The following is a 907890-nucleotide window of genomic DNA, read 5'->3' on the forward strand; positions in this document are numbered from 1 at the left end:
AAAGTCATCACGCTCTTCAGTCAGTTTTTCAGCCAGCTCTTTTGCGCGCACACAGTAAGGGCATCCTGGACGACCAAAAATTACTGCAAACATTTCTCTCTCCTCAAAAAACAAGCCTGACGGCGAATAGGACATATAGTGCCCGATAACCTGCCGTCATTAAAGAAGGTTTCGCCTGTCACTTTGATACAGTAAGGCTATGTTTCGCCAATTACACCGCGCAAATGATTGCCTATACTGGCTGCAATACGGTTTAAGCACGACAAAGAGAGACAAGATGACACCAACGATTGACCTGCTCCTTTCCCATCGTTCCATTCGACACTTCACCGGTGAACCGATTACCGAAGCGCAGCGCGAAGCGATTATAAACAGCGCAAGAGCGACCTCCAGCTCCAGCTTCCTGCAGTGCAGCTCCATTATCCGCATCACCGACCCGGCCCTGCGCGAGCAGCTGGTTTCACTCACCGGCGGGCAGAAACACGTGGCGCAGGCCGCGGAATTCTGGGTGTTCTGTGCCGACTTTAACCGCCACCTGCAGATCTGCCCTGAGGCCGAATTAGGCCTGGCAGAACAGCTGCTGCTGGGCGTAGTGGATACCGCGCTGATGGCGCAAAACGCCTTTACGGCGGCGGAGTCGCTGGGGTTAGGCGGTGTGTATATCGGCGGGCTGCGTAACAACATTGAAAGCGTGACCGAACTGCTGAAGCTGCCAAAACATGTCCTGCCGCTGTTTGGCCTGTGCCTTGGCTGGCCGGCGGATAACCCGGATCTGAAGCCGCGTATTCCTGCAGCCATGCTGGTGCACGAAAACCACTACCAGCCGCTCGATCGCGACGTGCTGGAGCAATACGACGAGGAGCTGGCGCACTACTATATGACCCGCGGGAGCAATAACCGTCGCGATACCTGGAGCGACCATATTCGCCGCACTATCATTAAAGAAAATCGTCCGTTTATTCTTGATTACCTGCACAAACAGGGCTGGGCGACGCGATAGTCCATTTATCCTGTGCCTGCCTGCGTATATGATACGCAGGCTTTTTCCATGTCTTTAGCGAGGTGCAGGGTGAAAATTGCCATATTATCCCGGGATGGAACGCTCTATTCATGTAAACGCCTGCGAGAAGCGGCGGCAAAGCGCGGGCATCAGGTTGAAATCCTCGATCCGATGTCCTGCTATATGAACATCGATCCCGCGGCCTCATCGATTCACTACAAAGGCCGCAAGCTGCCGCATTTTGATGCGGTGATCCCCCGCATCGGCTCCCAGATCACCTATTACGGCACCGCCGCGCTGCGCCAGTTCGAGATGCTGGGCAGCTACCCGCTAAACGAATCTGTCGCCATTTCCCGCGCCCGGGATAAGCTGCGCTCGCTGCAACTGCTCGCCCGTCAGGGGATCGATCTTCCGGTGACTGGTATCGCTCACTCCCCGGACGACACCAGCGATCTCATCGACATGGTGGGCGGCGCGCCGCTGGTCATCAAGCTGGTGGAGGGCACCCAGGGCATTGGCGTGGTGCTGGCGGAGACGCGTCAGGCGGCGGAGAGCGTGATTGACGCTTTCCGTGGCCTCAATGCGCACATCCTGGTGCAGGAGTATATTGAAGAAGCTAAAGGACGTGACATCCGCTGCTTCGTGGTGGGGAATGAGGTGGTGGCGGCCATCGAACGCCAGGCCAAAGAGGGCGATTTTCGCTCCAATCTCCATCGCGGAGGCATTGCGCGGGTGGCAACGATCAGCGATCGTGAGCGGGAGATTGCGGTGAAAGCCGCGCAAACGCTGGGGCTGGATGTCGCGGGTGTTGATCTTCTGCGGGCGACGCGCGGGCCGCTGGTGATGGAGGTGAACGCCTCGCCGGGGCTGGAAGGCGTGGAAAAAACCACAGGGGTCGATATTGCGGGTAAAATGATCGCATGGATCGAGCGTCATGCGACCCCAGGTTACTGTCTGAAAACGGGTGGGTGAATGGTATTGATCGCACTTTTTGCGTACCCTATGCGAAGTTTTTATTAAAGAGGCTGCACAGCGATGGATTTACAGGTCGTTCCAACACTGGATACGTTACGTCAATGGCTCGATGATGCGGGTATTACGTTCTTTGAATGTGATTCCTGCCAGGCGCTGCATCTGCCTCATATGCAGAATTTCGACGGCATTTTTGACGCCAAAATCGATCTCATTAACGACGTGATCCTCTTCTCCGCGCTGGCCGAAGTGAAGCCGTCTGCGCTGCTGGCGCTGGCCTCGGACCTGTCAGCGATCAACGCCAGTTCTTTGACGGTGAAAGCATTTCTCGACATACAGGATGATAATCTGCCAAAACTGGTCGTTTGCCAGTCTTTATTCTCCGGTGCCGGGCTGTCGTTCAAGCAGTTCGCCTGGTTTATGCGCTTGAGCGAAGAGCAAATTTCCATGGTCATGATGGAAGCCAGTGCACACCATCTTCTGTACAGCGCGGAAGATGATGCAGAGAATAATGATGCATCTCCCAATTTTCTTCACTAAACCTGTCTGACTTTTGCGCAGTCGCTGCCATAGCGGCTGCAGAAGGCCATTTTTTCTGCTGCTTTTAACCTTTCCTTAAAGAATTTTTCACCTCCCCAATGGCCATTTCGGCTTATCACGTAGACATAACCTGCATAAAAAATTGATAAAAGGCGTTTTTTCGTCTGGGCTATAGCCGGGGACACGGGCTACAGTTATTCTTGCGATGCTTAAAAAAGCGAGCGGAGGCTGCCGGATAAAGAGGTTTCTTTTTATTTCGGGCAGAGCGACAAACTATGCATGATTTTTGCATATATCCAGATTGCACAGTTTTAGTTCGTTTGTTAACGAGCTTTCAGAAGGAATAACACTATGATCGCCTTGAATAAAAAATGGTTATCGGGTCTGGTTGCGGGTGCTCTGATGGCCGTCTCTGCCGGCACGCTCGCTGCGGAACAAAAAACGCTGCACGTTTACAACTGGTCTGACTATATTGCGCCGGACACGGTTGCGAATTTTGAAAAAGAGACCGGCATTAAAGTGGTCTATGACGTGTTCGATTCCAACGAAGTGCTGGAAGGCAAACTGATGGCAGGCAGCACCGGGTTCGACCTCGTGGTACCGTCCGCTAGCTTCCTGGAGCGTCAGCTTACTGCCGGCGTCTTCCAGCCGCTGGATAAGAGCAAATTACCGAACTGGAAAAACCTCGACCCGGAAGTGCTGAAGCTGGTGGCCAAACACGACCCGGAGAACAAATACGCGATGCCGTATCTGTGGGCGACCACCGGTATTGGCTACAACGTCGATAAAGTCAAAGCGGCGCTGGGCCCGGACGTCAAGCTGGACAGCTGGGACGTGGTGCTGAAGCCGGAAAACCTTGCGAAGCTGAAAAGCTGCGGCGTCTCCTTCCTCGATGCGCCGGAGGAGATCTTCGCCACCGTGCTGAACTACCTGGGCAAAGATCCGAACAGCAACAAGGCGGATGATTACACCGGTCCGGCGACGGATCTGCTGCTGAAGCTGCGTCCAAACATTCGTTACTTCCACTCGTCTCAGTACATCAATGACCTGGCGAACGGCGATATCTGCGTCGCGATTGGCTGGGCAGGGGACGTATGGCAGGCGGCTAACCGCGCGAAAGAGGCGAAAAACGGCGTGAATGTCTCCTACTTCATTCCGAAAGAGGGGGCGCTGGCCTTCTTTGACGTCTTCGCGATGCCGACGGATGCGAAAAACAAAGATGAAGCTTATCAGTTCCTCAACTACCTGATGCGTCCTGACGTGATCGCCCACATCAGTGACCATGTTTACTACGCAAACGGTAACAAGGCCTCCGTGCCGCTGGTGAGCGAAGAAATCCGTAATAACCCGGCTATCTATCCGCCAGCGGATGTGTTCGCCAAGCTCTTCACCCTGAAAGTTCAGGATCCAAAAATTGACCGTGTGCGTACCCGCGCGTGGACCAAGGTGAAAAGCGGTAAATAACGGCGTTTGGTATTGTTGCCCGGTGGCGCTATTGCCTACCGGGCCTACACAACCCGTAGGCCGGGCAAGCGTTAGCGCCGCCCGGCGATGCGCACCCTGACGGTGCGTTTGCACCAGTTTTGATCTATGCCGGAGAGCACCCCGTGAATGACGCGATCCCCCGCCCGCAGGCGAAAGTCCGTAAAGCGCTGACCCCGCTTCTTGAAATTCGTAACCTCACCAAATCTTTCGATGGCCAGCATGCCGTGGACGACGTCAGCCTGACTATCTATAAAGGCGAAATTTTTGCCCTTCTGGGGGCGTCTGGCTGCGGCAAATCGACCCTGCTGCGTATGCTGGCCGGTTTTGAACAGCCCACGGCCGGGCAGATCATGCTTGATGGCGTGGATCTCTCCAGCGTGCCGCCGTATCAGCGCCCCATTAACATGATGTTCCAGTCTTACGCGCTGTTTCCGCACATGACGGTGGAGCAGAACATCGCCTTTGGCCTGAAGCAGGATAAGCTGCCGAAGGCTGAAATTACCGCGCGCGTGGCCGAGATGCTGAGCCTGGTGCATATGCAGGAGTTCGCGAAACGTAAACCGCACCAGCTTTCTGGCGGTCAGCGTCAGCGTGTGGCGCTGGCCAGAAGCCTGGCAAAACGCCCGAAACTGCTGCTGCTTGATGAGCCGATGGGGGCGCTGGATAAAAAACTGCGCGACCGTATGCAGCTCGAAGTGGTGGATATTCTCGAACGCGTGGGCGTGACCTGCGTGATGGTCACCCACGACCAGGAAGAAGCCATGACCATGGCCGGACGTATCGCGATCATGAACCGCGGCAAGTTCGTGCAGATTGGCGAGCCGGAAGAGATTTATGAGCATCCGACCACCCGCTACAGCGCTGAGTTCATCGGTTCGGTGAACGTCTTTGAAGGGCTGCTGAAAGCGCGTCAGGAAGATGGCCTGATCATCGAATCGCCGGGGCTGCAGCATCCGCTTAAGGTCGATCCGGATAACTCCGTGGTGGATAACGTGCCGGTCTACGTCGCGCTGCGCCCGGAGAAGATCATGCTCTGCGACGATCCGCCTGCCGATGGCTATAACTTTGCCGTGGGTGAAGTGGTGCACATTGCCTATCTGGGTGACCTCTCCATCTACCACGTACGCCTGAAAAGCGGGCAGATGCTGAGTGCCCAGTTGCAGAACGAACACCGCTATCGCAAAGGCCAGCCAACCTGGGGTGACGAGGTGCGCCTGTGCTGGGATGCGGACAGCTGTGTTGTGCTGACGGTATAAGGAGCGGCCAATGAGTACACTTGAACCTCCTGCCCGCGCAGGTAAACCGGGCGGCGTTGCCAGCTGGCTGACGCGCATGCAGATGAACCACGGCCGCAAGCTGGTGATCGCCATGCCTTACGTGTGGCTGATCCTGCTGTTTCTGCTGCCGTTCCTGATTGTTTTCAAGATAAGCCTGGCGGAAATGGCGCGGGCGATCCCGCCCTACACCAACCTGCTGGACTGGGCCGACGGGCAACTGACGCTGACGCTGAATCTCGGCAACTTCCTGCAGCTGACAGATGACCCGCTCTATTTCGAGGCGTACCTGCAGTCGCTGCAGGTGGCGGCGATCTCGACGCTCTGCTGTCTGGTCATGGGCTATCCGCTGGCGTGGGCCGTGGCGCACAGTAAACCGTCGACGCGGAATATTTTGCTGCTGCTGGTGATCCTGCCGTCGTGGACCTCGTTCCTGATCCGCGTTTACGCGTGGATGGGGATCCTGAAAAACAACGGCGTGCTGAACAACTTCCTGATGTGGTTAGGCGTTATCGATCAGCCGCTGACGATCCTGCACACCAACCTCGCGGTTTATATTGGCATTGTGTATGCTTATCTGCCGTTTATGGTGCTGCCGATCTATACGGCGCTGACGCGTATTGATTATTCGCTGGTGGAAGCCTCGCTGGATCTCGGTGCCCGTCCGTTAAAAACCTTCTTCAGCGTCATTGTCCCGCTGACCAAAGGCGGCATTATCGCCGGGTCGATGCTGGTCTTTATCCCGGCGGTAGGGGAGTTTGTGATCCCGGAACTGCTCGGCGGGCCAGACAGCATCATGATTGGCCGCGTGCTGTGGCAGGAGTTCTTCAATAACCGCGACTGGCCGGTGGCGTCGGCGGTGGCGATCGTGATGTTACTGCTGCTGATCGTGCCGATCATGTGGTTCCACAAGCATCAGCAGAAACAGATGGGAGACCACGGATGAACAACTTACCGGTAGTGCGCTCCCCGTGGCGAATTGCGATCCTGGTTATCGGCTTTACCTTCCTGTATGCACCGATGCTGATGCTGGTGATCTACTCGTTCAACAGCTCCAAACTGGTGACGGTGTGGGCCGGCTGGTCGACGCGCTGGTACAGCGAGCTGTTCCACGATGATGCGATGATGAGCGCGGTGGGGCTGAGCCTGACCATCGCGGCGCTGGCGGCGACAATGGCGTCCGTTCTGGGCACGATCGCCGCGCTGGTGATGGTGCGCTTCGGCCGTTTTCGCGGTTCGAACGGGTTTGCCTTTATGATCACCGCACCGCTGGTCATGCCCGACGTCATCACCGGTCTTGCGCTGCTGCTGCTGTTCGTGGCGCTGGCGCATGCCATCGGCTGGCCGGCGGATCGCGGCATGCTCACCATCTGGCTGGCGCACGTCACCTTCTGTACCGCGTATGTCGCAGTGGTGATCTCCTCGCGCCTGCGCGAGCTGGATCGCTCTATTGAAGAGGCGGCGATGGATCTCGGCGCGACGCCGCTGAAGGTCTTTTTCATCATCACCCTGCCGATGATTATGCCGGCGGTGATCTCCGGCTGGCTGCTGGCGTTTACCCTGTCGCTCGACGATCTGGTGATCGCCAGCTTTGTCTCCGGCCCGGGCGCGACGACGCTGCCGATGCTGGTCTTCTCCAGCGTACGCATGGGGGTCAACCCGGAGATCAACGCTCTGGCCTCGATCATCCTCGGCGTGGTCGGAATTGTCGGATTTATCGCCTGGTATTTGATGGCGCGCGCGGAAAAGCAGCGCGTGCGTGATATCCAGCGTGCAAGACGCGGCTGAAGGATTTAAAATTTCCAGTGATGTGCCGCGCATGACGCGGCACTGTTTTTCAGGGAAGTAAAACATTGGGATTATTAAAGAAATCACGTATTACGCACGCGCGTCCTAACGTTCCTGCGCTGGTTCAGGTGGCGGCGCTCGCCATTATTATGATCCGCTGCCTGGATGTGCTGATGATTCTCAACACCCTGGGCGTGCGCGGCATCGGTGAGTTCATTCACCGCAGCGTGCAGACGTGGAACCTGACGCTGGTCTTTTTGAGCAGCCTGATGCTGGTGTTTATCGAGATCTACTGCGCATTCTCGCTGGTCAAAGGGCGCAACTGGGCGCGCTGGGTCTATCTGCTGACGCAGGTAACCGCGGCGAGCTATCTGTGGGCGGCTTCGCTGGGATACGGCTACCCGGAACTGTTTAGCATTGCCGGCGGATCCAAACGCGAAATCTTCCACGCGCTGGTCATGCAGAAATTGCCGGATATGCTGGTGCTCCTGTTGCTCTTTGCGCCAGCTTCAAGCCGACGGTTCTTCCGCCTGCAATAATGTGTATAATCGCAGCCCTCGCTTTCCTTAAGGTTTTCATATGCAGTGCGCACTCTATGACGCCGGACGCTGCCGCTCCTGTCAGTGGATAGAACAGCCGGTCTCTCAACAACTCACCGCCAAAATGGCCGACCTGCAACAGCTGCTGGCAGCACACGCGGTGGCGGAGTGGTGCGCACCCGTCAGCGGCCCGGAGCAGGGCTTTCGTAATAAAGCGAAAATGGTGGTCAGCGGCAGCGTTGAAAAACCGCTGCTCGGGATGCTGCATCGCGACGGCACGCCGGAAGATTTGACCGACTGCCCGCTCTATCCAGCCTCCTTTGCGCCTGTTTTTGCCGCGCTTAAACCGTTTATCGCGCGGGCCGGGTTAACGCCTTATAACGTCGCCCGCAAGCGCGGTGAACTGAAATACCTGCTGCTGACGGAGAGTCAGGCAGATGGCGGCATGATGCTGCGTTTTGTGCTGCGCTCGGAAACCAAACTGGAGCAGCTGCGCGAGGCGCTGCCGTGGCTGCAGGAACAGCTTCCGCAGTTAAAGGTCATAACCGCTAACATCCAGCCAGTGCATATGGCGATCATGGAAGGGGAGAAAGAGATCTACTTGACCGAGCGCCATGCGCTGGCCGAGAACTTCAACGGCGTGCCGCTGTGGATCCGCCCGCAAAGCTTCTTCCAGACGAACCCGACGGTGGCGAGTGCGTTATACGCCACCGCCCGCGACTGGGTGCGGTCGCTGAATATCCATCATATGTGGGATCTGTTCTGCGGCGTCGGTGGTTTTGGCCTGCACTGCGCCACGCCCGAGATGCAGCTCACCGGGATTGAGATCTCCGCCGAAGCCATTGCCTGTGCGAAACAGTCCGCCGCCGGGCTGGGTTTGACGAATATCCACTTCCAGGCGCTGGACTCCACGCAGTTCGCGACCGGCCAGGGCAACGTGCCGGCGCTGGTGCTGGTCAACCCGCCGCGCCGTGGCATCGGCAAGGCGCTGTGCGACTACCTGAGCCAGATGGCGCCGGAGTACATCATCTACTCCAGCTGTAACGCGCAGACCATGGCGAAAGACATCGCTGAACTGCCGGGCTATCGCGTTGAACGCGTTCAGCTTTTCGATATGTTCCCGCACACCGCCCATTATGAAGTGCTGACGTTGCTCGTAAAATCTTAAACAAAATGTGAACTCTTCATCCCTGCGAAATCAGGTAAGCTTACGTCATAAGACATGAATGAAGGCTTACCCATGAAGCAGATCCTGCTGGTGGAAGACGACCACGATATCGCGGCGCTTCTGCGACTCAATTTAGAAGACGAAGGCTATGCCATTACCCATGAGCCCGACGGGGGCAACGCCCTGCAGCGTCTTGAAAAACAGCCATGGGATGCGGTGATCCTCGACCTGATGTTGCCCAACGTTGACGGGCTGGAGATTTGCCGCCGTATTCGTCAGATGACGCGTTACCTGCCGGTCATCATTATCAGCGCCCGCAGCAGCGAAACCGACCGCATTACCGGGCTGGAAACCGGTGCCGATGACTATCTGGCAAAACCGTTTTCGGTGCAGGAGTTGATTGCGCGCATCAAAGCGCTGTTCCGCCGCCAGCAGGCGATGGGGCAGGCGCAAACCGACGGTCACATTCAGGCTCATGGTCTGACCATCGATCCGCTGGCGCGCAGCGTGCTGCTTCATGGCCAGGTAGTGGATCTCACCCCGCGTGAATTCGAACTGCTCTACTTCTTTGCCCGTCATCCTGGCGAGGTGTTTTCGCGTCTGGCCCTGCTGGAGCAGGTCTGGGGCTACCAGCACGAAGGCTACGAGCACACTGTGAACACCCACATCAACCGCCTGCGCATCAAGATTGAGAAGGATGCCGCCGAGCCGGAGATTATTCGCACCGTCTGGGGCAAGGGCTACAAATTTGCGGAGGCGCACCATGATGCGCCGCTTTAGTCTCAGCCAGCGTCTGACGCTGCTGTTTATCCTGCTGATGATGCTCTGCGCCGCCGTTGCCTGCGCGGTACAGCTCTACAGCAGTATGCAGTACGGTAATGCGATGGTGCAGCGGTTGTCGGGCGGGCTGGCGCAGCAGATTGTCCAGCGTGAACCGATTCTGGACGCGCAGGGCAGGGTTGACCGCAGCGCGCTGAAACCGCTGTTTGGCCGGCTGATGACCTTTAACCCCAGCGTTGAGCTGTACGTCGTCTCCCCGGACGGCACGCTGCTGGCCGATGCCGCACCGCCCGGCCATATTCAGCGACAAACCATCGACCTTGCTCCGGTGCAGAGCTTCCTCAGCGGCGAGGTCATGCCGATCTATGGCGACGATCCGCGCAGCCAGAGTAAAAAAGTCTTCAGCGCGACGCCGCTGCGTCAGGACGGCGAGCTTAAAGGCTATCTGTACATTATTTTGCAGGGCGAGGAGTCGAACGCGCTGGCGGAAATGGCCTGGCATAAGGCGCTGTGGAGTACCGTCCTCTGGTCATTGCTGTGGGTAGCGCTGTTTGGACTGCTGGCGGGCTTACTGATCTGGTACTGGGTCACGCGTCCGGTCAAACGCCTGACCCATGAAGTGGCCGGGCTGGAGCAGGACAGCATCAGCGCCATCAGGCAACTGGCGGCACAGCAGCCGGACGCGGCGGCGAAAGATGAAGTGGCGCTCCTGCGCAATAGTTTTATCGAACTGGCGCGGAAAATCACCCAACAATGGGATCAGCTGGCGGACAGCGATCGCCAGCGCCGGGAATTTATCGCCAATATCTCACACGATCTCCGCACACCGCTGACGTCGCTGCTGGGCTATCTCGAAACCCTGTCGCTCAAATCCGCGACCCTGACGCCGCAGGAGCACCAGCAGTATCTCGCCACCGCCCTGCGTCAGGGGCAGAAGGTGCGACATCTCTCCCAGCAGCTGTTTGAGCTGGCGCGTCTTGAACATGGCGGCATTAAACCGCAGCGCGAGCGTTTCGCGATGGCGGAGCTGATTTCCGACGTGGCGCAGAAGTTTGAATTAACCGCCCGTACCCGGGAGGTGAACCTGCATATTGATGTGCCGGGACCGCTGCCGCTGATTAACGCCGATGTGTCGATGATTGAGAGGGTGGTGACCAACCTGCTCGATAACGCGATGCGGCATACGCCAGCCGGCGGGGAGATCCGTCTGGCGGTCTGGCAGGAGAATCAACAGCTTCAGGTTGAAGTGACCGACAACGGAACGGGTGTTGATGCCGCGCTGCGCGACGATCTGTTCCAGCGGCCATCGGCGTTGACGACCCAGGCGTCACGGGAGGATCGCGGCGGGTTAGGACTGCTGATTGTGAAACGGATGCTGGAGCTGCACGGGGGCGGGATCAGGCTGATGGAGTCGGTGAGTGGGGCGCGTTTTCGCTTCTTTGTTCCGCTGTAGAATTGCCGGATGACGCTACGCTTATCCGGCCTGGAATTCCCCCCGCAGGCCGGGTAAGGCGTAGCCGCCACCCGGCAAAAAAACTTACTGCGGGAACCACTGCTCACTGATTTTCTGATACGTACCGTCGGCTTTAATCGCTTTCAGCGCGCCGTTCAGTTTTTCCAGCAGGGCTTTGTTATCCGGACGAACCGCGATACCCAGACCCGTGCCGAAGTACTGTGGATCGGTCACTTTTTCCGTGGCGGTGCCCAGCTGCGGGTTGGTTTTCAGCCATTCGTTCACCACGGCGGTATCACCGAATACGCCATCGATACGGCCGTTTTTCAGGTCGATAATCGCATTCTGGTAGCTGTCATAGGCCACGGTTTTCACTTCAGGATGCTTGTCCTGCAGGTACTTCTGGTGGGTGGTGCCGTTTTCCATCCCGATGCGTTTGCCTTTCAGCTCGTCGAACGACTTGTACGCCCCTTTCTTCGCAATCACCACCGCCGAGTTGGCGTAGTACGGGTCGGTGAAGGCCACCTGCTTGCTGCGCTCAGGCGTGATGTCCATACCGGAGATCACCGCATCGTATTTTTTAAATTTCAGCGACGGGATCAGGCTGTCGAAGGCATGGTTGGTAAAGGTGCAGTCGGCCTGCATCTGTTTGCACAGCGCTTTCGCCAGGTCGATATCGAAACCGACGATCTGGTTGCTGGCATCCAGCGATTCAAACGGCGGATAGGTGGCGGAAACGCCAAAATTGATTTTATCCGCAGCGGATGCGCCAGCGGCGAACGTTGCCAGTAAAGCGGCCAGAACTAACTTTTTCATTATCATACTCCCGTCTGTAGGTCCTATGAATAAACAATGCCAGTAAATGAATTTATATTCAATAAAAATGATTAAATATTATTTGTGATATAAAAAAAAGCGGATAACCAGAAGGTTACCCGCATTGATGTTTATATTTTATGCATTCTGTAGGTCGGGTAAGGCGAAGCCGCCACCGGACTAATTCCGGCGCTCAAACGCCAGCGCTTTACGCTCGATCAGGCGCATCATCAGCGTCAGCAGACCGTTTACCACCAGATACACCACGCCCGCCGCACCGAACACCATCACATCATAGGTGCGTCCGTACAGCAGCTGTCCGTGCCCCATCACTTCCATCAGCGTAATGGTGTAGGCCAGAGAGGTACTCTTGAACACCAGCACCACTTCGTTGGAGTAAGAGGAGAGGGCGCGCTTAAAAGCGTACGGCAGCAGGATCGCCAGCGTATCTTTCTTGCTCATGCCCAGCGCCCCGCAGGACTGCCACTGTCCTTCCGGAATGGCACGGATCGCCCCATAGAACAGTTGGGTGGTATAGGCCGCACTGTTCAGCGAAAGGGCTATCAGGGCACACAGCCACGGCTCAGAAAGCAGGTGCCAGATAACCGGATACTCCTGCAGCGACGGGAACTGGCCCGGGCCGTAATAAATCAGGAATATCTGCACCAGCAGCGGCGTACCGGTAAACAGGGTGATATAAGCGCGCACAATCCACACCAGCACCGGCGTTTTCAGCGTCAGGATGATGGTGAAAATGAGCGCCAGGATCAGGGCCACGATGATGGACGCCACGGTCAGCGTCAGGCTGGTGTGCAGCCCTTTCATCAGCTCGGGAAAGTATTCAAGCATCAGCCTGGTCTCCGTTCAAAGCGCGTGGCACGCAGGTCAATCCGCTTGAGGATGTACTGACTGAGCAACGTGATCACCAGGTAGATCGCCGCCGCCACAATGTACCAGGTAAAGGGTTCCTGGGTACGGGTGGCGATGCTTTTGGTTTGCAGCATCAAATCGTTAACGCTTATCAGGCTTACCAGCGCGGTATCTTTCAGCAGCACCAGCCACTGGTTGCCGAGGCCCGGCAGGGCATGACGCCACATCTGCGGCATCACCAGACGGAAGAAGATCGCGGATTTCGACAACCCTAACGCCTGACCCGACTCCCATTGCCCCTGCGGCACGGCCTTCAGCGCACCGCGCAGGGTTTGCGAGGCGTAGGCGGAGTAGAGCAGGGAGAGGGCAATCACGCCACACAGGAACGGGCTGACGTCGAAGTTTTCAATCTGCATCTGCACCGGGATCTGCGCAAAACCGAGATTGAGGGTAAAGCCGTCCGACAGCGTAAGCAGCAGCTGTGAGGAGCCGAAATAGATAAACAGGACCACCAGAATTTCCGGTAGTCCACGCAGCACGGTGACCAGCGCGGAGCCTGTCCAGGCGACGGGGAACCATTTCGCGGATTCCCACACCGCAAAGAACATCGCCAGCACAAGGCCGATAATCAGTGCGCAAACGGCAAGGCCGACGGTCATCCCGGCGGCGCTTGCTAAAGGAAAAATTTCATTCATCAGGAATTACTTCTGGAACCATTTTTTGTAGATGGTTTCGTAGGTGCCGTCTTTCTTCACTTTTTCCAGCGCAGCGTTGAATTTCTGCTGCAGCTCAGTGTTGCCCTGACGAACGGCAATCCCCAAACCGGTACCGAAGTAGTCCTTATCGGTCACTTTGTCGCCCACTGGCGCCAGCTTGTCATTGGCTTTCAGCCATTCAGTCACGACCGCGGTATCACCAAATACGCCATCGATACGGCCATTTTGCAGATCCAGCTTCGCGTTCTGGTAGCTGTCATACGGAACGGTGGTGATTTCCGGATGCTTATCCATGATGAATTTCTGGTGGGTGGTGCCGTTCTGCACGCCCACTTTTTTGCCTTTCAGCTGATCGACAGAGGTGAATTTGCCTTTCTGACCAATGAACAGGGCGGAGTTGTCGTAGTACGGGGTGGTGAACAGCACCTGCTTTTCACGCTCTGGGGTGATGTCCATACCGGCCATCACGGCGTCGATACGGCGGAACTTCAGGCTTGGGATCAGGCTGTCGAACGCCTGGTTGCTGAAGGTGCAGGTCGCATCGATCTCTTTACACAGGGCATTCGCCAGGTCTACGTCGAAGCCAACAATTTTGTTGTTCGCATCCATAGACTCAAACGGAGGATAAGACGCTTCCGTGGCGAAACGAATGGTCTGGGCTGCGGTAGCGGAAAGGGTAACGCCAGCAAGCAGCACGGCAAGTAATACTTTTTTCATTATATTTCCCCTGACACAATCAATGAGATAAATAGTTTTTGAAGGCATCGGTTTGCGGGTTCGCGAAGCAGCTCGCATCACCTTGCTCAACGATATACCCGTTTTCCATATAGACCACACGGCTGGCGGTTTTACGCGCCACTTCCACTTCGTGGGTGACGATAACCTGCGTAATGTTGGTTTCCGCCAGCTCGCGAATGATGCTGACGATCTGAGCGGTGATTTCCGGATCCAGCGCCGCCGTCGGTTCATCAAACAGCAGTACCGCAGGCTCCATCATCAGCGCACGGGCAATCGCCACGCGCTGCTGCTGGCCACCGGAAAGGTGCAGCGGGTAGCGGTCGCTGTAGGGCTTAAGGCGCAGACGCTCCAGCAGCTTTTCCGCACGCGCGATCGCCTGATCCTTGCTTAAGCCCAGCACGCGGCATGGCGCTTCAATCAGGTTTTGCAGTACGGTGAGATGCGGCCAGAGATTGTATTGCTGGAAGACCATGCCGACGTTTTGACGCAGTTCGCGAATCGCCTTATCAGAGGGCGTTTTGGCGAAGTCAAAATGGTTACCGGCGATAGCCAGCGTACCTGAACGGGGCATTTCAAGCAGATTAAGGACACGCAGAAGGGAGCTTTTGCCTGCGCCGCTTGGACCCAGCAAAACCAGCGTTTCGCCTTCCGGGCAGTTCAGCGTGATGTCAAACAGCGCCTGGTGTGCGCCGTAGAAGCAGTTAATGCCGTTTAGTTTAATACTCATCGGGGCAGTCTTTACTCATCCAGGCAATCTATAGCAATTGAGGCCGCAGATAGTACCGTTGACAGAATAGTTATGCAATATTTCTGCGTTAAAAGTTAAATATAACCCGTGTTTCCCCTTAAACATAGCACAAAATAGCGAGCGGCAAGGTCGGCGAGTATAAATGTCGGCATTCCGCATGAAATGCCGCACATTTTACGGGGGTTACCGCGCGGTATCGCAGAAGTTAGCGATTCTCAATCGACTGGCGAAGCGTGCCGGCCGGGGCATGAACGCTGCCGCCAACGTAGCGCACGTCGTCCACCGCCCAGCACTGGCCTTCACGGATCATCAGCACTTCATCCTGCCAGGTTTGGCTGCCCTGGGTCAGCTTCACGCGCAGCGGAATATTTCGCGCATCGGTGTTCGGAATGGTGGACGCGCTGGCCACCTCGGCGCTGTCTGGCAGCGTGGTGCGGCTGGAGAACGGGTCGGACTTCAGCAGCGCGTTGTGCTGCGGATCGCGGGTGGCGTCGTTGAGCAGTTTTGCCAGCCCATCGCTCAGGTAAGGACGCAGACCGGTGAGATCGTTGCTGCGGTGCTGAATGCGATAATCATAGAACTGTTGCGCCACGGTATCCGGCCCGCCCTCGATACAGGGGCCGCTGCGGGTACCGATATCCTTAAAGGCTGGCGTGACCGTGGTGGTACAGGCGCTGAGCACCAGCGCGCAGGGCACTAAAAGTGTTAAAGCTGAATAGCGCATGTTGATTTCCTTATTTATTAACTATCCTTTCAATCATAGCGTAACGAACCGATAATGCTGTCCCTAAGGCATTGAACGCTAAAGAAGGAGAGAAACCATGCAGTTTTCAACAACTCCAACCCTGGAAGGGCAGACCATTACCGAGTATTGCGGCGTGGTCACCGGTGAAGCGATTCTCGGTGCCAATATCTTCCGTGACTTTTTTGCCGGTATTCGCGATATCGTGGGCGGCCGCTCTGGCGCGTACGAAAAAGAGCTGCGCAAAGCGCGCGAAATTGCTTTTAAAGAGCTCGGCGAGCAGGCGCAAGCCCTCGGCGCGGATGCGGTTGTGGGGATCGACATCGACTACGAAACGGTCGGCAAAGACGGCAGCATGCTGATGGTGAGCGTAAGCGGTACGGCGGTGAAAACCCTGCGATGAGGCGTGCGTTTGCTCCACTCCTGCTGGCGCTGTTGCTGGCAGGATGTGTCTCGGAAAAAGGGATTGTCGATAAAGGTGCCTACGAGCTGGATACGCGCCATCAGGCTCAGGCGGCGTATCCGCGCATAAAGGTGCTGGTTCTTCACTACACCGCGGATGATTTTGACAGCTCGCTGGCCACGCTGACGGATAAAAACGTCAGCTCTCACTATTTGATCCCTGCTACACCGCCAGCCCCCGACGGTAAGCCGCGCATCTGGCAGCTGGTGCCTGAAAGCGAACTGGCCTGGCATGCGGGTATCAGCTTCTGGCGCGGCACCAACCGTATCAATGATACCTCGGTGGGCATTGAGCTGGAGAACCGTGGCTGGCAGAAAACAGCCGGGGTGAAGCATTTTACGCCGTTCGCACCAGCGCAAATAGCGGCGCTGGTCCCGCTTGCTAAAGACATTATCGCCCGCTACGACATCAAGCCTGAGAACGTGGTGGCTCATGCGGATATTGCGCCGCAGCGCAAGGACGATCCCGGCCCGCTTTTCCCCTGGCGTGAGCTGGCGCAGCAGGGAATTGGCGCGTGGCCTGATGCTGACCGGGTGGCATTTTATATGAATGGGCGACCGCCTTATCAGACGGTGGACACCGCCGCGCTGCTGGATCTGCTCGCGCGCTATGGTTACGAAGTGCCTGATAACAGCACTCCCGCCCAGCAGAAACGCATCATCATGGTGTTCCAGATGCACTTCAGGCCGCAGTTGTGGAACGGTGTCGCGGATGTCGAAACGCTGGCCATCGCCGAAGCGCTTCTGGAGAAATACGGGCAGGGGTAATTCTTCGGAAAGCCCCCGAAAGAAAGATTAGCTATAAATGCGCTTGAGATTAATCTTAAGTACATTCTCAATTCATTTTAAGTTAATTGATTTAAAATCGTCCTCAATTAAGATGGATTCATCGATTCACAGCATGAATCAAATTAAAAAAACAGAACTTGTTTGGTTTTTTTAATTTTAAAAGAATACAGAATTAACTTTACGGCAACATTTATCGCTGCCGAGCACTTTCCCTTTTAAACATCTTAATCAGGTATAACAATGTTAAGCATCTTTGGTAAAAAAACACGTCCTCATAAAGAAATGGAAGCTATTATTTCCGCAACGTCTGGACACGAGGAAAAGACGTTAAAAAAATGGCAAAAAATCTCCACCGAAAACTCAGATAATATTCACATTATCGTCAGCGGTGAAGTTGAGTTCCGCCGAAGCTCTGATGATTTATGTATGTTTACGCTGCAGGGACAATGTATATTTGGTCTCTCCGCTATTTTTTATAACTCGGCACATATGCAGGGCGTGGTACGGAGTAACACCGTGGTACGCACCATTCATAAAGATGAATTTCAGCGGTTAATAACCCAGCATGGACTGTGGCCTGATTTAACCAAAGTGCTGGCATGGTATATCTGTTTGCTCAGCAAACGTGATGACGTTTTAGTTGCCCGCAGCGCGTATTCCGTGGTGCGTGAATTCCTGATTGAAATTAACGATCTGATTGTTCAGCAACAGCGTGATATTAATATTTATGATTATATTCAGGAATACACCAACCTGGCACGCAGTACCATTATCAAAATTCTCTCCGACCTGAAAAAAGGTCAATATATTGTGGTGGAAAAAGGGCGACTGCTCAGCCTGACGACCTTACCTGAAAAATATTAATCCCCTCCTGCGTCTCCTTTTATCACCGAAGGAGACGCATTTTGCGTTTCATCGACCGGTGGTGCCGGCATTTTTCCCTTCGCCATATCATCCTGCTGCTGTTTTAACGCCTGCATAAATAACGCTTTTAACGCACCGTCATCCTCAGATGTCGTCGCCTGTTCGTGTGCCTCGGTGCCGGGTAAGGTATCGCGCGAGGTGTCATGCGTGACGGGGCTATCCGGTAAGGTGCCATCAGGCGCCTGCTGCCAGTCATTTTCGTCGCTGTTAATCGGCATATTCTCCATCGGCGGTAAATCGTCCTTTATTTTCACCGGCTGCGGTTTGGGCTGCGGGTGGGGGAACGGCTTCGTGACATAGATATAGTGCATATCCGAGAGGCTGGTTTCCGGCTTCGCGACGCTGACCTTTTTCACCACTGGCGCCGGATGGCGTAAGTTCCAGAACACATGGGCATAAAGCCCGGCGACGATCAGCGCGCACATCCCCAGACACCAGAGCGTGACTACGCTTAACATTTTACTGAACGACGGTAACCGCCAGGAAAACCAGACCGGTTCCCCGGTGGTATAGCTGCGCTGGGCAGCGAGACAAATAGTAGACATTATGCGTGCTTCTCTTGCGTGTTCGGGGTGGCCTGCGATGCCTGGATCTGAACGCTCGGTGTGGTATGGGTTTCGCGCATCAACTGCATCAGGGTCTCTTCCCCTGGGATACCGTCGACGCGAAGGTGCATCTTCTCCTGAAATTCGCGGGTGCGTTTCATCAGCTCCGCCGTCCAGTTTTTATCATGCGTTTCGTTTTCACCCAGCGCGACGCTGAGCTGCTGATCCAGCCACTCAAGATCTTTGCTGTCGCTGGCCGCGGTAATTTCATCTTTGCCGGAAGGCGTCAGGCGGTGAAGCAGGGTGTAATTCCCCGTGGCGTGTTGGGTATACCAGGCGCGGCTCACCTGCCAGGTCCGGTTGTTCATCAGCAGATCCAGAGAGGTTTTTCCGGCGCGCGCCACCACGGCGTAGTTAATATGATCGCCCGTTTTCATTTCGCTGACCCACGGGTACCCTTCGCTGGCCAGGGTATCCAGGCTGGCCGTTCCCTGTTTACACATCAGGTTCACTTTGGTCGCGTTCTGACACAGGGCGTCGTCTGCTGAAGCGTCATACCCCCACATGGCGTACAGCTGGTGCATGGCATCAGGCTGATTCACCACCTCGTTTTCGATAACCGGGACTACCGGCGCGTCTGGCGTTTTGACTGGCTGTTTCCAGCTGGCCGGCACCGGCAGCGCCACCGGCAGTTTTGCCGTAATGGAAGAGGTCATCATCCAGCCGCAGGCAGCGAACAGGACGGAGGCGAACAGCCCGACGGTAGCCAGCGCTTTACCGCGTTTCGGCGCCGGGAGCACTTCGCCGATGGCCAGACGCAGATGGCGCGGCCCGACGTTCGGCGCGCGTTCGGTCCAGGCGGCCAGCATCGAAAGATGCGCCAGCGCATTCAGCTTGCTGATATTACCTTTGGTCAGGGCGTGGATTTTTTTCACGCGAGCAGGCGTCAGCGGGGAAATCGCTGCGCCGTGCTCTTCGCACTGGGCGTCGACATAGCTCAGGAACTCGCGGCAGGTCAGGTTACGCAGCGTGTGGCTGGTCAGAACAAACGCCTGCAGCGCGGAGTCTGTCAGCATCGTCTCCTGATCTTCACTGCCCATCAGGATGACCGACAAACACACGTCCAGCTCCTGGGCACGCGTGAGCAGCATGGTCAGCAGATCATAGCAGTTGTGCTTCATCGCCTCAGCATGGGTGATGACCAGCACCTTCTGCGTGGCACGGGCATCGCGCCACTGGCGAAGCACGGCATCCACGGCCTGCAGTTTGTTTTTGCTCTCTTTCGCCGTCGGGTTGAGCTTATAAAGGAGGTTATTAGCGCTCAGCTTCGGAAAGGCATTAACCGGGATGATGGCGTTGCTGCGCTTCAACGCCTCGCTGAACTGCCCCAGCAGTTCGCTGTCGTGGTAAAAGAGTCCGGTGATCCCTGCCTGCTGGCTTTTTTCTTTCAGAAGATTGAACACATCCTGATGATAAGGCACCAGAAAATCGCCCGATTTGCGGGTGATCTTTCTGAACGGAGGGGTACTGAATTTAAAATGACTCTGATACATAGCGACTAACCGTCTCATCTCTTTAATAGCAATGGGCGAAAAGTACGGGATGCACCAGCCCTGGTCAATTTAACACCAGAGTAAAAATAACCTGCCGTCAGGCTCTAACATTCCCCTTTTTTCCGGTCAATCATTTTCTTCATTAAAGTTAATAGCGAAGCCGATAGTTCATATTCAGAGGGCTGACTATTATTAGCTCACTCAGTGATGCAGCACGTCGCTGCGAATGACTGCTTTGCTAAAAGGCCAGATAAATAATGAGGAACGCATTCCTTTCCCGTTTAATGACACCCTGCGTCATGCTTGTCATGCTGATATTCTGCAGCCAGCAGGGATATGTCGTTTATAAAGATTATAAGAAGGTTACGAATAAGTTAGCGAATGCTGATAAGCCAGCGCTAAAAAAAACTGACGCTGAAAAATCCTTTGGGCTTTTCACCGCCGCAGTGCGTCAAAGCAACGCGCCAGCCGCGGCAAAAGCGCCACTGTCGGCAGAGATTGAGGGCATTATTCGTAGCGATGAATCCTGGTTATCGTTCGCCGTGATCAAGACGTCCGCCGGTCAGCAGAGCTACCGGGAAGGGGAGCCGCTGGTGGGCTTTGACGATGCCTATGTAAGTGAAATTAATCAAGATAATGTGGTGGTGCAGTACGAGGGGGCGAAACAGACGCTGGCCCTCAATAAACCGGCGTATTTCAAGGGCGGCGTTGACAGCGCCCCGGTTACCAAATCGAAAAAAGATGCCGGCGCCGACAGTCTGCATCTCGATGATTATCTGGTGTTAAAACCGTTAATCGATAAAGGCCAACTGGAAGGCTTTACTATTAATCCACGGAACGCAACGCCTTTTTACCATAATGCAGGACTGGAAAAAGGCGACGTGGTGTTAAAAGTCAATGACGTCGATATGACGCAAGAAGCGCAGGCGAAAAATATCATCGCCAACTGGTCGAAAATGAAAGAAGCGGATGTTGTCGTCAGACGGCACGCTCACCTTGAAAATATTCGGGTTAATGTATTCAACAATTAACAAGTGTACATCATGAAGAAATTTCCGTGGGCGTGCGTGGCGCTGACCGCATTGTCGTTATATTCCGGTTCGCTGCTTGCAGCCAACTTTAGCGCCAGTTTTAAAAATACCGATATCCGCGAATTTATCGATACGGTAAGTCGTAATCTGAATAAAACCATTCTCGTCGACCCGTCCGTTCAGGGCACCGTGTCGGTGAGAACCTATAACGTGCTGTCGGAGGAGGAATATTATCAGTTCTTCCTGAGCGTGCTGGACCTGTATGGTCTGTCGGTTATTCCTATGGATAACGGCATGATCAAAGTGGTGCGTTCAAGCGTGGCGCGTACTGCCGGTGTACCGGTGGCCGACAGTAAAAACCCTGGCAAAGGGGATGAGATCATCACCCGCGTGGTGCGTATGGAAAACGTCCCGGTGCGCGAGCTGGCGCCGTTGCTGCGCCAGCTGAACGATGCTTCGGGCATCGGCAACGTGGTCCATTTTGAACCTTCAAACGTGCTGCTGTTAACCGGTAAAGCCTCGGTGGTGAACCGCCTGGTGGATCTGGTGGAGCGCGTGGATCGTTCCGGCATGCAGCGTCGTGAAATCGTGCCGCTGCGCTATGCCTCCGCCAAAGAGCTCTCTGACATGTTGAATAACCTCAACAATGAAGAGCAGAAAGGGCAGAACGCGCCGCAGCTGGCAACCAAAGTGGTGGCCGATGACGAAACCAACAGCCTGGTGATCAGTGGGACGGAAGATGCACGTGCGCGCACCCGTTCGCTGATCGGTCAGCTCGACCGCGAGCAGAATAACGAGGGCAATACCCGCGTCTTTTACCTGAAATACGCCAACGCCTCAAAAGTGGTGCCGGTGCTGACCGGTATTGGTGAGCAGCTGAAAGACAAAGCGGGTACGCCGAAAAGCAAAACCGCAAGCCCTTCAGGGGATCTGAATATTACGGCCGATGATGCGACCAACTCCCTGGTGATCACCGCCCAGCCAAACGTCATGAACTCGCTGGAGAAGGTGATCGACAAGCTGGATATTCGCCGTCCGCAGGTGCTGGTGGAAGCGATCATTGCTGAGGTACAGGACGGCAACGGCCTGGATCTCGGCGTGCAGTGGACCAGCTCACACGGCGGCGTGCAGTTTGGCTCGACCGGTCTGCCGATCAGCCAGATTAAAAACAAGACGCTGAAAACGGCCAGCTTTACCGGCCTGGCGACTGGCTTCTTTAACGGCGACTTTGGTGCGCTGATGACTGCGCTGTCGACCACCGGTAAGAACGACATTCTCTCCACGCCGAGCGTGGTCACGCTGGATAACAAAGAAGCGTCGTTCAACGTCGGTCAGGATGTACCGGTACTGTCCGGCTCCCAGACCACCAGCGGCGACAACGTCTTTAATTCGGTTGAACGTAAAACCGTCGGTACCAAACTCAAGATTGTGCCGCAGATCAACGACGGGGATATGATCCACCTGAAGATCGAACAGGAAGTCTCCAGCGTCGATGCCAGCGCCACCACGGACGCCAGCCTGGGGCCAACCTTCAACACCCGCACCATCAATAACGAAGTGATGGTTCACAGTGGCCAGACGGTGGTGCTCGGCGGGTTGATGGAGAATGTCAACAAACAGAACGTGTCAAAAGTGCCGCTACTGGGTGACCTGCCGCTGGTGGGACAGCTGTTCCGCTATACCTCGCAGGACACGTCGAAACGTAACCTGATGGTGTTTATCCACACCACCGTGCTGCGTGATGACGACAACTACAGCGCGGCGACGAAAGAGAAATACGATCAGATCCGCGCCCGTCAGCAGCAGCGTATGGAAGAGCAGAAGCTGGGGATTATTGAAAACAGTGATAACCCGGTACTGCCGGCACTGCCATCGCAAAGCCGTTCGACGCCGGTGGGGACGACTGCGCCGTCATCGGCCCGCAATCCCTTCAAAGAGTAAGCGGAGGTGATGCGTGGATGAACTGACGAAACAGCTTTGCACCAGCAGCTTTGCGAAAGACAACGGCATCCTGTTCTGGAACGACACGGTCTATATCCGTGAAGATGTGCCCGCGTTTGCGCTGCTGGAGATGCGCCGGGTGCTGGGGCGCGCCTTTGTGCCCCAGACGCTGAGCGCCGAAGCGTTTGATGAAATGCTGGCCAAAATCTGGCAGCAGAACAGCGGCGTTTCGCAGCAGCTGGTGGACGACATGGATGCGGACATCGATCTGATGGCCTTAACCGAGGAGATCCCGGACAACGAAGATCTGCTGGATAACGACGAAAACTCGCCGGTGATCCGCCTGATCAACGCCATTCTTGGCGAAGCGGTGAAAGACGGCGCTTCGGATATCCATATCGAAACCTTCGAGCGCACGCTGAGCATCCGTTTTCGCGTTGACGGCGTGCTGCGCCCGGTGCTGCAGCCGGCACGTAAGCTGGCGCCGCTGCTGGTGTCGCGTATTAAGGTGATGTCGAAGCTCGATATCGCCGAAAAACGACTGCCGCAGGATGGCCGTATCTCCCTGCGCATCGGCCGTAAGGCGATCGACGTGCGTGTCTCGACTATTCCGTCGCAGTACGGCGAGCGCGTGGTCATGCGTCTGCTTGATAAGAGCAACCTGAAGCCGGACATCAACAAGCTCGGGCTGATTGACGAAGAGCTGGAAAAACTGAAAGGGCTGATTGCTCGCCCGCACGGCATTATCCTGGTCACCGGGCCGACAGGCTCCGGTAAAAGTACCACCCTGTACGCCATTCTGTCGGCACTGAACGGCCATGAACGTAACATCCTGACCGTCGAAGATCCGATTGAGTATGAGCTGGAAGGGGTGGGGCAGACGCAGGTGAACCCGCGCGTGGACATGACCTTTGCCCGCGGTCTGCGCGCCATTTTGCGTCAGGATCCGGACGTGGTGATGATCGGGGAGATTCGTGACGGCGAAACCGCGCAAATTGCGGTGCAGGCGTCGCTCACCGGTCACCTGGTCATGTCTACGCTGCACACCAACAGTGCGGCGGGGGCGATCACCCGTCTGCGGGATATGGGCCTTGAGTCCTTCTTGATTGGTTCATCGCTACTTGGCGTCATTGCTCAGCGTCTGGTGCGTCGGCTGTGTCCGCACTGCCGGACCACCAGTCCGCTGGACGACAATGAAAAAGCGCTGTTTAGCTTTATGGATAAACCGCCGAAGGCCATCTATCGCGCCGTGGGCTGCGAACACTGCCGTCAGAGCGGGTATCAGGGGCGGGCGGGTATTCACGAATTTCTGGTGGTCGACAGCGCCATGCGCCGCGCCATTCACGAAGATAAAGATGAAATGTCCATTGAGACCGAGCTTTTCAAACAGGCCTACAGCCTGCGCGAAAACGGCCTGATGAAGGTCATCAGCGGCATCACCTCGCTGGAAGAGGTGATGCGCGTGACCGCCGAGCGTGGAGGCGATGAATAATGGCTTTCTACGCGTGGACCGCCACCGATGCCGCCGGGAAAACCCAGCGCGGCACGCTGCAGGCGGAAGGGGCAAAGCAGGTGCGTCAGTCGCTGCGTGAACAGAAGCTGATGCCGCTGACCATCACCGAAACCCGTGAAAATGCGGTCAGCGCCAAAGCCAAAACCGGCGCCAGACTCTCTGTGCCGGTGCTGTCGATGTTTACCCGTCAGCTGTCGACGCTGGTCAATGCGTCGCTGCCGCTGGAAAGCGCCCTGAAGGCGATTTCAAAGCAGACGGAAGACAAAAAGCTGGCGGCGATGGTGACCGAAATCCGCGAGAAAGTGGTGGAAGGCCATACCCTTTTTGACGCCTTCAGCCAGTTCCCGCGCACGTTCGACAAGCTCTACTGCACGCTGGTGATGGCCGGGGAAAAAACCGGCCACCTTGGAGACGTGCTGGAGAAGCTGGCGGAGTATAACGAGCAGCGTCAGAAGATGAAAAGCAAGCTGACGCAGGCGATGGTCTACCCGATCACCCTGACGGTGGTCGCCGTGGCGGTGATCAGCATTCTGCTGGTGGCGGTGGTCCCGCAGGTGATCGAGCAGTTTGTGCATATGAAGCAGCAACTGCCGGTTACCACCCGCACCCTGATTGCCGTCAGTGATTTCCTGCAGGCATACGGGATCTTCATTGCGGGTGCCTTCTTTGGCGCGATGGTCGGCTTTAAGGTCTGGGTCAAGAAAACGGCGAACCGTTTTCGCTGGCACAGCTGGCTGGTGAATGGCTCGCCGATCAAAAAGCTGGTCTGCGCCATTAACAGCGCGCGCTATATCCGCACGCTCAGTATCCTGCAGGCCAGTAGCGTCCCGTTGCTGGAGGGGATGTATATCGCGATGGACGGGATCGAAAACCGCTATGCCCGGCAGGTGCTGGAGCAGGCGGCGGATACCGTGCGTCAGGGGGCTTCCCTGTATAACGCCCTGGACCAGGCGAAACTGTTTCCGCCGACCATGCTGTACATGATTGCCTCCGGCGAAGAGAGCGGGGAATTAGGTTCATTAATGGATCGCGCCGCGGAAAATCAGGAATCAGCTTTACAACATCGAATTACGTTAACGCTGTCGGTCTTTGAACCGGCACTGGTGGTGACAATGGCGACAGTGGTTTTATTTATCGTGCTGTCAATATTACAACCGCTTCTTCAGCTCAATAATATGGTGGGTTAAATATGTCCTTAAAACGAAATAGCCTGAAACGTCAGGCCGGGTTTACCTTGCTCGAATTAATGGTGGTCATCGTTATTCTTGGCGTGCTCGCCAGTATGGTGGTGCCAAATTTAATGGGAAATAAAGAAAAAGCCGATGCCCAGAAAGCGACCAGCGATATCGTGGCGCTGGAAGGTTCGCTGGATATGTACAAGCTGGATAACCACCGTTATCCCACGACAGAGCAGGGGCTGCAGGCGCTGGTGACCAAACCGGAAATCGCCCCGATCCCGAAAAACTACCGTGACGATGGCTATATTCGTCGTCTGCCGGAAGACCCATGGGGTAATGATTATATCCTGGTAAGCCCGGGTGAACATGGCGCGGTGGATGTGTTCTCTGCCGGTCCGGATGCCGAAGCGAATACCGCGGATGATATTACCAACTGGTCTTTAGATAAAAAAGAGAAGTAATGAATAAGCAGCGCGGGTTTACCTTGCTGGAAATTATTCTGGCGCTGGTGATATTTGCCAGTTGCGCCATGATGGTGGTGTCGACTATTCCGTCGCGCAGCGGCGCGGATATTTTCGGTCAGCAGTTAAAAGCCCTCGTTGAATATGGCTCGGACCGTGCGGTGATGGACGGCAATATTGTCGGGCTGGTGATCACCCCCTCGGAATATCAGCTGGTCACCTGGGCCGAAAAAGAGGGCGAGCGTCACTGGGAACCCTTAACCGCCGGGCGCATTGTCACCCACGGTCAGTTCCCGGAAGAGATGCACGTCTCACTGTCACCGCAGCGCCTTGCGGCCACGACTGACGCGACGCCGCAGATTGTCTTTTTGCCGGACGGGGAGATCGGCCGCTTCACGCTTTCCCTGCAAAGTTTTGACAAAAAGCAGCGTTTTCGCGTGGTGTCGCAGGGGGCATCACCGGTTTTGGTAGAGAACGATGACTAAACGCAAAGAACAGGGGATGACCCTGCTGGAAGTGATGGTCGCTCTGGTCATCTTCTCCACCGCCGCGCTGGCCCTGATGAACTCCGTCTCGCTGAACGTGCGCTTCACCCACGGTCTGGGCGACTCGCTGCAGGCGAGCTGGGTGGCGGAAAACCAGCTGGCGGAAGCGAAACTGAGCAACACGCCGCTCCTGGATGCCCTGCAGACGGGCACGGAGATGATGGGCGGGCGCAACTGGACCTGGCGCAAGCAGCGGGTCAACGTCACCGAAAAACGCTTTGCCGATGAGGTGCAGGTGTTCGCCGAGGGCGACGAAGACAAGCCGGTGATTACCCTGCAGGTGCCGGATCCCGGAGAAGTGAAATGAGCAAGCAGATTCAGCGTCAGCAGGGCTTTACGCTGCTGGAGATCATGATTGCGCTGACCATTTTCGCGGTTATCAGCTTGCTTGCCTGGCAAATCCTTGACGGGGCGATGCGCACCTCGAACGCCACCGACGCGGCGGCCACCCGCTTAAACCAGCTTCAGCGCGCTTACAACCTGCTGGAGCGGGATTTCTTCCAGCTTCAGGCCCGCGCCCCGCGCAACGAGCCTGAGGTTTTTGTCCAGCATGACGATGCGCTGGAGCTGACCACGCTGAACGGCGTGAGCGGTCAGGTTCAGCTGGAGCGCGTGCGCTGGCGGCTCAAAGATAAAAAGCTGTGGCGGGATATCTGGCCGGTCATTGACGGCCCGGCGGATGCGAAGCCGGAAGAGGTGGCGATCCTCAGCGAGGTGAAAGAGATCTCCTGGCGCTTCTGGAAAGCGAGCTGGCTCGACAAGTGGACCGACACGGCGCATCAGCCGGATGGCGTGGAGCTGCTGCTGACCATGGAAAATGGCGATACCTGGCGCTGGGTCTTTACCACCCCGGGCGATCTGCCAAACGCGCCTGCGGCGCCAAAAGAAGCTACGCCAGAAGCCCCTGGGGATGCGCAACCGCAGCCGGCACCTGCCCCGTCCGGAGAGAAGAAATGAGCGGAAAATCGGTTCGAAAACAGCGCGGTGTCGCGCTGCTGGTGGTGCTAATTTTGCTGGTCATGATGTCAGCGCTGGCGGCCAAAATCAGCCAGCAGTTCTGCCGCAATCTGCAGAAGACCCGCTATCAGGTGAGCCAGCAGCAGCTGCGCTGGTCCATTCAGAGCCAGCAAAAAGCGATTGAAGATCGGCTGCAGACGTACGCCAGCGGTGAGAGCAAAGGGCTGTCGCCAAAAGGGGAATGGACGGATCCGGTGGAAACCGAAGGCGAACATTACACCGTGGTAAGCCAGATTGAGGACGCCCAGACCTGTTTTAACGTGAACAATTTACTGGCCGCCGACCCGACACCGGCGACCCAGACGGTGGGCGCGCTGCCGGAAAAACCGGTCAAAGAGCGCATCGTTGAACAACTGCTCGCCGACAGCGGGATCTCCACGGGGGATGCCGAAGAGATCTACCAGCAACTGATGGACTATCTCGATGGCGATACCACGACGGTTAAAGAGGGGCTGGAGACGGATGCCTGGGCCGGCGTGGAGCCAGCACGGCAGCCCGCGAATCAGATGATGCGCACTCCGGGGGAGTTAAAGCTGCTGCCCGCCTTTCCGGCGGCGGCCTACGGCAAAGTCAGTAAGGTGCTGTGCGCCTTACCTGACACGGCCAGCAAGGTGGATGTGAATACATTGACCGAAGAACAGGCGCCGCTGCTGGCCGCGCTGTTCATCGGCTCGCTGAGCGAGGATGAAGCCATCCGGCTTATCGCCTCCCGCCCGGAAGAGGGCTGGGAGTCGATGGAGGCATTCCTGAAAGCGCTTGAGACAAATTATCCGCAGACCAAAGACGCCCTCAAGCAGGTTCAGGCGTTGCTTGCGGTGAACAGTAACTATTTCCGGGTCAACAGCACCGGCAATACCGATGATTTAACGCTGCGCGTCGTCAGCCAGCTTCATGTTGATAATGAAGCCGGGAAGGTGATTACCTGGCAACGTCGCTACCGAATGGTTGAATAACACAAGACGATCTCTATGAAACAGGTGCTTTTTATTCGTCCCGATACGCATGAAGACGGGAACATAATGTGGTGCGAGTCCGGTAGCGACCAGGTGGGAGAACGCCAGGGGGCGGCATCACTGGCGGAACTCGCCGGTCACGCGCTTGCCGCGCGGGTATGTCTGTTACTCCCGGCCTGCGAAATGATCTTCCGCCATTTCACCTTGCCGAAAAAAGGGAGCGTTGAATTCTCCTGGCTGGCCGAAGAGACGCTGATTGGTGACGTGGACACGCTCCACTGGACGGTGCTCAACAAGAAAGGGCGGGATGTTGACGCAGTGGCCATTGATGCGGCGCGTCTGCGCTACTGGCTGGACCGCTGTGCCGGGGCCGGACTGACGGTGGTGCAGGTGCTGCCCGATGCCATCCTTCTGCCGGTGGCTGAAGGCGGGACCACGCTGGTGTCCACCGACGACGGCTACTGGATGCGCTACTCGCCGTTTGGCGCCTGTGAAACCGACGCCGCGCTGCTGCCGCTGCTGCTGAGCCAGCAGCGCGCCGGGGAAATCGTCTGCTACGGCGAGGCGCCCGCGGGCGTGCAGGTGGATGAGCAACTGGCCTGGCAGCACCCGCTGGTGCTGATCCAGCCGCAGTGGAAAACCTGCAAAGCCAATCTGCTGCACGGCGAATTTTCTGCCAAAGGCACAGACGGCGGTTTTCGTTACGCCAGACCGGCTATCGCCGCCGTGGCGCTGCTGAGCCTGGGACTGCTGATCGGCCCTCGCATCGGCATGGCCTGGATGCTGACTCACCAGGAAAATCTGGCCCAGCAGCAGATGGTTGAGCTGGCTCAGCACTACTTTCCCACGCTGCGCCAGACCACCAACCTGAAGTACCACTTCGGGCAGAACATTAAGAAAGAGAAAAAAGGCGTCTTTCTGCAACTGGAGGCGCTGGAGCAGATCAAAGCCGCGCTCCCGTCGGTTGAACTGAGTGAAGTCGGGTATGACGACACGCAGAATCAGCTCACGCTCAACATCAGCGCCACGGATCCCGCTGCGTTGCAGGCGTTCGTCAATAAGGCCAGTGACACCTTCGACTTTACGCTGCAGCCGGTTTCCAGTGAAGCGCCGTATACCGCCATTATCACAGGGAAATATAAATGAAAGAGAAAGTTGGACAATTAAAGGCGCGCTATCAGAGCTACAGTCCGCGCGAGCGAAATCTGTTTAAACTGTGCGGCGCGGCGCTCTGCTGCGCCATTATCTGGTACGGCGTGATGACCCCGCTGGACAGTATGATTAAAAATAGTGAAAGCACGCTGGTCAAACAGAAACAAACCCTCAACTGGATGCGTGCCGAAATAAATAAAAACCATCTTCAGGCCAAAATATTAAAAACCAGTAATCCACGTAGCGTGGTGGAAGAGAGCGCGAAAGAGATCCACGTTGCGCTGAGTAATATTCAGCAGGACGGTCAGACCCTGTCATTTAATATTGATCGGGTTAACATCTATGAGCTGAAAAACTGGCTCCGGGAGGTGAATTTAACCACCGGGGTGCGTCTGGAGAAAATGGATCTCACCCCGGTCGATCATCTCAGCGATGTAAAAGCGCAGATAAAACTCACCTGGGCGAAAGTGGTATGAACCCGCTGATGCTGCTTCAGAGCAGCCAGATGCCAGCCCTTTGCCTGTTGAGCGGTACGCTTGGCGGCATTATCGGCAGCTTTCTGGGCGTAGTTGTTGAGCGCATTCCCCCGCTTATAAACGAAGAGGAGGGCGCCGGGAACCTGCTGTTTCCGGCCTCCCACTGCCCCGCGTGTTCCCACAGGCTCTCCTGGTGGGAAAATATCCCTGTTGTGAGCTGGTGCTGTCTGCGCGGGCGCTGTCGCTGCTGTAAAACCGCGATCCCGCTGCGTCTGCTGCTGCTTGAGCTTTCCAGCGCCCTGTTTTTTGCCCTGACGGCGGCGTTTGCCCCGTCTGCGGCCGCATTGACCTCACTGTGGGTGCTCTGGTGCGGGCTGCTGCCGCTGGCGGTGATTGACGCGAAACACCTGCTGCTGCCGGATTGTCTGACGCAACCCCTGCTGTGGGCGGGGCTGTTAAGCCATGCACTGTTTCATCAGTTGCCGCTGACGGATGCCCTGTATGGCGCGGCGGCAGGCTACCTGTCGCTGTGGCTGATGTACTGGGCGTTTCGCCTGAGCACAGGCCGCGAAGGTTTGGGCTACGGTGATTTTAAGCTGCTGGCCGCGCTGGGCGCGTGGTGCGGCTGGCAGGCATTGCCTTCTTTATTGCTGGTGGCTGCATTGAGCGGCATCGCGTTGTATTTCCTTTTTTATAAATCTGTTAAAAAAAATAGCGTTATTCCGTTTGGACCGATGTTGTCACTGGCGGGTTTGGTTATTTTTATTCTGCAGACCTTGCACATTACATTCTGAACGGCGTGGTCAAGTTTTTTTTGAAATTTTTTCGATAAGGGAATGGCAGGATTTTATTAAATTCCCGGCGTATTGTAACAGACATAAACTGTAAGGATTGTCGCTCATGTTTTTTATGGAGGGTGATTTGGCGTAATAGCTATTTGGTTTAATTAAGCAAGGCTCACGGTTTTAGTTAAATAATATATTCACTACCCGCCCATGTTATATGGAATACATGGTTGTTTTAATTTATCACAAATAAGATTATCAGGAATTAATAATGAAATTTATGAAGCCTAAATATCTGGCACTCTTTGTTGCTGCTGTCTCAGGCACCGCATTCGCCGCAGCGCCAGGTACGCCTTCAATCAGCAGTGGTAATGATAAGTTTGCCCTCGTTGAAGTAGACCAGGCCGCACAGGATTACGGTACTCTCGTTAAAGTTCATAACGACGGTGTGGACGTAAAAGTGGAGTGGAACGTCTGGAGCGGCGATGCGCCGACCACAGGTAAAGTGCTGCTCGACGGTCAGACCGTATGGTCTGGCGCGGCCGGTGCCTCCGGCTCCGCAACCTTCAAAGTGAAAAAAGGTGGCCGCTATCAGGAGCAGGTCGAACTCTGTAACACCAGCGGATGTTCCAAAAGTGCCAGTAAGCTGATTATCGTTGCGGATACTGACGGTAGCCACCTGCTGCCGCTGAATGCCCCTCTGCAGGAAAACAACAAAACCCTCACAAAACATACCGACAAAGTCGTTGGGGCTTACTTCCCGGAGTGGGGCGTCTATGGTCGTAACTTCCCGGTTGATAAAATCCCGGCAGCTAACCTGAACCACATTCTCTACGGCTTCATTCCAATCTGTGGCGGCGATGGCATTAACGACGGTCTGAAAACCGTAGAAGGGGGCAATAGTTTCGCGGCGCTTCAGCGCGCGTGTGCAGGCCGTCAGGACTTCACCGTGGCGATCCACGACCCGTGGGCGGCACTGCAGAAACCTCAGTCTGGCGTGTCTAACTGGGACGACCCGTACAAAGGTAACTTCGGCCAGCTGATGGCGCTGAAAAAAGCCCATCCAGACCTGAAAGTGTTGCCATCCATCGGTGGCTGGACCATGTCCGATCCGTTCTACAAAATGAACGATACCGCAATCCGCGCACGCTTTGTGGCGTCCGTTAAAGACTTCCTGAAAACCTGGAAATTCTTCGACGGCGTGGATATCGACTGGGAATTCCCTGGCGGCGGCGGCGTGAACGAAACGCTGGGTAACCCGCAACAGGATAAAGCGACTTACACCGCGCTGATGCACGATCTGCGCACCATGCTGAACGAGCTGTCTGCGGAAACCGGTCGCACCTATGAGCTGACCACGGCAATTGGTTCCGGTAAAGATAAGATCGAAGACGTGGACTACAACACTGTCCAGCAATACCTCGACCATATCTTCCTGATGAGCTACGACTTCTACGGCGCATGGAGCATGACCGATCTCGGCCACCAGGCGGCACTGCATGCACCAGCGTGGCGTCCGGATACCAACTACACCACCTCTAACGGCGTTGACGCGCTGCTGGAGCAGGGCGTACAGCCAGGTAAGATCGTTGTGGGTGCGGGTATGTACGGCCGCGGCTGGACTGGCGTACACGGCTACACCGGCGACAACCCGTTCACCGGTACTGCAACGGGCGCAGTGAAAGGCACCTGGGAACCGGGGGTCGTTGACTATCGTCAGATTGTGAACGAGTACAAAGGCAAGCCAGGCTGGGAATACGGTTATGACGCGGATGCGGAAGCGCCTTACGTCTTTAACAAATCCACCGGCGATTTGATCTCCTATGAAGATGCCCGTTCCACTACTGCGAAAGGGAAGTATGTCCTGGCGAAAAACCTGGGGGGGCTGTTCTCCTGGTCTATCGATTCCGATAACGGCGACATCCTGAACGCGATGAACGAAAGCCTGCTGGGTGGTTCAACGCCGGATCCGGTGGTAACAAACCACGCCCCTGTCGCTGTGGCGGCGGATCAGGCCGTGACTGGTCCTGTGAGCGTTACCCTGGACGGCTCTGCGTCTACCGATCCTGATGGCGATGCGCTGACGTACAAATGGACCCAGATCTCTGGCCCATCCGTCACGCTGACCAACAGCACCAAAGCGAAAGCGACCTTCTCCGTTGGTGCGGTGACCAGCAACCAGACCCTGGCATTCCGTCTGACCGTGACCGATGCAAAAGGGCTGAGCAGCACTGCTGACGTGCAGGTACTGAACAAAGCACCGAAAGCGAACCAGGCACCGGTGGTTAACCAGATGCAGGCCGTCACTCTGGAAGCGGGCCAGTCTTATACCCTGAACGTGCAGGCAGCGGATCCGGATGGTGATGCACTGACCTATACCTGGAGCGTTCCAGCGGATATGCACGCAACCGGTACTGACACCGCCAACGTGAACATCACTGCACCAGACGTGAACGCTGACTCTACCTACACCCTGAGCGTGATGGTAAGCGACGGTAAAACCAGCGTACAGTCCAACGTACAGGTCACCGTAACGCCGAAAGCAACACCTGTGGTACCTGATGAAGACACCAATCCGTCTGACGAAGGGACTAAGCCATCTGACGAAGGCGACAAACCTTCTGACGAAGGGCAAGCAACCGGCAGCTGTGACAACCCGGTTGACGCCAACGCCAGTAAATATGCGGCATGGGAATCCAGCAAAGTCTACAACAATGGCGATATTGTCAGTTCCGATAATCTGGTATGGAAAGCGAAATACTGGACTCAGGGCAACAAACCTGGCTTTGATGCAGACGCATGGGAAATGGTAAGTCAGGTGAAAATGAACTGGCGTGCCGATAAAGTCTACAACGGTGGTGACAAGACGACCTATCAGGGCTTTGAATACCGTGCGAAATGGTGGACTCAGGGCGACAAACCCGGTAACAGCGATGTATGGGTGAAAGAAGGCGCGTCTGCGGACTGCAAATAATCTTCTGAACCTGAAATTGTGGGTGTGATATCTGCCCACAATCACTGGTCACACCCTGCTTCGGGTGTGGCCAGTCACTTCACATAATTTAACAGGACGTGTTTGAGGAGAATCGAGTCATACCACAGCAGGTGAATAATGAAGCGTTTACTGTTTCTGTTATTGATATTAAGCCAAAGCGCGTTAGCGAATTGCTGGAATAAAGCAGCGCACTATTATCATGTTGATCCGTATTTGTTGTATGCGATTGCTAATGTTGAATCAGGAATGAATCCCTACGCTGTCGGGAAAAATCACGATGGCACGATTGATGTGGGATTAATGCAAATTAACAGCACGCACTTTACGGCGCTTGAACAACACGGTATCAGCGAACGAAGACTCATGACTGAACCTTGTACCTCCATTATGGTGGGCGCATCGATCCTCTCAGGCATGATTAAAGTTTACGGTTATAACTGGGAAGCCGTCGGCGCTTATAACGCCGGGCTCAAAAAAGAGAATTACCCCAAACGCATGGTGTATGCCCATAAAGTCTGGGAAAAATATCAGCAACTCAAATCCGTTGCCCATGAAAGAAATGACTGGTGAGTTTTTTCTTTTTTGAAGAGTACCAATACGTATTCTTCAGAAAATGAAAAGCAGCTGTCTGGAGTTTATTTGTTAATGGATTAATAAATAAACTGGATTTTTATTTAACACTATCGAAATTAACAGGAATAACCGAGATGAATAAAAGGACATTACTGAGCGTGCTTATTGCAGGTGCATGCGTAGCACCTGTTATTGCTCAGGCCACCATGCTGAAGGCGGATAACAGCGAGCCTTACACCATGAAAGCCAGCGATCTGGCGAAAAAGGAGAAAGCGCTCACCGATTTCCCGCTGATGAAATCCGTGAAGGATACTATCCGTACGCTGGACAACGCGTCAGTTGAGCAAATTGAGCCAGGCCGTGCGGCAAACCCGGATAACGTAAAACGCGTTGAAGGGATCCTGAAAGAGAGCGACTGGGAATACCTGTTCCCACTGCGCGCGAAGGATTACAGCTACAGCAACTTCCTGAAAGCGGTGGGCAAATTCCCTGCACTGTGCGACACCTATAAAGACGGCCGCAACAGCGATGCCATCTGCCGTAAAGAGCTGGCAACCATGTTTGCTCACTTTGCGCAGGAAACGGGGGGGCACGAAAGTTGGCGTCCGGAAGCCGAATGGCGTCAGGCGCTGGTGTACGTGCGTGAAATGGGCTGGAGTGAAGGCCAGAAGGGCGGTTATAACGGCGAATGTAATACCAGCGTCTGGCAGGGTCAGACCTGGCCGTGTGGTAAAGACAAAGATGGCGATTTCCTGAGCTACTTCGGTCGCGGTGCGAAACAGCTTTCTTACAACTATAACTACGGTCCGTTCTCTGAAGCGATGTACGGCGATGTCCGCACGCTGCTCGACAAACCAGAGCTGGTGGCAGACACCTGGCTGAACCTGGCGAGTGCGATCTTCTTCTTCGCCTATCCACAACCGCCAAAACCAAGCATGCTGCAGGTTATCGACGGGACCTGGCAGCCGAACGACCACGACAAGGCTAACGGCCTGGTCCCAGGCTTCGGCGTCACCACCCAGATCATCAACGGCGGCGTTGAGTGCGGCGGTCCGACCGAGATTGCCCAGTCTCAGAACCGTATCAAGTACTACAAAGAGTTCGCAAACTACCTGAAAGTGCCTGTTCCTGCTGATGAAGTGCTGGGCTGTGCCAACATGAAGCAGTTCGATGAAGGCGGCGCGGGTGCCCTGAAGATCTACTGGGAGCAGGACTGGGGATGGAGCGCGGATACGCCTGACGGCAAAACCTACGCCTGCCAGCTGGTGGGCTACCAGACGCCATTCAGCGCGTTCAAAGACGGCGACTACACCAAGTGTGTACAGAAGTTCTTTAACGTGAAGATCGTGAATGACGATGGCTCAAATGTGAACCCGGCGGATAACACCCCTGCTGACAACACCCCGGCAGATAATACGCCAGCGGATAACACGCCAGCGGATAATACGCCTGCTGACAACACGCCGGCTCCGGTAAACCACGCACCGGTTGCGCAGATTGCCGGTCCGATTGGTGCAGTTGAAGCGGGTGCGCAGGTTTCCCTGAGCGCGGAAGGTTCTACTGACGAAGACGGTAACCAGTTGACTTACACCTGGCGTTCCCAGGACGGCCAGACGGTGACCGGTCAGGACAAAGCGGTGATCACCTTTACGGCACCAGAAGCCGCCACGGCGAAACAGTACGAAGTCAGCCTGACCGTCAGCGATGGTGAACTGAGCAGCACCACCACTTACCTGCTGAACGTCAAAGCCAAAGCGGCGACCCCGTCTCAGGATGAAGGTACCTACCCGGCGTGGAGCGCGAACAGCAAGTACAGCGCAGGCGATATCGTGAACAACCACGGTAAACTGTTCCAGTGCAAACCGTTCCCGTACAGCGGCTGGTGTAACAACGCCCCGGCATACTATGAACCAGGCGCAGGCCTGGCATGGTCTGAAGCCTGGACGGCTCTGTAAAAACAAAACGGCAACCGAAAGGTTGCCGTTTTTGTTTTACTCCCTCTCCCTGTGGGAGAGGGCATCAGGCCGCACCAGATTAACTACCGATGCAACTTTCCGTGATCCCGCAGCCACGCCGCGGTACGCACAATCCCTTCATCCAGCGTCACAATCGGCTTATACCCCAGCTCATTCTCCGCGCGGGAAATATCCAGCGTGAAATCAAAATTAAGCTTTGAGACGCCATAGTGGGTCAGCGCAGGCTCTTTGGCCGATTTACTGCCAAAACGCTCCATGCTGCGGGCGATCATATCCAGCATCGGGTAAGGCACGGAACGGATACGGCAGTTGATCTGCAGCTCATCAATCAGGCGCTGCACAATGCTGCGAAGCGTGCAGGGCTCGCCGTTGGTGATGTTATAGGCGCGACCGGAAATCAGCGTATCGCAGTCCGGCTGGCTGGCCAGCCACATGGCGTGGACCGCATTTTCGTAATAGGTCATATCCACCAGCGCGTCGCCGCCGCGCGGCAGCAGTACGCTGCCGTAGTGGTGCATCATCTGCGCCAGACGGGGAATAAACACTTTGTCGTGCGGTCCGAACAGGCTCTGCGGACGCAGAACCGTAAAACGGGTATGCGGGTTCGACTGTGCCAGCAGATCAATCACCTCTTCGCTGGCTGCCTTGCTGCGGGCAAACTCACAGGCAAAACGGGCTGGCCGGAAATCTTCCTGCACATCGCGGTGGTGGTGATAGTCGAAATAGAGCGACGGAGAGGAGATATGAATAAAGTTACGCACGCCCCAGGCGACGGCCCATTCGCCCAGACGGCGGGTGGCCCGCACGTTGGCGAGATCAAAGGCTTCCTGGGTACCCCACGGAGAGGTAAAGCTGGAGCAGTGCCACAGGGTATCGATACCGGCGAGCATCACTTTGGCCTGAGAGGAGACCAGCTCCGTCAGATCGGCATGGACGAACTCTGCGCCCATTTTTTGCAGCAGTTTTCCCATCGCTTCGTTGCGACCGGTAGCCCTGACGCTGATGCCCTTGTTGCGCAGAAATTCGACCGCATTTCGGCCTAAGCCGCTGGTCGCCCCGGTAACCAGTACCTTCATATCAATCCACTGTGTTGAAAAGAATTTCGTGCGCATTCTTTCGTGAATTACGGCGCTATGCAATGGGAAAGGTGAAAGAAAGAGAGTTTTATTTAGATCTTTTCCGTCTTTTGTTCTGCCCGTTGCGCAATCCGCTTTGCCATCCCGCGAAAGATAAACAGGTGCGCCGGGATCATGAACAACCAGTAGAACAGACCGGGCATGCCGTGCGGATGCCACCAGGCGCGGACGTCCAGTTCACGATGATCGCCTTTGTCTTTCAGGGTAAAGCAAAGCCGGCCGAGTCCCGGCGCTTTCATACCGAACAGCAGTGCCAGCTGTTTTTCCGGTTCGACGACGATCACCTTCCAGCTGTCCACCGCGTCGCCCACCTCAAGATACGGGCGCGCCGGGCGGCCTTTTGCCAGCCGGTGGCCCACCAGCAGGTCCATCGCTCCGCGAGTTTGCCAGAGCAGGTTACCGAAGAAGTAACGCTCTTTACCGCCAATCTGGTTTACCACCTCCCACAGCGCGGCCAGACTGGCCGGGGTTTCTACCGTGCAGCCCGCCTGTTTCGGGTAATAACCGTACTCTGGCCGCCAGCGGGCAAACGCCTGGGCGTCGTAGCCCCAGTCGCTGGAGTTCACCAGCTGCGCCTCTTCTTGCAGCGTGTTGCGCACGGCCTCGTCAAAGCGGATCAACGTCTGGGGAATTAAGGCGCGAAGCGCGCTATCGTCTGCCAACAGATCGTGTTTCAGCCCCTGGATCAGGGCTTTGGCTGTCGTCGGCGGGACGGAGGTGATCACATTCAAAAACCACACCGAGATCCAGCGGGTCGGGAAGGGGATCGGGATCAGCCAGCGTCGACGGCCGCTGACGCGCATAAAGTGTTCAAACTGTTCCTGATAGCTCAGCACTTCCGGGCCAGCGGCTTCGAACACGCGGTGCTGTTCCGCCGGATGATCCAGTAATGCCACCAGATAATGCAGCAGATTCTCCAGCGCGATGGGCGTGGTACGCGAGCGGACCCAGCGCGGCGGCGTGAGCACCGGCAGGTTGTAGACCATATCGCGCATCACTTCGAAGGCGGCGGAACCGGCACCGACGATAATGCCGGCGCGCAGTTCCGTGACGGGAATGTTCGCACTGCGCAAGGTGTCAGCGGTAAGCTGGCGCGCACGCAGATGGTCGGACTGCGCATTTTCAGGAGCCTGAAGCGAACTTAAAAAAATCACCTGCTTCACCGGCGTTTGCCGCAGCGCATCGCGCACGTTGAGGGCCACCTGACGTTCGTGGGCGATAAAATCGCCCCCTTCGCCCATGCTGTGCACCAGGTAATAAAGCGTATCGACCCCCTCCAGCAGTGCTGGCAGCGCGACAGGCCAGTTGAGGTCGACGTTGTGGCAGGTCACGCCGGGCAGGTTCTGCTTTTGCAGGCGTTCCGTGTTGCGTGCCGCCGCCAGCACCTGATGCCCCTGCTGGCTTAACGCCGCGGTGAGATGCTGACCGATATACCCGCTGGCGCCAAGCACCAGAATACGCTGCGGCACGTTCTGCTCCTTAACGCTGTAAAAACGCCTGCCAGTGTTTCACCACGTCCGCCAGCTGTGCGCGACTCACGTCGAGATGCATCACCAGACGCACAACGGGTGACGCATTGATCAGCACGCCACGCGCTTTCAGAAACTCACCCAGCGCCGCGGCATGGTCATCGCCCACGCGAACGAACAGCATGTTGGTGTCGTGGCGCATCACGTCGGCGCCAATTTCACGCAGCTGCGTCGCCATCCACGCGGCATTGTCGTGATCGTCCTTCAGGCGCGCCACGTTGTTTTTCAGGGCATACAGACCCGCCGCCGCCAGAATACCGGCCTGGCGCATGCCGCCGCCGGTCATCTTGCGCCAGCGGTTCGCGCGCTTAATGTAGTCCGCGTTGCCCACCAGCAGGGAGCCGACAGGCGTACCCAGCCCTTTAGAGAGGCAGATGGTGAACGAATCGCAGTATTGCGTAATCTCTTTCAGCTCGCAGCCGTAGGCCACCACGGCGTTAAAAATACGCGCGCCGTCCACGTGCAGCCCGAGTTTGCGTTCGCGGGTGAATTCCCACGCCGCTTTCAGGTACTCGCGCGGCAGGACTTTGCCGTTATGGGTGTTTTCGAGGCTGAGCAGCCGGGTGCGGGCGAAATGGATATCGTCGGCTTTGATTTTCGCGGCGACTTTGTCGAGCGGCAGGGTGCCGTCCGGTGCGGCGTCAATCGGCTGCGGCTGAATGCTGCCGAGCACTGCGGCACCGCCTGCTTCGTAGAGATAGTTATGTGCCCCCTGGCCGACAATGTACTCTTCGCCGCGCTCGCAGTGGCTGAGCAGCGCCACCAGGTTAGCCTGGGTTCCGGTGGGCAGGAACAGGGCGGCCTCTTTGCCGCTGAGCTCCGCAGCATAGCGCTGCAGCTCGTTTACGGTCGGATCGTCACCGTAAACGTCGTCCCCGACCGGGGCGGCCATCATCTCTTCGAGCATGGCGCGACTCGGGCGGGTAACGGTATCACTGCGTAAATCAATCATGGCATGTCCTTATATTTAAAAGGCGATGCCAGATGTTTTACCTGAGCCAGTTGGTTTTTGCCAGTTCGATCACCTCATCGCCGCGGCCGCTGATGATCGCACGCAGCATGTAGAGGCTAAAGCCTTTGGCCTGCTCCAGCTTGATCTGCGGCGGGATGGCCAGCTCCTCTTTGGCGACCACGACATCCACCAGCACCGGGCCGTCGATGGAAAAGGCGCGCTGCAGGGCTTCATCCACCTCTGACGCTTTCTCCACGCGGATGCCGGTAATGCCACAGGCCTCGGCGATGCGCGCGAAGTTGGTGTCGTGCAGCTCGGTGCCGTCTGTCAGATAGCCGCCGGCTTTCATCTCCATCGCCACAAAGCCCAGCACGCTGTTATTAAAGACCACGATTTTCAGGGGCAACTTCATTTGTACCACCGACAGGAAATCCCCCATCAGCATGCTGAACCCGCCATCGCCGCACATCGCCACCACCTGACGCTCCGGCGCTGTCGCTTTTGCTCCCAGCGCCTGCGGCATGGCGTTCGCCATCGAGCCGTGGTTGAACGAGCCGAGCAGACGGCGTTTGCCGTTCATTTTCAGATAGCGCGCCGCCCAGACGGTGGGGGTGCCCACGTCACAGGTGAAGATGGCATCGTCGTCCGCGAAATGGCTGATCTGCTGGGCCAGATACTGCGGGTGGATCGCTTTGTCGCTCGGTTTAGCGAGGTCGTCCAGCCCCTTGCGGGCATCGCGATAATCGCTGAGGGCCTTGTCGAGGAACCTGCGATCTGTTTTCTCTTCCAGCAGCGGCAGCAGGGCGGCAAGGGTGGATTTGATGTCTCCCACCAGCGCCATATCGACCTTACTGTGTGCGCCGATGCTGGCCGGGTTGATATCAATCTGAATGATTTTGGCATCCGTCGGGTAGAACGCGCGATACGGGAACTGGGTGCCGAGCAAAATCAGGGTGTCGGCGTTCATCATGGTGTGGAAGCCGCTGGAAAAACCGATCAGCCCGGTCATTCCCACGTCATAGGGGTTATCGTACTCGACATGCTCTTTGCCGCGCAGGGCATGAACAATTGGGGCTTTCAGCTTGCCCGCAAATTCAAGCAGCTCCTTGTGCGCGCCGGCACATCCGCTGCCGCACATCAGGGCGATATTGCTGGAGTAGCGCAGCAGCTGCGCCAGCTTTTTCAGCTCCTCTTCCGCTGGGGTGATGATCGGCTGCGGCGCGTGGTACCAGTGGGTACTGGCCCCTTCAGGCGCCGCCCTGAGGGCCACGTCGCCCGGGATGACGACCACAGAAACGCCCCGGTTCAGCACCGCCTTGCGCATGGCAATCGCCAGCACCTGCGGGATCTGCTCCGGGGATGAAACCAGCTCGCAATAGTGGCTGCATTCACGGAACAGCTCCTGCGGATGCGTCTCCTGAAAATAGCCGCTGCCGATTTCGGAAGAGGGGATGTGGGCGGCTATCGCCAGCACCGGTACGTGATTGCGGTGGCAGTCGAACAGCCCGTTGATCAGATGCAGGTTACCCGGCCCGCACGACCCGGCGCAGACGGCCAGTTCACCCGTGAGCTGTGCTTCGGCACCGGCAGCAAAGGCGGCGACCTCTTCATGACGGGTCGACATCCATTCAATGGTCTTCATCCTGTTAAGGCTATCGCTGAGGCCGTTAAGGGAATCCCCGGTTACGCCCCAGATACGTTTTACGCCTGCCTGTTCCAGGGTCTTCGCTATATATGCAGCCACGGTTTGTTTCATGGTGGTCCGTCTCCTTTTTGTGATATCGCCTACAAGCTTAGAAGAAGTCACTGTATTGCCTGCGCAATACCCCTCATTTAAAGGTGGTTTTCATGAGTCATTGTTCGGCATAATCTGTTCGGGTACAGGGTGAAAAATAAAGGATTTCAAATGGTTAAATCATTGTTAATGGCTGTGAATGAAAAGCTCGCGTGTGACGATCTCGGTAAACTCTTGTTACGACTTGCCGTCGGCGGGCTGATGCTGTTTCACGGTTTACACAAGTTGTTTGGCGGCGTCGGGTTTATCAGCGGCATGCTGGTGGAAAAAGGATTGCCGGGATTTATCGCTTACGGCGTGCTGATTGGCGAAGTGGTGGCACCGATCCTGATTATCGTCGGGCTCTTCACGCGCCCGGCGGCGCTGGTGCTGGCGTTCACCATGATCGTGGCCTGGCTGATGGTGGGCACGGGCAAAACCTTTGCGCTGGATGCCGTGGGGGCCTGGGCGATTGAGAGCCTGATGTACTTCTTTATCGGCTCGCTGGCGGTGGCGTTTTTAGGCGCCGGGCGTTACGCGCTGGGGAAAGCGCCCGCGTGGCGGTAGGGTGGTTGTAGGCCGGGTAAACGCAGTGCCACCCGGCAAAAAAGCCCGGTGGCGCTTACGCTTACCGGGCCTACGATCGAACATTTAACGTTTATCGTTTATGCCAGGACCAGGTCCCCCTGCGGATGACATGAGCACGCCAGCACATAACCCTCGGCAATTTCCGCATCCGTCAGCGTCATGGTGCTGGTGACGGTGTAGTCACCGGAGACCACTTTCGTTTTACAGCACCCACACACGCCAGCACGACAGGCTGCAGCCACCGGTACTTTATTGCTCTCCAGCGCCTCCAGCAGCGTGGTGCCCACGCGGCCAAAGAAGGTCTGCGCCGGTTGCAGTTTGGTGAACTGGATCCCGCTGGTTGCCGCCTCTGCCACCGGCGTGAAGAACTGCTCTTTGAAGAAGCGGGTGACGCCGAGCGCTTTTACGTCCTCTTCCACACTAGCCATGTACGGTGCCGGGCCGCAGGTCATCACGGTACGGTTTGCGATATCCGGTACGCTTCGCAGCAGTTCGCGGTTCAGACGCCCCGCGACAAAACCGTGCGTCGCGTTGCGTTCTGCCACCAGCGTGACCGGATAGTTGCGCCACTCGTCGGCAAAGATCACATCGTCCGGTGAACGCACACTGAAGATCACCTGCACGTCAGCCTGCGGGCGGTTTTTGGCCAGCCAGCGGCGCATTGACATAATCGGCGTCACGCCACAACCGGCGGCCAGCAGCAGGAATTTATCCTCTGCTTTGTCGTCACAGGTGAAATCGCCCTGGGCGTCAGACAGCCAGAGGTAATCCCCACGCTTCACGTCCCGGGTCAGCCACCGGGAGCCAGCCCCGTCATCAATACGGCGGATGGTCAGCGTAATGTACTCGCTCACGCCCGGCGTGGAGGAAAGCGTGTAGGCGCGCAGTGTATCCGCACTGTTGTGGACACTGACCAGTGCATACTGACCCGCGCGGTACGGATAGTAGTCATGGCACAGCAGTGACAGCGTCCACACATCCGGCGTCTCCTGATGGATGTGATGGACCTGCATCCGCCACGGACATTGTGAGGTTGGCATGGTCATGAATAACTCCTTACGCGCTCAGCAGCTGCTGCATGTCTTCTTCAACGGTGGTCACGGAACGCAGACCGAATTTTTCATTCAGTACGGCCAGCAGGTCCGGTGTCAGGAAACCTGGCGCAGTCGGGCCGGTGACGATGTTGGTTACGCCCAGCGAAAGCAGGGTCAGCAGGATCACAATGGCCTTCTGCTCAAACCAGGAGAGCACCAGAGACAGCGGCAGATCGTTTACGCCACAGCCCAGTTTTTCCGCCAGGGTGACCGCCAGAATGATGGCTGAATAGGCATCGTTACACTGACCGGCATCCACCAGACGCGGCAGACCTTCGATATTGCCGAAGTCCAGTTTGTTGAAACGGTATTTACCGCAGGCCAAAGTCAGGATCAGGCAATCTTCCGGCACGCGGGTGGCGAAGTCGGTGAAGTAGTTACGCTCGCCGCGCGCGCCGTCGCAGCCGCCGATCAGGAAGATATGACGCAGTTTTTCACGGCTGACGAGGTCAATCAGGGAATCTGCAGCGCCGAGCAGGGTTTCGCGACCGAAGCCGACGGTGATGAGATGCGGGATCTCGCTGTACGGGAAGCCGGCCATCTGCTGCGCCTGCGCAATCACCGGACCGAAATCGTCACCTTCGAGGTGGCTCACGCCCGGCCAGCCAACGATGCTGCGGGTCCAGATGCGGTCGTCATATGCCCCGACGGTCGGGTCGATGATGCAGTTTGAGGTCATCACAACAGGACCCGGGAAGTGGGCGAACTCGACCTGCTGGTTCTGCCAGCCGCTGCCGTAGTTACCGATCAGATGCTTAAATTTACGCAGCTCCGGATAGCCGTGCGCCGGTAGCATTTCCCCGTGGGTATAGACGTTAACGCCGGTGCCTTCGGTTTGTTTCAGCAGGTTATAGAGATCTTTCAGGTCATGACCGGAGATCAGAATGCATTTGCCTTTGGTCGCTTTGACGTTGACCTGGGTTGGCGTTGGGTGCCCATAGGTGCTGGTTTCACCGGCATCCAGAATGCTCATCACACGGAAGTTCATCTGGCCGATTTCCATGGCGCATTCCAGCAGCGCATTCATATCGGCAGGCCAGGTCCCCAGCCACGCCATAATGTTGTGGTACTGGGCGTAAATCTCATTGTCGTACTGACCCAGAACGTGCGCGTGCTCCATATACGCCGCAGCGCCTTTCAGACCGTACAGGCACAGCAGGCGCAGGCCGAGAATGTTCTCACCAATCACGGCTTTGTCTTTATTTGGGGTGAATTCCGCCGCCTGACGCTGCAACTCGCCCAGATCGTCACTCACCAGCTGAAGTTCAGACATCGGGTGTTCCACGCGTGCGCTCGCATCCGCCTTCAGGCACTGCGCTTTCAGCGCTTCACGCAGGGCAATTGCTTCGCGGGCATACCCGACGATGCGCGGGGAGTCGAAGTTGACGTTGGTCAGCGTGGAAAAGAAGGCGCGCGGGGCGAAGCTGTCGACGTGGTGGTCGATGATGCCGTATTCGCGGGCTTTGGATGCCCATGCGGAAAGGCCTTGCAGGGCCGCAATCAGCAGGTCCTGCAGGTCAGATGTTTCTGCGGTTTTGCCGCACATACCCTGTGCGTAAGAGCAGCCATTGCCTGCCGGGGTACGGATGGTTTGTTCACATTGCACACAAAACATAATCACACCTGTTAAAGTTATATTTGATATACATGTTTAAGGTTATGCCTGTGTCAGAACGGTGAAAAGGGCTTTCTACGACAAAATAGAGGGAGCTTGATTTAGCGCAATTTTGGCGGCAGGTTCGCTACCGCCAAAGAGGTATCAGGCAGAGAAGAGTGCCATCAGAACGGGAACCAGCAGGCTTAAAATAAAGCCGTGAACAATGGCGGCGGGTACCATCTCCAGTCCGCCAGAACGCTGCAGTACCGGGAGGGTAAAGTCCATCGACGTCGCGCCGCAAAGCCCCAGTGCGGTAGAGCGGCTGCGGCGCACCAGGCCCGGGATTAGCATGATAGCAAGCAACTCACGCGCCAGATCGTTAAAGAAGGCGGCGCTGCCAATCACCGGACCGAAGGACTCGGTTAGCAGAATGCCGGAGAGGGAGTACCAGCCAAAACCTGACGCCATGGCCAGACCGGTTTTCAGCGGCAGGTCGAGAATAAAAGCGTTAATCACGCCCGCCACCATAGAACTGGCGATAACAATAACCGCGACCATCATTCCCCGACGATTGAGGACAATTTGCTTCAGGGTCATGCCATTATTTCGCAGCTGGATACCAATCAGGAACAGCAGGAAGATCAGCGTATATTCGCTGGCCTCTGTCGCGTGCTGTAAAAACGCCCAGCCGGTCAGCCCCAGAAGAAAACCGAGCACCACGACGCCGCACAGTTTTAATGATTCCAGCGCCATCGCTATGCGGGACGGAAGTTTTTCCTGATGGTGGTGGTTTTTCCACGGAATAGTGCGTTCAAGCCAGAACAATGCAGCAATATTGCACAGCAAAATAACCACAACAGTGACCGCAGAATAATGCAGAATCGCCAGCAGATTGGTCGCCAGGTTATCCAGAAAGGCCAGGCGTATTCCCATAAAAAAAAGAATGACGTAAACAATCCAGCTGAGAAAACGGTTAATCAGCCGTAAGGCGGATTCCTGATGCAGTGGGATAAGATAGCCCACAATCAGGGGCAGCAGAATAATGAGGAGTCCTGAAAACATGAACAGCCGGTCCTTGTGAGTATCTGTTGAGCGCCAGAGACACTACCCAATAAAGGCTGTTCAGTAAAGCGGCAAAAAGAAAGCCGGGTGGCGCTACGCCTTACCCGGCCTGTGTGTGCGGCCTGTTGCCCTCACCCTGGCCCTCTCCCACAGTAGAGGGAGGGAAGATTAATCGCGTTTTTCCAGCAGGGTGCGATACAGCACGCCGCCCAGAATACCGCCGACGATAGGCATGACCCAGAACAGCCACAGCTGCTCCAGCGCCCAGCCACCCTGGAAGATAGCCACTGCGGTACTGCGCGCCGGGTTAACGGAGGTGTTGGTGACCGGAATGGAGATCAGGTGGATAAGCGTCAATGCCAGACCAATGGCAATCGGTGCGAAACCAGCAGGTGCGTGTTTGTCGGTTGCGCCGTGGATCACCAGCAGGAAACCAGCGGTCAGCACAATTTCAATCACGATAGCCGACAGCATGGAATAACCGCCCGGAGAGTGTTCGCCGAAGCCGTTAGAGGCGAAACCGCTGGCTGCCGCGTCGAAGCCCGCTTTACCGCTGGCGATGACGTACAGAACGGCTGCGGCAATGATACCGCCCACCACCTGGGCGACGATATAACCGATCACCTCTTTCGCCGGGAAACGACCGCCGGCCCATAAACCCAGCGTCACGGCCGGGTTAAAATGACCGCCGGAAATATGACCCACGGCAAAGGCCATGGTTAATACGGTTAAACCAAAGGCCAGCGCCACGCCGACAAAACCAATACCTAATTCCGGGAATGCTGCTGCCAGAACGGCGCTACCGCAGCCACCAAATACCAGCCAGAATGTACCAAAGCATTCTGCTGCCAATTTTCTAAACATAACCACCTCAACATAATTTCCGCACGCTTTCCCGCAAACGGGATATATCGCCATAAAGGGATGACGACTCAAAGAGCCTGTATTTTAAAAACCAATAACATCCCTTCGCCACTTAAATAAATTTGTTTAATTTGATTTAAGGCAATGTGATGTCAATCCTTGTTCAAACTGGAGGTGAATAGAGCATAGTCCAATTTGCGGACAATAGTTTGTTGTGCTGTTGACACTATTTCAAATGAAACCTGCCACGGAAATTCTTAATTTTTCGTGCTTGCGCAGAATAATCAGGACCTCTGGCAGTGTTCTGCGCGGCATCCTCCCGCTATACTGCTGATAACTTAAAGGAAAAAGTGATCATTTCGCGGGGGACTTATGCTTCTCGAACGAGTGGAAATTGTCGGGTTTCGCGGTATTAACCGCCTGTCGCTGCAGCTGGAGCAGAACAACGTCCTGATCGGCGAGAACGCGTGGGGTAAGTCCAGCCTGCTGGATGCGCTGACGTTGCTGCTTTCGCCCGAAGACGATCTGTATCACTTCGTCCGGGACGATTTCTGGTTTCCGCCCGGTGATGTCAATGGCCGCGAGAAACACCTGCATATCATTCTGACGTTCCGGGAATCCGAACCGGGCCGTCACCGCGTGCGGCGCTTCCGTCCGCTGTCACCCTGCTGGGTGCCGTGCGATGACGGCTTCCACCGGATTTTCTATCGGCTGGAAGGGGAGATGGCGGAGAACGAAGGCGTACTCACGCTGCGTGAGTTTCTCGACGAGAAAGCCAATCCTATCCCGCTGGACAATATTGACGATCTGGCCCGCCACCTGATCCGCCTGACGCCGGTATTACGCTTGCGCGATGCGCGTTTTATGCGGCGTATTCGTAACGGTACCGTACCGAATATGCCGGAAGTGGAAGTCACCGCCCGCGAGCTGGATTTTCTGGCGCGGGAGCTGGTGTCTCGTCCACAAAATCTGACCGATGGTCAAATCCGCCAGGGGTTGTCCGCGATGGTACAACTGCTGGAGCACTATTTTTCCGAGCAGGGGACCTCGGAGTCCCGCCATCGTCTGATGCGCCGCCGCTCTCATGATGAGCAACGAAGCTGGCGCTATCTCGATATCATTAACCGAATGATTGACCGGCCCGGCGGGCGTACGCATCGGGTGATTTTGCTGGGGCTGTTCTCCACGCTTCTGCAGGCCAAAGGCACCGTCCGTCTTGACCGGGATGCCCGACCGCTGTTGCTGGTGGAAGATCCTGAAACCCGCCTGCATCCCATTATGCTCTCCGTGGCATGGCATCTTCTGAATCTGCTGCCGCTCCAGCGCATTACGACCACCAATTCCGGTGAGCTATTATCCCTGACGCCGGTAGAACACGTCTGTCGTCTGGTGCGTGAATCCTCCCGTGTCACCGCTTACCGACTGGGGCCGGGCGGCATGAACGCGGAAGACGGACGGCGCATCGCGTTTCATATCCGCTTTAACCGGGCGTCGTCGCTCTTTGCCCGCTGCTGGCTGCTGGTGGAGGGAGAGACGGAAACCTGGGTCATTAACGAGCTGGCGCGCCAGTGTGGGCACCATTTTGATGCGGAAGGCATTAAGGTGATCGAATTCGCCCAGTCGGGATTAAAGCCGTTGATTAAATTCGCACGCCGGATGGGGATCGAGTGGCACGTCCTGGTCGACGGTGATGAGGCGGGCAAAAAATATGCCTCGACCGTGCGTAGCCTGCTCAATAACGAGCGGGAAGAAGAGCGCGACCATTTAACTATGCTGCCCGCGATGGACATGGAGCACTTTATGTATCGTCAGGGGTTCGACGACGTATTCCACCGAATTGCCATGGTGCCTGTCGATGTCCCGATGAACATGCGGCGCGTGATCGCCAAAGCCATTCATCGTTCGTCAAAACCGGATTTAGCCATTGAAGTGGCGACAGAAGCGGGAAGGCGGGGCGTGGAGGCGGTACCGACTCTGCTACGTAAGATGTTTTCCCGCGTGCTGTGGCTGGCGCGCGGGAAAGCGGATTAGCGTTGGGTTGCCTGATTGACCTGCTGAATCAGGCTATCCAGCAGTTCATAACGACGGCGATACTCGGCGCGCTTTTTGCTCGCGATCTCTTCCATCGGTTTACGCGGCATGACAAGCGGCAACAGGAAGTGACCATTATCCTGTTTTTCACCGCCGATCGAGACCCAGAAACTATCGTAATCAGCCAGCAGTTTCCCCTCTTTTTTCTTGCGGTAACGCCAGCTGCGATAGATGTGTGTGGCGTTACTGACGGCAACGATCTGCTCGACCGGGAAAGCGGTGCCAAGCGTCATCGCGGCTTCCAGCAGCAGACGTTTCGGGAACAGACCGTGACAGGCTTTCGTCGCCCCCTGGATCAGTTCATGGGGAACGTGCGCTTTTGCGCCCTGTAGACCACCGATGAACAGCGTCGTTTTTCCTGCAAACTGGCAGAGCGTAAAGGTCATTTCCGCCAGCACCGTGTTGTGCCTGTCGCAGAAGGCGAGTGTGGCTTCCCCTTCTTTATCCAGGAACGCATCAGCGCACAGACGAACGGTGAACTGCTGTTCCTCTTTGCCGGTTAAGGTCAGCAGGGTGTAACCTGGCTTAGAAAGATAACCCGCAAGCAGCGTCGCAGGAAGCTGGCGGCTCAGGGTCTGATAGTGCCAGTTAAGCGATTCCAGCGCATGCTGACGATCCATCTTCACCGTCAGCCAGGGGCGATGCAGCCGGCACGGCAGTCCTGGCTGGACCTGCAGCATCTGCATCAGACGCGGTTGCTTAGCAAGGCTCGTTAACAGGCGCGCGGTGCTAATGGGCGTCGCCAGCGAACGTAACATGAATTTACGTCGATAGGCGGGGTTCTGCCACGCCAGCCCTGGCGTGAGCGTACCGAAAGCCAGATTTTTGAAGAGCTGCCAGCCCGATTTAGGCTGTGGCAGGCTGGAAAAAGGTGTATCGACGATGGAAGACATGATAGATCCTGCTTCTTGATGAATAGCTTCATTTCAGCAGGCGAACGTTCAACGTCTCGTAAACAAATTGTGACGATTTCAGAGAACAGGGGTTTCGTTGAGGAGTCGTTTAGTTAGAATCAACATTTATTATTGCCAGAACATTTAATTGGAATATTTATGAACCTTAAGGGAAAACGCAGAACGCTGTTTCTGCTGCTGGCGGTCGTGGTATTAGCCGGTGGGTACTGGCTATGGCAAGTGCTTAATGCGCCTGTGCCACAGTATCAGACATTGATTGTTCGTCCTGGCGAACTGCAGCAAAACGTCCTCGCGACGGGCAAGCTGGATGCCCTGCGCAAGGTTGACGTGGGTGCCCAGGTGAGCGGCCAGTTGAAAACGCTGTCGGTAGAGATTGGCGATAAGGTGAAAAAAGGCCAGCTGCTTGGGGTTATCGATCCTGAACAGGCTGAGAACCAGATCCGCGAGGTGGAAGCCACGCTGATGGAGCTGCGCGCTCAGCGCGCCCAGGCGCTGGCAGAGCGCAACCTGGCTCAGGTCACACTCACCCGCCAGCAGGCGCTGGCGAAAACCCAGGCCATTTCGAAACAAGATTTAGATACGGCCACCACAGAGCTGGCGGTAAAACAGGCGCAGATTGGCACCATCGACGCGCAAATCAAACGCAACCAGGCCTCGCTGGACACGGCGAAAACCAACCTCGACTACACGCAAATCGTCGCGCCGATGGCTGGCGAAGTCACTCAGATCACCACCCTGCAGGGACAGACGGTGATTGCCGCGCAGCAGGCGCCAAACATCCTGACGCTGGCGGACATGAGCACCATGCTGGTCAAAGCTCAGGTCTCCGAGGCGGACGTTATCCATCTCAAACCGGGGCAAAACGCCTGGTTTACGGTGCTGGGGGATCCGCAGACCCGCTACGAAGGCGTGCTGAAAGATATTCTGCCGACGCCGGAAAAGGTTAACGACGCCATCTTCTACTATGCCCGTTTTGAAGTGCCGAACCCGCAGGGCGTGCTGCGTCTGGACATGACCGCGCAGGTGCATATCCAGCTGACCGGCGTGAAGAACGTGCTGACCATTCCCCTCTCTGCGCTGGGCGAGTCCGCAGGGGATAATCGCTATAAAGTCAAAGTGCTGCGCAACGGGGAAACGCGCGAGCGTGAAGTAGTGATTGGCGCGCGCAACGACACCGATGTGGTGGTGGTGAAAGGGCTGGAAGAGGGTGAGGAGGTTGTCATCAGCGAAAACCTGCCCGGAGCCGCGAAATGACGGCGCTGCTTGAGCTGAACGACATTCGTCGCAGCTACCCCTCGGGCGATGGCCCGGTGGAGGTGCTGAAAGGCATCTCCCTGCGCGTGGAGGCGGGTGAGATGGTGGCGATTGTCGGTGCATCGGGATCCGGTAAATCGACGCTGATGAACATTCTCGGCTGTCTGGATAAACCGACCAGCGGCACCTATCGCGTGGCCGGAACGGACATCTCCACGCTGGACGGCGACGCGCTGGCAAAGCTGCGTCGGGAGCACTTCGGCTTTATCTTCCAGCGTTACCATCTGCTCTCTCACCTCAATGCGGCGCAGAACGTCGAAGTGCCGGCGGTCTATGCCGGCGTGGAGCGGAAAAAGCGTCTTGAGCGCGCGCAGATGCTGCTGACGCGTCTGGGTCTGGCGGAGCGGGTGGAGTATCAGCCCTCGCAGCTTTCAGGCGGCCAGCAGCAGCGCGTAAGTATTGCCCGTGCCCTGATGAACGGCGGGCAGGTGATCCTCGCGGATGAACCCACCGGGGCGCTCGATAGCCATTCCGGCGAAGAGGTGATGGCGATCCTCCACCAGTTGCGCGATCAGGGACACACGGTGATTATCGTGACGCATGACCCGCAGGTGGCGGCGCAGGCGGAACGCATTATTGAGATCCACGACGGCGAACTGGTCAGTAATCCGCCTCCGGGAGCGTCCAGAGCGGCGGCGACGAAAGAAGCGCTACCGCCGTCCACCGGCTGGGGACAATTCTCCAGCGGCTTTCGTGAAGCGCTTGCCATGGCCTGGCTGGCGATGGCGGCGAATAAAATGCGCACCCTGCTCACCATGCTCGGCATCATTATCGGTATCGCCTCGGTGGTATCGATTGTGGTGGTGGGCGACGCGGCCAAGCAGCTGGTGCTGGCCGATATCCGCGCGATTGGCACCAATACCATTGACGTCTATCCCGGCAAAGACTTTGGCGACGACGAGCCGCAGTATCAGCAGTCCCTGAAATATGACGATCTGGCGGCGATTCAGAAGCAGCCGTGGGTTAACTCGGCTACGCCGGCCGTGTCGCAAAATTTGCGCCTGCGCGTGGGTAACGTGGATGTTGCCGCCAGCGCGAACGGCGTCAGCGGGGACTATTTCAACGTTTACGGTATGACCTTCAGTGAAGGTGCGACCTTCAATGCCGAACAGCTGGCAGGCAGGGCGCAGGTGGTGGTACTGGACGCGAACTCACGCAGACAGCTTTTCCCCAATAAAGCGAATGTGGTGGGGGAAGTGATCCTGGTCGGCAACATGCCGGCTACGGTCATCGGCGTGGCGGAAGAGAAGCAGTCGATGTTTGGCAGCAGCAAGATCCTGCGCGTCTGGCTACCCTATACCACCATCTCCGGGCGGATTATGGGGCAGTCCTGGCTTAACTCCATCACCGTGCGCGTGAAGGAGGGCTACGACAGCGCGCTGGCCGAACAGCAGCTTGAGCGGCTGTTAACCCTGCGCCACGGGAAGAAGGATTTCTTCACCTGGAACATGGACGGCCTCTTGAAAACGGCGGAAAAGACCACACGTACTCTTCAGTTGTTCCTCACGCTGGTGGCGGTCATTTCGCTGGTCGTTGGTGGTATCGGGGTGATGAATATCATGCTGGTGTCGGTGACCGAACGCACCCGTGAGATTGGTATTCGCATGGCGGTCGGGGCCAGAGCCAGCGACGTCCTGCAACAGTTTTTGATTGAAGCTGTGCTGGTGTGTCTGGTGGGGGGCGCGATGGGCATTGCGCTCTCGATGATGATCGCATTTGCACTCCAGCTCTTTTTACCCGGCTGGGAAATTGGCTTCTCACCGGTGGCCATTCTTACCGCGTTTTTGTGTTCAACCTTTACCGGCATTTTGTTTGGCTGGTTACCCGCCCGCAATGCGGCGCGGCTGGATCCGGTGGATGCACTGGCCCGCGAATAGGCTGAAAATAAAAATGCCAGCCGATCGGGCTGGCATTTTGACTGCGGGATGTACACAATAAAACAGAGAGCTATGCAACCGTCTCTGCTTCAATGGGTACGATAAGGCTTGCGTGATTGCCTTTGGGTCCCTGGTGTACATCGAACCGGACGGACTGCCCGGCTTTGAGCGTTCTGTAACCATCCATCTGAATGGTGGAATAGTGAGCGAAGATATCCTCGCCGCCGCCTTCGGGGCAGATGAAGCCAAACCCTTTGGCGTTGTTGAACCACTTAACAGTACCCATTTCCATGCTTCGACATCCTTCGTAAATCTTATAAGTTAAGATGGAATGAACCGGTGGTGGAGTGGGGGCTGTTCAAAACCTCGCCATCTCACGCTTGTACAATTTAGAGAAACGAAAGAAGTCGTCAAGCGTTTGGCGCTGGAGATGGGACAATAATCAACCAAAGTTTGAAGCAGTTAACGCTATTGCAACAGTTTGTGACAGACATCGCGGATGACAGTAATAGATGATTGTTATCTAACATCTGAGGTAGATTCAAAGTGGTTATGCAAAATGGGTAAGACCAACGACTGGCTGGATTTTGACCAGCTGGCGGAAGACAAAGTGCGTGATGCGCTAAAACCGCCATCTATGTATAAAGTTATGTTAATGAACGATGATTACACGCCGATGGAATTTGTTATTGACGTGCTACAAAAGTTCTTTTCTTATGATGTAGAACGTGCAACGCAACTGATGCTTACCGTTCATTATCGTGGCAAAGCTATCTGCGGCATCTTCACCGCCGAAGTGGCGGAAACCAAAGTGGCGATGGTGAACGACTATGCGAGGGAGAACGAGCATCCGTTGCTGTGTACGCTGGAAAAGGCCTGATAAGGCATAAAATTGGGGGAGGTGCCTATGCTCAATCAAGAACTGGAACTCAGTTTAAACATGGCTTTCGCCAGAGCGCGTGAGCACCGACATGAGTTTATGACCGTCGAGCACCTGTTGCTCGCACTGCTTAGCAACCCATCTGCCCGCGAAGCGCTGGAAGCCTGCTCCGTGGATCTGGTGGCGCTACGTCAGGAACTCGAAGCCTTCATCGAACAAACCACACCGGTGCTGCCAGCCAGTGAAGAGGAGCGCGACACGCAGCCGACGCTCAGCTTCCAGCGTGTGCTGCAGCGCGCGGTATTTCACGTCCAGTCTTCCGGACGTAGCGAAGTGACTGGCGCAAACGTCTTAGTCGCCATTTTCAGCGAGCAGGAGTCACAGGCTGCCTACCTGCTGCGCAAACACGAAGTCAGCCGACTCGATGTGGTTAACTTTATTTCTCACGGAACGCGCAAAGACGAGCCTAACCAGGCATCGGATTCCAGCAATCAGGTCAATAACAATGAAGAGCAAGCAGGCGGGGAGGATCGTATGGAAAACTTCACCACCAACCTTAATCAGCTTGCTCGCGTTGGCGGTATCGACCCGCTGATTGGTCGCGATAAAGAGCTGGAGCGTGCGATCCAGGTATTGTGCCGTCGCCGCAAGAACAACCCGCTGCTGGTGGGGGAATCTGGCGTAGGTAAAACCGCGATTGCCGAAGGTCTTGCCTGGCGCATTGTGCAGGGCGATGTGCCGGAAGTGATTGCCGATTGCACCATCTACTCGCTGGATATTGGCTCGCTGCTGGCGGGCACGAAATACCGTGGTGATTTTGAAAAACGCTTCAAGGCGCTGTTAAAACAGCTGGAGCAGGACACCAACAGCATCCTGTTTATCGATGAGATCCACACCATCATCGGTGCCGGTGCGGCCTCCGGTGGCCAGGTGGATGCCGCAAACCTGATCAAACCGCTGCTCTCCAGCGGCAAGATCCGCGTGATTGGCTCCACCACCTACCAGGAGTTCAGCAACATCTTTGAGAAAGATCGTGCGCTGGCGCGCCGCTTCCAGAAAATCGACGTGACCGAACCGTCTGTCGAGGAAACGGTGCAGATCATCAACGGCCTGAAACCGAAGTATGAAGCGCACCACGACGTGCGTTATACCGCGAAAGCGGTGCGTGCGGCGGTGGAGCTGGCGGTGAAATACATCAACGACCGTCATCTGCCGGATAAGGCGATCGACGTCATTGATGAGGCAGGGGCGCGTGCGCGTCTGATGCCGGCCAGCAAGCGTAAGAAAACCGTTAACGTGGCGGATATTGAGTCCGTGGTGGCCCGTATTGCGCGCATTCCTGAGAAGAGCGTCTCTCAGAGCGACCGCGACACGCTGCGTACCCTTGGCAACCGCCTGAAAATGCTGGTCTTTGGTCAGGATAAAGCCATTGAGGCCTTAACCGAAGCGATCAAGATGGCCCGCGCCGGGCTGGGGCATGAGCATAAACCTGTTGGTTCCTTCCTGTTCGCCGGCCCAACCGGCGTGGGGAAAACCGAGGTGACGGTTCAGCTCTCCAAAGCGCTGGGCATTGAGCTGCTGCGCTTTGATATGTCCGAGTATATGGAGCGTCACACCGTCAGCCGTTTGATCGGTGCGCCTCCGGGCTACGTGGGCTTTGACCAGGGCGGGCTGCTCACCGACGCGGTGATCAAGCATCCGCACGCGGTACTGCTGCTTGATGAAATCGAGAAAGCGCACCCGGACGTGTTCAACATCCTGCTGCAGGTGATGGACAACGGGACGCTGACCGACAACAACGGGCGCAAGGCGGACTTCCGCAACGTGGTGCTGGTGATGACCACCAACGCCGGGGTACGTGAAACCGAGCGTAAATCCATCGGTCTTATCCACCAGGATAACAGCACCGATGCGATGGAAGAGATCAAGAAGATCTTTACGCCAGAGTTCCGTAACCGTCTGGACAACATTATCTGGTTCGATCACCTGTCTACCGAGGTGATCCACCAGGTGGTGGATAAGTTCATCGTCGAGCTGCAGGTTCAGTTGGATCAGAAAGGCGTGTCGCTGGAAGTGAGCCAGGAGGCCCGCAACTGGCTGGCCGAGAAAGGCTACGACCGTGCGATGGGGGCCCGTCCGATGGCGCGTGTGATTCAGGATAACCTGAAGAAACCGCTGGCGAACGAGCTGCTGTTTGGCTCACTGGTGGACGGTGGTCAGGTGACCGTGGCGCTGGATCAGGCGAAGAACGAGCTGACGTACGATTTCCAGAGTGCGGCGAAGCACAAGCCGGAAGCGGCTCACTGAGTGAGTTGAACGTTAATGTTAAAAACCGGGCGAATGCCCGGTTTTTTTATGCCTGCTTTTCTCCCTCTCCCTGTGGGAGAGGGTTGGGGTGAGGGCAACAGACCGCAGAGGAATTTTGCGAGGCGCTTTCCAGTTTCGTACGACGTTGGTTGCTGGATAAATCCACAGTAATAAAATGGCGGCGCACCTGCAAAATCAGGTGCCGGGATTGGCGTCCTGAAAGTGTGCACAGACAATCTTACGTGCATAAAGGATCACATATGACTGATATTAATAATTTCGCCCAATTTTACAGCGAACTCTCACTCAACCCCGATCTCCCCACCCTGGCCGAGCGCTGCAACCTGCTCACCGAAATCCTGCTGGATTGCAAATCACTCCCACAAACGCAGCCCGTATGTCGTTGCCTTGGGGCTTATCTGGAAGAGGTAAAATCCGGCCTCACAGAATCCATGCGTGATTTTCAGATAGTGGAATTTGCGGACGAAGCGGAACAACCGCGACAAAAAGAGTGGCTGCTGGAAGACACCGAAACGAAATGTGATTACTGCCGGGCGTTGAATCATGTGCTGCTGGTGTCGCATTTTGATCCCGATATGCTGCCGCACCTTACAGGGCTACTCCATGATATTGTGCATTCGATGGCTGCAGATGTCGTTGCGCCTCAACGTGCAGAAACGGTAGTTCACATTATTTCCTGAATGTAATTTGTGGCGTCGGTGACAGACCACCGTCGCCACTGGCTTGACCCTTTTTTTTGATGATTATGTAACTTATTGATTTTTAGGATTCTAATTTACGAGTTAGAAAAAAGGGTTTTATGAGCGAAATTTGATTATTTTCTTTTCTAACAATAAGATGGCGTGGTTTCTTTTCAGTTCACTGCCGTACAGGCAGCTTAGAAATTTGCCAGTCAACGAAATCAGTCAGCGATTCGGTGCACTGCCGTACAGGCAGCTTAGAAAGCGCGGCACGATTGCGATCGCCATTTCGTTGCGTGCACAGCCGCACACGCAGCTCAGCAAAATAGAAAATAAGACCTGACAGTCGTCGCACCGTGCACTGTCGAACAGACAGCCCTGAAGCTGGAACGAACGGCTAAATAATTGTTCAAATAATCGACTGCGACACACAAAAATAAGGCCGGGAATATCCCGGCCTTATTTAATATTCATCTGCCATTACAGGCGAAAACAATTAGCGACTACGGAAGACAATGCGGCCTTTGCTCAGGTCGTACGGGGTCAGTTCAACAGTCACTTTGTCGCCCGTCAAAATGCGGATGTAGTTTTTGCGCATTTTACCGGAGATGTGCGCAGTTACCACGTGACCGTTTTCCAGCTCTACGCGAAACATGGTATTAGGCAACGTATCAAGTACGGTACCCTGCATTTCAATATTGTCTTCTTTGGCCATCTAATCCTCTGGGGTATCACTACCAAGTTTTGAACCGGCAAGATAATGCCGAAATTCATCTATTAAGTAAAGAATTGCGCGATTAAAACGCAGCAAAACAGTTTCGGCGCATTGCCCAAGCGTCACGGTACAACCGAACAGGAAGCGCATTCGTAAAGGGGAGACAACAGGATAAACGTCAGGACGTTATCTGAAGCGAGGGTCCCAAACGGCGGCGGGGCAACAGGCAGAAGCTACTCTGCGGCATAATTATAACACCCTCACAAAAAATATGCGGAAAACATTTAGGCATAGGGCATAAAGAGCGTTCTCGGGACCCAAAAGTCGCGCGGGAGCTTCTCCTGACGGCTGGCATCGAGATGCCCGATATACTGGCGTCGCGGGATTTCAACGGCACCCAGCGAGGCCGTGTGTTCGTTGAGCACCTGACAATCGATCAGGCGTCCGCCGCATTGGGCAAAGGCCTGGCAGAAAACCAGCAGCGCGGTTTTCGAGGCGTTGACCGAACGAGAAAACATCGACTCGCCACAAAACAGCGTCCCCTGCGCCACGCCGTACATGCCGCCGACGAGCGTCCCATCTTGCCAGACCTCGATAGAGTGGGCGTAACCCAGCTCATGCAACTGGTGATAGGCGGTAATGATATCGCGGGTTATCCATGTCCCTTCATAGCGGTCTTCGGCACAGCCTTCTATAACCTGACCAAAGGCGTGATTCAGGGTGACACGGTACGGTGATTTTGCATGGAAACGCTTCATGCTGCGGCTCAGGTGAAACTGCTCTGGCCACAGCACGGCGCGGGGATCGGGAGACCACCATAAAATCGGGTCGCCGGGGGAAAACCACGGGAAAATGCCGCGCTGGTACGCCATTAATAACCGCGCAGGACTAAGGTCACCGCCAAGGGCCAGCAGCCCATTGGGCTCGCGCAGCGCCCCCTCCGGCGAAGGGAACGCGATATTATGACGAGAAAGCTGGACCAGGCGCATGACAGCAAAACTCCAGTACGCGAGTGAGGACGCTACAAATATAGTCTACAGACGCTGTTTAAACTGGTAGTAGCGACCCTGTTTCGTCAACAGCTCTGCGTGACTACCTTGCTCAATAATCTGTCCGTTGTCCATCACAATTATCCGATCAAAACTCGCCAGACCGCGCAGGCGGTGCGTGACCATCAGCACGGTTTTCCCGCGCATCACATTCGCAAGCAGATCAAGGATTTGGCTCTCAGTTGTCGCGTCCAGCCCTTCGGTGGGTTCGTCGAGCAACATCAGCGGGGCATCGTGCAGCAGCGCGCGCGCAATCGCCAGTCTGCGCAGCTCACCGCCGGAGAGTTGACGGCCGCCTTCACCCAGCCAGCTGTTTAATCCCTCGTCCTCAAGCAGCTTGTGCAGACCGACCTGCTCCAGCATGGCGCGAAGAGCGTCATCAGACGCGTGCGGTGCGGCCAGCAGCAGGTTATCACGCAGGGTGGCGCTAAACAGGTGTACGCGCTGTGGAACGACGCTGACGGTTTGACGCAGGGCCTGCTCGCTGAAATCTGTCAGCAACGTATTGTTAAAACGGATCTGGCCGCGCTGCGGATCCCAGGCACGGGTCAGCAGCTGCAGCAGTGTCGATTTACCGCAACCGGTACGGCCGAGGATCGCAATTCGCTCTCCGGCGTTAACAGAAAGGCTGATACTCTCCAGCGCGTTTTGCGCCTGTTTGTCGTAGGCGAAGGTGACATCTTCCAGCGCCAGTGCAACCTGCGCGGGTACCGCTGTCTGCCCGGCACTGAATGTTACTTCAGGTTCCTGTTCGGCGATCTGGGTGATGCGCAGGGCTGAGGCGATGACCTGCCCCAGATGCTGGAAGGCGCCCGTCACGGGTGCCAGCGCTTCAAACGCGGCCAGCGCACAAAAAACGAAGAGGGCGATCAGGGGACCTGGCTGTGTATTTCCCCCGACACTCCCGGACGCCAGCCACAGCATGGCAATCACCGCGATACCGCCAATGAGTGTCATCAGTGCCTGGGAAAACGCAGTCAGTTCCGACTGTCGGCGCTGAGCTTCATGCCAGTTCAGCTCCGTACTTTCCATACGCGCGCGATAGCGCCTGCTTGCACCGAAAATGGTCAGTTCTGCCTGGCCCTGAAGCCAGGAGGTCAACTGCTGGCGGTAATCTCCGCGCAGACGCGTCAGGTTTTCCCCGGTGGATTTCCCGGCGCGGTAAAAGAGCGGCGGCAGGATAATAAGCGTCAATAGCATGATCCCGCCCAGCGTGAGCGCAACGGGAACATCCAGAAAAGACAATCCCAGCGTCACCACCACAATCACCACAAACGCGCCTACAATCGGGGAGATCACGCGCAGATAAAGGTGATCCAGCGTGTCGACATCGGCAACGACACGGTTAAGTAACTCACCCTGACGAAAACGCGCCAGCCCGGCAGGGGAGAGGGGCAGCAGTTTGCTGAAGGTGTAGATGCGCAGGTGCTGCAGCACGCGGAAAGTGGCGTCGTGGCTGACCAGCCGCTCAAAATAGCGTCCGGCAGTACGGGTGATGGCGGTACCGCGAACGCCGGCCGCCGGGAGCATATAGTTAAAGCTGTACAACCCGGCAACGCCCGCGACGGCAGAGGCTGACAGGAACCAGCCGGAAAGCGTGAGCAGACCAATGCTGGCGAGCAGAGTCACAATCGCCAGCACGATCCCCAGCGTCAGCATCCATTTGTGGCGTTTATAGAGCGCAAGATAAGGCAGCAGAGCACGCATCAGATGTCCTCCTGACGGTTCGCCAGCAGGGCGGCAAACGGCCCCTGCGCGGCAACAAGAGAGGCGTAATCGCCTTGCTCAACAAGACGGCCATTTTCCATGACCCAGATCTGGTCCCAGTCGGCAAGACCTTCCAGCTGGTGGGTGACCATCAGGGTCGTTTGCTGGCGTGAGGCGGCGTTAAGCGCTTCCATCACGCGCTGCTCACTGTGGGCATCCAGGCTGGCTGCAGGCTCATCCAGCAGCATCAGCTGACATGGGTTAAGCAGCGCGCGGGCAACGGCTACACGCTGCGCCTGGCCAACAGACAGCCCGGCGGACTGGTCACCGACGACGGTGTCCACCCCTTGCGGGAGCAGCGGCAGAAACTCGCTGACCCAGGCGCGGTCGAGCACCGATTGCAGTTCATCTTCACGCGCATCCGGACGCGCCAGAAGCACATTTTCACGTAGCGTGGAGGCCGGAAGCTGCGGGTTTTGTCCTACCCAACTGAGCTGTTTACGCCAGGCGTCAGGGTCGAGTTTACGCAACTCGGTTTTGTTTATTTGCAGCGAACCGGTGTAGGCCATAAAACCGGATAGCGCATTCAGTAACGAACTTTTCCCGGAACCGCTGGTGCCGACGAGCACCACGCGCTGTCCGGCCGGCAGGGTAAAGTTCAGCGGGCCTGCCAACACCTTACCTTCCGGTGAGAGGATGCAAAAATCCTGGGCCTCGACGGTCACGGGTTCTTTGGCATTTAGCATCACGTCACCCCGCTCCGGGTGTGCCAGCGGTGTTTCCAGGAACGTTTTCAGGCTGTCAGCCGCGCCAACCGCCTGGGCTTTAGCGTGATAGAAGGTCCCCAAATCGCGAAGGGGCTGGAAAAATTCCGGGGCCAGGATCAGCGCCAGGAAACCGGCAGAAAGGGTCACTGCCGTGCCGTAATGGCCGAAATCCAGCGCACCGAGATAGGAGAAGCCGAAGTAGACGGCCACAAGGGCGATCGACAGCGAAGTAAAGAATTCCAGCACGCCTGAGGATAAGAAGGCGAGGCGTAACACTTCCATGGTGCGCTGGCGGAAATCCTGCGATGCCAGACGAATATTGTCGGTTTCCGCTTCACCGCGGCCAAAAATGCGTAACGTCTCCATGCCGCGCAGACGGTCAAGGAAATGGCCGCTTAAGCGACCCAATGCCAGGAAGTTACGGCGGTTGGCATCCGCCGCTCCCATCCCAACCAGCGCCATAAACAGGGGGATCAGCGGGGCGGTGCCCAGCAGAATCAGTGCTGCCATCCAGTTAACCGGGAAGATGGCGATCACAATCAACAGCGGAACGAAGACGGCAAGCGCCATTTGCGGCAAATAGCGCGCGTAATAGTCGTGCATATCGTCAATCTGCTCAAGGATCAGCGTCGCCCAGCTTCCGGCTGGTTTTCCCTGAATCCACGCCGGGCCGGCTTCCTGAAGCCTGTCGAGCACCTGACGACGGATCTCGTAGCGGATATGCTGTCCGGCATGAAAACCGACGCGTTCACGCAGCCAGACCACCCAGGCGCGCAGGATAAAAACCAGGATCAGGACAATAAAGGGCAGCAGGAGCGCCTCGCGGGGAATGTTCTCCATGATCATGTGATTGAGAATGCGGGCCAGCAGCCATGCCTGGGCAACAATCAACAGACCGCTAACAAATCCCAGCAGACGGGAAATGGTAAGCCAGCGGCGGGAAATAACGCTTTGCTGTTTCAGCCAGCGTGTTAACTCTTGTTGACGGGTTTTTTCCATTGCGTACTTTGCAGGTGACGTTATTAGAAATTGGGCAGCGCAATGTTACAACGGGGAGACAATAAAGGCGACTTATCGCCGCCTTTATTTACGTTTGTTACTGACTTGTAAAGATTATTTACCTTGTTCCGCCAGTCCATCGAGGTAGCGTTCAGCATCCAGCGCGGCCATACACCCGGTACCCGCAGAGGTAATTGCCTGACGGTAAATGTGGTCCATGACATCGCCCGCCGCAAACACGCCCGGGATGCTGGTCTGGGTCGCGTTACCGTGAATGCCTGACTGCACTTTAATGTAGCCGTTTTCCAGCTCCAGTTGCCCTTCGAAGATTGCTGTGTTCGGGCTGTGGCCGATAGCAACAAACAGGCCCGCCACGTCCAGCGTTTCGACGTTATCGCTGTTCTGGGTATCACGAATACGCAGACCGGCAACGCCCATCTGATCGCCCGTGACCTCTTCCAGCGTGCGGTTGGTGTGCAGCACGATGTTGCCGCTTGCTACTTTATCCATCAGACGTTTGATCAGGATCTTCTCCGCGCGGAATGTATCGCGGCGGTGGATCAGGTGTACTTCTGAGGCAATGTTCGCCAGATACAGCGCTTCTTCCACGGCAGTGTTGCCGCCGCCGATGACCGCAACTTTCTGATTGCGGTAGAAGAAACCGTCACAGGTTGCGCAGGCAGAGACGCCGCGGCCTTTAAACGCTTCTTCTGATGGCAGGCCCAGGTAACGGGCAGAAGCACCGGTGGCGATGATCAGCGCGTCACAGGTGTATTCGCCGCTGTCACCCGTCAGGCGGAACGGACGGTTCTGCAGATCGACCTTGTTAATATGGTCGAACAGAATTTCGGTTTCGAATTTGGCAGCATGCTCGTGCATACGTTCCATCAGTAGCGGCCCGGTCAGGTCGTTCGGGTCGCCTGGCCAGTTTTCCACTTCGGTGGTGGTGGTCAGCTGACCGCCTTTTTCCATGCCGGTGATTAATACCGGTTGCAGGTTAGCGCGTGCAGCATAGACCGCCGCGGTATATCCCGCAGGTCCAGAACCAAGGATTAGCAGCTTACTGTGTTTGGCCGTGCCCATGAGATCCCCATTGTTGTTGGCAGACATTTGGCTGGATTGTAGGGAATTTGTTGTCGTAAAAAAAGAGCGCAGCAATTTTGATATCAATCTGTGTAATAGCCACGGTCGATGAATGGCGCGCTATAGCATCAAGCTTTCTCCTGAAAACCGGTTGTTTATAAGGCAATAAAATGAGGATTAATACCCTGCCGTAATGAATATCCGGCATGTTGTACTAAAAAACGATGTTTTGCTTTGACAATCCCCTGCGCTTTTGCGAAAACATTCAAGGAAGAAAAAAAACCGCGTTAACCGTATGCCGCATAGGCATGCACGTAAATGCCATTTTTACCGGGTCAGTGAAATCTACGCATGGCGTGGACAGACGCCATACGTGATGTCGGTGACAGCCTTCGGGCAACGGTCTTCTTACCAACAGAACCCGAATCCGCATCGCGTCTAATACAAAATCAGGCGATGTGATGACTAACGGGTACAGGCTCTGAACAGTGATGTGCACAGGGTCCAGGCAGGAGTAGGGAAGGAATACAGAGAGACAATAATAATGGTAGATAGCAAGAAGCGCCCTGGCAAAGATCTCGACCGTATCGATCGTAACATTCTTAATGAATTGCAAAAGGATGGGCGTATTTCCAACGTCGAGCTTTCAAAACGTGTGGGACTTTCCCCGACGCCGTGCCTTGAGCGTGTGCGCCGACTGGAAAGACAGGGTTTTATTCAGGGCTATACAGCTCTGCTGAACCCGCATTATCTGGATGCCTCACTTCTGGTATTTGTTGAGATTACTCTGAATCGTGGTGCGCCGGATGTGTTTGAGCAATTTAACGCCGCTGTACAAAAACTTGAAGAAATTCAAGAGTGTCATCTGGTGTCCGGTGATTTCGACTACCTGTTGAAAACCCGTGTGCCTGATATGTCCGCCTACCGTAAGCTGCTGGGGGAAACCCTGCTGCGTCTGCCAGGCGTGAACGACACCCGTACCTATGTGGTGATGGAAGAGGTCAAACAGAGCAATCGTCTGGTTATTAAGACACGCTAACACGGAACAGGTGCAAAATCAGCGTAGTTTGATTACACTCCTGTTAATCCATACAGCAACAGTGCCGGGGAGTCCCGGCGCTGTTGTCCGTTTTAGCAAACAGGCAGGATATGCCTGATACCTGGAGAGCCTTTCTTGAGCCAGGAATACACTGAAGACAAAGAAGTCACACTATCGAAGCTAAGCAGCGGACGTCGTCTCCTCGAGGCTTTGCTGATTGTTATTGCCCTTTTTGCCGTCTGGCTGATGGCAGCCTTACTCAGTTTCAACCCCTCAGATCCCAGCTGGTCACAAACTGCATGGCATGAGCCTATTCATAATTTAGGCGGCGTACCCGGTGCCTGGCTTGCGGACACGCTCTTTTTCATTTTCGGTGTGATGGCCTACACCCTTCCCGTCATTATTATCGGCGGGTGCTGGTTTGCGTGGCGACATCGTCAAAACGATGATTACATCGACTATTTCGCCGTTTCGCTGCGCCTGATTGGCGCACTGGCACTGATCCTCACTTCATGCGGACTGGCGGCCATTAACGCGGATGATATCTGGTACTTCGCTTCGGGCGGCGTGATTGGCAGCCTGTTGAGTTCTGCGCTGCAGCCGATGCTTCACAGCAGCGGCGGCACCCTTGCGTTGCTGTGCATCTGGGCGGCGGGGCTGACGTTATTCACCGGCTGGTCCTGGGTGAGCATTGCCGAGAAAATTGGCAGTTTTATCCTCACTATTCTGACCTTCGCCAGCAACCGTACCCGTCGTGACGATACGTGGGTTGATGAAGATGAGTACGAAGATGAAGAGGAAGATGACGCGCCTGTGCAGCGTCGCGAGTCTCGTCGTGCTCGAATTCTGCGTGGCGCGCTGGCGCGTCGCCAACGTGTTGCAGAGAAATTTGCCAATCCGCTGGGCCGTAAAACTGATGCGGCGCTCTTCTCTGGTAAACGCATGGATGAAGACGAGCAGGTGGTCTATCGCGCTGCGGGAAATCAGGTCGATCCTGACGATGTGCTCTTCTCCGGCAACCGTGCCACCCCAGGCGATTTTGACGAATACGATCCGCTGTTAAACGGTCATTCGGTCACCGAGCCGGTTGCCGCCGCGACGACCGCTGCTCAGGCCTATGCCGCCCCCGTTGACGCCGTGATGCCTTCTGCGCCGGTTTCACCGCCGGAATCCGTTATTCAGCAGCCTCAGGTAGACTGGCAGACTGCGCCGGGTGTTCATACCCCGGAACCGGTTATTGCGCCTGAACCAGAAAGCTATATTCCCGTTCAGCAGGAGCAGTGGCAGCAGCCTTATCAGCCGCCGCAGCCTGCGTATGAACCACAACACAACCCACACTATGAACAGCCTGTAACTCAACCGTATCAGGAGTATGTGCCTGAACCGGTTGAACCCGTGCAGCCTTATGTCGCACCGCAACCTGAGCCGGAACCTGAGCCCGAAATCGTGGAAGAGGTGAAGCCAGCACGTCCGCCGCTGTACTATTTTGAAGAAGTCGAAGAGCGCCGTGCGCGTGAACGCGAACAGCTGGCGGCCTGGTATCAGCCAGTGCCTGAACCGGTGCAGGAACCTGTTACGAAAGCAGCTGCTGTTTCGGCTCCTCAGGTTGATCCAACACCTTCGGTTGCCCCTGTAGCGGAAAGCGTGAAGCAGGCCACCGCAGCGGCGGCTGTGGCTGCACCTGTCTTTAGCCTGGCAACAGGGGGGGCGCCACGTCCTCAGGTAAAAGAGGGGATTGGTCCTCAATTGCCTCGTCCTAACCGTGTCCGCGTGCCAACCCGTCGTGAGCTTGCCTCTTACGGTATCAAGCTGCCTTCCCAGCGGATGGCCGAAGAAAAAGCCCGCGAGTCTGAGTACGAGGATGATGCCGATGACATGCAGCAGGCTGAGCTGGCTCGCCAGTTCGCCGCGCAGCAGAATCAACGCTACGGTGAGGAATATCAGCACGATGAGCCTGCGCTGGACGACGATGACGCGGCGGAAGCCGAACTGGCGCGCCAGTTTGCCGCTACCCAGCAGCAGCGCTATTCCGGCGAACAACCGGCTGGCGCAAATCCGTTCTCCCTGTCGGATTTTGAATTCTCGCCGATGAAAGATCTGGTGGATGATGGCCCGAGCGAGCCTTTATTTACCCCGAGCGTGATGCCGGAAGCGGAGCCTGTGCGCCAGCAACCCGCACAGCCGTCATACGCACCGCAACCGCAGCAGCCGGCGCCGCAGGCTTACGCGCAACCGCAGCAGCCACAACAGCCGCCGCAGTTCCAGCAGCCTGCGCCACAGCCGCAGGAGAGCCTGATTCACCCGCTGCTGATGCGTAACGGTGACAGCCGTCCGCTGCAGCGTCCAAGCACGCCACTGCCGTCGCTGGATCTGTTAACGCCGCCGCCAGCGGAAGTTGAACCGGTTGATACCTTCGCGCTGGAGCAGATGGCGCGTCTGGTCGAAGCGCGTCTGGCTGATTTCCGCATTAAAGCGGACGTGGTGAACTACTCCCCGGGGCCGGTCATCACCCGTTTCGAACTGAATCTGGCGCCAGGCGTAAAAGCCGCGCGTATTTCTAACCTCTCCCGTGACCTGGCGCGTTCTCTGTCGACCGTGGCGGTGCGTGTGGTGGAGGTCATACCGGGCAAACCGTACGTTGGCCTTGAACTGCCGAACAAGAAACGCCAGACCGTCTACCTGCGTGAAGTGCTGGATAACACCAAGTTCCGCGATAACCCTTCCCCGTTAACGGTGGTGCTGGGTAAAGATATTGCGGGCGATCCGGTGGTGGCAGACCTCGCGAAGATGCCTCACCTGCTGGTGGCCGGTACGACCGGTTCCGGTAAGTCCGTTGGTGTGAACGCCATGATCCTCAGCATGCTCTATAAAGCGCAGCCGGAAGATGTGCGTTTCATCATGATCGACCCGAAAATGCTCGAACTGTCCGTCTATGAAGGCATCCCGCACCTACTGACGGAAGTGGTCACCGACATGAAAGACGCGGCCAACGCCCTGCGCTGGAGCGTGAACGAGATGGAGCGTCGCTACAAGCTGATGTCGGCACTGGGCGTGCGTAACCTGGCCGGTTATAACGAGAAAATCGCAGAAGCGGCGCGTATGGGCCGTCCGATCCCGGATCCGTACTGGAAACCGGGAGACAGCATGGATGCCCAGCATCCGGTGCTGGAAAAACTGCCTTATATCGTGGTGCTGGTGGATGAATTCGCCGACCTGATGATGACCGTCGGTAAGAAAGTGGAAGAGCTGATTGCCCGCCTGGCGCAGAAAGCGCGCGCCGCCGGTATTCACCTTGTGCTGGCGACCCAGCGTCCATCCGTGGACGTTATCACCGGTCTGATTAAAGCGAACATCCCGACGCGTATCGCCTTTACCGTATCCAGTAAAATTGACTCACGTACCATCCTTGATCAGGGCGGTGCAGAGTCGCTGCTGGGGATGGGGGACATGCTCTATTCCGGTCCGAATTCCACCTCTCCGGTGCGTGTTCACGGGGCATTCGTTCGCGACCAGGAAGTGCACGCGGTAGTGCAGGACTGGAAAGCGCGTGGTCGTCCGCAATACGTTGATGGCATTACCAGCGACACGGAAAGCGAAGGCGGCGGCGGCGGCTTCGACGGCGGCGAAGAGCTGGATCCGTTATTCGATCAGGCGGTGAACTTCGTGACCGAAAAACGCAAGGCCTCCATCTCTGGCGTACAGCGTCAGTTCCGCATCGGCTATAACCGCGCGGCGCGTATCATCGAACAGATGGAAGCGCAGGGTATTGTCAGCGAGCAGGGGCACAACGGTAACCGCGAGGTGCTGGCACCGCCGCCGTTTGATTAACCTTCGGCAATTGCAAAGAAGGGTAAATCAACCAAAATTAAGCATTTTCTTCTGTCGCCTGCCTGCGGGCAGGTCCAGAATAGAAGACGGAAACCCCATATCGGGAAGACGTATTTTAAGGAATAACAATGAAAAAAATCGCCATCGCCTGTGCATTACTCACCAGTTTTGTTGCCAGCAGCGTCTGGGCTGATGCAGCCAGCGACCTTAAAAGCCGACTGGATAAAGTAAGCAGCTTCCACGCCAGCTTCACGCAAAAAGTGACTGACGGCAGCGGCAACGCGGTGCAGGAAGGTCAGGGAGATTTGTGGGTAAAACGCCCGAATCTGTTTAACTGGCACATGACCCAACCGGATGAAAGCATCCTGGTGTCTGACGGTAAAACGCTATGGTTCTTCAACCCGTTCGTTGAGCAGGCAACGGCGACCTGGCTGAAAGATGCCACCAGCAATACGCCGTTTATGCTGATTGCCCGCAACCAGGCCAGCGACTGGCAGCAGTACAATATTAAGCAGACGGGGGACGAGTTTGTCCTGACGCCAAAAGGCAGTAACGGCAACCTGAAGCAGTTCACCATTAACGTAAGCCCCAACGGTACCATTAATCAGTTTGGCGCCGTTGAGCAGGACGATCAGCGCAGCAGCTATCAGCTTAAGTCTCAGCAGAATGGCGCTGTAGATGCATCGAAATTCACCTTTACCCCGCCGCAGGGCGTAACGGTGGATGACCAACGTAAGTAAGAGGCGTGAGTGAGCAATCTGTCGCTCGATTTTTCAGACAACGCGTTTCAACCTCTGGCCGCTCGTATGCGGCCAGAAAATTTAGCGCAGTATATCGGCCAGCAACACCTGCTCGCTGCCGGTAAGCCATTGCCGCGCGCCATTGAGGCCGGGCATCTTCACTCGATGATCCTCTGGGGGCCACCCGGCACGGGCAAAACCACGCTTGCCGAAGTGATTGCCCGCTATGCGAACGCGGACGTTGAACGCATCTCTGCAGTTACGTCCGGCGTGAAAGAGATCCGCGAAGCGATCGAGCGCGCGCGGCAGAACCGCAATGCCGGGCGCAGGACTATCCTCTTCGTGGACGAAGTTCACCGCTTCAACAAAAGTCAGCAGGATGCCTTTCTGCCGCACATTGAAGACGGCACGATCTTCTTCATCGGGGCGACTACCGAAAATCCCTCGTTTGAACTGAACTCGGCGCTGTTGTCTCGTGCGCGCGTTTACTTGCTCAAATCGTTGACCGTCGAGGATATCGAAAAGGTTCTCACCCAGGCGATGGACGATAAAGCGCGCGGCTACGGCGGGCAGGATATCGTTCTGCCTGACGACACGCGTCGTGCGATTGCGGAGCTGGTGAACGGTGATGCGCGTCGGGCGCTGAACACGCTGGAGATGATGGCCGACATGGCCGAAGTCGACGATGCTGGCAAACGAGTGCTGAAGCCGGAACTGCTCACCGAAATAGCCGGGGAGCGCAGCGCGCGTTTCGATAATAAAGGCGATCGATTTTACGATCTCATTTCTGCCCTGCATAAATCCGTGCGCGGCAGCGCGCCAGATGCGGCACTGTACTGGTACGCGCGCATCATTACTGCCGGTGGCGATCCGCTGTACGTTGCGCGCCGCTGCCTGGCGATCGCCTCAGAAGATGTCGGCAATGCCGATCCTCGTGCCATGCAGGTCGCGCTGTCGGCGTGGGACTGTTTCACCCGCGTGGGTCCGGCGGAAGGTGAACGTGCAATTGCCCAGGCGATTGTCTATCTGGCCTGTGCGCCGAAAAGCAATGCCGTTTATACCGCGTTTAAAGCGGCGATGTCTGATGCGCGTGAACGCCCGGACTACGATGTGCCGGTTCACCTGCGTAATGCGCCAACGAAACTGATGAAAGAGATGGGGTATGGGCAGGAGTATCGTTACGCCCATGACGAACCCAATGCCTACGCGGCCGGTGAGGAATATTTCCCGCAGGAGATGGCACAAACCCGCTATTATCACCCCACAAACAGAGGTCTTGAAGGCAAGATTGGCGAAAAGCTCGCCTGGCTCGCCGGACAGGATCAAAATAGCCCTATAAAACGCTACCGTTAGTGCAGTCGTTGCGGTAATGTTGGCGTTGTATCCCTGTGATCGCAGGCTGTGGTCACTTTTTCCTATTTTAATTCGATAAGCACAGGATAAGCATGCTCGATCCCAATCTGCTGCGTAATGAGCCAGACGCAGTCGCTGAAAAACTGGCACGCCGGGGCTTTAAGCTGGATGTAGATAAGCTGCGCGCTCTTGAAGAGCGTCGTAAAGTTCTGCAGGTACAAACTGAAAATCTGCAGGCAGAGCGTAATTCTCGATCGAAATCCATTGGCCAGGCGAAAGCGCGCGGGGAAGATATTGAGCCATTACGCCTGGAAGTGAACAAACTGGGTGAAGAACTGGATCAGGCGAAAGCCGAACTGGATGTTCTTCAGGCCGAAATTCGTGATATTGCCCTGGCTATCCCGAATATTCCTGACGACAGCGTCCCTGTCGGTAAAGATGAAAACGACAACGTTGAAGTGAAACGCTGGGGTACGCCTCGTGAGTTTGACTTCGAGGTGCGCGATCACGTGACGCTGGGCGAAATGCACACAGGCCTGGACTTTGCAGCAGCAGTTAAGCTGACCGGTTCTCGCTTTGTGGTGATGAAAGGCCAGATTGCTCATCTGCACCGCGCTCTGGCGCAGTTCATGCTGGATCTGCACACCGAGCAGCACGGCTACAGTGAAACTTATGTTCCGTATCTGGTTAACCACGATACCCTGTACGGCACCGGTCAGTTGCCGAAATTTGCCGGCGATCTGTTCCACACCCGTCCGCTGGACGAGGAAGCGGACAGCAGCAACTACGCGCTGATCCCAACGGCGGAAGTGCCGCTGACCAACCTCGTGCGTGATGAGATCATTGACGAAGACGATCTGCCGATCAAACTGACGGCGCACTCTCCGTGCTTCCGTTCTGAAGCAGGCTCCTACGGTCGCGACACACGCGGTCTGATCCGTATGCACCAGTTCGATAAAGTTGAGATGGTGCAGATCGTCCGTCCTGAAGATTCCATGGATGCGCTGGAAGAGATGACCGGTCACGCCGAGAAAGTGCTGGAGCTGCTGGGTCTGCCGTACCGTCGTATGGCCCTGTGCACCGGTGATATGGGCTTTGGCGCCCGCAAAACCTTCGACCTTGAAGTGTGGGTGCCTGCGCAGAACACCTACCGTGAAATCTCCTCCTGCTCTAACGTCTGGGATTTCCAGGCGCGCCGTATGCAGGCACGCTGCCGCAGCAAATCTGACAAGAAAACCCGTCTGGTGCACACCCTGAATGGTTCTGGTCTGGCGGTTGGCCGTACGCTGGTTGCCGTGATGGAAAACTACCAGCAGGCAGATGGTCGCATCGAGATCCCTGAAGTGCTGCGTCCATACATGAAAGGCCTGCAGTACATCGGCTAATGATTTGCCTCAAAACAAAAAAGCGCCTGCGGGCGCTTTTTTTATGTCTGTGAATTGATACGACGCAATACCCCCTCCCTCCAAAGTAGTAATACTGTTGCGAATGAAAGTCAGCATAAAAAGCTGAATACCCGGAAATTCGATATCTATAAAGCTATGTTGCGGTTCGCGCCGCCTCTCTTTTTTTTGTGAGCAACCAAAGTGAGTTTCTATGAAAATCAACGCGCCTGAAGCACTCATGGCTGCCGAGGTCACTCGCCGTGGGTTGATGAAAACCACGGCAATAGGCGGTCTGGCTATAGCCAGCAGCGCCTTCACGCTCCCTTTTACCCGACTGGCATCGGCGGCAGAGGCACTCTCCCCAGCCACCACGCCGGAAAAAGTGGTGTGGAGTGCCTGTACCGTCAACTGTGGTAGCCGTTGTCCCCTGCGTATGCACGTGGTGGACGGCGAAATTAAGTATGTCGAAACCGATAATACCGGCGACGATAGCTATGAAGGATTACATCAGGTTCGGGCTTGTCTGCGTGGCCGCTCCATGCGTCGTCGCGTGTATAACCCGGACCGTCTGAAATACCCGATGAAACGCGTCGGTAAGCGTGGAGAAGGGAAGTTCGAGCGGATTAGCTGGGATGAAGCCTACGATATCATCGCCAGCAATATGCAGCGTTTGATCAAAGAGTACGGCAACGAATCCATCTACCTGAACTATGGCACCGGAACGCTCGGCGGTACGCTGACCCGCTCCTGGCCACCGGGTAAAACGCTGGTAGCGCGCCTGATGAATTGCTGCGGCGGTTACCTCAATCACTACGGTGATTACTCCTCGGCGCAGATCGCCGCTGGCCTGAACTACACCTATGGTGGCTGGGCGGACGGCAACAGCCCGTCGGATATCGAAAACAGTAAGCTGGTCGTGCTGTTCGGTAACAACCCGGGTGAAACGCGTATGAGCGGCGGCGGGGTGACCTACTATCTGGAACAGGCCCGCGCCAAATCCAATGCCCGCATGATCATCATCGATCCGCGCTATACCGACACCGGTGCAGGGCGCGAAGATGAATGGATCCCCATTCGTCCGGGGACCGATGCGGCGCTGGTCTCCGCACTGGCCTGGGTGATGATCACCGAAAACCTCGTCGATCAGCCTTTCCTGGATAAATACTGCGTCGGCTATGACGAGAAAACCCTGCCGGCCAGTGCGCCAGCAAACGGGCATTACAAAGCGTATATTCTCGGCCAGGGCAGTGACGGCGTGGCGAAAACGCCGGCGTGGGCCTCTACCATCACAGGTATTCCGGCGGAACGTATTGTGCAGCTGGCACGTGAAATTGGCTCAGCAAAACCTGCCTACATCAGCCAGGGCTGGGGCCCGCAGCGCCATGCGAACGGCGAAATTGCCACCCGCGCTATCTCCATGCTCTCTATTCTGACCGGCAACGTCGGTATTCACGGCGGTAATACCGGCGCGCGTGAAGGTTCGTACTCGCTGCCGTTTGAACGGATGCCGACCCTGGACAACCCCGTGAAGACCAGCATCTCCATGTTTATGTGGACCGATGCGATTGAACGTGGCCCGGAAATGACCGCCCTGCGCGACGGTGTTCGCGGCAAGGACAAGCTGGACGTGCCGATTAAGATGATCTGGAACTATGCCGGCAACTGTCTTATCAACCAGCACTCCGAAATCAACCGTACCCATGAAATCCTGCAGGACGACAAGAAGTGCGAGATGATTGTGGTGATCGACTGTCACATGACCTCCTCGGCAAAATATGCCGATATTCTGCTGCCGGACTGCACCGCCTCTGAGCAGATGGATTTCGCACTGGATGCCTCCTGCGGCAACATGTCCTATGTGATCTTCACCGACCAGGCCATCAAGCCGCGCTTTGAGTGCAAAACCATCTATGAAATGACCTCCGAACTGGCGAAACGGCTTGGTGTAGAGCAGCAGTTTACCGAGGGGCGTACTCAGGAAGGGTGGATGCGCCATCTTCACGCGCTCTCCCGTAAAGCGATCCCCGATCTGCCGGACTTCGATACCTTCCGCAAGCAGGGTATGTACAAACAGCGTGACCCTGAAGGGCATCACGTCGCGTACAAAGCGTTCCGTGAAGATCCGCAGGCGAACCCGCTAACCACGCCGTCGGGGAAAATCGAAATCTACTCCGAAGAGCTGGCAAAAATCGCCTCTACCTGGGAGCTGCCGGAAGGGGACGTTATCGATCCGCTGCCGATCTACACGCCGGGTTTTGAAAACTATAACGATCCGCTGACGGCGAAATTCCCGCTGCAACTGACCGGTTTTCACTACAAAGCGCGTGTTCACTCCACCTACGGCAACGTCGACGTCCTGAAAGCGGCCTGTCGACAGGAAATGTGGATGAACCCGATGGATGCCAAAGCGCGCGGTATCAGCAATGGCGATCGCGTGCGGATCTTTAACGGCCGCGGCGAGGTCCACATTGAAGCCAAAGTGACCCCACGCATGATGCCCGGCGTGGTGGCGCTGGGGGAAGGTGCCTGGTACAGCCCTGATGCTAAGGGCATCGATCAGGCTGGCAGTATTAACGTACTGACCACGCAGCGCCCGTCGCCGCTGGCGAAAGGCAACCCATCCCACACAAACCTTGTCCAGGTTGAAAAGGTTTAAGGAGTAACCGATGACAACCCAGTATGGATTTTTTATTGATTCCAGCCGTTGCACCGGGTGCAAAACCTGCGAGCTGGCCTGTAAAGATTACAAAGACCTGACCCCCGACGTGAGCTTCCGTCGTATCTACGAATACGCCGGAGGCGACTGGCAGGAAGATAACGGCGTCTGGCATCAGAACGTGTTCGCTTATTACCTGTCGATTGCCTGTAACCACTGTGAAGATCCCGCCTGTACCAAGGTCTGCCCGAGCGGCGCGATGCATAAGCGAGAAGATGGTTTTGTGGTGGTGGATGAGGATGTTTGCATCGGCTGTCGCTACTGCCATATGGCCTGCCCGTACGGCGCACCGCAGTACAATGCCGAGAAAGGGCATATGACCAAATGCGATGGTTGCCATACCCGCGTCGCAGAGGGCAAAAAGCCGATTTGCGTCGAGTCCTGCCCGCTGCGCGCGCTGGACTTCGGCCCTGTTGAAGAGCTGCGTCAAAAACACGGTCAGCTTGCCGCAGTGGCACCTCTGCCGTCTGCGCACTTCACGAAGCCGAGTATTGTGATTAAACCTAACGCCAACAGCCGTCCTACAGGTGATACCACCGGCTACCTGGCAAATCCGAAGGAGGTGTGAGATGGGAAGTGGATGGCATGAATGGCCGCTGATGATCTTCACGGTCTTTGGTCAGTGCGTGGCCGGTGGCTTCATTGTGCTCGCGCTGGCGCTGCTGAAGGGCAATCTCAGCGGCGAACAGCAGCAGCGTTTAGTGTTGAGCATGTTTGGCCTGTGGGTGCTCATGGGGATTGGCTTCATTGCTTCTACGCTGCACCTGGGCTCGCCGATGCGCGCATTTAACTCTCTGAACCGTGTGGGCGCCTCGTCCCTCAGTAATGAGATTGCCAGCGGGGCGATTTTCTTTGCCGTTGGCGGGCTGGGCTGGCTGCTGGCCGCAATGAAGAAGCTGTCTGCGGGTCTGCGCAGCCTGTGGCTGATCGTGACCATGGTGCTGGGCGTGGTGTTCGTGTGGATGATGGTGCGCGTCTATAACACCATCGACACGGTTCCCACCTGGTACACCGTCTGGACGCCAATGAGCTTCTTCCTGACCATGTTTATCGGCGGACCGCTGCTGGGCTATCTGTTGCTGCGCGTGGCGGGGGTAGACGGTTGGGCTATGCGCTTGCTGCCGGCCGTTTCACTGCTGGCGCTGGTCGTGAGTGCTATGGTTGCCCTGATGCAGGGCGCTGAACTGGCAACCATTCACAGTTCGATTCAGCAGGCGTCTGCCCTGGTGCCGGATTACGGTTCGCTGATGGCCTGGCGTGTCGTTCTTCTCGTCGCGGCATTGGTATTCTGGATTGCCCCGCAGCTCAAAGGTTATCAGCCCGCGCTGCCGCTGCTGTCACTGGCTTTTGTACTCGTCCTGGCGGGCGAACTGATTGGCCGTGGGGTATTCTACGGATTGCATATGACCGTGGGTATGGCTGTTGCCAGTTAATACGCTCATTCCTTCTGTAAAGCCGGGTCAGAGTGCCCGGCTTTTTCTTTTTTTCGATCATGAAATTTTTCGACTGTCGTTTTGTTTTAATTTTGGCCATTAATAAACAAAAACAGAGACATAATTAATATCTATAGCAGGCGTGGCATTAGCAGGATAAGTTTTTTAAATCGACAGGGAACATATTGTGCCTGGCGGCTAAGTCAGTGGATTGACTTTGTTTTTGCCAGTGGCATGATGCGCACGAAATCTGAACTTCCTCACGGCTTTTAATCCATGACCACCTATACCCGGCCAGTGCTGCTATTGCTCTGTGGCCTGCTGCTGTTGACCCTGGCGATCGCAGTGTTAAATACGCTCGTTCCGCTGTGGCTCGCCCATGAAAACTTACCGACCTGGCAGGTGGGTATGGTCAGCTCGTCCTTTTTTACCGGAAACCTGCTGGGTACGCTGGTGACCGGGAGCCTTATTAAGCGCTTTGGTTTTAACCGCAGCTATTATCTGGCTTCGCTGATTTTCGCTGCCGGGTGTGCGGGGCTGGGCCTGATGGTCGGCTTCTGGAGCTGGATGGCGTGGCGTTTTATCGCCGGCGTAGGCTGCGCGATGATTTGGGTGGTCGTTGAAAGTGCGCTAATGTGCAGCGGCACGTCGCGCAACCGCGGGCGCCTGCTGGCAGCCTATATGATGGTGTATTACGTGGGGACCGTGCTGGGACAACTGATGGTCAGCAAGCTGCCAACCGACCTGATGAGCGTTCTGCCGTGGGTGACGGGTATGGTGCTGGCCGCGATCCTGCCGCTGCTCTTCACGCGTATTGTGAACCAGAACAGCGAACATCAGGAAGCCACCCACGTCTGGCCAATGCTGAGACTCCGGCAGGCACGTCTGGGGGTAAACGGCTGCATTATTTCCGGGATTGTACTGGGCTCGCTCTATGGCCTGATGCCGCTCTATCTGAACCATCAGGGCGTCAGCGATTCCGGGATCGGCTTCTGGATGGCGGTGATGGTGAGTGCGGGCATTCTCGGCCAGTGGCCTATTGGCCGTCTGGCGGACCGTTTTGGCCGCCTGCTGGTGCTGCGCGTTCAGGTCTTCGTGGTGATTATGGGATGCCTCGCCATGCTCAGCAACGCCGCGATGGCACCGGCGCTGTTTATTCTTGGGGCTGCCGGTTTCACGCTCTATCCGGTCGCGATGGCCTGGGCCTGTGAGAAAGTGGAACATCATCAACTGGTGGCCATGAACCAGGCGCTTTTACTGAGCTATACCATCGGCAGTTTGTTAGGGCCGACGTTTACCGCGATGCTAATGCAGAATTATTCCGACAATTTGCTGTTCATCATGATTGCCAGCGTGTCGTTTATTTATCTCCTGATGCTGCTGCGCAAAGCGGGCGAACATCCAACGCCAGTGGCGCATGCCTGATTAAATTAAAGCCAGTCATCGACTGGCTTTTTTGTCCCCATCACATCTAAGACTTTTACGCATTGTTTGTTTACCGCGTCAGGCGATAATTCAGGTGAGTTCTATCACTAAAAGGCAGCAATCATGGCTACACGTCGTTTAACCACTACCGCACTGGCAGTAGTGTTGTCTTTAACGTTTACTACAGCACCGGTCATGGCTAATCCTGGAAACGGGAATGGCGGTGGTGGTCACGGTAACAGTGGCGGACAAGGTAATGGTGGTAATCACGGCAATTCCGGGAATCATGGTAACGGAAATTCCGGTACCCATGGTAGTAAACACAATACAGATAATCCGGGTAAATCTAATAAAAGCGTCAGTGATGATGTCGACGCCCGTGTAAGCTTCGATCATGCCCGTCATCTGGCAGTGAACTATGGTTTAACCGGCTATGAGTCACTGCCTCCGGGCATTGCGAAAAACCTCGCACGCGGTAAACCACTGCCTCCGGGGATTGCGAAGAAAACCGTGCCGGCTTCTATGCTGGACCAGTTGCCTTCCTATCCTGGCTATGAATGGCGCGTGGTCGGTGACGATCTGGTCTTAATTGCACTCAGCACGGCTGTGGTGACGACCATTATTAACGGTGTGTTCAAATAGAATAAATAAGGCCCGGTTTTTACCGGGCCTTTTCTTTAATACATTACTTTGTGACCGTACTGTTCAAGAATACCTTTCACGCGCTCCATCGTCTCTTTTTTCGGCGGCTTCACGCCATCAAGCTTATATTCTTCGCCCATTGCCACCCATTTGTGTTTGCCCAGTTCATGGTAGGGCAGAAGCTCAATTTTCTCGACGTTGCCCATGTCGCGGGTAAATTCGCCCAGGCGGTGCGCGGAATCGTCGTCATCTGACCAGCCTGGAACCACCACGTAGCGGATCCAGGTTTTAATGCCTTTCGCTGAGATATATTTAGCAAACTCCAGCGTACGGTGGTTGGACACGCCAACCAGATTCTGGTGGATCTCGTCGTTCATCTGTTTGAGATCGAGCATCACCAGATCGGTCACTTCGAGCAATTCATCAATAACGGGATCGTAGCGGCGCACAAAACCGTTCGTGTCGAGGCAGGTATGAATACCTTCTTTGTGGCAGGCGCGGAACCAGTCGCGGACAAACTCGGCCTGAAGAATGGCCTCGCCACCGGACGCCGTCACACCACCGCCGGATGCGTTCATAAAGTGGCGGTAGGTCACCACTTCTTTCATCAGATCGTCGACGGTCACTTCTTTCCCGCCGTGCGTGTCCCAGGTGTCGCGGTTATGGCAGTACAGGCAGCGCATCAGGCAGCCCTGGAAAAAGGTAATAAAGCGGATACCCGGGCCATCGACGGTGCCACAGGATTCAAAGGAGTGAATGCGACCAATAGTTGACATTGCGGTGATATCTCCAGCATCGGCCCGTCCGGGGCCTGTGTATGCACAGCTCAAAACCGGCTGTGTTGAAGTCTGTTTTGGCTGATATCCATAGAGTATAGATAGCGGACAAAAGAGACTAAGGTGGAGAGGGTGCTAAAAAGGCCCCACTGACGTGGAGCCTTTATTGTACGCTTTTTAACGCGTGATTTCAGTCATTTCCACTTACATGGACTGAGTGAAAGTACGGGTGATAACGTCCTGCTGCTGTTCTTTGGTCAGGGAGTTAAAACGTACTGCGTAGCCAGATACGCGGATGGTCAGCTGAGGATATTTCTCAGGGTGTTCCATCGCGTCGAGCAGCATTTCACGGTTCATTACGTTCACGTTCAGGTGCTGACCACCTTCGATGGACGCTTCGTGGTGGAAGTAACCATCCATCAGACCCGCGAGGTTCGTTTTACGCACTTCGTCGTCTTTACCCAGCGCGTTTGGCACGATAGAGAAGGTATAGGAGATACCATCTTTCGCGTAAGCAAACGGCAGTTTCGCAACGGATGTCAGAGAGGCAACAGCACCTTTCTGGTCACGACCGTGCATTGGGTTAGCACCTGGGCCGAATGGCGCGCCAGCACGACGACCGTCTGGGGTGTTACCGGTTTTCTTACCATACACAACGTTAGAGGTGATGGTCAGAACAGACTGAGTCGGGATAGCGTTACGGTAGGTAGTGAGTTTCTGAATTTTCTTCATGAAACGTTCTACCAGGTCAACCGCCATGTCATCAACGCGAGCGTCGTTGTTACCAAACTGCGGGTATTCGCCTTCGATTTCGAAGTCGATAGCCAGACCATCTTCGTCACGAATTGGTTTAACTTTCGCATATTTGATTGCAGACAGGGAGTCAGCAGCAACGGACAGGCCTGCGATACCACACGCCATGGTGCGGATAACGTCACGGTCGTGCAGCGCCATCAGAGAGGCTTCGTAGCTGTACTTGTCGTGCATGTAGTGGATAACGTTCAGTGCAGTGACATACTGTTTAGCCAGCCAGTCCATGAAGTGATCCATGCGGTCCATGACTTCGTCGAAGTTCAGAACATCGCCTTTGATCGGCTCAGACTTAGGACCCACCTGCATTTTCAGTTTTTCATCAACGCCGCCGTTGATAGCGTACAGCATGGTTTTCGCCAGGTTTGCACGCGCACCGAAGAACTGCATTTGTTTACCAACAACCATTGGGCTTACGCAGCAAGCGATAGCGTAATCGTCGTTGTTGAAGTCCGGACGCATCAGGTCATCGTTCTCGTACTGCAGAGAAGAGGTGTCGATGGACACTTTAGCGGCGAATTTCTTGAAGTTCAGAGGCAGTTTTTCAGACCACAGAACGGTGATGTTCGGCTCCGGAGAAGGACCCATGGTGTACAGGGTGTTCAGGAAGCGGAAGCTGTTTTTAGTTACCAGAGTACGGCCATCAACGCCCATACCACCGATAGATTCAGTTGCCCAGATTGGGTCACCGGAGAACAGCTCATCGTATTCAGGGGTACGCAGGAAGCGAACCATACGCAGTTTCATGACCAGGTGGTCAATCATTTCCTGTGCGTCTTGCTCGGTAATTTTGCCAGCTTTCAGGTCACGTTCGATGTAGGCATCCAGGAAGGTGGATACGCGACCGAAGGACATTGCGGCACCGTTCTGAGACTTAACTGCGGCCAGGTAGCCGAAGTAGGTCCACTGGATAGCTTCCTGAGCGTTGGTTGCAGGACCAGAGATATCGCAGCCGTATTTCGCTGCCATTTCTTTGATCTGACCCAGCGCGCGGTGCTGTTCAGCAATCTCTTCACGCAGACGGATAGTCGCTTCCAGGTTTACGCCGTTTTCCAGATCGGACTGCAGGGAAACAAACTGCGCGTACTTGTCTTTCATCAGGAAGTCGATACCGTACAGCGCAACGCGACGGTAGTCACCGATGATACGACCACGGCCATAGGCATCTGGCAGACCAGTCAGAACGCCAGATTTACGGCAGTTCAGAATGTCTTTGGTGTAAACATCGAATACGCCCTGGTTATGAGTTTTGCGGTATTCGGTGAAGATTTTTTTCAGCATTGGGTCCAGCTCGCGGTTATACGCTTTGCAGGAACCTTCAACCATTTTAATACCACCGAACGGGATGATTGCGCGTTTCAGTGGTGCTTCAGTCTGCAGACCAACGATTTTCTCAAGGGCTTTGTTGATATAGCCAGCGTCGTGAGAAGTGATGGTGGAAGCCACGGAGGTGTCAAAATCAACTGGCGCGTGAGTGCGGTTTTCCAGTTTAACGCCTTCCATTACGCTGTCCCACAGCTTGGTGGTCGCTTCAGTTGCGCCAGCCAGGAAGGATTCGTCACCTTCATACGGGGTATAGTTTTTCTGAATGAAGTCACGTACGTTGACTTCATTCTGCCAGTCACCTTTCGCAAAACCTTCCCAGGCTGTGGCTAACTTTTCATTAAGCTCGGACATGTAACACCTACCTTCTTAAGTGGATTTTTTATTTACTGCCTGAGAAAACCATCAATGATGATCGTCGCCACGCAGGTAAATGACCCAGTATGTCAACCCAACTAACAGACCCCCACCGATAATGTTCCCGATAGTGACAGGGATCAGGTTATCAGTAATGAAATTCATAATAGTCAGGTGAGAGAAACTTTCCGGGGATGAACCAACTGCGGTCCAGAACTCCGGGCTTGCAAAGTCGCGGATGACAATGCCCATTGGGATCATGAACATATTCGCAATACTGTGCTCAAAGCCGCTGGCAACAAACATCGCAACCGGCAGAACCATGATTAAGGCTTTGTCCATCAGGCTACGACCGGAGTAGCTCATCCATACAGCCAGGCAGACCATCAGGTTCGCGAGGATGCCGAGAGCAACGGCTTCAATAAATGTGTGGTGCATTTTGTGGTCGGCGGTTTGCAGGACGTTCAGTCCCCAGCCGCCGTTGGCGGTCATGTACTCGCCAGAAAGCCACATCAACAAAACAAAGAGCAGACAGCCAACCAGGTTACCCACGTAGACGTTAAGCCAGTTACGTGCCAGCTGACCCCAGGTAATTCTTCCGCTGGCCTTTGCCACGACAATCAGCACCGTTGAGGTGAAGAGATCGGCACCGCAAATGACGCAAAGAATCAGACCCAGTGAGAAGCAAATGCCGCCAATCAGTTTGGCCATGCCAAAAGGCATTCCGGCAGTACCGGTGGTGGCGGTGATGTAGAAGACGAAAGCGATAGAGATGAACACACCAGCCGTGATCGCCAGATAGAACGTCTTCATCGGGTGTTTCGTTGCTTTATAGACACCCGCTTCTTCGGCGACTTTTGCCATCGCAGCGGGGAGTAAAAGATCAAAAGGGTTGTCAGCTTTCACACTAACTCTCTCTTTATTAAGTCGGCGACGAGATACTAACAAAGCATTATAGAAGAGAAATTGATATAGATCATATCTCGCCTGGCTTATAGGCCCGCAGTGTGTATGGTTTTACACCAAATGCGGAGTAAGTGTTTGATTATCCGTATAAAAATAAATTTTAAAAGTTGTGAAAAGAGTTGAATTTTTTCGTTCGGCCACCTCTGAAACAGTTAATTAATATGGAGTATTAGCCATAAAAAGTAACAGTTAAGTCCGGGTAGATATTATTATATTTACCCATGATTAACTTTATTATTACAATCAACAGTCATTGCCGAAGAAAATAAAAAAAGGGGCAATGAAATTGCCCCGTAATATAGCCCAGACGATTGAATACGCCTACTGCTGGTAATGTTATGTGCGCTTATTTTGACCAGTAAGCGGCTTTCGCTTTCTGCAGCTTCTCATAGGCCTTCAGCAGCGACTGATGCGCCGGGAAGGCTTTTAGATCGCTGTCAACAGCCTGCAGACCGTAGAACGGCTCTTCACCGCTCAGCGCCGCGCTGGCCGCTTCTACCGCCTCGGCACCGTACATGCGCACAAAAGCATTCAGATACTGCAGCGGCTCACGATCCTCTTCCTGCGCGAGAAGCAGGAGGGTTTGCAGGCAGCGGTAATAGTTGGTGCGCTCGGCAGAGAAGACCGACTGGTTAAACTCCATGGTCCACTCGGTCCAGGCCAGGGCCTGATCCAGATCGCCGCCCGCCAGCGCCAGCATCGCTTTCAGCTCGCCGATGCGCAGGGTATACCAGCCGTTATCTTTGCCGGTGGCCAGACCGAGCAGCTCGCGTACGCGTGTGAAGTCATCGTGGCCTTCCTCGTCCAGCTGGGCGATCAGGTTCAGATAATCCTCTTTTTCCCATTCGCTGCCCGGCAGTGCCAGCAGCGTTTCACGCAGATGCGCGCCCATGCTGTTATTCGCCAGCCACAGATCTTCAGCAGGGTAGATGTCGGACATGCCAGGAACAATAATACGGCACGCATAGACGCCCAGGTGCTCGTAGTCAGCAATGTAGACTTCTTTATCTTCAGATTTGAAGATGGCCATCAGCGTGGCGAACTCTTCTTCCGTGGTACCGGCAAAGCTCCAGTCCACGAAAGGATAGTCGGCGTCCTGTTTGAATAGATCCCATGAGATCAAACCGCTGGAGTCGATGAAGTGGGTTTCCAGATTGGTATGCTCAGCCACTTCTTCATCGTCGAACGTTGGCGGCGTAAACACGTCGAGGTCTTTCAGGCTACGGCCCTGCAGCAGTTCGGTCACGGTACGTTCCAGCGCTACGCCGAAGTCCGGATGTGCGCCGAAGGAGGCGAAGCAGGTGCCATTTGTCGGGTTAAACAGCACAACGCAGATAACCGGGTATTTACCGCCCAGCGAGCCGTCATACGCAAAGATTGGGAAACCTTCGGCTTCCAGTTTGGCGATGGATTCCACCACGCCCGGATAACGCGCCAGCACGTCTGCCGGAATTTCAGGCAGGCTGATGGATTCGGCAATAATGCGGTTTTTAATGTGGCGTTCGAAGACTTCAGACAGACCCTGCACGCGCGCTTCATTGCGGGTATTACCGGCGGACATGCCGTTAGACACGTACAGGTTGCCGACGATGTTCATCGGGATATAGACGGTCTGTTCATCCGACTGACGAGTGAATGGCAGGGCGCAAATACCGCGATCTTCGTTACCGGACTGCAGATCGATCAGCATGCTGGCGGTCAGTTCGTTTTCGGGATCGTAAAACGCACGCAGACGCGTATCCAGGATACCTTCCGGCAGTTCGTCATCTTCGGTCAGCGGGAACCATTTTTCATTCGGGTAGTGAACGAACGGGCCGTTAGCGATGGTTTCACCCAGCCAGAAATCGGCGAAGAAGTAGTTGGTGGACAGACGCTCAAAATACTCACCCAGCGCAGAGGCCAGTGCCGCTTTTTTTGTCGCGCCTTTACCGTTGGTAAAGCACAGGGCACAGTCTTTATCGCGAATATGTACGGACCAGACATGCGGCACCGGATTGAGCCAGGAGGCTTCTTCGATGTTAAAACCCAGGTCGGTCAGTTTCTGCTGGAAGCGAGCGATGGAATCTTCCAGGGCGGCGTCTTTGCCGGGGATAAACGTTTGAGTCATGGCGTTCACTTTTATCGTACGTAAAGCGCGCAATGATACGGGTTTTGCGTGACAGGTGCTATCTCCGGCGAAAATAAAAGACTGGGCTATGCTTACTGTCAGTAACTCACTGTTAAGGCATAGAAAAATGAAAGCATTCGATCTCCAGCGGATGGCGTTTGATAAAGTCCCTCCTGAATTTTTAGGCGAAGTGGCGCTGCGTAGTCTGTATACCTTCGTTCTGGTCTTCCTGTTTCTTAAAATCACCGGTCGTCGCGGCGTGCGGCAGATGTCGCTTTTTGAAGTATTGATCATCCTGACGCTGGGTTCAGCGGCGGGGGATGTCGCTTTTTATGATGATGTGCCGATGGTGCCGGTGTTTATCGTTTTTGTCTCACTGGCGCTCCTCTATCGCCTGGTGATGTGGCTGATGTCGAAAAGCGAAAAGCTGGAGGATCTGCTTGAAGGAAAGCCGGTCGTGATCGTCGAGGACGGTCAGCTGGCCTGGGAAAATGTCCAGAGCGCCAATATGACCGAGTTTGAGTTCTTTATGGAGCTGCGCCTGAACAGCGTGGAACAGCTCGGGCAGGTGCGTCTGGCGATAATGGAAACTAACGGGCAGATCAGCGTCTATTACTACGCTGATGAGGACGTAAAGCCCGGTCTCTGTATTTTGCCGGATATGCTGATCGAGCGTTTCAGGACGGTCCCCGAAGCAGGCGATTACGCTTGCGTAAGATGTAGCCATGTTGTGGCCATGAAGCCTGGCGATCGTCAATTATGCCCTCGCTGTGCAAATCCGGAATGGACGAAGGTTAGCCGGGCTAAACGGATCACCTGACAGCCATTTTGTCGGTTTTGCGATAGCGAGGCGGCAGATTGTTTTGTGTGACGCGGGGCACATTTCACCGGTCATAAGTTTTAGACATTGCGGCGCGTGTCACTGAATGATAAAACCGATATCCACAGTTATAACTTATGGCTTTTAGCGTGGTGAGGGGAAATGGCTCAAGTCTTTAATTTCAGTTCAGGTCCGGCAATGTTACCGGCAGACGTGCTTAAACAGGCTCAACAGGAACTTTGTGACTGGAACGGTCTGGGGACGTCGGTGATGGAAATCAGCCACCGGGGTAAAGAGTTTATTCAGGTGGCGGAAGAGGCAGAAAAGGATTTTCGCGATCTGCTGAATATTCCCTCGAACTACAAAGTATTGTTCTGCCATGGCGGCGGACGCGGCCAGTTTGCTGGCGTGCCGCTGAACATCCTTGGTGATAAAACGACGGCAGACTACGTTGATGCGGGCTACTGGGCGGCCAGTGCGGTGAAAGAAGCGCACAAGTACTGCACGCCGAATGTTATCGACGCCAAAGTGACCGTTGACGGTCTGCGCGCCGTGAAGCCCATGAGCGAGTGGCAACTCTCTGACAACGCTGCGTATCTTCACTACTGCCCGAACGAAACCATCGACGGTATCGCCATCGACGAGACCCCGAACTTCGGCAAAGACGTAGTGGTTGCCGCAGATTTCTCCTCCACCATTCTTTCTGCGCCAATTGACGTCAGTCGCTACGGTGTAATTTATGCGGGCGCGCAGAAAAATATCGGCCCTGCTGGTCTGACTATCGTCATCGTGCGCGAAGACCTGCTGGGTAAAGCGCATAAATCCTGCCCGTCGATTCTCGATTACACCGTGCTGAACGATAACGACTCCATGTTCAACACCCCGCCGACGTTTGCCTGGTACCTGTCCGGGCTGGTCTTCAAATGGCTGAAGCAAAACGGCGGTGTGGCGCAGATGGACAAGGTTAATCAGCAGAAAGCCGAGCTGCTGTACGGCGTGATTGATAAGAGCGATTTCTATCGTAACGATGTGGCGAAAGCCAACCGTTCGCGCATGAACGTGCCGTTCCAGCTGGCGGACAGCAACCTGGATAAAGTCTTCCTGGAAGAGTCCTTCGCGGCAGGTCTGCACGCGCTGAAAGGCCACCGAGTGGTGGGCGGCATGCGTGCCTCCATCTATAACGCCATGCCGCTGGAAGGCGTTAAAGCGCTGACCGATTTCATGATTGACTTCGAACGTCGCCACGGTTAATTGCGCTGTTTTCACCCCCGTAGCCCTGCTGCGGGGTTTTTATTATGTTGAGTTGAGATAAGTTTCATGGAATCCCTGACGTTACAACCTATCGCGCGGGTAGATGGCACCATCAATCTGCCTGGTTCAAAAAGTGTCTCGAACCGCGCTCTGCTGCTGGCAGCTCTGGCAAACGGCACCACCGTCCTCACGAACCTGCTGGACAGCGATGACGTGCGCCATATGCTCAATGCGTTGAAAGCGTTGGGAGTTCATTACACGCTGTCTGACGACCGTACCCGCTGCGAAGTGACGGGGAACGGCGGCGCGCTACGCTCGGCTGATGAGCTTGAACTGTTTCTGGGTAACGCGGGGACCGCAATGCGTCCGCTGGCGGCAGCGCTGTGTCTGGGCAGCAACAACATTGTCCTGACAGGCGAGCCGCGCATGAAAGAGCGCCCGATCGGCCATCTGGTGGATGCCCTTCGTCAGGGCGGCGCGCAGATTGAGTATCTGGAGCAAGAGAATTATCCACCCCTGCGTCTGCGCGGGGGCTTTACCGGCGGTAACGTCGAGGTTGACGGTAGCGTATCCAGCCAGTTCCTGACGGCGCTGCTGATGACCGCACCGCTGGCACCGCAGGATACCGTAATCACTATTAAGGGCGATCTGGTTTCCAAACCGTACATTGATATTACGCTGCATCTGATGAAGACCTTCGGTGTAGAGGTTGAAAACCAGGCTTATCAGCGTTTTGTCGTTCGCGGCGCCCAGCAATATCAGTCTCCGGGCCATTACCTGGTGGAAGGGGATGCCTCTTCCGCTTCGTATTTCCTGGCTGCCGGGGCGATTAAAGGCGGCACGGTGAAAGTGACCGGCATTGGCCGTAACAGCGTGCAGGGCGATATTCGTTTTGCTGACGTACTGGAGAAAATGGGCGCCATTGTCACCTGGGGCGATGATTTCATCTCCTGTACACACGGTGAATTGAAGGCCATTGATATGGACATGAACCATATCCCGGATGCGGCGATGACCATCGCCACGGCGGCGCTGTTTGCAAAAGGCACCACCACGCTGCGTAACATCTACAACTGGCGCGTGAAAGAGACCGATCGTCTGTTCGCAATGGCCACCGAGTTGCGTAAGGTGGGAGCTGAAGTGGAAGAGGGCGAAGACTACATTCGCGTTACACCTCCGGCAAAACTGCAGTTCGCGGAAATTGGGACCTACAACGATCACCGTATGGCGATGTGCTTCTCGCTGGTGGCGCTGTCCGATACCGCGGTGACCATCCTCGATCCAAAATGTACGGCGAAAACCTTCCCGGACTACTTCGAGCAGCTGGCCCGCATCAGTACGCTGGCCTGATAACAGCGTGCCGCATCGCCCGATGCGGCATTTGCTTACGCTTCCTGACGTTCATTCACGCGCATTTCTTCTACACTCTGCTTCATTAATTCCCTAATTTGCACGCAAAGGTAACAGTTGCGCACGTTGGCGCGTATAATGCGCGGCGTTTATGTAAACGGTATGCCTTATTTAAGGAGAAAAAGATGACGGCAGTTGCCCCGGTAATCACCATTGATGGGCCTAGTGGCGCAGGGAAAGGTACGCTGTGCAAAGCGATGGCGGAAGCATTGCAATGGCATCTTTTAGATTCGGGAGCAATCTATCGCGTGCTGGCGCTGGCTGCACTGCATCATCATGTGGATGTAGCCTCTGAAGAGGCGCTGGTTCCGTTGGCGGCGCATCTGGATGTGCGTTTCGTGTCGACCGATGGCAACCTGGAAGTCATCCTTGAAGGGGAAGACGTGAGCGGCGAAATTCGTACGCAGGAAGTGGCAAATGCCGCCTCCCAGGTGGCGGCATTCCCGCGCGTTCGTGAGGCGCTGTTACGCCGTCAGCGCGCGTTCCGTGAAGCCCCGGGTCTGATTGCGGACGGGCGTGATATGGGAACCGTGGTATTCCCTGATGCGCCTGTGAAAATTTTCCTTGACGCCTCTTCGGAAGAACGTGCGCAACGCCGCATGCTTCAGTTGCAGGAGAAGGGGTTTAGTGTTAACTTTGATCGCCTTTTATCCGAGATAAAAGAGCGCGATGACCGCGATCGTAACCGCGCCGTCGCCCCACTTGTTCCTGCAGAAGATGCATTAGTTCTGGATTCCACCAGTTTAACTATTGAGCAAGTGATTGAAAAAGCGCTACAATATGCGCGCCAAAAACTGGCACTCGCGTAATCGCGACCGATTTAGCAGTACCCCCGCTGCAATGGATTGACGGCGGGTATGTGAAACAACCCCATCCGGCACGGAGCCAGGTGGACGTTAATATTAACCTGAAGATTAAACATGACTGAATCTTTTGCTCAACTGTTTGAAGAATCCTTAAAAGAAATCGAAACCCGTCCGGGTTCCATCGTTCGCGGTGTTGTTGTTGCTATCGACAAAGACGTAGTACTGGTTGACGCCGGTCTGAAATCTGAGTCCGCCATTCCGGCAGAGCAGTTCAAAAACGCCCAGGGCGAGCTGGAAATCCAGGTGGGTGACGAAGTTGACGTTGCTCTGGACGCAGTAGAAGACGGCTTCGGCGAAACCCTGCTGTCTCGTGAGAAAGCTAAACGTCACGAAGCATGGATCACGCTGGAGAAAGCTTACGAAGAAGCTGAAACTGTGGTCGGTGTTATCAACGGCAAAGTTAAAGGTGGCTTCACTGTTGAGCTGAATGGTATTCGTGCGTTCCTGCCAGGTTCTCTGGTAGACGTTCGTCCAGTCCGTGACACCCTGCACCTCGAAGGTAAAGAGCTTGAGTTCAAAGTAATCAAGCTGGACCAGAAGCGTAACAACGTTGTTGTTTCCCGTCGTGCCGTTATCGAATCCGAAAACAGCGCAGAACGCGATCAGCTGCTGGAAAACCTGCAGGAAGGCATGGAAGTCAAAGGTATCGTTAAGAACCTCACTGACTACGGCGCATTCGTTGACCTGGGCGGCGTTGATGGCCTGCTGCACATCACCGACATGGCGTGGAAACGCGTTAAGCACCCAAGCGAAATCGTGAACGTGGGCGACGAAATCACTGTTAAAGTGCTGAAGTTCGACCGCGAGCGTACTCGTGTATCCCTCGGCCTGAAACAGCTGGGCGAAGATCCATGGGTAGCTATCGCTAAGCGTTACCCAGAAGGTACCAAACTGACTGGTCGCGTGACCAACCTGACTGACTACGGCTGCTTCGTTGAAATCGAAGAAGGCGTTGAAGGTCTGGTACACGTTTCCGAAATGGACTGGACCAACAAAAACATCCACCCATCCAAAGTTGTTAACGTTGGTGATGTAGTGGAAGTGATGGTTCTGGATATCGACGAAGAACGTCGTCGTATCTCCCTGGGCCTGAAGCAGTGCAAAAACAACCCATGGCAGCAGTTCGCGGAAACCCACAACAAGGGCGACCGTGTTGAAGGTAAAATCAAGTCTATCACTGACTTCGGTATCTTCATCGGCCTGGACGGCGGCATCGATGGCCTGGTTCACCTGTCTGACATCTCCTGGAACGTTGCAGGCGAAGAAGCAGTTCGTGAATACAAAAAAGGCGACGAAATCGCTGCAGTTGTTCTGCAGGTTGACGCAGAGCGTGAGCGTATCTCCCTGGGCGTTAAACAGCTCGCGGAAGATCCGTTCAACAACTGGGTTGCACTGAACAAGAAAGGCGCAATCGTAAACGGTAAAGTAACTGCAGTTGACGCTAAAGGCGCAACCGTAGAACTGGCTGACGGCGTTGAAGGTTACCTGCGCGCTTCTGAAGCTTCCCGTGACCGCGTTGAAGATGCCACTCTGGTTCTGAACGTAGGCGACGACGTTGAAGCTAAGTTCACCGGTGTTGACCGTAAGAACCGTGCAATCAGCCTGTCTGTTCGTGCTAAAGACGAAGCTGATGAGAAAGATGCAATCGCAACTGTTAACAAACAGGAAGATGCAAACTTCTCTAACAACGCAATGGCTGAAGCTTTCAAAGCAGCTAAAGGCGAGTAATATCAGGTTCTCAGCATCATTTGAGCTGTAACGCATTTACAGCGCGAAGGATGAGGAGCAAACTTGACAGATTGCAGGATCCGTCCTGTAATCAATAACAAAGGGCGGCTACGGCCGCCCTTGTTTAATGAGCTGTTCAGCTAATTGGTTTGAAAGGAACCGGAGGAATCATGACCAAGTCAGAATTGATTGAAAGACTTGCCAGTCAGCAACCGCATATCCCTGCCAAGGCAGTGGAAGATGCCGTAAAAGAGATGCTGGAGCATATGGCCTCCACTCTTGCCCAGGGCGAGCGCATTGAAATCCGCGGTTTCGGTAGTTTTTCTCTGCACTATCGTGCTCCACGTACCGGGCGTAACCCGAAAACGGGCGATAAAGTCGAACTGGAAGGTAAGTACGTTCCGCACTTTAAGCCAGGTAAAGAACTGCGCGATCGCGCCAATATTTATGGCAACTGAGTTTATCCCTTGGGGTAAACTGGGTTCGAAAGAAAGCACCTGCGGGTGCTTTTTTTGTGCTTAACATTTTCGTTCTGAAGAGCCCCCGCATTTTTCATTTCCGTTTCTGCAAACGGATAAAAACAGTACGGCATGTGCTGTAAAACCTGGTCTTCCCACCTGACAACACGCTCTGCCTGCTTACATACTGCCATCCTGAAACAGGGAGGTAGCAATGGGCATACCCGCGCTGAGTATCTGCGCCATTCTGGCAATAACCCCTTTGCTCTGGTTACCTGAGCTGCCATCACGTCATCTCGTCTGGATAATGATTGTGGGTGGTGTCGTGCTGGCTGCACGGCGAAACGCACAACTGAAGTATGTGGGGATGGGGGTGTTATTTTGTGTATGGGGGATCCTGGCCGCACAGGAGAGCGTCTGGCCTATGGCGCATTTAACCGCGGGCGCGGTGCGGGCTGAGGTCGAGATCACCGCGACCGATGGCAAAAGCCTGCTCCAGGGAAACATTCTCAGCGTGGATGGTCAACGCTGGTGGGTGTCCACGGGCGTAACGCTGTATGGCAACGATCTGCCACAGAACGTATGTGCCGGTCAGCGCTGGGCCATGACGCTCAGACTCAGGCCAGTGCACGGCGAACTGAACGACGGAGGCTATGATGCCCAGCGAAGCGCTCTTGCTCAACATCAAACGCTGAGCGGACGGTTCACCCATGCGGAACGCGTCGATGGGCGCTGCAGCCTGCGCGCACAATACCTGATGTCACTGCAAAAGCGACTTTCTGCTTATCATTGGGGAGCGGTTATCCTCGGGTTGGGGATGGGGGAGCGTCTGGATGTCCCACGGGAAATAAAAGATCTGATGCGAGAAACCGGCACGCTGCATCTCATGGCGATTTCAGGTCTGCATATCGCACTGGCAGCATCCATCGTCTGGTTACTGGCTCGCGGTTTCCAGTTTTTATTACCCGCCCATCAGATCCGCTGGCAAATGCCTCTCCTGGCCGGGTTGGCCTTTGCCGCTTTTTACGCCTGGCTTACCGGTTTACAGCCACCGGCAATGCGAACGGTTATCGCCCTTGCTGTACTCGCGACGTTGCGTATTACGGCCCGTCAATGGTCTCCCTGGCAGGTATGGTTTTGCTGTATCGCGGCGATCCTGCTAAGCGATCCGTTAGCCGTACTGTCGCAAAGTCTGGCCCTGTCAGCATTTGCCGTCGCTGCGTTGATTTTCTGGTTTCAGTGGTTGCCGCTTCCTCACTGGCACCGGGCTCGTCGGATACGACCACTCCTGAACCTCGTATATCTACAGGTCGGAATGTTGCTGCTGCTTATGCCGTTGCAGGTGCTGATTTTCCATGGTTTCAGCCTCTCATCCCTCATTGCCAATCTCTTTGCCGTTCCCCTGGTGACGTTTGTCTCCGTGCCGCTGATCCTGCTCGGTATGCTGCTCCATCTGCTGCCGCTGGCTGCGGTAGAAAGTGCCGTCTGGTTTGCGGCCGATAAGTCGCTTGCGGGACTCTTCTGGCTACTGATGCGCCTGCCTGATGGCTGGCAAAATGTGGATCAACGCTGGCAGTACCTGTCATTGCTGCCCTGGCTTGCCATCGCGGGCTGGCGTTTTCGTGCCTGGAAAATCGTTCCTGCCGTTTGTCTGGCAGGCAGCGTCCTGTTGACATATCCCCTGTGGCGAACAACAAAAAGCGATAGCTGGACGCTACATATGCTGGATGTAGGGCAGGGGCTGGCTATGGTCATTGAACGGCAGGGAAAAGCCCTTCTGTATGATACCGGGCTCGCCTGGCCGGGCGGAGACAGCGCGCAGCGGTTAATTATTCCGTGGCTTCGCTGGCATCACCTGCGGCCGGAAGGCGTCATTCTCAGTCATGATCACCTCGACCATGCAGGGGGCCTGGTATCGCTGAAAAAAGCCTGGCCTGAAATGTGGATAAGAAGCCCCTTACGTCAGGCAGGTCATCGCCCTTGTTTCCGGGGACAACGCTGGCAATGGCAGGGACTTACCATCACCGTTCACTGGCCACCAGAGAATTATCCCTCCCAGGGGAATAACGCCTCCTGTGTGGTAAAAGTTGATGACGGTGAGCAGAGTGTTCTGCTGACGGGAGACATTGAAGCGCCTGCGGAACAGGCTATGCTTAGCCATTACTGGCGTCATCTGAGGACCACGCTCATACAAGTTCCCCATCATGGCAGCAATACGTCTTCATCGTTGCCACTGGTACAGCGGGCGGAAGGGCAGATTGCACTGGATTCGGCGGCCCGCTACAACGCGTGGCATTTCCCGTCGGCTAAAGTCGTGCGGCGTTATCGAAAAGAGGGGTATCTCTGGCATGATACGCCTCATTCTGGACAAATATCGGTGACATTCTCACAACATCACTGGCAAATCCGACGCTTGCGAGAACAAATTTTACGCCGCTGGTATCATCAGTGGTTTGGCGCGCCCGTAGATAACGGGTAGAATATGCGGCTATTTCAACAATGCTGGTTTTTTGAATGCATAACGACAAAGATCTCTCCACGTGGCAAACGTTCCGCCGACTCTGGCCGATGATTGCTCCTTTTAAAGCAGGCTTGATCGTGGCGGGTGTAGCGTTAATCCTCAACGCAGCCAGCGATACTTTTATGCTATCGCTTCTTAAACCGTTACTGGACGACGGTTTTGGTAAAACGGATCGCTCAGTGCTGCTATGGATGCCTCTGGTGGTGATCGGACTGATGATCTTACGCGGTATCACCAGCTATATCTCCAGCTACTGTATTTCCTGGGTATCAGGAAAAGTGGTGATGACCATGCGCCGTCGACTGTTCAGTCATATGATGGGCATGCCGGTTGCGTTCTTCGATAAACAGTCGACCGGAACGTTGCTGTCACGTATTACCTACGACTCCGAGCAGGTTGCCTCTTCCTCTTCCAGCGCGCTGATTACCGTTGTGCGCGAAGGCGCGTCGATTATCGGCCTGTTCGTGATGATGTTCTACTACAGCTGGCAGCTGTCGCTGATCCTTATCGTACTGGCTCCGGTCGTGTCCGTGGCTATTCGCGTCGTGTCGAAGCGCTTCCGTAATATCAGCAAGAATATGCAGAATACGATGGGACAGGTGACCACCAGCGCAGAGCAGATGCTGAAAGGGCATAAAGAAGTTCTGATTTTTGGTGGTCAGGACGTCGAAACAAAACGCTTTGATAAAGTCAGCAACAAAATGCGTCTGCAGGGAATGAAAATGGTGTCGGCCTCTTCCATCTCTGACCCGATTATTCAGCTGATTGCCTCACTGGCGCTGGCGTTCGTTCTGTACGCGGCAAGCTTCCCAAGCGTGATGGAGACGCTGACGGCAGGTACCATCACCGTGGTCTTCTCCTCCATGATCGCCCTGATGCGTCCGCTGAAGTCCCTGACAAACGTCAACGCCCAGTTCCAGCGCGGGATGGCGGCCTGTCAGACCCTGTTCAGCATTCTGGATTCCGAACAGGAAAAAGATGAAGGCAAGCGCGTCATTGAGCGCGCGAACGGTGACGTTGAGTTCCGTAATGTGACCTTCACCTATCCTGGCCGCGAAACACCGGCTCTGCGCAATATCAACCTGACCATTCCGGCAGGAAAAACCGTTGCGCTGGTAGGCCGTTCCGGCTCCGGTAAATCGACCATTGCCAGCCTGATCACCCGTTTCTACGACATTGACGAAGGTGAAATTCTGTTAGACGGCCACGATCTGCGCGAGTATACCCTGCAGTCGCTGCGTAACCAGGTGGCGCTGGTCTCCCAGAACGTGCACCTGTTCAACGATACGGTGGCAAACAACATCGCTTATGCGCGCACTGAAGAGTACAGCCGTGAGCAGATTGAGAATGCCGCGCGTATGGCCTATGCAATGGACTTTATCAACAAGATGGATAACGGTCTCGATACCATCATCGGCGAGAACGGCGTACTGCTCTCCGGTGGTCAGCGTCAGCGTATCGCCATTGCCCGCGCGCTGCTGCGTGACAGCCCGATCCTGATCCTGGACGAAGCGACCTCTGCGCTGGATACGGAATCAGAACGTGCGATTCAGTCGGCGCTGGATGAGTTGCAAAAGAACCGTACCTCGTTGGTGATTGCGCACCGTCTGTCGACTATCGAGCAGGCTGATGAAATCGTCGTGGTTGAGGATGGGGTCATTGTTGAACGCGGAAGCCATGCCGATCTGCTGGAACACCGCGGCGTTTATGCCCAGCTTCATAAGATGCAGTTCGGCGAATGATTGCACGCATCTGGTCCGGTGAATCCCCGCTGTGGCTGCTGCTTCTGCCGCTCTCCTGGCTGTACGGCCTGGTGAGCGGTGCTATTCGCCTGCTTTACCGTCTGGGGCTGAAGCAGGCATGGCGCGCGCCGGTACCGGTTGTGGTGGTGGGTAATCTTACGGCGGGTGGCAACGGTAAAACCCCGGTGGTCATCTGGCTGGTTGAGCAACTGCAACAGCGCGGTATCCGTCCCGGCGTGGTGTCGCGAGGGTATGGCGGTAAAGCGGCGAAATACCCTCTGTTGCTGACGGCGGAAACCACGACCGCCGAGGCGGGTGATGAGCCAGTATTGATTTACCAGCGTACTGGCGCCCCTGTCGCGGTCTCGCCGGTGCGCAGCGATGCCGTCCGGGCCCTGCTTGCCGAACATGCAGTACAGATAATCATCACGGATGATGGCCTGCAACACTACGCGCTGGCGCGTGATAAAGAGATTGTGGTCATTGATGGGGTTCGTCGTTTTGGTAACGGCTGGTGGCTGCCCGCCGGCCCCATGCGAGAACGGGCTTCACGCCTGAAGTCCGTGGATGCGGTGATTGTGAATGGCGGTGAGGCAAAAACGGGCGAAATCCCTATGCACCTCCAGCCTGGCATGGCCGTCAATCTTGTGACGGGCGAACGTCGTCCGGTTTCTCATTTACCTGCGCTGGTCGCCATGGCGGGTATTGGTCATCCTCCCCGCTTCTTCTCGACGCTGGAACAGGGCGGTGCCCGGCTTGAAAAACGCGTTCCGCTGGCCGATCATCAGGCGCTGTCGGTGGAACAGGTTGACGCACTGACGACGCCCGGTCAGACATTGATCATGACTGAAAAAGATGCGGTGAAATGCCGTCTCTTTGCGAAAGATAACTGGTGGTATCTGCCGGTTGACGCTGAACTCAGCGGCGAGCAGCCGGAACACTTGCTCCAGGAACTGATGGCGTTGGTGAAATAAACGCTTACGCGGTTCTGGTGGCGCTTTGACTGACAGGAAAACGCATGTCTTTACCGCAACTCTCGCTTTCAGCCGCACGTCATTTACACCTTGCCGCACAGGGGCTGCTTAAAAAGCCCCGTCGCCGTGCGCAGCCTGCCGATATTCTCTCTACCGTCCAGCGCATGTCGCTACTTCAAATCGACACCATTAACATCGTGGCCCGCAGCCCTTATCTGGTGCTGTTTAGCCGGCTGGGGGGTTATCCTTCACAGTGGCTGGATGAGTCGCTCAGCAAGGGGGAGTTGATGGAGTATTGGGCGCACGAAGCCTGCTTCCTGCCCCGTAGCGACTTTGCCCTGGTTCGTCACCGTATGCTTGCGCCGGAGAAGATGGGCTGGAAATACCGCCAGGCGTGGATGCTGGAACATGCGGCTGAAATCGAGCAGCTTATCGCGCATATTCAGGAGAACGGTCCGGTACGTTCCGCCGATTTTGAACATCCCCGGAAAGGCACGAGCGGCTGGTGGGAGTGGAAGCCACACAAACGTCATCTGGAAGGCCTGTTTACCTCAGGCAAAGTCATGGTGATTGAACGGCGTAATTTTCAGCGTGTTTACGACCTCACGCATCGCGTGATGCCGCACTGGGACGACGAGCGCGACCTGCTTTCCCGTGAGGCCGCTGAGGCCATCATGCTGGAAAACAGCGCCCGCAGCCTGGGTATTTTCCGTTCACAATGGCTGGCAGATTATTACCGTCTGCGCCAGCCCGCTCTAAAACCGCTGCTGGAAATGTGGCTCCAAGAACAGCGCATAATCCCCGTCATGGTAGAAACACTGGGCGAAATGTGGCTGCATGAGGAGCTCTTCCCGCTATTGCCTCAGGCGCTGGAAGGGAAACTTCAGGCAACCCACAGCACGGTGCTGTCGCCTTTCGATCCGGTGGTCTGGGACAGAAAACGCGCCGAGCAGCTGTTCGGTTTCAGCTACCGGCTGGAGTGTTACACCCCGGCACCCAAGCGCCAGTATGGCTACTTCGTCTTACCTCTGCTGCATAAAGGGCAACTGGTCGGGCGTATGGATGCCAAAATGCACCGCAAGACCGGTACGCTTGAAATCATTGCGCTTTATCTGGAAGAGGGCGTCAGGGTGACGGCGGCTCTGGAAAAAGGGTTAACGCTCGCCATAAGCGAATTCGCGCGCTGGCAGGGGGCTCACGATGTGACGCTGGGGCGGGTACCTGATGGATTGTTTACATCCTGTCGAAGTGGCTGGGAAACAGGCACTCCCTGAAAAAGGAATGTGTTAAGCTTTAGCGATTACCCATACGGAGGAACTATGGATCACCGTTTACTTGAAATTATTGCCTGCCCGGTATGCAACGGCAAACTCTACTACAGCCAGGACAAACAAGAGCTGATTTGCAAGCTGGACAGTCTGGCTTTCCCGCTGCGTGACGGTATTCCGGTATTGCTGGAAAACGAAGCCCGTTCCCTGGTGGCAGAAGAGAGCAAACCATGAGTTTTGTTGTCATTATTCCTGCGCGTTACGCCTCAACCCGTCTGCCGGGTAAACCGCTGGTGGATATCAATGGCAAACCGATGATCGTGCACGTTCTTGAACGTGCACGTGAGTCGGGTGCTGAGCGCGTTATCGTGGCGACCGACCATCCCGATGTGGCGCGTGCGGTTGAGGCCGCTGGTGGGGAAGTGTGTATGACCCGCGCCGATCACCAGTCTGGCACCGAGCGTCTGGCGGAAGTGGTTGAGAAATGCGGTTTCAGCGATGATACGGTCATCGTGAACGTGCAGGGTGACGAGCCGATGATCCCGGCGGTCATTATTCGTCAGGTGGCTGAAAACCTGGCGCAGCGTCAGGTCGGAATGGCCACGCTGGCGGTGCCCATTCATCATGCAGAAGAAGCGTTCAATCCGAATGCGGTGAAGGTGGTGACGGATGCTGAGGGTTATGCGCTCTATTTCTCCCGCGCCACCATTCCGTGGGATCGCGATCGCTTTGCGGTTTCAAAAGAGACTATTGGTGATACCTTCCTGCGTCACATTGGCATCTACGGCTATCGCGCTGGCTTTATTCGTCGGTATGTGAGTTGGGCGCCGAGCCCGCTGGAACATATCGAAATGCTGGAGCAGCTTCGCGTGCTCTGGTATGGCGAGAAAATCCACGTTGCTGTTGCCGAGGAGGTCCCTGGCACGGGCGTTGACACTCCTGAAGATCTTGAGCGCGTTCGCGCCGAACTGCGTTAATCCTGCCTGCATCCCTCATGGAGGGATGCACTCTCCGGTTTATTTTCTCCTGTCTTTTCCATAATTGATCTCTGCAGGGTGACATCTGCTTTCAACGCGCTCATTATAAAAGCAGTAGTCTTAATGGGGGTAATCTCATATGGAACAGCTGCGTGCCGAACTGAGTCACCTGCTTGGCGAGAAATTAAGCCGGGTTGAATGTGTGAGTGAAAAGGCTGATACCGCGCTCTGGTCGTTGTACGACAGTCAGGGAAACCCAATGCCGCTGATGGCCAGGAGCTTTACCTCGCCGGGGGTTGCCCGACAGCTCGCCTGGAAAATTTCAATGCTCGCACGGCAGGGAACCGTCCGTATGCCGACGGTTTATGGCGTGATGACGCATGAGGAGCACCCCGGCCCGGATGTGCTGCTGATTGAGCGGCTACGCGGGGTGTCTGTTGAAGCCCCGGCACGTACGCCGGAGCGCTGGGAACAGCTCAAGGACCAGATTGTCGAGGCGCTGCTGGCCTGGCATCGTCAGGATAGCCGTGGACTCGTTGGCCCGGTTGACAGTACCCAGGAAAACCTGTGGCCGCTATGGTATCGCCAGCGGGTCGAAGTGCTGTGGGGGACGCTTAACCAGTTCAATAACACCGGTTTAACCATGCAGGACAAACGTATTCTGTTCCGCACCCGCGAGTGCTTACCGGCGCTGTTTGAAGGTTTTAATGACAACTGCGTGCTGATCCACGGTAATTTCACCCTGCGCAGCATGCTCAAGGACTCCCGCAGCGATCAGCTTCTGGCCATGCTGGGGCCGGGAGTCATGCTCTGGGCACCGCGCGAATATGAGTTATTCAGGCTCAGCGACAGCGGGGCGGCGGAAGGTCTGCTTTGGCACTACCTTCAACGTGCGCCCGTTGCCGAAGCGTTTCTCTGGCGGCGCTGGCTCTATCTGCTGTGGGATGAGGTGGCGCAACTGGTGAATACCGGTCGTTTCAATCGCGCCAACTTCGATCTGGCGACAAAATCACTCCTGCCCTGGCTTGCCTGAGGACCCCTTCAGCCACTGCCAGAGGCGTCCAAGCGTCTCATAACCCACGCGATCGCTGTGCATCAGCCAGGCCGGGGACGGGATCGCCCGTTCCCAGGGGTTGAGCGGCGCGTCGATGGCCATCTGGTTTGCCGGTGCCGGAAGCGGGTGCAGGCCCTGCTTTTCAAAGAAAATCATCGCTCTTGGCAGGTGCGAGGCGGAGGTCACCAGTAAGAACGGGACATCACCAATCGCCTGCTTCACCGCAGCAGCCTCTTCTTCGGTATCTTTTGGTCGGTCCAGGGTAATGATCGATGACCGCGGCACGCCGAGCGATTCCGCCACCCTGGCCCCCGCTTCAGCCGTACTTACCGGGTTGGTTTTGGCCGCCGCACCGGTGAAGATCATTTTTGATCCCGGATTCGCCAGCCACAGGCGAATGCCTTCGTTGAGCCGTGGCAGGCTGTTGTTGATCAGGTTTGAGCTGGGGGCCCAGTCCGGGTCCCAGGTATAGCCGCCGCCCAGCACCACGATATAGGCTACTTTCTGATTACCCTGCCATGTTGGGTACCTGTTTTCGATGGGACGTAACAGGCCATCCGCGACCGGTTGCAGGCTCAGCAGCAGCAAGACCAGCCAGCCGAACGTAATAAGCGTTTTGCCACTTTTCTGAAAGCGACTGAACCACACCAGCGCCAACCCCAGCGCGATGATGAGCAGCAGGAGCGGAAGGGGAAGCATCATCCCTCCCACATATTTCTTCAGGGTAAAAAGCATCCTTTTTGGTTCCTTTTTTAACCATATAGCAGGTGAATACCCGTGATATTACACCAGAGAGGTTCATTCTCCGCGCGGGTGTGACAAAATAGCGGTTTTGCAGTTAGCGAGTGGAACTCTCCCAATGCGGGATCGCAATTTTGATGACATCGCGGAAAAGTTTTCGCGCAACATTTATGGCACCACTAAAGGGCAGCTTCGGCAGACGATCCTCTGGCAGGATCTGGACACGATTCTGGCCACCTTCGGGGGGCAAACGTTGCGCGTGCTGGACGCCGGAGGCGGTGAAGGACAGACGGCCATAAAAATGGCGGAACGCGGTCATCACGTCACGCTTTGCGATCTTTCTGCTGAAATGGTCGCCCGTGCGACGCGTGCAGCGGAAGAGAAAGGTGTGAGCGACAACATGCATTTTATACAATGCGCCGCTCAGGACATTGCACAGCATTTGGAAACCCAGGTTGATCTGATATTGTTTCATGCGGTGCTGGAGTGGGTAGCCGATCCGCAAAGCGTGTTACAAACCCTGTGGTCGATGTTGCGCCCGGGCGGCACGCTGTCGCTGATGTTCTACAATGCTAACGGCTTCCTGATGCACAACATGGTTGCAGGTAACTTTGACTATGTTCAGGTCGGGATGCCTAAAAAGAAAAAGCGCACGCTTTCCCCGGACTATCCGCGCGATCCGCAGCAGGTTTATGGCTGGCTGGAAGCGATCGGCTGGAAGATAACCGGGAAGACGGGCGTCAGGGTGTTTCATGATTATCTGCGTGAAAAACACAAACAGCGTGACTGTTTTGACACCTTAACAGAATTAGAAACGCGGTATTGCCGTCAGGAGCCTTTTGTCAGCCTTGGCCGCTATATTCACGTCACCGCGCACAAGCCGCAGATGCAAGGATAACCTATGAGTGAATTTTCCCAGACAGTCCCCGAACTGGTTGCCTGGGCCAGGAAAAACGATTTCTCCATCTCGCTGCCGGTAGACAGACTCTCTTTCCTGCTGGCGGTGGCCACGCTGAACGGCGAACGGCTGGACGGGGAAATGAGCGAGGGTGAACTGGTGGACGCGTTCCGCCATGTCAGTGATGCGTTTGAGCAAACCAGCGAAACCATTAGCGTGCGTGCCAACAACGCAATCAACGATATGGTGCGTCAACGTCTGCTGAACCGCTTTACCAGCGAGCAGGCGGAAGGAAACGCCATCTATCGCCTGACGCCACTGGGCATTGGCATTACCGATTACTACATCCGCCAGCGCGAATTTTCCACGCTGCGTCTCTCGATGCAGCTCTCGATTGTGGCGGGTGAGCTTAAGCGTGCCGCTGATGCCGCGGATGAAAACGGTGATGAGTTCCACTGGCACCGTAACGTCTACGCCCCGCTGAAATACTCGGTGGCGGAAATTTTCGACAGTATCGATCTGACCCAGCGTCTGATGGACGAACAGCAGCAGCAGGTGAAAGACGATATCGCGCAACTGCTGAATAAAGACTGGCGTGCGGCCATCTCCAGCTGCGAACTGCTGCTCTCAGAAACCTCCGGCACGCTGCGCGAATTGCAGGATACGCTGGAGGCGGCGGGGGATAAGCTGCAGGCAAACCTGCTGCGCATTCAGGATGCGACTCTGGCGCATGACGATCTGCATTTTATCGACCGTCTGGTCTTTGATTTGCAGAGCAAGCTCGATCGCATTATCAGCTGGGGCCAGCAGTCGATCGACCTGTGGATCGGCTACGATCGCCACGTGCATAAATTTATCCGTACCGCGATCGATATGGATAAAAACCGCGTCTTTGCTCAGCGTCTGCGCCAGTCGGTACAGACCTATTTCGATGCGCCATGGGCGCTGACCTACGCCAACGCCGATCGTCTGCTGGATATGCGCGACGAAGAGATGGCGTTGCGCGATGAAGAGGTGACCGGTGAACTGCCACCGGATCTGGAATATGAAGAATTTAACGAAATTCGCGAGCAACTTGCGGCCATGATCGAAGAACAGCTCGCTGTCTACAAAACCAGACAAGTGCCGCTGGATCTTGGCCTCGTGGTGCGCGACTATCTGGCGCAATATCCTCGCGCGCGCCACTTCGACATTGCCCGCATTGTAGTAGACCAGGCGGTACGCCTGGGCATCGCGCAAGCAGATTTCACCGGACTGCCGCCGAAGTGGCAGCCAATTAACGATTACGGAGCCAAGGTACAGGCGCATGTCATTGACAAATATTGAACAAGTGATGCCGGTTAAGCTGGCACAGGCGCTGGCGAATCCGTTATTTCCGGCGCTGGACAGCCAGCTGCGTGCCGGTCGTCACATTGGCCTCGACGAGCTGGATAATCACGCCTTTTTGATGGACTTCCAGGAGTACCTGGAAGAGTTTTACGCACGCTACAACGTGGAGCTCATTCGCGCGCCGGAAGGGTTTTTCTACCTGCGCCCACGCTCCACGACGCTGATTCCGCGTTCCGTACTCTCCGAGCTGGATATGATGGTCGGCAAAATTCTGTGCTACCTCTATCTCAGCCCTGAACGTCTGGCCAATGAAGGTATCTTCACCCAGCAGGAGCTTTACGATGAGCTATTAACGCTGGCAGATGAGAGCAAGCTGCTTAAGCTGGTCAATAACCGTTCAACGGGGTCGGATCTCGATCGTCAGAAATTACAGGAAAAAGTCCGCTCTTCCCTGAACCGTCTGCGCCGTCTGGGGATGGTCTGGTTTATGGGCCACGACAGCAGCAAATTCCGCATTACGGAATCTGTCTTCCGCTTCGGCGCCGATGTGCGTGCGGGTGACGACGCGCGTGAAGCGCAGCTTCGCATGATCCGCGACGGTGAAGCGATGCCGGTGGAAAACCATTTGCAGCTCAATGATGAGCATGAAGAGAATCTGCCGGATAGCGGGGAGGAAGAGTAATGATTGAACGCGGTAAATTTCGCTCACTGACGCTGATTAACTGGAACGGTTTCTTTGCCCGAACGTTCGATCTGGACGAGCTGGTGACAACCCTCTCCGGCGGTAACGGTGCGGGGAAATCCACCACCATGGCGGCGTTTGTCACGGCGTTGATCCCTGACCTGACGCTGCTCCACTTCCGTAACACCACCGAAGCGGGGGCGACAAGCGGCTCCCGCGATAAAGGCCTCCACGGTAAGCTGAAGGCCGGTGTCTGCTATTCGGTGCTGGATGTCATTAACTCCCGTCATCAGCGTGTGGTGGTGGGCGTGCGACTGCAACAGGTGGCCGGGCGCGACCGTAAAGTCGATATTAAACCGTTCGCCATTCAGGGACTGCCAACCTCAATGCAGCCGACGGCGCTGCTGACGGAAACCCTGAACGAACGCCAGGCGCGCGTACTGACGCTGCAGGAGCTGAAAGATAAGCTTGAGACTATCGAAGGCGTGCAGTTCAAGCAGTTCAACTCGATTACCGACTACCACTCTCTGATGTTCGATCTGGGCGTGGTGGCGCGTCGTCTGCGCACGGCATCTGACCGTAGCAAATATTACCGTCTGATCGAAGCGTCCCTGTACGGCGGGATCTCCAGTGCCATTACCCGCTCCCTGCGCGACTACCTGCTACCGGAAAACAGCGGGGTACGGAAGGCGTTCCAGGATATGGAAGCGGCGCTGCGTGAAAACCGCATGACGCTGGAAGCCATTCGCGTTACCCAGTCTGACCGCGATCTGTTTAAACACCTGATCAGCGAGGCCACCAACTACGTGGCGGCGGACTACATGCGTCACGCCAACGAGCGCCGCGTGCATCTCGATCAGGCATTAGAGTATCGTCGCGAGCTCTTTACCTCCCGTAAACAGCTGGTGGCCGAGCAGTATAAGCACGTTGAAATGGCGCGTGAACTGGGCGAACACAACGGTGCTGAGGGCGATCTGGAAGCCGATTATCAGGCTGCCAGCGATCACCTGAACCTGGTGCAAACCGCACTGCGTCAGCAGGAAAAAATCGAGCGCTATGAAGCGGATCTCGATGAACTGCAAATTCGTCTCGAAGAGCAAAATGAAGTGGTGGCCGAAGCCGCCGAGATGCAGGAAGAGAACGAAGCCCGCGCCGAAGCCGCCGAGCTGGAAGTGGATGAGCTGAAAAGCCAGCTTGCCGATTACCAGCAGGCGCTGGACGTGCAGCAGACGCGTGCGATTCAGTACACCCAGGCCCTGCAGGCGTTACAGCGCGCAAAAGAGCTGTGCCATCTGCCCGACTTAACGCCGGACAGCGCCGACGAATGGCTGGAAACCTTCCAGGCAAAAGAGCAGGAAGCAACGGAAAAACTGCTTTCCCTCGAACAGAAAATGAGCGTCGCGCAAACGGCGCACAGCCAGTTTGAGCAGGCCTATCAGCTGGTGGTGGCGATTAATGGCCCGCTGGCCCGTAACGAAGCGTGGGATGTTGCCCGCGAGCTGCTGCGCGATGGGGTGAACCAGCGCCATCTGGCCGAGCAGGTTCAGCCGCTGCGTATGCGTCTTAACGAGCTGGAACAGCGCCTGCGCGAGCAGCAGGAAGCCGAGCGTCTGCTGGCGGAGTTCTGCAAGCGCCAGGGGAAAAATTACGATTTCGACGAGCTTGAAGCCCTGCATCAGGAGCTGGAAGCCCGTATTGCCGCGCTCTCCGATTCCGTATCCAGCGCCAGCGAACAGCGCATGACCCTGCGCCAGGAGCTGGAGCAGCTTCAGTCCCGCTCTCAGGCGCTGCTGCAGCGTGCGCCGGTCTGGCTGGCGGCCCAGAGCAGCCTTAACCAGTTGAGTGAGCAGTGTGGCGAGCAATTCGAATCCAGCCAGGAAGTCACTGAATACCTGCAGCAGTTGCTGGAGCGCGAGCGCGAGGCGATTGTTGAGCGTGATGAAGTGGGTGCGCGCAAGCGTGACGTCGACGAAGAAATTGAGCGCTTAAGCCAGCCGGGCGGTGCGGAAGACCCGCGTCTCAATGCCCTGGCGGAGCGTTTTGGCGGCGTGCTGCTGTCCGAAATTTATGACGATGTCGGTCTGGATGATGCGCCGTACTTCTCGGCGCTGTATGGCCCGTCTCGTAACGCGATTGTGGTCCCGGATCTGTCGCTGATTTCTGAACAGCTTGCCGGTCTGGAAGATTGCCCGGAAGATCTCTACCTGATTGAAGGGGATCCGCAGTCATTTGATGACAGCGTATTCAGCGTCGATGAGCTGGAAAAAGCGGTGGTGGTGAAAATCGCCGATCGCCAGTGGCGTTATTCCCGCTTCCCGGAACTGCCGCTGTTTGGCCGCGCCGCGCGTGAAAGCCGCATTGAAAGCCTGCACGCCGAACGTGAAACGCTGTCTGAACGTTTTGCGACTCTGTCGTTTGACGTCCAGAAAACCCAGCGCCTGCACCAGGCGTTCAGCCGCTTTATCGGTAGCCATCTGGCCGTGGCCTTTGAAGCTGACCCGGAAGCGGAAATTCGCAAGCTCAACACCCGCCGTGGTGAGCTGGAGCGTGCGATTGCCGCGCACGAAAATGATAACCAGCAGAGCCGCGTCCAGTTCGAGCAGGCGAAAGAGGGCGTTGCGGCCCTTAACCGTATCCTGCCGCGCCTGAATCTGCTGGCCGATGACACGCTGGCTGACCGTGTGGATGAGATCCAGGAACGTCTGGATGAAGCGCAGGAAGCCGCCCGCTTTGTGCAGCAGCACGGTAACCAGCTGGCGAAGCTGGAGCCCGTCGTGTCTGTGCTGCAGAGCGACCCGGAACAGTTCGAGCAGTTAAAAGAAGATTATGCCTGGTCGCAGCAGGTGCAGCGAGAAGCGCGCCAGCAGGCGTTTGCCCTGACGGAAGTGGTGCAGCGCCGTGCCCACTTCGGCTACTCCGACTCGGCCGAAATGCTGAGCGGTAACAGCGATCTGAACGAAAAATTGCGTCAGCGCCTTGAGCAGGCTGAAGCGGAACGTACCCGCGCCCGTGAAGCGATGCGCAGCCACTCCGCTCAGCTGAACCAGTACAACCAGGTGCTGGCTTCACTGAAAAGCTCCTTCGATACCAAGAAAGAGCTGCTCAACGATCTGCACAAAGAGCTTCAGGACATCGGCGTGCGTGCTGACAGCGGGGCAGAAGAGCGGGCGCGCATTCGTCGTGACGAATTGCATGCCCAGCTCAGTAATAACCGCGCACGTCGCAATCAGCTGGAAAAAGCGCTGACCTTCTGTGAAGCGGAAATGGATAACCTGACCCGTCGCCTGCGCAAGCTTGAGCGCGACTACCATGAAATGCGTGAGCAGGTCGTGAGTGCGAAGGCGGGCTGGTGTGCGGTCATGCGGATGGTGAAAGACAATAACGTTGAACGTCGTCTGCACCGCCGTGAACTGGCCTACCTCTCTGCCGATGAGCTGCGTTCCATGTCGGATAAGGCGCTGGGTGCGCTGCGTCTGGCGGTGGCAGATAACGAGCATCTGCGCGATGTTCTGCGGATGTCAGAGGATCCGAAGCGTCCGGAACGTAAAATTCAGTTCTTCGTGGCGGTTTACCAGCACCTGCGCGAGCGTATTCGTCAGGACATTATCCGTACCGACGATCCGGTTGAAGCCATCGAGCAGATGGAAATCGAACTGGGGCGTCTGACGGAAGAGCTGACCTCCCGTGAGCAGAAGCTGGCGATCAGCTCCCGCAGCGTGGCGAACATCATCCGCAAAACCATTCAGCGCGAGCAGAACCGTATTCGCCAGCTGAACCAGGGGCTGCAGAGCGTGTCGTTTGGTCAGGTGAACAGCGTGCGCCTCAACGTCAACGTGCGTGAAGCCCACGCGACGCTGCTGGAAGTGCTGTCTGAGCAGCATGAGCAGCATCAGGACCTGTTCAACAGCAACCGTCTGACCTTCTCTGAAGCGCTGGCGAAGCTGTATCAGCGCCTGAACCCGCAGATTGATATGGGGCAGCGTACGCCACAAACCATCGGTGAAGAGCTGCTGGATTACCGTAACTACCTGGAGATGGAAGTTGAGGTAAACCGTGGCTCCGACGGCTGGCTGCGTGCGGAATCCGGCGCGCTCTCCACCGGTGAAGCGATCGGTACCGGGATGTCGATTCTGGTGATGGTTGTACAGAGCTGGGAAGATGAAGCGCGTCGTCTGCGCGGGAAAGACATCTCCCCATGCCGACTGCTGTTCCTGGATGAAGCGGCGCGTCTCGACGCCCGATCCATCGCCACGCTGTTTGAGCTTTGCGAACGTCTCGATATGCAGCTCATCATTGCGGCACCGGAAAACATCAGTCCGGAAAAAGGGACCACCTATAAACTGGTGCGTAAGGTGTTCCAGAACAGTGAGCACGTACACGTTGTCGGGCTGCGCGGTTTTGCCCCGCAGCCGCCGGAGTCATTGCCGGATGCGGCTGGCGCTTCGTAGCGTATTTTTATCAATAATGTAGCCATCTGTCCTGCCGGGCGGTGCTACGCACAACATGTCTTTTTTAAACGCAACCCCTCCGGGTTGCGTTTTTATTTTAATGTAAGATGTTTTAAAGTTTTTATTAAGTAAATATAAAGACCTTCTGATAATAACTTTGTCGCTGCAATTTATTCACGCCATAAATGAATCTGGCCGTATTTACGTATTATAAATAAAATTATTTGTTTTTATATTGATGAGATTTATTGGTTGCAGTCGGAATGCCCTCTCTATACGCAAAGCTCGCTTCCCGAGTGGTATTGAAAACGTTCTGAGTGAACAATAGAATAATAATGTGTAATCTTCTTTTAATGGAAATGGTAATATTATGAAATCAGGAACAAGGAAGTTGTTCGCTGTCATACAAATTGCGTTACAGCTGCTTCCTCCCTCATCAGTACTCTATTTGTCTCCGGTATTTAACGCCAGCGCGCAGGAAAAAATATCTTCTCCTGAAAAAGTATCGGCAAAAAATTCAGATCAAGGTGCAGACAGCATCGCGCAAACGGCCGTTCAGGCAGGCTCCCTGCTCAGCAGCGACAACGCCTCTGACGCCCTCGTCAGCACGGTGGTCAACGCCGCCACCGGCAAGGCGGCCTCCAGCGTGCAGGAGTGGCTGAGCCAGTTTGGCACCGCCCGGGTGAATATCAACACCGATGAACATTTCACGCTTAATGATTCCGATCTGGATTTACTGCTTCCGTTATATAACGGAAAAGAAAACCTGCTTTTCACCCAGTTAGGTGGCCGCCGTCACGATGACCGTAATATTGTCAATGGTGGGTTTGGCTATCGTCATTTTAATGATAACTGGATGTGGGGAACCAATATTTTCTACGATCGGCAGGTTTCCGGTAATGAGCATCAGCGTCTCGGTTTTGGCACCGAGTTGGGATGGGATTACTTGAAGTTGTCCGCGAACGGTTATTTACGTCTGAGCGACTGGATGTCCTCTTCCCGCTATGAAGATTACGACGAGCGTGTGGCGAACGGATTTGATATTCGCGCCACCGGTTATTTACCGGCGTACCCGCAGTTAGGGGCGAATATTATTTACGAACAGTATTTTGGCGACAGCGTCGGACTGTTTGGCGATGACGAAGACGACAGACAAAAAGATCCCTATGCCGTCACGGTCGGCGTGAACTACACGCCGGTACCGCTGGTGACGATGGGTCTGAACCAGAAGATGGGCAAGAGCGGTGAGAATGACACCCAGGTGAACCTGGCGCTGACCTGGACGCCGGGTGTGCCGCTGAGTGCTCAGCTCGATCCGTCGCAGGTGTCGCAGCGCCGCACTCTGCAGGGTGGCCGAATGGATCTGGTCGATCGCAACAACAACATCGTGCTGGAGTACCGCAAGCAGGAGCTGATTTCCCTCTCGCTGCCACCGGAACTGGAAGGGGCGGAGCAGTCAAAACAGGCCGTGACGGCGAAGGTGAAAGCGAAGCACGGTCTCGATCGCATTGAATGGCGGGGCGACAGCTTCTTCAGCCACGGCGGGAAAATCACGGCGGGCAGCAGCCCGGAACAGGTTGTCATGACGCTGCCGGTCTGGCAGGGCAGCGGCAGCAACAGCTACACCCTGAGTGCCACCGCGTGGGATAAAAAGGGCAATGCCTCGTCGCCGGAGCGGATAAACGTTACGGTGAACGGGATCGACGTCAACACCCTGCAGTCCACGACCACGGTTTCGTCGGCTAAGGTACCAGCAGACGGAAAAAGCACTGCTGTGGTGAGCGTGACGCTCAAAACCAGCGCGGGTGAAGCCGCAACGGGCCTGGCTTCACGTCTGACGGCCAAGCTGACTTCATCGGTCACCGCTGCTGCGAAAGCCGCGGGGGCGATAACCGACAAGGCGCCGACGATGGGGGCCTTTACGGAGTCCGGCAGCGGCATCTACACGGCCACGCTGATCAGCGGTACTACGCCGGACACCCTGACCATTCAGCCGTTGATTGATGGCACCATAACACTGGCCACCGCGACGCTGATTGAAGAGGCGACGGTCGTTTTACCGCAGTTAACCACGCTTGATACCTCCGCAAACAGCGCGCTGGCGAGCGGCAGCGCGCCTATCACCCTGACGGCACACGTGACGGATCAGTACGGCAAGGTGCTGAAAGATGCCGTGGTGAACTGGTCTGCCGACAGTGCTCAGGCGGTACTTTCGGCTTCTCAGACCAGTACCGATGAGACCGGCGCCGCGCAAATCCAGGTGTCCAGTAAGGATGTCATTACCACGGTGGTGACGGCGCAATTGCAGGGCGGCAATGCTCTGAGCTCGCCATCACTGACGTTCACCGCTGATATGTCCACGGCAAAAGTGGTGGCGATTGACAGTGAGAAAGACAGGGTGGTGGCGAACAATACCGACACTAGCGTGGTAACGGCGCAGGTCACGGACGGCTACAGCCATCCGGTCTCCGGCGTGACGGTGAACTGGACGGTGAAAATGGACGATACGGCGGTTGCCACGAAAACATCGACCACCGACAGCAGCGGTAATGCGGTGTTGTCCCTGAAGTCGTCAAAAACCGGCACCATTACGGTGAATGCAGAAGTCAACGGCACCACCCAGGAAACGAACCCGATCACCTTTGTGGCGGATACCAGCACGGTAGTGATCAGCCAGATTACACCCGACAAGCAACAAGGGGTGGCAAACGGCACGGACAGCATCACCTATCAAGCCACGGTGACAGATGCGAAGGGGAACGCGATCGCGGGCGCGACGGTGAACTGGTCGGCGGATAACCGCGATGTGAAGCTGAGTGCCGCGCAGACCACCAGCGCCGCAGACGGCACGTCGCAGATGACGATCACCTCCGTTAAGGCGGGCGATGTGGTGGTAACGGTGCAGACCAGCGAGGCGACGCCAAAGGCGGCGAATAAGGTGACTTTCGTGGCGGACGCTGCGACAGCGAAGGTCACCGGCATCCAGGCAGATAAAACGCAGGCGGTGGCTGACGGTGCCGATGTGATCACCTGGACGGCCACAGTGACGGATGCGAACGATAACGTGGTGACGGGGACCACCCTGAACTGGAGCACCACCCAGGACGGTGTGACGCTTACGCCAGCCAGTAGCGATACTGACGTTAATGGCACGGCGACCACTGCGGGAACCTCAGTGAAAGCGGGCACGGCGGTCAAGGTGACGGCAACGCCAGCGACGAACACCAGCGGTGAGAAAACCGACGGTGCGGTGACATTTATCGGAGATGTCAAAACAGCAACGGTGGCCTCCCTGACGCCGTCTTCCACCCATGTGTCGATAAACGGGAGTGGGGTTACCTATACCGCAGTGGTAACTGATGCTAACGGTAACCCGTTACAGGGGGAGACGGTCACCTGGACAACCACTATGAATACATTGTCTGCAACGGAAACCACGACTAACAGTTCCGGTAAAACAAGCGTAACGCTGAGAGGTGGGACCCGTGGGGGGGCGACGGTAACGGCTACGGCAGGCGGCACCACGCTGGAAGACAGCAGTGTGGATTTCTTTGATACTGTCTCTTATGACTGGAGTGTCACGGGTGCATCAGGACAATATAAAGGTGACGTTATTACGGATTATTCAACGGTCGGATTTATCGCCACAGGTGATACGGAAGGACCAACATCTTTATATAAAAGCGGACGTTCGGGTCAGCCAGCAACGACCTTGACCGTGCCGATGAAGGATGATAACGGTGTTGTTCACAGCGTTGTATTTAAAGGCGTCAGACAAACAGAGGGATGTACTACTGTTCCGTTTAACGACGCCACTGTCTGCCAATCTTTACGTAATAAACCGCAACTGAATTATTACGCAAGCGATAATCCGTCGTTACCTAAGGGGAGCTATGAGGGCGTGATTACGTTTGATGGTCAGGACTACGATACCCAGACTCGGCTATTAAGTTATCACATCAATACTCTCTTAACCGTAGAGTAATTCCTTCCCCCCGCAGCACCCTGCTGCGGGGGTTTTCTCTTATCACTTAACTTCTTTCTTCCGCTGCGTTATCTTTAAGCTTCTTTACATAAGGTAAGGCAACACTGATTACGCCTTTCTATAATGAAGAAAAGCCCCATTGTGATGGGCATGTCGTGAGAAAACAGGGGGCAAGGGATGTTGCTAAAGAATCAATGTGGTCGTCAGCTGTCAGCACTCGGTTTGTGCCTGACAGTGATGTTTGCTCCACTGTTAACCGCTCAGGCCGATGAGCCTGAAATCGTGCCGACTGACAGCTCCGCCACGACCGGCGCGCAGCCGACGTCGCTGTCGCAACCGCTGGATCAATCTCCGGCGACGGCGATTATGGCCGGCATCAGGCCGTTACCGGAGGGTATCGACGCAGAGTCTCTTAGTCAGCAGCTGCGCTCCGGGCTTCCTGCCGGATACACACCCGCCTATATTAACCAGCTCACGCTGCTGTATGCGGCACGCGATATGAAACCCATGTGGGAAAACCGGGATGCCGTGCGCGCCTTCCAGCAACAGCTGGCGGAAGTGGCGATAGCAGGTTTCCAGCCTCAGTTTACGCAGTGGGTGGAGCTGTTGACCGACCCGGCGGTTACCGGTCAGGCACGGGATGTGGTACTGTCTGACGCCATGATGGGCTACCTGCAGTTTGTGGCAGGTATTCCGGTCAACGGCAACCGCTGGTTGTACAGTGATAAGCCTTACAAGCTGGCGACGCCAGCCCTGTCAGTGATTAATCAGTGGCAACTGGCCCTGGACAACGGTCAGTTGCCGCAGTTTATTGCCAGCCTCGCGCCGGCGCATCCGCAATATGCCACGATGCATCAGTCGCTGCTTACGCTGGTGGCGGATTCCCGTCCGTGGCCGCAGATGCGCGGTACCGCGACGCTGCGTCCGGGACAATGGAGCAGCGATGTTCCCGCCCTGCGTGAAATTCTGAAACGTTCCGGTCTTCTGGACAGCGGACCGAAGATAGCCCTTCCAGGCGATGAGGCGCAAGACGCGGTGGTTAGCCCGTCAGCCTCGGTAAAAGAGAAGAGGTTGAGTGATAAGCCTGCAGCTTACGATCGGGAACTGGTTGCGGCGGTTAAACAGTTCCAGGCGGCTCAGGGGCTGGGCGCGGACGGCGTAATCGGTAAATCAACACGTGACTGGCTGAACGTTTCACCTGCGCAACGCGCCGGGGTGCTGGCGCTGAACATCCAGCGGTTGCGCTTGCTGCCGGGCACGCTCTCCACCGGGATAATGGTTAACATTCCGGCGTATTCGCTGGTCTATTACCAGAACGGCAGCGAAGTATTGGCGTCGCGCGTCATTGTCGGGCGGCCGGATCGCAAAACACCGCTGATGAGCAGCGCGCTGAATAACGTGGTCGTCAACCCGCCGTGGAATGTGCCGCCGACGCTGGCGCGTAAAGACATTCTGCCGAAGGTGTGGAACGATCCGGGTTATCTGGAACGTCATGGCTATACGGTGATGCGCGGCTGGAACAGCAAAGAAGCGATTGATCCTTATATGGTCGACTGGTCGACGATCACGCCGTCGAATCTGCCGTTCCGTTTCCAGCAGGCCCCCGGGGCGCATAACTCGCTGGGGCGCTACAAATTCAATATGCCGAGTTCAGAAGCGATCTATCTGCACGATACCCCGAATCACAATCTGTTCCAGAAAGAGACCCGTGCGCTAAGTTCTGGCTGTGTACGCGTGAACAAAGCCTCGGAGCTGGCCAACATGCTGCTGCAGGATGCGGGCTGGAACGACACCCGTATTTCGGATGCCCTGAAACAGGGGGATACGCGTTACGTGAATATCCGACACAATATTCCGGTCAATCTCTACTACCTGACGGCGTTTGTAGGTGAAGACGGGCGTACCCAGTACCGTACAGATATTTACAATTATGATCTCACCGCGCGATCCGGTGCACAAATTTTGCCAAAAGCGGAACAATTAATCAGGTAAATGAAGCAGTTCGGGAAAAATGATTGTCGTAAGTTATGGTGAACACGGGGCGATATCGCTGTAAGCCGCGTGTTCACTGGGGTTGGGCGCCTTGACGTACCCGGTTTTGCCAGTTATGGTGCCCTTCGTGCGCTAAGCATATTACGATTTCTTTGACCTGTAGACCTGATTATCATGGACAAATTTGACGCTAATCGCCGCAAACTGCTGGCGTTAGGTGGTGTTGCGCTTGGCGCAGCGGCCATCTTGCCGACGCCAGCATTTGCCACCCTCTCGACACCTCGTCCGCGAGTTTTAACGCTCAACAATCTTCACACCGGTGAGTCGCTAAAAGCGGAGTTCTTCGATGGCAGAGGCTATATTCAGGATGAATTAGCAAGACTTAACCATTTTTTCCGTGATTTCCGCGCGAATAAAGTAAAAGCCATCGATCCAGGACTGTTTGACCAGCTTTTCCGCCTTCAGGGCCTGCTGGGTACCAGCAAGCCGGTGCAGCTTATTTCGGGTTATCGTTCCATTGATACCAATAATGAGCTGCGCGCCCACAGTCGCGGGGTAGCGAAAAAAAGCTACCACACGAAGGGACAGGCAATGGATTTCCATATTGAGGGCGTTTCGTTAGCCAATATTCGCAAAGCTGCGTTATCTATGCGCGCAGGTGGTGTAGGATATTACCCCAGCAGCAACTTTGTGCATATTGATACCGGTCCGGTCCGGCACTGGTAATAACGAAACACAGGAGCAGTATGAACTATCGTATTATTCCGGTTACCGCGTTCTCCCAGAATTGTTCACTTATCTGGTGCGAACAAACTAATCTGGCCGCGCTTGTCGATCCCGGCGGCGACGCTGAGAAAATCAAGCAGGAAGTCGCCGACAGCGGTGTGACGCTGATGCAAATTTTGCTGACGCATGGTCACCTTGACCATGTTGGCGCAGCGGCGGAACTGGCACAACATTATGGCGTGCCCGTGATTGGTCCGGAAAAAGAAGATGAGTTCTGGCTGCAGGGGTTACCTGCCCAAAGCCGCATGTTTGGCCTTGATGAGTGTCAGCCTCTGACGCCCGATCGCTGGCTAAACGAAGGAGAGCGCGTTAACGTAGGGAATGTGACTTTACAGGTGTTGCATTGTCCTGGGCATACGCCAGGCCATATTGTCTTCTTTGATGACCAGTCCCGTCTGCTGATTTCCGGCGATGTGATTTTCAAAGGTGGCGTAGGACGCAGCGATTTTCCGCGCGGCGATCACGGGCAGTTGATTCAGTCGATTAAACAGAAGTTGTTGCCGCTGGGTGATGACGTGACGTTTATCCCTGGACACGGCCCGATGTCGACGCTGGGCTATGAACGGCTCCACAACCCGTTCCTTCAGGATGAAATGCCTGTCTGGTAACCCGAAATAAAAAAAAAGCCTGCATAACGCAGGCTTTTTTATGGACGCATATTACAGTACGGCGACAATCGCTTCGCACAATGGCGCCATGTTGTCAGGCGTCATACCCGCAACGTTCACGCGGCCAGACGCCACGGCGTACACGCCAAACTCTTCACGCAGACGCAGAACCTGCTCTTTGGTCAGGCCGCTGAAAGAGAACATACCGTTCTGTTTGGTGATAAAGCTGAAGTCGCGGTCAGCACCTTTCTCCGCCAGAGTGTTCACAAACAGCAGACGCATGCGCTGGATACGCTGACGCATATCGTTCAGCTCTTGTTCCCAGATGGCGCGCAGCGCATCGTTGCTCAGAATAGTGGCAACAACAGAGGCACCGTGTGCTGGTGGGTTAGAGTAGTTCGCACGGATAACCGACTTCATCTGGCTGAAGGCACGTTCAGCGGTCTCTTCGTTTGCCGCAACCAGCGTACAGGCACCTACACGCTCATTATACAGACCGAAGTTCTTGGAGTAGGAGCTTGCAACAATCAGCTCTTGATGGACGGCTGCGAACGCGCGCAGACCTTCGGCGTCTTCTTCCAGACCACGGGCGAAGCCCTGGTAGGCAAAGTCAAACAGCGGCAGCCAGCCTTTCTCAACAGAAAGTTTAGCCAGCTGTTCCCACTGCTCAAGCGTTGGATCGATACCGGTTGGGTTGTGGCAGCAGCCGTGGAACAGCACCACGTCGCCTGCCTGCGCGTCGCTCAGGCTTGCTAGCAGGCCGTCAAAGTCAAGAGAGTGGTTTGCCGCATCATAGTAAGCATATTCGCGCACTTCGAGACCCGCAGAGTTGAAGACGCTCTTGTGGTTTGGCCAGCTTGGGTTGCTCACCCAGACGCGCTTAACAGAAGTGTTTTTCGCAAGGAAATCCGCCGCCACGCGCAGAGCACCGGTACCGCCAGGGGTCTGTGCTGTGCGGGCTCGTTTGTCACTTACAATTGCGCTGCCTTTACCGAACAGCAGCTCCTGGGTGCAGCGACCAAATTCAGGGATACCATCAATACCGAGGTAGTTTTTGGTGGTTTCATTTTCCAGCAGATACTGCTCAGCTTTCTTGACGCTGGTCAGTACCGGAGTTTTGCCGGTTTCATCTTTATATACACCAATACCCAGGTTGATTTTGCCAGGGCGGTCGTCGGCACGAAACAGATCGGCCAGGCCCAGAATCGGGTCGGCAGGAGCGGCGGTAATGTTCTCAAACATGACGAAGTTCCATTGTGATTACAGAAGTGAAATCCGCTATCAGGTTAACGGTAGATTTACAAAATGCCAACCGTTTGCGACGAAAAGCGTGCGGCTTTTCAAAAGTCGCTATTATTTTCTGTCGGGCATAAAAAAACAGGGCCGAAGCCCTGTTCATTAAGCATATAACATAGTGGTGTTCTGATTAGAACTGGTAGGTCACAGCCATTGCAACCTGGTCGTCTTTACCGTTCACGATGCCGACGTTACGAGAGTAGTCGGTGTCGTCGATCAGGTTCAGCTGGTAGTCAACATAGATGTTGAAGTTTTTGTTGAAGTAGTAAGTCGCACCCAGTTCAACGAATTTCTGCAGGTCAGCATCGCCGCCAGAGAAGGTGCCACGCTGTGCCAGGTTTTTACCTTTAGACTGAACGTAGGACACGGACGGACGCAGACCGAAGTCGAACTGGTACTGAGCGATCACTTCGAAGTTCTGAGTTTTGTTCGCGAATGAACCGTCAGCTTCACGGGTCATGTTGCGGGTTTCAGCGTAGGTGGTCGCCAGGTAGATGTTGTTCGCGTCGTATTTCGCGCCAACTGCCCATGCTTCAGCTTTTTCGCCTTTACCGTCAGCGCTCTGCGCATTAGTACGGTCAGAGTTGCTGTAAGCACCGATCAGGCCGAAACCTTCGCCGAATTCATAGCCCAGAGAGGTACCGAAGCCGTCACCGTTAGCCGTTCTCACGTCGGTACGCTCGTTTTTACCCTGATACTGCAGGCCCAGGCTCAGACCGTCAACCAGACCGAAGAAGTCAGAGTTGCGGTAGGTCAGCAGACCAGAGTTACGGCCAGTCATGAAGTTATCGGAGTAGTTAGCCCAGGTCATACCAGAGAAGGATGGGGCCATATCGGTATAAGATTCTACATCGTATACGATACCGTAGTTACGGCCGTAATCGATGGAGCCCGCATCACCGGCTTTCAGACCAGCGAACGCCAGACGGGTACGCTGAGTCTGGTTGCTTTCTGCCTGGCTTGCCAGCGCACGGTATTCCCACTGACCGTAACCGGTCAGCTGGTCATTAATTTGAGTTTCGCCTTTGAAACCGATCTGAGCATAGGTTGCATCGCTGCTGTCAGTGTTGTCACCTGAAGTCACGAAGTCGTGCTCACCCACAACTTTCCCGTACAGATCCAGTTTGTTGCCGTTTTTGTTATAGATTTCTGCAGCGTTAGCTGCACCGGCTACCAGCAGGGCAGGGATTACCACTGCCAGAATATTGCGCTTCATCATTATTTATTACCCTCATTGGTTTTTTTATGACACTCGCCACTGCCGTCAATAAATTCTGTCAATAAATATTTCCGGAACTATTGATGAGAGTTTGGTGTCTTTATGTATCTGACAGGCATCTTTCCATTCACCGAAGCGTTTCGCTAGCCTCAAAGTGCTACAAATCTCAAGATTAAGTAACAACAAGAAAATATGTGTAACTAAATATGTATTTTTCGGAACTTTGTGAACCATCTCAAACTTCAGAACTCGCTGGCGAATTAAACAACAGAGCGTTTCCTATATATATGAATTCCTTATGATTAATTTGGATAAAGGCATTTCATATAAACAGACCTTAAACGACTTGCTTTTTCTTATGGCGCAATAAAGACGTCTGGATGGCTTAAAAAGCGGTTGAAATTTGTGCTATTGCTTGAGGATGTATTAATCGCAATAAGAATGGGGTTTATTTTTTGTGGCTGGATATTTCACGGAAACAAAACGTAACAGGTAGTGGTTGTGACGGGGAGAAGGTTTAAAGATGCTGACTTTACGCTGACGAAAACTGACAATGCAGGATAAAATAATGGCCAGCATGAGCTGGCCATTTTCTGTTTTACCGATTAGAAGCTGGCATTACGCGGAGTACGTGGGAACGGAATCACGTCACGAACGTTCTGAACACCGGTCACGTAAGCGATGAGACGCTCGAAGCCCAGACCAAAACCGGCATGCGGTACGGTGCCGTAGCGGCGCAGATCGCGGTACCAGCTGTAGTCTGCAGGGTTGAGACCCATCTCTTCCATGCGCGCGTCCAGCACGTCCAGACGCTCTTCACGCTGCGAACCACCGATAATTTCACCGATGCCCGGCGCCAGCACGTCCATCGCTGCCACGGTTTTACCGTCTTCGTTAAGGCGCATATAGAAAGCCTTAATGTCTTTCGGGTAGTTTTTAACAACAACCGGAGCCTTGAAGTGTTTCTCAGCCAGATAGCGTTCGTGCTCAGACGCCAGGTCAACGCCCCAGTAAACCGGGTTTTCGAACTTCTCACCGCACTTCTCGAGGATTGCCACCGCGTCGGTATAGTCTACCTGTGCAAAATCAGCGGAGACGAAACGCTCCAGACGGGCCACCGCATCGCTGTCTACTCGCTCGGCGAAGAATTTCATGTCGTCCGGACGCTCTTCCAGCACCGCTTTGAAGACATACTTCAGCATCGCTTCTGCCAGACCTGCGACATCGTCCAGGTTAGCGAACGCCACTTCCGGCTCCAGCATCCAGAATTCCGCCAGGTGACGGCTGGTGTTGGAGTTTTCGGCGCGGAAGGTTGGGCCGAAGGTATAGATTTTGGACAGCGCACAGGCGTAAGTTTCGCCGTTGAGCTGGCCAGAGACCGTCAGGAAGGCTTCTTTACCAAAGAAGTCTTTGTCGTAGTCCACTTTGCCTTCTGGCGTGCGCGGCAGGTTTTCGAGATCCAGCGTAGAGACGCGGAACATTTCACCTGCACCTTCTGTATCAGACGCAGTGATCAGCGGAGTCGAAACCCAGAAGTAACCCTGCTCATCGAAGAAACGATGCAGCGCCTGCGCCAGCGTGTGACGCACGCGGGCCACCGCACCAATCAGGTTGGTGCGCGGACGCAGGTGCGCGACTTCACGCAGGTACTCAATGCTGTGACGTTTTGCCGCCATCGGATAGGTGTCCGGATCTTCAACCCAGCCGGTAACCTCAATGGACGTGGCCTGAATTTCAAAACTCTGGCCCTGACCCGGTGATGCCACCACAACGCCAGTCACAATTACGGAACAACCCGTTGTCAGGCGCAGAACGTCATCATTGTAATTGGGCAGAGAATTATTAATGACGGCCTGTACAGGATCAAAGCAGGAACCGTCATAGACGGCAAGGAAGGAGATGCCAGCTTTAGAATCTCGGCGGGTACGCACCCATCCGCGCACGGTGACTTCGGCGTCAACGGCGACACGGCCCTGGAGTACGTCGGCTACAGGCACAACGCTCATAATATTCTCTCTGTTAATAGTCGGAAAAAATAAACACTTGTCCACCCTTATGGGGGATATCTATGTTACCTGCCATCCGCTATCAGACAAGTAAATTTCGCAGTCAAAAGAGAAGATTTAAGAAATAAATAAGAAGAGGGGAGCCAGTTAAGGCTCCCGTGAGCGCTTAACTGGCTTTTTTAACCTGGGGGAGATCGAACGCTTCGCGTAACGCGCGGACAAACGCTTTGTCATGACAGATGGTTTTGCCCGGGCTGTCGGAGAGCTTCGCCACCGGCTTGCCGTTACATTCCACCAGTTTTATGACGATATTCAGCGGTTTCACCTGGGGAATGTCGCAGGTCAAACGGGTACCAATCCCAAAGCTCAGGTTCACTCTGGTGTTGAAATGACGGTAGAGCTCAACGGCTTTCGCAAGATCGAGGTTATCGGAGAAGACCAGCACTTTGCTCATCGGGTCAATACCCAGCTTTTCGTAATGGGCAATCGCCTTCTCGCCCCATTCAACCGGGTCTCCGGAATCGTGGCGTAACCCCTGGTAACGCTCGGCGAACTCGGGACCGAAGTCGCGCAGGAAGGCATCCATCGTAATACAGTCGGTGAGGGCGATCCCGAGTTGATTCGGGTACTCCTCAAGCCAAGCGGCCAGTGCCGCACGCTGGCTGTTAGCCAGGTCGGGGCTTATCTGCTGATGCGCCTGGAACCACTCGTGCGCCTGGGTTCCCATTGGCGTCAGGTCGAGACGACGGGCCAGGTCGTAGTTGCTGGTCCCCACGAACCACGGCTCCTGCTGCAGACGTTTCACGATCGCCTCCTGAACGTCGCGGGAGAAACGGCGACGGGTGCCAAAGTCCATCAGACGGAAGCGGGACATATCCAGCCCTTCAGTCATCGTGGAGAAGGCGGCCAGTTTGTTTTCCAGCGAGGCAACCGCCTGCGCGACGCCCGTTTCCGGCGAACGGTAGCGGTGGGCCAGCTCGCTGATTACCGCCAGAAGCGGCACTTCCCACATGATCACTTCCCGCCACGGGCCTTCAAGGCGAATATCCAGCTTGCCATTATCGTTAACCACGGTGACCTGCTCCGGCTTATAGCGGAAATCGCGCAGCCAGTTCAGATAGTCGGTTTTGAAGAAAGGCAGGCCAGAAAGCCACTGATATTCGTCGTCCTGCAGCGTCAGATGCTGCATAGCATCGACCTGTTCACGAATGGAGTCTGCGTAGATACCGAGCAAGTCGTCGCCACGGCAGCGGAATTCCGCCGCGACATGAACGTCATAGTAATGGTGGAAAACGGCTTGCTGCATATGCAGTTTATACGCGTCGGTATCCAGCAACGTATGCAGAACAGGAGAAGCGAATTGAGTCATAGGTGCGCAGTAGCATCCTCTCACAGGAGCGTTTAGTACAATAAACAACTCCGGAGTATACCTTGTTTAGTGATTTATTGAACCCCGATCACAACATAAGCGCGTTTAAGGGTCGAGGGCATTTTGTGCCCCGTGTTATATAAATGTAGCAAAAAAGGGTTTTGTTCCTGAAAAGATGAACATTCTGCGTAGCGCGTTTTACACAACAGGAATATATTGAAACGTTACTCGACAAACGATGCATAAGGTTTTCTATGACACAACAGCCACAAGCCAAATACCGCCACGACTACCGTGCGCCGGATTACCTGATTAGCGATATCGATCTGACTTTTGACCTGGATGCCACTAAAACCGTTGTGACGGCGGTGAGCCAGGTGACGCGCCACAGCGCAACGGCCGTGCCGCTGCGTCTGGATGGTGAAGACCTGACGCTGGTCTCCCTGCAGATTAATGATGAAGCGTGGTCTGACTATAAAGAAGAAAACAATCAGCTGGTCATCGACAACCTGCCGGAAAAGTTTACGCTGCGCATCGTGAATGAAATCAGCCCGGCCGCCAACACGGCGCTGGAAGGGCTTTATCAGTCTGGCGTGGCGTTGTGCACCCAGTGCGAAGCGGAAGGGTTCCGTCACATTACCTGGTATCTGGACCGCCCGGACGTTCTGGCGCGCTTCACCACCAAAATCATCGCCGATAAAAAGCTTTATCCCTTCCTGCTCTCCAACGGTAACCGCGTCGGTGAAGGCGAGCTGGAATATGGCCGTCACTGGGTTCAGTGGCAGGATCCGTTCCCGAAACCGTGCTACCTGTTTGCGCTGGTAGCGGGAGATTTCGACGTGCTGCGCGACACCTTCAAAACGCGTTCGGGTCGCGAGGTTGCGCTGGAGCTGTTTGTTGACCGCGGCAACCTGGACCGCGCCCCATGGGCGATGACCTCGCTCATCAACTCTATGAAGTGGGACGAAGAGCGCTTCGGCCTCGAATACGACCTCGACATCTATATGATCGTCGCTGTCGACTTCTTCAACATGGGTGCAATGGAGAACAAAGGCCTTAACGTCTTTAACTCCAAATATGTGCTGGCGCGTACCGATACCGCCACCGATAAAGATTATCTCGATATCGAGCGCGTCATCGGCCACGAGTATTTCCATAACTGGACCGGTAACCGCGTCACCTGCCGCGACTGGTTCCAGCTGAGCCTGAAAGAGGGCCTGACCGTCTTCCGTGACCAGGAGTTCAGCTCCGATCTGGGGTCTCGTGCGGTAAACCGCATCAACAACGTGCGCACCATGCGTGGCCTGCAGTTTGCGGAAGATGCCAGCCCAATGGCGCACCCGATCCGCCCGGATAAAGTCATTGAGATGAACAACTTCTACACCCTGACGGTGTATGAAAAAGGGGCGGAAATTATCCGTATGATCCACACCCTGCTGGGTGAGGAGAATTTCCAGAAAGGGATGCAGCTGTACTTTGAGCGTCATGACGGCAGTGCGGCCACCTGCGACGACTTTGTGCAGGCGATGGAAGATGCCTCCAATGTCGATCTCTCTCATTTCCGCCGCTGGTACAGCCAGGCCGGTACGCCAATTGTGACCGTCAAAGACGATTACAATCCGGAAACCGAGCAGTACACGCTGACCATCAGTCAGCGTACGCCGCCGACGGCAGAGCAGGAAGAGAAATATCCACTTCATATTCCGTTCAGTATTGAGCTGTACGACAACGAAGGCAAAGTCATCCCATTGCAGAAGGGGGGCCACCCGGTGCACCACGTGTTGAACGTGACCCAGGCCGAGCAGACCTTTATCTTCGATAACGTCTACTTCCAGCCGGTACCTGCGCTGCTGTGTGAATTCTCTGCGCCAGTGAAGCTGGAGTACAAGTGGAGCGATCAGCAACTGACGTTCCTGATGCGTCACGCGCGCAATGACTTCTCCCGCTGGGATGCGGCACAAAGCCTGCTGGCAACCTACATCAAGCTGAACGTGAACCGTTACCAGCAGGGCCAGCCGCTGACGCTGCCGGTTCATGTGGCTGACGCGTTCCGCGCCATCCTGCTGGACGAGAAGATTGATCCGGCACTGGCGGCTGAAATCCTGACTCTGCCGTCCGCGACGGAAATTGCGGAGCTGTTTGACATTATTGACCCGATCGCCATCGTGGCGGTGCGTGAAGCGCTGACCCGCACGCTGGCGACCGAGCTGGCCGATGAGTTCCTGGCGGTCTACAACGCCAATAAGCTTGACGCGTATCGCGTGGAGCATGCGGATATCGGTAAACGTTCTCTGCGTAACACCTGCCTGCGCTATCTGGCGTTTGGTGAAACCGGGCTGGCGAACACCCTGGTGAGCAAGCAGTATCACGACGCGGATAACATGACCGACGCGCTGGCCGCGCTGGGGGCAAGCGTTGCAGCTGAACTGCCTTGCCGTGATGCGCTGAAGCAGGAGTACGACGACAAATGGCATCAGGATGGTCTGGTGATGGACAAGTGGTTCATTCTGCAGGCGACCAGTCCGGCGGCCGATGCCCTCAGCACCGTTCGCAGCCTGCTGAAGCATCGCTCCTTTACCATGAGCAACCCCAACCGCGTGCGTTCCCTGATTGGCGCGTTTGCCAGCAGCAACCCGGCGGCGTTCCACGCCGAAGATGGTAGCGGTTATCAGTTTATGGTTGAAATGCTGACTGAGCTGAACAGCCGTAACCCGCAGGTGGCATCGCGTCTGATTGAGCCGCTGATCCGTCTGAAACGTTACGACGAGAAGCGTCAGGCGAAGATGCGTGCCGCGCTTGAGCAACTGAAAGGGCTGGAAAACCTGTCAGGCGATCTGTACGAGAAGATTGCTAAAGCGTTGGCCTGATGTAAAAGCCCGGTGGCGCTACGCTTACCGGGCCTACATAGGGTTTTCTCCCTCTCCCCGTGGGAGAGGGCCGGGGTGAGGGCATCAGGCATTAGCTTTGATCAATGCGCGCTCATTCCCCCCCCGTTTCATCACCCGATCCAGCACTTCAGCTTCGAGCTCCGCCAGCCTTGCGGAACCGACGCGACGAGGGCGTGGAAGGTCTACCGTCAGATCCAGCCCAATTTTCCCGTCTTCTATTAACAGCACCCGGTCGGCCATTGCGACGGCTTCGCTCACGTCATGCGTCACCAGCAGCACCGTAAAGCCGTGCGCCTGCCAGAGGGATGCAATCAAATCCTGCATGTCGATTCGCGTCAGGGCATCGAGCGCGCCCAGCGGTTCATCGAGCAACAGCAGGCCCGGACGGTGAATCAACGCCCGCGCCAGCGCCACACGCTGCTTCTGTCCACCCGACAACGCCGCAGGCCATTCATCGGCTCGATTTTCCAGCCCAACCGCGGCCAGCGCCTGGCGGGCTTCATCCCGCCAGTTGCCCTTAAGACCGAGCCCGACATTGTCGATGACTGTTTTCCACGGCAGCAGCCGCGCGTCCTGGAACATCATACGGGTATCGTCCTGAATATTGGCCAGCGGCGTCGTGCCTGCCAGAATGTCGCCGCCGTTGGGGGACTCCAGCCCCGCTAAAAGACGCAACAGTGTGCTCTTGCCGCCGCCGCTGCGGCCGACAACGGCCACAAATTGCCCGGCGGGAATGTGCAGATCCAGTCCGTTAAGAATGGTGTTTTCACCATAGCGTTTGGTGACACCGCTGAGTAACAGCGGGGTACCCTGAGTCAGTCGGGCTGTGTTCATGCTTTCGCCTCCGAAGTGGTATAGGCCGGATTCCAGCGTAGCCAGCTGCGTTCCAGCCACTGGGCGCTGACATCGGCGAGTTTGCCGAGCAGGGCGTAAAGGATGATGGCGACCACGACCACATCCGTTTGCAGGAATTCGCGGGCGTTCATCGCCAGATAGCCAATGCCGGAGTTGGCAGAGATGGTTTCCGCGACGATCAGCGTCAGCCACATCAGGCCGAGCGCAAAACGCACCCCGACCATAATCGAGGGCAGGGCGCCGGGCAGAATGACGTGAGTAAATAGCGCGAAGCCTGATAAACCGTAGCTGCGCGCCATCTCCACCAGACCGCGATCGATGTTGCGGATGCCGTGCCAGGTGTTGATGTAAATCGGGAACAACGTGCCCAGCGCCACGAGGAAAATCTTGGCGCTCTCATCAATACCAAACCATAAAATCACCAGCGGGATCAGCGCCAGATGCGGCACGTTGCGCAGCATCTGAATGGACGTATCCAGCAGCCGCTCACCCCAGCGGGACAGGCCGCTGATCAACCCCAGCACCAGGCCGATGCTGCCGCCGATGGAAAAACCAATCACCGCACGCCAGGAGCTGATCGCCAGATGCTGCCACAGCTCGCCGCTGACGCTTAACGACCAGAACGCTTCGATAACGCCCTCCGGGGAGGGCAGAATGCGGCTCGACAGCCAACCGGTGGACGACGCGAGCTGCCAGATAGCCACAATGCCGACGGGTAAAAACCACGGCGCGGCGCGCAGCAACCATTTTTGTGAGGTGGCAGACATGGTTACTCCTTAGCTTTGCGCAACTTTTCGCGGGATAAATTCGTTGGCCACGGCTTCGCCCTGCAGCTGCAACTGGCGGGGCTGGGGAATTTCCGGGATGGCCACATCCAGATGCGGGAACAGCAGTTCGCCCACCTTATACGCCTCTTCCAGGTGCGGATAGCCTGAGAGAATAAAGCTGTCGATCCCAAGCTCTGCGTATTCATTAATCCGCGCGGCCACGGTTGGACCGTCGCCGACCAGCGCCGTACCCGCACCGCCGCGCACCAGACCCACGCCTGCCCACAGGTTCGGGCTGATCTCCAGATTCTCGCGTTTGCCGTTGTGCAGGGATGCCATCCGGTGCTGTCCGACGGAGTCAGTTTTGGCAAACGCGGCCTGCGCTTTGGCGATGGTCTCATCATCCAGATGAGAAATCAGACGGTCGGCCGCCTGCCAGGCTTCTTCATTGGTCTCACGCACAATCACATGCAGACGAATACCGAAGCGCACCTTGCGGCCATGGGCGGCCGCTTTGGCGCGGACCTGGTCAATTTTTTCTTTTACCAGCTCAGGCGGTTCGCCCCAGGTGAGATACAGATCGACCTGCTCTGCCGCCAGGTCCTGCGCCACATCTGACGATCCGCCAAAATAGAGGGGAGGGCGCGGCTGCTGCACCGGCGGGAAGTAAAGCTTCGCGTCGCGAACGTGAATATGCTTGCCTTCGAAGGTCACGGTTTCACCCTCCAGCAGACGTCGCCAGACGCGGGTGAACTCGGCAGAGGCCTCATAGCGCTTGGTGTGGTCGAGGAACACGCCGTCGCCCGCCAGCTCCTGGGGATCGCTACCCGTCACCAGGTTAAACAGGGCGCGACCGTTGGACAGTCTGTCGAGGGTTGCCGCCTGACGCGCTGCCACGGTGGGGGAGACGACGCTCGGGCGCAGCGCAACCAGGAACTTTAGCCGCTGAGTCACCGGGATCATCGAGGCGGCGACCAGCCAGGCATCTTCACAGGATCGTCCGGTTGGGATCAGTACCCCGGTGAAACCGATGCGGTCCGCCGCCTGCGCTATTTGCTGCAGATAGCCGTGGTCAACCGGGCGTGAACCCTCTTCTGTACCAAGATAGTGTCCATCACCGTGGGTGGGTAAAAACCAGAAAAGATTCAGACTCATGATTTTGTTCCTTCTTTGCCTGCGGGTTGCCAGATACGTTCACGAATATCCACCTGCTTAGGAACCAGGTGATTTTGATAGAAGAGGTCAGCGGTTTGCTGCTGAAGTGCGGCAACGTGTGCATCTACGGGGGAAATGGTGGTCGGTGGACGGTGGCTGAGATAGCTCGCGATCACCGGTTCAGGTAAGCCCATGGTTTTTGCCAGCAGGGCAATACTTTCCTGACGCTGGCTCTGGGTCAGGGCATCGGCCTGGGTAAAGGTATCCAGTACGTTCTGAATAAATGCACCGTTCTTTTCCGCATACGGTTTTGCGGCAAGGTAGAACGAGCCGGTCTGTTTCAGGGTGGTACCGTCTTTCAGTACCCGCACGCCGCCCTGCAGCAGTGCGGCCGAGTAGTACGGATCCCAGATGGCCCAGGCGTCCACATTCCCTTGCTGGAAGGCGGCGCGCGCATCAGCCGGGGTCAGATAGACGGGCTGAATATCGGTGAACTTCAGCCCGGCTTCCTGCAGGGCACGCAACAGCAGGTTATGCGAGCTGGAACCTTTCTGAAACGCAACTTTATGTCCTTTAAGATCGGCGACGCTTTTGATGTCGCTCTTTTCCGGTACCAGAATCACTTCGGCCTTCGGTTTAGGCGGCTCAACGCCCACGTAGACGAGGTCCGCTCCGGCGGCCTGGGCGAATATTGGCGGAATATCGCCTGTACTGCCCAGATCAATACTGCCGACGTTCAGGGCTTCCAGCATCTGGGGGCCAGCGGGAAACTCAACCCAGGAGAATTGGGTGTCCGGAAAGCGTTTTTCCAGAAGCTGGTGGCTTTTGGCCAGCACCATACTCACGCTGCCTTTCTGGTAACCGATGCGTAAGCTCTCAGGGGCGTTATCTGCGGCATGGGCCAGCGACGTCAGTGCCATCAGACCTGCCAGTCCGACGCGTGATAAGATTTTAAACATGAGCGACTCCTTGAGGCTGACCAAACGCCGGAGCCTGAATATCCCTGCGATGCAGGGCATGCCAGAAGGTTTCCAGAGCGTTATCGAGGCGGGTTTGCAGATTAGGCGTAAAGTGTGGTTTGTGCTGATAGTCAATGACCTGGGAGTCATCCGCGAAGACGCCGTGGAGGATCTCCTGCGCTTTCAGCGCGTTCAGGACCGGCTTCAGGGCGTAATCCACCGCCAGTAAATGGGCGACTGTGCCGCCTGTGGCCAGCGGCAACACCACCTTGCCATCCAGTGCGCGTTCAGGAAGCAAATCAAGCAAGGTTTTCAGTGCGCCGGAAAAAGAGGCTTTATAAATCGGCGTGGCGACGATTAAGCCGTCCGCGTCTTTAAGCTGTTCTGTCAGGGTTTTGAGCGCGGGGCTGTCAAAACGGGCGTAGAGCAGATCCTCAGGTTCGAAGTTATGCAGGTTCCAGTGGCACACTTCCACATCCAGGGCATTGAGCTTTTCACGGGCATATTCCAGCAGGGCGCTGGAGCGCGAAGGGAATCGTGGACTTCCGGCCAGAGTAATGACGCGCATACTTCCTCCTTATAACCAATTGTTTGCTTTTATCTAACATTCATAACAATTTTCAGGAGTGTGACATCGCGCGGTTATTCCACTAAATGATTTATCTGCAATTAAAATGCGAAAAAGAGCATAAGAAATCCCCGGGCAGGTAAACGATTGCGTTTTACGCGGCTTTTTTTGCCACAGGTCAATTCCCTTTCGCGCCGGGATCGCCCATAATCCCCTCCCGGTTTGCACACCGGGAATCCAGGAGAGTTCATGTACTACCCCTTCGTTCGTAAAGCCCTTTTCCAGCTCGATCCTGAGCGCGCTCATGAATTTACATTCCAGCAATTACGTCGTATTACCGGAACGCCGCTGGCGGCACTGGTGCGCCAGAACGTGCCGGAAAAACCTGTGCAGTGCATGGGACTGACTTTTAAAAACCCGCTGGGTCTGGCGGCAGGTCTGGATAAAAATGGCGAGTGCATTGATGCCCTGGGCGCGATGGGCTTTGGCTCCATCGAAATTGGTACCGTCACCCCGCGTCCGCAGCCGGGAAATGACAAGCCGCGCCTGTTCCGCCTGGTCGAAGCCGAAGGGTTGATCAACCGCATGGGCTTTAACAACCACGGTGTGGATCACCTGGTGGAGAACGTAAAAAAAGCCCATTTTGATGGGGTATTAGGCATCAATATCGGCAAAAATAAAGATACGCCAGTCGAGCAGGGTAAAGATGACTACCTGATTTGTATGGAAAAAGTCTACGCCTATGCCGGTTATATCGCGGTGAATATTTCTTCACCCAATACTCCGGGCCTGCGATCCTTACAATATGGTGAAGCGCTGGACGATCTTCTGAGCGCCATTAAAAATAAACAAAATGCCCTGCAGGCGATCCACCATAAATATGTTCCGGTGGCGGTTAAGATCGCCCCGGATCTTTCTGCGGAAGAATTGATCCAGGTTGCTGACAGTTTAGTTCGCCATAATATTGATGGCGTGATTGCGACCAATACCACCCTCGATCGCTCCCTCGTACAGGGAATGAAAAACTGTGATGAAGCGGGTGGGTTAAGCGGTCGTCCAGTACAATTAAAAAGCACCGAAATTATTCGTGCCCTGTCTGCGGAATTAAAAGGACGCCTGCCGATTATTGGCGTCGGTGGCATTGACTCCGTGATAGCTGCGCGCGAGAAGATGGCGGCAGGTGCGTCACTGGTGCAAATCTATTCCGGCTTTATTTTTAAAGGGCCGCCGCTGATTAAAGAAATCGTTACTCATATCTAATCTTTTCTCCTAATCAGACAACCAGGGCTTTATTTCCAGCCCTGGTTGTTTTATATTCCGTCACTGTTGCTTATTTAGACATTATGGTCTTTTATTAATGGTGTTATAAACGAAGCGGCAATCAGGACATTTTTAGTACAGGACGTTTGGGTACGGGAGAGAAACATGCGAATTAAACCTGACGATAACTGGCGCTGGTATTTTTGCGACGAGCACGATCGAATGATGCTCGATTTAGCCAATGGCATGTTGTTTCGTTCTCGTTTCGCCCGCCGAATGTTAACCCCGGATGCGTTTTCCCCGTCTGGCTTTTGCGTGGATGACGCTGCGCTTTATTTCTCCTTTGAGGAGAAATGTCGCGATCTGGTTCTCTCTAAAGAGCAGCGTGCCGAACTGGTATTAAATGCGCTGGTCGCGATCCGTTTCCTGAAACCACAGATGCCGAAAAGCTGGCACTTTCTTGCGCACAACATGAACTGGACCCCGGCAACGGGTGACGCAGCCTGCGTCAATCTGAGCGATACGGCAGAAGAGGTCAGTTTGCTGGTGGTTGAGCCTGGCGAAAATGCCGCGCTCTGTCTGCTGGCCCAGCCCGGCGTGACCATTGCCGGGCGGACGATGCAGCTTGGGGACGCCATAAAAGTGATGAACGACAGGCTGAAACCGCAGTTGCGTATGGACTCGTTCAGCCTTGAGCAGGCGGTTTAAGCTTCCAGCTGTACCGACGTTTTTGGGATACAGCTGCAGCACAGAATGGTCCCGTCTTCGGCAATCGCTGACTTTTTCAGCGCACTGACCTCGCCCTCCACCAGTTTAATTCGACAGCAGCCACAGATCCCCGCGCGGCACGAATAGGGTATGCGGATCCCCGCTTGTTCCAGTTGCTCAAGTAAAACCTGCTGATTGTTTCCCCGAATGACGCTGCCCTGCCAGTGAATATCCACCGCCGAGCTGACTGGCGTCTCAATATCGACAGACTCCTCTTCCTGGCCTGCGCCGTAAACGCGTGCGGGTCCACGGGCAAGAATTTCTACCTCGTCACCGACACGGATCGCGCCGCTGGAGCGTGGGATAAGGTTCTGGCCAAAATCGACATCGCCGTTATCCTGCGCGGTACGGAAGGACTGCAGGGTTTTCAGCGGCTCGCCGGAAGGGTGCTTCTGGCCTTTCTCCGGACTTACCGTCGTGAAAATGCAGCGGCTGCAGGGCTTCACCACGTCGAAAATAACGCTGCCAATGCGGATTACTTTCCAGGTATCTTCTTCCCAGGCGTCTGCTCCCGTCACCACCAGGTTCGGACGGAACTGCTCCATCTGAACGCTGGCTTTGCAGCGGCGTTGTAAATCACGCAGCGAGGCTTCATTGGTCAGCAGGAACGGGAAACCATCGGCGAAGGAGAGCGGAACCGCGTCGTGACGCTTCACGCGACGTGTCAGTTCCGGCCCAACCCAGCGAAGCTGCACGTCGCGGGAGAAAAAGCCGCTCAGCCAGCGGTTAATTTCTTCCGGGGCAATGCGCGCGGTAAAATGATTGCCCCACACTTCCGTTGGCGCATCGACAGGCGCAAAATCAGCAAAGCGGATCACCCGACTTTCACCATCCGGTGCGGTCAGGTGCAAACCGTCATGAAGCGGGGAAGGGGTAAAGCGAACCATCTGCGGGAACTGGCGTGCGGTAATGAACGTCCCGTCCGGCTCGGTGACCATGAAGATACGATCGAAGGCAAATCCGCTCATGTCGGCCAGGGCGTGAGAAACGCCGATGCCGCGCATGGATTTCACCGGATGAATAAAAAGCCTGGATAAGGTCGCCACTGCACAGTCCCTCGAATGAAAATAAGCCTTCAACTTTATGACATACACGCCATATTAGCTATAATGCGCGACAATTTTCTTAGAGTAAAAGTGACGATATGAATTCTCTGTTTGCCAGTACGGCCCGTGGGCTGGAAGAGCTGTTAAAAACTGAACTGGAAGCCCTGGGCGCGCAAGAGTGCCAGGTGGTTCAGGGTGGTGTCCATTTTGAGGGCGACACACGGCTTATTTACCAGAGCCTGATGTGGAGCCGTCTGGCATCGCGCATCATGCTGCCGATGAAGGAGTGTAAGGTTTACAGTGACCTTGACCTCTATACCGGCGTTCAGATGATCGACTGGACAGAGATCTTCACGCCAGATGCCACCTTCGCGGTGCATTTCAACGGCGTGAACGACGAGATCCGCAACAGCCAGTACGGTGCCTTGCGCGTCAAAGACGCCATTGTGGACTGTTTTACGCGTAAAAATAAGGAACGACCAAATGTCGATCGTGAAAACCCGGATCTGCGCATTAACGTCTGGCTCAATGGCGACACAGCAAGTATCTCTCTCGATCTGAGCGGGGCGGGCTTACATCTGCGTGGCTACCGCGATCGCACCGGTATGGCACCGATCAAAGAAACCCTGGCCGCCGCCATCGTGATGCGCTCCGGCTGGCAGCCAGGCACGCCATTGCTCGACCCGATGTGTGGCTCAGGTACGCTGCTGATTGAAGCGGCTATGCTGGCCACCGACCGCGCGCCGGGACTGCACCGCGGCCAGTGGGGCTTCAAAGGCTGGGCGCAGCACGATGAAGCCATCTGGAAAGAGGTGAAAGCGGACGCTCAGGCCCGCGCACGTAAAGGCCTGGCGGAGTATACCTCCCACTTCTACGGTTCGGACAGCGATCCGCGCGTGATTGAACGTGCGCGCAGCAACGCCCGTCGTGCCGGTATCGGCGAGCTGATCACCTTCGAGGTGAAAGATGTCGCCAACCTGACCAACCCGCTGCCGAAAGGGCCTTACGGTACGGTTATCAGCAACCCGCCATACGGTGAGCGTCTCGACAGCGAACCGGCGCTGATTGCCCTGCACAGCCTGCTCGGCCGCAACATGAAAGATTACTTTGGCGGCTGGAATCTCTCCCTCTTTAGCGCCTCACCGGAATTGCTGAGCTGCCTGCAACTGCGCGCCGATCGCCAGTTTAAGGCGAAGAATGGCCCGCTGGACTGCGTGCAGAAAAACTACCATCTGGCGGAGAAGGCGGCGGACAGCAAACCGTCGGGCGTGGCGGAAGATTACGCTAACCGTCTGCGTAAGAACCTGAAGAAATTTGAAAAATGGGCGAAGCAGGAAGGCATTGAATGCTATCGCCTGTATGACGCCGATCTGCCGGAGTACAACGTGGCGGTTGACCGCTACGCGGACTGGGTGGTGATTCAGGAATACGCGCCACCAAAAACCATTGATGCGCAAAAAGCGCGTCAGCGCATGCTGGACGTCATTGCAGCCACCATCGCCGTGCTGGGGATTGCGCCAAACAAACTGGTGCTCAAAACCCGTGAACGCCAGAAAGGGAAAAACCAGTATCAGAAGATGGGCGAGAAGGGCGACTTTATCGAAGTGGGCGAATACAACGCCCGCCTGTGGGTTAACCTGACCGACTACCTCGATACCGGCTTGTTCCTTGACCACCGTATCGCCCGCCGTATGCTGGGCCAAATGAGCAAGGGTAAAGATTTCCTCAACCTGTTCTCCTACACCGGCAGCGCCAGCGTGCATGCGGGTCTGGGCGGTGCGCGCAGCACTACCACGGTCGATATGTCCCGCACCTATCTGGAGTGGGCGGAGCGCAACCTGCGCCTGAACGGCTTAACCGGGCGTCAGCATCGTCTGATGCAGGCCGACGTGCTGGGCTGGCTGCGTGATACCGATGAGCAGTTCGACCTGATCTTTATCGATCCGCCGACCTTCTCCAACTCCAAGCGTATGGAAGATAGCTTTGATGTACAACGCGATCACCTGCGCCTGATGACCGACCTGAAACGCCTGCTGCGTAAAGGCGGCACGATTATGTTCTCGAACAACAAACGCGGCTTCCGTATGGATCATGACGGCTTATCAGCCCTGGGACTGAAAGCACAAGAAATCAGCCAAAAAACGCTGTCTCAGGACTTTGCCCGTAACCGTCAAATCCATAACTGCTGGTTGATTACCGCGGTCTGAAAGGAAAAATAAATGTCTTTAATTAGTATGCACGGCGCGTGGCTCTCATTCAGCGACGCACCACTTCTCGATAATGCCGAACTGCACATCGAAGATAACGAGCGCGTCTGTCTGGTGGGCCGCAATGGCGCGGGTAAATCCACGCTGATGAAAATCCTCAACCGTGAACAGGGCCTGGATGACGGGCGGATTGTTTACGAACAGGATCTGATTGTCTCCCGCCTGCAGCAGGATCCACCGCGCCACGTGACCGGCAGCGTGTACGATTTCGTGGCGGAAGGTATCTCTGAGCAGGCTGAATACCTGAAGCGCTATCATGAGATCTCGCATCTGGTGATGACCGACCCGAGCGACAAGAATCTCAACGAGCTGGCGAAAGTGCAGGAGATGCTCGATCACCACGGCCTGTGGCAGCTTGAAAACCGCATTAATGAGGTGCTGGCGCAGCTTGGTCTCGAAGCGGATATGGAGCTGTCGGCGCTCTCCGGCGGCTGGCTGCGTAAAGCGGCCCTCGGTCGCGCGCTGGTCAGCGGGCCGAAGGTGCTGCTGCTGGACGAACCGACGAACCACCTGGATATCGAAGCGATTGACTGGCTGGAAGGGTTCCTGAAAACCTTCAGCGGCACCATCATCTTCATCTCTCACGACCGTTCGTTTATTCGCAATATGGCGACGCGTATTGTCGATCTCGACCGCGGTAAGCTGGTGACCTATCCAGGCGATTACGATACCTATCTGCTGGAGAAAGAAGAAAACCTGCGCGTGGAAGAGCTGCAGAATGCCGAGTTTGACCGCAAGCTGGCGCAGGAAGAGGTGTGGATCCGCCAGGGGATTAAAGCCCGCCGTACCCGTAACGAAGGCCGCGTGCGTGCCCTGAAGGCCATGCGCCGTGAACGTAGCGAACGCCGTGAAGTGATGGGCAGCGCCAAAATGCAGGTGGAAGAGGCCTCCCGTTCCGGCAAGATTGTCTTCGAAATGGAAAACGTGAACTATCAGGTTGACGGTAAAGTCCTGGTGAAAGAGTTCTCGGCTCAGGTCCAGCGCGGCGACAAAATCGCCCTGATTGGCCCGAACGGCTGCGGTAAAACCACGCTGTTGAAACTGATGCTCGGACAGCTTCAGGCCGACAGCGGGCGCATTCACTGCGGTACGAAACTCGAAGTGGCCTACTTCGATCAGCACCGCGCGGAGCTGGATCCGGACAGAACGGTGATGGATAACCTCGCCGAAGGTAAGCAGGAGGTGATGGTGAACGGCAAGCCGCGCCATGTGCTGGGCTACCTGCAGGACTTCCTGTTCCATCCGAAACGTGCGATGACGCCGGTACGTGCCCTGTCAGGCGGTGAGCGAAATCGTCTTCTGCTGGCACGTCTGTTTCTGAAGCCAAGCAACCTGCTGATCCTCGATGAACCGACCAACGATCTGGATGTCGAAACGCTGGAACTGCTGGAAGAACTGATTGATGGCTATCAGGGAACCGTGATGCTCGTCAGCCACGATCGTCAGTTTGTTGATAACACCGTGACCGAGTGCTGGATTTTCGAAGGTGAAGGTCGAATTGGACAATATGTCGGCGGCTATCACGATGCAAAAGGGCAGCAGTCGCAGTCTCTGGCGCAGAAACAGGCAAAGTCCAAAATAAGTTCTGAACCTGTTGTAACAAAAGCAGAAACTGTCAAGAAAACCTCGGCTAAACTAAGCTATAACCTGCAGCGCGAACTGGAGGGGCTACCGCAGCGTCTTGAAGAGCTGGAGGCCGCGCTTGAGGATCTGCAAAAACAGGTTGCTGATGCGTCATTCTTTACCCAATCGCATGACTATACTCAGAAAGTATTGGCTGAACTTTCCGCGGCTGAAAAAGCCCTGGAAGACGCCTTTGAGCGCTGGGAGTACCTAGAGTCTCTGAAAAACGGCGCATAAACAGGGATAACATATGTGTGACCAGCACCATGCCGACAGGCATATATTATGCTCGCAATGCGATATGCTCGTGGCGTTGCCAGAGCTTGGTCACGGACATAAAGCCCTGTGTCCACGTTGCGGCACGACGTTGACAACCGAGTGGGACGCGCCGCGGCAGCGTCCCACCGCTTACGCACTGGCGGCATTGTTCATGCTGCTGCTCTCCAATCTCTTCCCGTTCATCTATATGAAGGTGGGGGGGATGACCAGTCAGGTGGATTTGCTTGAAATTCCGGGCGTGATGTTCTCAGAAGATTACGCCAGCCTCGGCACCTTTTTTCTGCTCTTCGTTCAGATAGTCCCGGCTTTTTGTCTGGTCGTTATCCTGATGCTGGTAAACCGCGTCAGGATGCCGCCATCACTGAAAATCAAACTCGCGCGTATCCTTTTTCAGCTCAAAAGCTGGGGGATGGCCGAGATCTTCCTGGCGGGCATTCTGGTCAGTTTCGTGAAGCTGATGGCGTACGGTGACGTGGGGATCGGCAGCAGCTTTATTCCCTGGTGTCTGTACTGCGTCCTGCAGCTGCGCGCCTTCCAGTGCGTCGACAGGCGCTGGATGTGGGACGATATCGCGCCGGCACCGACGCTTGCGCAGACGGTGAAAGTTGGCGTACCGGGTATTCGGCAGGGGCTGCGTTCGTGCCCGTGCTGTACCGCTGTGCTGCCCGCCGATCTTGACGTTTGTCCGCGCTGTGAAACGAAAGGTCATGTACGCCGTAAAAATAGTCTGCAGTGGACAATGGCGCTGCTGGTGACCTCCATCATGCTCTATCTGCCGGCCAATATTCTGCCGATCATGATCACTGATTTGCTCGGGGATAAAATGCCCTCGACGATCCTCGCCGGGGTCATACTGCTGTGGGGGGAGGGTTCCTACCCGGTCGCCGGCGTTATCTTTATCGCCAGTATTATGGTGCCAACGTTAAAAATGATCGCCATCGCCTGGCTCTGCTGGGATGCGAAAGGCCACGGAAAACGCGACAGTGAACGCATGCATCTGATTTATGAAGTGGTCGAGTTTGTCGGACGCTGGTCAATGATTGACGTGTTTGTGATTGCCGTACTCTCTGCGCTGGTGCGGATGGGCGGTCTGATGAGTATTTATCCCGCGATGGGGGCTTTAATGTTTGCGCTGGTTGTGATTATGACCATGTTTGCGGCCATGACCTTCGACCCTCGTTTATCGTGGGATCGTGAGCCTGAATCAAGCCATGAGGAAGAGTAAGAGCATGGAAAATAAGAGTGGAGAGGCGAAAGTGCAGAAGGTCAAAAACTGGTCACCGGTGTGGATTTTTCCCATCGTGACGGCGCTGATCGGTGCCTGGATCCTGTTTTATCATTACAGTCATCAGGGACCGGAAGTGACGCTGATAACCACCAATGCCGAGGGGATTGAGGGCGGTAAAACGACCATCAAAAGCCGTAGCGTGGATGTGGGAGTGGTTGAAAGCGCAACCCTGACCGACGATTTGACCCATGTGGAGATTAAGGCGCGCCTTAATGCCGGCATGGAAAAACTGCTGCATGGCGATTCCGTGTTCTGGGTCGTTAAACCGCAGGTGGGACGTGAAGGGATCAGCGGCTTAGGGACGCTGCTCTCGGGAGCCTATATTGAGCTGCAACCCGGCGCCAAGGGTAACCAGCCAGCCAAATACCAGCTTCTGGATTCGCCACCGCTTGCGCCGCCTGATGCCAAGGGTATCCGCGTGATCCTCGACAGCAAGAAAGCAGGCCAGCTCACGGCGGGCGACCCGGTACTGTTCCGTGGTTATCGCGTCGGGTCGGTTGAGAAAAGCACCTTTGATCCGCAGAAAAGAGCGATCAGCTATCAGCTCTTCATTAATGCGCCAAACGATCGACTGGTCACCAGCAATGTCCGTTTCTGGAAAGACAGCGGGATCGCAGTGGATCTGACGTCGGCAGGCATGCGCGTTGAAATGGGCTCGCTGACCACGCTGTTTGGCGGAGGCGTAAGCTTTGACGTCCCGGAAGGCCTCGATCTGGGGCAGCCGGTTACAGAGAACACCGCCTTCCGACTCTTTGACGATCAAAAAAGTATTCAGGATGCGCTCTATACCGATCACGTTGACTTCCTGATGTTCTTTAAAGATTCCGTTCGCGGCCTGCAGCCGGGGGCGCCTGTTGAGTTCCGCGGCATTCGTCTCGGTACGGTGGGTCAAGTTCCGTTCTTCGTCCCGGGCCTTCAGCAGGTACTGGATGATGATTACCGCATTCCGGTGCTGATCCGCATTGAACCGGAGCGTCTGCTTAACCAGATTGGCGAAAATCGGGATATTGTTGCCCATATCACCCAGCTGATGGAACGCGGTCTGCGTGGATCGCTGAAAACCGGCAATCTGGTGACCGGTGCACTGTATGTGGATATGGACTTCTATCCGAAAGCGCCGCCGATTACCGGTATCCGTGAATTCGGTGGCTACAAAATTATCCCAACGGTGAGCAGCGGGCTGGCTCAGATCCAGCAGCGTCTGATGGAAACCCTGGATAAGATTAATAATCTGCCACTGAATCCGATGATTGAAGCGGCGACCGGTTCGTTACACCAGAGCCAGGAGACAATGCAACGTCTGCAGACCACGCTGGATAATATCAACAAGATCACCGCCAGCCAGAGTATGCAGCAGCTGCCGCAGGACATGCAGAAAACGCTGCGTGAGCTGAACCGCAGTATGCAGGGCTTCCAGCCTGGCTCAGCGGCCTATAACAAGATGGTGGCAGATATGCAGCGTCTTGATCAGGTCTTGCGTGAACTGCAGCCCGTTCTGAAAACGCTCAACGAGAAGAGCAATGCGCTGGTGTTTGAAGCGAAAGATAAAAAGGATCCTGAGCCGAAGAGGGCAAAAGAATGAATAAGTGGCTAGTGATGGTGGGTGCTCTGCTGTTAACGGCATGCAGTTCAGGCGTAGATAACAAAAGCTACTATCAGCTTCCTGTGGCGACCCAGAGTGGCGGGCAAAGCACGGCCAGTCTGGGAAGCCGCCAGCTGTGGGTTGAGCAGGTTAACGTGCCGGATTACCTCGCCGGAAACGGCGTGGTTTATCAGACCAGCGACGTTAAATACGTGATTGCGACGAACAATCTCTGGGCCAGCCCGTTGGATCAGCAGCTGCGCAACACGCTGGTGGCCAATCTGGGCAGCCAGCTTCCGGGTTGGGTTGTCGCATCGCAGCCGCTGGGTAACGATCAGGATACGCTGAATGTTACAGTAACGGGCTTCCATGGCCGTTATGACGGTGCGGTGGTGATCAGCGGGGAGTGGTTGCTGAATCATCAGGGGCAACTGATCAAGCGTCCTTTCCATCTGGAGTTGAAACAGCAGAAAGATGGTTATGACGAAATGGTGAAAGTCCTGGCTCAGGGTTGGGCACAGGAGTCGGCCAGTATCGCCAGGGAAATTTCTCGACTGCCATAAGTAAAATTCATCATCAAAAACCGCAACCGGCCCGTCGCTGATTGCGGTTTTTTTTCGTTTTCACTTCAGTTTGTTACTTGTGCCGCATCACATTTTTTGTACAAATGATCTTCTGGCTAGCTCACAAATATGACACCCGTATGAATTTTGAACATTGACGCTGCGACTAATTCGGGGTATTCGTTATCTGTGCCTGTACATAGAGTGCAGACACTGTTTTCTTTCCACCAGACAAAAGAATGAGGGAAACGAGGCATGAAGAGACAGAAACGAGATCGCCTGGAACGGGCTCATCAACGTGGTTATCAGGCCGGCATCGCTGGACGTTCTAAAGAAATGTGTCCTTATCAGACGATAAATCAAAGGTCACAATGGCTTGGAGGCTGGCGAGAAGCCATCGGCGACAGGGCACTCATAGCCTGATAACGTCTCTTTAAAAAAAGAAACCTCCGCAATGCGGAGGTTTCGCCTTTCTGGTCTGGCGTTGCGAAACGCACTATCAGAACGCGGAAGTGTCCTGGAACAGACCCACTTTCAGGTCGCTCGCGCTGTAGATCAGACGACCGTCTACCAGCACTTCGCCATCTGCCAGGCCCATAATCAGGCGGCGGTTCACGATGCGCTTGAAGTGAATACGATAGGTCACTTTCTTCGCGGTAGGCAGCACCTGACCTGTGAATTTCACTTCGCCCACGCCCAGCGCGCGACCTTTACCTTCGCCGCCCAGCCAGCCCAGATAGAAGCCAACCAGCTGCCACATAGCATCCAGGCCCAGACAGCCAGGCATTACCGGATCGCCAATAAAGTGGCAACCGAAGAACCACAGGTCCGGATTGATATCGAGTTCTGCTTCTACGTAACCCTTATCGAAGTTGCCGCCGGTTTCGGTCATTTTCACGACACGGTCCATCATCAGCATGTTCGGGGCCGGTAACTGCGGGCCTTTTGCGCCAAACAGTTCACCGCGACCAGAGGCAAGAAGGTCTTCTTTTGTATAGGATTCGCGTTTATCTACCATGTTCTCAGTAAGCCTTATTTTAGTGAAGGACGCAGGATAGCTAACACGTGTACGCTGAACAAGTCCGATCAGTTCGAACTAAACCAGCTTAACCAGCGTAACGGCCATGGATAACGATGACGAGCATCCTGTTGTGTCGCCTGAGCAATTCGCTCCTGGATGGTCTGCATCAGGGTTGTTTGCCCTTCGCCATCCCAAACCAGGTTTGTCAGTAAGGGTAGTGCATCCTCAATCCCTTCGATGGCCCAGAGCGTGAATTGCCCTTGTTCAACCGCATCCAGAATATCCTGACTGAGGCTTAAATGGCGTGCGTTAGGCGCAGGAATAATCACACCCTGTTTGCCGTTTAAACCACGCTGCTGGCAGATGGAAAAGAAGCCTTCGATTTTTTCATTGAGGCCTCCTACAGGCTGAGCACGACCAAATTGATCCACCGAACCAGTGATTGCGATGTTCTGATTGATTGGCACGTCCGCCAGGGCGCTGATTAAGGCACACAGCTCTGCCATAGAGGCACTATCGCCATCCACTTCGCTGTAGGACTGCTCAAACGTCAGCGAGGCGGAGAAGGGGATCTGCTGCTCAAGCTGCAGCTCCGACATTAAAAACGCCTGCATGATCATCATGCCTTTCGCATGAATGTTCCCGCCCAGTTCGGCTTTGCGTTCGATATCAGTGAATTCACCATCACCAATATGCACCACGCAGCTGATACGGGAAGGCTCCCCAAACGCGCGTGGGTGGCCAGGGAACTCAATCACCGACAGGGCGTTAATCTGCCCGACGCGTTCGCCTTCGGTCTCCACCAGAATTTGTTCCAGCAGGATTTCATCCTGCATACGGTCAGCAAGGTAGCCTTCTCGCCACTCGCGCTGCGCCAGCATCTGAGCGAGCTGTTCTCCGGTGAAGGTACCGCTACCGCTGATAACACCCACTTCACGCAGCTGTTTGCTGATCCACAGCGGGCAGAGAGGCAGGGTTTCCTGATCGCCGGTATAGCGCACCGCTTCGCGCATTAAGCCCGGCCACGCGTCGGCCGCAGGCGTTGGCAACACAAAACGTTCCGCCACCGTCATCACCCACTGACACCACTGGGTCATATCATCGGCATCGGCAATCTGGATGTTATCTTCGTATTCGCTATACACCGCCTGCTCAGCCAGCTCCGGCTCCATTTCCTGGAAATCCGCCAGCGATTCACGGTCGCCCGTCAACACGACGGTCAGCGTCAACGGCATAGATGGCACAGCGACCGGCAGGGGACGAGACTCATCGTAGCCAACCCAGTCGAAGCGCTGCTGGTTTACGATGGTTTTCAGACGCATCCACAACAGCGGCTGCGAGAGCAGGGTACGCAGTGAGATGATGAGGACACCGCCATTTGCGCGATGCACCAGCCCAGGCTGCAGGGACAGCTCACCGTTAAACTGGCGCAGACAACCAAAGAGTTGTTCAGCCTCGACCCAGTTAGCGGTAATCACCTCGCCCTTAGCGGCAAAACGGTCATCAGCCTGAGCTGAAGGTTCGAAAGTGACATCATGTCCCGCGATACGATATTGGCCGCCAAAGACTGCGTTCGATTCCGGCTGCAACTGGCGCACAGCATCCCCAATCAGCGTCAGGTATTCCGCTTCTTCCGGGGCTTTGAGCAACATGAAGGGCGCTGTTGCCCATGGGCTCAACACCTGCTCCAGCGCATAATGCAAACGTGGCTGCGTATCGCTAAGGATGAATTCGTGTTCTTTTGCGAGATCTGGCTGTGCAAACACGTCCTGATAGCTTTCGCTATCCGGAACAAGGTCACGCCATGCAAGTTTCGTAATGGTCAAAGTTGATGTTTTTTAGTCAGATGTAAAAGGGGGGAGTATACCGTAAGCGGGGGGCTCTACCCAAGCAGGATTGGGGATTTCGAATGCGGGACGGGCTGCATTCCATCACAGGATATGATTTCTTTTCAGCAGATTGCTAAAAAACTGATATTCTGAACAGAGTTACGTGGTAACACTGAGATCGCAATGAAATATCAACAACTGGAAAATCTCGAAAGCGGCTGGAAATGGAAGTACCTGGTCAAAAAGCACCGTGAAGGGGAGCTGATCACCTGCTATATCGAAGCCAGCGCGGCGCAAGAAGCCGTGGATATTTTGCTGACCCTCGAAAATGAACCGGTACAGGTTAACGGCTGGATTGAAAAACACATTAATCCTGCGCTGTTAAACCGGATGAAGCAAACTATCCGCGCGCGACGAAAACGGCATTTTAATGCTGAGCATCAACACACGCGCAAAAAATCAATCGATCTGGAGTTTGTTGTCTGGCAACGCCTGGCAGGGCTGGCACAGCGCCGGGGCAAAACGCTGTCGGAAACCATCGTGCAGCTGATTGAGGATGCCGAACATAAAGAGAAGTACGCCAACCAGATGTCGTCACTGAAGAATGATCTTCAGGCTCTGTTGGGCAAAAAGTAGATTTTACTTTCTTCGGACAATAAAAAACCCCGCATTGCGGGGTTTTTTTATAAGACGATAACTTATGCCGCTGGCTGAGTTACAACGTCTTTGATGCCTTTAACTTCGATCTCAACGCGACGATCTGGAGCCAGGCAGTCGATCAGTGCAGCGCGAGCTTTCACGTTGTCACAGGTGTTGCCAGTAACTGGGTTAGCTTCGCCCATACCACGTGGGGAGATCTTGTTAGCTGGGATACCTTTAGAGATCAGGTAATCAACAACAGACTGAGCACGTTTCTCAGACAGCTTCTGGTTGTAAGCGTCAGAACCGATACGGTCGGTGAAGCCCAGAACCACTACAGAACCGTCTTTAGGATCCAGGTTGCTCAGCTGGGTGTACAGCTGATCCAGTGCCTGCTGACCTTCTGGTTTCAGGGTAGCTTTGTTGAAGTTGAACAGAACGTCAGACTTCAGAGTGAAGTGCTTGGTCTGTACTTCTGGAGCTGGAGCCGGCGCTGGAGCAACAACTGGTGCTGCTTCTTCCTGCTGGCCGAAACGGTAGGAAACACCTACGCTCAGCATGCCGTTGTCTGGACGAACACCAACGGTGTTGCCGTCGCCGATGTTGTTAACCCACTGGTATTCCAGACGGGTAGCGATGTCACGGGTCATAGCCCACTCAACGCCACCAGCGAATACTGGGGAAACACCGGTGTCATGGTCGTCGCCAGCGATGCTGTTGCTGGAGTCAGCGCGCCATACCATGCCGCCCAGACGGGTGTACACGTCCAGATCGTCGGTTACTGGGTAACCCAGTTTAGCGGTCAGCTGAACGCCCTGTGCTTTGAAAGCGCCGTTTACGGTGTCGCCTTTGTATGGCATACGACCTAACCAGTCGTAACCCATTTCAAAACCAACATACGGGTTAACCTGATAGCCACCGAACGCACCTGCACCAAGCTGGCTCTCGTGAGTTGGGCCATCATTGTTCAGGCTGCTGTTGTACCAGCCGGTGTCGTGGAACTGAGACCAGCCCAGTTTACCACCTGCATACCAGGTATTATCTTTCGGAGCGGCCTGCGCTACGGTAGCGAAGCCAGCCAGTGCCACTGCAATCGCGATAGCTGTCTTTTTCATTTTTTGCGCCTCGTTATCATCCAAAATTCGCCATGAAAGTCTCAAGAGAGAATCACGGTTAAATCCTTCACCGGGGGGCGTGGTCAAATATAAATCTACCGATATCTTCGGCTTAGGCCGAGCACCCCTGGCGATGTAAAGTCTACAACGTAGCTGAAAACTTACAAGTGTGAAGTCCGTCAGGCATATGAAAAAAAAAGTTCCGTATACCTAATATTTAACATTTTCTGAACGAATTTTGTGCAATAAAATTAAGGAGAACCGCACCAGACAAGCCTTGCCGCAGTTTTGAGGTGGGGAACTAAAATCCCATCTCGCTGTCAAAAAAAATTCCAGGAATAATCTTAATTTCACTCAATGATACAAATTTGAGTGAATTTTTAGCCCAGAAAGTTGTCCTCTGCGGTAAGAATCCGAACGAACCGGACGCATAATAAACCCGATCGCGTTCCCCTCTTCAGCCGCTTCCGTCAGACGGAAATGTTCCTCTTCCGTCAGTTCTTCTGGCAACCAGCCAATTACCACGCTGTAATTTCCAGTGCGTAACGCACGGATCATCGACTCAACGGTATCGCAAGGCGAGAGTTGATTAATCTGCATAACCTTTGTCAGCGGGAGGCCCGCGGACTGAACCCACTCACGGCTCAGCTTTTGCTGAGGCGTGAGCCAGAGCTGCCAGCGCGATTGCTGGCCAAGCTGTTGCAATAACGGCAACAACAGAAGTTGCGTCAACAGGGGCTGGTCTTCACGATAAACCACTTCACTGATAAGCCCCGTGGACACACGCTCGACGGAATTCTGCGCGACATTGCCTGCGGTAGAAGAGAGAGAGGTTGAGCGATTTGCATAGCCTGAAGTGTACATATTCATTCCAGCCCTGTAGTTACTGTATGAATATACAGTAACCCCTGTGTGCATAAAGATCAACCTCATTTTCGGAAAGCGACTCGCAAAATTCATTCAATCTTGATGCCCCTCGAAAAATCATCTTGCTCAACGGCGACAAGTTGCCTATTTTCCTGCTAACGGATCCGTTAGTAAGAAAAGTCGTGGTTAGCATATGATTTTCAAGGGAAATATCATGAAAAAGATATCTTATGAACGGATTTATAAATCCCAGGAATACCTCTCTCCGCTGGGCGAAATCCATCATCGTGCGCTGTTTGGCGGTTACACCCTGGCGGTGGATGATGCGGTCTTTGCCATGGTGTCAGACGGCGAACTATATCTTCGTGCGTGTGAGGAAAGTGCAAAATACTGTGTAAAAAATGCCGCCTCGTTTTTAACGCTGATGAAGCGAGGTCGTCCGGTACTGCTCAACTATTATCGTGTTGACGACGGCTTATGGCAGGACAGAGAGCGGCTGCTTCAGCTCTCCTCGTATGCCCTCAGTGCCGCAAGAAAAGAGCGCAACCTGCGGCATCAACGAAACCGACTTAAGGATCTGCCGAACCTGACTTTTCAGCTTGAAGTCCTGCTGTTTGAAGCCGGTATCACCAATGAAGAGACACTCCGGGCGCTGGGCGCCAGAGCCAGCTGGCTGAAGATGCGGGCGAAAAATAAAGCGCTGAGTATAAAAGTGCTCTTCGCGCTGGAAGGGGCGATTGAGGGGCTGCATGAGGCGGCGCTCCCGGCAGGTATTCGCCGGGAGCTGACGGAGTGGTTTAATGCGCTACCTGAGGCACAGGATAATCACTCCTCCAGGTAGCGATTTGCTGCTGCAGCCGGCAAATTTCAGGCAGCAAAGCGATGAGCAGGCCGATTTGCTGAAGAACCAGCGGCGCTTTGCTGTCGTTGCCCGGATCAAGATGCGCAATGCGCTGAGCCAGTTCATCCAGTGCCTGTTGCACCCGTGGTTCATCCGCCGGTCGATGATGAAGTGCGTCATCGACGTAGCATACGGCGTCGTCCAGCAGGTTGAGAATACCCGGGTTGGTGAGCTTCTCGCGGTGGGCACCCAGCGTCGAAATGTAGCTGGTAAAGGTATGGTTCAGGCACAACAGACGGAAGGCTGTCTCACGAATTTCTGCGGTGGCGCGAGGCTCCGTTGACATGTTCGAAACAACAGAAGCCAGCTCAGCATCGCTGTTGTGTGCATCGCGGCGTGCTATCCGGTAGGCCAGGCGGTTATCGCGCCCCTGGTGGTACTGCTCCAGAATGGCGTCAAGGTATCGACAGTTGGCGTTCAACGCCCGCTCAACCACGCGCGGCAAATTACGAAAACGCCAGTCCGGCCAGATAAAGCTGACTGCCGCCCAGGCGATGGCGCAGCCTATCAGGGTATCGATCACCCTGGGCAGGGCGACTTCAAACCCTTCACCCAGCAGGTTAAAGCAGAGCAACACCAGCAGCGTAATAAACATGGTGGCATGCGCGTACTGCACATTGCGAAACGCGAAGAACAACACGCCGGTGATCACGATCAGAATCAGCTGACCTTCAATGGACGGCACGAAATAGAGTACTGGCAGGCCAATCGCGACGCCCACCAGCGTACCGATAATTCGCAGCGCCAGCCGGTGCCGGGTGGCGTTATAGTTGGGCTGACAGACGAACAGACTGGTGAGCAGGATCCAGTAACCGTGATGTAACCCGGTAATCTGGATAAGCGCATAACCTACGCACAGCACCAGGGACATTCTCACCGCGTGGCGAAAGAGCGCCGACTCGGGCGTAAAGTTGCGGCTCAGCCGTAGCCACATATCGCTCACGCTGTGCACGCTGTCATCCGCGAGCTGGTTATCGATCTCACTGCCCGGCTGTGCCATCGCCTGTTCGGACTCAATGGTCGCCAGCTGAGCATCAATCGCCCGCAGGTTGTTCAGCAGGAAACCCAGGGCTTTGATGTGTTCCGGTGAGGTTCCGCTGGCCTGAACGCGGTCGAGCGCCGCATCCAGGTGGCTGAATACGCGTTCAAAGCGTGGGTCATGCTGATAGGGCGTGCGCAGCAGAATAGAGCGCGAGAGTTGCTGACACGCCTGGGACTGCATGGAGAGCAGGCGCTGGAAGCGGAACATTACGTCGCTGTAGCGGAACTTCTCGCGCAGGGCGGCATACTGAACGTGCGAGGAGCTGGCGCGCTCATGAATATCCTGGGCGGCAAAATAGTAGTGTAAGGTTCGTCGCGTTCCGCGCTGGCCACGATCCCCGCGCAGACGGGTCAGCAGCGAGGCTTTGGTCTGGTTAAGAGTGGCGACCAGTTGACCGTTCGCCAGCGCCAGATCGTAGAGCGGCGCCTGGCTTTCTTCTTCGATATCGGGGTCAAACAGCCGGGATTTCAGCTCCAGATAGTGGGCTAACTGCTCGAAGCTGCGGGCAAGGTTATCCTGCAGGGGGCGAACCGGGAAGATCAGATGACCGGTTAACGTCAGCAGGTTATACCAGATGGCGCCCAGCAACAGCAGGACAGGCTGTTGATACCACTGATCGTAAAGCGACACGCCCAGCATGGTATAGATGGCGATCAGCAATGCGCCAAACGCGATGGTGGCATAGCGCTGCCCAAGGCCGCCCAGCAAAATAAACCCGCTGGTGGAGAGCGTAAGACCCAGGGCAAACAGCCAGGGCCACGGGAAAAGCAGCTCAACGGATGCGGAAGCAATAAAAAAGCAGATCAGCGTAATGACCAGGTTACGTAAACGCCCGGCCAGACGATCGTCCAGGTCCGCCAGCGCCCCGGCCACCACGCCCAGCGTGAGCGGGATGGTGAGTTTGACATCATTCAGCCACCAGGGCAGGGCAACCGTGCCGCAAAGGGCGATAAAAATCCTGACGTTATAAAGCCAGGTACTGTTCCAGGTATAACGGCGAAGCAGTGGGCTTAGCATAAACGCGGCCAGTCCTTATTTACTGAAAACGACGACGAGCATTTGCTTCACGCGCGGCCTGGGCCACTTCTACCGAAACCACCCTGCGCCCGACGGGCCAGAGAGCGATCGCGGCGATCTTGAAATTCGCAAGTCCCACCGGAATACCGATAATCGTGACGCACTGCGCAATCCCCGCAAAAATATGCATGATGCACAGCCACCAGCCGAAGAAGATCAGCCACAGAATATTCAGCAGGGTTCCGCCCGTATTCATCAGGGCGTTTTTGCTCTCCGGATTCAGCTCGTCGACGTGGATGGCCTCATTCCCGTAGGGGACAAACGAGAGTTTAGTGATCTCCCAGCAGGAACGGGTCAGGGGAAGCGTGAAAATCAGAACGATGCTCACCAGCGTGGCAAAAAGCCAGGAAAGGGTGGTGGCAAAACCGCCCAGCACAAAATTCAACACATTCAGAACGGTACGCATAAACCCTCACTTCCTTTCGATAAATTAACGCCCAATGATTGTAACGTTTTTTTAGGCTGGAGCACCTTAAAACTGGCAGTTAAACTATCAGACAAATTATCTCTTCGTGGATTTGGCGGGACATGGAACTGAAAGCAACTTCAATGGGCAAACGCCTGGCGCAACACCCTTACGACAGGGTGGTTCTCCTTAATGCCGGGGTGAAAGTCTCCGGAGAACGCCACGAATACCTTATTCCGTTTAATCAGCTTCTGGCTATCCACTGCAAACGCGGGCTGGTGTGGGGCGAACTGGAGTTCGTTCTGCCAGACGATAAAGTCGTGCGACTTCACGGCACCGAGTGGGCGGAAACCCAGCGCTTTCATCATCACCTGAACGCGCTCTGGCAGCAGTGGAGCCAGGAGATGAGCGTGGTTGCGTCCCAGGTGCTGCAGCAGGTGCTGGACGACATCGCGCAAAGCAACGCACAGCAAACCTGGCTGACCCGTCAGCAGACGGCCGGGCTACAGCGAAAGATCAGGCAGGCACTCTCGGCGCTGCCGATATCCGTGACGCGTCTCGATGAGTTTGACAATTGTCGTGACGCCTGGCGCCAGTGTCAGGCCTGGCTGAATGACGTGGATAAAAGCCGGCTTGCCCATAACCAGGCCTGGACGGACGCCATGCTTACCCAATACGCTGATTTCTTCAGTACGGTGGAATCTTCCCCCCTCAATCCGGCGCAGGCGCGTGCGGTGGTGAATGGTGAGCAATCGCTGCTGGTGCTTGCGGGCGCCGGAAGCGGTAAAACGTCGGTGCTGGTGGCGCGTGCAGGCTGGCTGCTGACGACCGGAGAAGCCGTACCCGATCAAATTCTGCTTCTGGCCTTTGGCCGCAAGGCGGCTGAGGAGATGGACGAGCGTATTCAGGCGCGCCTGCATACCCGGGATATCACCGCCAGAACCTTCCATGCACTTGCGCTGCATATTATTCAGCAGGGCAGTAAAAAAGTGCCTTCCATCAGCAAACTGGAAAACGATACGCAGGCGCGTCAGGTGCTGTTTATCAAAACCTGGCGTCAGCAGTGCAGCGAGAAAAAGGCGCAGGCGAAAGGATGGCGTCAGTGGCTGGAGGAAGAGCTCAACTGGACGGTGCCAGAGGGCAGTTTCTGGCAGGATGACAAACTGGCGCGCCGGCTGGGGGCGCGGCTTGACCGATGGGTAAGTCTGTTGCGAATGCACGGTGGGTCGCAGGCGGAGATGATTGAGAGCGCGCCGGAGGGGATCCGCGATCTGTTTTCAAAGCGCGTCAAACTGATGGCGCCGCTGCTGAAAGCCTGGAAAACGGCGCTGAAGGAGGAAAACGCCGTCGACTTCTCCGGGTTAATCCACCAGGCCATTATCATTCTTGAGAAAGGGCGTTTTGTCAGCCCGTGGAAACATATTCTGGTGGATGAGTTTCAGGATATCTCCCCGCAGCGTGCCGCGCTGCTCTCGGCGCTGCGGGCGCAGAATAAGCATACCTCACTGTTTGCGGTGGGGGACGACTGGCAGGCCATCTATCGCTTCAGCGGCGCGCAGCTCTCCCTGACGACCGCGTTTCACCACTATTTTGGTGAGGGGGATCGCAGCGATCTGGACACGACCTACCGCTTCAATTCCCGAATCGGTGAGATTGCTAACCGCTTTATCCAGCAGAACCCGCATCAGTTGGCCAAGCCGCTCAATAGCCTGCGGTCTGGTGATAAAAAAGCCGTCACCCTGCTGGCGGATGATCAGCTGGAGCCGCTGCTGGACAAGCTCAGCGGCTATGCGAAGCCCGATGAACGTATCCTGGTGCTGGCGCGTTACCATCACCTCAAACCTGCGGCGCTGGAAAAAGCCGCCACCCGCTGGCCGAAGCTGCAGATTGAATTTATGACCATTCACGCCAGCAAAGGGCAGCAGGCCGATTATGTCATCGTGGTGGGGTTGAAAGAGGGGAGCGATGGTTTCCCGGCCCCGGCTCGCGAGTCGGTGATGGAGGAGGCCTTACTGCCGGAACCGGAAGACTTCCCGGACGCCGAAGAGCGGCGTTTGCTGTATGTGGCCATGACCCGCGCGCGTCACCGCGTGTGGCTGCTGTTCAACAAAGAAGAGCCATCCGTATTTGTGGATATCCTGAAGAGTATTGATGTGCCGGTGGCGAGAAAGCCTTAACGATGACGGGCAAAGAGGAGCAGGCCGGGTAAGGCGTAGCCGCCACCCGGCAAAAAAAGCTACTTCAGTCTTTCAGAAAGATAACGCTGATAATCCGGAATAAGGATCTCAACCGGGGAGTTAAACTGCGGGGATTCAATAATGAAATCCGCCGTCGACAGGTTGGTCGCCACCGGGATATTCCACACCGTCGCCAGACGCAGCAGCGCTTTGACATCCGGATCGTGCGGAACCGCGTTCAGCGGATCCCAGAAGAAGATCAGCACATCAATCTTTCCTTCGGAAATCTGCGCCCCGACCTGCTGATCGCCGCCCATCGGGCCGCTCAGCATGGCATTTACCTCCAGACCCGTTTCGCGCTGAATCAGGTTACCGGTTGTGCCGGTCGCCGACAGGGCGTGCTTTTCCAGCAAAGACTGATGGCGGCGAACCCAGTTAAGCAGCATTTGTTTACAGTGATCGTGCGCAACCAGAGCAATGTGTTTACGTTCCGGTAGCGTGCGTGTTGTCAGTTCCATAATCATATCCATCAGGTTAACTGACTACACGATGACGGGAACCGCCTGACGCTGCAAGAGCAAGGCGTAAAAAATGTGGCTTATGAGGAAGGTTGTTGTTTTGCCCATTGTAAAAACCGGGCGCGCGTATCAGGATCGGCCTGCTGAAACCAGAATTTGAGGCGTTGTTCCGTCAGGGTCTGTGACTGAGGAGGAATAACGTCCAGTTCAGAGACACCCGATAGCAGCGTACTGTCGTCAGCCATCATGGTGGCAAACTGCGGAAGCGAGGCGCGTTTACCTGCTTTGTTATAGGCCTGGGCCGCGGCCTCGTAATCCGGTCCTTTCGGTGAGGTAGTCAGCGCCAGAATATCCAGTTTTACCGGAATCGGCATTGCATCCCCGTCCAGCAGTTCAATACGCGGTGACGCGTCAAAGGTCGCACTCTCTTTCTCTGTTTCAATACGCGGCAGGGTAATATTGACCTGACTGATTTGCCGGGTATTAAAGCTGACAATCAGCGGCGGGGAGATGTACATCCTTTGCTCATGATTGGCGAGGCCGATCGATTTTTCTACCCGGAATACCAGCTGATGCGGGCCGTTATCCAGCTCGATGCTGTCGGCACCACGCAATAAGGAGCTGGAGACCTTTTTTCCATCCAGCACCAGGAGATCAATATCGCCAGAGAGCCGAAGCGTGGTAGCAAAGACGCAGACCGGCATCACTAATGCAATCAGAGCAGTGGCAATACCGGTTTTCATAGAAGGCTCCTGTCAGAAATTCTGTCGGCGCATGAATGTATCTAAATTTTTCGATAATCACGTTTACTAACATATAGACATATTTGGCCGTTTTGCCCTCATACATCTGTATGGGATGGATGGTTGAGATGTGCCCTTTGGCGTACACTTTGAAAAAAGCCAGGAGAAAAACCATGAAAGAGAACGATATTGCCGAGATTTTGACATCCACGCGCACCATTGCGCTGGTGGGCGCGAGCGATAAACCCGATCGTCCAAGCTATCGGGTCATGAAATACCTTCTCGATCAGGGTTATCACGTTATCCCTGTCTCGCCGAAAGTGGCCGGTAAAAGTTTACTGGGCCAGCAGGGCTACGCCACGCTCAACGACGTACCGGAAAAAATCGATATGGTGGATGTTTTCCGTAATTCGGAAGCGGCGTGGGGCGTGGCTCAGGAAGCCATTGCGATTGGGGCAAAAACGCTGTGGATGCAGCTGGGTGTGATTAACGAGCAGGCCGCGGTGCTGGCGCGTGAGGCGGGTCTGAAGGTGGTCATGGACCGCTGCCCGGCCATTGAAATCCCCCGTCTGGGGCTGGCGAAGTAATAAAAAAAAGCCCGTTCATCGGGCTTTTTTTACACGCTTAGTTCCGCAGGCGCGGAGCCTGTAACTGTTTGCGGATTGTCTGAGCCAGTTCATCCATCGTAGGTTGCTCCGGATGTTCTTCCCGCAGTTCACTGCTGAGCTGCGCTTCAGCAAGATAGGTGTGAACGGGTTGTCCGTCATCACCTTCCATTACCACATGGTACCAGGGCGCGGCGCGAAGCTCGGCGTTCACCGCCAGCTCGTCTGCTGACGGCTCTACAAGGGAATACTCCGGGTCGATATCCACGACCACACCCAAATACCCTAGCAAAGTGTGGCGGACCTGCTGGCCGATACCGAATTTGCTGGCAATCATAGTCACCTCCCGGGAAATACGACTTACACGTTATGTGCGGGCAATATTTCTCTTTTCAAGTTACATGACGCGACAGGCAAACCCTTTCAGATAGAGCCCTTCCGGGTAGGTAGCAATCACCGGGTGATCGGCTGCCTGACGGAACTGCTCTATAAATTGTACATCACGACCAGCATCTATTGCGGCATCGGCGATGATTTTTTGGAATAAATCGGTGGTCATCAGGCCAGAGCAGGAGAACGTGAGCAGGACGCCACCCGGATTCAGCAACTGGATGGCCAGCATGTTGATATCTTTATAGCCGCGGCAGGCGCCCATCAGCTGACTTTTGTTTTCGACAAACTTCGGCGGATCCATCACGATAACGTCGAACTTCTCGCCCTGATCGCGATATTTACGCAGCAGCTTAAAGACGTCGTCACGAATAAATTCGGCTTTGCTCAGATCAAGCTTATTCAGCTCGACGTTCTGTTTCGCCACGTCCAGCGCTTCCTGTGAGGTGTCCACGCTCACCACCTGGGCACAACCGCCCATCAGCGCTGAAACGGCAAACCCGCCGGTGTAGGAGAAGCAGTTCAGCACGCGTTTGTCAGCAACGTACTGACGCGTCGCCAGGCGGCTGTCGCGCTGGTCGAGGTAATAACCTGTTTTGTGTCCGCCCTGAATATCCACCAGCAGCTTCATGCCGTGCTCTTCAATCGGCAGCAGGGCAGGCGGCAGTTCACCGGTCACCGGACCTTGCGTCAGCTCCATACCCTCTTTTTTGCGCACCGCCACATCGCTGCGGTCGTAAATGGCGCACTGTGGGAACAGCGTCTGCAGGGCGCTAATCAGCGCGGCACGCTGATATTCCGCCCCGGCGCTCAGAAGCTGCAGCACCAGGAAGTTGCCGAAGCGGTCAATGGTGACGCCCGGGAGACCATCGGACTCACCGGCAATCAGGCGGTAGCTGTCCAGCCCGTCGCGTTTGGCCAGCCAGTCGCGCCACTGCTGCGCCTGCTGCAGACGACGAACGAAGAAGTCGATATCAATGGTTTCATCTTTATCGAAGGTCCAGACGCGAGCACGGATTTGGGACGCTGGCGAGTAGGCGCCTCGCGCTAACCATTTCCCCTGATGGTCAACGATATCAATGGTTTCACCGAGGCTGGCTTTGCCTTCCATGCGGGCAACCGCGCCGGAAAAGACCCAGGGATGACGGCGCAGTAAAGACTTCTCGCGCCCTTTGGCTAACACTAAACGTACACTCATAATTTGCTGTTCTGTCAATTTCAGGGAAATGGCGCGTAGAGTAGCACATCAAAACGGATCAGAGCTTCTCAAAATCTCTGATGATTTTTCGATAACGCCAGGATTTATACGACAGTACAGGAGGTTGTGCGAGAGTCATAATGCTAACCCCTACGATGATCGCCAGCCCCCACGCCAATGCCTTGACAGGTGAACTGAAAACGACAAGAACAATCAGGAACATGAAGCATACGCTGATTACCCAGAGTAGGGTATTGAATCGACGGGCGAGATCGTAAACTGCTTCTTCAGGCGTTCCCCCGTACCTCTCAACGTTATTTTTTATCTTCTGCAAATCAGACAGTGTAAAACCAGAACGCAACAGGTCTTCATCAGTAACATTCATATCGTTTTCCTTTCGCGCATAGCATTCCATTTACTGTTTGTTCACGAACAGACTCACTGCGCGTAGAGTAGAACTTTCAGCAGGGCGCAATCATCTGCGGATACCCTTGAGCGTTTCGGCACAAAATCAAATCGCTTAGGCACATTACAAGATTGCCGAGGGATATACAGTGGGGCTTCCGGTACAGCAAAGGGAGCCCCCATGAAAAAGCACAGTGTAATAGCAATAGCCGCTCTGACGGCAATGAGTTTTCAGGTTTTAGCCGCAACGCCTTTCAGCATGACCAGCCCGGACATTTCCGGCGAACGGCGGTTAGCGCCACAGCAGGTGTTTGAGGGATTTGGTTGCCACGGTGGGAATACCTCGCCACAGCTGGCGTGGAAAAATCCGCCCGCGAGGAGGTAAGGATGGCCGTGGCGTTATCACAGTTACAGTCAACCCGCTTACCGATCGGCGAAATCGCATTACAATGTGGGTATCTTTCCAGCTCTCGTTTCACCGCCCGTTTCCGGCAACACTATGGCTGTTTACCGAAAACGCTACGTTAAGGAGAAGAAAAAATGGCAAAAGTCTGCACTATTGCCTGGGTTCACGGCATCGTTCAGGGCGTGGGTTTCCGCTACAGCACTCAGCGCGAGGCCGTTCAGCTTGGGTTAACGGGATATGCGCGTAACATGGATGACGGCAGCGTTGAGGTGGTCGCCTGTGGCGAAGCGGAGCAGGTCGACAAGCTGGTGGCGTGGCTGAAGGCGGGTGGGCCGCGCAGTGCGCGGGTTGATAAGGTCTTAACGGAACCGCATCAACCCGGCCGGGAGTACGTTAACTTCGGTATTCGCTATTAAATACACTTCACCGGTTTAGGCAGGCCGGCAATTTTGGTGGCCTGTTTTGCCGGGCCTTTCGGGAACAGACGATAGAGATAGCGGCTGTTGCCTTTCTCTTCACCGAACTTATTGGCCATCGCTTTGACCAGCATGCGGATGGCCGGAGAGGTGTTGAATTCGAGATAGAACTCGCGCACAAAACGCACCACTTCCCAGTGTTCGGGGGAGAGGGCGATGCCTTCTTTCTCAGCAATGACTTCTGCCAGTGCTTCGCTCCACTGGCCACTTTCTTTCAGATAACCGTCGTTATCAGTCTCGATCTCTTTGCCTTCAAAACTCAACATAGTCATTCACGCGTCAGTCAAAAACGCTGCAGTGTAGCAAAAAACAAAGCCCCGCATAAGCGGGGCCAGGTTCACATCGTTGCGGCTTAATCCCGGCTTGCAAAACCCAGGATGCTCAGCAGGCTGACGAAGATGTTGTACAGCGAGACATACAGGCTCACGGTGGCGCGAATATAGTTGGTCTCACCGCCGTGAATAATGTTGCTGGTTTCATACAGAATTGCGCCGGATGACAGCAGGATAAACACCGCGCTAATCGCCAGGTGCAGGGCAGGGAGCTGCAGGAAGATGTTAGCCACCATACCAATCAGCACCACCACGATACCCGCCATCAGCATACCGCCGAGGAAGGACATGTCCTTGCGGGTGGTGAGCACGTAGGCCGAGCAGCAGAAGAACACCAGCGCGGTGCCGCCCAGCGCCATGCCAATCACGTCACCCATGCCGGCAGACAGGTACGCGTTCAGGATCGGCCCCAGGATGTAGCCCAGGAAGCCGGTGAAGGCGAACGCGGAAAGAATACCGACCGGTTTATCAGCGGTTTTGTAGGTCAGGAACATCAGACCGTACATCCCCACCAGGGTCAGAATCAGCCCCGGAGACGGCAGCATCAGCACGGTGCTGGCGGTTGCGGTGATCGCCGAAAACGCCAGCGTCAGGCTGAGCATGAAATAGGTATTGCGCAGCACCTTGTGGGTGCTGAGTAGCGATGTGCGGTCGCGCGAAGAAGTAATTATACGATCCATGAGTCACTCTCTTATGACAGATGTAATTAACGGAAAGAATAGGAAACGGCGCGTCACTCTCAAAGTGGTTTTACCCATCTTTACTCAGCAGGTTAGGGCGGGAGCTGGTTGTTTCTTCTGCATAAATACGTTTCACCAGTATGAACAGCGGTTTGACGCGATTAATCAGATCAACCTCTTATAGGTTACTGAAAATTATTGCGTTATTACCATAAGGCCGCTAAGAGTTATTTCCGGATCGTCACAAAAACAGACAATAAGGCGAAGGAAATGAAACCACAAACACGCACGCGCTTTACGCTCTCTTTACTTACCGCAGGGATCCTGTGCGCCAGCACGGCAACCTGGGCGGCGAACGTGCCGGCAGGAACGCAGCTGGCCGATAAGCAGGAACTGGTCAGGAACAATGGTAATGAGCCGGCCTCGCTCGACCCGCATAAAGTCGAAAGCGACGTCGAATTCAATATTATCAGTGATTTATTCGATGGGCTGGTCAGTGTCTCCCCGGCGGGGGACATTCAGCCACGGCTGGCGGAAAAATGGGAGAACAAGGACAACACTGTCTGGACGTTCCATCTGCGCCCGGGCATCACCTGGAGCGACGGCACTGCCATCACCGCGGAAGATGTTGTCTGGAGCTGGCAGCGTCTGGTTGATCCTAAAACCGCTTCACCGTATGCCAGCTATCCCGGCAACATGCACATTGTGAATGGTGCGGATATTGCGCAGGGGAAAAAAGCCCCCGATACGCTGGGCGTTAAAGCGATTAACGACACCACGCTGGAAGTCACATTGACACAGCCTAATGCGGCATTCCTGGCCATGCTGGCGCATCCGTCACTGGTACCGGTGGACAAAGTGCTGATTGGCCGCTTTGGCGACAAGTGGACCAAGCCTGAACATATCGTCACCAGCGGGGCCTATAAGCTGTCCCAGTGGGTGGTCAACGAACGCATTGTGGCGGAGCGCAACCCGCGCTACTGGGATAATGACCATACCGTGATTAATAAGGTGACGTATCTGCCTATCACCTCCGAGGCCGCAGATGTGAACCGCTATAAAGCGGGCGAAATTGATATTGTCTACACGGTGCCGATCAACCAGTTCGCTCAGCTCAAAAAAACGCTCGGCAGCGAGCTGGATGTCTCTCCGCAGCTGGCAACCTATTACTACGAATTTAATACCACCCGGCCGCCGTTCAACGACGTCCGCGTGCGCAAGGCGCTGAACATGGCGCTCGATAAAGACATCATTGCCGGGAAAGTTTTAGGGCAGGGGCAGCGTCCGGCGTGGCTCATCAGCCAGCCGGATATCGGTGGCGTTAAGTTACAGAACCCGGATTACGCCAGTTGGCCGCAGGACAAGCGCATCGCTGAGGCGAAAAAATTGCTCGAAGCGGCCGGGTATAACGCCAGCCATCCTCTGCGCTTCAACCTGCTCTATAACACCTCTGAATCGCACCAGCGTATTGCGATTGCGGCCAGCTCCATGTGGAAAAAGAACCTCGGCGTGGAGGCGAAGCTGCAAAATCAGGAGTGGAAAACCATGCTGGATACCATGCATACCCACAACTTTGACGCGGTGCGTTACGCCTGGATTGCCGACTACGACGACGCGGCGACCTTCCTGAACAACTTCCGCACCGGCGACAGCGAAAACACCAGTCAGTACAGCAATCCGGAATACGACCAGGCGCTGGTGAATGCCGCAAAAGCCAAAACAACGGAAGAGCGGGGTAAGTTCTACCAGCAGGCGGAAGATCTGCTGGGACGTGATGTGCCCGCCATTCCGGTGTATCACTACGTCCGTACGCATCTGGTCAAACCGTGGGTGGGCGGATTTACGCCGGATAAGCTGGGGTACTATTACACGAAGGACATGTACATCAAAAAACACTAAGTCTGTGCTGATAAAATCGTCGATGTGTTGTCAGTTCAACCGATTAAACACGTTTTGACTATTTTTACAGCGAACGAATGCCGCGACTCTTTACAGCGCGCGGTGAGGTGTTTATAGTTCGCCTCACTCAGGAAGTGTGGCCGAGCGGTTGAAGGCACCGGTCTTGAAAACCGGCGACCCGAAAGGGTTCCAGAGTTCGAATCTCTGCGCTTCCGCCAGATATAAACCCCAGGTTACTTGTTAACCTGGGGTTTTTCTTTTTGCTTTAGCGCAGGTTTGCCCATCACCAGATTCTGGCCATTCCTTCGCTTGCCGGGCGAACGAGCGTAAAACCAAATTTTGTATAAAGCTCAGGCACGTCGGCCATTAAGCAAACGTAGGCTCCTTTGCAGGCGTGGGTATCCAGCCAGGCAACAAGCGTTTCCATAATGACCCTGCCGAGTCCTCTCCCCTGATGAAGCGGATCAACGGCGACGTCGACAATATCGAAATTCAACGCACCGTCCCCCACGATGCGCCCCATACCTACCGGTTTACCCTCACACAGAATATGCATGCCATAACAGCTGCCGGGCAGCGCTTTTCGGGCCGCCTCCAGCGGGCGAGGGCTAAGGCCCGAGATTTCGCGCAGCCGGCAAAACGCTTCTGCAGTGGGAACGGTTTCAACCACGGTATAGTTATCAGGCATAAGAAGAACTCCAGTCGGTGTTCAGTAAAGGGCTTCAGTCTGGCAGTAAAATTGACTAAAGACGATTTCACGGACCGATCATGTTCACACTTTTAACCTCTCGCTATTCTCCTGTGAAAATCAGGCGTTATCATTCACCCCGTAAATACCTTTTCATCTCTTACCGAGGCTTTGATGCTGGAGAATGTTTTCATCAGATAATCAGCTTCCCGCCCTTCTCAGGACGGACTGGTTATCGCTGCGCTTAAACCTTACGCACGCACCTGCTGGTGTGGGCTCGTTTTTACGCATGATGATTACACAGGTTTTCCAGTATGAATTTATCCCGTCAGGAACAACGTACCTTACACGTTCTCGCCAAAGGTGGACGTATTGTGCACGTCCGCGACAGTTCTGGCCGCGTCACGTCCGTTGAGTGCTATACCCGTGAAGGGCTGGTGCTAAGCGACTGCACGCTCAGCGTCTTCAAAAAACTCCGCACTAAAAAGCTGATCCGTTCCGTGAACGGGCAGCCTTACCGCATCAATACCACCGGGCTGAATAACGTTCGCGCCCAGCTGGACAATCGCTAAGCGGAAGAAATCACGCCACCCTCGGGTGGCGTTCATACATTGAACGGAATGTAGGCCGGGTAAGCGCAGCGCCACCCGGCAAGAAACGCGGCGTTAAGAGCGGATAAAAGCCAGAATATCCGCGTTGATGGTATCCGCGTGGGTGGTATGCATCCCGTGTGGGAAGCCCGGATAAATTTTCAGTACGCTGTTCGCCAGCAACTGGTCCTGCAGAAGGGCGGCATTTTTATACGGCACGACCTGATCGTCGTCGCCTTGCATCACCAGAACGGGAACCGTAATGGCTTTCAGATCTTCCGTCTGGTCGGTCTCTGAAAACGCCTTGATCCCTTCGTAGTGCGCTTTGGCGCTGCCGATCATGCCCTGGCGCCACCAGTTCTGAATCGTTCCCTGCGAAACCTCGGCTCCATCGCGATTAAAACCGTAGAAAGGACCGCTGGCGACGTCGAGGTAAAACTGGGCGCGGTTAGCCGCGAGCGCCTGGCGAAAACCATCGAAAACCTCAATCGGCGTGCCGCCGGGGTTAGCGTCCGTTTTGACCATCAGAGGAGGGACGGCGCTGACAAGCACCGCTTTGGCGACGCGACCCTGCGGCTGACCATACTTCGCCACATAGCGGGCGACCTGGCCGCCGCCGGTAGAGTGACCGACGTGCACGGCATTGCGTAAGTCCAGGCTTTCAACAACGGCTGACGCATCGGCCGCATAGTGATCCATATCATGCCCTTCACTCACCTGATCCGAACGTCCATGACCGCGGCGATCGAGCGCGATAACGCGATAACCTTCCGCAAGGAAGAAGAGCATCTGGTTATCCCAGTCATCTGCACTTAACGGCCAGCCGTGGTGGAAGACGATGGGCTGCGCCTCTTTTGGACCCCAGTCTTTGTAGTAAATGTTGACGCCATCTTTCGTGGTAACGAATGCCATACCGCTGACTCCTCTGTTAAAGGCAAAACGCGTGCCGACTGAACGCAGTGCAGATCAGTAATGCCTTAATTAAGTTGGCTTTTTTCTGTTTCCCGTACCGACAGTACTCCTAAAGTGTAGGATAAAGTGTAAAAGCAGGCGGTTTCATTTTTGTTAACGGTGTTCTTCAATATAGCGGGCCAGGTCCGCCGGGGTTTTCAGCACCGTCGCCACGTCTGTTGGCGGGATCATACAGCCGTAAACGTCCTGCACTTCCAGTACCATGTCGACCGCCAGAATGGAGTCGAGAATATCTGAGTCAATCAGTTCATCGTGGAAACCGACCTTACGGGATAATACGTTTTCGAACAGGGCGAGAATTTCTTGTTCCATCATTTTTTCCTGGTGTCATTAATGTGTGCGGGCGTATGCGTCCAGCAGTTTGCGGTCAATTTTGCCGTTAGGATTCAACGGTAAAGCGTCTTTGATGATAATTTGTGACGGTACCATATAGGGTGGAACCACCTTCGACAGGGCGGTTTTGATCGTATCCGGTGCCAGCTCCGTCACGCAGAAGGCGGCAATGCGCAGCACGCTGCCGCAGGGTTTCATCAGTGGCATCACCACCGCTTCGTTAATGCCGGACATGGCCAGCAGGCGGTTTTCGATCTCGTTGATTTCAATACGGTAACCATTCAGTTTGATCTGGCTATCATTGCGGCCCTGACAATAGATGAGCCCTGCTTCATACCCCAGATCGCCGGTCCGGTAGCCACGAAAGGCTTCATTTTCACGGTAGAGCAATTTTGCCGCGTTCTCCTGCGGCAGGCCGAGGTAGCCGCGCATAACGTTCTTACCCCAGATAATCAGCTCGCCCTCGGCGGTAATTTCCATTTTGCTCTCTGGCATCATGACCCCCACCGGCAGCACGGCGCTGTCGCTGTTGAGGATCTCATCCGTTATTTCCACCACGGTTGTCGCAATGGTCGCTTCCGTCGGGCCATAGGCGTTAATGATGTTGGCCTGCGGGAAACGGCGGCGTAGCTGCTTAACCAGCGCTTTATTTAACACCTCACCAATGAAGATAAAGACCTTGAGTGCTGGCAAATACTCGCTGTTAAACTGCGGGGACAGCAGCTGCTGGTAAGCAAAAGAGGGGGTGGAAACCCAGGCGGACACCGCGTTGCTTTTCAGCCGCGCCAGCCAGTTCGCTTTCTGAATATCCTCTTTGGCGTTCAGTACGATGTGTCCCCCCATCGCCAGATTCGCCAGTAACGGGATCAGGGAGAGGTCAAAACTGAATACCGCGTGGTTCATCAGCACCGGTTGTTCCGGCAGTGAAAAATCTTTGCTGACCCATTTCATGAAGTGCCATACGCTCTCACGCCCAATCTGCACGCCTTTAGGCTTGCCGGTGCTGCCCGAGGTAAACATGATATAGGCCAGATCTTGCTCCTCCAGCACCTTGCCTGTCTCACCGGTGGCGGTGAACTGCCGGGTCGCCACGTCGTAATAGTAAGGGGCACTGGCCAGATGGCAGATCTCCTTCAGCCTTTCCTGCGGATAGATGCAGTCGACCGGGATATACGGAATGTTATGCAGCAGGCAGCTATAAATCGCCACGGCAAATTCCGCCTGCTGGTGTCCGTACAAGACGACCGGCGTACCTGCAACAGGCCGGCAGCGCTGATAGCGCTGCGCCCAGTCCGTCACGGCTGCGGAAAGCTGTTCCCAGCTTAGAGATTCGTCGCTGCCGCTGATGGCCAGCTGTTGCGGACGCGCGGGATCGCATAATGCCGCACGTAAGAAATCCTGCAGTGCCTGAAGGTCGGCGTGATTTTTCATAGAGGTGACATTCCACTAAAGATGTAAAGGGACCCTGCCGCGCTTCCCAGCGTCAGAATTCGCCCCAAAAAAGCAACAGCCGGATACTGCAATCCGCGCTGTAATGCCGGGCTGCGTTTGGCTGACCACAACAGCATGTTATGGGCCACCGAAATCGCGCCAAACAGCGCGCCGCTGATGACATAATGGCGTTCCAGACCATTCCACGCGCCCATGCAGAACAGGGTGCAAAAAATGCCGATATCTTGCGCCAGCGTTTTGTTCTGACGGAAAAAAGTAAACTTCATCAGGTTCATATAGACGGGCATAAAGACCACATCACGCAGCCATTCAGACAGGCTAATGTGGAAGCGACGCCAGAAATCCTGCGGATTCTTTGCCAGAAGCGGCATATTGAAGTTTGCCGGAATGTTCAACCCAAACAGGCGGCCTGCGCCGATGGCCATATTGCTGTAACCCGCAAAATCAAAATAGAGATAGGCGCTATAGGCCAGTGACATCACCACGCCCACGGTCAGCGTAAACGGCTTATGGCTCCAGGGTTGCACGACAAGTGAATCAACCAGCATGGCAAACAGGAACTTCTGGACAATGCCGGTAATGATTTGCTCCAGCGCCACTAAAAACTGCTCACGGGTAAGCGCAAATACGGGCTTACTGACATCGCTCATCCATGTCCGCCAGCGATACATTGGGCCCGCCAGAATAATAAAGGGCATAAACAGATAGCAGAAATAATGCAGGAAATTCTGTCCTTCTTTTTTACTGCGATAGAGCAGCACGTCCACCGCGCGGAACGTCATAAAAGAGAGGCCGATCATGCCGAGATGATGATTAAGATGCAGTTTCACCAAAAATAAAGGCAGCAGCGTTAACACAATCGCCTGCCAGGTTTTTAACCAGCCTTTTTCTTTTAACGTGGCGACAAGGTAAAAACTGAAAAAAACGACCGCGGGAACACGGTAATCACCCTGAAAAATATAGCCCCAGCCTAATGCAGCGAGGACGGATAACGCCGATAAATACGTCAGGCGATGACGTAATACGCGATTAACCAGCGCAAATACCAGCGCGGAGGAAAACAAATAGACAAAAAACATGCCTGAGCTGTACATCATTCGGCCTCAGAACTTTTGATATTCAAAATGCAGCTGCATACTCATGCTGTCATCGACAGAGGTCCACGCGACGATGGTGATCGCCAGCAGGAGATAAAGGAAAAAAAGACGGATCGCAATTTTCATTATTTAAAACTCTGTGCAATAAAGCGAATCATAGGAACCCAGGCCAGCTCGGAAGGGTGCAAACGATCCCAGTTCCAGCCATTCTGATAAGGCATGGCGTACATATCGAAATAAGGGATCTGGTTCGCTTCCAGAATGGTTTGAATTTGCTTATCAACCGGACGGAAGGTATCGGTATTGTAAAGCGCCCAGGGATTCACCGGGTCGACGATAGCAATCACCTGCACGTGACGGTCTTTCAGCAACTGGACAGTTTTTCTGAACGCGGCGATTTGCGCAGGTACGACCGGCGTGTCATCCCACTGCTGTCGCGTACCGTCCTCCTCGTAAATCGTTTTGTCCATCCACAGAGTGGCCGCGCTCTGCTGGCGTTTTTTATTGAGCTCGCGTGCATGAGCCAGCTCTTTATCCCAGTCCGGGGTGATGTGGGTTGTGGGCTGCTGCGGCCAGGGCTGCACCGTCCCGGGCGTGACGTGGAGCAGCGTCAGCCAGTCGTTTTTAATCAGGGTGCAGATATTGGCAAACTGGTAACTCAGCTCGTCCCACATCAGACCGGGGTGCCAGCCAAAGACGCGCATTTGACCAAAGGTTAAATGACTTATTTCTTGAGCATCAATATGCTTTAAGTAATTTACCAGCAACGGGCGCGCCTGCGGATCCTGCATCAGCGGATTAAAAACAGAGGCCGGGAAATTATCGGCATAGATAGCAGGAGGCAAACCTTTTGAATAAAAGCTGTCCGGTGCCAGAAGCAAAACAACTTTACTGTTTGCGTTAAGGCTATTTTTAAAACGTGAGAGCAGCAAAAATTGCGTTTCGTCATCGACAAAGGCATCGCCATACGCCACAACGGGTTGGTGCAATTGCTTATTATAGTAATTATATACCGCGTAATGTTCATCTTCCGAGGTCGCAACCTCAGACGCACCAATGAAAAAAATCGCATTCCCTTCTAAGGCATGGGAAATAGTCGCTATTTTTTCCGCTTGTTCTTTCGGCGTGCCCGCCATTGATTTAATCAGCGGCTGGAAGGTGAGGGGCGGATTAACGCCCGACACGAACGGATGAACACAAAGGAACAACATGGCCAGGGTCGCCATCAGGATATGTAAGCAAAGCGTATTTTTGATTTTCATCATCAACCAGTAAGACTACATGGCAGTAATTTCTACAATCTGTGGGTAATCAAATTCATAACAATTACACAACAAATGGCGGTCTATTTTTTTTGGGCATTCTATACCAGAGTGTTTTAAAAGGATGAGCGTTGCTGTGTAACGGTATGTACAAGGGGGCGAAGAAAGAACGGGGACCCCGGCTCGGTGGCTTTTTGAGCAATCAACCCTCCGTAGTCAAAAATAGAAAAATTCCTGCTTTACAAGGCGCTAATAGATGTTTATAGTGCGCCTCACTTTGGAAGCGTGGCCGAGCGGTTGAAGGCACCGGTCTTGAAAACCGGCGACCCGAAAGGGTTCTAGAGTTCGAATCTCTACGCTTCCGCCAAATTCGAAACCCAGGTCGTTATGCGACCTGGGTTTTTTGTTTTCTGTCGGTTTCAGCATGCATGCTGACGAGGCGCAGGAACGGCGTTCTGGTACCCGTCACGCTGGCGCTGTCAGGGAGCGAAAAGCGTTATCAGCAGGACACACAACACCCTGCTCTATTTATAGCTCAACGGGTTGTTTTATATTTTTTAACATCCACTCCCTGGTTATTCCTGATTTTAATGGCCATACGTTTTTTCGTATAATAAAACGCTGCCTCCATTATCCGAGACACAAAAGTGAACAGGTTCTTAATAATCTTTCATGTTTCATTTCATTTTCTGCAAGTAGTTTGGCCTGAGCCGCAAAACTGATTAAATCATGGTATGGATCACTGCCGACAAAGCCTAACTAAAATATAATGGCGGTATCCTTCTGAAGCAGGGTTTATTCGCTTCAAAAAAATACTGTTACCCACCATGAATGGAAGACATGATGAGAGGAAAAATCCCCAAGAGCGAGTTGCTGGTGACGTTCGAAGTTGTGGCACGTCACGAAAGCTATACCCGCGCCGCAGAAGAGCTGGCGTTAACGCAGAGTGCAGTGTTCAGACAGGTGACGGCCCTGGAGGAATTTTTACACACCTCATTATTTAACCATGCCAAAAAACGGATTTTTCTGAATGCGGCAGGAAAGCATTATCTGAATATCGTCAAAGAGACGCTGAATAAGCTGGAGCGCGATACCAATATGATAATGAATTGGCAGCCTGCTGTTCAGGTAGTGGAACTGGCGGTCAATCCCACCTTCAGTACGCATTGGCTGATCCCCAATTTATGGGAGTTTAATAAATTAAATCCTGATATTATTGTTAATATTCACTCGCTGGCCAATATCGGCGATTTTTTGAATCGTGAATATGATGCGGCTATTATGCGCGCAGATTTTTGTTCTCCGTGGTCGGAAGTCGATTATTTATTTGAAGAGGAGATCCTGCCGGTCTGCAGCCGCAGCTTGCTTCCTCATGCGGAGCAGAAACTGGGGGTTGAGGAGTTGCTAAGGGAGTTCCCGCTGTTACATCAAAGCACTCGCATCAATGGCTGGCAGGAGTGGTTTGCGCTCTCCGGTATTACCAGTCCGGACGTGAATCTGGGCCCGCGTTTTGACCTTCTCTCGATGCTGATTGCCGCAGTACGATCGAATCTTGGGGTTGCGCTGCTTCCCCGCTTCGCCATCCAGCATGACCTGGACTGCGGCGAGATGGTAATCCCCTGTGATGTGCCTATCCGCACCGGCAACCGCTTTATCATGACATGGCGGGAAGAAAAGTCTCAGGCACAGCCGTTACAAGTCTTCCGCGAGTGGCTGTTGCAAAAATCAGTGGTATCCCCGGTTGAGTCATAATGCCGGATGGCGGCAGTGCAGCGCGCCATCCGGTGCAGACACGCTTACCAGTCGATGCCCTCCTGCGCCTGGATACCGCTGTCAAATGCGTGTTTAACCGGGCGCATTTCGCTGACCGTGTCGGCAAGCGCCAGTAATTGCGAGTGACAGCCGCGTCCGGTGACAATCACGGTCTGCTGTACCGGACGGTTCTCCACCGCCGCGATCACCTCCTGACTGTCCAGATAGTGATAAGCCAGCATATAGGTGAGCTCATCCAGAACCACCAGGTCATAACGTGGGTCAGCCAGCATGCGTTTGCTCTCCTGCCACACCGCCGTTGCGGCCTGAATATCCGTTTCCCGGTTTTGTGTTTCCCACGTAAAACCGGTGCCCATAATGTGAAATTCGACGCCGAGCGGATGCAGGGTGTTGTATTCGCCATTATCCCACTGACCTTTAATAAACTGCGCGACGCCAACGGTTTTACCGTGCCCGACGGCACGCGTCGCCGTGCCGAAGGCGGCGGTGGACTTTCCTTTTCCGTTGCCGGTGAAGACGATCAGAATGCCTCTCTTCTCCGTTGCCGCCGCTACGCGGCTCTCAACCTGCTCTTTACGCTTTTGCTGCCGTTGGCGGTGTCTGTCTGCGTTAGCTCGCGCTTCCATAATGGCTCCTTAATGTCCGGCAGGGCAGGATGCGCAGCGATGCTGCTGCTCAAACTGGCTGAAGAAATTATTTCCTTTGTCGTCAACCAGCATAAAGGCCGGCAGATTTTCGACCTCCATCATCCACACTGCCTCCATGCCCAGTTCGGGATACTCAAGGCAGCGCAGGCTTTTCACATACTGCTGCGCCAGCAGAGCCGCCGCACCGCCGATACTGCCGAGGTTGAAGCCGCCGTGCTTATGGCAGGCATCGGTGACCTGCTGGCTGCGGTTGCCTTTGGAAAGCATGATCAGGCTTCCGCCCGCGGCCTGGAAAGCATCGACGTAGCCATCCATGCGCCCGCCGGTGGTCGGACCGAGGGAACCGCAGGCCTGATTCTCCGGTGTTTTCGCCGGGCCAGCGTAATAGACGATATGGTTTTTCATATACTCCGGCATCGGTTCGCCGTTATCCAGCCGCGCTTTGATTTTGGCGTGAGCGATATCGCGGGCGACCACGATCGGGCCGCTTAATGACAACCGGGTGCCGATCGGCAGGATGGACATATCGCGCAGAATCTCGCGCAGCGGGCGGTTCAGGTTGATCTGTACGGTCCGGGCGTCGTTTTCCTCACGGCAGGCGTCCGGGATGTATTTCCCTGGGTTATGTTCCAGCTTCTCCAGCCAGATACCCTGCTTGTTGATTTTCGCTTTGATATTTCGGTCAGCGGAGCAGGAAAGTGCCATGGCGACAGGGCAGGAACCGCCGTGTCGCGGCAGGCGGATGACGCGAATATCGTGGGCGAAGTACTTGCCGCCAAACTGGGCGCCGATGCCGAATTCGCGGCTGGCGTTGAGCAGCGTGGTTTCCAGCGCCGTGTCGCGGAACGCCTGACCCAGCTCGTTCCCGCTGGTGGGCAGATTGTCATAATATTTTGTTGAAGCCAGCTTCGCGACCTTCAGCGCCTGGTCGGCAGAGAGGCCGCCGACCACAAAGGCAATGTGATACGGTGGACAGGCTGCAGTACCGAGCGACTTCATCTTCTCGATCAGGAACGCGGTGAGTTTCTCCGGCTGCAAAATGGATTTCGTTTCCTGGAAAAGCGCGGCTTTGTTAGCAGAACCGCCGCCTTTATTGACAAACAGGAAGCGGTATTCGCTCCCCGGTGTGGCGCTGATGTCTATCTGCGCCGGCAGGTTGGTCTGGGTATTTACCTCGGTATACATGTCCAGCGGTGCGTTTTGCGAATAGCGCAGGTTACACTCGCTAAAGGTGGCGTAAATCCCTCTGCTCAGCGCTTCGGCATCGTCACCACCGGTCCAGACGTGCTGGCCTTTGCTCGCCACAATGGTGGCCGTGCCGGTATCCTGACAGTTTGGCAGTACGCCTTTTGCCGATACTTCGGCGTTGCGCAGCAGTTGCAGGGCGACATACTTATCGTTACTGCTGGCCTGCGGGTCGTGCAGAATGCTGGCTATCTGCTTTAAATGTCCGGCGCGCAGGAAAAATGAGGCTTCATAAAACGCCTGCTGGGCCAGCAGGGTCAATGCCTCAGGCGCCACTTTAATGACCTCCTCGCCCTCCAGCTCCGTCACCGTAACGTGTTGCGCGCTGAGGAGTTCATATTCCGTCGTATCTTCACTCTGAACAAACAGGTCCTGCCAGACAAATGGTTTAGACATAGCACTTCTCACTTTGTGGTTGTTTTTACCGGGCACTGGCGCAACTGCCGCGCCCGGCTTACAGAATCACAGTCGGTTGGGTTCAATGGGCTAAAAAGAGACTGGCCTGCGTCGCCTCAGCGACATACGCAATCGTCTGCTGGGCGCGGACGCTATTCCCGGCGGCATCCAGCGGTGGCGAATAGACCGCGATGGCGTATTGGCCGGGCACGATGGCAACCATGCCGCCGCCGACGCCGCTCTTCGCCGGGATCCCAACGGTGTACAGCCATTTGCCGCTGCCGTCGTACAACCCGGCAATCGCCATTTCCGCCAGAACCTGCGGCACGTAGCGTTCATTCAGCAACTGCTTACCGTTGAAAGGCGATTTGCCCCTGTTCGCCAGCACTGCGCCCATTTTGGCGAGCTGCTCAACGGTGATGTCTACAGAACACTGGCGGGTATAGATTTCGACGGCATCCCGGGTATCGCCATAAAAGCTGTTATAGGACGCCATCAGCATCGCCAGCGCCTGGTTATGCTGATTGGTCTCCATTTCTGATTTGAACACCGGCTCGTTGACGGTCAGCGAGGCATCCGCCCACGCGTTGAGGTTATCGAGAATTTTGTTCCAGCGGTCGGACTTATCTTTCGCCTCAATCAGGCTTACCGTGCTCATCGCCCCTGCATTGACCAGCGGGTTTTCCGGCGCCCCTTTGGTCAGCTCAACCGCCAGGCCGGAGTTGAAGGGCAGACCGGTCGCACTGGCGCCGAGTTTATCCAGGACCTCCTGTGGGCCACGCTGCTCCATCGCCAGCGCCAGGGTGAAAACTTTGCTCAGCGACTCCATGGGAAATGCTTTTTTCACATCGCCAACCTGGTAAATGTTGCCGTCAACGGTGGCGAGGGTGATGGCGAAATTATTGGGGCTATAGGTCGCCAGGGCGGGAATGTAGTCGGCGACTTTTCCCTCAAAATTATCTTTAAATTTTTGATGAGCCTGCTCCAGCAGCTGCGCGTAATCCGGCGCGGGTTGCGCCAGCGTGGCGGCGCTAAAAAACAGGCTGACGGATAAGAGGCTGACGCCGAAAATGTTTATCTTCATGGGCTATCCTGTAAATCGAAAAACGACAGGCCAACGACCGTTGGCCTTTGTAATCAATACATGGCGATTTCAGTGTCTGAAGCGGTACTTTCTTTGGCCGGAACCTTGCCGCGGCAGCCGACGCCGAAGTGCTCGCCTTCCCAGCGACCGACGATAGCGGCACCCATCGCGTTACTCATCACGTTGGTGGCGGAACGGCCCATGTCGAGGAATGGATCGACGCCCATCAGCAGAATCAGGCCCGCTTCCGGAATGTTGAACTGGTTGAGCGTGGCGGCAATAACCACCATTGATGCACGCGGCACGCCCGCCATCCCTTTCGAGGTCAGCATCAGGATCAGCAGCATGGTGATCTGCTCCCCAATGCTCAGTTCGATATTGCAAGCCTGGGCGATAAACACGGTAGCAAACGAGCAGTAGGCCATTGAGCCGACGAGGTTAAAGGAGTAGCCGATCGGCAGGACAAAGCTGGCAATCCTGGAGGAGACGCCGAATTTTTCCAGTTTGTTCAGCGTGCCAGGGAAAGCCGCTTCTGAACTTGACGTCGTAAAGGCCAGCAGCGCAGGTTCGAGGATCGCTTTTGTCAGACGACTGATGCACGGACCGACAATCATGGTGGACAGGCCAATCAGAATCGCCCACAGCAGGCCGAGCGTCATGTAGAACTCGCCCATGAAAATACCGGCGCTGACCATTACACCCAGACCGCGTTCGGCAATCAGCCCGGAGATCGCGGCAAACACGGTCAGCGGTGCAAACAGCATGACGTAGCCCGTCAGCTTGAGCATCACATGGACCAGAGAGTCGAGCACCTTAATGATGGGCTCGGCTTTCTCGCCAATGGCCGCCAGGCTGCAACCCAGGAAAATGGAGAACACCACGATTTGCAGAATCTCGTTACGGGCCATGGCATCAACGATGCTGGTCGGTACCGCGTGAGAGATAAATACTTTCAGCGTAAACGGTTCGGACTGAACGGCCGCAACGGCCCCGGCGTCATGAGCGACAAAGTTAATCCCTGCACCAGGCTGGAAGATATTGACGATAACCAGCCCCAGCGCGATCGATAGCAGTGAAGCACAAATAAAGAGGAAAAAGGTTTTGGAGAATATACGGCCGAGTGTTTTCGCATCACCCATTTTGGCTATGCCGACCACCAGGGTTGAAATAACCAGCGGGGCGATAATCATTTTCACCATGCGTAAGAATATCGTGGTGAAAATAGAAATATCCTGTGCGTACGATTTTGCTGTATCTGCTGATGCCATATTATTAATGACCACCCCGGCTATCATGCCGAGTATCAAACCTAATATGATCATTTTTGTTAAGCTTATTTTTTTCATGTTTACTCCATCGGATAAAGGTTGGTTAATGTGTAGGGTCGCGTGCGCCTGAGCCCTGACGAGCCGCTCAGACGCACGTTTGTTGTGACCAACCGCATGAATTATCTGGAATACAGTGATACAGCTAATATCTATATCCCAATGGACGTTGTTGTATTTGTAGTGTTACAGATCAAACTCAATGCTTAATAACGGTGCATGCTGCTGGGCACCATAAACATCATTGTCACCAATGTTGCCGGAGATAATATCGCGAGGCATGACGATTTTGACCGCATTGGCCGGGTCGAACCAGACAATGCGATGTATAAAGTCAGGCTTCACGTTATATAAACGGGCGATAAGCTGTGGCGTTAATTGCTTCGAGGCTTTTACCCGCTGATAGTCTTCATGCGTTTTAAATAAAATATCCAGAACCAGCTCATACGGTCCGGCGTTTTTTGAGCGAATGACCTGTGCCAGTGAGCGAATACTCTGTTTCATAACTGAACCCCTTCTGGCGTGACCTGCTCGAGGTGGAAATCAAATCGCAGCGCGTCGCTCGCTTCGATCAGGTGATAGATTGAGAACTCATACACCGGGCCGCTCTGAATGTCGGAAGGGGAGAACGGGAACGCGAGGTTGCCCGCTGTGGCGATCCGGTTTTCATAGCCGTAATGCAGCAGGGTAGAGCGCACCAGCGAACAGACGCTGTTGGCGATATCCTGGGTGGGAGCCACCACATCCAGCAAAATACCCAGCTCGTGCCCGGCAGACTGCACCGGCTCATGGTTGCCCATCACGCCATTCTTTCCGTACAGGTGAAACGTCATGCGGATACTGTCGTCATTCAGCGAGAGGTTGCGCTTCACGCTGACCTGCACTTCTTCGAGGATGTTATCGATCCCGGCAATCATGATTGGGTCGCGCGTACCGGCAATGGTCAGACAGCGGAAGCCGACCCGACGAGCGCCTTCCAGCTTCAGTGCATACGGCGTTTCTTCGTGGCGGGAACCGCTGACGTACACTTCGCCCTCATTGACCGCTTTGAAGCTACACCCTTTCAGGTTCAGCACGCCGCCCGGCCCCGGCAGGAAGTACGGGTCGGATTTCTCATACAGGGTGTGCGCCGCGGCCGACGTTTCGGTGAATTTACGCTTCGGATTAAAGGTTTTCAGCGTAAAGCCGTGCTCGTCAATGATGCCCATCGCGCAGTCGGAGCCGGACCCTGGCGTAGCGGCAATCGCCGCGCACTCAAGGATCTTACCGCAGTGCAGCGCCAGACCTTCATCGAAGCCCTGCATAATGGGCAGTGCGGCAAAGCAGGCCGGATCGTACGCCCGCCCGCCCAGTACCACCTGTGCCCCGGCCGCCAGTGCCCGCTGGAAAGGCTCAATGCCCATCTGCGCCACGATATAGGTGCTCTCTTCGATGGCCTCGTGGGTCAGTTCCGGGACGAAATCCAGGGCTGTGATTTTCCCGTTATCCAGTGCCTGATGCACCGTGGCTTTATCGACATCCGATGGGATCAGCGCCATCGAGAATGAGAGCTTCTCTTCCTGAGCAATCTCAAGGATTATCTGCCGGCACCACTCCAGATGCGGTGCGGCACCGGACCCTCCGGCGGTACCGATCACCACCGGGATGTTGTGCTTAACGCCAGCCACAATCATATAGCGCAGATCGCGTTTTACCCCCGCCCGGTCGGTGAAAGGCTTACCTGCCCCCAGGTAGTGGGGACCCGGGTCGGATGAGCCCGCGTCGACAGCAATAAGATCCGGCGAGGCTTCCATGGCCTTACGAAAACTCTCTTCCGGGAAGCCATAACCCAGGATTGCCGTTGGCGATAAGATCTTAAATGTACGTGCCATCATTTAATCCTTAGTTTGCAACAATGCGATGGTGCGGTGCATTTCGTTAAACACGATGTTAAGGCCTTCATCGAAGCCCATGCCCGGTTTAATCAACATGCGCATCGGGCGAGCGGCCAGAGCCACGTGCACGCAGGTGCGGGCGCTGATTTCCGTTTCGTTACAGGTACCGCCCTGATAGGCTTCCATGCCATGTTTGTTGCAGTACAGCACCGCATCAACGATGTTGTGAATACCGCCCAGATCCGGGGTTTTGATCTGCACCATGTGGCAGCTGCCCGCATCGGTGAAGTCCACAATGTCCTGATAGGTGTTACACCACTCATCGGCAACGATTTTCACGCCAGAGCCCAGACGCATCAGCTCGTGGGTGATGGCGGTCAGCAGGCGGATTTGATCCGGTTTATTACCCGCATCCACCGGTCCCTCAATATAGAGCGGCAGGCCCTGGGCCTCTTTTTCGAGGCTGGCGATATAGGCGGCGCAACGTACCGGGTCCATATCGAAAATCAAACCGATAGTGCCGTACACGTCGATGTGCAGCGTCGGGCGATAGTGCGGGCTGGTGCGCAGGCTTAAGATGCGGTCGGATAACCAGCGCACATACTCACGCAGTTTTTCCCCTTTCAGGCCCAGTTTCTCTTCCACGTTGTTGATAAGCGCATGCGGCAGTACGTCAACGCCTTTGAGGATCATCTTGTCGACGGCGATATAGCGGTCGTCGCCGCTCTGTCCGAATAACGGAATGGCTTCAGGGACACACGGCAGTTGCCATTCATCACAAACGACTTCCGTTTTCAGACGACCGGTCGCCAGTGCCGTCGCGTCGAGCAGCGCCTGCGACAGACCATAACGTACGGCGGTATGCAGCAGATGGCCGTCGATACGCAGTTCGTCAAAGAATCGGGCGTTCGTCAGGAAGCGGTCAACGTCGCGGCCTTCCAGCAGCGGCTTGATGTGATCGTTAAGGAACGGAATGAAGTGTTCAGCCAGGAACAGCGGATCGCGACCGCCTGCACCTGAATATTGCACCGCTGCACAATCGCCCACCGCCACCGCGCCGTTTTCCAGAATCAACTGTACGGAGACGCATTCACCCGCCTGTCGAACTGACGTAAACCCAGGCGTGACCGGGTTGCCGGTATAGATAAATCCGTCATGCCCGGCGCCGTTTTTAATTGCCTGCTGATCGTCAAAATAGAATGAGGAGTAGCCTGCGGTGAAAAGGGCCTGTTTAATTTTCATTATGGTCTTCCTATTAATTTACTGTGGGATACCGCGTTGATGTCATCAACAACCATCTGGAATGAGGGTTTACGTCCTTCAAAACGCGCGCGCTCGGCGACGTAATCGTGATGCAGGTCGAGGATATCTTTCGGCAGCGGAACCGCGCCGGCTTCCAGCACGCGAATGGCACCGGCGTTATCACGAACCGGCAGAATTTTGCCCGCATTGCAGGAGGCGGGGGCAAACGGCACGTCCAGCACGCCAGCTTCAAACGCCAGCACCGTACCGCGCGCGACATCGCCGTTGCCCAGCTCGAAGACTTTCTTCAGCACGGCGCGGACTTCACTCTTAATCAGCTCGACTTCCTGCTCGACGGCGGCACACGGCGGGAATTTCTGATCGCTCACCATGTTGAGCATCTGACGCGAGGCTTTCAGTCCCTGGGCGTTGGCGGCGGCGGTGGGTATACCGAATGCTTCGTGCGGGCTCTTGGTGATCACTTTGGTCGCTCCGGACATACCGGCCACCGCTGCGCCCCAGGAGATAATGGCAAACGCTTTCGACTCATCTTCCGGGAACCCCCCCATCCACTGGTGGAAGACGGTGCTCAGCTCGTAATCGTCAAAACCGTGGTTATGGAAATATTCGTGGGACAGTTCACGCAGAGCCTGAATAGCAGCAATATCCTGCGTCAGGCTACCCACCTGGCCGTAGCCAACGGTGATTGACTTCACGCCCTGTTCCAGCGCCAGCAGACCTTCGATAATCGCCACCGAGTGGGAGACAAACGGCGGGATCAGGGTGCCGGTCAGCGGGCCAAACGGTTCACGGTTGATACGAATACCGTTCTCTTCATAAAGACCCATCAGGCGGTCGCAGTATTGCCAGTCGCGAATGGATTTTTCCAGGGTGACGCGCTTAGCGTACGGAATGTTGTAAGAGATACCGCCGCCTTCATAGCTGGTAAAACCGCTGGCCATAGCGATCTCCGCCAGCAGGCGCGCATCCGGCGTGCCGTGACGTACCTGAATCGGTTTCTCCAGCGCTTCGGTCATGCGTCGGCAGGCGGCGACGCCGTGGTTGACGACCGGTAAGCCGTTGAGTTTGGAGGTACCCGCTTCGATGGATTTTTGGATCCCTACCGCGGCCTCTTCATAGCGATTCAGACGGGTATAGGCATCGATGGTGCTGGGCAGCAAATCACACTCTTCCTGCAGCGTTTTCAGCAGGGCGATATGTTCATCCATGAGCGCTACGCCTGCGCGCGGCTGGCTCAGGGTTTTACCTTCCTGGTCGGCCTTCAGTAGTGCGTGAGAAAAGCGTTTTTGCTCAGGAATGGTTTGCTGGTACTTCACGCCATCTTCGAAGTTCTCAACGTCCTTGCCGGTATGCCAGGTTTGTAAGACCTGTTGCCGCTCAGTCATGAATTCGTCATGGGTTAGCTTTTTATTTCGAAGTTCCATTCGTTGCTGCCTTAGGTTTTATAGGGTTAAACAATGAATACTGGTGCGAGCCGCCGCCTGCGGGTCCAGCCTGGCGACATTCGCCAGCAGAGGAAGCAGACCTTTTGCATCGCGGTAATAATCAAACTGCCCGGGTAAAAGAACGCGTCTGCTGCTGTCGTCCAGCTCGCGGTACTTCAGCCAGCGGTGTACATCGAACTGGCTGGCGCGGGAGAGCCATCCCCCGGAACCCACCACTTTGCGCACGGTGGTGAGATCGCGCCCCACCTGCAAATCGACGTTGCCGACGCAGGTACAGACCTGTTTTTTGGTGCCGGCATGGCGTTCGCTGGCGTACCCCACGCACAGCCCGGCCAGTAGCGTGTCGAAATGTTTTTCTTCTTCGGTGACAGGCAGATAATCCGGATGTGCGACCAGATGACGCAGATAGCCATAAAACGCGTCCTTGCGTTGAGGCTGATGGGCGAACACCGCGTTCACCAGTTCCTGCGTACTTTCACCGACCACGACCGCCGAGACGCGCATGCCGAGGTCTCCCTCTACGGTGCGTTTCACAAATGGCTCAGGTACGCCGTGCAGAACGGTATCCGGCGAGAGCGTATTGGCGCTGGCGGAATAGACGTCGGTGGTGGCACCGCCCATGTCGATCAGCATGAATTCTTTCCACGCGCTGTCGACCTCACTGATCGCTTTCACCAGCTCGTAGACGGTCCACGGCGTGGGCATCGGCTCTTCGCCGGTTTCCCCGACGATAACGTCCAGTCCTTTCCCCTTCACGATGCGGGAAAGAAACACATCGCAGATGGCCTTGCGGGCGGCATAAGGATTCGGGTGATCGAGGTCAGGCAACACATTGTCGACGGTGATCAAATCTTTATGGCCAAGAATGGCCTGCACGTCGTCCTGAATATCGCGATTTCCGGCGTAAATAATGGCGCAATCCAGCGAGGACGCTGCCAGCGCGCGAGCATTGGCAAGACCGTAGCTCTCTTCTCCGCCGTCCGTACCGCCTGTGAACAGCAGGATGTCCGGCGGGGAGTCCTCCAGCGCCTGGATATCGTGGCGGTTCAGTTTGTAGGAGTAGTACTGAGCGATTTTGGCGCCCGCTGAATGGGCGGTGACTTTGGCCGACTCCAGGGTTATCGACGGCACCAGCCCCATTGCGGCAACGGCGAGGCCGCCTTTTGCCGACGAAGAGTATTTCAGCGTAACGTCCCCGCTGTTCAGCAACGGTCGCGCATCGGCAACGTTAAGCACCTGGTTCAGGCTGGTAAAGAAGCCCTCAGCCAGATGGTGGGTCGTCGTTGGGGTCAGCACGTGGTTGACCAACGTAAGCGCATCACCCTCCGGCGTGAAGAGTGCGGCTTTGGTCCACGTCGAGCCAATGTCGACTGAGACGATTTGCATCAGAAGCCCTCTTCAAGACAGAGCTCTTCAACGCGCTGACGCTGCTGGATATCATTCGCCATCAGCTGACAGACGTCTTCCAGGTCGTGGCTCGGGGCGAACACGCGGTTGAAACCCATCTCTTTGAATTTGGCTTCGACATCGGCAAAATCGTGCTTGCCCACGACCAGATTACCGCCAACAAAAAGCAGAATGTCGCCGATACCGCGTTCGATGCAGCGCTCACGCAGCCCCAGGCAGTCGATGTCGCCATGGCCGTAGATGGATGAAACGACAATAGCATCAGCACCTGTTTCGATGGCCGCATCAATATATTCATCCTGGCTTACCATGACACCAAGATTGATAACGTGAAAATCATGAGAAGTAAAAACGCGGTCCAGAACTTTATTGCCTACCGCATGGCAGTCAGCACCAATGACGCCAATGACAAGTGTTGATTTCTTCATGGGTAATCCTCTGTAGGGCTGCTTGTGAAAATACAATGGGTATTAAAAATGAATAATGTACACAGGGTCTGCTAATGGTGTTGAAGTGTGTTTGGAAGAGGAAAGGGAAGCAATTGATCTATTTTCAAAAAATCCTTCCCAAAACGATGATGGTGATACCTTGTCATTATAAGGTCTTTTAAATCAAAGCTTTGCGTGTGGATTATTATTGCTTTGATATTTATCTGTAAACGTTGCTGACAAAACCAATGTAATATTTGTGATCGCGCGCCTGTTTTATTGTTGAAGGCGTTTAATATTGTTTTTAAGCGTGACAGGCATCGCGATATTGTCGTGCGGGCAGGGCGGGGAGGTTATTTGCGGTTTTATTGATATTGGTCATAAATACCATTCGTACAATTAAGGGAGAGTGATAAACACATCAACTTTTTGACCTGTGGAGGGGATATATAATTCAGCGCTAATTTTAATTATCCGTTTTCTTGCTTCTTTGAATATTTAATCTGAGGATATAATGATGAGTAAAGGGAAAGTTTGGCTTGTAGGGGCAGGGCCTGGCGATGCGTCTTTGATAACGGTAAAAGGTCTGCACTGTATCCGCCACGCGGAAGTGATTGTCCACGATCGCCTGGTTAACCCCGAACTCCTGGCGCAGGCTCCGGCAGGCTGTTTGATTATTGATGTCGGTAAAACCCCGAGCCATCATCCGGTTCCTCAGGAACAAATCAATGCCCTGCTGGTCAGGCATGCCGGGGAGGGACGGCAGGTGGTGCGCCTGAAAGGCGGGGACCCTTACGTTTTTGGTCGCGGGGGCGAAGAGGCCGAGCAGCTGGCGAAAGACGGCCTCGCGTTCGAAGTTGTGCCGGGGATCAGTTCTGCGATTGGCGGACTGGCCTATGCCGGGATCCCGGTCACGCACCGTCATTACGCCTCCAGTTTTCATATAGTGACCGGTCATATGTGCCAGGGGAACGACCCGCAAAACTGGCATGCGCTGGCGAAAATCAACGGAACGCTGATCGTTTTGATGGGAATGACCCGGCTGACGGAAATCTGCCAGCAGCTGATTGAGGGAGGCATGTCCGCTACGACGCCGGTAGCGGTGGTGATGTATGCCAGCCAGTCTCGTCAGCAGATCGCCAAAGGTACGCTGACCGATATCCATCTTGAGGTTGAACGTCAAAAACTGCATGCTCCTGCGCTTATTGTTGTCGGTGAGGTCGTCAACCTGCAGGAGATACTGGCGTTTTCCGCATCACATCTTGCGCTGAATGAGGTTGCTGTCTGATGTTATCCTCACATGTAGCGAAATAGCCGAGTGAAACGAATGAGTGAGCATGGTGGTAACGTTCTGGAAACGGGACTGCAGTTGGGGATTGATCCCGGGTTGCTGTTGGACTTTAGCGCGAACATCAATCCGTTAGGGCTACCCGAGCGCGTCAGGTCGCTCATTGTGTCCCATCTGGATATCATCATGCAGTATCCGGACGTTGAATACCGCCATCTTCATCAGGCGCTGGCCAGCGCCAGTCGGTGTGACTATGACCAGACGATTGCCGGGAATGGCGAAACGGAGTTGATCTATGGCCTGGTGCGAACGCTTGCCCCCCGCCGGGCGATGCTGCTGGTGCCGGGGTTTGCCGAGTATCGCCGGGCATTGCAGCAGCAGGGGTGCCAGATAATCGATTATGTACTGAGTGAGTCGAACGGATTTCAGGTGGATTTTTCCCTACTGGACGCCGTTCGCGCGCACCGGCCCGATTGCCTGTTCATCGCGACCCCAAACAACCCTACCGGGTTAATGCCTGATGCCGATCTACTCGACCGCCTGGTCTCGCTGTGCGAAGCGTTGCAGGTTGCGCTGATTGTTGATGAAGCATTCATCGATTTTATGCCGCAGGGCTCGACGCTGGCACCACGGCTGGCTGAGTCACGCTATCTTTACCTGCTGCGTTCCCTGACCAAGTTTTTTGCCATTCCCGGACTGCGCCTGGGATATCTGCTGAGCGGGAATACGCACATTATTCGCCAGATGAAACGCACCCGTGAACCCTGGTCCGTGAATGCGTTATCGGCGCTGGTGGGGCAGCATTTGTTACTGGATGAGGACTATATTTCTCGCAGCCATGCCTGTATCGCCCGGGAGCGGGATTTCTTGTGGCAGGCGATGACGCGCTTTTCATCGCTGGTGGTCTGGGAGCCGCAAGCCAATTTTATTTTCTTCCGCTGCCTGCGTCAGGGGTTCAACCTGAAGGCAGCGCTGCTCGGCCATCACATCGTTATCCGCCACTGTGAAAACTACCCGGGGCTCGATCGTGACTACTATAGAATTGCCGTGCGTACCGAAGCGGAGAACCGCCGGTTTATTGCCGCGCTGAGTCAGGTTTTAGAAGGCTAAGGCGATGGACTATTTTCCGATTTTTTGCAACCTGAAGGGTAAACGCTGCCTGATCGTCGGTGGCGGGCAGGTGGCGACGCATAAGGCGAATAGTTTGCTGGCAGCCGGGGCAGTGCTGCGTCTGGTTGCCCCCACCCTGACGCCAGAACTTGCCGGCCTGCACGCGTGCGGTGACATCGAATGGTTCCCGGCAACGTTTGCGCCGCAGTATCTGCACTCCTGCTGGCTGGTCATCGCCGCGACCAGCGATCCGCAGGTGAACCGTCAGGTCGCCGGGGCTGCCAGCGCGAGGCATCTGTTTTGCAATGTCACAGACGACCTTTCTGCTGCCACCTTTATTTCACCGGCCATTATTGACCATTCACCGGTTATTATTGCGCTCAGCTGCGGGGGCAACGCGCCGGTGTACAGTAAGATCCTCAAAGCGCATGTCGCCGCGCATCTTCCTCCGGGTATGCAGGAAAGCGTGCGGCTGGCGGGAGCGCTTCGTGGAAGGGTAAACGGTGTGTGCAGTGACCGGGAGCGCAAGCGTGCATTTTGGGCCGCGTTCTTCCGGCATGTTCCACTGCAACAGGCCCTGGCGCAGGAACACGAACACGAGGTCAGGCAGCAGGTGGAGTGGCTCATTCAGCACAGGTTGCTCTCAGAGTAGCGTCACGCCGCCTTTTACCATCCGCAGCAGGTGTTGTTCAGGCCAGTGGCGGGTGAGCTGTTTTTTCGCTAACAGCCATTTCACATAATCGACATCGTCTTTATTTCTGTCCAGCATCAGCCCCACGACGCTGCCGCTGTGCGCCACGTTGACCCCGTAGATACCGCACTCCTCCACCAGTGAGAGCAGAGCGTCAAAATCTGGTTTCGGCAGCAGCGTCTGGCTGGCGATGGCGCTGAGGGTGGCCGCTTCACCCAGCCGGTAAGGGTTTTGCGTCATACAGGCTTCCTGTACTTTTTCCCATGCGCGTTTCAGCACTGGCGCACCGGCATGTAATCCCGCCTGACGCGGGATGCGGTGGTAATCGGCCGTGCGCAGCGTTTGCGGACTTTCCAGAACAAGCAGGTCGAGATTGGGCTGCGCGTCGCAGGGAATTTGCGTAGAGGCGTCGTTATGATCGAAAAGGGTTAACTGGCGAAACACGGTGCTGTCGGTGGGTTCGAGCGAAACGCAAAGCGTTGCCAGCGTGCTTTCGTCGAGCTGATGCCCCAGATGGTGAGCGGTGGCGACGGCGGTGGCAGCAATATCTGCGGTGCTGCTGGCCATCCCTTTGGCAATCGGGATGGTCGAGTGTACATCAATGCGAATCTCCTGGCTCAACTGCGCCGGGTAGTGCCAGTACTGCAATAACCGTTCAACCATCGCGCGCGACAGCGGGCGTTCATCCGCCAGGGCTGAGCCGTGGCTCACCTCAACAGTGCTGTACCATTCGACAGGGCAGGAGACCAGCTTTTCACTGCCCAAAATCCAGCCCTGGATAAGCTCACCGCACGACGCGGGGCATTGCGCAACAGCCACGTTCTCACCTTTCTGGTCAGTCATTTATGAAACATAGTGTCATGAGGATATTCCTCTTACCTTGATATACCGCAAATTCCCTCCCTGGATAATCTACATATTATTCTGCGATCCCGCTGAACGCGTAATGCATCAATAAAATCGCATGGGCTTACGTTTAACAGCCATATTATGTTATTGCCAGCTTTTAATATCTTAATGAATTTTGATCACGATAAAATGAAAAAATATCAAGTGATGCAATAACTTGTCATAGCGCAATAAATATCGAGATTTTAAGCGTAATTATCTTTGCTTTTTATTTTTTGTGATAAAACGTTGAGTTATTGAGAAAGGCGTCAATTACTCTGATGCCACGTTTTACTCAGCATGTATTTTTTTTACGGTTAAGTAATTACCTAAGGTGAATTGAAACGCCGTAAATAGCATTGCTGTTTTCTTTCTCATAATGTAAGCCGACAGGTTTGCCACATTTGTGGCAGGGAAGGGGGTGACAATCCCCCGCAGCCCCCGCTGCTGTGATGCTGACGACCCCGTAATGACCACTGATCGTGAGATTGGGAAGGACGGGCGAGGAGGACGCTAAGCCAGAAGACCTGCCTGTCGGGAACGTTCAACAACTTCGGTGGGAAGTGGGTTGTACTGATGCATACAGTCGAAAGACTGGGGCGACGTGTATCTATACCACCCATCCACCCTGAACAGGATCAGGGTCATGGAGCCAAAGCAGTACGCGTTTGTTCTGGCAGGTACAGGAAGCGGTTGTGGTAAAACCACGGTGACGCTTGGCCTGTTGAGTCTGTTAAAACAGCGTGGGTTACGCGTCCAGCCGTACAAAGTGGGCCCTGACTATCTTGATACCGGCTGGCATACCAAAGTCAGCGGTACCGCCTCCCGCAACCTCGACAGCTTCATGCTGCCTGAACCGATCCTCAACGCGCTGTTTTGCGAGCATATGCAGCAGGCGGATATCGCGGTCATTGAAGGCGTGATGGGGCTGTATGACGGCTACGGCACCGATCCGAATTATTGCAGCACCGCCGCGATGGCAAAACAGCTGGGCTGTCCGGTGATTCTGCTGGTAGACGGCAAGGCGGTTTCTACGTCGATTGCCGCGACCGTAATGGGTTTTCAGCGATTCGATCCCACCCTCAATATTGCCGGGGTGATTGTTAATCGGGTTAACAGCGAATCACATTATCAGTTGCTCAAAGCGGCAATTGAACACTACTGCACGGTACCCGTCCTGGGTTATGTGCCTCGCGTTGAGGGTGTCGGTTTACCCGAGCGCCATCTGGGATTGGTCACCGCCCGGGAGTCGGTTGCGGACTCGCAGACCTGGCAGAATTTTGCCGCCCTTCTCGAACGTACACTGGATATCGAACAACTTCTCGCGCTCAGCCAGATGGCGTCGCTGCCGCAGGGCGCCTGGCCTGCGCTGCCTGATGGGGACGCCGGGCGCGGGTTAACGCTCGCGATGGCTGACGACGACGCCTTCAACTTCTATTACCCGGATAACATCACGCTGCTCGAACGTACCGGGGTCGAGATAATCCGCTTTAGCCCGCTCCGGGAGAGCCGTTTACCTGACTGCCAGATGGTCTGGCTCGGGGGCGGTTACCCGGAGCTTTATGCGGCACGGCTTGCGGAAAACACCACAATGCTCGCCAGCCTGCAGGAGGCGCACCGGCGCGGCGTGGCGATCTACGCCGAATGTGGCGGGCTGATGTATCTCGGCAGCGCGCTGGAAGATAGCGAAGGGGTGACCCACCGGATGGCCGACATTCTCCCCGGCTACAGCCGGATGGGTAAACGGCTGACCCGTTTTGGCTATTGTGAGGCGCAGGCGCGCCAGCCCACGCTGCTGGCCGATGGCGGGGAGGTGCTGCGTGGGCATGAATTCCACTATTCCGACTTCTTCCCCGATACCCCAGCGGTGCTGGCGTGCCGAAAAGTGCGCGATGGCGTGACGATGCAGGAATGGGCGGGCGGCTGGCAGGTTGGCAACACGTTCGCAAGCTACCTGCACCTCCACTTTGCCCAACGTCCCATGATGCTCAGCCGCTGGCTGGCGGCGGCGAGGGGGGCGCGATGACTCTGCTGGCATGGTGTGTCGCGTGGCTGCTTGATGTCATCATCGGCGACCCACAAAACTGGCCGCACCCGGTGCGCTGGATAGGCAACCTGATTAATGCGGTGCAGCGCGGCATACGCCACTGCTGCCATAGTGACGCGGCGTTACGCATTGGCGGCGGCGTAATGTGGCTGGCGGTGGTGGGGCTGACCTGGGGCGTGGCCTGGGGCGTGCTGGCGCTCGGACGGATAGTGCATCCCTGGCTGGGCTGGGCAATTGAGGTGTGGATGACTTTTACCGTGCTGGCCGGACGCAGTCTGGCAAACGCCGCACGGGACGTTCAACGCCCTCTGCAAGCGGGCGACCTTGATGAAAGCCGCGAAAAACTCTCCTGGATAGTGGGGCGCGATACCTCTCAGCTTCAGCCGGAACAGATCAACCGGGCGGTGGTGGAGACCGTCGCGGAGAACACGGTCGACGGCATTATCGCCCCGCTGTTTTTCCTTCTGCTGGGCGGTGCGCCGCTGGCGATGGCCTATAAAGCGGTGAATACCCTCGATTCAATGGTGGGCTACAGGCACGAAAAATACCGCGCGATCGGCATGGTCAGCGCCCGTATGGATGACGTGGCGAACGCAATTCCCGCGCGCCTGAGCTGGCTCTTGCTGAGCATTGCGGCATGGCTATGCCGCGAGGGACCCTCCCGCGCGCTGCGCGTCGGCTGGCGCGACCGCTACAACCACAGCAGCCCCAACTGCGCGTGGGCTGAAGCGACGGTTGCCGGCGCGCTGGGCGTCCGGCTTGGCGGACCCAACACCTATTTTGGCCAGCGCGTGGAAAAGCCCTGGATTGGCGACGCGCTGCGCCCGATTGCGGTAGACGACATTTCCCGAACGATTCGACTGATGTGGGTTTCCTCCACCCTGGCGCTGGTGCTGTTTATCGCAGCACGCTGGCTGATGGTTGGCGTGGCCTGAGGACAAGAGACAATGCAATACATCCAGCAACCCCAGGCGATTGAAGCCAAAAGTTTCGACATCATTGGCGAGATCATTCGCGAAACGCGGCCGGAGTACCGGTTCGCCAGCCCGCTGCATGAGGCGATCGTCAAGCGGGTAATCCATACCACTGCAGATTTTGACTGGCTGGATATTCTCTGGTTTTCAGATGACGCCATAGAGCAGCTTTGCGCGGCGCTCCGTCGCCCCTCCGTCATCTATACCGATACCACGATGGCGCTCTCCGGGATCAACAAAACGCTGCTGGCCACATTCGGGGGCGAATGTCGTTGCTATATCAGCGACCCGCGGGTGGTAGCACAGGCAAAAGCACAGGGAATCACCCGCTCGATGGCGGCCGTGGATATCGCGGTGACGGAAGGGAGTGAGAAGATCTTCGTCTTTGGCAATGCGCCAACGGCACTGTTTCGCCTGCTTGAGCATGATGTAGCCGTCAGCGGCGTGGTGGGCGTCCCGGTGGGGTTCGTGGGGGCGGCGGAATCGAAAGAGGCGCTGACGCACAGCCATTTGCCCGCTATTGCGGCACTCGGGCGCAAAGGCGGCAGCAATGTGGCAGCAGCGATTGTGAACGCCATGCTCTATTACCTGCAGGGGGCGCGATGAGCGATTCAACCTTCGATGCCCCGGTATGGCATAACGGGAAGGCGTTACGCAAAGGCTACACCACCGGTTCCTGCGCGACCGCGGCAGCGAAAGTCGCCGCGCTGATGGTGCTGCGCCAGCACCTCATTCATCAGGTCTCCATTGTCACGCCCTCCGGCGTTACGCTGTGTCTGAACGTGGAATCGCCGCACATTGAAGGACAGCAGGCGATTGCCGCCATCCGCAAAGACGGCGGTGATGACGTCGATGCCACGCACGGCATGCTGATTTTTGCTCGCGTGACGCTCAACGACAGCGGCGAGATTACGCTGTCGGGCGGCGAGGGCGTAGGGACCGTGACGCGCAAAGGCATTGGCCTGCCCCTCGGCAGCGCGGCGATCAACCGCACACCGCGTCACACCATTGAAACCGCGGTGCGTGAGGCGATTGGCCCAACCCGCGGGGCCGACATCACAATTTTTGCGCCTGAAGGGGAAGAACGGGCCCGGAAAACCTACAACTCACGCCTCGGGATCCTGGGCGGCATTTCGATCATCGGCACAACTGGCATTGTGACTCCGATGTCAGAGGAGAGCTGGAAACGATCGCTTTCTCTTGATCTGGAGATTAAACGCGCGGCCGGGCTGGAACGGGTCGTGCTGGTACCGGGCAATCATGGCGAGCGTTTTGTGCGTGAGCAGATGGGCATCGATGAAGATGTCGTGGTCACCATGAGCAATTTTGTCGGCTACATGATCGAAGAGGCGGTGCGGCTGGGATTTCGCCAGATAGTGCTGGTCGGCCATCCTGGCAAACTGATCAAAGTTGCCGCCGGGATTTTCCACACCCACAGCCATATCGCTGATGCGCGCATGGAAACGCTGGTGGCGCATCTGGCGCTACTCGGCGCGCCGCTGGAATTACTGACCGCCGTCAGCGATTGCGATACCACCGAAGCGGCGATGGAACATATCGAAACCTGGGGTTTTCAGGTTCTTTACAGCCACCTTGCCGAACGTATCTGCCTGCGCGTGATGCAGATGCTGCGTTTTACCAAAAATCCGCCGGCCTGTGACGCCATTCTGTTTTCCTTTGATAACCAGGTGCTGGGCAGCAACCGCCCGGTCGAGGCGATAGCCCGGGAGCTGCAATGTTAACGGTCGTGGGAATGGGGCCAGCGGGACTCTCCCTGATGACGCCCGCTGCGCGAGACGCCGTTGAGCACGCCGATGCGCTGGTTGGCGGAAAACGCCACCTGCAGACATTTCCGGCGTTTGGCGGCGAGACGTTTGTCCTCGGCGCCAACATTCCGGAGCTGCTGGCCTGGGTTGAGGCGCGTCAGGAGAAAAAGGTAGTGATTGTCGCCTCCGGCGATCCGCTGTTTTACGGCATCGGATCGCGGATGGTGGCGCATTTTGGTATTGCGCGCGTGCGCGTGATTCCCGGCATCAGCGCGGTGCAGTACCTGTGCGCGCAGGCGGGCATTGATATGAATGATATATGGCTCACCAGCAGCCATGGCCGCAGCGTGAATATTGATGAACTGGTACGGCATCGCAAAGTGGCGATGGTCACCGATAGCCAGTGTGGGCCGAAAGAGATTGCCGCGCAGCTGATCGCACGCGGTAAGGGGCATCGCTGGATGGTGATTGGTGAAAACCTGGCGATGGAAAACGAACGGATCCACTGGCTTACCGTCAGTGAGGTCAGCGCTGACTATGAAATGAATGCTTTGGTGATCCTCGATGAAAGATGAACTGTTTCTGCGCGGCGAAACGGTGCCGATGACCAAAGAGGCGGTACGCGCGCTTGCCCTCGCGAAACTGGAGCTGCACCGCGTCAGCCATCTGATTGATGTAGGCGCGGGGACCGGGAGCGTGTCGATAGAGGCTGCGCTGCTGTTTCCCTCTCTGCGCGTAACGGCCATTGAGCGTAACCCTGCGGCTCTGCAACTGCTTGCGGAAAATTGCCAGCATTTTGCCTGTCGCAATATCACGATTTTGCCGGGCGTTGCACCGTTACCGGTGGCGGATAAGGCCGATGCGGTATTTATGGGCGGCAGCGGTGGCCATCTGACATCGCTTATTGACTGGTCCATGTGCCAGTTACATCCAGGCGGACGTCTGGTCATGACCTTTATCCTGATGGAAAACCTCACCACCGCGCTGACCCATTTGCAGCAGATCGGCGTGCAGGACATTGATTGCCTGCAAATGCAGAGCTCCGCGCTGACCTCGCTCGGCAGCGGCCACTATTTCAAACCGAATAATCCTGTTTATGTTATCGCCTGTCAGAAGGAAGAACACCATGTCTGAGACGTTTGATTCCCGTTGTGTGTGGTTTGTCGGTGCAGGTCCCGGCGATCGTGAACTCATCACGCTCAAGGGATATCGGCTGCTGCAGCAGGCGCAGGTGGTTATCTATGCCGGTTCGCTTATCAATACCGAACTGTTGGCCTATTGCCCGCAGGAAGCCGAATGCCACGACAGCGCGGAACTCCATTTAGAACAGATCCTTGACCTGATGGCGGCAGGCGTGAAGGCCGGAAAAACGGTGGTACGTTTACAAACCGGTGATGTCTCGCTCTACGGGTCCGTCCGTGAGCAGGGCGAAGAGCTGACCAAACGCGGCATTGCCTGGCAGGTGGTGCCCGGCGTCAGCGCCTTCCTCGGCGCCGCGGCGGAGCTTGGGGTCGAATACACCGTTCCTGAAGTCTCACAAAGCCTGATTATTACCCGCCTCGAAGGCCGTACGCCGGTACCGGCGCGTGAACAGCTGGAGTCATTTGCCAGCCATCAGACCTCCATGGCGATTTATCTCTCGGTCCAGCGTATTCACCGGGTGGCGGAACGTCTGATAGAAGGTGGCTACCCTGACACCACGCCCGTTGCCGTCATTTATAAAGCGACCTGGCCGGAAAGCCACACCGTACGCGGCACGCTGGCGGATATCGCCGACAAGGTACGCGAGGCGGGGATCCGCAAAACGGCGCTCATTCTGGTCGGGAAGTTCCTGGGCGAGGAGTATCACTACTCAAAACTCTATGCTGCGGATTTTAGCCATGAATACCGCCAGGCCTGAGTCCATCGCGCTGTTTTGCCTGACGCCGGGTGGCGTACAGCTGGCGAAACGCCTGGCATTGATGCTGCCGGTAACCTGCTTTGCCAGCGAGCATTTGCAGGAAGAGGGCTTTGTCTCCTTCAACGGCGGCTTTGCCCCGGCGCTTCGCGAGGCGTTCACGCACTACCCGGCGCTGATTTTTATCGGCGCAACCGGCATTGCGGTTCGCGTCCTGGCGCCTTTGATCGACGACAAACTGAGCGACCCGGCGGTGGTGGTGATCGATGAGCGTGGGCAGCACGTGATTAGCCTGCTTTCCGGCCATGCCGGCGGCGCGAATGCGCTGACTCGCTACCTGGCGGGAATACTGGGGGCTGACCCGGTGATAACCACCGCCACGGACGTCAACGAGATGGCCGCGCTGGATACCCTTGCCATTCAGCTCAATGCCCGAATGCGCGATTTCCGAACGACGGTAAAAATCGTCAACCAGATGCTGGTGAGCCACCAGCGGGTAGGGCTGTGGTGGGATGTCGAACTCGATAACGACGTCAGTCAGTGCGATCGGCGCGGATTTATTACCGTGAGCGACCTGCAGCACCTCCCTGAACTGGATGCGCTGGTGTGTATTACGTTGCGAAATACGTTGCCGGAACTGCCGCTGCCGCACTGGAAGCTGGTCCCGCAGCGGGTTGTGGCAGGCATCGGCTGTCGACGCAATACGCCGTATTCGCTACTGGCGACGCTGCTGTCGCGTCAGCTTGAGGCGCAGCAGTTCGATCCGCTGGCGCTGAAAGCGATTGGCAGCGTCTCCCTTAAAAAAGACGAAGCGGGCCTGCTTCAGCTTGCCGCCTGCTGGCGTGTTCCTTTTGAAACCTTTACCGCTGACGCGCTGCGTGAGCACGAACATCGCTTTGCGGCCTCATCCTTTGTACGCCAGACGGTTGGGGTGGGGAGCGTCTCGGGTCCGGCAGCGTGGCTGCTGAGCCATGGGCAACTACGAGGAGAAACCCTGCGCGAACAGGGCGTCACTATCACTTTGGGAGTTTCACACTGATGTTAACCGTAATTGGAATCGGCCCGGGCTCGCAGACCATGATGACCATGGAAGCCGTAGATGCGTTACAGGCGGCAGAAATCATCGTTGGCTACAAAACCTACACCCATCTGGTGAAGGCGTTCACGGGTGATAAACAGGTTATCAAAACCGGTATGTGTAAGGAGATTGAACGCTGCCAGGCGGCGATTGAGCTGGCGCAGGACGGGCATAATGTCGCGCTTATCAGCAGCGGCGACGCCGGTATTTATGGCATGGCGGGGCTGGTGCTGGAGCTGGTCAGCAAACAGAAACTGGACGTTGAGGTTCGCCTGATCCCCGGGATGACGGCCAGTATCGCCGCCGCCTCTTTGCTTGGCGCACCGCTGATGCACGATTTTTGCCACATCAGCTTAAGCGATCTGCTGACGCCGTGGCCCGTCATCGAAAAACGCATTGTCGCCGCGGCAGAAGCGGACTTTGTCATCTGTTTCTATAACCCGCGCAGCCGGGGTCGCGAGGGCCATCTGGCACGCGCATTTGAGCTGCTGCGCGCCAGTAAAAGTCCGCAAACGCCGGTAGGGGTAGTGAAATCTGCCGGGCGTAAAAAGCAGGAGAAGTGGCTAACCACGCTGGGTGACATGGACTTTGAGCCGGTCGATATGACGAGTCTGGTGATTGTCGGAAATAAAGCCACGTATGTGCAGGAGGGGCTAATGATCACACCGCGGGGTTATGTGCTGTGAAATATGGCGACGTGCTGGTCATGGGGGGCACCAGCGATGCCCGCGCGATCTGCCATCAGCTGGATGCGGCTGGCGTGGCCTACACCCTGTCGGTGGCGACGCCCACCGGGCAGCGGCTGGCGGGCGACATTAAGGGGCGCGTGCGCTGTGGTCGTCTGGAGCCGCAACAGATGGTTGACTGGCTTACGGAAAACAGGACCCGCTGGGTGATTGACGCTTCGCATCCCTACGCTGAGGTGGTCAGCCGCAACATCCTGACGGCCTGTGAGACGGCAGGCGTGTTGCATAGCCGCTATCAACGCCCTGAACAGCTCAGCGAGCTGACGCATCCGCTGCTCTACAGCGTGCCGGGAATTGAAGAGGCCTGCGACATCGCGCGGCGTCTTGGCGAACGCGTGCTGTTGACAACCGGGAGTAAAGATCTGGCGCGCTGGCGTACCGCGTTGCCGGAGAAAACGCTGCTGGCCCGGGTACTGCCGGTGCCCGAGGTCCTTGAGCAATGCGCCGGGCTTGGCTTTGGTGTTACCGAGATTTTCGCCCTGTGCGGACCATTCAGCGCTGAGTTTAACGCGGCGTTTTATCGTCAGTGCCGGGCTGACGTGATGATAACCAAAGCGTCCGGGGCGGAAGGCGGTTATCGGGAAAAGGTTCAACCCTGTCTGGATGCGGGCATTCCCTGCATCGTGATTACACGCCCGGCACCGCTGGTGACGGGAGACGAGTTACTGGAAAGTCAGGCCGCATTCGCCAGGCGTTTAGCGCGTTGGATGGCCGTTGCTTAAGGAGATAGTGATGAAAAAGGCGCTTCTGGTGGTCAGCTTTGGTACCAGCTACCACGATACCTGCGAGAAGAACATTGTGGCCTGCGAGCGTACGCTGGCGGAAAGCTGTCCTGACCGTGAGCTGTTTCGGGCATTCACCTCCGGGATGATTATTCGCAAGCTGAAACAGCGTGACGGCATTGAGATCGATACGCCGCTGCAGGCGCTGAAAAAGCTTGCGGCTCAGGGATATCAGGATGTGGCGATTCAGTCCCTGCATATCATCAACGGCGATGAGTACGAGAAAATCGTCCGTGAAGTGCAGAGCCTGCGCCCGCTGTTTACCCGCCTGACGCTGGGGGTACCGCTCCTGAGCAGCCACGACGATTACGCGCAGCTGATATGCGCATTGCAACAGCAGATGCCAGCGCTTGGTGCCACGGAAAAAGTGGTGTTTATGGGCCACGGCGCCAGCCATCACGCCTTTGCGGCCTATGCCTGCCTTGACCACATGATGATGGTCCAGGGTTTCCCTGCCCGCGTCGGTGCGGTGGAGAGTTACCCGGAAGTCGACATCCTGATTGAGAGCCTCGCTAAAGAGGGCGTCACCGCCGTGCATCTGATGCCGCTGATGCTGGTGGCAGGCGATCACGCCATTAATGATATGGCCTCTGATGCCGAGGATTCCTGGAAGACGTTGTTTAACGCAGCCGGGATCGCGGCGACGCCGTGGCTGAGCGGGCTGGGAGAAAACCTGGCGGTGCGCGCGATGTTCGTCGCCCATCTGCAGCAGGCGCTGAGCGTCGCGATGGAGGAGGCAGCATGAGCGGCAAACTGTACGCCCTGAGTACCGGGCCGGGCGCGTCTGACCTTATCACCGTGCGCGCCTCACGTATCCTCGGTTCGCTGGATATTCTCTATGCCCCGGCCGGCCGCAAAGGCGGCGATAGCCTGGCGCTCTCTATCGTCCGGCCGTTTATCGGCCAACAGACCGACATCCGCTGCTGCCATTTTCCCATGAGCGCCGACGATGCTGAAAAAGAGGCGGTATGGGATGAGGTGGCCGACGCGTTAGTCAGGGCGGTGAACGACGGAAAACAGGTTGGCTTTATCACCCTGGGCGACGCCATGCTGTTCAGCACCTGGGTGTTCTTACTGCGACGCATCGGCAATCCGGACTGGCTGGAAATTGTGCCCGGGGTGACGTCGTTTGCCGCGATTGCCGCGCGGTCCAAAACGCCGCTGGCGATGGAACAGCAGTCGCTGGCGGTGATCGCCTGTACCGCGCCGGAAGCGGAGATTGCACAGGCGCTGCAGCAGCACGACAGTCTGGTGCTGATGAAGGTGTATGGCCGGTTTGCGCGCATCAAAGCGCTGCTGGCACAGGCCGGGTTGCTGAACTGTGCGCTGATGATGTCAGAGGCCACGCTCCCTGGCGAGCAGTGCTGGCGGCATCTGGATGAGGTTGCTGATGACCAGCCGTTACCCTATTTCTCGACCATTCTGGTCAACAAACAGTGGGAGTATGCGTAATGAAACTCGAACAACAGCTTAAACAGCTGTCATTTGGTGGCCTGGCGGCGGCGCTATTGCTGATGGTGGTGCCGGAGCAGGCGTTCGCAATGCACATCATGGAAGGGTTTTTACCGCCGATGTGGGCGCTGGCGTGGTGGCTGCTCTTCTTACCGTGTTTGTGGTACGGACTGGTGCGCTTGCGCCGTATCGTGCAGGAGGATAGCCACCAGAAAGTCCTGCTGGCGCTGTGCGGGGCATTTATTTTCGTGCTGTCGGCACTGAAGATCCCATCGGTAACCGGCAGTTGCTCGCATCCCACCGGCGTGGGACTCGCCGTGATTCTGTTCGGGCCTGGGGTCGTCGCCATCCTCGGCGCCATCGTGCTGTTGTTTCAGGCGCTGCTGCTGGCACACGGCGGTTTGACCACGCTTGGCGCGAACGGCATGTCGATGGCGGTGATTGGGCCGGTTGTTGGGTATATGGTGTGGAAGATGGCCTGCCGTGCCGGGCTCCGTCGTGATGTCGGGGTATTTTTGTGCGCGATGCTGGCGGATCTGGTGACTTATTTTGTGACTTCGGTTCAGCTTGGCGCGGCGTTCCCGGACCCGGTGACGGGTACCACGGGCTCGATGGTGAAATTCATGGGCATTTTCTGCCTGACGCAGATCCCCATCGCCATTGCAGAGGGATTGTTAACCGTCATGATTTATGACCAGTTGACCAAACGTCAGCTGATTACCGCACAAGGATACTGAGATGAAAAAAACGCTGATGCTGTTGGCGATGGTGCTTGTCCTGATCGTACTGCCATTTTTTATCGATCACGGGGGGGAGTTTGGCGGCTCGGATGGTGAAGCCGAAAATCAAATCCAGGTTGTGGCGCCGCATTACACGCCATGGTTCACGCCGCTCTATGAACCCGCCAGCGGCGAAATTGAAAGCCTGCTGTTTACGCTCCAGGGCTCCATTGGCGCAGCGGTGATTTTCTATATTTTGGGCTACACCAAAGGCAGACAGCGCCGTGATGACCGGGCTTGACAGGCTTAGCTACCAGAGCCGCTGGGCTCACGTTGCGCCGGAACGCAAGTTTCTGCTCTGGATGGCGCTGATGATGCTGGCGTTTGTACTGCCGCCGCTGGGACAGGGGATCGTACTGGCGTTGACGGCGGGACTGACCTGCTGGCTGCTGCGTATGAGCTTCTGGCGCTGGTGCCGCTGGATGGCGTTGCCGTTTGGCTTTCTGCTGGTCGGGGTACTGACGATCCTCTTTAGCGTCACCCGAGACCCGCACACGCTGGCGGTCAGCGTCCCCGTGGGGCACTACTGGCTGGGGATCACCGTTTCCGGGATGACCGCCGCCAGTGAAACCTTCTTGCGCAGCCTTGCCGCGCTGGCGGCGACGTTCTGGCTGGTACTGAACTTGCCGTTTCCGCAGCTGATTGTACTGCTTAAGCGGGCGCGCGTGCCGCGTCTGCTTACCGAACAGATTCTGCTGACCTGGCGCTTTATTTTTATTTTGCTGGACGAAGCGCTGGCGATTCATCGCGCGCAGACCCTGCGTTTTGGCTATCGCAGCCTGCCAAAATGCTATCGCTCTCTGGCGATGCTGGTCGGTTTGCTGTTTACCCGGGTGTTGATTCGCTATCAACAGATGGCGACCACGCTGGATATTAAACTCTACCAGGGTGATTTTCCCCTGTAAGGAATCGCACAATGCTGACCACCGCCAATCTCTGGTTTCGCTATCAGAAGGCGCAGGTACTTAAAGGGCTGACGCTGGATTTTTCGACCCATGCCGTCACCGGGCTGGTCGGGGCTAACGGTTGCGGAAAGTCGACGTTATTTATGAACCTGAGCGGCCTGCTGAGGCCGCAGCAGGGGGCGGTTCTGTGGCAGGGGAAGCCGCTGGACTACAGCAAACGCGGACTGCTGGCGCTCCGTCAACAGGTCGCAACGGTGTTTCAGGACCCCGATCAGCAGATCTTTTATACCGATATTGATAGCGACATCGCCTTCAGCCTGCGCAACCTGGGGGTGGCGGAGCCGGAGATCGCGCGGCGCGTCGACGATGCGCTGACGCTGGTCGACGCGCAGCGTTTTCGTCAGCAGCCGATCCAGTGCCTGAGCCATGGGCAAAAGAAGCGAGTCGCCATCGCTGGGGCACTGGTACTGGGGGCGCGCTATCTTCTGCTGGACGAGCCCACGGCCGGGCTTGATCCTTCAGGACGCACGCAGATGATCGAGATTATCAGACGTATTGTGGCGCAGGGGAACCACGTGGTGATCTCCAGTCATGATATTGACCTGATTTACGAGGTCAGCGATGCCGTCTACGTGCTGCGTCAGGGAGAAGTGCTGGCGCACGGTGCGCCGGGCGAGGTGTTTGCCCGCAGCGAACTGATTGAACGGGCCGGATTAACGCAGCCCTGGCTCGTCAAACTGCATGCGCAACTTGGCCTGCCGTTATGCAAAACCGAAGATGAATTTTTCAGCCGTATGCGACAAAAAAACGTAATGAAGGAGGCCTCATGACGCAGGCAATTATGTTGCAGGGAACCGCTTCTGACGTCGGTAAAAGCGTCCTGGTGGCTGGGCTGTGCCGGATTTTTTATCAGGATGGCCTGCGTACCGCGCCGTTTAAATCGCAGAATATGGCGCTCAATTCCGGTATCACCCCTGAGGGAAAAGAGATGGGCCGCGCGCAGATTTTTCAGGCCCAGGCGGCGGGGATCACGCCAGACGTACGGATGAATCCGGTGTTGTTAAAACCGACCAGTGACCGTAAAGCGCAGGTGGTGCTGATGGGGCAGGTGGCGACCGATATGGACGCGGTCAGCTACCACGCGTACAAACCGCGTCTGCGGGAGCAGATCCGTAATGTCTATAACAGCCTGGCCAGAGAGTATGACGTGCTGGTGCTGGAAGGCGCGGGTAGCCCGGCGGAAATTAACCTGCGCGATCGCGATATCGTCAATATGGGGATGGCCGAAATGGCGCAGTGCCCGGTGATCCTCGTGGCGGACATTGACAGAGGCGGCGTGTTTGCCGCCATCTACGGGACGCTGGCGCTGCTGCACGACCACGAGCGGGCGCGCGTGAAAGGGGTCATCATCAATAAATTTCGTGGCGATGTTGCGCTGCTCTGTTCGGGCATTGAACAGATAGAAAACCTGACCGGCGTGCCGGTGTTGGGCGTTATGCCGTGGCTGGATGTGGATCTGGAAGATGAGGACGGCGTGGCGCTGCAAAAGGGAAAATACCTGCGAACCGCGCCGCGTGATATCGACATTGCCGTGGTGCAGGTTCCGCATATCTCCAACTTCACCGACTTTAACGCCCTGGCGGCGCAGCCCGATGTTCGCGTGCGCTATGTTCGCTCTCCCCAGGAGCTGGCGGGGGCTGACCTCGTGATTCTCCCCGGCAGTAAAAATACGCTGGGCGATCTGGCCTGGCTGCGGGAAAGCGGCATGGCGCACGCGGTGCTGCAGTCCCACCAACAGAACGTGCCCGTCATGGGCATTTGCGGCGGCTACCAGATGCTTGGCGACACCATCATTGATGAGGTGGAATCGGGAATAGGAACCCAGCCAGGACTGGGTCTACTTCATACCGTGACTCGCTTTGCGCAGCGAAAAACCACGACGCAGGTTTCCGGGCGGATGGCGTCGGCGCTGCCGACGTGGCTTGCCCCGTTATCAGGCATGAAGGTGCAGGGTTATGAGATTCATATGGGAGAGACCCGGCTGATCTCCGACGGTGACCCGGCGCTGTTTCTGGAAAAAGGGGGCACGCACATAGCCGATGGTGCCATCAGCGCTGACGGGAAGGTGATAGGAACGTATCTCCATGGGTTATTCGATAACGATGCGTTCACGCGCGCCATGGTGGATGGCTTACGCCAGCGCAAAGGACTGGCGCCATTAGACGTTGCGGTAGATTACGCGGCTTATAAAGCACAACAGTTTGATATCCTGGCGAGCGCGATGCGAGAACATATTGATATTGAGAAGATCTATCAAATAATGCGGGAGCATCAGGAGGTGGGCGCATGATATTAGTCACCGGAGGCGCGCGCAGCGGGAAAAGTGCGCACGTCGAACAACTGGCGGCGCAACAGTGCGAACGCGTGCTGTATATCGCGACGTCAGTGATTACCGATGAAGAGATGGCGCTGCGCGTTGACAAGCACCGCGCCCAGCGTCCTGCGCACTGGCGAACCTGGGAAGGGTATCGCGATCTGGGTGATGTGATTCGCCACCAGGTGCAGCCGGGCGAAGGCGTTGTTCTGGAATGCGTCACCACCCTGTTGTCGAACCTGCTCTATGACGCCAGCGGCGGCGCGTCGCCAGAAACCCTCGATTTTTCCGCGCTTGAGGCGGTGTTGCAAGAGCAGGTGGACGACCTGATTGCAGCCTGTCAGCAGTCGGCGGCGCCGGTTTATATTGTGACCAATGAGCTGGGCATGAGCATTACGCCAGAGAATCGGCTGGCGCGTCATTTTGTTGATATTGCCGGGCGCGCGAACCAGAAGCTGGCGCGGGCGGCGCAGGACGTGTGGCTGGTTGTCTCGGGAATTGGAGTAAAGATTAAATGTCGTTAAAAATGTTGTGGGCGACGCTGGGATTTATTACCCGTATACCGGTGCCGCAAAAATGGAGCGACGGCGTTGAATTTTCGCAGTATGGCCGTGGCGTTCCCTGGTTCCCCGTGGTGGGCTTGATCGTTGGCGGCCTGGCCGCCGTAAGCTATCTGGCGGTGAGCCAGACCGGCGGGGGCATCATCATCGGTGCGGTTGCCTGGGTGCTGGCGCTGGTGCTGCTGACCGGCGGGTTTCATCTGGACGGTCTGGCGGACACCTGCGATGGCGTTTTTTCTGCCCGCACCCGTGAACGGATGCTGGAGATTATGCGCGATAGCCGGTTGGGGACTTACGGCGGTCTGGCCATCGTATTCTGCATCCTTATCAAAGTCGCTACGGCGATCTCCCTGGCTCATCTTCCCGTTAATACCCTCTTTGCACTGCTGGTGTGTGCGCCGATCGTCGGGCGCACGGGAATGGTGTTGGCCATGTACCGGCAGCACTATGCGCGTGAGGGTGCTGGCATGGCAAACGCCTATCTCGGCCATATCAGCGGCAAAGAGACCATCATCACCCTCTGCATCGGCGTAGCGCTCGTGGGGCTGATGGCGGGGATGCAGGGGCTTGTCGCCAGCATCATCGCCTGGATTGTCGTCAACGCGGTAAAGACTTTTTTAAGCCGCCGACTGAACGGGCTAACGGGGGATACCCTGGGCGCGATGGAGGAGATAGGCGAAATGGTCTTCCTTCTGGCGCTTCTGTGGGTCTGACGTATGCGTATTTTTCTGGTCCGGCACGGTCAAACCACCGCTAACCTCAGCGGTGTATTTTACGGGAGTACCGATTTGTCGCTCTCGCCGCAGGGCATTGCGCAAAGCCAGCGTGTTGCCGGGTTTTTGGCCGGGGTCGCGTTCGGGCAAACGCGCGTCAGCGCGCTGCAGCGTGCTCAGCAAACGGCGCGGCTTATCGTGCCAACTGCCCATGATGTTCAAGTGGATGCGCGTCTTAACGAGCTGGATTTTGGCAAATGGGAGATGCGGCACTACAGCGACATTGAAAAAGAAAATCCCGCGTCGTGGCAGCGCTGGATGGATGACTGGCAAAACGCCACGCCCGACGGCGGCGAAGCCTTCCCGCATTTCGCCGCACGTGTCAGGGCGGCGGCGGCGGATGAGATGAGTCAACTGCAGCAGCACGAAGAGATGCTCATTGTGGCCCATCAGGGCGTGCTGAGCCTGCTGCTGGCAACCTGGTTAGGGATGCCCCCGGCAGCGATGTGGCATTTCCCGTTCAGTCATGATGCCTACACGGTCGTTGAAAATCGGGCCGGGCATTGGGTATTACGCGTATTTAATGGCAGAAGCGTTTGGCAAACTGAAGAGTGAGGGTGATGAGGATGGGGACAGTGAAGGCGCTGGCGGCGGCCATCAGACCGCTTGATAAACAGAAGATTCAGGCGGCCTCGCGGCATGTTGATGGCTTAATCAAGCCGACAAACAGCCTCGGTCGGCTGGAGAGTCTGGCAATACAGCTTGCGGGAATGGGGGGAATCGACAGGCTCGATAATCTGCAAAAAGAGATTATCGTGATGTGCGCCGACCATGGCGTGTTTGATGAAGGCGTGGCTGTGACGCCGAAAGTGGTGACCAGGCTTCAGGCCGTCAATATGCAAAAGGGGTTGACCGGGGTATGTGTGCTGGCCCGCACTAGCCAGACGTCGGTACTCCCCGTTGACATCGGCATTGACGGTGAGCCTGTTGACAATATGCTCAGCCTTAAACTCTCTCGTGGCTGCGGGAATATCGCCCAGGGGCCTGCGATGAGCCGTCAGGATGCCGAACACCTGCTGCTGGCGAGCGCCAGCCTCGTTAAAAAACGTGCTCAGGAGGGGATTTCCGTCTTTGGCGTTGGCGAGCTGGGTATTGCGAACACGACGCCGGCCTCGGCAATCATCAGCGTACTGACCGACAGCGATCCGCATGAGGTGGTGGGGATTGGGGCAAATTTGCCGCAGGACCGGGTACAGCATAAGGAAGCCATTGTTCGGCAGGCGATACGCATTAACCAGCCGGATGCGCGCGATGCGGTTGACGTTCTGGCCAAAGTTGGCGGCTATGACCTGGTGGGTATGACCGGGGTGATATTAGGCGCTGGCGCATGCGGACTGCCCGTTGTGTTGGACGGTTTTCTCTCGTATGCCGCAGCCATCGCCGCCTGTCAGATTGCGCCAGAAGTTAAGAACTACTGTATTCCCTCTCATTTTTCCGCCGAAAAAGGGGCCAGACGTGCGCTGGAGCACCTTGGGCTGGCGCCCTTTATCCATCTTGACATGCGTCTTGGCGAAGGGAGCGGTGCCGCGCTGGCAATGTCTATTGTCAGTGCGGCATGCGCGATGTATTGCGAGATGGGGCTACTGGCGCAAAGCGGCATTGAGTTGCCCGTTCCGGCGTGACGGAATGCGATACGTTTGATTTGTTGCGGATTGTAGGCCGGGTAAGCGCAGCGCCACCCGGCAAGAAAGCGTTTTCAGGGGGGTTACAGCCCGATCACCAGCTCCCCGGAATGGCTTCGCGAGCAGCACAGCGCCACCTGCTGCTCCGTCGCGCTTTTTTCTGCCTCTGACTGCACGCTATCCCGGTGATCCACCACGCCGTCAATCACTGGCGTCAGGCAGGCGCCGCAGATCCCCATCTCGCAGGAAAGCGGTACGTCCACGCCATGTTCCTGCAGTACCTGGGCGATGGTCTTATCCGCAGGGACCGGCCAGCGCTCGCCGGTGGAGGCCAGTTTGACCGTAAAGATCTCACCCGCTGCACCGCCACTTGCGGGCGCAGCAGGCTGAAACGCCTCGCTGTGAAGATGGGCGTCGTCCCAGCCTTTCGCCGTGGCGACCTCACGTACTTTTTCCATAAACCCTGCGGGTCCGCAGATCCAGGCGTGAAGCCCCGGCTCAGGCATCGGGAGATGCCCGTCCAGCGTGGTGCGCGGGCTGTCAGTATGGATGACGCACGCATCGCACGCTGAAAGCGCGCGGGCAAACGCCGCGCGTTGCTGGTCCCGGACGTAGTAGTGCAGCGAAAACGGCGTGCCGGCGGCCTTCAGCTGCAGGGCCATCGCGTACAGCGGCGTAATGCCAATCCCCGCCGCCAGCAATAAAACCCGTTCTGCCTGCACCAGCGGAAACAGATTGCGCGGGGCCGAAATCAGCAGCTTCTGCCCCGGACGTAGCGTTTCGTGAACGTAGCGCGACCCACCCCTCGAGGCGGCTTCCCGCCCCACGCAGATTAGATACCCCTCATCGCCACACGCCCCGGTCAGGGAGTACTGGCGAATAACTCCGCAGGGCAGATGCACGTCGATGTGCGCCCCGGGCTGCCATGCCGGCAGCGCTTCGCCGTTTTCGGCCACCAGCCTGACGGCGAGGCTCTTGTCCCCCTCGCGCCACAGTCCGTCAACAATCACGTTCAGCATACGGGCCTCCGTCATACCAGGAAAAATGCGCCAAAGCCCATCTTCTTCAGTCCCCGGCGGTAGGCAATCGAGCTTTTATCCGCGGGGATATGCGCTTCCAGGGTGAGATCCAGCGGCAGGCTTTCCGGGCGCTGGGTTTCCACCATCAGGCGATCTTCTTCAAAGATGCGCAGGTTAAAGGCATGCACATCTTCCACCGGAATATGCAGATCAAAATTGCGCGCGATAGGGGCGAACATGCGGGTCACGCGTGAGGAAACGGGCGACGCGGCATTCATGATTACCAGCCGGGATTCCCCCGGGAAATGGATCGTCAGGGTGGCGGTAAACGGCAGGTGCATTTCAAAATGGCGCAACCAGCGGAAGCCCTCCGGGGCCTGCACATCCGAAGCGGGAGGATAGTTACTCACCGTACTCCAGTAATCGGCAACAAAGCCAAACGGCGTCTCCTGGGGTTGATAGTCAGGGACCAGCGTGTTGTTGGGGTCCGCAAAGGTATCGGTGTGGATCCAGGCAAAGTGCGCCACGTCCAGAAACCCTTCCACCTGACGCCCGGCGAAGCCATTCACTTCGAACGCCGGGCAGTTAATCTGCTGAAATCCGTCGTCATCCCAGTGCGGCAGGGTGGGCAGCGGCGCGGGATTATCCGGATCAAACGCCAGGCAGGTCCAGATCAGGCCAAAGCGCTCCTCCACGGCGTAATTAATCAGGTTCAGCTTCGCCGGAACGGGCTGGTCGGGGCTGGACGGAATTCGGTTGCAGCGCCCGTCCTCCCCAAAACGCAGGCCATGATAGGGACAGATAATCCCGTGCTCATCGTGAAAGCCGAGCGTCAGCGGCACGCCGCGGTGCGGGCACACGTCCCGGGCGACCACGACCTGGTCGTTGATCCGGTAAATCACCAGCTGTTCGTCCAGCAGGGTCGCTTTAACCGGCGCCGGGCCGATGTCGCAGGCCCTGGCGACCGGATGCCAGCATTTCGCCAGACGCAGCCAGTCCTCTGGCTCAAACGTGCAGTGGGCGGGTGGGGTCGGTTCTCTTTTCATGTTCATCCCTCTTGCGTTCAGCCTAACGGGCCGCCCTGAATGGTGTCGCACAGACCGTTGATGATGCGCTCTCCGGTCTCCTCTTTGAGTTCCTGATACCAGGCCTCCGTCAGCGCCATGTCTTTGCCGTGGGTCACGTCGCAGCGTTTACGCGCCTTCAGCACCAGGTCGCGCACCCGGTCGCAGCGCAGCGCTTCGTACTGTCGCAGCGCCAGCGTCACGTTATGGTTTTCACGCAGGCATTGACCCAGCACCACCGCATCTTCCATGGCCGCACAGCCGCCCTGACCGATATCCGGCGTGGTGCTGTGTGCGGCATCGCCCAGCAGCGCGACGTTGCCGCGCACCAGCGTGTCGAACGGCTCAATGTCGTGGATCTCAATGCGGTTGGTGGTCTGCGGGTCGAGCGCGGCGATAAGCTTTTGCACCGGCGGCGCCCAGCCGCGGAAGTAGCCCGTGAGATCGGCGCGCAGGGTGGTGCGATCCTCCGCCAGGCCCAACGGGAGCGGCACGTCAAAAAAGAAATAAAACCGTCCGCCGGAGACGGGCATCAGCGACACGCGTTTTCCTTCGCCAACGAAGGTGGTCCACTGATGAGCCGGTGCAATCTCTTCGTCAATCTTCACCAGCCCGTTCCAGTTCACGTAACCGGCATAGCGGCGCGCCGGTGTATAGCCCAGCACGTACGGGCGAACCGCCGAGTGGGCGCCGTCGGCGGCAATCAGAAAATCCCCGTGCGCCATGGTGCCATCGGTGAAGGTCACGCTCACGCCAGCGTCGTCTTCATGGACGTGTTCGACGCGCTTGCCGAACTGCACGTTATCGCGTCCCCAGAACTCCAGCATTTCGCGCTGGAGTTCAGTGCGCGAGACGGGGCAGGGACGCCCTCCGGTACGCTCAACCAGCGGGGCAAGGCTGAAGCGGGTCAGGGTCTCGCCGCGCCGGTAATCTTTATAGGCCATGAAACGCATCGGCCCGCCGTACGTCTCAACGATCTCCCCCAACCCGAGGTGCTGCATGCATTTCACGCCGTTAGGCCAGATGGAGATGGCCGCCCCGACGGGCCTGATCTCTTTTACGGCTTCAAATACGGTACAGTCGATTCCCGCTTTCTTCAGTGCGACAGCGGCGCTCAGGCCGCCAATACCCGCGCCAATGACGATTGCTCTCATGCTTCTCTCCTTTTGCTGGGGGTAAAGGTATTCAGCAATTTGCGTACCAGGCTGCAGCGTGGCGAAAACGGCGTTGTAAGAGCGGTACTTGCACTGCTAAGGTGCGTAAACGCGGTGAGCGTGCCTTTTTTTGAATCAAAAATTTCCGCTTCACGCATCCGGAATCGACTGTTTCATACCGGGACAACTGTGGCGTGGTTTGTGCAACAGCCTGGAAAAGGACACCACAGGAGACGCTATGATCGCACTGCACGACTTTAATCATCTTCCGGCCCACGACGCGGTGGCGCTGCTTCATCCCTGCGTGGCGATCCCCGGCTGGGCCGACGCGCTGGTTCGCGGGCGGCCTTACCCGAGCCGGGAGGCGTTGTTCATCACGGCGCAGGCCCTGACGCAAACCTGGGATGACGCGGCATTAACCCTCGCCCTGAGCGCGCACCCGCGCATTGGCGAAAAGCCCGCGGGCACCGGGGCGGAGGCAGCGCTGTCGCGCCAGGAGCAGGGTGCGGTGAATGACCGCGATGCCGGGCTTGCGCAGGCGTTACGCGAGGCCAACGCCCGCTACGAAGCCCGTTTTGGACGGGTCTTTCTGATCCGCGCCAAAGGCCGCAGCGGTGAGGAGATGTTACAGGCGCTGCACGCGCGGCTGGAAAACAGTGACGCGCAGGAGGTCCGTGCCGCGCTGGAACAGTTACGGGAAATTACGCTGCTACGGCTGGAAGGAGTCATTAGCGAATGAGTACGTTAAGCACGCATATTCTGGATATCTCAACGGGCAAACCTGCAGAGGGCGTGACCGTCCATCTTCAACAGGAGGGGAAGACGCTCGCCACGGGAGTAACCAACGCGCAGGGGCGCATCGCCGCGTTCGTTCCCTCTCTGCCCGCAGGCCGTTACCGGCTGGTGGCGGAGATCGGCGCATGGTTTCGCGACACCGGCCGCGACACGATCTGGCCCTGCGCGCAAATTGATTTTGTGACGGGAGAAACGGCAGAGGAGCACTTCCATCTGCCGTTTGTGATTGCCCCCGGCGGGTGGTCAACCTACCGGGGTAGTTGACCACACCTGCTCGCCGTTGACCCAGGTCTCGCTGATGTTGCGCTCGTCACCCAGGGTCATCAGGACAAAAAGCTGCTCGTAAATATCCCTGCAGCGGCGATTGCGCAGGCGCTGCAGCGGCGTCACGTCAGGGTCGATAACCACGAAATCCGCCTCTTTGCCGGGGGTGAAGTTGCCAATCTTATCGTCGAGCCTCAGCGCGTGCGCCCCGCCCAGCGTGGCGTGATAAAACGCCTCGCTGGCGCGCAGGCGGTAGTTCTGAAGCTGGCCGACCTTATAGGCTTCCCCCAGCGTGCGCAGCATGCTGAAGGTGGTGCCCGCCCCCACGTCGGTGCCGATGCCCATACGTACCCTGTGCTGCCAGCAGGCGGGCAGGCGAAACAGCCCGCTGCCGAGAAACAGGTTAGAGGTGGGGCAAAACGCCACCGCCGAACCGGTGTCATGCAGGCACTGCCACTCGCTGTGGTGCAGATGAATACCGTGGGCAAACACGCTGCGCTCGCCGGTCAGACCGTAGTGATGATACACGTCCAGATAACGCTCGTGTTCCGGCCAGAGATCGCTCACCCAGGCCACTTCGTTGGGGTTTTCGCTCAGATGGGTCTGCAGCCAGGTATCCGGGAACTCCTCTCTGAGCAGGCTGACCGCGGCAAGCAGCTCGGGGGATGAGGTCGGGGCAAAGCGCGGCGTAATGGCATACCCCAGCCGCCCCCGATGGTGCCAGCGCTGGATCAACGCCCGCGTTTGCCGGTAGCTCTGTTTGGGATCTTCACTCAGGTAGTCCGGCGCGTGCCTGTCCATCATCACCTTGCCGGCGATAAGGCGCATGTTGAGGCGCAGGGCTTCGGTAAACAGCGCCTCGACCGATTCGGGATGCAGGGTACAAAACACCAGCGCGGTGGTGGTGCCATTGCTGACCAGCTGGTTAATGAAAAATTCGGCAATCTCTTTCGCGTAGGCTTCATCGGCAAACTGGCTCTCCACCGGGAAAGTATAGGTCGTCAGCCACTCCAGCAATTGCTCGCCAAACGCGCCGATCATCTCCGTTTGCGGGTAATGGATGTGGGTGTCGATAAATCCGGGCAGCAGCAGCTTGCCGCGCAGGTCGGTGTAACCTTTGTGCGGGTCAAGATACTGCTCGCCCTCCTGCCAGGACATGTGCGCCAGAATTTTTCCGTTCTGGATAAACAGCACCCCGTCCTCAAGATAGCGCGCGTGTTGGGCAATCGCGTCTGCGCTGTCGCAGACCTGGGCAATGTCAAAAAATGCACCGCGGATCGCTGTCTGGTAATCCATCATGGTTCCTGCCTTAGTGTGTGCGTAGCGGGGTGATAAGGCTCAGCAAGAAGGGTGCCAGATTGAACAGGCCGCAGATAAACTGCGGCCGGAAGGGAAGGGTTACTCTTTTTGCGTCGCAACGCGGGAGCTGAACGACGTCGCCTTTGCCGTCTCGCGCTCTTCCCGCGCCAGCCAGCGGTAGGTTACACCGCCGAGGAAGACGCCGATAAACCAGCTGAAGTTTGCCACCTCATGCAGGGCCGGAATAAAGCTAATCACCAGACCCACGGCAACGGAGGGGATCAGCGCGCCAATGGCCTTCGGGTTAAAGCCGTTGCGGTACCAGTATTTGCCCTCTGGCGTGTCGTTGAACAGATCGTCGACCGACACCTTGCCGCGTTTAATCAGGTAGAAGTCGGCAATCAGAATGCCGAACAGCGGGCCGATAAACGCCCCAAGCACGTCGAGGGTGTAGTGGATAAGCTCCGGCGAGTTAAACAGGTTCCACGGGGTGAGCAGGATCGAGCCGACGGCGGCAATCATGCCTCCGGTGCGGAAGCTGATTTTCTGCGGCGAGCAGTTAGAGAAATCAAACGCCGGAGAGACGAAGTTCGCCACGATATTGATCCCGATGGTGGCGGTGATCATCGTCAACAGGCCAATCGCCACCGCCAGATCGTTACCCACGCGGCTGACGGTCTCAATCGGATCGGTGATCATGCGGCCAAACAGCGACTGGGTACCGGAAACAATCACCACGGTGACGATGGAGAACAGCAGGAAGTTAAACGGCAGGCCCCAGCGGTTACCACGGCGGATCTCACCCATGCTCTTCCCGTAGCGGGAGAAATCACCAAAGTTGAGCAGCGGGCCGGAGAAGTAGGAGACCACCAGCGCCGTCGCGGTGATCATCTGCCAGGTCTGCTCGCCCGCGCTCAGGGACTTGCTGGCGAGGGTAAAGGAGATCCCGTCAAAACTGGTCTTGTATACAATCCAGCCGGCAAGGGCCAGCATGACTACATAGACCGCCGGACCGGCGATATCAATAAAGCGTTTGATGGCGCTCATGCCGTGCCAGAAGACCATCGCCTGCAGGACCCACATAATGGCAAAGCAGATCCAGCCCAGATGCGACAGGCCCAGGAACGCGCCGGTGGTGAGCGAAGAGAGCGACGGCCAGAACTTCAGCGCCACCAGCATCAGCGCGTTAGCGGCCAGATAGGTCTGAATGCCGTACCAGGCAAAGGCGATAAGCCCGCGGATCACCGCCGGAATATTGGCCCCGAAGACGCCAAAGGCCTGACGGCTGATCACCGCGTAGGGCACGCCCGCCATCTGGCTCGGTTTCGCCACCAGATTGGCGCACAGCTGCACAATACAAATTCCCACCAGCAGGCAGAGCAACACCTGCCAGCTTGCCAGCCCGAGCGTAAAGAAGCTCGCGGCGACAACATACCCCCCCATGCTGTGCACGTCCGACATCCAGAACGAAAAGATGTTGTACCAGCTCCAGTTCTGGTCACGCGTCGGTGCCAGATCCTCATTGCAAAGACGTGGGCTGTAAACCGCACCGGAATCAGCGGCCGTACCCTGTGGTGTATTTTGACTGTTTGGCATGAAACCTGCTCCTGTGAATGAAAACCCGTTGAGTGGGAGTGCAAACGGTGTTGCAGGATCCAGGCCAAAATAATAAATCTTGTATGCAATATTTTATTTTTATGTATACGATTCGATAACGGAAAGTAAAATTCGGAGTGGTGAATGAACAACATAAATGCCCTGCAGACCGCGCCAGACCTGCATGACAAAGACGAATCCATCTTCCAGGCGCTGATGACCGCGATTGTCGAACATCAGCTGCTGCCGGGAAGCAAATTGCCGGAAGAGGCGCTGGCGGAGGTATTTGGCGTGAGTCGTACGGGCATCCGCAAGGTGCTGCAGCGACTCGCCGCTGTGCAAATGGTCACCTTAACGCCCAGGCGTGGTGCATACGTTGCCAGCCCGACGGTCGAAGAGGCGCGGCACATCTTCCGCACCCGCGCGCTGCTGGAGGTTGCCAACCTGCCGGACGTGCTGGCGCACTGTCAGCCGCCGCATCTTGCCGCGCTGGAGGCCATTATTCGCCAGGAGCAGCAGGCCCACGAGGCCTACGACGGTCCGGCGGCGATCCGCCACTCCGCCCGTTTTCACATTCAGCTGCAGGCCATCTCCGGCAACCAGGTGCTGACGGAGATGGTGACCGGCCTGAGCCAGCGCTCCTCGCTGGTGATTGCCACCTGGGGGGCGCCGTGGCGTCAGGGCTGCCGCTGCAACGATCACGAACAGCTGGTGGATCTGCTGCGCCAGAAGGCGCTCCAGCCGCTAAGTGATGCCTTAATGCACCATTTTGAACATATCGTCGCCAGCCTCTGCTTCGAGCGGGCGGGTGAGTGCCTGCCTGATTTTGCCCGGCTGTTCGCCAGCCACAAGGAGTCGTAATGTCAGTCTGTATACAAGTGATCAACCCCAACACCAGCCTGGCGATGACGGAAACCATCGGCGCGGCGGCCCGTGCGGTGGCCGCACCGGGCACGGAAATCCTCGCGGTCTGCCCCAGTGCAGGCGTGCCCTCTATAGAAGGCCACTTTGATGAGGCTATCGCCGCGGTGGGGGTTCTCGAACAGGTCAAACTCGGCAGGCAGCAGGGCGTGCACGGTCACGTCATCGCCTGCTTTGGCGATCCGGGTCTGCTGGCGGCGCGCGAGCTGGCACAGGGGCCGGTAGTCGGCATTGCTGAAGCCGCCATGCATATGGCCACGCTGGTGGCGACGCGCTTCTCGGTGGTCACCACGCTGCCGCGCACGCTGATCATTGCCCGTCATCTGCTGCACCAGTATGGCTTTCAGGATCATTGTGCGGCGCTGCACGCTATCGATCTCCCGGTGCTGGCGCTGGAAGACGGTAGCGGTCTGGCGCAGGAGAAGGTGCGCGCCCGCTGTATACAGGCGCTGAAAGAGGATGGCTGCGGCGCCATTGTGCTGGGCTGTGGCGGGATGGCGACGCTGGCGCAGGAGCTGACGCGCGAGCTGCGCGTACCGGTGATCGACGGCGTCAGCGCGGCGGTGAAGATGGTGGAGTCGCTGGTGGCGCTGGGGCTGTCGACCAGCAAGCACGGGGACCTGGCGTTCCCGGAAAACAAAGCTTTAAGCGGACAATTTCAGGCATTGAATCCATTTTAAAGGTGAGGAGAGACGCGATGGCGCTATTTGAACAGGATTACCCACGGGATCTGCGCGGTTACGCGGGCAACCCGCCGCACGCGCAGTGGCCGAATCAGGCGCGCATCGCGGTGCAGTTTGTGCTCAATTATGAAGAGGGGGCGGAAAACCACGTTCTGCATGGCGATGCCGGGTCGGAGCAGTTCCTGTCGGACATCATCGGTGCGGCCAGCTACCCGGACAGACATATGTCGATGGACTCCCTCTACGAATACGGCAGCCGCGCCGGGTTCTGGCGGATCCACAATGAATTTCAAAAGCGTGGCCTGCCGCTGACGGTTTTTGGCGTGGCGATGGCGCTGGCGCGTCATCCGGAAATCGTTGAGGCGATTAAGTCAGCGGATTACGACGTGGTCAGCCACGGCTGGCGCTGGATCCACTATCAGAACATGGATATTAGCCAGGAGCGTGAACACCTGCAGAAAGCGGTGCATGTTCTGACCGATCTGTTCGGCAAGCCACCCACCGGCTGGTACACCGGGCGCGACAGCCCTAATACGCGTCAGCTGGTGGTGGAGCACGGCGGCTTTGATTACGACAGCGACTACTATGGTGACGACTTACCCTTCTGGACGGAAGTGGCCTGCAGCGACGGCACCCGCAAACCGCACCTGATTGTGCCCTACACGCTGGATGCGAACGACATGCGCTTCGCCACCGCGCAGGGGTTTAATACCGCCGAGCAATTTTATATGTACCTGAAGGACAGCTTTGACGTGCTGTACGAAGAGGGGGAACGCGCGCCGAAGATGATGTCCATCGGCATGCACTGCCGCCTGCTGGGGCGCCCTGGGCGTTTTCGCGCGCTGCAGCGTTTCCTTGATTACGTGCAGCAGCATGAGCGGGTGTGGGTCTGTACCCGCCAGCAGATTGCCGATCACTGGCGGGACGTGCATCCGTTTCAGAAGTAAGTGTGACGTGTTTAGCCGGGTGGCGGCTGCGCCTTACCCGGCCTACGGGAAGACCTTGCAGACCCGGTAAGCGCAGCGCCACCGGGCAGGTTTTTCAAACAGACCTTTACTCCGGTGGAGCTGAGCAAGTTATAGTAGCTACGCTTTGGAAGATACCAGGGAGTGGCGGTTTGAAATGAAAAATGAAATAAAGAAAACAGTAATCGACATCATCATCATACTGTCCTCAAATGATGAGGATTCATGGGCAAAAATATTTGAAAAACTTGGTTTCGAACTGGATGTTGATTATGAGTCATCCATTTACTCATTAAAAAAACTCTACGGTGGAATGGGATCATTTAACGATCTTGTTCTTCATAAAAATGGGACACCGCTACTTCGGGATAATGACGAGTTAGAAGATTTGAGACACAAACTCTACAAGCAACTCGACCATGCCATCGGCTTGTCAAAAGCGGGTGATTTACCATAACGGCTTAAAGTGCATTGCTAAATAGCGCTCAGGGGGATTTCCCGCCCTGAGCCGCAAAAATTGTGCATTTCATTACGCCATCAAACTCACCTGCGCCGCCACAATCCTCCACCCGTAGGCAAACCGCACCCACGTCTGTTGCTGGCGGCCAATGCGCTGCGTGCCCTCGCGGGTAAATTCGGTGCTGCACACGGCATAATCCTCCCCGAAGGTGGTGATCACGGTGTGACGCAGCGTGCGCTGCAGCCCGGCGGCGGGGCGCGCCGCGCGAAAGGCGCGGATTTCATCAATCCCGTACAGGTTCTCACCCGCCCCCAGACGCACCGTGTTTTTGTCGTGCCAGAACAGCTCGTCCAGTACCGCAATGTTGTTGCTCACCAGCGCGTCTTCATAGCGGTAAAAGGCGGCCGTCACTTCCGCCACCACCCACGGGAGGTTAATGTCATCGTGATTCATCATGCTGCAACCTCCGCCGGGCGGGCATCGGTGATTCCATTCTCCTCCAGCACGCGCGCGACGCGCAGGCAGGCCTGCTCGTTAAACGGCGCGGCAATGAGCTGCAGGCCAATGGGCATTCCCTGCGCGGTGCGCAGCGGTACGGTGGTCACGGGCAGGCCTAAAAACGAAATCGGCTGGGTCAGCATCCCCATGCTGGCGCGAATCGGCAGCGGCTGGCCGTTAATCTCCATGGTTTGCTCGCCCGCCAGCGTGGCGCTGCGCGGGGTGGCCGGGGCGATCAGCACGTCGGCCTGCGCGAAGAGGGTCTTAAACGCCTGCCGGGCATGCGCGCGAAACCGCTGGGCCTGAATGTACCAGGCGGAGGGGATCATCGCCCCTGCCAGCAGCCGCTCGCGGGAGTGCGGCTCAAAACGCTCCGGCTCGCGGCGAAGCGCGGGCAGGTACTGATTTCCCCCTTCGGAGGCGCTGATGATAAACGCCGCGGCGCGCGCCAGTTCGGCCTCCGGAAAGTGCAGTTCATCCTGCACGTCGAGCGCCTTCGCTACCCGCGCCACGGCATCTCTGGCCTGGGCGTCACACCAGGTGGTGAAGTAGCCGCCGAGCACCGCGCAGCGCAGGCCCTCCAGGCCGCGGTCGAGCAGGGGACGCGTCTGTTCATGCGGATGTTCTGCCTGAAAACCATCGCTGCTGTCCCGCCCCTGCAGCGCGTCGTACACGGAGGCCAGATCGCCCACCCGACGGGCAAAGGGGCCGATATGATCCAGACTGGCGACAAAGGGATGGCTGCCGGATCGCGACAGACGACCAAAGGTGGGCTTCAGGCCATAGATCCCACACAGGGAGGCCGGGACGCGTATCGAACCGTTGGTGTCGGTGCCGAGCGAAAAGTGCACCAGCCCGGCGGCCACGGCGGCGGCCGAACCGCCGGATGAACCGCCCGCAATGCGCGTCAGGTCGTGCGGGTTACGCGTCGTGCCGTAGTGGCTGTTTTCGGTGGTAAAGCCGTAGGCGTAGGCGTCCATATTCACCATGCCGGTCAGCAGCCCGCCCGCGCTGCGCAGCTGGCGCACCGCGAAGCCGTCAGCGGTTGCGGCAGGGCGCTGGCTGAACAGTTCAGCCCCGGCGAGAGTGGTGTGGCCGACAACGTCAAACAGGTTTTTCACCGCGTAGGGCACGCCCGCCAGCGGCGGCAGCGGACGCTTTTCGCGGCGCAGGGTGTCGATATTGTCCGCCTCGGCGAGCATGCGCGCTTGCGTCACCGTGGTCCAGGCGTTGATCTGCGGGTTAACCTTCGCAATCGTCTCCAGCGTCTGGCGGGCGATCTCGCGGGCGCTCAGCTCGCCTGCGCTGAGCGCCTGCTGAATGTCGCTGATACTCATCTCGTGTAGCGTCATGCTTTATACACTCCTGCAATCTCCAGACGGTCGTCGAGCGGTAGCGCCATCAGCGGCGCGGCCATGCCGGCAATGCGGCTGAACTGCAGATGCAGCTCGGCGCGGCGGGCCTCATCCAGCGCAATGCCAAGCACGGACTCCATTTGCGCCAGATAGGCGTGCCACTCAGGTTGTACGTCGTTCATTATTCTCTCCTCAGAATCCGGTGGCGGCGCCGTTGCTGCGTGGGTCGAACGCGCCTTCAAACAGCCCGTTCGGGTGGCGGACTATCGCACCCGCGTGGCCCATGGCTTCGCTAAAGTCCGGGAAAAGCTCTACGTCGTGACCGAGCCCCTGCAGGCGTGCGACAGTCTCGGGAGAAAAACGGCCCTCCAGTTTTAAGGTGTCCGAGGTTTGTCCCCAGGTGCGACCCAGCAGCCAGCGCGGGCGTGAGATGCTCTCCTGCAGCGGCACGCCCTGGACCACGTAGCGGGTAAAGAGGGCGGCCTGGGTTTGCGGCTGTCCGTCACCGCCCATCGAGCCGTAGACCATCATCCGCCCATCCTTAAGACGTGCCGCCGCCGGGTTGAGGGTATGGAACGGCTGTTTACCCGGCGCGAGCGCCAGCAGATGATTGGGATCGAGACTGAATGAGGCGCCGCGGTTCTGCCAGACGATGCCGGTATCGGGCAGCACCACGCCGCTGCCGAATTCGTGATAAATGCTCTGAATAAACGACACGGCCAGGCCGCTGCTGTCCATCACCCCCATCCACACCGTATCGCCGGGGCCTTTGCCGGCTCCCCATGGGGCAGCGCGGCTGTCGTCAACCCTGTCGGCAAGCGCCTGAAGGGCAGCGGGGTCCAGCAGGCGCTGAATATCGGTTTTCAGCTCGCGCGGGTCGGTGATGTGAGCATCGCGCAGGCCAAAGGCCAGCTTGGTGGCTTCAACAATGCGGTGAAGGGTGTCGGCGTCGTCGGCGTCCGCCATGTTCAGCCGGTCGGTGATGCCGAGGATTGCCAGCGAGACCAGCCCCTGGGTCGGTGGGGCGAGGTTAAACACCTCCCCCTGCTGATGCTGCAGCGTCAGCGGCGTGGTGCGCCGGGCAGCGTGGGCGTGTAAATCGGCCAGCGTCACGGGCAGGCCCAGCGCCTCCATACCGTGCGCCAGCACCTCCGCCAGCGGACCGCGATAGAAGCTGTCCAGCCCGTCTTCCTCCAGCCGCTTGAGGGTGGACGCCATCGCCGGTTGATAAAAGCGGCTCCCGACCTCTGGCGGCTGACCGTTCACCAGCCAGGTTTCCGCAAAACCGGGGATATCTTTCAGCTCGTCGAATTTACTCGCCGTGGCGTGAGCCTGAGAGGGCGTGACCGGCGTGCCGTGTTGCGCATACTCAATGGCGTCGGCCAGCAGGCGGGCCAGCGGCAGCGATTTACCGGTCATCTCGCGTGAGACCTTAAGCGCCTCGTCCCAGCCGCTGACCGTTCCGGCGACGGTGAGCGCTGCGCGGGGACCCCGATGGGGTATCTGCGCCACATCATCATAAGCGGCAAGGGTTGCCAGAGAGCCAGCCGCGCCGCTGGCGTCGATGGCGATCGGGTCGCCCTGCGGCGGAACGATAAGCCAGAAGCCGTCACCGCCGAGGCCGTTCATATGCGGGTAAACCACGGCGATGGTCGCCGCCGCCGCCACCATCGCTTCGATGGCGCTGCCGCCTTCGCGCAGCACGGCCAGCGCGCTCTGGCTGGCAAGATGGTGGGGCGCAACGGCCATTCCGCGTGTGGAAACATTACTGTGCATGAAGAGTCCTCATAACCCTGAAGGTCACAAGGCGCTGCAAAAGTTGTTCCAGTTCTGAAAGAAAAGTTTCAGCAAACTGGCACGTATCATGATACGTATAATAAAAAGCAAAATGTGATGAAACAAAAGTTACAGAGGCGCTATGGAACAGTTAGATGAACGTCTGAAAGCACAATACCCGTCGCTGTCGCCGCAGGAGCAGCGGGTGGCGGATTTTATTTTCGATCATTTTGACGACCTGATCGGCTACAACAGCGCCGAGCTGGCGCAGCTGAGCGGGGTGTCAAAAGCGACCGTCAGCCGTCTGTTTAAGCGTCTGGGCTATGAGAAATATAAGGACATGCGCGACGAGTTGCGCACCCTGCGCCAGAGCGGGATGCCGCTTACCGATAACCGCGACGCGGTGCAGGGCAACACCCTGCTGGCGCGCCACTACAAGCAGGAGATGGCGAACCTGACCCAGTGGGTTAATGCCCTCGACGCGCAGCAGTTTGCCGAGGCGATGGCCTGCATGGTGAAGGCGCGGCGCATTGTCATCATCGGCATGCGTAACGCCTATCCGGCGGCGCTGCACCTGCGCCAGCAGCTGCTGCAGGCGCGCGGGCAGGTGCTGGTGCTGCCGCAGCCGGGGCAGAGCCTGAGCGAGGAACTGGTGGATTTAACGCCCGACGATCTGGTGGTCATGATGGCCTTTCGCCGCCGCCCGCGCATTATCCGCCCGCTGATGCAGCAGCTTCAGAGCAGCGGCATTCCGGTGCTGCTGATGTGCGAGCCGCAGGCCCACAGCCTGTTTCCGCTGGCGAGCTGGCAGCTCTGCGCCCCGCTGGACAGCGTCTCGGCCTATGACAGCTATTCGTCCGTCAACAGCCTGATCAACCTGCTTTCAAATGCCTTGCTGCATGAGATCCTCGATAAAGGCCGTCCGCGCATTCATGAGATTGCCTCGCTCTACCAGCAGCTGGACGAACTGGAACAACGATAATGGGGCATCAGGCTGGTGCTTTGCATTGAAATGGTGCAGAACGGCGGGGCGAAAATGGGGCACATTTTCGCCCCGTCCGCGTTTTATCAGGCATTAACAGAAAATTCTCCGCGCTGCGTTACTTGGTACATTAGTTGCAAAAACACATTCAAAGAATCTTTTGTTTCATGTTAACGTTACGGGGAAGCACCATGAAAAAACTGTTAATTGCACTGGCCGGGGCCGTCTGTCTGTTCACCAACCTGCCGGTAAAGGCTGACCAGCTTCAGGATATCGAGAAGCGCGGCACTATTCGTATCGCCGTACCGCAGGACTTCCCACCGTTTGGATCGGTGGGGACCGATCTCCAGCCGCAGGGCTATGACATCGACATGGCGCGCTACCTGGCCAAACAGATGAAGCTCAAGCTGCAGCTGGTCCCGGTGACCAGCGCCAACCGCGTGCCGTACCTGCAAACCGATAAGGTGGACCTGGTCATTTCCAGCCTCGGGAAAAACCCGGAGCGCGAGAAGGTGATCGACTTTAGCCGCGCCTACGCGCCGTTCTTCCTCGGCGTGTTTGGCCCGAAAGGTGCCGAACTGAAAGATGCCGCCGCCCTGAGCGGAAAAACCATCGGCGTGACGCGTGGAGCAGTGGAGGACATGGTGCTGACCAGCCTGGCACCGAAAGATGCCAACGTAAAACGCTACGAAGACAATAACACCACGCTGTCGGCGTATCTCTCCGGGCAGGTGCAGTACGTGGCGACCGGCAACCTCGTGGTGGCGGCCATTTCGCGTCAGAACGCGGCTAAAGCCCCGGTGCCGAGCTTTATGCTGAAAGACTCGCCGTGCTTTATTGGTCTGAAGAAGAACGAACCGGCCCTGAAGGCAAAAGTGGACGCGCTGATTGAGCAGGGTATTAAGGACGGCACGCTGAACGGCCTGTCCGAGCAGTGGCTGAAGGCTCCGCTGCCGGCAAACCTTGGCGCCTGAGCCGATGACGGAGCAACTTGATTTCTCCGCGCTCTGGCCGCACTGGCCGGAGCTGCTGGCGGGGCTGTGGGTCACTATTCAGCTAACGGTGTTGGCGACCGTGGGCGGGCTGGCGACAGGCATTTTCGGGGCGGCGATCCGCAGCGGACGACCAACATGGTACAGCCGGATCTGGGGTGGTTACGTCGAGATCATCCGCAACACGCCGTTTGTGGTGCAGCTGTTTTTCATTGTCTTCGGCCTGCCGAATCTGGGGCTGAAGATGACCGCGGGGGAAGCGGCGCTGCTGGCGATGGTCGTGAACCTCGGTGCGTACAGCACCGAGATTATCCGTGCCGGCATCCAGGTGACGCCGAAAGGCCAATGGGAGGCCGGACGCGTGCTGGGGTTGACCCGCCTGCAGACATTTATTCGCGTGGTGCTGCCGCCCGCGCTGCAGCGCATTTACCCGGCGCTGGTGAGTCAGTGCATTATTGTAATGCTCGGCTCGTCGGTGGTGTCGCAGGTCTCGTATGAAGAGCTGACCTTTGCCGCCAACCTGATTCAGTCCAGAACGTTTTTGAGCTTTGAGGTCTATCTGGTGACAACCGGGATTTACTTAGCGCTGTCGATTACCCTGCGCCAGCTGATGATGGCCGCAGGACGTAAATGGCTGGGGGTACAGGCATGATGACCACCTTTACCGACTGGGACATTATTCGCAACCTGCTGCTGGCCGGACGCTGGACGGTGCTGTTGTCGCTGGTGGCGTTTGTCGGCGGCGCGGTGGTGACGCTGCCGCTGTTGCTGCTGCGCCTGACGGGCGGACGCACGGTGAAGCGCATCATTCGTGGCTATATCGAGCTGTTTCAGGGCACGCCGCTGCTGATGCAGCTGTTCCTGGCCTTCTTCGGCGTGGCGCTGTTTGGTATTGACGTTTCGCCGTGGACCGCCGCCTCGCTGGCGCTCACGTTCTACACCAGCGCGTTTTTACTCGATATCTGGAACGGATGCATTCGCGCGCTGCCGAAGGGGCAGTGGGAGGCGTCTCGCTGCCTGGGGCTGACCTTTGGCCAGACGCTTTATCGGGTGGTTGCTCCGCAGGCGCTGCGGATTGCGATTGCCCCGACGGTCGGCTTTGCCGTGCAGGTGATCAAGGGTACCGCGCTGGCGTCGATTATCGGCTTTATCGAGCTCACCAAGGCCGGGACCATGCTGACCAACGTGACCTATCAGCCGTTTAAGGTCTTTGCGCTGGTGGCGCTGGGCTACTTTATTCTGTGTTATCCGCTGTCCCGCTACAGCCGCTATCTGGAGACGAAATTCAATGCCTCTCATCACCATTAATCAGGTGCAGAAGTACTACGGCGATAACCACGTGCTCAAGGGCGTCGATCTGGATATCGACATGGGCCAGGTGATTTCCATTATCGGGCGCAGCGGATCGGGCAAAAGCACGCTGTTGCGCTGTATTAACGGCCTGGAAGGCTATCAGGACGGCAGCATCAAGCTGGGCGGCATGACCATCACCGACCGGGACTCTCAGGCGCGTGAAATCAGCCGCTCGGTCGGAATGGTGTTCCAGAGCTTCAACCTGTTTCCGCACATGACGGCGCTGGAGAACGTCATGCTCGCCCCGCGCCGGGTACTGAAGAAAAGCGCCGCCGAATGCCGGGCGCTGGCGCAGCAGATGCTGGAGAAAGTCGGCCTCGGCGACCGTCTGGATTACTACCCGTCGAGCCTCTCCGGCGGCCAGCAGCAGCGCGTGGCGATTGCCCGGGCGCTGGCGATGTCGCCGAAAGTATTGCTCTGTGACGAGATCACCTCCGCGCTCGACCCGGAACTGGTGGGCGAAGTGCTCAAAGTGCTCGAGCAGCTGGCGGCCGAAGGGATGACGCTCATACTGGTTACCCATGAAATGAATTTCGCCCGCGAAGTGGGCGACCGCGTGGTGTTTATGCACCAGGGGAAAGTCTGGGAGCAGGGCGACAGCAAAACGCTGTTCGCCAACCCGCAGACCACCGAACTGAAGCAGTTCATCTCCTCCGTGCGCGGCCTCAACTGATAAGGACTGAACAATGGATATCGCACACTTTCCGCAAATCAATCCGCCGCAGCGCCTGCTGATGGGCCCGGGCCCGATCAACGCCGACCCGCGCGTGCTGCGCGCCATGTCGAGCCAGCTGATTGGCCAGTACGACCCGGCTATGACCCACTACATGAACGAGGTGATGGCGCTTTATCGCGGGGTGTTCCGTACCGAGAACCGCTGGACGATGCTGGTGGACGGCACCTCCCGCGCGGGGATTGAAGCGATTCTGGTCTCCGCCATTCGCCCCGGTGATAAAGTGCTGGTGCCGGTGTTTGGCCGCTTTGGTCACCTGCTGTGCGAAATCGCCCGCCGCTGTCGGGCAGAGGTGCATACCATCGAGGTGCCGTGGGGCGAGGTGTTTACCCCGGACCAGATAGAAGATGCGATTAAACGTATTCGTCCGCGCCTGCTGCTGACCGTGCAGGGCGATACCTCCACCACCATGCTGCAGCCGCTCGCGGCGCTTGGCGAGATCTGCCGCCGTCACGATGTGCTGTTTTATACCGATGCCACCGCGTCGCTCGGCGGCAACGCGCTGGAGACTGACGCCTGGGGGCTGGACGCGGTGTCAGCCGGCATGCAGAAGTGTCTCGGCGGCCCGTCAGGGACGTCGCCGATCACCCTGAGCGCGCGGATGGAAGAGGCGATCCGCCGTCGCAAATGCGTTGAGGAGGGCATCCGTACCGACGCCCACCGCGACGGCGACGAGGAGATGATCTACTCCAACTACTTCGATCTCGGCATGGTGATGGACTACTGGGGCCGGAGCGTCTGAACCATCACACCGAAGCGACCACCGCGCTGTTTGGCGCCCGCGAATGCGCGCGGCTGATCCTGCAGGAAGGGCTGGATAACGGTATCGCGCGTCATAAGCTGCATGGTGACGCTTTGCTGAAGGGCATTCAGGCGATGGGGCTGGAGACCTTCGGCGACCTGAAGCACAAGATGAACAACGTGCTGGGGGTGGTGATCCCGCAGGGGATCAACGGCGACCAGGTGCGTAAGCTGATGCTGGAAGATTTCGGCATCGAAATCGGCACCTCGTTTGGTCCGCTGCACGGCAAGGTGTGGCGCATTGGCACCATGGGCTATAACGCACGCAAAGACTGCGTGATGACCACCCTGAGCGCGCTGGAGTCGGTGCTGAACTACCTGAAGTTCGCGACAACGCAGGGGGCGGCGATGCAGGCCGCGTGGGATCACTATCGCCGCGAGACGCCACTGTGAGCCCGGCAGAACGGGTGATGGCACGTGCCGACGCGCTGGCCGCCATCAGCGAAACCCCGGAAGGGCTGACGCGGGTGTATCTCTCCACGCAGCATCTGCAGGCCAACCAGCTTGTAGGAGAGTGGATGCGCCAGGCGGGCATGACCGTCTGGCAGGACAGCGTGGGCAATATCTGTGGACGCTATGAAGGCCAGCAGGAGGGGGCGCAGGCGGTGCTGCTTGGATCGCATCTGGATACCGTGCGCAACGCCGGGCGCTACGACGGCATGCTCGGGGTGCTCACGGCCATCGAAGTGGTGGACGGCCTGCATCAGCAGGGCGAGCACCTGGCCCAGGCGATTGAGATTGTCGGCTTTGGTGACGAAGAGGGGACCCGTTTTGGTATCACCCTGCTGGGCAGCCGTGGTCTGACGGGAACCTGGCCGCAGGGCTGGCTGGAGACCTGCGATGCCCAGGGCATCAGCGTGGCGCAGGCGATGGTGCAGGCAGGACTCGACCCCACCCGCGTGGCGCTGGCGGCACGCCATCCGCACGATTTCAGCGCCTGTCTGGAGCTGCACATCGAACAGGGGCCGTGTCTGGAGCAGGTGGGGCTGGCGCTGGGCGTGGTGGAAGCCATCAACGGCGCGCGCCGCCTAAACTGCCGCTTCACCGGCGAGGCCGGGCACGCCGGTACCGTGCCGATGGCTCACCGTAAAGATGCCCTGGCCGCTACCGCCGAATGGATGGTGCTGATTGAAAACACCACCCGGCAAGCCGGCGGCAATCTCGTGGCGACAGTGGGGGAGTTACGCTGTCTGCCCGGTGCGGTTAACGTCATACCCGGCGAGGTTACGCTCTCGCTGGATATTCGCGGCCCGCAGGATGCCCCGCTGGACGCGCTACTCGCTGAACTGCTGGCGCAGGCGCATGCCATCGCCGCCCGTCGCGGGTTACGTTTTGGCGCCGAGGAGTTTTACCGGATCGCCGCCACGCCGTGCGATGCGCGTCTGCAGCATCTGCTGGGCGACGCCGTTGAATCGGTGCAGGGGCGTACCGTGTCCCTGCCCAGCGGCGCCGGGCACGACACCATCGCCCTGGCAGAGCGCTGGCCGGTGGGGATGCTGTTTGTGCGCTGCAGGGGCGGCGTCAGCCATCATCCGGCGGAATCGGTGATGGCTGAGGATGTCGCGCTGGCGATTGAGGCGTTTGGGCGGGCGGTGAGAAAGCTGGCTGACGGTGGCGCGGGTTAAGCCACCGAACGCACCGCATCGTCGATATCTGCGCTCACCCGCACATCCTGCTCGTCAAACACCATGCAGTGACGGTCGTCAAACGCCACGTCTATCTTCTGCCAGGGCGCGAACTTCACGTCGCCCGGCAGCAAGATCTTCACGTTGTCATGGCCGTAGCATTGTCCAAACAGGTAAGTGTTATTCCCCAGCCGTTCCACCACTTCACAGTTAAATTCCAGCGGCGTGCCGCGCTTATCGTCGGTGGTTAAATGTTCCGGACGAATGCCCAGCGTGACATGGCTGCCCGGCTGCAGCGGTGTGGTGGTTATCGCGAGCGTGAGCGACTTCTGCTGTGACAATCTGACGGTGAGCTTGCCCGGCTGCCAGGCTTCGACGGTCGCGGGCAGAAAGTTCATCTTCGGAGAACCGATAAACCCGGCGACAAATTTATTCGCTGGTTTGTAATAGAGATCCATCGGCGCACCCATCTGCTCAACTTTGCCATAGTTCATGACCACGATTTTGTCCGCCAGCGTCATCGCTTCTATCTGGTCATGTGTCACATACACCATGGTGGTTTTCAGCTCCTGGTGCAGTCGGGCGAGGTGCAGGCGCATTTCGACGCGCAGTTCAGCATCCAGGTTTGAGAGGGGTTCATCGAACATAAAGACGCGTGGGTTACGCACGATGGCGCGACCAATCGCCACGCGCTGGCGCTGCCCGCCGGACAGTTGTTTAGGTTTACGGTCCAGCAGGTGTGAGAGCTGCAGCGTTTTTGCCACCATCTCTACCTGATGGCGGATCTGATCTTTCGGGACTTTATTCACCTTCAGACCGTAGCCCATGTTTTCAGCGACGGTCATATGCGGATAGAGTGCGTAAGACTGAAAGACCATCGCCACGCCCCGGTGAGAAGGGGCGACGTCATTCATCACCTCATTACCGATTAAGACTTCACCTTCGCTAATCTCCTCCAGACCCGCAATCATGCGCAGCAGGGTCGATTTACCGCAGCCGGAAGGGCCAACAAAAACGGCAAACTCCCCGTCTTCAATCTCCAGATTCACGTTGTGTAAGGTAACGGTGTCGCCAAAGCGCTTGGTGACATTCCTCAATTGTATGTTCGACATCAGTGTTCCCCGAGTAAATCGCCAGTTATGTTTTACGTATAACAATTGTGTTTAACATGGCTGGACGGTGCAATTTGTCTGTGTTGACTATAACTTCCAGTATTCATGGGCCCTATACAGATATTCCATTAATGTTATGACGATCACACAACTCGCAGTTTTTTGTAGAGTTATCATGATGTGAAGGGTAGCGTATACCAAACCAAAGGCATTTGATGTCATACGTGCAGCATCAGATTTAATGCGTTGTTTGATGAGGTGGGTAAGGCGTTTGATGCGATAACAACCATAAAATTGTTATACCTTCACATGAGGTTGAACATGAAAAAGAACATTCTCGCTGCGCTTATCCTCTCTACGCTCGCGATGCAGGTCCACGCCACCACGCAGCTTAACGTCTGGGAAGACATCAAGAAGTCGTCCGGCATAAAGGATGCGGTCGCCGACTTTGAAAAACAGTACGACGTTAAGGTTAATGTGCAGGAAACGCCTTACGCTCAGCAGCTGGAAAAATTGCGCCTGGACGGCCCGGCAGGCATTGGCCCGGACGTGCTGGTTATTCCTAACGATCAGCTGGGCGGTGCCGTGGTGCAAGGGCTGCTGGCCCCTCTGAATCTGGAGGCTAAGCAGACGGAACAGTACACCCCGGCCTCAATCAATGCCTTCAGAATGGATAATGCCCTCTACGGCGTGCCGAAAGCGGTCGAGACGCTGGTCCTGATCTACAACAAAGACCTCATCGACAAGCCCCTGAACTCACTGCAGGACTGGTATGACTTTTCGAAACAGCAGCGCGCGAAAAACCAGTACGGCCTGCTCGCCAAGTTCGACCAGATTTACTACAGCTGGGGGGCAATCTCCCCGATGGGCGGCTACATCTTCGGTCAAAACGACAAAGGCGGCTATAACGCCAGCGATGTTGGCCTGAACAAACCGGGTGCGGTAGAGGCCGTAACGTACCTGAAAAAATTCTACGCCGACGGGATCTTCCCTGCCGGGATAGTCGGCGACAACGGTCTGAACGCCATCGACTCTTTGTTTACCGAGAAGAAAGCAGCAGCCGTGATCAACGGGCCGTGGGCATTCCAGCCGTATGAAGCGGCAGGCATCAACTACGGCGTTGCGCCGCTGCCAGCGCTGCCGGACGGCAAGCCTATGAGCTCATTCCTTGGGGTGAAAGGCTACGTGGTCTCCACCTGGAGCAAAGACAAAGCGCTGGCGCAGAAATTTATCGAATTTATTAACCAGCCGCAGTACGTCAAAACCCGCTACGTTGCCACGCGTGAGATCCCGCCGCTGACGGCGATGATCGACGATCCGATTATCAAGAACGATGAAAAAGCGAGTGCCGTCGCGGTACAGGCGGCGCGTGCAACCGCCATGCCGGGCATTCCGGAGATGGGCGAAGTGTGGGGGCCAGCCAACGCCGCGCTGGAGCTGAGCCTGACCGGCAAACAGGATCCTAAAGCCGCGCTGGATAGCGCAGAGAAACAGGTCCAGATGCAAATCGAAGCCATGCAGGCCAGCAACCAGTAATGTTCTGACGTCGCCGAACGGGAGGCTGCTCTCCCGTTTTTTTGAAAGGAGTTGTCTGTGAGTATCATCCCGGAAAATTTTGCCAGACCGCACGGGGCCGGGCGTCATGCCTGGACTGGCCTGCTGCTGGCGGTTATCCCTGGCTTCGGTCAGTTCTACCATCGCCAGTGGCTGAAAGGGGGCATCTTCCTGGTGCTGCTGGCCAGTTTTATCGGCGTATTTGCCGATTTTCTGCGCGAGGGCTGTGGGGGCTGGTGACGCTGGGCGAGGAGGTGCCGCGGGACAACTCCATCTTCCTGCTGGCTGAAGGGATCATCAGCGTATTGATTGGCGCGTTTGGCGTCGTGGTGTATGCCCTGTCGATGCGGGATGCGTGGGTCAATGGCCGTAAACGTGATGAAGGCTTACGGCTGAACAGCGTGCGCAAGCAGTATCAGATGCTGCTGAGTGACGGCTTCCCGTATCTGATGATCACCCCCGGCTTTATCCTGCTGGTGTTTGTGGTGGTCTTCCCGATACTGTTCGGCTTTGCCATTGCGTTTACCAACTACAACCTGTACCACACGCCGCCGGCAAAGCTTGTAGACTGGGTCGGGTTTAAGAACTTTATCAATATCTTCACGCTCTCCATCTGGCGTTCGACCTTCTTCGACGTGCTGCAGTGGACGGTGGTCTGGACCCTGCTCGCCACTACGCTGCAATGTTCGGTAGGCGTGCTGCTGGCCATCCTGGTCAACCAGAAGGATCTGCGCTTTAAGCCGCTGATCCGCACCATTTTCATTCTGCCGTGGGCGGTGCCGGGCTTTGTCACCATTCTGGTGTTTGCCGGGATGTTCAACGACTCCTTTGGGGTGATCAACAACGCCATACTGGCCTTTTTCGGCATTGCGCCAAAAGCGTGGATGACCGATCCGTTCTGGACCAAAACGGCGCTGATTATGATGCAGACCTGGCTCGGCTTCCCGTTTGTTTTCGCCATGACCACCGGCGTGCTGCAGGCCATTCCGGACGATCTCTACGAAGCGGCGACCATGGACGGTGCCAGCAGCGCGACGAAGCTGCGCACCATCACGCTGCCGCTGGTGCTGTACTCGATTGCGCCGATTCTGATCACCCAGTACACCTTCAACTTCAATAACTTCAACATCATCTATCTGTTCAATAACGGCGGACCGGCGGTGGTGGGGTCGAATGCGGGTGGGACGGATATCCTGGTGTCGTGGATCTACAAACTGACGATGTCCTCTTCGCAATACGCGATTGCGGCGACCATCACTATCCTGCTGTCGATCTTTGTCGTCGGGCTGGCGCTGTGGCAGTTCCGCGCCACGAAATCGTTCAAAAATGACGACATGGCGTAAGGAACGCAACAATGGCTCAATCACAAAGTATTAAACGTGAGAAGTGGGTACGCCTCTCGCTCTCCTGGCTGGTTATCGCGCTGGTCTCGACAATCATCATTTACCCGCTGGTGTGGACGGTCGGCGCGTCGTTTAACGCGGGGAACAGCCTGCTGAGCTCGTCGATTATTCCCGAGAACGTCTCGGTGCAGCATTATGCCGACCTGTTCAATGGCCAGGTGAACTACATGACCTGGTACTGGAACTCGATGAAAATCAGCTTTCTGACCATGGTGCTGACCTTAATCAGCGTCAGCTTTACCGCCTACGCGTTTTCGCGCTTTCGCTTTAAAGGACGCCAGAATGGGCTGATGCTGTTCCTGCTGCTGCAGATGATCCCGCAGTTCTCGGCGCTGATTGCCATCTTCGTGCTGTCACAGTTGCTGGGTCTTATCAACAGCCATCTGGCGCTGGTGCTGATCTACGTAGGCGGCATGATCCCGATGAACACTTACCTGATGAAAGGCTACCTCGATGCCATCCCGAAAGATCTGGATGAATCCGCGCGCATGGACGGTGCCAGCAACTTCCGGATTTTTATCGAGATCATCATGCCGCTTTCGAAGCCGATTGTGGCGGTGGTGGCGCTGTTCTCCTTCACCGGGCCGCTGGGAGATTTCATCCTCTCCAGCACCATTTTGCGCACCCCGGACAAATACACCTTACCCATTGGGCTTTATAACCTGGTGGCACAAAAAATGGGTGCCAGCTACACCACCTACGCGGCAGGCGCGGTCCTGATTGCGGTGCCGGTGGCGATCCTCTACCTGGCGTTACAAAAATACTTCGTCTCCGGCCTGACCTCCGGGAGTACCAAAGGATGATCATGAAAAGACTCAAACCCGCTTTGCTCGCCGTTTGCCTCTCATGTGGCCTTGCCGCGAGTGCGTTTGCTGCCGACGCGGTAAAAACGCGTCCCTTTAACGCCATGCCGGCGGATTTTATTAAGGGGGCGGATATTTCGACCCTGCTGGAAGCAGAACAACACGGCGCGAAATTCTATAACCAGAACGGCCAGCAGCAGGACGCGATTGCTATCCTCAAAGCCAACGGCGTAAACACCGTGCGCCTGCGCCTGTGGGTTGACCCGCAGGATGCGAGCGGCAATACCTACGGCGGCGGCAGTAATAATCTCGAAAACACAATTGCGCTGGCGAAGCGTGTGAAGGCGCAGGGGCTGAAGCTGCTGCTCGACTTCCACTACAGCGATTTCTGGACCGATCCGGGCAAACAGTTCAAGCCAAAAACCTGGGAGAAGATGGACTACCCGCAGCTTAAAACGGCGATCCATGACTACACCCGCGACACCATAGCCCGTTTTAAGAAAGAGGGCGTCCTGCCGGACATGGTGCAGATCGGTAACGAAATCAACGGCGGCATGCTGTGGCCGGAAGGCAAAAGCTGGGGGCAGGGCGGCGGCGAATTTGACCGCCTGGCCGGGCTGCTCACTGCCGCCATTGGCGGGCTAAAGGAGAACCTGACCAACGGCGAGCAGGTGAAAGTCATGCTGCATCTGGCCGAAGGCACCAAAAATGACACCTTCCGCTGGTGGTTTGATGAAATCACCAGGCGCAACGTGCCGTTCGATATCATCGGCCTGTCGATGTACACCTACTGGAACGGCCCGATAAGCGCGCTGAAAGCCAATATGGATGACATCAGCAAGCGCTATAACAAAGATGTGATTGTGGTGGAAGCGGCCTACGGCTATACGCTCGACAACTGCGATAACGCCGAAAACAGTTTCCAGGCGAAAGAAGAAAAAGACGGCGGCTATCCGGGCACCGTTCAGGGTCAGTACGATTATATTCACGATTTAATGCAGGCCGTTATTGATGTTCCGGACCAGCGCGGCAAAGGCATCTTTTATTGGGAGCCCACCTGGATTGCCGTCCCGGGCACCACGTGGGCGACCAAAGCCGGCATGAAATATATCCATGACGAATGGAAAGAGGGGAATGCCCGTGAGAATCAGGCATTATTTGATTGCCAGGGAAAAGTGCTGCCATCAATAACGGTATTTAAATAATTTTATCTCCATTCAGGACGTTGTAAATATGAATAAATTTGCGCCTTTAAGCCCAAAGGTCGCGGCGTTATTGCATGGCGCCGACTATAACCCGGAGCAGTGGGAGAATTACCCCGGTATTATTGAGCAAGATATCGCCATGATGCAGCAGGCGAAATGTAATGTCATGTCGGTGGGCATATTTAGCTGGGCGAAGCTGGAGCCGCGTGAAGGGGAATATGATTTTGCGTGGCTGGATAATATTATTGAAAAACTGTATGCGGCAGGTATTCATATTTTCCTGGCGACGCCAAGCGGCGCGCGTCCGGCGTGGATGTCGCAAAAATACCCTGAGGTGCTGCGCGTCGGGCGCAACCGCGTGCCCGCGCTGCATGGAGGCCGTCATAACCACTGCATGTCATCCCCGGTCTACCGCGCGAAAACGCTCAAAATAAACGGCCTGCTGGCGGAGCGTTATTCCCACCATCCGGCGGTGCTGGGCTGGCATATCTCCAATGAGTACGGCGGTGAATGCCACTGTGATCTGTGCCAGGCACGCTTCCGCGACTGGCTGAAAGCGCGTTACAAAACCCTCGACGCGCTGAACCATGCGTGGTGGAGCACCTTCTGGAGCCATACCTATACTGACTGGTCGCAGATTGCGTCCCCCGCGCCGCAGGGAGAAGTGTCGATTCACGGCCTGAACCTCGACTGGCGTCGCTTCAATACCGCGCAGGTGACCGATTTCTGCCGCCATGAAGTGGCCCCGCTAAAAGCCGCGAATGCCGAACTGCCGGTGACCACCAACTTTATGGAGTATTTCTACGACTACGACTACTGGCAGCTTGCGAAGGCGATCGACTTTATCTCCTGGGACAGCTACCCGATGTGGCACCGGGAGAAAGACGAAACGGCACTTGCCTGCTACACCGCCATGTATCATGACATGATGCGCAGCCTGAAGGGCGGTAAGCCCTTCGTGCTGATGGAGTCAACGCCGAGCACCACCAACTGGCAGCCGACCAGCAAGTTGAAAAAGCCGGGGATGCATATTCTCTCGTCAATGCAGGCGGTGGCGCACGGGGCGGATTCAGTGCAGTACTTCCAGTGGCGTAAAAGCCGCGGGTCGGTGGAGAAATTCCACGGCGCGGTTATCGACCACGTGGGCCATCTGGATACCCGCGTCGGGCGTGAAGTGACGCGCCTGGGCGAGATGCTGGCCCGCCTGTCGGGGGTGGTCGGCTGCCGTACCGAGGCCCGGGTGGCGATCGTCTTCGACCAGCAAAACCGCTGGGCGCTGGACGATGCCGAAGGTCCGCGCAATATGGGAATGGAGTACGAAAAAACCGTCAACGAGCACTATCGTCCGTTCTGGGAAAAAGGCATCGCGGTGGATGTCATTGACGCTGACGGCGATCTGAGCCAGTACGCGCTGGTGATAGCCCCCATGCTTTATATGGTACGCGAAGGATTTGCCGGGCGGGCAGAAGCCTTTGTGGCTAATGGCGGACATCTGGTGACGACTTACTGGACCGGCGTGGTGGATGAGACCGATCTCTGTCATCTGGGCGGTTTCCCCGGGCCGCTGCGCAAGCTGCTGGGGATCTGGGCAGAAGAGATCGACTGCCTGGGTGAGGGGGAGCGCAATTTGGTTCAGGGGCTGGCGGGCAACGCGGCAGGCCTGCAGGGGCCGTATCAGGTGCGGCATTTATGCGAGCTGATCCACGCGGAGTCCGCACAGGTGCTGGCGACCTACCGCGATGATTTCTACGCCGGTCGCCCTGCGGTCACGGTCAACCGCGTCGGTAAAGGCAAGGCGTGGCACGTCGCTTCGCGCAACGATCTGCCGTTCCAGCGCGATTTCTTCGCCGGGATTATCAACGAGCTGGCGCTGCCGCGCGCCATCGAGAGTGAACTCCCGCCGGGCGTGGTTGCCACGGCGCGCACGGATGGCGAAACCAGCTGGGTGTTTGTGCAGAACTACACGGCACAGCAGCAATACATCACGCTGCCGCAAGGGTATACCGACTGCATGACAGACGCCGCCGCCGCGGGCGATACCGTGCTGCTGCCGTGGGACTGTCGGGTGCTCAGGCGTAAAGCGTAGTGCGGTTTTATTGCCGGGTGGCGCTGTGCTAACCCGGCCTTCCCAACCCGTAGGCCCGTGCAAGCGCAGCGCCGCCGGGCAAAAAGGCAAAGAGCCTGCTCCACGAGCAGGCATTTTTTTATCTGCATAGAATGAGGCGTATTATGGACAGTCAAATTACCCAGCGTTTAATTCCCGCGTTTGGCGGTGACGATAATATCGAACACGTTGAAGCCTGCATTACCCGCCTGCGCGTGACGGTTAAAGATTTAAATAGGGTTGACTCTGAGGCGTTACAGAATGAAGGGGCGCTGGGCGTAATTATTATCGGTCAGCAGGTGCACGCCATATTTGGCAGGCAGTCTGATGCCTTACGTCAGTTATTAGATGAACATTTTAATCAGTAAATATAAAAAAGGGATAGCCAAAATAATGGCTATCCCTGAGCAGAGATATACGCTGCAATTAGCTGGAGATACAATAACGATTAACGCATTTTAAAAATGAAGGTTTACCACCAGGCTTCGACCTGCACCCCAAAGTTCCAGGTATTATTCGCGGTGCCGTCCTCGAAGGATTTCCCTTTTTCGGAATCATTCAGGTAAGACGCAAATACGCGCAGTTCCGGACGCGACATAAAGTCAGGGCCATCGGCCAGGCCGAGGGCAAGGGTATATTTCTCACCGCTCTGCTTGTAGTCAGACCCGTCGGTGTAGGTGTCTTTCTGGTAGAAACCACCCACTTCGCCAATCAGGCGGACATACTCGGTAAACTGGTACTGCGCGCGGCCGACAAGGGAAATCAGGCGCGATTTATCGGTATATTGCGTAGTGTCGTCTGCCGAACCCCAGGTCAACACGTGGTTGAAGGAGAGCTTGTCGGTAATGGGAATTAAGCCGGTATTGATCACGCGGTAGCCGCTGGCATCGTTCACATCGTTCCACATGTCGTACCAGCCGCCCCCCTGGGACACCATGTTCTGCGCCAGGCCTTTGTTGGCGTACTGCAACACCAGCTTGTTGTATCCTCCCAGCATGTCCTGGCTGATCTCGCCGGTTACCATCACGCCGTTGTCGGCCTCGTACAGCCCGCCGTACTCTTTCTGCTTGTTGGTCGGGTTTGGCATGGCGTAGTCGATGCCGACTTCGGTCCAGGCGCCTGCCCACGGTTTCCAGCCCGCATAGCGTAGATCGATATAGTTGATGTTCACGTCGTTATCACCGTCAACGCGGTAGTCCACGTCGTTGGCATCGCCGCGGATCCACGCCACGGAGACCGCTCCAGGGCCGAGCGTATAGTTCTCGATACCTGCGCCGGATCCCGAGATATTCCAGTATTTGGTGTCGATGATGTGCAGGTCGTGGCGCTGGTAATAGCGCTTCCCACCCCAGATCACCGCGTTGGGATCGCCCGGAATCAGCCCCTTGATCTGCAGGTTCAACTGACGCAGGCCAAACTGGGCATCGTCGCCAAAGGTGGTTTCGTTATCGTTAGAGCCGTCAGACACCATGCTCACCATGCTGTCGAGATAAAAGCTTACGTCGTTCTTTTTATAAACCTCAGAGCCCAGTTCCAGCTCGCCGTAGGTATCGGCTTCGTTACCCAGACGGCCAATTTTATTCTTCTGCCACTCCTCCATCCCACCATCCCGTGAGACGCCCACGCCGGAGCGAAGATAGCCATGGAAATCAATCGGTACCGAAGACGCGGCAAACAGCGATGGAGACGCTAACGCGGCAGCCAGCGCAACGGATACAGAGCGGATCGTCGTGTTCATTGTTACCCTCTTATTGTTTTGTAATACGTTCACAAATCCGCTGTCATAAAATGCCTAAACCTTTTGTCTGGCAATTGCATGATCATAAATGTGTGATTAAGTGCAAATAAAATAGACAATTTTGTATCAGGTAATGAGATTTGTCGCAGGTTGTGTCATTGTGAGCGTCATACTTTTTGATGGTGTTGTGTCAGTGAAAAGAGGGCGGTAAGCGTTTTTTTTCAGCGCCCCTGTTACAATCAGCGCATAACAACATAAGGAACCGGACCATGAAGTCGAAAAGCGCAACGTTAGAGGACGTGGCACGCCATGCAGGCGTCTCCTATCAGACCGTGTCCAGGGTACTGAATAAATCTGCCAATGTATCCGACGCCACGCGTAGCAAGGTGGAGAAATCCATAGAGTTATTACGGTATGTGCCCAACCGCCTGGCTCAGCAGCTGGTCGGCAAACAGACCCAGACTGTCGGACTGGTGACGATTTCGCTCGCATTGCATGCCCCTTCTCAGGTGGCTGCGGCGGTAAAACGCTATGCGAATGTGGAAGGTTATCAGGTCCTGATTTCCATGATTGATGAGAACGTCAATCACAGTATTCAGGATTCTATCAACGAGCTGAAGTCCCAGCGGGTGAGCAAGGTGATCATTAACGTGCCGCTGGAGGCCGAAGAGGCGCAGAAAATCGCGACAGACAACGATGATATTGTCTGTCTGTTCCTGGATGTCGACCCGTACAGTTCCGTGTTTAACGTTTCGTTTAACCCGGCGGACGGCACCCGCGCCAGCGTTAAATACCTTTACGAACTGGGCCATCGCGACATCGCCCTGCTGGCCGGGCCAGAGTCCTCTGTATCGGCACAGTTGAGGCTAAAAAGCTGGATCGAAACCCTGAAAGGCTACGGTCTGGAGCCCGCCTCGGTGATCCGCGGCAACTGGGATGCGCAGAGCGGGTATGCCGGTGCGCTGCAGATGCTGCGTGAAACGCCGCAGTTTTCCGCCGTGCTGGTGGGCAACGACCAGATGGCGCTGGGCGTACTGAGCGCCTTCCACCAGCAGCAGATTTCCATTCCGGGCGAGAAGTCGGTGATTGGCTATGATGACACTTACGAAAGCTCATTCTTCTACCCGGCGCTGACCACGGTCTCACTGGATTTAGATCTGCAGGGTAAAGAGGCGGTGCGCCGCATTCTGGACAGCGGCGAAGATAATGCGTTGCGTATGTCCTCGATTTTACCTGCCCGTCTGGTGGTGCGACAGTCTACCGGGCCGAAAGGAGAGAAGGGGAAAAACCTCCAGGCGCTGGCCCAGCAGTTGCGTGAGATTGCGCATCAACTGGGTGATGTGTAGCACAGTGAGCACCGCAATCACGGGAAAGCGGTGCTCGCAAGATCACTCCAGCCCCAGGGTATATTGCGCGATTTTGAAGTAAATAATCAGCCCGGTACCGTCGATAAGCGTCGCGATAAACGGCGCGGAGACAACCGCCGGGTCAATGCCGCAGCGCTTGAGCACCATCGGGATCACGGACGAGACGATGGCGCTCCACAGCGTAATGCACACCAGCGTCAGGCTGACGATAAGCGTAATTTCCAGCCCAATTCCCATCATCCAGGCCCGGATGCACCCGGCAAGGCCCAGCGTGGCGGCAATCATCAGCGACGTACTCATCTCTTTACGCAGCACGCGTCCGACATCGCGCAGGTGCACCTCTCCCAGTGCCATGGCGCGCACCAGCGTGGAGGTGATCTGCGTTCCGCTGTTGCCACCTGTGCCAATCAGCAGCGGGATAAAGAACGCCAGCGCGATGGCGGACTCCAGCGCCTCTTCGAAATGCTGAATGACCGAGCTGGTGTAGGCTTCGGCGACAAACAGCAGCAGCAGCCAGACGGAGCGTTTTTTCCACAGATTAAAGGCGCTGGTTTCCAGATAGGGTTTCTCCAGCGGCAGCGTCGCCCCCTGAAGCTGGGCATCTTCGGTAACGTCATCTTCCAGCAGATGGGCGATTTCCCGTTCGGTCAGGCAGCCGACAAGCTTACCGTGGGTGACCACGGGCACGACATCCGCGTCGCCGTGGGCCAGCAGTCCGGCAACGTCGGCACGTTCATCCTCCGGTTTGACCTGTAAAAATTGCGAAATCATCAGCGATTTCACCGGCTGTACCGTATCGGAAGTCTGCAGCAACTGGCGCACGGCAATCATCCCCGCCAGGCGGCCATGGTCTTCAATAAAAATATGCGACGGGATATCATCGTCTTTTAATTTTTCGAAGAATTGCTCGCGCGCCAGCGCCACGCATAATGAAATATCGAGGACGATAAAATCGGTATTCATATACTGCGCGATGGCGCTGTCATTGAATGTCGGGTTCTGGTTGTGAATAGCGTAAGACATAATGAATTCCCTTTGAATAATAAAAATCTCTCAGGGGCGAGCAAGACAGGGCATGTCGAAGAGGAGATCCCCACGTCCTGGGTTCAGCACTGTACACCGTATCCCGCAAGGGAAGTTATACTGACAAAGCCTTGATTCGACAGTGCCTGTTTTACCCTGTGCCGGTTCTCTCGAACCCACCAGAGCGATAACGTGTATTTGTACAGGAGCCTCGCCATAACGAGATCGTTGTATACCCGTCATACTTCAAGTTGCAGGTGCGTTGGCTGCACTCACTCACCCCAGTCACGTACTTGTGTACGCTCCCGGGGATTCGTTCCCTTGCCGCCTTCCTGCAACTCGAATTATTTAGGGTATAAAACGAGAGGGATAATACGCTTAATAAATTTTGCCGCTCAGGAATTTAAAAAATGTTTAAGAACGGTTTAGAAGAATCTTATTAATAAGACGTTGAGGGTTTATTTAAGTGAATTCATTTTAAATGAAGAATGATATTTACATCGGGGGAGGGTAAATGACGTGGCTTGATACTTTGCTGAATCACTTTGCGCTCTATCCGGCACATCTTTTCGCGCTGTTATTTATGATGGCGCTGAGTAAATCAACGGTGCTGATCTCCTCTGTGCTGCCACCTGCCTCGGTGATGCTGTTGACCGGCATTACCGTAAGTCAGGCGAGCATGCATCCGGCGCTGGCGTGGCTGGCCGTGGTGATGGGGGCAACGGTGGGTTCAGCGCTGAACTTCCATATCGGCCAACTGATGGGGCACACGCGATGGATAACCCGCCTCACCGCAAAACACGCCAGTAAATTTTTGCGGGTGCAACATCAGCTGCAGAAAAACGGCGTGCTGGTACTGTTCAGCGCGCGCTTCCTGGCGGTGCTGCGCTATATCGTACCGCTGGCGGCAGGCATGCTCAGGCTTAACGTGGTCAAGGTTTATGTGGTGAGCCTGCTCTCTGCCGCCGTCTGGGCGGCGCTGTATGTCGGCATTGTCACCGGCATCAGCGCCTTCTGAGTTACAAACTTCCCATCCCGCCGTCGACCAGCAGCTCCGTGCCTACCGTATAGCTGGACTCGTCGGAGGCCAGATAGAGCGCGGCTTTTGCCAGCTCCGTCGTGGAGCCCATTCTGCCCAGCGGCACCAGCTTGATGATCTCCGCCATCATCGCGTTAAGCGCTTCTTCGCTTAAGCCCGTTTTGTTAAAGGCCGGGGTTTCCACCGGACCGGGGCTCAGGCCGTTGACGCGGATCCCGCGCGGCAGCAGTTCCGCCGACAACGTGCGCGCCAGCGACAGCAGGGCAGCCTTGCTCGCGGCATACACGCTGCTGGTGGGCAGGCCGATGCGCGCGCTTACGGAGCCGCACAGGATCACGGAGGAGGGATTATTCAGCAGCGGCAGCAGTGCCTGAATTAAAAAGAACGGTCCCTTCAGGTTGATGCCCATCAGACGATCCCAGGCTTCTTCCTGCCACGCGTCCAGCGGCGCGTGCGTCACATCACCGGCGTTGAGAAATACCGCGTCCAGGCGTGGCCAGCGGGCGGCAAGGGTCTCCGCCAGCGCTTTTTGCGAAGCAATATCTCCCGCATCGGTCGGGATCACCCAGGCGTTTTCGCCCAGAATGCGCTCTGCTTCGGCGAGCGTGTCGGGATTGCGTCCGGTGACGGCGACGTGTGCGCCTTCGGCGATAAACGCCTGCGCGGTAGCAAGACCGATGCCGCTGGTGCCGCCGGTAATCAGCGTGTACTTATCGGTTAAACGACCCATATTCTTCTCCTGAAATGTCTCTGGAGAAAACACTATAGAAACGTTAGTATCGAAAGGAAACCAGGTACCAAATGGATACTAACGAGGCAAGAGGTGTGCAATGGCAGAAAGTCTGGACGTGTGCTGCGAAAAAAAATCTGAGGTGTATACCTGCCCGATGACGCAGTTTGTCAACCTGATTTCCGGTAAATGGGCGATCCCCATTCTCTATCGCCTGATTGTGTTCAATACGCCCGTTCGCTTTGGCGATCTGCTGCGCGCGGCTGCCCCGATTACGCAAAAAGAGTTGACGAAGCAGCTTCGCCTTTTCGAGCAGCGCGGGCTGGTGACGCGTACGGTCTACCCTGAGATCCCGCCACGGGTGGAGTACCAAATTACCGCGCTCGGGCTCACTCTGCAAAATGCACTCTCGCCGCTGGCCGCCTGGATGACTGAGTACGGCGACCAGCTGGAGCGTTAGGCTACTGTTTTACGTAGCGCGGGGCCGGAATACCGGTGCGCGCGCTGTTAAACAATTCCAGACGCGCCGTTTCGTAGCGATCCCACAGGCCAGCGTCATGCATCGGCGGGATGGTGATCAGTTCACCCTGATCCAGACCCGCCAGTGACGCATCCACCATATCTTCCGTGGTCATTACTGACCCTTCCGGCAGATCGTTAACCGTGACGCCGGAATGGCTCCAGATCTCCGTCGCCGTGGCGGCAGGCAACACCGCCTGAATGCGCAGGTTGCTGTCGGCAAACTCTTCCTGCAGCCCGCGGGTAAAGCTGAGCACCCACGCCTTGGTGGCGCTGTAGAGCGCGCTGCCCGCCCGCACGTGCAGAGCCAGCACGGACGCGATGTTGACAAGCGTGCCGCGGTTATTCTCTGCCAGGCGCGGCAGAATGGCATACGTTAAGCGCATCAGCGCCGTGGTGTTCAGGGTGTTAATGGCCTGATGCCGGGCCACATCACCCGCGAGGAACGGGGCCATCTGTGCGGTGCCCGCGTTGTTAATCAGCGTATCGATGGCGGTGTTGCTGCGCAGCGTCTCTTCCACGGCGCGGATCCCGGCTTCCTCCGTGAGATCGGCCACCAGAACCTCGACCGCAACGTCATAGCGTTCGCGCAGTTCACTGGCCAGCGCCTGTAGTCGTTCTTCACGCCGGGCGACCAGCACCAGATTAAGGCCGCGAGCGGCAAGGCGATCGGCATAGACAGCACCAATTCCGGAAGAGGCACCTGTTACCAGGGCGGTAGAGCGTGGCGTAGTCATCGTGTGTTACCTCAAAGCAAAGTGGGTTATTTGGTTTCAACATGAAACTTAATCCACTTTCTGCTATTTGGTTTTATAATGCAACCAAATTGGTGGGCATTTTGTGCTTTTGCTGGCGGGAGCGATCAGGAGGGGAGTTTGGCCACTATCTGCTCAGGGGTCAGTTCGCGACCGTCGTCGGCGATAAGCGCCAGTTTTCGCAAGGGTTTGCGCTTTTCGCTATCGACAAGGACGGTGCCGCATTCGTGTTCAGCAAATAAATATTCATTGCCCCACTGTGACAGGGCAACCAGCACCGTCTGCAGGGCGCGTCCCTTGTCGGTCAGGACATACTCCTGCCAGGCGCTGCCGTCGGAGGCGGGCTGAAGCCGAAGGATACCTTCGTCAACCAACAGCTTAAGCCGCGTGGTCAGCATGTTTTTCGCAATCCCGAGGCTTTTCTGAAACTCGCCAAAGCGCGTAAGCCCGCGGAGCGCGTCGCGAACAATCAGCAGCGACCACCAGTCACCGATGATATCCAGCGAACGGGCGACGGGGCAGGTGCTCTCTTCAAGACGGGTACGTTTCACAGCACATTCTCCGGAGGGGTATGGTTTTATTATAAAACTAATCGACGCTCACCGTAAGCGTGTTAATCATCAGTTTGAGAAATACTTCCCGGAAAATTGTCACGGTTCTGTCACACTGAACGCGACATTTTAAAACGAGTGAGGAATTAGGGATGAGAAAAGCACTACTCGCGCTGGCAGTCGCCGGTTCCATTTCAGCAACGTTTGGCGTGCAGGCGCAAGAGACGCCGGAAGGGTATCAGCTGGAGCAAGTTTTAATCATGAGTCGTCATAACCTGCGTGCCCCGCTTGCCAACAACGGCAGCGTGCTGGAGCAGTCGACGCCAAAGCAGTGGCCTGAGTGGGAAGTGCCGGGTGGTCAGCTCACCACCAAAGGCGGAGTGCTGGAAGTCTATATGGGTCATTATATGCGCGAGTGGCTGGCACAGCAGGGGATGATCAAGTCCGGCGAGTGCCCGCCAGCGGATGCGGTGTATGCCTATGCCAACAGCCTGCAGCGTACCGTCGCCACCGCGCAGTTCTTTATCACCGGCGCCTTCCCGGGCTGTGATGTGCCTGTTCATCATCAGGAAAAAATGGGCACCATGGACCCGACCTTTAACCCGGTGATTACCGATAATTCCCCTGAATTCCGCGACAAAGCGCTGAAGGCGATGGAGGCCGAGCGGCAGAAAATGCAGCTTGCGGAAAGCTACAAGCTGCTGGAGCAGATGACGAACTACGCTGAGTCGCCGTCGTGCAAAGAGAAAAAGGTCTGCTCGCTGGCGGATGCGAAAGATACCTTCAGCGCTGATTACGAAAAAGAGCCTGGCGTTTCCGGGCCGCTGAAGGTGGGAAACTCGCTGGTTGACGCCTTTACGCTGCAGTATTACGAAGGTTTCCCGGCGGACCAGGTGGCCTGGGGAGAGATCAAAACCGACCAGCAGTGGCGCGTACTGTCGAAGCTGAAAAACGGTTATCAGGACTCGCTGTTTACCTCTACCGAGGTGGCGCAAAACGTCGCCAAACCGCTGGTGAAATACATCGATAAAACCCTGGTCACCGAACAGGCGAAAGCGCCGAAAATCACCCTGCTGGTGGGGCATGATTCAAACATCGCTTCCTTGCTCACGGCGCTGGATTTCAAACCGTACCAGCTGCACGACCAGCAGGAACGCACCCCGATTGGCGGCAAAATTGTCTTCCAGCGCTGGCATGACAAAAACAGCAACCAGGAATTGATGAAAATTGAGTATGTCTATCAGAGCTCAGAGCAACTGCGTAACGCCAGCGTGCTGTCGCTGCAATCTCCGGCGCAGCGCGTGACGCTTGAGCTTAAGGGCTGTCCGGTCGATGCGAACGGCTTCTGTCCTGTCGACAAATTCAATGCGGTGATGAACAACGCGGCAAAATAGAGGATAACCCCCCGCATGGCGGGGGGAATCGTTCAGACGTTTTTACGTTCGATGGTTTGCTCACCCCAGAAGAGCGAGTCTTTGTCCGTTTTTTCGAAGGCGCGCACCAGCACTTCATCGTTGCCTTCTTCCCAAATCTGCTCTGCCAGTTTTTCGTCATACTTCGCGACTTCAAAAATGGCTTCGGCGATCTCCGGCGAGGTATTGCGTAAACTTGCCCATTCACCCACGTGGTGAGCTTTTGATTCTTGCGTTGGCATGCTTGTCCTCCTGTTGGGTTAGCCGTTCAGTTTTTTGGCGAGACCCGCGACGTATTCACCCTGGTAACGGGCGATAGCGAGCTCTTCATTGCTCGGCTGTCGGGAGCCATCGCCGCCGGCAATGGTGGTTGCGCCGTACGGCGTACCGCCACGTACCTGAGAAATATCAAATAACTCCTGTGCCCCGTAGCCAATCGGCACAATCACCATCCCGTGATGAGCAAGGGTAGTCCAGGTTGAGGTAATCGTCTGTTCCTGGCCGCCGCCGGTCCCGGTGGAGCTGAAGACGCTGGCGAGCTTGCCGTATAACGCGCCTGATGCCCACAGTCCGCCCGTCTGATCGAGGAAGGTACGCATCTGGCCGGACATATTGCCAAAGCGGGTCGGGGTGCCAAAGATGATGGCATCGTAATCAGCCAGTTCCTGCGGGGTGGCCACCGGGGCATTTTGTGTTTTACCCCCGGCTTTTGCGAATGCTTCTGCCTGCATGGTTTCCGGTACGCGTTTCACCACAACCTCAACGCCGTCCACCTTGTTTGCACCCTCTGCTACCGCGTGAGCCATGGTTTCAATGTGTCCATACATGGAATAATAGAGCACCAGAACTTTTGCCATTTTGCATCACTCCTCGTTTGTTTTCTCTGACAGCGGATCGCTGCGCTCTTTTAAAGATATGTCATCACAGCCAGACTGCAAAAATGAACGCCATTTATTTGATTTATAACAATATGGGTCTAAAAATGGCTTTGTAGCAAAATGATACAACTTTCCCGCTGCCGATTTTTAAAATGATAAGAAAGGCTTATGGATTACCGCCGCGTTATCTCACCCGAAAGATTGAGATCATGTTGCAGGATATTACCTTCGACTTGCCGGATAACCTCATTCCACTAAGCTTAGTTTCACGCGGCACAGATAAAGGCGTTGTCCTTGGGCCGCGAGGTGAAAGAATCCTCTTTTACTGAATGCAATATGATGTCTAATGTTTCACACTCTGGAGGTTAGAGATGGCAAACCATCGTGGTGGTTCAGGTAATTTCGCAGAAGACCGTGAAAGAGCATCAGAAGCAGGCCGTAAAGGTGGCCAGCATAGCGGGGGGAATTTCAAAAATGACCCTCAGCGCGCATCTGAGGCTGGCAAAAAAGGGGGTAAAAACAGCCATGGCGGCAATAAGTAAGTCGCCGGGTTGATCTCCCTGCCGCCGGGGCTTCCCGGCGGTTTTTTTATTTCTGCAACATTGAACTGTAACCAAAGGCAACGCACACTAGGGAATTGTTCTTCATTGCGAGTGCCGCATGTCTGTCTCACGTTTCAAATTTTCCGTTAAACCGCAGGAAGCCATCCTTATTCTCATCACCATGTTCTGGGGCGGGACGTTTCTGGCCGTCCAGTACGCGGTGACCCTTAGCGATCCGTTCTTTTTTGTTGGCCTGCGCTTTGCGACGGCAGCGATTGCCGTGGGGCTCTGCTCGCTTAACACGCTGCGGGGTCTGACGTTGAAAGAGCTTAAGGCAGGGGTGGCGATTGGGGTGGCGATAGCGATGGGCTATAGCCTGCAGACGTGGGGATTGCAGACCATCTCCAGCAGTAAATCCGCATTTATTACCGCCATGTATGTGCCGCTGGTGCCACTACTGCAGTGGCTGTGCCTTGGGCGACTGCCGGGGCTGATGTCCTGCATCGGGATCGTGCTGGCGTTTATCGGCCTTATTTTGCTGGCCGGGCCGGAAAACAACCTGCTGGCGCTGGGGACGGGGGAGATCATTACCCTGATCGGGGCAATTGCCATTGCGGCGGAAATTATTCTGATTAGCGCCTGGGCGGGGAAGGTCGACGTCAAGCGCGTGACGGTAGTGCAGCTCGCCACCGCGTCGCTGGTGGCATTTGCGACGATGGTGCCGGCTGGGGAGTCGGTACCGCCAATGTCCACCGGCCTTGTCGTGGTGGCGCTGGGGCTGGGCATTTTCAGCGCCATTATTCAGGTGACCATGAACTGGGCGCAGCGCAGCGTGTCGCCGACCCGGGCGACGGTGATCTATACCGGGGAGCCGGTCTGGGCAGGAATTTTTGGGCGGCTTGCGGGCGAGCGTTTGCCGCTGCTGGCCCTGGTGGGCGCAGCGTTTATCGTCGCCGGGGTGCTGGTGAGCGAATTAAAGCTAAAAAAACGTCGCCGTGAGGTGAGCGATGTGCCGGCTGAAGAAGGTTTAGATTGAAAAAAAGGACGGATGTCTCTACGATATGTACGGATAAACACCGTACACGATAAAGTCAATTATGCCAGCACTTAAAAAACAGCGTATCGATCTTCGCCTGACGGACGAAGACAAAACAATGATTGAAGAGGCGGCGGCGATGACGAACCAAACGATCACCCAGTTTATGGTGAACAGTGCGTCTGAACGTGCTGCAGAGGTCATCGAACAGCATCGGCGTCTCGTCTTAAACGAAACATCATGGAATGCCGTGATGAACGCCATCGACAATCCGCCAGAGCCAAATGAACGCCTGAAGCGAGCGGCAAAACGTCTTCGAAACATGGAGTGAAGCGTCGTGGAAAATCTCACGATCGAAATGTTTTCAGAGGGAGAAGAGTATGATTTCAGGAATTTCGATTGTGGTGAACCCTCGCTAAATTCCTTCCTGGCAGACCATCTGGTGCGTCAGCACACTGGGCGTATTTTACGCGGCTATCTGCTTAAAGATCGCGACCATCCTCGTGTCCTCGGCTATTACACGCTGTCCGGAAGTTGCTTTGAAAAAGCGATGCTTCCTTCTAAGACTCAGCAGCGTCGGATCCCTTATATCAACGTACCGAGCGTGACGCTGGGGCGTCTGGCTGTCCATAAAGACCTGCAGGGACGTGAGTGGGGAACAACACTCGTCACGCATGCTATGCGCGTGGTTTACCTGGCATCGCAGGCGGTAGGCGTACATGGACTCTTTGTCGATGCGATTAACGAACAGGCTAAACGGTTTTATCTGAAGCTGGGCTTTATCCCTCTGACGGGTGAAAACAGTCATTCGCTTTTTTATCCCACCAAATCTATCGAACGCCTGCTTGAAGAAGAGTAGACCTGCGTCCTGAAAGTATGAGGGGGCGTTTTTGCCCCCCCTCACCCTAACCCTCTCCCCTTCGGGGTGACTTATCACGAATCCTGATGCACCACCTCGCCCTGCGGCGCGGCCGCTTCCCGCCGGTTCAGCAGGGCGTTAAGAAGAATGGCGCCAAAGGTCGCCGTACCAATCCCGCCAATCGTGAATCCGCTCAGCGTCAGGGCGAAATCCCCCGCGCCCAGCACCAGTGTGACGGCCACCATAATCAGGTTGCTGTTCTGACTGAGATCGACGCGATGTTGCACCCAGATGCGTGCTCCCGCCACGGCGATCAGCCCGAAGACCACAATCGATGCGCCGCCAATAACCGGTGACGGAATGGTGTGGATCAGCGCGCCGAATTTCGGTGAGAAACCAAGCAGCATCGCCATCACCGCCGCCGCCACGAACACCAGCGTCGAGTAGACTTTGGTTACCGCCATCACGCCGATATTTTCGGCATAGGTGGTGACGCCGCTGCCGCCCATGGAACCGGAGAGCATGGTTGCCAGCCCGTCGCCGACGAACGCACGGCCCATATACGGATCCATACTGCGTCCGGTCATGCCCGCCACGGCCTTCAGATGACCCAGGTTCTCCGCCACCAGGATCACCGCCACGGGGGCGATAAGCATCATTGCCTGGCTGTTGAAGGCTGGCGATGTGATTTGCGGCAGACCGAACCAGGCGGCCTGATGGAGCAATGTGAAGTCGACAGGCTTGCCGAGACCAAAGACATTTGCCAGCAGAGCGTAGAAAAGGCAGGCCACAATCAGCCCGACCAGAATCAGCAGGCGCTGGACCATGCCGCGGGTAAATACCGCCACCAGGCCAATACACAGCACGGTGATCACCGCCATCCAGCTCTCAAACGGCGAGGCGGAGACGCTCCTGACCGCAATCGGCGCGAGGTTCAGGCCGATCGCCATCACCACTGCGCCGGTCACGACGGGGGGCATCATGCGTTCGATCCAGCGCGTGCCGATCTTCATCACCACCAGACCAATCAGGGTGTACACCAGACCGCAGGCGATGATGCCCCCGAGGGCCACGCTCAGGTTAGGGTTGATCCCCTGGCCGTTAAACCCGGTGGTGGCGATGACCACCCCCACAAAGGCGGCGCTGGAGCCCAGATAGCTGGGCACGCGCCCGCCGGTGACAAAAAAGAACAGCAGCGTGCCGATACCGGACATCAGAATCGAGAGGTTGGGATCCAGCCCCATCAGCATCGGCATCAGCACCGTGGCGCCAAACATGGCAACCGCGTGCTGGACGCCCATTACCAGGGTTTGCCCGAGCGGGAGCCGTTCATCCGGCGCGACCACGCCGGCGTCTGTGGAGGTCGATTTCAACTGCCAGTGGGGAAATCCGAACATGGTCTGTCTCCTTAAAGCGCCTCAGCAGGCGGGTCGCATCAGCGCGTGGTAGCCGCGGTCAAACCACACCAGCCCTTGCGGCGCCGGGTGGCGGATAATCGAAACGATGTCGCAGAACAGAATGTCATGGGTACCAACGCTCACCACCTGGCTGATGCGGCAGTCAAAGGAGGCCAGCGCATCCTCCAGCCGTGGGCAGCCCGTGTCGCCCCTCTGCCAGCGGGCAGCGGCAAAGCGTTCTTTCATCGGCGTTTTGCCGCCAAACAGATTGGATAACGGCTCCTGCCCGGCGCTCAGGGTATTCACGCACAGGGTGCGGTTTTCGCTAAATGTGGGCCAGACGGACGCGCCGCGGTTCAGGCACACCAGCAGGGTGGGCGGTGAATCCGTGACGCTGCACACCGCGCTGGCGGTGAAGCCTGCTCTCCCCGCCGGGCCGTCAGTGGTGATGATATTGACCGCCGCGCCAACGCAGGCCATGGCGTCGCGAAAGGTCTGTTTATCCGGTGCTGTCATGTTCGCTCCTTACGCCAGCCCGCAGGCATCGTCGAAGTCCAGACGCGGCAGGCGTCCGTAAAGTTTGCCCGGGTCGCCATAGCCAATGTTGATCAGCAGGTTGCTTTTAAGCGTGGTGCCGGTGAAAAAGGCGTCGTCGACTTTTTGTCGGTCAAAGCCCGACATCGGGCCGGTATCCAGCCCCAGGGCGCGGCAGGCGAAAATCAGGTAAGCGGCCTGCATGGAGCTGTTGCGAAACGCCGTCTCTTCCGCAAGGGCGGGGCTGGTGGTAAACCAGCTTCTGGCATCACCGTGCGGGAACAGTTCGGGCAGGCGATCGTAGAATTCACTGTCCCAGGCCACGATGGCCGTAACCGGTGCCGCGAACGTTTTCTCCAGGTTGCCGCTGGAGAGCGCCGGGCGCAGCTTCTCTTTTCCCTCTGCGCTTCGCACAAAGACTATCCGCGCCGGAGAGCAGTTGGCGGACGTAGGACCCCATTTCATCAGGTCGTAGATCTCGCGCAGAACCTGGTCGCTGACCGGCATATCCAGCCAGCCGTTATGGGTGCGCGCGGAGGTAAACAGCGTCTCCAGCGCAGTGGGATTAATGGCTTCGCTCATTACAGCTCCTTATAACGCGGGTTCATGGCTGTGCAGCAGGCTGGCAAGCCCGTTCAGCAGCAGCGTGTTAAAGGTGTCTGGCTCGGTGACGTTGCAGGCATGTCCACCCTGGCGCATCACCACTTTCTGACTGCCGGGGATTGCCGACTGCAGTTCAGCGGAGCAGACAGAAGGCACCAGCATGTCGTCGCTGGAGCAGATAAGATGTACCGGGCAGCGGATACGCGCGGCATGGCGGCTGAAGTCGGCTTTCTTCAGGGCGCTTAGCCGATGCAGCAGGTTGGTTTTCCCCTGGAAATGGGCCAGCGCCAGCGCCTCTTCCGCCTCCAGACGAGGGGCGCGGGCCGCCATCCAGTCTGCCGGGTAGAGAAACAGCGGCTGCGCCTCTACCCACGCCTGCGGGCCGCCGGAATGCAGCAGGCGCTCGCGGATCTGAAAGCAGCGGCGGGTGTGCGCGTTAAGGGTTAACCAGCCGTTAACGCACACCAGCGCGGTGAGGGCGTCGGGATGATCCAGCGCCAGCTGCAGGCCGACCAGCGCCCCCAGCGCATGGCCGACGACGCTGTAGCGGGCAATCCCGGCCTCCGCCAGCGCCCGGGCCAGTTCGTCCGCCATCTGCGCAAGGCTGTACCCTTCCGGCAGGGGATCGGGATTATTGCCCGTTCCGCGCTGGTCATAACAGACCACCTGATACTCCTGCTCCAGCGCGGCGAGCTGGGGCAGCCAGTAGCTGCCGCTGCCGCCGAGACCGGCAATCAGGACCACCGCGGGCGCCCCCTCATACGGGGGCGGTGAGACGGAGAGTTTCATGGCCGCCTCACTTCGCGATGTGGGCAACGGTGGCGATCTCAACCAGCGCTTCCGGCTTCACCAGCCCGCACTGAATGCAGAACCGGGCCGGTTTATCGCCGGGGAAGAACTCCGCGTAGATTTCGTTAATCGCGGCGTAGTTTTTCCAGTCGGTGATAAAGATGCTGTTGAAGGTCACATCCTCCATCGTGCCACCCGCTGTTTCGATCACCTTTTTGATGGTTTCCAGCACGTAGCGGGTTTGCGCCTTTGGGTCGTTGATAAACACCACGTTGTTGTCTTTATCAAACGGCAGCGTGCCGGAGACGTACACCACGCCGTCGGCGAGCGTGCCGGGCACAAAGGGGGCGATGGGCGTGCTGGTACCCGGCGGAATAATCACGGATTTCGGCATCGTTTTTCTCCTCAGGCGATACGGGCGATGGGAGGATTCAGGGCGTCGCAGAACTCCGCGACGTTACTGACCCAGCCAAAAAAGGTTTCGATATTGAACAGGGCCGCTTTCTGGGCGAATTCCGGCCCGGCCTGATGGGTCGCGTCTTCCAGCACCACGCCGAAATATTCCAGGAAGAAGCCGTCGCGCAGGGTAGACTCCACGCAGACGTTGGTGGCGATGCCGGTGAAGACCAGATGGCGTATCCCCCGGCTGCGCAGCAGGCTGTCGAGCGGGGTGTTGAAAAAGCCGCTGTAGCGCGGTTTGGGCAGCACTATATCGCCTTCCTGCGGGACCAGTTCATCCACCAGCTGATAATCCCAGCCGCCTTTCGCCAGCAGTTTTCCCTGCAGCTCGGGCCGCTTGCGCATGGTTTTCAGGGCGTTCGATTTGTGGAAATTCGGTGAACCGGGGCCGCCGGCCTCAACGTACTGGTCGTCCCAGCCGTTCTGGAACCAGACAATGAGCATACCGGCGGCGCGTGCGGCGGCCACGGCGGTTTTGATATTCTCGATCACCGGTTGCGTCGCCGAGACGTCGAACCCCGCCAGATCCAGATACCCGCCGGGGCTTGCGTAGGCGTTTTGCATATCCACGACAATCAGCGCGCTCTGCTCAGGCGCAAAGGTAATGGCTTCCGGGCGTGCGTTCAGGGTCGTCATTACGCCACCTCCTTCGTGACGACAGGGATATGGGCACGGCACTGCATCAGCGGCTGGATGCGCTCGCCGAAGGTTTCCACACCGCTAAGGAAATCATCGAAGGTCAGCAGGACGCCTTCCGCCCCGGGAACGGCCGCCACTTCGTCGAGCATTCTGGCGACGCTGGCGTACGAACCCACCAGCGTACCCATATTGATATTGACGGCGGAAGTCGGGTCGGCCATCTGGCGCACGTTGGTATCCGCGCCGGAGCGGGTATCTTTCTGGCTCTGTTCGGTGAGCCAGCTCAGGGCCTCCTCGTCGGCGCCGTCTTTATAGCGCTCCCATTTCGCGCGGGCGGCGTCGTCGGTTTCGTCGGCGATCACCATAAACAGCACATACGAGCCCACGTCGCGCCCGGTTTTGTCGGCGGCCTCTTTCATCCGCGCGGCGGTCGGGGCGAAGGCGGCAGGCGTGTTGACGCCTTTACCGAAGCAGAAGTTGAAGTCGGCATATTTCGCCGAGAATGCCATTCCCGCGTCGCTCTGCCCGGCACAAATCACCTTCATGGGAACCGACGGCTGCGGGCTGACGCGGCAGTCGTTCATGGTGAAGAAATCCCCTTTGAAGTCGCTTTTGCCGGTACCCCACAGGTCGCGCAGCACCTGCACGTATTCGGTGAGGTAGTCGTAGCGACGAGAGAAGTAATCGTCACCCGGCCACAGCCCCATCTGCTCGTACTCCGGCTTTTGCCAGCCGGTGACCAGGTTGACGCCAAAGCGCCCGCCGGAGATGGAGTCGATGGTCGAGGCCATGCGCGCCACGATGGCCGGAGGCAGGGTGAGCGTGGCGGCGGTCGCGTAAATCTGAATCCGCGAGGTAACCGCGGCCAGCCCGGCCATCAGGGTGAAAGACTCCAGGTTGTGATCCCAGAATTCGGTTTTGCCACCAAAGCCGCGCAGCTTGATCATCGAGAGCGCAAAGTCGAAGTGGTAGTGCTCCGCTTTTTGCACAATGGCCTTATTCAGCTCAAAGGTGGGCATGTATTGCGGTGCCGTGGTCGAGATAAGCCAGCCGTTGTTGCCGATCGGTACAAATACGCCAATTTTCATCACGAACCTCTCTTCATCTCAGTGTGGGGTGAAAGTCAGACGTGGCGCTGCATCCTGCATATCCTGTTAAGCCTCGTGAAAAGGGATCTGCAAAGGGGATGCCAGTTTTTAAAAAGGCTTTGTTATTAATGTGTTAATTAGAGGTTGGTGAATTGGAATCAAATAAAGTGGACTAAATGGTCAAAAGTAATGCACGCAAAACAGGCAGCGGTGCGCGATGACGGTGCAGGGGAGGCGAGGGTAATGCGGCAACAATCCCGATGCGGAACAATTCATCACCAGACAACACGGATAGTGGTGCTCCATTCGCAAATTTCTTCACCCTTTTCAAATGCTGCATTTCCGTTTGGGAAACACAGGGTCAAATATGCAAAAGGACACTGGCGCGCCTCACCGATGACTATCAAGCTTCCATTATTCAGTGGGGCGCTTCCAAGATAATTATTTAGGACACATATCTCTATAGCTTGTCATTTTCATCCTGGTTGCTGCCCCAGTTGATTTATTTATTTCATATAACTCAAAATAGCACGTGTTGTCGTCATTTCGGTTCCTGAATTCATATAATTTGTCTTTTTCAGGCCGGATAACAAAGTCTTTAGTACAAAGTCTACCATCGCTAAGATGGTTTGAAGGCCATACGCCTAATAATTTCCCCGCTCGAACATAATATTCTGCGCGGTCAAGAGGGTATACGCCATCTGGCAATTTTGATTTTTTAAAGCCCTTATCGATATATACGGGGTTACTTTCGAAAGTTGTTCTTACGTGAGGGTAGTATCCTTTTGGAGGCATCTTATATGGCTGATTACAATCAAAATCCCCCCACATCATAGAATCGCTGGTAAAACCAATAATTCTCACTTCAGCCCGGTCTCCAGAGGTGACATCCTGCACATGATTAACGACAACCTCGCGTTGTATGCATCCTGTCATTGCAACAGATATGAGGAAGAAGGGGACGGCAGCCAACGTTTTTGTTTTTTTTGACATAAATTAAATCCTTTTTAACCATTATGTGTAACGGCATCACTCTACCAGTCCAATAATATTAACTCCAGCAGAACTGGACGGTGACAGTTATATGCGCAATGTGGTGCAGGGTAAAGAAAAATGAGCAAAAAAGGCTGCCGATGCGTCCTGGTGAGTCGGAAATAAAGACTTAAGTTAATTTTTTAAAATTAGGGGCCGCCTCTGGTGCCACCGGGAAAAGAATTACTGCTTTGAGCGAGAAGCGGACGTTGCAACCTGGATCTAAACACGCCATTCATTTATGCACTTATTTTTGTAAAAGGGCTCAATGGCGTTATAAATTTGCATGCCCCTGCCAGTCTCGTTTACTCGTGGTTATGATCTCTTAGAAAAACGGTCAATACGTCCTTGGGCGGGGTTACACCACTTTCTGAAATTAGCCAACCCACTGCGCCACGATGATATGTCCCGTGAAAAAGCACATGATTGAGCATATCGACCGCCTTCATCTCACCATATCCGCCATCAACAAACTGGAATTTGATTGTTTCAGCAAGATCAGCGGAAGACATGGAATTGACATGTTGAATATACCAGTCTGTACATTCAGTCATCGTTATCAGAAGCTCATCAGCAGAGGGGGTCTCTGGCGTGTTCAATGCTGTGAAGGAATGCTTCTGACCGGTAACGTTAGCTCTGAAGATCAAATCAACCACATGTACGTGATTCATCAATCTGAGCGTCAGGTGGTGCTTTTCTGCATTTGCAGACGCATCGATTCTTTTAATCGCTTGCAGTGTTTCAATATCTATCCAGCGCTTGTATCTAAACAGCGTAACTAACTTGTCATTATCCATGTGTCACCTCTTTTATACATTTTATTATCATATCAGCAACATAAAGAGCTTTCTACTTACTTCCGCTTTTGGCACACAGCAGACAAGCACGTGACACTGAAGGTCTGCTTTGAGCGAGGAGCGGAAGTTCGTAGTTGTTTTTACATCTGATGAAGGCTTTACTTGAATCACTATGTGTCAAACAGTGGGGTGCAGGTCACTAATTATTAACATAAATTGATACCATGTTAGCATGTTGAAATGTTAAATTTAACAACACAATAATATTGTAAGGGATATAAATGAGCATAGATACTATAGGTAAAGACTTAACGTGGCCAATAAACGTTGAATATCTATTGGTCGATAATCTATCCACAAAAGCGACAATACAAGTTGGTCCTGGAATTACGACACTGGTGGGGCCGAATGGTAGTGGTAAAACCCGAGCACTGCGTGCAATAAAATTAAAATTAATGAATGAAAATCGAATAACTGTTCAAAATAGAAAAGTACATTTTCTTTCGGCAGGACGTTGTAGCCCATTTGAATCCTTTAGGTCTAGCTCAGAGTCTCCTCATGGTGTCAATTCTAGTGATGCTGCAATTGGACACGTGAGTTACGTTGAACGATGGTGGGATTATGAGAGTGTTACAGGTGACTTAATGGTCTTAGATAGACGACCTGACCTAAAGCTGAAGATTGAAGCACGCTTGCAGCAATTGTTTGACCGAAGCGTAGAGCTGAAGTGGTCTCAAAATGGAATGACTATTAGGATAACATCTGTCACGGGCGGTGAGGGTTACGCAGCTAATCACGAAGCCAGCGGAATATTGCAGGTTGTCGCGTTACTATCTGCAATTCATAATGACGAGATAGGCGCATTAATTATCGATGAACCAGAAATATCACTACACCCACAGCATCAAGCATTTCTGCTCGAAGAGATGGAATTGGTAGCAGGTGATCCTAATAATCCAAAGAAAAAATTGATTATCATAGCGACACATTCACCTTCAATGTTACCGCTGCGACGAATTGAAGAATTATCAAAAATAATTTTTTTCAACTCGGCTCAGCAGATTCCAGCGCAGATCTCAAAAAATTCAGATATTCTTAGGAGTAAAAAACTAGCTGCATTAATAGCACGCCTTAGCGCTACCCATCGAACAGCTATGTTCGCTGAGCATGTATTACTGGTCGAAGGCCCTAGTGACGAAATAATTGTAACACAACTGGCAAGAAAGTTCGGTCTCCGTTTACTTGCGCGTAACGCTCAAATACTTCCAGTTACTGGAAAGGGAGAATTTATCGAAGCTGCCAAGCTGTTTCGCCTAATGAACAAACGAGTTAGTTTGCTTGCAGATCTCGATGCCTTAGCTGACGAAAATGATTTAGTAAATTATTTCAGTGAATTACCAGAGGCTGGGCCGATTGCAGACCAAATTGGGCGAACAAATCTTGCTGATCTTGACAGAGATCTGCGAGCAGCAATTACGACCTTCATTGCTGACTTTAAGAAGGAGGTCGATACAGCGGCTGAGAATTATCTTGATTGGTCAAGTAAAGATTCTGGGGCTGATACCGTGCGTCGCGTGACGTTAGCACGTATTCTTATTGATCCGGCAAGTTTTGGTACAGAAGCATCTTTACGAGCCGAAAGTCTTTGCAGAAAATACGATGTACTCTTGAGTTCTTTACATAATCTTGGGTGTTTTTTTTTACGTCGGGGAGCAATCGAAAATTATTACGGCGCAATAGAAGAGTTTGGAACAGGAAAACCAGATCGTGCAGCACTAGAAGCTGCCGGATTCGATACTAGAGAAATCCAAGAACTTGCAACATGTTATAATGATATTTATATTGCATTACGTTATGCTGCTCCAAATCAGCTTGTCGATGAAGATCATCTACTTCGTATGAAACTCGGTGCTATTTTGACACCAGTGATGCTTGGCATGACATTCAACAGTAGCGATCAACAACTTGATATATTAGCTAGATCTACAATCGGGGTTGATGCAACAGTGTTCAAACTAACGAATAAATCTACTGATCAACAGCTCAAGCTTGAAGTTGATATAGCCTCACCATTGTTTGAACGTGCAACTTTCCCGTTCGAAATATCTCCATCCGAAAATCCAATCACCGTTGTGCCAAGTGTGTTGCCGGGAGTTCAGAAATAAAAATTTGAAACTGATGTCTCCGTAAATTTAAAAGCTGTAATTTTTATCGAGCACAAATGACCTAGTTACATACATTAATATAGCTGAAGTTAGCAAGGCCAAATTTTTGAACAGGGCTGCTGCAGCCCTGTTTTATCAAGACTCCAATCATCTAAGGTATATCCACTGCACCATAGAGTTGAGTTTATATACATTGAATTGTGCTTCCCATTTTTTTAATACTGTTGGGCAGAAATAGGGGCACAAGCAAGCTCTTAGCTACTTGCACATTAAGGTAAGGTTAAACGATGTCCGCTTCTGGCACAGGGCTGCTGTTGCAACCCTGACAACCTTAGACTTCAATCGATTCAGAGATCTCTAACGCATCATCGACTTCAATGCCCAGATAACGGACTGTGCTTTCCAGTTTCTTATGACCCAACAGAAGTTGGAACACCCGGAGATTCTTGGTTTTCTTGTAGATCAGGTAAGGTTTTGTTCTTCTCATGGAATGTGTGCTGTAAAGAGAATCTTCGAGACCAAGCTTTTCTACCCACCCATGAAAGATTCGGTTGTATTGCCGGGTTGAAATGTGCTGGTTAGTTCCGACCCGAGACCGAAACAAGAAGTGTTTACTGTACAAATTGCTAAGCTTTATCAATGCAGCAACAGCTTCTCTTGTCCCTTTGGTTATCTCGAATTGCACAGGGCTACCGGTTTTCTGTTGCAACACCGTTGCTCTGCTTGAAACCGAACTACCATATGCCACATCCGATACTTTGAGTTTGACCAGATCACAGCCTCGAAGCTTACTGTCCAGGGCCATATTCAACAGAGCTAAATCGCGCGTTTTACCTTCCAGTTCAAGCCGGTTTCGGATCCCCCAGATATGAGATATCTGAAGTGGTTTTTTTTGGCCGATGATACGGTCTTTGTTCCACAGTGACGTGTTCATACTCAAATATCCTGCAATGTGGGAGATTTGAGTATGGTTGTCCTTTATGAGCGAGAAGCGGGCATTGACACTTAAGCTAAGAGGTCTGCTTTGCAGGTTCAGCGAACGAAATGAGCAATTTGAGCGCAATGTTATGCGCCACGCACTGCCAGCCTGATGGTTGACTGATACCAATCAGGACCTTCTGCAATTATTTTCTCCTCAACGCTCATGATGGGATGCATTTCAATTTCAGAGTCTTTAACTTTAGTTTCTAGCCCATATATTTTTGAAAGTTCTAAAACCTCATTTTTGAAATCTTGACCAGAAAACGGTGATATTCTTACTTCCTCTAACAATTCATTAAGGGATACTGGAATTAGCTTACCATTTACAGGGGGGGTATTAAATGTATTTTCTTGAAAAATCGCCCTAAATTCCTTTTCGTATTCGAAAGATGGTCTCTTACTAAAGAAAACATCGGGTTCAGGATTGTATTGTTTTATCCAGAAATTCGGTACGTACTTTACTGACTTTAACTGAAGTTTGTTTAGACCTTTATTCTCAAGATGAGCCTGGAGTGTTTTTTTCTTTGTTTTTATAACAACACCTTTGGCCGGATTTTTACAATATAACTTCCACATGGCTTCGGATTCATGCTCACTGCTATGCCAGCAACTTATGTATGTTTTCTCACTTATTTCTTTAAGTGTCTTTAAATTGAATGCCATGAACATATCTAAGTCCATGCCAGCTCCATGGGTAGCGCATAGTTTTTTCTGTGTCTCAATAAATTTTTCGTAGCCTACACGCCCCCAAGCAAACTCGCCTTCGAACGGATCTTCAAATTTTTTTGCTGAGCAAAAAAATAAAGCTTGCTGATTAAGAAGCATAGAGAATTTTTCTATATCAAGATATCGCCATATAAAATCAGTAGACACTTTAACTCCTTGCAATATAAATTATATTCAGCGGCACTTAAACAAAAATTAAGCAGCCAAATAAGCTCAGTCGTTGCCTTTGTTTGGATGTTAATACAAAATAATAGCAAATTTTATAATACAGCGAAAGGTTTGCAACGTCCGCTCCTGGCACAAAGCGGACTGTCTAAAGGGCCGAGGAACCCGCTATAAAGAACGGTTAGTCACATTCGCATTGGCCTCCCACAATAGCTTTTCCTTGTCGATTTTGCACAGACTCTGTACCCCAGGATGTCGAGAGAAAGCAGGGCTTTTGCTATGCTATGGCAAACCAATAAGGAGAGCGGGAATGACACAAGGCGCAGTGAAAACACCAGGTAAGCGTTCGCAGGCCGTGAGTGCCAAGAAGCAGGCGATCCTCAGCGCGGCGCTGGAGACTTTTTCACAGTTTGGTATTCACGGCACGCGCCTGGAGCAGGTGGCGGAGCAGGCCGGGGTGTCCAAAACCAATCTGCTCTACTATTACCCGTCGAAAGAGGCGCTATATGTCGCGGTGATGCAGCAGATCCTCGACATCTGGCTGGCGCCACTGAAAGCGTTTCGTGAAGAGCTGGCCCCGCTGGTGGCAATCAAAGAGTACATTCGCCTGAAGCTGGAGGTCTCGCGCGATTATCCGCAAGCATCAAGGCTGTTCTGTCTGGAGATGCTGCAGGGCGCGCCGCTGCTGCAGGCGGAGCTGACGGGGGATTTAAAACAGCTGGTTGACGACAAGTCGGCCATTATTGCCGGATGGGTGGCCAGCGGAAAGCTGGCGCCCGTCGACCCGCATCATCTGATCTTTATGATTTGGGCTTCAACCCAGCATTACGCTGACTTTGCGGCCCAGGTTGAGGCGGTGACCGGAAAAACGCTTCAGGATGAAGCGTTTTTCCACAGCACCCTGGAAAACGTGCAGCGGATGATTATCGAAGGGATTCGCGTGCGTTAGTTTCCCGGCGGGAGAGGGCAGCTTAAGTCGCCCTCTTCACACTGCATCAGCGAGGCCAGAAACGCTTCACGCTCCGCGGTTTTCTCCGTCAGGCACTGATTAACAATCATCGGCTGAATGCTGCCGCCTTCCGTACCCGAACCGATAAACGTACAGTCCGCATCACGCAGGGTAATCCACGCCTGCTGCGCTTTTTTCAGCAGCTCGCGCTGAGGGGCTGCCGCGCGCTTGATGGCCGCCTGATACGTCTGGTTGAGCTTTTTATCGGCAGCCTGATACTGCTGCGCGCTACAGGTATTCAGTTCAAGCTGGGTGGTCGCTTTGTCGCACTCGTCGGCCAGCGCGCTGGCGCTCAGCAGCAGTGCTGCACCTGCGATAAGAAATCGTTTCATACACTCCCCAATTAAATAAGGCTCCGTCTCCGGAGCCTTATTAGCACAGCGTTAGCCGATTGTCATCAGGCTGGCGTTACCGCCTGCCGCCGCGGTATTGACGCTGAGTGAACGTTCCACGTACAGACGCTCCAGCAGCAGGTTGGTTTCCCCGCGCGCGAAGCCCTGCACCGAAACAATCGCCCCGCTGCGGGCCGCCACCTGCTCGCACAGTTCGCGCAGCTGGTCCGAATCACCGTGATAGATCACCGCGTCAAACGGCTGCGTCAGCAGCGCATCGGCTTTAGCGAAGTGAATGCGCGCCGAGACCGCTTTCGGCAGCTGTTTTGCCAGGTCGCGGTGCAGCGCATCTTCCGGCCACAACACTTCACAACCGGTTGCCATAGCTGCGGCCAACTGCACCAGCGCGTCCTGCTCGTTATCCGCCACGCACAGCACGCGCTCGCGAGGCATCAGCGTCCAGGTGTTGCGCTCGCCGGTTGGCCCTGGCAGCAGACGCTGCGTACCGGCCTGCGCCAGCTCACCATACTGCTGTGCGAGGGCACGCAGTTCAGGACGTTTTTCCGCCCATGTGATGAGGGCTTCCAGCGGCTGCGTCAGCACGGTTTTCAGCTGCGCGTCTACCGGATAGTCCGCGTCCTGACGCGCCAGCGTTACGCCCAGCGCGTTCTCCGGACGGTTCGCCAGCAGACGGTACAGGTAGAGCGGGCCGCCCGCTTTCGGACCGGTGCCGGAGAGGCCTTCGCCGCCGAACGGCTGCACACCCACGACCGCGCCGACCATGTTGCGGTTAACGTACAGGTTACCCACTTTGGCGTTACCGGTGACCTGCGCGATAGTCTCGTCGATACGGGTATGCACCCCGAGCGTCAGGCCATAGCCGGAGGCGTTGATCTGCTCAATCAGCGCGTTGAGGTTATTGCGGTTGTAGCGCACCACGTGCAGTACCGGACCGAAGACCTCTTTTTTCAGCTCGTCGAAGCTTGCGAGCTCAATCAGCGTTGGCGGCACAAAGGTGCCGGTACGCCATTCGCGGGCATCTTCACTGGTTTCACGCACGGCCTGGAACACCGGACGGCCTTTCGCGCGCATCGCCTGAATATGGTTTTCGATATTGGCTTTCGCTTCCGCGTCGATCACCGGCCCGATGTCGGTGGTGAGACGGCCCGGGTTGCCCATGCGGCATTCGGCCATCGCGCCGCGCAGCATCTTCAGCGTGTGGTCGGCCACGTCATCCTGCAGGCACAGCACGCGCAGGGCGGAGCAGCGCTGACCGGCGCTGTCAAAGGCGGAGGCCAGCACGTCAACCACCACCTGCTCGGTGAGCGCGGAGGAGTCGACGATCATGGCGTTCATCCCGCCGGTTTCGGCGATGAGCGGAGTCGGACGACCCTGCGCATCCAGACGGGTGGCAATATTGCGCTGCAGCAGGGAGGCCACTTCGGTTGAGCCGGTGAACATCACGCCGCGCACGCGGTTATCGGCTGTCAGTCTGGCGCCTACCGTTTCACCACGTCCTGGCAGCAGCTGAACCACGCCCGCCGGCACGCCGGCTTCCAGCAGGATGTTGATACCCTGCGCGGCAATCAGCGGGGTTTGCTCTGCCGGTTTGGCCAGCACGCTGTTGCCTGCGGCCAGAGCGGCGGCAATCTGGCCGGTGAAGATCGCCAGCGGGAAGTTCCACGGGCTGATACAGACGACCGGGCCCAGCGGACGGTGGGTTTCGTTATCGAAATCATCGCGCACCTGGCCTGCGTAATAATGCAGGAAGTCGACCGCCTCGCGCACTTCGGCAATGGCGTTGCTGAAGGTTTTCCCCGCTTCGCGCACCAGAATGCCGATAAGCTGTTGCATCTGATCTTCCATCAGCACCGCCGCACGTTCCAGAATGGCGGCGCGCTCCTGCGGCGGGGTGGCGAACCAGATAGGGGCGTTGTTCACCGCGCTCTGCAGCGCCTGCTCCACTTCCGCGTCGGTGGCTTCACGCACGTAGCCGACGATATCTTTTGGCTCCGCCGGGTTGATCACCGGCTGCATTTCACCGTCAACAACCGGCTGCTCCAGCATCGGTTTGGCCTGCCATTTCTGCAGCGCGCTGTTGAGCAGGGCAGAGGAGAGGGAGGCCAGTCGGTGTTCGTTGGCGAGATCCAGACCCGCCGAGTTAACGCGGCCTTTGCCGTACAGCTCGCGCGGCAGGGCAATCTTCGGATGCGGCAGGCCAATCTGACCTTCCTGAGCCGCCATCTTCTCAACGGCCAGTACCGGATCGGCCACCAGCTCGTCCAGCGGCAGCGTGGTGTCGGCGATGCGGTTAACGAAGGAGGTGTTCGCACCGTTTTCCAGCAGACGACGCACCAGGTACGCCAGCAGGGTTTCGTGGGTGCCCACCGGGGCGTAAATACGGCATGGGCGGTTGAGTTTGCCGTCCGCCACTTTCCCGGTCACCTGTTCGTACAGCGGTTCACCCATGCCGTGCAGGCACTGGAACTCGTACTGGCCCGGATAGTAGTTCTGCCCGGCCAGGCTGTAAATCGCCGCCAGGGTGTGGGCGTTGTGGGTGGCGAACTGCGGATAGATCAGGTTCGGTACGCCAAGCAGCTTTTTCGCACAGGCGAGGTAAGAGACGTCGGTGTAAACCTTGCGGGTATACACCGGATAGCCTTCCAGCCCTTCCATCTGGGCGCGTTTGATTTCGCTGTCCCAGTAGGCGCCTTTCACCAGACGGATCATCAGGCGGCGACGGCTGCGGCTGGCGAGGTCAATCAGGTAATCAATGACGAACGGGCAGCGCTTCTGGTAGGCCTGGATAACGAAACCAATGCCGTTCCAGCCCGCCAGCTCCGGCTCGAAGCAGAGTTTTTCCAGCAGATCGAGGGAGATCTCCAGACGGTCGGCCTCTTCGGCGTCGATGTTGATCCCGATATCATACTGGCGCGCCAGCAGGGTCAGGGACTTCAGGCGCGGATAGAGCTCTTCCATTACCCGGTCGTACTGCGCGCGGCTGTAACGCGGGTGCAGGGCGGAGAGCTTAATTGAGATGCCCGGGCCTTCATAAATACCGCGGCCGTTAGAGGCCTTGCCGATGGCGTGGATTGCCTGCTGATACGAAACCATGTAGGCCTGCGCGTCGGCGGCGGTCAGGGCGGCTTCGCCCAGCATGTCATAGGAGTAACGGAAACCTTTATCTTCCAGTTTGCGGGCATTCGCCAGCGCTTCGGCAATGGTCTCCCCGGTCACAAACTGCTCGCCCATCAGGCGCATCGCCATGTCCACGCCTTTGCGGATCAGCGGCTCGCCGCTCTTACCGATAATGCGGTTCAGGGAGCGGGAGAGGTTGGCTTCGTTATGGGTCGAGACCAGTTTACCGGTAAACAGCAGGCCCCAGGTCGCGGCGTTAACGAACAGCGACGGGCTGCGGCCAATGTGCGAATGCCAGTTACCGTTGCTGATCTTGTCGCGGATCAGCGCGTCGCGGGTGGCTTTATCCGGAATACGCAGCAGCGCTTCCGCCAGACACATCAGCGCCACACCTTCCTGTGAAGAGAGGGAGAACTCCTGCAGCAGACCCTGTACCATCCCGGCGCGGCCGGTGGCGGTCTTCTGGTTACGCAGTTTGTCCGCCAGCTGATACGCCAGACTGTGCGCCCGGGCGGCAATCTCCTCCGGCAGACGGGCCTGCTCCAGCAGCATCGGTACCGCGTCGGTTTCGGCGCGACGGTATGCGGCGGTAATGGCGGCGCGGCTGACGGACTGCGGCAGGATCTGCTCGGCGAAATCGAGGAACGGCTGGTGAGTTTCGTCGCCAGTGACCGGTGCTTCCTCGCTTTCATTGGCGGCACCGGCGAGCAGGGCAGGCAGTTCTGGCAAGCCCTCGTCGCTCTCAAGTCTTTCGAGGTAGTTAAAAATCGCCTGCTTAATTAACCAGTGCGGCGTGCGGTCAATGCGGGTTGCTGCGGTCTTAATCCGTTCGCGGGTAGCGTCATCCAGCTTAACCCCCATGGTGGTCATACCCATGCCAAAGCTCCTGTTGTTCTTTCATCGTGTTTGGTCGTTAGCGTGAAATATCCACCATGTTGCAACTTTGTGCAACCGTGTTAAATGTGACCTGGTCTGCAACCCAGAAAATGAATGGAATGTTAACGAATGGTTAGCTGAAAAAACGCACCGGACCCGTGACGGGAAGCCTGGTTTTATGCGGGAGTTAACACTTTTCAAAGGTGCAACCCGTAAAAGCGTGAGCGAGTGCAACCTATAGGAAACTCGTATCAAACCGGGGATGAAATTGATGTAAATGCAGTGTTAAATCGTTTGTCAGCGGGAGGCGCATACGGCAGGATAGCGCGCCCAACCGAAACACAAGATACCATCACCTCGTTCCGGTGATCTTATAACAAGGCAACCTGGATGGTTGTCGCTCGACACTTTTGGAGAATTTGAATGGCAATTAGCACACCGATGCTGGTGACATTTCTCGTTTATATTTTTGGCATGATCCTGATAGGGTTTTTGGCATGGCGTTCAACGAAAAACTTTGACGACTACATTCTGGGCGGACGCAGTTTAGGCCCGATGGTGACCGCACTCTCGGCGGGCGCATCGGATATGAGCGGCTGGCTGCTGATGGGGCTGCCGGGGGCGATTTTCATCTCCGGTATCTCCGAAAGCTGGATCGCCATCGGTCTGACCGTAGGCGCATGGATCAACTGGAAGCTGGTGGCAGGCCGTCTGCGCGTGCATACCGAAGCGAACAATAACGCCCTGACGCTGCCGGATTACTTCACCGGACGCTTTGAAGATAACAGCCGCATCCTGCGCATTATCTCTGCTGTCGTTATTCTGCTGTTCTTTACCATCTATTGTGCCTCCGGCATTGTGGCCGGTGCGCGCCTGTTCGAAAGCACCTTCGGCATGAGCTACGAAACCGCCCTGTGGGCCGGTGCTGCCGCCACTATCCTGTACACCTTCGTGGGCGGCTTCCTCGCAGTTAGCTGGACCGACACCGTGCAGGCGAGCCTGATGATCTTCGCCCTGATCCTGACCCCGGTGATTGTGATTTTCACCGTCGGCGGCTTAGGCGATTCGCTGGAAGTGATCAAGCAGAAGAGCATTGAAAACGTCGATATGCTCAAAGGGCTGAACTTTGTGGCCATCGTGTCGCTGATGGGCTGGGGTCTGGGCTACTTCGGCCAGCCACACATTCTGGCGCGCTTTATGGCCGCGGACTCTCACCACACCATCGTCCATGCCCGTCGTATCAGTATGACGTGGATGATCCTCTGCCTGGCCGGGGCGTGTGCGGTAGGCTTCTTCGGTATCGCGTATTTCAGCAATAACCCGGCGCAGGCGGGCGCGGTGAACCAGAACGCCGAGCGCGTGTTTATCGAGCTGGCGCAGATTCTGTTTAACCCGTGGATTGCCGGTATTCTGCTCTCCGCCATTCTCGCGGCGGTGATGTCCACCCTGAGCTGTCAGCTGCTGGTCTGCTCCAGTGCGATCACCGAAGACCTCTACAAAGCCTTCCTGCGTAAGGGCGCGAGCCAGAAAGAGCTGGTGTGGGTTGGGCGCTTTATGGTGCTGCTGGTGGCGCTGGTGGCGATTGCGCTGGCGGCCAACCCGGAAAACCGCGTGCTGGGCCTCGTGAGCTACGCGTGGGCAGGCTTCGGTGCGGCGTTTGGTCCGGTGGTGCTGTTCTCCGTTATGTGGTCACGCATGACCCGTAACGGCGCGCTGGCGGGGATGATTATCGGTGCGGTCACCGTTATCGTCTGGAAACAGTTCGCATGGCTGGGGCTGTACGAAATCATTCCAGGCTTCATCTTCGGCAGTATCGGCATCGTGGTCTTCAGCCTGCTGGGTAAAGCACCGTCTGCCTCCATGCAGAAACGTTTTGCCGAAGCAGACGCGCACTACCACTCTGCACCGCCGTCTAAGCTGCAGCCTGAATAATCCTCCCCCTCACCTTAACCCTCTCCCCAAAGGGGAGAGGGGATAAACCTCTCTTGCTAAATTCTGCAATTTACGTTGATATCGCTGTGCTTATAACAATGAGGATAGCGACACATGACAATCAAAACAGGGTTAATGGCAGGGGCATTATTGCTGCTGGCAGGCTGCACCGTACCGTCGCAGCACGCTACGGTTGAAACCTGCAAAGCGGATAACCAGATGCAGCAAACCACGCTCTATTTCGGACTGAATCGCCCGGCCGGGGCGCAGATCACCAGCAATGAATGGCAGCAGTTTGTCGACCAGGACGTGACGCCGCGTTTTCGCGATGGCTTAACGGTGTTTGACGCGCGGGGGCAGTGGCTGGGGAACGACGGGAAAGTGGCGCGTGAACCGAGCAAGGCGCTGATGCTGATCCACGGTAACGATGCGCAGAGCGAGAAGAACATCGAAGCGTTACGTGGGATATATAAGTCCCGCTTTGCGCAGGAGTCGGTGATGCGTGTTGACCAGCCGGTGTGCGTGCAGTTTTAATGAAAACGGCGGGATTACCCGCCGTTGTTGTACCGTAGGCCGGGATCGCTGCGCGTCACCCGGCAAGAAAATTACAACACCAACCCCGCAAAGCTCGCCGACAGCAAACTCACCAGCGTCGCGCCGTAGACCAGACGCAGACCGAAACGCGACACCACGTTCCCCTGCTGCTCGTTCAGGCCCTTGATCGCGCCCGCCACGATGCCGATGGAGGCAAAGTTCGCAAACGACACCAGGAAGACGGATAAAATCCCCAGCCCGCGCGGGGACATCTGATGCGCGATTTTTTGCAGCTCAATCATCGCCACAAATTCATTCGCCACCAGTTTGGTTGCCATAATACTGCCCGCGTTTAAGGCGTCACTGAGCGGAATCCCCACCAGCCACGCCAGGGGATAAAATACATATCCCAGGATCTGCTGGAAGCTCATGCCAAATACGCTGGAGAAGAGGGCGTTAACGGCGCTAATAAGGGCGATAAAGCCGATCAGCATAGCCAGAATAATCATCGCCACTTTAAAACCGGCCAGAATATATTCGCCGAGCATCTCGAAGAAACTCTGGGATTCATGCAGTTTTTCGAGCTTAACCTCCGGCTCCGCTTCCGGGCGCGCCGGGTTGATGACCGAGAGAATAATAAAGGTGCTGAACATGTTGAGAATCAGTGCCGCGACGACATATTTGGCATCGAGCATGGTCATATAGGCGCCGACAATCGACAGGGAGACCGTCGACATGGCCGTGGCCGCCATGGTGAACAGACGACGAGAAGAGAGATCGCCCAGCACGCCTTTGTAGGCAATGAAGTTTTCAGACTGACCGAGGATCAGCGAACTCACCGCGTTAAAGGATTCCAGCTTGCCCATACCGTTCAGTTTGGACAGCAGCGTGCCAATCACCCGAATAAAAATCGGCAGAATGCGCCAGTGCTGAAGAATACCAATCAGCGCGGAAATAAAAATAATCGGGCAAAGCACGCCGAGGAAAATGAACGCCAGCCCTTTTTCCCCCATTCCGCCAAAGACGAAATTGGTGCCTTCGCCGGCAAATTTGAGCAGTGACTCAAAAAATCCGGAGACGTATTTAATCAGGAATAACCCGCTTTCGGCATGCAGGAAAAAGAACGCCAGCGCAATTTCAATAACAATCAGCTGTAAAACAAAACGAAGGCGAATTTTTCGGCGGTCAAAACTTGTAAGCCAGGCCAGCGCAAGAATAATGACCAGCGCCAGCAGGAAATGGACAATTTTAAACATGGTTTATTTTCAGTTAGGTTGCGAGGCGGATATTTAGCCACAGCCCTGAATCAGCGTAAATGGGCATTTTCGTTATAACTTATAAACCTGAACGTTACGTACGTCATTATTATCAGGCTTTGCGTTTACAACTCGTCATCAAAACAGCGTACATTTCGCTTGTGTTTCTTTTCGCGGTAATGATAATCACTATCACAAGAATTTACCTTTCTTTGCATCAGTTGACCGCGATAAACATTTAAGGTGTCGGCATGTTTGTTCCATTTCTCATTATGTTACGTGAAGGGCTCGAAGCTGCCCTCATCGTTAGCCTCATCGCCAGTTATCTGAAGCGAACCCAGCGTGGGCGCTGGATTGGCGTGATGTGGGTCGGGGTATTCCTTGCCGCGGCGCTCTGTCTGGGTCTGGGTATCCTTATCAACGAAACCACCGGGGAGTTCCCGCAGAAAGAGCAGGAGCTGTTTGAAGGTATCGTCGCTGTGATTGCGGTGGTGATCCTCACCTGGATGGTGTTCTGGATGCGTAAAGTCTCGCGTAACGTGAAGGTGCAGTTGGAACAGGCGGTGGATAACGCGCTGCAAAAGGGCAATAACCACGGCTGGGCGCTGATCATGATGGTCTTTTTCGCCGTCGCGCGTGAAGGGCTGGAGTCGGTTTTCTTCCTGCTGGCGGCATTCCAGCAGGATGTGGGGATCTGGCCACCGGTAGGCGCCTTGCTGGGCCTTGCCACCGCCGTGGTGCTCGGTTTCCTGCTCTACTGGGGCGGTATTCGCCTTAACCTGGGCGCCTTCTTCAAGTGGACCAGCCTGTTTATTCTGCTGGTGGCGGCGGGGCTGGCGGCGGGGGCAATTCGCGCCTTCCATGAAGCAGGCCTGTGGAACCATTTCCAGGACGTGGCGTTTGACCTTAGCAACATTCTCTCCACGCACTCGCTAACCGGCACCCTGCTCGAAGGTATCTTCGGTTACCAGGAAACGCCGAGCGTCAGTGAAGTGGCGATGTACTTTATTTATCTGGTTCCGGCGCTGGTGCTGTTTGCTCTGCCGCCGCGCACCGGCACGCAGGCGTCGCGCGTTACGCCATAATTTTAGTTTTAGTTACAACATACTTTTAAAGGGAAGAGTCATGGCAATTCAGTTCCGTCGTAGTGCGTTATGCGCAGGCATTGCCGCGCTGTTCGCTTCTGCATTCTCCGCCTGGGGCGCGGATGTTCCTCAGGTTAAAGTGACCGTCAATGACAAACAGTGTGAGCCGATGACGCTCACGGTGAACAGCGGCAAAACCCAGTTCATTATTCAGAACCACAGCCAGAAAGCGCTGGAGTGGGAGATCCTGAAAGGGGTTCTGGTGGTGGAAGAGCGCGAAAACATCGCCCCTGGCTTCAGCCAGAAGATGACCGCTAACCTGCAGCCGGGCGAATATGACATGACCTGCGGCCTGCTGACCAACCCGAAAGGAAAGCTCATCGTCAAAGGTGAAGCAACGGCCGATGCGGCGAAAGGCGCTGCGGTGCTGAGCCTTGGTGAGGCCATTACCGCGTATAAAGCGTATGTCACAAAAGAGACGGCGGACCTGGCGGCAGCAACCAAAGCCTTTACCGATGCGGTAAAAGCCGGTGACATCGAAAAAGCGAAATCCCTCTATGCGCCGACCCGTCAGCACTACGAGCGTATCGAACCGATTGCCGAGCTGTTCTCCGATCTGGATGGCAGCATTGATGCCCGCGAAGATGATTTCGAGCAGAAAGCCGCCGATCCAAAATTCACCGGTTTCCACCGTCTTGAGAAAGCCCTGTTCGGCGATAACACCACCAAAGGGATGGAGAAGTATGCCGACCAGCTGAACAGCGACGTGCTGGAGCTGCAAAAGCGCATCAGCGAGCTGGCCTTCCCGCCGTCAAAAGTGGTGGGCGGTGCGGCCGGTCTGATTGAAGAAGTGGCCGCGAGCAAAATCAGCGGTGAAGAGGACCGCTACAGCCATACCGATCTGTGGGACTTCCAGGCTAACGTCGACGGCGCGCAGAAAATTGTTAACCTGCTGCGTCCTCAGCTGCAGAAAGAGAACGGCGAACTGCTGGCGAAAGTGGACGCCAACTTCAAAAAGGTCGACACCATTCTGGCGAAGTACCGTACCAAAGACGGCTTTGAAACCTACGACAAGCTGACCGATGCCGACCGTAACGCGCTGAAAGGCCCGATTACCGCCCTGGCGGAAGATCTCTCCCTGCTGCGCGGCGTACTGGGTCTGGACTAAGCACCATGAATAAGCATAACGAGAACGACGTGGCTGAGCCTTCCCGTCGTCGGTTGTTAAAAGGGGTCGGGGCGCTGGGTGGCGCCTTTGCCCTGGCGGGCGGGTGTCCGGTGGCGCATGCGGCGAAACCGCAAAGCGCGCCCGGCACGCTGTCACCCAATGCCCGCATGGAGACGCAGCCATTTTATGGCGAGCATCAGGCTGGCATTCTGACTCCACAGCAGGCTTCCATGATGCTGGTGGCCTTTGATTCGCTGGCCAGCGATAAAGCTGACCTGGAGCGTCTGTTCCGCCTGCTGACCACGCGCATCGCGTTTCTCACGGCGGGGGGACCGGCTCCCGACACGCCGAACCCGCGGCTGCCGCCCATGGACTCCGGTATTCTGGGGCCGTTTATCGCCCCGGATAACCTGACCATTACCGTTTCGCTCGGGGAATCGCTGTTTGATGCGCGCTACGGGCTGGCAAAACAGAAGCCGAAAGCGCTGCAAAAAATGACGCGTTTCCCTAATGACTCGCTCGATGCCGCCCTCTGCCACGGCGATCTGCTCCTGCAGATCTGCGCCAATACGCAGGACACGGTGATCCACGCCCTGCGCGACATCATCAAGCACACGCCGGATCTGCTCAGCGTGCGCTGGAAGCGGGAAGGGTTTATCTCAGACCATGCCGCCCGCAGCAAAGGCAAGGAGACGCCTGTCAACCTGCTGGGCTTTAAGGACGGTACGGCTAACCCGGACAGCCAAAATGGTGCGCTGATGAAAGAGGTGGTGTGGGTTACTGCCGATCAGGGCGAGCCGGCATGGGCGGTCGGCGGAAGTTACCAGGCGGTGCGAATTATTCAGTTCCACGTTGAGTTCTGGGACCGCACACCGCTCAAAGAGCAGCAGACGATCTTTGGTCGTGATAAGCAAAGCGGGGCGCCGCTCGGCATGAAGAATGAGCATGACGTGCCCGATTACGCCAGCGATCCGAATGGCGATGTGATTGCGCTCGACAGCCATATTCGTCTGGCCAACCCGCGCACCAAAGAGACGCAGTCGAGCCTGATGATGCGCCGGGGATACAGCTACTCGCTCGGCGTGACCAATTCCGGTCAGCTCGATATGGGGCTGCTGTTCGTCTGCTACCAGCACGATCTCGAGAAGGGGTTCCTGACGGTACAGAAGCGCTTAAACGGCGAAGCGCTGGAAGAGTACATTAAACCTATCGGCGGCGGCTATTTCTTTGCTCTGCCAGGCGTGCGCGACAGCAACGCGTATCTCGCTCAGGGTCTTATTGAAGCCTGATAATTGTCCCCGCAACCGTTCGCGGGGACATTATTTTTTCATATGACTATCCTGCTGTTATATTTCTGTAATATTTCTGTATGAGACTGATTTCCACTGTAGGGACAGTCCTAAAAGTTGCATTCAGGTAAAATAAATGTTGCATTTATGATAACTCCTGATGTACTTAAGATAAGACAGCGGTAGTTCCCGGCAGTGATGCTGAATCACTATGGAGATCGCGAATGGTTGCGTCCTGTACTGGACAAGGTAAACATAACAACCGCAGCACCCGGCGCGGAGGCTCAGACTCCGGCAGCGATTTCCTCACCACTAAATTCTCCCCCATCCCTCAAGAATCTGATTCGACCGACGTGCAGAACGGTGCGCGTAGCTGTTCCGTATCGTCATCCGATAAAGCAAGCAATGGCTTACAAGGAAGCCAACCCTCTGATGTTCGTGCGCATAATCGTGCCGAAGCTGGCGCGTGTGATGAATACCAACAACTCAAGGTGCTATCCATGGGAAGACAAAAAGCAGTGATCAAAGCTCGTCGCGAAGCAAAACGTGTGCTGAGACGGGATTCACGTAGCCATAAACAGCGTGAAGAAGAATCGGTCACCTCGCTTGTGCAGATGAGTGGCGTAGAAGCAATTGGCATGGCCCGTGACAGCCGTGATAATTCTCCAATTGTGGCGCGCAATGAGGCTCAGGCGCACTACCTGAATGCTATCGAGAGTAAACAGCTCATCTTTGCAACCGGTGAAGCCGGATGCGGGAAAACCTGGATCAGTGCGGCCAAAGCGGCGGAAGCGCTGATCCATAAGGACGTGGAAAGAATCATTGTGACCCGTCCGGTACTGCAGGCTGATGAAGATCTCGGATTCTTACCCGGAGATATTTCGGAGAAGTTTGCCCCGTACTTCAGGCCCGTCTATGACGTGCTGGTGAAACGTCTGGGCGCATCCTTTATGCAGTACTGCCTGCGACCAGAGATTGGCAAGGTGGAAATCGCGCCGTTCGCCTATATGCGCGGACGTACATTTGAAAATGCGGTCGTCATTCTTGACGAGGCTCAGAACGTGACCGCTGCGCAAATGAAGATGTTTTTAACGCGCCTCGGGGAGAACGTGACGGTTATCGTTAACGGCGATATTACCCAGTGCGACCTGCCGTCCGGCGTGAAATCCGGACTGAGCGACGCCATGTCACGTTTTGAGGAAGATGAGATGATTGGGGTGGTACGCTTTACCAAAGAGGATTGCGTGCGCTCGGCGCTCTGTCAGCGGACGCTGCAAGCCTATTACTGAGTTTGCTGTTGTGTTCAAGGCCCGGGAAACCGGGCTTTGTTTTTTGTGCATTTAATTCCCTCTCCCTTGGGGAGAGGGCCAGGGTGAGGGGCTCAGACCGCACCGAGCTGCATCTGGCTCCGGGGGGGATTGACTCGCTGCGCTCGCCCTGCGGGCAGCCTGTTCGCTGCGCTCCCAGTCTGTCCAACTGGCTGTCGCCAGTTGTCGAACCCCGGTCGGGGATTCTCATCCCCCCAGAGGTGTGCAACATGCGAAAAAAAAGCCCGCATTTTCATGCGAGCTCTTCTTTAAATATGGCGGTGAGGGGGGGATTCGAACCCCCGATACGTTGCCGTATACACACTTTCCAGGCGTGCTCCTTCAGCCACTCGGACACCTCACCATATTATTTTGCTGCCTGACCGCTTGGGGGGCAACGGGGCGCTACTATAGGGAGTTGCGCTAACACGGTCAAGCAGATTTTCAGCTTTACTGCCTGTTCGGTTAAGCAATAATCAGCTCCACGGTTTTTACGCCGTGGAGCAGGGGATTAACGCTGTGAATCGAGCACTTCGCTGTTTTTAACCACTTCCTGCGCTTTGCCGTAGCTTTCGATCAGCAACTGATACGCCGGGAAGATGTGGGTATACACTTCCGCCCACTCCGCGGCATCTTCACGGTTCCATGTCCGCTGGATCTCAGAAGCTACCGCCGCCGTGTCCATCGGCACCACGCCAGCCTGTACCACACGCGCCAGAGTGATCTCTTGCGCCATTTTGCTGTAGGTACCGGAGGCATCAATTACCGCAAACACTTTATACCCGTCGGCAACCGCGCTGATTGACGGGAACGCCATGCAGACGCTGGTAATGGTGCCTGCGATAATCAACGTTTTGCGTCCCGTCGCTTTCACCGCCGCCACGAATTCCGGGTTATCCCAGGCGTTGATCTCACCTTTACGGGCTACATACTGCGCATGCGGCGCGTTGGCGTGGATCTCCGGGATAAGCGGTCCGTTCGGCCCTTGGGGGACAGACGCCGTGGTAATCACCGGGATCTTCGCCAGGGTAGCGATTTTTGCCAGCGCTGCCGCACGGGCACGCAGCTCCGGCATTGGCATATCCCCGACGGTCTGGAACAGACCACTCTGGTGGTCAATAAGCAACATCACCGCATCGTTAACATCAATGACCGGACGAGCGCCATTAAAATTGGCAGGTGTAGACATGTTCTTCTCCTTTATTACGAGCGGATCTGGCCGAAGCGGCCGGAATTGAAATCACGAATGGCTTCGTTGATTTCGGTTTTACTGTTCATCACAAACGGGCCATAGCCCACGATAGGTTCATTCAGTGGCTCACCCGCCATCAGCAGCACTTTGGCATCGCTGCTGGCTTCCAGGTGCAGCTTGTCGCCTTCCTGACTCAATACGACCAGCTGGGCTTCACCCGCCTGAGCGGTACCGTTCACCGAAATACTGCCTTCAAGTACGACCAGCGCTGTGCTCCAGCCTTCCGGCTGAGTGAACGTGACGTGACTGCCCTGATTCAGGGTGATGTCCCAGACGTTCAGCGGCGAAAACGTGTGCGCCGGGCCGGCCACGTCGTTGTAATGACCGGCAATAACCCGCAGCGAGCCGCTGTTTTCAGGCAGCGTCACCACCGGAATATCGGCGTTGGTGATACTCTGATAGCCTGGCGCGGCCATTTTGTCTTTCGCCGGCAGGTTGACCCAGAGCTGCATCATTTTCAGTTCCCCGCCTTTCTGCGCGAAGGCGCTGGAGTGGAACTCCTCGTGCAAAATGCCTGCGCCTGCGGTCATCCACTGCACGTCGCCGGGGCCAATGACGCCGCCTTTCCCGGTGGAGTCGCGGTGCTCTACTTCGCCGGAATAGACGATGGTGACCGTTTCAAAACCCCGGTGTGGGTGCTGGCCTACGCCGCGCTTTGCGCCATCTGCCGGGAAGGTGTACGGGCCCGCGTAATCCAGCAGCAGAAACGGGCTGAGGGGCTCGCCGTGCGTCTGATAAGAGAACATTGAACGGACCGGGAAACCGTCGCCAACCCAGTGCTGACGAGGAGCGGTATAAACGCCAGTTACGTTTTTCATGATTTACTCCTGATGTTCTGTTGATGTAATTAGCTTATATTCAGCGTTAATATCCCGGTAGATAGTGAAAATGGCATTCACTGTTCTGAAATTGGAACGATGAGGATTTATGCAGGATCTCAATGACTTCGTCTGGTTTGTGAAAGTGGTCGACTACGGTGGCTTTGCGGCGGCGGGACGGGCGCTCGACCTGCCCAAGTCCAGGCTAAGCCGCCGGATAGCGCAGCTTGAAGAGCGGCTGGGCGTGCGGCTTATCCATCGCACAACCCGGCAGTTTACGGTGACCGAGGTCGGACAGACCTTCTATCAGCACTGTAAAGCGATGATGGTGGAGGCGGAGGCTGCGGAGGAAGCCGTGGCGGCGCTGCAGGCAGAACCGCGCGGTATCGTCAGGCTCACCTGTCCCGTCACCTTATTGCATGTGCATGTCGGCCCAATGCTGGCAAGATTTATGGTGCGCTATCCGGGGATCAACCTCCAGCTGGAAGCGACAAATCGGCGGGTCGATCTGGTGGGAGAGGGAATTGATGTGGCGATCCGCGTGCGTCCACGGCCGTTTGATGACAGCGATCTGGTGTTAAGGGTGCTGGCCGACCGGGGACATTGCCTGGTGGCAAGCCCGGCGCTGATTGCACGGCTGGGGAAACCGTCCATGCCGTCTGAACTCAGCGCCTGGCCTGGTTTAAGTATGGGTGAGGGTAAACACATCCATAAATGGACACTCTCCGGACCCGACGGGGCGAAAGCGGAGGTCCATTATCATCCCCGGTTGATCACCACGGACATGCTTGCGCTCCGTGAAGCCGCGATGGCAGGCATTGGCGTGGTGCAGTTGCCGATTTTGATGGTGAAGGATCAGCTGGCGTCCGGGGAGCTGGTTCGGGTACTTGAGGCATGGGAACCGCGACGGGAAGTGATTCATGCTGTTTATCCTTCCAGACGCGGGTTGCTGCCGTCTGTCAGGGCGCTGGTGGATTTTCTTACCGAAGAGTATGCGAAGATGGCGGAAGACTAGCACTTCCCTCTCCCCTGGGGAGAGGGCAGGGTGAGGGGCTCAGGCCGCACCGTGCTGCATTTGGCTCCGGGGGGGATTGACTCGCTGCGCTCGCCCTGCGGGCAGCCTGTTCGCTGCGCTCTCAGTCTGTCCAACTGGCTGTCGCCAGTTGTCGAACCCCGGTCGGGGATTCTCATCCCCCCTTTCGGAGAATATAAAAGAAAAAAGCCCGTACTTTCGTACGAGCTCTTCTTTAAATATGGCGGTGAGGGGGGGATTGACTCGCTTCGCTCGCCCTGCGGGCAGCCTGTTCGCTGCGCTCTCAGTCTGTCCAACTGGCTGTCGCCAGTTGTCGAACCCCGGTCGGGGATTCTCATCCCCCTTTCGGAGAATATAAAAGAAAAAAGCCCGTACTTTCGTACGAGCTCTTATCTCGAATATGGCGGTGAGGGGGGGATTCGAACCCCCGATACGTTGCCGTATACACACTTTCCAGGCGTGCTCCTTCAGCCACTCGGACACCTCACCATATTGTCATCCCGTTGTTGTCGGGACGGGCGCTAATGTAAGGAAAAGCTGAACTGCCGTCAACTCACTTTTTCAGTAATTTAGCGCGTTTAGACAAACTTCAGGCAACATGATTCTTAAATGTGCTGAAAGCGTCTTTTTTATCAGCAACACCCTCTTGCAATAAATTTGTTATGCTGACACTCCAGTTAAAAAGCAAAATAAATCAGCGCAATAAAAGGCAGGAATCACTATGGATATACTCTTTTATCACCCTACTTTTGATACGGCTTACTGGATCAAGGCGCTCACGGCGGCGATCCCCGGCGCACGCGTTCGCGAGTGGAAGCGGGGTGATAACGAACATGCAGACTATGCGCTGGTCTGGCATCCGCCGGTAGAAATGCTTCAGGGACGTAACCTGAAGGCCGTTTTTGCCCTGGGTGCCGGGGTGGATTCCATCCTGAGCAAACTGAAGGCGCACCCTGAAATGCTGCCGGAAGCCACACCTCTGTTCCGCCTGGAAGATACCGGAATGGGCCAGCAAATGCAGGAATACGCCGTGAGCCAGGTGCTGCACTGGTTCCGCCGCTTTGATGATTATCAGGCGTTTAAACAGCAAGCCCACTGGGAGCCGCTGCCGGAGTATCAGCGCGAGGATTTCACCATCGGCATTCTCGGTGCCGGTGTGCTGGGATCCAGAGTGGCTGAAGCCCTCGCCCCGTGGGGGTTCCCGCTACGCTGCTGGAGCCGCAGCCGCAAGGATTATCCTGGCGTAGCGAGCTTTGCCGGAACCGATGAGCTCCCGGCTTTCCTGAAAGGCACACGGGTGCTCATCAATCTGCTGCCAAACACGGCGGAAACGGCAGGGATCATCAATGAAGCCTTGCTCAACCAGTTAGCCGATGAGAGCTACCTGATGAACCTGGCGCGCGGAGTGCATCTGGTCGAGCCGGATCTGCTGAAGGCGCTGGACAGCGGCAAGCTAAAAGGTGCCATGCTGGATGTCTACAGCCGTGAGCCGCTGCCGAAGGAGAGCCCGCTGTGGGCACATCCGCGTGTGGCGATGACCCCGCACGTGGCGGCCGTGACGCGCCCGGCTGAAGCGGTGGCCTATATATCCCATACCATCAGCGAACTGGAAAAAGGCAACGCGGTCACCGGCCAGGTCGACAGACAGCGTGGATACTGAGAGAAACCCGGCGTTTGCCGGGTTTTTGCTAATATTCGCTGCTGATAACTGCTATCCTTTGGAAAAACCGCAGAGGAGAGAGAGATGTATCCCGTTGACCTGCATATGCACACCGTCGCCAGTACCCACGCGTATAGCAACCTCCATGATTATATCGCCCAGGCGAAGCTCAAAGGCATCACGCTTTTTGCGATCACCGATCATGGCCCGGATATGGCGGATGCGCCGCACTACTGGCATTTTGTGAATATGCGGATCTGGCCACGTCTGGTGGACGGCATCGGAATACTGCGCGGCATTGAGGCAAACATCAAAAACATCGACGGTGAAATCGACTGCACCGGCCCGATGCTGACCTCGCTTGATCTTATCCTTGCTGGTTTCCATGAACCGGTCTTTGCGCCTCAGGATAAAGAGACCAACACCGCGGCGATGATCGCCACCATTGCCAGCGGCAATGTGCATATTATCAGCCACCCGGGCAACCCGAAGTACCCGATTGATATTCAGGCTGTCGCGCAGGCGGCAGCAAAACACCGCGTGGCGCTGGAAATTAACAATTCCTCCTTTGTTCACTCCCGTAAGGGCAGTGAAGCTAACTGTCGCGAAGTGGCGGCCGCCGTCCGTGATGCGGGTGGCATGGTGGCACTGGGTTCAGATTCCCATACCGCGTTCACGCTCGGTGACTTTAGCGAGTGCCTGAAAGTGCTGAATGACGTTGACTTCCCGGAAGCGCAAATCCTGAACGTCACCCCACGCCGCATGCTCGATTTCCTCGAGTCGCGCGGAATGGAGCCGATTGCCGAATTTGCCGATCTTTAATTGTGTAATGGAATAAAAAAATGAATGAGTTTTCCATCCTCTGCCGCGTGCTGGGTACGCTGTATTACCGTCAGCCACAAGACCCGCTGCTGGTTCCGCTCTTTACATTGATTCGTGAAGGGAAACTGGCGCAGAACTGGCCGCTGGAACAGGATGATTTACTGGAGCGTCTGCAAAAAAGCTGCGACATGCAGCAGATTGCGACGGATTACAATGCCCTGTTCGTGGGGGATGAGTGCCGCGTTTCGCCATACCGTTCTGCCTGGCAGGAAGGGGCAACGGAAGCAGAAGTCCGTGCTTTTCTCTCCACGCGTGGGATGCCGCTGACCGACACGCCTGCGGATCATATTGGTACGCTGCTGCTGGCCGCGTCCTGGATCGAGGACAATGCGGGGGATGATGAGAACGAAGCCATCGAAACCTTGTTCGAAACGTACCTGTTGCCGTGGGTCGGGACTTTCCTGGGGAAAGTTGAAGCGCATGCGACCTCGCCCTTCTGGAGAGCGTTGGCACCGCTGACCCGCGACGCCATCGCGGCAATGTGGGATGAGCTGGAAGAAGAGAATGAAGAGTGATGCTCGTCACATAAATTCTGCAACTCTACATTTCAATTTGCACGTAATGTGCGGATGATCTCATTTCCATGGTGCGCTTCTGCTAAGATGCGCGCCATGAACATATTACTTTGTATCGCGTTAACGACAGGCATTCTCTCCGGGCTGTGGGGGTGGGTGGCCGTGTCTCTCGGATTGCTCAGCTGGGCCGGGTTCCTCGGCTGTACGGCCTATTTCGCCTGCCCGCAGGGGGGCATAAAAGGGCTCTTTATCTCAGGTTGCACGCTGATGAGCGGTGTTATCTGGGCGCTGGTGATCATGAAAGGCAGCGCGCTGGCGCCGCATCTGGAGCTGCTGGGGTATATCATGACGGGTGTTGTCGCCTTCCTGATGTGCGTCCAGGCTAAGCATCTGCTGCTTTCGTTCGTGCCGGGCACCTTTATGGGAGCATGCGCGACGTTTGCAGGGCAGGGTGACTGGAAGCTGGTGGTCCCTTCGCTGCTGCTGGGGTTGCTGTTTGGCTATGCAATGAAAAACAGCGGACTTTGGCTGGCATCGAGGCGGGAAAAAGCGCAAAACGTCACGGCGGTGAGTGAATAAAAAAAGGCGAGATAATCATCTCGCCTTTTTTATACGCTTCCTGTCAGGATTCCGGAGGCACTGACATATCGCGGTATTTCACCAGTATCGGGTTCTGGACGTCCGCTTTATTTTGTAAATCCCACAATCCGCGATCGATACCGTCGTTGATTAAGAAGATCACGCCGGTTTCAATGGCTGACATCAGGCACATCATGACCGGTTCGTTAGAGGTGTAGCCAATTTCACCCTCCAGCAAACGCTGGTAATCGATGAAGCGGAACACCCCTGCCTGCACTTCATAGGACAGGATAGTTTTGCTGGTGTTCACCGAAGAGAGCACTTCACCCGTACTGACGTTGACCACACGCAGGTTAACGGCGATTTGGTCGAGCTGATACTGGGTATCCGCGCCGATACCGAAGTAACGCGCACCCGCACCACCCGATTTAACGTTACTTTCGTAACCAATAATCGATCCTTCAATCATCACGTTCGCCGCCGCCAGCGATTGCAGAGGCATACGGTTATTGTCCGCGACGGTGCCATTTTCCTGTGCGGCACGGATAATTTTGCGTTCATTTAACAGGTTCTGTAGCCCCTGGCGTTCCAGAGGAATAAACCAGTGTGAATCCTTGAGCGCGGTTACCAGCATCGCGGTGGCGCTTTGCGGCACAGCCGTGGAAAAGTTACTTGCCGGGTAAGGTTTAAATTGCCCGGTTTCATCCTGAATATTATATACGGAGACAAATATTTTCCCCGTCGGGGACGGTAAATGCGTTAAATCACGATAACTCTGGGCCCGAGGCATTAAAGTGGGTTTTGCAGCTTCTTTAGGGGGAGCAGTTAAACAACCGCTCAATAAGCACACTGCAACAAATATCAGGAAGCGCTGCATGATCGTTGTCCTTATTTAGCTGTTGTTTAGAAGTCAGTTGAATTAGTTTGTAGACCGGAAACCTGAATGGTTGAGGTTTTACCGGTTTTACGATCGGTCACGTTCAACTGGAGCTGTCCGTCCCTGTTCGCGATGTCGACAATAAAGTCGTTGGTCACCATTCGGCCGGGTTTGCCGGTATTAATGTTGGTCAGCAACCCGCCCAAAATCTGCGACTGGATAGCCTGCGTGAAGTTGTCCAGTGCGGACGGGGTATCCACGCCAAGATCCTTAAAGCTGGGATCTTTATAAGAGTTTTGCGCCTGAGCTTCATTCAACATGAACGCGCCGTTGTTAGGGTTACCCCCAAAGTTAGGGTTACGGAACTGGAATGTCATGTTCCCGGCCCAGCTTAAGGGTGTTATTAGCATTATCGAAACAACTGCATATGCAATACGCATGACAGCCTCCGCATATCGGTTCGCTAGAACTCGTCTTTTGCTAAATCGCGGGTGCTTAATAGGGCTTTATCTATTTGCAGGCGATTAATAGCGTCTTCTGATTGGGCCAGCGCTAAGGCGACGTTTTTATCGAAGTCTATTTTCGTGGGGAATAAAAATGTTTGATAGATAACGGTCTGGTTCGCCGTTATTGTTATCCAACTTCCCCATCGTGCACTGGGCCGCTCGTTGATTGTTATATTTCCGGTGTAGGTGCTGTCCCATTTATCACTGAAGGCGCGATAAAAATTGTGCCCGACAGAGGAAACAGTGTGGTCTGTTAACAATCCGGGAACTTCGACCTCGACGGCCTGTAGGTTCCCTGCAGCGAGGAGAAAGCCCGCTGCGGCAATCCAACTCACGGTGCGTTTCATGTGATTAACGCCTGAGGTTATCGTTTGCCCACGAAACAGCCTGAGTTCGGTTTTTAACAGCTATCTTCTTGAAAAGATTATAAAGGTGCGTCTTTACTGTATTTTCGCTGATAAATAACGAACGGGCGATTTCAATATTTGAAGCACCAATGCGTAATTTGTTCAGGATCTCTTTCTCACGGTGTGTGAGCAGTGCAGACTCTGAGCTGTTATAGCGATAATTGCCGGAATGCGTGATGAGATAGCTGGCAAGTTTTTGCGAAAAATAACATTCTCCGCGCAAAATACCCTGCAAGCCCTCTACCACCCGATCTTCTTCTTCAGTAACGTAGAACACGCCATTGATATGCGGCCAGCTTTCAATATCTCTGAAAGGATATTCATCAGGCGTATTCAACAATAGCACGCGGATATTGTTGTTTTTCCTGCTTAAAACATCCTGCCAGTAATGGATGAGCTTTTTATCAGCTTCCATCATATCAAACAGAATAATGCTGCCAGGGGCAATATCATCAAAAGAACGTTGAATATTATGCAATTTCCCGTTCAGTGATAATGATTGCTTTAAATGTTGTAATAACGCTGTCGCTTGCAAAGAAGGTTTTGTGATCAACAGTAATGTATGACCATGTAAACTATGGACTTCATTAAACATGATGAAACCCCGCTTTTTTTGGCACCTGGCAGCTGTCCTCCTGATTAAAAGAGGACTCCAGAAGTACTGACAGATGTTGCACTGCTGTGTGTAGAATCAAACCATAACCTCCACAGGGAGGTAAATATAAAACCAATTTCGTACATCTAATTTCAATCTAGCTTTTACGAAGTTTAAAGCAAGTGTTAAACGTGTAACAGAATGTAAAAATCAATATTAATTTGTTAAATCAGGATGTGTGCAATGATTCAATTTGATACAAAAGTTGTACATGTGAATATGGCTGCACAGATTTTAAAAATCATACAAATATTTTTATCTTATTGAATTTCTGTGTTATTTTTTATTTTTTGAATGCTGAGTTCAGGTATGAGTGACGGGATATTTCTAATCCTTTAAATGAATGACTTTCTGACTTAAGAAAACACGCGCTGTGTCACGCACGATGACAAAATGTTCTTTTGCCGTTGCGTTTAAACAATACGGGGGGCAGTGTGGAGAGCCTTCCTGCCGTTGTTCAATCACCTCTGTGAAGGGAGTGAATAAAAAAATAAGCTGGCCTGTTTAAAGTGTTTTTTGCTGGAAATTACAACTTTGTGGTGATCTGATAAATAAAAATAAGCCGCGCGGGTGAGATATTTAAAATGTTTCAGCGGACATACTCTTCACCGTAACGACGCGTTAACACAAAACGAGTCGCTTTAACAAATATCCATGTAACATGGTTATGAAATGATTAAATAACCAGGTCCAGGGTGACAACATGAAAAACACATCGTTATTTATGATGTTTACATTACTGGGTGCGCCTGGATTTGTAACCGCAGCAAATTCAGATTTAGCCAGGGCTGAATATAACTTTGCGGTTAATGAATTAAGCCTTTCATCATTAAATCAGGCAGCCATTATTGGTCAGCGGGGCGTATCAAATGACGCTCAGGTTCGCCAGGACGGTTCAAAATTACTGTCCATTGTTTCCCAGGAAGGGGGAGGTAACAGGGCGCGGGTTGATCAATCAGGGACTTATAATTTTGCGTATATCGCTCAGAGCGGCTTCGCGAATGATGCTGATATTACGCAAGACGGATATGGTAATAGTGCGAAAATTATCCAGAAAGGGTCGGGTAATAGAGCAAGCATCACGCAGTACGGTACACAGAAAACCGCAGTTGTAGTGCAAAAACAGTCGCAAATGGCCATTCGCGTTATTCAACGTTAGTTATTCGCGGCGACTTAAATCAATCCGATGGGGGTTTTACCATGAAATTTATCAAAGTGGCAGCTCTTGCAGCAATCGTAGTTTCTGGTAGTGCTATGGCTGGTCTTATTGATCAAGGTGGCTGGGGTCACGGACACGGTCATGGTCACGGCGGTTATGGCCCAAATTCAACCCTGAATATTTACCAGAGCGGTGGCGGTAACTCAGCGGTCGCCTTGCAGACTAATGCCAGAAATTCAACTCTGTCTATTAGCCAGAGTGGTGGCGGTAATGGCGCGGATGTTGGACAAGGCTCTGACGACAGCACCATTTCCCTGACCCAGAATGGTTTTGCCAACAGCGCAACGCTTGATCAGTGGAACAGTCACGACTCAACAATGAATGTTAGCCAGTACGGTGGATTTAACGGCGCGCTTGTTGATCAGACTGCCTCTAATTCTACCGTCAATGTTACCCAGATTGGTTTAGGTAACCACGCATCAGCTTATCAGTATTAATACTGAAATCTGTGCTACAAAAAAACAGGGCGTGCGCCCTGTTTTTTTTCGGGAGTTCATCATGAATACCTTAATTCTTCTTGCCGCGCTTTCCAGCCAGATAACCTTTAAAACGTCTTTGCAGGACAATATGACCACCATTATTCCGCAGGTGATGCTGACGGAGTCGTGTGATTGTCAGGTTCAGATTATCGCCGTGCGGGAAGGGCAGGGGGGCCAGAGTACTTCCCGGCAGCAAAATACACTTTTTATACCCGCTAATCAGACGATTGATTTAACGCGGTTGAGTTTAAATATTAACGCAGGAGACACGGTCAACATTATGGTCACCGTTTCTGATGGTAAATCGATTCATCTATCGCAGCAGTGGTCTCCCGCGGGGAGCGCGCTTTAATTATTTATAAAATCAATGCGTTGTGAATGTGGCGGGGCTGTGCCGTTGAGCTATGCTGATATCAGGAACCTGGCCGTTATGTTCCGTAACGTGAAACTTCGTTTGCCCTAACGAAGCGCGTTTGCCCCTCAAGGACGATTTTCATTGAGGAGTATTTATAATGCACAACGCTTTCGCTCAACTCGCGACAGGTCTGGGCCTGATCGTCTCTGCTTTTAGTCTTCCGGCTTATTCGACCACTATTGTTGATGGCGGTGTCATTCATTTTCGCGGGGCCATCGTGGCAGACCCCTGTGAAGTTACAGCGCAGCAGCGTCAATTTGCCATGTCATGTCCGGATAATAACCGGATGCAAACCCGGATGGTCAGCTATGAAGAGGCGCTTAATGGCAAGGTGGCCGATTCGAATCTGGCGACGCTCCATATGAAATACCTTAACCCTGAAAAAACGCTCGCCGTTGTTGAAATCCAGTATCGCTAATGCCTGCTATTTCGCCTTACCGCGAAAGAGGATTTTTTCTGATAGTTTTTTCTCCCGGACGCCTCTGCGATACACTTAAGAAAAAGGCGGGTTGCAGAGGGGCTTTATGAAACCGCAAATAGACGTTATCCATGGCGATATCACGACAATGCATGTCGATGTCATCGTCAATGCGGCCAATCCCTCCCTGATGGGGGGAGGCGGTGTGGACGGGGCTATCCACCGGGCTGCCGGACCGCAGTTACTGGAAGCCTGTAAAATCGTGCGGCAGCAGCAGGGTGAATGTCCTCCCGGCCATGCGGTCATCACCCTCGCGGGCAATCTGCCTGCCAGAGCGGTGATTCACGCGGTTGGACCTGTCTGGCACGGTGGTGACCAGCACGAAGCGAGTATTCTGGAAGAGGCTTACCGAAACTGTCTGCGGCTGGCCGCCGACAACGGCTATAAAACAATGGCGTTTCCGGCCATCAGTACCGGTGTGTATGGCTATCCGAAAGCTGCCGCTGCGACTATCGCCGTCGAAACCGTTTATCGCTATCTGTCGCTTAAGCCGATGCCTGAGAAAGTTTTCTTTGTCTGTTTCGATGAAGAAACCACGCACCTGTATCAACGGTTGCTGACCCAGCGCGGGCAGGAACTGGACACCTGAAACACACGCGGCGCACTCAGTGCGCCGCGTGTGTTTATGCCGCTTTCGTCTGCGGTTTTCCGGAAAAGAGGAAACGCAGGAGCGGGATCCGCAGGTGGATTTCGTAGAGCACAATCGCAATCCCCACCACAAAGACCAGCCCGGTAAAGAAGCCCAGCGTGTTAGATGCGATATGCGGTGTGATATAAGCCCCGAAGAACAGCGTTAAGGGGTGATGCACCAGATAGATAAACAGTGACGCGTTGACAAAGTAGGTTACGCGGCTGGACTTGAAGTTCAGCAAACGGTGTCCCAGCGCGAAAACCACGTTTACCATCCACAGGCCCAGCAGCATAGTGATGACGCTCTCCGTCTCATACATCCAGGCGTCGCCGCTACCGTAGCGCTGGTTCAACAGATAGGCCACGAACGCCAGGGCGGACCCCAGCGCACACCACGGTGATGGAGTGGTAAACAGCGATTTAAGTTTTGGATGAATAAAGGCCAGCGCGCCGATTAAAAAGAACGGTATGTAGAACAGCGATTGCATGACTACAAAATTAAATAACCCGTCACTCAGAATCGGCGGATAGACGATAAACAGGGTACGTCTTACCGCGGCATAGGCGATCCCCAACAGCAAAAAGAGCACGGACAGTTTGCCCATGGTCAGGTTTGCGAAAAAGGTGTCGGCTTTATGACTCAAATGATGGCGCAGGCGGCTGAAAATCACCAGACTGACCGTTGTGAGTACCACCAGGACCAGCAGGAACCACAGGTGAGAGACCAGCTCCCAGACCAGCGTATTGTACTTTTCATACAGTGACAGATTCGGCCAGTTCTCCGCCTTGCCTTTGACGTATTGCAACATGATGAACTGCGGCAGCGTCAGCAGCGGGATGGCGGTCAGCATGGGTATCCCCACGCGCTCCACGCGCACTTTCCACCAGCGCTTGAGCGGATATCGCAGAAACAGCATGTAAGAGAAATAGCCGGAAATGACAAAAAACACCTGCATACGGAAGGCGTGAATAAAGTCATTAAACAGCGTCAGCCACCAGGAGGGCATCGTACTATTAACATGCCAGGTGTGGCTGGAGTAAATCAGTGAAATGTGAAAAGGGATCCCCAATAGCATCAGCCATGCCCGGATCGAGTCGAGGAAATATTCACGTTCTGTAGGTGTTGTGCTCATATAACGTTGTGCATTCTCAGACTTTTCGTCTTATCCCTAAGACTCATAATGGTTACATTCGAAGCCAACCCTACACCAAGACCGACACCCTGTCTCCAGGATAAGCACGCAAAGTGAATAGAGGGTTCTTTCATTGCTTAATCCATGAGCCAGCAGCTGAACAAAGCAGTGATAATGTTGTCGGATTGCCTGAGTTTCCATTAAAATGGATCGGATCGATATAAGCACACAAAGGGGGAAGTGCTTACTTATTATGAAACATAAACCACAGATGATGAAAATGCGTTGGTTAGGTGCTGCAGTGGTGTTATCACTGTATACCTCATCGGCACTGGCCTTTAACATCGACGATGTCGCAAAACAGGCAAAATCGATGGCAGGCAAGAGCTACGAAGCGCCGAAAAGTAACTTGCCCTCCGTTTTCCGCGACATGAAGTATGCGGACTATCAGCAGATCCAGTTCAATCACGACAAAGCGTACTGGAGCAATATTAAAACCCCGTTCAAGCTTGAATTTTATCATCAGGGTATGTACTTCGACACGCCTGTTGCCATCAATGAAGTGACGGCGACAGCGGTACGTAAGATCAAATACAGCCCGGATTACTTCAATTTTGGCAATGTGCAACACGACAAAGATACGGTGAAAGACCTGGGCTTCGCAGGCTTTAAGGTGCTTTACCCGATCAACAGCAAAGATAAAAACGACGAAATCGTCAGCATGCTTGGTGCCAGCTATTTCCGCGTGATTGGCGCGGGGCAGGTGTACGGGCTTTCTGCGCGTGGCCTGGCCATTGATACCGCGCTGCCATCAGGTGAAGAATTCCCGCGTTTCCGTGAGTTCTGGATTGAACGTCCAAAACCAACGGACAAACGTCTGACCATTTATGCGCTGCTGGATTCCCCACGTGCAACCGGGGCTTATCGCTTTGTGATTATGCCGGGCCGTGACACGGTGGTTGACGTTCAGTCTAAAGTTTACCTGCGTGATAAAGTGGGCAAACTGGGCGTTGCGCCGCTGACCAGTATGTTCCTGTTTGGGCCGAACCAGCCGTCGCCGGCAACCAACTTCCGCCCGGAACTGCACGACTCCAACGGTCTGTCTATTCATGCCGGTAACGGTGAGTGGATTTGGCGTCCGCTGAACAACCCGAAACATCTGGCGGTGAGCAGCTTTGCTATGGAAAACCCGCAAGGTTTTGGCCTGCTGCAGCGTGGTCGTCAGTTCTCCCGCTTTGAAGATTTGGACGATCGCTACGATCAGCGTCCAAGCGCCTGGGTCACGCCAAACGGTGACTGGGGTAAAGGTAAGGTTGAGCTGGTTGAGATTCCAACCAACGACGAAACCAACGATAACATCGTGGCTTACTGGACGCCGGATCAACTGCCGGAAGCCGGTAAAGAGATGAACTTCAAGTACACCATCACCTTCAGCCGCGACGAAGATAAGCTTCATGCGCCGGATAACGCGTATGTAATGCAGACTCGCCGTTCAACGGGTGATGTGAAGCAGTCTAATCTTATCCGCCAGCCTGACGGTACCGTGGCCTTCGTCGTGGACTTCACAGGCCAGGATATGAAGAAACTGTCGCCGGATACCGCCGTTGCCGCTCAGGCCAGCATCGGTGATAACGGTGAAATCGTTGAGAACACCGTGCGTTACAACCCGGTAACGAAAGGATGGCGTCTGACCCTGCGCGTGAAAGTGAAAGATCCGAAACAGACCACTGAAATGCGTGCTGCGCTGGTCAGTAACGATCAGCCGCTGAGTGAAACCTGGAGCTATCAGCTACCTGCCAATGAATAATACATCTGAATATATTGATGCCATGCCGCTGACGGATATTGAGAAAGCGGCACTGCCTGAGAGCAACATTCGCGCGGTTCACGCCGCGCTGGATGGTGAACATCGTCAGTTTTCCCGTGATGATGATACGCCGCTGGGGTCAGTAAAGGCGCGTCTGGAGCAGGCATGGCCAGACTCGCTGGCAGAAGGGCAGTTGATTAAAGACGACGAAGGACGCGATCAGCTTCAGGCAATGCCGAAGGCGACCCGTTCCTCGATGTTCCCTGATCCCTGGCGCACCAACCCGGTTGGCCGCTTCTGGGATCGCCTGCGCGGGCGTGATGTCACGCCGCGCTATCTGTCACGCCTGACGAAAGAAGAGCAGGCGTCCGAACAGAAATGGCGTACGGTGGGGACTATCCGTCGCTATATCCTGCTGCTGCTGACGCTGGCACAGACGGTCGTCGCGACCTGGTATATGAAAACCATCCTGCCTTACCAGGGCTGGGCGTTTATCAACCCGACGGACATGATGGGCCAGGATCTCTGGGTCTCCTTCATGCAGCTGCTGCCGTACATCCTGCAGAGCGGCATCCTCCTGCTGTTCGCCGTCCTCTTCTGCTGGGTCTCGGCCGGTTTCTGGACCGCGCTGATGGGCTTCCTGCAACTGCTGATGGGGCGTGACAAATACAGCATTTCGGCGTCAACGGTCGGGGATGAACCCCTCAATCCTGAGCACCGTACTGCGCTGATTATGCCTATCTGTAACGAAGACGTTGACCGCGTGTTTGCGGGCTTGCGTGCAACCTGGGAGTCCGTAAAGGCGACCGGCAACGCGGAGCATTTCGACGTTTACATCCTGAGCGACAGCTACAACCCGGATATCTGCGTGGCAGAACAAAAAGCGTGGATGGAGCTGATTGCGGAAGTGCAGGGCGAAGGTCAAATCTTCTACCGTCGTCGCCGTCGTCGTGTGAAGCGTAAAAGCGGCAACATCGATGACTTCTGCCGCCGCTGGGGTAACCAGTACAGCTACATGGTGGTGCTGGATGCGGACTCTGTCATGAGCGGCGACTGCCTGAGCGGGCTGGTGCGTCTGATGGAAGCCAACCCGAACGCGGGTATCATTCAGTCTTCGCCAAAAGCCTCCGGTATGGACACGCTGTATGCGCGCTGTCAGCAGTTTGCGACGCGTGTTTACGGGCCGTTGTTCACGGCGGGTCTGCACTTCTGGCAGCTGGGTGAATCCCACTACTGGGGTCACAACGCCATTATCCGCGTGAAGCCGTTCATCGAACACTGTGCGCTGGCGCCGCTGCCGGGTGAGGGGTCGTTTGCCGGCTCTATCCTGTCGCACGACTTCGTGGAAGCGGCGCTGATGCGTCGTGCTGGCTGGGGCGTCTGGATTGCCTACGACCTGCCGGGATCATACGAAGAGCTGCCGCCGAACCTGCTGGACGAGCTCAAGCGTGACCGCCGCTGGTGTCATGGTAACCTGATGAACTTCCGTCTGTTCCTGGTTAAAGGGATGCACCCGGTTCACCGTGCGGTGTTCCTGACGGGCGTGATGTCTTATCTGTCGGCACCGCTGTGGTTCATGTTCCTTGCGCTGTCGACTGCGCTGCAGGTCGTTCATGCCCTGACGGAGCCGCAATACTTCCTGCAACCGCGCCAGCTGTTCCCGGTGTGGCCGCAGTGGCGTCCGGAGCTGGCGATTGCGCTGTTTGCCTCCACCATGGTGCTGCTGTTCCTGCCTAAGCTGCTCAGTATCATTCTGATCTGGTGCAAAGGCTCGAAAGAGTACGGCGGTTTCTTCCGCGTGACCCTTTCACTGCTGCTGGAAGTGCTGTTCTCCGTGCTGCTGGCACCGGTGCGTATGCTGTTCCACACCGTATTTGTGGTCAGCGCGTTCCTGGGCTGGGAAGTGGTCTGGAATTCACCGCAGCGTGATGACGACTCCACGCCGTGGAGTGAAGCCTTTATGCGTCACGGCTCTCAGCTGCTGCTGGGGCTGGTATGGGCGGCCGGGATGGCCTGGCTGGATCTGCGCTTCCTGTTCTGGCTGGCGCCGATCGTCTTCTCGCTGATCCTGTCGCCGTTTGTGTCCGTCATCTCCAGCCGTGCAACGGTGGGGCTGCGTACTAAACGCTGGAAACTGTTCCTGATCCCGGAAGAGTATTCCCCGCCGCAGGTGCTGGTGGATACCGATACCTATCTGGAGCAGAACCGCAACCGCTCGCTGGATGACGGCTTCATGCACGCTGTGTTTAACCCGTCATTCAACGCCCTGGCCACGGCAATGGCGACCGCGCGTCACCGCGCCAGCCAGGTCCTGGAGATTGCCCGCGATCGTCACGTTGAGCAAGCGCTGAACGAGACCCCGGAAAAACTCAACCGCGACCGTCGTCTGGTGCTGTTGAGCGACCCGGTCACGATGGCGCGTCTTCACTATCGTGTGTGGTCTGCTCCGGAGAGATACTCTTCGTGGGTAAACTACTATAAAGAGCTGAAACTGAACCCGCTGGCGTTGAAGGCGAAGTAAGTTGTTAACCAGGGCGGGTAAGCGAAGCGTCGCCCGCCAGATAAAATACCGGCTTAATCGCCGGTATTTTTTTAGAGGTTACCCATGAGAATCATTATCGTCGTCATGATGGCATGCCTGCTTAGTGGCTGCGGCAGTATCATCAGCCGCACCATCCCAGGGCAAGGTCACGGCAATCAGTATTACCCGGGCGTTAAATGGGATCTCCGTGATTCCGCATGGCGCTACCTCACCGTACTCGATCTGCCGTTTTCGCTGATTTTCGACACGCTGTTGCTGCCGATCGATGCCAGCCACGGCCCTTATGAGTAGCGTAAATTAACGCTCGTCCCATTCGTCAGCTGCGGTTTGTCCTTCTTCAGTATCCAGCGGCGGTTCGAGCTGAAATTCGCCCTCATCCCATTCATGCAGGGTGTTTTCTTCCAGCCATTCCTGCCGTAACTCGATTTCATCGTAGTCGCCATCAAAGACGGCCTGCGCACCTTCACCGCTCAGGACCGGCAAACATTCCCCTTCTTCACCTTCATCGGCAAAAAATTCGGCCTGCCACATAATATCCCCATCCTGCAGAACGTATTTTTGGATATTAAGTTGTTGCACGTCAGCATCTTCTTCCTCAACGCCGGGATTGTCGGCGAGGAACTCTTCGCGAGCGGCATCAATAGCTTCTTCCAGCGTGGCGTACATGGTCATTGGTGTCTCCCTGTTTTCCTGAAGGTTTAAGGGAAAGAATAGCTGAATATCAGATTCTGCAAGTATGAATGCAAAAATAAGCTGTCAGGCATTCGTCTTATTCCGTTGCGGGCCGTAACGCACGGGATAAACTGAACCATGAATAGATCGCATTAAACAGCACCACGCCTGCCGTGACGATAAAGACGGCGCGAAAACCGAAGCTGGCGGAGATCCCTGCCCCGAGAAGCGGTCCGGTGACATTACCGATGTCGCGGAAGGACTGGTTATAGCTGAATATCCGCCCGGCAATCTGGTTTGTGGAGTTGTAGACCAGCAGGGTCTGGACGGCAGGCAGCAACGCCCCGTCGGCGGCACCCAGCAAAAAGCGCAGCACGCCCAGCTGCCAGGGGGATTGCACCATCGACATGGGGATAAGCAGCAGCACGGAAATCACCAGCGCACAGATCAGGATTTTCTCCGGACCGACGCGGTCCCCGAGTTTCCCTAACCGCGGGGCGCTAAGCAGCGCTGCCACGCCGGGCACGGAGGCAATCAGTCCACTGATAAAGGCGATGTTACTGACGTTGCCCGCGAGATCGCGGACGTACAGCGTCAGAATCGGGGCGATTGAACCGGTTGCCACCTGAATAATCAGGGTCGTCACGAACAGGCTCAGCACCAGTCTGGGGTTTTTAAGCGAGGCCAGCACGTCTCTGGCGTGAAGCATCTCTTTTTTGGCGACGGGTGTGAAATTTTCACGGATACAGAGCAGGGTGACAACAAAGCACAGGAACAGCACGCTGGCGGTGATAAAGAACACCGGTCGCAGGCCGTAGCTATCGGCCAGTAACCCACCGGCCAGAGGCCCCAGCAGGGCACCACTCACGCCGCCGGTTGAGAGCGTTCCCAGCGCCCAGCCGCTCTTATGGCGAGGAATTTGCGTGGCGATGAGAGCATTCGCGTTAGGAATAAATCCGCCCAGCAAACCCAGCAATGCGCGCAGGATCAGGAACTGCCAGACGTTTTGCGCCACGCCCATCAGCGCCATGATCATCGCCATCCCCAGCGCTGAACGGAGCAGCATAATTTTACGGCCCTTGCGGTCGGCAAGGCCGCCCCAGAAGGGCGAGGCAATCGCGGAAAAGAGGAACGTGATGCTGAACACCAGGCCAGACCACATATTCAGCGCACTGTGACCCGTCACGCCCAGCTGTTCGACGTAGAGCGGGAGGAAAGGCATGACCAGGCTAAACGCCGCGCCAGTGAGAAAACAGCCAAGCCACGCAACCGCGAGGTTACGCTTCCAGTTTATGGGGGCATCTGAGGGTGACATAACAATCCGCATAGTGAGGTGCAGAACACCTGAGGCATAAAGTAATAAGCCTGCTAATTATGCGCCTGAGTTATGATTGCCGCAATGAAGGTGAGCTTTTAAAGCTAAAACAGCAGGCGGCCCTGAGAGCCGCATGATGAATTAATAGCGGGACGGTGTCCCTTTTGGCCGCGTTTTAAAGCGGCGGTGCAGCCACATATACTGCTCTGGCGCGAGCAGGATGCATTTCTCGACAATGCCGTTCATCCAGCGGGCGGTTGTCTCGGCGTCATCCAGCGGCGGCGCAAGTTCCGGCTCCAGCATAATCAGCTCGTAGCCTGAACCATCCGGCTTACGGCGGGGAACAAAGGGCACGATGGCGGCTTTGGACATGCGCGCCAGCATCCACGTACCGGTCGTTGTAGCGGCCTCTTCAACGGCGAAGAAGGGAACAAATACGCTGGATTGCGGACCATAGTCGTGGTCGGGGGCATACCAGACCACTTCACCGGATTTCAGCGCGCGGATCATGCCCTTCAGATCCTTACGGTCGATCATGCTTTTATTGGAGCGCATGCGCCCGTTGGTCTGGATTAAATCGATGACCGGGTTATCATTAGGACGATAAACGCCAATGCCGGGTGCCTGCATGCCAAACATCCGCGCGCCGATCTCCAGCGTCAAAAAATGTACGCCAATCAGCAGAACGCCCGTCTGGCTGGACTGAAGCGTATGCACAGGCTCCATGCCGGTTCCCGTCACTTCGCTCCAGCGAGCCATGCGTTTATCCGGCCAGAACCACGCCATACCGGTTTCCATCAGCCCCATCCCGACGGATTCGAAATTCTTCGTGACCAGCTGGTGACGCTCTGACTCACTCATCTGCGGGAAGCACAGCTCAAGGTTGCGGTACGCAATCCTGGCGCGGCGCTTCATCACCTTTTGTGCGAGACGGCCCAGAGCGTTACCCAACCGGAAAATAACAGGGTAGGGAAGCTGTACCAGTAGCCATAAAAAGCCGATGCCAAGCCAGGTCAACCAATAGCGGGGATGCAAAAGGGCGGCAGTAAATTTTGGTAACTGGGTCATGTCTTTCCTGTGTTTAAACGTCCTGTTCCGCTAGTGTCTCACTTTTTGAGACGTAGCCAAAATATCTGCTTTCGAAACGTGCACGAATACAGCAATTGTTAACCCTGATTAATCAGGGAGTGTGAAATGTAGCGTAAATTGTGTGGATGTAAATTGGTTTTGTTTGCTATATGATGCCGACCGATTTTTTCATTCTCTCTGACGAACCCAGGACTGTACACCATGCCAGTGTTACACAACCGCGTATCGAATGAGATGTTAAAAGCGCGTATGTTGGCTGAAACCGAACCGCGCACGACCATCTCCTTCTACAAATACTTCACGATCAACGATCCGCAGGCGACCCGCGATGCGCTTTATCAGGTATTCACGGCGCTGAACGTCTTCGGACGCGTCTATCTTGCCCGCGAAGGTATCAACGCGCAGATTAGCGTACCGGAAAGCAAAGTGAGCGCTTTCCGCGAGTGTCTTTATCAGTTTGATCCGGCCCTTGACGGCTTACGCCTGAATATTGCGCTGGACGATGACGGGAAATCTTTCTGGGTGCTGCGCATGAAAGTGCGCGAACGCATCGTGGCGGATGGCATTGACGATCCTGAGTTTAACCCGGCTGATGTCGGTGAATATCTGAAGGCTGCAGAAGTGAATGCGATGCTGGACGATCCGGATGCCGTATTCATTGATATGCGTAACCACTATGAGTATGAGGTGGGGCATTTCGAGAACGCCATGGAAATCCCCGCCGATACCTTCCGCGAGCAACTGCCCAAAGCGGTTGAGATGATGCAGGAACATAAAGATAAAAAAATCGTGATGTACTGCACCGGCGGTATCCGCTGCGAGAAAGCCAGCGCGTGGATGAAGCACAACGGCTTCAATAAGGTCTGGCACATTGAAGGCGGCATTATCGAGTACGCCCGCCGCGCCCGTGAGCAGGGTTTACCGGTACGTTTTATCGGCAAAAACTTTGTCTTTGACGAGCGTATGGGGGAACGTATTTCTGAGGACGTGATTGCCCATTGCCATCAGTGCGGTGCGCCGTGCGATACCCATACCAACTGCAAAAACGATGGATGTCATCTGCTGTTCATCCAGTGCCCGGCCTGCGCCGAGAAGTTTAACGGCTGCTGTAGCGAATTGTGCAGTGAAGAGAGCATGCTGCCGGAAGAAGAGCAGCGCCGTCGTCGCGCAGGTCGTGAAAACGGCAATAAGATTTTCAATAAGTCCCGTGGCCGTCTGAATACCAAACTGGGGATCCCAGACCCGGAATAATGATAACGCCCGGCAGCGTAAAAACCTGCCGGGCGTATTTATCACGACTTCTGCTGAACCCCTTCAACGGAAATAATCAGCTCCACGTCCTGAGAGGCCGGGCCCAAATCCGTTGTGATATTAAAATCTTTCAGGTGAATTTTTCCCGCCGCTTCAAAGCCCGCACGTTTACCGCCCCACGGATCGTCTCCCTGACCCAGTAATTTTGCTTCAAGGGTGACAGGTTTCGTGACGCCATTGAGCGTCAGGTTGCCGGTAATATCCAGCTTATCGCCCGCTTTCTTTACTTCCGTCGACGTAAAGGTCGCCTGCGGGAATTTAGAGACATTCAGGAAATCGGCACTGCGCAAATGTTTGTCGCGCTCTGCATGATTCGTGTCGACGCTGTTGGTATTAATCGTCACATTGACTTTATCGGCGGCAGGATTTTTATCGTCAAATGTGAACGTGCCGTCAAAATCTTTAAAGGTACCGTACAGCCAGCTATATCCCAGATGCTGAATACGGAAATTGACGAAAGCATGCTGGCCCTCTTTATCAATTTTATAATCAGCCGCCACGGCGGAACCGGCGGTCAATAACAGAGAACCCAGTGCGATACCCAGCAGGTGTTTTTTCATTTTATGCTCCAGAGTCAACAGACGAGCGGCCAAGCATGCGCTTGAGCGTATCGTCTTTATCAATAAAGTGGTGTTTGAGGGCGGCAAGCCCGTGCAGTACAGACAAGATCACAACGCTCCAGGCAAGCCAGAGATGAACGATCCCAGCCGTGTCTGCCTGAGATCCGGCATCGCTGATCGTTGCCGGAACGTCAAAAAGACCAAAGACGCTAATCGGCTTACCGTCCGCTGTCGAGATCAGGTAGCCGCTAATCAGGATGGCGAAGAGCAGCGCGTAGAGCGCAATATGTGCCGCGACGGCACTTACGCGGGTCATTTTACCGTGGCTTTTCGGCGGCGCGGGCGGCGGGGAAATATGTCGCCAGATCACGCGAAACACCAGCCCCAGCATCAGCAGAACGCCAATGCTTTTATGTAACTCCGGCGCCTGGTGATACCAGCCATCGTAATAGCTGAGCGTGACCATCCAGAGGCCAAGACCAAACATACCGTAGACGGCAAGAGCAAATATCCAGTGCAAAGCTATGGATATTATTCCGTAGCGTCGGGAGGAGTTACGCAATTGCATCAGAATGTCCATTTTCAAATTAACCGAAGAGTAAAAATGAACGGGGCGGCAAAATATTGCAACTGAAAAAATGATATATTGATTTTTATTTTTCTTATTTCAGCAATTTTGAAAAGAAACGCTAAAGTTAATTCAGTCGCTTCGTGCAAGTCGAAATAATGAATTTCAAAAAAGATAAATTAATGTCAATTACTGTCAGTGCGGGTTTTCAATAAAAGACAATGTACACGAAATCGATAATAGCCAGCAGCGCCCACAATAAGAGGTAGAGCATAAAATGCTCGCGAATATTATTGATGAGGAAATTTACGATCCTGCGCATATCGCTCCGCAATACAGTGTGAATGAAACGGGCCCCGGGAAGTCCGAAGCCCGCGAGGGATTATCCGTTAAAACGCGAGAGTGAAAAGGGCGTCAGATCAAACTGCGGCGTGATACCCTGGGCAAACTGCGCGGCAATTTCCCCCAACACGGAGGCAAACTTAAATCCGTGACCGCTCAGCCCGGTGATAAGCAGAGTGTTGTCATGGCCTGGCAACGTATCAATGATAAAGTCCTCATCCGGCGTGTTGTCATAGGTACAGGCTGCGCCATACAGCAAGCCGCCGACACCGGGAAGGATGTTACGCAGGAACGAGAAGGCTTCTGAGCCATCCTGCGGGAAGGCGCCGAAGGGTTTGCGCTCTTCAGGGGAGGCGATCGGCTGGCCTCCGTTGTGTTTACCGATTTTCAGCGCGTCTTTCTCGGAAGGGAAACCGTAGAACTGGTCGCCATTCGGCAGCTCGCCGGTAAAGGCCGGGAATTTATTCTGTGCGCTGAAACGACCATCTGACTGGAACCAGGAGAAGACCTTACGCACCGGCTGAATGGGCAGGTCTGGCATCAGACGGGTGACCCAGGTTCCCGCGCTGACCAGCAGGCGAGACGCGGAATATTCGCCGTCGAGGGTCTTCACGGTGACGCCGTCAGCGTCATGGGTGATGGCGTCCACCGGGCAGTTAAACAGCTGCGCACAGCCAGCTTTCGCGGCAAGATCGATCCAGGTTTTGATCGCGGTTTCGCAATGCAATACTCCGGAATTGGCTTCAAAGAGACCAATGTAATCGTCCGGGACGGTAATTTCAGGCCAGCGCGCCGTAACGCCCGCGGCGTCGAGTTTCTCAACGTCAAGATTAAAGGCCTTCGCGCTGCGTTCGACATTGGCGAGAAATTCCGAACGGGCCGGACCAAGGTTGATAACCCCGGTACGCTCGAAAATGCGATCTTCGGTCTGTTTCGCCAGTTCATCCCATAGCGTCTGGGCGCGGAGCACCAGAGGAACATAGCGCTCGCCTTCACCGTAGGCATGGCGCATGAGGCGGGTGTCTCCATGATGGCTACCCTCCGCATGAGGCGGAAGATGGGCATCAATCATCAGAACGTTCAGACCCGCCTGCGTCGCGTAATAACCGGCGGCCGAACCTACGGAGCCGCTACCAATAATGATTAGGTCGTATCTCATATCTTTCTCGTAAACTGATGTTTTGTTAGCAGAGTAATTAACAACGCGGGGTTAGACAAGGGAGAAATAAATAAGGCACCGCGAGGGTGCCTGTTGAGTGAAAAGTGGGCATACGGTTAGTGCCGTTTATACTCATTTTCCTGATAGTCGCCAGATTCTATTTTGGCAATACCTGCCTCCAGAATAGAAATAAACTGACGAGCGACGTCTGTTGTTAGCCACAGCGTCTGTCCAACTTCCGCTTCTTCACGGTTGAGTTGATTCGGGGTCTGGTAGTGCAAACGCAGCATCAGCGCATCGTAGCTATCTACGGTACTGATATCCCAGCCAACAAGTGGGTGGGTCTGGATGACTTCACTATTCTTTTCCATTATAACCCCCTTAATGCGTGTTAGAAGACAACGGCTCTGAGGTTCAATGCATGTTTTTCTGAAAGCATCTTCAGTATACCAAGTAATAAGGGTTCCAACGGGAAAAATAAACAGGTGGCAACACATTTTTCTGCTTTTTAGGATTGTTCGAACAATAAAACACCATCTCGTTCACGATTTTTAAAGAAGATGCCGAATTAATTTGAATTTCCAGAATGTTTAGACGAAAAAAAGCCGGGGCGACCCGGCAAAAAACACAATGAGGGAGCAGTGTTAATCTGTGATGAACCAGTCGTCGGCGCTTTCCCACGTTTCCTGCAGAATTTCGCTGATGCGATCTTTATCTTCTTTCGCGCCGCCAATGACGGAGAGGTTGTTCGCTGAGGCGTAACGCACCGTTACGGCACCCGCGTTGTCGGGAAAGGTATTATTAATACGACGGGACAATTCGCCTGCCAGTGCATCAAGCGCGCCGGCAGGCAGAACGGTCGTTTTGGCTATGGTGACTTCAATACGCATAAAGGCCCCCTGTGTAATATACTGTTTATTTATACAGGTATATTCTCGGTTTGACAACAAGGGGCATTGTTTTTTTAACGTTTTACCGTCCAGTTTACGGTTTCACCCGCCAGGAATGGGATCAGCGTGTCATCCGTCAGCGCGATGGACTCCTCAACGAGGCTTGTCTTACGCTCCAGTTCGATGAAGGTCTCGTTGACCGGCAGGCCGTAGAAGCGCGGGCCGTTGAGAGAGCAGAACGCTTCGAAATGCTCCAGCGCGTTCATCTCTTCAAACACGGTCGCGTAGCTGGCAAGCGCAGTTGGGGCGTTGAAACAGCCTGCGCAACCGCAGCTTGCCTCTTTACGATGGCGGGCGTGAGGGGCGGAATCGGTGCCCAGGAACGCACGGGAGAACCCGCTGGCCACCAGCTCGCGCAGCGCCTGCTGGTGGATGTTGCGCTTAAGAATAGGCAGGCAGTACAGGTGAGGGCGCACCCCGCCGACCAGCATGTGGTTGCGGTTAAACATCAGGTGCTGTGGCGTAATGGTCGCGGCGATAAGTTCGTTGCCGTCACGCACGTACTCTGCTGCGTCTTTGGTGGTGATATGCTCGAAGACCACTTTCAGCGCCGGCAGGCGCTGGCGCAGAGGCTCCATGACGGTCTCAATAAAACGGGCTTCACGGTCGAAGATGTCAATCTCGGCATGCGTCACTTCCCCATGAACCAGCAGCGGCATGCCCAGTTTCTGCATGCGTTCCAGAACCGGCATGATGGCATCAATACTGGTGACCCCGTGGCTGGAATTGGTGGTGGCATTCGCCGGGTAGAGTTTAGCCGCCGTAAATACGCCTTCGTTGAACCCGCGCTCCACTTCGTTCGGATCCAGGGAATCGGTCAGATAGCAGGTCATCAGCGGGGTAAAATCATGTCCCGCGGGAACGGCATCAAGGATGCGCTGGCGGTAGGCCATCGCCGCATCAACGGTGGTGACTGGTGGCACCAGGTTAGGCATGACAATCGCGCGGCCATAAATTTCGCTGGTATAAGGCACGACAGTTTTCAGCATATCGCCATCACGCAGATGGATATGCCAGTCGTCAGGGCGGCGGATTTTAAGAACCTGGGGTTGTGCAGTCATGGAAGCTCCGGCTTGTCAGGGATCAGTCATAAGGATGGCTGTTTTTGCCGGACACAAATCATAAGCGGAAACGTTTTCCTTTGCACACTTTTCCGTAAAAAAAAAGGGCGCCGCAGCGCCCCTTCAGGTTAATCGGTGAAAGGAATAATAATTTCTCCTGGCTTCACCTCTATGCCTTTAGCATATTTTTTCGCCAGGGCTTCCCCTTTGCTTTTGTCTTCACTTAAGACATACGCGGGCTGCTGGTTAAAGTAATTACGCAGTGACTGATTCAGATAAGGCATCAGGGTTTGCAGAACCGGTGCCATCTTGTCCGGGGAAACCTTCGCATCGACGACTTCCATCTCCTGCAGGAAAATCGCCCCTTTCTCCTTGTTGAAAACGGGCAGTGCCTTCAGCTTGAGCTTGATGTTGGCTTTCTGATTGCCAAAAAGGGATGACATGTCGAGGTCCGCATCTCCTGACAGGGTGACTTTGTTTGGCTCTTCACGTCCGATCTGACTGGTCAGATTCGAGAGCACGATATGCGCGTCCGCAAGCCCCGGCACGCCAATGTCTTTAGAAAAATTATTATGTTTTTCCAGCGCCTGATTAATTTCCTGTTCACTGACGGTATATTGCGTGAGCTGGTTACAGCCAACCAGCAGACCGCTGACAATGAATGCAGCAGCAAAGACAATCTTCTTCATAGTGTTCCTCAACGAAAAATCGGCGCTTCTGTCCTGTTACGCCAGTATGTCAGTGTGAAATGGCAGAAACCAGCAGAAAAAACTGAGAAATGGGGCGGGAAGGGCTCCCGCCCGAGGGAAAGGCTACGCGCCGGGTTCGAGCATGCCGCTCGCGCTGCGTTTCTGGCTGAACTGCCACCACAGGGCAAGGAGCGTCATAAAGCCCACCACGCCGAGCATCATCCAGGGAAGCTCAGGTTGCTGTAACGCTTTGCCGGCATCAAACAGCCAGCCGCCGCCGGTGTATCCCAACGCGCCGCCAAGGGCCAATCCCAGGCGGCTGAACCCCATATAGCTGCCGCGTGCGCGCGCATCCGCGAGCGAGGCGCTCAGCGTTTCACGGGCAGGTTCGGCGATGATGGAGCCGATATAGAACGTGCAAATCAGTGTAAACAACTGCTGAAGCGAGTTCACCAGGCCAATAGGCATCATGCTCAGCGTCATCAGGAACAGCCCGGCCATCAGGCGATGTTCCAGACGAAAACGCCGTTCGCTCCAGCGGGCAATGGGATAGAGCAGCGTCAGAGAAAGCGCGGCTTCAATGGCGTACATCCATTTAACGGCAGCAGGGGTGCCCGCAATGTCGTTCACCATGATCGGCAGCATCAGCATCACCTGCACGGCAAGCATGTAATACCCCGTCAGGGTCAACACATAGGTGACAAAGCGTTTGTCATGCAGGACGCGCCCCAGCCCTTCCCGGACCGGCGCTTTGACCGTCGACAGCTTCCACGCTGGCAGGAACAGGCCATTAAACAGCGCGCACAGAACAAAGAGCACCGCACCCGCCGCGCAGACCAGACGGAAGTCATACTGCAGAAGCCAGCTTCCCAGCAGTGCGCCGACAACCGCTCCGGCACTGTCCTGCATCATCAGAATTGAGAAAAAACGACCGCGGTGCAGCGGACGAATGAGCTTCACCACCAACGCGGTGCGCGGCGGATCGAACAGGGTCCCCCCGATACCGGAGAGGAAGCAGGAGAACCAAAGCAGCCAGGGCTCGTGGGCGATGGCCATCGTGGCAAAACCTGCCGCGCGGAGCAGCATGCCGGTCACGATCATTGGTTTAGCGCCAAAACGGTCAGCGATGGCACCGCCAAAGACGCCGAGACCTTGCTGCACAAACTGGCGTAACCCCAGCGCGATGCCGACCATCAGCGCTGCCCAGCCCATTTGATCGACGAAGCGAATTGAGATGAGGGGGAATACGACAAAAAAGCCGAGCACGACGAGCATGTTATCGACCAGCAGGAAATATTTACCCAGGCTCCTGGCCTGTGATACGCGGGACATTTTCCCTCCAGGGAAAATAAGATGGTGAGCACGCTAACATTCTGCGGTGTCGCTGCGTTTTTGCCCACCCCTGGGCGTGACAATATTTTTTTATCAAAAGCGCGCTTTGATAGAGAGTTCTCATCGAAAAAGAGGAAAAGGAGGCAAAATGGTATGTCACTGTTTTCACAGACGGCAGCGGCGCAGGTATAGTAAAGCTAATGGGTAAGCAGAAGTGACGGGAAGGAGTGGTATCGATGTTTGGCTATCGCAGTAATGTGCCAAAAGTGCGTCTGACAACGGACAGGCTGGTCGTTCGTCTGGTGCATGAGCGTGATGCCTGGCGTCTGGCGGATTATTACGCCGAGAATCGCCAGTTTTTAAAACCCTGGGAACCCGTTCGGGATGAGAGTCATTGTTACCCTTCCGGCTGGCAGGCGCGCCTCAGCATGATCACCGAATTTCACAAGCAGGGCAGCGCGTTTTATTTCGCCCTGCTGGATCCTGAAGAGAAAGAGATTATCGGGATCGCCAATTTTTCAAACGTGGTGCGGGGATCGTTCCACGCCTGTTACCTTGGCTACTCCATTGGCCAGAAATGGCAGGGGCAGGGGCTGATGTACGAGGCGCTGACGGTGGCTATCCGCTATATGCAACGCACGCAACATATCCATCGCATTATGGCGAACTACATGCCGCATAATCAGCGCAGCGGGAATTTGCTGGCGCGGTTAGGGTTCGAGAAAGAAGGCTATGCCAAAGACTATCTGCTGATAGACGGAGAGTGGCGCGACCACGTTCTGACGGCATTAACCACCCGGGACTGGACTGCAGGTCGTTAAGGAGAAAAGATGAAGTATCAGCTAAACGCTACAGAAGCGCGCGTGATTGGGTGCTTGCTCGAAAAACAGGTCACCACCCCGGAGCAGTATCCGCTCTCCGTCAACGCCGTGACCATGGCCTGCAACCAGAAGACGAACCGCGAGCCGGTCGTGAACCTCAGCGAGCATGAGGTTCAGGACGTGCTGGATGCGCTGGTAAAACGCCATTATCTGCGCACCGTCAGCGGTTTTGGTAACCGCGTGACCAAATACGAACAGCGCTTTTGTAACTCTGAATTTGGCGACCTGAAGCTGAGCAGTGCGGAAGTGGCGGTCATCACCACGCTGCTGCTGCGCGGGGCGCAAACGCCGGGTGAACTGCGCACGCGTGCCTCCCGTATGCATGAGTTCGCGGATATGCAGGAAGTTGAACAGGTTCTGGAAGGGCTGGCTTCACGTGAAGACGGCCCTTACGTGGTGCGTCTGGCACGCGAGCCGGGTAAACGTGAAAGCCGCTATATGCATCTCTTCAGTGGTGAAATTGATATTTCAGATAAATCGATTATCCCCGATATCACTGTGGGTGACGACGATTTGGCTGCCCGCGTGGCGGCGCTGGAAGACGAGGTCGCAGGACTGAAACAGCGTCTGGATGCCTTGCTGGCTCATCTGGGAGATTAATAGTGAAAAAATTACGTATAGGCGTGGTGGGGCTGGGCGGCATCGCGCAAAAGGCCTGGCTTCCGGTATTAGGCGCGGCGACGGACTGGACCCTGCAAGGGGCATGGTCACCCAGCCGGGAAAAGGCAGAACGTATCTGCGAAACCTGGCGCATGCCGTATGCAAACTCTCTTTTGGATCTGGCCCGCGAGTGCGATGCGGTGTTTGTTCACACCTCAACGGCAACCCATTATCAGGTCGTGAGTGAGCTCCTTAATGCAGGCGTCCACGTCTGTGTGGATAAACCGCTCGCTGAAAATGTACAGGACGCCGAACGGCTGATTGAGCTGGCGGCGCGTAAAAACCTGACGCTGATGGTCGGTTTCAACCGCCGTTTCGCCCCGCTTTACCAGCAATTAAAGGCGCAGTCCGGCAGCTTCGCTTCGCTGCGCATGGATAAACACCGCACCGACAGCATTGGGCCAAACGATTTGCGCTTTACGCTGCTGGATGACTATCTGCACGTGGTGGACACGGCGCTGTGGCTCGCCGGCAGCCAGGCGCAACTGCAAAGTGGGACGCTCCTGACGAACGAACAGGGTGAGATGGTCTATGCCGAACATCATTTCGCGATTGAGCATCTGCAGATAACGACCAGCATGCACCGTCGTGCGGGCAGCCAGCGCGAGAGCGTTCAGGCCGTCACCGACGGCGCACTGTACGACGTTACCGACATGCGCGAATGGCGGGAAGAGAAGGGCAGCGGCGTGGTGATGCAGCCGGTCCCGGGCTGGCAGAGTACCCTTGAGCAGCGCGGTTTCGCCGGTTGTGCCCGCCACTTTATCACCTGCGCGCAAAATCAGACGGTTCCTGAAACCTCCGGCGAACAGGCCATTATGGCGCAGCGCATTGTGGAACGGCTGTGGCGCGAAGCCATGAGTGAATAACTCGCGGTAACATCTGCGGATAGTAATTCGTTGAAATCCGGTTAGACTAAGCGCCGCTTGTTGGCTTTGCCGGGTGGCGCTTACGCTTACCCGGCCTACACATCCGTATGGTTCTGGAAATTCACGTTAATGAACTTATTAAAATCGCTGGCAGCCGTCAGCTCGATGACCATGTTCTCACGCGTACTCGGTTTTGCGCGTGATGCGATTGTGGCAAGGGTCTTTGGTGCAGGGATGGCAACGGACGCCTTTTTCGTCGCGTTTAAATTGCCGAACCTGCTGCGTCGTATTTTTGCTGAAGGGGCATTTTCCCAGGCGTTCGTTCCCATCCTGGCGGAATATAAAAGCAAACAGGGTGAAGACGCGACGCGCGTATTTGTGTCGTATGTCTCCGGACTGCTGACGCTGGCCCTCGCCGTGGTGACCGTGCTCGGGATGCTGGCCGCGCCCTGGGTGATAATGGTGACCGCACCCGGTTTTGCCGACACGGCCGATAAATTTGCCCTGACCACGCAGCTGCTGCGCATTACCTTCCCCTATATTTTGTTGATCTCGCTGGCCTCGCTGGTGGGGGCGATTCTGAACACCTGGAACCGCTTCTCCGTTCCGGCGTTTGCGCCGACGTTTCTTAATGTCAGCATGATCGGTTTTGCCCTGTTCGCCGCGCCGCATTTCAACCCGCCGGTGCTGGCGCTGGCGTGGGCGGTCACCGTGGGTGGCGTACTGCAGCTGGCGTATCAGCTGCCGCATCTGAAAAAAATTGGCATGCTGGTGCTGCCGCGCATCAATCTTAAAGATGCCGGGGCGATGCGCGTCATTAAGCAAATGGGGCCCGCCATTCTTGGCGTCTCCGTCAGCCAGATCTCGCTTATCATCAACACCATTTTTGCCTCTTTCCTGGTCTCCGGCTCGGTTTCCTGGATGTACTACGCGGACCGGCTGATGGAGTTTCCGTCCGGAGTGCTGGGCGTGGCGCTGGGGACAATTCTTCTGCCGTCGCTGTCGAAGAGTTTTGCCAGCGGTAATCATGATGAATACTGCCGCCTGATGGACTGGGGGTTACGCCTCTGTTTCCTGCTGGCCCTGCCAAGCGCAGTGGCGCTGGGTATTCTGGCCAAACCGCTCACGGTGTCGCTCTTCCAGTACGGGAAATTCACCGCGTTTGACGCCGCCATGACCCAGCGGGCACTGATTGCCTATTCGGTCGGATTGATGGGGCTTATCGTCGTCAAGGTACTGGCGCCGGGCTTCTATTCGCGTCAGGACATCAAAACGCCGGTGAAAATTGCCATCGTGACGCTGATCATGACGCAGCTGATGAACCTGGCGTTTATTGGTCCCCTGAAGCATGCAGGTCTGTCATTATCGATTGGTCTGGCAGCCTGTCTGAATGCCGGGTTGTTGTACTGGCAGCTGCGCAAGCAGGATATTTTCACGCCGCAGCCAGGCTGGGCGAGTTTCCTCGTGCGTCTGATCGTTGCGGTACTGGTGATGTCTGCTGCGTTACTGGGCATGATGTCTATCATGCCGGAGTGGTCCCTGGGCACCATGCCTTACCGTCTGATGCGGTTGATGGCCGTGGTTGGCGTTGGGGTGGTGGCTTACTTTGCCACACTCGCCGTGTTGGGTTTCAAAGTGAAAGAGTTTGCCCGCCGTACGGCATAAACGCCAAAAGGGGAGTTCACCTTAGGGTGCTCCCCATTGCATGATTTGTCGCTTATGCTTCAAATCGAAATCTTTTTAACACCCGCAATACGCGCCGTCGCCGTCTGACCATCCGCACCGTACAATCCGGTCTCTTTATGCGGTTTCAGCACCTCAAGCGCCTGCTGGTTACGCTCAATCTGACCTTCCAGCAGCCAGCCGTTATGCTGATTAAGATCGCGCAGATGCTGGGTTTTTTCTGTAATGGTCTGCCAGCGCTCAACAATATCGTCATTGGCGCTGCGCTTAGGATCTTGCTCAGCGCGGCGTTGTTGCTCCAGATAATCCAGCGTCGCCAGAAGCGAGCTTTTATCTTCAGTAATACGCTGCAACGCGCTGCCGTTGATGTGACCGGAAGAGAGATGCTGTTGCTCAGCGTCCATTACCGTTTTCAGGTCGTTCAGGACAACCGTCATTTGATCCAGTATTTCTGACAGTCGACTCATACGGTTAGTTACTCTGTAAGAAACTCTGTGCTTCCTGAATCAGGGCATCAGCGATTTTGCTGGTGTCCATTTTCAGTTCACCGTTACGAATAGCCGTTTTCAGCGCTTCAACACGTTCCATATTGATGTCGTTGCTGCCTGGCTGCATCAGTTTTGCCTGCGCATCGCTCAGGGTTACGCTGGTGCTGTTGGAGGTTGACGGTTTTTCCAGACGCGTCTTCTGAGGGGACGCGTCATTCGTTTCGCGAGGTTGTACAGCGCTTACCGGCTTCAGGGCTGATGTACGATCAATGCTCATAGTGTTGTCCTCATCGAGGGTTCGCGGCGTTTGCGCCTGACATCATCATTAGTTGAATATTTATCGGCACGCGCAGCGAAATCTTTAAAAAGATTATAGGTTAATCAGAATATTCCCATCAGAATCGACGGTTCCGCTAACCACCTGGCCTGAGGACATTCTGACGCGGGCGTTTTGCGCTACCGCGGCATTGTTCAACGCTTTCCCTTCACTGTTGATACGAAAGCCATCTCCGTTGGCCACGACCATGACCTGTTGACCGGCTTTGACCCGCCATGCCTGACGCAGCATCGAGATCTGTATCGGCTGACCCGGGGCGACGTCGCGCAGGCTGACGGCGTCCTGTGCCTGGTTAATATCCAGCATGGTTCGTGGTGGCAGTTGATCGAGACGGCCACGTTTCAGCGTCACGCTGTTTGTTTGCAGTACGCTGCCGCGCGCAATGGGCACGGCGGCAACAACATAATTGCCCGTCGCCTGAACTGCAACCTGTAAATAGCGTTTTTCGTTGGCGCAACGTGCCAGTACGTTCACATTTCCCCACAGCTTTGTGAACCCCACCACGCTGAATGACGGCTGGTCACACGTCGGGTACAGATTCGGTGGCGTGCGCACGCTGACGGTGACGTCATCACTAAAGCCTGCCAGTTTTTCCGCAAAAAAAGCCGTGAGCCGATCCTGCAGACCGTCAGCCTGCACCAGGGGGCTTAAGAGCAAGAGAGTCGCCACCAGACCACGTTTTAACGTTTGCATCGTCAGTTCCACCGTTTCCAGAGTTGAACAAATTCTACCTGCAGTGGTTTTGCATCAACGGAATAAATAGCGACGCATTTTGCGCTTATTCCGTCGATAGGGGAGACCGGGTGAGATTTAAGCTGTGAACTGAAATTTTGCCATCAGCGGAGGAGACATGCTCGATAAACTCGACGCCGCGTTACGTTTTCAGCAGGAAGCGCTCAATTTACGCGCCCAGCGGCAGGAGATTTTAGCCGCCAACATCGCTAACGCCGATACCCCGGGGTATCAGGCGCGCGATATTGATTTTTCCAGTGAACTCAAAAAGGTGATGGAGCGTGGACGTGCCGAAGGAACGGGTGTTGCACTCGCCATGACTTCCTCTCGCCATATTCCTGCTCAGGCGATGACCGCGCCAACGACCGATTTACTTTATCGCATCCCCGATCAGCCTTCACTCGACGGTAACACCGTGGATATGGACCGGGAGCGCACGCAGTTTGCCGATAACAGCCTGAAATACCAGACGGGCCTGACCGTACTCGGCGGACAAATCAAAGGCATGATGAACGTCCTGCAGGGGGGTAACTGATAGATGGCGTTGCTGAATATTTTTGATATCGCCGGCTCGGCGTTAACCGCTCAGTCCAAACGTCTGAACGTGGCCGCCAGTAACCTGGCGAATGCGGACAGCGTAACCGGACCTGACGGACAACCTTATCGTGCCAAACAGGTTGTCTTTCAGGTCGATGCTGCGCCAGGCGCGGCGACGGGCGGCGTGAAGGTTGCTGATGTGGTCGAGAGCCAGGCCCCGGACAGGCTGGTATATGAGCCAGGTAACCCGCTCGCGGATGCCAACGGATACGTGAAAATGCCCAACGTGGATGTGGTGGGTGAGATGGTGAACTCCATGTCGGCTTCCCGTAGCTACCAGGCCAACGTCGAAGTGCTTAATACCGTGAAGAGCATGATGCTCAAAACACTCACTCTCGGCCAGTAAAGGAGACATGCATGTCCATCGCCGTAAATGTGAATGATCCTACGAACTCGGGTGTCAGTAACACCAAAAGTTCGACAGGTTCTAACTCCCTGACGGGGAGTAACGCCGCCGATCTTCAGGGCAGCTTTCTGACGCTGCTGGTGGCTCAGCTGAAGAACCAGGATCCTACTAACCCAATGCAGAACAACGAACTGACCACGCAGCTTGCGCAGATCAGTACCGTGAGCGGCATTGAGAAACTCAACACAACCCTTGGTTCCGTCTCCGGACAGATTAACAGCGCCCAGTCTCTGCAGGCGGCAAGCCTGATTGGTCATGGGGTGATGATCCCGGGAACCACGATTCTGGCGGGCACCAGCACCACCGATGGCAACGCCACAACGACGACAACGCCGTTTGGCGTTGAGCTGCAGCAGCCGGCTGACAAGGTGACCGCGACGATCACCGACGCAACCGGTGCCGTGGTTCGCACCATCGACATTGGTGAACTGAAGGCGGGCGTTCACACCTTTACCTGGGATGGCACCCTCACCGACGGCACCAAAGCGCCAAACGGTTCCTACAAAGTGGCAATCAGCGCCAGCAAAGGGACAACCCAGCTGGTGGCGCAGCCGCTGCAGTTCGCGCTGGTCCAGGGCGTGATTAAGGGGAGCGACGGCAACAAACTGGATTTGGGTACCTCTGGTACCACCACACTCGACGAAGTTCGGCAGATTATCTAAGCCTTAACACTTATCAGGAGTAAGTCATGGCCTTTTCTCAAGCGGTCAGCGGCCTGAATGCTGCGGCCACCAACCTGGATGTCATTGGCAACAACATCGCCAACTCCGCGACCTATGGTTTTAAATCCGGTTCTGCTTCCTTTGCAGATATGTTTGCCGGTTCTAAAGTAGGCCTGGGCGTTAAAGTGGCGGGCATCACTCAGGACTTTACCGACGGTACTACCACCAACACCGGTCGTGGTCTGGACGTTGCTATCAGCCAAAACGGTTTCTTCCGTATGGTTGATTCCAACGGTTCAGTGTTCTACAGCCGTAACGGTCAGTTCAAGCTGGACGAAAACCGTACGCTGGTCAACATGCAGGGCATGCAGGTGACAGGCTACCCGGCAGCGGGTACCCCACCGACGATTCAGACAGGTGCGAACCCTCAGGCTATCACCATTCCGAATACGCTGATGTCGGCGAAAGCCACCACCACCGCCTCACAGCAGATCAACCTCAACTCCACCGATCCTGTGCAAACTGCCCCGTTCGATGCGACCAACCCGGATACCTATAACAAAAAAGGGACCGTGACCGTCTTCGACAGCCAGGGTAACGCCCATAACATGTATGTCTACTACGTGAAGACAGCCAACAACAAATGGGATCTTTACACGCAGGACGGCAGCGTAGCGGGTTCTACCGCGACGAAAGCGGCGCAGATGAACTTCGATGCCAACGGTAACCTGGCGGGCGTTTACAACTACAACGCTGCGGGTGTACTGAGCGCAACGCCAAACACCACGCCGGCCATTAACATCACCACCGGCTCTGTCGGCGGGGCGACGGCGGCGACCTTCTCCCTGAGTTTCCAGAACTCCATGCAGCAGAACACCGGCGCCAACAGCGTGGTGGCAACCAATCAGAACGGCTACAAGCCGGGTGACCTGGTGAGCTATCAGATCAACGACGATGGCACCGTGGTCGGTAACTACTCCAATGAACAGACTCAGGTTCTGGGTCAGATCGTGCTGGCTAACTTCGCCAACAACGAAGGTCTGAAATCTGAAGGCGATAACGTCTGGTCGGCTACCCAGTCCTCCGGTGTGGCGCTGCTGGGTACGGCAGGCACCGGTAACTTCGGCAAGCTGACCAACGGCGCGCTGGAAGCATCCAACGTGGATATGAGTAAAGAACTGGTGAACATGATTGTCGCGCAGCGTAACTATCAGTCGAACGCGCAGACCATCAAAACCCAGGACCAGATCCTCAACACGCTGGTTAACCTGCGTTAAGCGGCTAACAGGAAAGCGCAATGGATCACGCAATATATACCGCGATGGGCGCGGCAAGTCAGACGCTCAATCAGCAGGCTGTTACCGCCAGCAACCTGGCAAACGCCTCTACGCCGGGCTTTCGCGCGCAGCTCAATGCGCTGCGCGCGGTGCCGGTGGAAGGATTGTCTCTGCCGACCCGTACGCTGGTCACGGCCTCTACTCCTGGCGCCGATATGACGCCAGGGCAGATGGACTACACCTCGCGCCCGCTGGACGTTGCCCTGCAGCAGGACGGCTGGCTGGCGGTGCAAACGGCGGACGGCGGCGAAGGCTATACCCGTAACGGGAATATCCAGGTGAGCGCGACGGGGCAGTTGACGATTCAGGGGCATCCGGTGATGGGGGAAGCGGGTCCGCTGACCGTGCCGGAAGGTTCTGAGCTGACCATCGCCGCGGACGGCACCATTTCGGCGCTGAACCCGGGCGATCCGGCCAATACCGTTGCACCTGTCGGACGTCTGAAACTGGTTAAAGCGGAAGGCAAAGAGGTGCAGCGTGGCGACGACGGCATGTTCCGTCTGACCCAGGCGGCGCAGGCGACGCGGGGTGCCACGTTACAGGCCGACCCGAGCATCCGCGTGATGTCCGGCGTTCTGGAAGGCAGTAACGTCAAGCCGGTTGAGGCCATGACCGACATGATCGCCAGCGCCCGTCGTTTTGAAATGCAGATGAAAATCATCAGCAGCGTGGATGAAAACGCGGGCAAGGCTAACCAACTTCTGGCTATGAGTTAACAGGACTCCTTATGATCAGTTCTTTATGGATCGCGAAAACTGGCCTCGACGCCCAGCAAACCAATATGGACGTGATTGCCAACAACCTGGCAAACGTGAGCACCAATGGTTTCAAGCGTCAGCGCGCCGTTTTCGAAGATTTGCTTTATCAAACCATCCGCCAGCCGGGCGCGCAGTCTTCTGAACAGACGACGCTGCCATCGGGTCTGCAGATCGGTACCGGTGTTCGTCCAGTGGCCACCGAGCGTCTGCACAGCCAGGGCAACCTGTCTCAGACCAACAACAGTAAAGATGTGGCGATCAAAGGCCAGGGCTTCTTCCAGGTACAGCTGCCTGACGGGACCTCTGCCTATACTCGCGACGGCTCGTTCCAGGTCGATCAGAACGGTCAGTTGGTCACGGCGGGCGGTTTCCAGGTTCAGCCTGCGATTACCATCCCGGCAAACGCCCTGAGCATCACCATCGGCCGTGACGGCGTGGTCAGCGTGACCCAGCAGGGACAGGCCGCGCCTGTTCAAGTGGGACAACTCAACCTGACCACCTTCATGAACGATACCGGCCTGGAAAGCATTGGTGAGAACCTCTACACCGAAACGCAATCCTCCGGTACGCCGAATGAGAGCACGCCTGGTCTGAACGGCGCGGGCCTGCTCTACCAGGGCTATGTAGAAACGTCCAACGTGAACGTGGCGGAAGAGCTGGTGAATATGATCCAGGTCCAGCGCGCGTATGAAATTAACAGTAAAGCAGTGTCGACGACCGACCAGATGCTGCAGAAACTGACGCAACTCTAAGGTGAAGCCCGGTGCGGTAAACGCCGCACCGGCTCCCTGTTTTCGAAGATGAAGGCAATGCAAAAAAACGCGGCGTTTCGTTATCCGATTCTGACTGTTCTGGCCGTCTCCCTTAGCGGATGTGCCTGGATCCCGTCTAAACCATTGGTCCAGGGTGCGACGACTGCCCAACCCGTTCCTGGCCCCGCGCCAGTTGTCAACGGCTCTATTTTCCAGACCGCGCAGCCGATTAATTACGGTTATCAGCCGCTGTTTGAAGATCGCCGCCCGCGTAACGTCGGCGATACCCTGACCATTGTGCTGCAGGAAAACGTCAGCGCGAGCAAGAGCTCGTCGGCGAATGCCAGCCGCGATGGCAAAACCAATTTTGGCTTCGATACTGTCCCACGCTACCTGCAGGGACTGTTCGGCAACGCGCGAGCAGATGTCGATGCCTCTGGCGGCAATACCTTTAACGGTAAAGGTGGCGCGAACGCCAGCAACACCTTCAGCGGCACGCTGACGGTCACGGTTGACCAGGTGCTGGTTAACGGCAACTTACACGTTGTGGGTGAAAAACAGATCGCCATTAACCAGGGCACTGAATTCATTCGTTTCTCAGGCGTGGTTAACCCTCGCACCATCAGCGGCAGCAACACCGTTCCGTCCACTCAGGTGGCCGATGCGCGCATTGAGTACGTCGGTAACGGCTATATCAATGAAGCGCAAAATATGGGTTGGCTGCAGCGCTTCTTCCTTAACTTATCGCCAATGTAAGCGAGGTGACCCATGTTTAAATCGATCTTCGCCGTGGCGCTGGCGCTGGTGGCTACGTTTGCCCAGGCTGACCGTATTCGCGATCTCACCAGCGTCCAGGGCGTGCGCGAAAACTCGCTGATTGGCTATGGCCTGGTGGTCGGTCTGGATGGTACCGGTGACCAGACAACCCAAACGCCATTCACCACCCAAAGCCTGAACAATATGCTTTCCCAGCTCGGCATTACCGTGCCGGCGGGAACCAACATGCAGCTGAAAAACGTGGCCGCGGTGATGGTCACCGCCTCCTACCCGGCGTTTGCGCGTCAGGGGCAGACCATTGACGTGGTCGTCTCCTCCATGGGTAACGCCAAAAGCCTGCGCGGCGGTACGCTGCTGATGACCCCGTTGAAGGGTGTTGACAGCCAGGTCTATGCGCTCGCGCAGGGCAATATTCTCGTCGGCGGTGCAGGGGCATCCGCAGGCGGAAGCAGCGTGCAGGTGAACCAGCTGAACGGTGGGCGTATCACCAACGGTGCGATCATTGAGCGTGAATTGCCAACCCAGTTCGGGTCGGGCAACACCATCAACCTGCAGCTTAATAATGAAGACTTCACGATGGCACAGCAAATTGCCGATACCATCAACCGCAACCGCGGTTACGGCAATGCAACGGCTCTCGATGCGCGTACCGTGCAGATCCGTACCTCTACGGGCAACAGCAACCAGGTGCGCATGCTGGCCGATATCCAGAATATGGAAGTCAACGTTCCGGTACAGGATGCGAAGGTGATCATCAACTCTCGTACGGGCTCGGTGGTGATGAACCGGGAAGTGTCGCTGGACAGTTGCGCTGTTGCCCAGGGTAACCTCTCTGTGACGGTCAACCGCTCGGCAAACGTCAGCCAGCCTGATACGCCATTTGGCGGTGGTCAGACGGTGGTAACACCGCAAACGCAGATTGATATGCGTCAGAGCGGTGGATCGCTGCAGAGCGTTCGCTCCAGCGCCAACCTGAACAGCGTGGTACGCGCCCTGAACGCCCTGGGGGCAACGCCGATGGATCTGATGTCCATCCTGCAATCCATGCAAAGCGCGGGCTGCCTGCGCGCCAAACTGGAAATCATCTGATGCTGACCGATAGCAAACTGTTGACCAGTGCCGCCTGGGATGCCCAGTCGCTTAACGAACTGAAAACCAAAGCAGGAAAAGACCCGGCGGCGAATATCCGCCCGGTCGCCCGCCAGGTGGAAGGGATGTTTGTCCAGATGATGCTGAAAAGCATGCGTGAAACCCTGCCGAAAGACGGGATGTTCAGCAGTGATTCAACGCGTCTGTACACCAGCATGTATGACCAGCAGATTGCGCAGCAGATGACCGCCGGTAAAGGCCTCGGTCTGGCTGACATGATTGTGAAACAGACCGAAGCCGCGCAGGGCATTCAGCCTGAAGAGCAGCCGCAGCAGGTACCGATGAAGTTCGACCTGCAAACGGTGACCAGCTATCAGAACCAGGCCCTGACGCAAATGGTGCGCAAGGCCATACCCAAAGCCACGAGCAGTAATGATGAGCCGCTCTCCGGTGACAGCAAAGACTTCCTGGCGCAGCTTTCGCTGCCTGCGCGTCTTGCCAGTGAACAGAGCGGCGTGCCGCATCACCTGATTCTGGCTCAGGCTGCGCTGGAGTCGGGCTGGGGACAGCGCCAGATCCGTAAGGAAAACGGCGACCCAAGCTTCAATATCTTTGGTGTCAAAGCCACCGCCAGCTGGAAGGGGCCGACAACGGAGATCACGACTACCGAATACGAGAACGGCGCCGCGGTGAAGGTCAAAGCAAAATTCCGCGTCTACAGCTCGTATCTGGAAGCCTTGTCCGATTACGTGGGGCTGCTGAGCCGAAATCCGCGCTATACCGCTGTGACGCAGGCGGCGACGGCGGAGCAGGGGGCGCAGGCCTTACAAAACGCCGGCTACGCGACCGATCCGAACTATGCCCGTAAGCTCACCAGCATGATCCAGCAGCTGAAATCCATGGGCGAGAAGGTCAGCAAAGCCTATAGCACAGATATTGAAAATCTGTTCTGAAAGTTCTCAAGTCCCGGTGGAGGTTGCCGATAACCTTCATCAGGACTTGTGTCTGAACGTATAAAAGGAACCCCCATGTCCAGTTTGATTAACAGCGCCATGAGTGGCCTCAGTGCTGCACAGGCGGCACTCAATACCGTCAGTAATAATATTTCAAGCTATAACGTGGCCGGCTATACCCGCCAGACCACGGTGCTGGGCGCATCTAACAGCACGCTGACCGGCGGTGGCTGGGTGGGTAACGGGGTTTATGTCTCCGGTGTCCAGCGTGAGTATGACGCTTTCATTACCAACCAGCTGCGCGCCGCACAGACGCAAAGCAGCGGGCTGACGACGCGCTATCAGCAGATGTCAAAAATCGACGATGTGCTCTCCGATACGACCAACTCGCTCTCCACCACGTTGCAGGACTTCTTCAAGAGCCTGCAAACGCTGGTGAGCAACGCGGAAGACCCGGCGGCACGTCAGACGGTGCTGGGTAAAGCGGGCGGTCTGGTGAATCAGTTCAAAACCAACGATCAGTATCTCCGCGACCAGGATGCGCAGGTAAATACCGCCATCTCGAGCAGCGTTTCACAGATCAACAACTACGCGGCACAGATTGCCAATCTGAACGATCAGATTTCTCGTCTGACCGGCGTAGGCGCGGGCGCGTCCCCTAACGACCTGCTTGACCAGCGCGACCAGCTCGTGACTGAGCTCAACAAAATCGTGGGCGTGGAAGTCTCCGTACAGGATAGCGGTACGTTTAATATCTCTCTCGGCAACGGGTATACCCTGGTGCAGGGGAGCAAAGCGAGCCAGCTGGCGGCCGTGAAGTCCAGCGCCGATCCGGCGCGTACCACCATCGCCTATGTCGATGACGTGGCCGGGAATATTGAGATCCCGGAAAAGTTTATCACCAACGGCTCTTTAGGCGGTTTACTGACCTTCCGTGCGGAAGATCTGGATAAAGCCCGTAACAGTCTGAACCAGATGGCGCTGGCCTTTGCCGATGCGATGAACACCCAGCATGAAGCCGGTTTTGATGCTAACGGTGATGCTGGCGGCAAGCTGTTCGACTTCGGTTCTCCGGCGGTGCTGTCCAATAGCAAAAACGGCGGTTCCGCCGTTGTCACGGCGTCTGTGACGGACAGTAAACAAGTCCAGGCGACAGATTATACCCTGCAGTTTAATGGCACTGACTGGACGGTCACCCGTACATCAGACAAAACCAGCTTTACGATGAGCCCGGACGCCAGCGGTAATCTGGCGTTTGATGGACTTAAGGTCAATGTGAGCGGCACGGCAAACACCAAAGACAGCTTTACCGTGAAGCCTGTTGCCAACGTCATTATGAACATGGATCTGGCCATCAGCGACGAGTCCAAACTGGCCATGGCTGCGGTGCAGAATGGCGGTGAGAGCGACAACCGTAATGGCCAAAAAATGCTTGATCTGCAAAACGGCAAAGTGGTCGGTGGCAACAAAACCTTCAACGATGCGTATGCCTCTCTCGTCAGTACCGTAGGTAGCACGACGGCGTCACTGAAGGTGAGCAGCCAGACGAAAGCCAATGTGGAAACCCAGTTAATCAAGCAGCAGCAGACCATCTCTGGGGTAAACCTCGACGAAGAGTATGGCAATTTGCAGCGTTATCAGCAGTATTACCTGGCCAATGCCCAGGTGTTACAGACTGCCAGTACGCTCTTTGATGCAATTATCAACATTCGTTAAGGTTGAGGTGAAAAATGCGTATTAGCACCCAGATGATGTACGAGCAGAACATGCGTGGGATCACCGATTCCCAGAGCAGATGGCTGAGCTACGGTGAGCAGATGTCCACCGGTAAGCGTGTTAATCGTCCGTCGGACGATCCCATCGCGGCGTCGCAGGCTATCGTTCTGTCTCAGTCTCAGTCCCAGAACAGCCAGTTTGCCTTAGCGCGTACCTTTGCAACGCAAAAGGTGTCGCTGGAAGATAGCGTGTTAACGCAGGTGAACACCGCGATCTCCAGCGTGCGCGAGAAGCTGGTTTACGCCTCGAACGGGACGTTAAGCGATGACGATCGTCTTTCTCTGGCGACCGATATTCAGGGGATCCGCGATCAGCTTATGAACCTGGCCAACACGACGGATGGTAACGGTCGCTTTATCTTCGCGGGATACAAAACCGAGAGCGCACCCTTTGATGCGGCAACCGGCGATTACAACGGTGGCACTGAGGCGATTACCCAGCAGGTTGATACGGCGCGAACGATGGCCATCAGCCATACCGGACAGCAGATTTTCAACAGCATCACCAGCAATGCTGAAGAGCTGCCGGGCGGTGGATATGGCGAAACAAATATGTTCAAAATCCTTGATTCTGCTATTGCATCGCTGAAGACACCGATTGAGAACGATCCGGCAGCCGCCGCGGCGCAAAGCCAGGTGATTGCCAACACGCAGATCGGCATTAAAAACGCCCAGAACAACATCCTGACGGTCGTGGCGGATGTGGGTACCAAGATGAACGAGCTGGAAAAACTCGATACGCTGGGTGATGACCGCGCGCTGGGTCAGACAAAGCAGATGAGTGATCTGGTTGACGTTGACTGGAACGAAGCGATCTCCTCCTACACCATGCAGCAGGCAGCCCTGCAGGCATCGTATAAAGCGTTTAGCGATATGCAGGGCATGTCTCTGTTCCAGCTGAACAAATAACATCTTGACCTCTTGAAACATGTCTTGAAACTGGGCATGTTTTACTGCCCAATCCGACTGGATTGGGCATTTTTTTTATGCTGCTTCTGCCGCAGCGGAGGCGATACGTGCACTTTCCATCAGGCGAATCACCAGCGCAATGATGCCGCAGATGGTCGCCAGAGCGACTACCCCCGTCCAGCCAGCCAGCGAATAGATGTTACTGCCTAACGCCGAACCCAACGCCATTCCGATAAACACCATCGTGAAGAGCAGCGCATTAAGACGACCGCGTGCCTGCGGTTCAAGGCTGTAGACCAGGTTCTGGTGGGCGACCAGACTGGACTGCAGACCCAGATCGAAACCGACGGCAGAGAGGGCGATAAGCATCAACTGCCCATGAACACCCAGTACGGGCATCAGGAACATCAGGGCGAAGGAGACCGTCACCAGAACAGCACCAAGCTGCGTGACTTTTCCTGCGCCCAGCTTGTCCGCCAGACCCCCTGCCAGCGGGGCCGCTAACGCACCGGCGGCACCGGCAATACCAAAACCGCCCGCGACGGCACTGCCCAGGTGATAACGTTCCAGCAGCATGACTGCCAGCGTAGACCAGAAGGCGCTAAAGGCAATCGACAGAAAACCCTGAGCCAGCGCGGCGCGGCGCAGCGCCGGATAGCGACGCCACAGGTGCTCCATTGAGCGCATCAGCGCGGGGTAGCTCAGCGTGGAGTGAATGGCAAAACGGGGAAGTACAAACCACATCATTACCCCGATGAACGCAATGCTCGCAGCCGCCAGCTGGTACATGACGCGCCAGCCGAACGCTTCGCCCACCACGCCGCTCACGGTCCTTGATAATAAGATACCCAGCAGCAGCCCGGTCATTACCGTGCCCACAGTTTTCCCCTGTTTGCCTTCCGGGGCGAGGATCGCCGCGGCGGGAACAATATCCTGTGCCATGGTGGCGGCCATACCGATAAGCAGGCTTGCTACCAGCAGAGAGTGGAGCTGCCCGGTCAGGCTACAGCCGAGGAGAAACAGGGCCAGTGCCGCGCTTTTGATCAGGATTAACGTCCGGCGGTCATGACGATCGCCAAGCGGAAGCAGGAACAGGATACCTAGCGCGTAGCCTGCCTGCGTCAATGTGGGAACCAGCCCCATACCTTCAATTGTGAGATGAAGATCGGCACCCATCAGCGGCAGAAGGGGCTGGGCGTAGTAGATCGATGCCACGCTGAAGCCAGCCCCGAGGGCCAGCATGAAAATCACCCAGCGGCTTGCAGCATGGGGCATTGTAGTTGTGTTCATAGGTTGTTCCTCATTCGTCGTGTGAAGCTATTTTTCACCAGCAGGCGTTGCGTGGGTAGCCAGCCTGGTGGTAAAACGCTTATACGTTTAGCGTATAGGCCAAAAGGCAATGAAAAGAACTGAGCGTATAGACAGGGTGGAGTTGATGCGGACGTTTGTCCGCATTGTTGAGGCGGGTTCACTCTCTGCGGCGGCACGGCAGCTGGCAACAACCCAGGCCACGGTGAGCCGACGTTTACAGTCGCTTGAGACAATGCTGGGCGTGCGCCTGCTGCTGCGTACCACCCACACGACGCGGCTGACGGATGACGGCGAACGCTGCTATCAACACGCTCGTCGGGTGATTGACAGCTGGCTGGCGCTGGAAGATGAGGTGGGGCAGTCGGAAGATGAACCGGTAGGCGTGCTGCGGGTGCGGGCACCGCACGCCTTTGGGCAGGATCAGCTTCTGAAGCCGGTAACCGAATTTTTGCAACGTTATCCGCAGCTGTCTATCGAGTGGATGCTTAACGATCGGTCAGCTGATTTTCTCGGCGACAACCTTGACTGTGCGATTCGGGTGGGCGTGGAAGTCGATCCGGCGACCGTCTCCGTGCTGCTGGCTGAAGTGCCGCGCTCGGTGGTGGCTTCTCCGGCACTGCTGGCCCGTTTCCCGACGGTTAACACCCCGGAGGATTTGCAACAGCTCCCCTGGATAGCCATCAGCTCGTTCTACCAGCGTCATGTGGAGCTTTTTCACGAGGCATCACCCACTACCGCACGAGTGGCGATTACCCCCCGCCTCAGCACCGACAGCCTGTATGTTGCGCGCAATACGGCCCTCACCGGGCTTGGCGTTGCGGTCGTATCCAGCTGGACGGTACAGGATGATATTCGGGAGGGGCGGCTGGTGCATTTACTGCCAGAGTGGCAGCCGGCGGCATTACCGGTGCATCTGGTATACCCCTGGTCCCGTTATTATCCAGCGCGCTTGCGGCGCTTTCTGGAACTGATGCGGCAGGTCATGCCGGAGGTCACCGGGATGAGAAAGCCCGTACAGCAGCCATAAAAAAAGCCGACCCGGAGGTCGGCTTTTTACGTTCAGCGTCGTTATTCGACAGACTGTGGACGCGTTGCCGGGGCGGTCGCCTGGTGCGTTGCACTGTGGCCACCTGCAGCGCCTTTACCGTCGAAGTTAAATGCCGGGCGTACCCAGTCACTGTGACGCGGGGCTTCAGGCACGTATTCCGGCGCTGGCGCGCGCGTCATCGGTGCTGTCGCCACGTGGGCAGCGGCTGGTGCAGAAACAACCGGCTCTGGTTTCACCTCAGGCGCTTTCGCTTCTTCGGCTTCACGAACAGGTTCCACGGCAATCTCTACGTCCTGAACCACTTCTTCAGTGACGGTTTCGACCACAACCTCTGCGGCTTCTTCAACCGCGGCGGCAGGCTGTGCTTCTTCCACAACGCTTTCAGCCACGGCGGTGTCTTCTTCAGCAATCAGCTGTGGTGCGGCATCAACCGGCGCGGCAATCACTTCAGGATGCGTGGTTTCCACTTCTACCGCCTGCGGCGCTTCAGCTTCAACAGCCTGCGGTTCCACCACGGTAGCGGCTTCAGCCACCATTTCTTCAGCGACAGCGACAGGTGCAATCACCTCTTCGGTTACCGGCTGTTCTTCAACAACCTGCTCCGGACGAGCAACCGGGTAGCGGATCCAGACCTTACCGGAGGCCATTTCTGGCGAAGCACAGGCAATAGTCAGCGGCATTGGCGACTGGGTCGGGTAACGCTCGTCACGATAGCGACGACGGCGCTGACCGCTGACGCGCAGATGACGTGGGGAACGACGCGAACGACGTGGCATGCCGGCGTTATCACGGTTTTCACCGTTTTCATCCTGCTCTACGTTGTTGTCCACGACCGCTGGCAGGTCAACTTTTGCCAGCTGCGTACCGGCTGCGCTCTCGTTTGTTTCCGCAGCGATTGCTGGCGCTTCGGTGGCTTCGGAAGCGAAACGCACTTTCTGGGTAAGCTGGCGCTGCTTACGACGCGGCATTACCTGAGTGCGTTCTTCCTGCTCGCCGTCCTGCTGTTCAACAGGCTCTTCGCGGTTCAGGTTTTTGACTTCCTGCTGCGCCTGACGCTTCTCGTCGTTACGACGACGGTTACGTTCACGGCGTGGCTGCTGGTCGTCACGCTGTTTGCTCTTCTCAGACTCATCGCCCGCCTGCTGGCGAATTTCACGATCGTCAACGTTCTGCTGTTGTTTCTCGCGACGGTTACGACGGTTGTCTTCGCGTTGCTCACGGCCTTCGTTATTCTCAGCGCGGTTGTCACGACGTTCGCTACGGTCGTTACGGTCGCTGCGGTCATTACGATCGCGGCGGTTGTTCTGACGCTTGCGGCGGTCCTGCTGACGCTCAGGTTTAGCGGCTTTCGGCTCTTCTTTCGGCTGCTCTGGCTGAACTTCCTCGCCGGCAAACATTTTCTTCAGCGCACCGAAGAAGCGGCTCAGCAGGCCAGGCTGAGCAGGCTGGGCTTTCGCCGCTGCGGCTTCTGGTTTCTGCGTTCCGGCTTTCGCTGTCGGTTTTTCCAGCGCCGTTTCTGGCGGAGCTTCAGGCATAATAAAGGTGGCTAACGCAGGCTGCTCTGGCAGTTTGCGCTCGGCCGGCTCTTCATCGGAAGGCAGAGCCATCTCTTCTTCATGCAGCTTCGGCAGCAGGTAGCTGAGGGTCGTTGTCTCTTCGCCTTTACGGACGCGCAGCACGTGATAGTGCGGGGTTTCCATCTGATCGTTTGGCACGATGATGCAGCGAACGCCACCCTGACGCGCTTCAATGGCACTGACCGCGGCACGTTTTTCGTTCAGCAGGTAGGAGGCAATTGGCACAGGAACAATGGCGTGAACCTCTTTGGTATTCTCTTTCAGCGCTTCTTCTTCAATCAGACGCAGGATAGAGAGGGACAGAGATTCGTTATCACGCACGGTACCGGTGCCGGAGCAGCGCGGACAAACGTGATGGCTGGACTCACCCAGCGACGGGCTCAGGCGCTGACGGGACATCTCCAGCAGGCCGAAGCGAGAAATATGGCTAATCTGGATACGCGCACGATCCTGACGAACCGCTTCGCGCAGACGGTTTTCTACCGCGCGCTGGTGGCGAACAGGGGTCATGTCGATGAAGTCGATGACAATCAGACCACCCAGGTCGCGCAGGCGGAGCTGGCGGGCGATTTCATCAGCGGCTTCAAGGTTAGTGTTGAAGGCTGTCTCTTCGATGTCGCCACCACGCGTCGCACGCGCGGAGTTAATGTCGATAGCGGTCAGCGCTTCAGTGGTATCGATAACGATAGAACCGCCGGATGGCAGACGCACTTCACGCTGGAAGGCGGACTCAATCTGGGATTCGATCTGATAGTGGCTGAACAGCGGGATTTCACCGGTGTACAGTTTGATTTTGCTGGTGAAATCCGGACGGCCCAGTGCGGCGATGTGCTGGCGAGCCAGCTCAAGGACTTTCGGGTTATCGATCAGAATCTCACCGATATCCTGACGCAGGTAATCGCGGAAGGCACGCACGATGACGTTGCTTTCCTGGTGGATCAGGAACGGAGCAGGGCGGCTTTCCGCTGCTTTCTGGATAGCTTCCCAGTGCTTCAGACGGAAGCTCAGGTCCCACTGCAGCGCTTCGGCAGATTTACCTACGCCTGCGGTACGCACGATAAGCCCCATGCCATCAGGCAGTTCCAGGCTTGCCAGCGCTTCTTTCAGCTCGGTACGGTCATCACCTTCGATACGGCGAGAGATGCCACCCGCACGCGGGTTGTTAGGCATCAGAACCAGATAGCTCCCCGCCAGGCTGATAAAGGTGGTCAGTGCGGCACCTTTGTTGCCACGCTCTTCTTTATCAATCTGAACGATAACTTCCTGACCTTCACGCAGAACATCTTTGATGTTTGGGCGGCCATGGGCGTTGTAGTTTGCAGGGAAATATTCGCGGGCGATTTCTTTCAGAGGGAGGAAACCATGACGCTCAGCACCGTAATCGACAAATGCAGCTTCAAGGCTTGGTTCAATGCGGGTGATTTTACCTTTGTAAATGTTCGCTTTTTTCTGTTCGTGTCCAGGACTTTCGATATCCAGATCGTACAGGCGCTGCCCATCCACAAGGGCGACACGCAACTCTTCTTGCTGAGTTGCGTTGATTAACATTCTTTTCATCGTAACTTACTCGTTATTCTTACATTGACGACAAAGCTGCGGGCAAGGTGACGCTTTCCGGGGTATGAACCGATGGCCTCGTGTCTATTCACGTCGCCAACCTCACGGTTGTCGCTCGCTTAAGAGGCGCAGAGTGTCGGTTGCCTGTGTTTCATACGGAAACACAGCGCAATTATCAGGGGAATTGCCTGGGTAGAACTCTCCAGAGAACAATCCTTATACCGGGAAGTACTGCAACCCGCAGCCCGCTAACTGCCTGAAAGATCAATACGTCTTACGCCATTGCTGCGTGGATGATCGGTCAGACAAAATTGGTCATTCCGTCGAGATCCTTACAAAACCCGGATTTAACGCGGAAAACGGCTTCATTATTCCACTGCTAGCCGGGTTATAGCAAGATGACTTTTACCAATTATCACCCGGTTACTCACAGTTTCTTCACTTCAAGGTGGTGATTGGTTTAATAACCACCAAACCGATTGCGCGAAACAGGGGGCAGGCCGGATAAAAGTAAATATAAGCATAGAAAAATGAGTGGCGCTAATGGCTGACGATATTTAGAATCGCCCACCATGAAAACAGAGACTCCAGCCGTAAAAATGGTTGCCATCGCCGAAGACGAAGCGGGGCAACGTATCGATAACTTTTTGCGCACTCAGCTGAAAGGCGTGCCAAAGAGTATGATTTACCGCATCCTGCGCAAGGGCGAGGTGCGGGTTAACAAAAAGCGCGTCAAGCCTGAGTACAAGCTCGAAGCCGGTGACGAAGTGCGCATTCCACCGGTGCGCGTTGCTGAACGCGAAGAAGAGGTTGTGTCGCCGAAGCTGCAGAAAGTGGCGGCCCTGAGTGATGTGATCCTCTACGAAGATGACCACATTCTGGTGCTCAATAAGCCGTCCGGAACGGCGGTGCATGGCGGGAGCGGTTTGAGCTTCGGCGTGATTGAAGGGCTGCGTGCCCTGCGTCCGGAAGCGCGTTTCCTTGAACTGGTTCACCGACTTGACCGTGACACCTCCGGCGTACTGCTGGTGGCGAAGAAGCGGTCAGCGCTGCGCGCGTTGCATGAGCAGCTGCGTGAAAAGGGCATGCAGAAAGACTATCTGGCGCTGGTGCGCGGTCAGTGGCAGTCCCATGTGAAAGTGGTGCAGGCGCCGCTGCTGAAGAACATTCTGCAAAGCGGCGAACGTATTGTCCGCGTGAGCCAGGAAGGCAAACCTTCTGAGACGCGTTTTAAGGTGGAAGAGCGCTATGAGTTTGCCACGCTGGTGCGCTGCAGCCCGGTGACCGGACGTACCCACCAGATCCGCGTGCATACACAGTTTGCAGGCCATCCTATTGCGTTTGATGACCGCTATGGCGATCGCGAATTTGATAAGCAACTGGCAGGCACGGGGCTGTCGCGTCTGTTCCTGCATGCGGCAGCGCTGAAGTTTACCCATCCTCATACGGGTGAAATCATCCGTATTGAAGCGCCGCTGGATGAGCAGTTAAAACGCTGTCTGAAAGTGCTGCGTGGCTAAGTTTGCCTTCCTCCCTCTCCCTGTGGGAGAGGGCCGGGGTGAGGGCATCAGGCCGCAACGATCCGGTCACATCGTCAACGGATTACACGCTTCTCGCCTTAACATCTGACACAACGCAATCAGGGGCAATCCCACCAGCGTGTTGGGATCCCGGCCCTCCAGCTTGTCAAACAGCGCAATCCCCAATCCTTCACTTTTAAAGCTACCCGCACAGTTGAGCGGGCGCTCCCGTCGCACATAATCCTCAATTTCTTGCTCACTGAGGTGGCGGAAATGAACGTCGAAGGGCTCGCATTCTGTTTGCAGGTGGCCAGAGGCGGAGTTATAGAGCGCCAGGCCCGTATAAAAAGTGACGATATTGCCGCGCGCCTGCAGTAATTGCTGACAGGCTTTCTCCTCGGTGTGCGGCTTGCCGGTAATTGCGCCGTCCAGCACACAAACCTGATCGGAGCCTATAATCAAATGCGAAGGGTAACGTGCGGCCAGCGATTGCGCTTTCTCTTTCGCCAGACGCGTCACCAGATGACGCGGTGACTCACCCGGTTGCGGCGTCTCATCAACCTCTGGCGCGGCACATTCAAACGGGATCCCGAGCTTTTCCAGCAACATTCGGCGGTAGGGAGAGGTGGACGCAAGAACGAGATTTGGCATATTTTTATCACCAGATATAGCGTATCGATGCCAGCCATTTTAAACTACAGGCCGCAATGTGTGCGAATAATTGGCAAAAGGCAGCCCAGGTTGCCTTTTTCTTTGACTCTATGACGTTACAAAGTTAATATGCGCGCCCTATGCAAAAGGTAAAATTACCCCTGACTCTTGATCCGGTTCGTACGGCTCAAAAACGCCTCGATTACGAAGGTATTTATACTTCCGATCAGGCTGAGCGTATTGCCGAATCCGTAGTCAGTGTGGACAGTGATGTAGAATGCTCCATGTCGTTCGCTATCGACAACCAGCGTCTCGCCGTTTTAACCGGTGATGCAAAGGTGACGGTAACGCTCGAGTGCCAGCGTTGCGGGAAACCGTTTGTACAGCATGTTCACACAACGTATTGTTTCAGTCCGGTTCGTTCTGACGAACAGGCTGAAGCACTCCCGGAAGCGTATGAGCCGATTGAGGTTAACGAATTCGGTGAAATCGATCTTCTGGCTCTGGTTGAAGATGAAATCATCCTCTCCTTGCCAGTGGTTCCGGTGCATGATTCTGAACACTGTGAAGTGTCCGAGGCGGACATGGTCTTTGGGGAACTGCCTGATGAAGCGCAAAAACCAAACCCATTTGCCGTATTAGCCAGCTTAAAGCGTAAGTAATTAAGGAGTAAGGTCCATGGCCGTACAACAGAATAAACCAACCCGTTCCAAACGTGGCATGCGTCGTTCCCATGACGCGCTGACTGCAGTTACCAGCCTGTCTGTTGACAAGACTTCTGGTGAGAAACACCTGCGTCACCACATCACCGCTGACGGTTTCTACCGCGGCCGCAAGGTTATCACTAAGTAATCACGCGTCAGCGTGATTAGGCTTAGTGAGGAGCTCCCCGTGCAAACGGGGAACTTACCGAACCAGGCTGCGACGATACCTTGACACGTCTAACCCTGGCGTTAGATGTCATGGGGGGAGATTTCGGCCCTTCCGTGACAGTGCCTGCAGCATTGCAGGCACTGAATTCTAATTCGCAACTCACTCTTCTTTTAGTCGGTAATCCCGACACAATCACGCCATTACTTGCAAAAGCTGACTTTGAACAACGTTCGCGTCTGCAGATTATTCCTGCGCAGTCAGTTATTGCCAGTGATGCCCGGCCCTCTCAGGCTATTCGTAATAGCCGTGGCAGTTCTATGCGCATCGCGCTGGAGCTGGTGAAAGAAGGGCGCGCTCAGGCCTGCGTCAGTGCGGGGAACACCGGCGCGCTGATGGGGCTGTCGAAATTATTGCTCAAGCCTATTGAGGGCATTGAGCGCCCGGCGCTGGTGACGGTGTTACCGCATCAACAGAAGGGTAAGACGGTGGTGCTCGACCTGGGCGCTAACGTCGACTGTGATAGTACAATGCTGGCTCAGTTTGCCGTGATGGGATCGGTGCTGGCAGAAGAAGTGGTCGGGATTAATACTCCCCGTGTTGCGTTACTGAACATTGGTGAAGAAGAGACCAAAGGCCTGGACAGCATTCGCGATGCGGCTGAATTGCTCAAACAGGTTCCCTCCATCAACTATATTGGTTATCTCGAAGCCAATGAGTTGTTGACGGGTAAAACGGATGTTCTGGTGTGCGATGGTTTCACCGGAAACGTCACGTTGAAGACCATGGAAGGGGTGGTGCGTATGTTTCTTTCTCTGCTGAAATCGCAGGGAGAAGGCAAAAAAAGCGCCTGGTGGTTGATTTTATTAAAGCGTTGGTTACAAAAAAGCCTGACGCGGCGATTCAGTCACCTCAACCCCGACCAGTATAATGGCGCCTGTCTGTTAGGATTGCGCGGCATCGTGATTAAGAGTCATGGCGCCGCCAATCAGCGAGCATTTGCTGTCGCGATTGAACAGGCAGTGCAGGCGGTGCAGCGACAAGTCCCTCAGCGGATTGCCGCTCGCCTGGAATCTGTATTAGCTAAAAGTGACTGAGCGTACATGTATACGAAGATTTTAGGTACCGGCAGCTACCTGCCAAAACAAGTGCGTACCAACGCCGATCTGGAAAAAATGGTAGATACGTCTGACGAGTGGATTGTCACGCGCACAGGTATCCGTGAACGCCGTATTGCCGCGCCAGACGAAACCGTGTCGACCATGGGTTACGAAGCCGCACAGCGTGCTATCGAGATGGCGGGCATTGATAAAGAACAGATTGGTTTGATCGTGGTCGCCACGACGTCTGCCACACACGCTTTCCCAAGCGCGGCGTGCCAGGTGCAAAATATGCTCGGCATTAAGGGCTGTCCGGCGTTTGACGTCGCTGCCGCGTGTGCAGGTTTCACCTATGCACTGAGCGTTGCCGATCAGTATGTTAAGTCCGGTGCCGTCAAATATGCGCTGGTGATCGGTGCTGACGTGCTGGCGCGTACCTGCGATCCGACCGATCGCGGAACGATCATTATTTTTGGTGATGGTGCAGGTGCGGTGCTGCTGGGCCAGTCCGAAGAGCCGGGCATTATCTCCACGCATCTGCATGCCGACGGAAGCTACGGTGAGCTGCTGACACTGCCTAACGCCGATCGCGTTAATCCAGACAATGCCATTTACCTGACCATGGCAGGTAATGAGGTGTTCAAGGTGGCGGTGACTGAGCTTGCGCACATTGTTGATGAGACGCTGGAAGCCAATAACCTGGAACGCACTGCACTCGACTGGCTGGTGCCGCACCAGGCGAACCTGCGTATCATCAGCGCGACCGCGAAAAAGCTGGGCATGTCGATGGATAACGTCGTGGTGACGCTGGATCGCCACGGCAACACCTCTGCGGCGTCAGTACCGTGCGCATTTGATGAAGCGGTACGCGACGGGCGAATCAAACGGGGCCAGCTGGTCTTGCTTGAAGCCTTCGGTGGCGGGTTCACCTGGGGTTCCGCGCTGGTTCGTTTCTAGGATAAGGAATAAAAAATGACGCAATTTGCTTTTGTGTTCCCGGGGCAGGGCTCTCAAACTGTTGGGATGTTGTCTGAAATGGCAGCAAACTATCCGGTAATTGAAGAGACTTTCCGTGAAGCTTCCGATGCACTGGGTTATGATTTGTGGGCGCTGACCCAGCAGGGGCCGGCCGAAGAACTGAACAAAACCTGGCAGACCCAGCCAGCACTGCTGACCGCGTCCGTTGCGTTGTGGCGTGTCTGGCAGCAGCAGGGCGGTAAAGCGCCAGCGCTGCTCGCGGGCCATAGCCTGGGTGAATACTCTGCGCTGGTCTGTGCCGGTGTGATCGCGTTTGCTGACGCGGTACGTCTGGTGGAACTGCGCGGTAAATTCATGCAGGAAGCGGTGCCAGAAGGCACGGGCGGTATGTCTGCCATCATCGGCCTGGATGATGCCGCGATTGCAAAAGCGTGCGAAGAATCCGCTGAAGGCCAGGTGGTTTCTCCGGTTAACTTCAACTCGCCGGGCCAGGTCGTTATCGCCGGTCATAAAGAAGCGGTTGAACGTGCTGGTGCGGCCTGTAAAGCGGCGGGTGCCAAACGTGCGCTGCCGCTGCCTGTTAGCGTGCCGTCACACTGTGCGCTGATGAAACCTGCTGCCGAAAAACTGGCGGTCGAGCTGGAAAAAATTACGTTTAACGCACCGACGATTTCCGTTGTGAACAACGTCGACGTGAAATGCGAAACTTCGCCGGAAGCTATCCGTGACGCGCTGGTTCGCCAGCTCTACAGCCCGGTACAGTGGACCAAAACCGTTGAGTTTATGGCCGCGGAGGGCGTTGAGCATCTGTATGAAGTTGGCCCAGGGAAAGTCCTCACCGGTCTGACTAAACGTATTGTTGACACCCTGACTGCCTCGGCGATTAACGAGCCGGAAGCGATGTCAGCGGCACTCTCGCAATAAAAGAGGAATACCATGAGTTTTGAAGGAAAAATCGCCCTGGTGACTGGGGCTAGCCGCGGTATCGGGCGTGCGATTGCTGAAACACTGGTTGCGCGCGGCGCGAAGGTGATTGGTACAGCAACCAGCGAGAATGGTGCGAAGAGTATCAGCGAATATCTGGGTGCGAACGGTAAAGGTCTGGTACTGAATGTGACCGAGCCTGCATCTATCGAATCTGTTCTGGAAAATATTCGCGCAGAGTTTGGCGAAGTGGATATTCTGGTAAACAATGCCGGGATCACCCGTGATAACCTGTTAATGCGAATGAAAGACGACGAGTGGAACGATATCATCGAAACCAACCTGTCATCTGTATTCCGTCTGTCAAAAGCGGTAATGCGCGCTATGATGAAGAAGCGTCATGGTCGTATTATCACTGTCGGTTCTGTGGTTGGTACCATGGGAAATGCTGGTCAGGCTAACTACGCTGCGGCGAAAGCAGGTCTGATTGGTTTCAGTAAGTCGCTGGCGCGTGAAGTCGCGTCCCGCGGTATTACTGTAAACGTTGTTGCTCCGGGCTTTATTGAAACGGACATGACGCGTGCGCTGACTGATGAGCAGCGTGCGGGTACGCTGGCAGCTGTTCCTGCGGGCCGCTTAGGCGACCCGAAAGAAATTGCCAGTGCGGTTGCATTTTTAGCCTCTGACGAAGCGGGTTACATCACTGGTGAGACCCTCCACGTCAACGGCGGGATGTATATGGTTTAACCACGATAAAAAAATTTGCGTTATTTGGGTAAAAGGCCTCAAAATAACGTAAAATCGTGGTACGAACTGCCGGGATTTAGTTGCAAATTTTTCAACATTTTATACACTACGAAAACCATCGCGAAAGCGAGTTTTGATAGGAAATTTAAGAGTATGAGCACTATCGAAGAACGCGTTAAGAAAATTATCGGCGAACAGCTGGGCGTTAAGCAGGAAGAAGTTGTGAACTCCGCTTCCTTCGTTGAAGACCTGGGCGCAGATTCTCTTGACACCGTTGAGCTGGTAATGGCTCTGGAAGAAGAGTTTGATACTGAGATTCCGGACGAAGAAGCTGAGAAGATCACCACCGTTCAGGCTGCCATTGATTACATCAACGGTCACCAGGCGTAAGTGAACATCTCCAGGCGGTCATTCGACCGCCTGAGTTTTATCTTTTTTAGTCCCACGAATCTCTTTTTTTATCCCTCCCTGGAGGACAAACGTGTCTAAGCGTCGTGTAGTTGTGACCGGACTTGGCATGTTGTCTCCTGTCGGCAATACCGTAGAGTCCACCTGGAAAGCTCTCCTTGCCGGTCAGAGCGGCATCAGCCTAATCGACCATTTCGATACTAGCGCCTATGCAACGAAATTTGCTGGCTTAGTAAAGGATTTTAACTGTGAAGAGATCATCTCGCGCAAAGAACAGCGCAAGATGGATGCCTTCATTCAATATGGAATTGTCGCTGGCGTTCAGGCCATGCAGGATTCTGGCCTTGAGATTACGGAAGAGAACGCAACCCGTATCGGCGCCGCTATCGGCTCCGGGATTGGCGGTCTTGGCCTGATTGAGGAAAACCATACATCTCTGATGAATGGCGGACCGCGTAAAATCAGCCCGTTCTTCGTTCCGTCCACGATTGTTAATATGGTGGCGGGTCACCTGACCATCATGTTCGGCCTGCGTGGGCCAAGCATCTCTATTGCGACCGCATGTACGTCTGGCGTGCATAACATCGGCCAGGCCGCGCGCATTATTGCGTACGGCGATGCAGATGCTATGGTGGCGGGCGGCGCTGAAAAAGCCAGTACCCCGCTCGGCGTGGGTGGCTTCGGTGCCGCGCGTGCGCTGTCTACCCGCAACGATAATCCTCAGGCGGCAAGCCGTCCGTGGGATAAAGACCGTGACGGTTTCGTGCTGGGCGACGGTGCAGGTATGCTCGTGCTGGAAGAGTACGAACACGCGAAAAAACGTGGTGCGAAAATTTATGCTGAAGTCGTTGGCTTTGGTATGAGTAGCGACGCTTACCATATGACGTCTCCTCCGGAGAACGGCGCGGGTGCTGCGCTGGCGATGGAAAACGCAATCCGCGATGCGGGTATCACTCCAGCCCAGATCGGCTACGTTAACGCGCACGGGACGTCAACACCAGCAGGTGATAAAGCAGAAGCGCAGGCGGTTAAGTCTATCTTCGGCGAGTCTGCCAGCCGCGTACTGGTGAGTTCCACCAAATCCATGACCGGTCACCTGTTGGGTGCGGCGGGTGCAGTAGAATCTATCTACTCTATCCTTGCGCTGCGCGATCAGGCTGTTCCGCCAACCATCAACCTGGATAACCCGGATGAAGGTTGCGACCTGGACTTCGTTCCTCATGAAGCGCGCCAGGTTAGTGGTATGGAGTACACCCTGTGTAACTCCTTTGGCTTCGGCGGTACGAATGGTTCTCTGATCTTCAAAAAGATCTGATCCAGACTCTCGATAGCCCTAAAAAAGGTCCGCTTGCCGGACCTTTTTTATTAAGGCTAATCTTCTTGTCGGCTGCATAACATCCTGCCAGACTAAACGCCCACGCATAAGGAGCCACCATGTTTTTAATCAATGGCCTTGAGCAGGACACGCTGCCTGCCAGCGACAGGGCGACGCAATTTGGTGATGGTTGCTTTACCACGGCGCGCATTGCCGATGGTGACGTATGTCTGCTTGATGCCCACCTTCGTCGTCTGCAAACGGCCTGCGAGGCGTTACTGATCCCCTTTACACAGTGGGATACATTGCGTCAGGAAATGTGCCAGCTGGCATCCGGGAAGCAGAGCGGCGTACTTAAAGTTATTATCAGCCGTGGCAGTGGTGGCCGGGGGTACAGTGCCGCGTCCTGCCTTAACCCAACGCGTATCCTCTCCACGTCTGCTTATCCCGTGCATTACGCTCGCTGGCGAGAAGAGGGCGTCACCCTGACGTTGAGTCCCCTACGGCTGGGACGAAACGCCATTCTCGCCGGCATTAAGCATCTCAATCGCCTGGAGCAGGTGTTGATTCGTACTCATCTTGAGCAGACGGACGCCGATGAGGCGCTGGTTCTTGACAGCGAAGGCGTCATTACGGAATGCTGTGCGGCTAATTTATTCTGGCGGCAGGGGAATGATGTTTTCACGCCGTCACTGGAACAGGCGGGGGTGAACGGTATTATGCGTCAGTTTTGTTTGCAGCAGCTGGCACACTCCGGCTTTCGCGTTGTCGAAGTGAGCGCAGGCGAAGCGGCGCTACAGACCGCAGATGAAGTCATCATATGTAATGCGCTGATGCCTGTTGTACCGGTCCGTGCATATGGCCAACACCGCTGGGCCTCGCGCGAGCTGTTTCAGTTTTTAGCCCCGATATGTGAGCAAACCAGATAGTCATGAAAAAAATGTTGCGCTTTGTCCTTCTCCTGATCGTTGCGCTGGGTGTCGCTGGCGGAGCAGGCGTATGGAAAGTTCGCCAGCTGGCGAACAGTAAAATCCTGATTAAAGATGAGACAATCTTCACCCTGAAAGCGGGGACGGGCCGCCAGGCGCTTGGGGAACAGCTCTATAGCGACAAGATTATCAATCGTCCGCGCGTTTTCCAGTGGCTATTGCGCGTGGAGCCTGGCCTGTCTCATTTCAAAGCCGGTACCTATCGCTTCACGCCGGGAATGACCGTCAGGGAGATGATGCAGCTGCTGGAAAGCGGCAAAGAAGCGCAGTTCCCCCTGCGATTTGTGGAGGGGATGCGCCTGAGCGATTACCTCAAACAACTGCGCGACGCGCCGTATATCAATCACACGTTAAAAGACGATCGCTATCAGACGGTGGCCGAGGCGCTGAAATTAGACCATCCGGAATGGGTGGAAGGCTGGTTCTGGCCAGACACCTGGATGTACACCGCCGGTACAACCGACGTGGCGATTCTGAAGCGGGCGCATAAAAAAATGGTCGCAGCGGTCGATGCCGCCTGGGAAGGGCGAATGGAAGGGCTGCCTTACAACGATCGGAACCAGTTTGTAACGATGGCGTCAATCATTGAAAAGGAGACGGCCGTCGCTGCTGAGCGGGATCGGGTGGCGTCTGTCTTTATCAACCGTCTGCGTATCGGCATGCGTCTGCAAACCGACCCTACTGTTATCTACGGCATGGGTGAGAGTTATACCGGCAAAATTTCCAGAAAAGATCTCGAGACACCCACGGCGTATAATACGTATGTGATTAGTGGTTTACCGCCTGGCCCGATTGCCACGCCGAGCGAGGCGTCGCTCAGGGCAGCCGCGCACCCGGCTAAAACACCGTATCTCTATTTTGTGGCGGATGGAAAAGGGGGGCACACCTTTAACACCAACCTTGCCAGCCATAATCGTTCCGTTCAGGACTATCTGAAGGCACTTAAGGAAAAAAATGCGCAGTAAATACATTGTCATTGAGGGACTCGAAGGGGCAGGTAAAACTACCGCCCGCAACGTGGTGGTGGATACGCTCAAGGCGCTTGGCGTGACGGACATGGTATTTACCCGTGAACCGGGTGGTACGCTGCTGGCCGAGAAGCTGCGCAGCCTGGTACTGGACATTAAATCCGTTGGCGACGAAGTTATCACTGACAAAGCGGAAGTGCTGATGTTCTACGCGGCGCGTGTACAGCTGGTTGAGACGGTGATTAAGCCCGCGCTGGCCGAGGGCAAGTGGGTTATTGGCGATCGTCACGATCTGTCTACTCAGGCGTATCAGGGCGGGGGACGCGGTATTGACCAGACAATGCTGGCAACACTGCGTAATGCCGTATTGGGTGATTTTCGCCCCGACCTGACCCTCTATCTGGACGTTACGCCGGAAGTGGGGCTCAAACGCGCACGCGCGCGCGGCGAGCTGGACCGCATTGAACAAGAGTCCTTTGATTTCTTTAACCGCACTCGTGCACGCTATCTTGAGCTGGCGGCACAGGACAGCGCTATTCGTACCATCGATGCGACGCAGTCGCTGGATGACGTCACGCGCGATATTCAGCAGACCGTTACACAGTGGGTACAGGAGCAACAGGCATGAAATGGTATCCATGGTTGCGTCCGCACTTTGAACAGCTGATCGGCAGCTATCAGGCGGGGCGGGGGCATCATGCGTTACTGATTCAGGCATTGCCAGGGATGGGGGATGAGGCGCTAATTTATGCCATCACCCGTTTTCTGATGTGTCAGCAGCCGGAAGGGCACAAAAGCTGCGGCAAGTGCCGTGGATGTCAGCTGATGCAGGCGGGCACACATCCTGACTACTACACGCTTGAGCCAGAGAAGGGCAAGAGCGCACTGGGTATTGATGCCGTGCGTGAAGTCAGTGAAAAATTGTACGAACACGCGCGTCTGGGTGGCGCTAAAGTCGTCTGGCTTAAAGACGCCACCCAACTGACCGAGGCGGCGGCTAATGCCCTGCTTAAGACCCTTGAAGAGCCGCCGGAAAAAACATGGTTTTTCCTCTCGTGCCGCGATCCGGGACGATTGCTGGCGACGTTGCGCAGCCGCTGCCGTCTTCATCACCTCGCGGTGCCTCAGGAATCATGGGCGCTGAGCTGGCTGGAGCGAGAGGTGACAACGTCACCTGAAAGTGCGCTGTCCGCCTTGCGCCTGAGCAGCGGAGCCCCGGCGGCGGCACTGGCCTTATTGCAGCCGGACGTCTGGTCACAGCGAGAAGCGCTCTGCCGGACCGTCGAGTCTTCGCTTCACAGTGGTGACTGGCTAAGCGTATTGCCGTTGCTCAACAGCGACCAGGCCGCCGAGCGTCTGCACTGGCTGGCCGCCTTACTGCTGGATGCGCTAAAAATCCAGCAAGGGGCAACGCTGCTGACCAATCCGGATGCATGGACACTGGTGAATACGCTGGCGAACCGCCTCTCAGGTGCGGTTCTTCACGTGATGCTCCATGACATTTGCCAGAGTCGTGAACAGCTTTTAACCGTTACGGGTCTTAATCGCGAGCTTTTACTGACCGACCAGTTACTGCGCATTGAACATTACCTGCAACCCGGCGTCACACCGCCTGTTTCCCATCTCTGAGAGAGACATTATGTTTTTAGTCGACTCACACTGCCATCTTGATGGCCTGGATTATCAATCCCTGCATAAAAACGTGGATGACGTACTGGCGAAAGCCGCGGCCCGCGATGTGAAATTTTGCCTTGCGGTGGCGACGACGCTGCCGGGTTATCGCACGATGCGCGAGCTGGTAGGCGTTCGCGATAACGTGGTGTTTTCCTGCGGCGTTCACCCGCTGAATCAGGATGAGGCGTATGACGTCGAGGACCTGCGCCGACTGGCCGCAGAAGAGGGCGTGGTGGCGATGGGTGAGACCGGGCTGGACTATTTTTACACGCCGGAAACGAAACCGCGCCAGCAGGAGTCTTTCCGCCATCATATCCGCATCGGCCGCGAGCTTAACAAGCCGGTTATCGTGCATACCCGCGATGCGCGTGCCGATACGCTGGCGATCCTGCGGGAAGAAAACGTGACGGATTGCGGGGGCGTACTACACTGTTTCACAGAAGACAGAGAAACGGCGGGTAAACTGCTTGATTTAGGGTTTTATATTTCGTTTTCCGGGATCGTCACGTTCCGTAACGCTGAGCAACTTCGTGATGCTGCGCGTTATGTTCCGCTCGATCGCATTCTGGTGGAAACAGACTCTCCTTATCTGGCACCGGTACCGCATCGCGGTAAAGAGAACCAACCGGCGATGACGAGAGATGTTGCGGAGTACATGGCCGTGCTTAAAGGTGTCAGTATTGAAGAGCTGGCTCGCGTCACCACGGAAAACTTCTCTACGCTGTTCCATATCGACCCCGCCCGCCTGCAATCTGTCTGATACACCTGTTTTTTTTAGGCTCGTAATTAATAAATAAAACGAGTAAAGTTCACCGCCTCATTTGGGGCGGTGAGGGTGTTTTTAGACACATCCGGACATGCTTTTTGTAAATAACTGAAAGTTTTTCGACCGCCTTAAGCTGAAACGTGATAGCCGTCAAACAAACTCAGAGGGAATTATTTTACTCTGTGTAATAAATAAAGGGCGCTTAGATGTCCTGTCCACGGCACGGTACTCCCCCCGGGCCAATGCGTGAAAGCGTAAAAAAAGCACAAATACTCAGGAGCACTCTCAATTATGTTTAAGAATGCATTTGCTAACCTGCAAAAGGTCGGTAAATCGCTGATGCTGCCAGTATCCGTACTGCCTATCGCAGGTATCCTGCTGGGTGTCGGTTCTGCTAACTTCAGCTGGCTGCCAGCCGTAGTTTCCCACGTGATGGCCGAAGCAGGCGGTTCTGTCTTTGCTAACATGCCACTGATCTTCGCGATTGGTGTGGCTCTGGGCTTCACCAATAACGACGGCGTATCTGCGCTGGCTGCAGTGGTGGCTTACGGCATCATGGTGAAAACCATGGCTGTGGTTGCGCCGCTGGTTCTGCATTTACCGGCAGAAGAGATTGCCGCGAAACACCTGGCGGACACCGGTGTTCTGGGCGGTATCATCTCCGGTGCGATTGCAGCGTATATGTTTAACCGCTTCTATCGCATCAAGCTGCCTGAGTATCTGGGCTTCTTCGCGGGCAAGCGTTTCGTTCCGATCATTTCTGGTCTGGCAGCGATTTTCACTGGCGTGATCCTGTCCTTCATCTGGCCACCAATCGGTTCCGCTATCCAGACCTTCTCTCAGTGGGCTGCTTACCAGAACCCGGTTGTGGCGTTTGGTATCTACGGCTTCATCGAGCGTTGCCTGGTGCCATTCGGTCTGCACCACATCTGGAACGTTCCATTCCAGATGCAGATTGGTGAATTCACCAATGCCGCAGGCCAGGTATTCCACGGTGATATCCCACGTTACATGGCGGGCGACCCAACTGCAGGTAAACTGTCTGGTGGCTTCCTGTTCAAAATGTACGGTCTGCCAGCAGCGGCAATTGCTATCTGGCACTCTGCTAAACCAGAGAACCGTGCAAAAGTGGGCGGTATCATGATCTCCGCAGCGCTGACCTCGTTCCTGACCGGTATCACCGAGCCGATCGAGTTCTCCTTCATGTTCGTTGCGCCGATCCTGTACGTGATTCACGCGATTCTGGCAGGTCTGGCATTCCCAATCTGTATTCTGCTGGGTATGCGTGACGGTACGTCCTTCTCTCACGGTCTGATCGACTTCATCGTTCTGTCCGGTAACAGCAGCAAACTGTGGCTGTTCCCAATCGTGGGTGCGTGCTACGCCGTTGTGTACTACACCATCTTCCGCGTGCTGATCAAAGCACTGGACCTGAAAACCCCAGGCCGTGAAGATGCGACAGAAGACAGCAAAGCGGGTGCAACCAGCGAAATGGCACCAGCACTGGTTGCCGCGTTCGGCGGTAAAGAAAACATCACTAACCTGGACGCGTGCATCACTCGTCTGCGTGTGAGCGTGGCCGACGTCGCGAAAGTAGACCAGCCGGGTCTGAAAAAACTGGGCGCAGCCGGTGTGGTTGTTGCAGGTTCCGGTGTACAGGCAATCTTCGGTACCAAATCCGATAACCTGAAAACCGAAATGGATGAGTACATCCGCAACAGCTAAGTTGTGACCTGGGGAGACTAAGGCAGCCGAATGGCTGCCTTTTTTATTTCTGTCTTAAAAAAACGCACCCGCGCGCTTTAACGGTCACTCTTCGTTCAGCTGATGAACATTCAGGAAAGAAATCGGGGGAGGAGGTTGAAAGGACAGGAGAAACTCGCTCATACTCTTGAATTGTGTCACGCACTCAATCAGAGCGTGTGTTAACAGCGATTGCTCGCGCCAGATTAAACAAAAAAGGAAAAGGTCATGGCTGAAGAAACGATTTTCAGTAAAATTATCCGTCGCGAAATTCCGTCGGATATCGTCTATCAGGATGAACTGGTGACGGCTTTCCGGGACATTTCCCCTCAGGCACCGACGCACATCCTTATCATTCCTAATATTCTGATTCCGACCGTAAACGACGTAAAAACCGAGCATGAAGTGGCGTTAGGTCGTATGCTGACGGTGGCCGCGAAAATCGCTGAACAGGAAGGCATTGCTGAAGACGGTTATCGTCTGATCATGAACTGCAACCGTCATGGCGGCCAGGAAGTTTATCATATTCATATGCATCTGCTGGGTGGACGTCCTCTGGGGCCGATGCTGGCACACAAAGGTCTTTGACATGTTTAAAGGGCGTATTGCAGCGCTGATAATGACGATGACGATCGTGGGGTGCAGTTCACGCCCGGCGATCCCCGTGAATGATGAGCAGACGCTGGTGATGGAATCCTCTGTGCTTGCTGCAGGCATTACCGCGCAACAACCCGCGCTGACCATCAGTGAAATCAACTCGTCTGCCTCCTCTACGCTCTTTAATGAAAGACATGAACCAGTAACGGTTCACTACCGTTTTTTCTGGTATGACGCAAGAGGTCTTGAAATGCACCCGCTGGAGGCGGCGCGCAGCGTTACCCTTCCGGCAAGGTCGTCGGTAACGCTCTATGGCAGCGCCAACTATCTGGGTGCGCATAAAGTGAGACTTTATCTTTATCTCTGAGGGGTGAACCTTGATTAAAAATGTGAGCCGTTATGCGCTCGTGACCGCTTTTGCCCTGTTCCTGGCAGGGTGTGTGACCCGTACTGAACAGCCGGCGCCTGTGGAAGAGGCTAAACCGGGCACGGAACAGCCAACGCAGCCAACGCAGCCGCAGCCAACTGTGCCGTCTGTACCGTCTATTCCGGCGCAGCCGGGGCCAATTGAACATCCTGACCAGACGTCGCAGCCCACGCCGCGCGTGCGCCATTACGACTGGAACGGGGCAATGCAGCCGATGGTGGGCAAAATGCTGCAGGCACAGGGTGTGACCGCAGGTAGCGTGTTGTTGGTTGATAGCGTGAACAACCGTACCAACGGTTCTCTGAACGCGGGCGAAGCGACAGAAACCCTGCGCAATGCGCTGGCAAACAACGGTAAGTTTACGCTGGTCTCCGCCCAGCAGCTCGCGGTAGCCAAACAGCAGCTTGGCCTGTCGCCACAGGACAGCCTCGGCACACGTAGCAAGGCGATCGGTATTGCCCGTAACGTGGGCGCACAGTATGTGCTGTACTCTAACGCCACCGGCAACGTGAACACGCCAGCCCTGCAGATGCAGCTGATGCTGGTTCAGACAGGCGAAATCATCTGGTCAGGTAAAGGTGCGGTTACGCAACAATGACAGCACGCGTGACGAGATCCTGACACGCTATTTTCCGCAGTATCGCCTTATCGCGCCGCAGGCCCACTCCGGGCTTGGCGGCGCGAGTTGCATTATTGCGCAGGGTGATCAACGCCTGGTCCTGCGGCAAAATCACGATCCTTTCGCGCCTGCCTCCCATTTTCGTCGTCAGTTTCGTGCCCTGAGACGTCTTCCGTCAGATCTGGTACCTGCCCCCCGTTTTTTCAGACAGGGATGGATGGCCGTTGAGTATCTGGAAGGCGAGGTTAAAAGCGCGCTGCCGGACACGCCGCAGCTTGCGGCTATGCTGTATCATTTGCACCGGCAACCCCGTCTGGGATGGCGAATCACGTTATTTCCCTTGCTCGAACATTACTGGCAGCAAGCCCTGCCGGAGAGACGCAGCCCGGCGTGGCTGGCACAGCTCAAACGGCTGCGCAAAACGGGCGAGCCACAGCCGATTCGGCTCTCGCCGTTGCACATGGATGTTCATCCCGGAAATATTGTGCATACACCGGCGGGGATCCGGCTGATCGACTGGGAATATGCCGGAGATGGCGATGTGGCGCTGGAGCTGGCGGCGGTCTGGACGGAAAGCGACGCCGCGCGGCAGGCGCTCATCAGGGACTACGCAAGGTTGGCACAGATTGACGTCGACGCGCTGAAGCGTCAGGTCAGACGCTGGCGACCCTGGGTCGTCATATTAATGGCCGGCTGGTTTGAAATGCGCTACCAGCAGTCCAGAGATAAACATTTTATTGCGCTGGCAGACGATGCCTGGCGTCAGTTACAAACTAAAGGATAAGAGAGGTGGATGTGGGTCCAGTCATGTTGGATGTAGAAGGGTTTGAGCTGGATGCGGAGGAGCGTGAAATTCTGGCGCATCCGCTGGTGGGGGGCCTGATCCTGTTTACCCGCAACTATCACGATCCGGCACAGTTGCGTGAGCTGGTGCGTCAGATCCGCGCCGCATCGCGCAACCATCTGGTGGTGGCCGTGGATCAGGAAGGCGGACGCGTGCAGCGTTTTCGCGAAGGGTTTACCCGTCTGCCGGCGGCCCAGTCTTTTGCCGCACTGCTCGGTACGGAAGAGGGCGGGAAACTGGCGCAGGAGGCCGGCTGGCTGATGGCCAGCGAGATGATTGCCATGGATATCGACATCAGTTTTGCCCCGGTACTGGACGTGGGGCATATCAGCGCCGCCATTGGCGAGCGTTCATACCATGAAGATCCGCGTGTTGCGCTGGCAATGGCAACCCGCTTCATCGACGGCATGCACGCTGCAGGGATGAAAACCACCGGGAAACACTTCCCGGGCCACGGGGCGGTAACGGCGGATTCCCACAAAGAGACCCCGCGCGATCCGCGCCCGGAAGCGAAAATTCGCGCCAAAGACATGTCGGTGTTCCGCTCGCTTATCACCGATAACAAGCTGGACGCCATCATGCCGGCGCACGTGATTTACAGCGACGTAGATCCGCGTCCTGCCAGCGGCTCTCCGCACTGGCTGAAAACCGTTTTGCGCCAGGAGCTGGGCTTCAATGGCGTGATCTTCTCTGACGATTTATCGATGGAAGGGGCGGCGATCATGGGCAGCTATGCTGAGCGCGGTCAGGCCTCGCTGGATGCAGGTTGCGATATGATCCTGGTCTGCAATAATCGTAAAGGTGCGGTTAGCGTGCTGGATAACCTGTCGCCGATCAATGCAGAGCGTGTTACACAATTGTATCATAAAGGTTCATTTAGCCGTCAGGAGCTGATGGATTCGGCGCGCTGGAAGACGGTCAACGCCCGGCTTGAAGACCTGAACGAGCGCTGGCAGGCACATAAAGCCAGCCTGTAAACCCTCCCGGAAGGCGTAGCGTGGTGAGAAGACGATGATCATCTATTTACACGGTTTTGACTCAAACAGTCCTGGTAATCATGAGAAGGTGCTGCAGCTGCAGTTTATCGATCCGGATGTACGGTTGATCAGCTACAGCACGCGCCATCCGAAGCATGATATGCAGCATCTGCTTAAAGAAGTGGACAAGATGCTGCAGCTTAACGTCGACGATCGACCGTTGATCTGTGGCGTAGGGTTGGGCGGCTACTGGGCAGAGCGGATTGGCTTCCTGTGCGACATCCGCCAGGTGGTATTTAATCCTAACCTTTTCCCGAACGAGAACATGGAAGGCAAGATTGACCGCCCGGAAGAGTATGTCGATATTGCGACCAAGTGCGTCAGCAATTTTCGGGAGAAAAACCGTGACCGCTGCCTGGTGATCCTGTCGCGTAATGATGAGGCACTCAACAGCCACCGGGCTGCAGAACTGCTGCATCATTACTATGAGATCGTCTGGGACGAAGAACAGACCCACAAGTTTAAGAACATCTCTCCGCACCTGCAGCGTATCAAAGCGTTTAAAACGCTGGGTTAAGCCCTGTCAGCAGATCCAGAAGCCCGGATGCGAAAGCGTACCGGGCTTTCTTTTTGACCAGAATTGTCTACTTTTAAGCCATCAAAACTTGATGCATATCAATTTTGGTATGACCAATGCGCCTGACGTGTTATTCTCAATTCACCTGAATGGTTTCAGTGCTGTAACCTGTTGTTAATTAAGGGTTATTTTTATAACTTTTAATTAACAATTGGTTAATAATTTGAGGGGGTCACGTTGACTACGCCATTGAAAAAGATAGTGATTGTAGGCGGTGGTGCTGGCGGGCTGGAGCTGGCGACACAGTTGGGCAAGAAACTGGGTCGCGGTAAAAAAGCCAAAATTACGCTGGTGGATCGTAACCACAGTCACCTGTGGAAACCGTTGCTGCACGAAGTGGCGACCGGCTCTCTGGATGAGGGTGTGGACGCACTGAGCTATCTGGCACACGCGCGCAACCATCACTTCCAGTTCCAGCTGGGATCGGTGGTGGACATCAACCGTGAAAGCAAAACCATTACTCTGGCAGAGCTGCGTGATGAAAAAGGGGAGCTGCTGGTCCCGGAGCGCAAGCTGGCGTATGACACGCTGGTTATGGCGCTGGGTAGTACCTCTAACGATTTCAACACGCCTGGCGTGAAAGAGCACTGTATCTTCCTTGATAACCCGCACCAGGCGCGTCGTTTCCATCAGGAAATGCTGAACCTGTTCCTGAAGTACACCAGTAATCTGGGAGCGAACGGCAAGGTGAATATCGCCATTGTCGGCGGCGGTGCGACGGGCGTTGAGCTGTCTGCTGAGCTGCACAATGCGGTGAAGCAGCTGCACAGCTACGGCTATAAAGGGTTAACCAACGAAGCGCTGAACGTGACGCTGGTTGAAGCGGGTGAACGCATTCTGCCTGCGCTGCCACCGCGTATTTCCGGCGCGGCGCACAATGAACTGACCAAACTGGGCGTGCGGGTGCTGACACAGACCATGGTGACCAGCGCTGACGAAGGCGGCCTGCACACCAAAGACGGCGAGTACATCAAAGCGGATCTGATGGTCTGGGCGGCAGGTATCAAAGCCCCTGACTTCATGAAAGATATTGGTGGCCTGGAAACGAACCGCATTAACCAGCTGGTGACGGAGCCGACGCTGCAAACCACCCGCGACCCTGACATCTTTGCTATTGGTGACTGCGCTTCCTGCGCGCGTCCTGAAGGTGGCTTCGTGCCGCCGCGTGCTCAGGCCGCTCACCAGATGGCAAGCCTGGTGCTGCACAACATCCTGGCGCAGACCAAAGGTAAGCCAATGAAAGCGTATGTCTATAAAGACCACGGTTCGCTGGTATCGCTGTCCAACTTCTCAACCGTCGGCAGCCTGATGGGTAACCTGATGCGTGGCTCGATGATGGTAGAAGGTCGCATTGCCCGCTTCGTGTATATCTCCCTGTACCGTATGCACCAGATTGCGCTGCACGGCTACTTCAAAACCGGACTGATGATGCTGGTGGGCCGCATCAACCGCGTGATCCGTCCGCGTCTGAAGCTGCACTAATCTTTCACTCCCTCCGGGCTCTCTGGAGGGAGTTTTTAGCATTTCATGCTGCAGATCACAGTTTGAGTGCTTAAGAGTTCTCCTAAATCGACTCTACCCCCTGTAATGCCGCTTTTTTGATCCTTTATCTGATTGGCGAGGTCGTGCCTCCATTGCAAAATTGTTACCAATAGCAACAAAGGAGGAAGTCCCGTGAATAAATCAATGTTGGCGGGTATAGGGATTGGTGTTGCGGCTGCGTTAGGTGTGGCTGCCGTTGCCAGTCTCAACGTATTAGATCGCGGCCCGCAGTATGCTCAGGTGGTTTCTGCTACGCCGATTAAAGAAACCGTGAAAACCCCTCGTCAGGAATGCCGTAACGTCTCGGTAACTCACCGTCGTCCGGTACAGGATGAAAACCGTATTGCCGGTTCTGTTCTGGGAGCGGTAGCGGGTGGCGTGATTGGTCACCAGTTTGGCGGTGGTCGGGGCAGGGATGTGGCGACCGTGGTCGGCGCACTGGGTGGCGGCTATGCCGGTAACCAGGTACAGGGCGCGATGCAGGATAACGATACCTACACCACCACTCAGCAGCGCTGCAAAACCGTCTATGACAAGTCGGAGAAAATGCTGGGGTATGACGTGACGTATAAAATTGGCGATCAGCAGGGCAAAATCCGCATGGATAAAGATCCCGGCACGCAAATCCCACTGGATGGAAATGGTCAGCTGGTTCTGAATAACAAAGTGTAAAAAATAGATGTTCTCTGAATTTAGCTCCTCATGCGCTCAGGCTGAGGAGCTTTTTTTTTTGCATCAGAGTTTGAGGAGCTCAGGCCACAGTCGCAGCGTGGTGTCGCTGATAGTCTGCAGTTTTTCCAGCGAGGCCCCTTCACGGGCGCTGATCGACATCCCCTGCAAAATACAACTCAGGTACTGCGCCAGCACCTGAGGGTTACAGTGAGCCGGGATTTCACCGCGCTGCTGACGCTGAGCCAGAAACGCGCTGAGCGTCTCCTCCTGCATGGCGTGACGCGATTTCACCGTATTGGCGATCTCTTTTGACGACGCCGCAAGGGTGGCAGAGGTGTTAATCATAAAGCAGCCCGCAGGCGTGTCTTTACTGGTAAAACAGGTTGCGACGGCGGTGAAGTAATCCCGCAGAGCCTGTTCAACGCTTTTTTCTTCACAAAAAAGCTGGGCTTCGTGCTTCGCCGCAAAGCGCGAAATGTACCTGTCCAGCACTGCCCTGAACAGCCCCTCTTTATTAGTAAATTCAGCATACAGCGTCGGCGCTTTGGCTCCGGTGGCTTCCACCAGATCGGAAAGCGAGGTCGCTTCATACCCATGTTGCCAGAAGAGAGTCATGGCCTTATCAAGCGCTGCATCCCTGTCAAACACTTTTGGTCGGCCACGGCTTTTCTTCGCACAACTCGTGACATCGGTTGTCATGTGCCGTTGGTCCTCTGTTGGTTTGTTGAATAACCATTATAAAAATAAACGCAAGCCACCACCAGCGCTGAATGCTTAAAAATAAATTAATCATATGCGTATGAAAATTAACGACTTTAAAAATAACTTAACGCTCATTATAAAATTATGTTGACGCGTGAGCTGGATCACATTTATGATTTACCTATCGATCGTTAACTAAATGGCTAACGACCTCCAAATTCATCTGCAAAAGGTAAAGATCATGAAAAACGTAAAAACTCTCATCGCTGCCGCTGTTCTGAGCTCACTCTCTTTCGCCAGCTTTGCTGCTGTTGAAGTGCAATCCACCCCTGCCGATCAGCATAAAGTCGGGACTATCTCAGCATCTGCCGGGACTAACCTGGGTTCTCTGGAAGATCAGCTGGCGCAAAAAGCGGAAGAAATGGGTGCGAAATCTTTCCGTATCACCTCTGTGACCGGTCCTAACACCCTGCACGGCACAGCTGTTATCTACAAATAAGCTGGGCATAAACCCTCATTTATGCCACTGCAATAAAAAACGCCCTGCACATATGCAGGGCGTTTTTCTTTCTGAATTACATCGACTGCTGGGCGACATCGTGATGCCGGGTGACATCGGTCGGCATTCCTGAACGGGCCTCCATGGCGCGCTCCATGACTATGCCATCGGTGTTCGCATTAGTTTTAAAGCTCACCATAGCAGCATTCAGGTTAATGGGAAGCGTCTGCGGATCGTCGCCAATGTTTTTCGACAGCGGCTGGTGAATTTCAACCAGCCGCACGCCGCCTGGCTCCTCAGAAACTTTGATCGGCGTGTTGATAATATTCACTTTGGTTCCCGGCGTAACGACGTTAAACAGCGTTTTGATGTCGTCATCGCGCAGACGAATACAGCCGGAGCTGACGCGCATGCCGATGCCAAAGTCCGCATTGGTGCCATGCAGCAGATAGACACCACCGTAGGCCGCCAGGCGGATGGCATGGTGCCCCATCGGGTTATCCGGGCCTGCCGGCACCACGGCGGGAAGATCGATCCCCTGTGCTTTATAGCGGGCACGAATGTTGGCCGTCGGGGTCCAGGTGGGATTCGCTCGTTTATCCGAGACGGTGGTGACCATCGTCGGCGTCAGGGTGTCGCCACCCAACTGGCCAATCCCGATAGGGTAGACGGTCACTTCATTTTTGCCCGGTGGATAATAATAGAGACGTAACTCCGCCAGGTTTATCACGATCCCCTCCCGCGGGGCATCCGGCAGCAGAGTTTGTAACGGGATGGTCAGTACGCTGCCCGCGCGCGGGACGTAAGGGTCAACCCCCGGATTGGCCTGCAGCAGCGCCAGAAAACCAACGTTATATTTTTTGGCAATCGCTTCCAGGGAACCACCGTTGTTTTCAACCACATGAAAGCGGTTTTCCCCGACCACCTTGCTGCCAGGAGGGGGAAGGGGCCAGGTGTTTGCCCGGGCGGGAAGGGCCACCGCGACGGTGGCTGCCAGCGCAAACAAGGTTATCCAGCGAGTCATACGCGAAGAGATCATCACCATAGTCCATGTAAATGATAAGGTTATTGTTTTATAACGGGTTAACGATAATTATGGCGAATGGGTGTGTCGGGAAGATCGGGTGAAGTGCAAAGAGTTTGTAAATTGTCCCCCCGCAACAGGACGCTAACGGGGGGAAAGGGCGTCAGGCGATCGCGTTCTCTTCCAGCTGGCGCATAAAATTACGCACCCAGTCCATCCGGGTTTTGCGCTCCGTCAGCTCCTGGGTAAATCTCAGACGTGTCGGGCCATCCAGGCGGAAATGCTGCGGCTGTTTTTGCAGCAGGCCGATCAGCCACATCGGGTTGACGTGGTTCTTCTCGGCGAATTCAATCACGCCGCCTTTTTCGTTGCCTTCAAGCTTCCGAATGCCCAGCTTCTGTGCCTGTTGACGCAGGCGCGCGATATCCAGCAGATTTCTCGCCGCATCGGGCAGCAGGCCAAAACGGTCAATCAGTTCCACCTTAATCTCTTCCAGCTCGTTTTCCGTCTTCGCACTGGCGATGCGTTTATAGAACGACAGACGCGTATTCACATCCGGAATGAAATCGTCCGGCAGCAGAGAAGGCATACGCAACTCGACTTCGGTCTGCTGGCTGGTGAGATCCTCCAGCGACGGTTCGCGTCCGGCCTTCAGAGCATCAACCGCGTTCTCCAGCAGCTCCATATAGAGCGAGAAGCCGATGGTTTCCATGGAGCCGCTCTGGTCTTCCCCCAGCAGTTCACCGGCACCGCGGATCTCAAGATCGTGCGTGGCCAGCGCAAAGCCTGCCCCAAGGTCTTCCAGCGAGGCGATGGCTTCCAGGCGCTTTTGCGCGTCGGTGGTCATCGCTTTCGGGTGCGGCGTCAACAGCCAGGCGTAGGCCTGATGGTGCGAACGTCCGACGCGGCCGCGCAGCTGGTGGAGCTGCGCCAGACCGAAGTGATCCGCGCGCTCGATAATAATCGTGTTTGCTGTCGGAATGTCGATCCCGGTTTCAATGATGGTGGTACACACCAGCACGTTAAAGCGCTGGTGGTGGAAGTCGTTCATCACCCGCTCCAGCTCGCGCTCGCGCATCTGCCCGTGACCGATGGCAATGCGCGCTTCCGGTACCAGCTCCGCCAGCCGGTCTGCCGCTTTCTGGATATTTTCCACGTCGTTGTAGAGGTAGTAGACCTGTCCCCCGCGCAGCACTTCACGCAGAATGGCCTCACGTACCACCAGATTATCGTACTCACGGACAAAGGTTTTTACCGCCAGACGGCGCGCAGGCGGCGTGGCGATAATCGACAGATCGCGCATGCCGCTCATCGCCATATTGAGCGTACGTGGAATAGGCGTCGCGGTCAGGGTCAGGATATCGACGTCGGCGCGCATCGCCTTGATCCGCTCTTTATGACGCACCCCGAAGCGGTGCTCTTCGTCGACAATCAGCAGCCCCAGATCTTTCCACTTCACGTCGCTTTGCAGCAGCTTGTGGGTGCCAATCAGAATGTCGATCTTACCCTCGCTTGCCTGTTCCAGAATTTGCGTTTGCTCTTTGGTACTGCGAAAACGCGACAGCATCTCGATGCGTACCGGCCAGTTGGCGAAGCGGTCGCGGAAGTTGTCAAAGTGCTGTTGGGCAAGCAGGGTGGTTGGCACCAGTACCGCCACCTGCTTGTTATTTTCGACCGCAAGGAAGGCGGCACGCATTGCCACTTCGGTTTTACCGAAACCGACGTCGCCGCACACCAGCCGATCCATTGCCAGCGGCTGACACATATCGCTCAGCACGGCGTTAATGGCCTGAGCCTGATCCGGCGTGGTTTCAAACGGGAAACTGTCGCAGAACAGCTGATACTGCTCTTTATCATGCTTAAAGGCGAAGCCCTCTTTGGCCGCGCGTTGCGCGTAGATGTCCAGCAACTCGGCTGCCACATCGCGTACTTTTTCCGCCGCTTTCTGGCGCGCGCGCGCCCAGGCGTCACCGCCCAGCTTATGCAGCGGCGCATTCTCCTCGGCGCCCCCCGCATAGCGGCTGATCAGATGCAGGGAAGAGACCGGGACATACAGTTTGGCGTCGTTAGCGTAGGTCAGCATCAGGTATTCACCTTTGATACCGCCCGCTTCCAGCGTCGTCATTCCCTGGTAACGACCCACGCCGTGTTCAAGGTGAACAATCGGCTGGCCCGGATGCAGCTCGGCCAGGTTGCGGATCAGCGTGTCCGGATTGATGGTCCGACGGCTGTCCTGGCGGCGACGCGCGACGCGTTCGCCCAGCAGGTCGCTTTCGCAAATCAGTGCCAGGTTGTTGAGCGTATCAATAAATCCATGCTCGGCGGCGCCGATCATCAGGTAACGACCATTTCCGGTCGCCTCGCTCAGACGCAGGATGCGCTTTGGCGCCACTTTAATGCGCCCCAGCAGCTCACCGAGTGCTTCACGGCGGCCCTCACTCTCAACGGAGAACACCACCGGGCCGGTAAAGGATTCCAGGAACTTGCGCAGATTTTCCAGCGGAGATTTCTGCTGGGCCTGAACGGCCAGATCCGGCAGCGCCTGGAAGGCGAGGTTGGTGTTGGCGGCCTTATCAGCAAGCGAGTCGGTCTTTAGCTGCACTCGCGGCCAGCGCTTCAGCTCGGCGTTGAGCTCATCAGTACGCAGCCAGAGCGCTTCCGGCGGCAGAAGCGGGCGCATCGGGTCAACGCCGCGGTTTTCAAAGCGGGCGCGGGTTTCGCTTTCAAAGCGGCTGGCGCTGGCATCGATATCGCCGGTGTTCACAATCAGCGTATTCGCCGGGAAGTAGCTGAACAGGGACGGCAGCGGCTCGTTAAAGAACAGCGGCTGCCAGTATTCGATGCCGGCAGGCAACGTGCCTTTGCTGACCTGCTGGTAAATGTGTTCGGCGTCACGCTTCACCTCGAATTTATCGCGCCACTGGCTACGGAACAGTTCGATGGCGGTTTTGTCCGTCGGGAACTCATGCGCGGGCAATAAATTAATGGACTCGACCTCCTCCAGCGTGCGCTGGGTGTCGGCGTCGAATACCCGCAGACTGTCGATTTCATCATCGAAGAAGTCGAGACGATACGGCTGGTCGCTGCCCATCGGATACAGGTCCAGCAACGCGCCGCGGGTCGCGTATTCCCCGTGCTCCATCACCTGATCGACGTGGCGATAACCGGCGCCGTCAAGCTGCGCGCGCAGGGCGTCACGGGACAGGCGCTGGCCTTTTTTCATCACCAGCGCATGACCATGCAGATAGCTGTGCGGGCAGACGCGCTGCATCAGGGTGTTCACCGGCACAATCAGCACACCGCGCTGCATGGTAGGCAGCTGATAGAGCGTCGACAGGCGCGAGGAGATGATCTCCTGATGCGGAGAGAAGCTGTCATACGGCAGCGTTTCCCAGTCGGCCAGGCTGAACACCAGGTTATCGGTGAACTGGCGAATTTCGTCGTGCAGGCGCAGGGCGTTTTGCATATCCGGGGCAACCAGGATCACCGGGCCAGGATGGCGCTCAGCAATTTCTGCCACCAGCGTGGCGCACGCCGCGCCCGTGAGTTCACCCAGCTGGCGCTGGTCGCCCGCTTTGACAGGTAAGGAATAACGATAGTGTTCAGGCATGGCTTTGTCAGAGTCTCTTATGGATATACCAACAGTATTGGGGCATATCACTGATACGCAATGTCTTTATTATCCTCGATCGTTTTACATAAGCAAATCGTAAGCGCAGGGTGGGGCTGTACGCCCCCGAAACGGGGGCGTGAAGGGGATTAATGGGTGGTTGGTGACAGCGTGAGCGTTGAGGGTGGGGAGAAGAAAATGTCCCCAAACAGGGCGGTAGAGAGTTTACGCACCCCAAGCCCGGCCAGGGTACAGATAAGCAGGCTGGCAAACGGGTAGACCAGGATCAGGGAAAGCTCTGCCCAGACCGGCCAGTATGCGGCATTCATTTCGCCAATCAGGACCAGGCTGAAGGCCTCAATGAGGATGCGATGGGTGGTATAAATCGCAATGGTGTTAGAGCCAATCACGTTCAGCAGGTTATTCGGTTGAACGGCATAGCGCTGCTCCAGGCTGTAAAACAGCTTCATGATCAGCACAATCGACAACAAGGAGAGCAGCAGCGGAACATTAGCAAACCACAGTACCATGGAGACAGCAGCGAAAGCGCCAGTTGCCAGCCAGGTGCGGCGCAGGCTTAGATTTTTCATCCATGCCATCAGCTCAGCGCCATACCACGCCCCGAGGCTGTAGTAGACCATATTGCGTACCACGCTGTTCATCCCCCACCACGGCAGCGGCAGGAAGTTAATCGCGATGCTCGCCAGCGCCAGCAGCCCCAGCACCGGCAGCTTCCAGCGGCTGAGCAGTTTACACAGCGTGAAATAGACCACCAGGGCGTACAGATACCACAGGCTGGTACTGGCGGTGAGCATCCCCAGCACAAATCCTGAAAGCGAGTCGGCGTAGGCCGCGTTCGATGAGGTGGCAAGCTCACGCTCCGGCGCCAGCCAGGCATTCAGGTGGCTCAGCGCCTGCCACTGCAGGATGCCCCACAGGGCCAGCACCCAGACGATACTCCAGATGCGTTTGTCGAGACTGGTCCGCCAGTCCACCTCGTCAATATAACGACGAATCAGATAGCCGGAAATAAAGAAGAAGACCGGCATACGGAACGGTGCAAGATAAAGGTTAAAGTAGATCCAGCATTTGGCGAGAAGCCCGGAGAGCGGGTGTTGCAGCCCGTTCAGGTGCGGATAAAACGTGATGACCGAATGATAGATAACCACCAGGCAGATACACAGCCCTTTTATCTGGTTAATCCATAATGCTTTTTGCTTCATTGTTCGCAACTACCTTATTGCCATAAACGAACGAGCAATTGTTCAAAAACGAAACCGGGATGTAATGGGTAACAGTCTGTATCAGGAGGTTTTTCGGAAAAGGTGGAGGTTGCGAGGTGCGGTTTCAGCCATTAGTACCCTGATTTATCTGAATTTTTCGGAAAAATGATTACCAAAGCTTACGGTTTCAGTCATTTACGCTTAACGGATTCGCTTATATACTCGTGGGTCTGCTATCAGCAAACAGACGGACTTCATGTATCAACCTGTCGCACTCTTCATAGGCTTACGCTACATGCGTGGGCGCGCCGCGGACCGCTTCGGTCGCTTTGTCTCCTGGCTTTCGACTATTGGCATTACGCTTGGCGTGATGGCACTGGTGACGGTGCTTTCCGTCATGAATGGCTTTGAGCGCGAGCTGCAAAACAACATCCTGGGGCTGATGCCGCAGGCCGTTCTCTCATCCACTAACGGTTCGGTTAACCCACAACAGCTGCCGGAAAGCGCGGCGAAGTTACAGGGTGTCACGCGCGTTGCGCCACTGACGACCGGTGATGTGGTGCTGCAAAGCGCCCGCAGCGTGGCGGTCGGCGTGATGCTGGGGATTGACCCGGCGCAAAACGATCCGCTGACGCCTTACCTGGTTAACGTGAAGCAGACCGATCTGCAAGCGGGAAAATACAACGTGATTCTCGGTGAACAGCTTGCTGGCCAGCTCGGCGTCAACCGCGGCGACCAGCTGCGCGTGATGGTGCCTTCAGCCAGCCAGTTTACGCCGATGGGGCGTCTGCCAAGCCAGCGCCTGTTCACCGTGGTTGGCACCTTTGCGGCCAACAGTGAAGTCGATGGTTATCAGATGCTGGTTAACATCCAGGACGCGTCACGCCTGATGCGCTACCCGGCCGGGAATATCACTGGCTGGCGTCTGTGGCTCGACGCGCCACTGAAAGTCGATACCCTCAGCCAGCAAAAGCTGCCGGAAGGCACGAAATGGCAGGACTGGCGCGAGCGCAAGGGCGAGCTGTTCCAGGCCGTGCGCATGGAAAAAAACATGATGGGGCTGCTGCTGAGCCTGATCGTGGCCGTGGCTGCCTTTAACATCATCACCTCGCTGGGGCTGATGGTGATGGAAAAGCAGGGCGAAGTCGCCATTCTGCAAACCCAGGGACTCACGCCGCGCCAGATCATGGCGGTCTTTATGGTGCAGGGTGCCAGCGCCGGGATCATCGGCGCGCTGCTCGGTGCCGTGCTGGGTGCGCTGCTTGCCAGTCAGCTAAATAACTTAATGCCGATCATCGGTGCATTGCTCGATGGTGCGGCGCTGCCGGTGGCTATCGAGCCGCTGCAGGTGATCGGTATTGCGCTGGCCGCGATGGCCATTGCGCTGCTTTCTACGCTTTATCCTTCCTGGCGCGCTGCCGCCACTCAACCCGCTGAGGCTTTACGTTATGAATAAGATCCTGTTGCAATGCGACAACCTGTCCAAACGCTATCAGGAAGGCACTGTGCAGACTGACGTGCTGCACAATGTGAGCTTCAGCGTGGGTGAAGGCGAGATGATGGCGATTGTCGGCAGCTCCGGCTCCGGTAAAAGTACCTTATTACATCTGCTGGGCGGGCTGGACACGCCGACCAGCGGCGACGTGATTTTCTCCGGCCAGCCGATGAGCAAGATGTCTTCCGCGGCGAAAGCGGACCTGCGTAACCGCGAGCTGGGCTTTATCTACCAGTTCCACCACCTGCTTCCGGATTTCACGGCGCTGGAAAACGTGGCGATGCCGCTGCTGATTGGTAAAAAGAAACCGGCTGAAATTAATGCCCGTGCCAGCGACATGCTGAAAGCGGTAGGGCTGGGCCATCGCGGTAACCACCGCCCGTCGGAGCTGTCCGGCGGTGAACGTCAGCGTGTGGCCATTGCCCGTGCGCTGGTGAACAACCCGCGTCTGGTGCTGGCGGATGAGCCTACCGGTAACCTCGATGCGCGTAATGCAGACAGTATTTTCCAGCTTCTCGGCGAGCTGAACGCCTCGCAGGGCACGGCGTTTCTGGTGGTCACCCATGACCTGCAGCTGGCAAAACGCATGGGGCGTCAGCTTGAGATGCGCGACGGCCATCTGAACGCGGAACTGACCCTGATGGGAGCAGAGTAATGGCGTCACCGTTATCGTTACTCATCGGTTTACGTTTTAGCCGCGGTCGCCGTCGTGGCGGCATGGTGTCGCTGATCTCCGTTATCTCGACCATCGGTATTGCGCTGGGCGTGGCAGTGCTGATTGTGGGCCTGAGCGCCATGAACGGCTTTGAGCGCGAGTTGAATAACCGAATTCTGGCGGTCGTGCCGCACGGGGAGATCGAGCCGGTTAACCAGCCATGGACAAACTGGAACGATGCGCTCACCAAAGTCGAAAAAGTGCCGGGCATTGCCGCGGCTGCGCCCTACATTAACTTTACCGGGCTGGTGGAGAGCGGGGTAAACCTGCGCGCCATTCAGGTGAAAGGGGTGAATCCCGCTCAGGAAGCGCGTCTTAGCGCGCTACCGAACTATGTGCAGAACGGCGCGTGGGCCAACTTCAAGGCTGGCGAGCAGCAGATCATTATGGGTAAAGGCGTTGCCGATGCCCTGAAGGTGAAGCAGGGCGACTGGGTGTCGATCATGATCCCGAACGCCAGCGCGGATCATAAATTACAGCAGCCTAAACGCGTGCGCCTGCACGTCACCGGTATTCTTCAGCTGAGCGGTCAGCTTGACCATAGCTTTGCAATGGTACCGATGGAGGATGCGCGCCAGTATCTCGATATGGGCGACAGCGTGACGGGCATTGCCATCAAGGTTAACGACGTCTTTAACGCCAACAAACTGGTGCGCGATGCGGGCAGCGTGACTAATAACTATGTCTACATCAAGAGCTGGATCGGCACGTACGGCTATATGTACCGTGATATCCAGATGATCCGCGCCATCATGTATCTGGCAATGGTGCTGGTGATTGGGGTGGCGTGCTTTAATATCGTCTCGACGCTGGTGATGGCGGTCAAAGACAAGAGCGGTGACATTGCCGTGCTGCGCACCCTGGGGGCAAAAGACGGTCTTATTCGCGCCATTTTTGTCTGGTACGGTTTGCTGGCGGGGCTGCTCGGCAGCGTGTGCGGCGTGGTGATTGGCGTAGTGGTTTCCCTGCAACTGACGCCAATTATCAATGGCATAGAAAAGCTGATTGGTCACCAGTTCCTGTCGGGTGATATCTATTTTATTGACTTCCTGCCGTCTGAACTGCACTGGCTGGACGTTTTTTACGTGCTGGTTACAGCACTTTTACTGAGTCTGCTGGCAAGCTGGTACCCGGCGCGTCGCGCAAGCCGAATTGATCCGGCGAGGGTATTAAGTGGCCAGTAATTTCGTCATGATCTAGCGGCTTTCGGGCCGCCAGGTTGAAAGAGGAATGCGTTATGTATTACGGATTTGATATTGGCGGCACCAAGATTGCGCTCGGCGTATTTGATAAAGACCTCAAACTGCAGTGGGAAACCCGCGTTCCCACGCCGCGCGACAGCTACGACGAATTTTTAACCGCCATTGCCGCGCTGGTGACCCAGGCCGATAAACGCTTTGGCGTGAAAGGTAGCGTTGGCATTGGTATTCCGGGGATGCCCGAAACCGACGACGGCACGCTGTATGCCGCCAATGTGCCTGCTGCCAGCGGCAAACCGCTGCGCGCCGATCTCTCCACTCTTCTTGAACGCGACGTGCGTTTAGACAACGATGCCAACTGCTTTGCGCTCTCTGAAGCCTGGGATGATGAATTCCGTCGCTATCCGCTGGTGATGGGGCTGATCCTCGGTACCGGCGTGGGCGGGGGGATTGTCATCAATGGGAAGCCCATCACTGGCCGCAGTTACATCACCGGCGAGTTTGGTCATATCCGCCTGCCGGTGGACGCGCTGGAGGTGGTGGGCCGTGATTTTCCGCTAACCCGCTGCGGCTGCGGCCAGCACGGCTGTATTGAAAACTACCTGTCAGGTCGCGGGTTTGCATGGCTTTACGAACACTTCTATCATCAGAAACTTGAGGCCCCTCAAATCATTACCTTGTGGGAGCAAGGGGATGCGCAGGCGCGTGAGCACGTCGAGCGCTATCTGGATCTGCTGGCGGTATGTCTGGGAAATATTCTCACCATCGTCGACCCGGATCTGCTGGTGATTGGGGGAGGGCTTTCAAACTTTACCGCGATTACGGAACGGTTGTCCGGGCGTTTGCCCCGACATTTATTGCCGGTTGCCCGCGTGCCGCGTATCGAACGTGCGCGACATGGGGACGCAGGAGGCATGCGCGGAGCCGCATTCCTTCATCTCACCGATTAGTTTACGAGGTTTCTATGCTGTCGCGTCGCCAGGGTCGACTCAGCCGTTTTCGCAAAAACAAACGCCGCTTACGTGAGCGCTTGCGCCAGCGGATCTTTTTCAGAGACAGAATAATGCCAGAAGCGATGGATAAACCCAGAGTGGTGGTGCTGACCGGAGCGGGGATCTCCGCGGAGTCAGGAATTCGAACCTTCCGAGCGGCGGATGGGTTGTGGGAAGAGCACCGCGTGGAGGATGTGGCCACGCCGGAAGGTTTTGCCCGCGATCCGGATCTTGTGCAGGCGTTTTACAACGCCCGCCGTCGCCAGCTTCTCCAGCCAGAGATTGCCCCGAATGCGGCGCATCTGGCGCTGGCAAAGCTGGAGGAGGCGCTGGGCGATCGTTTTCTGCTGGTGACGCAGAATATCGATAACCTGCATGAGCGGGCCGGTAACAGGAACATCATCCATATGCACGGTGAGCTGCTCAAAGTTCGCTGCGCATGGAGCGGTCAGGTGCTGGACTGGAAAGAGGACGTGCTGCCAGAGGATAAATGCCACTGCTGCCAGTTCCCGTCACGCCTGCGTCCGCACGTCGTCTGGTTTGGCGAGATGCCGCTGGGCATGGATGAGATCTACAGCGCGCTGGCGATGGCCGACGTATTTATCGCCATCGGCACATCCGGTCATGTTTATCCGGCGGCAGGATTCGTTCACGAAGCGCGACTGCACGGTGCGCATACGGTGGAACTCAACCTTGAGCCAAGCCAGGTTGGCAGCGAGTTTGAAGAGAAGCACTACGGCCTGGCCAGTGCCGTCGTCCCGGCGTTTGTCGACAAGCTGTTGAAAGGGCTGTAACGGCAATCGCGTGAAAAGGCACCCGTCCTGCGGGTGCCTTATTTTTTATGAATGAAAGAACGCCAGCGTCTTCTCCAGCGATTTAGCCTGCTCATCCAGCGACAGCGCCGCCGCAGAGATCTGCTGAACCAGAGAGGCGTTCTGCTGGGTTGTGCTGTCCATCTGGTTAACGGCGGTGCTGACCTGGCTAATCCCCCGATTCTGTTCGTCCAGCGCCTGAACAATATCGTTGATGACCAGATGTACGTGCGATACCGCCTCAATCACCTGTTTCATCATCGCACCGGTTTCATTGACCAGCGCGACGCCTTTGCTGACGCGACCAGAGGACTCGGCAATCAGCTGAGAGATCTCTTTTGCCGCGTTAGCGCTTCGCTGAGCCAGATTACGGACTTCGCCTGCCACCACTGCAAAACCGCGTCCCTGTTCGCCAGCCCGTGCTGCTTCAACGGCCGCATTCAGCGCCAGGATATTAGTCTGGAAGGCGATTCCATCCACGATGCTGTTAATCTCACCAATCTTACGTGCACTCTCATCAATCTCCCCGATCACAACGACCACGTCGTTCACCAGCGTTTCGCCATGTCCGGCGAGCGTCGCGGCGCGATCGGTCAGCGTGGTCGCCTTGTGCGCATTGTCGGCATTATTCTTCACCGTGACCGAAATCTCTTCCATACTGGCAGCCGTTTCAACAATAGCGGCTGCCTGCTCTTCGGTACGCGAGGCGAGGTCAAGATTGCCCGCCGAAATTTCGCTGGTGCCACCGTGTACGGAATGACTGGCTTCGCTGATATTGTCAACGATGCGCTTGAGCTGCATCTGCATGGTATGCAGGGCGTAAAAAATACTTTCGGTATCCCCGGAACGCACCGGGATAGTGTTATTCAGATCCCCGCGGGCGACAGCCAGGGCGATCCCGGCCGCCTCCGAAGGTTCACCCCCCACCGGGCGGTCAACTTTACGGGTAAAGATTTGGGCCATCACCAGGCTAACCGCAACGATGCTTAACACCATCAGGACGATAGCTTTCAGTAAAAATGCGCGCGCTTCGGCCATCACTTCGCTGACCGGCGTGACAATGGCGAGTTTCCATGGCGTCTGGCTGTTACCGACGGCGATCGCCTGCCAGGTGATAAACACCTCCTCCTTCAGCAGCGGATCGTTTATCCGGATAACCTCATGACCGGCAATTTTGCCCGCGTAAGGCTTGCCTGCAGCACGTTTGTCCGGGCTGGACACCACGTTGTTACCTGCTGAAAGGAGCAGGGCGTAGCCGGTGCCATTCCACGGTTTAATCGCCCCAATCATGGCTTGCAGGGTGGCAAGGGAGAAGTCAGAGGTGACCGAGCCCAGGAACTGACCGTCACGCATGATGGGCGCGGCAATTGAGGTGAGCATCACGTCTACGCCGTTGTAGGGGTAAATATAGGGCTCGATGATCACGTCTTTATGCCGTTGCTTCGGCAGCAGATAGTAATCCCCACTGCCAGGCGTTTCGAAATCCGTCAGCAGGTGCAATGCCGGCTTGCCGGTGGCGTCGCGGTCGACATAGCGGGCGTAGCGCCCGGCAGGATCTTCACCGCTTTGACCGGCAAACGTCGTGTCTTTATCGTCGAATGCGTTGGGCTCAAAGGCCATCGACATAGAGAGAAACTGGGGATGAGCTGAGAGGTAATGGATAAGCAACTGGTTGAGACTCTGGCGATCGGCTATCCCCGCATCGCGCAGCGCCAGGGCGCTGTTGCCCATGTCCCGGGCGGCAGCCAGGGCGGCGTCCAGCTGTTTGCCAACCTGCAAAGACTGTACCTCGGCAATTTGACGGATATGTTTTTTGGCCAGAATTTCCTGCTGTGCCATCCACTGCCACATCATAAACCCGATCGTTGCCGTAAAGCCCACCGTCACGGTAAGGAAAATGGACAATAGCATCAACGTCTTGACGCTTATTTTTTGTTTTCGGACCATGGCGTTTTTCATTCTCATCTCCCGTAATGTTGTGCATGTCGGGCAGGCACATATGACTTATCGGATATTTTCTCCTTTTTCTGTAGAGCGCCGGGTATATTTAATTTAAATCGCAGGATATTAAACCCGGTTAATTAGTGTGGATGCTTTTATTTTGTGCATTAAATCAAAATAGCACTCGATAATGCTCGTTATAGTCGTGTAGAAAGAGGATGCTAATAAATATTAAGTTGTAGAGGAGGATGGGATATGTACGGATTTATTGCGCGACAACCCATTTTTAACCCTGAGATGAAAACGGTGGCCTATGAGCTGCTCTTCAGGGACGGGATGACAAACCGTTTTCCGGATGTGTCGGCGGAATATGCCACCTCCAGAATGATTTCCGACCAGTTCTTATGTGTGCCTTCTCAGCGCATCGCCGGGACACATACGTCGTTTATCAACTTCCCTTCACGCATGGTCATTGACCGCAGTGGTGAAGCGCTCGATAAAGAGCATGTGGTTATTGAGATCCTGGAGGATGCTGTGCCGGGGGATGAACTCTTGCAGGCCGTTAAGGAGATGAACGCGCAAGGTTATCAGTTTGCACTTGATGATTTCACCCTTGCACCTGAATGGGATGCTTTTTTACCTTATATTTCCATCCTGAAATTCGATATCAGAAATTACACCTTAGCGCAAATTAAAACGTATCTGAAAGAGCGTAAACATCTGACCGGACATATTAAATATCTCGCTGAAAAAATTGAGACTAAAGAGGAATTCAAACAATACAGGGAAGAGGGATTTTCTCTTTTTCAGGGTTATTTTTTCTGCCGTCCAGAGGTCATTAAATATAAACGGTTGTCGCAAAATCAGCTGGCGATTTTCCGTCTGCAAATGGAAGTGGGTCGCAATAAACCTGATTTTCGCATCATCGAGTCGTTGATTAAAACCGACCTGACGCTCTCCTGGAAAATCATGCGCTACATGAAACACACCGCATTTAAACATATCGGTGCCTGTAATTTCAGTAAGTTGACGCTGAGTGAGGTGCTGAGATACCTCGGAGAAAACCAGCTAAGACGGTTTGTTGCCGTCGTGGTCCTGGCGAGTGCAGGGAATGATACCGTCAGCGAGCTCTACCCCTTGAGTATGATGCGCGGGAAGTTCTGCGAACTGATCGCACAGACGATGAACGAGCCGACGCTGGCTGAAAATGCGTTTATGTGCGGTCTGTTTTCACTGCTCGATACCCTCCTTGAGCTGCCGATGGCAGAGTTGATGAAGCAAATTGCGGTGCCGCAGAATGTGAGCAATGCGTTGTGCCATCAGGAGGGACAGTTAGCCGATATGGTCACGCTTTGCCGTTACTACGAACAGCAACAATGGGAGGAGGCAGCCACGGTCCGTGAGGCGCTGGGTTTGTCGGATGAGGCGGTAGTTGAAGCGATGAGAAAAGCGACCCTCTGGGCAGGGGAGAATGCGGTCAGTTAATCCTTCCTCACGCCGTGCAGGCGGCGCGAGGAAGAACGCGATACCGTTTATCGGCCCGCTTTTAATTTCTGGTAATACTCTTCGTAGAGGCGGCTGGCGTCGCCGACATCATTCTGCCACTCCCCTTTGCTGATGGTCTGGGCATCCGGATAAAGCGATTTATCGTTCGCCACCTCAGGCTTCAGCAGCTTGCGCGCAGCCAGGTTGGGTGTTGGGTAGCCAATCGTCTCAGCAACCTGTTTCGCCACGTCCGGCCGCAGCAGGAAGTTAATCAGCTTTAGCGCACCGTCCACGTTTTTCGCATTGGCCGGGATAGCGAGGCTATCCATCCAGAAGATCCCGCCTTCCTTCGGCCAGACCACCTCAAGCGGCGTGCCGGCCTGACGGGCGACAAAGGCAGAACCATTCCAGACCATCCCCAGATTCACTTCGCCTTCCATATACGGGTTTGCCGGGTTATCAGAGTTGAATGCCGCCACGTTAGGCATCAGCTTTTTCAACTCGTTATACGCTGCTTCGATCTCTTTCGGATCCGTCGTGTTGCCTGAATAGCCCAGCTTGCGCAGCGCCACCTGGAACACTTCGCGCGCATCGTCGGTTAACAACAGGCTGCCTTTGTATTCTGGTTTCCACAGATCGGCCCAGCTTGTCACTGTTTTCGGATCGACGGCATCGCTGTTCACGCCAATCGCGGTCGCACCCCAGATATACGGAATGGAGTAGTCGTTATTGGGGTCGAACGGTTTGTTAAGCATCTCCGGATCGAGATTTGAAAAATTGGTTAGCTTTGTTTTATCGATCTTCTGAATCATGCCCTCTTTGCGCATTTTGTCGACAAAGTAGGTGGAAGGCACGACCAGATCGTACGCGCCGTCCTTGTAGGTTTTCAGCTTGGCGTACATGGTTTCATTCGACTCATAGGTCGAGTAGATAACCTTGATGCCCGTCTCCTTCGTAAACTGCTCCAGCAGTCCCGGCGGCACATACTCGGTCCAGTTATAGAAGTAGAGCGTTTTGCTGTCATCAGCGTGCGCGGCACCCATGCCAAGCACCAGTGCCGCAGCGGCGAGCATTTTTTTCATTTCATTGTCCCCTGAGATTTTGTTTTATCACGAGCAATAACCTGGCTGGCGATCACCAGAACCAGCGAAAACACCAGCAGAATGGTCGCCAGCGCGTTCACCTCAGGTGAAACGCCGACTTTCACCATCGAATAAATTTTCAACGGCAGAATTTCATAGCTCGGCCCGGTCACGAAGGAGGAGACCACCACGTCATCCATCGACAGGGTAAAGCTAAGCAGCCATCCCGCGGCAACAGCGGGCATCGCCAGCGGCAGGATGATTTTGCGCAGGATAGTCATCTCGCTGGCACCCAGATCCTTCGCCGCCTCCAGCATACGCACGTCGAACCCTTTCAGGCGTGCAAAGACCGTCACCACCACAAACGGCAGGCAGAAGGTGATATGGGAAAACAGCAGTGACCAGAAGCCAAGCTGAACGCCGAGCAGCATAAACAGCACCAGCAGCGAAATCGCCATCACGATGTCCGGGGACATCATCACCACAAACAGCATACCGCTAACGAACGGTTTTCCGCGGAATCGGTAGCGATACAACGCCACGGCGGTGAGCGAACCAATCAGCGTGGCGAAGGTGGCGGAGAAGATCGCCATCGTCAGCGAGTGCTGCGCGGCCTGCAGCAGGCTGTCGTTATTCATCAGCAGGCTGTACCAGTCGGTGGTAAAGCCCTGCCAGTTGATCCCAAAACGCGAGCTGTTAAATGAGTTCACGATCAAAATGATAATCGGGATATACAGGTATGCATAAATGGCGGTCATAAAACCGCCGCGAAGCAGTCGACCGATCATTCGAGTTCCACCTTCTTGTTCAGCAGTCGTGAAGCGCGCCAGTAGACCAGCAGCATCAGACCCATCACCACTGTTAGCGTTATGCTGGTGGCGGAGCCGAACGGCCAGTCGCGAATGTTCAGGAACTGGCTCTTGATGACATTACCAATCAGCAGGTTTTTCGCGCCGCCCATCAGGTCAGATACGTAGAAAAGACCCATCGCCGGAAGCATCACCAGCAGACAACCCGCGATAATGCCAGGCATCGTCAGCGGGATGATAATGCGGATAAAAGTCTGCAGCTTATTCGCCCCTAGATCTTTTGCCGCTTCCAGCAGCGGTTTATCCAGCTTCTCAATACTGGAGTAGAGCGGCATCACCATAAACGGCAGCAGGATATAGACCAGACCGATAATGACCGCGCCAGGCGTAAACATGATGCGGATCGGGGTATCGATTACCCCCAGCCACAGCAGAAACGCGTTGAGATAGCCTTTGGTACTGAGGAAAATTTTCAGCCCGTAGATGCGAATGAGTGAGTTGGTCCAGAACGGCACAATCAGTAAAAACAGCAGCAACGGGCGCACCTTTTGCGGCAGACCCGCGAGGAACCATGCGAAAGGATAACCCAGCACCAGGCAGGCAATCGTGGCGATCAGCGCCATATTGAGCGAGTGCAGCAGCACGTCAAAATAGAGCGGATCGAGCAGGCGCGCGTAGTTGTCCAGCGTAAAGACCAGCGAAACGAAGCTAGCGTCATCGCGGGTCAGGAAGCTGGTGGCGATGATCATCAGGTTGGGTAAAAAGACAAACAACACAAGCCAACCGACGATCGTGGCAATCACCACATTCTGGAACTTACTTGTGTTCTTCATCAGCCAGCACAACCTCCCAGCTTTCTACCCAGTTGATAACCATTTTCTGGTCGAGAGAGTGGTCGAAGTCCGGGTCGTCCTCGTTAAAGAACTCACTGACCATCACCATTTTGCCGTTCTCCAGTTCAACGACGGATTCCAGCGTCATCCCTTTGTAGTTGCGTTCGCGGATATAGCCGATGAGCCCTTCGGCCTCGGTGTTGCCGTGAATTTCGTCAACGCGCAGATCTTCCGGGCGCAGCAGAACGTTGAGCTTTTGCCCCTTTTCGACGGGGAAATTTACGGTGATGTTGCACTCGCGACCTTCAACGCTGGCCCGCACGCGCTGGTCATCCAGACGTTCAATCACCGTGGCGTTAAAGATATTGATCTCACCAATGAAGCTCGCGACAAACAGGTTCTTCGGCTCTTCGTAAATTTCACGCGGCGTGCCGTCCTGCTCGATTTTGCCGTCACGCATCACCACGATACGGTCGGACATGGTCAGCGCCTCTTCCTGGTCGTGAGTGACGAAGACAAAGGTAATGCCGAGCTTGCGCTGCAGGGCCTTAAGTTCGTTCTGCATCTGCTTGCGTAGTTTGTAATCCAGCGCGGAGAGGGACTCATCCAGCAGAAGCAGGCGAGGCTTATTGACCACGGCGCGGGCGATGGCCACACGCTGCTGCTGACCACCGGAAAGCTGATGCGGTTTACGCTGGGCAAACGTCTCAAGCTGCACCATGCGCAGGGCGTCGGTGACGCGCGGCTCTATTTCATTCGCCGGGGTTTTTTGCATCCGCAGGCCAAACGCCACGTTCTCAAACACCGTCATGTGCGGGAACAGGGCATAGCTCTGAAAGACCGTATTGACGTGACGATCTTCGGCGGGAACTCGCGTAATATCCTGGTTTTCAAGAAGGATTTGACCGTTATCGACGCTTTCCAGCCCGGCGATAAGGCGCAGTACAGTGGTTTTGCCGCAGCCAGAGGGGCCAAGCAGTGTAAGAAACTCACCGTCATTGATGGTGAGATTGAGGTCGGAAATAACGTCTTTACCATCAAAACTTTTACGAATTCGTTCCAGTTGCACCAGCGGCGCACGTGAACGGGATTGTGTATTCAATTTTTGCGCTGTCCCATATAGACGCCTCAGGCAGCAGACTGAAGCGGGGTTTGTGTGTAACCACCTTGGTGACTCGTAATGAGGGCGGACATTCTACGGCAATCCCCCGCAATCGCCAATCCTTGTCACTGATTCATAAGCTACATTTACTGACGTGTAACGATATAAACGGAAAATATTCTCGTTTGCGGGATAAAAGTGACCTGACGCAATATTTGCGTTTTGATGCTTATTGATAATGTTGTCACAAAAAGTGAGGGTGACTGCATGGATAAATTACTTGAGCGTTTTTTACAGTACGTTTCGCTGGATACCCAATCTAAACCGGGTGTCCGCCAGGTGCCGAGCACCGAAGGCCAGTGGAAGCTATTAAACCTGCTTAAAGAGCAGCTTGACGCCATGGGACTGGTCAACGTCACGTTAAGCGAAAAAGGCACTGTGATGGCAACGCTGCCGGCGAATGTCCCGGGTGACATTCCCGCGATTGGCTTTATCTCCCATGTCGACACCTCTCCGGATTTTAGCGGTAAACATGTGAACCCGCAGATTGTTGAAAACTACCGTGGCGGCGACATTGCGCTGGGGATCGGTGACGAGGTACTTTCCCCGGTGATGTTCCCGGTGCTGCACCAACTGCTGGGTCAGACGCTGATCACCACCGACGGGAAAACGCTGCTGGGGGCGGATGACAAGGCCGGTATCGCGGAAATCATGACGGCGCTGGCGGTACTGAAGGAAAAAAATATCCCCCACGGGGATATCCGGGTGGCTTTTACGCCGGACGAAGAGGTCGGTAAAGGCGCAAAACATTTCGACGTGGAAGCCTTCAACGCGCAGTGGGCGTATACCGTCGATGGCGGCGGTGTTGGTGAACTGGAGTATGAAAACTTCAATGCCGCGTCCGTGACGATCAAAATTGTCGGCAACAATGTTCACCCCGGTTCGGCGAAAGGCGTCATGGTGAACGCGCTGTCGCTGGCCTCCAGAATTCATGCTGAAGTCCCGGCGGATGAGAGCCCTGAACAGACGGAAGGGTATGAAGGGTTCTATCACCTGAGCAGCATCAAAGGCACCGTGGACAGTGCCCAGATGCATTACATCATACGCGATTTTGATCGCAAAGCCTTTGAGGCGCGCAAGCGCAAGATGATGGAGATCGCCAAAAAGGTCGGGAAGGGCTTACACCCTGACTGCTATATCGAGCTCATCATCGAAGACAGTTATTACAATATGCGTGAGAAGGTGATGGCCCATCCGCATATTCTTGATATTGCCCAGCAGGCCATGCGCGACTGCGATATTGAACCGGTATTAAAACCGATTCGCGGCGGTACCGACGGTTCTCAGTTGTCGTTTATGGGACTGCCGTGCCCGAACCTGTTTACCGGTGGCTACAACTATCACGGTAAACATGAGTTCGTCACCCTGGAAGGGATGGAAAAAGCGGTGAAGGTGATTGTGCGGATTGCGGAGTTAACCGCGAAGCGGTAGTCGCGTTTTGCTAAATGTATGCCGGGTGGCGGCTGCGCCTTACCCGGCATACAAAACCCACGATCGTAGGCCCGGTAAGCGAAGCGCCACCGGGCGTTAAGGCAACTCAGTCCTCAAAGAACCAGTACCCGCTGTTGACCAGCGCAGCCAGCATCGCGAGGAAGGACGGATCCTCCAGCGCGTCGCCAAAGGTCTCGGCGGTCAACACCAGATGGCTGGCAATGGCATCCAGCGCCGGACGGTGCGGGGAGTCCAGCTTCTCACCGTTGACGAAGACATCCTCACCAATGCGCAGCACGCGCAATCCGCCCAGACGTACCAGCTTGTCACCCTGCTGAAGGGCATCATAAATCTCGTCGGCCTGATACGGCGGCTCTGGCGGCGCAACGTCCAGCTCATGACGAGACTGGCTGATAAACTCACCAAACCACTGTCTGAAATGTTCCGGCTCGTTGATCAGATCCAGCATCATGCCGCGCAGCTTATCGAGCTCCGCAGGCAGGATGTCTGCCGGATGCTCGCGCGCAGGCACATCCGGATCGCTATAACGATAGCTGCCCAGCTCGCGTTGCAGAACATAATCGGCAAACCCGCTGATCATCTCGCGACCGCTTGGTGCGCGGAACCCGACGGAGTAGTTAAGTGAGTTTTCCAGGGAATAACCTTCATGAGGGAATCCTGGCGGAATATAGAGAATATCACCCGGCTCCAGCTCTTCGTCGATAATCCCTTCAAACGGATCAACCTGAAGCAGATCCGGATGCGGGCAGTGCTGCTTCATGGGCACTTTTTCGCCCACGCGCCAGCGGCGGCGGCCCGTCCCCTGAATGATAAACACGTCGTACTGGTCCAGATGCGGACCCACGCCGCCGCCCGGCACCGAGAAGGAGATCATCAGATCGTCCATGCGCCAGTCGGGCAGGGCACGGAACGGACGCATTAATGCGGCCGTCGGCTCGTGCCAGTGGTTGACCGCCTGCACCAGCAGCGACCAGTTGTTTTCACCGAGATGATCGTAGCTTTCGAAGGGACCGTGGCTGACCTGCCATTTCCCGTCCTGGTGGCTGACCAGGCGGCTGTCGACTTCGTTTTCCATAGCCAGACCGGCCAGCTCATCAGGGGAGATAGGGTCGACAAAATTGCTGAACCCGCGTTTAAGAACCACCGGGCGTTTTTGCCAGTAGCGTTCAATAAACTCGGGCCAGTTAAGTGTTAAGTGATAATCCATATTTTTTTATTCCGCAGGCTCTTACTGACTCGGATTATAACGGAAGCTCAGCCCCCCGGCTGCGAGATCCTCGCATTTTTCACATAACGGGTTAACTATCGTTCGATGCAGGCTGTTGACGGCCAAAAATGACCTCCATTCTGGCGCCGCCCAGCAAACTTTCGCCGGTTTCGATCTTTCCGTCGTACTGGTCAACAATCTCCCGGGCCACGGCGAGTCCCACACCCTGGCCGGGACGCAACGTATCAGCGCGTTGACCGCGATCGAACACCACATCGCGTTTATTGCGCGGGATCCCCGGGCCATCATCCTCAACGATAATATGCAGTTCGTTATCGGTCTGACGCGCAGACACTTCCACGAACTCCAGACAGTATTTGCAGGCGTTATCCAGCAGGTTGCCCATCACTTCCATAAAATCATTTTTCTCACCGACAAAACTTATCTCAGGCGAGATATCGAGGCTGATGTTCACCCCTTTACGCTGATACACCTTGTTGAGGGCGGAAGTGAGGTTATCCAGAAGCGGAGCCACGGGATGCAGCTCGCGGCTCAGCAGCGCGCTTCCGGAACGCATACTGGCACGATGCAGATAATAGCCAATTTGCTGGGAGATACGGCTGATCTGTTCCAGCATGACCGGCTCGGCATCATCCACGCTCAGCGTGGAGCTGCGCATGGAACGCAGAGTACTTTGCATGACCGCCAGCGGCGTTTTCAGGCTGTGGGTCAGGTCGGTCAGAGTGGTACGGTACTTATCATAGCGTTCGCGTTCACTTTTCAGCAGGCGGTTGAGGTTACGTACCAGGCTGGTGAGCTCACGGGTGGTTTCCGGATTAAGCTTCTCGCGATGATGCTCCTCCAGCTCGCGAACCTCTTTCGCCAGTGACTCAATGGGCCGCAGGCTCCACCACGCCGCGACCCACAGCAGCGGGATCACCAGCAGCAGATTCGCCGCAAGCACATAGACGAACCAGCTCCAGACCATATAGGAACGCTTAAGCTCGACCGGAATGGTGTCGATCACCACGATGGTCAGCTGCGGCATATTCAGCGTCGCCGGATAGAGATTAATCGCAACGGAGTGCGTCATCTCGGTTTCGGCATCATCGGCACGGATCTCGTTCAGCTTTTGCTGCAGGGAACGATCTTCCCGGATCAGCGAGCTGGTGGTATTGAGATCGGCTTCAATTTCATGAAATCCGTTGGTTTTGAGCCACTCCGGCCGAATGCTTTTGACCAGCCAGGGGATATCACGCTGCGCCCAGAGTAGCTTGCCCTTTTCGTTATAAATCAGGGCCAGCGTGGGGCTCTGCTGGTTGAGGTTTTCCGGCATCTCGACGGTGATTTTGTTGTTTTCCCACTTCGCCAGGGTATAAAACAAATTGCTTTCGCCACGCAACAGGCGAAAGGTGGTTTTATCGAAGCTGACGCTGTAACCCACCAGCGCGACCATGCCGTAGGAGAGCGACAGCACCAGCACGACGGCAGCCGTTGCCAGTAAAAAACGTACCCGCAGCGACAGGGGCAAAATATGGCGTAAGATCCGTCTCATTTAGCGTAATTCGAACAGATAGCCCTGGCCACGGACGGTAGTAATGACGTCCTGCGGATACTGTGCCTGAATTTTCTTACGTAAACGTCCCATCAGCACATCAATGGTATGGCTCTCGCGCAGTTCGGCATCAGGATAGAGCTGAAGCATTAAGGAATCTTTACTCACTACCTTGCCGCTGTTACGGATCAGCGTTTCCATAATGGTGTATTCGAAGGCGGTTAGCTTGATCACTTCATCGTTGATCGCTAATTCCCGACGGGAGAGGTCAACCTGGAAGGGCGGGATGGAGATAACCTGTGAAGCCAGTCCGCTGTTACGGCGTAGCAGGGCCTGCATGCGGGCCGCCACCTCTTCAATATGAAACGGTTTGGTAACGTAATCATCTGCTCCCGCGCTGAGCACCTCGACTTTATCCTGCCAGCCTTCACGGGCGGTCAGAACCAGAACCGGCAGGGAAACATCATGGCTGCGCCAGCGACGAATCAACGAGAGGCCGTCTTCATCGGGCAGCCCTAAATCGACAATGGCGATATCCGGCAGATGTTCATTGAGATAATAATCGGCTTCTTTTGCATCTTCAGCATCGTCCACCTGATGTCCCATCTCCTGAAGCTGAACCTTCAGGTGATGACGTAGCAATGCGTTATCCTCAACAACCAGTACGCGCATCATCTTTTCTCCCAGAATGAATAGTATGAATAGTTTAACGCTGATTATGTTGCTGTGGGGATAAACATTGAGTAAACCGGGGAAAAGCAACCCCCTTTCCGGGCGGAAAGGGGGGAAGGTACTTTACTTAAGCTCGTCGACCATGGTGATAGCGCGGCCAATGTAGTTCGCCGGAGTCATCGCTTTCAGGCGCGTTTTCTCTTCTTCCGGCAGGGCCAGACCGTCGATAAACTGCTTCATGCCTTCGGCGTCAACGCGTTTGCCGCGGGTCAGCTCTTTCAGTTTCTCGTACGGTTTTTCGATGCCGTAACGACGCATTACGGTCTGAATCGGCTCTGCCAGCACTTCCCAGTTGTGATCCAGCTCGTCCAGCAGACGATCGCGGTTCACTTCCAGTTTGCTCACGCCTTTCAGGGTGGACTGGTAAGCGATCAGCGCGTAGCCAATGCCCACGCCCAGGTTACGCAGTACGGTGGAATCGGTCAGGTCGCGCTGCCAGCGGGATACCGGCAGTTTGCTGGCCATATGCTGCAGTACGGCATTCGCCAGACCCAGGTTGCCTTCGGAGTTTTCGAAGTCGATAGGGTTTACTTTGTGCGGCATGGTTGACGAGCCGATTTCACCGGCGATGGTTTTCTGTTTGAAGTGGTTCAGCGCGATGTAGCCCCACACGTCACGATCGAAGTCGATCAGAATGGTGTTGAAGCGTGCGATGCAGTCAAACAGCTCCGCAATATAGTCATGCGGCTCAATCTGGGTGGTGTACGGGTTCCACTGAATGCCCAGCGAGGTCACGAACTCTTCGCTGAACTGGTGCCAGTCCACTTCCGGGTACGCGGCGATGTGGGCGTTATAGTTACCGACAGCACCGTTGATTTTGCCGAGGATCTCAACCTGCTCCAGCTGACGATACTGGCGCTCCATACGGTACGCCACGTTCGCCATCTCTTTACCCATTGTGGAGGGGGTCGCTGGCTGACCGTGGGTACGGGAAAGCAGCGGGATGTCGCGGTATTCCACGGACAGCGCTTTCACCGCGTCGATGATTTTACGCCAGTATGGCAGCACCACCTCTTTACGTGCGGTGGAGAGCATCAGGGCGTGGGACAGGTTGTTGATGTCTTCTGAGGTACAGGCGAAGTGAATGAACTCAGATACGGCGTGCAGCGCAGGAACACTTTCCACTTTCTCTTTCAGGAAATACTCAACCGCTTTTACGTCGTGGTTGGTGGTGCGCTCAATGGTTTTAATGCGCGCAGCATCTTCTTCGTTGAACTCAGCCACGATTTTATCAAGGTAATCGTTTGCCTGGGCGTCAAAAGCAGGAACTTCCTTGATTGCTGCCTGGGCGGCCAGCTTTTGCAGCCAGCGTACTTCAACCTGAACACGGAACTTCAGCAAACCATATTCGCTGAAGATCCCGCGCAGCGCGCTGACTTTATCGCCGTAGCGTCCATCGACAGGGGATACGGCGGTCAGTGAGGATAATTCCATAATTCGCAACTCCGGGAGGTTAACAATGAGCAAGAATTTGTTTTGCCTGAGTGGTCAGGCGATTACGAGAAAACATTAACTGCAGGCGGCCACCACCAACCTGGTGCCACAGCACGGCGGCACGGATCCCTGCCAGCAGGGAGGCGCGTACTTTTGCCTGTACCTGTGGGCTTTGCAGCACAGCAGGGGAGCCGGTGACCTGAATACGCGGGCCGAGCGGGCTGATGACGTCGACATAAATGCCGGCCATGGCGCTCAGCAGCGTGTCGGACTGCAGGTCAAAATGGTCGAGCTGACGCTGTAACCCGGCAATCCGATCGCCCAGGGTATTGAGCGCGCCTTTTGCCGCGCTCAGTTTACGCTCCAGCACCATCAGGCTTAACGTGTAGCGGGTCAGCTCTGCGTTTAACCCCTGACGGCTACTGGCGTTGAGCACGCCAAGCAGGGTTTCAAGACCGAGACGAAGATTGGTTTCACTGCCGCCGAACACACCCAGGGTAGAGCCGGGGTTGAGGTCGATAACGCTGTTGAGTGAAACGTGCAGGGCATCAGCGTCGCAATGACCCTGATGTGCCAGCTGTTGCACCAGACGGGCTGACTGGCAAATTCCCGCCAGTGCCAGGGTGATGTCATAGTAGTTCTTCGCCACACGGTCTCCTTTATGTGTGCAATCGTGTTAAACAGCGGGCAGCGGCAGGCGCTGTTCAATAATCCCGCCGCCCAGGCAGATTTCGCCGCTGTAGAAGACAGCTGACTGACCCGGGGTGACGGCGGCAACCGGCTCGTCGAAACGCACATCAATGCGATCGTCATCAAGCGCAGTCACGGTGCAGGGAATATCGGTCTGACGGTAACGTGTTTTCACCGTGCAGCGCAGTGTGCCTTTTAACGGCTCACGATCGACCCAGTGCAGCTGTTGCGCGATAAGGCCAACAGACATCAGACGCGGATGGTCGTGTCCCTGGGCCACAACCAGAATATTGTTTTCGACATCTTTGTCGACAACGTACCACGGATCTTCGCTACCCTCTTTGGTCCCGCCGATACCCAGGCCTTTACGCTGGCCGAGCGTGTGGTACATCAGCCCCTGGTGCTGGCCAATTTCGTCGCCATCGACGGTGACAATTTTGCCCGGCTGTGCCGGCAGGTAACGACCGAGGAAATCACGGAACTTGCGCTCGCCGATGAAGCAGATGCCGGTAGAATCTTTTTTCTTCGCGGTGATCAGATCCAGCTCTTCCGCGATTTTACGCACCTGCGGCTTTTCCAGCTCGCCAACCGGGAACAGGCTCTGGGCGATTTGCTCGTGGCTCAGCGTATAGAGGAAGTAGCTCTGATCTTTGTTGCCGTCCAGACCGCGCAGCAGCTGGCTTTTGCCATTCACATCTGCGCGACGCACGTAGTGACCGGTCGCAATGTAGTCTGCGCCCAGATCTTCCGCGGCGAATTCCAGGAAGGCTTTAAATTTGATCTCTTTGTTGCACAGAATATCCGGGTTTGGCGTGCGTCCGGCTTTGTACTCTTCGAGGAACAGTTCAAAAACGTTGTCCCAGTATTCTGCGGCAAAGTTAACGGTGTGCAGTTCAATGCCGAGCTTATCGCACACGGCCTGCGCATCGGCGAGATCCGCTGCGGCAGTGCAGTATTCCTCGCCATCATCTTCCTCCCAGTTCTTCATGAACAGGCCCTCCACCTTATAGCCCTGTTGCTGTAACAGGTAGGCGGAAACGGAGGAATCGACACCGCCGGACATGCCGACGATTACTTTTTTCTGGCTGTTATCTGACATGGAATACTCACGACATTGAACTTCAAGGCGGCGTATTCTATCACGCCCCCCCACCATTGACACCCTCTGTAAACGGCCAGTTAAATGCGCCGATGACATCCAGCGGTAAGCGACCGGCAGATTGCCAGCAGCGAATGCTTTCCGCAACCAGCGGCGAGCGCAGGTTTGGCGCGTTCAGGATCTCGTCGGCGGTGACCCACAGGCAGCGGTCGATATCGTCATCCTGCGGTTCCGTGGCGCACGTTTCGCTAAGCTCAACGGCAAACAAAAAACGCAGGAACGGGGTGCTGTCGGGCGCAATCCACTGGTGCATACGAATGAAGTGCTGGGGCTCAGCGTGAATACCGGTCTCTTCCCACAGCTCGCGTTTCGCCGCCTGCAGCAGGGTCTCATTGGCTTCAAGGTGTCCGGCAGGCTGATTCCACAGCGCTTTGCCGTTAATGCTCTCTTCCACCACAAGGAATTTCCCCTGGGCGTGGACCACACAGGCAACCGTGACATGAGGTTTAAACATAGTGACTCCTTAAGAGGTAACGTCCCGCCATTCACCGTTGGCGAGCGTTTCCAGCGTGTAGTTGCCCATGGCGTAGCGGATCAGGCGCAGGGTCGGAAAGCCAACGTGTGCGGTCATGCGCCGAACCTGACGGTTGCGGCCTTCATAAAGGGTGATTTTGAGCCAGCTGGTCGGAATCGATTTGCGTTCGCGGATAGGCGGGTTGCGCGGCCACAGCCACGCCGGTTCATTCACGCGCTCAATACCTGCGGGCAGGGTGGGGCCATCGTTCAGCGTGACGCCTTTGCGTAATGTTTCCAGCGTCTCGTCATCCGGCTCGCCTTCCACCTGGACGAAGTAAATTTTTCCGGTGCGTTTCCCGGGCTGGGTGAGCTTCGCCTGCAGCGCGCCGTCGTTGGTTAAGACCAGCAGGCCTTCGCTGTCACGGTCCAGACGACCGGCCGCATAGACCCCCTGAACAGGAATGTAGTCCTTCAACGTGCTGCGTCCGGCTTCGTCGGTAAACTGCGGCAAAACATCGTAGGGTTTATTGAACAAAATCACCCGCTTTGGCTGGGTTTGTTGCGGTCTTCTGGCGGCTTGTCGCGAGCTGAATCGCTCAACCCGGTGTTTTGTAAAAGAAGTTTTCTTCATGGTATTTTCAGGCGTTATCAATTGCCGCATTATAGCCTAATAACGAAGACCTTTCATGGCGTCGGACAATCAGGTACTATCGAAGGGCTCATTACAATTTATTAACATAAGATCAGTAACAACCAGAAGCGCTCGAAGGAGAGGTTAATGGAAAGCAAAGTAGTTGTTCCGGCGGAAGGTAAAAAGATCACCCTGCAAAACGGCAAGATTAACGTTCCTCACAATCCGATTATCCCGTTCATCGAAGGTGACGGTATCGGTGTAGACGTTACCCCGGCAATGCTGAAGGTGGTTGATGCCGCTGTTGAGAAAGCCTACAAAGGCGAGCGTAAAATTTCCTGGATGGAAATTTACACCGGTGAGAAATCGACTCAAGTTTATGGCCAGGACGTCTGGCTGCCAGCTGAAACGCTGGACCTGATCCGCGAATACCGCGTTGCTATCAAAGGCCCACTGACGACGCCAGTTGGCGGCGGTATCCGTTCTCTGAACGTGGCACTGCGTCAGGAGCTGGACCTGTACGTCTGTCTGCGTCCGGTTCGTTACTATCAGGGCACCCCAAGCCCGGTTAAGCACCCAGAACTGACCGATATGGTTATCTTCCGCGAAAACTCAGAAGACATCTACGCCGGTATCGAATGGAAAGCTGACTCTGCAGACGCAGAAAAAGTGATTAAATTCCTGCGCGAAGAGATGGGCGTGAAGAAAATTCGCTTCCCTGAGCATTGCGGTATCGGCATCAAGCCATGCTCCGAAGAAGGGACCAAGCGTCTGGTGCGTGCGGCCATTGAATACGCGATCACCAACGACCGTGACTCTGTGACCCTGGTTCACAAAGGCAACATCATGAAGTTCACCGAAGGCGCGTTCAAAGACTGGGGCTACCAGTTGGCGAAAGAAGAGTTCGGCGGCGAGCTGATCGACGGCGGCCCATGGCAGAAAATCAAGAACCCGAACACCGGCAAAGAGATCATCATTAAAGATGTGATCGCCGATGCGTTCCTGCAGCAGATCCTGCTGCGTCCAGCGGAATACGACGTGATCGCCTGTATGAACCTGAACGGTGACTACATCTCTGACGCCCTGGCCGCTCAGGTTGGCGGTATCGGTATCGCCCCTGGCGCGAACATCGGTGACGAGTGCGCCCTGTTCGAAGCGACCCACGGTACTGCGCCAAAATACGCAGGCCAGGACAAAGTGAACCCAGGCTCAATCATCCTGTCCGCAGAGATGATGCTGCGCCATATGGAATGGTTCGAAGCCGCAGACCTGATCGTTAAAGGGATGGAAGGCGCGATCAACGCGAAAACCGTAACTTACGATTTCGAACGTCTGATGGAAGGCGCTAAGCTGCTGAAATGTTCAGAGTTTGGCGACGCGATTATCGCGAACATGTAATCCAGATTCTGGGTTAACCTGTAACGGGAGCCTGAGGGTTCCCGTTTTTTTTGCCTCTGCCTGTGGGAGACAACACGATGTTAGCCACCGTCCTTATCACGGTTGTTGCGTTAATTCATCTCTATATTCTGGTGCTGGAGATGTTTCTGTGGAATACCAAAACCGGTCATAAGGCCTTTAACCTGCGTCCCGACTTTGCGCGCGACACCCGCGTGCTGGCCGCAAATCAGGGGCTTTATAACGGTTTTCTGGCGGCGGGGTTGCTCTGGAGCCTCTGGCTTGGCGAAAAAGGTATTCCGGTGGCGATCTTCTTCCTGGCCTGCGTGTTGATTGCCGGACTATTCGGCGCAGTCACCGCCAGCCGAAAAATTCTTTATGTGCAGGCCATGCCCGCGCTCGCAGCGCTGCTTGCGTTACTCATCTGAAGCAAGGCTTTGGTTGCGGGAAAGCGTCCGATATACTGATGCCTTTACCCTTACTGGTTAGCGACGAGACTGTTATGAACAACACTATCCCATTGAAATATTATGACATTGCCGAGGAATACGCGACGGAAGCGGCAGAGCAGGTCGCTGAGTCTGAGCACGATGCGCTGGCACATTATTTCCAGCTGCTGCTCACCCGTTTAGCGAATAATGAGGAGATAAGCGAGGACGCTCAGCAAGAGATGGCCGCAGAGGCCGGGATCCGCGCTACCCGCATTGATGATATTGCGAATTTCCTCAATCAGTGGGGAAATGAATAACCTGCCTCAAACACCCTTATGCTGATGCTTTGCCTGACCGCTCGGCATCACGCTATCGGACCACAGTCATTTATTCCGCAGAACATGCGACGCCAGTGAGTCGTTTTGCCAGCTCACTGCGGGTGAGTGATTTAGAAAAGTACCATCCCTGGATTAGCGCATCGGGATATCTGTCGGCAATGAAGCGATACTGTATTTCATTTTCCACCCCTTCAAATACCAGGGTTTTATTCAGTTTTGCCAGCGCGTCACTAAAGATCACAAAGATATTTTGCTTATAATGCTCGCTGATGCCATCAACCAGCGACTTATCGATTTTGATTTCATCATATTCGAGCAGCGACAGTCTGGCGAGGTTGGAGTTTTGCACGCCAAAATCATCGATTGATATTTTAACGCCGAGCGCTTTAAGCTCCTGACAAAATCCTTCGAGAATATCGGCACTGGAAACGGCTTTTTCAGATAGCTCAACCTTTACCAGGGAGAGGGGAAGGTGATTGGCCATACAGACTCGCTGCAAAACGTGAATAAACTGGCCGTCTTCAATTTCCTTGCGTCCAACATTCAGTGAGACAATCAGCTGATGTTTAATCGCCAGCGGAGCGATTTCAGAGAGCGATTTTTCGATAATGTTACAATAATATTTTTTATAGAGACCGATCTTCTTAATTAATGGAATGAAAAGCTCTGGGGAGACATCCCCCTGTTTTTGATCGCGCCATCTCGACAGCACTTCTACGCCCACTATTTTTTGATCGTGAATGCGAATAATCGGCTGATAGTTAACGCTGATGGTGTTCGTTAACACGGCTTTAATCAGCGTGCGTTCCAGCGAAAAACGATCTTCATAGAGACGGAAGATAAATAGCGTTATCGCGACCCAGATAAAATATAAAATGACAGCCAGAAGCGCAAAGATAAACGGGGGTAACGAGGCCAGCCCTGCGTCGTGATGCGTCACAATAACACACAGGTCCCAGAAGGCGCTGCACCGGGTAAGGGTCAGGGTAAACAACGTCGAATGCAGCCAGCTCTGCTGCGTTAACTCAGGGGCGGTGGTAAAAAACGTTCTGCCGAGGTCTTTGGTGGTGGCGCTCAGCGAATAGCTTGCCGTAACCGGGGTGAATTTATCGTAAGCATAGCGGGAGGTGAAAATAATAATATTGTTATAAATTGCCGCGTTGCCCGTGAAAAAATCTTTTCTGGAAAACTGCGCCAGCAGAAAGCCTCTCGGCGTTTTATGCAGTTCTGTGGGAAGCGCAACGGGCGTGGCAAGTTTTCCCCAAAACGCGGTACAGACTATTTTTCCATTTTCAATAAAACCGATATCACCGAAATAGAGGCTATCCAGCTTTATTTGTCTGTAGCTATCGAGACTGGATTTATCGCACCCTTGTGTCGTAATACTTTTCAGGGCCAGCGCTACGCTTTGGGAGAGATCTTCTGAATAGCGTAAGAGGGTATGGGATATTTCACGCTGTTTGCTCTTCTGCTGACCCACGATAACAGCATTGACCGCATAAAGAGAGAGGAGGACCAGAAGCGTTGAAACGATAGCAACGGCAATCATTTTTTTCATTTTCCAGCGATCCTGTCCACTCCCTGATTGCTCAAATATTAACACAGCCAGGGCAAGGCACAAGCCCGTCAGTCGCAGCCTGTGAGCGCTATCAGGTGGATGAACTCATACGAAAGCATCAGTTTTTTAAGATAAATCTCAGCTAAGCTTTTTTCATTGCTATTAAGGTACGCCGGTTTTGCCACAGACTTTTCTCCAGAACATCCATGCTTGTTTTTTCTATTAAGGAAAACATCGTGCGCAACGTAACGATCGCTATTGTCAGTGCTGTTTTTCTCTTTCTGAGCGGTATTTTGATCGTTAACGGGCAGTTGGCTAAACAGAATAATATTCATACCGCGACAGCCGTCAGTGCGGCTCAGGTCTGTACCCGTAGCGGACAACGGGTGTCAGGGACAGAGGCCGCGTTAAAACCGCATCAGCGCATCATCATGATCCTGCAGCAGGGATGGAGTCTCATATTGCTCGTTCTCGCGCTGTCCGTGACGGTGGGCATTTTAATCCACCGCTTCAAGGGAAAAAGCACCTCCATTGAAGACGATCTGCGTAAGGCCATTTTGCAGGGGGAGATTGTTCCCTATTATCAGCCCATCGTGAATGGTGATACCGGCGGGTTGTACGGCGTGGAAGTCCTGGCCCGATGGAAACATCCGAAATCAGGCTTTATCCCGCCGGATGTCTTTATCCCGATTGCTGAACGTAGCGGCTTGATTATTCCGCTGACCAAAGGGTTAATGGCGAAAGTGGTTACTCAGCTTAAGCCGCTGTTGTCGAAACTGCCGGACGGCTTTCATATTGGGGTGAACATCAGCGCCAGGCACATCAATGCTCCTTCTTTCATCGGCGATTGCCGCGTGTTCGGCAAAGGATTTCAGGGGAAAGAAGTCAAACTGGTGCTCGAGGTAACCGAGCGTGAGCCGCTGGTTGATAATCCTCACCTGGTGGAAAACCTCAATCTGCTGCATAAGGCTGGTTTTGTCATTGCCCTGGATGATTTTGGTACGGGCTATTCCGGGCTGTCGTGCCTTAATGCGCTTGCCATTGATTACATTAAAATTGATAAGAGTTTTGTGAACCGGGTATCAGAGGAGAAGGACTCCACGATCCTGCTGGACTGCGTTATTGATCTCGCGAAAAAACTCTCATTGCGTATTGTGGCGGAAGGTGTAGAAACGAAGGAGCAACTGGAGTATCTCAACCGTAATGAGATTACCCTGTTACAGGGATATTATTTTGGTAAACCCGTCTCCTATATAGACTTTATTAAAGTCATTTTATCTAAGCCCAGGGAGGCCGTAAGTCTGTAAAAACCTCGCCCTTTGCAGTACGCCAGGAATAAGGCGGTCGCCAGGCGGTGAAAAAAGAAATAAAGACGAGCTTCTGTTGTATGCTTAAGTGCAATTCATTTTCCTCTTATCCTGAGCTTTGTTACAGTGACAAGAGTTGTCAGCCAGGGACGTCAGGCGTGATAAGGTGGAATAGCTCGTGCATGTGAAAAATACTTTTTACACAACAACCATTACCGTCATCATTGTCTCCTTGATCATCTCGCTGTCGCTTGCCGTCCAAATTGCCACGTCCAGACAGCAGTCAATCCAGCAAATTAATACCAGCGTCGCCAACCTTAGCCATACCCTTGATGTCTACACCGAGGGGATCATGCGCCAGAGTGAAATGTTAATTACTACCGTTTCCGACATGATCGAAATTTATGGCATGACCGCGCAACAGGCGATCAATATTCAGCGGATGATAAACGATCAGGATAATCTTCTTACCCAGATTAATAATGTGGTTGTTTACAATGCACAGGGCGATATCTTTACCGCATTGCACGAAAGTTTTACCGGGCCGCGTAAAGGCTCGGACAGAGAATTTTTTATCTACCATAAGGAAAATAAAAATCAGCAGATTTTTATTGGTGAGCCGGTGGTAAGCAGAACCAATGGTAAATGGGTGATCACCATCAGTCGACGCCTTGAAACCCCTTCCGGGGCTTTTAACGGTGTCGTGGTGGTCACGCTGGGTATCGAGAATTTTCTCGCGCTGTACGGGCAGATTAATATCGGTCACTCGGGAGTGATTGGCTTAACGACACAATCTGGCGTGTTACTGGTCCGTTATCCTTTTAAAAATACCTATATTGGCACCATTGTTTCTGACTCACCCCTCTTCAGGAAATACCTCAAGGTACAAAATACAGGGATAGCCAGCTCCATCTCGCGGTTTGATAAAATCGAGCGCATTTATGCCTATGAGAAAAACAAACGCTATGGGTTGGTCACCACCGTGGCCGTCAGCATTGATGAAGCTCTCTCTGCCTGGCGCAAACAGGCCATTCAGCTGGCGGTACTGATTTTTGTTTTCGCGGCGATACTCATCGTTGCGTCATGGTTCCTCTATTCCGACTTGTCCCGAAAAGCGCGGGATAACAAAGCGCTAAAAATTATCGCCTCTGAGGATGCGCTGACCGGGCTGTACAACCGCCGCATCTTTGATGAAAGGATCCTCTCGGAAATCGCGCGGTGTGCTGCCCATGACGCACCGATATCAATGCTCCTTGTGGATGTGGATTACTTTAAAAAATACAACGATAACTACGGTCATCCGGAAGGGGACCGGTGCCTGGCATTGCTGGGTAACAGTCTCCGGGAGAGCCTGACCCGTGATAACCAGACTGTGGCGCGATATGGCGGAGAGGAGTTCGCTCTGATATTACCTGATACGGATATTCAGGAGGCGCTTCGTCTGGCGCAGACCATTATTCGCAATGTCTATTCCCTGCAAATCGATCATGCTTTTAGCCCCTTCAGGCGAGTTACCGTCAGCGTCGGGATTTCCACTGCGCGCGCTGTCGACATCGCAGGCAGCCAGCAGAACCTGATTATTGCCGCTGACCAGGCGCTCTACCAGGCAAAACGCGCCGGACGTAATCGTTATGCGTTTGTCGGGCTATGAGCAAAAAAAAGCCCACTCAGGAGTGGGCAAGAAATGCTGGAAGCAATGTGAGCAATGTCGTACTGAATACCTGAGTGTTTCTCTCAACTATTCAGTGTTGAGAAAGATAATCTTTCTCAACAAAAGATGCAACCCTACATTTCATGTGGCGCGATCTGTCCGCTGGCTAATCGTTACGCACTCTCTCGTTGTGATGCTTATCACGAATTTCCTTTCTCAGATCCTGTGCTATTCTTTTTTGTGTCGTTGATTTAATGACAAAAACCATACAGAGAGGAACGTTATGGGAATTTTATCCTGGATTATCTTTGGGCTTATTGCGGGTATTCTGGCGAAGTGGATCATGCCGGGCAAAGATGGCGGTGGGTTTATCGTCACCGTAATACTGGGTATTGTCGGCGCGGTAGTCGGCGGCTGGATCAGTACGTTGTTCGGGTTTGGCAAGGTCGATGGCTTTAACTTCGGTAGTTTCGCCGTCGCGGTGATTGGTGCACTGGTTGTTCTGTTTATCTACAGAAAGATCAAAAGCTAAGCCCTGTAAGCGTTAAAAAAGGCTGCCAGATGGCGGCCTTTTTACGTTGCGGGTTTACCACCAGCCAAGCTGCGTGCCGGCAAACGCCGCGAGGGCAACGATCAGCATAATGACGGTTGTTTTGCGCATTTATGCTCCTGGAGCCGCATAACCGCCGACAAAAAACCATGTTAAAAAGACCACCGCCGTTATAAAAATAACGACCGGGAAGAGGATCCCTATTCTCATACCATCACCTGTTTCGGTTTCTATAACGCCGTAGAGTGTACGGGGTTAATCCATAGTGAGAAAGCGTGTTTTGCTTTTTCCTTTCTTATCCTGATACATCGCGACGTCCGCGGCACGTAACGCGCTGTCCGGATCGGTTGCGCCTGGGTCAACTTCGATAACGCCGAGGCTGGCTCCCGGATAGATAATGTGAACGCTGCCCAGCCAGTATTCACCGGCAATACAGGCGCTGAGACGCGTTTTGAGCAGGGTGACCTGCGTGATATCGCCTTCACTGTGGGGCTGGCCCAGCGACGCCACCAGAAACTCATCACCACCCAGCCGGCCAATGATGTCGTCCTGCTGCTTTCCTTCCGTCAGACGCTTGCCCACTTCAACCAGGAACTGGTCACCGGCTTCGTGTCCATAACGGTCGTTAATCAGTTTGAAATCATCCAGATCGATAAACGCGATGATGGCGTTACGCTTCAGGTGCCGGGCCAGCGAAAACAGGGTGGTCAGATCCTCAAACAGGGCACGACGGTTGGGTAAACCGGTCAGGGCATCGGTATAAGAGTGCGCAATGAGGGCCGCGTTGGCTTCACGAAGTTGAGTGACCAGCGACTCCTTCTGGATGTACTGGCCAATCAAACCCGCGAATAATCTCAGCACCTGCTCACCGCGCTCGCTGAGGGGTTTCTTCGCCGTGCTGGTGGCGCAGAGCGTTCCGTACAATGAACCATCGGCAAGATGGACGGGAATGCTCATATAGGTAGTAATGCCAAGCGCTTTTGCCGCTTCACATTCAGGCCAGCGTTCGGGGACGTCGTTACTGAACAGGGTATCGCTATCCAGCGCGCGCTTGCACAGCGTTTCATCCCAGGGAACGCTCAACCCTTCGGGGATCGTCATCTGCTTGCTGTTGCGGGCGTAGAGGATATGCTGCAGCCGGGCCTGGATATCAACTTTAGTGAGGTAAGTTGACTCCATGTCGGTCACGATCTCCAGCATCTCCAGTAACTGACGAACGAGGCTTTCAAGGGATTGTTCAGTGGCGAGGGTTTCTGAAACACGGGCAAGGATAATATCCGACATGACGTAGAATGACTCCCAGGCAGAAGACGTCTGCATCTGCATGTTATGCTGAATTTTTAGGCTTCAGCCATAGTAAAACATGAATATAAAAAATTTAATATATGCGCGGGTTGGGGGAGAGGGCGAAAAAAGCCCCGGCGTTGAGGACCGGGGCAAAGACATCTTGATTACGGAATGATGTTCTCTGGTCATATCGAGAACATTCCGCACTATAGGCTGGAAAAGTGCAGTTAAAATGGAGAAATCATGGAGAACGCGGCACTGGCCCGTTACCCTTAGCCTGTCAAGATGTCAAAAGGATCAATAAGATGAGATTTCTGCTTCTGGCCCTTGCGCTACCGCTGGCGGCCTGCACCACAAAAACTCCCCCACCGGATGCGCCTCAGCCACCGCATGCTATCGGGATGGCTAACCCGGCTTCCGTTTACTGTCTGGAAAAAGGGGGGGAACAGATCCCGATCCAGAGCCCACAGGGCGTGCGCACGGAGTGCAAATTACCCGATGGTAAAGTGATCGATGAATGGGACCTCTACCGTCGCGATCACCCGCAACCCGCCAGGTGACAGCGGGGCCGGGATTGCGATACACTTCTCTTTAGGATTATTCTTAGCCAGTTTCTGGCCATCGTTATCGTGAGAGAAGTATGTTTCAGCTTAAACCGGGCAGCATGGCGTTGATCGTGGGTGCCCGCACGGCGTCAGGCCGTCGCAATATTGGTAAATCTGTTGAGTTATTTGGCCTTTGCCAGCCCGGCCTGCGCTTCGTTAACCCGGTTAACGGCGTAATGACACAATTACCCGCCACGGCAGATCGCGCACTTTGGCTGGTGACGGGTGATGTCTACGCCTTTGACAATCAGCATGGCTTTGCGTTTGTTCGCGCCGAACATCTGATGCCGCTCAACCCGGATGAAGCACCGCAGATTCTCGGTGAACTCACCGTCAGCTGATTACAGATGGCGCAGCCAGTCAGCTAAGACCTGCGCGTGATTTTGTTCCGTGTTTTTGGCAGCAAACAGCAGCGTGACGGTCTGCTTTTTGGCCCGCGCCGCCAGACGCATGCCGTCGTCCACATGCTGCGCCAGCTCTTCCCGATAGGCCTGACTGAAGGCCGCGAAATCAAGAGTTTCGCTGTGAAAGGCCTTGCGTAATTCATTCGACGGCGCGAGCGCTTTACACCATTCATCATAGGCGAGGTCCGTTTTTTTAACCCCGCGCGGCCACAGTCGGTCCACCAGCACCCGATAGCCGTCGTCCGGGCTAGCCTGTTCGTATACCCGTTTGCATTGAATCATGATCCCACCCTCCCAATTTAAGGTATTGTGATAACTGCAAAAGATCGGTAGTCTGAGGTTCCTTATGTTATCTGATAATTCTCTGGCATAAGGAACCTTTCATGGAACACCTCCCGGTTAAAACGACGCTGCGCATTGCGCTGGTTGGCGACTACAATCCCGCTGTTATTGCGCATCAGGCGATCCCGTTGGCCATTGACGATGCCGCTGCCGTCCTTGACCTCACCGCCGATTACGACTGGCTTGCCACCACGGAGCTCACCAGCCCGGAAGATCTGGTGGGCTACGATGCCATCTGGCTGGTTCCTGCAAGTCCCTATAAAAACACGGAAGCCGCTTTTATCGCCGCGCGCTACGCCCGTGAAAACGGCATTCCGTTCCTGGGCACCTGCGGTGGGTTCCAGCATGCGCTGATCGAGTATGCCCGTAATGTGTTGGGCTGGAGCGATGCGGCACACGCTGAGACGGATACCGAAGGCACTATGGTGATTGCGCCGCTCACCTGCTCGCTGGTGGAAAAAACCGATGCCATTGAGCTGCGTAATAATACGCTGATTGCGAAAGCGTACGGTAAGCCGGAAATTGAAGAGGGGTATCACTGTAATTATGGCGTGTCGCCGGCCTTTGCCCAGGCGCTGGAGAGCGGTGATATGCATGTCACAGGCTGGGACGATCAGGGAGAAATTCGTGCCGCGGAACTGGTTACCCACCCGTTCTTTGTGATCACCTTATTCCAGCATGAGCGTGCTGCGCTGGAAGGCCGTCCGGTGGTGCTGGTACAGGCGATGCTGCGCGCGGCCCGCGGATAAAAAAGGCAGACCCGAGGGTCTGCCTCCGTGTTTAACGGGGCGCGATCTCCCGGTCTCGCCCGGCCAGCATGCCGCAGACGGCCATGATCACAGCGGCCAGCGCGCAGCCCAGAAGCGGGAGACGCCAGTCTCCCGTGGAATCATGAATTTTCCCCATTACCGGCGGGCCGCAGGCCGCGAGCAGATAACCAATCGACTGTGCCATGCCGGACAGCGCCGCCGCCTGATGCGCAGAGCTGGCGCGCAGGCCGATGAACGTCAGACCGAGGATCATCGTTGCCCCGGTACCAAAGCCAAACACCAGCGTCCACATTACCGCCAGCTCAGGCATAAACCACAGGCCCGCCGCACTCACCGCGCACATCAGCGCCACCGCGCCGGCGATGCCCCGCTGATCCTTCAGACGGTGGAGGATCAGCGGAACGGCAAGACCCGGTACCGCCGTGGCCAGCTGTAAAAGTCCATGCACCGAGCCGGCCTGCGCTTCGCTGTAGCCGTGGCTGAGCAGTATCGCCGGCAGCCAGCCGATGATGACGTAGTAAATCAGCGAGTTGATCCCCAAAAAGAGCGTCACCTGCCAGGCGAGAGCCGAGCGCCAGATGGCGCGGTTATGCAGCGCGCCAGCGCCCGTGACCGTCGCGGCGTGTTCCTGACGCCACTGCGGCAGCCACAGCAGCAGCGCGAGCAGTGGAAATACCATCAGCATCAGCAGCGCGCCATGCCAGCCCGCCGCCCCCTGCGCCAGGGGAACAATCAGTGCCGAGCCGAACGCCGCCGACACGCCCATCGTCAGGGAATAGGCACCGGTGAGTTTCGCCACCTGGCCGGGAAAGTCACGTTTAATTAACCCGGGTAACAGTACATTGCCGAGCGCAATGCCGCAGCCTATCACCGCCGTTCCAGCGAAAAGCGCAGCGGCGGAGGGCAGGGAGCGCACGGCAATCCCGGCGCAAATCAACAGCAGGGCGATAAACAGGCTGCGCTCCATGCCGATGCGCCGGGCCACACCGGCTGCAAGCGGCGAGACCAGAGCGAAGGCCAGCAGCGGCAGGGTGGTCAGCAGACCGGTTTGCGCCGTGCTTAAGCCATAATCAAGACGAATAGTATCGAGCAGCGGGGCTGCCCCGGTAAAGGTGACGCGAAGCGTTGTGGCAATCATCAGGATGCCTGCGATCAGCAGCACGCCGTGTTTTCCTGAGGTGCGAAGTGCAGTAGTCATTTTGTTCTCATACGTTCAAGCGAGTGCACACCATACCGATTTTCGCGGCGGTTGAAATCAGGCTAAAATGACAGTTTATCGCTAAAATCGGACAACCTGATGATTGGTCTGGGACTGGACGGCTACGATCCTGATAGCCAGCACGATGCGGCCGTCGCATTTCGCATTCGCGTGGTGGCAGAGGAACAATATATTCCGCTTCATCACCACCGCAAGGGACAGCTAATTCTGGCTCTTGGCGGGGCGATCACCTGCGAAGTGGAAAATGCCATGCTGATGGTGCCGCCTCAGTATGCCGTCTGGATCCCCGGCCAGATGCCGCACAGCAACAGAGCCACGCCGGGGGCACAACTCTGCTTTCTGTTCATTGAACCGGGGGCCGCGCGGTTGCCCGACCGCTGCTGCACCCTGAAAATCTCCCCGCTGGTACGGGAATTGATTTTATCGCTGGCAGAAAAATCACGTGAACAGTTGCACCTTGCGGCCACCTCGCGGCTGGTGAATGTCCTGTTTGATGAACTGCCGCTCCAGCGCCAGGAGCATCTGCAACTGCCCGTCTCACCCCATCCCAAAATCCGGCTGATGAGCGAGAAGATGGCGGAAGAGCCGGCGGCCTGGCAGACGCTGGCGCAGTGGGCAAGCCACTTTGCCATGAGCGAACGCAACCTGGCACGGCTGGTGGTGAAAGAGACCGGCTTGAGCTTTCGCCGCTGGCGTCACCAGCTGCAGTTGATTGTGGCGTTACAGCATTTGATTAGCGGCAAATCAGTGCAGCAGGTGGCTCAGTCACTGGGCTATGACTCGACCACCGCGTTTATCACCATGTTTAAAAAGGGGCTGGGTCAGACGCCGGCGCGTTATATGGCCAGCCTGACTACGACTTCCCGATAAACAGCGAGACAAGACCCGCCGCAATCAGCGGGCCCACCGGAACGCCGCGAAAGAGCGCCACACCCAGCACGGTGCCCACCAGCAGGCCCGCTACCAGCGAGGGCTGGCTGCTCATCAGCGTGACGCCGCGTCCCCCCAGCCACGAAACAAAAATCCCCACCGCGATCGCCACCAGCGATTTCCAGTTGACGAACGAGTGCAGCAGCGTTGAGGCGGGAAGGGTACCGCTGGCGATGGGCGCCATCACCCCAATGGTTAAAATGATGATCCCGATGGTCAGCCCTTGTTTTTCTATCCACGGGAAAAAGGTATTTAGCGGCGTTACGCGCACAATGATAAGCACCAGAATCGAGATGGCGACGGTAGTGTTATGGCTGATAAAGCCGAGCGCGGCGAGCGCCAGCAGAATGAGCAAAGTCGGGTCAAACATAGGGGAATCCTTGCCAGAAAAATGATCCTGCTTACTGTACGCGGAAAAACGGTGGACAGGTTTAAAAAGATTTTTATCGCTGTCATAACCTTGTCATTTACGCGGATTAAAACGAAGGGAGATATCGCAAAAGGGGTCGCCATCATGAACGATCACATGTTTGTCGAAACGCTGATTATCTCCTCATCGTTTTTCGCCATCGCCGTTATTCTGGTCGCTTCCGTGCTGCTTCTGGAAAGAAAAGGCTGACAGGAGCGCCAGCCAGCGCGGTCAGGCTCTGTGGAACGCCACCAGCTCTGGACGGGCGATGCGCAGGTAATCCTGGGTGTCCATAATCACGGATTTCTCCAGCAGACCAGCGTTAAACGCGATTTCGTCAACGCGCTCGAACAGCAGCGGGTCGGCAACCAGCGCCAGATCAGGATGGAAGCTAAAGGGCGGGATGGCGCCAAACACGCAGGCGGTGAGAGCATCGACCTCAGCCGGGCTGGCGAGAGAGGCTTTCAGCCCACCAAAATGGCTGGCAAGCTGGCTCAGGTCGGCCTGCAGATCGGCGGCCAGGATTGCCAGAACGTGTTTTTTTACGCCGTTTCCCTTCACTTTGCACACCAGCGCTTTTGCCCCCTGGCGCAGTTCGGTCCCGCGAATTTCACTTACCGCTTCGCATTTTCCGACCGCCTCATGCTCCATGATGCGAAACCGTGCGCCCTGCTCGGTGAGTAAAGTAATCAGTTGCTGATGGGTTCCTGCCCCAATAACCTCGCCAGTCATAACGTTTTCCCGGTGAAAATCCAGTAGGTAGCCTTCTACATTAGCACGGGATGTACGGGGTCGAAAGAAAACAGCCAGCGGGTTCGCTGGCTGTTGGATTATGCGTTGCTGGTGGCGGACTGCTTGTGAAACAGCTCCCTGAACACGGGATAAATATCATCCTGGTCACGGATGTGCTGCATGGCAAAATTATCAAACATCGACTGCAGATGTTCATACTCCCGCCACAGGGTCTGGTGTGCGCGACGGGTGATTTCGATATAGCTGTAGTAACGCACCACCGGCAGAATCTTTTTCGCCAGAATTTCGTGACACAGCGGTGAGTCATCTGCCCAGTTATCGCCGTCCGACGCCTGCGCGGCATAGATGTTCCACTGCGCCGGGTCGTAACGCTCTTTCACCACTTCATCCATCAGCTTCAGCGCGCTCGAGACGATGGTGCCCCCGGTCTCCTGAGAGTAGAAGAACTCATGTTCATCCACCTCTTTGGCCTGGGTATGGTGGCGAATATAGACCACTTCCACGTTCTTATACGTTCGGCTCAGGAACAGGTAGAGCAGAATATAAAAACGCTTCGCCATATCTTTGGTGGCCTGGTCCATTGAGCCGGATACGTCCATCAGACAGAACATCACTGCCTGGCTGGAGGGTTCCGGACGCTTTTCGTAGTTCTTGTAGCGCAGATCAAAGGTGTCGATAAACGGTACCCGGTCGATCTTCGCTCTCAGCTCGGCAATCTCTTTACGCAGGCGCTCCTCTTCCAGCAGTTGCGCCGGTTCGCTGTTTTCCACCACCTTCAGGCTGCTCTCCAGTTCACGCAGCTCACGACGTTTTCCTGCCGTCATGGCCGTGCGTCGCGCCAGCGAGTTCTGCAGCGAACGCACGACGCTGATATTGGCGGGCACGCCGTTGGCGGTATAACCCGCGCGATGGGTTTTGTATTCATTGAGCTGACGGTGCTGATTCTTTTTCAGATTCGGCAGCGCCAGGTCTTCGAACAGCAGGTCGAGATATTCATCTTTTGAGATCTGGAAGACAAATTCGTCCTGACCTTCACCGTCCTGGCTGGCCTGTCCCTGACCGCTTCCTGAACCACCGCCGCCGCCCTGAGGACGCTCAATTCTGTCGTTCTGAACGAAGTGGTCATTACCTGGGTGTACGCGATGGCGCAGGCCGCCTCGCCCTTGATGAAACATCGGTTCGCTGATGTCATCGGTGGGGATGGAGACAGACTCGCCGCTGTCGACGTCGGTCACCGAGCGTTTGTTGATGGCCTCGGAGATAGACTGTTTAATTTGCGCTTTATAACGACGCAAGAAGCGCTGGCGGTTCACCGTGCTCTTGTTTTTGCCGTTAAGACGCCGGTCAATAAACCAGGTCATATACCCCCCGTACTGCATTTGCCAACTTGCATTTTGTAGGCCCGGCAGGCGTTAAACGCCACCGGGCACTTGTTTTAAGACGATTTACGCACACGCAGATACCATTCGCAGAGCAGGCGAACCTGTTTGCGGGTGTAGCCTTTCTCCATCATACGGTCGACAAAATCGTCGTGCTTTTTCTGTTCATCGGTTGAGGTTTTGGTGTTAAACGAGATCACCGGCAACAGCTCTTCGGTATTAGAGAACATTTTCTTCTCAATGACCGTGCGCAGCTTCTCGTAGCTGGTCCAGTTCGGATTGCGGCCGTTGTTGTGCGCTCTGGCGCGCAGGACGAAGTTCACAATCTCGTTACGGAAGTCTTTCGGGTTGCTGATCCCGGCCGGCTTCTCGATTTTTTCCAGCTCCGCGTTCAGGGATTCACGGTCAAACAGCTGGCCGGTATCCGGGTCGCGGTATTCCTGATCCTGGATCCAGAAGTCAGCGTAGGTGACATAACGGTCGAAAATGTTCTGCCCGTATTCTGAATAGGACTCCAGGTAGGCCGTCTGGATCTCTTTGCCAATGAACTCGGCGTATTTTGGAATAAGGTAACCTTTCAGGAACTCCAGGTAGCGTTCAGCCTGCTCCTGTGGGAACTGCTCGCGTTCGATTTGCTGCTCCAGCACGTAGAACAGATGAACCGGGTTAGCCGCCACTTCCGCATGGTCGAAGTTAAAGACGCGGGAGAGGATCTTAAACGCAAAACGCGTGGACAGACCGTTCATCCCTTCATCAACCCCGGCGTAATCGCGGTATTCCTGATAGGACTTCGCTTTCGGGTCGGTATCTTTCAGGCTTTCACCATCGTATACGCGCATTTTTGAGTAGATGCTGGAGTTTTCGGGCTCTTTCAGACGCGACAGGATAGAGAAGCGTGACAGCGTTTCCAGGGTGCCGGGCGCGCATGGGGCATGCGCCAGCTCACTGTGATTAAGCAATTTCTCGTAAATTTTGATCTCTTCGGAGATCCGCAGGCAATAAGGCACTTTGACGATGTAAACGCGGTCAAGGAAGGCCTCATTGTTTTTGTTATTACGGAAAGTCACCCATTCAGATTCGTTCGAGTGGGCGAGAATGATCCCGTTAAACGGCAGGGCGGAGATACCTTCCGTCCCGTTATAGTTCCCTTCCTGGGTCGCCGTCAGCAGTGGATGCAGCACTTTGATCGGTGCTTTAAACATCTCGACGAATTCCATTATCCCCTGGTTTGCGCGGCAGAGCGCGCCGGAGTAACCGTAGGCATCCGGGTCATTCTGCGCGAAGTTTTCCAGCTTACGGATATCGACTTTACCCACCAGAGCGGAGATGTCCTGGTTGTTCTCATCCCCGGGTTCTGTTTTCGCGATGGCAATCTGTTCCAGGATAGACGGCCAGACTTTCACCACGCGGAATTTGGTGATGTCGCCGCCAAACTCGTGCAGACGTTTCGCCGCCCACGGCGACATGATGGTGCCGAGATAGCGACGCGGGATGCCATACTCTTTATCCAGAATTTGCGCATCTTCCTGCGGGTTAAACAGGCACAGCGGATGGTCGTTGACCGGGCTGCGCTCGCCGTTCGCGCTCAGCACATAGATAGGTACGCGCTGCATCAACGACTTCAGGCGTTCTGCCAGCGAGGACTTACCGCCCCCCACCGGACCGAGTAAATAGAGGATCTGTTTCTTCTCTTCCAGGCCCTGAGCAGCATGCTTCAGGTAAGAGACGATTTGTTCAATGGCATCTTCCATACCATAGAACTCTTCAAACGCCGGGTAGCGGGCGACCACCCGATTCGAAAAGAGACGGGAAAGCCGGGGTTCCAGGGCAGTATCAACCATGTTTGGCTCACCAATAGCCATCAATAGCCGTTCTGCCGCATTGGCATAAGCACTGCGATCTTGCCGACAGATGGTAAGAAACTCCTGCAGTGTGAACTCTTCGTCCTTGGCAGCTTCATAACGCTGGCGATAGTGATCGAATATATTCATGGCATGCCGTCCTTTCGTTTTTTAGCACAGGATAAGAGCCGTTCGTATGAGTAGTGGAGGCTCCCGGAAGAGGATCTCTCGCACCTCACTGCCAGAGCAGCAACCTGTGTGCCAGGTCGGACGCTAAGCACCGCGGGGTGTTCAGGAAAACTCTTCTTAAATTAAAGCGTAGATGGCATTTGCAAAACTTGCATGCCGATAAAATCTAATTTCAATGACATATCAATAACTCATCCAAAAATTTCCACTGTGGTGATAAGGCAAATGCCCCTTTTTCATACAGTGGTCATATAAATGAAAGCGGGTTGTCATCTGAAAAGTTAAAAATAATGGGTTAATCAGACTGATTAGCAGGCAAAAAATTTTGGGATGTACGGGAATGGCGGTTACACTTCACCCGCTGATTATTTGACTACAGGAAAGAATGGATTGTGACCAAACTCAAACTTCTGGCATTGGGCATCCTTGCCGCGACCGCAGTAAGCACCGCACAGGCGGAAAGTCAGTGGACGGTTGGCGCGGGCGTTGGCGTCATTAACAGCCCGTACAAACAGTATGACCGTGATCTTTATCCCGTTCCCGTTGTCACCTATGAAGGCGATAACGTCTGGTTCCATGGGCTCGGCGGTGGCTACTATTTGTGGAACGATACGGCCGATAAGCTCTCCATTATGGCTTACTACGACCCAACGCACTTCAAGCCGGGCGACAGCGACAGCCACGCGCTTCGTCAGCTCGACAAGCGTAAAGGCACCCTGATGGCTGGGCTTTCCTATGTGCATAACACCCAGTACGGTTTCCTGCGTACTGCCCTCGCGGGTGACACGCTGGATAACAGCAACGGCTTTATCTGGGATCTGGCGTGGTTATACCGCTACACCAACGGTGCACTGACCCTGACGCCAGGTATCGGTGTGCAGTACAACAGCGAGAACTACAACGACTACTATTACGGCGTCTCTAAAAACGAATCCCGTCGCAGTGGTCTGAAAAGCTACAGCGCTGATGATGGCTGGAATCCCTACCTGGAGCTGACTGCTAGCTATAACTTCCTCGGGGACTGGAGCGTATACGGTACTGGCCGTTACGAGCGTCTGAGCGATGAGGTGAAAGACAGCCCGATGGTCGACAAGTCCTGGGCAGGCATTTTCTCAGTCGGTGTGACCTACAAGTTCTGATTGCACTACTAACGTGCAGTCCGTGCATTAAAACGGGGCGCTTGCGCCCCGTTTGCTTTGATATGGTGCAGAGAAGCACAATCCCCTAGCGCTTCACAATCTTGATTGCCTGTCCTAAGCGAGAGGGTTTTTCATCGCTCGCTTTCTGCGGCGTGCTCACGCAAGCGGTTTCCACACAGACAAATGTTTTATACCCCTCATCCGTCATGTCGGCCATGCTGACAGAAAGCGCCGGGCCCGGGTTCCAGCCCACCACGTCGCTGTGATGATGATGAACCACTTCGATGCCACGGTTCAGGGCGCCGTCGTGGATCACACTGCAGGCTTCCGGATGCAGATAGACGCGGTCGGTACGGTCAGGGAAAGTCTGTACCCCGTCGCTCAGTTTACCTTCTTTCGCGTTGTCGACTTTGTCGATATACGTATCGCCAAGGCCGCTCACCTTCACCGCGCCGATGTCACCCACGTGGAAGTAGGTATGCAGGGCAGAGGTGGTTTCGAACTCACCGTGGGCTTCCAGTTCAATTTCACAGGTCTTACCCAGCTTAAAGCGGGCGTACAGGGTGAAATCATGCGGCCAGAGGGCGCGGGTTTGATCATTCGCCTGAAGTTCAAAGGTCAGCACGGCACCGTTGTCATCTTCATTATGCGCTTTCAGGGGCCACTGCTGGTTACGGGCAAACCCGTGGGAAGGCAGACCCGGCTGTGCGGACGGGCCAAACCATGGCCAGCAGATCGGTACGCCACCGCGGATGGCTGCCCCTTTTTTAAAAGAGGTCGCATCGCTCAGCCATAAAGCTTCTGCTTCACCTTCCGGTTTCCAGGAGAGCAGGTGAGCGCCGTTCAGTGCCACGGAGGCTTTAACGCGCGGATGGTCAACGACGATGACATCGGCACCGTCAATCTGACGGCGGGAAAGCACAGGGGTAAGCTGTTCGACTACCGGAAGTGCAAAAATTTTATTAATCATTAAGCAATCCTCTGTCTTGGCAATAAAAAAGGCGACCGAAGTCGCCTTTTTGGATCAAACACTCATCTCAACTTATTTGGAGATGTGAGCGATCAGGTCCAGTACTTTGTTAGAGTAGCCGGTTTCGTTGTCGTACCAGGATACCAGTTTAACGAAGTTGTCGTTCAGTGCGATACCTGCTTTAGCATCGAACACGGAAGTGCACACTTCGCCGTTGAAATCGGTAGATACAACGTCGTCTTCGGTGTAACCCAGAACGCCTTTCATTGCGCCTTCGGAAGCAGCTTTGATTGCTTTCTTAATTTCTTCATAAGAAGCAGCTTTTTCCAGACGAACGGTCAGGTCAACAACGGATACGTTAGGAGTTGGAACGCGGAACGCCATACCAGTCAGTTTGCCGTTCAGTTCTGGCAGTACTTTACCTACTGCTTTAGCAGCACCGGTAGAGGATGGGATGATGTTCTGAGCCGCGCCACGGCCGCCGCGCCAGTCTTTGTGAGACGGGCCGTCAACGGTTTTCTGAGTAGCGGTGGTTGCGTGAACGGTAGTCATCAGACCTTCGATGATGCCGAAGTTGTCGTTGATAACTTTAGCCAGCGGTGCCAGGCAGTTGGTGGTGCAGGATGCGTTAGAAACGATGTCCTGGCCAGCGTAAGTCTCGAAGTTTGCACCACGAACGAACATTGGGGTGTTGTCTTTGGAAGGACCCGTCAGAACAACTTTTTTCGCACCCGCAGTGATGTGTTTACGTGCAGTTTCGTCGGTCAGGAAGATACCGGTTGCTTCAGCAACAACATCAACACCGATTTCGTTCCATTTCAGGTTAGCTGGGTCTTTCTCAGCAGTAACGCGGATGGTTTTGCCGTTAACAACCAGGTGGCCGTCTTTCACTTCAACGGTGCCGTCGAAACGACCGTGAGTTGAGTCGTACTTCAGCATGTACGCCATGTATTCAGCGTCCAGGAGATCGTTGATACCAACGATTTCGATGTCAGAACGTTTCTGAGCAGCACGGAAAACAATACGGCCGATACGGCCAAAACCGTTGATACCTACTTTGATAGTCATATATTCCACCAGCTATTTGTTAGTGAATAAAAGGTTGCCTGTAAAATTACAAAAACCTTACGCAGCGTCAAGCGGAATCGTGTCAATCATTGCGACAAATCAATCCTGTGACTAACGTTTGTGCGACTGACTCGCCTCACTTTCCCTTTGAGCTTGCAACCACATGGGGGCTGCGCCCGGGATTTTAAAGTCCTCTCAGGATAAAAATGTGAACATGATCACAATTGCCTGACCGCCTTTTCGCGACACATAAGTTTAGATCAAAAGTGCACGCAAGGGTGTTAATGTTTTGTTAGAATCCGGGTTAAAAGATGTCTGTTTCTACAGCGAGATGTAAGCCTATGTCGAACCAACGTAACCCTGACGATTTGAAAAAAAACCTCACAGAAATGCAGTTTTACGTGACGCAGAATCACGGCACGGAACCGCCGTTCACCGGACGTTTACTGCATAACAAACGCGATGGCGTTTACCACTGTCTGGTCTGTGATGCGCCATTGTTCAATTCCCAGACGAAATACGATTCTGGCTGCGGCTGGCCGAGCTTTTACGAGCCGGTGAGCGACGAGGCAATCCGCTACCTGACTGACTCATCCCATGGCATGGTGCGCACGGAAATACGTTGCGGCAACTGTGATGCGCACCTGGGTCACGTCTTCCCGGATGGACCACAGCCAACGGGCGAGCGTTTCTGCGTCAATTCAGCCTCCCTGAGCTTCAGCGACGATGAAAACGGCGACCAGATCAAAGGTTGAAAAAACGATTCAGCAAATTATTCCTGCTAAAGGGAGCGATTGTGAATATTAAAGAGATGATTAGCGGTATGACGCCGGAGATTTATCAGCGCCTGGTCACCGCCGTTGAGCTCGGAAAATGGCCTGATGGCGTCGCGCTGACGCCGGAGCAAAAAGAGAACAGCCTGCAACTGGTCATGCTGTGGCAGGCGCGCAATAACACCGACGCGCAGCACATGACCATCGACACCAACGGCCAGATGGTGATGAAGAGCAAGCGTGAGCTGAAAGAAGAGTTCGGCATCACGCCGAAGCCGATTGCCACTTTCAAATAATGATCTCAATGTAGGCCGGGTAAGCGTTAGCGCCACCCGGCACAATACTGCTTAGTGCGGGATCCCCAACGACGCCGCCAGCTGCTTCGCTAACTGGTTTTCGTCATCCGCGCCATACTCCCAGAACATCGCCCCGGCGAGGCCTTTCGCTTTGATATAGTCCGCTTTGATGGCAACGGAACGTGGGTTCTCATACGAAATCGCAAACAGCGCGTTGCCATCGGCACCCTTCACCGAGAGCCACGGCACTTTCGCCTGGTCGTCCCAGTGCTCTGTAAAGCGCTTCTGCGGATCGTTCAACAGCTTCTTCACGATGTCGTTGTACTTCACGTAGGTATCTTTGGTCAGGTCATAGCCGAGTGACCTGAACAACCCGATCTCCTGTGGCCCGAAGTAGGGCTGGGTAACTGGATTTTTTTGTGCGTCGGGTTTGCTCCAGTCAATGCCCGGCTCCACGGCTCGTTTCGGCACGCGGCCATAGAAACCGATTCCGAGGTTCATCTGCTGCGGCTTCAGCCCGGCGGCCAGATAGTTGTTCACCACAAAATTGACGCTGTATTTATCTGCGGCGGCCACCGTCGGCCAGGTGCTGGAGTCATACAAATTGGCGTTGAAATATTGCGTTCCGTACGCCATGTCGTAGGTCATCAGGTTGATGTAGTCGAGCAGGGGAGCGATGGCGCTGACATCCACCCAGCTTTTCGGACTTTCTGCGTTGGCGCCCACTGCAATGGTCACCAGCTTTTTGTGCCCGAAGGCGGCGCGCATCTCTTTTAGCAGGGCGGTGAAGTTATCCCGGTCGGCGGGCTGGCTTGCAACCAGACCCCATGCGCCATTCACCGGGTACTCCCAGTCGAGATCGATCCCGTCCAGACCGTACTTGTCGACAATCTCCTGCGCGGAGCGGATAAACACCGCGCGGCTCTCTTTGGTTGCCGCTGCGCCAGAGAAACCGCGTGCGCCCCAGCCGCCGACGGAGAGCAGGACCTTAAGGTTCGGGTTTTGTTTGCGCAGGGTCGGGATGAATGCGAGGTCGGAGGCGACTTTGGGTGATAACCAGATCTGGTGCAGCCTGGTCGAGTCTTTCAGCGCGGCGTTGGTTTCGTCTTTTTCGTCGTTATAGATCAGACCAAACGAGTAGTTGAGATGTGTAATCTGGCGGACGTCTAATTTGTTGATGTCGCCACCCGGTCCGGCAGTGACGTCACCTCCGCCATTAAAGTAGCCCACGGACATCAGGTTACTGGCAGAAGCAACGGAAGCGCACAGCAGGGGCAATACTGCCAGCAAAGGCATACGTTTCATACAAGTTCCTCTTTGACATAATAAAATTAACCACGCCACGGAAAAGGCGTGGCGAAAAAACAACCTGATGAGAATAGCATTGCCGCTTCGCTGAGGATGCGAGGGAGTTCACTTTATGGGGATTGGGGAAGAAATGCCGGGTGGCGCTGCGCTTACCCGGCCTACAAAACCAAAGAAAGTAGGCCGGGTAAGGCGAAGCCGCCACCCGGCATAAAAGACTACGCCTGCGTTTCCAGCCAGTCTTCGAGCGTATACAGCGTCGCGCCTTCCGCGGCCATGTCCATAAACGCCTGGGCACTGTACTGCGGCTGAATATTCACCCCACGGCAACCATCGGTGATGACGCTGACGGTATAGCCTAACTGGAGCGCGTCCAGCACGGTAAATTTCACGCAGTAATCGGTTGCCAGCCCCAGCACAATCAGCTCCGTGATTTCATGGTGACGTAACCACGCGTCCAGCGCCGTTTTCTGGCGATGCCCGTTATCAAAAAACGCGCTGTAGCTGTCGATAGCAGGGTTTTCCCCTTTATGGAACACCGCATCGATGGCTTTCTGTTTCAGGAGCGGATGCAGCTCCGCGCCTTGTGTCTGCTGTACGCAGTGATCCGGCCAGAAGGTTTGTGACAACCCGTCGAGTTCTCCCTGAGTGAATGGCTCGACGTGATGCTGGCTGGCAAAGCTGCCGTGATTCGCCGGGTGCCAGTCCTGGCTTGCGACAACGGCTTCACCGCGGGCTTTGCACCAGTCAATCAGCGTGTTGGCCACGTCAACGGTGCTGTCACCTTCGGCGACGGCCAGCGCACCGCCCGCGCAGAAATCATTTTGCAAATCGACCAGTAGCAGGGCGCGTTGCTTCATGAGACCTCCTTATTCGTCAGGCGTCAGTTCGCCGCGCAGGTTTTGCATCATCGCGCTGCGAATGGACTGAATATCCAGATCCTGGCTCAGTAAATAGTGAAGTTTAGTCAGCGTTGCCTCAACGGTCATGTCGAAGCCGCTGATCACCCCCGCATGCGCCAGCGCGTTGCCGGTGGCATAGCCGCCCATATTGACTTTACCGGACATGCACTGCGTCAGGTTCACCACCACAATTCCGCGCTCGCTGGCCTCCTGAAGCTCTTTCAGGAATTCGCCGTTCTGCGGCGCATTGCCCACGCCATAGGAGCGCAAAATCAGCGCTTTCACCGGCTGGCGCAGGAAGTTACGCACCACGTCGGCAGAGATCCCCGGGTAGATGGTGACCACGCCAATCGGTTGCGGCGTGATCGGATGCACAATCAGCTCGCCTGCGGTGTTTGGCGCAGGCGGGGTTCCCAGACGACGAATATGAATACCGGCTTCCAGCAGCGGCTGAAGGTTGGGCGAAGCGAATGCGTCAAACCCGTCGGCATGGGCTTTGGTGGTGCGGTTGCCCCGATACAGGCGGTTGTTAAAGAACAACGACACTTCGTTAATTGGGTAATTCGCCGCTACGTACAGGGAGTTCAGCAGGTTGATCTGGCCGTCGGAGCGCAGCTCCGCCAGCGGAATTTGCGAGCCTGTCACGATAACCGGCTTGCTCAGATTCTCCAGCATGAAGGAGAGCGCCGAGGCGGTAAAGGCCATGGTGTCGGTACCGTGGAGGATCACGAAACCGTCATACTGGTCGTAATGGGCTTTGATGTCATCCGCGATGTGCTGCCAGTCTTCTGGCGTCATATCGGAGGAGTCCATCAGCGGCTCATACTCGTGGATAGTGAAGTCAGGCATTTCCGGACGATGGAATTCTGGCATCAGCGCAAGCTGACGCTGAAGGTGGCCGGAGACGGGGATATAGCCGTTTTCAGAGCGTTGCATACCGATGGTACCGCCAGTGTAGGCTACATAAATCGATTTCTTCTGCATGGTAGTGAGTTCTTGTTCTTCAAAAGAAAAAAATCCCCTCTTCGCGAGAAGAGGGGACGGTTTTTAACGGACGTTCGCGCAGGTCAGGCAAAACGCGTAACGACTTTGTGGATCATTAAAGGCCGCGAGCTTATCGCTTTCCGCTTTCATCGCTTTTGCCGCCGTGGCGACGGGCGCAGGCAGATAGGCCTGCAGCGCCTCCGGCAGCATGGCGCGCACGGAGCCGGACATGCTGTCCATGACCATATCGAAGAACGACGGCTCGTCCTGATAGTATTCAACATGCCACTGTTTCAGCTTCGCCAGTTCAGCAGCCTTCTTCACCGCGTCATCGAAGTCGCCCAGGCTGTCGACCAGACCGTTGCTCTTCGCATCCTGGCCGGTCCAGACGTGGCCCTGGGCAATCTGGTCGATCTGCTCAGGCGTCTTTTTACGCGAATCCGCCACCAGAGTGATAAAGCGTTTATAGCCGTTCTCAATGCTGAGCTGCATCATCTGAGAGACTTCCGGCGGCAGAGATTTTGTCACCGACACGTCCGCCAGCGGGGAGGTCGCCACGCCGTCGGTATGCACGCCCAGAGAATCCAGGCTGTTTTCCACGGTGTTGATCACCCCGAAGATGCCAATTGATCCGGTCAATGTGCTTGGGTTAGCCACAATGTAGTTAGCGGGAGTGGAGATCCAGTACCCCCCGGAGGCGGCCATTCCGCCCATTGAGACGACGACCGGCTTGCCGGCGGCACGCGCGGCAGCCAGTTCAGCGCGGATCACCTCGGAGGCGCTGACGCTGCCACCAGGGCTGTTCACCCGCAGCACAATCGCTTTCACTTTCGGATCCAGGCGCGCATCGCGGATTTGTGATGCCGTGGTATCACCGCCCACGTTCCCCGGGGTCTCCTGACCGTCCATGATGGCACCGTTGGCAAAGACCACCGCGACGCTGTCACCGCTCTCATCCGGTTTTTTCGCCGAGTAGTCGTACATGCTGATGGCGCTGTAATTTTTGTCCTCTTTGCTCCAGCCAAACTGTTTGCTCAGGGATTTTTCAATTTCGGCGCTGGTGCCCAGGGCATCAACCAGTTTGTTATCAAGAGCATATTTCGCGGTATCGCCATCCACTTTACGCAGGCCGTCCAGCACGCTCTGTGCGCCAGGGAACACCTGTTCCGGCGTAATCTGGCGGTTAGCGGCAACGGTGCCCAGATAGTTCTGCCACAGTTCGCCAATCCAGCGGCTGTCCGCTTCACGGGCGGCAGGGGACATATCATCGCGGATAAACGGCTCAACGGCCGACTTATAAGTCCCGACGCGGAAGACGTGGGTGGTGACCTTCAGCTTGTCGAGCAGCGATTTGTAATACAGCCCGTTGGTGGCAAAACCGTGCAGATCGACCGTGCCCTGCGGGGAGAGCCAGATCTTATTGGCAAAGCTCGCCAGATAATATTGCCCCTGGCTGTAGCTGTCGCCCACGGCAATCACCGGCTTGCCGCTGTCGCGGAATTCGCGCAGCGCTTTACCGATGTACTGCATGGAAGGCTGATCGCCGCCGGCAAAATCTTTCAGATCCAGCACGATCCCGGTGATGTTACGGTCGTCTTTGGCCTGACGAATGGTATCGACAATATCAAACAGGGAATTTTCCTGCAGACGGTCTGATGTCGCGCCAAACAGCTGGCGGCTGATTACCCCCAGACGGCTGCTGGCAGACGGTTTATCAACAATAACGCCGGTGATATCGAGTAACAGCGCCCCGCGAGTCGAATGCTGCGCCTGATTCGCGTTACTGATGTGCATCCAGATGCCCGCGCAAACCAGAACCAGGAAAATGAAGAAGATGTTCATCACCAGGTTGCGGACGAAGTTGAGCAGTCGCCACGTCCATTTAAAGAAACCGGCAAAGATTCGCCAAAGGGTTCGCATGTATTCTCCCTAACCAGAAAATGACTGTTTCCGTCGCCACTGGACGGTAATGTTGGGTTATCGTAATGACCCAACCGCCACTTGTCAGCAGGAATCGCCTGCCAGGCTGTAACAAAATCTGCCGTCGTGTTAATTTTGTGAGTAAATTTCAAGAAAGGAGTTAACCAATGGATGCACTCGAACTGCTTGTTAACCGCCGTAGCGCTTCACGTCTGGCCGAACCGGCCCCGGCGGGCGAACAGCTGGAGAACATTCTGCGTGCCGGTATGCGTGCCCCCGATCATGGCACTCTGCAGCCGTGGCACTTCTTTGTGATTGAAGGCGAAGGCCGCGATCGTTTCAGCCAGCTGCTGGAGCAGGGCGCGGTGGCTGCAGGGCAGGATGAGAAAGGTATCGACAAGGCGCGTAATGCTCCGTTCCGCGCCCCGATGATCATCGCTGTCGTGGCAAAATGCCAGGCTGACCATAAGGTGCCGGTCTGGGAACAGGAAATGTCTGCCGGCTGCGCCGTGATGGCGATGCAAATGGCCGCTGTCGCGCAAGGCTTCAACGGCATCTGGCGCACCGGTCCGCTGACCGAAAGCCCGGCGGTCCGTGACGGTTTTGGCTGCGGCGAGCATGACAAAATTGTCGGCTTCCTCTATCTCGGTACCCCGCAGCTTAAAGCCTCCAGCACCATCAGCGTGCCGGACACCACGCCTTTCGTCAGCCGTTTCTGATAACGCACGCTAAACTGTCTGGATTCTGAGCATCTGCCGCAGAATTCAGACAGTCATACTTACCTCTTTATGGAATGAGCGCTACCATAGCGCGATTGAGATGACAGGAGACGTCCATGAGCGAGCAAACCATTCGTTTAACGCAGTACAGCCACGGAGCCGGTTGCGGTTGTAAAATTTCCCCGAAAGTGCTGGAGACCATCCTGCACAGCGAACAGGCGAAGTTTGTCGACCCGAACCTGCTTGTCGGCAACGAAACGCGTGACGATGCAGCGGTTTATGACCTGGGTAACGGCACCAGCATTATCAGCACCACCGACTTCTTTATGCCGATTGTCGACAACCCGTTCGACTTTGGGCGTATTGCGGCCACTAACGCCATCAGCGATATCTTCGCCATGGGCGGCAAACCGATTATGGCGATCGCTATTCTGGGCTGGCCGATCAACACCATCCCGCCAGAAGTTGCCCGCGAGGTGATAGATGGCGGGCGTTTCGCCTGTCAGCAGGCGGGGATTGCGCTGGCCGGTGGTCACTCGATTGATGCGCCGGAGCCTATCTTTGGGCTGGCCGTCACCGGTGTGGTGCCGACCGAGCGCGTGAAGCGTAACAGCACCGCGCAGGCGGGCTGCAAGCTGTTCCTCACCAAGCCGCTGGGTATTGGCGTGCTGACCACCGCCGAGAAAAAATCCCTTCTGAAACCAGAGCACCAGGGGCTGGCGACAGAAGTCATGTGCCAGATGAACCTCGCGGGTGCCGCTTTCGCCAATATCGACGGCGTGAAGGCGATGACCGACGTGACCGGTTTCGGTCTGCTGGGGCACCTCTCCGAAGTGTGTCAGGGGGCGGGCGTGCAGGCGCAGGTCTGGTATCAGGACGTGCCGAAACTGCCGGGCGTGGAAGAGTACATTGCTCAGGGCGCAGTCCCGGGCGGTACCCGGCGCAACTTCGCCAGCTACGGTCATCTGATGGGCGACATGCCTGAAGAATGGCGCAACCTGCTGTGCGATCCGCAAACTTCCGGCGGTCTGCTGCTGGCGGTTACGCCGGAGTCCGAAGCCGAAGTTCAGGCGACGGCTGCCGAGTTTGGCATTACCCTGACGGCGATCGGCGAGCTGGTGACCGCACGCGGTGGCCGACCGATGATTGAGATTCGTTAATTCGATGCGGTTGTTTATTGCCGAAAAGCCGAGTCTGGCGCGAGCCATCGCCGATGTGCTGCCTAAACCGCATCGCAAAGGCGACGGCTTTATTGAATGCGGTAACGGGCAGGTGGTCACCTGGTGTATTGGTCACCTGCTTGAGCAGGCGCAGCCGGATGTCTATGACAGCCGCTACGCCCGCTGGAATCTGAATGATTTGCCCATCGTGCCCGAAAAATGGCGCCTGCAGCCCCGACCTTCGGTCACCAAACAGCTCAACGTGATCAAGCGCTTCCTGCATGAAGCGGCTGAGATCGTGCACGCGGGTGACCCGGACAGGGAAGGGCAGCTGCTGGTGGATGAAGTGCTGGACTACCTGGAGCTGGCACCGGAAAAGCGCCAGCGGGTACAACGCTGCCTGATCAACGACCTCAACCCGCAGGCCGTTGAACGCGCGATCTCGCGTCTGCGCGCCAACAGCGAGTTTATCCCGCTGTGCGTCTCCGCGCTAGCCCGTGCGCGTGCGGACTGGCTGTACGGCATCAACATGACCCGCGCCTACACCATCCTCGGGCGTAACGCTGGCTATCAGGGCGTGCTCTCCGTGGGCCGCGTGCAGACGCCGGTGCTGGGGCTGGTGGTGCGTCGCGACGAAGAGATTGAGAATTTCGTCGCCAAAGATTTCTTTGAAGTGAAAGCGCATATCGTCACGCCGAAAGAGGAGCGCTTTACCGCTGTCTGGCAGCCGAGCGATGCCTGCGAATCGTATCAGGATGAAGAGGGGCGGTTGCTGCATCGTCCGCTGGCGGAGCATGTGGTTAACCGCATCACCGGGCAACCGGCCATCGTGACCAGCTATAACGATAAACGGGAATCAGAACCCGCGCCGCTGCCGTTTTCACTTTCTGCCCTGCAGATTGAGGCCGCGAAGCGCTTTGGGCTTAGCGCGCAGAACGTGCTGGACATCTGCCAGAAGCTGTATGAAACCCACAAGCTCATCACCTATCCGCGTTCGGACAGTCGTTACCTGCCGGAAGAGCATTTTGCCGGACGCCACGCGGTGATGAACGCCATTAGCGTCCACGCGCCGGATCTGCTGCCGAAGCCGGCGGTGAACCCGGACACTCACAACCGCTGCTGGGATGATAAGAAGGTGGATGCCCACCACGCGATTATCCCGACGGCCCGCGCCAGCAGCGTTAACCTGACGGATAACGAAGCGAAGGTCTATAACCTGATCGCCCGTCAGTACCTGATGCAGTTCTGCCCGGATGCGGTGTTCCGCAAATGCGTTATCGAACTGGACATTGCCAAAGGCAAGTTTGTCGCCAAAGCGCGCTTCCTCGCGGAAGCGGGCTGGCGCACCCTGCTTGGCAGTAAAGAGCGCGACGAAGAGAACGACGGCACGCCGCTGCCGGTGGTGGCTAAAGACGACGAGCTGCTGTGCGAGAAAGGGGAAGTGGTTGAGCGCCAGACGCAGCCGCCGCGCCATTTCACCGATGCGACGCTGCTGTCGGCGATGACCGGGATAGCCCGGTTTGTGCAGGATAAAGATCTGAAGAAGATCCTGCGCGCCACCGACGGTCTGGGCACCGAAGCGACCCGTGCCGGAATCATCGAGCTGCTGTTTAAACGCGGTTTCCTGGAGAAAAAAGGACGCTATATCCATTCGACTGAGCCGGGACGCGCCCTGATTCATTCCCTGCCGGAGCTGGCCGCAAGGCCGGACATGACCGCGCATTGGGAATCGGTGCTGACGCAGATCAGCGAAAAGCAGTGTCGTTATCAGGACTTTATGCAGCCGCTGGTGGGGACGCTTTATCAGCTGATCGATCAGGCGCGCAGCACGCCGGTGAAGCGGTTCAGAGGAATGGTGGCACCGGGTAGCGGTGCGAAGAAACCGTTTAAGAAGAAAAAAAGCGCGGCCTGATACGCCCGGTTTTCTCCCTCTCCCCGTGGGAGAGGGCCGGGGTGAGGGCACCCGGCCGCACGATAAAGCTTAAATCACACCCTGCCCAATCATCGCATCCGCCACCTTGACGAACCCGGCGATATTCGCGCCGCGCACGTAGTTGGTTTGCGACGCCTCTCCGCCGTACTCCACGCAGGCGTGGTGAATATCCAGCATGATATGGTGCAGACGCGCATCCACTTTCTCCGCTTTCCAGCCGAGACGCGCGGCGTTTTGCGCCATCTCCAGACCGGAGGTTGCCACGCCGCCTGCGTTGGCGGCTTTGCCCGGTGCAAACAGCACGCCCGCTTCCAGGAACAGATCGGTCGCCTCGATGGTGGTCGGCATATTGGCCCCTTCGGCCACCGCCTTCACGCCATTGCTAATTAATGTCCGCGCGGCGTCCACATCCAGTTCGTTCTGCGTGGCGCACGGCAGGGCAATATCCACCGGCACGCTCCACGGCTGTTTGCCTTCCAGCCAGGTCAGGCCAAACTCTGCGGCATAGTCGGCGAGACGGCCATCGCGGCTGGCTTTGATTTCGCACAAGCGCGCCAGCTTTTCCGCCGTAAAGCCCGCTTCATCCACCACCGTGCCTCGGGAGTCTGACGCCGTCACCACGCGGGCGCCAAACTGCATCGCTTTTTCGATAGCATACTGCGCCACGTTACCGGAGCCGGACACCGCCACGCGCATCCCTTCAAAGCCCAGGCCGTGGCGCTTGAGCATCGCCTCAGTGAAATAGACCAGGCCGTAGCCCGTGGCCTCCGGGCGGATCAGGCTGCCGCCGAAGGACAACCCTTTGCCGGTGAAGACACAGGCGCTGTTGTTGGAGAGCTTTTTCATCATCCCTGCCATAAAACCCACTTCGCGTGCTCCGACGCCGATATCTCCCGCTGGCACGTCGGTATCCGGACCAAGGTGGCGATAGAGTTCGGTCATCAGCGCCTGACAGAAACGCATCACTTCGCCTTCGCTTTTGCCTTTGGGATCGAAATCACTTCCGCCTTTACCGCCACCCATCGGCAGGGTGGTCAGCGCATTTTTAAAGGTTTGCTCGAAGCCGAGGAATTTGAGAATCGACAGGTTAACAGAGGGGTGGAAACGCATCCCGCCCTTAAACGGCCCGATGGCGGAGTTAAACTGCACGCGCCACGCGCGGTTAACCTGAACCTGATTACGATCGTCCACCCAGGTCACGCGAAACTGGATAACGCGCTCTGGTTCAACCAGGCGCTCAAGCAGAGACAGCTGACGATAACGTGGATTTTCTTCAAGGAAAGGCCACAGGGTGGTCATCACTTCACGAACGGCCTGGGCAAACTCGCTTTGATGCGGGTCGCGCTGCTGAACATGGGCAAGGAAACTTTCCAGAGAGCGTGTCTGATCCATAGATATAAGAACCTCTTATAGTTATTTGTGTCTATTGCTTATGCAATTTGTGTTGTTTTTTTGACTATACCACCCGCACCGCTTTGTGAAGCAAGCAGAAATTCATGCCGAAAGGGAAATTAATGACCCGGGCCGGGTCATAACAAAAAGCGATGGCGAGATAAATTAAAGGTTCCGCGTGGATTAACCGTTATAGTCTTTATCAGGACACGACAGGAAGATAAGTCTATGAACCGTTATGTATTCACCGCGTTATGTTTGATGTTCTCGGCCGGCGCGCAGGCTGACCGTATTCGCCCGGATGTGGAAGTGAATGTCCCGCCAGAGGTCTTTAGTTCCAGCGGCCAGAGAGCGCAGCCCTGTAACCAGTGCTGCATCTATCAGGATCAGAACTATTCCGAAGGGGCGGTGGTGAAGGCGGACGGTGTGCTGCTGCAGTGCCAGCGCGATGAGCGCGCCATCAGCACGAACCCGCTGGTCTGGCGTCGCGTAAAACAATAAACGCTTCCAGCAGCGGAATATCGGCCGGGGCTAAGGGGTAGCTGAACGCCTCTTCCGGCGTACACCACACCAGCGCGCTGTGGTAGTGCGCTGTGAGCTCGCCGCTAAAAGCGGGAACGTGCCAGGCATGCAAGTGGATCAACCGCTGCGAGACCTCCCGCTGGTGGCTGGCGACATACTGGCCTGGCTGGGCCGCAATACCGAGTTCTTCCTGCAGTTCGCGGATAAGCGCCTCCGGTTGTGTTTCGCCGGATTCCACCTTTCCGCCGGCGAATTCCCACATCCCCGGTTGGTCAGCGTGAGCAGGGCGCTGTGCCAGTAAAATGTTGCCGTCTTTTTCGATGATGGCCGCAACGACATCGACTGTTTTTAGCATGGGCGTCAATACTTAATAACGAAAAACACCATATTATCGTGCCCTTTGTCAGAGTCCAGCCATCAGGAGAATCCGGTGAAAGAGACGCACACCTGGGTCGATCCCATCCCAACCCTTCCGGCGAGTTTAAAACCGATTGCCGCCATGCAGAAAAAACATTTTGGTGCCGTGCTAAACCCCACGCGCTGGTGGGGACGTATGCCGCGTCTTTTCTGGCTGGTGGCGCTGTTTGTCGGTTTTCTGGAGCGTCGTCACGCGCGCCTGACGCCCGAACTGCGCTCCCTGCTCATGACGCGGGTATCGCAACTCTGCCACTGCGCTTTCTGTATCGATGCCAATAGCCTGCGGCTGGCCGAACGCTGTGGGGCGCTGGATAAAGTTCAGGCCGTGAGTAACTGGCAAGACTCCGCGCTGTTCACGAGTCAGGAGCGTGCGGCGCTGGCCTACGCCGAGGCGGTGACCGCCACGCCGCCCCGGGCGGATGAGGCCATCCGAACGGCGCTGAAACATCACTTCACGGACGACGCGATTACTGAGATGACGGCGCTCATTGCGTTTCAGAATCTCTCTGCCCGCTTCAATGCCGCCCTGGATATTCCGGCTCAGGGCCTGTGTGCCACGTTTAACGAGACGCCTCATGCTTGATCGCCACCTGCACCCGCGGTTAAAACCGACACTGAATCGACTGGTATCCGTGCTGGATACGCCGGGCATCACCCCTGACGGATTAACCCTGACCGGGTTTGCCATCGGCGTGCTGGCGCTGCCGTTTCTGGCCCTTGGCTGGTACTCCGCGGCGCTGGTCGCTATTGCGCTCAACCGCCTGCTGGATGGTCTGGACGGCGCGCTGGCGCGCCGGAGAGGGCTGACGGACGCAGGGGGATTTCTCGATATCGCGCTCGATTTTCTGTTCTACGCCCTGGTGCCGTTTGGTTTTGCGCTGGCGGCACCCGCTGAGAATGCGCTGCCTGCCGCCTGGCTGCTGTTTGCGTTTATCGGCACCGGCAGCAGTTTTCTGGCGTTTGCGGCGCTGGCCGCGAAGCACGATATCGACAACCCCGGCTATGCGCACAAGTCGTTTTATTACCTCGGCGGGTTAACGGAAGGGACGGAGACCATCGCGCTGTTCGTACTGTGCTGCCTGTTACCGGCGCACTTTGCGCTGTTTGCGTGGGTATTTGGCGCGCTGTGCTGGCTGACCACCACAACGCGCATCTGGAGCGGGTACGTGACGCTTAAATCACGTCACGCTTAGCGGGCGCTGTCGGGCCCGCGCTCGCCGGTGGAGACCGGGTTCTGCGGGTGACTGCTCCATTCATACCAGCCGCCGTCATAGACCGCGACCTTCTTCCAGCCCATCGCCCGGGCGTACATGAAGGCTTCAGACGCCCGCCAGCCTGTGCCGCAGTAAAACGCGACCTGTTGTTCCGGCAGAATGTCCCAGCGTTTCCACATGGCGGAAATATCGTCAGCTGTGCGCATGGTGCCATCCGGGTTATGAAAATCTTCCATGTGGGTGGCATCGCTGCCGGCGTGGCCCCAGCGGGCACCGGCAATGTCACCTTTGGGTTTGATGTAGCTGTAGCCGCTGGTTTCGCCGATGAACTCCGGCCACGAACGAATGCTGACCAGGGAGGCATCCTGGCGGTGCAGCATCCCGCGTGCCTGCGTCATATCAACCATCAGCTGCGGCTGACCGGGGATCGGCGCGCCAAAATCAGGGGCCGGCGTCACCTTCGCTGGCGTACCGCGCTCAACCGGAAGGTTGGCATCTAACCACGCCTTCCAGCCGCCATCGAGAAGGCGCACATCTTTCACCCCCGCATAGAGCATAATCTGCGCCACGCGCGCGGCGGCGTAGACGTCACGGCCATACAAAATGACGGTGGTGTCGTGACGGATCCCGTGCTTCGCCAGCATCGCTTTCAGCTTATCGTCGGAGACTTTATTCCATAGCGGCTCGCTCTCCACTTCGTTGGTGTCGATATAGCCCGCGCCGGGAATGTGATTCAGCAGGTAAAACTTCGGCGCGCCCCAGGCGGCTTCAATCACTTTCCAGTCACCCTCCGGTGCGGCAACCACCGGTTTACCCTGCTGAAGCTGATGGATCCACTGCGGGTAGACGAGCTGTTCGAAATGGGGCAGGCGCTGAAGGCGCTCGGGCGTCTGCAGGGCATCGCTGAGCAGCGAAACAGAATGGAATCCAGCTTTCTCCAGACGGGCTCTCACCGCCTGGTTATCGCGCGCGTCCCCGTACAGCGCGATGGCCGACGAGGGGGTAAGCTGATGCTGTTTGGCCCACAGCGCAATCTGCTCGTCGCTCATCGCGTCCAGCCAGGCGGCTGACAGATTAAGTGCGGCGGGTTCATGCCCGGAGGGACCGCTGAGCGTTTGCGGCCAGCCGTTATAGAAGGCGCTGGCGCGGGTGTCGACAGGCGTGCCGTGCTGTGCCTGAAGCTGGGACAGCGTCATCGCGTTAGGCATATCAGCGGCCAGAGAGGAAAAAGAGGCGAAGCCGCAGAGCAGGGTCAGCGCGGTCAGTTGAGAAACACGTTTCATCGAATAACCTGACGTCAGTAAAAGAGGGGGGCATTGTCGTCTCTCCCGTCATGGAAAACATTGCGTTAGCACATTATTGCCAGCGAGAAATCTCAATCAGCTCGCCGCCGGGCGGAATATCGTCCTCATCGTGGGTGACCAGCACCACCGGAATATCGCGTGCGCGAATGGCGTCAAATACCCATTGCCGAAATGAGGCCCGTAGCGTTTTATCGAGGCGGCTGAACGGTTCATCCAGCAGCAGAGCCTTCGGCTCCGCGAGCAGGGCCCGCAACAGGCTGACCCGGGTGCGCTCCCCGCCGGAGAGGGTGGCCGGATCACTGGCGTAATGGCCGCCCAGACCAGCGGAGTTCAGCGCCTGCTCGACAGCTTCCCGACGCGCGCCTCCGACGATCCGCTCAGGCAACGCCAGCAGCAGATTTTGCCCGACGCTGAATGTGTCGAACAATAGCGCGTCCTGAAAGAGAATACCCAGCCCGCGGGATTCCACGGGAAGGCCGTCGCAGCGACGCGCGTCGAGCCACAGTTCGCCCCGCGCCTGAAAATCGTCTGACAACGCGCCGACCATCCAGGCAAAGAGGGTCGATTTGCCGCTGCCGGAGGGGCCCATCAGGGTGACTATCTCCCCGCGGGGAACGCAAAAATTGACCTCACGGAACAGCGGTTCGATGGTGAGATTTTTTACCTTCAACATTAACGTAATCCCTGGCGGTAGTGGCCCACGAACCGGGAGAGCAGGGCGGCAAGGCCAAACACGGCCCCCGTAACCAGCAGTAACCCCAGCGCCCGGTTAGCCAGAAGAGGAATGCTGCCCCCGCTGCTGAGCGCGACGGTTTCGGTGGTCAGCGTGGCGAAACGCCCTGCGCCCAGCCACAGCGTTGGCATGTACTGCGCCATGCTGACGGAAAAACCGGTGGCAAAGGCCAGCAGCGCGGGGCGTAGCAGCAGCGGACATTTCAGCAGGCAGAAGATTTTTGTCCGTCGCCAGCCCAGCGTTCTGGCGGTAAGGATAAGCCGGGGATCGATCCGGCGCCAGGCAGGTTGCAGCACCAGCAGCATCCACGGTAACACCCACAGCAGATGGCTCCAGAGCACGGCGGCATACTGCCCGTCGAGTCCCAGCTGCAACGCAATCGTATATTGGCCGGTGACGAGCGGCAGCGCCGGAAGGGCAAGCGGAGACCAAACCCACACTGCGCCGCGCTGCGGTCCCCATTCCAGCCAGAGCGCGCTGACGACCAGACCGAGCAGGCTCGACAGCAGGCCGAAGGAGAGGCTGTTCCCCACAGGGCCCACGTCGTCCCGCTGCGCCAGCATCAGCAGCACCGCAGCGCACAGGACGCCGCATCCGGGCAGAAACCCGCTTACTGCGCGTTCAGGCAGAATGCGCTCAGATCGGCGGCGCATCCCGGTGAGGTCGGCAACCGTGCGGCGCCATGCCTTCCAGAAGCCGTACCCCAGGGCGGCCAGCGCAGCCAGCAGCAAAAGCAGAACCAGGCACAGCAGCATCCCTTTCACCTGCTGCCCGGCATCGCCCTGGCTCAGCCACTGCCAGGCCAGCACGGCCAGGGTAGGCGGATTTCCGGGGCCGAGAACGATCGCCACATCCACGACCGACAGCGACCACGCCAGTACCGCCAGCATCACCGCGCCGAGGAGAGGGGCGATCGCCGGGAGGATCAGCCAGTTAAGTATCTGAAACCGCCCGTAACCGAAGGTTCGCAGGACGATCTTCTGCTGCGCCAGCCGTTTTTCCGGCAGTACGGCGTAAATTGCCCACAGCACAAATGCGCTCTCTTTTACGGCGAGCGTCAGCCCCAGTCCAACGCCGTAGCGGTCAAAGGGAGCCGTACAGACGGTACAGAACTGGTAGAACAGCCCGCCCTCGGCAAACAGCAGTAATGCGCTGGTGGCAAACGCCACGTGCGGGATCGCCAGCAGCCACGGCAGGCGCGTGGTGAGACGTCGCCAGCGTTTGCCGGGCCAGAAAAGGCTGACGAAAATCAGGGCAATCAGCAACGCGCCCAGCGTGGCGATGAGCGTTGAGACCAGCGTGGCCGCGGCCGCCTGCGGAAGCTGCGGGTCGTTCAGCAGCCTCTGCCAGTTTGTTGCAGAAAACGCCGGGGCTAACAGCATGGCGCCAGCGGGCAGGATCGGCAGATAGATAACCGCCATCGCCAGCCAGACCAGCCCGCTTAGCGGGTGCCGTAACGACGCAGCCATTCCTGCTCCAGCGCGTTCACCCAGCCGGACTGCGGCTCTGCAAGCACTTTCGGTAGCCCCTGAGGCGTGAAAGCCTGCAAGCGCGTTGCTTCACTGTCAGGCAGCGCCCTGGCATCCAGCACGCTTGGGTCGCCCCAGACGGCGGGGTCAGCTTTGCGGATCTGCGCCTGCGGCGAGAGCAGGAAATTGGCGACCACCTTCGCGCCTGCGCTGGCGCGGGCGTTGGCCGGAATCGCCACAAAATGGACGTTACCGATCGTTCCGCCGTGGAAACCAAAGCTGTAGCTGTCGGCGGGCAGTTCGCCGCGGGCGACTTTTTGCTGCGCATGGGCCGGGTTAAATGTCAGCGACAGGTTCAGACTGCCGCTGGCAAGCAGGGCATCCATCCGGGCAGGTGAGGGCGGGAAATCTTTTCCTTCGCGCCACAGCAGCGGGTGGAGTGTGTCGAGGTAATCCCACAGCGGCGCGGTCACCTGGGCAAAGGTATCATCGGGCGCTTTTTGCAGCGCCTGTGGACGAGCGGTGAGCGCCAGCAGCAGTTGCTCAAGGAATGCCGTGCCGGTAAAATCGGGCGGGCGAGGGTAGCTCATCTTACCCGGATGCTGCTGCGCGTAAGCCAGCAGCGCCTGCGGATCCGCCGGTGGCGCTGGCATGCTGCCTTTGCGGGCGATAAAGGTCAGCTGCGCGCCGCCCCACGGCGATTCTGCCCCGTCTGTGGGCACCGCAAAGTCTTCGGTAACGGGTTTGCGGGTATCGACATAGCGCCAGTTCGGCAGCGTCTGTGCCCATCCGCTCAGCAGCAGGTTAGCCTCTTTTAACGTGCGGAAATTTTCACCGTTGACCCACAACAGATCGACGGAGCCGTTGCTCTTACGCCCTGCTGCGGCTTCCGTCTGAATGCGTTTTACCGCGTCGGCAGCGTCCACCAGCGGGACGATCTTAAGGGTAATGGCATAGTGCGTTTGCATCTCACCGCTGACCCACTCCAGATAGCGGTTGACCGCCGGATCGCCGCCCCAGGCGTTAAACCAGACGGTCTGGCCTTTGGCCTGTTGTTGGATTGCCTGCCAGCTGTCGGCAGCACAGAGGGGGGCTGCCAGCAGCAGGCCGGTCAGAAACGCGCAAAAACGCACACGGCGCATAATGCCTCACTTTTTAGACAAGGGGGTGTAACGGGAAAAGAGCTGGCGTGTGACCAGCGGTAATAACCCCAGTAGTGTAAAGGCGAATACCATGCCCGGCGACAAAATATCGCGAAGCGATGCCACTTTTCCCAGTTCGCGCCCGGCGTTCAGAAAGACAACCGTCGCGGGCAGCATCGCCGCCTGGCTCACCCACCAGTAGCGGAATACCCCCATGCGGGTCAGCCCCATCAGCAAATTCACCAGAAAAAACGGGAACAGCGGCATCAGGCGCAGGGCAAAAAGATAGCCCGCGCCGTCATGCCTCATGCCAACGTTAACCGTTTTCATCTGCTGAGCAAATCGCTGCTGGACCCACTCACCCAGCAGATAACGGCTGGCGAGCATCGCAAGCGTTGCCCCGAGCGTCGAGGCAAACGAGACCAGCACGATGCCTTCTCCCAGGGGAAACAGCGTCCCACCCAGCAGGGTCAGTATCGCTGCACCCGGTATCGACAGGGCGGAAACCAGCACATAGAGCGCAAAAAAGATCATGGCGCTCTGCAGCGGCGCGCGGTCGACGTGGGCGAGTAACGCCTGCTGATGCGTTTTAATCCCTTCCAGAGAGAGTGTGCCCGGCGGAAGGAGAACAATCGTCAGAATAAATGCGCCCAGAAGGGCGCACAGGAGAAGGAATTTTCGACTGTTCACGCGTCATTACAGCTTGAAGGTCGCCCACACTGGCGCATGATCGGACGGCTTTTCCATGCTGCGGATATCGTAGTCGATCCCGGTTTCGATGCAGCGCTCTGCCAGCGGTGCGCTGGCCAGCAGAAGATCGATACGCAGACCACGGTTGTCGTCAAAACCTTTTGAGCGATAGTCGAACCAGGAGAAGCGGTCCTGCGTTTCCGGGTTGGCATTGCGGAAGGTATCCACCAGGCCCCAGCCCAGCAGGCGTTCCATCCACTCACGCTCTTCCGGCAGGAAAGAGCATTTGCCGGTACGCAACCAGCGCTTGCGGTTCTCTTCGCCAATACCGATATCGAGATCCGTCGGGCTGATATTCATGTCGCCCATGATCAGCACCGGATTCTCTTTTTTGAGTTCGGTGGTCAGGAAGTCCTGCAGATCCTGATAAAACTTCGCTTTGGCCGGGAATTTGGTCTCGTGGTCACGGCTCTCACCCTGCGGGAAATAGCCGTTAATGACCGTGATATTGCCGAGCGCAGAAGGCACTTCCGCCATGATGATGCGGCGCTGGGCTTCTTCACCGTCACCAGGGAAGCCGCGACGTACGGAAACCGGCGGCGCTTTGGTCAGCAGCGCGACGCCATAGTGACCTTTCTGACCGTGGTAAAAGACGTTATAACCGAGTTTCGCCACCTCTTCGAGAGGGAACATGTCGTCGTGGACCTTGGTCTCCTGCAGGCCGATCACATCCGGCTGATGTTGCTCAACGATAGCTTCAAGCTGATGAGGGCGGGCACGCAGGCCGTTGATATTAAAAGAGACAAATTTCATAGTCGCTGCCAGTGCAAGGTGAATAGTGCAAGGATGGTAGCAGAATTTGCGTCAACTGTTACCGGCTTCGACCAATAACTGCGACAGATAATGCCGGTGGTGCAATATTTGCACCATTCTGACGCGCATCGCCCTCAAACAGGGCGTAAATGGCCGATAAATTTCGCGAGCGATCACAATTCCAGAATTATATTTGGCCTGTGCATACTCTTTCTGATTTTCATGCGGCAAAGCGCCGCTTGTCGTAAAAATATTCACTTTTTATGCACTAACAGTGAATAACTCCATGTTGTAACTCATTGATATTCTGTTCATCAGACCGGTTTATGCATTTTTATCGCTGGCTGGCACGAAGGCTGCAATCTACATTCACAGTGCAAACACTCAATTATTTAACATTCAAATAACCTTTTATTTACCGGATGAGGTCGCTATGTCTCTGTCAATTACGCGTGAAAATTTCGATGAATGGATGATGCCGGTTTACGCTCCGGCGGCTTTTATTCCGGTTCGTGGGGAAGGCTCGCGCCTGTGGGATCAGCAGGGTAAAGAGTATATCGACTTTGCGGGTGGGATTGCGGTAAACGCGCTGGGCCATGCGCACCCGGCACTGCGTCAGGCGCTGAATGACCAGGCGGCGAAGTTCTGGCATACCGGCAACGGCTTTACCAACGAGCCCGCGCTGCGCCTGGCGAAAAAATTGATCGACGCGACGTTTGCCGAAAAAGTCTTTTTCTGTAACTCAGGGGCGGAAGCCAACGAAGCGGCGCTGAAGCTGGCGCGCAAATATGCCCACGACAAGTTTGGTGCCCACAAGAGCGGTATCGTGGCGTTTAAAAATGCCTTCCACGGGCGCACGCTCTTTACCGTCAGCGCGGGCGGCCAGCCTGCTTACTCGCAGGATTTCGCACCGCTGCCGCCGGAGATCCGTCACGGTATTTATAACGATCTGCAGTCCGCCAGCGAACTGATCAACGACACCACCTGTGCGGTAATTGTCGAGCCGATGCAGGGTGAGGGTGGCGTTCTTCCGGCACAAAAAGCGTTCCTGCAGGGGCTGCGCGAGCTGTGCGATCGTCACAATGCGGTACTGATTTTCGATGAAGTGCAGACCGGCGTGGGCCGTACGGGTGAGCTGTATGCCTATATGCACTACGGCGTTACGCCTGACGTGCTTTCTACTGCCAAAGCGCTGGGCGGCGGCTTCCCGATTGGGGCGATGCTGACCACCGATAAATTCGCCAGCGTGATGACCGTGGGCACCCATGGCACCACTTACGGCGGCAACCCGCTGGCCACCGCTGTCGCCGGGCAGGTTCTCGACATTATTAATACCCCGGAGGTGTTGAAAGGCGTTAAGCAGCGTCACGACTGGTTTGTTGAGCGTCTGAATGCCATCAACAGCAAAACGGGGCTGTTTAAAGAAATTCGCGGCCTGGGGCTGTTAATTGGCTGCGAGCTCACCGCTGAGTTTGCCGGAAAAGCTAAACTTATTTCACAGGAAGCGGCAAAAATGGGCGTGATGGTCCTGATTGCCGGTGCCAACGTGGTGCGTTTTGCTCCTGCGCTGATTGTCAGCGAGGAAGAGGTGCAAACCGGTCTGGACCGTTTTGCGCAGGCGTGTGAACAGGTGAAGTCCGGGGTGTCATCATGATGGTCATCCGTCCCGTTGAGCGCGGCGATCTCGCCGGGCTCATGCAGCTTGCCGGTAAGACGGGAGGCGGGCTGACCTCGCTTCCTGCCGATGAAAAAACGCTGTCGGCGCGCATTGAGCGCGCCCTGCAAACCTGGCAGGGGACGTTGCCAAAAAGCGAACAGGGATATGTGTTCGTGCTGGAAGACACCACCACGGGGACCGTGGCCGGGATCTGCGCTATCGAAGTTGCCGTCGGGCTTAACGACCCGTGGTACAACTACCGCGTTGGCACCATGGTGCATGCTTCCAAAGAGCTGAACGTTTATAACGCGCTGCCGACGCTGTTTCTCTGTAATGACCACACGGGCGCCAGCGAGCTCTGCACGCTGTTCCTCGACCCGGCGTGGCGCAAAGAGGGCAACGGCTATCTGCTCTCCAAATCGCGCTTTCTGTTTATGGCCGCCTTCCGCGATCGCTTCAACGAAAAAGTGGTTGCGGAGATGCGCGGCGTGATCGACGACAAAGGCTACTCGCCGTTCTGGGAGAGTCTGGGCGAGCGCTTCTTCTCGATGGAGTTCAGCCGGGCGGACTACCTGTGCGGCACCGGTCAGAAAGCCTTTATCGCTGAGCTGATGCCGAAGCATCCTATTTACACCCATTTCTTAACGCCGGAAGCGCAGGCGGTGATCGGCGAAGTCCATCCGCAAACCGCGCCTGCCCGCGCGGTGCTGGAGAAAGAGGGTTTCCGCTACCGTAACTATGTGGACATCTTTGACGGTGGGCCAACGCTTGAGTGCGATATCGACCGCGTCCGTGCGATCCGTAAAAGCCGGCTGGTTGAAGTTGCCGAAGGTCAGCCCGCGCCGGGTGACTGGCCGGCGTGCCTGGTGGCGAACGAAAATTACACCAACTTCCGCGCGATGCTGGTGCGGACCAACCCGAAATGTGAACGTCTGGTACTGACGGCTGCAGAACTGGATGCCCTGAAATGTAACGCCGGCGATACGGTTCGCCTGGTGCGTCTCTGCCCTGAGGAGAAAACAGCATGACATTATGGATTAACGGTGACTGGGTCACGGGCGAAGGCGAACAGCGCGTAAAAACCAATCCGGTAGGCAAAGAGGTGCTCTGGAAGGGGAACGACGCCAGCGCCGCGCAGGTGGAACAAGCCTGCCATGCCGCGCGTCGCGCGTTTCCGGCGTGGGCAAAACAGCCTTTCGCCGTGCGCCAGGCACTTGTTGAAAAGTTCGCCGGGCTGCTGGAAGCGAACAAAGCCGAGCTGACGCGCATTATTGCCTCTGAAACCAGTAAACCGCGCTGGGAAGCGGCCACGGAAGTGACGGCGATGATCAATAAAATCGCCATTTCAGTGAAGGCCTACCACACCCGCACCGGCGAGCAGCATACCGAGATGCCGGACGGCGCGGCCACGCTGCGCCACCGTCCGCACGGCGTGCTGGCGGTGTTTGGTCCGTACAACTTCCCGGGGCATCTGCCGAATGGCCACATCGTGCCGGCGCTGCTGGCGGGCAACACCGTTATTTTCAAGCCGAGTGAGTTAACGCCGTTCACCGGCGAGGCGGTGGTTAAGCTGTGGGAACAGGCGGGCCTGCCGCCGGGCGTGCTGAATCTGGTGCAGGGCGGGCGTGAAACCGGTCAGGCGCTGAGCGCGCTGAGCGATATCGACGGCCTGCTGTTTACCGGCAGCGCCGGGACGGGCTATCAACTGCATCGCCAGCTGGCGGGGCAGCCGGAAAAAATTCTCGCCCTCGAGATGGGCGGCAACAACCCGCTGATCGTAGAAGATCCTGATGATATCGATGCCGCGGTGCACCTGACGATTCAGTCTGCTTTTATTACCGCTGGACAGCGTTGCACCTGTGCCCGCCGTCTGCTGGTGAAACGGGGCGCGCAGGGGGACGCGTTCCTTAAACGTCTGGTTGAGGTGAGTGCGCGTCTGGTCCCCGCCGCGTGGGATGCCGACCCGCAGCCGTTTATTGGTGGGCTGATTTCCGAGCAGGCCGCGCAAAACGTGCTGAAGGCCTGGCAGGACCACGTCGCTCGCGGGGCGAAAACCCTGCTCGAACCGAAGCAGGTTCAGCCGGGTACCTCGCTGCTAACGCCGGGCATCGTTGAGATGAGCGGGGCGAGCAACGTGCCGGATGAAGAGGTCTTTGGTCCGCTGCTCTGCGTCTGGCGTTATGACGATTTTGACAGCGCCATCGCAATGGCCAACAACACCCGCTACGGCCTGTCGAGCGGACTGATTTCGCCGCAGCGTGAGAAGTTTGAACAGCTGCTGCTGGAAGCGCGTGCGGGGATTGTGAACTGGAACAAACCGCTGACCGGTGCTGCGAGCACCGCGCCGTTCGGCGGCGTGGGCGCGTCGGGCAACCATCGCGCCAGCGCGTGGTACGCCGCAGATTACTGCGCATGGCCGATGGCGAGCCTGGAAAGCCCGGCGCTGACGCTGCCGGAAACGCTTAATCCGGGGCTGGACTTTACCGGAGGGGAACGTCATGAAAGCGCGTGAAGTCAACTTTGACGGGCTGGTGGGGCTGACGCACCACTACGCCGGTCTCTCTTTTGGTAATGAGGCCTCGACGAAGCACCGCTTTCAGGTCTCCAACCCGAAGCTGGCGGCGAAGCAGGGGCTGTTGAAAATGAAAGCGCTGGCGGATGCCGGTTTCCCGCAGGCGGTTATTCCGCCGCAGGAACGCCCGAACGTCGCGGTGTTGCGTCAGCTCGGTTTCACCGGCAGCGATGAGCAGGTCGTTGAAAAAGCGGGAACGCAAACGCCGCACCTGCTCTCTGCGGCAAGTTCGGCCTCTTCGATGTGGGTCGCCAACGCGGCCACCGTCGCCCCGTCAGCCGACACGCTGGATGGCAAAGTCCATCTGACGGTGGCGAACCTGAATAACAAATTCCACCGCGCCACCGAAGCAGAAACCACCGAGCGCGTGCTGCGCGCCATATTCAACCATGACGCCCATTTTGAGGTGCATCCGGCCCTGCCGCAGGTGGCAATGTTTGGCGACGAAGGTGCGGCCAACCATAACCGGCTGGGGGGCGATTACGGTGAACCCGGCGTGCAGCTGTTTATCTACGGGCGCGAGGAGGGCGGTCATTCTGCCCCTGTTCGCTATCCCGCGCGCCAGACGCTGGCCGCCAGCCAGGCGGTCGCCCGCCTCAACCAGGTCAATCCTTCGCAGGTGATTTTTGCCCAGCAAAACCCGCAGGTGATTGACCAGGGCGTCTTCCATAACGACGTGATCGCCGTTTCGAACCGTCAGGTCCTCTTCTGCCACGAGCAGGCGTTTGCCCATCAGGAGAGGCTGCTCGCCACGCTGCGCGAACGCGTACCCGGTTTTATGCCGATTCAGGTGCCTACCCGGGCGGTGAGCGTCCAGGATGCGGTCGAAACGTATCTGTTCAATAGCCAGCTGTTGAGCCGTGATGACGGCAGCATGATGCTGGTCCTGCCGCAGGAGTCGCGGGATCATAGCGGGGTGTGGCGTTACCTGACCGAGCTGGTGAAGGCCGATAACCCGATTGACGAGCTGCGGGTGTTTGACCTGCGCGAAAGTATGGCCAACGGCGGCGGACCGGCCTGTCTGCGCCTGCGCGTGGTGTTGACGCAGTCAGAAATGCAGGCCGTTAACCCGGCAGTAATGATGAATGAGACGCTGTTTACTACCCTGAACGACTGGGTGGACCGCTACTATCGCGACCGGTTAACGCAGGCTGACCTCGTTGACCCGCAACTGTTACGCGAAGGTCGCGAGGCGCTTGACGCGTTAACATCAATCCTGCAGCTGGGATCGGTTTATCCGTTCCAGCGCTAAGGAGTGGGTATGGAAAATTTACTGGCGCTGACCCTGGCCGATGAAACGCCGGAACAGAGTGAGGGGGAGGGCCCCTCATTCCACTGGCGGTGGCTGGGGCGTGGGGTGCTTGAACTGACACCGGTTGTAGAGAGCGATCTCTCGCTACTGCTTTCGACCGGTATTCACGGGAATGAAACGGCGCCCGTGGAGATTGTTGACCTGCTGCTGCGCGCGTTGTATCGCAAAGAGATTACGCTTCAGTGCCGCGTGCTGGTGGTGCTTGGGAACCCACCCGCGCTGGCGCAAAACAAACGCTATCTGGTGAGTGACATTAACCGCATGTTCGGCGGGCGCTGGTCGCAGTTCCCGCAGAGTGACGAGACGGCGCGGGCGCAGTGGCTGGAGAACGTGGTGAGCGCGTTTTTTGCGTCGGCGGGGCCAGTGCGCTGGCATCTGGATCTGCACACGGCCATTCGCGCGTCTTACCATGTCCGCTTCGGCGTGCTGCCGCAGCGCAATCAGCCGTGGGATGAAGCGTTCCTCGACTGGCTGGGTGATGCCGGGCTGGAGGCGCTGGTGTTCCACCAGTCGCCGGGCGGAACCTTTACGCACTTTACCTGTGAACACTTCGGCGCGCTGGCCTGTACGCTGGAGCTGGGGAAAGCGTTGCCGTTTGGGCAAAACGATCTCACTCGTTTTGCGCCAACGCATCTTGCCCTGCGGGCATTGCTGGGTGGGGCGGCGCCCGAGCACACGCATCAACCCGTCGAGCGGTATCGGGTCGTACAGCAGATCACGCGCCGCAGCGATGCTTTCCAGCTTCATATGGCCGCGCACACCCTGAACTTCACGCCGTTTCGTAAAGGGGCGCTGCTGGCTGAAGATGGCGAAGAGCGTTACGAGGTGCAGAAAACCACCGAGTATGTGTTATTTCCCAACCCCACCGTGGCATTTGGCCTGCGTGCCGGGCTGATGCTGGAAAAAATATCCTGACCTTTTCCCCTCTCATCACTCGGGAGGGGAAAAACATTTCTTAGCAATTAAAGCGCTCATACCTCTTTTGCGGATTATTCCTGGCGAATTGCTTTATTATTAATCCGCTCTCCGCTATACTTCTGCTTATTCTCTTTAAAATCATCGTTTTAAATATTATTTGTTGCAACTCTCTACGCTTTATCCTTATTTTCTCCACATTTGACGAAAATTTGTTTTTTACACTTTCATTGTTTTACCGTTGCTCTGACTAATTGACGATAAACCCCGTAAAGTTAATCTCGTCAACACGGCATAGCGCCGAAGAATAACTGAAAGAAAGGAAATAAATTATGCGTAAGTTTACTGCACTGTTTGTTGCTTCTACCCTGGCTCTGGGCGCTACCAGCATGGCGTTCGCCGCAGATACCGCAACCACCCCTGCCGCGCCTGCTGAAGGCAAAATGATGATGCATCATAAAGGCAAGCCGGGTATGCACGAGATGATGATGTTTAAGGACCTGAACCTGACAGATGCGCAGAAGCAGCAGATCCGCGACATCATGAAAAGTCAGCGCGATCAGATGAAACGTCCACCGCTTGAAGAGCGTCGTGCGATGCATGACATCATCGCCAGCGACAGCTTCGATAAGGCGAAAGCTGAAGCGCAGATCGACAAAATGGCCGAGCAGCATAAAGCCCGCATGCTGGCTCACATGGAAACCCAGAACAAGATCTACAACATTCTGACACCGGAACAGAAAAAACAATTTAATGCGAATTTTGAGAAGCGTCTGACAGAACGTCCGGCGATGGAAGGTAAAATGCCAGCACCAACCGAATAATCGGTTCACACTCTTAAGACCGCCGGGATCCTGTCCACAAAAGCGCAATCGCTGTGGACAGGACCGGCGGTTTTTCTTTCCTGCCCTCTTGCCTGCCGCCGCCAGCGCGGTATTCTCCTGTAGTCGCTTCAGAGAATGTTTGTAGAGTCATGACGTTAGTAAATTTATTGACGTTGCGCTAAGGCTTGCCCGCTCTGCTGCCGATACTGTGTCTGTGAATACCCAACGATAACAAACAAGACAGCAACGATAGCAATATCTTTGCCCTGGCACGGGTTGTGCCATTCAGGAGTGGTGATGGAGTTCTTTGATATCCGTAAGATGCCGGTCAGCCTCTGGCGTAATGGTGCTGGCGAAACGCGTGAGATTTGTTGTTTCCCACCCGCAACGCGCGATTTTCACTGGCGTGCCAGTATCGCGACTATCGCCAGCAACGGCGAATTCTCCTCATTCCCCGGCGTCGATCGGGTGATTACCTTGCTGGAAGGAGGGGAGGTAACGCTCGATGCCGGTCAGGCGTTCTTCCATACCCTCAAGCACCATCAGCCTTACAGTTTTGCCGGCGATCTGCCGGTCAAGGCGCTGCTGTCCGATGGGCGGATGGCGATGGACTTCAATATTATGACCCGTCGCGACTGTTGTCGGGCGAAGGTGCGCGTGGCCGACCGGACCTTTACCACCTTTGGCACACGCGGGGGCGTGGTCTTTGTCTTAAGCGGGGCGTGGCAGTTGGGGGATAAATTGCTGACGGCCGATCAGGGCGCCAGCTGGGAGGAGGGGACCCATACTCTGCGTCTGCTGGAGCCTCAGGGCACCCTGTTGTTCAGTGAAATTACGTGGCTGCCAGGCCATTGAGCTCAATGACTTCAAACTTACCGGCTAAGACGGGTTTACAGAGAATTTTATAGCCATCGTGGTCAAATCCGGCGGGTGTGCGCAACAGGGTTGCCGCGTCGTTGATATCGTCGACGGCGCCCAGCCAGAACCAGTTGTTGACGATGTGGTACTGGGTCATCGCTTCACCCACCTCTTTTAGCGCAACGGCGCCTTCCCAGGGCCAGCAGTTAACGCTGATGGTCGACAGGCCGGCGAGGAGCCGGGCGTGATGCGCGTCGACACTCTCTTTCCCGCAGCAGGCGCCTGCGCAGCGCTTAAGTGCCGACCGGAAACAGGCCCGTCCGCGGGTGGTCGCCTCGAGACCCAAAAGGCTGTAACAAAGCTGCAGTTCATCCGCCAGGGTTTGCAGCGCCTGGAGCGCGGCACGTTTATTCGCAAACAGGCCGTAAAGATTCGGGGCATGAGAAAAATCGACCTCGCGCGCGTAGACAACCTGCGGCTTGCCGGCGGTTATTTGCAGGGAGCAGAGCTGACGATTGCGGCGCAGGCGCTTGTTAAACAGCGGCTGTTGTTCTTTGATAAGTCTGGCTTCCAGTAACAGCGCGCCCATTTCTCCCGCCGTCTCGAACCAGGATATGCGACGCGACTGGCGCAGCATGGCGGCCTCGTCCGGCGTACGCAGATGGGATAACACCCGGCTGCGAATATTCACGCTTTTGCCGATATAGAGCGGCAGGGTGTCGCTTTCACCGTGAAAGATATACACGCCCGGCAGCTTAGGCAGCGCTTCAAGCCAGGGACGAAGGTGCTCGGGATATTCGTAGATAGCCGCCGCTTCAAATTCAAGACGCGGGGCGGATTGACGCCTGCTCACATACCACTCCATATACTGTTCAGGTATACAGTGTAACAGAGGCGGTTTGGTTAAAAAAGAGCCGGGTGGCGGCTGCGCCTTACCCGGCCAGGATGTGCGGCCTGATGCCCTCACCCCAACCCTCTCCCACGGGAGAGGGCGTAAACACTAAAAACGGTAACCTGGGTTACCGTTTTGTTTTTATTTCTTCCAGAAATCGTCAAACACCGTAATCGGTGGGCGACGCTTGTGTTCGGTTTTCAGATACCAACCTTCGATGATTTTGGCGGTACCTTCATCCAGCGTTTTGCCTTCAAGATAATCATCGATATTGTCATAGGTCACGCCCAGGGCTGCTTCATCCGGCAGGGAAGGACGATCGTCCTCCAGATCCGCTGTCGGCGCTTTCTTATACAGATGCTCCGGGCAGCCCAGCGCGGCAAGCAACTGCTTACCCTGACGCTTGTTCAGACGGAAGATCGGGTTAATGTCGGTGCCGCCGTCGCCGTATTTGGTGAAGAAACCGGTGATCGCTTCGGCTGCATGGTCGGTGCCGACCACGACGCCTTTGGTCATCCCGGCGATGCTGTACTGCGCTTTCATGCGCTCACGGGCTTTTTCGTTGCCGCGAACAAAATCGCTCAACTCAATGCCCGCTTCGCGCAGGGCCTGCTCGCTCGCCAGCACCGATCCTTTGATATTCACCGTCAGTACGCGGTCAGGCTGAATAAAGGCGATGGCATCCTGACAATCCTGTTCATCTGCCTGTACGCCATACGGAAGGCGCACGGCGATAAACTGCAGGCTTTCATCTCCCGTCTCCTCGCGCAGCTCTGAAATCGCCATCTGGCAGAGCTTACCGGTCAGCGTGGAATCCTGGCCGCCGCTGATGCCCAGCACCAGAGATTTCAGGAAAGAGTTGGTCTTTAAATACGCTTTTAAAAAATCCACGCTGCGGCGGATCTCTTCATTTGCATCTATCGCGGGCTTCGCGCCCAGCGCCTGGATAATCTCTTGTTGCAGAGTCATCACGCTCTCCATAAACAGAATGTGTTAACTGTTAAAACTAACCCTTTGGACGGAAAACGACAAGGATCACAGTTTCGAGTGCGCTAATTTGCGCCGTTTTAGCAGGTTATCGTTGTTTTATTAGAATTTTCCGAAATTCGTCTGGCGTAACTCACAAAGTTGAACAATAGTACTTTTTATCCCATGCTTAGATAACACGCTGATAAACAAGAGGACGGAATATGAACAAGAACGTAGCAGGAATTCTTAGCGCAGCGGCGGTACTGACTATGCTGGCAGGGTGTACGGCGTACGATCGCACCAAAGATCAGTTCACACAGCCCGTGGTGAAAGATGTCAAAAAAGGCATGACGCGTTCGCAGGTGGCTGCGATTGCTGGTAAGCCGTCTTCAGAAGTGACGATGATCCACGCGCGTGGTACCTGTCAGACCTATATCCTGGGTCAACGTGATGGTAAGGCAGAAACCTACTTTGTCGCCCTGGACGATACCGGCCATGTCATCAACTCCGGGTATCAGACCTGTGCAGAATATGACACCGATCCGCAGGCACCTAAGGCGCAGTAACCTTGCTGCTCTGAGGATGTTAACAAACCGGCCCATCGGCCGGTTTTTTTATCCATACGTAAATCTTATTTCTTTGCGCGAATTATTTGCCCGAAATGTGAAGGTAGTCAACAAGCCAGGTCAATGAGAGACAATTTAGGCCTGTCCAGAATTATCCCCCCTCTGTACCATTACGTATACTCACTCCAACGATAAACAACAGTCAGCACACTACCTGTCAGCCAGGAGAGCGAGTCGAGTGATAGCGAGACGGCAGGTAGTCATACAAGAGGGAAATAACGATGGAAAAGAAACATATCTACCTGTTCTGCTCAGCGGGCATGTCAACCTCGCTTCTGGTGTCAAAGATGCGTGCACAGGCTGAAAAGTATGAAGTGCCTGTGGTGATCGAAGCGTTCCCGGAAACGCTGGCGGGTGAAAAGGGGCAGACTGCGGATGTCGTTTTACTCGGGCCGCAAATTGCCTACATGCTGCCAGAAATACAACGTCTGTTACCCAATAAACCGGTCGAAGTGATCGACTCGGGGCTGTACGGCAAGATTGATGGTTTAGGTGTACTTAAAGCTGCTGTGGCAGCCATTAAAAAAGCGGCTAATTAATTTTTATTTTTCCCGTCAAAGAGTTATTTCACACACAATACGCCGTAACAGTCGTTGCGGCATTTAAGGGTATTTTCCTATGAGTAAAGTCATCGCTTCACTTGAAAAGGTACTCCTTCCTTTTGCTGTTAAAATAGGAAAGCAGCCTCACGTTAACGCCATCAAAAACGGCTTTATTAAATTAATGCCATTGACGCTGGCTGGGGCAATGTTCGTTTTAATTAACAACGTTTTTCTGAGCTTTGGTGAAGGTTCCTTCTTTTATTCATTAGGAATTCGCTTAGACGCATCGACAATTGAAACCCTTAATGGTTTTAAAGCCATTGGCGGTAACGTATACAACGGTACGTTGGGTATTATGTCGCTGATGGCGCCTTTCTTTATCGGGATGGCACTGGCAGAAGAGCGGAAAGTGGATCCGCTGGCCGCCGGGTTATTATCCGTTGCCGCCTTTATGACCGTAACCCCCTACAGTGTCGGTGAAGCCTATGCGGTGGGCGCCAACTGGCTGGGTGGGGCCAACATCATCTCCGGTATTGTTATCGGTCTGGTGGTGGCAGAGATGTTTACCTTTATTATCCGTCGCAACTGGGTGATTCGCCTGCCGGATAGCGTGCCGGCGTCCGTTTCCCGTTCATTTTCCGCGTTGATTCCAGGCTTCATTATTCTCTCCATCATGGGGATTATTGCCTGGGCGCTCTCTCACTGGGGCACAAACTTCCACCAGATCATCATGGACTCTATCTCTACGCCGCTGGCGTCGATGGGGGGTGTGGTCGGTTGGGCGTACGTGATTTTCACCTCCCTGCTGTGGTTCTTCGGCGTGCATGGTTCACTGGCACTGGCCGCGCTGGACAGCGGTATCATGACCCCATGGGCACTGGAAAACGTTGCACTTTATCAGCAGTACGGCTCCGTTGACGCGGCGCTGGCGGCCGGTAAAACCTTCCATGTGTGGGCGAAGCCGATGCTGGACTCCTATATCTTCCTGGGGGGTACCGGGGCGACGCTGGGTCTGATCATCGCGGTCTTTATTGTCTCTCGTCGCGCTGACCATCGTCAGGTGGCGAAGCTGGCACTGCCGTCAGGTATCTTCCAGATTAACGAACCGATCCTGTTTGGTCTGCCAATCATCATGAACCCGGTGATGTTCATTCCCTTCATCCTGGTTCAGCCGCTGCTGGCGGGGATCACCCTGACCGCGTATTACCTGGGCATTATCCCACCAATTACCAACATTGCGCCGTGGACAATGCCGGCGGGTCTGGGGGCGTTCTTCAATACCAACGGTAGCGTCGCCGCCTTCCTGCTGGCGATATTCAACCTCGGGATTGCAACGCTGCTCTACATGCCGTTCGTGGCCATCGCCAACAAAGCCGCAACCGTTATTGATGAAGAAGAGAGCGAAGAGGATATCGCCCTCGCACTGAAATTCTAAAATTGCACGGCGCGGGGCAACCCGCGCCAGCGAAAAGGAGCTTAAAGATGTTAGATTTGGACAGTATCGTTGCAGAAGAAAGCGCTGAGAATGACCTCGAAGAAGTGGTGATGGGCCTTATCATCAACTCCGGTCAGGCACGCAGCCTGGCGTATGCCGCACTCAAGCAGGCTAAGCAGGGGGATTTTGCCGCCGCGAAAACCATGATGGAACAGTCCCGTACCGCGCTCAATGAAGCGCACCTGGTGCAGACGAAGCTGATTGAAGGCGACCAGGGCGAAGGGAAGATGAAGGTCAGTCTGGTGCTGGTACACGCCCAGGATCACCTGATGACCTCGATGCTGGCGCGCGAGCTGGTGGCGGAGTTAATTGAGCTTCACGAGAAGATGCAGTAAGTCAGACTGAGTAGCAGGGGGTCAGCACGATGGAAATTAAAACCGCACTTGAGCAGCAACTGTTTAATGGCAAGAATTTTCACGTGGTTATCTACAACAAGACGGAGAGCGCGAGTGGTCTGCACCAGCATGACTACTACGAGTTCACGATTGTTCTGACCGGCCGCTACTATCAGGAGATCAACGGTAAGCGCGTTCTGCTTGAGCGCGGAGATTTTGTCTTTCTGCCGATGGGCTCACATCACCAGAGCTTTTACGAATTTGGCGCCACCCGCATTCTGAACGTGGGTGTCAGCAGACGCTTCTTTGAGAAGCACTATCTGCCGCTGGTGCCGTTCTGTTTTGTGGCATCACAGGTCTATCGCGTCAAAAACGAGTTCATGACCTGGATTGAAACGGTGATTGCCTCGCTCAACTTCCGCGACAATGAGTTCGATGAGTTTATTGAAACGGTGACCTTCTACGTGATGAACCGGCTGCGCCATCACCGTGAAGAGCAGCAGGTGACGGATGATATTCCACAGTGGCTGCGCAGCACCGTTGAGCTGATGCACGATAAAGGCCAGTTCAGCGAAAATGCGCTGGAAAATATGGTTTCACTGTCGGGGAAATCCCAGGAATATTTGACCCGTGCGACCCAGCGCTATTATCGTAAAACGCCGGTGCAAATTATTAATGAAATCCGCATTAACTTTGCCAAAAAACAGCTGGAAATTACCAACTATTCTGTCACGGATATTGCCTATGAGTCCGGGTACAGCAGTCCCAGCCTGTTTATTAAAACGTTTAAGAAATTGACCTCATTCACACCAAATAGTTACCGGAAGAACCTGACGGTAATTAATTAACGTTCGGCGGATTGCCCGCCACAAATATTGCTTTAATGGCTTGCCCAAATAGCGGGAAGAGTACGCTATACCTTGCAGGCGATTAACCTGATACGCTAAGGGAGATATTATGCAGAAGAAATTGAAAGTCGTAACCATTGGTGGCGGCAGCAGCTATACCCCGGAATTACTTGAAGGTTTCCTGAAACGGTATCACGAATTACCGGTCAGCGAATTATGGCTGGTTGACGTTGAGGAAGGGCAGGAAAAACTGGATATCATTTTTGACCTGTGTCAGCGCATGGTGGCGAAAGCCGGTGTGCCCTTAACCGTACACAAAACACTCGATCGCCGTCTGGCGCTGAAAGATGCGGATTTCGTTACCACCCAGCTGCGCGTGGGCCAGCTGAAAGCGCGCGAGCTGGACGAGCGTATTCCCCTGAGCCACGGTTATCTGGGGCAAGAGACTAATGGCGCGGGCGGCCTGTTTAAAGGCCTGCGTACCATCCCGGTCATTTTCGACATCGTCAAAGACGTGCAGGAGATCTGCCCGAACGCGTGGGTGATTAACTTCACCAATCCGGCCGGTATGGTGACCGAGGCGGTCTATCGGCATACGAATTTCAAACGCTTTATCGGCGTCTGTAACATTCCGATTGGCATGAAGATGTTTATCCGTGACGTGCTGGGGCTGACCGACAGCGACGATCTTTCCATCGATCTGTTCGGCCTGAACCACATGGTGTTCATCAAAGACGTCATCGTGAACGGCAAATCGCGCTTTGCCGAACTGCTCGACGGCGTGGCGTCGGGACGTCTGACCGCCGCATCCGTGAAAAATATCTTCGACCTGCCGTTCAGTGAAGGGCTGATCCGTTCCCTTAATCTGCTGCCGTGCTCCTACCTGCTCTACTACTTCAAGCAGAAAGAGATGCTGGCCATTGAAATGGGCGAGTACTATAAGGGCGGCGCACGGGCTCAGATCGTGCAGAAAGTTGAGAAGCAGCTGTTTGATTTGTATAAAGATCCGAACCTGAACGTCAAACCAAAAGAGCTGGAGCAGCGCGGTGGGGCTTACTACTCCGATGCGGCGTGTGAAGTGATCAACGCCATTTACAACGACAAGCAGGCCGAGCACTACGTCAATGTGCCGCACCATGGCCATATCGACAATATCCCGGCCGACTGGGCCGTGGAGATGACCTGCATCCTCGGCCGCGATGGCGCGAAACCGCATCCGCGTATTACCCACTTTGATGAGAAGGTGATGGGGCTCATTCACACCATCAAAGGGTTCGAGGTGGCGGCCAGCAACGCGGCGCTGAGCGGTGAGCTGAACGACGTGCTTCTGGCGCTGAACCTCAGCCCGCTGGTGCATTCCGACCGCGACGCAGAAGTGCTGGCGACGGAGATGATCCTGGCCCACGAAAAATGGCTGCCAAACTTTGCCGCCACGGTAGAGAAGCTCAAGTTCCAACACCGTTAAGAGGATGTGCGATGGAAAACCTGCTGATCGTCAATGCTGATGATTTTGGCCTGTCGAAAGGGCAGAACTACGGCATTGTTGAAGCCTGTCGTCGGGGGGTAGTCACCTCGACGACGGCGCTGGTGAATGGAGAAGCGATTGAGCATGCGGCGCAGCTGAGCCGCGAGGTACCTGACCTGGGCGTGGGCATGCACTTTGTGCTGACCCTGGGCATGCCGCTTTCAGCGATGCCGGGCCTGACGCGCGACGGACAGTTGGGGAAATGGATTTGGGAGATGGCGGAAGACGCGCTGCCGCTTGAAGAGATTGCCCGCGAGCTGGACTGTCAGTTCAACCGTTTTGTAGACCTCTTTGGTCGTGAACCGACGCATATCGACAGCCATCACCATGTGCATATGATCCCGGCGATTTTCCCTCTGGTTGCGGAATTTGCGCAGCGTAAAGGCGTCGCCATGCGTGTGGATCGCGACGTGCGAGGGCTGCCGGCGTACACCGTGGCCACAACCGAGGGGTTCAGCAGCGCGTTCTACGGCGATGCGATCGACGAGGCGCTGTTCCTGAAGGTGCTGGATGATTCCGCCGCACGGGGTGAACGGTCGCTGGAGGTGATGGCGCATCCCGCCTTTGTCGATAACATCGTGCGTAAGAGCGCCTACTGCTGGCCGCGCCTGGCGGAGCTGGATGTGTTGACGTCGCCATCGCTCAAGTACGCGATTGCCGAGCGCGGGTATCGGTTGGGGACGTTCGGGGATCTTTGAAATAAAGCCCGGTGGCGGCTTCGCCTTACCGGGCCTACAAAACCAATCGAATGTAGGCCGGGTAAGCGCAAGCGCCACCCGGCTTTTTTTACGCCGGAATCTGATCGATCTTGCTGCTTCGCGACCAGACGCGGTGCGCGGCGAGCAAATCAAACAGCTTCGTCATAAACGCATCGTCAACGTTATCTCCCTCCACAATGCCGTCCTCACCTTGCTCGGCCACCTTCAGCGGCGCTTTAAACTGTCGTGCATCACCGGAAAGGGCGATCGGTTTCAGGTGCTTATAGGCTTCAAGCAGATAATAGACGGCGTCACCGTTGGTCAGCAGGCTGGTTATATCCCCGCCCGGCACAATCACCGCGTCCACCGTCAGCGACGGTGCACCGGCAAAGGTTGCCGCCACCGGCAGCACGGAGCCGTCATCAGCGGTCACTTCACCCATGCGTGAATAAAGCAGTTTGGCGTGTACGCCTTTGGTTTTCAGCGCCTGCATGATCCCCAGCACGTCGCTGGCGCGGGTTTTTTCGTTCAGCAGGATTGCCACCACTCGGCCTTTGATCGACCCTCCCGGCACCGCGTACAGGCTCAGCGAGGGATCTTTCTTGATTCCGTTAACCTCTTTCGGCGGCGCAAGATTGCGCTGTTCATCGGTCAGCGTGATACCCAGGTTATCCGCCACGCTCTGGGCAAGCTGAATATCAATATGCGCCAGCTGGTCGACTACGCGCTCGCGGATATACGTGCGTACCACTTTGCTCAGTTCGAAGCTGAAGCCGCCGATAATATGCTGCTGTTCAATCGGCGTCTGGCTGTTCCAGAACAGGCGAGGGTGGGCGTAATACTCGCCGAACGACGGGCTGCGCTCGCGAATTTTGTTGCCATCGATCCGCTCCTGATACGATTCGAATCCACCACGTTTTGGGGCCGGAGGGGTTTCACGCGGCCAGTTATCGTTGATGGAGTTCGGCTCATAGTTGGCTGGGTTGGTATCAATATCCTGACGGTGCATCCCGTCGCGCTGGAAGTTGTGATACGGGCAGGTGGGGCGGTTGATCGGGATCTCGTGGAAGTTCGGCCCGCCAAGACGGCTGATCTGCGTATCGGTATACGAGAACAGGCGCCCCTGTAACAGCGGATCGTTGGTGAAGTCCAGCCCCGGCACGATATGCCCGGGATGGAAGGCGGCCTGTTCGTTTTCGGCAAAGAAGTTATCCGGGTTGCGGTTGAGCACCATTTTACCCACCAGCTGAACCGGCACCAGCTCCTCCGGGATCAGTTTGGTCGGGTCCAGGAGATCGAAATCGAACTTAAATTCGTCCTCTTCCGGGATCAGCTGCAGGCCCAGTTCATATTCCGGGAAGTCGCCGGCTTCAATGGCCTCCCACAGCTCCCGGCGATGGAAGTCCGGGTCGCGCCCGGTCAGTTTCTGCGCCTCATCCCACACCAGCGAGGCTTTACCCGCCACCGGTTTCCAGTGGAAACGGACAAACGTGGCTTTCCCCTCGGCGTTGATCATCCGGAAGGTGTGAATGCCAAACCCCTCCATGGTGCGGTAACTGCGGGGGATCCCGCGGTCTGACATCGCCCACATCACGTTGTGCAAGGTTTCAGGCTGCAGAGAGACATAGTCCCAGAAGGTGTCGTGCGCACTTTGTCCCTGCGGTATGGCCCAGTGGGGCTCCGGTTTTACCGCATGGACAAAGTCAGGAAATTTATGCGCATCCTGAATGAAAAACACCGGGGTGTTATTACCCACCAGATCGAAAATACCCTCTTCGGTATAAAACTTGGTGGCGAAGCCGCGGATATCACGCACTGTATCCGCCGAGCCCGCACCGCCCTGAACGGTGGAGAAACGCACGAACACCGGCGTTATCTTGTCCGGGTCGGAGAGGAAGTCCGCTTTGGTGATCGCTTTCAGGCTCTTGTAGGGCTGGAAGTAGCCGTGCGCAGCGGAGCCGCGCGCGTGGACGATGCGCTCCGGTATGCGTTCGTGGTCAAAGTGGGTAATTTTTTCCCTCAGGATAAAATCTTCCAGCAGGGTTGGCCCGCGGGACCCGGCGCGCAGGGAGTTCTGGTCGTCAGCGATGCGCACCCCCTGGTTGGTGGTCAGCGCATAGCCTTCTCCGCCTTTGCGATGAGGATCGAGGGATTTCAGCTTCTCATTGCCGGTGTCCGGTGATTTCAGACTGCCCGGCGCGGTAGGCTGCTCGCCTGGGGCGGACGGGCCAGGGGAAGGGCGATGAGAGCCATCTTCAGGGGCAAGGGAGTCCATCCCAGGTTGCGATTCTTCGGTGCCATGAATGGGTGATTGATGTGTTTTATCTTTGTTCGACATTGCACGCTTCTCCTTTATTCATTCCTAAAAAACCCTGTTAACTATAGAACAATGTAGGGAAAGGGCAGGTGAACTAAGAGTTTTCAGATACTGACTGCGTAAAAGGCACGCTCAACCACACGCAAGGCGCGACGCGTGGGGGCAGGATCGGCTATCATAGAATTTTCCTGCTTCAAGAATTTGTTTTAGTGAATCCGTCGCTTATGAAACCTCTTCGTCAACAAAACCGCCAGGTTATTAGCTATGTGCCCCGCGTTGAGCCCGCGCCGCCTGACCATGCCCTGAAAGTGGAGGGGTTTCGCGATGTCTGGCAACTGCGGGGTAAATACGTGGCCTTTGTGCTGATCGGTGAGCACTTCCGTCGTTCCCCCGTGTTTACGGTGCCGGAGTCCGCGCAGCGGTGGGCGATGCAGATACGCCAGGATGAAGAGGTTGAAGAATAACAGTCATAAAAAAACCGCCATCAGGCGGTTTTTTTATTTCTACAGTGATTAACGGTGCGCCAGCTCGGCGTCGTCTTCACTTTCCAGAATCGTTTTGTCAGTCTGCTTCAGCCACTGGCTGGTCAGCGTACCGGCGGTCATTGAGCCGCTGACGTTCAGCGCGGTACGGCCCATGTCGATCAGCGGTTCAACGGAGATCAGCAGGGCGACTAGCGTAACCGGCAGGCCCAGCGCTGGCAGAACAATCAGCGCGGCGAAAGTTGCGCCACCTCCAACGCCCGCAACGCCTGCGGAGCTCACGGTCACAATCCCGACCAGCGTGGCGATCCAGACCGGATCCAGCGGGTTAATCCCCACCGTTGGCGCGACCATCACCGCCAGCATTGCCGGGTAGAGGCCTGCGCAACCGTTCTGACCAATGGTTGCACCAAACGAGGCCGAGAAGCTGGCGATAGACTCAGGCACGCCCAGACGACGGGTCTGCGCTTCCACGTTCAGTGGAATAGACGCGGCGCTGGAACGGCTGGTGAAGGCAAAGGTCAACACTGGCCAGACTTTACGGAAGTATTTCAGCGGGCTGACGCCGTTTACACCCAGCAGGATACCGTGCACCACGAACATGATGCCCAGACCCAGGTAAGAGGCGACGACGAAACTTCCCAGCTTGATAATGTCCTGCAGGTTAGAGCCAGCGACCACTTTGGTCATCAGCGCCAGCACGCCATAAGGGGTTAACTGCATCACCAGACGTACCAGCTTCATCACCCAGCTTTGCAGGGTATCGATGGCGGTCAGCACGCGCTCGCCTTTTGGCGCGTCGTCTTTCAGCAGCTTCAGCGCCGCCACGCCCAGGAACGCGGCGAAAATCACCACGCTGATGATGGAGGTTGGATTTGCACCGGTCAGGTCAGCAAACGGGTTCTTCGGAATGAAGGAAAGCACCATTTGCGGCACGGTCAGGTCAGCCACTTTATCTACGTAGTTGGTCTGAATCGCGGTCAGACGCGCCGTTTCAGCACTGCCCTGAACCAGACCTTCGGCCGTCAGGCCAAACAGGTTGGTCACCAGCACACCCACCAGCGCGGCAATCAGCGTGGTAAACAGCAGCGTACCGATGGTCAGGAAACTGATTTTGCCCAGTTGAGTGGCGTTATGCAGGCGCGCAACGGCGCTCAGAATAGAGGCGAACACCAGCGGCATAACGATCATCTGCAGCAGCTGAACATAGCCGTTACCGACAATGTTGAACCACTGAATAGAATCTTTCAGAACTGGATTATCGGAGCCATAAATCGCCTGTAATGCCAGACCAAATACGACACCCATGGCCAGACCGACCAGCACTTTCTTCGCCAGGCTCCACTGTTTGTGGCGCGTCTGCGCGAGAAGCAATAGCAATACAACGAACACAACGACGTTCGCGATGAGTGGAAAATTCATCCCCGTTCTCCTGATTTATTATCGGGCCGGTTTTTACCGATCCTGTTGGCGGAAGGTTAGCAGAAGTGTGATGTAGCGCTTATATCCAAATGGAATGGGTTATGACAAATGGGATGATTTTGTCGGTTTACTGTTCAATCTGGTGATGAATAAAACGATTGAACTGAAATTGCAGTGAATTAATCATCTGGGACGACCAGCGGACTGCACTGTTTTCGGGCAATGTTTGCGGCATCCAGACGGCGTAAGCAAATAGCGCCATGCACAATGCGCGCTCAAGCTGGTTACCTTTCTGGGGAACAAGGATGGGAAAACGAAAACGCCAGCGGCAGGGCCACAGCAGCGGCACGCCCGCAGGCGTCAGCATATCGGCGAGAATATGGCTCAGATAACCCAGCACCATGCCCTGAATGGCATCCGCAGGCACTATCCAGCTTTCGGGCACTTTTAAATAGAACAGCGTCAGCAGGCCAAATACGGCCAGCAGACTGTGGGTAAATCCCCGGTGGCCGAACGCGCGGGCGATGGGTTTTGACACCCACTTCAGACGTTGTCCGAGGAAGGATTTCGGGTGGTCGATGTCGGGCAGCAGACAGGTTAATACGGCGGAAGGGACAATATGCCACCAGTCCCCCTGTGCCAGCACGGGGGTGAGTTCAGCATTTTTGGCAAATACTGCACACGCAATAGAAAAAAGCAGGTGGCCTTCCGCCGTCATGATAAAACCCACGAAACTGTCAATTCATACAGTATAGGGTTTTTATACAGTAGGCGGAAGAGGTGACGGTGTAACTGTTTGTCACAAACCGGCGATAAGGGTTAACCGCCCAGCAGGTGTCGTGCCGTGAGCTCTGTTAGTGACGTGAGCTTCACATCGGCCAGGGCAAACCGGGGATCGTGACGGCCCTCTTCAGCGGGCACCACAATGGAACGCATCCGCGCGGCTTTGGACGCCACCATACCGTTAACGGAATCTTCCAGCGCGACACAGTTAAGGGGATCCAGGCCCAGTTTCGCGGCGCAGTCCAGATAGACCTGAGGATGCGGCTTGCTGTAAGGCAATTTTTCAGCGGACGCCAGGGCATCGAAACTGTCGCGCAGCTCAAACATGGTGAGCACTTTTTCCAGCATGTGCAGCGGGGAGGCGGAGGCCAGGCCGACTTTCAGCCCCTGAGCTTTGCACAGCGCGACGGCGTCACGTACGCCGGGCAGCAGCGGCCTGTTCTCTTCCACCAGGGAAATCGCGCGGCTGATAATACGGGCGGTCACTTCATCACGGTCGGGGCCCACCCACGGCTGTTGGGCAAACCACAGGTCCACCACCATGTCGATGCGCAGACCCAGCGTATCAGGAAGTTCATTACGGCGGTTGATATCAACGCCCAGACTGGCCATGACGTCCAGTTCAGCGCGATCCCACAACGGCTCGGAATCGATCAGTAATCCATCCATGTCAAAAATTGCGGCAAGAATTTGGCGCGGTGTCGACATCACAACGTCTCCTTATCCAGGGTGTTCGACAGACGATACGTGCTAAGCACACTCTGCAATTTAGCATATTGCTTTTAAAGAGCGGGCGAAATTGATGACCAGCAGGTAGACTTAGGCACAAATAACGCGTCTTTATGAAGAGGAACTGATGACGTATCAACAAGCTGGACGCATTGCGGTCTTAAAACGGGTTGCTGGCTGGGTGATTTTTATTCCCGCCGTTATTTCTACGCTGATTTCTGTGCTCAAGTTCATGTACGATCACAGCGAAAAACAGCCGGGTATTAATGCGGTCATGCTTGATTTTGCGCATGTCATGATTGAGATGATGCGTTTTAACACGCCATTTTTGAATGTCTTCTGGTTCAACTCCCCCACGCCGGACTTTCATCAGCAGCTCAATATTGGGTTCTGGATTATCTATGCGCTGATCTTTATCGCCATGGCGTTGCAGGCCTCCGGCGCACGAATGAGCCGTCAGACGCGTTTTCTTCGTGAAGGGGTTGAAGATCAGATGATTCTCGAGCAGGCCAAAGGCCCGGAAGGGATGACCCGGGAACAGATTGAATCCCGGATTGTGGTTCCGCGTCACTCCATTTTTCTGCAGATCTTCCCGCTCTATATCCTTCCTGCGATCGTCATTGTGGCGGGGTATTTCTTCTTCTCACTGCTTGGTTTTCTGTAAGCGGTAAGGGTGGCGTTCAGGCCACCCGTTTTGTTGTCAGGCGGCAAGCATGCGTTCGAGCGCCCGCTGGGCGTTAACAAGGTGTTCGCCACCAAAGAGGATGGCGCGGTTCATCAGCGTATACAGCTGATATACCGGTTGACGATCGAGGAAACCGTGCGGCAGGGGGGAAACGGACTGGTACCCGTCGTATATTTGCGGCGGCTGCTCAGGATGCAGCGGCAGCATGGCCAGATCGCACTCTCTGTCACCCCAGTAACAGGCCGGGTCGTAGATATAGGGGCCGTTGGGACCCAACGCGCAGTTATCGGACCATAAATCACCGTGCAGCAGAGACGCCTGCGGCTGGTGGGAGGCCAGACGCTGCTGAACGTGTTCGACGATGGCATCAATATTGCCAAATTCCAGCCCTTTCTCAGCGGCCAGCTCAAGCTGCCAGCCAATGCGTTGCTCGGCAAAAAACGTCGACCAGCGGCGCTGCCAGGCGTTGGGCTGAGGCGTGGTGGAGAGATCGTTGTCGAAATCGAGACCAAACTGCGGCTGGTCGCTCCATTGATGAAGTCGCGCTAACTGCTGGCCGAGAATGAAGGCGTTATGGGCATCCAGCGGACGGGCAGGGAGATATTCCATCACCAGAAAGCTGTAGTCGCGGTCACTACCCACGGCCAGGACCTGCGGAACCGTCACCGTTTTGCTGCGGGACAACAGCTCCAGTTGGTCGGCTTCGGCAGTAAATATTGGAAGAAGCTCACGCTCATCGCATTTTACGAAGAGATCGCGGCCTGCGTAGCGTAAATGCCACGCGGCGTGGATCTCTCCGCCTGGCAGTTCGTTACGCAGTTCGATTTCACCTTCACCCAGTTGCTCACTTAAAAGATGACTGATAGCCTGCCACATGATGTCTCTCCCATGTTGTCTGCCAGATCATAAAGTTAGCGCATTATTGCGGTAAAAAAATACGAACTAACGCACACCTGAGCGGTTTAAATTCATGCAGGGCACTTATTGTTCTTTTTTCTGCCAACTTTCCCAGGTATTGACGTCAATCTCGGTGGGTTTGTCGGTCACACTTTCCACCAGACTGGCGGCCAGCGCATGCACTTCTTCTTTAGTCAGCGCAGAGATGAGACCAAATGCCAGGGTGCCTAAATCGTGAATATTGCCCTCGTCATCCGTGAGCGTGAGGAGAAACTTAGCCCGGGTGAAGGCGTTGTTGAGCTCATTCAGCTCCGTCAGCGAGGCTTCATGAAGGTTGACGGTTACGACGTAGCGGGTGATGTCACCACTGCTCATAATTCACCTCATTGTTATCATGGAAGTTTTCTTAGCATAGTCGATAGTTTGCGTTTGGCGACTAAGAGATGACATTCCCCTCCATAACGATGAAGGGGAACGGGCGTTAATCTCGGGACAGGTAATCGACGATTTTTTGCGTATCGGCCAGTGAACACAGACGCGTGCCCTGGTTGATGGTTGCGGCGCTACCCGCCGCCACACCGTAACGCGCCATTTCCAGCAAAGACGCGCCCTGCGCCAGTTTCAGCGTCATCGCGCCAACCATGCTATCCCCGGCGCCAACCGTACTCTGACTTTTCATGGGCGGTGGGACAACCTGAACGGCTGACGTTTCATCGACGGCCAGTGCCCCCTGAGGACCCAGAGAGACCACGACGCGTCGTGCTTTGCCGCTGCGTACCAGTTCCTGTGCGGCGGTGCGAACATCATCCGGTTGCGTCAACTCTCGGTTGACCAGCGCGCTGAGCTCTTTCTGGTTCGGTTTGACCAGCTCCAGATTGCCCGGCACGAGTGCCGCCTGAAGGGCCTCGCCGCTGCTGTCGACAATGCAGCGGATGCCGCGCTGCTGCGCCGCCTGAATAAGCGCAGTTAATTTATCTGTACTCACTCCGGGGGGCAGGCTGCCGCTTATCACCAGCAGTGCGCCGCTTTCTATGGTCAGCACTTTCTCTTCAAGCTGACGAAACTCGTCATCACTGAGCTTCGCGCCGGGCATCACAAAGCGATACTGCTCGCCGCTGGACTCCACGTGCACGTGCAGGTTCTGCCGCGTCCAGTCTTTGGCCTCCACGGTCTCTACGGCGACCTGTTCATCTGCCAGCAAAGAGACCAGGTGTTCGCCGGTGGCCCCACCAACGGGAAAAATTGCCGTGGCGTGGCCGCCAAGGTGCGTAATGGCGCGCGCCACGTTGATACCGCCGCCGCCGGGCTCAAAGACAGGGGCGCTACAGCGCAACTTACCTTCCGGGTAAATCTGCGGCGTCAGGGTTGCGGAATCAAGGGAAGGGGAGAGCGTCAGGGTGTAGATAGAAACCATCATTACCTCCTTTTAGCGTGGGTTCCTATTAGTCTGGCACCCTTTGTCTGGAACGCAATGTAAATAACAGTATGATTTTAAATATGAATACAGACGTAAAGTGAGGCGCGGGATATATAAAATAAAACGCTTTTTGGGATCGTTCTTATTCAAAAAATGAAATAAGAAAACATTGCTATGTTATTTGCGGCTTTTTATAATTTGTTACCTTTCTCTGGACGTCTTGTCATTGATCCTCAAGAAAGATTCCGGGACCGTGTGGTCTCTTTTTTTGTTGTACGGACTCCTTAATAAAATGAAGCTTTTAAAGACAGTTCCCGCTGCACTGATGCTGGCGGGTGGCGTGTTTGCAGCTATGAACGCAGCCGCCGATGATACCGTTTTTACTGTCATGGACGATCCCACCACCGCGAAAAAACCTTTTGAAGGTAACCTGAACGCTGGGTATCTGGCACAATCCGGTAACACCAAAAGCTCCTCTCTGACAGCGGACAGTACGCTCACCTGGTACGGTAACACGACCGCCTGGTCGCTGTGGGGAAATGCCAGCAACACGTCCGCGAATGACGAACGCTCTTCCGAGAAATATGCGGTAGGCGGACGTAGCCGTTACAACATGACCGACTATGACTACCTGTTTGGTCAGGCAAGCTGGTTAACCGACCGCTACAACGGTTATCGCCAGCGCGATGTGTTTACCGCCGGTTATGGTCGCCAGTTCCTGAACGGCCCGGTACACAGCTTCCGTTTTGAATTCGGTCCAGGTGTGCGCTATGACGAGTACACCGATGGCGATACCAAAACCCAACCGCTCGGTTACGCGTCCGGGACCTATGCCTGGCAGATGACTGACAACACCAAATTCACGCAGGGTGTTTCTGTATTTGGTGCCGACGATACGACGCTGAACTCTGAGACGGCGCTGAACGTGGCCATCAATGAACACTTTGGTCTGAAAGTGGCCTACAACGTCACCTGGAACTCGTCACCGCCAGAAACGGCACCGGATCATACCGACCGCAGAACCACGGTTTCACTGGGTTATAAAATGTAATTATGGCGGGCCGATGAAAATGTCGGCCCGTTTCTCATCTCAGGCCAGTTGGCTTTCCTTTTGTTGACGTTTAGCCCCAAATCATCGCCGCCCAGCGAAGTAGCAGCATTGCGCCGCAGATGGCAATCAGCACCAGCACCATTTTCCAGTGTTTTACGGCAAATCGTTTTGTTGGCATAACCTGATCCTTGTTTGTTAACACCCACAGTCTATCAAACAGGGCTGATACATGCCCCTTCACAGGATCGATCAGGTTATGCCAGCGTAGGGTTGGGCTTAGAACCAGTGGAATCGTTCGGCGAGAATCAACAATAAACCTGTCGCTGAAAGGATGTTCAATATCACAACCGTTCTACTGGATACGTTCATGGTATGCACCTTTGGGTTTAAAGATCTGTTCAAGAGTAGCCCAGCATTTCAGGAATGCGAGCACCGGGAACTGGCCACCTGCAAATTCATGCAAAAGTGCCAGCGCATCAATCTGCCAGCAGAGGATGCATACGCCCTGTGATTAGTGTTACCATTACGAAGCCTGCCGTAAATCCGAATTATTCTGATTCTGGCAGGTGAATGATGACGAACCAATTTGACGATTGTTGGTCAGATGGTCTCGTAATCTATTGTCAAATCACGATTATTTTCTTTGTATATGCTCTTATGTGTGGGGCATCACTGCAAATAAGGATATAAAATGCCTGTAATTACTCTTCCTGATGGCAGCCAACGCCATTTCGATCACGCTGTAAGCCCAATGGATGTTGCCCTGGATATCGGTCCGGGTCTCGCGAAAGCGACTATCGCTGGCCGTGTTAACGGTGAACTGGTGGACGCCTCCGATCTCATCGAAAACGATGCGACGCTTGCCATCATCACCGCGAAAGACGAAGAAGGTCTGGAGATCATTCGTCACTCCTGCGCGCATCTGTTAGGTCATGCCATCAAACAGCTGTGGCCCAACACCAAAATGGCGATCGGTCCGGTGATCGACAACGGTTTCTACTATGACGTTGACCTTGACCACACCCTGACTCAGGAAGATATCGACGCGCTCGAAAAACGTATGCACGAGCTCGCCGAAACCAACTATGACGTCATCAAGAAGAAAGTCAGCTGGCACGAAGCGCGTGAAACCTTCGTGAAGCGCGGCGAGAGCTATAAAGTCTCTATTCTTGACGAAAATATCTCCCATGATGACAAGCCTGGCTTGTACCATCACGAAGAATACGTCGACATGTGCCGTGGACCGCACGTGCCGAACATGCGCTTCTGCCATCACTTCAAACTGATGAAGATCGCAGGCGCTTACTGGCGTGGCGACAGCAACAACAAGATGTTGCAGCGTATTTATGGTACCGCGTGGGCCGACAAAAAAGCCCTGAACGCGTACCTGCTGCGCCTGGAAGAGGCCGCGAAGCGTGACCACCGTAAAATCGGTAAGCAGCTTGACCTGTACCACATGCAGGAAGAAGCGCCGGGTATGGTGTTCTGGCATAACGATGGCTGGACCATTTTCCGTGAACTGGAAACCTTCGTACGCTCCAAGCTGAAAGAGTACCAGTATCAGGAAGTGAAAGGTCCGTTCATGATGGACCGTGTGCTGTGGGAAAAAACCGGCCACTGGGACAACTACAAGGATGCGATGTTCACCACCTCGTCTGAGAACCGTGAATACTGCATTAAGCCAATGAACTGCCCGGGCCACGTTCAGATCTTCAACCAGGGTCTGAAATCCTACCGCGACCTGCCGCTGCGTATGGCGGAGTTCGGTAGCTGCCACCGTAACGAACCATCAGGTGCTCTGCACGGTCTGATGCGCGTGCGTGGCTTTACTCAGGATGATGCGCATATCTTCTGTACTGAAGACCAGGTCCGTGATGAAGTTAACGCCTGTATTCGTATGGTCTACGATATGTACAGCACCTTTGGCTTCGAGAAGATCGTGGTCAAACTCTCAACGCGCCCGGAAAAACGTATCGGTAGCGATGAGACCTGGGATCGTGCAGAAGCGGATCTCGCCGTTGCACTGGAAGAGAACGGGATTCCGTTCGAATATCAGCTGGGCGAGGGCGCATTCTACGGTCCGAAAATTGAATTTACCCTGTATGACTGCCTCGATCGCGCATGGCAGTGCGGAACGGTACAGCTGGACTTCTCCCTGCCGCAGCGTTTAAGCGCCTCTTATGTTGGCGAAGACAACGAGCGTCAGGTACCGGTTATGATTCACCGTGCAATTCTCGGTTCACTGGAGCGCTTCATCGGCATCCTGACCGAAGAGTTTGCTGGCTTCTTCCCAACCTGGCTTGCGCCAGTGCAGGTCGTGGTGATGAACATTACCGATTCTCAGGCGGATTACGTTAAAGAATTGACGCAGAAACTACAAAATGCGGGCATTCGCGTAAAAGCAGACTTGAGAAATGAGAAGATTGGCTTTAAAATCCGCGAGCACACTTTACGTCGTGTCCCGTATATGTTGGTCTGTGGTGATAAAGAGGTGGAAGCAGGCAAAGTTGCCGTTCGCACCCGCCGTGGTAAAGACCTGGGCAGCCTGGACGTAAGTGAAGTGATTGAGAAGCTGCAACAAGAGATTCGCAGCCGCAGTCTTCAACAACTGGAGGAATAAGGTATTAAAGGCGGAAAACGAGTTCAAACGGCACGTCCGAATCGTATCAATGGCGAGATTCGCGCCCAGGAAGTTCGCTTAACAGGTCTGGAAGGCGAGCAGCTGGGGATTGTGAGTCTGAGAGAAGCAATCGAAAAGGCTGAAGAAGCTGGAGTAGATTTAGTTGAAATCAGCCCTAACGCCGAACCGCCAGTTTGTCGTATCATGGACTACGGCAAGTTCCTTTATGAAAAGAGTAAGTCTTCTAAGGAACAGAAGAAAAAGCAAAAAGTTATCCAGGTTAAGGAAATCAAGTTCCGTCCTGGTACCGACGATGGCGATTATCAGGTAAAACTCCGCAGCCTGATTCGCTTTCTGGAAGATGGCGATAAGGCCAAGATCACACTGCGTTTCCGCGGTCGTGAGATGGCCCACCAACAGATCGGTATGGAAGTGCTTAACCGCGTCCGTGACGATCTGAGTGAACTGGCAGTAGTCGAATCCTTCCCTACGAAGATCGAAGGCCGCCAGATGATCATGGTGCTCGCTCCTAAGAAGAAACAGTAGGCCTTCAAGTAGCAATTCCTGTGGAGCCTTTGTGCTTCACAGGTTTTGTTCGCCTGGGTTTCGTTTATTTAACAATGCGAAGTGGAAGTTATTAAAATGCCAAAAATTAAGACCGTACGCGGTGCTGCTAAGCGCTTCAAAAAAACCGGTAAAGGTGGTTTTAAGCACAAGCACGCTAACCTGCGTCACATTCTGACTAAGAAAGCTACCAAGCGTAAACGTCACCTGCGTCCAAAAGCCATGGTTTCTAAAGGCGATCTGGGCCTGGTTATCGCGTGCCTGCCGTACGCATAAGTCGTTTCGTTTAACTTTTTTAACTTAGAATAGATACAGGAGAGCACACATGGCTCGCGTAAAACGTGGTGTAATTGCACGTGCACGTCACAAGAAAATTTTGAAACAAGCTAAAGGCTACTACGGTGCGCGTTCACGCGTATACCGCGTTGCCTTCCAGGCTGTTATCAAAGCAGGTCAGTACGCTTACCGTGACCGTCGTCAGCGTAAGCGTCAGTTCCGTCAACTGTGGATTGCGCGTATCAACGCAGCAGCACGTCAGAACGGTATTTCTTACAGCAAATTCATCAACGGCCTGAAAAAAGCCTCTGTTGAAATCGACCGTAAGATCCTGGCTGACATCGCAGTATTCGACAAAGTAGCGTTCACCGCTCTGGTCGAAAAAGCGAAAGCAGCACTGGCATAAGCCAGTTGAGAGAGGGGGCCTGGCTCCCTCTTTTCGTTTCAACAGCATCAAAACGTTGACAATTTTTGGGCTACCCTTTTCAATAAGGCGTTAGGTTCCTTACCACACAAGGTAACGCAAGCATGAATGCTGCTATTTTCCGCTTCTTCTTTTACTTTAGCACCTGACATCAGGAGGCTAGCGCGTGAGAGACGAAACGGAAAACAGCGCCAGAAAGCCTCCTGATGGAGGCTTTTTTTGTATCTGCCGCTGGTAAATATCGCTACATAACGAGGAAAATCATGTCACATCTCGCAGAGCTGGTTGCCAGTGCAACAGCCGCCATTAATCAGGCCTCAGATGTTGCCGCGTTAGACAATGTCCGCGTCGAATATCTTGGTAAAAAAGGGCACCTGACCCTTCAGATGACAACCCTGCGTGAACTGCCGGCAGAAGAACGCCCGGCAGCAGGTGCGGTAATTAACGAAGCCAAAGAGCAGGTACAGCAGGCTCTGAACGCGCGTAAGGCTGAGCTGGAAAGCGCGGTGTTGAATGCGCGTCTGGCCGCAGAGACGATCGACGTTTCTCTGCCGGGTCGCCGAATTGAAAACGGTGGTCTGCATCCGGTTACCCGCACCATCGATCGTATTGAAAGTTTCTTCGGTGAGCTCGGCTTTACCGTGGCGACTGGCCCGGAAATTGAAGATGATTACCATAACTTCGATGCCCTGAACATTCCTGGCCATCATCCGGCACGTGCTGACCACGACACTTTCTGGTTCGACGCGACCCGTCTTCTGCGTACCCAGACCTCCGGCGTTCAGATCCGTACCATGAAGGAGCAGGAACCGCCAATCCGCATTATCGCGCCGGGCCGCGTCTATCGTAACGACTACGATCAGACTCACACCCCAATGTTCCACCAGATGGAAGGCCTGATTGTTGATAAAAACATCAGCTTCACCAACCTGAAGGGGACGCTGCATGATTTCCTCAACAACTTCTTTGAGGAAGATCTGCAGGTTCGTTTCCGTCCATCCTATTTCCCGTTCACTGAACCGTCTGCGGAAGTGGACGTGATGGGAAAAAACGGTAAATGGCTGGAAGTGCTGGGCTGCGGTATGGTGCATCCAAACGTGCTGCGCAACGTGGGCATCGATCCGGAAGTTTACTCTGGCTTTGCGTTCGGTATGGGCATGGAACGTCTGACCATGCTGCGCTACGGCGTGACCGATTTACGTGCATTCTTCGAAAACGATCTGCGTTTCCTCAAACAGTTTAAATAAGGGCAGGACAGAACAATGAAATTCAGTGAACTGTGGTTACGCGAATGGGTTAACACCACGCTGGACAGCGACGCGCTTTCTAACCAGATCACCATGGCGGGTCTGGAAGTGGACGGCGTTGAGCCGGTTTCTGGCGCGTTCAATGGCGTGGTCGTGGGGGAAGTGGTGGAGTGCGGTCAGCACCCTAACGCGGACAAACTGCGCGTAACAAAAGTCAACGTGGGCGGTGACCGTCTGCTGGATATCGTCTGCGGTGCACCAAACTGCCGTCAGGGGCTGAAAGTGGCCGTGGCGACCGTCGGTGCTGTGCTGCCGGGCGATTTCAAAATCAAAGCTGCCAAACTGCGCGGTGAGCCGTCAGAAGGTATGCTGTGCTCGTTCTCTGAGCTGGGGATTTCCGACGATCACAACGGCATCATTGAGCTGCCGCTGGATGCGCCGATCGGTACCGATATCCGCGAATATCTGAAGCTTGATGACAACACCATCGAAATCAGCGTCACGCCAAACCGTGCTGATTGCTTAGGGATTATCGGCGTGGCGCGCGACGTTGCCGTGCTGAACCAGACTGAACTGAACGCGCCGGAGATCGTCCCGGTTGAAGCGACCATCAGTGACGTTCTGCCTATTCAGGTTGAGGCGGCGGATGCCTGCCCACGCTACCTCGGTCGTGTGGTGAAAGGCATCAATGTGAAAGCGCCAACCCCGCTGTGGATGAAAGAGAAACTGCGTCGCTGCGGTATTCGTTCTATCGATGCGGTGGTTGACGTGACCAACTACGTACTGCTGGAGCTGGGTCAGCCGATGCACGCGTTCGATAAAGATCGTATCGAAGGCGGTATCGTGGTGCGCATGGCGAAAGAGGGGGAAACCCTGGTTCTGCTTGACGGCAGCGAAGCGAAACTGAACGCCGACACGCTGGTGATTGCTGACCACAGCAAAGCGCTGGCGATGGGCGGTATCTTCGGCGGCGAACACTCTGGCGTGAACGATGAGACGCAAAACGTGCTGCTGGAATGTGCATTCTTCAGCCCGCTCTCTATCACCGGTCGCGCACGCCGTCACGGCCTGCACACCGATGCCTCTCACCGTTACGAGCGCGGTGTTGACCCGGCGCTGCAGTACAAAGCGATGGAACGTGCCACCCGTCTGCTGATCGACATCTGCGGCGGTGAAGCGGGCCCGGTGATTGATGTCACCCACGAAGCCACGCTGCCGAAGCGCGCGACCATCACCCTGCGTCGCAGCAAGCTGGATCGCCTGATTGGTCACCACGTACCCGATGCGCAGGTGACCGATATCCTGAAGCGTCTGGGTTGTGAAGTGACCGAAGGCCAGGACGAGTGGCAAGCAGTTGCGCCATCCTGGCGTTTCGACATGGAAATTGAAGAAGATCTGGTGGAAGAAGTGGCCCGCGTGTACGGCTACAACAACATCCCTGACGAGCCTGTGCAGGCGGGTCTGGTGATGGGGTCCCACCGTGAAGCCGACCTGTCCCTGAAGCGTGTGAAAACCATGCTGAACGACAAAGGCTACCAGGAAGTGATCACCTACAGCTTTGTTGATCCAAAACTGCAGCAGCTGATCCACCCAGGTCAGGAAGCCCTGATCCTGCCAAGCCCAATCTCCAGCGAAATGTCGGCTATGCGTCTGTCTCTGTGGACCGGCCTGCTGGGCACTGTTGTTTATAACCAGAATCGCCAGCAAAACCGCGTGCGAATTTTCGAAAGCGGTTTGCGCTTTGTGCCGGATAATCAGGCAAATTTAGGCATCCGTCAGGATCTTATGCTGGCTGGTGCGATTAGCGGTAACCGCTATGAAGAGCACTGGGACCTGGCAAAAGGCACGGTTGATTTCTACGATATGAAGGGCGATCTGGAAGCGATTCTCGATCTGACCGGTAAATTATCTGAAATTGAATTCCGTGCAGAAGCCATTCCGGCCCTGCATCCGGGTCAGAGTGCAGCCATCTATTTAGACGGCAAACGTGTTGGTTTTATTGGCGTTGTTCACCCTGAGCTGGAACGTAAACTGGACCTGAACGGCCGTACCATCGTGTTTGAGCTGGAGTGGAACCTGGTGGCAGACCGCGTGATCCCTCAGGCTCAGGACGTCTCCCGCTTCCCGGCAAACCGCCGTGATATCGCGGTTGTGGTCGCCGAAAATGTGCCTGCAGCAGATATTTTGGCCGAATGTAAGAAAGTTGGCGTAAATCAGGTAGTTGGCGTAAACTTATTTGACGTGTACCGCGGCAAGGGCGTAGCAGAAGGTTTCAAGAGCCTCGCTATCAGCCTTATCCTTCAGGATACCAGCCGTACACTCGAAGAAGAGGAGATTGCCGCTACCGTCGCCAAATGTGTAGAGGCATTAAAAGAGCGATTCCAGGCATCATTGAGGGATTGAACCTATGGCGCTTACAAAAGCTGAAATGTCAGAATATCTGTTTGATAAGCTTGGGCTTAGCAAACGGGATGCCAAAGAGCTGGTAGAGCTGTTTTTCGAAGAGATCCGTCGTGCTCTGGAAAATGGTGAGCAGGTAAAACTCTCCGGCTTTGGCAATTTTGATTTGCGAGATAAAAACCAACGTCCGGGTCGTAACCCGAAGACGGGGGAAGATATTCCCATTACAGCCCGCCGCGTGGTGACCTTCAGACCCGGCCAGAAGTTAAAAAGCCGTGTCGAAAACGCAACGCCCAAAGCAGAGTAATATGAACTAACTAAAAAGGCCGCCCATGCGGCCTTTTTTCTTTGCGCTCCCTGGCAAACCCGCCGTAAAATCAATGATATCTCTCGCAAATAAAACCGAATACATGCTTGATTACGCCCATCGCCAGCACCGTTCCGATCAACGTCGCCTGCTTTTACTGGTGCTGCTGCTCATTGTCGCCGCAGGGATTAGCCTCTGCGCCGGTGACAGGTGGATAGGGCCTGAGAGCTGGTGGGGGCCAGACGGGCAACTCTTTGTCTGGCAAATTCGTCTGCCGCGCACCGTCGCGGTGATGCTGGTGGGGGCCGCGCTGGCGCTGGGCGGTACCATTATGCAGGCGTTATTTGATAACCCGCTGGCGGAACCGGGGCTGCTCGGCGTCTCGAACGGGGCTGGCGTGGGGCTGATTGCCGCGGTAATGCTGGGTGGGGGAGAGCTCTCCGGGTGGAGTATTAGCCTGAGCGCCATTCTCGGCGCATTACTGATCACGGTCATCCTGCTTCGCTTCGCCAGACGGCACTTATCGACCAGCCGTCTGCTGCTTGCCGGCGTGGCGCTCGGGATCATCTGCAGCGCGCTGATGACCTGGGCCGTCTACTTCTCAACCTCCTTTGACCTGCGACAGCTCATGTACTGGATGATGGGCGGCTTTGGCGGCGTTGACTGGCACCAGGGCTGGCTTATGGTGCTGTTGGTACCGGTTATCGTGTGGGTTGCCCTGCAGGCGCAGCCGCTGAATATGCTCGCGCTGGGTGAAACCTCTGCCCGCCAGCTCGGTATGCCGATTGGGTTCTGGCGTAATGTGCTGGTCATTGCCATTGGCTGGCTGGTCGGCGTCAGCGTCGCCCTCGCGGGGGCAATTGGTTTTATTGGGCTGGTGATCCCGCACATGCTGCGCCTGTGTGGCCTCACTGATCATCGAACCTTGCTTCCGGCCTCGGCTGTTGCCGGGGCCGTCACGCTGCTGGTGGCCGATATCATCGCCCGGCTTGCCCTGACAGCCGCAGAGCTGCCCATAGGCGTGGTGACCGCCACGCTGGGCGCGCCGGTCTTTATCTGGCTACTATTAAAAGCTGGACGTTAAATCACGATACCCGTAAGACAACCTGAGGGAATGCTATGCAGTCAGATATCCTGAATACTGAAGTGACCACCATTGATGGCGATAACACCACGCTGGAAGGCTACAAAGGCAACGTGTTGCTTATCGTCAACGTGGCATCCAAATGTGGCCTGACGCCGCAGTACGAGCAGCTGGAGAACATTCAGAAGGCCTGGGAGAAGGACGGTTTCACCGTGCTGGGGTTCCCGTGCAACCAGTTCCTGGGCCAGGAGCCGGGCAGCGAAGAGGAGATCAAGACGTTTTGTAGCACCACCTACGGCGTCACGTTCCCGCTGTTCAGCAAAATTGATGTCAACGGTGAGCATCGTCATCCGCTGTACGCGAAGCTGATCGCTGCCGCACCGAAAGCCGTTGCGCCGGAAGGAAGCGGTTTTTATGAACGTATGGCCAGCAAAGGCCGCGCGCCGCTCTACCCGGATGACATTCTGTGGAACTTCGAAAAATTCCTGATTGGTCGTGATGGCCAGGTGGTGCAACGTTTTTCACCGGATATGACGCCTGAGGATCCGATTGTGATGGAATCTATCAAGCTGGCGCTGGCGAAATAATGTCACTGCTGATGCAGCTCACGGACGTTGCCGAAAAGGGACGTCTGGCGCCGATAACCGGTGCCGTCAATGCGGGTGAAATTCTGCATCTTGTCGGGCCAAACGGCGCGGGGAAGAGCACGTTGCTGGCGCGGATGGCAGGCCTGGTCGGTGGTGAAGGGCAGGTAACGCTGCTGGGGCATCCCCTTACCGACTGGACGCCAGTCTCGCTGGCGCACCGGCGCAGTTACCTTGTGCAGCAGCAGACACCGCCCTTTGCGATGCCTGTCTGGCACTACCTGACGCTGCATTTGCATGATAAACACCATACGGCGCTGCTGACGGACGTGGCTGCCGCCCTGGGGCTGGAAGATAAACTGGCTCGTCATGCCAGCCAGCTTTCGGGCGGAGAGTGGCAACGGGTGCGTCTGGCGGCCGCAATCGTGCAGATTCACCCGGCCGGTAATCCTCACGGGCGGCTGCTGCTGCTTGATGAACCGATGAGCGGTCTGGATGTGGCGCAGCAGGCGGCACTGGATACGCTGCTAAGCACCCTGAGCCGAAAAGGCATTGCCGTAGTAATGAGCAGTCATGACCTCAACCATACCCTGCGTCATGCCCACCGGGTATGGTTGCTGTCGAAGGGAAACCTGATAGCCAGCGGGACGCGGGATCAGGTTCTCACGCCACCTAATCTTGCCCGCGCGTACAATATGGCGTTCCGCAGGCTGGACATAGAGGGACATAAGATGCTGATTTCTACCGGGCAGGAGTAACCGTTTCTTGCCTGTTCACACACTTGCACGCTAAATTACGAAAAGAACAAAAAAAGCAGAGGATTCGTCTGAAATGCGATTCTGGTTTCTCCTGATGGCTGCACTCTTTCTTGCGGGATGCAGTAGCCATCGTGCTCCGCCGCCTAACCCACGGCTTTCAGATTCGATCACCGTCATTGCCAGCCTTAACGATCAGCTGAGCAACTGGCGCGGCACGCCTTATCGCTACGGCGGCATGAGCCGTGGCGGGGTGGATTGTTCCGGCTTTGTGCTGATGACGTTTCGCGATAAGTTTGATTTACAGCTGCCGCGCGAAACGCGTAAACAGGCTGAAATCGGTACGGAAATTGATAAAGACGATCTTCTGCCGGGGGATCTGGTTTTCTTCAAAACCGGGTCGGGTGAAAGCGGTCTCCATGTGGGGATATATGATACAGACAATCAGTTTATTCACGCGTCGACCAGTCGCGGGGTGATGCGTTCTTCTCTGGATAATGTTTACTGGCGTAAAAGTTTTTGGCAGGCTCGACGTATTTAGTCGCCGCCGGACGCTTCTTATGACGGCAGGGTAACTAATAAATCATGCCGTTTTTTCTCAAATAAGATGATTAAAGTTAAATTTACCTAAAATTAGCTTAGCCCGCATGTGTCTGTTTTATCTAAAACTGGCTATTATTCTACAACCAGGATAAGATTATTTTAGATTCAGGGATAAATCTGAAAATTAATACGGAACTAATGAAATTAATCTTATTAAAATCAAGACAGTGGAATTGTGTCAGCAATTGCTCCAGGATGTCCTCTCTCATCTTTAATGCGGGGCGAGTGCAATGATTATTACGCTAGATAATGCTTACCAGTCTGAACTGTTGCTTCAGCCTGCCCGTAATAGCGCAGGTGAGCTGAAAGGTTTAGACATTGTGGTTAACTTTACTGGCGTCGGCAGCGAAGTGAGGATCCCTACTGAACTCGTTATCCCGCGGCTTTCCGAGGCGGAAGAGTTAGCGCTGTTTAACGAAAAACTGCAATTGCTTGATACCTGTAAACTGTTTTTTATTCAGCATCAGTTAATTGCATGGATCAATATTACACCTGTAATTGTTGAGTTTTTATTAAGTAATGGAAACGCTGTTTCAATTCTTGAGCGCTATCCGTTTCTGGAGTTTACTGTTAATGAGAATTATCCAGGTTTAAATAACGGAAAGGACGATCTGCAGCTGGCAAGAATGGCGATCCATTTCCCGTTGGTCCTGGCAAACTTTGGCGCAGGCGCAGCATCGCTCAAAGCGGTCTATGATGGATTATTCAAACGGGTCATTCTCGATAAAGGATTCATTCAGCAGCGTGCTCAGGAACTCTCCTTTGAGCCCTTTATGCGCGCAATCCTCTGGCAAATCACGCCGCACTGTCAGTCGGTGATCGTCTCGGGCATTGACGATCACGCCCTGTTGCAGCGCGTCCTGTCCTTCAATTTTGGTGCCATGCAGGGGGCGCTGTGGCCTGCCGTCTCTGCTGAACACGTCACCACGCTGGTTCAGCAGCGATAACCCTTGCTTTCGCCCGTGTTTAAGACCGGGTAAACCCTCTACACTAAAAGCAGGAGGACTTATGACCCTGTCTTTTACTGCTCACTGGCATGACGAGTTGCCTGGTTTTTACACCGCACTCAAACCTACACCGCTACAAAATTCCCGTCTCATCTGGCATAACGATCGGCTGGCAGACGAGCTGGCTATTCCACCCGCGCTGTTTCAGCGTTCAGACGGCGCTGGCGTCTGGGGCGGCGAAACGCTACTCCCCGGGATGCAACCCCTGGCTCAGGTCTACAGCGGGCATCAGTTTGGCGTCTGGGCGGGTCAACTGGGCGACGGCAGGGGGATCCTGCTCGGCGAACAACAGCTTCCCAACGGGGAGACGGTTGACTGGCACCTGAAAGGCGCAGGGCTGACTCCCTATTCACGTATGGGCGACGGGCGCGCGGTACTGCGTTCAACGATTCGTGAATGCCTGGCATCTGAAGCGATGCATGCGCTGGGCATACCAACGACCCGTGCGCTGTCGATTGTCACCAGCGATACGCCGGTCGCGCGTGAAACGATGGAAAAAGGGGCCATGCTGATGCGCATTGCGCAAAGCCATCTGCGCTTCGGTCATTTTGAGCACTTTTATTATCGCCGCGAGCCGGACAAGGTTCGCCAGCTTGCGGATTTTGCCATCCGTCACCACTGGCCGCATTTGCAGGACGAGGCGGATAAATACGTTCTCTGGTTCAGGGATGCGGTGGCCCGCACGGCCACGATGATCGCACGCTGGCAAACGGTGGGCTTTGCCCATGGCGTCATGAATACGGACAACATGTCGATCCTCGGGCTGACCTTCGATTACGGTCCGTTTGGTTTCCTCGATGATTATCAGCCGGGGTATATCTGCAACCACTCCGACTACCAGGGGCGCTACAGCTTTGACAATCAACCGGCGGTGGGACTGTGGAATCTTCAGCGTCTTGCGCAATCCCTGTCGCCGTTTATCGACGTGGATGCCCTCAATGATGCGCTTGATGGCTATCAGGAGACGTTGCTGCGCGAATACGGCACGCTGATGCGCAACAAGCTGGGGCTGATGACCCAGGAGAAAGGCGATAACGATATCCTGAATGGTCTGTTTACCCTTATGGCGCGTGAGGGCAGCGATTATACCCGTACCTTCCGCATGCTGGGCCAGACGGAGCAGCACAGTCCTGGCTCGCCGCTGCGCGATGAATTTATCGACCGACAGGCGTTTGACGACTGGTTTACTCAGTACCGCACGCGGCTTCAGCAGGAGCAGGTAGATGATGCTACCCGCCAGAGGCAGATGAACGCGGCGAACCCGGCGATGGTATTGCGCAACTGGCTGGCGCAGCGGGCGATTGAGCAGGCAGAGCAGGGGGAGTACGCTGAGTTACACCGTCTGCATGTGGCGTTGCGCACGCCGTTTGCCGACCGGAATGATGATTACGTCAGCCGCCCGCCTGACTGGGGCAAGCGGCTGGAGGTCAGCTGCTCTAGCTAGTCTTTTGCCGGGGGGCGCTACGCTACCCGGCCTGGATATTACTGAGCGACCCAGCCGCCATCCATATTCCACGCTGCGCCGCGAACGTTAACGGCGCTGTCGCTACATAAAAACAGCGTCAACTCACCCAACTGTTCCGGGGTAACAAACTCACCGGAAGGTTGTTTTTCGCTCAGAAGCTGGTCCTGGGCCAGATCCGGCGCGACGCCCTGTGCAATACGTTTTTCGATCTGCTGTTGCACCAGCGGCGTTAGTACCCAACCGGGGCAGAGCGCATTTGCGGTAATACCGGTGCGGGCGGTTTCCAGCGCCAGCGACTTCGTAAAACCCACCACCCCATGCTTGGCAGCAACGTAGGCTGACTTCTCTTTTGAGGCCACCAGGCCGTGAACGGAGGCGATATTAATGATGCGCCCCCAGTTTTTCTCCCGCATGGCAGGCAGCGCCAGCCGGCTGGTGTGGAACACTGCGGAAAGATTAATGGCGATAATGTCATTCCATTTTTCAACCGGAAACGCCTCAACCGGAGCCACATGCTGTATCCCGGCGTTATTGACCAGAATATCCACCCCGCCAAACTGCGTTTCGGCGTAGCGCATCATGGCTTCAATCTGCAGGACATCACGCAGGTCCGCATCGTGATAGCCCGGTTTTTTGCCCAGTTGCGCGATCTCTGCGCGCGCCGCTTCGCTGTCACCGAAACCGTTAAGAATTAATTGTGCCCCGGCTTTCGCCAGTACCCGGGCGATCCCCAGGCCAATGCCGCTGGTTGAGCCGGTCACCAGGGCGGTTTTACCGTTCAGACTCATCTTTTTCTCCTTACACAATGCCGGTCAGATAGAACACGGCAATGACAAAAAGCACTGCCAGACTTTTAATGATAGTGATAGCGAAAATGCCGCCGTAGGCCTGACGATGGCTCAGACCGGTGATCGCCAGCAAGGTGATTACCGCGCCGTTATGGGGAAGGGTATCCATCCCGCCGCTGGCCATGGAGGCCACGCGATGCAGCACCTCAAGAGGAATATGGGCCGCGTGGGCGGCGGCAACAAACGTGTCGGCCATGGCCGCGAGGGCAATGCTCATCCCGCCGGACGCCGAACCGGTGATCCCTGCAAGAACGGTCACGCTGATGGCTTCATTGAGTAACGGATTTGGAATGGCCGCCAGCGCGTGGGATAACACCAGAAAACCGGGCAGGGCGGCGATCACCGCGCCAAAACCGTATTCCGAGGCGGTATTCATCGCGGCCAGAATGGCCCCGCTGACCGCCGTGCGGCTGCCTTCCGCCAGACGTCCGCGGATATTGCGAAAGCCAAAAACCAGCACCAGCGCGATACCGGCAATCAGCGCCGCTTCCACCGCCCAGATGGCGGTGATCTTGCTTACCTCGGTCACAATCGGCTTTGCCAGTCCGGGAAGGGTCAGCGCGTGGCTGGTGCCGTACCAGCTGGGGATCCAGCGGGTAAGCAGCAGGTTGAGGATCCCTACCAGCAGCAGAGGAGAGAGGGCAATCAGTGGGTGAGGGAGGTTAATGTCGTCCGGCGTTTCCGGTTCATTTTTCAGATCCGTGCCGTACCCCTCGTTGTTATGGAGCGCTTTGCGGCGCTGGCGCTCCAGCCAGAGCAGACCAAAACAGATAATAAACAGCGAGCCGATCAGCCCCAGCCACGGCGCGGCCCAGGCGTTTGTGCCAAAAAAGCTGGTGGGGATAATGTTCTGGATCTGCGGCGTGCCGGGCAGGGCATCCATGGTAAACGAGAATGCCCCGAGCGCCACGGTGGCCGGGATCAGCCGTTTCGGGATGCCGCTCTGACGGAACAGTTCGGCGGCAAAGGGGTAAACCGCAAACGCCACCACAAACAGCGATACGCCGCCGTAGGTTAACAGCGCACACACGAGGACAATCACCGGGATGGCGTGACGACGCCCGAGGATCCGAATCGCTGCGGCGACGATAGCGCGCGAGAAGCCGGAGAGTTCAATCAGCTTGCCAAACACGGCACCCAGCAGGAACACCGGGAAGTAGAGCTTGACGAAGCCGACCATTTTTTCCATAAACAGCCCGGTAAACGTCGGGCCGACGGCGCCAGGATCGGTCAGCAGCACGGCGCCGAGCGCCGCAATCGGGGCAAACAAAATCACGCTGTATCCGCGATAGGCCGCCAGCATCAGCAGTGCCAGCGCCGCCAGGGCAATTAACACACTCATTACGACTCCTCACTTTAATTATTATTCGGGTACCAACGAGAGGCTTAACGCTCGACGGTCAGGGCGATGCCTTGTCCGCCGCCAATACACAGGGTGACGAGCCCTTTTTTAACGTCGCGGCGCTGCATTTCGTACAGCAGCGTCACGAGGATGCGGCAGCCGGAGGCGCCAATCGGATGACCAAGGGCAATCGCGCCGCCGTTTACATTCACCTTGCGCGCATCCCAGCCGAGCTGCTTGCCCACCGCCAGCGCCTGAGCGGCAAAGGCTTCATTGGCTTCAATGAGATCCACCTCATCCAGCGTCCAGCCCGCCCGCGCCAGCGCCGTCTGGCAGGCGCTCACCGGACCGATGCCCATCACCGACGGGTCAACCCCCGTCACGGCGTAACTCACAATGCGACCGAGGATCGGCAGTCCGCTCTGCCGCGCATTTTCTTCGCTCATCAGCAGTACCGCAGCGGCACCGTCATTGAGCGTCGAAGCATTTCCCGCCGTGACCGTCCCTTCCTCGCGTAAAAATGCCGGGCGCAGTTGCGCAAGCTGCTCAGCGGTGGTCTCTGGTCGGGGCTGTTCATCACAACGAATAACCCGCGGTGGCTTTTTGCCCTCTTTCACCGTGACCGGCGCTATCTCGGCGTCAAACCGACCGGACGCAATGGCGGCCGCCGCTTTTTGCTGCGACCGGGCGGCGAAATCGTCCTGCTGTTCGCGGGAAATACCGTACTGCCGGGCAACGTTTTCAGCGGTGATACCCATGTGGTAATCGTTGAATGCGTCCCACAAACCATCGGTAATCATGCTGTCCTGCAGACCCGTATGGCCAAACCGCAAACCAGACCGCGCCCCGTCCAGCAGATAGGGGGCGTTGCTCATGCTCTCCTGACCGCCTGCGATAACTACCCCGGCGTCGCCGCTGCGGATAGCCTGCGCGGCGAGTTGCACCGCTTTCAGGCCCGCGCCGCACACCAGATTGATCGTTGTCGCTGGCGTGCTGACGGGTAACCCGGCGGCGATGGCCGTCTGACGCGCCGGGTTTTGTCCACATCCCGCCGTCAGCACCTGACCGAAAATCACGTCGTCAATCTTCCCTTTATCAAGACCGCTGCTCTCAAGCAGGTGACGTACCGCGACAGCCCCCAGCTCAACCGCAGAGAGGGAGGCGAGCGATCCGCGAAAACTGCCGACAGGGGTACGCGTTGCCCCGACAATCATGACCTGTTTCATCCGAAGCCCTCAGCTAAAGCGCATCTCGCGCACGTCGTCCGCCACAATGATTTTCCCGGCCGTTTTCGCCACGATCTCGTCAATACTGACGCCGGGGGCATACTCCCGCAGGATGAACGCGCCGTCCTCAATTTCCAGCAGCGCGAGGTCGGTTAACACCCGACGGATGCAGCCCACGCCCGTGAGCGGCAGCGTGCAGCGCGGCAGCAGCTTTGACTCACCGCTTTTTGAGGCGTGGGTCATCACCACAATGATGTTCTGCGCCCCGGCGACGAGATCCATCGCGCCGCCCATCCCCTTCACCATCTTTCCGGGGATCATCCACGAGGCGATATTGCCTTCGACGTCCACCTCAAAGGCACCCAGCACGGTCAGGTCGACATGACCGCCGCGGATCATGGCAAACGACTGCGCTGAGTCAAAAATGGCGGCCCCTGTCCGTGCGGTGACGGTCTGTTTACCGGCGTTGATCATGTCGGCGTCGAGGCTCTGCTCATCGGGGAAGGCGCCCATCCCCAGCAGACCGTTTTCCGACTGGAGCATCACGTCCATCCCGGCGGGAATGTAGTTCGCCACCAGCGTCGGAATGCCGATCCCCAGGTTGACGTAGTAACCGTCGCGCAGCTCGCGGGCCACGCGCATGGCCATCTGTTCACGGGTCAACATCGTCACACTCCTTGCGCGCGCAGCGTGCGCTGCTCAATGCGTTTTTCAAACTGGCCGACAATCAGCCTGTCGACGTAAATGCCCGGGGTATGAATAGCCGACGGAGGCAGTTCACCTGGCGGAACAATCTCTTCCACCTCCACCACCGTTATCCGGCCCGCGGTTGCCATCAGCGGATTAAAGTTTTGCGCGGTATGGCGATAGATAACGTTGCCGTACCAGTCCGCCTTCCAGCCTTTGATGAGCGCGAAATCCCCCGTGATGGCCTCTTCGAGGATGTAATGTTTACCCGCAAACTGGCGCACCTCTTTGCCTGCAGCCACTGGCGTGCCATAGCCGGTCGCGGTGTAAAACGCGGGGATCCCGGCGCCACCTGCGCGCACCTTTTCGGCCAGCGTCCCCTGCGGCGTGAGTTCCACCTCCAGCTCGCCGCTCAGCACCTGCTGCTCGAACAACGCGTTTTCGCCGACGTAAGAGGCCACTACCTTGCGAACCTGCCGCGTCTCAAGCAGTATCCCGAGACCGAAGCCATCTACGCCGCAGTTGTTCGAGACCATCGTGAGACCCTGCACCTGCCGGCGTCTGACTTCGGCAATCAGGTTCTCCGGAATGCCGCACAGGCCGAAGCCGCCCGCCAGCACGGTCATCCCGTCCGTCAGCCCATCCAGCGCCTGCGCATAGCTGCCGACGCGCTTATCCAGTCCTGCCATACTCATCCCTCCCGTTAACCGTGCCGGTATCATTAGGGGCGGCGACTCATTTGTTAATTTTGAATTTGTGACCCACTCATTTGGTTTTTTTATTAATTTCCTGTTAACTAAATTTTTTCAATTAGTTAACAGGGTGAAAAATGAGAATGAGTGTCAAACAGTTACGCGCGTTTTTAGCGGTAGCTCACACTCTGAATTTCGCGCACGCCAGCGAACGGCTGAATCTCTCTCAGCCAGCCCTGAGCCTGACGATAAAAGGGCTGGAGGATGCGCTCGGTGGACCGCTTTTACAGCGCAGCACGCGCAAGGTGGCTTTGACGCAGGAAGGGGAGACCTTTTTGCCGATGGCGCGGCAGCTGCTGGCGGACTGGGATAACGTTGAAGAGGCCATGCACCAGTGCTTTACCCTGCAGCGCGGTAAAATCTCGGTCGCGGCCATGCCGTCGTTTGCGGCGAATGTCTTACCCGAGGTGCTAAAAGCGTTTCGCGACCGCCACGCCGGGATCAACGTCACCGTGCATGATGTGATTAACGAGCAGGTGATAGAGATGGTCCGGGAAGGGCGCGTGGAGATGGGGATCGCATTCGAGCCTGCGCCAACGCACAACCTGCTGTTTACCCCGCTGGGCCTCGACCGGTTTATTGCCATTGTGCCGAAAGATTCTGCGCTTGCAGGCAAAAAGCGCCTGACATGGGACGCGCTGCTGACGCTGGATTTCATTACCCTGCAGCGTCCCTCTGCGGTGCGTCTGATGATGGAAGAGGAGCTGGCGCGAAGCGGCAGAAAACTGGAGGTCGCCCTGGAGAGCCATCAACTGGTGACGGTTGGGCGCATGGTCGCGAGCGGGCTGGGCGGCAGTGCCGTACCGGCGCTGTGTGAGACCCAGATGGCCTCATTAGGCGCGGTGTGTATTCCGCTGGACAGCCCGCCCATTGAAAAGTGTATCGGGGTGATCCATCCCGGGCACACGCAGCTTTCTAAAGCAGCGCATGCCCTGCTGGAAACCCTGAAAGATTTTTATCAGCCGGGTCAGGGGGCGAGAAACACCTGTGGCGCGGCGTGAGCCGGATGCCGGCCAACGTGGACCTGCGCACCGTACCACTCTGCCAGCGCATTGGCCTGCAAAACGGTTTCCGGGTTCCCCTGGGAGACGATTTTTCCGCCGTGCAGCAGCAGGATGCGATCCGCCCACAGCGCCGCCAGATTAAGGTCATGCAGCACCACGCACACGTGCAGATGTCCCCGCCGGGTCAGAGATTTCAGCAGGCGCAGCAGATGCTGCTGGTGGTAGAGATCCAGCGCAGACGTGGGTTCATCCAGAAAAAGCCAGCCGCGTGGTGCACCGTCGCACCAGAGCTGAGCCAGCGCGCGGGCGAGCTGGATGCGCTGCTGCTCGCCGCCGGAGAGTGCGGCAAACTGCCTGCCCGCCAGCGGTAAACACCCGGTAACGACCATCACCGCTTCAACTACCGAGGCTTCAGGCGTGCGGGTCCAGGGCGCGCGGCCCATGCCGATTACTGCTTCAACCGGCCAGTCAAATCCAATCTGCGTGTTCTGACGCATCACCGCCCGGTAGCGGGAGAGCGTCTCCGGCTGCCAGGCGGCGATCGGCGTGCCCGCCAGGCTGCATTGTCCGCCCGCCGGTTTAAGATAGCCGGTAAGCAGCCGCAATAGCGTGGATTTCCCGGCGCCGTTGGGGCCAATCAACGCCACCATCTCGCCCTGAGATAAGGTCAGCGACACGTCGTTAATCAGCGTCCGTTGCCTGACGCGAAAAACAAGGTTTTCGCCACAATAGCGTTCAGCCATGCGAACCTCCACGACGAAAGATAAGCCACAGGAACCCCGGTGCGCCGAGAAGGCTGGTCAATAAGCCGACCGGCATTTCCGCCGGGGCGACCACGCTGCGCGCCAGCGTATCGGCAACCAGCAATAACAACGCTCCGGCCAGCACCGAACCAGGGAGTACGGCGCGGTGGTCGGCTCCCAGCCACATGCGCACCAGGTGCGGCACCACCAGGCCGACAAAGCCGATAACGCCGCTGACCGCAACGGCGGCAGCCACCAGAAGGGCACTGCACAGCAGCAGGATCCGCTGCACGCTGGCGACGTCCACGCCGAGGTAGTGCGCCTCTTCGTCACCCAGTTGCAGCAAATTAAGGGCGCCTGCCAGACGCCAGATAACCAGCACGGTGGGTATCATCAGCGACGAGACGGCCAGCAGCGTTGACCACTGCGCCTGGCCGAGGCTGCCCATTCCCCAGAGCGAAAGCTGGCGAAGCTGGGCATCATTGCTGAGCCATGACAGCACGCCGACGGCCGCGCCGCACAGGGCGTTGATGGCAATGCCTACCAGCAGCAGGCGCGACAAAGAACCGTCACGTTGTCGGCTGAGGATAAAAATCACCAGGGTGGCGGCCAGCGCACCGAGAAACGCCGCCAGCATCGGGGCATACAGCATCACCAGGGCAGGCAGCGAGAGGGGAAGCACCACCCACAGCGCGACGGCAAGTGCCGCGCCGCTGCTGATGCCGAGCAGGCCCGGGTCTGCCAGCGGGTTGCGAAACAGCCCCTGCATCACGCAGCCCGCCACTGCCAGTGAACCGCCGATCGCCAGCGCCAGCAGCACGCGAGGCAGGCGGATCGTCAGCCAGATCTGACGCAGCGCTTCGTCTGTGCCGTTCCACAGCAGGCTGACCGGCAGGTGTAATGCCCCGACCCCGGTTGCCGCGAGGGTTATGATGGCCAGGATCGCGGTCAGCATCCATAACGATAAGGTGATCCGCCGGGACATCAGGGCAGCTGCTCCGCTTTGCTGCGCAGCTGCTGGATGGCCTCTGGCGTTCGCAGGCTGAAGCCCAGCAGCGCCATATCGTCAATCGCCAGCACCTGCTTGTTTCGTCCTGCCGGGGTTTGCGCCAGGCCGGGCAGCTTCCACAGGTTCGCTTCACCGCCCAGGGCGGTGATTCCGTCCGAGGAAATCACCACCAGATCGGGCCGGCTGGCGATGATACCTTCCTGAGACAGCGGCTGATAGCGGCTGAACCCCTGCATCGCGTTCTGCAGTCCCGCCGCGCGGATAGCGGCATCGGCGGCGGTCTGTTGTCCGGCAGCCATGGCGGTCATCCCGCCGTGGTTGAGAATAAACAGCACCCGCTTGTTGAGCGGCGATGCGGGAAGTGTCGACAGCGCCTGACGCAGCCTGTTGCGCAGGGCTTCCCCCTCGGCCTCGCGGTGCGTTGCTTCCGCCACGATCCGCACCTTTTCATCAATGACGCTCAGGTCGTTACTGGCGGGAATTTCGATCACCCTGACGTGGCTTTGTTCAACCTGCTTTAGCGCCAGAGACGGCTGCGCCTGGGCGCTGGCCAGCACCAGCGTGGGGCGCAGGGATAAGATCCCCTCCGCGTTGAGCTGGCGTAGATAGCCCACGTCAGGCAGCGCATTCGCCGCCTGGGGCCACTGGCTGGTGCTGTCGCGCGCCACCAGCGAAGAAGCCGCACCGAGAGCGTAGACAATCTCGGTGACGTCGCCGCCGAGCGTGACGATTTTCTCCTGCGGGGCAGCAAATGCCAGCAGGGGCAGGGCGCCGATCAGGGCAAGCCACCGTTTCATGCGGCCAGCCCTTTCGCCGTTAAGGCGTCAATCTGGCTGCGCCACCGGCTCTGCTCCGGTTCGCCTTCGGTACGCTGGCCGTACAGCTGGGCGATTTGCGTCCCGTCGGCGGCAAACAGCTCCAGGCTGGTGACATGCCCGTCTGCCGTTGGTTTGCGCGTGACCCACGTTTCCGCAATGGATCCTTCAAGCAGATGCAGGGTAAAGGTTGGGTTAAAGATGTTCAGCCAGCCTTTCATCGGCACCAGCTTTTCCACCGCACCGGTGAAGATCTGCACGCAGCCGCGGTTGCCGACGAAGATCATGATGTCGTTCCCGTCCTGGCGCGCCGCTTCCAGTAGCTGCGCCAGCGCGGCGTTCTCTACCTTGCAGGCCAAATCGTCCCCCACCAGGCGAAACGCCTGCTGGCGGTTGAGATTATGGCGCTTGAGCAGGCTGAAGAACTGATGCACATCGGTCATGGCGCGCCACTCGGCATCCACGAGCGCGGCTTCCGGCTGTTCAGCGTGGGCCGGGCGCTCGGCCACCTTCAACGCCAGCGGGGGATTCTCGGCAAAGATAAAGCGGGTCAGCACGTCTCCCCAGGCGGAAACGTCGGTGTTCGCCGTGGCGTAGACCTTCAGCAGGGCATCGCCCTGGTGGTCGAAGAACTGAATGCTCTGCCGCTCGCCGCGGGCGGTGGCTTCACTGATGTGAAATGCGCTTGCCCACTGGTTGAGGAACAGGCGCAGATCCAGCGCGCGCGGGTTAAGCACCAGCCCGGCGTGTCCGTTCAGGTGCTGGTTGGTGAAGCTCCCTGTCTGTTCATGTACGGCATAGTCGTTACGGCAGATACATTTGGTTTCGCCCACCGCTTCCAGCGCACCCAGGATCTCGCGGATTTCACCGCGCAGTCGCCAGGCGTCGTGACCCACGCGGGCAAAGGCCAGCTCTGCTTCGCTGATGTGCATTAAGCTGGCGATATCGCGCGCGTACTTTTCCGGATTATCTTCTTTGAGCTCAAGCCAGCGTGTGTAGTGATTCATTGTCTTTTCCTTCTGAAGAGTGGCCCCGACGGGAATTACCACTGATAACTTACGAAAATCTTGCCGTTACGGCCGTCCTGCGGAATGCCCTGAGGTGACCAGTACGCTTTGTCAAAGGCGTTGCCCAGCACCAGCGTTGTGGTTACGCCTTTGAGCCGCTCCTGACCTTTGTAGCTCACGTAGAAATCGTTGACCGCATAACCCGGCTGCTGGGTGTAGCTGCTGCTGATATGTGTTGAGCGATCGACAAAGGTGCCAATCCAGCCGACGGAGAAACCATTTTGCGCCACCGGAATGTCCAGCTTGCTGGTCACGGTGTCCGGGTTGATGCTGGAGATGTATTCGCCCGTATCGGTGTCTTTCCCGCGCGTGCGGTTATAGGCCAGGTCAAGGTTAAAGAGGTCGGCCGAGTAGGTTGCCATCATGTCCCAGCCCCAGATTTTGGCGTTCGGGACGTTATAAGACATGGTGGTCGCGGCGGCAAAATCGACGGTGGTGGAGATGTAGTCTTTGGCTTTGGTGTCGAAATAGCTGGCTTTAAACTCCAGCGCATCGTTGGCGAGTAGCAGATCGTCGAAGCGCAGGCCAAAACCAAACTCCTGCGTTTCGTTGGTTTCCGGGCGCAGGTTCGGGTTTGGCACCCAGTAGTTGGTATAGAAGCGTCCGATGGAGAAGTGTTTGGCATCGTTATACATCTCGCCCATGGTAGGCGCACGGAACGCCTGCGCGTAAGAGCCAAACAGCATCAGCCAGTCGGTCGGGCTGATGGTTAACCCGGCGCGGGATGACCATTTATCGGCATCGACATCGTCGTAGCCATCGCTGCTGCCGCGGTAATTGTCATAGCGTGTGCCGCCAAGGAGGGTGACGGGAAGATCGCGAAGGGTAATTTCATCCTGCAACCAGCCAGAGCTGAAATCGATTTTCGCTTCCGGGAAACCGGTGGTGGCCCCGTCCGGGTGCTGCTCCTGACGGTAGTATTCCCCACCGTAGGTCAGCAGATGTGCCGCAAAGGTGTCGCTGAACAGGCGCGTGCGGTTTTCCACTTTGCCGCCTTTGGTGGTCTGTTTGCGAAACTCACCGCTGCTGTCGATATTCTGTGCGTTAATGCGCGCTTCGGACCAGTAAATTTTCGCGTCGGCGTTCAGCCAGTCGTTACCCGCCGGGCCAATGTTATAGCCCAGCTGCGCGTCACGCTGAATGGTGGAGCGATCGGTCATCGGGTTACTGCTGTCCGCCCCGGGGGTTTGCGGGTTTTTCGGCTCCCGGGCAGCGTTGTTGTAGTAGCGCAGGGAGCCGCTCAGGGTCTGGGCCGGGTCGATTTTCCAGCTGCCTTTCGCCAGCATGTTATTGATGGATTCGTCGTTAGGCGCCGTTGCACCGTCGCTCTGGCGAATATCTCCACGATCGCGGCTTGACCAGGACACCAGCCCGTCCAGCGTGTCGGTGCGGCCGTAGGCGCTGGCCCCCATGCCAAGGCTACGATCGCCCGTCGCGCTGGTACCAAACACGCGGTAACCGCTGCTTTTACCCGGCTCCAGCAGATCCTTCGCATCGACGGTGTCATACGAAATCACGCCGCCCAGCGCGCCGCTGCCGTACAGCAGGGCCGACGAACCGCGAACTACTTCGATACGTTTAATCAGCGCCGGGTCGAGGAAGGTGCTGTTCAGGTGTCCGGTATCGGTTCCCTGGCGCACGCCGTCCACCAGCACCAGCACGCCGCGACGGTCATAGCCGCGCAGGTTCACGTCCTGCCCGTTGGTGCGCCCGGTGCCGTCCAGCGTCAGACCGGGGATGTTACGCAGCAGGTCGGCCGCCGAGCTGGCGGTCTGTTTCTCCGGGGCGCTGGCGTCAATCACGCTCACCATCATGGGGGCTTCAAAGGCGCTGCGGGCGTTACCCGTGGCGATCACGGTCATTTCATCTGTGGCGGCAAAAGCGATGCCCGGCAGGGCGCTGACGATCGCCAGCGCCAGAAGTGACGGTCGTAAAGATGCGGAAGGCAGGTGTGGCATAGCAACTCTCCATAAGCATTGAAAAGCGCTGGCTGCCTGGGGTTCACCTGGGTGGCTGGCGGAGTTTTTGTGTTGTTTATTTTGTGAGGATCAGTTTTCCGGCATGGGTCTGGCGCAGAAGGTAGCGCTGGCCGTCATGCTCGATAATGACCCGCCCCTCATCGCCGAGCAGGGTTTTGCTGTCAATCCTGCGCTCGGTAGGGGCTGGCGCTGTGTGTGTTTTTGCTGGCGTTGCCGCGCTGTTATCCGTACGTGACATAATGTTTATAAATAACAATCAATGTAACAATGATAATCATTATCAATAAACTGCAAATTCACAGCAAGCGTTTTTGTGAAAAAAGGGTGAGGGGATCAACTTTGGGGGTGAAGTGCGGTTTGATGCCCTCACCCCTCCCCCCACGGGGAGAGGGAGAAGGGCACTAATCGTAGGCCGGGTAAGCGCAGCGCCACCCGGCAGGATGTTAAAAGCGAGTGTCCACGGCTGCAGCCAGCTTCTCCAGCAGCAGTTCACTGTCTTCCCAGCCCAGGCACGGGTCGGTGATGGACTGCCCGTAAACCATCTGCTGTCCTGCAACGATCTTCTGCGTTCCTTCCTTGATGAAACTTTCGGCCATAATGCCAGCGATAGCGGTTGAACCGCTGCGGATCTGCTGGCAGATCTCATCGCACACATCCAGCTGGCGGCGATGCTGTTTCTGGCAGTTGCCGTGGCTGAAATCTACCACCAGATGTTCCGGCAGGTCGAACTCGGCCAGCGACTCGCAGGCCGCCGCAATATCTTCTGCATGGTAATTGGGCTTCTTGCCGCCGCGCATGATGATATGGCCGTACGGGTTACCGCTGGTCTGGTAAATGGTCATGTGGCCGCTCTTGTCTGGTGACAGGAACATATGGCTGGCACGGGCCGCGCGGATGGCATCCACCGCGATACGGGTGTTGCCATCGGTACCGTTTTTAAAGCCCACCGGACAGGAGAGGGCAGAAGCCATCTCGCGGTGGATTTGGCTCTCGGTGGTGCGCGCGCCAATCGCGCCCCAGCTGATCAGGTCGGCGATAAACTGCCCGGTCACCATATCGAGAAACTCGGTTGCCGTCGGCACGCCCAGCTCGTTGACCTGTAACAGCAGCTTACGCGCCAGCTCAATACCGTGATTCACACGATAGCTGCCGTTCAGGTCAGGGTCGGAAATCAGGCCTTTCCAGCCCACCACGGTGCGCGGTTTTTCAAAGTAGGTTCGCATCACGATCTCAAGGCGATGCTGGTACTTATCCCGCAGCCCCTGCAGCCGTTTGGCATAATCCATCGCCGCATCCAGATCGTGGATGGAGCACGGCCCAATCACCACCAGAAGACGCGGGTCTTCACCATTGAGGATTTTTTCAATGCGTCGACGGGAGGCCGTCACATGTTCCGCAACGGTGGCGGAAACGGGATGCCGCTGTGCCAGTTCAGCCGGCGTAACCAGGCTGTCAATGCGCGCAGTGCGGAGTTCATCGGTTTTATTCATGGAATGTCTCAGAAAATTTTTGCTTCATCGGCAGACTACCGGGAAGTGATGGGCATCACCTTAAACCAATCCCTGCTGATTTCAAGTTCGGGGCGACACCGCCCCGTGGTTGCCGATGATGATACCTGAATCTGAGTTAATGTACTAGCATATTAGTACATGCGGCGGTTAAGCCCCATGATGTCGAGAATTTTGGTAGCTATCTCTTCTACCGAATAGTTGGTGCTGTTCAGCCACGGGATCTGGTTTTTACGGTACAGCGCTTCCACTTCGGAGACTTCCATTCGGCACTGGCGCATCGAGGCGTAGCGGCTATTTTCGCGGCGCTCTTCGCGGATGGCGGCGAGGCGTTCCGGGTTGATGGTCAGGCCAAACAGCTTGTGCTGCAGCGGCTTCAGGGCGGCGGGCAGCACCAGGTTATCCATGTCGTCAGCAATAAACGGGTAGTTGGCGGCGCGAATACCGAACTGCATCGCCAGATAGAGGCTGGTCGGGGTTTTGCCGCAGCGCGACACGCCCAGCAGGATCACCTGCGCCTGGTCGAGATTACGCAGAGAGATACCGTCATCGTGCGCCAGGGTGTAATCAATGGCGGCGATACGGGCATCGTACTTGGTCAGGTTACCGGGATTAAGCCCGTGGGTACGGTGGGCGATGGGCGTCGGGTCGAGCTTCAGTTCGCTTTGCAGCGGGGCCACCAGCGCCTGCACGATATCCTGACAGAAGCCTTCACTCTGCAGAATGATGGAGCGAATCTCGGGGATCACAATCGAGTAAAACACCAGCGGGCGGACGCCGGTCTGCTGATAGATGGCGTCAATCTGGTCTTTCACCGCTTTGGCGCGGCTCTCATTTTCGACAAACGGCAGCGTGATGCTGTTAATCGAAACGGGGAACTGCGACATCACCGCGTGGCCCAGCACCTCGGCGGTGATCGCCGTCCCATCAGAAATATAAAAAACGTGGCGATCGACAGCACTATCCATTTTACCCACCCTGAATATCATACGTAATTGTCTGAAAGCATAAATTAAAAAAGTAATTTATACAGCAAAGAACTTATCCTAATTATGAATGAAACGCTGTTTTTGATTTTCCTGAAAAGTGGATTTCATTTTTCAAATAGCGACTTTATTTTTGGGGTTTCTGGCTGAATATAGAGGAATCATCGGCTTAATCGTTGATGGGAAAGTATCCGAAAAGTTGAAAATTTAAATTGCTTACACGATTCACCGTTTTTTTAGCGGAAATAAATATGCCACTATAAATACGTAGTCAGGCGTTACTTACTCCGATCAAATATCACAAAAGGATTGTTTCGATGTCCAACAATGGCTCGTCACCGCTGGTGCTTTGGTATAACCAACTCGGCATGAATGATGTAGACAGAGTTGGGGGCAAAAATGCCTCCCTGGGTGAAATGATTACAAATCTGTCAGGTATGGGTGTCTCCGTACCGAACGGGTTTGCCACCACCGCCGATGCCTTTAACCTGTTTTTAGACCAGAGCGGTGTTAACCAGCGCATTTACGACCTGCTGGATAAAACGGATATTGATGACGTTACCGAGCTTGCGAAAGCCGGGGCGCAGATCCGCCAGTGGATCATCGACACACCTTTCCAGCCGGAACTGGAAAAAGCCATTCACGACGCGTACAACCAGCTTTCTGCTGATGACGCGCAGGCCTCTTTTGCCGTGCGCTCTTCTGCCACCGCAGAAGATATGCCGGACGCCTCGTTTGCCGGGCAACAGGAAACCTTCCTGAACGTTCAGGGATATGACGCCGTGCTGGTGGCGGTGAAACATGTCTTTGCGTCCCTGTTTAACGACCGTGCCATCTCCTATCGCGTGCATCAGGGCTATGACCACCGTGGCGTCGCGCTTTCCGCTGGCGTTCAGCGCATGGTGCGCTCGGATGTCGGTTCCTCCGGTGTCATGTTCTCCATCGATACCGAATCCGGCTTCGACCAGGTGGTGTTTATCACCTCTGCATGGGGTCTCGGTGAGATGGTGGTCCAGGGGGCGGTTAACCCTGACGAATTCTACGTTCACAAGCCGACGCTGGCCGCTGGCCGCCCGGCGGTGGTGCGCCGCACCATGGGCTCGAAAAAAATCCGCATGATCTATGCCCCGACGCAGGAGCATGGCAAGCAGGTGAAAATTGAAGATGTGCCGCAGGAGCAGCGCGATCGCTTCTCCCTGACCGACGCTGAAGTGCAGGAGCTGGCGAAGCAGGCGGTGCAGATCGAAAAACACTACGGTCGTCCGATGGACATCGAATGGGCGAAAGACGGTAACACCGGCAAGCTGTTTATCGTGCAGGCGCGCCCGGAAACCGTCCGTTCTCGCGGCCAGGTAATGGAGCGTTATACGCTGCACGCGCAGGGCAAAATCGTGGCGGAAGGCCGTGCGATTGGTCACCGTATCGGTGCCGGTCCGGTGAAAGTGATCCACGACATCAGCGAAATGAACCGTATTGAGCCTGGCGACGTGCTGGTAACCGACATGACCGACCCGGACTGGGAACCGATCATGAAGAAAGCCGCGGCTATCGTTACCAACCGCGGTGGCCGTACCTGTCACGCTGCCATCATCGCGCGTGAACTGGGTATTCCTGCGGTTGTCGGCTGCGGTGACGCTACCGAACGCATGAAAGACGGACAGAATGTGACCATCTCCTGTGCCGAAGGCGATACCGGCTACGTGTATGCTGATATCCTCGACTTCAGCGTGAAGAGCTCCAGCGTGGATACCATGCCGGACCTGCCGCTGAAGATCATGATGAACGTCGGTAACCCTGACCGCGCGTTTGACTTCGCCTGCCTGCCGAACGAAGGCGTAGGTCTGGCGCGTCTGGAATTCATCATCAACCGTATGATCGGCGTTCACCCGCGTGCGCTGCTGGAGTTTGACGACCAGGATCCTAAACTGCAGAACGAAATCCGTGAGATGATGAAAGGCTACGACTCGCCGAAAGAGTTCTACGTCGGCCGTCTGACCGAAGGGATCGCCACGCTGGGCGCGGCGTTCTGGCCGAAACGCGTGATTGTGCGCCTGTCTGACTTTAAGTCTAACGAATACGCCAACCTGGTGGGCGGTGAGCGCTACGAGCCGGAAGAAGAAAACCCGATGCTGGGCTTCCGCGGAGCCGGACGCTACGTATCCGACAGCTTCCGCGACTGCTTCGCACTGGAGTGTGAGGCGGTGAAACGCGTGCGCAACGACATGGGGCTGACCAACGTCGAGATCATGATCCCGTTCGTGCGTACCGTGGATCAGGCGAAAGCCGTGGTGGACGAGCTGGCACGTCAGGGGCTGAAGCGCGGCGAGAACGGGCTGAAGATCATCATGATGTGTGAAATTCCGTCCAACGCCCTGCTGGCTGAGCAGTTCCTTGAGCACTTCGACGGCTTCTCTATTGGTTCGAACGACATGACGCAGCTGACGCTGGGTCTGGACCGCGACTCCGGCGTGGTCTCTGAGCTGTTCGATGAGCGTAACGAGGCAGTGAAAGCGCTGCTCTCTATGTCCATCCGCGCGGCGAAGAAGCAGGGTAAATACGTCGGGATTTGTGGTCAGGGCCCATCTGACCATGAAGACTTTGCCGCATGGCTGATGGAAGAGGGGATTGATAGCCTGTCCCTGAACCCGGACACCGTGGTGCAAACCTGGCTGAGCCTGGCGGAACTGAACAAGTAACCGCTAAAAAAGGGATAAAGGCGAGGAGATATCTCCTCGCCTTTTTTATTTCCGCCTGAATATGCTCCCCATCACAAATAAAGTAAAAAACTAAATATCATAATTTGTCTGTTAATTTAGACAATTGTTAGCCCGCAAAGCGTTGCTAATACTTGAGCCTTACTGCGCATTTCCCTGGTGAAGATGCGCAACTGGTTGAAATACGTTTTAACCTGATAAAAAGGCAAATAACAATGACAATCTCCTCTGTATTGCGTACCAAAGATAAAATAGGTTATGGCTTAGGTGATATGGCCAGCGCGCTGGTCTGGCAAACGGCAACGCTATTTCTCGCTTATTTCTATACGGACGTTTTTGGTTTGCCCGCCGCGGTTATGGGCACCATGTTTTTAGTGGTGCGCGTGGTCGATGCGTTTGTCGACCCGTGCATTGGCGCGCTGGTGGATCGCACCCGGACGCGCCACGGTCGTTTCCGACCCTGGCTGCTGTGGTTTGCCATTCCGTTTGGCGTGAGCTGCCTGATTACGTTCTATGTCCCGGATGTTGGGCCAACGGCAAAAATCGTGTATGCCTGCGTGACCTACGCTATTTTAAGCCTGATTTACTCCGCGATTAACGTGCCTTACTGCGCCATGCCGGGCGCGCTGACGCTGGATCCGCGTGAGCGTCACTCCCTGCAATCCTGGCGCTTTGGCCTGTCATTTATCGGCGGGTTGATTGTGACGGTAATTGCCCTGCCGCTGGTCTCCTTGTTAGGCCAGGGCAACGTGCAGAAAGGCTATTTCTATGCCATGAGTCTGATGGGGCTGCTGGGGATTGTACTGTTCTTCTGCTGTTTCATGATGACCCGCGAGCGTTATTCTCCACGCAACGATACCTCCGGATCCATGTTCACCGATTTAAAACTGCTGGCCGGAAACAGCCAGTGGCGTATTGTGTTCCTGTTTAATATTTTACTGTTAACGGCGGTGGTGACGCGGGGTTCCGCCACGATGTATTACGTGAAATATGTGCTGTTGCGTCCGGAGCTGGTTTTTGCCTTTATTGTTTCCGGGATGGTGGCCTCCTTAAGCGGCGCGTTATTATCCGAACGGCTGCTGGGGAAATTTGACCGCGTACGCGCCTATCAGTGGACCATTATTTCCTTCGTCATCTTCGGCGCGCTGATTTTCTTCCTGCCGCCTTCTCAGGTCTGGCTCATCTTTGGCCTCAATATCGTCTTCAGCTTTGTGCAAAACCTCACCACACCGCTGCAGTGGACCATGTTCTCCGATGTGGTGGACTACGAAGAGCACCGCAGCGGCCGCCGCCTGGACGGGCTGGTGTTCTCCACCGCGCTGTTTGCCATCAAATTTGGCCTGGCGCTGGGCGGGGCGGTCGTCGGCTGGGTGCTGGGCATGGTGGATTATGCACCCGGTGAGGCAGCCCAGGCACCGCACGTGCTCTCGACCATTAACGCACTGTTCACCCTTATCCCTTGCGCGCTGTTCCTCTGCATGGTCGCGCTGCTGGCCATCTACAAACTGAACAGCCGGCTGGTGGACTCCATCGCCCGGGATCTGGCCAGCAAACGTGAGGTAAGACCCGAAGCAGGGCAGCTCAGCCCGGCAACCCCTTCCGCACTACAGGAGTAAAACATGACAGCTATCTATAAGGACGCGGGACGTCCCGTGCACGAGCGCGTCGCCGATTTACTGGCACGCATGACCCCGGAAGAGAAGTTCGCCCAGATGCATGCGTACTGGCTGATCCTCGATGAAAACGGCAACCACCGCGAGCGTAGCGATCTGAGTGACGAATTTGCCGGTGTGAGCCAACAGGCTTCTCTCGGCGAACGGCTTAAGCTGGGCGTCGGGCAGATCACCCGTCCGCTGGGGACCCATATCGTTGATGCGAAAACCGGGGTACGCGCCGCTAACCGCCTGCAGCGGATGATGATGGAGGAGACGCGTCTCGGCATACCGGCGCTGTTCCATGAGGAGTGCCTGGTGGGGCTGCTGTGTAAAGACGCCACGCTGTTCCCGTCGTCGCTGAACTACGGTTCAACCTGGGACCCTGAACTGGTGCAGCGAGCGGCACAACAGATTGGTAAAGAGGCGCGGTCTGTGGGCTGCCAGCAGGGGCTGGCGCCGGTGCTGGATGTCTCCCGCGACGTGCGCTGGGGGCGAACCGAAGAGACCTTTGGCGAAGATCCCTGGCTGGTGGGCGTCATGGCTACCGCCTATGTTAAGGGACTGCAGGGCGACAAACGTGACCTGCTGGCGACCCTCAAACATTATGTGGGTCACTCGTTCAGTGAAGGCGCGCGTAACCATGCTCCGGTACACCTGGGTTTTAGCGAGCTTAACGACACCTTCCTGCTGCCGTTTGAAATGGCGGTGAAGCTCGCCAACGCCGGTTCGGTAATGCCCGCCTATCACGATATTGATAACCAGCCGGGCCACAGCGACAGCTTCCTGCTGACCACCGTCCTTCGCGAACAGTGGGGCTTCGACGGGATCATTGTGGCCGACTACGGGGGCGTCAGCCTGCTGCATCAGCATCATGGGGTTTCCCACGATGCGGCAGAATCTGCCGCGCTGGCCTTCAACGCCGGGCTGGATGTTGAGCTGCCGAAAGATGACTGCGCACGCCACCTGGCCGAAGCCGTCGATCGCGGGCTGATCGCCATGGCGAAAGTGGATGAGATTGTGGGCCGTGTACTGACCGAAAAATTCCGTCTCGGTCTGTTTGAAGAGCCGTATGTCGATGAAAACGGTATCGATCTGCAAAATGAAGTGACCCGCCAGGTCGCGCGGGAGGTGGCGACAAAATCGGTCACGCTGCTGGAGAACAACGGCATCTTACCTCTTGGTGGCAAACCCCGCGTGGCGGTGGTAGGGCCGACGGCAGACGATCCGCTGGCGTTACTCAGCGGCTACAGTTTCCCCGTGCATCTGATCATCAGCGATATGGTCGAGGAGACCTCTCAGGTGACGACGCCGCGCGCGGCGCTGGAGCACTATCTCGGCGCGTCGCAGGTTCGCTACGCGAAAGGGTGTCACATCATCGAAAAACGGATGGCGGGTGCGCCGGTCTTCCCGGGGGACAGCGGCGGCAAACCGATGCAGCAGTCGCCGGTTTCGCAAAGCACCGCCTTGATCCCCGAGGCTGTGAACGCGGCGCAGGAGAGTGATGTCGTCGTGGCCTGCGTGGGCGATCTCGCCGGGCTGTTCCAGAGCGGTACCGTGGGGGAAGGATCGGATACCGACTCCTTAAACCTGCCGGGCGTGCAGCAACAGCTGCTGGAGGCGCTGGTGGCGACGGGCAAACCGGTGATTGTCGTGATGACCGGGGGGCGTCCTTACCATCTTCAGGGCCTGGAGGACAAGGTGGCCGCGCTGATCGTGGCGTGGGCACCGGGGCAGGAAGGGGGCTGGGCCATTGCGGACGTGCTAACGGGGCGTGCGGAGCCGCAGGGGCGTCTGGTGGTGAGCGTGCCGAAAAGCGCCGGCGCGATGCCGTACTACTACAATCACAAGCTCAAAAGCGGCGGTACGCCGTTTGCGTTCCATTTCGGTGCACGTTACCCGTTTGGCTTCGGCCTCGGCTGGACGACATTTAGCTGGGGGAACGCGAGCGTGGCTTCATCTGAGGTGTCGGTCGACGGCGAGGTGGCACTGAGCGTGGAGATCACCAACACCGGGGAGCGCAGCGGCAGCGAGGTGGTGCAGGTTTACGTCAGGGATAAGGTCGCCACGCAGGTTCGGCCGCTCCAGGAGCTGAAGGCCTTCCAGCGCGTCACGCTCTCGCCGGGGGAAACCGCCACGCTCACCTTTACGCTACCGGTGGAGATGTTCAACTTCACCCGTCGTGACGGGAAACGCATCGTTGAGCCGGGTGAGTTTGAGCTGCAGGTTGGCGCATCGTCGGCGGATATCCGCGAGGCGGTTACGGTTAATGTGACAGGGGAAACGCGGGAGCTGCCTGCTAAGTGGCGGATGCTCAGTACCTGTGAGGTTAAGCGCGCGTAGTCAGGATAAAAAAAAGCCCATCGTGGGAGATGGGCAAAGACTACACACAGCAATTCGTTGTTTCACTCAGGGGATTTCCATGCTTATAAATCAAGGTGTTGATTTATAACCGTGTGCTAATAGTAGGCATGTCCTCTTTTAGCGTCGATCGGATTCGTCTCAATAGTTAAAGAGACGTAAAGATTTCTTGAGGTTATGAGCAGATTGGGGGCAGGAATCGCGGGTCTGACCAGTGTGCAACGAATAAATACTTTAGCGGTGTTAAAGTATTGTGAGGGAGAATGTAGGCCGGGTAAGCGTCAGCGCCACCCGGCAACAAGGCTTAATGGGTATTCTTTTCTTCCAGCTCTTCCAGTTCGCTCAAAATCACGTCCGGATCAGTTCCCGGCGGTGGAATTTCATGCACCCAGGCGGAGAACAGACGCCAGGTGACGGCGAGAAGCACCGGGCCGATAAACAGGCCAATCATGCCGAAGGCAATCAAGCCGCCAATCACCCCGGAGAGGATCAGGATCAGCGGCAGGTCAGCGCCCATGCGGATCAAAATCGGGCGAATGACGTTATCCATCGTGCCGACCACGCAGCTCCAGACCAGCAGCACCGTTCCCCACGTGGTATCACCCGTCCAGTAGAGCCAGATAATGCTGGGGACCAGCACCAGCAGCGGCCCCAGTTGCGCAAGACAGGTCATCAGCATGACCACGGTGAAGACGGTGGCGTACGGTACGCCGGAAATCGCCAGACCAATACCACCCAGCACCGCCTGCACCAGCGCGGTCACCACCACGCCCAGCGCAACCGCGCGTACGGCCTGTGCCGCCAGCAGTACCGCAGCGTCGCCCCGTTTACCCGCCAGGCGGGTAGCAAAGTGACGAACGCCCAACGCCACCTGTTCACCGCGCCAGTAGAGCAGGGCGCTGAAGAGCAGCATCAGGGTACAGTGCATCATAAAGCGGCCAATATGCGCCGCCTGACCCACAAACCAGGTGGTGGTGGTGCCAATATACGGGCGAACTTTTGCCATCAGCGCGCTGCCACCCATCTCCAGCAGGTTATGCCAGCCGCTGTAGAGTTTGGCCCCCACCAGCGGAATGCTGTTCAGCCAGGCGAGATCCGGCAGCGTCAGGTCGCCACTGGTAATGGCACGGATAACCGGGCCGCTGGAATCCACCAGACTGTTCACCAGCAAAGCAATGGGAATAATAAACAGCAGGAACAGCAGCAGCGTCATGACCAGCACGGCTAACCCGCGGCGGCCGAACAGCAGCTTCTGCAAGCGCAGCAATAAAGGCCATGTGGCGACGACCACGGTCGCGGCCCAGGCGAAGCCGAGAATAAAGGGTTGAACAATCCACAGACACGCAATAATCATGAGGGCCAGGAACAGCACCGACAGCAAAATTTGCGCAACATCCCTGGGCTGGCGAACATTGACCATAAATGAAACTTTCCTTAATAAAACACCAGCGAGGCTGGCGGGAAGGGAAAACCGCGTTTCTCTAATCATTAATGATATCAGCGATTTTTGACAGGCGAATTCTGCCTGTAATTCAGCAGAGATTATAAGAAAAAAATGTGATAAAACTTTCCGGACACAACGCAAACGATTTCACATTACTCTAATTAGGGTCGACGGTCATGATCCCACAGATTTCTCAGGCACCTGGCGTCGTTCAGCTGGTGCTTAATTTTTTGCAGGCACTGGAGCAACAGGGTTTTACAGGTGATACCGCCACGAACTATGCCGACAGGCTGACGATGGCCACCGATAACAGTATTTACCAGCTTCTTCCCGATGCCGTCGTTTTTCCTCGTTCAACGGCCGACGTGGCGCTGATTGCCCGGCTCGCCACGCAGGAGCGCTTCGCCTCGCTGGTCTTTACGCCGCGCGGCGGCGGCACCGGAACCAACGGTCAGGCGCTGAACCAGGGCATCATTATTGATATGTCGCGCTATATGAACCGCATCATCGAGATCAATCCTGAAGAGGGATGGGTGCGGGTCGAAGCGGGCGTGATCAAAGATCAGCTTAACCAGTACCTCAAACCGTACGGCTACTTCTTCGCACCTGAACTCTCCACCAGTAACCGCGCCACCATTGGCGGGATGATCAACACGGATGCCTCCGGCCAGGGCTCGCTGGTCTACGGCAAAACCTCCGATCACGTGCTGGGCGTGCGTGCGGTTCTGCTGGGAGGCGATATCCTCGATACCCAGCCGATGGCGGTGGAGCTGGCGGAAACGCTGGGCAAAGATAACACCGCCAGCGGGCGTATTTATCGTACCGTGCTGGAGCGCTGCCGCGACAACCGACAGCTGATCCTCGATAAATTCCCCAAACTGAACCGCTTCCTGACCGGGTACGACCTGCGCCACGTCTTTAACGATGACCTGACCCAGTTTGATTTAACCCGCGTGCTGACCGGCTCCGAAGGGACGCTGGCGTTTATCACCGAGGCGCGGCTGGATATCACCCGGTTGCCGAAGGTGCGTCGCCTGGTGAACGTCAAATATGACTCGTTCGACTCCGCGCTGCGCAATGCGCCGTTCATGGTGGAAGCCCAGGCGCTGTCAGTGGAAACCGTTGACTCTAAAGTGCTCAATCTGGCCCGGGAAGATATCGTCTGGCACTCCGTTAGCGAGCTGATTACCGACGTGCCGGGTAAAGAGATGCTGGGTCTTAATATCGTGGAATTTGCCGGCGATGACGCAGCGCTTATCGACAGCCAGGTGACCACGCTGTGTCAGCGACTGGACGAACTGATTGCCCATGGCGAAGGCGGCGTGATCGGCTGGCAGCTCTGTAACGATCTGGCCGGTATCGAGCGTATCTACGCGATGCGGAAAAAAGCCGTGGGGCTGCTCGGCAATGCCAAAGGGGCGGCGAAGCCGATTCCGTTTGCCGAAGATACCTGCGTTCCCCCTGAACACCTGGCGGATTATATCGTTGAGTTTCGCGCCCTGCTGGATAGCCACGGCCTGAGCTACGGCATGTTCGGCCACGTGGATGCCGGGGTGCTGCATGTGCGTCCAGCGCTGGATATGTGCGACCCGCAGCAGGAGATCCTGATGAAGCAGATCTCCGATGAGGTGGTGGCCTTAACCGCCAAATACGGCGGTCTGCTGTGGGGCGAACATGGGAAAGGGTTCCGCGCGGAATACAGCCCGGCGTTCTTCGGTGAACAGCTCTATGCGGAGCTGCGTAAGGTGAAAGCGGCTTTCGACCCGCATAACCGCCTCAACCCGGGTAAAATCTGCCCGCCTGAAGGTGTCGATGCCCCGATGCTGCAGGTGGACGCCGTCAAGCGCGGCACCTACGACAGACAGATCCCGATTGCGGTGCGTTCCTCCTGGCGCGGCGCGATGGAGTGCAACGGCAACGGCCTGTGCTTTAACTTTGATGTCAAAAGCCCGATGTGCCCCTCGATGAAAATTACCAGCAACCGTATTCACTCGCCGAAAGGGCGGGCGACGCTGGTGCGCGAGTGGCTGCGCCTGCTCGCCGACCGCGGGGTTGATCCGCTCCGGCTCGAGCAGGAGTTACCGGAAAAACGCGCCAGCCTGCGCTCGCTTATCGAGCGCACCCGCAACAGCTGGCATGCCAGCAAGGGCGAGTATGATTTCTCCCACGAGGTGAAAGAGGCGATGTCCGGCTGTCTGGCCTGTAAAGCCTGCTCCACCCAGTGCCCGATTAAAATCGACGTGCCGGAATTCCGCTCACGTTTCCTGCAGCTTTACCACACGCGCTATCTGCGTCCGGTGCGCGACCATCTGGTGGCGACGGTAGAGAGCTACGCGCCGCTGATGGCGCGAGCGCCAAAGACCTTTAACTTCTTTATTAACCAGCCGCTGGTGCGCAAACTTTCTGAAAAGCATATCGGGATGGTCGATCTGCCGCTGCTCTCGGTGCCCTCTCTTCAGCGCCAGCTCGTCGGGCATCGCTCGGCGAACATGACCCTGGAGCAGCTGGAGGCACTCACCCCTGAGCAAAAAGCGAAGATTGTACTGGTGGTGCAGGATCCGTTTACCAGCTACTACGATGCAGAGGTGGTGGCGGACTTCATCCGCCTGTCAGAAAAGCTGGGCTATCAGCCGGTGGTCCTGCCATTCTCGCCTAACGGCAAGGCGCAGCATATTAAGGGCTTCCTGACGCGCTTTGCGAAGACCGCGCAGAAAACAGCTGATTTCCTGAATCGCGTGGCGCAGCTGGGGATACCGATGGTCGGCGTCGATCCGGCGCTGGTGCTGTGCTATCGCGATGAATATAAGCAGACGCTGGGCGACAAGCGTGGCGATTTCAGCGTGCTGCTGGTGCATGAGTGGCTGCCTGGGGTCCTGGAAGACAAAGCGGTTCAGGATGTCAGCGGTGAACCGTGGTACCTGTTCGGCCACTGCACCGAAGTCACCGCGCTGCCTGGCGCACCCGCCCAGTGGGCGTCTGTCTTTGCCCGGTTCGGCGCGAAACTTGAGAGCGTCAACGTGGGCTGCTGCGGAATGGCCGGCACCTACGGACATGAAGTGAAAAACCATGCCAACTCGCTCGGCATTTACGAGCTGTCCTGGCATCAGGCGATGCAGCGTTTGCCGCGAAACCGCTGCCTGGCGACGGGCTACTCCTGTCGAAGCCAGGTGAAACGGGTCGAAGGTAACGGGGTACGCCATCCATTGCAGGCTTTGCTGGAGATTATTGGATGATCTGGAAACGCGCTGTCACGCTACAGGCGTTAAACGCCATGGGCGAGGGGAATATGGTCGGGTTACTGGATATCCAGTTTACCCGCATCGGTGAGAACGATCTGGAGGCGACCATGCCTGTCGATCACCGCACGCATCAGCCGTTTGGCCTGCTGCACGGTGGCGCATCCGTGGTGCTGGCCGAAACGCTGGGCTCGGTGGCGGGGTATCTCTGCACCGAAGGGGAGCAGAAGGTTGTCGGGCTTGAGGTGAATGCTAACCATATTCGCTCGGTGCGCAGCGGGCGCGTGCGCGGTATTTGCCGTGCGCTGCACGCCGGTAGCCGTCATCAGGTGTGGCAGATCGATATTCTTGATGAGCAGGACCGTCTGTGCTGCTCATCGAGACTGACGACGGCGGTGGTATAAATTTTCCTGATGTTTTTGCATTTGGTCAAAAACTAGCCAGTGGGTTGTGGTATACTGGTCAGGTTTTGTACATAAGCGAGGACATCATGGATACTGAAATAACCCCAACACAGCTGGCAATTGAATATTTACGTCGCGATAAGAGCAACCTGTCTCCGGCGCAGTACCTGAAAAAGCTGAAACAGCTTGAGCTGGAATTTACAGATTTGCTGGCGCTCTCTTCGAATGAGCTGAAAGAAGAGATCTATTTTGCCTGGCGGTTGGGCGTTCACGTCCATTGAGAGCGTAAAAAGGCCGCAACCGCGGCCTTTTTTGTCTCCGGAATTCAATATTTAGCGGGCAGTTTATTGATTTTAATGAGCCGGCCCTCTTCCATTTCGATAAACCCCCCGGTTTTTAAATCCGCGAGGATCCGCATCACGCCACTGCGGGAAAGCTGGGTCTTGTCGCGAATGTAGCGCTCAGCGGTAATCCCCTGGCGATAAGACTCATCTTCATTCATCAATAACATCAGCTGCTGGCGGATCATCTCATAGGCCGTTGGGGCGCCCTTCGGCATGACGGTGTTGTAGAGCCGGTTGTACATAAACATCAGATGGTTTGACAACAGCCCCCATAGCGCTTTCTCGTGGATAAGGACGTTGAGCTCCCGGGTGGGCAACAGGCCAATTTTGCAGGGGGTCACCGTTTTCAGGTAGTCGTCAAAAAAAATGTCATTCAGGTTGGCCACACCAAAAAACGCCGGACTTTTCGCCGTCGACAGCATCAGATTGTCGCTGCGTCGGTAAATGGCCACGGTGCCTTCCAGGATCAAATAACTCATCCCCTGACCGTTGACCACCAGATCCAGTTGCTCCCCGCGACCGGTGTTACGAATCGCAGAGTAAGGTTGTAAGTGCGTAATCAGCTCTTGTGCATAAGGGGAGCCACGTCGTGGCTTTTCTGTGGTGGACATAACCTGAACCTGAAAGAATCATCTTTCTGATTATAGCGTTACTCGTTTTCGCCAGCACCACCTGGGTCAGTATTTCCTCGGTAAATGGTGTACATCAAGCAGCACGCCGCGCTCCATTGTAATGTACTGCCCGGTGCGCAGTTCGGCCAGGATCCGCATAATCCCGCTGCGCGACAGCCAGGTTCGACTCTGTATATACGCAGCCGCCGTGGTGTTCATCCGTATTGCTTCCGGCTCCTGCATCAACTCCACCAGTTGAAACCGGATGATGTCATAGGCCGACATCTGTGAGATCCGCGAGCAGTGTTCGTAGACCCGGGAGGCGGTATAGATCAGCAGATGCGAAAAGGGTTCCCATAAATTGTGTTGCGCAATCGTGCTGTTAAAACGTTCCAGCGAAACGGCCGCGAGTTCAGAGGTCTCCAGCGCCCGGACATACAGATGTTCTGACGAGAACTGGCTGCTGACGCCGAGAATAAACGGCGAGGATTCAGAATTTAATACAATGCCATCACCCCGCCGGTGCAACGCCACGCTGCCCTGCAGAAGTAAAAAACACTGGCGGTCATCGTGATGGTAATAGTGAACCACTTCCCCTCTGGACAGAATGCGTCTTTCTGTCAGGGGAAGAAGAGTATTAATTAATTTCTCGATGTGCTTATAGGGTTTTGCAGTCAGCACCGGGGTTTTTTCAATATCGACTTCGGGAGCCATTCGGGTGTTCATCAGAGACCTCACTTACGGATGCGATCATTTTTTGATCGGCATAAAGAATTATCTTAAAAAACAGCGAGTCGTGGAATGTTTACGGCAGGTCTAAAAATAGACCGCAAGATGTTGTGGCCCTAATTATATGAATTTTAAGGTTGTCTTTTACGGGTCTAAAAGTAGACCCGTAATAATGGCATTGAGATAATTCTAAAGAGAATTGTTTTAATTTTGTTAAACCTGAGTCTACAGCTAGACCTCAAATAGATTGTGCGCCGAAAAAGAGTTGTATAAATTTTACTCGTCGGCAGGCATAACCCGGAATGTTTAAGCTGAGCTATGAAGCGGCATTATTTAATGGGCTCCTGACAATATATAAATGACAAGGTGAGGTGGCGGTGAACAGCTTTAAACCGCTTTGTCTGGATTTCTGTAATAAATAAAGTGATACAGGATTTACTTATGAAAAATAAAATGATGATAGCAATGCTGGCAATCGGCTCCACTCTGGCAACGACGCACGCTTTTGCCGCAGCCGGTACCGTTAACTTTAACGGTAATATTCTGGATTCCGCCTGCGATGTGGATGTCGCGTCTCAGAATCAGGTCGTGGTATTAGGGGATTATTATAAAACGGAGTTCCCAACCACCGGCGCCAGAACGGCAGCAACGCAGTTTAATATTGTGTTGAAAAACTGTCCGGTGACGGTGACCAGCGCCAAAGTGCGTTTTGATGGTACGCCGGATGCCACCAATGCCAGCCTGCTGGCGATTGATTCGTCTGCGGCGGGTGCGGCGACCGGGGTGGCCATTAACCTGATGACGGCAGATAAGGCGGATCTCCCGCTTCATGGCAGCAATAGCTACAGCTATGTGCTGAGCAGCACAGCGGATAATACCCTGAGCTTCTATGCCCAGTATATTTCCACCGCAGCGGCAGTCACCGCCGGCCCGGCAAACTCTGTCGCTAACTTCTCAGTGATCTATAACTGATATTTTGCAGAATCATTAAGGGGCCAACCCGGCCCCTTTGTTGTATGAGGTTTATCATGCGTTTTATCACCACGACAGGACTGGCCCTGGCGCTGTCTGCGCTCACGCTGACCACAGCCAACGCCGGCGTTATTATTGGCGGCACCCGCCTCATCTTCGATGGGGCTAAAAAAGAAGCGTCAATAAGCATAAATAACCCTGACAGTACGCCCTATTTAATTCAGTCATGGATAGATATGCAGGAAGGGAACTCAGGTAAAGCGCCTTTTATTATTACACCGCCATTATATCGCCTGGATGGTGGACAAAAAAACATTGAGCGAATTGTAATGACGGGCGCATTGCCACAGGAACGGGAAAGTCTGTTCTGGCTGAATATTAAAGCGATTCCGTCGGCATCAAAACAGACGAACTCCCTGCAAATTGCAGTGAAAACCCGCATCAAACTGATTTACCGGCCTGAAGGTCTGCGGGCGTCAACACCAGAGGAACAGGCCAATAAATTAACCTGGCAACGAACAGGAAATAACCTTGAGGTCAAAAATCCCACGCAATACGTCATTAATTTTAATGAAATTACGCTGGCGGGGAAAAAACTGGATGACGTGACGTATGTTTTACCCGGTGCTTCAGCCCGGTTTGCATTACCGAATGAAGTAAGGGGAAATTCACTCACGTTTAAAATCATTAATGACTATGGCAGTCCCGGCGTTTTACACCAGGCCAGTTTGTAATGTGTTAGCAAACGGCAATGCCCGTATTTATCAGGTAATTCGTCATGACAGTAATAAACCGGATGCGGCCTGCACGCCTGGCGACGTTTATCGCCCTGGCGTTTGCCGGATCCTCTCCGACGCTCTGCGCCAGTGTGGCTTTTAACACGGATCTGATAGAGCTGGATAATCCCGGCATGGATAAAGCCGATCTGTCGGCTTTTGAATCAGGCTCTCAGGCGCCGGGGAACTACCATGTCGATATTATTGTTGACGACGCGTTAGTGGAGACGGGGGATATTCGCTTTACCGCAGGCAAAAACGAGAATGGCGATGAGTCATTGCAGCCGTGCCTGAGTATTGAGCAATTAAAGCGCTGGGGGGTTAAAACCGCATTATTTCCCGCACTCAGTGCGGAACCGGGCGAATGTGTCAATCTTCAGGCGATACCGCAGGCCAGTGCGGATTTCCAGTTTAGCGCCCAGCGCCTTGTGCTCAGCATCCCTCAGGCAGCCATCGACCTGCCGGCGAGAGGCTATGTACCGCCGCAGATGTGGGATGAGGGGATAACCGCAGCCATGCTCAATTACAGCCTGAGCGGGGCGACCAGCCGGGCGAAAACGGGCGCGGGGGCAAGCAGCAACAGCCAGTATGCGAACCTGCGTCCGGGGATCAATATCGGGCCGTGGCGTTTACGCAACTACACCACCTGGTCGCGGGATCCTTCCGGCAAGGATCAATGGGACACGGTCTACAGCTACCTGCAACGCGCCGTGATCCCGCTGAAAGCGCAGCTTACCGTCGGGGACAGTTCCGCCCCGGCGGATGTGTTTGACAGTATGCCGTTTCGCGGCGTCCAGCTGGCGTCGGACGATGACATGCTGCCGGATTCCCTGAAGGGCTATGCGCCTGTGGTACGCGGGATCGCACGCACCAATGCCCAGGTGGTGATCCGCCAGAATGGCTATCAGATCTACCAAAGCTATGTGGCGCCGGGCGCGTTTGAGATTAGCGATATGTACCCCACCGGCGGCGCGGGCGACTTAGAGGTGACCATCAAAGAGGCGGATGGCAGCGAGCAGCATTTCACGCTGCCGTATGCCTCGGTACCGGTATTGCAGCGCGAGGGACGGCTGAAATATGCCCTCTCCGCGGGACAGTATCGCGCCTATAACAGCAGCGTGGAGAAAACCCCGTTTGGCCAGATCACCGCGATTTATGGCCTGCCGGATGGCATTACGCTCTATGGCGGCGTGCAGGGTTCCGGCAAGTACCAGTCCCTGGCGCTTGGAGTAGGTAAAAACATGGGCGATTTCGGTGCGCTTTCCGCGGATATCACCCAGGCCTGGTCATCACCGGCCGATACCGCAAAAACGCAGGGGCAGTCCTTGCGCGCGCGTTACAGCAAGAACCTGCTCAATACCGGCACAAATTTTTCCATTGCAGGATACCGCTATTCAACCCGTGGCTATTACGGGATGCAGGAAGTGCTGGATTCCTTCGGGGACAGCGGCGCACTTCAGGAGAGACGGCGCAATCGCGTGGAGCTGACGATGAGCCAGACGCTGGGTGGAAACCTGGGCGCGCTGACGCTGAGCGCCGCACGGGAGGACTACTGGAACGCCGATAAATCAATGGCGTCATGGAGCGTCGGTTACAACAATTACTGGCACAACATCAGCTATGGCGTGACCTGGACATTCAGTAAAAACGGCAGCCCGGCGTCATCCGGTAGCGGGGGTACGAAATCTTACGATCGCGACCAGCTTCTGGCGTTTACCGTCAGCGTGCCGCTGGACAAATTTCTGCCGCAGACGTGGGCCAACTATGGCCTGAACGCCAGTCAGAATAATGGCACAACACACAATCTCGGCATGAACGGGGTTGCTCTCGAAAACAGCGCCCTGAACTGGAATATCCAGCAGGGTTACGGCACCGATGGCGTGGGTTATACCGGCAATATGAACGGCGACTATAAAGGCACATACGGCGAGGTCTCGGCGGGCTATGGCTACGACACCAGTAGCGAGCGCCTGAATTATGGCTTACAGGGCGGCATCCTTGCGCATGCTGACGGCATTACGCTGTCGCAGCCGCTGGGGGAAACCAACGCGTTAATCAAAGCCCCTGGCGCGCACGGCGTCAATATACGCAATCAGGCTGGCGTGCGGACGGATTACCGGGGCTACACGGTGGTGAATAACCTCTCCGTGTACCGGAAAAACGATCTCGCCCTCGATCCTGAGAATATGCCCGAGGATGTGGAGCTGGAGATCAACACGCGCACGGTCACGCCGACACGCGGTGCGGTCGTGAAAGTCGATTACCTCTCCAAAGTGGGACGCCGGGTGCTGATGACCTTAATGGACAATAACCGTTTCGTGCCGTTTGGCGCGGTGGTCACGCTGGAGGGCGATGCCAGCAGCAGTTCTATCGTTGGCGATCGCGGTCAGGTCTATTTAACCGGCCTGCGTGAACAGGGCACCGTTCTGGCGACATGGGGGACGCAATCCCACCAGCAGTGTCGGGCGGATTTTAATCTGCCGAAAGGATCTCAGTATGGTGGCATCGCTGACATTAGCGTCACGTGTCGCCAGGAGCATTAATATGAAGTTTATCAACGCTATGTTACTGCTGTGTTGTCTGTGCGGCTGGCAAGTGGCCAGGGCAGGGACCTGCACCACTATTACGCCGCAGCTGTCGACGCTGTCGGTGGGAACCATTAATGTTCAACGTGATGCGCCTGTCGGCACGGTGATTTTTTCCGGCACGGGAAGCATGACAGGCAGCTATCTGACAGGGTGTACCAACCCGTTAATGCTGGGTTTTAGCATGCGCTATAACAATGCCACGCTGAGCAGCTACGGCAATCATGTGTATAACACCAACGTCAGCGGCATAGGCATTCGGTTTTCTTCAAATGCCTATTTCGAGAACCCGAGCAATACATTCTCTTATAGTGCGCAGACCTCTTATGTGGACTGGTATGGCGGCCGGGTCGAGCTGGTGGTGACCGGCCCGGTGTCATCCGGTGCCTTAACGCCGGGGGTCATCGGCGTGGTCACGCTCCAGGGCAGCGACGGGGTTTATCGTGACGGGCTGACCGAGCAACTTACCGGCGGAACCATCAACGCCCTGGCATGCACGATCAATACGCCACAGCTGACGTTCCCGCTTGGTGATATTCCGGCATCCGCCTTTGGCACCGTAGTGGGGACCACGCCGGGCGTGGCGCAGAATACACAAAATCTGGGATTAACCTGCAGCGCTGGCACCAATATTACGGTCTCGCTCAGCGGAATACAGAATCCAGACAGTGCAAATACCAGCGTGATGGCCTTAACGGGGCAGGGGAGTGCCGGTACGGCAAAAGGTGTCGGCGTGCAGCTTTTATATAACGGTACGCCGCTGGCATTAAATAGCCGTCTGTTATTAAAACAGTCTGCGGGGGGACAAGAGACGCTCCCGTTAACGGCGCGTTATTACCAGACCTTAACCTCCGTCGAGTCCGGCTCCGCGAATGCCTCCGCCACGCTTAATCTGACGTACCAGTAACAGGTGGAGTGATGAAATTACATTATCAGCGTGGGCTTATCCTTCTTTTATTCTGCGGGCACGCGTTCGCGGCTGACAGCGTGAATCTTGGCGTCACGGGAAATATCGTTGCCTCGCCCTGTATCTTTAACGGCGGGAGCACCAGTATGGATATTAATCTTGGGAATATACAGGCCACCAATATGGCGACGCCGGGGTCGTCATCCGATCCGGTGCCTTTTAACCTGCTGTTTACCCAGTGTCCGGCGGGAACCCGTAGCGTCACGGTCTCGTTCACCGGAAGTCCCGATCCGCTCGCCGGGGCGGACTACTATATGAACAGCGGCTCGGCGACAAACGTGGCGGTCGCCATGCGTGAGGCCGGAACCGGGACGCTAAAGGGAACAGGTTCGAGCATAACGCAAACTATTGCGGCAGACAGAACCGCCACGATGGCCATGCAGGCGTCGGTCAAATCGGTTAGCGGCGGCGCGACGCCGGGGAGTATCAGTGCAGTCGTTGTGATGACGATGCAATATAACTGAGATGTCGGCGTTGACGTTCCTCACTCATTAAGGACAGTGGTACTTGCTATGTTGAATATTCTTATTCAGGAAGCCGATCAATTTTTTCGCAGCGGACTGCAGCGTTTTTTTATGGATTTCTTTTTGCGTAATTTTAAACAGCCAATCCACTTCGCGACGGAACTTAGCCATGAAAACGTCAGCACTGCCGATATTATCGTGCTCTCCCTCTGTAAAGGGGAGACGCTCACCTGTATTCCAGAATTACAGGCCCGCCAGAAAGGGATCGTGATAGGACTGGTGGAGGATGCGCTGGGCGTTTCGGCATTTAACGCCTGTTTCCAGGATATTCTTTTTATTCCGCGTAATGTCTCGCTCGATCGCCTGAGCGAGATGCTGTTTCTCGCCTGGTATCGCACGCAGGCGCCCGGTTATATCTGGAAGAAAATAAGCTGCTGTGAATGTCAGTATAAAATATTATCACCCCAGCAAATTCGCATTATGGTGAATTTTTACCGGGGGCTATCGGTAGTGCAGGTGGCCCGGGCGCTGGAGATGAATGATAAAACTGTCTTTACGCATAAATATATGATGATGCAGAAATTTAATCTGCGAACGGATTTTGAACTGATTGCGCTGATTCGTAAAATGGTGGAGAAAAAGAGTTACCCGAATCTGCTGCGTGACTATCTGGTCAATCATTACGGGGAGTGTGTTCCCGTGATGCAGTGAATTACAAAACATAGTGCACGGTTATGCGCCTTTTGAATAGCGAGCGCGTCATGGTACTTTTTATGCTTTATAAAATGACGCCTTCGCTATGCATATTCATAAAACTATCAAGCCGCTTTTTTTTACTAAGTTTCAGTGCGTTGGGCCAGAGTGCTTAATGTCATGCTGTCGTGGCTGGACGATCAATATTGACAAGAAAACCCACCAGAAATATCTCCTCTCCTCACACCCGGGTATTGCCGCCATTGCCAAAGAGAATCTCATCCTGCAGCGCAAGGGCAAGAGCAGCTATTCCAGAATCAGGCTCAACGAAAACGGGGACTGCCCGTTTATCGATGAAAACAAGCTCTGCATGGTACACCGTGATTTAGGGGAAGAGGCGCTGTCGCCTACCTGCAGTATCTATCCCCGCAATTCAACCCGCTATCAGGATGAGACGCGACATACGATGACGCTCTCTTGTCCGGAAGTGGTGCGACGTGTGCTGTTTGACCCGGATGCCATGCTGCTTCAGGAGCAGGATGAGCTCGTGGCGCGATATAAAACAAACCTGATTGGGCAGCGCCAGTCTGCTTCGCAGACGCAGCAGGTGATCCATCTCTTTGCCTGGAATATCATCCAGTCGCCATCCCGTAACATTGAAGAGAATTTAATGGCGCTGGCACAGTTTATTCTCTGTCTTCAGCACGTTAACTTTGATTTGCATAATAGATTTGCGGAAGCGGAACGTTTCTACGACGCGTTACTGACTGAACTGCAAAGCGGAAAATCGCTGATGGATTCCGGTAATCTGGCCCGTTCAAACGCGATGAAATATCTTGCGCTGTCGGTAATGGGAACCAACGTGGCGAAAGATTCGGCCCGGGACGGTTTTATTCTGGAAGGGCATCAGCACATTGCCGCGTATCTGAATATTGCCGGTTCAGACGACCCGGCCGACCTGGAGGCGAAGTTCGACAAGATTAATCAGCAGTGGCATACACTGTGTGAGGATTCCTGTTTGTCAGAGCCTTATGTGTTACGCAATTATCTGCTGTATAAACTCTACAGCAGCTATTTCCCCGGCAAAAACACGGCAACCATCATGCGACAGTTTTATCGTATGGTGCTCGACTTTTTCTACGTCAAATGCATTCTCAGCGTAAAATCGATGCAGGGTGAAATCGACCAGCAGGTGGTGATGAAAACCATCGCCAGCCTGTCAGAAAAGACCATGCACAATACGACCATTGATGCGCGCATGGACTTTGCAATCAATAAAATCAACGGCGGAGATGATTTATCCTGCCTGCTGTTAATTGGATAAACGCGCAATGTGTCAGAGGCCCACACTGTGAGCCTCTTATTACTTACACATTCACTGCGCTGATCAACCGGGTCTTCATCGATTGATAGGCAGACGCCGCATAGTCCTCAGCCCAGCGCTGGTCCTCAATCGCTTCCAGTTGCACCGCGCAGTACTTCGTTTCCGGCGTTTTGGAGATGGGGTCGAGATTATCCTGGGTCAGCTCGTTGCAGGCGCCGATCCACCACTGATAGGTCATGTAGACGGCCCCGGCGTTGATGCGCTCGCTGATGCTGGCGCGGGTAATCACTTTGCCGCGACGCGAACGCACCCAGACCAGCTGCCCGTCAGTAATGCCCAGTTTGTCCGCATCGGCAGGGTTCAGCTGCACCCGGCCGGGCTCGTCGGCCAGGCTTTGCAGCGCGGCGCAGTTCCCGGTCATGGAGCGGCAGGAGTAGTGTCCCACTTCGCGCACCGTACAGAGCACCAGCGGGTAATCGTCATCAGGCGTTTCTGCCGGCGCGCGCCACGGCGCGGCAAACAGTTGCCCCTTACCGGTTGGGGTGTCGAACTGATTATCTTTGTACAGGTACGGAGTACCGGGGTGATCCAGCGTCGGGCACGGCCACTGCACGTGGCCCATCTCGCCCATTTTTTCATAGGTTACCCCGTAGAAAAGCGGGCACAGCTCGCGCATCTCATCCCAGATCTGCTGGTTAGTGTCGTAGTGCATGGGGTAACCCATCTCGGTGGCGAGCAGGCTGATAATCTCCCAGTCGCGCTTCACGTTGCCGCTGGCCTCGATGGCTTTGCCGAAACGCTGGAATCCCCGGTCGGCACAGGTAAAGACGCCGCCGTGTTCACCCCAGGAGGTTGCCGGGAGCAGAACGTCCGCCACTTCCGCTGTTTTGGTCATGAAGATGTCCTGAACCACGACAAAATCGAGCGCTTCAAAACCGCTGCGCACCAGCCCGAGATCGGCCTCCGTCTGCAGTGGATCTTCCCCCATGATGTAGTAGGCCTTGATCTTGCCTTCCAGCGCCAGGTGAGGCACTTCGGTGATGCGCGTCCCGACCCGATCGTCCATCGCCGCAACGTCAATCCCCCAGGCGTTGGCGAACTTCTGCCGAACAGCCGGATCGGTGACGTCCTGATAGCCGGGGAACATATTGGGCAGCACGCCCATATCACAGGCCCCCTGGACATTGTTTTGACCGCGCACCGGTCCGACGCCGACGGCAGGACGACCGAGATTACCGGTCAACAGCGCCAGGCTTGCGAGCCCTTTGACCACATCAACGGCCTGACCAAACTGGGTAACGCCCATCCCCCACATCACGGTAGCGGAAGGGGCCGCCGCGAAGGTACGCATCGCCTGACGCACCTCACGGGCGGGGAGGCCGGTGAGATGTTCCACACGCTCTGGCGCATAGTCTTTTACCGTCTGCCGGTAGGCCTCAAGCCCTTCTGTAAAGCGTGCAACGTAGTTTTTGTCGTACAGCTCCTCTTCCAGCAGAACATAGCCAAAGGCGTTCACCAGCGCCATGTTGCTGCCGTTTTTGAGCTGCAGATGCTGATCGGCAATTCGCGCCGTTTCTATGCGCCGCGGATCGCAGACGATAATTTTTGCGCCGTTTTCACGCGCTTTCAGGACGCGTCGGGCGACGATAGGGTGGGAATCTGCGCAGTTATAGCCAAACACCAGCAGACATTTTGAGTTCTCAATATCGTTGATGGAATTACTCATCGCGCCATTGCCGAGCGTCTCCTGAAGCCCGGCAACGGATGGACCATGACAGACGCGCGCGCAGCAGTCCACGTTGTTGGTGTTTAGCACCGCACGGGCAAATTTCTGCATCACATAGTTTGTTTCATTGCCGGTTCCACGGGAGGAGCCGGTGGTCATAATTGACCGCGGTCCGTGCTGCGCTTTAATGCTGCTGAGCCGGTGAGCGGTGTAACGGATAGCCTCTTCCCAGGTAACGGGGGTGAATGGCTCGCTTTTGTGGTAGCGGATCATTGGCTGGGTCAGGCGTGGGGTGAGCAGACGGGTATCGTTGAGGAAGTCCCAACCGTAAAATCCTTTAAGACATAAGGTGCCCTGGTTTGTTACCCCCTCTGCCGCTTCGGCACGGATGATACGGTTATTTTCTACGACAAGGTTTAATTTACAGCCTGCACCGCAGTACGGGCAGACGCTGGCGATCTTTTTCATCAATAACAGACCTGTTAAGAAATGAAGCAAAGTTGACTGGACAACCCAGTCCCGTACGTGGCGTTAAGCAGGAAGCGTGCCAGATTGGTTTTGCTGGTATTACAGGGTGTTATGCGGGGCGTTACGTGTCATCGTCAGGCTGTTCGTCAGTTTTGACGATGACACGTCGGGGGCGTGGCAAGCAGTAATTCAGAGATCGTCCATCGTGTAACCCACCACGATTTCCAGCGTTTTACGAATGACGTCCGCCTGAACCACGTCGTTGGTGGCTTCCAGCGTCTGAATAAGCCATAAGATGATCGCTTTATTAGACAGGTGACCCTCGGAGGCCAGAACACAGCGTACTGCAGTAGAAAAAATAGCGGACTCTTCAGCAAAACGATCGCCTGCGTGACGGAAATATTCCGCCAGCGCACTGTCTAAAAAAGCAGAGTGGTATTCGGGTTGAAGCTGAATATTTTGTCTCATTTGTTCTCACCGTAGCTGTTAAATTGCAGTCAATGTATTTTTTTGGGGTCGGACGGTTTTCCACTTCCAAATAACGGCACTACATTGTCTCTTTTATCGTTGAGAGGTCCCTCTCTGTTCGTTCGTCCTTGTGCGGTTCTGCGACGTGTAAAGGCGAGATTATTTGTGCCGATGTCGGCAATCACCTTCGCAAGTGTCTCCCGCCGCCGGGGATCCTTTTCACAGGCTTTCATCGTCCGCAGACGCTGTAGCAATCCTTCGGTTGTCACAGGCCCCCGCTCTTTCAACAGAGAGAGAACGGCTTCACCGATAAGCTTGTCGATCAGACTGTCTGCGTCACTGCTGTTCATAACCTTACCGTTCGAAGAGCAGACCAAGCAGCATGTGGTAATGCTCTTCCTCTTCCGGCCCATCCGCTTTCTCGAGTCGGCTGAGCAGTTTGGTACAGAGCGATTTGCGATTGAGGTTTCGCCCGTCGCTGAGAATTTCTACTACCACCTGACCCAGCGTCTCCTGTTGGGTCGGAAGGGCGGCCTTTTCGAAGTACTGTGCGATCGCTGCTGCGGAATCTGTGGCGTAACCTTTCTGCTGCATGTTTCGCTCCTGTAAAATTTTGTAATCACTAACGTTACATTTAAGGTATACATAATTTCAAAATCTGTACACTTAAAATGTACAAATTTTTAATGTTTTTATGATATATTTAATAAATTGCTTTATTATCATATAGTTATTATGGTGTCGCGAAGCGGTAACGTTACAGGATATATTGTACAAAAAGTTCTGGCGCTGGTAAGTTGTACAGCAGAGAAAAAAATCACATTAACTGCTGTAAATGATTGAGATGTAAATTATTTGTAGGGCAATTAATGTGCTATAAATGAAAATTACCCACGTCTTTCGTGGCCAAAACCCTAACCCCAGGAATAGCATGCTCACAACCATCATTTACCGCAGTCATATCTGCGAGGACGTTCCAGTGAAAGCGCTGGAAGCCATGGTCGCTGCTGCAAATCGTAAAAACCGGCAATCCAATGTCACGGGGATCCTGCTGTTTAACGGCACACATTTTTTTCAACTGCTTGAAGGGCCGGTGGAGCAGGTAACTTCCATCTATGAGCAGATCTGTAACGACCCGCGTCACCATAACGTAGTGGAGTTAATGCGCGATCACGGTCCAGTCCGGCGTTTTGGTAACGTGGGCATGGAGCTGTTTGATTTACGCCAGTTCGACAGGGATGAGGTGCTGCAGCAGGTGCTCAACAGGGGAACGACCCGTTACCAGCTGACGTACAACGACCGCCCTCTGCAGTTTTTCCGTACCTTTATCGAAGCGACTGAAAAATCGAACTACTTTGAACTGCCGCCTGCGGATTCATGGGATTTTGTCACCGAAGAAACACCTTTGTCCGCGCAACCTGAAGTGGTCGCGAAAGGGGCGGATTGCAGCTTCGCCTTCCAGCCGATAGTCGATCCGTTTATGCAGCAGGTCGTTTCCTGGGAGGCGCTTCTCCGCACCCCGGACGGCGGCGCACCTGGGGTCTATTTCGCCAACCGGCCTCGTGACGAAGTGTATGCCTCGGATTTGCAAAGCAAACAGGTCGCGCTTTCCATGGCCAGCGCGCTGGGGTTACAGGGCCAGACGTTATCCCTCAACCTGCTGCCCATGACGCTGGTTAACATTCCCAACGCCGTGGATTTCCTGCTTACCGCGATTGAAGCCAACGGGTTTGTGCCCGAGCAAATTGTGGTGGAGTTTACCGAAAGCGAAGCCATTTCCCGCTTTGATGAGTTTACGGATGCGGTCAGGCAGTTAAAAAGCGCGGGGATCAGCGTGACGATCGATCACTTTGGTGCTGGTTTTGCCGGGCTGCAGCTGCTGGCTCAGTTCCAGCCGGACAGAATTAAGATTAATCGCGATCTGGTTGCGAACGTGCACAAAAGTGGCCCCCGACAGGCCATTATTCAGGCGATCATTAAATGCTGTGCCTCGCTTGAGATTCAGTTCTGCGCGGTAGGCGTAGAGAAGGCAGAAGAGTGGATGTGGCTGGAGTCTGCGGGCATTTCCCAGTTCCAGGGGCACCTTTTTGCCAGCCCCCGGCATGGCGGGATACCGGCGATTGCGTGGCCGGAGAAGAGATTCGAAATCTGATAGGGTTGTACACATTTCGACGGACTTAACTGTACGACAGGCACGTTTTATACAACAATGTATTAACAGGTGAAGGGCAACGTCGCCCGTTCACCTGAGCAAAATGTGGCCTTAATTATACAAATGGTTTGTACAATCTGATAAGGTTGGTGTAGTTAGGTATGGAAGTTCTGAGCGTGAGGGAGTTAATGGCCTATTACAGTATCGGCGAAGTGGCCGAACGATGCGGTATCAACCCCGTTACGCTGCGTGCCTGGCAGCGCCGTTATGGATTGTTGAAGCCGCAGCGCAGCGAAGGGGGTCATCGTCAGTTTGACGATGAAGATATCCTGCGTATTGAAGAGATCAAACGCCTGATGAAAAGCGGCGTTTCGGTCGGCAAAGTCAAAGCCTTGCTGGAAAACAAGGAAGTGTTGACGCAGGGCAACTGGCTCGCCTTCCAGGAAGAGATGATGACCGTACTGCGTTACGCCAGCCCGGCAAAACTGCGCGCCAAAGTCGGTGAGTTTCGTCGCGATCACCCGATGGATGCGCTGATTGACAATATTATCTCTCCCGTCCGCCAGCGGATGAACCAGGATCAAAACACGGTGCGCCACATGGCGAGCCTGTTTGATGGTGTACTGATTGAATTCGCGATTGCAAGCCTGGCGGAGTCCCGCAAGAAAGCCGGTAAAGACGCGCTCCTGATTGGCTGGGAATGCGATGATCGCACCCATTTGTGGCTTGAAGCCGCGCGCTTATCGCAGAAGGGCTGGCACATTGACGTTCTGGCGGAACCGATTGATTCACCGCGTCCTGAACTGTTTCCCGGGCAAAAAATCTTCGTCTGGACGGGTAAATCCCCAACCCCTCGCCAGCAGGAGCAGCTCGATCACTGGCGTGAGCAGGGATTTGCGGTTTCATTTCATCAGTCATAGTCAGAGGCCTTAAGGGCCTTTTTCTGAATAAACCTCATTACCCCCCCGAACCGTATAAGTCAACTTGTACGACGCTCATTCCATGCATCTGAAAACTGAATATTACCATCAAGAATTCTCCAGGTGATTTTTTCATATTGAATGCTGACACTTTCAATGTGATTCATTGTATCGTTCCCCGCCAGCTTAAAATTCTAGAAAACAGCACTTTTAATCCCACGTAGAATAAATGGTTAATATAATAATTCTATTCTTACTTACTTAAAGGAACTAAGAATGAGTTGGAATAAAGAAGCTGCAGTTTCGTATCTCCGTTCACACGCTCTGGGGCGATCTCATAGTGAATGTGCTAAGTATACCCGCCTGGCTATCCTGGCTGGCGGTGTTAAGGTACCGAACACAGATTATGCAAAAGATTATGGGGCGGAATTATTACGTGCTGGGTTCAGTGAGCTGCCGCCCGGTTCAACTTTAATTTCGGGCGATGTGGCTGTAATACAGCCGTACCCCGGTGGAAATGGCATAGGTCACATGACTATGTATGACGGTAAGCAGTGGATTTCGGACTTTGTACAAAAAAGCATGTATCCGGGTCCAGGGTACCGAAAAATGCAACCCCCCTTTAAAATTTACAGGATGCATTGATGAAAAGGATATTTCTATCATTCGTTATGTTGCTGATGGGATGTAGTTCGGCTGCCAGTGATGATCAGGATGCGAAAGACGCTACTGAGTCATTTTATAAATCCTATCTTTCCGCATTCGGTAGTGATGATGCCAGGCCTTATCCTGCCGATGAACTGCGTAAATATGTTTCTGCTGATACGATTGCCCGGATTGATGCCATTCAGGAAATCTATGAACAAGAGTTAATAGAGTCTGACTATTTTACGTATACCCAGGATTATTCTCGCGAATGGATACCTGCGTTACGGGTGGAAAACGCAAGGCCATTTTTAAACGGTGAAGTAGTGCAGGTCATTGAGGGAGCTGGTGGAGGGAAAACCATACACCTTGAAGTATTTCTGCGTCGTGAAGATGATGCATGGAAAATCTACCGCGTTCGTGACATAACGAATAATCATGAGCACCCAATATTTAATGCCGGAGCATTAACCCAGGCGAAAGCTGCAGCAGAAAGTGGGCTTTAAGCTGTAACACTCTTTCAGCCTCGGTGCATGCCTGGGCTTATTTCTGGTGGTATGGGCACTGCAATTGACTCGTCACCCAAAGATTTCAGCAATATCCTCCATGCAGTGCCCATGCCATTCAACCCGCGCATCGGCGGTTTTTTTATACCTTCTATTCAAGCTTCCCGTGCCGCTGTAAGCCCTGAGGAATATGGAATTTCTGAGCAACAGGCATTTTTCCCGGATACGCGAGATCGAGAAGATGAATAGCGTTACGAGAAAATTGCCTGTTTTCACGGAAGTCAGAAAAGCTATCTCAAAAATAGGCATTTCCGATGCATATTTTACTTTTCTCCTCTCTGTCATCACCGCTGCAACAAAATGCATTATTAATCAATGCATTGAACAATTAAATCCATCCTGCCTGCATCCTGCCACAGGGTCTATGCTTAATAAAAGTAGGCAAAAAGGGCGGTTTAGCCGAATGCCCCTGCTGACAGAGGGTTGAAGTGATAATCGTTATCACTAACATGGTGTTATGCCCTGATGGCTTATCAGATGAGGTGGACCTATGGAACTGCATTCAGAAACCTTTAATCCTGCCGATTTTAGCTGGCGCGGTTTAACGCTGACGCCCGCGGCGGCGGCACATATTCACGAGCTGGTGGCGAAAAAGCCCGAGATCCTCGGTGTGCGTCTTGGGGTCAAACAGACCGGTTGCGCAGGCTTCGGTTACGTTCTCGACACCGTCACCGAGCCCGAGAAAGATGACCTGGTGTTTGAGACGGACGGTGCAAAATTATTCGTCGCACTGCAGGCCATGCCGTTTATCGACGGTACCGAAGTGGACTACGTCCGCGAAGGCTTAAACCAGTTATTCAAATTCCATAACCCGAAAGCCCAGAACGAATGCGGCTGCGGCGAAAGCTTTGGGGTATAGGCGGTACTATGTCTCGTAATACTGAAGCAACGAGTGAAGTAAAGACCTGGAGCGGTGGACACCTCAACTATAAAGAGGGGTTCTTCACCCAGCTGCAGACGGATGAACTGGCGAAAGGCATTAACGAAGATGTCGTTCGGGCGATCTCGGCAAAACGTAACGAGCCCGAGTGGATGCTGGAATTTCGCCTGAGCGCTTACCGCGCCTGGCTGGAGATGGAAGAGCCGCACTGGCTGAAAGCCCATTATGACAAGCTGAACTATCAGGACTACAGCTACTACTCTGCACCCTCCTGCGGCAGCTGTGATGACACCTGCGCCTCGCAGCCCGGCGCGGTGCAGCAAACCGGTGCGGAAAACAGCTTCCTCAGCAAAGAGGTGGAAGAAGCCTTTAACCAGCTGGGCGTGCCGGTTCGCGAGGGCAAAGAGGTGGCGGTGGACGCTATCTTTGACTCCGTCTCGGTGGCCACCACCTACCGCGACAAGCTGGCCGAGCAGGGGATAATCTTTTGCTCCTTCGGCGAAGCGATTCACGATCATCCGGAACTGGTGAAAAAGTACATCGGGACCGTGGTCCCCTCTAACGACAACTTCTTCGCGGCGCTCAATGCGGCGGTGGCCTCTGACGGCACCTTTATTTACGTGCCGAAAGGGGTACGTTGCCCGATGGAGCTCTCGACCTATTTCCGAATCAATGCGGAAAAAACCGGTCAGTTTGAACGCACGATTCTGGTGGCTGACGAGGGTAGCTACGTCAGTTACATCGAAGGGTGCTCCGCCCCGGTCCGCGACAGCTATCAGCTGCATGCGGCGGTGGTAGAAGTCATCATCCATAAAGATGCCGAGGTGAAATACTCCACGGTGCAAAACTGGTTCCCGGGCGACGGCAATACCGGCGGTATTCTGAACTTCGTCACCAAGCGCGCGCTGTGCGAAGGTGAAAACAGCAAGATGTCGTGGACCCAGTCGGAAACCGGGTCTGCCATCACCTGGAAGTACCCGAGCTGCATCCTGCGCGGCGATAACTCCATCGGTGAGTTTTACTCGGTGGCGCTCACCAGCGGGCATCAGCAGGCCGATACCGGCACCAAGATGATTCACATTGGTAAAAACACCAAATCGACCATTATCTCGAAAGGTATCTCCGCCGGGCACAGCCAGAACAGCTATCGCGGGCTGGTGAAGATCATGCCAACGGCGACCAATGCGCGAAACTTTACCCAGTGTGACTCAATGCTGATTGGCGCAGACTGCGGCGCGCACACCTTCCCGTACGTCGAGTGTCGCAATAACACCGCCCAGCTGGAGCATGAGGCGACGACGTCACGCATTGGCGAAGATCAGCTCTTCTACTGCCTGCAGCGCGGGATCAGCGAAGAGGATGCCATCTCGATGATCGTCAACGGCTTCTGTAAGGACGTGTTCTCAGAACTGCCGCTGGAATTTGCCGTTGAAGCCCAGAAACTCCTCGCCATTAGTCTTGAACACAGCGTCGGTTAAGGAAAGCACATGTTAAGCATTAAAGATTTACAGGTTAGCGTGGAAGACAAAACCATCCTGCGTGGCCTCAATTTTGACGTCAAACCGGGTGAAGTTCACGCCATTATGGGGCCGAACGGCTCCGGGAAAAGTACGCTTTCGGCGACGCTGGCCGGGCGTGAAGATTACGAAGTCACCCGCGGCTCGGTCGAATTTAACGGCAAAGATCTGCTGGAGATGTCACCGGAGGATCGTGCGGGAGAGGGCATCTTTATGGCCTTCCAGTATCCGGTTGAGATCCCGGGCGTCAGCAACCAGTTCTTCCTGCAGACGGCACTGAACGCGGTGCGTAAATATCGTGGCCAGGAGGCTCTGGATCGCTTCGACTTCCAGGATCTGATGGAAGAGAAGATCAAGCTGCTCAAAATGCCGGAAGATTTATTGACCCGCTCAGTCAACGTCGGCTTCTCGGGCGGCGAGAAAAAGCGTAACGATATTCTGCAGATGGCGGTTCTGGAGCCCGAGCTGTGCATTCTCGATGAGACCGACTCCGGTCTGGATATCGACGCCCTGAAGATTGTCGCCGATGGCGTTAACGCGCTGCGCGACGGCAAGCGTTCGTTCATTATTGTCACCCACTACCAGCGCATTCTGGATTACATCAAGCCGGATTACGTCCACGTGCTTTATCAGGGGCGTATTGTGAAATCCGGTGATTTCACGCTGGTTAAACAACTGGAGGAGCAGGGGTATGGCTGGCTTACCGAACAGCAGTAATGCGCTCCAGCAGTGGCACCGGCTGTTTGAAGCCCAGGGGGGGACACGTTCTGAGCAGGCGCAGCAGCATCTGCAGCAGATGCTGCGCCTCGGCCTGCCGACGCGTAAGCATGAGAACTGGAAATACACCCCGCTTGATGGCCTGTTGAACGGCGAATTTGTTTCGCGGCTGGCGGACATCAGCCCGGCCCAGCGTGATGCGCTGGCACTGAACGTTGATGCCCTGCGGCTGGTGTTTGTTGACGGGCAGTTCCGTCCTGAGCTGAGCGACAGCGCTGAAGAGAGCGGTTATACGATTACCCTCGATGATGAACGCCAGAGCCTGGCGGCTCCCGTGCAGCCGGAGGTGTTTCTGCATCTTACCGAGAGCCTGGCGCAGAGCGTGACGCATATCCACGTTAAGCGTAACCAGCGCCCGGCAAAACCGCTTTTACTGCTGCATATCACCCAGGGGCTCGACGGTGACGAAATCAATACCGCGCACTATCGCCATCATCTTGAACTGGCGGAGGGGGCCGATGCCACGGTAATCGAACATTACGTCAGCCTTAACGAGGTCAGGCACTTTACCGGATCGCGTCTGACGATGAATGTCGCCGCTAATGCACGACTTCACCACATCAAACTGGCGTTTGAGAATGGGCAGAGTCACCACTTTGCCCATAACGATATTGTGCTGGCTCAGGATGCCGCAGCTTTCAGCCACAGCTTCCTGCTCGGCGGGGCGGTGCTGCGCCACAACACCAGCACCCAGCTCAACGGTGAAAACACCACGCTGCGCATCAACAGCCTGGCGATGCCGGTTAAATCAGAAGTGTGCGATACGCGCACCTGGCTTGAGCACAACAAGGGCTACTGCAACAGCCGCCAGCTGCACAAAACCATCGTCAGTGACAAAGGGCGCGCGGTGTTTAACGGCCTGATTAACGTGGCGCAGCACGCCATTAAAACCGACGGGCAGATGACCAATAACAACCTGCTCCTGGGCCGCCTGGCGGAGGTGGACACCAAACCGCAGCTGGAGATCTATGCCGACGACGTGAAATGCAGCCATGGCGCCACGGTCGGAAGGATCGATGACGAGCAGATGTTCTACCTGCGTTCCCGCGGTATTGACCAGCAGGCGGCGCAGAAGATGATTATCTATGCGTTTGCCGCCGAACTGACGGAAGCGCTGCACGATGGTCAGTTAAAACAGCAGGTGCTGGACCGTATTGGCCTGCGTCTGCCTGGAGGCGAAGCATGAGTTTTCCCGTTGAGAAAGTCCGGGCCGATTTCCCGGTTTTGACCCGTGAAGTCAACGGGCTGCCGCTGGCCTATCTGGACAGCGCGGCCAGCGCGCAGAAGCCGAATCAGGTGGTGGATGCGGAGGCGGAGTTCTATCGCCACGGTTACGCCGCCGTGCATCGGGGGATCCATACCCTGAGCGCGGAAGCTACCCAGCGCATGGAGAACGTGCGCACGCAGGTGGCCGCCTTTCTCAATGCCCGCTCGCCCGAAGAGCTGGTGTTTGTGCGCGGCACAACCGAGGGGATTAACCTTGTCGCCAACAGCTGGGGCAACGCCCAGGTACGCGCAGGGGATAACATCATCATTACCCAGATGGAGCACCACGCGAATATCGTGCCGTGGCAGATGCTCTGCGAGCGCGTTGGGGCGCAGCTGCGGGTGATCCCGCTCAATGTTGACGGGACGCTGCAGCTTGAGTTGCTTGACGGCCTGCTGGATGACCGCACGCGGCTGGTGGCGGTCACCCAGGTTTCCAACGTGCTGGGGACCGAAAACCCGGTCGCAGAGATCGTCGAGAAGGCCCATCTGGCGGGGGCGAAAGTGCTGATTGACGGCGCTCAGGCGGTGATGCACCACGCGGTTGACGTCCAGGCGCTGGACTGCGATTTCTACGTGTTCTCCGGCCACAAGCTCTACGGTCCGACCGGGATTGGCGTGCTGTATGTGAAAGAAGACATCCTGCAGGCGATGCCGCCGTGGGAAGGGGGCGGGTCAATGATCGCCACCGTTAGCCTGACGGAAGGCACCACCTACGCCCGTGCGCCGTGGCGTTTTGAGGCGGGCACGCCCAACACCGGGGGCATTATTGGGCTGGGAGCGGCGGTTTCTTACGTCTCGGCGATCGGCCTTGAGGCCATTCAGGAATATGAACAACTGCTGATGCACTATGCGCTTGCGGAACTTGCCAGCGTACCGGATCTGACCCTTTACGGCCCGCCTGACCGGCAGGGGGTGATCGCGTTCAATCTCGGGAAACATCATGCCTATGACGTGGGCAGTTTCCTCGATAATTACGGCGTAGCGGTCCGTACCGGGCACCATTGCGCCATGCCGCTGATGGCGTTTTACCAGGTCCCGGCAATGTGTCGCGCATCGCTGGTGATGTACAACACAACGGAAGAGGTCGACAGGCTGGTGGCGGGGCTAAAACGCATCCATCAGCTGCTGGGCTAACAAAGAGGCGAAAGATGGCAGATCTGCCGGACAAAGATAAATTACTGCGTAACTTCTCGCGTTGCGCAAACTGGGAAGAGAAGTATCTCTACATCATTGAGCTGGGACAGCGTTTACCGCCGCTCAGCGAAGAGGCGCATTGCCCGGAGAACAGTATTCAGGGCTGTCAGAGCCAGGTGTGGATTGTGATGGCGCAGTCGGATGACGGCACTATCGAACTGCGCGGCGACAGCGATGCTGCCATTGTTAAAGGGCTTATTGCGGTCGTTTTCATTCTTTATCACCAGATGTCGGCTCAGGATATTGTCGCGTTCGATGTCCGTCCGTGGTTTGAAAAAATGGCCCTGACCCAACACCTCACCCCGTCCCGTGCTCAGGGACTGGAAGCGATGATTCGCGCCATCCGCGCCAAAGCTGCAATCCTTAGCTAGACTTACAGAACAGCATTCATTCTGTTTCGCGAGGTGGTTCCCGCCTCGCTGGTTTTTCAGCTTTCTGGCATCCTGCCAGTGAATAAGGAATCTCAGCATGAAGCGCGCGTCTCTCATAACTCTATTACTTATCAGTTCGCTCGGTGCCCTTCATTCGGCCCGCGCGATGGACTATCCATTGCCGCCCGCAGGCAGTCGTCTGATTGGGCAAAATCAAACCTACACGATACAGGAAGGGGATAATAAGCTGCAGACCATCGCCCGCCGGTTTAATACGGCGGCGCAGGTGCTGCTGGAAACGAACAATACTATTGCGCCGGTCAACCCTGCGCCGGGCACCGTCATCACCATTCCGTCGCAGATGCTGCTGCCGGACACGCCGCGCGAGGGGATTGTGGTGAACCTTGCCGAGCTTCGCCTGTATTACTTCCCGCCGGGGGAAAATATTGTTCAGGTCTTCCCGCTTGGTATCGGGCAGCTGGGGCTGGAAACCCCGGTCACCACTACGCGGGTGAGTCAGAAAATCCCTAACCCCACCTGGACGCCCACGCCGGGGATCAGAGCCCGCTCGCTGGAGCAGGGCATTAAATTGCCTCCTGTGGTCCCTGCCGGACCAAATAACCCCCTGGGGCGCTACGCACTGCGTTTAGGCGTGGGTAATGGGGAATATCTCATTCACGGCACCAGCGCGCCGGACAGCGTCGGCCTGCGGGTCAGTTCCGGCTGTATGCGGATGAATGCTCCGGACATTAAAGCCCTGTTCGAACAGGTGCGGGTGGGCACGCGGGTACAGATTATCAATGAACCCGTGAAGTTCTCCGTTGAGCCAGATGGTAAACGCTATATTGAAGTTCACCGTCCGCTGGCGCAGGTGGAGGGGGAAAACCCGCAGGTCTCGCCAATTAGCCATTCCGCCGACTTTGCGACCTTTGTGTCTCAGGCGGGAAGTGATAAAGCGCTTATTGATAAAGCCCTGTCACGTCGTGCCGGGATCCCGGTTGTGGTCTCCGCCGGTAACGGCCCGTCTGCCAGTAATAGTGTGTTGTCGGTGCAGAACAGTCGGGTGTCTGCTGCGGTTGCGGAAGATGAAGGGGAGAAGGTGACGCAGTAGTGGTTTGACGCAGGCAAAAAAAATGGCGCACAATGTGCGCCATTTTATTAACAGGTACTATTACTTACGGTATTTAGTAGCCTGGTTGTCCAGACGCTGGTTAGCGCGAGCTGCGTCGTCTTTAGCAGCCTGAACGTCGGAACGCATTGCGTTCACGTCGTTGCTCAGCTGGTCAACTTTAGCGTTCAGAGTCTGAACGTCAGAAGACAGCTGATCGATTTTAGCGTTGCTGGAGCAACCAGCCAGCAGAGTAGAACCCAGGATTACCGCGCCCAGTACCAGTTTAGTACGATTCATTATTAATACCCTCTAGATTGAGTTAATCTCCATGTAGCGTTACAAGTATTACACAAACTTTTTTGGGTTGAGAATATTTTTTTGATGGGAATACACCTATTTTTGATCGTTCGCTCAAAGAAGCACCGAATCAGCCCTTTTCGGGCAAAAATCTAAGGAAAAAAAGGCATTTATCATCGGATTCATCTTAGATAATTCGCAATTAAATAGAAAAACCCGATTTGCAATTTGAATGAGTTTGGCTAATGCCGGGAATAAAAAAAGCGCCCAATGGGCGCTTTTTATCCAAATTAATTCGTTCGGGAATTATTACAGCACGTGAACAGATGCGGTATTGGTGGTTCCGCTTGGTACCAGGGCACCAGAAACCATTACCACAACGTCGCCTTTCTGAGCCAGACCGCTTTCCAGAGCCAGTGCTTTACCCTGAATGTAGAAATCGTCGGTAGAGGCGATCTCTTTAACCAGGTGCGCAACTACGCCTTTGCTCAGCACCAGTTGACGAGCGGTGGTTTCGTTGGTGGTCAGGGCCAGGATGGTCGCATCCGGGAAGTATTTACGCACGGCGCGCGCAGATTTACCACCCTGGGTCGCGACCACGATCAGTGGCGCTTCCAGTTTCTCAGCAGTTTCTACCGCACCGCGGCATACTGCTTCGGTGATACGCAGCTTGCGGCTGTCGTTGTTAAAGTCCAGACGGCTGGTCATCACGCGGTCAGTACGTTCGCAGATGGTCGCCATGATGCCGACCGCTTCCAGCGGGTATTTCCCTTTCGCGGATTCACCGGACAGCATCACCGCATCGGTACCGTCGAGGATGGCGTTTGCCACGTCGCCTGCTTCAGCGCGGGTTGGGCGTGGGTTTTTGATCATGGAGTCCAGCATCTGCGTTGCGGTGATAACCACTTTACGCGCGCGAACACACTTCTCGATCATCATCTTCTGCGCGAAGATCACTTCTTCAACCGGGATTTCAACGCCCAGGTCGCCACGTGCAACCATGATGCCGTCAGACGCTTCGAGGATTTCGTCGAAGTTGTTCAGGCCTTCCTGGTTTTCAATTTTGGAGATGATCTGGATCTTCTCGCCGCCGTGCGCTTTCAGGTGCTCACGGATTTCAACCACGTCAGAACGTTTACGGATGAAGGAGGCGGCAACGAAGTCAACGCCTTGCTCGCAGCCGAAGATCAGGTCCTGCTTGTCTTTTTCAGCCAGCGCTGGCAGCGCGATGGAGACGCCTGGCAGGTTAACGCCTTTGTTCTCACCCAGGTCGCCGTTGTTCAGCACTTTACAGATAACTTTGTTGCCTTCGATAGCGGTGACTTCCATCCCGATCAGACCATCGTCGACCAGTACGGTGTTACCGACGGACAGGTCGCTGGTGAAGCCTTCATAGGTCACTGCAACGATTTCGCTGTTACCGACCACAGACTTGTCAGTGGTGAAGGTGAAGGTCTGGCCCGCTTTCAGAGAGACGTCATTACCGCCTTCCAGTTTGATGGTACGGATTTCAGGACCTTTGGTATCCAGCAGGATGGCGGCTTTTTTACCGGTCTTGCTCATCACGTTGCGCAAGTTCTGGATGCGCTGGCCGTGCTCAGCGTAATCACCGTGGGAGAAGTTCAGACGCATCACGTTCATGCCGGCATCCAGCATTTTGCTCAGCATCTCTTCAGATTCGGTTTTCGGGCCGATAGTACAAACAATTTTCGTCTTTTTCATGACAGTCTTAGTCTTTAAGTTGGGAAGGATATGGAAATCTCGCTCCGGGGGCGCACCGCCGCGGAGTCAAACCTGTGTTGCAAAAGAGTATATGACACGCACTAAGGATAGGAGACATCAAATGAGCGTGCAGAAGAAAGTGTGCCTGAGTGACAGCCCAACGAAGGAGAGGAGAAGTTGTACGTTGTTTTTTGTATTCCAAGCGCTGAAACCATTCACCAGGGGCCAGGCGCGCATTATACGCTGATTTTAAGATAAAAGGAAAATGGAAGCGGTGTTTCAGAAATAATCTGTGCAGTTTCACATAATATTGTTATCAAGGCGTTAAGCCATGATGACAACTTATGGCGGCAGGTGATTGACCTGCCGCAATTTGCTTATTTTTGCAGCGCCTGAATGAGATCGGCAATCAGGTCTTTCGGATCTTCAATCCCCACCGACAGGCGGATCAGCTGCGGCACAATGCCGTTTGCCAGCCGTTGCTCAAGAGGAATTGAAGCGTGGGTCATGCTGTAAGGCTGGCTCACCAGACTCTCCACGCCGCCGAGGCTTTCCGCGAGGGTGAACAACTTCAGGTTGCGGATAACCTCCGTTGCGCGTTGCGCATCGCCTTTTACCACCACTGAAATCATCCCACCCGGCAGGGCCATTTGTGTGCGGGCGAGGCGATACTGCGGGTGGGACTCCAGCCCTGGATAGAACACTTTTTCCACCAGAGGATGTTGCTCCAGCCATTGCGCAATCGCCAGCGCGTTAGTGCTGTGCTTTTCCACCCTCAGCGCAAGCGTGCGAATACCGCGCAGCGTCAGGAAACTGCTGAACGGATCCAGAACACCACCCACCGCGTTCTGCAGATAGCCGAGCTTGTCCGCCAGCGCCGGGTTATCACCCACTACCGCCAGCCCGGCAACGACGTCGGAGTGGCCATTAAGGTATTTGGTGGCGGAGTGCACCACGATATCGAAGCCCGACTGAAGAGGGCGATGGATCACCGGCGACGCGAAGGTGTTGTCCGCCACGCTGATGACGTTATGACGACGAGCAATCGCCGCGATGGCCGCCAGGTCCGCCAGCTTCAGCAGCGGGTTGGTTGGGGTCTCAACCCAGACCATCCGCGTCTCCGGGCGAATGGCGGCCTCAAGCCCGGCCAGGTCGTCCGGTTTAACCCAACTGACCTGCAGACCGGTGCTGCGTTTGCGCACATTTTCGATCAGACGATACGTCCCGCCGTAAACGTCATCGATGGCAACGATATGGCTGTCTTTATCCAGCAGTTCGAGCACCGTGGAGATCGCCGCGAGGCCGGAGGCAAACGCGTAGCCGCGCGTGCCGCCTTCCAGTTCGGCGATGGCGGTCTCCAGCGCATGGCGGGTAGGGTTGCCGCTGCGCGAATATTCATAGCCGGTATGTTCCCCGGGAGCGGGTTGCGCAAACGTCGAGGTGGCGTAAATCGGCGGCATCACCGCCCCGTGCTGGTCGTTGAACTCGCCGCTGTGTACGCTCAGGGTTGCCAGGTTCTTCATCATCTCTTCCTTTATTGCTGTAGACGGTTGCGCCATGCGGTCAGCACGTCGCTGCGCGTAATCAGACCGAGAAAACGGTCGTTGTCATTAATCACGGCCACCAGACCGCGGTCGAAGATGGCGTGCAGGGCGCTCTCCGGGGCGTGTTTATCCAGGAATTCCACCTGACGCGTCATGGCCGCCGTCACCGGTAGCGCGAAGCGATCGCCGTCGCCGCCGATATGCCGCAGCAGATCCCATTCGTCGATAATGCCCACCACCTTGCCATTCTCCAGCACCGGCAGCTGGGAGATGTCATACAGACGCATGCGCGCCAGGACAGTGGAGAGCGTGTCATCCGGGGCGGCGGTGACGGTGGCGCCTTCATCGTGGCGCAGGGCGATGTAGTCGGAGAGATCGCCGGCCTGGGGGCGGGTAAGCAGCCCCTGCTGGCGCATCCAGTCGTCGTTGAACATCTTCGAGAGATATTTATTGCCGCTGTCGCAGGCGAAGGTCACCACGCGTTTCGGCGTGGTCTGCGCCTGGCAATACTTCAGCGCGGCCGCCAGCAGCGTGCCGCTGGAGGAGCCCGCCAGAATGCCTTCTGTTTTCAGCAACTCGCGCGCGGTGGCGAACGCTTCGCGGTCGGTGATGCGCCAGGCGCGATTCACGCCTTCAATGTGGGCCAGCGGAGGAATAAAGTCTTCACCGATCCCCTCAACCAGCCATGAGCCTGCATCGTGGTAACGTCCGGTTTCGACCTGATCGGCCAGAACGGAGCCGGCCGGATCTGCCAGAACAAACTCCGTGTGCGAAGAGTGTTCGGCGAACCACGCCTGCAGGCCGCCCAGGGTACCGCCTGAACCGACCCCGACTACGATGGCGTCGATGTTACCGTCAAGCTGCTCATACAGTTCCGGCGCCGTGGTGGTGCGGTGTGCCAGCGGGTTGGCGGTGTTATTGAACTGGTCGATGTAAAACGCACCGGGCAGCTCACTGGCCAGACGCTGGGCGTAATCCTGGTAATAGGCCGGATGGCCCTTATTGACGTCAGAGCGGGTCAGCACCACCTGGGCACCCAGCGCGCGCAGGTGGAAAATCTTCTCGCGACTCATTTTGTCCGGCACCACCAGGATCAGCGAGTAGCCCTTCTGGGCGGCGATCAGCGCCAGGCCCAGTCCGGTATTCCCGGCCGTGGCCTCAATAATCGTGCCGCCCGGCTGCAGCTTACCGGTGCGCTCCGCTTCGTTGATCATCGACAGCGCCACGCGGTCTTTAATGGAGCCGCCCGGGTTCTGGTTTTCGAGCTTCAGAAACAGCGAGCAGGGACCGGTATCGAGCTTGTGCAGCTGGATGAGCGGGGTACGTCCAATCAGTTCGGTGACGGAGTGGTAAATCGTCATGATATTTTCCTTTCTGGAGGTCATGACGGGATGATAGGGCGGCGAAATTTTCGCAAGAAAGAACCATTCACTGCCTTTTAGAACAGAAAGGAATATATATGACGTTTTTGGATGTCAGGACAGCAAGACGTAAAGTTGTCTGGATGTGAGGATGGCTATACTGGCATAAAATGCTGCAAAAATGAGCGTTTTTGCCGGGTGTCAGCCAGCAGATATGCATCAGGCAGATAATCATTGCTGAAATTGGTCTAAATGCTCCCCTGCCTGTAAATCCGCTATTTATTCCCCAAAGTTATAACACATTCTTTTTTGTTCATTTAAAAGCTGATAACGCCTGTTTACTATCGTTTGGACATCCATACTGCTAAACCGCTACGAGCGGCACGGATAATAAATAAGAATGATAGTTCTCAGCAATATTTCGAAGGTTTTTGACAACGGAAAGGTGGCGCTCACGGCCGTTGATAATGTCAATTTGACGATAGCACAGGGACAGATATACGGGATTATCGGTTACAGCGGGGCAGGTAAAAGCACGCTTATTCGCCTGCTGAATGGTCTGGAAAAACCGAGCAGCGGCAGTGTAACCATTAACGGGCAGAACATTTCTGCCGCAAAAGGTGAAGCACTGCGCCAGGCGCGTCTGAAGATCAGCATGGTGTTTCAGCACTTCAACCTGCTGTGGTCACGTACGGTCAGCGAGAATATTGCGTTCTCGATGCAAATTGCCGGCGTACCGAAAGCTGATATCAAGGCTCGCGTGGCCGAGCTTATTGAGCTCGTTGGTCTGAAAGGTCGCGAGCATGCCTATCCGTCACAGTTGAGCGGTGGGCAAAAGCAGCGCGTGGGCATTGCGCGTGCGCTGGCTAATCGCCCGGATGTGCTGCTCTGCGATGAAGCCACGTCCGCACTCGACCCGCAAACCACCGATCAGATCCTCGATCTGCTGCTGGATATCAACCGTCGCTTCCAGCTGACCATTGTGCTGATCACCCACGAGATGCATGTGGTACGCAAAATCTGCGACCGCGTGGCGGTGATGGAGAACGGTAAAGTGGTGGAAGAGGGGGATGTGCTGAGCGTCTTTACCCATCCGCAGCAGCCGATTACGCAGCAGTTTGTCCGTCAGGTGAGCCAGTACGCTGAGGAAGAAACCTTTAATGCCGAACTGGCAAACGAGCTGGAAGGGACGGTCATCAGGCTGACCTTTACCGGGCACAGCACGCATAAACCGATCGTCGGTGAACTGACCCTGCGCTACGGCCTGCCGTTTAACATCCTGCACGGCAAAATGACGCAAACCGCCCATGGCGTGTTTGGTCAGCTCTGGGTGCACGTGGTGGCATCTGATGAACAACTGAACAATATCCTCGCCGACCTGCAGCACAGCGATATTGAAGGTGAGGTAATTAAACATGGCTGAGAATCTCTTTCCGCATCTTAAGTGGGATCAACTCTGGGCGGCGACGCTGGAGACGCTGTACATGACGGCGCTTTCCGGCGTGGCGACCTTCGTTCTGGGCATCGTCCTCGGTCTGGCGCTGTTTTTAACCGCGCGCGGCGGGTTGTTCCACAACCGCACGGTCTACAGCGTCATTTCCATTGTGGTGAACGTGTTCCGCTCGATTCCGTTCATCATTCTGATTGTGCTGCTGATCCCGTTCACCAAGACCGTTGTGGGCACCATTCTTGGCGCCAACGCGGCGCTGCCGGCGCTGATTGTGGGCGCGGCACCCTTCTACGCACGCCTGGTGGAGATCGCCCTGCGTGAGGTGGATAAAGGCGTCATCGAAGCCACACGCTCGATGGGCGCTCGACTGAGCACGTTAGTGTTTCGGGTTTTACTGCCGGAATCATCACCTGCACTGGTATCGGGTATTACGGTAACGCTCATTGCGCTGGTGAGTTACAGCGCCATGGCGGGGGTGATTGGCGCCGGCGGGTTGGGAAATCTGGCTTATCTGGAAGGATTCCAGCGCAACCATGGTGACGTCACGCTGGTGGCAACGGTGACCATTCTGATCATCGTTTTCATTATCCAGTTCTGCGGCGACGCCATTACTTCTCTGTTAGATAAACGCTAATAAATACACACAGGAACCACATCATGAAAAAGACACTGACACTGATCGCCGCTGCAACCCTGAGTGCCCTGAGCTTTGCCTCCTGGGCCGACACCCTGACCGTGGGCGCATCCAACACCCCGCACGCCGAAATACTGGAGCAGGCAAAGCCGATTCTGGCGAAACAGGGTATCGACCTGGAGATCAAACCGTTCCAGGATTACATTCTGCCGAATACCGCGCTGGCCGGTCATGACATCGACGCCAACTATTTCCAGCACATTCCTTACCTGAACAGCGTGCTGAAAGATCATGCGGGCGATAAGGATTATGATTTTGTCAGTGCGGGGGCGATCCACATCGAACCTATCGGTATCTACTCCAAAAAATACAAGTCGCTGAAAGACCTGCCGGAAGGGGGCAAGATCATCATGCGTGACGCGGTTTCTGAAGAGGGCCGCATTCTTTCCATCTTCGAGAAAGAGGGCGTGATCAAGCTGAAGCCGGGCATCGACAAAGTGACCGCGCGCATCAGCGACATCGTGGAGAACCCGAAAAAGCTGCAGTTCACGCCTAACGTTGAAGCCTCTCTGCTGCCGCAGATGTACAACAACAACGAAGGCGATGCGGTGGTGATTAACGCCAACTACGCGATCGATGCCGGTCTGGATCCGGTCCACGACCCGATTGCGGTAGAGAGCGGTGAAAACAACCCGTACGCCAACATCATCACTGTTCATCGCGGTGACGAGAAGAAGAAAGATATCGTCGCGCTGGTGAACGTGCTGCACTCGAAAGAGATTCAGGACTGGATCCGCACCAAGTACAAAGGCGCGGTTATTCCTGTTAATAACTAATTGACTGATTTTTCAGATGAAGCCCGGCGAGTCTCTCGCCGGGCTTCTTTTTTGTATCCGGCAGGAGAATCATTTAAGCTCAACGTTTAACAGGCAATGGAGTGATGACGATGGGTAACGTGACCAAAGATGAAGCGCTGTACCAGGAGATGTGCCGGGTGGTCGGCAAGGTGGTGCTTGAGATGCGTGATTTAGGGCAGGAGCCAAAGCATATAGTCATTGCCGGGGTACTGCGTACCGCGCTGGCGAACCAGCGCGTTAAACGCAGTGAATTGACAACCAAAGCGATGGAAACAGTGGTTAAAGCGCTGGCCGGGTAATGCGCCAGCGCTTCGCAAGTTGCTCGAGCGAGCAGCAGAGCAGGTAATAGACCACGCCCGTAAAGATAAAAATGGCCGCCGGGTAAATCTGCACCCGGTTGTTGACCTGTCCCGCCACCGTGGTCAGTTCCGGTACGTTCACGATAAACGCCAGCGACGTATCCTTCAGCAGGCTGATAAAAATCCCCACCAGCGACGGCAGAATGTTCCTCAGCGCCTGGGGCAGCAGCACGCGCCACAGGATTTGCCGGGTGCTAAACCCCTGAGCGAGTGCGGCCTCGTACTGCCCGGACGGTAAGGCGTTCAGCCCGGCCAGCACCGAGTGCATCACGGTTGCCGCGGTAAACCAGGCCAGTGCCAGCGTGACGGTCAGCGCGCCCGGCAGATCGCCTCCGATGATGAGCGGCAGCAAATACCACATCCAGAAAATCACGAAGATGAGCGGGATCCCGCGAATCAGCTCTGCCCACAAGAAGAGGGCTTTTCGCACAAGCCCGGTAAAGCGCCAGGCCAGACACGCGAGTGCCACCCCGCCGGGCAGGGCGATGATCGCTGCCCCCACCGCCATCATTACCGAGAGCAATACGCCACCCGGTTCACCGGTTGCCGCGCGTCCCCACAGCAGATAATCGAGGTTATCGGTGATGACATTAAGTCCGGCAATCATGTTTTTCACTCCCTGTGGTGACGACAAACGGGCGTTTACGCTTCGCGTGAGGTCCAATGCGAACCAGCACCATCCCCATCACCAGGCCGGTCAGGAGGTAGAGCGCGGTGCCGAAGGTAAATGCCTCAAGCGCGTGCGCGTTATAGCTTTCAATCTGCCTGACCTGATAGGTCAGTTCAGCAAAGCCGATTCCACTGGCGAGCGAGGAGAGCTTCATCAGATTCAGATACTGCCCCACCACGGGCTGCCAGGCGTTGGCCAGCCCCTGCGGCAGCAGGATGTAGCGAAACAAGCGCCACGTGGAGAACCCCTGGGCGAGGGCCGCCTCCCGCTGTCCGGCCGGAACAGAGCGCAGCCCCGATTCCACTTCTTCGATTAAAAATGCCGAGGTAAATACCCCCAATCCCCAGGCCGAACAGAGAAACTCGGGCGTAAACCACCAGACGTCGCCGGGCAGCATTGACCAGCGGTGATCCGCATTAACCGCATCCCTGAAGAGCTGCGGTAACCCGTTCCAGGCAGCAAAATACCAGAACAGCAGTTGCACCAGCAGCGGTGTATTGCGAAACAGCGAGACCCAGCTACTGACAATCGCCTTCCCGATGCGTCCGCCGGAAAGGCGCAGCAGCATAAACAGCACCGCGAGCAGGCTGGCCAGCAGGATGCCCGCAAGCGTTACCCAGAGCGTGGTGAGAAACCCGGAGAGGATCCACTGCAGAGGCTGTCCGGTCAGTACCCCCTGCCAGTCGAGCGCGGGCATTACAGGTGCTCCTGATGCAGCGGGTTGAGCACTTTTTGCAGGAATCGCTGTGCACGGGGATGCGACGGTTGACTGAAAAATTGTGCCGGTGGCGCGATTTCCAGAATTTGCCCCCCGTCGATAAAGACAACCCGGTCAGCAATTTCCCGGGCAAACTGCATCTCGTGGGTCACCACAATCATCGTGATCCCGCTGTGGGCCAGCGCTTTCATCACAAACAGCACTTCGCCAATCATTTCCGGATCGAGCGCAGACGTGGGCTCGTCGAACAGAATGATTTGCGGCGATGAGGCCAGAGCGCGGGCAATCGCCACGCGCTGCTGCTGTCCACCGGAAAGCTCGGCCGGGAAATGGTGGGCTTTTTCCAGCATCCCGACCTTCTCCAGCAGAGCCAGCGCGCGCTCCTGGGCCGGTTGCGGCTTCCAGCCGTGGACGTGCTCCAGCGCGAGCGTGATGTTCTGGCTGGCGGTAAGGTGGGCATAAAGATTGAACTGCTGGAACACAAACCCCACGCGGCTTCGTAGCTGACGCAGCCCGGTACCGGCAAGCGTGGCGGTCGGCTTGTTGTCGACCAGAATCTCCCCGCCGCTCAGGGTTTCAAGCTGGTTGATAAGCCGAATCAGGGTGGATTTACCGGAGCCCGAAGGGCCGAGGATGGCGACCACTTCACCGGGCGTGATGGTGAGATTAATGTCGTTCAGAACCTGATGGTCACCGTAGCGTTTGTCCACGTGGCGAAACTCGACGCTGGCCTGTTCCAGATGTGAAAAATCCGCGGCACCGGCCGCGGAGTGTGAAAATAAACCTGAGAGCATATTACTTAGCTTCTATTTTAAAGGCGCGAGGCTGTGGAGCTGGAGTGCCGGGACCAAACCAGACATCGTAGATTTTTGCCGCCTGGCCATTTTTTTCAAGATTGACCAGCTCATCGTTAACCGCTTTCAGCAGCGCCGTTTCACCTTTCTTCACCCCAACGCCAATCTCTTCTTTGCTGAGCAGGTCAGGCAGAATTTTGAAGTTCGCTTTGTCCGGCGCCTGCGCCAGCAGGCCGGCCAGAATGGTGCTGTCCTGGGTAATCGCCTGTACGTTGCCGTTGCGCAGTGCCGTCAACGCCAGCGGAATATCGTCATAGGAGAGCACGCGGGACTGCGGGAAACGCTGGTGCAGCGCCTGCTCGCCGGTGGTGCCTTTTACCGCACCGATGCGTGCATGGCTATACGCATCCAGCTTATCGGCGGATTTGGCCGGGACCAGGAACTGTTGCCCGGTGACAAAATAGGGTGTTGAGAAATCGATCACCTGCGCACGTTCCGGGGTAATGGTGATATCCGCGACAATTAAATCGGCTTTACCGGACTGAAGCAGGGGAATGCGGTTTGCCGGGTTGGTGGCTACCAGTTCCAGCTTCACGCCGAGTGATTTTGCCAGCGCTCTGGCGAAGTCCACGTCGTAACCCACGATCTCGTGCGTTTTGGCATCAATCGAGCCAAACGGCGGGTTGGCGTCAAACGTGGCCACTTTTACCACGCCTGCGGCCTTTATATCCGCCAGCTGATCGGCCTGCGCCTGCATTGAAAGCAAGCTCCCGGCCGCCAGCAATCCCAGAACCAGTGTCCGTTTTGTAAACCCTTTCATGTTTGCTGCCATAGTCATACGTCATCCCGTTGTTTTTGTTTTCCCTCGCTACGCTCCCATAAGCGAAAGCTATCGCCAAATAAGAAATCGTTCTTTGCTTTTAGCAAAAAAGCATTAGTGAACAGTGTGTTAATGAAGCGTGAAAAGCACGGGGCGCTATTTGCAGATCCTGCACATCAACAGTGGATTTTGGTATTTCCCCTGCACGCAGTTTGGGTTTTAACTGAGTACAGGTTAAGCGAGAGGGGATTGACGATGAAAAAGTGGATAAGCACGTTACGGCGGTTTTTTGCGACCCGACCAGTGAATGCGGAGAACAGCGCGCAACGTGTTCTTGAGTCGATACTGCCTGTCGCGAGCCTGTATGGCGTGGACGTCGCTAACATTGATCCGGAGTGGTTCCATGATAAAACGTCACGCTGAACTGCGCCGCACGCGCGAAATGTACTGGAATGAGCTGTGCTTGATTTTGTTCTGATAACGGATAACTGTTAATGTTGACAGATGGTTAAGTCTGCTCAGTTAACGGAATGAAGAACCCTTTTTTCAAGCGCGGTATTATTGTCTGGACGATAGTCTGCCTCATCAGCGGCATCCTGCTCTATGCCGAACAGATCCGCCGCCAGTTCTGGGAGCGCGATCGCGAGTTCGCGGCTCTCTTCGCGGAATTAAGCGCGGTACTGACGCAAAATGAATCCGTATTGCCGTTACTGAACGGTGATGAAGATATTGCCGCCCTGCGCAAAAAATTCCCCCAACTGCTTGCCCTGGAAAAGACCTCCGGACGCGCCCTTGATGCGCCACGGGTTGAACCTGCCCACGAGATGCAGTACTGGCTTTACAATCCCTGGCGTCAGATCCGCGTGCGGGTGGATCTCGGGCCGATTCTGAATGCCCATCATCCCTTTACGCATCTCGGGATCCGTTTTATGCCAAACGGCGACGAACCGACGTCTGACGCCTTCTGGCACTGGCAGCGCACCTTCCCGCAGCATACTCAACCTTTTACGCTGGAGGCCGACTCCCGCCCGGACTGGCTCGGCGTCAATGGGGTGATGTACCCCATCCTGTTTATCGGGTGGGGGATAGTGATTGCGCTGGCGAGCGTGGTGCTCTGGCAGCGTAAAGCGCGCAAAGAGGCCGAGCAAAGGGCGCTCTACTACCAGCACGCCAGGCTCAATACCCTGGGGGAGATCACCGCCGGTATTGTGCATGAGATTAACCAGCCGTTAACCGCTGCGCAGACGTGGATCCAGGGAGCGCAGCGTCAGCTGCAGCAGGAAAACGGGCCAGCGGTGTCGCAGGCGCTGGCGGCCGCGCTGACGCAAATGCAGCGTATTAGCGCCTTGCTGACGCGTTTTCGCGAGCACGTGGTGCAGGAGAAAGTCACCCTGCGGGAAACCGACCTGGCGCAGTGCTGGCAGCAGGTGGTGAATTTGCTTGAGCATGAGCGCAGGGCCGAACATATCATGGTCACGCATGCGTTTACCCCAGGGGCCACGACGGTGCTGGCAGACCGTCTCTGGCTTGAGCAGGTCCTGCATAATTTGCTCAGCAATGCGATTCAGGCCCAGCAGGCATCGGTAGCCGGCTGGGTAAAGATTGAAAGTCAGAAAAACGAGCATGGCGTTGTGATTACCGTGACTGACGGCGGCCCGGGCTTTAGCCCGGAGGCGTTACAACATGCCTTCATGCCGTTTTACAGCGGCAGAGAAGCGGGCATGGGGCTGGGGATGACCCTGACGGAATCATTGGTGACGCGTATGAATGGATCGATTACGCTGGGTAATGCGCTGCAGGGCGGGGCGCAGATCCGACTACAACTGGCGCACGGAAAGGAGGCTATGGATGGATAATACAATCTGGCTGATTGATGACGATGAATCCATCAGGGAGTCGATGACGTTTTTACTTTCAGGCATGGGCTGGCCGGTCAGGACATATGAAAGCGTCGATGCGTTTACCGCTACCCATGCACGGGAGAAAGCGCTGGTGGGCTGTATGCTGCTGGATATGCGGATGCCCGGTAAAGGCGGTCTCACCTGGCTTGAGGAGGGCACATGGCCCTGGCCTCTGCTGCCGGTGATTATCATGACCGGCCACGGTACCGTTGACGCCTGCCGTCGGGCATTCCGTAACGGCGTGTTTGAGTTTTTCACCAAGCCGCTGGATGCCGACAAGCTTATCGAAACCGTGGGCCTGGCCTTTGAGGAGAGTCACCGCCGCTTTGCCGACTGGCAGGAAACCACCCGGATCGCGACGCGTTTCGCGCAGCTGACCGCGCGGGAACATGAAGTGCTGGGGGAGTTGATGAAAGGGCTCAGCAACAAAGAGGTGGCCGCCCGGCTGAATCTCTCACCGCGTACGGTAGAAGCGCACCGCGCGGCGGCGTTTACCAAGCTTGGCGTCAGCAGTCTGGTTCAGGCAATACGCGAATACGATAAATTGCAATCCGTATAACTACCAGGATGAGTGCGTAATCAACCGAATACCGTTTCATCGTGCGGCTGGGTAACCTCTGGGAGTCTCTTAACACGCGAGGAAGTGCGATGAAAAAAATGATGATGGCTGCGGCACTGGTGGCTGGTAGCGTAAGTCTGGCGGCGCAGGCCGAAACGTTAAACCAGAAGAATCTCTCACTGGCGCAGGCTAATGCGCTGGCAACGTCCGCCATTCAGGCCTGTACGGCAAAAAATTACCAGGTGACCGTTACCGTGGTTGACCGCGCGGGCGTCGTGAAAGCGGTACAGCGCACGGACAATGCCGGTCCACATACGGTAAAAGCCAGCGAAATGAAAGCCTGGACGGCGCTCAGCGCAAAGAATGCGTCCGGCAAGGTGATGGAAGCGGCGCAGAGCAACGCGGGTGCGCAAAACATGCGTGATATTCCGGGCTTCCTGCTGCTGGCGGGTGGCCTGCCGGTGAAAGAGGGCGATGAGGTGATCGGGGCGATTGGTATCGGCGGTGCGCCGGGCGGTCATCTTGATGAAGCCTGCGCGCAGGCAGCCATTGACGGGCTGAAAAAGTCATAAAAAAAGCACCGGCTTGCCGGTGCTTTTTACTTAGATCTTGCAGGCGTCGCCGCAGTCATCGTCGGCGACAATCGCCTGCGCTTTTTTATCTGCGTCGTCCAGACGTTCCGCATTACGCTCTTCGGCTTCATCCAGACCGTTAAAAACTAAGTTATCGAGATCAATTTCCATGTGGCACCTGCTATGTTCAGTTTTTGATACTGGCAGAGTATAGGGCAAAAAACGCCAGCAATGTACCTCGCAGCACATAACGATAATCCCTGCCATACTCAGTGCTTTATCGCTGAGGAGCGCACATGATTACACTCTGTAAAACCTGCGGAACCGCCTATGATACACAGCCGGAAAGATGCCCGATTTGCGAGGATGAACGCCAGTACGTGCCTGCTTCGGGCCAGGCATGGATCGATTTCGACACCGTAACCGCCACGCATACCAACAAATGGCAGCAGCTGGAGCCGCGGCTGTTCGGCATCAAAACGGTCCCCGCCTTTGCTATCAACCAGCGAGCCCTGCTCCTGCGAACACCTCACGGTAATATCCTCTGGGACTGCATTGCCAACCTCGACTCCGCAACCAGAACGCTCATCACCGCGCTTGGCGGCATCAGCGCGATGGCGATTTCACATCCGCACTATTACACCACCATGCAGGAGTGGGCCGCGGCGTTTGATGCGCCGTTGTATCTGCACGCCAGCGACAGAGAGTGGGTCATGCGTGGCAGCCCGGCCATTCATTTCTGGGAAGGCGATGCGCTGGAGATTTTCCCGTCTGTCACCCTGCTGCGTCTGGGCGGGCATTTTGCCGGGGGAACGGTGCTGCACTGGCAGGAGGGGGACGGGGTGCTGCTGGCGGGGGACATCCTGCAGGTCACGCCGGGTAAAGACGCCGTCTCGTTTATGTGGAGCTATCCTAACTATCTCCCGCTACCGGCCCGTACCGTAGAGTCAGTTGTGAATCATCTCGAAGGCAAAAAATTTGCACGCCTGTATGGCGCCTTCGAGGGGCAGAACATCCTGGCCTTCGCGGACGCCATTGTGCAGCGGTCGGGCCAGAAATATATTGCTTGTCTGAAGTAAACCACGATGGGTACACTTTACGAGTGTGATCGCGATCATACCTAAACTAAAACAGATAAAAGAGACATTGCTATGCAACATATCATTGAAGGTTTTCTCAGCTTTCAAAAAGAGATTTTCCCGCAACGTAAAGAACTCTTCCGCAGTTTAGCGTCCAGCCAGAATCCCAAAGCGCTGTTCATCTCATGCTCCGACAGCCGTCTGGTCCCAGAACTGGTCACCCAGCAAGAGCCGGGACAACTCTTTGTCATTCGTAATGCTGGCAACATTGTGCCACCGTTTGGCCCCGAGCCTGGCGGTGTGTCTGCAACCATCGAATACGCTGTTGTGGCGTTGGGCGTCACGGATATCGTCATTTGTGGTCACTCAAACTGTGGCGCGATGAAGGCGATCGCCGATAACGCCAACCTGGAGCCGATGCCAGCGGTGTCACACTGGCTGCGCTATTCCGACGCGGCAAAAGCGGTGGTTGAGAAGAAAACCTGGGATAAGCCGATCGATAAAGTTAACGCGATGGTGCAGGAGAACGTGTTTGCGCAGCTGAGCAACATTAAGACCCATCCGTCCGTTGCGGTGGGCCTGCGCAATAACTCCATCCGCCTGCACGGCTGGGTGTACGACATTGAAAGCGGCGAAATTCTTGCGCTGGATAAAGGGACGAAAACCTTCGTTTCGCTGTCTGAAAACCCGGAAGTCTTCTTCGAGTAATCATCGACAGCAGGGCAAGGATGCCCTGTCAGCTCTCACTGTACGGTAATCTCCGCCGCAATCCCGACGCGGGCTTCTCTGCCGCTTTCGCCATCGCCTCCGCAATCTCTGCACACTCTGCCAGTCCCTGAACGAAGGGATGATCGTGCATTAGCCACGGTATCGCGCCGAAAGCGATTTTCCCGCGCACCGTGTCAGGCGCTTTCAGGGTGTAATCTTCGCCAATATCGGGTATCTCATCGCCCGTTGCTTGCAGCTGTTTGCGCAGCGTCGGGAAGGGCAGGTCTTTCGTTTTGAGCGGCTTTTGTCCGCGTGCGTCAATAAACACGTCGAAACGATACACGCGCTCTTGTGTGGTGATCACCGTCTGGTCGCTGCCTGCGTCAAGGGTGTAATCGTCGCCGAGCGCTGCCACGCTAATGATGCCGGCCTCGCGCAGCGCAAGCAGCCGGCGAATAGACTGCGGAGGGATGGCGGCATAGTTGTCGATAAACACCCGAGCCAGCCCTGCTTTGAAGCGCTGACTGTCCTGCTCATTAAGGTGGGGGACAATCTCCTGAACCACCTCATGCAGCCGAAGCACGGTATAGCGCCAGGCCACGGTGCGCCGTTCACGTTTGTTGCGCTCAACCTCGTTGAGATTCTCTTCCGCCCAGGTAAAGGGGTCGTGCCGTTTTCGATCCTCAAACCAGGCATCACGAATGCTGTCCGCATCTAGCTTATGCAGCGACATTTTCTCGCACCACGCCGGATCGGCGAGCTCCAGCTCGTTGACCATCAGTGCAAAGATGCGGTCAAGCAGGCCATCCGGCCCTTTGCCGATCTCGGTTTCAACCCTGAATTCGGTCAATACTGACAGCGGCTCGTAAGGAATAGGGCAGTAAAAATCGGCTTCCGGCAGAATGCCCGTCCGGGACATCAGGACGATGTTTAATGCTTCACTGCCTTGATCCAGCAGGAATTTATCGTCGCGAAACGCGCCATGCTGCATCACCACCGCCATGGCCGCGTCAAGGCCGCTTAACGATGTTCCCATAATGCCGACGCGGCACGGTGGAATGCTGGCGTCCATCAGACCAGACCACGGACTTGGGAAGAATGCGCGCGTGGCCTCGTCCTCGTCCGGCCAGACGTGACCGGTGGCGATCACCGCGAGATCGAAGCGTTCGGGAAACGCCTTATCGTTGACGCAAAGCGTGACGCCAGTCGTCGAGGGAATAACGTCGGTCACCCGGGAAGATTCATGGATATCCACCTGGAACCCCAGTTTTGTAGCCTCATTAACGATTGTCCGAAAGCTGTCGCGAAAATATTCCCCCAGCAGGATCCGCGGCAGAAACTGCCGGTCATGCAACCGGGCTTTATCCACCTTAAAGCGCGCCAGATGGTCGTCGCTCTGCTCCTTAAGCCAGTCCAGGTAGGTCATAAACAGAGGGGGGATCTCAATGCTCGCGATGTTTGCCAGCATCAGACGCGAGTTATCGTCGTCGTTATAGGGCATCCCTACGCCCGCTTCATCAGCCTGTTCAAAGACCGAGACCGAAAGCGGCTGCGGGTTTTTAAGCAGCGCGTAAAAAGTATAAATCCCTGTAGGGCCGGAACCGATAATGGCGATTTTTTTCATCGACGGTTTTCCTCATTTTTTCCATGAGAAAAGCGTAGCAGGAGAACAGTGATGAAAATAAGGGATTAGGAAAATTCAGGGTATCAGAAGAGGATTTGCACCATTTCAGGACTGAAATGGTGCGTCCGAGTGGACTCGAACCACCGACCCCCACCATGTCAAGGTGGTGCTCTAACCAACTGAGCTACGGACGCAGAATGGTGCGTTCAATTGGACTCGAACCAACGACCCCCACCATGTCAAGGTGGTGCTCTAACCAACTGAGCTATGAACGCAACGTGTTGTCGGTGACAACGGGGACGAATATTAGCGGCACAGCACCAATGAGGCAAGAGGGAAAATGCATTTTTCTCTCTGATTTCACGCGATTGCTTCATTACCGCGCAAAGTGAAGAGAAAGTAGCCGCCAGCAGGCGGCTACTGCGTATTTAACGTGCAGCGCGTTGCAAAATGATGGTGGATGGCTGGCGCTGCAGGAAGCGCATCCGCATCATCATCATGACAGCCGCCGACGTCAGGCCGATGATAAAGCCCATCCAGAAGCCTGCAGGCCCCATACGTTCCACAACCAGATCGGTCAGGGCCAGGATATAACCACATGGCAGACCTAACACCCAGTAGGCGATGAAGGTGATAAAGAAGATCGAACGCGTGTCTTTATACCCACGCAGCACGCCGCTGCCAATCACCTGGATGGAGTCAGAGATCTGGTATATCGCCGCCAGCAGCATCAGGTGTGATGCCAGAGCGACCACTTCCGGATTGTCGTTATAGAGCAGGGCAATCTGCTCCCGCAGTGCAACGGTGAAGAGCGCCGTACAGATCGCCATGCAGACACCGACGCCAAGCCCGGTGCGCGCGGCCGTTTGCGCATCCAGCGTCGAGCCCTGACCCAGGCGGAAGCCCACGCGGATCGTCACAGCTGCCGCCAGCGACATCGGCAGAACGAACATCAGGGAACTGAAGTTCAGCGCAATCTGGTGCCCGGCCACGTTCACAATGCCCAGCGGGGAGACCAGCAGGGCGACCACGGCAAACAGGGTAACCTCAAAGAACAGTGCCAGGGCAATCGGTAACCCTAATTGCACCAGACGCGTCATGATGCCCCAGTCTGGGGTGCTAAACCGGTTCTCGTTACGAATATCGCGCATTGAGCGGGCGCGTTTTACAAAGGTGAGCATCGACAAGAACATCACCCAGTAAACGGCAGCTGTTGCCACGCCGCAGCCGACACCGCCCAACTCCGGCATCCCGAAATGACCATAAATAAAGACATAGTTAACCGGAATATTGACCAGCAACCCAATAAAGCCCATCACCATGCCGGGTTTGGTTTTCGCCAGACCTTCACACTGGTTACGCGCTACCTGGAAAAAGAGATAGCCTGGCGTGCCCCAGAGCAGGGCGCGCAGATAGCCTACGGCTTTATCAGCCAGTGCCGGGTCAATGTTATGCATCGCGCGGATGATATGGCCCGCGTTCCAGAGCACGACCATAATCAGCACCGAGACAAACCCTGCCAGCCAGAAGCCCTGGCGGACCTGATGGGCAATGCGTTCGCGACGGCCCGAGCCATTGAGCTGAGCGATAACCGGCGTGAGCGCGAGCAGCAGACCGTGGCCGAACAGGATGGCCGGGAGCCAGATTGACGTGCCGATGGCAACGGCCGCCATATCGGTGGCGCTGTAGCCACCTGCCATTACCGTATCCACAAATCCCATTGCGGTCTGGGCCACTTGCGCGATGATCACTGGTATAGCCAGTGCCAATAACTGGCGCGCTTCATTCATGTACTTCTGCACGTGAACACCTTTATTTTGTAGTTATTTGAGAGACTAAAAAAGCCGCCGAAACGGGCAGCAAGAAGAAAATGCAGGGGGGTGCCAGCTATTGTAGCGGGCTTTAGCTATTTATCTAGTGAAAAAATCGCCAGAAAATGCGCTCCGCTGGCAACCTGTTTTTCCAACTGTTATTGTGGTGGGATTAAAACGGTGTCACCACCGTCCGGAAAAAACAGGAGTTGTAAGCATGTTTACTGGTATTGTGCAGGGCATCGCCAAAGTGGTGTCCATTGATGAGAAACCGAATTTCCGTACTCATGTTGTTGAGCTGCCGGAATATATGCTGGAGGGCATCGAAACCGGCGCCTCGATTGCTCATAACGGCTGTTGTCTGACCGTTACCGAAATTGACGGCAACCAGATTAGCTTTGATTTAATGAAAGAGACGCTGCGCATCACCAACCTGGGCGAGCTGGTGGTGGGAGATACCGTCAACGTTGAGCGGGCGGCGAAGTTCAGCGATGAGATTGGCGGCCATCTGATGTCGGGACACATCATGACCACCGCTGAAGTGGCGAAAATCGTGACCTCGGAAAATAACCGTCAAATCTGGTTTAAAATGCAGGATCCGTCATTAATGAAATACATCCTCTATAAAGGATTTATTGGCATTGATGGGATTAGTCTGACGGTGGGGGAAGTGACGCCAACGCGTTTTTGCGTGCATTTAATTCCTGAAACGCTGCAGCGCACCACGCTGGGGGCGAAAAAGCTGGGACAGCGCGTAAATATTGAAATCGATCCGCAAACCCAGGCGGTGGTCGATACAGTTGAGCGTGTACTGGCGGCAAAAGAAGCCGCAATAATAAAGGCGGCGGAAGAAGAATAAAAAATAACCCCGGCTGTCCGGGGTTATTTTTTTAGCGTGCGACACGTAATCCGTGTTCAATGCCACGGCTGAAAACAACCTGCCAGAGCTGAATATCCCGTGCGCGAAACGCGCCCGCGCAGGCATTCAGATAATAGCTAAACATCCGTTTGAATCGTTCAGAATAGTTGTCCGCAATCTCCGGCCACGCTTGCTGGAAACGTTCATGCCACGCCATCAACGTGGTGTCGTAATCCGCGCCAAAGTTGTGCCAGTCTTCCATCACGAAATGGGATTCACTGGCGTTGGCAATCTGGCGAACGGAGGGTAAACAGCCATTCGGAAAGATGTACTTGTTGATCCACGGGTCGACGTTATTGTCGGTCCGCTTAGAGCCGATGGTATGCAGCAGGAAGAGTCCGTCCGGTCGTAAATTACGGTCCACCACCTCAAAGTAGGTGTCGTAGTTTTTCGGTCCTACGTGCTCGAACATGCCCACGGAGACGATCCGGTCAAATTGTTCGTTCAGGTCACGGTAATCCTGCAGGCGGATATCCACATCGAGACCCTGGCAGCGTTCCCGGGCCATTTTTTGCTGCTCGGCCGAAATCGTCACGCCCACCACGCTGACGCCATAGTGCTTCGCCATAAACCAGGCCAGCCCACCCCAGCCGCAGCCGATATCCAGTACGCGCATACCGGGCTGTAACTGAAGCTTCTCGCTGATCAGACGCAGCTTGGCCTGCTGAGCCTCTTCAAGCGTCGTTGCCTCTTTCCAGTAGGCGCAGGAGTATTGCATGAAAGGGTCCAGCATACGGCTGAACAGATCGTTGCCCAGATCGTAATGCTCTTTGCCGACGATCCATGCGCGTTTTTTACTTTGCAGATTAAACAGTCGGGCAGAGGCAACACGCAGGGTGTCTTTGAGATTGCGGGGAAGTTGATTTTCCAGACCGGCGCGCAACACGCTGGCGAAAAAGATATCCAGCCGTTCACACTCCCACCAGCCGTCCATATAGCTTTCTCCCAGCCCTAACGATCCCTCGCGCAATACGCGTTTAAAAAAGTCGGGATGTTTGACCTGGGGATCGGATGGCGAAGATCCGTTAATAGTGATGCCTGCACGACCCAACAGTTCACTGACGATCCGGGACCAGTTGTCGTCCGGAACGCTGACTTCTTCTATACACGATGAACTCATAGCTTCTCCATCACCCTGATGTGATCAGAACCTTCAAACAGCGTAGACGCTTTTTTTGGTTTGTGAGAAATCTCACGGTAAATACCGCGAGGCTAGTATCCGACGTAGAACAGAGGAAGGGAGATAACCCTTGCCGAAATGCCTTCCATGGTAAAACGGGAGCACTCCGGCTCCCGTTAACGCATAATAATTATCGTATTTATCGAACCAAATTTAGTATAGGCCTCAAAATTTGGTGATTCAACAGAAAATTGTTAGCAACCTAATTACTGAAAATTAACATGATATCCGGCGCAATCAGGCATGTGAGGTTTCCACTCCAGCGCCGTTATCCTGCTCACGCTGGGCGGAGGCCTGCATGCGATAGCCCATCACCGCCAGCGCAACGGTTACCAGCATCACGCTGGTGGTCGTCAGCAGCGGCGTGGCAATCAGCGCAGAGACCACCAGGCTTGCCAGGAAGCACAGCCCCAGCTGCAGGGTGTTCTGCAGCGCGGCGGCGCGACCGGTCGCTTGTGGGAAGGGACGGAGCGCCTGCGCCACCACAATCGGGTAGATCGCCCCGTTCGCGACGGCCATGACACAGAAAGGCATCAAAATCTCTGCCAGGCCCGCACCCGGAATAAACCCAACGGCCCAGGTGCCAATAACGCTCAACGCATACAGCACCAGCAGCCATGGCAGCATCTGCTGACCTTCCCATTTCTGCAGCGCTGCGCGGCAGCCGTACCCGCCCACCAGGAACGCGATGGTTTGCGGAACATAGCTCAGCCCGATAGCCGCCGGGCTGTAGCCCATATCATGCAGAATAAACGGCGACCCGGTGAGCCACGCGAAGAAGCTGGCCGAGCAGGCGGCATAGATCAGGACATTACCGCGATACGCTTTGGCGCTCAGCAGGGTGGTGAAGGTGATCGGCTTTGCGTCAACATGTACGTCTTTTTTGTGCGCAGGCTTGAGGGCGAACGCCGGCAACATCAGTACCAGCGTGATGGCAAACAGCGTGGCAAAAATGGCCTGCCAGTCAAAGTGCGCAAGGATCCAGCTGCCCAGCAGCGGCGCGAGGGCAGGTGAGAGCCCCACCAGCGGCATAATGGTGGCGAAAATACGGTTTGTGCGGTTAGCCGGATAGTAGTCGGTGACCAGCGCCTGCCAGGTCACGGCCGCGGCACAGACCCCCACAGCCTGAATAAAGCGCAGCACCAGCAGCCAGGTGGCATCGCGGACCCAGAGCATCCCCAGACAGCCCACGGCAAAAATCGCCAGGCCCAGCAGTAATACCGGTTTACGACCAAAGCGATCCGAGAGCGGTCCCCAGAGCAGCTGTGCGAAAGCAAAACCGGCGAGGAACAAACTCAGGCTGGCGCTGATGGCCGCGGCAGGGGTTTGCAAATCTTCCTGCATCGCGGCAAAAGCCGGCAGGTACATATCGGTGGCCAAAAAGCCCAGCACGCTTAAGCCGCCAAGCCAGACTAAAAAACCTTTCCTGGGTTGCATTATTTTCTTCTCCTGAAGGAGGCAGGTGTACGTTGGCGCTGAGTGTATGTAGTGCAAAGCCGCTTGTGAAACGCTAATATTTGGCGGGTGCATTCAAATTTTTTGCAGGCAGAAAATGTGGTCAGATTATTCTCTTGAAGTGGTCGATGCTGTCGCGCGTAACGGCAGCTTTAGCGGTGCGGCGCAGGAGCTGCACCGCGTCCCGTCTGCTATCAGCTACACGGTGCGTCAGCTTGAGGAATGGCTGGCGGTTCCACTGTTTGAACGGCGCCATCGCGATGTGGAATTAACGCCCGCAGGGGCGTGGTTTTTGAAGGAAGGGCGTTCTGTTATCAAAAAAATGCAGATCACCCGCGAACAGTGCCAGCAGATCGCAAACGGCTGGCGGGGTCATCTTTCCATTGCGGTGGACAATATCGTTAAGCCGGAGCGCACCCGGCAGATGATCGTGGATTTCTATCGACATTTTTCCGATGTCGAACTGCGGGTCTCACAAGAGGTATTCAACGGCGTCTGGGATGCCCTGGCGGACGGAAGGGTGGAGATGGCGATAGGGGCCACACAGGCGATCCCGGTCGGGGGGCGTTACGCCTTCCGTGATATGGGGATGCTGAGCTGGAAATGCGTGGTGGCCAGCGATCACCCCCTGGCGGCGCTGGAAGGACGGCTGAGCGACGATACGCTGCGCAACTGGCCATCGCTGGTGCTGGAGGATACCTCCCGTTCATTACCCAAGCGCATCACCTGGCTGCTGGATAACCAGCGGCGCGTGGTGGCGCCTGACTGGGAATCGTCAGCAACGTGCCTCAGTGCCGGGCTGTGCGTCGCGATGGTGCCCGCTCATTTTGCGCGCCCCAGAATCGATACCGGAGAATGGGTAGAACTGACGCTGGAGAATCCCTTCCCGGATGCGGCCTGCTGCCTCACCTGGCAACAAAATGACGTCTCGCCCGCCATGGCCTGGCTGCTGGATTATCTGGGAGACAGCGAAACGCTAAACCGGGAATGGTTACGGGAGCCAGCATAGCTGGCCCCGTACAAAATTAACGACGATAGTCGCGGAACGGACCATCCGCAACGGAACGGCGTTCGATAAGACGCGGATGAACTTCAATGGACTGCGACTCTTCGCGCTTGTTGACGATCCTGTCCAACAGCATATTGAAAGCCGTTTCACCCAGTGAATCTTTCGGCTGGTGAATGGTGGTCAGCGCGGGGGTAAAGAAGCGCGCGTTACGCACGTTGTCATACCCGATCACCGAAATATCCTGCGGTACGCGCAGACCCAGTTCATCGGCCGCGCAAAGCGCGCCCATCGCCATGATGTCACCCCCGCAGAAAACAGCGGTTGGGCGGTGCTGCTGGGAGACAATCTGCTGCATCGCGCGGTAGCCTGATTCCGGCTCAAAGTCTCCCTGTACGATCCAGTTTTCCGGTACGGTGATCAGCGCTTCTTCCATCGCTTTCATAAAACCGGCCAGACGACCCGCGCCGGTATTGCGCTCCAGAGGGCCCGGGATCACGCCAATCTCACGGTGGCCGCGCTCGATCAGGTAACGACCGGCCATATAGCCGCCTTCAAAGGCGTTATCGATGACGGAATCGGTGAAATCCGCTCGCGCTTCACCCCAGTCCATCACCACCATGGGAATATGGCGATACTCTTCCAGCATCGACAGCACGGATTCCGGGTATTCGGAACACATTACCAGCAGGCCATCCACGCGCTTTTGCGCCATCATCGACAGGTAGGCGCGCTGTTTTTCAATGCTATTCCACGCGTTGCCCAGAATCAGGGTATAGCCTTTCTGGAAGCAGTTTTTCTCTACTGCCTCGATGATCTCGGCAAAATAGGCCGCTTCACTGCTGGTGGCCAGCAAGCCAATGGACTTGGTGTGATTCACCTTGAGGCTACGCGCAACCGCACTTGGTGAGTAGTGCAGCTCTTTGATTGCCGCCCAGACGGCGTTGCGCGTCTCTTCCGCCACAAAGCGGGTTTTGTTAATTACATGTGATACGGTTGTAGTGGAAACGTTTGCGCGTTTTGCTACGTCTTTAATTGTTGCCATTAAATGTCACTCCAGACCATATCCTAAGCTCCTGAAAAACTTGAAGGTAAACGTTTGCCTTCTCTCACCCTTATCACGCAATTTTGAATTGCGGCACGCCGGGAAAACGACACGGGACGTCAGGAGGGGGTCAATGGCCGGTACGCTAATAAATTTAGCGTGGAATTTTGTCCTATCTTGATGAAAAGGGGAAGAGGTAAAGTGGTTATCAGTTTAAATCCAGGAAGATTTTTGACGTAAACTGTGCAAAAATGAGCAGGCTCACTTTTCGTGGGGGGATTAAAAGGAGAAAAATTGATGAGTGCCGATCTGAAGTTTTCGCTGTTCACCACCCTTATTGTGCTGGCGCTGATTGTTGCCGCAGGCCTGACGGCGGCGCTGCACTGATTTACGCGCAGGGAGCGCACGCTCCCTGCGGCTGTTCCAGATTGTTACATCTACGGCAAAAATCTTTTGCCATTTTGTTAACTTCTCATTTTTTGTGATTGATGTCATGCTTTGCGCTTCTTTGTTCTGTGTCACCACATGACACGGCATCCGGAGTTGACGCATGAAAATCAATTTTCCCCTGCTGGCCCTGGCGATTGGCGCTTTTGGGATTGGCACCACTGAATTCTCCCCGATGGGGTTACTGCCTGTTATCGCCCGCGGCGTGGACGTCTCGATCCCTGCGGCAGGCATGTTAATCAGCGCTTATGCCATCGGCGTGATGGTAGGCGCCCCGCTGATGACGCTGCTGCTTTCACACCGCGCGCGTCGCAATGCGCTGATTTTCCTGATGGCGATCTTTACCCTGGGCAACGTGCTTTCCGCCATTTCGCCGGACTACACCACCCTGATGCTGTCACGCATTCTGACCAGCCTTAACCACGGCGCCTTCTTTGGGCTAGGGTCAGTTGTAGCGGCAAGCGTGGTGCCAAAACATAAGCAGGCGAGCGCCGTAGCCACCATGTTTATGGGGCTCACGATTGCCAACATTGGCGGCGTTCCTGCGGCTACCTGGCTGGGTGAAGTGATTGGCTGGCGAATGTCGTTCCTGGCGACGGCCGGGCTGGGCGTGGTCGCGATGGTGGCGTTATTCTTCTCTCTGCCAAAAGGCAGTGCTGGTGAACGTCCTGACGTGCGCAGGGAACTGTCGGTGCTGATGCGCCCGCAGGTGCTTTCCGCACTGCTGACCACCGTGCTGGGGGCAGGCGCGATGTTTACCCTCTACACCTATATTTCACCGGTGCTGCATGACATCACCCACGCGACGCCCCTCTTTATTACCGCAATGCTGGTGCTGATTGGCGTGGGCTTCTCGATTGGCAACTATCTGGGTGGTAAATTTGCCGACCGTTCCGTGAGCGGGACGCTGAAGGGCTTCTTAACCCTGCTGATCGTCATCATGATTGCTATTCCGTGGCTGGCACGTAATGAGTTTGGGGCGGCCGTTGCGATGGTCGTCTGGGGCGCTGCCACCTTTGCCGTGGTACCACCGCTGCAGATGCGCGTGATGCGCGTCGCCCATGAAGCGCCGGGCCTTTCATCCTCAGTCAATATTGGTGCCTTCAACCTGGGCAATGCGCTGGGGGCGGCAGCCGGAGGGGCGGTGATTTCGGGTGGTCTGGGCTACAGCTTTGTGCCGGTGATGGGGGCGATTATTGCCGCGCTCGGCCTGCTGCTGGTAATGATGTCGGGTCGTAAACAGCCAGAAGCAGCCTGCGCTGCAGAGTAAATAAAAAACGCAGAAGGGGAGCCCCTTCTGCGTCTTGCTTACGCGGCGAAGTTCTTCGCCACAAACTCCCAGTTAACCAGTGCCCAGAAGTGCTCCAGGTAGTTCGGACGCGCGTTACGGTAATCAATGTAGTAAGCGTGTTCCCAGACGTCCACGGTCATCAGCGGTTTAGCGCTGGTGGTCAGCGGAGTGCCCGCGTTAGAGGTGGAAACGATAGCCAGTTTGCCATCAGCCTCTTTGACCAGCCACGTCCAGCCAGAACCGAAGTTCTTGATGGCGGCATCGGTGAACTTCGCTTTGAAATCTGCAAAGCTGCCGAAAGTGGCGTTAATGGCGGCAGCCAGTTCACCAGCCGGTTCGCCACCCGCATTCGGCGCCAGGCAATGCCAGTAGAAGGTGTGGTTCCACACCTGGGCCGCGTTGTTAAATACGCCACCCTCTGAGCTGCGGACAATCTCTTCCAGCGTTTTGCCTTCGTAATCGGTGCCCTTGATCAGATTGTTCAGGTTGGTGACGTAGGTCTGGTGATGTTTGCCGTAATGATATTCCAGGGTTTCCGCAGAAATATGCGGTGCCAGGGCGTCTTTTGCATACGGTAGTGCAGGTAATTCGAACGACATTGCTTCTCTCCTTATTGTATTTTGCGTTGCCAATAACCACACAGACAACAGGGACAGGATAGCAAATTGAAAGGCTATGCAAAAGAGGAACTTACCCTGCCACAGATGTGGCAGGGCAGGGGTTAGCGAATGGTTTTCGGCGTCATGACGCGACGGGCGCCGACGTAGTGGCGAACCCAGTAGTCTTCACTGAGAGAGGTGATCTGAATATCCTGGCCACTACGCGGCGACTGGATGAATTTGCCGTTGCCAACATAAACACCGACGTGGTCAGCGGTGCCGCGGCCCTGAGTGCGGAAGAACACCAGATCGCCGTTTTCCAGCTCACCACGGTTAACCGGGGAGGCATCGCGCAGGTGGTACATCTCATTGGCGGTACGGGGAATACGGAACTTGACCAGATCTTTATAGGCGTAATAGACGAGGCCGCTGCAGTCAAAACCGGTACGTGGCGACGTGCCACCCCAGCGATAAGGTTTGCCAATTTGCCCCATCAGTTTGTTCATTGCGGTTTTTTGCGCTTTCTGAACACGCACTTTATGCACTTCCGCTAATTTCGTGACCTTTGTACATTTCGCTTTGTGGCCTTTACGCGTGATGCACTTTTCAGTAACGAGGTTAGCGGCGGTCTGTGTGGCTTTACTTTTGGCGGTGCGGGCAGTGCGGGAAGAGGTTGTTTTCGTCTTGCTGGAAGCGGTCTGTTTCGTGTGAGTCGGTGTTTTTTTCTTGTCGTTCTTAGCGGTGGTTTTTTTCTTACGTTCTGTGGTTTTCACCAGATGGTTTTTTTGTACAGCAGAATGCCGCGCCTGCTGAGAGGCGTTTGCCACTGGCGTGAAAGTGAGTGATGTAAACAGTAAAGCACAGAGCGTGATCGAGATTTTATTTATCCGCGCCACTGGGCAGTCCCCTGATATATGCAGGTCATCAATAATACCCGCGTGTGATTTACAAAGCCCGTCGATTCTAATCCATAAAAACAGAGAATGTTAATAGCATTTTTTACTCTCCAGGCCTGTTTCGTTAGCAAGTGCAAAAAAATTCATCGTTCTGTCGCACATTTGTCCGTCCCCTAAGCAAAACCCTGACGGCCGAAGGGGTAAACACCATTTGGAATGCAACTTTTCGTGACTCAGGGTACAATGTATAAACGTGACAAAAATGTTATTTTCCGATGCCAGTCTGACCCGCTACAATGTCAGACGAATGCCGTAACAGAAGTTTAAGGAAGCAAGACATGAGCACCACTATTGAAAAAATCCAGCGCCAGATCGCTGAAAACCCGATTCTGCTGTATATGAAAGGTTCTCCGAAGCTGCCAAGCTGCGGCTTCTCCGCGCAAGCGGTTCAGGCGCTGTCCGCCTGTGGTGAGCGTTTTGCTTACGTTGATATCCTGCAGAACCCGGACATCCGCGCTGAGCTGCCAAAATACGCTAACTGGCCGACTTTCCCGCAGCTGTGGGTAGACGGTGAACTGGTTGGCGGTTGCGATATCCTGATCGAAATGTATCAGCGCGGCGAACTGCAGCAGCTGATCAAAGAGACGGCGGCTAAGTACAAAACTGAAGAGCCTGACGCGGAGTAATTTTCTGCGTAAATAAAAAAGCGACCTTAAGAGGTCGCTTTTTTTATTCTTCGCTGTCGCCCATCGGCAGCGGCCAGCCGCCCAGACGCTTCCAGCGGTTGACGATCTCACAGAACAACTCTGCGGTGCGCTCCGTGTCATACAGAGCGGAATGGGCCTGCGTGCCGTCAAACGCTATACCTGCCGTGATACAGGCCTTTGATAACACCGTTTGTCCCAACGCCAGGCCGCTCAGTGCGGCGGTGTCGAAGGTCACAAAGGGATGGAAAGGGTTTCGTTTGAGCGAAGCACGTTCTGCGGCGGCCATGGTAAAGCTGTGATCGAAGGTGGCGTTGTGGGCCACCATGATGGCGCGGCTGCAGTTGCTCTCTTTCATGCCTTTACGCACCATTTTGAATATGGCGTGCAGCGCATCATATTCACTGACGGCACCGCGCAATGGGTTATGCGGATCGATACCGTTAAACGCCAGTGCTTCCGGCTGTAAATTTGCCCCTTCGAAAGGCTCTACGTGGAAATGCAGCGTGGTGTCTGGTGTAAGCCAGCCCTGTTCATCCATCTTCAGCGTGATGGCGGCAATCTCGAGCAGCGCATCGGTTTTAGCGTTAAATCCGGCTGTTTCTACATCAATGACAACGGGATAAAAACCACGAAAACGGTCGCACAGACCGCTAAATTGAGCGTTATCGGACATCAGGGTCTCTTACATGGGGAAAAAAGCAGTGCGCATTATGGCAAATTTTGGCAGGGGATGCAGTAAAACTACGGGCGCATGTTGCGCCCTGAGGGATCAGTTGCCCAGACCGCGACCGGCGTCTTTGGCTTCAATCAGCTCGATTTTGTAACCGTCCGGATCTTCCACAAACGCAATCACGGTGGTGCCGCCTTTTACCGGGCCCGCTTCGCGCGTGACGTTACCGCCGTTGCTGCGAATGCGTTCACAGGCTTCGGCCGCGTTGTCCACTTCCAGTGCGATATGACCATAGGCCGTGCCCAGCTCATAGCTGTCTACGCCCCAGTTATAGGTCAGTTCGATAACCGCTTCATCCGTTTCCGGGCCGTAACCCACAAACGCCAGCGAGTATTTGTATTCCGGGTTTTCGCTGGTGCGGAGCAGTTTCATACCCAGTACGTTAGTGTAGAAATCAATAGAACGTTGCAGATCGCCAACGCGCAGCATGGTGTGAAGTAGGCGCATAATTTCCTCATTAACCTGTGGAATAGACTGTTTTTTTTGAACAGAAACGATGTTTTAGTATAGCGGCGAAAGGTCGCCGCTATCAATCAACAATGGTGAGATTACAGGGAAGGGTAGTCGGTGTAGCCTTCCGCGCCGCCGCCGTAGAAACTTTCCGGGCGCTGCGGGTTGAGTGCCGCTTTCTGCTGCAGACGGGCAACCAGATCCGGGTTGGCAATGTAATCGCGACCAAACGCGACGGCATCGATCAGCCCTTTAGTAATCAGATCTTCGGCTTTCTCAGGCGTATAGGCCCCTGCACCGATGATCACACCGTGGAAGCGTTCGCGCACTTTCTGGCGGAAGGCTTCAGTGTAAGGCTTACCGCCGGCCCAGTCCGGCTCGGACATGTGCAGGTAAGCAATACCGCGTTTCGCCAGCTCTTCAATCAGATAGAGCGCGTCGGCTTCTTCATTCGGGCCGTTATCAACGTTCTGGAAAGAACCGATTGGGGAGACACGGATCCCGATGCGGTCCGGGCTCCACTCTTTGCATACCGCATCCACCACTTCCAGCACCAGACGGGCACGATTTTCAACGCTGCCGCCGTACTGGTCGGTGCGGTGGTTAGAAGACGGTGACAGGAACTGGTGCAGCAGATAGCCATGGGCGGAGTGCAGTTCAATCAGATCAAAACCCGCTTCACGCGCGTTGGCCACCGCCTGACGGAAGTCGTTCACGATGCCCGGGATCTCGTCCAGCTCAAGGGCGCGTGGCATTGAGGTATCCACACGGATCGCATTACCGTTTTCATCACGCAGGGAGGTCCGGGTATTGGCGCTCAGGGCCGACGCGGAGACCGGCGCCTGTCCGCCAGGCTGGATGCTGCTATGGGAGATACGGCCGGTATGCCACAGCTGAACCGCAATGCGACCCTCTTCAGCGTGAACGCCCGCGGTGATTTTCTGCCATGCCGCGATCTGTTCCGGGCTGTGAAGCCCTGGCGCACCGGCATAACCTTTGGCTTGTGCAGAAATCTGCGTGGCTTCGGTGATGATCAGGCCAGAGCTTGCGCGCTGACGATAGTATTCACCCATCAGTGGCGTGGGGATATCACCCGGCTCAATACTGCGCAGACGGGTAAGCGGAGCCATGAACACGCGGTTTGGCGCCGTAACAGCACCCACTTTTAAGGGGGTAAACAGTTTTTCAGCTGACATAGAGACTCCTGAGTAGACCAGTCGACTAGTAATGAAATAAATAAAAACGCCCGTTAAATGCCAGGCGCAGTAATGCTGCTTTTCACATGTGCCAGGGCGCTTTCCAGCGGCACGGCACTGCGCGAAATTTTTGCCTGCAGGTTAGCCCCTAACCAGAGCGCGTATAACACCTGCGCCTGGGTGAGAGGCTCGCCGGAAAAGGCCAGCGTTTTCTCATTGCGGCCTTTTTCCAACGCCTGGGCCAGCAGGGCGATCACGCCGCTGGCCCCTTTATCCATCGCCGCGCGCATATCTTCAGAAAGATCGCACACTTCGGCAGACAGTTTTACCGTCAGACATCCGCTGATAATGCCCTGCTGGCAGAACTGGTTCAGCGTTTCCTGATAGTAGTTGAGAACACGATCGCGATAGTTTCCTTCGCCCGAGGCAAAGTGGGTTGTCAGGCGCTGGTGGTAGCTCGCGTAATGACGCTCAAGCATCGCCACGCCAAAGGCCTCTTTGGACCGAAAGTAGTGATAAAACGACCCTTTCGGTACCTCAGCGGTTTTTAACAGCTCGCTCAACCCCATCCCGGTAAACCCGCGATGCATACAAAGTCGCTCGCCGGTGGCCAGTAAATGTTCGCGGGTATCGTGTTCAGTATGTCTGCTCATGAGCGCACTCTAATAGACCGTTCGGTCTAATGCAAGCGGGTTTACTGCCGACATGCGTTCAAAATATCCAGCTGCTGTTGATAAACCGTTGATTTCACGTCCATCATACCCAGTACGGTTGAGAACAAATTGTCCTGGGAAACCGCATTTTTTGCTGCATGGTCACGTAAACACTGTTCGTTAATGCCAAAGTTCTTCGCATAGTCCGGGGAAAGCCAGAACATAAACGGAATGTGCGTTTGCTGCTCCGGTGCCAGCATATACGGTGTACCGTGCAGATAAATACCGCTTTCACCCAGGGATTCCCCGTGATCCGAGAGGTAGATCAGCGCGGTGTTCATGCTCCCCTGGCGCGCTTTCAGCGCATCGATGGTTTTGCTGACCACGCTGTCGGTATACAGAATGGTGTTGTCATAGGTGTTCATCAGCGCCTGGTGATCGCAATCCTGAATTTCATTGGTGTCGCAGGTAGGGGTGAACTTACGGAAATTATCCGGGTAGCGGCGGTAGTACGCCGGGCCGTGGCTGCCCATCAGGTGGATAACCAGCACCGTGTCCTGCTTCAGGCCGTCCAGCACGTTGTCCAGACGGTAGAAATTGACATCGTCGAGGCAGGATTTGTCTTTACAGAACTGATCCAGCTTCCATTGCGTCATGTCGGTATGGGGCACGCGATCGCAGGCACCTTTACAGCCGCCGTCGTTGTCGCGCCACAGCAGGTTAATACCCGCATGTTTAAGCACGTCGAGCAGCCCTTCCTGATGATGCGCGAGGTCGGCATCGTATTTGCTGCGCGTCATGCCCGAGAACATGCAGGGAACGGAAACGGCGGTTTCAGTGCCGCAGGAGGTGGCCTGCGGGAAGTTAATGATATCCTGCTTTTTCAGCTCCGGATTGGTTTCACGTCCGTAACCGTTCAGGGAGTAGTTCGCCGCGCGAGAAGCCTCACCGACGACCAGCACCAGAACCGTTTTCTTCTGTTGGCCTGCAATCAGTGGGCCCTTATGCGCATCTTCGCCAATCCGCACCAGCGTTTGATTGCCTGCAAACCAGCGCATTTTGCTGTACTTCACCATGGCGCTGACATAGTTCGCCGGGGTCACCATTTTGACGATGCTTTTGTTATTGCGAAACAGCGACGCGTAATCTTTATAAAACACCGCGGCAACCAGAATAATGACCAGCAGGGCGCCGAGCAGTGCGGCAACGCGTGTCAGCAGAGCATACCACCATTTCCCGGTATGAATGCGGGTCAACGCCAGCACCACGGAAGGAACGAGGCCGGCAATGACAATCCACAAAATCATTTGCGGCGTGACCAGCGCGGTGGCTTCCTGAGAGTTGGTTTCGAACACGTTCACAATCATGTTCTGATCGATCACCGCGCCGTAGGTGTACATGAAATAGGTCGCTGCCGCACAACCCATCGTTAACACGATCAGCAGCGGCTTACGGATAAACGGAATATTGAGCAGGCTAAAGACAATCACCCAGCCGCAAAACAGCACCAGCGGTACGGACGCGGCAAAGAGAACGTCATGCAGATGAGCAGGGGCGATAATCGCCCAGCTGCGCTGGATAAACAGCCCATTAATCAGCGTAAAGAAGAGTGCACAGCCCAGAGTAAATTTTATGTCGTTACATTGTAACTTTTTCATTAACCACATCGAACGGGAAACCTGTCATTGTCATGATGGGGCGAGTATAGAGAGTGAAGATTAGTGAAACCTTAATGCCACAAATCTGTGGTAAAGCGCTTGCACGTGGCGTGTTTAACGTCTTCACTGTAGATGAGAGCGGTATTACGGAGGTGAGTGTGGCAGAGCAACTGGAGTTTTTCCCTATCCAGAGCCCGTGCCGGGGGATTTGTCAGGTAGATGAACGCGGATATTGCCGCGGGTGCATGCGCACCCGTGATGAACGTTTTAACTGGCAAAACTTCAGCGACACGCAAAAGCAGGAGGTGCTGCGACTTTGTCGACAGCGTCTTCTGCGCAAAATACGCGCAAACAAAGCCGCTGAGACCGAAGAACCCCAGCAACCTTCACTTTTTTAACACGGTAATTGCGTATACTCATGACATCACGTCCTTGAGGAAAATGTTATGGTTCAGCGAATTACCCTTGCCCCCCAGGGGCCAGAATTCTCCCGTTTTGTGATGGGCTACTGGCGCCTGATGGACTGGAATATGTCCCCCCTCCAGCTGGCGAGCTTTATTGAAGAGCACATCGATCTGGGCGTCACCACGGTCGATCATGCGGATATATACGGTGGCTACCAGTGTGAAGCCGCGTTTGGCGAGGCGCTTAAGCTGGTGCCTGCACTCCGGGATCGCATGGAGATCGTTACGAAGTGTGGGATTGCCACCACGGCGAAACCGGAACACGCCCTTGGGCATTACATCACCGACAGCGCGCACATTATCAAGAGCGCCGAGCAGTCGCTGGTCAATCTGGCAACCGATCGCATCGACCTGCTGTTAATCCACCGCCCGGACCCGCTTATGGATGCCGATGAGGTGGCAGAAGCCTTCCTGAACCTGCATCAGAGTGGGAAAGTGCGTCACTTCGGCGTCTCAAACTTTACCCCGGCGCAGTTTGCACTGCTTCAGTCTCGTCTGCCGTTTACCCTGGCCACCAACCAGGTTGAGATCTCCCCGGTACACCAGCCGCTGCTGCTGGACGGGACGCTCGATCAGCTCCAGCAACTGCGCATTCGTCCGATGGCCTGGTCGTGTCTGGGGGGCGGGCGCCTGTTCAATGATGATGAATTCCAGCCGCTGCGCAACGAGCTGGAAACTGTCGCCCGCGAACTGAACGCCGGGAGCATCGAACAGGTGGTGTATGCGTGGATCCTGCGCCTGCCGTCAAAACCGCTGCCGATCATCGGTTCCGGCAAAATCGAGCGCGTACGTGCTGCGCTGGGGGCGGAAGCGCTGCAGATGACCCGTCAGCAGTGGTTCCGCATTCGCAAGGCCGCGCTGGGTTACGACGTGCCTTAAACCGCCAGAAGCTGACTTTCCGGTGAAATCTTTGCCTCTGGTATACACTTAAGGGGCAAAAAATAACCAGCGGAGGTCATATGAAGCGTTTTGCTCTGGCACTGGTCACGCTGGTTGTTTGCGCAGGGGCGCAGGCAGCCAGCGACGAAGTGGAAATGAATCTCGTCACCTCTCAGGGTGTGGGTCAGTCCATCGGAACGGTGAAAATCACTGAAACCGATAAAGGACTGGAGTTCGCCCCGAACCTTAAAGCACTCCCTCCCGGCGAACATGGTTTTCATGTTCATGCCAAAGGCAGCTGTCAGCCCGCGTTAAAAGAGGGGAAACCGTCGGCGGCGGAAGCGGCAGGCGGCCACCTTGACCCGCAGCACTCTGGCAAGCATGAAGGCCCGGAAGGTATGGGACATCTGGGCGATTTGCCCGTGCTGGTGGTGAATAACGACGGTAAGGCCACAGAGCCCGTTGTCGCCCCGCGTCTGAAAAAGCTGGATGAGGTGAAAGGCAAAGCGCTGATGATCCACGTCGGCGGCGACAATATGTCCGATCAGCCTAAACCGCTTGGCGGCGGTGGGGCACGCTATGCCTGCGGGGTGATCTGATCCCCAATTGTGCCCGGTGGCGGTGCCTGTTCCAGTTGTGACAGCGAGCAGTGCAGCCGCCAGATTATCGAGGCCAAATCACGGGCTGCGGGGAGATGATGTCTCGCCAGGGTATCGCAGATCCGCTGCAGTTCATTCAGCGTGGCTTCCAGCGGCCGCTGCTGGACCCCGCGTTCACTCATGACATCGCGCAGCAGGGAGATGCACACATCACGAACCTGCGACAGAGGATCGGAACGCGTTTCCCATGCCCGAAGCTGCCAGACCACGTGTGAACAGTTCAATAGCACCACGCCCCAGCGCAACAGCCAGCGTCGGGAAAGCGCATCCTGGCTGTTATTCAGCTGGCTGACGTGGTGATAAACCAGCGATTCATACTCACTTTCACGCAGATGCGGTTTACGGCTGAGCTGGTCGACAAAGCCCCGGCGTAGCTCCCGGATGTGCCGGCGGCTCTTGCGTGCATCGGAGCCGGGACGCAACACGGCGAATGCCAGCCAGGCCAGCCCCACGCCCAGGATCTTCGCCAGATTGTCATTAAGAAAGTCGGCGTAATCATACACCGGCGGATTCGTGACCGAGATAAACGATCCCATAAAGACAATCAGCTGTCCCCAGAGACCGGCCAGTTTTGGCATTTGCAGTTTCAGAAGCTGCATGGTCGTTAACAATGGGAACAGGAACAGCAGGAACTGCCACAGATCGCTTACCTGCACCATCAGGCCAAATTTCACCACAAAACTGAACAGGGACAGCAGCACCAGCGTGCGCAGCAGAAGCGTCAGGGAGTTGAACGGCGAGGCCGCGACGGAGTAGAGCACGCAGCTGATGGCGGCAAGCGTCAGGGCCGCCGTACCGGATTCCCACTGCGTGGTGATGCTCCACGCGCCGACCAGCATCAGCGCACAGAAGGTGCGAAAACCGCTCCACATCGCTTCCAGATAGTCGGTATGCCTTGCGAGGGCCGGGCTGCCGGGGACGTTGAATTCTGTCAGTGGAGTCGCAGTCTCGACCGCCTTAATCCAGCGACTGCTGCGCAGGTAAAGCCGACAAAAGTAATTCAGACGCTGCCAGAAGGCGCGATGGCGGTAGTCGTACTCATCAACCGGGGCGAGCGGGGCGATGATCCGTGCGACCGTATAGATGTCTGCATCCGGTCGCGCAAGGGCCGCGAGTAGCGTTTCAATCACAGCCCGGGTGTTATCAGGTGGCGCTGGCCAGTTGAGCAGCATCCGGCGCAGGCTGGAGATCGCGCTGGTCATCCGTAACTGCTGGTGCAGTAAATAATTTAGCAGCGTATTCTGACGGCGAAAGCGGTAGTGGCTCCAGAATGCCTGAATACGCAGCAGGTTCATCGTCAGGATCTGCCCAATAACCTTTTCATGGGCGAGACGAATATCATCGCTGGTTTCCGGTTGCCACAGCAGGCTCGCATGCTCCAGCAATCGGGTGTGCATGGTTTTCAGCGCGGTGATGAGCGCGGTGCCGTCGGAGGTGCTGGGCAGGATCATCATCATGAAGCCGCCACTGAGGATCCCGACAATCACTTCGCAGACGCGTGCCTGAGCAATATCCCACAGCTCAGTGGTGTCGAGCACGTTTACCACCGGAAAAGCAATGATGGCAGCGGTATAGCCTGCCAGCTGAAACGCGTAGGCGACGTTATTGGTAAAATGGGCGCAGGCCCAGGTGCAATATCCCAGCCACGCCGCCATGCTCAGTAAGAACAGCCAGGGATCGTTCAGCGTATGGCCGGCGATAATTAACGCCGCAGTGGCACCCAGCAGGCTGCCTGCGATACGGCCAAGGCTTTTGCTGATCACCCCGCCGACGGTGGGGAAACTGACCACCGCCGCAGAGGTCATTGCCCAGTAGGGTTCATCCAGATTCAGATAGTAGGCGACGGACAGCGCAAGACACATGGCAATACCATTACGCAGCGCGTAGCGCCACTGGGGACGCGTCGCTTTCATCCACGGCGTGTTTTGCCAGGCGAAAACCGGCAGCTTCATCAACGGTTTCCGATGGAGACGGTGCAGGTCGTGCCGGATACCAGCGTGATGTCCTGCGGTAATCGGTCAAACTCCACGCGAACCGGTACGCGCTGAGCCAGGCGCACCCACGGCACGTTTGGCTTAATGTCCGGTACCAGCCCTGAATCCGTTTCCACGCTTTGATCGTAAATGGCCCGGCCAATGCTGGATACGTGACCCTGTAACTTCTGCGAGCTGCTATAAAGCGTTATCGCGGCAGGCGAACCCGCGCGGATATGGCGCAGTTTGGTCTCTTCAAAATAGCCCACAACGTAGAAGGAGTGGCTGTCGACGAGGGCGAAAACGGGTTGTCCGGTGGTGGCATAATTGCCCACACGGGCGGAAAGATTGGTTACCCATCCATCAACGGGAGCGGTTATAACCGTTTGGGTCAGCGCCCACTGGGCCTGTTTAAGCGTGGCTTCGGCCACCCTGACGTTCGCCTGCATCGCCTTTACGTTGATATTCGCGGTGTCTAAGTCTTCCGCTGAGATGTAATTTTGCGATAAATGCCGGCGCCGGTTGGCCTCGTTATTGGCTTTTGCCAGGTCAGACTGGGCTTTTGCCAGCTGCGCTTCGGCATTCAGAATGGCAATGTGGTACGGGGTATCGTCGATCCGGAATAACACCTCTCCCTTTTTCACGTACTGGTTATCCTTAACCCGCAGCGTCGTGATGCTTCCCGACACCTGAGGCGTGATGCTGACCTGCTCAGCGCGAATTTTTCCGTCTCGCGTCCAGGGCGACTGCATGTAAAAATTCCATAACCACCAGCCCGCCACCAGCGCGAGGGCAAGAACAAACAGCGTGGAAAAGTATTTCAGCGTTTTCAGAGGCATAGTCACCACACCAGCAAAACAGCAAGGCCCAGACATACGGAGAGGGCAAACAGGGAAAGATCCATCAACATGGGATGCCAGATTTCGCCTGAGTACATCCAGTCTCGAAGCAGACGATGTGCGATGAGCCAGAGCATAAAGCCCACCAGAACGGCTTTAAACAGGGGAGGAAAGTAGACTGACGCACCGAAAATCAGGTCCTGAAGGGGTAAACCCTCCGAGCGATGAAAAAACGTCACGGGCAGAGATCCTTTGCAGTGAACAGAATGCCGCGTTGGCTTGTCTGAGTAAGAGAAAGCATCACAATTCAGTGTAAGTCATACTTTTAAGTTCGATGAATGCAGTATTGCATTTGTTTTGGCAATACAAATGCTGCACACTATTCTAAAATCAGTATAATAACTTAGCAAGCTAATTATAAGGAGATGAAATTGGAATCGCCATTAGGTTCTGATCTGGCAAGGTTGGTACGCGTCTGGCGTGCTCTGATTGACCATCGCCTGAAACCTCTGGAATTAACACAGACGCATTGGGTCACGCTGCACAATATTCATCAGCTGCCGCCCGATCAGTCACAAATTCAACTGGCAAAAGCGATCGGCATTGAGCAACCGTCGCTGGTGCGCACACTTGATCAGCTGGAAGAGAAGGGACTGATCTCCCGACAAACCTGCGCCAGCGATCGTCGCGCTAAGCGGATTAAACTCACAGAGAAAGCGGCGCCCATCATCACTGAGATGGAAGCCGTGATCACCAAGACCCGCGGTGAAATCCTCTCAGGCGTTTCACCGGCGGAGCTGGAAATGCTCATCAGCCTCATTGCACGCCTTGAGCAAAACATCCATGAACTGCAGTCACGCGACTGACATCCAACAAGGCCTTGCACGCGCAAGGCCTTTTTCTTACTTAAAAACCACCACCCGATTACGACCCGTCTCTTTCGCTTCATACATCGCTTTGTCGGCGCTTTCCACGCAGGTTTCTGCGGTTATCGCCGGTGACGTTGCCGTAAATACCCCCATACTGATGGTAATCGGTTCCGGTAGCTGACCGCCGCTGCTGGTTTTATCAAAGCTGCTGAGCTTTAACCGGATGCGTTCAGCCACCTGGTATGCCGCCTCTGATGAGGTGTTGGCCAGCATCAGAACAAACTCTTCTCCGCCGATACGGGCGGCAATGTCCTGTGGGCGCACGGAGTCCATCAGCAGGTTGGCGACGAACTGCAGAACTTTGTCGCCCTGAAGATGCCCGTAGGTGTCGTTGATACGCTTGAAGCGATCGAGATCGCTGACGATAACGGAAACAGGACGGCTAGTTCTGGTGATTTCCAGTGCCTGATTTAACGATTCATAAAAATAACTGCGATTATAAAGTCGGGTGAGCGGGTCGCGAATCGAGTTCTGATACGACTGTTGATACTTGACGTGCGAGTCACGATACAGCCTGAATACATCGTAAAGCAGAACAAAAATAATCAGTAGCGTGGCGATAGTTTCAAATAACCGGGCGCGATACCAGGAGATATCTTCGGCATGCCCACCCGCTAACAGCATTGCAAGCGTGACGATATAGCAGACGCAAAGAAAATTACCTCCCACCCAGAATAAATTACGCACGCGGGTAACAAACATCAGTGTGGCTAATGTTACGACCCAAACGACAATTAATAAAATATTAATGCAGTGGCTCCAGAGCACCATAAACTGACGGGTTTCATTATCAACCAGGTCAATAGATAACAATGGTGAATGACTGGAATAGATCCATGCCAGCAGCACCATAACGGCGGTAAAGAGAAAGGCACTACTGACAATAGCGATATGCGCCATCCGCGAAAGGGGGTGATTGCGCGTGGTATAGAGTATTGCCGCGACGATAATCAATACCGCCATTAAGAGATGACGGAACATGTAATAAATCATCGCATCGTTGTAGTTCACGACGTTGAACTGATAAAGATCCAGCCAGGCGGGAAAGCTGGTCAGCGTTCCGATCATCAACGATGCCGATCCGGCGAAAGCGAAAGCAAACGCGATCAGATATAAGCGTCGCCTGTCACACCAGTATTTCATCGCCATAAAACAGGCAATAAAAAGATGAAACACCAGCAAGAAAATGGTGAGGGTCGGGAACAACAGCGGTGAAAAGGAAGGCACCCATTCAACGAGTTTTGAAAATAGCGTTTGTAATATACCGGTGACAATAATGCAACCGAAACAGAACGAGATATAACGACCTTTTACAGAAAGACGATTCGCAACCATATAAGTTTTAACAAAATTATCATGAGTAAGGGAGAGGTAATTGCGAAGAGTCTAACTAATTAATGCGATAAATACTTTGCGCAGAAACAATTTAGGTCAGATTAATTGATAGGGTGAATTAATGTAATTTGTAAATATATTCACGCAAATGATATATATTGTAAATGGATGTGGCCCAGGGGCCACATCCATTTTTATTTAACGTGGGGAAACGGTCACCTGGCTACCGTTGCTGGCCAGTACAACACGCTGGCCTGCTGAGAAGCGGGTGTTGCCTTGTTTCTGCACAACCATGATCGTGCTGCCATCGTCTTTACGAATTTCCAGCTCTACGCCCTGAGATTTATTCATCGCACCCTGAACGCCCTGGCCTGCCACGCCACCTGCAACGGCACCTGCGGCTGTCGCCAGAGAGCGGCCAGTACCGCCGCCGACGGTATTCCCCAGGAAACCACCCAGTACGGCACCGCCGATTGCGCCCATCACGTTGTTTTCATCACCACCCTGGATCTGTACAGGACGTGCGTTAACAACGGTACCGTAAGTCACGTTCTGAACCTGTTTCGCTTCAGAAGCGCTGTAAACGTCGCCAGAAAGTGAACTGTCGTTCACACAGCCAGCCAGAGTTAAACCAATCAGCGAAACGCCCAGTACACGTAAAATCATTTGAATCTCCTGTTCACCAAAAACGCCCCATTCCGGGCATCCGTTATGGCTAAATTATATGGCATAAGGGGCCATCGTTCATATCTTTGCACTAACAATAGGAAAATTGTACTTGAATTTGACTTAACGAGACATAAACAGGATCCGCGCGTGTTAGCCGTCTGACATTGTTAAAAAATATTATCCCCGGATGGCAAAGCAACGCTGTTTATGGTTGAGTGGGTAACCTTAGCCCACGCAACGTAAGGAAAGCGCATGAAATCGGGTCGCTACATTGGTGTGATGTCTGGTACCAGTCTGGATGGGGTAGATGTCGTTCTGGCCGCCATTGATGAAAACATGGTGGCGCAGCAGGCGAGCCTGACCTGGCCAATCCCCCTTTCACTGAAAGAGGATATCCTGAGTATCTGTCAGGGCCAGCAACTGACCCTCTCCCAGCTTGGACAACTCGACGTCCGTCTGGGAGCGCTGTTTGCGGATGCGGTGCTGGCCTTGATGCAAAAAGAACATCTTCGTCCGCAGGATGTGGTAGCCATTGGGTGTCATGGACAAACGGTCTGGCACGAGCCGGGCGGAGACGCGCCGCACACTTTGCAAATCGGCGATAACAACCAGATTGTGGCGAAAACGGGTGTAACGGTAGTGGGGGATTTTCGCCGTCGTGATATTGCGCTTGGCGGCCAGGGGGCACCGCTGGTGCCCGCGTTCCACCAGGCGTTACTGGCCCATCCGTCCGAACGGCGTATGGTGCTCAACATTGGCGGGATTGCCAATCTCTCGATGCTGATCCCGGGGCAGCCTGTTCGCGGCTACGACACGGGTCCGGGCAACATGTTAATGGATGCCTGGATCTGGCGGCAGTGCGGGCAACCGTATGATAAAAACGCAGAGTGGGCGAGCGAGGGTAAAGTGATTATCCCGCTGCTGCAGTCCATGTTGAGCGATCCCTATTTTGCTTTACCGGCGCCGAAAAGCACCGGGCGAGAATACTTCAACTTCGGCTGGCTTGAACGCCAGTTGGCCTCCTTCCCGGCGCTCGCACCACAGGATGTTCAGGCGACGCTCGCCGAGCTTACGGCCGTGTCGGTCTCCGAACAGGTGTTGCTCAGCGGCGGATGCGAACGCCTGCTGGTGTGCGGCGGTGGAAGCCGCAACCCGCTGGTGATGGCGCGTCTGGCCGGGCTGCTGCCGGGTACCGAAGTGACAACAACCGATGCGGCGGGCATCAGTGGCGATGATATGGAAGCCCTGGCCTTCGCCTGGCTTGCCTGGCGCACCGTTGCCGGACTGCCGGGTAATTTACCGTCGGTGACCGGGGCGCGCGAAGCCAGCGTGCTGGGTGCGATTTTCCCGGCGAATCCGCGTCATAATCAGAGTTAACTGAAATTCAGCGCTGCGTCCCGTCGTTACAATGGAATGAAACAGGAGGGCAGGCATGCCCTCCAGGACCAGGAAAGTCTTCGGAATACGCCCATGAAAAAAGTTCTTCTTATTGCCGCGCCTTTATTGCTGTCAGGATGCAGCGTCTATAACCAGCTCCTTGAGCGCATGCAGACCGATACGCTGGAGTATCGCTGCGACGAAAAACCGCTGACCGTGAAGCTCAATAATCCCCGCCAGGAAGCCAGTTTTGTTTACGACAATAAATTGCTGACGCTGAAGCAGGGTATCTCGGCCTCCGGTGCGCGTTATACCGACGGTATCTATGTCTTCTGGTCGAAAGGTGACAGCGCCACGGTCTACAAACGCGACCGAATTGTGCTGAACAACTGCCAGCTCGAAAATCCGAAGCGTTGAGATTTTTACAGGGGCGGCGCACAATAGCGCCACCCAATCTCAATGTTAGCTAACGCCATGTCAGATAACGACGAACTGCAGCAAATTGCGCATCTGCGCCGTGAATACACCAAAGGCGGCCTGCGTCGCCAGGATCTTCCCGCTGAACCCCTTGTGCTTTTTGAACGCTGGCTGAAACAGGCCTGCGAAGCGAAACTTGCCGACCCAACGGCCATGGTTGTCGCGACGGTTGATGAAAACGGGCAACCGTATCAGCGCATCGTATTGCTCAAGCATTATGACGAGAAAGGGCTGGTGTTCTATACCAACCTGGGTAGCCGTAAAGCGCACCACTTAGAAAACAATCCGCGTATTAGTCTCCTGTTCCCCTGGCATATGCTGGAACGTCAGGTGATGGTGACCGGCAAAGCGGAACGCCTCTCCACGCTGGAGGTGGTGAAGTACTTCCACAGCCGTCCGCGTGACAGCCAGATTGGCGCCTGGGTATCAAAACAGTCCAGCCGCATCTCTGCCCGTGGGGTGCTGGAAAGCAAGTTCCTGGAGCTGAAACAGAAGTTCCAGCAGGGTGAAATCCCACTGCCCAGCTTCTGGGGCGGTTTCCGTATCCCCATTGAGCAGATTGAGTTCTGGCAAGGGGGCGAACATCGCCTTCACGACCGCTTTTTGTACCAGCGCGAAGAGGGCGGCTGGAAAATCGACAGACTGGCACCCTAATCCCCGAAATTTGTTGATTTAAGCGCTAGCGCACACCGCGCTTGCGCTTTATTCTATGTTCCTTTCGCATCAGGCGAAAAGTCGTGTACCGGCAAAGGTGCAGTCGTTTATACATGGAGAATTTGATGGCAAGCAGTAACTTGATTAAACAATTGCAAGAGCGGGGCCTCGTGGCCCAGGTGACGGACGAGGAAGCGTTAGCAGAGCGACTGGCGCAAGGCCCGATCGCGCTCTATTGCGGCTTTGATCCCACCGCTGACAGCTTGCATTTGGGGCATCTTGTTCCATTGTTATGCCTGAAACGCTTCCAGATGGCAGGCCATAAGCCTGTTGCCCTGGTGGGCGGCGCGACCGGTCTGATTGGCGACCCAAGCTTTAAAGCCGCTGAGCGTAAACTGAATACCGAAGATACCGTGCAGGAGTGGGTGGATAAGATCCGCAAACAGGTTGCACCGTTCCTCGACTTCGACTGTGGTGATAACGCCGCGATTGCCGCGAACAACTACGACTGGTTTGGCAGCATGAACGTGCTGACCTTCCTGCGTGACATCGGCAAACATTTCTCTGTTAACCAGATGATTAACAAAGAAGCCGTGAAGCAGCGTCTGAACCGTGACGACCAGGGTATCTCCTTTACCGAGTTTTCGTACAACCTGCTGCAGGGCTATGACTTTGCCTGCCTGAACAAACTGCACGGCGTTTCCCTGCAGATTGGTGGTTCTGACCAGTGGGGTAACATCACCTCCGGTATCGATCTGACCCGTCGCCTGCATCAGAACCAGGTATTCGGTCTGACCGTTCCACTGATCACCAAAGCCGACGGTACCAAATTCGGTAAAACGGAAGGCGGCGCGGTATGGCTTGATCCGAAGAAAACCAGCCCGTACAAATTCTACCAGTTCTGGATCAACACAGCGGATGCCGATGTTTACCGCTTCCTCAAGTTCTTCACCTTCATGGACATTGCTGAGATCAATGCGCTGGAAGAAGAAGACAAGAACAGCGGTAAAGCGCCACGTGCCCAGTACGTGCTGGCGGATGAAGTGACCAAACTGGTGCACGGTGAAGAGGGTCTGGCCGCGGCAAAACGCATTACTGCCAGCCTGTTCAACGGTACCCTGAGCGATCTGAGCGAAGCGGACTTCGAACAGCTGGCCCAGGACGGCGTGCCAATGGTTGAGATGGAGAAAGGGGCTGACCTGATGCAGGCGCTGGTGGACTCTGAGCTGCAGCCTTCACGCGGTCAGGCGCGTAAAACCATCGCCTCTAACGCGATCACCATCAACGGTGAGAAACAGGCCGACCCGGAATACACGTTCGTCGACGGTGATCGCCTGTATGGCCGCTACACGCTGCTGCGTCGCGGTAAGAAAAACTACTGTCTTGTCTGCTGGAAATAAGTCACAGTCTCCAGGGGCGTGGGAAACCACGCCCCTTTTGTTTTTTCAGGGTTTGGTAAGCATATAATGAAGAACATCCTCGCCATTCAGTCCCACGTTGTTTTTGGACATGCTGGCAACAGCGCAGCGGAATTCCCGATGCGCCGCCTCGGCGTAAACGTCTGGCCCCTCAATACCGTTCAGTTCTCTAACCACACGCAGTACGGCAAATGGACCGGCTGCGTGATGCCGCCTTCACACCTCACCGACGTTGTGCAGGGCATTGCCGATATCGACCAGCTCAAGCGCTGTGACGCCGTACTGAGCGGTTATCTTGGTTCAGCGGAGCAGGGGGAACATATCCTCGGCATCGTGCGTCAGGTGAAAGCGGCAAACCCGGCGGCTAAATACTTCTGCGACCCGGTCATGGGGCATCCGGAGAAGGGCTGTATTGTGGCGCCAGGGGTGGCAGAGTTTCACGTCCGCCATGCGCTGCCCGCCAGCGATATCATTGCGCCAAACCTGGTTGAACTGGAGATCCTCTGCGAGCATCCGGTGAATAGCGTAAAAGAGGCAGTAAGCGCGTCCCGCGAACTGATAGCCCAGGGGCCTGACGTTGTGCTGGTAAAACACCTGGCGCGCGCAGGGCTAAGCCAGGACCGTTTTGAGATGCTGCTGGTCACGAAGGACGACGCCTGGCACATCAGCCGTCCGCTGGTGGATTTTGGTCAGCGCCAGCCGGTAGGGGTTGGAGATGTCACCAGCGGTCTGTTGTTGGTGAAATTGCTGCAGGGAGCCGCGCTGCAGGATGCGCTGGAGCATGTTACGGCGGCAGTATACGAAATTATGATGGCGACGAAAGTGATGCAGGAGTATGAACTGCAGGTAGTTGCCGCGCAGGATCGTATTGCGAAGCCGGAGCACTATTTCAGCGCGACGCGGCTCTGAACGATGCCGGGTGGCGCTGCGCTTGCACGGGTCTGAGAGGTATTGTGCAATTTATTGGTAGGCCGGGTAAGCGTAGCGCCACCCGGCAAAACAGACCGCTCGGTTAACTCAAACCTTCTGCTTTCAGCGCCGCAGCCACCGCAGGACGCTCCGCCACGCGTTTCATATACGATGCGATATGGTCTAACCCTTCCAGATTCAGCTTAACCGCGCGCGCCCAGCGCAGTACGGTAAAGAGATACGCATCAGCAATGGTGAAACGCGACCCGCCAATCCACTGTTCGTCTTTCAGCGATTCGTTGACGTACTGCAGCTTTTTCTCAAGAAGGGCGCGCAGGGTTGGTTTAAACTCTTCCGGCGTATCAGGGCGGAACAGGGGCGTAAAGCCTTTGTGCAACTCGGTGGCAATGTAGTTCAGCCATTCCAGCGTCTTGTAGCGCGAGATGGTGCTGACCGGGGCCAGCAGCTGGCGATCGGGCACGCTGTCGGCCAGGAACTGCATAATCGCTACGCCTTCGGTCAGCAGAGTACCGTCATCCAGCAAGAGTGCCGGAACTTGTCCCTTCGGGTTAATGGCCAGAAAATCATCGCCGTTTTCCAGACGTTTTTTCATCAGATCCACACCATCCAGCGTGAAATCTTTGCCGCTCTCGCGCAGCGTGATATGCGAAGCAAGAGAGCACGCGCCCGGTTTGTAGAACAGTTTCATCGGTAACTCCTTTTTGCTGAGGTTTCAGCTATGTTAGTGCGCGAACAGATAAAAAAAAAGCCGCTAATAGATTAGCGGCTCATCGTTTCTCAATCACATTACGCGGTAGCGGTTTTGGTCACTTCAGCGGTCTTATTGTCGTCCTGAGTCATACGATTCAGTTTCGGTGCGGTCAGCAGCATCAGCGCGGCAATAACGGCAGTCGCGATACCAATCTGCATGAACACGGTACCGTAGACGTTCAGAGAAACCAGTGGGTCCGTGACGTTTTCCGGTACCGCCATCAGGTTAGCAATCTTGCCTGCGATGATTGCCGCACCCGCGGTAGTCAGGAACCAGCTACCCATGATGAAGCCCATCAGGCGCTGTGGCACCAGTTGAGCAACCATTGCCAGACCCAGACCGGAGATCATCAGTTCGCCGATAGACTGCAGCGCGTAGCTCAGGATCAGCCAGTTCACGGACACGATACCTGCGTCGGTGGCAAATTTGGTACCCAGTGGCAGCACCAGGAATGCGCCAGAGCACAGCACCATACCAATCGCAAACTTGTGCGGCATTGGCAGACGGTCACCCATCTTGTTATAGATAGCGGCCAGAATCGGGCTACCAATCATGATCCAGAACGGGTTCAGTGCCTGATACTGCTCCGGCTCAAACGCGATGCCCAGAATAGAGTGCTCAACGTTACGAATCGCGAAGAAGTTCAGAGAAGTAGGCATCTGGCTGTACAGAACGAAGAAGATAATCGCTTCCAGCATCAGGATGAACGCCACGATCATCTTACGACGGGCAGCGCCCTGCATGGCGAACGCTTCTTTCGCAAAGATCACCACGATACCCAGTGCAACCACGCCCAGAACCGCACGCGCAATACCCTGGTTGTGCAGCAGCCAGGTGGCGATCGTGGCGAGGATCACCACGCCCACAATGGTCGCCAGCAGTTTGCCCATATGCACAGGTTCGAAGTCTGGTTTTGAACCGTAATCTTTAACCCAGCGCTGGCAGAAAGCAAAGTTCACCACGGTGATCAGCATACCGACCACGGAGAGGGAGAACGCCACGCTCCAGCCGAATTTAGCGGCCAGCCATGGGGTTGCCAGCATGGAGAAGAAGGAACCGATGTTGACGGACATGTAGTACATGGTAAATGCACCGTCCAGACGCGGGTCATCTTTGCTGTAGCAGGTAGAGAGCAGGGAGGACGGGTTCGCTTTGAACAGACCGTTACCGACGGCAATCGTCGCCATACCCATATACACCACAGCGGCATCGTGCCCGGACCATGCAACCAGTGCATAGCCAATCGCCAGGACGATGGCGCCAAGCATGATGACACGTTTAGTACCGAGAACTTTATCACCCAGCCAGCCGCCGATAGCGACCAGGCCGTACACCAGAGCACTGAAAGAAGAGAACAGCGTGATGGAATCGGCTTCGGACATACCCAGCTGTTTTACCAGGTAAACCGCCATGATCCCTTGCAGGCCGTAATAACCAAAACGCTCCCATAACTCGATAGAGAAGATGAGATAGAACGCTTTAGGTTGTTTAAAAGCGTTAAGACTCACGCTTTCATCTGTTGGTTTATTGTTTGCAGTCGACACATATACCTCTTTTTTTACATCCCATATTAACGGGGGGTGTGCATAGCGTGATGGCCGTAGTCCATCCGCCTTATAGTTATATTGGGAGGAGAAACGGCGGGTAATGTTCACTATCCTGACCCGTCTGGCAATACGTTTGTAATAATCTGTTACATATATCTGGGGTGGTATAATCTTCGGTTCATACAAATGTTATTTAGCGTTAAATTTCATACAGTGAGGAAAGGTAGTTTTTTCGACTGGCAATTACCGGCTCTGACGGGCTTTTGGCGATATCTTCTGCTATTTGCCGCTTGATGCAGTGATATAGCCCATATTCTGAAAAATAGCTGGTCTTATGTTCGGTTTAAGACGAGAGATATCTTATGCCACAAAGGGTTTAGCCGGATTTTAACAACAAAAAATCAACATGAAGTTATCAGGGTGATCATGATCACAGATGTATAGAAATTTTTGGCTATGAAAAAAGTATTAACCTGTTTGAGCGTTAAAGAACCGAATAAGTGACAGGTGAGGCGAAACAAAAGGCGGACAAAAAATGGCCAAAAGAAGAGCGTTTGATAGCCCCTCTTTTGCTAAGGGGTTGAGTGCTCAGGGATAGACTTTTTCTTTGTATTCGCAGAGATCTTCAATAATGCAGGAGCCGCAGCGAGGCTTACGGGCAATACATGTGTAACGGCCGTGCAGGATCAGCCATTGATGACAATCAACCTTAAATTCGGCAGGTACCACTTTTAACAGCTTCTCTTCGACCTGTTCGACGTTTTTACCCGGGGCAAAGTTGGTCCGGTTCGACACGCGGAAAATATGCGTATCCACGGCGATAGTAGGCCAGCCAAACGCGGTGTTCAGCACCACGTTCGCCGTTTTGCGACCGACGCCCGGTAACGCCTCCAGCGCGGCGCGGTCCTCCGGTACTTCACCACCGTGCTGTTCGAGCAGGATCCGGCAGGTCTTAATCACATTCTCGGCTTTGCTGTTAAACAGGCCGATGGTTTTGATATAGGATTTCACGCCTTCCACACCCAGCTCCAGCATGGCCTTCGGCGTATTGGCGACCGGATAGAGCAGGGCGGTGGCTTTATTGACGCTCACGTCGGTAGCCTGGGCAGAGAGCAGCACGGCGATCAGCAGCTCAAACGGGGAGGTAAAATTCAGCTCCGTCGTCGGGTGCGGGTTCTCGTCCCGCAGACGGGTCAGGATCGCAATGCGCTTTTCTTTATTCATGAGGCCTTCTCGGGTGTCCCTTCCAGAACGCTGCGCTCAGCCGCGCGGCGCTTACGTTTCTCATCAATCAGGTATTTTATCGCCAGCATCATGCCGAGGCCAATAAACGCGCCAGGCGGCAGCATCGCCAGCAGGAATGGCGTATCGGTGTGGAACACTTCAATGCGCAGCGCTTTGGCCCAGCCGCCCAGCAGCGCGTCCGCGCCGTCAAACAGCGTACCGTTGCCGAGGATTTCACGCAGCGAACCCAGCACGAACATGGCGCAGGTGGCGCCCATACCAATGGAAAAACCATCCAGCGCCGACATGGCCGGGCTGTTTTTCACCGCGAAGGCTTCCGCACGCCCGACCACGATACAGTTGGTGACGATCAGGGGAATAAAGATCCCAAGCGACTGGTACAGACCGAACGCGTAAGCGTTAATCAGCATCTGGACGATACTGACCACCGACGCAATGATCATGACGTAGATCGGAATACGAATTTCCGACGGCGTCCAGCGGCGCAGGGCAGAGATGGAGAGGTTGGTCAGGGTCAGCACCAGCGTGGTCGCCAGACCCAGACCGAGCGCGTTGGTGGCGGTGGATGTCACCGCCAGCAGCGGACACATCCCCAGAAGCTGTACCAGCGCGGAGTTGTTCTTCCACAACCCCTGGACAATAACCTCTTTAACCTGGCTCATGATTACTCCTCACAGGCCGGAAGATTGTTGATTTGCGCGGGCAGCGTTTCAGCATACAGCCCGGCTCGTTTTACAGCGTTCACCACGGCACGCGGCGTGATGGTCGCGCCGGTGAACTGGTCGAACTCACCGCCATCTTTCTTCACCGCAAACGCGGTATCCTCTTCGCCATGGATCACTTTACCGGCAAAGTGCAAAATCCAGTCGCTCAGACGGGTTTCAATCTTATCGCCAAGACCCGGCGTTTCATGATGTTCCGTGACGCGGGTGCCCAGTATCGTACCGGAGAAATCGCTGCCCACAAGCAGCTGAATGGCACCGGAATAGCCGTCAGGTGCCGTCGCTTCCATCACCGCGCCTACCGGTTTATCCCCTTTGCGGGCAATAAAGAGGCGGTGCGGGCCTTTCCCCAGTTGCGGCGCGTCTACCACAAAGCAGCTTTTTTGCAGGTCATTATCATAGAAATCTGACGGGATCACCTGATCGAACAACGCTTTTTGCTGCTTCGACGCCTGCTCTTCGATCGTGGTTTTGGTCAGAGCGTTAACCAGCGCCGTCAGCCCTGTCAGGACCGCGGCGAAGACAGCCAGCGTGACGCCGTGTTTTTGCATCGTTTTTAACATGGCGAAACCCTTAGCGATGGCCGTACACGCGTGGACGCGTGTAATAGTCAATGAGCGGAACGGTAATATTGGCGAGCAGGACAGCAAACGCCACGCCATCCGGGTAACCACCGAAGCTGCGAATGAGCCAGACCAGTAACCCCGCCAGCGCGCCGAAGATCAGACGCCCGCGGTTAGTCGTGGAGGCTGTCACCGGATCCGTCAGGATAAAGAAGGCACCGAGCATGGTCGCACCGGAGAGCAAGTGCATTTGTGGGCTGGCCAGTGATTCAGGGGAGAAGACCCAGCCCAGCGTGGCGCAGACCGCCAGCGTCACCAGGAAGCTGACCGGAATATGCCAGCGAATGGCTTTCTGCTGCAGCAGGAACAGGCCGCCAAGCAGATACGCCAGGTTGACCCACTGCCAGCCGGCCCCCGCCAGCATGCCGCGATAGATGGCGGATTGCATAATCTGCTCAACGCTATGGCCGGCATGCAGGGAGGTTTTAAAGGTATCAAGCGGCGTTGCCTGGCTAATCCCGTCCACTCCCATACGCAGCGCGTTCATATCCGCTCCGAGCGCCGTATGGCCGGAAAAGATAACGTGCAGGGCATCCATGAAGCCCGGAACCGTGGCCGCAATGTCATGCGGCGGCAGCCAGCTGGTCATCTGCACCGGGAAGGAGATCAGCAGCACCACGTAGCCAATCATCGCCGGGTTAAACGGGTTATGGCCCAGTCCGCCATAGAGCTGTTTCGCAATGATCACGGCAAACACGGTGCCGAGGACCACCATCCACCACGGGGCAAACGGCGGGATACTGATGGCCAGCAGCAGGCCGGTCAGCAACGCGGAGTTGTCAGCGAGAATACGGGAGACCGCTGCCTTACGCAGCTTAAGCACCAGGGCTTCTGCCGCTAAGGCGCTGACACAGCCGAGAAGTATCTGGAACAGGGTTCCCCAGCCGAAAAACCAGCACTGAACGGCAATGCCCGGCAGGGCCGCCAGGCAAACCAGCATCATAATGCGCGATGTCTGACGCTGGTTATGGGTGTAGGGGGAACTTGCGATTCTGAAAACCATTTAATCCTCGTTAACTGCTTGCTGTGCGGCTTTCTTTGCCTGAACGCGCGCAATGGCGGCGGCGACGGCGGCTTTGCGTGGGGCATCGTTAGCGGCCTGCGGTTGCGTTTCCTGCTGCGCCGCCTTACGGGCTTTGGCGCGGGCAATGGCCGCTTCGACGGCGGCTTTACGCGGGTCGACCGGGGTTTCCGCTTCTGCCGCAGGCGTCTGCTGCGCCGCTTTACGGGCTTTAGCACGCGCAATGGCCGCTTCGACGGCCGCTTTGCGCGGATCGACCGGGTCCTGTTCTACCACCACCGGTTGCTCTCCGGCTTTGCGGGCCCTGGCGCGGGCGATTGCCGCTTCGACGGCCGCTTTGCGCGAATCGACCGCAGCATCCGCCGGGGTCGTTTGTGCTTTTTCTGCCTGACGGGCGCGAGCGGCGGCCTTGCGTGCTTCACGTGCGGCGATCGCTTCGCTGTTATCCGGCTTTTCACCCGCCGGGATCACGACAGGCTGCGCCGCATTGGCTTTTTTCTCGCGAACGCGGGCCAGTGCGGCGTTAATCGCATCCTGATCTTTCTCGCCAGGCTGAACGGCAGCCTGTTTGTGGCGCTCCTGACGGGCGAGTTTTTCGCGTTCCAGTCGCGCCTGGCGCGCTTCAAAGCGTGCTTTGGCTTCTGCGGCCCGTTTCTCTTCCATGGAGATGGCATAAATTTCAGCCTTCTCCTGACGGAAATACTGCACCAGCGGAATGTTGCTTGGGCAGACCCAGGCGCAGGCACCGCATTCGATGCAGTCGGCCAGGTTATGGGCTTTCGCTTTGTCATGCAACTGGCCTTTGCTGTACCAGTACAGCTGCTGTGGGAGCAGATCGGCAGGGCAGGCATCGGCACAGGCGCTGCAGCGGATACAGCCTTTCTCTTCCTGCTCCGCACCCATTTCGCTCGTTGAAGGCGCGAGCAGGCAGTTGGTAATTTTCACTACCGGAACGTCCAGCCACGGCAGGGTAAAGCCCATCAGGGGGCCGCCCATGATCACCATCTGGTCGCTGCCCGGGCAAAACTCAGCCTGTTCCAGCAGGTGACGCACCGGCGTACCCAGACGCGCCCAGACGTTGCCCGGGCGAGAGACCGACTCCCCGGTCAGCGTCACGACGCGCTCCGTCAGCGGCTCGCCGTCAATCACCGCACGCTTCACGGCGTAAGCGGTGCCGACGTTCTGCATCAGCACGCCGATATCTGAAGAGCGTCCGCCGTGCGGTACCTGCTTGCCGGTGAGAATTTGCGTCAGCTGTTTAGCACCGCCAGAGGGGTACTTGGTCGGGATCACGCGCAGGCTGATATCATGGCTACCCGCCAGCACGGCACGCAGCATGGAAATAGCCTGCGGTTTATTGTCTTCGATACCAATCAGCACTTCCCGCGGTTGCAGAATATGCGCGAGGATGCGGATGCCTTCCACTACCTGCGCGGCGCAGTCCTGCATCAGACGGTCGTCGGCGGTGATATAGGGTTCGCACTCGGCGGCGTTGATAATCAGCGTCTGGATCTTATCGCCACCGCCGCGCAGTTTGACCCCGGTCGGGAAGCCTGCGCCACCCAGACCGGCAACGCCGAACTGATGAATGCGTTCAATAAGCGCTTCACGGCTGCGGGCGCGGTAGTCGTTCCAGCCGTCACGTTCAATCCAGCGGTCTTCGCCGTCGGCTTCAATAATGACGCTCAGCTCTGAGAGCGCTGACGGATGCGCCACCGTATGGGGCGCAATGGCCACCACCTTACCGGAGGTGGGGGCGTGCACCGGCAGCATACGTCCGCGCCCAAAGGTCAGGGGCTGACCGCGAAGGACGGTATCGCCCTCTTTTACACACAGCTCACCCTCAGCGCCTATGTGCTGCTTCAGCGGCATGACGAAACGGGTCGCCAGCGGAATTTGACGCAGCGGGGTACCGCTGGACTGGGTTTTCATCTCCGGTGGATGGATCCCACCGTCAAAGTCCCAAATCTTCTCTTTTCTGAAAGCAGAAAATAACTTAAGCATGTTGTTCCACAGGAATGATGCGAACCGGAATGGTTTGAAGATCCCATTTCCAGCTTTCGGTAGTCGGTTCAACCGGGCGCAACTCGATACATTGCGTCGGGCAGGGGGCCACGCAGAGGTTACAGCCGGTGCACAGATCCGCCACCACGGTGTGCATGGCGCGGGTTGCGCCAACAATGGCGTCCACAGGGCAGGCCTGAATACATTTGGTGCAGCCGATGCAGTTTGCTTCGTCGATCACGGCGAGGGCACGTACCGGCTCCTGGACGTCCGCGTCGCCATCCACGGGCTGCGGGTCAACGTTCAGCAGGGCCGCAATTTTCAGCATCACCGCTTCGCCACCGGGCGCACAGCGGTTAATTTTTTCACCCTGAACCCCTACCGCTTCGGCATAGGGGCGGCAGCCAGGGTAGCCACACTGCCCGCACTGGCTTTGCGGCAAAAGCTCATCAATTTTCTCAACAACAGGATCGTCCTCTACCGCGAAACGGCGGGAGGCGTAGCCCAGGATAAGGCCAAACGCCAACCCCAGAACGCTGATAGAGGCGATGGCAATCCAGATAGCATTCATTACAACTTCACCAGACCACTAAAGCCCATAAAGGCCAGAGACATTAAACCGGCGGTCACCAGTGCAATCGCGTTACCGCGGAAGGGCGCAGGGATATCCGCTGCGGCCAGGCGCTCGCGAATGGAGGCGAACAGCACCATGACCAGAGAGAAACCGACTGCCGCAGAGAAACCATACAGCGCCGACTGCATAAAATTGTGGCCAAGGTTGATGTTCAGCAGCGCCACGCCGAGTACCGCGCAGTTGGTGGTGATCAGCGGCAGGAAGATACCCAGCAGGCGATAGAGCGCCGGGCTGGTTTTGCGCACCACCATTTCGGTAAACTGCACCACCACTGCGATAACCAGGATAAAGGCCAGCGTGCGAAGATAGGTTAACCCCAGCGGGATGAGGATCCACGTATCAATCCACCACGCGCAGATGGACGCCAGCGTCATCACGAAGGTCGTCGCCAGCCCCATCCCCATTGCCGTTTCCAGCTTTTTGGAAACGCCCATAAACGGGCACAGGCCAAGGAACTTCACCAGAACGAAGTTGTTAACCAGCACGGTGCCGACAAAGAGCAGTAAGTAATCGGTCATTATTTAGCCTGAAATAAAAAAGCCGCCTATTATCGGATAAACCCACGCAGGCGACAACAGGTTATCTGTAAGGTTATTACGGGTTCACAAAGGTGTTTTTCACCCGCGTTGAACGCTTGAAATAGGGCACCAGCAGCGCCGCGGCCAGCAGAGGGAAAAGCAGCTGACGGACGGCCAGGGCATCAGAAACGGGCGAAAATGCAAAGGCCTTCACCGCCAACAGAACCGAAATCAGCAGCCAGATAATGTAGTGTTTAGGCACGCTTTTGCGGCGCTTAAAGAAGGCGATCGTCAGCCACAGCGTGTAGTACCACATCCCAATCGCGAAAACGAACGATACAAACCACATCGCAATATTAAGCACGCTTTGCGACATCAGGGTCTGAATGGCATGAGGGGTAATCAGCGCGGTGGTATAAAGCAACAGCGCAAGTGATGCGCTTAATAAAGCAACCAGCAGCCATGCCAGTGGGGCGATTAACCAGCCTCCAATGCGTTCTCCAGGCGTTGCGGTCATGAACTCTCCCATAATCTGCGCGAAATGTTGTACAGCCAGTTTGCAGGGCGGAGAGTATATAACATTTCGCGCGGATGGCTACTTTCTTATAGAACGTAACGCCAGACAGACTTCGGTACTTCACCCACATTGAACAAACGACCTCCGGACACCAGCTCCGCTCGACGATGATCGGCGGCGCGATACATATTGATGATCTCCTGATTATCCGACAGGGTGTAGTTCAGATGGTCAAACAGTTTTTCCAGGCTCTCAAGCGAATTGATCTTGCGAAATTTTAATAAATAGTCCTGAACTGTCATATTAATAAGTTTCCATATAAAAGATGTGTAATACCCGTTAAGGTAATTTGTTCGAATAATAAACGGATTAATAAAGACGTAAACAGCCCACTCAGGTAACGCGACGAAATTAGGAGTTTTCTTTGCTGAAATTCAGGCATCAGAAGATGCCTGGAAGAGAAGGTTAACCGTGTTCACCAGGGCTGGCAATACGTAACTGACATATTATGTCACTCTTTATTGCCGTAACCGGTTACTTAGGTTGGGCGACAGTGACAGGCTCCGGCGGCTGGTAGTTATCGATATGGCTGGCGACGCCAAGCAAAATGACCGATACCCCAAGAACAATCCATCCCGCTAATTCAATGATTCGATTAATAATTGACGTCATGATTCGTAATTGTACTTTATCCATAAAGACCGGGTGCAAATGTTACAGCGAGCTTTTCCCGACGGCAAGGGCTTTGGGAACGGTTCCCCTAAACAAAATCAGCAGGTTAATACTATGTAACAAAAACAACCGACACAACCTGCTATTTTAAGTCATATGGCTCATTATTAATCTGTGGTAATGCCAGACTACCCAGTGTGAAATAAGAACGTCATAAAAGAGGATGGCACTATGAGTGATAATATCCGCGTCGGGCTTATTGGATACGGCTACGCGAGCAAAACGTTTCATGCGCCTCTGATAGCCGGAACGCCGGGGATGGCGCTGGCGGCAGTCTCCAGCAGCGATGCCGCTAAAGTTCATGCCGACTGGCCTTCCGTGCCGGTTGTCTCTGAGCCTAAACATCTTTTCAACGATCCGAACATTGATTTAATCGTTATCCCCACGCCGAACGATACCCACTTTCCGCTGGCAAAAGCCGCGCTGGAAGCCGGTAAACACGTGGTGGTGGATAAGCCCTTCACCGTGACGTTGTCACAGGCTCGCGAGCTGGATGCGCTGGCGAAGAGTCTGGGCAGGTTGCTGTCGGTTTTCCATAACCGCCGCTGGGACAGCGACTTTCTGACGGTAAAAAGGCTTCTCGGTGAGGGTACGTTAGGCGAAATCCTCTTTTTTGAATCGCACTTTGACCGCTTCCGCCCACAGGTACGCAACCGCTGGCGCGAGCAGGCCGGTCCGGGCAGCGGCATCTGGTACGATTTAGCCCCGCATCTGCTGGATCAGGCCGTGAATCTTTTTGGCCTGCCGGTGAGCATGACGGTCGATCTGGCCCAGCTCAGGCCCGGGGCGCAGACCACGGATTACTTCCACGCCGTGTTAAGTTACCCGCAGCGACGGATAGTGCTGCACGGCACGATGGTCGCGGCCGCGGAATCCGCCCGTTATATTGTCCACGGCACGCGCGGGAGCTATGTGAAATTTGGCCTCGATCCCCAGGAGGACCGGCTGAAAAATGGCGAGCGTTTGCCGCAGGAAGACTGGGGCTACGATATGCGCGACGGCGTTGTCACGCGGGTCGAAGGTGAAGAGCTGGTCGAGGAAACCCTGCTGACAATCCCGGGTAACTATCCGGCGTATTACGCGGCCATTCGCGATGCGCTGAACGGCTCGGGGGAGAACCCGGTGCCAGCCAGCCAGGCGATTCAGATTATGGAGCTGATTGAACTGGGGATTGAATCTGCCAAACATCGCGCCACGCTTTGTCTGGCATAAGTTTTAACTATTTTGTAGGCCGGGTAAGCGTCAGCGCCACCCGGTAACGGTGTTAACCGCGAGCCACTTTATCTTTCAACGCCTGCTTCTCTGCAGGCGTCAGGAAGGCCATTTCCAGCCCGTTGATCTGCGCCTGACGGATCTGTTCGCGGCTCAGGCCCGCCTGCGGTGCGGCGATGTTGTACTCATGGATAATATCCACCCCCTGTACCGCCGGATCGTCCGTGTTCAGCGAGGCCAGTACGCCGTGCTCCAGGAACGTTTTCAGCGGGTGCTGGGCAAGCGTCGCCACGGTGCTGGTCTGAATATTGGACGTCAGACAGGACTCAATCCCGATACGCTGCTCTGCCAGGAAATCCATCAGGGCGCGATCTTCCACCGCCTTCACGCCGTGACCGATACGCTCGGCACCCAGCTCACGGATGGCCTGCCAGATGCTTTCCGGGCCTGCGGCTTCCCCGGCGTGAACGGTAACATGCCAGCCGGCATCGCGCGCGCGGTTGAAATGGGAGAGGAACAGGCTGCCCGGGAAGCCCAGCTCATCACCGGCAAGATCGACGGCGGTGATGGCATCGCGATGGGCCAGCAGCGCCTCCAGCTCCTGCAGGCAGGCGGCTTCGCCGAACGTACGGCTCATAATGCCAATCAGGCGGGCCTGAACATCGAAGGCTTTACAGCCTTCACGCACGCCTTCAATGACAGCTTCCACCACGCCCGCAACGGGCAGGTTGTGGGTCATCGCCATATAGCCCGGCGAGAAGCGCAGTTCGACATAGTGCAGACCGTTGCGGGCCGCATCTTCAATGTTCTCGAACGCTACGCGACGGCAGGCATCAAGCGAGGCCAGCATCTTTACGCCCCAGTCGAGTTTGCTCAGGAAGCTGACCAGATCCGGTTCATTTGAGGTGACCTGTACGTGGGGGATCAGGGCATCAAGCGTTTGAGCGGGGAGCGTTAAATTGAACTGGCGGCCAAGATCGAGAATGGTTTGGGCACGAATGTTACCGTCAAGGTGACGATGAATATCAGTTAAAGGCAGGCGTGTATCAATCATGGTCGCACTCTTTTCTGGTTAAAGTGCGCCATATTATAAAAACAAAACGGGGTAAAAAGCTATTTGCGCAAGGGAGTATTCCGTTGCGCAAACTGATTACCGCAGCGTGTTAATGCCGGCGATGAGGCGCTGAACCCCTTGCTCCAGCTTGCTGCGCGGACAGCCCGCATTCAAACGTACGAAGCCGTTTCCCTCTTTTCCGTAGGTATATCCCGGCATGATGGCGACTTTTTGCTGCTCGATCAGCACTTTTTGCAGCGACCGATCGTCAAGGTTCAGCGGGCGCAGGTCAATCCACGCGAGATAGGTCGCCTCTGGCGGCTGCCAGTTCAGTTTCGGAAAAGCGCTGTTTAATTCGCGAGCGATATACAACAAATTGTCTTCGAGATATTGGCGTAAGGCATCCAGCCAGGGAGCCCCCTGCTGATAGGCCGCGATATGGGCCGTCAGCGCCAGCACGGAGGGGGAAGAGAGCCCGTCGCGGCCTTTCAGGGCGCTGAGATAGCCGTTGCGGCTCGCTTCATCGCCAATGAGGCCGTAAGCCCCGGTGAGCGCCGGAATATTAAAGCTTTTCGAGCCGGAGGTCAGAAGCGCCCATTTGCCACGCGCCACCGCGCTCCATGGCGTGTGACGATGTTCGCTCCACACCATATCCATATGGATTTCATCGCTGATCACCGCCACGTCATAGCGCGCGCACAGTTCAGCCATGTGCGTCAGTTCATCCCGCGTCCAGACTTTGCCGGTAGGGTTTTGCGGGCTGCACAGCAGCAAAATTTTATTTTCCGGTTTCGCCAGGGCTGCTTCAAGGGCCGCCATATTCCCCTGCCAGCCTGACGCCTGCTTTTCCATCTCAACCGCCACAACACGACGCGCGTTACCCTCGATGGCTTTATAAAACGCATCGTAGGCCGGGGTGTGCACCACCACGCCGTCGCCAGGGTTTGACCAGAGCCGTATCAGCTCGGAGACCATGTAGATAACGGAAGGGCCATAGACCACGCTTTCAGTATCAATCTGGCAGCTAAAGCGTTGCTCAAACCAGTGCGCGATGGCGGCGAGAAATTCATCATTTTTCCAGCGGCTGTAGCCGAACACGCCGTGATGAATACGCTCATGCAGCGCGTCGGTAATGCAGGGGGCGGTAGCGAAATCCATATCCGAGATGGTGAAGGGCAGTAAATCGGCCGCGCCAAAACGGTCGGCGACATAGTCCCACTGCGTACACCAGGTGCCGTGACGATCCACGACGGTTGAGAAATCAAACATGCTTTAATCCTTAACGTAAAACCCCCTCAAGGTGAGGGGGCTGAGGCATCAGGCTTCAACTGTTCGCATCAGGGTGGCCAGTTCATCTTTCACTGACTGCACCTGCGGGCCGATAACCACCTGCAAATTGTGCTGATTAAGTTGTACCACGCCGATGGCCCGGTTGGCTTTCAGGGCGTTGGTGTCCACTTTGGACATATCCGCCACCGACAGACGCAGGCGGGTAATACAGTTATCCAGAGAGGTAATGTTATCCGCACCGCCCAGCGCCGCCAGAATGGCCGGGGTGTTATAGCCGGATTTCCCCACGGTTCCTGCAACCGCCTGTTCCACGCTGGTGGCCGTATCGGTATCGCGGCCCGGCGTTTTCAGGTTAAAGCGGGTGATGGCGAAGCGGAAGATGCCGTAGTACACCGCGAACCAGATCGCCGCCACAACCGGCACCAGGTACCACTTAGTGGAGAGTCCGTGCAGGATGCCGAACACCACGAAGTCGATCACGTTGCCGTCGGTGTTGCCGATGGTGACGCCGAGCACCGCCATCACGGTAAAGCCCAGACCGGTCAGCACCGCGTGGATGAGATACAGCACCGGCGCGACAAACAGGAACAGGAATTCGATGGGCTCAGTGGTTCCGCCCACGACGCAGGCGATCACGCCGGAAATCAGCAGTCCTTTAATTTTATGGCGGTTTTCCGGGCGTGCACAGTGGTACATCGCCAGCGCGGCGCCAGGCAGACCGCCGAGGAAGGCCGGCATTTTACCCTGAGACAGGAAACGGGTTGCGCTTTCAGAGAACCCGTGGGTGGTCGGGCAGCTCAGCTGTGCCTGAAAAATGGTCAGCGCACCGCTCACATCGTGACCGCACACCTCCATGGTGCCGCCCGCTTCGGTAAAGCGGATCAGCGCCACCAGGATATGCTGCAGGCCAAACGGCAGCAGCAGACGTTCGCCGGTGCCGAAGATCATCGGACCAAAATCGCCCGCGCCGTTAATGATGCGGCCAATGCCGTTAATGCCCATCGCGAAGACCGGCCAGATCAGCGGAATGATCAAACCAAACAGGCCCATCACCACCAGGGTGATAATCGGCACAAAGCGGGTACCGCCGAAGAAGGCCAGCGCATCCGGCAGACGGATATTGTGGAAACGCTCGTGCAGCATCCAGATAATCACCCCGGCGATCACCGCCCCGAGGATCCCGGTATCAATAGACTGGATACCAATCACGCTCTGAATATTGTTGGCTTTCAGTACCGCCGCGTCGGTGGTAGGCAGAATGCCTTTCGCGGTCAGCCAGAAGTTAACCGCGAGGTTCATTACGGCGTAACCCACAAATCCGGCGAATGCCGCGACGCCTTTGTTCTCGCGGGCCAGGCCCAGTGGGATAGCGATACAGAACATAACGGGGAGGAAGCTGAAGGCGAAGGAGCCGACTTTACTCATCCAGATAAAGATCGCCTGCAGCGCGGGCGCGCCGAGGAACGGGATCAGGGTGATGACGTCTTTACTGCTTAACGAGCTGCCGATGCCGAGCATGATCCCGCAGAACGAGAGGAGCGCCACGGGCAGCATAAAGGTTTTACCCAGTTGCTGGAAAAATTCCCACAGCGATATTTTTTGTGCTGCTTTCGCCGTCATAAAACGACTCCTTTATTGTTAAAATCAGTTTGCCTGCTTCAATGCTGCGAGAAGATAAAACGTTTTATCAAACTTTAGTGCGCTCTGTATCACATTCTCAGGCTTTGACTGGTAGTATAAAGATAACGTATTGATAAAACGTTTTACCGATCTCATTTCAGGGAGTCACGCCGACACATGGCTGTAGCGAAAAAAATCACCATTAATGATGTCGCGCTGGCGGCGGGGGTTTCCGTCAGCACCGTTTCGCTGGTGCTGAGCGGAAAAGGACGTATCTCACCCGCAACCGGCCAGCGGGTTAACGAGGCGGTTGAGCAACTGGGCTTTGTGCGTAACCGCCAGGCATCGGCGCTGCGCGGCGGGCAGAGTGGGGTGATTGGCCTGATTGTCCGCGACCTGACGTCACCGTTCTATGCGGAGCTGACAGCAGGGCTAACGGAAGCCCTTGAAGCGCAGGGGCGAATGGTCTTTTTGCTGCATGGCGGACGCGAGGCCGATCAGCTTCTCTCCCGTCTCGATATGCTGCTGACCCAGGGGGTGGACGGGGTGATCGTCGCCGGCGCGTCGGGCGTGGGCAGCGAGTTGTGCGAGCGTGCCGCCGAAAAAGGCGTGCCGCTGGTGTTTGCCTCCCGCGCCAGCTATCTCGACGAGGCCGACACGCTGCGCCCGGATAACATGCAGGCCGCGCAAATGTTGACCGAGCATCTGATCCGCCGCGGGCACCAGCGCATTGCCTGGCTGGGCGGCAAAAGTTCATCCCTGACGCGGGCTGAGCGGGTAGGCGGCTACTGCGCAACGCTGATCAAGTATGGCCTGCCGTTCCACAGTGAATGGGTTGTGGAGTGTGAATCCAGTCAGAAGAAAGCGGCGGAAGCGATAGGTGCGCTGCTGCGCAGCAGCCCGACGATCAGCGCCGTGATTTGCTATAACGACGTGATTGCCATGGGCGCCTGGTTTGGCCTGATCCGCGCCGGGCGTCAGAGCGGCGAGGGCGGGGTGGAAACGTTCTTCGGCCATCAGGTGGCGCTGGGGGCGTTCGCCGACGTCGGCGAAAACGCGCTCGACGATCTGCCGATCGTCTGGGCCACGACCCCTGCGCGGGAGATGGGCTACACCCTGGCAGACAGGATCATGCAGCGCATCGACAATACGGATGTCCAGGCCGGGCACCAGATTGTGGCGGCGCGGTTAGTGACGGTGAAATAGACACCTCGGCATATTGCCCGGCGATGCTGCGCTTGCACGGTCCTACAACGGCCCGGAATATAGGCCGGGTCAGGCGCAGCCGCCACCCGGCGGTACTATTTGGAAGCATGCTCGCTAATCCGCAAGTAACCCCATGTAAATCACAGCCCGTTATTTCTTTCCATCCTTATTCCGCTTATGGTGCATCCACTGCGGCAAACTCCGTAGTCAGGCGTGGAAACCTGTTTCAGCACACGATGATACAGATAATTAAATCCACGGAGACTTCTTTATGGCTACGATCCCAACTCTTTCTAACCCTCATTCCACTGACAGTATTGTCTGCCAACTTCTTGACCTGCCGATATCCTCAACGCAGGATCTCTTCGAACTGACGGATTGCTGCTGCGCTTTTGTTAATGTACTGCTGGAAACTCACGACAAAGCAGAGCGCTTAGCACTGTGTGGCCGTCTGGCATTTGCTATTGAGTAGCTGAAAAATCGATGCGATGAGGATTTACCGTCTCATCTGATTGAGAAACTGAGTACAGCGTTACCCGCGCGATCCTGTATGCCGGATTGCTGGCAAGATACTGCGATGCTGGTGGGGTATGCTCAGGCACTTAATCAGGCTTTGTTGAGCCAGACTCTGGCGAGCGCTGTCTCGCAAGAACTTGCCGGGTTATTGCATGACCTGATTTATCTCCTGGCTGACTATGTCAGAGAACCTTACCTGCTGCGCTGAGGTCATGCCCGGCGGCGCTGCGCTTGCACGGGCCTACAACGGCCCGGAATCGTAGGCCGGGTAAGCGTCAGCGCCACCCGGCAATAAAAAACCCCTCGCATGAGGGGTTTTGACGTTTACTGTTGTGGCGCTGCTGGTTCGGCTGGCGCTGCGGGTTCAGCCGGTTCCGGCGCGCCCAGAGCAGGCATACCAAACATGCCGACAAAGTCATCCAGCGGCATTTTGTCGCCGTTGAGCGTCACCTGGCCGTTGGCATACTGCAGGCTGGTGGAGATGGTGTTGTTGTCCACCTTGGTGATGCGGAACATCTGGCCCATTGCCGCCAGACCTTTCACCTGCTGATTCGCCAGCTTGCCAGCATCTTCATCGCCGTAGCCTTCCAGCTTCGCAATCTGGGTCATAAACTCGGTGGCCATATCCATCGGGATAGTCAGCTTGCTGTCGAGGGACTTCACGCTGCGATCCACTTCCTGTGCCAGCGTCTGAGGTTCACCCGTGGCGGTTGCCGGATCTTTCAGGAACAGAGAGAGGTTGAAGCTGGTTTCGCCTTTGCTGTTTTTCCAGCTCAGCGGCGCAACGGTGACCACCGGCTCGCCTTTCAGCAGGATTGGCAGGTTGTTGAACAGTACCGCCATAGCCTGCTGCTGGTACACCTCCGGGTTCTGCTGCAGCGCGGCATCGGTCAGCAGCGCCTGGCTCTCTTTGCTGTATTTCTGGCTAAATTCGTGCCACGCCTGGCCGTCGATATTGCCGATTTTCAGCGAAAACTTGCCGGTGCCCAGATCCTGATTCTGGACTTTCAGGCTCTTCAGCGTGTAATCCAGCTGGGTGTTGATGTTTTTGCCGTCTTTAGACACGTCGGATTTGCCGTCGATGTTCATGCCTTCCAGCACGGCCATCTCTTTACCTTCAATGGCAATCGCAATCTTGTCGACAGACAGTTTCTGATCGCCGATGCGCTCTTTAAAGTCGGTCATTCGGCTGTTGCCGTCGGCTTTCAGATTGTTAAAGGTGAGCTGAACTTTTTGGTTATATTCGTTTACGGCATCGACCAGGCCACTTTCCGCTTCACCCGTCAGAGATAACACGTTCCCGTCGCGGTCAGTATCAACCTGGAAATTGCCGCCGCTAAAGGCGACTTTCTCATTCTCTTTCTCGTAGTTCAGCGCTTTCAGCGCGATATCAGAACGGGTATCACCGGAGTAGCTAATGCGGGTGTTAATATCGAAAGGTGATTCATTCTTCGCCAGATCAAACAGCGGTTTGGTCAGGTCGTTGTTCACCAGAACAGTATGAACGGACGCCATCGACGGGATCAGGTTAAACGACTTTAACTGCGCCAGCGGGAATGGACCGTGGCTCACCACTTCATTCAGCACCACGCTCTGACTCGGCTTCAGCCAGCCGTTTTCATTACCGGCAACCGGCTTCACCACCAGCTGCATATGGCTGGTGAACACACCGCGCTGATAATTCTGGTAGCTCAGCTCTACGCCCGCTTCCGGTGCGCTGCCCTTAATTTCGCTGTTAGCCTGCGCCACCATCTCAGCCAGACGGCTTTCCAGCTGTTTCCCGGTATACCAGGAGGCACCCGTCCAGACCACGCCTAACGCTACAATCACTCCAACCGCTACGACCGATTTTTTCATTGCGACTATCCCTAAAATGAAACCAGGCGGTTGAAACCGCCCGGAGATATAAAACCTGCCACTAGCTTAGCAAGAGTTGTTAAAAAATTCAGTAAGTGCCTATAGCTTATTAAAAACGCGCGCCAGACGACCGGTGCCACTTACGCTTACCGGAGACTCATTCGCCGCAACAAACGCCGATTCACCCGGTTTCAGCACCAGACGCTCGCTATTTTTATGCAGAGTAGCTTCGCCCTCCACGCAGAACAGGATCGCCGCGCTCTCCTGCGCGATGGTCGTTTCTGTCTGGCTCAGGTCATGCAGCGAGAAAGCGAAATCCTCAACCGGGATCGGGAAGTCCAGCTCTGCGCCCTTTTTCACTGGCTGAGTCAGCAGCTCTGCGGCAGGTTTCGCCACGAACTTCACGTTAGCAACCAGTTCAGGGATGTCGATGTATTTCGGCGTCAGGCCCGCGCGTAGCACGTTGTCGGAGTTGGCCATCACTTCCAGCGCCACGCCCTGCAGGTAGGCGTGCGGGGTTTCCGCGAACAGGAACATCGCTTCGCCCGGGTTCAGCTTCACCACGTTCAGCAGCAGAGGAGAGAACAGGCCGCTGTCGTCCGGGTAGAACTCGGAGATCAGGCGAATGGTGTCCCACGGTTCACCTTGCTGCGTGGTCAGGGCTGCTTTCAGCACCGCCAGCGCGTGGGATTTCTCGTCACCCTGCATGTTAAGCAGGCTGGCAAACAGCTGGCTCAGGCCTTCAGCATTGGGGTTTTCGAGGAAGTGGGCGATAGCGTTATTGGCACCTGCGACCGGTTGCAGCAGGGAGATAATCTCTGAAAACTCGCGGAAGGCGTTCATCGCCAGGAACGGAGTCAGCGCGAACACCAGCTCCGGCTTATGGTTTGGATCTTTGTAGTTACGCTCGGCAGCGTCTAACGGAATACCGGCCGCATTCTCTTTCGCAAAGCCCATTTCAGAGGCTTTCTTATTCGGGTGGACCTGGATGGAGAGCGGCTGGTCGGCGCACAGCACTTTAAACAGGAACGGCAGTTCGCCAAAGCGCTGAGCCACCTTATCGCCCAGCAGCGCGGCTTCATCGGCATCAATGACGTCACGCAGGCTGTGCACCTGACCGCTGGCGTCTTCAATTTTTGAGCTGCTCTTCGGGTGCGCACCCATCCACAGTTCTGCCATCGGCAGGTTGTTCGGGTTCGCGATACCGTAGAGATCCGTTAACGCAGTTTTACTTCCCCAGGCGTAGTTTTGCACTGAGTTGATGAGTTTTTGCATTATCAAGCCCTGATTCAAATGTGGAATAAACTTCGGGTATTAAAGCAATAAACCACCGGGAAGTAACCTGTGGATGTAAAAAGTCGTACTAGTCTCAGTTTTTGTTAAAAAATTGTGTAGGATAAGCTGACTCGCTTTTAAGCGGGCAGCGGAACATCTGCCCAAATAATCAGACTGAAGCAGTAAGTGAGAGAACAATGTCGAACAAACCCTTCCATTATCAGGATCCTTTCCCGCTGAGTAAGGATCAGACCGAATACTATCTGTTAACCCGCGATCACGTCTCTGTCTCTGAGTTTGAAGGACAAGAGATCCTGAAGGTCGATCCGCAGGCGCTGACGCTGCTGGCGCAGCAGGCTTTTCACGACGCCTCGTTCATGCTCCGTCCTGCACACCAACAGCAGGTGGCCGATATCCTGAGCGATCCGGAGGCCAGCGAAAACGATAAATACGTTGCCCTGCAGTTCCTGCGTAACTCCGATATCGCGGCAAAAGGCATTCTGCCAACCTGCCAGGACACCGGCACGGCAATCATCGTCGGGAAAAAAGGCCAGCGCGTCTGGACCGGCGGCGGCGATGAAGCGGCGCTGGCGCACGGCGTTTACAACACCTACACCGAAGACAACCTGCGCTATTCGCAGAACGCGCCGCTGGACATGTACAAAGAGGTCAACACCGGCACCAACCTGCCTGCACAGATTGACCTCTACAGCGTGGACGGCGACGAGTACAAATTCCTCTGTATCGCCAAAGGCGGCGGTTCAGCCAACAAGACCTATCTCTACCAGGAAACCAAAGCGCTGCTCACCCCGGGTAAGCTGAAGAACTATCTGGTGGAAAAAATGCGCACCCTCGGTACCGCGGCGTGCCCGCCGTACCATATCGCGTTTGTGATTGGCGGTACGTCGGCGGAAAGCACGCTGAAAACCGTGAAGCTGGCCTCGACCAAATACTACGACGGCCTGCCGACAGAAGGTAACGAGCACGGCCAGGCGTTCCGCGACGTTCAGCTTGAACAGGAACTGCTGGAAGAAGCGCGCAATCTGGGCCTCGGTGCGCAGTTTGGCGGTAAATACTTCGCCCACGACGTGCGCGTGATCCGTCTGCCGCGTCACGGTGCATCCTGTCCGGTCGGGATGGGCGTGTCCTGCTCCGCGGATCGTAACATCAAGGCGAAGATCAACCGTGAAGGCGTGTGGATCGAAAAACTGGAAAACAACCCGGGTAAATACATCCCGGAAGAACTGCGTAAAGCGGGTGAGGGCGAAGCGGTTCGCGTTGATCTGAACCGTCCGATGAAAGAGATCCTGGCGCAGCTTTCACAGTATCCGGTCTCGACTCGTCTCTCCCTCAACGGCACCATTATCGTGGGCCGCGACATCGCACACGCGAAGCTGAAAGAGCGTCTGGACAACGGCGAAGGGCTGCCGCAGTACATTAAAGATCATCCGATCTACTACGCGGGCCCGGCGAAAACGCCTGAGGGCTATGCTTCTGGCTCGTTAGGCCCCACCACGGCCGGGCGTATGGACTCGTACGTTGACCAACTGCAGGCTAACGGCGGCAGCATGATTATGCTGGCAAAAGGCAACCGTAGTCAGCAGGTGACGGACGCGTGCCACAAGCACGGCGGCTTCTACCTCGGCAGCATCGGCGGCCCGGCTGCGGTGCTGGCGCAGGGCAGCATCAAGAGTCTGGAGTGTGTGGAATACCCGGAACTGGGTATGGAAGCTATCTGGAAAATCGAAGTGGAAGACTTCCCGGCGTTTATCCTCGTGGATGACAAAGGCAACGACTTCTTCAAACAGATCCAGTCCTCTCAGTGTTCGGCCTGTGTGAAGTAATTCTGTAAATTGCCGGGTGGCGGCTGTGCCTTACCCGGCCTACGTGTCTGGTAGGTCGGGTAAGCGTCAGCGCCGCCCGACACCAAAAAGAGCGCACAAAGCGCCATAACGTTTCTCAGAAGTCATCAATACTTATCCCTTAAGCATGTGAGCAATCCCTCTTTTGTTATCAAGGAGAAAGTAATGACAACGGTACGCCATGAGAAAGATTCTATGGGCGCCATCGAGGTTCCGGCCGACAAGCTCTGGGGCGCGCAAACCCAGCGTTCGCTCGAGCATTTCCGTATTTCGACCGAGAAAATGCCCGTCTCGCTGATTCAGGCGCTGGCCCTCACCAAACGGGCAGCCGCGAAAGTTAACCAGGATTTAGGCCTGCTGGCGGCCGACAAAGCCACCGCCATCATGAATGCCGCCGACGAAGTGCTGGCGGGCAAGCACCCCGACGAATTCCCCCTTGCCATCTGGCAGACCGGTTCCGGCACGCAAAGCAATATGAACATGAACGAGGTGCTGGCAAACCGGGCCAGTGAGCTGCTGGGCGGCGTGCGTGGCATGGAGCGTAAGGTCCATCCAAACGATGACGTCAACAAAAGCCAAAGTTCTAATGACGTCTTCCCCACAGCGATGCACGTGGCGGCGGTGATTGCACTTCGCGAACAGCTTATCCCGCAGCTCAACGTCCTCAAATCCACGCTTAATGACAAGGCGCAGGCCTTCCGCGATATCGTTAAAATTGGCCGTACGCACCTGCAGGACGCCACGCCGCTGACGCTCGGCCAGGAGATTTCCGGCTGGGTGGCGATGCTGGAACACAATCTGAAGCATATTGAGAACAGCCTGCCGCATCTGTCGGAGCTGGCGCTCGGCGGCACGGCGGTGGGGACCGGGTTAAATACCCATCCGGAGTACGCGGTGCGCGTGGCGAAGGAGCTTGCTGCCATTACCGGTCAGCCGTTTGTCACGGCGCCCAATAAGTTCGAAGCGCTGGCGACCTGCGATGCGCTGGTTCACACCCACGGTGCGCTGAAAGGGCTGGCGGCCTCGCTGATGAAAATTGCCAATGACGTGCGCTGGCTGGCCTCAGGCCCGCGCTGCGGCATTGGTGAAATCAGCATTCCGGAAAACGAGCCGGGCAGTTCTATCATGCCGGGTAAAGTGAACCCGACCCAGTGCGAAGCCATGACCATGCTCTGCTGTCAGGTGATGGGCAACGACGTGGCCGTCAACATGGGCGGTGCATCCGGCAACTTCGAGCTGAACGTCTATCGCCCGATGGTGATCCACAACGTTCTGCAATCAATTCGTCTGCTGGCGGATGGGATGGAGAGCTTTAACGAGCACTGCGCGGTGGGCATTGAGCCAAATCGCGAGCGCATCAGCCAGCTGTTGAATGAGTCTCTGATGCTGGTGACTGCACTCAATACCCATATCGGCTACGACAAGGCCGCCGAGATCGCCAAAAAAGCGCATAAGGAGGGGCTGACGCTGAAAGCCTCCGCCCTGGCGCTGGGCTATCTGACGGAGGCGGAATTTGACGCCTGGGTACGCCCGGAAGCGATGGTCGGCAGTCTGAAATAATCATTCCGCCACATACAGGTGCAACCGCGGAATAATCAGCTGAAGCGGTTGCGCCTGGGGTCTGTAACGGTGCTGGACATTTTCAGCATCGTAATTCAACAGCTCACCAATGTCCGGCACGATGGCACCCTGATCGGCATCATAAAGCGCAATCAAAGGCGTCGGGCAGGCATACTGCACCTGTTTTTGCTGACCGGAATACCAGACGCGGGCGATAGGCTGAACTTTCACCGGGCGCTTGATCTTGAGGCGCGTCTTTGCCGGTAGCGACGCGATGCTGTGATATTCCTGCTCCAGGCGCTCAATCCACTGCTCGCGTGACCACGGTGCGACGGTGCGTGGCGTCTTCAGACTTTTTTCCAGCTGGGCCAGAATTTCATCCCGGGTGAAATTCTTAATGATGTGCTTATTCGCCCAGCCGAAACGCAGCGTGGCGGGGTGACGCAGTACCGTCAGGGTGCGGTAGGCATTAAGGGTTATCAGGCCCGGAAGCTGACGGTGCACCCACTCAAACCGGGCGGCAGGGGCCAGGCCCGACTCTTCGGTGATGATTTTTTCAAAGGTCGCTTTCAGGGTGTTGATGTGGGCAATCTGGGTTTCCAGCGCTTCACGCGCTGCGGCATCGGTTTGCAGGCAGATCACACCCGGCAGACGCACGGCCGCCTTGCTGCTGCGCTGTTCTGACTGCTGCTGGATAAAGAGATGGCGGTAGTGCTTCATCGCCAGCTCACAGGCGGCGTTGCCGATGTGCTGTTTCACCTCGATGGTATCCAGCGGATCGTGCTCGGCCCCTTTGGCCACATCGGGCAGGGTAAAGACGCGCGCGGCCAGCAGACGGCAGGCCTGCAAACGTTCTGTCAGGGTCAGTAGCTCGTGTTCTATTTCGCGAAAGGTGCTGTTCAGCCTTTCGATAAGATCGTAGGATGCCATAAACACTCTCATTAGTTACAACATACTTATCATATAGCACAGCACGCCGGGTCAGGCCAGCGTGCGGTTTAGGTCAGGCAGGAACGGGAAGGGCGATGTTATGGTACACGGGCCAGCTAAAGCAGAAGCGCGCGCCGCCGAGTTCGCTCTCCTCGCAATGCACGGTGCCGCCCATGGCCTGGGCGATAGAGTAAACAATCGCCAGCCCCAGTCCACATCCACCGGTGGCGCGATCGCGGCTGGGGTCTAAACGTACAAACGGTTCAAACACGGTTTCGCGTGCTTCCGGGGCAATTCCCGGGCCGTCATCCTCAACCGTCAGGCTGGCCTGATTGCCCTGCACATCCAGGCCAATCTGGAGCGTACTTTCACTGTAGCGCAGGGCGTTGTTGATCAGATTGTCCAGCACGCGCTCCATCAGGCGCATATCGAGCGCGCCGTAATCACCTTGCGTGACGCGCGTGCGCAGCGTGCGCTGCGGGTTCACGCTCTGGACATCATCAATGTGGGTTTGCAGCCAGTCAGGCAGGTCCGGCGTGCTGAGGTTGAGTTCGTTCTGCGGGCGGTCGAGGCGCGCGTAAGTAAGCAGCTCCTCAATCAGCGCTTCAAGCTGACCAATATCGCGGTTAAGCGCCTGAGACTCTGATTCCGTCAGATTCTCGCTCATCTCCAGACGGTAGCGCAGGCGAACCAGCGGCGTACGCAGCTCGTGCGCAATCCCGTCAATCAATTGCTTCTTGCTGGCGATAAGGGCATTGATATTATCGGCCATCTGGTTGAAGGCCACGCCCAGTCGTTCAAAGCTGGAACCGCTGTCGAAGTGGATACGCTCGGTAAAATGCCCCTCGCCAAAACGCTGCGCGGCGGATTCGAGTTTCAGCATGTCCTGCCAGTGTGGGCGCATCCAGATAAAGACCGGAAACGCCAGTGAAATGGCAATAAAGGCCATCAACGCCATGTCCAGCAGACGCATCTGGTGCAGATAATAGAGATAGGGCACCGGCCCGACGGCCAGCACGTAGTGGCTGCGAGGAATACGCTGGATAAAGGTATATTTCTCATCCAGCGCGACGATGTCGCCCTCGCGCAGACGCTGCATGGCGGGCGGATCGAGTTCGAAATCTTTCAACGGCTCGATGCGTAAATCGAACGACAGATTCAGATCCAGCTCTTTCAGGGTTTTCGCCCAGTCGTGTGGCGGGATCTCTCTCAGCTCGCTGCGCATCAGATAGAGCGAGCTTTTCATCAGGTCATCCAGCGACTGTCTGCCCGCACGTTCGGCGGTAAACTTATAAACCAGTCCGACCAGCATGGTCATCACGAGGAAGCAGACAAACAGTAAAAGATAAAACTGCACAAACAGCTTTTTCATTGGATCTCACCGCAAAAACGCTATGTGCAGAATATACATGAAAACCCTTCAGGTTTTTCATGTCTGTCGAGCGTGTTAAATGGCTTTCGCGCGGTTTTTTACCTTGGCGATGAGTTTTTCCGTCACGGCCAGGCCTTCCGCAATGTGCATATCAATCACATCCGTCCCGAATTCGTGAATAAGATCCAGGAGTATTTCGTATGACTGGATCAGTTCCAGCAGGTCAAAGAGCGCTTTTTGATCGGTGCGTGAGGGGGAGGCGTGGTTAAGGGTAGCCTGATTTACAATCCACTCAAGATTGGTTTTGATGGCTTCTACCTGATTGTAGCTATACATAATTCATGGTCTTAAATCCTCATTTCAAGATTTTATGGGAGAGATGTCGTGAAAGCTTCACGGCGAAAATGAGTAGAACGGTCGCCGGTGCGAGGCGAGCTGAAGAGAAGAGAGATGAGAAGGTAATTATGGAATAGTTCGCGGGCTTAGCAAGTTAATTGTTGCGCAAACTGGGGAATAAACGCGCGAAAGAAAGGCGAACGTCGCGTAATGCCTTCATTTCGCGCAGAAAATCTTGTACGGATAAGACGATCAGGTTTCCCAGGCGTGTGGGGCAAACAGGTAGCCCTTGTTACGCACGGTTTTGATGCGGTAGGGCTCGGTGGCATTATCCTGCAGTTTCTTGCGCAGTCGCGAAATCGCAACGTCCACGCTGCGGTCCATTCCGTCATAGCTTACTCCCCGCAGGTTTTTCAGCAGCGCGTCACGGTCCATGATCTGCCCGGCATGGGTTGCCAGCTCCCACAGCAGGTCAAAGTCTGCGGTAGAGAGGGCTATAAGTTCCCCGGACAGCAGCACCTGACGGTTAATCGGATCAATCGACAGCGTACCAAACCGCATGGCTTTATGCGGCGTCAGAGACGGCGCCGGTGCTTCGCGTTCGATGCTGGCGTGCTGGCGTAAATGGAGGCGCAGGCGGGCAAGCAGGACGGCAGGCGGTGTGGTTTTCAGAATGTAGTCATTGGCCCCCATCTCCAGTGACAGAATATGGTTCATATCGCTGTCCAGAGAGGTGAGAAGTACGATAGGGCCGTCCCAGCGGGCGCGCAGGTCACGGCAGAGCGTCATGCCGTCCTTTCCAGGCAACATGATATCCAGCAACACCAGATCGGGGTTTTCACGGACCACCACCTCTTCGGCACAATCGCCGCGAGGCTCAACAATGACGTCCATATCATGTTTACCCAGATAGGCGGCAATCAGTTGCCCGACTTCGGGTTCGTCTTCAACATAAACAATCTTATTCATACAACGTCTGTTTTCGTGAAAAAAGCCAACATACACCGCGGAACCTTAACCTTCCATTAATCTTTCAACATTAACGCCGGTTCCGATATTTTCACTAGCGCAGCGGCCGGCCGCCGTCCACGGCAAAGGTTCTGCCGGTGACATAGCAACTGGTGAGCAGGTAATCCACCAGGTCGATCACCTCTTTTTCACCCGGCGCAATTTTCATGAGCGACTTATTCAGCGCCTGCTGACGGTACTCTGCATCATCGTTTTCGTTGAACAAAATCATCGCCGGGGCGATGGCGTTGACCTTCACCTCCGGGGCGAGTTTACGGGCAAACGAGCGCGTCATGTTATCCAGTGCGGCTTTACTGGCCGCGTAGGCGATGTGCTTGTCGCTTCCACGCTCTACCACATAATCGGTGAAGTGAATGATATCGCCCGCAGCATGTCCATGCCCGCGCAGCAGATCCTGTAGCGCATGGTTAAGCAGATAAGGCGCGTTGACGTGGATCTGCAGCATGGCGGAGAGCGTTTCGCTGAGTGATGTGCCGGACTTTTCCGCCTGCCATGCGCTGGCGTTATGGATCACCGCACGCAGAGCCGTGGTGGTGGATTTCACCTTTTCCGCAAAGGCCAGAATGCCGTCATCGGTTGAAAAATCAGCCTGAATGCAGACCGCTCCGGCTTTGCGCAGGCCTTCAATTGACGGATATTCGGTACGGTAGCTGACAATGACCGGCTGGCGAAGGTTAAGAAAATGATGGGCGAGGGCGAGGCCGATTCGACGGCCTCCGCCGGTGATCAGTATTGGACGAAGCTGTGCATTTCCCATCGTATTCTCCTTTGCAGTTCAACAATGGGAAAGGCGATGCTATCCCATCAACATCCAGGTTGCCGGTACGGCAGCAACCAGTAACAGTCCAATTAATGCCATTTCACGGCGTTTCAGCGCATTCTCCAGCTGATGCGTGTGGCGGGCGTAGATAAACACCAGCAGCCCCGGCGCGTACAACACCACCGACAGCAGCAGATGCATAGGCCCGGAAGCATACAACAACCACAGGCCGTAAATACAGGCTCCGACACCCACGACATAATGCACCGGGCGTGTGGCAATTTTTAACAAATAGGCGCCCACTAAGAAATAGGGTACCAGAATCATTTCCGAGGCGATGGTCAACAGGGTGTTATAGTCTGAACCTGTGAGCCAGATCAGCACCAGGCAGACCTGAACGCTGATGTTGGTCAGCCACAGTGACGCGGCAGGCGCATTGTTTTTGTTCTGACGCGCAAACAGGCGAGGAAATGCTTTGTGCGTAGAGGCCAGGAACGGAACTTCCGCCGCCATGATGGTCCAGCTCAGGTAAGCCCCGCAGACGGAGATAATCAGGCCCGCAGCAATCACCACATCGCCCCAGGGACCGAGCATTTTCACCATCAGTCCGGCCATTGACGGGTTACGCATTTCGGCCAGCTCAGGACGCGCCACCACGCCCAGCGACAGCAGCGTGACCAGCAGATACACTCCCAGCGCCGCCAGCACGGCCAGCAGCGTAGCACGGCCAACGTCACGTTTATTGCGGGCACGGGCTGACACCACGACCGCGCCTTCAACCCCGATAAACACCCACAGGGTGATCAGCATCGTATTTTTCACCTGCTCCCAGACCGGGACGCCAAGCGCCATGCCGCTGAAATCGAGCGTAAACACGTCGAGACGAAACGCGATAAAGGCCAGAACGATAAACAGGCCAAGCGGAACCAGCTTCGCGAGGGTCGCGACCAGGTTAATGCTGGCGGCGGTTTGTACGCCACGCAGCACCAGCCAGTGGACGAACCACAGCAACACCGAGGCGCCGACAATAGACTGCCAGGTATTGCCGTCGCCAAAGAGGCGCAGCGCTGGGGTATCGGTAAAGAAACTGAGCGCCGAAAAGACAATAACCAGATAAGAGACATTGGCGATAACCGCACACAGCCAGTATCCCCACGCGGAACAGAAGCCAATCAGCTCGCCGAAACCTTCACGGGCATAGGTGAAAATCCCGCCGTCCAGATCGGGGCGAATGCGGGTGAGCAGCAGCATGGCGAAGGCCAGCAGCATTATTCCAACGCCCGTAATGCCCCAGCCAATGAGCAGTGCGGCAGGGCTTGCGACGGCCGCCATGTTTTGCGGCAAACTGAATACGCCCGCACCCAGCATCGAGCTTAAAACGAGTGCAGTCAGAGCACTCAGGCCAAGTTTCTTTTCCATTGGCTTCCTGTTATGAAAGGTCCAAATCCAGAATAATTATTTCGCACAGGCGCATAAAAATGGTGGATCACACTAAGGCGCGGGATTTTACGGAGTGTAACGAAAGCATGCAATGACGTGTGGCAGAAATTCAAAAAAAGTAACAAAAAAGGCGGCATTGCGCCGCCTTTCGTAAACGGTTTTGTTACTTGTACAGATCGGCGCTGATGGTCACGTTGTTACCACGTTCCTGCCACTGGCGGGTGATATGGTAGTACTTCGCCCCTTTCTTCGCCGCACGCTTCGCGACCTGATAAGAGACTTCCGTCATGTTGCCGTAGTTGCCGGTAAACTTGATGCTGTCGAACGGCACCATCTGCGCAGCAGTGGCTTTGTTCAGCTCTTCAATTTTGGTGCCGTCTGGCAGCGTCACGGAATAACGGCCACCTTTTGTGGATTGCGTTTCAAAGAAACGGCCCACTTCAGCACTTGGTGCAGCAGAGGTCGCTACGCCAGGGATTTCAACTTTCTTCGCTTCTTCGCCGCCTTTCGCCAGCGCTGCACGACCCGCTTCTGAATCAGCCGGGATCGCATCCGGGCTTTGCAGAACACGTTTTTTCGCATCTTCTTTATAGATGAATGCGGTAATACGCTGGTTGCCGCCCTGGTTGGCATCGACCTGACGCACGATGTAGAAAGAGTATGCACCTTTCGCTTTCGCGGCTTTGGTGATGGCATCGTTCACTTCAGGCTGGCTGCGATAGAAGCCCTGAACGGTAACCGTGTCGTAAGGTTCCAGCTCAATCGCCTGATCTTTCGGCAACTCAACGACACCGTTGATCACGCGGTTTTTCGGTGCGTCAGCTTTTGGCGCATTGTCTTTGTACAGCGCAATGGTCACACGCTGGTTACCGCTGTTGCCATAGTCAGACTGGTCAACAACGTAAAACGAGGCCGCCCCGTTTTTATCAGCGGCTTTTGATGCAGCGGCGACGGCATCGCCAATAGAATTATAACGACCCACAATGACCGTATGGTCAAAAGGTTTTAACGCTGCCGCTTGCTCCGGCGTTAACTCTGTTGCGGCATTCGCAGACAGGGCGGTCGCACAAAGAAGTGCGGACGCCAGGAGTGTGTTCTTAAGCTTCATAAAAATAATCCTTCGCCTTGCGCAAACCATGTACTGGTATTGTTGTTAATTTGAGACGGTCCCGATTATTGCATTTAAAACCTGTCGCTGTCTGCGCCATTTTTCACAGCCTGTGCTCACTGAATCACCGAATTCGATAACATTTAGTGATATGTTGAAAAAACAGGCGTTTGACAAGTAAAACTGATAAAGCTTATGACTTTTACAAGTTAATTTAATGTTAATAAGTTGTTCTCTTATGGCGCTATATCATGTTTTTACCGCTTCGCTTGCGCGATTTATCGGTTCTGGCGAAGAATTTAAGGTAAATATCACTGTCAGTGACGCCGATCGCTTATTTTTCACAGATAAAGTAAGAAATAGTGTTTTCTGGCGGTAGATCACGGGCGCTATTTTCAGTAGGTTATAGACAGTTTGTTACTGTTTTATTTTCCGGGGTTAATCATCTCGCGTCGCGCGTGCGTTGGCGAAAATTGATACAAACCGCGGGCATTTATCGATAAACCATCATCAAAAACCGATGGAAGGGAAAACTATGCGTATTGGGGTACCAAAAGAACGGTTAGCCAATGAAACCCGCGTAGCGGCAACACCGAAAACGGTGGAGCAACTGCTGAAACTGGGTTTTACCGTCGCGGTTGAAAGCGGCGCAGGCAAACTGGCGAGTTTCGATGACGATGCTTTTATCCAGGCTGGTGCGGAGGTGGTCGACGGTGCTGACGTCTGGCAGTCGCCGGTTATTCTGAAGGTCAACGCACCGGAAGAGAGTGAGATTGCGCTATTGAATCCAGGGACGACGCTGGTGAGCTTTATCTGGCCTGCGCAAAATCCTGAACTGATGGAGAAGCTGGCGGCCCGTGGCGTGACGGTGATGGCGATGGACTCCGTGCCGCGTATTTCGCGTGCGCAGTCGCTGGATGCCTTAAGCTCCATGGCAAACATTGCCGGTTACCGCGCTATTGTGGAAGCCGCCCACGAATTTGGTCGCTTCTTTACCGGTCAAATCACCGCTGCGGGTAAAGTCCCGCCGGCAAAAGTCATGGTGATTGGCGCGGGCGTGGCGGGTCTTGCCGCCATCGGTGCGGCAAACAGCCTGGGCGCTATCGTACGCGCATTTGACACCCGTCCTGAAGTGAAGGAACAGGTCCAGAGTATGGGCGCCGAATTCCTTGAGCTGGACTTTAAGGAAGAAGCGGGGAGCGGCGATGGTTATGCGAAGGTGATGTCCGAAGCCTTTATCAAAGCCGAAATGGCACTCTTCGCCGCGCAGGCGAAAGATGTCGATATTATTGTCACCACCGCGCTGATTCCGGGTAAACCGGCGCCGAAGCTGATCACCCGTGAAATGGTGGATTCCATGAAGCCGGGCAGCGTCATTGTCGACCTGGCCGCGCAAAACGGCGGTAACTGTGAATATACCTTACCGAATCAGGTGACCACGACCGCTAACGGCGTGAAGGTGATCGGTTATACCGACCTGCCAGGCCGCCTGCCAACCCAGTCTTCTCAGCTGTACGGTACCAACCTCGTCAACCTGCTGAAGCTGCTCTGTAAAGAGAAAGACGGCAACATCGCCGTTGATTTTGACGATGTAGTGGTACGCGGCGTCACCGTGGTCCGTGAAGGTGAAATCACCTGGCCTGCGCCACCGATTCAGGTCTCGGCCCAGCCTCAGGCAGCGCCAAAAGCGGCGCCAGAGCCGAAAGAGCCTGCCAAACCGGCGTCACCGTGGCGTAAATACGCGCTCATGGCGCTGGCGATTATTCTGTTCGGCTGGCTGGCTGACGTTGCCCCGAAAGAGTTCCTCGGCCACTTTACCGTCTTCGCGCTCTCCTGTGTCGTAGGGTACTACGTGGTGTGGAACGTCTCCCATGCGCTGCATACGCCGCTGATGTCGGTGACCAACGCCATTTCCGGGATCATCGTGGTGGGGGCATTACTGCAGATTGGTCACGGCGGCTGGATCAGCTTCCTGAGCTTTATCGCAGTGCTGATCGCCAGTATCAATATTTTCGGTGGTTTCACCGTGACTCAGCGCATGCTGAAAATGTTTCGTAAAGGCTAAGGGGTAGCATATGTCTGGAGGATTAGTGACAGCCGCATACATTGTTGCTGCAATCCTGTTTATTTTCAGTCTGGCGGGGCTTTCCAAACACGAAACGTCTCAGCAGGGAAATAACTTTGGTATCGCCGGGATGGCGATTGCGCTGATTGCCACCATCTTCGGGCCGGATACCGGCAACGTGGCGTGGATCCTGGTGGCGATGATCATCGGTGGGGCGATTGGTATTCGTCTGGCAAAACGCGTTGAAATGACCGAGATGCCAGAGCTGGTTGCGATTCTGCACAGCTTCGTGGGCCTGGCTGCGGTGCTGGTGGGCTTCAACAGCTACCTGTACCACACGCCGGGTCTGGAACCGATTCTGGTGAACATCCACCTGACGGAAGTGTTCCTCGGTATCTTCATCGGTGCGGTCACCTTCACCGGCTCCATTGTCGCCTTCGGCAAACTGCGCGGGAAGATCTCCTCAAAACCGCTGATGCTGCCAAACCGTCATAAGCTGAATCTGGCGGCGCTGGTGGTCTCGTTTGTGCTGCTGGTGGTCTTCGTGCGTACCGAAAGCGTGGGCCTGCAGGTTCTGGCGTTACTGGTGATGACGATCATTGCGCTGGCGTTTGGCTGGCACCTGGTGGCCTCCATTGGTGGTGCGGATATGCCAGTGGTTGTCTCCATGCTGAACTCCTACTCCGGTTGGGCAGCGGCGGCAGCGGGCTTCATGCTGAGCAACGACCTGCTGATTGTTACCGGTGCGCTGGTAGGTTCTTCGGGTGCGATTCTGTCTTACATCATGTGTAAGGCGATGAACCGTTCGTTCATCAGCGTTATCGCCGGTGGTTTTGGTTCCGACGGCTCTTCAACCGGCGCTGATGAAGAAGTGGGTGAGCACCGTGAGATCAGCGCGGAAGATACCGCTGAGATGCTGAAAAACTCGCACTCGGTCATCATTACCCCGGGCTACGGCATGGCAGTGGCGCAGGCGCAGTATCCGGTTGCCGAGATCACTGAGAAGCTGCGCGCGCGTGGCATCAAGGTTCGTTTTGGTATTCACCCGGTGGCAGGGCGTCTGCCAGGCCACATGAACGTGCTGCTTGCGGAAGCGAAAGTGCCTTACGATATCGTGCTGGAGATGGACGAGATCAACGACGATTTCTCGGACACCGACACCGTGCTGGTCATTGGCGCTAACGACACCGTCAACCCGGCTGCGCAGGACGATCCGCGTAGCCCAATCGCCGGGATGCCGGTTCTGGAAGTGTGGAAGGCGCAGAACGTTATTGTGTTTAAACGCTCCATGAATACCGGCTATGCCGGGGTGCAGAACCCGCTGTTCTTCAAAGAGAACACCCACATGCTGTTTGGCGATGCCAAAGCCAGCGTGGATGCGATTCTGAAAGCGTTGTAAGTTGCGTTGAAACGAAAAAACCGCCGAATTCGGCGGTTTTTTTATTGCCGGGTGGCGCTGACGCTTACCCGGCCTACGGTTTTGTAGGCCCGGCAAGCCTGCGCCGCCGGGCGTTAGGGGTTAATCGTCTTCCGGATCGTCCAGCTCAACCGGCGTCTGGTACTCATCCGGCTTGATTACCAGCAGGTCACAGCGCAGATGATCGATTACCTGTTCAGCGGTATTGCCGAGGAACGCGGCAGAGATCCCGGTCCGTCCAATGGTACCCAGCACCACAATCCCGGCCTGCAGATGTTCGGCTAAATCCGGGATCACCTCTTCAGGCAAGCCTTTCTCCACGTGGGTCATTTTTTCATCAATGCTGAATTTCTGGCGCAGCGCTTTCATTGCGAGCAGGTGCTGGCCACGGATCGCGTCGTTGTACACGCTCGGGTCAAATTCAGGCAGCTCAATGGCGATATTGATCGGGGTAACCGGGTAGGCTCCCACCAGATGCACTTCGGTGTGGTTAACCTGGTCAGCCAGTTGGATAGTCTCTTTGACCAGCTTTTCGTTCAGCGAATTGTGATAATCCTCTTCGCTCGCAAGATTCACCGCCACAACGGCTTTCCCGCCTTCAGGCCACGGCTGGTCTTTCACCATCCAGACCGGGCAAGGGCATTTACGCAGCAGATGCCAGTCGGTTGGTGTGAAGATCACGGATTCCAGCTTGTCATGCTGATGCGTCATCTTCAGCAGCAGGTCGTGTCCACCGGCAACGACTTCCTGGATGATGGCTTCGAAAGGCCGGTTATGCCACACCACTTTAATATCAATGGGCACACCCGCTTCCAGGTAATATTTAGCCTGTTCGCGGATCCACGCGGTACGCTGGCTGATCACGCCCTGACGCATCGCGGTGCGCTCGTCAGGCGACAGAAGGGTGGTCATCTCGTACGAGAAGTCATAGATCGGCAAAAACGCTTTGATTTTGCCACCAATCCGTTGATGTAAATACACAGCACGTCGTAATGCCGGCTGATCGTCCTGATTCGGATCGATAGCTACCAGCATGTTTTGATACTTTGCCATACAGGTCTCCTTACTACTGTCACCACAGTCTGTAATTAAAAGAGTAACCTATATATCCTGAATGAAACAGAGGGGAAGTTTTGCCAGATCAATAATTCATGAAAATTTATCAGAGGAAAAGCACCGTCGCGGTGACTGCGATAAACGCAATAAACAGCAGTACCATCACCACTATCGCAAACGTCGTGGAATCCTGAACATAGGTTTTTTCTTCCCCCTTCATTGGGCCGACAAGCATGATCCAGATGAAGATAAAGGTCACTGAGGCGATCACGACTGAAACGAAAAACAAACTTTCTCTCAATTCATAACCTCAACGAGAACCTTCCAGGTTACTGTGTGGCGACGTACTGCGGTGAAACTGTCAGTGAACGGACGTGTTATAGGCCAGATCCATAAATCATGGAAATTTATGGGTCTGGCAGGTTATCTGCGGGGCGTTATGCCACGTTGCGGGCATGCCCGGCAAGAACGGCCAGCGCTTCACCGTTTTCGATGGTGATGTATTTACCTTTAACGGCCAGCATTCCGCTTTTCTGGAAACGGCCCAGCAGACGGCTGATGGTTTCCACGGTCAGGCCCAGGTAGTTACCGATATCGCCACGGGTCATGGTCAGACGGAATTCACGCGGGGAGAAACCACGCTCGGCAAAGCGGCGGGAGAGGTTATAGATAAACGCCGCCAGGCGCTCTTCTGCATTCTTTTTGGAAAGCAGCAGGATCATGTCCTGATCGCCTTTGATCTCACCGCTCATCAGACGCATCATCTGCTGACGCAGGTTAGGCATCTTGCCGGACAGATCGTCCAGGGTTTCAAACGGGATCTCGCAAACCATTGAGGTTTCAAGGGCCTGAGCAAAGCTCGGATGGTGACCCGTGCCAATGGCATCAAAGCCCACCAGGTCGCCTGCCAGATGGAAGCCGGTGATCTGCTCGTCACCCTGTTCGGTGATGGTGTAGCTCTTGATGGTGCCAGAACGGATAGCATAGAGCGATTTAAGTTCGTCTCCGGCTTTAAACAGCGTCTGCCCTTTCTGAATCGGCTTTTTACGCTCGATGATATTATCAAGCTGATCAAGTTCGTGTTCATTCAGGGTAAACGGGATACAGAGCTGGCTGATGCTGCAATCCTGGCAATGGATAGCACAACCGCCAGACTGAATGCGTCGTATAATTCGCTTTTCCGGGATCATAGGTTTGCTCAAGCCTTAATTGATATTGGTCAATTTTAACATCTTTTTGGTAAGTACGTAAGCCTGACAAACCCTCAATAAGGACAAGAGACGGCATCATGTCGCCATCTTCTTGAATTTCCACAGCTTGATTATGGATTTTTAGCCTAACCGGAAGAAAATTAAGCACAAAAAGCCTGGGAATTACAGCAAGAGATACCCCTCGTGACGCAGTAACCACTCTTTTCGCTGCACCCCGCCGGCATAGCCGGTGAGGGTACCGTTGCGGCCAATCACGCGATGGCAGGGCACCACAATGCTGACCGGGTTAGCGCCATTCGCGGCCCCCACTGCGCGTGCGGCCCCGGCGCGACCGAGCTGCTCCGCGAGCTGCCCATAATGCATGACCTGTCCGCAGGGAATGGCCCGCAGCGCCTGCCACACTTCGCGCTGGAAAGGCGTGCCGGCCGTGGCAGTTGGCAGGCTGTCAATGATGCTGAGATCGCCTTCGAAGTACGCTGTAAGCTTGTCGCTCAGTCCGCCCGGATTGGTGGCGCGGATACGTTCATACCCCTGTACGCGGTAGTGGATATCGAGCAGTTCTTCCATGCGGTCGCTGTGCTCTTCCCACTCAACCGCGCGCAGACAACCCTGCTCGTCGGCGATCACCCACAGCGGCCCAAGCGGCGTCGCAATCTTATCTTCGAGTAATCTCAGCATCTTCATTCCTTTAGTTCAGCCTCGGGTAGATCCCCGGTCCAATCGGCAGGCCGACAAGATACCACGCCACTAACATCACCAGCCATACCCCTAAAAAGATAAGCGGATAGGGTAAAACCAGCGAATAGTAGGTACCCAGTTTCGCCTCGGGTTTATAGCGCTGCAGGAAGCCTAAAAACAGCGGAACAAACGGCGAAACCGGCGCAAGGGGAATGACTGAGGAGTCTGCGATGCGGAACAGGATCTGCGCGAAGGCCGGGTGGAACCCAAGCATCATAAACATCGGTACGAAGATCGGCGCCAGAATCGACCAGATGGCGGAGCCGCTGGCGATAAACATGCACAGCAGCGACGAGAGCAGCGCCAGACCGACAAACGCCGGTACGCCGCTTAGCCCGGCAGCTTCCAGCGCGTCGGTCAGGCCAACGGCCATAAACTTGCCCATGTTGCTCCAGTTAAACATGGCCACAAACTGCGCCAGCGGGAACACCATCACGATAAAGCCAGCCATCTCTTTCATCGGCTCGATCATCAGCTGCGGCAGATCGCCCTGGCGGCGGATTTTGCCAGTGGCGATACCGTAGGCGAGCGATACGACAAAGAAAAACAGGATAATCAACGGCACAATGCCCTGAATAAACGGCGAGGGCAGGACGGTATGTTTAACGGGATCGCGCAATATCCCGTTTTCCGGCACCACCATCAACGCCACCAGCGCGATAAAGGCCAGCGAGACAACGCCCGCCACGCGCAGACCGAAGCGCTGTTCTTTACTCAGTGTCTCCAGTTTTTCATCGCTACGGCCTTCCCATTTCCCCAGGCGCGGCTCAATGATTTTATCGGTAATCAGCCCGCCGACAATCGTCAGGACAATGACCGAGCTTGCCATAAAGTACCAGTTGTCGATCACGCTGACGTGCATGGCCGCATCGAGGGTTTTCGCCGCCTCGGTACTGATGCCGGACAGCAGAACATCGGTTGTCACAATCAGCAAATTGGCGGTAAAACCGCATCCGACGCCGGCAATCGCCGACAGCAGTCCCGCCACCGGGTGACGCCCGACGGCGAGGAAGATCAGCGCCCCCATCGGCGGCATGATCACCAGCGCGGCGTCGGAAGAGATATGGCTGAAGAAGGCGATAAACAGCACCATGTAGCTGGCGTAACGTGCGCTGACGTGAGAGGCCATTTTCACCATCAGAGCCGGTAACAGGCCCACGCGCTCCGCGAGCCCGGCCCCCAGCACCAGTGCCAGAATGGCACCCAGCGGAGCGAAGCCGCTGAAGTTTTTAATCACATTGGGTAAAAACCAGTGCAATCCCTCAATGCTCAGCAGATTTTTCACCGCCACCAGGCTGCCGTCGGCCGGGCTGCGCACGCTAACGTCAAAGGCGGAGAGCACGGCGGTGGCAACCATCAATATCACAATCAGATAGATAAAAAGCAGGAAAGGGTGCGGCACTTTATTGCCGATCCTTTCAACCCAGCCATAGAGCTTACCGGATGGGGAATGCGAAGGTATGGATGACATACTCATGGGCGTTCCTCGGGAGTGTTGTGTTGTTGTGTTGTGTGTTTTATTTTAAAGGTGACGGTGTCACGCCCGGTGGGATCGGACACACGTACGGTTTTTCTTGTATGTGTTGTTCAAACTCTTCACGGCATTTTTTCAGCAGCGCCGCATCCTGCAGCAGATTCAGCGCGGTTGCGCCCATCACTTTCCCGGCCAGCAGCATCCCTTTGTGAGCAATCGAGGTTCGTCCCTGCGCCACCAGCTGCCAGGTGTGCAGCGGCGTGCCGACGGTGAAGCAGGGGCTGAAGCACTGGGCGACCGGCATTTTCCAGCTGACGTCACCCACGTCGGTTGAACCCGCCAGCACGTTATCGGTGACGGCATAAGGCGCGACTTCATCCACCAGCAGCGTCGACTGATGTCGACGGGCAAAGGCTTTACCCGCTTCACCACCCGTGGCGGCAATATTTTTCAGGCTGTTTTGCAGATCGTTGGGCGTCAGCGTGGCGCGGATCTCGCGGGCAAACTCTCGCTCTTCGTCGGTCCACTCCGGCGTGCCGTAGTGCTGCAGGGCGCGATACATCGCCGCCTCGAGCGTGCGGTTGGGCAGGTAACTGGAGCAGGCTTTATCAAAGCGGCACTCGACGGTCGTTTCAGTCATCAGCGCCGCGCCCTGGGCGATTTTTTCGATACGTTCGTAGATTTGCTGCGCATCGGCCATCTCCGGGGCGCGGATCAGGTACAGCACTTCGGCCTGCGCCTGCACCACGTTAGGCGAAATCCCGCCGGTATCGGTAATGGCGTAATGAACGCGCGCTTTCTCAATAATGTGTTCGTTGAGGAAGTTAGTGCCGGTAGTCATCAGCGTCACCGCATCCAGCGCGCTGCGCCCCAGATGCGGAGAGTTGGCCGCATGTGCTGCCACCCCCTTAAAACGCCAGGCGGCCTGAATATTGGCCAGCGTGCTGACGTTAAACATCCCGGCAAAGGCTTCCGGGTGCCAGGTGACGGCGGCATCGACGTCGTCAAACAGCCCTTCGCGCACCATAAAGGTTTTCCCGGAGCCGCCTTCCTCACCAGGACAGCCGTAAAAACGCACTGTCCCGCCGCCGCCGTGCTGCTCCAGCCAGCTTTTTACCGCGACCGCCCCGGCAAGGGCTGCGGTGCCCAGCAGATTATGCCCGCAGCCGTGGCCGTTAGCCCCCGGCGTTGCGGATTGTGGGGTCGCACAGTGTGCCTGTTGGCTTAACCCGGCCAGCGCATCGTATTCACCCAGCAAGGCGATAACCGGTTTTCCGCTGCCGAAGCTGGCAATAAAGGCGTTGGGAATGCCGCCCGCCTCGCGCGTGAGGGTGAAACCTTCGGCTTCCAGCGCGCTGGCGAGCCGTTCGGCGGACCAGAACTCTTCAAAGCGGGTTTCAGGATGATCCCAGATCGCATCGGCGATGTCGGTTAACGTGCGACATCGCGTGTCGATCGCATCGGCAATAAAAGCGTAGTTGTCCTGCATTACACACCTCGCGTCCACGGGAAATTGAGCGCCGTCCGCGCCAGCGTTTCGATGGCGACCGTCATGACCTGCTCATCGAAGTCGAATTTTTCATTGTGATGTCCGGCGCTCAACTCCGTGCCAAACACCATATAGGACGCCATGCCGCCGTTTTGCTGCACGCGGGCCATCATCAGCGTGGCATCTTCGGAGCCTGCTGGCGCTTTGACCTTGTCGATGGCGTGAACCACCCCCGGAACCTGGCTGGCCTGTTCGCGCAGATAATCAACCCAGGCGGGTGTCGGCGAGCTGGCGGTGGCAGCACCCATCAGGCGCATCTCTGCCTTAACGCCGTAGAGCGCCGCCGCGCCGGTAATGACCGCCTGCGCCCGTTCAAAGACATACTGGTTAATCGCTTCGTTTTCGCCGCGCGTTTCAACCTTTATCAGGGCATTGGCGGGCACCACGTTGCGCCCGCTGCCTGCCTGCATCACCCCGACGTTCACCCGGGATGCGCCTTCGCTGTGCGGGGCGATGCTGTGTAACGCGATGGCGGCCTGCGCGGCGGCGAGCAGGGCATTACGTCCGTCCTCCGGTTTGCCGCCGGCGTGTGCGGCCACGCCGGTAAAGTTCACGTCAAATTTGGTGGTCGCCATAAAATTATCGCTGCCGCAGATCACCGTCCCGGCAGGCACGCCGGTGCCAATATGGATGGCGGTGAAATAGTCCACGTCATCCAGCGCTCCGGCGGCCACCATGGCACGCGCGCCGCGCGTCCCTTCTTCTGCAGGCTGGAAGATCAGCTTGAGGGTGCCGCTGAGCTGCGCGTCATTCTGCTTAAGTACCTGCGCCAGCCCCAGACCAATCGTAGTGTGGCCGTCGTGTGCGCAGGCGTGCATCATCCCGGGATTGCAGGAGGCAAACCCGTCGCGGAACGGGCGGTGGCTTTGATCGTGTGCTTCGCTTAAATCCAGGGCATCCATGTCCACGCGAAATGCCAGGGTTGGGCCCGGGCGGCCGGTATTCAGGGTCGCGACAATCCCGGTAAACCCGCCCTCAAACGGCGCCAGCCATTTCTCCGGCGCGCCCTGCGCACGGGCGCGGGCAAATTCTCGCGCCAGGGTGGCCTCATCGGGCAGGCCCATCCGGCTTTCGGCATCCACCACGTCGCGACCCATCGCCAGCTCATAACCCAGCGAGTCCAGGGTTTCTGCGACCTTCGCCGCGGTACGAAACTCCACCCAGCCGGATTCAGCAAACTGGTGAAAATCGCGACGCCATGCGCTCAGCTGCGGGGTTAGGGTCTGGATGTACTGCGTCAGTGTGTCCATATCTGTTCCTGTCATCATTAAAATATGTGAACTGCTTCACGCTGTGATAGTTTTTACTTATCACTAACCGTTTTTTCACAGTTTTAACCGTTCAGGAATTACCCTCGCACATCCCTTTCCATTAAAGTAGATGACAGTTTCTTTACTCTGATAAACAACGGTTATCGGTCGGGCTATGTCATTTCAGATTAAATTTCATCAAATCCGGGCGTTTGTCGAAGTCGCTCGTCAGGGCAGCATTCGCGGTGCCAGCAGGACGCTTAATCTTTCGCAGCCGGCGCTGACCAAATCCATCAAAGAGCTGGAGGAGGGCATGGCGGCGCAGCTTTTCGTGCGCAGGAGTAAGGGCGTTGCGTTGACCGAATGTGGGGAGGGCTTCTACCAGCGCGCGAAGTTGATTCTGGAAGAGCTGCGCGCGGCGCAGGATGACATCCGTCAGCGGCAGGGGGAGCTGGCCGGGCAGATCAATATCGGGATGGGGGCCAGCGTTTCACGCAGCCTGATGCCCGCGGTGATCTCCCGCTTTCACGCGCAGCATCCGCAGGTCAAGGTGCGGATTATGGAAGGGCAGCTGGTGTCGATGATCAATGAATTACGCCAGGGTGAGCTCGATTTCACCATCAATACCTATTATCAGGGGCCTTATGACCACGAGTTTACGTTTGAAAAACTCTTCGAAAAGTCGTTTGCGGTATTTTGCCGGGAAGGACATCCGGCGACCAAAGCAACCTCAATTAATGAACTGCTGCATTATAACTGGACAATGCCGACGCCGCGGGGAAGTTATTATAAGCAACTGGAAGAGGTATTTAGCCATCGCGCGCAAATACCGCGAATAGGGGTTGTCTGCGAAACATTCTCCTCCTGTATTAGCCTGGTGGCGCAAAGTGATTTTTTAAGCATTCTGCCGCAGGAACTGGGCTGTGACCCGCTGCTGGCGCATCGCCTGGTGATGTTGCCGGTTGTCGAATCGCTTCCAAAAGCGGCATATTATTTAATTCAGCGCCGTGATTCCCGTCAAACACCCCTGGCCGAATCCTTAATTACGCAATTCCGAAGAGAAGCGCGAAAAATAGTCGCGACGTGAAAAAGAGAACGTAAAAAAACAGGGTCTGTCCGACATCTGACAGACCCTCCAGTACACACAGCAGTGCGTCCTTTCGCCAGTCCTGAGTATTATATCCATGAAGCAGGTATATTTAGGTATAACACCTTTCCCGAAAAAGGGAAGAGGGTTGAGTATTTGATTTTACGAATTTTTAACACAAATCACTTATTTTACGCTCGCTGAAATTTAAGTTAAGTCAGATTAAAGCGTATTTTATAAATACTATATATATTCATCGGGTTAATATTTATGTCGCGCGACGGCGGTTAACGGTGATTGAGGCCTCTTCCCGGCGCAGGTATAGTACCCTCCTTAGTTGTAGCCGGAGGATGTCCATGAACCCTGACGACAAATCTTATTTTCTTGACGCCATGGAGGATGTCCAGCCCCTGAAGCGCGGCCCGGATATTCACTGGCAGCCGAGCCGCAATACGCGGGTGCGCGAGAAGGTGGATAGTGAACAGCTGGATAACTTCCTGACGCTGGGTTTTCTTGAACTGGTGCCCCTTGACGAGCCTCTGGCGTTCCGGCGCGATGGGGTACAGCAGGGCGTTATCGATAAGCTGCGATCGGGTAAATACCCCCGCCAGGCCAGCTTAAATCTCCTGCGCCAGCCCGCCGAACGCTGCCGTCAGATGCTGTTTTCGTTTATTCGCCAGGCCGGGCGCGACGGGTTACGTAACCTGATTATCATTCATGGGAAAGGGCGCGAGCAGAGCTCACATGCGAATGTCGTGCGCAGCTATCTGGCGCGCTGGTTAACCGAGTTCGGGGAAGTACAGGCTTTCTGCGAGGCGCTGCCGCATCACGGCGGCAGCGGGGCATGCTATGTCTCGCTGCGCAAATCCGATGAAGCGAAACAGGAGAACTGGGAGCGGCACGCCAAGCGCAGCCGCTAATGAGAGCGGGCGAGACACTCGCCCGCCGGTGGCTCAGAAGGTTTCCCAGTTGCTGTCGGCAGACGCGGTTGTCGTTGCCGGTCGCAACAGCTGTGGCATTTTCACATTCGCCGGGCGCGGGGCGACCGCTTTCTCTTTTCCGTTCAGACGAAACGCGGCGACGGCCTGACGCAGCTGTTCGGACTGATCTTCCAGCGCCGCCGCCGCCGTGGCGGACTGCTGCACCAGCGCGGCGTTTTGCTGCGTCACGCTGTCCATCTGCGAAACGGCCAGGCTTACCTGCTCAATTCCCCGGCTCTGCTCGTCAGACGCAGAGGAAATCTCACCCATAATATCGGTCACGCGGGTGACGGCGGCGACAATCTCTTTCATGGTGGAGCCGGCCTCGCTGACCTGCTCAGAACCGGTATTTACCCGGCTGACTGAGTTTTCGATAAGCCCTTTGATCTCTTTCGCCGCCTGCGCGCTGCGGCTTGCCAGCGTACGGACTTCACCTGCGACCACCGCAAAACCGCGACCCTGTTCCCCGGCGCGGGCGGCTTCCACCGCTGCGTTAAGTGCAAGAATGTTGGTCTGGAATGCGATGCTGTCAATCACGCCGGTAATATGCGCAATTTGCTGCGAACTGTCGGCAATTTCGGTCATGGTGAGAACCACATTATCCACCACGTGACCGCCGCGCGCCGCCGTTTCTGAAGCATTCTTCGCCAGCATGGTCGCCTGACGGGCATTATCGGAGTTCTGTTTAACCGTCGCCGTCAGCTCTTCCATGCTGGCGGCGGTCTCTTCGAGCGAGGCTGCCTGCTGCTCGGTACGGGCGGAAAGATCGTTACTTCCTGCGGCAATTTCGCCTGCACCGGTGTAGATGGAATCGGTGCTGCCGCGTACGGCGCTGACGGTGGTCACCAGCGACTGCTGCATTTCATGCAGACCGGCGGCCAGCTGGCCCATCTCATTGCGGCCAGAGAGGGTGATTTCCTGCGTCAGATCGCCCCCGGCAATCGCGCGAATATGGTTCATAATGGTGTTGAGTGGTTTTAACAACAGGTGTTGTAAACCCTGCCAGATGACCACCAGTACCGCGATAACGGCCAGCAAGATAGCCGCCAGTGTCCATTGCATCTGCGTGAAGCTGCTCTGATTCTCTTCGGCGGCGGCTTTCAGCAGAGTGTTGTTTTCGGCGCGCCAGCGGTTATAGACCGCTTCCATATCGTCCTGCGCCTGTTGCGCGTCCAGATCGCCATAGGCCTGGTAGTTGTCGGCACGCAGATACTCAATCGACAAACGCATCACTTCGTGCATCTGGTTCCAGGACTTCTGCATCTCGTCGGTCAATGCCGCGTTCTGGCCGTTAACCTGCGGCAGTTTTTGCCACGCCTTGTTATAGGCTTCGGCTTTTGCCAGCGAGTCACCTGCTGTGCCGAGCAGTTTATTGATCGCCGCAAGGGACGCCGGATCACGCTGATTTTTCAGGTAGCGGATCGCCACGCGGGTCACGGTGACGCGTGTTTTCACCAGCGTGTTCACGCTGTCGCTCAGGCTTTCCTGCTGAGCGTTGAGCACACCGGAATTCTGGAAGTTATGGCGATCGTTACTGACGGCAGAGTAGAACAACCCTCCCGTGACAACTTGCAACAGACAGAATATGGTGAGGGCAAAGATAATACCGGTAATCACGTGCAGATTTTTCAGCATAGCGGTCGTCCGTTAGAGAAGATGCAGGGTTTCTTCAATACTATCGTCGTAGAGAATTTAAACTTTAATTTAACTCGCGCTTAACTCAGGGGCCCGTGAGGGAACCTGTTGTAAACCCGGATCATTTTTTATGAGGAAGGTCAACATGAGCAGTATTGATAAAAGCGGGACGTACGCGCTCGGAACGCGAACGGTTAAACGACTGGGCTATGGTGCGATGCAGCTGGCCGGGCCGGGGGTATTTGGGCCGCCGAAGGATAAAAATGCCGCGCTGGAGGTGTTACGTGAAGCCGTGGCGGCGGGGGTAAACCACATTGATACCAGTGATTTTTATGGCCCTCATGTGACTAACCAGCTGATCCGCGAGGCGCTTCATCCGTACCGGGACGATCTGACGATTGTGACCAAAATTGGCGCCCGTCGCGACAGCAAAGGCGCCTGGCTACCGGCCTTTTCCGCACAGGAGCTGACGCAGGCGGTGCATGACAACCTGCGTAATCTGCAGCTGGATGTGCTGGACGTGGTGAATCTGCGGATCATGTTTAGCGCGCACGGGCCGGCGGAAGGATCGATTGCTGAACCGCTTTCCACCCTGGCAGAGCTCCAGCAGCAGGGGCTGGTGCGTCACATTGGCCTGAGCAACGTCACGGCCACTCAGGTTGCGGAAGCGCAGAAAATGGTGCCGGTGGTGTGCGTGCAGAACATGTACAACATTGTGAACCGGGGGGACGATGCGCTGGTGGATCTGCTGGCGCAGCAGGGGATTGCGTATGTGCCATTCTTCCCGTTAGGCGGCTTTACGCCACTGCAATCTTCCGGGCTGCAGGCGGTCGCCGACTCGCTGGGCGCAACGCCAATGCAGGTTGCGCTGGCATGGCTGCTGCAACGTTCCCCGAATATCCTGCTGATCCCGGGCACTTCGTCCGTGGCGCATCTGCGGCAAAACCTCGCGGCGGGCGAACTGCAGCTGCCGCCTGACGCACTGGAAACATTGAATACGCTGATGGACTGATCGTCACAGGCGCGAAGCCCGACATGTGCTTTTGGGCTTTGCGCGTTTTAAATCTTCTGACACTTCAACGCGTTTGGGTTCGCTTCCGGAAATGACCTTGATCCTTTGCCATAATCCGTAATACTGTATTTATATACAGTATCTGGCGAGAAAGGCATTATGGACACTCTCTTTTCTTATCATCCAAACCAATACATTGAATTACCTTTATTTTTAGAGCGTGTAGCCTGTGGTTTCCCCAGTCCGGCGCAGGATTATGTGGAGGATCGTCTCGATCTTAACCGGCTGGCAGTGAGACACCCCAGTGCGACCTATTTTATCAAGGTGAGTGGAGACTCCATGATTGGCGCAGGGATTGGCGACGGCGATCTGCTGGTTGTCGACCGTTCGTTAACTGCCGGGCATGGGGATATCGTTGTGGCCTCGGTCGCCGGAGAGTTTACGGTGAAGGAGTTACAGACTCGTCCGGTTCTGCGGCTGCTGCCACATAACGTTCGCTATCAGCCCATTACCTTTCAGTCCGAAGAGGAGCTGCAGATCTTCGGCGTCGTCACCCACACCCTCAAAACGCATAAACATGTTCGCGCTGGTTGATGTAAATAGCTTTTATGCCTCCTGCGAGAAGGTGTTCCGCCCCGATCTGGAGGGGAAGCCCATCGTGGTGGTTTCCAATAACGACGGCTGCATTATTTCACTGTCGCCGGAGGCAAAGCAGTTCGGCATAAAAATGGGTGAGCCGTATTTTAAATTCAAAGAGAAGCGTTTTCCGTCACGGGTTTACGTGTTTAGTTCAAACTATGCGCTGTATGCCGATCTCAGTAGTCGGGTGATGCAGACGCTGACCGATCTCGCCCCGGCAATAGAGATTTACTCCATTGATGAGGCGTTCGTGAACGTTTCAGGGGTCAGTAACTGCCTGGCGCTGGAAGCATTCGGTCACCAGATGCGCACGCAGGTCTTTAAAAATACGGGCTTAACCGTTGGCGTCGGTATTGCCCCGACGAAAACGCTGGCAAAGCTGGCCAACTATGCAGCGAAGCGGTGGTCCGGCACTGGCGGCGTGGTCGATCTGTCGGATCGCGAGCGGCAGCGGAAACTGCTGGCAAAGGTTCCGGTTGAGGAGGTGTGGGGCGTAGGGCGGCGCATCACGAAAAAGCTTAACGCGATGGGAATAACCACGGCGCTGGAGCTGGCGGAAGCATCCTCCTGGGTCATTCGCAAACATTTTAACGTGGTGCTGGAACGTACGGCGCGCGAGCTTCGCGGGGAGCCCTGTCTTGATCTGGAGGAGTACACCCCCACGAAGCAGCAAATTATCTGTAGCCGTTCGTTTGGCCACCGTATAACCCAATACGAAGAGATGCACCAGGCGATTTGCGCCTATGCGGAACGTGCCGCAGAGAAACTGCGCGGCGAGCATCAGTATTGTCGTTTTATCAGCGTGTTTGTGCGGACCAGTCCGCATGCGGACAACGAAATTTATTATGGCAATCAGGCCTCTGTCACCCTGATGACGCCCACCAATGACTCGCGGGATATTATCCGTGCCGCCACGGAGGCGCTGGGGCGAATCTGGCTCGACGGGTATCGCTATATGAAAGCCGGGGTGATGCTGGCGGACTTTTTCAGCAGCGGCGTCGCTCAGCTTAATTTGTTTGACGATAACCGTCTGCGCGCCAACAGTGCGGCGCTGATGGAGATGATCGACAGCGTAAATCACTCCGGCAAAGGGAAGATCTGGTTTGCGGGGCAGGGTATTGAGAAAGCCTGGGCAATGAAGCGCGAGATGCTGTCACCGGCTTATACAACGCGGTACGCGGATTTGCCGGTGGCGAAGTAATAGTGGCGCTATTTCTTTTGCGTCAGCCAGGTTGCCGCGGCCGTCAGCACGCCGATCCACGGCATTTCACCCGCACCTGCCAGGAAATTATGGCGATCGATGTCATTATTTTTACGAATATCAGCAAGGCGGGTAAGCGCCGTTTTCTCATCCGCGGCGCCGATCTCCTCAAACTGTTTTTCAAACCCCTGAGCGATGAGTTGCGCGGCCGCGTCGATATTTTCGCTCTCGATCGCAATCAGGTTCGTGCCTTTTTGGAAAAAACGGTAATCCTGCATACGTGCTCCAGTAAGAGGAGGTTAGGGTGAAAATACACTATGCCTTGCGGTTAAAAAAAGCACGCGATTTGCGCAAGCAACGTTTAGCTTTTCTTTACGATTTCAGGCAGTAATTGCTCAATCACGCCCACGACGCTGCGGACGCGTTGTGGAATAAAGCGTGCGTCGGGATAGACGGCATAGAGAACGCGGTCGGGTAACCGCCAGCCGGGCAATACCGGCACCAGCGTGCCGGCCTGCAGTGCGCGGGCCGCAAGCGGGCGCTGCATGCCGCCGATCCCGATGCCTGCCTCCAGCGCCTGTAACAGCGCGTCGCTGGTATTGGCCCGGAAAACGGTATTCACCTTCACCTCGAGGGTTTCCTCAGCAGCAATCAGCCTGAGCGGAACATCCGGCGGGATGCCGCTAAACCGTACGTGCGGCAGCGTCGCGAGTTCGCTGACGTCGTCCACCGCCGGAAAACCGGGGGCGGCAAACAGAGCCGTTTCAATACGCGCCAGCACGCGAGCCGCATGCGCCTGCGGGGGCTCGCTGCTCAGCCGTATCGCCACATCCACACCCTCCGTCACCAGATCGGCAATCCGGTCATCAAGAGAAATCATCAGATGCAGTTCGGGATGCAGGCGTTGCAGCGTCAGTAAATGGGGCAACACAATCTGCCCCAGGCCGCTTGGCAGCTGGACGTGCACGCTGCCCTGAAACTGGTGGTCGACGGGATTGAGCCGCCTCTCCGCTTCCCGCATGGCGTCCAGCAGCAGCTGCATGTCCCGACGATAACGCTCCCCCTGCTCGGTCAGCTTCATGGTGCGCGTTGTTCGGTGCAGTAACACCACGCCGAGCTCCTGCTCAAGGGCGGCGATCTGCTGGCTAACGGCAGATTGTTTCATTCCGCTCTGGCGGGCGGCTGCAGAAAAGGATCCTGCCTGCGCGACACAGAGAAAAGTAGAAATGGCGTTGAGCTTGTTATTCATTTAATGGTTTTTCTGATAGGTGCCATCGAAGTGAGGGGATATCCGCTAAAAAAATAATATATGACACTGCATCTGTCACTCATTCTGGAGAAACACCATGAACAAAAGAGAGCAACACAACGTCGCGTTGATCGCGGGGGCCAGCGGCATTGTCGGCAGACAGCTTGTCAGGACGCTCCTGCATCATAAGTGGGAGGTGATCGGCCTCAGTCGCCACGGCGTCACCCATCCGGACGGCATTCCGATGGTGAACGTCGATTTACTGGATGCGCAGGACAGCGCCCGGGCGCTGCGCGTCCTGGATGGCATCACTCATCTCTTTTACAGCGCCTGGGCGAACGCGGCGAACTGGACGGACATGGTCGAGCCGAACGTTACAATGCTGCGTAATCTGGTCAGCACGCTTGAAAAAACGGCGCCTTTGCAGACGGTAAGCCTGATGCAGGGGTACAAAGTCTACGGTGCACATCTGGGGCCGTTTAAAACCCCGGCGCGCGAAAGCGATCCCGGCGTGCCGGGGGCGGAATTTAACGCCGCGCAGCTCACCTGGCTCAGCCAGTTTCAGCGCGGGAAACGCTGGCACTGGAACGCCATCAGGCCGGGCGTGGTGGGAAGTTCAGTGCCGGGCAATACCATGAACCTTGCGCTGAGCATTGCCCTGTACGCTTCGCTGTGCAAGGCTCAGGGGTTACCGCTGCGTTTTCCCGGTTCGGAACAGACCTGGCACAGTATTGTTGACCATACCGACGCCGGGCTGCTGGCCGAAGCCACCCTATGGGCCGCCACGTCACCTGCGGCACAGAATCAGGCATTCAACGTGAATAATGGCGATATCTGGCGCTGGAGCGAGCTGTGGCCGCGCATCGCTCGCTGGTTTGAGCTGGACACTGCGCCGCCGGTGAGGTTGTCATTTCGCCTGCTGTTTACGGATTATCGCGACGTCTGGCGCGAGCTTGCCGGGGAACGGCTGGTGGAAGCGGATATTCTGAAACTGAGCGACGGGCAGTTTGCCGATTTCGTCTTTAGCTGGCATTACGACATGTTCGGTGACGGGAGCAAACTCCGGCGGTCGGGCTTCACGCGAATGCAGGCGACCGATGAGATGTTTTTCAGCCTGTTCGCGCAGCTGAGAACCGCGCGGATTATTCCCTGACTCTAAGGGTTGTTGTCATCAACGATCGGCGCGTTATACTCACGTCTTGAGAATCATGTAGGGTGGGGCAGGGATATGCACGAGAGTCTAAAAATAATATCAGTCGCGCTGCCCCTCATCGCGCTTTTCATATTGTCCGGTTTTTTTATCAGACGTATTCGTCAGGCAAAACGCATCATTACAGACCGCAACGGGATGAAAAAAATATCCGCTAACCCGTCAATATTTGGCGGGAATGCAGGTAAAACCTGGTTTTATGATGACCAGTTTTTATATGAGGTTAAAAATAACGCCACCCGTAAAATTGCGCTGGCGAATATCATTAAGATCGGGCCGGGGAATACCGAGATAAATAGCAGACGGGTCTGGATTGTTATTTACCGTGACGGTGCTAATGAAAAGCAGGTGCAGTTTTATAACAATCTTACCCTCTGGAATCATAACTTCACGGCTTTTCTGGCAGCGGTAAAAAGAGCCAATCCTGACGCTGTCGTGAAAGAACGCTCATTGCTCAATTTATGAAAAACAACCGCAGACGGTTTGCGGACGCCGCCCGTGGGGAGCGTCCGGAGCATCAGGGTTAAGGGCTTACTCAACCGTTAACGCATTAACCACCTCGGCCACGCTTTTCACGCTGTGAATATTTCCAATTCCCGTGCCGAGCGCGATATAGCCCTCATCGGTGTTATTTTCCAGCATGCCCAGGCGCAGGCCCCGTAAACCTCCCATCGCCTTGCCCAGCGCTTCGTTGCTTGCGCCAGCTTTATCCATCGCTGCCAGTTTTTCCGCCAGCCTGCCGGGAAGAGAGCGGTAGTAATGGGGGACGGTGCGGAAAAGCAGTAAATCGAGACCGTTGGCGGCAACAATTTTATCTTTGACCCCCTGCGGCACGCGGCTTTCTTCCGTACTGATAAACACCGAGCCGGCAAATACGCCTTCAGCGCCTAAGGTGTGCGCCGCTCTGGCGGTGCGATTATCGGTAATGCCGCCCGCCGCCATCACCGGAATATGCTTCACGGCATCGGCAATCAGCGGCACGATGGAAAAGGTGCCAAGCGCCGTGGCGGGTAACGTTCCGCCCTCATCAAAACCGGTGGCAACGATAATGTCTGCCCCCGCGTCTTCTGCGAGGCGGGTGTTTTCCGGGGTGGGGTTGATGTCGCGGTAGATAATGGCGATACCCGCCTCTTTTAGCTCGCTGAACAGCGCCGGAATAATGCTGCCTTCCCCATAGCCCGTATACACAACGGCCCTGACGCCTTCCTCTTTCACCACCTGAAGGATAGGGCCTGTCCAGACGTCGTTAACGGCCGTGGGGATCAGGTTCACGCCAAAGGGCTTTTCGGTCAGCCGCTTCGTTTTACGAATCTCTTCCCGCATTTTTTCGGCGGTCTCTTCCGGCGTGGAGACCGCGGTGTCGGCGGTTAAGCCGGCGTTGGGGCCCAGCACACCAAGCCCACCGGCATTGCTGACTGCAGCGACTAAGCGGGCGTCAGTGAGCCAGGATAGCGGTCCCTGAATAACAGGTTTTTCGATGCCAAGGATCTGACAGATACGGTTATTTTTCACAGCAGACTCTCCCTTACGTTTGAATGGAGGAGAGTGTAGGGCGCAAGATTGTTAGGAAAAATAGCCAAAAATATTCATCACTGTTATAAAATTAATAACAATAATCTTATCCTCCTTACGGCAAAAGCATCCCTTATGCAAATAAACCTCTTTGAATCCATAAGAATTTTTATTGAGATTGTCGAATCAGGGAGCCTTACCCAGGCGGCGGAGAATCTGCGGGTCCATCGCCCGGCCGTCACCAAAGCGTTGCAGCTACTGGAGCAGCACAGCGGCACGCGGCTACTGCAACGCACCACGCGTCGGATTAGCCTGACCCCGGATGGAGAAGCATTTTATCGCCGGAGTAAACCCCTGCTGGCGCAGGCGGACGAATTACTGGAATCGTTTGGCGCCGATCGGCCGATACACGGCCAGCTGCGAATCGATATGCCCATCTCGTTTGCGGCGTTGCGGGTGATACCCAACCTGCCTGATTTTTATCGCCAGCATCCCGAGATTGACATCATTCTGAGCAGCTCGGACCGCCGTCGGGATATGCTGCGGGATGGGCTGGACTGTGTGCTGCGGGTGGGCGAGCTGGACGACGGCGATTATATCGCGCGTAAAATCGGGAACATTAAAATTACGACCTGTGCCAGTCCGGCCTGGCTGGCACAACACGGTACGCCAGAAACGCTGGAGGATTTACGGAAGCATCAGGCCATCAACTGGATTAATAACAGCAGCAGACACATTCAGCCGTGGACGTTTACCACGCCAGAAGGCGTCGCGGAGATCGCGCTACCCGGTAAGCTCGTGGTGGATAACTCCGAGGCCTACATCGCGGCAGGCCTGGCCGGGCTGGGGTTAATGCAGGGGATGAACCTCTTTCTCCAGCCTTACCTTGACCGCGGTCTTCTGGTTGAAGTCCTGCCAGACTATCGCTCCCCGGATCGCAAGCTGTCACTGCTCTACCCACACCGCCATCTCTCCCGCAAGGTGCGGGTCTTTACCGAGTGGCTGGAGAGTCTGGTGTGAAAACAGCCAGCGTGTGACACAGCGCGCCAATCTGCTCCACGGCGTTCAGCAGGCGGGGTGTCGGTTCGTTTGCGCAGTTCAGCCGCAGAAAATGCGTTAATTCTGCCCCCGGGGAAAACAGGGGACCAGGGCTGACGCCGATGCCCAGCGCCAGCGCGCGGCGATGCACCTCCAGCGCGTTGACCTGCTGAGGGAGTTCTACCCACAGCAGAAAACCGGCTGCGGGTACGTTAAGGCGCGTACCGGGTGGGAAACTGGCTTCGACTCGCGCCACGACGGCGCGTATTCCCGCTGCGATCCGGCGCTTTAGCCGGCGCAGGTGACGATCGTAGTCGCCGCTTGCCAGCACCTCACTCGTCGCGGCTTCCAGCAGCGGCGTGCCTGCCCAGTCTCCGGCCATGCGGGTCTGTAAGACCTGAGTGTGGTAGCGTCCGGCGGCAATCCAGCCGATTCGCCAGCCCGGGGCAAGCGTTTTAGACAGGGAACTGCAGTAAATCACATTTCCGCTCTGGTCGAACGCCTTACAGGCAGGCGGACGTTGCCCTTCGCCGACCAGGTCTCCGTAGACATCGTCCTCTATCAAAGGAATACCTGCGCCTTCAAGCAGGGTAACCAGTTCCTGCTTGCGCGCGACGGGCATACTGGCGCCCAGCGGATTTTGCACGGTGGGTGAGGCCAGAACGGCTGCGGGACGGTGGCAGCGCATGGCGTCTGCCAGCGGTTCCAGTAACAGACCTTCAACAGGATCGGTAGGGATTTCTAAGGCCTTCAGGCCTAAATCTTCCAGCAGCAGGAGCGTGCCAAAGTAGGCTGGCTGTTCAATCGCCACGACATCCCCAGGCTGACACACTGCCCGCAGGGCCAGGCGTAGCGCCTGCGTCGCGCCCGCGGTGATAATGAGATCGTCCGCGCCGAACCGGGCTCCCCACTGCGCAGCCCGCGCGGCAATCTTACTTCGCAAATCTCCCCTTCCCGGAGGCAGGCTATAGCTCTGCCCGTGCGCGTCCAGACGACGCCCCGCGGAGTGCAACGCCCGTTGCAGCGCATCACCCGGCAGCCACGCAGGATCGGGCAGGGCGGCGCCCAGCGGGATCAGACGAGCCTCTGCACTGCTGAACAGCGATCGGGCCACGGCGGACATAGTGACAGGGACCGGGCCTGACGGGGAACGGGAGGGTTCCACGCGCGGAGGGAGACGGGCCTGATGGACGTAATAACCTGAACGTGGCCGCGCAACAATCAGCCCTTCCGCCTCGAGACAGCGAAGGGCTTCCAGCGCCGTCGGGAGGCTAACGCACTCGCGTTCGGCCAGTTTACGTGCGGAGATCATGCGGTCACCGACTTGCAATGCGCCAGAAGAGAGCGTGAGGCGCAACATCTCAGCAATACGGCGATAGTGTGGGGAGGGGGCAGACATGGGTATCTGTTCAGGCTAATTTTCGATAAAACTGACTATACAGCCAATGATGTGCGCCATCTATAGTGTCCGACATGTTCATGACAAGGAGGCATTATGCACAACGAAAATTTCGACATTTCTTCCTATTTCAAACGCATAAACTACAGCGGACCGGCGGCTGCCGATACGGCTACCCTGCATGCCCTTATGCGTCATCAGCTCTTTTCAGTCCCGTTTGAAAATCTGGACGTGCAGGCGGGCAAAATTGTCTCGCTGGCGCCAGACGACATTGCCGATAAAGTGTTAAAGAAAGGGCGCGGTGGCTACTGCTATGAGGTGAACGGGCTTTTTGCCATGGCGCTGGCGGCGTTAGGTATCCCTTACCGTTTCGTGGCGGCGCGCCCGATGTTCTACCCCGTGCGGAGGCCGAAAACCCATATGGCGTTAATCGCCGAAGTGGAGAACCGACAGTGGCTTTGCGATCTTGGCTTTGGCAGCTATGGCATTCGTGCGCCGATGGCGCTGGACACGCTTGACGTGGATATCACGCAGGATTTCGACACGTTTCGCCTGAGTCGCAGCGCGGAGGGCGAATATCTTCTTCAGGCGAAGGTTGAGGGTGAGTGGGCCCGTCAGTACGGCTTCGACCTTACCCCTCAGGAGTGGATTGATTTCGTCCCGGCCAACTACCTTAACTCCACGCATCCTGACGCTATTTTTGTGCAGAAACTGGTGGTGGTGCAGCATCGCAAGGAAGGACGCCAGATTTTGTTGGGCGATATGCTGAAAACCATCACGGCGAACGGCACTGAAACGCGGCAGCTGGCGGAGGAGGACATACGCCATGTCCTGAAAGACCGTTTTGCACTGACCGCCGCGTAATCTGTAGGGGCAACCGCCGCAATCACCTGGACATTTTAACCAGGGAAAGGGTCAGGCAAAGAGTCCCTTAATAAGCATCCAGAAAAGAGAGAGCAGGCAGAGGATTTGTACCGTCCGCAATGACCACAAGTGAAAACGCCATTGATACCGCTCCCGGGCATCGGCTTCTGCGATCGGGCCAGCGGCGTCAGAGGCGTTTTTCCTTATGCGGCGCAGAAAATCATGACACAGCCAGACCAGAAGTATGAGGCTAATTATTCTCGTGAAAAGTAAACCGTAGGCGTTATAAAACGTATCCCAGTAGCAGTGGAGGGTATCCAAGGCTTATATCCTTTTCCTGAGCCGCCCATACGGCAGGTATGGGCGGTGAATGATTACTTCTTCTTATCCATCATCGCCTTTAAATCGGCAAACGGGTTAAACGTGGCGACGCCCACGTCTTTTTGCGCGTCTTCCCCGGCAACCACGGTAGTACCGTACTGATCCGCTTCGGTGTATTTCGAATGTTCGTGATCGTGGCAAAACAGGCACAGCAGTTCCCAGTTGCTGCCATCTTCCGGGTTGTTGGTATGGTCGTGATCGATATGGTGAACCGTGAGTTCACGCAGATTGGAATAGACAAACTCGCGCGAGCAGCGTCCACACACCCAGGGATAGATTTTTAATGCTTTTTCGCGATAGCCGCTTTCCAGCCGCGCGTAGTTTTTGGGGATCAAAGCCATTGCCGGTTTTACCTGCCATAAAAAGAGTGGGGAATAGTATATCCCATAACGTTGCGTCGTGACGAACCCGTCAGTTATGTCAATTTATTTGAACCATTCCGTTAAATAAACGGCATTTATTCTTAGCGGGTAATGCGTAAAGTGGACAGCACGCAACGCATTCTCAGGACACATCGTAATGAAAAAGATCGGGTTTTTATCGTTTGGTCACTGGACACCTTCTCCGCAGTCCGGCACGCGCTCAGCGGCAGATACGCTGCTGCAGTCCATCGATTTAGCCGTGGCGGCTGAAGAGCTGGGGGCAGACGGCGCCTATTTCCGTGTGCACCACTTCGCCCGACAGCTTAGCTCGCCGTTCCCTCTGCTGGCCGCCATTGGCGCAAAAACGAAAACCATCGAAATCGGCACGGGCGTGATCGATATGCGTTACGAAAATCCGCTGTATATGGCCGAGGATGCGGGTGCGGCGGATCTGATTTCCGGCGGTCGTTTGCAGCTTGGCATTAGCCGCGGCTCTCCGGAACAGGTTATTGATGGCTGGCGGCATTTCGGCTATGTCCCGCAGGAAGGGGAAAACGAGTCGGATATGGCGCGTCGTCATACCGAGGTGCTGCTTGAGGTGCTGCGTGGGGAAGGGTTTGCCAAACCAAACCCGCAGCCAATGTTCCCCAATCCGCCGGGGCTGCTGCGTCTGGAGCCTTATTCAGAAGGGCTGCGCGAGCGTATCTGGTGGGGCGCGGGTTCTAATGCGACGGCGGTATGGGCGGCAAAACTGGGCATGAATCTGCAAAGTTCAACCCTGAAAGACGATGAAACCGGTGAGCCGTTCCATATTCAGCAGGCAAAACAGATCCGCGCCTACCGTCAGGCCTGGAAAGACGCAGGGCATACGCGCGAGCCGCGCGTGTCGGTTAGCCGCAGTATTTTTGCGCTGATGGACGACCGTGACCGGATGTATTTCGGTGCCAGCCGCAACGACAGCGATAGCGTGGGTTACCTGGATGAGAAAACGCGCGCCATCTTCGGGCGCAGCTATGCCGCGGAGCCGGATAAGCTCATTGAACAGCTGAAAAAGGACGAGGCGATTGCCGAGGCCGATACGCTCTTACTGACCGTGCCGAACCAGCTCGGTGTGGATTATAATGCGCACGTGATTGAGTCCATTCTCAAACATGTCGCACCGGCAATGGGCTGGCGCGAGTAGTTCCGCTATCAGCCTTGAGATCGTTATGGAAAACCTGGCCCTTTGGTATCGCCGGTTTGGCGAGCCAGAATCTGTTCTGCAACCTGAAACCGCGTCATTGGGGGCGCTAGCACCGGGTCATCTCCGTGTCCGGATGCTGTTTTCGCCAGTCAATGCGTCCGATCTCATTCCCATCACGGGTGCCTATCGGCACAGAACCCCGTTACCGGCGGTAGCGGGGTATGAAGGCGTCGGTGTCGTTACTCAGGCTCCCGCGTCGTTTAGTCATCTGCTGGGTAAACGTGTTCTGCCGCTGCGTGGGCAAGGCACCTGGCAGCGCTATGTGGACAGCCCGGCAGAGTATGCGATACCCGTACCGGACACCATTGACGTGCATCTGGCCGCGCGGGCCTATATCAATCCGCTGGCGGCGCAGATGATGCTGACCCGCTACCCCGCTCAGGGAAAACGGGTGTTGCTTACGGCTGCAGGATCGGATTGCGGCATTCTGCTGGGGCAGTGGGTGCGTCAGGCGGGGGCGGAAGCGGTGTACGGTATTCACCGCTCTGCGGTTCATGCGCAACGGCTGGAGGCGATGGGGATCATTCCTGTTGCGCAGCATGACGCGCAGCGGATCGCCTCCGTCGCCGCGCGCAGCGACGTCGTTTACGATGCCACCGGCGGGCCGCTTGCGGAAGCGATCCTCAGCGTGATGCCCGGGCAGGGGATGTTTGTCTGCTACGGACTGCTCTCCGGCCAGACTTTCCGACAGCTGCGTCCTGAGCCACGCGTGGCGTGGTTCCATATCCGTAACGGCCTGGATGCGCTCAGCGCGGAGACGTGGCGCGCGGCGTTCGATCGCATCTGGCTTCGCCTGCCCGCCAGCCGGTACAGCGATGTCGCGGTATACCCCCTGGCGGAATGGCAGAGGGCGCTCAGTGCTTATCGTGAAGATGGAAGGACCTGCAAGCCCCTCCTGTCAATGATGGACTGACCGCTACTGATGGCTCATATCGCTTAGCAGCACGGCGATACTTTGCCCGCCCGCCGTCTGTTCCAGAGCAATTTTGACGATGATGGTCAGCGGGACGGAGAGCAGCATCCCTACGGGCCCGAGCAGCCAGCCCCAGAATATCAGGGACAAAAAGACCACCAGCGTGGAGAGCCCCAGCCCTCGCCCCATCATGCGAGGCTCAAGAATATTGCCGAACACCAGATTGATCGCCAGATATCCGGCCAGCAGGACCAGCGCGTCATAGAACCCACTGAACACCAGCACCTGAAGGATAGGGGGGATCGCCGCCAGCACCGACCCGATGTTGGGAATATAGTTGAGCGCAAACGCCAGTAATCCCCAGACAAACGCAAAGCGGACGTCCAGCGCCAGCAGCATCAACCAGACGACAGCGCCCGTCACCAGGCTAATAGCCGTTTTCAGCACCAGATAGCGGGAAACGCTGTCCAGCGCACGTTGAATGGCCCCCATTCCCTCAACCGGCCGGACCATGATCTGCTGCAGCTTCGCCGGCAGCTGGGGCACCTCCAGCAGCATAAACACCACCGTTAAGAACAGCAGGAAAATGGAGGTCATGGCATTGGAAAGCTGCGTCAGCAGGCTGGTGACAACTGTCATGGCCGCATTGGGGTCAATATATTTAAGGAGCTCTTCGACCGAGACTTCGATCCCCGCGCGCTGCAGCCAGGGTTCAATCTGCAGCAGCGGTATTGCCAGCGAAGAGCGGTATTTCGGTAGCGTTCGGGCCAGCTCATTCAGCGAAGTGCCGAGATAGGCCACCAGCAAGACCATGGCAATAATAATAATGCTGATAAGCAGCGTGATCGCCAGCACGCGCGGGATGCGTAGCCGCGTCATGCGCTGCACCAGTGGGTTAAGGATCACCGCAATAAACAGCGCCAGAATAAACGGCACAATGATGTCGGCGGCAACGCGAACGCCTGTCAGTATAATCACCAGCATGCCCAGCATGATGACAGTTTTTAACCCGTTCAGGGTAATGATGGGTTTGGCCATGGTGACTCCGCAATGTTCTTTTTATTTATAATAAAGGTGAAGGGCGATGCAATAAACTAACCAAAATCAAACGGGATGAGTAAAGAATTGCAAAGACTTTGAGTTAAATCCTGGCTTATGGTACAAATTTGGCGTGTTCAACTACCGAGGACAATTTTGATCCGCAAAGACGAGAAGCAACACCGCGGATAATTGTAATTTTATGGACAATATGTTCAGGACGTACTCTTCAAACCACACGGCTGTATTTTTCACCTCTTTTTACCTGCTTTCTGGTGAGCAACACTGGCGCACCGCACTATAGTCATATCTTCTGCCTGAGCTGGCGCTAAGCGCTTAGCTATCTGATTTCAATTCGTATTTTTTGGTTTGCTGCGTACAGCGAGCCACGATGGATTATATTCTCAAGCAGGAGAAAAACATGTTTTACTGGATCCTTTTAGCTCTGGCAATTATCGCGGAAATTACCGGCACGCTGTCGATGAAATGGGCAAGCGTCAGCGAGGGTAATACCGGATTTATTTTAATGCTGGTGATGATTTCCCTTTCTTATATTTTCCTCTCGTTTGCGGTGAAGAAAATTGCGCTGGGTGTCGCATATGCCCTGTGGGAAGGGATCGGCATTTTATTAATTACGCTGTTCAGCGTGCTGATATTTGACGAAACATTAACAACCATGAAGATCGCTGGCTTAACAACGCTGGTCGCGGGTATTGTGCTGATTAAATCGGGTACCCGTAAACCGACTAAACAGCTGAAGGAGCAGAACCATGCAACAGTTTGAGTGGGTTCATGCGGCCTGGCTGGGGCTTGCCATCGTGCTGGAAATTCTGGCGAACGTTCTGCTGAAATTCTCCGACGGTTTCCGTCGTAAAGTTTATGGCCTGCTGTCGATTGCCGCGGTGCTGGGGGCATTCAGCGCCCTGTCCCAGGCAGTCAAAGGGATCGACCTGTCGGTGGCCTATGCGCTGTGGGGCGGTTTTGGTATCGCCGCCACGCTGGCCGCAGGCTGGGTACTCTTCGGGCAGCGTTTAAATAACAAAGGCTGGATCGGGCTTATACTGCTGCTTGCCGGCATGATCATGATAAAACTAGCCTGACAGACTTCACGCCATGATTTACAGGCAGCGAAATTCGCTGCCTGTATTACGCTTAGAAAAGCAAAACCGTGAAGAGGATGGCTGATGTATCGCACATTAAGCTGGCGCAATATTCCCAATGCGAGAACGTTGTTTGCCATGGTCTTCATGGCGGGGATCGGCTTAATTATCTCCATCGTCGCACTTCTCTATCTTTCCCTGCATCTTATCAGTACCAAAACCAATGAAATTGATGAACACCGCACGGCGCTTTCCGTGCAGGGCGCCATTCAGACATCGGTGAATCGCGTCTCCTCACTGGTGCTTGATAACGCCGTCTGGGACGATGCGGTGCGGGAGGCTTACCGCTCCACGCTGGATACCGACTGGTTGTACAACACCTGGGGCGCCGGCTTTAAAATCAACAACCTCTATGACGGCACCTTCGTGCTGGATGAACATTTCAATGTCATCTGGGGCTCGTTTAAAAGTCAGCCTTTTCAGGAGACGACGCTCGATTTTTTCGGCAAAGGCCTGAAAGCCCTGATTGACCAGCATGCGCGCGCCTTAGCGAGCGAGAAAAATATCTATGCCGGGATCAGCAAAACGCGAAGCGGCGTCGCCTTTGTAGGGATTGGGCTGATACGCCCAATGGTTGGACGATTGCGGGTGACCGATGGAACGCGCCGTTATCTGGTAATTACCCGTCACCTGAACGCCCGAATATTATCTGACCTGGGGGCGACCTTTCAGATTGAAAACCTCAACTTTACGCCGGAAAAAATCAACGCGCTGAGCATGCCGCTGCGCAGCGCGGCAGGGGAGTTGGTCGGCTATCTGAACTGGCAGGCGCGGCTTCCGGGCGCGCAGGCCGCCCGGGCGGCCTCTTCTGACATCAGACAGATTGTGGTGCTGGCCTCGGCTCTGATCCTGCTGTTTATTCTGGTAAGCAGCGTGGGGCTGTACAAGCTTGCCCGCGGAGAGAGTCTGGCGCGTCTGGTCGCCAGAACGGACTGGCTAAGCCGTCTGCCGAACCGGCGTGCGCTCATTGAAGCGCTGGACCGGGTGAGTTTACGCGGGGATATCGACGTCAAAAGCGTGGTGTTCATCGATCTGGATGGCTTTAAAGACGTCAATGATATCTACGGTCACAGCGTGGGAGACGATCTCATTGTGGCGATTGCGAAAACACTGAATGAACGCGTGCCGCCGGGCGGAATGCTGGCGCGAATGGGCGGGGATGAATTTGCCATGACCATTGGCGGAGATAACGCGGAGGCCCGGGCCGCCGCGTTTGCCGTTTCGGTGCTGGACGCGTTCGCCACCCCGATTCAGCTGGGGGAACGCACAATCCATATGGGGGCCAGCATCGGTATCGCCAGCGGAACCCTGATTGAATGCACCAGCTCCGAGCTGTTTCGTCGCGCCGATATTGCCATGTATCATTCCAAAATGAGCGGGAAAGGGCGGATTACCCACTACGACGCCGAACTGAACAGCGCCCGTGAACGCAAGCTGGCGATTGAGAATCAGATCCGTAACGGCCTGGAGCGTGATGAGTTCGAGGTCTGGTATCAGCCGATTATTGACGCCCACAGCCAGAAAATGAGTAGCGTCGAGGCGCTGGTCCGTTGGCCACGGCGTCCGGAAGGGCCCCTGGGCCCGGATACCTTTATCACCATCGCGGAGACCAGTGGCCTGATTTACAAACTGGGGCAGTTTGTGTTGCAGCGGGCCTGTCAGGATCTGCAGCCGTACAGTGACTTAACGCTCTCGGTTAATATCTCCCCCGCACAATTTCGCGATCCTGCCTTCGAAGAAAAAGTCGCCAGCGTGCTGGAGATCACCGATTTTCCGGCCAACCGACTACAGCTTGAGGTCACCGAGTCCTATGTGCTGGAAAACCCGGAGCGTGCCCGCATGGCAATAGCCAACCTGAAAGCGTTGGGTATCGCGGTAGCGCTGGATGACTTTGGCACCGGTTATTCAAGCATTGGCTATTTAAGGCGTTTCAACTTTGACACCATCAAGATCGATAAGTCGCTGGCCGGGTTGGTAGATAATGATGAACAGGCGGCCGCGCTGGTGAGCGGCACGGTGCGGATCGCCAATGCGCTGGGCATGGCGGTGGTTGCAGAAGGGGTCGAAACCGAAAAGCAAATGAAACTCCTGCGGCTGGCTGGCTGCGATCAGCTGCAGGGTTTTTGGTTCAGCCAGCCCATGCCGATAGAGTCAATCAAGGCGTTACATCAGGTCAGACGGTGCTGATTTACTGCTGCGCCAGCGCTTCCAGCTGGTCGCGAAAACCGGTGACGGACAGGGCCCGGTTATCGGCACGCCAGCGGTCTTTCGCCGCCGGGGCGGAGCTCTGAACACCGATCAACTGCCAGCCGTTTTCCGTTTTCAACATCAGCGGTGAGCCGCTATCGCCTGGTAACGTATCGCACTGGTGAGAGAGTACGCTGGTTTGTGCCCAGCCGGTCACAATGCAGTCGGTGTGCGTGTAAAGCGTATCCAGATGATCGACAGGATAGCCTGATTGCGTCACCTTGCGGTCGGCGGCTTTCAGCGCGGCGGTAAGGGCGGCTTTATCACCGTCAAATAACGGCAGTGGCGTAATACCTGAAGGCGGGTAGCGTAAAACGATCAGGCCAAAGTCCCATGAAGCGGCGCCGGGTGGCACAATCCAGCCGTCACCATCCGGTTTCAGGCGTTTGCCGAGAGAGGGATCCACCCGTCCTTCAATGCCGTGGATTTCATAGCGCCAGGTGCCTTTTTGCGACACAAAGCGCAAGGCAACTGCTTTATCCGGCTTGCCGTTTGGTGGCGTTAACAGACAGTGGCCTGCCGTCAGGGCAAGCTGCGGGGTGATCAACGTGGCGGTACATAAGTTACCGCTGGCGGTTTCCAGCTGACCTATAGCATCCCAGGGGGCCTGGGTGGGATCGGCGACGCGCGTGCGATCGTCATGACCGAAAAAAAGCGTCTTTAGCTCTTTCGCGCTAATGGTGTCATCACCGCCATCATCCGCATGTGAGAATCCAGAAAAAAGACCAAACGTTCCCAGTAACAACACAACAGATTTACGCATATCACACTCTGGTGGGGGTAATTATGATTATTAAAAGTGAACCCTATGAAAATACTATAGACGGGACAGCGCTAAAGTGGGAGTAAAATCAGCGTGCTACATTCAGGAAAGATAAAAATGGCTGGCGATGAGCGCGCATAAAATAAGCAGGATCAGAATCAGCTCAAACCGATAGCGTCGCAGCATACGCCCTCCGGATAAAAAAACGGCGCGGAACCTTTTCCGGTTCAGCGCCGGTTTACCAACGTGCCCCGAAGGGCACGGTTAAGCTTGTACTCTTACGCAGCTGGCTGTGCAGCTGGTTTAGCAGCTTCGTGTTTTACTGCTTTTTTGTGATGCTTTTTAGCAGCCTGCGCTTTCTGTTCTACAGCTGGTTTGGTCGCTTTTTTGTGGTGCTTTTTAGCGGCCTGCGCTTTCTGCTCTACAGCAGGTTTAGTCGCGTCTTGTTTTACGGCTTTTTTGTGGTGCTTTTTAGCCGCTTGCGCTTTTTGCTCAGCAGCAGGTTTAGCGGCTTTATGATGTTTCTTGTGGTGTACCGCTTTTGCAGGCGCAGCGGTGGTGGTTGCAGCTGGCGCAGCGGCAGCTGGAGCAGTTGCAGTAGTCTCAGCAGCGAACGCAGCAGAAGACAGACCCATAGCAGCGGCAACAACCAGAGCTAATACTTTATTCATGTTCATACCCTCGAATTTGGTTTTTCATTTAACCCCACTGCGGGGCCGTTGAAATAACTATATCCCTGTAAATTCGGGGTTTCCGTGAGTGATTGGTATCGGCGTGTAACGGAATGTACAAAGGAGGAGAAGCGTGTACGAACAGACCCGTTCGTACACGTGAGGGCTATTTCTTTAACGCAGCCAGAATTGCAGCCGGTGGCTGGCTGCCAACAATCGAGCGTGATTCAGGCTCAATGACCACCATGAACGGTGTGATGTTGATGCCCAGCCTTTCAGCCAGCGCAGACTGGCGAGCGATACGGTCGGAACAGGCCTGTGTTGTGTCGTTATCCGGTAAAAAACCCGTCATCGCTTTTTGCAGGCTTTTGACCCTGTCGGTTGAACACCAGACGCGCCCCATATCCTCAATGACCGAGTCGCGAATAGCGTCGGGGGCAACGGTCAAAAACGACATGGTCAAACCGGCATCCGTATACTGCCTGACGTTTTTCACCACGTTGCTGCAGTAGATGCACTGGTTATCAATAAACACCAGTAGCTTGTATTTTTCTGCGGGAGCCTGAAATGTGATGGGCTGGAGGTCAGCGAGAGAGTGGGTGATATCGTTATATGCTTCTTGCGGAGTGTTATCCGCGGCCGCGAAGGTGCTTAAACTCGTCGCACACAGTACGGCTAACGCCATCGTTTTCATTATGCCTTTCATTATTCATCCCTTTATTTATTGTTAACCCTGGCCTGATTGCGGTGTATTTATATGGCCAGGATTTAACTACATACCTTAAGTGCGCTCGGAAAGGAATGTGCAAAATCATCTTCTTATGCAGAAGGGCAAGAAAAATGCCGGAGCGCGCTCCGGCAGAAGGGAATTACAAATAACGTGAAGTGAGATGTTCGCGGAAGTAACGGATATTGAGATCTTCTCCCGTCGCCTGGGTAATCAACTGCGAGGTGGTAAAGCGGCTGCCATGCTGCCAGATGTTCTGGCGCAACCAGTCAAACAGCGCCGAAAAATCACCTTCAGCGATTGAGGACTGCAGATCCGGAAGCGCCGTTTTCGCCGCATGGAACAGCTGTGCGGCATACATGGCCCCCAGCGTATACGACGGGAAGTAACCAAATCCACCGTCGGTCCAGTGAATATCCTGCATACAGCCGTTGCGGTAGTTGTCTTTGGTTGATAACCCAAGCCAGGCCTGCATTTTTTCGTCCCACAGGGCGGGAATGTCGTCCACCTCGATCTCGCCGTTGATCAGCGCGCGCTCAATCTCATAGCGCAGCACCACGTGCGCCGGGTAGCTCACCTCATCGGCATCCACGCGGATATAGCCCGGCTTCACGCGCTGGTTCCAGGCGATAAAGTTCTCTTCGCTGAACGCCGCCTGGCTGCCAAAGCGGGCGTGCACCGCAGGGAGAAGATGTTTAAGGAAGGCCTCGCTACGGCCAAGCTGCATTTCAAAGAACAGGCTTTGGGATTCGTGGATCGCGGTTGAGCGGGCGAGGGCAATCGGCTGTCCTGCCCAGGCGCGCGGCAGGTTTTGTTCGTAGCGCGCGTGTCCGGTTTCGTGGATCACGCCAAACAGCGCGCTGAGCAGTTCATCTTCGTCATAGCGCGTGGTGATGCGCACGTCCTCCGGTACGCCGCCGCAGAACGGGTGCGCACTCACGTCCAGGCGACCGCCGTTAAAATCGAAGCCGAGCATCTTCATCGCTTCCAGCCCCAGCTCGCGCTGTGTTGCCGTTGGGAAGGGGCCCTGCGGGGGAACAAACGACCGTTGAGCCTGTTTTTCCACCACGCTTGCCAGCAGGTCCGGCAGCCAGGATTTCATATCGCCGAACAGAACGTCCAGACGGGCGCTGGTCATGTCGGGCTCAAAAATATCCAGCAGTGCGTCGTACGGTGTGCACCCTTTGGCTTCGGCCCGCAGACGAGCCTCTTCGCGGCTGAGTTTGACCACCTCTTTCAGGTTGGCGGAAAAGCCCTGCCAGTCGTTAGCGGGGCGCTGGGTGCGCCAGGCGTGTTCACACTTGCTGCCCGCCAGGGATTTGGCCTCCACCAGCGATTCCGGCAGCAGCGAGGCCTGCTGATATTGACGCGTCATTTCCCTCAGGTTGGCGCGTTCGACGTCATTCAGATCTTCACCTGCTGCCGCAGCCAGCAGATCGCCCACTTTCTTATCGGTCAGAATTTGGTGTTGCAGGACGCTCATTTCTGCCAGCGCTTCGCCGCGCGCGGCGCTGCCGCCAGGCGGCATCATGGTAAACATGTCCCAGCTGGCGATGGAGGAGAGGTGCGAGAAACGGGAGAGGCGCTGGAAGGTGCGGGTGAGTTGCTGATAAGCCGATGTTTTTTCCATTCTTGTTCTTCCTTATCGTTTTGGGAGTGTTCAGGGAGTGTAACGTGATTTAGGGAGGATGAGTGCACTTTTGATGCAAGGGGCGCGAAGCCCCTTATCAATCAGTCGTAGAGCCACTTTCCTGCTTTTGCGGACTCTGCGAACATTCTTACGGTCAACGGGATGCGGGTTGCCTCTACGTCTTCCCGCTTCAGCTTAAACCAGCGATCTAACAATGGGGTATTCTGCCAGGGAAAATAACGAGACCAGTTCACACCAGACAAATCGACGTTGAACTCTTTTTCGTACCGATTTAATGCATCGTGTAGGTCATCGCCTGGTGAATCGAATAAATCGGAATCCAGTTCCAGAGGAACTTCTTTCCAGTCGTTATCCAGATAGCCAGGAATTTCATCCCGAAACATAAATAACACGTCGTCTACGATGCTCATTAGAAAGATGTCCACGCTATGCGGTCTTTTGGTCGTGCAATCAAGTTGTATTTTTCTTGCGTACGCGTTGAAACTCGATGAAGAGTCAGTGAAAGTGAGGCCCACCCCAGCCATGGGATATAGCGACCAATTACCGCTGCGAGTTTGTTAGTTGGCTGCATCCTGACGCCTACGGGAGTGGGAATTTTAATCCCGAAAGGGAGACGGGCGTCCCGTAAAATTATTCGCGCGTACTTTGAAACAACGCTTGTTCCCAGGGTAGCGCCTTCTGGTTTTGCCCGAGTAACTAGCCACGGTTGCCCACCTAAAATTGCCGCACCTGAAACGGCATCTATCCCCAATTCCAAACAGAACTCCTCCAGAAAAATGATCTCAAGTAACTCACCTGGCGTGACGTTTGAATGGCCTCTGTAGAAGTAGGTTCCGTTAATCTCTTCGGTTGTATCCATACTAATACTCCAGTTAAGCCGTCGCCCGTTCATTCCATGCGTCAGAGAAAATGATATTGCCGTCGTTATGCTTCCACGTAATTTTCTCGTAGCGCAATTCAACCGTTTCGAGGTGGTTGTTATTGCTGTCTCCCGGCGCCGCCATAGCAGGTGATACAGAAACAATCCGCACGCCTTCCAGAAGAATATTGAAGTACTCTGCTTCAAGACCTGCATCATTAATCTTATAGAACTTGAGTTCAGCTTTTTGCAGAGCCTGACCTGTCGCGACGGCTTTATAGAGATAGGGTGATGAGTAATCGAATTCCTTTACGATCATCATCGGGGAGTGGATGCGCTTACCCGTAGGTTTACCGGTTAGATTATCGGTCGGTGTCGACAGGTTGTGATGAAATCCTTTGAACTCAATACTGTATTCCCTGTGCTGCACATCACAACCGCCTTTGATTAGCGCGCCACCATCATCGTAAAGCCACATATTGCCTGGAATAGCCACTTTAAATCCCTCTTTCGTGTAATGAAGGCGCTGAGCTTACAGAGAGATAGGGTGATGTTGTATGCACGATAGGGTTATAATTAATTGTTTTTACTTAATTATTCATTAAGATTAATTAACGTAAGAAGACATCCCCCGCACAAAAACAGGCGGGGGATAGCGTTCGTTTATTTCAAACGCTGATGAAGACTTCCCCCCACCAGCAGCGCCGCGCAGAGCATCAGCGCGATAAAGCCGCCCACGCCGTTCCAGCCGTAGTGATGCCAGAACACGCCGCCGAGCGTCCCGGCGATGCTGGAACCCAGATAATAGCTAAACAGATACAGCGACGATGCCTGTCCTTTGGCACGCCGTGCGCGCGGGCCAATCCAGCTGCTGGCAACCGAGTGGGCGGCAAAGAACCCTGCGGAGAAGAGCAGCATGCCGGCAAAAATCAGCCACAGGGAGGAGAAGAGGGTCAGCAGCAGGCCGACGAGCATCACTGCCGTGAAGAACAGCATCACCGGACCGCGCCCATAGCGTGCGGTCATCGCCCCGGCTTTCGGCGAACTCCAGGTGCCGGTCAGGTACGCCACGGAAAGCAGACCCACCACCGCCTGGCTCAGATGCCACGGAGAGAGCATCAGGCGATAGCCAATATAGTTAAACAGCGTGACGAACGAGCCCATCAGCAGGAAGCCGGTCAGGAACAGGTGCGGCAGTCCCTTATCGCGCCAGTGCAGGCGGAAATTGATAAACAGCGTTTTTGGGCGCAACGATGTTGGACGAAAATGGCGCGACTCCGGCAGAATTTTCCAGAACATCAGTGCGGATGCCAGCGCAAAACAGCCGATCACCGCCAGCGCAATTCGCCAGCTAAAGAAGTCCGTGAAAACCCCGCTCAGCAGGCGTCCGCTCATGCCGCCAATCGAGTTCCCGCTGATGTAAAGCCCCATCGAGAACGCCACAAAACTCGGGTGGATCTCCTCGCTGAGGTAGGTCATCCCGACCGCCGCCACGCCGCTGAGCGATAGCCCAATCAGCGCGCGCATCACCAGAATGCCGTGCCAGCTGGTCATCATCGTTGAGAGCAACGTACAGACCGAGGCCAGTATCAGGGCGGTCACCATTACCTGTTTACGGCCGATGGCGTCGGACAGCGGGCCGGTAAAGAGCAGGCCAATCGCCAGCATAGCGGTTGAAATGGAGAGCGATACGCTGCTGCTGGCAGGTGATACGCCAAATTCGTGCGAAAGCACGGGCAGGATCGGCTGAACACAATAGAGCAGGGCGAAGGTTGCCAGACCGGCTGAAAAGAGCGCCAGCGTGACGCGCATAAATTGGGGGGTACCACGTTTAATGAACTGAACCGGCTGCGATGCTGCAGGTAAATCATTGATATCGCTTGCCGGATCGATACCAATCGTAGTTGTACGACTCACACAGTTTCCTTGCTTAAACATCCCCGTGATTTCTGGTGACGGGTATGACCACACCTTCAGGGTAGGAAAATGTAAATATTCTGTCTAATATATTAATAATCTCAAATGATACTTTAAAAATATGAATATCGAGCTGCGTCACCTTCGCTATTTTGTCGCTGTCGCTGAGGAGCTGCATTTTGGCCGTGCGGCGGCACGGCTGAATATCTCTCAGCCGCCCTTAAGCCAGCAGATTCAGATCCTGGAGCAGCAGGTCGGAGCGCGTCTTCTGGCCCGCACCAACCGCAGCGTGAGCCTGACGGCGGCGGGGAAACAGTTTCTTGTCGACAGCCGACAGATCCTGAATATGGTTGAGGATGCCGCCGCCCGGGCTGAACGGCTGTATCTCGGTGAGACGGGGGAACTGCGAATTGGGTTTACCTCATCCGCACCGTTTATCAGCGCCGTCTCGGAGACCTTGTCGTCATTTCGCCGCCATTTCCCCGATGTTCATATTCAGACGCGTGAAATCAATACCCGCGAGCAGATCGCGCCGCTCAATGAAGGTACGCTGGATCTGGGGTTGATGCGCAATACCCAACTGCCGGACACGCTGGCATGGGAGGTGATTCTGCGCGAACCGCTGATGGCTATGATCCCTCACGATCACCCCCTGGCCTCGCGTCCGACGGTTTCACTGGCCGAACTGGCAAAAGAGCCGTTTGTCTTTTTTGACCCGCAGGTCGGGACGGGGCTGTATGACGATATCCTGGGGCTGATGCGCCGCTACGATCTTGCTCCGGTTATTACCCAGGAAGTGGGGGAGGCGATGACCATTATTGGCCTGGTCGCCGCCGGGCTGGGGGTTTCTATTCTCCCGGCCTCCTTTAAGCGGGTGCAGTTGCGCGAAATGCGCTGGGTTCCCCTCGCGCAAGAGGATGCTGTGTCAGAGATGTGGCTGGTCTGGTCAAAACATCGTGAACAGAGTCATGCCGCACAGCGTTTCAAACAGCAGCTCATTAACGCCTCATCGGGGCGAGATTTTGTGGCAAAAGGGGGTAAAAACGTGCGGTAAATCACATGGCTAAGTAAATATTTGACGCCGGCCATGGAAGTGCTTCACCATAGCCAAAAGTTTATTTCGATGCTCGAAAATAAGGGAGTACGAGGTGGTTGCTGATAGTCAGCCAGGGCACATTGATCAGATTAAGCAGACCAACGCTGGCGCGGTATATCGCCTGATTGATCAGCTTGGTCCGGTTTCGCGTATCGATCTTTCGCGCCTGGCACAACTGGCACCTGCCAGTATCACCAAGATTGTCCGCGAAATGCTGGAAGCGCACCTGGTTCAGGAAACGGAAATTCAGGAGCCGGGCAGCCGTGGCCGTCCGGCAGTCGGGCTGGTGGTCGAGACGGAAGCCTGGCACTACCTGTCACTGCGCATCAGCCGGGGGGAGATCTTCCTTGCCCTGCGGGATCTGAGCAGCAAGCTGGTGGTGGAAGACCGGCTTGAGCTGCCGCTCAACGCTGAGCAACCGCTCCTCGAGTCGATTGTGTCGCATATCGATCGCTTCTTTATCCGTCATCAGCAGCGGCTGGAACGCTTAACGGCGATTGCCATCACCATGCCGGGCATCATTGATACCGAAAATGGCATTGTTCACCGCATGCCGTTTTACGACGACGTCAAAGAGATGCCGCTGGGTGAAGTGCTGAAAAACCATACCGGCGTGCCGGTCTATATTCAGCATGACATCAGCGCCTGGACAATGGCGGAGGCGCTGTTTGGTGCCTCGCGCGGGGCGCGGGATGTGATTCAGGTGGTCATCGACCATAACGTCGGAGCGGGCGTGATCACCGACGGGCGTCTTCTCCACGCTGGCAGCAGCAGCCTGGTGGAGATCGGCCATACTCAGGTCGACCCGTACGGTAAGCGTTGCTATTGCGGCAACCACGGCTGTCTGGAGACCATTGCCAGCGTGGAAAGCGTGCTGGAGCTGGCGCAGGTGAGGCTCGGCCAGTCCATGAGCTCTTCGCTGCACGGACAACCCCTGACGGTAGATTCACTCTGCGCTGCGGCGCGCCAGGGCGATCTGCTGGCAAAGGACATCATTACCGGCGTGGGGAATAACGTGGGGCGCATTCTGGCCATCATGGTGAACCTCTTTAACCCGCAAAAAATCCTCATTGGCTCGCCGCTCAGCCAGGCGGCGGAGATCCTGTTCCCGGCGATCTCGGCCTGCATTCACCAGCAGTCGCTCCCCGCGTACAGCAAAAATATTGCGGTAGAAAGCACCCAGTTTTCCAACCAGGGGACGATGGCCGGCGCAGCGCTGGTCAAGGACGCCATGTATAACGGCTCGCTGTTGATCCGCCTGTTGCAGGGCTAACTCTTTTCCGCAGATGTAAGAAAAATTGCGCTATCTCAAGCCGGGTAGCGCACGCATCCCGTAGACTTCCTCCACTGAATTATTTACCTGGTTTATATTTTCGAAGCATACCCAAGAGGTGGAGTGAGTCATGCTTAAGCGTTTCTTTGTTACTGGTACAGATACCTCTGTCGGCAAGACCGTCGTATCCCGCGCATTGCTGCAGGCGCTGGCAGCAAGCGGTAAACGCGTGGCAGGGTACAAGCCGGTCGCAAAAGGGAGTAAAGAGACGCCAGAGGGATTGCGTAATAAAGACGCCCTGGTACTGCAAAGCGTCTCGTCACTGGAACTGCCTTATCACGCGGTTAATCCTGTTGCGTTAAGCGAAGAGGAGAGCAGCGTGGCGCACAGCGGTATGATCAATTATCCGCTGCTGTCCGACGGGCTGGCGAACCTCAGCGAGAAGGTCGATCACGTGGTGGTTGAAGGCACGGGCGGCTGGCGCAGCCTGATGAATGACCTGCGTCCGCTCTCTGAATGGGTGGTGCAGGAACAGCTTCCGGTGGTTATGGTCGTGGGTATCCAGGAAGGGTGCATCAACCATGCGCTGCTGACCGCGCAGGCGATTGCCAATGACGGCCTGCCGCTGATTGGCTGGGTGGCAAACCGAATCAACCCGGGCCTGGCGCACTACGCTGAAATCATCGACGTGCTGAGCACCAAGCTGCCGGGGCCGCTGGTGGGGGAACTGCCTTATCTGCCCCGTGCCGAACAGCGCGAGCTAGCGCAATACATCGATCTCTCGGCCCTCGGTGGCGTGTTGACCGTAGACCGAGTCGTGGCGTAACGTTCGCGACAGCACGGACGCCAGCACGCAGGCGACCAGCAAGCCGGGCAGTAAAAAATATTGTCCGGTCATTTCACAGACCATCAGCGCCGACATAATAGGCGCATGGGTGGTGGCGGCGAGCAGCGTTGCCATCCCCGCCAGCCCCAGCAAAATCGCCGTTTCAGACCCCGGTAACCACAGCGCGAAGAGTTGGGCGAAAAGCATGCCTGTCGCCATGCCGACAAACAGCGTGGGCGTAAATACCCCGCCCGGCGCTCCTGAGCCGCTGCTGGCCAGCACCGCCAGCAATTTACAGATAAGCACCCCGGCGATCACCGTCAGCACCGGCGGGGCGAGCAGAAAAGCCTGAACCACGCTGTAGCCATTCCCCCACACCTTAGGCGTGAGGAGGGACAGCAGCCCGACGATCAAACCGCCGAGCGCCAGCTGCCATGGCGGAGAAAGTTTAAGACGCAGGAACAGCCCGTGGCTGCAGTCCATCAGCCACATCAGCAGCGGTCCGCAGAGCCCTGCCAGCAGACCCATGGCGACCAGCAGGCCATAATCCGCCGCGGTGAGCATACCGCTCAGATGCACGGCGTAGAGCGTACCCGCACCCGGTGCGAGGAGCTGCGTGGTGAGAAGCGCCACGACCGCGGCGATCGCTACAGGGCCGAGCGAGGCCAGCATTAGGGTGCCAAACAGGATCTCTGCAATGAACAGGCTGCCGGCTAAGGGCGCATGATAAGCGCTGGCCATCCCGGCGGCGGCACCGCAGGCGATCCATAACTTCCATTCGGATTTGGGCGTAAAGCGCCGGGCAAAGAAGGAGGCGGCGAGAGCGGCGAGCAGGATCATCGCGCCTTCACGCCCGATGGCGCTGCCGCTGGCCACGACCAGCAGCGACGCCAGGGATTTCACAAGGCTGGCGCCGTAATCAAACTGGCCGTCGCCCGTCTCCAGCGCTTCCATATAATCGGTGGGCGCATGAGGCCGCTGGGCGGTCAGCCGTTGCCATCCCCAGAGCAGCAGCCCGGCAGCCAGCCCGCCCAGCGCGGGCGTCAGCGCACGCCGCCAGGGAGAGAGCGACGCGGCAGCATTCACCAGGCTGCCGCTGTCGTTGCTGAGAAGCAGCCACTCCAGCAGGTACATGCTGTGACGGAACATCGCAACGGCCAGCGCGGCCAGCACGCCGGTGACGGAGGCAATCAGCAGTCGACGAAACATCGCGCGGATGTCGGGATACGCATGAAGACGTTGCATGAGTCGTAATTAAACGGGGACGATACGATATTGTGGCGGGAAATCGCGGGGTTAGCAAAAGGTCTGCGTGCGAAAAAGCCGGGCAAAGCCCGGCCGGAAAGGTTAGCTGTCGCTGTGAATATTCAGCGCCCGACGCGTACGGCCGGAACTCAGGTACTCGGCAATATAGTCCTGGGAAATCTCGCCGTTGTAGCGCCCGTCCTCATCCACAATCGGCATCCAGCTGGTATTGCTCTCATACAGACGTGACAGGACCACGCGCAGGTTATCTTCCGCTTTGCCGGTCATGCGGAACGGATGCAGAATATCGGCGCAGGTACCGCTGGCGTTACGCGCTTCGCGACGCTTCACGAAGCCCAGCGGTTTGCCGTGCTCGTCGACCACCGTCACGGCACGAATATCATTATCATCCATGGTGGCAAAGGCTTCCGGAAGCGGCGTAGAGCCGCGTACAGTAATGGTCGGCTGCTGGTCGGTCACGTCGCCCGCGGAGACCAGCAGCAGGCGTTTCAGGGTGCGGTCCTGGCCGACGAACGAGCCGACAAACTCATTCGCCGGTTTCGCCAGCAGTTCATCCGGGCTGGCGCACTGGACGATTTTCCCCTGCCGGAATACCGCGATACGATCGCCAAGCTTCAGGGCCTCATCGATATCGTGGCTGACCAGCATGACGGTTTTTTTCAGCTTGCGCTGCATCTCCAGGAACTGGTTCTGGATCACCTCGCGGTTGATCGGGTCCACCGCGCCGAAGGGTTCATCCATCAGCAGTACCGGAGGATCTGCCGCCAGGGCGCGAATGACGCCAATGCGCTGCTGTTGCCCGCCGGACATCTCGCGCGGATAGCGGTGGAGAAACTTATGCGGATCCATCGCCACCATATCCATCAGCGCTTCGGCGCGGGCTTTACAGCGCGCTTTGTCCCAGCCCAGCATGCGCGGTACGACGGTGATGTTCTCTTCAATGGTCATGTTCGGAAACAGGCCAATCTGCTGGATCACGTAGCCAATGTTGCGGCGCAGGGTCACGGTGTCCATGCCGCTGGTGTCTTCGCCGTTAATCAGGATCGTCCCGCTGCTGGGGGTGATGAGACGGTTAATCATTTTCAGGGTGGTGGTTTTCCCGCAGCCGGACGGGCCGAGCAGGACGCACATTTCCCCTTCGGGCACGTTCAGGTTGACGTTGTCGACGGCCCTGAAGGTCTGGCCGTGCTTCTGTGAAAAGTGTTTGGTGAGGTTTTCCAGTTTTATCATTATCGAATCCCCTTTGGAGTCAGAACCACCTGCAGACGGTGCAGCAGCCAGTCGAGCACAATCGCTAAAAGACAAATCATCAGCGCGCCCGCAATCAACATGCGAATATCGCTTCCGCCGATACCGTTGAGCAGCAGCAGGCCGAGACCGCCCGCGCCGATCACCGCGGCAATTGCCATCACGCCGATGTTCATCACCACGGCGGTGCGGATCCCGCCGAAAATCACCGGCAGTGCCATCGGAATTTCAACCCAGCGCAGGCGCTGCCAGAAGGTCATGCCGATACCGCGCCCGGCTTCGCGCAGGCCCGGCGGCAGGCTGTCGAGCGCGGTGTGGGTGTTACGCACAATCGGCAGCAGCGAATAGAGAAACACCGCCGTGATGGCGGGCAGGGCGCCAATTCCCTGACCGATCAGCGAAAACAGCGGGATCATCAGGCCAAACAGGGCAATAGACGGGATGGTCAGCACGATAGTGGCGAGTCCCAGCACCGGCGTCGCCAGCCACTTGTGACGCACAATCAAAATGCCCAGCGGGACGCCGATGAGAATGGCTAAGCCTACGGCCAGCGCCACCAGCCACAGATGTTGCAGCGTCAGGGTCAGCAGGTAGTCCCGGTTGTCCAGAATGTAGTGAATCGTCTCCATAGCGCCTCCTACAGCAACTGTTTGCTACGCAGGAAATCTCGGGCGACCTGCTGCGGTGACTGATGGTCGATATCCACCTTCTTGTTCAGTTCGGTGATAACGTCGTTATTGAGCTGGGCGGAGAGGGTGTTGAGCGCCTCTTCCAGGCCCGGGTTGGCCTCCAGCGTCTCCTTACGCACCACCGGGGTGACCGCATAGCTCGGGAAGAAGCCTTTATCATCCTCCAGCACTTTCAGGTCAAAGCCCTTCACGCGCCCGTCGGTGGTGTAGACCAGTCCTGCATCAACAAAACCATCGCGCACCGCGTTATAGACCAGACCGGGATCCATCTGGCGGATCTGCGGGCGGTCCAGGGTCATGTGATAGGCCGCCTGCAGCGGCTTCATGCCGTCGCTGCGCCCGGCAAATTCCAGGTCTAAGCCCAGCAGCCAGTTTTTGTCCGGGTTGGTTTTACGGACCTGTTCAATTTTCGCCACCATCTCTGACATGGTGTTGATATGTTCCGCCTCGGCGCGCTTGCGCTGCATGGCGAAGGCATAGGTGTTGTTCATGTCGGCGGGCTTGAGCCATACCAGACCGTGTTTCGCGTCCAGGCGTTTCACCGTCTCGTAAGACGCCTGCGGCGACATGCGCTTGTTGATGTGGTTAAAGATGATTAATGACGTGCCGGTGTACTCCCACGTCATATCAATCTGTTTGTTGATCATCGCGTTACGGGAAATCACCGTGGCGATATTGGTTTGCGGCTGCACCTGAAAGCCTTTCTTTTGCAGGTACTGCACGGTCATCGCCGAGAGAATATGCTGCTCGGTAAAGCTCTTGGTCGCCAGAATCAGCGGGGCCGCCATCGCCTGACCGGTAAACAGCGCCGCGGCACACAGCGCCGCCAGGCAGGAAATCAGTCTCATACAAACTCCTTGTTATTGTTATCGGGGGAGATGGGGACTCATCACGCGACCCAGCGCCGCCAGCAGGCTATCGAGGATCAGGGCGAACAGAGCGGTGGCCGCCGCGCCGAGGATCAGGGTCGGGAAATCGTTCAGATAGATGCCGGGGAAAATGAGCTCGCCGTAGCTGCTGGCGCCAATCAGGAATGCCAGCGGCGCGGTACCGACGTTAATGGCGGTGGCGATGCGGATCCCCGAGAGCATGACCGGCCAGGCGTTTGGCAGTTCAACCTGACGCAGACGCTGCCATCGGGTCATCCCAATCCCGTTTGCGGCTTCCAGTAACGACGCCGGGACCGCGCACAGCCCGGCGTAGGTATTGCGCACAATCGGCAACAGCGAGGCGAGGAACAGGGCGATAATGGCGGGCGTATCGCCGATACCAATCACCACCATCGCCAGCGCCAGCACGGCCAGCGGCGGCAGCGTATTGCCGACGTTGAAGATTTGCATCACGTATTCGGCGATCCCCCGCGCCGCCGGGCGGCTCAGCAGGATCCCGGCCGGAATACCCACCAGCAGGGCAAAAAACATCGACGATAAAACCAGAATCATGTGCTGTTGCCCGAGATAGAGCAGGTCTACCTGGCGCGCCCGGATTGTCTCCAGCCCAATACCCCAGACGAGGAGGGCGAGGACCACCAGAATGGCGCCGACAAACAGCAGCGAACGTTTGAGTAATGGGTGCATTGCGGTGTGTCTCCCTGTGCGCATGCGTTATAGCAACCACCGGTTGCCTGTTGTTATGCCATGTTTCGGCAGGGGTAGATGTCCTATAGCAAGCGTTTGGGAAGGGTTCCAGCGAAGGGGGAAAATCAGTAACCCTCTGAAACTAGTGGCAACATCAGGTCAGGCCTTATGGCATAAGGCCTGATTGTGAGGCGGGCAGAATAGTCCTAAAGAAGAGATTGAAATGTGACGTTGTCACGAATTTAAAGCCGCTCGCAGGGCGGAGAGGAAAAAAATTACGCCGTTTTCGCCGCTTTGCGTTGCCACTCCCGCCAGATTTCCTCCAGCCCTTGCCGGTAGGTGGTGACGGCAAATTCAGGGAATCGGCGTTTGAATTTCGTCGAATCAAACAGGTTGTCGTCGTCGTACCTGGGCAACAGCTCCCGTATTTCACGGGCGCCCTGCGAAAACAGCGCCGTCGCGGCGAAGGCCAGCTTGCCGAGGATGGCGTAGTCCGCTGGCTGTCCGAAGATCTCACAGGCGAGAGCGACGAATTGCTGGTACGTCAGCCTTTCGTCGCAGCAGGGTAAATGCCACGTCTGGCCGAAGGCGTCAGGGGTATTGCCCAGAAGGGCAAGCGCTCGGCTGGCATCCGGCGTCCAGATGAGGGTGCGAAGCGTGTCGTCACGGACCGGAACGCGCGGACGCTTATGCTGCTTCAGCCTGTCGATAATAAGCGTATTGGTGAAGCTCTGCGTTTTATCGGGCCCATAGAACTCAGGCGCGCGACCGATGAGCACGGGAATGTCACCCCGTTTCATTTCATCAAGCACACGGTTGGCCATTTCTGCCCGGACTTTTCCTTTCCGTCCCCGGGGGGCAAAGCGCGTCTCTTCTGTCTGCGGCACCGCGTTCTGGGGGTACATATAGGTGTTGTCGAAATAGACGAATTTTGCACCCGCCTGCCGCGTGGCCTCCAGGGCATTTTCCAGCATGGCTGGAAACTGACGTTCCCACAGCGCGGAATCAGGCGGCAGACCGGCAGTAAAGTAGACTATGTCGCTACCATTAACCGCGTTCTGCGTCTGCCCGGCATCGAGGAGATTGGCCGAAACGGTGACATCGCTGTCGTTGATTTTTTGCGGATGGCGGCTGACCAGCCTGATATCGTCGGTGTAGCCGCGTTTGAGCTCGCGGGTCAGTTCACGGGCGATTTGCCCGCTGGCGCCCAGAATAGTTTGCATTTTAGCTCCCTGATGAGATGACGATCCGGTTGACCGTATAAAAAGTTTAAGCTTAAAGTAAACTTTAAGGTCAATATGCCAGAGTGAACGAAATGAAAATTGGCGAACTGTCGAAAATAACGGGCATTGCCCCGTCGCGCATTCGGTTCTATGAGGCGCAAGGTTTACTGCCGCGCCCGGTCAGGCAGGAGAACGGATACCGCGCCTATTCCACCGATGCGGCAACGCTGCTGAACATTATCGACAATGCGCAGCGTACCGGGTTTACCCTCGAGCAAATACGCCGCTTCCTGCCGCAGCCACAACAGCGCTGGGATCATGAGGGCCTGATCCAGTCCCTTAAGACGCGTATTGCTGAGATAGAGGCGATGCAGAAGCAGCTTGAGGAAAACCGTAAAGAGCTGCTGACGCTGGTTGCCAGTCTCAGCAACCGGCCGGAGGGCATCACCTGTGACGACAACATGCAGCGTCTGCTGGGGCAGCTGCAGCACTCAGACGGAAGCACGAACCCGTCGAACGCGCGTTGAGACAGTGATAATTGAGACGGTGGCGACCACGGTGAGCATCACCCCGAGTATCAACATGGCGTTGAAGCCAATCCACCTGAACAACATAAGCCCCACGATACCGCCGGAAATAAACGAGAAAAGGGTGGTTAAGTGGGTTTTCAACTGACTTTTTTGCGCCGCCGTATCTTTGGAGTAATCCCTGCGGAGCATCGCCACCATGACAGAGGCCAGCGCGATCCCCGCGTCCGTCAGCGTGCCGGTAATATGCGTTGATCTCACCCGACCGCCGGAAAGCTGCGTGGAGGTGGAATTATGAATGCCCATCAGAAAGCAGAGAAAAAGAATAATCTCGCGGTTGCTGGTGAGGGCATGAAAATACATCTCGTAGAAGGAAACGCCGGTCAGCAATATCCCCTCGACAAACAGGATCTGGCAAAAAACCAGCCTGACATTATGGATAATACCCCATATCACGATCGTTCGCGCAATAATGGCGCCGGCCACAAAAGAGAGAATAATCGAGCCGAAGAAAATAATATCGCTCAGGTCGGTGGAAGAGACTTCGCTGGATAATTGCGAGGTGTTGCCGGTCATATGTGAGGGGAAAAAGCCAAATGCCCCAAGGGCGATGGCGTTCAGCAAACCTGCAGAGGTCGCCAGCCAGAGAGCAAGCCGGCGATCCTCCTGGTGCGTTCGTTCTTTCTTGAGTTTAATCAGCAAGAATACCTCCGGGTTGAGCTTTGCATGATTATTCAGGCTAGCAAAGCGGTGCAACGGGCTGTCCAGGATATGACTTAATTATTATTCCCTCTGACGACAATCAGGGTTTCGTAATTAAATAAAACAGCCTCGCTGCGGATATTCATTCTGACAGTATGATTTATACCATGCCGTTATTGCCGTGGCGCAAAAACGCCGGGCGCTGGTTGAGACGTTCAAACCAGGCCTCAATAGAGGGCACGTCTGGCTTATCAAACGGCGTCATCTTCCAGCGATTCACCGACAGCCCAAGCACCACATCCGCAAGGGTAAACGTCTCGCCCGCCGCAAAGGCACCGGTGCGCTGCAATTGATTCTCCAGGATAGTGATGCAGTGGTTCCACTCCTGGATCCCCGCCGCAATGCGCTCCGGGTCGTTAAAGTCCGGGTTTTTACGCCCCAGCGCCGGGAAGACATAGCGCCAGGCGTTATTGAATTCGGTTGCCTGCCAGTCCATCCAGCGCTCAACGTTGGCGCAGGCCTGCGGTTCTGCGGGCAGCAGATCGTGACGTCCGGCCTTGCGCGCCAGATAACGGCAGATGGAATTGGACTCCCACAACACGAAATCGCCATCAATCAGCACCGGCACCATGGCGTTGGGGTTCAGGGCGCGAAAGGCATCCGTTTCCGTCGAGGCAAAACCGCTGCCGTAATCTTCCTGTTGATACTCGAGGCCTGCTTCTTCGCAGGTCCAGAGCACTTTACGCACGTTGATGGAGGTGGTTTTGCCGAGGATGTTGATCATTGCGCAGGTGTCCTTTAATGGATGTTATTGTTTAAAAATAATACACCTGCGAGGCAGAAAAGCGTCAAAAATCCTCCGGCGCGTTATTTGTGAAGACGCGAAAGCAGAAACGTCAGCGCAGCCGCACAGAGGAGCACAATGCCACCCAGTGCAAACGTGCTCTGCCAGCTGTAGCGATCGAACGCTATACCGCCCGCCGTTGAACCGAGCGCAATGGCGAGCTGGATCACCGCGACCATCAGACCACCGCCGGCTTCGGCATCCTCCGGCAGCGTTCGCGCAATCCACGTCCACCATCCCGTTGGCGCCGCCGTTGCCAGCATCCCCCACAGGCCTGACAGCAGGGCGACGATCCACACGTTATGGCCCGTCAGAATCAACGCGACTGCGATGGCGGCCATCAGCAAAGGGAGCGCGATCAGCGTCACGTAAAACGCGGCATTAAGCACCACGGCAACGAACAGGGTACCCACAAAACCCGCGACGCCGATGGTGAGCAAAATCAGCGACAGCCCGGTTCCACTGACCTGGGTGACGGTTTCAAGGAACGGGCGCAAATAGGTAAACAGCGCAAACTGACCCATAAAGAACAGGCCGCAGGCCATCAGACCGACGGAAACCGCAGGCTGGCGGAATAGCCGAAAAACGCTTCCCTGTGACGCACCGTTTTTACGCCCCTGCATGTCCGGCAGGCTAAAACACTGCCAGATGAACGCCGCTATCGCCACCGGCACCAGGCAAAGAAATGCGCCGCGCCAGCCAATGGTAGCGCCAAGGTAGCTGCCAAGCGGGGCGGCCACCACCGTTGCCAGCGCGTTACCGCCGTTGAAAATGGCCAGCGCGCGCGCAACCTGGTGCGGGGGAACAAGGCGAATGGCCGTTGCGGCAGACATGGACCAGAACCCGCCGACGGCAATACCGATCAGGGCGCGGCCGAGCATATACGTCAGATAGTTCGGGGCGAAACCAATAACCAACCCCGAAAGTGCCATCAGCAGGGTCATGCCCAGCAGAAGGTATTTACGATTCATATTCCCGGCGAGCTGGGAAAGGAAAAGGCTGGTCAGAACCGCCAGCGCGCCGGAGATGGCAATTCCCTGGCCGGCAAGCCCCTCTGTGACATCCAGCGATCTGGCGAGAGGGGTAAGCAGGCTGACGGGCATAAACTCAGATGCAATCAGAACAAATACGCAGAGGGTCATGGCAAAAACGCCGCTCCAGCGCGCATGTTCAGCGTGTTGTGGTGGGGTATGGCTCAGTGAGGGCATAGTCTATTTTCGCGAAGAGCCACCCGCGCAGAACGGGTGGCGTAGGGGTTTATTTCAGGCTGGCTTTGAAGAACTGCGCAAACAGGGCGAACGGGATCTTCCCGGCAGCATTGTCGTAAAGATCGACATGGTTTGCGCCCGGAACAATCACCAGTTCCTTCTGCTTGCTGCCGACTGCTTTAAACGCATCTTCTGCAAAGTAGCGAGAGTGCGCCTTTTCACCGGTCACGATAAGCGTCGGGATAGCGATCTCGTCGGCATAGCTCAGCAGCGGCATATTCATAAACGACAGCGGCATTGTCGCGGTCCATGCGCCGGTGGAGTTGACGGAACGGGCATGGAAGCCGCGCGGCATCCGGTAGTAATCAAAGAACTCCTTGAGTACCGGATTTGGGTTGGCGGGTAACGCGTCCGGCAGAATACGTTCCGCAGCGGTCACCTTGCCGTTGGCATCGACATAGATGTCATGGCCGCCGTGCGCGAAGGTGCCGCGCTCGGCATCTTTCCAGCGCTGCTCGTTCAAATACTGCAGGACGGCACGGCGATCGGACGTTGAATAACGATCTTTGCCGTCGCCCACCCCGTGACCCATCGCCCGGCTCATGTCGTACATCACGCTGGTGGCGACCGCTTTCACGCGGGTGTCCATGGAGGCCGCATTCAGCGCCATACCGCCCCAGCCGCAGATGCCGAGAATACCAATGCGATTACGATCAACCTCTTTCTGTAACCCCAGGAAATCAACCGCCGCGCTAAAGTCTTCGGTGTTGATATCAGGAGACGCGACGTTGCGCGGCTGGCCGCCGCTTTCGCCTGTGTAAGACGGATCGAATGCCAGGGTGACAAACCCTTGTTCCGCCAGGGTCTGCGCGTACAGGCCGCTGGATTGTTCCTTGACCGCGCCAAACGGCCCGCTCACGGCAATGGCCGCCAGCTTGCGGTCGCCGCGGTTTTTAGGCAGATACAGATCGCCCACCAGCGTGATTCCGTAACGGTTCTGGAAAGTCACCTTACGGTGGTCGACTTTATCACTCTCGGCGAAGGTTTTGTCCCAGGTGGTCACCATGGAAACAGGGGCGTTTGGATTGGTTGTCTCAGCATAACTCATTGTTGTCACTCCACTTAATGATGCACATAGCAGCATCGCAACGGACAGTTTTTGGGTGAATGTTTTCATGAAAAGGTGCCCTGTGTTGTTGTGATGCAGGCAGTATAGTGAGCAAAAATAGTGCTGATTAGGGCCCGAAAACTGCTAGGATTAATACCAGATTGTTATAAATGGCGAGTCATGATGGCAAAGCGGGAAAACTACAATGAGCTGTACCTGTTTATGCAGGTGGTAAGGGAGGGGAGCTTCACGGCGGCCGCACAGCGGCTCGGCCTGGCGCAATCCGGGATCAGCCGCTCGGTTCGCGAGCTGGAAGAGCGGCTGGGCGTTCAGCTTCTGGTCCGTACCACGCGCAAGCTGTCGCTGACCCACGCCGGGGAGCAGCTCTATCAGACCGCCGAGTCTGCGTTTGATGCGCTTGATACGGGTCTGGCGACGCTGGCGCACTACCGCCAGACGCCGTCCGGTACGGTACGCATTAATGCCAGCCAGCACGCCATCGACAAATGCCTGTTGCCAAAGCTCGCTATTTTTAAACAGCGTTACCCGGATATCCGGCTGGAGCTGATAAACGAAAGTCGCTTCGTTGACATCATCGCTGAGCGGTTTGATGCGGGCGTCAGGCTGGGGCCAGAGGTAGGGCAGGGAATGATCGCCGTGCGCATTACCCCTGATATGGAAATGGCCGTAGTGGCTACCCCGGAACACTTTCGCCGCTACGGTTTTCCCCAGACGCCTGCGGATTTAGTGGTTCATCCCTGCATTGCCTACCAGTTTGCCGACGGGGGTGACTACCAGTGGGAGCTGGTTCAGGACGGGAAGAGAATCACCCATCGGCCAGAGGGGCAATGGGCGCTGTCTGACAGCTACATGGAAGCCGAAGCCGCCCGGCTGGGGCTTGGGCTGGCCTATGTTCCGCTGGAGCTGGTGGCTGACGATCTGGAGCGCGGAACGCTTATCCGGGTGTTGCAGCGCTACAGCCTGCGCATGGACGGGCTGTATCTTTATTATCCCCATCGCAACGTGTCGCCTGCGCTGAGAGCGGTGATTGATACCCTTAAAATTTAGGGCAGCGTTGTCTTTCTGGAAGACGCCTCGCAAACCGCAAAGTAACCGTGTGAAATTCAGGGTTATGTCTTTTCTACAATCGTTCGGGGTCGTAAAGTGCCTGCGTTGCGGCATATCCGCAATCGGGGGTAGGAACCCGCATCTACCATATAGTGACATTTCGTATGTCGCGGCAGCACCGATCCCGTTACAATTGCGGTGGCGCTGGCGGAGCAGCCGTAAGGCTGGCCGTTTTTCTATATGGGCGGTATTCCTACCTCTGTCAGCGCTACCCCCCGAGCGTAGGAACTCAAGGGGTGGTTACATGGATTACATATAGAAGGATGCTGGATATGACTACTATCCCAACCCTGACCTATCTCCCGTCTGACGAAAACGTCATTCTGCAACTTATCTCCCGGCCGCTTCCGGCTGATGCCGATCTGTTTGACGTCGCCGACAACTGCGCCGCGCTGGTGAGCGTACTGGTCGAAACCGATGATGTCGGGAGCCGTACTGCACTTTGCGAGCGTCTCCTTCAGGCTCTGCGCAGGCTGCGTGAACTCTGCGATGTCGATCTTCCACCATACCTGATTGAACAGCTGATCATCGGTGAGAAACTGAATTCCTGCGTGCCCGATTGCTGGCAGGACACCTTAACGCAGGTGGACTATGTTCTGGCGCTGACGCAAGCGGTGAAGGGGGAAACGCTGCCCGCTCACGTAACAAAAGAACTGACGGGCCTGCTGCACGATATGGTGTGGCTGCTGGCTGAGTTTGTGAAGGAGCCGCGCATTACTGCGCATTAAGGGACTGGCGTGGAGAGGGGGTAGCGCCCCTTTGTAACCGTGATTAGCGTGATCAGTTCCCGGTATCCAGAAGCGACGTACCGTAGGAGTTGTCGATAGTACAACGCCAGCGACCGTCGCTCTCCAGTCGAAAAACATAGGTCGCGCGGCGGGATATTTCTGTTATCCCGCCCTGAGCATCAGGAAAGCGCAGAACGGTTTCCATGATAACGAGGGCGTTATCCCCACCTTCGATCACCTGCATCTCCCCTTGTTCGACCGCTAACTGGCCCTGAAAATAATCAGAGATGGCAATAAATGCGCTGCGGATGTTCTCTTTGCCTTTAACAGTCATGCCGGGCTTGACCACCAGAGCCGCGTCTTCGGCGTAGTACTCCATCAACGCGTCATAGTTTTTGGTGGTGATGGCGTGGTCACAGGATTCGATGATCTGGCGTAGCGGATGTCGGGTCATACGCAATTCCTCGGGGAAGGGGGAACGCGTATTAACGTAACAGCTCGGCGCGTTTGTATAGCTACCAGGTTTTATGGCTGGTAGCGTTGGGTTTAGTTAACGCCTGGTCTGCGGTGAGCGAGGAGCGGACATGCCTCCCTTGCGGTATAAAAAATTATCTGGTAACAAGGTGGTATTGGTGTATCAGTGGCCGGTAAACTTAGGCGCAGCCCCGTTTGGAATAATAAAGGATGACACTTTGAGACTTAATGATGTAATTACTGACTGCATTAATCTTAAATTAAGTGGAACTGCAACAGATAATGTTATTCAATGCTTCGGTGGCAATATACTGAGGAAAGAAAAGCCAGTTTTGGCAATTGAAGTTTCGAGCAAAGAAATATTGCTATGGATGATGCAAGGAGCAACGGATGTACATGTTTATATCAGCGCAGGTACTTTTCATGTAAATGCAATGTATGCACCAACTGTCCGCTTTCCAGCAGCCAGAATTTATTTTATGAAATCAAAAGACCTTTTCTGGGTTGGCCATATTGGCGTTTATCTGGAACAACACGGAATCAAACTCACTCCAGTAGATGATGCCAACTTCTCAAAGCTCATTGATGATACGGGGTATGTACAACGTTATAAGCCGTGGTACGAAAAAAGGAAAGCTGACTCGAGATTATTCGATGGTCTGCTGGGAGGGCGGCTTAAGAATACTGCTGTAGATCAAGCTATATGGCTGTCCTCCAATGGAAAGTGCTTGGTTTGTGGAGAAAAAACCGATCGCATGGCGACCACTACTGTATGGGGGAAGTCAGGCATGATGATTGGTATGCAGTTGTGTTTGACACACGAAGAGGAATCTCAGAAGCAATCAATTCTTCTCAATTATCTCTCGAATCATTTGGGTGGAAAAGTTATGTTCTCAAATATGCGTCCACTGACTACTGAAGAGATGCTTGAGCAGACCTGCGAAATACTTAAGGTAAATTTCAACTGCACTATCATGAAAGTTGTAGGGGAAACTGTAACCGCCCGAAGACCGTCGGGGATCACCGTAGTAATCAGACACCAATCTTCGTCGAATTATGCCTATATAATAATGACCTCTGAAGGAAAGCAGTTGTCCAGGGTCGATTCAGCCGATCATCACCAAGTCCCTTACGGCCCTGATCATGTACATTTCGATCTGCGTAAATCTAAAAAAAATGTTGTCGAGACAAGCTTTACATACGGACATATTTGTCTGGATATGAAACTGCTTTTAAAACTGATCCAAGAGGCTGAAGATAAATTATAAGGTGATCCGGAGATACTGCTGAGGTCAGAATCATCGGCTTTACAACATATTCGCATCTTTGGGATGGATATGATTGTAACATTGCCTTTTTGAAACAGGTGTTACATAGCTAAAACAAGCTTTCTGATCTTTTCTGCCTTTTCAAAATGGTCCAATTTCATTTCCATAATCCACCAGTGCGCAACTTCCATAAGCAGTTCAGGATCGTCATTTTTATTAGCAAAAAAAGCATAAAACGAAAGCCCAACATCGCTTCCCTTAGAGGCGATTTTTGAATCACAGATCCTGATGATCTTTTCCTTCATTCCTTGCCGCACGCCATCTCCTTAACTCTTTTCATTTGCTGATTTAAAAAAAGCCGTAAGCAGTTATCTGCTTACGGCTTTCGGATAGGTGATGATTCTCTGACAATCAGGCCGCTTTCACGGCCCTGATTTTTTTCGTTTCCGCCGCATCGGATTCTGGTTTATCCGCTGCAGCTGGGGCAGTGACATCGGGAAGCTTGCTGGTACGCAGAATATGCTGCACGGTCTCTTTCTGCTCGGCGAGATACAGACCAAGATTTTCAGCCTGCGTTTCGTCCATCTGCATTCCGCTTTGCAACAGCCAGTCGGTGAACGCGTCGGCCATATCGAGCAGCTTGTCGTGAGCGTCAGCCTCTTTCTTACTGGCAAATGTCATTTTCTCTTCACCTTTCCTTACGACAACAAATTTTGTTTCAACAGCCATCGTGCACCTCTCTATACTGTATTTATATACAGTATAGCAGCAACAGATCGACGTTGCAGCAAAATATGCATTACTGGCGAAATTGCTGTGTTTCCGGGCCACCCATGCTGCGCCGCCATGCCCCAGGAGCCTGGCCATACTGACGCTTGAAGCTGCGGTTGAAGGACTGCTGGGAGTCAAAGCCCAGGGCGATCGCCACGTTCAGAATCGGTTCGTCGCTGTGGGTTAACCGTTCAACCGATTTTTGCAGCTTCCGCGCACGAATATACCCGGCGAGGGGATAGCCCGTGTGTTCTTTAAACAGGCGCTGCAGGTGCCATTTTGAATAGCCGGATCGCCTGGCGACGGTCTCAATGTCCAGACGACTGTCCAGGTTGTTGTCGATCCAGTCGAGTAAATCGTGCATAAATGCGCCAGTGTTCATCTGATTACCCCCACGCAGCGTAGAAAAAAGTAACTTTATCTGTTGCATTTAAAGGTGGCGTGTTTTTCCGTTAATTGCAAGTTTTATTGTTGCATTTAAATCCCTGTCCGAAACGGGTCTTTTCACATCGACGCAAATAGCACATAAAGTGCAACAATTATTCTTGCACTTAGTTAAGCGCCTTCCTACAATCGCCGCGATAGTGTACTCGCAACTGTTACAGTTTTGTGGCGATGAACGACACAAATGGCCTTCAGCCAGCTACCGGACAAAGGAAGTGGCGCGGCGCCTCCCGCTGCGTCTTGCCCGGCAGCTACAATTACCGGAATAAAAATAATGAGCCTGCAAAAAACCTGGGGAAACGTTTATCTGAGCGCGCTGGGGGGGATGTTGATCTCCGCGCTGCTCGTCGGATGTGATAACAGCGTCGCGCAAAACGCCGCGCCACCTGCGCCTTCCGTCAGTGCGGCTGACGTGGTCGTGAAATCCATCAGCCAGTGGGATAGTTTTAACGGCCGGATTGAAGCGGTGGAAAGCGTTCAGCTGCGCCCGCGCGTCTCCGGCTACATTGATAAAGTGAATTACACCGACGGCCAGGAAGTGAAAAAGGGCGAGGTGCTATTCACCATTGATGACCGAACCTACCGCGCCGCGCTGGAACAGGCGCAGGCGAACCTGGCGAGGGCCAAAACGCAGGCCAGCCTGGCGCAAAGTGAGGCTAACCGTACCGATAAGCTTATCGCTTCTCATCTGGTCTCCCGGGAAGAGTGGGAGCAGCGTCGCTCGGCCGCCGTTCAGGCGCAGGCCGACATTCGCGCCGCGCAGGCGGCAGTAGACGCAGCACAGCTTAACCTGGACTTCACCAAAGTGACCGCGCCTATCGATGGCCGCGCCAGCCGGGCGTTGATCACCAGCGGTAATCTGGTCACCGCGGGCGATACCGCCAGCGTGCTCACCACGCTGGTCTCGCAGAAGACGGTTTACGTCTATTTCGATGTGGATGAGTCGACCTATCTTCACTATCAAAACCTCGCCCGCAGCGGACAGGGGGCGTCCAGCAATCATATGGCGCTGCCGGTTGAGATTGGCCTGACGGGCGAAGAAGGCTATCCCCATCAGGGCAAAGTGGATTTCCTGGACAATCAGCTCACGCCGAGTACCGGCACCATCCGTATGCGCGCGCTGCTGGATAATTCCCAACGTCAGTTCACACCGGGGCTGTTTGCCCGCGTACGCCTGCCGGGGAGCGCGGCATTCAAAGCTACGCTTATCGACGACAAAGCGGTGCTGACCGATCAGGACCGCAAATACGTCTACATCGTGGATAAAGAGGGGAAAGCCCAGCGCCGTGACATTACGCCGGGGCGTCTGGCAGACGGTTTACGCATCGTGCGGCAGGGGCTGAACCCTGGCGATAAAGTCATCGTCGAGGGTTTGCAAAAAGTGTTTATGCCGGGAATGCCGGTTAACGCCAAAACCGTTGCCATGACCGCCAGCGCCGCCCTCAACTGATCCCTTGACCTGAGAATCCAACCCATGGACTTTTCCCGCTTTTTCATCGACAGGCCGATTTTTGCCGCCGTCCTGTCGATTCTGATTTTTATCACAGGATTGATCGCCATCCCGCTGCTGCCGGTGAGCGAATATCCTGACGTCGTGCCGCCAAGCGTTCAGGTGCGCGCGGAGTACCCGGGCGCCAACCCGAAAGTGATTGCCGAGACCGTGGCGACGCCGCTGGAAGAGGCGATCAACGGCGTTGAGAATATGATGTACATGAAATCCGTCGCGGGCTCGGACGGCGTGCTGGTCACCACCGTGACCTTCCGTCCGGGGACTGACCCGGATCAGGCGCAGGTTCAGGTGCAAAACCGCGTCGCGCAGGCCGAGGCGCGTCTGCCGGAAGACGTGCGTCGTCTGGGCATTACCACCCAGAAACAGTCGCCGACGCTGACGCTGGTGGTGCATCTGTTTTCGCCCAACGGTAAGTACGACTCCCTGTACATGCGTAACTACGCCACCCTGAAGGTGAAGGATGAGCTGGCGCGTCTGCCTGGCGTGGGTCAGATCCAGATCTTCGGCTCGGGCGAATACGCGATGCGCATCTGGCTGGATCCGAATAAAGTGGCGGCGCGCGGGCTGACCGCCTCGGATGTGGTGACGGCGATGCAGGAGCAGAACGTTCAGGTGTCCGCCGGTCAGCTTGGCGCCGAGCCGCTGCCGAAAGAGAGCGATTTCCTGATCTCCATTAACGCCCAGGGCCGTCTGCATACTGAAGAAGAGTTTGGCAATATCGTTCTGAAAACCACGCAGGATGGTACGGTTGTCCGCCTGCGCGACGTGGCGCGAATTGAGATGGGCTCCGGCAGCTATGCGCTGCGTTCTCAGCTGAACAATAAAGACGCGGTCGGGATTGGTATCTTCCAGTCGCCGGGGGCGAACGCCATCGACTTGTCTAACGCGGTGCGCGCCAAAATGGACGAACTGTCCACGCGTTTCCCGGACGATATGAAGTGGGCGGCACCTTACGATCCGACGGTCTTTGTGCGTGATTCCATCCGGGCGGTCGTACAAACGCTGCTGGAAGCGGTCGTGCTGGTGGTGCTGGTGGTGATCCTGTTCCTGCAAACCTGGCGCGCGTCAATCATTCCGCTGATCGCGGTGCCGGTGTCGGTGGTGGGTACCTTCAGCATCCTCTACCTGCTGGGCTTCTCGCTCAACACCCTGAGTTTGTTCGGGCTGGTATTGGCCATCGGTATCGTGGTGGATGACGCCATCGTGGTGGTGGAAAACGTCGAGCGAAATATTGAAGAGGGGCTTGCACCGCTTGCGGCGGCGCATCAGGCGATGCGTGAGGTCTCCGGGCCGATTATCGCGATTGCGCTGGTGCTGTGCGCGGTGTTTGTGCCGATGGCGTTTCTCTCGGGCGTGACCGGTCAGTTTTACAAGCAGTTTGCGGTGACGATCGCCATCTCCACGGTGATCTCCGCCATCAACTCGCTGACGCTCTCTCCGGCGCTGGCGGCCCTGCTGTTAAAACCGCACGGCGCGCCGAAACATTTGCCGACCCGGCTTATCGACCGACTGTTCGGCTGGCTTTTCCGTCCGTTTAACCGCTTCTTCCACCGCAGCTCGAACGGCTATCAGGGGCTGGTGGGTAAAACCCTCGGACGTCGCGGCGCGGTGTTCGCAGTCTACCTGCTGCTGCTCTGCGCGGCGGGCGTGATGTTTAAAGCGGTACCCGGCGGGTTTATTCCGACGCAGGATAAGCTGTACCTGATTGGCGGTGTGAAAATGCCGGAAGGCTCTTCGCTGGCGCGCACCGACGCGGTGATCCGCAAAATGAGCGAAATCGGGATGAATACCGAAGGCGTGGACTATGCGGTGGCGTTCCCAGGGCTGAATGCCCTGCAGTTCACCAACACGCCGAATACCGGGACGGTGTTCTTTGGCCTGAAGCCGTTCGACCAGCGTAAGCATTCCGCGGCGGAAATTAACGCGGAGATCAACGCGAAAATCGCGCAAATCCAGGAGGGCTTTGGCTTCTCCATCCTGCCGCCGCCGATTTTAGGGCTGGGTCAGGGGTCGGGTTATTCCCTGTACATTCAGGATCGCGCCGGTCTGGGCTATGGTGCGCTGCAAAACGCGGTGAACACCATGTCCGGGGCGATTATGCAGACGCCGGGGATGCATTTCCCGATCTCGACCTACCAGGCAAACGTTCCGCAGCTGGACGTGCAGGTTGACCGTGATAAGGCGAAAGCGCAGGGCGTGTCGCTGACCGATCTTTTCGGGACGCTGCAAACCTATCTCGGCTCGTCGTACGTGAATGACTTTAACCAGTTCGGCCGTACCTGGCGCGTGATGGCGCAGGCGGACGGGCAGTTCCGCGACAGCGTGGAAGATATCGCGAACTTACGCACCCGCAATAGCCAGGGCGAAATGGTGCCGATTGGCAGTATGGTGAATATCACGACCACCTACGGGCCGGACCCGGTGATTCGCTACAATGGCTACCCGGCAGCGGATCTGATTGGCGATGCCGACCCGCGTGTGCTTTCGTCCACGCAGGCGATGACGCAGCTGGCGGGTATGTCTAAGCAGATCCTGCCAAACGGGATGAATATTGAATGGACGGACCTGAGCTTCCAGCAGGCCACGCAGGGCAATACGGCGCTGATCGTCTTCCCGGTCGCGGTGCTGCTGGCGTTCCTGGTGCTGGCTGCGCTGTACGAAAGCTGGACGCTGCCGCTGGCGGTGATCCTCATCGTGCCGATGACGATGCTCTCCGCACTGTTTGGCGTCTGGCTGACCGGTGGCGATAACAATGTGTTCGTGCAGGTGGGGCTGGTGGTCCTGATGGGACTGGCCTGTAAAAACGCCATCCTTATCGTGGAGTTTGCCCGCGAGCTGGAAATCCAGGGGAAAGGGATCATGGAGGCCGCGCTGGAGGCGTGCCGCCTGCGTTTACGCCCGATTGTGATGACCTCCATCGCCTTTATTGCCGGGACCATTCCGCTGATCCTCGGCCACGGCGCGGGGGCAGAAGTGCGCGGCGTGACCGGGATCACCGTCTTCTCCGGGATGCTGGGCGTGACGCTGTTTGGCCTGTTCCTGACGCCGGTGTTCTACGTGACGCTGCGTAAGTTCGTGACGCGCGGGAAAAAAGAGGAAAGGGACGTTCTGCCAGCGTAAGGACGTTGCAGCTAATAAAAAACCGCCTTCACAGTGAAGGCGGTTTTTTTTCGCACCAGGTAAACTATTACGACGTTTTTTGATACTGGGCGATAAGATCGGGGAGCGGATCCCATCCGCTGCTGTCGGCGTTTTTCACCGCTTCCAGCGCGCTTGCCACGGTGTGGCGGGCCAGTACGGCTAACGACGCCTGCTCGGCCTCTTCGGAAATTGATTTAAAGTACCAACACGCGTTAGCGCTGACCACGCAGCGGGCCGGGACGTCAGGGCGCGACGCCCACAGTTTTTTATCTTCGATGACCGAAAGGTAGATATCGCGCAGGGTGATCTCTTCCGGCGGGCGACCAAGATGAATGGAGCCATTGCGGCCAAGCGTTGAGACGATAATGCCGTCACGCGTGAGCGGAACCATTAATTTGCGGATGAAGCTCGGGTTCGCTTCCAGGCCGTAGGCCAGAATCGCACTCGTTGAACGTTCGCCCAATTGCTCCGCCATCGCTACGCTGAGAACCATCTGCAAAGCTGTCGGGAAGCGGTAATCTAACATTTTTGTATCCTGGGTTGCGGTGAATCTTGTTCTTTTTGGCACCGCAGAGGTGAATAAGCAATAAACAACAATATAACAAATACGGTTTTTTTTTTGAAGCAATCTGCGGCATTTGCGATCAAACCCCCTGTTCTGGTTTAGCTAAACGTGCGGTTGGGGAAGTCAACCGTCACCATCAGGCCGCCTTCAGCGGATGTACTCAGGTTAACGCGGCTGTTGTGCTGCTGCGCCACCGCTTTGACGATGGCAAGCCCCAGACCGCTTCCGCTTTGCATCTGATTCGGGTCGCGGAAAAAACGGTCGAACACGCGTTCCCGCAGTTCAGGCGGAATACCGGGCCCCGCATCCGAGACACGCAGCTGCGTGCAGCCATCGAGTGCGCGTACGTCGACCTGAATCCGCCCCCCTTCAGGACTGTACTTCACCGCATTCTCAATCAGGTTATCAATCAGCGACACCAGACGTTCCCTGACGCCCGCGATCCAGATGTCATCCTGCGAGAAGAACTCCAGCTCAATCCTGCGCGCAGAGGCTAACGGCTCCAGCTCGGCCATTCGCTCCTGAATGAGTGTTGTCAGCGGTACTGGCTCCATCTCGGTGTCAATGCGTGCTTCGCTGTGCATCATCAGCAGCAGCTGATTGACGAGACGTGCAGCACGGCTGTTGCTGCGAATTACCCCCGCAAGCAGCTCCTGTTGGTTCTCGCTGATGACCCAGGACTGCAGCGCCTCCACGTTGATGCGCATCGCTGCGAGGGGAGTACGCAGCTCGTGCGCCGCATCGGCAATGAAAACCCGTTCCCGCTCAGCGCTTTCACGCACCCGGGCAAGGAAATCATTGATCGCATCCACCATCTGGCGAAGCTCCCTGTGCCTGGGAACGGCTTTTAGGGGCGAGAGATCGTCAGGCGTGCGTAACGTAATTTCATTGACCACCCTGTTCCAGGGGCGCATAGCAATGCGGATCGACAGCCACGCGGGAAACAGCAGAAAAGGGAAGCAGACCAGCAGCGGCAGGATGTAGTAACCCCGCGAGTTCAGGTAGATAAAGAAGTTCCAGCCACTGGCTGGCGTGAAGAGGGTGACCTCCACGTCGGAATGAGGGGATTTAAGGGTGCGGCTGGTCCAGGTACGATCGTCACTCTGAACGCGATCCAGTTCTCCGAACCGGGTGTTTGTTATCCCCGCAGGCGCGCCGTCGGAGGCAAAAATAACTGCATTGTTCTTGCGCACGATAAGGTTAATCGACAGCACGGGATCTTCACCGCCGCCATAGCCTTCGCGCAGCGCCTGGCTAAAGGCTTCGAGCACCGCGGTGCGATCCTGCGGGCGTTCGTCCATCCGCTCAACCAGGGTAAAAAGGGTTTCGTAGGTTTTACTGCCCGTGAGGATGGGAGGACTGCGCAGGTCCTCCCACAGAATGAAGGTTAAAAAAAGACACCACAGCAGCGTAAGCAACAGCATCTGGGCGATGATAATTCGCCGCACCAGCGTGGCGTGGCGCAGGTGGGACCAAAAGTTTCGCATTAACCGGTCACCCTCTGGACAGAGACGGTATCAATGACATACCCGACGCCCCGCACTGTTCGCACGTAACCGTCGCCAATTTTTCGCCGCAAATTACCCATATGCACGTCGAGCGCATTACTGAGGTTTTCTTTGTTGCCGAAGATCCTTTCTTCCAGGAACCGGCGCGTTAGCACGCGGTCAGCGCGCAGCATCAACGTTTCAAGCAGGGCGTATTCACTGGCCGTCAGGTCAACGTGGCGCGCGCTCACCGTCACGCGACGCGTCGGCACATGAAGCGACAGCCCGCGAATTTCTATTGCCTCATTTTCAAAACCGTAACTGCGTCGCGCAAGGGCTCTCACTCTTGCCAGCAGCTCGGCGAGAACAAAGGGCTTGACGAGATAGTCGTCTGCACCCGCATCCAGCCCGTACAGGCGATCCTGTAGCGTTCCTCGCGCCGTCAGGATGATAACGGGGATGCCCTTAAGCTGCTGGCGCAAACGCGTCATCAGGCTCATGCCATCGCCATCGGGCAGCCCTAAGTCGAGTAAAACAAGCTCAGGCACGCAGACGTCAAGCTGATGCAGCGCATCCTCTTTCCGGCGAACCCATATAACGTCAAAGCCTTGATCGGAGAGGGCGATACGTACGCCATTGCCGAGATCCAGGTCGTCTTCAATAAGTAGAATTTTCACAGTGGTAACTGTATCGGCAGTGAATGAAGAACATCTTAAGAAAAAAACGGTATCAGTAAATTTGTTCGGTTTACAGCACCTGCGCGCTTCAGCGTTTCTTCATTTTCGGCTCATAAGAACCTTAGGGTCACGCTTCAAAATGGGCGTTCTGGCGTTTAACCGCTTCATCGTCATCATTTGAATCCATAAGGACGTCCTTAATGAGAAACATCGAACTGCGTCATCCGTTCCCCCATTTATTCCCGGGCCGCAGCCTGAAAAACATCGTACCGGGCGTCGTGCTGGCATTACTGGCCACTCCGCTACTGGCGGCAGAGCAGAGCCAGGGTAACGTATTAACTCTCGGGGGCGGGGTGGACGTCGCGCCACGCTACTCGGGTTCGGATAAAACCCGCGTCAGCGCGGCTCAGGTGGTGGATTATTCCATGGCCAACGGCTTTTTTATCGGCACCACGCGGGGTATCGGTTACGGCAACAATCTGGGCAACCTGGATTACAGCGCAGCGCTCAGCTACCGCACAGGCCGTAAAGATAAAGACGTGAGCAGCGATTCGATCAGCTCCGGCAGCGACGAGCTGCGTGGCATGGGCGAGATAAAAGGCTCGGCTATCGTGGTGCCTGGTCTGGGTTACAAGGTAACCGACTGGCTTAATCTGCAGGTGCAGGGTGAGATCCCGGTTTCTGAGAGAGACAACGGTGAGGCGGTACACTTCGGCATTTCCAGTCCGCTCTATACTTCACCAAATAATGCGGTCACGCTGGCGCTGACCGGCAGTTGGGGATCTGACAAATATATGCAGACCTACTACGGCGTCAGTGCCGCCCAGTCGGCGGCATCCGGGTTTGCCCGACATGACGCCGGTGCCGGAATTTATGCGTACTCGCTGAATCTTGACTGGACCCACACGCTCACCTCGCGCTGGAGCGTGCTTGCCGCCGCGTGCGTGACGCAGCTGACGGGAGATGCTGCCGATAGCCCGATTGTGCATCGTAAGACGTCGCCTACGGGGAGTCTGAAGGTGACGTACAGTTTTTGAGGGTGGGTTGCGCTGTCCTGGGTTTTAAGCGTGCACTAACGACATAGATCAGCCGCTCCGCTTAAGATGGCGGGGCGGGTTTTGTCAGGGATGCTGTATGGGACCATATGCATGGAGACTAGCATCATTCCATATCAGGCGATGAGGATGTTGTCTGGTATTATCCCGAATCTTGTACCAATTAAGTACGAGGCATTTTTTGTGCTTCACGCTTTTGTGCTATCGAACGCTGATAAAAAAAGAAAATACTCAACAGTATTGTCCCTTCGCACTCATCAGCTTGCTGAGGTAACACTATGTTCAACCCCCTGGAAGATAATATTGCCGTATTTATGACAACATTGCGGATACGTAAGCCGTTTGATTTTGGCAACCATCTTGAACCCTACATTGTGGTGATTGCTACGGATAAAAAGGACAACGCAATTCGTATGAACGTCAGCCATTTCGCTTTTCCTGGAGCCAAAGTTTATCAACAGATAATCACCCCTGATAACGCCATACTACTTTATGGCCCTGCAAATCCAGGCGAATTTCTCACCCTCAGTATCATGTTGTTGGATTCCGACGCGGACATTCAGAACGCAGGAAAGCAGTTAGAAGCGGCCATCAACACCAGTGCAATTGCCGCTGACGTAATAGCCCGGCTCACCGCGAACCCAACCGCTATGGTAGCGACGACGCTGGCAGAAGAGGTACTGCAAGGTATTGCTCACATCATGCAGCAAAATAAAGATGACCCCATTATGTTTGTACACGACAGTTGGCTACAAGGGCTAACGCCGCCTTACGGGATAAATCAGTATAAATTACATGCCAGCGACAGTGCTGAAATCAGCCTGCGCGTTAGCCCGATCCTGAAGCAATCTCAGCAGAATGTAATGACTATTGCGCATATTGAGGGAGATAAATGAGCGAATTAACATCAGGAACCGCGTATCTGCCATGATTTTATATGTATAGCGTGGATGGTTGGGGGAGGGATTCGGGCTGTTGTCGGACTGAGGAAGGCGGGTTAACTGCAACCTGAAGAGGGCGACTGTATGCAGAACTTCAGTGCCAGCACTTAATGGTCAACATGATTTCAAAAAAGCCGATGATGTGAGGCTAGTTGGCATGATTGGCATTTGTGCAAACACCGCACTTGCACTCGTCAGCCCTGACCCATTCAGGCATGAGATTTAGTTGAAGATTGCTATGTTTTAGTGCGCGATAAAATTTCAGGCATCTATATAGTAAATCACGCTCCATAACAGCGTTTTATTTCCTTGAAATTCACTAGTCGAAACGTCCGATTCACGCCCTGAGACATTCCGACAAGTTTTTTAGGGTTTCAAGAGGTGCGATACAATTGCGCTTCCGCAGTCCTGCGACGGACCAGGCCAGGCAATAGTTTTCCGGAGCCATAGATCCAACGGCCAAACTCCTCAGCAGCCCCCTCAAAATTGCCTGCCTTGTGCTTGCGCAACAATGTTGATTCTGCAAGAGCATGTAAACCTGCGTTGTAAGCAAAGCTTGTCAACGCGCCGAATTGGTTCCCAGAGGTCGGCGCGTTGCCCAGTAGCGCTGCCACTTTAATCCCGTAGTTCATGAGATCACTCTCAAAGCGAGCATCACACTCAGCCTGTGTCCATTGAGTTCCCTTATTAATATCGGGTCCCGTGCTCCCCCAGCCGATTGTCCAGGGTTCTCCACCGCTGCCAGGGTCAGGATAAGCTTCTAATTCACAGCTTTCAAAATGCTTGATAAGGTCAATACATGCCTGATTAGGCGTATATTTTCCCATGTCGGAAGACACAGTTGTTGCTTGTTGTCCCGTTGACAATGTCTCCAATCTAGTGAGTTCATACCAGGTTTTCGGGCCGACAATACCGTCCGGTACCAGTGCGTGATTACGCTGAAAAACACGCACCGCCGCCTCAGTATTTGAGCCGAAAATACCATCATCATAAATTCCAATGGTGAACTGAATCTGTTTAACCAGTTCACCTTTAGTGCCACGGCGAAGTGTGGCTCTTCCACTGGCATCCATGGCAGGAATCGCGGGGCGCACCTGTGCAATGCCACGCATGATTTGACCGACTTGATTACGAAAAACGGCCATATCCAGCGTCGGGTCGTTCTTACGCCCTTTAGGCAGCGCATACTCTTTATGGCCACATACCATAGTTTCTGGTGCTCCGATATATTTGAGGATTGCCGCAACAGCACGGTAATACGCATCAAGTTGTACATCAGGCCAGGGTTCACCGATGCCTGTATTTTCAGCCTCGATGCCAATAAAATTAGTATTACCCGTATCAATGCTTTGCCAACTGCCCACGCCTGCATGGTTGGCACGACCTGCGGCCACAATAAAGAGCGTACCGTCTCGCGCTAACCCAAGTTGCGCTAGTGGGCCTGCTAGCGCTTTAGCATTTGCCGATGCAGCTCGCCCGTTAATCAGGGTATTGAGACTAGGCATTACGCCTTGTGGGGCTCCCGCAGTATGATGACAAATGACACCGCGGATCGTACCGACGTCTCCGCGGCCACGCGTCCGCCAGCCTGTGCATTCAGCAACCTTCAGACCTGCTGCTTCCAGGACATCTGGAAGCCATGTGAGAGAATAGGCCATGTTTTTAGCTCCCCTTATTGTGAGGCCAGCGGTGCTGGCGTGATATTTTCACTAGTGACGCCTCCTGTCGCGGCTGGCAAATCTTCATCCCGCGTAACTTCCTCTCCTTCCACTGGATGAGCATCACACAGGCAAGAATCAATAGTGTCTTCGGCATTAAGTTCGGCATTCGCTGTTACTGCCACTGCAGTGATGGCGGCAGAAGCAGCCGACGCAGCCGCAGCATTCGACGGCCCTTTGCTTGCTATAACCGCAGCATCAAGTCCCTTACTGCCCTTACTGCTCTCTGAGCCGATTCTGGCTAGCAGGTCCGGAATCATTCGCTCGGTGAAACCTCCGAGGAAACCTAATATGAAATTAGGCATCCATGGGATTTGCGACATAGGTTTAGGAAACTGCAGGATGTTAACTAGCCCAAGACGGTAAAAGCAGACGATGACTAAACCAGCGATCATCCCAACGGCGATACGAAGAACAGCGTCGCTGGTATTATCACGCCAGTGGAGATCTGTGCGAATAGTGCGGGAGCGAATACCTATACTGATAGAAAAGAAGGCTCCCAGTATGCCCCCGACAATACCGTACTCTATCGTTGGTTGATGGCGAAATAGACAAATGATGAAGAGAATAAAAGCCACAGCCAGCGAGGCGATTGATGCCGAAATAAGATAAAGAAAACGTGCTCGTGATTTACGGTCAGCAATCACTTCATTACGAATTTCGGTGAGTATTTCTGAAGCATTGGGGATATCTCCTTCAAGCGCGGTGATCAGCGCATCAGCAACACGCCGATCCAGATGCTCAGCCCTGTTTTTAAGCTCCGTATTGTTACTGTTGTACCAGCCATCAATGAGGCCATTAATTTGCCCACGCAACGCAGCCAGAGCAGCCAACTGTTTGCGCTGTAACACAGCGGTAGCTTGATCGTCGGCAAACTGCACCATAACGCGCACTGCGGTACGATACACGGCATAAAGAGGCACATTGACAGTATAAATATCAACTACCACAATCCCTGCGGCATCCTTCTCGTTGATTTTTAGTTGATTCAGTTGCATTATGACTCTCCCCCTTATTTGCATTGCCTTATATTGCGATTGCATTATCATTAAAAATAAATAGTATTGTAATGCCGATATATCCTATACTTTTTAAAAGAACTCTTTCGACTTGTTTTTCTGTGGAAATAAATACTATCAGTGCGTGATTAATACATTGACCATTCGGATGAATGAACGTTTTTAGTATAGAAATACAGTGTTGATTATATCTAATGAAAATAGGTGATATTTATTTTCTCGTTGATAGAGTTTTATGACATGTTTAAGCCAGTTATGGCAGGAGGATGTTTCTCGGTTACAAAACGGACAAGCATATTGGTATTGTAGTTGTTTACTAAATTATCCCACTTGAATAGATTTCCGAGACGTCCGCTCTTGGCACTAAACGAATTTATTGGTACTGAAGGTCTTCTGTCAGCGAAAAGCTGACCTTCTGACTGTCGGCCCCACCAATTCGTCCCCGCCCTGCAACACCGCAGCATTTAAATACCATAGCCTTTCCCAGAAGTGTGCCAACATTACGTGATTAGTATTAATCTCCGGAGAATAACGTGTTCGGAAAGTATTTTTTAAGCTACATGCCGGGCCTGCAAAATTTGTTAGCCTACGATAAAAGCTGGCTAAAACATGATGTTAAAGCCGGGTTATCCGTCGCGGCTGTCGCGCTACCGGTTGCGATTGCTTATGCGGAGCTGGCGGGGGTTGGAGCCATAGTCGGGCTGTACTCCTGCGTTTTACCGATGATAGCGTATGCAGTGTTTGGCTCTTCACGCCAGCTTATTGTCGGCCCTGATGCCACAACCTGTGCGGTGATTGCGGCCGTGGTGTTTCCTCTTTCGGCGGGAAATCCTGAACTGCACTGGCAACTGACGATCGTCATGACGTTGATGATGGGCGGATGGTGCCTGCTTGCCAGTAAATTTCGCCTCGGCGCGCTTGCCGATCTGCTTTCTCATCCCATTCTTACCGGTTTGCTGAATGGCGTAGCCGTGACGATTATTGTCGGGCAAATCGGCAAGGTTTTAGGGATCAAGCTTGATGAGGCGCAGGTTATCGAGAAAATCATCGCCTTGCCAGGCCGCATTTCAGACAGCCATTTTTTAACCGCAGGAATATCACTTTTAACGCTCGCTATTTTAATGGCTATCAAAACGTACCGCAGCCACTGGCCCGCACCTTTGATTGCCATTGTTCTGACAACGTTACTGGTCTGGGGGACATCTGCACTACAGTACGGTATTGCCACCATTGGGGGAGACGGTTTCCAGCCTGGTTTGCCCGTTGTTCACTGGGAGACGTTCCAGCCTGGTCCGATGCGTGATTTGGTGATCCCGGCGCTGAACCTGGCGTTGGTCAGCTTTGTCAGTCTGATGCTGACCGCCCGCAGTTTCGCCGCGAAAAATGGCTATGAAATTAACGCGGATGCCGAGTTCCGGGCGCTGGGTATTGCGAACCTGATGGCGGGATTATCTCAGGGGTTTGCTATCAGTGGCGCCGATTCCCGGACCGCGGTGAATGATTCAGTTGGGGGGAAAAGCCAGCTGGTTTCCGTGGTCGCCGCCTTAATCATCGGTATCGTCGTGGTCTTTTTCACTCAGCCATTACAATTTATTCCGGTTTCGGCGTTAGGGATTGTTCTAATCTATGCATCGTGGTCATTGATTGATTTACGTGGGCTTTGGAACCTGAGACGGCGAAATAAACAGGCCTTTCGCCTGGCCTTCTTCACGTTTGGCTGTGTGTTAATTATCGGCGTTATCCAGGGGATCGGCCTCGCGGTGTTGCTTGGCCTGTTACAGTTCCTGCGTACCGTCTTTCGTCCCTCCGAGCACTTACTGGGCACTGACGAAGATGGCATGATTCACTCATTAGGTAATACCACCGATATTAAAATGGTCCCGGGCGTGCTGATGTATCGGTTTAACTCACCGTTGACCTATTTTAATGTGGCTTATTTTAAACGCCGGGTATTGAACTTAGTTGATGGTGCAGCATTACAGCCTAAATGGGTGATTATTGATGCTGTGGCTTGCTTCACCCATTCAGACATCAGTGTTCTGGCAACCATAAATGAGTTGAAGCGCGACCTGAAAGCTCGGCAGGTTACGTTAATTCTTGCGGGCAGGAAAACAGAATTAACGCGCTGGTTTAAAGACAGCCGGCCAACAATGAATGATGATGACATGATTCTGGCACCAGACCTCTATCTGGCACTTCGGTTCATTCAAAGCAAAGAGAGTGCGAGTGAATCGGGTGGAGAGGTATAAACCAAACCCAGGCTTGCCCGCCAGTTGCGAGCAAGCCGTACCCCTTAGCGATACAGCGTCTTTTCCGCAACCGGAACAAGCAACGCGGAACGCCAGTCCGCCAGCGTCAGCTGCGCGAGCTTGCCCAGCGCGGTATAAAACGGATGCCCGGCGTTGTCGACAAACACCGAGAGGAAACGGGTACTCCACGGCAGCAGATGCCAGGCCAGGAGCCGATCGCACTCCGCTTCGCGGCCATTCTCGGCCAGCCACGCCGCCAGCAGCAGCAGGGTACCGAAATGATCTTCCGGTTCATTTTGCTGCATCTCAAAAGCAATGCCGTTTTCTCGCATCCACTGGCGCAGCGCGAGGGTCGAGTCGCCAAACAGCACCGATTCGCGGTCCAGCCAGACGGAGCCCCACGGCGGTGCGGGCAGGGCATAAGGGCCAATAAACAGCCGTTGCCAGGCGTCTGTCAGCGGCTCATCGGCTGGGGCGGCAAAGGTTTCGGCAATGGGCTGCAGCGTTTCCGGTGGCAGCGGCCAGTCCTGAACCCATTCACCCGCGGTAAGGGCCTGCACCAGCGGCGCGGCCTGCTCGCTGTCGGGTGAAAAATAAAACAGCGCGCCCAGTACGCGGGCGCTGAACGCGAACGATTCACGCGGTGTGACGTCTTTCATTAAACCTTCCTTGCTCGCGCGGATTGCGCCCGCGCGGCTGTGTTAACCAAGAATACTGACCGTATAATAAACCACGATCGTGCTAAACCTTTTCGATCTGCACCAGATTGGTGTGCTGCGGGTTGCCTTTTGCCAGCGGCGACGGGCGGTGCGTGGTCAGGGTATTGATGCATGATCCGTGGTCAATACGATCGCCATTCATACTGGCGTCGTGCCAGGCGCCCTGGCCCATGGCGCTCACGCCGGGCATGATGCGCGGCGTGACTTTCGCTTCAATTCGCACCTCGCCGCGTTCGTTAAAGACGCGCACCATATCGCCGTTCTTAATGCCGCGTTTTTCGGCATCGACCGGGTTAAGCCATACCTCCTGCCGACAGGCCGCTTTCAGCACGTCGATGTTGCCATAGCTTGAGTGGGTACGGGCTTTGAAGTGGAAGCCAAACAGCTGCAGCGGGAACTGCTCGCGTTCGGGCGCGTCCCAGCCGTCAAAGGTCGAGGCGTAGACGGGCAGCGGGCTGATGGTTTCATCTTTTTCCAGCTCCCAGGTGGCGGCAATCTCCGCGAGTTTGCTGGAGTAAATTTCAATCTTGCCCGACGGCGTTTTCAGCGGATTGGCTTCCGGGTTCTCGCGGAATTTTTTATAGGCCACAAAGTGCCCGTTCGGATCTTTGCGCTTATAAATGCCCATTTTTTTTAGCTCGTCATAGGAGGGCAGAGTGGGGTCTTTTTCGAGCATTTTGGCATACAGATACTGTAGCCACTGCGCCTGCGTCCGTCCTTCGGTGAATTTCTGATGAATATCCGGTCCAAGGCGTTTCGCCACTTCACTCATGATCCAGTAGATGGGCTTGCGCTCAAACTTCGGCGCGGTCACGGGCTGGAGGAAAATCAGGTAGCCCATGTTCCCGGCATAATCGTTCGGAATGATGTCTTCCTGCTCAACGGTCATGAGATCCGGCAGCAGGATATCGGCATATTTCGCCGATGAGGTCATAAAGTTGTCGATGACGACAATCATTTCGCACTTGCTTTCATCCTGCAGGATATCGTGGGTTTTATTGATATCGGAGTGCTGGTTGATGAGGGTATTGCCCGCGTAGTTCCAGATGAACTTAATCGGCACGTCCAGCTTATCTTTCCCGCGCACGCCGTCGCGCAGGGCGGTCATTTCCGGTCCACGAGCGATGGCATCCGTCCAGCTGAAGCAGGAAATTTGCGTTTTGACCGGATTGTCCGGCAGCGGCATACGTTCGATAGTAATGGTGTATGTCGACTCACGCGCGCCGCTGTTACCGCCGTTGATCCCCACGTTTCCGGTGAGGATAGGCAGCATCGCGATCGCGCGGGCGGTCAGTTCTCCGTTCGCCTGGCGCTGGGGTCCCCAACCCTGGCAGATGTAAGCCGGTTTGGCGGAGCCGATTTCACGGGCAAGCTTAACAATGCGATCGGCGGGTATGCCCGTAATGCGGGAAGCCCACTCAGGGGTTTTCGCGGTCTTGTCATCGCCCTGACCGAGAATATACGCTTTGTAGTGGCCGTTAGCGGGTGCGCCTTCCGGCAGCGTTTTCTCATCATAGCCCACGCAGTATTTATCCAGGAACGGCTGGTCGACCAGGTTTTCGGCGATCAATACCCACGCAATACCGGCTACCAGCGCGGCATCGGTACCCGGACGGATGGGGATCCATTCATCTTCGCGGCCAGCGGCGGTGTCGGTGTAGCGCGGGTCGATGACGATCATGCGCGCACTGGATCGCTCGCGAGCCTGCTCCAGATAGTACGTAATCCCGCCACCGCTCATGCGCGTTTCCGCCGGGTTATTGCCAAACATCACCACCAGTTTGGTGTTTTCGATGTCAGACGTGCTGTTGCCGTCGTTGCTGCCGTAGGTGTAGGGCATCGCACAGGCGATTTGTGCCGTGCTGTAGGTGCCGTAGTGGCTCAGGAAACCGCCGTAGCAGTTCATCAGGCGCGCCACCAGTGAAGCATAAGGGGAGGAACGGGTAATATTGCCGCCGACAATGCCGGAAGAGTAGTTGATGTAAACCGCTTCGTTGCCGTATTTGGCCACGACGTCTTTCAGGCTGGCAGTGAGGGTATTGAGGGCTTCGTCCCAGGTGATGCGCTCGAATTTGCCTTCACCGCGCTTACCCACCCGTTTCATCGGGTAGTTCAGACGGTCAGGATGATTAATACGGCGGCGAATAGAACGTCCGCGCAGGCAGGCACGCACCTGATGGTTACCGTAAATATCGTCACCGGTATTATCCGTTTCAACCCAGTACACTTCGTCGTCACGGACGTGCAGACGCAATGCACAGCGGCTGCCGCAGTTAACCGAGCAGGCGCCCCAGACCACTTTATCTTCGGCAGCATTCATGGCGTTTTGCACGGCCGCGGCAGCACGTCTCACGCCAAAGGGCAACGACAAACCGCCGGCGGCAAGCGCCAGAGAACCAATGGCTGTAGATTTTACGAGTGTTCGACGGCTAATTCCGCCGTGATGTTCACTATCGGACATGGCTCACCCCATCATTATAATTGCGTATTATTTTTCCCGTTATTACAACCGGGCTAATGATGGGGTGAGTGTTACTGATTTGGGGGGATTAGATCTTAATCCTCATCAAAACAACGGGAATTGCAGGCAAATTACTGCGGTTCAGTCGGCGCGGAGTCCTGACTGCCTGCCGCCGATCCGCTGCCTGTGCGGGTATAAAGGATTTTAAAGGTATCGTTAGCGCAATGACCCACCACCTGCGCATCCGGCTGGTCGGCCTGATCGTTCGGTACAATGTTCAGCGTAAAACCGGACTCCGGCACGCCGTTGTTGATGATTTTTTGCTGAATGTCGCTTTTCACACGCTCGCAGGAATCCGGTGCCGCCAGCGCGGCCGTTGAGGCACTCATTAACAGCAGGGCGGTAATCCAGGGTAACCGTTTCATCTGTAGCTCCTTTTCTCTGTGTAGAGATTAATTTTAGCAGGCTTCGTGTAAACAACTGTATTTGCTAATATGATTGGGAATAATCTCCCTGTACGGAAATGAATGTGAAGAAATACGCAGCGATAACGCTACTGGCAGCAGCACTGGTGGGATGCGATAACAGCACCGCGCCGCTGTCGTTTACGCCTGAGATGGCGAGTTTTTCCAACGAGTTTGATTTCGATCCCCTGCGCGGCCCGGTTAAAGACTTTACCCAGACCCTGTTCAACGAGAAGGGCGAAGTGTCCAAACGGGTCACCGGCACCGTATCGGCAGAAGGGTGTTTTGATACGCTGGAGCTGCACGACCTGGAGGCCAATACCGGCGTGGCGCTGGTACTGGATGCCAATTACTACCTCGATGCGGAAACCCAGCAGCGAAAAGTGAAGCTGCAGGGGAAATGCCAGCTGGCCGAACTGCCGTCAGCCGGGGTGACGTGGGATACCGACGACAACGGGTTTGTGGTGGCGGCCCACGGCAAAGAGATGGAAGTGAAGTATCGCTACGATGCCGATGGCTACCCGCTGGGCAAAACCACCATCTCCGGGGATCAGCATCTGTCCGTCCAGTCGACACCGTCTAAGGATCTGCGCAAAAGAATGGACTACTCGGCAGTCAGCATGTTGAACGACAAACCGCTGGGTAACGTGAAGCAGAGCTGCGACTACGACCGACACAACAACCCGGTAAGCTGCGACCTGATCATCACGGACGATAGCGTCAAGCCCGCCGTTGAGCGCAAATACACCATCAAAAATACGATTGAATACTACTGAGAATAAAACCGCGCAGGTTACTGCGCGGTCGGTTTCAGCAGGCTGGCGCCTGACGGTTTGTGACCGGCCAGGTGCTGATGCTGGAAAATGCACATGCGGATGGTGTTACGGTATTCACCGTTGATAAAGAACTCGTGAATCAGCTCGCCTTCCACCTTAAAGCCCAGCTTGCGGTAGATATGGATCGCTTTCTCGTTCTCTTTATCCACAATCAGGTAAAGCTTGTAGAGATTCAGAACGTTGAATCCGTAATCCATTGCCAGCTTCGCCGCCCGTGAGGCAAGGCCTTTACCCTGATGCTCAGGGGAAATAATGATCTGGAACTCCGCCCGGCGGTGAACGTGGTTGATCTCAACCAGCTCCACAAGACCGGCTTTTTCGCCTTCGCACTCCACCACAAAACGACGCTCACTCTGATCGTGAATGTGCTTGTCGTAAAGATCGGACAGCTCGACAAACGCCTCGTAGGGCTCTTCAAACCAGTAGCGCATCACGCTGGCATTGTTGTCGAGCTGGTGGACAAAGCGCAGGTCTTCACGCTCCAGCGGACGAAGTTTTACGTCACAGGGCGCCGACATTATGGGGCTACCGTACGGCCAGTGCGGCGATCCAGGCAGCGCAGGGTATTAGGCTCCCAGTAGGCGTTGACGTTTGCGCTTTGCTGACACTTATCGCGCGCGTCAAAGGCGACATCTTCTTTGTCCCACTCTTTTTCGGCACGTTTGTTGACCTTCTGGCGAAGGCTGCGGGTGTCATTCCATTGTTCTTTGTCCATGGCGGCGTTCTGGCGGCTTTGCGCGCTGTCACCAGACTCAATGATGAGTTTGCTGGTTTCCGCTGTCGCAGAGGCGGCAAAGGCGAACGATGACAGCGCCAGCAGGGCTGTCAGACAAAGGCGTTTGCTTAATGTGGTCATAGCGTTTCCTTTTAAATGGGTGCAGATAATCAAGTTACCCCGTACAGATTCTACACTAAAGCGAAATGACGGCATACCCGCGGGGCAAGTATGGAAAAGTAAAGGGCATCATCAGGTATCATGTCTAAATGAATCCTCACCTGAAGTGAAACATGCTTAAAACAACGCTGCTTTTTTTTGCCACCGCGCTATGCGAAATCATCGGCTGCTTCCTGCCCTGGCTCTGGCTGAAGAAGGGGGGAAGCGCATTGTTGCTGATCCCGGCCGGGGTCGCGCTGGCGCTGTTTGTCTGGTTATTAACGTTGCATCCGGCGGCCAGCGGTCGCGTCTATGCGGCTTACGGCGGTGTTTATGTCTGCACCGCGCTGCTGTGGTTACGGGTGGTAGATGGCGTCAAACTCAGCGCATACGACTGGGCCGGGGCGCTGGTAGCCCTTTGCGGCATGCTGATTATTGTCGCAGGATGGGGGCGCGCCTGAGCGCCCCAGTTTTGTGATCCTTCGCGGATATTTTGATCATCATACTTGTATGGTAGTAGCTCAGTTGCGTAAATTTCCCACATCACAACACGCGATGTAAGGAAAGGAATTATGAAGATTGTCGGGGCTGAAGTATTTGTGACCTGTCCGGGACGTAACTTTGTCACCTTAAAAATCACCACCGATGAGGGGATCGTCGGTCTGGGCGATGCCACGCTGAACGGACGCGAGCTGTCCGTGGCCTCTTACCTGAAGGATCACCTTTGCCCCCAGTTGATCGGCCGCGATGCGCACCGCATTGAAGATATCTGGCAGTTTTTCTATAAAGGCGCCTACTGGCGTCGTGGCCCGGTCACCATGTCGGCTATCTCCGCGGTGGATATGGCGCTGTGGGACATCAAAGCCAAAGCCGCCAACATGCCTCTGTACCAGCTGCTGGGCGGCGCGTCCCGGGAAGGGGTGATGGTCTATTGCCACACCACCGGGCACACCATTGATGACGTGCTGGAAGATTACGCCCGTCATAAAGAGATGGGCTTCAGGGCGATCCGCGTGCAGTGCGGCGTGCCGGGCATGAAAACCACCTACGGCATGGCCAAAGGGAAAGGGCTGGCCTACGAGCCTGCGACCAAAGGCGACTGGCCGGAAGAGCAGCTCTGGTCCACCGAGAAATACCTCGATTTCACGCCGAAGTTGTTCGATGCGGTGCGCAGCCAGTTCGGCTTTAATGAACATCTTCTGCACGATATGCACCACCGCCTGACGCCGATTGAAGCGGCCCGTTTTGGCAAGAGCATTGAAGAATTCCGCATGTTCTGGATGGAAGACCCTACGCCCGCGGAAAATCAGGCCTGCTTCCGCCTTATCCGCCAGCATACCGTTACGCCGATTGCGGTGGGCGAGGTGTTTAACAGCATCTGGGACTGCAAGCAGCTCATTGAAGAGCAGCTTATCGACTATATCCGTACCACCCTTACCCATGCGGGCGGGATCACCGGGATGCGTCGCATCGCGGACTTCGCCTCGCTCTACCAGGTACGTACCGGTTCACATGGCCCATCGGATCTGTCGCCTGTGTGTCATGCCGCCGCGCTGCATTTCGACCTGTGGGTGCCGAACTTTGGCGTACAGGAGTACATGGGCTACTCCGAACAGATGCTGGAAGTCTTCCCGCACAGCTGGCGTTTCGATAACGGCTATATGCATCCGGGCGATAAGCCGGGGCTGGGCATCGAATTTGATGAAAAACTGGCCGCGAAATACCCCTACGATCCCGCCTATCTGCCGGTGGCCCGTCTCGAAGACGGTACGCTGTGGAACTGGTAATGGAGGAGCTAACGATGAAAAGCGTAGTGATTCAACAACCGAACGAACTGGTGCTTGAAGAGCGTCCTCTCCCGGAGCCGGGCGCAGGTGAGGTCCGCGTTAACATCCGGCTGGCCGGCATCTGCGGTTCAGACAGCCACATCTACCGCGGGCACAACCCGTTTGCGAAGTATCCGCGCGTGATCGGCCATGAGTTTTTCGGCGTGATCGACGCCGTGGGCGAGGGTGTAGACAGCGCCCGCCTGGGCCAGCGCGTCTCCGTCGACCCGGTGATCAGCTGCGGGCACTGCTATCCGTGCTCCGTCGGGAAACCGAACGTCTGCACCTCGCTGGTGGTACTGGGCGTACACCGTGACGGCGGTTTTAGCGAATATGCGACAGTGCCCGCTAAAAATGCCTGGCCCATTCCGGATGCGATCCCGGATAACCATGCCGTCATGGTTGAGCCCTTCACCATTGCTGCCAACGTGACGGGGCAGGCCAATCCCACTGAACAGGACGTTGCGCTGATCTATGGCGCAGGCCCGATGGGGCTGGTCACCGTACAGGCGCTGAAGGGCGTCTATAAGGTGAAGCAGGTTATCGTGGTTGACCGTATAGATGAACGCCTTGCAATGGCGCAGCGCAGCGGCGCGGACTGGGTCTTCAATAACGGCAAGCAGTCGTTGCAGGTCGCGCTGGACGAAAAAGGCATCAGGCCGACATTAATCATTGATGCTGCCTGTCATCCGTCGATTCTGCAGGAAGCGATAACCCTGGCCTCTCCGGCGGCGCGCATTGTGCTGATGGGCTTCTCCAGCGAGCCGAGCCAGATTGTTCAGCAGGGCATTACCGGCAAAGAGCTGGCGATCTTCTCCTCGCGCCTGAATGCCAACAAATTCCCGGTCGTCATCGACTGGCTGGAAAAAGGGCTGATCGACCCGGAAAAACTGATCATCCATACCTTTGACTATCACCACGTTACAGACGCCATTGAACTGTTTGAAAAAGACCAGCGGCAGTGCTGCAAAGTCTTGCTCACGTTCGGGCAATAATCATTTACGCGGTTAAGCGCCTGCGCAGACAGGCGCTAAGTGGTACGCATCTTACCTTTCAGAGATAGCCATTATGACGCAAGTACAACCTCAAAGAACCACCTCCGATCTGGTGAAAGCCGCCGTTTCCGGCTGGCTGGGCACCGCGCTCGAATTTATGGACTTCCAGCTTTACTCACTGGGAGCCGCCCTGGTTTTCCATGAGATCTTCTTCCCGGAACAATCCGCCGCGATGGCATTGATCCTGGCGATGGGCACCTACGGCGCAGGTTATATTGCGCGTATCGTTGGGGCCTTTATCTTCGGACGCATGGGCGACAGCATTGGCCGTAAGAAGGTGCTGTTTATCACCATTACCATGATGGGGATCTGCACCACGCTGATTGGCGTACTGCCGACCTATGCCCAGATAGGGATTTTCGCCCCCGTTCTGCTGGTGACGCTGCGCATTATTCAGGGACTGGGTGCCGGGGCGGAGATCTCCGGAGCGGGGACGATGCTTGCGGAGTACGCGCCGAAAGGTAAACGCGGCATTATCTCCTCGCTGGTGGCGATGGGCACCAACTGCGGGACGCTGAGCGCAACGGCTATCTGGGCCATTATGTTCTTCGCCCTTGACCGTGAACAGCTGCTCGCCTGGGGCTGGCGCGTGCCGTTCCTTGCAAGCGTTGTGGTGATGATCTTTGCCATCTGGCTCCGTATGAACCTGAAAGAGAGCCCGGTGTTTGAGAAAGTTAACGAAGAAGAAACCGCGATGCCGGACACCTCGCTGGGCTCGATGGTGAAAAGCAAATCCTTCTGGCTGGCGACCGGCCTGCGCTTTGGTCAGGCGGGGAATTCAGGCCTGATTCAGACGTTCCTGGCGGGTTATCTGGTTCAGACACTGCTGTTCGATAAAGCCATCCCGACCGATGCGCTGATGATCAGCTCCATTCTTGGGTTTATCTCCATTCCGCTGCTGGGCTGGCTTTCCGATAAAGTGGGCCGTCGGCTGCCGTACATAATCCTCAATATCTCCGCCATTCTTCTCGCGTATCCGATGCTGTCGATCATCGTCGACAAAAGCTACGCGCCGGGGACGATCATGCTCTCGATTATCGTTATCCACAATTTCGCCGTACTGGGGCTGTTTGCGCTGGAAAATATCACCATGGCGGAGATGTTTGGCTCGCGAAATCGCTTTACCCGCATGGCTATCTCAAAAGAGGCGGGTGGTCTGGTGGCAGTAGGTTTTGGTCCGGTACTGGCGGGGATCTTCTGTAATATGACCGGCTCCTGGTGGCCGATTGTTGCCATGCTGGTGGCCTATTCCGCGATCGGGCTGGTCTCGGCAATCCTGATGCCAGAAGTGCGCGACCGTGATTTGAGCGCGGCGCAAGACGCGGCGGAGACGGTGTCAGAAGAGACTGTTGGTTACGGAGCGCTCTCCTCGCGCCGTTAGTGGTTTATATCTTTCGTGAGATATCACACAACTTTCTCTTTATGTCACACCACATGCGCAAAAGTTAATATAAATCAAAACCTCGAACGGCAGTATCAGTATGGTTGATGGCAGTTATGGTTTACCCCAACTGCCATTCTAGTTGGTGTAGTCAGCAGGCGCTGCCGTTTAACAACATGCGGCAGCGCTCCACAGCGTTCTAATTAACGAGTCTAAATCATGGAAAACAAGTTATTGCAGGCCCACGCGACGCTGCCTCAGTACGATCGCGACAGCCTCAAAGCACGCATCGTTCATTTAGGGTTTGGCGCTTTTCACCGGGCGCATCAGGCGGTGTATGCCGACATACTCGCGGCAGAACAGGGCAGCGACTGGGGCTACTGCGAGGTTAACCTGATTGGCGGCGAGCAGCAGATCGCCGATCTGAACGCGCAGGATAACCTCTATACGGTGGCGGAAATGTCCGCCGATGCATGGATCTCCCGCGTGGTTGGCGTAGTCAAAAAGGCGCTGCATGCGCAGGTTGACGGGCTGGAGAGCGTGCTGGCAGCAATGTGCGAACCGCAGGTGGCGATTGTCTCACTGACCATCACCGAGAAAGGGTACTGCCATTCCCCGGCGACCGGACAACTGATGCTCGATCACCCGTTTATCGTCGCCGACCTGCAAAACCCGCACCAGCCAAAATCCGCGCCGGGTGTGGTGGTAGAAGCGCTGGCGCGCCGCAAAGCGGCGGGTCTGCCGGCATTTAGTGTGATGTCGTGCGACAACATGCCGGAGAACGGCCATGTGATGCGCAGCGTCACCTGCGCTTACGCCCGGGCGGTTGACGCTGAGCTGGCGGACTGGATCGAAACCCACGTCACCTTCCCGTCAACGATGGTGGATCGCATCGTGCCCGCGGTCACGCCCGATACGCTGGATAAAATCGAGCAACTGACCGGCGTTCGCGATCCTGCAGCGGTGGCCTGCGAACCGTTCCGCCAGTGGGTAATAGAAGATAACTTTGTCGCCGGTCGTCCTGAGTGGGAAAAAGCCGGTGCCGAGCTGGTTGCTGACGTCATTCCGTTTGAAGAGATGAAGCTGCGCATGCTCAACGGCAGCCACTCGTTCCTGGCGTATCTGGGGTATCTGGCCGGGTATCAACATATCAACGAGTGTATGGAAGACGAGAACTACCGCGTCGCCGCGCACGCGCTGATGATCGGCGAACAGGCGCCAACCCTGAAAGTGAAAGGCGTCGATTTAGGTCGCTATGCCGATCTGCTGATCGCCCGCTACAGCAACCCGGCCCTGCGTCACCGTACGTGGCAAATCGCGATGGACGGTAGCCAGAAGCTCCCGCAGCGGATGCTTGATTCCGTGCGCTGGCATCTGGCGCACCGGAAGCCTTTCCCGCTGCTGGCGCTGGGGGTTGCCGGCTGGATGCGCTATGTCGGCGGCGTGGATGAGCAGGGCAAGGCCATTGAGGTGAGCGATCCGCAGCTGGCGGTCATTCAGGCGGCGGTGAAGGGCAGTGCAGAAGGAGAAAGCCGGGTGCATGCGCTGCTCGGTATTGAGGCTATCTTCGGTAAAGCGTTACCGCAGGACGCTGACTTTGTGGATGCGGTGATGAAGGCATATCAGACGTTACTGCAGAAGGGCGTCAAAGCGACCGTGGCGCAGTTCGTGTCGCAACGGTAGTTCAGCACATGCCGCCGTTCGCGGCGGCATGCAGGGACACAGGTTAGTGCATCCCCAGACGAATCAGCTCAATCGGTTCGAACTTACCTTCACATCCTTCCACTTCCACGGTTTTGCTACGACGCACCTGCTCGGCATTGAGGCCGTCACTGTGGATCGCTTTAATCACGCCGAACTGGTTTGTGCCACTAATCATGACGCGGCTGCCAGTAGTGATTGCATTGCGGTTACGGTCGTATGTCATCATGGTATTTTCTCCTCTCTAACCTGGTCGTTACGGCGTTATTTCTGGTACGCCGTTCACGGGGCATATAAATACGCCTGTCCGCAGGTCAGTTTTTTGTTTTTGATCAAACTCACACTTTTTTCTTTATTTCGCAGGAGCAGCGATCGCAGAGAGGGGAATATAGCGCGAACGTCATTGGATGGAATAAAACCAGGCAGGACAACGCATGACTCGCCGCACCCGTAAGGGGCGGCGAATGTTACTCTTCGCTAAACCACTCGCTATTTTCCTGACGGATAAGCTGCACCGATTCGCTAATTTCCTGCAGATGCAGCGTCATTGCTTTTTCCACAGCGTCCGGGTCGCGTTTTTCGAGCGCGCTGAAAATATCGTGATGCTGTCGGAGCAACATTTCCGGTGGCGAGACGTGATCGAGACTCATATACCGCACGCGATCGATGGTGGCTTTGATGTTTTCGATAGTGTCCCAGGCGAGTTGGCAATCCGCAATCTGCGCCAGTTTCTGGTGGAATTCATCATCGAGCTGGAAGAAGTCATTCAGCTGTTTACGGTCAATCGCAATACGCTGCTGATGCAGATTCTGCTCCAGCAGGTAACACTGGTTGTCGTTGATAAGCGTTGCAGCACGACGCGCCACCGCGCATTCAATGGCCTGACGAACGAAACATCCGTTGCGAACCTGAGAAAGTGAAATTTTATTCACGTAACTGCCGCGCTGGGGACGGATCTGAATCAGACCGTTTTCCGCAAGCTTAATAAACGCTTCACGCACCGGCTGCCGGGAGACGTCAAACCGCACGGAGACCTCTTTTTCGGAAAGCGGTGTTCCCGGTGGGATCAGGCAATGAACAATATCGCGTCGCAAAATGCGATAGATTTGCTGGTTGACGGGCTGGGTGGGATTAAGTTGCGATTCAGCGGCCATGAGTTGTCATTTCTCAGAGAGTTAGCCCGAACATACTACCATTCTTTTATAACCCGAAACAGACCCGGCCCGCAGGCCGGGAAGGGCACGGTTAGCCGCGATGGACGTTCAGTCCGGCAAAACTCTGGCTGACGGGCATCATTTCGACAGTATTGATATTGACGTGTTTTGGCAGCGTCGCCACCCACCAGACTGTTTCTGTGACATCTTCCGGCGTCAGCGCGTTAGCATTTTCGTAGGTCTTATCTGCCTTCGCGTCATCGCCTTTGAAACGGACATTGGAAAATTCGGTGCCGCCCACCAGACCCGGCTCGATATCGGTCACACGAATGGCGGTGCCGTGCAGATCGGTGCGCAGGTTAAGGCTGAACTGGCGTACAAACGCTTTCGTCGCGCCATAAACGTTGCCGCCCGCGTAAGGCCAGCTCCCGGCCGTTGAGCCGATATTGATAATATGGCCACGGTTACGCTCAACCATCCCCGGCAACACCGCGCGGGTCATGTAGACCAGCCCTTTGTTGTTGGTGTCGATCATGTTTTCCCAGTCTTCTACGCTGGCTTTGTGGGCGGGCTCCATGCCCAGCGCCAGACCAGCATTGTTGACCAGCACGTCGATGGCGCGCCATTCAGCGGGCAGGTTGGCAATCATCTCTTCAATGGCAGCGCGGTTACGCACATCGAGCTGCGCGGTCAGGATGCTGTCGCCTAATTCGTCTTTCAGCTCCTGCAAACGTTCCTGGCGGCGCCCGGTCGCAATAACCTTGTGCCCGTTGGCGACGAAGCGACGCGTGATGCTTTCACCAAAACCTGCCGTTGCCCCGGTAACTAAAATAATCATCTCACTGTTCCTCAACGCTTTTTGTGTTGTACTAACATAGCATGGTCGCAGAGGGAGCGTTAAGGCAACATTTGTATGACAGCGTTGCAGGGGCTACTCTGGGAAGAAACCCGTACTCAGGAGTGAAAGATGGCGGCCACCAATCCTTTTTTTGACATCAGTCTGTTGCCTTACCAGGCGCCCCGTTTTGATGAAATCAACGACAGCCACTATCGCCCGGCTTTCGATGAAGCGCTTCGCCAGAAGCGGGCGGACATTGAGGCCATTGTCGCTCAGCACGCTGCGCCAGATTTCAATAACACCGTGCTGGCGCTGGAAAAAAGTGGCGTCATGCTCACGCGCGTCAGCAGCGTTTTCTTCGCCATGACCTCCGCGCACACCAACGCGTATCTGCAGGAACTGGAGGAACAGTTCTCCACCGAACTTGCCGCGCTGGCGAACGATATCTGGCTGAATGATACGCTCTTCGCCCGCGTCGAGAGCGTCTGGCAGGACCGTGCCGCGCTGGACGCCGAATCCCGGCGGCTGGTCGAGGAGACGTATCAGCGGTTTATACTGGCCGGGGCGCGTCTGAATGAGACAGAAAAAGCCGAGCTGAAGGCGCTGAATACCGAGGCAGCCTCTCTGACCAGCCAGTTTAATCAACGTCTGCTGGCTGCCGATAAGACCGGTGGGCTGGTGGTGGATTATGCGCACCAGCTTGACGGGCTCAGCGCAACGGAGATCGCGGACGCGGCACAGGCAGCCGCAGAGAGAGGGCTTAACGATCGCTGGCTGATCCCGCTTCTGAACACTACCCAGCAGCCCGCGCTGGCAGCGCTGCGCAATCGTCAGACGCGTGAAAATCTCTTCAGGGCTGGCTGGACACGTACCCAGAAAGGGGATGAAAACGACACCCGTGAGCTGATCCTTCGTCTCACGGCGCTGCGTGCCCGTCAGGCTCGCCTGTTGGGCTTTGAGGATTACGCCAGCTGGAGTACCGCGGATCAGATGGCGAAAACCCCTGACGCCGCGCTGGCCTTTATGCGCGGTATTGTGCCTGCCGCCCGCGCCCGCGCGGAGCGCGAGCAGGCCGATATTCAGAAAGTGATTGATGACGAGCAGGCTGGTTTTATAGTGCAGGCGTGGGACTGGGCCTTTCATGCGGAGCGCGTGCGCCAGGCAAAATATGCCCTCGATGAGTCGCAAATCAGGCCTTATTTTGCGCTCAATACCATGCTGCAGGATGGTGTGTTCTGGGCGGCCAGCCAGCTGTTTGGCATCCGCTTCGTCGAGCGCTTCGATATCCCGGTTTATCACCCGGACGTTCGCGTATGGGAAATTTTCGACCACACCGGTGAGGGCATGGCGCTGTTTTACGGCGACTTCTTCGCGCGCGATTCCAAGCAGGGCGGCGCCTGGATGGGCAATTTCGTCGAACAATCGTACGAGTTTGCGGCCCGTCCGGTTATCTATAATGTCTGTAACTACCAAAAACCGGCGAACGGCGGTGTCGCGCTCCTCTCCTGGGATGATGTGATAACGCTCTTCCACGAGTTTGGCCATACTCTGCACGGCCTTTTTGCCAGCCAGCGTTTCGCCACGCTCTCCGGCACCAATACCCCGCGTGATTTTGTTGAATTCCCGTCGCAAATCAATGAGCACTGGGCCAGCCATCCGCAGGTGTTTACGCACTATGCGCGCCACTACGAAACCGGCGAACCGATGCCGGACGCGCTGCGGGAAAGCATGCTCAACGCGACGCATTTCAACAAGGGCTATGATATGACGGAACTGCTGAGCGCCGCGCTGCTGGACATGAACTGGCACGGCATCAGTGAGGCCGTTTCTGACGTTGACGCATTTGAAACGGCAGCGTTGCAGAAAGAGGGGCTGGATCTGCCCGCTGTACCGCCGCGCTATCGCAGCAGCTATTTTGCCCATATTTTTGGTGGCGGCTACGCGGCGGGGTATTACGCCTACCTGTGGACGCAAATGCTCGCGGATGATGGCTACCAGTGGTTTGTCGAACAGGGCGGCTTAACGCGTGAGAACGGACAAAAATTCCGCGAAGCGATTTTGTCTCGCGGGAACAGCACGGATTTAGCGGAACTGTATCGTAACTGGCGCGGACACGATCCGCAGATCGAACCGATGCTGGAGAATCGCGGGTTGAGTGCATAGAACACGGGTTGCCTGAAAACAGAGCCGGGCTTTACGCCCGGTTTTTTTATACCTGGTCTCATGTCCAAAATATCTTCGCTGCAGAACCAATAATGTAATCTGACCTTCCTGAATGATTGATTTTTCGTCATTACAGTCGGAAAATCCCTGTATTTTAAATGGGAAAGGCATAAACAGGATGTTCACGCTCTATATGAAATGGGAAGCCCAGCGAACACTGGCGCCGGATGATATTCAGTTCATCCTCACGCCACGAGAAGCACTGGAGATGGCGAGCATATTTTACGAACTGGATTACCTGGAATACGACTACCAGCGTAACCCCCTTCGCCGTAACAGCGTTCCGAAACGACGACAAGGCGTTCTCAACCGCCACGCGACGCAGCCCTATAAACGTAAGTTTCGTACCGAATATGACGGACTCTATGATGAAGTGAAATGGAATCTCGAGCACGGCTGGATGATCGGTGTGAATACGGAAGAAAAGTGGGATAAGTACCGCAATCCGTTCTTCTTTGATGACGACAGTAATCTGGTTTATGACTGTTTCATGAACACCTACAGTGAGAGTTTCCCGCAGGAAGTGCACCGGATTTACGAGTACAGCCTGAACGAACACCAGGGCAGAAAGCCCGCGCCGACCGTTAAACAGCACTATTCCGACACCCCGATACAGCGCGCGCAAGCAGCGAAAACCATCAACAGCAAAGCCGCGGGAAGGCTTCTTGCAGCGGGCGGCATCTACAACGGCAACGTAGCGGGATTTCATCAGACCGCACAGCAGCTTGGCGGCGATGCGCCAGCAGGTTACGATCAGGTAATAGACAACAAAGGGCTAATCATTGCTGGTGCTTCTGTTGTTGCAGGTCTTGGCCTTGGTCGATTAGGGGCTGTTAGTGAAATTAACGATCTCCATGTTTTGGGAAAAGTCGAGGGGGAATACTCGATGATAAAGCCCGGCCCATTAAGTGAGCGTTTTGCTGAAACATTCTCTGGTGGAGTTTACAAGGAAATAACGTTGTCCCAGGACACCACGTTTTATAGAGGTGGTCAAAGTGGAACTGAATTAGGTCGGTTTTTCAGCTATGAAAGACCTTTAGGGGTACTACAAACACGTATTGATAAGGCTGTGTTACCTAAATGGCCAGACGGTTCGGAATCCGTGATAGATAATTATTATGAGACGAAAATCCCTGCGGGATCGAAGGTTTATGTTGGCCAGGTGGGTTACCAGTCTGATATTTTTCCGGGTGGTACTGAGCAAGTAGTCATTCCGGCGCCTTGGGAAATTCCTGGTGTGGAGACTGTTAATTTTGGGGGGTTAAAATGAAATCAGATATTAAAATATTACTTACTCAAATCATTGATTTGCTTATGGAATGTCATGAGGATGTTTGGTCAAAGAAACTCATTTATTTTCGTGAGCATTTGGACTCTGATTATGATCAAGCCTTGTCAGGCATCAGGTCGGTCTTTGGAGGGGCTGGTTCCTTTAACGATTTAATATTGCAAAACAATGGCAAAATGTTGCGAACAGAAAACAATACACTTAGTGAGTTGCAGGATAAGTTATATAGCATGATAAAGGCAGAGATCCTGGCGCGGACACGATCCGCAGATTGAACGGATGCTGGAGAATCGCGGGTTGAGTGCGTAGAACCCGGGTTGCCTGAAAACAGAGCCGGGCTTTACGCCCGGTTTTTTTATACCTGGTCTGAAGTCTGGAATGGCACCGACAAAGTAATATCCTATTTCCCGCCAACAAACCTTATATTTAAATTAAATTTATGCGAAATAAAGTCATTCTGCACGGCATGTTTTATAAACAGTGTAGAGTTTGCAAAATAGTTAATGATTAATCATTTGATCTTGATTAGGGAAAACAAATATTCTTTAGTGTCAGGTTTTAACGCTAAAATTTTCTTGTTTTATGCCGATAACCGAAGATGGCATAAAACATGACGTAAGAGCAGTTAAGAAGGCGAATGATGACCCTACCTCTGAACACTCCTGGCTTTACGGATACCGAAAATTCTAAAAGGCTGATAAATAAAACCTTTACCTATGTCGTTACGTTATTGATAAGTATTTTCATTGCGGCAATCGTTTCCTTGCTAATAATAAAAAACAATGTTAACCAAATCAGCGACCAACACGATGAATTTTTATTAAAAAAAGCGTTAGAGACTCGCCAGGAAAGCATGCGAAGTCATCTTAAAGACAATGCCGAGTGGGGCGATGTCTATAAACATCTTCATCAGAAAATTGACCTTCACTGGGCATGGGATAAGCAGAATCTGGGTAAGTCCCTGTACGACAACTTTGGTTACGAAGGGGTGTTTGTTATCTCAGCGGAAGGGACCACGCGTTACAGCGTGCTTGACGGGAAACTGAAACGTGAAGAACTGGAAAGCTGGTTAGATAAACCTACGAAAGCGCGTTTACTCCATGAGCTTAGCCTGAAAAATGGACTGCCGGTCTCCATGCTCACGCTTATCCATTCCGTCCCCGCCATTGTTTCAGCCGAATGGATAACAACGGGCGATGATCCGAGTGTACAACCCTCACCGGGTAAGCCATCAGTCATGGTGTTTATTGATAAATTAACGGCTAAAAAACTGCTGACGATAGGGCAGGATGCCGGAATAAATAATGTACGCGCTTCCCTTAATAAAGAAAAGGCTGAGGCAAATAACCAGACCGCATTTACTCTACGCACCCAAAATGGTGATGTGGACATTATCTGGGACAGTGAAAACCCCGGTCAGGCGTTGATCATCTATTTTTTGCCGTTAATGATCCTGTCAGTACTTTTGACAATTTCGATGATGGTCATCCTCATGCGCCATATTATGCACAAGGCGAGAATGCATGACGAAAATACATTTCTGCTTGAGAAGGCAAGATTGAATCTTATCACGAGCGAAAAACGCTTCCGGGACGTCAGTGAAACCACCAGCGACTGGTTCTGGGAAACCGATTTATCGTTAAAAATAACATGGCTGTCCGGCCGTTTTTCCACCGTCACAGGATACGATCAGAGTCAATGGATCGGTCGCCGGTTGGATGAACTCTTTCCTTCGACCAGAGGCAGTTTTAATAAGCCTGTAACGGGCCATGCGTTAACAGGGCGCTTCGAATTTAAGAACTGCCCTTATAAGAACTATCAACATGCCACCGCGTATTGCACGCTGCTGGCTAAATTTTCGACTCAGCCGGATGGCACTGTTGTATTGCGCGGTGCGGCAACCGATGTTTCTCTGGAAGTGGAAGCCACTAAACGCGTGGAGTTCCTGTCACGGCATGATGAATTAACAGGCCTCCCGAACCGGTACCATATTAAGGAGTTTCTGGCGGGCCAGTTAGCGAAAGAAGGCGTTAATCATTATCCCTTCGCCATGATTTGCCTGGATTTAGACAAGTTTAAACCCGTCAATGATATTTTTGGCCATTCCACAGGGGATGCCCTGCTTGGCGAGGTCGCCTCGCGTCTTAAACATTGTGTTCGTGACGGGGATTTTGTCGCCCGACAAGGGGGCGATGAATTTATGCTGCTCCTCGGCAACATCAGTCAAAAAGAGCAGATTGAAGAGGTGTGTCAACGTATCGTGGAAGAACTCAACCGTCCTTTCACCATTGATGGCAACGATGTGGCAATAGGCGTCAGCATGGGGATTGCAATGGCGCCACAGGACAGCAGCAGCGCAAACGATCTTTTACGCTTTGCGGATATTGCCCTTTATCAGGCGAAACAATCCGGTAGAAACAGATGGGTTTATTATCGCCCGGATATGTCGGAAAAGCTGACTGAACGCAGAAAACTGGAATTAGAGCTCAGAACTGCGATTCGCGAGGACCAGCTCTCTCTGGTTTATCAGCCGCGTTATAGCCTCCGATATTCTAAAATCGAGGCCGTGGAAGCCCTGGTTCGTTGGCAGCACCCGGAACGCGGAAACATGATGCCCGATCAGTTTATCCCGCTGGCTGAAGAAACCGGGCTTATTATTAGTCTCAGCAACTGGGTTATTCGCAAAGCGTGTCTGGATGCGCAAGCTTTCTTGCCAGGATTATCGGTATCGGTCAATATTTCTGCGATTGAATTCCAGGCAAGCGATCTCGCCGAAAGAATTAAAGATATTCTTCATGACACCGGGCTCGAAGCCCAGCGGCTGGAAATCGAAGTGACCGAGAATGTCACGCTTTCCGATCCAGAAAAAACTCTGCAGACCATGAAGGCCCTCAAAAAAATGGGCGTTCGCATTCTGATTGATGATTTCGGTACCGGCTATGCCTCGCTGAGCTATCTGCGGAAGTTTCAGTTTGATGGGCTCAAGCTCGACAAAAGCTTTATTTTTACGTTAGGCGATTCACCGCAAAACCAGGCTGTCGTTGAGAAAATCATCGATCTGGGCAAGGCCTATTCCATGGAGATCACCGCAGAAGGTGTGGAAACCCTCGAACAGCTCACTTTCCTCATGAAAAATAAGTGTGATGAAGTGCAGGGGTACTTACTCGGGAAACCGTCTGCCATTGCGGACTTAAATGTAAACGCAGCGGTATTAAGTGCGTATAGCCTGGGCCATACAATGAATTGATAGTATTGAACAACCCGCGAGACGCTGATTGTCAAAAATACCCGCTATACTACATTTTCATTTTTTCAGGCGATAACAGACAAAGGCAGGAAGTATGTCTCTTCGTTCGCTGCGGGCATTATGCCTGACCAGTTTTTTTATTGCGGATGTTCGCGATGGCCTCGGGCCATTTCTCGGTATTTTTCTGACCGAGCGTCACTGGTCCCCGGACAATATCGGCATACTGATGACGGCCGGTGGGCTGGCAGGATTACTGGCCACGCTACCGGCAGGATTTATTACTGACACTTCCAGGAACAAACGTGCCGTGCTGGCGCTGCTCTGCCTGCTGATCACCCTGAGCACGCTTCTGCTCTGGTTTAGCCAGCAGAGCAGCGTGGTCGCCATTTCGCAAATTATCACCGGTATTTGTGCGGCATTTGTCGGGCCGTTGATCGCCGGCATTACGCTGGGGCTGACCGGCCAGAACGGCTTCAGCGCGCAGATGGGCAGAAATGAAGCGCTCAATCACGGCGGAAACTTTGTCACCGCGCTGATGGCAGGCGGCATTGCCTGGTACTGGGGCGTCGGCGGGATTTTCCTGCTGATGACCTGTACGACGCTGCTCACGCTCTGTGCGCTGCTGGCCATTCGCAACGGCGATATCGACAACAATGCCGCGCGGGGGCTGTCATCTTCAGGGAGCGTGCCGGTTCCCGGCTTTGCGGTGCTGATGAAAAACCGGGCGCTGTTTGTGACCGGACTGACGCTTCTGCTGTTCCACCTGGCGAATGCCGCGCTGCTGCCGATGCTGAGCATGCGGGTTGCAGCGGCACCCGCCTCGATCAACCCCGGTTTGTATGCGGCGGGTACCGTCATCATCTCACAGGCCGTGATGATCCCCGTCGCCATCTGGAGCGCACGCCGGATAGAACACTACGGCTACTGGCGGTTAATTATGCTGGCGCTGCTGGTGATGCCGGTACGTGCGGCGCTAGCAGCAAGCACGGACGCACCGTTCATGATGATCCCGGTACAAATTCTCGACGGTCTGGCCGCCGGCATTTTGGGGGTCGTGGTACCGTCGTTTATCGTGGTGCTGCTGCGCGGAAGCGGGCACGTCAATGCCGGGCAGAGTGTCGTGATGCTGATGCAGGGTGTGGGGGCAGCCATGAGTCCGGCATTAACCGGTACGATCGCCGGGCATTACTCGTTTGCGACGGCATTCAGTGTATTAAGCGCGATTGCGCTGATGGGCGTACTGCTGTGGTGGCGTTTTGCCCACCGTAGCTGGGAAACGAACGCGCCGGGTGAAGTGTAGACGCCACCCGGCGTGAGATTTAAGCCAGTTCGTTAGGGCAGGTTTCACCTTTTTCCAGCTGCTGCAAATTCCCGAGCGTCGTTTCCGAGATGCTGATCAGCGCTTCGGCGGTCAGAAACGCCTGGTGTCCGGTAAACAGCACGTTATGGCAGGCGGAGAGGCGACGGAACACGTCGTCCTGGATCACGTCATTCGACTTGTCTTCGAAGAACAGATCGCGTTCGTTCTCATAGACGTCCATCCCCAGTGCGCCAATTTTCTGGGTTTTCAGCGCTTCGATAGCGGCCTGAGAGTCAACCAGCCCGCCGCGGCTGGTGTTGATGATCATTACGCCGTCTTTCATCTGGTCGAATGCCGCCTGGTTAAGCAAGTGGTAGTTTTCCGGCGTCAGCGGGCAGTGCAGGGAGATGACGTCAGACTGCGAGAACAGGGTTGGCAGGTCAACGTACTCCACGCCCAGATCCAGCGCAGCCGCGCTTGGGTACGGATCAAACGCCAGCAGACGCATGCCAAAGCCTTTCAGAATCCGCAGGGCGGCGACGCCAATTTTACCGGTCCCGATCACGCCAGCGGTTTTGCCGTACATGGTAAAGCCGGTCAGGCCTTCCAGCGAGAAGTTGGCGTCACGGGTACGCTGATAAGCACGGTGAATACGACGGTTGAGGGACATCATCATGCCAATCGCATGTTCCGCCACCGCTTCCGGAGAGTACGCCGGCACGCGAACCACCTTCAGACCCAGCTCTTTGGCTGCATCGAGATCCACATTATTAAAGCCCGCACAGCGCAGGGCGATGTATTTCACCCCCTGTTTTTTTAACTCCTCCAGCACCGGACGACTGCCGTCATCGTTTACAAAAATGCAGACACCTTCACACCCGTGCGCCGTTTTGGCGGTTTTTTCGGACAGCAGAAAGTCGAAAAATTCAAGCTCAAACCCGTAAGCCTCGTTAACATGTTGCAGATACTTTTTGTCGTACTGCTTTGTGCTATATACCGCGAGTTTCATAAGACTTTCTCCAGTGATTTTGCATTCACGTTAGCATGATTAAAATTATCTTACAATTTATAAAATATTATTGAATTCAATAAGTTCTGTTAATTATTCTAGAGCATCTATCCTTAAAAATGGCATTTCCTTCAACTGACTGGCCAAACATGCGACAATGATCGGCACTGCCGGCTTAATTCTTTCGCTAAATCAGGATATTAACTGCCCATGAAGGGTAAATACAAAGCCGCACTTGCGCTTTTACTGCTGTTCATATTGTTGCCGCTGACGCTGCTGATGACGCTCGCCCAGTGGGTACCGACGCTCGCCGGGATCTGGCTACCCGTCGGGACGCGTATCGCGTTCGAAGAGAGCCCGAAGCTCACTCGTCACGCGTTGGTGATCCCCGATCTCCGCTATCTGGTGGAAGACTGCGAGATAGCCCGTATCGATAACGTGACGCTGTCACATCCCAGCCGCTGGAAGCTGGATATCGGCGCACTCGATCTCAACGCCGTCTGTCTGAGCAAGATTCCCGAGTCCGCACCGTCAACGGTTGCCCCGAAAACGCTGGCCCAGTGGCAGGCGGTATTACCGAATACCTGGCTTACCATTCACCGTCTGACGCTTTCACCCTGGCAGCAGTGGCAGGGGGAACTTAACGCGTCGCTGACCCCGGCAAGACAGGAGATCGCCTATAAAGGCGAGCAGGTCAGCATTAAGGGGACACTTCGCGGGCAGACGCTCTCCGTTACCCAGTTCGATGTGCAGCTTCCTGACCAGCCGCAGCCTGTTAAGCTGGTGGGCGAGTTCACGCTGCCGCTGGTGCCGGATGGCGTGCCGGTGAAGGGCCATGCGGTGGCGACCTTTAACGTGCCACAGCTAACGACCCTGGTCGATGCCGATCTGGACTGGGAAGACAATCAGGGGCAACTGGTGGTGATGGCACGGGATAACCCCGAACCGCTCCTTGACCTGCCGTGGCAGATCACCGCTGAGCAGCTGAACATCAGTGATGGACGCTGGAACTGGGCGCTCTCCGGCATGCCGCTGAGCGGACGCGTTTCGCTTCGTGCCGACAACTGGCAGCAGGGGCTGGAGAAGGCCACCCTGACCGGTCGACTGAATGTGCTGACCCACGGCGACGCCGGGAAAGGCAACGCGGTACTGAATATTGGGCCCGGCAGACTCAGCATGGAGAACAGCGACATGCCGCTGCACCTGAGCGGTGAGGCGAAACAGAACGATCTTATTCTCTACGCCAGACTGCCGGCAAAACTGACCGGCAGCCTGTATGAACCGCAGCTCGCCTTTGAGCCGGGCGCGCTGCTCCGCTCGCGCGGGCGCATCATTGACTCGCTCGATATCGATGAAATCCGCTGGCCGCTGGCGGGCGTGAAGCTCACGCAGAAGGGCGTGGACGGCCGTTTACAGGCTATTCTGCGCGCCCATGAAAACGAAATGGGGGATTTTGAGCTCCACCTCGACGGTCAGGCAAACGACTTTTTACCTGACAATGGCCTGTGGCAGTGGCGCTACTGGGGGAAAGGCGGCTTTACGCCGATGCATGCCCGCTGGGATGTCGCCGGGAAAGGCGAGTGGCGCGACAACCTTATCGAACTGACGGCGCTCTCCACCGGTTTTGACAAGCTTCAATACGGCACGATGGAGGTCAGCAAGCCACGCATGGTGCTGGATCAACCGGTGCGCTGGTTCCGTGACCCCGAAAAACCGACCTTCAGCGGCGCGTTGTCGCTCAATGCCGGACAGACCCGTTTCTCCGGCGGCAGCGTGTTGCCGCCGTCGGTTCTGACCTTCAGTGTCGACGGCAGCGACCCGACGATTTTCCAGTTCAAAGGCGATCTTCGTGCGGACAACATCGGTCCGGTACAGGTCAACGGCCGCTGGGACGGGGAGCGTCTTCGCGGGCAGGCCTGGTGGCCAAAACAGTCGCTCACCGTCTTCCAGCCGCTGATCCCGCCAGACTGGAAAATGACCCTGCGCGACGGGGAGCTCTATGCCCAGGTTGCCTTCTCGGCGGCGGCCGATCAGGGTTTTGAGGCCGGCGGGCACGGCGTACTGAAATCCGGCAGCGCCTGGATGCCGGATAACCAGATTAACGGCGTCGATTTTGTGCTGCCGTTCCGCTTCAGCGAGGGGACCTGGTCGTTGGGGACCCGCGGACCGGTGACGTTGCGCATTGGCGAAGTGGAAAACCTGATCACCGCGCGCAACATTACCGCGGATTTGCAGGGGGACTATCCCTGGACCGAGGACAATCCGCTGCTGCTCACCAACGTGAAGGTGGAAACCCTCGGCGGGAAGATCACCATGCAGCAGTTGCGGATGCCGCAGCACGATCCGGCCCTGTTGCGTGTGGACAATATCTCCTCCAGCGAGCTGATTAGTGCCGTCAATCCGAAACAGTTTGCCATGTCTGGCCCGGTCAGCGGAGCGCTGCCGTTCTGGCTGGACAATGAAAAGTGGATCATTAAAGATGGCTGGCTGACCAACCCGGGGCCCATGACGCTGCGCATCGACAAAGATACGGCAGACGCCATCGTTAAAGATAATATGGTGGCGGGTGCCGCGATTAACTGGCTCCGCTATATGGAAATTTCACGTTCGTGGACGAGAATCAATTTAGATAACCTGGGTGAATTAACCATGCAGGCGACCATCAAGGGGACCAGCCGCGTGGAGGGCAAAAGCAGCTCCGTCAATCTGAACTATACCCATGACGAGAATGTCTTTACTCTCTGGCGCAGCCTGCGTTTTGGCGACAACCTGCAAACCTGGTTTGAGCAACATACGGCGATACCTGCGCCCCGCAGTTCGACTGGCAAGGAAAGTGAGGAACAACAATGAAAAAGAGGGCTGGTGTGCTCACCGTTGCCGCTGCCGCGCTACTGACTGGCTGTACGCCGCGTATTGAAGTCGCCGCGCCAAAAGAGCCGATTACCATCAACATGAACGTCAAAATCGAACATGAGATCCATATAAAAGTCGATAAAGACGTTGAAAATCTGCTGAAATCGCGCAGCGATCTGTTCTGAGGATGCTATGAAACGATTAGCTCTGATTTTACTGGCATTAGGGATGAACGTGCAGGCGGCGGCGCTGACCCTGAACGACGCCCGGGCGCAGGGCCGGGTGGGGGAAACCCTCAGCGGCTATCTGGCCCCGATTCAACAGGACGCGGAAACGCTGGCACTGGTCAGCCGCATCAACGCGGCCCGCACGGAAAACTACCAGAAACTGGCGGACAGCAACAATCTGCCGGTGGATGAAGTGGCGAAAATGGCAGGTCAAAAGCTGGTTGCCCGCGCGCAGCCGGGCGAGTACGTGAAGGGCATTAACGGAAAGTGGCTCAGAAAGTAACTAACGGTAGCGCCTGCGGTATTCACCCGGTGAGACGCCAAAACGCTGCTTAAAGGCCGTTGAAAAATGGCTATGGTCGGTGAACCCCCAGCTGTAGCCAATTCCCGCCAGCTTTTCATCATCTCCGGCGGAGCGTAGCACCTGCGCGCAGAGATCCAGACGACGGTTTTTAATGTACTGCGCCACCACCAGCCCTTTTTCGGCAAACATGCGATAGAGGCTGCGCACGGACATTCCGCTTTCGGCGGCAATCCATTCCGGACGCAGAGAGTCAGACTGAATGTTGTCGTCGATCAGCGCCACCACCTGCCGGAACTGGCGTTCCTTACGCGGCTGAATCAACTCGCGCTGCTGGAACGCCGGGCGCAGCAGGCACACCATCGCTTCAAGCGCCGCTTCACTCTCCCGGTCGCTCAGGTCGGCATTACTCATACTCTCCATCAAAAGCCTATGGCTTAACTGTACCGTTGGCAACGAACGGGAGAGCGTCAGCGCGCAGCTGATCTCCTGAAACCGGCACTGCTGCTCAATGATCTGACGGGGCACCAGCAGCGAAATCTGGCGGGATTTTTCCTGCCAGTGAATTGAGCACGGGCGCGATGCGTCAATCAGCGTAATATCCCCGGTTCTCAGCACAGAGCGGCGATCGTCCTGCTCGATTTGCGCGCTGCCTTCAAGCTGAAACACGGTATAGAACCAGGCATCGTTACTGTCTCTGATCTCCTGGCGGGAGCGGAACAGGGTAACGCCGCCAGCGGTCACGGTACTGAGCTTCAAGCTGCGCGCATAGCTGGTCTCCAGTTCACCGAAGAATTTTCCCTCCAGAGGACGCGCGTTAAAACGCCCGCAAACCTGGTTAATTTGCGCCAGCCACTGCTGATACTGTTCCTGCTCGCTTGCACACGCCATCGTTTTTCTCACTGCACCGTCAACGTTTACGCATTGTTGCATTTGTGTTGCATTTTGTCAGAGCTCTGAGGCTGACTATAGGAAAGAACACTCACCGGGGACAGCGCTATAAGACGGAATTATCACGATTTGCGGAGCCTGTCACAGGTGGCAAAGCGAATGTCACAGAGACAAAAGCGGGAATGCGAAACCCCTCTTAGACTGGATAAACACCCTGCGAATAATAACGAAGGAGTATCCTATGTCTGAATCACAGGTGGCTATTCAGCCTGCCGTGCAGCAGTTTTTAGACCGACATCATGGCCTGTGGATTGAAGGGCGTCAGGCCGCGTCGGACAGTGAAAAACGGCTCAATGTCTATAACCCGGCCACGGGCGAGGTGATAGCCTCGACTGCCGATGCCAGCGTCGATGACGTTGATCGCGCCGTGATGTCCGGCTGGCGCGCCTTCGTCGCCCGCAGCTGGGCCGGAAAATTACCGGCGGAGCGCGAGCGGATCCTGCTCCATTTCGCCGATCTGGTGGAGCAGCACAGCGAGGAGCTGGCCCAGCTTGAAACGCTGGAGCAGGGCAAGTCCATCAACATCTCCCGCGCCTTTGAAGTCGGCTGTACCCTCAACTGGATGCGCTATACCGCCGGGCTGACCACTAAAATTGCTGGGAAAACCCTCGACCTCTCCATTCCGCTGCCGCAGGGCGCACGCTACCAGGCGTGGACGCGCAAAGAGCCGGTTGGCGTGGTGGCCGGGATTGTCCCCTGGAACTTCCCGCTGATGATCGGGATGTGGAAGGTGATGCCTGCTCTGGCGGCGGGGTGTTCTATCGTCATTAAACCGTCGGAAACCACGCCGCTGACCATGCTGCGCGTGGCGGAACTGGCCAGCGAAGCGGGGATCCCGGACGGGGTATTCAATGTGGTAACCGGCAGCGGCGCGGTGTGTGGCGCAGCGCTGACCGCGCATCCGCATATTGCCAAGGTCAGTTTCACTGGCTCAACGGCGACCGGCAAGCAGATTGCCCGCACGGCGGCGGACACGCTGACCGGGGTGACGCTGGAACTGGGGGGCAAAAACCCGGCGATTGTGCTGAAGGATGCCGACCCGGCCTGGGTGATCGAAGGCCTGATGACCGGCAGCTTCCTGAACCAGGGGCAGGTTTGCGCGGCGAGCTCACGCATCTACATTGAGGCGCCGCTCTTCGACACGCTGGTCAGCGGGTTTGAGCAGGCGGTGAAATCCCTGAGCGTTGGGCCGGGCATGTCGCCGGAGGCGTTTATCAACCCGCTGGTGTCGCGTGCGCATTGCGACAAGGTGCAAACCTTCCTTGATGAAGCAAAATCGCGCAACGCGGAGCTGATCGTCGGCAACCGAGGCCCGGAAGGCAAAGGCTATTACGTTTCGCCAACACTGGTGGTAAACCCGGATGCCGGGCTGCGCTTGACCCGCGAAGAGGTGTTCGGCCCGGTGGTCAATCTCGTGCGCGTCTCCGACGGGGAAGAGGCGCTCCAGCTGGCAAACGACACCGAATATGGCCTGACGGCCAGCGTCTGGACGCAGAATATCAGCAAGGCGCTGGAGTATACCGACAGGCTGCAGGCGGGCACCGTCTGGGTGAACAGCCACACGCTGATTGACGCCAACCTGCCGTTCGGCGGGATGAAGCAGTCCGGCACCGGACGTGATTTTGGCCCGGACTGGCTGGACGGCTGGTGTGAAACTAAATCGGTGTGCGTGCGGTACTAGTAAAAGCAAAAGGCAACCGGGAGGTTGCCTTTTTAGTGTTTGTTCCCTCTCCCGTGGGAGAGGGTCAGGGTGAGGGCATCAGGCCGCATCGGGCTTTATCACCGCGACCACCGATCCCGCCCGGCCTCTTTCGCCCGGTACAGCGCCGCGTCGGCGCGGGCGATGATCTCGGTGCCGGCTAGCCCCTCCGCCATACTCGTAATCCCCATGCTCACCGTGACATGGTCGCTGACCGCTGAGGCCCCATGCGGGATGGCCTCTGCGCGCAGGCCGTCCTGAATACGCAGGGCAACCTTTTCCGCGATGGCTTCAGGGCAATTAAACAAAATCACCAGAAACTCTTCGCCGCCGTAGCGAGAGACCACATCCTCAGGTGTGCGCACCGACTGCTTCAGCACCCGCGCTACGCGCGTCAGACATTCGTCACCCGCCTGGTGCCCGTAGGTATCGTTGTAGCGCTTGAAATAGTCGATATCCAGCATGATCACCGAGAAGGTTTTTTTCTGCTCAACGGCGTTTTCCAGCACCACTTCCATTTTTCGGCGATTGGCGGTTTTGGTTAACGGATCCTGATGCGCCAGCGCGTCCAGCCGGGAAATCAGCAGCTGATTTTGCTGGTTGCGTCGCCAGGCTTCGTCAAACCAGCTCAACAGGATGAAACGTCCGCAGATCAGGATCAGCGTAAACACGCTCCAGATGATGACGAAGTGAAGGTTGAGACCGTCATTGAGCCTCCAGCTAGCAATCAGCAGGGTGATCCAGAGCGGAAGTTCAAAGGCGAGCAACCCCTCGGGGTAAAAGTAGAGCGCCGTCAAACCGGCGAGTAACAGAATGACGCACAGCGGCCAGACATGGGGCAGCAGCAGCTGGGTAATAAACCAGAAACAGGCGACTGACCAGATGGCGCTACAGAAAAACAGCACCACGCTAATACCGGCGATGCGTCGCCATGTCATCAGGATCAGTGCCGCAGAGAGGATAATAATGCCGAGCATTGAGGCATCGACCATTTTTGTCAGATGCGGAGAGGTCGGATAAAGGGGATCGCCGGGCTTAAGCAGGACGTGTCGCAGCAGGATCATTACCGCGAAACTGACGTTGACGAAGGCCAGCCACGGCAGGTTTTTCGCCAGGCCATGCATGACCATGGCATGACGTGTCGGCCAGGTCGCCCGTTCGAGGGGCGGTTTTTTTCTTTTTTCCATAAAATCCTTTCCCGTCCGGGGGATAAATCATGCGGCTGAGATATCAGTAACTATAAGCAAGCCTGGACGATCCTCAAATGTTGCGGCAAAAAAAAGCCGGGCAATTGCCCGGCGGGGAGTTATTTATTCTCTTTCTTCTTGCCGAGCGTTGGCGTCTCGTCGAAGAAGTTCCACGGTTTAAGCAGGGTATGCACCCATTCCGTTGGCATGATCGGCCACTCCTCCGCGCGCGCCACGTGGGTGGTGCCGGTGGTCATCCAGACCACGTCATCCTGGTCGTTCAGCGACTCGTTATCTTTGCTGTACTGTCCCAGGCCCGTGTCGTGGATCGAGCGGTTAGGGAATTTTCCTTCCGGGTAGAGCTCATCCGGGTGGTAGCGGGTCACCCACAGCTGTTTATCCATAAAGCTCAGGCGATGGTAAATCCACTCGTCCGGGGCAAACTTCGCACCGGTCGCCACCGGGTGCGTACCGCCCGCGTAAGGGATGATCTGGTATGAAACCGGGTTGCCCATGCGGTTCTCTTTGCGGGTGTTGCTCAGCAGGCGAATAGTGCCTGGATCGAATTTCTGCGCCGCCTGCTGCTCGGTATCAATATCATACTGATTGATCTGCATGGTGCTGGTGCGCGGGCCGCCGGCGGTATTCGGTTTCACTTCCGGATCCATGGCCACCAGCTTGTTGTTGATGCCATCCACATCCATATCCAGGCGGAAGTTATAGATGTGCTGGTGCGTGGTGCCCACGATGTTGTGATCGATCAGCGTGCCGTAACGGGTGTCGTCTTTGGCGGTGGCATCGTGCATGGTTTTCGCCTGCACGCCTTTCACTGCTTCGATTCCTGTCGCGCCTGCGTCAATGCCGATGGTGCCATTTTCATGGAACACCCAGTCGAAAATGTAATCGTAGTTGCCAACGGTGCTCACCCAGCGCACCACCAGCTCGCGGCGCTCGGTGCTGACGTTAGGCTGGCCCATCTCCTGATGCTTGTATTCCGGCCCGGCGTAGCGTTCGAAAATGGCGATCGCGCGTGGGATCTCCATCGGCGCGCCGGTGTAATCCGGGATGGTTTCATTGAGCATCACGGCGTTGGACGGGACGTCTTTCCCGCGCACCAGCGGGGAGGTCAGGGTGCCCATACCGTAGTCGCCGGAGTCGAGATAGGCTTTAAAGTACCAGCCCACGTCCGGGTCGCCATACGGGACGATCATCCCGCCTAAGGAGCCCTGATACATAATCTGGCGCTTTTTGCCGTTGTCGTTATACGTGACGGTCGAAATCATCGGGCCGACGCGGGAGTCGAGGCTCAGGTGGAAATCCCAGTTCTGCCAGTGAACCCTGTCGCCGGTAATGGTGTAGTTTTTGCCTTCCGGTTCAGTAATGTCGAGCGGCTTTTTCGGCGTCTCTACCCGGTCGCGGCCATCATAGGGGCGCGGGGTCATGGGCACCGGGATCACGGCGCCTTCTTCTATTTTCTGGATTTTTTTCTGCTCAAGATCCACCACGGCCACCAGGTTCTCAATCGGGTGCGCCCAGTAGTTGCCGTCGCCGACATCGAGATAGCTCACCACTTTCAGCAGGCGATCTTCCTGCTTCAGACCGTCTTTACCGTCGAAATAGCCCACGGTAAGCGGCGTGGTGATCACTTTTTTGGTGTCGGTAATGCCGTGTTTTTTCAGCACCTCAGCAAACTCGGTGCTCTCGTTGATGATCTGCTGCACCGCGGTGAAATCATCCAGCAGCACCATACCGTGCGCGTCTTTCACCGGTTCCCAGCGCAGGATTTTTTTATCCTTCAGATCCACCACGCTTTCGATAACGTGCTTTCCATCCAGCATCACGATCTTCGCCTGGCGGGGGGCATCCACTGGCGTGCCGTTAAGTACAAAGTCCCACACTTTGGCTTTCTCTGGCTCGGCAAGGGCAATCTGGGTGAAGCGGGTATTGGGTTTAAAATCCGCCGAGGTTTTCACAATCTCGACGGCCTGCTTAATTTCGTCCGCCGTTAGGGCGTTTAACGGGTGAGGGCTTTTTTCAACCTGGAAGGTCTGGTCAAGACCGGACTGGAAAACATCGTTGATGAAGCTGTCTGAAATAAAGGCTTTCTTGCCTTTCATCACCACCGGCACCTCAAGCTTGAGGGTTTTGCCGTTGACGATGGCGGTTTTGGCACCCGGTTTGACCTTCACAAAGGCACCGTCTTTCGCAATGGTAAACATCTGTGCGTAATCATCCCACTGAACGTCCGCGCCAAAGTCCTGTAGCGTTTTGTCCATCGGGACCATATGCGCCTCACTGCCGTGGGCGAAAACAGGGGATTGCCAGGCGCAACACAGCGTAACGGCCATGGCCAGTGCCGTTCTGCGGGCAGAAGAATTGCTTCCCATCGTAGACCTCATCTTGTTGTGTTTATACCCGTCATACTTCAAGTTGCAGGTGCGTTGGCTGCACTCACTCACTCACCCCAGTCACGTACTTATGTACGCTCCCGGTGATTCGTTCCCTTGCCGCCTTCCTGCAACTCGAATTATTTAGGGTATATTGTGTTGTGATAGCCTTATCCTGACAGGCGCCTGAGAAAAGCGTTTGCCTGCATCTGCCAGATTATTTGTCAGTCTTGCCAGGTTAAAAAAAGAGCGGGATGACGACACATCCAGGGCCATTTGCTCTCCCCATTAAGGCTGAGGAAGCCCCACAAGTGATGTCAGCACAGACGGCCCCCTCTCCCTTGAGGGAGAGGGCTGGGGTGAGGGGGAACATAAGGCTCTGGTGGTCATTCCGTTCACTTTATGTCCCCTGCTACTCTGTAACGACATGGCCTGTGAACGTGCCAGGGTGGCTCAGTCGCCACCACCCTGGCGACCCGGGCTCCCGGCGGTAAATCGCCGCTTCGCGGTACCCTCGGCTTATTCCTTCCGGCTTTTCGGGGACGGGCGGAGGTAACATCCCTGTAAAGCCCGCCCTCTCGGCGCATCCCTGCGCCTCGCCCCGGCCGGAAGGAAACGCCTCAGCGATTTACAGCCGGACCAGGACATCGCTGAAGGCCCTCGGTCATTCTAAAAGCAGCGTTATTGCTTCTGCTTACAATTACTTGAGAGCGCTCAGCCATTGTGGAGAGGATTAGAAGCAGGGAACTTAGCTGTAATCACCCTGCTGGCGCGCCACCAGCGTCAGAATGGAGTAGAGCGCCACCGCCTGCTGGTGCTGGTTAAAAATCTCAACCGTCCATTCCACCACGCCGGTGGGTTTTTCCTCTGCGGTACGCTGTTTCTTCTGCGTTTTACGTTTGCAGGTCAGACGCACCTGAATGGTGTCGCCCGGCTTAACCGGCTCGATAAAGCGCAGGTTTTCCATACCGTAGTTGGCAATCACCGGCCCGACGCCCGCGTCGACAAACAGTCCCGCCGCGGCGGAAATCAGGAAGTAGCCGTGCACCACGCGCTCGCCAAAGATCGACTCTGCCGCGCCGATCTTGTCCATATGGGCGTAGAAGTGGTCGCCGCTCAGGCAGGCAAAGTTCACGATGTCCGCTTCCGTCAGGGTACGACGCGGCGTCAGCAGGCTGTCGCCCGGCTGCAGCTCCTCGAAGTATTTGCGGAACGGATGCACGCGATCTTCCTGCACCGTTGCGCCGCGCACCCACTGTTTGCCAATGGCGGCCAGCATGGTCGGACTGCCCTGGATCGCGGTGCGCTGCAGGTAGTGCTTCACCGCGCGCAGCCCGCCCAGCTCTTCGCCACCGCCCGCGCGGCCCGGACCGCCATGAACCAGCTGCGGCAGAGGGGAGCCGTGGCCGGTAGACTCTTTTGCGGATTCCTCGTTAAGGATCTGAATACGCCCGTGGGCGCGCGCCGCGCCGGCAATAAACTGGCGGGCAATGGCCGGATCGGCGGTAACCAGCGTTCCCGCCAGGCTGCCGCCGCCGGCGCGGGCAAGCTGCATCGCGTGCTGTGCATTCCGATATGGCATCAGAGTTGCAACCGGGCCGAAAGCCTCCGTCGCGTGGACCGCCGGGGTTTCATCCGGCTGCGGACAGAACAGCAGGGTCGGCGGGAAGAATGCGCCAGCGGCCTGCAAATCCGCTTTTCCACCCAGACGGATCTGACAGCCAGCGGCGATCAGCTGATTCACCTTCTCCTGAACGTCCGCGCGCTGTTCAGCGTTGACCAGCGCGCCCATCTTCACTCCTTCCTGCGCCGGGTCGCCCACCACTACCTTTTCCAGCCGCGCAATCAGCGCCTGGCTGACGGCTTCAATCTGGTTTTGCGGGACGATAATGCGGCGGATTGCGGTACATTTTTGTCCGGCCTTGGCGGTCATCTCACGCACCACTTCCCGGATGAACAGGGCGAACTCCGGCTGTTCCGGGGTGACGTCTTCACCCAGCACGCAGCAGTTCAGGGAGTCGGCCTCCATGGTGAATGGAATTGAATTCGCCACAATATTGGGGTGCACGCGCAGGCTTTGTCCGGTGCTGGCGGAGCCGGTAAAGGTGACCACGTCCTGGCTGTCGAGCTGATTCAGCAGATCGCCCGCGCCGCCGCAGATCAGGGTAATGGCGCCGTCCGGCACCAGTCCGCTGTCCACGATGGATTTCACCATCGCCTGCGTAACCTGCGCGGTAGCGGTCGCGGGTTTGATAATGGCGGGCATGCCGGCAAGCCACGTCGGCGCCAGTTTTTCCAGCATCCCCCAGCAGGGGAAGTTAAAGGCGTTGATATGCACCGCCACGCCGGCCTTCGAGGTCAGAACGTGACGCGCCGCAAAGCCACCTTCTTTTGACAGCGGGATCAGTTCATCCTCCGGCCACAGCGTGTCATCCGGCAGTTCACGGCTGCCCAGGCTGGCGTAAGTGAAGAGGGTGCCGATGCCGCCTTCAATATCGACCCAGCTGTCTGCTTTCGTCGCCCCGGTCTGGGCGGAGAGGGCATAAAACGTCTCTTTCTCACCAAGCAGGTGCTTTGCCACCGCCTTCAGCATGGCCGCACGTTCGATAAAGGTCATCCCGTGAAGTGCTTCGCCGCCGCGCTCAATTGCATAGCGTCGGGCGGCTGCCATATCCAGCCCTTCGCTGGTCACGCTCCACAGCGCTTCGCCACTGATGGCGTGATGAATAGTGCGTTCACGTCCCCGGCCAGACTGCCAGGTACCGGACAAGAAGCTGGCTAACTGCTGCATTGCTTATCTCCAAATGTTACGTAATTTCACTATTAATAGTTTGATCGTGAATCATAAAAATCAAGCTGAGTTTTAATGAATTGTTAACATTGTGATCCGGGATGACGAATCATTGCGCTCACAGCACAGTGATGAGAGGCGCTCAGGTAAAGCCTTGCGAGCGACATCACAAAACCAGGAAACAATTCTTGGGGTTATATTTAACCTTTGTGTAACTTTTAAAAAACAAAGTGATTCAACATTACGCTTTAATTTGCAAACTAACGAATCATAAAGGTGATGACGTGACGCAAGAACAACGGTTTGAGCAGCGCATAGCGCAGGAGACGGCGATTGAGCCTCAGGACTGGATGCCTGACGCCTACCGTAAGACGTTGATCCGCCAGATTGGTCAGCATGCGCACTCCGAAATTGTCGGCATGCTGCCGGAGGGGAACTGGATCACCCGCGCGCCGACGCTGCGTCGAAAGGCGATCCTGCTGGCGAAGGTGCAGGACGAAGCCGGACACGGGCTCTACCTCTACAGCGCAGCCGAAACGCTGGGCTGCGCGCGGGAAGATCTCTACCAGAAGATGCTCGACGGCAAGATGAAATACTCCTCCATTTTTAACTACCCGACTCTGAGCTGGGCCGATATCGGCGTGATTGGCTGGCTGGTAGATGGCGCCGCCATCGTCAACCAGGTGGCACTGTGCCGCACCTCTTACGGACCCTATGCCCGGGCGATGGTGAAAATCTGTAAAGAAGAGAGCTTCCACCAGCGTCAGGGTTTCGAAGCCTGCATGGCGCTGGCGCAGGGGAACGAGGCCCAGCGCCAGATGCTGCAGGACGCCATCAACCGCTTCTGGTGGCCGGCGCTGATGATGTTCGGGCCGAACGATGACAACTCGCCGAACAGCGCCCGCAGCCTGGCCTGGAAAATCAAACGTTTCGGTAATGACGAACTGCGCCAGCGCTTTGTCGACAACACAGTGCCGCAGGTGGAGATGCTGGGCATGACGGTGCCCGATCCCGATCTGCGCTTTGACGAAGAGAGCGGTCACTACCGTTTCGGCGAGATCGACTGGCAGGAGTTTGAAGAGGTCATTAACGGACGTGGGATCTGCAATCACGAACGCCTGGCGGCCAAGCGTAAAGCCTGGGAAGAGGGGGCATGGGTGCGGGAAGCCGCGCTGGCGCATGCTGAAAAACAACGCGCCCGTCAGGCCGCATAAGAGGAAATAACCATGAGCAATGTCTACTGGCCGCTGTACGAGGTGTTCGTACGCAGCAAACAAGGGTTGTCCCACCGTCACGTGGGCAGCCTGCATGCCGCCGACGACCGCATGGCGCTGGAAAATGCGCGCGATGCCTACACCCGGCGCAGCGAAGGATGCTCTATCTGGGTGGTTAAGGCGAGCGAGATTGTCGCCTCCCAGCCGGAAGAGAGCGGCGAGTTCTTCGACCCGGCGGAAAGCAAGGTTTACCGCCACCCGACGTTTTACACCCTCCCCGACGGCATCGAGCACATGTGAGGCAAAGAATGAATTCAGTGACTGCCTATGCCCTGCGTCTGGGCGACAACGGTCTGGTGCTCTCCCAGCGTCTGGGCGCCTGGTGTGGCCACGCCCCGGAGCTGGAGATTGACCTCGCGCTCGCCAATATCGGGCTTGACCTGCTGGGCCAGGCGCGCAATTTCCTGAGCTATGCCGCCGGGCTGGAAGGACAGGGCGATGAAGACACGCTGGCGTTTGGTCGTGACGAGCGCCAGTTCCGCAATCTTCTGCTGGTGGAACAGCCGAACGGCAGCTTCGCCGACACGATTGCCCGCCAGTATCTGATGGATGCCTGGAACGTCGCGCTGTACGAACGCCTGACCCAAAGCCGCGACAGCCAGCTTGCCGCCATCGCCGCCAAAGCGATTAAAGAGGCACGCTACCACCTGCGCTTTAGCCGCGGCTGGCTGGTGCGGCTGGGCGACGGCACCGAAACCTCCGCGCAAAAAATGCAGCAGGCCATCGACAACCTGTGGCGTTTTACGGCGGAGCTGTTTGAGGCGGATGACGTCGAGCTGGAATTGATTGACGCCGGCGTGGCGGTTGACCCGCGCACGCTGCGTCAGCCGTGGGAAAGCGAAGTCTTTGCCGGTCTGAATGAAGCCTGCCTGCGGGTGCCCGAAGAGGTGGCGTACCGCACCGGGGGCAAGAAAGGGCTGCATACCGAACATCTCGGTCCGATGCTGGCGGAAATGCAGTATCTCCAGCGCGCGTATCCCGGTCAGCAGTGGTAAAGGAGAACGCTATGCAACGCCTCGTCGACATCGCGCCTGCGCAAATTCCGCAAATCTGGGCGCTGTTAAGCCAGATCCCGGACCCGGAAGTGCCGGTACTCACCATCACCGATTTAGGCATGGTGCGCAGCGTGAAGGCGCAGGGTGAAGGCTGGGTTATTGGCTTCACGCCCACCTACTCGGGGTGTCCGGCAACGGAACATCTGCTGGGGGCGATCCGCGACGCGATGACCGCCCATGGCTTTACCCCGGTGCATATCGTGCTCCAGCTTGAACCCGCCTGGACTACCGACTGGATGACCCCCGACGCGCGCGAGCGCCTGCGGGCATACGGTATCAGCCCGCCCGTGGGCCATAGCTGTCACGCGCACGCGCCGGCCGGGGTGAGCTGTCCGCGCTGCGCCAGCACCGACACCTCGCTTATCAGTGAATTTGGTTCGACGGCGTGCAAAGCGCTCTACCGCTGCAATGCCTGCCGTGAGCCCTTCGACTATTTCAAATGTATTTGAGGCTGCCATGACAACGTTTCATTCATTAACAGTGGCAAAAGTGGAACCCGAAACCCGCGACGCGGTGACCATCACGTTCGCGGTGCCACAGGCGCTGCAGGAAGCCTACCGCTTTCGTCCCGGCCAGCACCTGACCCTGAAAACGACGCTGGGCGGGGATGAGCTGCGCCGCTGCTACTCCATCTGCCGGAGTACCGCTCCGGGCGAGATCAGTGTGGCGGTCAAAGCCATCGAAGGCGGGCGCTTTTCCCGCTATGCCCGGGACGAGATCAAAGCGGGGATGGCGCTGGAGGTGATGGTTCCCCAGGGGCAGTTTGGCTACCAGCCCCAGGCAGAGCGCGAGGGGCACTATCTGGCGATTGCGGCAGGCTCCGGGATCACCCCGATGCTGGCCATTCTCTCCGCGACGCTTGCGACCGAACCGAACAGCCATTTCACGCTGATTTACGGCAACCGCAGCAGCCAGAGCATGATGTTCCGCCAGGCGCTGGCGGACCTGAAGGACAAATACCCGCAGCGGCTGCAGCTGGTCTCCATCTTCAGCCAGGAGCGGCTGGACAGCGACCTGCTTTATGGCCGCATCGACGGGGAAAAGCTTCAGGCGCTGGCAAAAAAACTGATCAACTTCCGCCAGTATGACGAAGCGTTTATCTGCGGCCCGTCAGCGATGATGGACGACGCCGAAGCCGCGCTGAAGGCGCTGGGAATGCCGGATAAATCGATTCATCTTGAGCGCTTCAATACCGCCGGAATCACTGTTAAACGCGCGGTGCACGTGCAGGCAGAAGGCCAGAAAGTGACCGTGCGCCAGGACGGACGCGACCGTGAAATCACCCTGACGGCGGACGACGAAAGCATCCTTGATGCCGCCCTGCGTCAGGGGGCGGATCTCCCGTATGCCTGCAAGGGCGGCGTGTGCGCCACCTGTAAATGCAAAGTGCTGCGCGGGAAGGTGGACATGGCGACCAACTACAGCCTGGAGCCGGACGAGCTGGCCGCCGGGTATGTGCTGAGCTGCCAGTCGTTGCCGCTTACCGCTGATGTGATCGTGGATTTTGACGCGAAGGGGATGGCATGAGTGAACTGACTGTCACCCGTCATGGCCGCGTGCTGCAGCTGACGCTGAACCGTCCGGCGGCACGCAACGCCCTCAACAATGCGCTGTTAACGCAGCTGGCGGAGCAGCTTGAGGCCGCCGCAGCGGATACCGGGGTCGCTGTCTGCGTGATTTACGGCAACGAACGCTGCTTTGCCGCCGGGGCGGATCTCAGTGAAATGGCGGAGAAAGACCTGCCTGCCACCCTGAACGATATTCGCCCGCAGCTGTGGGCACGTATCAACGCTTTTCCTAAACCGCTGATCGCCGCCGTGAACGGCTTCGCGCTGGGTGCGGGCTGCGAGCTGGCGCTGCTGTGCGACGTGGTGATTGCCGGTGACAACGCCCGTTTTGGCCTGCCGGAAATCACGCTCGGCATTATGCCCGGCGCGGGCGGTACCCAGCGTCTTATCCGCTGCGTCGGTAAATCGCTGGCCAGCAAAATGGTGCTGACCGGCGAGAGCATTTCCGCAGAGCAGGCGCTGAGCGCCGGGCTGGTCAGTGATGTTTTCCCGGCCGCGCTGACGCTGGAGTATGCCCTGAAGCAGGCGACCCTGATGTCGCGCCACTCGCCGCTGGCACTGCAGGCGGCGAAACAGGCGCTGCGCCAGTCTCAGGAGGTGCCGCTGCAGGCCGGGCTGGCCCAGGAGCGTCAGCTGTTTACGCTGCTCTCTGCCACTGAAGACCGCCGGGAAGGCATCGACGCCTTCTTACAAAAACGCACCCCCGACTTTAAAGGACGCTAATTGTGGAATTTATTCTCAGTCATGTAGAACAGGGCGTAATGACCCTTACGCTGAACCGTCCGGAGCGTCTGAACAGCTTTAATGACGTGATGCATCAGCAACTCGCCGAGTGCCTGAAACAGGCTGAGCGTGATGACACCGTTCGCTGCCTGCTGATCACCGGCGCCGGACGCGGTTTCTGTGCCGGTCAGGATCTGAATGACCGTAATGTCGACCCCAACGGCCCGGCGCCGGATCTGGGAATGTCCGTTGAAACCTTTTACAACCCGCTGGTTCGTCGCCTGGCAAAACTGCCGAAGCCGGTCATCTGCGCGGTCAACGGCGTGGCGGCCGGTGCCGGTGCCACGCTGGCGCTCGGGTGCGACATGGTGATTGCGGCGCGTTCCGCCAGTTTTGTGATGGCCTTCAGCAAGCTCGGGTTAGTCCCGGACTGCGGTGGCACCTGGCTGCTGCCGCGCGTGGCCGGACGTGCCCGTGCCATGGGGCTGGCGCTGCTCGGTGACAAGCTCAGCGCCGAACAGGCGCAGGCCTGGGGGATGATCTGGCAGGTGGTGGATGACGAACAGCTCTCCGCTACCGCGCAGCAGATGGCGTTGCACTTTGCGTCGCAGCCGACCTTCGGGCTGGGGCTGATCAAGCAGGCGATCAATGCCGCGGAAACCAACACCCTGGACGCTCAACTCGATCTCGAGCGCGACTATCAACGTCTGGCCGGGCGCAGCGACGACTATCGCGAGGGCGTCAGCGCCTTCCTGGCGAAGCGCGCGCCACACTTTACGGGGAAATAAGATGTTGAACATACGGACTGTCGCCGTGATTGGCAGCGGCACGATGGGGGCCGGCATCGCCGAGGTTGCTGCCAGCCACGGCCATCAGGTGCTGATTTACGACATCTCTGCCGATGCGATTTCACGCGCCATTGAGGGGATCCGCCAGCGTCTGGCTTCCCGGGTCACGCGCGGCAAACTCTCTGCGGACGCCAGCGGACAGATCCTCGCCCGGCTGCTCCCGGTCACTGATATCAGCGCGCTCTCTACGGCGGAGCTGGTGATAGAGGCCGCTTCTGAGCGTCTTGAGGTGAAAAAAGCACTGTTTGTCCGGCTGGCTGAGATCTGCCCGGCGCAGACGGTACTGACCAGCAACACCTCTTCCATTTCGATCACGGCAATCGCGGCGGATGTACACCACCCGGAACGCGTCGCGGGGCTGCATTTTTTTAACCCGGCGCCGGTGATGAAGCTGGTGGAAGTGGTCAGCGGGCTGGCGACCTCCCCGGAAGTGGCCGACGCGCTGTGCGAGCTGGCACTGAACTGGGGGAAACAGCCGGTTCGCTGCCAGTCAACGCCGGGGTTCATCGTCAACCGCGTCGCGCGTCCGTTCTATTCCGAAGCCTGGCGCGCGCTGGAAGAGCAGGTGGCAGCACCAGAGGTGATTGACGCTGCCCTGCGCGAAGGGGGCGGTTTCCCGATGGGGCCGCTGGAGCTGACCGACATGATTGGTCAGGACGTTAATTTTGCGGTGACCTGCTCGGTATTTAACGCCTTCTGGCAGGAGCGGCGTTTTCTGCCCTCGCTGGTGCAGCAGGAGCTGGTGCTGGCTGGAAGGCTGGGCAAAAAGAGCGGGAAGGGCGTTTACGACTGGCAGGGTGACAAACCCACCGTACAGTGGATTGAGACCGTAGATGACAGCCACAGCCCAATGCGCGTTGAGAAAGAACGTGACGGTGTCACAAAAATTGATGATGTGTATCTCATCGAAACGCAGGGGGAAACCGCGCAGGCGCTGGCGTTACGCCTGAGCGGCCCGGTGGTGGTGATAGACCGCATTGAAGGCGACGTGGCGGTGATTGCGGCCGCCGCCAGCAACCCCCTGACCTCGACGCAAAAAGTCATCCGCTACCTGCAACAGCAGGGAAAACGGGTGGTGCAAATCGCCGATTATCCTGGCCTGTTGATCTGGCGCACGGTGGCGATGATTGCCAATGAAGCGCTGGATTCCCTGCAAAAAGGGGTGGCCAGCGAGAAGGATATCGATACCGCCATGCGTCTTGGCGTGAACTACCCGAGCGGCCCGATTGCCTGGGGTGAGCGTCTGGGCTGGCAGCGCCTGCTGACGCTGCTGGAGAACCTGCAGCGCCATTACGGCGAGGAACGCTATCGCCCCTGTTCACTGCTGCGCCAGCGCGCGCTTCTGGAGAGTAGCTATGAGTCATAACGCCTGGCATAACGCCCGCGCCATGTACGAACGGGACGCCTGCGCGCAGGCGATGGGGATGGACATTGTCGAGATGGACGAGGGCTACGCGGTGGTGACCATGACCATCACCCCGCAGATGCTCAACGGGCACAACACCTGCCATGGCGGACAGCTGTTTTCGCTGGCAGACACCGCTTTTGCCTACGCCTGCAACAGCCAGGGGCTGGCAGCGGTGGCCTCAGGCTGCTCGATTGATTTTCTGCGTCCGGGCTTTGCCGGGGACACGCTTACCGCCACCGCGCGGGTGAAGCATCAGGGCAAGCTGACGGGCGTGTATGACATTGAGATCCAAAATCAACAACAGAAAACCGTCGCCCTTTTTCGCGGGAAATCTCACCGCATCGGCGGCAGTGTGACAGGAGAGGCCTGATGGGTGATGCATTTATTTGTGATGGCGTTCGAACCCCGGTGGGGCGCTACGGCGGCGCGCTTTCCACGGTAAGGACCGATGATCTCGGTGCCGTGCCGCTGCGTGCGCTGCTGGCCCGCTACCCGCAACTCGACCTCGAGCGGATAGATGATGTGATCTTCGGCTGCGCCAACCAGGCGGGGGAAGATAACCGCAACGTGGCGCGTATGTCGGCATTGCTGGCCGGGCTGCCGCAAACGGTCTCCGGGACCACCATCAACCGCCTGTGCGGCTCCGGGCTGGACGCGATTGGTTTTGCCGCACGCGCCATCAAAGCGGGTGACGGCGATCTGCTGATTGCGGGCGGCGTGGAGTCGATGTCCCGTGCGCCATTTGTGATGGGCAAAGCCACCGCCGCGTTTCAGCGTCAGGCGGAGATCTTTGATACCACCATCGGCTGGCGATTTGTGAATCCGCTCATGCATCAGCACTTCGGAACGGACAGTATGCCGGAAACGGCAGAGAATGTAGCTGAACTGTTAAATATCAGTCGTGCCGATCAGGACGCTTTTGCGCTGCGCAGCCAGCAGCGTACCGCACAGGCGCAGCAGAACGGCATTCTGGCGCAGGAGATCGTGCCGGTGCAGGTAGCGGGTAAAAAGGGCGCGGTCACCGAATTCAGCGTGGATGAACATCCGCGTGCGGACACCACGCTTGAACAGCTGGCCGCACTGAAAACGCCGTTCCGTCAGAACGGGGTAGTCACGGCGGGCAATGCCTCCGGCGTCAACGACGGCGCGGCGGCGCTGATCGTTGCCAGCGAGCAAATGGCGCTGACGCAGGGGTTAGTCCCGCGCACGCGGATCGTGGCGATGGCAACGGCTGGCGTGGCGCCACGCCTGATGGGATTAGGCCCGGTACCTGCCACCCGCAAGGTGCTGGAGCGCGCCGGACTCAGTATTAACGATATGGACGTTATCGAACTTAACGAAGCTTTCGCCTCCCAGGCGCTGGGCGTGCTGCGTCAACTGGGGCTGCCGGATGATGCCGCGCACGTTAACCCAAACGGTGGGGCGATTGCGCTTGGCCACCCGCTCGGCATGAGCGGCGCCAGGCTGGCGCTGGCAGCCAGCAATGAACTGCATCGACGCGGCGGGCGATACGCGCTGTGTACGATGTGCATCGGTGTGGGTCAGGGCATTGCCCTGATCCTTGAGCGTGTTTGATCAAATTTTCAATGTGAGTACCCTGCAATGACAACGACAAATACAACAAAGCTTGATCCGATTGAGACGGCCTCCATTGACGAGTTACAGGCGCTGCAGACCGAGCGTCTGAAATGGACGCTGCATCACGCCTATAACAACGTGCCGATGTACAAACGCAAGTTTGACGCCGCGGGCGTTCACCCTGACGATTTCAAAGAGCTGGCGGATATCCGTAAATTCCCGTGCACCACCAAGCAGGACCTGCGGGATAACTACCCATTCGATACCTTTGCCGTGCCGATGGAGCAGGTAGTGCGTATTCACGCCTCATCCGGTACCACCGGCAAACCGACGGTTGTCGGCTACACGCAAGGCGACATTGACAACTGGGCCAATTTGGTAGCCCGTTCCCTGCGCGCCGCGGGCGGCAGCGCGAAGGACAAAATTCACGTGGCGTATGGCTATGGCCTGTTTACCGGCGGGCTGGGGGCACACTATGGCGCCGAGCGCTTAGGGGCGACGGTGATCCCGATGTCCGGCGGCCAGACGGAGAAACAGGCGCAGCTGATCCGTGATTTCCAGCCGGATATGATCATGGTGACGCCCTCCTACTGCCTAAACCTGATTGAGGAGCTGGAGCGGCAGATGGGCGGCGATGCCAGCAGTTGTTCCCTGCGCGTGGGGGTCTTCGGCGCCGAGCCGTGGACCCAGGCGATGCGCCGCGAAATTGAGAAACGCTTAGGCATCACGGCGCTGGACATCTATGGCCTCTCGGAGGTCATGGGACCCGGGGTGGCGATGGAGTGTATCGAAACCGTTGACGGCCCGACCATCTGGGAAGATCACTTCTATCCGGAAATCGTCAACCCGAACGACGGCACACCGCTGGATGACGGCGAGCAGGGCGAACTGCTGTTCACCACGCTGACCAAAGAGGCGCTGCCGGTTATCCGCTATCGCACCCGCGACCTGACGCGTCTGCTGCCGGCGACGGCGCGCAGCATGCGCCGCATGGACCGCATCAGCGGCCGCAGTGACGATATGCTGATCATCCGCGGCGTTAACGTCTTCCCGTCACAGCTGGAAGAGGAGATTGTGAAGTTCGAACACCTCTCTCCGCACTACCAGCTGGAGGTCAACCGTCGCGGGCATCTTGATTCACTTTCCGTGAAGGTGGAGCTAAAAGAGAGCAGCCTGACGCTAACGCACGAGCAGCGTTGCCAGGTGTGTCACCAGCTGCGTCACCGCATTAAGTCGATGGTGGGGATTTCCACCGACGTGACGATCGTGAACTGCGGCAGTATCCCGCGCTCAGAGGGCAAAGCCTGCCGGGTGTTTGATTCGCGTAAAGTGGCAGCCAACGGTTAAATTTCCCTCACCCCAGCCCTCTCCCAAAGGGAGAGGGTGTATTAAGTTCCCTCTCCCTTTGGGAGAGGGTTAGGGTGAGGGTCGATGCCAGATTGGTATGCTATGATTCATCCAGGACAAAAATAACAACAGAATGAATCACATGAATAAACTCGACGCCTTTATCCAGCACGCGGTCAGCTCTGTTCCAGTCAGCGGGACATCCCTTATTTCCTCGTTATACGGTGACGCGCTTTCTCATCGCGGCGGTGAGATTTGGCTCGGTAGTCTGGCCGCCCTGCTGGAAGGTATGGGGTTTGGTGAACGCTTCGTGCGTACCGCGCTGTTCCGCCTCAACAAAGAGGGCTGGCTCGACGTCTCGCGCATCGGGAGGCGTAGCTTTTACCGCCTGAGTGATAAAGGGCTGCGCCTGACGCGTCGCGCGGAGAATAAGATCTACCGCGCGGAACTGCCCGCCTGGGATGGTAAATGGTTACTGCTGCTCTCCGAGGGGCTGGATAAAAACACCCTCGCCGACGTTAAAAAACAGCTTATCTGGCAGGGGTTTGGCACGCTGGCGCCGAGCCTGATGGCCTCGCCGTCGCAGCATCTGGCGGATGTGCAGTCCCTGCTACACGATGCCGGCGTGGCAGAAAACGTGATCTTCTTCGAAGCCCACTCGCCGCTGGCGCTCTCCCGCGCCGCGCTGCGTTCCCGGGTCGAAGAGTGCTGGCAGTTGACCGAGCAAAACGCGATGTACGAGACGTTTATCAGCTCGTTCCGCCCGCTGCTGCCGCTGCTGAAAGAGGCCGCGCCGGAAGAGCTGACGCCGGAACGCTGCTTCCAGATCCAGCTGTTACTGATCCACTTTTATCGTCGTGTGGTGCTGAAAGACCCGCTGCTGCCGGAGGAGTTACTGCCTGCGCACTGGGCCGGGCAAAGCGCCCGACAGCTCTGCATCAATATTTATCAGCGTGTGGCACCGGGGGCGCTGGCGTTTGTCAGCGAGAAGGGCGAAACCTCCGTCGGCGAACTGCCTGTGCCCGGCACGCTCTACTATCAACGCTTTGGCGGTTTGACAAGCGCATAAGGAGTGAGGATGCCAGTTTATCAAATTGACGGTCTGACGCCGGTGGTGCCGGACGAGAGCTATGTACACCCAACGGCGGTGCTGATTGGCGACGTGATTCTGGGCAAAGGTGTTTATGTCGGCCCTAATGCCAGCCTGCGCGGTGATTTCGGCCGTATCGTGGTGAAAGACGGGGCGAACATTCAGGATAACTGCGTCATGCACGGTTTCCCGGAGCAGGACACGGTGGTGGAAGAGGACGGGCATATTGGCCACAGTGCGATCCTTCACGGCTGTGTGGTCCGCCGCAATGCGCTGGTGGGCATGAACGCGGTGGTGATGGACGGCGCCGTCATTGGTGAGAACAGCATCGTCGGCGCCGCGGCGTTCGTGAAGGCGAAAGCGGAGATGCCCGCCAACCATTTGATCATCGGTAGCCCGGCAAAAGCGATCCGCGAGCTGAGCGAGCAGGAGCTGGCCTGGAAGCAGCAGGGCACGCGGGAGTATCAGGTGCTGGTGGAACGCTGCAAGCTGACGATGCATCAGGTAGAGCCGCTGCGTGAGGTTGAGCCAGAGCGGAAACGGCTGACGTTTGATGAGAATTTACGGCCGAAGTCGTCGGTGTAAGGGGAGGTCCGCTTCGCGTATGACGCATTTTTATCAATTTACAGCCACCCGCCTGGATGGCCAACCGGTCGCTATGGCCGACTACGAGGGTAAGGTGGTGCTGGTCGTGAATACGGCTAGCCTGTGCGGCTTCACGCCGCAGTACGCTGCTCTTGAAGCGTTATACAAGAAATACGCGTCTCAGGGATTTATGGTGCTTGGTTTTCCCTGTAATCAGTTCGGTAAACAGGAGCCCGGCGGCGCCGACGACATCTCAAGAACCTGCCACATAAACTACGGTGTCAGTTTTCCGATATTCGAGAAAATAGAGGTCAATGGCGCCGCCGCGCACCCGCTGTTTCGTTATCTGAAAGAGGAATTGCCCGGCGTGCTGGGTGGGCGGATCAAGTGGAACTTTACGAAATTCCTGATTGGACGCAACGGTAAACCGCTCAAACGTTTTGCACCGATGACCACGCCCGAGAAAATGGAATCGGCTATCCGTGCCGCACTGACAGGCTAATTATTAGTAGTTGAGTAGCGACCACCAGTTACGAAAGAATAGGCCAACACTGTTGAGGTTTAAATGGATTTAGGGAGCAAGACGTGGGCGTGTCTGACACAGTAAAGAAAATCGTGATGCTGGCCATTGTGGCGAGCCTGGCTGCGGGATGCGCGCCGTTCCATCCTTCCGGGTGCCATAAGACCACGGCAACGGGGTCTTGTGGTTCCGGACGCTGGGACGATCAGGATGAATGGGGGGCGCAGGCACGGGCGATCAAGGCGGCAATAGAAGACAAAATTGACGAGCCGCAAAAGTGGAAAGGGAAAAAATGCCGGTTGCATATTGAATTTTCTCAGGATGGCACGGCTTTAAATATCTCAACCAGCGACGGCAATAAAGCCTGGTGCGAAGCGCTAAAATCAGCAGCCCAAAAAGCCACATTCCCGGCCTTCAATAATCCGGAAGTCTACAGAGATTTTCAAAAATCCGGCTTTGACATGCGAGGTTAGCTCCCGGTTAGTCTTTATGCGCTGCGGTAACAGTGTTGATCAGCCCGGCTTTTTAGCATTGGTATAAATATCAGGTCGCGTAATTGTCCAGGCATAGTTTTCCCTGTTTACGGGCTCGTAGCCCAATTTTTCATAAAGCCAGGGCGCAGTTGTGGTAAATAGCATGATCCTCCGAAATTGCGGAAAAACGGGGTGATCGTGGATGCACTCTATTATCCATCTGCCCAGCCCTTCACCCTGATACTCTTCCAGGACATAGACATCGCAAAGATAGGCGAAGGTCGCATAATCCGTGACCAGTCGTGCGAAACCAATCTGCCGTTCATGATGATAAAGACCAAAGTTAAGGCTGTTTTCAACGGACGCCGCGACGATGTCCAGGTGAATGCCTTTTGCCCAGGATGACCGGGTCAGATACTGATGGATTGCCTGCACATCCAGTTTCGCTCTGTCCGTACTGACCAGGTAGTTATTCTTGCGCCATTCATATTTCGCTGAAACAGTCATTGTTACTTTGCCCGGTTATGAGAGAGTGAATCTACATTATCATCTAATTAACACAGCGTAACGAAAAGGCCCCATCAGGGGCCTGAACTGTATTAACAATCGACTGCGTTTCGCCTGGATTAGAAGCGATATTGCAGACCCGCTGTAATCGTATAGTTGTGGTTAGAAATACCCGCAGCGTCCCCACCAATAGAGCCGGACTGCCCGGTATTGGTATCAATAATCTGCGTACCGCCTTTACCTTCTTCGTAGCTGCTATAGGTAAATTCAGCAAATACTTTGGCATGCGGAGTGACATAATACCCGGCATCGACGGATGCGCCATAATAGCGGGAATCGCTAGTTTTCTCACGGAAGGTCAGATCGCGCATGTAGTGCTCATCGTTATCATGCGCACGGACCCAGTCACTGAATTTAAACAGGGCATTAAACTCAAAGTCATTAAATCGGTACTGTCCTGCAAGACCAATATATGGCATGGAGAAACGCTGGCTATAACCAATGCCGCGTTCGCCTGCCGGGAAGTTCCCTTTATAGGTGCCGTTATCGTAATTGTAAGTACCGCCAGTCGCCGTCCAGCTGAAGCGGGTTTCCTGATAACCTGCGGTAACGCCCGCTTTATAATTATCGCCCTGGAAGATCCAACCTTTTACGTTGAGATCGTATTCATTGGCATAGTTAACGTTCGTCGCTGGATGGCTCGAATGGTCTGTCCAGGAGGATTGTTTTGCATTCATCCAGTCATAGTCATCCATATGACCAGAGCCTGATGCGAGGGATGTCCAGCCGCGAGCGTTCAGTGTCAAAAAGGAGTAAGCATCCCAGGAAATATCGCCTTTCAGAATGGCGACATTTTTAATTTTCCAGTCCAGTTGGCTAATTTTTCTTCCTGTCACTTCGTCATAAACCATCTCGTGAGATTTTCCGCTCAGCATCCCGGCAGAGGCTGAAACCGTTAAACTCTCTGGTGAAAAATCCGGAGTGACTTGTGCTGGTCCTGCATATACTGCCCCTGAAAACGCGGCCATCATCATTCCCGCAACGACTTTATTTGTCATTTTTATTTCCCTAAATCAAATTAATCAATGAGTTGCAGACAAATCTTAAAAGTCATACAAATAAGAATCAACTGCCAGTTTTGGTATTTTTTTTTCGTGTCTGAACTTAAGCGAAATATAATCTTGTGAATACAGGTGTTGTACCCGGCGAAAAGATCGGACACATTAATCTCGTGAGTAACCGCCCAACGGTTATTAGCTGAAAAAATAACGCGATGAATATTCGTCACTTAAAGGGAAATTATGTCCTTACCTCCGCTGTATGCCCTGCGCGCTTTTGAAGTAGCCGCGCGGCTGAACTCCTTCAGCAAAGCCGCTGAAGTGCTCAATATCACACCGGGCGCGGTCAGCAGGCATGTCCGGACGCTTGAAACGTGGTTTGACTGTGAGCTCTTTAAACGGCAGGGGCCGAGAGTCGAGGTCAGCGACGCCGGGCGTATCCTGGCAGGACAGCTTAGCGAAAGTTTCTCGAATATCGAGTGGGCCTGTCGCGCATTCCGAAGTGAAAATCATCTGTTGCGCCTTAAAGCGCCCAGCACCCTGACGATGCGTTGGCTTCTGAATGTCCTCAAATCCTTTCGCGAGAACCATGCAAAACCTAAAGTTGAAATCGCCAGCGTCTGGATGGACTTTGACACCGTGGACTTCAGCCGCGAGCCGTATGATTGCGCAATCCTCCTCGGCAATGGCTACTTTGGCGAGTCAACGGAGAGTCGGTTGCTTTTCAGCGAATGGCTCATTCCGGTGTGTACGCCGTCTTTGCTGGAGTCTGCCCGGCACCAGCTTTCACAGTGCGATCTTATCCATCCCTCTCCGGACAGACGGGACTGGAAACGCTGGCTGAAAAGGACCGGGTTATATCCGGGGCTCGACATGAGTGGCGGGATCGTGTTCGACACCCTGGAGCAGGGAAGTCTTGCCGCCATGCACGGGCATGGTATTGCGATGGCCGATCTTCGGCTCACGCTGGAAGCCCTGAAAAGCGGACTGCTTGCATTACCTTTCAGGGAAGCCATCGACACAGGCGACGGCTATTATCTTGTCTGGCCGAAAAATTCCCTCAGAACACACAGTATCGAACGCCTGCGGGACTGGCTTAACCTCCATACGCCGGTGGTTCCTGCTCTGGATATTGTCTGTCTGAACGTTGAATAGTCACCTTCGCCCGGCGGCGCTACGCTTGCACGGGCCTACAACAGAGTCCGGGTAAGCGCAGCGTCACCCGGCAAAAAAGGCGGCCACAGGCATAACATCAGGCGTAGGGAATATTTGCCATTTGTTTATATCTTTCCGGCAGCGCGCTGTTCAGATTAAGCAATTTATCGATAATATAAAGCGCAGGCGTACCTTTTTCGCGCTCAGCATCAATCAATGCTGAACGTAACAGATTGGCAGCCGTTGTTATTTTCTGGAAATAAGCCTCAGACTCAGGCGTCTGTACTTCACCTGATGTGGCGTAACGCACCCGGGGCCAGTCCGCGAAGTCAAGCAGCGGAAGGAGCCCATTTTCTTTTGGCAGATGCGCCGCGAGCAGCTCCTCGGCGTTACCCGGCGCGCTCTGGGCGAAAGAGAGCAGATGCAGTCGATGAATAAAGGGTGACAGCGCTTCGGAATGTTCTTTTTCTGCTGACAGTATTTTAATTAAGTCATGTAAGCTTTCAGCGATATTATTTTTATGCGGCGCGATAATTTTCATGACCGGGAGTAAAACATCGAGTGTCATAGGTGCTCCATACAGGCAGAGTGATATTTATAATTTTAAAGGGATGATGACCTGATGGTATTTAACGTGATTACGTTTGAAAAACGATAAATAGTGAGCGTCAGTGTGAGTTTTACTCAACATCTTATTTACCCCATCACGCTATACTTACGACCAGAAACCGAACGTATCGAATGAGGACGGTATGTCTACCGACAACTTATCCAAAATGGGCGCTGCAAAGGTACGCCTTTTGACGGATCAACATGGCAATCAGATAATTGAAAAAAGCCCTGTTAGTGATGTTGAATACTGCTTTTATGAGCGTGCGGCGGAGCCACTCAAGAGGGCTGTTGAATCACCTCGACTGTTGCACTCAGATCCTCATCAACACGTCCTGAGGCTCGAGTACGTTCCGCATAAGATCTCCCAGGATGAGGTTACTGCTGACGAAATATTGAGACGACTTTCACGCCTTCACGATTATCCTGCCGACCCCGCATGGATTTATCACCCCCATAGCTGGCCCGAGTCATCGCTTGAAAGATCGCTGTCTCTTCTGAAATTACCCGTCCGCATTGAGCGGCAGTTGCGCTATTTTCACCAGGCGGGCAGCGTTTTGTTTAGTCAGGAAGGTTTGATTTCTGGTGATTCGAATGCGGGTAACTGGGGCAGAAGAGAAAACGGCGATGTAATTCTTTTTGACTGGGAAAGGTTCGGCACGGGCAGTCCGGCTATCGACCTTGCTCCGCTGGTGAAAGGGATGGGTACAAGACAAAGCATTTTGCAGCTTGCCGAACGCTACTGTTTATTTACTGCTCATTGCCTTGCAGACAGGTTAGCCAGAGAAATCACTATCGCCAAAGCATGGATTGTCACTGAAGTCGTGTTATTACTGCACGAAAGGAAAAAGCCTGATCTGAATATCTACCTTAACTGGTACAGGGATCATCTTCCCGGCTGGCTGGATGAGTCCGTCACCCTTCTTTGAGGCCATTTTCAGCCTCCAGGCCGATAACTCAGGCAGCGTTTTGTTTCACAAATGCCGTAGCCCACAGTCTGTTCAGAATGGTATAACGCCTTGCGGCACTCGGGGTGCCGTCAGCTGACCCCATTCACAAAGGTGTATATGAAACAAATTACTTTCAGCGATCTGCAGCAACAGAGCGAGCAGGCCGCCAATTCCCCTCGCTTACGTGCGCATCGTAATTTACACCCTGAACTGAGCGACCCGGTTCAGCGCCTGGCCATTGCCATGGAGCCTGGCACCTATGTTCGCCCGCATCGCCACCCGCATACCTTTGAATTGCTGACAGCGCTAAGTGGCCGCTTTCTGGTGCTGAATTTTGATGACAACGGTAACGTGACTCAACGCGTGGTGTTGGGTGACGCGTGCAAGGTGCTGGAGATGGAGGCGGGCACCTGGCATGCCGTGCTGTCACTGGATAAAGGTGGCGTTGTTTTTGAGGTTAAACACGGCGGATATCAGCCTGTTGCCGGGCCTGATTTTGCCCCATGGGCACCTGCTGAAAACGCACCCGGCACCGAAAAGCTGATGCAATGGTACGCGCAGGCGCAAGTGGGTGATGGGGGTTTTACCCTGTAAGGGGTCTCATCTGTGCCCGGCGCGCGATAAGATGCGCCGGGAAATTTCAATCACAGGCTGATATTAATCAGCAATATTGAGCCCTTGCAGAAAATCCTCAACCTGAGCAGGTGTTGCCGTATCGGCCTGGTAGAGAATATCGAGCGTGACGTTCTTCAACCCGCAGAAGCCAAATACGCCTTCGATGATCTGCGTCTGAATCGCCGTCGAATAGCCGTGTTTATCAAATCCGGTGAGATCGCTGCCGCCAGTGGCAATCAGGCGGACGGGAACATCCCTTAAGTTGCCCACAATCCTGCCGTCGTCGGCTACCTTATACGCCCAGTTCAGGGTTAATACGCGATCGAACCAGCCTTTCAACAGCGCGGGAACTGACCACCAGTACACCGGAAAGACAAACACCAGCATATCCGCTCGCTCGACGCGCTGCTGCTCGCGCAGAATATCGTCGGGGAGGGCGCCGGGTTTGCCATGATAAAAATCCAGATCGGCGCGAGACATAGCCGGATTAAAACCTTCGGCATGCAGGTCAGCCCTTTCAACCTGCGTGCCTTGTTCGCGAAGCTGTCCGGCAATGCGATCGGCCAGTGAATGAGACAACGAGTTTTCGACAGGGTGAGCCGTCACGATCAGCGCATTTTTGATGACATCTTTAGCAGACATAGCAACCTCAGCAGGGAGTGAATTGCTGCCTATATTACTATTGGTAACTTACGTGTCAATCTGCCTGCTACGATCATTTTGTGCTTTTCGCGTAGGTCTCCAGCACGCCGGACATGGCGCCGCTGAGCATATCTTCCGCAACATTTCGGGCGAGCGCACCGCTCCCTGCGGCGGCGCTGAGCGCGTCCGCAGCACCCAAAATGGCCGTCAGCACCGCTTCCCCCTGGACACCTTTGAGCACGACAAAAGGAGAAAGTGCGGTGCGCAGGCAGTCAGCACACTCTGCCACGCACGCTTCCCGGAACGTCTGCAGCGCGTGGGAACCGGACAGCGCTGCGGCGATGGGGCCGGTTTCGGGCCCCGCGGTTATGGCGCAATCGATATAGGCAGCGCTGAAAAAGCGGATCGTCTTTTCCAGCGTTTTGCTGTCTACCGCCAGCGTTTCACGGAATTTTTTCAACTGCCGATCGCTGTAATCCTGGTACAGCGCCATCAACAGCCCTTCGCGATCGCCAAAGTGGTCGTAGGGGATCGGCTTTGTCACGTTGGCCCGTTCCGCCAGGTAACCCAGCGTCAGTGCCTCCGTACCTTGCTGGCGGACAATTCCACGCGCCACCTCCAGCAGCTGCACGCGGCGGTCCTCTTTTCTTAAGCGCTTAACAACCATGTTTTCCTCGGGTCAGTTAATTACTGAGGGTAGTTTACACGTTTTCAGCAGGGGGCTGCACGCCTTGTTCCGCAGGGCGGATCCGGAACCAGATTGCATACATCGCCGGGAGGAAGACGAGCGTAATGATGGTTCCCCCCAACGTTCCGCCGATCAGCGTCCAGGCCAGCGTTCCCCAGAACACCGAATGCGTCAGGGGAATGAACGCCAGCACGGCAGCCATCGCGGTCAGTAATACCGGGCGCGCTCGCTGGACCGTCGCCTCAACCACCGCCTGGAACGGATCGAGGCCTGCCTTTTGGTTATGGTCGATTTGCCCGATCAGAATCAGGGTATTGCGCATAAGAATACCTGACAGGGCGATCAGGCCCACCAGGGCGTTGATGCCAAACGGCTGATTAAACACCAGCAGGGTGGGGACTACGCCAATCAATCCCAGCGGCGCGGTAAGAAACACCATTACCATCGCCGAGAGCGAACGCACCTGCAAAATGATGATCAGCAGCGTCAGGGCAATCATGATCGGGAACAGCGGGAGCATGGCCTGTGTGGCTTTACCCGACTCCTCGATCGACCCCGCCATGTCGATGCGGTACCCGGCTGGCAGCGCATCAACAATCGGCTGGAGCTGCTTCATGATGGCAACCGACACATCCGGTGGCTGAAGCGTGTCGGCGATATCGCCCCGCACGGTAATGGTCGGTGTGCGATCGCGACGGCGCAGGATAGGATCTTCCATGCCGATCTCAATCTTGCCGATTTGGGACAGCGGAACACGCTGTCCCGCATTGCCGACCAGGGTGAAACCCTCGATTTTTGCCGGATCAAGGCGGATATCTCCCGCGGCGCGGCCCATCACCTCTACCGAACGGATATCTTCCCGTACGGCGGTAACAGGCACACCGGACAACAGAAACTGGAGCTGGCGGGCGACGTCACTGGACGTTAACCCCGTCGCCTGCAGGCGGTTCTGGTCGAGGGTGAAATGTAATACAGGCACGCGCGAGCCCCAGTCACTGTTGACGGTTCGCATCATCGGGCTTGCCTCCAGCACGGCTTTCACCTTATCAGCGATGCTACGCACGGTTGCGACATCCGGCCCTGAAACGCGCCAGGCCACCGGGAAGGGCGAGTACGGGCCAAACACCAGCTGCGTTACCCGCACGCGGGCTTCCGGCGCAAGGCCGCTGGCGACCGCCTGCCGAAGCCTGAACTTGAGCGCCTCGCGTGAGGTCTCGCTGTCTGTGAGGATCACGACTTTGGCAAAAGACGGATCGGGCAGCTCGGGGGCCATCGCCAGATAAAAACGGGGTGAACCCTGTCCAATATAGGCGGTAACGATTTTGGCTTCTGGCTGTTTGCTCAGCCAGGCTTCAATTTTTGCGGTGGCGGCGCTGGTCTGCGCAATCGAGGTACCGTAGGGCATCTGGACTTCAACCAGCACTTCCGGGCGATCGGAGGTTGGGAAAAATTGTTTTTTTACCAGCCCCATACCGAGCACGGCGAGGATAAAAATGGCGACGACCGAGCCGGCCACCCGCCATTTTCTGGCGATAACGCGGCCAAGCAGCTGGCGAAAACGGTTATAGCGAGGCGTGTTATAGATGGCGGCATGGCCACCTTCCACGACCGGGATGTTTGGCAGGATCTTCACGCCCAGATACGGCGTGAACACCACGGCGACAAACCAGGACGCAATCAGGGCGAGGCCGACAATCCAGAACATGTTGCTGGTGTATTCCCCGGCGGTCGACTGGGCAAAGCCGTTCGGCATAAAGCCAATGGCCGTCACCAGCGTACCCGCCAGCATGGGCGCGGCGGTGTGGCTCCAGGCGTAGGCGGAAGCTTTGATTCTGTCGTAACCTTCTTCCATCTTCACCACCATCATTTCGATGGCGATAATGGCGTCATCAACCAGCAGGCCAAGCGCGAGGATCAGGGAGCCCAGCGTGACGCGGTCAAAGTTTATTCCTGCGGCCTCCATTACCACGAAGACCACCGCCAGCGTGAGCGGGACCGCCGCTGCCACCACCACGCCCACGCGCCAGCCCATACTGACAAAACAGACCACCATCACCACCAGCAGGGCGACGAAGAATTTGATCATAAACTCGTCGACCGACGAGCGGATATTCACGGACTGATCGGTGACTTTGGTCAGGGTCATGCCGAGCGGCAGGCCCTCATTAATTTTCGCCGCTTCTGTATCCAGCGCTTTACCCAGCGTCAGACCGTTCCAGCCTTCACGCATCACAATGCCCAGCAGAAGGGCGGGCTCATGCTGATTACGGATCAGCATCGTCGGGGGATCTTCGTAGCCCCGTTCAACCGTGGCCACATCGGACAGCTTGAGGGTTTTGCCCTGAGCCACAAAGGGGGTATCGCGGATCTTTTGCAATTCGTCGAAAGCACCGTCGAGGCGAATAAAAATCTGCGCGCCCCGGGTCTCAATGGAGCCAGCAGCGGCCAGGGCGTTCTGGCTGTTGAGCGCAGTGAAGATATCCTGGGTTGAGAGCCCCATCGTCGCCAGACGGTCATGCGAGAAGGAGATGTAAATCCGCTCAGCCTGTTCACCGATAATGTTCACCTTCTTCACGCCCGGGACGTGCAGGAGCTGCTGGCGCAGGCCTTCGGCATCACGTACCAGCTGCCGCTGCGGTTCGCCTTTCGCTTTCAGGGCAAAGAGGGCAAAGGTGACATCCGAGAATTCGTCATTGATCATCGGCCCGATGACGCCGGACGGGAGACGCCGGGTTTCGTCTCCCAGCTTCTTCCGCGCCTGGTAGAACTCGTCCTGCACCTCAGCGGGCGGCGTTTTGTCCTGCAATGACAACGTGATAAAGGCCATGCCGGGCAGGGTATAGGTTTCCGTGCGGTCATACCATTTGAGTTCCTGCAGGCGCTTTTCCAGCGGTTCGGCAACCTGATCCTGGATTTCCTGCGCGGTCGCCCCCGGCCAGACGGTAATCACCGTCATCTGCTTCACCGTGAAGGGGGGATCTTCTGCGCGTCCAAGGCCAAAAAAGGCGTAAATACCGGCAATTGTTACGAGAACGATCAGAAACAGCGTGACTGAACGCTCGCGAACGGCGAGCGCTGACAGGTTGAAGCGGTTTTCGCTCATGGCGTGGTCTCCGCGAGGCCGGCATGACGTTGTTCGGCCAGCCTGACGGTCTCACCTTCATGCAGAAGATGCGCACCCAGCGCAACAATCTTCTCCCCGGGATTCACGCCTCCCGTGACCTGCGCGGCATCGTCCCCCACGCTCTGCACCGTAACGGGCGTCCAGGTGACTTTTGCTGACCGATCGGAAATGCGCCAGACGCCGGGGCCGTTACCTGCATCGTAGAGGGAGGCCAGCGGAACCTGCATCACCTGGCCCTGCGCCTGGCGCTCGGCGAGCTGGAGCGTGACGGTTGCTCCCAGCGGCGCGTTTGCCAGGGTGCCTTCCAGGACATAGCGTGCTTCATAGGTGCGGGTGGTGGCGTCTGCGGAATCAGACAGCAGGCGCAGTGTTGCGCTGACCGGGTGTTTTTCATTGCCGTACAGCGTGGCCTGCGCGGCGCTGCCGACGGCAGGACGCAGGGTCTCCGGGAACTGTACAAGCGCTTCGCGCTGTCCCGCTCTGGCAAGCCGGATCACCACCTGACCGGCGCTGACCACCTGACCCGGTTCGGCGAGGGTCTCCATCACCACGCCGTCTGAATCCGCCAGCAGTACGGCATAGCCCGTGGCGTTTTGCGCCACGCTGGCCTGCGCCCGGGCAGCGCTGAGCTCAGCTCTGGCCGTATCCGCAGCGGCTTTGATCTGGTCATACTCCGCGGCGGACACGGCGCCAGAAGCCACAAGACCGCGATAGCGCGCCTCATCGCTGGACGCTTTCCGGGCGCGCGCCTGGGCGGCGTCCACCGCGCGCTGCTGTGCCTGGGCCTGTAATTTCAGATCCACCGGGTCAAGGCGCAGCAACGGCTGACCCTGTTTGACGGTCTGCCCGGTATCCACCAGACGTTCGAGGATTTTTCCCTGCACCCTGAAACCCAAATCGCTTTGTGTTCTGGCGACCACCACGCCCGTGAAGGCGCGGGCTGTGTCGCTGGCAAGTGCGACAGAGGCGGATCTGACAAGCGGCGGCTGAGTGCGCGGATCGTCACTCGAAGACGTATCGCCGCATGCCACCAGGGCGAACGGCAGGAGACAAACGGCAACGCGGGCTGAAGTGAGCCTGAGCATGGGAAACCTTTTTGACGTAACAGAACGGTATCCGCATTCTCTGACTAGTGACCAATATTGTCAATGGTCACAAATCAGGGGGCCAGGCTTCGTAAAATCAGTGAAGAGAGCAGCACTGCCGCAGTTGGGGCTGTTTCGAGGTTGTACTGCAGCTGTACGGGATTGATGTAAGGACACATCACCATGTGAATGGCCTGGGTGACCTCGTCCAGCGGCGTTTTTCTCTCGAACTCACCGGCCTGCCTGCCTTCGATGATGATGCTCTCAATAAGCTTCATCAGGCTTTCTGCATACCGTTCCGTTGAGGGCCACTGTTCGCGTGCGGCGACGGCGGCAATGTCGTAAAGCTTACGATCGTGGAAGAACAGCTCGCTGCCTGCTTCGGTTAGCGCTTTGAAAAGACGGCGCAATTTTTCGCTGGCCGAGGGCGCGTCCTCGATGGCGGAAAGCACGGCCGCCATGATCAGTTCCAGGCGGTTAGCGCAGATCACTTCGCCAATTGCCTGTTTGGACTCAAAAAATTTATAAATGTAGGACTTAGAAAAACCGATAGATTTGGCCAGCTCGGCCACGGTGGTTTTTTCATAGCCGTAGTGGCCGAAGTGCTCAAAAGCCGCTTCGACAATTTGCTCTCTGACAGTGTGGTCAAGTGGACCACGTGATGATGGGGTAGGCATATTTTTAGTCATTATTTAAGCTTAGCGTGACAGGTTACGATTAACAACGAGTGACCATTTTGTGTTTTGGTTACCTTTGTTTTCGTACCAGGTCATTCAGACGGGACGATGACCCGGTGAGGGGTAGTGTATCACCGTTTTTTGGCGTTATTGTTTTTTAAGCCAGTCGAGAAAAAACTGACTGAACGCTGTGACCTGAAGCGGCTGCAGGGTGCGCTGCGGGTAGACAAACTGCAGCCCGACGTCTTTGCGGTCGTATCGGCTAAAGCCGGTGAAGCTGTCGGCAAACAGCACCGTGAGTCTTCCTGTCTCAACGTCGTCTTTGACGTCCCACCACGATTTCCCCGCGATGCCCGCCCCGCTGAGGGCCCACTGACGAAGCAGCGCGCCGTCGTCACACACCATGGCTGGATCGACGCGAACGACCGTTTCCTTGCCCTCAGTCTCAAAGCGCCATTCGTTCATCACCACCCCCTGCGACTCAAGCGCCAGGCACCGGTGATGGGCTAACTCCGCAAACGTGGCCGGGACACCATGGGCGGTAAGATAGGTCCCGGAGGCGACCAGTACCCGATGATTGGGGCGAATATTTTTGACGACAAGGCTGCTGTCCGGGAGGTTGCCGAAGCGCACGCTCATATCGAGCCGGTTAGCGACCAGGTCCTCAACGTGCTCTCTTAACGAGATGAAAAATTTCACGTCGGGATGGTGGCGGGAAAACTCAACCACGGCGGGGCTAAGGTACTGCCTGCCAAAGTCAGAGGGGGCAGAAAGGCGAATATTACCGCTGAGCACGCCTTCTTTTTGCGTCAGTAACGACTCGGCATGGCGAACCTCTTCCAGCACGCGCAGCGCGGCATGGTAAAACTCTTCGCCAGCACGGGTCAGGGTGATGGACCGCGTTGAGCGATGGAACAGGCGGGTCTGGTAGCGCTCTTCAATCGCCTTCAGCCTGGCCGTCATGGTGGCAGGGGAAAGCGACAGGCGTCGTCCGGCAGCGGAAAGGCCACCAGCCTCAGCGACTTCAACCAGCAGGGCCATGTCTTCGAGTTTTCCCATTATTCATCTTTTCCGAAAAGTGCATCTGATTTTAGCGTAATTATCAAAAGCAGATGCCGTCTGTAAAGTGGTTTCATCCAAACCATAAGGGATGAAACATGAAACAGACCTCACTTTTTGAACGCTACAGGTTAGGTCCGCAGGACCTCAAAAATCGTATCGTCATGGCGCCGATGACCCGCGCGCGCTCCCTTCAGCCGGGGAATATTCCCTCTGCACTGATGGCGGAATATTACCGGCAGCGGGCCAGCGCGGGGTTAATCATCACCGAAGCCACGCAGATCTCGCCTCAGGGTCAGGGATACTCCTGGACGCCCGGCATTCATTCGCCGGAGCAGGTTTCAGGATGGCAACTCATCACGGGCGCCGTGCATCAGGCGGGCGGACTCATTTTTTCTCAGCTCTGGCACGTCGGGCGAATGTCCCACGCCAGTTTTCATCAGGACGGCCAGCCCGTCGCCCCGTCAGCGCTGGCGCCAGACGCGCAGGTATGGGTGGTGAATGAAAAGGGTGAAGGCCAAATGGTGGACTGCCCGCAGCCGCGAGCGCTTTCGCGCAAGGACATTCACAGCATCGTCGCGGACTATCGCCAGGCCGCGCTGAATGCCGTCCAGGCCGGGTTTGATGGCGTGGAGATCCACGGCGGAAATGGCTATCTGATCGACCAGTTTCTGCGTCAGACATCCAATAAACGCACGGATGAGTACGGCGGCACGCTGGCGAACCGGATCCGCTTTGCTCAGGAGGTGTTAAGCGCCATTGCTGAGGCCATTGGCCGCGAGCGTACGGGCATTCGCCTTTCCCCGTTTATTACCCAGCGCGGGATGAACGATCCGCAGGTGACGGAAGCCATACTCGCGCTCGCGGCCTGGTGTGAGCAAAAAGGTATTGCTTTCATCCACCTGGCGGAAGCCGACTGGGACGATGCGCCGCAGGTACCTGAACAGTTCCGTCGATCCCTTCGCGAGACGTTTAGCGGAACCCTTATCGTTGCGGGTAACTATGACCTTGAAAAAGCGGAAAAGATCCTTGCTGCCGGCTATGCCGATTTGATTGCCTTCGGACGGCCGTTTATTGCCAACCCGGATTTACCCCACCGGCTGGCGCACCGGTTACCGCTGGCAGAGGTGCGGGATCCCGCCACGCTGTTTGGTGGTGCCGGGACGGGATATACCGATTACCCCATTTACACCCTGCAGGAGGAAACGTTATGACCCGTAAAACCTTAATTATCGGCGGCGCGTCCGGCATCGGTTTCGCCGTGGGCAGCCTGCTTGCCTGGCGAGGCGAGGAAATTATTCTTGCGGGCCGCGACGGTGCGAAGCTGAACGCTGCGCGGCAACGGCTGAGCACCCACGCCGCGTCTGTTCACACCCTCGTGCTGGATATCAGCCGTGAGGCAGAACTTGTCGCGCTCGGTGAAACGCTGGGTGAGGTCAATAATATTGTCGTTACCGCGGGCTCACAGGCTCCGGGAGGGCTTCTTTCCGGGCTGGATCTCCGCGCTGCAAGGCTGGCCTTTGATACAAAATTCTGGGGAAGCATCAATGTCGCCCGCTATCTCAGCGGGAACATCGCTCCCCGCGGTACGCTGACGTTCACCAGCGGGTTCGTGGCGCGTCGCACCATGGCGGGTGCCATTGTTAAAACGACGATGAATGCCGCGATTGAGGCCGCGACAAAAGTGCTGGCGAAAGAGCTTTCACCGCTGCGCGTCAACGTCGTGAGTCCGGGGCTGACCGACACGGAAGCGTACGCGGGCATGGACTCCGCCGCGCGGGAAAAAATGCTCGCTGGCGCGGCGGAAACCCTGCCAGCCAAAGCCTGGGGAAGGGCGGAGGACATCGCGCAAGGGTATCTTTTCGCTATTGATAATCCCTTTGTCACGGGGTCGATCATTGATATTGAGGGCGGGGCGTTAATTAACTGACCCTCGCGGATTTGAACCGCAGGAAATCGACTGCGGGTAATGTAATACTCTATTGAGAGATATCATGAAATATACGACGTGTTTTCGTCCAGCTGTGGCGATGCTTATTCTTGCCGGTCTGTCCGGCACCGCATTTTCGGCGCAGCTGGAATGGCTTCCACCGAAACAGCTTATTGTTGATAAGAGCCTACCCCAGGCGCAATTAAGGGCGAATGAAGCCGTTGCCAGAGAATATGCAACGTTCTGGAATACGGGAGAAGAGTCCCTGGCGCGTGATGCGCTGGCAGTGAATTTCATCGATAAAACGCCTCCGGAAGGTCGTAAGCAAGGTCCCGAAGGCGCTATTTTAGCCTCCCGTGCGTTTCGTACAGCCGTGCCTGATTTACGCTGCGACGTTGAGCAAATGATTATTTCAGGCAATCGCGTGGTCTCGCATTTACATTTTCACGGCACATTCACCGGGACATTTGGCAAGCTGAAGGGAAAGGGGCAGAAAATAGATTTTATCGCCACGGATATCTATGAGATCGCTGACGGCAAGATTGCGGCTAACTGGCATATTGAGGACAACCTGACGCTGATGAAACAGCTGGGCGCACTGTAAATTCACCACTCCGGGGCGGCCCGGAGTGATGCGAAAATCCTATAAGCCAAGATCGCTCAGCGAAGGGTGATCGTCCGGGCGTCTGCCCAGCGGCCAGTGGAACAGCCGCTCGGATTCTTTTATCGGCATATCGTTTACGCAGGCAAAGCGGCGCTTCATCAATCCGTCCGGCTCAAACTCCCAATTTTCATTGCCATACGAGCGGAACCAGTTGCCGGAATCATCGTGCCATTCATAGGCATAGCGCACCGCGATGCGGTTATCCGTAAAAGCCCACAGCTCCTTAATCAGACGATAATCCAGCTCTTTTTTCCATTTCCGCTCCAGAAACGCCCGGGCTTCTTCACGGTTAGTGGCGAACTCCGCGCGGTTGCGCCATTGGGTATCCAGCGTATAGGCCAGCGCGACTTTCGCCGGGTCGCGGCTGTTCCAGCCATCTTCTGCCAGTCTGACTTTTTCGATGGCGCTTTCACGCGTGAAGGGCGGTAAAGGAGGACGTGTGTTCATGGCGATTACCTCAGTGTTATATGATGTAGACAGGTCTGTCTACATGCGGTAATCTATGCCTGTAAAATAACGCTGTCAACATCCGTTTTGAGGCTACCCAAAAGTGAAAACAGAATCCGCAGGCAACGATACCAAAATCAGCGTCAGAGATAAGATATTACTTACGGCGCACGATCTGTTTTATTCCACAGGCTTCAGGGCGACGGGCGTGGATACGCTGATTAAAGCATCGAAGGTGACCAAGGTGACGTTTTATCGCCATTTTCCGAGTAAAAGTTTACTTATTCTCGCCTATTTGCACTATCGGCACGAAATATGGATTGGCTGGTTTGAATCTACGCTGCGCCGACATCTTGATGAAGGTGAAATACCTTCTGATGCGATATCGGCAACGCTTTGCGAATGGTTTATTTCGCCTGATTTCCACGGCTGCGCATTTATTAATGCCAGCGCCGAGGCAAAATCGGAAGATATTGAAAGCGAAATAAAAGCGATATGCCGCGATCATAAAATCGAAACAAAGAATATTATTGCGTCGCTGACGAAGATCGCGGATGAGCGCGTCGTCAATGAAATCATGCTGCTCATTGACGGTGCCATTATTCATGCGCAAATGGGCATGGAGAAGGATGATGTCATCACTCCGTTGAAGCGGGCATTAGCCGGGTTAACGGGATTTCCCCTTAACCCTCGTCGCGACGGCTGATAAACGTTTTTAGCATTTCTCCGGCACTAAGAATATGTCGCACGACTTCAGCTCGTGCATTCCCGGCATCCCGTTCCCTGCAGGCTGTAAGGATACCTGCATGGTCATCCTGAAAAACCGGTGTTGCGGAAAGGAGCTTTCGCTGAAGGTATTCATACCGTTCTATCTGATTGCGGGTATCATTAATCAGCCTCAGCAGGCGTTGGTTTTTGCACCCACTGTAGACAAGATTGTGGAACTCCCGGTTAAGTGTGCCCTGCATGTCAAATTCAGTCGTTCTGGCGAGAAGCGTATGCGTCAGTTCGGCCCTCGCCAGCGTATCAGAACTCAGGTTTTTCACGCTTTGAAAGACGGCTTCCCCTTCCAGTAAGGCACGCAGGGAGTAGATCTCATCCAGATCATCTGCAGAAAGCGTTCTGACAACAGCGCCGCGGTTCCTGAAAATTTCCACCAGCCCATCGCGTTCAAGCTGCCTGATTGCTTCTCTCATTGGGATTCGGCTGACAGAAAAATGACTGGCAAGATCCCTTTCAACAAGCCTCTCTCCATCACGCAGACGACCGCTGTTTATCATCTTTCTTAATTCACTGGCGAGCACGTCCGGGGTCGAAAGGGCGTTAAGTTGCATACTGTTTCTCCTGAAAAGATGGAATAATGGTATACCATCTGATAGCTTACGTCGAGACAGGTGATTGCGAACAAACATCGCCAGCAAAAACCATCGGATATCATTATCGGGAGCATCAAGATGAGCCATCGTGAGCATCATTATCAGGTTAAGGTCGAGTGGAAAGGGAACAAAGGCCGTGGGACGGAATCCTATAAAGCCTACGATCGTCTTTATGACATCACGGCGGGTGATAAATCTCCGATTTCAGGTTCATCAGACCCTGCATTTCTGGGGGATGCATCATGCTGGAATCCTGAAGATCTTCTTGTCGCGTCAGCCTCTGCCTGTCACAAATTATGGTATTTGCATCTTTGCGCGGAAGCGGGGATAAGCGTTTATACCTATATTGACCGGGCGGAAGGAACGATGCGCGAAGGAGAAAAGGGGTGTTTCACCTCTCTTGTCCTGAAGCCTCAAATCACGCTTCGCCCAGGGGATGATATCGATCGCGCTGTGGCACTTCATCACCGCGCGCATGAGCTTTGCTTTATTGCTAACTCACTGAATTTCCCGGTGACCTGCCAGCCAACCATACTGCATAGCGCCCGTTCATCTGTCGATGAACAATAACGCTAAGCGTTGCATAACCTTCAACCGGGAATGAGCAAATGGCTTCTAACCGTACTTTCGCTCTCGATATAAGCTGGAAAACGCTGCTGAAAGACGCGGGGCTTGAGCCAGAACGCATTCTCCGCAGGGCAGGATTACCTGACGATCTCTTTTTGCAAAAAGCGCGCGGACTCGATACGAATGAATACATTCGCTTCTGGAACGCGCTGGAGGCTGAAACGAACGATCCTGCCTTTCCCGTCCCGCTCATTGAGTTGATCTCTGCGGATGTGTTTGACCCGCCCCTTTTTGCCGCACTGTGTAGCAGCAATATGATGCAGGCTGTCCAGCGCCTGGCCAGATATAAACAGCTTATTGCTCCCATGGTTCTGGAGACAACGGTCGACCAAAACGGCAACCTTATCGTCTCACCGCGTTGGCTTTTTGCGACAACTATTCCGCCGTTTCTCCAGGTGGCAGAGCTGGGCTTCCTGCTCAAGCTTCTGCGTCTGGGAACTCGCGAACCGGTTAACCCCTTACGGATCTGCGTTTCTGCGCTACCGTCATCGGTTCAGAACAGCCACTTTTCGCGTTTCTTTGGTGCTGACGTGCAATACGGAGAACAGCCCGCCATCAGCTTTTCCGCGGCCGATGCGCTTCGACCCTTTTTAACGGTCAATGAGGGGATGTGGCAGGTGTTTGAACCGGAACTGCAGCGTCGTCTCGGTCAGTTAAATGAACGGGCTTCAACCGCCGATCGTGTACGAGCGGTACTCCTGGAGCTTATTCCCGGTAACGAAGCGACTATTGAAAAAGCGGCGGAGCGTCTGGGAATGAGCAAACGCACGCTGCAGCGCCGGCTTGAGCAGGAAGGGGAAAACTTTCGCAACCTTGTCAACGCGTGTCGTGAACACCTGGCCCGTCATTATCTTCGCAATACGCGTCTTTCCGGGTATGAGATCGCGTTTTTGCTGGGTTTCGAAGATCCTAACTCATTCTATCGCGCATTTATGACCTGGACGGGCCAGACTCCTGAAGCGGCCAGGACAGCCATGCGTCTTGAGTAAACACGTGCGTATGTATCGCTCTGATGGCGCAGTTTGCGAGTCACATGGCGCGATACGCTAGTTAACATGAGGTCGAAGGAGAGCAAACTAGCCACAGTCTACTCACCGAGGTATCTATGTTTACTCAGGACAAAAAAACTGCGCTGGTCACCGGTGCATCGTCAGGTATGGGCAAAGCCATCGCCCGTCGTCTCATTCAGGATGGCTATCAGGTTTACGCTGCTGCCCGTAGCGTTGAGAAAATGCACGATCTCGCCCAGCTTGGCGCATACCCTCTGCGGATGGATATCTCACGTGATGAAGACATTTTGGCTGCAGTGAATACCATCATGTCGCAGACAGGTGGGGTTGACGTACTGGTCAACAACGCGGGTTTTGGGCTCTATGGACCGGTAGAAGAGATCGGTATTGATGAAGCTCGCTATCAGTTTGAGGTTAACGTGTTTGGTGCGGCCCGCCTTACGCAACTGCTGATCCCGGCCATGCGTGCCAGACGCAGCGGTTACATTATTAATATCACCTCTATGGGGGGTAAGATTTACACCCTTCTGGGAGCCTGGTATCACGCAACGAAACATGCGCTTGAGGGATGGTCTGACTGTCTGCGTCTTGAAGTGGCGGAATTTGGCATTAAGGTTGTGATTGTTGAACCGGGTTTAATCGAGACAGGCTTTGGTGATGTGGTCAGCGGCAATATAGTTAAACGTTCAGCAAATGGCCCTTACGCTCGCCTCGTGGAGAAGGTGGCTAAATCGGTCAAAAATGCATACGGGAATGGCAGAGGCAGCGACCCGAAGGTGATTGCGGACGTGGTTGCCCGAGCCGTTAAAAGCCCTCATCCGCGTACACGCTATGCAGCCGGCAAGTATGCAAAGATGCTCATCCGCATGCGTCTCTGGCTGGGAGACCGTCTGTTCGATCGCGTTATCCTTGGCCAGACGCTATGACCCAGGCACCGAGGATGAAAAAATCCTCGGTGTCAGTATGTGCTCTTACGCAAGGCTGTAAACCCCCGCTCCCCAGTAACCGGTACCCGGGGAAGTCTGTTCTTTCCAGCCTGATGCGATCAGTTCCTTCGCAATCAACCGATTGATCATTCCGTGCCCCATGAGCAAGACGGGGCCGTCAGAGTCCTTCGCGACATTCACCAGGATTTCTGCCGCCTTAACGGCACGTTTTTTTGCGACGCTCACGCACTCTGCCTCGCCAGACAGGCCGCAGAGCCAAAGAACGCGAAACAGCGCTGCCCAGTAAAAAGGCGATAGCCGTAACCCCGGAATACGGAACACCGGCAGTTCTGCTTCCCGAAAAACCTCATCAATTAAACCCGGTTCACACCCCAGCGTTTTCAACGATGAAAGGGCTCGCGGGAGAGGGCTGCTGAGAAACGTGAGCGCACGGTACGCCTGAATTTGAGCCCTTTCAGGCGGCCTGTCGCTGCCCGTCGAAGAGAGGTTATAGCTGTCGATCCATTCGGTCATTTCCCTGTACGAGACCCTTGGCGCCCCCCTGTAATGGGGTTCTCCATGCCGCATCAAAATAATTTCCATACGTTCTAATCGCTAGTCCTGGTCATCCATTCAACACAGGCAGACTAGCGCGATCTGGTGAGGGTTTTCACCCACCCGTTTTGGTGTGTCGGGCGAGATCCATAACACGCGGGCTGTACTTAACGTCGTTCACCGCAATAATATATGCGGCAAGAATGTAACTGTTTTTGTCTTTCTCGTTTCGCACGGCATCACACCTAAAGCGGTTAGTAAGGATACCCTCCATGTCTCTTCGAATTCGACAGGCCACCGGGGCCGATTCAACGCTGTTAAGCGAGCTGGGATATCGCATCTATCCCGCCCATTTTCAGCATCTGTGGGTGTCAGAGGCAGAGATGAAGGATTTTCTGCACGGAGAGTACGCGCGTTCTGTAGTTGAACAGAGCCTGAAAGATAACGCGGTTTCCTGGTATGTTGCAGAGACCGATCGGCCAGTGGGATTCATGAAAGTGACCTGGGAAGCCATGCTTCCAGAAACGGACAAGAAGGGTGTTCTCCTCAATAAGCTCTACCTTGATCCCGCCGCAACCGGCAAGAACTATGGTCAGGTGATGTTCAACAACATCATAGACATGGCCCGGAGCAGGGGGAAAGACTATCTCTGGCTGGAGGTGCTTGAGCAGAACGCGGGAGCGTACCGGTTCTACCAGAAGCAGGGCATGCTCTGCGTTAGGAGCGTCCTTTTCGAAACCGCCTCACAGCAGAGCATACTCAGGATTATGGGGATGTCTCTTTAGAAAGCGTGTCATGCTGTGCCAGCGACAGCGCACTGGCGCTGGCGGGATCGAACAACGACAGGCTCTCAATCTGATTGAGTAAAATCACTTTGCGGAATGACATGGCGCTGCGGGGTTCCGAGTCGAGCGTGATGTCATGCTCCGCATACCACCTGCTGTAATTATTCTCGATGCGCAGGTTCATCGTCTTCGCGTCCCGGTACCCGCTCAACATCGGGATCAGCACGATGTTGGCCGTTTTTTCATATTCCAGCGTCGCGGTGTGGATCATCCCCACGTATATCCGCCTCGAGCGCAGCGTGACCTGCGCCAGCTCGCCTTGCTCCATACACTGATAGAGCAGTTGTTCGATCCCGCTCGCCTGCGCAAGCCGTTTGTAGAGCTTTTTCCGGCTCTCGCCGTCCAGTCTGGCGCTGCCTGCCCAGTTAGAGCGGTAGAGGCAAAACAGGATGGCGAAGGCCAGCATCACCACCACCGGCGCCTGAATACCTAAAAAACTCCAGTTCATAAAGTCGATTTGCCAGTCGGTGTATTTCGGAGAGGCAAAGTGAAAAGCGTTGTTGGCGGCGGAGAGGGCGAGCAGCAGCAGCCAGAGCAGCCCCGTGGCAATCACGCCTTGCAGAACGAAAATAGAGCCATAAAGCGCAACCAGAAAATAGACATCCCAGCCAAAGGAACGCTTGATTTTAAAGCGGGTCGACAGGTCGCGGCTGGTGTACCAGTACCCGCAGACCATCAGCACCATAAATATCGCCGTTCCCATATCAGGCCCTCTTCAGCGCGTTGACGTGACGCAGAAAGTCCTGCCGCACCTCGTTGCTCTTGTAGTTCACCGAGGCGTTACCGTCCTGGTCGATGATGATGCGATCGCCATCTTCGACAGCTTCAATAATTTCCTGCTGACTCATGACCTGAAGTAAGGATTCGGGGCTGGAGAAAAGTGAGAGAAAGAAGCGTTTCATGTCAGGCATCCTTATGAATTAAAAAGAATAAGCCTGGAAGATGGCCGGTGAGTTTGCCTTAAGGATTTCCTGAAAGTGAAAGCCTGATGGCGGCTACGTCTCACCCGCCCTACAAAACCCTCAATTGAATGAAAGCGCATCTCATTGAAAGTATTAGAAAATAAAAAATAAATTTGCACAAACTTGGACAAATAACGTTAATTGTGTAAGTTTTAATTATGCGATTACGCCACGTTGTTTACAGCCAGGATGTGACCCATGAGCACTTTGCCCTCTGTCGTGAGTCGGTTTGTTGAGTACTACGCCGCACTGGATAGCCAGCCACCCTCGGCGCTGGTGGGGCTTTATCACTCAAATGCGACGCTTATCGATCCCTTTGGCGAGCATGACGGGCTTTTCGCGCTTCAGCGCTATTTCACCCATCTGCTGGCCAACGTTGAGCAATGCCGTTTTACCATCGATGACCCCCTGTGCGGCGAAAACCGGTTTGTGGTCACCTGGGTGATGCACTGGTCGCACCCGCGCATTGCCGGAGGAGAGCCGCTTGAACTGCCGGGGTGCTCGGTGGTGGAGACGGAAAACGATCTCATCACGCGCCAGCGGGATTACTACGATGCGGGAGAGATGATCTACGAACATCTGCCTCTGCTGGGCTGGGCGGTTCGCGGCGTTAAGCGCAGGGTGAAATCATGAAGACGGTGCTGATTACCGGCGCCAGCTCGGGCATAGGGGCTGGGCTTGCGAAATCCTTTGCCGCTGACGGCTACCACGTGATTGCCTGCGGACGCGATCCGGCGCGACTGGAAGCGCTGCATCAGACCTGCCCCAATCTCACCGTTCGCCTGTTCGATATGACGGACAGGGACGCCTGCCGACAGGCGCTGACCGGCAGCTACGCCGATCTGATTATTCTCTGCGCCGGTACCTGCGAATACCTCGACGGTGGCGTGGTGGATGCGGCGCTGGTGGAGCGGGTGATGGCAACCAATTTCCTTGGCCCGGTGAACTGCCTTGAGGCACTACAGCCGCAGCTGGTTGCCGGCAACCGCGTGGTGCTGGTGAGCTCAATGGCCCACTGGCTGCCTTTTCCCCGTGCGGAGGCCTATGGCGCCTCCAAAGCGGCGTTGAGCTGGTTTGCCGAGAGCCTGCGCCTGGACTGGGAGCAAAAAGGAATTGCCGTCACGGTTGTCTCGCCAGGCTTTGTGGATACGCCGCTGACGCGGAAAAACGATTTTGCCATGCCGGGCAGGGTGAGCGTTGACGAAGCGGTGAAGGCGATCCGTATCGGGCTGGCGGCAGGAAAAATGCATATCGCGTTTCCTGTCGGTTTTGGCCTCATTTTGCGGCTGCTCGCCGGGCTGCCTGCTTTTCTTCAGCGCACGCTGCTGCGCAGGATGGTGCGTTCATGAAGATTGCGATTATTGGCAGCGGCATTGCCGGGCTGACCTGCGCCTGGCGGCTGGCCGGACATCATCAGGTCACCCTGTTTGAAGCGGGAGCCGTGCCAGGAGGCCATACCGCAACCGTGGATGTGGCAACGCCTCAGGGCACCTGGGCCATCGATACCGGGTTTATCGTCTACAACGACCGCACCTATCCGCGCTTTATGGGCCTGCTCAGCGAGCTGGGCATCAGCGGGCAAAAAACGCAGATGAGCTTCTCGGTACACAATCCTGCGACCGGGCTTGAGTACAACGGCCATACCCTGACCTCGCTGTTTGCCCAGCGTCGAAACCTGGTGAATCCGAGATTCTGGCGGCTGCTGGGCGAGATCGTTCGCTTTAACCGTCTGGCGAAAGCGGCGCTGGAGGGCGAGGGGGATCCCAACGCTACGCTGCAGACGTTTCTGGACCAGCACGCTTTCACGGCGTTTTTTGCGCGCCACTATATTCTGCCGATGGGGGCCGCCATCTGGTCATCGTCGCTGCAGGAGATGAAGCGTTTCCCGCTGCCGCTCTTTTTACGTTTCTTCCAAAACCACGGGCTGCTGGATATCACCCATCGCCCGCAGTGGTACGTCGTCCCGGGGGGCTCGCGGGAGTATATCCGCGCCATGCTGGAAAAACTGGGTGACCGTCTGACGCTGCACCTGAACGCGCCGGTGCAGCGCGTGAGCCGCCATGAGCGCGGGGTCACTCTCCAGCTCGAAAACGGTAGCCATACCTTCGACCAGGTGATATTTGCCTGCCACTCTGCCCAGGCGCTGGCCATGCTTGACGACCCGACGCAGGCGGAGCGCGAGGTGCTGGGCGATATCGGCTGGCAGCGCAACGAGGTGGTATTACACAGCGACCCGCGCTGGCTGCCGGTGCGCAAGCGCGCGTGGGCCAGCTGGAACTACCGTCTCAGCGAGCAGGAGCAGGCCAGCGCCTGCGTCACCTACAACATGAACATCCTGCAGGGGCTGCCTGCGGACAGCCCGCTGTTCTGCGTCACCCTCAACCCGGAAAGGCCGGTGGACGAACGTTTCGTCTGGCAGCGTTTTGTGTATGAACATCCGCTGTTTAACCCGCAAAGCTGGCGGGCGCAGGCGCGCCGCCCAGAGATCAACGGTCAGCGGCGAAGCTGGTTCTGCGGGGCTTACTGGTACAACGGTTTTCATGAAGACGGCGTGCGCAGCGCGCTGGACGTGGTCAATGCGATAGCGGCCGGAGAGGGGAACTGAGATGAACAGCTGCCTTTATCACGGCGTGTTACGCCACCGCCGCCTTCAGCCGAAAACGCATGAATTTCGCTACACCGTCTTTATGGTCTGGCTGGATCTGGATGAACTGCCGCTGCTGGCGTCCATTGGCGTGCGGCGCAATCGCTTTGCCGCCGCCTCGTTCCATGACGCCGACTATCCGCTCGGCACGCCGCTTAAAGAGAACGTGCTGAGCAGGCTGGAGAGCCTGACCGGAGAACGTCCTGACGGGCGGGTTATGCTCCTGACCCAGCTGCGTTACTTCGGGTTTCATTTTAATCCGGTCAACTTTTACTACTGCTATGACGGCAAGGGGACGCTGCGCTGGGTACTGGCGGAGGTCCGTAATACGCCGTGGAATGAACGCCATTACTATGCCGTCAACGGACAGGATGCGCAGCCTACGGAAAAGGCGTTTCACGTCTCCCCGTTCAACCCGATGGACATGGTCTACCACTGGCGCTTCAACACCCCGAACAACACGCTGCATATGCACATTGAAAATCATCAGGATACAAAGGTGTTTGACGCCACCCTGGTGCTGCGTCGGGAGCCGCTGACCCGCACGGCGCTGCGCGCACTGCTGCTGCGCATCCCGCTCATGACCCTGAAAACCGTATTCGCCATTTACTGGCAGGCGCTGAGGCTATGGCTCAAGCGCGTGCCGCTGTATAACCATCCCGTCAGCAGGAGTGAACGCTCATGACCGATCCCGTCTTTGCGCTTGAACCCGATATCCCGCGCAACGTCCGCATCGCGCGCTGGCTGCTTTTCAGGCTGTTAAGCGGCATCCGCGGCGGCTCACTCACCCTGCGTGAAGGGGCGCAGAGTTTCCATTTCGGCGAAACATCCTCCGCGCTGCATGCCGACGTGCAGATCCTGACGCCCGGGGTCTACTGGCGTGTCTTAACGGGCGGGAGCCTTGCCGCGGCAGAAGCCTGGATGGACGGCGAATGGGAAACCGCGCAGCTTACGCCGCTTCTGCAAATCCTGGCTCTCAACAGCGAGGTTCTTGGCCGTCTGGAGAAAGGCTTTCGCCTGCTCGGCAGGCCGCTTGAGCGGCTACGCCACTGGACGCGGCGTAACTCCCGTGCCCAGGCGCGGGAAAATATCGCCGCCCATTACGATCTGGGCAACACCTTTTATAGCCATTTTCTGGATAAGGAGCTGCTTTACTCCAGCGCGCTGTTTACCGCGGATGAGCAGGATCTTACCGCGGCTCAGCAGGCCAAAATGGCGCGCCTGTGTGAACAGCTGGCGCTGAGTCCGGGGGAGCACCTGCTTGAAATAGGCACCGGCTGGGGGGCAATGGCGGAATACGCCGCCCGGCATTATGGCTGTCGGGTGACCACCACCACGCTTTCGCAGGAGCAATACGTCTGGGCGACCGAGCGGATTGCCCGTGCGGGGCTGCAGGACCGGGTCGAGGTGCTGCTCTGCGACTATCGCGACCTGACCGGGGAGTATGACAAGCTGGTCTCAATAGAGATGATTGAGGCCGTCGGGCAGCGCTATCTGCCCACGTTCTTCCGCACCTGTCAGGCGCGGCTGCGGCCGGGAGGACGGATGGCGATTCAGGCCATCACCATTCAGGATCAGCGCTATCGCGACTACAGCAAAAGCGTCGATTTTATCCAGCGCTACATTTTCCCCGGCGGCTTCCTGCCGAGCATTACCGCGATGAATGAGCTGATGACGCGCCATACCGACTTCGTGGTGCGCAACCTCTTCGACATGGGGCCGGACTACGCCCGCACGCTGGCCCACTGGCGGCAGCGTTTTGTCCATGCCTGGCAGGAGATTGAAAAGCTCGGCTTTGATGACCGGTTCCGCCGGATGTGGCTGTATTACTTTGGCTACTGCGAAGCCGGGTTTAACGCCCGCACCATCAGCGTCGTGCAGCTCACCGCCGAGCGCGTATGAGACGTTACCTTCAGGTTTTCCTGCTGGCCGTCGCGTTCGATCTTTACTGGGCGCTGGTGGTGCTCTTTCGCGAACAGGGCCTGATTCTCTGGCTCGCGCTGGCGATCCTGGCGTGTCTGCTATTGCCGTCGGTATACCGTCTTTACGCCATTGGGCTGGCGGCGGCGGGCAGTTTGCTGGACGCGCTCTGGGCCCTGACCGGGCTCATTGACTTCGCGGGCGAGTCGCTGATGCCGCTATGGATGGTGGCATTGTGGCTGATGTTCGCCACCGTCTGGACGCAGCTGACGCGCACCACCACGTTGCCCGGCTGGCTGCTGACGCTGCTTGCCGCCGTGGGAGGGCCGGTGGCCTATCTGTTTGGCGAGCGGCTGGGCGCCATCACGTTTCTGGAGCCGACCGTTATCGTCGTCGGCTGGATGGTGCCGGGGTGGCTGGTGTTGATGTTGTTTTACCACCTGCTGATGGGGAGACAAAAATGAGAACTGCGGTACTGCTGCTTTGGCTCACGCTCGTCGCGCCCGCGGCCCTGGCGGCTGACTGGCTGGCCTGGCGTAAGGTAGGCGACGCCACGCTCACCTGGGGACCTTTCACCGTCTATACCTCTCAGTTGCGCACCCCGGACGGGCGTTACGGTCGGGAGAACCAGGATCAGGCGCTGATTATTACCTATGCGCGCGATATCGATCGCGAGGCGTTGGTTGAAGCGACCCGCGACCAGTGGCAGGCGCAGGGGATCCTGCAACGGGAACCCCGAAGCGAAGCCTGGTTACAGATGCTGCGCTCTCTGTGGCCGGATGTCCGGCCGGGCGCACAGCTGGCGTTTGTGCTCGACGACGGGCAGGGGCAGTTCTGGTATCGCGCGTCAGCAGCGCAAAAAGCCTTTATTCCACTCGGACCGCGTCAGTCAGAAGCCTTCAGCACCCGCTTTCTGGCCATCTGGCTGGGTCCCCGCACGCAATATCCTGAGCTGCGTCAGCAGTTAATCGGAGGCCAAAAATGAAACGTTTCCTGACCCTGGCGCTGGCATTGACGATGCTGCTGGCAGGCTGTAGTACCGAGGTGGCCGAGTATCGCCAGCAGCAGCCGCGGCTGGATATCTTCCAGTACTTTCAGGGCAAAACCGAAGCGTGGGGGATGGTGCAGGATCGCAGCGGCAAACAGATCCGCCGCTTTCACGTGGAGATTGCCGGGGATGTTATCGGCGATACGCTGACCCTCAATGAACACTTTGTCTATGACGACGGTGAGAAGCAGCAGCGGGTATGGCATATCCGGCGCGTAGGGAACGATCGTTACGAGGGCACGGCGGGGGACATTGATGGTGTCGCCACGGGGCAGGCAGCGGGCAACGCCTTTAACTGGCATTACAGCATGAATGTAAAAGCCAACGGGAGCACCTGGCGACTGACGTTTGACGACTGGATGTACCTGCAGGACGAGACCCATCTGTTTAATAAAACGGAGATGAAGAAATTTGGCGTCACCGTCGCCACGGTGACGCTGTTCTTTACCCGTAAGACATGAGTCTAGTCGCGGGCGCGGTGGGTTTTACTGCCCGAGTAAATGAACCAGAGCGCAATACCCAGGCAAACTACCGCGCCGAGACGACTTGTTGAAAACGGAATGGCAGAATTACCCAGCCAGCCAAAGTGATCAATCAGCATGCTCATCGCGAGCTGGCCGAAGATCACCGCCACCGTGGCGACGGCGGTGCCGATCCGCTGCACGGCCAGCACCATTATCACGATATAGGGCACGCCGAACATCGCACCGAGGAGCTGCCATTTTGGCACGTCCAGCAGCGTAATGGCCTGCTTAGGCTCAACGAAGAAAATCAGCAGGGCGGTCACCAGCGCGCCGACGGAAAAGGTCAGAAACGCACTTTGAAATACGCCCACGCTGCTGCCGAGCTGTCCGTTGATTGCAGCCTGGATGCTCAGCGTCGCGCCGCCGCAGACGGCCAGAAGGATCATAATCAGTGTCATACGTTACCCCTGTGCGACCAGAACCAGTGCCGCAATGATGAAACCCAGCGCGATAATGCGTTTCGCGTTTATTCTCCTGTGCGGTGTCCCCAGCAGACCATAGTGGTCAATGATCAGGCTTTTAAAGACCTGACCGGCCAGAATGCCGATCATGGTCATGGCGATGCCGATGGCGGGTGTCGCAACGGTCAGAATGACCACATACACAGGGCCAAGCACGCCGCCGAGCAACTGCCAGCCGGGCTGAGCAAAAAACGACGGGCTATTGCGAGGGCTAAAAAACAACATCAACAGAAACGTTAGCGCGGCACCGACGCCAAAAATGCTGAACGTCGCCCATAAATCCCCAACTTCACTGCCCAGCGGACCGAGCAACCCCGCCTCAACGGACAGGCCCATCCCGCCGGCAATCACCAGTAAAATCAAAACAAACTGCATATCTTTCCTCCGTTTCAGGGGAAGAAGATTACGTCGCAAGCTTAGTGAGAAAAATGCCATAATGCAGTAAACACCTTTGCAAGGTATGCATTAATGGTCGACGCCAGTAACATCAATATCCGCGCGCTGCTGATCTTTATTGACGTGTATGAAGCGCAGAACTTCTCCGTCGTCGCGCGCAGGCAGGGGATCTCGGCCTCGCAAATATCCCGCGTGATCCATCAGCTTGAAGATGCGCTGGGGCAGCAGCTTTTCTATCGCAATACGCGGGCCGTTATCCCCACGGAAAGCGGCCATCTTTTTATTCGCTATGCCCGTTCGATGGCGGAAAACCTGGAAGAGGCGCGACGGGAGCTGGACGCCCGCGCGGTGGAGCCGTCTGGCGTAATCCGTATTAACGGACCGGTATTTTTCGGCCAGAAGCACATTGCACCGGGGCTTCCCGGTCTGGCGGAACGCTACCCCCGACTCAGCGTAGAGCTGACGCTGACCGATGATTTTATCGACCCGCACCGGGATGCTGCCGACGTGATCTTCCGCATTGGCGTGCTGACCGACTCCTCTTTTCGCGCCCGGGTGTTTGGTCAGCAGATGTATCACCTGGCCGCATCGCCAGAGTACCTGCGTAAACACGGTGCGCCGGACGGTCCCGACGAACTGACCCGGCATCACTGTCTTGTTTATCGCGGATCGTCGGGGCCTAACCGCTGGCTGTTTCGCAGGCCGGGCGAGGCGTGGACGCACTATCCCGTTACGCCACTGATGACCTCAAATAATGCGGAAGCGTTACTGGCGGCGGCGCTGGGCGGAATGGGGATTGTGTTGTTTCCGGACTGGCTGCTGAGCGAGCCCCTCCAGCGCGGCGAGCTGATTCCGCTTCTGCCCGCGCTGGAGTGCGCCATTAATACGGAACAACAGGCTATCGCGGCGATTTATCCTGATGCCCGACATCCGCCCCTGAACGTCAGGGCGGTGATTGATTATTACGTCGAGCGTTTTGGTTCGCCGCTGTACTGGCAAGCGTAAGGGGATTACGCGCCGAGCTCCTGGCGGATAATCTCTGCGCCGGCGCTGAGCGCTTTCAGCTTCCCGTTAGCAACCTGGCGGGAGAGAGGGGCCATGCCGCAGTTGGTGGAAGGGTAAAGCTTGTCGGCATCAACGAACTGCAGCGCTTTACGCAGCGTATCGGCCACTTCCTCCGGCGTTTCAACCGTGTTGGTTGCCACATCAATCGCGCCCACCATCACTTTTTTACCGCGGATCAGCTCCAGCAGATCCATCGGCACGCGAGAGTTGTGGCACTCCAGGGAGATGATGTCGATATTAGAGGTCTGCAGCTTCGGGAAGGCCTCTTCGTACTGTCGCCATTCTGAACCCAGCGTCTTTTTCCAGTCGGTATTGGCTTTGATGCCGTAGCCGTAGCAGATGTGTACCGCGGTTTCGCATTTCAGCCCTTCGATGGCGCGTTCCAGCGCGGCGATGCCCCAGTCGTTGACCTCGTCAAAGAAGACGTTAAACGCCGGTTCGTCAAACTGGATGATATCGACGCCTGCGGCCTCTAACTCTCTCGCCTCCTGATTGAGGATTTTGGCGAATTCCCAGGCCAGCTTTTCGCGGCTTTTGTAGTGCGCGTCGTAAAGGGTGTCGATCATGGTCATCGGCCCCGGCAGGGCCCATTTGATCGGCTTATCCGTGAGCTGGCGTAAGTATTTGGCATCGTCCACGAAGACCGGTTTCTGCCTGGCGACGGCAGAGACTACGGTCGGCACGCTGGCGTCATAGCGGTTACGAATGCGCACCGTCTGGCGGTTCTCAAAATCAACGCCGCTCAGGTGTTCAATAAAGGTGGTGACGAAGTGCTGGCGGGTCTGTTCCCCGTCGCTGACGATATCAATTCCCGCGCGGATCTGTTCATCCAGCGATAAGCGCAGCGCATCTTGTTTACCCGCCAGTAACTCCTGATCCTGTAATTTCCACGGTGACCAGAGCGTTTCAGGTTGCGCAAGCCAGGTCGGCTTAGGCAGGCTGCCAGCGGTGGACGTCGGGAGCAATGTTTTCATAATAAAAGACCTTTTTGGATGAATTAAAGCGTGTAGTTATCAGACCACTGCTCAAGAATATGTTTGTAAGGCTTAATAAAGTATTCTTCGGTAAACCGACCCTGTTCAATGGCCAGGCGGCTTCGCTCTTCACGGTCATACACAATTTTGGTTAATGAGTGATCCTGCTGGTTCAGATCCGGTCGATAGCACAGGCCCGCCGCCGAGTTGGCGTTATAGATCTCCGGGCGATAAATTTTCTGGAATGTTTCCATCGTGCTGATGGTGCCGATCAGTTCCAGATCGGTGTAATCATTCAGCAAATCTCCGGTAAAGAAGAATGCGAAAGGCGCCACGCTGTTTTCCGGCATGAAATAGCGCACGTTCAGACCCATCTTCGCGAAGTACTGTTCCGTTAAGGATTCGCCCTCCGGCAGATACTCAATGCCCAGAATGGGGTGCTGGTTGCCCGTGCGGCGATAAGTATCCTTGCTGGAGACGCTCAGGCAGATCACCGGTGCTTTTCTGAAGTTCTCTTTGTATTCAGGTGAATTCACAAAGTGGCGGAAAATATTGCCGTGCAGTTCGCCAAACTTTTCCGGAATAGTGAAGTGTTGCTGGTTCTTGTTGTGTTCCAGCAGCAGGACGCTGAAATCATAATCCCGCACGTAAGACGAGAAGTTATTGCCGACAATCCCTGGAGTACGCAGGTTGCGTTTTTTGTCGATAATATACGTTTGCAATATCTCAATGGCCGGGAACGGTTTTTCCGCGCCGATATTCAGATCGACAGAGATGATTTCCAGTTCAACCGCGTAGCGATCGGCGTTGGGGTTATCCCAGCGCGCCAGGGCGTTGAAGCGGTTGTTGATCATCACCAGCGTATTGCGCAGGTTTTCCTGACGCTTTTCCCCGCGCGCCAGGTTGGCAAAGTTGGTGGTGGTACGCGTGTTTTCTGACGGGTTGTAATTCTCATCGAAGCAACTGCGCTTAAGGGTATATGTGAAAGCTTTGCTCATTGTGGTTATGCATCCTAAGTTCATGTTGCCAAGAAGTTACCGATGCATAATTTATGCCTGAGCCCGCGGCACAGGGGAAGTGACTTAATTTCAACGCAACATGAGCGAAGTTCATGATGCTGATCACATATTCTGACCGTGTCAGGTCATCATGATTTTTTTAGCGAAACAGATGGCTTCTTGCCTGCCGATGTAGGGGCCATAGTTGTCGATCGCACGGTAGCCATTGCGCTCATAGAAGTTCACAGCACGCCTGTTCACTTTCCGGGTTTCAAGCCAGATTTCACCGTAGCCTAAACGTTGCGCAGAGGCTTCAAGGAAAGCCAGTAAAGCCTGACCAATTCCGGGTTCGCTTCTGTCTGAATACATGCGCTTTAGCTCGGCAACCTGTTCGGTAAGCGGGCGCAATGCCGCACATCCTACGGCATCACCTGTTGCATTTCTGGCGATAACCCACACAGCGCGTTCACCCTTCATTGAGTCAACTGCAAAATGACGCGTACCGCTATCCCCGGTGATCGTTGCCAGTTCTGATGACAAATTTTCAATCAAACGCAGGGATTCACAGGCATGCAGGTCAGCGTTGTTAATCGTTATCATGGGATGGTTCCATTGCGGATTGTTTACAGCCGTTAAATTATCAGACAGTTAGGGTGACTTGTCCTATGTTTTACTTATGTTTCGGCACGCGCGTAATGACGTTATAATCCCCAAAATTTCCAACCGGTTTAGAAATAATCATGACAAAACTCACCTTACAAGAGCAGATGCTGAAAGCAGGCTTAGTCAGCAGCAAGAAAGCGGCGAAAGTGCAGCGCACGGCCAAGAAATCACGCGTTCAGGCGCGTGAGGCCCGGGAAGCGGTCGAAGAGAATAAGAAAGCGCAGATCGAGCGTGACAAGCTGCTGAGCGAGCAGCAGAAGCAGGCCGTGCTGGCGAAAGAGTTCAAAGTACAGGTGAAGCAACTGATTGAGATGAACCGCATCACCGTGGCGAAAGGCAATATCACCTTTAACTTTACCGACGGGAATGTGATCAAAAAGCTCGAAGTCGATAAGCAGACGCAGACTCAGTTGATCAACGGCCGTCTGGCGATTGCCCGCCTGGTCATCAACGCCAGCGGCGACTGTGAATACGCGATTATCCCGGCGGTGGTGGCCGATAAAATTGCCCAGCGCGACGCCGACAGCATTGTGTTAAACAGCGCGCTCAGTCAGGACGAGCAGGACGAAGACGATCCGTACGCGGACTTCAAAATCCCGGACGATTTGATGTGGTAAATCACCGTCAGAACGGGGCGGCGTGACGGGCGTTAACCGGCTCACCGCTCACGGGATGAATAAAATTCAGAACGCTTGCATGCAGCATTAGCCGCGGTACCGTTTCGGTGCCCGGCACGTCAAGCCCGCCATACAGATCGCACCCCAGAATTGGGTGCCCCAGTTGCTGGCAGTGAATACGCAACTGATGGGTGCGCCCGGTCTCCGGGGTCAGCGTTACCCGTGTTAACGGTACGCCCGTCTCCTGATAAAAACGTTCCACCACCCGGTAACGGGAGCGTGCCGGTTTTCCGGTTGTAGCGCAGATCGACATTAACGGGAACAGCGCCGGGTCTTTGGCAATGGGCGCGTCTATGACTCCCTCATCGTTTTCCAGATGTCCGCAAAGCAGGGCGCTGTAACCTTTCTCCACGCTGCGCTGGCTAAACTGCTGGCAGAGCGCAGCGTTAATGGCCTTATTGCGCGCAACCACCATCAGCCCGGATGTGCCGAAATCCAGACGATGCACCAGCGTGCAGCCGGGAAAGGTCTGAACCAGACGATAGTGCACAGAATCGCGGTTTTGCGGATTTTTGCCCGAGAGGCTGAGCAGACCGGAAGGCTTATTGATCAGCAGCAGATGTTCATCCTGCCAGAGGATCGCAATGTCGTCGTGACACGGTGGGGCAATAAAAGAATCAATAATCGCAGACATCAGGCCGCCGGGCTGGAGAGTGGGAGCGGATGATAACGAAATGCGGGGGAAAAGAAAAACCCTCCCACCGGGCGGTGAGAGGGGGAAATCTTAGGCGGCAACCAGGCTGTCGATTGCGGCTTTCGCGTCGGTCTGTGCTTTGGTCGCCACTTCAGGACCGTAAGCGATACCTTCAGCGAACACGAAGTTCACGTCAGTGATGCCGATGAAGCCCAGGAACAGGCTCATGTACGGCGCTACCAGGTCGGTTGGGGTATCTTTGTGGATACCGCCACGGCTGGTCAGCACGATAGCGCGTTTACCTTTCACCAGACCTTCAGGGCCATTTTCGGTGTAACGGAAGGTTACGCCAGCGCGAGCCACCAGGTCGAAATAGTTCTTCAACTGGGTCGGGATGTTGAAGTTGTACATTGGGGCGTTGATCACGATAACGTCGTGCGCCTGCAGCTCAGCAATCAGCTCGTCGGACAGGGCCAGTGCTTCCTGCTGACGTGGGCTCAGCGGCGCATCGCTCGGACGCAGCGCGCCAACCAGCTCGCCATCCAGCACAGGAATCGGGTTTGCAGCCAGGTCACGCACGGTGATTTCGTCAGCGGAATGCTGTTCACGCCACTGTTCAACGAAGTAATCAGACAGCTGACCAGACTGAGAGTACCCTGCCAGAATACTGGATTTCAAAACTAATACTTTGCTCATGGGTGATTCCTGTTGTTGCATTTGATTGAAGGGGGTTGCCCCGTTGCTTGTTGACACTCTATTCACAATCCTGCCACAGAGATAGCGCAATATATCGAAGTCTATGTTCGAATTTTTTGAATAAGGCGCGAAAGACGTCAATGTGGTACTCTATAGCCATCATTAAAAAGAGAGTTTATCAGGGCGTGTACTGCCCTTTAACGCTATGACAGAACAACAAAAATTCACCTTCCCGATGCTCCTGCAACAGCTCGATTCTCTGACGCTGCGCGACAAACAGCGCTTCGCCAGGCGTCTGCACGGCGTGAAGAAGGTTAAAAATCCTGATGCACAACAGGCCATTTACCAGGAGATGGCGAAAGAGATTGAACAGGCGGCAGGGAAAGTTGTGCTGCGCGAAGCCGCGCGTCCGGCGATTACCTACCCGGAAAACCTGCCCGTCAGCCAGAAGAAACAGGACATTCTTGAGGCCGTGCGCGACCACCAGGTGGTGATTGTCGCAGGCGAAACCGGTTCGGGAAAAACCACCCAGCTGCCGAAAATCTGTATGGAGCTTGGCCGCGGGATAAAAGGTCTGATTGGCCACACCCAGCCGCGTCGTCTGGCGGCGCGTACCGTCGCGAATCGTATTGCCGAAGAGCTGCAGACGGAGCCGGGCGGCTGCATCGGCTACAAGGTGCGCTTCAGCGATCATGTCAGCGATAACACCATGGTCAAGCTGATGACCGACGGTATTCTGCTGGCGGAAATTCAGCAGGATCGCCTGCTGATGCAGTACGACACCATCATCATCGATGAAGCGCACGAGCGCAGCCTGAACATCGACTTCCTGCTCGGTTACCTGAAAGAGCTGCTGCCGCGTCGCCCGGATCTGAAAGTCATCATCACCTCCGCAACCATCGACCCGGAACGCTTCTCGAAGCATTTCAACAACGCGCCGATTATCGAGGTGTCAGGACGCACGTATCCCGTGGAGGTGCGCTATCGCCCGATTGTTGAAGAGGCGGATGATACTGAGCGCGATCAGCTGCAGGCCATTTTTGATGCCGTTGACGAGCTGGGTAACGAAAGCGCGGGGGATATCCTGATCTTCATGAGCGGTGAGCGCGAAATCCGCGATACCGCTGACGCCCTCAGCAAACGCGACCTGCGCCACACGGAGATCCTGCCGCTATACGCGCGTCTGTCGAACAGCGAACAGAATCGCGTATTCCAGCCGCACAGCGGACGCCGCATCGTCCTGGCAACCAACGTGGCGGAAACCTCGCTCACCGTGCCGGGGATTAAATACGTTATCGATCCGGGGACGGCGCGCATCAGCCGCTACAGCTACCGCACCAAAGTCCAGCGCCTGCCGATTGAGCCCGTCTCCCAGGCCTCCGCCAATCAGCGTAAAGGCCGCTGCGGGCGTGTGTCGGAAGGGATCTGTATTCGCCTCTATTCCGAAGACGATTTCCTGTCGCGCCCGGAGTTTACCGACCCGGAAATTCTGCGCACCAACCTGGCGTCCGTTATCCTGCAGATGACCGCCCTGGGGCTGGGTGATATCGCGGCGTTTCCGTTCGTCGAAGCGCCGGACAAACGCAACATTCAGGACGGCGTACGTCTGCTGGAAGAGCTCGGGGCGATCACCACCGACGAGCAGGCGACGGTCTACAAGCTGACGCCGCTGGGCCGCCAGCTCAGCCAGCTGCCGGTCGACCCGCGCCTGGCGCGTATGGTGCTGGAAGCGCAGAAACACGGCTGCGTGCGCGAGGCGATGATCATTACCTCGGTGCTCTCCATTCAGGATCCGCGCGAGCGTCCGATGGACAAACAGCAGGCCTCTGACGAAAAACACCGCCGCTTCCACGATAAAGAATCCGATTTCCTCGCCTTTGTGAACCTGTGGAACTATCTCGGCGAGCAGCAGAAAGCGCTCTCCTCGAACCAGTTCCGTCGCCAGTGTCGCGTGGATTTCCTCAACTACCTGCGCGTGCGCGAGTGGCAGGATATCTACACCCAGCTTCGCCAGGTGGTGAAAGAGCTGGGCATCCCGGTCAACAGCGAACCGGCGGAGTACCGCGAAATCCATATCGCGCTGCTGACCGGCCTGCTGTCCCACATTGGGATGAAAGACGCCGAGAAGCAGGAGTATACCGGCGCGCGTAACGCCCGTTTCGCCATCTTCCCGGGTTCCGGCCTGTTCAAGAAGCCGCCGAAGTGGACCATGGTCGCGGAGCTGGTGGAGACCAGCCGCCTGTGGGGACGCATTGCCGCACGTATCGATCCAGAATGGGTTGAGCCAGTGGCGCAGCACCTGCTGAAACGTTCGTACAGTGAACCGCACTGGGAGCGCGCGCAGGGGGCGGTGATGGCGACCGAGAAAGTGACCGTTTACGGTCTGCCGGTGGTGGCCGCGCGTAAGGTCAACTATAGCCAGATCGATCCGGCGCTGTGCCGCGAGCTGTTTATCCGCCATGCGCTGGTGGAGGGCGACTGGCAGACGCGTCACGCGTTCTTCCGTGAAAACCTCAAACTGCGCGCCGAAGTGGAAGAGCTGGAGCATAAATCCCGCCGCCGCGACATTCTGGTGGATGATGAAGCGCTGTTCGAGTTTTACGACCAGCGCATCAGCCACGACGTCATCTCCGCCCGCCACTTCGACAGCTGGTGGAAGAAGGCCAGCAAAGAGACGCCGGACCTGCTCAACTTCGAAAAGAGCATGCTGATTAAAGAGGGGGCGGAGTCGGTCAGCAAACTCGACTACCCGAACTTCTGGCACCAGGGCAACCTCAAGCTGCGTCTTACCTATCAGTTTGAGCCGGGGGCAGACGCGGACGGCGTGACCGTCCACATTCCGCTGCCGCTGTTAAACCAGGTGGATGAGAGCGGGTTTGAATGGCAGATCCCTGGCCTGCGTCGCGAGCTGGTGATTGCGCTGATCAAATCCCTGCCGAAACCGGTGCGCCGCAATTTTGTGCCTGCGCCAAACTACGCGGAAGCATTTTTAGGCCGTGTTACGCCGCTGGAGTTGCCGCTGCTGGATGCGCTGGAGCGTGAGTTCCGCCGCATGACCGGGACCACCATTGACCGCGAAGACTGGAACTGGGATCAGGTGCCCGATCACCTGAAAATCAGCTTCCGCGTGGTGGATGACAAGAACAAAAAGCTGATGGAAGGGCGTTCGCTCGGCGAGCTGAAAGAGGCGCTGAAAGGCAAAGTTCAGGAGACGCTCTCTGCGGTGGCGGATGACGGCATTGAGCAGAGCGGGCTGCATATCTGGAGCTTTGGTCAGCTTCCGGAAAGCTACGAGCAGAAGCGCGGTAACTACAAAGTGAAGGCCTGGCCGGCGCTGGTGGACGAGCGCGACAGCGTGGCGATCAAGCTTTTTGATAACCCGCAGGAACAGCAGCAGATGATGTGGCGCGGGCTGCGTCGCCTGCTTCTGCTGAACATCCCGTCGCCGATCAAGTACCTGCACGAGAAGCTGCCGAACAAAGCCAAGCTGGGGCTGTACTTTAACCCGTACGGTAAAGTTCTGGATCTGATTGACGACTGCATCTCCTGCGGTGTGGACAAACTTATCCACGAGGCGGGCGGCCCGGTCTGGACGGAAGAGGGCTTTGCCCAGCTTCATGAAAAGGTGCGTGCGGAGCTGAACGACACCGTGGTGGACATTGCGAAGCAGGTGGAGCAGATCCTCACCACCGTGTTCAACATCAACAAGCGCCTGAAAGGGCGCGTGGATATGACCATGGCGCTGGGGCTGTCGGACGTGAAGGCGCAGATGGCGGGGCTGGTGTATCGCGGGTTTGTTACCGGCAACGGCTTTAACCGTCTCGGCGATACGCTGCGTTATCTGCAGGCGATTGAAAAACGTCTGGAGAAAATGGCCATCGACCCGCATCGCGACCGCGCCCAGATGCTGAAAGTGGAGAGCGTCCAGCAGGCGTGGCAGCAGTGGCTGAACAAACTGCCTCCTGCGCGCCGCGACGATGAAGACGTTCAGGGGATCCGCTGGATGATTGAGGAGCTGCGAGTCAGCTTCTTTGCCCAGCAACTCGGTACGCCGTATCCGATTTCGGATAAGCGTATTCTGCAGGCGATGGAGCAGATTTCCGCTTAAAACCCGGTTTTCTCCCTCTCCCTGTGGGAGAGGGCTGGGGTGAGGGCATCGGGCCGCACAGGCCTCACCCGTTCACAATCGCCAGCGTAAACCCATCCCACCCCTTAACCCCCACCGTTTGCAGTGCGGTGGCGGTTAAGCGCGGGTTATCTCCAGTCATCTCGATAAACCGACGCACGCCCTGCACCCGCGCGTCGTCGCTTTGCCCGTTAATCACTTCGCCCTCGCGCACCACGTTATCGCCGATGATCAACGTACCCGGACGGGAGTAGTGCAGCGCCCATTCCAGATAGCCGGGATTGTTTGGCTTATCGGCATCAATAAAGATCAGGTCGAACGGCGGAATGTCACCGAACTTTTCAAGAGAGTTCAGGGCCGGGCCTTCAATCAATTCAATGCGTTCGTTTAGCCCCGCGAGGTTGATATTCTGGCGCGCAACGTCGGCATGCGTAGGATCGGCCTCAAGCGTAATCAGCTTTCCGTCCGGCGGCAGCGCGCGTGCCATCCAGATGGAGCTGTAAGCCCCCAGTGTACCGATCTCCAGAACACGCCGCGCCTGCGTCATGCGCACGAACAGCGCCAGCAGTTGACCCTGATTGGCCGCTACATCATGTTCGGGGAGTCCGGCGCGTTTGTTATTTTCCAGGACCTGATTAAGGATGTCATCTTCAGGAATAAGCGACGAAATCATGAAATTATCGACTGCAGACCACTGTTGTTGCATACATTGACTCCTTGCGGGTAATCGCCGGGTGACGGCTGCGCCTTACCCGGCCTACGGGACGAAATCCAGGCCCGGTAAGCGCAGCGCCACCGGGCATGTCTTCAGGCACTGACCCAGCCGCCGCCCAGCGCTCTGTACAAATCAATCTGCGCCAGCAGCAGGTTATTTTTCACCTGCACAACGCTGGTCTGGACCGAGAACAGCGTGCGCTGCGCATCCAGCACGTCGAGATAAGATGAATAGCCGTTGCGATAGCGGTTCTGCGCAATGCGCAGGGTCTCCCGGGCGACATCTTGCTGGGCAAGCAGCTCCGTCAGCTGTTCCTGATAGCGCGTAATGGCATCAAGGCTGTTGTTCACTTCGGCAAACGCGTTTCGCACGGTTTTCTCATAGGCGTACAGCGCCTGGTTACGCTGGGACTGAGAAATATCCACCTGCGCATTCAGCGCCTGGCGGTTCAGGAGCGGGGCGAGAATACTTCCCCCTGCGCTCCAGAGCTGCAGCGGGTTATCCAGCAGGCCGGAAAGCGTGCGATCCTGTATCGATCCGCTTGCGGTGAGATTGAACGACGGCAGCAGGCTGGCGCGCGACGCGGCAAGCGAGGCATCCGCTGCCACCAGCTGTCGTTCGGCCTGGACGATATCCGGGCGGCGGTTCAGCAGCGCAGATGGAAGCTGTGATGGCAATTTCAGCGGTGTCAGCGCCGCAAAGCTTTCGCTGCGCGCCACGTCGCCCGGGTTACTTCCCAGCAGCAGGCTCAGGGCATTCTCCTGCTGTGCAATCTGATGCTGCAGCACCGGAACCTGCGCCCGGGTTGAACGGAGTTCGGAATCCGATTGCATCAGCTCCAGGCGTGAGCTGTAGCCCGTCTCAAACTGACGCTTCGCGAGGTTAAATGCCTCTTCGCGTGATTTCAGCGTGGACTCGGTTACCCGCAGCTGTTCGTCAAGGGCGAGCAGGGTGACATACCCGGATGCCACGGACGACGCGACGGTTAAATCCGCGGCGCCAGCGGCGGCTTTTTGCGCCTCCAGCGAGGCTTCGGCAGCACGAGACGTGCTGCGGTTGACGCCCCAGATATCCACGTCATAGCTCGCCGTCAGGCTCCCTCTGTACAGCGTGCCGTAAACCGGCAGCCCGGTCGCGGCGGACTGCGAACGGGCGCGTGTCCCGGTTATGCCGGCATCGAGCGAGGGAAACAGGCTGCCGTCGGCAGCATAGACCCGCGCCTGATATTCGTTTATCCGTTCGCGGGCGATCAGGACATCGCTGTTATGCCCAAGCGCCTGGTCCACATAGCGGTTCAGGTGGTTATCATGAAAATTGCGCCACCAGAGCTGCTCCGTCGGGCTGGCAGGGCCGGAGACAGTGCGCCATTGCGTGGGGATGTGCAGCGTCGGCTGAGCCGGTTTGACATCAACGGACTGGCATCCGGCCAGCATGACCGCCACCACCAGCGCGGCTATCGGGCGAAGGATCATTACTTCGCCTCCCGCGTATCAATGGTCACCTGTACCGACATGCCCGGACGCAGCCGCGCGGAATCTTCTGGCTTACCGAGCACCTCAATGCGCACCGGAATACGCTGGGCAATTTTGACAAAGTTCCCGGTGGCGTTATCCGGCGTGATGGCGCTGAATTCTACGCCGGTTGCCGGAGAGATGCTCTCCACGCGACCCTGATAGGCTTTGTTATTGAGGGCATCGACGGTGAATTTCACCGGCTGGCCGACGCGCAGCTCCGCGAGCTGGGTCTCTTTAATATTGGCGATGACCCAGTGCTGCGGCGGCACCAGGGTGGTGAGGTGGGTCCCGGCAGTCACGTAGGCACCGAGACGCACGGCGATCTGACCAAGCTGGCCGTCGCGCGGGGCCACAATACGCGTGTTTTGCAGATCGATCTGCGCCAGCTCCAGCGCCGCTTTGGCATTTTCAACATCCGCTTCCAGCGCACCGCGGTTCACAATCACCGTCTGTAGATCCTGACGCGACATCTCAAGCGCGGCTTTCGCCTGGTCGATATCCGCGCTGCCCTGGGCGGCGCTGGCCAACGCCGCGTCGCGTTCACGAATGGAAAGCGAACCGTCAGCCGTCAGCTCTTTCACCCGCTTTAAATCCGCCTGGGTTTTCAGGCTCTGGGCGCGGGCATTTTTCAGCGCGGCGTCATTTTTGGCGATGACGGCCTCAGCGCTTTTACGCTGCTGCAGATTGTTATTCAGGGCGGCAATTTTCATCGCCAGCTGGGCCTCGGCCTGATGCACCCGCTGACGATAAATACGGTCATCAATCTGCAGCAGCAGGTCGCCTTTTTTGACCTGGACAAAGTCCTGAACGTGCACCTCAGTGATATAACCGTTCACCTGCGGGCTGATAAACGTCGTCTGGCCGCGCACGTAAGCGTTGTCGGTAAACTGGGCATGGCGGGTGAATGGCGGAAGCTGCCACGCGTAAAGGATCACCAGCACGCCGACGATACCGATGGCGGCGGCAGTGAAAACGGAAACAATGCGCACATTTTTGCGGGTGTTGGCCTGCTCTTTGGCGGCATCCTGCTGACTCATAAACTCTCCAGAAATATTTCAATTATTTGTTGCCGGTGGCGTTCTTGAGCGCCATACGGGCAGTGATGCGCAGGCGCAGCAAGCGCCATAAAATCCAGACCAGCGTGGCGGCAGCGATACTGGCGGTCAGAAGATAAGTATCGTTATAAGCCAGAATATTCGCTTCCAGGCTGGTGACCGTTTGCAGCTGCGTGATCGCCTGGGTGCCCAGCAGCGCGCTGTCGCCAATCAGGCTTTTGTACATCTGGGTATAAAGCTGGATCCGCTCGTTGACCAGCGGGTTGAGCGTGGTGAGCTGGTCCGCCAGCAGGCTGGAGTGGTACTTCTCGCGCCAGGTCTGGAAGGTACCGAGAATAGCGGAGCCCAGCAGACCACCGAGGTTCTGGCTCATGCCAAACATGACCGAGAAGCTGACCAGGTTGCGCGGGTCGGCGATCACACCGCCGATCGCGGCCAGCATCGCCGGAGCCAGGAAGAAGGCGCTGCCAAAGCCCAGCAGGAACTGGCTCAGCATCAGCTGATCCGGTCGGGTCAGATTGTTGGACTGGCTGTCCAGCAGCGAGGCAACAATCATCAGCGCCAGCGAGGTGATTATCGGCCACGCCAGTTTCGTCGGCTTGATGGTGAGACAGCTGGTGACGATCCCGCAGACGATACCGGCGAAAATGGACCACGCCAGATGCGTCATCTGCTCGTTCTGTAAGCCCACGTACTGCAGCCAGCCGATGACGCCGGTATTTTGCTCGGCCAGCACGATACGGATCAGCAGCATGATGAGCCCAAGACGAACGATGCTGCCGCTCGACAGCCAGCGGGTGTTGAGCAGCGGGTTGCTGCGGTTATGCTCAAAGACGATGGCCGCCACAATGAGCACCAGCGATAGCGCCAGCGACCAGCCGATCCACGGCGCCTCGAACCACCAGTCAAGACGGCCTAAAGAGAGTACGGCGCAGAGCAGGGCCATTCCAGGGGCCATTAAAAAGAAGGTGATAAAGTCTTTTTTCTCAAAAACTTTTCGTCGGTCACCCGGAGGCAGTTTTAAGGCTATCACGCAGGCGAGGGAGATCAGCGCCAGCCCCAGTTCGAAGAAATAGAGCCCGCGCCACTCGTCCAGCTGCAGCAGCTCGGTCGAAAACAGGCGGGCGAGAGGGATGGCGAGTGACGATCCGGTGATGCCGATAGTCAGCGCTTTCAGGCGATGTTTCGCCGGCCAGGCCTGGATCTGGTAGTAAATCCCCAGCGAGCTGAGCGCGGCGGCCACCATGCCGTGCGCGGCGCGGACCATCAGCGCCGAGCTGAGATCGTTAACAAAGAGGTGGAAAAAGGTGACCAGCACATACAGCACCAGAAAACCTTCCGTAAAGGCGCGCAAACCGTACTGCTGGCGGAACTTCACCAGCAGCAGGTTAATGGAAATGTTGGTCATCACATAGACCGCCGGTAACCAGGCGATTTCAGTAGACCAGGCGCCGAAGGTACCCTGCAGATTTTGCAGGTTGGCGGTGACCACCGCATTGCCCAGGGCACCCGTCAGGCAGACCAGCAGGCCAACGACGCCGTAGGCAACCCGTTTGGGCGTACTGTGGTTTGGCGTGGAGGGTGACCCCAGCAGTGCCGGTTTCTCGTGTGGCTGCCACTCGCGAGGAGCATAAGGGTCGCGTTCGGGCAGGCGCATAACGTTGTTTACCTTTGAAAAAATTGAAAAATTAACGGGCTCGCGATTCTACGTCTGCCTTAAATCATAATTCAAGTGAATATGATTTACGCATGTTAATCAAATGTTGAATAAGAAGTTTAAGGAAAAAGAGCGGCCTGACCAGACGAACTTTAGCCATGAAAGCCTGTTTTGCGGCGCTAAGTGCGGTACGCTAACCGCAGATGCTGTAAGGAGATGATGATGATACCGACTTTTTTCCCCTGCGTGCCCGCTGACACGCTAAGTGCCATTAACACCGTAGGACACTGGCTGGCACAGGATGACCTGCAGCCGGGGCAGCCCGTTGATTTGGTCATTCTGGCGGGTAATGCTGTCATTCCTGCCATTGATGCCGCCTGTCGCCTGGCGGCCGAGCAGGGTGTGCCTTTGATGATTAGCGGGGGAATAGGACATTCCACCTCCTTCCTCTATGCCGCTGTTGCCAGACACCCGCACTATCACATCGTCCCCACGGCAGGCCGTGCGGAGGCGGCCATTCTGGCCGATATCGCCCGTCAGTTCTGGCATATTCCGGCAGAGCGCATTTTTGTGGAAGAGCAGTCAACCAACTGTGGTGAGAACGCACGGTTTAGCCGGGCGTTGATGAAACATCTTCATCTTGCTCCTGAACGCGTGCTGGTGGTGCAGGACCCCACCATGCAGCGGCGCACAATGGCAACGTTTGCCCGTGTATGCCGGGATGAACCTGCCGCACCAGAATGGATAAGCCATCCCGGATTGACACCCGTGTTACGTAACAGCAACGATGGACTGGTCTTCAGCGGGAGAGGGGAAGGGCTGTGGCCGGTTGAACGCTATTTGTCACTGGTACTGGGTGAACTGCCGCGTCTGCGCGACGATGTTAACGGTTACGGACCGGCCGGGCGTGATTTTATCGCCCATGTGACGATACCCGCGCAGGTGGAAACCGCATGGCAAATCTTACGTAACGATGCGATTCTGACAGAGGCGCTCGCGAGCCGCGCCCTGCTGTAAATCACTGCCCGTTTGCATCACCTTTACTGCAAACGGGCAGGTTTCCGGTTACAGTGCAGCAAACTTGTCCAGCGTACGCACCAGCTGGGTGACAAAACCATATTCGTTGTCATACCAGGCGACCGCTTTCACCAGCTGCAGATCGCCAGCCTCACTGACCTCCGTCTGCGTGGCGTCAAATACCGAACCGTAATGCGAGCCGATCACATCCGACGACACAATCTCTTCATCGGTATAGCCAAAGGATTTGTTGCCCTGGGTCGCTTTTTTTAGCGCGGCGTTGATCTCCTCAACCGTCACTTTTTTCCCCAGAACAGCGACCAGCTCGGTTACCGAACCGGTTTTGACCGGCACGCGCTGGGCGTGGCCTTTGAGTTTACCGCTGAGGGCCGGGATCACCAGGCCAATGGCTTTCGCGGCCCCTGTCGTGTGCGGAATGATGTTCTCTGCCGCGGCGCGCGAGGCGCGCAGATCTTTCCCGCGCGGGCCATCCACCAGCGCCTGCGTACCGGTATAGGCGTGAATGGTGGTCATGGTACCGACTTTAATTTCAAAGGCGTCGTGCAGGGCTTTTGCCAGCGGGGCGAGGCAGTTGGTGGTGCAGGAGGCGACGGAGATAATGGTATCACTGGCGTCGAGGGTATCGTCGTTCACGTTAAAGACAATGGTTTTCATCTCGCCCGCAGGGGCGGAGATCAGCACCTTTTGGGCACCCGCATCCAGATGCGCCCGGGATTTCTCTTCAGAGGTATAAAAACCGGTGCATTCGACGACGATATCCACCCCGGCGGCTTTCCAGGGGATATGTCGGGCCTCTTTTTCGGCGTACACTGCGATCGTTTTGCCATCCACAATCAGCGCGTCTTCGGTGAAATCCACACTCCACGGGAAACCGCCGTAGTTAGAGTCATGCCTGAGCAGATAGGCCAGCACTTTGGGCGAGGTAAGATCGTTGATGGCGACGACGGTGTTGCTGTCCTGGGTTTCAAGCAGGCGACGAAGGACGAGACGTCCGATGCGCCCGAATCCGTTAATGCCAATTTTACTCATGGTGTTCTCCTGTAAACGTGTCGGTGCGACAGTTTGAACTCATCCAGGCTTAGACCATGACGGGCAGGGCGGCAATTGAAGATGCTTCATGCGCGAGGAAGTATTTGAAAAACCATACAGTAAAGTTAATGAATTTTTAAGGAAAGGAGATTATGTTGGCGCGGTGACTGTTTTTTTTCAGGAAATCCCATGCGTACTAAATATACAAGCCTGCAGATTGCGATTCACTGGCTGGTGTTTCTGTTAATCATCGTCGCCTACTGCGCGATGGAGTTCAAAGGCTTCTTCCCGCGAACTGCACGCCCGGCGATCAATATGATCCACGTGTCATGCGGTATCAGTATCCTGGTGCTGATGGTGACACGTCTGCTGGTGCGTCTGAAATTCCGTGCGCCACCGATTCAACCGAAACCAAAAGCGATGGTGACGGGCCTTTCCCATCTGGGGCATCTGGTGGTGTATCTGCTGTTTATTGCGCTGCCGCTGATTGGCATTGTGATGATGTACAACCGGGGGAGCGACTGGTTTGCTTTTGGTATGACGATGCCGCACGCGGCGGAGTCCAATTTTGACCTGGTTGATACGCTGAAAGAGTGGCACGAGACGCTGGCAAATCTGGGCTATTTTGTGATTGGCCTGCATGCCGCCGCAGCGTTGATGCATCACTACTTCTGGAAGGACAATACGCTTCTTCGCATGATGCCGAAAAAGCGTCAGTAGCCTTTAACGCATGCCGGGTGGCGCTGCGCTTACCCGGCCTACATTTGCATCGTAGCCGCCACCCGGCTTGTTTTTAACCCAGCAGAGCACGCTCTTCAGCCGTTAACGCCAGCGGCTGCGTTGACCCCGTCTCCGACGATTTCACTGCCGCTTCCAGCACCGCCATCACCGCTAACGCCTCAACCGGATGCACCGGGTTGGCGATCTTCCCGAGCAGGGCATCGCGCACGTTGATGTAATACTGGCGCTGATCGCCTTTCGGCGTGGTAATGGTCTGCGGCGCGCCATCAGCCCCATAGAACACCATGCTGTCGCTATCTTCCCCCCAGGCTTCACTGCCTGGAATGACGCCAGACAGCAGTTGCGCCTCCTGCTGGTCGATGCGGGCTTTCACCACGCTGCCCTTGTCCCCGTGGACGGTAAAACGTGCTGTTCCGCCAGCCACCAGCATGCTGGCGTGCAGAATGACCTTATGCTCCGGGTAGTTCAGGACCACGTGCGCCCAGTCGTTAACTTCTGCGCCGTCGCGCAGTGTCGCAATATTCCCCTGCACCGTCTGCGGCAGGCCAAAGAGCTGCAGCGTCTGGTCGATCAGGTGCGGACCCAGGTCAAACCACAGACCGCTCCCTGGGACATTCTGCTCACGCCAGCGCACGCGCACTTCCGGGCGGAAGCGGTCGATGTGCGACTCCAGATGTTTAACCTTGCCGAGCGTGCCTTGCTCAATAATCTGCTTAATGCCGAGGAAATCGCTGTCCCAGCGGCGGTTGTGGAAGACGGAGAGCAGTAGCTGCTTTTCATCCGCCAGGGCGATAAGATCCCGGGCTTCCTGCATATCAAGCGTGAAGGGCTTATCGACGACCACATGTTTCCCTGAATTCAGGGCCAGGGTTGCCAGCGGGGCATGCGTGGCATTTGGGGAGGCGATCACCACCAGATCGACGTCCGGGTGCTGAATCGCCTCTTCCGGCGTGGCCACCACCTGCACGTCAGGCAGATCGCGTTTCACCTTCTCTTCATCCCGGGAAGAGACCACGGCCAGCCTGATGCCGTCCACAGACTGGATCAGCGGAGCATGGAACGTTTTACCGACGAATCCATACCCGATCAGCGCAATGTTGATTGTTTGAACTGTACTCATGACCTTCTCCACGTTATTACGCGCACACCGTTACCTGCAATGCGCCAGGGTCCCCAAGCTCAGGCCAGGGACGATCTAAAAAGAGTTGTTGAATGCCGGATAGCCCCGAAACCAGATACGGTTCACAGCGGTTGACTTTCAGATGGTCGGCGACAATCCAGTGGGCATGACTCGCGGCAAGCATCGCGCGTTTAACCTCGGCATCCGCTTCTTTACCGGCACTCAGGCCGAGTTCGGCATGAATGGCGCATGCGCCGAGAATGGCGATATCTGCCCGATACCGGGACAGCAGCGACAACGTTGCACTTCCGGCGAACAGGCGTTGTTTTGGGTCCCATTTCCCGCCGAGCAGGATCAGTTCAATGTCTTCCCGCTCGCTAAAATGCTGGGCGATATCAAGCGACGTGGTAATGACGGTCAGCGGCCCCTGAAGGAAGGTGGCGACCGCCATCACCGTGCTTCCGGCATCCAGAAACAAGGTGGAACCCGGGGGAACCTGCTGTGCGACCTGTTTACCCAGGCGCTGTTTGGTTTCCGGCAGCAGCGTGTTGCGGCCCTGACGATTCATGGCGGAGAGATTCAGGGCGATGGCCCCGCCGTGGTTTTTCTGCGCCAGGCCCTGGTTTTCCAGGTCGGTCAAATCCCGACGGATGGTGTCGGCTGATACCTGCAGCTTCTCTGCCAGTTCGGTGATGCTGGCCTGGCCTTGCTCACTGAGGAGATCGAGGACGTAGCGTTGACGAGCGGTTTTGTGCATGGGCTGCAATCCTGCAAAATGTCGCAATAGTTTGCATAATACAGCATTTTGACGCAGAGGGAAGAACGATGTCGGGAGCAAACAGGAGAAAGGGGGAGCGACAGGCAGAGGGCGAAAAAAAAGCCCCGAAGGGCCTTTGATTATTTGCGACCCAGCAACAGGCCGAGAACAATACCCACCGCTCCCGCGGCGATAAGGCCGGTGAGGGGGTTATTTCTGACAGCTTCAGTGACATCGGAGACGGCATCGCTGGCCTGTGCGGCATACTTTTTAGCGGCACCTTTTACCTGATGTTTTGGTGAATCCACGAACTCACCAAACTGCTGCTGCGCTGAACCTGTCAGTTCATCAAGCTTATTTTTTGCTTTGTCTTCAGCAAACTGGGTGTTTTTATCAGTACCGAAATCAGACATTGTGCCTCCTTTTGTTAACAGGTAAAGGATAGCCTCTCTTAACAGATGTGAGGCCCGCAGGGCTAAATTCGGCCCGCAATGCGGCTGTTTTCGGATATCTCTGTGCCTGAAACGACACAACACGCGACGCCGCTATTCGGCAAATTTCAGTAGGGCTTCGCCATCCAGACGATAACGCACCCACTCAGACTGCGGCAGTGCCCCAATGCTCAGGTAAAAGTTGATGGCGGGCTGGTTCCAGTCCAGCACGCTCCATTCAAGGCGACCGCACTGCCGTTGTACGGCGAGTTGCGCGATATGTTTCAGCAGTGCTTTTCCCGCACCCAGGCCGCGATACGCCGGGGAAATATACAGATCTTCCATATAAATCCCGTTGCGGCCAAGCCAGGTTGAATAGCTGGTGAAGAACACGGCATAGCCAGCAACTTGTCCTTCACACTCAACGATCAACGCTTCGGTTTTACTGCCTTCGCCAAAGAGTGTTTCCCGGATCTCATCCGGGGTGGTGACGACGGCTTCCGGCGCTTTCTCATACACTGCCAGTTCATAGATCATGGCGTAAATGGCCGCTGCATCGTCGGGACGGGCCTGGCGAAGGGTGATATTCATGGTTTTTCCTGCTTTTTTGGCTGTGTGTTGATTGATGGCGTTAAGCATACGGAGTATTGTCCGAAGAATTAAGTGCAATGAAATCAACCAATGATGAATATTATGCATCCGGCCCTGAGACGTCTTGATTTAAACCTGCTGCCTGTTTTTGATGCGATATATCGCCACCGCTCTGTTCGGCTGGCCGCTGACGAGCTGGCGATGAGCACGTCCGCACTCAGCCATGCGCTGTCGCGTTTACGTACGACCCTGAACGATCCGCTCTTTTTTCGCGAAGGGCACCGCATGTCCCCCAGCGTGTATGCCTCTCAACTCGCACCTTCCATTGCTTCCGCCTTATCGTTCCTCAACCACGAGTTAACGCCGCAGCCGCCGTTTGACCCGGCCAGTAGTACTGAGACCTTACAGATTGCGATTACCGATTTTACCGCGCTGTGCATTTTCCCGGCCCTGATGCACACCCTGCAGCTGTCTGCCCCGGGATTACGTTTTGAATTGCGCTACCTGCCGCACAGCCCGGCGCTGACGGAACTGCTGGCGGGCGAGGTGGATCTGGCGCTGGGATTTAGTACGCCGGAGGATACCCGACATCCGGAACTGGAAGAGATCGGCTGGTTTGAAGATGAGTATGTGGTCATCAGCAGCGCGAGCCGAACGCGGCTGACGCTGGAGGATTATCTCGCGGCCCGACATCTGGTGGTCACGCCATGGAATGAGAAACAGGGCGTTCTGGATGTGCGGCTCGAGCAGTTAGGCTATACCCGACACATTGCGATCAAAACGCCGTCGATGCTCAGCGCGCCATTTATCGTGGCGGAAAGCGATCTGCTGATGGCCATTCCACGGTATGCGGCCGAGAAGCTGATGGCGGCAGTGGATATTAAAATTTTTGACTTACCGTTCTCAATACGAAGATTTGAGGTGAAAATTTACTCCCATAAACGCAGCGGTCAGCGGGGCGCGACACGCTGGCTTAAGGAAGAACTGCAAACGCTGGCGCAGGCTTGCAGGGGAGAGTAGGCCAGGCAAGCGCAGCGCCACCCGGCAAGCAAGGGGGTATCGCAATATTCCAGGCGTGGAGACTGTTAATCTTGCTAATTATGGAGAAGTTATACTGGCCGTATATCGTTGTGCGGCAGCAATCGCCCTGTCGTCAAAAATATACTGTTCGAAATGATGGCTCGCATCGGTGACGCGATAAATTTTCCATTTACCGTCTTCATTACGCAGATACACGTTTAACCGCTGTTTTTGCCCATTACCTGTACCCAGGTCGACGTTAACAACTTTTCCGGACACCGAGTTTATCGCATTGCTTACGCTTAGGTCAGGGATCCACTCCGCCGCATAGTCCTGCGTATAGGTAAAATAATCAGAACCGATAATTTCTTGTTCGTAGAGAGAGGAAATTTTCTGCAGTCGGGAGAGCGTGTCATGCGCAATATAGTCACGCATTTTTGGTGAATCGAGATTATCTTCTTTGCTGTCTGTAACGAAAGCAGTGAGGTAAAACTGGTAAAAGTCATGAGTACGTTTTTCCGGCGCATCCATTTGTGTTGAACATCCCGTAAGAAACAGGCACATCAAGAGAACGTTACGCATCAGCTTTTCCTGTAAATTTTGTAAGGAGGGCGTGCGGAGCGATATCCCGGGCCACTCCACATATCTCTTTGTCTGAAGTATGAAAACGTCAGTAAACAACGAGAGTATCAATTCGCTTAGGCAATTAATGTTATTAAAAGATCATATATTTCAATTTGTTATGCCTTTGTTTGATTTATCTGTGCGACTGATGTGTTGCCGACGATGTGCTGTTGTTATTGCCACCCATAAAGACAGGTTTACATCATCAGATAACTAAAATACCATACCCCCCTATAGTATCAGGAGGGCGTATGCCGCATTCACCCGAAGATAAAAAACGTATTCTTACCCGCGTCCGTCGCATTCAGGGCCAGGTTGAGGCCCTTGAACGCGCGCTGGAGTCGGGCGACCCCTGTCTGGCCATTCTGCAGCAAATTGCCGCCGTGCGCGGGGCTGCCAATGGCCTGATGGGCGAAATGGTCGAAATTCACCTTAAAGATGAGCTGGTGACGGGGGAAACCACGCCGGATCAGCGAGCCGTACGCATGGCGGAAGTCGGCCATTTGCTGCGCGCTTATCTAAAATAAACCCACACACCCCACAATAAGGGAAGACAATATGAAATCTCGCGCTGCAGTTGCATTTGGACCCGGCCAGCCGCTCAAAATCGTTGAAATCGACGTCGCGCCGCCCAAAAAAGGCGAAGTGCTGATCAAAATCACCCATACCGGCGTATGCCACACCGATGCGTTTACGCTGTCCGGTGACGATCCGGAAGGCGTCTTCCCGGCGGTGCTCGGCCATGAAGGGGGCGGGATTGTGGTGGAAGTGGGCGAGGGCGTGACCAGCCTGAAACCAGGCGATCACGTGATCCCTCTGTACACGGCGGAATGCGGCGAGTGTAAGTTCTGTAAATCCGGTAAAACCAATCTCTGCCAGGCGGTTCGCGCCACCCAGGGGAAAGGGCTGATGCCGGACGGTACCACCCGCTTCTCGTACAACGGCGAACCTGTCTATCACTACATGGGCACCAGCACCTTCAGCGAATACACCGTTTGCGCGGAGATCTCGCTGGCGAAGGTCAATCCGCAGGCGCCGCTGGATAAAGTCTGCCTGCTGGGCTGCGGTGTCACCACCGGCATTGGCGCGGTGCATAACACGGCAAAAGTGAAAGAGGGCGACACCGTGGCGGTATTCGGGCTTGGCGGCATCGGTCTGGCGGTGATTCAGGGCGCGGTTCAGGCGAAAGCCGGTCGCATCATCGCGGTTGACACCAATCCGGAGAAATTCAAACTGGCGGGTGAAATGGGTGCGACTGATTTTGTGAACCCGAAAGATCACGACAAGCCGATTCAGGACGTCATCGTCGAGATGACCGACGGCGGCGTTGACTTCAGCTTCGAATGTATTGGCAACGTTAACGTCATGCGCTCCGCGCTTGAGTGCTGCCACAAAGGCTGGGGCGAGAGCATCATCATCGGCGTGGCCGGTGCAGGCCAGGAGATTAAAACCCGTCCCTTCCAGCTGGTCACCGGGCGCGTGTGGCGCGGTTCCGCCTTTGGCGGCGTGAAGGGCCGTACCCAGCTTCCGGGGATGGTTGAAGACGCCATGGTCGGCAAGATCCAGCTCGACCCGTTCATTACCCACCGTTTACCGCTGGAGCAGATCAACGAAGCGTTCGATCTGATGCACGAAGGAAAATCTATCCGTACCGTGATTCATTTCGGCGACAAGTAACTCTTCTGCCAGCGGTTTTTCGCCGCTGGCGTTGCTTTAATATTCTTCTCTAAAGTGTGACCAGTGCGGCGTTTTTAGCCGTAATCTAAATCTCTGCCGTGCCGATGACTATCTGACAGGCGTGTTTTTACGCATCTTACCTACAAGAGAGTCGACGGTCATGGACAACACTACTTCGATGCCAGCGCAGCGCAAGCTGAGCTTCTTGCATCACATCAGGCTGGTTCCGCTGTTTTCCTCCATTCTCGGTGGCATTATTCTGCTTTTTGCCTTGAGCTCGGGTCTGGCAGGGTATTTCCTGTTACAGGCCGATAACGATCAGCAGGATGTTACATCCGAAATTCAGGTGCGTATGGGGCTGTCGAACAGCTCAAACCACCTGCGAACTGCGCGCATTAACATGATCCACGCCGGTGCGGCCAGCCGTATCGCAGAGATGGATGCCATGAAGCAGAACATCCGCGAGGCGGAAACGCGGATTAAGCAGTCCCAGGATAGCTTTACCGCCTACATGAACCGTTCCGTGCGCACCTCTGCCGACGAAGCGCTGGATACTGACCTGAAAGCGCGCTACGACGCCTATATCGCGGGCCTGCAGCCGATGGTCAAATTTGCCAAAAACGGTATGTTCGAGGCGATCATCAACCACGAAAACGAAACGGCGCGTCCGCTGGACGACGCCTACAACGCCGTGTTGCTGAAGGCGATTAAGATCCGTACCGATCGCGCCAATGCGCTAACGGCGCAGGCGCACAGCCGCACGCAATTGGGGCTGATGTTTATGGTCGGCGCGTTTGCGCTGGCGCTGGTGCTGACGGCGATGACCTTTGTTGTGCTGCGCCGCACGGTGATCAACCCGCTGCAGCGTGCCGCAAAACGCATCGAAAATATCGCCAAAGGCGACCTGACAATGCCGGATGACGTGGCCGGACGCAGCGAAATCGGCCGTCTGACGCGCGATCTGCAAACCATGCAGCACTCCCTTGAAAACACCGTCGGCACCGTCCGTCAGGGGGCGGAGGAGATCTACCGTGGCACCAGCGAGATTTCAGCCGGCAATACCGATCTCTCTTCCCGTACCGAGCAGCAGGCGGCGGCCATTGAGCAGACCGCCGCCAGCATGGAACAGCTGACCGCGACGGTGAAACAGAACGCCGATAACGCCCACCATGCCAGCAAGCTGGCGGAAGATGCCTCCGGGAAAGCCAGCCGCGGCGGTCAGATGGTTTCCGGAGTGGTCAAAACCATGGGCAATATTTCCAGCAGTTCGAAGAAGATCTCCGAGATTACCGCGGTCATTAACAGCATTGCGTTCCAGACCAATATCCTGGCGCTGAACGCGGCGGTAGAAGCCGCGCGTGCGGGCGAGCAGGGGCGCGGTTTTGCCGTGGTGGCAAGCGAAGTCCGAACGCTTGCAAGCCGCAGTGCGAATGCCGCAAAAGAGATCGAAAGCCTGATCAACGAATCGGTTTCGCTGATTGACCAGGGCTCCGGAGAAGTGGTTGCCGCCGGTAATACCATGAATGAAATTGTCGAAGCGGTGAAACGCGTAACCGACATCATGCTGGAGATCGCCGCCGCGTCCGATGAGCAGAGCCGCGGTATCGTACAGGTCAGTCAGGCGATTTCTGAGATGGATAAAGTGACCCAGCAGAATGCCTCGCTGGTGGAAGAAGCCTCTGCCGCGGCGGCGTCTCTGGAAGAACAGGGCGCACGTCTGACCGAGGCGGTCGGCGCGTTTCGTCTGAGCGGCGCGAAGCCGGGCCGCGCGGCAACGTTTGCGCCGGTGGCGAAGAGCGCGCCGTTACGCCCCGCAGCAGCGGTTTCCGGGGATAACTGGGAGACGTTCTGAGTCGCCAGCAGTGTTGGGTGGCGCTTTGCTTACCCGACCTACGTATGGCCTACAAAAAAGGGACCTTTCGGTCCCTTTTTTTATCTGTTACTGCTTATCGGGTAACGCATACGCGATAACGTAATCACCGCGATCCGGCGACTGACGAGCACCGCCGGCGTTAATGATGATGTACTGTTTACCGGTTTTTGGCGACACGTAGGTCATCGGGCCGGACTGGCTGCCGACCGGCAGGCGGTCTTTCCAGATCTCTTTTCCGGTGGCGTTATCAAACGCGCGCAGGTAGAAATCTTGCGTGCCGGCAAAGAACAGCAGGCCGGACTGCGTTGACAGCGATGCACCCAGCGTCGGCATCCCGATCGGGATGGGCATGTGCATGCGAATGCCGAGCGGGCCGGTATCTTCCACCGTGCCGACAGGAACCTGCCACACCAGCTTGCCGGATTTCAGGTCAACCGCCGACATGGTGCCAAACGGCGGTTTCTGGCACGGAATGCCCAGCGGTGACAGGAAGCGCTCGCGCATCGCACCGAACGGTGTGCCGTCCATCGGGACAATCCCCATCTCAATGCCGCTTGCGTTTTTCGCCACGTTAGCGCGCGGCACCATGTAGTTTGCCAGACCCAGGCGCATGTCGTTGACGAACATCAGGCTGTTGTTCGGGTCAATGGAGACGCTGCCCCAGTTCATCCCGCCGAGAGAGCCGGGGAACTGCAGGGAACGGTCGAGGCCAGGCGGGGTGAAGACGCCCTGATGACGCATCTCCTTAAACTGAATGCGGCACAGCAGCAGGTCGACCGGCGTCGCCCCCCACATGTCGGACTCGGTGAGCGTCTGGTTGCCAATCATTGGCATGCCAACGGAGTACGGCTGGGTCGGAGAGTAGCGTTCACCTTCAACGTTGCCCGCCGGAACAGGACGTTCCTCAACCTTCGCCACTGGCTTACCGGTTTCGCGGTTAAGCATGAAAATCATGCCCTGCTTGCTGGTCTGCACCAGCACCGGCGTGGTGCCGCCTTTACCGTCTGGCAGATCGTACAGCAGCGGCTGGGAAGGCAGGTCAAAGTCCCACAGGTCGTGGTGAGTGGTCTGGAAATGCCAGCGGACCTGACCGGTGACCGCGTCGACGGCGACGATGGACGAGCTGTACTTGTCGTCCAGCGCGGTGCGTTCACCTGCCCAGAAGTCTGGCGTGGCGTTGCCGGTAGGCAGGTAGATCAGGTTCAGTTTGGCGTCGTAGGACATCGCAGACCAGACGTTCGGCGTACCGCGGGTGTAGGTCTGGCCTTCCGGCGGCAGGCCGGTCAGGTTCGGATTACCCGGATCCCACGCCCAGGCCAGTTTACCGGTGTGAACGTCATACGCGCGCACCACGCCCGGCGGTTCGCCGGTGGAGTAGTTATCCGCGACGCGACCGCCGACCACGACGACATTCCCGGCAACCAGCGGCGTGGAGGTCTGCTGATAATAGCCCGGCTTGATCTCGCCCATGCCGACGCTCAGGTCAACGGTGCCATGGTCGCCAAAGTCTTCACAGACCTTGCCGGTATCCGCATTGATGGCAATCAGGCGGGCATCGGTGGTCGGCAGGAACAGGCGGCGAGGGCAGGCCGCAGGCTGTATCTCTGTCTGTGACGTTGTCACGTTTGAACGATCTTCAAAATAGCCCAGACCGCGGCAGCGCTGCCAGTTAGGCGCCGTGGCTTTGGGATCGTAGCGCCATTTTTCTTTGCCGGAGTCCACGTCCAGGGCCAGCACTTTACTGTACGGGGTACAGACATAGAGCGTGTCGCCAACCTGCAATGGCGTGTTCTGATCTTCCGCGCCGGAGCCGTTGCTTTGCGGAATATCGCCGGTGTGCGCAACCCAGGCGACCTTCAGGTCGTTGACGTTTTGCTTGTTAATCTGGTCCAGCGCGGCGAAGCGGTCGCCGTGCGTGGTGTTGCCCCAGTGCTCCCAGTTTTTTTGCTGCTCACCGGGTGCGACGGGTTTAACCGGAACGGGCTCGTTTGCCGCCACGAGGGTCTGCGGCTTGAACATCCAGCCCAGGCTGACCAGCATAGCTACCGCGAGCAGCGCCGCAACGCCAAACGCAGGCGCTTTATTCGCCGTGCGGTGGTTGGCTGTACGCAGGAAAGGCCAGACGACGGCGCAGAGGAACGCCAGCACCGCAAAGGTAAACAGGCGGGAGAAAAGCGGCCAGAAATCCCAGCCTGCATCGCTTACCGCCCAGAACAGCGAGGCGATAAATGCGATGGCGTAAAGCACGATCCCACTGCTGCGGTTAAGAAAAATCAGGACTGCGGCGATCACCATCGCCACACCCATCATCAGGAAGTAACCACTTCCGCCCACGGTGGCGAGCTTAAAGCCCAGACCGCCGACGGCCAGACCGATGAGCATCATCAGTCCGGCAAGAAGCCACTGCAGAATACGCGGTATTCCACGTGGCGCGCTGCCAAATGCCATTTCTCTCTCCTTTAGATCCCACCGCCGTGTCGGGTGTGTACCAGTTGGGTAATAAATGCGGTGGGATTGATGATTAGTACAGGTGAATTCGTTTTTATCAAACCGTTTGTGAACCATTTGGTGAATTCACGGCTATGATAAAACTGTTAAATTGTTTTACGCAATTGTTAATGAATGATTTCGCATTATTTGATTAACGCACAGGACTGTTCCCTCGCCCCTTCAGGGAGAGGGTTAGGTGAGGGGTATTAAACCGGCATCGATTTACGAATAGCGCTCAGCAGCGTCTGCGCGCCGGTGGAAAGCGGGGTATCCACCCGGGTTAAAATGCCGATAGGTTCACCGGCGCCGGGGGAGGTTATCGGCAGGGCGGTCAACGTTCCCTGGCGCAAATCATCTTTCACCGCCCCGGAGGGGACGAACCAGACGTAGTCATAGTCCAGCGTGAGCTGGCGCGACAGCGAGGCCGAGAGCGTTTCGATGCACCCTGAAGGGAGCGTACACCCCTGCATCTGCAGCAAGGTTTCGGCGGCCTGGCGCGGGACGGTCCCTTTCGGGCAAACCACTACTGGCCACTCCATGACGCGGCTTAAGGTGACGGTGTCCTGCAGCAGAGGGTGATCGGGACGTACCACCAGCTTCAGCGATTCCAGGAATAACAATTCGTAGTTAAGACCGACCATCAGTTCGGGGTCGGACATCCGACCGATGCCGAGATCCAGTTCGCCCGATTTCAACCCGGCGAGCAACATGGTGTTATTCATGGTGGCAACCTGAAGCGTGGTATGCCGCTGTTGCTTGTGGAACTGGCCAATAACCGGAGGGAGAATGCCCAGCGCGGCGGTTGGCAGGGCACCCACGCGTACGACCTCGTGGGTTTGCTCTTCTTTTCGGTGCAGGGACTGGCCTGCGGTATTGAGCGCATCAAGGACTTTCACCGCGTGCGTCAGGAACTGTTCGCCCACGAGAGTAAGCTGTGCCCCTAACCGACCGCGGTCAAAAAGACGGGCACCGGTCAGCTGTTCCAGTTCATTAAGGGTTTTGGAGAGCGCGGGCTGGCTCAGGTTAAGGGTTTCAGCCGCACGCCCCAGTGTTCCCTGTTGAGCGACGGCCACAAATGTATGCAAATGGCGCAAGCGTATGCGCTGACTGAACAGACCATTTTTTTCCATAGGCGATGTTAAAAACAGAGCGATGCGGGTGACAAGTTAAGTTGTTTAATTTTGATAACTTGATAGCAAAATATTTTTAACATCTGATCTGTTTGAGTTACAACATGTTTTTCGGCAGGATCAGATAAGCGAACGTCCTTGTTCATTTATTGCTCATTGCAGGGTGGGAAAGGGAAACAGGTTTAGATCACGCCATCACCGCCGTCAGAACACCATACCTGACCGGAAGTAAATGAACACTCGTCCGAGGCCAGCGTGACGTACAGCGGGGCAATCTCGACGGGCTGACCCGGACGCCCCAGCGGCGTATCTCCCCCGAACTCCTTCACTTTTTCCATCGGCTGGCCGCCGCTGGATTGCAGTACCGTCCAGTAAGGGCCGGGGGCGACCGCGTTGACGCGAATGCCTTTCGGGCCGAGCTGTTTGGCTAAGGATTTGGTAAATACCGCCAGACAGGCTTTGGTCTGGGCATAATCCAGCAGCACGGGGCTGGGCTTCACCGCCTGCACGGAGGAGGTATTAATGATGACGGACGACGCTTTCAGGTGGCGCAGCGCCGCCTTGGTGATCCAGAAAGGCGCGTAAACGTTAGTTTTGAACGTCGCGTCAAAGTCTTCGGTAGTCAGCTCCTCAAGGGATTCCCGGAACTGCTGACGACCCGCGTTATTCACCAGAATGTCCAGCCCGCCCAGTTTCGCAACGGCTTCCTCAACCAGGTTCTGGCAGAAGGTCTCATTCCGCACGTCACCCGGCAGCGCCACGGCGGTGCGGCCCTCCGCTTTAATCAGGTCGATGACCTCAGCGGCGTCTTTTTCTTCTTCAGGCAGGTAGTTGATGGCCACGTCAGCGCCTTCACGGGCATAAGCAATCGCCACTGCGCGACCGATACCGGAATCCCCACCGGTTATAAGCGCTTTTTTACCGGCAAGGCGACCATGCCCTTTGTAGCTTTTCTCCCCGTGGTCGGGTACAGGTTGCATTTCAGATGCCAGTCCCGGCGGCGTTTGCGGCTGTTCCGGGAACGGGGGTTGCGGGTAAGCGTTCGTACGTTGTGTATCACTCATAGCTGACTCCTTAAGCCAAGGGGTGAGATTTGATGGATAGTTGCAGCGTTAACGCTTCGCTGAATTATTTCTGCAAACGATCAACACGGACGACGGCAGGGGATGATTTTTTATCAAGCGAACCGTTGATACTGATCATCTGATCGGGTTTTACCGTTCTGCCGTCGAAGACTGCCTGGGGAATAATAACGTCGATTTTTCCGGTTTTATCCTGAAATACAAACTTATCGCCGCTACCATCAATAAGATTACCGCGCAAGGAAATGGTTGCACCATCGTGGAGCTGTTTTGCCTGATCGATGGTCATAATTCGCGCGTCATCGGTTCCGCGATATCCGCTATCGAGTGCGTGCGGCGGCGGTGGCGCTTCACCTTTTTGTAACCCGCCGTTATTATCTGCCCATGCGGTCGGAACCAGAAATATCAAAAAAGCGGAAATAAGCGATAATTTCATCGGATATCCTTCATTTTGGTTGTCTTGACTTATTAAGTATTGTTGCTATTCCTTTAGGTGGCAAATGTGATAAGTCCTAAAAACATTCGCGTTAGAAATCAAAATTATCGGATAATAAGCGAAACGGTGACGATGGCCATGAAGCGTGAAAATGAAAAGTTACCCGGGATAGATGAAAGTTATCGCTTGCTGACGTTTGAATACGCGTTTCGTCAGGTAGGGTTTATTGTTCTTTTAGGTATTATCGTCGCTGCCATTGCCGGTCTGTTTTCAAGCGGAGTGGTCAGCGATACGGCTAAGGAGAATGCCGATAAATCCCTGACCATCAATTATGAGCGCTTTGGCCGACGGGAGACGGAGACACGGATGCAGCTCGCGTTTCCGGTGAAAACGGAGGGGACCTATACCCTCAGCATCACCAGCGATAGCAGCGATGCGTATGAGCCTGGCAGCGTCTGGCCTCAGCCGGACAGCATGTTCAGCCACGGCAACAGCCTCTATTTTGTTTATCACAACCTGAAAAAGACAGACGCCTTTTCAGTATTACTCTTCACGACACCGTCCCGGGCCGGTAAATGGAACTCGGTCATCCGCGTAAACAACGGGCCGGAGATTAACATCTGGCAATTTATTTACCCGTAGGAGGCTGATATGGATATGGTCTTTCGTGCGCTGGCTATTTATCTGTTCCTCGTGGTGGTATTTAAAGTGGCCGGGCGACGCGCGCTGTTGCAGATGACCAGCTTTGATCTCATCCTGCTTCTGATAATTAGTGAAGCCACACAGCAGGCGCTTCTTGGCGAGGATTTTTCGGTCACCGGTGCGATGATTACGATTACCACCCTGGTGGTAGTGGATATTATTTTCGGGTTAATGAAGAAATATTTTTCGCCTGTCGAAAGTATCCTTGATGGCACCCCCGTGATTCTGGTGGAAAACGGCACCCCCTTAGCGGATAAACTTAAAAAAGTCGATGTCTCCTGCGATGATATTCTGGTATCAGCGCGTCAGAATAATGGCATTACTGAAATGAGCGAAATTAAATATGCCATACTTGAACGCAATGGACATATTTCAATCATTCCTTTCGAGAAATAAGAGGCGGCAAGATGAGCAATCTTTTGCACGATAACCATTACACGGTGGGTGAACTGACAAAAAAGGTGGCGAGCAAATTAACCGATCTCGGGCTTCGCTTAACCACGGCGGAATCCTGCACCGGGGGAAAGCTCTCGGTGGCGCTTTGCGCAGAAGAGAACACCGCCGATTTTTATGATGTCGGTCTGGTGGTGTTCAGCGATGGCGCAAAAGAGCGGATCCTCGGCGTAAGCCCGCAGACGCTTGAACGGTATACCGCCGTCAGTGAACAGACGGTCACCGAGATGGCTGCCAGTATCCGCGACATCGCCCAGGCGGATGTTAGCATTGCCATCAGCGGCTACGCAGGCCCTGAAGGGGGCGACGATGGCACGGCGGCGGGAACGGTCTGTTTCGGCTGGAATATCCGTGGCCAGACGCACACCCGCACCGTGCTGTTTTCCGGCGACTGTCAGGACGTGGTGGAAAAGGCGGTGCAATTTTCGCTCGCTGAACTGGTGAGCCTGTTATCTGACGGGAATAAAGGCTGAACGCAGGGGAGGTTATATGGCAGTCATCGTGATTACCGGCGGAACCGCGGGCGTGGGAAAAGCCACGGCGCTGCACTTTGCCAGGGCAGGTTACAACGTCGGGCTTATCGCCCGCGATGAAGCCAGCCTGCACTCCACGCAGGAGGAGTTGCGGCGGTTTGGCGTCAATGCCCACGCCGTTCAGGCGGACGTCGCCGACAGTCAGGCGGTGGTGGATGCCGCTAACGAGATTGAGTATCGCCTCGGCGCGATTGATGTCTGGGTGAATAATGCCATGGGCGCGGTGCTGGCACCGTTTCGCACCCTGACACCGGATGAGTTTCGTCGCGTGACGGAAGTGACGTACCTCGGCTTTGTCAACGGCACGCGCGCCGCCCTTGAGCTGATGGTTCCCCGTGACAGGGGCGTGATTATCCAGGTTGGTTCGGCGCTGGCGTACCGATCCATCCCACTGCAGTCAGCTTACTGCGGGGCCAAAGCGGCGATCCGCGGCTTTACCGACGCGGTGCGTACCGAGCTGATGCATGAAAACAGCCGGGTACAGCTTTCGATGGTGCAGATGCCGGGGCTCAATACCCCGCAGTTCGAATGGGCGCGCAATAAGTTCGCCTGGGCGATGCGCCCGGTGCCGCCGGTGTTTGAGCCTGAAGTGGCCGCCAGCGCCATTTTCCGGGTCGCACAAAAACCGGTTCGGGAGCTGTGGGTAGGCGGCAGTACCATCCAGTCGATTGTCGGGCAGTTTTTCTTCCCCGGTTTTCTTGACCGGCTGATGGTAAAAAAAGCCTGGGAAGGGCAGATGACCGACAACCTGAACGCGCCGGATCGCCAGGACTATCTCGATCGGCCAGTTAACGATCTCCACAAAATCCATGGCCGTTTTACTGACGAGGCGAAAACCCGCGCGTCGTCCGTGACCTCCGGTATGCCGGGCAAAGTGGCGTTAGGCGCCCTCGCGGTGGCGGGGATTGTGGTGACGCGTCTGCTCACCCGCCGGAAGCGGTAATCAACGCAGCGCGCTGCGGTGCGTCCAGAACCAGCGATAGCCGTAGCCGCCAAGCGTGAGCTCAACGGTTTTACCGCAAATCAGGGCGTCATCGTAGCGCTTGTCCGCGAGGCAGGCGGTCCAGGTGGCGTTGCGGATCCCTTTCGCCGTAAATTTCACTGGTTGGTCGCTAAAGTTAACGAAGGTGAGGATGCTGCGCTCGTCGGTCTCATAATAAAGACCCAGTACCGCGTCATGATCAAGGGTGATAAGCCGAAACGGCGCTACGGCAATTTCAGGAAACTCAGAGCGGGTATTGGCAATATCAATGATCCGGTGCAGCAGCGAATTGCGGTGAAGCAGCGAATCGGCGACGTTCACCTTTTGATAGCGGTACGGACCGTGGTCGATGATTGGGGCAATAAAACACTGCGGATCCGCCGCGGAAAAACCGCCCCCCTGCGATCCGGCCCACTGCATCGGGGTGCGGACAGCGTAGCGCTCCTCCAGGTCGAGGTCGTCACCCATGCCTATTTCATCGCCATAGCGCATCACCGGGACGCCCGGCAGGGAAAAGAGCACCGCGTGGCAGAACGCCAGCCGCTTCTGATCGCCATTGAGCATCGGTGCCAGGCGGCGGCGGATCCCGCGCTGGTAGACGTTCATCTCTTCGTCAGGGGCGAAGGTGTCGAGAACAAACTGTTTATCTTTCTGAGAGATGCCTTCCAGATCCAGCTCGTCATGATTGCGCAGCCAGTTGGCGAAACAGCATGAATCCGGCGGGACGATCATTTTCTTCACCGCGTTGCGCAGCGGGCGGGCGCTCTTCCGGGCCAGGCTGACGTAGAAATACTTGTTAAGCCAGAAATTGAGGACCAGATTCAGCCGGTCATTGTTGCCAAAATAGTCCCGATAGGCTTCCACCTCGACATCTACTTCTCCCAGCAGGATTGCGTTCGGATTGTGCTGCTCAATCAGACGGCGCATATGCTCGAGGATCCACAGCCCCTTTTTCTCATCACCGTTTCCTGCCTGGGTGGTGAGATGGGACGCGGCATCCAGGCGGAATCCCGACACCCCCAGCTTGAGCCAGAAAAGAATGATGTTCTCAATCTCTTTGAGTACCGCGGGAGAGGTCAGATTCAGATCCGGCTCGTGGCGATAGAACATGTGCCGATAGTATTGTCCCGCCTCGTCATCCCAGCTCCAGATGCTCTTTTCCACGCCTGGGAACATCGGGGGCGTATCGTCGTCGTCATTATCCGACCAGAGATAGTAATCACGATACGGTGACGCCGGGTTGCGACGAGCCTGCTGGAACCAGGGATGGGCGTCCGAGGTATGCTGGATCAACAGCTCAATAATGACCTGCATGCCCAGCTCCCGGGCCTGCTCGATAAAGGCGATAATGTCGGCCAGCTTTCCGAAGCGGGGATCCACCTGGAGATGGTCGCTGACGTCGTAACCTTCATCAAGAAAAGGGGTGAGATAAAACGGGGTGATCCAGATAACCGTCGCGCCCATGCGGCGAATATAACGCAGCTTGGCCGCGATCCCGGCGATGTCCCCGCAGCCATCGCCGTTTAAATCATAAAAGAGCGCGGTATCAATCTGGTAAATAATGGCCCGTGTATGCCAGCCTGCCATCCTGCACCTCAGTGGTAACCTTCTGTATCAGAAACCTTGCCCCGAAAGACGTAATAGCTCCAGGCGGTGTACACCAGAATCACCGGAATAATGAGCAACGTCCCGACCAGCATAAACAGCTGGCTGGCGGGCGGCGCCGCGGCTTCCCACAGGGTGATGCGCGGCGGAATAATATTGGGCCACAGGCTGATACCGAGCCCGCTGAACCCGAGGAAGATTAGCCCCAGCGTCAGCAGGAAGGGGCGCGAGTGGCTGTCCGGGTTGCGAGTCAGGCGCCAGATCAGCACGCTGAAAAGCCCCACCAGCAGCGGTACCGGCAGGAACCAGAAGAAGTTGGGCAGGGTAAACCAGCGTTCGGCCACGTACTGCCAGCCGAGCGGCGTCCAGATGCTGACCACCGCGATAACCACCACCAGCGCCAGCAGCACGTGGCGGGTTAACTCGCGCATGCGGGCCTGCAGGGCGCCTTCGCTTTTCATAATCAGCCATGTGGTGCCCAGCAGGGTGTAGGCGACAACCAGCCCGATACCGCAGAAGAGGTTGAACGGTGTAAGCCAGTCCAGCGCCGAGCCAACAAACCGCCGACCCTCCACGTCGAAGCCGTTAATCACCGCGCCCACGACCACCCCCTGGCTGAAGGTGGCGAGCAGGGAGCCGCCGGCAAAAGAGTAGTCCCAGAATTTGCGGTGGGAGGGCGTGGCTTTGAAGCGGAACTCAAAGGCGACGCCGCGAAAGATAAGGCCGATCAGCATCGCGGTGAGGGGAATGGTCAGCGCATCAATAATCACCGCATAGGCCAGCGGAAACGCGCCGAAGAGGCCCGCGCCGCCGAGAACCAGCCAGGTTTCGTTGCCGTCCCAGACGGGCGCTACGCTGTTAACCATCACGTCGCGCTCTCTGGCGTCGCCGACGAAGTTAAACAGCAGGCCAATCCCCAAATCAAAGCCATCCATGATGATGTACATCAGTGTGGCGAACACGATGATGGCAAACCAGATCACTGAGATATCGACGCCCATCAGATCCTCTCCTCTTCCGGAACAGACTCCGCGGCAGACAGCGGACGGGCAGGCGTGCCCGACGTGTTTGACGTCAGCGTGGCAACAGGCTGAGGGCCTTTCTTAATCAGCCGGATGAGATAAACATAGCCCACGCCAAACACCGACGAGTAGACGACGATGAACGCCAGCAGGCTGATGCTCATCTGCAGGGTGCTGTGCAGCGATACCGCATCGACCGTGCGCAGATAGCCGTAGACGACCCACGGCTGACGGCCCACTTCGGTGGTTACCCAGCCGGCGAGCAGCGCCAGCAGACCGGCAGGCCCCATACAGAGCGCAAACCAGTGGAACGGGCGGGAGTGAAACAGTCGATGTCGATAGCGCAGCCAGAGGCTGATTAGACCCAGCGTGATCATCAACAGGCCCATCCCGACCATGATGCGGAACGACCAGAAGACGATGGTGGAGTTAGGACGATCCTCTTTCGGGAAATCTTTCAGGGCCGGAACCTGTTTATCCAGACTGTGGGTCAGGATCAGGCTGCCGAGGGCGGGGATCTCCAGGCCGTATTTGGTACGCTCCTCTTCCATATCCGGCAGGCCGAACAGCAGCAGCGGGGTGGCTTCGCCGGGCGGGTTTTCCCAGTGCCCCTCAATGGCCGCGATTTTTGCCGGCTGGTGCTCCAGCGTGTTCAGACCGTGCATGTCGCCGACGACGGCCTGGATGGGAGCGACCAGCAGCGCCATCCACATCGCCATGGAAAACATGGTGCGGATGGCGGGGGTATCGTTACCGCGCAGCAGATGCCACGCGCCCGATGCGCCGACAAACAGGGCACTGCTCAGGAAGGCGGCGATAGCCATATGGATCAGACGGTACGGGAAGGAGGGGTTAAACACGATCGCCAGCCAGTCTTCCGGAATAACCTGACCGTTCTGAATGGTGAAGCCCTGCGGTGTGTGCATCCAGCTGTTGGAGGCGAGGATCCAGAAGGTCGACATCAGTGTGCCGAGTGCGACCATGCCGGTCGAGAAGAAATGCAGCCCCGGGCCGACCTTATTCCAGCCAAACATCATGACGCCGAGGAAACCGGCTTCCAGGAAGAAGGCGGTTAATACTTCATAGGTCAGCAGTGGACCGGTAATACTCCCCGCGAACTGGGAGAATCCGCTCCAGTTGGTGCCAAACTGGTACGCCATGACCAGCCCGGAGACGACGCCCATACCGAAGTTAACGGCAAAGATCTTGAGCCAGAAATGATAAAGCGATCGCCAGACGTCGTTTCTGGTGCGCAGCCACATCCCTTCCAGCACCACCAGATAGCTGGCGAGCCCGATGGTGATGGCGGGAAAAAGGATATGGAATGAGACGGTAAAAGCGAACTGAATTCTGGCCAGATGAAATGCATCGAGTTCGAACATGGTCCGTACCTCTGAAACGATGGGGCACGAGAATTGCCAGGCAGTTCAGGCTGCCTGGCAAAACCGATTACGGTTTTTTCTTACCTGCGCCCAGCTCGGCGCCGGTCAAAGGGTCGGCGTGTGGATCGGACTTCGTGCGGGCAGACATCGCCTTAACCAGGGTTGCCTGTTCGGTCGTAAGCGTCACGCTTGCGCTGCCATCTCCGCCGTCAACCGCAGGCTGGGGGGACTCAACGTAATCGAAATGCTTATCGCTGTTCCAGCTTCCGCGAACCTCTCCACCTTCAGACATATTGTAGTACTTGTTGGTGAATTCCTCGATTGGCGGCAGTTTTCCCGGTGGGAAATTATTACGAATGGACTGCAACGCTTTCTCAAAGGAGAGCTGATGCGCCGCCTCACGGGTCATCAGAAATGCCAGCGCATCCTTGACGCCGGGATCGTCGGTCACGTTGATCAGCCGCTCGTAGATAATCTTCGCCCGGGCTTCTGCTGCCACGTTTGAACGCAGGTCCGCCGTTGGCTCGCCAATGGTGTCGACGTAGGCCGCCGTCCAGGGGACGCCTGCGGAGTTGGTCAGCGGAGTGCCGCCGCCGTAAAGCAGGGAGGTGATGTGGCTGTCGTTACCGTTTTCGGTCATCGACCGGTACAGCTCAGCCTCATTTCCCACCCCTTCCGCCAGGGCGCCTTTCGCGCCCTTATTCAGCATCCCCACCAGGGTACCGATGATTTCGAGGTGGCTTAACTCCTCGGTGGCGATATCCATCAGCATATCTTTACGGCCCGGATCGTCATCGCTCAGGCCTTGTGTAAAGTAGCGGCAGGCGGCGGCCAGTTCGCCCTGCGGCCCGCCAAATTGCTCCAGTAAAAGATTGGCCAGGCCCGGGTTAGGTTCAGCAACGCGAACCGTGTATTGCAACTGTTTAACGTGTCGAAACATGCTCACTCTCCTGCGGGTTATTTTTTCGCTTCGACACCCGACGCGTCTGAACGCAGCAGGAACTGTTCCGTCGTTTGCGGGATATGGCGAATCAGCCAGTCGGCCATTTCGCGCTCTTCGGCGAGGATGGTCTCAATCGCGGGGATCGAGGCGGTATCGCCCGCTTTTTTAGCCGCCGCCAGCAGGGAGGTATAACAGGCGATTTCAAACTGCTCGAAGACATAGCCGCTGATCGAGCCTTTCACGATCTCATCAGACGGGAACATGCCGCCAATGGACTGACCCAGCGCCGCCATTTTGCTCATTGAGTCTTTTAAAACCGAACGAGAAATATCATTACGGTCGAGGATTTCTTCCAGCAATGTGATTTGCCGTTTTGTCTCATTAATATGTTGCTCAATTCGGGCGCGAACATCAGGATAATTATCGATACGGCTGGCCATAGATTCCAGCATAGATTCGGCTTGCTTTTCCATCGCATGGGCATCGCGTAGCCAGTCGTGGTAGTGTTCTACGTGATTCATCATTGTATCCTCATAATGGGTTCGCTTATTTGGTCTCACTTTCAGCAGCCTGATCGGCACGCGCGGCACTGTAGCCAGATAAATGGCCAACAATATTGGCGTAAATGCTGATGATAATGACCCATAGCACGCTGTTCTTCCACCATATTACGGAAGGGATAGCGAGAATGAACCATATTATAGCTGCCGTTAAATGGCACCGTTTAATTGTCCTGGGACTGATGCTCATTTTATTTAACCTGTGTTATCGCGTTATTTCTGCGCTTTTTGGTTAATATTTCCAACGGCCAGGTCGGTGAGTTTAAGGTCGGTCTCTTTTTCTTCTTCCAGCGTTTCGGCAAGAAGTTTAACGGCTTTTTTATAGCCCAGTTGTTCAGCGAGAGTAGCAAGGGTACCGTAACTGGCGATTTCGTAATGCTCCACTTTTTGCGCAGCGGCAATTAATGCGGCATCACGGACTTCATTTTTTTCCGTACTTTCGATGACTTCATTGGCTTCTTCAATTAAGCCTTCCATCGCGACGCATTTCATACGCTTGAGCTTGATACCGTCTTCCTGTTCGACGATCTGGTCGATACGCTCAATCTGACCCTGCGTCTCTTCAAGGTGTGCGGTGAAAGCTGCGCTCAGTTTCTCACTGGACGCGGCACGGGCGAGCTTACTTAGCGCTCGGGTAAGCTGTTTTTCTGCGCTGTAGGTATCAGATAGAAGATGAATAAAGACATCCTCAACACTTTTCATATTCATAATAATTACGCTCCGGTAAAATAATGAAAGGGTACTGCGAGCTTTTCAGCCCGCAGCATGCTCTCTGGTTTTATTAAAAGAGTATTAAATAAGATCAGGAGTTATCAGATTTACGGCCTCCGCCGTGACTGTTCTGTCCCCCTTTCTTACCCGCTTCAGATGCGCGTTGCGGATCGTTTTTAAAATTACCACCGCTATGCTGGCCACCTTTACGTCCAGCTTCTGATGCTTTTTCACGGTCTTCAGCGAAATTACCGGAACCACCACGATGCTCTGCCATAATAAACCTCATAGTCATATATTGGTTATGTCAGTACGATACGAAAATATTCCGTATCACTCGTCGTTCGAATAATAACTTTAGTCGCTGTGGGCGATCCGTCAAATGCGTTTTGCTATTTGCGGTTGCGTTATTTTTAAATATTTGTAAATTTGCGCTTCGCTTGAGCAGGAAATATGGATAGGCAGGAAGGACTTGTAAACAACCATTAAGATTAATCCTAACTTCGAGCTAAAAATTTGAAAGGTGAGGATAAAAATAACGGCGCGCGCAAATTGGTTAATTTGCAGTCAGGAGAAAATCAAAATGTACTCCTTTATAGCTAGTAAGCGAAACCATAAATAATTATAAGGAAAATCCTGGATAAAAGCGCAAGAGGCGAAAGGGCGGCTTCGTTGAGGCGTGTTCAGAGGCCAGTAGCACACGGTTTGACCACTGTCGTCTTAAGATCACAAATCAGAAATTCTTCCCCCCGGAAGGAACGGGTTTCTCTACACTCCAGGTAATATTCACTGGAGGCATGACATCATGGCGAACACCATCACGGCTGATGACATTCGGGAACACTTTTCGCAGGCTATGTCGGCGATGTACCAGCAGGAAGTTCCGCAGTACGGCACCTTGCTTGAACTGGTTGCGGACGTAAACCTGGCGGTTCTGGAAAATAACCCACTACTACATGAACAACTGGCAAACGCCGATGAGCTTGCGCGCCTGAACGTGGAGCGTCACGGGGCCATCCGCGTCGGCACGGCGCAAGAACTTTCTACCCTGCGCCGTATGTTTGCCATCATGGGCATGTACCCGGTCAGCTATTACGATCTCTCTCAGGCGGGGGTGCCCGTTCACTCCACAGCGTTTCGCCCGATTGATGATGCGGCGCTGTGCCGTAATCCGTTCCGTATCTTTACCTCGCTGCTGCGACTTGAGCTGATTGAAAACGTCGCGCTGCGCGAGCGTGCAGCGGAAATCCTGTCTCACCGGAACATCTTTACCCCGCGCTGTCTGGCGCTTCTCGATCTGTACGAATCAGAAGGGCAGTTTACGCAGGCACAGGCGCACGAGTTTGTGCAGGAGGCGCTGGAAACCTTCCGCTGGCACCGCCATGCAACGGTCGATCAGGAAACCTATCTGGCGCTGCATAACGAGCACCGGCTGATTGCTGATGTGGTCTGCTTCCCGGGGTGTCACATTAACCACCTGACGCCGCGCACGCTGGATATTGACCGCGTGCAGGAGCTGATGCCGAAGTACGGCATTGAACCCAAAATTCTGATTGAAGGGCCGCCTCGTCGCGAGGTGCCTGTCTTATTGCGTCAAACCAGCTTTAAAGCCCTGGAGGAGCCGGTGCTGTTTGCCGGGGAACATAAAGGCACCCACACCGCACGCTTCGGTGAGATTGAGCAGCGCGGTGTGGCCCTGACCCCGAAAGGCCGTGAACTGTACGATAGCCTGCTTGCCCAGGCCGGTACCGGCAAAGATAACCTGACGCATCAGCTGCATCTGCAGGAGATTTTTAGCGCCTTCCCGGACAGCGAGCTGTTAATGCGCCGTCAGGAGCTGGCTTATTTCCGCTATCGTCTGACGCCAGCCGGGGAAGCGCATCGGCATGCGTTCCGGCCTGGCGACGATCCGCAGCCGCTGATAGAGCGCGGATGGGTTGTCGCCCAGCCGATCACCTACGAAGATTTCCTTCCGGTCAGCGCCGCCGGGATCTTCCAGTCTAATCTAGGGAATGAAACCCAGGCGCGCAGCCACGGTAACGCCAGCCGCGATGCCTTTGAAGCGGCGCTGGGCTGCCCGGTGTATGACGAGTTTGCCCTCTATGAGGAGGCTGAAACGCGCAGCAAACAGCGTTGCGGTTTGCTCTGAAATCGTTACTCTGCTGGGGTGTGTTGGAAAAAATAAGGTCGTTATGCAAACTCCTTCCGCCCCTGTGGTTGAAACGCGCTACGGCGCACTGGCTGGTTTTACTGATAATGACGTGCATGCGTGGTACGGGATCCCTTACGCCGCGCCGCCGGTAGGCAACGGGCGCTGGCGTTCACCGCAGCCGCCTGCTCGCTGGGAGGGCCTTCGCGAGGCCACGGCTTTTTCGCCTTCATGCTGGCAAAGCAGCGAGTATTGCCAGACGCTGGGCGGCGGCGATCCGGGCCAGTTTTCTGAAGATTGTCTCTATCTTAACGTCTGGTCTCCGGTTGACCGCGCAACGCCGCTCCCGGTGATGGTCTGGCTGCACGGCGGCGGGTTTACGATTGGCGCAGGTGGCTTGCCACCGTACAACGGCACCGCGCTGGCAGGACGCGGCGTGGTGGTTGTGACTCTCAATTACCGTCTCGGCCATCTCGGCTTTTTCGCCCATCCGGCCCTGGAAGGGGAAGAAGATCGCGTGGTGCATAATTTTGCCCTGCTGGATCAGATCGCCGCCCTCGAATGGGTACGGGACAATATCGCCGCGTTTGGTGGCGATCCGGCTAACGTAACCCTGTTTGGTGAATCTGCTGGCGCGCGCAGCGTGCTGTCGCTGCTGGCATCGCCCCTGGCAAAGGGGCTGTTCCATAAGGCGATAGTGCAAAGTGGCTACACCTTGCCGGACACGCCGCGTGAACAGGCGCTGCAGAAAGGAGAAGCTCTGGCCGCCCATTTTGGTCTCAAGAACGCAACGGCCGAGGAGCTGCGCGCCATTCCACCCGAGTCGTTCTGGCCGTTAACCGCGCCGCTGAACGTCGCGCCGGCGCCCATCGTCGGGGATTGTGTGCTGCCGGCAGCGATGCTGGACGTTTTTTTCGCAGCCCGTCAGCACCCTGTGCCGTTGATGATTGGCTCTAACAGCGACGAGGCCAGCGTGATGGCGGTGTTTGGCATCGATCTCGCGGGGCAAATCCAGAAGCTTCGCCGGGAGCGGCGGTTCGGGCTGGGGCTGATTAAGTTGCTCTATCCCGGCGTGAAAGGCGATGAAGAGCTGGGCAGGCAGGTATGCCGCGACATGGCGTTTACCACCATGGGGTATGTGGTGATGCAGGCTCAGCAGCGCGTGGGGGGATTATGCTGGCGCTACTGGTTTGACTATGTCGCGGAAGCGGAACATGCCACCTATGTCAACGGTGCCTGGCACGGCAACGAGGTTCCCTATGTCTTCGACACGCTCGGCCAGGTGGAACCCTCACGTCAGTATGTCAATGAACGGGATTTGCAGTTTGCGGCCCAGGTGGCTGACTACTGGGTAAGCTTTGCGCGAGAAGCAGGGCCTCGCGAGATCCTGCCAGGACCGACGCACTGGCCCGCCTGCCGCAAAGGGCGGGACGTTTTGTTACGCATTGGTGTGAATAAACATGCAGGTTTCAGGCTTGAAAACCGCTTTATGCGCGCCCGCATGAGTCTCTTCAAACGGGTGATGAAGCACCACGTCAGTCTCGATTAAGCAGACACGCGCGAAACGCCGCCAGACCATTTTCCGCGTCAGGCGTTTCGCGCAGCACCAGCCGGTAGCTGGCGCCGGTTTTAATGCTTGTCTCATAGGGTCGCATCAGCCTTCCGGCGCGGACATCTTCAGCCACCAGCGTTTCGTCAGCAATGGCAACCCCCAGCCCCTGAATGGCGGCCGTGATCGCCAGATCCATGGTGTCGAAGTGTTGATTTTTGTGCATGACAAAGCCGGGCCCTTCCTGTTTTGTGAGCCATAACGACCAGTCGGTCTTATCCCGTGTCGGGTGCAGGAACGTCAACGCACCCAATGCTGCCCCCGCGCGCACCGGGCTTATCACCGGCGTGAGCGCCTCTTCGAACAGCAGATCGCCTGCGCTCATGTGCGTGCCGAACACGATGGCCGCGTCATAGGATTCAGTTTTGAAATTGACGTTATGATCGGTAGTGGTGGTGAGAGCGATTTGCAGATCCGGCTGTTCGCGCTCCACCTCCAGCAGGCGCGGCACCAGCCAGCGCATCGCGCAGGTCGGGGCTTTGAGCCGGATCACGGTTTGCTGGCTCCGGGCCTGGTCCGCCACGGCCAGCAGCTGTTCAAAGGCGGACTGCAGCTCCGGAAGCAGGGCGCTGCCCTGCGGGGAGAGGCGCAAGCCGCGCGCGTGGCGTTCAAACAGCGGAAAACCAAACCACGTCTCAAGGGAGGCAATCTTGCGGCTGACGGCCCCCTGCGTCAGGCAAAGTTCCGCAGCGGCGTGCGTAAGATTCAGATGACGCGCGGTGACTAAAAATGCGTCAATGGCATTGAGTGGGAGCGAACGGCGCGACATGGAAACACCTCAGCTATGCATTTTTCTCATGGCTATTATGACAACAATTCGATTGTCCCGACAATCAACTTGTTGTTTGAATAGTTATGCAATGACCATGAGAAGGGTAACAGGATGACTTTACGAACGCCGGTACAGACGCGCTCCAAACTGCCAGATGTGGGAACCACCATTTTCACCGTTATCGGCCAGCTCTCGGCGCAGCATAACGCCATTAACCTTTCTCAGGGCGCACCGAATTTCTCCTGCGACCCCAAGCTTGTTGCGGGCGTCACTCGCGCAATGGAGGCAGGGCATAACCAGTACGCGGCGATGACCGGTCTGCAGCCGCTCAAGGAGCGCATTGCCGATAAAATTTCCACCCTCTACGGCACGCAGTATGACCCGGGCCGCGAGGTGCTGGTGACCGCCAGCGCCAGCGAAGGGCTCTACTCGGCGATAAGCGGGTTGGTGCATCCGGGCGATGAGGTGATCTACTTCGAGCCTTCCTTTGACAGCTATGCGCCAATTGTTCGTCTGCAGGGGGCCACCCCGATCGCCATCAGGCTCACGGTGCCGGATTTTACCGTCAACTGGGACGAAGTTCGCGCCGCGATTACCCCCCGCACGCGGATGATCATCATCAATACGCCGCATAACCCGAGCGGGCAGGTCTTCTCCGCCAGCGATCTGAATCAGCTGGCGGCGCTGACGCGCAATACCGACATCATTATTTTGTCTGATGAAGTGTACGAACACGTCGTGTTTGACGGCGAGCCGCACCACGGGATGGCCACGCATCCGCAACTGGCGGAGCGCAGCGTCATTATCTCATCTTTCGGAAAAACCTATCACGTCACCGGGTGGCGCGTGGGTTACTGTGTTGCTCCGGCGGTGCTGATGGATGAGATTTGTAAAGTACATCAATTTTTGATGTTTTCTGCCGATACGCCAATGCAGCACGCATTTGCTGAACATATGCTCGATCCGCAAACCTGGCTGTCGCTGTCGGCGTTTTACCAGCGTAAGCGCGACCTGTTGCACAGCCTGCTGGCCGATTCGCCGTTTACGCTGCTGCCGAGCGCCGGTTCATTCTTCATGCTGGCGGACTATAGCGGGTTCAGCGACGAGCGCGACAGCGAGCTGGTGAAACGGCTGATCGTTGAGTACGGCGTTGCAACCATTCCACTGTCGGCGTTTTATGCGGACGGTACGGATAATAAATTGATTCGTCTCTCTTTTGCGAAAGATGAGGCGACGTTACGGGCAGGTGCCCAAGCCCTGTGTCGGGTCAAACCACGCTGAGATAGGCTCTGAGGAGTATGAGATGAAATTACGCGCGTTAGTTGTCGGCATGGGATTGCTGTGTACTTTTTCCTCCTTCGCGGCCACCGAGCTGCGTTACGGTCTGGAAGCGGAATATCCGCCGTTTGAGAGCCGCAATGCGGCGGGCGAACTGGAAGGGTTTGACGTTGAGCTGGGGAATGCGATTTGCAAAGCGGCTGCGCTGAAGTGCAGCTGGGTTGAAACCTCTTTTGATGCGCTGATCCCGGGGCTGGTGGCGAAGAAATTTGACGCCATCAACTCGGCGATGAATATCACCGAACAGCGCCGCAAGAGCATTGATTTCACCCAGCCGATTTACCGTATCCCGTCACAACTCGTCGGCAAGGCCGGGACGGCGGTTGAGGCCACGCCAGAAGGGCTGAAGGGCAAAACCATCGGCGTGCTGCAGGGATCCATCCAGGAAACCTATGCCAAAGAGCACTGGGAAAAGCAGGGTGTCACCGTGGTGTCGTATAAAGATCAGAATATGGCATGGGGCGATCTGCTGAATGGCCGTATCGACGCCTCGCTGGTGATGTCCGCGGCCGGGCAGGCAGGTTTCCTCAGCAAGCCGCAGGGTAAAGGGTTTGGCTTTATCGGCAAACCGGTGTCTGATGACACCATCCTCGGCAGTGGGATCGGCTTTGGGCTGCGTAAAGGTGACGAGGCCACCAAAAAGCAGCTTGATGCCGCGATTGATAAAGTACGTGCCGACGGCACGATCGCCAAACTCGCTGATAAGTACTTCCCGGGTATCGATGTCAGCGTAAAATAACCACCTCATTCGCCCCGTCAGATGATGTCCTGACGGGGCATTTTTATACACATTTTCCAGGCTTTCTTTACACCACTTTCGGGCCGTTCTGGTCGACAGAAAATATTTCTCACTTTGTTCAGATTATCACCGGCCAACAATTGGATTCTTAACCATTTTTGTTTAGGCTGTGCGTTCTTTCTTGCCGTCATTTCGCCAGGCGCGAAACACATTCACACGACCATAAGGACGTTTTTCCAGGCATGAATCGCAGACGTTTTTTAAAAGGCTCGCTGGCAGTGGCAGCCCTGAGCGGCACATCTGGCCTTGCTTCCCTGTTTTCCAGAGCGGCATACGCTGCTGACTCTGACATTGCTGACGGTCAGAGCCGTCGTTTTGATTTTTCCGTCCTGCAATCCATGGCGCATGACCTGGCGAAAACCCCATGGGGTGGCGCGCCACGTCCGCTGCCAGACACGCTGGCCACCATGACGCCGCAGGCGTACAACGCCATCCGCTACGATGAAAAACAGTCGCTGTGGAACAATATTGAAGGGCGTCAGCTGGACGTGCAGTTCTTCCATATGGGGATGGGCTTCCGCCGCCGCGTGCGAATGTTCTCGCTGGATCAGTCCACCTCAATGGCGCGCGAGATCCACTTCCGCCCGGAGTTGTTTAGCTACGGTGAAACGGGCGTGGATACCAAACAGCTGGAAGGGCAAAGCGATCTCGGTTTTGCCGGTTTCCGCGCCTTTAAGGCACCTGAGCTGGCGCGTCGCGATATCGTCTCTTTCTTGGGAGCGAGCTACTTCCGCGCGGTGGATGACACCTACCAGTACGGCCTGTCTGCGCGCGGTCTGGCGGTCGATACCTTTACCGACACCCCGGAAGAGTTCCCGGACTTTACTTCCTTCTGGTTTGAAACCGTGAAGCCGGGCGACACCACCTTTACCGTGTATACGCTGCTCGACAGTCCGAGCATCACCGGGGCCTATAAGTTCGTGATCCACTGCGAGAAGAGCCAGGTGATCATGGAGGTGGAAAACCACCTCTATGCCCGTAAGGACATTAAGCAGCTCGGCATCGCGCCGATGACCAGCATGTTCAGCTGCGGCAATAACGAACGCCGCATGTGTGACACCATTCACCCGCAAATCCATGACTCCGATCGCCTGGCGATGTGGCGCGGCAATGGGGAGTGGATCTGTCGTCCGCTGAACAACCCGCAAAAACTGCAGTTCAATGCCTATATGGATAAAAACCCGAAAGGGTTCGGTCTGCTGCAGCTCGATCGCGATTTCTCGCACTATCAGGACGTGATGGGCTGGTATAACAAACGCCCGAGCCTGTGGGTGGAACCGCGTAACGACTGGGGAAAAGGCGCGGTGGGCCTGATGGAGATCCCGACCACGGGTGAAACGCTGGATAACGTGGTCTGCTTCTGGCAACCGGAAAAAGCCGTCAAAGCGGGCGATGAGCGGGACTTCAAATATCGCCTCTACTGGAGCGCCATGCCGCCGGTGCGTTCCCCGCTGGCCAACGTTTACGCGACCCGTACCGGTATGGGCGGTTTCCCGGAAGGCTGGGCGCCGGGCGAAAACTACCCGAAAGTGTGGGCCCGTCGCTTTGCCATCGACTTCGTCGGCGGTGACCTGAAGGCCGCCGCGCCAAAAGGTATCGAGCCAGTGATTACGCTCTCCAGCGGAGAAGCAAAGCAGGTGGAGATCCTCTACGTTGAGCCGTTTGACGGATACCGTATTCTGTTTGACTGGTACCCGACGTCGGATTCGACAGAGCCGGTGGATATGCGCCTCTTCCTGCGCTGCCAGGGCGACGCCATCAGTGAAACCTGGCTGTATCAGTATTTCCCACCAGCGCCGGACAAACGTCAGTACGTTGATGACCGGGTAATGCGTTAACGATCGATTCCCTCTCCCTCCGGGAGAGGGTTAGGGTGAGGGGCAATGACCGCAGCAAAATCCGAAATTATCCCGGTATCTGACGCTATCGAACTTCGCGCCGTCGAAGAGCGCTATGCCACTGAGCTGCACAACCTCGTCGTCAAAAACAGAACCTGGCTGCAAAGCGCGTTTGACTGGGCGCATCATGCGGTCAGCGAAGAGGATACCCGCCGCAACGTGCAAAGTAACCAGATGCTGCACCAGCGCGGCTACGCCAAAATGTTTTTGATCTTCAGCGATGATGCGCTGGTCGGCGTGCTGTCGTTTAACACCATTGAACCGACCAACAAAGCCGGGTACATCGGCTACTGGCTGGATGAAGACCATCAGGGGCAGGGTATTCTCTCTCAGTCACTGCAGGCATTTATGCGCTACTACGCTGAGCGCGGTGAGATCCGTCGTTTTGTGATTAAGTGTCGGGTCGCGAATCAGAACAGCAACAACGTTGCCCTGCGCAACGGCTTTACGCTGGAAGGGTGTCTGCGGGAAGCGGAATACCTGAAGGGCGCCTTTGATGACGTAAATATCTACGGCAAGATTTACGCCCTATAGCGCCCCCAGCAGCGGGGTGCGGGTAATGCGCTGCGCGCCGTTAATCACTTTTTCACCGCGCAGGTGAATGCTCTCGCCAGCAAAGGCTTCAACTACCGCATCGTCGGTGATTTCAACCCGATGCTCAATCAGCACGTCACCGCTGATCCGCGCGCGGCCCTGAATGACCACCTTATCGTCCAGCATGATCGGCCCACCGCGCAGCCATGCCTGACCGCCTATCAGCACGTGATGCTTGATGACGCAGTTGCCTTCCACTACTGCATTTTCCGCCACCTGGGAGCTGTAGCGCAGCGTCGGGATGGCATCGTCGTCAAGACCGGCAATCACCCGGGCGTTACCATAGACTTTTGCGCAATCGCACACCCAGACGTTATTCAGATCGTTACCGTCGAGGATGGCGTTGTCGAATATTTCGGCGCGGTGCTCAACAAACGCAAAGCTGACCATCGCCTCACCGTAGATTTGCGCCTGGTGGACAATGCGCGACTGGCTCACCGTCGCCTTATCGTAAATTTGCAGGATCTGTTCGTGGTCCGGCGTCAGTCCTTTGGCCGCAATGACCACGCTGTGATGCAGCACGCGAGCCTCGCCGTAAATATGGCATTCACCCCGCACGCAGGATTGTTGAATGGTGACGTTGTCACTTATTCGCGCCCCGTGGCTCACCTCCGCGCCATCCAGCCAGCAGTTGTCCCCGATATGCGCATCATGGCTCACGGTGCAAGGCAGGGTGAGGCGCGCGTTGCCGGCCACGGTTGCCCCGGCGAACACTACGCTGTTTTCGTCGTAGATCCAGCAGTGACCGTCCTGCGCGAGGGCGCGCTCATCGTCTATCCAGCCGCCTCGGGTACCGGCTTTTACGTCGTTAAAATCCGCCGTGGCGATAATCTGTCGCAGCGTCGTTGAGTGGGTAGTCTCGCCGTTTTTCCATTGCCAGAGGCGGGTTTCGTCGCTGAGGCGATATTTATTCATGTTCGTGTCTCTGATAAGCGTCATAAGTAAACGTAGCAAAGTTTTCGGTTTTCGAAGGGCTGGCAACCCTGCGGCAAACGCCATAAAATGGCATTCAAAATGCATTTTAAAGAGACGCAGGAAAAACAATGACCGTCGATGAGAATTACTTCACAGAAAAATATGGACTCACCCGCACGCACTCAGAGGTGCTGTACAGCGCGAAAATCGTGAAGCCTGGTAAAACCCTCGATCTCGGCTGCGGCAATGGTCGCAACAGCCTGTATCTCGCCGCCAACGGCTACGAGGTGACCGCGTGGGACAAGAACCCGATGAGCATTGATAACATCGAGCGCATCAAAGCGGCGGAATGTATTGAGGGTCTGCAAACGGCGATCAAGGATCTCAACAGCCTGAGCTTTGATGGCGAGTACGATTTTATACTCTCCACCGTGGTGCTGATGTTCCTACAGCCAGACACCATCCCGGGTCTTATCGCCAACATGCAGCGCTGCACCACGCCGGGCGGTTACAATCTGATTGTCGCCGCCATGGATACGGCAGATTATCCCTGCACGGTCGGTTTCCCGTTTGCATTCAAAAGCGGTGAGCTGAGCAACTATTACGAAGGCTGGGAGCTGAGTAAATACAACGAAGATCCCGGCGAACTGCACCGCACCGATGAAAACGGGAACCGCATTAAACTGCGCTTTGCCACTCTGCTGGCGCGCAAGCCCGCTTAACGGGCGGCCAGCAGACACAGCTGCAGGGCGGTATGGTAAGAGGCCTCGAACGACGACAGCGGCAGGAATTCAAACTTCGAGTGGAAGTTATGCGCGCCGGTAAAGAAGTTCGGCGTGAGTAAGCCTTTTGCCGAGAGCGCCGCCCCGTCCGTACCGCCGCGCATTGGCGTCGGTTTTGGCGTGATGCCGAGCGATTCCATCGCCTCAAACATCAGATCGATAGCGCGCCTGTCTTCGCCAATCGCATTGCTGATATTGCTGTAGGTATCTTCAATGCGATAGTCCACGTTGGCCGTCGGATAGCGGGCGGCAATCCGCGCGGCGATGTCGGCAATCTGCTGTTTGCGTGCAGCAAAGTTCTCTTTATCGAAATCCCGGATATTGGCCTTCAGTACGGCCTCGTTCTGCCCGGCCTGGAGGCCGTTAAACCAGATATAGCCTTCGCGACCTTCGGTACACTCTGGCGTTTGCTGGCGATCAAAATGGCTGATGTAGTCAGTCGCCATCAGCAGGGGATTGACCAGCACGCCTTTCGCGGACATCGGGTGCGCCGTCACACCGGTAAAACGGATCTCGGCGGCGGCCGCATTGAAATTCTCGTAAACGATTTCGCCCAGCTCGCAGCAGTCGATGGTCCAGGCGAAGTCGACATCGAAGCGTTTCAGATCCAGCGCTTTGGCACCGTTCAGACCGATCTCTTCGTCAGGCACGAACGCCACGACGATATCCCCATGCTGATGTTCTGCCGTCAGGTTTTCCAGCACCGTCATCACGACGGTGACCGCCGCTTTATTATCTGCGCCCAGTACGCTGGTTCCGTCGCTGAAAATAATCTCTTCATTTGGGTAGGCGAGAATTTCGGGGTGCTCTTTTACCCGCAGCCAAATCCCTTTCTCTTTATTCAGACAGAGGTCTTCACCGGTAAACGTTAATATTTGTGGATGAATATCCGGTGATAATCCCACGTCGACAGTATCAATATGGGTAATAAAGCCGATGCGCGGCGCACCGGGGACGTTGCCTTTTTTGACCGCTGTCACCGTGGCGAATTCGTCAATCACAATGTCGTCTAAACCCAGCTGTGTCAGCTCCTGCGCCAGTTCCCGCGCCATATCGTGCTGGCCCGGGGTCGAGGGCAGGGTTTTTACTCTGGGATCGCTCTGGCTGGTGATGGCGAGATAGCGAAAAAAGCGGTGCGTTAATTGTCTGGAAAGTGGCGAGCCCATAGTGATTTGTTCCTTATTTATTTTTCGGGTGTTTGCCACATCACTTTAATGTTATTTATGAAATGGCAAAAGAATTAATTAGCCGTCGAATTAAAAAGACAGGAATATACGATGACAAGCAAACTTACAACTTTCACGCTGGCACTCGCGGCGCTGACGGTCAGCTCCGCTGTCGCCGCGAAAACGCTGGTGTATTGCTCCGAAGGATCGCCGGAAAACTTTAATCCTCAGTTATACACCTCGGGAACCAGCGTCGACGCCAGCGCCGTGCCGGTCTATAACCGGCTGGTCGATTTCAAACCCGGCACCACGGAGCTGGTGCCGAGCCTGGCGGAGCGCTGGGAGGTGAGCGACGACGGCAAGGTTTACACCTTCTATCTGCGTAAAGGCGTCAAGTTCCAGAGCAATAAATCCTTCACGCCGACCCGCGACTTTAACGCCGATGACGTGATTTTCTCGTTTATGCGGCAGAAAGACGTCAACCATCCCTATCACAACGTCTCAAACGGCAGCTACTCCAACTTCGAAAGCCTGGAGTTTGGCAGCCTGATTACCGCCATTGATAAAGTTGATGACCACACCGTACGGTTTACGCTGGCGCACCCGGAAGCGCCGTTTGTTGCCGATCTGGCATGGTATTTTGCCTCTGTTCTGTCGGCGGAATATGCCGACGCGATGCTGAAAGCGGGGACGCCTGAAAAGGTGGACATGGAGCCGATCGGCACCGGTCCGTTTAAGCTGGCGCAGTATCAGAAAGATTCTCGCATTTTGTTTACCGCCTTCCCGGACTACTGGCAGGGGAAATCGAAGCTGGATCGGCTGGTGTTTACCATCACCCCGGATGCCTCCGTGCGTTTTGCCAAAATCGAGAAGAACGAATGCCAGGTGATGCCGTTCCCGAACCCGGCAGACCTGCCGCGTATGAAGGCGAACAAAGATATCAACCTGATGAGCAAGGCGGGGCTGAATACCGGCTTCCTGGCGTTCAATACCCAAAAGCCGCCGCTGGATAACGTGAAAGTCCGCCAGGCGCTGGCGATGGCCATCAACAAACCGGCCATTATTGACGCGGTGTTCCACGGCACCGGCACGGCGGCGAAGAACCTGCTGCCGCCGGGCGTCTGGAGTGCCGACAGCGAGCTGAAGGATTACGACTACGATCCGGAGAAGGCGAAAGCGCTGCTGAAAGAGGCCGGTTTTGCCAACGGCGTCAGCATCGACTTATGGGCGATGCCGGTCCAGCGGCCCTACAACCCGAATGCGAAACGCATGGCGGAGATGATTCAGGCAGACTGGGCGAAAGTTGGTGTGCAGACCAAAATTGTCACCTACGAATGGGGTGAATACCTTAAACGCGTGAAGGGTGGAGAGCATCAGGCCGCACTGATGGGCTGGACGACGGCCACCGGCGATCCGGATAATTTCTTCGGCCCGCTGTTTACCTGCACCTCGGCGAATGGCGGCTCAAACTCGGCGAAATGGTGCTACAAGCCGTTTGATAAGATCATCGCTGAGGCCAAATCGATAACCGATCATGATAAACGGGTGGCGCTCTATAAAGAGGCGCAGCAGATTATGCATGACCAGATGCCTGCGGTAATGATTGCGCATTCAACGATTTTCGAGCCGGTACGCAAGGAAGTGAAGGGCTATGAAATAGACCCGTTTGGCAAACATCTGTTCTGGCAAGTGGATATCAATCAGTAACTTTTCACTGCCCGGCACGCGTCCGGGCAGTCTTTTTGCAATTTGTGCTACCCGCATCATTTTTTGTCACAACAAACCCGCCAGACTTTTGCTATAACTTCAAGTGCATACTTGCATATAACATGGAAAATCATCATGCGTACTCACTCTTTTTTTAAAGTTGCAGTGCTTACTGGTCTGTTGGCGTTGGCGGGATGTTCTTCAAAAGTCGCCGCACCTGAGCAATATTCTGGCTTTTTAAAAGATTACTCGGGTTTACAGCAAACGACGTCCGCGACAGGTAAGCCTACCCTGCGTTGGGTAGATCCTGCTTATAACGAAGCTAACTACGACAGTATTATCTGGACGCCAATTACCTATTATCCAACGCCAAAACCCACCACTCAAATCGGGCAAAAAACGCTTGATGAGCTGTTGAATTACACCAATAACAAAATGAAAACCGCTATTGGTACGCGTAAGCCGATTGTGACTACGCCGGGTAAACACAGCCTGATTTTCCGCGGTGCCATTACCGGGGTGAGTTCGCAGAAAGAGGGACTGCAGTTCTATGAAGTGGTGCCTGTTGCGCTGGTGGTTGCCGGTACGCAGATGGCAACCGGACATCGCACCATGGATACCCATCTCTACTTTGAAGGTGAGCTGATCGATGCGGCGACCAATAAACCGGTCATGAAGGTCGTGCGTAAAGGCGAAGGTAAAGAGCTGAATAACGAAAATACACCAATGACCTTCGCGACGCTGAAGCAGGTTGTTGATGACATGGCAACGGACGCCACCATGTTTGATGTGAAAAAAACCGCGAAATAATCTAAAAAGGCCTGCGTGAGCAGGCCTTTTTTATTTACGCCGTCCGCAAGCGTCTGAACCAGGTTTCCGGTTTGGTAAACATCACCATATTTCCCCCCAGAATCAGCACCAATCCAACAATGCCGTTGATATGCCAGACGTAGCCTTCATACACCGTGGAGATGGAGAGCGCCACCAGCGGAAAAAGCAGCGTGCTGTAGGCCGCTTTGCCCGGGCCAATGCGGCCCACCAGCGTGAAGTACGCGCCAAACGCAATCACCGAGCCAAACAGAGCCAGATAGACCAGCGCGCCCATATAGCTCAGCGTCCACTCCGGCACGAAGCTATCGCCTCTGAACAGCGCAATGCAGCCCATCACCAGCGTGCCATAGAGCATCGCCCAGGCGTTGGTGGTCATGGTTTCGAGGCCTCTGCGCTGATGGCGCATGCTGATCATATTGCCCAGCGAAAAGCCGTAGGTACCGAGTGCGGAAAGCCCAATGCCCGTCAGCAGTGACGCACTCCAGCCGCTGGCCAGCAGATCGTCCCAGAAGAGGGTGATGATCCCGACCAGGCCCAGTGCCGCAGCCGTCCAGAAGCGCGCCGGTGGGCGCTGCCCGAAGAAAATAAAGCTGTTAATGGCGTTATAGAGCACGGCCATGGAGAAGATCACCGACTCCAGCCCGGTGTTGATATGTGCCGCTGCCGTGTAAAAACACCAGAAGTTAAAGCAGAAAACACAGCATCCCTGCAGCAGGCAAAACAGGTGATCCCGTAGCGCCAGCGTACGCAGACGGCGCAGGGCGAGTAACACCACCATCATCGTGAGGCTGGCGACCGCGAAGCGCCAGAAAATCGACACCGGCGCTGCCACCGGTCCCTGCTGCAGGAAAATCGCAATCCAGGTGGTTCCCCAGATAATCACCACCAGTCCGTATAATAATGCGTTCATATTCTTCTCTTCTTAAACCACCGAAGCCCGCAGTATGGCGCGGCATCCCGCACCGGGCTTTCACCGACTTGCGGGAGACTTGCAAAATCTTGCGCTTTTTTCTTTCACGGGGACTGGCAACGGGCGACAACTCTTCTTAGACTGAGATCCCTGTCCATCACGCGCTAACGGTTATGTCTCACGCTTACGATACCTTTGAAACGCTCAGCCAACAGAATGCAGTCCTGCGGGGAACCGTCTCGCTGAATTCCGGTATTCAGCTGGCCGCGTGGTACAACAAGCACGATACGATAACGGTGAAAAGTAACCATCACACCCTGAGCCTGTACGTGGCGGACGGTTACGAAAGCTATCAAAAAACGCCGGGCGGCTGGAAAAACGGCGGGGGGCCGGACCGTTTCTGTTTGATGCCCAAAGAGAGCGAATCAACGTGGGATATCCGGGATGACCTGTCGTTTGTGCATCTCTACTGTACCGATGAGCACCTGCGCGACGTGGGAGAGAAAATCTGGGACAAGCGGCCGCTGTCGCTGACCCTGGACGAACGCATTTTTGGCAGCGATCCCAAGATCACCGCGCTGTATCGCCAGTTCTTACTGGGCTGTGACTGGCAGCAAAACGCCAACCAGCTCACCCTGAGCACGGCCTCTACGCTGCTGCTGACTCATCTGCTGCAAAACTACGCCAACGTGCAGTGGAAACTGCCGGTCGTCACCGGCGGGTTATCGCCGTTTGTTCTGCGCAACGTGCTGGCCTTTATCGAAGAGAACCTGGGGCAGCCCCTGACGCTGGCCGAACTGGCGGCGCAGGCCGCCCTCAGTGAATACCATTTTGCCCGCATGTTCCGCCAGTCGACGGGGCTGGCGCCGCATCAGTACGTGATGCACAGGCGAATGGTCAAAGCGAAAGAGCTGGTGCAGCATACCTCCATGCCGCTGACGGACATTGCGCTGGCCTGCGGGTTTAACTCCGCCAGCCACTTCAGCAACCGCTTTCGCAGCGTGACGGGCATGACACCCTCACAGCTACGTGCGGCGAGCGCGTGAGAACAGGGAATAGCACACGCAGCCCAACACCAGCCCCCAGAATGCCGAACCAATCCCCATCAGCGTGACGCCGCTTGCGGTCATCAGAAACGTGACGATGGCCGCGTCGCGCTCCGCTTCGTGATGTAATGCCTGATATAAACTCCCGCTGATGGTTCCCAGTAGCGCCAGACCGGCCAGCGTCTGGATCCAGCTAAGCGGCAGGGCGGCCATCAACCCGGTAATGGAGCCGCCGAAAATCCCCGCCAGCAGATAAAACCCGCCAGCGGCAATGGCTGCCAGCCAGCGCTTATCCGCATCCGGGTGGGCATCCGGGCTTTGACAAATGGCGGCGGTTATCGCCGCTATGCAGATGGAAAAGACGCCAAACGGCGAAAACAGCAGCGCCAGTCCACCCGTCACGATGATTAGCGGGGAGACCGCCAGCGGATATCCCGACGCTTTCATCGTGGCGAACCCCGGCGCATTTTGCGAGGCCATGGTCACGAGGAAGAAGGGCACGCCAATGCTGACCAGGCTGGTGAAGGTGAACGTAGGCGCAACAAATTCAGGCATCACCAGGGAGAGGGTTAGCCTGTCGGTGACAACGTCACCGCTTATCCATGCCACAATACCGCCTGCCAGCAGCGTGACCACGATGGCATAACGCGGGGCCAGCGCTTTTGCCAGCAGCCATGCCGCAATCATGCTGCCGCACAGCAAAAAGTGCCATTCAAGATGCGCAAACGCATGCAGGCCAAACTGCAAAAGCACACCCGCCAGCATGGCTGCGGCAAGGGAATGGGGGATCAGCTTCATCAGCCGGGCGAATAACCCGGTGATGCCGCAGAGCAGGATAAGCGCGTTGGCAAAAATGAATACACCGACGGTTTCTGCCAGCGTGACGCCGTGCAGGCTGGTGGCCAGCAGCGCGGCACCGGGCGTGGACCAGGCGGTAAGCACCGGCGCTTTATACCACCAGGAAAGCGCCAGCGTGCTGACGCCCATCCCTATTCCCAGGGCGGTCATCCAGCCTGCGATCTGCTGTGCGCTGGCACCCGCTGCGGCAGCGGCCTGCCAGATAATGGCAGCAGAACTGGCGTAACCCACCAGAACGGCGACGAAGCCCGCCAGCGTGACGGGAATGAAATGAGAGGAAGGGCGCATGGGAACTCCGTTGTGCGTTATAACGTCCGGAATAAGGTAACACTGTGCGTTATAGCGTACAAGTGGTATGCTGGGCCTCACCAGGAGGGAACATGGACATCACACTGCATCTTGCAACAACACTGAAAACGCTGCGCCAGGCGCGCGGCTGGAGTTTGTCGAAGCTCGCGGACGAGACCGGCGTATCAAAAGCTATGCTCGGGCAAATTGAGCGCAATGAGTCCAGCCCGACGGTGTCGACACTGTGGAAAATCGCCACCGGACTGAACGTACCGTTTTCCGCGTTTATCACCCCGGAGGCGGACCGGCAGGCCGTCTTTGACCCGCAGCAGCAGGCGATGGTGGTGAAACCGCTGTTTCCGTGGGACGAAACGCTGAAGTTTGATCATTTCTCCATTACCCTGGCACCGGGCGCGCTGAGCGAGTCCACGCCGCATGAAGCGGGGGTGATTGAACATGTGGTGGTGATCAGCGGTGAGCTGGAGATGAAACTTGAGGGACAGTGGCAGACCCTTTCTGCCGATTCAGGCGTGCGTTTTGCTGGTGATAAACCGCACGCATACCGTAACAGCAGCGACCGGCCGGTGCATTTTCATTCGCTGATCCATTATCCCCGCTAAGGCTACGCAAAACTGTTTCGCTGACGCATACTTCTGACTACAATAGCCGCCATTTTGACCATAACGGATAACGACGAAGTATGCGCCTGCAATCCCATCATCTTGAACTTTTAAGCCCGGCCCGCGACGCCGCCATTGCCCGTGAAGCGATCCTTCATGGCGCAGACGCCGTCTACATTGGCGGCCCTGGCTTCGGTGCCCGCCATAACGCCAGCAACAGCCTGAGCGATATTGCTGAACTGGTGCCGTTCGCCCACCGTTTCGGGGCGAAGGTGTTCGTCACCCTGAACACCATTCTTCATGATGATGAGCTGGAGCCTGCACAGCGTCTGATTACCGATCTCTACCAGACCGGCGTCGATGCCCTGATTGTGCAGGACATGGGCGTGCTGGAGCTGGATATTCCCCCCATTGAACTGCATGCCAGTACCCAGTGTGATATCCGCACGGTAGAGAAGGCGAAGTTTCTTTCCGACGTCGGCTTTTCGCAGATCGTTCTGGCACGCGAACTGAACCTGAATCAGATCCGCGATATCCACCAGGCGACAGACGCAACCATTGAGTTCTTTATCCACGGTGCACTGTGCGTAGCCTATTCCGGTCAGTGCAACATTTCCCACGCGCAAACGGGCCGCAGCGCCAACCGCGGCGACTGTTCTCAGGCCTGCCGTCTGCCCTATACCCTGAAAGACGATCAGGGCCGCGTCGTGGCGTTCGAAAAACATCTGCTCTCCATGAAGGATAACGATCAGACTGCCAACCTGGGCGCGCTGATCGACGCAGGCGTGCGCTCCTTCAAGATTGAAGGGCGTTACAAAGATATGAGCTACGTGAAGAACATCACCGCGCACTATCGCCAGATGCTGGATGCGATTATTGAAGACCGCGGTGACCTGGCGCGCGCGTCGGCCGGCCGCACCGAGCATTTCTTTATTCCGTCGACGGACAAAACCTTCCATCGCGGCAGTACGGACTATTTTGTCAATGCCCGCAAAGGGGATATCGGCGCGTTTGATTCCCCGAAGTTTATCGGTTTACCGGTCGGTGAAGTGCTGAAAGTGGCGAAGGATCACCTGGATGTTGAAGTGACAGAGTCGCTGGCGAATGGTGATGGCCTTAACGTGATGATCAAGCGTGAAGTGGTGGGCTTCCGCGCCAATACGGTGGAGAAAACCGGCAAAAATCGCTACCGTGTCTGGCCGAATGAAATGCCAGCCGATCTCTACAAAGCGCGACCAAACGCGGCGCTTAACCGTAACCTCGATCATAACTGGCAGCAGGCGCTGCTGAAAACCTCCAGCGAACGCCGCATTGCGGTGGATATTGAACTGGGCGGCTGGGAAGAGCAGCTGATTCTGACCATGACCTGTGAAGATGGCATCAGCGTAACCCACACGCTCGACGGTCTGTTCGAGGTGGCCAATAACGCCGAAAAAGCGCTTAACAACCTGAAGGACGGCGTGGCGAAGCTGGGGCAGACAATTTACTACGCCCGCACCATCGAGGTAAATCTGCCGGACGCGCTGTTCGTGCCGAACAGCCTGCTTAATTCGTTCCGCCGTGAAACGGCAGAGATGCTGGATGCGGCGCGCCTGGCGCAGTATCCGCGCGGCAGCCGTAAAGCTGAAACCGTCCCTGCGCCCGTTTACCCGGATACGCATTTGTCCTTCCTTGCCAACGTCTACAACCATAAAGCCCGTGAATTCTACCATCGTCACGGCGTGCAGCTGATCGACGCGGCGTATGAAGCGCATGAAGAGAAGGGCGATGTGCCGGTGATGATCACCAAGCACTGCCTGCGCTTTGCCTTCAACCTGTGTCCGAAGCAGGCGAAAGGGAATATCAAAAGCTGGAAGGCCACCCCGATGCAGCTGGTAAACGGAGACGAAGTCCTGACCCTCAAATTTGACTGTCGTCCGTGCGAAATGCATGTGATTGGCAAGATGAAAAACCACATTTTCAAAATGCCACCGCCCGGCAGTATTGTGGCGTCCGTCAGCCCGGACGATCTGATGAAAACCCTGCCGAAACGTAAGGGCAGCTAATTACCGAACGTGCGTGTCCGGTTTGCGCGATTTCTGCCACAGGTGGTGCTCGCGCAAACCCTCTGCCGACTCTTCCGCCGCGCTTCGCAATTCATCGCTGTCGGCTTCATGACGAAGCTGATGCTCCACGTTTTTCACCCAAATATATTCATGTCCTTTGTGCCCCGCCATAAGCTGCCCCGAAAACAGGGCGCAGAGCAACATCACCAGTGCCAGGCCTTTTCTCATTATCTCTTCACCACAGAATAAGAACGCGGACTATCATGGCAATAATTGCATTATGTTATTATTCAAAAATTCAAATTAACGCAAAGCCATTGTCAGGTTTTGTCGAATTAACACCATATTGAGACTTTTCTTAAAATTGAGATACCGCCGATAAACCGCCATTTCTGGTATAAAACTGGACAATAATTTTAGAGATAAATCCTATATAATAAGAATTCTCTGGCTAAGGAACGGGTCTTAATAAATGAAAAAAATAATGGTGTTGGCGCTTGTGGTGGTTGCAGCAGGGGCCGCGGCTGGCGCTCGTTATGTCAGTAATGACGCACCTGAATATATTCACTCTGCAGAAGCTCGCGTAGGATCATATTTAACCAGCGATTATGGACGCGTTGATTGTAATAGCATCAAAATTAACGACGAACGCTGGGAATTAGACTGCACTCACAAGACGCGCGGGAAAACATTCCAGTTTGCGGTCTATCCGTCCGAAAAAGCGCCATATGGCGTGTCGCGTTCGTTTTATCTTGAGGCCATCAATGATGATGCCAGACAGAGCGCTGAGCAGGGCCTGATGCGTTATTTGCAAATCAATACCCAGGCGGGTTAACAGGGCTGTTTAAGGTTCGTTGAGATAAAGAGTGATAGGTTGTATGGGATCCGCTGCCCGGCCATGACGTGTCGGGACGTAGAGACCAAAATACAAATCTATCCATGCAAGCATTTACCGCCAGATAATGGCGGTTTTTTTTTGCCAGCAGTGGCGCTACCAGCGTTATGTCGTGACCCGATAGTGCGACTGTACCAGGCCCGAAGGGAAGCTGCGGCTGGATACCAGTGTCAAATCGATATCCCGTGGAAGGGTGCCAAACAGCGGTTTTCCCGAGCCAAGCAGAACAGGAACGGTAGTAATCACCATATCGGCCACCAGTCCTTCGCGCAGGAACGACTGTATGACCTGCCCACCATCGAGATAGACGCGATGGACATTTTGCGCCGCCAGATCGTCGAGAACCTCTTTTGGCGCACGGCGGGAGAACTGCACTTTGCCCTTCAGCGCCTCCGGCACGGGCGTGTCGGCCAGTTGTCGGGAGAGCACCAGCACCGGCCGGTCATACGGCCAGGTATCAAAGGTCACCGCCTTCTCATAGCTTCCGCGCCCCATGACGATCCACTCTTTGTCCGCAATAAACGCCGTATAGCCATGGTCTTCAGTCGGATCGTCGCGCTGCAACAGCCAGTCAATATCGTCATTCTCCCGGGCGATGTAGCCATCAAGACTGACAGCGATAAAAACGTGGGTGGTGACCATCAGGTGCTCCCTTGTTAATCGTAAATGCCGATGTCCAGACTGGCTCCTTAGCGGACAGCATCCGGACGTGAAAATTGTTTGCGATACTGGGCCGGGGAAAGCGCGAACTGCTGGCGAAAATGATGACGTAGCGTCGATGCCTGACCAAACCCGGTCTGTTCAGCAATGCTGTCGATGCTTAACCGGCTGCTTTCCAGATAATCTTTCGCCCGCAACAGGCGCTCATGGAGTAACCAGCGGGCTGGCGTGGTTCCCGTCGCCGCCTCGAAGCGACGCAGAAAGGTGCGCTGGCTCATCCCAACCCGACGCGCCAGCGAGTCGACACTGTGCGCTTCATTAAGATGCTTGTGCAAAAAGTCAAACAGCTGGCCAAGTCGCTGACTTTCCCGCAGCTGCGCCACCGGGCGGCTCAGCTGCTGCGGCTGTGAACCATCCCTGTGTGGCGGAATAACCAGCCGGCGCGCCACGCTGTTGGCTGTTTCCATGCCATAATCCCGTCGCACGACATGCAGGCAGAGATCGATCCCCGCCGCACTGCCTGCGGAGGTCAGAATATCCCCTTCGTCCTGGTAGAGCACATCCTCAACCACCTCGATATCAGGGTAACGGGCTTTAAGCGCGTCAATATAACGCCAGTGCGTTGTGGCTTTACGTCCGTCCAGCAGCCCCGACGCGGCCAGCACAAACACGCCGGAACAGATGGACAGCAGCTGACAGCCCCGTGCGCTGGCCTGACGTAACGCGTGGCAGAGCGTCTCCGGAACCGGTGACTCCAGCCCCCGCCAGCCCGGCACCACGATCAGGTCGGCAGATTCAAGCAGGGAGAGATCGCCATCGGTAATGATACGGATCCCGCCCGTCGCCCGCAGTTCACCGCTATCCACGCTCGCCACCGCAAAACGGTACCAGTTGTCGCCGAGCTCGGGGCGCGGCAGGCCGAAGATCTCCACCGCCACGCCGAATTCGAAGGTACACAGACCGTCATAGGCCAGCACCACCACCTTCGGGCGGGGATGCTGTCTTAAGTTTGTCATCTTTTTGCTGTTTTCTGGCATACGTGAGCGCATTCACCGGCTGAATTTGTGGATAGAGTAGTGTTAACACAAACGCCAAAGATGAGGAAGGATCATGAGCTATGTTACTGAATTTCCGGCTGCCGAGCCGCAGGAAGCCGTCACCCATTTTCTGCGCCGTCTGAGCGTCGAAACCGATTGTGCCGATGTGCATCATGCCATCGTTAACCATGAGCAGGACTTCGTGCTGCTTCATGTGGTCGGCGGCCCGGAGCAGTTTGCCCGCCGTCATGTGCCCGGCGCAGTGCACATGCCGTGGAGTCAGATTACCGCCGGGCGCATGGCCCAGTGGCCTGAAGGCTCGCTGTTTGTCGTCTACTGCGCCGGACCACACTGTAACGGTGCGGACAGAGCCGCGCTGAAGCTGGCGCGTCTTGGGCTGCCGGTCAAAATTATGCTCGGCGGGATCACCGGCTGGGAAGATGAAAAGTACGCCTTTGCCAGCAGCGAAACCGCTGCCGCGCTGTGAAGATGAATTTTTTTCATCACCCGTGAAATTTTCTCGTTTGCCGGGATAAAGCAGGTATGACATCTTTTTTGGACATTTAGACATCCAGAAGTCTAAAACTTCAAAAGATGAATTATTACTGCGGGCAATTATCACCGGCAGACTGAGGAGATTTCCATGCAACGACACCACGCCCCGTTCCGCGCCGATGTAGTCGGCAGCTTTTTACGCCCGGATGCCATCAAACAGGCTCGCCAGAAATTTGCCAGCGGCGAAATTGACGCCGGGCAGCTTCGCGCCATTGAAAACGACGCTATCCGCCATGTCGTTGAGCAGCAGTGTGCGTGTGGGCTGAATGTGGTCACCGACGGTGAGTTTCGCCGCGCCTGGTGGCACTTTGATTTCTTCGACGGTCTGCAGGGCGTAGAGCGTTACGATGCGCAGCAGGGCATTCAGTTTAACGGCGTGCAAACTAAAGCTCACGGCGTGCGCGTTACCGGCAAGCTGGGCTTTGGCGAGCATCCGATGCTGGAGGACTTTCGTTATCTGAAAAGCATCAGCGGGAGCGCCGAGCCGAAAATGACCATTCCGAGCCCGAGCGTGTTGCATTTCCGCGGCGGTCGTAAAGACATAGACGCCACGGTGTATCCGGACCTGAACGTCTATTTCGACGATCTGGCGACCACCTGGCGCGACGCCATTCGGGCCTTCTATGACGCGGGCTGCCGTTACCTGCAGCTGGATGACACCGTCTGGGCCTATCTCTGCTCGGATGACCAGCGTCGTCAGATCCGCGAGCGCGGTGATGATCCCGACGAACTGGCGCGTATCTATGCCCGCGTGCTGAACAAGGCCCTGGAGGGCAAACCGGACGATTTGACCATAGGGCTGCATGTCTGCCGCGGTAACTTCCGCTCAACCTGGATTTCCGAAGGCGGCTATGAGCCGGTGGCGGAAGTGCTGTTCGGGACGGTTAACGTTGACGCGTTCTTCCTGGAATATGATAACGACCGCAGCGGGGATTTCGCGCCGCTGCGCTTTGTTCGCCCGGGCAAGCAGCAGGTGGTGCTGGGGCTTATCACCACCAAAAACGGCGAGCTGGAAAACCCGGAAGGGGTGAAGGCGCGTCTGGAAGAAGCGGCGAAATACGTGGCGAAAGAGCAAATTTGCCTCAGCCCGCAGTGTGGCTTTGCTTCTACCGAAGAGGGTAACAGCCTGAGCGAAACCCAGCAGTGGGACAAAATCCGCCTGGTGACGCAGATCGCCAGTGAAGTCTGGTAAACCCGCTTTTTCAGCGCTGCATTATTAAAGTGCAGCGCTGTGCCATTCTGAGACGTTCTCTTTACATCCTGCGCTTCAGCCCCTGCATTCACGCTTTCTCCATTCTGGCATCTTTTTTGCTCCTGCTTCGCTGAGACATTTATTTCCGCGTCCACGCCGTAACGGACGTCTTCGCACAGCGTTCTTTTTCAGGAGTGAAAATATGCACCGTCGTACTTTATTAAAAGCCTTTGCATTGTCTGCGTCTGTCGTTGCTATGGGAATGAGTTTTGGCGTGCAGGCGGCCGATACCATCAAAGTGGGGATCATGCATTCCCTCTCCGGCACGATGGCCATCTCCGAAACCCCGCTGAAAGATGTCGCCCTGATGACCATCGATGAGATCAACGCGAAAGGCGGCGTGCTGGGTAAGAAACTGGAGCCGGTGGTGGTGGATCCGGCCTCAAACTGGCCGCTGTTTGCCGAGAAAGCGCGCCAGTTGTTAAGTCAGGATAAGGTGGCGGTGGTGTTCGGCTGCTGGACGTCGGTCTCGCGAAAGTCCGTTCTGCCCGTCTTTGAAGAGCTGAACGGTTTGCTGTTCTATCCGGTGCAATATGAAGGCGAGGAGATGTCACCGAACGTCTTCTATACCGGCGCGGCGCCGAACCAGCAGGCTATCCCGGCGGTGGAATACCTGATGAGTGAAGACGGCGGCGCGGCGAAGCGCTTCTTCCTGCTGGGCACGGACTACGTCTACCCGCGCACCACCAACAAGATCCTGCGCGCGTTCCTGCATTCCAAAGGGGTGGAGGATAAAGACATCGAAGAGGTTTACACCCCGTTTGGTCATAGCGACTACCAGACCATTGTCGCCAACATTAAGAAATTCTCTGCCGGCGGCAAAACTGCCGTGGTCTCGACCATCAACGGCGACTCCAACGTTCCGTTCTACAAAGAGCTGGCGAACCAGGGGCTGAAAGCGACCGACGTGCCGGTCGTGGCGTTCTCCGTGGGAGAAGAAGAGCTGCGCGGCATTGACACCAAACCGCTGGTGGGCAACCTGGCGGCGTGGAACTACTTTGAATCCGTTGATAATCCAACCAACCAGGCCTTCGTGGCGGACTATAAAGCCTATGCCAAAGCGCACAAGCTGCCGAACGCCGATACCGTGGTGACCAACGACCCGATGGAAGCCACTTACGTGGGCATCCATATGTGGGCGCAGGCGGTGGAGAAAGCGGGCACCACCGATGTGGATAAAGTGCGTGTGGCGATGGCCGGTCAGTCCTTTAAGGCGCCGTCTGGCTTTACGCTCACGATGGATGCCACCAACCATCACCTGCACAAGCCGGTCATGATCGGCGAAATCGAAGGCAACGGTCAGTTTAACGTGGTGTGGCAGACGGAACAGCCGGTACGTGCCCAGCCGTGGAGCCCGTTCATCGCCGGGAATGACAAAAAGCCCGATCAGCCGATGAAAACCGCCAGCAACTAAGCCATTCCCGCAGGGAGAGAGCCATGAACTTCATACGCACGATCGTCGCGCTTGTATGGCTTACCGGACTGCTGCCAGGGATGGTGCAGGCATCGGATGCCGATCGTTTTGTTGCTGCCAGCCGCAGCCAGCAGGCGGAACTGCTGACGCAGTGGGCCGCCTCGCCGGAGGCGGCAAGGTTGCCGCTGCTGCAGGCGCTGCAACAGGAAAACCTCTTTGTTGATACGCAAAAGCACGCCTTTGCACAACGCAATGGCGACATCATCCCGCTGGGCGAAAGCCAGGCAGCAGCGGGGCCAACCAAAGCCGTTCGTCTGACGAACCGGCTGCGGGTGCTCGCTGCGACGGCCATCGCCACCCATCAGCTTGTGAGTGACAGTGTCACCGAAAGGCGCGCAGCGGCGCGCCAGCTCCAGCGCGATGCCCAGCCAGGCATGCTCGCCTTTCTGGAAAAACGGTTGACGGATGAAACGGACGCGGTGGCGCGTCAGGCGCTGTTGCTGGCGGTGGCGAATCTCCAGCTGACAAGCCCGCAGGCTGAGGTCCGCCGCACGGCAGTCGAACGGCTCGGGCAGTCCGACGATCCGGACGTGGCGTCCAGGCTGACTCCGTTTACCCAGACACAGACCGAGCCTGACGCCGGGGTTCGCGCAGCCGCGCAGGAGAGCCTTCGCCAGATCCAGCACCGTCTGATGTGGGGCGATCTGCTGGGCCAGGCGTTTATGGGCTTGTCGCTGGGGTCGGTGCTGCTGCTGGCGGCGCTGGGGCTCGCCATCACCTACGGCCTGCTGGGCGTGATTAATATGGCCCACGGCGAGATGCTGATGCTGGGCGCGTATGCCACGTGGATGGTGCAACAGGCGATGGCAGGACTGGCGCCTCAGTGGCTGGCGCTCTATCCCGTCATCGCGCTGCCGGTCGCCTTCTGCCTGACGGCGGGCATCGGGATGGTGCTGGAGCGTACCGTGATCCGTCATTTGTACGGTCGTCCGCTGGAAACGCTGCTGGCGACGTGGGGGATCAGCCTGATGCTAATCCAGCTGGTGCGCATGACGTTCGGTGCGCAGAACCTGGAGGTGGCTAACCCGGCATGGCTTTCCGGCGGGGTGCAGGTTTTTGCCAACCTGACCCTGCCGTGGAACCGCATTGTGGTGCTGGGCTTCGTGCTGCTGGTGCTGTTCTTCACCTGGCTCATTCTGAATAAAACCCGTCTGGGGCTGAACGTGCGGGCGGTGACGCAAAACCGCAGCATGGCCGCCTGCTGCGGGGTGCCAACGGGGCGCGTCGACATGCTGGCGTTCGGGCTGGGCTCAGGCATTGCCGGTCTGGGCGGCGTGGCGTTATCCCAGCTTGGGAACGTCGGGCCGGAGCTCGGTCAGGGGTACATTATCGACTCGTTCCTCGTGGTCGTTCTCGGTGGCGTAGGCCAACTGGCAGGCAGCGTGGCTGCGGCGTTTGGTCTGGGGATCTTTAATAAAATCCTTGAACCGCAGATGGGGGCGGTGCTGGGTAAAATTTTGATTCTGGTGGCGATCGTGCTGTTTATTCAGAAACGCCCTCAGGGACTGTTTGCGCTGAAAGGGAGAGTGATTGACTGATGAGCCAGCCGCTGACCTTAACGCTGGCGCGCAAAGCGCCACGCACAACGCAGATTGCCGGCAGCCTGCTGGTGATGTGCCTGCTGATACTGCCGTTTTTCGCCTTACTGCCTGCGACGCATCCGCTGGCGCTGTCAACCTGGATGCTGACGCTGACTGGCAAGATCCTCTGCTATGCCATTGTGGCGGTGGCGCTGGATCTGGTGTGGGGCTACGCCGGTATGTTGTCCCTGGGGCATGGCATTTTCTTCGCCCTGGGCGGCTACGCGATGGGCATGTACCTGATGCGCCAGGCGGCGGGGGACGATTTGCCGGCGTTTATGTCTTTTCTCTCCTGGAGCGAACTGCCCTGGTTCTGGTGGGGGACCCAGCATTTTGCCTGGGCGCTGGTGCTGATTGTGATGGTCCCGGGGCTGCTGGCGCTGGTGTTTGGCTGGTTTGCCTTCCGCTCCAGGATCAAAGGGGTCTATTTCTCGATCATGACCCAGGCGCTGACCTATGCCGGGATGCTGCTGTTCTTTCGCAACGAAACCGGTTTTGGCGGTAATAACGGCTTTACCGGCTTCACCACGCTGCTGGGGTTTGCGGTAACGGAGACGACCACGCGTATTGCGCTGTTTCTGGCCACCGTGCTGTTGCTGCTCCTGGCGCTGGGCATCGGGTTTGCGCTGGCGAAGAGCAAGTTTGGCCGCATTCTCACTGCCGTGCGCGACGCCGAAAACCGCCTGACGTTTTGCGGATACGATCCGCGCGGGTTCAAGCTGCTGGTGTGGACGCTCTCCGCGGTGCTGTGCGGGCTGGCCGGCGCGCTGTATGTCCCGCAGGTGGGCATTATTAACCCCGGCGAAATGTCTCCGACGAACTCGATAGAAGCCGCCATCTGGGTCGCGCTTGGTGGGCGCGGCACGCTGGTGGGGCCGGTCATTGGCGCGGCGCTGGTCAACGGGGCGAAGAGCCTCTTCACCGTCGCGATGCCGGAATACTGGCAGCTGTTTCTGGGATTGATTTTTATCGCCGTCACGCTGTTTTTGCCGCGCGGCGTCTACGGCCTGTTTCGTAAGGGAGAGAAATAATGCAGCCAGCCGAAGGGTTATTCACCCGCCAGTTGCCCGGCGATCGTTACCGCGAACAGACCGACCCGGTACTGCAGCTTGAATCCATCAACGTCAGTTTTGATGGTTTTCAGGCGCTGACCGATCTCTCGCTGAATATCGGCGTAGGCGAACTGCGCTGCGTGATTGGCCCCAACGGGGCCGGTAAAACCACGCTGATGGACGTCATCACCGGCAAGACGCGACCGAAAAGCGGGCGCGCTATTTACGATCAGTCGATCGATCTTACCACGCTGGAGCCTGCGGCGATTGCCCGCCAGGGAATAGGCCGAAAATTCCAGAAACCCACGGTCTTTGAAGCGCTGACGGTGTGGGAAAACCTGGAGATCGCCATGAAAACCGACAAATCCGTCTGGGCCAGCCTGCGGGCAACGCTCAACGGCGAGCAGCGCGATCGCATTGATGAGATGCTGGCTTTATTGCGGCTCAGCAACGAGCGGGACCGCCGGGCCGGACTGCTTTCCCACGGACAAAAACAGTTCCTGGAGATTGGTATGCTGCTGGTGCAGGACCCGCATCTGTTGCTGCTTGACGAGCCCGCCGCCGGAATGACCGATGCGGAAACGGAGTATACCGCGGAGTTGTTCAGGACGCTGGCGGGCAAGCACTCCCTGATGGTGGTGGAGCACGACATGGGCTTTGTGGAAACCATCGCTGACCACGTAACGGTGCTGCATCAGGGGCGCGTGCTGGCGGAAGGTTCGCTTCGTGAGGTGCAGGCCAACGAGCAGGTGATTGAGGTCTATCTGGGACGTTAAGGAGAGGGAATGTTACAGGTCAACGAACTGAATCAGTATTACGGCGGCAGCCATATCCTGCGCGGCGTGAGCTTTGAGGCGGTCACCGGGGAAGTTACCTGCCTGCTGGGGCGCAACGGTGTAGGGAAAACCACGCTGCTGAAGTGCCTGATGGGGCTGATCCCGGCGAAAACCGGGGAGGTCATCTGGCAGGGGAAAACGATCACCCACAGCAAGCCGCACCAGCGGGTGCAGTCGGGCGTGGCGTACGTCCCCCAGGGCCGGGAGATTTTTCCGCGTCTGACCGTGGAGGAGAATCTGCTGCTGGGGCTGTCGCGCTTTCCCGTCCGCGAGGCGAAGCAGGTGCCGGAGGAGATCTGGCAGCTGTTCCCGGTACTCAAAGAGATGAAACACCGGCGCGGGGGCGATCTCTCCGGTGGTCAACAGCAGCAGTTGGCGATTGGTCGCGCGCTGGCGAGCCGTCCGCAGCTGCTGATCCTCGATGAACCCACCGAAGGCATACAACCTTCGGTGATTAAGGAGATTGGCCAGGTGATCCGCCAGCTGGCAGACAGAGGGGATATGGCGATCCTGCTGGTTGAGCAGTTTTATGACTTTGCCGCCGACCTGGCGGACAGCTACCTGCTGATGTCACGCGGCACCATCATTCAGCGTGGACGGGGTGAAAACATGGAGCAGGAGGGCGTTCGCGGGCTGGTTGCGATCTGAAATGTTATATTATAACATTCTCACTCTGATAAAACGGAATGAGGGTGTTATGTTGGCTGCACATATTGGGAAATTTGCCATGACGCTGGGGGCGCTGCTGGTTAGCGGCCAGCTGTTTGCCCACTCGCACGGTCACGCGATGAGCGAAGCGGAACAGAAGGCGGCGAATGGCGTCTTTGAGGACAACGATGTTAAGGACAGAAAACTGTCCGACTGGGACGGCACTTGGCAGTCCGTCTATCCGTTCCTGCTGGATGGCTCGTTGGATCCGGTCTTCAGGAAGAAAGCGCAGCAGGATAAAAGCAAAACCTTTGATGAGGTGAAAGCCTACTACCGCACGGGGTATGCAACCGATGTGGATGCCATCGGCATCGAAAATAACGTGATGGAATTCCATAAAGGCAAAACGGTCAGCAGCTGTCGTTATGACTACAGCGGCTACAAAATTTTGACCTACGCGTCCGGCAAAAAGGGCGTTCGCTATCTGTTTGAGTGTCAGGACGCCAGCAGCAAGGCGCCGAAGTTTGTGCAGTTCAGCGACCACACCATCGCGCCGAAGGCCTCTTCACACTTTCACATTTTCATGGGCAACACTTCCCACGAGGCGCTGCTGAAGGAGATGGAAAACTGGCCGACCTATTATCCGAAAGAGATGTACAAACAGCAGGTGGTGGAGGAGATGTTGCACCACTAGGCCGTTGATTTTGCTTTTGCCGGGTGGCGGCTTCGCCTTACCCGGCCTATATTCACTACGCCGCTTTGGGTGACTCGCACCATGCCTTGACGCTCATCCCACGTAAAATCATCAGCCACGCCACAATAATCGCGGCCATCATTATCACAAACAACGACCAGTGCGGCAGATTCGTCAGGATAATACCGGTGATCATCGGGTTGGCCGCCGCGCCGAGCCAGCCGAGCGCCTGGGCGGAGAAGTAGCTGGCTTTCATCCCCGGCGGGGCGATATTGTCGATCAACATGTATTCACCCGGCGCATAGATAATCTCACCCAGCGTAAAGATGGCGGCAGCAATGCCCCAGTAAATCAGGTTTTCCCCGGAGAGCATAAAGCCAGCCAGACCGACGATAAAAAACAGTGTGGCGGCGGTCATCAACGGACGAATATTGCTGGCTGAGATCTTGCGACCGAGTGCGTACTGCAGCGTCACCACCACGGCGGCGTTGACGGGCAGCACCACCGCGACCACCTTTTCGGCGAAATCACTGTCCGCATGTGCGGCCAGAACATACTGCGAAATGCAGCTCGCGAACGATCCGCCGACGTATGACGCGAGCAGGCCGGAGAGCGTGTACCAGAACAGCGCGCGGTCTTTCAGCAGGACCGACGGCTGCCACGCCGTCTGCTCTTCGGCGGTGTCTAACGCCACGCTTTTTTGCACAAAGAAATGGATAAACCCCAGCGGCAGCGCGGCGCAGAAAGCGGCCAGCCAGAACGGCAGCTGCAGGCTATACATGACCAGCAGGGTGCCAATGGGCGGCCCGATCGTCCAGCCAATATTCAGGAAACTGTAGTTCAGGGAAAAAACGCGGGCTTTTTCACTGGAGGTCAGCACGTCGGAGAACCAGGCTTTCAGCACCGTCGAAAAGACCGAATAGGCGCAGTTGATCAGCGCAAAGAACAGCACCACCAGCGTGACGTTATTCACCAGCGGGATCGCCACAAAGCCGGCGATAAACGCCACGATAGCGATCAGCATGTAACGTTTTTTATCAAACTTATCGGCCAGAATGCCAAACCCCAGGCTGAACACCACGCCAATGGTCAGCGCCACGGTCAGGGCGTAACCAATATTCTCGACGCTCATGCTATAGACGCGCGTGAGATAAATGGTCATAAACGGCAGCGTTGCCCCACGACCAATGGTTAATAACAATGACGATGCCAGCAGCGCTGCGGTTGAGCGCCGGAGAGATGGTTTCATATTCCTGCCCGACAAATGCTTATGCTTTTTATGTTGTGTCCTGAAAGAAGTATCACGACATAAGGGCCTTGTATAGCACCCTATTTATCCGTAAGTGCTTCGCCTGACTGCCAGAATTAATGATCTTCTCGTGGCACGCTTTTTTCTGTTACCTTGAACTGTTAACAAATTATTAATAATTCAGGGGCAGGGTATGACGCGTAAAGACGGACTGCTGGCGTTGCTGGTGGTCATCGTATGGGGACTCAATTTTGTGGTCATCAAGCTGGGCTTGCACAACATGCCGCCGCTGATGCTGGCCGGTTTGCGTTTTATGCTGGTGGCGTTCCCGGCGCTGCTGTTTGTCGCCCGTCCCAGGATCCCCTTTAAACTGCTGCTGGGCTACGGCCTGACCATCAGTTTTGGCCAGTTTGCGTTTCTGTTCTGCGCCATCAAATTTGGTATGCCTGCCGGACTTGCTTCGCTGGTGTTACAGGCGCAGGCGTTCTTTACCATCATTCTGGGGGCGTTTGTGTTTGGCGAGCGTCTGCAGGGTAAACAGCTGGCGGGCATTACGCTGGCGGTGTTTGGCGTGCTGGTGCTGATTGAGGCCAGCCTGAATGGTCAGCACGTGGCGCTGCTCGGCTTTATGCTGACGCTGGCCGCGGGCCTGAGCTGGGCCTGCGGGAATATTTTCAACAAACTGATCATGCAGCATGAGGCGCGTCCGCAGGTGATGTCTCTGGTCGTGTGGAGTGCACTGATCCCGGTGGTACCGTTTATGGTCGCGTCCCTGATATTCGATGGCCCGGCAGTGATGCTGACGAGCCTGGTTGAAATCGACCTCACCACCATTTTGTCGCTGGTCTATCTGGCGTTTGTCGCCACGATTATCGGGTACGGTATCTGGGGATCGCTGCTCGGGCGATACGAAACCTGGCGCGTGGCGCCGTTGTCGCTGCTGGTGCCGGTCGTTGGGCTGGCCAGTGCCGCTATTTTACTGGACGAAAAACTGAGCGCCCTGCAACTGCTTGGCGCGGTGCTGATCATGGCCGGGCTGTATATCAACGTGTTTGGCCTGCGCGTGCGCCGGACGGCGCGGGTGCGGGGATAAGAAAGAAAAAAGCCCCGCATCGGCGGGGCAAAAACGAATCAGAGGCGGTGCTGATTATAGTAAGGCACGCCTAATTCGTCGGATTTGTCGCTACCAGCACCCATATGGTTGAAATCATAAGGCGACTGGTCATGTGCTGACGGCAAAATCATCGTATCAGGATTATTTTGCTGCGTTGCACGAGGGGTTTGCTCCGCGAAGGTCTGGCTGGAGAAGAGCACCAGCAAGGCGAGGGCGGCGGAGGCGGTAACGTTCATGATTTCCTCGGTTACGTCTGTTACAGGCGATGATTAACTACAGTGTTTTAACGGATACAGGTATCGGGATTCACCGGGTACGCTGGTGATGCGGTACTTATGAGGCGGCACGTCAAAATAGTTCTTGAACGTACGCGTCAGGGTTTGTTGCGATTCAAATCCGTAACGCTCCGCCAGATAAAGGATCGGCTCATTGCTTTCTTTCAGCTTCTGGGCAATTTCCGTCAGCTTGCGGCTGCGAATATATTGACCTAATGAATGGCCGGTCTCTTTTTTGAACATCCGTTGCAGGTGCCATTTGGAGTAACCTGAACGCTCTGACACTTTTTCAAGGGAGAGCGGCGATTCCAGGTTGTCCTCGATCCAGTCCAAAATGCTATGAATGGTGATAGCGTCAGTATTGCGTCTGGACATCGTCATACCTCTTTTTTCTGATTACGGCAGAATTTTCTTGAGCAGAAGCTCAAGCGTTGCCACTTCATCTGCCGTTAGGTTTTTTGTTAGTTCCTGATGCAGTGTTTGTCCTACTAATTGATGACATTGCTCGCACATGGCCGCGCCATCGCTGGTCAGCTTTACCAGTACGCCGCGTTTGTCATTCGGGTTAGGGCTTCGTTCTACCCATCCTTTGCAGACGAGACGATCGAGCATGCGGGTGAGCGCACCCAGATCGACAGAGAGCACCTTTTTCAGCTCAACCGGTGTGATACACACTTCGCAGCGAATGGAACACAGCACTTTGAACTGTGTCGCGGTGATATCCAGCGGTGACAGATAGTCGTTGAGCAGGCGATCTTTCTTCTGATTTACCATATGAATAAGACGACCCAGCGGAACAACGTCGTTAAAGATATCACTGGTGCTTTTCACAATGGTTGCCCTGGCAAGTAGTTAGTCACGGCAGATATTATTGCTCAGGCAAGTATAAGTCAACTGAATGAGTCAGCCGATGCCACGAATTGCTAAAACGTTTCATGAACTTTTTTTGTGGTCTTTCAAATCAGATAGATAACTGAGGATTATCATTTCAGACAGGAAATAATCGTCACGCTGCAACGATGGCTGAATGTCATATTTTCACCCTATAATTGCGGTGTTAACTAAGGATAAGGACAACAACACACTATGCTGGATTTACTTAAAGCAATCAGCCTTGGGCTGGTGGTCTTGCTGCCGTTGGCGAACCCGTTAACGACGGTGGCGCTTTTCCTCGGACTGGCAGGGAACATGAATAGCGCCGAGCGCAATCATCAGTCGTTGATGGCCTCTGTGTATGTTTTCGCCATCATGATGGTGGCGTATTACGCCGGTCAGCTGGTGATGAACACCTTCGGGATTTCCATTCCCGGCCTGCGTATTGCCGGGGGGCTGATTGTCGCCTTTATCGGTTTCCGCATGCTGTTCCCGGCGCAAAAAGCCCATGAGTCACCGGAAGCGGCCAGCAAATCTGAAGAGCTGGAAACCGAACCGAGTGCGAATATCGCCTTCGTGCCGATTGCCATGCCGAGCACGGCGGGGCCGGGGACCATCGCGATGATTATCAGCTCCGCGTCGACGGTGCGTGACAGTTCAACCTTCCCGGACTGGGTGCTGACGGTGGCGCCACCGCTGATTTTTGCGATTATTGGGGCGATCGTGTGGATCTCTCTGCGCAGCTCCGGCGCGATTATGCGCTGGGTAGGCAAGGGCGGTATCGAGGCGATCTCCCGTCTGATGGGCTTCTTGCTGGTCTGTATGGGCGTGCAGTTTATTATTAACGGCGTGCTGGAGATTATTAAGACTTACCATTAAGTGCATTGCCGGGTGGCGGCTTCGCCTTACCCGGCACAAACACCCTTCACCCGTGCTGCCCCTGTTCTTCCAGCGCCACCGGCCACTTACGGAAAATCAGCACCGACCAGACAAGCGCCACCAGGGCCGGAATAGCACCCAGATAGCCAATCGCCGACATCGAGACGTGCAGGATGACCTGATTTCCCACCAGCGCGCCCGCGCCAATCCCCAGATTGAAGATCCCCGAAAACAGCGACATGGCGACATCCGTCGCGTCCGGCGCCAGAGCCAGCACCTTCACCTGCATGCCCAGACCAATAATCATGATCGCCACGCCCCAGAACAGGCTCAGGATCGCCAGCTGGATCTCACTGCCCGCGGCGGGCATCAGCAACAGCAGGCAGGCCAGCAGCAGGCCGATGGCGCTGCTCACCAGTGTGGAGGCATGTCGGTTACCCAGCTTACCGAACAGCACGCTGCCGATAATGCCCGCGCCGCCGAGGATCAACAGTAAAACAGTGGCAAAGTTGGCACTAAAGCCCGCTACCACCTGCACAAAGGGCTCGATGTAGCTGTAGGCCGTGTAGTGGGCGGTGACCACAATGACGGTGAGCAGATAAATACTCAGAAGTGCCGGACGACGCATCAGCAGCGGCAGGCTTTTCAGCGAGCCGGAATGTTCGCTGGGTAGCGCGGGCAGCAGTTTTATCAGGCATACCAGCGTTATCAGCGCACCCATGCCGATGGCGAAGAAGGTGGTACGCCAGCCGAAGTACTGCCCGACGATGCGGCCAATCGGCAGGCCGAGCACCATCGCCAGCGCGGTACCGGTGGCTATCAGGCTCAGCGCCTGAGCACGTTTACCCGCCGGCGCCAGGCGAATTGCCAGCGACGCGGTGATCGACCAGAACACCGCATGGGCAAAGGCAATGCCGATGCGACTGATGACCAGTACCGTAAAATTCCACGCCATAAACGACAGCACATGACTGGCAATGAACAGCACGAACAGGCCGATCAGCAGCCTGCGCCGCTCGATCTGGCTGGTCAGCAGCATAAACGGCAGGGACATCAGCGCCACCACCCAGGCGTAGATGGTCAACATAATGCCCACCTGCGCGGTTTCCATCTGGAAACTTTCAGCGATGTCAGACAGCAGCCCAACAGGCACGAATTCGGTGGTGTTAAAAATAAACGCGGCAATGGCCAGCGTGACCACGCGTAGCCACGCAACCCTGCGGGAAACTGTGTTCGTTGTCATAGGGATGTCGGAGATTCGTTGCTGAAAAGAAGAGGAGACGATCTTAAAACGTCAAAAGGCGAAAACTCAACCATTATGTGATGCAGATCTCAATATTTACCTTATGAAAGCGGTAGCCGCAAGCGTGCTTTTCATTGAATATAAAAGAACAACACAATAAAAACAGGCGGTAAGACAATGCAGGAGATTGATTTTTATCTGGTCGATGCGTTCAGCGAGACCTCGTTTGGCGGTAACCCGGCCGCCGTTTGCCCGCTCAGGGAATGGTTGCCCGATGAAACCTTGCTGAAAATGGCGCAGCAGCACAATCAGTCTGAGACGGCCTTTTTTGTCTGCAGCAAAGGGGGTATTGAGCTGCGCTGGTTTACCACGCTTACCGAAGTCAATCTCTGCGGTCACGCTACGCTTGCGGCGGCGCACGTTCTGTTTACCGAGCTGGACTACCCTGATTCACGGATCCACTTCGATACCGCCTCCGGTCGCCTGACGGTCAGCCGGGAGGGCGACTGGCTGACGCTGGACTTCCCGGCATGCCCAACCCATGAAGAGACACCGCCGCCGGAGATGCTCTCGGCGCTGGGTATTACTCACTATGTTGAAGCCCGTAAAGGACGAGCCTGGCTTATCGTGCTGGACAATCGCCAGCAGGTCGAAGCGCTCATGCCAGATTTTTCGGCGATGACGCCAGGTGAGCATAAGGTGAGTGTGACGGCGCGTGGGGAAGGGGAATATGATTTTGTCAGCCGCTTTTTCTCCCCGGGCGTCTCCGTCCCGGAAGACCCGGTCACCGGCTCCGCCCACACCATGCTGATCCCTTACTGGAGCGAAAAGCGGGGTAAAACCAGACTGTTTGCCCGTCAGGTTTCAGCCCGGGGCGGTGATGTGCGCTGTGAGCTGAAAGGCTCCCGCGTGCTGATGGGCGGTCAGGCCACGCTTTATCTGAAAGGCACAGTTTTTCTGCGCTAAATAGCCATAACTAGAGAGGAAGAGACAATGCAGGAAATTGATTTTTATCTGGTGGATGCCTTCAGCGATAAAACCTTTGGCGGTAACGCCGCAGCGGTATGTCCTCTGGAAGAGTGGCTTCCGGACGAGACGCTGCTCAAAATGGCGCAGCAGCACAACCAGTCTGAGACCGCCTTTTTCGTGCGCACCGACGGCGGGTTTGAGCTGCGATGGTTCACCACGCTGGATGAAATTAACCTGTGCGGACACGCAACGCTTGCCGCCTCACACGTTATTTTCGAATACCTGGATTATCCGCATACCGAAATCACCTTCACCACGCGCTTTGTCGGCGAGCTGACCGTCAAGCGCAGCGGCGACTGGCTGACGCTGAACTTCCCGGCGTGGTCGACTGAGGTTGTGGAGAACCCACCTGCGGCGCTGTTTAGCGCCCTGGGCATTACAGCGGCGAAAGAGGTGCGCGTCGGACGCGATTACATGGTGGTGCTGGAGAGCCAGCAGCAGGTAGAAGCGTTAACACCGGATATTGGCGCGCTGCTTCCGCTGGATAAAATGGTTTGCGTGACGGCACCGGGAGACCAGTATGACTTTGTCAGCCGCTTCTTCTGTCCGGGGGAAGGTGTGCCTGAAGATCCGGTGACCGGATCCGCCCACAGCATGCTGATCCCGTACTGGAGCGAAAAGCTGGGCAAAACCACACTCAACGCCCGCCAGGTGTCATACCGTGGCGGGGATCTGCGTTGCGAACTGAAGGGCGACCGGGTGTTGATTGGCGGTCAGGCGACCCTGTATCTGAAAGGACGTATCTTTTTACGCTAACAGCGTGACGCGATAAGTAAATACTATGAAGCCCCCTGGCAGGCCTGCGCTATGTTGAAAGGCTATATTGAAAGAACAATAGCAAGGAGCCTGCCATGTATTCCATTACCTCTGAATCTGCACATCACCCGGATATCCTCACACTGATTGCTGCGCTTGACCGCTATCAGAGCGAACTCTATCCCGCCGAAAGTAATCATCTGCTCGACCTGTCTGCGCTTGCGGAAGACTCGCTTATCCTGATGATCATCCGCGACCCGCAGCTGAAGGCCGTCGGCTGCGGAGCCATCGTGCTCAACGGTGACGGCACGGGAGAGATGAAGCGGGTCTATATCGATCCGGCTCATCGCGGGCAACATCTCGGCGAAATGCTTCTGGCCGCTCTGGAAGATGAGGCCCTGAGCCGTCATTGCCATACGGTACGGCTGGAGACGGGCATCAAACAGCACGCCGCGGTGCGTCTTTATGAACAGTGCGGATACGAAATGCGCCCGGCGTTTGCCCCGTACGTTGACGATCCGCTCAGCCTGTTTATGGAGAAGGCGCTGGTTGCAGACGTTCGTTTAGCAGCGCTATAAAGGCTTCCAGCTGGCGGGTCATCGCCCCGCGTCGCCACACCAGCCAGGTGGTGAGCCAGCGCCAGTTCTCCGCCAGCGGCCAGGCTTCAATCTGATGATGCCCTGGCATACTCTCCAGCATCGAGCGCGGCATCAGCGCGATGCCCGCACCAGCAATCACGCAGGCGAGCATCCCGTGATAGGACTCCATCTCGTGAATACGGCCAGGGGTGGCTCTGTCTGCATGAAACCAGCTCTCCAGATGCCGACGGTACGAGCAGTTTGCGCGAAAGGCGTAAACATCGCTGCCGCTGACCTGCGCGGCGCGCGAGACTTCCGCCTGTCCGGCCGGCGTGACCAGCATCATCTCTTCCCGGTAGACCGGCATGCCCTCCAGCTCCGGGTGCGACAGGGGCCCGTCAACAAAGGCGGCGCTTAAGGTTCCCTCCAGCACGCCATCAATCATGGTTCCGGATGGCCCGGTAGAGAGGGCAAACTGGATACGCGGGTAGCGCTGGTTAAACTGCGCCAGCGTCTCCGGAATGCGCACCGCGGCAGTACTCTCCAGCGCGCCGAGGGCAAATAGCCCCTGCGGCTCATCACCCGCCACGACCATCCGCGCTTCATCCACCAGCGCCAGGATCTGCTTGCTGTAGCGCAGGAAGTTATGACCGGCGGGGGATAACCGCAAACGCTGGTTCTCACGAATAAACAGCTCAACGCCGAGGTCGGCCTCCAGCTGACGGATGCGGGTGGTGAGATTAGACGGCACGCGATGCACCTTCTGCGCCGCCTGGGTGATACTGCCCGTCAGCGCGACGGCGTTAAACATTTCAAGCTGGGTTAAGTCCATGGCATTCTCGTTTCGTGAATAAGGTGGTTAGTATTATTCATTTTTAAGAAATAGCAGAGTGAGCCACAATCAATCAACCGAAATACGTGGAGAACACCATGACTTATTCATCTGCAACACATGCCTTCTCTGTTAACCCGGCCAACGGGGAAACCCTCGCCGCGTATCCGTGGGCGACGCCGGAAGAGGTTGACCACGCCATTTCTCAGTCAGACGCGGCATATCGCCAGTGGCGTCGTGAAAGCGTTGCCCACCGGGCGCAGAAGCTGCGCGATCTCGGTGCCGCGCTGCGAAACCGCGCGGAAGAGATGGCGCAGACAATCTCCCGTGAGATGGGCAAACCCATCCTGCAGGCGCGGGCGGAAGTCACAAAATCCGCTGCGCTCTGCGACTGGTATGCCGAACATGGCCCGGCGATGCTGCGCGCGGAACCCACGCTGGTGGAAAATGATAATGCGGTTATCGAATATCGTCCTCTGGGGCCGATCCTCGCGGTGATGCCGTGGAACTTCCCCCTCTGGCAGGTGCTGCGCGGTGCTGTGCCGATCCTGCTGGCAGGTAACAGTTATCTGCTCAAACACGCGCCAAACGTGCTCGGCTCGGCCAGACTGATTGCGCAGATAGCGGCCGAGGCCGGTATTCCGGCAGGCGTTTTTGGCTGGGTGAATGCCACCAATGAGGGCGTCAGCCAGGCGATTAACGACAGTCGTATTGCTGCGGTGACCGTCACCGGCAGCGTGCGTGCCGGTGCGGCGATTGGCGCCCAGGCCGGAGCTGCGCTGAAAAAATGTGTGCTTGAACTGGGCGGCTCTGACCCGTTCATTGTTCTTAACGATGCCGACCTCGATCTTGCCGTGAAAGCGGCGGTAGCGGGGCGCTACCAGAATACCGGACAGGTGTGCGCCGCGGCGAAGCGTTTTATCGTCGAGGAGGGTATCGCAGAGACCTTTACCCAACGTTTTGTCGAGGCTGTTGCTGCACTGAAGCTGGGCGCACCGCATGAAGAAGAGAACTATATTGGCCCGATGGCGCGTTATGACCTGCGGGATGAACTGCATCAACAGGTGCAGGCCACGCTGGCCGAAGGGGCAACGCTGCTGCTGGGCGGAGAGAAAATCAGCGGTGAGGGTAATTACTACGCACCGACCGTACTCGGCAATGTGACGCCTGAGATGACGGCTTTCCGTCAGGAGTTGTTTGGTCCGGTCGCAGCCATTAGTGTCGCGAAAGACGCGGAGCATGCCCTGATGCTTGCCAACAACAGCGACTTTGGTCTGTCTGCCACCGTCTTTACCGCTGACGCAGCGCTTGCGGATAAATTCTCGCGCGAGCTGGAGTGTGGCGGCGTGTTTATCAACGGCTTTAGCGCCAGCGATGCACGCGTGGCCTTCGGTGGCGTGAAGAAAAGTGGCTTTGGCCGCGAGCTCTCCCACTTTGGGTTGCACGAGTTCTGCAACGTGCAGACGGTGTGGAAGGATCGCGTGTAATTTTTCGGCCCTCATCACGAGGGCCGTTGTCATTTCTCTGCAATGGTTCTGTCATTTTCATCTCGTAGACTCGCTCGCGTCTAACGTATTGTTAATGAAGAAAATTATGAACCTAACGCAAATTTTCCGCCGTATTGCGCAGCGTCTCATCCCTCGTCAGTTTGGCCTGCTGACGGGTATCTTTTGCATCATTGGCCTTTTCTCTGCGCTGCAGCTCTCCTCGTCACTTCTGCTTAACGCCTCCCTGAACGAAGCCCAGCGCAACGAGCAGCGCAATCTGCTGGCCTGGCAGCAGCAAAGCAAGCTGGATCTGGCTCGCGTCTCTCTGCTGGCCGCAAGCGACCTGCTTAACCGCTCCGGGGTCTGGTTTATGCAGGATAAAGAGACCGGCTCCGACGGTAGCTGGCACAGCCTGATGGATGAGGCGCAAAAGGCGCTGACGGTTTCGCAGCAGGCATGGAAAGCCTGGCTGGCGCTGAATCCGCCGAAAGACGACGCCCTGGTGAACAGCTATCAGCTCTTCTACGGCGCGATCCAGGAGCAGGCTGACGGTCTGCTTAAAACCAACACCATCGATGCCTTTTTTGCGGTACCGGCTCAGGCTTTTCAGAGTGACTTTAATGACAACTATGCCCGGTATCAGCAGGCAAGCGAGAGGCAGGCCGTACAGGGCCGACAGACCTTAATGGCGCAGCTCTCCGGGCTGCAAACGTTGTTCCTGTTTGCACCGGTACTGTTACTGGCCATCGCCGTTGCCGTCTGGTTTGGCATGGCCAGATGGGTTATTACGCCGCTGCGCCGGCTTATTGCACATATCAACCAGCTGGCGGCGGGGGACCTCTGTGGCACGCCGCCGGATGTCAGGTGCTTTAACCGGGAAGTCTGGCAGCTGAGCGACAGCATTGCCACGATGCAGCACGGTCTGCAGCAGCTGGTGACGCAGGTTAGCGATGCCACAGCCACCATGGTGGAGAATATTGACGCCCTGGCGCAGGGTAACCAGAAGCTGTATCAGCAGTCGGCACGTCAGGCGAAAGAGCTTGAGGATGTTACGGCGCATATCGCGGCGCTGGAAAGCCACGTGGAAGGGAATACCGGCTATGCCCGGCTCGCCAGCTCGCGGGCGGATGAGGCGCGTCAGGCGGCGGAGGGCGGTGACCAGATGATGTCGACGGTAAATGCGTCTATGCAGGCGATCGTCGACCGATCCTCAGAGATGCGCGGGATCGTGGCGATGATCGACAGCGTGGCGTTTCAGACGAACATCCTGGCGCTGAACGCCGCCATCGAGGCTGCCCATGCCGGAAACCAGGGGCGAGGTTTTGCCGTCGTCGCACGGGAGGTTGGGCTGCTGGCCAGAAAGAGCAGCCACTCGACGCAGACCATTCAGGAACTGATCAACCGTTCTTTGCAGGGCATTGAAGACGGTTCCCGCGCCGTTAACCTGATGGAAGAGAATCTGCAGCAGGTCACCGGTCTGGTGGGGAATTTAAGCAGTTTGCTGAATGAGATCTCCACCGCCACGCTCAGCCAGGGAGAAAGTATTCATCAGATGACGCGTCAGCTTCAGGCACTGAATCACGTCTCCCGTCAGACAGATATTCTGGTCTCGGACGCCTCGGAGGCCTCGGAACGTCTGCAAAAGCAATCTGACCTTTTATTGCAGGCCGTTTCGCGTTTTCGTCTTGGTGCCTGACGCAATACATAAGCCTCTGTTATACTCGCAGCCCGTTTTAGCCTGAGGGCAAGGAGCAAAGAGTGGCTGCGGTCATCCATAATGAGATGCTGGACGAGATTCTGGCGCAGGTTCGTCCGTTATTGGGAAAGGGGAAGGTTGCCGACTATATTCCGGCCCTTGCCTCGGTCAGCGGGAATAAGCTGGGAATTGCTATCTGTACCATTGACGGACAGCGATACCAGGCCGGTGATGCGACTGAGCGTTTTTCCATTCAGTCTATTTCTAAGGTGCTGAGTCTGGTGGCGGCGATGCGCCAGTATGAGGAAGACGAGATCTGGCAGCGCGTGGGCAAAGACCCCTCCGGCCAGCCGTTTAACTCACTGCTTCAGCTCGAACTCGAACAGGGTAAGCCGCGCAACCCCTTTATCAACGCCGGGGCGCTGGTGGTCTGCGATATGCTGCAAAGCCGCCTCAGCGCACCGCGCCAGCGCATGCTTGAGATTGTTCGTCAGCTTTCAGGCGTTGAAGACATTGCCTACGATACGGTGGTGGCGCGCTCGGAGTTTGAGCACTCTGCCCGTAACGCGGCCATCGCGTGGCTGATGAAATCCTTCGGTAATTTTCATAACGATGTGGCCACCGTACTGCAAAACTACTTCCATTACTGCGCCCTGAAGATGAGCTGTGTTGAACTGGCTCAGACGTTCCTGTTCCTGGCGCACGAGGGGCACGCACCGCATCTCGATCAGGAGGTGGTCTCGCCCCTTCAGGCGCGTCAGGTTAACGCCCTGATGGCAACCAGCGGGATGTATCAAAACGCCGGTGAGTTTGCCTGGCGTGTCGGCCTTCCGGCGAAATCGGGCGTTGGCGGCGGAGTCGTCGCGATTGTACCGCATGAAATGGCGATTGCGGTCTGGAGCCCGGAGCTGGATGAAACGGGGAATTCCCTTGCCGGTGTGGCGGTGCTGGAGAAGCTGACCCAGCGTCTGGGACGTTCCGTTTACTGATGTCTGACCTGGATCCTCTCTTTTCCCGCCTGGCGCGATCGACATTTCGCTCGCGCTTTCGCTTAGGCGAGAAAGAACGCCGCTACTGCTGGGACAAAGGCCCCGAAACCATTGACCAGCATGCCGCTGATTTTGTCGAAAAGCGGCTTGCGTCTGCACACCCCGCAAACGACGGCAAACAGACGCCCATGCGCGGTCACCCGGTGTTTATCGCCCAGCATGCCACGGCCACCTGCTGTCGGGGCTGTCTGGCTAAGTGGCACAACATTCCGTCGGGTGTTCCGCTGACGGCGCAACAGCAGCAATACATCGTCAGCGTGATCCACCACTGGCTGGTGCGCCAGATGAACGCCCAGATTTGACGAGTTATGATCCCGTTGTAATTGTGTTATAGATGCATCCTAAGTGAGCCCCGATCATGCTGACGACCGCAATAATTGCCATGCGTTATCATAGGGAATGATATTTAATGCGTTCTGCTCTTACCGCTTTCAGGCTGTTCCAGGTTGACACGCCGCTGCGAAATGCATCGACGATCTTTTTCCTCACCACCTTGTTCTATTTTGTGGGGGCGGAATTACGGCTGGTTGAAGCTTTGTCGCTGTTCTGGCCGCTGAATGGCGTCATGGCGGGGATCTTCGCCCGTTATGTGTACCTCAATCGCCTGCATTACTATGCGGTGTGCTATGTCGCCATGCTGCTGTACGACGCGGTGACCACCAACTGGGGCATGGCCTCGGTGGTGATCAACCTGTCAAATATGATCTTTATTGTCGTGGTTGCCGTGCTGATTCAGCGCGACAAGCGGTTAATGAAGAAAACCCCCGATCCGCTTAACGCGTTACGCCTGTTTAACTACTGTCTGGTTGCCGCGCTGCTTTGTGCGTTGCTCGGCGCGGTGGGGTCGGTCGGGATAGACAGTCATACCTTCTGGCCGCTTTTCGCCGACTGGTTCAGCGAGCAGTTCTCAACCGGCGTGCTGGTGGTGCCGTGTATGCTGACGGTAGGCATGCCCGTGCGTGAGTTCAGGTTCCGTCTGGAGCAGATTCTGCCGGTTATAGCGCTGATGATCTCGGTGGCCGCCTCGGTGGTGATTGGCGGGGCGGGAAGTCTCGCCTTTCCGCTGCCTGCGCTTATCTGGTGTGCGGTCCGTTACCCGTTGCCCGTGACCTGCCTGCTGACCTTTATCACCGGCGCCACGGAAATCATTCTGGTCGCGAATTCGGTGATCAATATTGCCGTGGCGACGCCATTTATCACCCCCATGATGTTCTCGGCCCGGCTGGGTATTGCCACGATGGCGATCTGTCCGGTGATGGTTTCCGTGAGCATGGCGGCCATTAATTCCCTGATCCGCCAGGTTTCACTGCGGGCGGATTATGACTTCTTAACCCATGTCTATTCGCGTTCCGGGCTTTATGAGGCGCTAAAACACGAAGAGACGCACCGCCATTCACGTTTTCTGACCGTGATGCTGCTGGATATTGATTACTTCAAAAGCATTAACGATAACTACGGCCATGAGTGTGGGGATCGCGTGCTGGCGTCGTTTGCCCGGCAGGTTCAGCAGGTGGTTGGCGAAGACGGGATGGTCGCGCGTATGGGGGGAGAAGAGTTCGCGGTGGTGGTTAATTCCGGCGACGCACAGCACGGCTATGCGCTGGCGGAACGGATCCGCGCTACCGTGGCCAGTCACCCTTTTACATGGCGGCAGCAAACGCTCTCTCTGACGGTCAGCATTGGCCTCGGAAGCGGAAAGGCTGAGGCATGGCAATTGACCGAGGTCTTCAACACGTTGATGGCCGAAGCGGACGAATATCTCTATCGTTCAAAAAAAGCGGGTCGAAATCGTACCAGCGCCCGGGTGGCGGACGCGGACGCGCAAATGGCTGCGACCGACGGGCATGAAACAGAGCTGCGTTAATCGTCATAAGGCATTGACGTGAATAGTAAGCGGCTTAAGAACACTGACAATGTCACTGTTTAAGCTACGCTTTGAGTAACGCTTTACGTCAGGAGACATTATGAAAGCACCTGCAACCCCTGAAAATGAAACAGACAGACTGAACTCCCTGCGTGAATCGGGTCTGCTGGAGATCGACAGTTCCCCGGCGTTTGACCGGCTCACGCGCCTGGCGAAGCGTTTCTTCCAGGTGCCGCTGGCGATGGTCAACCTCATTGATGAGCATTCGCTCATCGTGAAGTCGGCCGACGGGCAGGCACCCGACACCGTTCCGCGTAATATCTCGTTTTGTGGCCATACGATCCTGACTGAGGCCCCGCTGGTGGTGGGGGATATGCTCCAGGACGATCGTTTTGCGGATAATCCGCTGGTGGCCGGTGAACCTCGCGTACGTTTTTACGCGGGCTTCCCGCTGCGCTTGCGCGATGGTGCAAGCGTGGGCTCGCTGTGTCTGATTGATTACGCGCCCCGTGAGTTCTCCGCGGCCGATCTCGCCGTATTGGGCGATCTGAGCGCGCTGGCGGAAGATGAATTTGCCGCAATCAGCGCGGCGACCACGGATGAGTTAACCGGATTATTCAACCGTCGGGGCTTTAATCAGCTTGTCAGGTTTACCCTTTCCGTTGCAAGACGCCGGGCAGAGCCGTTGACGCTTGGCTGGCTGGATTTAGATCACTTTAAAGACATTAACGATCGCTATGGGCATGAAGAGGGAGATAAGGCGCTAAAAACCATGGCGCAGCTAATGCGTGCCTCTTTCCGTGAGGCGGATCTGCTGGTGCGTTTTGGTGGGGACGAATTCGCGGTGCTGTTCGCGGATACTGACGAGCAAGGCGCCTGGATTGCCATGCAGTATCTTGTTGAGCAGGTGGAAAACTATAACGCCCGCAAATTACACCCGTGGTCGCTGCAGTTCTCCTGGGGGCTGAGCGAGTTCGATCATAATGGTAATGACCTCCAGCAGTGGCTCAAGGACGCTGATGAAAAGATGTATGCCATGAAACAGCAGCGCCAGCGCTCGCGGTGACATCACAAAAACCTATGTTCGATCCGTTTGCGTTAAAAAGATGTTAAATGCAAAGTGGGGTATTCAACGTAAGGAACAACAATGAATACCTCACTGCAAATCAAAACCCTCTCCCGGGAAGCGATCCTCCTCCACCTTGATGCGCTGGCAGCGATCCTCGAAAACTGCGTCAACGGCGGAGCATCCGTCAGTTTTATGCTCCCTTTTAGCCTTGATAAGGCCCGCGCTTTCTGGCGCGGCATAGCAGAAAGCGCAGGGCGCAACGAGCGTCTCGTGCTTGCCTGTATCGACCCGCAGGACGGGGTCATTGGTACCGTTCAGCTCATCACCGACCAGCCTGAAAACCAGCCGCATCGTGGCGATGTGGCGAAGCTGCTGGTACATGAAAAAGCACGCCGCAAAGGGGCCGCGATGGCGCTTATGGAAGCGCTGGAAGTGGAGGCCCGGGCCAGAGACATATCGGTACTGGTGCTTGATACCTCCACCGGCAGTGGGGCAGAAACGTTCTATCAGCGTGCCGGCTGGCAAAAGGTTGGCGAGATCCCGCGTTATGCGCTGATGCCGGACGGCGCCATGACCGCCACCTCCGTGTTCTATAAGTTCTTATAATTATTTCACACAACCGCACCGCGGATTGATCAAAACAGGGTTTCTGGTTGTTAAGTTTTGATAAGTTATCGTACCAATCTTATCAGGCTGTATGACTAATTATAAAAGGAACCCAAGGTGAACACTCTCAACCGTCGTGATTTTCCCGGTGCTCTCTATCCAGAACGTATTATTCAGTTTGGTGAGGGCAATTTTCTGCGCGCCTTCATTGACTGGCAACTTGACCTGCTTAACGAACATACCGACCTCAACGCCGGCGTGGTCATTGTTCGTCCGATTCAGAGCGACTTCCCACCGTCATTGAATACGCAGGATGGGTTGTACACTACGATTATTCGTGGTCTGAATGAGCAGGGTGAGGCGGTGAGTGACGCCCGTCTTATCCGATCCGTTAACCGGGAAATCAGCGTCTATGACGACTATGACGCGTTCCTGAAACTGGCCCACAATCCCGATATGCGGTTTGTATTTTCAAACACCACCGAAGCCGGTATCAGCTACCACGCGGATGACAACTTTGACGATGCTCCGGCGGTGAGTTATCCGGCGAAGCTGACGCGGCTGCTGTTTGAGCGCTTCAGCCACTTCGACGGTGCGCCGGACAAAGGCTGGGTCATCATTCCGTGTGAGCTGATTGACTACAACGGGGAGGCGTTGCGCGAACTCGTCATGCGCTATGCGCAGGAGTGGGCACTGCCTGCCGGTTTTATTCAGTGGCTTAACGACGCCAACAGCTTCTGCTCAACGTTAGTTGACCGCATCGTGACCGGTTACCCACGCGATGAAGCGGCCGTGCTGGAAGCGGAACTGGGTTATCACGATGGGTTCCTGGACACGGCTGAACATTTCTATTTGTTTGTGATCCAGGGCCCGGCATCCCTTGCCCGCGAGCTTCGTCTGGATAAGTACCCGTTGAACGTGCTGATTGTCGACGACATCAAGCCCTATAAAGCGCGCAAGGTTGCCATTCTGAACGGGGCGCACACAGCGCTGGTCCCGGTCGCCTTCCTGGCCGGGCTGGATACGGTAGGCGAGGCGATGAACGATGCTGAGGTGTGCGCGTTTGTCGAAAAAGCGATTTATCAGGAAATCATCCCGGTGCTTGATCTGCCGCGTGACGAGCTGGAGTCTTTCGCCAGTGCGGTAACCGGGCGTTTTCGTAATCCTTACATCAGGCACCAGCTGCTCTCCATCGCGCTTAACGGCATGACTAAATACCGCACCCGCATCCTGCCGCAACTGCTGGCAGGGCAGAAGGCAACGGGGCAATTACCGGCACGCCTGACCTTTGCCTTAGCGGCGCTGATCGCGTTTTACCGCGCGGAGCGTAACGGGGAGGGCTATCCGGTGCAGGATGATGCCGCATGGCTGGCGCGTTTCCAGCTGCTTTGGGCGCAGCACGACGATCGGCAGTTGAGTACCCGTGCGCTGGTGCAGTCGGTGCTGAGCGTACACGAACACTGGGAACAGGACCTGACACAGGTAAGCGGGCTTGTCGACCAGGTGACGCTGGATCTGGATGCCATTCTGCTGAAGGGTATGCGCGCCGCCGTTAAACCGCTTTGCTAATGCATTCACCCGGCTTCGGCCGGGTTTAAGCACGACCTTTTTAGTTACAACATACTATTTACCCTTTCTTTAAAAGAACACATGCAGCACCGTGCGGTTTTCGCTAATCAGGGGAGAAAATGCAATGTCCCGTTAACAAGCTTGCAACGGTGACGGGGATCACGTTTAATAGCCTCGCTCTTTTCTTTCCTGAAACTCACTATGATCGTTCGTCCTAAACAGCACTGGCTACAACTGATTTTTGTCTGGCACGGTTCGGTACTTCCCAAGATCTATACCCGATTGCTGCTCAACTTCCTGCTCTCTATCGCCGTTATCCTGATGCTGCCGTGGTATACCTCGCTGGGTATTAAATTTACCGTGGCGCCATTCAGCATTCTCGGCGTGGCGATCGCTATCTTTCTGGGTTTCAGAAACAACGCCTGTTATTCCCGCTACGTTGAAGCCCGGCTGCTCTGGGGACAGCTGATGATAGCGGCACGCTCGCTGTTTCGCGAGGTAAAAAACACCTTGCCCGACGATAAGCATCTGGGCGAATTCGTTCGACTGCAAATTGCTTTTGCCAACTGTCTGCGCATGACCCTGCGCCGGGAACTGAACGCTGAGCAACTGTCACGCTATCTCGCTGCGGATGATTTACCTAAAGTCATGGACGCCAACTCACCGGCGAACCGTATTTTGCTGATCATGGGGGAGTGGCTGGCCGTGCGGCGACGTAACGGGCAACTCTCAGACATTCTGTTTCACAGCCTGAATAACCGACTCAACGACATGTCCATCGTCCTTTCAGGCTGCGAGCGGATTGCGACAACGCCGGTGCCGTTTGCCTATACGCTGATTCTGCACCGCACGGTGTATCTGTTCTGCATCATGCTGCCGTTCGCGCTGGTTGTGGACCTGCACTACATGACGCCCTTCGTCTCGGCCCTGATTTCCTACACCTTTATCTCGCTGGATACCCTGGCGGAAGAGCTGGAAGATCCGTTTGGCACCGAAGATAACGACCTGCCGCTGGACGCCATCTGCAACATGATGGAGCGCGATCTGCTGCAGATGAACGATGAAGAGCACATTCCGGAAAGGCTGATGCCGGATAAGCACTATCAATTGACCTGACGGGCGTTCCACTCGTCGCGGGTGATCTCCCACAGCTCAGAATCCAGCACGCCGCTGACGTACGCTTTCTGTTCCGTTTTGATAAGCCGCATGCCGCTACTGTCTGAAATACGACGGGAGCGGCTGTTGGCGGCGGCCTTCGGCGCGCGTAAGACCGGTTTGTTCAGCGTATTGAACCAGTAATCCGTTGCCGCAATGCTGGCCTCGCGCATATATCCCTGTCCCTGAAATTCCGGCGCCAGCCAGAACCCGCGGTTGTTATCTTCAATATCGTACAGACAGATAATGCCCATCAGCGCATCCGGCACCTCGCGACGTCTTATGCTCCAGAACCACGCAATCCCTTTTGCCATATCCGGCAGCGCCACGTTGTTAACATAATTTTCCGCGCCGTCATCCGGGTAGGGCCAGGGCACGGAAGAGACCATATAGCGGACGATCTCCCAGCGTGGATAGAGCTTTTGTATCTGGACCGCATCTTCGGCAACCAGCGGTTTTAGCAGCAAGCGTTCTGTCGTGAGCGTCGGTATCGTCATCCGCCTATCTCCATATTTAAGCGTTATGCTTTTGTTTGCGTTCTGGTATTTTCATCTCTATCACATTCTGTCGCGGCGTGCTGTGGTTATTCACTACCAAAAATGGGCGAAATATAGATGCGTTTTTTGGATTTTTTAGTCGGACGGGTTTTTCAGGATCTCCTCCAGCAGGGTAAAGAGGAACGGTTTTTGTCGCGTCCCCTCAGCGAGCTTCCGCGTCAAAATCCTTATCCGGTCGCGGCATTGTTACCTCTGTTTTTGGTGGCGTTTGCGTTAAACCTTCTGCCTTTTCTCAGCACGTTGCACGGTTTGTCCCCTTTACAGCATGCGCTGAGTTTTTTCGTACCATCATTAATCATGACTGGCGCGCTCATTGTTATCAGCGTGCTTTTGGCCCGAGGGGTGACGTCAGGATTGTTGGGGTTGATGGCAGTGTTCATCTTTCTGCTGGTCATGACCTTCGTTCAGGCGCTGCTTCTCCTGTTCTCTCATGACGGGAGCCTTTGGCCACTGGTCATTGCATCCTTCGCGCTGATACTTTGTCGGAGGGTGATGAATAGCAGCGGCTTTGTGCTGTTTACCCTCTATTGTCGCACTCAGCATCTTGCCAGCGTTGCACGTGAAATCCGGTTAAAAGGCCGTTAAAGAGGTGATATGACGTTACGAAAAGCGAATCCGCAGGAAGCCGAAACACTCTGGAATATTCGCAATCAGGCGATTCGTCACGGCTGTAAAACCAGCTACGACGCGGATGTCATTGCGCGCTGGACGCCCGATCTGATGCCCGAACGCTACCGGCAGATGGTCATTGAATATCCATTTTACGTGGTGGAAGATGAAAAGGGCCACGTCGCGGCGACCGGTTATCTGGATCTGGATACCCACTGTCTGGAGGCGATATTCACCTTGCCCGCGGCAACCGGTAAAGGCATGGCGACCCGAATTATCGAGGCGCTCAAACAAGAAGCCCGCAGCCGGGGGATAACCCGCCTGACGCTCGATGCAACGCCTAACGCGTGGACGTTTTACCAGAAACTGGGCTTTGTCACGCTGAACGAAAAATATCATCACTCGCGCATGGCGGGCGCTGATTTACGCTGTTTTGAAATGGCAATCAATGTGTAATGTGAGGAACGCATGGCTGTTACGGTAAGACCTTTACGCGCAGACGATTACGTCCAGTGGCGACCGCTGTGGGACGGCTATACCCATTTTTATGACTGCTACCTTGATGAGTCGGTCACGGCATCAACATGGGAAAGGGCGCTATCTGAAAGCTCACCCATGTTCTGCCGCGTGGTAGAGAAGGACAAAAAGGTCATCGGTTTTGCGATGTGCATTCTGCATGAAGGCACCTGGTCAACGGCCCCAGTCTGTTACCTTGAAGACCTGTTTGTGGATGCCTCCGAACGTGGGGCAGGAGCGGGTAAAGCACTCATTGATGCCCTGATTGAGGAAGGCAAGCGTGAAGGGTGGTCAAAACTGTATTGGGTTACCCGGGAGAACAACCCGGCGCGTAAACTCTATGACAAATACGCTGAGGCTGACGACTACGTTCGCTACCGCCTCTCGCTATAACGCTAAAACGCCTGGGTTTGTATCACACTGTATCCGCGTTGCTGATACTTACACAGGCTTGCAATAAACCCGCATTCGCACATATCCGCTATACATTGAGATGTTGTGATATCCCCATGAATTGTACTCAACCGGAGATACCAACATGTTCAGCAAACTTGCTTACTCAACCCTCGCATTGACCGTTTCTCTTGGCACCGTGATGTCCTGTCAGGCCGAAGTCACCGGCACAAACGTCGCGGCCGCCTTTGATCACCCGCAGCAAATTAACGCCGGCGATCTAAACGTCGGTTATGTCGATATCGGCCCGAAAGAGGGTCAACCGGTCATTTTGTTACACGGCTGGCCTTACGATATTCACAGCTACGCCGAAGTCGCACCCGCGCTGGCGGCAAAAGGCTACCGCGTCATTGTGCCTTCGCTGCGCGGCTACGGCACCACGCGCTTCCTGTCAGCAAAAACGCCGCGCAACGGTCAGCCTTCGGCCATGGCGAAAGACATCGTCAACCTGATGGACGCCCTGAATATCAGACAAGCGGTATTTGCCGGATACGACTGGGGAGCCCGTACGGCAGATATCGTCGCGGCTTTGTGGCCAGAGCGCGTGAAATCTCTGGTCTCGGTGAGCGGATATCTCATCAGCAGCCAGCAGATTGGTAAACAGCCGCTGCCGCCAAAAGCCGAGCAGCAGTGGTGGTATCAGTTCTATTTCGCCACCGCGCGCGGCGCACAAGGCTATGCCAAAAACACGCATGACTTCGCGCGCTTAATCTGGTCGCAGGCATCGCCCGACTGGAAATTTAGCGATGCGGTCTTTAACGCCAGCGCCAAATCCCTTGATAACCCGGATCACGTCGCGGTGACGCTCAGCAACTATCGCTGGCGGTTAGGGCTGGAAAAAGGGGAAAGGAAATATGACAGCTACGAGCGAAAACTGGCCACCTTGCCGAACATTACCGTCCCGACCATCACCATTGAGGGCGGAAACAACGGCGCGCCGCACCCGGCACCACAGGCCTATGCAGCTAAATTTACCGGTAAATATGAGCACCGGACCTTCGGCGCAACCGTGGGGCACAACCCGCCTCAGGAAGATCCGCAGGATTTCGTCAAGGCGGTTATCGACGCGGATAAGCTGTGATATGTGCTATTTTCAATACGTTACCCCTCAGTCTGGAGAGTTCGGTGGAGCATATTGATCATATCCTTGTCGTCGATGACGACAGGGATATTCGTGAACTGATTGTCGATTATCTCGGAAAATCTGGCTACCGCGCGACGGGCGCGGCCAACGGCAAAGAGATGCGTGCCGTGCTGGATAAACAGCATATCGACCTGGTGGTGCTGGATGTCATGATGCCCGGCGATGACGGACTTACGCTATGCCGACAGTTGCGCAGCGGCAAACATAAAGATCTGCCCATTCTGATGCTGACGGCGCGCAACGAAGAGACGGACAGGATCCTGGGCCTGGAAATGGGCGCGGATGACTACGTGGTGAAGCCGTTTGTCGCCCGGGAACTCCTGGCGCGCATCAAAGCCATTTTACGTCGTTTTCGCACAATGCCGCCCAATTTACAGGTAACGGAAGCCGGGCGGCTGGTGATGTTCGGTGAATGGCAGCTTGATACCGTCGCCCGCCACTTAATCGATCCTGAAGGGGTGATTGTGGCGCTCAGCGGGGCGGAGTATCGCCTGCTGCGCGTGTTCCTGGACCATCCTCAGCGCGTGCTGACCCGGGATCAGTTGCTTAACCTGACGCAGGGGCGCGACGCCGAGCTGTTTGAACGTTCAATCGACCTGCTGGTGAGTCGTGTTCGTCAGCGTCTGAATGAAGATGCCCGCACACCCGCCTATATCAAAACCGTGCGCAGCGAAGGTTATGTTTTTACCATGCCGGTGATTATTAAAGAGGCTAATGAATGAGGCTCTGGCCACGCTCGCTACTGGCCCGTTTACTGATCGTTGTGCTGACCGGTCTGCTGCTGGCGAACGCCCTGAGCCTGACGCTGGTCATGATTGAACGCATGCACAGCGCCCGCACGGTGATGCTCGGCAATCTGGAAAACGATGTCGCAACGAGCGTCGCCATTTTAGACCGGTTACCGGCCAGTGAACGCGCCGCCTGGCTTGGGCGGCTCGAACGGGGTAACTATCGGTATATCCTGGGCCGCGGAGAGCCCGGCGCCGCGCCGACGGATAAGCGTTCAAAGGATGCCATCCGCACCCTGACCGCGACGCTCACGGCACAGTACCCGCTCAGCTTTACCGCGGTTTCTGGGGCCGTTTCCCATATTCAGGCTCATCTTACGTTACACGATGGTGCGCCGCTGACCATCGATCTGATCCCACGCATGCCGCCCGTCGCCAGCTGGCTACCGGTGGTGCTCATCCTGCAATTGCTGCTTCTGGCGGCCTGCTCCTGGATAGCCGTGCGGCAGGTGGTGCGGCCTTTTTCGCACTTTACCCGTGCGGTGGATTCTCTGGATCCCGCGTCCAGCACGCCAATGACCGAGAAAGGGCCACTGGAGGTACAGCGGGCAGCGCACGCCTTCAATGCGATGCAGACGCGTATTCAGTCCTACCTGCGGGAGCGCGCACAGATTCTGGCGTCCATTTCACACGATCTCCAGACCCCCATAACCCGCATGAAATTGCGCGTCGAAATGGCCGGGGAACCTGAACTTCGCGACAAGCTCCTGAACGATCTTGATAGCATGACGCGTCTGGTGCGGGAGGGTATTGCCTATGCCCGGTCATCAGAATCCCTGGAAGAGACCTCTCTTAAGCTGGAGCTCAACGCCTGGGTCAACTGCATCGCCTGCGATTATCAGGATATCGGTAAAAACGTGCAGTTTCAGGCAAACGAGACCCGCCTGCCGATTGTTACGCGCCCGCAGGCGCTACGACGGGTAATGACCAACCTGTTGGATAACGCTCTCAAATTCGGCGAGCGAGCCACGATTGCGATAGATGATTCGTCTGAGAGCGAGGTAGTTATTCACATTGCGGACGACGGACCGGGGATCCCCGACGCCGAGCTTGAGGCGGTTTTACAGCCATTTTATCGGGTTGAAACATCACGCAACCGCGATACCGGCGGAACGGGGCTTGGCCTGGCGATCGCCGCGCAGCTCACCGCTCAGCTTGAAGGAAAGCTGAATCTGGCGAATCGCGCCGGGGGCGGGCTGCAGGTCTCCATTACGCTTCCGCGCCGTTAATTGTACGGCTTTGTATCTCCCGCTACCAGGATACAAAGCCAGACAAAACCTGTGAATTTGCACACATCCGGAACACATCCGTACGATGAAATAGCCTCACTGCAGCGTCGCAGGACTTGTTTTGTGAGGTCACTATGTTTCTGGTAATCGCTTTTCTGGGCGGGATGATCAGCCTGCTCAGTCCATGTACGCTCCCGGTTATTCCACTCCTGTTTGCCGGTTTTCAGGGGCAGCGGCGCCATATTCTGGCGCTGCTCGCGGGGATGATCGTGATGTTCACTCTGGTCGCGATGGTCGTCACTGTCGCCAGCGAGTGGATAACGCAAGCCACCCTTATCGGGCGCTGGATCGCGCTCGTCATTCTGGCCGCCGCCGCGCTGGCCTTAATTTTCCCGTCCTTCGCCCAGCGCATGGCGGGCCCTGCCGTGAGCGCCGGAAACGTCCTCAACACCCGAAGCGGACAAACGCGCGGTATGGCATCAGCGTTTCTGGCCGGGCTGGCGGTCGGGTTGCTCTGGTCACCCTGCGCGGGGCCCATTCTGGGCGCTATTTTCAGCATTAATATCGCGGGGCATTCGGCCATCGCTACCGGCGCACTGCTGGCCGCCTATGGCAGCGGATGCGCGCTGATGCTGGGTTTGCTCGGGTTCGGCGGCCGCACGCTGATGGCACCGTTAAGAGCAAAGTCGGCACTGATGGCGAAGCTGCGCCAGGGGGCGGGAGTGGTGATGTTAGCGGCAGTCGTCCTGAACGCGACAGGGATGACTTCGCTGCTGAAAGGGGCAAACGGCGTCGCAGACCGTCTTGAGACCGCGCTCTTAAATCTGGCGAAGCCTGCGACCACGCCGGTGAAGCTCCAGCCGGTAGTCATGACCGAACCCAGCAGCCAGTTGCCGTCGCTAAGCGGTGGAACAGGGTGGATAAATGGTGACCCTGTCACGTCTGAATCATTGCGGGGGAAGGTTGTTCTGATCGATTTCTGGACGTGGGACTGTATCAACTGCCAGCATACGCTCCCCCATGTGCGGGACTGGGCCACCAAATACCAATCTCAGGGGTTGGTCGTGATTGGGGTCCATACTCCGGAATATCCCTGGGAAAAACCTCTTTCGTCGGTAAAAAATGCGGTCAATAAATGGCAACTGCCGTATCGGGTGGTGACGGACAACAACTATCAAATCTGGAATGCGTTCGGCAATCAGTACTGGCCCGCACATTACTATTTTGATGCCAAAGGGCAGCTGCGCTATACCGCCTTTGGCGAAGGTGATTATGAGCAACAGGAAAAGGTTATTCAGCAGTTGCTCAAAGAAGCCCGTTCATAATCGGCTCAGGGCTGACGTTGAGCGACGATAAACAACCGCGGAAAAGCCAGCAGTATCTGCCCGTTTTCCTGGAGCGGATACTGCTCTTCCAGCAGTTCATGGTAGCGTTTCAGAAAACGTTTCTGCTCGCTTTCATTCAATTCCTGGAGCCATGGGCGTAAACCGGTGGCGCTGACCCAGTCGATAATCGCCTGGTGCGAATTCATTTTATGGAAATAGGTGGTCCGCCAGATATCTACGTCGCAACCGGCCTCCGACAGGATGTCGTAATAGGCATGTACGCCCGGCAGAGCTTCGCGGCCGCGGTCAGGGTAGTCTTGCTCCAGCGCCACTTCACGCATTGCCACATGCGTGGGTTCCAGCCAGTTGTCAGGCATCTGGATCGCTAGTACGCCGTTTAACCTGAGCAGGGAGACAAGGTGAGGCAGCAGCGTGTAATGGTCAGGAACCCATTGCAGCGACGCGTTGGCATAGATCAGGCTCAGGGGCTGAGCCGGTTTGTACTGGCTTATATCGGACTCAATGAAGTGGCAGTCAGGTAGCGCGGCGCGTGCTTCCTCGAGCATGGCAGGGGAGTTATCAACGCCGGTGATGTGGGCGGAAGGCCAGCGATGCCTTAGCAACGCTGTGCTGTTTCCGGGCCCGCAGCCCAGATCGGCAATGGTGGCGGCCTCATCAAGAGGAATTCTGGCGAGCAGTTCCGCGGCAGGACGCGTTCTTTCTTCGCCGTACTGCAGGTAAAGAGCAGGGTTCCAGTCGGCCATCTTCGGTTCTCCGTTTTAAAGGCTTCTGCAAGAATAGCACAGGCAGACGCCTGCACCGTGGCAGGCGTCAGGAGAGCAGGCGGTTACAGAATGCCTTTCAGCGCAACATGATAAAGCAGCATGATGGTTTTCCCGTCGACTATCTTGCCGGTTTCAATGCCGCGTAGTGCCTCTTCAAGGGGCATTTCCAGCACGTCGATATCTTCTCCCTCTGCCTTGATCCCGCCGCCTGTGCCGGTTCGGTCTTTCGGCTGGTACTCGGCAACATAAAAATAGAGTTTTTCCGTGACGGAGCCCGGGCTCATATAGGCTTCAAAGATTTTCTGCACGCGAGACACGCGAAAGCCGGTCTCTTCTTCCGCTTCGGCTTTAATGCGGCTTTCGGGATCCATGTTGTCCAGTAACCCCGCCGCAGCTTCAATCAAATTATCCTCATGGCCATTAATAAACACAGGAAAGCGGAACTGGCGGGTCAGGATCACCGTCTTTTTATCGCGGTTATAGAGCAGAATCGTCGCGCCGTTGCCACGGTCGTAGACTTCACGGTGCTGCCGCTGCCATTCACCATCACGTCGCTGCAGGTCGAAGGTGTATTTTTTAAGGACGTACCAGTTATCTGACAGCGTTTCACTGTTGATGATGCGCACATCTGCACGTTTTGATTGCACGTTTGTTCCTCCTTACGTAGAGTAATCATCATAAACAGCATTATCGTGCAGTTTCAAGATAAAACATGCAACCTCGGGAAGTCATGATGCTCACCAGTCAGCGAAAACAATTGATCCTTGAAAAACTCACCGCCGAGGGGCAGGTCCAGTCTAAAGCACTCAGCGTGCTCTTCGATGTTTCAGAAGACACCATCCGACGCGATTTACGCGAGCTGGCGGCAGAAGGGCGTTTACAGCGAGTGCACGGCGGCGCTCTGCCGTCATCCTCCGCCGTTGCTCCGTTTGCTGAACGCCAGTCTGTGAAAATGGATGCAAAACAACGTGTGGCCCGCAAAGGCGCGCAGCTGATTTCATCAGGCCAGGTAGTGATCGTCGACGGTGGCACCACAACGTCGGCGCTGATTACCTTTTTACCGCCTGACCTGCGTATCACGGTTGTCACGCACAGCCCGAGTATTGCCCTGGGGCTCGTCGATCATCCGTCCATCGAGGTCATTCTGATCGGCGGCCGTTTATATAAACACTCTATTGTCGCGGTTGGCGCAGCGGCCATCGAAGGGATCGAAAATATTCACGCGGATCTGTTCTTCATGGGTGTGACGGGTATCCATCCTGACGCAGGACTGACAACCGGTGATTTTGAAGAGGCATGCATCAAACGAGCATTTTCCGCCAGAGCCGCCGAAACGGTAGTCCTGGCGTCTCCGGAAAAGATAAACGCTGCTTCATCGTTCGTCATCGGGGACGTGTCTTCGGTAAATACTATCGTCGTTGAAGACAATACCGATAAGAACTGGATCCGCGCGTTATCGGATAAAGGAGTATCCGTGGTGCTAGCCTCAGGGCATGAGTGAAGAAGCGTTGAGCTACACGCTCTGCGGCGCATGGCACACCGCCTCGATGTTATGACCATCAGGCGCGATGACGAAAGCGGCATAGTAGTGTTCGCTGTACGGGCGTAATCCCGGCCCACCGTTATCCCGTCCGCCGGCGCGCAGGGCAGCATGATAAAACGCATCGACTTGCTGACGGGTATTAGCAACAAACGCCAGATGAAGCGGCGCCGGTTTTTCCGGTGTCTGGTAAAGGCAGAGCGAAACGTCACCTGAACTCATTTCGACACCGTAGTCTGGCGTGCCTTCATCAATGAGCTCCACCCCAAGCGGCTTTAGCGCCTCCAGGAAGAACGTTTTACTTTTTTCATAATCACTCACGCCGAATTTAACATGATCAAACATTGTCGACTCCTGAAAAGAAGTAGAGAAATTAAGAGTATAGAAGGCGAGTGGAGTCGCATGCTTTCAGGAGCGTGTCATTGTGACGGATATCTCGCTACACGGCAGAGCGTTTCCGTCCGACCCATATCCAGCGCAGGTAGTCATAAAGCCAGTTAAACAGCATCGTGTATGGCAGGAAAAACAGCACAAGACCGATTTCAACAAAAAATGCCTCAGTCATTGTTAAATTCAGCATCACCATAGCGACAGGGATTAAGGTGACGATCAGTCCAGTTTCAAAACCAACCGCATGGATTGCACGAACGAGGAAGGTTCGTTGAAACTGGCGTTTTTTCTGCAGCGAGTCAAAGAGTTTATTAAACACAAAATTCCAGGCCGTTGCGGTAAGTGCAGATATTACGGACAGCGAGCCGGACTGGAGAACCGACACGTTCATCAGCCAGGCAAGCGACAGGGCGATGATAACGTTAGCCGTCACTTCAAAAATGACGGCATGAAAGATTCGCTCTTTAAAACTCTTATCCAGTTCAATTTCCATTTGTTCAGGGCAGTATTTATCAAAAACTTAAGTATATCAGACAGTTTTCAATCCTCTCTAAACGAGGAAGTTGAAGTTATGTTAAATACACCCCAGACCCGCTAATGTGGAATGCACGGCATCAATAAGGGGGGTCTGCGGCTCATGGCCTAAAAAAGCAATCAGTTTTGAATTGTCCATCTCAACCGTCTGCTCCCATAGGTAGCGCATCTCCTGCATCTCACGCAGTGTGGTGTTAAAGGGACTCATCGCGGAGACCAGCCACCAGGGAAACATTTTCACTTTCGCCTTAATACCGGCACGCTCTGCGGCTAATGTTATGGCTGCGGCCATTGTTGTTCCATCAGGATCCCAATGCCCGCGCATGTGGAAACGGGAAAACGGTTCAAGCTCATCCCGACGTGCCAGCAGTGCCGCGAACGTTTCGGCGACATCCGGCAGATATGCCCACTGATGGCCTGTTCCGGCTTTCCCGGGATATTTAACGATCAGCGGCGGGTGACCCGGTTTAACTAATCCCTGTGAAAACCAGTTGTTACCGGCACGGGGACCAAAAAAATCCCCCGCACGCAAAATCAGTACCTTTCCGCCACGCTGCGCATAGTCAGAAAGAGCCTGCTCCATTTGCACTCGTATTGCGCCTTTTCGGGTAACAGGATGCTGAGGAGAATCCTCGCGTAAGAGGGGAAAAGCATCGGGACCGTAGTTATAAATCGTGCCCGGCAGAACGATTAACGCTCCGTTTCGCTCCGCGGCGTTGATGGTGTGATGAAGCATGGGTAAGACCAGCCGATCCCAGTTCCGATAACCCGGCGGGTTAACGGCATGGACAATCACGCTACACTCTGACGCCGCAGCCTCTACCTGCTCTGCATTTAGCGCATCGCCGCTAATCCAGTGGATACGTGAGTTGTGTTCGTCCTTTTGCGGAGTTCTGCGGCACAATGCGCGAACCTCCCATTCATCGCGGACCAGTTTACGGGCAATTTCGCCACCAATTCCTCCCGTTGCGCCCAGGATCAGTACCTTATTAGTGTTTTTCATTTTTTTTACTCTGGCTGGATACCTGATTGACATCTTAGTGAGTACACGGGCTAAATGTAATTGCATAATATAACCAGGCAGGTATGCATTTTTGTATGAAGCTAACTATCCCATGGGAATGGTATCGCACCTTTTTGGCCGTGATGAAAGAGGGGTCCTTGTCAGGGGCCGCCCGCAGGCTTGCCATTACCCAGCCAACAGCCGGACGCCATATTGCAGCGCTGGAATCAGCCCTTGGTCTTGTTTTATTTACCCGTTCGCAGACCGGGCTGCAGGCCACAGATGCAGCCGTCGAACTCCAGGGTCATGCGCAAGCAATGGAAAACACCGCCATGATGATTGAGCGCTCGGCGGCCAGTTTCAGTGCCGGGGCAACCGGGTTACGCGGCGTGGTGCGCGTTGCTGCCAGTGACATCATCGGCACGGAGGTTCTGCCTTCGGCGATCGCCAGACTAAAGGATGCATACCCACACATAACCGTTGAGCTGGTTCTGTCTAATCGCGTTCAGGATTTACTGAATCGAGAAGCGGATATTGCAGTACGCATGACCACGCCGGTGCAGGAGCAACTGATTGCGCGTCGGACTGGAAAGATTGAAATAGGTCTGCATGCCGCACCGGCCTATCTGTCACGGCATGGTGCACCGGAAAGTATTGAGGAGTTACTCACCCATACACTGGTGGGTTTCGATACCATTACACCCTTTATTTTACAGTCCCTTAAGCAATTTCCTCAGCTAAACCGCGAGCTGTTTACCGTGCGAACCGACAGTGACGTTGCCCAATTAAACCTTATACGGGCAGGGGCCGGTATCGGTATGTGCCAGGTACAACTGGCCGATTTTCCAACGCCACTACAGAGGATAATGCCTGATTTTTTTGCATTGCATCTCGACACCTGGCTGGTGATGCATGAGGACTTACGCCACAGTCAGGCCTGCAAAACGGTATTTGATTTTCTGGCTGAGGATTTACAGGCTTATATCAACAGGGCGCAACGCTGAGATCCCCTGAGCCGATGGCAACCGGGAAACCTCTGGCATCCATGCCAGAGGTTTTACAGTGCTACATTAGATGTAAAAGCGACTTGCTACTGTAATTGTTTTCGATATGTGCCTTCAGCTGATCGCTGGTTTTTTGGCGAAGCCGATCATAGATCTTTTGCAGGTCATCCAGACTTTTTATGATTTCTTCTGCCGACTCTCCGCCTGACTTCAGTACGTCCTTATAAAGCGCGGCAAACGTCTGGAAATCAACTTTTGTGGCATCGACCACTGAGATCGTATAGTAGTAGGCGGAGACAGATTCCGTATGTGTTAACAACGATTGGGTTTTAACGTTTCGCTTCCAGGCAAGAAAATCGAAGCGGAGTAATGAAATACCATCGGTGTAACACAAATACTTCTCCTTGTAGACCTCTTCACCCTCTGAGCTACCAAGGAATGACGCAATGAGCAGTTTGAGCATATTGCCTATGCCGGTGGCGACACTCTGATCTCCAATAAATATGCCCGCGGCTTCATCAACAACCTTATTAATGTTGTCGGCTTCCTTTTTTAAATATGAACGTGTTTGTCCATCACGATTAATGATCGCGGTAATAGGCAGGGTCTTGCTCTGCTCAGCGTTTTTTAATTCATCCGTGATAGTAAGTTTATAAAGAGTGAGCTGTTTATTTGCGAGTTCCGATAAGAAACTCAAAGCCTCTTTGGTTTCTTCAGAAAGTTGCCCTGATTTATCTATTTCTTTAGCCATGGTAAAATTTCCTGAGTGTAGTAGTACATAGTAACAGGTGACAAAATGTCAGACATCAGCGTAATAGATATAGGCATAAACCGAATCCGTACGTTTGAAATTCGTCCAGCCACGCCGCACTATTAAGGCTTCAACTTTGTCTGAAATGGCTTTGGGTACGACGAGATAAACAGACCCTGATGCATCAGCAGGTTTGCCATCAATCTTCATGACATCAGCAGCGACGCCATCCAGAAAGCGCGGCTCATCACCGTCCCTGAAGATCCCATAGGCCTTGACCTCCACCCATTGAGCCGGTTTTGTCATGGTCGCATCACAGACTAAATCACAGTAAGTCAGAGAGTGCGGGTATTGGACTTCACGCTCGGTGCTTTCTCCTTTCATAATATTAAGGTGATACCACAATTCTGCCTGTAACCATCCTTCAAACCCGCCTTTGCTGAGGCTTAAAGATGATGCTTTTTCATTCTGAGCGTTCATTACTTTAATAATATCATTAACGTCCATCATTGTTTCCTTTGTAATAAAAGAATATTGAAGGTAATTATCGATATATCGTTACCGTAATGAAGGGCGGGGAATTCCCGACATTCGATGTAATTGTATTTGTCATCGGAAATCTTTCCATGCGCGATTATCGAAATTGCGTGGAAATAGCAATAATTTAACCTTGATTGACTTTTCAATCTAACAATATAAATTTGCCCTGGCGTTAGTTTCATAATATATCATAGATCTTTACTTTTAGTTGAAAGATGAAGTTGGTGTGAGTATCAGAGAACGAGACGGAAATTATCTAAGGCAAAAAACTGAGGTAAATGCTTTTGTATTTATAAAGAAAGAAAAGTGAACGCGAGGTAACGGAACGGAGAGTTCATCCGGAGAAGTGCTTACGCTGACGTTTGCTGAAACCGATCCGACCGCAAATCCGGGATTTATGCGTACAGCGAGTTGTCCATTCGAGAGAGTGTTTGCGGCAGCTAAGACACCGGGCGCACAGAACCTGCATGAACGTTGAGCCAGGATACGGTGTGGTCAAGACCTTATCGGATAGTGAGCGATAGCCATAGATGGGGTCCATGCAAGCCACAAGAACCTCTATATTTGAGCAACTCCTCATTGGTTCGCATAATGTATATTATGTTAAATAGGCTTTGTGGGTCGATTATCATACGGTTCCAGAAATCAGCATGTTGTGAATTTTCAGTTACCTCCCTTTTATTCCATTAGGTCTGTCGTACTGCGTTAAATGATTTCAGGAATGATGATATGAATAACGATTACGACCATTAGTGAAAAAAGCTCACAACACCATTCGATGGCGCATGCTGGTTCCCTTCATGTCAGTGCAATACCCTGTCGTATACAGAATTGCTGGCAATAAAAAGAAGGAACACTGAATGAAGTATGTGAATCTTGGTCGTAGCGGTTTGAAAGTCTCCCGTCTTTGCCTCGGTTGTATGAGCTATGGTGAACCGGAACGCCTGCCTCAACCCTGGTCCCTGGATGAAAAGGCGTCACGACCGTTCATTCGTCAGGCGCTTGAAGCAGGCATTAATTTTTTTGATACCGCGAATATCTACTCGGGCGGAAGTTCTGAAGAGATCACAGGAAAAGCGCTGAGAGAAATGGCCAGACGCGATGAGATCGTTGTGGCGACAAAGACCTTCTTTCCGTGGCGCAACTCACCCAATACGGGTTTTCTTTCCCGCAAGGCCATGCAACTGCCGACCGGGCTTCGCCTTCTGATTGAGTTCATACAGGAGGCCAGGCCGCTGGGGTTGTGAAATAGCGCTTCCATGCGGGACGATGCATTATCGTCTTTATCGCCCCGTAGCGGATATCATAAAATCAATCAGGGCCTTCACTCTTTTAAAAGCCGTATAATCAAATGATTAAAATTTTATCCCACCGCCTGAAACACTGTAACGCGCTGGCCGACAGCATGAGCAATGCCTCCCCGACGCAACTGCAGCAGCTCAAGACGCAGTTGGCCGAACAGATGGGTAATCCTGTGGGATTACATACCATGGGTATTCCGGCAGCAATCAGTACGCTCGGGGTGATTATCAGTTTCGCCATTCCGCAGCTGTGGTTGGGCTATGGGGTACTCGCCGCACTCGGGCAGCCAGTTGAACGCGTATTCGTGTGGGTTGTACTGGTCGCCCTGCTTTTCGCTGGCATCAACGGCGTGACGATGTTCATGATTGGCAAAGGCAGCATGCGCGCCGTACGGATACACCTTGCGCTGGCGGTGATAAGCCTGGTATTAACGGCAGCCTATCTGCTGGCCGCGCTGAGCGGTAGCCCTTTTCCGGGCGTCAGCCTGACTGCGGCACTGGTGAGTATCGTCATGTTATTGCTTAGTGGTAGTGCTATCCTCTCCACAGCCTTTTATAAAATGCTGCTATTTACTCTGCATAATCGCGCCTGGCGCAAGCTGATCAGACAGACTCGCGATGCACATATGCCACGCTAAGCCTGCCCCTCGTAAACATCCCGCCCCATTATCCCATACGCGATATCCTTGACCTCGCCTCGTCCAGATGGCTGCGCAACGCCGCAAGACATGGCGAGAAATTGGCAGAAAACTGTCGGCAATCGCAGGCCAGAGCATAAAAACGCTCAGCCAGCTCCAGCGCTTCATGCCAGATTTCTCCTGCGACCGCGTCGATAAACGTAACCGGACGCAGCATATTCACCAGTGCGCCTCCTGATTTCGGTGCGAAGCCCATGGGCAACATGTCATAGGCTGGCGCAAGATCGTAAGGTCGTCCATGGGAACTGATAAACGACAAATTACCGTGGTGCATGTCGGTATTGCCGATCAGCGTGCCAAACGCCCAAAGCCTTGCCGTACTGGCGACCGCGTCCGGGTGAACACAACCCTGCTTTGCCAGCTCGTTCACCAGTACCGGCCAGGTTTCTCTTGCCCGGCCGACAAACTCCGCCTCAAGCGCACGTAAAGAAAAGAGCCCTTTACGACCAAGTGGTCCCGTACGATCGAACCGCGGGATCTCAAGGAAGCGCTGTCCGCCAAAATCAAACACTGCTGTTTCGACGCCAAGCACCCTTAACGCCAGATGTTCCGCCAGCAGCAGGTCTCGCCAGCGTTCGCTTACAGGGTTATCGTCCGGTGCCGTGAACTTCACAATGACATGGCCACGCTCTGTGTAAGTGCAGAATTTTGGCTGCTCGCCGCCTGCAGAGGAGCCCGGTACATCGCCGGCGCTCACGGCCAGCGCCAGTGACGGATAAGCGGTTGCCCGGTCCACGGCAACAGGCAATGGCATCTCGACAAAATGATTCCGCGCCTGTTCTCCAATTAACAGGTTCCCCACCGCATCGTGCCCGTGAGCCAGCAAAGCCCGGATAACGTCAGTGTCACTCCAGTTCTCTGGATTCGGCGGCAGGCCCAGTTCGGATGAAAATCGGGATGCATACGCCCGGCCAAGGTATCCCTGAGGCCGCATGTCAAACAACCACCACGGCAATCCATCGCTATGGAGGCATATATTGTCCGTTTGCTCCATCACAAAGCCGTCAGGATAAACCGGAACGAGTTTACCCAGCGGTTTTACCGTACCCTCTTCCGTTATGCGATAAACGGGAGCCGAACTGAACCCGCGATGCGCATCACGTAGCACATAGTGAATAGATGGACCTGAGCCAATACGAACAACCTCATCGCCAAGCGCTTTCATCGATCGCGAAACGGTTGGCTGACTAATCCCCATAATATCAGTAAGTTGCCTTACCGATATGGGGCCTTGCCTCAGCAGTTGTCGTAGCGTTTCGGATCGATTTATCATGGCTTTGAATCGCTTTATGAATAGTTTATTGAATAGCTAATTTATCAGGTATTGACCCCTCTGTCATCTTCACGAACCGCCGTGGGTGTTTTCTGCCTGCGCAGCCAGATTAGCTTGTACGCCGCTGGAATAATAAACAGCGATAACAGCGGCGCCGTAATCATCCCGCCAATCATCGGCGCCGCAATCCGGCTCATGACCTCTGATCCTGCACCGCTCCCCCAGAGAATGGGCAGCAGGCCCGCAATGATCACCGCGACGGTCATCGCCTTTGGCCGCACGCGCAGCACGGCGCCATGGTAAAGGGCGTCATCAAGCCCCTGCTCTGTAAACGTCTCACGCTGTGCCAACGCCGGATGCGCTTCAATGGCATGACGCAAATACATCAGCATGACCACCCCAAACTCTGCCGCCACCCCGGCCAGGGCGATAAACCCGGTGCCGGTTGCGACAGACATATGGAAGCCCTGCCAGTAAAGGAACCATATCCCGCCAACCAGGGCGAACGGCAGACTCATCAGGATCAGCAACGCCTCATCCACGCGCCGGAACGCCAGATAGAGCAGAATGAAGATGATCATCACCGTCATCGGCACCATCAGCTTCAGCTTCTTATTGGCATGCTCAAGCAGTTCAAACTGTCCGGAGAAGGAGACGCTGGTCCCCGGCCTCAGTTTTACGTTCTGACCGATGGCGGTCTTAATGTCGTTCACCACGGACACCATATCCCTGCCGCGGGCATCGATATAGATCCAGCTCGCAGGGCGGGCATTTTCCGTTTTCAGCATCGTTGGGCCTGAAACGACGTTAATCTCTGCAACATCACCCAGCGTAATCTGCTGTTTCATTGGCGTCAGGATCGGCATCTGCCTCAACGCGCCCGGGCTGTTCCGGTAGTCCTGAGGATAGCGAATATTAATTGGATACCGGGCAACGCCTTCCACCGTTTCCCCTACCGTCGCACCGCCAATGGCCGATGAAACAAATAGCTGCACATCGCCCACCGTCATCCCGTAGCGGGAGGCTTTTTCCCGGTTAATATCGATATCAATATAGCGCCCGCCTTCCAGACGCTCTGCCAGGGCAGACACCACCCCCGGCACCGTTCTGGCGACGGCTTCAATGCTCTGCGCTGTGGCGTCGATATCCGACAGCACGGTTCCTGACACCTTGATACCAATCGGGCTTTTGATCCCGGTCGAGAGCATATCAATGCGGTTGCGAATAGGCGGAACCCAGAGGTTAGCCAGACCGGGCAAACGAACGGTCCGGTCGAGCTCCTCAACAATTTTGTCAATTGTCATGCCGGGCCGCCACTGATCTTCAGGTTTAAGCTGGATAGTGGTTTCCACCATTTCGAGCGGCGCGGAGTCCGTTGCCGTTTCTGCTTTTCCGGTCTTGCCAAAAACAGACGCCACCTCAGGCACGGTTTTGATCAGTTTGTCCGTGGTTTGCAGGAGCGCCGCCGCTTCTGCCGGAGAGACGCCGGGCAACGTCGACGGCATATACAGCAGATCACCTTCGTTGATCTTCGGCAGAAACTCACCGCCCACCTGGCTCAGCGGCCAGATAACCGTGAAGATGGACAAGCCCGCAACCAGCAGGGTTGTTTTTGGCCACTGGAGTACCTTAAGCAGCAGCGGATGATAGGCGTTAATCAGCAGCCGGTTCAGCGGGTTACTGTTCTCTGCGGGGATTTTCCCCCGGATCCAGAACCCCATCAGAATCGGAATGACGATAATAGCCAGCGCGGCCGCCCCCGCCATGGCGTAGGTTTTTGTGAAGGCCAGTGGACCAAACAATCGCCCTTCCTGCCCCTCAAGGGTAAAAATGGGAATGAACGACAGGGTGATAATCAGCAGGCTGATAAACAGCGCGGGTCCCACTTCCACGGAGGCGTTGGTGATCACTTTCCAGCGCGTGGCGTTGTCAATGTCTTCACCGGGATGCTGATGACCCCACTCTTCCAGCCGTTTATGCGCGTTTTCAATCATCACGATGGCGGCGTCCACCATCGCCCCCACGGCAATGGCAATGCCGCCCAGGGACATAATATTGGCATTCAGCCCCTGGAAGCGCATGACGATAAAGGCGATACACAGGCCAAGCGGCAGAGAGATAATCGCCACCAGCGCGGAACGGACGTGCCAGAGGAACAGCGCGCAGACGATGGCCACCACAATAAACTCTTCGAGAAGCTTGCCGCTCAGGTTATCAATGGCCCGGTCGATGAGCTGGCTGCGATCGTAAGTCGTCACAATCTCAACGCCTTCCGGCAGGCTGGCCTTCAATGTGTCCAGTTTGTCTTTTACCGCCGAAATGACTTCACGCGCGTTTTTGCCAGAACGCAGGATCACCACCCCACCCGCCACTTCTCCCTGCCCGTTAAATTCGGCGATGCCGCGGCGCATTTCCGGCCCCGTTTGTACGCGGGCAACGTCGCGCAGGTAAATCGGTACGCCGTTTTCGCCGGTTTTCAGGACGATGTTATTGAAATCCTCCATCGTCTGCAGATAGCCGCTGGCGCGGACCATATACTCCGCTTCCGCCATTTCAACTGACGACCCACCAGCCTCCTGGTTAGACGACTCAAGGGCCTGCTTAACTTCGGGCAGGCTGATGCCGTACTGGGCAAGTTTAAGCGGGTTGACCTGGATCTGATACTGCTTCACCACGCCGCCCACCGATGCCACCTCAGCAACGTTCGGGATAGTTTTCAGTTCAAACTTCAGGAACCAGTCCTGCAGTGAGCGCAACTCGGCGAGATCGTGCTTTCCACTGCGATCCACCAGCGCATATTCAAAGATCCAGCCCACGCCCGTGGCATCCGGGCCGATTTCAGAGCTCACGCCAGCGGGCAGTTTGCCCTGAACCTGGTTCAGGTACTCCAGCACGCGAGAACGGGCCCAGTACAGATCGGTCCCGTCTTCAAAAATTACATACACATACGAATCACCAAACTGAGAAAAGCCGCGTACGGTCTTTGCGCCGGGAACCGACAGCATGGTGGTGGTGAGCGGATAGGTCACCTGATTTTCCACAATCTGCGGGGCCTGGCCGGGGTAGCTCGTTTTGATAATCACCTGAACATCAGACAGATCGGGCAAGGCATCGACAGGCGTGTTGATGATAGTCCATGTTCCCCAGACGCTGAGAAACAGTGCGCCCATCATGACCAGGAAACGGTTGGCGACAGACCGCCGGATAATCCATTCAATCATCATCGCCTCCTTAATGGCCTGAATGCGCGTCGGCAGCGGATTCAGCGTGACGCATACGCTCCAGCGCGCCGGTAATATTGGCCTCAGAGTCAATCAGGAACAGACCGCTGACCACCACTGACTCCCCTTCTTTAAGGCCAGAACCGATAGCGGACTGTTGCTGAGATTCATGCAGAACGTGGATCGGTTTCGGCACAAAGCGCCCCTCTGCATCAACGGTAATGACGCGCTGCTCTTTGCCGGTATCAATAACGGCCTGAGACGGGATCAGCAGCATCTCCTGACTGTGGGTATTCAGCGTCAGGTACGCATTCATGCCCGGCTTCAGCAGTTCATCTTTGTTTGAAACCTGCAGGCGCACCTGCAGCGTACGGGTGGTTTGGTCCACACTCGGCAGAAGATTCCATTTTTCAACCGGGAAGGCGGTATCCGGCCAGGCCGGTACCGTTATGGCAAACTGCGAGGTGTCTTTCAGCAGATAAGCAATCGACTCAGGGACGGCCGCGCTGATCCAGACCGGATCCATCCCCTGAATCTGCGCCACCACCTTATCTTTCGAAATATTCATGCCGGTGCGCAGGTCAAAGGCGGTAATAACCCCGTCGATCGGCGCCTTGATGGTAAACCGGGTCTGGATAGTGCGGGTCGCACGCAGTCGCTGAATATCCTCATCCGGCATACCGGCCAGCCTGAGCCGTTCCAGTACCCCTTTTATCTGCGTGGGCGTACCGCCGGTGCCGGAGAGGAGCAGAAACTCGCTTTGGGCCTCGACCCAGTCCGGGATTGTAAGATCGATCAGCGGCGTGCCCTTTTTCACCTTATCGCCGAGGGTCAGCGGATACACTTTCTCAACGAACCCTTCCGCGCGCGCCTGCACAATGACAAACTGATAGTCGTTATAGCTGACGTTCGCCGGGATCGTCTGGACATAATTCAGCGTTCCGCGCGTGACCTTTTGCGTTTTTAATCCCAGGTTCTGGACCTGGGTTGGATCAATACGGATCCCGGCACTGCTTTTATCATTCTCATCGGCATACTTCGGCACCAGATCCATATCCATAAACGGCGATTTACCGGGCTTATCGAATTTAACGTCGGGCTTCATCGGGTCATACCAGAAAAGCACCTTTCTTTCAGATGTGCTATTTTCGGGCGTTGTCGATGAGTGCATCGTCTGCCATGCCGTCACGGCTATCAGCCCTCCTGCAATAAGGCTGGTGATAATCGTGGCGGCATATTTTATTTTTAAAGAAGCCATGCCGTTTCTCGCTATTTAATACTCTTGAGTACAGAGAGATTGCCCTGCTGAACAAACGAGAAATTCACGTGGCTGCCGACTTTTAAGGCAGTAATACTCGCGTCGGCCTGCATAAAAGTAAAACGCATGGTCATCGCGGGCCAGCCAATTTCCGGGATGGCTTCATGAGAAATCGTCACTTTTTTGTTCGTCAGATCAATGTCCTTCACAATGCCGGTTCCGGTGATGACCTGCTCAGAGGCACCTTCGCTGGCAGTGCTCATCTCCGCGTGCTGATGAACCTCAGCCTGAAGGCCGACAGAAAACAGAATAATTGCCCCAAATACAACGACGTTAAGTGAATTGCGCATGTTTAATTTCCTTTTTAATTAAATGAGGTTATTCGACCCAGCCGCCGCCCAGCGCGGTGAAGAGATTAATTTCATTAACCTGTCGGGCATAAATAAGGTCGAGAATGGTTTGCTGCGTGGAAAACAGCGAGCGTTCCGCTTCTAATACTTCGATATAGCTCACCGCGCCGCTGGTATATAACCCTCTGGCACGCTGCAGGGTGATGTTTAGCGAATCAAGATACCGCTGCTGCGCTGCAAGCTGCTGGCTGAGGCTGTCCCGCAGCGCAAGCGCGTCGGCGACCTGTTTAAAGGCGGCCTGAATTTTTTGCTCGTAATTCACAACCGACTGCTGCTGGCGAATTTCGGCGAGATTCAGGTTGGCTTTATTTCTGCCGGCATTAAAAATGGGAATGTCTATTTTGGGAATAACGTTCCACATGCCACTCCCGGCGGAAAAGAGACTGGATAATTCCGTGCTGCCTGTTGAAAGGCCGCTGGTCAGGGATATGGACGGGAAAAAGGCGGCGCGCGCCGCGCCGATATTCGCATCGGCCGCTTTAAGCTGATACTCCGCCTCCATAATATCCGGACGCTGCAGCAGGATTGCCGATGAAAGATGGGGTGGCAGCTTTACCGGCGCAATGTCGCGGGCGTTCATCCCGCCGTCGCCCGGCGGCGTGCGATACGTGCCGAGAAGCAGCTGCAGGGCATTGTTGGCCTGCGCCAGCTCCCCCTCTCTTTTGGCAATATCTGCCTGAGTACTTTCAATCTGTCCCCGGGCCTGCTCCAGCGCCAGCACGTTGGTGCTGCCCGTAACCAGCTGTTGCTCAACGAAAGCATACGATTGCTGGTAGTTGTTCAGCGTTTCCCGGGCAACGCGCAGCTGTTTATAGGCCAGCTGCTGGTTGAAATAGCTCTGCGACACGTTCGAGACAAGCAGAATATGCACCGCGCGGCGGGCCTCTTCGCTGGCGAAAAAGTTTTGTCGGTCGGCATCACTCAGGTTCTTCAGCTTGCCGAAAAAGTCGAGTTCGTAGCTAAGCGCCAGACCGGCGTCGTACTGCTGCGTGGCGGGTTTGTCACTTTTCAGCCCACCGCTGTAGGTGATTCCCGAGGAGGCGTTTAGCTGAGGATAACGATCCGCATCGGTCACGCTGAACTGCGCCCGGGCCTCTTCAACCTTCAGGGCGGCCATTTTTACATCGCGGTTATTTTTCAGGGCTTCTTCAATCAATCCTGATATCTGCGGGTCGACGAAGAAGTGGCGCCAGCCGGTGTCCTGATACCCGGCCGCCACGGTCGTCAGGCTGTTACGCGAGAGCGAAAACTGCTGGGGTACCGGTGACGCCGGGCGCTGGTATTCAGGGGCCAGCGAAACGCAGCCTGCCAGGATAAATACCACACTGATGCTGAGTCGTTTTAACAGGAACATAATGGTTCATGAAGTCCAGAGTATTTTTAGGGTTACTCTACTGAACGCATCCTGTTTGACCGGTGACAGGATAATGACAATGCTGTCATTTTTGGCATAAATCATTGTGAACGATCCCAGGCTCACTAGAATGTCTTCAGCAGCCAGTCTGGGGAGCAAGATGAAAATACTGATCGTTGAAGACGAAATGAAAACCGGGGAATACCTCAGCAAAGGGCTGACGGAAGCGGGGTTTGTCGTGGACCACACGGATAATGGCCTGACCGGGTACCACCTCGCCATGACGGCGGAATATGACCTGCTGATTCTGGATATCATGCTGCCCGATGTAAACGGCTGGGATATCGTCCGCATGCTCCGTGCTGCCGGCAAAGGGATGCCCATACTGCTGCTGACCGCCCTCGGGACGATAGAACACCGGGTAAAAGGACTTGAGCTGGGCGCTGATGATTACCTGATTAAGCCTTTCGCCTTTGCGGAGCTGCTCGCCCGGGTCAGAACGCTGCTAAGGCGCGGGAATACGGTGATTGCAGAAAGCCAGCTTCAGGCGGCAGACCTGACGGTTGACCTCGTGTCGAGAAAAGTGAGCCGGGCCGGGAGTCGCATTCAGCTCACCAGCAAAGAGTTCAGCCTGCTGGAGTTTTTCCTGCGTCATCAGGGCGAGGTGCTTCCCCGTTCCCTGATTGCTTCCCAGGTGTGGGACATGAACTTTGACAGCGACACAAACGCAATAGATGTCGCGGTTAAGCGGCTGCGCGCAAAAATCGATAGCGATTTTGAACCCAAACTGATTCAGACGGTGCGCGGCGTGGGCTATATGCTGGAGGTGCCGGATGCCCGTTAAGCTTCCCAGGCGCCCTTTTTCTCTCGCCCTGCGGCTGACCTTTTTTATCAGCCTCTCCACGCTACTGGCCTTCTTCGCCTTTACCTGGTTTATGCTGCATTCCGTCGAAAAGCATTTCGCCGAGCAGGACGTCAGCGACCTGCAACAAATCAGCAGCGCGATGCACCGCACACTGCAGTCCCCGGCCGATCCCGATCAAAAGAAAATCAGCAAGCTCAAAGAGTCGCTTGCCGGCTACCGCAACGTTGCCGTCCTGCTTCTGGATCCGCAGGGCAATACCCTGTTCAGCTCGGCACAAGGCGCAGCATTACGCCCGGCGATGAACACGGCGAACTTTAGCCAACACCGTCAGGCACAGGATGTGTTTCTCTGGACGGTCGATGACCCGGACATGGCCATGCATGCCGGGTCCGACATGAAGATGGAAACCTACCGGATTATCGCCTCTTCAGGAACGGCGACGCTGCAGGGCAAAACGCAGAACTACGTTATGCTGATCGGACTCTCCATTAATTTTCATCTTCACTATCTTGAGGCGCTGAAAAAGAATCTGTTCGCGATTGCCGCGGTGATTAGCGTGCTGATTGTGCTCGTCATTCGCATCGCGGTTCGCCAGGGACATTTACCCCTGCGTAACGTCAGTAACGCCATTAAAAATATCACCTCCGAAAATCTGGACGCGCGTCTGGAGCCGTCTCGCGTGCCCGTTGAGCTGGAACAGCTGGTGATTTCGTTCAACCAGATGATGGGGAAAATTGAGGATGTCTTTACCCGGCAGGCCAACTTTTCCGCCGATATCGCGCATGAAATAAGAACCCCCATCACCAACCTGGTGACGCAAACGGAAATTGCGCTGAGTCAGCACCGGACGCAAAAGGAGCTGGAAGATGTTCTCTACTCCAGCCTGGAAGAGTACAACCGAATGACCCGGATGGTCAGCGATATGCTTTTTCTCGCACAGGCGGACAACAACCAGCTGATCCCTGACCGGGTGCTGTTTGACCTCGGCGCAGAGGTGCTAAAAGTTTTCGAGTTCTTTGAGGCCTGGGCGGAAGAACGCCACATCACGCTGACGTTTCACGGCGTGCCCTGCCTGATAGAAGGCGACCCGCAGATGTTCAGAAGAGCCATCAATAACCTGTTATCCAACGCCCTGCGCTATACCCCAACAGGGAAAACGGTGACGGTCTCCATCAGCAAACGGGGTAACGACGTTGAGCTGGTCACAGAAAACCCCGGCACGCCGATCCCGCAGGTGCATCTGTCGAAGCTTTTTGACCGCTTTTACCGCGTCGATCCGTCCAGGCAGCGTAAGGGGGAAGGCAGCGGGATTGGGCTTGCGATCGTGAAATCCATCGTCACCGCGCACCACGGAAAAGTCCGCGTCGAATCGGACTCGGAGTCGACGCGCTTCATCCTCACCGTACCGGGAAAAGTGCCCTGAGCGTCAGCAAACCGTGCGGCACACCTCAAGGACCTTTTCCCTGAGCCAGCGATGCCCCGGATCCCGCTCCATACGCGGATGCCACATCTGTGAAACCGTAATGGTGCGGGTCTTAAACGGCAGTTCAAAGACGTGTACGCGCTCTGACATCGGCTGATTGAGCAGGTACAGCGCCGGTACCATGGCAATCAGATCGGACGCCAGCGCCACGGATAACGCTGTCGGAAAACCGGGCACTACGCTTGCGACCTTGCGTTTCATGCCCCGTTCCGCCAGCGCCTCATCGACAAAACCGCGTAACGAACCGTCAGGCGAAGCCAGCACATGGCCCCAGGCAACGTAGTCACTCAGGCTGACCTCCGGCTGTGATGACAGCGGATGCCCCTTGCGCACCGCGCCAACGAACCGGTCCTGAAAGAGTCTTTGCAGACGTATTTCAGGCCCCATATTGCCCTGTACGCCAATCTCCAGATCGACAAGCCCCTCCCGCAAATAGCGCGACGTTTTTTCAGGTTTCGGCGAGAAACGAATACAGACCCCGGGAGCAACGCTCGCCACCGCGGCAATCAGCAGCGGTCCAAACGCCACCACGAAACCGTCGTTCGCGCGGATAGTGAACAACCGCTCAAGGCTTTCCACCTTCATCGTTTCAGTGGAGGGCTGGAGCACCGCCCTTGCCTCATACACGGCGCTTCTGGCGCGGTCCCGGGTGGCTTCTGCCCAGGGCGTCAGGACCATATGACGACCGGCCCGCACCAGAATAGGATCGCCGGTCACCTCCCGCAGCCGGCTAAGCGTGCGGCTCATGGCGGAGGTGCTCAGGTTTAAACGTCGCGCCGCACCCGCCACGCTGGCTTCTGCCAGCAAAATATCGAGCGCAACCAGAAGGTTAAAATCAGGATCGGACACGGTGAATCCTCAGATAGGGCGTTACATGCAATGATAAAGTGCAATTGCTGCGTCTTCCGCCCTGTATAGCGCATGAATATAGTTTCGTCATCAATATTCTTCTCTGGAGTGACGACGATGACGCTATTTTCAAACCAGCCCGGCGATGAAGGTTTACCCGGGCATGAACGCGCCCGGGTCCTGGCCGCCGTCATGACCACCACGCTGATGGGCGTGTTTGACGGGACCATGATCAACATTGCGCTCCCCTCGATGGCTGAGGCCATGGCGGTTCCTGCGAATATCGCGGTGTGGTTCGCCAACGGTTATCTGCTCTCCGCGGCGATGACGTTAGCCATCTTCGCGGCGCTGGCGGCACGCGTGGGCTATCGCCCGGTGTTTCTGGCCGGGCTTACCACCTTTACGCTCACCTCACTCGGCTGCGCGCTGGCAACCACGCCGGAGATGTTAACCGGGATGCGAATTCTGCAGGGTGTCGGCGGCGCGGCCACCCTCAGTATCGCCCCGGCGATCCTGCGTTCCGTTTTCCCGGGTCGACTGCTTGGCCGCATTCTGGGGCTGCACGCCCTGCTCATCGCCTCCAGTACGGCAATTGCCCCGGTTCTCGGCGGAACAATACTGGATGCCCTGAGCTGGCAGTGGCTGTTCGCCATCAACATTATTCCGGGCAGCATCGCTCTGCTGCTGGCATGGCGGGCCCTGCCGCGGGCATCGGCTACTGACCGATCGCCCTTTGATGCACCGGGCGCCGTGCTTTCCGCCGTGCTGTTAGGTTCCGCGATCATGATGGCCGACAGCCTTCAGCACGTGACGCAACACCTTAACCGGGCCGCCGTGTGCTGGGGCGTACTTGCTCTGGTGAGTGCCCTCGCCTTTATCTGGCATGTCCGTCGCGCGCACAGTCCCATCCTGCCGCCCGTGATGTTCAAAAACGCACGCTTCACCCTCGCCGCGCTGACCTCGCTGGCGTCGTTTGTGAGCCAGGGGATCACGTTTGTCGCGCTGCCGTTCCTGTTTCAGAGCGTCTATGGCTACAGCCCGGTGGTTTCCGCACTGCTGTTCACCCCGTGGCCGATTGGCATTGTGCTGATCGCGCCGCATGCGGGACGCTGGGCAGATACGATTTCCGCGCCGCTGATCTCGACCCTCGGGCTGATGATTTTTGTCGGTGGATTGGTCCTGCTGGCGACGTTGCCAGACAGCCCTTCCGCATGGAATATCTGCCTGCGCAGTCTGGTTTGCGGGATTGGGTTTGGCTGCTTCCAGAGCCCCAATAACCGGGAGATGCTCTCTAACGTGGCGCGGGAATATGCCAGCTATGCCTCAGGAGTGTTGTCTATCGTCAGGACGTTTGGCCAGTGTCTCGGCGCCGCCGCGGTGGGCGTACTGCTGGCCGCGACGGCGGGATGGGACCATCAACATGCCATCCAGGTTGCACTGTGGATAGCCGTCATCGCCTCGACGGGATCGGTGTTGTTTAGCCTGAGCAGGCTGCGCCCGGCGGTGAGGGCATCAGCCTGATTCGCCCGGCAGCGCTACGCTTGCACGGGTCTACGGGTTTTGTAGGTCGGGTAAGCGCAGCGCCACCCGGCAAGAAAGACGGCGCAATTGTTGATGACAGGGGTTGTCATTAATCTCAATCTACTGAACTTACGATATTGGACGCTCGTTCCACGCATCGCTGAATTGAATATTACCGTCCAGAATTTTCCATGTGATTTTTGCATATCGCAAAGATACGTTTTCCATGTGCCCAGTACCGGGACAATCTCTTGTATCATGCATTATTGGAGTTATTGAAATGACTTTCACGCCTTCCATAAGGATGTTGAAGTATTCAACTTCCTGACCAGCATCATTGATGTGATAGAATTTTAATTCAGCACTTTGAAGCGTCTGACCAGTTGCTACTGCTTTGTATAGATAGGGTGACGACGAATCAATAGTTTTTGTTAAACTGAATGCTGAGTGTTGCCTTGTTCCTGTAAGTTTACCTGTTGCCCCATCTGTCGGAATGCTCAGATTATGGATCAAGTCTCTAAGCTCTATGCTTCCTTCACGTTTTGCTACATCAGAACCGCCTCGAATCATTGCTCCGCCATCGTCTTTCAAAAAGAGGTGAACTGGTACAGCCATTTCTAAATCTCCTTATGCTAATTAGTCCCTTGTTCCATTTGCTATGAGGTTAATGACTGGCATGATCGCTATACCATCCGCATAGAACAGATCAGAATTAGTGAATGAATAAACCTTGCCCGTAATTTTTACATTGACCGTGTTCCCATAAGCAGAAGCTGTAACAGTGCTTGTATTGGCTTCAAGGAATGGTGAACGATCTTCAAGGTCTTTCATAATGTTCCCGCTGTTGTCTTTATCTAAATAGAAGCGGTAAACATCAGACACCGTTGCGCCTCCATCGTCATACTTTGTAATGTACAGTGTGACGGTATCAGATAGTTTCTGTTTGCTTACAAAGCTATCGTGAGGAGGAGCATAAAAATAGTATTGGTATGCCAGAAACCCACAAACAACGAACAAAAGAATCGTTGTGAGTAAGCAGTGAAGCCGTTTAATAACCGTGTTTCTTTGCATAATCGATACCTTGCCTTATCCAAAACTGATCGCGAGGATCATCCCCATAAGGCGGTTTTTGATACCAGTGACCCCATTTCTTTTTAGAGGTTTTAGCTCTTTCCTGCGCCCATCCAGCACCCATCAACAACGTTTCTGATGGGATCCCGGCGGCATAACCAGCCGAACCATAATTGAAGTTCCCAAAGTTTGCTAGCTCAGGGTGTCCTTGTTTGTAATCCCACGGCCCCTTATTTCTTACTTTTTGATAAAACCAAAGATAAGTCGTTGGGATAGCCATGTCTCTACTCATACCTTGCGCTCTTGCAATCCTCATGTTTGCCAATACAAGCGCGATTCCTTCTTTTGGTAACAAAGGTATAACAGCCACATTAACCCTTCATTATTCATGGTTATAAAATCGCTATCATACGCTTTTGCAATAGTAAAAAAGATATCTGTTTCCAGATAAATGACGGGAAAACACCTACCTAAGGTATTGATCGCATTAAATATCAAAGAAACTTAGCCTGAGCAGGCTGCGCCCGGCGGTGAGGGCATCAGCCTGATTCGCCCTGCGGCGCTATGCTTGCACGGACCTACGGGTTTTATAGGCCGGGTAAGCGCAGCGCCACCCGGCAAGAAAGACGGCGCAATGGTTTACTCCAGCGCCAGCAGCGCAAAGCTCGCCAGCCAGTGTCCCCCGCTGTAGTGGCTGCCCACCACATGTCCGACGCTCGCCGTCAGGTGTTTCGCCACCGCATCGCGCAGCGCCAGTTGCGCCGGGTGGCTGGCAGGTAGCGCTTTCGCAATGTGCTTCATGCACCACGCGCGGCTGAGGTTTAACCCGTCAAGATGGGCAATTTTCGGGTCGGTACGATCGCTCACTTCCGCCGGGTTCATCAGTGCCGCAACGGAGCCGACATCCGGCAGAAACGCGTCAAACCAGGCCGGAAAGTCCTTTGATACCTTACTCATCAGCAGCGCTTCCGTCAGCGCGCCGGAAATATACTCATCACCGCCGGGTTCGTAGTGGGCCGGATAGCGCGTGTCGGCAAGATAAAACCGCTCGGCTGAGGACAGAATAACCTGCTCAAGCGCGCTGTCTTCTACGGCTCGGGCATAATCGAGCGCCAGCGCGAGCGCAAACGCCGTGTTGTAGTGCGTCCCGACGCGGATCGGATAGGTGAGCTTTGCAAGATAATCCACCAGCCGGTTGCGAATGTCCTGGGTTAACGGCGCCAGCGTCTGGTACCAGACTGCGGCCTGCGGCAACGACGACTGCTTCAGCTCCTGGGCCAGCGCCAGCAGCCAGCCGTAGCCATACGGCCGCTCAAACGAGGCGCGGAACGGCGCGGTGAAATAGGCCAGCTCCTTCGCCACGTTCTCTTCGGTCAGGTGTTCGTTGAAAAGCGCGACGATCGCTTCCCGGCACGGCAAGTCGGGATAGAGACGCACGCAGCGCAGCAGCAGCCAGTAGCCGTGCACCGCAGAGTGCCAGTCGAAACAGCCGTAGAAAATCGGGTGCAGTTCACGCGGCGGCAGCACGTCGCCATCATCATTCAGCAGGTGCATGATGTGGTTCGGGTATTCCTGGCGCAAATAGGTCAAAGGCATGCGGGCAAACGCGTCAGCCTGATGTTGCGTTAATTCCATGACAGCTCCTTAGCGAAACACGAGGAAATACATTAAGAACACGTTCACCACCAGCAGGGTTAACGCGGTCGGGATCTGGATCTTGATCACCTGATATTTGTCCTTCAGCTCCAGCAGCGCGGCGGGAACGATATTGAAGTTCGCAGCCATCGGCGTCATCAGCGTGCCGCAATAGCCCGCGTACATGCCAATCGCCAGCAGCGGCGCCGGGTTGCCGTGATGCACGTTGATCAGGAACGGCAAGGCGATACCGGCGCTCAGCACCGGGAAGGCCGCAAACGCGTTACCCATGATCATGGTGAACAACGCCATACCCACGCAGTAAATCACTACCAGCATGAAGCGGTTATCCGGGTTCACAAACAGGCTCACCACCTTTTGCACCGAGTCCCCCGTGTTCGCCACCACAAAGACCCCGCCAAGCATGGCCAACATCTGCGGCAGGATCACCGCCCAGCCAATGGTATCGACCAGACGACGAGACTGGCGAACCGCATGCAGCGGCGTGCCTTTGGTCAGCCACCAGCCGGTAAGGATCGCCGCAACACAGGCTACGCAAAGCGCCGCCAGGGTGAGCTGTTTCTGATCGAGCAGAAACACGCCGCCAACCGACACCCCTTTCAGGAACAGGGTGCCGATCACCGTCACCACCGGGATCATCAGGGCGGGCAGGAACAGCCAGTTCTTGAGTTTGTTCGACGACGCGACGCGCTCCTCCTCGGTGGACATTTTATAGTGCCCTTTCCCCACCAGGCCAAAGCCCGCCAGCAGCGCGATAACAATGACGCCGCCGCCGATGATGCGGTACGCCAGGGATTTACCGAGCTCCTGCACCATCAGGTCGCCAAACAGGAAGATCCCGCCAAACAAGAACCAGAACAGCGCGGTGGTAAAACGCTTCGGATTGGCGCGATCGCGAAGGGTCATCACGACCAGCAGCATCACGACAAAGCCAATCAGGTAATACACGCGGTTAATGGAGATAAGCGTCATCATTGCGCGGCCTCCTGCGTACCCTGTTCGGCGCGCCAGGCCATGACGTCGCGACGGATGCTGGCATCAAGGCGCAGCAGGCGCGTCATATGAATAATCAATGCCGCAATGGCGGTTGGAATGGCCCACAGGCCAATATGCAGCGGTTCGATACCCTCAATGCCGTTCTCTTTCAGGAACGCGTCAATCAGCAGCACCGCGCCAAAGGCAATAAAGATATCTTCCCCGAAGAAGACCGCAATGTTGTCACACGCGGCGGCATGGGCTTTGATTTTGTCGCGGATGTGCTGCGGCAGTTCGCCGTATTCGTTCAGCGCCGCCCCTTCGGCCATCGGCGCCAGCAGCGGACGGACCGTCTGAGCATGGCCGCCCAGCGACATCAGCCCCAGCGCGGCGGTGCCTTCACGCGCCACAAAGTAAAGCATCAGAATGCGCGCCGAGGTGGCGCTGGCGATCTTCGCCACCCAGGCCTGGGCGCGCTCCTTAAGCCCGTAATATTCCAGCAGACCAATGACCGGCAGGATCAGAATGAAGGTGGCCAGCGAGCGGCTGTTCACGAACTTCTCGCCGAAGGTCTCCAGCAGCATGCCGAAATCCATACCGACCAGCAGACCCGTCGCCAGCCCCGCTACCACGACCACCAGCAGCGGGTTGAAGCGCAGTGCAAAACCAATAACCACGATCGGTATCCCGATCAGCGGCAACAGCGTAGTACCGTCCATAACGTTTACCCTATCGAAAGTGAGCGTTGCGCGCCGACGGCTATTTTTTTAATTTGCGGCGAGCGATGTAGTGTTTTTCGTCAGGTTTGGCAAACCTGCGCTAAAAAGCTATATCTGAACCTCAAAAACATGTAAACAATTTATCAATAAAATGTTCTTATTTTATCGATGAGTTTACATTTCTGGCTAAGGAACGTTATGACTTCAGAAAAGAGTGCTAGCCCCCATCACGACGATATCAACGACGGCCGGATCGTCTCCTCCCGCCATCTGGTGTCCGAGCGCTGCGCGGAGCTGTCAGAGCTGGAATACGCGCTGATCATGACCAGCAACGCCTTCAACAAATGGATGGTGCGCTGCATGACCGCAGCGGGCGAGCCCGACATGGGCGCCTTTGACGTCTCGCTGCTGCATCACGTGAACCACCGCGATCGCAAGAAAAAGCTGGCCGATATCTGTTTCGTTCTCAACGTGGAAGATACCCACGTGGTAACCTACGCCCTGAAAAAGCTGGTCAAAGCGGGCTACGTGACGAGTGAAAAAGCGGGCAAAGAGCTCTTTTTCTCCACCACCGAGGAGGGGAAAGCGTTGTGCATGAAGTACCGGGACGTTCGGGAAGCGTGTTTAATTGCGATCCACGCGGAGAGCGGAATTGCCGGGAAATCGATTGGGGAAACCGCGCAGCTGTTACGCACGATCTCCTCCCTGTATGACACCGCCGCCCGCGCGGCGGCATCACTCTGAGGCTAAGGACGTCTGAACAGGGTAATGCTGCGTCCGGCCAGTGCGTACTCGACGGTTTCGGTGATCGCTGTCCCGGCGGCGTCATCCGCCGTGGAGAGTTCCAGCACCCATCCCCCTTCGCCAAACTGTGGGATCTGGAACGGCACGGTGCCTTCAAACGGATTGAACAGCATCAGCACGTCGTGCCAGATGCCCTCCTCCTGCTGAAGATCCGGCCTGCTGATGGAGACCCCGAGCGTCGAGCCTTCATCCCACTGCTCGGCCTGCTGCGGACCGCCGCCGGCATTGAACCAGCGGATCTCCAGCCCGTCGCGCCAGCTTTCACGGCGCAGCAGCGGCTGCTGCGCGCGCAGGGCGATCAGCCTTTGGGTAAACTCGCGCAGCGCGGTGTCGTTTTCAGAGAGTCCCTTCCAGTTGATCCATGAGATCTCACTGTCCTGGCAGTACCCATTGTTGTTCCCCTTCTGCGTACGGCCAAACTCGTCCCCCGCCAGCAGCATCGGCGTGCCGTGGGAGAACAGCAGCGTGGTCAGGAAATTACGTTTCTGCCGCTCCCGGGTGGCGATGATGTCCGGGTTCCCGGTTGGCCCTTCCTCGCCGTAGTTGTACGAGCGGTTATCGTTGTGGCCGTCGTTATTGTCCTCACCGTTGTCGGCATTATGCTTCTCGTTGTACGACACCAGATCATTCAGAGTAAAACCGTCATGGGCGGTGATGAAATTAACGCTGGCCCACGGGCGACGCCCGCGCAGATCGTACAGGTCGCCGGAGCCGAGCAGACGCGCGGCAAAGTCGGTAGAGACGTTATCTCCCTTCCAGTACTCGCGCACGGTGTCGCGGTATTTGTCGTTCCACTCCCCCCAGCCCGGCGGGAAACCGCCGACCTGATACCCGCCAGGACCGATATCCCAGGGCTCACCAATCAGCTTCAGGCGGGATAACACCGGATCCTGGGTCATGGCGTCAAAGAAGCCGCCGCGCGGATCAAACCCTTCGGGCTCGCGACCCAGAATTGTCCCGAGGTCAAAACGAAAACCGTCGATATGCATCGATTCCGCCCAGTAGCGCAGGGAATCCATCACCATCTGCAGCACGCGCGGGTGCGAGGTATTCACCGTATTCCCGGTACCGGTGTCGTTGATGTAATACCGGTGCTGGTCCGCCAGCGTGCGGTAATAGCTGTAGTTATCAATCCCTTTAAACGAGAGCGTGGGGCCAAGCTCGTTGCCTTCCGCCGTGTGGTTATACACCACGTCCAGAATCACCTCGATGCCCGCGTCATGGTACGCGCGCACCATATCGCGAAAGCCCTGGATCCCCGCGGGTCCGTAATAACGTGACGCCGGGGCAAAAAAGCCCAGCGTGTTATAGCCCCAGAAGTTCTTCAGGCCACGGTCGAGCAGGTGTTGATCGTCCGGGAACCAGTGAACCGGCAGCAGCTCTACCGCGGTGATGCCCAGGCTCTTGATGTAGTCGACCGAGGCTTTATGCCCCATCCCCTCAAACGTGCCGCGCAGTTCGGGCGGTATGGCCGGGTTGAGCTGGGTAAAGCCTTTCACATGGCTCTCATAAACGACGGTATGCGGCCAGGGGACGTTTGGTCGGTTAGTGTCCTGCCAGTCAAAGGCATTGGGGTCGATGACCCGGCATTTCGGCGTAAACGGCGCGCTGTCGCGCGTGTCAAAGCTCAAATCTAACTCGTCGTGCCCCAGCTCATAGCCGAAATGGGCGTCGTTCCAGTCGATATCGCCCACCAGTTCACGGGCATAAGGGTCAATAAGCAGCTTATGCGGGTTAAAGCGATGACCGTTTTCCGGATCGTAAGGGCCGTAGACGCGATAGCCGTACAGCGCGCCGGGCTTCAGATCCGGTACGTAACCGTGCCAGATCTCGTGGGTATACTCCGGGAGTTCCAGCCGGGCGATTTCTGTTTTCCCGGACGGGTCAAACAGACAGAGTTCCACCCGCTCGGCGTGAGCGGAGAACAGCGCGAAGTTGACCCCCTTCCCGTCATAATTCGCCCCCAACTGCTGGCCATGACCGGCCCGAATTTCAAACGTTGTATCCTTAGCCATTTTCGTTCTCCACGATTATTCGCAGGTAAGCAGAACCAGTACACATCCCTTTTCTGACGTTAAATCCAGCGTCTCTTGCAGAATGCGGCTTTCACCGCTGAACAGATCCCGATAGCGCTTCCCGGCCAGTTCTGCAGGGATTGCTACCGTGGTATTCACCCACAGCCTGTCGTGACCGGTGATGTCAAACACCAGACGCGGCACGGCAACGATCAGCGCCTCATCGTCCTTAACGCGGGCATAAACAATCAGATTCTCCTCACGCTCACCAGTCACCTTAAGCGGCAGCCAGTCACCGTAATGGAAAAGTGAGGCGTAATGCGGTCGAAGCCGTAACAGCGTGGCGGTAACGAACTGTTTTACCCTTCCGTCCCGCCAGCAGGCCGGGTCGTTAAACACGCGGGCATCCGCCGCGCTGAGGTGTCTTTCCAGGGCCGGGAAGTCCGGCTCCCGGCGGTTATCCGGGTCGACAAGGCTAAAGTTAAGCGCCTCGCTGCCCTGATAGATGTCCGGCACGCCGGGTGCCGTCAGTTTGATCACCGTCTGGCTGAGGCTGTTCATCAGCCCGGCGCGGATAAAGGGCTGCATCGCCTCGCTGAAATCCTCCAGAAACGGCCTGTTGTCCGGGGAAAGCAGGTGCCGCGCGTAGCTCAGCACCACGCTCTCATAGTTCTCGTTGCTGTCGATCCAGTCGGTACGCTGTTTCGCCTCGCGCAGCGCTTTCTCCAGGAAACCGAGGAAACGCGCTTCCAGTGATTTAAGCCCGTCCACGTCGTCGGGAGACAGCGTGGCAGGCCAGACACCCGCCAGCGCCTGGTAGATCATCCAGGTATCGGCGGCGTTCGGCGCGGTACCGTCATTAAGGAAACGCACCTGGGTCTGGTTCATCTGTCGCCAGCGGGCCAGGTTTTCCCCCCACTGTTCCGGGGCTTCCGTCAGGGTATAAAGCCGCGCCCGGGCATCCTCCCCGCGCTTGGTGTCGTGCGTGGAAGTGCCCAGCAGCGCGTCGGGCTGACGGGCCAGACGAATGCGCATCTCCTGGTGGAAGCGGGATAAGGAAAACGCACGCGGCGTCGGGTCGGCGCCCACTTCATTGAGCGCAAGCTCCAGGTTGTGGCGAAAGAACAGCGTGTCTTCAACGGACTTCGCCATCAGCGGCCCGGTCAGCTGCTGGAAGCGGGTTCTGAACAGCGCGGCGCTCTCGCGGCAATCTTCCGGCAGGTCGCCGGTAAGAATGCGCACAATCAGGCTGAGCGCCGCTTCAGAGGTCTCCACGCTGGCGACCACGCGGTTGAGCAGCGCCACGTCCGGCGGGGTTAACCCCTCGCGAGTGCCATAGGTGCGGTACACCGGAAAAGCGATAAGCAGTTCGCGCAGCGCGTGGCGGATCTCATCGCGCGGCAGCGCAACGTCATTGCGCTTGGCCAGGTCAGCCGCAATCGTGAGCAGCGTGGTGAATTCACCCTCAAAATTGCGATCGGTCATCAGGCCCTTAGCGTCCCGCAGTTCAGCGTGGCGATCGACCGTGCCCCCCAGCGTCTCGTCGTGGATTTTTTCCAGGCGCGGCAGGTTAGCGTCGTCGACCAGCACCTCCGCCAGCGAGGCGATAAACTCATAGCCGGTAGTGCCGGAGACCGGCCAGTCTGTGGGGAGCTGTTCTCCCTTCGCGAGAATTTTTTCGACCGTAATGTAGCAGTCGGGTCCGGTTGCCTGCCGCAGGCGCTGCAGATAGCCCAGCGGATCGGCCAGGCCGTCGATATGGTCAATGCGCAGGCCATCCACCACGCCCGCATGGACCAGTTCAAGAATAAGACAGTGCGTGTCGTCGAAGACCGCCTCATCTTCAACCCGGACGCCAACCAGCCCGGTGATTTCAAAGAAGCGTCGCCATGAGAGCTGTTTTGGCGCTTCCCGCCAGGACATCAGCCGCCAGCTTTGTGCGTCGTGCAGCTCGGCAATGCTCTTCTCCTCGCTGTACGTGCCCGGGTTGAGCGGGTATGCGGCGTCATAGTAGACCAGGGCGGCTTTTTTTGTGACAGGGTCACGTTTTAGCGTGATGGCTCCCCTCTCCAGCTCCACCTCAAAGGTATCGCCAAGAAACGGCAACGTGAGCGGTCGCGACCAGTCGATATCAAAATAGCCCGCGTAGCGGCTATGCTGGCCATGTTCAATCACATCCCGCCACCAGGCGTTTTCCAGCGAGGTGGACATATGGTTTGGGACAATATCCAGAATCAGCCCCATGCCGGCCTGCTTAAGCGCCGCGGCCATGCGGTCAAACCCCTCTCGTCCACCGATGGCGGGGTCAATTTCATTCGGGTTGGTAACGTCATAGCCGTGGGTAGAGTCTTTTGTTGCGGTAAATACCGGCGAGGCGTAGAGATGGCTGATACCGAGATCTTTCAGGTATGGCACCAGCGCGACGACGCGGTCAAAGGTCATTCCGTTACGGAACTGAATACGGTATGTGGCGGAAGGGATCATAACGATGCTTCTCCATCAGCAAAGCGAACAACAATACTGTTCGGCGGTAAAACGTCGTCTACGTCCGGCCAGGCAAAGCGCGTTTCCCCCGCGAGCGCGGGCAGCCCGACGGGTCGGGTTCCGATATTCAGCGCCAGAGAGAGTGTCCCCGACGGGAAGCGCCAGCTCACCGCTACCATGCCGGGGGCCGTCGCGACCACCTTGCCTTCAACGGCACCCCCCTGATGCAGAAGCGGAACAATATAGCGATGACGTAGCGTGAGCAGGTGGCGCGTAAACCGCAGCCAGGTTTTGCCCTCGTCGGTGGCGATTTTATGCCAGTCGAGTTTTGAGCGGAGAAAGGTGTTCAGGTCATTCGGATCGGGTACGTCGTCATCGTGCCCCGCGTGGCCGGTAAACTCTTTCGCGCGCCCTTCCCGCACCGCCTTTGCCAGTTCGCCGTGAAAATCGGTGAAGAACAGGAACGGGTGCGTTTCACCGTATTCCTCTCCCATAAACAGCAGCGGGATATGGGGGGAAAGCAGCAGCGCGGCCAGCAGTACCCGCGTCTTGTCAGCGCCCGCCAGGGAGATGAGCCGCTCGCCCTGGGCGCGATTCCCGGTCTGATCGTGGTTTTGAATAAAATCGACAAAGAACTGCGGCGGCTGCGAGTGGCACTCCACCCCGCGGGATTCACCGGTTTGCAGGGACACTTCGCCCTGGTAGACAAACCCTTCGGCCAGCGCCCGGGCGAATTTTTTCTCCGGTTCAAAGGCAAAATCCTGGTAGTAAGCATGGGTTTCGCCGGTGGCAAACACGTGGGCAGCATTGTGAAAGTCATCGTTCCACTCGGCGGTGAACAGCGGCGTGTGGCCCTGTTCATCCCGCGGATGCAGGAAAATCACGTTGCGGCTGTCTTCCGTGGTCAGGTGAACATGCCGGTGGGGGATCGCCTCGCGAATTTTTGCGGCAATCTCCTGGAGAATGTGCGTGTCCGAGGCGTCTTTAATCTGGTCGATGGCATCAAACCGCAGGCCATCCAGATGATATTCCGTCAGCCAGTAGAGCGGCGCGTCGGTAATATATTGCCTGACCGGCTCCTGCTCATAGGCGATGCCGTTACCCCAGGGCGTCGTGCGCTGTGCATCGAAAAACGCCGGCGACAGCAGGGGCAGATAATTCCCTTCCGGACCAAAGTGGTTGAGCACAATATCCAGCACCACGGAAAGCCCCAGCCCATGCGCGGCATCAATAAACGCGTGGAAATCCTCCGGCGTGCCGTAGGCGGCGTGCGGAGCATACAGCAGTACGCCGTCGTACCCCCATCCGCGGGAACCGCCGGACTGGGAGACGGGCATCACTTCAAGCTGGGTGATCCCGAGCTCTGCCAGGTAAGGCAGCTTGTCGATGGCCGCCCGGAAGGTGCCCTCCGGGGTAAAAGTGCCGATGTGCAGTTCGTAGATGACCGTCTCTTCCCATGGCCGTCCGGACCATTCCGGGTTAACGGGCTGCCAGCGCCGGGGATCGATAACCACGGAAGGTCCGTTAACATCCCCCTTTTGCGCCCGTGACGCGGGATCGGGCACCGTCATCCCGTCCTGCAGAACAAACTGATATTCTGTCCCGTGTGTGACGCCGGGTACGTCAGCCTGGAACCAGCCCCCCACCGTTGTCGTCATTGGCACGTCGGCGTTGGCCAGACGAAGCGTAAGTTTTTTCTGTCCTTCTGCCCAGACGCGAAAACGTACAACGTCATCGGAAATAAACTCAGCACCCCACTGCTTTTGAAATGTCCTGAATTCCATTCATTGTCCTCGAATGACCCACATTTTACGCGGAATGAAGTACAAGCTTAGTTCAGGATTAAAAGTGCGTGAGCTCAGCGGATTTATCCGCTTCGTCTATTCTTTATGAAATAACTCACTACAGAGAATACTATGCAGATTCGAAAAGGATTAAATACCGACCTCGTTCGTCTTGAATGTTGTGACTTTTCTTTCACCATAAGCCACATTGCCCGAGAGCCGTTTATCCACTGTGATTTGCATATCGAAGCCGTTGCCGAGCCCTGGATAAAAACCTACGAGCTCGACATACAAACCCTTGAAAATCACTGCGTTAATCCGGACGCCATATTTCTTATCGCGGAAACGGAAGACGGTGAAATAGCCGGATTTATTACCGCCTCAATGAGCTGGAATAAATTTATTTCGGTGGATTATATTGCCGTCGATCGCGCCAGACGCAGAACCGGCGCTGCGCATAAATTAATGGCCGCCGCGCACGTCTGGGCCCGCAGCGTCAATGCCGCCGGGTTACGACTGGAAACCCAGAATGTGAACGTGTCTGCCTGCCTTTTCTACCGCCATTATGGTTTTACCCTGGGCGGATACGATCGTTATTTGTACAACGCCTTACCGGAAAAAGACGAGGTCGCCCTGTTCTGGTATTACATGCTGGTATAGCGGCGCGGCATTCATCAATTTGTCATTAAATTTCACTACCCTTTCCGGATTTTAAACAAGGCGTTGAGGAAAGAAGCGTGAATTTTATGGCGAAGGCAGTACTGCTGGCATTACCTGTTCTGAGTGCGACGGCAACGGCCGCTGAGAGCAACCTGTGTGAACCAAAAGCGTACGAAATGGCGCTGCGCTATCAGCAGAAATCGGCTGAGATTATGGCCCTGCAGCTACAGACATATCGGTTTGCCACCGAGCGTTTCAATGAAAAATTAAAAAATCTGAAAACGCCCGAAAATTACGCCGTGGTGATGGATCTGGACGAAACGGTACTGGACAACACGCCTCTGCTGGTGCGCGACACAGAGCAGTGCCACGACTATACAAAATGGGACACCTGGAGCGACTGGGAGAAACAGGGGAAACCCGGTTTGATCCCGGGGGCGAAAGCGTTTCTTGACCACGTGAATCAAAGTAAGGTCCGTATCTACTATGTCTCGGATCGCATGCAGGAAAACAAAGCCGATACGCTCAATACCTTAAAAGCCCTCGGACTTCCGCAGGTCTCCGACGAAAGCGTGCTGCTGGATACCGTCAGCAAGGAAGAGCGTCGCCAGAGCATTCTGAAAAAGCAGCAGATCGTGATGCTGTTCGGCGACAGCCTGCCGGATTTCGCCGTGCAGTTTAAAAACAAAAAACCGAGCGAACAGCAGCGTGAACTGGTTGAGGCCAGCGCGGAACACTTCGGCAATGACTGGATTGTGTTGCCTAATGCCGCTTATGGCTCATGGTCTAAAGCCACGCCGGACAGCTGGAACGCACCGCTGAAAAAATAATGTCTTACGGGCCGGGAAAGCTATCGCGCGCCTTCCCGGCCCTTCGGTTTCCTATCCATCCCGTTTATAGGTCCTATCATTTCTGGGCAGCTTCTTATAATTTTACGGAGCAGTAAGATGAGCACTTTCAAAGGAGACTCGTATGCTTACCGTGAAAAAACTTGCTCTTTCCACGCTGATTTCCAGTTCACTGCTTTTTTACCCTCTGCTACAGGCCTCTGCAGAAACGCCGCAGCACGTCGTTAAACAACCGGCGGGCGGTTACAGCGTGCAGGTCGGCGACGTGCTTGTTACCTCGTTTACGGACGGAACCGTCGCGCAGGATCTGCACAAGCTGCTGCGCCGGACAACGCCGCAAAACATTGATGCCCTGCTCGCAAAAAATTTCCAGACCAACCCGGCTGAGGTGTCCATCAACGCTTTCCTGATTGCGATACCCGGACATAAAATTCTGGTGGATACCGGCTCGGGCCAGCTCTTTGGTCCTGATACCGGCGGACGTCTGGTTGAGAGCCTCGCCACGCAGGGAATAAAACCCGAGGACATCACTGAAGTCCTGCTGACCCACGCTCACTCCGATCATGCGGGCGGCCTGGTGAAAGACGGCAAGGTAGTGTTCAGCAACGCGCGCGTTTTCGTTGGCAAACCGGACATCGACTTTTTCTTTAACGACGACAATCAGAAGAAAACCGGCTACGGCAAGAACTACTTCGATGTCGCGCAGAAGACCTTAAAACCCTATCTTGACGCGGGTAAAGTGGTGCCGTTTAGCGGCACATCGGAGATTCTTCCGGGGCTTACCGGCACGGTTCATCCCGGACACACGCCAGGTTCAGCCTTCTACACCCTGACAAGCAAAGGCGAGAAGATCACCTTTGTCGGCGACATCATTCACGCCGCGGCGGTCCAGTTCCCGCAGCCTGCGGTGACCATCACCTACGATGAAGATGAGAACAAAGCGGCAAGCGTACGCGAGCATGCGTTCGCTGACTTTGTGAAAAACAAGGACCTCATTGCCGCGCCTCATCTGCCGTTCCCGGGCATCGGCTATGTGACGAAAGGCGAGAAAGGCGGCTATGCCTGGGTCCCTGTGACCTATACCAACCGGGACGCCAGCAGCGCGAAATAAGATGACGCGGATATCTGACATGGACATAGACCTGCTCCTGACGCTGGACGCCCTGCTTCAGGACAGGAACATCACCCATGCGGCCGCGCGGCTGGGCATCAGCCAGCCCGCGTTGTCCGCTCGTCTCGCGCGTCTGCGCACGCTGTTTGGCGAACCGCTGTTTATCCCCTCCCCGCATGGACGCGGGGTGTTACCCACGCCGCGCGCAGAAGCGCTTAAGCCCCAGGTGACAGGCGTGCTGCGCGGCATCAGCGCGATGTTTGCGCCCACCGCGTTTGACGCGCAAACCAGCAGCCGGACCTTTGTTATCGCGCTGCATGAGAACCCGGCGCTGATGCTCGGCACCGGGCTGCTTAACCAGGTGGGAACCGACGCACCCGGCATCCGCCTGCGCTTCGCCCTGCCGGAGATGGCTGACCTGCCGCAGCAGCTGGAAAACGGGGATGTGGACATCTACATCGGCGTGAGCGCGGGCGCTCATGACGGCTGGGTGAGGCGCAAACTCCTCGACGACGCGTTTGCCACCGCCCAGCGTAAAGGCCATCCGCGCGGAACAGGTCCGTTAGATCTGGAAAGCTACTGCGCGCTTTCCCATCTGGTGGTGTCGTCGGCGGGAGATCCGTTTACCGGCTTTGTCGACCAAACTCTTGCCGGGCTGGGCTATCAGCGACACGTCGCCATGTCCACCCAGAGCTACGCCATGGCGCCGCCGCTGGTTGCCGGTACCGACCTGGTGTGCACCCTGCCGGAACGGATGCTGAAGCAGTTCGCCAGCACGCTGGATCTCTTTGCACCACCGCTTCCGCTCCAGCCCATTACCATCAACATGTACTGGCACCCGAAAAACAGCCAGGATCCGGCGAACGCCTGGCTGCGCGAGCAGTTGCTGCGGGCGGCTGGACGTCAGGTTTGGCCGAAGTGAAGAAACCTCACGCCAAAATTGCCGCTTCCCCTCCTTTCTTGTACCCTTTCAGCGTTTACCCCAATCCCCTAAAAATCGAGACATCCGGACGCCTATGACTGCACATATTTCCAAAGATCCTTTGCATGGCGTAACGCTGGAGATGATGGTCAATGCCCTGGTGGCGAAATATGGCTGGAGCGAACTGGGCGACCGAATCAAAATTAACTGTTTCAGAAAAGACCCCAGCGTTAAATCGAGCCTGAAATTTCTGCGTCGTACCCCGTGGGCGCGCGCGGAGGTTGAAGCCCTGTATCTGGACTCTCTCAACGATGTGGGACACGCAGAACAGGAAGCGCCCGCCTTTAATCCCTGGGCCAACAGTCGGATTATCAAGAGCTAATACGCAAATGACGCGACACGTAAAACGGACTGGTGCGCTGGCTGCCTGCGCACTTTTACTTGTAAGTTGCTCCTCAAAACCGCCAAAGTCACTGGTTACCCCCCTTCCCACCGTCAGCAAACCGACGCAGCAGGCAAATGTGCCGATGCGCGGGATCTGGCTGGCGACCGTCTCGCGTCTCGACTGGCCCCCGGTGGCCTCGGTGAACGGCCGCAGCGCGGACCAACGCATCGCGATGCAAAAGCAGGCGCTGATCGCAAAGCTCGACAACCTTAAGCACCTCGGCATTAACACGGTGTTTTTCCAGGTGAAACCCGACAGTACGGCCCTCTGGTCATCAAAGATTTTGCCGTGGTCAGATACGTTAACGGGCAATATCGGTGAGTATCCGGGATACGATCCGCTGCAGTTTATGCTCGATGAAGCGCACAAGCGCGGCATGAAGGTCCATGCCTGGTTCAACCCTTACCGCGTGTCGACCAATACTAAACCGTCCACCATCGCCGCCCTGAACCGGACGTCCTATCAGACCCCGTCCAGCGTCTATGTCCAGCACCCGGAGTGGGTGCGCATCTCGGGCGACCGCTTTGTGCTCGACCCGGGCATTCCCGACGTGCGGGACTGGATCACCAAAGTGGTCACCGAAGTGGTGGCGAACTACCCGGTAGATGGCGTGCAGTTCGATGATTACTTTTATACAGAATCGCCGGGATCCGCGCTCAATGATTCCCAGACCTGGCGGCAGTACGGCCAGGGATTTGCCTCCAAAGCCGACTGGCGAAGACACAACACGCAGCAACTGATTGTCCAGGTCTCCCGGGCGATTAAACAGACAAAGCCCGACGTGGAGTTCGGCGTCAGCCCGGCGGGCGTGTGGCGTAACCGTTCATTTGACCCGGCAGGCTCCGACACCCGCGGCGCCGCGGCCTATGATGAATCCTACGCCGATACGCGTCAGTGGGTTCAGCAGGGCCTGCTGGACTACATCGCCCCGCAGATTTACTGGCCCTTCTCGCGGGATGCCGCGCGCTACGACGTGTTGACCAGATGGTGGGCCGACGTGGTGAAGCCGACCCACACTCGCCTGTACATTGGCATTGCGTTCTACAAGGTGGGTGAGCCGTCAAAAAATGAGCCAGACTGGACGGTTCAGGGCGGCGTGCCGGAGTTGAAAAAACAGCTCGATCTCAACGATTCGCTGCCCAACGTTAACGGCACCATCCTGTTCCGGGAAGATTACCTCAACCGCCCGCAGACGCAGCAGGCGGTGAATTACCTGAAGGGACGCTGGGGTGGCTGAATGACAACCAGGCAGAAACGCCCCGTTTCTGCCTGGTTAATTACGGCTTCGGCCCGAACATCGACTCAAGCTGCTGCGCATCCGGCATACCGACCACCTGCTGCAGCTCATTTTCCGCATTCAGATAATAAATGGCTGGCGTGGCGTTAGCGCCCAGGCTGTCCATCAGCGCCTGGTGCTTCTGCAGTATCGCTACCGTTTCGCGGGAAGCATCACCCTCTGGCTTCGGCAACTTTTTCCCACCGGAAAGCTCGTATTCGCGCCAGGCCGCCACCGGATCTTTCGCATTCAGAATGGCGGCGGCGTTACGTCCGCTGTTGGGGTTGAGGAACGCCACCAGCAGCGTGTTGAGCTGCACCTTGCCCGCCTTCACCCACGGCTGCGCCTCGGACCAGAACTGCTTGCAGTACGGACAGAACGGATCGGCAAAGACAAAGACCTTACGCGGGGCGCTATCCGCCCCTTCCTTCAGGGGATGTGCCGCGTTGAGGTTTTTCCACATCTCGCGTCCCATCGGGGCGTAGATCTCTTTCTGGAAGTAGCCCTCGCTGAGGTTCTTCCCTTTGTCATCATAAAGATAACCTGAGATCACGTGTTTGCCGTCCGGCGTTAAAAACAGCGTGACGCCCATGTCCTGATACTGCCCCAGCCAGGCTGGCGTCCCGCCGGGGGCGTCCAGCTTCTTGATGATTTTAATGTTCTGCTGCTCGCTGAAGTGCTTCACCACATCCGGTATGGCTTCAGCCGCCTGTACCAGCCCTGACGTCGCCAGTGCCGAAAGTAACAGTAATTTTTTCATTTCCCTCTCCGGTTTGTCGGGGGCATTCCGCCCCCTTCAGGTTAGCGGTTTTTCAGTGCGTCACTGACCATTTCGTCGAACTGTTCGAACGGCACCCAGCCGGGAAGTAGCCCCTCGCCGATAAGGGTGGCGGGCGTGCCCTGGATCCCCATTTTTTCCGCGACGATCAGGCTGCGCTTGATCGTCAGCAGGCTCTCGTCATCCGGCGTCGTCACGTTCACGCCCGCCCGCTTCTGCGCCTCCTGAATGCTGGCCTCATCGTGGTACCCCTTTTTCGCCATCAGGGTATGGTTGAGTTTCATAAACTGCTCAGGATGCGCACGCCAGACGGTTAGCGCATCCCGCGCCGCGGTGAGCGAACTTTCCGAACGGAAAGGTAAAAATTTAAAGACTACCGCCACGTCCGGGTGTTTTTCGACAATCTTCTCCAGGTACGGATCGAATTTTTTACAGTACGGACAGTTGTAGTCGGTAAACACCACGAGGGTGAGCTTTGGGTTTTTCGCGCCGATGCGCGGGGAATTCGGGTCGTTAAACAGAAAATCAGCGATCATCTGCTGCGCGCGCTGCTCCTGGTCCGGCGTCAGCGGCTGGGCCGCGAACACCTGAACCGGGGCCAGCAGGAGCAGAAGCGTAATAAGGAGTGTTTTCATCGTACAGTTAGCCTTTTGCGTTGTTCAGGGTGGTGACCAGGGTGCGCTTGTCCAGCAGCGGCGAGAGGATTTCGCCATCAGGCAGGCCGGGGCCATACACCGCGTTAAACGGGATGGCGTAGCGGTTTCGCTTCGCCAGAAACGCCGCGATGAGCTCGGACGGCTGGCTCCAGTCTCCGCGCAGGGCCACCACGTCCGGCTGGCGCAGCGCGGCAACGATCTCCGGCTGATTGAGCACCCGATGCTCGTTCACCTTACAGGTCACGCACCAGTCGGCAGAGATATCCACGAACACCCGTTTTCCCTGCGCCAGCGCCTGTTCTATGGCCGCTTCACTGAGCGGCTGCCACGGGATGGTCTGCGCGGTATTTTGCGCCGGCGCGTCGGGCGGCGCGTTAAGCAGACCGCGCACCTGATATCCGCCGAACGCCGACAGCGCGATAACCACGAGCCAGAACAGCGGCGAGGCCGTTTGCCGCTTCATTGCGAACAGCGCCAGCGTGACGGCGACCAGCATCAGCAGCACCACCTGAGTGACCCTGTCGCCCAGATGCAGGCTCAGCAGCGTCGCCAGCCAGAGGCTGGAGGCCAGCATCATCAGGCCGAGAACGCTTTTTAGCGTGTTCATCCAGCGGCCGGGTTTTGGCAGCAGCAGGGCCGTTTTCGGCACCAGGGCGACAAACAGCCACGGCAGGCTCATGCCCAGGCCGAGCATCAGGAAGATAAGCCACAGGGCGTGCAGCGGCGCGCCAAGGGCAAAGGCGACCGCGGTACCGAGGAACGGCGCGGAGCATGGGGTCGCCAGCAGCGTGGCGAACATCCCTTCACAGAAGCTACCGCCAATCCCCGTCCCTCCTGCCGTTGCCAGTCGCCCGGCGGCGGCTGAGGGCAGGAGCATCTCAAACGTTCCAAACAGGTTCAGCGCAAACAGGAAGGTGACGGCGACCATCATGCCGATAAACCAGGGGTTCTGGAACTGAATGCCCCATCCCAGCGACGCGCCAGCCAGCTTCAGCGCGGTGACCATCCCGGCCAGCAGCATAAAGGAGGTGAGGATCCCGGCGCTGGTGGCCAGAAAGCGCAGCCGGATGGCGCGGCTGTTCGATCCCGCCTGCAGGATGCTGTTGAGCTTCATGCCCATCACCGGCAGTACACAGGGCATCAGGTTCAGGATCAGCCCGCCCAATAGCGCAAACAGCACCATTTTGCCGATCCCGTCCACCACTGAAGTCTCTTCGGGCGTTGTCCCAACGGTCATGGTGGTTTGCTGCGCGCGATCGCCATTGGTCAGCACAAACGACAGCGCTTTGCCCTTCAGCGAGGCGGGCTTATCGCCCCATTCATCGGTGACGGGGACCGTTACCCGAAGCGTATTGCCGTCGTGTTTAATGACCGGCTCGCCGGGCAGAATGTCACCCTCCAGCGGGTCAAAGAAGATCCCCGGATTATCCCATTTCCCGTCCGTCGTCCCCGTCACCACCAGGTTGCCGTCAGAAAGCCAGGCCGACAAATCGGCGGAAACGCCGGAGGTGCCCGGCACGGCGCGCATCGCTTGCGCGAAGGCGTTGCGGAAGCCCTCATCCACCGGTTGGGTAAAATCGAGGTGCAGCGGGTAGTCCGTCAGCAGACAGACGTTGCTGCAGGTAGAGAGCGTGAGCGTCCCGTCGAGCGTGTCGCCCCTCACCCCGTCGAGCGTAATCGGAATAGTGACCTTATCGTGATAGCCCTGCGTGGTCATGCCGGAGATATCGAAGCGCGACGGGACCGGCCAGGACCAGCTGTCCGTTACGCCGTCCGGCCAGCGGATTTGCGGCGCCACGCCGCCCTCGCCCGGCGATCGCCAGTAGGTTTTCCAGCCGGGTTTTAGCTCAACGGTGAGCAGGCCCTTAATGTGGTTTTGTTCCCTCTCCGCCTGAAAGCGGATGCGGGCGTGATCGTTTTGGGAGGAGACCAGCCAGCCGGTGTCCGCCGCATGGACAATGCCGATGCAGGACAGCCACAGGAAGACGAATCCCCTGAAGAGGTTAACCATGTTTTACTCCGTGAACAGTGAAAAATTATCGTGCGGTGACGATGATTTTCACTCACGGAAAACGCAGTTTTTCAGGTGTATTCGGGGAGGCGGTGCCTGAACGGGTTGTTCAACGGGCGCAAACGCCCGCCCTTGCGTAAACAGCTGCAGCAGCGCGAAGAAGATAATAATGGCTGGTAGTGCACCGTCGAAGAACAGCGGCTGCGCACAAAGTAGCGAGTGTGCGCCCAACTGACAGGGCGACGGGCCGGGCTGTTCCGTATCGCTGGTTTGCGCCGGGGCATCAGCTACCAGAGAAATCTGCGGATCCAGCCCCTGTAAAAAATGGTTGAGCATCACCGCACGCTGTACGAGGCAAAGCGCCATCGCCAGACAGGTGATAATCAAAAGCCATTTTCCGAGGAGCTGACGGTTGCGCATAACATTCCAGAGTAACAAGACGCCTCGATCATAAACGATAGTGATGAATCTACAAGTGCCGGAAGTGTAAGGTTTTGTCTGTCACCTCTATTCGCCCGTTAGCGCGTCATAGACGTCCCGCAGCCGGGTGCGCAGAAACAGTACCGCCTTATGCTTGCGAGATAACAGCGCCTGTTCGCTGGCGCCGGTCTCCTCTGCCAGCATTTTAATGCTGTAGCCGTAAAGCTCGGTCTTCTCAAACACCTCCCGCTGCGGCGGCGACAGTTCAGACAATGCCTGCCCCAGCTCTTCCCACAGCAGCGTTTTGAGGTACTCCTCTTCCGGCGTGTGCGGTACGCCAAACAGGGTTTCGGCCAGCTCGTCCTCCGGGAAATCCTCGTCGTCATCGCCCGTAAAATAGCCGGAGAGCGAGACCTCGCGCTTTTTACGCGCCCGGTCGGTCATCTCGTTACGCGCCGCGCGGAACAGCCAGGCGGCGACGTTTTCGACCGGCTGTTCCACTTTCATCAGCTGATACGTCACTTCCTGCAGAATGTCGTCGGCATCATCACGGACGGACGTCCGTCCGCGAATGAAGGCTTTCAGCCGGGCGCGGCAGGCATTGAGCGCCGACATCAGCATGGATCCGCCCGCCTCCCCGGCTTTCATTTCGCTCACTCTGCTTCCGGCGCTTTTGGCGTGGCGTCGTCGCGCTTATCGTCACGATGCCCGTGCCAGCCGCAGTGCCCGCGGCCGTGACGACCAAACCCTTCGCGGCGCTGCTGAATAAACGCCTCGCGCTGCTCGGGCGTCATGTTCATCCAGCGTTCGTGCATCCGGCGGTGCGCGCCGAACATCCCCGGGCGGAACCCCAGTCCACCGAACAGAATGCGGCTTAGCACCAGAATACCCAGCGCCTGCCAGAATCCGATGGCCTTCACGCCAATGATCGCCGGAAGCAAGGCGTTCCACAGGGACATCACCAGCAGGCCGAGCACGATGAAAATCACCGCGCCGATGACTAACCCCTTGCCCATACGGTGGCGACCAAATCCGCGCCCGTGACCTCTGCCGTGCATTTCAAAATCTCTCATGGTGTTTACCTCGTTTAACGTAACTGATTATGGCTTGTGATGAGGTAGACGGATGAGGGAGGGAAATATTGCTGGAGAAAGGAAATTTTTGTGGACTTTCCCTAGTTATCTTAAGCAGAAATGCCCGCTTGGGTAACAGCCCAAGCGGGCATTCCTTAAATTTCTTTTATCAAATCTTCAAGTGACGATTGCCGTTTCATCTTTTCATCAGAGAGATCGTTAGTAGCAGTAACTATTCCAACAGCCCTACCGAATAGAGCTACAACATCCGCATCATGCTTTGAGAATTTATCAATGATCTTTTTGCAATATGACTCCATTTTTTTAGAGTTTGGCTTTGGCGCAACTTTCCCACCGACTAATATGCAAGCAATCGCTATAATATGCCATTTGTATTTTCTAATATTTTGAGGAATATCAGCGTTCGAAGTTAAAAGATTAAAACGATAAAGAGCCAAACAAGCCGTATAGTAAACAACTTCTTTAATGTCATCAGCAAAAATCTTTTCAGCAAGTTGCTCATACATACGCTGTGGATACCGATACGCAAGATCAGGTCTTCTAAAGAAAACTGAAGCTACGCATTTAACAGCAAGATGCAGTGGAAATATTCTTATTGCTGGTATATCACGGCCTGCAAACTGTCTATCACGCCTTTCCAGATATAACCGTGCATCTTCTCCATCGAAAGAATCAAAATAAGCCTCAACCTTTTTTGCTATTGGTTTAAGAGAAAGAAACTGATTTTCATCAACCTTAGTCTGACTGTTTGTAGCCCTTACCAATTCAGAGAAAACGTCCTCGTTTGAAGTCTCAACTATTTTCAAGTTAAGCATCATATTACTGTCCAAAATTTCCCTGTATTCATACAGAACATTGGATGTTTGACATCCATTAACCACTTGGAAATTTTCGAGGTGAATGTTATTGTTCTGCACCCTCACGTCAGGGCTAACAATAGTAATCCCATTATTTAGAACAGGAAATCTTGATGCGGCTTCTTTATTTCTTATCGTTTCGGCAATTTTGGCGTTAACACTATTATCAACACCGAGGAATGATCTTACATTCTCAAAGAAAACGTGACCTCTCAGAGTACCATCTTCAGTTAACAAAAGATTATTTACATAGTCTTCAGCTTTCACAACAGCAAGATAAGCCTCGTCGATTCCGTTTATTGAAGGCAGAGGTGCTAAACTAAAGGTTGGAAGTTCTGCATTTATATTGGAATAAGTACTTACCCACAACTTTGTTAATTTATCGCGATCAATAAACTCTATATTCACCTCTGAAAAAAAACCAAGATCGTCTAGTTCAGAAGTAAATCTTTTTTTTGCCAACTCCAGTTCTTTTGGTGATTTATAAACACCTGTGGCAACATATTTAACAAATATTTTTGGTTTTCCATCACGGATTTTTGGTACATTTTTAATGGTTACATCAAATATTTTACGGGCATTATTTTGCAATTCATCAACAACTTGATATTCCTCCTCGATGTTGACAAATTTTAGCACAGACTCCTTAAATTTTAAAAAATCACCTAAGTCATATGACTCACTAGTTTTTGATTGAATGAAATGAATTTCAACATCATGGTTTCGCTTTGGTTTTTCAAAGATAGTGTTTGTATCTTCAGGGGAAAGGCATAGCTCTTCATCAATTATTATTGCTATCCCATCAGTTCCATCATCAGACTCACTGGTAGTCACATCATCAAGTTCAAAGTCAGTGCAAATATGAGGTGTCAAAATAGCTTTGTTTGAAAACATTTCAAATTGTACATCTTGATCTAATGATTCAACACCAAAGCTTTTTGCGAAATTTTCCAGATGAGCCTGGATTATCCTATGCATGATATTCCCTCAGAGATAAGGTTTTAGAATAAGTTGGAAAACATGAAGAAACTAACACTGATGGAGAAATTATTCAATAATCATGTTAGCACATAATACAATCCCATGAAGTTCACCCCATGCGTATCGCTCAAACAACCCCCAACTGTAACAAATACTGCCAGTTTTGAAGAGGGATAAAATGAAGGCCAAACGTTTTATTCTACACACGATTCATCCTCATATTTCATATCAATACCCTTAGCCTCAAGGTGTAGTATGTAAATTTCCAGCCATGCTATACCTCAAAAAGGCCCCTACAGGAGCCTTAAACCATCAATCAACCCTGCACCGGCAAACTAAAACTCGAAATACTCCGCGATAGCTGCTGCGCCTGCTCTTCCAGCGAGGCCGCTGCCGCGGCGGACTGCTGCACCAGCGCGGCGTTCTGCTGGGTCACGCCGTCCATCTCGGTCACCGCCTGCCCGACCTGGCTAATCCCACGGCTCTGCTCTTCAGAGGCGACGGAGATCTGCTCCATCAGCGTATTCACTTTGTTCACCGACGAAATAATCGCGTCAATCACCGCACCTGAACGGCTGACCAGCTCCGCACCGTTTTTCACGCTGGAAACCGACTGGGCAATCAGGCTCTCAATGTCCTTGGCGGCCACCGCACTTTTCTGTGCCAGGGTGCGCACTTCGCTGGCCACGACCGCAAAGCCGCGGCCCTGGGTACCGGCGCGCGCCGCTTCAACCGCCGCGTTCAGCGCCAGGATGTTGGTCTGGAAGGCGATGCTGTTAATCACGCTGGTGATGTCTTCGATGCGCTTCGAGTTCGCGGCGATGGTATTCATCGTGTCGATGACTTCGCGGGTCACCGCTTCACCGGTGTGGGCATTTTTCACCGCGTCCTGCACCAGTTTTCCGGCCTGGAACACATTGTCGGTGTTGTTCGCCACCGTCGCGCTCAGCTCTTCCATGCTGGCCGCCGTCTGGGTTAATGCGGAAGCCTGCTGTTCGGTACGTGACGCCAGGTCAATATTCCCGGAGGCAATCTCCTGAGCTGCGTGCGTCACGGTATGGCTCGCATCGCGTACCTGAGCGATGGTTGACAGCAGTGCCTGACGCATCTGCTCCATCGAGCTCATCAGATGATCGATTTCGTTATGTGCGCTCCCCTTCACCGGCACCGGAATGTCCAGCTTACCTGCCGCAATCTTGCTGCAGTGCTCGCGCGCGAGGTTGACCGGCGCGAAGACAAAGCGCTTCATCAGCAGGCTAACGGCGATGATCACCACCACAAACAGGCTGGCGATTGCAGCAATGATCGCCAGGCCGGAGACGAAGTTACTGCTCGCATCTTCATTCAGGTTTTTGGCATATTTCTGGTGCACGGAAAGGACCTGGTCGAGAACGATCTCGTACTGGCGATCGAGGCGGGACACTTCCGGGATCAGCGCGTCAAATTTGGCGACATCGTGTGCCGCAGCGGCATCAATCAGCGGCGCAAGCCCCTGGTTGCGGTAGTTCTGCCAGGCATCCTGATAGGCACTCACCAGCGGCGCTTCATCGCTCAGGCGCGGTGACGCCATAAAGGCCGCAAACGCGTGGTCCGCTTTGGTCAGCGCCTCTTTCACGGCGGTCAGCTTTGCTGCCCCGTCCGCCGCGTTGCCCGCTTCCACCATCTTCACATACTCCATCACCCGAACGCGCAACGTACGGCTGTGGTTAATGGGGTCAATAATGGACAGCACCACCTGGATCTCTTTGTTGACGTTATCCAGGGAATTATTACTTTTAATGATGAGGCCAACGCTGGTGACAGTGCTGACAACAAAGAAGAAAAGCAGCGAGAACAGGATAATCAGGGACGACTTTTTCAACGACATAAACCAATACCTCAAGGAGAATTATTCCTTATGGTTATCGGCGCTTCCAAAACTTAAATTAATTAAAGTTATTGAAGTATCGAACCGGGCTATTTCGCTGACTTATAGCGTCGCTGCAGGGTGGCATTGAGCTTGCGCTGCAACGGCTGCGGCGTCTCCCCTTCGATTAATTTGCTAATCAAATCAAAGCAGTGCCACGCCAGCTGGCGGTTATCCTGGCGAATGGTATCCACGGGGATCGTCAGCGAATCATAGAGATAGTGATCGTCAAAACTGGCTAACCTGATATCACTTTGCAACAGGTTATGTTGGCCCATATAGCGCAACACCCCTTCCAGCAGCCCGCAGGCGGCAGCGAACAACGCTTTCGGCGGACGCCCCAGCCGGGCGCAAAGTTCGGCAAACATCTCGTAACCGGAGCTCGGGTGATAGTTGCCGTGAATGATCCACTCCGGACGCAGTTCCACACCGGCATCACGCAGACCTTGTTTGAACCCTTCCAGGCGGTCGCGCGTCGGGGATAAGCGGGGCTGGCCGCCCAGAAAATAGAATTCATCCGGATGCTGGCGTGCAATGTCCGCCACCAGTTCCGTCGTCGGGGTAATGGAGTCGGTAATTACCAGAGGCAGCGCGCTGTCGTTGATGTGGCGGTCAAACAGGACCACCGGCAGCTGCTCGCTCAGCTTATGGTAGTCCGCGTCGTTAAGCATGCTGGAGGCCACGATCAGCCCGTCCACCTGCCGCGCCACCATGTTGTTCACCACCACCGTCTCCTGTCCCGGGTTTTCATCGCTGCAGGAGATCAGCAACTGAACGCCCGCCTCGCGGCACAGCGTTTCCAGCTCGTGAGAAAAGACGGCAAAACCGTAGTTGGTGATCTCCGGAACCACCAGACCAATGGTGTGGCTGCGGTTATCCCGCAGCGAACGGGCGTGAATGCTGGGTTGATAGTGGTGCTCTTTTGCAATCGCCAGCACGCGCTCGCGCGTCTCTTCCGCCACGCGAAGCTCTTTGCTGCGACCGTTCAGGACCAGGCTGGCGGTGGCTTTGGACACCCCCGCCAGCTCCGCGATGTCTTTGATGGTGACGCGTTTTGTTTTTCTCACAACGACTTAGATCCGGCTGCCAAAACCCTCATTCTATCATGCAGGTGCGCAACGACCAGTAGCGTAATGTGATGTCGGACGCACCTTCGAATCGCACCCGGGCAGGATGGACAGGAAAATAGCGGCTGCTCATCACCCCTTCGCCGTGGTTGATGAAAATTTCAACGCTGGAGCGGTCGCACAGAACGCGTAAATGACGGACGTCGCCCTGCCAGTAGCGGGTCAGCGTTTCACCGGTTTCCAGGCTCGCGCGTTCCAGACGCAGGCCCTGCCCATCGACGCTGAGGCGCAGCGCGCCGGCAAAATCGACAATCACCTGCGAAGTGCTCAGCTCAAACTCCATGCGCGTCGCGTCGAGTACGGGCGCGGCGCTGGCGCACCCCTGCCAGTTGTGTTCATCTTCGCGCAGCGCCGCCAGCTCACGCACCGGGATCTGCCAGAGCCTGCCGTCGCGGTACCGTAATTCGCGCGGACAGGTCATCTGGTGCATCCAGCCGTGCGCCCGCGTGGGCTGCAGCATCTCTTCCCCGTCTGGTACGCCCATCCAGCCGATCAGAATACGGCGACCGTCTTCCGCCAGCGTGGTTTGCGGGGCGTAGAACTCAAAGCCCGCATCCAGTTCGTGCAGCTCGCCGTGATCAAACCGGGCGGTGGAAGAGTCAAACGCCCCGCTCATCCAGGTGGCCGGATAGGTGTTGAGGTAGCGATGTGGCTCGCGCGCCAGCCCCTGCGGGCAGCAGATCAGGACGTGCGTCCCGTCGAGGGCAAACAGGTCCGGGCACTCCCACATATACCCTGCATCCGACAGGCCGTTGACGCCGTGACCGGCGATCTCCCCACAGGATTGCCAGGCGTGCAAATCGGCTGACTTAAACAGCAGCACCTTGCCGCGCTTTTGCATATCCTGTGCGCCAAGCACCATGTACCACATCCCGTCGTGCTGCCACACCTTCGGGTCGCGCACGTGGCCGGTGTAGCCTTCCGGCAGCGCCAGCACCGGTCCCAGCTTCCTGAAGGTTCCATCCGGCTGTTCCACGGCCAGGCACTGCCAGGCGGTGCGGCTGCCGTCGTCAAACTTGACGTTGCCGGTGTAACACAGGGTCAATACGCCCGCGTTATCCACGGCGCTACCGGAATAGCAGCCGTTGCGGTCATACTCTTCATCCGGCATGAGCGCCAGCGGCTCGTGCCGCCAGTGCACCAGGTCCGCAGAGCTCCAGTGCCCCCAGCACTTAAAGCGGTGCTCGCAGTCCAGCGGGTTCCACTGATAAAACAGGTGGTAGCGTCCGGCAAACCAGATAAACCCGTTCGGGTCGTTCATTAGCCCCGTCACCGGCGCGGGGTGCCATTGCGGATAATGGCTGTCCGCGAGCGCCCGCGGCTGACCTTGCATAACGGCCTGCAGGATCGCAGGCCAGCGGGAAGGTAACTTCATTATTCAGAGTCCGTTTTATATTTCAGCAGCAGTGAGACGGTAAACGCCACGCCGAAGGCAATCACCATGCCGATAATATAGTTCAGCAGCGAGCTGGCCTGCACAATGGCCATGCCCGGAATGGCGGTCAACCCGACGGCGGTCATGTAGACATGCACTGACACCACCCAGGCACCGCCCACCGCGCCGCCAATCAGCGCGGCGATAAACGGCTTAACGAAGCGCAGGTTGATACCAAAAATAGCCGCTTCGGTGATGCCCAGCATCGCAGAAAACGCCGATGGCAACGTAATGGCTTTGATTTTGGCATCTTTGGTTTTAAACCACACCGCCAGACAGGCACCGCCCTGCGCCACGTTCGCCATGGCCCAGATAGGCAGCAGGAAGTTAACGCCAATCGATGGATTGCCCAGCAGCCCGGCTTCGATGGCGTGGAAGCTGTGGTGAATACCGGTGATCACAATCACCGAGTAAAGTCCGCCAAACAGCAGTCCCGCCAGCCAGCCCGCGTGGGCAATAAGGGTGCTGAGAATAAAGGAGATGCCGTCCCCCAGGGCGCGCCCTGCCGGACCGATAATCAGCAACGCTATAAAGCCGGAGATCACCACGGTGAGGAACGGCGTCAGGATCAGGTCTAAGGCGTCCGGAATCACGCGGCGCAGATTTTTCTCCACGATGCTCATAAACCAGACGGCCAGCAGCACCGGGAATACCGTGCCCTGATAGCCAATCATCGCGATCTCAAGACCGAAGAAATTCATGGTGTGGAAGCCCGACGCCACACCCCAGGCGTTGGTCAGCGCCGGGTGGGTCAGAATGCCGCCAAGCGTTGCGCCAAGATACGGGTTACCGCCAAACTCTCGCGCGGCGGTAAAGCCGATCAGAATAGGCAGAATGATAAACGCCGCGGAGCTGCACATGTCCAGCATGATGTAGAGGGCGTTATCCGCATTGACCCAGCCGTAGGTTTTCACCATGCCGAGCAGGCCCATCAGCAGACCGGACGCCACAATCGCGGGAATGATCGGCACAAAAATGTTGGAGAGCAGACGGGCAATGCGCTGGAACGGGTTAAGCTTGCGCGCCGCCAGATCCGCGGCTTCTGATTTACTGGATTCGCTGATCCCCGCCGCCCGGATAAACGCGGCGTACACTTTGTTAACCACGCCCGTACCAAAAATCACCTGCATCTGCCCGGCATTACGAAAACAGCCTTTTACGCCGTCGACCTTGCCGATAGCCTGCTGATCGGCAAGCGCGTCATCAACCAGCACCAGACGAAGACGCGTTGCGCAGTGAGCCGCGCTGGCGATGTTCTCTTTGCCACCGAGCAGCGGAATAAGCGCGCGGGCGATATTATCAAAATCCATAGATACCTCTGCCTGACTTCATTTTTTATGATGTTTAAACCGCTCCCGCCAGGCGGGAGCGGGATGGGTTAAAACCAGGTTTCCATCTGGACCCCAAAGTTCCATTCCCCGCCGGCGTTGAAGCCGCTGCTGCCAAAGGCATCATCGCTGACGTAATTGTCCAGTTTGCTGCTCCAGTCCATCCAGGTGGCAAACAGGCGCAGCTCAGGACGGCTAAAGAAGTCGCCGATCTTGCTCGCTTTTAACGTCGGTGCAAAGGTCAGCTTGTAGAAACTGCCGTTGACGGCGTTACGGTCCTTATAGCCTTGCGGATCTAAATCCATGTACTGATAGCTGCCCTCAAACGCCAGCGCGAAATTCTGCGTCACCTCTTTAATCAGACGGGTGTTGAGCGTTACCCACTCATAGCTATCGCCTTTGGCGTAGCGGTCTTTACTGCTTTGCGCCAGCACGGCAGGCGCAATGCTCCAGCCACCACCGATGGGCGTGACACCGTAACTTGCAAAGCGCCAGGTATCCGCTTCAGACAGCAAAGCGCCGTCAGAGCCGATGCTTTTCACCTCTGCACCCAGCCCGTGACCATACAGCAGCGCCGTTTTGGCCGTCCCTTCACGCAGGCCATAGAAGCTCTCATTATGTAACCCCACCAGGGCATGCACGCCGGTATTGGCGGCGTCCGTCTTTATAAGATCGCCGTTGGTGTCTTTGCGGTCGTCGTTATCTTTCGCCCGCAGGCCGCTCACCATCAGCTGGAACGGGCCGGCGAAGTGGTTCATGCTGAGGATATAGTTCTGAACGTTGTTGTCGGTCTGCTCCACGCTGCCGAAGTTGCGGCCATAGATGGAGAAGTTGCTACGCAGCGAATCGTTCCATTTCACGTCGTAGACGCCGCCACCGGTACCGGCCAGGAACACCACGTCGGAATCCAGCCAGTGGATGTCAAAGTTGTCGCGGTCAAAGCGTTTACCCGCCCAGAAGGTACTGCCCTTCAGCGCGCCGGTAAAATCAGGCAGGTTGCCCAGCTCCGCGAAGGCCTGACGAATATTGAGATCGCTGGTATCGGCAGACCAGTCGTTATAGGTTCGCTGACCGTCGGCCAGCATCGCTTTGAAGCGCGTGGTCGCCCCGTTATCCAGGGTTTGTTTATGCTCCAGGTTCAGTTCAACGTAGGTATCGGCTTCGTTACCCAGACGCCCTACTGCACCGCCGGTTTCGCCGGCTGGCGTCAGGTAAGGACCGCTTTTGCTGCTGGAGGCGGCATCGTTCATCAGCAGGCCCGAACGGGCATAGCCGTGAAACTCAAACCCGCCGCTTTGATCCGCCTTCTTCTCCAGCGCGGTGGTGCGCTGCGCCACCTCCTGGGTTGTCGTTTGCGCCTGCTGCTGCGCGGCCACCAGCTGCTGTGTTTTTTGTTCTGCCGCCGTGGCGCGTTTCTCTGCCACCTGGGCACGCGTTTCCGCATCCTGGAGGCGCTGCTCCATTGCGGCAAGGCGCGCTTCGATACTGGACATATCGGTCTGGGCAAAAACAGAGGTACTGCCGGCCAGCATGCCTATCATCACGGCAAGTCTGCGTTTTTTATACATTTTGTCGCATCCCTAAAAGAAGTCATTAAACGTGCTAAATTGCTAAACCGGTTTAGGTTGCTGATACTAAACCTGTGAATTTTGGATCGGCAATCTTTTTTGCTAAACCGTTTTAGTAAGTGTGATCGAGGCGACAATTCAGGCCGCCGACTGGCGGCCAGTGAAGGGAGGAATTACAGCTCGTGCTGCCAGGGCAATGCGGTCATTGCCCCTTTGGCGGTAGTGGCTAACGCGCCGCAGCGCTGGGCCAGGGCGATAACCGGCGTCAGGTCCTGCCCGACGGCCAGGCCGTAGAGCAGGCCCGCCACGAAGGCGTCCCCCGCGCCGGTGGTATCGACGCACTGAACGGGCGTGGCCGGATAGTGTTTTACGCTACCTTCATGCCAGGCCGTCACGCCCGTTTTACCCTGGGTGACCAGCACCAGCCGCGCCGGGCAGCGCTGCATCAACGCCTCCAGACCGTCGTTTACCTGCGCACAGCCGGTGAAAAAGGCCAGCTCTTCGACCGAGAGTTTTACCACGTCGGCGCGTTGCAGGGCTTGCTCCAGGCAGCTATGCAGGGCGTTCTCATCCGGCCAGAGATCCGGGCGAATATTTGGGTCGAAACTGACGTAACCGCCCGCCTCGCGGATGGCGGCCATTGCCTGAAACGTCGCAGTACGGCTCGGCTCTGCGCTGAGCGCGATGGAACAGACGTGCAGCCACTCCCCGGCGCTGAACGCTGGCAGATCGGCGGGTTCCAGAAACAGATCGGCGCTCGGGCGCACCATGAAGGTAAACGAACGCTCGCCGTGGTCGTCCAGATCGACCACCACCGTCGAGGTGCGGTGTGCCGGGTCAAGGCGCATCTGCTTAACATCGACCCGCTCCTTCGCCAGCGTCTGATACATAAAACGCCCGAAAGGATCGTCGCCAACCCGGCCGATAAAGGCGCTCTGGCCGCCCAGTCGGGCAATTCCGACTGCAACGTTTGCCGGTGCCCCGCCAGGACATTGCAGTAGCCGGCCTTCTCCATCCGGCAGCAGATCCACCACTGCATCGCCAAGTACCCAGATTTTTTTCATGTGACCCTCTAAGCTAAACATTGTTAAACCGTTTTAGCTATTTAAGCACAGGCCAGGCAAAGGGGAAATAACGGGAAGGAAATTTGGCTTAACGCATCAGATGCGGCCAGTGAATATCACCGACGCCATTCAGCTGCGGACGGGCAAACAGAAAGCCCTGGAATCGGCGGATCCCGGCAGATTCGAGCCAGCACCACTCCTCTATCTTCTCGATCCCTTCGGCCACCAGGGTAATTTCAAGGTCGGAGCAACAGCTGATAATGGAGCGCACAATCGCCTGCTTCACGCCGCTGAGGTGGATATCGCTGACAATTTCCCGGTCGATTTTAATTTTATCCGGCTGAAAACGGGTCAGCAGAGAAAGACCGGCATAGCCGGAACCAAAATCATCGATCGCCAGGCCAACCCCCTCACCGCGAAGCTGCTTAATGGCGCTGTTGAACTGGTTGAAGCCGGAGATCATCTCGTTCTCAGTGACTTCAATAACCACCTGCTCCGGCTGCAACCCGTGTTGTTTGATCTGATTGACCAGAAACTCGACGGCACCAGGCACATTCACCAGCGACATGGGCAGCAGGTTGACCGCAATTTTATGGCTGCCAATCCCCAGTTTTTCCGCCAGCGCAAAAGCATACGCCTTTGTCTGGAGATCAACTTCGTAGATTTTGTCCGGGTCGAGGGTGCTGAAGAAATGCTCCGGGCTGCCGCCGTCATTGCCGCGGATCAGGGCTTCAAGGGAGCTGATCGTCCCTTCCGAGGGCTCGACAATGGGCTGAAGCGCAAACTGACAGGGCTGACCGGCAATCAGGCCCAGGCTCTCACCAAAGGGTAAGGTTTCGGGGGCGAGTGTCCATTTTTCAGGGACGTAGCGTGTTCCCGACGAAGACGGACGTTTGCCGGTGATAAACGTCTGAATGAATTTGAACACCCGATCGTCGGAGACAAGATAGCTGTCCAGCTTGCTGTATTGCAGAACCGACTGCAGCACCTCTTTCGGCGACTGGGTTTGCAGATCGAACAACAGCATGCCGACATTTTCAAAACGTCTGCGCGGGCCATAGTCCCGCATCAGTTCAACCACCCCGCTGTGACGCGGGTCCTGACGGATGGTATGGAACAGCCTGACCACGCTCTCTTCGGAACCTTCGAGAATTTGCAGGACATCGCTCCCTTTAGACAGGAGTACACCGGTAATATTCAGCTTTGCGTTGCGGCCCCTGGCGCGCTCGACCAGCTCCCGCAGTTCGGTGGACGGGTGAGATAAATTTAACTGGCTTCGGTAGATTAGCGTCGTCAGCACAAAAGGGGTTCCGATGAGAAAGGTGCCTTGAAGCTACTGTTTAACATACTTAATCAATGCGACCTAACATATTCACGCCACAAGAGGTGTGTTTGGATATCGAAAATGATAGTTCGTTAAAGTTACCTGGCTTTGTCTGGTCTAAGGCAACGTAACTTACCGAAAACCTCGAGCCGGTTACTTTGCCAGGTATATACTCACCAGTGCCGGCAGGTTGAAGGGATAGAAAAAATTAAACTGTCGGCGATCGTGGCAACCGGCGAGTAATATGACACCCAACATGGTCGCTACCAGCGGTAATCGTTTCATCCCTGCCTCCTCAGAAAAGTCCGTCCAGCGCGTCCGCATTCGCCCGCTCGCTGTCTTCCCACTGTTGCTGGTCATCCATCCGCCACACCGTCCGCACCCACCCTTTTACTGGCGACACGAAGGTGCACTCATTCTTCGGTGCCTAGTTGTTAACTGTCGTGCAGCCGTCCGGGCCAGCGGCCCGCCGGACAGAGCCTCCCTACCAGTTACCATACGGATAGTTTTTTCCCTTGATGAATTCGGGTGTCTTTCCGTAATAAACATACCCGTCAGGATGTTTCGTGACTCCTTTGCATATCAGCATTTCATTTCCTGTCAGCGTGAACTGCCGGGCGGGATGCTGGAGCACAACAGGATCGCCGTTATCCTCCAGCCAGACCCGCACCGTTCCACCCGGTGCCAGTCCGATAATCATATTATCCCGGTAATACGTCTTTCCCGGCTTATAGGCATCAGGATAGGCTGTGAGCATCTGCTGCCATGTCTCCCGACTGAACCAGATCTCCGTTTCGTACGCCTTTTTATCGATAACCGAGTCCCAGCACACCGTCATCCTTACAGGCAGCGCCTTGCTGATATTAAAATTGGCTGAAAAACCACCCACGCGCTGGCTCCATGTCCCCACGCTACTCTGGCTCGGTTCTGTGGGATCCAGTCGCCGGAAAATACTTTCCCGGATATCCCCGTCCTCCAGATACACCATGGTCACCAGTGCCGGCAGGTTGACGGGATAGAAAAAATTAAACTGCCAGTGATCGTAAGGCAGTTTCTGCCCCCACTGTTCCACGCCATCCCCTAACAAAGACTTCACTCCCTCCCGGCGATCGTGGCAGCCGGCGAGTAATATGACACCCAACATGGTCGCTACCAGCGGTAATCGTTTCATCCCTGCCTCCTCAGAAAAGTCCGTACAGCGCGTCCGCATTCGCCCGCGCCCTGTCTTCCCACTGCTGCTGGTCGTCCATCCGCCATACCGGCCGCACCCACCCTTTGGCCGGAGCCATCGGCCACACGAAGGAGCGTTCATCCGTCGGCGCATAGTGGTTTCGCAGGAAAACCTCACCTGATGAAGGATTCACCCACAGGCTCAGGTCAGAGTCGATGTTCCAGTTCGCTGAACAGTGCAGGTAACGCCCGATGGTCCGCATATCCTCTGCAGTAAAGCCCTCAGGCTCTACGCCCAACCGGACTGCGCGCCCCTGTGCTATCGCTTTCTCACACAGGAGAACCAGCTCAGCAGGAAGTGTTGTATCTGGGTTTTGCGGGTCAATATCCCCGAAAATAACCCCGGCGTCCTGTGCCGCATCGAGCATCACGCGCATGCTCACCTTTTCCCAGTCGTTCGGCACCGCCCGGCGAGTCATAAATACCGCCGCGCCGGATTTCTTCTCAAAAATAAACGCCCGTGCCTTATCCCGGTTAACCAGTGGCCACGAAATCATTTTCGTCTCCACCTCACCATGCGGCATCAGGTACTTCAGCGCCGGCAGCGAATATAGCGTCTGACGCATCTTCTCCGCCTTACGGTATACTGCCGTCTGCATTTCATCCGAGCTTTCCGGTATCACTTCAAAGTCCGGCATCGTCAGCAGGGATATTTCATCCTCTCCCGCGTTGTAGCCTCCGCCGATATCCGAGTGCGCACCCGGCAGCGCCAGTTCCGGCCACATCCCCGCTATGCTGTTCAGGCTGAAGTTATATCTGCACTCGTGCATTGCGCTTATCTGAAACACCTTCTGCGCCACCGAGGGACGAAGTTCGAGGTTGACGCCGGGGTTGCTGCGCCCGTTGATGCCGTAGAAGTTCAGCAAACTCCCGATGGCCGCCACCGTGTCAAACAGTCCCAGAAAGCGTACCTCTCCCGCCGCTTTTCCATGGTGCCCTGTCAGGTCTAATCCTTTATCTATCGCCACCGCTATCTCCGCGTCCTGGTTCATCACCCGGTTGGCGAAGTGCCGCGCTGCCGCTGCTCCGCGGCTGAAACCGAACACGTCAAACTGCACCTTCGCAATCGCCACTTTGTCACGGTTGAGTTTGATAAAACGGGTCAGCTCTGCGCTGATTTTGTCAAGCGCCTCATCTGTTTTCGTCACCACCCCTTCAAACTGCCGGATAAGGCTGCTGCCCAGCGCCGCTCCCAGCATAGAATCGCTTTCACCGTCCGCCGTCCCGATGCCGCTGACGTAGATTTTTACCTGCGCCTCTGTCTCACTGTCGTTGAGTTCATCACTAGGCTGATAAAGGTCAAACAGCCGCGAAATATTAGTGATGCCGCCCTGCCAGCTGGCGTTCCCCAACCCTGCTCTGGCATGCTTTTCATACTTCTCGCACGCCCTGGCACGATCCTCGCCGACCAGACCAGCGCAGTGGGCATATGCCAGCCGCAGATCGTCTGAATTCGCCCGGTTGTTCCCCGTGCCGTCAAAGAAGACACCTACGGTCAGCGTGATCCCCCTGACTGGCACCCGTCGGCAATGGACGACTTTTTCTGTGCAGTGAATACTGGTTCGGTGGGTATTGTCTCCAATAATTTCATACCGGTAATAGCGGGTATCTTCCGGCGCAGCCTTCTCGTTTGTGCCCATGGAAAGTCCTTTTAATTTCGCGGGTTAATAATTATCGCATCTTACCTTAACTAAAATCAGCGTTCTATCTTCGATTTCTTCCACCAAGAAGAACCACTAAAACAAGGATATAAGTAGTGATAACGTTAATAAGAATGCCGTTCGCGTCCTCTTATAGGCTCATAGCTTCGCGAGAGTAATTGAGTCCATGTCTTCGCAATTCGGTTCTTATGAACAGTATGGAGTAACGTTTCAAGACAATAAATTTTCAGTTGACCGTCAGTTGCGGTTGGCGATGAATCTTTGCGCTGCATGGTTAAACTGAATCATTTGAGAAATATTAAAAAGACAAAGTGGGTTCAAGGACTAAAGCCATCATTTCATATTTGCTGATATTTAAATAAAACTTCTTATAAGTCTTTAGATAATCATATAATGAAAAAGTCCCCCCCTGGATAATTGAATGTCCATCAAATAAAATCAACAGCAAAATCAATAACTTATAAAAAACTGATTTTCTGCCTATTTAAATCACATCTAAGATTAAGTGTTGTAGTAGCATTTTCCTTAAGAAATATCCACTCGATGTATGATTAATATTAGATAATACCGAACTGATAAAAATTAAATTTTTTACGAGTTCAAACTGTACTCTGCAAGGGAACGTTACTTCTCTCCGTCCCCAATCCGGCTGTTGATCCTCTCCAGCATATAGTCATAAAACGGGTTCGAGGTGACCCGCATCAGCGCCTCTTTGCCGACGCTCAGCACGGACGTCTCTCCCCACAGCGCAATTGTCCCCAGACTGATGCCGTAGTGGTTTTTCACGCCAGGCTCGCGGCCATAGAGATCGTCATCCGGCGGGAACGGCACCGCAACGTGCGACAGGGAATAAACATCCTGCGGCAAGGACTGGGCGAGCGGCACGACCGTCTCGCGGGTACTGCCTGCCGGAGTTGTTTTCGCTACCACCGAGAAACGGTGTTCGTCCCCATTGGTGATCACCGTGACACTGTAACGCCTCTGTGCAACCGGCAGCAGCGCCGAGGTTGCCGTCCACGACGACGGTTTGAACAGCGGGCGGAAGCTGGCAGCCTGATTGATGTCAAACACCACCAGCTCGCTGCCGTTTGCCGGAAGCTGGTCAAACAGACCGGTGACCACCGCGCGGGTGCTGACCGTGGAATCCATCACCGACTGGAACGCCAGCACCGGCGGCAAATTCTCCAGCCTGTTTTCCCGCGCCGCGCGGCCAATCTGCTCCTGCAGGGCTTTCGTCAGCAGCCACGACTGGCGGGCGGCGTTAACCGGGAAAGAATTGTATTTATACGGGTTATATTCCGGGGCGATATTCAGCCACGCCGCTTTGGCAAATGCCGGCAGCAGCGCCGGGAGCCCGGCGAAACCGGCGAACCGCGCAAAGGCCGTCACGCCGATCATCGGCGAAAGCAGTATCACCTGCTGCGGTTTTCGCAGCGCAGGCGCGTCCAGCGCATCGAGGGCATATTTCATCGCCAGCGCTCCGCCGTTGGAGTAGCCCACCAGATGCAACGGCACATTCTCTCCCGCCAGACGCGTGGCTTCCCGCACGGCAAGCCGCGTCGCCGCCAGCCACATCTCCCAGTCAACGCCGGTCAACGCCCCGGGGGCGGTGCCGTGCCCGGGCAGGCGCGGAACCACGGCCACGAAGCCGTGTTGCTGATAGTTCAGGGCAAGATGCCTGACGCTGTAAGGCGAGTCCGTCAGCCCGTGCAGCAGTACTACCGCGCCGCGGGGCTTTCCGGCTGGCATCAGCACAAATGAGCGGTTGGCATCAGGTGAAAACTGACCGGGCCACACCAGGCTCTGGCGATAATAACGGTTTAGCGGCGTTTGCTCCTCACGCCCTGTTTTCGCCGTTACCGCGTTATCCAGGTCGGCGAAAATCGCCTTTACCCGGGTGAGATATCCGGCAAAATCGGCATTATCCAGCTCGCGCACGGACATTTCATCTGCCCGCCAGGTGTGCCAAAGGTGCAGTTCCGGTCCCTGCTGCGAAAGATACACCCGCACCGCCAGCAGGACGACCACGACGATCCCAACAACCATCGCCATTTTCTTTGCAAGCGCGATAACGCGCACGCTGACACGCCAGGGCAAATTCGCCATGCCGGGATCCCTTTTATCTTCACAGTGCCTCTATCTTATCAAAAATGTGAACAGGCTGACGTATTCACCAAATTCATACCTGCCGTGTCAGACAGTGCACCAAAAGTGAACTACGCTGCACAAATGTTGATCATTCGTTAAACAAATATTGCGTGAATTTTACCGCACAGCGGGTTTTACCCGCCCTGTGAATATGGCACGCGTCATGCATTGTTAACGTGGTAACAGAAATCTGGCTTTTGACAGCCAGTTAACAGCGAGGCGGTATGACGACGAAACCAGAGATGTTGAATCGTATCGAAGCGATCTTCAGCCAGCTAACGCCCAGCGAAAAGCGGGTTGCAAGCTGGCTGCTGGCGCACGCCGCGCAGATCCCGTTTGAAACGGCGGAGAGCGTCGGTCTGGCGAGCGGAACCAGCGGGATCACCGTCGGACGCTTCCTGCGCAAGCTGGGGTATCGCAATCTTGAAGATGCCAAAAAGAGCCTGCGCGACCCATATCAGCCCTGGGGCATGAACGAGCGGCTGGACTCCTGGCAGCAGCAACGCCCTCTGCCCAACCGTCTTCAGCACGCTCTGTCGCTGGAGGTGGATGCCATCACTCAGGTGTACCAGCTGGCGCAAACGGACGTCTTCCGCCAGGTGGTGCATAGCCTTGCTCACGCCGACGCGGTGTTTGTGCTGGGGATCCAGTCCACGCGCGGGATCGCCAACGCCTTCTTCAGCCACCTCGAGTACCTTCGTCCGCGGGTGAGCTATTCCGAAGGCGCATCCGGGAGCTGGGTTGAATCCCTGAACTCGGGGTTTGCGCATCCCTACGTCGTGCTGACCGATACGCGCACCTACTCCGCGATGGCGCGTCAGTACTGCCGCGTCGCGAGCGAGAAAGGCATTCCGCTGGCCTTAATTACCGACATCTGGTGCCCCTGGGCGCGGGATTACCCGCTTGATTTGCTGCAGGTGAAAACCGATACCGGTCATTTCTGGGATTCCCTTGCCCCGGTGAGCTGCCTGTTCAACCTGCTGCTATCGGGCGTGGTGGAAGCACTGGGTGATGCGCTTCCGGCGCGCCTGGCGGTCAACCGGGAATTACAACAAGAGTTTGGACAATTCGAACGCTAAAGGAGCGGAGCTATGCCCGAAGAGAGTCAACTGATTGATGTGGCGAAGACCTTTCCCACGCTGCATATCGATCTGAAATACGCCACCGCCGACAACATCACCGGCCGCCCGATTTATCAGGAGGCGCTGTGCCTGCTGCATACCGACGCCGCCACCGCGCTGGCAAAAGCCATCAGCATTGCCGCGCTGGCCGGGCTCAAGCTGGTGGTCTACGACGCCTATCGACCGCAGCAGGCCCAGGCCCGGCTGTGGGATGCCTGCCCGAACCCAGAATATGTCGTCGACGTGGCGATTGGCTCCAATCACAGCCGCGGTACGGCCATCGACGTCACGCTGATGGACGAACATAACGTCGTGCTGGATATGGGGGCCGGTTTTGACGAAATGCACGACCGTTCGCATCCGTATCACCCCTCTGTGCCGCCGCACGCCCAGCGCAACCGTCTGCTGTTGAACGCCATCATGTTCGGCGGCGGTTTTGTCGGGATTGCCAGCGAATGGTGGCACTTCGAACTGCCGAACGCCGCCAGCTACCCGCTGCTTGAAGACCGTTTTGCCTGTTTTCCCCAGACGCACACCTCTCTTTAAACCTGGAGCACTGCCATGAAAACATCGCTTCTCTCGACCATCATTGCCGCTACGCTGGCCCTGAGCGCCCCGCTGGCGCTGGCCGCCGTCCCGAAAGATATGCTGGCGATCGGTAAAGCCGCCGACCCGCAAACGCTCGATCCTGCTATCACCATTGATAACAACGACTGGACCGTTACCTATCCGTCCTACCAGCGTCTGGTCAAGTACAAGCCCGGTTCGACCGAGGTGGAAGGCGATCTGTCGACGGGCTGGAAAGCCTCCGACGACCAGAAGGAGTGGACGTTTACCCTGGCGGATAACGCCAAATTCTCCGACGGCACGCCGGTCACCGCCGAGGCGGTCAAACTCTCCTTTGAGCGCCTGCTGAAACTCAGCCAGGGGCCGTCTGAAGCCTTCCCGAAAGACCTGAAAGTGGAGGCCATTGATGACCACACGGTGAAATTCACCCTCAGCCAGCCGTTCGCCCCCTTCCTCTACACCCTGGCGAATGACGGGGCCTCCATCATTAACCCGGCGGTGCTGAAGGCCAATGCCGCGGACGACGCGCGCGGATTTCTGGCGCAAAACACTGCCGGCTCCGGGCCGTTCATGCTGAAAAGCTGGCAGAAAGGCCAGCAGTTGATCCTGGTACCGAATCCCCACTGGCCGGGCGAAAAGCCGCACTTTAAGCGCGTGTCGGTGAAAATCATCGGTGAAAGCGCCTCCCGCCGGCTGCAGCTTTCCCGCGGCGACCTGGACATTGCTGATTCTCTGCCGGTCGATCAGCTCGCGGCCCTGAAGCAGGAAGGGAAAGTGGCCGTCGCAGAATACCCCTCCCTGCGCGTGACCTATCTCTACCTCAACAACAGCAAAGCCCCGCTCAACCAGGTGGATTTACGCCGGGCCGTCTCCTGGGCGACGGACTATCAGGGCATGGTCAAAGGCATTCTGAGCGGCAATGGCAAGCAGATGCGTGGCCCGATCCCGGAAGGCATGTGGGGCTATGACGCCACGGCCATGCAGTACAGCCTTGACGAGGCCAAAGCCAAAGCGGCCCTGGAGAAGGTGAAAGACAAACCCGCCAGCCTGACCTTCCTCTACTCGGATAACGATCCGAACTGGGAGCCTATTGCCCTCTCGACCCAGGCCAGCCTTGGCAAGATCGGCATTAACGTCAAGCTGGAGAAACTGGCCAACGCCACCATGCGCGACCGCGTCGGCAAAGGCGATTACGACATCGCCATCGGTAACTGGAGCCCGGACTTTGCCGATCCGTACATGTTCATGAACTACTGGTTTGAATCAGACAAAAAAGGGCTGCCGGGCAACCGTTCGTTCTATGAGAACAAAGAGGTCGATTCGCTGCTGCAGGCCGCGCTGAAAACCACGGACCAGGCGGAGCGCACCAAAGATTACCAGCAGGCGCAAAAGGTGGTGATTGACGAGGCGGCCTACGTTTATCTGTTCCAGAAGAACTACCAGCTGGCGATGAACAAAGAGGTCAAAGGCTTCACCTTTAATCCGATGCTCGAACAGGTATTCAACATCGCCACCATGAGTAAGTAACCGTTTCGCCGGGGGAAAGTGTATGACGTTCTGGAGCATTGTGCGCCAGCGCTGCTGGGGGTTACTCCTGGTGGTGGCCGGTGTCTGTATTATCACGTTTATTATTTCGCACCTGATCCCCGGCGATCCGGCTCGTCTGCTGGCCGGTGACCGCGCCAGCGACGAAATCGTGCAGAACATTCGCCAGCAGCTGGGGCTGGATCAGCCGCTGTATGTTCAGTTTGGCCGCTACGTAAATGCTCTGGCCCATGGGGATTTAGGCATCTCCATTCGTACCGGACGTCCGGTCGCCGAGGATCTGAAGGCCTTTTTCCCCGCCACGCTGGAGCTGGCCTTCTGTTCTCTGCTGCTGGCGCTGGTCATCGGCGTGCCGCTGGGGATTTTGTCAGCGGTATACCGTAACCGCTGGCTGGATCATCTGGTACGGCTGATGGCGATGACCGGTATTTCCACCCCGGCCTTCTGGCTCGGTCTGGGCGTCATTGTGCTGTTCTACGGGCATCTGCAGCTTTTGCCCGGCGGCGGCAGGCTGGATGACTGGCTCGACCCGCCGACACACGTCACCGGTTTTTATCTGCTGGATGCGCTGCTGGAAGGCAACGGCGAGGTCTTTTTCAATGCGCTTCAGCACCTGATTTTACCCTCGCTGACGCTGGCGTTTGTGCATCTCGGCATCGTGGCGCGTCAGGTTCGCTCGGCGATGCTGGAGCAGCTTAGCGAGGACTATATCCGCACCGCCCGCGCCAGCGGCCTGCCCGGCTGGTATATCGTCCTGCGCTACGCCCTGCCCAATGCAATGATTCCGTCCATTACCGTGTTGGGGCTGGCGCTGGGGGATCTCCTCTACGGCGCCGTACTCACCGAAACCGTTTTTGCCTGGCCGGGAATGGGTGCCTGGGTGGTAACGTCCATTCAGGCGCTTGATTTCCCTGCCGTGATGGGCTTTGCGGTCGTCGTTTCGCTGGCCTACGTGCTGGTTAATCTGGTGGTCGATCTGCTTTACCTGTGGATTGACCCGCGAATCGGGCGCGGAGGTGCCGAATGATGTTGACTCAGGAAACGTCCGTCCCTGTTAAGAGCGCCAGGCAACGTATCAACTGGGCAAAGCTGTTCTGGATGCTGCGTCAAAGCCCGCTCACGATCGTTGGCGGCGTCATTATGCTGGTGATGCTTTTCATTATGGTGGCCGCACCGTGGATCGTACCGCATGACCCGAACGCGCTGGATCTGACTGCTCGCCTGCAGGCGCCGTCTGCGCAGCACTGGTTTGGCACCGATGAGGTGGGACGGGATCTGTTCAGCCGCGTACTGGCGGGCAGCCAGCAGTCCATTACCGCCGGACTGGCGGTGGTGGTGATTGCAGGAGGCATTGGCTCGCTGGTGGGCTGTTTGTCCGGCGTACTGGGCGGGCGCGGCGACGCCATTATTATGCGGGTGATGGACATTATGCTCTCCATTCCTTCCCTGGTGCTGACCATGGCGCTGGCGGCAGCGCTCGGGCCGAGCCTGTTTAACGCCATGCTGGCGATTGCGATTGTCCGCATTCCGTTTTACGTGCGCCTGGCGCGCGGGCAAACCCTGGTGGTGCGCCAGTTTACCTACGTTCAGGCCGCCCGCACGTTCGGCGCATCCCGCTGGCATTTGATCAGCTGGCATATCCTGCGCAACGCCCTGCCGCCGCTGATTGTGCAGGCTTCGCTGGACATCGGCAGCGCCATTCTGATGGCCGCCACGCTCGGGTTTATTGGCCTCGGCGCGCAGCAGCCCACCGCCGAATGGGGCGCGATGGTGGCCGTGGGCCGCAATTACGTTCTGGACCAGTGGTGGTACTGCGCATTTCCCGGAGCGGCGATTTTGATTACCGCCGTGGGCTTTAACCTGTTTGGCGATGGCATCCGCGATCTGCTGGATCCGAAATCGGGAGGAAAACAGTGATGACCGAACCGGTATTACGCATTGAAGACCTGCACCTGAGCTTTCCGATTTTTCGCGGGGAGGTCCACGCGCTGAACCACGTCTCGCTGGAGATTAACAGGGGGGAAATTGTCGGCGTGGTGGGCGAATCGGGATCGGGCAAGTCCGTGACCGCCATGCTCGCCATGCGGCTGCTGCCGGAGGGCAGCTATCGTATTCATCATGGCCAGGTGAAGTTACTCGGCGAAAATGTCCTGACGGCCTCCGCGAAACAGCTTCGTCAGTGGCGCGGTGCCCGGGTGGCGATGATTTTTCAGGAGCCGATGACCGCCCTCAACCCGACGCGTCGGATAGGCAAACAGATGGTGGAAGTGATCCGCCAGCATCAGCCGCTTTCGCGGCGCGAGGCGCAGCAGAAGGCGATGAGCCTGCTGGAAGAGATGCAGATCCCGGACGCGAAGGCGGTGATGGCGCGCTATCCCTTTGAACTCTCAGGCGGTATGCGCCAGCGGGTGATGATCGCCCTTGCCTTCTCCTGCGAGCCGGAGCTGATTATCGCCGACGAACCCACCACCGCGCTGGATGTCACCGTCCAGCTGCAGGTGCTGCGCTTGCTGAAGCATAAGGCGCGGGCCAGCGGCACCTCGGTGCTGTTTATCAGCCATGATATGGCTGTGGTGTCGCAGCTCTGCGACAGAGTGTATGTAATGTATGCCGGCAGCGTGATCGAGAGCGGATCCACACAAACGCTGATCCACCAGCCCGTGCATCCCTACTCCATTGGCCTGTTGCAGTGCGCCCCGGAAAACGGCCAGCCGCGCGACCTGCTCCCCGCCATCCCCGGTACGGTGCCTAACCTCAGCCAGCTTCCGCAGGGATGCGCGTTCCGCGAACGCTGCTTTGCCGCCGGGGCGAAATGCAGCGAAACGCCGCGCTTACACCCTTCTGGCGCAGAGGGCCAACAGGCCGCCTGCTGGTATCCACAACGGGAGAAAGCCCATGTCTGATGTACTGCTGGAACTGGATAGCGTGCACGTGAACTTCGCGGCGCGCAAAAACTGGCTGGGGCGCGTCACGGAACAGGTGCATGCGCTCAACGGGCTCGACCTGCAGATCCGCCGCGGGGAAACGCTCGGTATTGTCGGGGAATCCGGCTGCGGGAAAAGCACGCTTGCCCAGTTGCTGATGGGCATGCTTAAGCCCAGCACCGGCGCATGTCAGCGGACGCCCCACGCGGGCGGTATGCAGATGGTGTTTCAGGATCCGCTCTCCTCGCTCGACCCGCGCCTGCCGGTCTGGCGCATCATCACCGAGCCGGTGTGGGTGCAAAAACGCAGCAGCGAGCGGGAGCGACGTCAGCTGGCTGAACACCTGGCGCTGCAGGTGGGTATTCGCCCGGAATATCTCGACCGCCTTCCGCACGCCTTCTCCGGCGGGCAGCGCCAGCGCATAGCCATCGCCCGGGCGCTCTCGTCCGATCCGGACATCATCGTGCTCGATGAACCCACCAGCGCGCTGGATATCTCCGTACAGGCGCAGATCCTCAACCTGCTGGTGACGCTACAACAGCAGCGTAATCTGACCTACGTGTTAATCTCGCATAACGTCTCGGTGGTCAGGCACATGAGCGATCGCGTGGCGGTGATGTACCTCGGGCAGATTGTCGAGCTGGGCAGCGCCGCGCAGGTTCTGGGCGCGCCGCGCCATCCCTATACCCGTCTGTTGCTTGATTCGGTCCCCCGCACCGGTGAACCGCTGGACGAAAATCTGGCCTTGCGCAAAACGGAGCTTCCCGGCAACCGTCATCTGCCTGAAGGCTGTTTTTTCCGCGACCGTTGTCCGATGGCAACGCAGGGATGTGAACGTCCCCAGCCGTTACAGCCCTCTCGCGAGGGCCGTAACGTCCGCTGCTGGCGCAATCTGGATTAGATTTGTGCCATCCCGCCGTCCACAAACAGCCGGGTAAGCGTAGCGCCACCCGGCAAAAGGGATAGCCGGGCGCTAACCCGGCTCAGGCTTAGTTAAGCGTATAGTCCAGCGTGATCTCGGCTTTCAGTACCTGCGACACCGGGCAGCCCGCCTTGGCTTTCTGAATAATGCCGTCAAACTTCTGCGGGTCGATACCTGGCACAGTAACCTTACTGGTTAGCGCAATTTTGCTGATTGCAAAGCCACTATCGGTTTTATCCAGCGAGACATCCGCAGTGGTATCAATGGAATCCGCGGTGTAACCCGCTTCACCAATCATCAGCGACAGTGCCATTGAGAAGCAGGCAGCATGTGCTGCACCAATCAGCTCTTCCGGGTTGGTCCCTTTGGCGCCTTCGAAACGGGTATTAAAGCCGTAAGGTTGTTGATTCAGGACGCCACTTTCAGTAGAAACCGTCCCTTTCCCCTGCTTGATATCACCGGACCAGTGTGCCGAACCGTGCTTATGAATCGTCATTCTTGCTCTCCTTTTGGCTTACAAAGGGTTAAGTATAGACTACGTATCTGCCCCACCCCGGAACACAGATAATTCCGGGACATTCACCTGCTGTACCGACAAAAAGGATAAACCTGTGGCGCTAAAAATCAGGATGGCCGTTGCGGTAACCACGCTGTCTCTCTCGTTATCTTTGCTGGCGAAAACGCCGGAGAACTTTATCTACACCAGCTCCGGCGAACTCGACGCGGCGTTCCCGCTCGTTGCGCGAAGCGACATCGGCGGCGTTCAGATCGTCTATAACTGGCGGGCGCTTGAGCCCGATAAAGACCGGTATGACTTCTCGCGGATTGAACGGGATCTGGCGCGCCTTCAGGCCGCGCGAAAAAAGCTCTTCATCCAGATCCAGGACCGTTTTTTTGAGCCGGGCGCCCGCTACGTCCCGGATTATCTGCTGCACGATAAGCAATACGGTGGCGGACTCGCACCGCAGTTCGATAACCCCGGCGAAGGCAAGCCCGTCGGTTCAGGATGGGTGGCGCGCCAGTGGGATCCTGCCGTGCGTCAGCGCTACCAGGCGCTGCTGGCGGCCCTTGCGAAGCGCTTTGATGGAGAGGTGTATGGGGTAAACCTGCCTGAAACCGCCATCGATATCGACGAAAAACATCCGCCCGCCGGGTTTAGCTGCGACAGCTACTTCGCCGGTGAAATGGAAAACCTGGCCTTTGCGCGTAAGGCTTTTCAGAAATCCCATGTGGTGCAATATGTCAATTTCTGGCCGTGCGAATGGGATAATGACCATAACTACATGGGGCGGCTTTTTGCTTATGCCAGCGCCAACAACATCGGCCTGGGCGGGCCGGACATCGTGCCCAACCGCAAGGCGCACATGAAAAATGCCTATCCCTTCTTCCATAAAAATAAACAGACGCTGCCGCTCATCGCGATGGCGGTGCAGGAGCCTACCCTGACCTATAAAAATCCAAAGACCGGTAAGCCCTTCACCAAGGCGGAATTTGACCAGTTTGCAGAAAACTATCTCGGAGCCGATATTATTTTCTGGAGCACGGCTTCGCCCTGGCTACAGGAGAAGTCGTCGCCCCCTCATGCCAGGTAGCGGGCCAGCTCATCAAGGAACACCCGCAGCGCGGCAGGCTGGTACTCCCGGGACTGATAAATGCCATGGATGGCCAGCGGTTTCGGCTCCAGCGCCGCCAGTACCGGCACCAGCAATCCCTCCTCCAGGGCGGCACGCGCTTCGCGCTCCGGCAGCATGGCAATACCGCAGTGTTTCATCGCCGCGTCCATCAGTAGCGAAGAGATGCTGGCGCTCAGGTTGCCGCTGACGGCGACGCTCAGGCTTTCCCCTTCCGGGGTCAGAAAGTGCCAGGACTGCCCGGCAAAAAAGCTGTAGTGCAGGCAGTTATGCTGCGCTAATGCTTCGGGGCTGTCGGGTGTCCCGTGCTGTGCCAGATAATCCGGCGAGGCGCAGAGTACCGAACGACACTCCCCCAGGCGGCGGGCAATCATCCCGGGCTCGGGGTTGTCGGTAATACGCACGGCAACATCAATACGCTCACCCACCAGGCTCACCGGGTGATTATTCACGTCCAGCTCGATACGCAACTGCGGGTAGCGCGAGAGCAGATCAGGTAGCACCGGCGCAATCAGGTGCATGGCGGTAAAGTGCGCGCAGGCCACTCGCAGGGTGCCTGACGGTAGATCTTTTTCCGACTGGCCCTCAATTTCCTGCGAGATCTGCGAGAGCGTCCGCGTTTTTTGCAGCACCTTTTCGCCTGCCGCGGTCAGCGTCAGCTTGCGCGTGGAGCGGTTTACCAGCCGGGTTCCCGCCCACTTTTCCATTTGTTCCAGATAGCGGCTTACCATCGGCCGGGAGATCCCCAGCGCGCGGGCCGCCGCGCTCAAACTTCCCAGCTCGCATATCCGGTTATAAACCTGGGCGGCAATAACGCGATCCATATCTACTCCATCTGCTCGATTTATGAAACTAAGCATGTCTTGTTTCAGGAATTCTGGCAAATACGAATATCCGTACAATAGACACATTCCTGAACAACAGAGACAACAGCATGAAACTCACTCACATTGCCCTGCTTTCCACCCTTTTCACGCCGGCCGCGTTTGCCGCACCGCTGAACGTCGATACCTATAACCCGCAGGAAAAAGGCATTTTCGCGGTCTCTTCCACGCTGGTTTCCGGTCCGAAGGAAGCGGTGCTGTTTGACGCGCAGTTCAGCGTGAAAGATGGCGAAGCGCTGGTGGAGAAGATTCGCCGCAGCGGCAAAACCCTGAATAAGATTGTGATCACATCCGGCGATCCGGATTTCTACTTTGGCCTGCAGCCGCTGGTTAAAGCCTTCCCGAATGCCAAAGTGGTGGCCACACAGCACGTGGTTGACCATATTAAGGCCACCAAAGACGCGAAGCTGGCTTTCTGGGGCCCGCAGATGAAAGACGGTGCGCCAACGGAACTGGTTGTTCCGCAGGTACTCGCCTCCACCACGTTTATGGTTGACGGAGAAAAGATCGACATCGAGCAGCCTGACAGCTACGCGGCCTATGTGTGGATCCCGTCAGCGAAAACCATCCTCGGCGGCACCGGGGTAGCCTGGGGTATTCACGTCTGGACGGCAGACACGCAGACCGCGGAAAGCCGTAAGCAGTGGCAGGATACCCTGCAGGCGATGGCTGCGCATAAGCCAGAACGCGTGATCCCGGGTCACTATCTGGGTAACCCACCCGCGGGTAGTGGCGCGATTGATTTTACGCGTGACTATCTGCAGCGCTTTGAAAAGGCTTTAGCTGCACATAAAGATTCCGCTGGCGTTATCCGTACCCTGAAAAAACAGTATCCGAATCTTGCGGAAGAGAGCTCGCTGGAATTAAGCGCTAAGGTCAATACCGGCGAAATGAAGTGGTAATTTAAATGCTGCTCCTGCTCTATTTTCATGATGGCAGGAGCACCTCCCTAATATTCCCTCCGTGACGCGCCAATATATTCTCACCCGTTAAAACCACATAAAAGCATGCACTTAAGACATTTATATTTCTAAGATGAATCTGAACCACAACCGGGGAAATATTTGCCATTCTGTTTATGAATTAATTTTTTTGCGAGCCGTACCATTAAACAGACAACGACACGGAGGCAGCATGTTTACTTATTACCCGGCTAATACCGCAGCAGCACAACCTGAACTCGTTAACGCGATTGCGCAGGGTCTTCACGCCGAGCACGGTGCTGTGACTGAAAATGACATTTTAATGGAACTGACCAAATGGGTGGAATCCACAGACAATGACATCCTCAGTGACATCTACCAGCAAACCATTAACTATGTCGTCAGCGGGCAAAACGCACCCTTGTAAAAACCTGCTAAGCTGGATCTGCAACCTAAGGGGTTACATTTCGTTTGCGTAAGCAAACTGGTCCTTAAAACTATCAACAGGATTGAGGAGTTAACATGAAATCGAACCGTCAGGCACGCCATATTCTGGGACTGAACTACAAGCTTTCTAATCAGCGCAAAGTGGTGATTGAAGGCGACCATGAGACGCAAGTCACTCACGCCACCGGCAGAAAACGCCACGCCGGCAAGTAAGTTCCAGAGTGAGATCCAGAACACCATCGGTAATCCCGATGGTGTTTTTGTTTATGTGTTGCGGTAATTCATATTTAGCTCCTTTATAATACCGCCGGACCGCATCCCATCGCACAGGCCAGAAAGATGACAAACAGCAGTGTCAGGGACGGATCTTCATAAAAAGAGTGAGTGACATGGACAACAAACTGAAAAAACATCGTTCCTTATACATCCCATACGCCGGACCGGTTTTACTCGAATTCCCCCTGCTCAACAAAGGCAGCGCCTTCAGCATGGAAGAGCGCAGTAGCTTTAACCTGCTGGGTTTACTGCCGGAAGTGGTGGAAACCATTGAAGAGCAGGCAGAGCGCGCGTGGATCCAGTATCAGGGTTTCAAAACTGAAATCGACAAGCACATCTACCTGCGTAACATTCAGGACACCAATGAAACCCTCTTCTACCGCCTGGTGCAGAACCATCTGGAAGAGATGATGCCGGTGATCTACACCCCGACGGTAGGTGCGGCCTGTGAGCGTTTCTCTGAGATCTACCGCCGCTCCCGCGGGGTATTTATCTCTTATCAGAACCGTCACAACATGGACGACATTCTGCAGAACGTGCCGAACCACAATATCAAAGTGATCGTGGTGACTGACGGCGAACGTATTCTCGGCCTCGGCGACCAGGGCATTGGCGGGATGGGGATCCCAATCGGTAAACTCTCCCTCTATACCGCCTGTGGCGGCATCAGCCCGGCGTATACCCTGCCAGTGGTGCTGGATGTCGGTACCAACAACCAGCAGCTGCTTAACGATCCGCTCTATATGGGCTGGCGTCATCCGCGTATTACCGACGACGAGTATTATCAGTTTGTCGATGATTTCATCCAGGCCGTGAAGCACCGCTGGCCGGACGTGCTGCTGCAGTTCGAAGACTTCGCGCAGAAAAACGCGATGCCGCTGCTGAACCGCTATCGCGATGAGATCTGCTCCTTTAACGACGACATTCAGGGCACCGCCGCGGTGACCGTGGGGACGCTTATCGCCGCCAGCCGCGCGGCCGGCAGCCAGCTGAGCTACCAGAAAATTGTCTTCCTGGGCGCGGGCTCTGCGGGCTGCGGTATCGCCGAGCAGATTATCGCCCAGACCCAGCGTGAGGGCCTGAGTGAAGAACTGGCCCGCTCCCGCGTCTTTATGGTTGATCGCTTCGGCCTGCTGACTGACGGTATGCCGAACCTGCTGCCGTTCCAGACCAAACTGGTACAGAAGCGCGAGAACCTGAAAAACTGGGATACCGACAACGAAGTGCTCTCCCTGCTCGACGTGGTGCGCAACGTGAAGCCGGATATTCTGATTGGCGTTTCCGGGCAAACCGGTCTCTTCACCGAAGAGATTATTCGCGAGATGCACAAGCACTGCGAACGCCCTATCGTGATGCCGCTCTCCAACCCGACCTCCCGCGTGGAAGCAACGCCGCAGGACATCATTGCCTGGACCGAAGGTAACGCGCTGGTTGCTACCGGCAGCCCGTTCGATCCGGTCGTGTGGAAAGATAAAACTTATCCCATTGCCCAGTGTAACAACTCGTATATCTTCCCGGGCATTGGTCTGGGCGTTATCGCCTCCGGGGCGTCGCGCATTACCGATGAAATGCTGATGTCCGCGAGCGAAACCCTGGCGGGCCACTCGCCGCTGGTCAACGACGGCGAAGGTCTGGTGCTGCCAGAGCTGAAAGACATTCATAAGGTGTCGCGCGCTATCGCCTTTGCGGTCGGTAAAATGGCGCAGCAGCAGGGTGTGGCGGTGAAGACCTCTGCCGACGCGCTGCAGCAGGCTATTGACGACAACTTCTGGATGCCTGAATACCGCAGCTATCGCCGTACCTCGATTTAACTCTTCGCCTCAACCATTCCCTCTACCTTCGGGAGAGGGAATGGTTCCGAAACCTCAATATGAATCACACATTCACGCCCCACTAGCCAAACCCCTTTTCCCCCGCTACACTCCTTTCATCCATTAACCCACTGAATATATAAGGAGGCCAATTATGCTGTACTGTGAAATTTTCAATGTTTCACATACATTTGGTGATCGCACCTGCTCAAGCGTTATCGGTATCGTGCTGCGATAACTTCTGCTTGAGCGAAGACACCACCCCCTGAAATCCCTTCTCTCGGGCTTACTGAGTTATCGTCAGCGATGTTTGACGAGGCATAAACATGCCTGTAACTCTTGGGTAAGCAATAATGAGCACTTTACTCACTGCACAATCTTTACGCGTTGATACGGCGTTTGGCACGCTCTTCGACTCTCTCTCCTTTACGCTGAAAAAAGGCGACCGCATTGGTCTGCTGGGCGATAACGGCTGTGGCAAAAGTACGCTGCTGAAGGTGCTGGACGGCACTGACTCTCCTGCTGCCGGGACGGTAGCGCTGGCCGGGCACTGCCTGATGGCGCGCGTGGAACAACATCTGCCGGAGGCGATTCATCCGCTGACCATGCTGGATGCCGTCCTGGCCCGCTTGCCCTCTGCGGAACGCGACAGCCTGCGCTGGAAAGCTGAAACGCTGCTGGCGGGCATGGGCTTTACGCCGCAGGATATGGCGCTGCACGCCGCCACGCTCAGCGGCGGTCAGCACACCCGCCTGCTGCTGGCGCGGGCGCTGATCCACGAGCCGGACCTGCTCCTGCTTGATGAACCCAGCAACCACCTGGACCTGCCGACCATGCTCTGGCTGGAGCACTTTTTACAGCACTGGTCAGGCAGTTTCGTGCTGGTCTCGCATGACAGACAGCTGCTGGATGCCGTCACCAACGGCAGTTGGATCCTGCGCGATAAAACGCTGCACTACTTTGCCCTTCCCTGCACGGCGGCACGCAAGGCGCTGGAAGCCAGGGATGAAAGCGACGCGCAGCGCCACAAGGCGGAGCAAAAGGAGATCGACCGCGTGACCGCCAGCGCGAAGCGGCTGGCGACCTGGGGCAAGGTTTACGACAACGAAGACCTGGCCCGCAAAGCCAAACAGATGGAAAAACAGGTCGAACGCCTGAAAGAGAGCCAGACCTCGCTCACGGCGGGTAGCCCGTGGACGTTAAGCCTGCGCGGTGACGCGCTGCGGGCAGACCGTCTGCTGGAGATGGAAAACCTCAGCGTCCCGCCTGCGCCAGGGCTACCGCCGCTGTTTAACATCGAAACGGCACGGCTGAAAAGCGGCGATCGCGTGGCGATTGTCGGGCGTAACGGCTGCGGTAAATCGTCGTTAATGAAGCTTATCTGGCGACATTTTACCGATGAACCGGCGGACTGCGGGCTGAAAATCCATCCGCGCGTCTCGCCGGGCTATTACGATCAGACGCTGAACCAGCTCCCGGATGACGCCACGCTGCTTGATGCGCTGGAGCCTTTCGCGCCCGACCCGCAAAACCGGAAGATGGCGCTTATCAGCGCCGGGTTCCCGTGGTCCCGTCACGGGCAGAAAGTCAGCACGCTCAGCGGCGGCGAGCGTTCACGCCTGCTGTTTGTGGGCCTGACGCTCGCCCGCTATAGCCTGCTGATGCTCGATGAGCCAACCAACCATCTGGACATGGAAGGCAAAGAGGCGCTGGCAGAAACGCTGCAGCAGTTTGAAGGTGGCGTGCTGCTGGTCAGCCACGATCGTCAGTTAATTAGCCAAAGCTGCAACCGCTTCTGGCTGATAGAGGACGGTACGCTGAGCGAATGGCACGACGCGGAAGCGGTGTTTGCGCGGCTGCGTGAAAGCGCGGGGCTGGTAATGGCCACTGCGCCCGCTGCCGCCGCGACGGTTCAACCCTCACCGTATGACGATCTGCTTGAACGGCTGGTCGCGCTGGAAACGCTGCTGGCAGACGATCTGGCGCGCAAACCGAAACATCAAAAACCGCAGCTTCAGGCGCAATGGCGTAAAGAGATAGAGGAGATAGAAGCACAGCTGTAAGTCTGCGCCCGGCGAGCGCCTCGCCGGGCCAGCATTTTCCCCCTTAATTATTAGAGGAACGCCGTATTCTTAATCTGAAATCGGATTAAATGATGACATTATGTTGCCGCAGCCTTGCATTACCAGGCTAATGTATTAATCCTTAAGGGGTATTACACCTGCTATGCAGATTCTTATCATGAACAAGGAGATACACATGAAGGCTGCTGTTGTCACTCAGGATCATCAGGTCAATGTCACCGAAAAAACCTTACGCCCGCTGAAGCACGGGGAAGCCCTGCTGAAGATGGAGTGCTGTGGCGTATGCCATACCGATCTTCACGTGAAGAACGGCGATTTCGGCGATAAAACCGGCGTGATCCTGGGCCATGAAGGGATTGGGATCGTCAAAGAGGTCGGCCCTGGCGTGAAATCGCTGAAAGTCGGCGATCGCGCGAGCGTGGCATGGTTTTTTGAAGGCTGTGGCCACTGCGAATACTGTAATACCGGCAACGAAACCCTGTGCCGCGATGTGAAAAACGCCGGTTACTCCGTGGATGGCGGCATGGCGGAAGAGTGCATCGTCACCGCGGATTACGCGGTAAAAGTGCCGGATGGTCTGGATTCGGCGGCGGCCAGCAGCATTACCTGCGCTGGCGTCACCACCTACAAAGCCGTGAAGGTATCGGGTATTAAACCGGGCCAGTGGATTGCCATTTACGGTCTGGGCGGGCTCGGTAACCTCGCGCTGCAGTACGCCAAAAACGTCTTTAATGCCAAAGTCATCGCCCTTGACGTTAACGACGAACAGCTGAAGCTGGCGGCCAGCATGGGCGCGGATTTAACCATCAACTCCCGCAGCGAAGATGCCGCGAAAATTGTGCAGGAAAAAACCGGCGGCGCGCATGCAGCCGTGGTGACGGCCGTGGCAAAAGCGGCGTTTAACTCGGCAGTGGATGCCGTGCGCGCCGGTGGCCGCGTGGTGGCGGTGGGTCTGCCACCGGAAGCCATGAGCCTCGATATTCCACGTCTGGTGCTGGACGGCATTCAGGTGGTCGGCTCCCTGGTCGGCACCCGTCAGGATCTGCAGGAGGCGTTCCAGTTCGCCGCGGAAGGCAAAGTGGTGCCTAAGGTCACGATGCGTCCGATCGAGGACATCAACGCCATCTTCAAAGAGATGGAACAGGGCCAGATCCGTGGCCGTATGGTGATCGACTTACGTTCATAATCGTCCACCTTTCATCACCGCTCCTCTCCGGGGCGGTTTTTTTATAGCCATTTTCCGGCAATCCTTATCTTAATTCCTTTGTTCCCTTGTTTTCCCCCGCGCCCGATGATGAATCCGACGCTAACAAGAAGATAACAAAGGAATTCACCATGCAAACCCCATTTCGTCTGCCGCTGCTGACGGCGTTAATTCTGACGACCACCGCAGCCTGGGCCGCTGATGCGCCCGTCAAAGGCGGCACGCTGATTTATCTGGAGCAACAGGCCCACACCAACCTCTATCCGCCTGCCGGTGGCTTTTACCCCAACGGCGGCATTCTGAACCAGATCACCGACAAACTGACCTGGCAGAACCCGAAAACGTTACAGGTTGAGCCCTGGGTGGCCGAAAGCTGGACCACCAACGCCGATAAAACCGAATACACCTTTAAACTTCGTCCCGGTATCACCTTCTCCGACGGCACGCCGCTGGACGCAAACGCCGTAGCGAAAAACTTTGATACCTACGGCTTAGGTAACAAAGCGCAGCGTCTACCGGTGTCCGAAGTGATCAATAACTACGATCGCAGCGAGGTGGTCGACCCGCTGACCGTCAAGTTCTACTTCAAAAAACCGTCGCCGGGTTTCCTGCAGGGCACTGCCACCATTGGCTCGGGTCTGGTCTCGCTCAGCACCCTGAAACGCAACTTTGAAGAGCTGGGGGATGCGCGCCACATCATTGGCTCCGGCCCGTTTGTGGTGAAAGACGAAAAGCTGGGGCGCGAAGTGACGCTTGAAGCCCGCAAAGATTACCAGTGGGGGCCAAAAAATCTGCCGCAGCAGGGTCCGGCCAATCTGGACGGCATCAAGTTTATCGTCACCCAGGAAGACAGCGTGCGCATCGGCGCTCTGCTGGCCGGTCAGGCGGATTTTATTCGTCAGGTACAGGCGTATGACGAAAAGCAGGCCACCGATCAGGGCTATAAAATCTATGCTGCCCCGACGCGTGGGGTGAACGACAGCATCAGCTTCCGCCCGGACAACCCGCTGGTTTCCGACGTTCGCGTTCGCCAGGCGCTGCTGCACGCCACCAATGCGAAACAGGTGGTCGAGACCCTCTTCTCGGCTAACTATCCGCAGGCGAAGTCCGTGATTGCCGGTTCTGCCGCAGGCTTTGTCGATCTCAGCGATAAACTGACCTTTGACCCGGCAAAAGCCAACCAGCTGCTCGATGAGGCAGGCTGGAAAGCAGGCAGCGACGGCATTCGCGCGAAAGACGGCCAGCGGCTGGCGCTGACGGTCTATGAATCATTGCCGCAGCCGCAAAACAAAGAGGTGCTGCAGCTGGTTGCCCAGCAGTGGCGGCAGGTGGGCGTGGCCCTGAGCGTCAAGGCTGGTGACGCAGGCAGCCGCACGCTGGATAACCTTGACCCGCTGAAAACCCCGTTAACCGTCTCCGAAGTCGGCCGCGCCGATCCGGATGTGGTGAAGAGTATGTTCTACCCCGCTAACCGCGACGCGCTGCTGCAAAAAGGCGGCTCCAGCGACAAGGTTAAAAACTTTCGCGACGACAAGCTGAATGCGCTGCTGGTGAACATCTCTGCGGAAGTCGATCCGCAAAAACGCCTGCAGCTGACGGGCGACGCCCAGCGTTATCTGCTGGATAACGCCTACGTCATCCCGATCTTCGAGGAGCCGCAGGTCTTTGCCGGCGCCCCGTGGCTGAAAGGCGTGAATTTCGAAGCGGTAGGCCGCCCGTCGTTCTACGGCGCGTGGATTGAGAAACACTGAGGAGCTGACGATGCGCCACGCACTTCTTCAACGTTTCGGACATGGGCTGCTGGTGCTGTGGGCCGCCTTTACCCTCTCGTTCGTGTTGCTCCAGGTTCTGCCGGGCGACGCGGTGCTGATTAAATTTCAGAACCCGGACCTGGGCTTAAGCCCGGCGCAAATCGAGGAGATGCGCGTGGCCTACGGCGCGGACAGTCCGCTGTGGCAGCAGTACGGCCATACGCTGCTGGCGATGCTGCGCGGCGATTTCGGCTATTCGTTACAGGCAGGCGTGCCGGTCAGTGAGCTGATTGCCAGCAATCTGCCGGATACCCTGAGCCTCGCCCTGCCCGCCTTTTTACTCGCGGTTGTGCTGGCCTTCGCACTGGCCTTTGCGTCGCGGCTACCGGGCCTGCGCTGGTTGAGCAATACCTTCCAGTCTCTGCCGGTCCTGTTTATCTCCTTACCGACGTTCTGGCTGGGGATTGCCCTGATCCAGCTTTTTTCTTTTCAACTGCGGCTGATCCCGGTGATTAACCCGACGCCGTTGCAGGGGCTGATCCTGCCCATCGTCACCGTCGCCATCCCCATCTCCGCCCCGCTGGCACAAATCCTGATGCGCAGCCTGGACCAGGTGGCGACCCAGCCGTTTGTCGCCGTTGCCCGGGCCAAAGGGCTGAGTGAAACCGCCGTCCTGTGGCGTCACGTGACCGGCAACGCCCTGCTGCCGGTGCTGAATATTGCCGGGCTGCTGCTGGGCGAGCTGATTGCCGGTGCGCTGATCACCGAAACCGTTTTTGGCCGCAGCGGGCTGGGGCAACTGACCCAGCAGGCGGTCAATAACCAGGACATCGCCGTGCTTCAGGCGGTGGTGATGATTTCCGCGCTCGGTTTTGTCCTGATCAATCTGCTGGTGGATCTGCTGATGCCGCTGCTGGATCCCCGGCTGCAACCCCTTTCCGGAGGTGCTTCATGAGTCTGGTCGATTACGCTGCCGCCGCGCGTAAACGCGTCCCCGCCTGGCAGGGCGTCGCGTGGCAGCCCGGACTGTGGCTGGCATGGGCGGTCATTGTGATTGCGATTTTCGCCGCCGTGGCGCCGGGCCTGTTAACCCACTACAGCCCGATTGAGGGCATCGCGGGCGCACAGCGCCTGGCCCCTCAGGCCGGCCACTGGCTCGGCACCGATCAGCTTGGCCGCGATGTTTACACCCGTATTGTATATGGTGCGTCCCACTCCCTGAGCGCGGCGCTGGCCGCCGTCACGATGGGTCTGCTGGTGGGCACCGGTTTAGGGGTGGTTGCCGGGGCGTTCGCCGGACGCGTTGAGTCTTTCCTGATGCGTTTTGTCGACGTGCTGCTCTCCATCCCGTCCCTGCTGCTCTCGCTGACGGTGATCATTCTGCTCGGGTTTGGCACCGTTAATGCCGCAATTGCCGTGGGCGTGGCTTCCATTGCCAGCTTCGCCCGCCTCGCGCGCGGTGAAGTGGTGCGCATCCGCCATACGGATTATGTGGAGGCGGCGTTTGGCAGCGGCGGGACGTTCCTGGCGGTGCTGTGGCGACATATCCTGCCTAACGCCTTAACCGCCGTCCTCGCCTTTGCCACGCTGCAGTTTGGTCAGGCCATCCTGGCACTCTCCACGCTGAGCTTTCTCGGCTACGGCACCCCGCCGCCCGTGCCGGAATGGGGCTTATTGATTGCCGAAGGCCGTAACTATCTCTCTACCGCCTGGTGGTTAACCACCTTCCCCGGTGTGGTGGTCATCGCCGTCGTGCTGGCGACCAACCGAATCAGCCAGCAGTTCAGCGGAGGCCTGAAATGACCGTACTCTCGGTAGAAAACCTGACCCTTAGTTACCGTACCGCGCGCCAGTGGCGGGAGGTAGTGCATAACGTTAGCTTCACGCTTCGTCGGGGGGAAATGCTGGCGCTTGTCGGTGAATCCGGCTCCGGCAAAACGACCACGGCGCAGGCGATCATCGGTCTGCTGGCCGACAACGCCCGGCGTGATGCGGGAAAAATCGTGCTCAACGGTGAGGAGATAAGCCAGTGGTCCGCTAAGCGTCTTGATACCCTCCGCGGGGCCCGCATCAGCCTGGTACCGCAGGATCCGGGAAATTCGCTCAATCCGGTAAAAACCATCGGCGCGCAGGTTGGCGAAATTATTCAGCTGCACCAAAAGGTAAAGGCACTCCAGCGCGACGAGCAGGTGCTCGCCCTGCTGACTAAGGTCGGCCTAAGCCATCCCGAGCAGCGCATGAAACAGTATCCCCATCAGCTCTCCGGCGGGATGAAACAGCGGGTGTTGATTGCCATCGCGATAGCGCTGCGCCCGGACGTCATCATTGCCGACGAGCCCACCAGCGCGCTGGACGTCACCGTACAAAAACGCATTCTTGACCTGCTGGATCGCCTGCGCCGGGAATCGGGGACCGCCGTCCTGTTTGTTACCCACGATCTGGCTCTGGCCGCTGAGCGCGCGGACCGGCTGCTGGTTTTCCGCGATGGTGAGGTTCAGGAGCAGGGAAACACCGCCGATATCGTCCGTACGCCGCAGCACGCCTACACCCGCCAGCTGCTGAGCGATCTCCAGGGCCAGCGCCTGACCATCGCCCCGGTGGCCGGTCTGCCGCTTGCGTCACCGGCCATTCGCGCCCGCGCCATTAGCAAACGTTTCTCGCTGGGCAAAGGCCATCAGCTGCAGGCGCTGGATCAGGTGACGTTCGACGTCAGGCGTGGCAGCACGCATGCCCTGGTGGGTGAATCGGGCTCCGGGAAAACCACCCTTGCCCGTATTTTGCTGGGCTTTGAACAGGCCGACAGCGGGCAGGTCATTATTGACGATATTGATGCCACCACGCTCAGCCGCGAGGCCCGTCGCCAGCTGCGCCAGAAGATCCAGTTTGTCTACCAGAACCCGTTTGCCTCGCTCGACCCGCGTCAGACCCTGTTTGAGATTATCGAAGAGCCGCTGAAGAACTTTTCCCGCCTGCGCAAAGCGGAGCGCAAAATCCGGGTGGAGACCGTGGCGCAGCGGGTGGCCTTGCCCGTCGACCTCCTGACCCGTACCGCCCGCGAGCTGTCAGGCGGGCAGCGCCAGCGCGTGGCCATCGCCCGGGCGCTGATCCTGGAGCCGACCATTCTGGTGCTGGACGAAGCCACCTCCGCGCTGGATGTCACCGTTCAGGCGCAGATCCTGGCGTTGCTGCAGCAACTGCAGCAGCAGCTGGGGTTGACCTATCTCTTCATTACGCACGATCTCTCCACCGTGCGCCGGATCGCTCACAGCGTCACGGTGCTGCGCAGCGGTCAGGTGGTTGAGCACGGTGACGTCGGAACCTTGTTCGCTGCGCCGCAGAACGCCTATACCCGCGAACTGATTGACGCCATTCCCCATTTTTCACCCGCTACAGAGGAGTTCGCATGACGCGAAAACGCCTGGGGTTTTTCACCCGCCTGCTTGACGATGCCACACCGAAGGCGCGCTATCGTCTGGCAACTGAACAGATCCGCCACGCTGAACGCCACGGCTTTGACAGCGCGTGGATTGCGCAGCACCACTTCCATGAAAGTGAAGGCGGTTTGCCGTCGCCATTGCTGTTCCTGGCCCACGTTGCGGCGCATACCGAAACCATCCGTCTGGGCACAGCCATTATTACCCTGCCGATGGAAAACCCGCTGCGCGTGGCGGAAGATGCCGCGGTGCTTGATTTACTCGCCGATGGACGTCTTGAAGTCGGGCTGGGGTCAGGCGGCACGCCCACCTCATTCCTGCCGTTCGGCCTGACGTTTGAGGCGCGCGCAGCCGCGTTTGCCGAGAACCTGCACGTGCTCCAGAGCGCCTGGCGTGGGGATTCGCTCGCCCATCCGGATAACCACTTATACCCACCGGCACCGCAACTGGCGGAGCGCATCTGGATTGCCACCTTCTCCGTGGAGGGGGCCGTGCGGGCAGCCCAGGCCGGACACGGCTTAATGCTCTCACGCACGCAGCCGCGCCCGGCAGACCAGCCTGATCTCACGCTCGACGCTATCCAGAACCCGATTGTGGATGCCTACCTTGAGGCGCTACCGGCAGGCATCGCGCCGCGTATACTCGCCTCACGCACCGCGTTCGTCGCCGACAGCGATGACTATGCGCTGAAAGTAGCGACGCCGGGTCTCACGAAACAGGCACAGCAGCATCGCGCTGCCGGACACGCGGTTAAAGGTGACACCGTCACGGATTATCGTCGTCAGTTTGACGCCCATATCGGTTCGCCCGACACGGTATTGCGCTCACTGCACGCCGATTCCATTCTCAGGCGCGCCACGGATATCTCGTTCCAGGTCCATTCGGTCGAGCCCACGCACCGCGACACCCTACGCTCCATTGAGCTGATTGCCGAACATATTGCCCCCCACATTCTTTGAGGAGAGACCTATGTCATTAAGTCAGGATATTCTTGCCGAGCTGGCGGAAATTAAACCCGGTTCCCCTCTGGCAGAGGCGCGCGCCACGCGGGACGCCGCCACGCGCCATGCGCAGGGCAGCTATGAAATCCTCTTTAGCCAGCAGGATGAAGATTTTGCACTCGACGAGCGTTTCGCCGTGGCGGCGAAAGTGGCCAGGTGGCACAACGCGGAGGCGCTGGCCGCGCACTACGCGGGGTTTGGCCTGGCTGACCCGACTTCAGACCGCCTGACCCCGGCGCTGAACTTCGCGCGCCTGCTGACCTTCTCCCCCGTTGAAGCCACGCCGGCGGCGCTAAAGGCGCTGACCCAGGCAGGATGGAGCAAGGATGGCATTGTCACCCTGGCGCAGCTTATCGCGTTTGTCAGCTTCCAGAGTCGACTGATCGCCGGACTGCGTCTGCTTAACGACAGGCCCGTTGCCACAAGCGATGCACCGGTGGCCGCGGGTATCTGGCATACAACGCCAACCACGGTCACCGGGAAGGCGGCACCCGTTGCCTTCACCCAGCAGGAGCTGGGCTGGGAGCCATGGATAGCCGCCAAACCGCTGGCGGAGTTCCGTGACGATGAGGTGGCGATCCTGGCGAAATTTGGCCACACGGACTCCGACTATTTCCGCCTGCTGGGGCGCAACCTGCCGGTGCTTGAACAGCGGACGCTGACGGATAAAGGGATTTTTTATACGCCGGGAGGATTGCCGCGCGCCGAGCGTGAGCTGGCTGCAACGGTCGCCAGTAAAATCAACGGCTGCATCTACTGCGCATCTGTCCATGCGCGTAAAGCCAGCCAGCTCTCTAAGGATGACGACGCGGTGGAAGCACTGCTGGCGGTACGTCCCGGGCAATCCCTCAGTGAGGGACAGTCTGCACGCTGGCAGGCGGAAATTAACTTCGCGGCGGCGCTGTCGGTTACACCGCCTGCCGCCACGCCGCTGCACCTTGCCGCCCTGGAAAAAGAGGGGCTGGATACCTTAGCGCAGCTTGACCTGGTGCAGTCCGCGGCGTTCTTCGCCTGGGCCAACCGCCTGATGCTGACCCTCGGCGAGCCCTGGCTTGCCTGACCCGTTTCAGGCTAGCGCGCGAGCGTTAGCCTGAGCCTCTCTGGCCCGCAGATAACCGTAGATCAGCAGCGCACTCATGGCCGAAAACGAGAGGAACGCCGCAGGCAGCGTGACGTAGCGCCAGCTAAAGCCGAGGGTAATCATCATTCCGCCGAAGTACGCACCAATGGCGCTGCCGAGATTAAACGCCATCTGCCCGCCCGCGGCCCCCAGCATCTCCCCGCCCTTCGCATTTTGCAGCAGCAGGATTTGCAGCGGCGCAGAGAGCGCGAACAGCCCGGCGCAGCAGATAAAGCCCATCACCAGCGAGGCCGTTTTCAGTTCGCCAAAGGCGAAAAGCAGCAGCAGCGAGGCGACAATCACCATGTCGGTGGTGGCCGCAATGCGCAGCGGACTAAAACGCCCCGAGAGCTTACCGCTCAGCAGATTGCCCAACACCATACCCAGGCCCATCAGCATCATGATGAGGGTCATCGCCCCTTCTTCGATGCCCGATACGTTGACCATAAACGGTTTAACGAAGCTGAACCAGGCAAACACGCCGGCGTTGCCAAACATCGTGGCGGCAAAAATCAGCCAGGGTTCGGGTTTCTTCAGAAACTGGAACTGCTCGGTCAATTTAATTTCTGATTTGTCATGGATATCCGGCACCCAGAGCAGCACCGAAAGGATCACCAGCGCATTGAACGCGGCAATCACGAAAAAGGTATAGCGCCAGCTGAACTGATGCCCAAGCCAGGTGCCCAGCGGAACGCCCATCAGGTTGGCCACCGTCATACCAGCAATCATCCCGGCCACCGCAACCGTCACCTTCCCCGGTGGCGCAATTTTCGAGAGGATAATTGCCCCGACGCCGAAAATCGCGCCGTGAGGGAATCCTGAAATTAAGCGTCCCGTCGCCAGCCAGAAATAGGTCGTTGAAAAGGTAAACAGGGTATTTCCGACGGCGGACATCGCCACCAGAAACAGCAGCGTGGTTTTTAACGAGAATTTGCCGGAAAACAGCGCCACAATCGGCGCGCCGATGACGACGCCGAAGGCATAAAACGAAATCATATTTCCCGCGGAGGGAATGGAGATACCCGTGTCCAGCGCCAGTTCGGTCAGGACACCCATAATGCCAAATTCAGCCATGCCCAGGCCAAAGGTGCTCAGCGCTAATGAGAAAATTGTCTTTTTCATACCACAACCACGTGTGAAAAATTCGCAGCGGGCATTATTGAACAATCTTGTATGGTGAGCCAGTTCAAATCAGCTGGCTGACACGTTAATCCATTCATTCAGGTGGATTACACTTAATAGTGCGGCCTCGCTTTTTCCCCGCCGGACAACCTGAGGATGACAATCATGGGAAGCAAAAAGAAAACCAGTGTCGCTGTTGATGTCGAAATAAATACACCGCTTAAAAACAAAGAGTATGAAAAAGAGCTCCGCCGCCTGCACGTTGAATTGGTTAAGCTCCAGCAGTGGGTCGTCGCCAAAGGATTAAAAGTGTGTATCGTTTTTGAAGGTCGCGACGGCGCCGGTAAAGGCGGCACCATTAAAGCGATCACCGAGCGCGTCAGTCCTCGCGTATTTCGCGTAGTTGCCCTCCCAGCCCCGACGGAAAAAGAAAAAAGCCAGCTCTACTTCCAGCGCTATGTGCCGCATCTGCCTTCGGCTGGCGAAATCGTGATCTTCGATCGCAGCTGGTACAACCGTGCGGGCGTGGAGCGGGTAATGGGATTCTGCACGGAGGAACAGGTTGAGAAATTTTTGGATGGCGCGCCGGTCATGGAAAAAGCGATGGTCGATGCCGGCATTATCCTGCTGAAATACTGGCTGGAGGTGACGCCGAAGGAGCAGGAGCGACGCCTGCGCGACCGGATTAACGATGGTCGTAAGATCTGGAAGCTTTCGCCGATGGACATTAAGTCCTTTAACCTGTGGGACGAGTACACTCTCGCACGCGACGCCATGTTTGAAGCCACCGATACCGCCTGGGCGCCGTGGTTTGTGGCGCGTTCAGAAGATAAAAAACGCGTGCGCCTGAATATTATTTCGCACCTGCTTTCGCAGATCCCGTATAAAGAACTGCATGTTGAAAAGGTCGATTTACCGAAACGGAAAATAGGTAAAGTGAAGCCAACGAAATATCCGTTCCGGTATGTGGAAGAGCGGTTTTGATATAACTGGAAGGCGGCTCGCAGAATGTAGATTACCAGGGGAAACGGTATTGTTTTTTGTTGGCTGCGGTTGATAATGGCCGCACCAACAATGGAGGTAAAAATGAAACATACCGCAGAAACAAAACAGGGTCAGAACATCTCATCGCGTAAGCCCTGTTGTCATGCTGAACAAAGCGCTGCCAGACGACATCAGCTATCAGAAGAAGATGGTGCATTTATACAGGCAATGAATGAGTTTGTAGAGAAACATGGAACGATTACTGATGATGATTTTTTCAGGGTGCTTTAATGCTGAGACAATTCAACGTTTATCGTAATACGTCTGCCGCCACCCGGGACAGGCTTCCTTACTATATGCTTATTCAGGATGATTGCTATGATGACCTTGCCACACGTGTAATCGTACCTCTTGCCAGAAATAACAGACTACCGTTATGGCAGAGCCAATTGGCTCCTGGCGTTAATATCGATTTTGAAACGCTACTGATTTATTCGCCAATGATAACGAATATTAATAATCAAAAAATTAATCCTGAAAATTTTGTGTGCAATTTACGTCACGCACGTCATGACGTTATAGCGGCAATCGATCGTTTACTCACTAACACATGACGTAAGGCCTGCAGGGTAGCGCAGCGCCGCCGGGCACAGCCGACGGCGCAGGTCTTACTTCAATCCTTCCGTACTTTCCTGTTTCGCTTCCAGCCGCTCCACATCACGATACCAGCGCGGGTGATGTTTCTGCGCCCAGCGACGACTCACCTTCCCTTCAATCATCCCTTTAATCGAGCCTTTCACCCAGAACGCCATATACATATGGATCAGAATGGCATGGATCAGAATGATGGCTGACGTCGCGTGGATAAGCAGCGCGTAGCGCACCACCTGAATCGGGAAATATGGCGCGAAATAGGGTCGCCAGATCATTACCCCGGTCACCAGCAGCACAAAAATCATGCTCATGATGGTCCAGAACATCATTTTCTGCCCGGCATTGTATTTCCCCACTTTCGCGACGTGATGCTCGTTGCCCTTCAGGACTTCAACAATCCCTTTCACCCACGGAATGTCCTGCTTGTCCGGGATATTGTGATGAACAAAGCGCACGAACATAAACATCAGCACCACGAAAATCAGCACCCCGAAGAACGGGTGCAGAATGCGCCCCATCTGCGGGGTACCGAAGGTTTCGGTTAGCCACTGCAGCGTCGGGAAGAAGAACGAAATCCCCGACACCGCCACCAGGAAGAAGCAGATCACAACCGTCCAGTGACAGGCGCGGTCGATAAACTTTGTGCGCACAATCATTTTCGACTTACTCATGATGCTCCTCCTCGTCATCCACCTCTTTGTTTGGCCCGATACCGATATAGTGATAGATAAGCCCCGCAAAGGTGGCGATAAAGCCCGCCGCAGAGAGCGGTTTAAGCGCCCCTTTCCACAGGTTAATGGACGTATCGATAGCCGGATCCTTCGGCAGATTGTGGTAAAGCGCCGGCTGGTCGTTATGGTGCAGCACATACATCACGTGCGTACCGCCCACGCCCTGCGGGTTATAGATGCCCGCATTTTCATAGCCGCGTGCTTTCAGCTTATCCACCCGCGCCTGAGCCACATCCAGCATCTCTTTTTTGGTGCCAAAGTGAATGGCGCCGGTAGGACACGTCTTCACGCAGGCAGGCTCCTGTCCTACGCTGACCCGATCCACGCACAGAGTACATTTGTATACCCGGTTATCCTCTTTATTGAGTCGCGGCACATTGAACGGACAGCCCGCAATGCAATAGCCACAGCCGATGCAGTTGTCCTGCTGGAAGTCGACGATCCCGTTGGCGTACTGAATAATCGCCCCGGCGGACGGGCACGCCTTCAGGCAGCCCGGATCCTCACAGTGCATACAGCCGTCTTTACGGATCAACCACTCCAGCCTGCCGTTCTGTTCGGTTTCGCTAAAGCGCATCACCGTCCAGGACTTAGCGCTCAGATCCGCCGGGTTGTCATAAACCCCGACGCAGTGTCCCACCTCGTCGCGGATATCGTTCCACTCCGAACAGGCCACCTGGCAGGCCTTACAGCCCACGCAGGAGGAGACATCGATCAGCTTGGCGACCTCTGCCTTGTAATCCCGTGCGCGAGGCGCAGGGGTTATCGGGTTGGTCGCGGAGCGTTTAATCACGTCTTGTGTTTCCATCGCCATTTACTCGCTCCTTATGCTTTCTCGATGTTGACCAGAAACGCCTTGTACTCTGGCGTTTGCGAGTTGGCATCGCCGACGTTCGGCGTCAGGGTATTGGCGATGTAGCCTTTCTGCGCCACCCCTTCAAAACCCCAGTGCAGCGGGATACCAACGGTTTCCACCTCTTGACCATTCACGTTCAGCGTCTGCAGACGACGCGTCACCACCGCCACCGCGCGAATAAAGCCTCGCTTGCTGCTCACCTTCACCCGGTCGCCGTTGGCGATCCCTTTCGCTTTCGCCAGCGTTTCGCTTATCTCCACAAACTGTTCCGGCTGTGCGATAGCGTTGAGCCGCGCATGCTTGGTCCAGGTGTGGAAATGCTCGGTCAGGCGGTAGGTTGTCCCCACGTACGGGAATTTGTCCTTTTTGCCTAAGCGCAGCACATCGTCTTCGTAGATACGCACCACCGGGCTTGAGATGACGTTCGGGTGCAGCGGGTTTGTCCCCAGCGGCGTTTCCATCGGCTCGTAGTGCTCCGGGAACGGCCCTTCCGCCAACTTGTCGAGGGCAAACAGGCGCCCCAGCCCTTCCGGCTGCATGATAAATGGCCCGGTGTTGCTGCCCGGCGCGGCGGTGTTGTAGTCCGGGATATCATTCCCCGTCCACTTCGCCCCGTTCCACTCGATCAGCATGCGCTTCGGATCCCACGGCTTGCCGTTGATATCTGCGGACGCACGGTTGTACAGCACGCGACGGTTAAGCGGCCACGCCCAGGCCCAGCCCAGCGTGTTACCCAGCCCGGACGGGTCAGCGTTATCACGGTTGGCCATCTGGTTACCTTGCTCCGTCCAGCAGCCGGCGTAGATCCAGCAGGAGGACGCCGTCGTCCCGTCGTCGCGCAGCAGCGCGAAGCTGTTCAACAGCTGGCCTTTTTTCGCCACCAGGGCGCCGTTGGCGTCATAAAGATCCGCCAGCGCCACGCCGTTGTTCTCTTTCGCGACCTCTTCGGACTCAGGGCGATCCGGCTGCTTGTAGCTCCAGCTCATCTTCAGCAGCGGTTCAGCGCCTTTGCCGCCTTCGGTGCGGTACATCTCGCGCAGGCGATGGTAAATCCCGGCCAGGATCTCGCCGTCGTTACGTGCTTCACCCGGCGCATCCTGACCTTTCCAGTGCCATTGCAGCCAGCGGCCGGAGTTGGCGATGGAGCCGTCCTCCTCCGCAAAACAGGTGGACGGCAGGCGGAACACTTCGGTCTGAATCGACGCCGGATCGACATCGTTCGCTTCCCCATGGTTCTGCCAGAAAGTGGAGGTCTCGGTCACCAGCGGATCGATAACCACCATGTACTTCAGCTTGCTCAGGCTACGAACCACTTTGTTTTTGTCCGGGAACGAGGCCACCGGGTTAAAGCCCTGGCAGATGTACCCCGTGACGTCGCCTTTATCCATCATGTTGAAATACCTGATGACGTCGTAAGCCTGGTCCCACTTCGGTAACCACTCAAAGCCCCAGTCGTTCTCTTTCTGCGCCGCATCGCCGTAGAAGGATTTCATCAGGCTGACGTAGAACTTCGGATAGTTGCTCCAGTAGTTCACCTGGTCCGGCAGCGTCGCTTTTGGCGTGTTCGCCGCCAGGTACGTTTGCAGATCCGCCTGCTTTTCAGACGGCAGCGTCAGGTAGCCTGGCAGGCTGGTGGAGAGCAGGCCAAGGTCGGTCAGGCCCTGAATATTGGAGTGACCGCGCAGGGCATTCACGCCGCCGCCCGCCATGCCCATATTGCCGAGCAGCAGCTGGATCATCGCCATGGTGCGGATGTTCTGCGCGCCAACGGTATGCTGCGTCCAGCCCAGCGCATACAGGAACGTCGTGGTTCTGTCTGCGGCACTGGTGGAGGCCAGCACGTCACACACTTTCAGGAAGTCCGCTTTCGGCGTGCCGCAGATGTTCTCCACCACGTCCGGCGTGTAGCGTGACACGTGCTGTTTCAGCAGGTTCCATACGCAGCGCGGATGCGTCAGCGTTTCATCGCGCATCGCGTAGCCGTTTTCATCGAACTGATAGTTCCATGAGGACTTATCGTACTGGCGTTTTTCGGCGTCATAGCCGCTAAACAGGCCGTCCTCAAAGGCAAAATCATCCCGCACCAGCAGGTTCGCGTTGGTGTAGTGCTTAACGTATTCCGCGTTAATTTTGTTGTTTTCTATCAGGTACCGCAGAACGCCAGAGAGGAACGTAATGTCCGTCCCGGAGCGAATCGGCGCATAAATATCCGCCACCGATGCCGTACGCGTAAAACGCGGATCGACGACGATAAGCGTCGCATCGTTATTGTTTTTCGCTTCCATCGCCCAGCGGAAGCCCACCGGATGAGCCTCAGCGGCATTTCCGCCCATCACCACCACGACGTTTGCGTTTTTGATATCAACCCAGTGGTTGGTCATCGCACCGCGACCAAATGTTGGAGCAAGACTTGCTACCGTTGGTCCGTGTCAGACGCGCGCCTGGTTGTCTACCGCCAGCATGCCGAGAGAGCGCACAAATTTTTGCGTCAGCATGCCGGTTTCATTACTTGCCGCAGAGGCACACAGCATGCCGGTCGAAAGCCAGCGGTTGACCGTCACGCCCTGCGCGTTCTTTTCAATAAAGTTGGCGTCGCGGTCGGCTTTCATTAATCTGGCAATACGAGAGAAGGCCTCATCCCAGGAGATACGCTGCCATCTGTCTGAGCCTGGCGCGCGGTATTCCGGGTAGCGCAGGCGGTTGTCGCTGTGAACGTAGTCCAGCAGCCCCGCTCCTTTCGGGCACAGCGCCCCGCGACTCACCGGATGGTCCGGGTCCCCTTCAATGTGGTAAATCGCTTCTCTGGCGTTCTTCGCGCCATCGCCCAGGCTATACATTAAAAGCCCACAACCTACGGAGCAGTATGTGCAGGTGTTACGGATCTCTTTTGCGCGCAGCAGCTTATAGTTGCGTGCCTGAGCCAGTGCCATTTTGGGAGCAAACCCCAGCATAGCGGCTGTTGTTCCGGCCATACCGCCCGCGCAGATTTTGAAAAATTGTCTGCGGCTGACGTCCATTGTTGTCCTCGTTATCTGATAAGACTTCGTGGCGCAAACTAACAGCAAAGCCCCTGATTTTTTTGCGTCAAATCAAGGTCGCCTGCCTTCACCCCCTTAATAGTCACTGCCGTTACGGTTAAATACCTCTTTTTGATTAACAGCTTAAGAGAATAATTCGCGACAGCGTCAGGATGAATGCGCTACATTTTCCCTTTGTTTTTTAGCAATGGCGAAGTCATGGACAGAAAGAGAGCAACGCTTATTGGGCTGGCGGCAATACTGTTATGGAGCACCATGGTCGGCCTTATTCGCAGCGTGAGCGAAGGGCTGGGGCCGGTAGGCGGTGCGGCGATGATATACACCCTCAGCGGATTACTGTGTCTGGTGACGGTAGGATTTCCTGATATCAGACGATTTTCGTCCCGGTACCTTATTGCGGGCAGCGTTCTGTTTGTCAGCTACGAAATATGTCTGGCGCTGTCGCTGGGCTATGCCGCCACGCGATCGCAGGCCATTGAGGTCGGTATGGTCAATTACCTCTGGCCAAGCCTGACCATTGTTTTCGCTATTTTGTTCAACGGACAAAAATCCACCCTGTGGGTGATCCCGGGGTTAGCCATCTCATTACTGGGAGTCTGCTGGGTATTAGGCGGTGAACAGGGATTACACCTTGATGAAATAACCCGCAATATCATCTCCAGCCCGCTGAGCTATGCGCTGGCATTTGCCGGGGCATTTATCTGGGCGGCCTACTGTACCGTTACGCGTAAATTTGCGCAGGGGCAAAACGGTATCACGCTGTTTGTGTTGCTGACCGCACTGAGTTTGTGGGTGAAATATGCCCTGAGTGAACAGCCCGATATGGTATTCACCCTTCCGGTGGTGGTGAAACTTGTGATGTGCGGGGTTGCCCTTGGTCTGGGTTATGCCGCCTGGAATATTGGCATTCTTCACGGGAACGTCACGATACTGGCGGCCATTTCCTATTTTACCCCGGTCCTTTCAGCCGCGCTTGCCGCCGCCGTGCTGAGTTCGCCCCTCTCCTTCTCCTTCTGGCAAGGCGCGCTGATGGTCTGCGCCGGGTCATTACTCTGCTGGTACGCGACAAAACAATAATGTCGATTTTGCTGTCGGGTTATATTCAGCCCGACAACAAATTATTAACATAATTTTAATATCAACACGCCAGAATTCTCTTCAGGACACCCGGACAGGTATTTATATTCTGTTTATATTATCGCCCTTTCGTAAATACACGTTGTCTGTTATTGACACAAATTGACACCGCTGCGTGATTAGTTCCTTGCAAATACTCACCTTTTTAATAGCACGAAGTGCAATAGTATGTTTCTGTGTATTTCCGCTAACACCTCGGAAATGCCGTAGATTTAGAGCCATAAGACAAGGCTAACAGCGTCTCCATGTGCTGTTTTTGCAAGATAAAGAACGAAAATATCGATAATTACCGTATTTTATAAAACCGCGACGAAACTATACTGATCGCAATAAATCTCCCTGAAAATTGCGCAAATACCCACCAATTCATTCACTATCACGCTCATTAATCCGATCTCGATCACACTAACTGAAATTATTGCTAATAATTTGAAACTTATTATTGAAAGGCGACTACAAGATTTTTAAAAATAACATGCCATTGACGATCAGCCTCGTTTAGAAATCGTTCAAAGTGGCTCAGGAAATACTGAAGAAAATTATAAGGAATATTTAAGATGAAACTTAAATTAGTTGCAGTGGCAGTGACTTCCATGTTGGCAGCAGGCGTTGTAAACGCGGCTGAAGTTTATAACAAAGACGGTAACAAGCTGGATCTGTACGGTAAAGTGACAGGTCTGCACTATTTCTCTGACGATAGCGATAACGACGGCGACAAAACTTACGTTCGTCTGGGCTTCAAAGGCGAAACTCAGATCAACGATCAGCTGACCGGTTACGGCCAGTGGGAATATGAGTTCAAAGGCAATCGTTCTGAATCTCAGGGCTCTGACGGCAACAAAACCCGTCTGGCCTTCGCAGGTCTGAAATTCAACGAATTCGGTTCTTTCGACTACGGTCGTAACTACGGTGTTGCTTACGACATCGGCGCATGGACTGACGTTCTGCCAGAGTTCGGTGGCGATACCTGGACTCAGACTGATGGCTTTATGACTGGCCGTACGACTGGCGTTGCAACCTACCGTAACACCGACTTCTTCGGTCTGGTTGACGGTCTGAACGTTGCCGCTCAGTACCAGGGTAAAAACGACCGTAATGACATCACCGAAGCGAACGGTGACGGCTGGGGTCTGTCTTCTACCTATGAAATGGACGGCTTCGGTGTGGGTGCAACCTACGCGAAATCTGACCGTACTGACCGTCAGGTTGCTGCAGGTCGCGTTGCAAACACCGTTAACGCTGGCGGTGAAAACGCAGAAGTATGGGCTGCTGGCCTGAAATACGATGCGAACAACATCTACCTGGCAACCACCTACTCTGAAACCCGCAACATGACCAACTTCGGTGATGGTTATATCGCGAACAAAGCACAGAACTTTGAAGTTGTTGCTCAGTACCAGTTCGACTTCGGCCTGCGTCCATCCATCGCTTACCTGAAATCCAAAGGTAAAGACCTGGGTTCATACGGCGACCAGGATCTGGTTGAATACGTTGACGTTGGCGCGAGCTACTACTTCAACAAAAACATGTCTACCTATGTTGATTACAAAATCAACCTGGTTGACGACAACAGCTTCACCAAAGCAACTGGCGTAGCGACCGATAACATCGTCGCTGTAGGTCTGACCTACCAGTTCTAAGATATGCCACGCCAGAAAGCCAGCCCATGTGGCTGGCTTTTTTTATACGGATTTCTGGCGTCAAAAAGGAGTACGCCATGCATATTTTCAAAGGACGCTGCTTGTGCGGAATGAGTCAATTCAGCGTGAGCCTCAACAATTTCGACGTGGTCGCCTGCCACTGTACGCAATGCCAGAAGTGGTCCGGGGGGATCGCCATGTATGTGGAGGCGTCGGGCCAGCCGCTTGTCGAGCAGGACTCCATCGCCCCTTCTCATTTCAGTTCATCGGATCGTGGGGAGCGCGGGTTTTGCCCCGGCTGCGGCTGCCCACTGTGGTTCAAACTGACTTCAGCTTCGCGCTATTTCATTCCCTGGACACTGCTTGAGATGAGCGAAGATGAGCGACGTCGGCTGGTGCTGGCAGCAGAAATCTATACCGAAACCCAACCGGCGTTTTTTGGTCTGACCGGGCAATACGCGCGCTACACCGGCGCAGAAATTGAAGCGCTGGATAAACACTGCCTGCTTACGCTGTAACAGGATGAACACCGGCTTCCCGACGAAGCCAGTTTTGCAGCAGCTTACCGTCCTCGGTCATCTCTGAATCTGAACGCACGCAGAGGTAATAGTCGCGCCCGTCATCAATGGGTAAGTCAAGGATCTTCACCAGTTCACCGCTCTCAAGATACGGTGCAATCAGGGGTTCACGCATTAACGCGCAACCCAGCCCGGCCTGCACGCCCGCCAGCGTCAACAGCCCGTCCTCGAACAGAGGGCCGCTGCGCCGGAGAGGACGTTTTACCCCCTGCAACTGAAACCACTGCGGCCAGCTGGTTCGCTCCTCATCGTGC

Annotated in this window: 886 protein-coding genes, 6 tRNA genes, 1 other RNA gene, 8 pseudogenes, 2 riboswitches and 1 other annotated feature (2 of these 904 running past the window's edge); of the genes and pseudogenes, 486 read left to right on the top strand and 415 right to left on the bottom strand. The window is 55.9% G+C overall.

Annotation, left to right across the window (positions count from 1 at the left end):
* A protein-coding gene (locus C1N69_RS07040) for a GrxA family glutaredoxin (protein ID WP_006809455.1) crosses the window boundary here: on the bottom strand, nucleotides 1-93 show its 5' portion. Its footprint begins 177 nt before the window's first position; the window shows 93 of its 270 coding nt (coding positions 1-93); it begins with the start codon at nucleotides 91-93; the stop codon falls past the left edge of the window.
* Nucleotides 94-277: 184 nt separating this feature from the next.
* Between C1N69_RS07040 and nfsA the strand changes: the two genes are divergently transcribed.
* The 11 genes from nfsA to C1N69_RS07100 all read left to right on the top strand — a co-directional run bounded on the left by nfsA (nucleotide 278) and on the right by C1N69_RS07100 (nucleotide 10999).
* The gene (nfsA, locus tag C1N69_RS07045) at nucleotides 278-1000 is read left to right on the top strand and encodes a nitroreductase NfsA (protein ID WP_155030903.1); all 723 of its coding nucleotides are present in this window, start codon (nucleotides 278-280) and stop codon (nucleotides 998-1000) included.
* A gap of 69 nt (nucleotides 1001-1069) precedes the next feature.
* Nucleotides 1070-1972, top strand: a complete 903-nt coding sequence (gene rimK / locus C1N69_RS07050) for a 30S ribosomal protein S6--L-glutamate ligase (protein WP_025756080.1) — start codon at nucleotides 1070-1072, stop codon at nucleotides 1970-1972.
* A gap of 63 nt (nucleotides 1973-2035) precedes the next feature.
* Complete coding sequence (locus tag C1N69_RS07055) at nucleotides 2036-2512, top strand: YbjN domain-containing protein (RefSeq protein WP_047958115.1); 477 nt, start codon at nucleotides 2036-2038, stop codon at nucleotides 2510-2512.
* Nucleotides 2513-2863: 351 nt separating this feature from the next.
* Nucleotides 2864-3976, top strand: coding sequence for a spermidine/putrescine ABC transporter substrate-binding protein PotF (gene potF / locus C1N69_RS07065; protein WP_025756078.1), 1113 nt, complete (start codon nucleotides 2864-2866; stop codon nucleotides 3974-3976).
* 143 nt (nucleotides 3977-4119) lie between these two features.
* Nucleotides 4120-5253, top strand: coding sequence for a putrescine ABC transporter ATP-binding subunit PotG (gene potG, locus C1N69_RS07070; protein WP_025756077.1), 1134 nt, complete (start codon nucleotides 4120-4122; stop codon nucleotides 5251-5253).
* A 10-nt stretch (nucleotides 5254-5263) separates the two neighbouring features.
* A complete protein-coding gene (gene potH / locus C1N69_RS07075) occupies nucleotides 5264-6217 on the top strand; it encodes a putrescine ABC transporter permease PotH (RefSeq protein ID WP_047958117.1) in 954 nt (317 codons plus the stop codon).
* Nucleotides 6214-7059, top strand: coding sequence for a putrescine ABC transporter permease PotI (potI, locus tag C1N69_RS07080; protein ID WP_023310934.1), 846 nt, complete (start codon nucleotides 6214-6216; stop codon nucleotides 7057-7059). Before potH ends, potI begins: the two co-directional genes overlap by 4 nt.
* A 65-nt stretch (nucleotides 7060-7124) precedes the next feature.
* Nucleotides 7125-7598, top strand: coding sequence for a YbjO family protein (locus C1N69_RS07085; RefSeq protein WP_025756075.1), 474 nt, complete (start codon nucleotides 7125-7127; stop codon nucleotides 7596-7598).
* Nucleotides 7599-7638: 40 nt separating this feature from the next.
* On the top strand, nucleotides 7639-8766 hold the full coding sequence (gene rlmC, locus C1N69_RS07090; protein WP_155030905.1) for a 23S rRNA (uracil(747)-C(5))-methyltransferase RlmC: 1128 nt from the start codon (nucleotides 7639-7641) through the stop codon (nucleotides 8764-8766).
* A gap of 72 nt (nucleotides 8767-8838) precedes the next feature.
* The gene (locus C1N69_RS07095; protein ID WP_025756073.1) at nucleotides 8839-9546 is read left to right on the top strand and encodes a response regulator transcription factor; all 708 of its coding nucleotides are present in this window, start codon (nucleotides 8839-8841) and stop codon (nucleotides 9544-9546) included.
* Nucleotides 9530-10999 carry a sensor histidine kinase gene (locus C1N69_RS07100; RefSeq protein WP_155030906.1) on the top strand — a complete coding sequence of 490 codons (1470 nt, stop codon included), beginning with the start codon at nucleotides 9530-9532 and terminating at the stop codon, nucleotides 10997-10999. Before C1N69_RS07095 ends, C1N69_RS07100 begins: the two co-directional genes overlap by 17 nt.
* 84 nt (nucleotides 11000-11083) lie before the next feature.
* Here C1N69_RS07100 and artJ read toward each other — a convergent pair whose 3' ends face one another.
* The 6 genes from artJ to C1N69_RS07130 form a co-directional block, all read right to left on the bottom strand.
* Entirely contained in the window at nucleotides 11084-11815 is a 732-nt protein-coding gene (artJ, locus tag C1N69_RS07105) for an arginine ABC transporter substrate-binding protein ArtJ (protein WP_015571008.1), read from the bottom strand.
* Nucleotides 11816-11995: 180 nt separating this feature from the next.
* Complete coding sequence (artM, locus tag C1N69_RS07110) at nucleotides 11996-12664, bottom strand: arginine ABC transporter permease ArtM (RefSeq protein ID WP_025756070.1); 669 nt, start codon at nucleotides 12662-12664, stop codon at nucleotides 11996-11998.
* On the bottom strand, nucleotides 12664-13380 hold the full coding sequence (gene artQ, locus C1N69_RS07115; RefSeq protein WP_025756069.1) for an arginine ABC transporter permease ArtQ: 717 nt from the start codon (nucleotides 13378-13380) through the stop codon (nucleotides 12664-12666). Before artQ ends, artM begins: the two co-directional genes overlap by 1 nt.
* A gap of 6 nt (nucleotides 13381-13386) precedes the next feature.
* A complete protein-coding gene (gene artI, locus C1N69_RS07120; RefSeq protein ID WP_025756068.1) occupies nucleotides 13387-14118 on the bottom strand; it encodes an arginine ABC transporter substrate-binding protein ArtI in 732 nt (243 codons plus the stop codon).
* 19 nt (nucleotides 14119-14137) lie between these two features.
* Nucleotides 14138-14866 carry an arginine ABC transporter ATP-binding protein ArtP gene (gene artP, locus C1N69_RS07125; RefSeq protein WP_008500030.1) on the bottom strand — a complete coding sequence of 243 codons (729 nt, stop codon included), beginning with the start codon at nucleotides 14864-14866 and terminating at the stop codon, nucleotides 14138-14140.
* Nucleotides 14867-15092: 226 nt separating this feature from the next.
* Entirely contained in the window at nucleotides 15093-15611 is a 519-nt protein-coding gene (locus tag C1N69_RS07130) for a lipoprotein (RefSeq protein ID WP_023326990.1), read from the bottom strand.
* 97 nt (nucleotides 15612-15708) lie between these two features.
* On the opposite strand from C1N69_RS07130, the gene C1N69_RS07135 reads away from it, so the two are divergent.
* From C1N69_RS07135 to C1N69_RS07145, 3 genes are all read left to right on the top strand, one after another.
* Nucleotides 15709-16032, top strand: a complete 324-nt coding sequence (locus C1N69_RS07135; RefSeq protein ID WP_025756066.1) for a heavy metal-binding domain-containing protein — start codon at nucleotides 15709-15711, stop codon at nucleotides 16030-16032.
* A complete protein-coding gene (locus C1N69_RS07140) occupies nucleotides 16029-16859 on the top strand; it encodes an N-acetylmuramoyl-L-alanine amidase (protein ID WP_155030907.1) in 831 nt (276 codons plus the stop codon). Before C1N69_RS07135 ends, C1N69_RS07140 begins: the two co-directional genes overlap by 4 nt.
* A 261-nt stretch (nucleotides 16860-17120) precedes the next feature.
* A complete protein-coding gene (locus tag C1N69_RS07145) occupies nucleotides 17121-17744 on the top strand; it encodes a helix-turn-helix domain-containing protein (RefSeq protein WP_047958123.1) in 624 nt (207 codons plus the stop codon).
* On the opposite strand, the gene C1N69_RS07150 is transcribed toward C1N69_RS07145, so the two are convergent.
* Nucleotides 17741-18349 (bottom strand): hypothetical protein, encoded by a 609-nt coding sequence (locus C1N69_RS07150; RefSeq protein WP_095440906.1) that lies wholly within the window; start codon nucleotides 18347-18349, stop codon nucleotides 17741-17743. The two genes, C1N69_RS07145 and C1N69_RS07150, sit on opposite strands and share 4 nt — an antisense overlap.
* Complete coding sequence (locus C1N69_RS07155) at nucleotides 18349-19902, bottom strand: ExeA family protein (protein ID WP_155030908.1); 1554 nt, start codon at nucleotides 19900-19902, stop codon at nucleotides 18349-18351. Before C1N69_RS07155 ends, C1N69_RS07150 begins: the two co-directional genes overlap by 1 nt.
* Nucleotides 19903-20201: 299 nt before the next feature.
* On the opposite strand from C1N69_RS07155, the gene gspC reads away from it, so the two are divergent.
* From gspC to C1N69_RS07230, 15 genes are all read left to right on the top strand, one after another.
* Entirely contained in the window at nucleotides 20202-20933 is a 732-nt protein-coding gene (gene gspC, locus C1N69_RS07160) for a type II secretion system protein GspC (RefSeq protein ID WP_155030909.1), read from the top strand.
* A 12-nt stretch (nucleotides 20934-20945) separates the two neighbouring features.
* Nucleotides 20946-22874 carry a type II secretion system secretin GspD gene (gene gspD / locus C1N69_RS07165; protein WP_155030910.1) on the top strand — a complete coding sequence of 643 codons (1929 nt, stop codon included), beginning with the start codon at nucleotides 20946-20948 and terminating at the stop codon, nucleotides 22872-22874.
* 13 nt (nucleotides 22875-22887) lie between these two features.
* The gene (gspE, locus tag C1N69_RS07170) at nucleotides 22888-24366 is read left to right on the top strand and encodes a type II secretion system ATPase GspE (RefSeq protein WP_025756059.1); all 1479 of its coding nucleotides are present in this window, start codon (nucleotides 22888-22890) and stop codon (nucleotides 24364-24366) included.
* Nucleotides 24366-25574: a type II secretion system inner membrane protein GspF gene (gene gspF / locus C1N69_RS07175; protein ID WP_155030911.1), complete on the top strand. Its 1209-nt coding sequence runs from the start codon at nucleotides 24366-24368 to the stop codon at nucleotides 25572-25574. The genes gspE and gspF overlap by 1 nt, the downstream gene beginning before the upstream one ends.
* Nucleotides 25575-25576: 2 nt before the next feature.
* Complete coding sequence (gene gspG / locus C1N69_RS07180; RefSeq protein ID WP_059310662.1) at nucleotides 25577-26026, top strand: type II secretion system major pseudopilin GspG; 450 nt, start codon at nucleotides 25577-25579, stop codon at nucleotides 26024-26026.
* Nucleotides 26026-26511 carry a type II secretion system minor pseudopilin GspH gene (gene gspH / locus C1N69_RS07185; RefSeq protein WP_025756056.1) on the top strand — a complete coding sequence of 162 codons (486 nt, stop codon included), beginning with the start codon at nucleotides 26026-26028 and terminating at the stop codon, nucleotides 26509-26511. Before gspG ends, gspH begins: the two co-directional genes overlap by 1 nt.
* Nucleotides 26504-26878: a type II secretion system minor pseudopilin GspI gene (gene gspI, locus C1N69_RS07190; RefSeq protein ID WP_155030912.1), complete on the top strand. Its 375-nt coding sequence runs from the start codon at nucleotides 26504-26506 to the stop codon at nucleotides 26876-26878. Before gspH ends, gspI begins: the two co-directional genes overlap by 8 nt.
* Complete coding sequence (gspJ, locus tag C1N69_RS07195; protein ID WP_155030913.1) at nucleotides 26875-27528, top strand: type II secretion system minor pseudopilin GspJ; 654 nt, start codon at nucleotides 26875-26877, stop codon at nucleotides 27526-27528. Before gspI ends, gspJ begins: the two co-directional genes overlap by 4 nt.
* Nucleotides 27525-28541 (top strand): type II secretion system minor pseudopilin GspK, encoded by a 1017-nt coding sequence (gene gspK / locus C1N69_RS07200; protein ID WP_155030914.1) that lies wholly within the window; start codon nucleotides 27525-27527, stop codon nucleotides 28539-28541. Before gspJ ends, gspK begins: the two co-directional genes overlap by 4 nt.
* Before the next feature lie 15 nt (nucleotides 28542-28556).
* Nucleotides 28557-29687 (top strand): type II secretion system protein GspL, encoded by a 1131-nt coding sequence (gene gspL, locus C1N69_RS07205; protein WP_047958133.1) that lies wholly within the window; start codon nucleotides 28557-28559, stop codon nucleotides 29685-29687.
* Nucleotides 29684-30169 carry a type II secretion system protein M gene (locus C1N69_RS07210; RefSeq protein WP_155030915.1) on the top strand — a complete coding sequence of 162 codons (486 nt, stop codon included), beginning with the start codon at nucleotides 29684-29686 and terminating at the stop codon, nucleotides 30167-30169. Before gspL ends, C1N69_RS07210 begins: the two co-directional genes overlap by 4 nt.
* Nucleotides 30166-30963 carry a prepilin peptidase gene (locus C1N69_RS07215; protein ID WP_095440912.1) on the top strand — a complete coding sequence of 266 codons (798 nt, stop codon included), beginning with the start codon at nucleotides 30166-30168 and terminating at the stop codon, nucleotides 30961-30963. The genes C1N69_RS07210 and C1N69_RS07215 overlap by 4 nt, the downstream gene beginning before the upstream one ends.
* 262 nt (nucleotides 30964-31225) lie before the next feature.
* Nucleotides 31226-33928 carry a glycosyl hydrolase family 18 protein gene (locus C1N69_RS07220; RefSeq protein ID WP_155030916.1) on the top strand — a complete coding sequence of 901 codons (2703 nt, stop codon included), beginning with the start codon at nucleotides 31226-31228 and terminating at the stop codon, nucleotides 33926-33928.
* Between the two features lie 138 nt (nucleotides 33929-34066).
* Nucleotides 34067-34519: a type III secretion system invasion protein IagB gene (gene iagB, locus C1N69_RS07225; protein WP_047958137.1), complete on the top strand. Its 453-nt coding sequence runs from the start codon at nucleotides 34067-34069 to the stop codon at nucleotides 34517-34519.
* Between the two features lie 137 nt (nucleotides 34520-34656).
* Nucleotides 34657-36477 (top strand): glycoside hydrolase family 19 protein, encoded by a 1821-nt coding sequence (locus C1N69_RS07230; protein WP_059386151.1) that lies wholly within the window; start codon nucleotides 34657-34659, stop codon nucleotides 36475-36477.
* A gap of 83 nt (nucleotides 36478-36560) precedes the next feature.
* On the opposite strand, the gene C1N69_RS07235 is transcribed toward C1N69_RS07230, so the two are convergent.
* The 4 genes from C1N69_RS07235 to poxB form a co-directional block, all read right to left on the bottom strand.
* Nucleotides 36561-37574, bottom strand: coding sequence for an NAD-dependent epimerase/dehydratase family protein (locus tag C1N69_RS07235; protein ID WP_047959784.1), 1014 nt, complete (start codon nucleotides 37572-37574; stop codon nucleotides 36561-36563).
* A gap of 92 nt (nucleotides 37575-37666) precedes the next feature.
* The gene (locus tag C1N69_RS07240) at nucleotides 37667-39103 is read right to left on the bottom strand and encodes an SDR family oxidoreductase (RefSeq protein ID WP_104557630.1); all 1437 of its coding nucleotides are present in this window, start codon (nucleotides 39101-39103) and stop codon (nucleotides 37667-37669) included.
* A gap of 10 nt (nucleotides 39104-39113) precedes the next feature.
* Nucleotides 39114-40115 carry a low-specificity L-threonine aldolase gene (gene ltaE, locus C1N69_RS07245; protein ID WP_025756044.1) on the bottom strand — a complete coding sequence of 334 codons (1002 nt, stop codon included), beginning with the start codon at nucleotides 40113-40115 and terminating at the stop codon, nucleotides 39114-39116.
* A gap of 37 nt (nucleotides 40116-40152) precedes the next feature.
* Complete coding sequence (gene poxB / locus C1N69_RS07250; RefSeq protein ID WP_047958139.1) at nucleotides 40153-41871, bottom strand: ubiquinone-dependent pyruvate dehydrogenase; 1719 nt, start codon at nucleotides 41869-41871, stop codon at nucleotides 40153-40155.
* 150 nt (nucleotides 41872-42021) lie between these two features.
* Here poxB and C1N69_RS07255 point away from each other — a divergent pair, with 150 nt between their 5' ends.
* A complete protein-coding gene (locus C1N69_RS07255) occupies nucleotides 42022-42456 on the top strand; it encodes a DoxX family protein (RefSeq protein WP_025756042.1) in 435 nt (144 codons plus the stop codon).
* 98 nt (nucleotides 42457-42554) lie between these two features.
* Here the strand turns inward: C1N69_RS07255 and hcr are convergent, their stop codons facing one another.
* The 4 genes from hcr to aqpZ form a co-directional block, all read right to left on the bottom strand.
* The gene (hcr, locus tag C1N69_RS07260) at nucleotides 42555-43523 is read right to left on the bottom strand and encodes an NADH oxidoreductase (protein ID WP_155030917.1); all 969 of its coding nucleotides are present in this window, start codon (nucleotides 43521-43523) and stop codon (nucleotides 42555-42557) included.
* A 10-nt stretch (nucleotides 43524-43533) separates the two neighbouring features.
* Nucleotides 43534-45186 (bottom strand): hydroxylamine reductase, encoded by a 1653-nt coding sequence (gene hcp, locus C1N69_RS07265; protein WP_155030918.1) that lies wholly within the window; start codon nucleotides 45184-45186, stop codon nucleotides 43534-43536.
* A 144-nt stretch (nucleotides 45187-45330) separates the two neighbouring features.
* The gene (locus C1N69_RS07270) at nucleotides 45331-46230 is read right to left on the bottom strand and encodes a LysO family transporter (RefSeq protein WP_155030919.1); all 900 of its coding nucleotides are present in this window, start codon (nucleotides 46228-46230) and stop codon (nucleotides 45331-45333) included.
* 168 nt (nucleotides 46231-46398) lie between these two features.
* Entirely contained in the window at nucleotides 46399-47094 is a 696-nt protein-coding gene (gene aqpZ / locus C1N69_RS07275; protein ID WP_025756038.1) for an aquaporin Z, read from the bottom strand.
* A gap of 372 nt (nucleotides 47095-47466) precedes the next feature.
* Between aqpZ and C1N69_RS07280 the strand changes: the two genes are divergently transcribed.
* Nucleotides 47467-49125 carry an ATP-dependent endonuclease gene (locus C1N69_RS07280; RefSeq protein ID WP_045284513.1) on the top strand — a complete coding sequence of 553 codons (1659 nt, stop codon included), beginning with the start codon at nucleotides 47467-47469 and terminating at the stop codon, nucleotides 49123-49125.
* On the opposite strand, the gene C1N69_RS07285 is transcribed toward C1N69_RS07280, so the two are convergent.
* Nucleotides 49122-50078 (bottom strand): VirK/YbjX family protein, encoded by a 957-nt coding sequence (locus tag C1N69_RS07285; protein WP_047958144.1) that lies wholly within the window; start codon nucleotides 50076-50078, stop codon nucleotides 49122-49124. The two genes, C1N69_RS07280 and C1N69_RS07285, sit on opposite strands and share 4 nt — an antisense overlap.
* A gap of 159 nt (nucleotides 50079-50237) precedes the next feature.
* Between C1N69_RS07285 and macA the strand changes: the two genes are divergently transcribed.
* Nucleotides 50238-51353: a macrolide transporter subunit MacA gene (gene macA / locus C1N69_RS07290; RefSeq protein ID WP_047958145.1), complete on the top strand. Its 1116-nt coding sequence runs from the start codon at nucleotides 50238-50240 to the stop codon at nucleotides 51351-51353.
* Entirely contained in the window at nucleotides 51350-53290 is a 1941-nt protein-coding gene (gene macB / locus C1N69_RS07295) for a macrolide ABC transporter ATP-binding protein/permease MacB (protein ID WP_047958146.1), read from the top strand. Before macA ends, macB begins: the two co-directional genes overlap by 4 nt.
* Nucleotides 53291-53360: 70 nt before the next feature.
* Here macB and cspD read toward each other — a convergent pair whose 3' ends face one another.
* Nucleotides 53361-53582 (bottom strand): cold shock-like protein CspD, encoded by a 222-nt coding sequence (cspD, locus tag C1N69_RS07300; RefSeq protein WP_008499993.1) that lies wholly within the window; start codon nucleotides 53580-53582, stop codon nucleotides 53361-53363.
* A gap of 267 nt (nucleotides 53583-53849) precedes the next feature.
* On the opposite strand from cspD, the gene clpS reads away from it, so the two are divergent.
* From clpS to C1N69_RS07315, 3 genes are all read left to right on the top strand, one after another.
* The gene (gene clpS / locus C1N69_RS07305; protein ID WP_006174393.1) at nucleotides 53850-54170 is read left to right on the top strand and encodes an ATP-dependent Clp protease adapter ClpS; all 321 of its coding nucleotides are present in this window, start codon (nucleotides 53850-53852) and stop codon (nucleotides 54168-54170) included.
* Nucleotides 54171-54197: 27 nt separating this feature from the next.
* Nucleotides 54198-56477 carry an ATP-dependent Clp protease ATP-binding subunit ClpA gene (gene clpA / locus C1N69_RS07310; protein WP_014831269.1) on the top strand — a complete coding sequence of 760 codons (2280 nt, stop codon included), beginning with the start codon at nucleotides 54198-54200 and terminating at the stop codon, nucleotides 56475-56477.
* 260 nt (nucleotides 56478-56737) lie between these two features.
* Nucleotides 56738-57178, top strand: coding sequence for a hypothetical protein (locus C1N69_RS07315; protein WP_155030920.1), 441 nt, complete (start codon nucleotides 56738-56740; stop codon nucleotides 57176-57178).
* A 496-nt stretch (nucleotides 57179-57674) separates the two neighbouring features.
* Here the strand turns inward: C1N69_RS07315 and infA are convergent, their stop codons facing one another.
* From infA to trxB, 5 genes are all read right to left on the bottom strand, one after another.
* Nucleotides 57675-57893 carry a translation initiation factor IF-1 gene (infA, locus tag C1N69_RS07320; protein WP_002211347.1) on the bottom strand — a complete coding sequence of 73 codons (219 nt, stop codon included), beginning with the start codon at nucleotides 57891-57893 and terminating at the stop codon, nucleotides 57675-57677.
* Between the two features lie 284 nt (nucleotides 57894-58177).
* Nucleotides 58178-58882: a leucyl/phenylalanyl-tRNA--protein transferase gene (aat, locus tag C1N69_RS07325; protein WP_025756028.1), complete on the bottom strand. Its 705-nt coding sequence runs from the start codon at nucleotides 58880-58882 to the stop codon at nucleotides 58178-58180.
* 45 nt (nucleotides 58883-58927) lie between these two features.
* Nucleotides 58928-60649 carry a heme ABC transporter ATP-binding protein/permease CydC gene (gene cydC, locus C1N69_RS07330; RefSeq protein ID WP_059386165.1) on the bottom strand — a complete coding sequence of 574 codons (1722 nt, stop codon included), beginning with the start codon at nucleotides 60647-60649 and terminating at the stop codon, nucleotides 58928-58930.
* On the bottom strand, nucleotides 60649-62415 hold the full coding sequence (gene cydD / locus C1N69_RS07335; protein ID WP_094918135.1) for a heme ABC transporter permease/ATP-binding protein CydD: 1767 nt from the start codon (nucleotides 62413-62415) through the stop codon (nucleotides 60649-60651). The genes cydC and cydD overlap by 1 nt, the downstream gene beginning before the upstream one ends.
* A 114-nt stretch (nucleotides 62416-62529) precedes the next feature.
* A complete protein-coding gene (trxB, locus tag C1N69_RS07340; RefSeq protein ID WP_025756025.1) occupies nucleotides 62530-63498 on the bottom strand; it encodes a thioredoxin-disulfide reductase in 969 nt (322 codons plus the stop codon).
* A gap of 544 nt (nucleotides 63499-64042) precedes the next feature.
* Between trxB and lrp the strand changes: the two genes are divergently transcribed.
* The 10 genes from lrp to C1N69_RS07395 all read left to right on the top strand — a co-directional run bounded on the left by lrp (nucleotide 64043) and on the right by C1N69_RS07395 (nucleotide 78059).
* Nucleotides 64043-64537, top strand: coding sequence for a leucine-responsive transcriptional regulator Lrp (lrp, locus tag C1N69_RS07350; protein ID WP_000228469.1), 495 nt, complete (start codon nucleotides 64043-64045; stop codon nucleotides 64535-64537).
* A 135-nt stretch (nucleotides 64538-64672) separates the two neighbouring features.
* A complete protein-coding gene (locus C1N69_RS07355; protein ID WP_155030922.1) occupies nucleotides 64673-68365 on the top strand; it encodes a DNA translocase FtsK 4TM domain-containing protein in 3693 nt (1230 codons plus the stop codon).
* Between the two features lie 128 nt (nucleotides 68366-68493).
* Nucleotides 68494-69105 carry an outer membrane lipoprotein periplasmic chaperone LolA gene (lolA, locus tag C1N69_RS07360; RefSeq protein ID WP_059386168.1) on the top strand — a complete coding sequence of 204 codons (612 nt, stop codon included), beginning with the start codon at nucleotides 68494-68496 and terminating at the stop codon, nucleotides 69103-69105.
* Between the two features lie 9 nt (nucleotides 69106-69114).
* Nucleotides 69115-70458 carry a replication-associated recombination protein RarA gene (gene rarA, locus C1N69_RS07365; protein WP_025756022.1) on the top strand — a complete coding sequence of 448 codons (1344 nt, stop codon included), beginning with the start codon at nucleotides 69115-69117 and terminating at the stop codon, nucleotides 70456-70458.
* Nucleotides 70459-70550: 92 nt separating this feature from the next.
* Nucleotides 70551-71843 carry a serine--tRNA ligase gene (gene serS, locus C1N69_RS07370; protein WP_025756021.1) on the top strand — a complete coding sequence of 431 codons (1293 nt, stop codon included), beginning with the start codon at nucleotides 70551-70553 and terminating at the stop codon, nucleotides 71841-71843.
* Nucleotides 71844-72054: 211 nt separating this feature from the next.
* Nucleotides 72055-74499 (top strand): dimethylsulfoxide reductase subunit A, encoded by a 2445-nt coding sequence (gene dmsA, locus C1N69_RS07375; RefSeq protein WP_155030923.1) that lies wholly within the window; start codon nucleotides 72055-72057, stop codon nucleotides 74497-74499.
* Nucleotides 74500-74509: 10 nt separating this feature from the next.
* Nucleotides 74510-75127, top strand: a complete 618-nt coding sequence (locus C1N69_RS07380; RefSeq protein ID WP_059386171.1) for a DMSO/selenate family reductase complex B subunit — start codon at nucleotides 74510-74512, stop codon at nucleotides 75125-75127.
* 1 nt (nucleotide 75128) lies between these two features.
* Entirely contained in the window at nucleotides 75129-75992 is an 864-nt protein-coding gene (locus C1N69_RS07385) for a dimethyl sulfoxide reductase anchor subunit family protein (RefSeq protein ID WP_155030924.1), read from the top strand.
* Nucleotides 75993-76268: 276 nt separating this feature from the next.
* Nucleotides 76269-77417, top strand: coding sequence for an MFS transporter (locus C1N69_RS07390; RefSeq protein ID WP_094918140.1), 1149 nt, complete (start codon nucleotides 76269-76271; stop codon nucleotides 77415-77417).
* Between the two features lie 123 nt (nucleotides 77418-77540).
* The gene (locus C1N69_RS07395; protein ID WP_155030925.1) at nucleotides 77541-78059 is read left to right on the top strand and encodes an anti-virulence regulator CigR family protein; all 519 of its coding nucleotides are present in this window, start codon (nucleotides 77541-77543) and stop codon (nucleotides 78057-78059) included.
* A 35-nt stretch (nucleotides 78060-78094) separates the two neighbouring features.
* Here the strand turns inward: C1N69_RS07395 and pflA are convergent, their stop codons facing one another.
* The 4 genes from pflA to ycaO all read right to left on the bottom strand — a co-directional run bounded on the left by pflA (nucleotide 78095) and on the right by ycaO (nucleotide 84398).
* Nucleotides 78095-78835 (bottom strand): pyruvate formate lyase 1-activating protein, encoded by a 741-nt coding sequence (gene pflA, locus C1N69_RS07400; RefSeq protein ID WP_025756015.1) that lies wholly within the window; start codon nucleotides 78833-78835, stop codon nucleotides 78095-78097.
* Nucleotides 78836-79039: 204 nt separating this feature from the next.
* Nucleotides 79040-81322 (bottom strand): formate C-acetyltransferase, encoded by a 2283-nt coding sequence (gene pflB / locus C1N69_RS07405; RefSeq protein ID WP_045284490.1) that lies wholly within the window; start codon nucleotides 81320-81322, stop codon nucleotides 79040-79042.
* A 51-nt stretch (nucleotides 81323-81373) separates the two neighbouring features.
* The gene (gene focA / locus C1N69_RS07410; protein ID WP_008499974.1) at nucleotides 81374-82231 is read right to left on the bottom strand and encodes a formate transporter FocA; all 858 of its coding nucleotides are present in this window, start codon (nucleotides 82229-82231) and stop codon (nucleotides 81374-81376) included.
* Nucleotides 82232-82637: 406 nt separating this feature from the next.
* The gene (gene ycaO / locus C1N69_RS07415; RefSeq protein ID WP_162185033.1) at nucleotides 82638-84398 is read right to left on the bottom strand and encodes a 30S ribosomal protein S12 methylthiotransferase accessory factor YcaO; all 1761 of its coding nucleotides are present in this window, start codon (nucleotides 84396-84398) and stop codon (nucleotides 82638-82640) included.
* A 127-nt stretch (nucleotides 84399-84525) separates the two neighbouring features.
* Here ycaO and C1N69_RS07420 point away from each other — a divergent pair, with 127 nt between their 5' ends.
* From C1N69_RS07420 to C1N69_RS07480, 13 genes are all read left to right on the top strand, one after another.
* Nucleotides 84526-85218 (top strand): DUF421 domain-containing protein, encoded by a 693-nt coding sequence (locus C1N69_RS07420; protein ID WP_025756012.1) that lies wholly within the window; start codon nucleotides 84526-84528, stop codon nucleotides 85216-85218.
* A 162-nt stretch (nucleotides 85219-85380) separates the two neighbouring features.
* A complete protein-coding gene (gene serC / locus C1N69_RS07425; RefSeq protein ID WP_045284488.1) occupies nucleotides 85381-86469 on the top strand; it encodes a 3-phosphoserine/phosphohydroxythreonine transaminase in 1089 nt (362 codons plus the stop codon).
* Between the two features lie 66 nt (nucleotides 86470-86535).
* Nucleotides 86536-87819 (top strand): 3-phosphoshikimate 1-carboxyvinyltransferase, encoded by a 1284-nt coding sequence (gene aroA / locus C1N69_RS07430; protein WP_045284487.1) that lies wholly within the window; start codon nucleotides 86536-86538, stop codon nucleotides 87817-87819.
* Between the two features lie 185 nt (nucleotides 87820-88004).
* Nucleotides 88005-88688, top strand: coding sequence for a (d)CMP kinase (gene cmk, locus C1N69_RS07435; protein ID WP_013097305.1), 684 nt, complete (start codon nucleotides 88005-88007; stop codon nucleotides 88686-88688).
* Between the two features lie 111 nt (nucleotides 88689-88799).
* On the top strand, nucleotides 88800-90473 hold the full coding sequence (gene rpsA, locus C1N69_RS07440) for a 30S ribosomal protein S1 (protein WP_008499966.1): 1674 nt from the start codon (nucleotides 88800-88802) through the stop codon (nucleotides 90471-90473).
* Between the two features lie 170 nt (nucleotides 90474-90643).
* Entirely contained in the window at nucleotides 90644-90931 is a 288-nt protein-coding gene (gene ihfB, locus C1N69_RS07445; RefSeq protein ID WP_008499965.1) for an integration host factor subunit beta, read from the top strand.
* A 214-nt stretch (nucleotides 90932-91145) separates the two neighbouring features.
* Entirely contained in the window at nucleotides 91146-93410 is a 2265-nt protein-coding gene (locus C1N69_RS07450) for a ComEC family protein (RefSeq protein ID WP_155030926.1), read from the top strand.
* Between the two features lie 35 nt (nucleotides 93411-93445).
* The gene (gene msbA / locus C1N69_RS07455) at nucleotides 93446-95194 is read left to right on the top strand and encodes a lipid A ABC transporter ATP-binding protein/permease MsbA (RefSeq protein WP_047958157.1); all 1749 of its coding nucleotides are present in this window, start codon (nucleotides 93446-93448) and stop codon (nucleotides 95192-95194) included.
* Nucleotides 95191-96168: a tetraacyldisaccharide 4'-kinase gene (gene lpxK / locus C1N69_RS07460; protein WP_047958158.1), complete on the top strand. Its 978-nt coding sequence runs from the start codon at nucleotides 95191-95193 to the stop codon at nucleotides 96166-96168. The genes msbA and lpxK overlap by 4 nt, the downstream gene beginning before the upstream one ends.
* Before the next feature lie 44 nt (nucleotides 96169-96212).
* Nucleotides 96213-97442: a winged helix-turn-helix domain-containing protein gene (locus C1N69_RS07465; protein ID WP_155030927.1), complete on the top strand. Its 1230-nt coding sequence runs from the start codon at nucleotides 96213-96215 to the stop codon at nucleotides 97440-97442.
* A 45-nt stretch (nucleotides 97443-97487) separates the two neighbouring features.
* Complete coding sequence (gene ycaR, locus C1N69_RS07470) at nucleotides 97488-97670, top strand: protein YcaR (protein ID WP_006174474.1); 183 nt, start codon at nucleotides 97488-97490, stop codon at nucleotides 97668-97670.
* Entirely contained in the window at nucleotides 97667-98413 is a 747-nt protein-coding gene (kdsB, locus tag C1N69_RS07475; protein ID WP_095440926.1) for a 3-deoxy-manno-octulosonate cytidylyltransferase, read from the top strand. The genes ycaR and kdsB overlap by 4 nt, the downstream gene beginning before the upstream one ends.
* A 139-nt stretch (nucleotides 98414-98552) precedes the next feature.
* Entirely contained in the window at nucleotides 98553-99446 is an 894-nt protein-coding gene (locus C1N69_RS07480; protein ID WP_025756004.1) for a YcbJ family phosphotransferase, read from the top strand.
* On the opposite strand, the gene elyC is transcribed toward C1N69_RS07480, so the two are convergent.
* Nucleotides 99423-100202 carry an envelope biogenesis factor ElyC gene (gene elyC / locus C1N69_RS07485; RefSeq protein ID WP_025756003.1) on the bottom strand — a complete coding sequence of 260 codons (780 nt, stop codon included), beginning with the start codon at nucleotides 100200-100202 and terminating at the stop codon, nucleotides 99423-99425. The genes C1N69_RS07480 and elyC overlap by 24 nt on opposite strands.
* Before the next feature lie 124 nt (nucleotides 100203-100326).
* On the opposite strand from elyC, the gene cmoM reads away from it, so the two are divergent.
* The 8 genes from cmoM (at nucleotide 100327) to C1N69_RS07525 (ending at nucleotide 114936) form a co-directional block, all read left to right on the top strand.
* Nucleotides 100327-101106 (top strand): tRNA uridine 5-oxyacetic acid(34) methyltransferase CmoM, encoded by a 780-nt coding sequence (cmoM, locus tag C1N69_RS07490; RefSeq protein WP_025756002.1) that lies wholly within the window; start codon nucleotides 100327-100329, stop codon nucleotides 101104-101106.
* Between the two features lie 3 nt (nucleotides 101107-101109).
* Nucleotides 101110-102432 carry a chromosome partition protein MukF gene (gene mukF / locus C1N69_RS07495; protein ID WP_025756001.1) on the top strand — a complete coding sequence of 441 codons (1323 nt, stop codon included), beginning with the start codon at nucleotides 101110-101112 and terminating at the stop codon, nucleotides 102430-102432.
* Complete coding sequence (gene mukE, locus C1N69_RS07500; protein WP_008499954.1) at nucleotides 102413-103117, top strand: chromosome partition protein MukE; 705 nt, start codon at nucleotides 102413-102415, stop codon at nucleotides 103115-103117. Before mukF ends, mukE begins: the two co-directional genes overlap by 20 nt.
* Nucleotides 103117-107565 (top strand): chromosome partition protein MukB, encoded by a 4449-nt coding sequence (gene mukB / locus C1N69_RS07505; protein WP_047958162.1) that lies wholly within the window; start codon nucleotides 103117-103119, stop codon nucleotides 107563-107565. Before mukE ends, mukB begins: the two co-directional genes overlap by 1 nt.
* A gap of 391 nt (nucleotides 107566-107956) precedes the next feature.
* Nucleotides 107957-111550: an inverse autotransporter beta domain-containing protein gene (locus C1N69_RS07510; RefSeq protein WP_244956321.1), complete on the top strand. Its 3594-nt coding sequence runs from the start codon at nucleotides 107957-107959 to the stop codon at nucleotides 111548-111550.
* Between the two features lie 177 nt (nucleotides 111551-111727).
* Nucleotides 111728-113542 (top strand): L,D-transpeptidase, encoded by a 1815-nt coding sequence (gene ldtD, locus C1N69_RS07515; RefSeq protein ID WP_095440930.1) that lies wholly within the window; start codon nucleotides 111728-111730, stop codon nucleotides 113540-113542.
* A gap of 174 nt (nucleotides 113543-113716) precedes the next feature.
* The gene (gene mepK, locus C1N69_RS07520; protein ID WP_025755997.1) at nucleotides 113717-114268 is read left to right on the top strand and encodes a peptidoglycan L,D-endopeptidase MepK; all 552 of its coding nucleotides are present in this window, start codon (nucleotides 113717-113719) and stop codon (nucleotides 114266-114268) included.
* Between the two features lie 20 nt (nucleotides 114269-114288).
* A complete protein-coding gene (locus C1N69_RS07525) occupies nucleotides 114289-114936 on the top strand; it encodes an MBL fold metallo-hydrolase (RefSeq protein WP_095451636.1) in 648 nt (215 codons plus the stop codon).
* A gap of 51 nt (nucleotides 114937-114987) precedes the next feature.
* Here the strand turns inward: C1N69_RS07525 and C1N69_RS07530 are convergent, their stop codons facing one another.
* The 4 genes from C1N69_RS07530 to pncB form a co-directional block, all read right to left on the bottom strand.
* The gene (locus C1N69_RS07530; RefSeq protein WP_095440932.1) at nucleotides 114988-116178 is read right to left on the bottom strand and encodes an amino acid aminotransferase; all 1191 of its coding nucleotides are present in this window, start codon (nucleotides 116176-116178) and stop codon (nucleotides 114988-114990) included.
* Nucleotides 116179-116362: 184 nt separating this feature from the next.
* Nucleotides 116363-117451 carry a porin gene (locus tag C1N69_RS07535; protein WP_047958165.1) on the bottom strand — a complete coding sequence of 363 codons (1089 nt, stop codon included), beginning with the start codon at nucleotides 117449-117451 and terminating at the stop codon, nucleotides 116363-116365.
* A 605-nt stretch (nucleotides 117452-118056) separates the two neighbouring features.
* A complete protein-coding gene (asnS, locus tag C1N69_RS07540) occupies nucleotides 118057-119457 on the bottom strand; it encodes an asparagine--tRNA ligase (protein WP_025755994.1) in 1401 nt (466 codons plus the stop codon).
* Nucleotides 119458-119623: 166 nt separating this feature from the next.
* On the bottom strand, nucleotides 119624-120826 hold the full coding sequence (gene pncB, locus C1N69_RS07545) for a nicotinate phosphoribosyltransferase (RefSeq protein ID WP_047958166.1): 1203 nt from the start codon (nucleotides 120824-120826) through the stop codon (nucleotides 119624-119626).
* 254 nt (nucleotides 120827-121080) lie between these two features.
* Between pncB and pepN the strand changes: the two genes are divergently transcribed.
* Entirely contained in the window at nucleotides 121081-123693 is a 2613-nt protein-coding gene (gene pepN, locus C1N69_RS07550) for an aminopeptidase N (RefSeq protein ID WP_155030930.1), read from the top strand.
* 84 nt (nucleotides 123694-123777) lie between these two features.
* On the opposite strand, the gene ssuB is transcribed toward pepN, so the two are convergent.
* From ssuB to ssuE, 5 genes are read right to left on the bottom strand one after another with little or no spacing between them, the layout of a single operon-like run.
* The gene (gene ssuB / locus C1N69_RS07555; RefSeq protein WP_155030931.1) at nucleotides 123778-124548 is read right to left on the bottom strand and encodes an aliphatic sulfonates ABC transporter ATP-binding protein; all 771 of its coding nucleotides are present in this window, start codon (nucleotides 124546-124548) and stop codon (nucleotides 123778-123780) included.
* Nucleotides 124545-125336 (bottom strand): aliphatic sulfonate ABC transporter permease SsuC, encoded by a 792-nt coding sequence (ssuC, locus tag C1N69_RS07560; RefSeq protein ID WP_025755990.1) that lies wholly within the window; start codon nucleotides 125334-125336, stop codon nucleotides 124545-124547. The genes ssuB and ssuC overlap by 4 nt, the downstream gene beginning before the upstream one ends.
* A gap of 9 nt (nucleotides 125337-125345) precedes the next feature.
* Nucleotides 125346-126491: an FMNH2-dependent alkanesulfonate monooxygenase gene (gene ssuD / locus C1N69_RS07565; RefSeq protein ID WP_155030932.1), complete on the bottom strand. Its 1146-nt coding sequence runs from the start codon at nucleotides 126489-126491 to the stop codon at nucleotides 125346-125348.
* Nucleotides 126488-127450, bottom strand: coding sequence for a sulfonate ABC transporter substrate-binding protein (locus C1N69_RS07570; protein WP_155030933.1), 963 nt, complete (start codon nucleotides 127448-127450; stop codon nucleotides 126488-126490). The genes ssuD and C1N69_RS07570 overlap by 4 nt, the downstream gene beginning before the upstream one ends.
* On the bottom strand, nucleotides 127443-128018 hold the full coding sequence (gene ssuE / locus C1N69_RS07575) for an NADPH-dependent FMN reductase (protein WP_025755987.1): 576 nt from the start codon (nucleotides 128016-128018) through the stop codon (nucleotides 127443-127445). The genes C1N69_RS07570 and ssuE overlap by 8 nt, the downstream gene beginning before the upstream one ends.
* A 249-nt stretch (nucleotides 128019-128267) precedes the next feature.
* Here ssuE and pyrD point away from each other — a divergent pair, with 249 nt between their 5' ends.
* Together pyrD and zapC are read left to right on the top strand one after the other, a co-directional pair.
* Complete coding sequence (gene pyrD, locus C1N69_RS07585; protein WP_045284708.1) at nucleotides 128268-129278, top strand: quinone-dependent dihydroorotate dehydrogenase; 1011 nt, start codon at nucleotides 128268-128270, stop codon at nucleotides 129276-129278.
* A 165-nt stretch (nucleotides 129279-129443) separates the two neighbouring features.
* Entirely contained in the window at nucleotides 129444-129986 is a 543-nt protein-coding gene (zapC, locus tag C1N69_RS07590; RefSeq protein WP_025755985.1) for a cell division protein ZapC, read from the top strand.
* Here zapC and C1N69_RS07595 read toward each other — a convergent pair.
* Complete coding sequence (locus C1N69_RS07595) at nucleotides 129983-131092, bottom strand: YcbX family protein (RefSeq protein WP_047958171.1); 1110 nt, start codon at nucleotides 131090-131092, stop codon at nucleotides 129983-129985. The two genes, zapC and C1N69_RS07595, sit on opposite strands and share 4 nt — an antisense overlap.
* A 98-nt stretch (nucleotides 131093-131190) precedes the next feature.
* Between C1N69_RS07595 and rlmKL the strand changes: the two genes are divergently transcribed.
* The 6 genes from rlmKL to rmf all read left to right on the top strand — a co-directional run bounded on the left by rlmKL (nucleotide 131191) and on the right by rmf (nucleotide 139117).
* On the top strand, nucleotides 131191-133299 hold the full coding sequence (gene rlmKL / locus C1N69_RS07600; RefSeq protein WP_155030934.1) for a bifunctional 23S rRNA (guanine(2069)-N(7))-methyltransferase RlmK/23S rRNA (guanine(2445)-N(2))-methyltransferase RlmL: 2109 nt from the start codon (nucleotides 131191-131193) through the stop codon (nucleotides 133297-133299).
* Nucleotides 133300-133311: 12 nt separating this feature from the next.
* Nucleotides 133312-135219: an ABC transporter ATP-binding protein gene (locus tag C1N69_RS07605; RefSeq protein ID WP_047958172.1), complete on the top strand. Its 1908-nt coding sequence runs from the start codon at nucleotides 133312-133314 to the stop codon at nucleotides 135217-135219.
* Between the two features lie 13 nt (nucleotides 135220-135232).
* Nucleotides 135233-136486 carry a membrane integrity-associated transporter subunit PqiA gene (pqiA, locus tag C1N69_RS07610; protein WP_155030935.1) on the top strand — a complete coding sequence of 418 codons (1254 nt, stop codon included), beginning with the start codon at nucleotides 135233-135235 and terminating at the stop codon, nucleotides 136484-136486.
* Between the two features lie 4 nt (nucleotides 136487-136490).
* Nucleotides 136491-138131, top strand: a complete 1641-nt coding sequence (gene pqiB, locus C1N69_RS07615) for an intermembrane transport protein PqiB (RefSeq protein ID WP_047958173.1) — start codon at nucleotides 136491-136493, stop codon at nucleotides 138129-138131.
* A complete protein-coding gene (gene pqiC, locus C1N69_RS07620; protein ID WP_059386445.1) occupies nucleotides 138128-138694 on the top strand; it encodes a membrane integrity-associated transporter subunit PqiC in 567 nt (188 codons plus the stop codon). The genes pqiB and pqiC overlap by 4 nt, the downstream gene beginning before the upstream one ends.
* A gap of 255 nt (nucleotides 138695-138949) precedes the next feature.
* The gene (gene rmf, locus C1N69_RS07625) at nucleotides 138950-139117 is read left to right on the top strand and encodes a ribosome modulation factor (RefSeq protein WP_013097261.1); all 168 of its coding nucleotides are present in this window, start codon (nucleotides 138950-138952) and stop codon (nucleotides 139115-139117) included.
* Between the two features lie 76 nt (nucleotides 139118-139193).
* Here the strand turns inward: rmf and fabA are convergent, their stop codons facing one another.
* Entirely contained in the window at nucleotides 139194-139712 is a 519-nt protein-coding gene (fabA, locus tag C1N69_RS07630) for a 3-hydroxyacyl-[acyl-carrier-protein] dehydratase FabA (RefSeq protein ID WP_008499931.1), read from the bottom strand.
* Nucleotides 139713-139780: 68 nt separating this feature from the next.
* Complete coding sequence (locus C1N69_RS07635) at nucleotides 139781-141541, bottom strand: AAA family ATPase (RefSeq protein WP_155030936.1); 1761 nt, start codon at nucleotides 141539-141541, stop codon at nucleotides 139781-139783.
* A gap of 186 nt (nucleotides 141542-141727) precedes the next feature.
* Here C1N69_RS07635 and matP point away from each other — a divergent pair, with 186 nt between their 5' ends.
* Complete coding sequence (matP, locus tag C1N69_RS07640) at nucleotides 141728-142180, top strand: macrodomain Ter protein MatP (protein WP_023332611.1); 453 nt, start codon at nucleotides 141728-141730, stop codon at nucleotides 142178-142180.
* A 62-nt stretch (nucleotides 142181-142242) separates the two neighbouring features.
* Here the strand turns inward: matP and ompA are convergent, their stop codons facing one another.
* Nucleotides 142243-143298 carry a porin OmpA gene (ompA, locus tag C1N69_RS07645; protein WP_023292865.1) on the bottom strand — a complete coding sequence of 352 codons (1056 nt, stop codon included), beginning with the start codon at nucleotides 143296-143298 and terminating at the stop codon, nucleotides 142243-142245.
* 354 nt (nucleotides 143299-143652) lie between these two features.
* The gene (sulA, locus tag C1N69_RS07650; RefSeq protein ID WP_025755976.1) at nucleotides 143653-144162 is read right to left on the bottom strand and encodes an SOS-induced cell division inhibitor SulA; all 510 of its coding nucleotides are present in this window, start codon (nucleotides 144160-144162) and stop codon (nucleotides 143653-143655) included.
* A 217-nt stretch (nucleotides 144163-144379) separates the two neighbouring features.
* On the opposite strand from sulA, the gene C1N69_RS07655 reads away from it, so the two are divergent.
* Entirely contained in the window at nucleotides 144380-145006 is a 627-nt protein-coding gene (locus C1N69_RS07655) for a TfoX/Sxy family DNA transformation protein (RefSeq protein WP_155030937.1), read from the top strand.
* On the opposite strand, the gene yccS is transcribed toward C1N69_RS07655, so the two are convergent.
* Together yccS and C1N69_RS07665 are read right to left on the bottom strand one after the other, a co-directional pair.
* Nucleotides 144963-147125 (bottom strand): YccS family putative transporter, encoded by a 2163-nt coding sequence (yccS, locus tag C1N69_RS07660; protein ID WP_155030938.1) that lies wholly within the window; start codon nucleotides 147123-147125, stop codon nucleotides 144963-144965. The genes C1N69_RS07655 and yccS overlap by 44 nt on opposite strands.
* A 19-nt stretch (nucleotides 147126-147144) precedes the next feature.
* Nucleotides 147145-147591, bottom strand: coding sequence for a YccF domain-containing protein (locus C1N69_RS07665; RefSeq protein ID WP_025755973.1), 447 nt, complete (start codon nucleotides 147589-147591; stop codon nucleotides 147145-147147).
* A 122-nt stretch (nucleotides 147592-147713) separates the two neighbouring features.
* On the opposite strand from C1N69_RS07665, the gene helD reads away from it, so the two are divergent.
* The gene (helD, locus tag C1N69_RS07670; protein ID WP_155030939.1) at nucleotides 147714-149768 is read left to right on the top strand and encodes a DNA helicase IV; all 2055 of its coding nucleotides are present in this window, start codon (nucleotides 147714-147716) and stop codon (nucleotides 149766-149768) included.
* 59 nt (nucleotides 149769-149827) lie between these two features.
* Here the strand turns inward: helD and mgsA are convergent, their stop codons facing one another.
* Both mgsA and csgI read right to left on the bottom strand, forming a co-directional pair.
* Nucleotides 149828-150286, bottom strand: a complete 459-nt coding sequence (gene mgsA, locus C1N69_RS07675) for a methylglyoxal synthase (RefSeq protein WP_025755971.1) — start codon at nucleotides 150284-150286, stop codon at nucleotides 149828-149830.
* A gap of 80 nt (nucleotides 150287-150366) precedes the next feature.
* On the bottom strand, nucleotides 150367-151029 hold the full coding sequence (gene csgI, locus C1N69_RS07680) for a curli synthesis inhibitor (RefSeq protein ID WP_047958179.1): 663 nt from the start codon (nucleotides 151027-151029) through the stop codon (nucleotides 150367-150369).
* A gap of 173 nt (nucleotides 151030-151202) precedes the next feature.
* Here csgI and C1N69_RS07685 point away from each other — a divergent pair, with 173 nt between their 5' ends.
* Nucleotides 151203-151616 carry a CoA-binding protein gene (locus C1N69_RS07685; protein WP_025755969.1) on the top strand — a complete coding sequence of 138 codons (414 nt, stop codon included), beginning with the start codon at nucleotides 151203-151205 and terminating at the stop codon, nucleotides 151614-151616.
* A gap of 37 nt (nucleotides 151617-151653) precedes the next feature.
* Here the strand turns inward: C1N69_RS07685 and hspQ are convergent, their stop codons facing one another.
* From hspQ to C1N69_RS07700, 3 genes are read right to left on the bottom strand one after another with little or no spacing between them, the layout of a single operon-like run.
* Complete coding sequence (gene hspQ, locus C1N69_RS07690) at nucleotides 151654-151971, bottom strand: heat shock protein HspQ (RefSeq protein WP_047958180.1); 318 nt, start codon at nucleotides 151969-151971, stop codon at nucleotides 151654-151656.
* Nucleotides 151972-152031: 60 nt separating this feature from the next.
* On the bottom strand, nucleotides 152032-153222 hold the full coding sequence (gene rlmI, locus C1N69_RS07695; RefSeq protein WP_021240853.1) for a 23S rRNA (cytosine(1962)-C(5))-methyltransferase RlmI: 1191 nt from the start codon (nucleotides 153220-153222) through the stop codon (nucleotides 152032-152034).
* Nucleotides 153223-153280: 58 nt separating this feature from the next.
* Nucleotides 153281-153607 carry a hypothetical protein gene (locus C1N69_RS07700; RefSeq protein WP_025755967.1) on the bottom strand — a complete coding sequence of 109 codons (327 nt, stop codon included), beginning with the start codon at nucleotides 153605-153607 and terminating at the stop codon, nucleotides 153281-153283.
* Between the two features lie 201 nt (nucleotides 153608-153808).
* On the opposite strand from C1N69_RS07700, the gene C1N69_RS07705 reads away from it, so the two are divergent.
* From C1N69_RS07705 to yccX, 3 genes and pseudogenes are all read left to right on the top strand, one after another.
* Nucleotides 153809-154012, top strand: a complete 204-nt coding sequence (locus C1N69_RS07705; RefSeq protein ID WP_244956334.1) for a YbhB/YbcL family Raf kinase inhibitor-like protein — start codon at nucleotides 153809-153811, stop codon at nucleotides 154010-154012.
* Nucleotides 154003-154155 (top strand): annotated as a pseudogene (locus tag C1N69_RS07710) (helix-turn-helix domain-containing protein); the annotation flags it as partial. The gene C1N69_RS07705 and the pseudogene C1N69_RS07710, both read left to right, overlap by 10 nt.
* Before the next feature lie 12 nt (nucleotides 154156-154167).
* Nucleotides 154168-154449, top strand: coding sequence for an acylphosphatase (gene yccX / locus C1N69_RS07715; protein WP_025755965.1), 282 nt, complete (start codon nucleotides 154168-154170; stop codon nucleotides 154447-154449).
* Here the strand turns inward: yccX and tusE are convergent.
* Both tusE and yccA read right to left on the bottom strand, forming a co-directional pair.
* Nucleotides 154446-154775, bottom strand: a complete 330-nt coding sequence (gene tusE, locus C1N69_RS07720) for a sulfurtransferase TusE (protein ID WP_059386452.1) — start codon at nucleotides 154773-154775, stop codon at nucleotides 154446-154448. The genes yccX and tusE overlap by 4 nt on opposite strands.
* Before the next feature lie 86 nt (nucleotides 154776-154861).
* Entirely contained in the window at nucleotides 154862-155521 is a 660-nt protein-coding gene (gene yccA / locus C1N69_RS07725) for an FtsH protease modulator YccA (RefSeq protein WP_013097244.1), read from the bottom strand.
* A gap of 270 nt (nucleotides 155522-155791) precedes the next feature.
* On the opposite strand from yccA, the gene C1N69_RS07735 reads away from it, so the two are divergent.
* Together C1N69_RS07735 and C1N69_RS07740 are read left to right on the top strand one after the other, a co-directional pair.
* A complete protein-coding gene (locus C1N69_RS07735; RefSeq protein ID WP_059386453.1) occupies nucleotides 155792-157420 on the top strand; it encodes an ABC transporter substrate-binding protein in 1629 nt (542 codons plus the stop codon).
* 130 nt (nucleotides 157421-157550) lie between these two features.
* Nucleotides 157551-157638, top strand: a tRNA-Ser gene (locus tag C1N69_RS07740).
* Between the two features lie 65 nt (nucleotides 157639-157703).
* Here the strand turns inward: C1N69_RS07740 and C1N69_RS07745 are convergent.
* Nucleotides 157704-158108, bottom strand: a complete 405-nt coding sequence (locus tag C1N69_RS07745; RefSeq protein ID WP_155030940.1) for a GNAT family N-acetyltransferase — start codon at nucleotides 158106-158108, stop codon at nucleotides 157704-157706.
* Between the two features lie 314 nt (nucleotides 158109-158422).
* On the opposite strand from C1N69_RS07745, the gene C1N69_RS07750 reads away from it, so the two are divergent.
* Entirely contained in the window at nucleotides 158423-158680 is a 258-nt protein-coding gene (locus C1N69_RS07750; RefSeq protein WP_021240841.1) for a YjhX family toxin, read from the top strand.
* A 93-nt stretch (nucleotides 158681-158773) separates the two neighbouring features.
* Here C1N69_RS07750 and C1N69_RS07755 read toward each other — a convergent pair whose 3' ends face one another.
* From C1N69_RS07755 to C1N69_RS07775, 5 genes are all read right to left on the bottom strand, one after another.
* Complete coding sequence (locus C1N69_RS07755; protein ID WP_025755962.1) at nucleotides 158774-159610, bottom strand: alpha/beta fold hydrolase; 837 nt, start codon at nucleotides 159608-159610, stop codon at nucleotides 158774-158776.
* Nucleotides 159611-159763: 153 nt separating this feature from the next.
* A complete protein-coding gene (locus tag C1N69_RS07760; RefSeq protein ID WP_025755960.1) occupies nucleotides 159764-159982 on the bottom strand; it encodes an acyl carrier protein in 219 nt (72 codons plus the stop codon).
* Nucleotides 159983-160000: 18 nt separating this feature from the next.
* The gene (locus C1N69_RS07765; protein WP_155030941.1) at nucleotides 160001-161434 is read right to left on the bottom strand and encodes an AMP-binding protein; all 1434 of its coding nucleotides are present in this window, start codon (nucleotides 161432-161434) and stop codon (nucleotides 160001-160003) included.
* Nucleotides 161431-162549: an MBOAT family O-acyltransferase gene (locus C1N69_RS07770; RefSeq protein WP_155031908.1), complete on the bottom strand. Its 1119-nt coding sequence runs from the start codon at nucleotides 162547-162549 to the stop codon at nucleotides 161431-161433. Before C1N69_RS07770 ends, C1N69_RS07765 begins: the two co-directional genes overlap by 4 nt.
* Before the next feature lie 128 nt (nucleotides 162550-162677).
* Nucleotides 162678-163814, bottom strand: coding sequence for a D-alanyl-lipoteichoic acid biosynthesis protein DltD (locus tag C1N69_RS07775; protein WP_155031909.1), 1137 nt, complete (start codon nucleotides 163812-163814; stop codon nucleotides 162678-162680).
* Nucleotides 163815-164093: 279 nt separating this feature from the next.
* Between C1N69_RS07775 and C1N69_RS07780 the strand changes: the two genes are divergently transcribed.
* Together C1N69_RS07780 and C1N69_RS07785 are read left to right on the top strand one after the other, a co-directional pair.
* A tRNA-Ser gene (locus C1N69_RS07780) sits at nucleotides 164094-164181 on the top strand.
* 476 nt (nucleotides 164182-164657) lie between these two features.
* The gene (locus C1N69_RS07785; RefSeq protein WP_025755956.1) at nucleotides 164658-165566 is read left to right on the top strand and encodes a LysR substrate-binding domain-containing protein; all 909 of its coding nucleotides are present in this window, start codon (nucleotides 164658-164660) and stop codon (nucleotides 165564-165566) included.
* Nucleotides 165567-165610: 44 nt separating this feature from the next.
* Here the strand turns inward: C1N69_RS07785 and cobO are convergent, their stop codons facing one another.
* The 10 genes from cobO to glmS form a co-directional block, all read right to left on the bottom strand.
* Nucleotides 165611-166213, bottom strand: coding sequence for a cob(I)yrinic acid a,c-diamide adenosyltransferase (cobO, locus tag C1N69_RS07790; protein WP_045284690.1), 603 nt, complete (start codon nucleotides 166211-166213; stop codon nucleotides 165611-165613).
* A gap of 9 nt (nucleotides 166214-166222) precedes the next feature.
* Entirely contained in the window at nucleotides 166223-167875 is a 1653-nt protein-coding gene (locus C1N69_RS07795) for a class I fumarate hydratase (protein ID WP_155030942.1), read from the bottom strand.
* An 82-nt stretch (nucleotides 167876-167957) separates the two neighbouring features.
* Entirely contained in the window at nucleotides 167958-168959 is a 1002-nt protein-coding gene (gene glsA, locus C1N69_RS07800; RefSeq protein ID WP_025755953.1) for a glutaminase A, read from the bottom strand.
* 53 nt (nucleotides 168960-169012) lie between these two features.
* Entirely contained in the window at nucleotides 169013-170305 is a 1293-nt protein-coding gene (locus C1N69_RS07805) for a dicarboxylate/amino acid:cation symporter (RefSeq protein WP_025755952.1), read from the bottom strand.
* Nucleotides 170306-170470: 165 nt separating this feature from the next.
* The gene (locus C1N69_RS07810) at nucleotides 170471-170788 is read right to left on the bottom strand and encodes a DUF4387 domain-containing protein (protein WP_025755951.1); all 318 of its coding nucleotides are present in this window, start codon (nucleotides 170786-170788) and stop codon (nucleotides 170471-170473) included.
* Nucleotides 170785-172155 (bottom strand): acyclic terpene utilization AtuA family protein, encoded by a 1371-nt coding sequence (locus tag C1N69_RS07815; RefSeq protein WP_047959786.1) that lies wholly within the window; start codon nucleotides 172153-172155, stop codon nucleotides 170785-170787. The genes C1N69_RS07810 and C1N69_RS07815 overlap by 4 nt, the downstream gene beginning before the upstream one ends.
* Before the next feature lie 3 nt (nucleotides 172156-172158).
* On the bottom strand, nucleotides 172159-173400 hold the full coding sequence (locus C1N69_RS07820) for a methylaspartate ammonia-lyase (RefSeq protein WP_047958191.1): 1242 nt from the start codon (nucleotides 173398-173400) through the stop codon (nucleotides 172159-172161).
* Entirely contained in the window at nucleotides 173400-174845 is a 1446-nt protein-coding gene (locus tag C1N69_RS07825; protein ID WP_025755948.1) for a methylaspartate mutase subunit E, read from the bottom strand. The genes C1N69_RS07820 and C1N69_RS07825 overlap by 1 nt, the downstream gene beginning before the upstream one ends.
* Before the next feature lie 18 nt (nucleotides 174846-174863).
* Nucleotides 174864-176252 carry a methylaspartate mutase accessory protein GlmL gene (gene glmL / locus C1N69_RS07830; RefSeq protein ID WP_045284685.1) on the bottom strand — a complete coding sequence of 463 codons (1389 nt, stop codon included), beginning with the start codon at nucleotides 176250-176252 and terminating at the stop codon, nucleotides 174864-174866.
* Nucleotides 176252-176701, bottom strand: a complete 450-nt coding sequence (glmS, locus tag C1N69_RS07835; RefSeq protein ID WP_024907732.1) for a methylaspartate mutase subunit S — start codon at nucleotides 176699-176701, stop codon at nucleotides 176252-176254. Before glmS ends, glmL begins: the two co-directional genes overlap by 1 nt.
* A gap of 517 nt (nucleotides 176702-177218) precedes the next feature.
* On the opposite strand from glmS, the gene cobA reads away from it, so the two are divergent.
* From cobA to C1N69_RS07850, 3 genes are read left to right on the top strand one after another with little or no spacing between them, the layout of a single operon-like run.
* The gene (cobA, locus tag C1N69_RS07840; RefSeq protein WP_155031910.1) at nucleotides 177219-177989 is read left to right on the top strand and encodes a uroporphyrinogen-III C-methyltransferase; all 771 of its coding nucleotides are present in this window, start codon (nucleotides 177219-177221) and stop codon (nucleotides 177987-177989) included.
* Between the two features lie 39 nt (nucleotides 177990-178028).
* The gene (cobD, locus tag C1N69_RS07845) at nucleotides 178029-179099 is read left to right on the top strand and encodes a threonine-phosphate decarboxylase CobD (protein WP_095440958.1); all 1071 of its coding nucleotides are present in this window, start codon (nucleotides 178029-178031) and stop codon (nucleotides 179097-179099) included.
* A gap of 4 nt (nucleotides 179100-179103) precedes the next feature.
* On the top strand, nucleotides 179104-179751 hold the full coding sequence (locus tag C1N69_RS07850) for a precorrin-2 dehydrogenase/sirohydrochlorin ferrochelatase family protein (RefSeq protein WP_155030943.1): 648 nt from the start codon (nucleotides 179104-179106) through the stop codon (nucleotides 179749-179751).
* Here C1N69_RS07850 and C1N69_RS07855 read toward each other — a convergent pair.
* Nucleotides 179743-180609, bottom strand: a complete 867-nt coding sequence (locus C1N69_RS07855) for an L-threonine kinase (protein ID WP_155030944.1) — start codon at nucleotides 180607-180609, stop codon at nucleotides 179743-179745. The genes C1N69_RS07850 and C1N69_RS07855 overlap by 9 nt on opposite strands.
* Before the next feature lie 443 nt (nucleotides 180610-181052).
* Nucleotides 181053-181227: riboswitch (cobalamin riboswitch) on the top strand.
* A gap of 97 nt (nucleotides 181228-181324) precedes the next feature.
* On the opposite strand from C1N69_RS07855, the gene C1N69_RS07860 reads away from it, so the two are divergent.
* Genes C1N69_RS07860 through cobT form a run of 21 tightly spaced genes read left to right on the top strand, consistent with a single transcriptional unit; the run spans nucleotide 181325 to nucleotide 198433 of the window.
* A complete protein-coding gene (locus tag C1N69_RS07860) occupies nucleotides 181325-182704 on the top strand; it encodes a cobyrinic acid a,c-diamide synthase CobB (RefSeq protein ID WP_155030945.1) in 1380 nt (459 codons plus the stop codon).
* A complete protein-coding gene (cbiB, locus tag C1N69_RS07865; protein WP_155030946.1) occupies nucleotides 182701-183660 on the top strand; it encodes an adenosylcobinamide-phosphate synthase CbiB in 960 nt (319 codons plus the stop codon). Before C1N69_RS07860 ends, cbiB begins: the two co-directional genes overlap by 4 nt.
* A gap of 12 nt (nucleotides 183661-183672) precedes the next feature.
* Entirely contained in the window at nucleotides 183673-184305 is a 633-nt protein-coding gene (locus tag C1N69_RS07870) for a cobalt-precorrin-8 methylmutase (protein ID WP_025755940.1), read from the top strand.
* On the top strand, nucleotides 184302-185441 hold the full coding sequence (gene cbiD, locus C1N69_RS07875) for a cobalt-precorrin-5B (C(1))-methyltransferase CbiD (RefSeq protein WP_095440963.1): 1140 nt from the start codon (nucleotides 184302-184304) through the stop codon (nucleotides 185439-185441). The genes C1N69_RS07870 and cbiD overlap by 4 nt, the downstream gene beginning before the upstream one ends.
* Nucleotides 185435-186040 carry a cobalt-precorrin-7 (C(5))-methyltransferase gene (locus C1N69_RS07880; protein WP_155030947.1) on the top strand — a complete coding sequence of 202 codons (606 nt, stop codon included), beginning with the start codon at nucleotides 185435-185437 and terminating at the stop codon, nucleotides 186038-186040. The genes cbiD and C1N69_RS07880 overlap by 7 nt, the downstream gene beginning before the upstream one ends.
* Complete coding sequence (locus C1N69_RS07885; RefSeq protein ID WP_155030948.1) at nucleotides 186030-186599, top strand: decarboxylating cobalt-precorrin-6B (C(15))-methyltransferase; 570 nt, start codon at nucleotides 186030-186032, stop codon at nucleotides 186597-186599. The genes C1N69_RS07880 and C1N69_RS07885 overlap by 11 nt, the downstream gene beginning before the upstream one ends.
* Nucleotides 186592-187365 (top strand): cobalt-precorrin-4 methyltransferase, encoded by a 774-nt coding sequence (locus C1N69_RS07890; RefSeq protein WP_047958201.1) that lies wholly within the window; start codon nucleotides 186592-186594, stop codon nucleotides 187363-187365. The genes C1N69_RS07885 and C1N69_RS07890 overlap by 8 nt, the downstream gene beginning before the upstream one ends.
* Entirely contained in the window at nucleotides 187346-188401 is a 1056-nt protein-coding gene (gene cbiG / locus C1N69_RS07895; protein ID WP_155030949.1) for a cobalt-precorrin 5A hydrolase, read from the top strand. Before C1N69_RS07890 ends, cbiG begins: the two co-directional genes overlap by 20 nt.
* Complete coding sequence (locus C1N69_RS07900; RefSeq protein WP_155030950.1) at nucleotides 188401-189126, top strand: precorrin-3B C(17)-methyltransferase; 726 nt, start codon at nucleotides 188401-188403, stop codon at nucleotides 189124-189126. The genes cbiG and C1N69_RS07900 overlap by 1 nt, the downstream gene beginning before the upstream one ends.
* Entirely contained in the window at nucleotides 189123-189908 is a 786-nt protein-coding gene (locus C1N69_RS07905; RefSeq protein ID WP_155030951.1) for a cobalt-precorrin-6A reductase, read from the top strand. The genes C1N69_RS07900 and C1N69_RS07905 overlap by 4 nt, the downstream gene beginning before the upstream one ends.
* A gap of 10 nt (nucleotides 189909-189918) precedes the next feature.
* A complete protein-coding gene (cbiK, locus tag C1N69_RS07910; protein ID WP_155030952.1) occupies nucleotides 189919-190713 on the top strand; it encodes a sirohydrochlorin cobaltochelatase in 795 nt (264 codons plus the stop codon).
* The gene (locus tag C1N69_RS07915) at nucleotides 190710-191420 is read left to right on the top strand and encodes a cobalt-factor II C(20)-methyltransferase (protein WP_025755932.1); all 711 of its coding nucleotides are present in this window, start codon (nucleotides 190710-190712) and stop codon (nucleotides 191418-191420) included. Before cbiK ends, C1N69_RS07915 begins: the two co-directional genes overlap by 4 nt.
* Nucleotides 191420-192157, top strand: a complete 738-nt coding sequence (gene cbiM, locus C1N69_RS07920) for a cobalt ECF transporter S component CbiM (RefSeq protein ID WP_088244150.1) — start codon at nucleotides 191420-191422, stop codon at nucleotides 192155-192157. Before C1N69_RS07915 ends, cbiM begins: the two co-directional genes overlap by 1 nt.
* Before the next feature lies 1 nt (nucleotide 192158).
* Nucleotides 192159-192440 (top strand): energy-coupling factor ABC transporter substrate-binding protein, encoded by a 282-nt coding sequence (locus C1N69_RS07925; RefSeq protein WP_059385510.1) that lies wholly within the window; start codon nucleotides 192159-192161, stop codon nucleotides 192438-192440.
* Complete coding sequence (locus tag C1N69_RS07930; protein WP_155031911.1) at nucleotides 192427-193104, top strand: energy-coupling factor ABC transporter transmembrane protein; 678 nt, start codon at nucleotides 192427-192429, stop codon at nucleotides 193102-193104. Before C1N69_RS07925 ends, C1N69_RS07930 begins: the two co-directional genes overlap by 14 nt.
* An 11-nt stretch (nucleotides 193105-193115) precedes the next feature.
* Nucleotides 193116-193934, top strand: coding sequence for an energy-coupling factor ABC transporter ATP-binding protein (locus tag C1N69_RS07935; RefSeq protein ID WP_155030953.1), 819 nt, complete (start codon nucleotides 193116-193118; stop codon nucleotides 193932-193934).
* Nucleotides 193931-195454 (top strand): cobyric acid synthase, encoded by a 1524-nt coding sequence (locus C1N69_RS07940; protein ID WP_155030954.1) that lies wholly within the window; start codon nucleotides 193931-193933, stop codon nucleotides 195452-195454. Before C1N69_RS07935 ends, C1N69_RS07940 begins: the two co-directional genes overlap by 4 nt.
* Nucleotides 195451-196002 carry a bifunctional adenosylcobinamide kinase/adenosylcobinamide-phosphate guanylyltransferase gene (gene cobU, locus C1N69_RS07945; protein WP_045284666.1) on the top strand — a complete coding sequence of 184 codons (552 nt, stop codon included), beginning with the start codon at nucleotides 195451-195453 and terminating at the stop codon, nucleotides 196000-196002. The genes C1N69_RS07940 and cobU overlap by 4 nt, the downstream gene beginning before the upstream one ends.
* Entirely contained in the window at nucleotides 195993-196751 is a 759-nt protein-coding gene (gene cobS, locus C1N69_RS07950) for an adenosylcobinamide-GDP ribazoletransferase (protein WP_155030955.1), read from the top strand. The genes cobU and cobS overlap by 10 nt, the downstream gene beginning before the upstream one ends.
* Nucleotides 196752-196754: 3 nt before the next feature.
* Nucleotides 196755-197366: a histidine phosphatase family protein gene (locus C1N69_RS07955; protein ID WP_155030956.1), complete on the top strand. Its 612-nt coding sequence runs from the start codon at nucleotides 196755-196757 to the stop codon at nucleotides 197364-197366.
* A gap of 11 nt (nucleotides 197367-197377) precedes the next feature.
* The gene (gene cobT, locus C1N69_RS07960) at nucleotides 197378-198433 is read left to right on the top strand and encodes a nicotinate-nucleotide--dimethylbenzimidazole phosphoribosyltransferase (RefSeq protein WP_094918280.1); all 1056 of its coding nucleotides are present in this window, start codon (nucleotides 197378-197380) and stop codon (nucleotides 198431-198433) included.
* Between the two features lie 83 nt (nucleotides 198434-198516).
* On the opposite strand, the gene C1N69_RS07965 is transcribed toward cobT, so the two are convergent.
* The 3 genes from C1N69_RS07965 to hpxO are packed head-to-tail and all read right to left on the bottom strand — an operon-like array spanning nucleotide 198517 to nucleotide 201670.
* Complete coding sequence (locus tag C1N69_RS07965; RefSeq protein WP_155030957.1) at nucleotides 198517-199452, bottom strand: PDR/VanB family oxidoreductase; 936 nt, start codon at nucleotides 199450-199452, stop codon at nucleotides 198517-198519.
* A gap of 11 nt (nucleotides 199453-199463) precedes the next feature.
* Nucleotides 199464-200498 carry a molybdenum cofactor-independent xanthine hydroxylase subunit HpxD gene (gene hpxD, locus C1N69_RS07970; RefSeq protein ID WP_095451671.1) on the bottom strand — a complete coding sequence of 345 codons (1035 nt, stop codon included), beginning with the start codon at nucleotides 200496-200498 and terminating at the stop codon, nucleotides 199464-199466.
* A 17-nt stretch (nucleotides 200499-200515) separates the two neighbouring features.
* Nucleotides 200516-201670, bottom strand: coding sequence for an FAD-dependent urate hydroxylase HpxO (hpxO, locus tag C1N69_RS07975; RefSeq protein WP_155030958.1), 1155 nt, complete (start codon nucleotides 201668-201670; stop codon nucleotides 200516-200518).
* 238 nt (nucleotides 201671-201908) lie between these two features.
* Here hpxO and uraD point away from each other — a divergent pair, with 238 nt between their 5' ends.
* Complete coding sequence (gene uraD / locus C1N69_RS07980; RefSeq protein WP_155030959.1) at nucleotides 201909-202409, top strand: 2-oxo-4-hydroxy-4-carboxy-5-ureidoimidazoline decarboxylase; 501 nt, start codon at nucleotides 201909-201911, stop codon at nucleotides 202407-202409.
* Nucleotides 202406-202729, top strand: coding sequence for a hydroxyisourate hydrolase (uraH, locus tag C1N69_RS07985; RefSeq protein ID WP_045284659.1), 324 nt, complete (start codon nucleotides 202406-202408; stop codon nucleotides 202727-202729). Before uraD ends, uraH begins: the two co-directional genes overlap by 4 nt.
* Here the strand turns inward: uraH and guaD are convergent.
* Both guaD and C1N69_RS07995 read right to left on the bottom strand, forming a co-directional pair.
* Nucleotides 202709-204028, bottom strand: coding sequence for a guanine deaminase (gene guaD / locus C1N69_RS07990; RefSeq protein ID WP_155030960.1), 1320 nt, complete (start codon nucleotides 204026-204028; stop codon nucleotides 202709-202711). The two genes, uraH and guaD, sit on opposite strands and share 21 nt — an antisense overlap.
* A gap of 99 nt (nucleotides 204029-204127) precedes the next feature.
* Complete coding sequence (locus C1N69_RS07995; protein ID WP_155030961.1) at nucleotides 204128-205624, bottom strand: NCS1 family nucleobase:cation symporter-1; 1497 nt, start codon at nucleotides 205622-205624, stop codon at nucleotides 204128-204130.
* Between the two features lie 144 nt (nucleotides 205625-205768).
* On the opposite strand from C1N69_RS07995, the gene C1N69_RS08000 reads away from it, so the two are divergent.
* From C1N69_RS08000 to C1N69_RS08015, 4 genes and pseudogenes are all read left to right on the top strand, one after another.
* Complete coding sequence (locus C1N69_RS08000) at nucleotides 205769-206485, top strand: GntR family transcriptional regulator (protein ID WP_155030962.1); 717 nt, start codon at nucleotides 205769-205771, stop codon at nucleotides 206483-206485.
* Nucleotides 206485-207358, top strand: a pseudogene (hpxA, locus tag C1N69_RS08005) (allantoin racemase). The gene C1N69_RS08000 and the pseudogene hpxA overlap by 1 nt, the downstream one beginning before the upstream one ends.
* A complete protein-coding gene (gene puuE, locus C1N69_RS08010) occupies nucleotides 207276-208175 on the top strand; it encodes an allantoinase PuuE (protein ID WP_420841807.1) in 900 nt (299 codons plus the stop codon). The pseudogene hpxA and the gene puuE overlap by 83 nt, the downstream one beginning before the upstream one ends.
* 175 nt (nucleotides 208176-208350) lie before the next feature.
* The gene (locus C1N69_RS08015; protein WP_155030964.1) at nucleotides 208351-208650 is read left to right on the top strand and encodes a DUF6966 domain-containing protein; all 300 of its coding nucleotides are present in this window, start codon (nucleotides 208351-208353) and stop codon (nucleotides 208648-208650) included.
* 72 nt (nucleotides 208651-208722) lie between these two features.
* Here the strand turns inward: C1N69_RS08015 and hpxZ are convergent, their stop codons facing one another.
* Genes hpxZ through hpxW form a run of 4 tightly spaced genes read right to left on the bottom strand, consistent with a single transcriptional unit; the run spans nucleotide 208723 to nucleotide 212282 of the window.
* On the bottom strand, nucleotides 208723-209109 hold the full coding sequence (hpxZ, locus tag C1N69_RS08020; RefSeq protein WP_095440980.1) for an oxalurate catabolism protein HpxZ: 387 nt from the start codon (nucleotides 209107-209109) through the stop codon (nucleotides 208723-208725).
* The gene (locus tag C1N69_RS08025; RefSeq protein ID WP_155030965.1) at nucleotides 209106-210503 is read right to left on the bottom strand and encodes an AtzE family amidohydrolase; all 1398 of its coding nucleotides are present in this window, start codon (nucleotides 210501-210503) and stop codon (nucleotides 209106-209108) included. Before C1N69_RS08025 ends, hpxZ begins: the two co-directional genes overlap by 4 nt.
* Nucleotides 210500-210688: an oxalurate catabolism protein HpxX gene (gene hpxX / locus C1N69_RS08030; protein WP_025755912.1), complete on the bottom strand. Its 189-nt coding sequence runs from the start codon at nucleotides 210686-210688 to the stop codon at nucleotides 210500-210502. Before hpxX ends, C1N69_RS08025 begins: the two co-directional genes overlap by 4 nt.
* 10 nt (nucleotides 210689-210698) lie before the next feature.
* A complete protein-coding gene (gene hpxW / locus C1N69_RS08035; protein ID WP_155030966.1) occupies nucleotides 210699-212282 on the bottom strand; it encodes an oxamate amidohydrolase in 1584 nt (527 codons plus the stop codon).
* Nucleotides 212283-212424: 142 nt separating this feature from the next.
* On the opposite strand from hpxW, the gene hpxU reads away from it, so the two are divergent.
* From hpxU to hpxK, 7 genes and pseudogenes are all read left to right on the top strand, one after another.
* Nucleotides 212425-213264 carry a MurR/RpiR family transcriptional regulator HpxU gene (gene hpxU / locus C1N69_RS08040; protein WP_025755910.1) on the top strand — a complete coding sequence of 280 codons (840 nt, stop codon included), beginning with the start codon at nucleotides 212425-212427 and terminating at the stop codon, nucleotides 213262-213264.
* A 191-nt stretch (nucleotides 213265-213455) separates the two neighbouring features.
* Nucleotides 213456-214238 (top strand): transporter substrate-binding domain-containing protein, encoded by a 783-nt coding sequence (locus C1N69_RS08045; protein WP_095451679.1) that lies wholly within the window; start codon nucleotides 213456-213458, stop codon nucleotides 214236-214238.
* Between the two features lie 4 nt (nucleotides 214239-214242).
* Nucleotides 214243-214908: an amino acid ABC transporter permease gene (locus C1N69_RS08050; protein WP_025755908.1), complete on the top strand. Its 666-nt coding sequence runs from the start codon at nucleotides 214243-214245 to the stop codon at nucleotides 214906-214908.
* The gene (locus tag C1N69_RS08055; protein WP_047959788.1) at nucleotides 214908-215564 is read left to right on the top strand and encodes an amino acid ABC transporter permease; all 657 of its coding nucleotides are present in this window, start codon (nucleotides 214908-214910) and stop codon (nucleotides 215562-215564) included. The genes C1N69_RS08050 and C1N69_RS08055 overlap by 1 nt, the downstream gene beginning before the upstream one ends.
* A complete protein-coding gene (locus C1N69_RS08060) occupies nucleotides 215545-216282 on the top strand; it encodes an amino acid ABC transporter ATP-binding protein (RefSeq protein ID WP_023327069.1) in 738 nt (245 codons plus the stop codon). The genes C1N69_RS08055 and C1N69_RS08060 overlap by 20 nt, the downstream gene beginning before the upstream one ends.
* Before the next feature lie 13 nt (nucleotides 216283-216295).
* Nucleotides 216296-217536 (top strand): annotated as a pseudogene (locus C1N69_RS08065) (pyridoxal-phosphate-dependent aminotransferase family protein).
* A gap of 17 nt (nucleotides 217537-217553) precedes the next feature.
* Nucleotides 217554-218768 carry an allantoate amidohydrolase gene (gene hpxK / locus C1N69_RS08070; RefSeq protein WP_244956327.1) on the top strand — a complete coding sequence of 405 codons (1215 nt, stop codon included), beginning with the start codon at nucleotides 217554-217556 and terminating at the stop codon, nucleotides 218766-218768.
* Here hpxK and C1N69_RS08075 read toward each other — a convergent pair.
* The gene (locus C1N69_RS08075; protein WP_155030968.1) at nucleotides 218765-219880 is read right to left on the bottom strand and encodes an ABC transporter ATP-binding protein; all 1116 of its coding nucleotides are present in this window, start codon (nucleotides 219878-219880) and stop codon (nucleotides 218765-218767) included. The two genes, hpxK and C1N69_RS08075, sit on opposite strands and share 4 nt — an antisense overlap.
* Before the next feature lie 321 nt (nucleotides 219881-220201).
* On the opposite strand from C1N69_RS08075, the gene C1N69_RS08080 reads away from it, so the two are divergent.
* The 6 genes and pseudogenes from C1N69_RS08080 to C1N69_RS08105 all read left to right on the top strand — a co-directional run bounded on the left by C1N69_RS08080 (nucleotide 220202) and on the right by C1N69_RS08105 (nucleotide 227317).
* On the top strand, nucleotides 220202-221416 hold the full coding sequence (locus tag C1N69_RS08080; protein WP_155030969.1) for an extracellular solute-binding protein: 1215 nt from the start codon (nucleotides 220202-220204) through the stop codon (nucleotides 221414-221416).
* 57 nt (nucleotides 221417-221473) lie between these two features.
* Nucleotides 221474-222777, top strand: a pseudogene (locus C1N69_RS08085) (carbohydrate ABC transporter permease).
* Between the two features lie 11 nt (nucleotides 222778-222788).
* Complete coding sequence (locus C1N69_RS08090) at nucleotides 222789-223640, top strand: sugar ABC transporter permease (protein ID WP_025755901.1); 852 nt, start codon at nucleotides 222789-222791, stop codon at nucleotides 223638-223640.
* Between the two features lie 2 nt (nucleotides 223641-223642).
* Nucleotides 223643-224845 carry a glycoside hydrolase family 53 protein gene (locus C1N69_RS08095; RefSeq protein ID WP_155030970.1) on the top strand — a complete coding sequence of 401 codons (1203 nt, stop codon included), beginning with the start codon at nucleotides 223643-223645 and terminating at the stop codon, nucleotides 224843-224845.
* Nucleotides 224846-224873: 28 nt separating this feature from the next.
* Entirely contained in the window at nucleotides 224874-226931 is a 2058-nt protein-coding gene (locus tag C1N69_RS08100; protein ID WP_095449506.1) for a beta-galactosidase, read from the top strand.
* A gap of 143 nt (nucleotides 226932-227074) precedes the next feature.
* Nucleotides 227075-227317, top strand: a complete 243-nt coding sequence (locus C1N69_RS08105; RefSeq protein ID WP_155030971.1) for a PTS sugar transporter subunit IIB — start codon at nucleotides 227075-227077, stop codon at nucleotides 227315-227317.
* 104 nt (nucleotides 227318-227421) lie between these two features.
* Here the strand turns inward: C1N69_RS08105 and C1N69_RS08110 are convergent, their stop codons facing one another.
* The gene (locus C1N69_RS08110; protein ID WP_025755897.1) at nucleotides 227422-228687 is read right to left on the bottom strand and encodes a maltoporin; all 1266 of its coding nucleotides are present in this window, start codon (nucleotides 228685-228687) and stop codon (nucleotides 227422-227424) included.
* Nucleotides 228688-228956: 269 nt separating this feature from the next.
* Here C1N69_RS08110 and C1N69_RS08115 point away from each other — a divergent pair, with 269 nt between their 5' ends.
* Nucleotides 228957-230033 carry a LacI family DNA-binding transcriptional regulator gene (locus C1N69_RS08115; RefSeq protein WP_025755896.1) on the top strand — a complete coding sequence of 359 codons (1077 nt, stop codon included), beginning with the start codon at nucleotides 228957-228959 and terminating at the stop codon, nucleotides 230031-230033.
* A gap of 42 nt (nucleotides 230034-230075) precedes the next feature.
* Here C1N69_RS08115 and C1N69_RS08120 read toward each other — a convergent pair whose 3' ends face one another.
* Nucleotides 230076-231077 (bottom strand): magnesium transporter, encoded by a 1002-nt coding sequence (locus tag C1N69_RS08120; protein WP_045284640.1) that lies wholly within the window; start codon nucleotides 231075-231077, stop codon nucleotides 230076-230078.
* 61 nt (nucleotides 231078-231138) lie between these two features.
* Nucleotides 231139-231308, bottom strand: a riboswitch (M-box (ykoK) riboswitch).
* A gap of 283 nt (nucleotides 231309-231591) precedes the next feature.
* On the opposite strand from C1N69_RS08120, the gene C1N69_RS08125 reads away from it, so the two are divergent.
* On the top strand, nucleotides 231592-232095 hold the full coding sequence (locus C1N69_RS08125; protein ID WP_047958231.1) for a DedA family protein: 504 nt from the start codon (nucleotides 231592-231594) through the stop codon (nucleotides 232093-232095).
* Between the two features lies 1 nt (nucleotide 232096).
* On the opposite strand, the gene C1N69_RS08130 is transcribed toward C1N69_RS08125, so the two are convergent.
* Entirely contained in the window at nucleotides 232097-232846 is a 750-nt protein-coding gene (locus C1N69_RS08130) for an SDR family oxidoreductase (protein WP_155030972.1), read from the bottom strand.
* Nucleotides 232847-232946: 100 nt separating this feature from the next.
* On the opposite strand from C1N69_RS08130, the gene C1N69_RS08135 reads away from it, so the two are divergent.
* Nucleotides 232947-233306, top strand: coding sequence for a winged helix-turn-helix transcriptional regulator (locus tag C1N69_RS08135; RefSeq protein ID WP_047958233.1), 360 nt, complete (start codon nucleotides 232947-232949; stop codon nucleotides 233304-233306).
* A gap of 1 nt (nucleotide 233307) precedes the next feature.
* Here C1N69_RS08135 and C1N69_RS08140 read toward each other — a convergent pair whose 3' ends face one another.
* Nucleotides 233308-234102, bottom strand: a complete 795-nt coding sequence (locus C1N69_RS08140; RefSeq protein ID WP_059385531.1) for an SDR family NAD(P)-dependent oxidoreductase — start codon at nucleotides 234100-234102, stop codon at nucleotides 233308-233310.
* 125 nt (nucleotides 234103-234227) lie between these two features.
* Nucleotides 234228-234671 (bottom strand): winged helix-turn-helix transcriptional regulator, encoded by a 444-nt coding sequence (locus C1N69_RS08145; protein WP_094918320.1) that lies wholly within the window; start codon nucleotides 234669-234671, stop codon nucleotides 234228-234230.
* A gap of 152 nt (nucleotides 234672-234823) precedes the next feature.
* Here C1N69_RS08145 and agp point away from each other — a divergent pair, with 152 nt between their 5' ends.
* On the top strand, nucleotides 234824-236065 hold the full coding sequence (gene agp, locus C1N69_RS08150; RefSeq protein ID WP_059385533.1) for a bifunctional glucose-1-phosphatase/inositol phosphatase: 1242 nt from the start codon (nucleotides 234824-234826) through the stop codon (nucleotides 236063-236065).
* 32 nt (nucleotides 236066-236097) lie between these two features.
* Here the strand turns inward: agp and C1N69_RS08155 are convergent, their stop codons facing one another.
* Nucleotides 236098-236325 carry a YccJ family protein gene (locus C1N69_RS08155; RefSeq protein ID WP_008499832.1) on the bottom strand — a complete coding sequence of 76 codons (228 nt, stop codon included), beginning with the start codon at nucleotides 236323-236325 and terminating at the stop codon, nucleotides 236098-236100.
* Between the two features lie 18 nt (nucleotides 236326-236343).
* On the bottom strand, nucleotides 236344-236940 hold the full coding sequence (gene wrbA, locus C1N69_RS08160) for an NAD(P)H:quinone oxidoreductase (RefSeq protein WP_025755888.1): 597 nt from the start codon (nucleotides 236938-236940) through the stop codon (nucleotides 236344-236346).
* A 392-nt stretch (nucleotides 236941-237332) separates the two neighbouring features.
* Here wrbA and C1N69_RS08165 point away from each other — a divergent pair, with 392 nt between their 5' ends.
* The 4 genes from C1N69_RS08165 (at nucleotide 237333) to C1N69_RS08180 (ending at nucleotide 239398) form a co-directional block, all read left to right on the top strand.
* A complete protein-coding gene (locus C1N69_RS08165; RefSeq protein WP_013097201.1) occupies nucleotides 237333-237503 on the top strand; it encodes a con-10 family general stress protein in 171 nt (56 codons plus the stop codon).
* Nucleotides 237504-237621: 118 nt separating this feature from the next.
* Nucleotides 237622-238539, top strand: a complete 918-nt coding sequence (locus C1N69_RS08170) for a DMT family transporter (RefSeq protein WP_095451688.1) — start codon at nucleotides 237622-237624, stop codon at nucleotides 238537-238539.
* 61 nt (nucleotides 238540-238600) lie between these two features.
* Complete coding sequence (locus C1N69_RS08175; protein WP_025755885.1) at nucleotides 238601-238870, top strand: type II toxin-antitoxin system TacA family antitoxin; 270 nt, start codon at nucleotides 238601-238603, stop codon at nucleotides 238868-238870.
* Nucleotides 238871-238876: 6 nt separating this feature from the next.
* Nucleotides 238877-239398 (top strand): GNAT family N-acetyltransferase, encoded by a 522-nt coding sequence (locus C1N69_RS08180; protein WP_155030973.1) that lies wholly within the window; start codon nucleotides 238877-238879, stop codon nucleotides 239396-239398.
* 74 nt (nucleotides 239399-239472) lie between these two features.
* Here the strand turns inward: C1N69_RS08180 and rutG are convergent, their stop codons facing one another.
* From rutG to C1N69_RS08225, 9 genes are all read right to left on the bottom strand, one after another.
* Nucleotides 239473-240795 (bottom strand): pyrimidine utilization transport protein G, encoded by a 1323-nt coding sequence (gene rutG / locus C1N69_RS08185; protein ID WP_155030974.1) that lies wholly within the window; start codon nucleotides 240793-240795, stop codon nucleotides 239473-239475.
* 21 nt (nucleotides 240796-240816) lie between these two features.
* Nucleotides 240817-241311: an NADH-dependent FMN reductase RutF gene (gene rutF, locus C1N69_RS08190; RefSeq protein ID WP_095451691.1), complete on the bottom strand. Its 495-nt coding sequence runs from the start codon at nucleotides 241309-241311 to the stop codon at nucleotides 240817-240819.
* A gap of 9 nt (nucleotides 241312-241320) precedes the next feature.
* Nucleotides 241321-241911, bottom strand: a complete 591-nt coding sequence (locus C1N69_RS08195; RefSeq protein WP_094918323.1) for a malonic semialdehyde reductase — start codon at nucleotides 241909-241911, stop codon at nucleotides 241321-241323.
* 9 nt (nucleotides 241912-241920) lie between these two features.
* Nucleotides 241921-242721, bottom strand: a complete 801-nt coding sequence (gene rutD / locus C1N69_RS08200; RefSeq protein ID WP_155030975.1) for a pyrimidine utilization protein D — start codon at nucleotides 242719-242721, stop codon at nucleotides 241921-241923.
* 7 nt (nucleotides 242722-242728) lie between these two features.
* Complete coding sequence (gene rutC, locus C1N69_RS08205) at nucleotides 242729-243115, bottom strand: pyrimidine utilization protein C (RefSeq protein WP_047958241.1); 387 nt, start codon at nucleotides 243113-243115, stop codon at nucleotides 242729-242731.
* Nucleotides 243116-243126: 11 nt separating this feature from the next.
* The gene (gene rutB / locus C1N69_RS08210) at nucleotides 243127-243816 is read right to left on the bottom strand and encodes a pyrimidine utilization protein B (RefSeq protein ID WP_155030976.1); all 690 of its coding nucleotides are present in this window, start codon (nucleotides 243814-243816) and stop codon (nucleotides 243127-243129) included.
* On the bottom strand, nucleotides 243816-244907 hold the full coding sequence (gene rutA / locus C1N69_RS08215; protein ID WP_155030977.1) for a pyrimidine utilization protein A: 1092 nt from the start codon (nucleotides 244905-244907) through the stop codon (nucleotides 243816-243818). Before rutA ends, rutB begins: the two co-directional genes overlap by 1 nt.
* 441 nt (nucleotides 244908-245348) lie before the next feature.
* Nucleotides 245349-245900, bottom strand: a complete 552-nt coding sequence (locus C1N69_RS08220; RefSeq protein ID WP_244956322.1) for a hypothetical protein — start codon at nucleotides 245898-245900, stop codon at nucleotides 245349-245351.
* Nucleotides 245901-246244: 344 nt separating this feature from the next.
* Nucleotides 246245-246736: a DinB family protein gene (locus C1N69_RS08225; protein ID WP_155030978.1), complete on the bottom strand. Its 492-nt coding sequence runs from the start codon at nucleotides 246734-246736 to the stop codon at nucleotides 246245-246247.
* Nucleotides 246737-247017: 281 nt separating this feature from the next.
* On the opposite strand from C1N69_RS08225, the gene C1N69_RS08230 reads away from it, so the two are divergent.
* Entirely contained in the window at nucleotides 247018-248901 is a 1884-nt protein-coding gene (locus C1N69_RS08230) for an ATP-dependent nuclease (RefSeq protein ID WP_155030979.1), read from the top strand.
* Between the two features lie 331 nt (nucleotides 248902-249232).
* Here the strand turns inward: C1N69_RS08230 and C1N69_RS08235 are convergent, their stop codons facing one another.
* Both C1N69_RS08235 and C1N69_RS08240 read right to left on the bottom strand, forming a co-directional pair.
* Nucleotides 249233-249835 (bottom strand): site-specific integrase, encoded by a 603-nt coding sequence (locus C1N69_RS08235; RefSeq protein ID WP_155030980.1) that lies wholly within the window; start codon nucleotides 249833-249835, stop codon nucleotides 249233-249235.
* A gap of 131 nt (nucleotides 249836-249966) precedes the next feature.
* Nucleotides 249967-250755, bottom strand: a complete 789-nt coding sequence (locus C1N69_RS08240) for a DUF2971 domain-containing protein (RefSeq protein WP_059444176.1) — start codon at nucleotides 250753-250755, stop codon at nucleotides 249967-249969.
* Nucleotides 250756-251083: 328 nt separating this feature from the next.
* On the opposite strand from C1N69_RS08240, the gene rutR reads away from it, so the two are divergent.
* Nucleotides 251084-251722 carry an HTH-type transcriptional regulator RutR gene (rutR, locus tag C1N69_RS08245; protein WP_025755874.1) on the top strand — a complete coding sequence of 213 codons (639 nt, stop codon included), beginning with the start codon at nucleotides 251084-251086 and terminating at the stop codon, nucleotides 251720-251722.
* Here the strand turns inward: rutR and C1N69_RS08250 are convergent.
* On the bottom strand, nucleotides 251719-252114 hold the full coding sequence (locus C1N69_RS08250) for a lysozyme inhibitor LprI family protein (RefSeq protein WP_155030981.1): 396 nt from the start codon (nucleotides 252112-252114) through the stop codon (nucleotides 251719-251721). The genes rutR and C1N69_RS08250 overlap by 4 nt on opposite strands.
* Nucleotides 252115-252165: 51 nt before the next feature.
* Complete coding sequence (putA, locus tag C1N69_RS08255) at nucleotides 252166-256128, bottom strand: trifunctional transcriptional regulator/proline dehydrogenase/L-glutamate gamma-semialdehyde dehydrogenase (protein ID WP_155030982.1); 3963 nt, start codon at nucleotides 256126-256128, stop codon at nucleotides 252166-252168.
* Nucleotides 256129-256551: 423 nt separating this feature from the next.
* Here putA and putP point away from each other — a divergent pair, with 423 nt between their 5' ends.
* Nucleotides 256552-258060 (top strand): sodium/proline symporter PutP, encoded by a 1509-nt coding sequence (gene putP / locus C1N69_RS08260; RefSeq protein WP_155030983.1) that lies wholly within the window; start codon nucleotides 256552-256554, stop codon nucleotides 258058-258060.
* Between the two features lie 114 nt (nucleotides 258061-258174).
* Entirely contained in the window at nucleotides 258175-258594 is a 420-nt protein-coding gene (locus C1N69_RS08265) for a DUF3574 domain-containing protein (RefSeq protein ID WP_025755870.1), read from the top strand.
* Between the two features lie 71 nt (nucleotides 258595-258665).
* Here the strand turns inward: C1N69_RS08265 and C1N69_RS08270 are convergent, their stop codons facing one another.
* A complete protein-coding gene (locus tag C1N69_RS08270; RefSeq protein WP_047958246.1) occupies nucleotides 258666-259850 on the bottom strand; it encodes a NupC/NupG family nucleoside CNT transporter in 1185 nt (394 codons plus the stop codon).
* A 251-nt stretch (nucleotides 259851-260101) separates the two neighbouring features.
* Here C1N69_RS08270 and efeU point away from each other — a divergent pair, with 251 nt between their 5' ends.
* The 4 genes from efeU to phoH all read left to right on the top strand — a co-directional run bounded on the left by efeU (nucleotide 260102) and on the right by phoH (nucleotide 264681).
* Nucleotides 260102-260935: an iron uptake transporter permease EfeU gene (gene efeU / locus C1N69_RS08280; protein ID WP_155030984.1), complete on the top strand. Its 834-nt coding sequence runs from the start codon at nucleotides 260102-260104 to the stop codon at nucleotides 260933-260935.
* A 40-nt stretch (nucleotides 260936-260975) separates the two neighbouring features.
* Complete coding sequence (efeO, locus tag C1N69_RS08285; RefSeq protein ID WP_155030985.1) at nucleotides 260976-262103, top strand: iron uptake system protein EfeO; 1128 nt, start codon at nucleotides 260976-260978, stop codon at nucleotides 262101-262103.
* A gap of 5 nt (nucleotides 262104-262108) precedes the next feature.
* Nucleotides 262109-263392 (top strand): iron uptake transporter deferrochelatase/peroxidase subunit, encoded by a 1284-nt coding sequence (gene efeB / locus C1N69_RS08290; protein WP_155030986.1) that lies wholly within the window; start codon nucleotides 262109-262111, stop codon nucleotides 263390-263392.
* Between the two features lie 500 nt (nucleotides 263393-263892).
* Entirely contained in the window at nucleotides 263893-264681 is a 789-nt protein-coding gene (phoH, locus tag C1N69_RS08295; protein WP_024908976.1) for a phosphate starvation-inducible protein PhoH, read from the top strand.
* 294 nt (nucleotides 264682-264975) lie between these two features.
* Here phoH and C1N69_RS08300 read toward each other — a convergent pair.
* The 3 genes from C1N69_RS08300 to C1N69_RS08310 all read right to left on the bottom strand — a co-directional run bounded on the left by C1N69_RS08300 (nucleotide 264976) and on the right by C1N69_RS08310 (nucleotide 266769).
* Nucleotides 264976-265063, bottom strand: a tRNA-Ser gene (locus C1N69_RS08300).
* A gap of 147 nt (nucleotides 265064-265210) precedes the next feature.
* Nucleotides 265211-265888 (bottom strand): isochorismatase family protein, encoded by a 678-nt coding sequence (locus tag C1N69_RS08305; RefSeq protein WP_025755865.1) that lies wholly within the window; start codon nucleotides 265886-265888, stop codon nucleotides 265211-265213.
* Nucleotides 265889-265902: 14 nt separating this feature from the next.
* Nucleotides 265903-266769 (bottom strand): pirin family protein, encoded by an 867-nt coding sequence (locus tag C1N69_RS08310; RefSeq protein ID WP_155030987.1) that lies wholly within the window; start codon nucleotides 266767-266769, stop codon nucleotides 265903-265905.
* A gap of 109 nt (nucleotides 266770-266878) precedes the next feature.
* On the opposite strand from C1N69_RS08310, the gene C1N69_RS08315 reads away from it, so the two are divergent.
* Nucleotides 266879-267784, top strand: coding sequence for a LysR family transcriptional regulator (locus C1N69_RS08315; RefSeq protein ID WP_155030988.1), 906 nt, complete (start codon nucleotides 266879-266881; stop codon nucleotides 267782-267784).
* Between the two features lie 419 nt (nucleotides 267785-268203).
* Here the strand turns inward: C1N69_RS08315 and C1N69_RS08320 are convergent.
* Nucleotides 268204-268291, bottom strand: a tRNA-Ser gene (locus C1N69_RS08320).
* 232 nt (nucleotides 268292-268523) lie between these two features.
* On the opposite strand from C1N69_RS08320, the gene ghrA reads away from it, so the two are divergent.
* The 4 genes from ghrA (at nucleotide 268524) to C1N69_RS08340 (ending at nucleotide 271438) form a co-directional block, all read left to right on the top strand.
* Nucleotides 268524-269462 carry a glyoxylate/hydroxypyruvate reductase GhrA gene (gene ghrA / locus C1N69_RS08325; RefSeq protein WP_155030989.1) on the top strand — a complete coding sequence of 313 codons (939 nt, stop codon included), beginning with the start codon at nucleotides 268524-268526 and terminating at the stop codon, nucleotides 269460-269462.
* Nucleotides 269463-269546: 84 nt separating this feature from the next.
* On the top strand, nucleotides 269547-270284 hold the full coding sequence (locus tag C1N69_RS08330; protein WP_047958251.1) for a phosphatase: 738 nt from the start codon (nucleotides 269547-269549) through the stop codon (nucleotides 270282-270284).
* Between the two features lie 20 nt (nucleotides 270285-270304).
* Complete coding sequence (locus tag C1N69_RS08335) at nucleotides 270305-270859, top strand: TorD/DmsD family molecular chaperone (RefSeq protein WP_025755860.1); 555 nt, start codon at nucleotides 270305-270307, stop codon at nucleotides 270857-270859.
* Nucleotides 270860-270955: 96 nt separating this feature from the next.
* Nucleotides 270956-271438, top strand: coding sequence for a DUF1097 domain-containing protein (locus tag C1N69_RS08340; protein WP_141237249.1), 483 nt, complete (start codon nucleotides 270956-270958; stop codon nucleotides 271436-271438).
* A gap of 43 nt (nucleotides 271439-271481) precedes the next feature.
* Here C1N69_RS08340 and csgG read toward each other — a convergent pair whose 3' ends face one another.
* The 4 genes from csgG to csgD are packed head-to-tail and all read right to left on the bottom strand — an operon-like array spanning nucleotide 271482 to nucleotide 273823.
* Nucleotides 271482-272315: a curli production assembly/transport protein CsgG gene (gene csgG, locus C1N69_RS08345; protein ID WP_025755858.1), complete on the bottom strand. Its 834-nt coding sequence runs from the start codon at nucleotides 272313-272315 to the stop codon at nucleotides 271482-271484.
* A 26-nt stretch (nucleotides 272316-272341) separates the two neighbouring features.
* Complete coding sequence (csgF, locus tag C1N69_RS08350; protein WP_025755857.1) at nucleotides 272342-272755, bottom strand: curli production assembly/transport protein CsgF; 414 nt, start codon at nucleotides 272753-272755, stop codon at nucleotides 272342-272344.
* A gap of 23 nt (nucleotides 272756-272778) precedes the next feature.
* Nucleotides 272779-273168 (bottom strand): curli production assembly/transport protein CsgE, encoded by a 390-nt coding sequence (csgE, locus tag C1N69_RS08355; RefSeq protein ID WP_025755856.1) that lies wholly within the window; start codon nucleotides 273166-273168, stop codon nucleotides 272779-272781.
* Between the two features lie 4 nt (nucleotides 273169-273172).
* Complete coding sequence (csgD, locus tag C1N69_RS08360; protein WP_045284619.1) at nucleotides 273173-273823, bottom strand: biofilm master transcriptional regulator CsgD; 651 nt, start codon at nucleotides 273821-273823, stop codon at nucleotides 273173-273175.
* Between the two features lie 763 nt (nucleotides 273824-274586).
* Here csgD and csgB point away from each other — a divergent pair.
* The 5 genes from csgB (at nucleotide 274587) to ymdB (ending at nucleotide 277063) form a co-directional block, all read left to right on the top strand.
* A complete protein-coding gene (csgB, locus tag C1N69_RS08365; RefSeq protein WP_025755854.1) occupies nucleotides 274587-275042 on the top strand; it encodes a curli minor subunit CsgB in 456 nt (151 codons plus the stop codon).
* A gap of 41 nt (nucleotides 275043-275083) precedes the next feature.
* Nucleotides 275084-275539 carry a curli major subunit CsgA gene (gene csgA, locus C1N69_RS08370; RefSeq protein WP_025755853.1) on the top strand — a complete coding sequence of 152 codons (456 nt, stop codon included), beginning with the start codon at nucleotides 275084-275086 and terminating at the stop codon, nucleotides 275537-275539.
* 61 nt (nucleotides 275540-275600) lie between these two features.
* Nucleotides 275601-275933 (top strand): curli assembly chaperone CsgC, encoded by a 333-nt coding sequence (csgC, locus tag C1N69_RS08375; RefSeq protein WP_094918345.1) that lies wholly within the window; start codon nucleotides 275601-275603, stop codon nucleotides 275931-275933.
* Between the two features lie 160 nt (nucleotides 275934-276093).
* Entirely contained in the window at nucleotides 276094-276414 is a 321-nt protein-coding gene (locus C1N69_RS08380) for a type 1 fimbrial protein (protein ID WP_025755851.1), read from the top strand.
* A 106-nt stretch (nucleotides 276415-276520) separates the two neighbouring features.
* Nucleotides 276521-277063, top strand: a complete 543-nt coding sequence (gene ymdB, locus C1N69_RS08385) for an O-acetyl-ADP-ribose deacetylase (protein ID WP_025755850.1) — start codon at nucleotides 276521-276523, stop codon at nucleotides 277061-277063.
* A gap of 34 nt (nucleotides 277064-277097) precedes the next feature.
* On the opposite strand, the gene mdoC is transcribed toward ymdB, so the two are convergent.
* The gene (gene mdoC / locus C1N69_RS08390) at nucleotides 277098-278237 is read right to left on the bottom strand and encodes a glucans biosynthesis protein MdoC (RefSeq protein ID WP_059385696.1); all 1140 of its coding nucleotides are present in this window, start codon (nucleotides 278235-278237) and stop codon (nucleotides 277098-277100) included.
* 253 nt (nucleotides 278238-278490) lie between these two features.
* Here mdoC and mdoG point away from each other — a divergent pair, with 253 nt between their 5' ends.
* The 3 genes from mdoG (at nucleotide 278491) to C1N69_RS08405 (ending at nucleotide 282877) form a co-directional block, all read left to right on the top strand.
* A complete protein-coding gene (mdoG, locus tag C1N69_RS08395; RefSeq protein WP_021240787.1) occupies nucleotides 278491-280044 on the top strand; it encodes a glucans biosynthesis protein MdoG in 1554 nt (517 codons plus the stop codon).
* On the top strand, nucleotides 280037-282565 hold the full coding sequence (gene mdoH / locus C1N69_RS08400; RefSeq protein ID WP_047958254.1) for a glucans biosynthesis glucosyltransferase MdoH: 2529 nt from the start codon (nucleotides 280037-280039) through the stop codon (nucleotides 282563-282565). Before mdoG ends, mdoH begins: the two co-directional genes overlap by 8 nt.
* An 84-nt stretch (nucleotides 282566-282649) precedes the next feature.
* A complete protein-coding gene (locus C1N69_RS08405; protein WP_024908995.1) occupies nucleotides 282650-282877 on the top strand; it encodes a YceK/YidQ family lipoprotein in 228 nt (75 codons plus the stop codon).
* A 6-nt stretch (nucleotides 282878-282883) separates the two neighbouring features.
* Here the strand turns inward: C1N69_RS08405 and C1N69_RS08410 are convergent, their stop codons facing one another.
* The 3 genes from C1N69_RS08410 to C1N69_RS08420 all read right to left on the bottom strand — a co-directional run bounded on the left by C1N69_RS08410 (nucleotide 282884) and on the right by C1N69_RS08420 (nucleotide 285641).
* On the bottom strand, nucleotides 282884-283258 hold the full coding sequence (locus C1N69_RS08410; protein WP_008500834.1) for a MysB family protein: 375 nt from the start codon (nucleotides 283256-283258) through the stop codon (nucleotides 282884-282886).
* 97 nt (nucleotides 283259-283355) lie between these two features.
* Nucleotides 283356-284573, bottom strand: coding sequence for a multidrug efflux MFS transporter MdtG (gene mdtG / locus C1N69_RS08415; protein WP_095441024.1), 1218 nt, complete (start codon nucleotides 284571-284573; stop codon nucleotides 283356-283358).
* Nucleotides 284574-284714: 141 nt separating this feature from the next.
* Nucleotides 284715-285641 carry a Kdo(2)-lipid IV(A) acyltransferase gene (locus C1N69_RS08420; RefSeq protein ID WP_047958258.1) on the bottom strand — a complete coding sequence of 309 codons (927 nt, stop codon included), beginning with the start codon at nucleotides 285639-285641 and terminating at the stop codon, nucleotides 284715-284717.
* Nucleotides 285642-285863: 222 nt separating this feature from the next.
* Here C1N69_RS08420 and trhO point away from each other — a divergent pair, with 222 nt between their 5' ends.
* Nucleotides 285864-286913: an oxygen-dependent tRNA uridine(34) hydroxylase TrhO gene (trhO, locus tag C1N69_RS08425; RefSeq protein ID WP_155030990.1), complete on the top strand. Its 1050-nt coding sequence runs from the start codon at nucleotides 285864-285866 to the stop codon at nucleotides 286911-286913.
* A gap of 41 nt (nucleotides 286914-286954) precedes the next feature.
* Here trhO and C1N69_RS08430 read toward each other — a convergent pair whose 3' ends face one another.
* The 9 genes from C1N69_RS08430 to mdtH form a co-directional block, all read right to left on the bottom strand.
* Nucleotides 286955-287533, bottom strand: a complete 579-nt coding sequence (locus C1N69_RS08430) for a YceI family protein (RefSeq protein ID WP_155030991.1) — start codon at nucleotides 287531-287533, stop codon at nucleotides 286955-286957.
* A 1-nt stretch (nucleotide 287534) separates the two neighbouring features.
* On the bottom strand, nucleotides 287535-288101 hold the full coding sequence (locus C1N69_RS08435) for a cytochrome b (protein WP_155030992.1): 567 nt from the start codon (nucleotides 288099-288101) through the stop codon (nucleotides 287535-287537).
* Nucleotides 288102-288309: 208 nt separating this feature from the next.
* A complete protein-coding gene (locus tag C1N69_RS08440) occupies nucleotides 288310-288423 on the bottom strand; it encodes a DUF2770 family protein (RefSeq protein ID WP_032672401.1) in 114 nt (37 codons plus the stop codon).
* A 60-nt stretch (nucleotides 288424-288483) separates the two neighbouring features.
* Nucleotides 288484-289602, bottom strand: coding sequence for an N-methyl-L-tryptophan oxidase (gene solA / locus C1N69_RS08445; RefSeq protein ID WP_094918351.1), 1119 nt, complete (start codon nucleotides 289600-289602; stop codon nucleotides 288484-288486).
* Between the two features lie 116 nt (nucleotides 289603-289718).
* Nucleotides 289719-289973: a biofilm formation regulator BssS gene (gene bssS, locus C1N69_RS08450; protein ID WP_008500827.1), complete on the bottom strand. Its 255-nt coding sequence runs from the start codon at nucleotides 289971-289973 to the stop codon at nucleotides 289719-289721.
* Nucleotides 289974-290246: 273 nt separating this feature from the next.
* Complete coding sequence (gene dinI, locus C1N69_RS08455) at nucleotides 290247-290492, bottom strand: DNA damage-inducible protein I (protein ID WP_025755841.1); 246 nt, start codon at nucleotides 290490-290492, stop codon at nucleotides 290247-290249.
* A gap of 74 nt (nucleotides 290493-290566) precedes the next feature.
* Nucleotides 290567-291613: a dihydroorotase gene (gene pyrC / locus C1N69_RS08460; protein WP_155030993.1), complete on the bottom strand. Its 1047-nt coding sequence runs from the start codon at nucleotides 291611-291613 to the stop codon at nucleotides 290567-290569.
* Nucleotides 291614-291741: 128 nt separating this feature from the next.
* Nucleotides 291742-292302: a lipoprotein gene (locus tag C1N69_RS08465; protein ID WP_025755839.1), complete on the bottom strand. Its 561-nt coding sequence runs from the start codon at nucleotides 292300-292302 to the stop codon at nucleotides 291742-291744.
* A gap of 123 nt (nucleotides 292303-292425) precedes the next feature.
* Nucleotides 292426-293634, bottom strand: coding sequence for a multidrug efflux MFS transporter MdtH (gene mdtH / locus C1N69_RS08470; RefSeq protein WP_155030994.1), 1209 nt, complete (start codon nucleotides 293632-293634; stop codon nucleotides 292426-292428).
* Between the two features lie 236 nt (nucleotides 293635-293870).
* Between mdtH and rimJ the strand changes: the two genes are divergently transcribed.
* The 4 genes from rimJ (at nucleotide 293871) to murJ (ending at nucleotide 297706) form a co-directional block, all read left to right on the top strand.
* Nucleotides 293871-294455, top strand: coding sequence for a ribosomal protein S5-alanine N-acetyltransferase (rimJ, locus tag C1N69_RS08475; protein ID WP_008500822.1), 585 nt, complete (start codon nucleotides 293871-293873; stop codon nucleotides 294453-294455).
* Between the two features lie 9 nt (nucleotides 294456-294464).
* A complete protein-coding gene (locus C1N69_RS08480) occupies nucleotides 294465-295115 on the top strand; it encodes a YceH family protein (RefSeq protein WP_155030995.1) in 651 nt (216 codons plus the stop codon).
* 2 nt (nucleotides 295116-295117) lie between these two features.
* Nucleotides 295118-296041: a Gfo/Idh/MocA family protein gene (locus C1N69_RS08485; RefSeq protein ID WP_155030996.1), complete on the top strand. Its 924-nt coding sequence runs from the start codon at nucleotides 295118-295120 to the stop codon at nucleotides 296039-296041.
* A 129-nt stretch (nucleotides 296042-296170) separates the two neighbouring features.
* The gene (gene murJ, locus C1N69_RS08490; RefSeq protein WP_045285006.1) at nucleotides 296171-297706 is read left to right on the top strand and encodes a murein biosynthesis integral membrane protein MurJ; all 1536 of its coding nucleotides are present in this window, start codon (nucleotides 296171-296173) and stop codon (nucleotides 297704-297706) included.
* Nucleotides 297707-297765: 59 nt separating this feature from the next.
* Here murJ and flgN read toward each other — a convergent pair whose 3' ends face one another.
* The 3 genes from flgN to flgA form a co-directional block, all read right to left on the bottom strand.
* Entirely contained in the window at nucleotides 297766-298191 is a 426-nt protein-coding gene (gene flgN, locus C1N69_RS08495; RefSeq protein ID WP_025755834.1) for a flagella biosynthesis chaperone FlgN, read from the bottom strand.
* A gap of 4 nt (nucleotides 298192-298195) precedes the next feature.
* A complete protein-coding gene (flgM, locus tag C1N69_RS08500) occupies nucleotides 298196-298489 on the bottom strand; it encodes a flagellar biosynthesis anti-sigma factor FlgM (RefSeq protein WP_045285005.1) in 294 nt (97 codons plus the stop codon).
* A gap of 93 nt (nucleotides 298490-298582) precedes the next feature.
* Nucleotides 298583-299242 (bottom strand): flagellar basal body P-ring formation chaperone FlgA, encoded by a 660-nt coding sequence (flgA, locus tag C1N69_RS08505; RefSeq protein ID WP_059385705.1) that lies wholly within the window; start codon nucleotides 299240-299242, stop codon nucleotides 298583-298585.
* A gap of 157 nt (nucleotides 299243-299399) precedes the next feature.
* Here flgA and flgB point away from each other — a divergent pair, with 157 nt between their 5' ends.
* The 11 genes from flgB to flgL all read left to right on the top strand — a co-directional run bounded on the left by flgB (nucleotide 299400) and on the right by flgL (nucleotide 309296).
* A complete protein-coding gene (gene flgB / locus C1N69_RS08510; protein WP_025755831.1) occupies nucleotides 299400-299816 on the top strand; it encodes a flagellar basal body rod protein FlgB in 417 nt (138 codons plus the stop codon).
* 3 nt (nucleotides 299817-299819) lie between these two features.
* Entirely contained in the window at nucleotides 299820-300224 is a 405-nt protein-coding gene (gene flgC / locus C1N69_RS08515) for a flagellar basal body rod protein FlgC (RefSeq protein ID WP_025755830.1), read from the top strand.
* Nucleotides 300225-300235: 11 nt separating this feature from the next.
* Complete coding sequence (flgD, locus tag C1N69_RS08520) at nucleotides 300236-300946, top strand: flagellar hook assembly protein FlgD (protein WP_025755829.1); 711 nt, start codon at nucleotides 300236-300238, stop codon at nucleotides 300944-300946.
* Nucleotides 300947-300972: 26 nt separating this feature from the next.
* Nucleotides 300973-302223 (top strand): flagellar hook protein FlgE, encoded by a 1251-nt coding sequence (gene flgE / locus C1N69_RS08525; protein WP_045285003.1) that lies wholly within the window; start codon nucleotides 300973-300975, stop codon nucleotides 302221-302223.
* Nucleotides 302224-302243: 20 nt separating this feature from the next.
* A complete protein-coding gene (locus C1N69_RS08530; protein ID WP_025755827.1) occupies nucleotides 302244-302999 on the top strand; it encodes a flagellar basal body rod protein FlgF in 756 nt (251 codons plus the stop codon).
* Between the two features lie 11 nt (nucleotides 303000-303010).
* Entirely contained in the window at nucleotides 303011-303793 is a 783-nt protein-coding gene (gene flgG, locus C1N69_RS08535; protein ID WP_008500810.1) for a flagellar basal-body rod protein FlgG, read from the top strand.
* Between the two features lie 57 nt (nucleotides 303794-303850).
* Complete coding sequence (gene flgH, locus C1N69_RS08540) at nucleotides 303851-304549, top strand: flagellar basal body L-ring protein FlgH (RefSeq protein ID WP_025755826.1); 699 nt, start codon at nucleotides 303851-303853, stop codon at nucleotides 304547-304549.
* A gap of 12 nt (nucleotides 304550-304561) precedes the next feature.
* Complete coding sequence (locus C1N69_RS08545) at nucleotides 304562-305659, top strand: flagellar basal body P-ring protein FlgI (protein WP_025755825.1); 1098 nt, start codon at nucleotides 304562-304564, stop codon at nucleotides 305657-305659.
* Entirely contained in the window at nucleotides 305659-306612 is a 954-nt protein-coding gene (gene flgJ / locus C1N69_RS08550; RefSeq protein ID WP_045285001.1) for a flagellar assembly peptidoglycan hydrolase FlgJ, read from the top strand. Before C1N69_RS08545 ends, flgJ begins: the two co-directional genes overlap by 1 nt.
* 75 nt (nucleotides 306613-306687) lie before the next feature.
* Nucleotides 306688-308328, top strand: a complete 1641-nt coding sequence (gene flgK, locus C1N69_RS08555; protein WP_025755823.1) for a flagellar hook-associated protein FlgK — start codon at nucleotides 306688-306690, stop codon at nucleotides 308326-308328.
* A gap of 14 nt (nucleotides 308329-308342) precedes the next feature.
* Nucleotides 308343-309296: a flagellar hook-associated protein FlgL gene (gene flgL, locus C1N69_RS08560; protein ID WP_025755822.1), complete on the top strand. Its 954-nt coding sequence runs from the start codon at nucleotides 308343-308345 to the stop codon at nucleotides 309294-309296.
* A 75-nt stretch (nucleotides 309297-309371) separates the two neighbouring features.
* Here the strand turns inward: flgL and C1N69_RS08565 are convergent, their stop codons facing one another.
* On the bottom strand, nucleotides 309372-310586 hold the full coding sequence (locus C1N69_RS08565; RefSeq protein WP_045284999.1) for an MFS transporter: 1215 nt from the start codon (nucleotides 310584-310586) through the stop codon (nucleotides 309372-309374).
* A 109-nt stretch (nucleotides 310587-310695) separates the two neighbouring features.
* Between C1N69_RS08565 and C1N69_RS08570 the strand changes: the two genes are divergently transcribed.
* Nucleotides 310696-311634, top strand: a complete 939-nt coding sequence (locus tag C1N69_RS08570; RefSeq protein WP_128338929.1) for a LysR family transcriptional regulator — start codon at nucleotides 310696-310698, stop codon at nucleotides 311632-311634.
* A gap of 41 nt (nucleotides 311635-311675) precedes the next feature.
* On the opposite strand, the gene rne is transcribed toward C1N69_RS08570, so the two are convergent.
* Nucleotides 311676-314789, bottom strand: a complete 3114-nt coding sequence (gene rne / locus C1N69_RS08575; protein ID WP_155030997.1) for a ribonuclease E — start codon at nucleotides 314787-314789, stop codon at nucleotides 311676-311678.
* 572 nt (nucleotides 314790-315361) lie between these two features.
* On the opposite strand from rne, the gene rluC reads away from it, so the two are divergent.
* Nucleotides 315362-316309, top strand: coding sequence for a 23S rRNA pseudouridine(955/2504/2580) synthase RluC (gene rluC, locus C1N69_RS08580; protein ID WP_045284997.1), 948 nt, complete (start codon nucleotides 315362-315364; stop codon nucleotides 316307-316309).
* Nucleotides 316310-316375: 66 nt separating this feature from the next.
* On the opposite strand, the gene C1N69_RS08585 is transcribed toward rluC, so the two are convergent.
* On the bottom strand, nucleotides 316376-316960 hold the full coding sequence (locus C1N69_RS08585; protein WP_045284996.1) for a Maf family protein: 585 nt from the start codon (nucleotides 316958-316960) through the stop codon (nucleotides 316376-316378).
* Nucleotides 316961-317100: 140 nt separating this feature from the next.
* Here C1N69_RS08585 and yceD point away from each other — a divergent pair, with 140 nt between their 5' ends.
* From yceD to C1N69_RS08695, 22 genes are all read left to right on the top strand, one after another.
* Complete coding sequence (gene yceD, locus C1N69_RS08590) at nucleotides 317101-317622, top strand: 23S rRNA accumulation protein YceD (RefSeq protein ID WP_021240759.1); 522 nt, start codon at nucleotides 317101-317103, stop codon at nucleotides 317620-317622.
* Between the two features lie 16 nt (nucleotides 317623-317638).
* Nucleotides 317639-317812 (top strand): 50S ribosomal protein L32, encoded by a 174-nt coding sequence (gene rpmF / locus C1N69_RS08595; protein ID WP_003857964.1) that lies wholly within the window; start codon nucleotides 317639-317641, stop codon nucleotides 317810-317812.
* An 80-nt stretch (nucleotides 317813-317892) separates the two neighbouring features.
* Nucleotides 317893-318927, top strand: a complete 1035-nt coding sequence (plsX, locus tag C1N69_RS08600) for a phosphate acyltransferase PlsX (protein WP_025758132.1) — start codon at nucleotides 317893-317895, stop codon at nucleotides 318925-318927.
* 6 nt (nucleotides 318928-318933) lie between these two features.
* Complete coding sequence (locus C1N69_RS08605; protein ID WP_025758133.1) at nucleotides 318934-319887, top strand: beta-ketoacyl-ACP synthase III; 954 nt, start codon at nucleotides 318934-318936, stop codon at nucleotides 319885-319887.
* A 15-nt stretch (nucleotides 319888-319902) separates the two neighbouring features.
* Nucleotides 319903-320832 (top strand): ACP S-malonyltransferase, encoded by a 930-nt coding sequence (gene fabD, locus C1N69_RS08610; RefSeq protein ID WP_025758134.1) that lies wholly within the window; start codon nucleotides 319903-319905, stop codon nucleotides 320830-320832.
* Nucleotides 320833-320844: 12 nt separating this feature from the next.
* On the top strand, nucleotides 320845-321579 hold the full coding sequence (fabG, locus tag C1N69_RS08615) for a 3-oxoacyl-ACP reductase FabG (RefSeq protein ID WP_025758135.1): 735 nt from the start codon (nucleotides 320845-320847) through the stop codon (nucleotides 321577-321579).
* 153 nt (nucleotides 321580-321732) lie between these two features.
* Nucleotides 321733-321969, top strand: coding sequence for an acyl carrier protein (gene acpP, locus C1N69_RS08620; protein ID WP_003857954.1), 237 nt, complete (start codon nucleotides 321733-321735; stop codon nucleotides 321967-321969).
* Nucleotides 321970-322060: 91 nt separating this feature from the next.
* Complete coding sequence (fabF, locus tag C1N69_RS08625) at nucleotides 322061-323302, top strand: beta-ketoacyl-ACP synthase II (protein ID WP_052685737.1); 1242 nt, start codon at nucleotides 322061-322063, stop codon at nucleotides 323300-323302.
* 119 nt (nucleotides 323303-323421) lie between these two features.
* Nucleotides 323422-324231: an aminodeoxychorismate lyase gene (pabC, locus tag C1N69_RS08630; RefSeq protein ID WP_155030998.1), complete on the top strand. Its 810-nt coding sequence runs from the start codon at nucleotides 323422-323424 to the stop codon at nucleotides 324229-324231.
* 2 nt (nucleotides 324232-324233) lie between these two features.
* The gene (yceG, locus tag C1N69_RS08635; protein WP_155030999.1) at nucleotides 324234-325256 is read left to right on the top strand and encodes a cell division protein YceG; all 1023 of its coding nucleotides are present in this window, start codon (nucleotides 324234-324236) and stop codon (nucleotides 325254-325256) included.
* The gene (gene tmk, locus C1N69_RS08640; RefSeq protein WP_045284992.1) at nucleotides 325246-325887 is read left to right on the top strand and encodes a dTMP kinase; all 642 of its coding nucleotides are present in this window, start codon (nucleotides 325246-325248) and stop codon (nucleotides 325885-325887) included. Before yceG ends, tmk begins: the two co-directional genes overlap by 11 nt.
* A complete protein-coding gene (gene holB, locus C1N69_RS08645; protein ID WP_155031000.1) occupies nucleotides 325884-326888 on the top strand; it encodes a DNA polymerase III subunit delta' in 1005 nt (334 codons plus the stop codon). The genes tmk and holB overlap by 4 nt, the downstream gene beginning before the upstream one ends.
* Before the next feature lie 10 nt (nucleotides 326889-326898).
* Nucleotides 326899-327693: a metal-dependent hydrolase gene (locus C1N69_RS08650; protein ID WP_045284990.1), complete on the top strand. Its 795-nt coding sequence runs from the start codon at nucleotides 326899-326901 to the stop codon at nucleotides 327691-327693.
* A gap of 297 nt (nucleotides 327694-327990) precedes the next feature.
* Nucleotides 327991-329424 carry a PTS glucose transporter subunit IIBC gene (gene ptsG / locus C1N69_RS08655; protein ID WP_014831454.1) on the top strand — a complete coding sequence of 478 codons (1434 nt, stop codon included), beginning with the start codon at nucleotides 327991-327993 and terminating at the stop codon, nucleotides 329422-329424.
* Between the two features lie 246 nt (nucleotides 329425-329670).
* Nucleotides 329671-330030: a purine nucleoside phosphoramidase gene (gene hinT, locus C1N69_RS08660; RefSeq protein ID WP_006809243.1), complete on the top strand. Its 360-nt coding sequence runs from the start codon at nucleotides 329671-329673 to the stop codon at nucleotides 330028-330030.
* 1 nt (nucleotide 330031) lies between these two features.
* Nucleotides 330032-330406, top strand: a complete 375-nt coding sequence (locus C1N69_RS08665) for a YcfL family putative periplasmic lipoprotein (protein WP_025758145.1) — start codon at nucleotides 330032-330034, stop codon at nucleotides 330404-330406.
* A 10-nt stretch (nucleotides 330407-330416) separates the two neighbouring features.
* The gene (lpoB, locus tag C1N69_RS08670) at nucleotides 330417-331064 is read left to right on the top strand and encodes a penicillin-binding protein activator LpoB (protein ID WP_025758146.1); all 648 of its coding nucleotides are present in this window, start codon (nucleotides 330417-330419) and stop codon (nucleotides 331062-331064) included.
* Nucleotides 331045-331869, top strand: a complete 825-nt coding sequence (thiK, locus tag C1N69_RS08675) for a thiamine kinase (protein WP_155031001.1) — start codon at nucleotides 331045-331047, stop codon at nucleotides 331867-331869. Before lpoB ends, thiK begins: the two co-directional genes overlap by 20 nt.
* A gap of 11 nt (nucleotides 331870-331880) precedes the next feature.
* Entirely contained in the window at nucleotides 331881-332906 is a 1026-nt protein-coding gene (gene nagZ / locus C1N69_RS08680; protein WP_155031913.1) for a beta-N-acetylhexosaminidase, read from the top strand.
* Nucleotides 332907-332940: 34 nt separating this feature from the next.
* A complete protein-coding gene (gene ycfP / locus C1N69_RS08685) occupies nucleotides 332941-333483 on the top strand; it encodes an alpha/beta hydrolase YcfP (RefSeq protein WP_008500781.1) in 543 nt (180 codons plus the stop codon).
* Between the two features lie 237 nt (nucleotides 333484-333720).
* The gene (locus C1N69_RS08690; protein WP_025758149.1) at nucleotides 333721-335025 is read left to right on the top strand and encodes an NAD(P)/FAD-dependent oxidoreductase; all 1305 of its coding nucleotides are present in this window, start codon (nucleotides 333721-333723) and stop codon (nucleotides 335023-335025) included.
* A gap of 192 nt (nucleotides 335026-335217) precedes the next feature.
* The gene (locus C1N69_RS08695; RefSeq protein ID WP_025758150.1) at nucleotides 335218-335757 is read left to right on the top strand and encodes a glycine zipper 2TM domain-containing protein; all 540 of its coding nucleotides are present in this window, start codon (nucleotides 335218-335220) and stop codon (nucleotides 335755-335757) included.
* 63 nt (nucleotides 335758-335820) lie between these two features.
* Here C1N69_RS08695 and comR read toward each other — a convergent pair whose 3' ends face one another.
* Nucleotides 335821-336456 (bottom strand): TetR family copper-responsive transcriptional repressor ComR, encoded by a 636-nt coding sequence (gene comR / locus C1N69_RS08700; RefSeq protein ID WP_025758151.1) that lies wholly within the window; start codon nucleotides 336454-336456, stop codon nucleotides 335821-335823.
* Nucleotides 336457-336700: 244 nt separating this feature from the next.
* Between comR and bhsA the strand changes: the two genes are divergently transcribed.
* Nucleotides 336701-336958, top strand: a complete 258-nt coding sequence (gene bhsA / locus C1N69_RS08710; RefSeq protein ID WP_025758152.1) for a multiple stress resistance protein BhsA — start codon at nucleotides 336701-336703, stop codon at nucleotides 336956-336958.
* 76 nt (nucleotides 336959-337034) lie between these two features.
* Here bhsA and ldtC read toward each other — a convergent pair whose 3' ends face one another.
* The 3 genes from ldtC to C1N69_RS08725 form a co-directional block, all read right to left on the bottom strand.
* Complete coding sequence (gene ldtC, locus C1N69_RS08715) at nucleotides 337035-338000, bottom strand: L,D-transpeptidase LdtC (RefSeq protein ID WP_155031914.1); 966 nt, start codon at nucleotides 337998-338000, stop codon at nucleotides 337035-337037.
* Nucleotides 338001-338145: 145 nt separating this feature from the next.
* Nucleotides 338146-341592 (bottom strand): transcription-repair coupling factor, encoded by a 3447-nt coding sequence (gene mfd / locus C1N69_RS08720; protein ID WP_095449538.1) that lies wholly within the window; start codon nucleotides 341590-341592, stop codon nucleotides 338146-338148.
* A gap of 149 nt (nucleotides 341593-341741) precedes the next feature.
* A complete protein-coding gene (locus tag C1N69_RS08725) occupies nucleotides 341742-342815 on the bottom strand; it encodes an acyltransferase family protein (protein WP_095451725.1) in 1074 nt (357 codons plus the stop codon).
* A 256-nt stretch (nucleotides 342816-343071) separates the two neighbouring features.
* Between C1N69_RS08725 and lolC the strand changes: the two genes are divergently transcribed.
* Genes lolC through cobB form a run of 5 tightly spaced genes read left to right on the top strand, consistent with a single transcriptional unit; the run spans nucleotide 343072 to nucleotide 348010 of the window.
* The gene (gene lolC / locus C1N69_RS08730; RefSeq protein WP_047958282.1) at nucleotides 343072-344271 is read left to right on the top strand and encodes a lipoprotein-releasing ABC transporter permease subunit LolC; all 1200 of its coding nucleotides are present in this window, start codon (nucleotides 343072-343074) and stop codon (nucleotides 344269-344271) included.
* The gene (gene lolD, locus C1N69_RS08735; protein WP_094918920.1) at nucleotides 344264-344965 is read left to right on the top strand and encodes a lipoprotein-releasing ABC transporter ATP-binding protein LolD; all 702 of its coding nucleotides are present in this window, start codon (nucleotides 344264-344266) and stop codon (nucleotides 344963-344965) included. The genes lolC and lolD overlap by 8 nt, the downstream gene beginning before the upstream one ends.
* A complete protein-coding gene (gene lolE / locus C1N69_RS08740; protein ID WP_045284983.1) occupies nucleotides 344965-346209 on the top strand; it encodes a lipoprotein-releasing ABC transporter permease subunit LolE in 1245 nt (414 codons plus the stop codon). The genes lolD and lolE overlap by 1 nt, the downstream gene beginning before the upstream one ends.
* 53 nt (nucleotides 346210-346262) lie before the next feature.
* Nucleotides 346263-347174, top strand: a complete 912-nt coding sequence (gene nagK, locus C1N69_RS08745; RefSeq protein ID WP_155031002.1) for an N-acetylglucosamine kinase — start codon at nucleotides 346263-346265, stop codon at nucleotides 347172-347174.
* A 14-nt stretch (nucleotides 347175-347188) separates the two neighbouring features.
* Nucleotides 347189-348010 (top strand): Sir2 family NAD+-dependent deacetylase, encoded by an 822-nt coding sequence (cobB, locus tag C1N69_RS08750; protein ID WP_047958285.1) that lies wholly within the window; start codon nucleotides 347189-347191, stop codon nucleotides 348008-348010.
* 45 nt (nucleotides 348011-348055) lie between these two features.
* Here the strand turns inward: cobB and C1N69_RS08755 are convergent, their stop codons facing one another.
* Nucleotides 348056-349987 carry a methyl-accepting chemotaxis protein gene (locus C1N69_RS08755; RefSeq protein ID WP_155031003.1) on the bottom strand — a complete coding sequence of 644 codons (1932 nt, stop codon included), beginning with the start codon at nucleotides 349985-349987 and terminating at the stop codon, nucleotides 348056-348058.
* 237 nt (nucleotides 349988-350224) lie between these two features.
* On the opposite strand from C1N69_RS08755, the gene C1N69_RS08760 reads away from it, so the two are divergent.
* Nucleotides 350225-351454 carry an EAL and HDOD domain-containing protein gene (locus tag C1N69_RS08760; RefSeq protein ID WP_095441044.1) on the top strand — a complete coding sequence of 410 codons (1230 nt, stop codon included), beginning with the start codon at nucleotides 350225-350227 and terminating at the stop codon, nucleotides 351452-351454.
* Between the two features lie 47 nt (nucleotides 351455-351501).
* On the opposite strand, the gene potD is transcribed toward C1N69_RS08760, so the two are convergent.
* The 4 genes from potD to potA are packed head-to-tail and all read right to left on the bottom strand — an operon-like array spanning nucleotide 351502 to nucleotide 355310.
* A complete protein-coding gene (gene potD / locus C1N69_RS08765; RefSeq protein ID WP_047958288.1) occupies nucleotides 351502-352536 on the bottom strand; it encodes a spermidine/putrescine ABC transporter substrate-binding protein PotD in 1035 nt (344 codons plus the stop codon).
* Nucleotides 352533-353324: a spermidine/putrescine ABC transporter permease PotC gene (gene potC, locus C1N69_RS08770; protein WP_008500765.1), complete on the bottom strand. Its 792-nt coding sequence runs from the start codon at nucleotides 353322-353324 to the stop codon at nucleotides 352533-352535. The genes potD and potC overlap by 4 nt, the downstream gene beginning before the upstream one ends.
* Nucleotides 353321-354178: a spermidine/putrescine ABC transporter permease PotB gene (potB, locus tag C1N69_RS08775; protein WP_045284977.1), complete on the bottom strand. Its 858-nt coding sequence runs from the start codon at nucleotides 354176-354178 to the stop codon at nucleotides 353321-353323. Before potB ends, potC begins: the two co-directional genes overlap by 4 nt.
* The gene (potA, locus tag C1N69_RS08780; protein ID WP_167514980.1) at nucleotides 354162-355310 is read right to left on the bottom strand and encodes a spermidine/putrescine ABC transporter ATP-binding protein PotA; all 1149 of its coding nucleotides are present in this window, start codon (nucleotides 355308-355310) and stop codon (nucleotides 354162-354164) included. The genes potB and potA overlap by 17 nt, the downstream gene beginning before the upstream one ends.
* Before the next feature lie 237 nt (nucleotides 355311-355547).
* On the opposite strand from potA, the gene pepT (C1N69_RS08785) reads away from it, so the two are divergent.
* Complete coding sequence (gene pepT, locus C1N69_RS08785) at nucleotides 355548-356771, top strand: peptidase T (RefSeq protein ID WP_155031004.1); 1224 nt, start codon at nucleotides 355548-355550, stop codon at nucleotides 356769-356771.
* 106 nt (nucleotides 356772-356877) lie between these two features.
* Here pepT (C1N69_RS08785) and C1N69_RS08790 read toward each other — a convergent pair whose 3' ends face one another.
* The 8 genes from C1N69_RS08790 to rluE all read right to left on the bottom strand — a co-directional run bounded on the left by C1N69_RS08790 (nucleotide 356878) and on the right by rluE (nucleotide 364686).
* Nucleotides 356878-357999: a ribosomal protein uL16 3-hydroxylase gene (locus tag C1N69_RS08790; protein ID WP_025758177.1), complete on the bottom strand. Its 1122-nt coding sequence runs from the start codon at nucleotides 357997-357999 to the stop codon at nucleotides 356878-356880.
* A 91-nt stretch (nucleotides 358000-358090) separates the two neighbouring features.
* Nucleotides 358091-359554, bottom strand: a complete 1464-nt coding sequence (gene phoQ, locus C1N69_RS08795; RefSeq protein WP_025758178.1) for a two-component system sensor histidine kinase PhoQ — start codon at nucleotides 359552-359554, stop codon at nucleotides 358091-358093.
* Entirely contained in the window at nucleotides 359555-360226 is a 672-nt protein-coding gene (phoP, locus tag C1N69_RS08800) for a two-component system response regulator PhoP (protein WP_045285019.1), read from the bottom strand.
* A gap of 123 nt (nucleotides 360227-360349) precedes the next feature.
* Nucleotides 360350-361720: an adenylosuccinate lyase gene (gene purB, locus C1N69_RS08805; RefSeq protein ID WP_047958292.1), complete on the bottom strand. Its 1371-nt coding sequence runs from the start codon at nucleotides 361718-361720 to the stop codon at nucleotides 360350-360352.
* Nucleotides 361721-361739: 19 nt separating this feature from the next.
* A complete protein-coding gene (hflD, locus tag C1N69_RS08810; protein ID WP_008500756.1) occupies nucleotides 361740-362369 on the bottom strand; it encodes a high frequency lysogenization protein HflD in 630 nt (209 codons plus the stop codon).
* A gap of 27 nt (nucleotides 362370-362396) precedes the next feature.
* Entirely contained in the window at nucleotides 362397-363509 is a 1113-nt protein-coding gene (gene mnmA, locus C1N69_RS08815; RefSeq protein ID WP_045284972.1) for a tRNA 2-thiouridine(34) synthase MnmA, read from the bottom strand.
* 40 nt (nucleotides 363510-363549) lie between these two features.
* Complete coding sequence (locus tag C1N69_RS08820) at nucleotides 363550-364023, bottom strand: NUDIX hydrolase (RefSeq protein WP_059385735.1); 474 nt, start codon at nucleotides 364021-364023, stop codon at nucleotides 363550-363552.
* Between the two features lie 9 nt (nucleotides 364024-364032).
* The gene (gene rluE / locus C1N69_RS08825) at nucleotides 364033-364686 is read right to left on the bottom strand and encodes a 23S rRNA pseudouridine(2457) synthase RluE (RefSeq protein ID WP_045284970.1); all 654 of its coding nucleotides are present in this window, start codon (nucleotides 364684-364686) and stop codon (nucleotides 364033-364035) included.
* 117 nt (nucleotides 364687-364803) lie between these two features.
* On the opposite strand from rluE, the gene icd reads away from it, so the two are divergent.
* From icd to C1N69_RS08840, 3 genes are all read left to right on the top strand, one after another.
* Complete coding sequence (icd, locus tag C1N69_RS08830; protein ID WP_025758185.1) at nucleotides 364804-366054, top strand: NADP-dependent isocitrate dehydrogenase; 1251 nt, start codon at nucleotides 364804-364806, stop codon at nucleotides 366052-366054.
* A 77-nt stretch (nucleotides 366055-366131) separates the two neighbouring features.
* Complete coding sequence (locus C1N69_RS08835) at nucleotides 366132-366479, top strand: DUF1304 domain-containing protein (protein WP_025758186.1); 348 nt, start codon at nucleotides 366132-366134, stop codon at nucleotides 366477-366479.
* A 74-nt stretch (nucleotides 366480-366553) separates the two neighbouring features.
* Nucleotides 366554-366799 (top strand): DUF2543 family protein, encoded by a 246-nt coding sequence (locus C1N69_RS08840; protein WP_155031005.1) that lies wholly within the window; start codon nucleotides 366554-366556, stop codon nucleotides 366797-366799.
* 70 nt (nucleotides 366800-366869) lie between these two features.
* On the opposite strand, the gene C1N69_RS08845 is transcribed toward C1N69_RS08840, so the two are convergent.
* Nucleotides 366870-368378: an EAL domain-containing protein gene (locus C1N69_RS08845; RefSeq protein WP_155031006.1), complete on the bottom strand. Its 1509-nt coding sequence runs from the start codon at nucleotides 368376-368378 to the stop codon at nucleotides 366870-366872.
* Between the two features lie 236 nt (nucleotides 368379-368614).
* Here C1N69_RS08845 and C1N69_RS08850 point away from each other — a divergent pair, with 236 nt between their 5' ends.
* The 3 genes from C1N69_RS08850 to C1N69_RS08865 all read left to right on the top strand — a co-directional run bounded on the left by C1N69_RS08850 (nucleotide 368615) and on the right by C1N69_RS08865 (nucleotide 371868).
* Nucleotides 368615-369685 carry an EAL domain-containing protein gene (locus C1N69_RS08850; RefSeq protein WP_155031007.1) on the top strand — a complete coding sequence of 357 codons (1071 nt, stop codon included), beginning with the start codon at nucleotides 368615-368617 and terminating at the stop codon, nucleotides 369683-369685.
* Nucleotides 369686-369863: 178 nt separating this feature from the next.
* Nucleotides 369864-371336, top strand: coding sequence for a sensor domain-containing diguanylate cyclase (locus C1N69_RS08855; protein WP_094918936.1), 1473 nt, complete (start codon nucleotides 369864-369866; stop codon nucleotides 371334-371336).
* Between the two features lie 283 nt (nucleotides 371337-371619).
* Nucleotides 371620-371868 carry a GlsB/YeaQ/YmgE family stress response membrane protein gene (locus C1N69_RS08865; RefSeq protein WP_008500746.1) on the top strand — a complete coding sequence of 83 codons (249 nt, stop codon included), beginning with the start codon at nucleotides 371620-371622 and terminating at the stop codon, nucleotides 371866-371868.
* A gap of 129 nt (nucleotides 371869-371997) precedes the next feature.
* On the opposite strand, the gene C1N69_RS08870 is transcribed toward C1N69_RS08865, so the two are convergent.
* On the bottom strand, nucleotides 371998-372096 hold the full coding sequence (locus tag C1N69_RS08870; protein ID WP_049003319.1) for a YoaK family small membrane protein: 99 nt from the start codon (nucleotides 372094-372096) through the stop codon (nucleotides 371998-372000).
* A 45-nt stretch (nucleotides 372097-372141) separates the two neighbouring features.
* Entirely contained in the window at nucleotides 372142-373170 is a 1029-nt protein-coding gene (locus C1N69_RS08875) for a sensor domain-containing diguanylate cyclase (RefSeq protein ID WP_025758194.1), read from the bottom strand.
* A gap of 308 nt (nucleotides 373171-373478) precedes the next feature.
* Here C1N69_RS08875 and C1N69_RS08880 point away from each other — a divergent pair, with 308 nt between their 5' ends.
* Both C1N69_RS08880 and C1N69_RS08885 read left to right on the top strand, forming a co-directional pair.
* The gene (locus C1N69_RS08880) at nucleotides 373479-373733 is read left to right on the top strand and encodes a putative hemolysin (RefSeq protein WP_047958296.1); all 255 of its coding nucleotides are present in this window, start codon (nucleotides 373479-373481) and stop codon (nucleotides 373731-373733) included.
* 80 nt (nucleotides 373734-373813) lie between these two features.
* A complete protein-coding gene (locus tag C1N69_RS08885; protein WP_025758196.1) occupies nucleotides 373814-374119 on the top strand; it encodes a nuclear transport factor 2 family protein in 306 nt (101 codons plus the stop codon).
* Here C1N69_RS08885 and C1N69_RS08890 read toward each other — a convergent pair whose 3' ends face one another.
* On the bottom strand, nucleotides 374120-374464 hold the full coding sequence (locus tag C1N69_RS08890; protein WP_059385740.1) for a DUF488 domain-containing protein: 345 nt from the start codon (nucleotides 374462-374464) through the stop codon (nucleotides 374120-374122).
* Between the two features lie 101 nt (nucleotides 374465-374565).
* On the opposite strand from C1N69_RS08890, the gene C1N69_RS08895 reads away from it, so the two are divergent.
* Nucleotides 374566-375273 carry a CTP synthase C-terminal region-related (seleno)protein gene (locus C1N69_RS08895; protein ID WP_025758199.1) on the top strand — a complete coding sequence of 236 codons (708 nt, stop codon included), beginning with the start codon at nucleotides 374566-374568 and terminating at the stop codon, nucleotides 375271-375273.
* 31 nt (nucleotides 375274-375304) lie between these two features.
* On the opposite strand, the gene C1N69_RS08900 is transcribed toward C1N69_RS08895, so the two are convergent.
* On the bottom strand, nucleotides 375305-376492 hold the full coding sequence (locus C1N69_RS08900; RefSeq protein ID WP_155031009.1) for a CynX/NimT family MFS transporter: 1188 nt from the start codon (nucleotides 376490-376492) through the stop codon (nucleotides 375305-375307).
* Nucleotides 376493-376591: 99 nt separating this feature from the next.
* Here C1N69_RS08900 and C1N69_RS08905 point away from each other — a divergent pair, with 99 nt between their 5' ends.
* Entirely contained in the window at nucleotides 376592-377383 is a 792-nt protein-coding gene (locus tag C1N69_RS08905; protein ID WP_155031010.1) for an AraC family transcriptional regulator, read from the top strand.
* On the opposite strand, the gene C1N69_RS08910 is transcribed toward C1N69_RS08905, so the two are convergent.
* A complete protein-coding gene (locus C1N69_RS08910) occupies nucleotides 377367-377813 on the bottom strand; it encodes a DUF441 domain-containing protein (protein ID WP_008500737.1) in 447 nt (148 codons plus the stop codon). The two genes, C1N69_RS08905 and C1N69_RS08910, sit on opposite strands and share 17 nt — an antisense overlap.
* A gap of 144 nt (nucleotides 377814-377957) precedes the next feature.
* Here C1N69_RS08910 and yoaI point away from each other — a divergent pair, with 144 nt between their 5' ends.
* Nucleotides 377958-378062 (top strand): small membrane protein YoaI, encoded by a 105-nt coding sequence (gene yoaI / locus C1N69_RS08915; protein WP_094918996.1) that lies wholly within the window; start codon nucleotides 377958-377960, stop codon nucleotides 378060-378062.
* A 21-nt stretch (nucleotides 378063-378083) separates the two neighbouring features.
* On the opposite strand, the gene C1N69_RS08920 is transcribed toward yoaI, so the two are convergent.
* The 3 genes from C1N69_RS08920 to yeaG all read right to left on the bottom strand — a co-directional run bounded on the left by C1N69_RS08920 (nucleotide 378084) and on the right by yeaG (nucleotide 381975).
* Nucleotides 378084-378584: a YbaK/prolyl-tRNA synthetase associated domain-containing protein gene (locus C1N69_RS08920; RefSeq protein ID WP_047958302.1), complete on the bottom strand. Its 501-nt coding sequence runs from the start codon at nucleotides 378582-378584 to the stop codon at nucleotides 378084-378086.
* Between the two features lie 98 nt (nucleotides 378585-378682).
* Nucleotides 378683-379966, bottom strand: coding sequence for a YeaH/YhbH family protein (locus tag C1N69_RS08925; protein ID WP_047958303.1), 1284 nt, complete (start codon nucleotides 379964-379966; stop codon nucleotides 378683-378685).
* A gap of 74 nt (nucleotides 379967-380040) precedes the next feature.
* Entirely contained in the window at nucleotides 380041-381975 is a 1935-nt protein-coding gene (yeaG, locus tag C1N69_RS08930; RefSeq protein WP_025759338.1) for a protein kinase YeaG, read from the bottom strand.
* A gap of 431 nt (nucleotides 381976-382406) precedes the next feature.
* Here yeaG and C1N69_RS08935 point away from each other — a divergent pair, with 431 nt between their 5' ends.
* Nucleotides 382407-383153 carry a MipA/OmpV family protein gene (locus C1N69_RS08935; protein ID WP_025759337.1) on the top strand — a complete coding sequence of 249 codons (747 nt, stop codon included), beginning with the start codon at nucleotides 382407-382409 and terminating at the stop codon, nucleotides 383151-383153.
* Nucleotides 383154-383238: 85 nt separating this feature from the next.
* Here the strand turns inward: C1N69_RS08935 and C1N69_RS08940 are convergent, their stop codons facing one another.
* Nucleotides 383239-384123, bottom strand: coding sequence for a D-hexose-6-phosphate mutarotase (locus C1N69_RS08940; RefSeq protein ID WP_155031011.1), 885 nt, complete (start codon nucleotides 384121-384123; stop codon nucleotides 383239-383241).
* 72 nt (nucleotides 384124-384195) lie between these two features.
* Nucleotides 384196-385191: a glyceraldehyde-3-phosphate dehydrogenase gene (gene gapA / locus C1N69_RS08945; RefSeq protein ID WP_014831506.1), complete on the bottom strand. Its 996-nt coding sequence runs from the start codon at nucleotides 385189-385191 to the stop codon at nucleotides 384196-384198.
* A gap of 341 nt (nucleotides 385192-385532) precedes the next feature.
* On the opposite strand from gapA, the gene msrB reads away from it, so the two are divergent.
* On the top strand, nucleotides 385533-385946 hold the full coding sequence (gene msrB, locus C1N69_RS08950) for a peptide-methionine (R)-S-oxide reductase MsrB (protein WP_025759332.1): 414 nt from the start codon (nucleotides 385533-385535) through the stop codon (nucleotides 385944-385946).
* 41 nt (nucleotides 385947-385987) lie between these two features.
* On the top strand, nucleotides 385988-386260 hold the full coding sequence (locus C1N69_RS08955; protein ID WP_155031012.1) for a YeaC family protein: 273 nt from the start codon (nucleotides 385988-385990) through the stop codon (nucleotides 386258-386260).
* Nucleotides 386261-386311: 51 nt separating this feature from the next.
* Here the strand turns inward: C1N69_RS08955 and chiD are convergent, their stop codons facing one another.
* From chiD to sppA, 4 genes are all read right to left on the bottom strand, one after another.
* Nucleotides 386312-387565, bottom strand: a complete 1254-nt coding sequence (chiD, locus tag C1N69_RS08960; protein WP_155031013.1) for a chitinase ChiD — start codon at nucleotides 387563-387565, stop codon at nucleotides 386312-386314.
* Nucleotides 387566-387783: 218 nt separating this feature from the next.
* Nucleotides 387784-388425 carry a bifunctional nicotinamidase/pyrazinamidase gene (gene pncA / locus C1N69_RS08970; RefSeq protein WP_155031014.1) on the bottom strand — a complete coding sequence of 214 codons (642 nt, stop codon included), beginning with the start codon at nucleotides 388423-388425 and terminating at the stop codon, nucleotides 387784-387786.
* Between the two features lie 9 nt (nucleotides 388426-388434).
* Nucleotides 388435-389451, bottom strand: coding sequence for an asparaginase (gene ansA, locus C1N69_RS08975; protein WP_008500705.1), 1017 nt, complete (start codon nucleotides 389449-389451; stop codon nucleotides 388435-388437).
* Between the two features lie 63 nt (nucleotides 389452-389514).
* Nucleotides 389515-391371, bottom strand: coding sequence for a signal peptide peptidase SppA (gene sppA, locus C1N69_RS08980; protein WP_155031015.1), 1857 nt, complete (start codon nucleotides 391369-391371; stop codon nucleotides 389515-389517).
* 167 nt (nucleotides 391372-391538) lie between these two features.
* Between sppA and C1N69_RS08985 the strand changes: the two genes are divergently transcribed.
* From C1N69_RS08985 to C1N69_RS08995, 3 genes are all read left to right on the top strand, one after another.
* A complete protein-coding gene (locus C1N69_RS08985; protein ID WP_045285253.1) occupies nucleotides 391539-392090 on the top strand; it encodes an NAD(P)H nitroreductase in 552 nt (183 codons plus the stop codon).
* A gap of 116 nt (nucleotides 392091-392206) precedes the next feature.
* Nucleotides 392207-393250 carry a selenide, water dikinase SelD gene (gene selD / locus C1N69_RS08990; protein ID WP_155031016.1) on the top strand — a complete coding sequence of 348 codons (1044 nt, stop codon included), beginning with the start codon at nucleotides 392207-392209 and terminating at the stop codon, nucleotides 393248-393250.
* Between the two features lie 4 nt (nucleotides 393251-393254).
* Entirely contained in the window at nucleotides 393255-395162 is a 1908-nt protein-coding gene (locus C1N69_RS08995; protein ID WP_155031017.1) for a DNA topoisomerase III, read from the top strand.
* A 69-nt stretch (nucleotides 395163-395231) separates the two neighbouring features.
* Here the strand turns inward: C1N69_RS08995 and gdhA are convergent, their stop codons facing one another.
* A complete protein-coding gene (gdhA, locus tag C1N69_RS09000; RefSeq protein WP_047958309.1) occupies nucleotides 395232-396575 on the bottom strand; it encodes an NADP-specific glutamate dehydrogenase in 1344 nt (447 codons plus the stop codon).
* 228 nt (nucleotides 396576-396803) lie between these two features.
* Here gdhA and C1N69_RS09005 point away from each other — a divergent pair, with 228 nt between their 5' ends.
* Entirely contained in the window at nucleotides 396804-397076 is a 273-nt protein-coding gene (locus tag C1N69_RS09005; RefSeq protein WP_025757376.1) for a YnjH family protein, read from the top strand.
* Here the strand turns inward: C1N69_RS09005 and C1N69_RS09010 are convergent.
* Nucleotides 397036-397452, bottom strand: a complete 417-nt coding sequence (locus tag C1N69_RS09010; RefSeq protein WP_094918945.1) for a pyrimidine (deoxy)nucleoside triphosphate diphosphatase — start codon at nucleotides 397450-397452, stop codon at nucleotides 397036-397038. The genes C1N69_RS09005 and C1N69_RS09010 overlap by 41 nt on opposite strands.
* A 75-nt stretch (nucleotides 397453-397527) precedes the next feature.
* Between C1N69_RS09010 and C1N69_RS09015 the strand changes: the two genes are divergently transcribed.
* Entirely contained in the window at nucleotides 397528-398097 is a 570-nt protein-coding gene (locus tag C1N69_RS09015; RefSeq protein ID WP_094918946.1) for a carboxymuconolactone decarboxylase family protein, read from the top strand.
* A complete protein-coding gene (locus tag C1N69_RS09020) occupies nucleotides 398090-398707 on the top strand; it encodes a CDP-alcohol phosphatidyltransferase family protein (RefSeq protein ID WP_155031018.1) in 618 nt (205 codons plus the stop codon). The genes C1N69_RS09015 and C1N69_RS09020 overlap by 8 nt, the downstream gene beginning before the upstream one ends.
* Here the strand turns inward: C1N69_RS09020 and C1N69_RS09025 are convergent.
* From C1N69_RS09025 to xthA, 6 genes are all read right to left on the bottom strand, one after another.
* Nucleotides 398704-400011: a sulfurtransferase gene (locus C1N69_RS09025; protein WP_155031019.1), complete on the bottom strand. Its 1308-nt coding sequence runs from the start codon at nucleotides 400009-400011 to the stop codon at nucleotides 398704-398706. The genes C1N69_RS09020 and C1N69_RS09025 overlap by 4 nt on opposite strands.
* A 73-nt stretch (nucleotides 400012-400084) precedes the next feature.
* Entirely contained in the window at nucleotides 400085-400705 is a 621-nt protein-coding gene (locus C1N69_RS09030) for an ATP-binding cassette domain-containing protein (protein WP_155031020.1), read from the bottom strand.
* Nucleotides 400705-402234: an ABC transporter permease family protein gene (locus C1N69_RS09035; protein WP_155031021.1), complete on the bottom strand. Its 1530-nt coding sequence runs from the start codon at nucleotides 402232-402234 to the stop codon at nucleotides 400705-400707. The genes C1N69_RS09030 and C1N69_RS09035 overlap by 1 nt, the downstream gene beginning before the upstream one ends.
* On the bottom strand, nucleotides 402207-403367 hold the full coding sequence (locus C1N69_RS09040; RefSeq protein WP_420841808.1) for an ABC transporter substrate-binding protein: 1161 nt from the start codon (nucleotides 403365-403367) through the stop codon (nucleotides 402207-402209). Before C1N69_RS09040 ends, C1N69_RS09035 begins: the two co-directional genes overlap by 28 nt.
* A 15-nt stretch (nucleotides 403368-403382) precedes the next feature.
* The gene (locus tag C1N69_RS09045; protein ID WP_155031023.1) at nucleotides 403383-404066 is read right to left on the bottom strand and encodes a TVP38/TMEM64 family protein; all 684 of its coding nucleotides are present in this window, start codon (nucleotides 404064-404066) and stop codon (nucleotides 403383-403385) included.
* A 6-nt stretch (nucleotides 404067-404072) separates the two neighbouring features.
* Nucleotides 404073-404879: an exodeoxyribonuclease III gene (xthA, locus tag C1N69_RS09050; RefSeq protein WP_045285263.1), complete on the bottom strand. Its 807-nt coding sequence runs from the start codon at nucleotides 404877-404879 to the stop codon at nucleotides 404073-404075.
* A gap of 433 nt (nucleotides 404880-405312) precedes the next feature.
* Here xthA and astC point away from each other — a divergent pair, with 433 nt between their 5' ends.
* The 7 genes from astC to ves all read left to right on the top strand — a co-directional run bounded on the left by astC (nucleotide 405313) and on the right by ves (nucleotide 413014).
* Nucleotides 405313-406533 (top strand): succinylornithine/acetylornithine transaminase, encoded by a 1221-nt coding sequence (gene astC, locus C1N69_RS09055; RefSeq protein WP_155031024.1) that lies wholly within the window; start codon nucleotides 405313-405315, stop codon nucleotides 406531-406533.
* The gene (gene astA, locus C1N69_RS09060; protein ID WP_025757366.1) at nucleotides 406530-407564 is read left to right on the top strand and encodes an arginine N-succinyltransferase; all 1035 of its coding nucleotides are present in this window, start codon (nucleotides 406530-406532) and stop codon (nucleotides 407562-407564) included. The genes astC and astA overlap by 4 nt, the downstream gene beginning before the upstream one ends.
* The gene (gene astD / locus C1N69_RS09065; protein ID WP_059385754.1) at nucleotides 407561-409048 is read left to right on the top strand and encodes a succinylglutamate-semialdehyde dehydrogenase; all 1488 of its coding nucleotides are present in this window, start codon (nucleotides 407561-407563) and stop codon (nucleotides 409046-409048) included. Before astA ends, astD begins: the two co-directional genes overlap by 4 nt.
* On the top strand, nucleotides 409035-410360 hold the full coding sequence (gene astB / locus C1N69_RS09070; RefSeq protein ID WP_155031025.1) for an N-succinylarginine dihydrolase: 1326 nt from the start codon (nucleotides 409035-409037) through the stop codon (nucleotides 410358-410360). Before astD ends, astB begins: the two co-directional genes overlap by 14 nt.
* A 9-nt stretch (nucleotides 410361-410369) precedes the next feature.
* Nucleotides 410370-411335, top strand: a complete 966-nt coding sequence (astE, locus tag C1N69_RS09075; protein ID WP_095440841.1) for a succinylglutamate desuccinylase — start codon at nucleotides 410370-410372, stop codon at nucleotides 411333-411335.
* Between the two features lie 332 nt (nucleotides 411336-411667).
* Nucleotides 411668-412159 (top strand): ATP-independent periplasmic protein-refolding chaperone Spy, encoded by a 492-nt coding sequence (gene spy, locus C1N69_RS09080; protein WP_047958321.1) that lies wholly within the window; start codon nucleotides 411668-411670, stop codon nucleotides 412157-412159.
* Between the two features lie 297 nt (nucleotides 412160-412456).
* A complete protein-coding gene (gene ves / locus C1N69_RS09085) occupies nucleotides 412457-413014 on the top strand; it encodes an environmental stress-induced protein Ves (RefSeq protein ID WP_025757361.1) in 558 nt (185 codons plus the stop codon).
* Here ves and cho read toward each other — a convergent pair.
* Both cho and nadE read right to left on the bottom strand, forming a co-directional pair.
* The gene (gene cho, locus C1N69_RS09090; protein WP_059385758.1) at nucleotides 412992-413870 is read right to left on the bottom strand and encodes an excinuclease Cho; all 879 of its coding nucleotides are present in this window, start codon (nucleotides 413868-413870) and stop codon (nucleotides 412992-412994) included. The genes ves and cho overlap by 23 nt on opposite strands.
* 180 nt (nucleotides 413871-414050) lie before the next feature.
* Nucleotides 414051-414878, bottom strand: a complete 828-nt coding sequence (gene nadE, locus C1N69_RS09095; RefSeq protein ID WP_025757359.1) for an ammonia-dependent NAD(+) synthetase — start codon at nucleotides 414876-414878, stop codon at nucleotides 414051-414053.
* Between the two features lie 221 nt (nucleotides 414879-415099).
* Here nadE and osmE point away from each other — a divergent pair, with 221 nt between their 5' ends.
* From osmE to chbG, 7 genes are all read left to right on the top strand, one after another.
* Complete coding sequence (gene osmE, locus C1N69_RS09100) at nucleotides 415100-415444, top strand: osmotically-inducible lipoprotein OsmE (RefSeq protein WP_003857836.1); 345 nt, start codon at nucleotides 415100-415102, stop codon at nucleotides 415442-415444.
* A gap of 281 nt (nucleotides 415445-415725) precedes the next feature.
* Nucleotides 415726-416043 (top strand): PTS N,N'-diacetylchitobiose transporter subunit IIB, encoded by a 318-nt coding sequence (gene chbB / locus C1N69_RS09105; protein WP_008500676.1) that lies wholly within the window; start codon nucleotides 415726-415728, stop codon nucleotides 416041-416043.
* 79 nt (nucleotides 416044-416122) lie between these two features.
* Nucleotides 416123-417481, top strand: coding sequence for a PTS N,N'-diacetylchitobiose transporter subunit IIC (gene chbC / locus C1N69_RS09110; protein WP_025757358.1), 1359 nt, complete (start codon nucleotides 416123-416125; stop codon nucleotides 417479-417481).
* 47 nt (nucleotides 417482-417528) lie between these two features.
* Nucleotides 417529-417876: a PTS N,N'-diacetylchitobiose transporter subunit IIA gene (gene chbA / locus C1N69_RS09115; RefSeq protein ID WP_047958323.1), complete on the top strand. Its 348-nt coding sequence runs from the start codon at nucleotides 417529-417531 to the stop codon at nucleotides 417874-417876.
* Between the two features lie 29 nt (nucleotides 417877-417905).
* Entirely contained in the window at nucleotides 417906-418724 is an 819-nt protein-coding gene (chbR, locus tag C1N69_RS09120; RefSeq protein ID WP_025757356.1) for a transcriptional regulator ChbR, read from the top strand.
* Between the two features lie 109 nt (nucleotides 418725-418833).
* Complete coding sequence (locus C1N69_RS09125; RefSeq protein WP_104556286.1) at nucleotides 418834-420189, top strand: 6-phospho-beta-glucosidase; 1356 nt, start codon at nucleotides 418834-418836, stop codon at nucleotides 420187-420189.
* Between the two features lie 11 nt (nucleotides 420190-420200).
* Entirely contained in the window at nucleotides 420201-420947 is a 747-nt protein-coding gene (chbG, locus tag C1N69_RS09130; RefSeq protein WP_155031026.1) for a chitin disaccharide deacetylase, read from the top strand.
* 88 nt (nucleotides 420948-421035) lie between these two features.
* Here chbG and katE read toward each other — a convergent pair whose 3' ends face one another.
* Nucleotides 421036-423285, bottom strand: coding sequence for a catalase HPII (gene katE, locus C1N69_RS09135; protein WP_155031027.1), 2250 nt, complete (start codon nucleotides 423283-423285; stop codon nucleotides 421036-421038).
* Between the two features lie 203 nt (nucleotides 423286-423488).
* Between katE and cedA the strand changes: the two genes are divergently transcribed.
* Nucleotides 423489-423728 carry a cell division activator CedA gene (gene cedA, locus C1N69_RS09140; protein WP_025757352.1) on the top strand — a complete coding sequence of 80 codons (240 nt, stop codon included), beginning with the start codon at nucleotides 423489-423491 and terminating at the stop codon, nucleotides 423726-423728.
* 48 nt (nucleotides 423729-423776) lie between these two features.
* Here the strand turns inward: cedA and tcyP are convergent, their stop codons facing one another.
* From tcyP to hxpB, 3 genes are all read right to left on the bottom strand, one after another.
* Nucleotides 423777-425168: a cystine/sulfocysteine:cation symporter gene (tcyP, locus tag C1N69_RS09145; RefSeq protein WP_155031028.1), complete on the bottom strand. Its 1392-nt coding sequence runs from the start codon at nucleotides 425166-425168 to the stop codon at nucleotides 423777-423779.
* Between the two features lie 127 nt (nucleotides 425169-425295).
* Nucleotides 425296-425886 carry a metal-dependent hydrolase gene (locus C1N69_RS09150; RefSeq protein ID WP_025757350.1) on the bottom strand — a complete coding sequence of 197 codons (591 nt, stop codon included), beginning with the start codon at nucleotides 425884-425886 and terminating at the stop codon, nucleotides 425296-425298.
* A gap of 101 nt (nucleotides 425887-425987) precedes the next feature.
* Nucleotides 425988-426659 carry a hexitol phosphatase HxpB gene (hxpB, locus tag C1N69_RS09155; protein ID WP_094918961.1) on the bottom strand — a complete coding sequence of 224 codons (672 nt, stop codon included), beginning with the start codon at nucleotides 426657-426659 and terminating at the stop codon, nucleotides 425988-425990.
* Between the two features lie 148 nt (nucleotides 426660-426807).
* On the opposite strand from hxpB, the gene C1N69_RS09160 reads away from it, so the two are divergent.
* A complete protein-coding gene (locus C1N69_RS09160) occupies nucleotides 426808-427344 on the top strand; it encodes a YniB family protein (protein ID WP_025757348.1) in 537 nt (178 codons plus the stop codon).
* A 36-nt stretch (nucleotides 427345-427380) separates the two neighbouring features.
* Here C1N69_RS09160 and C1N69_RS09165 read toward each other — a convergent pair whose 3' ends face one another.
* The 3 genes from C1N69_RS09165 to pfkB all read right to left on the bottom strand — a co-directional run bounded on the left by C1N69_RS09165 (nucleotide 427381) and on the right by pfkB (nucleotide 429676).
* On the bottom strand, nucleotides 427381-428241 hold the full coding sequence (locus C1N69_RS09165) for a fructosamine kinase family protein (protein WP_025757347.1): 861 nt from the start codon (nucleotides 428239-428241) through the stop codon (nucleotides 427381-427383).
* A gap of 105 nt (nucleotides 428242-428346) precedes the next feature.
* Nucleotides 428347-428637 carry a type V toxin-antitoxin system endoribonuclease antitoxin GhoS gene (ghoS, locus tag C1N69_RS09170; protein ID WP_155031029.1) on the bottom strand — a complete coding sequence of 97 codons (291 nt, stop codon included), beginning with the start codon at nucleotides 428635-428637 and terminating at the stop codon, nucleotides 428347-428349.
* A gap of 106 nt (nucleotides 428638-428743) precedes the next feature.
* Complete coding sequence (gene pfkB, locus C1N69_RS09175; protein WP_045285277.1) at nucleotides 428744-429676, bottom strand: 6-phosphofructokinase II; 933 nt, start codon at nucleotides 429674-429676, stop codon at nucleotides 428744-428746.
* A gap of 295 nt (nucleotides 429677-429971) precedes the next feature.
* On the opposite strand from pfkB, the gene C1N69_RS09180 reads away from it, so the two are divergent.
* Nucleotides 429972-430730 carry a DUF481 domain-containing protein gene (locus C1N69_RS09180; protein WP_025757344.1) on the top strand — a complete coding sequence of 253 codons (759 nt, stop codon included), beginning with the start codon at nucleotides 429972-429974 and terminating at the stop codon, nucleotides 430728-430730.
* 70 nt (nucleotides 430731-430800) lie between these two features.
* Here C1N69_RS09180 and yniD read toward each other — a convergent pair whose 3' ends face one another.
* Together yniD and yncL are read right to left on the bottom strand one after the other, a co-directional pair.
* A complete protein-coding gene (yniD, locus tag C1N69_RS09185; RefSeq protein ID WP_008500658.1) occupies nucleotides 430801-430908 on the bottom strand; it encodes a small membrane protein YniD in 108 nt (35 codons plus the stop codon).
* A gap of 98 nt (nucleotides 430909-431006) precedes the next feature.
* Nucleotides 431007-431099, bottom strand: a complete 93-nt coding sequence (gene yncL / locus C1N69_RS09190) for a stress response membrane protein YncL (RefSeq protein WP_021241082.1) — start codon at nucleotides 431097-431099, stop codon at nucleotides 431007-431009.
* Between the two features lie 322 nt (nucleotides 431100-431421).
* On the opposite strand from yncL, the gene thrS reads away from it, so the two are divergent.
* The 14 genes from thrS (at nucleotide 431422) to selO (ending at nucleotide 444045) form a co-directional block, all read left to right on the top strand.
* Nucleotides 431422-433350 (top strand): threonine--tRNA ligase, encoded by a 1929-nt coding sequence (thrS, locus tag C1N69_RS09195; RefSeq protein ID WP_025757343.1) that lies wholly within the window; start codon nucleotides 431422-431424, stop codon nucleotides 433348-433350.
* A 3-nt stretch (nucleotides 433351-433353) separates the two neighbouring features.
* Nucleotides 433354-433896 (top strand): translation initiation factor IF-3, encoded by a 543-nt coding sequence (infC, locus tag C1N69_RS09200; RefSeq protein WP_023616141.1) that lies wholly within the window; start codon nucleotides 433354-433356, stop codon nucleotides 433894-433896.
* Nucleotides 433897-433992: 96 nt separating this feature from the next.
* Nucleotides 433993-434190: a 50S ribosomal protein L35 gene (rpmI, locus tag C1N69_RS09205; RefSeq protein ID WP_001124225.1), complete on the top strand. Its 198-nt coding sequence runs from the start codon at nucleotides 433993-433995 to the stop codon at nucleotides 434188-434190.
* A gap of 49 nt (nucleotides 434191-434239) precedes the next feature.
* Nucleotides 434240-434596, top strand: a complete 357-nt coding sequence (gene rplT, locus C1N69_RS09210) for a 50S ribosomal protein L20 (RefSeq protein ID WP_000124850.1) — start codon at nucleotides 434240-434242, stop codon at nucleotides 434594-434596.
* A 117-nt stretch (nucleotides 434597-434713) separates the two neighbouring features.
* Nucleotides 434714-434837, top strand: a sequence feature (Phe leader region).
* Nucleotides 434719-434763 (top strand): pheST operon leader peptide PheM, encoded by a 45-nt coding sequence (gene pheM, locus C1N69_RS09215; protein WP_001386830.1) that lies wholly within the window; start codon nucleotides 434719-434721, stop codon nucleotides 434761-434763. It overlaps the preceding feature by 45 nt.
* Before the next feature lie 40 nt (nucleotides 434838-434877).
* The gene (gene pheS, locus C1N69_RS09220; RefSeq protein WP_003857809.1) at nucleotides 434878-435861 is read left to right on the top strand and encodes a phenylalanine--tRNA ligase subunit alpha; all 984 of its coding nucleotides are present in this window, start codon (nucleotides 434878-434880) and stop codon (nucleotides 435859-435861) included.
* Between the two features lie 15 nt (nucleotides 435862-435876).
* Nucleotides 435877-438264: a phenylalanine--tRNA ligase subunit beta gene (gene pheT, locus C1N69_RS09225; RefSeq protein WP_155031030.1), complete on the top strand. Its 2388-nt coding sequence runs from the start codon at nucleotides 435877-435879 to the stop codon at nucleotides 438262-438264.
* Between the two features lie 4 nt (nucleotides 438265-438268).
* Nucleotides 438269-438568, top strand: a complete 300-nt coding sequence (gene ihfA / locus C1N69_RS09230) for an integration host factor subunit alpha (protein ID WP_003857805.1) — start codon at nucleotides 438269-438271, stop codon at nucleotides 438566-438568.
* A gap of 103 nt (nucleotides 438569-438671) precedes the next feature.
* On the top strand, nucleotides 438672-439652 hold the full coding sequence (btuC, locus tag C1N69_RS09235) for a vitamin B12 ABC transporter permease BtuC (RefSeq protein WP_167514981.1): 981 nt from the start codon (nucleotides 438672-438674) through the stop codon (nucleotides 439650-439652).
* A gap of 35 nt (nucleotides 439653-439687) precedes the next feature.
* Nucleotides 439688-440239, top strand: coding sequence for a glutathione peroxidase (locus C1N69_RS09240; RefSeq protein ID WP_025757339.1), 552 nt, complete (start codon nucleotides 439688-439690; stop codon nucleotides 440237-440239).
* Nucleotides 440239-440994: a vitamin B12 ABC transporter ATP-binding protein BtuD gene (btuD, locus tag C1N69_RS09245; RefSeq protein ID WP_155031032.1), complete on the top strand. Its 756-nt coding sequence runs from the start codon at nucleotides 440239-440241 to the stop codon at nucleotides 440992-440994. Before C1N69_RS09240 ends, btuD begins: the two co-directional genes overlap by 1 nt.
* 73 nt (nucleotides 440995-441067) lie before the next feature.
* A complete protein-coding gene (locus C1N69_RS09250) occupies nucleotides 441068-441532 on the top strand; it encodes an NlpC/P60 family protein (protein WP_025757337.1) in 465 nt (154 codons plus the stop codon).
* Between the two features lie 292 nt (nucleotides 441533-441824).
* On the top strand, nucleotides 441825-442541 hold the full coding sequence (locus C1N69_RS09255; protein WP_025757336.1) for an EAL domain-containing protein: 717 nt from the start codon (nucleotides 441825-441827) through the stop codon (nucleotides 442539-442541).
* Nucleotides 442542-442602: 61 nt separating this feature from the next.
* The gene (selO, locus tag C1N69_RS09260) at nucleotides 442603-444045 is read left to right on the top strand and encodes a protein adenylyltransferase SelO (protein ID WP_155031033.1); all 1443 of its coding nucleotides are present in this window, start codon (nucleotides 442603-442605) and stop codon (nucleotides 444043-444045) included.
* Between the two features lie 38 nt (nucleotides 444046-444083).
* Here selO and C1N69_RS09265 read toward each other — a convergent pair whose 3' ends face one another.
* Genes C1N69_RS09265 through C1N69_RS09285 form a run of 5 tightly spaced genes read right to left on the bottom strand, consistent with a single transcriptional unit; the run spans nucleotide 444084 to nucleotide 448858 of the window.
* A complete protein-coding gene (locus tag C1N69_RS09265; RefSeq protein ID WP_155031034.1) occupies nucleotides 444084-444854 on the bottom strand; it encodes a 3-hydroxybutyrate dehydrogenase in 771 nt (256 codons plus the stop codon).
* Nucleotides 444855-444864: 10 nt separating this feature from the next.
* Entirely contained in the window at nucleotides 444865-446256 is a 1392-nt protein-coding gene (locus C1N69_RS09270; protein ID WP_155031035.1) for a GntP family permease, read from the bottom strand.
* A gap of 44 nt (nucleotides 446257-446300) precedes the next feature.
* Nucleotides 446301-447482: an acetyl-CoA C-acetyltransferase gene (locus C1N69_RS09275; protein WP_155031036.1), complete on the bottom strand. Its 1182-nt coding sequence runs from the start codon at nucleotides 447480-447482 to the stop codon at nucleotides 446301-446303.
* Nucleotides 447483-447491: 9 nt separating this feature from the next.
* On the bottom strand, nucleotides 447492-448148 hold the full coding sequence (locus C1N69_RS09280; RefSeq protein ID WP_095440830.1) for a CoA transferase subunit B: 657 nt from the start codon (nucleotides 448146-448148) through the stop codon (nucleotides 447492-447494).
* Nucleotides 448149-448150: 2 nt separating this feature from the next.
* A complete protein-coding gene (locus C1N69_RS09285; RefSeq protein WP_155031037.1) occupies nucleotides 448151-448858 on the bottom strand; it encodes a CoA transferase subunit A in 708 nt (235 codons plus the stop codon).
* 140 nt (nucleotides 448859-448998) lie between these two features.
* Between C1N69_RS09285 and C1N69_RS09290 the strand changes: the two genes are divergently transcribed.
* Nucleotides 448999-449922 (top strand): LysR family transcriptional regulator, encoded by a 924-nt coding sequence (locus tag C1N69_RS09290; protein ID WP_032672463.1) that lies wholly within the window; start codon nucleotides 448999-449001, stop codon nucleotides 449920-449922.
* Here the strand turns inward: C1N69_RS09290 and C1N69_RS09295 are convergent.
* From C1N69_RS09295 to ppsR, 8 genes are all read right to left on the bottom strand, one after another.
* Nucleotides 449889-450668 (bottom strand): heme ABC transporter ATP-binding protein, encoded by a 780-nt coding sequence (locus C1N69_RS09295; RefSeq protein WP_155031038.1) that lies wholly within the window; start codon nucleotides 450666-450668, stop codon nucleotides 449889-449891. The two genes, C1N69_RS09290 and C1N69_RS09295, sit on opposite strands and share 34 nt — an antisense overlap.
* Nucleotides 450661-451653, bottom strand: a complete 993-nt coding sequence (locus C1N69_RS09300; protein WP_155031039.1) for a FecCD family ABC transporter permease — start codon at nucleotides 451651-451653, stop codon at nucleotides 450661-450663. The genes C1N69_RS09295 and C1N69_RS09300 overlap by 8 nt, the downstream gene beginning before the upstream one ends.
* A complete protein-coding gene (locus tag C1N69_RS09305) occupies nucleotides 451653-452474 on the bottom strand; it encodes a heme/hemin ABC transporter substrate-binding protein (RefSeq protein ID WP_155031040.1) in 822 nt (273 codons plus the stop codon). Before C1N69_RS09305 ends, C1N69_RS09300 begins: the two co-directional genes overlap by 1 nt.
* Nucleotides 452471-453499: a hemin-degrading factor gene (locus tag C1N69_RS09310; RefSeq protein ID WP_155031041.1), complete on the bottom strand. Its 1029-nt coding sequence runs from the start codon at nucleotides 453497-453499 to the stop codon at nucleotides 452471-452473. Before C1N69_RS09310 ends, C1N69_RS09305 begins: the two co-directional genes overlap by 4 nt.
* A gap of 35 nt (nucleotides 453500-453534) precedes the next feature.
* A complete protein-coding gene (locus tag C1N69_RS09315) occupies nucleotides 453535-455517 on the bottom strand; it encodes a TonB-dependent hemoglobin/transferrin/lactoferrin family receptor (RefSeq protein ID WP_155031042.1) in 1983 nt (660 codons plus the stop codon).
* 76 nt (nucleotides 455518-455593) lie between these two features.
* Nucleotides 455594-455776 (bottom strand): hemin uptake protein HemP, encoded by a 183-nt coding sequence (gene hemP / locus C1N69_RS09320; protein ID WP_025757323.1) that lies wholly within the window; start codon nucleotides 455774-455776, stop codon nucleotides 455594-455596.
* A 205-nt stretch (nucleotides 455777-455981) separates the two neighbouring features.
* Nucleotides 455982-457028, bottom strand: coding sequence for a 3-deoxy-7-phosphoheptulonate synthase AroH (gene aroH, locus C1N69_RS09325; RefSeq protein ID WP_025757322.1), 1047 nt, complete (start codon nucleotides 457026-457028; stop codon nucleotides 455982-455984).
* Nucleotides 457029-457180: 152 nt separating this feature from the next.
* Nucleotides 457181-458014 carry a posphoenolpyruvate synthetase regulatory kinase/phosphorylase PpsR gene (ppsR, locus tag C1N69_RS09330; RefSeq protein WP_023311315.1) on the bottom strand — a complete coding sequence of 278 codons (834 nt, stop codon included), beginning with the start codon at nucleotides 458012-458014 and terminating at the stop codon, nucleotides 457181-457183.
* A 335-nt stretch (nucleotides 458015-458349) separates the two neighbouring features.
* Here ppsR and ppsA point away from each other — a divergent pair, with 335 nt between their 5' ends.
* The 3 genes from ppsA to C1N69_RS09345 all read left to right on the top strand — a co-directional run bounded on the left by ppsA (nucleotide 458350) and on the right by C1N69_RS09345 (nucleotide 464741).
* The gene (gene ppsA, locus C1N69_RS09335; protein ID WP_155031043.1) at nucleotides 458350-460728 is read left to right on the top strand and encodes a phosphoenolpyruvate synthase; all 2379 of its coding nucleotides are present in this window, start codon (nucleotides 458350-458352) and stop codon (nucleotides 460726-460728) included.
* 233 nt (nucleotides 460729-460961) lie between these two features.
* The gene (locus tag C1N69_RS09340; protein ID WP_155031044.1) at nucleotides 460962-462362 is read left to right on the top strand and encodes an MFS transporter; all 1401 of its coding nucleotides are present in this window, start codon (nucleotides 460962-460964) and stop codon (nucleotides 462360-462362) included.
* Nucleotides 462363-462365: 3 nt separating this feature from the next.
* Nucleotides 462366-464741 (top strand): glycoside hydrolase family 3 N-terminal domain-containing protein, encoded by a 2376-nt coding sequence (locus C1N69_RS09345; protein WP_155031045.1) that lies wholly within the window; start codon nucleotides 462366-462368, stop codon nucleotides 464739-464741.
* Between the two features lie 5 nt (nucleotides 464742-464746).
* Here the strand turns inward: C1N69_RS09345 and rprA are convergent.
* Nucleotides 464747-464854, bottom strand: an RNA gene (gene rprA / locus C1N69_RS09350) — antisense sRNA RprA.
* 209 nt (nucleotides 464855-465063) lie between these two features.
* Nucleotides 465064-466179 carry an AI-2E family transporter YdiK gene (ydiK, locus tag C1N69_RS09355; RefSeq protein ID WP_155031046.1) on the bottom strand — a complete coding sequence of 372 codons (1116 nt, stop codon included), beginning with the start codon at nucleotides 466177-466179 and terminating at the stop codon, nucleotides 465064-465066.
* A 200-nt stretch (nucleotides 466180-466379) separates the two neighbouring features.
* Here ydiK and ydiJ point away from each other — a divergent pair, with 200 nt between their 5' ends.
* The 3 genes from ydiJ to C1N69_RS09370 all read left to right on the top strand — a co-directional run bounded on the left by ydiJ (nucleotide 466380) and on the right by C1N69_RS09370 (nucleotide 470124).
* Nucleotides 466380-469436: a D-2-hydroxyglutarate dehydrogenase YdiJ gene (ydiJ, locus tag C1N69_RS09360; protein ID WP_155031047.1), complete on the top strand. Its 3057-nt coding sequence runs from the start codon at nucleotides 466380-466382 to the stop codon at nucleotides 469434-469436.
* On the top strand, nucleotides 469433-469843 hold the full coding sequence (gene menI, locus C1N69_RS09365; protein WP_045285297.1) for a 1,4-dihydroxy-2-naphthoyl-CoA hydrolase: 411 nt from the start codon (nucleotides 469433-469435) through the stop codon (nucleotides 469841-469843). The genes ydiJ and menI overlap by 4 nt, the downstream gene beginning before the upstream one ends.
* Before the next feature lie 86 nt (nucleotides 469844-469929).
* Entirely contained in the window at nucleotides 469930-470124 is a 195-nt protein-coding gene (locus C1N69_RS09370) for a YdiH family protein (RefSeq protein ID WP_003857766.1), read from the top strand.
* Nucleotides 470125-470168: 44 nt separating this feature from the next.
* Here the strand turns inward: C1N69_RS09370 and C1N69_RS09375 are convergent, their stop codons facing one another.
* Together C1N69_RS09375 and C1N69_RS09380 are read right to left on the bottom strand one after the other, a co-directional pair.
* Nucleotides 470169-470798: a helix-turn-helix domain-containing protein gene (locus C1N69_RS09375; protein WP_095449793.1), complete on the bottom strand. Its 630-nt coding sequence runs from the start codon at nucleotides 470796-470798 to the stop codon at nucleotides 470169-470171.
* A gap of 66 nt (nucleotides 470799-470864) precedes the next feature.
* Nucleotides 470865-471524: a helix-turn-helix domain-containing protein gene (locus C1N69_RS09380; RefSeq protein ID WP_094918978.1), complete on the bottom strand. Its 660-nt coding sequence runs from the start codon at nucleotides 471522-471524 to the stop codon at nucleotides 470865-470867.
* A gap of 444 nt (nucleotides 471525-471968) precedes the next feature.
* Here C1N69_RS09380 and C1N69_RS09385 point away from each other — a divergent pair, with 444 nt between their 5' ends.
* The 7 genes from C1N69_RS09385 (at nucleotide 471969) to fliB (ending at nucleotide 479308) form a co-directional block, all read left to right on the top strand.
* On the top strand, nucleotides 471969-472499 hold the full coding sequence (locus C1N69_RS09385; RefSeq protein WP_104556262.1) for a fimbrial protein: 531 nt from the start codon (nucleotides 471969-471971) through the stop codon (nucleotides 472497-472499).
* A 56-nt stretch (nucleotides 472500-472555) separates the two neighbouring features.
* A complete protein-coding gene (locus tag C1N69_RS09390; protein WP_045285299.1) occupies nucleotides 472556-473233 on the top strand; it encodes a fimbrial biogenesis chaperone in 678 nt (225 codons plus the stop codon).
* 44 nt (nucleotides 473234-473277) lie between these two features.
* Nucleotides 473278-475818 carry a fimbria/pilus outer membrane usher protein gene (locus tag C1N69_RS09395; RefSeq protein WP_155031048.1) on the top strand — a complete coding sequence of 847 codons (2541 nt, stop codon included), beginning with the start codon at nucleotides 473278-473280 and terminating at the stop codon, nucleotides 475816-475818.
* A 1-nt stretch (nucleotide 475819) separates the two neighbouring features.
* Nucleotides 475820-476767 (top strand): fimbrial protein, encoded by a 948-nt coding sequence (locus tag C1N69_RS09400; protein ID WP_155031049.1) that lies wholly within the window; start codon nucleotides 475820-475822, stop codon nucleotides 476765-476767.
* An 11-nt stretch (nucleotides 476768-476778) separates the two neighbouring features.
* Nucleotides 476779-477291 (top strand): fimbrial protein, encoded by a 513-nt coding sequence (locus tag C1N69_RS09405; RefSeq protein ID WP_155031050.1) that lies wholly within the window; start codon nucleotides 476779-476781, stop codon nucleotides 477289-477291.
* 48 nt (nucleotides 477292-477339) lie between these two features.
* Complete coding sequence (locus C1N69_RS09410) at nucleotides 477340-478002, top strand: helix-turn-helix transcriptional regulator (protein ID WP_155031051.1); 663 nt, start codon at nucleotides 477340-477342, stop codon at nucleotides 478000-478002.
* An 88-nt stretch (nucleotides 478003-478090) separates the two neighbouring features.
* Nucleotides 478091-479308, top strand: coding sequence for a flagellin lysine-N-methylase (gene fliB, locus C1N69_RS09415; protein ID WP_155031052.1), 1218 nt, complete (start codon nucleotides 478091-478093; stop codon nucleotides 479306-479308).
* Between the two features lie 43 nt (nucleotides 479309-479351).
* Here the strand turns inward: fliB and fdhF are convergent, their stop codons facing one another.
* The 4 genes from fdhF to ycgZ all read right to left on the bottom strand — a co-directional run bounded on the left by fdhF (nucleotide 479352) and on the right by ycgZ (nucleotide 482564).
* Entirely contained in the window at nucleotides 479352-481502 is a 2151-nt protein-coding gene (gene fdhF, locus C1N69_RS09420; protein WP_155031053.1) for a formate dehydrogenase subunit alpha, read from the bottom strand.
* A 189-nt stretch (nucleotides 481503-481691) separates the two neighbouring features.
* Nucleotides 481692-481970 (bottom strand): biofilm development regulator YmgB/AriR family protein, encoded by a 279-nt coding sequence (locus C1N69_RS09425; protein ID WP_023327185.1) that lies wholly within the window; start codon nucleotides 481968-481970, stop codon nucleotides 481692-481694.
* Between the two features lie 29 nt (nucleotides 481971-481999).
* A complete protein-coding gene (locus C1N69_RS09430) occupies nucleotides 482000-482320 on the bottom strand; it encodes a hypothetical protein (protein WP_047958359.1) in 321 nt (106 codons plus the stop codon).
* 4 nt (nucleotides 482321-482324) lie between these two features.
* Entirely contained in the window at nucleotides 482325-482564 is a 240-nt protein-coding gene (gene ycgZ / locus C1N69_RS09435) for a regulatory protein YcgZ (RefSeq protein ID WP_024909397.1), read from the bottom strand.
* Nucleotides 482565-482901: 337 nt separating this feature from the next.
* Between ycgZ and C1N69_RS09440 the strand changes: the two genes are divergently transcribed.
* Complete coding sequence (locus C1N69_RS09440; RefSeq protein WP_155031054.1) at nucleotides 482902-484122, top strand: diguanylate phosphodiesterase; 1221 nt, start codon at nucleotides 482902-482904, stop codon at nucleotides 484120-484122.
* 188 nt (nucleotides 484123-484310) lie between these two features.
* A complete protein-coding gene (locus C1N69_RS09445; RefSeq protein WP_045284949.1) occupies nucleotides 484311-485042 on the top strand; it encodes a MerR family transcriptional regulator in 732 nt (243 codons plus the stop codon).
* Between the two features lie 59 nt (nucleotides 485043-485101).
* Here the strand turns inward: C1N69_RS09445 and C1N69_RS22915 are convergent.
* Nucleotides 485102-485236, bottom strand: a pseudogene (locus C1N69_RS22915) (type VI secretion system tube protein Hcp); the annotation flags it as partial.
* A gap of 82 nt (nucleotides 485237-485318) precedes the next feature.
* Between C1N69_RS22915 and C1N69_RS09455 the strand changes: the two are divergent.
* Together C1N69_RS09455 and C1N69_RS09460 are read left to right on the top strand one after the other, a co-directional pair.
* Nucleotides 485319-485687, top strand: coding sequence for a hypothetical protein (locus tag C1N69_RS09455; protein WP_059385789.1), 369 nt, complete (start codon nucleotides 485319-485321; stop codon nucleotides 485685-485687).
* Nucleotides 485687-486193: a YqhG/Tai3 family protein gene (locus C1N69_RS09460; protein WP_155031055.1), complete on the top strand. Its 507-nt coding sequence runs from the start codon at nucleotides 485687-485689 to the stop codon at nucleotides 486191-486193. Before C1N69_RS09455 ends, C1N69_RS09460 begins: the two co-directional genes overlap by 1 nt.
* A 72-nt stretch (nucleotides 486194-486265) precedes the next feature.
* On the opposite strand, the gene C1N69_RS09465 is transcribed toward C1N69_RS09460, so the two are convergent.
* On the bottom strand, nucleotides 486266-486559 hold the full coding sequence (locus C1N69_RS09465; RefSeq protein ID WP_155031056.1) for a hypothetical protein: 294 nt from the start codon (nucleotides 486557-486559) through the stop codon (nucleotides 486266-486268).
* A 184-nt stretch (nucleotides 486560-486743) separates the two neighbouring features.
* On the opposite strand from C1N69_RS09465, the gene sufA reads away from it, so the two are divergent.
* The 7 genes from sufA to ldtE all read left to right on the top strand — a co-directional run bounded on the left by sufA (nucleotide 486744) and on the right by ldtE (nucleotide 493372).
* Nucleotides 486744-487112 carry a Fe-S cluster assembly scaffold SufA gene (gene sufA / locus C1N69_RS09470; protein WP_025757299.1) on the top strand — a complete coding sequence of 123 codons (369 nt, stop codon included), beginning with the start codon at nucleotides 486744-486746 and terminating at the stop codon, nucleotides 487110-487112.
* Between the two features lie 8 nt (nucleotides 487113-487120).
* The gene (gene sufB / locus C1N69_RS09475; protein WP_025757298.1) at nucleotides 487121-488611 is read left to right on the top strand and encodes a Fe-S cluster assembly protein SufB; all 1491 of its coding nucleotides are present in this window, start codon (nucleotides 487121-487123) and stop codon (nucleotides 488609-488611) included.
* 9 nt (nucleotides 488612-488620) lie between these two features.
* A complete protein-coding gene (gene sufC, locus C1N69_RS09480) occupies nucleotides 488621-489367 on the top strand; it encodes a Fe-S cluster assembly ATPase SufC (protein WP_025757297.1) in 747 nt (248 codons plus the stop codon).
* Complete coding sequence (gene sufD, locus C1N69_RS09485; protein WP_059385790.1) at nucleotides 489342-490613, top strand: Fe-S cluster assembly protein SufD; 1272 nt, start codon at nucleotides 489342-489344, stop codon at nucleotides 490611-490613. The genes sufC and sufD overlap by 26 nt, the downstream gene beginning before the upstream one ends.
* Nucleotides 490610-491830: a cysteine desulfurase SufS gene (gene sufS, locus C1N69_RS09490; protein WP_095451458.1), complete on the top strand. Its 1221-nt coding sequence runs from the start codon at nucleotides 490610-490612 to the stop codon at nucleotides 491828-491830. Before sufD ends, sufS begins: the two co-directional genes overlap by 4 nt.
* A gap of 14 nt (nucleotides 491831-491844) precedes the next feature.
* On the top strand, nucleotides 491845-492261 hold the full coding sequence (sufE, locus tag C1N69_RS09495; protein ID WP_025757294.1) for a cysteine desulfuration protein SufE: 417 nt from the start codon (nucleotides 491845-491847) through the stop codon (nucleotides 492259-492261).
* A gap of 97 nt (nucleotides 492262-492358) precedes the next feature.
* Nucleotides 492359-493372 (top strand): L,D-transpeptidase LdtE, encoded by a 1014-nt coding sequence (gene ldtE, locus C1N69_RS09500; protein WP_047958367.1) that lies wholly within the window; start codon nucleotides 492359-492361, stop codon nucleotides 493370-493372.
* 60 nt (nucleotides 493373-493432) lie between these two features.
* Here the strand turns inward: ldtE and lpp are convergent, their stop codons facing one another.
* From lpp to C1N69_RS09520, 5 genes are all read right to left on the bottom strand, one after another.
* Nucleotides 493433-493669 (bottom strand): murein lipoprotein Lpp, encoded by a 237-nt coding sequence (gene lpp / locus C1N69_RS09505; RefSeq protein WP_001082307.1) that lies wholly within the window; start codon nucleotides 493667-493669, stop codon nucleotides 493433-493435.
* Between the two features lie 309 nt (nucleotides 493670-493978).
* Complete coding sequence (gene pykF / locus C1N69_RS09510; RefSeq protein ID WP_045284943.1) at nucleotides 493979-495391, bottom strand: pyruvate kinase PykF; 1413 nt, start codon at nucleotides 495389-495391, stop codon at nucleotides 493979-493981.
* 7 nt (nucleotides 495392-495398) lie between these two features.
* Nucleotides 495399-495695 carry a protein YnhH gene (gene ynhH, locus C1N69_RS23140; protein ID WP_420796107.1) on the bottom strand — a complete coding sequence of 99 codons (297 nt, stop codon included), beginning with the start codon at nucleotides 495693-495695 and terminating at the stop codon, nucleotides 495399-495401.
* Nucleotides 495696-495768: 73 nt separating this feature from the next.
* Nucleotides 495769-496914, bottom strand: a complete 1146-nt coding sequence (locus tag C1N69_RS09515) for a trans-sulfuration enzyme family protein (RefSeq protein WP_155031915.1) — start codon at nucleotides 496912-496914, stop codon at nucleotides 495769-495771.
* An 11-nt stretch (nucleotides 496915-496925) separates the two neighbouring features.
* Complete coding sequence (locus C1N69_RS09520; RefSeq protein ID WP_155031057.1) at nucleotides 496926-498296, bottom strand: pyridoxal-phosphate dependent enzyme; 1371 nt, start codon at nucleotides 498294-498296, stop codon at nucleotides 496926-496928.
* A 400-nt stretch (nucleotides 498297-498696) separates the two neighbouring features.
* On the opposite strand from C1N69_RS09520, the gene C1N69_RS09525 reads away from it, so the two are divergent.
* The 4 genes from C1N69_RS09525 to fumD all read left to right on the top strand — a co-directional run bounded on the left by C1N69_RS09525 (nucleotide 498697) and on the right by fumD (nucleotide 501536).
* Nucleotides 498697-499719, top strand: a complete 1023-nt coding sequence (locus C1N69_RS09525; RefSeq protein ID WP_155031058.1) for a methionine ABC transporter ATP-binding protein — start codon at nucleotides 498697-498699, stop codon at nucleotides 499717-499719.
* A complete protein-coding gene (locus C1N69_RS09530) occupies nucleotides 499712-500380 on the top strand; it encodes a methionine ABC transporter permease (RefSeq protein ID WP_047958370.1) in 669 nt (222 codons plus the stop codon). The genes C1N69_RS09525 and C1N69_RS09530 overlap by 8 nt, the downstream gene beginning before the upstream one ends.
* Before the next feature lie 23 nt (nucleotides 500381-500403).
* On the top strand, nucleotides 500404-501216 hold the full coding sequence (locus tag C1N69_RS09535) for a MetQ/NlpA family ABC transporter substrate-binding protein (protein WP_025758309.1): 813 nt from the start codon (nucleotides 500404-500406) through the stop codon (nucleotides 501214-501216).
* A gap of 110 nt (nucleotides 501217-501326) precedes the next feature.
* On the top strand, nucleotides 501327-501536 hold the full coding sequence (gene fumD, locus C1N69_RS09540; RefSeq protein WP_003857676.1) for a fumarate hydratase FumD: 210 nt from the start codon (nucleotides 501327-501329) through the stop codon (nucleotides 501534-501536).
* Here fumD and C1N69_RS09545 read toward each other — a convergent pair.
* From C1N69_RS09545 to C1N69_RS09560, 4 genes are read right to left on the bottom strand one after another with little or no spacing between them, the layout of a single operon-like run.
* Nucleotides 501517-502203: an amino acid ABC transporter permease gene (locus C1N69_RS09545; RefSeq protein ID WP_155031059.1), complete on the bottom strand. Its 687-nt coding sequence runs from the start codon at nucleotides 502201-502203 to the stop codon at nucleotides 501517-501519. The two genes, fumD and C1N69_RS09545, sit on opposite strands and share 20 nt — an antisense overlap.
* Nucleotides 502187-502963: an amino acid ABC transporter permease gene (locus tag C1N69_RS09550; RefSeq protein WP_095451461.1), complete on the bottom strand. Its 777-nt coding sequence runs from the start codon at nucleotides 502961-502963 to the stop codon at nucleotides 502187-502189. The genes C1N69_RS09545 and C1N69_RS09550 overlap by 17 nt, the downstream gene beginning before the upstream one ends.
* Entirely contained in the window at nucleotides 502963-503778 is an 816-nt protein-coding gene (locus C1N69_RS09555) for an amino acid ABC transporter ATP-binding protein (protein WP_095451462.1), read from the bottom strand. Before C1N69_RS09555 ends, C1N69_RS09550 begins: the two co-directional genes overlap by 1 nt.
* Nucleotide 503779: 1 nt before the next feature.
* The gene (locus tag C1N69_RS09560) at nucleotides 503780-504610 is read right to left on the bottom strand and encodes an ABC transporter substrate-binding protein (RefSeq protein WP_162299944.1); all 831 of its coding nucleotides are present in this window, start codon (nucleotides 504608-504610) and stop codon (nucleotides 503780-503782) included.
* A gap of 243 nt (nucleotides 504611-504853) precedes the next feature.
* Here C1N69_RS09560 and C1N69_RS22785 point away from each other — a divergent pair, with 243 nt between their 5' ends.
* From C1N69_RS22785 to C1N69_RS09575, 4 genes are all read left to right on the top strand, one after another.
* Nucleotides 504854-505021 carry a hypothetical protein gene (locus C1N69_RS22785; protein ID WP_014831607.1) on the top strand — a complete coding sequence of 56 codons (168 nt, stop codon included), beginning with the start codon at nucleotides 504854-504856 and terminating at the stop codon, nucleotides 505019-505021.
* Between the two features lie 107 nt (nucleotides 505022-505128).
* Nucleotides 505129-506454: a sensor histidine kinase gene (locus C1N69_RS09565; RefSeq protein ID WP_155031060.1), complete on the top strand. Its 1326-nt coding sequence runs from the start codon at nucleotides 505129-505131 to the stop codon at nucleotides 506452-506454.
* Nucleotides 506447-507058, top strand: a complete 612-nt coding sequence (locus tag C1N69_RS09570; RefSeq protein WP_155031061.1) for a response regulator transcription factor — start codon at nucleotides 506447-506449, stop codon at nucleotides 507056-507058. The genes C1N69_RS09565 and C1N69_RS09570 overlap by 8 nt, the downstream gene beginning before the upstream one ends.
* Nucleotides 507059-507147: 89 nt before the next feature.
* Complete coding sequence (locus tag C1N69_RS09575; RefSeq protein WP_025758318.1) at nucleotides 507148-507630, top strand: GlcG/HbpS family heme-binding protein; 483 nt, start codon at nucleotides 507148-507150, stop codon at nucleotides 507628-507630.
* Nucleotides 507631-507660: 30 nt separating this feature from the next.
* Here C1N69_RS09575 and C1N69_RS09580 read toward each other — a convergent pair whose 3' ends face one another.
* A complete protein-coding gene (locus C1N69_RS09580) occupies nucleotides 507661-507801 on the bottom strand; it encodes a hypothetical protein (RefSeq protein WP_003857665.1) in 141 nt (46 codons plus the stop codon).
* 125 nt (nucleotides 507802-507926) lie between these two features.
* On the opposite strand from C1N69_RS09580, the gene C1N69_RS09585 reads away from it, so the two are divergent.
* A complete protein-coding gene (locus tag C1N69_RS09585; RefSeq protein ID WP_155031062.1) occupies nucleotides 507927-508709 on the top strand; it encodes an MBL fold metallo-hydrolase in 783 nt (260 codons plus the stop codon).
* A gap of 72 nt (nucleotides 508710-508781) precedes the next feature.
* The gene (locus tag C1N69_RS09590; RefSeq protein WP_025758321.1) at nucleotides 508782-509417 is read left to right on the top strand and encodes a carbonic anhydrase; all 636 of its coding nucleotides are present in this window, start codon (nucleotides 508782-508784) and stop codon (nucleotides 509415-509417) included.
* A gap of 28 nt (nucleotides 509418-509445) precedes the next feature.
* On the opposite strand, the gene C1N69_RS09595 is transcribed toward C1N69_RS09590, so the two are convergent.
* The 4 genes from C1N69_RS09595 to mdtK form a co-directional block, all read right to left on the bottom strand.
* Nucleotides 509446-511041 carry an FAD-NAD(P)-binding protein gene (locus C1N69_RS09595; protein WP_155031063.1) on the bottom strand — a complete coding sequence of 532 codons (1596 nt, stop codon included), beginning with the start codon at nucleotides 511039-511041 and terminating at the stop codon, nucleotides 509446-509448.
* A 117-nt stretch (nucleotides 511042-511158) separates the two neighbouring features.
* Nucleotides 511159-511235, bottom strand: a tRNA-Val gene (locus C1N69_RS09600).
* 4 nt (nucleotides 511236-511239) lie between these two features.
* Nucleotides 511240-511316: transfer RNA gene (locus C1N69_RS09605), tRNA-Val, on the bottom strand.
* 153 nt (nucleotides 511317-511469) lie between these two features.
* Nucleotides 511470-512843, bottom strand: a complete 1374-nt coding sequence (gene mdtK, locus C1N69_RS09610; RefSeq protein ID WP_088244181.1) for an MdtK family multidrug efflux MATE transporter — start codon at nucleotides 512841-512843, stop codon at nucleotides 511470-511472.
* Nucleotides 512844-513069: 226 nt separating this feature from the next.
* Between mdtK and C1N69_RS09615 the strand changes: the two genes are divergently transcribed.
* Nucleotides 513070-513711, top strand: a complete 642-nt coding sequence (locus tag C1N69_RS09615) for a riboflavin synthase subunit alpha (protein ID WP_155031064.1) — start codon at nucleotides 513070-513072, stop codon at nucleotides 513709-513711.
* Nucleotides 513712-513742: 31 nt separating this feature from the next.
* Here the strand turns inward: C1N69_RS09615 and cfa are convergent, their stop codons facing one another.
* Nucleotides 513743-514891 carry a cyclopropane fatty acyl phospholipid synthase gene (cfa, locus tag C1N69_RS09620; RefSeq protein ID WP_047958380.1) on the bottom strand — a complete coding sequence of 383 codons (1149 nt, stop codon included), beginning with the start codon at nucleotides 514889-514891 and terminating at the stop codon, nucleotides 513743-513745.
* A gap of 297 nt (nucleotides 514892-515188) precedes the next feature.
* Nucleotides 515189-516388 (bottom strand): purine nucleoside transporter PunC, encoded by a 1200-nt coding sequence (gene punC / locus C1N69_RS09625; protein WP_155031065.1) that lies wholly within the window; start codon nucleotides 516386-516388, stop codon nucleotides 515189-515191.
* 115 nt (nucleotides 516389-516503) lie between these two features.
* Here punC and punR point away from each other — a divergent pair, with 115 nt between their 5' ends.
* The gene (gene punR, locus C1N69_RS09630; protein ID WP_155031066.1) at nucleotides 516504-517415 is read left to right on the top strand and encodes a DNA-binding transcriptional activator PunR; all 912 of its coding nucleotides are present in this window, start codon (nucleotides 516504-516506) and stop codon (nucleotides 517413-517415) included.
* Nucleotides 517416-517431: 16 nt separating this feature from the next.
* Here punR and purR read toward each other — a convergent pair whose 3' ends face one another.
* On the bottom strand, nucleotides 517432-518457 hold the full coding sequence (gene purR / locus C1N69_RS09635) for an HTH-type transcriptional repressor PurR (protein WP_014883552.1): 1026 nt from the start codon (nucleotides 518455-518457) through the stop codon (nucleotides 517432-517434).
* A 297-nt stretch (nucleotides 518458-518754) separates the two neighbouring features.
* Between purR and cydH the strand changes: the two genes are divergently transcribed.
* Together cydH and C1N69_RS09645 are read left to right on the top strand one after the other, a co-directional pair.
* A complete protein-coding gene (cydH, locus tag C1N69_RS09640) occupies nucleotides 518755-518844 on the top strand; it encodes a cytochrome bd-I oxidase subunit CydH (RefSeq protein WP_032672537.1) in 90 nt (29 codons plus the stop codon).
* Between the two features lie 163 nt (nucleotides 518845-519007).
* Nucleotides 519008-520174, top strand: a complete 1167-nt coding sequence (locus C1N69_RS09645; protein ID WP_025758329.1) for an MFS transporter — start codon at nucleotides 519008-519010, stop codon at nucleotides 520172-520174.
* Between the two features lie 38 nt (nucleotides 520175-520212).
* Here the strand turns inward: C1N69_RS09645 and sodB are convergent, their stop codons facing one another.
* Together sodB and C1N69_RS09655 are read right to left on the bottom strand one after the other, a co-directional pair.
* Nucleotides 520213-520794, bottom strand: a complete 582-nt coding sequence (gene sodB, locus C1N69_RS09650; protein ID WP_155031067.1) for a superoxide dismutase [Fe] — start codon at nucleotides 520792-520794, stop codon at nucleotides 520213-520215.
* A 122-nt stretch (nucleotides 520795-520916) separates the two neighbouring features.
* Nucleotides 520917-521690: a C40 family peptidase gene (locus C1N69_RS09655; protein ID WP_095451471.1), complete on the bottom strand. Its 774-nt coding sequence runs from the start codon at nucleotides 521688-521690 to the stop codon at nucleotides 520917-520919.
* Between the two features lie 338 nt (nucleotides 521691-522028).
* Between C1N69_RS09655 and grxD the strand changes: the two genes are divergently transcribed.
* Nucleotides 522029-522376 (top strand): monothiol glutaredoxin 4, encoded by a 348-nt coding sequence (gene grxD, locus C1N69_RS09660; protein WP_003832760.1) that lies wholly within the window; start codon nucleotides 522029-522031, stop codon nucleotides 522374-522376.
* Nucleotides 522377-522419: 43 nt separating this feature from the next.
* Here grxD and rnt read toward each other — a convergent pair whose 3' ends face one another.
* The 5 genes from rnt to eptA form a co-directional block, all read right to left on the bottom strand.
* Nucleotides 522420-523070: a ribonuclease T gene (gene rnt / locus C1N69_RS09665; protein WP_045284926.1), complete on the bottom strand. Its 651-nt coding sequence runs from the start codon at nucleotides 523068-523070 to the stop codon at nucleotides 522420-522422.
* A gap of 96 nt (nucleotides 523071-523166) precedes the next feature.
* Nucleotides 523167-523574 carry a lactoylglutathione lyase gene (gene gloA / locus C1N69_RS09670; RefSeq protein WP_013096923.1) on the bottom strand — a complete coding sequence of 136 codons (408 nt, stop codon included), beginning with the start codon at nucleotides 523572-523574 and terminating at the stop codon, nucleotides 523167-523169.
* A gap of 101 nt (nucleotides 523575-523675) precedes the next feature.
* Nucleotides 523676-524773, bottom strand: a complete 1098-nt coding sequence (gene nemA, locus C1N69_RS09675) for an alkene reductase (RefSeq protein ID WP_155031068.1) — start codon at nucleotides 524771-524773, stop codon at nucleotides 523676-523678.
* A 53-nt stretch (nucleotides 524774-524826) separates the two neighbouring features.
* Nucleotides 524827-525426 (bottom strand): TetR/AcrR family transcriptional regulator, encoded by a 600-nt coding sequence (locus tag C1N69_RS09680; protein WP_155031069.1) that lies wholly within the window; start codon nucleotides 525424-525426, stop codon nucleotides 524827-524829.
* 41 nt (nucleotides 525427-525467) lie between these two features.
* The gene (gene eptA / locus C1N69_RS09685) at nucleotides 525468-527093 is read right to left on the bottom strand and encodes a phosphoethanolamine transferase EptA (RefSeq protein ID WP_155031070.1); all 1626 of its coding nucleotides are present in this window, start codon (nucleotides 527091-527093) and stop codon (nucleotides 525468-525470) included.
* A gap of 149 nt (nucleotides 527094-527242) precedes the next feature.
* Between eptA and C1N69_RS09690 the strand changes: the two genes are divergently transcribed.
* From C1N69_RS09690 to sodC, 3 genes are all read left to right on the top strand, one after another.
* On the top strand, nucleotides 527243-527482 hold the full coding sequence (locus C1N69_RS09690; protein WP_014883562.1) for a DUF1289 domain-containing protein: 240 nt from the start codon (nucleotides 527243-527245) through the stop codon (nucleotides 527480-527482).
* A gap of 48 nt (nucleotides 527483-527530) precedes the next feature.
* Complete coding sequence (locus C1N69_RS09695) at nucleotides 527531-528427, top strand: aldo/keto reductase (RefSeq protein WP_045284923.1); 897 nt, start codon at nucleotides 527531-527533, stop codon at nucleotides 528425-528427.
* Between the two features lie 80 nt (nucleotides 528428-528507).
* Nucleotides 528508-529026, top strand: coding sequence for a superoxide dismutase [Cu-Zn] SodC (sodC, locus tag C1N69_RS09700; RefSeq protein ID WP_094917650.1), 519 nt, complete (start codon nucleotides 528508-528510; stop codon nucleotides 529024-529026).
* On the opposite strand, the gene C1N69_RS09705 is transcribed toward sodC, so the two are convergent.
* Genes C1N69_RS09705 through C1N69_RS09715 form a run of 3 tightly spaced genes read right to left on the bottom strand, consistent with a single transcriptional unit; the run spans nucleotide 529005 to nucleotide 532137 of the window.
* Nucleotides 529005-531038: an FUSC family protein gene (locus tag C1N69_RS09705; RefSeq protein ID WP_155031071.1), complete on the bottom strand. Its 2034-nt coding sequence runs from the start codon at nucleotides 531036-531038 to the stop codon at nucleotides 529005-529007. The genes sodC and C1N69_RS09705 overlap by 22 nt on opposite strands.
* Nucleotides 531038-531898, bottom strand: coding sequence for an efflux RND transporter periplasmic adaptor subunit (locus tag C1N69_RS09710; RefSeq protein ID WP_155031072.1), 861 nt, complete (start codon nucleotides 531896-531898; stop codon nucleotides 531038-531040). Before C1N69_RS09710 ends, C1N69_RS09705 begins: the two co-directional genes overlap by 1 nt.
* Before the next feature lie 2 nt (nucleotides 531899-531900).
* A complete protein-coding gene (locus C1N69_RS09715; protein ID WP_025758344.1) occupies nucleotides 531901-532137 on the bottom strand; it encodes a DUF1656 domain-containing protein in 237 nt (78 codons plus the stop codon).
* A 186-nt stretch (nucleotides 532138-532323) separates the two neighbouring features.
* Here C1N69_RS09715 and slyA point away from each other — a divergent pair, with 186 nt between their 5' ends.
* Complete coding sequence (gene slyA / locus C1N69_RS09720; RefSeq protein ID WP_021241135.1) at nucleotides 532324-532764, top strand: transcriptional regulator SlyA; 441 nt, start codon at nucleotides 532324-532326, stop codon at nucleotides 532762-532764.
* 36 nt (nucleotides 532765-532800) lie between these two features.
* Here slyA and C1N69_RS09725 read toward each other — a convergent pair whose 3' ends face one another.
* Complete coding sequence (locus C1N69_RS09725; protein ID WP_155031073.1) at nucleotides 532801-534162, bottom strand: sensor domain-containing diguanylate cyclase; 1362 nt, start codon at nucleotides 534160-534162, stop codon at nucleotides 532801-532803.
* A gap of 198 nt (nucleotides 534163-534360) precedes the next feature.
* A complete protein-coding gene (gene slyB / locus C1N69_RS09730) occupies nucleotides 534361-534828 on the bottom strand; it encodes an outer membrane lipoprotein SlyB (RefSeq protein WP_025758346.1) in 468 nt (155 codons plus the stop codon).
* A 255-nt stretch (nucleotides 534829-535083) separates the two neighbouring features.
* On the opposite strand from slyB, the gene anmK reads away from it, so the two are divergent.
* From anmK to pdxY, 5 genes are all read left to right on the top strand, one after another.
* A complete protein-coding gene (gene anmK, locus C1N69_RS09735) occupies nucleotides 535084-536208 on the top strand; it encodes an anhydro-N-acetylmuramic acid kinase (RefSeq protein ID WP_025758347.1) in 1125 nt (374 codons plus the stop codon).
* Nucleotides 536209-536301: 93 nt separating this feature from the next.
* A complete protein-coding gene (mliC, locus tag C1N69_RS09740) occupies nucleotides 536302-536625 on the top strand; it encodes a C-type lysozyme inhibitor (protein ID WP_059385806.1) in 324 nt (107 codons plus the stop codon).
* 57 nt (nucleotides 536626-536682) lie between these two features.
* Nucleotides 536683-537339, top strand: a complete 657-nt coding sequence (gene pdxH, locus C1N69_RS09745) for a pyridoxamine 5'-phosphate oxidase (protein ID WP_025758349.1) — start codon at nucleotides 536683-536685, stop codon at nucleotides 537337-537339.
* 125 nt (nucleotides 537340-537464) lie between these two features.
* Nucleotides 537465-538739 carry a tyrosine--tRNA ligase gene (tyrS, locus tag C1N69_RS09750; RefSeq protein ID WP_025758350.1) on the top strand — a complete coding sequence of 425 codons (1275 nt, stop codon included), beginning with the start codon at nucleotides 537465-537467 and terminating at the stop codon, nucleotides 538737-538739.
* 66 nt (nucleotides 538740-538805) lie between these two features.
* Nucleotides 538806-539666, top strand: a complete 861-nt coding sequence (gene pdxY, locus C1N69_RS09755; protein WP_155031074.1) for a pyridoxal kinase PdxY — start codon at nucleotides 538806-538808, stop codon at nucleotides 539664-539666.
* A 103-nt stretch (nucleotides 539667-539769) separates the two neighbouring features.
* Here the strand turns inward: pdxY and gstA are convergent, their stop codons facing one another.
* The 12 genes from gstA to blr all read right to left on the bottom strand — a co-directional run bounded on the left by gstA (nucleotide 539770) and on the right by blr (nucleotide 549929).
* Nucleotides 539770-540375, bottom strand: a complete 606-nt coding sequence (gstA, locus tag C1N69_RS09760; protein WP_025758353.1) for a glutathione transferase GstA — start codon at nucleotides 540373-540375, stop codon at nucleotides 539770-539772.
* A 98-nt stretch (nucleotides 540376-540473) separates the two neighbouring features.
* A complete protein-coding gene (dtpA, locus tag C1N69_RS09765; protein ID WP_155031075.1) occupies nucleotides 540474-541982 on the bottom strand; it encodes a dipeptide/tripeptide permease DtpA in 1509 nt (502 codons plus the stop codon).
* Between the two features lie 591 nt (nucleotides 541983-542573).
* Entirely contained in the window at nucleotides 542574-543209 is a 636-nt protein-coding gene (gene nth, locus C1N69_RS09770) for an endonuclease III (RefSeq protein ID WP_155031076.1), read from the bottom strand.
* On the bottom strand, nucleotides 543206-543892 hold the full coding sequence (locus C1N69_RS09775) for an electron transport complex subunit E (protein ID WP_008500569.1): 687 nt from the start codon (nucleotides 543890-543892) through the stop codon (nucleotides 543206-543208). The genes nth and C1N69_RS09775 overlap by 4 nt, the downstream gene beginning before the upstream one ends.
* A 2-nt stretch (nucleotides 543893-543894) precedes the next feature.
* Entirely contained in the window at nucleotides 543895-544515 is a 621-nt protein-coding gene (gene rsxG, locus C1N69_RS09780; protein WP_047958396.1) for an electron transport complex subunit RsxG, read from the bottom strand.
* Nucleotides 544516-544525: 10 nt separating this feature from the next.
* Nucleotides 544526-545578, bottom strand: a complete 1053-nt coding sequence (gene rsxD, locus C1N69_RS09785; protein WP_155031077.1) for an electron transport complex subunit RsxD — start codon at nucleotides 545576-545578, stop codon at nucleotides 544526-544528.
* Nucleotides 545579-547600: an electron transport complex subunit RsxC gene (gene rsxC / locus C1N69_RS09790; RefSeq protein WP_155031078.1), complete on the bottom strand. Its 2022-nt coding sequence runs from the start codon at nucleotides 547598-547600 to the stop codon at nucleotides 545579-545581.
* Entirely contained in the window at nucleotides 547593-548171 is a 579-nt protein-coding gene (gene rsxB / locus C1N69_RS09795; protein WP_155031079.1) for an electron transport complex subunit RsxB, read from the bottom strand. The genes rsxC and rsxB overlap by 8 nt, the downstream gene beginning before the upstream one ends.
* Complete coding sequence (gene rsxA / locus C1N69_RS09800) at nucleotides 548171-548752, bottom strand: electron transport complex subunit RsxA (protein ID WP_008500564.1); 582 nt, start codon at nucleotides 548750-548752, stop codon at nucleotides 548171-548173. Before rsxA ends, rsxB begins: the two co-directional genes overlap by 1 nt.
* A gap of 76 nt (nucleotides 548753-548828) precedes the next feature.
* Nucleotides 548829-549269, bottom strand: a complete 441-nt coding sequence (locus C1N69_RS09805; protein ID WP_023311379.1) for a DUF2569 domain-containing protein — start codon at nucleotides 549267-549269, stop codon at nucleotides 548829-548831.
* 86 nt (nucleotides 549270-549355) lie between these two features.
* Nucleotides 549356-549571: a transcription modulator YdgT gene (gene ydgT, locus C1N69_RS09810; protein ID WP_006174966.1), complete on the bottom strand. Its 216-nt coding sequence runs from the start codon at nucleotides 549569-549571 to the stop codon at nucleotides 549356-549358.
* Nucleotides 549572-549803: 232 nt separating this feature from the next.
* Nucleotides 549804-549929 carry a division septum protein Blr gene (gene blr, locus C1N69_RS09815; RefSeq protein WP_168112406.1) on the bottom strand — a complete coding sequence of 42 codons (126 nt, stop codon included), beginning with the start codon at nucleotides 549927-549929 and terminating at the stop codon, nucleotides 549804-549806.
* 243 nt (nucleotides 549930-550172) lie between these two features.
* On the opposite strand from blr, the gene C1N69_RS09820 reads away from it, so the two are divergent.
* On the top strand, nucleotides 550173-551213 hold the full coding sequence (locus tag C1N69_RS09820) for an oxidoreductase (protein ID WP_025758366.1): 1041 nt from the start codon (nucleotides 550173-550175) through the stop codon (nucleotides 551211-551213).
* A gap of 52 nt (nucleotides 551214-551265) precedes the next feature.
* Here the strand turns inward: C1N69_RS09820 and add are convergent, their stop codons facing one another.
* The 3 genes from add to malX all read right to left on the bottom strand — a co-directional run bounded on the left by add (nucleotide 551266) and on the right by malX (nucleotide 555177).
* Nucleotides 551266-552267: an adenosine deaminase gene (gene add / locus C1N69_RS09825; protein WP_025758367.1), complete on the bottom strand. Its 1002-nt coding sequence runs from the start codon at nucleotides 552265-552267 to the stop codon at nucleotides 551266-551268.
* A 96-nt stretch (nucleotides 552268-552363) separates the two neighbouring features.
* Complete coding sequence (locus tag C1N69_RS09830; protein WP_155031080.1) at nucleotides 552364-553536, bottom strand: MalY/PatB family protein; 1173 nt, start codon at nucleotides 553534-553536, stop codon at nucleotides 552364-552366.
* Nucleotides 553537-553584: 48 nt separating this feature from the next.
* On the bottom strand, nucleotides 553585-555177 hold the full coding sequence (gene malX, locus C1N69_RS09835; protein WP_095449759.1) for a maltose/glucose-specific PTS transporter subunit IIBC: 1593 nt from the start codon (nucleotides 555175-555177) through the stop codon (nucleotides 553585-553587).
* Nucleotides 555178-555354: 177 nt separating this feature from the next.
* Between malX and C1N69_RS09840 the strand changes: the two genes are divergently transcribed.
* Both C1N69_RS09840 and C1N69_RS22920 read left to right on the top strand, forming a co-directional pair.
* A complete protein-coding gene (locus C1N69_RS09840; RefSeq protein ID WP_025758370.1) occupies nucleotides 555355-556383 on the top strand; it encodes a Mal regulon transcriptional regulator MalI in 1029 nt (342 codons plus the stop codon).
* Between the two features lie 271 nt (nucleotides 556384-556654).
* Complete coding sequence (locus C1N69_RS22920; protein ID WP_244956323.1) at nucleotides 556655-556855, top strand: hypothetical protein; 201 nt, start codon at nucleotides 556655-556657, stop codon at nucleotides 556853-556855.
* A 368-nt stretch (nucleotides 556856-557223) separates the two neighbouring features.
* Here the strand turns inward: C1N69_RS22920 and C1N69_RS09850 are convergent, their stop codons facing one another.
* Complete coding sequence (locus C1N69_RS09850; RefSeq protein WP_155031081.1) at nucleotides 557224-558756, bottom strand: YdgA family protein; 1533 nt, start codon at nucleotides 558754-558756, stop codon at nucleotides 557224-557226.
* Between the two features lie 99 nt (nucleotides 558757-558855).
* Nucleotides 558856-560031 carry a mannose-6-phosphate isomerase gene (gene manA, locus C1N69_RS09855; protein ID WP_155031082.1) on the bottom strand — a complete coding sequence of 392 codons (1176 nt, stop codon included), beginning with the start codon at nucleotides 560029-560031 and terminating at the stop codon, nucleotides 558856-558858.
* Between the two features lie 197 nt (nucleotides 560032-560228).
* Here manA and fumA point away from each other — a divergent pair, with 197 nt between their 5' ends.
* Together fumA and fumC are read left to right on the top strand one after the other, a co-directional pair.
* Nucleotides 560229-561875, top strand: coding sequence for a class I fumarate hydratase FumA (fumA, locus tag C1N69_RS09860; RefSeq protein WP_025758374.1), 1647 nt, complete (start codon nucleotides 560229-560231; stop codon nucleotides 561873-561875).
* A gap of 183 nt (nucleotides 561876-562058) precedes the next feature.
* Nucleotides 562059-563453, top strand: a complete 1395-nt coding sequence (gene fumC / locus C1N69_RS09865) for a class II fumarate hydratase (protein ID WP_059385257.1) — start codon at nucleotides 562059-562061, stop codon at nucleotides 563451-563453.
* Here the strand turns inward: fumC and tus are convergent, their stop codons facing one another.
* The 7 genes from tus to ydgH form a co-directional block, all read right to left on the bottom strand.
* Entirely contained in the window at nucleotides 563454-564383 is a 930-nt protein-coding gene (tus, locus tag C1N69_RS09870) for a DNA replication terminus site-binding protein (RefSeq protein WP_094917627.1), read from the bottom strand.
* 73 nt (nucleotides 564384-564456) lie between these two features.
* Nucleotides 564457-565755, bottom strand: coding sequence for a two-component system sensor histidine kinase RstB (rstB, locus tag C1N69_RS09875; RefSeq protein ID WP_104557705.1), 1299 nt, complete (start codon nucleotides 565753-565755; stop codon nucleotides 564457-564459).
* A gap of 75 nt (nucleotides 565756-565830) precedes the next feature.
* Nucleotides 565831-566091: a hypothetical protein gene (locus tag C1N69_RS09880; RefSeq protein ID WP_155031083.1), complete on the bottom strand. Its 261-nt coding sequence runs from the start codon at nucleotides 566089-566091 to the stop codon at nucleotides 565831-565833.
* 252 nt (nucleotides 566092-566343) lie between these two features.
* Nucleotides 566344-567060 carry a two-component system response regulator RstA gene (gene rstA / locus C1N69_RS09885; protein WP_025758561.1) on the bottom strand — a complete coding sequence of 239 codons (717 nt, stop codon included), beginning with the start codon at nucleotides 567058-567060 and terminating at the stop codon, nucleotides 566344-566346.
* 94 nt (nucleotides 567061-567154) lie between these two features.
* A complete protein-coding gene (gene folM / locus C1N69_RS09890) occupies nucleotides 567155-567877 on the bottom strand; it encodes a dihydromonapterin reductase (RefSeq protein WP_047958409.1) in 723 nt (240 codons plus the stop codon).
* Between the two features lie 39 nt (nucleotides 567878-567916).
* Nucleotides 567917-569299: an amino acid permease gene (locus tag C1N69_RS09895; protein ID WP_025758565.1), complete on the bottom strand. Its 1383-nt coding sequence runs from the start codon at nucleotides 569297-569299 to the stop codon at nucleotides 567917-567919.
* A 184-nt stretch (nucleotides 569300-569483) separates the two neighbouring features.
* Nucleotides 569484-570428 carry a DUF1471 family protein YdgH gene (gene ydgH / locus C1N69_RS09900; protein WP_094917621.1) on the bottom strand — a complete coding sequence of 315 codons (945 nt, stop codon included), beginning with the start codon at nucleotides 570426-570428 and terminating at the stop codon, nucleotides 569484-569486.
* A 535-nt stretch (nucleotides 570429-570963) separates the two neighbouring features.
* Between ydgH and pntA the strand changes: the two genes are divergently transcribed.
* Both pntA and pntB read left to right on the top strand, forming a co-directional pair.
* On the top strand, nucleotides 570964-572493 hold the full coding sequence (gene pntA / locus C1N69_RS09905) for a Re/Si-specific NAD(P)(+) transhydrogenase subunit alpha (protein ID WP_155031084.1): 1530 nt from the start codon (nucleotides 570964-570966) through the stop codon (nucleotides 572491-572493).
* A 10-nt stretch (nucleotides 572494-572503) separates the two neighbouring features.
* A complete protein-coding gene (pntB, locus tag C1N69_RS09910) occupies nucleotides 572504-573892 on the top strand; it encodes a Re/Si-specific NAD(P)(+) transhydrogenase subunit beta (protein WP_025758569.1) in 1389 nt (462 codons plus the stop codon).
* Nucleotides 573893-574012: 120 nt separating this feature from the next.
* Here the strand turns inward: pntB and uspE are convergent, their stop codons facing one another.
* From uspE to C1N69_RS09945, 7 genes are all read right to left on the bottom strand, one after another.
* On the bottom strand, nucleotides 574013-574963 hold the full coding sequence (gene uspE, locus C1N69_RS09915; protein ID WP_025758570.1) for a universal stress protein UspE: 951 nt from the start codon (nucleotides 574961-574963) through the stop codon (nucleotides 574013-574015).
* Between the two features lie 109 nt (nucleotides 574964-575072).
* The gene (locus C1N69_RS09920; protein ID WP_224752873.1) at nucleotides 575073-575255 is read right to left on the bottom strand and encodes a hypothetical protein; all 183 of its coding nucleotides are present in this window, start codon (nucleotides 575253-575255) and stop codon (nucleotides 575073-575075) included.
* 148 nt (nucleotides 575256-575403) lie between these two features.
* Nucleotides 575404-576156, bottom strand: coding sequence for a fumarate/nitrate reduction transcriptional regulator Fnr (gene fnr, locus C1N69_RS09925; RefSeq protein ID WP_006174991.1), 753 nt, complete (start codon nucleotides 576154-576156; stop codon nucleotides 575404-575406).
* Nucleotides 576157-576339: 183 nt separating this feature from the next.
* Nucleotides 576340-576855, bottom strand: coding sequence for a methylated-DNA--[protein]-cysteine S-methyltransferase (ogt, locus tag C1N69_RS09930; RefSeq protein ID WP_025758573.1), 516 nt, complete (start codon nucleotides 576853-576855; stop codon nucleotides 576340-576342).
* A 10-nt stretch (nucleotides 576856-576865) separates the two neighbouring features.
* Nucleotides 576866-578392, bottom strand: coding sequence for a p-aminobenzoyl-glutamate transporter (gene abgT / locus C1N69_RS09935; RefSeq protein WP_045284904.1), 1527 nt, complete (start codon nucleotides 578390-578392; stop codon nucleotides 576866-576868).
* Between the two features lie 40 nt (nucleotides 578393-578432).
* Nucleotides 578433-579878: a M20 family metallopeptidase gene (locus C1N69_RS09940; protein ID WP_155031085.1), complete on the bottom strand. Its 1446-nt coding sequence runs from the start codon at nucleotides 579876-579878 to the stop codon at nucleotides 578433-578435.
* The gene (locus C1N69_RS09945) at nucleotides 579878-581188 is read right to left on the bottom strand and encodes a M20 family metallo-hydrolase (RefSeq protein ID WP_045284902.1); all 1311 of its coding nucleotides are present in this window, start codon (nucleotides 581186-581188) and stop codon (nucleotides 579878-579880) included. The genes C1N69_RS09940 and C1N69_RS09945 overlap by 1 nt, the downstream gene beginning before the upstream one ends.
* A gap of 175 nt (nucleotides 581189-581363) precedes the next feature.
* On the opposite strand from C1N69_RS09945, the gene C1N69_RS09950 reads away from it, so the two are divergent.
* On the top strand, nucleotides 581364-582275 hold the full coding sequence (locus C1N69_RS09950) for a LysR family transcriptional regulator (protein WP_059385263.1): 912 nt from the start codon (nucleotides 581364-581366) through the stop codon (nucleotides 582273-582275).
* A gap of 356 nt (nucleotides 582276-582631) precedes the next feature.
* Nucleotides 582632-583195, top strand: coding sequence for a DNA endonuclease SmrA (gene smrA, locus C1N69_RS09955; protein ID WP_025758579.1), 564 nt, complete (start codon nucleotides 582632-582634; stop codon nucleotides 583193-583195).
* 33 nt (nucleotides 583196-583228) lie between these two features.
* On the opposite strand, the gene tcp is transcribed toward smrA, so the two are convergent.
* The gene (gene tcp / locus C1N69_RS09960; RefSeq protein ID WP_155031086.1) at nucleotides 583229-584890 is read right to left on the bottom strand and encodes a methyl-accepting chemotaxis citrate transducer; all 1662 of its coding nucleotides are present in this window, start codon (nucleotides 584888-584890) and stop codon (nucleotides 583229-583231) included.
* A 145-nt stretch (nucleotides 584891-585035) separates the two neighbouring features.
* Here tcp and C1N69_RS09965 point away from each other — a divergent pair, with 145 nt between their 5' ends.
* From C1N69_RS09965 to umuC, 3 genes are all read left to right on the top strand, one after another.
* A complete protein-coding gene (locus C1N69_RS09965; RefSeq protein WP_047958414.1) occupies nucleotides 585036-585902 on the top strand; it encodes an aldo/keto reductase family oxidoreductase in 867 nt (288 codons plus the stop codon).
* A gap of 159 nt (nucleotides 585903-586061) precedes the next feature.
* Entirely contained in the window at nucleotides 586062-586496 is a 435-nt protein-coding gene (gene umuD, locus C1N69_RS09970) for a translesion error-prone DNA polymerase V autoproteolytic subunit (RefSeq protein ID WP_025758584.1), read from the top strand.
* Nucleotides 586480-587742 (top strand): translesion error-prone DNA polymerase V subunit UmuC, encoded by a 1263-nt coding sequence (gene umuC / locus C1N69_RS09975; RefSeq protein ID WP_155031087.1) that lies wholly within the window; start codon nucleotides 586480-586482, stop codon nucleotides 587740-587742. Before umuD ends, umuC begins: the two co-directional genes overlap by 17 nt.
* Before the next feature lie 8 nt (nucleotides 587743-587750).
* Here the strand turns inward: umuC and C1N69_RS09980 are convergent, their stop codons facing one another.
* Complete coding sequence (locus C1N69_RS09980; protein WP_025758588.1) at nucleotides 587751-588020, bottom strand: hypothetical protein; 270 nt, start codon at nucleotides 588018-588020, stop codon at nucleotides 587751-587753.
* An 83-nt stretch (nucleotides 588021-588103) separates the two neighbouring features.
* Nucleotides 588104-588991, bottom strand: coding sequence for a LysR family transcriptional regulator (locus tag C1N69_RS09985; RefSeq protein ID WP_059385266.1), 888 nt, complete (start codon nucleotides 588989-588991; stop codon nucleotides 588104-588106).
* Between the two features lie 97 nt (nucleotides 588992-589088).
* Between C1N69_RS09985 and C1N69_RS09990 the strand changes: the two genes are divergently transcribed.
* Entirely contained in the window at nucleotides 589089-590144 is a 1056-nt protein-coding gene (locus C1N69_RS09990; RefSeq protein WP_155031088.1) for an SDR family oxidoreductase, read from the top strand.
* Nucleotides 590145-590219: 75 nt separating this feature from the next.
* Nucleotides 590220-590666, top strand: a complete 447-nt coding sequence (locus C1N69_RS09995; protein WP_095451419.1) for a hypothetical protein — start codon at nucleotides 590220-590222, stop codon at nucleotides 590664-590666.
* A 66-nt stretch (nucleotides 590667-590732) separates the two neighbouring features.
* Here C1N69_RS09995 and C1N69_RS10000 read toward each other — a convergent pair whose 3' ends face one another.
* The gene (locus C1N69_RS10000) at nucleotides 590733-591713 is read right to left on the bottom strand and encodes an NAD(P)H-dependent flavin oxidoreductase (RefSeq protein WP_025758593.1); all 981 of its coding nucleotides are present in this window, start codon (nucleotides 591711-591713) and stop codon (nucleotides 590733-590735) included.
* Between the two features lie 135 nt (nucleotides 591714-591848).
* On the opposite strand from C1N69_RS10000, the gene C1N69_RS10005 reads away from it, so the two are divergent.
* Nucleotides 591849-592733, top strand: a complete 885-nt coding sequence (locus tag C1N69_RS10005) for a LysR family transcriptional regulator (protein ID WP_095451556.1) — start codon at nucleotides 591849-591851, stop codon at nucleotides 592731-592733.
* Here the strand turns inward: C1N69_RS10005 and C1N69_RS10010 are convergent.
* Complete coding sequence (locus tag C1N69_RS10010; protein WP_155031089.1) at nucleotides 592705-594150, bottom strand: aminotransferase-like domain-containing protein; 1446 nt, start codon at nucleotides 594148-594150, stop codon at nucleotides 592705-592707. The two genes, C1N69_RS10005 and C1N69_RS10010, sit on opposite strands and share 29 nt — an antisense overlap.
* Nucleotides 594151-594246: 96 nt before the next feature.
* Between C1N69_RS10010 and C1N69_RS10015 the strand changes: the two genes are divergently transcribed.
* Nucleotides 594247-595014, top strand: a complete 768-nt coding sequence (locus C1N69_RS10015) for an arylamine N-acetyltransferase family protein (RefSeq protein ID WP_155031090.1) — start codon at nucleotides 594247-594249, stop codon at nucleotides 595012-595014.
* 374 nt (nucleotides 595015-595388) lie between these two features.
* Here C1N69_RS10015 and yajD read toward each other — a convergent pair whose 3' ends face one another.
* The gene (yajD, locus tag C1N69_RS10025; RefSeq protein WP_003857471.1) at nucleotides 595389-595736 is read right to left on the bottom strand and encodes an HNH nuclease YajD; all 348 of its coding nucleotides are present in this window, start codon (nucleotides 595734-595736) and stop codon (nucleotides 595389-595391) included.
* A 178-nt stretch (nucleotides 595737-595914) separates the two neighbouring features.
* On the opposite strand from yajD, the gene C1N69_RS10030 reads away from it, so the two are divergent.
* Together C1N69_RS10030 and C1N69_RS10035 are read left to right on the top strand one after the other, a co-directional pair.
* Nucleotides 595915-596940 carry an LLM class flavin-dependent oxidoreductase gene (locus C1N69_RS10030; RefSeq protein ID WP_059385274.1) on the top strand — a complete coding sequence of 342 codons (1026 nt, stop codon included), beginning with the start codon at nucleotides 595915-595917 and terminating at the stop codon, nucleotides 596938-596940.
* A 25-nt stretch (nucleotides 596941-596965) separates the two neighbouring features.
* A complete protein-coding gene (locus C1N69_RS10035; protein ID WP_155031092.1) occupies nucleotides 596966-597913 on the top strand; it encodes a zinc-dependent alcohol dehydrogenase family protein in 948 nt (315 codons plus the stop codon).
* 3 nt (nucleotides 597914-597916) lie between these two features.
* On the opposite strand, the gene C1N69_RS10040 is transcribed toward C1N69_RS10035, so the two are convergent.
* Nucleotides 597917-598951 (bottom strand): AI-2E family transporter, encoded by a 1035-nt coding sequence (locus tag C1N69_RS10040; RefSeq protein WP_155031093.1) that lies wholly within the window; start codon nucleotides 598949-598951, stop codon nucleotides 597917-597919.
* A 133-nt stretch (nucleotides 598952-599084) separates the two neighbouring features.
* On the opposite strand from C1N69_RS10040, the pseudogene C1N69_RS23145 reads away from it, so the two are divergent.
* The 4 genes and pseudogenes from C1N69_RS23145 to C1N69_RS10055 all read left to right on the top strand — a co-directional run bounded on the left by C1N69_RS23145 (nucleotide 599085) and on the right by C1N69_RS10055 (nucleotide 602298).
* A pseudogene (locus C1N69_RS23145) lies at nucleotides 599085-599255 on the top strand (protein YdgV).
* A gap of 117 nt (nucleotides 599256-599372) precedes the next feature.
* Nucleotides 599373-599735: a multidrug/spermidine efflux SMR transporter subunit MdtJ gene (mdtJ, locus tag C1N69_RS10045; RefSeq protein WP_025758605.1), complete on the top strand. Its 363-nt coding sequence runs from the start codon at nucleotides 599373-599375 to the stop codon at nucleotides 599733-599735.
* Complete coding sequence (gene mdtI, locus C1N69_RS10050; protein ID WP_025758607.1) at nucleotides 599722-600051, top strand: multidrug/spermidine efflux SMR transporter subunit MdtI; 330 nt, start codon at nucleotides 599722-599724, stop codon at nucleotides 600049-600051. The genes mdtJ and mdtI overlap by 14 nt, the downstream gene beginning before the upstream one ends.
* A gap of 84 nt (nucleotides 600052-600135) precedes the next feature.
* Nucleotides 600136-602298, top strand: a complete 2163-nt coding sequence (locus C1N69_RS10055) for a bifunctional diguanylate cyclase/phosphodiesterase (protein WP_047958430.1) — start codon at nucleotides 600136-600138, stop codon at nucleotides 602296-602298.
* A gap of 1 nt (nucleotide 602299) precedes the next feature.
* On the opposite strand, the gene C1N69_RS10060 is transcribed toward C1N69_RS10055, so the two are convergent.
* The 9 genes from C1N69_RS10060 to C1N69_RS10095 form a co-directional block, all read right to left on the bottom strand.
* A complete protein-coding gene (locus C1N69_RS10060; RefSeq protein WP_045284891.1) occupies nucleotides 602300-603121 on the bottom strand; it encodes a trypsin-like serine peptidase in 822 nt (273 codons plus the stop codon).
* A 102-nt stretch (nucleotides 603122-603223) separates the two neighbouring features.
* Nucleotides 603224-603307 (bottom strand): small membrane protein YdgU, encoded by an 84-nt coding sequence (gene ydgU / locus C1N69_RS23195; protein ID WP_021241182.1) that lies wholly within the window; start codon nucleotides 603305-603307, stop codon nucleotides 603224-603226.
* Nucleotides 603308-603399: 92 nt separating this feature from the next.
* Complete coding sequence (asr, locus tag C1N69_RS10065; RefSeq protein WP_045284890.1) at nucleotides 603400-603792, bottom strand: acid resistance repetitive basic protein Asr; 393 nt, start codon at nucleotides 603790-603792, stop codon at nucleotides 603400-603402.
* 166 nt (nucleotides 603793-603958) lie between these two features.
* Nucleotides 603959-604498, bottom strand: a complete 540-nt coding sequence (locus tag C1N69_RS10070; RefSeq protein WP_025758611.1) for a thioredoxin fold domain-containing protein — start codon at nucleotides 604496-604498, stop codon at nucleotides 603959-603961.
* 163 nt (nucleotides 604499-604661) lie between these two features.
* The gene (locus tag C1N69_RS10075; protein WP_155031094.1) at nucleotides 604662-606149 is read right to left on the bottom strand and encodes a carboxypeptidase M32; all 1488 of its coding nucleotides are present in this window, start codon (nucleotides 606147-606149) and stop codon (nucleotides 604662-604664) included.
* A gap of 101 nt (nucleotides 606150-606250) precedes the next feature.
* A complete protein-coding gene (locus tag C1N69_RS10080; protein ID WP_154232896.1) occupies nucleotides 606251-606595 on the bottom strand; it encodes a DUF1493 family protein in 345 nt (114 codons plus the stop codon).
* The gene (locus C1N69_RS10085; protein WP_059385282.1) at nucleotides 606580-607029 is read right to left on the bottom strand and encodes an STM2901 family protein; all 450 of its coding nucleotides are present in this window, start codon (nucleotides 607027-607029) and stop codon (nucleotides 606580-606582) included. Before C1N69_RS10085 ends, C1N69_RS10080 begins: the two co-directional genes overlap by 16 nt.
* Nucleotides 607030-607042: 13 nt before the next feature.
* Nucleotides 607043-607525: an Hcp family type VI secretion system effector gene (locus tag C1N69_RS10090; RefSeq protein WP_059385283.1), complete on the bottom strand. Its 483-nt coding sequence runs from the start codon at nucleotides 607523-607525 to the stop codon at nucleotides 607043-607045.
* 167 nt (nucleotides 607526-607692) lie between these two features.
* Nucleotides 607693-608946: an MFS transporter gene (locus C1N69_RS10095; RefSeq protein WP_155031095.1), complete on the bottom strand. Its 1254-nt coding sequence runs from the start codon at nucleotides 608944-608946 to the stop codon at nucleotides 607693-607695.
* A gap of 121 nt (nucleotides 608947-609067) precedes the next feature.
* Here C1N69_RS10095 and C1N69_RS10100 point away from each other — a divergent pair, with 121 nt between their 5' ends.
* The 3 genes from C1N69_RS10100 to bioD all read left to right on the top strand — a co-directional run bounded on the left by C1N69_RS10100 (nucleotide 609068) and on the right by bioD (nucleotide 612141).
* Nucleotides 609068-610000 carry a LysR family transcriptional regulator gene (locus tag C1N69_RS10100; protein ID WP_095449734.1) on the top strand — a complete coding sequence of 311 codons (933 nt, stop codon included), beginning with the start codon at nucleotides 609068-609070 and terminating at the stop codon, nucleotides 609998-610000.
* Between the two features lie 94 nt (nucleotides 610001-610094).
* Entirely contained in the window at nucleotides 610095-611315 is a 1221-nt protein-coding gene (gene mlc / locus C1N69_RS10105; protein ID WP_025758620.1) for a sugar metabolism global transcriptional regulator Mlc, read from the top strand.
* A 130-nt stretch (nucleotides 611316-611445) separates the two neighbouring features.
* Entirely contained in the window at nucleotides 611446-612141 is a 696-nt protein-coding gene (bioD, locus tag C1N69_RS10110) for a dethiobiotin synthase (RefSeq protein WP_025758621.1), read from the top strand.
* Here bioD and clcB read toward each other — a convergent pair.
* From clcB to C1N69_RS10140, 6 genes are all read right to left on the bottom strand, one after another.
* On the bottom strand, nucleotides 612076-613386 hold the full coding sequence (gene clcB / locus C1N69_RS10115) for a voltage-gated ClC-type chloride channel ClcB (protein WP_155031096.1): 1311 nt from the start codon (nucleotides 613384-613386) through the stop codon (nucleotides 612076-612078). The genes bioD and clcB overlap by 66 nt on opposite strands.
* A 102-nt stretch (nucleotides 613387-613488) precedes the next feature.
* Nucleotides 613489-614637 (bottom strand): osmoprotectant ABC transporter ATP-binding protein OsmV, encoded by a 1149-nt coding sequence (gene osmV / locus C1N69_RS10120; protein ID WP_059385287.1) that lies wholly within the window; start codon nucleotides 614635-614637, stop codon nucleotides 613489-613491.
* Nucleotides 614637-615284 carry an osmoprotectant ABC transporter permease OsmW gene (gene osmW, locus C1N69_RS10125; protein ID WP_045284879.1) on the bottom strand — a complete coding sequence of 216 codons (648 nt, stop codon included), beginning with the start codon at nucleotides 615282-615284 and terminating at the stop codon, nucleotides 614637-614639. Before osmW ends, osmV begins: the two co-directional genes overlap by 1 nt.
* Nucleotides 615285-615292: 8 nt before the next feature.
* On the bottom strand, nucleotides 615293-616192 hold the full coding sequence (osmX, locus tag C1N69_RS10130; protein ID WP_095451405.1) for an osmoprotectant ABC transporter substrate-binding protein OsmX: 900 nt from the start codon (nucleotides 616190-616192) through the stop codon (nucleotides 615293-615295).
* Nucleotides 616193-616210: 18 nt separating this feature from the next.
* Nucleotides 616211-616921: an osmoprotectant ABC transporter permease OsmY gene (gene osmY, locus C1N69_RS10135; protein WP_155031097.1), complete on the bottom strand. Its 711-nt coding sequence runs from the start codon at nucleotides 616919-616921 to the stop codon at nucleotides 616211-616213.
* A gap of 275 nt (nucleotides 616922-617196) precedes the next feature.
* Nucleotides 617197-618144 (bottom strand): NAD-dependent epimerase/dehydratase family protein, encoded by a 948-nt coding sequence (locus C1N69_RS10140; RefSeq protein WP_155031098.1) that lies wholly within the window; start codon nucleotides 618142-618144, stop codon nucleotides 617197-617199.
* A gap of 92 nt (nucleotides 618145-618236) precedes the next feature.
* Here C1N69_RS10140 and C1N69_RS10145 point away from each other — a divergent pair, with 92 nt between their 5' ends.
* Nucleotides 618237-618671 carry a MerR family transcriptional regulator gene (locus tag C1N69_RS10145; protein ID WP_155031099.1) on the top strand — a complete coding sequence of 145 codons (435 nt, stop codon included), beginning with the start codon at nucleotides 618237-618239 and terminating at the stop codon, nucleotides 618669-618671.
* On the opposite strand, the gene C1N69_RS10150 is transcribed toward C1N69_RS10145, so the two are convergent.
* From C1N69_RS10150 to C1N69_RS10165, 4 genes are all read right to left on the bottom strand, one after another.
* Nucleotides 618636-619373: a YoaK family protein gene (locus C1N69_RS10150; RefSeq protein ID WP_095449812.1), complete on the bottom strand. Its 738-nt coding sequence runs from the start codon at nucleotides 619371-619373 to the stop codon at nucleotides 618636-618638. The genes C1N69_RS10145 and C1N69_RS10150 overlap by 36 nt on opposite strands.
* A gap of 160 nt (nucleotides 619374-619533) precedes the next feature.
* On the bottom strand, nucleotides 619534-620157 hold the full coding sequence (locus C1N69_RS10155; protein WP_155031100.1) for a glutathione S-transferase family protein: 624 nt from the start codon (nucleotides 620155-620157) through the stop codon (nucleotides 619534-619536).
* An 83-nt stretch (nucleotides 620158-620240) separates the two neighbouring features.
* Nucleotides 620241-621425, bottom strand: coding sequence for an MFS transporter (locus C1N69_RS10160; protein WP_155031101.1), 1185 nt, complete (start codon nucleotides 621423-621425; stop codon nucleotides 620241-620243).
* Between the two features lie 49 nt (nucleotides 621426-621474).
* Nucleotides 621475-622602 (bottom strand): alpha/beta hydrolase, encoded by a 1128-nt coding sequence (locus tag C1N69_RS10165; protein WP_155031102.1) that lies wholly within the window; start codon nucleotides 622600-622602, stop codon nucleotides 621475-621477.
* A gap of 114 nt (nucleotides 622603-622716) precedes the next feature.
* Between C1N69_RS10165 and C1N69_RS10170 the strand changes: the two genes are divergently transcribed.
* Nucleotides 622717-623601, top strand: coding sequence for a LysR family transcriptional regulator (locus tag C1N69_RS10170; protein ID WP_155031916.1), 885 nt, complete (start codon nucleotides 622717-622719; stop codon nucleotides 623599-623601).
* A gap of 332 nt (nucleotides 623602-623933) precedes the next feature.
* A complete protein-coding gene (locus C1N69_RS10175) occupies nucleotides 623934-624389 on the top strand; it encodes a hypothetical protein (RefSeq protein WP_063618767.1) in 456 nt (151 codons plus the stop codon).
* Between the two features lie 52 nt (nucleotides 624390-624441).
* Here C1N69_RS10175 and C1N69_RS10180 read toward each other — a convergent pair whose 3' ends face one another.
* The gene (locus tag C1N69_RS10180) at nucleotides 624442-624843 is read right to left on the bottom strand and encodes a YybH family protein (RefSeq protein WP_104556851.1); all 402 of its coding nucleotides are present in this window, start codon (nucleotides 624841-624843) and stop codon (nucleotides 624442-624444) included.
* Between the two features lie 130 nt (nucleotides 624844-624973).
* On the opposite strand from C1N69_RS10180, the gene C1N69_RS10185 reads away from it, so the two are divergent.
* Complete coding sequence (locus tag C1N69_RS10185; protein WP_244956324.1) at nucleotides 624974-626131, top strand: DUF6516 family protein; 1158 nt, start codon at nucleotides 624974-624976, stop codon at nucleotides 626129-626131.
* A gap of 101 nt (nucleotides 626132-626232) precedes the next feature.
* On the opposite strand, the gene C1N69_RS10190 is transcribed toward C1N69_RS10185, so the two are convergent.
* The 3 genes from C1N69_RS10190 to C1N69_RS10200 form a co-directional block, all read right to left on the bottom strand.
* Nucleotides 626233-626448, bottom strand: coding sequence for a DUF6500 family protein (locus tag C1N69_RS10190; protein WP_059385298.1), 216 nt, complete (start codon nucleotides 626446-626448; stop codon nucleotides 626233-626235).
* 94 nt (nucleotides 626449-626542) lie between these two features.
* On the bottom strand, nucleotides 626543-626860 hold the full coding sequence (locus tag C1N69_RS10195; protein ID WP_047958463.1) for a YebG family protein: 318 nt from the start codon (nucleotides 626858-626860) through the stop codon (nucleotides 626543-626545).
* Between the two features lie 70 nt (nucleotides 626861-626930).
* Entirely contained in the window at nucleotides 626931-627284 is a 354-nt protein-coding gene (locus tag C1N69_RS10200; RefSeq protein WP_032676801.1) for a helix-turn-helix domain-containing protein, read from the bottom strand.
* A 336-nt stretch (nucleotides 627285-627620) separates the two neighbouring features.
* Here C1N69_RS10200 and oqxA point away from each other — a divergent pair, with 336 nt between their 5' ends.
* Entirely contained in the window at nucleotides 627621-628796 is a 1176-nt protein-coding gene (oqxA, locus tag C1N69_RS10205; protein ID WP_025760255.1) for a multidrug efflux RND transporter periplasmic adaptor subunit OqxA, read from the top strand.
* A gap of 24 nt (nucleotides 628797-628820) precedes the next feature.
* Nucleotides 628821-631976, top strand: a complete 3156-nt coding sequence (oqxB, locus tag C1N69_RS10210; RefSeq protein WP_155031103.1) for a multidrug efflux RND transporter permease subunit OqxB — start codon at nucleotides 628821-628823, stop codon at nucleotides 631974-631976.
* A 67-nt stretch (nucleotides 631977-632043) separates the two neighbouring features.
* On the opposite strand, the gene oqxR is transcribed toward oqxB, so the two are convergent.
* The 3 genes from oqxR to C1N69_RS10225 form a co-directional block, all read right to left on the bottom strand.
* Nucleotides 632044-632523, bottom strand: coding sequence for an efflux pump transcriptional repressor OqxR (gene oqxR, locus C1N69_RS10215; protein ID WP_025760257.1), 480 nt, complete (start codon nucleotides 632521-632523; stop codon nucleotides 632044-632046).
* A gap of 137 nt (nucleotides 632524-632660) precedes the next feature.
* Nucleotides 632661-634049 (bottom strand): sensor histidine kinase, encoded by a 1389-nt coding sequence (locus C1N69_RS10220; protein WP_047958465.1) that lies wholly within the window; start codon nucleotides 634047-634049, stop codon nucleotides 632661-632663.
* Nucleotides 634049-634726, bottom strand: a complete 678-nt coding sequence (locus C1N69_RS10225) for a response regulator (RefSeq protein WP_047958466.1) — start codon at nucleotides 634724-634726, stop codon at nucleotides 634049-634051. Before C1N69_RS10225 ends, C1N69_RS10220 begins: the two co-directional genes overlap by 1 nt.
* Nucleotides 634727-634926: 200 nt before the next feature.
* Here C1N69_RS10225 and C1N69_RS10230 point away from each other — a divergent pair, with 200 nt between their 5' ends.
* Nucleotides 634927-635763, top strand: a complete 837-nt coding sequence (locus C1N69_RS10230) for a MipA/OmpV family protein (RefSeq protein ID WP_155031104.1) — start codon at nucleotides 634927-634929, stop codon at nucleotides 635761-635763.
* 296 nt (nucleotides 635764-636059) lie between these two features.
* Nucleotides 636060-636677, top strand: a complete 618-nt coding sequence (locus C1N69_RS10235) for a hypothetical protein (protein WP_155031105.1) — start codon at nucleotides 636060-636062, stop codon at nucleotides 636675-636677.
* A gap of 419 nt (nucleotides 636678-637096) precedes the next feature.
* Here the strand turns inward: C1N69_RS10235 and C1N69_RS22850 are convergent, their stop codons facing one another.
* Nucleotides 637097-638380, bottom strand: coding sequence for a glycoside hydrolase family protein (locus C1N69_RS22850; RefSeq protein ID WP_218944889.1), 1284 nt, complete (start codon nucleotides 638378-638380; stop codon nucleotides 637097-637099).
* 14 nt (nucleotides 638381-638394) lie between these two features.
* The gene (locus tag C1N69_RS10250; protein ID WP_155031106.1) at nucleotides 638395-639438 is read right to left on the bottom strand and encodes a hypothetical protein; all 1044 of its coding nucleotides are present in this window, start codon (nucleotides 639436-639438) and stop codon (nucleotides 638395-638397) included.
* Nucleotides 639439-639992: 554 nt separating this feature from the next.
* On the opposite strand from C1N69_RS10250, the gene C1N69_RS10255 reads away from it, so the two are divergent.
* Nucleotides 639993-641708: a SulP family inorganic anion transporter gene (locus C1N69_RS10255; RefSeq protein ID WP_155031107.1), complete on the top strand. Its 1716-nt coding sequence runs from the start codon at nucleotides 639993-639995 to the stop codon at nucleotides 641706-641708.
* A 44-nt stretch (nucleotides 641709-641752) separates the two neighbouring features.
* On the opposite strand, the gene dmsD is transcribed toward C1N69_RS10255, so the two are convergent.
* The 3 genes from dmsD to C1N69_RS10270 form a co-directional block, all read right to left on the bottom strand.
* On the bottom strand, nucleotides 641753-642367 hold the full coding sequence (gene dmsD, locus C1N69_RS10260; protein ID WP_155031108.1) for a Tat proofreading chaperone DmsD: 615 nt from the start codon (nucleotides 642365-642367) through the stop codon (nucleotides 641753-641755).
* Nucleotides 642368-642449: 82 nt separating this feature from the next.
* Nucleotides 642450-644888 (bottom strand): selenate/tellurate reductase subunit YnfE, encoded by a 2439-nt coding sequence (gene ynfE, locus C1N69_RS10265; protein ID WP_155031109.1) that lies wholly within the window; start codon nucleotides 644886-644888, stop codon nucleotides 642450-642452.
* A 131-nt stretch (nucleotides 644889-645019) separates the two neighbouring features.
* The gene (locus tag C1N69_RS10270) at nucleotides 645020-645313 is read right to left on the bottom strand and encodes a DUF1161 domain-containing protein (protein ID WP_095440751.1); all 294 of its coding nucleotides are present in this window, start codon (nucleotides 645311-645313) and stop codon (nucleotides 645020-645022) included.
* Between the two features lie 104 nt (nucleotides 645314-645417).
* Here C1N69_RS10270 and C1N69_RS10275 point away from each other — a divergent pair, with 104 nt between their 5' ends.
* Complete coding sequence (locus tag C1N69_RS10275; protein WP_155031110.1) at nucleotides 645418-646128, top strand: YnfC family lipoprotein; 711 nt, start codon at nucleotides 645418-645420, stop codon at nucleotides 646126-646128.
* 17 nt (nucleotides 646129-646145) lie between these two features.
* On the opposite strand, the gene speG is transcribed toward C1N69_RS10275, so the two are convergent.
* Both speG and C1N69_RS10285 read right to left on the bottom strand, forming a co-directional pair.
* Nucleotides 646146-646706: a spermidine N1-acetyltransferase gene (speG, locus tag C1N69_RS10280; RefSeq protein WP_155031111.1), complete on the bottom strand. Its 561-nt coding sequence runs from the start codon at nucleotides 646704-646706 to the stop codon at nucleotides 646146-646148.
* Entirely contained in the window at nucleotides 646706-647044 is a 339-nt protein-coding gene (locus C1N69_RS10285) for a DUF1283 family protein (protein WP_008502414.1), read from the bottom strand. The genes speG and C1N69_RS10285 overlap by 1 nt, the downstream gene beginning before the upstream one ends.
* Nucleotides 647045-647196: 152 nt before the next feature.
* Here C1N69_RS10285 and C1N69_RS10290 point away from each other — a divergent pair, with 152 nt between their 5' ends.
* The 5 genes from C1N69_RS10290 (at nucleotide 647197) to C1N69_RS10310 (ending at nucleotide 653007) form a co-directional block, all read left to right on the top strand.
* Complete coding sequence (locus tag C1N69_RS10290; protein ID WP_045284860.1) at nucleotides 647197-647523, top strand: YnfA family protein; 327 nt, start codon at nucleotides 647197-647199, stop codon at nucleotides 647521-647523.
* Between the two features lie 111 nt (nucleotides 647524-647634).
* Nucleotides 647635-648849 carry a D-mannonate dehydratase ManD gene (gene manD / locus C1N69_RS10295; RefSeq protein ID WP_047958474.1) on the top strand — a complete coding sequence of 405 codons (1215 nt, stop codon included), beginning with the start codon at nucleotides 647635-647637 and terminating at the stop codon, nucleotides 648847-648849.
* Nucleotides 648850-648863: 14 nt separating this feature from the next.
* Nucleotides 648864-649883: a Zn-dependent oxidoreductase gene (locus C1N69_RS10300; protein ID WP_155031112.1), complete on the top strand. Its 1020-nt coding sequence runs from the start codon at nucleotides 648864-648866 to the stop codon at nucleotides 649881-649883.
* Nucleotides 649884-649956: 73 nt separating this feature from the next.
* Nucleotides 649957-651324, top strand: a complete 1368-nt coding sequence (locus C1N69_RS10305; RefSeq protein WP_155031113.1) for an MFS transporter — start codon at nucleotides 649957-649959, stop codon at nucleotides 651322-651324.
* Nucleotides 651325-651543: 219 nt separating this feature from the next.
* Complete coding sequence (locus C1N69_RS10310) at nucleotides 651544-653007, top strand: mannitol dehydrogenase family protein (protein WP_155031114.1); 1464 nt, start codon at nucleotides 651544-651546, stop codon at nucleotides 653005-653007.
* A 43-nt stretch (nucleotides 653008-653050) separates the two neighbouring features.
* Here the strand turns inward: C1N69_RS10310 and ydfZ are convergent, their stop codons facing one another.
* The 3 genes from ydfZ to ydfG all read right to left on the bottom strand — a co-directional run bounded on the left by ydfZ (nucleotide 653051) and on the right by ydfG (nucleotide 655017).
* Entirely contained in the window at nucleotides 653051-653254 is a 204-nt protein-coding gene (gene ydfZ / locus C1N69_RS10315) for a putative selenium delivery protein YdfZ (RefSeq protein ID WP_025757991.1), read from the bottom strand.
* Between the two features lie 238 nt (nucleotides 653255-653492).
* Nucleotides 653493-654179, bottom strand: a complete 687-nt coding sequence (locus C1N69_RS10320; RefSeq protein ID WP_025757990.1) for a GntR family transcriptional regulator — start codon at nucleotides 654177-654179, stop codon at nucleotides 653493-653495.
* Nucleotides 654180-654270: 91 nt separating this feature from the next.
* Nucleotides 654271-655017, bottom strand: coding sequence for a bifunctional NADP-dependent 3-hydroxy acid dehydrogenase/3-hydroxypropionate dehydrogenase YdfG (gene ydfG / locus C1N69_RS10325; protein ID WP_025757989.1), 747 nt, complete (start codon nucleotides 655015-655017; stop codon nucleotides 654271-654273).
* A gap of 129 nt (nucleotides 655018-655146) precedes the next feature.
* On the opposite strand from ydfG, the gene dcp reads away from it, so the two are divergent.
* The 5 genes from dcp (at nucleotide 655147) to C1N69_RS10350 (ending at nucleotide 663075) form a co-directional block, all read left to right on the top strand.
* The gene (dcp, locus tag C1N69_RS10330; protein WP_155031115.1) at nucleotides 655147-657180 is read left to right on the top strand and encodes a peptidyl-dipeptidase Dcp; all 2034 of its coding nucleotides are present in this window, start codon (nucleotides 655147-655149) and stop codon (nucleotides 657178-657180) included.
* A 178-nt stretch (nucleotides 657181-657358) separates the two neighbouring features.
* A complete protein-coding gene (locus C1N69_RS10335) occupies nucleotides 657359-658510 on the top strand; it encodes a DUF8093 domain-containing protein (RefSeq protein WP_095440744.1) in 1152 nt (383 codons plus the stop codon).
* Nucleotides 658507-658803: a DUF6966 domain-containing protein gene (locus tag C1N69_RS10340; protein ID WP_095440743.1), complete on the top strand. Its 297-nt coding sequence runs from the start codon at nucleotides 658507-658509 to the stop codon at nucleotides 658801-658803. The genes C1N69_RS10335 and C1N69_RS10340 overlap by 4 nt, the downstream gene beginning before the upstream one ends.
* Before the next feature lie 365 nt (nucleotides 658804-659168).
* Nucleotides 659169-661775, top strand: coding sequence for a bifunctional diguanylate cyclase/phosphodiesterase (locus tag C1N69_RS10345; RefSeq protein ID WP_155031919.1), 2607 nt, complete (start codon nucleotides 659169-659171; stop codon nucleotides 661773-661775).
* Nucleotides 661776-661869: 94 nt separating this feature from the next.
* Nucleotides 661870-663075, top strand: a complete 1206-nt coding sequence (locus C1N69_RS10350) for an MFS transporter (RefSeq protein ID WP_155031116.1) — start codon at nucleotides 661870-661872, stop codon at nucleotides 663073-663075.
* A gap of 19 nt (nucleotides 663076-663094) precedes the next feature.
* Here the strand turns inward: C1N69_RS10350 and C1N69_RS10355 are convergent, their stop codons facing one another.
* Nucleotides 663095-664084 (bottom strand): 2-hydroxyacid dehydrogenase, encoded by a 990-nt coding sequence (locus C1N69_RS10355; protein ID WP_025757986.1) that lies wholly within the window; start codon nucleotides 664082-664084, stop codon nucleotides 663095-663097.
* A gap of 210 nt (nucleotides 664085-664294) precedes the next feature.
* Here C1N69_RS10355 and C1N69_RS10360 point away from each other — a divergent pair, with 210 nt between their 5' ends.
* Genes C1N69_RS10360 through C1N69_RS10370 form a run of 3 tightly spaced genes read left to right on the top strand, consistent with a single transcriptional unit; the run spans nucleotide 664295 to nucleotide 667447 of the window.
* Nucleotides 664295-666934: a YdbH family protein gene (locus C1N69_RS10360; RefSeq protein WP_059385315.1), complete on the top strand. Its 2640-nt coding sequence runs from the start codon at nucleotides 664295-664297 to the stop codon at nucleotides 666932-666934.
* Nucleotides 666931-667122 (top strand): YnbE family lipoprotein, encoded by a 192-nt coding sequence (locus C1N69_RS10365; RefSeq protein ID WP_059385316.1) that lies wholly within the window; start codon nucleotides 666931-666933, stop codon nucleotides 667120-667122. Before C1N69_RS10360 ends, C1N69_RS10365 begins: the two co-directional genes overlap by 4 nt.
* A gap of 7 nt (nucleotides 667123-667129) precedes the next feature.
* A complete protein-coding gene (locus C1N69_RS10370) occupies nucleotides 667130-667447 on the top strand; it encodes a YdbL family probable chaperone protein (RefSeq protein WP_059385317.1) in 318 nt (105 codons plus the stop codon).
* On the opposite strand, the gene feaR is transcribed toward C1N69_RS10370, so the two are convergent.
* The gene (gene feaR, locus C1N69_RS10375) at nucleotides 667448-668356 is read right to left on the bottom strand and encodes a transcriptional regulator FeaR (protein WP_047958483.1); all 909 of its coding nucleotides are present in this window, start codon (nucleotides 668354-668356) and stop codon (nucleotides 667448-667450) included.
* A gap of 241 nt (nucleotides 668357-668597) precedes the next feature.
* Here feaR and C1N69_RS10380 point away from each other — a divergent pair, with 241 nt between their 5' ends.
* Nucleotides 668598-670097 (top strand): aldehyde dehydrogenase family protein, encoded by a 1500-nt coding sequence (locus C1N69_RS10380; RefSeq protein WP_047958484.1) that lies wholly within the window; start codon nucleotides 668598-668600, stop codon nucleotides 670095-670097.
* A 98-nt stretch (nucleotides 670098-670195) separates the two neighbouring features.
* Here the strand turns inward: C1N69_RS10380 and C1N69_RS10385 are convergent, their stop codons facing one another.
* From C1N69_RS10385 to paaZ, 3 genes are all read right to left on the bottom strand, one after another.
* Nucleotides 670196-671302, bottom strand: coding sequence for a GGDEF domain-containing protein (locus C1N69_RS10385; protein WP_047958485.1), 1107 nt, complete (start codon nucleotides 671300-671302; stop codon nucleotides 670196-670198).
* A 119-nt stretch (nucleotides 671303-671421) separates the two neighbouring features.
* Nucleotides 671422-673689, bottom strand: a complete 2268-nt coding sequence (gene tynA / locus C1N69_RS10390; protein WP_155031117.1) for a primary-amine oxidase — start codon at nucleotides 673687-673689, stop codon at nucleotides 671422-671424.
* A gap of 748 nt (nucleotides 673690-674437) precedes the next feature.
* A complete protein-coding gene (gene paaZ / locus C1N69_RS10400; RefSeq protein ID WP_155031118.1) occupies nucleotides 674438-676480 on the bottom strand; it encodes a phenylacetic acid degradation bifunctional protein PaaZ in 2043 nt (680 codons plus the stop codon).
* Nucleotides 676481-676764: 284 nt separating this feature from the next.
* Between paaZ and paaA the strand changes: the two genes are divergently transcribed.
* The 15 genes from paaA to C1N69_RS10475 all read left to right on the top strand — a co-directional run bounded on the left by paaA (nucleotide 676765) and on the right by C1N69_RS10475 (nucleotide 688949).
* Complete coding sequence (paaA, locus tag C1N69_RS10405) at nucleotides 676765-677694, top strand: 1,2-phenylacetyl-CoA epoxidase subunit PaaA (RefSeq protein ID WP_059385323.1); 930 nt, start codon at nucleotides 676765-676767, stop codon at nucleotides 677692-677694.
* Nucleotides 677695-677706: 12 nt separating this feature from the next.
* On the top strand, nucleotides 677707-677994 hold the full coding sequence (paaB, locus tag C1N69_RS10410) for a 1,2-phenylacetyl-CoA epoxidase subunit PaaB (protein ID WP_025757972.1): 288 nt from the start codon (nucleotides 677707-677709) through the stop codon (nucleotides 677992-677994).
* 8 nt (nucleotides 677995-678002) lie between these two features.
* Nucleotides 678003-678749 (top strand): 1,2-phenylacetyl-CoA epoxidase subunit PaaC, encoded by a 747-nt coding sequence (gene paaC, locus C1N69_RS10415; protein WP_095449705.1) that lies wholly within the window; start codon nucleotides 678003-678005, stop codon nucleotides 678747-678749.
* An 11-nt stretch (nucleotides 678750-678760) separates the two neighbouring features.
* A complete protein-coding gene (gene paaD, locus C1N69_RS10420; RefSeq protein ID WP_047958492.1) occupies nucleotides 678761-679258 on the top strand; it encodes a 1,2-phenylacetyl-CoA epoxidase subunit PaaD in 498 nt (165 codons plus the stop codon).
* 7 nt (nucleotides 679259-679265) lie between these two features.
* Nucleotides 679266-680336, top strand: a complete 1071-nt coding sequence (gene paaE / locus C1N69_RS10425; protein WP_095440730.1) for a 1,2-phenylacetyl-CoA epoxidase subunit PaaE — start codon at nucleotides 679266-679268, stop codon at nucleotides 680334-680336.
* Nucleotides 680333-681100 carry a 2,3-dehydroadipyl-CoA hydratase PaaF gene (paaF, locus tag C1N69_RS10430; RefSeq protein WP_059385326.1) on the top strand — a complete coding sequence of 256 codons (768 nt, stop codon included), beginning with the start codon at nucleotides 680333-680335 and terminating at the stop codon, nucleotides 681098-681100. Before paaE ends, paaF begins: the two co-directional genes overlap by 4 nt.
* Entirely contained in the window at nucleotides 681100-681888 is a 789-nt protein-coding gene (gene paaG, locus C1N69_RS10435) for a 2-(1,2-epoxy-1,2-dihydrophenyl)acetyl-CoA isomerase PaaG (protein WP_025757967.1), read from the top strand. The genes paaF and paaG overlap by 1 nt, the downstream gene beginning before the upstream one ends.
* A gap of 1 nt (nucleotide 681889) precedes the next feature.
* On the top strand, nucleotides 681890-683314 hold the full coding sequence (gene paaH, locus C1N69_RS10440; RefSeq protein WP_155031119.1) for a 3-hydroxyacyl-CoA dehydrogenase PaaH: 1425 nt from the start codon (nucleotides 681890-681892) through the stop codon (nucleotides 683312-683314).
* On the top strand, nucleotides 683304-683726 hold the full coding sequence (gene paaI, locus C1N69_RS10445) for a hydroxyphenylacetyl-CoA thioesterase PaaI (RefSeq protein WP_045286536.1): 423 nt from the start codon (nucleotides 683304-683306) through the stop codon (nucleotides 683724-683726). The genes paaH and paaI overlap by 11 nt, the downstream gene beginning before the upstream one ends.
* Nucleotides 683726-684931: a 3-oxoadipyl-CoA thiolase gene (gene pcaF / locus C1N69_RS10450; protein WP_155031120.1), complete on the top strand. Its 1206-nt coding sequence runs from the start codon at nucleotides 683726-683728 to the stop codon at nucleotides 684929-684931. The genes paaI and pcaF overlap by 1 nt, the downstream gene beginning before the upstream one ends.
* Nucleotides 684932-684958: 27 nt before the next feature.
* The gene (gene paaK / locus C1N69_RS10455; protein WP_155031121.1) at nucleotides 684959-686281 is read left to right on the top strand and encodes a phenylacetate--CoA ligase PaaK; all 1323 of its coding nucleotides are present in this window, start codon (nucleotides 684959-684961) and stop codon (nucleotides 686279-686281) included.
* A 133-nt stretch (nucleotides 686282-686414) separates the two neighbouring features.
* Nucleotides 686415-687350 (top strand): phenylacetic acid degradation operon negative regulatory protein PaaX, encoded by a 936-nt coding sequence (gene paaX / locus C1N69_RS10460; protein WP_025757961.1) that lies wholly within the window; start codon nucleotides 686415-686417, stop codon nucleotides 687348-687350.
* Between the two features lie 9 nt (nucleotides 687351-687359).
* The gene (gene paaY, locus C1N69_RS10465; RefSeq protein ID WP_047958499.1) at nucleotides 687360-687956 is read left to right on the top strand and encodes a phenylacetic acid degradation protein PaaY; all 597 of its coding nucleotides are present in this window, start codon (nucleotides 687360-687362) and stop codon (nucleotides 687954-687956) included.
* Between the two features lie 19 nt (nucleotides 687957-687975).
* Nucleotides 687976-688458 carry a glutathione peroxidase gene (locus tag C1N69_RS10470; protein ID WP_155031122.1) on the top strand — a complete coding sequence of 161 codons (483 nt, stop codon included), beginning with the start codon at nucleotides 687976-687978 and terminating at the stop codon, nucleotides 688456-688458.
* 116 nt (nucleotides 688459-688574) lie between these two features.
* Nucleotides 688575-688949, top strand: a complete 375-nt coding sequence (locus C1N69_RS10475; protein ID WP_155031123.1) for a cell envelope integrity TolA C-terminal domain-containing protein — start codon at nucleotides 688575-688577, stop codon at nucleotides 688947-688949.
* Nucleotides 688950-688988: 39 nt separating this feature from the next.
* Here the strand turns inward: C1N69_RS10475 and C1N69_RS10480 are convergent, their stop codons facing one another.
* Nucleotides 688989-689456 (bottom strand): GNAT family N-acetyltransferase, encoded by a 468-nt coding sequence (locus tag C1N69_RS10480; protein WP_128339575.1) that lies wholly within the window; start codon nucleotides 689454-689456, stop codon nucleotides 688989-688991.
* Nucleotides 689457-689575: 119 nt separating this feature from the next.
* Nucleotides 689576-690490 carry an omptin family outer membrane protease gene (locus C1N69_RS10485; RefSeq protein ID WP_229293856.1) on the bottom strand — a complete coding sequence of 305 codons (915 nt, stop codon included), beginning with the start codon at nucleotides 690488-690490 and terminating at the stop codon, nucleotides 689576-689578.
* 267 nt (nucleotides 690491-690757) lie between these two features.
* On the opposite strand from C1N69_RS10485, the gene C1N69_RS10490 reads away from it, so the two are divergent.
* Nucleotides 690758-691669: a LysR substrate-binding domain-containing protein gene (locus tag C1N69_RS10490; protein WP_045284305.1), complete on the top strand. Its 912-nt coding sequence runs from the start codon at nucleotides 690758-690760 to the stop codon at nucleotides 691667-691669.
* Between the two features lie 97 nt (nucleotides 691670-691766).
* Here C1N69_RS10490 and C1N69_RS10495 read toward each other — a convergent pair whose 3' ends face one another.
* Nucleotides 691767-692237 carry a hypothetical protein gene (locus C1N69_RS10495; RefSeq protein ID WP_059385334.1) on the bottom strand — a complete coding sequence of 157 codons (471 nt, stop codon included), beginning with the start codon at nucleotides 692235-692237 and terminating at the stop codon, nucleotides 691767-691769.
* Nucleotides 692238-692421: 184 nt separating this feature from the next.
* Here C1N69_RS10495 and C1N69_RS10500 point away from each other — a divergent pair, with 184 nt between their 5' ends.
* On the top strand, nucleotides 692422-693207 hold the full coding sequence (locus tag C1N69_RS10500) for a phosphotransferase family protein (RefSeq protein ID WP_155031124.1): 786 nt from the start codon (nucleotides 692422-692424) through the stop codon (nucleotides 693205-693207).
* Nucleotides 693208-693345: 138 nt separating this feature from the next.
* Nucleotides 693346-693822, top strand: a complete 477-nt coding sequence (locus tag C1N69_RS10505) for a WbuC family cupin fold metalloprotein (protein WP_059385336.1) — start codon at nucleotides 693346-693348, stop codon at nucleotides 693820-693822.
* A 63-nt stretch (nucleotides 693823-693885) separates the two neighbouring features.
* Here C1N69_RS10505 and C1N69_RS10510 read toward each other — a convergent pair whose 3' ends face one another.
* The 6 genes from C1N69_RS10510 to C1N69_RS10535 form a co-directional block, all read right to left on the bottom strand.
* Nucleotides 693886-694485: an NAD(P)H-dependent oxidoreductase gene (locus tag C1N69_RS10510; protein ID WP_155031125.1), complete on the bottom strand. Its 600-nt coding sequence runs from the start codon at nucleotides 694483-694485 to the stop codon at nucleotides 693886-693888.
* A 73-nt stretch (nucleotides 694486-694558) separates the two neighbouring features.
* On the bottom strand, nucleotides 694559-695152 hold the full coding sequence (locus tag C1N69_RS10515; RefSeq protein WP_045284311.1) for a TetR/AcrR family transcriptional regulator: 594 nt from the start codon (nucleotides 695150-695152) through the stop codon (nucleotides 694559-694561).
* A gap of 34 nt (nucleotides 695153-695186) precedes the next feature.
* A complete protein-coding gene (locus C1N69_RS10520; RefSeq protein WP_155031126.1) occupies nucleotides 695187-698276 on the bottom strand; it encodes an efflux RND transporter permease subunit in 3090 nt (1029 codons plus the stop codon).
* Nucleotides 698273-699382, bottom strand: a complete 1110-nt coding sequence (locus tag C1N69_RS10525; RefSeq protein ID WP_155031127.1) for an efflux RND transporter periplasmic adaptor subunit — start codon at nucleotides 699380-699382, stop codon at nucleotides 698273-698275. The genes C1N69_RS10520 and C1N69_RS10525 overlap by 4 nt, the downstream gene beginning before the upstream one ends.
* A gap of 74 nt (nucleotides 699383-699456) precedes the next feature.
* Nucleotides 699457-700071, bottom strand: a complete 615-nt coding sequence (locus C1N69_RS10530; protein WP_047958511.1) for a TetR/AcrR family transcriptional regulator — start codon at nucleotides 700069-700071, stop codon at nucleotides 699457-699459.
* A 135-nt stretch (nucleotides 700072-700206) separates the two neighbouring features.
* Entirely contained in the window at nucleotides 700207-701118 is a 912-nt protein-coding gene (locus C1N69_RS10535; protein WP_155031128.1) for a LysR family transcriptional regulator, read from the bottom strand.
* Nucleotides 701119-701216: 98 nt separating this feature from the next.
* Here C1N69_RS10535 and C1N69_RS10540 point away from each other — a divergent pair, with 98 nt between their 5' ends.
* From C1N69_RS10540 to C1N69_RS10550, 3 genes are all read left to right on the top strand, one after another.
* A complete protein-coding gene (locus tag C1N69_RS10540) occupies nucleotides 701217-702332 on the top strand; it encodes an alkene reductase (RefSeq protein WP_155031129.1) in 1116 nt (371 codons plus the stop codon).
* The gene (locus tag C1N69_RS10545; RefSeq protein WP_155031130.1) at nucleotides 702329-703048 is read left to right on the top strand and encodes an SDR family oxidoreductase; all 720 of its coding nucleotides are present in this window, start codon (nucleotides 702329-702331) and stop codon (nucleotides 703046-703048) included. Before C1N69_RS10540 ends, C1N69_RS10545 begins: the two co-directional genes overlap by 4 nt.
* Before the next feature lie 64 nt (nucleotides 703049-703112).
* A complete protein-coding gene (locus C1N69_RS10550) occupies nucleotides 703113-703652 on the top strand; it encodes an ester cyclase (protein ID WP_032647031.1) in 540 nt (179 codons plus the stop codon).
* Nucleotides 703653-703691: 39 nt separating this feature from the next.
* Here the strand turns inward: C1N69_RS10550 and C1N69_RS10555 are convergent, their stop codons facing one another.
* Complete coding sequence (locus tag C1N69_RS10555) at nucleotides 703692-704159, bottom strand: nuclear transport factor 2 family protein (protein ID WP_032645324.1); 468 nt, start codon at nucleotides 704157-704159, stop codon at nucleotides 703692-703694.
* 103 nt (nucleotides 704160-704262) lie between these two features.
* Between C1N69_RS10555 and C1N69_RS10560 the strand changes: the two genes are divergently transcribed.
* Nucleotides 704263-704865, top strand: a complete 603-nt coding sequence (locus tag C1N69_RS10560) for a TetR/AcrR family transcriptional regulator (protein ID WP_059385343.1) — start codon at nucleotides 704263-704265, stop codon at nucleotides 704863-704865.
* On the opposite strand, the gene C1N69_RS10565 is transcribed toward C1N69_RS10560, so the two are convergent.
* Nucleotides 704843-705493 carry a GntR family transcriptional regulator gene (locus tag C1N69_RS10565; RefSeq protein WP_155031131.1) on the bottom strand — a complete coding sequence of 217 codons (651 nt, stop codon included), beginning with the start codon at nucleotides 705491-705493 and terminating at the stop codon, nucleotides 704843-704845. The two genes, C1N69_RS10560 and C1N69_RS10565, sit on opposite strands and share 23 nt — an antisense overlap.
* Before the next feature lie 120 nt (nucleotides 705494-705613).
* On the opposite strand from C1N69_RS10565, the gene C1N69_RS10570 reads away from it, so the two are divergent.
* The 3 genes from C1N69_RS10570 to C1N69_RS10580 all read left to right on the top strand — a co-directional run bounded on the left by C1N69_RS10570 (nucleotide 705614) and on the right by C1N69_RS10580 (nucleotide 708098).
* The gene (locus C1N69_RS10570) at nucleotides 705614-706105 is read left to right on the top strand and encodes an OsmC family protein (protein WP_059385358.1); all 492 of its coding nucleotides are present in this window, start codon (nucleotides 705614-705616) and stop codon (nucleotides 706103-706105) included.
* Between the two features lie 38 nt (nucleotides 706106-706143).
* Nucleotides 706144-707151: an AraC family transcriptional regulator gene (locus tag C1N69_RS10575; RefSeq protein ID WP_155031132.1), complete on the top strand. Its 1008-nt coding sequence runs from the start codon at nucleotides 706144-706146 to the stop codon at nucleotides 707149-707151.
* 116 nt (nucleotides 707152-707267) lie between these two features.
* The gene (locus tag C1N69_RS10580) at nucleotides 707268-708098 is read left to right on the top strand and encodes an oxidoreductase (protein ID WP_059385345.1); all 831 of its coding nucleotides are present in this window, start codon (nucleotides 707268-707270) and stop codon (nucleotides 708096-708098) included.
* A 45-nt stretch (nucleotides 708099-708143) separates the two neighbouring features.
* Here the strand turns inward: C1N69_RS10580 and C1N69_RS10585 are convergent, their stop codons facing one another.
* A complete protein-coding gene (locus C1N69_RS10585) occupies nucleotides 708144-708686 on the bottom strand; it encodes a histidine phosphatase family protein (protein ID WP_059385359.1) in 543 nt (180 codons plus the stop codon).
* Nucleotides 708687-708925: 239 nt separating this feature from the next.
* On the opposite strand from C1N69_RS10585, the gene C1N69_RS10590 reads away from it, so the two are divergent.
* Entirely contained in the window at nucleotides 708926-709438 is a 513-nt protein-coding gene (locus C1N69_RS10590) for a GNAT family N-acetyltransferase (RefSeq protein ID WP_155031133.1), read from the top strand.
* On the opposite strand, the gene C1N69_RS10595 is transcribed toward C1N69_RS10590, so the two are convergent.
* Together C1N69_RS10595 and C1N69_RS10600 are read right to left on the bottom strand one after the other, a co-directional pair.
* On the bottom strand, nucleotides 709419-710201 hold the full coding sequence (locus tag C1N69_RS10595; protein ID WP_095440716.1) for a hypothetical protein: 783 nt from the start codon (nucleotides 710199-710201) through the stop codon (nucleotides 709419-709421). The two genes, C1N69_RS10590 and C1N69_RS10595, sit on opposite strands and share 20 nt — an antisense overlap.
* Nucleotide 710202: 1 nt before the next feature.
* Nucleotides 710203-710400, bottom strand: a complete 198-nt coding sequence (locus tag C1N69_RS10600; protein WP_008502331.1) for a hypothetical protein — start codon at nucleotides 710398-710400, stop codon at nucleotides 710203-710205.
* A gap of 258 nt (nucleotides 710401-710658) precedes the next feature.
* Here C1N69_RS10600 and C1N69_RS10605 point away from each other — a divergent pair, with 258 nt between their 5' ends.
* Genes C1N69_RS10605 through C1N69_RS10640 form a run of 8 tightly spaced genes read left to right on the top strand, consistent with a single transcriptional unit; the run spans nucleotide 710659 to nucleotide 716533 of the window.
* Nucleotides 710659-711093, top strand: a complete 435-nt coding sequence (locus C1N69_RS10605; RefSeq protein WP_094917463.1) for a nuclear transport factor 2 family protein — start codon at nucleotides 710659-710661, stop codon at nucleotides 711091-711093.
* Entirely contained in the window at nucleotides 711090-711809 is a 720-nt protein-coding gene (locus tag C1N69_RS10610; protein ID WP_155031134.1) for an SDR family NAD(P)-dependent oxidoreductase, read from the top strand. Before C1N69_RS10605 ends, C1N69_RS10610 begins: the two co-directional genes overlap by 4 nt.
* Complete coding sequence (locus C1N69_RS10615) at nucleotides 711806-713065, top strand: NAD(P)/FAD-dependent oxidoreductase (protein ID WP_155031135.1); 1260 nt, start codon at nucleotides 711806-711808, stop codon at nucleotides 713063-713065. The genes C1N69_RS10610 and C1N69_RS10615 overlap by 4 nt, the downstream gene beginning before the upstream one ends.
* A gap of 1 nt (nucleotide 713066) precedes the next feature.
* A complete protein-coding gene (locus tag C1N69_RS10620) occupies nucleotides 713067-713789 on the top strand; it encodes a DUF1365 domain-containing protein (protein WP_155031136.1) in 723 nt (240 codons plus the stop codon).
* Nucleotides 713786-715006 (top strand): SAM-dependent methyltransferase, encoded by a 1221-nt coding sequence (locus C1N69_RS10625; RefSeq protein ID WP_155031137.1) that lies wholly within the window; start codon nucleotides 713786-713788, stop codon nucleotides 715004-715006. The genes C1N69_RS10620 and C1N69_RS10625 overlap by 4 nt, the downstream gene beginning before the upstream one ends.
* Entirely contained in the window at nucleotides 715003-715488 is a 486-nt protein-coding gene (locus C1N69_RS10630) for a DUF2878 domain-containing protein (RefSeq protein ID WP_094917455.1), read from the top strand. Before C1N69_RS10625 ends, C1N69_RS10630 begins: the two co-directional genes overlap by 4 nt.
* Entirely contained in the window at nucleotides 715485-716009 is a 525-nt protein-coding gene (locus tag C1N69_RS10635) for a chalcone isomerase family protein (protein WP_155031138.1), read from the top strand. Before C1N69_RS10630 ends, C1N69_RS10635 begins: the two co-directional genes overlap by 4 nt.
* Nucleotides 716006-716533 (top strand): DUF3833 domain-containing protein, encoded by a 528-nt coding sequence (locus tag C1N69_RS10640; RefSeq protein WP_045284326.1) that lies wholly within the window; start codon nucleotides 716006-716008, stop codon nucleotides 716531-716533. Before C1N69_RS10635 ends, C1N69_RS10640 begins: the two co-directional genes overlap by 4 nt.
* Nucleotides 716534-716535: 2 nt before the next feature.
* Here the strand turns inward: C1N69_RS10640 and C1N69_RS10645 are convergent, their stop codons facing one another.
* Together C1N69_RS10645 and C1N69_RS10650 are read right to left on the bottom strand one after the other, a co-directional pair.
* On the bottom strand, nucleotides 716536-716994 hold the full coding sequence (locus C1N69_RS10645) for a DMT family transporter (RefSeq protein ID WP_155031139.1): 459 nt from the start codon (nucleotides 716992-716994) through the stop codon (nucleotides 716536-716538).
* A 3-nt stretch (nucleotides 716995-716997) separates the two neighbouring features.
* The gene (locus C1N69_RS10650) at nucleotides 716998-717432 is read right to left on the bottom strand and encodes a DMT family transporter (protein ID WP_045284328.1); all 435 of its coding nucleotides are present in this window, start codon (nucleotides 717430-717432) and stop codon (nucleotides 716998-717000) included.
* A gap of 93 nt (nucleotides 717433-717525) precedes the next feature.
* Here C1N69_RS10650 and C1N69_RS10655 point away from each other — a divergent pair, with 93 nt between their 5' ends.
* Nucleotides 717526-718458 (top strand): LysR family transcriptional regulator, encoded by a 933-nt coding sequence (locus tag C1N69_RS10655; RefSeq protein ID WP_155031140.1) that lies wholly within the window; start codon nucleotides 717526-717528, stop codon nucleotides 718456-718458.
* 5 nt (nucleotides 718459-718463) lie between these two features.
* On the opposite strand, the gene C1N69_RS10660 is transcribed toward C1N69_RS10655, so the two are convergent.
* From C1N69_RS10660 to C1N69_RS10670, 3 genes are all read right to left on the bottom strand, one after another.
* The gene (locus tag C1N69_RS10660) at nucleotides 718464-719492 is read right to left on the bottom strand and encodes a methionine synthase (RefSeq protein WP_021241377.1); all 1029 of its coding nucleotides are present in this window, start codon (nucleotides 719490-719492) and stop codon (nucleotides 718464-718466) included.
* A gap of 23 nt (nucleotides 719493-719515) precedes the next feature.
* Entirely contained in the window at nucleotides 719516-720490 is a 975-nt protein-coding gene (locus C1N69_RS10665; RefSeq protein ID WP_155031141.1) for a DUF1852 domain-containing protein, read from the bottom strand.
* 141 nt (nucleotides 720491-720631) lie between these two features.
* On the bottom strand, nucleotides 720632-721090 hold the full coding sequence (locus C1N69_RS10670; RefSeq protein WP_155031142.1) for a GNAT family N-acetyltransferase: 459 nt from the start codon (nucleotides 721088-721090) through the stop codon (nucleotides 720632-720634).
* A gap of 140 nt (nucleotides 721091-721230) precedes the next feature.
* On the opposite strand from C1N69_RS10670, the gene C1N69_RS10675 reads away from it, so the two are divergent.
* On the top strand, nucleotides 721231-721770 hold the full coding sequence (locus tag C1N69_RS10675) for a DUF2058 domain-containing protein (RefSeq protein WP_155031143.1): 540 nt from the start codon (nucleotides 721231-721233) through the stop codon (nucleotides 721768-721770).
* Nucleotides 721771-721777: 7 nt separating this feature from the next.
* On the opposite strand, the gene C1N69_RS10680 is transcribed toward C1N69_RS10675, so the two are convergent.
* The gene (locus C1N69_RS10680; RefSeq protein WP_155031144.1) at nucleotides 721778-722464 is read right to left on the bottom strand and encodes an RluA family pseudouridine synthase; all 687 of its coding nucleotides are present in this window, start codon (nucleotides 722462-722464) and stop codon (nucleotides 721778-721780) included.
* A 90-nt stretch (nucleotides 722465-722554) separates the two neighbouring features.
* Nucleotides 722555-723160, bottom strand: a complete 606-nt coding sequence (azoR, locus tag C1N69_RS10685; protein ID WP_025757907.1) for an FMN-dependent NADH-azoreductase — start codon at nucleotides 723158-723160, stop codon at nucleotides 722555-722557.
* 205 nt (nucleotides 723161-723365) lie between these two features.
* On the opposite strand from azoR, the gene hrpA reads away from it, so the two are divergent.
* Nucleotides 723366-727268, top strand: coding sequence for an ATP-dependent RNA helicase HrpA (gene hrpA / locus C1N69_RS10690; protein ID WP_155031145.1), 3903 nt, complete (start codon nucleotides 723366-723368; stop codon nucleotides 727266-727268).
* A gap of 64 nt (nucleotides 727269-727332) precedes the next feature.
* On the opposite strand, the gene C1N69_RS10695 is transcribed toward hrpA, so the two are convergent.
* The 4 genes from C1N69_RS10695 to C1N69_RS10710 form a co-directional block, all read right to left on the bottom strand.
* On the bottom strand, nucleotides 727333-727992 hold the full coding sequence (locus C1N69_RS10695) for an O-methyltransferase (RefSeq protein ID WP_059386596.1): 660 nt from the start codon (nucleotides 727990-727992) through the stop codon (nucleotides 727333-727335).
* A gap of 101 nt (nucleotides 727993-728093) precedes the next feature.
* Entirely contained in the window at nucleotides 728094-729473 is a 1380-nt protein-coding gene (locus C1N69_RS10700; protein WP_155031146.1) for an efflux transporter outer membrane subunit, read from the bottom strand.
* Nucleotides 729473-730552 (bottom strand): HlyD family secretion protein, encoded by a 1080-nt coding sequence (locus C1N69_RS10705; protein ID WP_155031147.1) that lies wholly within the window; start codon nucleotides 730550-730552, stop codon nucleotides 729473-729475. Before C1N69_RS10705 ends, C1N69_RS10700 begins: the two co-directional genes overlap by 1 nt.
* Before the next feature lie 22 nt (nucleotides 730553-730574).
* Complete coding sequence (locus C1N69_RS10710) at nucleotides 730575-732227, bottom strand: MFS transporter (protein WP_059386593.1); 1653 nt, start codon at nucleotides 732225-732227, stop codon at nucleotides 730575-730577.
* Between the two features lie 222 nt (nucleotides 732228-732449).
* Between C1N69_RS10710 and C1N69_RS10715 the strand changes: the two genes are divergently transcribed.
* Nucleotides 732450-733244, top strand: a complete 795-nt coding sequence (locus tag C1N69_RS10715) for a YdcF family protein (protein WP_155031921.1) — start codon at nucleotides 732450-732452, stop codon at nucleotides 733242-733244.
* A gap of 48 nt (nucleotides 733245-733292) precedes the next feature.
* On the opposite strand, the gene gap is transcribed toward C1N69_RS10715, so the two are convergent.
* The gene (gap, locus tag C1N69_RS10720) at nucleotides 733293-734294 is read right to left on the bottom strand and encodes a type I glyceraldehyde-3-phosphate dehydrogenase (RefSeq protein WP_094917432.1); all 1002 of its coding nucleotides are present in this window, start codon (nucleotides 734292-734294) and stop codon (nucleotides 733293-733295) included.
* Nucleotides 734295-734483: 189 nt separating this feature from the next.
* Between gap and cybB the strand changes: the two genes are divergently transcribed.
* Nucleotides 734484-735014 (top strand): cytochrome b561, encoded by a 531-nt coding sequence (gene cybB / locus C1N69_RS10725; RefSeq protein WP_059386590.1) that lies wholly within the window; start codon nucleotides 734484-734486, stop codon nucleotides 735012-735014.
* A 73-nt stretch (nucleotides 735015-735087) separates the two neighbouring features.
* Here cybB and C1N69_RS10730 read toward each other — a convergent pair whose 3' ends face one another.
* The 4 genes from C1N69_RS10730 to C1N69_RS10745 form a co-directional block, all read right to left on the bottom strand.
* Nucleotides 735088-736155, bottom strand: coding sequence for an oxidoreductase (locus C1N69_RS10730; RefSeq protein WP_155031148.1), 1068 nt, complete (start codon nucleotides 736153-736155; stop codon nucleotides 735088-735090).
* 16 nt (nucleotides 736156-736171) lie between these two features.
* Nucleotides 736172-736912, bottom strand: coding sequence for a DeoR/GlpR family DNA-binding transcription regulator (locus tag C1N69_RS10735; protein WP_025759955.1), 741 nt, complete (start codon nucleotides 736910-736912; stop codon nucleotides 736172-736174).
* 140 nt (nucleotides 736913-737052) lie between these two features.
* A complete protein-coding gene (locus tag C1N69_RS10740) occupies nucleotides 737053-737325 on the bottom strand; it encodes an ElaB/YgaM/YqjD family protein (protein ID WP_025759954.1) in 273 nt (90 codons plus the stop codon).
* A 132-nt stretch (nucleotides 737326-737457) separates the two neighbouring features.
* Nucleotides 737458-737934, bottom strand: coding sequence for a GNAT family N-acetyltransferase (locus tag C1N69_RS10745; protein WP_155031149.1), 477 nt, complete (start codon nucleotides 737932-737934; stop codon nucleotides 737458-737460).
* A 90-nt stretch (nucleotides 737935-738024) separates the two neighbouring features.
* Between C1N69_RS10745 and C1N69_RS10750 the strand changes: the two genes are divergently transcribed.
* Nucleotides 738025-738954, top strand: coding sequence for a LysR family transcriptional regulator (locus C1N69_RS10750; RefSeq protein ID WP_155031150.1), 930 nt, complete (start codon nucleotides 738025-738027; stop codon nucleotides 738952-738954).
* 78 nt (nucleotides 738955-739032) lie between these two features.
* Here C1N69_RS10750 and C1N69_RS10755 read toward each other — a convergent pair whose 3' ends face one another.
* A complete protein-coding gene (locus C1N69_RS10755; protein ID WP_047958541.1) occupies nucleotides 739033-739536 on the bottom strand; it encodes a YqhG/Tai3 family protein in 504 nt (167 codons plus the stop codon).
* Nucleotides 739536-739622 (bottom strand): annotated as a pseudogene (locus C1N69_RS23095) (hypothetical protein); the annotation flags it as partial. The pseudogene C1N69_RS23095 and the gene C1N69_RS10755, both read right to left, overlap by 1 nt.
* Nucleotides 739623-739829: 207 nt before the next feature.
* Here C1N69_RS23095 and C1N69_RS10760 point away from each other — a divergent pair.
* The 3 genes from C1N69_RS10760 (at nucleotide 739830) to C1N69_RS10770 (ending at nucleotide 743107) form a co-directional block, all read left to right on the top strand.
* Nucleotides 739830-740105 carry a metal/formaldehyde-sensitive transcriptional repressor gene (locus C1N69_RS10760; RefSeq protein ID WP_155031151.1) on the top strand — a complete coding sequence of 92 codons (276 nt, stop codon included), beginning with the start codon at nucleotides 739830-739832 and terminating at the stop codon, nucleotides 740103-740105.
* Nucleotides 740106-740136: 31 nt separating this feature from the next.
* A complete protein-coding gene (locus C1N69_RS10765; protein ID WP_025759945.1) occupies nucleotides 740137-741255 on the top strand; it encodes an S-(hydroxymethyl)glutathione dehydrogenase/class III alcohol dehydrogenase in 1119 nt (372 codons plus the stop codon).
* Between the two features lie 160 nt (nucleotides 741256-741415).
* The gene (locus tag C1N69_RS10770) at nucleotides 741416-743107 is read left to right on the top strand and encodes a methyl-accepting chemotaxis protein (protein WP_155031152.1); all 1692 of its coding nucleotides are present in this window, start codon (nucleotides 741416-741418) and stop codon (nucleotides 743105-743107) included.
* Nucleotides 743108-743194: 87 nt separating this feature from the next.
* Here C1N69_RS10770 and C1N69_RS10775 read toward each other — a convergent pair whose 3' ends face one another.
* The 4 genes from C1N69_RS10775 to C1N69_RS10790 form a co-directional block, all read right to left on the bottom strand.
* Nucleotides 743195-745576 (bottom strand): glucose/quinate/shikimate family membrane-bound PQQ-dependent dehydrogenase, encoded by a 2382-nt coding sequence (locus C1N69_RS10775; RefSeq protein WP_155031153.1) that lies wholly within the window; start codon nucleotides 745574-745576, stop codon nucleotides 743195-743197.
* Nucleotides 745577-745824: 248 nt separating this feature from the next.
* Entirely contained in the window at nucleotides 745825-746748 is a 924-nt protein-coding gene (locus C1N69_RS10780; protein WP_025756376.1) for a LysR substrate-binding domain-containing protein, read from the bottom strand.
* Nucleotides 746749-746930: 182 nt separating this feature from the next.
* Nucleotides 746931-747812, bottom strand: coding sequence for an SDR family oxidoreductase (locus tag C1N69_RS10785; RefSeq protein ID WP_059386582.1), 882 nt, complete (start codon nucleotides 747810-747812; stop codon nucleotides 746931-746933).
* Between the two features lie 64 nt (nucleotides 747813-747876).
* A complete protein-coding gene (locus C1N69_RS10790) occupies nucleotides 747877-748266 on the bottom strand; it encodes a YdeI family stress tolerance OB fold protein (RefSeq protein WP_155031154.1) in 390 nt (129 codons plus the stop codon).
* A gap of 138 nt (nucleotides 748267-748404) precedes the next feature.
* Here C1N69_RS10790 and C1N69_RS10795 point away from each other — a divergent pair, with 138 nt between their 5' ends.
* Genes C1N69_RS10795 through C1N69_RS10810 form a run of 4 tightly spaced genes read left to right on the top strand, consistent with a single transcriptional unit; the run spans nucleotide 748405 to nucleotide 750897 of the window.
* Complete coding sequence (locus tag C1N69_RS10795; protein WP_155031155.1) at nucleotides 748405-748908, top strand: hypothetical protein; 504 nt, start codon at nucleotides 748405-748407, stop codon at nucleotides 748906-748908.
* Nucleotides 748909-748917: 9 nt separating this feature from the next.
* Complete coding sequence (locus tag C1N69_RS10800; RefSeq protein ID WP_155031156.1) at nucleotides 748918-749364, top strand: DUF421 domain-containing protein; 447 nt, start codon at nucleotides 748918-748920, stop codon at nucleotides 749362-749364.
* An 11-nt stretch (nucleotides 749365-749375) separates the two neighbouring features.
* On the top strand, nucleotides 749376-749894 hold the full coding sequence (locus C1N69_RS10805) for a 2-oxo-tetronate isomerase (protein ID WP_059386581.1): 519 nt from the start codon (nucleotides 749376-749378) through the stop codon (nucleotides 749892-749894).
* Between the two features lie 16 nt (nucleotides 749895-749910).
* The gene (locus tag C1N69_RS10810; protein ID WP_155031157.1) at nucleotides 749911-750897 is read left to right on the top strand and encodes an SDR family oxidoreductase; all 987 of its coding nucleotides are present in this window, start codon (nucleotides 749911-749913) and stop codon (nucleotides 750895-750897) included.
* On the opposite strand, the gene C1N69_RS10815 is transcribed toward C1N69_RS10810, so the two are convergent.
* The 8 genes from C1N69_RS10815 to C1N69_RS10850 form a co-directional block, all read right to left on the bottom strand.
* A complete protein-coding gene (locus C1N69_RS10815; protein WP_155031158.1) occupies nucleotides 750898-752523 on the bottom strand; it encodes an alpha-amylase family protein in 1626 nt (541 codons plus the stop codon).
* Between the two features lie 8 nt (nucleotides 752524-752531).
* The gene (gene cydB, locus C1N69_RS10820) at nucleotides 752532-753542 is read right to left on the bottom strand and encodes a cytochrome d ubiquinol oxidase subunit II (RefSeq protein WP_047958550.1); all 1011 of its coding nucleotides are present in this window, start codon (nucleotides 753540-753542) and stop codon (nucleotides 752532-752534) included.
* On the bottom strand, nucleotides 753542-754945 hold the full coding sequence (locus tag C1N69_RS10825; RefSeq protein WP_155031159.1) for a cytochrome ubiquinol oxidase subunit I: 1404 nt from the start codon (nucleotides 754943-754945) through the stop codon (nucleotides 753542-753544). Before C1N69_RS10825 ends, cydB begins: the two co-directional genes overlap by 1 nt.
* A 67-nt stretch (nucleotides 754946-755012) precedes the next feature.
* Nucleotides 755013-755885, bottom strand: coding sequence for a manganese catalase family protein (locus tag C1N69_RS10830; RefSeq protein WP_155031160.1), 873 nt, complete (start codon nucleotides 755883-755885; stop codon nucleotides 755013-755015).
* A gap of 17 nt (nucleotides 755886-755902) precedes the next feature.
* Complete coding sequence (locus C1N69_RS10835) at nucleotides 755903-756409, bottom strand: ferritin-like domain-containing protein (RefSeq protein ID WP_014883791.1); 507 nt, start codon at nucleotides 756407-756409, stop codon at nucleotides 755903-755905.
* A gap of 25 nt (nucleotides 756410-756434) precedes the next feature.
* Nucleotides 756435-756638 (bottom strand): hypothetical protein, encoded by a 204-nt coding sequence (locus tag C1N69_RS10840; RefSeq protein WP_013096662.1) that lies wholly within the window; start codon nucleotides 756636-756638, stop codon nucleotides 756435-756437.
* A 23-nt stretch (nucleotides 756639-756661) separates the two neighbouring features.
* A complete protein-coding gene (locus C1N69_RS10845; RefSeq protein WP_008502272.1) occupies nucleotides 756662-757156 on the bottom strand; it encodes a YciE/YciF ferroxidase family protein in 495 nt (164 codons plus the stop codon).
* A gap of 94 nt (nucleotides 757157-757250) precedes the next feature.
* Nucleotides 757251-757436: a con-10 family general stress protein gene (locus C1N69_RS10850; RefSeq protein WP_004150795.1), complete on the bottom strand. Its 186-nt coding sequence runs from the start codon at nucleotides 757434-757436 to the stop codon at nucleotides 757251-757253.
* A gap of 528 nt (nucleotides 757437-757964) precedes the next feature.
* Between C1N69_RS10850 and hglS the strand changes: the two genes are divergently transcribed.
* Complete coding sequence (gene hglS, locus C1N69_RS10855) at nucleotides 757965-759308, top strand: 2-oxoadipate dioxygenase/decarboxylase HglS (protein WP_059386576.1); 1344 nt, start codon at nucleotides 757965-757967, stop codon at nucleotides 759306-759308.
* A 43-nt stretch (nucleotides 759309-759351) separates the two neighbouring features.
* Nucleotides 759352-760857 carry a carboxylesterase/lipase family protein gene (locus C1N69_RS10860; protein ID WP_155031161.1) on the top strand — a complete coding sequence of 502 codons (1506 nt, stop codon included), beginning with the start codon at nucleotides 759352-759354 and terminating at the stop codon, nucleotides 760855-760857.
* Here the strand turns inward: C1N69_RS10860 and C1N69_RS10865 are convergent.
* On the bottom strand, nucleotides 760844-761686 hold the full coding sequence (locus tag C1N69_RS10865; protein ID WP_094917404.1) for a LysR family transcriptional regulator: 843 nt from the start codon (nucleotides 761684-761686) through the stop codon (nucleotides 760844-760846). The genes C1N69_RS10860 and C1N69_RS10865 overlap by 14 nt on opposite strands.
* 114 nt (nucleotides 761687-761800) lie before the next feature.
* Between C1N69_RS10865 and C1N69_RS10870 the strand changes: the two genes are divergently transcribed.
* From C1N69_RS10870 to rimL, 4 genes are all read left to right on the top strand, one after another.
* Nucleotides 761801-762970 carry a pyridoxal phosphate-dependent aminotransferase gene (locus C1N69_RS10870; RefSeq protein WP_155031162.1) on the top strand — a complete coding sequence of 390 codons (1170 nt, stop codon included), beginning with the start codon at nucleotides 761801-761803 and terminating at the stop codon, nucleotides 762968-762970.
* A gap of 22 nt (nucleotides 762971-762992) precedes the next feature.
* Nucleotides 762993-763766 (top strand): transporter substrate-binding domain-containing protein, encoded by a 774-nt coding sequence (locus C1N69_RS10875; RefSeq protein WP_025756391.1) that lies wholly within the window; start codon nucleotides 762993-762995, stop codon nucleotides 763764-763766.
* A gap of 242 nt (nucleotides 763767-764008) precedes the next feature.
* A complete protein-coding gene (locus C1N69_RS10880; RefSeq protein WP_155031163.1) occupies nucleotides 764009-765664 on the top strand; it encodes a glucan biosynthesis protein D in 1656 nt (551 codons plus the stop codon).
* A gap of 45 nt (nucleotides 765665-765709) precedes the next feature.
* Nucleotides 765710-766258, top strand: a complete 549-nt coding sequence (gene rimL, locus C1N69_RS10885; protein ID WP_155031164.1) for a 50S ribosomal protein L7/L12-serine acetyltransferase — start codon at nucleotides 765710-765712, stop codon at nucleotides 766256-766258.
* On the opposite strand, the gene ydcK is transcribed toward rimL, so the two are convergent.
* Nucleotides 766253-767233 (bottom strand): YdcK family protein, encoded by a 981-nt coding sequence (gene ydcK, locus C1N69_RS10890; RefSeq protein WP_155031165.1) that lies wholly within the window; start codon nucleotides 767231-767233, stop codon nucleotides 766253-766255. The genes rimL and ydcK overlap by 6 nt on opposite strands.
* Before the next feature lie 128 nt (nucleotides 767234-767361).
* Here ydcK and tehB point away from each other — a divergent pair, with 128 nt between their 5' ends.
* Entirely contained in the window at nucleotides 767362-767955 is a 594-nt protein-coding gene (tehB, locus tag C1N69_RS10895; RefSeq protein ID WP_155031166.1) for a tellurite resistance methyltransferase TehB, read from the top strand.
* On the opposite strand, the gene pepT (C1N69_RS10900) is transcribed toward tehB, so the two are convergent.
* On the bottom strand, nucleotides 767952-769181 hold the full coding sequence (gene pepT, locus C1N69_RS10900; protein ID WP_155031167.1) for a peptidase T: 1230 nt from the start codon (nucleotides 769179-769181) through the stop codon (nucleotides 767952-767954). The two genes, tehB and pepT (C1N69_RS10900), sit on opposite strands and share 4 nt — an antisense overlap.
* A gap of 111 nt (nucleotides 769182-769292) precedes the next feature.
* On the opposite strand from pepT (C1N69_RS10900), the gene C1N69_RS10905 reads away from it, so the two are divergent.
* Nucleotides 769293-770888 (top strand): ABC transporter substrate-binding protein, encoded by a 1596-nt coding sequence (locus C1N69_RS10905; protein ID WP_059386569.1) that lies wholly within the window; start codon nucleotides 769293-769295, stop codon nucleotides 770886-770888.
* 135 nt (nucleotides 770889-771023) lie between these two features.
* Nucleotides 771024-771698 carry a DUF3313 domain-containing protein gene (locus C1N69_RS10910; RefSeq protein WP_025756399.1) on the top strand — a complete coding sequence of 225 codons (675 nt, stop codon included), beginning with the start codon at nucleotides 771024-771026 and terminating at the stop codon, nucleotides 771696-771698.
* Between the two features lie 34 nt (nucleotides 771699-771732).
* Here the strand turns inward: C1N69_RS10910 and C1N69_RS10915 are convergent, their stop codons facing one another.
* A complete protein-coding gene (locus C1N69_RS10915) occupies nucleotides 771733-772629 on the bottom strand; it encodes a DMT family transporter (protein ID WP_045284367.1) in 897 nt (298 codons plus the stop codon).
* A 173-nt stretch (nucleotides 772630-772802) separates the two neighbouring features.
* Between C1N69_RS10915 and C1N69_RS10920 the strand changes: the two genes are divergently transcribed.
* On the top strand, nucleotides 772803-773675 hold the full coding sequence (locus tag C1N69_RS10920; RefSeq protein ID WP_025756401.1) for a helix-turn-helix transcriptional regulator: 873 nt from the start codon (nucleotides 772803-772805) through the stop codon (nucleotides 773673-773675).
* On the opposite strand, the gene C1N69_RS10925 is transcribed toward C1N69_RS10920, so the two are convergent.
* Nucleotides 773655-774821 (bottom strand): benzoate/H(+) symporter BenE family transporter, encoded by a 1167-nt coding sequence (locus C1N69_RS10925; RefSeq protein WP_155031168.1) that lies wholly within the window; start codon nucleotides 774819-774821, stop codon nucleotides 773655-773657. The genes C1N69_RS10920 and C1N69_RS10925 overlap by 21 nt on opposite strands.
* 92 nt (nucleotides 774822-774913) lie before the next feature.
* Between C1N69_RS10925 and C1N69_RS10930 the strand changes: the two genes are divergently transcribed.
* Nucleotides 774914-775441 carry a helix-turn-helix domain-containing protein gene (locus C1N69_RS10930; protein WP_025756402.1) on the top strand — a complete coding sequence of 176 codons (528 nt, stop codon included), beginning with the start codon at nucleotides 774914-774916 and terminating at the stop codon, nucleotides 775439-775441.
* An 80-nt stretch (nucleotides 775442-775521) separates the two neighbouring features.
* A complete protein-coding gene (locus tag C1N69_RS10935) occupies nucleotides 775522-777486 on the top strand; it encodes a peptidase U32 family protein (protein ID WP_155031169.1) in 1965 nt (654 codons plus the stop codon).
* Here C1N69_RS10935 and C1N69_RS10940 read toward each other — a convergent pair whose 3' ends face one another.
* Complete coding sequence (locus C1N69_RS10940; RefSeq protein WP_224752908.1) at nucleotides 777487-777714, bottom strand: DUF2554 family protein; 228 nt, start codon at nucleotides 777712-777714, stop codon at nucleotides 777487-777489.
* Between the two features lie 244 nt (nucleotides 777715-777958).
* Between C1N69_RS10940 and C1N69_RS10945 the strand changes: the two genes are divergently transcribed.
* Nucleotides 777959-778321 (top strand): hypothetical protein, encoded by a 363-nt coding sequence (locus C1N69_RS10945; RefSeq protein WP_025756405.1) that lies wholly within the window; start codon nucleotides 777959-777961, stop codon nucleotides 778319-778321.
* A 165-nt stretch (nucleotides 778322-778486) separates the two neighbouring features.
* Here the strand turns inward: C1N69_RS10945 and C1N69_RS10950 are convergent, their stop codons facing one another.
* Nucleotides 778487-779023 carry a dihydrofolate reductase family protein gene (locus C1N69_RS10950; protein WP_155031170.1) on the bottom strand — a complete coding sequence of 179 codons (537 nt, stop codon included), beginning with the start codon at nucleotides 779021-779023 and terminating at the stop codon, nucleotides 778487-778489.
* A 47-nt stretch (nucleotides 779024-779070) separates the two neighbouring features.
* Nucleotides 779071-780078 (bottom strand): transcriptional regulator FtrA, encoded by a 1008-nt coding sequence (gene ftrA / locus C1N69_RS10955; RefSeq protein WP_094917390.1) that lies wholly within the window; start codon nucleotides 780076-780078, stop codon nucleotides 779071-779073.
* Between the two features lie 73 nt (nucleotides 780079-780151).
* Here ftrA and C1N69_RS10960 point away from each other — a divergent pair, with 73 nt between their 5' ends.
* The 8 genes from C1N69_RS10960 (at nucleotide 780152) to zinT (ending at nucleotide 788169) form a co-directional block, all read left to right on the top strand.
* Nucleotides 780152-780565, top strand: a complete 414-nt coding sequence (locus tag C1N69_RS10960) for a rhodanese-like domain-containing protein (protein ID WP_059386563.1) — start codon at nucleotides 780152-780154, stop codon at nucleotides 780563-780565.
* 156 nt (nucleotides 780566-780721) lie between these two features.
* Nucleotides 780722-781825, top strand: a complete 1104-nt coding sequence (locus tag C1N69_RS10965) for a cobalamin-independent methionine synthase II family protein (protein WP_047958572.1) — start codon at nucleotides 780722-780724, stop codon at nucleotides 781823-781825.
* Nucleotides 781826-782027: 202 nt separating this feature from the next.
* Nucleotides 782028-783299, top strand: coding sequence for an urea ABC transporter substrate-binding protein (gene urtA, locus C1N69_RS10970; RefSeq protein ID WP_155031171.1), 1272 nt, complete (start codon nucleotides 782028-782030; stop codon nucleotides 783297-783299).
* A 23-nt stretch (nucleotides 783300-783322) separates the two neighbouring features.
* A complete protein-coding gene (gene urtB, locus C1N69_RS10975; RefSeq protein WP_104556810.1) occupies nucleotides 783323-784897 on the top strand; it encodes an urea ABC transporter permease subunit UrtB in 1575 nt (524 codons plus the stop codon).
* Nucleotides 784897-785970, top strand: coding sequence for an urea ABC transporter permease subunit UrtC (gene urtC, locus C1N69_RS10980; protein WP_155031172.1), 1074 nt, complete (start codon nucleotides 784897-784899; stop codon nucleotides 785968-785970). The genes urtB and urtC overlap by 1 nt, the downstream gene beginning before the upstream one ends.
* Complete coding sequence (gene urtD, locus C1N69_RS10985) at nucleotides 785970-786767, top strand: urea ABC transporter ATP-binding protein UrtD (RefSeq protein ID WP_047958576.1); 798 nt, start codon at nucleotides 785970-785972, stop codon at nucleotides 786765-786767. Before urtC ends, urtD begins: the two co-directional genes overlap by 1 nt.
* A gap of 9 nt (nucleotides 786768-786776) precedes the next feature.
* A complete protein-coding gene (gene urtE / locus C1N69_RS10990) occupies nucleotides 786777-787475 on the top strand; it encodes an urea ABC transporter ATP-binding subunit UrtE (protein WP_155031173.1) in 699 nt (232 codons plus the stop codon).
* Nucleotides 787476-787527: 52 nt separating this feature from the next.
* The gene (zinT, locus tag C1N69_RS10995) at nucleotides 787528-788169 is read left to right on the top strand and encodes a metal-binding protein ZinT (protein WP_155031922.1); all 642 of its coding nucleotides are present in this window, start codon (nucleotides 787528-787530) and stop codon (nucleotides 788167-788169) included.
* Between the two features lie 55 nt (nucleotides 788170-788224).
* Here zinT and ydeE read toward each other — a convergent pair whose 3' ends face one another.
* Nucleotides 788225-789418 carry an efflux MFS transporter YdeE gene (gene ydeE / locus C1N69_RS11000; RefSeq protein WP_045284378.1) on the bottom strand — a complete coding sequence of 398 codons (1194 nt, stop codon included), beginning with the start codon at nucleotides 789416-789418 and terminating at the stop codon, nucleotides 788225-788227.
* 193 nt (nucleotides 789419-789611) lie between these two features.
* Between ydeE and eamA the strand changes: the two genes are divergently transcribed.
* Nucleotides 789612-790511, top strand: coding sequence for an O-acetylserine/cysteine exporter (eamA, locus tag C1N69_RS11005; RefSeq protein WP_047958579.1), 900 nt, complete (start codon nucleotides 789612-789614; stop codon nucleotides 790509-790511).
* Nucleotides 790512-790549: 38 nt separating this feature from the next.
* On the opposite strand, the gene marB is transcribed toward eamA, so the two are convergent.
* The 3 genes from marB to marR are packed head-to-tail and all read right to left on the bottom strand — an operon-like array spanning nucleotide 790550 to nucleotide 791638.
* Nucleotides 790550-790768 (bottom strand): multiple antibiotic resistance protein MarB, encoded by a 219-nt coding sequence (gene marB, locus C1N69_RS11010; RefSeq protein WP_025756417.1) that lies wholly within the window; start codon nucleotides 790766-790768, stop codon nucleotides 790550-790552.
* 33 nt (nucleotides 790769-790801) lie between these two features.
* Complete coding sequence (marA, locus tag C1N69_RS11015) at nucleotides 790802-791182, bottom strand: MDR efflux pump AcrAB transcriptional activator MarA (protein WP_008502237.1); 381 nt, start codon at nucleotides 791180-791182, stop codon at nucleotides 790802-790804.
* Nucleotides 791183-791203: 21 nt separating this feature from the next.
* Nucleotides 791204-791638, bottom strand: a complete 435-nt coding sequence (gene marR, locus C1N69_RS11020) for a multiple antibiotic resistance transcriptional regulator MarR (protein ID WP_025756418.1) — start codon at nucleotides 791636-791638, stop codon at nucleotides 791204-791206.
* A 255-nt stretch (nucleotides 791639-791893) separates the two neighbouring features.
* Here marR and C1N69_RS11025 point away from each other — a divergent pair, with 255 nt between their 5' ends.
* Nucleotides 791894-792559: a MarC family NAAT transporter gene (locus C1N69_RS11025; RefSeq protein ID WP_045284381.1), complete on the top strand. Its 666-nt coding sequence runs from the start codon at nucleotides 791894-791896 to the stop codon at nucleotides 792557-792559.
* A 46-nt stretch (nucleotides 792560-792605) separates the two neighbouring features.
* Here the strand turns inward: C1N69_RS11025 and C1N69_RS11030 are convergent, their stop codons facing one another.
* The gene (locus C1N69_RS11030; protein WP_059386556.1) at nucleotides 792606-793802 is read right to left on the bottom strand and encodes a sugar transporter; all 1197 of its coding nucleotides are present in this window, start codon (nucleotides 793800-793802) and stop codon (nucleotides 792606-792608) included.
* 177 nt (nucleotides 793803-793979) lie between these two features.
* Here C1N69_RS11030 and C1N69_RS11035 point away from each other — a divergent pair, with 177 nt between their 5' ends.
* The 3 genes from C1N69_RS11035 (at nucleotide 793980) to C1N69_RS11045 (ending at nucleotide 796165) form a co-directional block, all read left to right on the top strand.
* Nucleotides 793980-794768, top strand: coding sequence for a PhzF family phenazine biosynthesis protein (locus tag C1N69_RS11035; RefSeq protein WP_095440683.1), 789 nt, complete (start codon nucleotides 793980-793982; stop codon nucleotides 794766-794768).
* Nucleotides 794769-794795: 27 nt separating this feature from the next.
* Nucleotides 794796-795587, top strand: a complete 792-nt coding sequence (locus C1N69_RS11040; protein WP_047958583.1) for a PhzF family phenazine biosynthesis protein — start codon at nucleotides 794796-794798, stop codon at nucleotides 795585-795587.
* Between the two features lie 95 nt (nucleotides 795588-795682).
* Complete coding sequence (locus tag C1N69_RS11045; protein ID WP_047958584.1) at nucleotides 795683-796165, top strand: GNAT family N-acetyltransferase; 483 nt, start codon at nucleotides 795683-795685, stop codon at nucleotides 796163-796165.
* Here C1N69_RS11045 and ptrR read toward each other — a convergent pair.
* The gene (ptrR, locus tag C1N69_RS11050) at nucleotides 796119-796997 is read right to left on the bottom strand and encodes a putrescine utilization regulator PtrR (RefSeq protein WP_025756424.1); all 879 of its coding nucleotides are present in this window, start codon (nucleotides 796995-796997) and stop codon (nucleotides 796119-796121) included. The genes C1N69_RS11045 and ptrR overlap by 47 nt on opposite strands.
* A gap of 98 nt (nucleotides 796998-797095) precedes the next feature.
* Here ptrR and sad point away from each other — a divergent pair, with 98 nt between their 5' ends.
* The 9 genes from sad (at nucleotide 797096) to C1N69_RS11095 (ending at nucleotide 807453) form a co-directional block, all read left to right on the top strand.
* Entirely contained in the window at nucleotides 797096-798484 is a 1389-nt protein-coding gene (gene sad / locus C1N69_RS11055) for a succinate-semialdehyde dehydrogenase (protein ID WP_155031174.1), read from the top strand.
* A 106-nt stretch (nucleotides 798485-798590) separates the two neighbouring features.
* Complete coding sequence (locus tag C1N69_RS11060; RefSeq protein WP_155031175.1) at nucleotides 798591-800180, top strand: methyl-accepting chemotaxis protein; 1590 nt, start codon at nucleotides 798591-798593, stop codon at nucleotides 800178-800180.
* Between the two features lie 62 nt (nucleotides 800181-800242).
* On the top strand, nucleotides 800243-801169 hold the full coding sequence (glsB, locus tag C1N69_RS11065; protein ID WP_047958587.1) for a glutaminase B: 927 nt from the start codon (nucleotides 800243-800245) through the stop codon (nucleotides 801167-801169).
* Nucleotides 801169-801531, top strand: a complete 363-nt coding sequence (locus C1N69_RS11070) for a DUF4186 domain-containing protein (RefSeq protein WP_045284389.1) — start codon at nucleotides 801169-801171, stop codon at nucleotides 801529-801531. Before glsB ends, C1N69_RS11070 begins: the two co-directional genes overlap by 1 nt.
* 107 nt (nucleotides 801532-801638) lie before the next feature.
* A complete protein-coding gene (locus C1N69_RS11075; protein WP_155031176.1) occupies nucleotides 801639-803093 on the top strand; it encodes a GGDEF domain-containing protein in 1455 nt (484 codons plus the stop codon).
* Between the two features lie 100 nt (nucleotides 803094-803193).
* On the top strand, nucleotides 803194-804159 hold the full coding sequence (locus C1N69_RS11080; protein ID WP_155031177.1) for a sensor domain-containing diguanylate cyclase: 966 nt from the start codon (nucleotides 803194-803196) through the stop codon (nucleotides 804157-804159).
* 81 nt (nucleotides 804160-804240) lie between these two features.
* Entirely contained in the window at nucleotides 804241-804768 is a 528-nt protein-coding gene (locus tag C1N69_RS11085; RefSeq protein WP_025756430.1) for a GNAT family N-acetyltransferase, read from the top strand.
* Nucleotides 804769-804885: 117 nt separating this feature from the next.
* Nucleotides 804886-806337 (top strand): tagaturonate reductase, encoded by a 1452-nt coding sequence (locus tag C1N69_RS11090; protein ID WP_155031178.1) that lies wholly within the window; start codon nucleotides 804886-804888, stop codon nucleotides 806335-806337.
* Nucleotides 806338-806538: 201 nt separating this feature from the next.
* Entirely contained in the window at nucleotides 806539-807453 is a 915-nt protein-coding gene (locus tag C1N69_RS11095) for a bestrophin family protein (RefSeq protein ID WP_047958591.1), read from the top strand.
* Here the strand turns inward: C1N69_RS11095 and C1N69_RS11100 are convergent.
* The gene (locus tag C1N69_RS11100) at nucleotides 807441-807989 is read right to left on the bottom strand and encodes a GNAT family N-acetyltransferase (protein ID WP_047958592.1); all 549 of its coding nucleotides are present in this window, start codon (nucleotides 807987-807989) and stop codon (nucleotides 807441-807443) included. The genes C1N69_RS11095 and C1N69_RS11100 overlap by 13 nt on opposite strands.
* A 117-nt stretch (nucleotides 807990-808106) precedes the next feature.
* Here C1N69_RS11100 and C1N69_RS11105 point away from each other — a divergent pair, with 117 nt between their 5' ends.
* The 7 genes from C1N69_RS11105 (at nucleotide 808107) to C1N69_RS11135 (ending at nucleotide 814113) form a co-directional block, all read left to right on the top strand.
* Nucleotides 808107-808634: a hypothetical protein gene (locus tag C1N69_RS11105; RefSeq protein ID WP_155031179.1), complete on the top strand. Its 528-nt coding sequence runs from the start codon at nucleotides 808107-808109 to the stop codon at nucleotides 808632-808634.
* A gap of 9 nt (nucleotides 808635-808643) precedes the next feature.
* Nucleotides 808644-809114: a GNAT family N-acetyltransferase gene (locus C1N69_RS11110; protein ID WP_095440673.1), complete on the top strand. Its 471-nt coding sequence runs from the start codon at nucleotides 808644-808646 to the stop codon at nucleotides 809112-809114.
* A gap of 12 nt (nucleotides 809115-809126) precedes the next feature.
* Nucleotides 809127-809567, top strand: coding sequence for a GNAT family N-acetyltransferase (locus C1N69_RS11115; RefSeq protein ID WP_095451311.1), 441 nt, complete (start codon nucleotides 809127-809129; stop codon nucleotides 809565-809567).
* 145 nt (nucleotides 809568-809712) lie between these two features.
* The gene (locus C1N69_RS11120; RefSeq protein ID WP_155031180.1) at nucleotides 809713-810708 is read left to right on the top strand and encodes an alpha/beta fold hydrolase; all 996 of its coding nucleotides are present in this window, start codon (nucleotides 809713-809715) and stop codon (nucleotides 810706-810708) included.
* Nucleotides 810709-810752: 44 nt separating this feature from the next.
* Nucleotides 810753-811493: a response regulator gene (locus tag C1N69_RS11125; protein ID WP_025756438.1), complete on the top strand. Its 741-nt coding sequence runs from the start codon at nucleotides 810753-810755 to the stop codon at nucleotides 811491-811493.
* On the top strand, nucleotides 811490-812788 hold the full coding sequence (locus C1N69_RS11130) for a HAMP domain-containing sensor histidine kinase (protein WP_155031181.1): 1299 nt from the start codon (nucleotides 811490-811492) through the stop codon (nucleotides 812786-812788). Before C1N69_RS11125 ends, C1N69_RS11130 begins: the two co-directional genes overlap by 4 nt.
* 134 nt (nucleotides 812789-812922) lie before the next feature.
* Nucleotides 812923-814113, top strand: a complete 1191-nt coding sequence (locus C1N69_RS11135; RefSeq protein ID WP_155031182.1) for a cytochrome c biogenesis protein/redoxin — start codon at nucleotides 812923-812925, stop codon at nucleotides 814111-814113.
* A gap of 5 nt (nucleotides 814114-814118) precedes the next feature.
* Here the strand turns inward: C1N69_RS11135 and tam are convergent, their stop codons facing one another.
* Together tam and C1N69_RS11145 are read right to left on the bottom strand one after the other, a co-directional pair.
* The gene (tam, locus tag C1N69_RS11140; RefSeq protein ID WP_155031183.1) at nucleotides 814119-814877 is read right to left on the bottom strand and encodes a trans-aconitate 2-methyltransferase; all 759 of its coding nucleotides are present in this window, start codon (nucleotides 814875-814877) and stop codon (nucleotides 814119-814121) included.
* 83 nt (nucleotides 814878-814960) lie between these two features.
* Nucleotides 814961-815545 (bottom strand): NUDIX hydrolase, encoded by a 585-nt coding sequence (locus C1N69_RS11145; RefSeq protein WP_025756442.1) that lies wholly within the window; start codon nucleotides 815543-815545, stop codon nucleotides 814961-814963.
* 86 nt (nucleotides 815546-815631) lie between these two features.
* On the opposite strand from C1N69_RS11145, the gene C1N69_RS11150 reads away from it, so the two are divergent.
* Entirely contained in the window at nucleotides 815632-816399 is a 768-nt protein-coding gene (locus C1N69_RS11150; protein ID WP_155031923.1) for a DeoR/GlpR family DNA-binding transcription regulator, read from the top strand.
* A gap of 12 nt (nucleotides 816400-816411) precedes the next feature.
* Here the strand turns inward: C1N69_RS11150 and C1N69_RS11155 are convergent, their stop codons facing one another.
* From C1N69_RS11155 to C1N69_RS11165, 3 genes are all read right to left on the bottom strand, one after another.
* Complete coding sequence (locus C1N69_RS11155) at nucleotides 816412-816783, bottom strand: VOC family protein (RefSeq protein ID WP_025756444.1); 372 nt, start codon at nucleotides 816781-816783, stop codon at nucleotides 816412-816414.
* A 94-nt stretch (nucleotides 816784-816877) separates the two neighbouring features.
* Nucleotides 816878-817321, bottom strand: coding sequence for a PACE efflux transporter (locus C1N69_RS11160; protein WP_025756445.1), 444 nt, complete (start codon nucleotides 817319-817321; stop codon nucleotides 816878-816880).
* A gap of 81 nt (nucleotides 817322-817402) precedes the next feature.
* Nucleotides 817403-818365: an NAD-dependent epimerase/dehydratase family protein gene (locus C1N69_RS11165; RefSeq protein ID WP_059386540.1), complete on the bottom strand. Its 963-nt coding sequence runs from the start codon at nucleotides 818363-818365 to the stop codon at nucleotides 817403-817405.
* A 95-nt stretch (nucleotides 818366-818460) separates the two neighbouring features.
* Here C1N69_RS11165 and C1N69_RS11170 point away from each other — a divergent pair, with 95 nt between their 5' ends.
* Complete coding sequence (locus tag C1N69_RS11170; RefSeq protein WP_155031184.1) at nucleotides 818461-819369, top strand: LysR family transcriptional regulator; 909 nt, start codon at nucleotides 818461-818463, stop codon at nucleotides 819367-819369.
* 61 nt (nucleotides 819370-819430) lie between these two features.
* On the opposite strand, the gene C1N69_RS11175 is transcribed toward C1N69_RS11170, so the two are convergent.
* Both C1N69_RS11175 and C1N69_RS11180 read right to left on the bottom strand, forming a co-directional pair.
* Nucleotides 819431-820120 (bottom strand): hypothetical protein, encoded by a 690-nt coding sequence (locus C1N69_RS11175; RefSeq protein WP_059386538.1) that lies wholly within the window; start codon nucleotides 820118-820120, stop codon nucleotides 819431-819433.
* 48 nt (nucleotides 820121-820168) lie between these two features.
* Nucleotides 820169-820630 (bottom strand): hypothetical protein, encoded by a 462-nt coding sequence (locus C1N69_RS11180; protein ID WP_154232937.1) that lies wholly within the window; start codon nucleotides 820628-820630, stop codon nucleotides 820169-820171.
* Nucleotides 820631-821520: 890 nt separating this feature from the next.
* Between C1N69_RS11180 and C1N69_RS11185 the strand changes: the two are divergent.
* Nucleotides 821521-821841 (top strand): annotated as a pseudogene (locus tag C1N69_RS11185) (aldo/keto reductase); the annotation flags it as partial.
* A 170-nt stretch (nucleotides 821842-822011) separates the two neighbouring features.
* Entirely contained in the window at nucleotides 822012-822599 is a 588-nt protein-coding gene (locus C1N69_RS11190; RefSeq protein ID WP_155031185.1) for a hypothetical protein, read from the top strand.
* A gap of 28 nt (nucleotides 822600-822627) precedes the next feature.
* Here the strand turns inward: C1N69_RS11190 and yjjJ are convergent, their stop codons facing one another.
* The 5 genes from yjjJ to C1N69_RS11215 are packed head-to-tail and all read right to left on the bottom strand — an operon-like array spanning nucleotide 822628 to nucleotide 830175.
* The gene (gene yjjJ, locus C1N69_RS11195) at nucleotides 822628-823932 is read right to left on the bottom strand and encodes a type II toxin-antitoxin system HipA family toxin YjjJ (RefSeq protein ID WP_155031186.1); all 1305 of its coding nucleotides are present in this window, start codon (nucleotides 823930-823932) and stop codon (nucleotides 822628-822630) included.
* Between the two features lie 44 nt (nucleotides 823933-823976).
* Nucleotides 823977-827153: a Cu(+)/Ag(+) efflux RND transporter permease subunit SilA gene (silA, locus tag C1N69_RS11200; RefSeq protein WP_155031924.1), complete on the bottom strand. Its 3177-nt coding sequence runs from the start codon at nucleotides 827151-827153 to the stop codon at nucleotides 823977-823979.
* Nucleotides 827154-827163: 10 nt separating this feature from the next.
* Entirely contained in the window at nucleotides 827164-828411 is a 1248-nt protein-coding gene (locus C1N69_RS11205) for an efflux RND transporter periplasmic adaptor subunit (RefSeq protein WP_047958607.1), read from the bottom strand.
* A gap of 11 nt (nucleotides 828412-828422) precedes the next feature.
* Nucleotides 828423-828761, bottom strand: coding sequence for a cation efflux system protein CusF (cusF, locus tag C1N69_RS11210; RefSeq protein WP_047958608.1), 339 nt, complete (start codon nucleotides 828759-828761; stop codon nucleotides 828423-828425).
* Between the two features lie 28 nt (nucleotides 828762-828789).
* Nucleotides 828790-830175 (bottom strand): efflux transporter outer membrane subunit, encoded by a 1386-nt coding sequence (locus C1N69_RS11215; protein ID WP_155031187.1) that lies wholly within the window; start codon nucleotides 830173-830175, stop codon nucleotides 828790-828792.
* Between the two features lie 160 nt (nucleotides 830176-830335).
* Here C1N69_RS11215 and C1N69_RS11220 point away from each other — a divergent pair, with 160 nt between their 5' ends.
* Nucleotides 830336-831019, top strand: a complete 684-nt coding sequence (locus C1N69_RS11220) for a copper/silver response regulator transcription factor (protein WP_025756461.1) — start codon at nucleotides 830336-830338, stop codon at nucleotides 831017-831019.
* Nucleotides 831009-832463, top strand: a complete 1455-nt coding sequence (locus tag C1N69_RS11225) for a Cu(+)/Ag(+) sensor histidine kinase (protein ID WP_155031188.1) — start codon at nucleotides 831009-831011, stop codon at nucleotides 832461-832463. The genes C1N69_RS11220 and C1N69_RS11225 overlap by 11 nt, the downstream gene beginning before the upstream one ends.
* Nucleotides 832464-832466: 3 nt before the next feature.
* Here the strand turns inward: C1N69_RS11225 and C1N69_RS11230 are convergent, their stop codons facing one another.
* The gene (locus C1N69_RS11230) at nucleotides 832467-833372 is read right to left on the bottom strand and encodes a LysR family transcriptional regulator (protein WP_155031189.1); all 906 of its coding nucleotides are present in this window, start codon (nucleotides 833370-833372) and stop codon (nucleotides 832467-832469) included.
* A 117-nt stretch (nucleotides 833373-833489) separates the two neighbouring features.
* On the opposite strand from C1N69_RS11230, the gene C1N69_RS11235 reads away from it, so the two are divergent.
* Nucleotides 833490-834893, top strand: a complete 1404-nt coding sequence (locus tag C1N69_RS11235) for an MFS transporter (protein ID WP_155031190.1) — start codon at nucleotides 833490-833492, stop codon at nucleotides 834891-834893.
* Between the two features lie 129 nt (nucleotides 834894-835022).
* Here C1N69_RS11235 and C1N69_RS11240 read toward each other — a convergent pair whose 3' ends face one another.
* The 6 genes from C1N69_RS11240 to C1N69_RS11265 all read right to left on the bottom strand — a co-directional run bounded on the left by C1N69_RS11240 (nucleotide 835023) and on the right by C1N69_RS11265 (nucleotide 839314).
* Nucleotides 835023-835508 carry an Hcp family type VI secretion system effector gene (locus tag C1N69_RS11240; RefSeq protein WP_155031191.1) on the bottom strand — a complete coding sequence of 162 codons (486 nt, stop codon included), beginning with the start codon at nucleotides 835506-835508 and terminating at the stop codon, nucleotides 835023-835025.
* 21 nt (nucleotides 835509-835529) lie between these two features.
* Nucleotides 835530-835964, bottom strand: a complete 435-nt coding sequence (locus tag C1N69_RS11245; protein ID WP_094917317.1) for a hypothetical protein — start codon at nucleotides 835962-835964, stop codon at nucleotides 835530-835532.
* Complete coding sequence (locus C1N69_RS11250; protein WP_045285733.1) at nucleotides 835942-836334, bottom strand: polymorphic toxin type 44 domain-containing protein; 393 nt, start codon at nucleotides 836332-836334, stop codon at nucleotides 835942-835944. Before C1N69_RS11250 ends, C1N69_RS11245 begins: the two co-directional genes overlap by 23 nt.
* 269 nt (nucleotides 836335-836603) lie before the next feature.
* Entirely contained in the window at nucleotides 836604-837599 is a 996-nt protein-coding gene (locus C1N69_RS11255; RefSeq protein WP_155031192.1) for a DUF2891 domain-containing protein, read from the bottom strand.
* A gap of 9 nt (nucleotides 837600-837608) precedes the next feature.
* Entirely contained in the window at nucleotides 837609-838595 is a 987-nt protein-coding gene (locus C1N69_RS11260; protein ID WP_094917313.1) for a DUF979 domain-containing protein, read from the bottom strand.
* The gene (locus tag C1N69_RS11265; RefSeq protein ID WP_025756467.1) at nucleotides 838592-839314 is read right to left on the bottom strand and encodes a DUF969 domain-containing protein; all 723 of its coding nucleotides are present in this window, start codon (nucleotides 839312-839314) and stop codon (nucleotides 838592-838594) included. Before C1N69_RS11265 ends, C1N69_RS11260 begins: the two co-directional genes overlap by 4 nt.
* Before the next feature lie 198 nt (nucleotides 839315-839512).
* Here C1N69_RS11265 and C1N69_RS11270 point away from each other — a divergent pair, with 198 nt between their 5' ends.
* Nucleotides 839513-840058 (top strand): winged helix DNA-binding protein, encoded by a 546-nt coding sequence (locus C1N69_RS11270; RefSeq protein WP_047958616.1) that lies wholly within the window; start codon nucleotides 839513-839515, stop codon nucleotides 840056-840058.
* Nucleotides 840059-840060: 2 nt separating this feature from the next.
* Here the strand turns inward: C1N69_RS11270 and glgX are convergent, their stop codons facing one another.
* Genes glgX through treZ form a run of 3 tightly spaced genes read right to left on the bottom strand, consistent with a single transcriptional unit; the run spans nucleotide 840061 to nucleotide 846401 of the window.
* A complete protein-coding gene (glgX, locus tag C1N69_RS11275; protein ID WP_155031193.1) occupies nucleotides 840061-842133 on the bottom strand; it encodes a glycogen debranching protein GlgX in 2073 nt (690 codons plus the stop codon).
* Nucleotides 842134-842148: 15 nt separating this feature from the next.
* Nucleotides 842149-844617, bottom strand: a complete 2469-nt coding sequence (treY, locus tag C1N69_RS11280) for a malto-oligosyltrehalose synthase (RefSeq protein WP_155031194.1) — start codon at nucleotides 844615-844617, stop codon at nucleotides 842149-842151.
* A complete protein-coding gene (gene treZ / locus C1N69_RS11285; protein WP_155031195.1) occupies nucleotides 844614-846401 on the bottom strand; it encodes a malto-oligosyltrehalose trehalohydrolase in 1788 nt (595 codons plus the stop codon). Before treZ ends, treY begins: the two co-directional genes overlap by 4 nt.
* Before the next feature lie 132 nt (nucleotides 846402-846533).
* Between treZ and C1N69_RS11290 the strand changes: the two genes are divergently transcribed.
* The 6 genes from C1N69_RS11290 to C1N69_RS11315 all read left to right on the top strand — a co-directional run bounded on the left by C1N69_RS11290 (nucleotide 846534) and on the right by C1N69_RS11315 (nucleotide 851624).
* Nucleotides 846534-847061 (top strand): GNAT family N-acetyltransferase, encoded by a 528-nt coding sequence (locus tag C1N69_RS11290; protein WP_155031196.1) that lies wholly within the window; start codon nucleotides 846534-846536, stop codon nucleotides 847059-847061.
* A 77-nt stretch (nucleotides 847062-847138) separates the two neighbouring features.
* Nucleotides 847139-847891: a 5'-nucleotidase, lipoprotein e(P4) family gene (locus C1N69_RS11295; protein ID WP_095440649.1), complete on the top strand. Its 753-nt coding sequence runs from the start codon at nucleotides 847139-847141 to the stop codon at nucleotides 847889-847891.
* Between the two features lie 142 nt (nucleotides 847892-848033).
* Entirely contained in the window at nucleotides 848034-849020 is a 987-nt protein-coding gene (locus C1N69_RS11300) for an MBL fold metallo-hydrolase (RefSeq protein WP_155031197.1), read from the top strand.
* A 1-nt stretch (nucleotide 849021) separates the two neighbouring features.
* Nucleotides 849022-849942 (top strand): LysR family transcriptional regulator, encoded by a 921-nt coding sequence (locus tag C1N69_RS11305; RefSeq protein WP_155031198.1) that lies wholly within the window; start codon nucleotides 849022-849024, stop codon nucleotides 849940-849942.
* Between the two features lie 94 nt (nucleotides 849943-850036).
* Complete coding sequence (locus C1N69_RS11310; protein WP_155031199.1) at nucleotides 850037-850324, top strand: VF530 family protein; 288 nt, start codon at nucleotides 850037-850039, stop codon at nucleotides 850322-850324.
* A 7-nt stretch (nucleotides 850325-850331) separates the two neighbouring features.
* Nucleotides 850332-851624 carry a glycoside hydrolase family 10-like protein gene (locus C1N69_RS11315; RefSeq protein ID WP_155031200.1) on the top strand — a complete coding sequence of 431 codons (1293 nt, stop codon included), beginning with the start codon at nucleotides 850332-850334 and terminating at the stop codon, nucleotides 851622-851624.
* Between the two features lie 40 nt (nucleotides 851625-851664).
* On the opposite strand, the gene dsbG is transcribed toward C1N69_RS11315, so the two are convergent.
* From dsbG to C1N69_RS11405, 18 genes are all read right to left on the bottom strand, one after another.
* On the bottom strand, nucleotides 851665-852423 hold the full coding sequence (gene dsbG / locus C1N69_RS11320) for a thiol:disulfide interchange protein DsbG (protein ID WP_155031201.1): 759 nt from the start codon (nucleotides 852421-852423) through the stop codon (nucleotides 851665-851667).
* 41 nt (nucleotides 852424-852464) lie between these two features.
* A complete protein-coding gene (locus tag C1N69_RS11325) occupies nucleotides 852465-853076 on the bottom strand; it encodes a DsbA family protein (RefSeq protein WP_095448977.1) in 612 nt (203 codons plus the stop codon).
* Nucleotides 853077-853083: 7 nt separating this feature from the next.
* Nucleotides 853084-855108 (bottom strand): protein-disulfide reductase DsbD family protein, encoded by a 2025-nt coding sequence (locus tag C1N69_RS11330; protein ID WP_155031202.1) that lies wholly within the window; start codon nucleotides 855106-855108, stop codon nucleotides 853084-853086.
* Between the two features lie 48 nt (nucleotides 855109-855156).
* Nucleotides 855157-855528 carry a hypothetical protein gene (locus C1N69_RS11335; protein WP_059386681.1) on the bottom strand — a complete coding sequence of 124 codons (372 nt, stop codon included), beginning with the start codon at nucleotides 855526-855528 and terminating at the stop codon, nucleotides 855157-855159.
* 87 nt (nucleotides 855529-855615) lie between these two features.
* On the bottom strand, nucleotides 855616-856176 hold the full coding sequence (locus C1N69_RS11340; protein ID WP_155031926.1) for an RNA polymerase sigma factor: 561 nt from the start codon (nucleotides 856174-856176) through the stop codon (nucleotides 855616-855618).
* Between the two features lie 5 nt (nucleotides 856177-856181).
* Nucleotides 856182-856601, bottom strand: coding sequence for a hypothetical protein (locus C1N69_RS11345; protein ID WP_155031203.1), 420 nt, complete (start codon nucleotides 856599-856601; stop codon nucleotides 856182-856184).
* A gap of 155 nt (nucleotides 856602-856756) precedes the next feature.
* Complete coding sequence (locus C1N69_RS11350; RefSeq protein WP_155031204.1) at nucleotides 856757-858457, bottom strand: AIPR family protein; 1701 nt, start codon at nucleotides 858455-858457, stop codon at nucleotides 856757-856759.
* 319 nt (nucleotides 858458-858776) lie between these two features.
* The gene (locus C1N69_RS11355) at nucleotides 858777-860327 is read right to left on the bottom strand and encodes a methyl-accepting chemotaxis protein (RefSeq protein ID WP_155031205.1); all 1551 of its coding nucleotides are present in this window, start codon (nucleotides 860325-860327) and stop codon (nucleotides 858777-858779) included.
* An 89-nt stretch (nucleotides 860328-860416) separates the two neighbouring features.
* Complete coding sequence (locus C1N69_RS11360; RefSeq protein WP_095451278.1) at nucleotides 860417-861433, bottom strand: LacI family DNA-binding transcriptional regulator; 1017 nt, start codon at nucleotides 861431-861433, stop codon at nucleotides 860417-860419.
* A gap of 28 nt (nucleotides 861434-861461) precedes the next feature.
* Nucleotides 861462-862868, bottom strand: coding sequence for a sucrose-6-phosphate hydrolase (locus C1N69_RS11365; protein WP_155031206.1), 1407 nt, complete (start codon nucleotides 862866-862868; stop codon nucleotides 861462-861464).
* Nucleotides 862868-864238, bottom strand: a complete 1371-nt coding sequence (locus tag C1N69_RS11370) for a sucrose-specific PTS transporter subunit IIBC (RefSeq protein ID WP_045285762.1) — start codon at nucleotides 864236-864238, stop codon at nucleotides 862868-862870. Before C1N69_RS11370 ends, C1N69_RS11365 begins: the two co-directional genes overlap by 1 nt.
* A gap of 68 nt (nucleotides 864239-864306) precedes the next feature.
* Nucleotides 864307-865824 carry a carbohydrate porin gene (locus C1N69_RS11375; protein ID WP_155031207.1) on the bottom strand — a complete coding sequence of 506 codons (1518 nt, stop codon included), beginning with the start codon at nucleotides 865822-865824 and terminating at the stop codon, nucleotides 864307-864309.
* Nucleotides 865825-865997: 173 nt separating this feature from the next.
* Complete coding sequence (locus C1N69_RS11380; RefSeq protein ID WP_155031208.1) at nucleotides 865998-866888, bottom strand: aminoimidazole riboside kinase; 891 nt, start codon at nucleotides 866886-866888, stop codon at nucleotides 865998-866000.
* Between the two features lie 88 nt (nucleotides 866889-866976).
* Nucleotides 866977-868188, bottom strand: a complete 1212-nt coding sequence (locus C1N69_RS11385; RefSeq protein WP_155031209.1) for a diguanylate phosphodiesterase — start codon at nucleotides 868186-868188, stop codon at nucleotides 866977-866979.
* Nucleotides 868189-868365: 177 nt separating this feature from the next.
* Complete coding sequence (locus C1N69_RS23070) at nucleotides 868366-868497, bottom strand: hypothetical protein (protein ID WP_266153382.1); 132 nt, start codon at nucleotides 868495-868497, stop codon at nucleotides 868366-868368.
* A 199-nt stretch (nucleotides 868498-868696) separates the two neighbouring features.
* Complete coding sequence (locus tag C1N69_RS11395; RefSeq protein ID WP_155031210.1) at nucleotides 868697-869383, bottom strand: DUF2931 family protein; 687 nt, start codon at nucleotides 869381-869383, stop codon at nucleotides 868697-868699.
* A gap of 10 nt (nucleotides 869384-869393) precedes the next feature.
* Complete coding sequence (locus C1N69_RS11400; protein WP_155031211.1) at nucleotides 869394-871082, bottom strand: T6SS phospholipase effector Tle1-like catalytic domain-containing protein; 1689 nt, start codon at nucleotides 871080-871082, stop codon at nucleotides 869394-869396.
* 645 nt (nucleotides 871083-871727) lie between these two features.
* Entirely contained in the window at nucleotides 871728-873209 is a 1482-nt protein-coding gene (locus C1N69_RS11405) for an alpha/beta hydrolase (RefSeq protein WP_155031212.1), read from the bottom strand.
* Between the two features lie 266 nt (nucleotides 873210-873475).
* Here C1N69_RS11405 and C1N69_RS11410 point away from each other — a divergent pair, with 266 nt between their 5' ends.
* The 7 genes from C1N69_RS11410 to C1N69_RS11440 are packed head-to-tail and all read left to right on the top strand — an operon-like array spanning nucleotide 873476 to nucleotide 880309.
* Nucleotides 873476-874330, top strand: coding sequence for a MurR/RpiR family transcriptional regulator (locus C1N69_RS11410; RefSeq protein ID WP_155031213.1), 855 nt, complete (start codon nucleotides 873476-873478; stop codon nucleotides 874328-874330).
* Nucleotides 874331-874342: 12 nt separating this feature from the next.
* Complete coding sequence (ddpX, locus tag C1N69_RS11415) at nucleotides 874343-874918, top strand: D-alanyl-D-alanine dipeptidase (protein WP_045285768.1); 576 nt, start codon at nucleotides 874343-874345, stop codon at nucleotides 874916-874918.
* Nucleotides 874919-874933: 15 nt separating this feature from the next.
* A complete protein-coding gene (locus tag C1N69_RS11420) occupies nucleotides 874934-876466 on the top strand; it encodes an ABC transporter substrate-binding protein (protein WP_155031214.1) in 1533 nt (510 codons plus the stop codon).
* Between the two features lie 22 nt (nucleotides 876467-876488).
* Nucleotides 876489-877511, top strand: coding sequence for an ABC transporter permease (locus C1N69_RS11425; protein ID WP_047958649.1), 1023 nt, complete (start codon nucleotides 876489-876491; stop codon nucleotides 877509-877511).
* The gene (ddpC, locus tag C1N69_RS11430; protein WP_095440625.1) at nucleotides 877508-878401 is read left to right on the top strand and encodes a D,D-dipeptide ABC transporter permease; all 894 of its coding nucleotides are present in this window, start codon (nucleotides 877508-877510) and stop codon (nucleotides 878399-878401) included. Before C1N69_RS11425 ends, ddpC begins: the two co-directional genes overlap by 4 nt.
* The gene (locus tag C1N69_RS11435; protein ID WP_155031215.1) at nucleotides 878401-879387 is read left to right on the top strand and encodes an ABC transporter ATP-binding protein; all 987 of its coding nucleotides are present in this window, start codon (nucleotides 878401-878403) and stop codon (nucleotides 879385-879387) included. Before ddpC ends, C1N69_RS11435 begins: the two co-directional genes overlap by 1 nt.
* On the top strand, nucleotides 879380-880309 hold the full coding sequence (locus C1N69_RS11440; RefSeq protein WP_155031216.1) for an oligopeptide/dipeptide ABC transporter ATP-binding protein: 930 nt from the start codon (nucleotides 879380-879382) through the stop codon (nucleotides 880307-880309). Before C1N69_RS11435 ends, C1N69_RS11440 begins: the two co-directional genes overlap by 8 nt.
* 88 nt (nucleotides 880310-880397) lie before the next feature.
* Here the strand turns inward: C1N69_RS11440 and C1N69_RS11445 are convergent, their stop codons facing one another.
* Entirely contained in the window at nucleotides 880398-880826 is a 429-nt protein-coding gene (locus tag C1N69_RS11445; RefSeq protein WP_047958653.1) for an OsmC family protein, read from the bottom strand.
* 133 nt (nucleotides 880827-880959) lie between these two features.
* On the opposite strand from C1N69_RS11445, the gene C1N69_RS11450 reads away from it, so the two are divergent.
* Nucleotides 880960-881922, top strand: a complete 963-nt coding sequence (locus C1N69_RS11450; RefSeq protein ID WP_420841809.1) for a hypothetical protein — start codon at nucleotides 880960-880962, stop codon at nucleotides 881920-881922.
* Here the strand turns inward: C1N69_RS11450 and C1N69_RS11455 are convergent.
* On the bottom strand, nucleotides 881910-882785 hold the full coding sequence (locus tag C1N69_RS11455) for a LysR family transcriptional regulator (RefSeq protein ID WP_155031218.1): 876 nt from the start codon (nucleotides 882783-882785) through the stop codon (nucleotides 881910-881912). The two genes, C1N69_RS11450 and C1N69_RS11455, sit on opposite strands and share 13 nt — an antisense overlap.
* Before the next feature lie 110 nt (nucleotides 882786-882895).
* Between C1N69_RS11455 and C1N69_RS11460 the strand changes: the two genes are divergently transcribed.
* The 12 genes from C1N69_RS11460 to C1N69_RS11515 all read left to right on the top strand — a co-directional run bounded on the left by C1N69_RS11460 (nucleotide 882896) and on the right by C1N69_RS11515 (nucleotide 896836).
* Nucleotides 882896-883747, top strand: coding sequence for a Vmh family MBL fold metallo-hydrolase (locus C1N69_RS11460; protein WP_047958656.1), 852 nt, complete (start codon nucleotides 882896-882898; stop codon nucleotides 883745-883747).
* A gap of 232 nt (nucleotides 883748-883979) precedes the next feature.
* Nucleotides 883980-884195 (top strand): biofilm-dependent modulation protein, encoded by a 216-nt coding sequence (gene bdm / locus C1N69_RS11465; RefSeq protein WP_155031219.1) that lies wholly within the window; start codon nucleotides 883980-883982, stop codon nucleotides 884193-884195.
* Nucleotides 884196-884290: 95 nt separating this feature from the next.
* Nucleotides 884291-884428: a stationary-phase-induced ribosome-associated protein gene (gene sra / locus C1N69_RS11470; protein ID WP_008501714.1), complete on the top strand. Its 138-nt coding sequence runs from the start codon at nucleotides 884291-884293 to the stop codon at nucleotides 884426-884428.
* 176 nt (nucleotides 884429-884604) lie between these two features.
* Nucleotides 884605-886302: an NAD-dependent malic enzyme gene (locus C1N69_RS11475; RefSeq protein WP_013096532.1), complete on the top strand. Its 1698-nt coding sequence runs from the start codon at nucleotides 884605-884607 to the stop codon at nucleotides 886300-886302.
* Nucleotides 886303-886655: 353 nt separating this feature from the next.
* A complete protein-coding gene (locus C1N69_RS11480; RefSeq protein WP_126800064.1) occupies nucleotides 886656-888365 on the top strand; it encodes an ABC-F family ATP-binding cassette domain-containing protein in 1710 nt (569 codons plus the stop codon).
* Between the two features lie 196 nt (nucleotides 888366-888561).
* A complete protein-coding gene (gene adhP / locus C1N69_RS11485) occupies nucleotides 888562-889572 on the top strand; it encodes an alcohol dehydrogenase AdhP (RefSeq protein ID WP_032647362.1) in 1011 nt (336 codons plus the stop codon).
* A gap of 149 nt (nucleotides 889573-889721) precedes the next feature.
* Nucleotides 889722-891341 carry a TIGR04028 family ABC transporter substrate-binding protein gene (locus C1N69_RS11490; RefSeq protein WP_045286731.1) on the top strand — a complete coding sequence of 540 codons (1620 nt, stop codon included), beginning with the start codon at nucleotides 889722-889724 and terminating at the stop codon, nucleotides 891339-891341.
* A gap of 10 nt (nucleotides 891342-891351) precedes the next feature.
* Nucleotides 891352-892296, top strand: coding sequence for an ABC transporter permease (locus C1N69_RS11495; RefSeq protein WP_088244206.1), 945 nt, complete (start codon nucleotides 891352-891354; stop codon nucleotides 892294-892296).
* Complete coding sequence (locus C1N69_RS11500; RefSeq protein WP_095451265.1) at nucleotides 892293-893144, top strand: ABC transporter permease; 852 nt, start codon at nucleotides 892293-892295, stop codon at nucleotides 893142-893144. Before C1N69_RS11495 ends, C1N69_RS11500 begins: the two co-directional genes overlap by 4 nt.
* Entirely contained in the window at nucleotides 893141-894748 is a 1608-nt protein-coding gene (locus C1N69_RS11505; protein WP_155031220.1) for a dipeptide ABC transporter ATP-binding protein, read from the top strand. The genes C1N69_RS11500 and C1N69_RS11505 overlap by 4 nt, the downstream gene beginning before the upstream one ends.
* A complete protein-coding gene (locus tag C1N69_RS11510) occupies nucleotides 894745-895734 on the top strand; it encodes a putative FMN-dependent luciferase-like monooxygenase (protein ID WP_155031221.1) in 990 nt (329 codons plus the stop codon). The genes C1N69_RS11505 and C1N69_RS11510 overlap by 4 nt, the downstream gene beginning before the upstream one ends.
* 10 nt (nucleotides 895735-895744) lie before the next feature.
* On the top strand, nucleotides 895745-896836 hold the full coding sequence (locus C1N69_RS11515; RefSeq protein WP_155031222.1) for an alkylhydroperoxidase domain protein: 1092 nt from the start codon (nucleotides 895745-895747) through the stop codon (nucleotides 896834-896836).
* A gap of 6 nt (nucleotides 896837-896842) precedes the next feature.
* Here the strand turns inward: C1N69_RS11515 and araJ are convergent, their stop codons facing one another.
* Nucleotides 896843-898018 (bottom strand): MFS transporter AraJ, encoded by a 1176-nt coding sequence (araJ, locus tag C1N69_RS11520; RefSeq protein ID WP_155031223.1) that lies wholly within the window; start codon nucleotides 898016-898018, stop codon nucleotides 896843-896845.
* A gap of 165 nt (nucleotides 898019-898183) precedes the next feature.
* On the opposite strand from araJ, the gene ppk2 reads away from it, so the two are divergent.
* From ppk2 to C1N69_RS11535, 3 genes are all read left to right on the top strand, one after another.
* Nucleotides 898184-899002 carry a polyphosphate kinase 2 gene (gene ppk2, locus C1N69_RS11525; protein ID WP_095451261.1) on the top strand — a complete coding sequence of 273 codons (819 nt, stop codon included), beginning with the start codon at nucleotides 898184-898186 and terminating at the stop codon, nucleotides 899000-899002.
* Between the two features lie 102 nt (nucleotides 899003-899104).
* A complete protein-coding gene (locus C1N69_RS11530) occupies nucleotides 899105-899293 on the top strand; it encodes a type II toxin-antitoxin system CcdA family antitoxin (RefSeq protein WP_094917212.1) in 189 nt (62 codons plus the stop codon).
* Nucleotides 899293-899616 (top strand): CcdB family protein, encoded by a 324-nt coding sequence (locus C1N69_RS11535; protein ID WP_155031224.1) that lies wholly within the window; start codon nucleotides 899293-899295, stop codon nucleotides 899614-899616. Before C1N69_RS11530 ends, C1N69_RS11535 begins: the two co-directional genes overlap by 1 nt.
* A 54-nt stretch (nucleotides 899617-899670) precedes the next feature.
* Here the strand turns inward: C1N69_RS11535 and fdnI are convergent, their stop codons facing one another.
* The 3 genes from fdnI to fdnG are packed head-to-tail and all read right to left on the bottom strand — an operon-like array spanning nucleotide 899671 to nucleotide 904260.
* Nucleotides 899671-900327 (bottom strand): formate dehydrogenase-N subunit gamma, encoded by a 657-nt coding sequence (fdnI, locus tag C1N69_RS11540; protein ID WP_045286741.1) that lies wholly within the window; start codon nucleotides 900325-900327, stop codon nucleotides 899671-899673.
* On the bottom strand, nucleotides 900320-901201 hold the full coding sequence (gene fdxH, locus C1N69_RS11545; protein ID WP_025758872.1) for a formate dehydrogenase subunit beta: 882 nt from the start codon (nucleotides 901199-901201) through the stop codon (nucleotides 900320-900322). Before fdxH ends, fdnI begins: the two co-directional genes overlap by 8 nt.
* Nucleotides 901202-901212: 11 nt before the next feature.
* Nucleotides 901213-904260, bottom strand: a complete 3048-nt coding sequence (fdnG, locus tag C1N69_RS11550; RefSeq protein ID WP_155031225.1) for a formate dehydrogenase-N subunit alpha — start codon at nucleotides 904258-904260, stop codon at nucleotides 901213-901215.
* Nucleotides 904261-904479: 219 nt separating this feature from the next.
* On the opposite strand from fdnG, the gene yddG reads away from it, so the two are divergent.
* The 3 genes from yddG (at nucleotide 904480) to C1N69_RS11565 (ending at nucleotide 907576) form a co-directional block, all read left to right on the top strand.
* Entirely contained in the window at nucleotides 904480-905358 is an 879-nt protein-coding gene (yddG, locus tag C1N69_RS11555) for an aromatic amino acid DMT transporter YddG (RefSeq protein ID WP_095440614.1), read from the top strand.
* Nucleotides 905359-905975: 617 nt separating this feature from the next.
* Entirely contained in the window at nucleotides 905976-907058 is a 1083-nt protein-coding gene (ompC, locus tag C1N69_RS11560) for a porin OmpC (RefSeq protein WP_025758877.1), read from the top strand.
* A 77-nt stretch (nucleotides 907059-907135) separates the two neighbouring features.
* Nucleotides 907136-907576, top strand: coding sequence for a GFA family protein (locus C1N69_RS11565; protein WP_025758878.1), 441 nt, complete (start codon nucleotides 907136-907138; stop codon nucleotides 907574-907576).
* On the opposite strand, the gene C1N69_RS11570 is transcribed toward C1N69_RS11565, so the two are convergent.
* A protein-coding gene (locus tag C1N69_RS11570) for a LysR substrate-binding domain-containing protein (RefSeq protein WP_095440613.1) crosses the window boundary here: on the bottom strand, nucleotides 907566-907890 show its 3' end. It continues 620 nt past the right edge of the window; only the last 325 of its 945 coding nucleotides appear in the window; its start codon lies beyond the right edge, outside the window; the stop codon is at nucleotides 907566-907568. The genes C1N69_RS11565 and C1N69_RS11570 overlap by 11 nt on opposite strands.

It is taken from the genome of Enterobacter sichuanensis, assembly GCF_009036245.1.
GTDB lineage: Bacteria > Pseudomonadota > Gammaproteobacteria > Enterobacterales > Enterobacteriaceae > Enterobacter > Enterobacter sichuanensis.

Excerpts from the sequence above, each read along its gene's own strand:
- C1N69_RS09400 (WP_155031049.1), top strand. The coding sequence starts at position 475,820 with ATGAAGTTTATCAACGCTATGTTACTGCTGTGTTGTCTGTGCGGCTGG.
- C1N69_RS10335 (WP_095440744.1), top strand. The coding sequence starts at position 657,359 with ATGTTCACGCTCTATATGAAATGGGAAGCCCAGCGAACACTGGCGCCG.
- C1N69_RS09345 (WP_155031045.1), top strand. The coding sequence starts at position 462,366 with ATGACAGCTATCTATAAGGACGCGGGACGTCCCGTGCACGAGCGCGTC.
- C1N69_RS08330 (WP_047958251.1), top strand. The coding sequence starts at position 269,547 with ATGTATCCCGTTGACCTGCATATGCACACCGTCGCCAGTACCCACGCG.
- C1N69_RS08790 (WP_025758177.1), bottom strand. The coding sequence starts at position 357,999 with ATGGATTATCACTTAACACTTAACTGGCCCGAGTTTATTGAACGCTAC.
- glsA (WP_025755953.1), bottom strand. The coding sequence starts at position 168,959 with ATGAAGATAAACATTTTCGGCGTCAGCCTCTTATCCGTCAGCCTGTTT.
- clpS (WP_006174393.1), top strand. The coding sequence starts at position 53,850 with ATGGGTAAGACCAACGACTGGCTGGATTTTGACCAGCTGGCGGAAGAC.
- ycgZ (WP_024909397.1), bottom strand. The coding sequence starts at position 482,564 with ATGCAGCAGAAAGGTTACGCCACAGATTCCGCAGCAGCGATCGCACAG.
- rlmI (WP_021240853.1), bottom strand. The coding sequence starts at position 153,222 with ATGAGTGTACGTTTAGTGTTAGCCAAAGGGCGCGAGAAGTCTTTACTG.
- ldtD (WP_095440930.1), top strand. The coding sequence starts at position 111,728 with ATGTTGCTAAAGAATCAATGTGGTCGTCAGCTGTCAGCACTCGGTTTG.
- C1N69_RS11310 (WP_155031199.1), top strand. The coding sequence starts at position 850,037 with ATGACTGCACATATTTCCAAAGATCCTTTGCATGGCGTAACGCTGGAG.
- C1N69_RS07930 (WP_155031911.1), top strand. The coding sequence starts at position 192,427 with ATGACCGGGCTTGACAGGCTTAGCTACCAGAGCCGCTGGGCTCACGTT.
- umuD (WP_025758584.1), top strand. The coding sequence starts at position 586,062 with ATGGACACTCTCTTTTCTTATCATCCAAACCAATACATTGAATTACCT.
- C1N69_RS11535 (WP_155031224.1), top strand. The coding sequence starts at position 899,293 with ATGCTGAGACAATTCAACGTTTATCGTAATACGTCTGCCGCCACCCGG.
- flgG (WP_008500810.1), top strand. The coding sequence starts at position 303,011 with ATGATCAGTTCTTTATGGATCGCGAAAACTGGCCTCGACGCCCAGCAA.
- C1N69_RS10520 (WP_155031126.1), bottom strand. The coding sequence starts at position 698,276 with ATGAGCGAAAACCGCTTCAACCTGTCAGCGCTCGCCGTTCGCGAGCGT.
- C1N69_RS10960 (WP_059386563.1), top strand. The coding sequence starts at position 780,152 with ATGAGCTATGTTACTGAATTTCCGGCTGCCGAGCCGCAGGAAGCCGTC.
- C1N69_RS07210 (WP_155030915.1), top strand. The coding sequence starts at position 29,684 with ATGAAAGAGAAAGTTGGACAATTAAAGGCGCGCTATCAGAGCTACAGT.
- C1N69_RS08265 (WP_025755870.1), top strand. The coding sequence starts at position 258,175 with ATGACAATCAAAACAGGGTTAATGGCAGGGGCATTATTGCTGCTGGCA.
- C1N69_RS10195 (WP_047958463.1), bottom strand. The coding sequence starts at position 626,860 with ATGGCTGTTGAAACAAAATTTGTTGTCGTAAGGAAAGGTGAAGAGAAA.
- asnS (WP_025755994.1), bottom strand. The coding sequence starts at position 119,457 with ATGAGCGTTGTGCCTGTAGCCGACGTACTCCAGGGCCGTGTCGCCGTT.
- C1N69_RS11215 (WP_155031187.1), bottom strand. The coding sequence starts at position 830,175 with ATGTTCCTGTTAAAACGACTCAGCATCAGTGTGGTATTTATCCTGGCA.
- C1N69_RS09570 (WP_155031061.1), top strand. The coding sequence starts at position 506,447 with ATGGATAATACAATCTGGCTGATTGATGACGATGAATCCATCAGGGAG.
- C1N69_RS09950 (WP_059385263.1), top strand. The coding sequence starts at position 581,364 with ATGTCATTTCAGATTAAATTTCATCAAATCCGGGCGTTTGTCGAAGTC.
- C1N69_RS07095 (WP_025756073.1), top strand. The coding sequence starts at position 8,839 with ATGAAGCAGATCCTGCTGGTGGAAGACGACCACGATATCGCGGCGCTT.
- C1N69_RS09385 (WP_104556262.1), top strand. The coding sequence starts at position 471,969 with ATGAAAAATAAAATGATGATAGCAATGCTGGCAATCGGCTCCACTCTG.
- C1N69_RS10800 (WP_155031156.1), top strand. The coding sequence starts at position 748,918 with ATGGATATGGTCTTTCGTGCGCTGGCTATTTATCTGTTCCTCGTGGTG.
- C1N69_RS11395 (WP_155031210.1), bottom strand. The coding sequence starts at position 869,383 with ATGAAACGATTACCGCTGGTAGCGACCATGTTGGGTGTCATATTACTC.
- C1N69_RS11460 (WP_047958656.1), top strand. The coding sequence starts at position 882,896 with ATGAAACTCACTCACATTGCCCTGCTTTCCACCCTTTTCACGCCGGCC.
- clpA (WP_014831269.1), top strand. The coding sequence starts at position 54,198 with ATGCTCAATCAAGAACTGGAACTCAGTTTAAACATGGCTTTCGCCAGA.
- pyrC (WP_155030993.1), bottom strand. The coding sequence starts at position 291,613 with ATGACTGCACAACCCCAGGTTCTTAAAATCCGCCGCCCTGACGACTGG.
- C1N69_RS10075 (WP_155031094.1), bottom strand. The coding sequence starts at position 606,149 with ATGGAAAAAACATCGGCTTATCAGCAACTCACCCGCACCTTCCAGCGC.
- C1N69_RS07395 (WP_155030925.1), top strand. The coding sequence starts at position 77,541 with ATGGCTACACGTCGTTTAACCACTACCGCACTGGCAGTAGTGTTGTCT.
- C1N69_RS10015 (WP_155031090.1), top strand. The coding sequence starts at position 594,247 with ATGCACAACGAAAATTTCGACATTTCTTCCTATTTCAAACGCATAAAC.
- ihfB (WP_008499965.1), top strand. The coding sequence starts at position 90,644 with ATGACCAAGTCAGAATTGATTGAAAGACTTGCCAGTCAGCAACCGCAT.
- C1N69_RS07965 (WP_155030957.1), bottom strand. The coding sequence starts at position 199,452 with ATGCTGAACGTGATTGTTGACGGACTGTGGCGCGAGGGGGACAAGAGC.
- C1N69_RS10740 (WP_025759954.1), bottom strand. The coding sequence starts at position 737,325 with ATGTCTGATTTCGGTACTGATAAAAACACCCAGTTTGCTGAAGACAAA.
- paaE (WP_095440730.1), top strand. The coding sequence starts at position 679,266 with ATGACAACGTTTCATTCATTAACAGTGGCAAAAGTGGAACCCGAAACC.
- C1N69_RS08585 (WP_045284996.1), bottom strand. The coding sequence starts at position 316,960 with ATGCCAAATCTCGTTCTTGCGTCCACCTCTCCCTACCGCCGAATGTTG.
- ptsG (WP_014831454.1), top strand. The coding sequence starts at position 327,991 with ATGTTTAAGAATGCATTTGCTAACCTGCAAAAGGTCGGTAAATCGCTG.
- C1N69_RS07385 (WP_155030924.1), top strand. The coding sequence starts at position 75,129 with ATGGGAAGTGGATGGCATGAATGGCCGCTGATGATCTTCACGGTCTTT.
- C1N69_RS11160 (WP_025756445.1), bottom strand. The coding sequence starts at position 817,321 with ATGGAAATTGAACTGGATAAGAGTTTTAAAGAGCGAATCTTTCATGCC.
- C1N69_RS10360 (WP_059385315.1), top strand. The coding sequence starts at position 664,295 with ATGAAGGGTAAATACAAAGCCGCACTTGCGCTTTTACTGCTGTTCATA.
- add (WP_025758367.1), bottom strand. The coding sequence starts at position 552,267 with ATGATTGATACACGCCTGCCTTTAACTGATATTCATCGTCACCTTGAC.
- gspC (WP_155030909.1), top strand. The coding sequence starts at position 20,202 with ATGCTTGTCATGCTGATATTCTGCAGCCAGCAGGGATATGTCGTTTAT.
- C1N69_RS08055 (WP_047959788.1), top strand. The coding sequence starts at position 214,908 with ATGACCACCTTTACCGACTGGGACATTATTCGCAACCTGCTGCTGGCC.
- menI (WP_045285297.1), top strand. The coding sequence starts at position 469,433 with ATGATCTGGAAACGCGCTGTCACGCTACAGGCGTTAAACGCCATGGGC.
- guaD (WP_155030960.1), bottom strand. The coding sequence starts at position 204,028 with ATGATGGATTACCAGACAGCGATCCGCGGTGCATTTTTTGACATTGCC.
- astA (WP_025757366.1), top strand. The coding sequence starts at position 406,530 with ATGATGGTCATCCGTCCCGTTGAGCGCGGCGATCTCGCCGGGCTCATG.
- C1N69_RS07525 (WP_095451636.1), top strand. The coding sequence starts at position 114,289 with ATGAACTATCGTATTATTCCGGTTACCGCGTTCTCCCAGAATTGTTCA.
- C1N69_RS08880 (WP_047958296.1), top strand. The coding sequence starts at position 373,479 with ATGAGATTTCTGCTTCTGGCCCTTGCGCTACCGCTGGCGGCCTGCACC.
- C1N69_RS10145 (WP_155031099.1), top strand. The coding sequence starts at position 618,237 with ATGAAAATTGGCGAACTGTCGAAAATAACGGGCATTGCCCCGTCGCGC.
- mdtH (WP_155030994.1), bottom strand. The coding sequence starts at position 293,634 with ATGTCCCGCGTATCACAGGCCAGGAGCCTGGGTAAATATTTCCTGCTG.
- C1N69_RS11335 (WP_059386681.1), bottom strand. The coding sequence starts at position 855,528 with ATGCGCAACCGTCAGCTCCTCGGAAAATGGCTTTTGATTATCACCTGT.
- marB (WP_025756417.1), bottom strand. The coding sequence starts at position 790,768 with ATGAACGTTACCGCCTCCGCCGCCCTCGCCTTGCTGGTGCTCTTCTCC.
- C1N69_RS10905 (WP_059386569.1), top strand. The coding sequence starts at position 769,293 with ATGACAAGCAAACTTACAACTTTCACGCTGGCACTCGCGGCGCTGACG.
- csgE (WP_025755856.1), bottom strand. The coding sequence starts at position 273,168 with ATGAAACGCACCGTGAGTTGGATTGCCGCAGCGGGCTTTCTCCTCGCT.
- C1N69_RS09465 (WP_155031056.1), bottom strand. The coding sequence starts at position 486,559 with ATGCATTTTGTTGCAGCGGTGATGACAGAGAGGAGAAAAGTAAAATAT.
- aqpZ (WP_025756038.1), bottom strand. The coding sequence starts at position 47,094 with ATGTTTAGAAAATTGGCAGCAGAATGCTTTGGTACATTCTGGCTGGTA.
- C1N69_RS09965 (WP_047958414.1), top strand. The coding sequence starts at position 585,036 with ATGAGCAGTATTGATAAAAGCGGGACGTACGCGCTCGGAACGCGAACG.
- ydiJ (WP_155031047.1), top strand. The coding sequence starts at position 466,380 with ATGATCCCACAGATTTCTCAGGCACCTGGCGTCGTTCAGCTGGTGCTT.
- hpxD (WP_095451671.1), bottom strand. The coding sequence starts at position 200,498 with ATGAAAAGAGAACCGACCCCACCCGCCCACTGCACGTTTGAGCCAGAG.
- cobS (WP_155030955.1), top strand. The coding sequence starts at position 195,993 with ATGTCGTTAAAAATGTTGTGGGCGACGCTGGGATTTATTACCCGTATA.
- C1N69_RS11040 (WP_047958583.1), top strand. The coding sequence starts at position 794,796 with ATGCAGGAAATTGATTTTTATCTGGTGGATGCCTTCAGCGATAAAACC.
- C1N69_RS08430 (WP_155030991.1), bottom strand. The coding sequence starts at position 287,533 with ATGAAAAAACACCTGCTGGGTATCGCACTGGGTTCTCTGTTATTGACC.
- C1N69_RS10915 (WP_045284367.1), bottom strand. The coding sequence starts at position 772,629 with ATGAACGCATTATTATACGGACTGGTGGTGATTATCTGGGGAACCACC.
- C1N69_RS08405 (WP_024908995.1), top strand. The coding sequence starts at position 282,650 with ATGAGAATCATTATCGTCGTCATGATGGCATGCCTGCTTAGTGGCTGC.
- rsxC (WP_155031078.1), bottom strand. The coding sequence starts at position 547,600 with ATGCTTAAGTTATTTTCTGCTTTCAGAAAAGAGAAGATTTGGGACTTT.
- mukB (WP_047958162.1), top strand. The coding sequence starts at position 103,117 with ATGATTGAACGCGGTAAATTTCGCTCACTGACGCTGATTAACTGGAAC.
- C1N69_RS09275 (WP_155031036.1), bottom strand. The coding sequence starts at position 447,482 with ATGAAACAGGTCATGATTGTCGGGGCAACGCGTACCCCTGTCGGCAGT.
- C1N69_RS08110 (WP_025755897.1), bottom strand. The coding sequence starts at position 228,687 with ATGAACACGACGATCCGCTCTGTATCCGTTGCGCTGGCTGCCGCGTTA.
- C1N69_RS10750 (WP_155031150.1), top strand. The coding sequence starts at position 738,025 with ATGATGAATATTATGCATCCGGCCCTGAGACGTCTTGATTTAAACCTG.
- C1N69_RS11410 (WP_155031213.1), top strand. The coding sequence starts at position 873,476 with ATGACGACGAAACCAGAGATGTTGAATCGTATCGAAGCGATCTTCAGC.
- C1N69_RS08120 (WP_045284640.1), bottom strand. The coding sequence starts at position 231,077 with ATGTCTTACGCTATTCACAACCAGAACCCGACATTCAATGACAGCGCC.
- C1N69_RS09545 (WP_155031059.1), bottom strand. The coding sequence starts at position 502,203 with ATGATTGCCGGACTTAATGTCATCACCGATAACCTCGATTATCTGCTG.
- C1N69_RS09585 (WP_155031062.1), top strand. The coding sequence starts at position 507,927 with ATGATTACACTCTGTAAAACCTGCGGAACCGCCTATGATACACAGCCG.
- C1N69_RS10830 (WP_155031160.1), bottom strand. The coding sequence starts at position 755,885 with ATGTTTCGACACGTTAAACAGTTGCAATACACGGTTCGCGTTGCTGAA.
- rne (WP_155030997.1), bottom strand. The coding sequence starts at position 314,789 with ATGAAAAGAATGTTAATCAACGCAACTCAGCAAGAAGAGTTGCGTGTC.
- C1N69_RS09430 (WP_047958359.1), bottom strand. The coding sequence starts at position 482,320 with ATGAACAGCAGTGACGCAGACAGTCTGATCGACAAGCTTATCGGTGAA.
- C1N69_RS11440 (WP_155031216.1), top strand. The coding sequence starts at position 879,380 with ATGTCTGATGTACTGCTGGAACTGGATAGCGTGCACGTGAACTTCGCG.
- yccA (WP_013097244.1), bottom strand. The coding sequence starts at position 155,521 with ATGGATCGTATAATTACTTCTTCGCGCGACCGCACATCGCTACTCAGC.
- C1N69_RS11115 (WP_095451311.1), top strand. The coding sequence starts at position 809,127 with ATGGCTGTTACGGTAAGACCTTTACGCGCAGACGATTACGTCCAGTGG.
- C1N69_RS11455 (WP_155031218.1), bottom strand. The coding sequence starts at position 882,785 with ATGGATCGCGTTATTGCCGCCCAGGTTTATAACCGGATATGCGAGCTG.
- tcyP (WP_155031028.1), bottom strand. The coding sequence starts at position 425,168 with ATGAATTTTCCACTCATCGCGAACGTCGTTGTGTTCGTTGTATTGCTA.
- C1N69_RS10370 (WP_059385317.1), top strand. The coding sequence starts at position 667,130 with ATGAAACGATTAGCTCTGATTTTACTGGCATTAGGGATGAACGTGCAG.
- grxD (WP_003832760.1), top strand. The coding sequence starts at position 522,029 with ATGAGCACCACTATTGAAAAAATCCAGCGCCAGATCGCTGAAAACCCG.
- gspG (WP_059310662.1), top strand. The coding sequence starts at position 25,577 with ATGTCCTTAAAACGAAATAGCCTGAAACGTCAGGCCGGGTTTACCTTG.
- katE (WP_155031027.1), bottom strand. The coding sequence starts at position 423,285 with ATGTCGAACAAAGATAAAACACATCAATCACCCATTCATGGCACCGAA.
- rutB (WP_155030976.1), bottom strand. The coding sequence starts at position 243,816 with ATGACGACCCTGAACGCACGCCCGGAAGCCATTACCTTTGCGCCTGAG.
- C1N69_RS11400 (WP_155031211.1), bottom strand. The coding sequence starts at position 871,082 with ATGGGCACAAACGAGAAGGCTGCGCCGGAAGATACCCGCTATTACCGG.
- C1N69_RS07735 (WP_059386453.1), top strand. The coding sequence starts at position 155,792 with ATGAAACCACAAACACGCACGCGCTTTACGCTCTCTTTACTTACCGCA.
- C1N69_RS10030 (WP_059385274.1), top strand. The coding sequence starts at position 595,915 with ATGAAAAAGATCGGGTTTTTATCGTTTGGTCACTGGACACCTTCTCCG.
- C1N69_RS09125 (WP_104556286.1), top strand. The coding sequence starts at position 418,834 with ATGCAGAAGAAATTGAAAGTCGTAACCATTGGTGGCGGCAGCAGCTAT.
- mliC (WP_059385806.1), top strand. The coding sequence starts at position 536,302 with ATGAAAAAAGTTCTTCTTATTGCCGCGCCTTTATTGCTGTCAGGATGC.
- sad (WP_155031174.1), top strand. The coding sequence starts at position 797,096 with ATGACTTATTCATCTGCAACACATGCCTTCTCTGTTAACCCGGCCAAC.
- C1N69_RS10155 (WP_155031100.1), bottom strand. The coding sequence starts at position 620,157 with ATGATCAACATCCTCGGCAAAACCACCTCCATCAACGTGCGTAAAGTG.
- C1N69_RS09940 (WP_155031085.1), bottom strand. The coding sequence starts at position 579,878 with ATGCAGGACAACTACGCTTTTATTGCCGATGCGATCGACACGCGATGT.
- C1N69_RS07390 (WP_094918140.1), top strand. The coding sequence starts at position 76,269 with ATGACCACCTATACCCGGCCAGTGCTGCTATTGCTCTGTGGCCTGCTG.
- trhO (WP_155030990.1), top strand. The coding sequence starts at position 285,864 with ATGCCAGTGTTACACAACCGCGTATCGAATGAGATGTTAAAAGCGCGT.
- cydH (WP_032672537.1), top strand. The coding sequence starts at position 518,755 with ATGAGTGCCGATCTGAAGTTTTCGCTGTTCACCACCCTTATTGTGCTG.
- C1N69_RS09445 (WP_045284949.1), top strand. The coding sequence starts at position 484,311 with ATGGCCTATTACAGTATCGGCGAAGTGGCCGAACGATGCGGTATCAAC.
- C1N69_RS09710 (WP_155031072.1), bottom strand. The coding sequence starts at position 531,898 with ATGCCTCTGAAAACGCTGAAATACTTTTCCACGCTGTTTGTTCTTGCC.
- C1N69_RS10170 (WP_155031916.1), top strand. The coding sequence starts at position 622,717 with ATGGCAAAGCGGGAAAACTACAATGAGCTGTACCTGTTTATGCAGGTG.
- sufE (WP_025757294.1), top strand. The coding sequence starts at position 491,845 with ATGGCAGATCTGCCGGACAAAGATAAATTACTGCGTAACTTCTCGCGT.
- sufC (WP_025757297.1), top strand. The coding sequence starts at position 488,621 with ATGTTAAGCATTAAAGATTTACAGGTTAGCGTGGAAGACAAAACCATC.
- potH (WP_047958117.1), top strand. The coding sequence starts at position 5,264 with ATGAGTACACTTGAACCTCCTGCCCGCGCAGGTAAACCGGGCGGCGTT.
- C1N69_RS08305 (WP_025755865.1), bottom strand. The coding sequence starts at position 265,888 with ATGTCTACACCTGCCAATTTTAATGGCGCTCGTCCGGTCATTGATGTT.
- C1N69_RS08835 (WP_025758186.1), top strand. The coding sequence starts at position 366,132 with ATGTTAGCCACCGTCCTTATCACGGTTGTTGCGTTAATTCATCTCTAT.
- pqiB (WP_047958173.1), top strand. The coding sequence starts at position 136,491 with ATGGAAAATAAGAGTGGAGAGGCGAAAGTGCAGAAGGTCAAAAACTGG.
- C1N69_RS10715 (WP_155031921.1), top strand. The coding sequence starts at position 732,450 with ATGATACCGACTTTTTTCCCCTGCGTGCCCGCTGACACGCTAAGTGCC.
- C1N69_RS11355 (WP_155031205.1), bottom strand. The coding sequence starts at position 860,327 with ATGTCGTTGAAAAAGTCGTCCCTGATTATCCTGTTCTCGCTGCTTTTC.
- gspK (WP_155030914.1), top strand. The coding sequence starts at position 27,525 with ATGAGCGGAAAATCGGTTCGAAAACAGCGCGGTGTCGCGCTGCTGGTG.
- C1N69_RS07860 (WP_155030945.1), top strand. The coding sequence starts at position 181,325 with ATGGAGCCAAAGCAGTACGCGTTTGTTCTGGCAGGTACAGGAAGCGGT.
- C1N69_RS10630 (WP_094917455.1), top strand. The coding sequence starts at position 715,003 with ATGAGACGTTACCTTCAGGTTTTCCTGCTGGCCGTCGCGTTCGATCTT.
- C1N69_RS10650 (WP_045284328.1), bottom strand. The coding sequence starts at position 717,432 with ATGCAGTTTGTTTTGATTTTACTGGTGATTGCCGGCGGGATGGGCCTG.
- ghrA (WP_155030989.1), top strand. The coding sequence starts at position 268,524 with ATGGATATACTCTTTTATCACCCTACTTTTGATACGGCTTACTGGATC.
- ftrA (WP_094917390.1), bottom strand. The coding sequence starts at position 780,078 with ATGCCAGAAAACAGCAAAAAGATGACAAACTTAAGACAGCATCCCCGC.
- C1N69_RS10925 (WP_155031168.1), bottom strand. The coding sequence starts at position 774,821 with ATGCGCCCTTCCTCTCATTTCATTCCCGTCACGCTGGCGGGCTTCGTC.
- cedA (WP_025757352.1), top strand. The coding sequence starts at position 423,489 with ATGAAACCTCTTCGTCAACAAAACCGCCAGGTTATTAGCTATGTGCCC.
- sodC (WP_094917650.1), top strand. The coding sequence starts at position 528,508 with ATGAAGCGTTTTGCTCTGGCACTGGTCACGCTGGTTGTTTGCGCAGGG.
- artI (WP_025756068.1), bottom strand. The coding sequence starts at position 14,118 with ATGAAAAAAGTATTACTTGCCGTGCTGCTTGCTGGCGTTACCCTTTCC.
- flgC (WP_025755830.1), top strand. The coding sequence starts at position 299,820 with ATGGCGTTGCTGAATATTTTTGATATCGCCGGCTCGGCGTTAACCGCT.
- C1N69_RS10365 (WP_059385316.1), top strand. The coding sequence starts at position 666,931 with ATGAAAAAGAGGGCTGGTGTGCTCACCGTTGCCGCTGCCGCGCTACTG.
- rstA (WP_025758561.1), bottom strand. The coding sequence starts at position 567,060 with ATGAATAAGATTGTTTATGTTGAAGACGAACCCGAAGTCGGGCAACTG.
- ycaR (WP_006174474.1), top strand. The coding sequence starts at position 97,488 with ATGGATCACCGTTTACTTGAAATTATTGCCTGCCCGGTATGCAACGGC.
- C1N69_RS09880 (WP_155031083.1), bottom strand. The coding sequence starts at position 566,091 with ATGTATAGCTACAATCAGGTAGAAGCCATCAAAACCAATCTTGAGTGG.
- ymdB (WP_025755850.1), top strand. The coding sequence starts at position 276,521 with ATGAAACCGCAAATAGACGTTATCCATGGCGATATCACGACAATGCAT.
- C1N69_RS10535 (WP_155031128.1), bottom strand. The coding sequence starts at position 701,118 with ATGGGAAAACTCGAAGACATGGCCCTGCTGGTTGAAGTCGCTGAGGCT.
- fabD (WP_025758134.1), top strand. The coding sequence starts at position 319,903 with ATGACGCAATTTGCTTTTGTGTTCCCGGGGCAGGGCTCTCAAACTGTT.
- C1N69_RS08650 (WP_045284990.1), top strand. The coding sequence starts at position 326,899 with ATGTTTTTAGTCGACTCACACTGCCATCTTGATGGCCTGGATTATCAA.
- rstB (WP_104557705.1), bottom strand. The coding sequence starts at position 565,755 with ATGAAAAAGCTGTTTGTGCAGTTTTATCTTTTACTGTTTGTCTGCTTC.
- pntA (WP_155031084.1), top strand. The coding sequence starts at position 570,964 with ATGCGTATTGGGGTACCAAAAGAACGGTTAGCCAATGAAACCCGCGTA.
- C1N69_RS10910 (WP_025756399.1), top strand. The coding sequence starts at position 771,024 with ATGCGTACTCACTCTTTTTTTAAAGTTGCAGTGCTTACTGGTCTGTTG.
- C1N69_RS09830 (WP_155031080.1), bottom strand. The coding sequence starts at position 553,536 with ATGTTTGATTTCTCAACCGTCGTGGATCGTCACGGCACCTGGTGTACG.
- asr (WP_045284890.1), bottom strand. The coding sequence starts at position 603,792 with ATGAATAAAGTATTAGCTCTGGTTGTTGCCGCTGCTATGGGTCTGTCT.
- C1N69_RS11515 (WP_155031222.1), top strand. The coding sequence starts at position 895,745 with ATGTCATTAAGTCAGGATATTCTTGCCGAGCTGGCGGAAATTAAACCC.
- C1N69_RS10760 (WP_155031151.1), top strand. The coding sequence starts at position 739,830 with ATGCCGCATTCACCCGAAGATAAAAAACGTATTCTTACCCGCGTCCGT.
- paaC (WP_095449705.1), top strand. The coding sequence starts at position 678,003 with ATGAATTCAGTGACTGCCTATGCCCTGCGTCTGGGCGACAACGGTCTG.
- C1N69_RS09270 (WP_155031035.1), bottom strand. The coding sequence starts at position 446,256 with ATGAGTGTGTTAATTGCCCTGGCGGCGCTGGCACTGCTGATGCTGGCG.
- bssS (WP_008500827.1), bottom strand. The coding sequence starts at position 289,973 with ATGGAAAAGAATAGTGAAGTCATCCAGACCCACCCACTTGTTGGCTGG.
- pepT (WP_155031167.1), bottom strand. The coding sequence starts at position 769,181 with ATGGGCTCGCCACTTTCCAGACAATTAACGCACCGCTTTTTTCGCTAT.
- C1N69_RS10305 (WP_155031113.1), top strand. The coding sequence starts at position 649,957 with ATGACGCAAGTACAACCTCAAAGAACCACCTCCGATCTGGTGAAAGCC.
- yjjJ (WP_155031186.1), bottom strand. The coding sequence starts at position 823,932 with ATGATAAATCGATCCGAAACGCTACGACAACTGCTGAGGCAAGGCCCC.
- C1N69_RS07255 (WP_025756042.1), top strand. The coding sequence starts at position 42,022 with ATGGTTAAATCATTGTTAATGGCTGTGAATGAAAAGCTCGCGTGTGAC.
- C1N69_RS09280 (WP_095440830.1), bottom strand. The coding sequence starts at position 448,148 with ATGTTGACCCGTGAACAGATGGCCATGCGCGTGGCCCGCGAGCTGCGC.
- C1N69_RS10595 (WP_095440716.1), bottom strand. The coding sequence starts at position 710,201 with ATGGGAACGGCGATATTTATGGTGCTGATGGTCTGCGGGTACTGGTAC.
- yddG (WP_095440614.1), top strand. The coding sequence starts at position 904,480 with ATGGACAGAAAGAGAGCAACGCTTATTGGGCTGGCGGCAATACTGTTA.
- C1N69_RS10810 (WP_155031157.1), top strand. The coding sequence starts at position 749,911 with ATGGCAGTCATCGTGATTACCGGCGGAACCGCGGGCGTGGGAAAAGCC.
- C1N69_RS11155 (WP_025756444.1), bottom strand. The coding sequence starts at position 816,783 with ATGTTTGATCATGTTAAATTCGGCGTGAGTGATTATGAAAAAAGTAAA.
- cfa (WP_047958380.1), bottom strand. The coding sequence starts at position 514,891 with ATGAGTTCATCGTGTATAGAAGAAGTCAGCGTTCCGGACGACAACTGG.
- mepK (WP_025755997.1), top strand. The coding sequence starts at position 113,717 with ATGGACAAATTTGACGCTAATCGCCGCAAACTGCTGGCGTTAGGTGGT.
- ydfG (WP_025757989.1), bottom strand. The coding sequence starts at position 655,017 with ATGATTATTTTAGTTACCGGGGCAACGGCAGGTTTTGGTGAAAGCATC.
- zapC (WP_025755985.1), top strand. The coding sequence starts at position 129,444 with ATGCGAATTAAACCTGACGATAACTGGCGCTGGTATTTTTGCGACGAG.
- C1N69_RS10615 (WP_155031135.1), top strand. The coding sequence starts at position 711,806 with ATGAAGATTGCGATTATTGGCAGCGGCATTGCCGGGCTGACCTGCGCC.
- C1N69_RS09285 (WP_155031037.1), bottom strand. The coding sequence starts at position 448,858 with ATGGCAGGACTGGATAAGCGCGTCGGCAGCTATGCGCAGGCGCTGGAT.
- nfsA (WP_155030903.1), top strand. The coding sequence starts at position 278 with ATGACACCAACGATTGACCTGCTCCTTTCCCATCGTTCCATTCGACAC.
- glmL (WP_045284685.1), bottom strand. The coding sequence starts at position 176,252 with ATGCAAATCGTCTCAGTCGACATTGGCTCGACGTGGACCAAAGCCGCA.
- C1N69_RS08755 (WP_155031003.1), bottom strand. The coding sequence starts at position 349,987 with ATGAAAAACGCCATGGTCCGAAAACAAAAAATAAGCGTCAAGACGTTG.
- C1N69_RS10730 (WP_155031148.1), bottom strand. The coding sequence starts at position 736,155 with ATGAGTACAGTTCAAACAATCAACATTGCGCTGATCGGGTATGGATTC.
- C1N69_RS09985 (WP_059385266.1), bottom strand. The coding sequence starts at position 588,991 with ATGAATAACAAGCTCAACGCCATTTCTACTTTTCTCTGTGTCGCGCAG.
- phoQ (WP_025758178.1), bottom strand. The coding sequence starts at position 359,554 with ATGAGACGGATCTTACGCCATATTTTGCCCCTGTCGCTGCGGGTACGT.
- C1N69_RS10055 (WP_047958430.1), top strand. The coding sequence starts at position 600,136 with ATGTATCGCACATTAAGCTGGCGCAATATTCCCAATGCGAGAACGTTG.
- C1N69_RS11175 (WP_059386538.1), bottom strand. The coding sequence starts at position 820,120 with ATGGCTAAAGAAATAGATAAATCAGGGCAACTTTCTGAAGAAACCAAA.
- yajD (WP_003857471.1), bottom strand. The coding sequence starts at position 595,736 with ATGGCTTTGATCCCCAAAAACTACGCGCGGCTGGAAAGCGGCTATCGC.
- C1N69_RS09580 (WP_003857665.1), bottom strand. The coding sequence starts at position 507,801 with ATGGAAATTGATCTCGATAACTTAGTTTTTAACGGTCTGGATGAAGCC.
- C1N69_RS09520 (WP_155031057.1), bottom strand. The coding sequence starts at position 498,296 with ATGACGATTTACCACTCCGTCACCGAACTGATTGGACGTACCCCGCTC.
- C1N69_RS07450 (WP_155030926.1), top strand. The coding sequence starts at position 91,146 with ATGGGCATACCCGCGCTGAGTATCTGCGCCATTCTGGCAATAACCCCT.
- acpP (WP_003857954.1), top strand. The coding sequence starts at position 321,733 with ATGAGCACTATCGAAGAACGCGTTAAGAAAATTATCGGCGAACAGCTG.
- C1N69_RS07685 (WP_025755969.1), top strand. The coding sequence starts at position 151,203 with ATGAAAGAGAACGATATTGCCGAGATTTTGACATCCACGCGCACCATT.
- C1N69_RS10825 (WP_155031159.1), bottom strand. The coding sequence starts at position 754,945 with ATGTTCGAACTCGATGCATTTCATCTGGCCAGAATTCAGTTCGCTTTT.
- C1N69_RS10790 (WP_155031154.1), bottom strand. The coding sequence starts at position 748,266 with ATGAAATTATCGCTTATTTCCGCTTTTTTGATATTTCTGGTTCCGACC.
- ydeE (WP_045284378.1), bottom strand. The coding sequence starts at position 789,418 with ATGAAACCATCTCTCCGGCGCTCAACCGCAGCGCTGCTGGCATCGTCA.
- C1N69_RS11240 (WP_155031191.1), bottom strand. The coding sequence starts at position 835,508 with ATGGCTGTACCAGTTCACCTCTTTTTGAAAGACGATGGCGGAGCAATG.
- oqxB (WP_155031103.1), top strand. The coding sequence starts at position 628,821 with ATGGACTTTTCCCGCTTTTTCATCGACAGGCCGATTTTTGCCGCCGTC.
- C1N69_RS08050 (WP_025755908.1), top strand. The coding sequence starts at position 214,243 with ATGACGGAGCAACTTGATTTCTCCGCGCTCTGGCCGCACTGGCCGGAG.
- paaY (WP_047958499.1), top strand. The coding sequence starts at position 687,360 with ATGCCAGTTTATCAAATTGACGGTCTGACGCCGGTGGTGCCGGACGAG.
- fumA (WP_025758374.1), top strand. The coding sequence starts at position 560,229 with ATGTCGAACAAACCCTTCCATTATCAGGATCCTTTCCCGCTGAGTAAG.
- ydgU (WP_021241182.1), bottom strand. The coding sequence starts at position 603,307 with ATGCTGCGACGCTATCGGTTTGAGCTGATTCTGATCCTGCTTATTTTA.
- C1N69_RS11255 (WP_155031192.1), bottom strand. The coding sequence starts at position 837,599 with ATGGAATTAACGCAACATCAGGCTGACGCGTTTGCCCGCATGCCTTTG.
- C1N69_RS08045 (WP_095451679.1), top strand. The coding sequence starts at position 213,456 with ATGAAAAAACTGTTAATTGCACTGGCCGGGGCCGTCTGTCTGTTCACC.
- C1N69_RS07285 (WP_047958144.1), bottom strand. The coding sequence starts at position 50,078 with ATGTCTTCCATCGTCGATACACCTTTTTCCAGCCTGCCACAGCCTAAA.
- lolE (WP_045284983.1), top strand. The coding sequence starts at position 344,965 with ATGGCGTCACCGTTATCGTTACTCATCGGTTTACGTTTTAGCCGCGGT.
- pfkB (WP_045285277.1), bottom strand. The coding sequence starts at position 429,676 with ATGGTTTCTATCTACACCCTGACGCTCTCCCCTTCCCTTGATTCCGCA.
- cmoM (WP_025756002.1), top strand. The coding sequence starts at position 100,327 with ATGCGGGATCGCAATTTTGATGACATCGCGGAAAAGTTTTCGCGCAAC.
- C1N69_RS10565 (WP_155031131.1), bottom strand. The coding sequence starts at position 705,493 with ATGCAACTTAACGCCCTTTCGACCCCGGACGTGCTCGCCAGTGAATTA.
- C1N69_RS07810 (WP_025755951.1), bottom strand. The coding sequence starts at position 170,788 with ATGAAACAGAGTATTCGCTCACTGGCACAGGTCATTCGCTCAAAAAAC.
- manD (WP_047958474.1), top strand. The coding sequence starts at position 647,635 with ATGAAGATTGTCGGGGCTGAAGTATTTGTGACCTGTCCGGGACGTAAC.
- C1N69_RS09370 (WP_003857766.1), top strand. The coding sequence starts at position 469,930 with ATGGATACTGAAATAACCCCAACACAGCTGGCAATTGAATATTTACGT.
- ydfZ (WP_025757991.1), bottom strand. The coding sequence starts at position 653,254 with ATGATGACATACGACCGTAACCGCAATGCAATCACTACTGGCAGCCGC.
- C1N69_RS11085 (WP_025756430.1), top strand. The coding sequence starts at position 804,241 with ATGAATACCTCACTGCAAATCAAAACCCTCTCCCGGGAAGCGATCCTC.
- C1N69_RS10525 (WP_155031127.1), bottom strand. The coding sequence starts at position 699,382 with ATGCTCAGGCTCACTTCAGCCCGCGTTGCCGTTTGTCTCCTGCCGTTC.
- C1N69_RS08900 (WP_155031009.1), bottom strand. The coding sequence starts at position 376,492 with ATGACTACTGCACTTCGCACCTCAGGAAAACACGGCGTGCTGCTGATC.
- C1N69_RS08175 (WP_025755885.1), top strand. The coding sequence starts at position 238,601 with ATGCCAGCACTTAAAAAACAGCGTATCGATCTTCGCCTGACGGACGAA.
- ptrR (WP_025756424.1), bottom strand. The coding sequence starts at position 796,997 with ATGGACTTAACCCAGCTTGAAATGTTTAACGCCGTCGCGCTGACGGGC.
- fliB (WP_155031052.1), top strand. The coding sequence starts at position 478,091 with ATGCATATTCATAAAACTATCAAGCCGCTTTTTTTTACTAAGTTTCAG.
- C1N69_RS08225 (WP_155030978.1), bottom strand. The coding sequence starts at position 246,736 with ATGGATAATGACAAGTTAGTTACGCTGTTTAGATACAAGCGCTGGATA.
- ssuE (WP_025755987.1), bottom strand. The coding sequence starts at position 128,018 with ATGCGCGTCATTACTCTGGCCGGAAGTCCACGATTCCCTTCGCGCTCC.
- potF (WP_025756078.1), top strand. The coding sequence starts at position 2,864 with ATGATCGCCTTGAATAAAAAATGGTTATCGGGTCTGGTTGCGGGTGCT.
- C1N69_RS11035 (WP_095440683.1), top strand. The coding sequence starts at position 793,980 with ATGCAGGAGATTGATTTTTATCTGGTCGATGCGTTCAGCGAGACCTCG.
- matP (WP_023332611.1), top strand. The coding sequence starts at position 141,728 with ATGAAATATCAACAACTGGAAAATCTCGAAAGCGGCTGGAAATGGAAG.
- tam (WP_155031183.1), bottom strand. The coding sequence starts at position 814,877 with ATGGCCGACTGGAACCCTGCTCTTTACCTGCAGTACGGCGAAGAAAGA.
- C1N69_RS10180 (WP_104556851.1), bottom strand. The coding sequence starts at position 624,843 with ATGACCCGACATCCGCTACGCCAGATCATCGAATCCTGTGACCACGCC.
- C1N69_RS07825 (WP_025755948.1), bottom strand. The coding sequence starts at position 174,845 with ATGGAACTTCGAAATAAAAAGCTAACCCATGACGAATTCATGACTGAG.
- rutA (WP_155030977.1), bottom strand. The coding sequence starts at position 244,907 with ATGAAAATTGGCGTATTTGTACCGATCGGCAACAACGGCTGGCTTATC.
- paaB (WP_025757972.1), top strand. The coding sequence starts at position 677,707 with ATGAGCAATGTCTACTGGCCGCTGTACGAGGTGTTCGTACGCAGCAAA.
- lolA (WP_059386168.1), top strand. The coding sequence starts at position 68,494 with ATGAAAAAAATCGCCATCGCCTGTGCATTACTCACCAGTTTTGTTGCC.
- oqxR (WP_025760257.1), bottom strand. The coding sequence starts at position 632,523 with ATGTTAGATTACCGCTTCCCGACAGCTTTGCAGATGGTTCTCAGCGTA.
- C1N69_RS10775 (WP_155031153.1), bottom strand. The coding sequence starts at position 745,576 with ATGGCATTTGGCAGCGCGCCACGTGGAATACCGCGTATTCTGCAGTGG.
- hspQ (WP_047958180.1), bottom strand. The coding sequence starts at position 151,971 with ATGATTGCCAGCAAATTCGGTATCGGCCAGCAGGTCCGCCACACTTTG.
- yncL (WP_021241082.1), bottom strand. The coding sequence starts at position 431,099 with ATGAACGTATCCAGTAGAACGGTTGTGATATTGAACATCCTTTCAGCG.
- C1N69_RS10380 (WP_047958484.1), top strand. The coding sequence starts at position 668,598 with ATGTCTGAATCACAGGTGGCTATTCAGCCTGCCGTGCAGCAGTTTTTA.
- C1N69_RS08100 (WP_095449506.1), top strand. The coding sequence starts at position 224,874 with ATGAATAAATTTGCGCCTTTAAGCCCAAAGGTCGCGGCGTTATTGCAT.
- silA (WP_155031924.1), bottom strand. The coding sequence starts at position 827,153 with ATGATTGAATGGATTATCCGGCGGTCTGTCGCCAACCGTTTCCTGGTC.
- C1N69_RS11070 (WP_045284389.1), top strand. The coding sequence starts at position 801,169 with ATGTCTGACCTGGATCCTCTCTTTTCCCGCCTGGCGCGATCGACATTT.
- C1N69_RS07795 (WP_155030942.1), bottom strand. The coding sequence starts at position 167,875 with ATGTCTAAACCATTTGTCTGGCAGGACCTGTTTGTTCAGAGTGAAGAT.
- slyA (WP_021241135.1), top strand. The coding sequence starts at position 532,324 with ATGAAATTGGAATCGCCATTAGGTTCTGATCTGGCAAGGTTGGTACGC.
- C1N69_RS11075 (WP_155031176.1), top strand. The coding sequence starts at position 801,639 with ATGCGTTCTGCTCTTACCGCTTTCAGGCTGTTCCAGGTTGACACGCCG.
- ycfP (WP_008500781.1), top strand. The coding sequence starts at position 332,941 with ATGATCATCTATTTACACGGTTTTGACTCAAACAGTCCTGGTAATCAT.
- C1N69_RS10620 (WP_155031136.1), top strand. The coding sequence starts at position 713,067 with ATGAACAGCTGCCTTTATCACGGCGTGTTACGCCACCGCCGCCTTCAG.
- cybB (WP_059386590.1), top strand. The coding sequence starts at position 734,484 with ATGCGTACTAAATATACAAGCCTGCAGATTGCGATTCACTGGCTGGTG.
- rlmC (WP_155030905.1), top strand. The coding sequence starts at position 7,639 with ATGCAGTGCGCACTCTATGACGCCGGACGCTGCCGCTCCTGTCAGTGG.
- gapA (WP_014831506.1), bottom strand. The coding sequence starts at position 385,191 with ATGACTATCAAAGTAGGTATCAACGGTTTTGGCCGTATCGGCCGTATT.
- icd (WP_025758185.1), top strand. The coding sequence starts at position 364,804 with ATGGAAAGCAAAGTAGTTGTTCCGGCGGAAGGTAAAAAGATCACCCTG.
- folM (WP_047958409.1), bottom strand. The coding sequence starts at position 567,877 with ATGGGAAATGCACAGCTTCGTCCAATACTGATCACCGGCGGAGGCCGT.
- yeaG (WP_025759338.1), bottom strand. The coding sequence starts at position 381,975 with ATGAATATATTCGATCACTATCGCCAGCGTTATGAAGCTGCCAAGGAC.
- gspI (WP_155030912.1), top strand. The coding sequence starts at position 26,504 with ATGACTAAACGCAAAGAACAGGGGATGACCCTGCTGGAAGTGATGGTC.
- punR (WP_155031066.1), top strand. The coding sequence starts at position 516,504 with ATGTGGTCAGATTATTCTCTTGAAGTGGTCGATGCTGTCGCGCGTAAC.
- C1N69_RS08940 (WP_155031011.1), bottom strand. The coding sequence starts at position 384,123 with ATGATTAATAAAATTTTTGCACTTCCGGTAGTCGAACAGCTTACCCCT.
- hpxW (WP_155030966.1), bottom strand. The coding sequence starts at position 212,282 with ATGCACAGTAATGTTTCCACACGCGGAATGGCCGTTGCGCCCCACCAT.
- C1N69_RS09530 (WP_047958370.1), top strand. The coding sequence starts at position 499,712 with ATGGCTGAGAATCTCTTTCCGCATCTTAAGTGGGATCAACTCTGGGCG.
- C1N69_RS10385 (WP_047958485.1), bottom strand. The coding sequence starts at position 671,302 with ATGGAAAAAAGAAAAAAACCGCCCCTCGAACGGGCGACCTGGCCGACA.
- C1N69_RS07870 (WP_025755940.1), top strand. The coding sequence starts at position 183,673 with ATGCAATACATCCAGCAACCCCAGGCGATTGAAGCCAAAAGTTTCGAC.
- csgB (WP_025755854.1), top strand. The coding sequence starts at position 274,587 with ATGAAAAACACATCGTTATTTATGATGTTTACATTACTGGGTGCGCCT.
- C1N69_RS08890 (WP_059385740.1), bottom strand. The coding sequence starts at position 374,464 with ATGATTCAATGCAAACGGGTATACGAACAGGCTAGCCCGGACGACGGC.
- osmY (WP_155031097.1), bottom strand. The coding sequence starts at position 616,921 with ATGCACCCATTACTCAAACGTTCGCTGCTGTTTGTCGGCGCCATTCTG.
- C1N69_RS11370 (WP_045285762.1), bottom strand. The coding sequence starts at position 864,238 with ATGGATTTTGATAATATCGCCCGCGCGCTTATTCCGCTGCTCGGTGGC.
- C1N69_RS08115 (WP_025755896.1), top strand. The coding sequence starts at position 228,957 with ATGAAGTCGAAAAGCGCAACGTTAGAGGACGTGGCACGCCATGCAGGC.
- C1N69_RS08545 (WP_025755825.1), top strand. The coding sequence starts at position 304,562 with ATGTTTAAATCGATCTTCGCCGTGGCGCTGGCGCTGGTGGCTACGTTT.
- lpp (WP_001082307.1), bottom strand. The coding sequence starts at position 493,669 with ATGAATCGTACTAAACTGGTACTGGGCGCGGTAATCCTGGGTTCTACT.
- C1N69_RS11190 (WP_155031185.1), top strand. The coding sequence starts at position 822,012 with ATGATTAAAATTTTATCCCACCGCCTGAAACACTGTAACGCGCTGGCC.
- cbiB (WP_155030946.1), top strand. The coding sequence starts at position 182,701 with ATGACTCTGCTGGCATGGTGTGTCGCGTGGCTGCTTGATGTCATCATC.
- yccS (WP_155030938.1), bottom strand. The coding sequence starts at position 147,125 with ATGCTAAGCCCACTGCTTCGCCGTTATACCTGGAACAGTACCTGGCTT.
- ihfA (WP_003857805.1), top strand. The coding sequence starts at position 438,269 with ATGGCGCTTACAAAAGCTGAAATGTCAGAATATCTGTTTGATAAGCTT.
- treZ (WP_155031195.1), bottom strand. The coding sequence starts at position 846,401 with ATGGAATTCAGGACATTTCAAAAGCAGTGGGGTGCTGAGTTTATTTCC.
- rplT (WP_000124850.1), top strand. The coding sequence starts at position 434,240 with ATGGCTCGCGTAAAACGTGGTGTAATTGCACGTGCACGTCACAAGAAA.
- chbG (WP_155031026.1), top strand. The coding sequence starts at position 420,201 with ATGGAAAACCTGCTGATCGTCAATGCTGATGATTTTGGCCTGTCGAAA.
- C1N69_RS08230 (WP_155030979.1), top strand. The coding sequence starts at position 247,018 with ATGAGCATAGATACTATAGGTAAAGACTTAACGTGGCCAATAAACGTT.
- hrpA (WP_155031145.1), top strand. The coding sequence starts at position 723,366 with ATGACAGAACAACAAAAATTCACCTTCCCGATGCTCCTGCAACAGCTC.
- C1N69_RS10665 (WP_155031141.1), bottom strand. The coding sequence starts at position 720,490 with ATGAGCAAAGCTTTCACATATACCCTTAAGCGCAGTTGCTTCGATGAG.
- C1N69_RS11300 (WP_155031197.1), top strand. The coding sequence starts at position 848,034 with ATGCTTACCGTGAAAAAACTTGCTCTTTCCACGCTGATTTCCAGTTCA.
- ssuD (WP_155030932.1), bottom strand. The coding sequence starts at position 126,491 with ATGAGTCTGAATCTTTTCTGGTTTTTACCCACCCACGGTGATGGACAC.
- fdhF (WP_155031053.1), bottom strand. The coding sequence starts at position 481,502 with ATGAAAAAGATCGCCAGCGTCTGCCCGTACTGCGGTGCAGGCTGTAAA.
- urtA (WP_155031171.1), top strand. The coding sequence starts at position 782,028 with ATGCACCGTCGTACTTTATTAAAAGCCTTTGCATTGTCTGCGTCTGTC.
- astC (WP_155031024.1), top strand. The coding sequence starts at position 405,313 with ATGTCTCTGTCAATTACGCGTGAAAATTTCGATGAATGGATGATGCCG.
- urtC (WP_155031172.1), top strand. The coding sequence starts at position 784,897 with ATGAGCCAGCCGCTGACCTTAACGCTGGCGCGCAAAGCGCCACGCACA.
- ydgH (WP_094917621.1), bottom strand. The coding sequence starts at position 570,428 with ATGAAGCTTAAGAACACACTCCTGGCGTCCGCACTTCTTTGTGCGACC.
- C1N69_RS11225 (WP_155031188.1), top strand. The coding sequence starts at position 831,009 with ATGCCCGTTAAGCTTCCCAGGCGCCCTTTTTCTCTCGCCCTGCGGCTG.
- efeU (WP_155030984.1), top strand. The coding sequence starts at position 260,102 with ATGTTTGTTCCATTTCTCATTATGTTACGTGAAGGGCTCGAAGCTGCC.
- pcaF (WP_155031120.1), top strand. The coding sequence starts at position 683,726 with ATGGGTGATGCATTTATTTGTGATGGCGTTCGAACCCCGGTGGGGCGC.
- C1N69_RS10965 (WP_047958572.1), top strand. The coding sequence starts at position 780,722 with ATGCAACGACACCACGCCCCGTTCCGCGCCGATGTAGTCGGCAGCTTT.
- C1N69_RS08015 (WP_155030964.1), top strand. The coding sequence starts at position 208,351 with ATGAAAAATGAAATAAAGAAAACAGTAATCGACATCATCATCATACTG.
- C1N69_RS10570 (WP_059385358.1), top strand. The coding sequence starts at position 705,614 with ATGAGCCATCGTGAGCATCATTATCAGGTTAAGGTCGAGTGGAAAGGG.
- flgK (WP_025755823.1), top strand. The coding sequence starts at position 306,688 with ATGTCCAGTTTGATTAACAGCGCCATGAGTGGCCTCAGTGCTGCACAG.
- pdxH (WP_025758349.1), top strand. The coding sequence starts at position 536,683 with ATGTCAGATAACGACGAACTGCAGCAAATTGCGCATCTGCGCCGTGAA.
- C1N69_RS08165 (WP_013097201.1), top strand. The coding sequence starts at position 237,333 with ATGGCAAACCATCGTGGTGGTTCAGGTAATTTCGCAGAAGACCGTGAA.
- C1N69_RS07955 (WP_155030956.1), top strand. The coding sequence starts at position 196,755 with ATGCGTATTTTTCTGGTCCGGCACGGTCAAACCACCGCTAACCTCAGC.
- artP (WP_008500030.1), bottom strand. The coding sequence starts at position 14,866 with ATGAGTATTAAACTAAACGGCATTAACTGCTTCTACGGCGCACACCAG.
- C1N69_RS10040 (WP_155031093.1), bottom strand. The coding sequence starts at position 598,951 with ATGGCCAAACCCATCATTACCCTGAACGGGTTAAAAACTGTCATCATG.
- mdoH (WP_047958254.1), top strand. The coding sequence starts at position 280,037 with ATGAATAATACATCTGAATATATTGATGCCATGCCGCTGACGGATATT.
- solA (WP_094918351.1), bottom strand. The coding sequence starts at position 289,602 with ATGAGATACGACCTAATCATTATTGGTAGCGGCTCCGTAGGTTCGGCC.
- C1N69_RS08605 (WP_025758133.1), top strand. The coding sequence starts at position 318,934 with ATGTATACGAAGATTTTAGGTACCGGCAGCTACCTGCCAAAACAAGTG.
- glmS (WP_024907732.1), bottom strand. The coding sequence starts at position 176,701 with ATGAAGAAATCAACACTTGTCATTGGCGTCATTGGTGCTGACTGCCAT.
- C1N69_RS10270 (WP_095440751.1), bottom strand. The coding sequence starts at position 645,313 with ATGAAACGGTTACCCTGGATTACCGCCCTGCTGTTAATGAGTGCCTCA.
- C1N69_RS10935 (WP_155031169.1), top strand. The coding sequence starts at position 775,522 with ATGCGCCTGCAATCCCATCATCTTGAACTTTTAAGCCCGGCCCGCGAC.
- C1N69_RS08220 (WP_244956322.1), bottom strand. The coding sequence starts at position 245,900 with ATGTCAAAAAAAACAAAAACGTTGGCTGCCGTCCCCTTCTTCCTCATA.
- flgB (WP_025755831.1), top strand. The coding sequence starts at position 299,400 with ATGCTCGATAAACTCGACGCCGCGTTACGTTTTCAGCAGGAAGCGCTC.
- C1N69_RS10610 (WP_155031134.1), top strand. The coding sequence starts at position 711,090 with ATGAAGACGGTGCTGATTACCGGCGCCAGCTCGGGCATAGGGGCTGGG.
- hcr (WP_155030917.1), bottom strand. The coding sequence starts at position 43,523 with ATGACCATGCCAACCTCACAATGTCCGTGGCGGATGCAGGTCCATCAC.
- gap (WP_094917432.1), bottom strand. The coding sequence starts at position 734,294 with ATGAGTAAAATTGGCATTAACGGATTCGGGCGCATCGGACGTCTCGTC.
- rutF (WP_095451691.1), bottom strand. The coding sequence starts at position 241,311 with ATGACAGCACCGGATAAACAGACCTTTCGCGACGCCATGGCCTGCGTT.
- C1N69_RS08080 (WP_155030969.1), top strand. The coding sequence starts at position 220,202 with ATGAAAAAGAACATTCTCGCTGCGCTTATCCTCTCTACGCTCGCGATG.
- C1N69_RS10250 (WP_155031106.1), bottom strand. The coding sequence starts at position 639,438 with ATGCAACTGAATCAACTAAAAATCAACGAGAAGGATGCCGCAGGGATT.
- C1N69_RS07900 (WP_155030950.1), top strand. The coding sequence starts at position 188,401 with ATGTTAACCGTAATTGGAATCGGCCCGGGCTCGCAGACCATGATGACC.
- C1N69_RS07785 (WP_025755956.1), top strand. The coding sequence starts at position 164,658 with ATGAGAGGAAAAATCCCCAAGAGCGAGTTGCTGGTGACGTTCGAAGTT.
- punC (WP_155031065.1), bottom strand. The coding sequence starts at position 516,388 with ATGCAACCCAGGAAAGGTTTTTTAGTCTGGCTTGGCGGCTTAAGCGTG.
- pyrD (WP_045284708.1), top strand. The coding sequence starts at position 128,268 with ATGTACTACCCCTTCGTTCGTAAAGCCCTTTTCCAGCTCGATCCTGAG.
- C1N69_RS11260 (WP_094917313.1), bottom strand. The coding sequence starts at position 838,595 with ATGATGACGCTTATCTCCATTAACCGCGTGTATTACCTGATTGGCTTT.
- C1N69_RS08920 (WP_047958302.1), bottom strand. The coding sequence starts at position 378,584 with ATGACTGGCGAGGTTATTGGGGCAGGAACCCATCAGCAACTGATTACT.
- gspH (WP_025756056.1), top strand. The coding sequence starts at position 26,026 with ATGAATAAGCAGCGCGGGTTTACCTTGCTGGAAATTATTCTGGCGCTG.
- macA (WP_047958145.1), top strand. The coding sequence starts at position 50,238 with ATGAACCTTAAGGGAAAACGCAGAACGCTGTTTCTGCTGCTGGCGGTC.
- malX (WP_095449759.1), bottom strand. The coding sequence starts at position 555,177 with ATGACGGCGAAAGCAGCACAAAAAATATCGCTGTGGGAATTTTTCCAG.
- C1N69_RS09030 (WP_155031020.1), bottom strand. The coding sequence starts at position 400,705 with ATGTTGAAGGTAAAAAATCTCACCATCGAACCGCTGTTCCGTGAGGTC.
- speG (WP_155031111.1), bottom strand. The coding sequence starts at position 646,706 with ATGTCGGCGCCCTGTGACGTAAAACTTCGTCCGCTGGAGCGTGAAGAC.
- mdtJ (WP_025758605.1), top strand. The coding sequence starts at position 599,373 with ATGTTTTACTGGATCCTTTTAGCTCTGGCAATTATCGCGGAAATTACC.
- dinI (WP_025755841.1), bottom strand. The coding sequence starts at position 290,492 with ATGCGTATTGAAGTCACCATAGCCAAAACGACCGTTCTGCCTGCCGGC.
- osmE (WP_003857836.1), top strand. The coding sequence starts at position 415,100 with ATGAACAAGAACGTAGCAGGAATTCTTAGCGCAGCGGCGGTACTGACT.
- btuD (WP_155031032.1), top strand. The coding sequence starts at position 440,239 with ATGTCACTGCTGATGCAGCTCACGGACGTTGCCGAAAAGGGACGTCTG.
- csgG (WP_025755858.1), bottom strand. The coding sequence starts at position 272,315 with ATGCAGCGCTTCCTGATATTTGTTGCAGTGTGCTTATTGAGCGGTTGT.
- hglS (WP_059386576.1), top strand. The coding sequence starts at position 757,965 with ATGGCGAACACCATCACGGCTGATGACATTCGGGAACACTTTTCGCAG.
- gspL (WP_047958133.1), top strand. The coding sequence starts at position 28,557 with ATGAAACAGGTGCTTTTTATTCGTCCCGATACGCATGAAGACGGGAAC.
- pykF (WP_045284943.1), bottom strand. The coding sequence starts at position 495,391 with ATGAAAAAGACGAAAATTGTTTGTACTATCGGCCCGAAAACCGAATCT.
- csgI (WP_047958179.1), bottom strand. The coding sequence starts at position 151,029 with ATGAAAACCGGTATTGCCACTGCTCTGATTGCATTAGTGATGCCGGTC.
- C1N69_RS08995 (WP_155031017.1), top strand. The coding sequence starts at position 393,255 with ATGCGGTTGTTTATTGCCGAAAAGCCGAGTCTGGCGCGAGCCATCGCC.
- spy (WP_047958321.1), top strand. The coding sequence starts at position 411,668 with ATGCGTAAGTTTACTGCACTGTTTGTTGCTTCTACCCTGGCTCTGGGC.
- trxB (WP_025756025.1), bottom strand. The coding sequence starts at position 63,498 with ATGGGCACGGCCAAACACAGTAAGCTGCTAATCCTTGGTTCTGGACCT.
- cusF (WP_047958608.1), bottom strand. The coding sequence starts at position 828,761 with ATGCGCAATTCACTTAACGTCGTTGTATTTGGGGCAATTATTCTGTTT.
- tmk (WP_045284992.1), top strand. The coding sequence starts at position 325,246 with ATGCGCAGTAAATACATTGTCATTGAGGGACTCGAAGGGGCAGGTAAA.
- pflB (WP_045284490.1), bottom strand. The coding sequence starts at position 81,322 with ATGTCCGAGCTTAATGAAAAGTTAGCCACAGCCTGGGAAGGTTTTGCG.
- C1N69_RS07420 (WP_025756012.1), top strand. The coding sequence starts at position 84,526 with ATGAAAGCATTCGATCTCCAGCGGATGGCGTTTGATAAAGTCCCTCCT.
- C1N69_RS11505 (WP_155031220.1), top strand. The coding sequence starts at position 893,141 with ATGACCGTACTCTCGGTAGAAAACCTGACCCTTAGTTACCGTACCGCG.
- mdtG (WP_095441024.1), bottom strand. The coding sequence starts at position 284,573 with ATGTCACCCTCAGATGCCCCCATAAACTGGAAGCGTAACCTCGCGGTT.
- sodB (WP_155031067.1), bottom strand. The coding sequence starts at position 520,794 with ATGTCGTTCGAATTACCTGCACTACCGTATGCAAAAGACGCCCTGGCA.
- tehB (WP_155031166.1), top strand. The coding sequence starts at position 767,362 with ATGACCGTCGATGAGAATTACTTCACAGAAAAATATGGACTCACCCGC.
- rimJ (WP_008500822.1), top strand. The coding sequence starts at position 293,871 with ATGTTTGGCTATCGCAGTAATGTGCCAAAAGTGCGTCTGACAACGGAC.
- C1N69_RS07820 (WP_047958191.1), bottom strand. The coding sequence starts at position 173,400 with ATGAAAATTAAACAGGCCCTTTTCACCGCAGGCTACTCCTCATTCTAT.
- rutD (WP_155030975.1), bottom strand. The coding sequence starts at position 242,721 with ATGAAACTCTCCGTCTCACCGCCCCCGTATGAGGGGGCGCCCGCGGTG.
- C1N69_RS08895 (WP_025758199.1), top strand. The coding sequence starts at position 374,566 with ATGGAACACCTCCCGGTTAAAACGACGCTGCGCATTGCGCTGGTTGGC.
- csgD (WP_045284619.1), bottom strand. The coding sequence starts at position 273,823 with ATGTTTAATGAAGTCCATAGTTTACATGGTCATACATTACTGTTGATC.
- C1N69_RS08865 (WP_008500746.1), top strand. The coding sequence starts at position 371,620 with ATGGGAATTTTATCCTGGATTATCTTTGGGCTTATTGCGGGTATTCTG.
- C1N69_RS09250 (WP_025757337.1), top strand. The coding sequence starts at position 441,068 with ATGCGATTCTGGTTTCTCCTGATGGCTGCACTCTTTCTTGCGGGATGC.
- pheT (WP_155031030.1), top strand. The coding sequence starts at position 435,877 with ATGAAATTCAGTGAACTGTGGTTACGCGAATGGGTTAACACCACGCTG.
- C1N69_RS11340 (WP_155031926.1), bottom strand. The coding sequence starts at position 856,176 with ATGAAAGCCGGGGAGGCGGGCGGATCCATGCTGATGTCGGCGCTCAAT.
- hpxZ (WP_095440980.1), bottom strand. The coding sequence starts at position 209,109 with ATGATGAATCACGATGACATTAACCTCCCGTGGGTGGTGGCGGAAGTG.
- C1N69_RS11380 (WP_155031208.1), bottom strand. The coding sequence starts at position 866,888 with ATGAAAAAAATCTGGGTACTTGGCGATGCAGTGGTGGATCTGCTGCCG.
- C1N69_RS10660 (WP_021241377.1), bottom strand. The coding sequence starts at position 719,492 with ATGAAAACATTGCTCCCGACGTCCACCGCTGGCAGCCTGCCTAAGCCG.
- C1N69_RS09305 (WP_155031040.1), bottom strand. The coding sequence starts at position 452,474 with ATGAAACGGTGGCTTGCCCTGATCGGCGCCCTGCCCCTGCTGGCATTT.
- C1N69_RS08845 (WP_155031006.1), bottom strand. The coding sequence starts at position 368,378 with ATGAAAAAAATGATTGCCGTTGCTATCGTTTCAACGCTTCTGGTCCTC.
- fumD (WP_003857676.1), top strand. The coding sequence starts at position 501,327 with ATGGGTAACGTGACCAAAGATGAAGCGCTGTACCAGGAGATGTGCCGG.
- C1N69_RS09315 (WP_155031042.1), bottom strand. The coding sequence starts at position 455,517 with ATGCCACACCTGCCTTCCGCATCTTTACGACCGTCACTTCTGGCGCTG.
- flgN (WP_025755834.1), bottom strand. The coding sequence starts at position 298,191 with ATGAGTCGACTGTCAGAAATACTGGATCAAATGACGGTTGTCCTGAAC.
- C1N69_RS10500 (WP_155031124.1), top strand. The coding sequence starts at position 692,422 with ATGTCTACCGACAACTTATCCAAAATGGGCGCTGCAAAGGTACGCCTT.
- C1N69_RS11365 (WP_155031206.1), bottom strand. The coding sequence starts at position 862,868 with ATGAAGTTACCTTCCCGCTGGCCTGCGATCCTGCAGGCCGTTATGCAA.
- C1N69_RS11060 (WP_155031175.1), top strand. The coding sequence starts at position 798,591 with ATGAACCTAACGCAAATTTTCCGCCGTATTGCGCAGCGTCTCATCCCT.
- C1N69_RS10735 (WP_025759955.1), bottom strand. The coding sequence starts at position 736,912 with ATGCACAAAACCGCTCGTCAACGCTACGTCCTCGATCTCCTCAGTGAG.
- adhP (WP_032647362.1), top strand. The coding sequence starts at position 888,562 with ATGAAGGCTGCTGTTGTCACTCAGGATCATCAGGTCAATGTCACCGAA.
- ddpC (WP_095440625.1), top strand. The coding sequence starts at position 877,508 with ATGATGTTGACTCAGGAAACGTCCGTCCCTGTTAAGAGCGCCAGGCAA.
- C1N69_RS07535 (WP_047958165.1), bottom strand. The coding sequence starts at position 117,451 with ATGATGAAGCGCAATATTCTGGCAGTGGTAATCCCTGCCCTGCTGGTA.
- ves (WP_025757361.1), top strand. The coding sequence starts at position 412,457 with ATGGAGTTCTTTGATATCCGTAAGATGCCGGTCAGCCTCTGGCGTAAT.
- C1N69_RS11495 (WP_088244206.1), top strand. The coding sequence starts at position 891,352 with ATGCGCCACGCACTTCTTCAACGTTTCGGACATGGGCTGCTGGTGCTG.
- C1N69_RS07765 (WP_155030941.1), bottom strand. The coding sequence starts at position 161,434 with ATGAAAAATCACGCCGACCTTCAGGCACTGCAGGATTTCTTACGTGCG.
- C1N69_RS09945 (WP_045284902.1), bottom strand. The coding sequence starts at position 581,188 with ATGGACACACTGACGCAGTACATCCAGACCCTAACCCCGCAGCTGAGC.
- ydgT (WP_006174966.1), bottom strand. The coding sequence starts at position 549,571 with ATGACAGTTCAGGACTATTTATTAAAATTTCGCAAGATCAATTCGCTT.
- cobA (WP_155031910.1), top strand. The coding sequence starts at position 177,219 with ATGAGTAAAGGGAAAGTTTGGCTTGTAGGGGCAGGGCCTGGCGATGCG.
- C1N69_RS10590 (WP_155031133.1), top strand. The coding sequence starts at position 708,926 with ATGTCTCTTCGAATTCGACAGGCCACCGGGGCCGATTCAACGCTGTTA.
- C1N69_RS07270 (WP_155030919.1), bottom strand. The coding sequence starts at position 46,230 with ATGTTTTCAGGACTCCTCATTATTCTGCTGCCCCTGATTGTGGGCTAT.
- C1N69_RS10035 (WP_155031092.1), top strand. The coding sequence starts at position 596,966 with ATGGAAAACCTGGCCCTTTGGTATCGCCGGTTTGGCGAGCCAGAATCT.
- C1N69_RS11045 (WP_047958584.1), top strand. The coding sequence starts at position 795,683 with ATGTATTCCATTACCTCTGAATCTGCACATCACCCGGATATCCTCACA.
- C1N69_RS07530 (WP_095440932.1), bottom strand. The coding sequence starts at position 116,178 with ATGTTTGAGAACATTACCGCCGCTCCTGCCGACCCGATTCTGGGCCTG.
- C1N69_RS10850 (WP_004150795.1), bottom strand. The coding sequence starts at position 757,436 with ATGGCAGAGCATCGTGGTGGTTCCGGTAATTTCGCTGAAGACCGTGAA.
- fdnI (WP_045286741.1), bottom strand. The coding sequence starts at position 900,327 with ATGAGTAAGTCGAAAATGATTGTGCGCACAAAGTTTATCGACCGCGCC.
- cydB (WP_047958550.1), bottom strand. The coding sequence starts at position 753,542 with ATGGGCGTCGATATCTCAGTGATCTGGTTTGCCATCATCGTGTTCGCC.
- C1N69_RS08840 (WP_155031005.1), top strand. The coding sequence starts at position 366,554 with ATGAACAACACTATCCCATTGAAATATTATGACATTGCCGAGGAATAC.
- ldtE (WP_047958367.1), top strand. The coding sequence starts at position 492,359 with ATGAAGCGCGCGTCTCTCATAACTCTATTACTTATCAGTTCGCTCGGT.
- C1N69_RS08380 (WP_025755851.1), top strand. The coding sequence starts at position 276,094 with ATGCACAACGCTTTCGCTCAACTCGCGACAGGTCTGGGCCTGATCGTC.
- C1N69_RS10495 (WP_059385334.1), bottom strand. The coding sequence starts at position 692,237 with ATGACACTCGATGTTTTACTCCCGGTCATGAAAATTATCGCGCCGCAT.
- bioD (WP_025758621.1), top strand. The coding sequence starts at position 611,446 with ATGCTTAAGCGTTTCTTTGTTACTGGTACAGATACCTCTGTCGGCAAG.
- hxpB (WP_094918961.1), bottom strand. The coding sequence starts at position 426,659 with ATGTCGACACCGCGCCAAATTCTTGCCGCAATTTTTGACATGGATGGA.
- C1N69_RS10860 (WP_155031161.1), top strand. The coding sequence starts at position 759,352 with ATGCAAACTCCTTCCGCCCCTGTGGTTGAAACGCGCTACGGCGCACTG.
- C1N69_RS11205 (WP_047958607.1), bottom strand. The coding sequence starts at position 828,411 with ATGGCTTCTTTAAAAATAAAATATGCCGCCACGATTATCACCAGCCTT.
- rlmKL (WP_155030934.1), top strand. The coding sequence starts at position 131,191 with ATGAATTCTCTGTTTGCCAGTACGGCCCGTGGGCTGGAAGAGCTGTTA.
- mgsA (WP_025755971.1), bottom strand. The coding sequence starts at position 150,286 with ATGGAACTGACAACACGCACGCTACCGGAACGTAAACACATTGCTCTG.
- C1N69_RS09380 (WP_094918978.1), bottom strand. The coding sequence starts at position 471,524 with ATGAACACCCGAATGGCTCCCGAAGTCGATATTGAAAAAACCCCGGTG.
- C1N69_RS07850 (WP_155030943.1), top strand. The coding sequence starts at position 179,104 with ATGGACTATTTTCCGATTTTTTGCAACCTGAAGGGTAAACGCTGCCTG.
- C1N69_RS10640 (WP_045284326.1), top strand. The coding sequence starts at position 716,006 with ATGAAACGTTTCCTGACCCTGGCGCTGGCATTGACGATGCTGCTGGCA.
- C1N69_RS07705 (WP_244956334.1), top strand. The coding sequence starts at position 153,809 with ATGAAAAAGCACAGTGTAATAGCAATAGCCGCTCTGACGGCAATGAGT.
- hemP (WP_025757323.1), bottom strand. The coding sequence starts at position 455,776 with ATGTCACGTACGGATAACAGCGCGGCAACGCCAGCAAAAACACACACA.
- C1N69_RS10140 (WP_155031098.1), bottom strand. The coding sequence starts at position 618,144 with ATGCAAACTATTCTGGGCGCCAGCGGGCAAATCGCCCGTGAACTGACC.
- poxB (WP_047958139.1), bottom strand. The coding sequence starts at position 41,871 with ATGAAACAAACCGTGGCTGCATATATAGCGAAGACCCTGGAACAGGCA.
- C1N69_RS09375 (WP_095449793.1), bottom strand. The coding sequence starts at position 470,798 with ATGTCCACCACAGAAAAGCCACGACGTGGCTCCCCTTATGCACAAGAG.
- C1N69_RS07655 (WP_155030937.1), top strand. The coding sequence starts at position 144,380 with ATGAAAAAGATATCTTATGAACGGATTTATAAATCCCAGGAATACCTC.
- C1N69_RS10185 (WP_244956324.1), top strand. The coding sequence starts at position 624,974 with ATGCCTCCCTTGCGGTATAAAAAATTATCTGGTAACAAGGTGGTATTG.
- ynfE (WP_155031109.1), bottom strand. The coding sequence starts at position 644,888 with ATGTCCGATAGTGAACATCACGGCGGAATTAGCCGTCGAACACTCGTA.
- cobB (WP_047958285.1), top strand. The coding sequence starts at position 347,189 with ATGCTGTCGCGTCGCCAGGGTCGACTCAGCCGTTTTCGCAAAAACAAA.
- C1N69_RS10680 (WP_155031144.1), bottom strand. The coding sequence starts at position 722,464 with ATGTCTGCGATTATTGATTCTTTTATTGCCCCACCGTGTCACGACGAC.
- C1N69_RS10645 (WP_155031139.1), bottom strand. The coding sequence starts at position 716,994 with ATGACACTGATTATGATCCTTCTGGCCGTCTGCGGCGGCGCGACGCTG.
- C1N69_RS11325 (WP_095448977.1), bottom strand. The coding sequence starts at position 853,076 with ATGAAAACACTCCTTATTACGCTTCTGCTCCTGCTGGCCCCGGTTCAG.
- aroH (WP_025757322.1), bottom strand. The coding sequence starts at position 457,028 with ATGAATAAAACCGATGAACTCCGCACTGCGCGCATTGACAGCCTGGTT.
- abgT (WP_045284904.1), bottom strand. The coding sequence starts at position 578,392 with ATGAGTATGTCATCCATACCTTCGCATTCCCCATCCGGTAAGCTCTAT.
- C1N69_RS10510 (WP_155031125.1), bottom strand. The coding sequence starts at position 694,485 with ATGTCTGCTAAAGATGTCATCAAAAATGCGCTGATCGTGACGGCTCAC.
- hinT (WP_006809243.1), top strand. The coding sequence starts at position 329,671 with ATGGCTGAAGAAACGATTTTCAGTAAAATTATCCGTCGCGAAATTCCG.
- C1N69_RS10945 (WP_025756405.1), top strand. The coding sequence starts at position 777,959 with ATGAAAAAAATAATGGTGTTGGCGCTTGTGGTGGTTGCAGCAGGGGCC.
- C1N69_RS09300 (WP_155031039.1), bottom strand. The coding sequence starts at position 451,653 with ATGTCCCGGCGGATCACCTTATCGTTATGGATGCTGACCGCGATCCTG.
- C1N69_RS09395 (WP_155031048.1), top strand. The coding sequence starts at position 473,278 with ATGACAGTAATAAACCGGATGCGGCCTGCACGCCTGGCGACGTTTATC.
- C1N69_RS10600 (WP_008502331.1), bottom strand. The coding sequence starts at position 710,400 with ATGAAACGCTTCTTTCTCTCACTTTTCTCCAGCCCCGAATCCTTACTT.
- C1N69_RS07755 (WP_025755962.1), bottom strand. The coding sequence starts at position 159,610 with ATGGCATTCGTTACCACGAAAGATGGCGTCAACATTTACTACAAAGAC.
- urtB (WP_104556810.1), top strand. The coding sequence starts at position 783,323 with ATGAACTTCATACGCACGATCGTCGCGCTTGTATGGCTTACCGGACTG.
- pncB (WP_047958166.1), bottom strand. The coding sequence starts at position 120,826 with ATGACTCAATTCGCTTCTCCTGTTCTGCATACGTTGCTGGATACCGAC.
- yceD (WP_021240759.1), top strand. The coding sequence starts at position 317,101 with ATGCAAAAGGTAAAATTACCCCTGACTCTTGATCCGGTTCGTACGGCT.
- C1N69_RS11265 (WP_025756467.1), bottom strand. The coding sequence starts at position 839,314 with ATGGACGGTACTACGCTGTTGCCGCTGATCGGGATACCGATCGTGGTT.
- C1N69_RS10290 (WP_045284860.1), top strand. The coding sequence starts at position 647,197 with ATGCTTAAAACAACGCTGCTTTTTTTTGCCACCGCGCTATGCGAAATC.
- artQ (WP_025756069.1), bottom strand. The coding sequence starts at position 13,380 with ATGAATGAAATTTTTCCTTTAGCAAGCGCCGCCGGGATGACCGTCGGC.
- rimL (WP_155031164.1), top strand. The coding sequence starts at position 765,710 with ATGACCGCAGCAAAATCCGAAATTATCCCGGTATCTGACGCTATCGAA.
- kdsB (WP_095440926.1), top strand. The coding sequence starts at position 97,667 with ATGAGTTTTGTTGTCATTATTCCTGCGCGTTACGCCTCAACCCGTCTG.
- C1N69_RS07140 (WP_155030907.1), top strand. The coding sequence starts at position 16,029 with ATGAGGCGTGCGTTTGCTCCACTCCTGCTGGCGCTGTTGCTGGCAGGA.
- efeO (WP_155030985.1), top strand. The coding sequence starts at position 260,976 with ATGGCAATTCAGTTCCGTCGTAGTGCGTTATGCGCAGGCATTGCCGCG.
- rutC (WP_047958241.1), bottom strand. The coding sequence starts at position 243,115 with ATGCCGAAATCCGTGATTATTCCGCCGGGTACCAGCACGCCCATCGCC.
- ompC (WP_025758877.1), top strand. The coding sequence starts at position 905,976 with ATGAAACTTAAATTAGTTGCAGTGGCAGTGACTTCCATGTTGGCAGCA.
- flgA (WP_059385705.1), bottom strand. The coding sequence starts at position 299,242 with ATGCAAACGTTAAAACGTGGTCTGGTGGCGACTCTCTTGCTCTTAAGC.
- C1N69_RS07770 (WP_155031908.1), bottom strand. The coding sequence starts at position 162,549 with ATGTACAGCTCAGGCATGTTTTTTGTCTATTTGTTTTCCTCCGCGCTG.
- C1N69_RS09895 (WP_025758565.1), bottom strand. The coding sequence starts at position 569,299 with ATGGAAAAGAAACTTGGCCTGAGTGCTCTGACTGCACTCGTTTTAAGC.
- C1N69_RS10805 (WP_059386581.1), top strand. The coding sequence starts at position 749,376 with ATGAGCAATCTTTTGCACGATAACCATTACACGGTGGGTGAACTGACA.
- C1N69_RS08665 (WP_025758145.1), top strand. The coding sequence starts at position 330,032 with ATGTTTAAAGGGCGTATTGCAGCGCTGATAATGACGATGACGATCGTG.
- gdhA (WP_047958309.1), bottom strand. The coding sequence starts at position 396,575 with ATGGATCAGACACGCTCTCTGGAAAGTTTCCTTGCCCATGTTCAGCAG.
- C1N69_RS08130 (WP_155030972.1), bottom strand. The coding sequence starts at position 232,846 with ATGGGTCGTTTAACCGATAAGTACACGCTGATTACCGGCGGCACCAGC.
- paaD (WP_047958492.1), top strand. The coding sequence starts at position 678,761 with ATGCAACGCCTCGTCGACATCGCGCCTGCGCAAATTCCGCAAATCTGG.
- sufD (WP_059385790.1), top strand. The coding sequence starts at position 489,342 with ATGGCTGGCTTACCGAACAGCAGTAATGCGCTCCAGCAGTGGCACCGG.
- chbA (WP_047958323.1), top strand. The coding sequence starts at position 417,529 with ATGTTAGATTTGGACAGTATCGTTGCAGAAGAAAGCGCTGAGAATGAC.
- glgX (WP_155031193.1), bottom strand. The coding sequence starts at position 842,133 with ATGGCTAAGGATACAACGTTTGAAATTCGGGCCGGTCATGGCCAGCAG.
- C1N69_RS10710 (WP_059386593.1), bottom strand. The coding sequence starts at position 732,227 with ATGCGCCTGCCCGAACGCGACCCTTATGCTCCTCGCGAGTGGCAGCCA.
- C1N69_RS08410 (WP_008500834.1), bottom strand. The coding sequence starts at position 283,258 with ATGACCATGTACGCCACGCTGGAAGAAGCTATTGATGCCGCTCGCGAA.
- mfd (WP_095449538.1), bottom strand. The coding sequence starts at position 341,592 with ATGCCTGAACACTATCGTTATTCCTTACCTGTCAAAGCGGGCGACCAG.
- C1N69_RS08440 (WP_032672401.1), bottom strand. The coding sequence starts at position 288,423 with ATGCGCAGGATCGTAAATTTCCTCATCAATAATATTCGCGAGCATTTT.
- clcB (WP_155031096.1), bottom strand. The coding sequence starts at position 613,386 with ATGCAACGTCTTCATGCGTATCCCGACATCCGCGCGATGTTTCGTCGA.
- C1N69_RS07760 (WP_025755960.1), bottom strand. The coding sequence starts at position 159,982 with ATGGAACAAGAAATTCTCGCCCTGTTCGAAAACGTATTATCCCGTAAG.
- C1N69_RS09180 (WP_025757344.1), top strand. The coding sequence starts at position 429,972 with ATGAAGCTTTTAAAGACAGTTCCCGCTGCACTGATGCTGGCGGGTGGC.
- C1N69_RS09150 (WP_025757350.1), bottom strand. The coding sequence starts at position 425,886 with ATGACGGCGGAAGGCCACCTGCTTTTTTCTATTGCGTGTGCAGTATTT.
- C1N69_RS08925 (WP_047958303.1), bottom strand. The coding sequence starts at position 379,966 with ATGACCTGGTTTATTGACCGGCGTCTTAACGGCAAAAACAAGAGCACG.
- nth (WP_155031076.1), bottom strand. The coding sequence starts at position 543,209 with ATGAATAAAGAAAAGCGCATTGCGATCCTGACCCGTCTGCGGGACGAG.
- C1N69_RS10705 (WP_155031147.1), bottom strand. The coding sequence starts at position 730,552 with ATGAGTCAGCAGGATGCCGCCAAAGAGCAGGCCAACACCCGCAAAAAT.
- C1N69_RS07570 (WP_155030933.1), bottom strand. The coding sequence starts at position 127,450 with ATGTTTAAAATCTTATCACGCGTCGGACTGGCAGGTCTGATGGCACTG.
- C1N69_RS07605 (WP_047958172.1), top strand. The coding sequence starts at position 133,312 with ATGTCTTTAATTAGTATGCACGGCGCGTGGCTCTCATTCAGCGACGCA.
- potI (WP_023310934.1), top strand. The coding sequence starts at position 6,214 with ATGAACAACTTACCGGTAGTGCGCTCCCCGTGGCGAATTGCGATCCTG.
- C1N69_RS10530 (WP_047958511.1), bottom strand. The coding sequence starts at position 700,071 with ATGACTAAAAATATGCCTACCCCATCATCACGTGGTCCACTTGACCAC.
- slyB (WP_025758346.1), bottom strand. The coding sequence starts at position 534,828 with ATGATTTTACGTGTACTGGGCGTTTCGCTGATTGGTTTAACTCTGGCT.
- smrA (WP_025758579.1), top strand. The coding sequence starts at position 582,632 with ATGAACCCTGACGACAAATCTTATTTTCTTGACGCCATGGAGGATGTC.
- paaZ (WP_155031118.1), bottom strand. The coding sequence starts at position 676,480 with ATGCAGCAGTTAGCCAGCTTCTTGTCCGGTACCTGGCAGTCTGGCCGG.
- C1N69_RS10765 (WP_025759945.1), top strand. The coding sequence starts at position 740,137 with ATGAAATCTCGCGCTGCAGTTGCATTTGGACCCGGCCAGCCGCTCAAA.
- C1N69_RS07925 (WP_059385510.1), top strand. The coding sequence starts at position 192,159 with ATGAAAAAAACGCTGATGCTGTTGGCGATGGTGCTTGTCCTGATCGTA.
- C1N69_RS09850 (WP_155031081.1), bottom strand. The coding sequence starts at position 558,756 with ATGAAAAAATCGGTCGTAGCGGTTGGAGTGATTGTAGCGTTAGGCGTG.
- ppk2 (WP_095451261.1), top strand. The coding sequence starts at position 898,184 with ATGGGAAGCAAAAAGAAAACCAGTGTCGCTGTTGATGTCGAAATAAAT.
- ppsA (WP_155031043.1), top strand. The coding sequence starts at position 458,350 with ATGTCCAACAATGGCTCGTCACCGCTGGTGCTTTGGTATAACCAACTC.
- C1N69_RS10285 (WP_008502414.1), bottom strand. The coding sequence starts at position 647,044 with ATGACCACATTAAGCAAACGCCTTTGTCTGACAGCCCTGCTGGCGCTG.
- C1N69_RS08910 (WP_008500737.1), bottom strand. The coding sequence starts at position 377,813 with ATGTTTGACCCGACTTTGCTCATTCTGCTGGCGCTCGCCGCGCTCGGC.
- C1N69_RS09390 (WP_045285299.1), top strand. The coding sequence starts at position 472,556 with ATGCGTTTTATCACCACGACAGGACTGGCCCTGGCGCTGTCTGCGCTC.
- ansA (WP_008500705.1), bottom strand. The coding sequence starts at position 389,451 with ATGCAGAAGAAATCGATTTATGTAGCCTACACTGGCGGTACCATCGGT.
- pncA (WP_155031014.1), bottom strand. The coding sequence starts at position 388,425 with ATGAAGCAACGCGCCCTGCTACTGGTCGATTTGCAAAATGATTTCTGC.
- C1N69_RS10300 (WP_155031112.1), top strand. The coding sequence starts at position 648,864 with ATGAAAAGCGTAGTGATTCAACAACCGAACGAACTGGTGCTTGAAGAG.
- cobD (WP_095440958.1), top strand. The coding sequence starts at position 178,029 with ATGAGTGAGCATGGTGGTAACGTTCTGGAAACGGGACTGCAGTTGGGG.
- C1N69_RS08105 (WP_155030971.1), top strand. The coding sequence starts at position 227,075 with ATGGACAGTCAAATTACCCAGCGTTTAATTCCCGCGTTTGGCGGTGAC.
- C1N69_RS07915 (WP_025755932.1), top strand. The coding sequence starts at position 190,710 with ATGAGCGGCAAACTGTACGCCCTGAGTACCGGGCCGGGCGCGTCTGAC.
- C1N69_RS11120 (WP_155031180.1), top strand. The coding sequence starts at position 809,713 with ATGTTCAGCAAACTTGCTTACTCAACCCTCGCATTGACCGTTTCTCTT.
- C1N69_RS07145 (WP_047958123.1), top strand. The coding sequence starts at position 17,121 with ATGTTAAGCATCTTTGGTAAAAAAACACGTCCTCATAAAGAAATGGAA.
- C1N69_RS10585 (WP_059385359.1), bottom strand. The coding sequence starts at position 708,686 with ATGCGGCATGGAGAACCCCATTACAGGGGGGCGCCAAGGGTCTCGTAC.
- selO (WP_155031033.1), top strand. The coding sequence starts at position 442,603 with ATGACCCTGTCTTTTACTGCTCACTGGCATGACGAGTTGCCTGGTTTT.
- C1N69_RS10795 (WP_155031155.1), top strand. The coding sequence starts at position 748,405 with ATGAAGCGTGAAAATGAAAAGTTACCCGGGATAGATGAAAGTTATCGC.
- cspD (WP_008499993.1), bottom strand. The coding sequence starts at position 53,582 with ATGGAAATGGGTACTGTTAAGTGGTTCAACAACGCCAAAGGGTTTGGC.
- pntB (WP_025758569.1), top strand. The coding sequence starts at position 572,504 with ATGTCTGGAGGATTAGTGACAGCCGCATACATTGTTGCTGCAATCCTG.
- C1N69_RS10550 (WP_032647031.1), top strand. The coding sequence starts at position 703,113 with ATGAAATATACGACGTGTTTTCGTCCAGCTGTGGCGATGCTTATTCTT.
- C1N69_RS10950 (WP_155031170.1), bottom strand. The coding sequence starts at position 779,023 with ATGGTCACCACCCACGTTTTTATCGCTGTCAGTCTTGATGGCTACATC.
- C1N69_RS09240 (WP_025757339.1), top strand. The coding sequence starts at position 439,688 with ATGCAGTCAGATATCCTGAATACTGAAGTGACCACCATTGATGGCGAT.
- C1N69_RS10695 (WP_059386596.1), bottom strand. The coding sequence starts at position 727,992 with ATGCAACAACAGTGGTCTGCAGTCGATAATTTCATGATTTCGTCGCTT.
- C1N69_RS11270 (WP_047958616.1), top strand. The coding sequence starts at position 839,513 with ATGACTTCAGAAAAGAGTGCTAGCCCCCATCACGACGATATCAACGAC.
- C1N69_RS08000 (WP_155030962.1), top strand. The coding sequence starts at position 205,769 with ATGAACAACATAAATGCCCTGCAGACCGCGCCAGACCTGCATGACAAA.
- msbA (WP_047958157.1), top strand. The coding sequence starts at position 93,446 with ATGCATAACGACAAAGATCTCTCCACGTGGCAAACGTTCCGCCGACTC.
- C1N69_RS11405 (WP_155031212.1), bottom strand. The coding sequence starts at position 873,209 with ATGGCGAATTTGCCCTGGCGTGTCAGCGTGCGCGTTATCGCGCTTGCA.
- C1N69_RS10605 (WP_094917463.1), top strand. The coding sequence starts at position 710,659 with ATGAGCACTTTGCCCTCTGTCGTGAGTCGGTTTGTTGAGTACTACGCC.
- fabG (WP_025758135.1), top strand. The coding sequence starts at position 320,845 with ATGAGTTTTGAAGGAAAAATCGCCCTGGTGACTGGGGCTAGCCGCGGT.
- C1N69_RS11530 (WP_094917212.1), top strand. The coding sequence starts at position 899,105 with ATGAAACATACCGCAGAAACAAAACAGGGTCAGAACATCTCATCGCGT.
- C1N69_RS11305 (WP_155031198.1), top strand. The coding sequence starts at position 849,022 with ATGACGCGGATATCTGACATGGACATAGACCTGCTCCTGACGCTGGAC.
- mukF (WP_025756001.1), top strand. The coding sequence starts at position 101,110 with ATGAGTGAATTTTCCCAGACAGTCCCCGAACTGGTTGCCTGGGCCAGG.
- C1N69_RS10355 (WP_025757986.1), bottom strand. The coding sequence starts at position 664,084 with ATGAAACTCGCGGTATATAGCACAAAGCAGTACGACAAAAAGTATCTG.
- C1N69_RS10310 (WP_155031114.1), top strand. The coding sequence starts at position 651,544 with ATGGAAAACAAGTTATTGCAGGCCCACGCGACGCTGCCTCAGTACGAT.
- C1N69_RS10845 (WP_008502272.1), bottom strand. The coding sequence starts at position 757,156 with ATGAATATGAAAAGTGTTGAGGATGTCTTTATTCATCTTCTATCTGAT.
- flgM (WP_045285005.1), bottom strand. The coding sequence starts at position 298,489 with ATGAGCATTGATCGTACATCAGCCCTGAAGCCGGTAAGCGCTGTACAA.
- C1N69_RS10320 (WP_025757990.1), bottom strand. The coding sequence starts at position 654,179 with ATGGCCGCTGAATCGCAACTTAATCCCACCCAGCCCGTCAACCAGCAA.
- C1N69_RS09295 (WP_155031038.1), bottom strand. The coding sequence starts at position 450,668 with ATGGCTGAACGCTATTGTGGCGAAAACCTTGTTTTTCGCGTCAGGCAA.
- gloA (WP_013096923.1), bottom strand. The coding sequence starts at position 523,574 with ATGCGCCTACTTCACACCATGCTGCGCGTTGGCGATCTGCAACGTTCT.
- C1N69_RS07745 (WP_155030940.1), bottom strand. The coding sequence starts at position 158,108 with ATGCCTGATAACTATACCGTGGTTGAAACCGTTCCCACTGCAGAAGCG.
- C1N69_RS08140 (WP_059385531.1), bottom strand. The coding sequence starts at position 234,102 with ATGACTACGCCACGCTCTACCGCCCTGGTAACAGGTGCCTCTTCCGGA.
- C1N69_RS11135 (WP_155031182.1), top strand. The coding sequence starts at position 812,923 with ATGTTTCTGGTAATCGCTTTTCTGGGCGGGATGATCAGCCTGCTCAGT.
- fabA (WP_008499931.1), bottom strand. The coding sequence starts at position 139,712 with ATGGTAGATAAACGCGAATCCTATACAAAAGAAGACCTTCTTGCCTCT.
- chbR (WP_025757356.1), top strand. The coding sequence starts at position 417,906 with ATGGAAATTAAAACCGCACTTGAGCAGCAACTGTTTAATGGCAAGAAT.
- cobT (WP_094918280.1), top strand. The coding sequence starts at position 197,378 with ATGGGGACAGTGAAGGCGCTGGCGGCGGCCATCAGACCGCTTGATAAA.
- C1N69_RS11030 (WP_059386556.1), bottom strand. The coding sequence starts at position 793,802 with ATGACAACGAACACAGTTTCCCGCAGGGTTGCGTGGCTACGCGTGGTC.
- C1N69_RS08870 (WP_049003319.1), bottom strand. The coding sequence starts at position 372,096 with ATGAGAATAGGGATCCTCTTCCCGGTCGTTATTTTTATAACGGCGGTG.
- C1N69_RS09820 (WP_025758366.1), top strand. The coding sequence starts at position 550,173 with ATGAGTGATAATATCCGCGTCGGGCTTATTGGATACGGCTACGCGAGC.
- C1N69_RS10220 (WP_047958465.1), bottom strand. The coding sequence starts at position 634,049 with ATGCGAAACTTTTGGTCCCACCTGCGCCACGCCACGCTGGTGCGGCGA.
- paaK (WP_155031121.1), top strand. The coding sequence starts at position 684,959 with ATGACAACGACAAATACAACAAAGCTTGATCCGATTGAGACGGCCTCC.
- C1N69_RS10165 (WP_155031102.1), bottom strand. The coding sequence starts at position 622,602 with ATGAAAACATTCACCCAAAAACTGTCCGTTGCGATGCTGCTATGTGCA.
- rmf (WP_013097261.1), top strand. The coding sequence starts at position 138,950 with ATGAAGAGACAGAAACGAGATCGCCTGGAACGGGCTCATCAACGTGGT.
- cbiK (WP_155030952.1), top strand. The coding sequence starts at position 189,919 with ATGAAAAAGGCGCTTCTGGTGGTCAGCTTTGGTACCAGCTACCACGAT.
- C1N69_RS11100 (WP_047958592.1), bottom strand. The coding sequence starts at position 807,989 with ATGACGATACCGACGCTCACGACAGAACGCTTGCTGCTAAAACCGCTG.
- C1N69_RS07885 (WP_155030948.1), top strand. The coding sequence starts at position 186,030 with ATGAAAGATGAACTGTTTCTGCGCGGCGAAACGGTGCCGATGACCAAA.
- tyrS (WP_025758350.1), top strand. The coding sequence starts at position 537,465 with ATGGCAAGCAGTAACTTGATTAAACAATTGCAAGAGCGGGGCCTCGTG.
- flgL (WP_025755822.1), top strand. The coding sequence starts at position 308,343 with ATGCGTATTAGCACCCAGATGATGTACGAGCAGAACATGCGTGGGATC.
- C1N69_RS07100 (WP_155030906.1), top strand. The coding sequence starts at position 9,530 with ATGATGCGCCGCTTTAGTCTCAGCCAGCGTCTGACGCTGCTGTTTATC.
- pdxY (WP_155031074.1), top strand. The coding sequence starts at position 538,806 with ATGAAGAACATCCTCGCCATTCAGTCCCACGTTGTTTTTGGACATGCT.
- C1N69_RS08125 (WP_047958231.1), top strand. The coding sequence starts at position 231,592 with ATGACGTGGCTTGATACTTTGCTGAATCACTTTGCGCTCTATCCGGCA.
- azoR (WP_025757907.1), bottom strand. The coding sequence starts at position 723,160 with ATGAGCAAAGTATTAGTTTTGAAATCCAGTATTCTGGCAGGGTACTCT.
- C1N69_RS11105 (WP_155031179.1), top strand. The coding sequence starts at position 808,107 with ATGCGTTTTTTGGATTTTTTAGTCGGACGGGTTTTTCAGGATCTCCTC.
- C1N69_RS22785 (WP_014831607.1), top strand. The coding sequence starts at position 504,854 with ATGAAAAAGTGGATAAGCACGTTACGGCGGTTTTTTGCGACCCGACCA.
- cbiM (WP_088244150.1), top strand. The coding sequence starts at position 191,420 with ATGAAACTCGAACAACAGCTTAAACAGCTGTCATTTGGTGGCCTGGCG.
- C1N69_RS08885 (WP_025758196.1), top strand. The coding sequence starts at position 373,814 with ATGTTTCAGCTTAAACCGGGCAGCATGGCGTTGATCGTGGGTGCCCGC.
- C1N69_RS07750 (WP_021240841.1), top strand. The coding sequence starts at position 158,423 with ATGAATTTATCCCGTCAGGAACAACGTACCTTACACGTTCTCGCCAAA.
- C1N69_RS08985 (WP_045285253.1), top strand. The coding sequence starts at position 391,539 with ATGGATGCACTCGAACTGCTTGTTAACCGCCGTAGCGCTTCACGTCTG.
- yceG (WP_155030999.1), top strand. The coding sequence starts at position 324,234 with ATGAAAAAAATGTTGCGCTTTGTCCTTCTCCTGATCGTTGCGCTGGGT.
- C1N69_RS10675 (WP_155031143.1), top strand. The coding sequence starts at position 721,231 with ATGACAAAACTCACCTTACAAGAGCAGATGCTGAAAGCAGGCTTAGTC.
- C1N69_RS10880 (WP_155031163.1), top strand. The coding sequence starts at position 764,009 with ATGAATCGCAGACGTTTTTTAAAAGGCTCGCTGGCAGTGGCAGCCCTG.
- cbiD (WP_095440963.1), top strand. The coding sequence starts at position 184,302 with ATGAGCGATTCAACCTTCGATGCCCCGGTATGGCATAACGGGAAGGCG.
- C1N69_RS08170 (WP_095451688.1), top strand. The coding sequence starts at position 237,622 with ATGTCTGTCTCACGTTTCAAATTTTCCGTTAAACCGCAGGAAGCCATC.
- C1N69_RS08820 (WP_059385735.1), bottom strand. The coding sequence starts at position 364,023 with ATGTTTAAACCTCATGTCACGGTTGCCTGTGTGGTCCACGCCCAGGGG.
- yniD (WP_008500658.1), bottom strand. The coding sequence starts at position 430,908 with ATGCCAACAAAACGATTTGCCGTAAAACACTGGAAAATGGTGCTGGTG.
- C1N69_RS09995 (WP_095451419.1), top strand. The coding sequence starts at position 590,220 with ATGCACGAGAGTCTAAAAATAATATCAGTCGCGCTGCCCCTCATCGCG.
- C1N69_RS07935 (WP_155030953.1), top strand. The coding sequence starts at position 193,116 with ATGCTGACCACCGCCAATCTCTGGTTTCGCTATCAGAAGGCGCAGGTA.
- tynA (WP_155031117.1), bottom strand. The coding sequence starts at position 673,689 with ATGGGAAGCAATTCTTCTGCCCGCAGAACGGCACTGGCCATGGCCGTT.
- rutG (WP_155030974.1), bottom strand. The coding sequence starts at position 240,795 with ATGTTCGGATTTCCCCACTGGCAGTTGAAATCGACCTCCACAGACGCC.
- rsxD (WP_155031077.1), bottom strand. The coding sequence starts at position 545,578 with ATGGTTTTCAGAATCGCAAGTTCCCCCTACACCCATAACCAGCGTCAG.
- C1N69_RS10160 (WP_155031101.1), bottom strand. The coding sequence starts at position 621,425 with ATGCCCTCACTGAGCCATACCCCACCACAACACGCTGAACATGCGCGC.
- C1N69_RS11110 (WP_095440673.1), top strand. The coding sequence starts at position 808,644 with ATGACGTTACGAAAAGCGAATCCGCAGGAAGCCGAAACACTCTGGAAT.
- C1N69_RS09990 (WP_155031088.1), top strand. The coding sequence starts at position 589,089 with ATGAACAAAAGAGAGCAACACAACGTCGCGTTGATCGCGGGGGCCAGC.
- cobU (WP_045284666.1), top strand. The coding sequence starts at position 195,451 with ATGATATTAGTCACCGGAGGCGCGCGCAGCGGGAAAAGTGCGCACGTC.
- C1N69_RS08340 (WP_141237249.1), top strand. The coding sequence starts at position 270,956 with ATGAACATATTACTTTGTATCGCGTTAACGACAGGCATTCTCTCCGGG.
- C1N69_RS07805 (WP_025755952.1), bottom strand. The coding sequence starts at position 170,305 with ATGAAAAAAATAAGCTTAACAAAAATGATCATATTAGGTTTGATACTC.
- C1N69_RS10085 (WP_059385282.1), bottom strand. The coding sequence starts at position 607,029 with ATGGATACAACCGAAGAGATTAACGGAACCTACTTCTACAGAGGCCAT.
- C1N69_RS09035 (WP_155031021.1), bottom strand. The coding sequence starts at position 402,234 with ATGGCTGCGTCGTTACGGCACCCGCTAAGCGGGCTGGTCTGGCTGGCG.
- serS (WP_025756021.1), top strand. The coding sequence starts at position 70,551 with ATGCTCGATCCCAATCTGCTGCGTAATGAGCCAGACGCAGTCGCTGAA.
- C1N69_RS10940 (WP_224752908.1), bottom strand. The coding sequence starts at position 777,714 with ATGAGAAAAGGCCTGGCACTGGTGATGTTGCTCTGCGCCCTGTTTTCG.
- osmX (WP_095451405.1), bottom strand. The coding sequence starts at position 616,192 with ATGAGACTGATTTCCTGCCTGGCGGCGCTGTGTGCCGCGGCGCTGTTT.
- paaH (WP_155031119.1), top strand. The coding sequence starts at position 681,890 with ATGTTGAACATACGGACTGTCGCCGTGATTGGCAGCGGCACGATGGGG.
- purR (WP_014883552.1), bottom strand. The coding sequence starts at position 518,457 with ATGGCAACAATTAAAGACGTAGCAAAACGCGCAAACGTTTCCACTACA.
- C1N69_RS08235 (WP_155030980.1), bottom strand. The coding sequence starts at position 249,835 with ATGAACACGTCACTGTGGAACAAAGACCGTATCATCGGCCAAAAAAAA.
- C1N69_RS07380 (WP_059386171.1), top strand. The coding sequence starts at position 74,510 with ATGACAACCCAGTATGGATTTTTTATTGATTCCAGCCGTTGCACCGGG.
- C1N69_RS09805 (WP_023311379.1), bottom strand. The coding sequence starts at position 549,269 with ATGACCGCAACGCCTGGAGAACGCATTGGAGGCTGGTTAATCGCCCCA.
- sufB (WP_025757298.1), top strand. The coding sequence starts at position 487,121 with ATGTCTCGTAATACTGAAGCAACGAGTGAAGTAAAGACCTGGAGCGGT.
- C1N69_RS09025 (WP_155031019.1), bottom strand. The coding sequence starts at position 400,011 with ATGAAACGTGTTTCTCAACTGACCGCGCTGACCCTGCTCTGCGGCTTC.
- C1N69_RS11150 (WP_155031923.1), top strand. The coding sequence starts at position 815,632 with ATGCTCACCAGTCAGCGAAAACAATTGATCCTTGAAAAACTCACCGCC.
- csgA (WP_025755853.1), top strand. The coding sequence starts at position 275,084 with ATGAAATTTATCAAAGTGGCAGCTCTTGCAGCAATCGTAGTTTCTGGT.
- ydcK (WP_155031165.1), bottom strand. The coding sequence starts at position 767,233 with ATGAATAAATATCGCCTCAGCGACGAAACCCGCCTCTGGCAATGGAAA.
- sulA (WP_025755976.1), bottom strand. The coding sequence starts at position 144,162 with ATGTACACTTCAGGCTATGCAAATCGCTCAACCTCTCTCTCTTCTACC.
- C1N69_RS10930 (WP_025756402.1), top strand. The coding sequence starts at position 774,914 with ATGGACATCACACTGCATCTTGCAACAACACTGAAAACGCTGCGCCAG.
- C1N69_RS10865 (WP_094917404.1), bottom strand. The coding sequence starts at position 761,686 with ATGTCGCGCCGTTCGCTCCCACTCAATGCCATTGACGCATTTTTAGTC.
- C1N69_RS08875 (WP_025758194.1), bottom strand. The coding sequence starts at position 373,170 with ATGTCGGATATTATCCTTGCCCGTGTTTCAGAAACCCTCGCCACTGAA.
- C1N69_RS07480 (WP_025756004.1), top strand. The coding sequence starts at position 98,553 with ATGGAACAGCTGCGTGCCGAACTGAGTCACCTGCTTGGCGAGAAATTA.
- rnt (WP_045284926.1), bottom strand. The coding sequence starts at position 523,070 with ATGTCCGATAACGCTCAATTTAGCGGTCTGTGCGACCGTTTTCGTGGT.
- C1N69_RS07215 (WP_095440912.1), top strand. The coding sequence starts at position 30,166 with ATGAACCCGCTGATGCTGCTTCAGAGCAGCCAGATGCCAGCCCTTTGC.
- artM (WP_025756070.1), bottom strand. The coding sequence starts at position 12,664 with ATGCTTGAATACTTTCCCGAGCTGATGAAAGGGCTGCACACCAGCCTG.
- agp (WP_059385533.1), top strand. The coding sequence starts at position 234,824 with ATGAGAAAAGCACTACTCGCGCTGGCAGTCGCCGGTTCCATTTCAGCA.
- C1N69_RS07940 (WP_155030954.1), top strand. The coding sequence starts at position 193,931 with ATGACGCAGGCAATTATGTTGCAGGGAACCGCTTCTGACGTCGGTAAA.
- C1N69_RS09160 (WP_025757348.1), top strand. The coding sequence starts at position 426,808 with ATGACGTATCAACAAGCTGGACGCATTGCGGTCTTAAAACGGGTTGCT.
- fumC (WP_059385257.1), top strand. The coding sequence starts at position 562,059 with ATGACAACGGTACGCCATGAGAAAGATTCTATGGGCGCCATCGAGGTT.
- C1N69_RS08155 (WP_008499832.1), bottom strand. The coding sequence starts at position 236,325 with ATGCCAACGCAAGAATCAAAAGCTCACCACGTGGGTGAATGGGCAAGT.
- holB (WP_155031000.1), top strand. The coding sequence starts at position 325,884 with ATGAAATGGTATCCATGGTTGCGTCCGCACTTTGAACAGCTGATCGGC.
- flgE (WP_045285003.1), top strand. The coding sequence starts at position 300,973 with ATGGCCTTTTCTCAAGCGGTCAGCGGCCTGAATGCTGCGGCCACCAAC.
- C1N69_RS10670 (WP_155031142.1), bottom strand. The coding sequence starts at position 721,090 with ATGATAACGATTAACAACGCTGACCTGCATGCCTGTGAATCCCTGCGT.
- C1N69_RS10175 (WP_063618767.1), top strand. The coding sequence starts at position 623,934 with ATGACTACTATCCCAACCCTGACCTATCTCCCGTCTGACGAAAACGTC.
- phoH (WP_024908976.1), top strand. The coding sequence starts at position 263,893 with ATGGGAAGACAAAAAGCAGTGATCAAAGCTCGTCGCGAAGCAAAACGT.
- C1N69_RS09165 (WP_025757347.1), bottom strand. The coding sequence starts at position 428,241 with ATGTGGCAGGCTATCAGTCATCTTTTAAGTGAGCAACTGGGTGAAGGT.
- C1N69_RS10480 (WP_128339575.1), bottom strand. The coding sequence starts at position 689,456 with ATGACTGTTTCAGCGAAATATGAATGGCGCAAGAATAACTACCTGGTC.
- C1N69_RS09535 (WP_025758309.1), top strand. The coding sequence starts at position 500,404 with ATGAAAAAGACACTGACACTGATCGCCGCTGCAACCCTGAGTGCCCTG.
- astE (WP_095440841.1), top strand. The coding sequence starts at position 410,370 with ATGGAAAATTTACTGGCGCTGACCCTGGCCGATGAAACGCCGGAACAG.
- C1N69_RS11500 (WP_095451265.1), top strand. The coding sequence starts at position 892,293 with ATGAGTCTGGTCGATTACGCTGCCGCCGCGCGTAAACGCGTCCCCGCC.
- rpmI (WP_001124225.1), top strand. The coding sequence starts at position 433,993 with ATGCCAAAAATTAAGACCGTACGCGGTGCTGCTAAGCGCTTCAAAAAA.
- C1N69_RS09265 (WP_155031034.1), bottom strand. The coding sequence starts at position 444,854 with ATGAGTCTGAACGGTAAAACCGCCCTGGTGACCGGCTCAACCAGCGGC.
- paaI (WP_045286536.1), top strand. The coding sequence starts at position 683,304 with ATGAGTCATAACGCCTGGCATAACGCCCGCGCCATGTACGAACGGGAC.
- wrbA (WP_025755888.1), bottom strand. The coding sequence starts at position 236,940 with ATGGCAAAAGTTCTGGTGCTCTATTATTCCATGTATGGACACATTGAA.
- chbC (WP_025757358.1), top strand. The coding sequence starts at position 416,123 with ATGAGTAAAGTCATCGCTTCACTTGAAAAGGTACTCCTTCCTTTTGCT.
- C1N69_RS08095 (WP_155030970.1), top strand. The coding sequence starts at position 223,643 with ATGAAAAGACTCAAACCCGCTTTGCTCGCCGTTTGCCTCTCATGTGGC.
- C1N69_RS08335 (WP_025755860.1), top strand. The coding sequence starts at position 270,305 with ATGAATGAGTTTTCCATCCTCTGCCGCGTGCTGGGTACGCTGTATTAC.
- C1N69_RS09310 (WP_155031041.1), bottom strand. The coding sequence starts at position 453,499 with ATGAATCACTACACACGCTGGCTTGAGCTCAAAGAAGATAATCCGGAA.
- gspD (WP_155030910.1), top strand. The coding sequence starts at position 20,946 with ATGAAGAAATTTCCGTGGGCGTGCGTGGCGCTGACCGCATTGTCGTTA.
- msrB (WP_025759332.1), top strand. The coding sequence starts at position 385,533 with ATGTCGAACCAACGTAACCCTGACGATTTGAAAAAAAACCTCACAGAA.
- bdm (WP_155031219.1), top strand. The coding sequence starts at position 883,980 with ATGTTTACTTATTACCCGGCTAATACCGCAGCAGCACAACCTGAACTC.
- mukE (WP_008499954.1), top strand. The coding sequence starts at position 102,413 with ATGTCATTGACAAATATTGAACAAGTGATGCCGGTTAAGCTGGCACAG.
- C1N69_RS07890 (WP_047958201.1), top strand. The coding sequence starts at position 186,592 with ATGTCTGAGACGTTTGATTCCCGTTGTGTGTGGTTTGTCGGTGCAGGT.
- C1N69_RS10625 (WP_155031137.1), top strand. The coding sequence starts at position 713,786 with ATGACCGATCCCGTCTTTGCGCTTGAACCCGATATCCCGCGCAACGTC.
- infA (WP_002211347.1), bottom strand. The coding sequence starts at position 57,893 with ATGGCCAAAGAAGACAATATTGAAATGCAGGGTACCGTACTTGATACG.
- C1N69_RS07315 (WP_155030920.1), top strand. The coding sequence starts at position 56,738 with ATGACTGATATTAATAATTTCGCCCAATTTTACAGCGAACTCTCACTC.
- hpxU (WP_025755910.1), top strand. The coding sequence starts at position 212,425 with ATGGAACAGTTAGATGAACGTCTGAAAGCACAATACCCGTCGCTGTCG.
- rpsA (WP_008499966.1), top strand. The coding sequence starts at position 88,800 with ATGACTGAATCTTTTGCTCAACTGTTTGAAGAATCCTTAAAAGAAATC.
- C1N69_RS11510 (WP_155031221.1), top strand. The coding sequence starts at position 894,745 with ATGACGCGAAAACGCCTGGGGTTTTTCACCCGCCTGCTTGACGATGCC.
- phoP (WP_045285019.1), bottom strand. The coding sequence starts at position 360,226 with ATGCGCGTACTGGTTGTTGAGGATAACGCATTGCTACGTCATCACCTG.
- C1N69_RS10060 (WP_045284891.1), bottom strand. The coding sequence starts at position 603,121 with ATGCGTAAATCTGTTGTGTTGTTACTGGGAACGTTTGGTCTTTTTTCT.
- C1N69_RS08195 (WP_094918323.1), bottom strand. The coding sequence starts at position 241,911 with ATGAGCGAAGCCATTAATCCCACTGCGCTGGAGACGCTGTTTACCTCC.
- ycaO (WP_162185033.1), bottom strand. The coding sequence starts at position 84,398 with ATGACTCAAACGTTTATCCCCGGCAAAGACGCCGCCCTGGAAGATTCC.
- tusE (WP_059386452.1), bottom strand. The coding sequence starts at position 154,775 with ATGTTGAGTTTTGAAGGCAAAGAGATCGAGACTGATAACGACGGTTAT.
- dcp (WP_155031115.1), top strand. The coding sequence starts at position 655,147 with ATGGCGGCCACCAATCCTTTTTTTGACATCAGTCTGTTGCCTTACCAG.
- C1N69_RS07230 (WP_059386151.1), top strand. The coding sequence starts at position 34,657 with ATGAATAAAAGGACATTACTGAGCGTGCTTATTGCAGGTGCATGCGTA.
- C1N69_RS08090 (WP_025755901.1), top strand. The coding sequence starts at position 222,789 with ATGGCTCAATCACAAAGTATTAAACGTGAGAAGTGGGTACGCCTCTCG.
- gstA (WP_025758353.1), bottom strand. The coding sequence starts at position 540,375 with ATGAAACTGTTCTACAAACCGGGCGCGTGCTCTCTTGCTTCGCATATC.
- C1N69_RS07465 (WP_155030927.1), top strand. The coding sequence starts at position 96,213 with ATGTCTTTACCGCAACTCTCGCTTTCAGCCGCACGTCATTTACACCTT.
- pqiA (WP_155030935.1), top strand. The coding sequence starts at position 135,233 with ATGTGTGACCAGCACCATGCCGACAGGCATATATTATGCTCGCAATGC.
- C1N69_RS10555 (WP_032645324.1), bottom strand. The coding sequence starts at position 704,159 with ATGAACACACGTCCTCCTTTACCGCCCTTCACGCGTGAAAGCGCCATC.
- btuC (WP_167514981.1), top strand. The coding sequence starts at position 438,672 with ATGCTTGATTACGCCCATCGCCAGCACCGTTCCGATCAACGTCGCCTG.
- lolC (WP_047958282.1), top strand. The coding sequence starts at position 343,072 with ATGTATCAACCTGTCGCACTCTTCATAGGCTTACGCTACATGCGTGGG.
- C1N69_RS10545 (WP_155031130.1), top strand. The coding sequence starts at position 702,329 with ATGACCCGTAAAACCTTAATTATCGGCGGCGCGTCCGGCATCGGTTTC.
- marA (WP_008502237.1), bottom strand. The coding sequence starts at position 791,182 with ATGTCCAGACGCAATACTGACGCTATCACCATTCATAGCATTTTGGAC.
- eamA (WP_047958579.1), top strand. The coding sequence starts at position 789,612 with ATGACGCGTAAAGACGGACTGCTGGCGTTGCTGGTGGTCATCGTATGG.
- tus (WP_094917627.1), bottom strand. The coding sequence starts at position 564,383 with ATGGCATCCTACGATCTTATCGAAAGGCTGAACAGCACCTTTCGCGAA.
- C1N69_RS10785 (WP_059386582.1), bottom strand. The coding sequence starts at position 747,812 with ATGAGTGATACACAACGTACGAACGCTTACCCGCAACCCCCGTTCCCG.
- potD (WP_047958288.1), bottom strand. The coding sequence starts at position 352,536 with ATGAAAAAAATGCTCGCCGCTGCGGCACTGGTGCTTGGCATGGGTGCC.
- csgC (WP_094918345.1), top strand. The coding sequence starts at position 275,601 with ATGAATACCTTAATTCTTCTTGCCGCGCTTTCCAGCCAGATAACCTTT.
- cobO (WP_045284690.1), bottom strand. The coding sequence starts at position 166,213 with ATGGAAGCGCGAGCTAACGCAGACAGACACCGCCAACGGCAGCAAAAG.
- bhsA (WP_025758152.1), top strand. The coding sequence starts at position 336,701 with ATGAAAAACGTAAAAACTCTCATCGCTGCCGCTGTTCTGAGCTCACTC.
- cydC (WP_059386165.1), bottom strand. The coding sequence starts at position 60,649 with ATGCGTGCTCTGCTGCCTTATCTTGCGCTCTATAAACGCCACAAATGG.
- hpxO (WP_155030958.1), bottom strand. The coding sequence starts at position 201,670 with ATGAGAGCAATCGTCATTGGCGCGGGTATTGGCGGCCTGAGCGCCGCT.
- C1N69_RS08725 (WP_095451725.1), bottom strand. The coding sequence starts at position 342,815 with ATGAAGCAAAAAGCATTATGGATTAACCAGATAAAAGGGCTGTGTATC.
- cydD (WP_094918135.1), bottom strand. The coding sequence starts at position 62,415 with ATGGAAAAAACCCGTCAACAAGAGTTAACACGCTGGCTGAAACAGCAA.
- rluE (WP_045284970.1), bottom strand. The coding sequence starts at position 364,686 with ATGCGGCAATTGATAACGCCTGAAAATACCATGAAGAAAACTTCTTTT.
- flgJ (WP_045285001.1), top strand. The coding sequence starts at position 305,659 with ATGCTGACCGATAGCAAACTGTTGACCAGTGCCGCCTGGGATGCCCAG.
- ssuB (WP_155030931.1), bottom strand. The coding sequence starts at position 124,548 with ATGAACACAGCCCGACTGACTCAGGGTACCCCGCTGTTACTCAGCGGT.
- C1N69_RS10870 (WP_155031162.1), top strand. The coding sequence starts at position 761,801 with ATGACTTTACGAACGCCGGTACAGACGCGCTCCAAACTGCCAGATGTG.
- C1N69_RS09590 (WP_025758321.1), top strand. The coding sequence starts at position 508,782 with ATGCAACATATCATTGAAGGTTTTCTCAGCTTTCAAAAAGAGATTTTC.
- treY (WP_155031194.1), bottom strand. The coding sequence starts at position 844,617 with ATGATCCCTTCCGCCACATACCGTATTCAGTTCCGTAACGGAATGACC.
- ssuC (WP_025755990.1), bottom strand. The coding sequence starts at position 125,336 with ATGTCTGCCACCTCACAAAAATGGTTGCTGCGCGCCGCGCCGTGGTTT.
- C1N69_RS11445 (WP_047958653.1), bottom strand. The coding sequence starts at position 880,826 with ATGACGATTCATAAGCACGGTTCGGCACACTGGTCCGGTGATATCAAG.
- C1N69_RS08310 (WP_155030987.1), bottom strand. The coding sequence starts at position 266,769 with ATGAAAAACGTAACTGGCGTTTATACCGCTCCTCGTCAGCACTGGGTT.
- C1N69_RS09405 (WP_155031050.1), top strand. The coding sequence starts at position 476,779 with ATGAAATTACATTATCAGCGTGGGCTTATCCTTCTTTTATTCTGCGGG.
- C1N69_RS10235 (WP_155031105.1), top strand. The coding sequence starts at position 636,060 with ATGTTCAACCCCCTGGAAGATAATATTGCCGTATTTATGACAACATTG.
- helD (WP_155030939.1), top strand. The coding sequence starts at position 147,714 with ATGGAACTGAAAGCAACTTCAATGGGCAAACGCCTGGCGCAACACCCT.
- C1N69_RS23070 (WP_266153382.1), bottom strand. The coding sequence starts at position 868,497 with ATGAAACGATTACCGCTGGTAGCGACCATGTTGGGTGTCATATTACTC.
- astB (WP_155031025.1), top strand. The coding sequence starts at position 409,035 with ATGAAAGCGCGTGAAGTCAACTTTGACGGGCTGGTGGGGCTGACGCAC.
- C1N69_RS11375 (WP_155031207.1), bottom strand. The coding sequence starts at position 865,824 with ATGTATAAAAAACGCAGACTTGCCGTGATGATAGGCATGCTGGCCGGC.
- C1N69_RS08760 (WP_095441044.1), top strand. The coding sequence starts at position 350,225 with ATGTACGGATTTATTGCGCGACAACCCATTTTTAACCCTGAGATGAAA.
- efeB (WP_155030986.1), top strand. The coding sequence starts at position 262,109 with ATGAATAAGCATAACGAGAACGACGTGGCTGAGCCTTCCCGTCGTCGG.
- C1N69_RS09440 (WP_155031054.1), top strand. The coding sequence starts at position 482,902 with ATGCTCACAACCATCATTTACCGCAGTCATATCTGCGAGGACGTTCCA.
- C1N69_RS07665 (WP_025755973.1), bottom strand. The coding sequence starts at position 147,591 with ATGCGTACCGTTCTGAATGTGTTGAATTTTGTGCTGGGCGGTTTTGCC.
- C1N69_RS07775 (WP_155031909.1), bottom strand. The coding sequence starts at position 163,814 with ATGAAAATCAAAAATACGCTTTGCTTACATATCCTGATGGCGACCCTG.
- C1N69_RS11425 (WP_047958649.1), top strand. The coding sequence starts at position 876,489 with ATGACGTTCTGGAGCATTGTGCGCCAGCGCTGCTGGGGGTTACTCCTG.
- uraD (WP_155030959.1), top strand. The coding sequence starts at position 201,909 with ATGATCGCACTGCACGACTTTAATCATCTTCCGGCCCACGACGCGGTG.
- pabC (WP_155030998.1), top strand. The coding sequence starts at position 323,422 with ATGTTTTTAATCAATGGCCTTGAGCAGGACACGCTGCCTGCCAGCGAC.
- C1N69_RS11565 (WP_025758878.1), top strand. The coding sequence starts at position 907,136 with ATGCATATTTTCAAAGGACGCTGCTTGTGCGGAATGAGTCAATTCAGC.
- yoaI (WP_094918996.1), top strand. The coding sequence starts at position 377,958 with ATGAACGATCACATGTTTGTCGAAACGCTGATTATCTCCTCATCGTTT.
- hpxK (WP_244956327.1), top strand. The coding sequence starts at position 217,554 with ATGGCACGTGCCGACGCGCTGGCCGCCATCAGCGAAACCCCGGAAGGG.
- anmK (WP_025758347.1), top strand. The coding sequence starts at position 535,084 with ATGAAATCGGGTCGCTACATTGGTGTGATGTCTGGTACCAGTCTGGAT.
- C1N69_RS09255 (WP_025757336.1), top strand. The coding sequence starts at position 441,825 with ATGATTATTACGCTAGATAATGCTTACCAGTCTGAACTGTTGCTTCAG.
- C1N69_RS10490 (WP_045284305.1), top strand. The coding sequence starts at position 690,758 with ATGTCCTTACCTCCGCTGTATGCCCTGCGCGCTTTTGAAGTAGCCGCG.
- C1N69_RS07135 (WP_025756066.1), top strand. The coding sequence starts at position 15,709 with ATGCAGTTTTCAACAACTCCAACCCTGGAAGGGCAGACCATTACCGAG.
- artJ (WP_015571008.1), bottom strand. The coding sequence starts at position 11,815 with ATGAAAAAGTTAGTTCTGGCCGCTTTACTGGCAACGTTCGCCGCTGGC.
- comR (WP_025758151.1), bottom strand. The coding sequence starts at position 336,456 with ATGACAACCGATGTCACGAGTTGTGCGAAGAAAAGCCGTGGCCGACCA.
- C1N69_RS09595 (WP_155031063.1), bottom strand. The coding sequence starts at position 511,041 with ATGAAAAAAATCGCCATTATCGGTTCCGGCCCTACAGGGATTTATACT.
- macB (WP_047958146.1), top strand. The coding sequence starts at position 51,350 with ATGACGGCGCTGCTTGAGCTGAACGACATTCGTCGCAGCTACCCCTCG.
- nadE (WP_025757359.1), bottom strand. The coding sequence starts at position 414,878 with ATGACTCTGCAACAAGAGATTATCCAGGCGCTGGGCGCGAAGCCCGCG.
- C1N69_RS10700 (WP_155031146.1), bottom strand. The coding sequence starts at position 729,473 with ATGATCCTTCGCCCGATAGCCGCGCTGGTGGTGGCGGTCATGCTGGCC.
- C1N69_RS07150 (WP_095440906.1), bottom strand. The coding sequence starts at position 18,349 with ATGTCTACTATTTGTCTCGCTGCCCAGCGCAGCTATACCACCGGGGAA.
- astD (WP_059385754.1), top strand. The coding sequence starts at position 407,561 with ATGACATTATGGATTAACGGTGACTGGGTCACGGGCGAAGGCGAACAG.
- C1N69_RS10540 (WP_155031129.1), top strand. The coding sequence starts at position 701,217 with ATGAAACAGACCTCACTTTTTGAACGCTACAGGTTAGGTCCGCAGGAC.
- C1N69_RS10920 (WP_025756401.1), top strand. The coding sequence starts at position 772,803 with ATGTCTCACGCTTACGATACCTTTGAAACGCTCAGCCAACAGAATGCA.
- C1N69_RS09645 (WP_025758329.1), top strand. The coding sequence starts at position 519,008 with ATGAAAATCAATTTTCCCCTGCTGGCCCTGGCGATTGGCGCTTTTGGG.
- C1N69_RS07880 (WP_155030947.1), top strand. The coding sequence starts at position 185,435 with ATGTTAACGGTCGTGGGAATGGGGCCAGCGGGACTCTCCCTGATGACG.
- paaF (WP_059385326.1), top strand. The coding sequence starts at position 680,333 with ATGAGTGAACTGACTGTCACCCGTCATGGCCGCGTGCTGCAGCTGACG.
- C1N69_RS10770 (WP_155031152.1), top strand. The coding sequence starts at position 741,416 with ATGGACAACACTACTTCGATGCCAGCGCAGCGCAAGCTGAGCTTCTTG.
- aroA (WP_045284487.1), top strand. The coding sequence starts at position 86,536 with ATGGAATCCCTGACGTTACAACCTATCGCGCGGGTAGATGGCACCATC.
- C1N69_RS08075 (WP_155030968.1), bottom strand. The coding sequence starts at position 219,880 with ATGTCGAACATACAATTGAGGAATGTCACCAAGCGCTTTGGCGACACC.
- putP (WP_155030983.1), top strand. The coding sequence starts at position 256,552 with ATGGCAATTAGCACACCGATGCTGGTGACATTTCTCGTTTATATTTTT.
- umuC (WP_155031087.1), top strand. The coding sequence starts at position 586,480 with ATGTTCGCGCTGGTTGATGTAAATAGCTTTTATGCCTCCTGCGAGAAG.
- C1N69_RS09455 (WP_059385789.1), top strand. The coding sequence starts at position 485,319 with ATGAGTTGGAATAAAGAAGCTGCAGTTTCGTATCTCCGTTCACACGCT.
- C1N69_RS07155 (WP_155030908.1), bottom strand. The coding sequence starts at position 19,902 with ATGTATCAGAGTCATTTTAAATTCAGTACCCCTCCGTTCAGAAAGATC.
- C1N69_RS09005 (WP_025757376.1), top strand. The coding sequence starts at position 396,804 with ATGAACCGTTATGTATTCACCGCGTTATGTTTGATGTTCTCGGCCGGC.
- lrp (WP_000228469.1), top strand. The coding sequence starts at position 64,043 with ATGGTAGATAGCAAGAAGCGCCCTGGCAAAGATCTCGACCGTATCGAT.
- C1N69_RS11235 (WP_155031190.1), top strand. The coding sequence starts at position 833,490 with ATGACGCTATTTTCAAACCAGCCCGGCGATGAAGGTTTACCCGGGCAT.
- C1N69_RS10345 (WP_155031919.1), top strand. The coding sequence starts at position 659,169 with ATGACCCTACCTCTGAACACTCCTGGCTTTACGGATACCGAAAATTCT.
- uraH (WP_045284659.1), top strand. The coding sequence starts at position 202,406 with ATGAGTACGTTAAGCACGCATATTCTGGATATCTCAACGGGCAAACCT.
- dmsA (WP_155030923.1), top strand. The coding sequence starts at position 72,055 with ATGAAAATCAACGCGCCTGAAGCACTCATGGCTGCCGAGGTCACTCGC.
- gspJ (WP_155030913.1), top strand. The coding sequence starts at position 26,875 with ATGAGCAAGCAGATTCAGCGTCAGCAGGGCTTTACGCTGCTGGAGATC.
- pflA (WP_025756015.1), bottom strand. The coding sequence starts at position 78,835 with ATGTCAACTATTGGTCGCATTCACTCCTTTGAATCCTGTGGCACCGTC.
- ppsR (WP_023311315.1), bottom strand. The coding sequence starts at position 458,014 with ATGGATAGTGCTGTCGATCGCCACGTTTTTTATATTTCTGATGGGACG.
- rsxA (WP_008500564.1), bottom strand. The coding sequence starts at position 548,752 with ATGACCGATTACTTACTGCTCTTTGTCGGCACCGTGCTGGTTAACAAC.
- lolD (WP_094918920.1), top strand. The coding sequence starts at position 344,264 with ATGAATAAGATCCTGTTGCAATGCGACAACCTGTCCAAACGCTATCAG.
- pheS (WP_003857809.1), top strand. The coding sequence starts at position 434,878 with ATGTCACATCTCGCAGAGCTGGTTGCCAGTGCAACAGCCGCCATTAAT.
- uspE (WP_025758570.1), bottom strand. The coding sequence starts at position 574,963 with ATGGCAAAGTATCAAAACATGCTGGTAGCTATCGATCCGAATCAGGAC.
- sra (WP_008501714.1), top strand. The coding sequence starts at position 884,291 with ATGAAATCGAACCGTCAGGCACGCCATATTCTGGGACTGAACTACAAG.
- C1N69_RS09615 (WP_155031064.1), top strand. The coding sequence starts at position 513,070 with ATGTTTACTGGTATTGTGCAGGGCATCGCCAAAGTGGTGTCCATTGAT.
- C1N69_RS07995 (WP_155030961.1), bottom strand. The coding sequence starts at position 205,624 with ATGCCAAACAGTCAAAATACACCACAGGGTACGGCCGCTGATTCCGGT.
- C1N69_RS09840 (WP_025758370.1), top strand. The coding sequence starts at position 555,355 with ATGGCTGTAGCGAAAAAAATCACCATTAATGATGTCGCGCTGGCGGCG.
- nagK (WP_155031002.1), top strand. The coding sequence starts at position 346,263 with ATGTATTACGGATTTGATATTGGCGGCACCAAGATTGCGCTCGGCGTA.
- potB (WP_045284977.1), bottom strand. The coding sequence starts at position 354,178 with ATGAAGAACACAAGTAAGTTCCAGAATGTGGTGATTGCCACGATCGTC.
- elyC (WP_025756003.1), bottom strand. The coding sequence starts at position 100,202 with ATGCTTTTTACCCTGAAGAAATATGTGGGAGGGATGATGCTTCCCCTT.
- C1N69_RS09525 (WP_155031058.1), top strand. The coding sequence starts at position 498,697 with ATGATAGTTCTCAGCAATATTTCGAAGGTTTTTGACAACGGAAAGGTG.
- C1N69_RS08315 (WP_155030988.1), top strand. The coding sequence starts at position 266,879 with ATGCAGGATCTCAATGACTTCGTCTGGTTTGTGAAAGTGGTCGACTAC.
- rpmF (WP_003857964.1), top strand. The coding sequence starts at position 317,639 with ATGGCCGTACAACAGAATAAACCAACCCGTTCCAAACGTGGCATGCGT.
- pqiC (WP_059386445.1), top strand. The coding sequence starts at position 138,128 with ATGAATAAGTGGCTAGTGATGGTGGGTGCTCTGCTGTTAACGGCATGC.
- C1N69_RS07220 (WP_155030916.1), top strand. The coding sequence starts at position 31,226 with ATGAAATTTATGAAGCCTAAATATCTGGCACTCTTTGTTGCTGCTGTC.
- tcp (WP_155031086.1), bottom strand. The coding sequence starts at position 584,890 with ATGCTGAAAAATCTGCACGTGATTACCGGTATTATCTTTGCCCTCACC.
- hcp (WP_155030918.1), bottom strand. The coding sequence starts at position 45,186 with ATGTTTTGTGTGCAATGTGAACAAACCATCCGTACCCCGGCAGGCAAT.
- C1N69_RS09680 (WP_155031069.1), bottom strand. The coding sequence starts at position 525,426 with ATGAGCAGACATACTGAACACGATACCCGCGAACATTTACTGGCCACC.
- C1N69_RS08250 (WP_155030981.1), bottom strand. The coding sequence starts at position 252,114 with ATGAAACGATTTCTTATCGCAGGTGCAGCACTGCTGCTGAGCGCCAGC.
- rutR (WP_025755874.1), top strand. The coding sequence starts at position 251,084 with ATGACACAAGGCGCAGTGAAAACACCAGGTAAGCGTTCGCAGGCCGTG.
- C1N69_RS07055 (WP_047958115.1), top strand. The coding sequence starts at position 2,036 with ATGGATTTACAGGTCGTTCCAACACTGGATACGTTACGTCAATGGCTC.
- hpxX (WP_025755912.1), bottom strand. The coding sequence starts at position 210,688 with ATGAACGACGTACAACCTGAGTGGCACGCCTATCTGGCGCAAATGGAG.
- pepT (WP_155031004.1), top strand. The coding sequence starts at position 355,548 with ATGGATAAATTACTTGAGCGTTTTTTACAGTACGTTTCGCTGGATACC.
- C1N69_RS08060 (WP_023327069.1), top strand. The coding sequence starts at position 215,545 with ATGCCTCTCATCACCATTAATCAGGTGCAGAAGTACTACGGCGATAAC.
- C1N69_RS10515 (WP_045284311.1), bottom strand. The coding sequence starts at position 695,152 with ATGGTTGTTAAGCGCTTAAGAAAAGAGGACCGCCGCGTGCAGCTGCTG.
- nemA (WP_155031068.1), bottom strand. The coding sequence starts at position 524,773 with ATGTCAGCTGAAAAACTGTTTACCCCCTTAAAAGTGGGTGCTGTTACG.
- C1N69_RS09555 (WP_095451462.1), bottom strand. The coding sequence starts at position 503,778 with ATGCTCTCAGGTTTATTTTCACACTCCGCGGCCGGTGCCGCGGATTTT.
- C1N69_RS11170 (WP_155031184.1), top strand. The coding sequence starts at position 818,461 with ATGAAGCTAACTATCCCATGGGAATGGTATCGCACCTTTTTGGCCGTG.
- C1N69_RS11165 (WP_059386540.1), bottom strand. The coding sequence starts at position 818,365 with ATGAAAAACACTAATAAGGTACTGATCCTGGGCGCAACGGGAGGAATT.
- iagB (WP_047958137.1), top strand. The coding sequence starts at position 34,067 with ATGAAGCGTTTACTGTTTCTGTTATTGATATTAAGCCAAAGCGCGTTA.
- osmW (WP_045284879.1), bottom strand. The coding sequence starts at position 615,284 with ATGGAGACGATTCACTACATTCTGGACAACCGGGACTACCTGCTGACC.
- C1N69_RS08905 (WP_155031010.1), top strand. The coding sequence starts at position 376,592 with ATGATTGGTCTGGGACTGGACGGCTACGATCCTGATAGCCAGCACGAT.
- C1N69_RS10655 (WP_155031140.1), top strand. The coding sequence starts at position 717,526 with ATGGTCGACGCCAGTAACATCAATATCCGCGCGCTGCTGATCTTTATT.
- cmk (WP_013097305.1), top strand. The coding sequence starts at position 88,005 with ATGACGGCAGTTGCCCCGGTAATCACCATTGATGGGCCTAGTGGCGCA.
- C1N69_RS11450 (WP_420841809.1), top strand. The coding sequence starts at position 880,960 with ATGGCCGTTGCGGTAACCACGCTGTCTCTCTCGTTATCTTTGCTGGCG.
- C1N69_RS10840 (WP_013096662.1), bottom strand. The coding sequence starts at position 756,638 with ATGAGCATCAGTCCCAGGACAATTAAACGGTGCCATTTAACGGCAGCT.
- C1N69_RS10010 (WP_155031089.1), bottom strand. The coding sequence starts at position 594,150 with ATGTCTGCCCCCTCCCCACACTATCGCCGTATTGCTGAGATGTTGCGC.
- C1N69_RS10470 (WP_155031122.1), top strand. The coding sequence starts at position 687,976 with ATGACGCATTTTTATCAATTTACAGCCACCCGCCTGGATGGCCAACCG.
- C1N69_RS10005 (WP_095451556.1), top strand. The coding sequence starts at position 591,849 with ATGCAAATAAACCTCTTTGAATCCATAAGAATTTTTATTGAGATTGTC.
- mnmA (WP_045284972.1), bottom strand. The coding sequence starts at position 363,509 with ATGTCAGATAACAGCCAGAAAAAAGTAATCGTCGGCATGTCCGGCGGT.
- osmV (WP_059385287.1), bottom strand. The coding sequence starts at position 614,637 with ATGATAAAACTGGAAAACCTCACCAAACACTTTTCACAGAAGCACGGC.
- C1N69_RS10580 (WP_059385345.1), top strand. The coding sequence starts at position 707,268 with ATGTTTACTCAGGACAAAAAAACTGCGCTGGTCACCGGTGCATCGTCA.
- C1N69_RS10755 (WP_047958541.1), bottom strand. The coding sequence starts at position 739,536 with ATGCGTAACGTTCTCTTGATGTGCCTGTTTCTTACGGGATGTTCAACA.
- ltaE (WP_025756044.1), bottom strand. The coding sequence starts at position 40,115 with ATGATTGATTTACGCAGTGATACCGTTACCCGCCCGAGTCGCGCCATG.
- C1N69_RS10815 (WP_155031158.1), bottom strand. The coding sequence starts at position 752,523 with ATGGCAGGCTGGCATACACGGGCCATTATTTACCAGATTGATACCGCG.
- mdoG (WP_021240787.1), top strand. The coding sequence starts at position 278,491 with ATGAAACATAAACCACAGATGATGAAAATGCGTTGGTTAGGTGCTGCA.
- C1N69_RS11180 (WP_154232937.1), bottom strand. The coding sequence starts at position 820,630 with ATGATGGACGTTAATGATATTATTAAAGTAATGAACGCTCAGAATGAA.
- C1N69_RS10070 (WP_025758611.1), bottom strand. The coding sequence starts at position 604,498 with ATGAAAGGCATAATGAAAACGATGGCGTTAGCCGTACTGTGTGCGACG.
- C1N69_RS11345 (WP_155031203.1), bottom strand. The coding sequence starts at position 856,601 with ATGAGAGATTTTGAAATGCACGGCAGAGGTCACGGGCGCGGATTTGGT.
- C1N69_RS11220 (WP_025756461.1), top strand. The coding sequence starts at position 830,336 with ATGAAAATACTGATCGTTGAAGACGAAATGAAAACCGGGGAATACCTC.
- C1N69_RS10875 (WP_025756391.1), top strand. The coding sequence starts at position 762,993 with ATGAAATTACGCGCGTTAGTTGTCGGCATGGGATTGCTGTGTACTTTT.
- ghoS (WP_155031029.1), bottom strand. The coding sequence starts at position 428,637 with ATGAGCAGTGGTGACATCACCCGCTACGTCGTAACCGTCAACCTTCAT.
- oqxA (WP_025760255.1), top strand. The coding sequence starts at position 627,621 with ATGAGCCTGCAAAAAACCTGGGGAAACGTTTATCTGAGCGCGCTGGGG.
- C1N69_RS07235 (WP_047959784.1), bottom strand. The coding sequence starts at position 37,574 with ATGAAGGTACTGGTTACCGGGGCGACCAGCGGCTTAGGCCGAAATGCG.
- ydiK (WP_155031046.1), bottom strand. The coding sequence starts at position 466,179 with ATGGTCAATGTTCGCCAGCCCAGGGATGTTGCGCAAATTTTGCTGTCG.
- C1N69_RS11420 (WP_155031214.1), top strand. The coding sequence starts at position 874,934 with ATGAAAACATCGCTTCTCTCGACCATCATTGCCGCTACGCTGGCCCTG.
- sppA (WP_155031015.1), bottom strand. The coding sequence starts at position 391,371 with ATGCGAACCCTTTGGCGAATCTTTGCCGGTTTCTTTAAATGGACGTGG.
- putA (WP_155030982.1), bottom strand. The coding sequence starts at position 256,128 with ATGGGTATGACCACCATGGGGGTTAAGCTGGATGACGCTACCCGCGAA.
- ogt (WP_025758573.1), bottom strand. The coding sequence starts at position 576,855 with ATGCTGAGATTACTCGAAGATAAGATTGCGACGCCGCTTGGGCCGCTG.
- C1N69_RS22920 (WP_244956323.1), top strand. The coding sequence starts at position 556,655 with ATGGCTACGATCCCAACTCTTTCTAACCCTCATTCCACTGACAGTATT.
- C1N69_RS10475 (WP_155031123.1), top strand. The coding sequence starts at position 688,575 with ATGCTGGCCATTGTGGCGAGCCTGGCTGCGGGATGCGCGCCGTTCCAT.
- C1N69_RS09705 (WP_155031071.1), bottom strand. The coding sequence starts at position 531,038 with ATGAAGCTGCCGGTTTTCGCCTGGCAAAACACGCCGTGGATGAAAGCG.
- C1N69_RS11245 (WP_094917317.1), bottom strand. The coding sequence starts at position 835,964 with ATGCAAAGAAACACGGTTATTAAACGGCTTCACTGCTTACTCACAACG.
- C1N69_RS08530 (WP_025755827.1), top strand. The coding sequence starts at position 302,244 with ATGGATCACGCAATATATACCGCGATGGGCGCGGCAAGTCAGACGCTC.
- C1N69_RS22850 (WP_218944889.1), bottom strand. The coding sequence starts at position 638,380 with ATGGCCTATTCTCTCACATGGCTTCCAGATGTCCTGGAAGCAGCAGGT.
- C1N69_RS11330 (WP_155031202.1), bottom strand. The coding sequence starts at position 855,108 with ATGGTTAACCTCTTCAGGGGATTCGTCTTCCTGTGGCTGTCCTGCATC.
- C1N69_RS09550 (WP_095451461.1), bottom strand. The coding sequence starts at position 502,963 with ATGCCCGCGCTCGACTGGCAGGGGGTACTGACCGGACAGCCTCTGCAG.
- urtD (WP_047958576.1), top strand. The coding sequence starts at position 785,970 with ATGCAGCCAGCCGAAGGGTTATTCACCCGCCAGTTGCCCGGCGATCGT.
- C1N69_RS11095 (WP_047958591.1), top strand. The coding sequence starts at position 806,539 with ATGATCGTTCGTCCTAAACAGCACTGGCTACAACTGATTTTTGTCTGG.
- sufS (WP_095451458.1), top strand. The coding sequence starts at position 490,610 with ATGAGTTTTCCCGTTGAGAAAGTCCGGGCCGATTTCCCGGTTTTGACC.
- C1N69_RS08135 (WP_047958233.1), top strand. The coding sequence starts at position 232,947 with ATGGCAGAAAGTCTGGACGTGTGCTGCGAAAAAAAATCTGAGGTGTAT.
- fnr (WP_006174991.1), bottom strand. The coding sequence starts at position 576,156 with ATGATCCCGGAAAAGCGAATTATACGACGCATTCAGTCTGGCGGTTGT.
- C1N69_RS07700 (WP_025755967.1), bottom strand. The coding sequence starts at position 153,607 with ATGAATGTTACTGATGAAGACCTGTTGCGTTCTGGTTTTACACTGTCT.
- rluC (WP_045284997.1), top strand. The coding sequence starts at position 315,362 with ATGAAAACAGAGACTCCAGCCGTAAAAATGGTTGCCATCGCCGAAGAC.
- C1N69_RS11480 (WP_126800064.1), top strand. The coding sequence starts at position 886,656 with ATGAGCACTTTACTCACTGCACAATCTTTACGCGTTGATACGGCGTTT.
- pepN (WP_155030930.1), top strand. The coding sequence starts at position 121,081 with ATGACACAACAGCCACAAGCCAAATACCGCCACGACTACCGTGCGCCG.
- C1N69_RS11025 (WP_045284381.1), top strand. The coding sequence starts at position 791,894 with ATGCTGGATTTACTTAAAGCAATCAGCCTTGGGCTGGTGGTCTTGCTG.
- gspF (WP_155030911.1), top strand. The coding sequence starts at position 24,366 with ATGGCTTTCTACGCGTGGACCGCCACCGATGCCGCCGGGAAAACCCAG.
- C1N69_RS11435 (WP_155031215.1), top strand. The coding sequence starts at position 878,401 with ATGACCGAACCGGTATTACGCATTGAAGACCTGCACCTGAGCTTTCCG.
- selD (WP_155031016.1), top strand. The coding sequence starts at position 392,207 with ATGAGCGAGCAAACCATTCGTTTAACGCAGTACAGCCACGGAGCCGGT.
- C1N69_RS09410 (WP_155031051.1), top strand. The coding sequence starts at position 477,340 with ATGTTGAATATTCTTATTCAGGAAGCCGATCAATTTTTTCGCAGCGGA.
- ompA (WP_023292865.1), bottom strand. The coding sequence starts at position 143,298 with ATGAAAAAGACAGCTATCGCGATTGCAGTGGCACTGGCTGGCTTCGCT.
- C1N69_RS10635 (WP_155031138.1), top strand. The coding sequence starts at position 715,485 with ATGAGAACTGCGGTACTGCTGCTTTGGCTCACGCTCGTCGCGCCCGCG.
- eptA (WP_155031070.1), bottom strand. The coding sequence starts at position 527,093 with ATGTGGTTAATGAAAAAGTTACAATGTAACGACATAAAATTTACTCTG.
- C1N69_RS11290 (WP_155031196.1), top strand. The coding sequence starts at position 846,534 with ATGCAGATTCGAAAAGGATTAAATACCGACCTCGTTCGTCTTGAATGT.
- dsbG (WP_155031201.1), bottom strand. The coding sequence starts at position 852,423 with ATGAAAAAATTACTGTTACTTTCGGCACTGGCGACGTCAGGGCTGGTA.
- C1N69_RS11130 (WP_155031181.1), top strand. The coding sequence starts at position 811,490 with ATGAGGCTCTGGCCACGCTCGCTACTGGCCCGTTTACTGATCGTTGTG.
- paaX (WP_025757961.1), top strand. The coding sequence starts at position 686,415 with ATGAATCACATGAATAAACTCGACGCCTTTATCCAGCACGCGGTCAGC.
- C1N69_RS09340 (WP_155031044.1), top strand. The coding sequence starts at position 460,962 with ATGACAATCTCCTCTGTATTGCGTACCAAAGATAAAATAGGTTATGGC.
- C1N69_RS08420 (WP_047958258.1), bottom strand. The coding sequence starts at position 285,641 with ATGACCCAGTTACCAAAATTTACTGCCGCCCTTTTGCATCCCCGCTAT.
- serC (WP_045284488.1), top strand. The coding sequence starts at position 85,381 with ATGGCTCAAGTCTTTAATTTCAGTTCAGGTCCGGCAATGTTACCGGCA.
- csgF (WP_025755857.1), bottom strand. The coding sequence starts at position 272,755 with ATGCGTATTGCATATGCAGTTGTTTCGATAATGCTAATAACACCCTTA.
- murJ (WP_045285006.1), top strand. The coding sequence starts at position 296,171 with ATGAACTTATTAAAATCGCTGGCAGCCGTCAGCTCGATGACCATGTTC.
- lpxK (WP_047958158.1), top strand. The coding sequence starts at position 95,191 with ATGATTGCACGCATCTGGTCCGGTGAATCCCCGCTGTGGCTGCTGCTT.
- rsxG (WP_047958396.1), bottom strand. The coding sequence starts at position 544,515 with ATGTTAAAAACGATGCAAAAACACGGCGTCACGCTGGCTGTCTTCGCC.
- dmsD (WP_155031108.1), bottom strand. The coding sequence starts at position 642,367 with ATGAAAGACGTCACACCGCGTGAATCGTTCGCGTTCAGCGCCCGCGTA.
- C1N69_RS08025 (WP_155030965.1), bottom strand. The coding sequence starts at position 210,503 with ATGACGCTACACGAGATGAGTATCAGCGACATTCAGCAGGCGCTCAGC.
- cbiG (WP_155030949.1), top strand. The coding sequence starts at position 187,346 with ATGAATACCGCCAGGCCTGAGTCCATCGCGCTGTTTTGCCTGACGCCG.
- thrS (WP_025757343.1), top strand. The coding sequence starts at position 431,422 with ATGCCTGTAATTACTCTTCCTGATGGCAGCCAACGCCATTTCGATCAC.
- C1N69_RS09290 (WP_032672463.1), top strand. The coding sequence starts at position 448,999 with ATGAGAATGAGTGTCAAACAGTTACGCGCGTTTTTAGCGGTAGCTCAC.
- manA (WP_155031082.1), bottom strand. The coding sequence starts at position 560,031 with ATGCAAAAACTCATCAACTCAGTGCAAAACTACGCCTGGGGAAGTAAA.
- C1N69_RS08270 (WP_047958246.1), bottom strand. The coding sequence starts at position 259,850 with ATGTTTAAAATTGTCCATTTCCTGCTGGCGCTGGTCATTATTCTTGCG.
- C1N69_RS10835 (WP_014883791.1), bottom strand. The coding sequence starts at position 756,409 with ATGAATCACGTAGAACACTACCACGACTGGCTACGCGATGCCCATGCG.
- C1N69_RS09515 (WP_155031915.1), bottom strand. The coding sequence starts at position 496,914 with ATGAAGAACCTGGCAACCCTGAGCGTACACAGCGGCGAGTTCAACGAC.
- fdxH (WP_025758872.1), bottom strand. The coding sequence starts at position 901,201 with ATGGCGATGGAAACACAAGACGTGATTAAACGCTCCGCGACCAACCCG.
- C1N69_RS08435 (WP_155030992.1), bottom strand. The coding sequence starts at position 288,101 with ATGCAATTGCGTAACTCCTCCCGACGCTACGGAATAATATCCATAGCT.
- C1N69_RS09460 (WP_155031055.1), top strand. The coding sequence starts at position 485,687 with ATGAAAAGGATATTTCTATCATTCGTTATGTTGCTGATGGGATGTAGT.
- ddpX (WP_045285768.1), top strand. The coding sequence starts at position 874,343 with ATGCCCGAAGAGAGTCAACTGATTGATGTGGCGAAGACCTTTCCCACG.
- C1N69_RS07815 (WP_047959786.1), bottom strand. The coding sequence starts at position 172,155 with ATGGCACGTACATTTAAGATCTTATCGCCAACGGCAATCCTGGGTTAT.
- C1N69_RS09980 (WP_025758588.1), bottom strand. The coding sequence starts at position 588,020 with ATGCAGGATTACCGTTTTTTCCAAAAAGGCACGAACCTGATTGCGATC.
- C1N69_RS10575 (WP_155031132.1), top strand. The coding sequence starts at position 706,144 with ATGGCTTCTAACCGTACTTTCGCTCTCGATATAAGCTGGAAAACGCTG.
- flgH (WP_025755826.1), top strand. The coding sequence starts at position 303,851 with ATGCAAAAAAACGCGGCGTTTCGTTATCCGATTCTGACTGTTCTGGCC.
- C1N69_RS10100 (WP_095449734.1), top strand. The coding sequence starts at position 609,068 with ATGAATATCGAGCTGCGTCACCTTCGCTATTTTGTCGCTGTCGCTGAG.
- chbB (WP_008500676.1), top strand. The coding sequence starts at position 415,726 with ATGGAAAAGAAACATATCTACCTGTTCTGCTCAGCGGGCATGTCAACC.
- C1N69_RS10505 (WP_059385336.1), top strand. The coding sequence starts at position 693,346 with ATGAAACAAATTACTTTCAGCGATCTGCAGCAACAGAGCGAGCAGGCC.
- C1N69_RS09725 (WP_155031073.1), bottom strand. The coding sequence starts at position 534,162 with ATGGTTGCGAATCGTCTTTCTGTAAAAGGTCGTTATATCTCGTTCTGT.
- C1N69_RS08570 (WP_128338929.1), top strand. The coding sequence starts at position 310,696 with ATGAAAAGAACTGAGCGTATAGACAGGGTGGAGTTGATGCGGACGTTT.
- araJ (WP_155031223.1), bottom strand. The coding sequence starts at position 898,018 with ATGAAAAAGACAATTTTCTCATTAGCGCTGAGCACCTTTGGCCTGGGC.
- C1N69_RS09575 (WP_025758318.1), top strand. The coding sequence starts at position 507,148 with ATGAAAAAAATGATGATGGCTGCGGCACTGGTGGCTGGTAGCGTAAGT.
- C1N69_RS08565 (WP_045284999.1), bottom strand. The coding sequence starts at position 310,586 with ATGAACACAACTACAATGCCCCATGCTGCAAGCCGCTGGGTGATTTTC.
- yccX (WP_025755965.1), top strand. The coding sequence starts at position 154,168 with ATGGCAAAAGTCTGCACTATTGCCTGGGTTCACGGCATCGTTCAGGGC.
- C1N69_RS09560 (WP_162299944.1), bottom strand. The coding sequence starts at position 504,610 with ATGGCAGCAAACATGAAAGGGTTTACAAAACGGACACTGGTTCTGGGA.
- C1N69_RS09425 (WP_023327185.1), bottom strand. The coding sequence starts at position 481,970 with ATGAGACAAAATATTCAGCTTCAACCCGAATACCACTCTGCTTTTTTA.
- C1N69_RS11475 (WP_013096532.1), top strand. The coding sequence starts at position 884,605 with ATGGACAACAAACTGAAAAAACATCGTTCCTTATACATCCCATACGCC.
- C1N69_RS09010 (WP_094918945.1), bottom strand. The coding sequence starts at position 397,452 with ATGCTAAAAACAGTCGATGTCGTTGCGGCCATCATCGAAAAAGACGGC.
- C1N69_RS11490 (WP_045286731.1), top strand. The coding sequence starts at position 889,722 with ATGCAAACCCCATTTCGTCTGCCGCTGCTGACGGCGTTAATTCTGACG.
- urtE (WP_155031173.1), top strand. The coding sequence starts at position 786,777 with ATGTTACAGGTCAACGAACTGAATCAGTATTACGGCGGCAGCCATATC.
- C1N69_RS09020 (WP_155031018.1), top strand. The coding sequence starts at position 398,090 with ATGCTTGATCGCCACCTGCACCCGCGGTTAAAACCGACACTGAATCGA.
- feaR (WP_047958483.1), bottom strand. The coding sequence starts at position 668,356 with ATGGCGTGTGCAAGCGAGCAGGAACAGTATCAGCAGTGGCTGGCGCAA.
- C1N69_RS10780 (WP_025756376.1), bottom strand. The coding sequence starts at position 746,748 with ATGGAAAAAAATGGTCTGTTCAGTCAGCGCATACGCTTGCGCCATTTG.
- mdtI (WP_025758607.1), top strand. The coding sequence starts at position 599,722 with ATGCAACAGTTTGAGTGGGTTCATGCGGCCTGGCTGGGGCTTGCCATC.
- C1N69_RS10745 (WP_155031149.1), bottom strand. The coding sequence starts at position 737,934 with ATGAATATCACCCTTCGCCAGGCCCGTCCCGACGATGCAGCGGCCATT.
- C1N69_RS11315 (WP_155031200.1), top strand. The coding sequence starts at position 850,332 with ATGACGCGACACGTAAAACGGACTGGTGCGCTGGCTGCCTGCGCACTT.
- aat (WP_025756028.1), bottom strand. The coding sequence starts at position 58,882 with ATGCGCCTGGTCCAGCTTTCTCGTCATAATATCGCGTTCCCTTCGCCG.
- C1N69_RS09775 (WP_008500569.1), bottom strand. The coding sequence starts at position 543,892 with ATGAGCCAGGTTAAAGAGGTTATTGTCCAGGGGTTGTGGAAGAACAAC.
- C1N69_RS10200 (WP_032676801.1), bottom strand. The coding sequence starts at position 627,284 with ATGAACACTGGCGCATTTATGCACGATTTACTCGACTGGATCGACAAC.
- C1N69_RS10350 (WP_155031116.1), top strand. The coding sequence starts at position 661,870 with ATGTCTCTTCGTTCGCTGCGGGCATTATGCCTGACCAGTTTTTTTATT.
- C1N69_RS07280 (WP_045284513.1), top strand. The coding sequence starts at position 47,467 with ATGCTTCTCGAACGAGTGGAAATTGTCGGGTTTCGCGGTATTAACCGC.
- flgD (WP_025755829.1), top strand. The coding sequence starts at position 300,236 with ATGTCCATCGCCGTAAATGTGAATGATCCTACGAACTCGGGTGTCAGT.
- C1N69_RS10340 (WP_095440743.1), top strand. The coding sequence starts at position 658,507 with ATGAAATCAGATATTAAAATATTACTTACTCAAATCATTGATTTGCTT.
- C1N69_RS10230 (WP_155031104.1), top strand. The coding sequence starts at position 634,927 with ATGAGAAACATCGAACTGCGTCATCCGTTCCCCCATTTATTCCCGGGC.
- C1N69_RS09695 (WP_045284923.1), top strand. The coding sequence starts at position 527,531 with ATGGTTCAGCGAATTACCCTTGCCCCCCAGGGGCCAGAATTCTCCCGT.
- potC (WP_008500765.1), bottom strand. The coding sequence starts at position 353,324 with ATGATCGGTCGACTGCTTCGCGGCGGTTTTATGACCGCCATTTATGCA.
- xthA (WP_045285263.1), bottom strand. The coding sequence starts at position 404,879 with ATGAAATTTGTCTCTTTTAATATCAACGGCCTGCGTGCCCGCCCTCAT.
- C1N69_RS08480 (WP_155030995.1), top strand. The coding sequence starts at position 294,465 with ATGAAGTATCAGCTAAACGCTACAGAAGCGCGCGTGATTGGGTGCTTG.
- C1N69_RS11350 (WP_155031204.1), bottom strand. The coding sequence starts at position 858,457 with ATGCATAGGATAATCCAGGCTCATCTGGAAAATTTCGCAAAAAGCTTT.
- sufA (WP_025757299.1), top strand. The coding sequence starts at position 486,744 with ATGGAACTGCATTCAGAAACCTTTAATCCTGCCGATTTTAGCTGGCGC.
- C1N69_RS10485 (WP_229293856.1), bottom strand. The coding sequence starts at position 690,490 with ATGATGATGGCCGCGTTTTCAGGGGCAGTATATGCAGGACCAGCACAA.
- chiD (WP_155031013.1), bottom strand. The coding sequence starts at position 387,565 with ATGAAACGTATGCCTTTGCTGGCAGTATTGCCCCTGCTGTGCGCTTCC.
- mdoC (WP_059385696.1), bottom strand. The coding sequence starts at position 278,237 with ATGAGCACAACACCTACAGAACGTGAATATTTCCTCGACTCGATCCGG.
- C1N69_RS11080 (WP_155031177.1), top strand. The coding sequence starts at position 803,194 with ATGAAAGCACCTGCAACCCCTGAAAATGAAACAGACAGACTGAACTCC.
- rsxB (WP_155031079.1), bottom strand. The coding sequence starts at position 548,171 with ATGAATGCTATCTGGATTGCCATCGCCTCTATCAGCGTTCTGGGGTTG.
- C1N69_RS09565 (WP_155031060.1), top strand. The coding sequence starts at position 505,129 with ATGAAGAACCCTTTTTTCAAGCGCGGTATTATTGTCTGGACGATAGTC.
- purB (WP_047958292.1), bottom strand. The coding sequence starts at position 361,720 with ATGGAATTATCCTCACTGACCGCCGTATCCCCTGTCGATGGACGCTAC.
- C1N69_RS08465 (WP_025755839.1), bottom strand. The coding sequence starts at position 292,302 with ATGAAGAAGATTGTCTTTGCTGCTGCATTCATTGTCAGCGGTCTGCTG.
- C1N69_RS07130 (WP_023326990.1), bottom strand. The coding sequence starts at position 15,611 with ATGCGCTATTCAGCTTTAACACTTTTAGTGCCCTGCGCGCTGGTGCTC.